Genomic DNA, 915668 nt, shown 5'->3' with positions numbered 1-915668 from the left:
TGCCGAGGTTGTGGTTGGCGCCGGTGGTGGCGGTGATCGTCGCGGTGCCACCGGAGGCGAACGAGACGACGGCCGAGGCGCTGTCCTCGGTTTCGATGTGCTCGCCGTGGAAGCGGGTGCCGACGAAGCCACTGACGCGGACCGGCGCGCCCATGAACCACTGCAGCATGTCGATCTGGTGTACGGCCTGCGTCATGAGGACGCCCCCGCCGTCGGTGTCCCACCGCCCGCGCCACGCGTCGGCCGAGTAGTAGGTCGACGGGCGGTGCAGGATCACCGACACCTCCCCGAGGACGGGAACGCCGAGGCGGCCGTCGTCGATCGCCGCCTTGATGCGGCGCGCCGCGGGCCAGAATCGGCGCTGGAACAACACCCCGAAGGTGATGCCCGCGCGGTCGGCGGCCGCGATCATCCGGTCGGCCGCGGCCACGTCCACCGCGATCGGCTTCTCGCACAGCACGTGGATCCCGGCCTCGGCGGCGGCGAGGACGATCTGTTCGTGCACGGGGTGTGGTGTGCAGACGGTGCAGGCGTCGAGGCCGAGAGCGAACAACTCCGCCACCGATCCGACGGCGTGGGCGATGCCGTGCCGGGCGGCGAATGCGCGAGCGCGCTCCAGGTCGGGGTCGCAGCACGCGACGACCTCGACGCCGGGCACCTGCTGCAGTGCGTGCGCATGGTTGCCCGCGATCTTTCCGCATCCGACGATGCCTGCACGAAGGGGCATCAGAAGTGTTCCTCTCGTTCGACGTCCCGGGCCGCGGCTTCGCCGCGGTCGAGACGGTTCAGCGCGGCGACGTCCGCCGCCGTGAGTTCCACGTCGACGGCGGCCAGATTCTCGGACTGGCGCGCCGGGTTCGCCGACCGCGCGACCGGCACGACGCCCTGCGCGAGGTGCCAGGCCAGCACGACCTGCGCGCGCGTGCAGCCGACGCGGTCCGCGATCGAGGCGACGACGGGGGCGCCGAGCACCTCGCCGCGGCCGAGCGGGCTCCACGACTGGGTGAACACCCCGAGCTGGTCGTTCGCGCGGCGGACGGGCAGGCGGGCCAGCGACGGGTCCATCTGGATCTGGTTGACGGCGGGAGCCTCCCCGGTCTCGGCCACCACCTTGCGCAGATGGTGGCCGAGGAAGTTGGAAACCCCCACGTAGCGGACGAGCCCGGCGTCGCGGCACTCGAGCATGGCCTCGAAAGCCGCGGCGTACCGGTCGAACCGCGGCAGCGGCCAGTGGATGAGGAACAGGTCGAGCCGCTCGAGGCCGAGGCGCTCGAGGCTCCGCTCCACGGCACCGCGAACGTCGCCGGAAACATGGTCGCTGCCGCGGAGTTTGGTGGTGACGAACAGGTCGTCGCGGGGCACGCCGCAGGTGGCGAGGGCGGCGCCGACGGCGTCCTCGTTCCCGTAGATCGCTGCCGTGTCGATCAACCGGTATCCGGCCTCGATGCCGGCGAGCACGGCGCGCGTGGCGTCGGGCCCGACGAGGGGCCAGGTGCCCAGGCCGAGGCGCGGCAGCGCGGTGCGCACGGAATCCGGTGCCGGCGCGGTGGTCTCCGGGTTCACGCGTCGGCCCCCACGCTCGAATCGGCGGCCGCGGTGATGCGGACGGCGACGTCGGCGGCCGTGACGAGCGCGGCATGAAGGGAGCCGCCGTCGCCGCTCGCGTCCCCGACGGAATGGACGCCGAGCCGCGGCGCGAGCCGCCGCAGCTCGGTCAGCAGGCCGGCGCGTGGCTCGACGCCGTGCGAGACGAGCAGTTCCCCGGGCGCGGGCACGGTGCGCTGTTGCCCGTTCGTCGAGATGACCACCCGGTCGGCCTCGATGTGCGTGACGACGGACGACAGGTACGTGGTGAGGTTCTCGCTCGCCGCCAGCCGGGGCAGCAGGACGATCTTGCCGCGACGGCCGACATCGTGCGCGATCGTCTCCTGCGGACCGATCATCACCACCCTCGTGCCGTGCTGGAGCAGGTCGTCGGCCACCGCCGCGGCCTCCCGGTCGGCACCGAAGATCGTGATCGACTCGGGTGCGGGGTCTCCGGAGGCGAGGAACTCCCGCACGTCGCGGATCCGTCGCGTGCCGGCACCGGGAAGGTCGATCGCCGGTCCGCGCCCGCCGGTCGCGAGGACGATCGCGTCGAAGTCGAGCGGGGCCAGCGTGGCGGCATCGACTCTCGTACCGGTGTGGCAGGTGACATTCAGGTCCGCAAGTTCGTCGCGGTACCAGTCGACGATCCGGTGGTATTCCGGGTACTCGTGCAGCCGGGAGGCCAACGCGAAATCGCCACCCAGACTGCCGCGTTCGTCGTACAGGTCGACGCTGTGGCCCGCCAGGGCGAGCTCACGCGCGGCCGCCGTGCCGGCCGGTCCGCCGCCCACGACGGCGACGCGCACCGCGGTCCCGGCCGGCTTCGAGGGCTGCTCGAGTTCGCGACCGACCCACGGGTTGACCGAACACGGGATCGGCCCGGCCGCCAGGCTGTCGATGCAGTAGTTGCAGGCGATGCAGGGCCGGTACCGGCCCCCGTCGAGGGCACGGTTCGGGAAGTCCGGGTCGGCGTGCAGGGTCCGGGCCATGCTCACGAAGTCGGCCCGGCCGGAGGCGATGATCTGCTCCGCCGTCTCGGGTGAGCTGATCCGGCCGGCGACGCCCACCGGGATGTCGAAGTCGCGGGCATACGGTTCGGCGTACGGGGCGAGCAGACCGCGCTGCCACTCCCCCGGCTGGATGATCCACTGCCCCGACTCGTAGTTGCCCGCCGAAACGTCGAGGAAGTCCAGCCGGTGCGTGTCGATCGCGTCGATGCGCTCGCGCGTCGTCTCCGCGTCGAGCCCGCCGTCGACCGCCTCGAAGGCCGAGAAACGCAGTCCCAGAGTGATACCCGGCGCCATGGTGCGGACCGCGTCGATGACCCGGTTGACGAACAGCGTCGGCTCGGCCCACTCGTCGTCGCGGTGGTTGTATGCGGGCGAGAGGAACTGGTGGATGAGATAACCGTGCCCGCCGTGCAGGGAGATCACGTCGACGCCGGCCTCCGCGCAGCGTGCCGCAGCCTCACCGAAGCACTCGACGAGGTGCTCGATGTCGTCGCTGTCGAGCTGCTCGGGCATCTCGCCGCCGACGACCGCGCACGGGATCGGGGTGGGGGCGACCGGGACGAATCCGCTCACCGCGCCCTGCGCGGTGCGGCCCCCGTGGTTGAGTTCGACACCGACGAGCGCGCCGTGGGCGTGCACCGCCTCCGCCATCCGGGCGATGCCGGGGATGCGTTCGTCGACGTCCACACCCATCTGGCGGATGCGGCCCTTGCCGTCGGCCCGCACGTAGCTCGCCTCGGTGAAGACGAGCGCGGCGCCTCCGGCGGCACGTCGCTCGAGGTAGGCAATGTAGCGGTCGGTCATCGTGCCGTCGAGTTCGCAGTAGTTGCGTTCCATGGGCGCGGACACGAAGCGGTTGCGCAAACGGACCGAACCCATGTCCAGCGGTTGCGCGAAGGACGCGGTGGTGTTCATTCCATCTCCTGGTGGGCATCGGGACGTCCGGCCGGCGCACGGTCCACCGGCGCGGCCACGAGAACCCGGTCCGAGATCAGCTCGTCGAGGTGCTTCCGCATGCGGTCGACGTCGGGACGGATCCCGGTCAGCAGCGCGAACGTGTCGGCGGCCTGGGCGACGAGCATCTGCCCGCCGTCGAGCACGTCGCAGCCGAGAACCGCTGCGGCCGCGATCAGCTCGGTTCGGATCGGCCGGTAGACGATGTCCGCGACCCACAGCCCGGGGTGCAGGGCGCCGGTGTCGAACGGCGTTCCGGGGTGGCCGACCATGCCGATCGGCGAGGCGTTGACCACCCCGGTGCACGTGCGCAGGGCGGCGGGGATCGCCTCCGCCGGCAGAGCCGTGGCCCGTGTCGCGGGGAAGGCGGTGGACAGTCGCGCGCAGACGTCCGCGGCGCGGGCGGTGTCCACGTCGGCGATCCGCAGGTCCGCCACACCCGCGGCTGCGAGCGCGTAGGCCACCGCCGAGCCCGCACCGCCCGCACCGACCAGCACGACCGCATCCAGGGCGGCATCGGGCAGCCCGCGGCGCAGCGCCGTGAGGAATCCGCTGTGGTCCGTGTTGTGGCCGATCAGGCGCCCGTCCCGGACGACGACGGTGTTGACCGCGCCGAGCAGGCGGGCGTTGTCGGACAGGCCGTCGAGGGCCGGGATGACGACCTGCTTGCACGGGTGGGTGATGTTCAGGCCGGTGCAGCCGCCGGCGACGACGGCGCGCACCAGGTCGCCGGTGCGTTCGACGGGAACGTTCTCCGCCTCGAGGTCGAGCAGTTCGTAGCGGTAGTCGCTCACACCGAGTGCGGCGGCCTCGCGCTCGTGGAGGGCCGGCGACAGGGACGAGGCGATGCCTGCCCCCACGAGCCGGATGCGGTGGCGGGCGGTGGACGGGGTCACGGTTACTCCTACGGGGGTGGGACGGGCCCGTGGCCCCGGCGCGTCGGGCGCCGGGGCTCGGTGGCCGGTCAGACGTCGCTGCGGACGAGTTCCTGCGCCGGTCGCGCCGCCGGCGCCGGGCGACGCTCGCCCAGGTCCTCGGTGGGGGTGCGGTAGGTCTCCGGACCGGTGAGGGCGGCGATCGACGACAGCACCGCGAAGCCCAGGCACATCCAGGCGACCGGGGCCCAGTTGCTGGTGTCCCCCGCCGAGAGAATCTGCGCGACGGCGGGTGTGAATCCGGCGACGAGCAGACCGAGCATGAGGCTCACGGCCATGCCCGTGTACCGGACCCGGGCCGGGAACTGCTCCGGGAAGTAGGCCGGGTAGACACCGTTCGGCATGGCGTAGAAGAAGCCGATCAGCACGATCCCCGAGGCGAACACCAGTGGCGTGCTGCCGGTTCCGATGGCGTGGAAGAAGGCGAACACCATCGCGCCCGAGCCGAGGGCACCGAACACGAACACCGGCTTGCGGCCGATCCGGTCCGCGAGGAGCCCGGCCACGGGCTGGCTGAGTACCGCCACGAAGTTGGCGGCGGCGATCGCCCACAGCATCGTGGAGCGCTCGAAGCCTTCGACCTGCACGGCGTAGGCGAGTGCGAAGACGTTGACGATCGTGTTGATCATGGCGAACGTGGCGCTGAGGCTGATCCGCAGGACGGTGCGCCAGTGCGAGCGGAACATCTCGACGACCGGCAGGGTGGCGGTCTCGCCGTTCTCCTGGAGTTCCTCGAACACCTCGGGCTCGTCGAGCTTGCGGCGCAGCCACACCGCGACCACCGTGACGACGATGCTGAGCCAGAACGGCACCCGCCAGCCCCACGAGTACAGCGCCTCGTCGGGCAGCGATGCCACCGGAATGAACACGAGGCTCGAGATGACGATGCCGAACATGATGCCGCTCATGGTGAACGACGTGAAGAACGAGCGCCGGTGCGCCGGGGCGTGCTCGAGCGTCAGGGACGACGAGCCCGGGGATTCACCACCGGCCGACAGGCCCTGCAGCAGGCGCAGCAGCACCAGGATCACCGGCGCGGCGATGCCGATCTGCTCGTAGGTGGGCAGGCAGCCGATGACGAACGTGGCAATGCCCATCAGCATCAGGCAGGCCAGGAGGGCGTTGCGCCGGCCGAACTTGTCACCCCAGTGCCCCCACAGCACGGCGCCGAGCGGGCGGGCGATGTATGCGACGCCGAGGGTGCTGATCGACAGCAGCGTCGAGGTGGCTCCGTCGCCGGGAAAGAAGATCTTCCCGAAGACGAGGGCTGCGGCGGAGCCGTAGATGAAGAAGTCGTAGTACTCCAGGGTGCTGCCCAGGAAACCGGAGATGGCCGCCCGGCGGGCGTTCTCGTTCGGTCGTCCGTCGGGGCCGGCAGCGTGCGTGTTCGCCATGGCGTTCCTTTCGTCCCAGGATCCGACGGACGCCGAGTCGGCCATTCGGTGATGGCCCTCACAGTCGTCGGAACGAGACGAGCGTGACACGCCGCACTATGCAGCGTCCAACACTGAAAAAGTCTCAGATAAAGACCCTTATCGTCTCAATCGGGCGTCGGAAGAATCTCCTCGGCGACCTTCAAGGCCACCTCGAGCGCCGGCGACACGCGCCGGGGCGACCAGCCGATCCCGTGGTGCATGTAGACGGATTCTCCGGCGAGGGGGACGAAGACCGTGCCCGGCGGCGTGATCGTCGCGATGCTCGACGTCATCAACGCCACCCCCACGCCGGCCGAGACGAGCACCAGGATCATGTACGGGTCGGTGATCTCCTGGACCACGCGCGGGCGGAACCCCGCGTCGAGGCACGCACGCATGGCGCTCTCCTGCAGGGCCGACCCCGCCGACAACGGGGTGGTGATGAAGCCGTCGTCCACGAGTTCGTGCAGGTCGATCTCCTGCTCTCCGGCGAGCGGGTGGTCGGAGGGCAGCACGGCACCGAACGACTCGCGGCGGATCAGCCGGGTGGCCACCGCCGTGGACTGGACCGGCAGCCCGACGAACGCGAGATCCAATGCACCACTCTCTAATTGGGTGACCGCCTCGCGGGTCATGATGCGGCCGACGAGGTCGAGCTCGATGTCCGGGTAACGCTGTCGCAGCGCCCGGGTCAGCGGCGGGAGCGAAAGATGGTTCAGCACACCGGTGAACCCGATCTTGATGCGGCCGTACACGCCGCCGGCGGACGCGCGCGTGGCCTGCCGTGCCGTCTCGACGCTTTCGAGGATGTGGTAGGCGTGGGGCAGGAAGGCGTGACCGCCCGCCGTGAGGGCGACGCTGCGCGTATTGCGCTCGAACAACGGCACACCGAGGTCCTTCTCGAGCTTGCGCACCGTCTGACTCAGGGGTGACTGCGCCATCTGCAAGCGGGCGGCGGCCCGGCCGAAGTGCAGTTCCTCCGCGACGGCGACGAAGGCCTGAAGCCAGCGGATCTCCATGTCGATCCCTTCGGGGACTTGACGACTGCACCTACAGCCGTATATCCAGATTCATACATGGTGCGTCTCCGATTGTTTCGATTTCGCACATGGATTCAGACTACTATCCACACACCGGCGAGGAGCAGCCGTATGGTGACCTATCCCTCGGGCGCGACCGCGCTCGTCACCGGCGGGGCGAGCGGAATCGGCGCGGCCTGCGCGAGGCGGCTGTCCGCCGCGGGCGTCCGGGTCGTCACCGCCGACATCGCGGACGGCGCCGACGAACGCGTCGACGTCGCCGACCCCGTCGCCGTCGAACAGCTGCGAGAACGCCTGGGCCGGGTCGACATCCTCGTCAACAGCGCCGGCGTCGTGGGACCCTCGGCGCCGCTGGTCGACACCGCGCTGTCCGACTGGCACCGCACGTTCCGCATCAACGTCGACGGCACGTTCCTCGCGTGCCGCGCCTTCGTTCCCGCGATGATCGGCGCCGGCTGGGGCCGGGTGGTGAACCTGGCGAGCATCGCGGCCAAGGACGGCAATCCGAAGCAGAGCGCCTACTCGGCGTCCAAGGCCGCGGTGATCGCGCTGACGAAGTCGCTCGGCAAGGAGATCGCGACGACCGGGGTGCTCGCCAACGTGGTTGCGCCCGCGGCGGTGGAGAGCCCGATGAACGCCGGAACGGATCCGGCGATCCTGGCGCGGTCGCAGAGCCTGACGCCGATGGCCCGGATGGGCCGGCCGGACGAGATCGCCGAACTCGTCGCCTGGCTCTCCTCGGACGCGCTGAGCTTCTCGACCGGCGCCGTGTACGACGCGAGCGGCGGCCGCGCGTCGTACTGACGGTCCGCACTCGGCCGACGAGCGGGAGGTTTCCGCGTCCAGCGGGAACTTGTCGTCGGAGCTACTCGGCCGGCGCCGCCGTCACGGCCCGCTCGGCGCGACAAGCTCCCGTTCGACCCGGAGCAGGCTGCGCGCGGAGGGCGTCGGCGCGTCAGACCAGGGGCCACCCGGTGTACTGCTCGGCGATCAGGGTGCGTCCGGCGACGGAACGGGTGATCGCGTCGAGCTCGGCGTCCTGGCGCTTGTTGTCGAACGGGCTGCTGCCCGGGTGGGCGTGCAGCATCGACGACATCCACCACGAGAAGTGCTGGGCCCGCCACACGCGCGGCAGCACTTCCGCGGTGTAACCGTCGAGCCGGCCGCGGTCACCGCGGGTGAGGTACTCGTCCATCGAACGGGCCAGCACGAACACGTCCGCGACCGCGAGGTTGAGCCCCTTGGCGCCGGTCGGCGGGACGGTGTGCGCGGCATCCCCGGCGAGGAACAGGTTGCCGTGCTGCATGGGCTCGCACACGAAGCTGCGGAACTGCAGGATCGACTTCTCGAAGATCCGGCCGTCCTTGATCTCGGCCCCCTCCCCGTCGACCCGGGCGTGCAGTTCGCTCCAGATGCGGTCGTCGGACCAGTTGGCGACGTCGTCGTCCGGGTCCACCTGCAGGTAGTGCCGCTGCACGTCGGCGGTGCGGGTGGAGATCAGCGCGAAGCCCCGCTCGTGCCGGGCGTAGATCAGTTCCTCCGACGAGCGGGGCGCCTCGGCGAGGATGCCGAGCCAGGCGAACGGGTACTGCCGGAAGTGGTCGGTGCGCACCTGCGGCGCCGGAATCAGACCGCGGGTGCCGGTGCGCGAGCCGTCGCAGCCGGCTACGAGCAGCGCGTCGAGGCGCTGCGGGTTGCCCTGCGCGTCGGTGTAGGTCAGGTACGGCCGATCGGTGAGGTGGTCGTGGACCTGCACGTCGGAGACACCGAAGCGGATGTCGCCACCGTCGGCGAGACGGCGGGCGATGAGGTCCTTGTTGACCTCGTGCTGCGGGTAGACGGTGACCGCGCGCCCGACGAGTTCGTCGAACGCGATGCGGTGCCCCCTGCCGCCGAAACGGAACTCCACGCCGTGGTGCTCGTAACCCTCGGCCTTCAGCCGGTCGCCGACGCCGGTCTCGACCATGAGGTCGACGGTGTTCTGCTCGAGCACGCCGGCGCGGATGGTGGCCTCGATGTCCTCCCGCGAGCGCGCCTCGAGCACGACGGACTCGATGCCGCGCAGGTGCAGCAGGTGCGACAGCATCAGCCCGGCGGGGCCGGCGCCGACGACGGCGACCTGGGTGCGGGATTCGCTCATGGGGGACTCCTCGGGATCGGGAAGCGGTGACGACCCTCACTGTCCCGAAGGAAGGTCCACGTCGTCACCCCCCACTTTCACTCAGCGAAAGACGGCTTTCAGGTCAGCCGCCGGGAGATGCCGCTCGCCGCCGCTCGCATGGCCGGGATCAACGGCGCGGGATCCGCATCGATCGACACCACCACCGATATCGCCGCGACGACCCGGCCGGAACGCTCCCGGATCGGTGCCGCCATCGCCATCGTGCCCACGTTCAGGTATTCGCGGCAGATCACGATGCCGGTGCGGCGGACGCCGTCGAGCACGCGCCGCAACCGGGCCTCGTCGGTGATCGTGGCGGGGGTGAACCGTTCGAGCCCGGCATCGAGCACCTCCTGCAGCAGCTCGGGCCCGCCGTGGGCGAGCAGCACCAGCCCACCGCTCGACGCGTGCAGCGGCAGCCGGCCGCCCGCCCGGCCGACCACGGCCACGGCACCGCGCGCCGACAACCGCTCGACGTAGAGCGCCTCGAGCCCCTCCCGGACGACCAGCTGCACGTTCTCCCGGGTCGCGTCGAACAGGTCCTCGAGATAGGGCATCGCCACCTGGCGCAGGCCGTGCGCGCGGGGCGCGAGGGCGCCGAGCTCCCACACCCGCACCCCGACCTGATAGCTGCCGTCCGCACGGCGTTCGAGTGCCCCGGCGTCGACGAGCTGGCCGCACAGCCGGAACACCGTCGGCAGGGGAAGCCCGGTCCGGCGGCTCAGTTCCGACTGGGTCAGGCGCGGGCGCTCGGCGGTGAACGCGCCCAGCACGGCGAAGGCGCGGCCGAGCAGGGTCCGGTCGGGAACATCGGGCACGCACCCATTGTGGGGTGTCCGCATCGGGCGGGCGCGAGCCGGAAGGGCGCACCGGCGGCCGAGCGTCTATCGTGTTCGCGCATGCGACTGGTCGAGAGATCGAAACGGGTCATAGAGGCGCACCTGAACAACACCAGCATCCGGGCACTGTCGGGGTCGATGGTGGCGTACGAGGGCCAGGTGCAGTTCAAGTCGGCCGGATTCGGCGGCGGCGAGGGCGTGCTGGCCGGCCTGCGGCAGCGGGCCACGGGTGAGGGCCTGTCGCTGATGGAGTGCGCCGGCAACGGCGTGGTCTATCTCGCCCACCAGGGGCAGGACGTCACGGTGCTCGAGTTGAACAACGAGACGCTGCAGGTCGAGTCGGAGCAACTGCTCGCCCTGAACGGCAACCTCACCACGAACGTCACGTTCGCCGGGGTGCGCGGCAACATGAGCGGCCAGGGCCTGTTCACCACGACGGTCACCGGCAGCGGGCAGGTCGCGCTGCTGTCGGCCGGTGGCCCACTGATCCACCTCGAGGTCTCGCCGCAGTACCCGCTCGTCGTCGACCCGGACGCGTTCGTGTGCGCGAAGGGACAGTTGAGCCAGTCGTTCGTCACCGACGTCTCGTGGCGCACGTTCGTCGGTCAGGGCAGCGGCGAGGCGTTCTCGCTGCGGTGGGACGGCATGGGCGTCGTGTCCATCCAGCCGGCGGAGCGGTGAGGGAGGCAGCGATGACGGAGACAGCGGTGTTCTCGAAGATCAACGGCAAGGTCGTCAAGGTCGATCTGAACCAGTCCGGGCCGGTCGTCGCCCGTCGCGGCGCGATGCTGTTCTACACCGGCATGGTGCAGTTCGCTCCGCACCAGGTACCCGGGGCCGGTGCGATGCCGGGCATGGGCGGGATCGCCGGGATGGCGGGACGGATGATGCAGGGCGAGCACGAACGCACGATGCTCGCGCAGGGCAACGGCGTGGTGCACTACGGCTTCCGCGGCCTCGAGGTGCACGTGGTGGACCTGTCCGCGGGCGGCGAGCTGCGGGTGGAGGCGTCGCGGCTGCTGGGATACACCGCGAGCCTGCAGAGCTCGGTGGTGTCGATGTCGGCGCCCCCGGCCGGGGGCGGCGGTGGCGGTGGCGGCTTCCTGGGCGCGCTGCGCAGCGCCGCCACCGGCATGGTGACCGGCACCGGCATGTTCACCACCCAGCTGTCCGGGCGCGGGGCCGCGGTGCTGCTCGGGCACGGTGGATTCCTCGAGCTGCAGGTCGGCGGGCCGGCCCCGGTCGTCGTCGACCCGCAGTCCTTCATCGCCGCCCACGGACCGGTGCGGACGGAACTGAAGTCCGCGATGAGCTGGCGCACCGCGGGGCGCAGCGGCGGCGAGGGCCTCCAGCTCGAATGCACCGGTCAGGGCATCGTCTACGTGCAAGCGTCGGAGGAGAAACTGTGAGTGTCGTCCTGAACCCGTCCCACCTCGTCGGCAGCGACAACCTGCCCGGCAACCACTACGCCTTCTGCATCGACCTGCAGAGCCCGTGGTTCCTGTCCAAGGGCGCGATGATCGCCTACTACGGGCAGGTGCAGTTCACCTCGCTCACCCACGGACTGCAGGGGCAGCTGCTGCAGATGGTGGCGCATCAGTTCTCGGCCCCGCTGTACATGGGCGACTACGTCGTCGCCGAGGGGTACGGGAAGCTGATCCTCGGTGACCGTGGGTACGACATCAACTCCTACGACCTCGACGACGGCAACCTCACCATCCGGGCCGCGAACCTGCTCGCGTTCGAGCCCGGGCTGTCGCTGAACCAGTCGATCGTGCCGGGCTTCCTCACGCTGATCGGGACGGGCAAGTTCCTCGCGTCGTCGAACGGGCCCGTGATGTTCGCCGAGCCGCCGCTGCGGGTCGATCCCGAGGCGCTCGTCGGGTGGGCGGACTGCCCGTCGCCGAGCCATCACTACGACGAGGCGTGGGTCAACGGCTTCGTGGCGGCGGGGGCGCGCATGTTCGGTGTGCAGTCCGGGGAGGAGCGGCAGTTCGACTTCACGGGCGCCGGGACCGTGCTCATCCAGTCCAGCGAGAAGGTGATCGACGACAGCGCGATCGTCCGGACCATCGAGGGACAGCTACCGGGTCTGACCCCCGGCGGTCTGCAGCGGATCAACCAGGTGGTGGCGTCGCAGTTGCAGTCACAGCAGCACTGAACTCGGCAGCCCTGAACTCGGCAGCCCTGAGCCCGGCAGCACCGGCCTCAGGGCACCCCGGGCCGGGACTGGGCACTTACCCGGGGCGCCCGAGGCCGGATTGTGACTACGCTCACAGGTAAGCCACACCTCATTGAGGTAAGGTTTGGTGAACCTAAGTAGTACGTCCAGGAGGGTCTCGATGATCGTCTGCAGCTGCCACGCTCTCTCGCACCGGCACATCGAGGCCCACATCGCTGCCGGGGCGCGCTGCACCCGCGAGATCGGCGCGGCCTGCCGCGCCGGCACCGACTGCGGACGGTGCGTCCGAAATATCTCGGCGATCGTTCGCGCATCCCGCGAGCGGGATGAGAGGATCGAACTCGAGACCGCCGTCTAGACCCCTACCCGGCGGTCGATCCGCGTTCGGTCCCCGGGAGGCGCCATGAAGGGCGACAAGAAGGTCATCGAGTACCTCAACGAGCAGCTCACCGCCGAGCTCACGGCGATCAACCAGTATTTCCTGCACTCGAAGATGCAGGACAACAACGGCTGGACCAAGCTCGCCGCGCACACCCGCGCCGAATCCTTCGAGGAGATGCGGCACGCCGAAACCCTCACCGACCGGATCCTGTTCCTCGAGGGCCTGCCCAACTACCAGCGGCTCGGCACGCTGCGGCTCGGCGAGACGGTCAAGGAGATGTTCGAGGCCGACCTGCAGGTCGAGATCGAGGCCCGCGACCGCCTCCGCAAGGGCTCCGAGTACATGCGCTCGGTCAGCGACATCACCTCGGCCCGCATCTTCGAGGAGATCCTCGCGAACGAGGAAGAGCACATCGACTACCTGGAGACCCAGCTGGGCCTGCTCGAGCAGCTCGGCGAAGCCCTCTACATCTCCGTGCACGTATCGCCGCCGGAGTGAGCGAGGCGCGCGTCCCGATCGACAAGCAGACCCGCCCGGTGTACCGGGCGCAGATCGAGGTAGCCAAAGCGATCCGCCAGGCCACGGCCGACGCCGGACTCGAGCGTCGGCTCGTGGAGCTGGTGAACGTACGCGTCTCCCAGATGAACGGCTGCGCCTACTGCCTGGACGTGCACGTCCGGGACGCCCTGCGCGAGGGCGAGACCACCCAGCGGCTCGCGGTGCTGCGGGCCTGGCGGGAGACGGACCTGTTCACCGAGCAGGAGCAGGCCGCTCTCGCCCTCGCCGAGTCGATCACCACGCTGCCCGACAGTCACCTGCAGGACCGGGACTACGACTTCGCGCGCGCCCGGCTCACCGAGGACGAACTCTCCGCGATCGCGTGGGTTGCCGTGGCGATGAACGCGTTCAACCGGATCTCCATCGTCAGCCGGCACCCGGTACGTCCCCCGCAACAGTGACGGCCGAATTGATTTCCTGAGCAACCACCCGGTTATTCTCGACGGATGACGAAGACCCGGTGGCTCAGCGACGACGAGCAGCGCACCTGGCGCGCCTACCTCGACAGCACCCGGCTGCTGATGAGCGCCCTGGACAAGCAGCTCACCCAGGACTCCGGGATGTCCCTCACCGACTACGAACTGCTGGTCGCCCTCTCGGAGGCCCCCGGCCGGCGGCTGCGCATGCGCGCCCTCGCCGACGCCGTCGTCACGACCCGCAGCGGCGTCACCCGCGCGATCAACCGCCTCGTCGACGCCGGCTGGGTGCAACGCGTCGAATGCGACGAGGACAAGCGCGGCATGCTGGCCGAACTCACCGAGGCCGGCGCCGCGAAGCTGGCCCAGGCCAGCCCCGGACACGTCGAGGCCGTACGCTCCTACGTGTTCGACCTGCTCAGCCCTCAGGACGTGACCCGCTTCGGTAACACGTACACCGCGATGCGCGCGCACCTGCTCGACAACACCTGAACAGCCGGAGGAATGCCATGAGCGACCCGTCCGTCGTCGCCGTCCACAATCCGCAGCAACAGCGCTACGAACTGCGCGACGGCGACACCGTCGTCGGCTACACCCAGTACCACCCCGACGGCGACGTTCAACTCGTGTTCGACCACACCGAGGTCGACCGCGCCTACTCGGGCCAGGGCCTGTCGAGCACGCTGGTGCGGTTCGCGCTCGACGACGTACGTGCCCGCGGCAAGCGGGTGGTGGCCATCTGCCCGTTCGTCGACGGCTTCATCGACAAGCACCCCGAATACAAGGATCTCGCCGACTGAGACCGGGACACGGCCGCATGCCGACTCCGCCGGATCCCTCCGCCGTCGCGGCCACCCTGCGGCGCGCGGGTTGCGTGTTCGCGGAGGAGGAGGCGCGGCTGCTCGTCGAGGCCGCCGGCACGCCCGGCGAGCTCGCCGGCATGGTGGACCGGCGCGCCGCCGGCGAGCCGCTCGAGCACATCCTCGGCTGGACCGAGTTCCACGGCCTGCGCATCCTCCTGGACCCCCGGGTGTTCGTGCCGCGCCGGCGCAGCGAGTTCCTCGTCGATCGCGCCGTCGCTCTCGCCCTGCCCGGCGCCGTCGTCGTCGACCTGTGCTGCGGCTCGGGGGCCCTGGGTGCCGCGGTGGCGACGGCCGTTGCCGGGGTGGACCTGCATGCGACGGACCTCGATCCCGCCGCGGTTCGGTGCGCGGGCCGCAACGTCGCCGCGCTCGGCGGCCGGGTGTACGAGGGCGACCTCTACGACCCGCTCCCCGAGGTGCTGCGCGGGCGCGTCCATCTCCTGCTCGCGAACGTGCCGTACGTACCGACCGCGGACCTGGCGCTGCTGCCCGCCGAGGCCCGGGACCACGAGGACCGCATCGCCCTCGACGGGGGCGCCGACGGCCTCGACGTGCTGCGGCGGGTGGCCGCGACGGCCGGGCGATGGCTGGCACCGGGCGGGCACCTGCTGGTCGAATCGAGCGAGCGGCAGGCCGCCGGGATCGCCGAGTGCTTCGCCCGCAGCGGGCTGATCCCGCAGGTGGTACACAGCGACGACGCGTTCGCGACCGTCGTCGTCGGCACCGCTCCGCGCTGATCGTCCGGGCTCACCCGACGTGCGCGGCCCGGTGCCGGCGCACGGCGTCGCGGTTCGCGCACCGCGGCGAGCAGTACCGCTGCCGCCCGTTGCGGGAGGTGTCCGCGTAGACGTGGTCGCACTCGTCGAGGGCGCAGCGGCCGAGGCGGTGCATGCCCCGGCCCACCAGGTGCAGGGCCGTTCCCACGGAGACGAGGGCCTCGACGACACCGGCGAGGGAATGCTGGTCGTCCCGGTAGTGCAGGTGCCAGCCGTCGCCGGCGTGGTTCGTCATGCGCGGGTACGCCGATGCGGCGGCAAGCATCTCGTTGACCAGCGCGGCGCGCTCGGCGTCCCCGGTCGCGTCGACGACGCGGCACCAGCGTCCGAGCATCGCGCCGACGCCGAGCAGGTCGTCGGCACCGACCGGGAAGTCGATCACCAGGCCCGCCTCGACGCAGCGCTGCACCAGCGCGTCGACGGTCACGGGCGGGTCGTTCACCAGATCCGCGGCGAGCCGCACGGCATACTCGCCGTAAGGGTTGAGATGCACAATGCCATTACATCACGCTGGGTGGCATGCAGACATCCCATCGCCACCACTGGACCGAGGTCTCCCGCCACCCGACGAGCGAAGGCGTGGTGCGCTACCAGCGCTGCGCGTGCGGCCGCTGGCACATGGTCGCGACGCCCCTCGTCGCCGATCCGATCGGCGTGTCGGCGACGGTCCCGGTCACCCCGCGACCGTGAAACCCGGCGCCCCGCGGAGGACAATCGCCTCCATGACCGAGCGCAAGCGGCCGGACATCACCTTCGAGTCGTGGATCGAACGTCAGATCCGCGTCGCGCAGGAGCGGGGCGACTTCGACAACCTCAGGGGAGCCGGCAAACCCATCCCGCATCGCAGCGACGACGAGCTGTGGTGGGTGAAGGACTATCTGCGCCGGGAAGGACTGTCGACCGAGGCGTTGCTGCCGCCCCCGCTGCAACTGCGCAAGGAGATCGAGCGGTTGCGCAGCACCGTGCTCGACGTGCCCTCCGAGCCGGCGGTGCGGCAGATCGTCCGGGAGCTGAACCGGCGGATCGTGGACTGCCTGCGCGCACCGAGCGGCCCCCTGGTCCCCATCCACAGGGTCGACCCGGAGGAGGTGGTCCGGCAGTGGGCCGCGGACCGGGCGGAGCTGCGGTCGAAACGCGCCGAGCGGGCCGCGGCAGCGGCCGCCGTGCTGCGCGAGTATGCCCCCGAGCCGCCGCGTCGGCGCTGGTGGCACCGAGTCCTGGGAATCCGGTCCGCCGGAACCTGAGGCGCAGAGCGGCGACGAGTTCGCTCCCCCGAATCCGCACGACCGCACAGCCGCGCGGTCCACAGCCGTCCGCGACCACCATTCGCTGATTGTCGGGGCGTTCGTCGGTTCGTGTCGCGGAGACGAAAGTGCCGTCCCGCTCGGCGTACCCGTTGCCAGCAGACTGCCAGGAACGTCCCAAGGTTCCTCGAGCGTCACCGGCTGTACTGGTGTCGTTCGCATCGCGTTCACCGCACAGCGGTTCGCCGACGAGAGGCCGGTTCCATGGGAGTGTTCGACCGATTCCGCACGTCCTCCGCGAAGGGTACGCACCGGGCGGAGGACGTCCCCACCGCACCGACCGGCTACCAGCAGACCGCCGGCAGGCTGCACGCCTTCAACCGCTACGAGATCAAATACTTCGTCGACGAGATGAAGGTCCCCGAACTGCGGCGGGAACTCGCGGCGCGGATGGACACCGATCCGTATTCGCCCCACGGCGGGTACCCGGTCACCTCGCTCTACTACGACACGCCGGACCTGCGGTTCTACTGGGAGAAGATCGAGGGCCTGCGGTTCCGGCGCAAGCTGCGGATGCGCCTGTACGGCAACCCTTCCGAATGCACCGACGACACGCCGGTGCACATCGAGATCAAGCAGCGCGTCAACCGCGTCACCCAGAAACGGCGCATCGCAGTGCCGTACGGGAACGCGCGACGCTGGCTCGACGGACGGCAGGAGATCGACTGCGAACCCTCGCAACGCCCGTTCGCCCACGAGGTGACGACGCTGATCGGCAACCTCGACCTGCGGCCGATCGTGACCACCGGCTACCTGCGGGAGGCGTTCGTCGGCCGCGAGGCCGACCTCGGCCTGCGAGTGACGATCGACCACAAGGTGCACGGCCGCGACCGCGACTTCCACTTCGCCTCGGGAGCACAGAACCGGTTCGTCGTCCCGCCGAGGCTGGCGATCGTCGAACTGAAGGCCAACGAACGCGTTCCGTACTGGGCGACCGATCTGACCGCCCGGCTGGACATGTCGGTCGTCCGCGTCTCGAAGTACTGCCAGTCCGTCGAGGCGTTCGGCCTCGCTCCGCGCTCCCGGATGGGCGCCCCCGAACTCGTTCTGCCGCAAGGCTTCGACGACCGTGTGCCGACCGGTCTCTTCGAGACCTCGACGATGGCGCGCTGACCGCCGCACCGTCTGCCCGCGTCCCCCGCACGGGCGCCGTTCCCGTCCCTACACCGAACCAGGACCATCATGAATTTCGACCTGCAAGACCTCAGCGGGACGTTCACGACGTTCGACATCATCGTGTCGCTGTCGCTGTCGTTCGTGCTCGCCTCGATCATCGGCTGGGTCTACCGCCACACCCACAGGAACGTCTCCTACAGCCAGTCCTACGTGCAGACCCTCGTGCTGGTCGGCATGGTGATCTCGCTGATCATGCTGGTCGTCGGCTCCAACATCGCCCGCGCGTTCGCACTCGTCGGCGCCCTGTCGGTGGTTCGATTCCGCAACGCCATCAAGGAAACTCGCGATGTAGGCTTCATCTTCCTGGTGATGGCCGTCGGCATGACGACCGGCACCCGCTTCTACCTGCTGGCGATCGCCGCGACGATCGCGATCTGCCTGGTGCTGCTGATCATGAACAAGTTCAGCTGGTTCAAGCTCGACGTCCAGCGTCAGGTCGTGAAGGTGCAGGTGCCGCCGGAGCAGGAGTACAACGCGCTGGTCGAGGACGTGCTCATCCGGTACTGCTCCGAGTTCGAACTGGTCTCCACCGAATCCGTTCGCTCCGGTGCGCTGACCGAGCTGTACTACACCGCGCAGCTGAAGAAGGGCACGAAGCCGAACGAGCTGATCTCGGCCCTGAGTGCGGTCAACACCGGCCAGCGGGTGACCGTCCTGACCGGATACGACCAGACGGACATCTGATGGACGACACACCCACCGCCGGGCAGTCGCCGCCGCGGCGCCGGCTCCGGCACCGGGTCCCGACGTCGCTGCGCCGGCACTGGAAACTCCTGGCTGTGTTCGTCGTGTTCGTGACGATCCTGGCGACCGTGTTCGGGGCGACCCGCATCCGCCCGTACATCACCGGCGACCCGACGATCATCGCCTCGGAGATCACCGACAACATCACCGGCACGGTGGACCTGTTCGACGCCTCGGTCCCGCACGAACTGTCGGTCGAGATCACCGACGCGGAATACGACGAGATGATCACCGCCTTCCAGAGCACCGGCGAGAAGAAGTGGGTCACCGCCGATGTCACCATCGACGGCACGCTGATCACCGACGTCTCGGTGCGGTTGAAGGGCAACTCCACCCTCATGGGCGTGCGCGGCGAGGACGCCGGGCCCGGCGGCGAGGGCTTCGAGCCCCCGGAGGGGATGGAGCTGCCCGACGGATTCGATCCGGCGGCCATGGGCGGCCCGGGCGGCATGTCGCAGGCGTCCGAGGACGATCCGACGTCGCTGCCGCTGCTCATCAGCTTCGACGAGAACGCCGGCGGCCGCGCCTACCAGGGCATGACCGAAATCTCGGTGCGCCCCGGCTCGCCCGTGCTCAACGAGGCGATGGCCCTGTCGCTGACCGCGGAGACCGGGCAGCCGACGCAGCGCTACGCGTACACGGTCTATTCGGTCAACGACAGCGCCACCACCACGCGCCTGCTGCTCGAACACCCCGACGACACGTATGCGAACTCCCTGTTCGACTCCGACGGCTACCTGTACAAGGCGGACGCGTCGTCGCGGTTCGAGTACATCGGCGACGACCAGTCGGACTACGCCGACCAGTTCGAGCAGATCAATGCGGTCGGGACGGGGAACCTGCAGCCGGTCGTCAGCTTCCTGAAGTGGCTGGACTCGGCGAGCGACGAGGAGTTCGGCGCACACCTGTCGGAGTGGGTAGACGTGGACTCGTTCGCGCGGTACGTCGCCACGCAGAACCTGCTCGTCAACGGTGACGACATGAGCGGGCCGGGCCAGAACTACTACCTCTGGTACGACCTGCAGACGGGCAAGCTCTCCGTCGTGTCCTGGGACCTGAACCTGGCCATGCAAGGCGATGCCACCACCGGCCCGCACGACACCGTCTCGATGGCACCCGGCGCAATGGGCGGCCCCGGGCAGGGCGAGGCCGGCACCGCGGCGGCCGATCCCGGCACCATGCCCCAGCCGCGTGGGATGCCGCCTCCGGGCGCAGCTGCACCGCAGGGCGGGCAGGGGGCAGGCCGAGTGCAGTCCGGCAACAGCCTGAAGACACGGTTCCTCGAATCCGACGCCTTCACCCAGGTCTACGAGGACGCCTACCGGGACCTCCACGAACAGATGTACGGCAGCGGACGCGCCCTCGAGGTGCTCGACACCCTGGTCTCGACCGTCCCTGTCAGCGACGCGCTCCCGGCCGCTTCCCTCCAGTCGAGCGCGGACTCGATGCGGTCCTGGATCGAACAGCGCACCGCTGCGCTCGCGGAGCTGCGTGACAGCTGAGCTGCGTGACAGTCGACCGGACGAGGCGCGAGCGCCGGGCCGCGAGGTGCGGCCCGGTTTCACAGCCGGACCTCAGGAAGGACTCAGCGTCGGCCCAGTCCCTGCCGGCATCCTGGAGACGGCAGAATCGATCACGAATCTGCCCGCAGGGAAAGGAATCGTCATAACCACCTCAGTTCCGACGGTCCCCCACCCGGGACACCCGTCCGGGCGCGACACCGGTGCCGTCTTCCTGATGACCGGTGGCGTTCCCGGAGCGGGTAAGAGCACCCTGCTTCGCCGGATCGAGCACGACATCCCGGGTCTGACCGTTCTCGATCCGGAGCGCCGGGCCGAACGCCTCGCCGCCGCGCTTCCGCCGGGCCTGCCGTATCGCTGGTATCGGCCACTGGTCCATCTCATGCACACCCTCGACGTGGTGCGCACCCTCCTGGCCGGACCGCACCGGAGCGAAGGGCCTGTGGCCGTTCACGACACCGCCACGCGCAGGCGCCGACGCGACTGGACGGCCCGCCTGGCGCGGCGACGAGGCTGGACGCCGGTGCTGGTCTTCCTCGACGTGCCCCGCGATGTCGCGCGGGCCGGACAGCACTCTCGCGGGCGCGTGATGAACGAGTCGTCGTTCGCGCGGCACTGGCATCGGTGGACGGCTCTGCGACCGCACCTCACCCGCGAGGACGACGCCCCGGCCGGGGGTCCGTGGGACCACGTCGTCGTCACCACTCGCGACGATGCGAAGAGCCGGGTGTTCGGATTGCTGACGCAGGACGGGACGGACCGCTGCGCACTCGGCGGCGGATCCCCGTGCGCGCAGTGACGATCTCCGGTACGCAGTGACGATCTCCGGCACCGCAGTGGCATCGGCACCTCGGTGACCGGTGTCCCCGACACGTGTCGGGTTCACCGAAGGCGCACTTCCCAGCAGATCCACGGCTCACTCCCATGGACGCCCGAGGGTCGTCCGGTTGTGTGGGTGCGTGAACGGACGCGATGCGTCATGCCCCAGCAAGGAAGGCACGACTCGATGACAACTCCCACCCAGGCCGTCGATACCGCCGCCGCACGCGGGAATCGGCCGGACTCCGTATGCGAGAGGGACGGTCCGGAGCTGCGCGTGCTGCGCTGCGAGCGGCAGCACGTCGACGCGCTGCTCTCGACGCTCACCCGCAGGCAACGCGAAATCCTGCGCCTGCGGGTGGTCGAGGGGTTGTCTGTGGAGGAGTCCGCCGCCGTCCTGCGGACGACGCCCGGCGCCGTTCGTGTGGGTCAGCATCGCGCGTTGTCCCGCCTTCGGGCGGCGCTGGCCGACCCCGCGCGCATGGGCGCCGTCACGGGGCCGGGCGACTCCCGGCCTCGGCCTCGGCGGGGTGCGGTCGCGCGCCTGCCGCGTGCGTCAGCTGTTCCTCCGTGACCGCCTCACCGCGGGCGACCATGCCCGCCTCGTGCGACAGCGGGATCTGCCGCAGGAAGCACGCGATGACGAAGGCCACCAACAGGAATGGGATCAGGTACCAGAACACCGGTGCGAGGGAGTCGGCGTAGGCGTCGACCACGCCGGTGCGCACGGAGTCCGGCAGCTGGTTCAGGGCCGCGGGATCGAGCGTCGCCGTCGCCTGGCCGGCCTGCTCCGGGGAGGCCCCGGCTCCGGTGAACACGGCGGTGAGCTGCTCGGCCAGCCGGTTGGTGAAGATCGTGCCGAAGACCGCCACGCCGAGGGACGCGCCCACCTCCCGGAAGTAGTTGTTGGTGCTGGTCGCGGTCCCGATCTCGTTGGGCGGCACGGCGTTCTGCACCACGAGAACGACCACCTGCATGATCAGACCCAGGCCGAGGCCGAGGGTGAACAGCATCGTGCAGATCAGCCACAGCGGCGTGCTGCCTTCGAGGGTGGTCAGCCACAACATCGCGGCGGCCGTGACGAGGGCACCGGCGATGGGATACGCCTTGTAGTGACCGGTTTTCGTGATTGCGATGCCGGAGGCGATCGAGGTGGCCATCAGGCCGGCCATCATCGGGATCATCAGAAGGCCGGAGACCGCGGCCGAGGTGCCGGACGACATCTGCAGGAACGTCGGCATGAAGGCCAGCGCCGCGAACATGCCGAGGCCCACGGTGAAGCCGATCGCGGTGGCGTTGACGAAGATCGGATTGCGGAACAGCGACAGCGGGATGATCGGATCCTCGGCGCGGGACTCGACGAGGACGAAAAGGCTTGCCGCGACGAGCACTCCGACGGCGAGCGCGAGGGTCAGCGGATCCGTCCAGCCCCGGTCGCCACCGAAGTCCGTGAACAGGATCAGGCACGTGGTGGCGGCCGAGAGGGTGAGCACGCCGAGGAAGTCGACCTTCTTCTCGGGCCGCTTCGTGGGCAGCGTGAGGGTGCACCAGGCGATCGCGAAGGCGAGCACGCCGACGGGCAGGTTGATGTAGAAGGCCCAGTGCCAGGTCAGGTGGTCGACGAAGAAGCCGCCGAGCAGGGGGCCGGCGACGGCGGCCACACCGAAGACCGCACCGAGCGGACCCAGGTACTTGCCACGCTGGTCGGCCGGGACGATGTCGGCGATGATGGCCTGGGAGAGGATCATCAGGCCGCCGCCGCCGAGGCCCTGCATCGCGCGGAAGATCACGAACCACCAGAAGTCGGTGGCGAAGGCACAGCCGGCGGAGGCGAGGGTGAACACCGCGATGGCGACGAGGAAGAGGGTGCGGCGGCCGAACACGTCGCCGAACTTTCCGTAGATCGGCATCACGATGGTGGTCGCCAGCAGGTAGGCGGTGGTGATCCAGGCCTGGTGCTCGACGCCGCCGAGCTGCCCGACGATGGTCGGCATCGCGGTGGAGACGATGGTCTGGTCGAGGCTCGACAGCAGCATGCCGGCGATCAGCGCGGAGAAGATGAGCCAGATCCGGCGCTGCGTGAGCACCAACGGTGGTGCCGCGGGCCGGGACGACGTTGCGGTCACGGGTTTCCTGCCGTTTCGATGGGGTCGAGCCGCTGTCCGAACAGTCGCCGGACGATGTCGAGGTTGCGGAGCAGCAGCTCCGCGAAGGGTCGATCGGTGTCGTCGCCGAAGAACTCGTCGGCGGTGTGCCGGGTGATGTCGGCGAGCGCGTAGACGACGGTCCGCGGCAGCGGATCGTCGGGAGGCAGGTTCTCTCTCCGGGCGACGACCTCGGCGAACCGCCGGAGCTGGGCCTCGCCGTTGTGCAGGATGCGGGGCAGTAGCTGCGGCTCGCGGTGGATGATGTCGTGGTACTGCTTCGCGTGCTCGCGGGTGAAGTCGGTGCGCCCGATCTGGGCGAGGATCACCGCGACGAGGTCCTGGAGCAGCGTGGGGGAGATGCCGTCCCCGTCGTGCCGCCCGGCGGCCACGAAGGCGTCCTCCTCCTCGGGGGTCAGGCTGAGCGGGGGCTCGCCGAGGACCGCGTCCTCCTTGGACGGGAAGTAGTTGAAGAAGGTGCGCCGGGAGATCTCCACCCGCTCGCAGAGTTCCTCCACGGTGAACCCGGCAAGACCATGTCGGGCGGTGAGCGCGCGCGCCTCGCCGACGAGTGCGGCTCTGGTGCGCTCCATCCGGCGGTTCCGCCGCCCGGACGGAGTTGTTGCACTTTCATCCATAGAGTGCATGATTGCACCATTGTCCCGAGAGTGCAAAGAAGCCTGGTGTCTGCGGGCGACTATGGGACGTTATGGTCATTTATGGAGAACTTCAGATAGAACTCCATAAGTCTCTATACTCGCCCCATGGACCTCGAGCTCAATCCGTTCAAGCCCGGCTCCGGACTCCGGCCGCCGGCGCTCGAGGGGCGCGACGAGCAGATCGGGGCGTTCGAACTCCTGGTCGCCCGCAGCAAACGGCAGAACTACGACCGTGGCCCGATCCTGTCGGGACTGCGCGGGGTCGGGAAGACGACCCTGCTCAACACCCTCGTCGAGCACGCCGACCGGCAGGGATGGCTCACCATCGCCATCGAGGCCCGCCCCAGCGAGGCCGGCACCACCGCGGTCCGCGCCAAGCTCTCCCAGGAGCTGACGGTCGGACTGCGCCGCTACAGCCGCAAGCACCGGATCCAGCACGCGATCGACCCGCTCATCGACCTCGCCCGCGGCTTCTCCCTCGACCTCGGCCTCGGCCCGGCGACCGCAAGCTTCTCCCTCGACCAGCGTCCGGCAGCCAGTGGCGACATCGATCTCGACCTCGAGGAACTCGTCGAAGCGATCACCGCCGAACTGCGGCCCAGATCCAGCGCATTCGGGTTGTTCATCGACGAGATGCAGGACCTCGACTCCGATCTGCTGTCGGCGCTGCTCGCCGTCCAGCACCGGGCGAGCCAGCGCGAATGGCCGTTCTTCCTCATCGGCGCCGGACTACCCAATCTTCCCGCGGTGCTGGCCGGCAACCGCTCGTACGCGGAGCGACAGTTCCTCTACAGCACCATCGGCCCCCTCACCCCGGCGGCCGCAGCCGACGCCCTGCGCATCCCGGTACGCCGTCAGGGCGGGGACTTCACCGACGACGCGCTCGCCGTGCTCGTCCAAGCCAGCGGCGGTTACCCGTACTTCCTCCAGGAGTACGGGAAGGCGATCTGGAACATCGCTCCGCACAGCCCCTTTCAGCTCGAGGATGCCGAACTCGCCGTCGAGGTGGGCCGGCGTCACCTCGACGAGGGATTCTTCCCGTCCCGCTGGAACCGGGCGACCGACCGCGAGCGCCGTTACCTCACCGCGCTCGCCGCCACCGGCGAGGAGACCCCGCGGTCCGGGAAGGTCGCCCAGCTGATGGGCTCGACCGCCACCGGTGTCAGCGACGTCCGCAACTCGGCCATCCGCAAGGGCCTGATCTGGGCACCGGAGCACGGTCGCATCGCCTTCACCGTCCCGGGCATGGCCGACTTCATCCGCCGTCAACCGGCGGAGTAGCCGGATCAGCGGCCCCGCTCGGCCACCATCCGGTCCACGGCGCGCACGCTGAGCACCTGGTCGAGAGCCATGGAGGCGCAGCCGATCATCCCGGAGCGATCGCCGTGCGACCAGGGCAGGATCTGCAGGGCGCGGGTGGCCACGGACACCGCGTCGCGATAGAGGGTTTCGCGCAGTCCGGCGACGAACACGTCGTAGGCCTCGGCCATGTCGCCACCCACGACGAGCACCGCCGGGTCGAGGAGGTTGACGGCACCGGCGATCACCTCACCGATCCGCCGGCCGCTGTCCCGGATCATGCGGCGCGCCTCCGCATCCCCGCCGACGGCGAGGGCTACGACGTCGCGGATGTGGGTCACGTCCCGGCCCTGCTCCTGCAGGTCGCGGACCAGGGCCCAGCCCCCGGCGATCGCCTCGACGCAGCCGACGTCGCCGCAGCGGCACAGGACGCCCTGGGCGGCGGCGGTCTTGGTGTGCCCGATCTCGCCGGCCGCGCCCACCGCGCCGCGCTGCAGCACACCGCCCGACACGATGCCCGCGCCGAGGCCCGTGGACGCCTTGATGAGGAGCATGTCATCGAACTTCCGTCGTTCGCCGAGTCTTTCGGCGAGCACCATGACGTTCGCGTCGTTGTCGACGAACACCGGCGCTGCACCGAGGCCGGCGAGGAAGGGCTGCAACTCGACACCGTCCCAGCCGGCCATCATCGGCGAGTCGAGGCTGCAGCCGCGGACCGTGTCCACCGTGCCCGGCAGGCTCACCCCGATGCCGACGGTGCGGGGTGCGCCGGGACCGAGCGAGTCGCGCAGGTCGGTGAGGTGCGCGACGATCTTCGGCATCAGCTCGCCCGGGCTCGCCCCGATCTCCTGCTCGAGGTCCTCGGTCCGGAGCAGTTCCCCGGCGAGATCGCAGACGGCGAGCTGGGTGCGGCTGCGGCCGATCGCGCCGACGAGCACGATGCCCGCGCCGGCCCCGAAGGTGAGGGTGAGCGGTGGCCGCCCACCGGTGGAGGGCCCCTCCTCCGTTTCGACGACGAGGCCGAGGTCCTGGAGTGCCGCGACCCGGGCGGCGACGGCGGTGCGGGAGAGCCCGGTGTGGTGCCCGATCTCACTTCGGGTGGTCGCGGCGCCGGCGCGGACGAGGGCGAAGACCTCGCCCGCTGTGGCGGGCGCGCTGGAGGATCGGCTCATACCGCCATTGAACCAAGGAACCGCACCCGAGAGCGCCTCGTGCAGCCGCGGCGTGCTGCGTCGAACCGGACTTTGTTCTTAGAAATGCGTAAGTTTGTTGTTTCAGTGCGGAAGATGTTCTACGGTTGCCAGTGACAGCCCTCACCCCCTCATTCGGGAGGACAAGCCATGTCACCCGCCTCTCCCTGTACCGTCGTCGTCTTCGGCGGCACCGGCGACCTCGCCGTCCGTAAGCTCCTGCCCGCCCTCTACCTGCGCGATCACGACGGCCAGTTGCCGCCCGGCAGCCGGATCGTCGGCGCCGCGCGCGCCGGCCTCGACACCGACGGCTACCGCGACAAGGTCCGCGGCGAGCTCGCACGCTTCGTACCCGCCCACCTGCTGGATGCCGGCACCCTCACGCGGTTCCTGGACCGCCTCGACTACGTGAGCGTCGACTTCGCAGGCGGGGACGACTGGTCCGCCCTGCGCGACGTCCTGGCCCCGGACTCCGTGCGCGTGTTCTACCTCGCTTGCGCCCCTTCGCTGTTCGGGCCGATCTCCCATCACCTCGCCCGGCACGGACTCGTCGAGCCGACGTCGCGGGTGGTGCTCGAGAAGCCCATCGGCCGCGACCTCGCATCCGCCCGCGCGATCAACGACGCGGTCGGCGAGGTGTTCGACGAGTCGCAGATCTTCCGCATCGACCACTACCTCGGCAAGGAGAGTGTCCAGAACCTGCTGGTCACCCGGTTCGCCAACACCCTGCTCGAGCCGCTGTGGAACTCGACGTGGATCGACCACGTGCAGATCACCGTCTCCGAATCCCTCGGCGTGGGCACCCGCGGCGGCTACTACGACACCTCCGGGGCGCTGCGCGACATGCTGCAGAACCACCTGCTGCAGGTGCTGTGCCTGGTGGCGATGGAACCGCCGACGGTCGTCGACCGCGAGACCGTGCGCGACGAGAAACTCAAGGTGCTGCAGGCACTGCGGCCGATGACGCCCGACGACGTCGAAAGATTCACCGTCACCGGGCAATACGGACCCGGATTGGTCGACGGCGGTGCCGTGCCCGGGTATCGCGACGAGGTGGAGAACCCGGACAGCCGCACCGAGACCTTCGTCGCGGTGCGCGCGGAGGTGCGCAACTGGCGCTGGGCCGGCGTGCCGTTCTACCTGCGCACCGGCAAGCGTCTCGAGAAGCGCAGTTCCGAGATCGTGGTGCAGTTCAAGGACGTTCCGCACCCGATGTTCCCCCGGGCCGAGGGCGCCACCGAACCCAATCGCCTGGTGATCCGGCTGCAGCCCGACGAGGGCATCTGCCTGCACATGACCGCCAAGGAACCCGGGCCCGGCGGGATCCGCCTGCGTCCGGTGTCGCTGGATCTGAACTACGTGGACGCGTTCGACCGTCCGTCCCCCGACGCGTACGAGCGGCTGCTGATGGACGTGGTGCGGGGTGACCCGACCCTGTTCATGCGCCGCGACGAGGTCGAGACCGCGTGGGCATGGGTCGAGCCGATCCTGCAGACCTGGGACCGCACCGGCCGGGTGCCGCGCCGCTACCCGGCGGGTACGTCCGGCCCCACCGACGCGATCACCCTCATCGAGCGCGACGGCCGCGCCTGGTACGAAGGACCTTCCTCATGAGCCACGTCCATCCCGTTCTCGCCCGGGTCACCGACCGCATCGTCCGGCGCAGCCGGGCCGAGCGTGCCGCCTACCTCGAGCGGCTGCGCGCCGCCGCCGACAAGGGGCCTGCCCGCGGGCGCCTCGCGTGCGCCAACCTGGCCCACGGATTCGCCGCGGCCGAGCCCGCCGACAAGTCCGCGCTGCGCGGGCTGGTGAAGCCGAACATCGCGATCGTCTCGTCCTACAACGACATGCTCTCGGCGCACCGGCCCTTCGAGGAGTACCCGGCGCGGCTGAAGGCCGCGGTCCTCGAGGCGGGCGGCATCGCACAGTTCGCCGGCGGCGTCCCGGCCATGTGCGACGGCATCACCCAGGGCCGCGACGGCATGCAGCTGTCGCTGTTCAGCCGCGACGTCATCGCGATGTCCACCGCTATCGCGTTGTCGCACGACATGTTCGACGGCGCGCTCATGCTCGGGGTCTGCGACAAGATCGTCCCCGGCATGCTGATCGGCGCCCTGGGCTTCGGGCACCTGCCGACGGTGTTCGTCCCGGCCGGGCCGATGACGTCGGGGCTGCCCAACGGCGAGAAGGCCCGGGTGCGGCAGCTCTACGCGGAGGGCCGCGCTCGACGCGAAGACCTGCTCGAGGCCGAGGCCGCGTCCTATCACGGCGCCGGCACGTGCACGTTCTTCGGCACCGCGAACTCCAATCAGCTGCTGATGGAGGTGATGGGCCTGCACCTGCCCGGCGCGAGCTTCGTCAACCCGGGCACCGAGCTGCGGGACGCGCTCACCGACGAGGCCGCGCGCCGCGTCACCGGCCTCACCGCGCTCGGCTCCGCCTTCACCCCGGTCGGGGAGGTCGTCGACGAGCGGGCCGTCGTCAACGGCTGCGTCGCACTGCTCGCCACCGGCGGCTCCACCAATCACACGATGCACCTGGTGGCGATCGCGCGGGCCGCGGGCATCACGCTCACGTGGCGCGACCTGGCGGACCTGTCGGCCGTCGTGCCGCTGCTCGCCCGGATCTACCCCAACGGCGCGGCCGACGTGAACCACTTCCACGCCGCCGGCGGGCTCGGTGTCGTCGTCTCGGAACTGCTCTCGGCGGGCCTGCTGCACGACGACGTCACCACCGTCGCCGGCCCCGGTCTGCACCGGTACACGCAGGAGCCGCGGCTGCGCGACGGGACGCTGCAGTGGGAGACCGGGCCGTCCGAGAGCCTCGACCGCACCGTGCTGCGCGGCGTCGTGGACCCGTTCGCCGTGGACGGCGGGCTCAAGGTGCTCGACGGCAACCTCGGCGAGGCCGTGCTCAAGGTGTCCGCGGTCGCCCCGGAGCACCACATCGTCACCGCGCCGGCCCGGGTGTTCGACGACCAGGCCGACTTCCTCGCGGCCTTCGAGGCGGGCGAACTCGACCGCGACGTCGTGGCGGTGCTGCGTTACCAGGGTCCGCGCGCGAACGGAATGCCGGAGCTGCACAAGCTCACCCCCGCGCTGGGGGTGCTGCAGGACCGCGGGCGCCGGGTCGCGCTGGTGACCGACGGCCGGATGTCGGGCGCGTCCGGCAAGGTTCCCGCCGCCATCCACGTCACGCCCGAGGCCGCGGCCGGCGGCCCGCTCGCCCGCGTCCGCGACGGCGACCTGATCACCGTCGACGCCGTCGCCGGCTCGCTGTGCGTGCACCTGTCCGACGCCACACTCGCCGACCGCGTGGCGACCGGCCACGCCCCCACCGACGACGCCTGGACGGGCACGGGCCGGGAACTGTTCGCGGGCCTGCGGGCCGCCGTGGGCCCGGCCACCCTCGGCGCCAGCGTCTTCCAACCCAACCCCGCGTGAAGGAGACCCCGATGAGCCTGCTGGACGTGACCCCCGTCGTTCCCGTCGTCGTGATAGACGATGCCGCGGACGCGGTCCCGATCGCCCGGGCCCTCGTCGACGGCGGTGTGCCGATGATCGAGCTGACTCTGCGCACCCCGTGCGCCCTCGAGGCGATCGAGCGGATCGCCGCCGAGGTTCCCGAGATCACCGTCGGTGCCGGCACGATCGTCGAACCCGGCCAGGCCGCGCAGGCCGCGGCGGCCGGCGCGCGCTTCCTGGTGTCGCCGGGCGCGACGGAGTCGCTGCTGAAGGCCATGACCGACACGGGACTGCCCCACCTGCCGGGTGCCGCGACCGTCTCGGAGGTGCTGCTGCTCCTCGAACGCGGCTACCGCGAGATGAAGTTCTTTCCCGCGGAGGCCGCGGGGGGCACCCGGTTCCTCGCGGCCGTCCACTCCCCCGTGCCCGCGGCCCGGTTCTGCCCCACCGGCGGGATCTCGGTCGCAACCGCCCCCGACTACCTCGCGCTGCCCAACGTCGGCTGCGTGGGGGGCTCGTGGCTCACCCCCGCCGATGCGGTGCAGACCCGGGACTGGGCCCGGATCACCCGCCTCGCGCAGGTGACCACGAAACTACGCCTGGCCGAGGCGTAGGCCGACCGGGCTCGCCCCCGTCCTACTCGGACGCGACGGGGGCGAGCCCTCGTGCGTTGCTGGATCCGCGCGTTTCGCCGTCAGCCGCGACCAGCGCGCGTGACGCGCGCATCCGACCAGGCCGGTCGCAGATCTTCCGCGCCGGCCGGAGCGAGCGGAGGGCCGAGGGACGGTACCCTGGGCGGATGCGTGAGGACACCGACCACCCCGGCTCGCAGTCGTCGCTGCGGTCGGCCAATCAGCAACGGGTGGTTCGGGTTCTGCAGTCCGGTGGCGAACTCACCCAGGCGGAGATCGCCCGGCGCACCGGTCTGGCCCCGGCCACGGTGTCGAATCTGGTGCGGGAACTGACCACCAGCGGCCTGGTGGAGGTGGCCGCGGCCGAGCGCCCGGGCCAGCGGGGGCGGGCCGTGAAGCTCACCCGGTCGGCGGGCCTGGCCGTCGGAATCGATTTCGGGCACCGGCATCTCACTGTCGCCGTCGCCGACCTGTCGCACGAGATCCTCGCCGAGAAGCGGGTCGAGCTGGCGACCGGACATCGCGCCGAGGACGGGATAACAAGGGCCGGGGCACTTCTCGACGACGCCCTCGTCGAGCTCGGGTGCGGACGCGACGCCGTCGCGGCCGTCGGCATGGGCCTGCCCGCGCCGGTCGAGTCCGCCACGCACCGGATCGGCGGGCCGTCGATCCTGCCGGGCTGGGTGGGCGTCGACCCGGCCGCACTGGCCGCCGAGCGGCTCGCGCTTCCCGTCCACGTCGACAACGACGCCAATCTCGGTGCGCTGGCCGAGCACATCTGGGGTGCCGGGTGCGGCGTGGACGACCTGGCCTACATCAAGCTGTCCGACGGCGTCGGCGCCGGACTGGTGCTGGACGGGCGGCTGTACCGGGGCCGCGCCGGCACGGCCGGCGAGATCGGCCACACCTCCCTCGACGAGTTCGGCCAGGTGTGCCGGTGCGGCAACCGCGGCTGCCTCGAGACGATGGTGGCCTCGCACGTGGTGATCGGGCTGCTCGAGCCGAGCCGGGGGCCCGGCCTGACGATCGCGGACGTGGTGGCACTCGCCGAGGCCGGCGACGCCGGGTGTGCCCGGGTGCTCGCGGACACCGGCCGCCACGTCGGGGTCGCGGCGGCGAGCCTGTGCAACCTGCTCAATCCGCAGCTCCTCCTGATCGGCGGCGAACTCGCCCTGGCGGGAGAGCTGCTGCTCGAGCCCCTGCGTCGCGCGATCGAGCGGTACGCGGTGCCCAGCGCCGCGCGCACCGTGCAGGTACGGACGGCGGCGCTCGGCGCCCGGGCCCAGGTACTCGGGGCGGTCGCCCTGGGACTGCGCGCGGCCAGCCCCCGCTGAAGATCATCTTCGAGGCTTCGGCGCCGACTCACGTCCAGAACTAGGTTCAAATTCGAACATAGGTAGCGTCTCAAGACGCTTTTTTCATTCATTTCTTGACGACTGACGCCGCTTCGTCCTACTGTGGTCCAGCACACAGTTCGCGTGACCGCCGCCACTCGCCTCCCGGAACGGGACCGCCGCGGCCGGGTCCCGCCGCCCACGAGGAGTCCCATGAGTAACCACGTCGCGCTCCCGACCGTCCCCGACACCGGACCGGACACCGCCGGCGCCCCGGTGCCGGTCCGCATCGCCGCCATCGCCGCGCTCGGCGGCCTGTTGTTCGGCTTCGACAGCGCCGTCATCAACGGTGCCGTGTCGGCCATCGAATCCCGGTTCGCCGTCTCGTCCGCCGTCCTCGGCTTCGCGGTCGCCTCGGCCCTGCTCGGCGCGGCCGGCGGCGCCGTCCTCGCCGGCCGCATCGCGGACCGCTACGGCCGGCTCACCACCATGCAGGTCGCCGCCGCGATGTTCCTGGTCAGCGCGCTGGGCACCGGATTCGCCTTCAACGTCGAAACTCTCGTCCTGTTCCGCATCGTCGGCGGTGTCGGCGTCGGACTCGCCTCCGTCATCGCCCCCGCCTACATCGCCGAGATCTCCCCCGCCCGGGTACGCGGTCGCCTGGGATCGCTGCAGCAGCTCGCGATCGTCGTCGGCATCTTCGCCGCTCTGCTCGTCGACTACGCCCTCGCCGCCCTCGCGGGTGGCTCCCGCGAGGAACTGTGGTTCGGGCTCGAGGCGTGGCGCTGGATGTTCCTGTCCATGACCGTTCCCGCCCTCGTGTACGGATTCCTGACGCTCACCATCCCGGAGTCCCCGCGCTATCTCGTCGCGAAGGGCCGCATCGGGGAGGCCCGCGGCATCCTCGGCACGCTGCTCGGCGAGCAGGGCATCGACCTGCGCATCGAATCGATCCGCGCCACCCTCGGCCACGAGCGCACCCCGTCGCTGCGCGACCTGAGGGGACCCGCGCTGGGCCTGCTGCCCATCGTGTGGATCGGCATCGGGCTGTCGGTGTTCCAGCAGTTCGTCGGCATCAACGTGATCTTCTACTACTCCAGCATCCTCTGGCAGGCAGTGGGATTCGACGAGAACAGCTCCCTCGTCATCACCGTCGTCACGTCCGTGGTCAACATCGCCACCACCCTCGTGGCCATCGCGTTCGTCGACCGCATCGGACGCCGGCCCCTGCTGATCATCGGCTCGGGCGGCATGGCCGTCACCCTCACCACGATGGCCGTCGTCTTCGCCACCGCCTCCACCACCGTCGTCGACGGTGTGACCACCCCGCACCTGACCGGACTGCAGGGACCGATCGCGCTGATCGCCGCGAACCTGTTCGTCGTCGCGTTCGGCATGTCGTGGGGACCGGTCGTGTGGGTCCTGCTCGGCGAGGCCTTCCCCAACCGGATCCGCGCGGCGGCACTGTCGCTCGCCGCCGGCGCGCAGTGGGCGGCCAACTGGGTCATCACCGTGAGCTTCCCCGCCATGAAGGAACTGTCGCTGGGGCTGTCGTACGGCTTCTACGCCGTGTGCGCGGTGCTGTCGCTGCTGTTCGTCCTGCGCTGGGTCAAGGAGACCAAGGGCCGCGAACTCGAGGACATGGACGCCGCCTGAATCCCGGGCACCCCGGTAACAGAACAGTCAGGGAGAGAACAGACATGGCACTGACCATCGGAATCGACGTGGGCGGCACCAAGGTCGCCGCCGGCGTGGTCGACGAACACGGCACCCTGCACGCCCGGCTCCGCCGCGCCACCCCGTCGGACGACCCCGCCCGCACCGAGGACGTCGTCGCCGACGTGGTCCGCGAACTCCGCGCCGCGCACGACGTGTGCGCGGTGGGCATCGGCGCCGCCGGATTCGTCGCGTCCGATCGCCGTACCGTGCTGTTCGCCCCCAACCTCGCGTGGCGCGGCGAACCGCTCGGCGAGGCCGTCGAGGCCGCGTGCGGGCTGCCGACCGTCGTCGAGAACGACGCCAACGCCGCCGCCTGGGGCGAGGCACGCTTCGGCGCCGGCCGGGGTGCCCGCACCGCGATCGTGCTCACCGTCGGCACCGGCATCGGCGGTGGTCTGATCATCGACGGCGCCCTGCACCGCGGAGCCTCGGGGCTGGCCGCGGAACTCGGCCATCTCAACGTCGAGCCGCACGGCCGTCGCTGCGGGTGCGGGAACCACGGCTGCTGGGAGCGTTACGCCAGCGGGCGGGCCCTGGTGCGGGAGGCGCAGGAGATCGCGAGCGTCTCGCCCGCGCTCGCCGGCCGGCTGCTCGAGCTGGCCGGCGGGCGCGCCGAGCAGATTACCGGGCACCACGTCACCACCGCCGCCCGCGAGGGCGACGCCGCCGCGCTCGAGTGCTTCCGCACGATCGGCACGTGGCTCGGGCACGGCATGGCGGACCTCGCCGCGTTCCTCGACCCGGAGGTGTTCGTCCTCGGCGGCGGTGTGTGCGAGGCCGGCGAACTGCTGCGCGGGCCCGCCGTCGCCACGTTCGCCCAGCGGCTGACCGGACGCGGGCACCGCCCGGCCGCCCCGGTGCGGCTGGCCGAGCTCGGCCCCGACGCCGGGATCGTCGGCGCCGCTGACCTGGCCCGGCGCCGCACGGATCTGTCGGCCACGCGCCTCGATCTCTCGGCCGCCGGCTGAGCACCCGCCCGGGTGGGGCGAGCGAATGTATCACCGACTCGGACTGAGGAGGTGAGCGATACATTCGCTCGCCGCACGCGGTCCACCGCGTAACACCGTCGTTACCGCGGTTAACCGTTCGCTTGACACGACGCCACTACCGTCGGCGGAGCCACGCGTATACAGCCGTGGATACAGACGACGGGAGTGTGCAGCGGTGGACGGACTCGAACGGCTCCACGCCTCGCTCGACGCGACGCTCGGGCCCGTCGACGCCGCGTACGCCACCGCCTATCCCGGGACGACACCGGCGCGGCAACCCGTGCACACCGTGTACGTGCCGGCCCACCGGTACGACGCGACGACCGTCGCCGAGTGGGGTGCACACGCCCGCCGGGTGCTCGACGAGAACTGCTCCGGCCCCGGCGACCTGGCCGGCGTGACGGGGATCGAACCGGAGCTCGCCGAACAGGTCCTACCGCTCGTGCGGGCCAAGCTCGGCACCGAGCCGATCGAAGATCTGCGCATCGACTTCGAGGACGGATTCCCCCAGACGGACGTGCCCGGCCCGCACCGCGACGCCGACGAGGACGCCCACGTCGCCCGGGCCGCCACCGTTCTCGCCGGCAATCCCTCCGCCACCCCGTTCGTGGGGCTGCGCTTCAAGTGTCTCGAGCCCGCCACCCGCCGTCGCGGGATCCGCACGCTCGACGCCTTCGTCGGTGCTCTCGTCGAGAAGACCTCCGCTCCGGACTGTTTCGTCGTGACCCTGCCCAAGGTGACTGCACCCGAGCAGGTCTCCGCGATGGTCACCGTGTGCGAGCACCTCGAGCGTGCGCACGGGCTCGCCGTTCCCCTGCGGTTCGAGATCCAGATCGAGACCCCGCAGGCGATCTGCGGTCCCGACGGCACCGCGCAGGTGGCGCGGATGCTGCACGCCGCCGCGGGCCGTTGCGCGGGACTGCACTACGGCACCTACGACTACTCCGCCGCGTGCGGCATCGCCGCCGAATACCAGGCCATGGACCACCCCGTCGCCGACCACGCCAAGGCCACCATGCAGGTGGCCGCCGCCGGCACCGGCGTACCCCTGTCCGACGGATCCACCAACCGCCTCCCCGTCGGCACCCGCGAACAGATCCGGGCCGCGTGGGGCCTGCACGCCCGGCTGGTGGAGCGGTCGCTGCGCCGCGGGTTCTACCAGGGCTGGGACCTGCACCCCGCGCAACTGCCCACCCGCTATGCCGCGACGTTCGCGTTCTACCGCCGTTCGTTCCCCACCGCGGCGGCCCGCGTCGCCGCCTACCTGTCGCCGGGGCGTGACTCCGGTTATCTCGACGAACCCGCGACGGCCCGAGCCCTGGCCACGTTCCTGCTCCGCGGCCTCGCCTGCGGAGCCCTCACCGAGACCGAGGTCCGCGACCGCGCGGAGACCACGCCGGACCGGCTGACGCGGCTCGCGGGCCGACAGGAAGGACCTACCGGATGCCCACCGTGATCCGCACGCGACGCGCCGTCGTCGGCGACCGCGAACACCCCTGCTCGGTCGTGCTCCGGGACGGGCGCATCGCCGCGATCGGGGCCTACGACGCCCCTGCCCCCGCGGGCGCCGAGGAGTTCGTCCTCGCCGACGACGAGGCTCTTCTGCCCGGTCTGGTCGACACGCACGTGCACATCAACGACCCCGGCCGCACCGAGTGGGAGGGATTCGCGACCGCGACCCGCGCGGCCGCCGCGGGCGGCGTCACCACCGTCGTGGACATGCCGCTCAACTCCGTGCCGGCCACCGTCGACGTCGCTGCGCTGGAGGTCAAGAAGAAGGTTGCCGCCGAACAGATCTCGGTCGACGTCGGATTCTGGGGCGGCGCCGTGCCGGGCAACCTCGCCGACCTCGAACCGCTCTGGGACGCGGGCGTGTACGGCTTCAAGTGCTTCCTCGCCCATTCCGGGCTGGACGAGTATCCGCCGCTCGACCGGGACCAGATGTTCGCCGCGATGCGCACGATCGCGGGCTTCGGGGGCCTGCTCATCGTCCACGCCGAGGACGGGCCCACCCTCGACGCCCAGCCGCCGGCCGCGGGCCGCCGGTACGCCGGCTTCCTGCGGTCGCGTCCGCCGGCCGCGGAGTCGCGGGCCGTCGCCCAGGTGCTCGAGGGCGCCCGGGAAACGGGTTGCCGCACCCACATTCTGCACCTGTCCGACGCCGGGAGCCTGCCGCTGATCGCGCAGGCCAAGGCCGACGGCGTGCCCGTCACCGTCGAGACGTGCCCCCACTACCTGTCGCTGTTCAGCGAGGAGATCCTGGACGGTGCGACCCATTTCAAATGCTGCCCGCCGATCCGCGAGGCGAGCAACCGGGAAGACCTGTGGCGCGGCCTCGCCGAGGGCACGATCGACGCGGTGGTCTCGGACCACTCGCCGTGCGTGCCGGAACTGAAGAAGTTCGCGACCGGAGACTTCGCCGAGGCGTGGGGCGGCATCTCGTCGCTGCAGCTCGGCCTGCCGATCGTGTGGTCCCAGGCCAGGCGCCGCGGCCACACCCTGACGGAGGTGACCCGATGGATGGCCCGAGGCCCCCGCGACCTGGTGGGCATGACCGACCGGGGCGAGATCGCGATCGGCAACGTCGCGGACTTCTGCGTCCTCGCCCCCGACGACGCGTTCGTCGTCTTCCCCGAACGCCTGCACCACCGCAACGCCGTCACCCCCTATGCCGAGACCGCGCTTGCCGGGGTGGTCCGCGGGACGTGGCTCGGCGGCCGCCCCGTGGGCCGGACGCCGCGCGGGCGCCTGCTCGACCGTGAGAGGACGAACCCGTGACCGACCCCGCCTTCCTGCAGCTGCCCGACCTCGCGTCCCGGACCCTCGCCGGCTCCGTGGTGTACGCCAACGACGAACTGTTCGCCCAGCGGGAGAATCTCGTCACCCCGGAACCCCCGGCCTTCGACACCGGGGACTTCGGGCACAAGGGCAAGGTGTACGACGGCTGGGAGACCCGTCGGCGCCGCGAACCCGGCCACGACTTCGCGATCGTCCGGCTCGGGGTGCCCGGAGTCGTGCGCGGCGTGGTGATCGACACCGCATGGTTCACCGGCAACTACCCGCCGTTCGCCTCGGTGGACGCCGTCGAGGCGGAGGGGTATCCGACACCGGACCAGCTGCTCGCGGCGCCGTGGCAGCCGATCCTCGACAAGGTGGCCCTCGCCGGGGACACCGCCAACACCTTCGCGGTCGACAGCGAATTCCGATGGACACACCTGCGGCTCAACATCTTTCCCGACGGTGGGGTGGCCCGGCTGCGGGTGCACGGCGAGCCCCGGCCCGACCCGGCGTTCCTCACCGGGACGATCGACCTCGCCGCGCTCGAGCACGGGGCCGACGTGGTGGACTGCTCGAACCGCTTCTACTCGTCCCCGCGCAACATCATCGCCCCCGGCCGGGCGCGGCACATGGGCGAGGGCTGGGAGAACGCCCGCCGCCGCGACGGCGGCAACGACCATGTGGTGGTGCGCCTGGCCGGGGAGGGCCACGTCGACCACGTCGAAATCGACACCTCGTACTTCGTCGGCAACGCCCCCGGGTGGGCACGACTGATCGGAATCCCGGACGGCGCAGCGCTCTCCGACGAATCCGCGTGGGTCGAGCTCGTGCCGCGGACGGCACTGCTGCCCGACTGCCGGCACCGGTTCCGCGTCGACGCGGCCGTGCCGTTGCGGCACGTGCGGCTCGACGTCTACCCCGACGGGGGCATCGCCCGGCTGCGCGTGCACGGGCGGCTGACGTAGGCGGTGCGTCCTTTGGGTGGCGGCAACAGCCCAAAGGGCACACCGGCGGCGTCAGCCGCCGGCGGTGAGAAATTGATTACCTGCGCGAAACGTGGTGGCTGTCGTCCGTAAAGGCGCTGGGCTAGAACTGTATTCATCACCGTATACAGCCTTGTGTCCCGGACGGAGCCCTCCATGGCAACAGCCCATCCCGTCGACACCCGACTGCCCTTCGGGCGGCAGTTGGCGTTCGGCATCCAGCACGTCCTGATCATGTACACCGGATGCATCACCGTCCCACTGGTCTTCGGCGCCGCCGTGGGTCTCGACCGCGAGACCGTCGCGATGCTCATCAACGCCGACCTGCTGATCGCCGGCCTGATCACGATCATCCAGAGCCTCGGCGTCGGCAAACTCGCCGGCGTCCGACTGCCCATCGTCTGCGGCGCCACCTTCGCCGGGCTGACCCCGATGATCCTCATCGCCGAGGAATACGGCCTGCAGGCGGTGTACGGGTCGATGCTCGTCGGTGGCATCGTCGGTCTGGCCTTGGCGTGGCCGTTCGCGAAGGTGATCAAGTTCTTCCCACCGCTCGTGACCGGCGCCGTGCTCACCGTCGTCGGCATCTCCCTCATCGGTGTCGCCGGTGGGCTCATCGTCGGCACCGATCCCACCGCGCCCACGTTCGCCGATCCCGCGAACATCGCTCTCGCCGTGGCGGTCATGGCCGTCGCCATCGGATTCATCTGCCTCGGCCGCGGGATCTGGACGCAGCTCGGTGTGCTGATCGCCCTGCTCGTGGGCACCGTCGCCGCGCTGCCGATGGGCCTGATCGACCTCGGCGGTGTCTCCGGTTCCGCGTGGCTCGGTGTGCCCACTCCCTTCCACTTCGGTGGGCCCGAATTCCCGATCACCGCCGTCGTCGCCATGAGCATCGTGATGGCCGTCGTGTTCGCCGAGTCGACGGCGAGCATGCTCGCCGTCAGCGAGATCACCGGCAAGCCCGTCACCAAATCCGACATCGCCCGCGGCCTCGCCGGCGACGGCCTGTCCGGCATCTTCGGCGGCATCTTCAACGCGTTCGTCGACACGGTGTTCACGCAGAATGTCGGTGCCGTCGCCACCACCCGCGTCTACAGCCGCTACGTCACCGCCACCAGCGGCGTCATCCTCGTCGTGCTGGGTGCGCTGCCCAAGGTCGGCTCGGTCGTCGCCGCACTGCCCAAGCCCGTCGTCGGCGGGGTGGGCCTGATCCTGTTCGCCACCGTCGCCGTCGTCGGCATCAACACCCTGCGCAAGGTGGACCTCTCCGACCGGATCAACACCACCATCGCCGCGGTCGCCGTGGGCATCGGCCTCGTCCCCGAACTCGCGGAAGGCATGTTCGACAAGTTCCCGTCCGCCGCGCAGATCCTGCTCGGCAGTGGCATCACCCTCGCGGCGATCACCGCGTTCTCGCTCAACCTGCTGTTCAACCACACCAGGCTCGGCGCCGCGGCCCGGCGATCCGCCGATGGCACCCCCGGAACCGAAAGCGACCAGATCACAGGAGAATCCGTTGTCCCTGCCCACGCGTGAGCCCTTCGAGGTCCCGACGATCGACATCGGTCCGTATGTGACCGGCGGCGGGGACTCCGACCGACTCCGGATCGCCGAACAGATGGACGAGGCCTGCAGCCGCGTCGGATTCGTGCAGATCCTCGGTCACGGCATCCCCGGGACGATCCTCGACGACTTCACCACCGCCCTCGACGATTTCTTCGCCCTCCCGCGCGAGACGAAGAACCGCTACCGCGTCGCCGGCGCCAACCGCGGCTACAGTCCGCCGAAGAGCGAGTCGCTGAGCCTGAGCCTCGGGGTGGAATCCGCCGGGCGGATGAACGACTTCTTCGAGGCGTTCAACATCGGCACCGAGGCACGCTCGTTCCCCGAAGTGTCGCTGCCGGAGGAGGACTACGGTCTCAACGTGTGGCCGGACGTGCCCGGATTCCGGGCGGCGGTGCAGAATTACCGGGCGCACGCCGCGCGGGTGGCCCGCACCCTCACCCGCATCTTCGCCGACGCGCTGGGCCGGGAGCCGGACTTCTTCGACACGCTCACCGACCACTCCATCGACGTGCTGCGGATGAACAACTACGCCCTGCCCGAAGGCACCGTCCGGCTCGACGGCGAACTCACCGGCATGGGAGAGCACACCGACTTCGGTCTGGTGACCGTGCTGTGGGCCGACCGCGTCGCCGGACTACAGGTGCTCGGCGGTGACGGCGTCTGGCACGACGTCGCCCCGATCGAGGGCGGCCTGCTCGTCAACCTCGGAGATCTGACGGCGCGGCTGACGGGCGACCGCTGGATGTCGACACTGCACCGCGTCAAGCCGCCGATCGTCGACGGCACCATCGTGCGCCGCCGCTCGGCCGCGTTCTTCCACGACGGCAACGTCGACGCGGTGATCGCCACGCTCCCCGAGTTCGCCGGCGACGAGTGCTACGAGCCCATCACCGTGCGCGAGCACATCAGAGCCAAGCTGGCCGGGTCGCGGCAGGGCCGGGCCAACACCGCCGCCGTCCGTGAGGCGGCCCGCGTGCTCGCCGCCGCGGGGCGGGACCTGCCGTGACACACGTCGTGCTGGTGCACGGGGCCTGGGCAGGGGCCTGGGTGTGGGACACCGTGCTGGGTCCGCTGCGCGCCGCGGGGTTCACTCCGCACGCGCTGGATCTACCGGGCGCCGGCACGTGGGGCGCGACCGACGTCACCCTCGACGACGTCGCCGGCCACGTCGCCGCGCACGTCACCACGCTCGACGGCCCGGTGTTCCTCGTCGGGCACTCGGGCGGCGGCATCGTCGTCACCCAGGTGGCGGAGCAGCTCCCCGACCGTATCGCCGGGGTGGTGTACGTCGCGGGCATGATGCTGCCGTCGGGCACCGGGTTCGGGCAGCTGTGCGACGCCCTCGGTCTCGCACCACCGGTCGGGATCTCGCGGTGGCTGCGGCCCACGGCCGACGGACGGGGCACCGTGGTGCCCCCGGAAGCGGGGGCGGCGGTGTTCTTCCACGAAGCCGCCCCGGCCGACGCCGTCGCCGCCGCGCGCCGGCTCGTCCCGCAGCTCGAGACGGCCCGCCTCATGGCGCCGGCCTGGACACCGGAGCGGTTCGGGACCGTGCCCCGGCTGTACGTCGAGGCCACCCTCGACCGCACCGTCCCGCTGGTCGCCCAGCGCGAGATGCAGCGGCTCGTGCCCGGGGCCCGGGTGATCACGCTGGACACCGATCACGCGCCGCAGCTGTCGGCCCGCGACGAGCTGGTGGACGGCATTCGGCAATGGTGCCTTTCCGGACTTCCGGAGCTCCGAAAGGACGCCACGGCAGCGGCGCTGCCATAGGCTCGCAGCATGACGGCATCGGCGGCGATCGGCTCACCGGAGGAGCTGGCGCGGGCGCTGGACACGACGGGCTATCTCGCCGACGACGGCCTCGCAACGGTCGCCTTCCTGGCGCTGCGCATGGGCCGCCCGCTGTTCTGCGAGGGGGAACCCGGCACCGGCAAGACATCGCTGGCCATTGCCCTCGCCGACGCGCTGGCCCTGCCGCTGATCCGGTTGCAGTGCCACGAGGGCATCGATGCGTCCCAGGCCCTCTACGACTGGGACTTCCCCCGGCAGTTGCTGCACCTGCGCACCCTCGAGGCCGCGAGCGGCGGCCACCTGGAGGCCGAGGAGGCGGAACGCTCGCTGTACACCGAGCGGTTCCTGCTGGCGCGGCCCCTGCTGCAGGCGCTCACCGACGCGCCGTGCGTGCTGCTCGTCGACGAGATCGACCGGGCCGACGACGAGTTCGAGGCGTTCCTGCTGCAGGTGCTGGACGAGAACGCCGTCACCATCCCCGAGCTCGGGCAGGTGCGGGCGCAGACGCCGCCGCTGGTGGTGCTCACCTCCAACCGCACCCGCGAGGTGCACGACGCCCTCAAACGCCGCTGCCTGTACCACTGGCTCGAACATCCCGACCTCGCGCGGGAGGTGGAGATCCTGCGCCGCCGCATCCCGGGCATCGCCGAACACCTCGCGGAGCAGGTCGCCCACGCGGTGCAGACCATGCGCGGGATGGATCTGCTCAAGCCGCCCGGCGTCGCCGAGTCGCTGGACTGGGCACGAGCGCTGCGCGAACTCGACCGCGACGTGCTCGACGCGACGACCGCGGCCGCGACGCTGGGCGCCGTCCTCAAGTACCGGGAGGACCTCGACCGGGTGGTCCGCACCGGGCTCGACCGGCTCCTGACGGGGTGAGGCCCGCGATGACGACGGCCGCGGACGTCGGAGGTCCCCTCGTCGGGATCGCCGGGTTCACCCGCGCCCTCGCCGCGGCCGGCCTGCCCGTCGCCTCGGACGCCGCCGAGGCCTACGTGCGCGCCCTGCGCGAGATCGACCTCGGCGACCGCCGGCAGGTGTACTGGACCGGACGTGCCACCCTGTGCCACGACCCCGACGACATCCCCCGCTACGACCTCGCGTTCGAAAGCTGGTTCGGGGGAACGGCACCCGGCGTGACGTCGCCGCAGACCCGCACCCCGCGTCGGGCCCGCATCGCCGGACTCACATCCACGGGGGGTGACGAGACCGCCGGGGAGGGTCCGGAACTGCGGGTCGCCGCGGACGACGCCGACGTGCTCCGCCGTCGCGACATCGCGGAACTGTCCGACGCCGAGCGGGCGCACCTCGCCGAGCTGATCGCCACGCTGCATCCGCGACCGCCCACCCGCCCGGCGATGCGGCTGCGCCCGTCGCGCCGGGGCCGCATCGACCCGCGCCGCACGGTGCGCCGGATGCTCGCGGCCGGGGGCGAGCCCGTCCGGCCGAGCCGGCACGGCAAGGCGACCCGTGCGCGCCGGGTGGTGCTGCTGCTCGACGTCTCCGGATCGATGAGCCCCTACGCGGACGCGCTGCTGCGGTTCGCGCACGTGGTGACCCGCGCCGATCCCGCCCACACCGAGGTGTTCTCCCTCGGCACACGCCTGACGCGGCTGTCGCGCGCGCTGCGGGCCCGCGACCCGGAACTCGCCCTCGCCGCGGCGGGCCGGGCGGTCCCCGACTGGGCGGGCGGCACCCGGCTCGGCGAGACCCTGCGGGCGTTCCTGGACCGGTGGGGCCGTCGTGGGCTCGCGCGCGGTGCCGTCGTGGTGATCTTCTCGGACGGCTGGGAACGCGGCGATCCCGGCCTGCTCGCCGAGCAGCTCGCCCAGCTGCGCCGCCTCGCCCGCGCCGTGCTGTGGGTCAACCCGCACGCCGGGGCGGCCGGGTACGAGCCGGTGCAGTCCGGCATCGCGGCCGCCCTGCCGCATCTCGACCGTCTGCTCGCCGGGCACAGCCTCGCGACGCTGCAGGAACTGCTGGAGGAGGTCCACCGTGCGTGAGGTTCTCGACGAACTCGACCGTCGCTACCGGGCCGGCGACACCGTCGCCTTGGGAACCGTGGTCTCGACGTTCCGTTCCGCGCCGCGCGCACCGGGCGCGGCGATGCTCGTCGCCGGCGACGGCACCGTGACCGGCAGCGTCTCCGGCGGTTGCGTGGAGGGCGCCGTGTACGAGCTCGCCCAGCAGGTGATCGAGGACGGTGTGCCCGTGTTGCAGCGGTACGGCGTGTCCGACGACGACGCCTTCGCCGTCGGGCTCACCTGCGGCGGCATCATCGACGTGTTCGTCGAACGGGTGGACGTCGCCGGATTCCCCGAGCTGGGCGAGGTCGTCGCGTCGGTGCGGGCCGGGGAACCCGTCGCGGTCGCCACCGTCACCGAGCATCCCGATCCGGCGTGGGTTGGTCGGCGCATGGCGGTGTGGCCGGATCGCGCGCACGGGGCGCTGGGGTCGGCGCGGGCGGACGACGCCGTCGCCGACGACACGCGGGGTCTGCTCGCCGCGGGCCGGACCGCGACGCTGCACTACGGACCGGACGGGCAGCGCCGCGGCGAGGGCATGTCGGTGTTCGTCCACTCGTTCCAGCCGCCGCCGCGGTTGCTGGTGTTCGGCGCCATCGACTTCGCGGCCGCCATGGCGCAGCTCGGCTCGTTCCTCGGCTACCGCGTGACGGTGTGCGACGCGCGGGGCGTGTTCACCACCGCCGCCCGGTTCCCGGCCGCCGACGAGGTGGTCGTGGACTGGCCGCACCGCTACCTCGCCGCCGAGGCGGCCGCGGGGCGCGTCGACTCGCGCACGGTCGTCACCGTGCTCACCCACGACCCGAAGTTCGACGTGCCGCTGCTCGAGGTGGCATTGCGGCTCGACCTGGCGTACGTCGGTGCCATGGGGTCGCGGCGGACGCACGAGGACCGGTTGGCGCGCCTGCGCGAAGCGGGGATGACGGAGGACGAGCTGGCCCGGCTGTGCTCCCCGATCGGCCTGGATCTGGGGGCGCGCACACCGGAGGAGACCGCGGTGTCGATCGCGGCGGAGATCATCGCGCTGAAATGGGGTGGCCGGGGCGAGCACCTCGCCCGCACCGAGGGCCCGATCCACGCCCACGAGGACAGCGCGGTTCCAGGGCAGTAGGAGCTGCCCGGGAACCGCGCTCAGCCCTCGGCGACGACCCGGAACTTCTCGAGCGAGGTGTCGGTCGCGTCGGGAATCACCATCCCGGCGTTAACGCCGCTGCGCAGGTAGTCGACGACGGCGTCGTCGAGCCGCTCACCCGGCACGACGGCGGGAATGCCCGGCGGATAGGGGGTGATCTGCTCGGCCGCGATGCGCCCGGCGGCCCGGCCTGCGTCGACCATCTCCGCCCTGCCGAAGAACGCGTCGCGCGGCGACATCACCGAGTCGAGCTGCAGCTCGCCGGGGCTCGGCAGATACATCTTCGGCGGCGGATCGAACGACTCCGCGGCCTGCGACAGCGACTCGAGCGCCGCGACGAGCCGGTCCGTGGTGCCCTCGTCGTCCGCCATGGAGAGGGTGGCCAGGATGCGCCGGTGATCGGTCATGCCGAGGTCGAGCCGGCAGTGCTCGCGCAGCCAGTCGCTGCACTGATAGCCGGAGACGCCGAGTTCGCTCACGTCCAGGAGGATCTGCAGCCGATCGAGATCGTGCGAGGCCTCCTCGCCGAGCAACCGGTCCTCGAGGACGGTCGGCCCGTCGATCGCGGCGATCCGGTCGCGGGTACGCCGAGCCAGCTGCAGTGCGTCACCGAGCAACTCGGCGCCGTGCTCGACCATCTGCCGGCGCCACCCGTCGATGGCCGAGTAGATCATCACGTTCGGGCTCGTGGTCATCAGCAGGTCGGCACAGGCCGACAGGTGCGCCCCGTCCACCAGGTCGCCTTGTAGGTGGTACACCGATCCTTGCTCGAATCCGGCACCCATCTTGTGGACGCTGACCACGCAGATGTCGGCGCCGGCGTCCATGGCCCAGGTGGGCAGGTCGTCGTGGAACGGCAGGTGCGCGCCCCACGCCTCGTCGACGATGAGGGGCTTGCCCCGCTCGTGGCAGACCTTCGCGATGCCCTCGAGGTCCGCGCACGTGCCGTAGGGGCTCGGGCTGACGATCAGCGCGCCGGCCGCATTCGGGTACTTCTCCCACGTCGCGCGCACCTGGTCCGGCGACGGCGGATGGGAGAAGTGCATCTCCTCGTCCCATCGGGGGGTGATCCAGCGGGGCGTGACGCCGCTGAAGATCAGCCCGGCGACGATCGACTTGTGCGAGTCCCGGCCGACGAGCAGTCCCCCCGGATCGTTGCCCGCCACCGCCATCATCGCGGCCTTCACCGACAGGGAGCTGCCGCAGGTGGAGAAGAACGCCTGCTCCGCTCCGACCGCCTCGGCCATGAGCTGCTCGGCCCGCGAGAGGTAGCCGTTACCCGACTTCCGGTCGTCGAGGCCGCCCGAGGCGAGCACGTCCGAGCGGAACGTGTCGAGCCCGAGGACCTTCTTCACCCGCGGGTCGGCACCGCGGCCTTGGCGGTGGCCGGGCGGGGAGAAGCCGTAACGGTCGAGCCGGTGGTACTGATCCAGTGCATCCAGCAGGGGAGTTTCGGACTGATCCATGCCCGGGGGGTACCCCGCACGCGGACCGAAAATGCCCTGCCGCGGGTCGGCTTCGCGAGTCGGATTCCCCCGTCCCGCCGCCACCCGCGCGGGAACGAGGTTGTTCCGCCACCGATTCGGCGAATCGGCGTATTCGGTGGTCATCGTTGGAGCACAGTGTCAGTGAACACTTCTCGACGATCTTGGATCCCGGATGTTCCCGGCATTGGAGGCCCGATGCGCATCACTGTCACCGTCGACGGGACGACCTACACGGACGAGGTGGAACCGAGGCTGCTGCTCGTGCACTATCTGCGCGACCGGCTCGGCAAGGTCGGCACCGTGGTGGGCTGCGACACCAGCAACTGCGGTGCCTGCACCGTGCACCTCGACGGCCGCAGCGTCAAATCCTGCTCGGTGCTCGCCGTGCAGGCCGACGGTGCGGAGGTCACGACCGTCGAAGGCCTGTCCCGCGACGGCGTGCTGCACCCCGTCCAGCAGGCATTCCACGACAACCACGCACTGCAGTGCGGCTACTGCACGCCCGGCATGATCATGTCGACGATCGACCTGCTCGAGGAGAACCCCGATCCCGACGAGCACGAGGTGCGGCTGGGTCTCGAGGGCAACCTGTGCCGCTGCACCGGCTACCAGAACATCGTGCGGGCGGCGCTGGACGCGGCGCAGAAGGCCCGGGCCGCCGAACTGCAGACGGACAACACGACGGCAGGAGGCGGGCGATGACCAGCACCGTCGAACCCGAGATCGGCCAGTCGCGGCGGCGCAAGGAGGACGAGCACCTCGTCACCGGGCGCACCCGCTGGACCGACAACCTCGTCCTCCCCGGGATGCTGCACATGGCGATCCTGCGCAGCCCGTTCGCCCACGCCCGCATCACCTCGATCGATACGTCGGAAGCACGGCAGAGACCCGGCGTGGTGGCGGTGCTCACCGGCGCGGACGCCTCGCCGGAGCAGGGCAGCCTGCCGTGCGCGTGGGTGATCACCCCCGATATGAAGATCCCGCCCGCGCCGTCCCTGGCCGTCGACACGGTCAACTTCGCCGGGGAGGCCGTCGCCCTCGTCGTCGCGCGCAGCGCCTACGAGGCCCACGACGCCCTCGAGGCGATCGACGTGGACTACGACGAGCTGCCCGTGGTCCTCGACCTGGCGACCGCCGCCCGCGACGGCGCCGACCTCGTGCACCCGGACCTCGGCACCAACGTCAGCGCCACCTGGACGTTCGACTCCGCCGAGGCCGGCACCGGCGGCGACGTCGAGCAGGCCATCCGCGACGCCGAGGTCGTTGTCGAGCGCACGTTCCGGCAGCAGCGGCTCATCCCGGCGTTCATGGAACCGCGCTCCGTCGTCGTCGACCCGACCGGGCCGCAGATCACCGTGTGGTCGGCCACGCAGATCCCGCACATTCTCAAGATCATGCTGGCGATGACGCTGGGCATCCCCGAGCACAAGCTGCGGGTGATCGCACCGGACGTCGGCGGTGGTTTCGGCGGCAAGCTGCAGGTGACCCCGGAAGAACTGCTCGCACTGCTCGTCGCGCGCCGGCTCGGGAAACCGGTCAAGTACACCGAGACCCGCAGCGAGTCGATGGTCGCGGCGCATCACGGCCGCGACCAGATCCAGAAGCTCACCCTCGCCGCGCGCCGCGACGGCACCGTCGTCGGCCTGAAGGTCGAGCTGCTCGCCGACATGGGCGCCTACCTGAGGCTCGTCACCCCGGGCGTACCGATCCTGGGCGCGTTCATGTTCAACGGCATCTACAAGTTCGGCGCCTACCACTTTTCGTGCACCAACGTGTTCACCAACAAGGTGCCCACCGACGCCTACCGCGGGGCGGGCCGGCCGGAGGCGACGTTCGGGATCGAACGGATCATGGACGAGCTCGCCGCCGAGCTGTCGATGGATCCGCTCGAGCTGCGCGCCAAGAACTGGATCCGGCACGAGGAGTTCCCGTTCGACACCGTCGCGGGCCTGACGTACGACTCGGGCAACTACGAGGCGGCCACCGCGAAGGCCCGCGATCTGTTCCGGTACGACGAGTTACGCCGCGAGCAGGAGGAACGCCGCCGCCGGCAGGACCCGGTCCAGCTCGGCATCGGGGTGTCGACCTTCACCGAGATGTGCGGCCTGGCGCCGTCGCGGGTACTCGGCTCGCTCAACTACGGGGCGGGCGGCTGGGAGCACGCCGCGATCCGCATGCTGCCCACCGGCCGGGTGGAGGTGGTCACCGGTTCGTCGTCGCACGGGCAGGGCCACGAGACGGCGTGGAGCCAGATCGTCGCCGACCGGCTCGGAGTGCCGTTCGAGGACATCGAGGTGCTGCACGGCGACACGCAGACCTCGCCGAAGGGGCTGGACACCTACGGATCCCGGTCCCTCGCCGTCGGCGGTATGGCCGTGGTCAAGGCCGCGGAGAAGGTGATCGCGAAGGCCCGCCCGATCGCGGCGCACATGATGGAGTGCTCGGAGGACGACCTCGAGTTCGCCGAGGGCCGGTTCCGGGTCCGGGGTACCGAGAAGGCCGTGGGCATGAGCGACATCGCGCTCGCGGTGTTCACCGCGGCCGACCTGCCCGAAGGCATCGAGCCGAACCTGGATTCCGAGGCCACCTACGACCCGGACAACTTTTCGTTCCCGCACGGCACGCACCTGTGCGCCGCCGAGGTGGACACCGAGACCGGGCAGGTGCGCATCCGCTCGTACGTGTGCGTCGACGACGTCGGGCACGTCGTGAACCCGCTCATCGTGGAGGGGCAGGTGCACGGCGGCCTCGCCCAGGGCATCGCGCAGGCCCTGTACGAGGAGGCCGTCCACGACGAGTCCGGCACCCTGCTCAGCGGTTCGTTCGCCGAGTACCTGCTGCCGTCGGCCGCGGACCTGCCGACGTTCACCACCGACCGCACCGAGACCCCCGCGACCGGAAACCCGCTGGGCGTCAAGGGGGTCGGCGAGTCCGGCACGATCGCCTCCACGCCGGCGGTGGTCAACGCCGTCCTCGACGCCGTGCGCCACCTCGGCGTGCGGGACATCGAGATGCCGTGCACCCCGATGCGGGTGTGGCACGCCGTCGAATCAGCTCGGCAATCGGCTCAGGGAGGTGCCCGATGATTCCGTCGACGTTCGACTACGTCGCGCCCACCACCATCGACGAGGCCGTCGCCGCGCTGGCCGCTGCCGGGGAGGACGCCAAGATCATCGCCGGCGGGCAGAGCCTGATGCCGGTGCTGCGGCTGCGGCTGGCCGCCCCCACCACGCTCGTCGACCTCGGGCGCGTCCCCGACCTGCGGGGGGTGCGCGAGGACGGCGGCGACCTCGTGATCGGCGCGATGACCACCCACCACGACGTGATCCACGATCCGCTCGTGCGTGAACACGCGCGGCTGCTCGCCGAAGCCACGAGCACGGTGGCCGACCCGCAGATCCGGCACCGCGGCACCCTCGGTGGGGCCCTGGCCCACGCCGATCCGGCCGGGGATCTCGGCGCGCCGGTGCTCGCCCTCGAGGCCACCCTCGTCGCGGCCGGACCGTCGGGGCGGCGCAGCATCCCCGTCGCGGAGTTCTTCGACGACTACTTCACCACCACCCTGCAGCCCGAGGAGATCCTCGTCGAGGTGCGGATCCCCAAGCTCACGGGATGGGCGGCGCGGTACGAGAAGTTCAACCGGGTGGCCCACGCCTGGTCGATCGTCGCGGTCGCCGCCACCGTGCAGACGGACGGCGGCACGATCCGTCAGGCCCGGGTGGCGCTGACGAACATGGCGGCCGTGCCCGTGCGGGCGCACGCCGTCGAGCGGGCCCTCGTCGGGCAGCCCGCGACGGCGGACACCGTCCGTGCCGCCGCCGAGCAGGCCACCGAGGGCACCTCACCCATGAGCGACGGCAACGCCGACGCCGACTACCGCCGCCAGCTCGCGCGGGTGCTCACGCGCCGTGCCGTGGCGACGGCAGCGGACGTCGCCTGAGCACACACTGGAGACGAACCATGCAACTCGAACACCACATGTCCGTGCCGGCACCCATCGACGAGGTGTGGACGGCACTCCTCGACCCCGAGAAGGTGGCACCCTGCATGCCCGGCGCCACCCTCACCGGCGTCGACGGCAACACCTTCACCGGCACGGTGAAGATCAAGATGGGACCGGTACAGCTGCTGTACAAGGGCACCGGGGAGTTCGTCGAGACCGACGAGCAGGCCCGCCGGGCGGTCATGGAGGCCGCCGCGAAGGACTCGCGCGGCAACGGCACCGTGAACGCGACGTTCACGATCACCCTCGTCGGCGACGGCGACCGCACCGAGGGCACCGTCGTGACCGACCTGTCCATCACCGGCAAGCCCGCCCAGTTCGGGCGGGGCATGATCTCCGACGTCGGCGGCAAGATCATCGAGCAGTTCACGGCGTGCCTGGCGGACAAGCTCGGTGGCCCGCCCGCCCCGGTGCCGATGCCGGAGGCCGCCGCGCCCCCACCCCCGGCGGGCGGGGCCCCGGAGGTGACCCCGGCCGTGCCGGTGACGGCGGCACCACAGCCCACCGAGGCCGCGCCGCTGGACCTGATGCAGTACGCCCGCGGGTCCGTACTCAAGCGCGTCGGCCCGGCAGTGGCCGTGTCGGCGCTGGTGGCCCTGATCGTCTACCTGCTGCTGCGGCGCCGCCACCCCTGAGACCGCCTGTTCGCCCCTCCCCTCCTCGAGCGAATGTATCGTTCCGTCGGCCTGATCGAGTGAGCGATACATTCGCTCGGCACGGGCGGGCCAACGGAACCGGCGCCGATCACTGCAGCAGCCGCCAGATCCGGTCGCGGGAGAGCGGCAGCTCGTGCGGCCGGACCCCGATCGCGCGGCGCACCGCGTTCGCCAGCGCGGGCGCCACCGGGTTGAAGGGCGCCTCGCTCATCGACTTCGCGCCCATCGGGCCGAGCGCGTCGTAGGTGTCGGCGAAATACACCTCGGTGCGGGGCAGGTCGGCGTACTGCGGAATGTGGTAGTTCCGCAGCGCATCGGTGACGACGCGGCCGGTGTCGTCGGTGACGAGTTCCTCGTACAGCGCGACCCCGATCGCCTGGGCGGCGCCGCCCTCCACCTGGCCGCGGCACTGCTCGGGGTTGACCACGACGCCGGCGTCGGCGGCCTGCACCGACTGCAGGATCCGCAGCTCGCCGGTGCGCACGTCGACGGCGACGCGGAAGGCCTGCACGTTGAACGACAACGAGCGGGGCAGGCCGCCGTGGCTGCCCTCGGCCCGCAGCGTGCCGCCGGCCGCGTCGAGCAGTTCGCCGGGGCTGACGAGGCGGCCGCCCGCACGCACCCCGTCCGCCTCGGGCACCGCGTCGTCGGGGTCGGTGCCGGTGATCTGTCCGGCGAGTTTGACCATCCGCCGGCGCAGTTCCCGCGCGGCGGCGAGCAGGGCCTTGGCGGCGACGACCGTCCCCGACGATCCGTACGCACCGGTGTCGTGGGTGGTGACGTCGGTGTCGGACTGGCGGATCCGGATGCGGTCGGGGTGGGTGGCCAGCTCGGTGGCGGCGACCTGGGTGTGCACGGTGGTGGTGCCGTTGCCGAACTCGGCGGTGCCGACCCGCGCGAGATAGGTGCCGTCGCGCAGCAGTTCGACGGACGTGTCGGCGACGTGCCCGCCCGGCGGGTTCGACGCGATCATCGCCAGGGCCATGCCCTCACCGACGCGCCACTGCGGCCCGGCCGGTTCCCCGGCACCGCCTCGGCGCATCGCGTCCTGCACCAGGTCCAGGCACTGGTCCAGCCCGTAGCTGCCGAAGATCAGATCGCCGCCCTCCGGGTGCGCACCCACCAGGTCGTCGCCGGGCACGACGACGTTGCGCCGCCGCAACTCGTACGGGTCCATGCCGAGTTCGACGGCGAGCTCGTCCATCGCCGACTCGATTGCGAAGACGATCTGCCCCAGCCCGTAACCGCGGAACGCGCCGGAGGGACGGTTGTTGGTGTACACGGCCTGGGCGTCGACCCGCTTGTTCGGGCACCGGTACACCTCGACGGATTCGCCGCATCCGTGGAACATCACTCCCGCCGAATGGTTTCCGTAGGCGCCCGCGTCGGAGAGCACATCGATCGCCAGGGCGGTGAGGACGCCGTCGGCACCGGCCGCGACCGTGACGTCCACGCGCATCGGATGCCGGCACGGCGCGACGGTGAGCTGATCGGTGCGGGTGAACTCCCACTGCACCGGGCGTCCGGTGCGCAGGACGGCCGCCGCGACGACGTCCTCGGCGAGCATCTCCTGTTTGGCGCCGAAGCCGCCGCCGACGCGCGCGGCGAACACCCGTACCCGATCGCGGTCGAGACCGAAGATGTGGCACAGCTCGTCGCGAACGAGGAACGGCACCTGCGTGGAACTGCGGATCACCAGGCGGCCCCCGGTCGCGAGATCACCGCTGCCGTCGATCCACCCGATGGCGCCGTGGGTCTCGAGGTGGGTGTGCTGCACGCGCTGCGTCTGCCACCGGCCGCGCACGACGGCGGCGGCCGCGGCAACACCGGCGTCGACGTCACCGACCTCGCCGTGCAGTTCGGCGACGAGGTTGCGCGACGGATCGGCGATGCGGTTCTCGGGTCCCTTGTCCGCGTGCAGCAGCGGAGCGCCGGGCCGGCGCGCCTCGTCCGGGTCCAGGACGTACGGCAGCACCTCGTATTCGACGGCGAGCAGGCGACATCCCTCCTGTGCGAGCGCCGGGGTCTCGGCGACGACGGCCGCGACCCGCTGCCCGTGGTGGCGCAGGATCCGGTCGAACAGCACGGTGTCGTCGGGGTCGTCGTCCCGGTGTTCGTGGCGGGCCGTGGAGTACGCGACGGCCGGGGCGTCGCGGTGACAGAGCACCGCGTGCACGCCGGGCAGTGCCTCGGCGGCGGTGGTGTCGATCGAGACGATCCGTGCGTGGGCGTGCGGGCTGCCGAGCACGGCGACGTGCAGCGCACCGGCGACGGTGGTGTCGAAGGTGTAGGGCTCGGCGCCGGTCACCACCCGCGCGGCGGCCGGGGCACGCAGGGACCGCCCGCAGGAGGGCCCCGGCGCGGGCGCCTCCACGTTGGTGACGCCGCGCAGCGCGTCGTCGACGGATCGGTAGCCGGTGCACCGGCACAGGTTCCCCTTGAGCCGGTTCGGCAGGTCCGTCAGATCGTCGTCGGTCAGGGTGGCGGCGGTGACGATCATTCCGGCCGTGCAGAATCCGCACTGGAACCCGGCGGCGTCGACGAACCGCTGCTGCAGCGGATGCAGATCGTCACCGGTACCGAGGCCGGCGACGGTGGTCACGGCGTGGCCCTCGGCACGCACGGCGGGAAAGACGCACGAGTGCACCGCCTCTCCGTCGACGAGGACCGAGCAGGCGCCGCAGTCGCCGGCGTCGCAGCCCTTCTTGACCTCGAAGTGGGCGTGCTCGCGCAGCAGCGTGCGCAGGCACTGTCCCGGCCGGGGGTCGGCGTCGAGTTCGCGGCCGTTGACGGTGAACCTCACGACAGTTCCTCTCGGATCTCGTCGGCCAGGACGGCGGTGACGGCGCGGCGCCAGTCGGCGGCGCCGTGCGCGTCGGTGAAGTACGCGTCGGCCGGCACACCGGTACGCAGCGCGTCGGCGAGTTCGCCGGGCGTGGGTGGCTCGGGGAATCGGAACACGTAGGGCCGCACGGTCGCGGCGGTCACCGACAGCGTGAAGGCGCCGTCGGGGCCGACGCGGCCGATCACCACCGCGCCGGAGCGGCCGAGTGGGGCGAGCGCGATCTTGCGGAACGCGGTGCGCGACGCCAGCGCCGCCGCGGGGACGTGCACGCTGCGCAGCACCTCGCCCGGCCCGAGCAGATTCGTTCCGTTTCCGGTAACGAACTGCTGCACGGGAATCCGTCGCTCCGCGCCGTCCGGCGCCCAGATCAGGGCGGTGGCGTCGAGCGCCGTGGACAGCGAGATCATCGCCCCCGCCGGGAACGCGAGGCAGACATTGCCGCCGACGGTGGCGCGCTTCCAGATCTTCCACGAGGCGAGCAGTGCCGCCGCGCACTGATGGAACAGCGCTGCGCTCGGCCATGTTTCGGTGCCCGACAGCGCGGCGAGGCGTTCCACGGTGCAGGTGGCCGCGATCTCGAGACCGGCGTCGGTGACGGTCAGAGCGGGCCAGCGCAGCCCGGACAGGTCCAACAGCCGGCGCAGGTGCGGCTGCGGCTCGGAGAACAGCCACGTCCCGCCGCCGACGAACGCCGTAGCAGCATCGGCGACGAGATCCTCTCGGGCGCAGGCTATGTCGTATGCGGTCACGGTGTGCAGGTCCATGCGCTCACCCCGCCTTCGCCACCAGGGCGTCGTGCGCGGCGGCAACCTCCGCGGCCACCGACGTCTCGTCGACGGTGCGCACCTCGTCGCGGCGCACCACCTCGCGACCGTCGATCAGCAGCAGCTCGAGCGGCGGCTGGGAGCCGAGCACGAGCGCCGCGACGGGATCGGTGATGCCCGCATGGGCGAGCGTGTCGATCCGCCACAGCGCGAGGTCGGCAAGCTTGCCGACCTCCAGGGAGCCGATCTCGTTCTCCCGGCCGAGGACCCGCGCCCCGCCGACGGTCGCCAGTTCCAGGCTCTGCCGGACCGTCATCGCGCGCGGCCCGCTGCGGGCCCGGGCGAACAGCGCGGCGTGGTGGGCCTCCTCGAGCATGCAGCACGACTCGTTGCTCGCCGCCCCGTCGACCCCGAGACCGAGCGGCACCCCCGCCGCGTACAGGTCGGCGGCGCGGGCGATGCCGGCACCGAGGCGGGCGTTGGACGTCGGGCAGTGCGCCGCGCCCGTGCCCGAGGCGGCGAGCACCCCGATGTCGCGGTCGTCCAGGTGCACGGCGTGCGCGTACCAGACGTCGGGGCCTGTCCAGTCGAGCGACTCCATGTACTGCACCGGATTGCAGCCGAACCGCTCCATGCAGAAGTCCTGCTCGTCGAGGGTCTCCGCGAGGTGGGTGTGCAGCCGCACCCCCAGATCGCGGGCGAGCACCGCGGACTGCTTCAGCAACTCCGTGCTCACCGAGAACGGCGAGCACGGTGCGAGCGCGATCCGCAGCATGGACCCGAACGACGGATCGTGCCACCTCTCCACGGCCCGTTGGCTCTCGACGAGGATGGTGTCGAGGTCCTCGACGACGTGGTCCGGCGGCAGGCCGCCCGCGCTCGCGCCGAGGTCCATGGATCCGCGGCACGGGTGGAACCGGACGCCGACGTCCGCGGCCGCGGCGATCTCCGCACCGAAGACGTCGCCGCCGTCGCGCGGGACCACGTAGTGGTGGTCGGTGCTGGTGGTGCAGCCGGTGCGGACGAGGTGGGCGAGGGCGCCCTTCGCCGCGACGTGCACGGCGTCGGCGTCGATCCCGCCCCAGACGGGGTACAGCGTCGTCAGCCACTCGAAGAGGGTGTGGTCGACGGCGAGGCCTCGGGTGATCCACTGGTACAGGTGGTGGTGGGTGTTCACCAGGCCGGGCGTCAGCACACAGCCGGTGCCGTCCACGAGGGTGGCGTCGGCGTAGCCGCGCGGCTCGCCGGCGCCCACGGCGACGATCCGGTTGCCCTCGACGACGACGTGCCCGCGCCGGTACTCGGCCCGTCCGGCGTCCATCGTCACCACGTGCGCGCCCTGGATCACGATCGGCCGGGTGGTGTTCGGCTGCATCGGCGTTGCTCCTCACGCTCGTCGACGCTCCCAGTCAACGCCCCGGAAACCGCAACATCCCGGTCGGCACACACGAAACGGAACCGAAATATCGGCTTCGTATTGTGCGATCGTCCAAACCCGTCACCCGGAGGTGAACGCCGTGCTGCTACAGGATGTCCTCGACGCACCGGAGCTCGGAATCCGCCTGCTGCACGGCGACTCCGATGCGCTCACCCGCCCGGTGCTGCGGGCGTGCACGACCGACATGCCCGATCCCACCCGCTACGTGAGCGCGGGATCGTTGGTGTTCACCGGCCTCGTCTGGCGGCGCACCGCGGCGGACGCGGACCTGTTCGTCACGCTGCTCGCCCGCGCCGGGGTCTCCGCCCTCGCCGCCGGGGAGGCGCTGCACGGGCAGGTGCCGTCCGACGTGGTCGAGGCCTGCGTCCGGCACGGGATACCGCTGCTCTCGGTGCCCGAGGAGGTGCCGTTCAGCCGGGTCATCGAGTACATGACCGGCCGGATGGCCGGGGCGCGGATGGACCGGTTGCAGACCGGCCTGGCCCGGCAGCGACGGCTGCTCACCGCGGTCGCCGACGGGTGCAGCCTCGACGAACTCACGGACCGGACCGCCCGGGAGTTCGGGGTGTCGGCGTGGCTGCTCACCGCCACCGGGATGCCCGTCGCCGGCGCCGATCCCCTGCCCGACGAGGATGTCGACGCCCTCACCAGGACCGCGCTGACCGCCGATCGCCTGCCCGCCGAGGTGGCGGGGGGATACACGGTGCTGCCCGTCGGTTCGGGGCTCGCCGACCGGATCGGCTCGTGGTACCTCGTGGTCCGGCACGCCGGCACCCCGGACGCGGAGTGCCTCGACGCCTTCGGCGAACTCGCCGCGGTGGCGGCCCTCGACCGGGTGCGGCGGGAGGAACGCCGCCGGCTCGGGTGGGAGGCCGCGGACCGGACGCCCCCCGGGGGCGACATCGACTGCGGCAGATCACCGGTCGCCGTGGTGGTCGACCGTGCCCCGGCCGGCACCCCGGAGCAGCGCGCCGCGATGCGGGCCGCCGTGCAGGACGCGTTGTCCGGCGCCGTCACCACCGTCGACGTCGCCGGGCGCGTCGTCGCGCTGGTCGACGGCGACGAGTCCGAGGTGGTTGCCGCGCTGCGGCGGCGCCTGGGGCGCCTCGCTCCCGCGCTGGCCCGGACTCGCCTACTCGTCGGTGTCAGTGCCTGCGGCACAGGCGAATCCGTTGACGGCGCGGTGCGCTCCGCGGCCGCCGCCGTCGCCGCGGCGCGCGGCGACGCGGGGGCGGTGTGCGTGCGGGCGGCCGAGCTCGATTCCGCGCTCGGGTTGTTCACCGCCGTTCCCGATCAGTTGCGCCGCGCGTTCGCCGGGCGCATCCTCGGGCCCGTGCTCGAGCACGACCGGCGCACCGACGCCGGGCTGCTCGCCACCCTCGAGGCGTTCCTCGACTGCGACGGCTCCTGGCGCCGCACGGCGGACCGACTGCACGTGCACCTGAACACGGTCCGCTACCGGATCGGCCGCGTCGAGGCACTCACCGGCCGCGACCTCGGACGCATCGGCGACCGGCTCGACGTGTACCTCGCCGTGCGCGCCCTGGCATGAGAGCGGCCCGTCAGACGGCGCCGGTGTAGGCGTCCCAGGCGATCCCGGCGTCGGGGGCGTCCTCGCGCTGCACCGTCGCCTGGATGAGGCCGTAGGGCCGGTCGTCGGCGTGGAAGACCTCGTTGTCGTTGACCACGCCGAACCGCTCGAGGTCGTAGACGAAGTGATGCTTGTTGGGGGCCGACAGCCGGATCTCGGCGACGAACGGGTACTTCTCGAGCACGGCGCGTCCCATCTCGAAAAGAGTCTGCTGCAGTGCTTTCGACTGAAGGTTCGCGAACCGCTCGAGCATGGTCGCCTTGATCCCGGCGTAGGTGGCGTCCCAGTCGACGTCGGTCGTGGTGAACCGCCACCTCGCGACGAGGCTCGTCGCCATCACCCGGTCGCGAGTCGGCTCGAGGACCGTGTACGGATCGGTGAGGAACCCGGCGAACTCGGAACCGGTGGACTTGAGTACGACGAGGTCCTTCAGCCCGCCGATCACCCATTCCCGGCGCGCCCGGCCGGAACCCTGGACGGTCACCGCGGCGGTGCGTACCTCGGAGCCCTTCCGGGTCCAGGTGTGGTCGTGCCCCACACCGTCGACGGCGACGCGCTCCCAGGCGTATTCCTCGATCTCGATGCGAGCCGAGTGGACGGGTTCGACGTCGTCGACGAAGTGCCGCGCGAGGGCGAGGGCGTAGGTCTCGACGAACTCGACGCCCTTGGCGTAGGCGTAGATCGTCTGCTTCTGGGTGTCGGTGGGCAGGACGGTGCCCTGGTCGCCCTCGAGGTGCGCGGCGCCGAAGTCGCCGCGCAGGCAGGACGAGACGTTCATGTCGCGGATCTCGTGCCGCGGGGTGTCGCGATGGATCCGCACCACGCGGTTCTCGGCCTTGCCGTACTGGTGCGGTCCGAGAACGATCTTGCCGGTCAGTTCGGTCATGGGGTCAGCTCCCGCGGTAGGTGGAGTAGGCGAACGGGGACAGCAACAGCGGCACGTGGAAGTGATTGCCGGCCACAGAGATCCGGAAGGTGACGACGACCTCCGGATAGAAGGGGACGATGTCGCGCTCGGCGAACCAGTCGCCCGTGCCGAAGGTGAGGGTGTAGGTGCCGGGCGGCAGGGGCTCGTCGGTCAGTGCGCGGATCCGGCCGTCGTCGTCGGTGCGTCCCGTCCCGAGGACGCTGCCGTCCGCGCCGGCCAGGGCGACGTGCACTCCGGCTGCCGGAGTCCCGGTGGTGGCGTCGAGCACGTGCGTACTGAGGGTGCTCATCGCCCGCCCCCGCGGGATGCGAGGTCGGCCTCGTCGAGCACGAGACGTTCGAGCCGGAGCCGGGTGATGTCGGCCAGGGCGGAGCGCACCTCCGCGGCCTCGGTGGCGGGATCGTTGCCGAGGCGGCGGTGGAGGATGTCGAGCAGCTCGGCGGCGGACCGCCCGGCCGCGCGCACGAGGTACACGTGCCCGAACCTGTCCTCGTAGGCACGGTTGCCGGCGGCGAGGGCGGCAAGGATCCGGGCGTCGGCGGTGGCGACGGCCGACTGCTCCCGCTGCGACGACGCGCTCTCCGAACGTTCCCCGATGCGCGGATGCCCGGCCAGGGCCTCGGCCCGGCCGTGGTCGTCGAGACCCGCGATCGCGACGGACACGGCGTCGAGCAGGGCCGGACGGTCGCCGTACGGGCGTCCAGCGGCCACCCGGGCGGCCCAGGTCGCGCCGGCGCAGCAGGTCGTCAGCAGCGCGACGGCCTCGGGTTCCGGCAGGGCGTCGAACTCGGCGACGGTGTACGGCACGGGAGCCTCCTTCGTTCCGGTGTCTCCACCCTCGCGCAGGCGGGGCGGCTCCCGGGGTGCCCGCAGCTACAAAGTCGGCCGCGGTCCGGCGGAGGGGTTTGGACGATCATCCAGGGCCGCGGTCCGGGCCGACCGCCACCGATCGACCGCCCGGAATGAAACCGGCGGCGACGGAGGTTGGACCCGGCGTGACGGATTCGACGAAGGCAGAGAACACGACGCAGACTCCCCCGCTCGGCCGCTTCGGCGTCTGGCGGCACGCGACCGGCCTCCCACCGGAGACCGGAGCCGAGATCGAGAAGCTCGGCTACGGCACCATCTGGATCGGCGGTTCGCCGCCCGCCGACCTCGAGGTGGCCGAACGCCTCCTCGACGCCACCGAGAACATCGTCGTGGCCACCGGCATCGTCAACATCTGGACCGCCCCCGCCGACGAGATCGCGGCCTCCTACCACCGGCTCGAGGAACGCCATCCCGGCCGCTTCCTGCTCGGTGTCGGCGTCGGCCACCCCGAGGCGCACGGTGAGACGTACCGCAAGCCCTACGCGGCCCTGGTCGAGTACCTGGACGTGCTCGACCGCGAGGGCGTGCCCGAGGCGCGGCGGGTCCTCGCCGCGCTGGGACCGAAGGTGCTGAAGCTGTCCGCGGACCGGGCCGCCGGAGCCCACCCCTACCTCACCACCCCCGAGCACACCCGCGAGGCGCGCGCCGTTCTCGGCCCGGGCGCCGTGCTCGCCCCCGAGCAGAAGATCGTGCTGTCCACCGACGTCGCCACGGCCCGCACCATCGGCCGCAAGGCCGTGGCCAACCCGTATCTGAAGCTGCGCAACTACCGTGCGAATCTGGAACGCACCGGCTTCACCGCCGAGGAACTCGACAACGACGGCACCGACCGGGTCGTCGACGCGCTCGTCGCGCACGGCGACGCGGAATACATCGCGTCGCGTCTGCGGGAGCACCTCGACGCCGGGGCGGACCACGTCGCGGTCCAGGCCCTGCCGATGCGGGACGACCCGGTTCCGGCCCTGCGGGAGGTCGCCGCGGCGCTCGGGCTCTGAGGCCCGGAACCGCGACGACTCACCGCTCTACGCCCCGGATCCGGACGCAGCAGAACCCCGGTTCCGGGGCGAGTTCCGCGCAGAGCCGGTCGGTCCCGAGTCCGGCGACGACCCCGTCGAGCAGGGCGAGGTTCATCCCGCAGACCAGTTCACGGTGCTCGTTCGCCAGCCGGTCGAACGGGCAGTTCGCCAACCGCATCTGCCCGTCGCCGGACAGGCGCGGCTCGTAGCCGTGCCGGGCGAGCAGCCGCGCCATACGTTCGAGGTCGGTACCTCCCGCGTCCATAGGACCGGGCACCGTTCCGGCGGGCACGGCCGGGGTGGCCGCATTCGCGGCAATACGCCGGCCGTGCTCGACGGCAGCGGTCCGCACCGCCTCCGCGATGGGCACCGAGTCGCGCATCGACCGCTCGATCGCGGCCGCCAGAACCTCCCCGGCGAGGTCGTAGCGCCGCTCGGGCAGGGAGATCGACAGCTCGCGCGACGAGCGCCGATAGAGCTTCGACGGCCGTCCTGCACCCGGGCCCGTCCGCCCCGAGAGCCTGCGGTACTCCGTCTCGAGCAGGCCCTCCTCCACGAGCCGGTCGAGGTGGAACCTCGCTGCGTGCAGCGGCAGGCCTACCGCGGCCGCAGCCTGCTCGCGCCCGACCGCGTCCGTTTGTGCGGCGACGTAGCGGTAGAGGGACCTTCGAGCCGGGTCTGCCAGCGCACCGATCCCCGACGCCTGTTCGGCGAACTCGTCCTGCACGATTCCCCCTTCTAAAAGAGAAACTTCTTGACGTAATCTACGTCACACTTCTAAAATCAAATCTACTCTCTCTTAGAAGTCAGGAGACTTCGATGAGCCACACGCCCACCTCCCCCACCACGCTCCACTCCACCCCGGCCGGCACGAACGCCGGCGCCCGCCAGGCATTCGTCCTTCTCCGGACCGTGTTCACGGTGGCCCCGATCGCCTTCGGTCTCGACAAGTTCGCGAACCTGCTCACCGACTGGGAGCGCTACCTCGCACCCTGGATCGACGACCTCGTCCCGGGCACCGCCCACCAAGCCATGCTCGCGGTCGGCGTGGTCGAGATCCTCGCCGGCATCGTCGTCGCGATCAGACCCGCCATCGGCGGCTACGTCGTGGCCGCATGGCTGCTCGGCATCATCGTCGACCTGGTCACCCTCGGCGGCTACCTCGACATCGCGCTGCGCGACTTCGGATTGGCGGTCGCCGCCCTCGCCCTGGCCCGGCTGGCCACCGCCCCGGTGACTCGCCGCGGACCCACCCCGGGCACATCGTGAAACCGAGCCGCCGGTTCACGGACGTCCGACGGCGACCGTGGACCGGCGGCAGCGACCTCCCCACCGAAAGGTGACTCCGCCATGGACTGGGCCGGATGGGCGCTCTTCGGATCGGTGGCCACCACCGCCCTGACCGCAGTCATGATCGCCGCCCAACTGGCCGGTTACAGCCGCCTGGATCTGCCGCTCGTGCTCGGCACCGTCGTCACCGCCGACCCGGATCGTGCCCGGGTGGTCGGATTCTTCATCCACCTCGCGATCGGCCAGGCCTTCGCACTCGGCTACGCCGCCACCTTCGCGCTGCTCCACCGGGCGACGTGGTGGCTGGGCATGCTGCTCGGCCTGCTGCACGTCGCGGTCGCCTTGACGGTCCTGCTGCCACTACTGCCGGGCGTGCATCCGCGCATGGCCTCCCATCGAGCCGGGCCGCGGAGCACCGCGGTCCTCGAACCACCCGGCCTGCTCGGCCTGAACTACGGTGCGCAGACCCCCGCCGTCGCCGTCGCCGCCCATCTCGTCTACGGCACCGCACTCGGCCTTCTTCTCCAGGTGCGCTGAAATGACTTTCAGGATGACCGATTTCGACGAGAGTGGCATCGAGGACAGGGCGGGCACGCAGACCCGGATCGGGGACTACGGCCTGCTGGGCGACACCCGCACCGCGGCCCTGGTCTCCGGCGACGGATCGCTCGACTGGCTCTGCGTGCCCCGCTTCGACGGAGATCCCGTCTTCGGCCGACTCGTCGGCGGAGCGCCGGCGGGGCGGTTCCGGCTCGGGCCCGAGGGGCATGCCACCGTCGTCCGGCGCCGCTACCGCACGCACACCGCAACGCTGGAAACCACCTGGGACCTCGGCAACACCCGGCTCACCCTGAGCGAGGCGATGATCGCGGAGGTGGCCGGACGGCTGCTCCCGGCGACCGTCCTCGTGCGTCGCCTCTCCGTCGAGGGCGAAACTGCGCGCGCCGTCGTCGAATTCGATCCGAGGCTCGGTGAACGCCACCACCCCCCGAAGGTGCGGCGCGGTCCCGACCTCGTGTGCGAGTGGGGCTCGCTCGCCCTGTCCCTGGCCTGCGACTCCGGCACCCCGATCCCGCCGGGCCGGCCGACCTCGATCCTCGTGACCCCGCGGCATCCGGTCACCGTCGTCCTGACTGTGGCCCACCGCGAGCCGCTGATCCACCTCCCTCCCTCCGCGGCCTGGGAGCTCGTGACCGAGGACGAGGCACGCTGGCGGGCGTGGACGGCGGAGATCGCTCACGATCTGCCCTGTCGTGAGGCCGTCGTGCGAAGCCTGCTGACGCTGCGGCTGCTCACGTATTCCCCGTCGGGGGCGCCGATCGCCGCCCCGACGACGTCGTTACCCGAGTGGCCCGGCGGGGTCCGGAACTGGGACTACCGCTACGCCTGGCCGCGCGACGCCAGCATCGGCGTCGCAGCCTTCCTGGGCGCGGGCAAGGTCGACGAGGCACGCGGGTTCCTCGGATGGCTCCTGCACGCCAGCCGCCTGCAGCGGCCCCGCCTGCCGGTCCTGTTCACCCTCGACGGCCGGCACGCCCCCGCCGAACGCACCCTGCCGGGATGGCCGGGCTTCGCGGGCAGCGTACCCGTGCGGCTCGGCAACGACGCGGCCGATCAGCATCAGCTCGACGGCTACGGCTGGGTCGTCGACGCCGCATGGACGTTCGTCCGCTCCGGTCGGCCGCTGAATTCGGAAACCTGGCGCATGGTAAGGGGATTCGCCGATCACGTCTGTGCACGGTGGCGTGACCCGGACGCCGGCATCTGGGAGATCCGGGGCGACGCCGACCACCACGTGCACTCCAAGATGATGGCCTGGCTCGCCCTCGACCGGGCCCTGCGCATCGCCGAGACCCACCGCCTGTCCAGCCGTCGTCGCCGGCGCTGGCTCGCGGCGCGAGACGACCTCGCCGACGAGGTGCTCGCCCGCGGCTTCGACCGGATCGGAAATCGGTACACCCGCACCTACGGGTCGCGTGACATCGATGCCGCCCTGCTCGTGCTCCCCGTCCTGGGCATGGAGGATCCGGACTCGCACCGGGTGCGCGGCACGATCGACGCGATCCGCAGCGAGCTGTCGGCCGGAGGCCCTCTGCTCTACCGATATCCCCCCGGACAGGACGGGCTGCCCGGCGTCGAGGGCGCGTTCCTGCCGTGCTCCTTCTGGCTGGTCCAGGCGCTGGCCTTCACCGGCCGGCGGACCGAAGCCGGGGAACTGTTCGAAACGCTGCTGCGGCGCGCCGGCCCCCTCGGCCTGCTCCCGGAAGAGGTGGACCCGGGCACCGGCGCCTACCTCGGCAATTACCCGCAGGCGCTCACCCATGCCGCGGTGGTACAGGCCGCCCTCGCCCTCCGGGCTCACGGGGGAAGCGGATGAGCGGGGCCTCCGGGACCTTCTCTCCCCGGCTCCGGTGTGGAACAGTTTCCTCATGGCGATCCTCACGATCGCAGGCGTCGCGACAGCGGTGAGCGCATTCGCCTTCTACCGCCGGTGGCACCTGCGGTGGGGAGCGACGACCGCCGAGCACGCCGGTGCGATGCCCGGAGACGACATCCTCTCCTCGGCGACGTTCACTGCGACCCGTGCCCTCACGATCGAGGCGCCGGCCGAGTGCGTGTGGCCGTGGATCGTCCAGGTCGGCTACAACCGGGCCGGCTTCTACTCCTACGACCGTCTCGACAATCTGGGGCGGCCCAGCGCGACGACGATCGATCCGCGCCTGCAGTGCATCGAGGTCGGCGACGTGGCGGCGCCGATGGCGAGTCGGGCCACGGCGGCGACGTCCTTCCGGGTGCACTCCTTCGATCCGGGGCGCTGCCTCGTCTGGGCGAAGCCGGATTCGACGTGGTCGTGGCGCCTCGATCCCATCGACGACGGGCGACGGACCCGGCTCGTGAGCCGGTTGAAGGCCTCCTACCGGCCCACGCCGTCGCTTCCGCTCACCGTCGCGCTGATGGAACTGGCCGATTTCCCGATGATGCGCAGGATGCTGCTCGGCATCCGGGAACGCGCCGAACGCCTCGCCGGAGACGATCCCGCCTGCTCCCGGCAACGTCTGGAGGACACATGACTCGTACGACCGGCGACCTCGGCATGCTGCGGGCCGCGATGGAGGGCCCGGTTCTCGGACCCGGCGACGCGGACTACGACGAAGCGCGCACGGTGTGGAACGCCGACATCGACCGCCGCCCGGCCGCGATCGCACAATGCCGGAGCACCGCCGACGTGAAGGCGGCGATCGCCTACGCGACCGAGCACGGAATGGAGATGGCCGTGCGCGCGGGTGCGCACAGCACCGCGGGCGCCTCGGTCGTCGACGACGGCCTGGTGATCGACCTCGGATCGATGGATCACGTCGTCGTCGACCCGGAGAGCAGGCGAGTACGGGTCGGCGGGGGCGCCCTGTTGCGTGACCTCGATGCCGCCACGCAGGCCCACGGGCTCGCCGTCCCGGCCGGTCTGATCAGTCACACGGGTGTCGCGGGACTGACGCTGGGCGGAGGAATGGGCTGGCTCACCCGGCAGGCCGGATTGAGCATCGACAACCTCGAGTCGGCCGAGGTCGTCACTGCCGACGGCCGGATCCTGCGTGCCGCCGAGGACGAGAATCCGGACCTGTTCTGGGCGATCCGGGGCGGCGGCGGCAACTTCGGGGTGGTGACGGAGTTCGAGTTCCGCCTGCACGAGGCCGGCCCCGTCGTGCAGTTCGGGCTCCTGTTCTGGGGCCTGGATCAAGGCACCGAGGTGTTGCGGCTCGCCCGGGAGGTCATCGATACGCTGCCCCGCGAGCTGAACATTGTGATCGCCGGCGTGAACGCCCCACCCGCCCCGTTCGTGCCCGAGCAATACCACCTCCAGCCCGGCTATGCCTTCCTCGTCACCGGTTTCGGAGCACCGCAGACGCACGAGGACGCGCTGGCGCGGATTCGGCGCGCTCTGCCACCGCTGTTCGAGTTCGTCACGCCGATGCCCTACGTCGACGTGCAGCAGCTGCTCGACGAGGGCAACGCGTGGGGCTTCTACTGCTACGACAAGGGTTGCTACGTCGAAGATCTCTCCGACGATCTGATCGCGACAGTCGTCGATGTCGTGCCGCAGAAGAACTCGCCCCTGTCGCTCCTGTTGTTCTACCGGCTGGACGAGGCGTACTGCGAAACGAGGGAGGACGACACCGCTTTCGGCGGCGGACGGACGCCACGCTTCGCCGTCTTCATCGTCGGCGTCTGTCCCGATCCCGGTCTGCTGCCACCGGAGCGGGCCTGGGTGCGGTCCGTCTGGGAGGCCCTGCGCCCGTATTCGGTCGGCATCGGCGCGTACGTCAACTCCATGGCCGAGTTCGAACAGGACCGGGTGCGCGCCGCCTACGGCCCCACCAAATATGCCCGACTGGCCGAGATCAAGGCGAAGTACGATCCGCACAACGTCTTTCATCGGAACGCCAACATCGTTCCCGATGTACGGCGCGCGTGACACCGACGGATGACCGCCCCACGTCCGGTGGGACGTGACCGGGCGACTACTCCCCCGACGGCCGATACGGATCGGTGATCTCACGGAGCAGGGTGAGCGCCTCGCGCAGCTGCTTCATCCGGCGCGCACCGAGATGCTCGGTCCACTCGGCCTCGATCCGCGCCTCCTCGGCCCGGGCGACGTGGCCGGCCTCGGCGCCGCGCGGAGCGATCCGCACGAGTCGCGCGCGGGCGTCGGTGGGGTCGACCGTGCGTTCGACGTAGCCGGCCCGCTCGAGCTGGTCGACGAGGAAGCTGGCTGTCTGCTTGGCCACCTGGGCCTGTTCGGCGAGAACTGTCAGCCGGGTCCCACCGGGTCCGATCCGGGCGGCCACCCGCGCCTGGGCGAGCGTGATGTCGTCGTAGCCGGCGCGCCGCAGCGCCGCGAGAATGCGGTTCTCCGCCGAACGCTGGGCGATGAACATCAGCACGGCGGCACTGAGGTCCTCGGCCATCATCCTCCCTTGCCGATAGTCCGATCATCGAACTATATTGGTACCAACATCGTACTGATTGTGCCCGTCCGGGAGGTGCGATATGACCGGCGAACCGATCGCCGGGGACTCGATTCCCCGCGGCCACGACGCCGTGCGCGTCTTCGAGGGCGCGAGTGCTGTCCGGCTTCGCGGACGTCTTCGAGCTCGAACGCACCAGGACCCGGGCACCGGTGTTCCGCTGAGACGGAAGGCTCCGGCGATGAACGACGACGAGGTGTGGGCCGCGATCGACAGCGAGCGACGACGCACGGCCGACCTGCTCGGGCAGCTGTCCGACGACGAATGGGTACAGCCGTCGCTGTGCGACGGCTGGACGGTACGCGACGTCGCGGCCCACCTGACCCTGCAGCAGCTGACCGTCGGGGACTGCGTCCGGATGGTTCTGCGTCATCCCGGCCCGCTGAACTCGATGATCTGCGCCGCCGCCCGCCGACGGGCGACCCTGCCGACCGACCGGTTGATCGCGGACCTGCGCGCGACGATCGGTTCCCGCCGCCGCAACGTGGGGCTGACCAGCCTCGAGCCCCTGAGCGACATCCTCGTGCACGGCCAGGACATCGCGATCCCGCTGCACCGCGACCTCGAGATGCCGGTGACCGCGGCGGCCGCGGCGGCCACCCGCGTGTGGTCCTTCGGCGGCAGGGGCAAGGCCCGGGTCTTCCGCTCCCTTCCGCTGCGCGGCTACCGGCTCACCGCCACGGACGTCGAATGGTCGGCCGGGGAGGGGCCGGAGATCCGGGGGCCGATCTCCGCGATCCTGTTGCTGCTCACCGGCCGCCGCGTGGCGCTGCCCCTGGTGTCCGGGCCGGGCGCGGACGAGTTGCGCGCGCGGTTGCCGGCCGGGTGATCAGGTTTCGGATGCGGCACGGCCCGCCCGGCCCGCTCCGCGCCACACCGCGGTACGACGAGTTCTCAACCCATGTGGGCGCGCAGCAGATCCTGGAACGGCGTGCCGGGGGCGCGCAGCGAGTTCCCCGACGAGCGCGGCCGCGCCGGGGAGGACGCGGGCGTGAAGCCGTCCACACCGGTCCGTTCACCGACGACGAGCGCTGCGAGTTCCTCGGCCGCCCGCCGGATCCGGCTGCCGAGGGCGGCGCCGGCCTCCCCGTCGCCGAAGTCCTCGGTCGCGGCGAACACGCCCGTGGGGACGACCACCGCGCGCAGGAACGTCAGCAGTGGACGCATCGCGAAGTCGAGCACCATCGAGTGCCGGGCCGAGCCCGCGGTCGCGGCGACGATCGTGGGCATGCCGTTCAGCGCGTCGGTGTCGAGCACGTCGAAGAACATCTTGAACAGGCCGCTGTAACTCGCGGTGAACACCGGAGTGACGGCGATCAGACCGTCGGCGTGCGACACCTGCTCACGCGCCCGCGCGACGGCCGGGGCCGGCAGGCCGCCGGTGGCGACCGTGATCGCGAGATCGGTTGCGAGATCGCGGAGTTCGATCACCTCGACATCCGCGGACTCACCCCGCGCGCCGACCGCCGCGGTGACGGCGGCGGCGATCCGGTCCGCCAGCAGACGCGTCGACGACGGTTGCGAGAGCCCGGCGGTGACGACGACGATGCGGCGGCTCATCGGGCGTCGGCCTCCTCGGCGGCGGACAGATCCACCTTTGCGGGAACCACGAGGCGGTGCGGGGAATCCGGACCCGCGGCGACGAGCGAGGCGTGCGTCGGGGGCTCCGACGGCACGTGCGCCGGGCGGCGTCGTTCGAACTCGGTGCGCAGCACGGGCACGACCTCGCGGCCGAGGATCTCGATCTGCTCGAGCACCACGTCGAGGGGCAGACCGGCGTGGTCCATGAGGAACAGCTGCCGCTGGTAGTCGCCCGCGTAGTCGGCGAAGCCCAGGGTGCGCTCGATCACCTGCTCGGGGGTGCCGACGGTCAGCGGGGTCGTCGCGGAGAAGTCCTCGAGCGACGGTCCGTGACCGTAGACGGGGGCGTTGTCGAAGTACGGCCGGAAGACGCGCTTGGCCTTCTCCTCGGTCTCCGCCATGAACACCTGGCCGCCGAGGCCGACGATCGCCTGGTCGGCGGCGCCGTGGCCGTACTGCTCGAACCGGGTGCGGTAGAGGCTGATCATCTGCTGGATGTGTTCCCGGTTCCAGAAGATGTTGTTGTGGAAGAAGCCGTCGCCGTAGAACGCGGCCTGCTCGGCGATCTCCGGCGAGCGGATCGAGCCGTGCCACACGAACGGCGGGGTGTCGTCGAGCGGCCAGGGGGTCGAGGTGTAGCCGCGCAGCGGGGTGCGGAACTTGCCTTCCCAATCGAGGGCCTTCTCCCGCCACAGGCGGCGCAGCAGGTGGTAGTTCTCGATCGCGAGCGGGATGCCCTGGCGGATGTCCTTGCCGAACCACGGGTAGACCGGGCCGGTGTTGCCGCGGCCCATCATGAGGTCGACGCGGCCGCCCGAGAGGTGCTGCAGCATCGCGAAGTCCTCGGCGATCTTCAGCGGATCGTTCGTCGTGATCAGCGTCGTGGCCGTGGAAAGGATCAGTTTCTCGGTCCTGGCGGCGATCCAGCCGAGCATGGTGGTGGGCGACGACGGGACGAAGGGCGGATTGTGGTGCTCGCCGCTCGCGAAGACGTCGAGCCCGACCTCCTCGGCCTTCAGCGCGATCTCCGTCATCGCGACGATGCGTTCGTGCTCGGTGGGTACGCGGCCCGTGGTGGGGTCGCGGGTCACGTCGCCGATGGTGAAGATGCCGAACTGCACGATGAGCCTCCGTCAATAGTTGATTACTCAACTATACGAACCGGTGCGGTGCGGGCGATATTCCGGCCACCCGGACACCGGCGCGGCGGCATGTCAGAAGACGGGCAGGCCCAAGCGGCGCCGCAGGCGCAGGTCGACCAGATACGCCTTCCACGGAATGCTCCACAGTCCCGGCGTCAGCCGGTGCACGGCGCGCAGCAGGCGCAGGTACCGGGCGAAGGCGCGCTGATCGTCCGACGACCACTCGAATTCCATGACCGCGCGGAATTCCGGCGGTAACGCTCCTCGTGTGACGAGCCGGAACGGGCGGCCGAGCGCTCGGTGTATCGCGTAGCCGGCCCGGCCCAGCCGGACCTCGAGGAAACGGAGGTCCGCCAGGGCGGCGAGATAGGTACGGACTTCGTCCGTCATCGACACCTCGTCCAGGCCCGCACGCCACACGCTGTCGTACTCCTCGCGCGTGACCGGCCACGCCCCGGGCCGCACGTTCAAGGTGGTGCCCAACGTGGCCCCGTCGCGAAGCACCCGCTCGTACTCGGCGTCGGTCAACGGACCGTGCAGGTATTCGTACTGGTCGACGAAGTACTTCAGCAGGCACACCGCCACCCACAACTGCAGCTTGGGAGAGTTGGCGCTGTAGGGGGTCACCGAATCCGGCCCGGACACGACCCGGGCGTGGATTCGCCGTACCGCTTCCCGCACGTAGGCGCGATCGTCCTCGTTGCCGAATACCGCCACCGCGAGGTACGTCGTGGTGGTGCGGGCGCGCTTGACGGATGCAGATCCGCCCGGCCGGAGTGCACCGCGCTCTCGATCACTCCCTGCCCCACTCCGGGCACGGCCAGTTGCATGATGACATTCGCCGCGTTGATCGATCCCCCCAGAGGCGAGACAAGATCACCGACGGTACGGATCGTCCGCATACACCCTCCATCTGACAACGATCGTACTCACTTCACGCTGCACATCGACCCCACCTCAACGGCCCGCAGACCATTCGATCGAGCGTCGCCGGGTGCTCGCTACGGAGCGGGACGCGAGCGGGACCGTCTGCCGGGTCCACGATTCGGGCCCGCCCTCGGAGGCAGCCGAGGCACCATGTGTCGATCGGCATCGACGCCGGCGCGCCCGACCGCACAGGGCCGGCCGTCCACGGCCGGAAGTCACGAGGAAGGCACGGCATGGAACATGTCGACCGCGGCGCCCTGGACGCCCAGCGCGGACACTGGCAGCGCACCTATCGCGACAACCCGACGATGTACGGTCCCGCACCGAGCGAGCCTGCCCGGCGCGCCCTCGAGCTGTTCGACCGCGAGCAGGTGCGTGAGGTCCTCGAACTCGGCGCCGGCCAGGGCCGGGACACGCTGGCCTTCCTCCGGGCCGGGTTGTCGGTGACCGCGCTCGACTACGCGCCCGAGGGCCTCGGCGAACTCCGGCGCGTCGCGGCCGAGGCCGGCGTGGCCGACCGGCTCACGACCCGCGTGCACGACGTGCGTGAACCCCTGCCCGTCGCCGACGCGTCCGTCGACGCCGTCTACAGCCACATGCTCTTCAACATGGCCCTCACCACCGAGGAGATCGACGCGCTCGGCACCGAAGTGCATCGGGTGCTGCGCCCGGGCGGCTGGCACGTCTACACCGTGCGGCACACCGGCGACGCCCACTTCGCCACCGGGACGGACCGGGGCGACAACCTGACCGAGCACGGCGGGTTCGTCGTCCACTTCTTCGATCGGGCACTCGTCGAGCGTCTGGCGCAGGGATTCACCGAACCGCAGGTGGAAGCCTTCGAGGAAGGCGGCCTGCCGCGGCGACTGTGGCGCGTCACGCAGCAGAAGATCCGGCCCACGCCCGCGGGATGACGCCCTTTCGCGCATTTCGCGCCCCCGGACACCCGCCGGACGCGAGGATGGGCGGCATGGTCGGCAGGCTCGCCCTCGTAGGGCTGATCGCGGCGTGCAGCATCGCGACCGCCGCACCCACGGCGGGCGCCGAACAGCGTGCCGCGGAGGCAACGACCGGCCCGCCGCAGAGCACCTTCGGCGCCGCGCTCGCCTACTCGCTGGCGCATCCCGGCGTCGTCCCGGCCGGGACGAACGATGTCGACTGCGTGCCCACACCGGCGCACCCCGAACCGGTGGTGCTCGTCCACGGCTTCCTCGAGAACTCCTACGCCAACTGGGCCGGATTGGCACCGGCGCTGAAGGCCGAGGGGTACTGCGTGTTCGCACTCGACTACGGCGCACCGCCGGGCGAGCCGTTCAAGGCGCGCGGGCCGATCCCGGACGCCGCCGGCGAACTGGCGGCGTTCGTCGACACCGTCCTGGCCGAAACCGGCGCCGAGCGAGTGAGCATCGTCGGTCACTCCAAGGGCGGCGCCGTCCCCCGGTGGTACGTGCGGTTCCTCGGCGGGGCGGACAAGACCAGCCGCATCGTCGGGCTGGCGCCGGCGAACTACCCGTCGCTCGGGCCGCCGTCGGTCGCGCAGGATGCCGTGCTCGCCGAGCTCAACGCCGGCAGCGACACCGTCGAGGGCGTCTCCTACACGGTCGTCGCCACCAGATACGACCAGGTGATCATCCCCTACACGGCGTCGTTCCTCACCGGGCCCGGCGCGCAGAACATCCTGCTGCAGGACGTGTGCCCCGCGAACACCGCCGACCACGTCTCGATCCCCTACGATCCGGTCGCCGAGCAGCTGGTGCTGGCCGCGCTGGACCCGGCCGGGGCGCGGCCGGTCGTGTGCTGAGCGCCGCCCCTACCCGCCGGGCAGGCGCCGCGTTCCGCCGATCACGAGGGTGACCTCCACGTCGACGTCGCGCAGCCCGGCCTCGTTCAGGGCGTCGCGCAGGGTCGCCGGATCCGCCTCGGGCGGCGGCCCGAGCGCCTCGATCCACAGCACGGACTCGCGGAATCCGATGTCGGTGATCACCCAGCCCTGCTCCTGCGCCCACTGCTCCGCGACGGGGGCGACGTCGGCCTTCAGCGTCTCCTGCCGGATCACTCGCGTGCTGGACACCCCCAGGGGGACCGCGACGAGCACGACCGCGGCGACGACCGTGAGCACGCTGAGGCCGCGCAGGTCCCCGACCGTACGGCCGGCGCGGTGCGCCGCCCCGCGCACCCCCGCCAGCAGAAAGACCAGGGTGCCGGTGGCGACGATGGCGGCGACGTTGGTGGCGAACAGCAACAGGGCCCCACCGGCCTGCCGCGGCGCGCCGGACTCGAGGGTCAGGCCGACCACCGCGAGCGGCGGCACGAGCGAGATCGCGATCGCCACCCCGGGCAGGGTGTCGGACACATCGCGGCGCACCAGCGCGAAGGCCCCGACCGCACCGGTGGCCAAGGCGGCGACGAGGTCGATCATCCGCGGCGCGACCCGTCCCGCCACCTGGCTGTTGTTCTGCGCGAGCACGTCCAGCGGATCGAGCAGGCCCACCGCGAATCCGGTCGCGACCACCGCGGCCGATCCTGCCACGACGAGCAGCGCGGAGGCGATCAGGTTGCGGTGGTCGTTGAGGACGACGGCCAGCGCGGTCCCGACGATCGGCGTCATCAGCGGCGCCACGATCATGGCGCCGATGACGGTGGCGGTCGAGTCCGCGACGACGCCCGCCGAGGCGATGACCGCGGCCAGCACGAGCAGGGTCCAGAACGTCGCGCGCCGGGAACGGGGCCGGGCGTCCTCGGACAGGAACAGGGTGGAGGTCATCCGCTCGATGTCCTCGGTGGTGGGTCTCACGAAAGCCTCCTGGTGCGTCGTTCCGCGAGTGCATCACAGCAGACGCCGCGCGCCCACAGGATCGGGACACCGGTCCCTTCCGTCCGGGACACCGGTCGCGACACGATGTCCCGCACCGGACGGAGGAGGACGCACGCGGTGACGACGGACGAGGCGGTGACGACGGACAAGGCGGCGACACGACCCTCGACGCTGATCGCTGCCCTCCCGCACCGCTACCGTGCCGTGCTGCACTTGCGCATCGCGTGTGGCCTGTCGATCACCGACACGGCCCGTGCCCTGAACACCGATGCCACCTCCGTCCGGCTCGCCCAGCACCACGCCCTGAACCTGCTCCGGCAGCAGCTCGGCCACTCCCGGAACATGTCGGACCCCCGGCGCACACTGATCACAGAACCGGGGACCACCTCGCCCGGACGTACCGAGGAGGAGCGAGTGCCATGGAAACGGGGTGTGGGGCCTTCTTCAGCTGGACCTCACGACGGGTGACGTTGCCGCACTGCCTGCGTGCCGTCGCGGCGGGAACACCCACGCAGTCCGGGCTGACTCTCGATCACCGGGTCGCCTCGGGCACCGTCCGCGGCCGGCTGCTGGCCTATCACGACGCCGACGACGACGCCGACTACGTGGCCCTGCTGGTCGGCGACGTGGCCGGATCGGACGACGTGCCCGTGCGGGTGGTCGACGAGGAGCGACTGCTGGTGGAGGGTGCGCGCAGCACCGAGCCGGCGGAGATCCTCGTGGGCGCCCCCGACGCCCGCGACCCGGATGCGGAGCAGCGGGAGCTCGACCGGCAGCTGTGCCTGGGCGGCCCCGTGCGTTCGATGCTCGCGCATTCCGGTGCCCGTTCGGTCACCGTGGACTGGTGCGCGGTGGCCGCGGCATAGCTCGCGCGGAACGGACTTGACCTCGAGTCGACTCGAGGTTGAACGATGAGCGACGTCAGTTCATCGGCCCTTCCGGAGGACACCATGAGTGTTGTCAAGCCTCTCGACCGCACCACCACGTCGACCCTGCCCGCCTTCTCGCTCAGCCGTCCGATGGCGGTGCTCGTCCCGGTCGTCGTGGCTCTCGTCGCCAACGTCGCACTGTGGCTCGTCGGCCTCGCCGCCGGCGGCTCGTTCGAGGTGACCAACGGCGACACCGTCGAAAGCGCCGCCCCGGGCGGCGTTCTCGTCATGACCGTCGTCCCGCTCACCGTGGGCATGGGTCTCGCGGCGCTGCTCAGCCTGCGCTGGTTCGGCATCATCCGCGTCGCCGAGGTCGTCGGCGCGGTGGCCGCGCTCGGCACCATCGCGTCGACGATCGTCGCCGACTTCGACACCCCGAGCACGATCACGCTGTCGCTGATGCACGTGGTGATCGCACTTGTCGTCGTCGCGGGGCTCGAGGCGATGCGCAACCGCATTGCAGCCCAGCGGTAACCACCGGGGCGACGCAACCGTCCCGGGGAACCGGCCCGAAGGTCCCGATTGTCGCGGGACCTTCGGGCCGCCGCCGCACCCTCCGGCGACGGTGACCTACGGCACGGAGACCGACGCGTCTTCCGTTCCTCCCCCAGGCACCTTCGCGGCGATGCGGGCACCGCCTGCAGGTGGTGCCGGTCGCACACGCGGCGCCGGCATTTCGTCCACATGCTTCGTCCACAGGACCGAAGTACCCGACCGCCCGGGACGTACGTCCCGAGATCTGTTCCCCGGCCGACCGTTCCGGGCACAGGGCGATTCGCGACAAGCAGTATTCCGCCCTAGAGTCGCTCCCCGGTGCGACGCGTCCGGCATGCGCCGCGCCGCACACGGACAGGATCGCGGAGGTGGCGGACATTGTGGACCCGAGACTGTGTGCGCTGATCCGCAGTAACGTCGAGGCCGTGTCCGCCCGCCCGGACGGCCTGCAAACCCTGTCGAAAGCGTTCTACGCCAACCTGTTCGCGCGTCATCCCGAGACCCGGCAGTACTTTCCCGCCGCCATGGGCGAGCAACGCGAACGCATCCTGCACGCCGTCGTCCACGTGGTGGACCGGCTGAGCCGACCCGAGACCGTCGTCCCGTTCCTCGAGCAGCTCGGCCGCGACCACCGCAAGTACGGCATCGAGCTGTGGCAGTACAAGGCGCTTACCGAGGCCCTGATCGATGCGGTGGGGCAGGCCGCCGGCGACGACTGGACCACCGAGCTCGACGACGCATGGCACCACGCGCTGCACCTCGTCGCCACCACGATGACCGAGGCCGCGGCCGCCGAAACCGGCCCCGCCGCCTGGGTGGGCACCGTCGTGGAGCACCGCAGACCGCTCGACGACGTCGCCGTCGTGCGCCTGCGGCTCGACCAGCCGATGGCGTACGAGCCGGGACAGTACGTGAGCGTGCAGGTTCCGGGGCGGCCGCGCATGTGGCGTTACCTGTCACCGGCGACGCCGCCGGACGCGGACGGCGCCGTCGAGTTCCATGTCCGTCGCGTCTCCGGCGGCTGGGTGAGCCCGTACATCGTGAGCCACGCCCGCGTCGGCGAGACGTGGGTGCTCGGCTCACCGATCGGCGCCCTGGGGGCGGAGACGATGCGGCCCGGCCCCGGTCGGCCGCGCCCGCTGCTGATGATCGCGTCGGGTACCGCGATCGCCCCCATGCGGGCCCAGCTCATGGCCCTCGCCCGGCGTCCCGCCACGCGGGCGGTCACCGTGTTCTACGCCGGGCGCTACCCGTGCGATCTCTACGACCTGCCGACCCTGTGGCACCTCGCCCGCACCAACCCGTGGCTGACGGTCGTGCCCGTGACCGAGTCGCCGACCGACCCGTGGTGGTTCACCGGCCCCACCGATCCGCCGGCCGGGCTGTCCCTCCTGGAGGGCCCGGTGAGCCGGTGCGTCGCCGAGGCCGGGGACTGGTCGGGGCACGACGTGCAGATCGCCGGGTCCCCCGCCATGATCCAGGCGACCAAGTTCCGGCTGCAGGCCACCGGCGTGCCCGCGGACCGCATCCGCCACGACCCGCTCTACTGACGACCGCGCTCGGTCAGGACCGGTTGAGCCGCGCGATCCGGCCGCTGAGGACCGTGGCGAACGCGCACCACACCGCGTACGGGCCGAGCGCAGCCCCCGCCGCCGGCTTCGCGAGGGCGGCGCGGCGCGCCAGGTCGGCGCTGCTCACCGCGAGCGCCCCGGCGACCACCGTCGCCGGCACGAGCCGATGCGCCTTGAAGAACACCCACGACCAGGACGCGTTGAGTGCCAGGTTCACCGCGAGGGCGGCCCGGTAGTAGGTGGCCTCGTCGACCCGCGCCTCCGATTCGAGCTCGTCGATGGCCACCGCGGAACTCACCGCGATGTCGCCGTACAGCGCCGTCCACACGACGGGGAAGACCGCACTCGGCGGCTGGAACGACGGCTTGCGCAGTCGCCGGTACCAGCGTGTGTCCACGTCCCGGGAGGCGATCGATCCCACCACCGCCGTCGCGGCGGTCGCCGCGGTCGTTCCGAGCAACGTGCGGCCGAACATGCTCGACATACCTGCTCTCCTTACTCCCGCCGTCGGCGAGGTCGTCACATCGCGAGGTCGTGGATCTGGGGGAAGGGCCGCTGCGGATGCGGCGGCGAGGGCTCGGGATCCGGCTCCGGCGGGAACGGCGGCTGCGGCTCCGGTGGGGTCGGCACCGGGTTCGGCTCCGGTGGGAACGGCGGCGGCGGCGTGGGCGTCGGCGGGATCGGCGGGGCAGGCTCGGGTGAGCCCGGCTCCGTGTCCGGGTCCGGTGCGGTCAGGCCGGGGACGATCATGGCGGGTCACTTCCGATCATCGGCGAGCGGTGTTCCGGGGATACCCGGTGCCGCGGCGGCGCAACCCCAGGTTCGGCACGTCAACGACGTCGACGGCCCGCACGTCTCCGTAGTGCTTGTGCAGAGCCCCAACTGTGACGACATCCATGCGGCTCCTCCCCTTCGGTCCCATCGTGCGCGTGCGGCGGGATGCCCGCACCCCGAACGCCCCGGGGGCTCACTGCCGGCGACGGCGCACCCGCTTGTACACGGAGTCGACCACGAGGACCGCGGGGATGCCCAGAAGCGCGACCCCCAGCGCCTCGAGCGGCGGAACCGCGTGCCCGAGAACGTCGGCGACCGGGCCGACGCCGAGGAAGACGACGAGGGCGACGAGTTCGGCGAGCACGGCCCACAGCAGCAGCCGGTTCGAGCCCCACCCGAGCTGCCACGGCGGCCGGGTCGCGCTGCGACAGGCGAACGCGGCGCCCACCTGACCGAGGACGACGGCGGTGAACGCGGCACCGGAGGCAGCGAGAAGTGCCGTCCCGGTGGGAAATTCGCCCCCGGGGCGCCAGCCCGCGACGAGCAGCGCCATGAGGAACGCGCTCATCTCGACGATTGCCTCGGTCGGCCCGAGCACACCGAACACCCGGACCAACAGGGTTCCGTCGACGAGGTGGCGGCGTTCCGGCGGGCGTTTCAGCGTGTCCCGGCTCGGGGGCTCGCCACCGAGGGCGAGCGCCGGCAGCAGATCGGTGCCGATGTCGATGCACAGGATCTGCAGCACCCCCAGGGCGAGCGGGAACTGCCCGCCCGACAGGCCCCACAGCGCGAAGGGCGTCAGTTCGGCCACGTTGGAGGTCAGGTGATAGCTGAGGAAGCGGCGGATGTTGGCGTAGGTGGCACGGCCCTGTTCCACCGCGGTGAGGATGGTCGCGAAGTCGTCGTCGAGCAGCACCAGATCGGCGGCCTCGCGCGCAACGTCCGTGCCGCCCTCACCCATCGCCACCCCGATGTCGGCCTGCCGCAGGGCCGGTCCGTCGTTGACGCCGTCACCGGTCATCGCCACCACGTGGCCGCGGTCCTGCAGGGCCTTGGCCACACGCAGCTTCTGCTCGGGCGAGACGCGGCTGATCACGATGCCGTCCCGGTCGAGCAGGGCACCGAGCAGCTGATCGTCCTCGGGCAGGTCCTTGCCCTGCACCACCAGGCCCGCGGGCCCGAGCAGCCCGATCTCGCGGGCGATGGCGCGCGCGGTCTCTGGATGGTCGCCGGTGAGCATCGCGACCTTGATGCCGGCGCCGCGGGCGGCCCGCAACGCGGCCGGGACGGCGGTCCGCGGCGGATCCTCCATGCCGAGCAGGCCGAGGAGTTCGAGGTCGCGTTCGGCGAGGTCCGGGTCGGTCTCCACGCCGGGATCGGTCAGGGTCCGGCGGGCGACGGCGAGCACCCGCAGGCCCCGCGACGCCATGTCCGCGAGCGCCTCCTCCGCCCGGTCGACGAGTTCGCCCGGGTCGGCGCAGCGCGGAAGCACCGCGTCCGGGGCGCCCTTGAGGAGCAGCTGCCCGCCCACGATCACCGATTCGCGGCGGCGCCGGGGGTCGAACACGAACCGGCGGGTGACCGGCCCCGGCTGTGCGCCGGGGCCGGCGAGACGGGCCGCGAACGCGGCGATCGCCGCCTCCATCGGGTCACCGACCGCCCGCCACTCGTCGTCGTCGTCGAGGGTGATCCCACCCTTCGAGGCGGCCGCACCGGCGAGACCGGCGGTCGCGGCCGCCGCCACCGCCGGCTCCGGGCCGGTCACCTCACCGGTGGGCGCATACCCCTCCCCGCGCACCGCCACGGTCCCGGCCGGGGTCCACGCCTCGACGACGTTCATCTGGTTCTGGGTGAGCGTGCCCGTCTTGTCGGTGCAGATGAACGTCGTCGAACCGAGGGTCTCGACGGCCTCGAGGTTGCGCACCAGCGCGTTGTCGCGGGCCATGCGCTGCGCCCCCATCGCCAGCGACAGCGTCACGGTGGGCAGCAGTCCCTCGGGCACGAGGGCGACGGTGATGCCCACCGCGAAGAGGAAGGCGTCCTGCCAAGAGATCCCCACCAGGAGAGACACGGCGAAGAACACCGCGCCGACGCCGACGGAACCGAAGGCGAGCGTCCGGACGATGCGCTGGATCTCCAGATCGAGCGGGCCGGGTGGACGTCGCACCGAAGTGGTCAGGGCCGCGATACCGGCGAGGCGGGTGTTCGCACCCGTAGCCGTGACGATCCCTTCGGATTCGCCCTCGGCGACGAATGTTCCGGCGAACACGGCCGCGCCGGCCGTGCGGAGCACCGGTTCGCTCTCCCCGGTGAGGGTGGATTCGTCGAAGGTGCAGCGGCCCGCGACCGCGAGGGTCAGATCGGCCGGGACCCGGTCGCCGCCGGTGAGCACGACGACGTCGCCGACCACCAGGTCGCGGGCGTCGACGGTGCGCAGCGCCCCGTCGCGCCGCACGACGATGGTGGTGGGCAGCAGCTCCCCCAGGCGTTCGGCGGCCTTCTCGGCGCGCTCCTGCTGCACGAAGGCAAAGATGCCGTTGACGACGATCACCACGATCACGGCGATGCCCAGCTCCGGCATGCCCGCGACGAACGCGAGGGCCGAAGCGAACCACAACAGCAGCGCGAAGAAGTGCGTGAGCTGCGCGATCAGCCTGCGCCACCACGGCACCCGTCGCGCGGCCGGAAGCTGGTTCGGCCCGTCCCGGCGGAGCCGCGCGGCGGCCTCCCGGCCGGTGAGCCCGTCGCTGTCGAGCAGCCGCGCACCGGAATCTGCCTGCACACCGCCTCCTCGCCCACGGGATCGACGTGTCACCGCGACGAGGAGCGGGTACAGCACGCCGGGACCGGTCCCGCCGCTGCGGCAGCCCCAGCGTAACGGCATCCGGTCCGGGCCGCGGGACGTCGCGGGACACGGCTGCGCCCCGCCGGTTCCGTGCCGGCGGGGCGCAGCCGATCGTCCGTCAGGCGTGTTCGAGGCGGATGCCCTTGGTCTCCTTCATGAAGACGCAGGCGATGCCGGTCAGCACGCACAGCACCATGATGTACACGCTGAACGCCCATCCGATGCCGCGGCCGATCAGGAGCTGATTCAGGTACGGGGCGGTTCCGCCGAACACCGCGACGGAGAACGAGTACGCGAAGCCGATCGCCTGGGTCCGCAGCCGGGTGGGGAAGCTCTCCGACAGCGTCGCCGACAGCACCGACGCGGGGACGGACACGACGAGCAGCGCGACGGTCGTCGCGACGAGCAGGGTCCATCCGGCCGAGGAGATCATCATCGTCAGCGGCAGCTGCAGCACGAGCATCAGTGCGGCGAACGCGAACAGCATCGGGCGGCGGCCGATCCGGTCGGACAGCATGCCCCAGAAGGGCAGGGAGACGAGCGCGATCGACTGGGCGATCACCGACATCCAGTAGGCGACGTCGGGGTCCATCCCCTGCTGGGTGATGGCGTAGGTGGCGACGTACGACGTCCAGGTGTAGTGGGCGGCGGTGATGCCGGAGGTCATGCCGATCATCAGCAGGATCGCGCGGACGACGGTCTTCCGCGGGATGCGCGGCTGCTCGTCCTGCTCCTGGTGGGCGTCGAACACGTCGCTCTCGTCCATGCTGCGACGCAGGTACAGGGCGACCAGGGCCAGACAGGCGCCGATGAGGAACGGGATGCGCCAGCCCCATTCGGCGACGGCGGTTTCGGAGAGCGACGAGGTGACGGCGCCACCGATGCTGTAGGCGAGGACCGAGCCACCGAAGATCGCGATGAAGGCGACGCTGCCCCACATCCCGCGCCGGTGCGGCGGGGCGATCTCACCGACGTACGAGTAGGCGGTGGCCGATTCGCCGCCGTGGGCGAAGCCCTGCATGATCCGCGCGGCGAGCAGGATCAGCGACGCCCACGCCCCGATGGACTCGTAGGTGGGCATGATGCCGATGACGAGGCTGCCCGTCGCCATCATGAGCATCGTGGTGACGAGGACGAACTTGCGGCCCCGCCGGTCGGCGATGCGGCCGAACACGATGCCGCCGAGGGGGCGCATGAGGAAGCCGACGGCGAAGACCGCGAGCGTGGACAGCAGCGCGGAGATCGGATCGGAGTTGTTGAACATCACCGCGGCGATGAACGGTGCGAAGACCGCGTAGGCGCTCCACTCGTACCACTCGAGCACGTTGCCGACCGCGCTGGCGAACAGCGATTTCTTCTTCGATGCCAGGGTGGGCGCGGTGTCGACCGCACCCCGGGTGTTCCGGACGTCGGTGTTCACGTCGTATCTCTTTTCGTTCGCGGGAGCGGTGGCCGAATGTCACATGGGTTCGATGTGACCGAACCCGTGTGACATTCGGTCACGCCGGAGGGGACGGACCGTCAGGCGGTCGGGGTGGGGATCGTGCGGTCGCGCAGGTCGCTGCGCCGGATCTTGCCGGTCTGGGTCTTGGGGAGGTTCTCGACGATGTGGACCCGGCGGGGCCGCTTGTAGGCGGCGAGGCGGTCGCGGACGAAGTCCACGAGCTCGCGCTCGGTGGCGTGGGCGTCGCGTTCGAGCGACACGTACGCCACCACGGATTCGCCCTGGTAGTCGTCGGGCTGGCCGACGACGGCGGCCTCGTGGACGGCGGGATGCTCGTACAGGGCGTCCTCGACCTCGCGGGGCCACACCTTGTATCCGGAGACGTTGATCTGGTCCTTCAGGCGGTCCACCAGGTAGACCCAGCCGTGCCGGTCGATGATCGCACCGTCGCCGGTGCGCAGCCGCCCGTCCGGCAGGGTGGCGGCGGACGCCTCGGGGTTGCGCCAGTACCCGGAGATCACCTGCGGGCCGGACAGTTCCAGTTCACCCTGCTTGCCGGGTTCGACGTCGGCGCCGTCCGCATCGACGACACGCGCGTCGAGCAGGGGCAGCGGGACGCCGATCGCGAGGGTGCCGCTGGCGGGGTCGACGGGTGCCCGCCGCCCGGGCGGTACCGCGATCACGCCGGAGGAGGTCTCGGTCATGCCGTAGGCGTTGTGGATGTACTTGCCGAACTTCGCTTCGAACTTCTCCACGGTCGCGGGCGGGATCGGCGCGCCGCCGGAGTAGAGGGTCTTGATCGAGGCGAAGTGGCGGGCCTCGGCGCCGGGGGTTTCGTACAGGGCGTTGAACACCGTGATCGAGCCGATCGTGAACGTGACCCCGTGCTCGACGAGGGCCTCGAGCGCGACCTCGGCGTTGAAGCGGTTCGCGAAGACCAGGGCGGTGTCGTGCACCAGCGCCAGCGTGGCGTTGATGACGGCGCCGGTGATGTGGAACAGCGGGGCGACGGCGAACACCGCGTCGCCGGCGGCCAGGCCGACGAAGGAACCGAAGGTGGTGGCCACGGCCAGCACGTTGGCGTGTGTGTTCATCGCACCCTTCGGCGGACCGGTGGTGCCCGAGGTGTAGGCGAGCAACGCGACGTCGTCGCCGGTGATCTCGACGTGGGGCGGCCGCCGGCCCCGGTGTTGTTCGATCAGCTCGACGAGGTCACCGTCGGGCGCGGCCACGGCGCGGTCCGTCGACGGGAAGACCCGGGCGTCGTCGCGGGTCTGGAAGTCCAGGTCGCTGGTGCTGAGGATCCACCGCACGGAGCTGTCGCGGACGGTGTCCGCGGTCTCCGCGACGGCGGTGTCGGCGCACACGATGCCGACGATCTCGGCGTCGTCGACGAGGCGGCGCAGTTCGGCCCGCCGGTACATGGGGTTGAGCACGAGCGCCGCGGCCCCGAGCTTCCACAACGCGAGCAGGGTCAGCGCGTACTGGGGGATGTTCTGCAGGTAGATGCCCACCCGGTCGCCGCGCTGCACCCCACGGGCGGCGAGGGCGACGGCGAGGGCGTCGGAGAGCTCGTCGGTCTCGCGGGCGGTCAGCACACCGTCGAAGTAGGCGATGGCCTTGCCGTCCGGGTCGGCATCCACGCGGGCGCGCCACGCGTCCACCAGGGAGACGAACGGCACCGCCGGCTCGGGATCGAGCCCGTTCGGGTAGAGCGCGGTCCAGGGGCGCTTCTCGGACGTCACGACGCAGTTCCTTCCACTCGACTGCGGAACCTTCCCACCGCCACGACCGATCGCTCGGTCGGTAAGCGGTCCGTTAGTAGTGTCCTGGGCCACACAAGCGCCTGTCAAATCGGGCACACCACACTCGCGCCGTCCGCGTCGACGGCCTGGCCTGGGCATTCCCGGAGTGGGAGAATCGGAGATCGACCGGCTCCCGGCGCACGATGCGACGAGCGGTCGGGAATCGTCGGTGGGCGGTCGAGGACCGCACGTCGGTGCGAGCGGACACGTCTGACGGAAGGCCGAGACGATGGACGACCTGGAGACCCGGCACGCGCAGGTCCTGCTCGAATGGGACGACGGGCGCGCCGGCTACGGCCCCGGCGCGACGGTGCGCATCGGCCGCGACCGATCGATGGACGTCACCCTCGACGACCCGGTGGTCTCCCGCGAACACGCCTTCCTGCACTGGGACGACGGGTGGTATCTCGTCGACTCCGGCAGCAAGAACGGGCTTTTCGTCGACGGCCGCCGGGTGGAGCGGGTCCGGGTCACCGGGACCGTCGTCGCCAGGCTCGGCGACCGGGCCGAGGGACCCGACCTCCGGATCTCCGTCGCCGAACCCGAGGCGACCCGCGAACGCAGATGGGGCCTGCTCGACCAGCTGACCGCGGTCCGCGCCGGCGACACCCGCGGACCGCTGCGCCGGCCCCGCCCCGCGCCCCGGCCCGGCGACGTGTCGATCGGCCGCGCCGCCGACAACGCCGTCGTCGTCCCCGACGTCCTGGCCTCCCGGCAGCACGCGGCCCTGCGCACCGGACCGTCCGGTCTCGAGATCGAGGACCTCGGCAGCGTCAACGGCACCTTCGTCGCCGGCACCCGGATCACCCGCGCCGCCCTCACCGAGGGCGACGTCGTGACGATCGGCAACACCGACCTCGTCGTCCGGGACGGCACCCTCGTCCCCCGGGAGAAGGTGGCGGCTCCCGCGACCGGTGGCCTGCGGGTCCGCGCCGTCGGGCTGACCATCGACGGGAATCGTCGACTGCTCCACGACGTCACCCTGGCCGCGCCGCCCGGCACGCTCACCGCCGTCATCGGCCCCTCCGGCGCCGGCAAATCCACCGTGGCCAAGATCGTGTCCGGCACCGGCAACCCCACCGACGGGGTCGTGGAGTTCGACGGCCACAGCGTGCACGCCGAATACCAGGCCCTGCGCTCCCGGATCGGTCTCGTCCCCCAGGACGACGTGCTCCACCGGCAACTCACCGTCCGCGAGGCCCTCGGCTACGCCGCCGAACTGCGGCTGCCGCCGGACACCACCCGCGCCGACCGCGACGAGGTGATCGCCCGGGTGCTCGCCGAGCTACAGCTCACCGAGCACGCCGGCACCCGCGTCGACCGCCTCTCCGGGGGCCAGCGCAAGCGCGCGTCGGTCGCCCTCGAACTGCTCACCGGACCGTCGCTGCTGATCCTCGACGAACCCACCTCCGGCCTCGACCCCGCGCTCGACCGGCAGATCATGACCACGCTGCGCCGCCTCGCCGACTCCGGCCGGGTCGTCCTCGTCATCACGCACTCGCTGTCCTACCTCGAACTGTGCGACCAGGTGCTGCTGCTCGCCCCCGGCGGCAAGACCGCCTACGTCGGGCCGCCCGGCGAGGTCGGCACCGCCCTCGGCAGCACCGACTGGGCGGAGATCTTCGCCCGCGTCGCGGCCGAACCCGACGCGGTGCACGCCGAGCACCTCGCCCGCAGCGCGGCCGTCGACCATCCCCCCGCCGCCGCCCCCGGGCCGCTGGGCCGCCCCGCCCATACCTCCCGCCGCCGACAGCTGAGCACCGTCGCCCGGCGGCAGATGCGGCTGATCCGTGCCGACCGCGGCTACCTCGTCTTCCTGTCGCTGCTGCCGTTCATCCTCGGCGGGCTGTCGATCCTGGTGCCCGGCAGCGACGGATTCGGCCCACCGAGCCCCGGGGCGGAGCCCGGCGAGCTGGCGTTCATCCTCATCCTGCTGATCCTCGGCGCCTGCTTCATGGGCTCGTCGCTCACCGTCCGGGACCTCGTCGGTGAACGGATGATCTACCACCGCGAACGCGCCGCCGGGCTCGCGCCCTCGGCGTACCTGATCGCGAAGATCGTGGTGTTCTGCGCCGCCGCGATCGTGCAGTCGCTCGTGCTGGTCCTCGTCGTCCTCGTCGGCAAGGGCACCCCCGGGCCCGGCAGCGTGGTCCCCTCCGGCAGCGTCGAACTCGTCGTCGACATCGCGCTGACCACGTGCGCCTGCGTGGTGGTCGGCCTGGCCCTGTCGGCCGTCGCCCGGTCCGGCGAACAGGTGATGCCGCTGCTCGTCGTGACGGTCATGGTGCAACTCGTGCTCAGCGGCGGCCTGATTCCCATCACCGGGCGCGCCGTGCTCGCCCAGCTGTCGTGGCTGTCGCCGTCGCGCTGGGGCTATGCCGCGACCGCCTCGACCGTCGATCTGCGCGCCAAGGACCCGACCGCCGAGGCCGACGTGCTGTGGCAGCACGCCCCGTCGTGGTGGCTGCTCTCCGCCGGGATGCTGCTCCTCCTCGGCATCGTCTACGCCACGTTCACCTACACCCGGTTGCGGCTGCGCGCCCGGTGAGCGCGATGCCGATGTCTCACACGAGGACGAGCGCGACGGCGACCGCGATGTCGAGGACGGCGCAGAACTCGGCGAAGGAACGGTCCACGGTGACCCGGAGCCGATGGTGGACGAGATCCCACACGCCGTGCAGGAACCATCCGGCCGCGACGATGTACCGGGCGACGTCCGGATCGACGGCGAGCGCGACCAGGCCGAGCGCCCCGAAGGCGATCATGCCGGCCGCCTGGACGAGGAAACGGCGGTCGCGCAGCCGGCCGCGCACCGCGCCCACGACGACCACGACCGCCGCCGCGGCGCCGATCAGCACCGTCGACGGCACGACGTCCAGCGCCCGCACCACGAACCACGCCGTGTAGGAGGCCGGGAACACCACCCATACCGCACGCGGGCGGTCGAGCACGGCCGTGACGAGATACAGGAACGGCAGCAGCATCATCATCTCGGTGAGGATCTCGACGCTCGCCTCGGCGGGCGTGCCGATCAGAGCGAACGCAAGAGCCGCCACCGTCGGCCAGCGCTGCGCCAGGAAGGCCGGCCCGGCCGAGCGGCGCGATGCGGGGCGGGCCGTGCTCACGGCCGTCGTGGTGTCCATGAGGTCTCCCGGGGGCAGTGGTGGGGGATGCCTCCACGATCGGCGGCCGGGGCCGGCCGGGCGAGACCCGGGCGTCGGACAGGTCCGGAAATTTGGGATCCCTGTCCGCCGGACACGTCGCGTCCGGGCCCGGCCCCGGTTACGGTCGACGGTGTGGACGAACGACTCGTGGTGGTCGTCGGCTACGACCGGGCGGAGCTGCTCGACATCGCCTGCGTGACGACCACGTTCGCGGCGGCGAACCGGTTCGGCGCGGTCCCGGCGTACCGGGTCGAGCTGGCCACCCCCGGCGGGGCCGCGATCACCTGCGACACCGGGCTCGTGCTGGCCGGACAGCGACGGCTCGAGCGGCTCGTCGGAACGCTCGACACCCTCGTGGTCTCCGGTGGCTTCGGGCACATCGACATGGCCGACGACGCCCGGTTCGTCGGCCACGTGCGCCGCCTGGCGCGGGACAGCCGCCGGGTGGCGTCCGTGTGCACGGGTGCCTCCGTCCTCGCGGCCGCCGGTCTGCTCGACGGCCGTCGCGCCACCACCCACTGGGCGTTCGCCGATCGGCTCGCCGCGCGGTATCCGCAGGTGCAGGTGGATCCGTTGCCGATCTTCGTGCGCGACGGGCACGTCGCCACCGCCGCCGGCGTGACCAGCGCCCTGGACCTCGCCCTCGCGTTCGTCGAGGAGGACCACGGCCCCGACATGGCCCGCCGGGTCTCCCGGGCCCTCGTCACCTACCTGCAGCGGCCGGGCAACCAGGCGCAGATGAGCATGTTCACCACGGCCCCCGAACCGAAGGACCGCGGGATGCGGCGCCTCGTCGACCACATCACCACCCACCTCGACGGCGATCTGTCGGCCGCCGCGCTCGCCGCGCGCGCCGGGATGAGCGAACGGCACCTCACCCGGATGTTCCTGCACCACCTGCACGACACACCCGCCCGCTACGTCCGCCGGGTTCGGCTCGAGTCCGCCGCCGTCCTGCTCACCACCACGTCGCTACCGGTCACGGCGGTCGCGGCGCGCTGCGGCTTCGGCACGGCCGAGACGCTGCGGCAGGCGTTCACCCGTCGCTACGGGGCGTCACCGGCGGCGTTCCGCGCCGGTCACTCGCGTACCGCGGCCCGGCACACCGGGGTCGGCTGAGCGGGTCTCAGGACAGGTACTCGGGGTCCGGGCAGGTCTTGTGCGACCAGTCCGACCCGAGGCGGCCCTGGTGCGAGTCCTCCGGGCACTCGCCGCTGCGCTCGCCCGCGCGCGCCAGGGACACCACGACGGATTTCGAGGTAGGGCAATTGCTCTGGCGTGCAGTCGAATCCAGCGGTACCAGCTCGTTGGTCTCGGGATAGTAGGCGGCCGCCGAGCCGCGCGGCGTGTCGTACTCGACGATCCGGAACGACCGCGCGCACCGGACCCGCTCGTCGCCGTCCCACCGGGTGAACAGGTCGACCAGGTCGCCGTCGTCGAAGCCGAGGGCGGCGATGTCGTCGCGGTGCAGGAAGATCACCCGCCGCCCGCCCTCGATGCCGCGGTACCGGTCGCTCAGCCCGTAGACGGTGGTGTTGAACTGGTCGTGGCTCCGCAGGGTCTGCAGGATCACGTGCCCCGCGGGCACCTGCAGCACGTCGATCGGGGAGACCGCGAACTCGGCCCGCCCGGAGGCGGTGTGGAAGGAGCGCGAATCGCGCGGCGGATGCGGCAGCACGAAGCCGCCCGGCCGCCGCACGTTCACGTCGTAGCTCTCGCACCCGGGCACCACCCGCGAGATCAGGCCGCGGACGACGCCGTAGTCGTCGCGCATCGCCTTCCAGTCGAGGCCGTACCGGTCCCCCAGCGTGGCCTCGGCGATCCGGGAGACGATCTCGACCTCGGACTTCAGGTGCGCGCTCGCCGGCGGCAACGGTCCGCGGGACGCGTGGACCGAGCACGTGGAGTCCTCGACCGTCACGAACTGCGGGCCCGACGCCTGCACGTCCTGCTCGGTGCGGCCCTTGGCCGGCAGGATCAGCGCCGTCTCCCCGCACACGAGATGCGACCGGTTGATCTTGGTGGAGACCTGCACCGTCATCCGGGCCCTGCGCATCGCCGCCGTGGTGACGTGGGTGTCCGGTGCGGCCTGCACGAAGTTGCCCCCGAGCCCCATGAAGAAGCGGGCCCGGCCGTCGCGCAGGGCCCGGATGGAGTCGACGGTGTCGAAGCCGTTCTCGCGCGGCGGATCGAAGCCGAACTCCCGTTGCAGCGCATCGAGGAAGTGGGCCGGCGGCCGCTCCCAGATACCCATGGTGCGGTCGCCCTGCACGTTCGAATGCCCGCGCACGGGGAACAGACCCGCGCCCCGCTTGCCGATGTTGCCCTGCGCGAGGGCCAGGTTGGTGACCTCCTTGATGGTGGCCACCGCGTTGCGGTGCTGGGTCAGGCCCATCGCCCAGCAGAACACCGTCGCGCGCGAGTCGCGCAGCAGCGTCGCCGCCTCGGTGATCTGCTCCCGCGACAGCCCCGTGGCGGTGGTGACGACGTCCCAGTCGACGCCGGCGACGTGGTGGCGCCACTGCTCGAAACCGTGGGTGTGCCGTTCGATGAACTCGTGGTCGAGCGCGTCCCATTCCACGAGCAGCGAACCGAACGCCTGCAGTAGCGCGAGGTCGCCGTTCAGCGCGATCGGCAGGTGCAGGTCCGACAGGTCGGTGCCGCGGCCGACGACCCCGCGTGGGGTCTGCGGATTGCGGAAGTTGACCAGGCCCGCCTCGCGCAGCGGGTTGATCGACAGGATCGTGGCGCCGTTGCGTTTCGCCTTCTCGAGGGCGGTCAGCATGCGCGGATGGTTCGTCCCCGGATTCTGGCCCTGCAGGACGATGAGCTCCGCGTGGTACACGTCGTCGAGCGTGACGCTCGCCTTGCCGATGCCGATCGACTCCTGCAGCGCGATGCTGGTGGACTCGTGGCACATGTTGGAGCAGTCGGGCAGGTTGTTCGTGCCGAAGGCCCGGGCGAACAGCTGGTAGGCGAATGCCACCTCGTTCGAGGCACGCCCGGAGGTGTAGAAGATCGCCTCGTCGGGGCTGTCGAGCGCCTCGAGTTCCGCACCGATCAGGGCGAACGCCTCGTCCCAGTCGATCGGCTCGTAGTGGGTGGCGCCGGGCCGCTTGATCATCGGATGCGTGATGCGGCCCTGCCGGCCGAGCCAGTGCTCGCTGTGCGAATCCAGGTCGGCGATGCTGTGTGCGGCGAAGAACTCGGGAGTGGCACGGCGCCGGGTCGCCTCCTCCGCCACCGCCTTCGCACCGTTCTCGCAGAACTCGGCGACCGATCGATGTCCCGGGTCCGGATCGGGCCACGCACAGCTCATGCAGTCGAAGCCCTCGGCCTGGTTCAGCCGCAACAGCGTCTGCGCCGTCCGGATCGGTCCCATCCGTTCGAGGGACCGCTTCAGCGACACCGCCACCGCGGTCGGGCCCGCGGCGTGATCCTCGGCGTCGTCGACCTCGAGGTCGCGCTCGTCGTAGTCCCGATCGTGTCTGCGCATCGCCGGCCCCTCGTCGTCCACACCGTGTCCGCGGTCGTCCACACCGTGTCCGCGCGCCCGGGTGCCCCGCGCACGCGTGTCGGTGCACTGCCTACCCGCGCGGCCCGCTCCCGAAACCGCGTTCACGAAGGTCGGCGGGCATCGCGGCAGCGTCGTACGGTGGCCCCATGAAGTGGTCGAAAGCCCTCGGAATCCCCGCCGCGGCGATGGCCGCGGTCGCCTCGTACGACCTGCTGCAGCGACGCCACGCGCTGCTACGCAACTTCCCCGTCGTCGGGCACGGCCGCTACCTGCTCGAAGCGGTCGGTCCCGAGTTGCGGCAGTACATCACCACCGGCAACGACGAGGAGCGCCCCTTCACCCGCGATCAGCGTCGCTGGGTGTACGCGTCGTCGAAACTCGTGAACAACACCTTCGGTTTCGGCACCGACAACGACGTCGAATACACCGACGGTTACACGATCATCAAGCACCGCACGTTCTCCGAGACCCCGCCGTCGGCGGCGCCGCACGCCGGGGAGGAGCTGCGGATCCCGTCGGCGAAGATCCTCGGCGGGGCGCGCGGGCGGGCGAAGGCGTTCCGGCCGCAGTCGATCGTCAACATCTCGGCGATGAGCTTCGGCTCGCTGAGCGGGGCCGCCGTCTCGGCGCTCAACCGCGGTGCCGCCGCCAGCGGGTGCCTGCACAACACCGGCGAGGGCGGGCTGTCGCGCTACCACCGCAACGGGGCAGACCTGATCTTCCAGATCGGCACCGCGTACTTCGGCTGCCGCGACGAGGAGGGCCGGTTCGACCTGGCCCGGCTGAAGGCCGTCGTCGAGTCGGCGCCGGTGCGGGCGATCGAGATCAAACTGAGCCAGGGTGCCAAGCCCGGCCTCGGCGGCCTGCTGCCCGGAGCCAAGGTGACCCCCGAGATCGCCGAGATCCGCGGCATCCCGGAGGGTCGCGACTGTGTCAGCCCGTCGCGGCACACCACGTTCCACGACGTCGACAGCATGCTCGACTGGATCGAGCTGATCGCCCACGAGACCGGGTTGCCGGTCGGCATCAAGTCGGCGGTCGGCGACATGGCGTTCTGGCAGAACCTCGTCGACGCGATGTGCAACTCCGACCGCGGCGTCGACTTCGTGACGATCGACGGCGGCGAGGGTGGCACGGGCGCCGCGCCGCTCGTGTTCACGGACGCGGTCTCGCTGCCCTTCCGCAGCGGCTTCGCCCGGGTCTACAAGCTGTTCACGGAGGCGGGCCTCAGCGACGACGTGACGTTCATCGGCGCCGGCAAGCTCGGACTGCCCGACAACGCGGTGGTGGCGATGGCCCTGGGCTGCGACATGGTCAACATCGCGCGGGAGCCGATGCTCGCGATCGGCTGCATCCAGGCCCAGAAGTGCCACACCGACCGGTGTCCGACGGGCGTCGCCACCCAGAACCCGTGGCTCGAGCGCGGCCTCGACGTCGAGCTGAAGTCGGTGCGCGCCGCCAACTACATCCGGGCGCTGCGCCGGGACATCTTCAAGCTGGCCGAGGCGTGCGGCGTCGCGCATCCCGGTCTGATCACCCCGACCGACGTCGAGGTGGCGGACGGCAACCGCCGCGCGATCACGCTCGCGGAAATGTACGGCTACCAGCCCGGCTGGGGCCTGCCCGGCGCGTCGGACCGGGAAGAGATCACGCGGCTGATGCTCGGGGTCGCCGCGGCCGAGGGGGGCGAGGGCTCGCCCGGCGCGCGCACAGTGCCGTGACGCGGGTCGGGTCGCTGTCCAGAATCCGGACAGTTCGGGGCGCCGATCCCGCGTCACGCTGGAGCACGACCACTCGCGACACCGCGGAACCCGCCGGGAGGCAGATCGTGATCGACAAGATGTACGCCACGGTTCTCACCGTCGGCGGTGTCGTGTTCGCCGGCTGCCTGCTCCTCGGCGAGGCGATGGACGCGATGGGCGGCGGGGGCGGCGGTCGCGTCACCGGACTGCGCGCGCTTCCGGGCGACACCGCCGAACAGGCCGAGTGCCTCTGCTAGAGTCTGCCGCGTGTCCGCTACCGCCGTGCCTCGCGTCCGCCATGAACTGGCGCTGATCGCTGTCGGCGTGCGCGCGGTCGCCGACGTCGACTGTCGTCGCTGACTCCCATCACCAACCCTTGCGGCATCGTTGCCGCCCCCGGTTGCCGAGGAGTCGCGTCGCCCCGTCCGGCGTGACATTCGTCGGCCCGACTCGTTCGGGTCCACGTCTCCGCCACCTTCGTCCGTCCTGCGAAGCGTCTCCTCGAACCGGTGTGCCCGGGTCCTCCCCCGGTCTCGCACAGAGACACTCCTGCAGGAAAGGCATCACCTCATGAAGAGACGTTCGGGTCTGTTCGTCACCGCCCTCGCCGCCCTCGGCGCGACCGTGCTGACCGCGTGCTCCGGCGGATCCAGCGACACCGTGGGCGGAGGTGAGAGCAGCGGCGACGGCTCCGGCGGCACGATCAACCTGTACGCGTACGCCGTGCCGAAGCCCGGATTCGACAAGCTGATCCCCGCCTTCCAGGCCACCGAGGAGGGTGCGGACGTCGAGTTCCAGCAGTCCTACGGCGCCTCCGGCGATCAGTCCCGGAAGGTCAAGGACGGCGCCGAGGCGGACTTCGTCAACTTCTCCGTCGAGCCGGACATCACCCGTCTCGTCGACGCCGGGCTCGTCGAGGCCGATTGGAACTCCGGTCCGTACAACGGAATTCCCTTCGGTTCGGTGGTGACGATCGTGGTGCGCGAGGGCAACCCCAAGAACATCACCGACTGGGACGACCTGCTGCAGCCCGGCCTCGAGGTCGTCACGCCCAACCCGTTCAGTTCCGGCTCGGCCAAGTGGAACCTGCTCGCCCCCTACGCGGCGAAGAGCGACGGCGGCGCGAACCCGCAGGCGGGTCTGGACTACGTCACCACACTCGTGAACGAGCACGTCAAGATCCAGCCCAAGTCCGGTCGCGAGGCCACCGAGGCGTTCCTGCAGGGCTCCGGCGACGTGCTGCTCAGCTACGAGAACGAGGCGCTGTTCATCGAGCGCAACGGCGACCCTGTCGAGCACGTCACCCCGCCCACCACCTTCAAGATCGAGAATCCGGCTGCAGTGCTCACGAATTCGAAGAACGCCGAGAAGGCACGGGCGTTCGCGGACTTCCTCTACACCCCGCAGGCGCAGCGTCTGTGGGCGGAGGCGGGCTTCCGTCCCGTCGACCCCGCGGTGGCGGAGGAGTTCGCGGCCGACTTCCCGCAGCCGGCGAAGCTGTGGACGATCGCGGACCTGGGCGGCTGGAAGGCCGTCGACGAGCAGTTGTTCAAGGCCGAGACCGGCTCGATCGCCGTGATCTACGACAACGCCACGAAGTAGAGCCCGGACAGTGAGTATCACCGACAGCGCCACCGGGGTGGGATCGAGGCCGGCTCCCGCCCCGGCGGCGCGCCGCCGCACTCCGCTGCGTGCAGCCACCGGCACGGTCGGACCGCTCGGCATCGGAGTGGCCGTGCTGTGGCTGTCCGTCATCGTTCTGTTGCCGCTCGCGGCGCTGGCCACCGAGGCGTTCGCCGACGGTCCGAGTGGCTTCTGGAACGCCGTCACCGCCCCGGCCGCGCTGGCGACGCTGCGGATCACCGTGGTCGTCTCCGCAATCGTCGCGGTCGTCAACGTGGTCATGGGCACCCTCATCGCGTGGGTACTGGTGCGCGACGAGTTCCCGGGCAAGAAGTTCGTCAATGCCCTGATCGACCTGCCCTTCGCGCTGCCCACCATCGTGGCGAGCATTGTGCTGCTGGCGCTGTACGGGCCGGAGAGCCCGATCGGTATCCATCTCAACGCCTCCCAGCCGGGGCTCGTCGTCGCGCTGGCATTCGTGACGCTGCCGTTCGTGGTGCGTTCGGTGCAGCCGGTGCTCCTCGAAGCGGACCGAGAGGTGGAAGAGGCCGCGGCGTCCCTCGGCGCGAACAACCTGACCATCTTCCGGTCCGTGGTACTGCCCGTGCTGACCCCGGCTGTCGTCAGCGGTGCCGGGCTCGCGTTCGCCCGTGCCCTCGGCGAATACGGATCGATCGTGCTCATCGGCGGTAACATCCCGTACGAGACCCAGGTGGCGTCGCAGTACATCCAGCAGCAGATCGAGATCGACCGCCCGGTGAACGCTGCCGCGGTGTCCGTGGCACTGCTGCTCATCGCCTTCGTCGTGCTGTTCGTGCTGCGCCTGGCAGCCGGACGCAGCCTGCGCCGGGAGGAGGAGGACCGATGAAGGTCTCCCCGTGGACGCGAATCTCGCTGCGGACGATCGCACTCGCCTACCTGTTGGTCCTGTTGCTCGTTCCGATCGGGGTGATCCTCTACCGCACATTCGAGAACGGCGTGGGTGCGTTCCTCCAGTCGATCAGCACGCCCGCGGCGATCTCGGCGTTGAACCTGTCGCTGCTGATCGTCGCCATCGTGGTGCCCGTCAACGTCGTGTTCGGTGTCGTCGTCGCACTTGCGCTCGTGCGCGGCCGGTTCCGCGGCCGCGGGCTGCTGCAAGCCGTGGTGGACCTGCCGTTCGCCGTCTCGCCGATCGTCGTCGGTGTCGCCCTGATCATGCTGTGGGGTGCCGGCGGGTGGTTCGGAGGTGTCGAATCCCTCGGATTCAAGGTGATATTCGGGCTACCGGGCATGGTGATCGCCACGATCTTCGTCACCTTGCCGTTCGTCGTGCGCGAGGTCGAACCGGTGCTTCACGAGATCGGCCAGGAACAGGAGCAGGCCGCCGCGACACTCGGCGCGAACGGCTGGCAGACGTTCCGGCGCATCACCCTCCCCTCGATCCGGTGGGGCCTGACGTACGGCGTGGTCCTCACCGTCGCCCGCGCGCTCGGCGAGTTCGGGGCTGTCATCATGGTCTCGTCCGGCTTCCCCGGCGTGTCCCAGACCCTGACGTTGCTGGTGCACTCCCGCTACATCGACGACCACAACACCTTCGGCGCCTACTGCGCCGCGACCCTGCTCATGGCCATCGCCGTGATCGTGCTGCTGCTGATGACCCTGCTCGACCGCAAGAGGAGTACCAGATGATCACCGTCACGGGCGCACGAAAGAACTACGGCGACTTCGCGGCCCTCGACGACGTCGACATCGAGATCCCGTCCGGGTCGCTCACCGCGCTGCTCGGACCCTCGGGGTCCGGTAAGTCGACGCTGCTGCGGTCCATCGCCGGACTGGAAACCCTCGATGACGGCATCGTGCGCATCGGCGGCGACGACGTGACCGGCGTGACCCCGCAGAAGCGGGACATCGGTTTCGTCTTCCAGCACTACGCGGCGTTCAAGCACATGACCGTCCGCGAGAACGTCGCGTTCGGATTGAAGATCCGCAAGCGGCCCAAGACCGAAATCGGCCGCCGCGTCGACGAACTGCTCGGCATCGTCGGGCTCGACGGGTTCCAGCAACGCTATCCGGCACAGCTGTCCGGCGGCCAGCGCCAGCGCATGGCCCTGGCCCGCGCCCTCGCCGTCGATCCCAAGGTGCTGCTGCTCGACGAACCGTTCGGCGCGCTCGACGCCAAGGTGCGCGCCGACCTGCGCACGTGGCTGCGCCGCTTGCACGACGAGGTGCACGTGACCACCGTGCTGGTCACCCATGATCAGGAGGAGGCGCTCGACGTCGCCGACCGGATCGCCGTGATGAACCGGGGCCGCATCGAGCAGGTCGGAACCCCGCGGGACCTGTACGACCGGCCCGCGAACGACTTCGTGATGTCGTTCCTGGGCAATGTCTCCAGGCTCAACGGAAAGTTGGTGCGGCCGCACGACATCCGTCTCGGTCGCGAACCCGATCTCGCCCGCGCCCAGGACGCGGGCACCGCCGGGTCCGTGGGTGTCACCCGCGCGACGGTGGAGCGGGTCGTGCACCTCGGGTTCGAGGTCCGCGTCGAGCTGCGCAACGCCGCGACCGGTGAGGACTTCACCGCGCAGGTCACCCGCGGCGACGCACGCGCTCTCGGTCTCGCGCCCGGCGAGACCGTCTATGCGCGCGCGACCGAGGAACCGGCGCTGCCGGAGACGACGCGGGTGCCGATCGGCTAGAGCCACGCCCGCCCACCGGCGCCTCACTCGGCCGAATGTCACACAGGTTCAGTTGGATCGAACCCGTGTGACATTCGGCCATTCAGGCGTGCGGTATCACCCCGCGGACTGCTCGGGTCCTGCGGCGGGTTCGAATCACCCGGATCGGAATCCGTGACGAGCAGGACCCCGCCGGGCGACAGTGATCTCCACGCGCCCCGCCCGCTCGGTGTGCACGCCGATCACTCACCCGAGATCCGTGAAAGGTACTACCCGATGAACGCTTTCCCCGGTGGGTCGGCGTGAGCGCGCCGACCGGGATCCGTCCCGCGCCGGCGAGCACCGCCGAGCCCGACGACGCCGGGCTGGTCGTCGCCCCCGCCCGCCACCCGCTGCGCTGGCTGGTCGCCGCCCTCGCCCTCGTCCTGGTGGCGCAGTTCGTGCACGGCCTGGCTACCAACCCGGGCTGGGACTGGGCGACGTTCGCTCGGTACTTCACCGCACAGTCCGTGCTCTCGGCCCTGGTGGTGACCATCGAACTCACCGTGTGGGGAACGGTTCTCGGATTCGGGCTCGGCGTGCTGCTCGCCGTCGGCAGGCTGTCCAGGAATCCCGTCCTGCAGGTGGTCTCCTGGGTGTACATCTGGGCATTCCGATCCATCCCGCTCATCGTGCAGCTGCTGTTCTGGTTCAACATCGCGTACCTGTACCGAACGCTGTCGCTGGGTGTCCCGTTCGGACCGTCGTTCTTCGAGTTCGAGGTCACCGGCGTGATCTCCGGCTTCACCGCCGCGGTGATCGGCCTGGCCCTGCATCAGGCCGCCTACTCGGCGGAGATCATCCGCGCCGGCATCATCTCCGTGGACCACGGCCAGATCGAGGCGGCGCAGGCCCTGGGCATCCCTCGCCGCCGGCAGTTCTTCAAGATCGTTCTGCCGCAGGCCATGCGATCGATCCTGCCCAACGCCGCCAACGAGGTCATCAGCCTGTTCAAGGGCACCTCGATCGTCTCCACGATGGCGATCGCCGAGCTGTTCTATCAGGTGCAGGTCGTCTTCGGCCGCAACGGCCGGGTCGTGCCCCTGCTCATGGTGGCCACCGTCTGGTACATCGTGCTCACCACCGCGTTGTCGATCGTCCAGTACTACGTGGAGCGGCACTACGCGCGCGGCTCGTCCCGCGCCCTCCCGCTCACCCCCTGGCAGAAGACCGTCGCCAAGTTCCGCGAGATCCGCGACTCGGGTATCGCCGCACCCCGGGGAGCCACCCGATGACCACGCCGGTCGATCCCACCCCGTACGCCGTCGACGTCCGGGGCGTGCACAAGTCGTTCGGATCCCTCGAGGTCCTCAGGGGTGTCGACCTGAAAGTCCGCAAGGGCGAGGTCACGGTGATCCTCGGTCCCTCCGGCTCCGGCAAGTCCACCCTGCTGCGCACCCTCAACCATCTCGAGAAGGTCGACCGCGGCACGGTCCGCATCGACGGCGAACTCGTCGGCTACCGCCGCCGGGGCAACAAGCTGCACGAGATGCGCGAGAGGGACATCCTCCGTCAACGGTCGCGCATCGGATTCGTGTTCCAGAACTTCAACCTCTTCCCGCACCTGACCGTGCTCGAGAACGTGATCGAGGCGCCGATCTCCGCGCAGCGCCGCGACCGCGCCGAGGTCGAGACGCTCGCCCGGGAACTGCTCGACCGGGTCGGCGTCGGCGACAAGATCCACGACTACCCCAAACAGCTGTCCGGTGGGCAGCAGCAGCGGGTCGCCATCGCCCGCGCCCTCGCGCTGCGCCCGGCCGTGATCCTGTTCGACGAGCCGACCTCCGCGCTCGACCCCGAACTGGTCGGCGAGGTGCTCGAGGTGATCCGCGACCTGGCCCGCGACGGTGCGACCCTGGTGATCGTCACCCACGAGATCGGCTTCGCGCGTGAGGTTGCCGACACCGTCGTGTTCATGGACGGCGGCGTCGTCGTCGAACAAGGTCCGCCCGCGCAGGTTCTCGACCGGCCCACCCAGGAGCGCACCCGCGCCTTCCTGTCCAAAGTCCTCTGAAGTCCTCCCGAAAGGCAATGATGTCCGCGTTGACCCGACGCACGAGGCTGGTCGCCTCGGCCCTGACCGCCGTCGCCCTGCTGTCGGTCGCCGCCTGCGGCACCGACGAGCCCGACGCGGCCGGCGCCGCCGGCTACAACCTCACCGCCGACCAGAACCGCATCACCACCGACCCCGTACCCGAGATCGCGGCCGAGGTCCCGCAGTCCATCCGCGACCGCGGCACCCTCATCGTCACGGGGTCCGCCGGCACCGCACCTCCGCTGCGGTTCTACGCCGACGACGACAAGACCATCATCGGCTCCGAGACCGACTTCGCACATCTCCTCGGCGACGTTCTCGACCTCGACGTCGAGCTCACCGCCGCGGACTGGGCGCAGAACTTCGTGCGCGTCGACTCCGGTGAGGCGGACGTGTTCATCTCCAATGTCACCGTCACGGAGGAACGCAAGGAGAAGTACGACTTCTCCACCTACCGCCTCGACAACCTCGCCTTCGAGGTGAGGAAGGACAGCGGGATCGAGGTGAAGGACCCGAAGGATGTCGCGGGTCTGAAGGTCGGCGTGAGCTCCGGCACCAATCAGGAGGCGCTGCTCGTCGAGTGGAACGAGCAGAACGTCGCCGCGGGCCTCGAGCCCACCGAAATCCTCTACTTCCAGAACGCCACCGACTACTACCTCGCGCTCGGCTCCGGCCGCATCGACGCCTACTTCGGGCCCAATCCGTCCGCGTCGTTCCACGTCATCCAGGCCGGTGAGACCGAGATCGCCGGCACGTTCTCCGGCGCGGGTCCGGACCTGCAGGGCGAGATCGCGGTCCTGACCAAGAAGGACAACGGCCTGATCGAGGCGATCAACGCGGCGCTCAACCACGTCATCGAGAACGGCACCTACCAGCAGGTGCTCGACCGATGGGGTATCGCGAACGAGGCGGTCGAGACGTCGGTGATCAATCCTCCGGGCCTGCCGAAGAAGCAGTAGCCGGACGACAGCCAGGGAGGGACAGCAATGAGCCGGGTGGAGCCCCGGGCCGACGTCGTGATCGTCGGGGGTGGCGTCATCGGATCGGCGGCGGCGTGGCGTCTGGCCACCCGCGGGAAGTCGGTGACCCTGCTCGAGCAGTTCGAGCCGGGTCATCGCCGCGGCGCCTCGCACGGCAGTTCCCGCATCTACCGGCAGGCCTACGACGGCGAGTTCTACACGGCGCTCGCCGGCCGTGCCCTGCCGCTCTGGCGGCACCTGCAGGACACCACGGGCACGGAGGTACTGACCCTCACCGGCGCGGTCGACCACGGACTGCCCGCCGTCGTCGAGTCGCGTGCCCGGTCGCTGGCCACCCTCGGCATCCGGCACGAGGTCCTCGAGCCGTGCTCCGCGGAACGTCGTTGGCCCGGGATACGGTTCGACACGGCCGTCGTGCATCATCCCGAGGCGGGCCGGCTGCACGCCGACCGCGCGGTCGCCGCGTTCCAGGAGGCCGCGGCGCAGGCCGGGGCCGACGTGCGGCACGGGACCGTGGTCGAAAGCCTGCACAGCCACGGACACGGCGTCGACGTGGTCACCCCGGACGCGGTGGTGCGCGGCCGGCATGTCGTCGTCGCGGCCGGCGCATGGTCGCACCGGTTGCTCACCCGGACTTCGGATCCGGCGCCCCGCCTCCCGGCGATGCGCACGACGCAGGAGCAGCCCGCGCACTTCGTTCCCGTCACGGGGCCCGACTGGCCGAGCTTCGTCCATCACCCCGGCGCGTTGCTCACGACAGCCGGCATCTACGGGCTCGGCTCCGAGGACGGCATCAAGATCGGCGAGCACGGCACCGGACCCGAAGTGACGCCCGAGACGAGAACCTTCCGGGCCGACCCCGCCGGCGTCGCGCGGCTCGCCGCCTACGCTGCCCGGTGGCTGCCCGGCGTCGACCCGGGCAGCGCCGTGGCCGACACCTGCCTGTACACCAGCACACCCGACAGCAACTTCGTCGTGGACCGCATCGGCGCCGTCGTCGTGGCCGCGGGCTTCTCCGGGCACGGCTTCAAGTTCGCCCCCGCAATCGGGGAGCTGATCGCGGGGCTCGTCGAGGGCACGGCCGTCGCGCCGGAGCCGTTCCGGTTCGGCACCCGCGAGGCGGTGACCGCGCGATGACCACCGCCCGCCGCATCCAGGTCTGCCCCGTGCGGCAGGACGACCCGCTGGCCGCCCCGCTGCTCGCCGAACTCGCCGTCGAGTACAGCACCCGCTACGAACGTCCGCTCGACGAGCAGATCCACACCCTCACCACCCACCCGGCCGACGAGTTCGCCGAACCCGACGGGACGTTGCTGGTGCTCGTCGAGGACGGAGAACCCGTCGCCGGGGGCGCGTTCCGCCGTTACGACGCGACCACCGCAGAGCTCAAGCGCATCTGGACGTCGAAGGCGCATCGCCGCCGCGGACTCGGCAGACTCGTGCTGGAGGAACTCGAGGCCGAGGCGGCCCGGAGGGGGTACGCCCGCATCTACCTGACCACCGGGTGGCGTCAACCCGAGGCGGTCGCGCTGTACCTGGCCGCGGGATACACCGCCCTGTTCGATCCCGGCCGACCGGCCGAGGAGATCGGGCCGCACCCCTTCGAGAAGACGCTGATCCGGTTGCGGACGGACTGAACCGCGCCGAGCGGCTCGAAGCAGTGCACGAATCGGACATCCGCAGCCGTCGTGACGGGTGCGGACGTCCGATTCTCGTGTGAACTCTCCGCCGCCACGATCCTCCCGAAGACCCCCCCACCAGGCCCGGCAGCATCGCGAGCCCGCGGTGCTGCCGGTGCGCCCTGCTGCCGGACGCCCCTGTGACGCCACCGATCCCCGCCGCACACCGACCAGGAGTCTCGCCGATGACCTCGACAACACCCGTCCACCTCGCCGTCGCGCTCGACGGCGCCGGTTGGCATCCCGCCGCGTGGCGTGAAGAGAATTCACGCCCCGACGAATTGACCTCACCCACGTACTGGGCCGATCTCGTCACCACCGCGGAACGCGGGCTGCTGGACTTCGTCACGATCGAGGATTCCCTTGCCGTACCGGCGAATCCGTGCACGAGCGAGGACCCAGACGCAGTGGACCGGGTACGGGTCCGGCTCGATGCGCACCTGATCGCCGCGCGGGTTGCACCGTCGACCCGGCACATCGGGCTGATCCCGACGATCACCACCACGCACACCGAACCGTTCCACGTGTCCAAGGCGCTGGCCACCCTCGACTACACATCGCACGGCCGCGCCGGCTGGCAGGTCAAGGTGTCCTCCTCCGCGCAGGAGGCCGCACACTTCGGCCGGCGCGACATCCCCGGACTCGACAAGCGCGACCGGCAGGCGCTCGCCGAGAATCGCCTGCCCGAGTTCGTCCACGACCTGTTCGACGAGGCCGCCGACGCCGTCGAGGTCGTTCGGCGGCTGTGGGACAGCTGGGAGGACGTCGCGGAGCTCCGCGACGTGAAGACGCGACGGTTCATCGACCGCGACAAGCTGCACTACATCGACTTCGAAGGCCGGTTCTTCCACGTTCGAGGGCCGTCGATCACGCCCCGACCGCCGCAGGGACAGCCGGTGGTCGCACTGCTGGCCCACCGCGACCTTCCGTACGAACTGGCTTCGCGGCAGGCAGATCTGGTGTTCGTCACCCCGTCGGACACCCGCCGCGTGCGTGACCTCGTCGACGAGGTCACGGCGGCGGGGGTGCGGGTCGGGCGTGTCGGTGAACCGCTGCGGGTGTATGCGGACCTCGTGGTCTTCCTCGACACGCCGCGCGAGAGCGGCGCCGAGCGGCTCCGGCGTCTCGACGCACTCGCGGGCAGCGCATTCGACTCGGATGCACTCGTGTTCACCGGGTCGGCGGCCGAACTCGCCGACCGGATCGGTGAGTGGCGTCGACAGGGTATCGACGGCTTCCGGCTCCGGCCCGGGGTGGCAGTCGACGACCTCGACGTCATCGTCGACGTTCTCGTCCCGATCCTGCAACAGCGCGAGGTGTTCCGCTCCGAGTACCCCGGCACGTCCCTGCGCGGACTTCTGGATCTGCCGACCGACATTCCCCACCGCTACGCCGTCACCACGGCCGGAACCGAAGGACACGACCGATGAGCACACGCAAGCAGGTCATCCTCGGGGCCTACCTCGGCGGTGTCAATCACCACACCGCATGGTGGGATCCCCGGGCGGGCAGCCAGATCGAGTTCTCGACCTTCGAGCACACCGCCCGTACCGCCGAGCGCGGCAAGTTCGACTTCTTCTTCCTCGCCGAGGGCCTCGTGCTGCGCGAGCGCGCGGGCCGGATCTTCGATCAGGACATCATCGGCCGGCCCGACACCTTCACGGTCCTCGCGTCGCTGGCCGCCGTCACGGACCACCTCGGCCTGGCCGCCACCATCAACGCGACCTTCAACGAGCCGTACGAGCTGGCTCGGCAGATCGCCTCTCTCGATCACCTCTCCGGCGGCCGGGCCGCGTGGAACGTGGTCACCTCCTTCGATGCCTTCACGGGGCGCAACTTCCGCCGCGGCGGCTTCCTGGATCGCTCCCACCGGTACGAGCGCGCGGAGGAGAACCTGACGCTCATCCGTCAACTCTGGGATTCGTGGCGTAGCGACGACATCGTCGCCGACAAGGCCGGCGGCCGGTTCCTGCGTCGACCCGACGCCGGCGCCTTCGAACACCACGGCAACCACTTCGACGTGCACGGCAGGTTCACGGTTCCGCGCAGCCTCCAGGGACGCCCGGTGATCCTCCAGGCCGGGGTGTCCCCGCAGGGCCGGGACTTCGCTGCCGCGAACGCCGACGCCATCTTCTCCCCGTACGGGAAGCTGCCCGAGGCCACGGAGTTCTACCGAGATGTCAAGGCCCGGGCGATCGCTGCCGGCCGCTCCGCCGACGACATCAAGATCCTGCCGTCGGCGAGCTTCGTGATCGGTGACACCGAGGCCGAGGCCGTCGAGAAGTACCACGAGATCCGTAACCAGCAGGTGACCGGGCAGACCGCACTGATCCTGCTCGAGCAGATCTGGAATCGGGATCTGTCCGAATACGATCCGGAGGGCCCGCTGCCGGACATCGATCCCGACCCCGACGCCGAGCCGATCATCCAGGGACGGGCGTTCGTCCACCAGGACCGGTTCGAGACCGTCGCACGGCTCCGCGCGATCGCGGAGGAGAAGAAGCTGACGCTGCGAGAGGTCGTGATCGACCAGTTCGAGCGCGGACCCCTCGTCGGTACCGCGGCACGGATCGCCGAGCAGATCGACGCCTTCGTACAGAACGACGGCTCGGACGGGTTCATCCTCGGTTCGCACCTCGTGCCTTGGGGGCTCGACGATTTCGTCGACGAGGTGGTGCCCCTGCTGCAGGACCGTGGTGTCCTCCGCGTCGAGTACACCGGAACCACGCTGCGGCACAACCTCGGGCTGCGGGTGCCGACCGATCCGGTGGCGGTCGGCGGTTAACCCACCTCCCGCGTGACACTCACCGATCGGGCGCAGACGCCCCGGCAGACGACGTCGGTGGTGCCGGTCTGTGCGGCCGCCGGCTTCACCACCCTGCTCGATTCGTCGGTGCTGAACATCGGCCTTCCCGCCTTGCGGACCGGTCTCGACGCGGGCGTTTCGCAGGTGCAGTGGATCCTGGCCGCATACTCGCTGAGCTTCGGTCTTGCGCTGGTCCCGGCAGGCCGGCTCGGCGATGTGGCCGGCCGGCGGCGGCTGTTCCTCGCGGGCATGACCCTCTTCGCGGTCATGGGGGTGTGCGGAGCTGTCGCGTCCGACCCCTGGACGGTCGTCGCCGCACGGGCCGGTCAGGGGGTCGGGGCCGGCCTGATCAGCGCGCAGGTGCTCGGGATCCTGGCCGAGAACTACACCGGCCCGGCGCGCGCCCGGGCCCTGGCCGCCTACAGCACGGCCGGAGGCCTCGCCGGGCTGTGCGGTCCACTCGTCGGTGGGCTGGTGCTCGGCGCTGCACCCGGGGACTACGGGTGGCGTGTTCTGCTGATTCTCAACGTGCCGTGCGCACTCGTCACACTCGTGCTCGCGGCCCGCCGCCTGCCCCCGGATCGGGGACGACCGTCGGCCCGCAGCGGGGTCGATGCCGGGGGCCTCGCGCTGCTCGCGGCGGCCACGACGCTGGTGATGGTGCCCGTGGTCTCCGAACCGGGTCCGGTGGGTGCGGTGTTCGCCGTCGGGGGAGCGGCGGTCTCACTCGCCACCTTCCTGTGGTGGGAACGCCGTGTCGCCGTGCGCGGCGGCAAGCCCGTGCTGCTTCCCGAACTGACCGGATCCGGCGGATACGTCCTCGGCACCTTGGTCGCACTGTTCTGGTTCGGTGCGGTGCTGTCCCTGAACACCGTCGTGAGCCTGTACCTCATCGAGGGGCGCGGCTATGCCGCTGTCCAGGCCGCCGCCGTGCTGTCCGCCGCCGCCGCGGCGATGGCCGTCGCCTCGGCCGTGGGGTGGCGGGTCGTCGCGCGATACGGCCGGGTGACGGTCGTCGTGGTGGTGGCAGCCGAGATCGCCGTCGTCGGTGGCTACGCCGCCGCTGTGCGGCACGACGCCACGATGCCGGTGTTCGTGGCGCTGGCCGCTCTGTCGGGCCTCTCGGGTGGATTCGTGGATGCACCCAACCGGGCGCTGACGCTCGAGTCGTCCCCGGCGGGCGGTCACGGTGTCGCGGCCGGGTTCCTGCAACTGTCACAGCGGTTGTCCGCGACGGTCGCCCTCGCCGCGGTGTCCGGCCTGTATCTGTCGGCGCTGGCGACGGACGGGGACGATTTCGCCGGTGCCGCGTCGGCCGGCCTCGCGGTGTGCGCCGCCATGCTCGCGATGTCGCTGCTCTGTGCGCTCGCCGACCGGCGCCGTCGTGCCGGCGCCGGGTTTCGATCACGGTGAGCGAAAGGGTTCTCCGAACTCGTTCGCAACGCGTACGGTCACCGGGAACCATCCAGAGCGACCGAGAGACCCGGCTCGACGACGTCGCAGCAACCCCCTGCCGCAGGTGAGGGTGCTACCGCCGGGAACGATGGAGGAGAAGGCATGGCAGGCGAGGGGTTCGTGGGCGCGTGGGCGCGCCTGCACGTCGACCTGTGCCGTCAGTGCTCGGGCATCTGTCGCCCACGATCCTGTCGCGCCTGAGCGGCGCTGCCCAGTCGAAGAACCACGACCGTCTGCCCGGCCGGTGGCATCGCGAAGCGCGATGCCACCGGCGCCTCACGAGATCATGGAGTTCCCCGGTGCCTGTTTCGTTCACCTCCGCCGCCCGACGTCGCGCCGTCGCGGGCGCCACCGCCGCAATCCTCGCCGGTGGGCTCGCCGCGTGCGGCACCGACACGGCGGGCACCTCCCCCGGTAGCGGCACCCCGCAGCCCGGCGGCACCCTGCGCTACGGCCTGTCCCAGGCCCCCACGTGTGCCGATCCCGCGCAGGCCGGCAGCAACCAGACCATCTACGTCGCCCGTCAGATCGTCGACTCGCTCACCGATCAGGACCCCGGGACCGGTGAACTGAAGCCGTGGCTCGCCGAAAGCTGGGAGGTGAACGGGGACGCCTCGGCGTTCACGTTCCGGCTGAAGGACGGCGTGACCTTCAGTGACGGCACCCCGTTCACCGCGGAGTCGGTGAAGAAGAACTTCGACGCGATCGTCCAGACCCTCACCGGCGCCAAGGCAGCGCTGGCGGCGAGCTACCTGTCGGGGTACACCGGCACCACGGTGCTCGATCCGCTCACTGCCCAGGTGTCCTTCGCCGGACCGAACGCGCAGTTCCTGCAGGCGTCGTCGACGCTGCAACTCGGCTTCCTGTCCGACAGGGACGTCGCGAAGTCCGCGGAGGAGCGCTGCGCCGGCGACCTGTCCGGCACCGGTCCCTTCGTCTACGAGGACTACCAGCAGGACAAGTCCGCCACGCTGGTCAAGCGCACCGGATATTCATGGGGATCCGACGTTTTCGCGCACGACGGCGAGGCCTACCTCGATCGCATCGAGTTCACGATCGTCCCGGAGTCCGGCGTACGCACCGGCAGCCTCGCATCCGGCCAGCTCGACGCGATCAGCGATGCGCTGCCGCAGGACGCTTCCCAGATCGAAGGCAGCGGCGGACGGATCCTCACCACGCCGAACCCGGGTGTCCCGTTCGGTTTCCAGCCGAACGTCACCCGTGGCGTCCTGACCGATCCGGCGGTGCGCGCCGCGATCGTGCCGGCCCTCGACCGCCAGGAACTCGTCGACACCGTCCTCGGCCCCGATTTCCGGCCCGCGACCAGCACCCTCGCCTCCCGCACCCCCGGCTACGCCGCACTCGACGACGTCACCTACGACCCGGCGAAGTCGAAGTCGATCCTCGACGCCGCCGGCTGGGTTCCCGGCCCGGACGGCATCCGCGTCAAGGACGGCAACCGCCTGTCCTTCTCGGTGCTGTTCAGTTCGGTGTTCGCCGGCAACCAGGCGATCCTCGAGCTCGTGCAGCAGCAGCTGCGCGAGGTCGGTATCGACCTGCAGCTCGACCTGGTCTCCACCCCGGAAGCCACTGCCCGGCAGGGCGCGAAGGACTTCGACGCCACCTACTACAACAGCACGCGCGCCGACGGCGACATCCTGCGCACCACGTTCGGACTCGACGGGCGCAACCTCAACAACCGCGGCCCGATCCCGGCGCTGGACGAGGTCCTGTCTGCGCAGCTGCGCACCACCGACCCGGCCGAACGCGGCGAGCTGATCGAACAGGCACAGCAGCTCGTCCTCGACAACGGCCTGTGGCTGCCGACCGTGGAGCTGTCCCAGGCCATCGGTGCGGCGGGGGCGGTGCAGGACCTGAAGTTCGAGGCCTCCGCCCGGTTGCAGTTCTTCGACACCTGGCTGAGCGAGTAGACCATGGCCCGGTATCTCGGTTCCCGGCTCGTGCAGGCGCTGTTGGTGCTGTGGGCGGCGTTCACCGTCTCGTTCGGCGTGCTGTACCTGCTGCCGTCCGACCCGGTGAGCATCGCGGTCGACGGCGCCGGCAGCGGCACACCGGTGGATGCGGCCGCTGTCGCGCAACTGCAGGAGCGGTACGGGCTCGACCGGCCGCTGTGGGAGCAGTACCTCACTGCGTTGAGCAACGCCGTCCGGGGTGACTTCGGCATCTCGATCGTCACGGGACAACCCGTGACCGACGCGATCGCCGCCGCCGTACCCAGCACCCTGGCCCTGGCCGCGGTCGCCCTGGCGCTCGCCGTGCTCCTCGGCACCTCGATCGCGTTCGTCGCCACGTATACGCGCGCCCGGTGGCTGCGCAGCACGCTGTTCTCGCTGCCGCCGCTCGGTGTCGCGGTTCCGACCTTCTGGGTGGGACTTCTTCTGCTCCAGCTCTTCTCGTTCCGGATGAAGCTGCTTCCGGCATTCGGCGACCAGGGCATCGAGCATCTGGTGCTGCCCGCGATCACCCTCGCGCTTCCCACCGGTGCGGTGATCGCGCAGGTCCTCGCCGCGAGCCTGCAGACCACATGGCGGCAACCGTTCGTCGAAGCAGCTCGCGCCAAGGGCGCGTCCCGGTGGCGCCTCCAGACCCGGCACACACTGCGGCTGTCCAGCATCCCCGCATTCACCATCGCCGGGGTGACAGTCGGCAACCTGTTGGCGGGGTCCGTGGTCGTCGAGACGGTGTTCTCCCGCGCCGGTGTCGGTCGTCTGACCCAGACTTCGGTTCTGGCGCAGGATATTCCCGTCGTCCAGGGCATCGTGGTCTTCAGTGCGGTGATCTTCGTGCTCGTCAACCTCGCGGTGGACCTGGTCTATCCGCTCATCGATCCGCGCATCGCCGACGGCCGTCGCGGCGGCGGTTCGCCCTCGCATCCGACGCCCGCCGAGGTGACCACCGAACTCACCGGCTTCGCGGTGGAGGAGGAGAGGAAGGCTCATGTCTGACGTCCTGATCCGGGAACCGGTCGCCGCATCCGCGCAGGCCGCGACCGGGCCACACGGACCGTCCCGGCTCCGGGGAGCGACGAGCGCCCTGCGCCGCTACGGGGTTCTCGTGGTCTCGACGACTGTGCTGTTCCTCGCCGTCGGCTTCGCTCTGTTCCCCTCGGTCTTCGCGTCCGGTGATCCGCTGCAGGGCGTCCCGGCCGACAAGTTGCAGGGGCCGTCCGCGGCGCACTGGTTCGGCACCGACAACATCGGGCGCGACGTGTACACCCGGGTCGTGCACGGTGCGGGCCTGTCCCTGACCGCGACGCTCGTCGCCGTCGGAATCGCTCTCGTCGTCGGCTCGCTCGTCGGGTTGCTCTCCGGCGCGGTCGGCGGAGCGGTCGACGGCCTACTCATGCGGGCCGTCGATGTTCTGCTGTCCATCCCCGCCCTGCTGCTGTCCCTGGCGCTCGTCACCGCCCTCGGATTCGGCACCATGAACGTGGCGATCGCGGTCGGCGTCGGGCTCGTCGCGAACTTCGCCCGCGTCATGCGGTCGGAGGTCCTGCGCGTGCGCCGCGCCCTGTACGTCGAGGCGGCGTTCGCATGCGGTGTCCGCTGGCACACCGTCCTGCGCCGGCACGTGCTGCGCAACTCGTACGCCCCCGTCGTCGCGCTCGCGGCGGTCGAGTTCGGCATGGCCGTGCTCGCCGTGTCGTCGCTGAGCTTCCTCGGCTTCGGCGCGGTGCCGCCCACCCCGGAATGGGGATCGCTGATCTCCGAAGGCAGGAACTACCTGGCCACCGCCTGGTGGATGACGACACTGCCCGGCCTGGTCATCGTGGCGGTCGTCCTGTCGGCGCACCGCCTCGGTCACGCCATCGAAGAACGGAGCACTCGATGACCGCGGCCCTGCTGGACGTACGCGACCTGCGGGTCGAGTACGGCAGCCGTCGCGACCCGGTCACCGCGGTGGACGGTGTCGGCTTCACCCTTTCCCGGGGCGAGGTCGTCGCGGTGGTCGGCGAGTCCGGTTCCGGCAAGTCGACGACCGCACACGCGATCCTCGGCCTGCTGTCGGGTAGCGGCCGGATCACCGGCGGCACCGTCACGTTCGACGGGCAGCGACTGGACTCCCTGTCCGAACGCGCCTTCGAGAAGGTGCGCGGTGCCCGCATCGGACTCGTGCCACAGGACCCCACCACGTCCCTGAACCCGGTCGTCCGCATCGGTGACCAGGTCGCCGAGGTCCTGCGTATCCACGGTCTCGCCGACCGGCGCACCGCGAAGATCGACGCGCGGCGCATCCTCGCGGAAGCCGGGCTCGACGATCCCGAACTCCGTGCCAGGCAGTACCCGCAGAACCTGTCCGGCGGGCAGCGGCAGCGCGTGCTCATAGGCATCGCGCTCGCATGCCGGCCGGACCTCGTCATCGCAGACGAGCCGACCAGCGCCCTCGACGTCACCGTGCAGCGGCGCATCCTCGACCATCTCGACAGCCGCATCGCCGAGACCGGTACCGCGGTCCTGCTCATCACCCACGACCTCGGCGTCGCCGCCGACCGCGCCGACCGCATCGTCGTGATGAGCCAGGGCCGGATCGTCGAGACCGGGCCGGCCCGGCAGATCCTCGAGAACCCCCGGCACGAGTACACCCGGGCGCTCGTCGCCGCCGCACCGAGCCTTGCCGGCGCCGCGGCCCGGCCCGGCCGCGGACCCGCGGAACCCCTGCTCACCGTGTCCGGGGTCTCGAAGACCTTCCGCATCGACCGGCGCACGTCGCTCGAGGCGGTGCGCGACGTCTCCTTCTCGGTTCCGCGCGGTCGCACTCTGTCCCTGGTCGGCGAGTCCGGTTCCGGCAAGTCCACGGTGTCCCGCATCGCGATCCGACTGGAATCCGCCACGTCCGGGCAGGTCCGGTTCGACGGGCGGGACATCACCGCGCTGCGCGGCCGGGACCTGCGCGAGCTCCGTCGCCGGGTGCAGATCGTCCACCAGAACCCCTATGCGGCCCTGAATCCCAAGCTCCGCATCCGCGACGTCGTCGCCGAACCGCTCGAAGCCTTCGGCATCGGCACGAAAAGCGAGCGCGCCGAACGTGTTGCGGAGCTGATCGGGCAGGTGGCGCTGAGCACGGCACACCTCGAGCGCAGACCCGCGGAACTGTCCGGCGGACAACGACAGCGCGTTGCGATCGCCCGCGCGCTCGCGCTGCACCCGGAACTCCTCGTGCTCGACGAGCCCGTCTCCGCGCTCGACGTGTCGGTCCAGGCGCAGATCCTCGACCTGCTCGCTCGCCTGCAGGACGAGCTGGGGCTGAGCTACCTGTTCATCTCCCACGATCTTGCCGTGGTCCGGCAGATCAGCGACACCGTCGCGGTGATGCGGTCCGGCGAAATCATCGAATCCGGGACCACCGCAGAGATTTTCGACAGACCACAGCACGAGTACACGAAACTGCTGCTCGATGCCATTCCAGGGAAGGTTCGGCATGCCCGATAGTTCACAGTTGTTGCTCGCCCTCGAATTCCGCGGAACCGGCTCGCATCCGCATTCGTGGCGTCGCACGGATTCACGCGCGGAGGACGTGTTCACCGCCCGCTACTGGGCGGATCTCGTGGGCAGCGCGGATCGTGCCGGCGTCGACCTGGCCTTCCTCCCCGACTCGTTCGGTATCGACTCCGGTGCGGACACCGTGCGCGGCCGGCTCGAAGCGGTCGGCGTCGCCGCCCGGCTGTCCGCCGTCACCTCGCGGATCGGGCTGATCCCCACCGCGACGGTGACCCACACGGAACCGTTCCACGTGGCCAAGGCCGTGCAAACCCTCGACCACACCACGGCCGGCCGTGCGGGGTGGCAGGTCGCCGTCTCCGAGGGTGAGGACCGGGCCGCCCTGTTCGGCCGCAAGGGCACCCAGGGCACCGGCTCACTGTGGACCGAGGCCGCCGAGGCCGCCGAGGTCGCGGCCCGCCTGTGGGACAGCTGGGAGGACGACGCCGAGATCCGCGACGTCGCCACCGGCCGGTTCGTCGACCGGGACAAGCTGCACTACATCGACTTCGTCGGCGAGCACTTCTCCGTCAAAGGTCCGTCGATCACGCCCCGGTCACCCCAGGGCCGGCCCCTCGTCGCCGTTGCGGCAGCGGACGAGCAGTCGTTCGACTTCGCCGCGGAACGCGCCGATCTCGTGCGTATCGAGGCCGCCGACCTCGGGTCCGCCGCGAACCTGGCCGAGCGTCTGCGCGCGCAGGCCGGTGATCGGCGACCGGCGGTGCTGCTCGACATCGACGTGCTGCTCGCCGCGGACGACGCCACCGCCGCCGCGGACCTGGCCCAGCTCGAGAACTGGGCCGGCGCTGCCTACACGCCGGAGTCGCTGTTCTACCGCGGCGGCCCGGCAGGGCTGCTCGCACTCCTCGGGGACGTGGACGGCCTGGACGGCGTGGTGCTACGTCCGCTGGCCCTCGCCGGCACGGTCGCGGCGCTCACCGAACGGGTCCTGCCGGTGTTGCGGCGGCAGGACCCGACGTCCACTGGAACCCTGCGGGACCGTCTCGGCCTGCCGCGCCCCGTCAACCGCTACGCCACCGCCTGAGGAGGCCGACAACCATGCCGCAGAACACCGTTCGAAAGCAGATCCATCTGGCCGCGCACTTCCCGGGCGTCAACAACACGACCGTGTGGGCGGATCCCGAATCGAAGAGCCAGATCGACTTCGAGTCCTTCCTGCACCTGGCCCGGACCGCAGAACGCGGACTGTTCGACTTCTTCTTCCTGGCCGAGGGACTGCGGCTGCGCGAACACCGCGGCCGCATCCACGATCTCGACGTCGTCGGCCGGCCCGACACCCTTACGGTTCTCGAGGCCCTCGCCGGTGCGACGACCCACCTCGGGCTCGCGGGCACGATCAACACCACCTTCAACGAGCCGTACGAACTGGCCAAGCAGTTCGCCACCCTCGACCATCTGTCCGACGGCCGCGCCGCGTGGAACCTCGTCACCTCCTCCGACGCCTTCACCGGCGAGAACTTCCGGCGTGGCGGCTATCTCGACCACTCGCAGCGCTACGTCCGCGCCCACGAGATCGTCGACGTCACCCGGCGGCTGTGGGACGGCTGGCGCCCCGGAGCACCGGTCGTCGACCGCGAAAACGGCATCTTCGCGGCGGATTCCGACATCGCTCCGTTCGACATCCACACCACGCAGTTCGACATCTCCGGGCGGTTCGAGGTGCCACGCAGCCCGCAGGGACACCCGGTGCTCCTGCAGGCCGGCGACTCGGACGAGGGCCGCGAATTCGGCGCCGCCAAGGCCGACGCCATCTTCACCGGCCACGGCACCCTCGAGGAGGGCCACGCCTTCTACGCCGACGTCAAGGGCCGCCTCGCGAAGTACGGGCGCAGCCACGCCGACCTGAAGATCCTTCCGGCCGCGACGTTCGTCCTCGGCGACTCCGCGGAGGACGCGGCCGAGCGAGCCCGCCACATCCGGCTGCAGCAGGTGAGCCCGCAGACCGCGATCGCGTTCCTCGAGCAGGTGTGGGGCCGCGACCTGTCCGGGTACGACCCCGAAGGGCCGCTGCCGGACGTCGAACCGGAGGACAACCTGAACATCACGCGCGGCCGCGTCCGCCACGCCAAGGATCCGCGCGCCGTCGCGCTGGCCTGGCGGGAGAAGGCCGAGGCCGAGAAGCTCAGCATCCGCGAACTGATCATCGAGGTCACCGCGCGGCAGCAGTTCGTCGGCACCCCCGATCACGTCGCCTCCGAGATCGACCGCTATGTGCAGACCGACGCGAGCGACGGCTTCATCCTGGTTCCGCACCTCACCCCCGGCGGCCTCGACGAATTCGTCGACAAGGTCGTGCCGCTGCTGCAGGAACGCGGCAGTTTCCGCACCGAATACGAGGGCACCACCCTGCGCAGTCACCTCGACCTGCGCCACCCGCACGAGATCGACGAAGGAGTTCAGGCATCGTGACCACCACACTCGACCGAGAGACGTTCACCGAGGACTGGCGGAGCTGGCACGCAGCCCGCGAGGAGGCGCTGCGCCGCCCGGACGGCTGGCTCAGCCTGACCGGGCTGTACTGGCTGGACACCGAGCCCACGATCCTCGACGAGGTGCCCGGATTGTGGCGGGTGGACGGCGAGCGCGTGCTCCTCGAATCCGACGGCGGAACCGAGGTGCACGAGCCGATCGAGGGCGCACCCGGTGTCCGGGTCGCGGCCGGCGACGGCTACGCCGAGATCATCCGCCGCACCGGCCGGTTCGCCGTCCGCATCCACGACCCGAAGTCGCCGGCTCTGACGGCCTTCACCGGAATCCCCGCGTACGAGCCTGCGCCGGAGTGGGTGCTGCAGGGCCGCTTCGAGGCCTTCGATCAGGTGCGGACCGTCACCACCGGCGCCGTGGTCGACGGCCTCGAGCACCACCACAGCGCGGCCGGGCTGATCCGCTTCACCCATGACGGCGCCGAGCACCGCCTCGTCGCGTTCGGCGACGGCTCGGGTCCGCTGCGCGTGCTGTTCACCGACGGAACCAGCGGCGTGACGACCTACCCGGCCGCGCGGATCCTCGAGGTCGCCGCGCCGACCGCCGACGGCTCGGTCACGCTCGACTTCACCCGGGCCGCCAACCTGCCGTGCGCGTTCACCGACGCGGCGACGTGCCCCATCGCCCCGGCGGAGAACCGGCTGCCGTTCGCCGTCGAGGCCGGCGAACGCACTCCGCGCGACGAGGAGGCCCGGTGACGACCGCATCGAATCCGGTGCCGCTCTCGGTCCTCGACCTCTCCCCCGTCAGCGAGGGATCCACCACGGCGCAGGCGTTGCACAACACCGTGGACCTGGCCCGGAGGACGGAAGGCTGGGGGTACCGCCGGTATTGGGTGGCCGAGCACCACTTCGTCGCCGTCGCGTCGTCGTCGCCGGCCGTGCTGATCGGCGCAATCGCCGCCGCCACCAGCACCATCCGCGTCGGCGCCGCCGCGGTTCAGCTCGGTCACAACACCGCGGCCGGTGTGGTCGAGGCGTTCGGCACGCTGGACGCGCTGTATCCGGGCAGGATCGACCTGGGACTCGGCCGGTCGGGACAACGCCGGGCGGAGGCGCTCGCGGCCGCCCGGTCCGGGGCCGCCGAAGAGGAATCGCACCGCGCCACCGAGGTGCGCGACGGCCTGGTCATTCCGCCGCCGTACCAGCCCGGGCCGTTGCTGTCCTCCCCGCGCCTGGCCGCCGGGTTCGCCGCGTTGCAGCAACCGGGGGCGCAGGCCCCGGACTTCGACGGGCAGGTGGACGACATCCTCGCTCTGCTGGACGGGACCTATCGCACCGAGGACGGGATCGAGCTGCACGCCAGCCCCGGCGAGGGCGCGGACGTCGAGCTGTGGGTCTTCGGGACCAGTGCGGGGCCGTCGGCGTCGCTGGCCGGACGGCTGGGCCTGCCGTTCGGTGCGAACTACCACGTCAGTCCCGGCACCACCGTCGAGGCGGTCGAGGCGTACCGCGCGGCGTTCCGCCCGTCCCGCTTCCTCGACCGACCGTACGTGGTGGTGTCCGCCGACGCGGTCGTCGCCGACGACGACGCCACCGCGCGTGACCTGGCGGCCACGTACGGGCACTGGACGCACAGCATCCGGTCCGGCCACGGGGCCGTCCCGTACCCGGACCCGGCCACGTCGGCACCGCTGAGCGACGAGGAGCGCAGCCTCGTCGACGACCGGCTGATCACCCAGTTCGTCGGCGCTCCCGCCACCGTGGCGGAGCGGCTCGAGTCGCTGCAGCGCGTTACCGGGGCGGACGAGCTCGTGGTCACGTCGGTGACGCACCGGCACGAGGACCGGCTGCGTTCGTACGAACTGCTGGCGCGCGAGTGGGGGCTCGCCGCGCTCCGCGCCGCATGACCCCGGTGGTGAACCCGCCCGGACGGCGGGTTCACCACCGAATCGAGCATTCCCGACCAATTGTGTAGGATATCGCCCATGGCACCCGAGACCGCAGCGACCGTCGTCGCCCGCTGGTGCCGTCGTCACGTCGATCTGGGCCGGACCTCCTCGGGCATCTGTACGGGCTGACCGCTCACAGCCCCTTCCGCCACGTCGCGCCGGAGTACCACCGGAGCGGCGCATTCTCCAGGAGAAAACCCTTGTCGCACAACACTATCCGGACCATTGATCGCCCCCTGCGTATCGCCGTCGAGCTTGCCGGGCCCGAGGGACCGCACTACTGGGCCGATCTGACCACCGGACGCGCCGACGAACCGGCGCTCGACCTGAGCGCCTCGCCGTCGAACGTGGTCCGGATCCGCGCCGCCGACCTGAGGGAGAGCGCGAAGCTCCGCGAACGGGCACGCTCCGAAGCCCGCGCCGACGGTCGCGATCCCGACAGCATCAGCGTCCTGGTCGATCTCGAGGTGCTCGTCGCCGAGGAGGCCCGCGGCGCCCGCAAGCAGTATGCGCTGCTCGACGGCCGTCGTCGCGCAGACACCCTGTCCTACATCGGCACCCCGCACGGCCTCGCCGGACTGATCGCCGACATCCACACCACCCGCGTGGCCGACGGCGTGACGCTCCTCCCACTCGGTGCCGAGTTCACGATCGAGCACATCGTCGACGGCACCCTGCCGTGGCTCGAATCACGGGGGCTGGCAACGCCGTCGCCCGCTGTGGTGGAGGTCCTGCGCCGCTTCGGCACCGGGGACCGCGGGCTCATCCTGGCCTCCTGACCGTCGTTCGAGACGCGGGGCGAGAGTTTCTTCTCTCGCCCCGCCTTTCGTCGTCCGGTCCACGCGTCCCGCTCGGCAGGGGCGCCGGGCGCCGTCCGGCGCGGACCAGAATTGGAATCGGACCGATTTCAACCGTGGCCCGCGCTCCGCCCCGCCCTTAACCTCGCAACAATGTCCCTCGCATTCCATTGGTTTCTTCCCACCTACGGCGACAGCCGCCTGATCGTCGGCGGCGGCCACGGAACGCCCGCCGGGGCGGCCCGCGGTGATCGGCGCGCCACCGTCGGGTACCTGGCGTCGATCGCCCGCGCCGCCGAGGAGTTCGGATTCGCCGGCGCACTCACCCCTACCGGCGCATGGTGCGAGGACGCCTTCCTCACCACGGCAATGGTGGCGCGCGAATCCGAGCGACTCGCCTTCCTCGTGGCGTTCCGCCCAGGACTGATCAGCCCCACCCTCGCCGCGCAGATGGCGGCGACGTTCTCACTGCACGCCCCGGGGCGGATCCTGCTCAACGTGGTGGTGGGCGGCGAGGCCCACGAGCAGCGCGCGTACGGCGACCGCCTCGGCAAGGACGAGCGGTACGCCCGAGCGGACGAGTTCCTCTCGATCGTCCGACGGTTGTGGGCCGGCGAGACCGTCACCCACTCCGGCACGCACCTGAACATCTCGGAAGCCGCGCTGGCCACGCTCCCGAGCCCTGTCCCCCCGTTGTACTTCGGTGGATCGTCCGCCGCGGCGGGCCCGGTGGCCGCCGAGCACGCCGACGTCTACCTCACCTGGGGTGAGCCGCCGGCGGCCGTCGCCGAAAAGATCGCATGGATCCGCGAACTCGCCTCCCGGCGCGGACGCACCATCCGGTTCGGCATCCGCCTGCACGTCATCACCCGGGACACCGCCGCCGATGCGTGGGCGCAGGCCGACCGGCTGATCGCGGCACTCGGCCCCGACACGGTGACCGCGGCACAGGCGGGTCTCGCACGCAGTGAGTCCGAAGGACAGCGCCGCATGCTCGCCCTGCACGAGAACAACCGGCGCAGCGGAGACTGGCGCGACGCCCGTAACCTGGAGGTGGCGCCGAACCTGTGGACCGGGGTGGGTCTCGTGCGCGGCGGGGCCGGGACGGCGCTGGTCGGCAGCCATACCGAAGTCGCCGACCGGATCGCCGAATACGCCGCGCTGGGCATCGACGAGTTCGTCCTCTCGGGATACCCGCACCTCGAGGAGCTGTACTGGTTCGGCGAGGGGGTGCTACCGGTCCTGCGGGAACGCGGACTGTTCATCGGCGGTGCCGGCGGCGCCGTATCCGGAAGCGTTCCCTTCCTTCCCGCCGGGGTCCGCTGAGATGGGCACTGCCGAGGTCACATCCGGGATCGTCGACGGCGACCACGCGCTCGAGACGGCCACGGTGCTGGGCCGGCGATTCGCCGAGAACGCCACGCTCCGCGACGCGAACCGCGAACTGCCGCACACCCAGATCCGCGAGTTCGCCGGATCGGGCCTCGGCGCGGTGACGGTGCCCCGCGCGTACGGCGGGCTCGACGTGCCCACCGAGACGCTCGTGGAGATCTTCCGGCTCCTCGCCGAGGCGGATCCGAGTATCGCGCAGATCCCCCAGTCCCATTTCACCTTCCTCGAACTGCTCCGGTCGCAGGGAACCCCGGATCAGCAGGAGTTCTTCTACGGTGAGGTGCGGTCCGGAGCCCTGTTCGCGAACGCGCAGAGCGAACGGGGCCCCCATCCCGTCGACGTGGACACCACGGTGCTCGTCCCGTCCGGTGCGGGTTTCACGCTCTCGGGCCGCAAGTTCTACAGCACGGGCGCCCTGTTCGCGGACTGGATCGCCGTGCGCGCCAGTGTGGTCGGCGACGGCGGCACCCCGGGCCGCGGCACTCCGAAGGCCGTGGCGTTCGTGCCCCGCGACGCCGCCGGGCTCACCGTCGTCGACGACTGGGACGGCATGGGGCAGCGCACCACCGCCAGTGGCACCGTCACCCTCGACGGCGTGACGGTGCCCGCCTCGTCGATCGTCCCGTACTCGGGGTTGTTCGACGGGCCCACCACCTACGGGGCACAGGCACAGATCCTGCACGCCGCGATCGACGTGGGGATCGCGACCGGCGCCCTGCGCGAGGCGGTCGTGCAGGCCGGCCGCGCCCGTCCCCACTTCGAGGCGGGAGTCGACCGCGCGGTGGACGATCCGCTACTGGCTCAGCTCGCCGGCGAGGTGACGGTCACGGTGCGGGCGGCCCAGGCCCTGCTGACCGTCGCGGCCCGCGCGGTGGACTCCGCGCGCGCCGACCTCGACGCCGACACCGCCGCGGCGGCATCGATCGACGTCGCCACCGCGAAGGTCGCGGCGACCCGCGCCGCGCTCGACGCCGCGAATGCGGTGTTCGAACTGGGCGGCACCCGAAGCGCATCCGGCGCGGCCAACCTGTCCCGCTACTGGCGCGACGCACGCACCCACACCCTGCACGACGCGACGCGCTGGAAGCTGCAGCACATCGGCCGTTGGACGCTGGACGGGACATCTCCACCGCGGCACGGGGTGATCTGAGGCGGCCGCACGCCCGTTCCCCGGCGCCAGTATTGAACTCTGGCCGATCGCAACCGGTGCCATCGCGGGCCCGATTGTCCATCGTTGTGTCGACATCGACGCCACACCGAGGAGCATGACAGGTGAGCAGTTCAACGATCCAGACGCCGGCCGTGACCGACGACGAACTCCGGGAGCGCTTCCGGCCGATCTTCGACCGGATCGCCGAGGGAGCCGTCCAGCGCGAGCACGAGCGCCGGCTGCCGTTCCACGAGGTGCAGTGGCTGCGGGAGGCCCGTTTCGGCGCCCTGCGGGTGCCGGTCGAGTTCGGCGGCTTCGGTGCCACGATCCGTCAGCTGTTCGACCTGCTGATCGACCTCGCTGCCGCCGAGTCGAACCTGCCACAGGCGCTGCGCGTGCACTGGAGCTTCGTCGAGGACCAGCGGCTCGCGGGTGACGAACGAGCCCGGCACTGGCTCGCGGCCGCCGCGGACGGCACGCTCGTCGGCAACGCCATCACCGAACCGGGCGTGGGTGCCGCCGACCGCTACCGCACGACCCTCACCCGCAAGGGCGGCGACTGGGCCCTCGACGGAATCAAGTACTACAGCACCGGAAGCCTGTACGCCGACCACATCCTCGTCGCCGCGGACCGCGACGGCGAGCGGGTCTCGGTACTGGTGGACGCGCGGCAGGAGGGCGTCGAGCAGACCGACGACTGGGACGGTTTCGGCCAGCGGCTCACCGCGAGCGGTACCACCACCTTCACGGGAGTCGTGGTGCCGGAGGACCGCATCCTCGGGCCCGGCTACGGCGCCCCGGGCCGCACCTACGCGACCGCCTACCTGCAGCTGGTGCAGCTCGCGGTGCTCGCCGGCATCGCCCGGCGCGCCGAGGCCGACGCCGTCGACTGGGTTCGGGCGCGCACCCGCACGTTCACCCACGCCGTGGCCGACCTGCCACGGCACGACCCGCTGGTCCAGCAGGTGATCGGGAAGCTGTCGGCCGCGGCCTTCGGTGCCCGCGCCGCCGTGCTCGCCGTCGCCGACGACCTCGACGTCCTTCTCGACGCGGGCGCCGACGACCCCGAACTGCTCGACCGCGCCGAGGCTTCCGCCGCCCGCGCCCAGTCGGTGGTGATCGGGCTCGTCCTCGACGCGACGGCGCAGCTGTTCGAGGTCGGCGGCGCATCCATCACCTCGTCGGAGGCGGCGCTGGACCGGCACTGGCGCAACGCACGGACCGTCGCGGCGCACAACCCGCTGATCTACAAGCAGCAGGCCGTCGGCGCCCATGTGCTCAACGGAGATCCGCTCCCCTACGCGTGGAGCGCGGGCCGTCGCCCCGGAGTCATCGCGTGACCCGGCACATCCGCTTCAACGCGTTCGACATGAACTGCGTGGCCCACCAGTCCCCCGGACTGTGGCGCCACCCCGCGGACCGGTCGCACCGCTACACCGACCTCGGGTACTGGACCGAACTTGCCCGGCTCCTCGAACGCGGCCTGTTCGACGGCCTGTTCATCGCCGACGTGCTCGGCACGTACGACGTCTACGGCGGCACCGACGAGGCGGCGCTGCGGCAGGGGGCGCAGGTCCCGGTGGCCGATCCGCTCCTGCTCGTCTCCGCGATGGCCGCGGCGACCGAGCATCTCGGCTTCGGCATCACCACCGGAACAGGATTCGAGCATCCCTACCCGTTCGCGCGGCGGCTCTCGACCCTCGACCACCTCACCCGCGGCCGCATCGGATGGAACGTCGTCACCGGATACCTGCCGTCCGCGGCCCGCAACTTCGGCGAGGCCGACCAGCTCGATCACGACACCCGCTACGACCACGCCGACGAGTACCTCGAGGTGCTCTACAAGCTGTGGGAGGGCTCCTGGGAGGACGACGCCGTCGTCCGGGACGCCGAGCGCGGCCTCTACATCGACCCGGAGAAGGTGCACCACATCGGGCATCGCGGTGCGCATTTCACGGTGCCCGGCATTCACCTGTCCGAACCGTCACCGCAGCGGTCCCCGGTGATCTATCAGGCCGGGGCGTCGCCGCGCGGCGTGCGCTTCGCGGCGGAGAACGCGGAGGCGATCTTCGTCGGGCCGCCGTCCAAGCGGGTCCTGCGCGACACCGTGGCCCGCATCCGGGCCGCGCTCGTCGACGCCGGCCGCGATCCGTACTCCGCGCGGATCTACGCCCTCGCCACGATCGTCACGGACGCCACCGACGAGGCGGCCGCGGCCAAACACGAGGAGTACAAGCGGTACGCCAGCCTCGAGGGCGCGCTGGTGTTCACCTCCGGATGGATGGGTATCGACCTGTCCCGCTACGACCTCGACGAGCCGATCGGCAACGTCGAGAGCAACGCCATCCGCTCCGCGGTCGCGGCGTTCCAGGAGGCCGACGACGACGGCCGCGAATGGCGCGTCCGCGACATCGCCGAGTGGGCGAGCATCGGCGGACTGGGCCCCCGCTTCGTCGGCTCCGGCGAGTCCGTCGCCACCCGGTTGCAGGAGTGGGTGGCCGAAACCGACGTCGACGGGTTCAACCTTGCCTATGCCGTCACGCCCGGCTCGTTCGAGGACGTGATCACCCACGTCGTCCCCGTCCTCCAGGAGCGCGGTGCCTACCCGACGACCTACACCGAGGGAACGCTGCGCCACAAGCTCTTCGGCAAGGGCGACCGCCTCCCCGACGAGCATCGGGGCGCCCGCTACCGGCTCGGCGCGCCCCTCTCGACCGTGACCGACCGCCACCGCGCCTACGTCGGCTGATCCATCACCGCCCACCACGAGGAGTTTCCATGACCACCACTCGACGTTCCGTCGCCGTCGTCGGCGCCGGACTGGCCGGGACCACGGCCGCGCTCGGCTTCCTCGATGCCGGATTCGACGTCACCGTCCTCAGCGATCGGGATCGCGAGTCGCTGCGCAACGACGTGCCGGCGACCGGAACGGCCGTCTACTTCGGCAAGTCCCGCGAGTCCGACGCCCGGATCATCGAGGATCTGTACGCCGACGGACCCCATTCGACCGGCATGAGCACGCGCCTGTATTCGGGCGACGGCGACACCCGCGCCGAGGTCCTCGAGTTCGACCCGGATTTCCGGTACGTCGCGCAGGGCGTCGACGTCCGGCTGCGGGCGGACGACCGGCTGGGCCGTTTCCTCGACCGGGGTGGCCGGTTCGAGGTGCGTGCGGTGACGCCGGAGAGTCTCGATGCGATCGCCGCCGAGCACGACCTGACGCTCGTCGCGACCGGCAAGGGCGGCCTGTCGTCGCTGTTTCCCGTCGACGCCGAGCGCACCGTCTACCGCAAGCCCCAGCGCACCCTGCTGCTGGTGACGCTCCGGGGACTCGGGCACGGCCCGGACACGTGGGGTTACCGCTCCGAGGCGGGGGGCGCCCACAACCTGTTCAACCTGCACACCGAGTACGGCGAGGCCTGGCTCGGCCCGTACCTGCACAAGGACGCGGGTCCGACGTGGAGCTTCCTCGGCTTCGCCAAGCCGGGCAGCCCGTGGGTCGAGCGGTTCGAGGCGGTCACCGACGTCCACAGCGCCCGTCGCACCGTCGTCGAGCTGTACCGCGACTACTTCCCGCAGGACGCCCCCGAGGTGGAGAAGCTCGAGGTCATCGAGGCCGATCCGCACTCCTGGCTGCGCGGGTCCGTCACCCCGACGGTGCGGCGGGCGGTGGGCCGCACGGCCGGGGGCCACGTCGTCGCCGCGATCGGCGACACCGCCATCGCGTTCGACCCCATCGCCGGCCAGGGCGCACAGAACACCGTGGTGCAGGTGGCGGCGCTGATCGAGGCGGCACGCGGCCACAAGGGCGAGTTCACCGCCGACTGGCTCACGGATCAGTTCGAAAAGCACTGGGACGCCCGCGGTCACGCCGCCGCGGAGGTGACCCGGCTGTTCCTCGGCGATCCGAAGTACGCCGTGCACGCGGAGTTGCTCTTCCCCGCGGCGACCGTGAGTGAGCCGGTGGCCGCCGCGCTGTTCGGGTTCCTGTCCGAACCCGGCACGCTGCTCGGCATCGACACCCGCGACGACGTGCTGGCATTCATCACCGCGCATGCCGGCGAGCCGGCCGAGGACGTGCTGGCGCGGTTCCAGCCGAGCGGCGGCTTCAGCGCGTCGCCGCTCGCCGGCGCAGCGGTCCAGCCCGCCTGACGACGACCCGGTCCCGACCGTCGCAACCGCTCGCGACGGTTGGGATCGGGTTGATTCCAACGATTGGGTGCGGCGGGTGCGGACGCTTGAATTGGTGCCCATGTCGACCGAACACATCACCCCCGAGATCAAGTTCGCCTACTGGGTGCCCAACGTCAGCGGCGGCCTGGTCACCTCGAAAATCGAACAACGCACCAGCTGGGACTACGACTACAACGTCCGGCTCGCCCGCACCGCCGAGAACAACGGCTTCGAGTACGCCCTGAGCCAGGTGCGGTACGAGGCCAGCTACGGCGCGGAGTTCCAGCACGAGTCCACCAGCTTCTCCCTCGCTCTCCTGCTGGCCACCGAGCGCCTGAAGGTGATCGCCGCCGTCCATCCCGGACTGTGGCAGCCGGCGGTGCTCGCCAAGCTGGGTGCCACCGCCGACCAGCTCTCCGGCGGCCGGTTCGCCGTCAACGTCGTCAGCGGCTGGTTCAAGGACGAGTTCACCCACCTCGGCGAGCCGTGGCTCGAGCACGACGAACGCTACCGCCGCAGTGCCGAGTTCCTGCAGGTGCTGCGCAAGATCTGGACCGAGGACGATGTCGACTTCCGCGGCGACTTCTACCGCATCCACGACTTCACCCTCAAGCCCAAGCCCGCCAACACGCCCGAGCGGCCCAATCCCGAACTGTTCCAGGGCGGTAACTCCACCGCCGCGATCGCCAATGGTGGCCGCTACGCGGACTGGTACTTCAGCAACGGCAAGGACTACGACGGCATCAGCGACCAGATCGCCGACCTGCGCGCCGTCGCCCGCGAGCACCAGCGCGAGGTCAGGGTCGGCCTCAACGGGTTCATCATCGCCCGCGACACCGAGAAGGAAGCGCGCGACACGCTCCGCGAGATCATCGAGAAGGCGAACCGCCCGGCGGTCGAGGGCTTCCGCGGCGCCGTGCAGCAGGCCGGTGCGTCCACCGGGGACAAGAAGGGCATGTGGGCCGACTCGACATTCGAGGACCTGGTCCAGTACAACGACGGCTTCCGCACCCAGCTCATCGGCACGCCCGAGCAGATCGCCCACCGCATCGTCGAATACCGCCGGCGCGGGGTCGATCTCATCCTGGCCGGCTTCCTCCACTTCCAGGAGGAGATCGAGTACTTCGGCGAGAAGGTGCTGCCGCTCGTGCGTGAACTCGAGGCCGCCGATCAGGACGACCGCGAGCCCGTGGTCGTCTGACGCGGCCCGATCACCGCCACGCGGATCGCAGGACCGGCGCCCAGCGCTGGGCGTAGTCCGCGATCCGCGTGTCGGTGGTGTAGGTGGAGTCGAGCAGGTACAGACCCGGCGCCGGGGTGGTGGCACCGAGTTCGACGAGGACCGGCTTGAGCAGCAGGTCTGGGGCCAGGGCGTGGGCCGGGCCGGCACCGAGCATGAGCGGCACGGCGGTGACATCGCGCAGGCCGTCGCCGGTGGCGAACTGGTCGAGGAAGAGCTTGAGGATGCCGGTGTAGGTGGCCTTGAACGTGGGGCTGGCGAAGACCACGAGGTCCGAGGCGGCGACGGTGTCCACCGCCGCCTTGACGGCGTCGTCGCCCCAGCCGAGCAGGCCGGGTCCGAGGGTGATCACGTCGACGACGTGGTTCGGTGCGGCGCCGGTGAGCTCGGTGGCCAGGAGGGTGGCGGCGTCGAGGGTGCGGGAGCCGGGCTTGGGGTTGCCGGCGACGACGGTGGTCTTCACGCAGGGGCCTTTCCACACACATTCGGGATATCCCGGCGCGGTGCGCTGCCGGGAGGTTCTGGTCGGACCGCGCTCACCATGTGCACAGCTCTATCACCGCGTAGGTGGTGGCGACGTCCGGCCACCGGACCTCGGCGAACAGCCGCCGCAGTAGACCTTGCCTCTCGCACTCCGATTCGCGTGCGGCCGCCGAAGGGCGACCTGTGGGGAGGTCGTCGTGCCCGGGCGTCATGCGCACCGCCTCGTCAGCAGTTCCGTGATGTGCACGGCCGGGTGCGGGTCGAAGCGGTATCCGCTGCCGCGGACCGTGGAGATGATGCTGCCGAACTGCTGCAATTTGGTCCTGATCCGGGAGACGTGGACATCGACGTTCCGGCCACGACTGTCCACCTCCCGCACCCCGTTCCCGAGGTCACGCAGGACGGCCCGGGACACCACGGTCCTCGGGTTGCGGACGAGATAGGCGAGGATCTCGAACTCGCTGTGGCTGAGCAGCACTCGCCGGCCGTCGAGCAGGACGTCGCGGGCGGGAAGGTCGATGATCAACGGGATGGGGGTCGGGCTGAGCACCGTATGGGTGCTCACGCCCGGAACCAGATCCTGGGCGGCCTCGCGAAGGGCATCGGCGAGCGCCGCCAGGTCACGCGAGGAGTGTGTTCCGATGTCGGGCAGTCGCAGGACGAGAACGAGTTCGGCACCGGCGTCGGTGACTACGTCATTGCGAGTGTCGAGGATTTCCATGTGAGGCTCCGGTCGAGGAGGGGATCCGACGAGCTGACGGGCGATGCGGTGCGGCGACAGCTCGGACACTCGTTCCGGAGACTCGGCAGGCGACTCATGATTCACTCCTCCAATGCGACGGGGCGGTGGTAGGCACCCTCGTGGTACAGCAACGGAATACGCTTTCCCTCCGCCGGATTCGGGTCCTCGTGCGCACGAACCACGACACCGACGACCAGAGTGCTGTCACCGAGCGGAATCAACCGGTCGACGACAACCCGGAGCCAGACCGGCGTGCCGTGCAGGACGGGTTCACCGGATTCGATTCGGGTCCAGAGCGACTCGTCGGAGAACCGCTCCGCCGCGCTGCGCGCGAAGCGCTGCGCGAGATGCTGCTGATGCTCGCCCAACAGGTGGATCACCAACGACTCGGCCGAGCGGACGGCGCCGATGCTCGACGACGTGTCGGTGATGTTGAACGAGACCAGCGGCGGATCGAGGGAGAGCGAAGCGAAGGACGTCGCAGTGAACCCGACCGGGCCGGAGCCGGATTCGAGAGTGACGATCGTGACCCCGGCGGGGTGCCGCCGAAGGGCCGAGCGGTATTGGTCGCCACGGACGCCCGGAGCGTGCTCCGATGCGGCGGTGGCGGAGCATTCGAGGGCATTCGACATCGACAGGGACATAGCCGTTCCTTGAAGGAGGTACATACCGAGACGGAGGGAGGAATCGGGAAGACTCGTACTCAGGTCAGGAGGCACAGAGACACGAGCGGGTGCGGCACAGGTCCACGTGCCTGCGGCTCCACGCTGTTTCGGTCATAGTGCTCGATCCTCACCTGTCTGCAGTCGATCGTGGCCGTCCCCGACGGTCTTCGTCGGGGCACAGCCGAGGCGGTGCCGGGGTTGCCGGCGCCCCTAGCTCGTCGGGAAACCCCTTTCGCGCAACGCGTCTCGAAGTCGGCGGCGCGATCCCAGGGTACCCGGATCCGTCAGTCGTGCCACGATTCGCCCGGTCCAGCTGCCCGGCAGGCCCTGTCCACGGTAGAAGTCCTCGGCGCGGGTGTCGTACCGGGCGATACCCGCGTCCTGCGCCTCGAGTCGGTAACGGTCCCGGTGGCACACCACGTCGAAACCGAGTCGCGGCTTGACCTCGGCCCGCTCCGCCGGATCGGGGAAGCCGACCGAGAGGCCGACGACCGGGAAGACCCGCTGCGGCAGTTCCAGGACGTCGGCGACGCGCTCGGGCTCGTTGCGGATGCCACCGATGTACACGGTGCCCAGGCCGACCGATTCCGCCGCGACCACGGCATTCTGCGCGGCCAGGGCCGCGTCGACCACGCCGAGCAGGGTGCCCTCGGCGAAGTCCGCGTTGACGAGTTCTCGGCCGTGGACCGTAGCGATGCGCTCCGAGCGGGCGAAGTCTGCGAGCCAGACCAGGAAGAGCGGCGCGTGGCGGACCGCATCCTGATCGCCCGCAAGGGTGGCGAGCGCATCGATCCGCTCGCGGTCGGTGACGGCGACGACGGACCACAGCTGCAGATTGCTCGAGCTGGCCGCGGACGACGCGGCGGCGACGACGGCGCGCAGATGATCCTCGGGGACGGGACGGTCGAGGAACCGGCGCACCGACCGGTGCGCCAGCTGAGTCGCCAGCACCGCGTTCCAGGGGCCGGCCGTGTCGGCAGCACCGAAGCGTCGTTCGAGAGCATCGCGTCGTTCGAGAGCATCGCGTCGTTCGAGAGCATCGGAGCGAGCGACCACCCGATCCGCGCCGGCGCCGGGGTTCGCTGTGAGTGGGTGAGACGTGGTCACGAGTGGAGCCCTTCTGGCCGGTTCCCGGCCGGTCGACGGATCGCTATCGGCTGCCCACCGGCGAATCGGCGGTGAACCCTCTGGCGCGCTCGGTGTCGGATTCGCTCCACAGCGTCGTCGGCGGTACCTCCGCGCGCACCAGCGGCACGACCTCCTCGGCGAATCGACGCAGGGTGTCCTTCTGGCGTTCGAAGTCGAGCACGTGGTTGACGGATACGGATTGGAGGACGTGGCCGAAGCACTCGTGGTAGTCGAGGATCTTCTCGGCCACGCGATCCGGCGAACCGACCAGGGCCGGACCCCGCTCGACCGCCTCCTCGATCGTGCGGAAGCTGGTGGTCTTGCCGACGGCGCCCGGATCATGTTTCCTCTTGTCGGCCTGGCGTACCGCACCTTCGTAGATGGGCCGGTACTCCTCGATCGCCTTCTCCGTGGTGTCCGCGAGGAACAACCCGCCCGAACCCGATCCGACGTAGGCCTTCGCCGGGTCGTGACCGTGTGCGGCGTAGTGCTCGCGGTATCGATCGATCAGGACCTTGTAGTTCTCCCGGGGCTGCAGGGCGTTGGCCGTCACGATCGGGTCTCCCCACTTCGCCGCCAGGTCCACTGCCCGCGCCGACGTGGCGGATCCGTGCCAGATGCGGAACGGCCCGTCGAACGGGCGGGGCAGCGTCGTGACATCGGCGAGTGCCGCTCGGTACTCACCCGACCAGTCGACGTGTTCCTCCCGCAGCAGCCGGCGCAGCAGTTCGTAGTTCTCGGTGAGGTAGTCGTACTGTTTGCCGATGTCGAGGCCGAACAGGGGGTACTGGAGCACCTCGTTGCCCTTGCCGATGACGATCTCGAGGCGGCCCCGGCTCAGTTGATCGACGGTGCACAGATCCTCGGCGACGCGCACGGGATCGAGCACCGACAGCACGGTCACACCCGTGGACAACAGGATCCGCTCGGTGGCCTGTGCGATGGCACCGAGGACGACGGTCGGGCTGGACGAGAGCACGTCGCCGGCATGACGTTCGCCGACCGAGTAACTGTCGATGCCGAGCTGCTCGGCGAGCACGGCCATCTCGACGACGCGGTTCAGGCGCTCCGCGGGAGCGACGACGTCGCCGGTGACCGGATGCGGCGGGTTGAAGATGATGTCGAGGATCTGGAAGCGCACGAACTACAGAGTCTGCCGTCCCGGTGGGCGTCCGCGAAGGGTTGTCCTCGAGGTGATCGGAACCGTTGCACCCGGCCGGACACGTCGCCGTCGTCGTCTCGGCATCGGCGTCACGGTAGCCGTGCACCGGGGTCCGGACCAGGATTGCGATCGTCGTGATCCGAAATCGGTGCAGGTCGGACCCGCCCGAAAGGGCGTGGGTTGTCCGAGACCCGTCCACTGGATAGCGTGACCGTCCGGCAGCACCGAGGGCGGATTCCCGCCACGAACGGGCCGCGCCCGCGGCCCATCGGAGGAAAGATGGTCGGCACCAGTCACGCGCAGGTCGTGATCGCACGCGTCGTGGGCACGCACGCCCCGGCGTGTTGTTGTCGCTGACAGCCGTCCCACCGGACGCACCCGCGTCTCCCGATACCGACATCTCCTCCGGCCGCCGGTGCCGCGTTGCCCGTTTCCCGGGCACCCGGCGCTCGACGTGGCCCGAAAGGACTCCCTGCGATGCCTCCCTCGACCACCCTGCCCGTCGTCGACCTCACAGGCCTCGACGGCGATGCCGCCACCCGGGCCGCCCTGCTCGACCGGCTGCGTCGGGTCACGCACGAGGTCGGCTTCTTCCACCTGACCGGCCACGGCATCGACCCGGCCCTCGCCGACCGGCTGATCGCGGCGGCACGCGCGTTCTTCGCCCTGCCCGACCCCGTGAAGCTGGAGATCGAGAACTCCCACTCGCCTCATTTCCGCGGCTACACCCGCGTCGGGGGTGAACGAACCCAGGGATACGTGGACTGGCGCGAGCAACTCGACATCGGTCCCGAACGGGCTTCGGTGGCACAGTTCGACCCCCAGCGGCCGTGGGAGGTGCTGCACGGTCCGAACCTGTGGCCGAGCCGGGTGCCGCAGCTGCGGACGCTCGCGCTGCAGTGGATCGAGCAGGCCGGCGCGGTCGGCCGCCGGCTCCTCCGGGCATGGTCCGAATCCCTCTCCGCACCAGCCGATTTCTTCGACGGCGCGTTCGCGGACCCCGATCCGCTGCTGAAGATCGTACGGTACCCGGGCCACGACCGATCGATCACCGGACAGGGTGTGGGCAGTCACAAGGACGTGGGAGTTCTCACGCTGCTCTATCCGGAACCCGGAAGCACCGGCTTCCAGGTGGAGATCGACGGCACCTGGGTCGACGTCGAACCCCTGCCCGGACACTTCGTCGTCAACATCGGCGAACTCCTCGAACTGGCCACCGGCGGCTACCTGAAGGCGACGACGCACCGGGTCCTTCCGCCGGCTCCCGGCACCGACCGGGTATCCCTGCCGTTCTTCTTCAATCCCGCACTGGATCAGGCGTTGCCGCATGTGCCACTGCCCGGCGCACTCGCCGCCGAGGCCCGCGGCGTCGGTGCGGACGAGCACGGTGACGCCTTGCACGCCGTGTATGGGCTCAACGCGCTCAAGTCACGACTGCGGGCCCACCCCAACGTCACCGAGCGCCATCACGCCGACCTCTCGAACTCCCCCCTCCTCGCCGGCCGGCCCGGCGATCTCGACGAAAGCGAACACTCCGAATGACTCTGCGCCGCACCCTGTCCGTGGTCTCCGCCGTCGCCCTGGCCACCGGGCTGGCCGCCTGCTCCGCCTCCGGGACCGGCGAGGACACGCTCGTGATCTCCGCCTCCGCGACACCGCACGTCGAAATCCTGGAACACGTGCGGCAATCCGGTGCGCTCGGCGACGTCGTCCTCGACATCAAGCCCGTGACCGGCGAGGTGGACCCGAACGAGTTGCTCGAAGCCGGTGACGTCGACGCCAACTTCTTCCAGCACCACCCGTACCTCGCCGACTGGCAGCAGCAGAAGGGCGTGGACAACCTCGAGTCGGTCGCCTCCGTACACCTCGAACCGCTCGGCCTGTACTCGAACAAGATCGCCGCGGTTGCGGACCTGAAGGACGGCGACACGATCGCGCTGCCGAAGGACACGACCAATTTCGCGCGTGCGCTCTACCTCCTGGAGTCGGCGGGCCTGCTCGAACTCGACAAGCCGCTGTCCGAAGCGGACATCGCGACGGTCACTGCCGCGAACATCGTCTCGAATCCGAAGAACCTGAGGTTCGTCGAGCTCGAACGCGCGCAGCTCGCGCGCACCGTCGACGATCCGGCGATCACGGCCTCGGTCGTCAACTCGAACTACGCGCTCGAAGCGGGGCTCAACCCCGCGGACGACAGCATCGTCCGGGAATCCGTCGACAACAACCCGTTCGAGAACATCCTCGTGGTGCGATCGGAGGATGCGTCCGATCCCGCCGTCACCGCCCTCGCGGACGCCCTCGAGTCGCCCGAGGTCGCCGCCTGGATCGCCGAGAACTACGACGGCGCGGTCGTACCCGTCCACGAGGTCGGCGCGTGATCGTCGTCGACGGACTCACCAAGTCGTACCCGGCAACGGGCGGCACCGGCACGATCGACGCACTCCGCGGAATCGACCTGAGGATCGACGAGGGAGAGGTCTTCGGCATCGTCGGCCCCAGCGGTTCCGGCAAGTCCACGCTGCTGCGGTGCCTGAACCTGCTGGAACGCCCCACGAGCGGACGCATCCTCCTGCGCGGCGAAGACCTCTCGCACCTGTCCGAAGGCCGGCTGCGCGGGTCCCGTCGCCGCATCGGCACCGTGTTCCAGCAGTTCAACCTCCTGCACTGCCGCACCGTCCGCGCGAACGTCGAGTTTCCGCTCGAGGTCGCCGGCGTACGGAGGACGGAGCGACGGGACCGGGCCGAGACGTTGCTCGAGCTGGTCGGGCTCACCGACAAGCGGGACGCCTTCCCCTCGCAGTTGTCCGGCGGGCAGCAGCAGCGCGTCGGCGTCGCGCGCGCACTCGCCGCCGAGCCCGACGTCCTGCTGTGCGACGAGGCGACCAGTGCCCTCGACCCGGCCACCACGGAGCAGGTGCTCGATCTGATCGCGACCGTCAACCGGACCCTCGGCGTCACCATCGTCGTCGTCACCCACGAGCTGTCCGTGGTGCGCCGGATCTGCACGTCGGCGGCGCTGCTGGACGGGGGCCGCATCGTCGAATCCGGTCCCGTGGCCGATCTCGTGGCCGACCCCGTCTCCCGCCTCGGTGATGCGCTGCTGCCGGCGGGCGTCGGCGAGCAGAACGGGGACGTGACCGCGCTCGTCACCGCCCGCGGCGCTGCCGTCGCCACGCCGTGGCTGTCCCGGCTCTCCCGCGACGTCGGGGTCGACGTCGCGGTCGTCGGCGGCCGGGTCGACCGTGTCGCCGGTACCGACATCGGCAAGCTGCACGTGCGTTTCGACGGCGACGTGGATCGCGACGCGGTGGACCGATTCTTCGCCGCCCTGCCCGACGTCACCGTCGCGTGGACGACCGGCGTCGTGGCGAGGGTCGGGGCATGAACAAACTCAGCTGGTACGACGCCCTGCCCGAGGTGTGGGCCGCCACGCTCGACACCCTCTACATGGTGGGCGTCGCCTTCCTCCTCACCGTCGTGGGCGGGGTGCTCGTGGGTGTTCTGCTGCACGTGACCGCGCCGGACGGGCTGCGCCCGATCCGCACGCTGTATCTCGTGGTCGGGGCCGTGGTCAACGTGTTCCGTTCGCTGCCGTTCCTGGTCCTGCTGATCGCGCTGATCGGTGTGACCCGTCTGGTGGTCGGGACTGCGATCGGGCCGACCGCCGCGCTCGTCCCCTTGACGATCGGCGCGATCCCGTTCTTTGCCCGCATCGTCGAGAGCGCGCTGCGAGAGGTTCCGCGTGGGCGGGTGGACGCGGCCCGGGCCATGGGGGCCTCGAACCGGCAGATCGTCACCAAAGTACTTCTTCCCGAATCACTTTCGTCTCTGATCTCCGGCGCCACCCTCACCGCGGTTCTGCTGGTCGGCTACTCCGCGATGGCCGGGGTCGTCGGCGGCGGCGGGCTCGGCGACTTCGCCATCGTCTACGGGTACCAGCGCTTCAACACCCCGGTCCTGATGGTCGCGGTGGTGGTGTTGATCGTGCTCGTGCAGGCGCTGCAGACCGCGGGAGACGTCGCGGTGCGGGCGCTCGCACACCGGCGATGAAGTTCGCTTCGCGGCGGCGCGGCCATGCCTACCGCGGCCCCGTCTCATATCGAATCGATATGAGGTGATGCCGAAACACCGTCTATCCGCGACGCGCGCCACCCGCCAGGGTGGAGACCATGGCCACTTCTCTCCAGACGCTCTCGGCCCCGGCCGCGGTACGCCTGCGCGCTCCGCTTCCGGGCCTCGCCGTCTGTGCCGCGGCGGCAGCGGCGGCCCTCGTCGCCGCCCGGCTCGCCGGGGGCATCAGCCCCCTGCTGATCGCCATCGTCCTCGGCGCACTCCTGGCCAACACGACCTCGCTCCCGGCGTCCACCGAACCCGGCCTGGCCGTGGCCTCGCGCCGGTTGCTCCGGATCGGGGTCGCCCTCCTCGGTCTGCAACTCCTCGTCACCGACGTGCTCGCCCTCGGCTGGGGCGTGCTCGGCCTCGTCGTGGCCGTGGTGGTCGGCGGCATCGCCGGAACGATGGCACTGGGCAGGATCCTCGGGCTCGACTGGACGCAGCGCCTGCTCGTCGCCTGCGGCTTCTCGATCTGCGGCGCCGCCGCCGTCGCCGCGGTGGACGGGGTCGTCGACGCTCGCAAGCAGCACGTGGTCACCGCCGTCGCACTGGTGGTCGTCTTCGGCACCGCCATGATCCCCGGCCTGCCGCTCGCGGCCTCCGCGCTGGGACTCGACACCACCCAGGCCGGCATGTGGGCCGGCGCCGCGATCCACGAGGTGGCGCAGGTCGTCGCCGCGGGGGAAGCCGTGGACGCCGGCAACGCCGGGGCGCTGGGCGCGAGTGCCCTTGCGGTGGCCGTGACCGTGAAGCTCGCCCGGGTCGCGATGCTCGCGCCCGTGGTCGCCTGGATCGGCGCGGTGTCCCGCCGCCGCAGCCGCGAGCAGACCGAAATGCGGCGGCCCCCGCTGGTGCCGCTGTTCCTGCTCGGCTTCCTCGGCTGCGTGGCCCTGCGCGCCACCGGCCTGCTCCCCGACCCGGCTCTGGACGTCGCCCGGCTCGCGCAGACGGCGCTGCTCACCGCCGCCATGTTCGCGCTCGGCACCGCCGTACGCATCGACGTCCTGCGGGGCGTGGGCTGGCGGCCCTTCGCGCTCGCCGCCGCATCCACGGTGTGGGTCTCGGCGATCGCCCTCACCGGAATTGTGCTGCTGGGATAGCGGATACGCTCCACAGCCGCGCGCCGATCGGCCACACACAACAGTCGTGCCGCACGCGGGTGACCGGAAGGTTCGCGGCTGGACGCGGTGGCCCGGCACGACGGCCCGGCCGAAACGGATCTCGCGGGAAGCACTTCGGGCACCGGTGGCCGCTGTTACCGTCGGCGAGATGACACCGGTGGCGAAGGTGGGCTCCACGATCCGCGTCGCGATCGCCGCGGCACTGTCCGTCGCGCTGCTCGGCGCCTGCACGTCGGCCGGTGACGACTCGTCGGGGACCGCCGAATGCATCCACGTCCCCAACGGCACCCCGCTGTCCGCCGCCCCGCCCGCCCCGTCGGCGTCCGAAAGGGACCTGGCCACCAACCCCGAGGTCGCCACCGGCTACCGCGACGACATGACGGCGGTGACGACCGCGTCGTACGCGGTGTCCACTGCCAACCCGGTCTCGACGGAGGCGGCGTGCAAGGTGCTGCGCGACGGCGGCACCGTCGCCGACGCGCTGGTCGTCGCGCAGACGGTGCTCGGGCTCGTGGAGCCCCAGTCGTCGGGGATCGGCGGCGGCGCCTTCCTGCTCTACTACGACGCGGAGACCGGGCAGGTGCAGGCGTACGACGGCCGGGAGACGGCACCGATGTCGGCCACCGAGAACTACCTGCGCTGGATCAGCGACACCGACCGCACCGCGCCCCGGCCCGACGCCCGGGCCAGCGGCCGCTCGATCGGGGTGCCCGGAGTGGTGCGCCTGCTCGAGGAGGTGCACCGCGAACACGGGGGCACGGAGTGGGCCCGGTTGTTCGACCCGGCCATCTCCCTCGCCGACGACGGGGTGGTGATCAGCGACCGGATGGCCGAGTCGATCGCCGACTCGGCACCCGACCTCGCCGTCGACGACGAGGCGCGGGCGTACTTCCTGAACCCCGACGGCACGCCCAAGACCGCGGGCACCGTCCTGGTCAACCCCGCCATGGCGAAGACGCTCGGCGCCATCGCGTCCGGCGGCGCCGACGCCTTCTACACCGGAGCCCTCGCCCGGGACATCGTCGACGCCACCACCACCGAGGCGGGCGGCCGCACCCCCGGGACGATGACGGTCGACGACCTCGCCGGCTACGAGGTGAAGAAGCGCACCCCCCTCTGCACGCCCTATCGGGCGCACGAGGTCTGTGGCATGCCGAACCCGTCCTCGGGCGGGATCGCGGTGGCCGCGACGATGGGCATCCTCGGGAACTTCGACCTGTCCGCGCTGGGACCGACCGACGTCGACGAGAACGGTGGCGAGCCGACCGCCGACGCCGTGCACCTGATCTCCGAGGCCGAGCGCCTCGCGTACGCGGACCGCGACAAGTACGTGGCGGACTCGGACTTCGTTCCCCTGCCCGGCAATTCGCCGCAGACGCTGCTCGACGACGACTACCTGCGCGGGCGTGCGGGCCTCATCGACCCGGGCCGGAGCATGGGCACGGCACAACCCGGCGACTTCGGGCCGGTGCCCCTGGGCACCCCACCACAGGATCGCGAACACGGCACCAGCCACATCTCCATCGCCGACGAATACGGCAACGTGGCCTCGATGACCACGACGATCGAATCGGCGTTCGGGTCGTTCCACATGGTCGACGGCATTCTGCTGAACAACCAGCTGACGGACTTCGCCGCCGAACCCGTGGACAAGGCCGGGGTGCCGGTGGCCAACCGCGTCGAACCGGGCAAGCGACCGCGCAGTTCGATGGCGCCGACGCTCGTCTTCGATCGCAATCCCGACGGCAGCCGCGGCGACCTGCGCATCGTCGTCGGCTCGCCGGGCGGTTCCGTCATCATCCAGTACGTGGTCAAGACGCTCGTCGGGATGCTCGACTGGGGCCTGGACCCGCAGCAGGCGGTGTCGGCGGTGGCGTTCGGCGCGGCGAACACCCCGGTCACCGGGGTCGGGGGCGAGCATCCGGCGATCGACGGCAGCGACGACGGCGCACGCGATCCGCTGGTGGCCGAGCTGCGCGCGCGAGGCCATCAGGTGGCGGTGCTCCCGCAGTCCAGCGGACTGAGTGCGCTCCGCCGGGACGAGTCGGGATGGGTCGGCGGCGCGGACCCCCGTCGCGAGGGCGCGGTGATGGGCGACGCCACCGGATAACGATCCGACGCGCGGTACGGCCCATCGAGTCACGACTGGATAACCACACGGGGTCTCGTCGAACTGCAGGAATAAGATCGACAACCATCGATCGCCGTCACGGCGGATGACTGGGAGCGGATGGATCGGGGTGCCCGGATGCGGATCGCGGACGTGCTGCGGAACAAGGGGCCGGTCGTGGCCACGGTCGATCCGGACCTCTCGGTCGACGAGATGATCGGTGAACTCGCCCGCCACAACGTGGGCGCCCTCGTCGTGGTGGAGGGCGACGCCGTGATCGGCATCGTCTCCGAACGCGACGTCGTGCGCCGGCTCCACCAGCACGGTCCCGCCCTGCTCGACGCCCGTGTCCGGGACATCATGAGCACGACGGTGTCCACGTGCCTGCCCACCGACACGGTGAACAGCCTGGCCGAGACCATGACCGAACGCCGGATCCGGCACCTGCCCGTCGTGGTGGACGGCCACCTGGTAGGCATCGTCAGCATCGGTGACATCGTGAAGAGCCGGATCGACGAACTGCAGTGCGAACGCGACCAACTCGAGTCGTACATCGAGCACGGCTGAACCCGGGGCACCGGATTTCAGGGGGATTCTCCGGGTGATCCCGGATTACCCTGCGGCGCCTGCCGGACGACAGTGGACCATATGGCGAAGCGTCCGGGGCAGCGGTGGCGGCAGGCGACGGTGTGGCTGCACGTGGTCACGTCCGTGGGATGGATGGGCCAGGCCCTCGCACTGCTCGTTCTGTTGACGCTGAGCCGCACCGCGGTGGATCCCGCCGTGCGGGTGGCCGGCACGACCATGGCGCAGCACCTCGACGGCACGCTGCTCGCTCCGCTGGCCAACGCGTCGGCGTTCACGGGCTTTCTCCTCGCGGCGGCGACGCCGTGGGGATTCCTGCGCTACTGGTGGGTGGCGATCAAGTTCGTCCTCACCGTGGTCCAGGTGAACCTGGGGATCCTCCTGCTGTCGGCGGGCCTGAACGGCTCGGTGGCCGCCGCCCGCGACGGCACGTCCGGACCGGCGGGACCGATGATCGCGGGCACCGCTCTGATGATCAGCGCCCTCGCGTTCCAGGCGTGGTTGTCGGTCGCGAAACCGTGGGGCCGCACCCCGTGGTCGGCCGGGAAGGCGAAGCTGCCCGCCGCGCCGCCGTGGGTCTTCGCCATGGCGACCGGCGCGGTGGCCGCGGACCTCGCCGTCGCGACTCTGCTCGGCCATCCGCTGCCCGCCTTCGCCGCCCTGGCCCTGGTCGTCGCGGCGACGACCAGGGCCAGGGCGATCCGCGAGGCGAGCCCTCAGCCGGCCTACGGCTGAGGCACCGGCGTGGTCGTCGGGGTGGTGGTTGCGGCCGGCGTCGTGGTCCCGGGGGCACTCGACTCCGCGGTCGTCGGGGCGACGGTCGTCGGCTCGACGGTCGGCAGCGGCTCCACGGCAGGCAGGGGCTCCACGGCCGGCAGCGGGGACGGCGCCGCGGGCGAGGGAGCCGGGGCCGCGGGCGAGGGAGCCGGGGCCGCAGCCGGGACGGGCGGCACCGGTGCCGGCGAAGCCGACGAGGAGGCCGCGGCCCGAGTCGGCGACGCCGGGGTCGACGACGTGGTGGTCGTGGTGGCCCCGGCGGCGGCCTTCTCCACGTCGCCGTCCGTCGTCGGCGGGAGCGGCGCCGGATCGATCGGCTTCGACGAGACGACGAGCTGCGGAGCGGTCGACTCGGCCTCGGCCTTGTCGAGCTCGCCGCTCTCGGCCTGCTTCGCCAGATGGGTCAGCCATGCCGCCGCGTACTGCGCGGACGTCAGGGGCTTTCCGTTCTCGGGGTCGGAATCGCGCCAGTAGTCGAAGTGGTGCCCGGTGTCCGGCCCGAGGGTCTGCTGGTACGGATCGCTCAGCGCCACCTCGAGGGTGTTCTCGTTGTCGGCGATGAATCCGATGACCTCGTTGCGCAGCTTCGCGGGCAGATAGGTCAGGTCGATCAGCTCACCGGAGGTGATCTCGCCGTCCGTGCCGGTCGAGGCGACGTCGCGGACGGCCGGTTCGTAGGACGGATCCGACACCTTGATGAGGACGTCGAGGAAGGTCTCGTCGCTCTGCATCCAGTTCTCCTGCGACTGGATGTCGGCGAACGCGGCCATGGCGATCCGCCCGAGGACCGTGGCGACGTCCAGCGCGGTCTCCGGGGTGAGCCCGTCGCGCTCGAGCGCGTCGACGTTCAACTGCCGTCCTACGTTCACCGCGAGCTGCAGCAGGGCGATGTTCTCCGGAGCGGAGCAGGTCAGGTCGCCCTCCGAGCAGAACGACGCCACCTTGCCGTCCAGCGCCCCGAAGCTCCCCGAGGTGCCCGGCAGCGAACCGCTGCCCGACGCGCTGTTCCGGCCCGACTGGTAGGCGAGGTCGAATCCGTCCGGGTTGCGGAACTCGTCCTCCGCGCCGGGGAACGGTCCCTCACCCGCCGTGCGCCCGGCGTCGGCCAGGATGACCACACCCACGACCGAATCCGGATCGACGATCTCGTACGACCCGTCCTCGGCGCTTTCCTGGTTGCCGATCTCCATCGCCACGCGGCGCGCAACGTCGGCGCCCTCGCTGTACCCGACGACGGCGAACTTCGTGTCGGGGCATGCCTGGCGGATCGCCTGCATCACGGTCTCGGCGTTGTCCACGCCGGCCTCGACGGCGTCGTCGTACGACGACATGTTCGCCGGGTACTCGACGTACACGGCGGAGTAGGAACCCTCGGGCACGTCGTCCCGCGGCGCGTTCACGACCTCGTCGACCCAGGGGCTGCTGAAGTCGGTGGACGATGCGGCCGGCAGGGGGTTCCCGTCGGCGTCGAGGAGCATCGCGTGGGTGCCGGGGCGGGGACTGTCGTTGCGCCCGCCGACCGCGATGCTGACCATGTCGTGGCACTCGGTGACCGAGGCGGTCAGCGTCGTCGGGGCCGTCGACGGAGCCGACGGTTCCGAGACAGCGACGGCGACCACCGCCGCCGCGCCCAGCGCCACGGGTGCCACCGCAGCCGCGACAATCCGCTTGTTTCGCACCGCCCAGTCAAGTGCCATGGTCAATCCCCATCCGAAGTCGGTCCGTGCCGACGACCCTGATTGTGGTGTCGACGCGTCGGTCGGAAAGTCGTTCGAGACGGCAATCGTGTTACATGTCCGCGTCGTAGGCGGGGTCGCGATGAGTTCCCGGCGCCCGGGCGGTCGGTATCCCGTAGGCGGAGCGACACGGGCATCACGTCGGAAGGAGGGACCCGTTGCGGACACTTGCCATCACCCAGAACGTCACCCTCGACGGTTCGATCGAGATGCTGGGGGACTGGTTCGACCCCCAGGGTCAGGCGGAGGTGGACAATTCGGATCATCTGGCGGAACTGCACCGGCAGGACAGCGAGTCCGACGCGCTGGTGCTCGGCCGACGGACGTTTGAGGACTTCCGGGGCTACTGGCCGGGGCGGACCGACGATCCCACGGGCATCTCCGCGTATCTCGACCAGGTGCAGAAGTACGTGGTGTCCTCGACCGTGACGGATCCGCAGTGGCAGCACACCACCGTCCTCTCCGCCGAGCCTCTGGCCGCGATACGCGCCCTGAAGGCGCGCATGGGCCGGGACATCGTGGTCACCGGCAGCATCTCGCTGTGCCACGCCCTGATCGAGGCCGGACTCGTGGACGAATACCGGCTGTTCGTCCATCCCGTCGTGCAGGGCCGCGGACGCCGGTTGTTTCCGGACGGATTCGCGTTGCCGCGGCTGCGCCTGCTCGCAGCGAACGCCTTCCGTTCCGGCATCACCTTCTCCCGCTACGCGGCGGGCTGATTCCCCTGCGGCGGCAAACAGCCTCGGCACCGTCGTCGGCGCGAGTAGGCTACCGGGCATGGCCGATCTGTCCGGCGACGTGCGGGCTCTGCTCGGGGCGCGGAACATGGCGCACGTCGCGACGCTCATGCCCGACGGCTCGCCGCACGTCTCCCCGGTGTGGATCGCGGTCGAAGGTGATCACTTGGCGATATTCTCCGCTCAGGAGAACCGGAAGGTCGCCAATCTGCGCCGTGACGGGCGCGTCGCCGTGTCGGTCTGCGATGAGCACAACCCGTATCGGTCGGTCGTCGTCCGCGGCCGGGTCGTCGAGGAACTCGAAGGCGACGAAGCGGTCGCGATCATGGACCGAATGAGCAACCGCTACATCGGCAGCGACTTCCCCATGCGCTCAGCGATCGTGTCGCTCATCGAACCCGAGCGAGTTCACCTGCAGGATCTCCCGTTCCGACATCCCTCGGACGCCGGAACCTGAGCCACAACACTCGAACGATCGGCTCCCGGGCCGCCCCGGCGCGACGGCGACCGTGATCCGCACGCCGCACCGGAATTCGCGCGCTGAACTGCCGCAGCGAATTCCGGTGCGGCGCGTGAATTTTCGGTCAGAGCGGATCCCGACCCCCACCATCCCCGGACCGTAAGCACAATGGCCGTTTTCGCTGAGTGAAATAGATTCTGCCTGATCAATTTTCGCGGTCGACCCCGCGCCGCGGGCGAGTTGACGTATCGCAGCGCGCGCAGTCACAATCCGAACGATCACTCGGTTACGAACAGGTGTGCACTATGCGAACAAGCTCGGATCGGACCGCCGCCCAGGCGCCCCGACACGCAACCCGCTCCGCGAGTCTCGTCGTCGCGCTGTGCTGGGTCGCGGTACTTCTCGACGGCTTCGACCTCGTCGTTCTCGGCGCGGTGAATCCGGCGTTGCTGGACTACCCGGACTGGAACCTCGACGCAGGCGGCCTCACGGTCATCTCGACCGCCGGCCTGGTCGGCATGACACTCGGAGCCCTGGCTATCGGCACCCTCACCGACGTCCTCGGCCGGCGACGCACCCTCATCTTCTCCGTCACCGCCTTCTCGGTGCTGACACTCGCGTGTGCTTTCGCGACCTCGCCGGAGATGCTCGGCGGCCTGCGCTTCCTCGCGGGTCTCGGGCTCGGCGGCGCACTGCCCACCGCGTTGGCGATCGTCGCCGAATTCATGCCCGGCAAAAAGGGATCCGCGTCGACGACCGTCATGACCGGCTATCACGTCGGCGCCGTGGCGACCGCGCTGCTGGCCCTCGTTCTCCTCGAAAGTTCGGGGTGGCGTTCGATGTTCATCGCGGGCACCCTGCCGGCGTTCGTCCTCGTCCCGCTGATGATCCGCTACCTGCCCGAGTCGCCGGCCTACCTGTCGGTGCGAGGCCGGCACGACGAATCCGAGCGCATCGCCGCCGACTACGGACTTCCGCCCATCGATGTGACCACGGTGCCGTCGGACACCGACTGCCCCGCGGATGTCGCGAAGACCTCGAAACCGGGATCGCCGGTGCGGACTCTGTTCTCGCCGCAGCTGCTGCGCACCAGCGTGTCCATCTGGGTCACCTCATTCATGGGCCTGCTCCTGGTCTACGGCCTCAACACCTGGCTGCCGACGATCATGCGGGAAGCCGGATACGACCTCGGTGCGTCGCTGTCGCTGCTGCTCGTGCTCAACGCCGGTGCCGTCGCGGGCCTGCTCGTCGCCGGCCGCGTCGCCGACCGGATCGGCGCCCGCACCGCGGGCATCGCATGGTTCACGCTCGCCGCGCTGTTCCTCGCCACGCTCAGCATCAACCTCGCCTACGGCGTCTACGTGCTGGTGTTCCTCGCCGGGTGCTTCGTCTTCAGCTCCCAGGTACTCGTCTACGCCTTCACGAGCGCGGCCTACCCGGCCGAGGCACGCGCCACGGCGCTCGGCTGGTCCGCCGGCGTGGGCCGCATCGGCGCGATCTGCGGTCCGATCCTCGGCGGCGCGCTGCTGCAGGCCGGCGTCGCCTACCCCTGGGGCTTCTACGCCTTCGCCGCCGTCGGCGTACTCGGCGCCCTCGCGCTGTCGACGAGCCGGCCGGTGCGGTAACACTCGAAACTTGCTCACTGATTCGGAATTTGCCGCGTCAATTGCGTGGGTAGATTCCGAATCGGTGAGCGAATCCGTCGGACGTCGCTAAGTGATGCGAACCGGATCTCTCAGCCCCGCGCCATGTCCACGAACCGCGACAGGTGCAGCTGGTGCGCGACGGTGATGGTGGCGGTCGGACCGTTGCGGTGCTTGCCGAGGATCAGGTCCGCCTCGCCGCCGCGCGGGTCGTCACGTTCGAATGCGTCGGGCCGGTGCAGCAGGATCACCATGTCGGCGTCCTGCTCGAGACTGTTGTGCACCGAGATGCCGTCGGCAACGAAGTTGTGTGTGCCCGGGACGGTCCCGTCGAACACGTCCTGCTCACCGATGCTGGTGACGGACACGATCTCGTCCCAGTACACATTGTTGGTGGCGAGCATTTCGATGTCGGCGGTGTCGAGGACGCCCGCCACCTGGGCCAGACTCGATCGCGAACCCCCTGCGGACCGCGAAGCCGCGGCCGCGACCAGCTCACGGGGGGCGAGCTCCTCGACTGCGAGGAGCCGGCTCAGCGTCGCCTCGACGTCGGGTGTCAGGGTGTCGGCGTCGTGGCGTACGAGCTTCGGCCCGAGCTGAGCGAGCACCCACTGCGCCGCAGTGCCGTGTGCACCCACGTCGTGCAGGAAGACGGCCTGATTCTCCGGACCGGTGACGACAACATCCCAGCCCGAGCCTGTTCCGGCCGCGGCGATCCGAGCGAAGACACCGATTCGCAGGAGAAGGCGGGCCAGGTCGTCGGCGAGGCGCCGGTCTGCGGACGGATACCGGACAGCGGCTCGTCCTTCGACCGCGTCCCACGCGACGATCCCGTTGCCCTCCCAGACGTGGCACACGAGCGCGGCGATCTGTTCCTTCGGCAGCGAGAATGCCTGTGGCGGAACAGAGCTATCGGCGACGGTGCGCTCAGCCAGCGCGACGACGTCGTCCTCCGAGACGGCGTGCGTCTCGAGGGGGGCAGGAACCGCGCGGGGTACTGCGACGCGCTCCCCGGCCGTCAGCTCGCCGAGGGGAATCCACCCGTCCACGGTGAGGAAGGGATGGTTCGCGGTGGCCTCGACCTGACGCCCGGAGTCGAGCGTCAGACGGAACACTTCCTTGCGTCCGCTCGGGAACACCTTGGTCATCGGGCGGGCGACCATACGCATGCGCTCGTCCAGCGACCAGACGACGGGCTGTTCACCACTGGCCAGCAACTCGCCGAGGGTGACCGCGCAGCCGTTGTCCGCGCGCAGGACGCGGGTGCTCGCAGTGAGGCAACCCGACTCGCGAAGATCGGAGACCATCGGCTTCTTGTCGGTGCGCTGCTCGGGGCCACGGTTGAGCTGACAGATCGCGACCACCGGGACCTCGAGCTCCTTCGCGAGAAGCTTGAGGCTACGGGAGAATTCGGAGACCTCCTGCTGGCGGGACTCGACCTTCTTACCGGAGGTCATCAGCTGCAGGTAGTCGACGACGATCAGCCGGATGTCGTGTTTCTGCTTGAGGCGCCGCGCCTTTGCGCGGATCTCCATCATCGTCAGGTTGGGGGAGTCGTCGATGTACAGCGGCGCTTCGCTGATCTCGCTCATCCGCCGGGCGAGCCGGGTCCAGTCGTCGTCGGTCATGCGGCCCGAACGCATGTCGCCGAGCTTGATCTTCGCCTCGGCCGAGAGCAGCCGCATGACGATTTCGGTCTTGCCCATCTCGAGGGAGAACATGACGGAGGCCATGCCGTGCTTGACGGAGCAGGACCGCAGGAAGTCCATGCCGAGCGTGGAGTTGTGGGTGGGGATCATGGACCGTCCGGCGAGGTACAGGTGCTCGCCGTCGACCTCGACGCACCGCACCGGCACGGACTCGACGGGGCGGACGGCGACGATGCGGCGTTCCCGCGGCACCCCCGCGCGGGTCTCCTTGTGCGCCTTGGCCTTGCTGGGGAGGACGAAGACGTCGTCGTCGGTGGCGAAGCGCACCGTGGAGCCGCTGGTGGTGCAGGTGTAGCCGAGGCCGGCCAGGAGCTCGGCGACGTCGTCGCGCAGTCGGGCGCAGTCGGATTCGAAGCGGACGGTGCCGTCGTCGCCGACGTGGCCGCCGGCGTCGAGCAGACCGGCGAGCAGCTCGCGCCGCTGCCGTTCCGACGCCCGCTGGTAGGCGCCGGGGATGCGGGCGCCGAGCGTCATGAGTTCCTCGGCGAACCCGCCCTCGCCCTGCACCCGCATGTGCACGTGGGGATCGGCGGAGGGGCCGCCGAGCCAGGCGCCGAGGGTGAACGGGGCGACGGGCAGATCGGCGACGGGCAGCTGCAGCGCGGCGACATTGCCGACGACATGACCGTCCGCGAGGGACGCGGCGATCTCCCCGGTGGTGCGCACGCGCGACGGGCCGCCGTCGGAGGTGACCCACTGGTGCTGTTCGTCGGCGACGAGGACGGTGCCGTCGGAGAATTCCACCTCGAAGCACGGCCGGCCGTGCAGCACCTCGGTGGCGGCCAGCACCCGGGTGGGGCGGCCGTGGGCGTCGAGGAGTTCGTCGCCGGCGGCGACCTCGCCCATGGTCGTCCAACCGCCGGGGGTGGGCAGGGGAGTTTCGAGGGCCAGCGCCTTGCCGACGCCCGGACGGGCGGCGACGATGATCATCTGCCCGGGATGGAGGCCGTTGGTGACCTCGTCGAGCTCGGCGAATCCGGTGGGCACACCGAGGGAGATGCCGCCGCGGCTGGCGATCGAGTCGATCTCGTCCATGGTGGGCTGCAACAGCTCTTCGAGCGGGACGAAGTCCTCGGACGTGCGGCGCTCGGAGACCTCGAAGATCTCGGCCTGGGCCCGGTCGACGACCTCGGCGACGTCCTGGCCCTCGGAGCCGGCGTAGCCGTACTGGACGATGCGCGTTCCGGCCTCGACGAGGCGGCGCAGGATGGCCTTCTCGGCGACGATCTCGGCGTAGTAGCTCGCGTTCGCAGCGGTGGGCACGGTCTGGGTCAGGGTCACCAGGTAGGCGGCGCCGCCGATGCGGCGGAGTTCTCCGCGCCGGTCGAGTTCCGCGGATACCGTGACGGGGTCGGCGGGCTCACCGCGGCTGTAGAGGTCGAGGACGGCGTCGTAGACGGCCTGATGGGCGGGACGGTAGAAATCGCCGGGCCGCAGCACTTCGAGCACGTCGGCGATGGCGTCCTTGCTGAGCAGCATGCCACCGAGCACGGACTGCTCCGCAACCATGTCCTGCGGGGGCTGGCGGCCGAAGTCGCCGGCCGGCTCCTCGGGCGGTCCCGGGTAGTCGGAATGGCCCCGATCGTCTACTACAGCCACGCGACGCCGTCCTTCCCCTTCTCGGCACCTCCGCCGCGGACAGACCCCGTCCACCGGCGCTCGACACCACTTCTACCCGGCCCCACCGACACGTCGTCCGGGACGCGCGCGCTCGACGTTAGGCACTCGGAGGGCGGCGTCCAAATCCGCCTGTGCACACAACTGTGGATGAATTGTGGAAAGGGGAGGACGGCCTTGTGCACCCCTTGGGGACAACCTGGGGACAGCGCATCTCACACTTCGCATCGCTGCTGTTCAGACCGGGAAAATCGACTTTCACAGGTGTGGAGAACAATCGATTCGGCGTGTGGCCACGGATGTGTTTCCGGGCGTGTTCCGTCCTCCCGGCCCCGGAATGCCGTGCCGCGGATCACAAACCTACCGGTACCCCTGTGGGGTTATCCACAGCCCCTGTGGAAAGACGACGAAGAGCCCTGCACACACTGTGTGCAGGGCTCTTCGGGAGCCGGAATCAGGCGGCCACGACGTTCAGATCGAACTTCGCGGTCACGTCCGGGTGCAGCTTCACGACGACCGTGTGCTTGCCGGTCGACTTGATGTGCGCCTTGGGCAGCTCGATGATGCGCTTGTCGACGACCGGGCCACCGGCGGCCTTGATGGCGCCGGCGACGTCGGCCGCGGTGACCGAGCCGAACAGCTTGCCCGAGTCCCCGGCGGTCTTCACGGCCAGGGAGACGTTCTCGAGGCCCTCGATGGCGGCCTTGAGCTCCTTGGCATGATCGAGGCCGCGCACCGCACGAGCCTCCTGGGCGCGGCGGATGCCCTCGACCTGCTTCTGGGCACCACGGGTGGCGACGATCGCCAGGCCGCGGGGCAGCAGGTAATTGCGGCCGTAGCCGTCCTTGACCTCGACGGTGTCGCCAGGCGCACCGAGGTTGTCCACGTCAGCGGTGAGAATGAGCTTCATCGTGTGTCCCTCCCTTTCCTTAGCGAGCCGTCGAGACGTAAGGAAGCAGGGCCACCTCACGCGAGTTCTTCACAGCGATGGCAACGTCGCGCTGGTGCTGCACGCAGTTGCCCGTGACACGGCGAGCGCGGATCTTGCCGCGATCGCTGACGTACTTACGCAGCAACGTCGTGTCCTTGTAGTCGATCTGCACGTTCTTTTCCTTACAGAAGGTGCAGACCTTCTTCTTCAAAACCTTTTCGCGCGCGGGCGCCTTAGGCATGGTCTTTCTCCGTACTTTCCGAATGTTCCGATCGAAGGTCGGATCAGAACGGGGGTTCGTCGTCCCCGCCGAAGGAGCCCGCCGCCGGCGCGCTGCCCCACGGGTCGTCCCCGCCGGTGCTCGCGCTGGCACGAGCCCCACCCGATCCTCCGGAGGAACCACCGAAGCCGCCCCCGCCACCGCCACGGCTGGCCTTGTTGACCTTGGCCGTCGCGTAGCGGAGCGAGGGGCCGATCTCGTCGACCTCGAGCTCCACGACAGTGCGCTTCTCGCCTTCACGCGTCTCGTAGCTGCGCTGCTTGAGGCGGCCCTGCACGATCACGCGCGAGCCACGGGTCAAGCTCTCGGCCACGTTCTCCGCCGCCTCGCGCCAGATGTTGCAGCGCAGGAACAGCGCCTCGCCGTCTTTCCACTCGTTGGACTGACGGTCGAAGATGCGGGGCGTCGACGCGACGGTGAAGTTCGCGACCGCAGCTCCCGCCGGGGTGAAACGCAGCTCGGGATCAGCCGTCAGATTGCCGATGACGGTGATGACGGTGTCGCCTGCCATGTGGTTCCTCCTGCTGTGTGTGGAGTCCTGATGCGCCCGAGCCTACGGCCGGACGCCGACAGACTCACTTGCCGTGGCGCAGAACCTTGGTGCGGAGCACCGACTCGTTCAGGCCGAGCTGGCGATCCAGCTCCGCAACCGTGGCGGGCGTAGCGCTGATGTCGATCACCGCGTAGATGCCTTCGCTGTGCTTGGCGATCTCGTACGCGAGACGACGCTTACCCCACACGTCGACCTTGTCGATCTTGCCGCCGTCCTGGCGAACGACGTTGAGGAACGTATCCAGCGACGGGGCGACAGTGCGCTCGTCCAGGCTGGGGTCGAGAATGACCATCAGTTCGTAATGACGCATAAGACCTCATCACCTCCTATGGACTATGGGCGGTCACGGACGGTCCGTGACAGGAGGGTCGTTGCGTCAGCAACCCATGCAGGCTACACGATGCGCCCTTGACCAGCGAAATTCGCCTAGGGTGAAGAACATGCGCACGAGTTCCCGGACGCCCGCGCTCGTCGCCGTCGTGACGTGCGCGCTCGCCATGTGGCTCGGCTACCTGAACAAGGCCCGCTGCGCCGCACCACCGTTCGACCCGCAGGGGCGCAGCGTGCGTTTCGACGCGGTCAAGGACGCCACGGTCTGCTACTCCGACATCCAGCAGTTGTGGATCGGTCGCGGCATCAACCTGCACCTGTTCCCGTTCCTCGACGGCGGCATCACCCGCGACGGCGTGCTCACCGGCGGCACCGTCGAGTACCCGGTGCTCAGCGGCATCCTCATGTGGGTGGGGGCCCTGCGCGCCGACACCGACGCCGAGTTCCTCCTGCACTCCGCGCTGCTGCTGGCACCGTTCGGCCTGCTCGTCGCCTGGTACCTCGGCCGGCTGGCCGGGTGGGCCGCGCTGCTCTGGTCGGCCACGCCGCCCCTCGTGATGTACGCGTTCCTGAACTGGGACCTGCCCGTCGTCGCGACCACCGTCGGGGCCGTCGCCGTGCTCGGGGTGCGCCGCTGGCCGCTGCGCACCCGCGCGGTGATCGCCGCCGTCCTGCTCGCCGTCGGGTTCTGTCTCAAGGTGTATCCCGGCATCTTCGTGCTGCCGCTGATCGCATACGTCCTCACCGGCGGGGACGAGCCCGGGCCGCGGCGGGACGTGCGGGGCGCGGTGGCGGTGGGCGCCGCGGCGGCGGCGACGGTGATCGCCGTGAACCTGCCGTTCGCGCTGCTCGGGTATCCGGGGTGGCGCGCATCGTTCGAGTTCCAGGGCAACCGCGCGGCCGACGCCACGAGCAATTCGATCTGGTACTGGGGGCTGCGGCCCCTCGTCGGGGGCTATCAGGACACCGAGGTCACGGCCGAGTACAACGACCTCGTCTCCGTCGTCTCGCCGTTGCTGATCTGCGCCGCCTTCGCGCTGGCGCTGTGGCTGGGGTGGCGGCGGTACCGTCGCGACGGCTGCTATCCCTGGGTGGCGGTCGGCGCCGCGATGCTGTGCGGATTCCTGCTGCTGCACAAGGTGCATTCGCCGCAGTACACCCTGTGGTTGCTGCCGTTCCTGGTGCTGCTGCGGGTGCGGTGGCCGCTGATCGTCTCGTACCTCACCGTGGACCTCGCGATCGGCATCGGCGTGTTCCTGTGGTTCGACGCGACCATGACCCGGACCGACACCACGATCCCGCTGCTGCTCACCCTCGTCGGGGTGTGGGGCCGGGCCGTGCTGCTCGTCGTACTGTTCTTCGTGTTCGCCGGCGCGCCGCTGCGCCGGCCCGACCCGACCCCACCCGACGAGGAGCGGCCCCGGATGCCGGCGATGAGCGGAAAACCCGGATGAGCACGGCCTGGTACGAACAGCCGGCGCTCGACGGCACGCGGATTCGCCTCGAACCGCTGGCCGCGGGACACGCGCCCGGCCTGCTCGCGGCCGTCGACGATGCCGACGCGATCTTCCGGTGGACGTCCGCCGACCTCCGGACACGTGACGACGCCGACGCGTTCGTCCGTACCGCGCTCGACGATCCGGACCGCCTGCCGTACGCGGTCGTCGACAAGTTCGTCGGCGCCGTTGTCGGCACCACGTCGTACTACCTGATCGATCCCCGGCACCGGACGCTGGCGGTCGGGCACACGTGGCTCTCGCGCGCGGTGCACGGTGGCGCCGCCAATCCCGAGTCGAAACTGCTGTTGCTGCGCCGCGCCTTCGACGATCTCGGCGCGGTCCGCGTGGAGTGGCACACCGACGAACACAACGCGCAGTCGCGCGCGGCGATCACCCGGCTCGGCGCCGGGTTCGAGGGCTTGCTGCGCAAGCATCGGCGGCGCCGCGACGGCAGCTGGCGCACCACCGCGCTGTTCGCGATGACCGACGACGACTGGCCGGCCGCCCGGGTGGGTCTCGAGGCGCGGGTGGCCGACCGCCTCGCCAGGTGACCGCGGCTGGTCTACCCTTCCGCGCGGGGGGACCCCGGAACAGGCTGGGATCCCGATGGGGTGATCGAGGACGACGATGAGCGACTATCCGCAGTACCCGCCGAACAATCCGGGCGGTTATCCCCCGCCGGGCGGATACGGGTACTACCCCGGCCCGCAGTTCGGGCCGCCGCCCGAGAACAACCTGGTGTGGGGCATTCTCACGACGATCCTGTGCTGCCTGCCGCTCGGTGTCGTCTCGATCATCAAGGCGAGCCAGGTCAACTCCCTGTGGGCGCAGGGCCAGTTCGATGCCGCACGCCGGGCGGCCGACGACGCGAAGAAGTGGGCGATCTGGTCGGTGGTGGCGAGCGTGGCGGTGTGGGTGGTGATCGTCGTCTTCTACATCGTCGTCCTCGCCGCGGCGGTCTCGTCGTCGAGCTACTGAGGCATCCGGTCGTGCAGACGCTCGCCGCCCGGCTCGCCGCACCCGTCGGGGTGGCGGCCGTGTCGGCGTGTGTGTGCGCCGCCGTCGCGTGGGCCGACCCGACGACGCCGGGCGGCCCGATCCCGCCGTGCCCGACCCGCGTCCTGTTCGGCATCTGGTGTCCCGGGTGCGGATCGTCGCGGATGCTGTATTCGCTGCTGCATCTCGATGTTCCGGACGCCCTGCGGTACAACGCGCTCGGGGTGCTCGCCGTGCTTCTCCTGGGGTGGTCGTTCGCCGTGTGGACGGCCGGCCGGGTCCGTGACCACCGGATCGCCCAGTGGTACCAGTGGCGGTGGGCGCCGCAGCTCGTGCTGTGGGTCGTGCTGGGCTGGTTCGTCGTCCGCAACCTCCCCGTCGCGCCCTTCAACGCGCTCCGCGTGTAGACGGCGCTCGTCGCGGACGAGCACTTGCGCGCGAAAATGCTTCCCGCGCAAGTTTTTACGCGCGCAGGCAGCACCCGTCGCGCGCGGCTCGGGCCGGGGCTACGGGACGGTGCTCGTCGCGGGTGTCTGCCGATCGGCCGATTCGGGAGGTGATGTCCGCCGGATGCCGGGACGGAGACGGCCCGGGAGCCGGCGCGGGGGAGCGTCGGGGGCATGGTCGAGCACGCCACCCACGGGGTCGTCGACGAAGCCGTAGCGCACGAGATCTTCGGCCGGCCGGAGAATCTGCCGGACGACGAGCGCGCACAGCGCCACGACCGCGAGGTCGCGCAGCAGGACGGTGGTCGTGAACCACTGCTCGGGCAGGCCCTTGTTCTCGGCGCCGAGATAGAAGTACATGCGCGGCACCCAGACGAGGGCGTCGATCGTCATCCACGCCAGCAGGATCCGCCGGTGCGGCAGAGCCAGCACGGCGAGCGGCACCAGCCACAGCGAGTACTGGGGGCTCCACACCTTGTTGGTGAGCAGGAACGCGGCAACCACGAGGAAGCACAGCTGGGCGAGGCGGGGGCGGCGCGGAGCCGTCCATGCGAGCCACGCGATGCCGGCGCAGGCCACGGCGAACAACAGCAGCGACACCGAGTTCAGCGTGGAGGTGTCCCAGCCGGACCAGCCGGTCAGCGACCGCACGACGTTGTAGATCGAATCGGGGTCTGCGCCGCGGTCGGTGTTGAGCCGGAAGAACTCGGCCCAGCCGCGCGGGTAGAGGACCATGATCGGCAGGTTCACCACGAGCCACGCGACGGCCGCGGCACCGGCCGCCTGCCCGAGCGCCCGCAGCTTCCCGGTGCGCAGGCACAGCAGCAACAGCGGGCCGAACAGCAGCAGCGGATACAGCTTGGTGGCGGCACCGAGTCCGAGCAGCACCCCGGCGAGCACCGGTCGCCGTCGCGCCCAGGCCAGCAACCCGCCGGCCGCGAACGCGGTGGCGAGCGCATCGAAGTTGGTGAAGGCGTGCACGACGACCAGCGGCGAGGCGGCGACGAGCGCCGCGTCCCAGATGCGGCGGCCGGCGGAGAGGGCGGTGGCCCACACGGTGGCCAGCCAGGCCATGGCGAGACCGACGGCGACGATGTCGAAGTAGATCGCCACCTGCAGGCCGCCCGGAAGCCACGACGTGGCGTCCCAGGCCTTCGCGGCCCGCATCGAGACGTACTGGTAGAGGCCGGCGAGGACCGGATACTCCATGTACCGGACCTGGGTCTGCCCGTCCGGGCCGGGCTCCTCCCACGACGTCTTGTACGGGAAGGCGCCGGTACTCAGGCGTTCGGCGCCGTAGAGCGGCACGACGTCGGAGTAGCACATGGCGACGTACTGCCGGTTGTCGCTCCAGTCCAGTCCGAGCGCGCCGCCCTCGCCGACCGGTCCCTGCTGGATGCAGGCGGCCTTGGTGAACCAGCCGAGGGCGAGGAACACCACCGCGAGGAGCAGCATCGCGCGCAGCGGCGTGAAGAAGCGAGTGCGTCCGAGCAGGGCGTACCGCCCGACGGGTCCGCCGATGACGGTGGACAGGCGCGACACCGTCGGGTCGGTCCATCCGGGTGCGTCGCGCCAGTCCGCGGATCGGCGGTCTGCGACGAGCGGACCCGGCGACGCGAGCTCTCTCTTCTCGGTCACCCCGCGAGGCTACCCGCCGGGTGTGGCGCCGACGGGGTCCTCCTGGAACCGGCTGTTGCCGGACTGCTGGTCTTCACCGGTGCCGGTCGAGTCGTCCTGTGTCCCGAAGCCCGGCGTGTCCGCCTCCGTGGTGGGAGTCGGCGTGGGCACCCGCTGCGTGGTCGTCTGCGGCGCCACCCCCGGCATGGGGATGGTCACGCCCGGGAGGATCTCGACGTTGCGGGTCGTGATCTCCGGCGGCGTGGGCAGCTCCGGCGTCGTCCGCTCGGTCGTCGTGGGGGTCGGCGTCGTGGTCTTCGGCGGCGCCGGCGCGGAGTACGCCGGCACGCCGGCCTGTCCGGCGATCGGTTCGGGCGTCGGGAACTTCTCGACGTCGGTGCCGTCGAGGGCGCCGTCCATCGTGTCCTTCCAGATGTCCGACGGCAGGCCGGAGCCGTAGATCATGCCGCCCCAGCTGTTCTCCAGGGGCAGGCCCTGTTCGGTGCCGACCCACACGGCCGTGGACAGCGACGGCGTGTAGCCGACCATCCAGGCGTCCTTGTTCGAGCCGGTGTCCCCGAGCTGGGCGGTGCCGGTCTTGGAGGCGGACGGCCGGCCGCCGGCGAGGGCGTGCCCGTTGGAGTACGCGGCGATCGGCATCATCGCGGCGGTGGTGTTGTCGGCGACGGCCTCGTCGACCCGCTGTTCCCCGGCCGGGGTGCCGCGGTCGAGCAGCACCGTGCCGTCGGCGGTGACGACCTTCTGCACGAAGTAGGGCTCGTGGTAGGTGCCGGACGCGGCGAGCGTCGCATACGCCGACGCCATGTCGATCACGCGGGACTGGTACTGCCCGAGCACGATGCCGTAGTTGGGGCCGACGCCGCCCGGCTCGGTGAGGGTCTCGCCGACCCCGGGGATCTCCTCGGGGATGCCGAGCTGGTGCGCCATGTCGGCGATGGCCTGCGGGCCGTTGTCCATCTCGAGCATCATCCGGTAGAAGCTGGTGTTGAGCGACCGCTTCAGCGCCTCGGCGATGGTGCAGGTGCCGCAGTTCTCGCCTTCGACGTTGCCGATCGAGATGCCGTTGACGGTGAGCGGGCCGCTGTCGTACATGGCGGACAACGGGTTGCCCTGGTCGAGGTTGGCGGCCAGGCCGAACACCTTGAACGACGATCCGGTCTGCAGGCCGGACTGGGCGAAATCGAACCCGGCGCCGTCGTCGCCGCCGTAGTAGGCGCGGACGGCGCCGCTGCGCGGATCGACGGACACGACGGCGGTGCGCAGCTCCTCCGGCTCGCCCTCCATGTTGGTGCGGACGGCGTCGAGCGCGGCCTCCTGCGCCTGTGGGTCGATCGTGGTGGTGATCTGGAGTCCCTCGGTGTTGAGCAGGGTCTCGTCGATGCCTTCCTCGGAGAGCTCCCGGAGCACCTGGTTGCGCAGCAGGCCCTCCGGCCCGTTGCTCTGGCCGCCGTTGTCGACCTCGGCCAGCGGCACGTACCGCGGGTACTGCATCGACGCCCGGTCGGCCGCGTTCAGGGTGCCGGCGGACACCATCCCGTCGAGGACGTAGTTCCAGCGCGCCTGGGCGCCCTCCGGGTTGGTCTCCGGGTCCAGCAGCGACGGCAGCTGGATGGAGGAGGCGAGCACCGCGCCCTCCTCGACGCTGAGCTCGCCGACCGGCTTGCCGAAGTACGCCGTGGAGGCGGCGGCGATGCCGTACGCACCGCGCCCGAAGTAGATGGTGTTCAGGTAGGCGGCGAGGATGTCGTCCTTGGACCACTGGTTGGCCATCTTGGACGCGAGGACGAGTTCCTTCATCTTGCGGGTGAGGGTGCGCTCGGAGCCGACCAGCGCCGTCTTCACGTACTGCTGGGTGATGGTCGAACCACCGCCGGCGCTCTCCCGGCCGAGGATGTTGTCGCGGGCCGCGCGGGCGAAGCCGCTGACCGAGAATCCCGGGTTGCTGTAGAAGTCGCGGTCCTCGGCGGCGAGCACGGCGTTGCGGACGTGCTCGGGAATCTCGTCGAGCCGCACCTCGGTGCGGTTGCCTTCGGGCGGCACCACCTTGGTGATGACGGTCGAGCCGTCGGCCGCGTAGACGGTGGCCACCTGGTTGGTCTTCAGGTCACCGGGTCGCGGGACCTCCTGGACGACGTAGGCCAACATGAACGCGAGGATGGGCAGTACCAGAGCCAGCGCCACGGCCGCGTAGCCGACGCGCCGCACGGTGCGCCAGCGCGTCGACTTGGGCTCGCCACCACCGCGGGGCGGCTCGTCGCCACCGCCGCGCGCGGTGGGCGGAGGCGTGGGGGGACGCCCGCCGGGCCCGGGCGGGCCGCCGGCCGGCCGGTTGGGCGGCTGCTGACGGTTCTGGTTCGGCACCGGGGGCCGGTTCTGGGGCGGCAGTTGCCGGGTGCGGTCCTGCGGCGGCTGCTGCGGTCGCGGCGCTTGTGGGTTCCCCGCGGCGAACTGCTGCGGCGGGTACGGCTGCGGCCCGCCCTGCTGGGGGCGCGGCTGCGGCGGATAGGGGCGTCCCGGAGGCGGCATCCGCCGATCCATGGGCGGCCCACCCCCGGGTGCGCGTCCGGGCGGGGGTCCCCCCACGGGTCCCGGTCGCCGCGGCGGCGGGGGACCTGCCGGTCCGTTCCCGTGCGGCGGCCTCGGCCGTTCGCCCTGCGGATCGTTGTGGGGGGAACTCACGTACTCATCTCCAACCGGTAGCGCGGACGCGGTGGCACGCGTCCTCGTTTCACGTCTGCAGACTTCGGTCTCGTCGGGCAGCGCGCGTTCGGGCAGTGCAGTGTTCTTCGGGCAGTGCAGTGTCACAAGGGGACGGAGTCACCGGGGACGGGGTCACCGGGGACGGGGCGGTTCAGCAGGGGTCGCGCACGGCTCACTCGCTCGCGGTGCGGCGGCTCTGGCCGGTCGACCTGCGGCGGGGCCGCTTGGGCGCGGGTTCCGCCCCCAGGACATAGGACTGGACAAGGTGGTTCCAGCTGCACGTGCGGCACACCTCGACCACGTGGACGGAGAACTCCTCCTGGCTGGCGGCCAGGCGGACCAGTTCCTCCGCGGTGCGGGCCGACCCGGACACCGGGCCGAGCTTGTCGCCGAACACCCACGACACGAGTGTCAGCTGCTCCTTGCGGCAGATCGGGCAGACCACGTCACTGCCCCGACCGTGGAACTTGGCGGCGCGGAGCAGGTAGGGGCTGGCGTCGCACACCTCTGCGACGCCGGTCCGCCCCGAGTAGACCTGGGCGAGCAGCGACCTGCGCTGCAGCGCGTAGTCCACCACCTGCCGCTGTATCCGCACGGGTCCAGAGTACGTGCGGACGGCACGTGGGTGGGCGGGGTGTGGGGCGCGCGACTGCGCGACGCGCCCATATCGGGCGTTCTAGGCTGCCCGGGTGGTGAGCCGACACACGCCGCGAACGCGGGCACGCGACATCGACCGGGCACTGGTCTGTGGCCGTCTCGACACCGCCTACGCCGACGGCCAGCTCGATTTTGGGGAGCACCGGGATCGGACGGCCCGGGCGATGTCCGCAAAGACGCTGGGCGAGCTCGCGGACCTGGTCCGCGACCTGCAGCCACCGGAGGATTCCGGGGACCTCGCAGCGCCGCCGTCGGGCCGCCGGCCCGGTCTGCGCCGGGCCGCCGCCGTGACGGTCGCGGTGGCGGCTGCGGCGGCCGGCGCGGCGGTGATGCTGTCGGATGGGGACGGCCCGGCGCCGGGACCCGCGGCGGTGCGGGAGCAGCCCGCCGCGCCGGTGGCGGTCCCCGACGACGGTGTCGATCCGATCGTTGTGACCCCGGTCCGGCCGCTCGAGCCCGGCGGGTTCGAGGCGGTTCTCGCGGCGGTGCGGGACCGCTTCGGCAACACGGTCGTGTACCGGCTGGTCCTCCGTCCGGAGCGGGCCCACATCGAACGGGCGCTGCCGGACGAGCCGGGCCGGATCGCGACGTACACCTACGCGGGTGGGGCACTGCGGGCCCAACCGGTGACGGTGCAGCGCTTCCCCGGCTACCAGGACTTCGACCTCGGCGCGGTCGACGCGGGGGCCGTGACCGCCCGGATCGCGGAGGCGCCCGCGCTGGTCGGCCTGCCCGGCGGCACGGTCTCGCACGTGTCGTTCGCCCACGACGGCACCCCGGCGGTGACCATCTACGTCGAGTCCGGCGACGGCACGCGGTACGTGAAGATTCTGTTCGACGGCGGCGTGCTGGGCGTGTTCTGAGCTGCGTCGTTACGATCTCCCGCATGATCGGCCGCCATTCGCCTTCCACCAGGGCACGCGACGCCGATCGGGCTGCGGTCCGGGCGCGGCTCGACGCGGCGTATGCGGACGGTCAGCTCTCGGGCGCCGAGCACGAGGTCCGGGATGCGCGTGCCGGTGCGGCGGACACGCTCGGCGAGCTCGACGAACTGGTCGCCGACCTGCAGGCGAGCCCGGGCGCCGCCGCGGCGGCACGGGTCCGCGCCTGGGGTCCCTGTGTGTTCGCCGGGGCCGTGGTGACGGCGGCGGTGGTGGCGGGGGTGGCGACGTTCCACTGGGTGCGCGCCGACCCGCCACCCGCCGAGGCGCAGCAGGCGCTGCACCTCGACCCGGCGGCGCTGCGACCGGTCGTGGTGCCGACGCCGAGCCTGGTGACCCGGGCGGGCCTCGAGCAGTACCGGGCCGATCACCTGGCGGCGTTCGGGGACGCGCTCGTCGACAAGGTGGACTTCTTCGAGCAGCACGCGAGCATCACCCGCTCCGTCCCCGACGTCCCGGACCGCATGGTGTCGTACACCTACCGCGGCGGTTTCGACCCGGACCATGCGCCCCGGACCCGTGCCGTGGACACCCCGGTGGTCGACCTGGCGACGCTGGATGTCGACGAGATCGCCCGCTACGTTGCGGGGGCGCCGCAGAGCGTCGGCGTGCCGGACGGCACGGTCGGCCACATCTCCGTCGGCTTCTCGTACGACCAGCCGTCGATGCGCATCTTCGTGCGCAACACGGCGGGCGAGACCGGATTCCTCGAGGTGACGCCGCAGGGCGAACTGATCGAGCTGCACCGGTTCGAGAACCGGGGGGCCCGGTGAGGGCCCGGCGTGTGGTGATCGCGGCGACGACCGTCGCGGTGGGGGCCGTGACGGGCGCGCTGGCGGGAGTCGTCGGGAACGCGGCGGACGGGCCGGAGCCGCTGCCGGACCTGACGTCGCCGCAGGGGCTGGCCCGGTTCGTCGAGGACTATCGGGCCGAGTTCGGCGACACGCTGGTCGACGACCTGACCCTGTTCCCGGAGCATGCGTCGTTCGACCGGGCGGTGGCCGGCGATCCGCACCGGTATCTCTCGTACACCTTCGACGGCGAGTTCGACTCGTGGAGCAGTCCGAGTACCCGGCCGTCGGATGCGGTGGCCTTCGATCTGGCGGGCCTGGACCTGGTCGCGGTGTCGGAGATGATCCTCGGCGCTCCCGCGACGCTGCGGGTGCCCGACGGCCGGGTGGAGCAGGTCGGCGTCGACGTCGACGACGAGGGCCGGGCCACGGTCGTGGTCCACGCGCAGCGTCCCGGCACCGATCAGGGCGGGCATCTCGTCTTCGCGTTCGACGGCACGCCGATCGCGGTGTTCCCGTACGAACCCTGACCGATTTACCGATACCCGTTGTTACATGCACTCCGATCCAGTATCGTCCTATATATCGGTGCGATATAATCGACAATCGCATCACTCGGATAAGTTCATCGACACGGTGGAGGAGGCCCTTTGCTCGAGCTGGCAATCCTCGGGCTGCTCCTCGAGTCGCCCATGCACGGCTACGAGCTCCGCAAACGACTGACCGGACTGCTCGGCGCGTTCCGCGCCTTTTCCTACGGTTCCCTCTACCCGACGCTGCGACGTATGCAGGCCGACGGACTCATCGAGGAGGACTCGGGAGCACCCGGCACCGTCATGCGACGAGCCCGTCGCGTGTACCAGCTCACCCCGGAGGGCCGTAAGCGCTTCTCCGAGCTGGTGGCCGACACCGGGCCGCAGAACTACACCGACGACGGTTTCGGCGTGCACCTCGCCTTCTTCAGCCGCACCCCCGCCGAGGCGCGGATGCGGATCCTCGAGGGCAGGCGCCGCCAGGTCGAGGAGCGCAGAGAAGGGCTCCGCGACGCAATCGGGCGGGCGAGCGGCACCTTGGACCGCTACACCCGTCAGCTTCATCAGCTCGGGCTCGAGTCGAGCGAGCGCGAGGTCCGCTGGCTCAACGAATTGATCGCCGCCGAGCAGTCGACAGCACAACGCAACACAGAAGGAGAACCCGACCATGGGTGAGAACAGCACCTCGGTGCGCGTGGCCATTGTAGGCGTGGGGAACTGTGCCTCGTCCCTGGTCCAGGGCGTCGAGTACTACAAGGACGCGGAGGCGGGCACCACCGTTCCGGGCCTGATGCATGTCGAGTTCGGCCGGTACCACGTGCGCGACGTCCAGTTCGTCGCCGCGTTCGACGTGGACGCGAAGAAGGTCGGCTTCGACCTCTCCGAGGCGATCTTCGCCAGCGAGAACAACACCATCAAGATCGCCGACGTGCCGCCGAGCGGCGTCACCGTCCAGCGCGGCCACACCCTCGACGGCATCGGCAAGTACTACGCCGAGACCATCGAGCTCTCCGAGGCCGAGCCCGTGGACGTCGTGCAGGCACTGAAGGACGCGAAGGTCGACGTGCTCGTGTCCTACCTGCCCGTCGGTTCCGAAGAGGCCGACAAGTTCTACGCCCAGTGCTGCATCGACGCCGGCGTCGCCTTCGTCAACGCGCTGCCCGTGTTCATCGCCTCCGACCCGGAGTGGGCCGCCAAGTTCACCGAGGCCGGCGTCCCGATCGTCGGCGACGACATCAAGTCGCAGGTCGGCGCCACCATCACCCACCGCGTGATGGCGAAGCTGTTCGAGGACCGCGGTGTGCAGCTCGACCGCACCATGCAGCTCAACGTCGGCGGCAACATGGACTTCAAGAACATGCTCGAGCGTGAGCGCCTCGAGTCGAAGAAGATCTCCAAGACCCAGGCCGTCACCTCCAACCTCAAGAAGGAGATGGGCGCCAACGACGTCCACATCGGCCCGTCCGACCACGTCGGCTGGCTCGACGACCGCAAGTGGGCGTACGTCCGCCTCGAGGGCCGCGCCTTCGGTGACGTGCCGCTGAACCTCGAGTACAAGCTCGAGGTGTGGGACTCGCCCAACTCGGCCGGCATCATCATCGACGCCATCCGCGCCGCGAAGATCGCCAAGGACCGCGGCATCGGCGGCCCCGTGCTGCCGGCCTCCGCCTACCTGATGAAGTCCCCGCCGGTCCAGATGGCCGACGACAAGGCTCGCGCCGAGCTCGAGGCCTTCATCATCGGCGCCGACGCCTGATCCGCGGCTTCCACCGCCTCTGTGGCCGAATGTCACATTCCTTCGATCCAACTGAAGGAATGTGACATTCGGCCACTTCGCGTCGGGGGCGGGAACTCACACCATCCGGCTGACGACGGACAGCGGCAGCACCTTCATCGCATAGGCGAGCGGCGTCCACGGCCAGCTCGGGACGTACGCCTTGTGCGGTTCCTTCTCGATCGCGGCCGCCAGCGCGCGGCACCCGGTCTCGGTGTCGACGATGAACGGCACGTTCTCGACCTTCTCGTTGATCTCCGAGCGGATGAACCCCGGGAAGATCGTGCTCACCCGGATGCCCGTGCGGGCCAGGTCCGCACGCATGCCCTCGCCGAGCGCCGCGACGGCGGCCTTCGACGCCGCGTACGTCGTGAGATTGCGCGGCATCCCGCGCACCGCACTCACCGACGAGATCAGCACCACGTGACCGGCGTTGCGGGGGCGCATGAGCTCGAGGGCGGCCTCGCTCTGCGCCAGTGCGCCCAGGAAATTGGTGTTCGCCGTCTGCGCATTGGCGCGGAAGTAGCCCGTGCCCAGCGGCTGTCCCTTGCCCAGGCCCGCGTTGACGATCACCCGGTCGAGGCCGCCGAGTTCGTCGTCGAACTCCCGGAACACCGTGAACACGTCCTCGTGCCGGTCCACGTCGAGCCGCCGCACCGCGACGGTGATGCCCGGGTGCTTCGCGAGCAGTTCGTCGCGCAACTCCTCGAGTCGCTCGATCCGTCGCGCCGCGAGGGCGAGGTTGCGTCCCCGCGCGGCGAATTCGCGGGCCATGCCGGCGCCGAGGCCGGAGCTCGCGCCGGTGATCAGGATGTTCCTCCGCGTGCTCATGCGCGTCCCCCCTCGATCTCGTCGATCAGCGTGTTGCACCGCGAGTCCAGGTAGCCGACGATCACCCAGAAGTCCTTGAACGCCGGGTTGGTGGTCTGCCCGTGGTGGTAGCGGTAGTAGATCTGCTGGGCGATCACCGCGAGCCGGAAGAGCCCGAAGACCTCGTAGAAGCCCCAGTTGTCCACGGCAAGGCCGGTCTTCTGCGAGTAGTAGTCGACGATCTCGCGGCGGGTGAGCATGCCCGGCAGGTCCGACGGCTGCCGCTTGGTGGCGACCAGCATCGGATCGTCGTCCGCCTGCACCCAGTAGGCGAGGGACGAGCCGAGATCCATGAGCGGATCGCCGACGGTGGCCAGCTCCCAGTCCAGCACCGCGACGGGCTGCAGCGGGTCGTGCTCGTCGAGCACCACGTTGTCGAGCCGGAAGTCCCCGTGGATGACCGCCGATGCCACGTCGGCGGGCTGGGTCTCGTCCAGCCACTTGGTGACCCGCGCGAAGTCCGGGACGTTCTCGGTGCGCGCCTTCTCGTAGCGCGCGGTCCATCCCGCGACCTGGCGCGCGACATACCCCGAGCCGCGACTGAATTCGCTCAGACCCGTGGACGCGGGGTCGACGCCGTGCAGTTCGACGAGCAGGTCGACGATCCGCAGGCACAGCGTGCGGGTGCGCTCGGGTGTCAGGTCGAGCTCGGCCGGCGGGTTCGCCCGCAGGATCGTCCCCGGTACCCGCTCCATCACGTAGAAGTCGCTGCCGAGCACGCTGTGGTCGGTGCACAGGCCGACCATGCGCGGCACGTACCGGTAGGCGGGCGCGAGCAGCGACTGGATGCGGTACTCGCGGACCATGTCGTGACCGGAGGACGGCTTGGCTCCCACCGGCGGCCGGCGCAGCACGAGGTCCCGGTCGGGGTAGCGCAACAGATAGGTGAGATTCGAAGCGCCACCGGAGAACTGGTGGACCTCGGGGGTCCCGGCGATGCCGGCGTGCTCGCCGAGCCAGGCCGCGACGGCCGCGACGTCGAAGGCGTCCTCGTCGCGGACGGCGCGGGCGTTGTCGGGAATCGTCACTTGCGCCCCTCCGGGTTGTTGTACTTGCCGAGTTCGAAGCGGGCCACCAGGCCCTGGTGCACCTCGTCAGGGCCGTCGGCCAGGCGCAGCGCCCGCGCGGCCGTCCAGGCACCGGCGAGCGGGAAGTCGTCCGAAAGACCTGCGCCGCCATGGATCTGGATGGCGAAGTCGATCACCTGCTGCACCACGCGCGGGGTGGCGACCTTGATCTCGGAGACGGCGGAACGCGCGCCGGACAGGCCCTGGGTGTCGAGCAGCCAGGCGGTGTTCAGCACGAGCAGCCGCAGCTGATTGATCGCGATGCGGGCGTCGGCGATGCGCTCGCGGTTGCCGCCGAGGTTGACCAGGGGCTTGCCGAACGCGACGCGGTCGAGGCCCCGGCGGCAGGCGAGTTCGAGGGCGTGCTCGGCGAGCCCGATCAGGCGCATGCAGTGGTGGACGCGGCCGGGACCGAGGCGTCCCTGGGCGATCTCGAATCCGCGGCCGGGGCCGGCGATGATCGCGTCGAGCGGCAGGCGCACGTCGGTGAACGACACCTCGCCGTGGCCGCCGGGCTCGTCGTAGAAGCCCATGGCGGACAGCATCCGCTCGACCCTCACCCCGGGGGTGTCGATCGGCACCAGCACCATCGAGTGCTGCTGGTGCTTGGGTGCGTGCGGGTCGGTGAGGCCCATGAAGATGAGGATCTTGCAGTCGGGGCTGCCGATGCCCGTGCTCCACCACTTGCTTCCGTTGAGCACCACCTCGTCGCCCTCGACGACGGCGGTGGCCGCCATGTTCGTCGCGTCCGAGGACGCGACACCGGGCTCGGTCATGCAGAACGCCGAGCGGATCTCGCCGTCGAGGAGGGGACGCAGCCAGCGTTCCTTCTGTTCGGGGCTGCCGTAGTGGTAGAGCACCTCCATGTTGCCGGTGTCCGGGGCGTCGCAGTTGAAGATCGACGACCGGAACGGGGAGCGGCCCATCTCCTCCGCCAGGGGGGCGTATTCGATGTTCGACAGGCCCGCACCGAGTTCGGAATCGGGGAGGAAGAGGTTCCACAGGCCCTGGGCGCGGGCCTTGCGCTGCAGTTCGCGGAACTCGTCGGGCACCGACCACGTCGCGGCACCCGAGCTGTCGCCGCGCGCCGCGAAGGGGGCGACCCGCTCCCGGCGCAGCCGCTCCTCCACGGGCACCACCTCGGTGGCGACGAAGCTGCGCAGCCGCTCGAGATACTCGCGCGAGCGTTCCGATTGACCGAAATCCATGAGGCCTCCGTGGCTCTAACTGAGCAATGCTTAGTTAGACTAGCCGGGCGCGCAGCACACCATCAAGAGGGAGGGACCATCCGTGAGCACCGAGAAGCGGCGGCGCCTGCCTCCGGAGGAACGCAAACGCCAGCTCGTCGCCATCGGCCTGCAGGAACTGGCCGCCCGGCCCATCCATGCGTTGTCCGTCGACCGGGTCGCCGAGATCGCCGGGATCTCCCGGGGTCTGCTGTTCCGCTACTTCCCCACCAAACAGGACTTCTACGTCGCCGTCGTGGCCGCGGCCGCGCGGCGCCTGCTGCGGGCCGCGGTCCCCGATCCCGACGACACCGATCCGTTGCGCGCCGTCGTGTATGCCTTCGTCTCGTTCATCGACCGGCACGGGCAGAACTATCAGGCGCTGTTCCACGGCGGATTCGGCGCCGACCCACAGATCCGGGAGATCCGCGAGGCCATGCGGGGCACCATGGTCGAACGGACCCTGACCGCGCTCGGCACCGAGGGCGACGCATGGACGATCATGCGGTTGCGGGGCTGGTGGGCGATGGTCGAGTCGCTCTCGATAGACCGGACCGCCGAGCCGTCCGTGTCGGTCGACGACGTCGTCGACCATGCCGTCCGGCTAATCCGCGAGGACCGGGTCTGACCGCCACCAGGCAGCCGGTCGACGGCCGGATCTCGTGGAAGGCCGGCTCGTCGAATCCGGCCCTCCGCAGTGCGCCGGCGTAGTTGCGGACGTCGACGGCGGCGATCGGGTCGACCGCCCGGGCGACGTCCGATGCGCCGGCCTCGTCGTGACGGTGGCGCATCGCACGGGTCAGGACCCGCACCGTGATCGGGCGGATCCGGTCGGTGGGGTACATGTCGGCGAGCAGCAACCGGCCGCCCGGACGGAGCACCCGGAAGAACTGGGCCAGCGCGTCGTCGCGCCGGCTTTCGGGGATGTGGTGCATCGAGAACGTCGCGGTCACCGCGTCGAACGACTCGTCGGGGTCGTCGAGCTCCTGCGCCGTACCGACGCGGAACTCGCAGTGGAGCAGCCTTCGCGCCCGTGCGGTCGCGTGGTCGATCATCTGCCGCGACGGGTCCACCCCCACCACGTGCCCCGTGGGACCGACCCGCTCGGCCAGAACGCGGGCGAATGCCCCCGGTCCGCAACCGATGTCGAGAACGGCCTGCCCGCGCTGGAGGCCGAGCAGGTCCGCCGCCGCGGCGTCGACCCGCGATCGCCGACCGGCGAAGAAGATCGTGTTGAAGGCGGCATAACCACGGACCCGGGTGATCAGCACCCCCGGTCCGTCGTCGTGGACGGTGGACTGTCGCTGGAAGTCGTTGTGTCTCATGGCTCCATGGTTACGACGGTCGCCGCGCGACGCCAGGAGCGAAACCCCGGAAAGTGTCCGGTTCCGGACACTCGGGCGCACAATGTGCGGTAACGCCGACGACCGCAGGAGAACCCGTGCCGCCCACCGAGGACCGCCGGGTCCGACGGACCCGCAACGAACTGCACCGAGCGCTGATCGAGTTGCTCACCGAGAAGGGCTACGACCGCGTCTCCGTCCGCGACATCCTCGATCGCGCCGACGTCGGCCGCTCCACGTTCTACCACCACTTCCGCGACAAGGACGACCTGCTGGTGGTCAGCTGCACCGAATACGTGCAGCGGGCCGTCGAGGAACGCGCTCGGGGACGGCGGACGCCGTGGGGACCGGTGCGCACCGTGTTCGACCTGTGCGAGCAGCACCCGCGGTTGTACGAGGCGCTGGCCGGCCGGCGCAGCGACGCCGTGCTCGTGCGCGCCACCACCCACATGGTCCACGAGGTCCTCGCCGGCCACCTGCGCGAACAGTGCGAGGCGGGGGAGGCGGAGTGCGATCCGGCGGTGCGGTTCCTCGCGTGGGGGATCGTCGGCCTGTTCGGTCCTGTCGCCGCGGGCGAGCTGACGGCCGCGCAGGCGTTCGCCACGTTCGAGGCCGCGGCGCGACCGTGGCGTCTCTCGGACCCCGGGCCGGTCCGACCCGGGGGTCCGGCGGCGGTACCGCTCACCCCCACGGCGGCGCCATCACCTATCCGGGAATCTGGATCGTCACGCCCGGCAGGACCTCGATCTGCTGCGGCACCTGGATCTCCGGCGGCAGCTCCACCGGCGGCGCCGGGATCGTGATCGGCGGCAGCTCCGGCAGCTGCAGCTGGGGCAACTGCACGGGCGCCGGGGCGTTGTTCGACGGGGCCGTCACCCCGGTGTCGACGGGCACGCCCGCCTGCCCGCCGATCGGCTCGGGCCACGGGAAGCTCTCGACCTCGGTGCCCTCGAGGGCACCGTCCATCGTGCCCTTCCAGATGTCCGACGGCAGCATCGAACCGTAGATCGACCCACCCCAGCTGTTCGTGATCGCGGTGCCGTCCGGCGTGCCGACCCACACCGCGGTCGACAGCGACGGGGTGTACCCGACCATCCAGGCGTCCTTGTTCAGGCCGGTGTCACCGAGCTGGGTGGTCCCGGTCTTCGCCGCCGACGGCCGCCCGCCCGCGAGCGCGTGTCCGCGCGAGTACGCGGCGATCGGCTGCATCGCCTGCGTGACGTTGTCCGCGACGGCCGGGTCGAGGCGCTGCTCGCCCGGGGACGCGGGCCGGTCCAGCAGCACCTCGCCCTCCGCGTTGACGACCCGCTGCACGAAGTACGGCTGGTGGTAGGTCCCCGACGCGGCGAGCGTGGCGTACGCCGACGACATGTCGATCACCCGCGACTGGTACTGGCCCAGCACGATGCCGCCCTCCGGCGCGCCGCCGTTGTGGCTGAGCGTGGGGCCCTCGATGCCGGGAATCTCGAGCGGGATGCCGGCCTCGTGGGCGGCGTCGGCGATCTTCTGCGGCCCGTCCTCCATGGCCAGCATCAGCCGGTAGAAGCTGGTGTTCAGCGACCGCTTCAGCGCCTCCGCGATGGTGCACACGCCGCACGACTCGCCCTCGACGTTGCCGATCTCGAGATTGCCGACGGTCAGCGGAGCGCTGCTGAACCGGGCGTTCAGGCCGATGCCGTCCTTCAGCGCCGCGACGAGGCCGAACACCTTGAACGCCGAGCCGGTCTGCACGGGTGCCTGCGCGAAGTCGAACCCGGCGCCCTCCTCGCCGCCGTAGTACGCCCGGACCGCGCCGGTGCGCGGATCGATCGACACGACAGCCGTGCGCAGGTTCGCCGGTTCGCCCTCGAGGGTCTCGCGAGCCGAGTCGATCGCCGCCTGCTGCGCCCGCGGATCGATCGTCGTCGTGATCTGCAGGCCCTCGGTGCTGAGCACCTGGCCGCTGATGCCCGCCGCCTCGAGCTCGCGGATCACCTGGGTGCGCAGCAGCCCCTCCGGCCCGCCGGCCTCGTTGGCCTGCGTCGCCTGCGCGGCCGGCACCGTCGGGGGGAACTCCTGGGCGTCGCGTTCGGCGGTGTCGAGTTCGCCCATCTCGACCATGCCGTCGAGGACGTACTTCCAGCGCGCCTCGATCGCCGGCCGGTTGAACTCGGGGTCGAGCGCCGACGGGGTCTGGATCACTCCGGCGAGCACAGCGCCCTCGGCCACCGACAGCTCCCCGACCGGCTTGCCGAAGTACGCCTGCGCGGCGGCGGCGATGCCGTAGGCGCCGCGGCCGAAGTAGATGGTGTTCAGGTACGACTGCAGGATCTCGTCCTTGGACCACTGCCTGGCCATCTTCGTCGAGATCACCAGCTCCCGCATCTTGCGGGTGACGGTCCGGTCGGCGCCGACGAGCACGTTCTTGACGTATTGCTGGGTGATGGTGGACCCGCCGCCGGCGGTTTCCTTGCCGAGCACGTTGTCGCGGGCCGCGCGAGCGAAGCCGCTGACCGAGAAGCCCGGGTTGCTGTAGAAGTTGCGGTCCTCGGCCGAGAGCACGGCGTTGCGCACGTGCTCCGGGATCTCCGCGAGGTCGACCTCGACACGGTTGCCCTCGGGTGGCACGATCCGGCTCAGCTCGGTGGTACCGTCCGCGGCGTAGACCGTCGCGACCTGATTGGTCCTCATGTCCGACGGGCGGGGCACGTCCGTCGACATGTACGCCACCGCGAACGCGAGCGCCGGCACGAGCACCAGAACGGCCACCACGGCGAGCGCGATGTTGCCGACGATGCGCCACCGCCGCGCTTTCGCAGCGGCGGTGGGTTTCCTGTGCTGGGGGTTCGACGGGGTCGTAGAACTCACACGTACCACTTTCTCGGAAAGATCCGGGTCCGACGAATGATCGCACCCTCTCGATCGCATGGTACGGAGTTCCGTCCCGATGTGACGGGTACCGCAGGCCGCGCGGACACCGCCCGGCCCGCGCGCCCCGGCGGACAAACCGCCTCCGAGCTGCGGCGATACGGCACCCCTCAGGAGCCCGCGCGCCGCCAGGCCCGGAACGTCAGCCCCCACGCCGCCACGCACCCGAGCAGCACCAGCGACGGGACCACCCCGGGCGAGGCGGACAGCAGCTCGGCGACCGCACCGACCAGCGCCAGCAGCGTGACCATGGTCAGGAACCCGAGCAGCAGCTCGAGCCGCTGCCGGCGCGACGGCCGGCGGCTCACGACTTGACGCCGCCGGCGGTCAGGCCCGCGATGATGCGACGCTGGAAGATCAGCACCATCACCACCAGCGGCACCATCACCAGGGTGCCGCCCGCCATGATCGACGCATACGGCGTCACATACGGGTCGGTCCCGGTGAACCGGGCCATCGCCACGGTCACCGGGGCGGTCTTCTCGCTCGACAGCTGCGACATGAGCAGGAACTCGTTGACGGTCGCAATGAACGCGAGGATCGCGGTGGTGAACAGCGCCGGCGCCGCGAGCGGCAGCATGATCATCCGGAACGCCTGGCCCCGGCTGGCGCCGTCCATGCGGGCGGCCTCCTCGAGCTCCCAGGGCAGCTCGGAGAAGAACGAGGTCAGCGTGTAGATCGTCAGCGGCAGCACGAACGAGATGTTCGGGATGATCAGGGCCTTGTAGCTGCCGATCCAGCCGATGTCGGTGAACAGTTGGAACAGCGGCGTCACCAGTGCGACGACGGGGAACATCGATGCGCCGAGGATGATGCCGGTGACGAAGTACTTGCCGCGGAAGTCGAACCGGGACAGCGCGTAGGCGGTGAAGACACCGACCAGCAGCGCGATCGCGGTGGTGGCCCCGGCGATGATCACGCTGTTGAGCAGCGCCCGGGAGAAGTTGACCTTCGCGGACGGGTCCAGGGCGTCCGCGAAGTTCTGCAGCGTCGGGTTCGTCGGCCACGGCGTGGTGCTGAACGTGTCCGCCGGGTCGCGCAGCGCGGTGACGATCATCCAGTAGCACGGGGCCAGGCCCCACACGACGATGAGTGCGACGCCGGCGTAGGTGCCGATGCTGCCGCGCAGGGCCTTGCCGGTGCCCGGTCGGCTCATGTCGGGGTCCCCTTCCGCTGTTCTTCCTGCGTGCGCACCGCGTTGGCGCCGAGGAACCGGACCAGGACGAACGCCACCGCGAAGATGATGAGGAACGTGATCGTCGACAGGGCCGACGCGGAGTTCGCGCCCTGGCGCATCTGGTCGACCACCAGCACCGAGATGGTGGAGGTGGCCGGGTTGGAGCCCATCATGATGGCGGGCAGGTCGTACATGCGCAGCGCGTCCATCGTGCGGAACAGGATCGCGACCATGAGCGCCGGCTTCACCAGCGGCAGCGTGATCTGGGTGAACCGCTGCCAGGCGGACGCGCCGTCGACCTTGGCGGCCTCGTACACGTCCGACGGGATCATCTGCAGCCCGGCCAGGATGAGCAGCGCCATGAACGGAGCGGTCTTCCACACGTCGGCGACGATGATCGCGAACCGCGCGGGCCACGGGTCGGCCGTCCACAGGATCTCGGTGCCGAGGATCTGGTTGGCGATGCCGTCGTTGGCGAAGATGAAGAACCACAGCTTCGCGGTGACCGCGGTGGGGATCGCCCACGGCACCAGCACCGACGCGCGCAGCAGGCCGCGACCGCGGAACGACTTCGCCATCACCAGCGCCATCGCGAACCCGATGACCGTCTCCAGCGCCACCGTCACCACGGTGAAGAAGAAGGTGTTGCCCACCGAACCCCAGAACTGCGAGCCGAGGGTGCCCGGCGGGCACGGGATCGAGCCCGTCGCGGTGCCGCAGCTCTGCGTGATCCAGCGGACGTAGTTCTCGACGCCGACGAAGCCGCCGGTGACGAACCGGCCCGTCTCGGGATCGAGCTTCTTCGCGTCGCCGTGGAACGACATCCACACCGCCCGGCCGAGCGGATACAGGATGACGACGGCCAGCACGACCAGTGTCGGCGCGACGAACGCCCACACCGGTATCCGCCGGCGCGCCTTCACTGCCGCGGCCGGCGGCTCGGGGGGCTCGGGAGCCCGGTGCCGGCCGCCTCCACGGCCACGGTCGGGACCGATCACTGCGGTCCCGACCGTGGTGGTGGGCGACTGGTCCGCGGGCTCGACCTGCGGCTTCGCCATGTACTACTCCTGCATCAGTTGCCGGCGGTCTCGATGCCGGCCTTGGTGTCCGCGAGCGCCTGATCCACCGTCTTCTCACCGCGGATCGCCGCGTAGGCGTTGTCGCGGATGGCCTTGGAGACCTGCGAGTAGTACGGGGTGACCGGACGCGGCTGCGCGTTGGCCAGGGATTCCTTCAGCGTCGCGAAGTACGGGTACTGCTCGAGGATCTGCGGGTCGTCGTAGACCTCCTCGAGGACCGGCGCGCCACCGGCCTCGGCGTAGTAGGTCTGCGACTTGCGCGTCTGCATGAACTCGAGGAAGTCGCGGGCGGTCGCCGGCGCATCGGAGAACGCGCTGATGCCGACGTTGTAGCCGCCCAGGGTGGAGGCGCCGGGGCCGTCCACGCCCGGCAGCACCGCGATGCCGTAGCGGCCGGCGACCGACGAGGACTCACCGTCGGTGAAGAAGCCCGGCCAGGTGCGCATGAACAGGGCGCGGCCCTCGCCGAAGGCGTTCTGCGACTCGCCCTCGGTGTACGTCTGCGCGGCCTCGGGGATGGTCCCGTCCTTGAACGAGTCGACGACGAACTGCAGCCCCTCGGCGGTCTTGTCGTCGATGGCCGGCGTGGTGCCGTCCTCGGCGACGAAGCTGCCACCGTAGGCGTTGACGATCTCGGAGACGTTGACCGTCAGGCCCTCGTAGTTCTTGAACTGGCCGACGTAGCAGTCGATGCCCGCCTCCTGCGCCTTCGGGCACTGCTCCTTCAGCTCCGCCCACGTGGCGGGGGCCTTGTCGACCAGGTCGGTGCGGTAGTACAGGAACGCGCCGTTGGTGTTCTTCGGCGCCGCGTACAGGGTGCCGTTGTAGGTGGCGGAGTCGACCGTGGCGGGCAGCAGGCCGCCGGTCTCGATCGCGTAGTCACCCTCGAGCGGCCGCAGCCAGCCGTTGGCCGCGAACTCGGCGGTGTTGGTGACGTCCACGGCGATGAGGTCGTACTCGTCGCTCTGGGCCTGCATGCGCTGGGTGATGTCGTCGCGCTGCTGGTCCGCTTCCTTGCCCAGCGGCTTGAAGGTGACCTGCTCGTCCGGGTGCTCCGCGTTCCAGTCGGCGATGATGCTCTCGAGCGCCGTGTTCAGCGGATCCTGACCCTCGACGATCGTGATGGGGCCGCGGCCCTCACCGCCGGCGGCGGTGCCCCCTTCGCTGCCCGAGTCCGAGCCGCCGTCGGAGGAACAGGCCGTGAGCACCAGCAGCGACGCGGCGGACGCCGCGACCGCCGCGCGGCGCATCGCCTTCGAGTTCAGAATCATGAATGACTCCCCGTTGAGATCGTGAGAAAAGCCTCGTCGGCGGCACCCGGCCACCGACATCGGCCCTTACTCTGGCATGGAGGGCACCGGACTGCAGGGATTCCGCGCGACCTTGATCGGTTCCGTGTCGTGCCCTGCCGCTAGGCTCAGCCCAGGCGACGTCCGTCGGATGTGGTGAAGACGTGCACCTGGTCCGGGTCGAACCGCAGGTGCACCCGCTCGCCCTTGTGGGGCGGATTGCGCCAGTCCCCGCGCGCGACGACCTGCTGCGGGCGGCCGGCGATCTGGGCGCGGCCGTAGATGTAGGCGTCGGAGCCGAGTTCCTCGACGACGTCGACGTCCATCCCCAGGCCGTCGGGCGCGATCTCGAAATGCTCGGGACGGATGCCGACCACCACCTCCGACTCGGTGACCCGGCCGACGACGTCGCGCGGCACCTGCACGGCGGTGTCGCCGAGCATCACCCCGCGGTCGAAGACCGGCAGCCTGAACAGGTTCATCGCCGGCGAGCCCATGAATCCGGCGACGAACACGTTGGCGGGCTTGTTGTAGAGCACGCGCGGCGACGCGCACTGCTGCAGAATCCCCTTGTCGAGCACGGCGACGCGGTCGCCCATCGTCATGGCCTCCACCTGATCGTGCGTGACGTAGACGGTGGTGGTGCCGAGGCGGCGCTGCAGCTGCGCGATCTGGGTGCGGGTCTGCACGCGCAGCTTCGCGTCGAGGTTGGACAGCGGCTCGTCCATCAGGAACACCTGCGGCTGGCGGACGATGGCGCGGCCCATGGCGACACGCTGCCGCTGCCCACCGGACAGCGCCTTGGGCTTGCGGTCGAGGTACTGCTCGAGGTCGAGCATCTTCGCGACCTCCTCGACCCGTGCGCGGATCTCCGCCTTCGGCGTCTTGGCGAGCTTGAGGGCGAAGCCCATGTTCTCGGCGACGGACATGTGCGGGTAGAGGGCGTAGTTCTGGAACACCATCGCGATGTCCCGGTCCTTGGGCTCCTGCGCCGTGACGTCGCGGCCGCCGATGAGGATGCGTCCGCTGTGCACCTGTTCGAGTCCCGCGAGCATCCGCAGGGAGGTGGACTTGCCGCAGCCGGACGGGCCGACCAGGACGAGGAACTCGCCGTCCTCGATCTCCAGGTTCAACGCGTCGACGGCAGGCGTGGTCGACCCGGGGAACAGACAGGTCGCGTGGTCGAAGGTCACTGGGGCCATGGCAGGAGAATAGGCGACCCCGTCGCCGTGGTGTCCTTTCGGATCACCACGGGTCCGAAAGGGCACCACGGCGTAGCCTGCCTGGGTGAGTTCGGAGAAGATGCTGACCCGCATCGGTGGCCTGCTCCGTCAGGCGGAATCCACCGACAACCCCCACGAGGCCGACGCGTTCCTCGCCGCCGCGCAGCGGCTGGCCACGGCGGCGTCGGTGGATCTGGCGGTGGCGCGTGCCCACACGGCGGGCCGGGAGCGCCGGGCCACCCCCGTGCAGCGCCTGATCACCATCGGCGAGGCCGGCCGGAAGGGGTTGCGGACGTACGCGCAGCTGTTCCTGGCGATCGCCGCCGCCAACGACGTCCAGTGCGACATCACCACGACGTCGACGGTGATCTACGCCTACGGCTTCGCCTCCGACATCGACGTGTGCGAGGCGCTGTACTCCTCGCTGCTGGTGCAGATGGTCCGCGCCTCCGACGCGTACCTGCGCTCGGGCACCTACAAGGAGGAGACGACGGTGCGCACGGTGGTCGAGACCCGCGGGGGACGGCGGGTGCGGGCCCGGGTGCGCCGGCCCGTCGCGGCCGTCACCGCGCGGCTGAACTTCCAGTCGGCGTTCGCGGCGCGGATCGGCCGGCGGCTCGCGGAGGCGAAGCAGGACGCGGAGCAGGAGGCGGCGGCCGCCGCACCGGGCACGGCCCTGGCACTGCGGGACAAGCAGATCGAGCTGCGAGACTTCTACCGCAGCACGTCCGAGGCGCGCGGCAGCTGGCGCGGGCCGGGGGTGGGGGTGGGGCACTCGTCCGACGCCCGTCGCGCGGGGGACCGGGCGGGACGGCAGGCGCGCCTGGGAACGACTCCGGAACTGCCGACTCCGGCCCGGCGGTTGCCGCGGTGACCCGGCTGCGCGACACCCAGAGGACCGCCGTCTACGAGGCGGAGTCCTTGGTACGCAAGATGTTCGACCGCGCCGACGAGCGCGGACTCCGGGTGGTGGAGCTGGCCGGGTCGCAGGTGACCCTGCCGGTGGAGCGGCGCTTCGCCTCCATTGATTCCGTCCAGGCGTACGTGGACTCGGTGCTGGCGTTGAACTGGGTGCGGGCGCGCTGGTCGCGGGCGTCGGTGCGGGTGCGCGTCCGCGCACGCGCCGGCCATGCCGCCGCTCACTACGAAAGCGATTGCGCCACAATCGCGCTCCCGGAGCACCGCGCGAACACCGCGTGGGCATTCCGCGAGCTGGTGGTGCTGCACGAGCTGGCGCACCATCTGGATGCGTCCGATCCGGACGATCCGGCGGAGCCGCCGCACGGGCCCGCGTTCGTCGACCGGTTCCTGACCCTGGTCGGCGAGATCATCGGGCCCGAGGCGGCGTTCGCCCTGCGCGCCTGCGGCTTCGCCGCCTGCGAATGACACCCGCCGGCGGCGCGCCGGGAGGCTCAGCGGAGATCGGAACGATGTGACCTGTTCTTGAATCGTCCTTGGGCATTCCTTACCGCGTGGGTGAGGTTGTCGCCGAACTGCTTGACGCGCCCGGAGACCTGGCCGCGCCTGCCCACGCTCTGCAGGTTCTTGTTTCCGGTCCGCTTGCCCAGGTTGTACCGGGTCTTGCCGACCACTTCCTCGGCCTTGTGCATCACCTTGTTGGCGAGGTGAGCCATGGTGCCCTCCTTAGCATTTCTGCGGGGACGGAGCCGCGCCCCGTCGAGGGTGGTCATACCCTCGGGGTGCCGCCGGGAAACACCTCCGGGACATACCGATCAGTCCTTTATCACACCCTGATGGTGCCGCACGCGCATTCCTGTTGATCGTCAGCGAACCGATGTTTGAAATGCGTAGTGTGGGCTACACCACATTCGAACCGCACCGCGGGCCCGACGCACCGGACCAGACATCGTGCGCAGCCGAGAACCTGCCCGCATCGCGGCCACTTGCAGGCGAAGGAGAATGGTCATGAAAGGTGGGGCACGAGTTGCCGCCGGGGTGAGTATCGGGTACTTCCTCGGTCGCACGCACAAGATGCGGCTGGCGTTGATGCTCGCGGGGGCAGGCCTGACGGGACGCCTGCCCAGCAACCCGCAGGACATCCTCAAGCGTGGGGCCTCGATGGTCGGGTCCTCACCGGAACTCGTCAAGATCACCGATTCGGTTCGTGGCGAACTGATGAGCGCCGCCCGCGCGGCCGCGGTCACCGCCGCGAGCAACCGGATCGATTCGCTCAACGATCGGCTCCAGCAGCGCGCCGCCGGACGTTCCAAGGCTGCCGAGGAGGAGCCGGAGGAAGAGGAGTACGCCGACGAGGGACCCGAAGACGAGTACGCCGAAGGCGAATACGAGGAGGAGCCGGCCGAGGAGTCCGCCGAGGAGGAGGAGTACCCGGAAGAGGAAGCCGAAGAGGAAGAGGCCGACGAGGAGGAAGAGGGCGCTCCGGAAGAGGCCGAGGAAGCCGAGGAGGAAGAAGCCGAGGAGGAGGAGGCCCCGAAGCCCGCGCGGCGGCGGCCCGCCGCCCGACGGCGTACCGCGGAATCCGCGAGCCGTCCCAAGGCATCCCGGGCCAAGTCGAAGCCACAGGAACCGGACGAGGCCGGCGACGAGGACGAGGAGCCGTCGAAGCCCCGGCGGCGCAGCACCCGCGCCGCGGCATCCGCCACCGGACGCGCTCCGGTCCGGCGGACGAGGAAGTGAGTCCGATGACGCGAACACTCGGAGAGGCCACCCGCCGGCTGGGCAAGACCGCCACGGAGACCGTGGGCAAGGCCGGCAAGACCGCCGCCGGCACCGCGGGACAGGCCGGTAAGACGGCCACCGGGGCGGCCGGCAGCGCCGGCAAGGCGGTGCAGGACCTCTCACCCACCAAGCACCTGCAGAAATCACTGCAGGGTCTGGCCGGAACGTTTGCCGAGCGTGCCCTGTCGGCGGTCTCCGACAAGGTGACCGGGACTGCCGGGCGCCTCAACGACTATGCCGAGGGCGGGGGCGGGAACCTGCTCGGAGCGGTGACCGGTGTGCAGAAGTCCGGCGAGGGCGAGTCGCGGTTCAGCGGAGCCATGGAGAACATCAAGCAGACCGCCAAGGACAAGTTCGAGGACGTGAAGGAATCCCTCGGCGGAGGCGGCAAGGGTAAGGGCGGCGGCGGCAAGAAGATCAAGCTCACCAATATCGTCGAACAGGTCGACGTCGGCGTTCCGATCCGGCTCGCCTACGACCAGTGGACCCTGTTCGCGGACTGGCCGAAGTTCATGAAGAAGGTCGAGCAGGTCGAGCAGGCCTCGGACGAGAAGCTGCAGTGGACCGGCAAGGTGTTCTGGTCCCGGCGCAACTGGGAGTCGACGATCCTCGAACAGGTTCCGTTCGATCGGATCGTGTGGCGCTCGAAGGGCGCCAAGGGCTACATCGACGGGGCGGTGACCTTCCACGAGATCACCGACAACCTGACCCGCATCATCATGGTGCTCGAGTACCACCCCAAGGGGCTGTTCGAGAAGACGGCCAACCTGTGGCGAGCCGTGGGACGACGAGCACGACTGGAGCTCAAGCACTTCGAACGCCATGTGATGACCGAGGCCGTCCTGCACGCCGAGGACATCCAGGGCTGGCACGGCGAGATCCGCGACAGCGAGGTCGTCAAGGACGACGAGACCGCCCGGCGCGAAGAGGAAGAACAGGAGCAGGAGGACCAGGAGCAGGACGTCGGGGACGAAGGCGCGGAGGACGAACTCGCCGAGGACGAGACCGAGGACGAACTCCCCGAGGACGAGACCGAGGACGAGGAGGAACTCCCCGAGGACGAACTCTCCGAAGAGGAGGACGAGGAGGAGCTCCCCGAGGATCAGGACGAGGAAGACGAGGGCCTGCAGGACGAAGCCGACGAGGAGCCGGAGGAGGAACCGGCACCCGCACGTCGACGGCGCGCGGGCACAAGCACCCGCAAGGGTGCCAGGCGAGGAGCACGCACATGACCATCCAACCCGCCGGCGGCGGCGGCGGAGGTGGCGGCGGCACGATGGCCCGCCCCAACTCCTCCGGTCTGGCCGACGTCATCGACACCATCCTGGACAAGGGACTCGTCATCGACGCGTTCGTGCGGGTGTCGCTGGTGGGCATCGAACTGCTGACCATCGACGCACGCATCGTGGTGGCCAGTGTCGATACCTATCTGCGGTTCGCCGAGGCGGTGAACCGGCTCGAGATCTCGCAGAACGAACCGAAGGGCCTGCCCGACCTCGTCGGTGACATCACCCAGGGCGGGGCGAAGCACAAGACCAAGGGCGCGCTCGAGGCCGCGGGCGAGAAGGTCATGGACTTCCTCGGCGACGTGGAAGACAAGCGGCAGACGGCCAGCCGACCGAAGAGAAGGGGGGATTGATGTCCACCGATCAGGCCGCAGAGGCACCCGAGAGCGAAGGCGGGCAGAGCACCGCGATGTACGTCTACGGCATCGTGCCGGCCGACGTGGAGCCCGAGGAGCACGCGAAGGGCGTGGGGAAGCCCCAGAGCGACGTTGCGGTGGTGCGCCACGGCGACATCGCCGCACTGGTCAGCGAGATCTCGGTCGACCGGCCGCTCGGCACGCCCGACGATCTGAAGGCGCACGCGGAACTGCTGGACGGTTCCGCGGCCGTCGCACCCGTGCTGCCGCTGCGGTTCGGGGCGGTGATGACGGATGCGGAGGCGGTGGAGCGGGAGCTGCTCGAGGAGAACCACGACGAGCTGAAGGCAGCACTGGACGAGCTCGAGGGGCGTGCGCAGTTCGTGATCAAGGGCCGCTACGTCGAGAACGCGGTCCTGCGCGAGGTGCTCGACGAGAACTCCGAGGCCGCCCGGCTGCGCGACGAGATCCGCGACAAGTCGGAGGACGCCACCCGCGACGCCCGCATGGCTCTCGGGGAGATCATCAGCCAGGCGATCGAGTCCAAACGCGCCGAGGACACCCGCCGGGTGATCGACGCCCTCGAGGCCCTCGAACCGATGGTCAACGAGCGGCAGCCCACCCACGAGGAGGACGCGGCCCACGTCGCCGTCCTCGTCGAACTCGACCGTCAGGGCGAGCTCGAGGAGGCGGTGGGTTCGCTCGCGCACGAGTGGGACGGCCGGGTCGAGATGACGCTGCTGGGCCCGATGGCGGCGTACGACTTCGTGATGAAGCGGGAACCGGAGGGCTGACACATGGGACTGATCTCGTCCATCCTCTTGTTGCCGCTCGCCCCGGTCAAAGGCGTGCTCTGGCTCGGCGAAGTCATCCAGGACCAGGTCGAGCAGACACTCCACGACCCGGCGACCATTCGGAGGGAACTCGAGGAGATCGACGAGGCGGCGGCGGCCGGTCGACTGTCGGAGGACGAGAAGGAGAAGGCGCAGCAGGCGGTCCTCGACCGCATGATCCGGCCTGGCGGCGGTACGGCACCCGCCGGGGGGAGTGAGAACCTGTGAGCGGCAGGGCGACGCCCGAGGATTCCGACGACGTCTACGACGACGACGAGCAGCCGCCGCCCCTGACGGCAGGGGAGGCCGCCGCGGCCGCCCTCGAGCACCTCGTGGAGCTGACCTCGAAGGAGCCCCAGGGGGCCACCTCGGTGGAGCCGGCCGATCACGGCTGGACCGTGGAGATCGAGGTGCTCGAGGATCGGCGCATCCCGTCGTCGGCGGACATGCTGGCCCTCTACGAGGTGGAGATCGACCTGGACGGAAACCTGCTGGCATACCGCCGAACCAAGCGCTACGGCCGCGGCAGCAGCGACATCGGCGAAAGGGCCCGGCGATGACCGTGATGGGGGGCAGCTCGTCGCCGCAGCCGTCCGGGGGCGGTCACCAGTCGACGAACCTCGGCGACATCCTCGAGCGGGTCCTCGACAAGGGCCTGGTGATCGCCGGCGACATCCAGGTCAATCTGCTCGACATCGAGTTGCTCACCATCAAACTGCGGTTGGTGATCGCCTCCCTCGAGACGGCGAAGGCCGTGGGCATCGACTGGTGGGAGTCGGATCCGTGGCTCAGCAGCAAGGCCCGCAACCGCGAGATCGATCGGGAGGACGACAAGCTGGAACTCGAGAACCGGCGGCTGCGCGAGCGGATCGCCGAACTCGAGTCCGGGCAGGGCCGCGAGGCCGTCGAGAGCGCTCGCGTGGAAGAGGAGGATCGTGACTGACGGAACCGGAGTGTGGTTGTACGCCGTGACGGACGACGGGCTCGCCGAGGAGGACCTCGGCGAGCTCACCGGCGTCGCGGGAGAAGCGGTGCGCGCCGTGACCGCCGGGGGGCACGCCGCCGTCGTTGGTTCGGTGCCGCTCGAGGTGTTCGGGGAGGAGCCGTTGCGGCACAACCTCGAGGACCTGCAGTGGCTCGAGGCGACGGCCCGGGCGCACGACGCCGTGGTGTCCGCCCTCGTGCGGCGGGGTGCGGTGATCCCGCTGCGCCTGGCCACCGTCTATCTCGACGACGCCCGCGTGCGCGATCTGCTGGACGAGCGGCGTGCGAACTTCGAGTCGGCGCTGGCCCTGGTGACCGGCCGCACGGAGTGGGGGGTCAAGGCGTACGGCGACCGGCGGGCCCTCGCCGACGCGGTGGCGGAGGCGCAGATCGCGGGCAGCGCCAAGGGCTCCGGCACCGCCTACCTGCTCCGTCGCCGCGCCCAGCTGTCGGCGCAGGAGTCCGTCGAGCGCGACGCCGCGGCCCGTGCCGACGAGATCCACTCCCGGTTGGTGCGGCAGGCCGCCGCCGGCCGGCGTCAGGCCGCGACGGATCCGGCGCTGAGCGGCCGGCGGGACTGGATGGTGCTCAACGGCACGTATCTGGTGGACGACGACCGCGCGGACGAGTTCGCGGCGACGGTCGAGGAACTCGGCAAGGAGTTTCCCGGGATCCGGCTCGAGCTGACCGGGCCGTGGCCGCCGTATTCGTTCGCCGGTGTGGAGCGGACATCCACATGAATCACGTCAGCGAGAGCGCCGACGGCGAGCGCCGCATCGCCCTCATCGACCTGCTGGACCGGGTGCTCGCCGGCGGGGTCGTCATCACCGGCGACATCAAGCTGTCCATCGCGGACGTCGACATGGTGCAGATCTCGCTGCGTGCCCTGATCTCGTCCATCAGTACGCTGTCGGTCACCGGGATCGAACCGCCCGTCCCCCGCGACGCCCTGGAGGCGCCGGATGAGTGAATTCGACGGCATTTCACCGCGTATCGACTCGGATCCCGAGTCGGTCGAGCGTGGGCTGGTCACGCTCGTCCTCACCCTCGTGGAGCTGCTGCGGCAGCTGATGGAGCGGCAGGCGCTGCGGCGCGTGGAGGAGGGGGACCTGAGCGACGAGCAGATCGAGCGCATCGGCACCACCCTCATGCTGCTCGAGGAACGCATGGGGGAGTTGCGTGACCACTTCGGGCTCACCCCCGAGGATCTCAACATCGACCTCGGACCGCTGGGGACACTGCTGCCCCGGGAGTGAGCCCGCGCCGCTCACATGCCGGCGACCTCGATGCGGTCGTGATCCGCGACGGCCCCGGCGAGGATCCGCACGTGATCCTCCACGGTGCCGAGCGTGTGCTCGATCGCGGTCAGCCGGCTCACGTAGTGGCCGACCGGGTATTCGGCGGTGATGCCGATACCGCCGTGCATCTGGATCGCCTCCTGCCCGACCTTCCGTGCCGACCGGCCCACCTGCAGCTTGGCCCGCGACCCGATGGTCGGGTCGACGATGCCGTCGGCGAGGGCCATGGTGGCGTACAGGCTCATGCTCGACGCCAGTTCGAGCAGCACGTACATGTCGGCCGCGCGGTGGGTCAGGGCCTGGAAGCGGGCGAGCGGGGCGCCGAACTGCTTGCGCTGCTTGAGGTAATCGGTCGTCAGGCGCAGCGTCTCGGCCAGCGCACCGACCGCCTCCGCGCACAGGGCGGCCTGGGCCCGTACCTGGGCGGCGGTGATCGCCGCCGTGGCGTCCACGGCCTCGCCGAGCGGCACGGCGACGGCCGAGTCGAGGACGAGTTGCGCGGCGCGGCGCTCGTCGTGGGTGCGGTACGCGGTGCGGGTGACGCCGGCCGCGTCGGCGTCGACGAGGAACAGCCCGGCACCTCCCTCGGGAAGGCGGGCGGACACGACGAACGTCTCGGCGCAATCCCCGTGCAGCACAGGGTTCTTGCGGCCGGTGAGGGACCAGGCGTCGCCGGTGCGGGCGGCGGTCGTGGCGATCTCGGTGGCGGGCCACCGGCTGCCGGGCTCGTCGTGGGCGAACGCGAGCAGCAGCGCGCCCTCGGACAGCCGCGGCAGGAGGTCCGCGCGCTGCTCGTCGGTGCCGACCTCGGCGACGAGGCCGCCCGGCAGGAACACCGCATTCAGCAGCGGTTCGGGGGCCAGGGCTCGGCCGATCTCGCCCATGACGGCCATGACCTCCACCGGTCCGGCGCCCATTCCGCCGTGCTCCTCGGCGAACGGCAGGCCGAGCACGCCGAGTTCGGCGAGCTGGCGCCACACCTCGTCGCTCCAGCCGCGGTCGGTGTCGGCGACCTTGTTACGGGTCTCGGTGTCGTAGGTGCCCGAGAGCACGTCGCGGACGGTCTTGCGGAGCAGGTCCTGTTCGGTATCGAGTTCGAAGTTCATGACAGTGGCTCACAATCCGAGGATGGAGGAGGCAATGATCGAGCGCTGCACCTCGCTCGACCCGCCGTAGATGGACACCTTGCGGTAGTTCAGGTAGGTCGGGGCGGTGTGCTGCGCCCACTCCGGCGAGTCGATGCCCGCGGCGCCGACGGGCAGCGAGTCGGGTCCGGCGATGTCGGTGAGCAGTTCGGTGACCGCCTGCTGCAACTCCGAGCCGCGCAGCTTCAGCAGCGACGACGCCGGATTGGGCTTGCCGTCGGCGGACCCGGCGACCACCCGCAGCTGCGTGAGCTCGAGCGTGAGCAGTTCGTTCTCGAGCTCGGCGAGGCGCGCGGCGAACAGCGGATCGTCGATCAGGGTGCCGGATCCGGTCCGGGTCTGCGCGGCGAGCTGCTTGGCGCGGGCGAGCCGCACCTTGGTGGCGCCGACGCGGGCGATGCCGGTGCGTTCGTTGCCGAGCAGGAACTTCGCGTAGCTCCAGCCCGCGTTCTCCTCGCCGACCAGGTTCTCGGCGGGGACCCGCACGTTCTCGAAGAAGACCTCGTTGACCTCGTAGCTGCCGTCGACGAGCTTGATCGGGCGGACGGTCACGCCGGGCGTGGTCATGTCGATGAGCAGCATCGAGATGCCGGCCTGCTTCTTCGGTGCATCCGGGTCGGTGCGCACCAGGCAGAAGATCCAGTCGGCGTGCTGGGCGAGGGTGGTCCACGTCTTCTGGCCGTTGACGATGTAGTCGTCGCCGTCGCGCACCGCGCGGGTCTTCAGGGAGGCCAGGTCGGAGCCGGCCTCGGGCTCCGAGAATCCCTGGCACCACCAGATGTCGAGGTTCGCGGTGGCGGGCAGGAAGCGCTCCTTCATCTCCTGCGAGCCGAACTGCGCGATCACGGGACCGATCATGGACGCGTTGAACGGCAGCGGATCGGGCACCGAGGCGAGCTGCATCTCGTTGAGCCAGATGTTTCGCTGCACGGGGGTCCAGTCCTTGCCGCCCCACTCGACGGGCCAGTTCGGCACCGCCAGACCCTTGGCGTTGAGGATCTGCTGGCTCCGGACGACCTCGTCGCGGTCCAGGTGCCGGCCGGCAGCCACTTTCTCTCGGATCTCGGCGGGGAACTCGGTGGTGAAGAACGTGCGCAGTTCGTCGCGGAACGCGAGCTCTTCGTCGGTGAGCTTCAGGTTCATGGGGGCCTTCCGTCACGGTTGTGCCTGTGCGAGCGCAGCATGGGACCACGGCCCGATCCCGTTTTCACGCTGCATGATTCGCGGAGGGATGGGGGCTCGTTCGCCCTGGTGCTGCGTACACCCGTACTGTAACTTGACACTGTTAGGTTGTCCAGGCCGACCCCCGGGACCGACCCCCGGACCGACGCCGAGGAAGGAGCGCCGATGGCACGACCCCGTACCCCGCTGCTCAGCCGCCCGCTCATCCGCGAGACCGCCCTGCGCCTCGTCGACGCGCACGGACTCGACGAACTGTCCATGCGCAAGATCGCCGCCGAGCTCCATGTCAGCGCGCCGTCGCTGTACAGCCACTACTCGAACAAGGACGAGCTGCTCGACGACATCGCCGACCAGGTCGGCGAGTCCGTCGACATCAGCGGATTCGACACCGAAGACTGGCAGGAGGCGCTGCGCGTCTGGGCGAGGTCCTACCGCGCCGCTCTCGCCGAGCACCCGAACCTCGTACCGTTCCTCGCGCGCAGCCCGGGCCGGCGCGAGGTCGCCCTCGATCAGGCCAACGCCGTGCACGGCGGCCTGACCCGGGCCGGGTGGCCGCCACGGACCGCGACACTGATCGGCGCGTCGATCAAGTACATCGTCGTCGGCTCGGCCATCGCCTCGTTCTCGGGCGGCTTCCTCGACGACCTCACCATCTACCGGGAGCGCTATCCCCATCTGTCCCAGGCACACCGGCTGCGCGAGCACGCGGACGAGATCGACCGCGACGGCTTCGAGCTGGCGCTCGAGTCGTTCCTGCAGGGCCTGGCGCAGCGGTTCGCGAGCCTCACCGGCGCGGACCGCTGACCGGTCTCAGGTACGGCGCAACCGCACGAACCGCAGATGCCGGCCCGCCGCCCGGTAGTCGGCCTCGCTGCCGTCGACGTCGAAGCCCATCGCCGCGCACAACCGCGGCGCGACCTTCGGGTGCCGGCGCCCGTACCGCGCCATGAACTCCGCCGCCTCCTCCGGATCGAGGAACTCCGCGGCCACCGCGACCCGTTCGCGGCCCGACTCGATCCGCGCCGCGGGATGCGCCCGCAGGTTGCGGTACCAGTCGGTCTGCTTCCCGAAGCCGACGGCCACGACGAATCCACCGGACGTGTCCTCGTGGTTCACCACCTCGAGCACCGTCTGCCGCGGCAGTCCGCTGCGCCGGCCGACGTGGTGCAGCAGCAGGAACCGGCGGCCCAGCACCCGCCCCAGCCCGATCCGGTAGAGGTGGATCGGAGCGCGCAGGAATCGGCGGCGCAGTCCGGTCGGTGGTGCGGCAGGCTCGGTGATGCGCATTCCTTCACTGTGCGCCCGATCCGTCCGCTGCACCACCGGGACGCCCACACGGATCGGCTGCGGGACCGGCGCGACGGCCCTACCGTTGACTCATGCACCGTCCCATTCGCATCGGTCTTCAACTGCAGCCCCAGCATCAGCCCGACTACGGGAAGATCCGCGACACCGTGCTCCGCGCCGAGGACGCCGGCGCCGACATCGTCTTCAACTGGGACCACTTCTATCCCCTCTCCGGGGACCCGGACGGCGCCCACTTCGAATGCTGGACGATGCTCGGCGCGTGGGCCGAACAGACCGAGCGCGTCGAGATCGGAGCGCTCGTCACCGGCGGCGGCTACCGCAATCCCGATCTGCTCGCCGACATGGCCCGCACCGTCGACCACATCAGCGGCGGCCGGCTCATCCTCGGCATCGGCGCGGGCTGGTTCGAGAAGGACTACGTCGAGTACGGCTACGACTTCGGCACCAAGGGTTCCCGGCTGAAACTGCTCGGCGAATACCTGCCCCGGATCACCGCGCGGCTCGCGAAGCTCAACCCCCCGCCGACCCGGCACATCCCGCTGCTCATCGGCGGCGGCGGACCCCGCAAGACCATCCCGCTGGTGGCGCAGTACGCCGACATCTGGCACAGCTTCGGGGACCTCGACACCCACACGGAGAAGGCGGAGATCCTCGCGGCGCGCTGCGCCGACGCCGGCCGCTCACCGAACGAGGTCGAGCGGTCCGTGCCGTGGCCCGGAACCGCGCACGCGGCCGCCTTCGTCGATGCGGGCGTCACCCTGTTCACCGTCGGTGTCGGCGGTCCCGACTACGACCTGAGCGGCCTCCTCGAGGCGATCGGGTGGCGGGACGAGAACTCCGCACCGCCGCTGTCCGGGCTGGCCTGACCGGGCGGCTCCAGGGCCGGGATGCGGCAACCGGGCGGTCCGGTTCCCGGCTGCCTGCGCGCACATCGTCGTTGCGTCCGCCTGGTCACTCTGTTTACTGTAGTTGAAGCCACGTATGGTCGACCCCCGCGGAAGGCGGTGAGCGGCGTGAACCCTGAAGGCGTGTGGATCGCCGGTGGATACCAGTCCGACTTCGCGCGGAACCTGACCCGGGAGGACCGGAACATCGCGGACCTCGTCGCGGAGACGGTGACGGAAACGCTGCGCGACGCCCGCATCGACGTCGCCGACGTCGGGGTGATCCACGTCGGCAATGCCTTCGGACAGCTCTACACCGGCCAGGGACACCTCGGCGGCATGCCGGCCTCCGTGCTGCCCGAGCTGTGGGGGATCCCGGCCACCCGGCACGAGGGGGCCTGCGCGTCCGGCTCCCTTGCCGTGCTCGCCGCGATGGCCGATCTCGAGGCCGGGCGCTACGACTGCGCCCTCGTGCTCGGCGTCGAACTCGAACGGTGCGTCCCCGGCGACGCCGGCACCCGGGTCATGAACGCCGCGGCCTGGGTGGGACAGGAAGGCGCCGACGCGAAGTACATGTGGCCGTACATGTTCGACAAGATCGCCGACGAATACGACCGCCGCTACGGCCTCGACGACGAGCACCTGAGGGCGATCGCGGAACTGAACATCCGCAACGCCCGCGCCAATCCGAATGCGCAGACCCGCAACCGGACCTACGGACCCGGCAGTTTCGGCCCGGACGAGGCCGCCAATCCGGTGGTCGAGGGACGCCTCCGCAGGACCGACTGCAGTCCGCTGACGGACGGCGCCGCGGGCATGGTGCTGCTGAGCAACCGCTACCTGAGCCGGCACCCACGCACCGTCGACGACATGTCCCGCATCCTCGGCTGGGGCCACCGCACGGTCGGACTGTCCTTGTCCGGCAAGCTCGCCCGCGACGGCGACGATCCCCTCGTCATGCCCCACGTGCGCGCCACGATCGTCGACGCGTTCGAGCGGAGCGGCATCGGCGGCGTCCGGGACCTCGACCTGATCGAAACACACGACTGCTTCACCGTCAGCGAATACCTGGCCGTCGACCACTTCGGGATCACCGCCCCCGGCCGGAGCTGGCAGGCGATCGAGAACGGCGACCTCGAAATCGGCGGCCGCATCCCCATGAACCCCAGCGGGGGCCTTCTCGGCGGCGGGCATCCGGTCGGCGCCACCGGAGTCCGGATGCTGCTGGACTGCCACCGCCAGATCACCGGCCGCGCCGGCGACTACCAGGTCCCCGGCGCCACGCGAGCCGCGACCCTGAACATCGGCGGAAGTACGACCACCACGGTCAGTTTCGTCGTCGGCTGAAAGGACATCCATGGAACTCGAGATTCTGGGACGGGCACTGTCCACCCTGCCCGCGGACGACGACCACCCGTACCGCACCGGTCCGTGGCGCCCGCAACACACGGAGCGGCGTGCCGACGACCTCGAGGTGATCGGCGACCTGCCGGCCGACCTCGACGGCGTGTACCTGCGCAACACCGAGAACCCGGCGCACCCGGCACTCGAAGGTCTCTATCATCCCTTCGACGGTGACGGCATGATTCACGTCGTCGGATTTCGCGACGGAAAAGCCTTCTACCGTAACAGATTCGTGAAGACCGACGGCTTCCTGGCCGAGCAGGAGGCCGGTGGCCCGTTGTGGGCGGGCATCGCCGAACGGCCGCAGAACTCGATCCGCCAGGACGGCTGGGGCGCCCGCGGCCGCATGAAGGATGCCTCCAGTACGGACGTCACCGTGCATCGCGGCGTCGCCCTGACCAGCTTCTGGCAGTGCGGGGACCTCTACCGCCTCGACCCGACCACGCTCGAGACCCTCGGCAAGGCGACGTGGGACGGCCGATTCCCCTCCGACTGGGGCGTTTCCGCGCATCCCAAGGTCGACGTCCGCACCGGCGAACTGCTGTTCTTCAACTACGGCACCGACGCCCCGTACCTGCACTACGGCGTGGTCGACGCCGACGATCGGCTGGTGCACTACGTCGACATCCCCCTGCCCGGCCCCCGCCTGCCCCACGACATGGCGTTCACCGAGAACTACGCGATTCTCAACGACTGCCCCCTGTTCTGGATCCCGGAGGCCCTCGCGCGCGGCAGGTACGTGCCGCGCTACCACCCCGACCTGCCGATGCGGCTCGGCGTGATTCCCCGGCGCGGCCGTCCCGACCAGATCACCTGGTTCGACGCCGACCCGACCTACGTGCTGCACTGGACCAACGCCTACGAAGACGGCGACGAGATCGTGCTCGAGGGATTCCATCAGGAGACACCGGAACCGCCGGACGACGGCACCGGACCGATCTACCGGCGGCTGTTCCGTTCGCTGGCGCTCGACCGCATGGGCACCCACCTGCACCGCTGGCGGCTGAACCTGCGCACCGGCTCGCTCACCGAGGAACGGCTGTCCGAGTCCGTCACCGAATTCGGGATGATCAATCCGCATCACGGCGGCGTCCGCCACCGCTACACCTACGCCGCGACGGGGGTGCCGGGCTGGTTCCTCTTCGACGGCCTCGTCAAACACGACGTGCAGACGGGGGCGGAGGAGCACTACTCGTTCGGCGAGGGCGTCTTCGGCAGCGAGACCGTGATGGCGCCCCGCACCGGGTCGGCCGCCGAGGACGACGGCTACCTGATCACGATCACCACCGACATGAACCGGGACCGGTCCGAATGCCTGGTCTTCGACGCGCGGCAACCGGGGGACGGACCGCTCGCGCGGATCGGACTCCCCGAACGGGTCTCGAGCGGCACCCACTCGACCTGGGCGGCGGGTTCGGACCTCCCGGGGTGGCGGGACGCGGACCGGGCAGGCGACGTCCTGAACCTATGATCAGCTGTCGATGGCAGGTTCCGGCACGGTCACCGAACTCGAGCCGGGCGGTGACAACGCGATCGCGGTCACCCTCGGCATCCTCGGCGACGAGTGGAACCTGTGGATTCTGCGGTACGCGTTGCAGGGCGACCGCCGCTACCGGGACTGGATCGAGCGGGGGGAGATCTCCAACGCGGTGCTGACCGCGCGCCTGGCCCGCCTCACCGACGCGGAACTCCTCGAGCGGGTGCAGTACCAGGAGCGGCCGGCTCGGCACGAGTACCGGTTGACGGCCCGCGGCCACGGCGTGTGGCCGGTTCTGCTCACCATGTGGGCGTGGGAACAGCAGTGGGCGCCCGATCACCGGGGACAGCTCCCGGCCAGGCGGCACGCGGTCTGCGGCGCCCGGTTCACACCGGTGCTCGTCTGCGGCCACTGCGACCGGCCCGCCGGCGCACCCGACGTGGACGCGCAGCTCGGCCCCAGCGGACAGTGGCCGCGCAGCGTGCCGGCCGCGACCGGTCGCCGACGGTCCGGCCGTGCTCGCGCGCCGGAGATCCTGCCGCACACGATGGAACTGCTCGGCGACCGGTGGTCGGCGGCGCTGCTCGGGGCGGCGTTCCTCGGCGCCACCCGCTACGGGCAGTTCGCCGAGCGCATGGGGGCACCTCCGACGGTGGTGGCCGACCGGCTCCGGCGCTTCACCGAGCTGGGCGTCCTGCAGGAACTGCCCAATCCCGACCGCCCGGCGTGGGTGACCTACCACCTCACCGACAAGGGGCGGGCGTTCTTCCCCGTCGTCGCCTGCATGATCGACTGGGGGCTGCGCTGGTTCCGCGCACCGGAGGGACCGGCGATCGTCCTGCGTCACCGCCTCTGCGGCCACACCTTCGCACCCGCACTGACGTGCAGTCACTGCAGGGAGCGGCTGCGGGCCTCCACCGTCTCGATCGAACCCACCGGCGGCTGACCCGCCCCGGCACATCCGTCGGACGGCGCGATTCGGATTAGGCTCCCACCATGCCCGAATCCGTGATGGCGAAACGGAGCACCGTGGCGGCGCTGCTCCTGGCGGTGCTCCTGGCGCTGACTGCGACGGCCTGTTCCTCAGGCGGTGGTCGACCGTCGGCTCCCCAGGACCTGTGTTCCCCGCCCGGGGTCGGCGGGGCCTCCGCCGCACCGACCAATCTCGACACGTCGGCCGCCGCCGCGGAGGACCGCTACACCACCCCGGGCGTGGTGCCGCTCGAGTCGATCGACGTTTCCGGGCTGAACCTCATCACCCCCGGTGTGCTCACCGTAGGCACGCTCTCCGACGCGCCACCGAGCATCTGCGTGAACTCCCAGGGCGAGTTCACCGGCTACGACAACGAACTGCTGAAGGCCATCGCCGAGAAACTCGGTCTCCGCGTGGAGTTCGTCGGCACCGAGTTCGCGGGCCTGCTCGCCCAGGTGGCCGGCCGGCGCTTCGACGTCGGCTCGTCGTCGATCACCACCACGGACGAACGTCGCCGGCTGGTCGGCTTCACCAACGGCTACGACTTCGGCTACTTCTCGCTGGTCGTGCAGAACGGCAGTCCCATCCGCGGCTTCGGGGACCTGAACGCGTCCACCCGCATCGGGGTCGTGCAGGGAACCGTCCAGGACGACTACGTCGTCAACACCCTCGGTCTCGATCCGGTGAAGTTCCCGGACTACAACACCGCGTACGCGAACCTGAAGACCGGCCAGATCGACGCGTGGGTGGCGCCGTCGCAGCAGGCCGAGGGCGCGATCGCGCCGGGTGATCCGACGTCGATCGTGCAGAACACGTTCAGCCTCAACAACTACGTCGGCTGGGCCGTGTCCCGGGAGAACCAGGCGCTGATCGACGCGCTCAACTCCGGGCTCGACGCCGTGATCGCCGACGGCACCTGGGCCGAGCTCTACACCGAATGGGTCCCCCGGGAACTGCCCGAGGGCTGGAAGCCCGGCAGCAAGGCCGCGCCGGAACCCGACCTGCCGGACTTCGCGGCGCTGGCCGCCGAAAACACCGCCAGCGGCGAGGAGCCGGCGGCCACGGCCCCGAAGTCCACGCTCGAACAGCTGCGCGAGACGTTCTTCTCGTGGGAGCTGTACCGGCACGCCTTCCCGGATCTGCTGAAGACCGGTCTGCCGAACACCCTGATCCTGGCGCTGACCTCCGGGCTCGCCGGCACGGTCCTCGGCATGCTGCTCGCCATGGCGGGGATATCGCGCACCCGCTGGCTGCGCTGGCCCGCCCGCGTCTACACCGACATCTTCCGCGGCCTGCCCGCGGTGGTGATCATCCTGCTCGTCGGCCTCGGCCTCGGCCCGGTGGTGCAGGGCGCCACGGGCAACAACCCGTACTGGCTGGGCGCGGCGGCGCTGGCGCTGCTCGCGGCCGCATACATCGGGGAGATCTTCCGCTCCGGCATCCAGTCGGTCGAACCGGGGCAGATGGAGGCGGCCCGGGCCCTGGGCTTCAGCTACCGCCGGGCGCTGACACTGGTGGTGATCCCGCAGGGCGTGCGGCGCGTGCTGCCCGCGCTGATGAACCAGTTCATCTCGCTCATCAAGGACTCGTCGCTCATCTACTTCCTCGGTCTGCTGGCCACCCAGCGCGAACTGTTCGCCGTCGGCCGCGACCTGAACGCGCAGACCGGCAACCTCTCGCCGCTCGTCGCGGCGGGCCTGTTCTACCTCATCCTCACCGTGCCGTTGACTCATCTCGTGAACTACATCGACCACCGCCTGCGCACCGGCCGGCCCGAGGCCACCCTCGACCCGCTCGAGCAGGAACTCGTCGTGGAGAGGGGCTGACCGATGCCGACCACCATCCGGGACAGCGTGTCCCTCACCGGGACCGGACTGCACCTGGCCTTCGGCACCAACAAGGTGCTGCGCGGCGTCGACATCCACGTCGACGCCGGCAAGACCGTCACCGTCATCGGCCCGTCCGGCTCGGGCAAGTCGACCCTGCTGCGCGTGCTCAACCGGCTGCACGAACCCGACGCCGGCGACATCCTCCTCGACGACCGCTCGGTGCTGAAGGACAACCCCGACGAGCTGCGGCAGCGGATCGGGATGGTGTTCCAGCACTTCAACCTCTTCCCGCACAAGACGGTGGCCGAGAACATCGCGCTCGGCCCCCGCAAGCTCAAGGGGCTGTCGAAGGAGCAGGCCCGCGCGCTCGCCCTCGAACAACTCGATCTCGTCGGCCTGAAGCACAAGGCCGACTCCCGTCCCGGCAACCTGTCCGGCGGGCAGCAGCAGCGCGTCGCGATCGCCCGCGCGCTCGCGATGGCCCCGCAGGTGATGTTCTTCGACGAGGCCACCTCGGCGCTCGACCCGGAACTGGTCAAGGGGGTCCTCGCCCTGATGGCCGATCTCGCGTCCGGCGGCATGACGATGGTGGTCGTCACCCACGAGATGGGCTTCGCCCGCTCGGCGTCGGACACGGTGGTGTTCATGGACCACGGCGCGGTCGTGGAAACCGGTCCCCCCGACGAACTGTTCGACGCCCCGAAGACCGAACGACTGCAGCAGTTCCTGTCGCAGGTGCTGTAGGCCGCTCCGCGGCCGGTGCGTCCTTCGGGTTGCCCCAGCCGCCCAAAGGACGCACCGGCGCGGTGCGCGAGGTCAGCCTCCTTCGGAAGTGCTCAACCGCTGCGCCGCGTCGTAGAGCGAATGGGCGTGTAGTTCGAACAGGGCGACGAGATCGACGCTGTCGCCGCCGATCTCCTTGGCGATGAACAGCCCGTCGGCGCCGGCCATCGCGTACGTGGTCAGCAGGGCGACCGAGCCGTCCGACAGGCCGGGCGCGAGGTCGCGGATTGCGTCGACGAGGCGGAGGCGTGCTTGCTCACGCACCTGCAGGAACATTGTGCGGGCGCTCGGTTCGACCGGGCGCCGCTCGAGGGTGAGCATCAGCCCCAGCCGCAGGAAGTCCGGTGAATCCAACAGCGTCTTCGCGACCTGCATCGCCAGGGCCACGATGCGTTCGCGTGGGTTGTCGCCGTCCGGTACGGTCCACCCGGACAGCCAGGTGTCGAAACTGCGCTCGATCACCGCGGCGATCAGCTCGTCCTTGTCCTTGAAATGCCAGTAGATCGAGCTCGCGGGCAGACCGCACTTCTTGCTCACCAGCGCAATGCTGGTGCCCTCGTAGCCTCGCTCGGCGGCGACCTCCACGGCGGCGTCCAGAATCCGGCGACGGGACTCCTCGCCGTTCGCGCGGCGCTGCCGGGTCCTCTTCTGCTCGTCCACGAGCGCTCCTCAGGTTGCGACGGTGTGTATTGACTCACACTGCACGCCAGCTTACTGTAGTGACCACTACAGGAACAATCCCTGATCTTCGGCGGCCGGATTCCACCCCGCCGATCGACACCCTTCCCCGCTCGACGAGAGGTCTCGACGTGACCGACATCCCGCACTACGACGTCGCCGTCATCGGCTACGGCCCCACCGGCGTGACCGCCGCGAACATCCTCGGCCAGATCGGATTGAAAGTGCTTGTGATCGAGCGCAATCCGGATATCTACGGCAGGGCGAGGGCAATCTCCACCGACGAGGAGGTGCTGCGAATCTGGCAGCAGGTCGGCCTGGCGGACCGCCTGCAGGAGGACATGCTCGCCGGCAACGCCGCTACCTTCGTCGACGCGAACGGCGCACCGTTCACGGAGATCGCACCGGTGTCCCACGGATCCGGTCACCCGCCTCAGCAGTTCATCTACCAGCCCGCACTCGAGAAAGTGCTGCGCGGCGGGGTCGAACGATTCCCCAACGTGGATGTCCTGCTCGAGCACGAGTGCCTGCGGGTCCTCCAGGACGCGACCGGGGTCGAGCTGATGCTGGCCGACCTACGGAACGACGCCTTCGAACGCGTGCGTGCGTCCTACGTGATCGCCGCCGACGGTGGCGCGAGCCCCACCCGTGCTCAGCTCGGGATCGGCTACGAGGGCCGGACCTACGCCGAACGGTGGGTGGTCATCGATACGAAGGTGCTGCAGGAGTGGCCGGGCCACGATCGGCTCCGGTTCCACTGCAACCCCGACCGTCCGACCGTGGACTGCCCGACACCGCTCGGACACCACCGGTGGGAATTCCCGGTCCGCGACGACGAGGACGAGGACGAACTGGTCACCGACGCAGCGATCTGGCGCGTACTCAACAACCAGGGCATCACCGACACGCAGGTGAAGATTCTCCGCGCAGTCGTCTACAGCCACCACGTGCGCTTCGCCGACCGCTGGCGCGTCGGCCGGGTCTTCCTCGCCGGCGACGCCGCCCACGCGATGCCGCCGTGGATCGGCCAGGGCATGTCCGCCGGGGTGCGCGACGTGGCAAACCTGTGCTGGAAGCTCGCCGCAGTGCTCGACGGCACCCTGCCCGAATCGATCCTCGACAGCTATCAACTGGAACGCCTGCCCCATGTGCGGGAGGTGACCGACCGCGCGGTCAAGGTGGGCCGGCTCATCACCCAGCGGCACGCTGTACTCGCGGCCGTGCGTGATCGGTTCTTCCGGATTGCCATGCGGGTACCGGGGATTCCCGAATGGCTACGCGACAATCGGTGGATCCCGGACGCCTTCTACCCCCGAGGCCTGCTGGCCGGCCCGAAGGCGGTCGCGTCGGCGGCGGTGGGATGGCTCGTACCGCAGCCGTGGGTGCTGGACGAGAAGGGCAGCCTCGAACGCCTCGACGACGTGCTCGGTGGGCGATGGACGATCCTGCATGTCGGCTCGCCGGACTCGTGGCCCGGCTGGCGCACCGCCGGCGTACCGACCGTGCGCCTGGCCGGTCCCGGCGCCGCCCCGGCCGCCGACACCGTCGTCGACACGAACGGCACCCTGATCCGGTGGATGCGCGCCAAGGGTGCCACCGTCCTGGCCCTGCGGCCGGACGGGGTCGTCTACGCCGCCGCCGGACCCGACACCAACCTGGCGCCGCCCCCGCCGGGAATGAAAGCCGCCCCATCCATTCGCCTTTCCGAGGAAACGGAGACCCTCGCATGACCCGCACAGCGCTGACCGAACGCACCGTGACCGTCGCCGGCAAGGACATCTTCTTCGCCGAAACCGGAGAAGGGCCGGCGGTACTGCTGCTGCACGGCGGCGGGCCCGGCGCCTCCGGGGTGTCCAACTATTCCCGCAACATCGACGAGCTCGCCCGGAAGTTCCGGGTGATCGTGCCGGACCTGCCCGGTTACGGACGCTCGAGCAAGGGCGTCGACCGGTCCGATCCGTTCGGCTACCTCGCCGACAACATCCGCGGAATGCTCGACGCCCTGAACCTCGGCCGTGCCCACCTGGTCGGCAACTCCTACGGCGGTGCCTGCGCCCTCCGCCTGGCTCTCGACACCCCGGAACGGGTCGAGAAGATGGTGCTCATGGGCCCCGGTGGCATCGGCACCACGCGCGGGCTGCCCACTCCCGGCCTGCAATCGCTGCTGTCGTACTACACCGGCGACGGTCCCTCACGCGACAAGCTCGAAGGCTTCATTCGCAAGTACCTGGTCTTCGACGGGGCCACCGTACCCGACGAGGTGATCGACGAACGCTACCGGTCGAGCATCGATCCGGCCGTGGTGGCCGATCCGCCGCTGCGCCGTCCCTCCGGGCCCTGCGCCCTGCGCACGCTGTGGGGCATGGACTTCACCCGCGACCGGCGACTGCGCCGGCTCGCCACCCCCACGCTGGTGATCTGGGGCGCCGACGACAAGGTCAATCGTCCGAGTGGTGGCCGCATGCTGGCACACACCATGCCCAACTGCGACCTGCTGCTCGCCGCGAACACCGGCCACTGGGTGCAGTGGGAACGCGCCGACTTCTTCAACGCCGTCACCACGGCCTTCCTCACCGTGAGCACCCGATGACCACCGCGGACTCGCTGTTCGGCTCCGTCCACCTCGGTTACGTCGTCATCGAGACGAACAAGTTCGCCGACTGGCACCGCTTCGGCCGCGACGCGATCGGCCTGCACGCCGACCGGCTTTCCGCCCAGGCCATGCGATTTCGGCTCGACGACCACGAATGCCGGTTCCTGCTGCAACGCGGCGACGCGGAGGACGTCACCGCCCTGGGCTGGGAGATCGACGATCACGGATCGTTCGACCGAATCGTCGCCCGGGTGCGCGACCGCGGCGTCCCGGTCACCGAAGGCACCGACGAGGAGGCGGCCCTGCGCGGCGTCGAACGCCTGCTGCGCTTCCCCGGGCCGAAGGGCATCGACCAGGAGATCTTCACCCGTGCCCGCACCACCACCACGCCGCTGGCGATGAGCAACGTCGGATTCGTCACCGGCGCATCGGGAATGGGACACGTCGCGATCACCTCGACCCAGCCGCACACGCTGCACGGCTACTACGGCACCGTCTTCGACGCCCGGCTGTCCGACTACATCGACGAAACCATCAGCGGTGCCAAACTCAAGATCCGCTTCCTGCGCGTCAACGAACGCCACCACTCGGTGGCGATCGCCGCGGTCCGCGGTCTTCCCGTCGACCCGGTCCGCACCCGGATCCAGCACCTGAACATCCAGGTCACCGAGCTCGACGACATGACCCGGTCCTACCAGCGTGTCAAGGAACTCGGCTTCGACATGGCCCTCGGCGTCGGCCAGCATACAAACGATCGCGAGCTGTCCTACTACGCTCGCACTCCGTCCGGGTTCGAGTGGGAGGTCGGCTGGAATCCCATCGTGGTCGACGAATCCACCTGGGAGCCGACCACGCACCGCGGCATCAGCATCTGGGGCCACACCCCGGAGGGGCAGACCGTCGTCGACAAGCTGGCCCAGTTCAAGACGGCCGCATTGTCGCTGCGCCGCCCCGAGCAGACCGTCCCCGCGCTCAGCGGAACCGGAATCGCCGACGACTGATCGCTCCTCGGTGGGGGTTCCGCATCCGCACGATTCCCGGTCGGTCGCGACAGCAGTCCGATGTCGCGGCTGACCGGGCGGGGCGCGGATGTGCCGAGGGGCGGGCTCACCGCCCGTTCACCTTCTCGTTCCCTTTACCTGGTTTCGGTCTCCTACGGTGCCCGCGTTGAACCGATTCGACGAGGGAGTACCTGTGAGTCCGAAGCCCCTGCCGCTGATCGTCACGCACGACGGCACATCGTCGCGCGCCGCCGTCACCTGCCGCTACAAGTGCGGCAACGCGTGTTCCCACGCGGTGCCCAACACCTCCGGGGGCGAGTACTTCGGCGACATCGTGCGCACCGCCCTGACCCGGCGCGGCGTGCTGCGCGGCGGAGCGATGGCGGTTCTCGCGGTCGGTGCGGGCGGCGTGCTCGCCGCGTGTTCCGACGACGCGGGCAGCACCGGCGGCGCCACGACGGCGGGCCCGGCGGACCTCGGCCCCGTGCCCACCGGCACCGACTTCACCGCCGTCGCGCCGAACACCGACGACGCCGTGACCGTCCCCGAGGGCTACGACCAGGCCGTCGTGATCCGCTGGGGTGACCCGGTGCTGCCCGACGCGCCGGCCTTCGACATCGGCAACCAGACCGCGGCCGCGCAGGAGAAGCAGTTCGGTTACAACAACGACTTCGCCGGGCTGCTGCCCGTCGACGGCGTGCCGAACACCTACCTGCTGGTGGTCAACCACGAGTACACGTCCGAGCCGTTCATGTTCGCCGGCTACGACGCCGAGAACCCCACCGAGGAGCAGGTGCGCATCGGCTGGGCCAACCACGGGCTGTCCGTCGTGCAGGTCAAGGGCGAGGCCGGATCCGGGCGCCTCACACCCGAATTCGGCCCGTACAACCGCCGGATCACCGGCCTGACCGAGTTCGCCCTCACCGGCCCCGCCGCCGGAAGCGACCTGGTCAAGACCGCCGCCGACCCGACCGGAACCCGCGTGCTCGGCACCCTGAACAACTGCGCCGGCGGGCTCACCCCGTGGGGCACGGTGCTCTCCGGCGAGGAGAACTTCAACCAGTACTTCGCGAACGCCGAGAACGTCACCGATCCCGTGGCTGCCGAGCGACTGGCCCGGTACGGCCTCGAGGGCGGCGCCTCGGAACGGCTGTGGGAGCGCTTCGACCCGCGCTTCGACATCGTCGCTACCCCCAACGAGGTCAACCGGTTCGGCTGGGTCGTCGAGGTGAACCCGTGGGACGCGACGTCCGTGCCGGTCAAGCACACCGCGCTCGGCCGGTTCAAGCACGAGGCCGCGACGATCCACGTCACCGGCGACGGCACCGTCGTCTCCTACAGCGGCGACGACGAACGCTTCGACTACATGTACAAGTTCGTCTCCTCCCGGACGATGCAGAGCGGCACGTCGCAGGCCGCGATGCGGCACAACATGACGCTGCTCGACGCCGGAACCCTGTACGTGGCCAAGCTGACCGGTGATGCGCCGGACGAGATCGACGGCAGCGGTACGCTTCCCGCCTCCGGCACGTTCACCGGCACGGGGGAGTGGATCCCGCTGCTGCGCACCGCCGAGGACGGCCGCGGCGAGTCCCTGGTCGACGGCATGACCGCCGAGGAGGTCGCCGTGTTCACCCGTCTGGCCGCGGACAAGGTCGGGGCCACCAAGATGGACCGGCCCGAGGACTTCGAACCGAACCCGGTCACCGGCAAGATCTACGTGGCGCTGACCAACAACTCCAAGCGCGGCGAGGAGGGCAAGGCCGCGGCCGACGTGGCGAACCCCCGCAACAACAACAAGAACGGGCAGGTGCTCGAGCTCGACGACGACCACGCGGGCACGTCGTTCACGTGGAACCTGCTGCTGGTCTGCGGCGACCCGGAGGCCGCCGACACCTACTTCGGCGGCTTCGACAAGGCTCAGGTCAGCCCGATCTCGTGCCCGGACAACCTGGCGTTCGACCCGCACGGCAACCTGTGGATCTCCACCGACGGCAACGCGCTGAAGTCCAACGACGGGCTGTTCAGCGTCGTGCTCGACGGTCCGCGCCGCGGCGAGACCCGGCAGTTCCTCACCGTCCCCGTCGGCGCGGAGACGTGCGGGCCGATCGTGCAGGAGAACCGCGTCGTGGTGTGCGTGCAGCACCCGGGCGAGACCGACGACGCCACGTGGGACAACCCGTCGTCGCACTGGCCCGACGGGGGCACCGCCCAACCGCGCCCGGCCGTCGTCGCGGCCTGGAAGTCCGACGGCCTGATCGGCGCCTGACCCCGTGCGCGCTTCTGGTAGTAGCCGCTACCAGAAGCGCGCACGGGCGCCGTCAGGCGTCGAGGCGGCGCGCGAGGTCGACGAGGTCGTCGGCGATCACGTCCCAGTCGTGTTCGGCGTGCAGGTCCGTGGTCTGGGCCGGGCCGTGTTCGGTGGGTCGCGCGAAGAACGCGGTCTTCAGGCCGCAGGCACGCGCGGCCGCCAGGTCCTCGTTGTGGGCGGCGCACATGCACACCTCGCCCGGCTCCAGGCCCAGGATGGCTGCCGTGCGCAGATAGGCCTCGGGCATGGGTTTGTAGGCCCGGGCGACCTCCGCACCGAGGACGGCATCCCAGGGCAGACCCGCGCGCTTGGCGATATCGACCATCATGCTGATGTTGCCGTTCGACAGCGGCGCGACGACGAATCGCTGCTTCAGCCGCGTGAGCCCCTCGACGGCGTCCGGCCACGGATCCAGTTCGTGCCAGGCACGGTTGAGCTGATCGAGTTCGTGCCCCGGTATGCCCGCCGGGTCGATGCCGAAGCGGCGCAGGGCGTCGTCCAGGTTCTCCCGGTGCAGCACGTCGAGACGCACGAAGGACCGCCTGCCCTCGCGTACCGCCTGCATGGCCGGTTGGTAGCGCGCGCGCCAGGCATCCGCGAACTCCGCGGGTTCGGCACTGCTCCCGTGACGAGCCAGGAACGGTGCCGCCGCGCGCGCGATGCTGGTGCGCCAATCCACCACACTGCCGAACACGTCGAAGACGAGTGCCTTCACGCCGGGCATGCTCATACGGTGCCTCCTGGAATCGACCGACCGTGCCGATGTTGTCACAGTCGGGATAACCGGCGCGTCAGCGCAACACCGCCTCCCCGAGGAACTCGCACGCCTGCAACGCCAGCGCGATGTCCAGCTTGTCGTGCACCGCGGGCGCGCGGGTCGGGTCGCCGAGGGCCTTGTTGATCCGGTACTTGACGGTGTTGCGGTGCAGGTTCAGCCGTTCGGCGGTGTGCAGGTGGCTCTCACCGGTGGCGAAGTAGGTGCCGAGCGTGACCCGCAGCATCGCGGCCTGCTCGGTGTCGTCGGCGAGCGGGCCGAGGATCTCGCCCACCCACGCCCGCGCGGCGTCGAGGTTGCGGGCGAGCAGCGACACCACGGCGACGCCGCGATCCCCGAACCCGATGACCCGCCGGGTGCACGTGGCCTGGGCCACCGCGATCGAATACGCGGCCTCGGCCTGTTCGTGCGAGCGCCGGAAACCGGCGAGGCCGGAGCCGGGCAGGCCCAGCGCGAGGCGGCCGGCGGGATGGGATCGGACGACGGAATCGAGTGCTGCCGTGTCGATCGTCGGCCGGTGCCGATCGAACGGCAGCCAGGCCCACACCGTGCGCCGGTCGATGGCGGTGAGGATCGGCGGGGCATCCGACCCGAGGTGCACCGCCACCGCGCGCACCAGCCGGTCCAGGGGATTGATCGCGCCGTCCGCGGATTCGGTTGTCGTCCAGACGATCACCCCGACATGACAGCGGTCGAGCCGGTACCGGGTCTCCGCCTCGAACGCCGCGACGTCGGTTTCGGATCCGTCGACGAGGCCGTGGATGAGGGCGGAGTGCACGTTGCCGCGCACGGCCGACCACCGGCGCCGTTCCTTCTCGTACGCGTCGAACACGTACAGGGTGATCCAGTCGATGTACCGGTAGACCACCGCGGAGATGTGCTCGATGACGTCGAGTGTCACCTGCGGCGGGAGGTTCATCGACCGCACCTCGTCGAAGCACAGCCGCATGAGGTCGTTCTGTCCCATGTGGTACGCACGGACGAGCGAGTGCGACGGCACGTCGCGCTGCGCCAGCCGCAACGCATATTCCACTGCCGCCGTGGTGGGTTGGAGGTGTTCGGCGGGGATCTCGTTGGTGAGCACGTGGATGATCGTCGCGATGTTGCCGTGCACGCTCGCCTCGAGCAGCTCGACGAGATGCGGATCCTCGTCGAGGTGAGCGATCTCCCGCGCCATCATCGCGGTCATGGAACGGGTGATCTCCCGCTGGCGGGCGTCGAACCGGCGCGCGACCTCGGCGACGACGCGCTGAACCTCGTCGGCGGCCGACGGTGCGCCCGTCGACCGCCCCGAGACCACCGGCTCAGCCACGGCCGGCGCTCCGCAGGTGCCGCAGCGCCGATTCCGCGGCGTTGTAGCCGCACATCCCGTGCGCGCCCGCCCCGGGCGGGGTCGAGGCCGAGCACAGGTAGACCCCGGGAACCCCGGTGCTGTAGGGGTCCAGCGCAATTCGCGGCCGGAACACCACCTGCAGGTCGGCGTTGGCGCCGCCGATGATGTCACCGCCGACCTGGTTGGGGTTCTGTCGCGCGAGGTCGGCGGGCGCGGTGACCGCGGTGGCGACGATGCGGTCCCGGAACCCCGGGGCGAACCGCTCGATCTGGGCGACGATCGCGTCCGTCGCGTCGCCGGTGTAGCCGGCCGGGACGTGGGCGTACGCGTAGAGCGGATGCACGGAGCCGCGGGAGCGGGTCGGGTCGGCGACGTACTGCTGGCCGAGCAGTACGAACGGCCGCTCCGGCATGCGTCCCGTCGCGACGTCCCGTTCGGCCCGGGCGATCTCGGCGAACTCGCCGCCGAGGTGGACGGTGCCGGCCTTCCCGCATTCCGGGTCGGCCCACGGAACGGGACCGTCGATCGCGAAGTCGACCTTGAAGGCGCCGGGAGCGTGGCGGAACCTGCGGTAGGCCTTGGCGATCCGCGCGGGTACCGCGTCGCCCAGGATGCCGAGGGCGGCCTCGGGGGCGACGTCGAGGAGCACGACGTCCGCGGGCGGCAGATCCGCGGCACGGCGGACCCGGACCCCGGTGTGCACCTTGCCGCCGTGCTCCGCGAGCTGCGCGGTCAGTGCCCGCGCGATCGCGGCGGAGCCGCCCTCCGCCACCGGCCACCCGTAGCGATGGCCGGCGGCGGTGATCATCAGACCCACGGCGGACGTGGCGGGCCGGTCCAGCCGGTGGTAGGCGTGAGCGGCGACCCCGCCGAACAGGGCACGTCCCTTGGGGGTGCGGAACCAGCGGGCCGAGGCCGTGGCGGGCAGCAGGGCCCGGGGCCCGAACGCCGCCAGCCGCAGCGGGTGCCGCGGGACGTTGAGCACCGGCCGCATCAGGTCCGCGGCGAGCCCGTCGAACCCGGTTGCGAGGTCGGCGAACATCCGCCGCCACCGCGGACCGTCCTCGCCGAGGCCGGCCGCGGTGACGTCGAGGGATCGGTGCAGCAGGGCGGCCTCGCTCCCGTCGAGGGGATGGGCGCAGTCGATCTCCGGCCACCGCCACCGCAGCCCGTAGCGATCGAGGCCGAGGGTCTGCAGGTAGGGGGAGCCGGCGCCCATGGGGTGGAAGGCGGAGCAGTGGTCGTGGACCAGGCCGGGGACGGTGAGCTCGCCGGAGCGGGTGCCGCCACCGATCTCGTCGGCTGCCTCGAGAACCTGGACGTCCACGCCGCTGCGGGCGAGGTGGACGGCGGCAGCGAGCCCGTTGGGTCCGCTACCGACCACGACCGCCGTACTCACGCTGTGACCTCCCGCTGTGCGGCTGCCCGGTGGGCGCCCTCGCGGTCCATTGTCCACTGCACGTCGAACGGGATGGGCCCGTTGGGCAACCAGGGCTGCTCGGCGACGGCATCGGCGACCCTGTAGGTGCCGCGTTCGATCACGCCGAGGGCCGCGTCGATCACCTTGTATTCCTGGGTGCCCTTGTGGATCGGCTGGGATTCGATCCAGGCGACGACGAACTCGCCGGGCGCGAAGTTGCAGCGCCGCTGGATCGCGGCGATCAGGTGCTCGTTGTGCAGGTGCCCGTCACCGAAGTTGAAGGCGACGATCGAGTTGCAGGAGAACTCGGCCTCGCGCAGGTCGTAGGTGTCGATGTCGTCCCCGAGGTGGCGCATCATCAGGGAGATCAGCGCCCGGCCCTGGCTGTGCATGGACCGCCAGCCCAGGAGCTGGTGCATCACGACGTCCGCGACGTCGGCGGGGTAGGTCGCGAGCAGCTGGGTGCGGGTGTTCTCGGCGGCCCGCACGATGTGCCGGTTCAGCTTCTCCTCCGCACCCGGGGCGAACGCCCAAGTGGCCGAGGCCCAGTTGCCGGCGTACTGCCGCATCGACGGCAGGAACGAGACCAGGTCGGGGCGCAGGTTGCCGAGGACCGGGAAGAAGCACAGCGCGGCGGTGATCGCGCCCGCCAGCCACAGCGACGACATGTCGGTCACGGCGTAGCCGTCCCAGGCGGGGAAGCCCCAGAACAGGAAGACCGTGGCGTAGGCGAACAGCAGGTTCCATTCCAGCGGCACCGCGAGCGGGAACGTCGAGGCGATGAAGAAGTGGAACGCCACCATCAGCAGCACCGCGAGCAGCGTGAGCGTGCGGTTGGTGGAGAACAGCAGCACCAGCGGGGTGACGATCTCGACGAACGTGCCGAGGACGTGGGCGACGCCGCTGCCGAGGTGCGAGGGCCGCAGGTCGTTCGGGAAGCTGCGGTAGTGCATGCGCTTGACCCGCTTGGACAGCATCCACGGGGTGTTGCTGATCATCGGGGGGACCACCATGGCGAAGTGGCGGCCGAACTTGGAGACGCCGGCGCCGACCCAGACGGTGACGATGAGCAGCTTGAGGGCCACGATCATGTCGACGAAGGGCAGGAAGGTGAAGAACACCATCGCCGGCAGGTACTGCTCGCTGCGGGCGGCGATGAAGATGACCTTGTCCCGCAGGCCGATCACGATCAGCAGCACGATCAGCGGCGCCACGACCGCGGGGCGGACGAGGCCGGCGTTGTCGGCGACGAGCGCGTCGACGGAGGCGGAATGCACACCCGGAAGAACGACGGCGACAATCAGATTGGCGAGCAAAAGGGCGTAGAGCGCCACGTCGCCGACGGTGCGGCGGTCACCGGACGTGCCGGGCACCTTGCCCGGCCACGGTGGGAGCCGGATCGTCTCGGGCTTGAGCCAGTACCGGAAGCCACCGGTCATCGGCTTGAAGTGCCCGGCGAGCGGACCCCACGACCCGGCGAGACCGAGCGCCTCGAGCAGCACGGTCCACAGGATCAGCTTCTGGTAGACGATCGGCTGGTTCCACCACGACGAGACGTCGAGCCACGACAGGCCCGAGGTCAGCGTCGCCAGGGCGGTGCCGGCGCCGATGTAGAGGAACAGCAGCTTGAGGATGTAGACGGTGTGCACCATTTTCGGCGTGCCGAATCCGTAGTCGACCCAGTGGGTCGACATGGCCCGCAACCGATCCCGGAACGGGAGGTCGCGGAACGTGGCGGGGTCCACTTCCGGGAAGTGGCCGGTCTTGAAACCCATGGGAATTCGCCTTTCGGGTAGGGGTTGCCGCCCCACCGGCCCGGGGCCGGCGAGTCGGGGTGGAGCTTGTGGTGTCCTCGGGAGCGGTCAGGCGTGCACGGGAGCACCGTGGCTGCGCCGCAGGCCGGGTTTGTCGATCTTGCCGACGGGGTTGCGCGGCAGGGCGGCGACGACGTGCACCTCGGCGGGCACCTTGACCCTCGTCAGCCGCTCGGAGAGGTGGGCGAGCAGTTCGGAGTCGGTGACGGTCCGCTCGGGATAGGTCACGACGTACGCGACGGGAACCTCGCCGTACACCTCGTGCGGCGCGCCGATCACGGCGGACTCGAGGACCGCGGGGTGCGTGGCCAGGGCGTTCTCGATCTCCTTGGGATACAGGTTCTCCCCGCCGCGGATGATCATGTCCGTGATGCGGTCGACGAGGGTGAGGTATCCGTCCTCGTCGAGCCGGCCGACGTCGCCGGTGTGCAACCAGCCGTCGACGACGGTGCGGGCGGTCTCCTCGGGTCGGCCGAGATAGCCGCGCATCACGTTGGGCCCCTTGATGAGCACCTCGCCGGTGGCCCCGGCCGGCAGGTGCCGCCCGTCGGGTCCGGCGATGGCGATCTGCTGGCCGGGCAGCGCGGGGCCGACGGTGCCGAGCTTGCGGGGGCCGTCGATCGGGTTGCACGCCGACGCGCAGGTGCCCTCGGTGAGCCCGTAGCCCTCGACCACGACCAGGCCGAAGCGCTGCTCGACCCGATCGAGAAGTTCCTTCGAGATCGGGGCCGCGCCGCAGATCGCGAAGCGCAGCGACGAGGTGTCCACCGGGGTGTCCAGCGGCTGGGAGACTAGCAGGGCGTAGATGGTGGGCACGGCCGAGAAGTAGGTCGGCCGCAGCCGTGCCACGTCGTCGAAGAACCGGGCCGGGGAGAACCTGCCGGTGATGCTGAGCTGCGCCCCGGCCAGGATCGGCGCCAGGAAGCTGACCGCGATCGCGTTGACGTGGAACAGCGGCAGGATCAGTAGGCAGTGGTCGGCCTCGGTCAGCTGCAGGTGCGTGCGGAACGAGTCGGCCATGAACTGCAGGTTCGCGTGGGCGAGCTGCACGCCCTTCGGGCGGCCGGTCGAGCCGGAGGTGTAGATCAGCAGGGCGGTGTCGTCGGGACGGGGATCGGCGCCGGCCGACCATCCGGCCGGCGGGGCGGTAGCCATGTCGTCCACGTGGATCAGCGGGCGGCCGCCCGACGGAGTGTCGGGACCGGCGCCCAGGACGAGTACGGCTCCCGCATCGTCGATCTGGTACTCGGCCTCGGTCGCGGTGAACGCGGGATTGACGGGGGTGGCCGTCGCACCCAGCCGCCACGCCGCCATGAGGGCGACGAGGAGTTCGGCCCGGTTCGGCAGCATCACCGCGACGACGTCACCCGCAGCGATCCCGTGCTGCTGGAGTTGCGCCGCGAAACCGTCGACTCTGCGGGCAAATTCGGCGTAGGTGAGTTCCCGGTCGTCGTCCCGCACGCAGGGCCGGTCCGATTCGCGGTGCCACACCAGATATTCGATCGTCACTACCGTCGGTCCTTTTCTCTTCGGCTGACCACAACGGTAGTGACGGGGATCACGTCCCGACTACGGCCTCGCGGGCTCGAGTTCCGACGGGGTGTTGTCCTCCGAGCACAACACCGCGCCGCCGGCTGTCGTTGCAGCCGGCGGCGCGGAGCGGATCGTCAGTGGGCCGGATTGCCCGAGGGCGCGGGCTGCGGCCCGCCGGGTCGCGGCTCCGCGTCGACGTGCATCGCCCGGGCCAGCGCCCTCTCCTCCGGCGGGGTGGCCCGTTCGCCGCCGCGCCGGCGCAGGTACCGGGTCTTGAGGTGGTACGCGGCGACGATGACCGCGAGCGCGATCAGCGACTGCACCAGTTCGGCGCGGGCGCCGGTGAACCACATGCCGACGAGGATCGCGACGATGACGGCCGTGACGACGACCGGCAGGACCGGGTAGAGCCACACCCGGAACTGCAGGATCTCCGGCGACGTGCGTTCCCAGCGGCGGCGCAGCACCAGCTCCGACAGGCAGATCATGATGTACACGAACAGGCAGATCGCACCGGACGACGTGACCAGGTACAGGAAGATCGTGTCGGGCCAGACGTAGGCCGCAACGATGCACACGTATCCGACGAACGTGCACGACAGCACGCCCTTCAGCGGGACACCGCGGGAGTTGACGGCCGTCATCCACGCGGGTGCGTCGCGGTGGGCACCGAGCACGAACAGCATGCGCGAGGCGGTGTAGAGCCCGGAGTTCAGGCACGAGAGCACGGCGACCAGCACCACGAAGTTGAGGATCTCGGCGGCCCCGGGGATGCCCAGGACGTCGAGGGCGGCCACGAACGGGGATTCGCCGACGACATAGCTGTCCCACGGCAGCATGGTCACGAGCAGGAACGTCGCGCCGACGAAGAACGCCAGGATCCGGAACACGACGGTGCTGGTGGCGCGGCGGATCGCCGCGGCCGGCTCCTTCGACTCGGCCGCGGCGATCGTGACGAGCTCGGCCCCTGTCATCGAGAAGATGACGGCGACCACCCCGACCATGACGGGGGTGAAGCCGTGGGGCAGGAAGCCGCCGTGTGCGGTCAGGTTGCCGAAGGACAGCTCGGCCCCGGGCCAGACGCCCAGCACGTAGAGACCGGCCAGGACGAGGAACGCGATGATCACCGCGACCTTGATCCCGGCGAACCAGTACTCGGCCTCGCCGAAGTTGCCGACCGACAACAGGTTCACGACGGTCATGATCAGCAGCAGGCCGGCGGCCATCAGCCACAGCGGCACGCCGGGGAGCCAGCGGCCGAGCAGGGTGGCCCCGACCACGGCCTCGATCCCGACGACGACCACCCAGAAGTACCAGAACAGCCAGCCGGTGGCGAAGCCTGCCCAGTTGCCCATGGCGTCGCGGGCGTATTCGGTGAACGAGCCGGTGCAGGGCTTGGCGACGGCCATCTCCCCGAGCATGCGCATGACCAGGAAGACGATCAGCCCACAGATCAGGCAGGTGAGGATGGCGCCGGGGCCGGCCTGACCGATGATCGCGCTGATCCCCACGAAGAACCCGGCCCCGATCACCCCTCCCATGGACAGCATGGTGAGATGGCGCTTCTTCAGCGCGTGGCCCAGGGTGTCGGACCTTTCGGCCGGTGGATCGGTATGCACGGCACTCCCTTCGAGACCTGATGTGCGGCCGCCGTCGTGTGCCGGTTCCGGCGTTACGGCGGCGCTGTCGCTCGGATGGGAGAACACTATGGCCGTGATGTGACCCACGACATGTCCGTGATGTACACAATCGTGGGTCACACCCGCCGTCGGGGCGATTGTCCGCCGGATTCAGACCGGCTGCGCCTCATCCGGCGCCGCCTCGGGTGCCTGCGACGTTTCGGGTCCCTGCGCCGCCTCGGGTTCCGAGGGCGCACGATCCGTCACCCGCGGGGTGAGCAGCACGTAGCTGCCCGCGGCCAGCAGCACCGTCACCACCGGGGCGAGCTGCGCCCACGTCGCGCTGACCTCCTGCACGGTGAGCGCGATGCCGGCGACCGAGGAGATCAGCCACGCCAGCGCCCCACCGGACGCGGTGCGGGGCATGGCGTGGCCCCGATCCCGCAGCACGTAGACCACCGCGATCGCCACCCAGGCGGTGATCAGCACGCCCTGCCAGGCGAGGGCCTGCAGCAGGTACCCCAGCACGTCGGTGAGCATGAGCAGGTATGCGAGCACGGCGGTGACCACCACCCACACCGCTCGGGGCACGTCGATGCGCAGTGCCCGGTGGACGAACACCTGGAGGTTGGTGGAGGCGAGATAGAAATTGGCCGAGTTGATGCGGGTCTGGGACACGATGATCAGCAGCACCCCCGCGAAGCCGAGGGAGCCGACGACCGCCTCGACCACGCCGGTCTCGGTTCCGGCGATGTCCCAGGCGCCGAGGAGATAGAGGCCGACGAGCCCGTTCACACCGAAGGTCAGCGCATAGAACACCCAGCCGAAGGTGACGGTGCCGTGGAAGGCGGCGTCGGTGCGGCGACCGAGCCTCGCGTAGTCGAAGGTGTACATCATCAGCACCCAGACGCCCATGTAGACGAGGTAGGCGGTGAGCCAGCCCGGAAGCGGACCCGATGCCACCGTGGCGGTGAGCCATCCGGTGGGGTAGCCCTGGCGCACGGTCGCGGCCACCACGACGGCGACCATGCCGACGAGATAGAACGGCAGCAGGATCCCGTTGAGCTTGTCGAGCCACGCGGCGACACCCCCGATCACCACGGGAATCATGTACACCGTGCAGAGCAGGTACCACAGCCTGATGTCGCCGCCGAAGTACTCCTGCAGAGCCACGGCGACGATGGAACCCTCGAAGACCCCGTAGTAGAGCGCGGTGGCCGCGAACAGCACCGGGGCGAGCAGTGAGCCGACGGCGCCGAACATGCGCCGGGACAGCAGCTCGACCGACAGGCCGGTGTGGATCGCATAGCGGGAGAGCACCAGATTGACGACGCCGAAGGTGGCGATCGAGGCAGCCATCCCGGCGAGGGTGGCCGGTACCCCGACCGCGCCGGCCGAGGCAACCGCGATGTAGAGCCAGAACATGGCGCTGAACATGGCCCACCATGCCATCGTCAGCGACCAGCGGGACAGACGCCCGGATTCGGGCACGATTTCCCGCTCCGCGGGGGATCCGGGAGCAGATTCGGTGAGGTGATCGGACATGGGGTCGCCTCTCGGGGGGAGGGAATCCGAACCGGCGCAGGGGCGCACGACCGCCCGCAGCACCGGGGGCGGGAGGTTCGGCAGGGGAGCTTCGAGGGAGGGTGGAGAGCGCGAAACCCGTTGCGGGGCAGCGGTGAAACTGCCCCGCACGGGCTTCAGGACCAGTGCGCGACGGAGCGGGTCCGCAGCAGATCGCGGAACTGGGCGGTGGTCGTGGGCAGCAGCTCGCCGGTACCCCAGTCGACGATCACGCCGTAGCGGCGCACGAGGTCGAGCATGGACAGCTCACCGCTGCGGTAGCGGGCGGCGACGGTTTCGGGGTCCTCGTCGAGCCAGCCCTTGCGCGACACGCGGATCTCCTCGCGGACGCGCTCGGTGGCGTCGTGGTCGAGCTCGTAGCGGTCGATCTCGGGGTCCACCGGCACGACGACGACGCCGTAGTCCAGGGCGGCGCGCTCGACGGAGACATATCCGTCGATCACGTCCTCGAGCACGGCGTCCGGGTCCCGCTGCAGCGGATCCCCGTAGCCACCACCGCCCGCCGACGGCCGCTCGAACGAATCTCCGGACTGGACGGGCACATTCGAGAACACGGACCCGAGGAAGCGCTCCTCGGGGGTGCCGCGGTTGAGCCACACACCGTGCGGGATGGACGGCAGGCCGCCCTCGATGCCCCAGGTGACCGAGCGGGAACGGTCACAGCAGTACGACATCACGCTGCTGTCGCTGTCGGTGAGGATGCCGCCCTTGGACAGGCCGCACCCGCCGCGGTATTCCCCGGGTCCACCGGAATCGGTGATGATGGCGTGCTCGCTGGTCAGCACGGGGGTGAGGCGTTCCTGCCCCTCGCACGGCTGCACGGCCAGGCCGATACCGAACACCGGTGCGGTGGCGCTCGATCCGTCCTTCGAGCTGCGTCCGCCCCAGCCGCCGGCCATCCAGTCGTACCACATGAAGAACGGCCGGTCGTCGGTGCGGGCGTCGCGGCCGCCGACGAGCAGGTACTCGAGGTTGAACGAGCACGCGATGGCGCGGGAGGGCACGACCTTCGACCACAGTTCGAAGATCGCGTTCATGATCTTCTCGTAGGGACCGGAGCAGAACCCGGTCACCGCGTGCGGCCAGCCCGCGTTGACGACGGTGCCCTCCGGTCCGAGGTCGGTGCGGATCGCGTTGTACAGGCCCGAGTTCAGCGGCACGTCGGGGAAGAACGACTTGGTGCCCGCCACGATCCCGGAGAACGCGGTGCCGTAGCCGCTGTTGAGGAAGCTGGCGACCGCCGGTGCGCTGCCGGTCAGGTCGTAGCTGAGCTGGTCGCCCTCGATCGTCATGGTGACGCGGATCGGGACGAGCCCCTCGGGCCGGGCGGGATCGGAGTCGAGGTAGTCCTCGGTGGTCCACGTGCCGTCCGGCAGGTCGGCGACCCGGCTGCGCACGATGCGCTCGACGTAGTCCTGGACCTCGCGCATCGCGTCGGTGACGGTGCCGCGCCCGTATTTGTCGACGAGTCGGTGGATTTCACGTTCACACACGCCCGTGGCCTCCGCCTGGGCGTGCAGGTCGCCCATGCTGATCTCCGGCGACCGGGTGTTCGCAACGAGCAGTTTCGCGACGTCCGCCAGGAATCGGCCCTCGTGCCACACCCGGACCGGGGTGATCCGCAGGCCCTCACCGAAATGCTCGGTGGCGGTCACGTCGAACGACCCGGGGACGCTGCCGCCGATGTCGGCCCAGTGACCCTTGTTCTGCGCGAAGGCGATGAGGACGCCGTCGGCGAAGATGGGCCGGACGAAGCTGACGTCGTTGAGGTGGGTGCCGCCCCGGTAGGGGTCGTTGACCATGAAGATGTCGCCGGGGTTGATGTCGGAGCCGAATTCCTCGAGCACGGCCTTGCACTGGAAGTGGAGGGTGCCCACGTGGACCGCGATGTCCTGGCTGCCCTGCATCACGGTGTTGCCCTCGGCGTCGCAGAGCGCGGAGGAGAAGTCCCGCGAGTAGATGACGAACGAGTAGCAGGTGCGCAGGATCTGCTCGGACATCAGGTCGACCGAGGTGGCGAACGCGTTCTTGAGGACCTCGAAGGTGACCGGATCGAGGGTGGGGGACGTGGTGGTCATCGGGTCTCCTGGATGTCGATGCGGATGTTCGCCCACTCGTCGATCGTGGCGGTGGTCCCCGGGGGGACGACGGTGGTGGAGTCGAGCTGGGTGATCACGGCCGGGCCGGGGATGCGCGTACCGAATTCCAGTGTGTCGCGGTCGAAGACGGGGGTGTCGAGCCGGCCGCGCGCCTCGTCGAAGTAGACGTTGCGCCGCTCGACGGGCGCCGGCTCCGCGGTGGTGGGTTCGGAGGTGCGCGGGAAGTTCGGCTTCGGCGTGGTGCCCACCGCGCGCAGCCCGATCTGGTAGATCTCCACGGGTGTGTCGTCGCGCCGGAACGAGTAGTCCCGTTCGTGCTCCTCGTGGAACCGCTCGACGGCCTCCGCGAGGAAGCCGGGGCCGCTGCCGGCCGCGACGGTGAGCGAACGCCACTGCCCCGCGTAGCGCATGCTGATATGACGATCGAGGACCATCCGTTCGGGTTCGACCCCCTCGTGGCGGAGACGCTGCGTGCCCTCCTGCTCGAGCCGCAGGAATTCGCGCTCGAGCGCGGTGGTGTCGACCTCGTCGACGCGGCCCTGGAACATGGCCGACAGGTCGTGCCGGATGTCGACGAGCAGGCACCCCTGCGCCGAGGTGATGCCCGGATGGGGCGGCACCACGACGGTCGGAATGGACAGTTCCTTCGCGAGGGCCGCGCCGTGCAGGGCGCCCGCGCCGCCGCAGACGACGAGGACGAAGTCGCGCGGATCGTAGCCGCGCCGAATGGACAACAGCCGCACCGCATCCGCCATGTTGGCGTTGGCCACCTGGATGATGTTGCCGGCCGCGGTGTCGGCGTCGAGACCGAGCGGTCCGGCCACGCTCTGCTTGATCGCGTTCTCCGCGGCCGCCACGTCCAGAGTGAGGCCGCCGCCGATGAGGGCGGTGCCCAGGCGGCCGAGCAGCACGTTGGCGTCGGTGTTCGTCGGCTCGGTGCCGCCGCGCAGGTAGCAGGCGGGTCCGGGGGAGGCGCCGGCCGACTGCGGCCCGTTGCGCAGCGAGCCTGCCTCGTCGAGCCAGGCCAGCGATCCGCCGCCGGCGCCGATGGTGAGCACCTCGATGCTGGGGAAGGAGATGGGGAAGCCGTACTCGACCTGCCACTGCTTGGTGGTGCGGACCTCGCCGTCGTAGACGAGCGAGATGTCGGTGCTGGTACCGCCCATGTCCAGGCCGATCGCGTTGGGGTATCCGCAGCGGGTGGCGATGTCGGCCACGGCGATCGCGCCGGCGGCGATGCCGGAGGCGGCGAGCCGGACGGGATACTTCTCCACCATCGCGGGGGTCATCGAGCCCCCGCCGGAATGGAGCAGGAGCAGGTCGCCGTCGTATCCGTCGGTGCGCAGCTGCGCTTCGAGCCGGTTGACGTACCCGCTGACCAGGGGTGCGAGCACGGCGTTGGCGACGGTGGTGGAGGCGCGGTCGTACTCGAAGATCTCGGGGAGGATCTCGCTGGAGGTGGAGACGGTGACGTCGGGCAGCTCGGCCTCGAGCAGTGCCCGCACGCGCTGCTCGTGTGCGCTGTTGACGTAGCTGTTGATCAGGCACACCGCGACGGTCTTGATGTTCTTGCGGCGCAGGATGCGGGCGATCTCCCGGACCTCCGACTCGTCGAGCGGGGTGACGACCTCGCCGGCGTAGTCGATGCGTTCGGTGACCTCGTACCGATCACGGCGGCGGATGTAGGGGGTGCCGACGTCGACGTACGTGTCCCACAACTCGTCCTTGGTGCCGTCGCGGATCTCGAGCACGTCGCGGAACCCGCGGGTGGTGACGAGGGCCGCGGGCGGGAAGTTGCGGGTGATGAGCGCGTTGGTCGCGACGGTGGTGCCGTGGGAGAACAGGGTCACCTCGGTCAGGTCGATGCCCGCGGTGCGCACACCGTCGATCACGGCGCGCATGGGATCGTCCGGGGTCGAGGGAACCTTCGCGATGCGGGTGGTCGATGCGCTCTCGTCGAAGATGCACACGTCCGTGAAGGTGCCTCCGACGTCCACGGCGACGCGCAGGTGGGGATTGCGGGATGTGATCATCGTCATACTCCTGGGTCGGGTGGAACCCAGTATTCGGCCTGGTCGCGGGGCCATCAATTGGAGAAAGTGAATCGAGTTCCCCGAATCGTTGGAGATCTTCACACCCATGGGAGAAAGATGTCGGGCATGCTTCCGGACCGTTTCCGGCTCGTCGACCTGCTGCTCGAACCCGACCTCGGGCTCCGGCTGGCGACCGATGCCGACCCCAACGTGGGAATCACCGGCGCGCACCCGATCGAGATCGAGAACCCGACCCGGTGGCTGCGGCCGGGGTCGATGATGCTCACCACCGGCTCGCGCTTCCCCGGCCACGAGCACCCGCAGCAGGCCTATCGCGAACTGATCCGCGAGCTCGTGGGGTCCGGCATCGCCGCGCTCGGGTACGGCGTCGGGGTGATCACCGACGACGTCCCCCGGCCCCTGCTCGACGAGGCCGAGCGCCATCGGTTCGCCGTGGTGGCGATCCCGCCGGAACTGCCGTTCATGGAGGTGGTCGGACGTGTCAATGCCGCGGCGCAGGCGCAGGACTCGATGCTGCTGCGCCGCACGCTGCAGATGCAGAACCACCTGCTCGAGGCGATGACGGCCGAGTCCCCGGAGGCCGACCTCGTGGCCCGGCTCGCCGGGCTGCTCCGCAGCAGCGTCGTCCTCTACAACGAGGTCGGCGACGTCGTGGCCTCGGCGGGTGGCGCACCGGTGCACCTGATCCGCAATCAGCTGCGCGGCCGGGACGGCCGGCTGCTGTTCCGGGTGGGCCGATGGTCGGTGAGCGCGCACTCGATCTCGCCGGGCGGCCAGCACTACTGGTTCGCCCTCGCGTCCAAGAGCAACGAACTCACCGATCCGCTCACCGCGCCCGCCGTCGAGGTGTCGCTGAGGCTGCTCAACACGATCGAACGCACCCGCCAGCGCGCCACCATCGAAAACCGCGCGCGGCACGCCGCACTGGTGCGGGCGCTGGCGTCGGGCGATCCGGCCGATTCCGACACCGTCCTGGACCAGCTCGAGATGCTGCGGTTCGGCCCCGAGCCCGATATGCGGATGCTGGCCTTGTCCGCCGCACCCGACTACGACAACCGCCGATGGGTGTTCCGGGCGAACTCGCTGCTCGATGCCGTCGAAACGGACGTGTCCGGGCTGGCCCGCGACATCGGGCTGACCCTGCTGCTCGCCCGGGGCGAGGGGGGCCTCGTCGGAGTGGTCCCCGCCCGGGCGGAGGCTCTCGACTCCTGGTCGAACAACCTTCCACAGGGGTTGACGTGCGGCTCGAGCGAGCCGTTCACCGATCCCGCGCGCGGGCCCGACAAACTGCGCGAGGCGCGCTGGGCGCGACGGGCCGCCGAGCGGCTCGGCCGCAGCACCCAGCGCTTCGAGGACGTGAGCCTCGCGGACTGGTTGCTGGCGGGCCGCGACCCGGGGCCCGCTCTCGCGCGCGCCACCGCGGTCCTGGCCCCACTGCTCGACGGCCACGACGACCTGGTCGATTTCCTCGTGCTCCACCTGGCCCGGGACCTGGACGTGGGGCGGACGGCGCGGGAGCTGAACCTGCATCCGAATACCGTGCGGCACCGGGTGAAACGAGTCGAGGACCTGCTGGGCCGGTCCCTGCGTTCCCCCCGGGACGTCACCGACGTGCATCTGGCCCTCGAAGTCCTCGCCGAACACCCCACCTCCTAGCCGCCCGGTGGGGGGAAGGATCGTCATCATGGCCATCACCGTGCGTCGGCTCACGACGCTGCCGGAGCTCGGGCTCACTCTCGTGGCGGGTCGCGACGGAGCCGACCGTGTCATCGAGTGGGCGCATCCGATCGAGCTTCCCGACCCCACCCCGTGGCTCTCGGGTGGAGAGCTCGTGATGACCACCGGACTGGAGATCGGCGCCGGCGCCGACGAGCAGTTCGCGTACCTCCAGGGCCTGGTGGGGGCCGGCTGCGCGGCCTTGGCGTTCGACACCGGAACCCGGTTCGACCGCGTGCCCGACGGTCTGCGCGCCGCGGGTGACGCGCTGGGGTTCCCGGTGCTCGCCGTGCCCGCCTCGACGCCCTTCATCGCCATCACCCGGGCGGTCATCGACGAACTGACCGCCGACCAGGTCCGCGCGGTGCAGCGGGTCGTCGATCAGCAGGAGCGGCTGGCCCGGGCCACACTGCGCGGGGGTGTGCCCGCGGTCGTGACCGCGCTCGGTCAGGCCCTCGCCGGAGCCGTCGCCGTCGTCGACGCCGACGATCGCGTACTCGCCGAATACGGGTCCGACACGACGCGGGCGGTCCGGCATGCGCGCGGGGTGGCGGAGTCGGCGTCCCGATCTCCGCGGCGACGGCAGATGAGCAAGGTGCTGGTCGACGCCGCCGGGCACTACACCGTTCAGAGCATCGCGGCGGCCCAGGACCTCTACGGATACCTCGCCGTCGGCACCGCGGAGCCGCTCCCGCCGGCCGACCGTCTGCTCCTCGCCCACGCCGTGTCGCTGATCTCCATCGAGCTCGGCAAGCCCGCGAAGGTGCAGAGCGCAGAACAGCGGCTGCGGGCCGTCGTCACCCGGACACTCTTCGACGCACCCGAACGCATGGACGCCGGCCTGCTCCGCTATTTCGGGTTCGAACCGACCGACACCGTCGCCGTCGCCGTGCTGACGGAGGTCGGCCCGCTGCTGCCGGCGGAACGGCAGGTCGGCGCAGTCCTCGCCGCGGAGGGCGTACCCCATCTGGCGGCCTCGGTCGGCACGGATGTCGCCGTGGTTCTGCCGGCCGACCGGGCCCGCGAGATCGCGACCCGGGTCCAGGACCGGGTCCGCGCGCAGCTCGGCCGGCCGGTCCGGTGCGGGCTGGGCGGTCCGTGCGGCGTGAAGGACGCGAACACCAGTGTGCAGCAGGCTCTCTCGGCGGTCAGGGCAGCGCGGAACGGGGGCCGGACACCGGTGGAGTTCGCCGAGCTCGGTACCTTCTCGGTGTTGCTGGGCATGCAGGACCCGGACGCGCTGCAGGCCATCGCCCGCACCGGACTCGAAGCACTCGATGCCTACGACGCGAAGCACGGATCGAGCGGAAGACTGGTCGAGACCCTCGCCGCGTACCTCGAGCACAACGGCCAGGCCGAGAGCACCGCCGCCGCGCTGGGCATCCACCGGCACACCCTGCGGAACCGGCTCGCCCGCATCACCGAACTCACCGGCCGCGACCTCGACTCGATCCACACCCGGGTGGAGTGGTGGCTGGCCGTCAAGGCCCGGGAGATGCTGGACGGCCGTGGCGGATAGGTGCCGACGTCCGGTCGCAGCGCCTCGACGAGATCCTCACCCCGGCCGCGCCCCGGACGATTCAGGTGCGGTACGCGTCGGCGCGGTGGGAGATCGCGGTGACTCGGACCTGGCGGGTGTTCTCGTCGATCAGGTACAGCACCCGGTAGGAGCCGCGGCGGGCGGAGCAGGCCGGTGCCAACGGTGGGGCGAGTTCGTTGCCGACCCGGTGCGGGTTTTCGAGGAGGGGTCCGGTGAGGAACTCGTACACCGCGGCGGCGACCTTCTCGGGCAGGGTCCGCTCGAGCGCACGGGCAGCGGTACGGGCCACGATCAGGGTGTAGGGCTCGCCGGGGACGCTCACTCGTCGTCGGGCTTGCCCGCCGACATGATCTCGGCGAGGGCTGCGGCATCGAGACTGCCCCCGGCCTCGATCTCGGCCCTTCCCGTGAGGTGGTCGGCAAGCAGGGACTTCTCGGCCAGCACGGCAATGGTCTCGCGCAGCGCGTCGTAGTCGTCGGCGCCGAGCAGCACCGCGGCCCGGTGCCCATTTCGGGTGACCGCTGCGACCTCGACTCGATCCACACCCGGCCGGAGTGGTGAGCGGCCGTCGAGGTCCGGGAGATGCCGGGCGGCCGTGGCGGACGATCCGGACCCGAGCGGGGGATGCAACGCGGCGCAACAGTTGTGACGCGCGATCGTTTCGAGTGTGCTCCGAGTCACATTCTCACGAGTCGCATTCTCACGGGAAGGACACTCCGATGCTCCACGCTCCCACGGCCGGTCCCGAACTGCGCCGGCGGAGCTGACGAAGAACCCTCGAGGACACGGTCCGCGATCCGGCAGCCGACTCCGGCCACCACACCACTCACCGATCTCCTCGGCCGACGTTCCCCTCGCCCCTCGTTTCGAGGGCATCACAGAAGGTTTCGGTACCCCATGCCCGAACGCTCGCACGCCGACACGTCCCCGGGGTGGCTCGGATTCGGTGTCGCCAACACCGCCGTGATCACCACCGCCTCCGTCGCGGCGTGGTATCTGCTCGCCGACCCGCGGCTCAGCCCGTTCGACCTGTATCCGTTGCCGTTCAACGCCGCCCTGTTCTGGGCCCTGCTGTTCGTCGTGTGGGCCGGATTCAACCTCGAACTCTGGGGATTCGACCGGCTACGGCAACCCTGGCGCGGCATTGCGTTCCTCGGCGCCGCATCGGCTTTCGCCGTCGTTGTCACGTATGCCCTGGCGAGCGGAATCGGCCACCTGTATCCCGACTACGCGGCCGCGCGTCCCGACGGCCTGGGCTACTTCACGGGCGCGTTGTTCGTCCTGTTCGGCTTCTCCACGTGGGTCCTGGTGGTGCTCAACTGGGGACACTGGCCGTGGACCGATCTGGGCCTGAAACAGCCGTGGGTCGGCGCCTGCGAGATCGTCTCCCTCCTCGTCCCCACCGCACTGCTCTATCTCGTGTTGGGTGTACCCGCGGTCTCGGAGACGGTTCGGGAAGGCACAGCACTGCTCGGCATCGACACACTGCTCGGCTGGTACTACTCGATCATCGTCGCGATCGTGCTCACCGGACAGACCTGGGAGAACTGGCCGTGGCGGCTCGCCGGCAGCCGCATGCGGGTCGCACTGGTCTCGACGGTCGGCAACATCGTGCTCGGCACCGTGTTGTTCGTGGCGCTGCGTGCGGTGTGTGCGGTGCTCGTCGGACCCGGCACGGCAGCCGAACCGGGCTTCCCGCTCGATCAGTTCCCGGCCCAGCTGGGCGTGTGCTGGGTCGCATGGATGATTCTGTGGGCCAACGCCTTCGGTAACAGGCCGACGGGCGGCGGGGCCGTGGTGAACCTGCTGTCCCGCGTGGTGATCACGTTCGCCCTCGCCGTGACCACGTTCGTCCTGTACTACTACGTGATCGCCGAGATCGTGCTCCACGAGCCGGCCGTCGCCGGCGGCCTGCACGGCAACGCCCTCGGATTCATGGACCTGTTCGCGTTGGTGACGCTCCTGTACGTCGTCGGCTTCGAGTCCTTCGGTCTGCGACGGCCCGCAGCCACCGTTCCCGCCCCCGAGGATCGCGCCGTCGCGCATCCCTGATCGAGGGAGGGGACGGACGACGGAGGCGCCCGCCGTTCGGTTCGGTGCGGCACGACGCCCGTCCCGCCGCGGCCGGACGCGACGGGACGGGCACTCCTCCGGTTCCTGCCGGTCAGTCCGCGGCTCCACCCAGGGGTGGCGGGGCCGAACGGTACCGGACCGGAGTCCTGGAGAAGCTCAACGGATTTCCGACCTGCGGCGTGGCGCTTCCCGGCACGGACACCACGGCATCGAGGCCGAGACGCCGCGCGAACTCGAATGCCTCGGCGACGTCGTTGATGGGTCCGGCCGGAACACCCACGCGGGAGAGTTCGTCGTACCAGTGGTCGGCCCCGGCCGTGACGAGGATCGAGGTGATCTCGGCGCACAGTTCCTCGCGGTGTGCGACGCGCAGCGGGTTGCTGCGGAAGCGCGGATCGGTGGCCAGCTCCGGCGCGCCGATCGTCTCGGCGAGCCGCGTGAACTGCTTGTCGTTGCCCACCGCCAGCGCCAGCGGCCGGTCCTTGGTCGTGAACACCTCGTACGGGGCGATGCTGGGGTGCCGGTTTCCGAGGATGCCGGGCACCACCCCGGCACCGAGGTACGCCGACGCCTGATTGACGAGCGACGACAGGAGCGCGGAAAGAAGATTGGTTTCGACGCGCTGCCCCTCGCCGGTGCGCTCCCGATGATGCAGAGCGGCGAGGATGCCGGCGAGGGCGTGCAGGCCGGTGAGCACGTCGACGACCGCGACACCCACCTTCGTCGGCGTACCGGCCTCGGGTCCGGTGATGCTCATGAGCCCACCGACGGCCTGCACGAGCAGGTCGTAGCCCGGCAGGGCCGCTCCGTCCCCGCTCCCGAACCCGGTGACGGAGCAGTAGATCAGCCCCGGGTTCACGTCGAGCAGCTCGTCGTAGCCCAGGCCGAGCCGCTCCATGGTGCCCGCCCGGAAGTTCTCGACCACGATGTCCGCGCGCGCCACGAGCCGGCGGGCCTCGGCGCGGCCGTCCTCCGACGCGAGGTCCAGGACCACGGAGGTCTTGTTGCGGTTCACCGAGTTGAAGTACGTGGCCGAGCCCTCGTCGTCGTAGGGCGGTCCCCACGCGCGGGTGTCGTCGCCGGTGCCGGGACGTTCGATCTTGACGACCTCGGCACCCATGTCCGCGAGCATCATCGTGGCGTAGGGGCCGGCGAGGACCCGGGTGAAGTCGGCGACGACGATGCCGTCGAGTGCGCCCCTGCTCATGCGATCGGCCTCCCGCCGCGAAGGTAGACGGTCGTGGTGTGGGTGAAGAACTCCCGTGCGGCGCGGCCCTGTTCCTTCGGGCCGTACCCGCTCTTCTTCGCGCCGCCGAACGGGACGTGCGGGTCGGCGCCGGCGGATTCGGAGTTGATGTGCAGGATGCCCACGTCCAGGTCGTCGAGTGCCCCGAGGGCGCGGGTGAGGTCCTGGGTGAACACCGCCGCCGACAAGCCGTACTCGCTGTCGTCGGCGAGCGCGAACGCCGTCTCGGCGTCGGCCGCCCGGCACACGGCCAGTACGGGCCCGAACAGTTCCTCGCGCCACACGTCGAGCCGGGTGCCGGGCAGCTCGAGCACGGTGGGCGGCACGTAGAACCCGGCCGCCAGTTCACCGTCCTCGTAGGGCCGGCCCCCGCACAACACTCGGGCACCCTGGCGTACCGCCTCGTCGACCCCCGCCCGGATCGACGCCCGCGCCGCGGCGTCGACCACCGGACCCATGTGGACGTCCTCGTCCAGGGGATTGCCGACGGTCCACTTCCCGATCCGGGCGACGAGTTCACCGACGAACTCGTCGGCGACGTCGTCGGTGACGATGAGCCGGGAGGTCGCCGTGCACTTCTGCCCCGACGACCGGAACGCGCCGAGCAGCACCTGTTCGGCGGCGAGATCGAGGTCCGCGTCGCCGAGCACCACCGCCGCGTTCTTGCCGCCCATCTCCGCCTGCACCGGCACCCCCCGGGCGGCTCCCGCCGCCGCGAGGCTCCGGCCCACCGCCGTGGAACCGGTGAAGGTCAGCGCGTCGACACCCGGATGGTCGGCGATGCCGGCGCCGACCGCCCGGCCACCGATGACGAGGTTGAGCACCCCCGGCGGCAGGCCGGCGTCGGCGAGGGCCTGCATCAGCCGCATGGCCAGCAGCGGCACGGTGCCCGCCGGCTTCCACACCACGGTGTTGCCGTAGGTCAGTGCCGGGGCGATCTTCCAGGCGGGGATCGCGATGGGGAAGTTGAAGGGGGTGATGACCCCGACCACGCCGACGGGCTTGCGCGCGACCAGGATCTGCTCACCGCGGCGGGGGGAGGCGAACATCTCGCCGGCCTCCCGGTCGCCCTCGCCGCCGTAGAAGCGCAGGATCTGGGCCGCGCGGAGCACCTCGGCGACGCCTTCGCCCCGCGTCTTGCCCTCCTCCCGGGCAAGTTCCGCGCCCCACTGCGACGCGGACGATTCGACGACGGCAGCCGCCCGGGCGAGGACGGCACCGCGCTCGTGCGCCGGGGTTCTCGCCCATGGCCGGGCCGCGGCGCGCGCGGCGGCCACGGCCCGGTCGACGTCGTCGCCCGTGGCCGCACGACCGCGGGCCACGGTGACGTCCGGCTCGGCGGGGCTGATGCTCGCCAGGGCCTCGGCCCCGCCGTCGAACCACTCGCCGTCGATGTAGTGCTGCAGCAGAACGGGTGTCGTCATCGTGTGTCCCTTCGACGCTTCGACGGTGCGGGTCAGCGGAATGCGGCGTGACCGGTCAGGGCGCGGCCGATCGAGAGCAGGTGCATCTCGCTGGTGCCCTCGTAGGTCAGCACCGACTCGAGGTTGTTGGCGTGCCGCAGCGGCGAGTACTCGAGGGTGATGCCGCTGGCGCCGAGAATGGTCCGGCATTCGCGGGCAATGGCCAATGCCTCGCGCACGTTGTTGAGCTTGCCGAGGCTGATCTGCTCGGGGGTGACACCGGACTCGTCCTTGAGGCGGCCGAGGTGCAGTGCGAGCAGGAAGCCCTTGCCGAGCTCGAGCGTCATGTCGGCCAGCTTCTCCTGGGTGAGCTGGTAGGCGGCGAGCGGGCGGTCGAAGACCTCCCGGGAGGCGGCGTAGTCCAACGCGGTCTCGAGGCTGTTCCGGGCCGCGCCGAGCGCGCCGAACACGATGCCGAACCGGGCCTCGTTGAGGCACGACAGGGGAGCCCCGAGGCCGCGGGCGAGGGGAAGCTCGGCCGAGCCCGGCAGGCGCACGTTGTCGAGGACCAGCTCGGAGGTCACCGAGGCCCGCAGCGACAGCTTGCGGTGAATCCTGTTGGCGGTGAAGCCGGGTGTGTCGGTGGGAACCAGGAACCCGCGGACACCCTCGTCGGTCTGGGCCCACACCGTGGCGACGTCCGCGAGATTGCCGTTGGTGATCCACATCTTGGTGCCGGTGAGGATCCAGTCCGAACCGTCCCGGCGGGCGCGGGTGCGCATTCCCGAAGGGTTGGACCCGAAGTCGGGTTCCGTCAGTCCGAAGCATCCGATGGCGTCTCCGGAGGCCAGGCGGGGCAGCCATTCCTGCTTCTGTTCGTCGGATCCGTAGCGGTGGATGGAGAACATCGACAGCGAACCCTGCACCGAGACGAAGCTGCGGAATCCGCTGTCGCCGGCCTCGAGTTCCAGGCAGGCCAGGCCGTAGCTGACGGCGTTGGTGCCGGCGCAGCCGTACCCGTCCAGGTGCATGCCGAGGACGCCGAGGGCGCCGAACTCCTTCGCCACTTCCTTGGGCAGCGTCGCGGATTCGAACCAGTCGCCGACCTCGGGGACGAGCCGCGTCTCGACGAAGCGGCGGACGGTGGCGGCGATGTCGCGTTCGTCGGCGTCGAGCAGTGTGTCGGCGCCGAGGAGTTCGAGCGGTCGCAGCGGACCGGTCGTGCGGGCGGGTGCGGTGGTGGTCATGTGCTGGTCCTCGCGGAGTAGGGAGCGGTGGTGGTCAGAGGGCGGCGAACGCGTCGCGCAGCACCGAGAACGCCTCGGTGAGCAGCTCGTCGGAGATCGACAGCGGCGGCAGGAAACGGAGCACGTTCCCGAACGTGCCGGCGGTCAGGGTGAGGACCCCGTGGGCCTGGCAGTACCGGACGATCTCCGCGACGGCCTCGCGGTTGGGAGTGGTCGTACCGGGCTCGACGAGTTCGACGGCGATCATGGCGCCGCGTCCGCGGACGTCGCCGACGACGGGGTGGTGGGTGCCGATGTCGCGCAGTTCCCGCAGCATCAGCGCGCCGATTTCCTGAGCCCGGTCGAGCAGATGCTCCGCTTCGATCGTCTCGAACACCCCGAGGGCCGCCGCGCACGCCGCGGGGTTGCCACTGTAGGTGCCGCCGATGCCGCCCGGGTGGGCGCGATCCATGATCTCGACCCGGCCGGTGACGGCCGCGAGCGGAAGCCCGCCGGCGAGTCCCTTCGCCGTGACGATCAGATCCGGCACCAGGCCTTCGTGCTCGCAGGCGAACCATGCTCCGGTGCGGGCGATGCCGGTCTGCACCTCGTCGGCGACGACGAGGATGCCGCGGTCCCGGCAGAAATCTGCGACGCGGCGGAGGAATCCGTCGGCGGGGACGATGAACCCGCCTTCGCCCTGGATGGGTTCGACGACGACGCACGCCACCTGGTCCGCGCCGATCTGGGCGTCGACGAGCAGCCGGAACTGCTCGAACGCCTCGTCCGCGGCACGGTCGGGCCCGCTCGGCCACCGGTAGGGGTAGGCCATCGGCGCGCGGTAGACCTCCGGGGCGAACGGACCGAAGGAGTGCTTGTAGGGCTGGTTCTTCGCCGTCATGGTCATCGTCATCAGCGTCCGGCCGTGGAAGGCGTGGTCGAACGTGACCACGGCGGAACGACCGGTCGCCGCGCGGGCGTACTTCACGGCGTTCTCGACGGCCTCGCTGCCGGTGTTGAACAGTGCCGTGCGCTTGGCGTGGGTTCCGGGGGTCAGCCGGTTGAGGACCTCGGCAACCTCGATGTACGGCTCGTACGGCGTGGCGAGGAAGCAGGTGTGGGTGAACTGCTGCAGCTGCGCGGTGGCGCGTTCGACGACGCGCGGGGCGGAGTTGCCGACGGTGGTGACGGCGATGCCGGAACCGAGGTCGATGAAGGAGTTCCCGTCCACGTCGACGAGCACACCCCCGCCGCCCGCCGCCGCGTAAATCTCGGCGCCACTGGCCAGGCCCGCCGGCAGCGCGGCGGCGCGGCGCTGCGCCAGCTCGCGGGACCGGGGGCCCGGGATTTCCGTCACGATGCGGCGTGCCTGCTCGAGTCCGGGCCCGCCCCGTACGAGTTCCACTGCGGTCATGTCCTTCTCCCTCCGTCGGTTTCCTCGAACTGTAGGGGCGAGAACGCCGGTCACTCATGGACCGGAAGTACAAGTTCCGCCGCATACATGGACATCGAGTACATGTCCGTCTCCAGGGGTCACCCGCAGACTGGCGGCACACCACGGCCCACACCGGGTGATCGAAAGGACACGCCGATGACCACCGATACCGCCACCACGCATCGACACGAACCGCTGCCCACCGACGTCGCCGGGGCCGCGCGGCACCTCGCCGGGTCACGCGGGGAGCATCCGGCCCTCCTGTTCGTCGAGCGCGCTGCCCGCGACGGCGTCGCCGACGCCGTCATGAGGTGGCCGGGCCGCGATCCGTCGCTGTCCGACTCCGTCCACACCTTCGAACACTTCGGGCTGCGGATCGACGATCACGAACACCTGACGGGGGACGGCGAGGATCGCCGGGTGCATCGGTTCGCGTTCGTCACGCCCCCGGAGTGGGGGCCGGGTTCGCCTTGCCGGGTAGCGGCGGTCGTCGACGCCCATGCGCAGGGCCGCACCGTCGTCGACCGGTACGCCCGCCTCGCCGTCGTCGCCGATGTGGACGTGCGGGACATCGCCCTGGTCCGGGCCGCCGGCCGCTTCGCCCGCCAGGCCGGTCTGATCATGTCGGAGCGGTACATCGTCGATACCCTCTGCCGGCATCCAGGATTCGTCGAGGCCCTCGTCGCCTGCTTCGCCGCGCGCTTCGACCCGGACCGGCGCGACCGGGACGTCGCCGCCGAGCGGGCGGAGCGGGCGCTCGCCGCGCGGCGCGGCGCGGCGGAAAGCCTCGACGAGGACCGCATCCTGCGCAGCCTGGAGTCGTTCGTCACCGCCACCGTGCGCACCAACTGGTACCAGCGCGACGAACACGGCGCACCGAAATCGTACGGCGCATTCATGCTCGATTCCGGACGTCTCGCCGATCCAGGGCTCGTCGTCCCCCACCGCGAGATCTTCGTCCACTCGGACGACATGGAGGGCATCCACGTGCGGAGCGGCACCGTCGCCCGCGGCGGTGTGCGATTCTCGGACCGCCCGGAGGACTACCGCACCGAGGTACTCGGCCTGATGAAGACCCAGGTGGTGAAGAACGCTCCCATCGTCCCCGTCGGCGCCAAGGGCGCGTTCGTGCGGCGAAACCCGGATATCTCTCCGGCCCAGGCCTATTCGACGTTCATCCGGGGAATGCTCGATCTCGTCGACAATATCGTCGACGGGAAGATCGTGCACCCGGACCGTACGGTCGTCCACGGTGGGGACGACGGATATCTGGTGGTGGCCGCGGACAAGGGCACCGCCGCGTTCTCCGACCTGGCGAACTCCATCGCAGCGGAGTACGACTACTGGCTCGGCGACGCCTTCGCCTCCGGCGGATCCAGCGGATACGACCACAAGGCCATGGGCATCACCGCGCGCGGCGCGTGGGTCGCGGTTCGCGAGCACTTCGCCGACCTCGGTGTCGACGTGGACACCACCGAGGTGACGGCGGTGGGGATCGGAGACATGTCCGGCGACGTCTTCGGCAACGGGATGCTGCTCTCCCCGCACCTGCGCCTCGTCGGCGCGTTCGACCACCGCCACATCTTCCTCGACCCGGACCCGGACCCGGCCCGCGCCTACGCGGAGCGCCGCCGGCTGTTCGAGCGTCCCGGATCGAGCTGGGACGATGTCGACCGCGACGTCCTCTCGCCCGGCGGAGGGGTGTGGCCTCGCTCCGCGAAGTCCGTCACCGTCCCGGAACCCGCACGGCGCCTGCTCGGTCTGCCGCACCCCACCACCACCCCGAGCGAATTGATCAAGGCGCTGCTGACCGCACCGGTGGATCTGCTCTGGAACGGCGGCGTCGGCACCTACGTCAAGGCCACCTCCGAAAGTCACACGGATGCAGCCGATCCGGGTAACGACGACGTCCGCGTCGATGCCTCACAGCTCCGCTGCCGCGTCGTCGGCGAGGGCGGCAACCTCGGTTTCACGCAGCGGGCACGCATCGAGTTCTCGGCGGCGGGCGGCCGCATCAACGCGGACTTCATCGACAACGCGGCCGGCGTCGCCACCTCCGACGCCGAGGTGAACCTGAAGATCGCCCTCGAATCCGCCCGGCGCAGCGGACGTCTGACACTCGAGGAACGCAACCGCCTGCTCGGCGACGCCCGTGACGAGGTGGCCCGCACGGTGTTGCGCACGAGCCGGGACCAGTCGGTGGCGCTCGGGCTCGCCGTCTCGCGCGCGGCCCGGCTCCTCGGCCGGCACGAGCGGCTCATCAGCCACCTCGAGACCGGTGACGGGATCCGCCGCAGCACCGAGGTACTGCCCACGGTGCAGGAGCTGGCCGCGCGGGCCGGGGCCGGCCGCGGGCTGACCAGGCCGGAGATCGCGGTGCTGCTCGCGCGGTCGAAGAACGTCGTGTGCCGGGACCTGCTCGAGTCGGATGTGCCCGACGACCCCGTCTTCGCCGACGTCGCCCAGGCGTACTTCCCCGAACGCATGCGCGGACTGCTGCAGGACGAGATCCGGGATCATCCCCTGCGCCGCGAGATCGTCGCGACCCGGATCGCCTCCGACCTCGTCGACCACGTCGGACCGGGGATGATCTATCAGCTCGAGGAACGACTCGGGGTGCGCACGCCGGCGGTCGCACGGGCGTACGCGGTGATCCGGGCGGTGTTCGACACCGACCGGTTGTGGGCCGAGGCGCGGGACCGCCCCGGTTCCGGCGCCGAACGCTGGGCGCGGCTCGGCACCGTGCAGAATTTCGTCGAGCATGCGGCCTCGTGGATCCTGCGGCTGCGGCCGTCGCCGCTCGACGTGAGCGCCGAGATCACCCGGCTGCGTGCCGGAGTGGAGGACCTGCTGAGCGACACCGGGGCGGACGGGGGGCCGGACTTCCGGCTACTCGGCGAGTACCCGGCCCTGGTCGACACGGCGTACACGCTGAACTGCCCGGCGCGCACCGTCGCCCGGGTGCACGCCGGCACGGGTTCGCTGCTGGGGCTCGACGGGACGTCGCCGGACCTGTCCGCCGGATCCCACACCTGGTGGGACAGCACGGCGATCGCCACGGTGCGGGACGAGCTCGCCGAACGCCACCACGCCCTCGTCGCCGCGATCCTGCGCCGGGACGGCACCCCGATCGTTCCGGCCGACGTCGACGAGGTCCTGGCGCGGTGGCAGCGGCGGGTCCCGGACGCGATCGCCCGGGTGACGCGCCTGACCACCGAACTGCGCGAGGACGGGCTCGTCGATCTGCCGCGGGCGTGCACGCTCGGCGCGGAACTGCGCCTGCTCGTGCGCGAGAGTCATTGAGTGTGGTGCCCTTTCGGACCGGGGGAGATCCGAAAGGGCACCACGGCGGCGAGCCACCAGAGTGTCACGGCGGCGAGCCGCCACAGTGTCACGGCGGCGAGCCGCCACAGTGTCACGGCGGCGAGCCGCCACAGTGTCACGGCGAGCCGCCACAGTGTCACGGCGGCGAGCCGCCTATATTTCGAGTTCGCCCATGCGGGACCACTCGACGCCGGGGATCTCGGTGTGGAGGATCCGCGGGGTCTCGCTCAGCGCCGGGCGCATGGCGTCGAGCCCCTTGCGGAAGTGGTCGGCACCGACGTGGGCGGCACCGGCCTCACCGTCGCGGAACGCCTCGACGAGCACGTACTCGGACGGGTCGTCCACGCTGCGCGACCACTCGAACCACAGATTGCCCGGTTCGGCCCGCGTCGACTCGGTGAATTCCTTTGTGAGGGCGACCCAGTCGTCCCGGTATTCGCGACGGACCCGGAACCTGACCACGATGAAGATCATTGCGCACTCCCTTCCTGTCGAGCCGTGGTGGGCACGGCGGCGGCCGGTTGCCTCGGAGGGAAGCGACCGACGAGGCCCGGCCGCCGCCGAGACGATCCCCCGGCGATCAGTAGATGTTGGACGGGCGGACCATGCCCTCGGCCAGGTCCCCGAAGCCGGGCGCGTGGATCGCCCCGGGGTTGCCGAAGACCTCCTCCACGATCGCGGTCTCGGTGGTGATGAGCAGCGCCGCGATGGACGCGGCGCTCTCGAGCGCGGCGCGGGTGACCTTGAACGGGTCGACGACGCCCTCGTCGAACATGTCGCCGTACTTGCCGGAGAGCGCGTTGAACCCGTGTCCCGACGGCAGCCCCGCGACGACCTCCACGACCTCGTCGCCGTCGAAGCCGGCGTTGACCGCGATCCACCGGAGCGGCTCGGGCAGGGCACGCCGCACCACGTCGCGGCCGATGCCTTCGTCGCCGGGCAGGTCGAGCTCGGCCAGCGCCCGGTGCGCCTGCCCCAGGGCGGTGCCGCCCCCGGCGACGATGCCGTCCTCGAGGGCGGCCCGGGTGGCGGCCAGGGCGTCCTCGACGCGCAGCATGCGTTCCTTGAGTTCGACGCTGGTGGCGCCGCCGACGCGGATGACGGCGACCCGCCCGGTGAGCCGGGCGATGCGCAGCTGGAGGCTGTCCTGGTCGGCGTCGATCCGGGCCCGTCCGAGCTGCGCCTCGAGCTGCGCGATCCGCGCATCGAGGAGACTCTGATCGCCGTGGCCGCCGACGATCGTCGTCTCGTTCTCGGTGACGGTGATGCGGTCGCAGGAACCGAGGTGCTCGGCCGTCACCTCGGACAGTTCGACGCCGGTGTCCTTGGCGACGACGTGCCCGCCCAGCGCGACCGCGAGGTCCTGCAGCTCGGCGACGCGCCGGTGCCCGAAGCCGGGCGCCCGCACGACGACGGACTGCATGGTGTTGTGCATGTTGCCGCCGACGAGGAGCTGCAGGGCGGGGCCGTCGACGTCCTCGGCCAGCACGACGAGGGGCCGATCGGCGCGCTTGGCCGCCTCGATGCTCGGCATGATCTCCTGCACCTGGGTGATCTTCTTGTTGGTCAACAGGATCAGCGGATTCTCGTGGACCGCTTCCATGCGTTCGGGGTTGGTCACCATGTAGCCGGAGATGTAGCCGTGGTCGAATTCGATGCCGTCGACGACGCTCACCGACATCCCGAGGGTCTCGCTCTCCTCGGTGGTGACGATGCCGGACCTGCCCACGTGGGAGACCGCCTCGGCGATGGCCTCGCCGATGGCCTCGTCGTCGCTCGCGGCGAGGGTCGCGATGCGCTCGAGATCCTTGCGTCCGTCGACCTGCACCGACCGGTCCCGCAGTGCCTCGACGACGACGGGAACGGTGCGTTCGATGCCGCGCCGCACCCGCATGGGATTGGCACCGGCGTCGACGGCCCGCATCCCCTCGCGGACCATGGCCTGCGCCAGCACGGTCGCGGTCGTGGTGCCGTCACCGACGACGCCGTTGGTCTTCATTGCCACTTCCTTGACCAGCTGCGCGCCCATGTTGGCGAACGGGTCCCGCAGCTGGATCTCGCGGGCGATCGTGACACCGTCGTTGGTGATGGTGGGTGGGCCGGTCAGCTTCTCGAGCACCGCGTTTCGGCCCTTGGGGCCGAGGGTCACCTTGACCGCGTCGGCGAGCGCGTTGACCCCGTACTCGAGAAGGAGGCGTGCCTCCTGGTTGAACCGCAGATCCTTGGCCATGGCTGGGTTTCCTTTCGTGCTGACTGTGCGGGGTGCGGTTCAGGGGACGAGGATCGCGCGGCCGCGGACCCGTCCCGCGTCGAGGTCGTCGATCGCCTGCTGGAACTGCTCGAGCGGATATTTCGTGGTGTGCAGCGTGACTTTTCCCTGGGCGGCGAGGGCCATGAGCTCCTGCAGGTCGTTGTAGGAGCCGACGAGATTGCCGATGAAGTTGATCTCGGTGGAGATCACGTCGATCGTGGGGACGTCGATGTTCTCGCCGTATCCGACCACGTAGTAGTTGCCGGCGCGGCGCAGCATCGCGACGCCGTCCCTCGTGGCGCCGCCCTCGCCGACGAAGTCCACGACGGCCTCGGCGCCGCGGCCGCCGGTCAGCTCGAGGACCTGCTGCACGTGGGTGCCGTCGGCGACGATGCCGTGGTCGGCACCGATCCCGACGGCCAGCGCGACGGCGGCCGGGTTGCGGTCCACCACGATCAGGGTCGCCGCGGAGACCGCCTTCAGGACCTGGATGCCGATGTGGCCGAGGCCGCCCGCGCCGATCATGACGCACACGTCGCCCGGTCGCGTCGCCCGCGCGGCCTTGGCGACCGCGTGGTAGGCCGTGAGCCCGGCGTCGGCGAGGGCTGCGACGTCGGACGGCTCGAGCGAGTCGTCGATCCGGACCACGCTGCGCGCGGTGGTGCGCAGGTACTCGGCGTAGCCACCGTTGGTGTCGATGCCGGGGAACCGGCTGTTCTCGCAGTGCACGTCGTCGCCGAACCGGCACGCGCGGCAGAGTCCGCACGTGATGAGGGGGTGGAGGATGACCTTGTCGCCGACGGCGACGTTGGTGACGGCGTCGCCGACGGCGTGGACCCAGCCGGCGTTCTCGTGGCCGATCGTGTACGGCAGGACGACGCCGCTCTTCTCGGCCCACTGCCCCTCGAGGATGTGGATGTCGGTGCGGCACACGCCCGCTCCGCCGATGCGGACGACGACGTCGAGCGGGCCCTCGATCTTCGGCTCGGGGATCTCCTCGAGCTGGAGCTTGGTGTGGTACCCCACCACCTGCACGGCCTTCATGACACTCTCCTGACGATTGCGGAACAACTGGTTCGGACGTCGGCGACCCGGGGTGTTGCCGATCCGCCGTCGCTGTCGGCGTACCGGGTCGCGAGCAGCCCGCGGCAGAAGTGTGCGTTCCCCTCCATGGAGATCCGCACGGACTTGGCGAACCGCAGCCGCATCGGTACCGCCTCACGGGGGATCGGCCGCCCGTCGTCGTCGACGAACACCCGGCTGGCCGGGCACAGGCTCAGGCCGATGTCGAGCCGCCGGCGTATCAGGGCCGCCTTCTGCCGGCCGGGCGGGATGTCGCTCAGCGTCAGCGACGGGATGTCGTCGACGGTGAGCTCCGAGTGCTTCAGCAGGTTCTCGAGGCAGCGTTCCAGGGCGGCGAGGTGCGCCTTGCGCCGGAACGTGCGGCGCAACTCGTCGAGGTTCTCCTCCGCCTCGGAGCCGAAGGTGCCCCGGTAGCCGGCGTCGGCGGCGAGCCCGCGGTTGATCTTGCCGCTGTCGTGGTGGTCGTCGAGGAGGATCCGCACGTGCCCGATGTCCTCGATCGCCCGCAGGGCGTCCTGCGCGTCGGATGCCATGAGGTAGGCGAAGTTCGGCGAACAGAACGCGGTGGGCAGCCGCAGGTGCACGGTCACCCCGTCGTCGTCGAGGACCACCGACCGCACGAAGCCGAGATCGGTGATCGGTTCGTCCAGTTCGGGATCGACCACGGTGCCGAGCGCGGCGAGCACGTCGCTGCCCGACACCGGAGCCGCGGTCACGACGACACCGCCTGCTGGGCTCCCGCGGCGACCTCGACCCCCTCCTGTCCGGCCGGCTCGGGCAGCCGCAGGTGTTCCGGGACGTCGATGTCGTAGAGCGCCGCGGCGTTGAGGCCGAGGATCTTCTTCTTCTGTTCGACGGTGATCGGCGCGTATTCGGTCATGTCCTCCGGGATCTGGAAGTCCACGAACTTCTCGATCAGCCACTTCGGGGTCCACAGCGCGTAGTCGCTGGCGAACAGGATCTTGTCCTCGCCGATCCAGTAGAGCAATTCGCCGATGATCTGGGCGAAGTACCGGGGACGGGTGTGGATGAACGGCATCGCCACGGCCAGACCGCCGTACACGTTGGACTCCTGGGTGGCGATCCAGCAGAAGTCCTCGAGCCGGGGCAGGCCCACGTGTTCGACGACGAAGCGCAGATCGAGGTAGTCGGTGGCGACCTTGTCCACGTCGGCGACGTCGAAGGCGTCACGGTCCAGCGGCCGGATGGTGGGGCCCTTGTGCACGTGGATGTTCTTGATCCCCAGCTCGATGCACTCCTCGAGGTAGCGCCTCGACCACGGGTCGTCGAGCTTGTATCCGCGGGAGTCGCCGTGCCATTCGGCGGTGTAGAGCTTGACGCCCTGGAGGTTCATCCGTTCGGCGTCCCGGCGCAGCTGTTCGAGGCCGGCCTCCCCGTGGCGGGGATCGTAGGCATGGTTGTACGTGAGCTTGTCGGGGTGCTTGCGGGTGAGCCCGAACGCCTCCTCGGTCTGCCCGAACCCGTTGCGGTAGAAGTCGCTCAACAGGGTGGCCTGGAAGATCGCGTGGTCCACGTGACCGTCCACGAACAGGTCCTTCATGAGGCGTTCGCCGCCGTAGTAGGTGTAGGTGTCGTAGTCCCACACCTCCTCCTCGGGGCTGAGGTTCTTGTGGTAGTCGTAGAAGCAGTCGATGAACTGCCGCCCGTGCACGTTCTTCTGGTTCGACTCGCGGCCGTCCCAGATGTGCACGTGCCCGTCCACGATGAAGTACTGCTGCCCGTCCTTCTCGTACATCGCTTCCCTCGTTCTGTCGTGTGCCGGTGGTGGATCGGGAGCCGTCCGGGCCCGGTCTGCGGGCCCGGACGGCCGCGGTCAGTGCGCCGTGAGATCGAATCCGATGTACTCGGCGGCGTCCTCGGGACTGGCGAAGAGCATGGTCTTGTCATCGAGGTGCACCATGCGCCCGTAGTGGGTGGAGCTGATCTCCTCGAAGACGGAGCCGTCGAAGTCGGAGCCGAGAGCGTCGGTGAGTTCCTCGTAGTCGAACTCGAGGCGGTTGACGCCGTCGACGCGGATCATCGACGGGTACTCCGTCAGCTGCACGCCGTCCTTGGCGCCCATGACCTCGGCGACCACGCGACCGATCGGGGTGTTCATCAGGGTGACGCCACACATGTTGGAGAACTCGGTGGCCGATCCGAATTGCATGCTCACTTGTCCAGCTCCTTCGCGATGTCGAGCCCGATGTCCTCGAGCAGGGAACGGAACTTCGCCTCGGCCGCCTCGAGGCTGGAGGCGAAGGTGACCGCCTTGTCGGCCGGCTGCGACCAGATCGGCTGCAGGGCGCGCGCGGCGTCGATGCAGCGCGGCACCCAGGTCGCCAGCCAGGTCCCGAACAGCTCCCTGTTCGATTCGCCGAACTGCTCGTCGCGGGTGAGCAGCCGGAAGAGGTTGCGCGTGTACGCGAGATCCCGGTCGTAGTCGTGCTCACCGGTGCCGACGATCGTCGGCGTGATGTAGTCGCCGTTGCGGGCGGCGATCTGCATGACCAGCTCGCTGCGGAACAGCGAGCCGACGAGCTGCTCGAAGACGATGTTGGTGGCGAAGAGCAGCTCGCACCAGTCCGGCACCGCGGTGAGCCGTTCGACGACCTCGCGGGTGGGCTGCCATTCGGGCGCCGACTGCCAGACCTCCTTGTGGGCGGCCCCGTCGAACGGTATCCCGGCCTCGGACAGGTCGAGGTTGAACAGCGCGAGGTCCTGCGCGAACCGCATCTTGTGTGCCGCGTTGACCGCCACCGCGGTGTTGATCATGTTCGTGGGCCCGGACCGCTGGATGGAGGTGAACACGTGCAGCGCCAGGCCGTTCTCGGCGTGCATCCAGGCGCCGAGGTTGCGTTCGATGAACTTCAGCCACGGCGTGTTCCAGCCGTCGTAGGCGCGGGCGCGCTTGGCGTTCTGCAGGCACAGATCGACCTGGCGCACGACCGCCGCGTTGTTGCGGTAGATCGTCTGGTCCCACTCCTCGTTCGGGTCGAGGAAGGCGTGCCAGTTCGACGACTTCGCGGCCGTCCATTCCTTCGGGTATCCGCCCGGTCCGTCGCCGAAGCCGTAGATCCAGCCCTGCGACAGGTGCCGCTCGGGATCGGGCTGCACGTCGACGGTGACGTCCTCGTACATCGTCGACCGCTTCTTGGCCGGCGTGTAGTAGGTGAAGGTGCGGCTGCGGGAGCTGGGAAAGTCCAGCGCGCCGGCCTCGGAGTCGGTGAACTCGATCTTCGGGAAGCTACGGTGCTTGGAGTCGGTAGATGCGGTCATCTCGTTTCTCACTTCTGTCGGTGAAGGAGCAGGGTGGTTTCCTATGGCGCCTACTCGAAGGCGGGGCTGGTGAACTTGTCGTAGAAGATCTGGTCTTTCGGGGTGTTGTGCACCTCGAGCAATTCCAGGGCTGCATCGACCATGGGGGGTGGCCCGCACAGGTAGACCTCGCTCCGGTGGATGTCCGGCTCGCGGCGGTCCACGATGTCGGTGACGTTGCCTTCCTCGACCTCCGGGAGTCCGGACGGCACCGGCTCCGCCGACTCCGAGAGGCAGGGCACGAACACGAAGTCCGTCAGGGTCTTTCCCAGTTCGAGGATCTCTTCGAGGTAGAACAGATCCGCCGGCGTGCGGGCACCGTAGTAGAACCGGACGGGCCGGGTGCTGCCGGTCTCGCTCATGTGCCGCAGGAGCGAGAGGATCGGGGCCATGCCGGCGCCGCCGCCGATGAAGACCACCGGCAGGACGTGACCGTCCTTGAGGGTGAAGGATCCGTACGGTCCGGTCAGCGTGATCTCGTCGCCCACCGAGATGCCGTCCTCGAGCAAGCCGGCGAACTTGCCACCGGGGTACTTCTTGATGAGGAACTCGACATGTCCCGGCGTCGATCGGGTCGTCGCCATGGAGAAGGACCGATGTTCCTCGGTTCCCGGTATCTGCAGGTCGGAGTACTGACCGGGTTTGAACTCGTACTCCGTGGGTTCGACGGGCTGCAGTTGCAGCGACACAATGTCCTTGGTCATCGGCTCGATCGCGGTGATCCGGGTGCGCACTTCTTGAATGGGGATACCACCCAGGAGTTCGTCCTCGTCGAAATTGAGCAGTTCGATGGTGCAGTCGCTGTATGCAGTCGAGCGGCAGAGCAGTACGTGCCCCTCGTCGGTCTCGGCGTCGTTGCAGGCGAACGTCGAATAGTCCTCCATCTGGATGTCGCCGTCGAGGACAAAGGATTTGCAGGCCGAGCAACGCCCCTCGCGGCAGCCGTGCATCAGATGGATGCCCTGCCGGAAGGCGGCGTCGAGGATGTACTCGTCCTCGCCGACTTCCATCTCGATGTCGACGGGCTCGAAATTGATGCGGTGCTTGTCGGCCACGGGGGTGTCTCCTGGGCTCGTGGAATGAATGGTGAGGCGGTGGGTGGCGCCGGAGTGGCCGCGGCGCCACCCACCGAGCCTGAATCAGGCAGGAACTGCGCCGCCGGCGCGGTACGCGGCGATGTGGGCGTCGCGTTCTGCGTCGGACATCTGGTTCAGCAACACGTTCGGGCTCTGGAAGGTGTTGCCCCGCACGTCGTCGAGGGTCCACATCTTCTTCGGGTCGAGGTCGAGGTGCGGCTGACCGACGAGGGTCTTGCCGTCGTCGCGCACGTACCCGAGGTCCTGCACGATGTCGGCGAGATCCTTGTCGTGGTGCAGGGTCTCCCATTCACGGAAACCGGTGAGGCGGCCCATGTTCGGGGTGGGACGTCCCTCGTACTCGCTGCGGAACGCGACGGCGTCGGTCCAGTAGCAGGTCTCCGAGCAGTAGGTCCGCCACTGGTCGTCCACCTTCTCCACGACCATGTCCTCGCGGATGAGGGCGGGCACCATGCACGTCCAGCAGCGGTGCGGGTACTGGTATCCCACCTCCTCGAACGCGATCGGCTTGTTGCGGCCGGGGTAGGCGAGGCGGTTGTAGTTCTCCCACCACTTGCCGTACTTGGAATACCAGCCCGGGTACTTGTGCTCGAACCACTCGAAGTCCGCGTCGGTCATGGCGTCGATCCGCCAGTAGTTCACCGGCCAGCCCGTCGCGAAGAACCGGGCCACCTCGTGGACGTAGCCCTTCTCGGTGATGCGCTTCCACGCCTCCTCGACGAGGTCGTGCGGAATGGTCAGCCCGTACTTCTCGAGCGGGATGAGGTAGCTGCGGTAGTAGTCGTCGTAGATCCACCGCCGCCACATCTCGGCGTAGCTCTCGCGATCCTTGCGGCGGTCCTTGGTGCCGTACTCGATGAAGGTGCCGATCGCGGCGTCGACCACGCAGTGGTTGTTCCACCACGCGTAGCGCAGGTCCCGCTCGAGCAGCGGCCGGTTCCGCTCGTCGGCCAGCGCCATGAGCAGGATCGAGTAGCCGTTGGAGATGTGCCGCGACTCGTCGGACTGCACCGAATGGAACACGGTGGGCAGCAGGTAGTCGCCGTTGGCGGCCGCCTCGTCGGGCATCGCCACGAACAGGGTGTTCGTGAAGGCCGTCTCCGCGACCACGGTCAGGTAGATGTTGGCCGCGGTGATCGCGTCACCGGTGATGAAGCCCTCCCCGAACTGCCGGCCGATGGTGCCCGCGTAGTTGTTCGCGAACGCCTTCTCGGTCATGTCGAACCCGGCGGGGTCGATGTAGTTGTTCATGTAGAGCTTCTTGAGGTTCATCTGGATCGTCGAGTGACGAACCTCGTCGATCATCTGCACGGCGAGCCCGTTGTGGATCTCGGGGTTGGGCACCGCGTCGATGGCCATCGGCATCGCGCGGGCCGCCGAGATCTCCGGGAACGGGATGATCGAGAGGAACAGCTTCTGCCACTCCAGCCAGCGCTGCTGGACCTGCCGGAACATGTTCCCGCGGATGGCGCCGTCCATCGCGCCGTAGACCCGGTTGTCCTTCTCCTCCTCCATGGGGAAGTAGGACCGCATGATCTGCTTGAGAGGGTCCTTCTTGGGGGCCTTCTCGAACGTGTAGTCGGTGCCGAAGCGGGTGGCCGGCGTCGCGAACGTCGGTTCCCACGACAGCTCGGTGATCTTCGCATGGGCCTTGGTCAGGCTCTGCCTACTCAATGTGCGCCTCCTGGATCGGGAGCCGGCTCGGTGCCAGCCGTGGACGGTGGGGTGTGGATGCAGATACAACCCGCGGGCGCCACCCCGATCTGTCTCAATGTGAGACGCAGGTCACATTCGGCACAATTACCCTTGTGGACGCAGGGCCCGATGAGAATGTCCCCGTGACAACTCCAGACGACCGGGAGACCGAGGTGGGTGAATTCAGCCGAAGCAGTTCCCAGGACCACACGTCACTCCGGGAGGCACGCGAGGCGTTCCACTCGGCCGATCAGGCCGCGGACGATCCCGGCGACCGCCGGGTCCGGAACTGGCTGCGGGTCTCGTGGCTGCGGTCTCGGGCGGCGAAGGTCGACGTGGACCGCCCGAGCGCCGGCTACGTCGAACCGCTCCCGGTCGACACCGTCCTCACCCGCGCGGCCCGCCCGGTGCTGTCCGCGCTGTCGGCGGAGATCGAGAACGAGCCGGTGTCCCTGATCCTCACCGACGCCAAGGGCACCGTGCTCAGCCGCTACGGCGGCGACCGCGGGCTGCTGACCGCCCTGGACCGGGTCGACCTCGCTCCCGGCTTCCGCTACGCCGAGTCCCAGGTGGGGACCAACGGCATCGGGACCGCGCTCGAGGTCGGTGCACCCCTGCTGATCCGGGGGGACGAGCACTACAGCGGGCACCTGCGGTTGTTCTCCTGCGCCGGGGCCCTGGTGACGCACCCGATCACCGGGACACTCCTCGGCGTCGTGGACCTGACCACCAAGACCGAGAACACGAACTCGCTGCTGTTGTCCTTCGCCAAGCTGGCCGCCACCCGCATCAGGGAACGGATCCTCGAGGAGGCCAACGAACTGGACCGGGCCCTCCTGCACGACTACCACGCGGCCTGCCAGCATTCGGGTCGCCCGGTCATCGCCGTCGGCGACGAGGTCCTGATGATGAACGCCCAGACCCAGCAGCAGTTCGACTCACGCGACCAGGCCGCGATCATCGACCGGACCCGCGACGCCCGCGGGCGGGCCGAACCGTTCACGATGCTCGCCGACCTGCCGAGCGGGATCACGGCGCGGCTGTCCTACCAGCCGACCTTCGTCGAGGACAGGCTCGCGGGCGGGGTCGTGCGGATCAAGGAGCAACTCGCCCGGACCCGGAGCCCGCGCGCCGCGAAGCAGCCGGCGTTGCGCGCGCTGGCCGGTCGCAGCGCGCAGTGGCAGCACACTGTCCACGGCGTCGTCGAGGCCTGCCGGCGACGGGAATGGCTCGTGCTCGACGGCGAGCCCGGGGTCGGCAAGACCGCGCTGATCCGGGCCGCGCACGAGCACGTCCGGAGCGACCGCGGCCTCGCGGTGCTCGACGCGGCCGCGGTCGACGGCGGGGAGCTGCTGGAGCAGGCGTCGGCCACGCTCGAGGGCGGCTCCGACCTGGCGGTGCTGCACGCCCATGCGCTCGGCGACGACGATCTCGCCGGTCTCGGCCAGCTCCTGCAGACCGTCACGCCGGACACCCTTCCGGACGACCCGTGGGTGGCGCTGACCATGCAACCCCCGCAGGAGGAGAGCGACACCCACTCCCTGCTCCGGCTCTTTCCGAAGACGCTGTCCGTTCCCCCGCTGCGCCATCATCTCGAGGACGTCCCCGAGCTGGTGCGCTTCCTCCTCGACGCCGCCGGCGCCACCGACCTCACGCTCTCGCCGGCCGCGGCGAACCAGCTCATGCGACTGTCGTGGCAGGGGAACGTGACCCACCTGCGCAGCGTCCTCGAGGAGACCTGCCGGCGCCGGCGCTCGGGGACCGTCGAGATCGGCGACCTGCCCGCCGAGTGCCGGGCGACGACCCGCCGAAACCTGACCCGGCTCGAGTCCCTCGAGCGGGATGCGATCGTGGACGCACTGGCCCTGCACGGAGGCGACAAGGCGGCGGCCGCGAAGGCGCTCGGCATGTCGCGGGCGACGATCTACCGCAAGATCCGCGAGTTCGGCATTACCCTCTGATTCCGAATATCAAGTGCCCGTGTCAAATTGAGACATCGGGACACCGCTCCTCAGGAAACACTGCTGAGCGCAGAGACGTTCGCCCCACCAGCCCGGGGTGACCAGACAGGAGTGATCGATGACCGACCACAACGGACTCACCACCGCCGCCGGCGCGCCGGTGCCGGACAACCAGAACAGTCTCACGGCCGGGGCGCGCGGACCCATGCTGCTCCAGGACGTGTGGTTCCTCGAGAAGCTCGCGCACTTCGACCGCGAGGTCATCCCCGAACGACGGATGCATGCAAAGGGTTCCGGAGCATTCGGCACCTTCCGCGTCACGCACGACATCACCCGGCACACCAGGGCCGCGGTGTTCTCTGCCGTGGGCAAGCAGACCGAGGTGTTCGTCCGGTTCTCCACGGTCGCGGGGGAGCGCGGTGCCGCCGACGCCGAACGCGACATCCGCGGCTTCGCCGTCCGCTTCTACACCGAGGAGGGCAACTGGGACGTCGTCGGCAACAACACGCCGGTGTTCTTCTTCCGCGATCCGCTCAAGTTCCCCGACCTCAATCACGCCGTGAAGCGGGACCCCCGGACCAATCTGCGCGATCCCGAGAACAACTGGGACTTCTGGACCAACCTGCCGGAGGCACTGCACCAGGTCACGATCGTCATGTCCGACCGCGGCATCCCCGACGGCTACCGGCACATGCACGGATTCGGCTCGCACACCTTCTCGTTCGTCGATGCCGAGGGCACCCGTTCGTGGGTGAAGTTCCACTTCCGCACCCAGCAGGGCATCAGGAACCTCACCGACGAGGAGGCCGCGGCCGTGATCGCCGGCGACCGCGAATCCGCCCAGCGGGACCTGTACGAGGCGATCGAATCCGGCAACCACCCGAAGTGGACGCTGTACGTGCAGATCATGCCCGAGGCCGACGCGGCGACGTACCGGTACCACCCCTTCGACCTGACCAAGGTGTGGTCCAAGAAGGACTACCCGCTCATCGAGGTCGGCGAGCTGGAACTGAACCGCAATCCGGACAACTACCACGCCGACGTCGAACAGGCCGCCTTCTCCCCGGCGAACATCGTTCCCGGCATCGGGTTCTCACCCGACCGGATGCTCCAGGGCCGGCTGTTCTCGTACGGGGACGCCGCGCGCTACCGGCTCGGCGTGAACCACCACCAGATCCCGGTGAACTGCCCCCGGGCCGCCGCGCACGTGAACTCCTTCCACCGCGACGGCGCGATGCGCGTGGACGGCAACCAGGGCAGCGTCCCGAGCATCGAACCGAACTCGTACGGCCGCTTCCGGGAGCAGCCCGAGTACGCCGAACCGCCGCTCGCGGTGGGCGCGGTCGCGGACCGGTTCGACCATCGGGCGGACGACGAGAACTATTTCGAGCAGCCGGGAATCCTGTTCCGCGGCATGTCCGCCGAGCAGCAGACCGTGCTGTTCGAGAACACCGCGCGTGCCATCACAGGGGCATCGGCGGCGACGATCGAGCGGCACATCGCCAACTGCACCCAGGCCGATCCGGCCTACGGCGAGGGAGTTCGCAAGGCCTGCGAGGCACTCGGCGCGCTGTGAGTCCCGTGGTGTCCCCCGGCCCCGTGCGGGTGCGGGGGACACCGCCTCACCCCAGCCAGTCCAGTACCGCGGCGGCGGTCCACGACTGCTGCATGCTGCCGAGCGGCTCGCCGGTGAACGGCTCGTAGTACTCGGCGAACGAGCCGTCGCTGGCCTGCCGCAGACCCTCCGCTCGCAGCAGGTGAGCGCGCTCCGCCCACCCGCGGCGGGCGAACGTCCACGAGAACAGCCACGTCATCACCGGCCACACCGGCCCGCGCCAGTACTCGCGCGGACGGAAATCCCGGGAGACGGGGGAGGTGGACGGCGGCACCGCGTAGCGCAGGTCGGGGTGGCCGCAGAACTTCGGGCCCTCGAAGGTGCGCAGCAGGGCCCGTTCGGTGCCGCGGGGCAGGCCACCGCACAACAACGGCGCGAACATCGCGAGCGTGTCGGTGGCCATCCAGCGGCCGCTGCGCAGGTCGAAGTCCTTGGCGGCGCCGGTGCGCGGATCGGTGGTGTCGAGCACGCCGCGGCGGAACCGGTCGGCGTACTCGTGCAGCTCGCGGACGTCGGCGTTCGGGCGCGAATGCTCCTCCCCGATGACGGCGAGCACGTCGCACGCGAGCGCGAACACGGCACTGACGAACACGTCCTCGACGGCGAAGCTCATGGCCGTGGCCAGGGCGTCGTCGTCGTAGCGCACTTCCTTCATCTCCTCGAGCAGCCACAGGTAGCGGGCGTACTCGGCGTCCGTCGGCCGCTGACTCGGGTCGCCGACGTGGGCGAGGTCCTCGCGCCGGAACGTCGGCACCGCGCCGGCGACGACGTTCGCGTAGGCCGCGTCCCACCGGGGCGAGTTGTCCATGCCCGATTCCCAACCGTGGTAGAGCGCGATGCGGCCGTTGCCGTCGAGGTCCCGGGCGCGGGCCAGCCACCGGTGCCAGCGCACCAGGTCGGGCCAGCGGCGGTCGAGGAACTCCTCGGCGACGGCGCGGGTGCTGCGGCCGTGCCGGCGGCTGTGGTCGAGGATGCGCTGCACCGCGATGGCGTGCACGGGCGGCTGGGTGATGCCCGACGTCTGCGGGCCCAGTGGCGCGGCGGCGGCGAGATCGGTACAGGCCCAGCGCGCCGGACCCGGAAAGTAACCGTCCACCCCGCTCGCGAACACGATGTGCGGGATCATGCCGTTGCGCCACTGCGCCGAGAGCAGGGTGTCGAGTTCGACGACGGCCCGCTCGACGCTCAACGGGGCCAGCCCCACCGCGACGAACGCCGCGTCCCAGCTCCACATGTGCGGATACAGCTTCGGGGCGGCACTGGTCATCGTGCCGAGGTCGTTACCGCGCAGCAGGTAGGCAGCCCGCGCGGCGAGCTGGGTGTGGGTGAATCCGCGGTCCGGCATCGCATCATTGTGCGACCGTCCCGGCGTGGGCGCGCGCCGAGGGGCAGGTGGACCGCCCGTCGCGGGGTGCCGGAAATCGGACATCCTCACGCGTCCCGACCGTTGTTTCTGTCCGAAACGGCGCATCGATCGGTGCCGACGCCCACCAACCTTCCCGCACGAGACCTACGGTGGGATCCGGAAACCGTCCCGCGGACCCGAGGAGTATCGGCAGATGAGGATCACCGGCGCAGTCCTGGAGGAGATCGGCCGGCCGCGGCCGTTCGCCGAGTCGAAACCGATCAGCGTGTCCGAACTCGAGCTCGACGCGCCGGGACCGACCGAGCTGCTGGTAAAGATCGAGGCGGCCGGGGTGTGCCACTCCGATCTGAGCGTCGTGGACGGCAACCGGGTCCGCCCCGTACCGATGCTGCTCGGGCACGAGGCGGCCGGCCGCATCGTCGAGGTGGGCTCCTCCGTCGACGACTTCCGGGTGGGGCAGCGGGTGGTCATGTCGTTCCTGCCGAGATGCGAGGCGTGCGACAGCTGCGCGGAGGACGGCCGGCTGCCCTGCACGACCGGGTCCGCCACCAACAACGCCGGGGAACTGCTGCACGGCGGCCGTCGCCTGCACCGCGACGGCCACCCGGTGCACCACCACCTCGGGGTCTCGGGTTTCGCGACGCACGCGGTGATCGACCGCGCGTCGGCCGTCGCGGTCGACGACGACGTGCCGCCCGACGTCGCCGCGGTGCTCGGCTGTGCCGTGCTCACCGGCGGGGGCGCCGTTCTCAATGCGGCCCGGCCGCGGCCGCAGGACAGCGTCGCGATCGTCGGCCTCGGCGGGGTCGGCATGGCCGCCCTCCTCACGGCCGTCGCGCAGGGCGTCTCGCGCATCGTCGCGATCGACACCCTCGACGACAAGCTCACCCGCGCCCGCGAGCTGGGAGCACACGAGACCTACACGCCGGCCGAGGCGGTCGAGCGGGGCGTCAAGGCCCGGTACGTCATCGAGTGTGCCGGCAGTGCACGGGCGTTCGAGACCGCGTTCGGTCTCACGGCGCCCGGCGGCACGACCGTGACGGTCGGCCTGCCCGCGCCGGCCGCGACGGCGGCGATCTCCCCGTTGACGGTGACCGCGGAGGCACGCACGATCGTCGGCAGCTACCTCGGTTCGGCCGTGCCGCGCCGCGACATCCCCCAGTACGCGCGGATGTGGCGGGAGGGCCGGCTCCCGGTGGAGGAACTGATCTCCGCACGGATCCCCCTGTCGCGCATCAACGAGGCCATGGACCAGCTCGCCGACGGGCTGGCCGTGCGTCAGGTCATCATGTTCGACGACTGACGGTAAGAGGCCGGGTGCCGGTCGGTCCGGGACCAAGGTCCCGGACCGGATATCTTGCGGGAAGTGGTTTTCCGGACGGCCGAGCGACCTGTCGAGCGGCACGGGACGAGGTGCCCGGCCGACCCGGCCACTCGGTCCCTCGCTGGGCGCCGGAGTGCTCCGGCCGATGGGCACAGTCGGCGGGAGACTTTGGGCCCTTTCTCCGAGTCCTCGGTCCCGCCGACGGCGACAGAGTCGAGGGAGCGCTCCCGGTCCCGCCGGTGTGCGGTCGGTGCCCGCACCGCCCGGCTCGCCTGCGCGCGAGCATGTCCACACCTGTGGAACAACCTGTTGATCAGTACCTTTCGACCCGATCGACTACCGCCTCGGCTCCCGCGCCCGTCCCGTCTGTCCGAGCACAGCGGCCGTTGCCGACACCCGCCGCCGGGCCTTCGCCGCCCCGCGGACGTGCTCCACGTCTCATTGCCGATGCCGATGCCACGGTGCAAGAGTCAGCGCGCCGACGGTCGACGGCTCCGCTCCGTTCCGGGACGAACGCCTGCGCCGCCGTCTCGTCGGCCGAACGGGAGGACGCGGATCCACCCTCTCGCGGCAGCAGGTCGGAGCTCGATGCCCCACCCGGACGACGGTGGGGCCGAAGTCAGGAGTCGTGGTCATGGTTGATGTCGCGCCGATACTGAGGAGGCCGGACGCGCAGCGGCCGTATCCTCCGACCCGCCGCCCGAAGGGCTCGACGATCCTCACGGTCGTCACCTCCACCGACCACAAGGTCATCGGCGTGATGTACATCGTGGCGGCCTTCGCGTGGTTCCTCATCGGCGGCCTCATGGCGCTGCTCATCCGTGGTGAGCTCGCCGTGCCCGGCCTGCAGTTCCTGTCCAACGAGCAGTACAACCAGCTGTTCACCATGCACGGCACGATCATGTTGCTGCTGTACGCGACACCGGTGTTCTTCGGCTTCGCCAACTATCTGCTGCCGCTGCAGATCGGCGCTCCGGACGTGGCCTTTCCCCGACTCAATGCGGTGGGCTTCTGGCTCTACGTCTTCGGCGGGCTCATGGCCGCCACCGGCTTCCTCACCCCCGGAGGCGCGGCCGACTTCGGGTGGACGGCATATGTGCCGCTGACGAACTCGCTGCACTCGCCCGGCGTCGGTGCCGACCTGTGGATCCTCGGACTCACCGTCGGCGGTCTCGGCACGATCCTCGGTGCGGTCAACCTCATCACCACCATCGTGTGCCTGCGCGCCCCCGGCATGACCATGTTCCGGATGCCGATCTTCACCTGGAACACCTTCATCGCCTCGCTGCTGATCCTGCTGATCTTCCCGCTGCTCGCGGCGGCGCTGATCGCCCTGTTCGTCGACCGCCAGTTCGGCGCTCACATCTTCGACCCCGGAACGGGCGGAGTCATGTTGTGGCAGCACCTGTTCTGGTTCTTCGGTCACCCAGAGGTGTATGTGCTGGCGCTGCCGTTCTTCGGCATCGTCTCGGAGATCTTCCCGGTGTTCTCGCGCAAGCCGATCTTCGGTTACTCGGGTCTGGTCTACGCGACCCTGGCCATCGCGGCGCTCTCGATCGCGGTGTGGGCGCACCACATGTACGCCACCGGCGCCGTGCTGCTGCCGTACTTCTCCTTCATGACCTTCCTGATCGCGGTGCCCACCGGCGTGAAGTTCTTCAACTGGATCGGCACCATGTGGAAGGGCCAGCTGACGTTCGAGTCGCCGATGCTGTTCTCGGTCGGCTTCATCGTCACCTTCCTGTTCGGCGGCCTGTCCGGCGTCATCCTCGCCAGCCCGCCGCTCGACTTCCAGCTGCACGAGTCCTATTTCGTCGTGGCGCACTTCCACTACGTGCTGTTCGGCACCATCGTGTTCGCCACCTACGCCGGCATCTACTTCTGGTTCCCGAAGATGACCGGACGCATGCTCGACGAGCGTCTCGCCAAGTGGCACTTCTGGCTGACCTTCCTCGGCTTCCACACCACGTTCCTGGTGCAGCACTGGCTGGGCAACGAGGGCATGCCGCGCCGCTACGCCGACTACCTGCCCTCGGACGGGTTCACCACCCTGAACATCATCTCGACCGTCGGTGCCTTCGTGCTCGGCGCCTCGACCCTGCCGTTCCTGTGGAACGTGTTCAAGAGCTACCGGTACGGCCAGGTCGTGACCGTCGACGACCCGTGGGGTTACGGCAACTCCCTCGAGTGGGCGACGAGCTGCCCGCCGCCGCGGCACAACTTCACCGAGCTGCCGCGCATCCGCTCGGAGCGCCCGGCGTTCGAGCTGCACTACCCGCACATGAGCGAAAAAATGCGGTCCGAGGCGCACGTGGGCTGGGGTTCGCACGCCCAGACCGCTCGCGCGATCGAGGGGAAGCACTGACATGGAGGACGGACGCCGGTTCCGCCGGTACACGACACTCGGCGAGACCCGCACCCGCCCCGACCCGACGGCCCTGCTGATCGCGATGCTGGTGCTGGCGGTGCTGCTCGCGTCCCCGTGGTGGCTGGCCCCGGCCCCGGCCGTGCTGCTGATCGTCGCGGCCCTCGCCGGCACGGTCGCGGTCGGTGCCACCAGCCGGAGGACGATCGTGCCGACCCGGTGGTCTTGACGTCCCGCCCGGGCTGAGTACTGCATCGACGGTGTCTGATGTGGGGGTGTGTGGTGGCGCGCGGGCACTGGTCCGGCCGGCGCTGCGCCAGTTCGACCAGTGCCGGCACCAGGCGGAGATTCCGTGGAGCATGTCGTCGCGCCCCTGCGGGAGCGTGGGTACGGCGCCATGGCGTGTGCACGCGAGGCTCCGGCCGCCACCACATCCTTACGGTGCCGTAACTTACGGTGTCGTAACTTACGCTAGGGTAGTCGCATGGCCATCTCAGATCTTCAGGAATTCGCGCATCTGACGGACGCGGATGTCGAGGCCCTCGGCCGAGAGCTCGATGCCATCCGTCGCGACATCGAGGACTCCCGCGGCGAACGCGACGCCCGATACATCCGCAACACCATCAGGTTGCAGCGCAGCCTCGAGCTCGCCGGGCGGGTGACCCTGTTCGGCAGCCGGCGCCGTCCGCTGTGGTTGCTCGGCACGGGTCTGCTCGGCGTGTCGAAGATCATCGACAACATGGAACTCGGGCACAACGTGATGCACGGGCAATGGGACTGGATGAACGATCCCGAGATCCACTCCGCGAGTTGGGAATGGGACAACGCCGACCCGTCGGCGCACTGGAAGCAGACCCACAACTATCTGCACCACAAGTACACCAACATCCTGGGCATGGACGACGACGTGGGATTCGGCCTGATCCGGGTCACCCGGGACCAACGGTGGAAGCCGTTCAACGCCGGCAACCTCGTCTACAACGCGTTGCTCGCGCTGCTGTTCCAATACGGCGTCGCCATCCAGCACCTCGAACTCGGCAAGGTCGCCAGGGGCCGGGACGACCGTGTCGAAACCAGCCGTAAGCTGCGTGAGGTGGGCCGGAAGGTGGGCCGACAGATCGGCAAGGACTACGTATTGTACCCGGCCCTCACCGGGAGGGCGTGGAAGTCCACCCTGACGGCCGACATCACTGCCAACGTGATCCGTAATCTGTGGACCAACGCGGTGATCTTCTGTGGGCACTTTCCCGACGGCGCGGAGAAGTTCACCAGGGCGGACGTCGACAACGAGAGCCAGGCCCGCTGGTATCTGCGACAGATGCTCGGCAGCGCCAACATCTCCGGTGGTCCGTTGATGGATTTCATGACGGGCAACCTCAGCTATCAGATCGAGCACCACCTGTTCCCGGACCTACCGTCGAACCGGTATGCCGAGATCGCCGTGCGGGTGCGCGCATTGTGCGGCAAGTACGATCTGCCCTACACCAGCGGTCCGCTCGCGGTGCAGTACCTCAAGACGTGGCGCACCATCGCGAAACTGTCGCTGCCGAACAAGTACCTCAAAGACACTTCGGACGCCGCTCCCGAGACCGCATCCGAACGCGGCTTCGGCGGGATGCCGGTTGTCGATCCCGTCACCGGCCGGCGGCGCGGACTGGCCACCACGATCCGCGCGAACCGCCGGATTCGTGGCGTGCGCCGACTTCTGGGGATGCGCTGATCGACGCGTAGGTGTTTCGAAGTGCCGTCGTGCGGACTCACAGCCGGGCACGGCCGACGAGATGATCGCCGCGGACCCGCCGAACCAGTGGCGCCGTTTCCCCGCCTGCACCGGACCCCGGCGCACCCCGCGCACCGAACTCACCACGGTCGGCGGGTCCCGGGGGCGGGCCGATGGTCATCCGCCGGCGCTGTGAGTTGCGGCGAAGACGACGAACACCACGAACAGTGCCGCGGTACCGAGGACGGCACCGGTGAGGGCCTCCCGATGGTTCGTTGCCAGGCCCTTGTCGACCCGGTCCAGGCCGACCCAGCCGCAGACCACCGCGGCCAGCCCGGCGGGAATCGTGATCAGGTCACCGATGAGGGGAACGAAGGCGAACACCGCGGCGGTGATTCCCGCGACAAGCGCGGTGCTACCCGCACCGTTGCGGAACGGCGACTCGGTGGAACGGTGTGGCGGCATATCAGCTCCCCATCCAGGACAAGGCGATCATGTCCGTCCATGGTGCCTCGCACCGCTGGATCTCGCCGCACTACTCGTGCGCCGGGCAGGGGCGTCTCGGCTCGGCCGCGGCGCATGCTGTGACCGGCGTCCGTGCGTCAAGGCCGGGTCTGCCGGGCACGCAGGGCGGCGATCATACGGTGGAGTTCACCGAGGGTGACCCACAGTCTGCGTGCTTCGTCCTCGAATCGTTGGGCACTGACCGCGAAGCCGTGCCGTTGTTCATCGGCGGCGCAGTGCTCAGCAAAGTTGATCCGCACTGTGACCTGCTCGAACTCTCGCTCGAGCACGCCGAGAAAGAGCTGAGCCTGTGCCCGGTCGGCACGGCGGGCCGCAGCCTCGGCATCGGCTGGCCCCACCGGGCCGGGGCGGACGGATGCGATGATCATGAGAGTTCGAGGGTCGCGTCGCGGACCATGTCGAGTGTGCTGGCGTGCGAGGAGCCGGTCGGAGTGCCCCCAACAGTGTGGAGCAGCAGGGTCACGGTCGGGCGCGGGTAACGGTAGCGGGCGCAGGCCGCATCAAGGCACTCCTCGATCACGGCACTCACCTCGCGTTGCTCCAATGCCGCAGCCGCAGGAATTCTCGTGTCCGCGATGGTGATCGCCAGTTGACTCAGTAGCACACCGTGGCGGCGCCGGATGTGTTCCATCGCGGCGACCGCACGGTCGATACACGCGTCCAGGCAGCGTTCCCCGGCCCCGGGAGTCTCGAGTGCGCAGCACATCCCCGCCAGGCGCAGGTGCTGTCGGTGCAACACCCGCTCGACGCCGGCATCGATCGTGCCGACGTCCGCGGCGCACTCGGACACGTGGATCCAGACGTTCTGCTTCGGCCGTGATCGGGCGTACAGGTGCCAATGGGCGAGCATTGCGGACCTTCTCCTTGATCAGGTGGCCCGCGCCGTTGCGGGTCCTTCCACCCATACCGCCGCCGAGGATCGAAACGGATGCGTCTTGACGCTTTCCTTATGCTCTGGACCGAAAGTTTGATGCGGTGCTTACTCATCACCCAGCTTCGCGGGGCCCGTGGCGCCCTCGCTCGGAATGGGGGCGACTGTCGGAGGCTCGGAGCGTTCGGCATGCAGATCGGAATATTCGAGCATCGGAGCGCATCCCGTGCCGGCGGTCGGGTTCGATCGAGCGATTCAGGAGAAGCGAATCGGGGGGCAGGCCACAACGCGGTGTGCTGTTGCCCGCCGTGACGGGCACAGGGCGGCGGCTCCTCGGTCCGGAGGCGTAGAGATTTCGCAAGGATCCGACGGCGAGTCTTCCCTGCCGGGTCGGGACGGGCCGATGCTCGTTGGTGGTCGAAACCCGTCGACGCGAAGGAAGGATACGTGCGCGTGAGCGACATGCTGACCACGTGGATGCTCCTCGGGGCGTTCGTGACAGCCGCCTTGGTCATCCGCTACCTCAACACCGCTTCGGACCGGCCGACGGCCCGGGCACCGCTGCGCTATGTCCGTCGCCCGCCGGTGCCGCCTTCTGGGATCCCGGTGGTCCGCTACTGCTCGCCGGCTCCGGCCGCAGAGCGGACTCGACTGCAATTCCCGCCGGCCGACGACGATGTGCTGCTGCTGATCGCGGTCGGATGACCACCCTCGTGCCGCTGTGCGCGATCGGCGTGTTCGTCGATTTCACCCTTGCCCAAACGGCGATGGTGCGGCACTGATGGTGCACGCGTGGGCCCGGGTGGCGCATGCGGATACTGCTCAGTGGTACGGGTACGGTCCTGGCCGGCACCGCCGGTGCCTGGCTCCTCGCGGTTGCTTTGCCGCTGCTGGTGGCCGGGATGTGCACGGTCCGCCGGACGTTCCGGCATCGCCGGTACGTGTGCCGGTGGCCGATGCCGTCGTCTGCCACACCCGCAACCGTCTCGCCTCGGTCCACGCCACCCCGTGCGAGCGTGACCTCTCACTCCGATCGGAGAATCCCGATGTTCGACGCTCTTGCCCCCGTCCTGTTGCTGATCGGCGTCCCCACCCTCGTCCTGCTGACAGTTCGCCGCCTCAACCTCCGCGACTGCCGGCACGAGCCACCTGCCGACAGCCCGCATACCGGAGGCCGCACCGTAGGGTCGGAACCGCCGCACGGCCCTACCGACCCACATCCGCCGGGGTCTCGACGGACCCGCCACACGCCCCCGCGCGGGTGCGGTCCGTCGGTCGCCGATGGGGAGTGTCCTTATCGGACACTCCCTGTCGCGACAACCACACCACCGGTCCGAGTCGGCAAAGCGCGGGGGAATCGGGTCGGAATCGAGGATGACGTGGCGTGAGCACTCGGCGGCCGGCAGCTCGGAGCATCCGCACGCGTGCGCAGTGGAGACCCGTCAGGGGTGGCTCACTGTGTGAGGAACGTTGGCGAGTGGTCGGTGTGGAAGCGGGGCAGGGCGGCGCAGAGGGCGGACAGGTCGTTGCCGCTACGAAGGACGGTGCCGTCGGGCCGGACGATGACAGCGCGCGCCCGGCCGCGGCGTAGCCAGCGGTGCAGATCGGTGTCCGGCCGAGCCAGCAGGACTGTGCCACCCCGTTGTTCGATGGCGGTGCGTTCTTCCGGCGTCGGGGAGACGGAGGTGACCACCGCGAACCGGCCGGCGACGACCTCGGCGAATCGGCGACCCTCGTCGAGGACCGGATTCGGGATCAGGCGGCCCGCTCGGCTTCTGCGTAGTCGGGGTCGCTCGATGAGACTGGAGCGGCGGAGAGCCGGGGTCTCGTTGTCCATGATCTTGTCGCTGAGGCCCGGCACGCGGTGCAACAGCGGTAGGGCGACGCGGCGGATGAGATTACCGAGTTCGCCGCCCTCGGTCATGGCCATTCCGACGAACTTGGCCCGCCGGATCAGCGCCAGTGCGTGGGGCTTGCGTTCGATCTCGTAGGTGTCCAGAGCGCTCTCAGGCAGATCCCCGCGGAGGACGCCTGCAAGTTTCCAGGCGAGGTTCATCGCGTCCCGCATCCCGGCCCCCATCCCCTGTCCGATGAAGGGCGGTGTGAGATGGGCGGCGTCGCCCAGCAGAAACACGTGCCGGTCGCGCCATCGGTCCGCGATTCGGGCTCGAAAGGTATACTCGGCCAGACGGACCAACTCCAGGTCTTCGGCCGGTGTGTTCCTTGTCCATGGCGAGATGAGGGGATGCAGTCGGGCCATTTCGCGATAGTCCTCGGCGCTCTCACCGGGATTCAGACGGAACTCCCAGCGGTAGCGCGTTTTTCCGATCCGCATGTACGTTGCCGCGCGCACGGGGTCGCACACCTGGTGCACGCCCTCCCACTCGCCGAGGTCTGCGGTGGTGGCGACGTCGACAACCAGCCAGCGTTGTTCGAACTTCAGATCCCGCATCGTTGCCTGAATCTGTTCTCTGACCATGCTGTTGGCGCCGTCGCAGCCCAACACGTATCTGGTCCGTACCGATTCGTGCACGCCGGTGCTTCGGTCGGTGAAGTCGACGCGAATGCCGCCGGCCTTGTCGTGGGCCAGCCCGGTTACTTCGACGTCGCCGCGCAGAGAGGCCCCTGGGTACCGTTCCAGATTGGCGCGCAGGATCTCCTCGAACTGCGGCTGATCGAACATGTTGGCCTCGGGGTAGCCGTGTACGCCCGGACCGGGGTCTCGGTGGAACTCGGTGAGAATTCGCATGTTCCGGTCGAGGAGCCGCAAACCGAGGCACGGCCGGGAGATCGCCGCGAACTCGTCGGCGATCCCGAGGTGCGCCAGGATCCGGTGAATCTCACCGTCGAGGTGGACCGCCCGCGGCTGCGCATAGACGCCCTCCCAGCGCTCGAGTACCAGGCACTCGACCCCGTGCTGAGCAAGCAGCGTGGCGACGGTCAGTCCGGTGGGTCCGGCACCGACGATGACGACCGGGACAACCCGCTCGCTCATCGGATCGATCCGAACAGGACGGCGAGGTAGGCGAGGATCAGCGCGCTGACGAGGATGGCGGGCGTCATCTCACGCAATCCATCTCCGTTGCGTACGTGCGTAACGACGGCCCCTGCCATCAGGAGCAGGAGCCCGACGCCGGCCGCGGCGCCGAGCGCCGGTACGAGTCCGCCGAGCAGGAGACCGGCTGCACCGGCGACCTCGAGCGCACCGATACCCCGATACGTGCTGACGGAAATACCGACGTGGGCTGCCCGTTCCCGCATCGGCGAGGTTGCCGCCATCTTGCTCACGCCGAGCAGGAGGTAGAGGACTGCGAGCGAGACCGCCAGAACTAGGGATGCGGTAATCATTTGCGCACCATTACCTTCCAATTGATCGCATATCGGTCCAAGATCGCCTTGACCGCCGGTTCGCCGGCAGATCCGTCGATCTCGACAGTGGCAAGAATCGAACCGTCCGCTACGGACGCATGGATGCTGTCGACCCCTGCGATGGTGGCGAGGGCCTGCTCGAGCTCGCGCCGTGTCGCGTCCGCGCGCAGTGCGAGCTTGTAGGGCTTGCCTACCGCCGTGACAGGCAAGGCGTGGAGGATGGTCACCGTTCTGGGTGCCGCGGCCCGTTCGGGGACACGCTCACCCGCCCAGGCTTGCAGCTCATCCTCGGTGATGCCGGCGTCTGCGGCAACGGTGACGTACGCGACGGGCACTTCGCCCGCGTGGGCATCGGGTCGTCCCACCGCGCTGACCGCGGTGACCTGCGGATGGGCCAGTAGGGCGTCTTCGATGACCGCTGGATCGATGTTGTGCCCGCCCCGGATGATGATGTCCTTCGCGCGTCCGACCAGGTAGATGAAACCGTCGCTGTCGACGCGCGCCAGGTCGCCGGTATCGAGCCACCCGTCGACCAGTTTGCCCATACCGTCGAGCACGTGTCCGTGTTCGTCGTGGGCGACAGCGTAGCCGGCGAACACCGTCGGACCGCTGATGGCCAGCACGCCGGTCGTTCCGGTGGGCAGGTCTTCCCAGCTGCCGTCTTCGCGGACGCGTACCACTTTGACCTGCTGATAGGGCATCCGTAGGCCCACCGCGCCGGGTCGCGGCGCGTCGGTGAAGCTGCGTGCACTCGCGCAGGTTGCCTCCGTCAGGCCGTAGCCTTCGAGAAGGGGCACACTCGTGTGTTCCCGGAACTTCTCGACGACCGCAGTCGGCAGAGGCGACGCTCCGACCATGGCGAATCGCAGACTACTGATATCGGCGTCGACCGGGCGCTCCGCAAGGGCCGCGTATATGGTGGGCACCGCGCTCATCGACGCGATGCGGTAGTGCTCGACGATCTTCCAGAATTCGCTGAGCAGTACCGGGTCGCGGTAGCCGAGCGGGCCGGCCCACACCACACCCTGGCCCTTGAACAGCGGTGCCAACAGCGTGACCATCAAGGCATTGACATGGAACAGCGGCAGGGCGGCGAATACCACGGAGTCCTGGTCCCACAACGAGTTCGCGGCCAGCATCCAGGAATTGGCGACCTCGTTGTCGTGGGTGTGGGCGGCCAGCTTCGGAACACCGGTGGTACCACCGGTGTGAAACAGTGCCGCCATGTCGAACCCACGAGGGGGATCACCGGCGAAGCCGGAGGAGTCGATGTCGGCCGACAGCGCACCGAAATAGCCGATCCGCACTCCGTCGACTTCGGGCAGGTCCGCAGGGACGCCGGCGGCACCGGTGGGCCTGAGGGCCAGCACTGCATCCACCCCTCCGCTCACGGCAATCTCGTGCGCGACCTCCCATGTGTCGGCCGCAAGTTCCGGACCGGCCGCGACGAGTACCCGGGCACCTGAGCGGCGTAACAGTTCAGCGATGTGCTGCTGCGACTGTGCCGCGTTGATGGGGGCAGCGATGCCGGCAAGCTGCGCGGCGAGAGTCGCGGGGATCAGTTCGGCGCAGTTGGGCGCCATCAAGGCGACCGGGTCGTGGCGCCGCACGCCCAGACGATGGAGCAGGTTCGCGTAGCGGTGAACATCGTCGAGTAGTTCGGAGAAACTGCGCTGCAACGGCTCCCGCCACCGTGCGGCGTCCGGGAGGACGGTGAGCGCGAGGCGGTCCGGCCACATGCGGGCCGCTCGGGTGAGCAAGGCATAGGTGGACTCCGGAAGCCCCCGATCTCGCAGCGGCACGGCCTCGATCGCCGTCACATCCGTGGGCGCTGCGTACCGCGGCCACAGCAGGTCGGTGGTCATCGCGCGTACCTCACCACCGTGCGCTGCCGCCCCAAGTCGATCGTCCCGTCGTCTGTGGCGACGGTGGCTTCGATGACGTCGCCGTCCTGCAGATAGTTCGAATTCCGGGCCTGGCCCGCAAAGAAGAGCTTCCATTTGACGGCCGGCGGCAGCAGGGAGGAGAGGATTTCGATCGGCTTCGGTGGGGCGCTCAGCGCCGTCCCGACCGGTGTTCCGGTCAGCAGCAGGTCTCCGGCATCGAGGCGTTGGAACCGGGTCAGCGCCTGCAGAGTCTCGGCCGGCTGGTAGATCATGTCGGCAACGGTCATGTTCTGGCGAGGCTCACCGTTGACCCAGAGCCGCAGGCGCAGGTCGGTGAACCGCTTCAGTTCGTCGGCATCGAGCAGTACGAGCGCGGGGCCGACCGGGGTGAACGTCGGGTACGACTTGGCCTCGTAGAACTGCGTTTTGGGAAGCTGGACGTCGCGCGCGGAGATGTCGTTGGTGACAACCAGGCCGGCGACGTGATCGGCGAGGGTGTCTGCGGTGACCGTGGTGCCGACGGGGAGTTCACGCCCGAAGACGAGCCCGATCTCCACCTCGTAGTCCAGTAGCCGGACATGGGCAGGACGGATCACGTCGTCGTGGGGACCGCCGATCGAACCGGATGCCTTTCGGAAGAAGGTCAACGGAATGGTGTCGGGGTTCATCCCCGCGTCCTTGACGTGCGAGGCGAAGTTCGTCATCTGTGCGACCACACGGCAGGGGGCGGTGACCGGGGAGAGCAACGAGAGGGTCTCGACGGGCACGGTGCCCTCGCTGGACGCCGCTGCCTCGACGGCTGGTCGGTCGGCCAGCAGTTGAGCGGTGGTGGTGGCCTCGGTGTCTACCCGGGCGGCACCCGTCGGTGTGACGACCCACCAGGCGTCGGCGGTGCGGAGGACAGAGATGGTCATGAGCTGGCAACTTTCAGAAGGCCGCGTAGGCGGTGGAGGTCGAATTCGTTGTCGGCGCGCAGCGCGAGGGCGATGGCGCGCAGTTCCTGGAGTGAGTCCCGACCGGGGCTCAGTCCGAGGAAGTCCTTGGTGGCGGGCGGCCCCCACTGGGCCAGTCCGGACGCGGTCATCGGTGCCCAGCCCGCCTCGAGCGTGTTGTCGAAGAGATCGCCGTCGCTGAAGTGCTCGACCATGAATCCGTCGGGGTCGCGCCAGTAGTCGAAGATCTGGCTGCCCTGGATGTGCCGGCCGATGCCCCAGGACCGGCGGTAGCCCCGGTCGAGCAGGTACTCGCCTCCCGCCGCGAGGGAGTCCAGGTCGGCGACCTGATATGCCGAATGCACATAGCGGTTGGCCGGGCCGAGAACCATCGCGAGAGTGTGATGGTCGGTGGGCGTGGCACCCCGGTCGCAGCGGATGAAGCTCATGATCGGGCCCCGGGCCCGTTGCCCCGGGTAGTAGAGGAAGTCGCTGACGATCAGTCCGAGGTGCTCGAGGTACCAGTTGAGCGTTTCGAGGTACTTCGTCGTCTGGAGCACGACGTGACCGAGCCGTTGCACGGTGGCCGGCGCGCGGGGTGGCCGCTGGGTGGCGTTCACCCGCCCGCGGTCGTGTCCGAAATTGAAGTGGAGCGGAGCCTGGGCGGCCAGCGCCGGCAACTCGAACGTGTCGGACACCACGCGGACTCCGAGAGCGCTTGGATCCACGAGATCGACAGCGATCCCGCCGAGGCTCTCGGGGAGGGGCACGACCGCACCTCCGACCGCGTCCGCGAGTCGCAGCACGTCGGTCGAGTCGGCTGCCCGGAAGGCGGGACCGACGAACCGCGAACGCGGGCCTCGGCGGATGAGCACGCAGGGCGAACCGGGGTCTGTGCCGCGCAACTGTAGTTCGTGCGCCGTTCGGAGCGCCGTCGCAAAACCGAAGGCATGGGCGAACGCCTCCGCCCGATCGAGGTCGGGCTTCTCGAACTCCAGCCACGCGAGGTCGAACACCTTGATGATCGGCTCGGCGGCCTTCCCCCGGTGCTCGCCCGCCAGCGCGCCCTGCTCACTGTGCAGTCCGGAATGCGGGTCATGGTGGACACTCATGGACCACTCCCTTCAAGTTATGACGATATCGTCACTTACGAAGATATCGTCAGTCAAGAGTTTTTGAGGAATTCGTCACAATTGATGACGCGCCGTAGGGTAAGGCCAGGTCGGACGGATCAGAGAGAAGGGCACGCAGGCATGACCGAGCAGAACACCGATGCACCGAACCGTCTGGACCGGCGCAAGGCGCGCACCCGCGCCGCACTCGTACGCGCAGCCCAGTCGTTCATGGCGGCAGGGAAACCGACCGCCCCGATTCTCGAGATCACCCAAGCCGCAGATGTCGGGATGGGGTCCTTCTACAACCACTTCCAGACCAAAGAGGAGCTCTTCCACGCTGCCGTGGAGGAGGCCCTCGACCGCCATGGGGCGGTGCTCGACGAACTGACCGCAGATCTGGACGACCCCGCCCAGGTCTTTGCGCAGAGCTTCCGTCTGACCGGACGCCTCCATCGCAGGAATCCCGAGCTGAGCAAGGTTCTGCTCAGCAACGGTCTGAGTCTGATCGGCTCGGACAAGGGCCTGGCGCCGAGAGCTCGCCGGGACATCGAGGCAGCTGCCCGGTCGGGCCGGTTCAGCGTGCGCGATCCCGAACTGGCCATGACAATCGCAGCAGGCGCCGCGCTATGCCTGGGTCAACTGCTGCACGACCACCCCGAACGTGACGACGCGGAGGCCACCGACCAGGTCACCGAGGACCTGTTGCGCATGTTCGGCGTCTCGGCCGACGAAGCCCACGAAATCTGCCGACGCCCCTTACCCGACGCCGACTATCAGCCCCCAGCCGCAACCGCCACATAGCTCGTCTGCTTCGTCAGGATCGTCGGCAGGCGCGGCATCCCACCCGCCGTGATCTGGAACCTCGAATCCTTGGTGCGGATCGACTGCCGAGCATCACGCGGCGAGGACTAACTGCGGCGGCGCGGGCGAGGAACCGGACCCGCCATCACCATGGCGTCGTAGATCTCCATCAGGGCGCGTCGCTGTCGAGGCGCGAGGGCCGGGTCGGCCTCGAGGGCGGCTTCGATTCGTGCACGTGCGTCGTCGCCGTCGCGGTCGCCTGCGGGAAAGCCGGCCTGCTCGTAGAGAATGTCGGCGCTGATGTTCAGCGAGCGTGCGATGGCATCGATGACGGTTGCCGAGGGGGCGCGCAGTCCGCGCTCGATCTGCGAGAGGTACGGATTCGAGATCCCGGCCATCTCGGCGAACTGCCGCAGGGTGAACTTGTTGAATTCTCGCTGCCGTCGGATGATTTCCCCGAGCTGTGCCGACGGTCTCCTCATACTCGCGAGTTTACTGACACGCTCGGGGCTGAACACACGCTCGAAGCCCGTGGAACAGGTGCGCAGTATCGCAGGGCACGGCCGGCTCAGTCCTCATCGAGGAAGTCCCCGATGAGCTGCGCCGCCCGGGCGGTCTCCTGGAGCACGCACAGGTGGCTGCCCCCGTCGATGATCTCCAGGCGGCCGTGAGGGACGGCCTTGGCGATGATTCGGCCGTTGACGGTCGGCACGAGCCGATCGTCGCTCCCCGCGATCACGAGCACGGGCATCGGCAGGTGGCGCAGCCACGGTCGACTGGTCCACTCGAAGGCCGCGCGGAGCTGGACGACATGGCCCCGCAACGACGGCCGGCAGTCCCGGCGGATCTCGAGGTGCTCGTCGAGGAGCGCGGGATCGTCGACGATCCCCTCGCCGTAGATCAGCGGGGCGACCTTGCGGAAATACGCCGGGGAGTAGAAGCTCACCGGGTTGAAGACGGCGGTCAGCGCCCTCGGCGGGCTGGGCATGCCGCCCAGGCCGCAGTTCGTCGAGGCAAGCGCGAGCCTCTCGACGCGTCCGGGACTCCGGCGCGCCAGCTCCTGCGCCACCATCCCGCCGAACGACAGGCCGAGCACGCCGGCCGAGTCGATCCCGAGGTGCTCGAGGAGATCATCTATGACGCCCGCGTGCTCGCGGACGCCGAAGCGGCCGCGGGGGACCGAGGAATGCCCCGAGCCCGGCGGGTCGACCGTGATGGTTCGAAACCGCCCGAGCCGGGCCTCGAGTGGACGCCAGAACTCCAGGGGGAGGCCGATACCGTTGATCATCAGCAGGGCCGGCCCGTCGCCCCGGACTCGGTAGCGGACACGCAGCCCCGCCGTCTTCATGAACTGGGGTTCTTCCAGCGTCGAAGCGCTCGGCGTCTTCTTCTGCATTGGATGACCGCCTCTCGGTTGACCCCGCGCCTGGAGTGCAACGCGACTGTGAGACAGATTACCCCTCGGGGTGCTTGCTTGCAAGCTTCACATCAGCTAGATAGCTACCAGGCCCGCCGGGCGGGGGCGGTCGGCGGGCCGCAGCCCGGCCGCGTAGAGGCATTGTCGGACAACATATCCGACATTCCGTGCGCTCACGTAGGCCCTCACGCGCGACACCGGCGATGCACCATGAACCCGATGACACAGAGCGGGACACGCCGTGGGCGGCGGGAGGGGGCGTTCCCTTTCGCCGATCACCGGATCGGGTCCTCACGCGACGGTCGAGGCGGTCCTCCCACCCCGTCCGGCGGCAGCGGTCGCCGCCTCCATACAGCTGTAAACCACTGTCGCACAACAAATCCCGTTCTTGAACGCAGACAACTACCGCGCCCATGTGCTGCCGCCGATGCGGCGCGAGTTGTCCACCGACCGCCGACGCCACAACTCGTCGTCGTAGATCTTCTCGTAATCGGTCTCTTCCCAGTACTTCTCGCGCCGATACAGCAACCCGAAGAAACAGTCGGTAGTCCTTCGCGTAGGCGCGCTCGGTTCCCTCGGCCAGGAACCCTCGGAGCGCGCCGACCGAGCGCGCCCGGGGACCGGATCCCGACGGCCCTCGCGGCCCGGCTACCCTCGATGTCATGGGCAGGCAGCGGGAGCGTCGGGCCGCGCCGGGGTCCGGTCGCGGTCCGGCCGAGGGCATCTACGACATCGACACCGGCACCTGCGAGCTCGTCAAGGACCGGTACCTGCCGGACGGCTGGGTGCTCGAGGTCAACGGGGTGCCCAGCTCCCACATCGATCTCGCCGATCCCACGCTGCTCGAATTCGAGTACATGCGGTGGATCGCGCAACTGCTCGAATCACAGCGGCCCCGGGACGAGCGGCTGCGCGTACTGCACCTCGGCGGAGGGGCCTGTTCCATGGCCCGCTACCTCGCCGCCACCTATCCGAACGCGCGGCAGGTGGTGGTCGAGATCGACGGCCGGCTCGCCGAACTCGTCCGGGACTGGTTCGACCTGCCCCGTGCCCCGCTGCTGCGGATCCGGGTGGGGGAGGCGCGGGCGGTCCTCGCCTCGCTGACCGACGCGACCCGCGACGTGATCATCCGCGACGTCTTCGCGATCAACCGGACGCCCGTCGCGCTGACCACGGTCGAGTTCACCCGGCACGCCCGCCGGGTGCTCGATGCGGGCGGCGTCTACGTCGTCAACTGTGGTGACACCCGGGATCTGACCACCGCCCGGCGGGAGGCGGCCACCATCGGCAGCATCTTCGAGCACACCGCGATCATCGCGGATCCGGCGATGCTCAAGGGCCGCCGCTACGGCAACATCGTCATCGCCGGCAGCGACGCACCGCTCGGGCAGTCCCCGGCCCTGGCCAGGGACCTGCTCGGCGGGGGAGTGCCCGCCCAGGTCTGGACCGACGCACAGGTCCGCCGGTTCGCCGCCGACGCCCGCGTCCTCCTCGACGCCGAGTGCCGACCGCCGGCCACGGTCCCGGCCGACGAGGTGGCCACCGGCTGACCCGTCAACCTGTCCGGCCGGCGGTCCAGGCGAGCAGGTCATCGACCGGCCACGTGTTGATCACGTCCCCGGCCTCGACCCCGCGTTCGGCGGCCCGTTCGCAGCCGTACCCGATCCAGTCCAGCTGTCCGGGCGCGTGCGCGTCGGTGTCGATCGCGAAGCGGCAACCGAGATTCAGTGCGAGGTCGATCAGCCGCTCGGGCGGGTCCTGCCGCTCGGGGCGCGCGTTGATCTCCACCGCGGTGCTGTGGTCGCGGCACGCCGAGAACACCGCCTCGGCGTCGAACCGCGACTCCGGGCGGGTGCCGCGCCCACCCTGCACCAGCCGGCCCGTGCAGTGCCCGAGCACGTCGACGTGCGGGTTCTGCACCGCCTTCAGCATCCGCTTCGTCATGACCGCCCGGTCGGCCCGCAGATTCGAGTGCACGCTCGCCACCACGACGTCGAGTTCGGCGAGCAGACCCTCGTCCTGGTCGAGGGTGCCGTCGTCGAGGATGTCCACCTCGATCCCGGTGAGAATGCGAAAGGGGCGGCCGCTGTCCGCGAGGACGCGGTTGAGGTCGGCGACGACCCCCAACTGGGTGCGCAACCGCTCGGCCGTGAGCCCGTTGGCCACCTTCAGCCGGGGGGAATGGTCGGTGAGCGCGCAGTATCGGCGCCCGAGTGCCGCGGCGGTCCGCATCATCTCGGCGATCGGGCTGCCACCGTCCGACCAGTCCGAATGCACGTGGAGATCGCCCTGCAGGGCCTCCAGCAGTTCCGCACCGCCGCGGCCGATCGGCTCGGCCTCCGCGCGCAGTTGCTGCAGGTACGCGGGCACCCCGTCGAAGGCTTCCCGGATCACGGTGGCGGTCTTCGGGCCGACGCCGGCGAGGGCGGTCCAGCTGCCCGTACGGCGCCGTGCGGCGCGCTGCTCGGGGCTCAACCGGGCGACGACGTCGGCGGCGTGGCGGTAGGCCTTCACGCGGTAGCTCTCGGCCCGGTCGCGTTCGAGCCAGAACGCGACCTCCCGCAGGGCGTCCACCGGGTCCATGCGTCCATTCTCGCCACGGCGGTCCGTAGCGTGGGGCACATGCGCACAAATGCGAGGTGGCGGCGGACGGTGACCGGAACCGCGATCGGGGTGGCCGGAGGGACGCTGGCGCTGGCCGGGGTCTCGGCCCGGGTCGCGGCGCCCGCGGCGGGGCGGCTGTACACCCTCGCCGACGCGCCGACGGCGCCGGTGGTGATCGTGCCGGGTGCCCGGGTCCGGAACGGATGGCCCATGCCGATGCTGCGCGGGCGCCTCGACGTCGCCGTCGCTCTGCTCGCGGACGGCCGCGCCCGCAGCGTGCTCGTCTCGGGCGACGCGGGGGGCCGGTCCGGGGACGAGATCGCGGCGATGACCGGCTATCTGGTGGCGCACGGCGTGGGACGGGAAGTGATCGCCACCGACCCCTACGGGCTCGACACATACGACACCTGCCATCGCGCCGCACAGGTCTACGGCGTGACGACGGCCCTGATCGCCACCCAGGACTTCCATCTTCCGCGGGCCGTCGCGCTGGGGCGGCGCGCAGGGATCGACATGGCCGGCGTGGTGGCCGGGTGCGACTGCCGGCTGCGCACCCGGGTGCGCAACGTGCTGCGCGAGTATCTGCTGTCGCGGCCGAAAGCGCTTGTGGAGATGCACTTTCCGCGGCCGCCGCGCGTGGGGTCGGCCACGGACGGCACGTCGACCGGGATCCTCGCCTAGGGTCGTCGCATGCGACCTTCAGCCCTGATCACCGGTGGCGGCCGCGGCGTCGGCGCCGCCATCGCCCGGGAACTCGCCCCCAGCCACGACCTGCTGCTCGGGGGCCGGCGCGCGGAGTCGCTCCGGGCGATCTGCGAGGAGATCCCGGAGGCGGTGCCGTGGCCGGTCGACCTGCTCGACCACGAGGCGGTGGCCACGGCCTGCTCGGGCATCGACCGGTTGGACGTGCTGGTACACAACGCGGGCCTCGCCGAGCTCGGGACGATCGCCGACGGCGGAATCGCGCAGTGGCGGGAGATGTTCGAGTCGAACGTGGTGGCGGTGGTGGAGCTGACGCGTCTGCTCCTGCCGGCGCTGCGGGCCGCGAACGGCCATGTCGTGCTGCTCAACTCGGGGGCCGGGCTGAACGCGAAGGCCGGCTGGGGTGCGTACGCCGCCAGCAAGTTCGCGTTGCGCGCGTTCTCCGACGTCCTGCGGCAGGAGGAGCCGGCGCTGCGAGTGACATCGGTGCATCCTGGCCGGATCGACACCGACATGCAGCGTGCGATCGTCGCGAGCGAGGGCCGGATCTACGAACCGGAACGTTTCCTGAAGGCGTCGACCGTGGCGCGCGCAGTGCGCCAGGCGGTCCAGACACCGGCCGACGCGCACCCGACGGAGATCGTGCTGCGGCCCCGCTGAGCCGTCGTCAGAACGGCAGCGGAATCACGACCGGCGCCCCGTTCGGCAGCTGGATGCGGATCTGCGGTGGTGGCGGCGGGGCAGGCGCCGGCGCCGGTGCCGGGGGAAGCGGCTCCGGCGCAGGCGGCGGGGGAGGCGGTGGTGGTGGTGGTGGTGGCGGCGGCGGCGGCGGTGGCGGCGGTGGTGGCGGCTCCGGGGGTGGCGCCGGGGCCCGCGGCGCGGGCGCCGCAATGTCCACGTCCGGCACCAACGCGGGAGACGGTTCCGGTGCGGGCGGCGGTACCGGGTCGATCGCCCCGGGTGCCGGTTGCTTGGGGCCGGCACCGATGGGCACCGCCAGCAGATTGCCGGTGGTGACGTCGACGACGGTCAATTCACCGACGGGCGCCGCACCCGGCTGCACCACGAACAGCCGTTCCTCGTCGAGGCCCGACCAGCCCTCGCCTTCGAGATCCTGACCCGAGGACAGGACGGGGGAGAGCAGCGGGCTCCCCGGTGCACACCGCACGCGGGGGACGCCCCGGTCGTCGACGAGAACGACGGTTCCGGCCTCGAGGACGGACTGCACGGGCACCGCACGCCCGCCGCGATACTCGTGATCGGTGACCCGGGTGTCCGCACGCAGCAGCACCGGCGTCAGTGTGCGCAGGTATCCCCGGGCGTCGGCGACGTCGAAAACGTCGAGCCAGGCCTCCTGCTTGGCCGGGTCCTGCTCGAGCGTGCCGGCGAGCCGCTCGCGGTCGCACAGCTCGCGCTCCAGGCTGCCGCCGTAGAGCCCGGTCCGGTCTCCGGACACCGTCACCGGGCCGTCGTCGGGAACGGGAAGCTCGGCCTGCGGTGCCGGTGGAACGGCGACCGGTACCTGGTCGGGCAGGAGCAGGACGCTCCACGGATGCTCACCGCGCGACGTCGCGAGGTCCAGGCGTACCGGCTCGGTTCGCGACGGACCGTCCGTGGAGCATCCCCCCACGGCGAGCGCAGTCAGCGCGAGTACCATCCCGAATCCGCGCGCAGCGGTGCCGGCGGCCACCCGCCCATGGTAGGCGGAACCCCTCCGCATCTCGGGTGGTTTCGGTCGGCTTCAGCCCTCGGGCGTCAGCCGGAGGCGGGCGATCCGACGGCCGTCCAACTCGCTCACGGTGAGGCGATGGCCGTCGACGGTGATGCTGTCGCCGAGTCGTGGAAGGCGCTGGAGGCGGTGCAGCATGCACCCCGCGACGGTCTCGTAGGGGCCTTCGGGCAGCCCGATCCCGGTGGCGCGTTCGAAGTCCTCGACGATCAGCAGACCGTCCACCTGCTGTGTTTCGGGCTGCGCCGGAGCGGGCGTGACCGAGGCCTGCTCGGTCGGTTCGAACTCGTCGCCGATCTCGCCGACGATCTCCTCGACGATGTCCTCGAGCGTCGCGATCCCGGCGGTGCCGCCGTACTCGTCGACGACGAGGGCGATCTGGTCGTTGTTCCGGCGCATCAGCGACAGTGTCGCGAGTGCCGGTTTGGAGCCGGGCAACGAGAGGATGGGCCGGCACACGTCGGCGACGGTCGAGGCGTTCGCCGGATCGGCGAGCAGCAGGTCGCGCAGGTGCACGAAGCCCACGACGTCGTCGAGCGACGATCCGACGACGGGGTACCGGCTGTGCGTACCCGCCAGCGCCTGTTCGCGCGCCGCCGGGATCGCGGTGTCGGCGGGCAGGAAGTCGACCTCGGTGCGCGGGCGCATCACCTCGAGCAGCGATCGCTGTCCGGCGTCGAACACCTCCGCGAGCACCGTGCGCTCGTCCTCCGGCACTGCCGAATGGCCGAGCAGCAGTTCGCGCAGCTCCTCGTGGGTGATCTCCTCGCTCCGGCGCGCCGGGTCGGCTCCGAGCAGCCGGACGAGTCCGTCGGTGGAGACCGACAGCAGCCGGATCACCGGTCGCATCAGGGTGGCGAACCGGTCCAGGGCCGGTGCGGTCAGCAGCGACACCCCGGTGGCCCGCTGCAGGGCGATGCGCTTGGGGACGAGTTCGCCGAGCACCAGGGAGAGGTAGGCGATCACGAGTGTGGTGCCGATGAGGGCGGCGGCGCTCGCCGCCGCGGCGGGCAGCCCCCACGACTCGAGGGCCGGGGCGAGGTTCGGTGCGATGGTCGAGGCGCCGTAGGCAGCGGAGAAGAACCCGGCCACCGTGACGCCGATCTGCACCGCGGACAGGAAACGGTTGGGATCCTTCGCCAGCGCGGCCGTCCGGCGGCCGCGCCGGCCGCGTTCCTCGAGTGCACGAATCTGACTCTCGCGCAGCGACACCAGGGCCAGCTCGGTGCCGGCGAAGACGCCGCCGATCAGGACGAACACCAGGACCAGCAGGATGTCGACGAGCGCCGACCCGGTCATGGCGGCCACCCGGGACCGTCGGCCATGTCGTGTCTCCTCACCGGGAAGACGCGGGATACGGCTCCCAGTCTAGAAACGCGGCGGCGGTTCGGATACCGATCGCACGGCCTCCGGAGGGGGATGTTCCACGTGAAACAGTTCGGGTTCAGGAGGCGGGGAGGGTCTGCATATCCTCCTGGCTCCAGTAGGCCTTCATGCTCGTGATCCGCGCGTCGTCGTCGAAGGTCATGACGTCGATGACCTCCATGACGAGATCCTGCTCACCGAGGTGGGTGGTGAGCCGGAACAGGAAGGCCGCGTTGCCGGCGGCGATCTTCAGGGTGAGCAACTCGCCGGTCTGGGTGAGCGGCTCGATCATCGAGTAGAACTCACGCAGGGACGCCTCGGTGGTGCGAACGTCCGTGCCGATCGGGTCCTCGACCGTGGCACCGGGGGCGTAGAGGGCGAGCACCTCGTCGGTGGTCCCTTTCGCGACCGACCGGATGTAGGACTCGACGGTGGCGCGGATCGCGGCGGGAGTCGGGGCCATGCGAAAACCTCCGTTGCTAGAACGTGTTCTAGCAACGGAGGTTAGCAGCGCGCGCCGGGACTGGGAATGCCCGGCGTTGCCGCCGCTGCGCCCTCGGCCCGCGCACCGGGACCCCCACGCCGGGGGATCAGGCCCCCGCGTCGGCCGTCGGGAGCAGGCGTTCGAGGACGTCGGCGAGGGTGATCAACCCGACCACCCGGCCGTTGTCGGTGACGGTGGCCAGGTGGTTGCGGGTCTCGCGCATGGTGCGCAGCGCCTCGTACACCGGCACCGCCGTCTCGAGGGTCAGCGCCGGGCGCATCAACTCGGCGGCGGTCACCCCGTCGGCGGCGTGCAGGCTGTCGCGCACGTGCACCACCCCGTCGACGTGCCCGTTGCCCCGCACGAGCAACCGCAGGTGCCCGGTGCGCCGGGCGGTGTCCCGGATCTGCGCGGCGTCCGCGTCAGGGGTGACACTGCTCGGGCGGGCGTTGGGGCGGACGATGTCGCCGACGGTGAGGGCCTCGAGTTCGAGCGCGCTGGTCAGGTGCCCGTGGTAGCGCTCGTCGAGGGTGCCGACGGTGGCCGAGTGCTCGACCAGGTGCCGCAACGCATCCGGGTCCTGTCCGGCGCCGACCTGGTCGACCGGGACGACACCGACCCGCCGCAGGCACCAGTTGGCCAGGTGGTTGAGCTGCACGATCACCGGCCGGGTCAACCACATGAACGCGCGCATCGGGAGCGCGAGCATGGTCGCCGACTTCTCCGGGTGCGCGATCGCCCAGGACTTCGGGGCCATCTCCCCGACCACCAGATGCAGGAACGTCACGATGATCAGCGCCAGGACGAAGCCGGCGACGTCGGCCAGCCAGAGCGGAGCGCCCCAGTCCTCGAACACGGGAGTGAGCCAGTGGTGCACGGCGGGCTTGGTCACCGCACCGAGGGCCAGGGTGCACACGGTGATGCCGAGCTGGGACCCGGCGAGCAGGACCGACAGCTCCGAGGCGCTGCGCAGCGCCGCGCGGGCGGCACGGCTGTGCGGGGCGGCGTCCTCGAGGCGGTGCCGGCGGGCGGCGATGAGCGCGAACTCGACCGCGACGAAGAAGGCGCTCGCCGCGATCAGTCCGACGGTCACGGCGAGCACGATCCAGGGATTACTCATCGCCGGTCACCTCGCCGTCGGTGCGCACGGTCACCAGCACCGAGGACGGCACGCGCCGGTCGATCTCGCGGACCTCGGCGATCAGCGTCCGCGCCGGGGGTGCGCTCTCGTGCACCAGATCGGCCGGGTCGGGCTCCAGCGGGATCGCGACGGTGTCGCCGACGGCGGGCAGGCCGCCGAACTCGGCGATGACCAGGCCGGCGAGGGTTTCGTAGTCGCCCTCGGGCAGCTCCTGGTCGAGGGTGCGGGCGACCTCGTCGAGGTGCACGTCGCCGCGGATGACCCAGCCCGCACCCTGGCGGGTGATCACCTGCGTCTCGACGGCGGTGTCGTGTTCGTCGGCGATCTCCCCGACGAGTTCCTCGGCCATGTCCTCGACGGTGACGACGCCGGCGAAGCCGCCGTACTCGTCGACCACCAACGCCATCTCCTCCTGCCCCTCGGTCAACCGGGCCAGCACATCGGGCAGCGGCAGCGTCGTGGGCACGATCACCGCGGGCCGGCACACCGTCCCGGCCGTCCCGGTCGTCGCGTCCAGGGCGAGCAGATCGTGCAGATGTACCACCCCGCGCAGGTCGTCGGCGGAGAAGCCGACGACCGGGTACCGGGTGTGGCCCTCGCTCATCCTCGCCAGCACCCGCGTCACGGGTTCCCCCGCGCGGACGTAGTCCACGCGGGCACGCGGAATCATGGCGTGCTCGGCGGTGCGGGTCGGGAAGTCGAGGATCCGGTCGAGCAGGGTCGACAACTCCGTGGGCAGATCGCCGGCGTCGCGCGATTCGGCCACGATGTGCTCGAGGTCGCGGACGGTGGCCGAGTGCTCCACGTCGTGCACGGGTTCGATCCGCAGCGCGCGCAGCAGCAGGTTCGACGAGGCGTCGAACAACCTGATCAACCAGCCGAACAGCTTCAGGTAGAGCGTGGTCGACAGCGCCAGCCATCGAGCGACCGGCTCGGGCCGCGCGATCGCGAGGTTCTTCGGGAACAGCTCCCCGAAGACCATCTGCACCACGGTGGAGAACAACACCGCCAGCACCGTGCCGACCGCCACCCCGACCGCGGTCGGGATGCCGACACCACCGAGGAGCTCCCCGAGGCCGCTGCCGATGAGCGGTTCGGCGACATAGCCGACGAGCAGGCCGGTCACGGTGATGCCGAGCTGAGCGCCGGAGAGCATGAACGAGGTGCGGCGGGTGACCGACAGGGCGCGGGCCGCGGCGGCGTCGCCGGCTTCGGCACGCGCCTTGAGCCGGGACCGGTCCACCGCCATGTAGGCGAATTCCTGGGCCACGAAATAGCCGGTCAGGGCCGTGATGGCCAGGACCACGAGGATGCCGACTGCGATACCGACGACGGTCAGCACGGTCGGCTCCGAGGGGCGGTGACGGACGGGGCGTCACTCGGGGGCGGGGAGGGTCTTCGAGGTTTGCGCTTGGCGCGTCTCATGGCTCTCTCTGCAATAGACGACGACTTCCTGTCACAGAATACGACGAATCGGGCCGCCGACGAGTTCCCTCGTGCGGTGCCGACCCGGTCACAGGGGTCGGGCACCGCACGACGACGCGACACCCGGGCGACGACGGCGCGAATACCGCGCCGGAGCCGTCGGCAGTGCTTGGCTGTTCTGGCAGACGGCCACATCGTGAGGAGCCTCGATGAGCGACACCACCGCTTTCCCCCTGCCCGGGCACGCCGGCACCCTGTCCGCCCGGTGCTGGGTCCACGACGACCCGCGGTACGTCGTGCTGCTGTGCCACGGCTACGGCGAGCACGCCGGCCGCTACGAATACGTGGCCACCCGACTGATCGCCGACGGTGCCGTGGTCTATGCCGTCGACCACGCCGGGCACGGGCTCAGCGAGGGGGAACGCGTCCTGATCGGGGACTTCGAGAAGGTCGTGGACGACTTCCGTCTGCTCGACGTCAAGGCCCGCAGCGAGCACCCCGGCCTGCCGGTGGTGCTCGTCGGGCACTCCATGGGCGGGCTGATCGCCGCCCGCTACGCCCAGCGCTACGGTTCCGAACTGACCGCGGTGGTGCTGTCCGGCCCGGTGCTGGGCCGCTGGCCCGCCCTCGAGGCGATGCTCGCGGCGGAGGAGATCCCCGACGCACCCATCGACCCCGCGACGCTGTCGCGCAACCCGGAGGTGGGCCGCGCGTACGTGGACGATCCACTCGTCTGGCACGGCCCCTTCAAGCGGCCCACCGTCGAGGCACTGCAGCGTTGCCTCGACGCCGTCACCGGGGCAGGCACCGTCGGCGACGTGCCCGTCCTGTGGCTGCACGGCGAGGACGACCAGCTCGTCCCGCTCCCGGGCAGCCGCGAGGGCTGGGCCACGTTTGCCGGACCACGGTCGACGTCGAAGGTGTATCCCGGGGCACGGCACGAGATCTTCAACGAGACCAACCGTGACGACGTGCTCGACGACGTCGTCGATTTCGTGCGTGGGGTCCTTCCGGATCGGGGGTGATCCGAAAGGACACCACGGCGGCGCAGCCGCCTACTTGACCACGTTCACCATCTTGCCCGGTACGACGATCACCTTCCGCGGCGCGGCACCCTCGAGGAGGGCGGCGATCTTCTCGTCCGCGAGCGCCGCGGCCTCGATCGCCTCCCGGTCCGCGTCGGCCGGCACGGTGATACGGCTGCGCACCTTGCCGTTGACCTGGATCGGGTACTCGACCGTGTCCTCGACGAGCCACTTCTCGTCCGCCACCGGGAACGGACCGTGGGCCAGCGACTCGGTGCGCCCGAGCCGCGACCACAGCTCCTCGGCGAGGTGCGGGGCCACCGGGGCCAGCATGAGCACGAGCGGCTCCACCGCCGTCCGCGGCGCCCCGTCCGGGTACGCCTTGGTGAGGTGGTTGGTGTACTCGATCAGCTTGGCGATGGCGGTGTTGTCGCGCAGGCCCGCGTAGTCGTCGGACACGCCCGCGATCGCCTTGTTGAGGGCGCGCAGCGTCTCGTCGGTCGGTTCGGCGTCGGTGACCCGCAGCGCGCCGGTCTCCTCGTCGATCGCGGCCCGCCACACCCGCTGCAGGAACCGCTGCGCCCCGACGACGTCCTTCGTCGCCCACGGCCGGGACTGGTCCAGCGGGCCCATCGACATCTCGTACACACGCAGCGTATCGGCGCCGTAGTCGTCACAGATCTGGTCCGGCCCAACGGAATTCTTCAGGGACTTGCCCATCTTCCCGTACTCGCGGTGGACTTCCTCACCCCGGTGGAAGAACTTCCCGTCGCGCTCCTCGACCTCGTCGGCGGGCACGTACACGCCGCGCGAATCGGTGTACGCGTACGCCTGGATGTAGCCCTGGTTGAACAGGCGCCGGTACGGCTCGGACGAGGTGACGTAGCCGAGGTCGAACAGCACCTTGTGCCAGAACCGCGCGTACAGCAGGTGCAGCACGGCGTGCTCGACACCGCCGACGTACAGGTCGACCCCGCCGGGGTCGTGCGGGCCGTGGATCTGCGGGCGCGGACCGGTCCAGTACGCCTCGTTCTCCTTGGCGCAGAACTCGTCCGGGTTCGTCGGGTCGATGTAGCGAAGCTGGTACCACGAGCTGCCGGCCCACTGCGGCATGACGTTGGTGTCGCGGGTGTAGTGCTGCAGCCCGTCGCCGAGGTCGAGTTCGACGTTCACCCACTCGTCGGCCTTGGCCAGCGGGGGCGACGGCTCCGAGCTCGCGTCCTCGGGATCGAACGACACCGGTGCATAGTCCTCGACGTCCGGAAGTTCCACCGGCAGAGCAGATTCCGGCAGAGCGTGCGGGTTGCCGCCGGTGTCGTAGACAATGGGGAACGGCTCTCCCCAGTACCGCTGCCGAGCGAACAGCCAGTCCCGCAGCTTGTACTGGATGGTGCCGGTGCCCGCACCCGACTCCTCGAGCTTCGCGACGACCGCCTTCTTCGCGTCGGCGACGCTCAGCCCGTTGAGGTAGCCGGAGTTCACGAGCGCCCCGTCGCCGGTGTACGCCTCCTCCGAGATGTCGCCGCCCGCAATCACTTCCACGATCGGCAGGCCGAACGCGGTGGCGAACTCCCAGTCGCGCTGATCGTGGCCGGGCACGGCCATGATCGCGCCCGTGCCGTACCCGGTGAGCACGTAGTCCGCGATGAACACGGGCAGCGACTGCCCGTTCACCGGGTTGACGGCGTAGGCGCCGAGGAAGACGCCGGTCTTCTCCTTGCTCTCCTGCCGCTCGAGATCGGACTTCGCGGCGATCGACGCCCGGTAGGCGGCGACGGCCTCGGCCGGGGTGGCGGCGCCACCGGTCCAGCGCTCGTCGACACCCTCCGGCCATGCAGAGGCGACGATCTCGTCGACGAGTGCGTGCTCGGGCGCCAGCGTGACGTAGGTCGCGCCGAACAGCGTGTCGGGGCGCGTGGTGAACACCTCGATCGTGGCATCCGGACGGCCGGCGGCGGATTCCCCGGCGCCTGGCTCGCCCCGGACGGCGAACGTCACCTGCGCCCCGTGCGAGCGCCCGATCCAGTTGCGCTGCATGGTCTTGACCTTCTCGGGCCAGTCCAGGTACTCGAGGTCGTCGATGAGGCGGTCGGAATAGGCGGTGATCCGCATCATCCACTGCTGCAGGTGCTTGCGGAACACCGGGAAATTGCCGCGCTCGGAGCGGCCCTCGGCGGTGACCTCCTCGTTGGCCAGCACCGTGCCCAGACCCGGGCACCAGTTGACGAGGGAGTCCGAGCGGTACACCAGCCGGTACTCGTCGAGGGCGGCGAGCCGCTCCGCCTTCGACAGCGACGCCCAGTCGCGTCCGTCCGCGAGCGCGCGGGTGCCGGCGTCGAGCTCGGCGGCGAGCTCGTCGATGCGGCGCGCCTTGTTCTGCTCCGGGTCGTACCAGGCGTTGTAGATCGTCAGGAAGATCCACTGGGTCCAGTGGTAGAAGTCGACGTCCGTCGTCGCGACCGAGCGGCGCTCGTCGTGGCCCAGCCCCAGCCGGCGCAGCTGCCGCTGCATGTTCTCGATGTTCGCCTCGGTCGTGGTGCGCGGGTGCGTGCCCGTCTGCACCGCGTACTGCTCGGCCGGCAGCCCGAACGCGTCGTAGCCCAGCGTGTGCAGGACGTTGTGGCCCAGCATGCGGTGGTACCGGGCGTACACGTCGGTGGCGATGTAGCCGAGGGGGTGACCCACGTGCAGGCCCGACCCGGACGGGTAGGGGAACATGTCCTGCACGAACAGCTTGTCCTCGGGAACGTCGCCGGCGAGCGGGCCGACCGGGTTCGGCGCGTTGAACGTGCCGCGCTCACGCCACAGATCCTGCCAACGCCGCTCGATCCGGCCGGCGAGATCGGCGGTGTATCGGTGTTGCGGGGTGGCGTCGGACGACGGTGTGGAGGGCTGCGCAGGACGAGTCACGGTGGTCGCTATCTACTTGGCTGACGTCATTTACCTCCGACCAGGGTAGAGCCTGGCCCGACCCGGCCCGACCAGCGGCTGTGCCTCCCACGTATCCTCGAGGGGTGCTGATCGTCGCCATCGTCTTGTTCGTGCTCGCTCTCGCCGTCGGCGGGATCGCCGTCGCCGGACTGACCGGGCGGCTGCCGCGTAACCGGTGGGCGGGCGTGCGCACCGCCGACGCCCTGCGCGACGAGACGACGTTTGCCCTGGCCAACAAGGTCGCCGCCCCCAGTCAGCTCGGTGCGGCAGGCCTGCTCGTCCTCGGCGGCGTGGGCGCGCTCGCGCTCGATACGGTCCCGGGTCTGATCGCCGTCGTGGGTGCCGTGATCGCGGCCTTCTTCACCGCCGGTGTGGGCGGCTCCATCGGCGCCCGCGTCGCGGCGGCCAGCGCACCGGCCGAGACCGCCGGGTGCGGCACGTCGTGCGGGGCGTGCAGCCTGCGCGGCGCCTGCGAGCCGACCGCCTGAGCGCAGCGCACGGCGCAGGGTGACCGCCTGAGCGCAGCGCACGGCGCAGGGTGACCGCCTGAGCGCGGTTCCCTCCGGTCGAGAGGTTCTCAACCCCGCGTCCGGGGGAGATACTGACAGGGTGACTCCGGCACTGGCCGGTGCCCGGCTGAAGTCGACGATCCGCGACGCGGCCGCCGCGGCGACGGACTCCGCCGAGTTCCGGGAGGTGGTCCTGGACGCGATCCGCGCCCGGGTGCCGTACGACGGGGTCTGTCTGGCCACCATCGATCCCGCGGCTCTCGTCCCGACCACACTGACGACCCGCGGATACGAGGTTCCGCGGGCCTATGCGTCCGCCCTCGAGTTCGAGTACGGCGAGGACCCCCAACCGGGCCGGTTCGACTCGCTGCTGCACCGGGAGGTCCCCATCCGGACGCTCCGCGAGGTGACCGGCAACCGCGTCAGGAGCAGCCGGCAGTATGCCGAACTGCTCGCGCCCTACGGGATGCAGGACGAGGTACGCATGCTCTTCCGCGGCCGCGACGGAGCCTGCTGGGGCGCGTGCACGATGAGCAGGCGGCCCGGCCCGGAGTTCGCCGACGAGGAGCTCGAGACCCTGGGGACGGTGCTCACCGACATCGGGGAGGGGTTGCGCACCACCCTGTTCCGCGACGGCACCCGCACCCCCCACCCCGGCTCCGAGGGACCTGCCGTCGCGATCGTCGGCCCCGACGACGAGTTCGAGTCGATCACCGTCCCCGCACTCGAGTACTTCGAACGGCTCGGCTGGGGGCCGCCCGGCAGGCCCGTGCCCACCGCGCCCGCGGTGTCGGCAGCACTGTGGCTGCGGCGATCCGGGACGGATTCCGCGGTCTTGCGGGCCCGCACCCTCGACGGTGAGTGGGTCGTGATCCGCGTCGGGCGGTTCGACGGCGAGCACCCGCCACGGCGCGTGCTGATGACCGTGGAGCGGGCGCAACTCCCGGAGATCGTGAGCCTGGTCGCGGCAGCGCACGGGCTGACCCGGCGCGAGTCGGAGGTACTCACGCAGGTTCTCGCCGGCAGGACCCGTCACGAGATGGCCCGTGTCCTGGGCATCAGCCCGTACACGGTGCAGGATCACCTCAAGGCCGTGTTCGCCAAGACCGGCGTCAACAGCCGCGCGAGTCTCGTCGCCAAGCTGGCCCACACCGAGTACGTACCGCGCCTCGGTCAGCGCATCGGCCCCGACGGCTTCTTCACCGAACGACGTTCCCCGGAGCCGGCTTCGGCCCCGAAGAGCTGAACCGCGCGCCCCTCGGCGACTCGGCCTGCGAAGCTCATTCCCAGCGCCGCACGCGCCGGTAGCGCGGGTTCCACCAGAACCGGTGCACGAGCCGCAGCGGCACGGGCAGCTCGCTCAGCACGCGGCGGGCCTGCTCGGGGGTGGCCCCCTCGACGACGTACGGACCCAGCTGCGCGATGTCGCTGTAGGCCAGTTCCTTGACGGCGGCCTTGGACAGCGCCTGCCATTCCTGCGCGGTGATCACCTCCTTGATGAGCGGGAACGCGTCGCGCTCCTCGTGCGCGAGGTGCGACTGCAGCAGCGCCACGAGGTCGTCGATCCGATGCGGCACCTGCCGCGGGCCGTGCTCCCGGTCGTCGAACGCGTCCTCCAGTGCGGCGAGCGTGGGATCGATGAGGGAGTGCTCGGCCTCCATGTCGTCGAGCACCGCGAGGTCGTCGGGGCGGTCCGCGAGCTTGCGGCGCATCAGCGGCCAGATGTGGGTGTCCTCGATCCGGTGATGGTGGTGCAGTTCCCGGCTGAAGCCGCGCCACCCGACGAGCAGGGCGTCGTGCGTCTCGTCGTTCTCGGTGCCGTAGGTCTGGGCCACGTGCGCCAGGCGCGTGGCGTCGCGGCGGAACGCGGCGTGCAGCAGCGTCATCACGTCCATGTCGTCGTCGGTCAATGCAGTGGACTTGGTGGTGGTCATGTCGTCGACCTCGATCCCGTCGTGCTCGAACCCTTGCTTTCGAGCGTGCGACCGGCGAGGGCGGCGCTCAATCCCACATTCGGGGGAGATCGGGAGGCGGGCGGCGGCGGTTCGCCGTTCCCTACGCTGGGCCCGTGACCACCCGCCGCGTGATCGACCCCGCCGGGGCCCTGTTCGGGCTGGGGCTGCCCCTCGTCGCCGCCGGGGCGGCGCTGCTGCTGCCACGACTGTGGGAGTCGCGCCTGCCCCCGCGGATCGCCACGCACTGGTCCGGGTCGGCACCGGACGGATTCTCGGACCCGGCGTCGTTCTCGTGGACGATGGCGCTGGTGATCCTGCTGGTCGGCGGCGGCTGCAGCGCGATCGCGGCGCTGGCCCCCGCAATGCTGATGATGCGGCGCTACATGCTGGTGCTCGGTCTCGGGGTGACCGGCCTGCTGTTCACCCTGTGCGCGACGGTGCTCGTGGGCCAACTGGACGCGCCGGCCGAACGGGCGCAGCTGCCGATGTGGAGCATCGGGGCGGGCGTCGCGCTCGGCGTCGCCGTCGGGATACTCGGGGCGTCGCTGCTGCGGGACCACCGGGTCCGGCGATCCGCCGTCGCCCGCCCCGATCCGGCGTTGCCGCGCGGCCCGGTCGAGCTGCCGATCGTCGAGCAGGTCGGCACCGGAACGCGCACCACCCTCGTGCTCGCGGCGCTGGTCCTGGCCCCCGCGGTCCTCGTGTGCGGCGCGGCGCGCAGTTGGTGGCCGCTGGCGATCTTCCTGCCGGTCGCCGTGCTCGTGCTGAGCCTGCTGCGGTTCCGCGTCGTCGTCGACGACACGGGCGTGCGGGTGCAGAACCTCGGGATGACCGCGGTGGACTACGGTCTCGACGAGATCGTCGGCGCGAAGGTCGCTCACGTGCGTCCCTTCCAGGACTGGGGCGGGTGGGGACTGCGCGCCAAGGGCCGGGGCCGGTACGGCCTCGTCACGATCACCGGTCCCGCGCTGGTGGTCACCGTCGCCGGAGGGCAGGAGTTCACCGTCACCGCGTCGCAGGCCGAGCGCATGGCCGGCGCGCTCAACACCCTCGCCGATCGTCGCTGACCGGTGCGATCCGAGGACGCGGGCTACGCGAACAGCCCGCGCGTACGCGGCTGATCCGGTCTAATGGGAGCGATTGCCGACGAGTACGGAGGCCGACGTGAGCCATCGGAAGCAGTTGCACCCAGACGGAGTCCTCGAACCGGCGTACACCGGGCGCATCGACAGTGAGCCGGTTCCGGCGCTGCGGCTGCCGAAGCACTCGATGGATCCGGGGGAGGCGTACCGGTACATCCACGACGAGCTGATGCTCGACGGCAGTTCGCGGCTGAATCTCGCCACCTTCGTCACCACGTGGATGGAGCCGCAGGCCGATGTGCTCATGGCCGAGACGTTCGACAAGAATCTCATCGACAAGGACGAGTACCCGGCGACCTCGGCGATCGAGGAACGCTGCGTGGCGATGGTCGCCGACCTGTTCCACGCGCCGGGACTGTCCGACGTCGATCCGGCGTCCGCGACGGGTGTGTCCACGATCGGCTCGAGCGAAGCGGTGATGCTCGCGGGCCTGGCGCTCAAGTGGCGCTGGCGGGCCCGGCGGCAGGCGGCGGGCGAGGACACCTCACGTCCGAATCTGGTGCTGGGCAGCAATGTTCAGGTGGTGTGGGAGAAGTTCTGCCGCTACTTCGACGTGGAGGCGAGGTACCTGCCGATGGAACCCGGCCGCTACGTGATCACCCCCGAGCAGGTGCGGGAGGCGTTGGACGAGAACACGATCGGTGTCGTCGCGATCCTCGGCACCACGTACACCGGTGAGCTCGAACCGGTGGCCGAGATCGCCGGGATGCTCGACGACGTGGCCGACGAGGGCGGTCCCGACGTGCCGCTGCACGTCGACGCGGCGAGCGGCGGATTCGTCGTGCCGTTCCTGCATCCGGAACTGGAGTGGGACTTCCGGGTGCCACGGGTGGTATCGATCAACGTCAGCGGGCACAAGTACGGCCTGACCTACCCCGGTATCGGGTTCGTGGTGTGGCGCGACAAGGAGTACCTGCCCGAGGATCTGGTCTTCCGGGTCAACTACCTCGGCGGGGACATGCCGACCTTCACCCTGAACTTCTCCCGGCCCGGGAACCAGATCGTCGGCCAGTACTACAACTTCCTGCGGCTCGGCCGCGACGGGTACCGCCGGGTGATGAAGACGCTACGCTCCACCGCGAGCCGGCTGGCCGGGCAGATCGCCGGGATCGAGGGGATGCGCCTGATCTCCGACGGCACCGCCATCCCGGTGATCGCGTTCGAGCTCACCGGGGATCCGGGCTTCACCGTCTTCGACGTCTCGCACGAGCTGCGGACGCACGGCTGGCAGGTGCCGGCCTACACGATGCCGGCCGACGCCCAGGATGTGGCAGTCCTGCGGATCGTGGTCCGGGAGGGGTTCAGCGCCGACCTCGCGCGGCAGCTGTTCGCCGACCTCGAGCGGGTGTGCGCCGAGTTGCGCAAGGAGGGACCGCTCCGGCACTCCAGCGAGCAGCACTTCGCGCACTGACCGCCGGGTCGCTCAGTTCCGTTCGACCTCGATGGGGTGGGTGGCCAGCAATGCGAGCGGTAGCGGCTGCCGGCGCAGCACCCGCGCCCACAGGTCGACTCGCGGCGGTCCGAGGATGTCCTGGGGGAGGGCGGAGATGACCATCCAGTCGTCGTTGCGGAGCTCGCCATCGAGCTGACCGGCGCTCCACCCGGCGTAGCCGGCGAAGATGCGGATGCCTTCCACGAGCGGGCCGATGACGGCCGGGTCGGAGTCGAGGTCGATCATGACCACCCGCCCGTCGATCCGGCGCACCCCCGGCACGCCCTCGACGGAGACGCCGACGCGCAGCGTGCCCAGGCACAGGGCCGAGTCGCGCCGGACGGGGCCGCCGACGTAGAGCGCCTTCGGATCGGCGCTGAGCGCCGTCCACTGCGGCAGCACGGCCTGGACCGCGGTGTCGCTGGTGCGGTTGAGCACCACGCCGAGGCTGCCCACGTCGCCGTGCTCGATGATGTAGACGACCGTTCGCCGGAAGGTCGGCTCGACGAGGTCGGTGGCCGACACGAGCAGGGTTCCGGGCCGGACGGCCGGTGTCGCCGGTGCCGTGCGGTCCTCGGGTTCGTCCTGATGCTGCGCCACCCCGACATCATCCCACCGTCGCCGACGGTGCGTGGCGGCAAGGCGGGGGAGTTGTTCAGGACAGCCCGACGGTCTCGGCGAGCACCGCGAGGTGATGGTCGAACAGCTGCCCGGGGTCGGTGAAGGTGTCGGTGCCGTACTGGCCGAAGACCTCGAAGTTCACGGCCCCGAACAGGGCGGCCCAGACCAGTACGCCGCGCGCGAGGACGGCGTCGGGAACGCCGGTGCCGAGTTCGGCGCGGATCCGGCCCAGGTCGGCGGTGAGGGTGTCCGGCACGGCGACGGTGGTGGGGATGCGGAGGGTGCCGGCGGCGTGGGCGTCGTCGAGGATGCGGACGAGCCGGACGACGACGCGGGTGCCCGGACCCGTGGTCCGCTCGGCGGGGGCGTGGTAGCCGGGGACCGGGCTGCCGAACAGCAGGGCGTAGCGCGCGGGGTCGCGCAGCGCCCAGGCGCGCACCGCGTGGCCGAGCACGCGGAACTGCTCGGCGTGGGCGTCCGCGGCGACGTCGGCGAGCGCCTCGTCGACCGTGTCGGCGAGTTCGGTGTAGCCGTCGACGACGAGGAGGGTGAGCAGTTCGTCGCGGCTGGCGACGTAGCGGTACACCGCCGAGGAGACGACGCCGAGGTCGCGGGCGACGGCGCGCAGGGACAGCGCGGCGGCTCCGTGGGTGGCGAGGTGTTCGCGGCCGATCCGCAGGATGTCGGCCATCGTCTGCTGCCGGGCGCGGGCGCGGGGGGTTCCGGTCATGTCCCTCACCCTGCCAGATGTGCGAGCACCGTCAACAAAAGTGAGCACTGCTCTTGACTTTGCGCACCCGAGGGCGCATCGTGATGTCAGACAGAGAGCAGTGCTCACATTTCGAAGGAGCTGACCACCATGTCGAATCTGCAGGTCGTCACCGGAGCCGGGCCGGTCGGCTGGACCGTCGCCGAACAACTCGCCGACCGGGGCCACCGCGTCCGCGTCCTCACCCGGTCCGGCAACGGCCCCGAGCACCCGCTCGTCGAACGCCGCCGGGTCGACGTCTCCGATCCCGCCCGGCTCGGCCCCGCGCTCGAGGGTGCCGGTGCCGTGTACCACTGCATCCACGGCTCGGCCTACCGCGCCGACATCTGGGAGCGCGAACTGCCGGCGGCGGAGAGCACGGTCCTCGAGGCGGCCGGGCGCACGGGCGCGGTGGTGGTCTTCCCCGAGAGCCTGTACTCCTACAGCGAACCGGACCGGGTCATGACCGAGGACTCGCCGCGCGCGAGCACCACCGGCAAGCGGGGCGTGCGGGCCCGGCTGCTGGACCGCCGCGCCGAAAGCGCCACCCCGACCGTGAGCGTGGTCGCGTCCGACTTCTTCGGCCCCCACGCCCGCACCGCCCACGCGGGCGAGCGGATGGTGCCGGCCATCCTGGCCGGGCGCAGCCCCCGCGTGCTCGGCTCACCCGACGTGCCGCACTCGTTCACGTACGTGCCGGACCTGGCCGCCGCCATGATCGCGGCCGCGGCGAATCCCGCGGTGTGGAACCGGGTCCTGCACGCTCCCACCGGTCCGGCCGGCACGCAGCGCGACCTCGTCGCCGCGTTCGCCGCGGCCGCGCAGGTGCCGGCTCCGAAGGTCGGCACGATTCCCACCTGGATGCTGCGCGGCGCCGCGCTGGTCAACCGCGACGCCCGCGAACTGACCGAGATGCTCTACCAGTTCACCGATCCGTTCGTCATGGACTCCGCGTACAGCGAGGAACTCCTCGGCCTGCGCCCGACGCCGCTGCCCGAGGCCGCGGCCGCGACGGTGCGATGGTGGCGCGAGCGGTGACACTCACTTCCCGGTCTGGGAGGCGGCCGCCCGCTCGTCGAGGTCCGCGAGCGTGATCGGGTGCCGCGGGGGCTCGTCGACGACGACGGTGCGGGTGACCCGGAGCTCGCCGTCGACGTGCAGCAGCTCCCCGCAGCGCAGGTCCGACCAGCCCGGATCCTCGTCCATGCGCTCGCTGGCGACCACGACCGCCGGGTGCCGTGCCAGGTGGCCCGAGCGCACCCGGACCGTGCCGGCCTCGCTGGCATGCTCGAGATGGCGGCCGCCGTGCGGGCCGCCGGCGGGACGCTCGAGGACGAACAGGTCGTGGGTGTCCGGATAACGCAGCGCCCACAACTGCGTCGCGGTCGTGAGCACGACGTTCAACGCGTAGACGGGCAGATTCTCGGCGGCCCACCGGACCGCGGCGGTCAGCCCCGCGCCGACGTCGCCGCCGTGCTCGTCGATGCGACGGGTGACGAGCGCGAAGAAGCGCTCCGAGTCCGTCTCGCCCGTCACCAGGTCGCGGTACGGGCCGAGCTCGGCCTCGAGCCGCGGCAGATCGCCGAGGACGCCGTTGTGGGCGGACAGCCGCCCGCGCTGCTCGAACGGGTGCGTGTTGCCCACGTCCAGCCCTCCCGTCGAGGCGAACCGGATGTGTGCGAGGAACGTCTGTGACCGCCGCTCCTTCGCCTCCGTGGCGAACGCGCGGTCCTCGTACGCCGCCAGCGGCTGCTTCTCCACCACCGGGCGGCCGTCGTCGGTGAACGTCCCGAGCCCGGTGCCGTCCGGTTCACGCCGGCTCTGCCGGGCGAGCGAATCCGATGCGTCGAGCAGCCAGAAGGTGGCGTGCACCCGGTGCGGCGCGGCGGTCAACCCGAACAGTCGGCACATGACGGGACGTCCCCTCTTCCGGAAGTTGCCGGTTGCGCCGAGGGTAGGCCGGAAAACCTCGCCGGGGAGGCGGAACCGTCGTCGCGGGGCGACCCCGCACCGGACGGATAGTGTCGGACACTGTGCGGGAGTCGAGACGGCAGGCGTGGCGATCCACGGCGACGGCTCTGCGCCGATCGCCGGGACTGGCGCGGCTGACGGTCGTCCGCTTCGCCAGCCAGTTCGGGGACGGACTGTTCCAGGCCGCCCTCGGTGGGGCGATCCTGTTCAATCCGGAGCGCCAGACCGATCCCGCCGCGATCGCCGCGGGATTCGCGGTGTTGCTGCTGCCCTACTCGGTGGTCGGGCCGTTCGCCGGCGCGCTGCTCGACCGCTGGGACCGCCGGCTGGTGCTGCTCGCCGCCAATGCCCTGCGCGGCGTGCTCATCCTCGCCATGTCGGCGCTGCTCCTCACCGGCGGCGGATCCACCGCGCTGCTGCTGCTCGCGCTCGCCGCCGTCGGCGTCAGTCGCTTCGTGCTCGCCGGGGTGTCGGCGTCCCTCCCGCACGTCGTGCGCCAATCATGGCTCGTACCGGTCAATTCCGTGCTCGCGACGGTAGGATCGGGGATCTCTGCCCTCGGGGCGGGCATCGCGGTCACCACGATCGGCCTCGTCGGGGAAGGCGACTTCGGCTCCGGGGTGGCGGTGGCGCTCGGCGTCTCGGGCTCCGTGGTCGCCGCGCTCGCCGCCGGCGGCTTCGCCCGTCATGCGCTCGGTCCCTACCGTGCCGTGCTGCGCCACCCGATCCGGGCCGTCGCCGCCGGTCTGCACACCGGTGCCACGGCGGTGTGGGAGGCACCGGGGGTCACGGTCGCGATGATCGGTATCGGTGCGCACCGCATCGTGTTCGGCATCGACACACTCATCATGGTGCTGGTGCTGCGCGACGCCGACGGGGCCACGCTGCCGGGCGGGCTCGTCGGGTTCGGCGTCGCCGTGGGCGCCACCGCCACCGGGATGCTCGTCGCGGCGGTCGCCGCCCCGCTCGTCATCCCGCGCCTCGGCCGGCCCCGCACCGTCGTCACGGCACTGATCTGCGCGGGCGTCGTCCAGCTCGTCCTCGTCACCGGGTTCGACGAGACGGGACTGCTCGTCGCCGCGTTCCTGCTGGGTCTCGTCGGTCAGACCATCAAGCTCACCGGGGACGCCGCGATGCAGATCGAGATCGACGACGCCCGTCGCGGGCAGGTCTTCGCCCTGCAGGACACCGTGTTCAACATGGCGTTCCTCGCGGCGATCGTCGCGGGCGCCCTGGTCGTCGCGCCCGACGGCCGCAGCCCGGCGCTCGCGCTCGCCGGGGTGGCGGTGTACGTCGCCGGTCTGGTCGCGGCGACGACGATCCGGCGGCTCCGCATGTGAGTCTCCGCGGTTTCGGGCGCCGGATTTGTTAGGTTCTCCGGGGCATTTCCCCGAGTGTCCGGAGGAGAACGCGATGGCACGCAGGCACCGCACGCCGCTGGCTGTTCTCGCCCTGGTCTCGTCGACCCTGCCGCTGTTCGCGCTGCCCGCCCAGGCGTCGCCCGCCCCGCCCGTCAACTCGTGCGGCGAACCGGGCTTCGATCCCGCGGTCGAGCCCCCGGACCCCGACGCGCCGCAACTGCCACGGATCGACATCCCCCCCGTCGTGAAGATCCCCCTGCCGTACCCCGAGCTCGTGCCGGTCCCGGTCCCCGGCCCGGCGCCGGACAACACCCGCGTGCCGCAGGAGCCGTTGCCCGCCGACCCGTGCGCCGACCCGTGCCCGGACCTCGGTTTCGCGCCGGACGCTCCCGACGCCCTGCCCGGCGGCTCGAGTGGCTCGAGTGGCTCGAGTGGGTCCGCCGGCTCGAGCGGGTCCTCGAGTTACCTGCCGCGCGTCGAGCTGGATCCGCAGCCGGAGACGATCCCGATTCCCGTGCCCGGCGCGCCGGGTGCACCCGTCCCACCGGCCCCGCCACGGGAGAATCCGCCGTTCGAGCCGGGTACCGTCACCGCCCGGCCGCCCGCCCCCGCCGTGGGCGACGTCGAGCTGGTCTCCCAGCTGACCGGTCCCGGCTCGGAGAACCGCACCGATGCGCGCTGGGCCGTGCACGGCACCGACCTCGGCATCGTGTGGGAGACGCGCCCCGGCGAGGTCGCCCTCGCCTTCGGGGACACGTTCGGGCTCGAATGGACGCCGCCGGGCGGGGCCGGCGGAGACTGGCGCAGCAACGTCCTGGCATTCAGCCGCGACACCGACCTGGCGGACGGCCTCACCATCGACGCGATGGTGCAGGACAGCCCCTGCCACGCCGCGGAGATCCTCGACGCCCGGCATGTGAAGAACTTCGAGACGACCGTCATCCCCACCTCCGGCTTCGCGATCGGCGACCGCCAGTACCTGAGCTACATGTCGGTGCGACGGTGGAGCGTCGTGCCGGGCATGTGGTACACCAACCACGGCGGCATCGCCTACTCCGACGACCACGGCCAGACGTGGACGAAGGACCTGAATGCCCGCTGGGACAACGTGTTCGGGCTCGGCCGGTTCCAGGTCGCGACGATGGTGCCGCACGGCGACCACGTCTACATGTTCGGCACTCCGAACGGCCGCGTCGGATCGGTGGGCCTGGCCCGCGTGCCGGTCGACGACGTGCTCAATCCCTCCGCGTACCAGTACTGGGTGCACGACCGCTGGATGCCCGTCTTCGAGCAGCTCGCCACCCCGCTCGCCGACGGCGCGGCGAGCGAGCTGTCGGTGCGGTTCGACGTCGGACGAGGCCGCTGGCAGATGAGCTACCTGGAACCGATTGCGGGCGAAATCGTTCTCCGCGAGTCGGATTCGCCGCAGGGCGCCTGGTCCGATGCCGCGACGCTGGTACGGACCGCGGACTACCCGAAGGCATACGGCGGCTTCATGCACCCGTGGTCCCACGGCGCGGACCTGTACTTCACCGTGTCCGAGTGGGACAGCTACAACGTCTACCTGATGCGCGCCCGCCTGAACTGAATCACTCTCGCGCGCAGCGTGAGCCGAGCGAATGTATCGTTCACCTCCTCAGTCCGACGGAACGATACATTCGCTCGGTCAGCGGGCGGCATGGATGCGGACCTCGGTGGCCTTGACGACGAACCACATCGTCGCACCCGGTGTGAGCGCGAGATCGGCGGCCGCGGACGTGGTGACCTCGGCGGTGATTCCGGACTCGGCGGCCCGGACGAGGACGGTGGCACCGTGGACCTCGAGCTCGCCGACGACGACGGCGAATGAGTTGCGGGGGCTGCCGTGGGGTTCCCCGGGATAGACCGCGACGGCGGCGGGGGTGAACACCGCCACCGCCGAATTCCCTGGGGCACAGTCGTCGTCGAGCACACCGCGGACCCGGCCGACGGGGGTGTCGAGTCCGTCCGCGGTGACGGTGCCGGCGAGCAGGTTCAGGCCCGCGATGCGGGCCGCGAAGGCACTGCGCGGCCGGGACAGCACGTCGCGCACCGTGCCCTCCTCGACGATCCGGCCGTCGTCGAGCACCACGGCCCGGTCGGCGAGCGCCAGGGCATCGAGGGGATCGTGGGTGACCACCAGCGCCGTGCGTCCCGGACCGCGCAGGACGGTGCGCAGCAGCGACCGCACGGCCGGGGCGGCCGTCACGTCGAGGGCGGCCATCGGTTCGTCGAGCAGCAACAAACGCGGGTCGGCCGCCAGCGCGCGGGCAATCGCGACGCGCTGGGCCTGCCCCCCGGAGAGCTGGTGCGGCCGGCGGTCGGCGAGTTCCGTCGCGTCGACGGCGGCGAGCTGCCGCAACGCCGCGGCGCGGGCGGCCGATCGGCCTCGGCCCGCGCTGCGGGGAGCGAAGGCGACGTTGTCGAGGACGCTCAGGTGCGGGAACAGCAGCGGCTGCTGCGCGAGCAGGGCCACCCCGCGACGGTGCGGCGGCACGGCCACGCCCGCCGCGGTGTCGGTGAGCACGCACCCGTCGAGTTCGATGCGACCGTCGTCGGGCTGCAGCAATCCGGCGATCACGTTCAGCAGCGTCGACTTGCCGGCGCCGTTGGGCCCCAGGACCGCGAGCACGCGGCCGGACTCCACGGCGACAGCCAGGTCGACGTCGCGGGACCCGACCCGGGCACGCAGCCGCAGGCCGGTCACAGGCCGCCCGCGATCCGCCGCCCCCGCGCGGCGACGACGATCACGAGGGCGGCCACGACGAGCAGCAGCGACAACGCCACCGCCGCGTCGGCGTCGGTCTCGCGCTGGAGATAGATCTCGAGCGGCAACGTGCGGGTGACACCCTGGAGGCTGCCGGCGAAGGTGAGGGTGGCCCCGAACTCGCCGAGGGCCCGCGCGAAGGCCAGCACGGTGCCGGACGCGAGGCCCGGCAGCACGAGCGGCAGGGTGACCCTGCGGAAGACGGTGGTGGGCGGCGCCCCGAGCGTCGCGGCGACCGCCTCGTACCGGGTGCCGGCGGTGCGCAGGGTGCCCTCGAGGCTCATCACCAGGAACGGCAGCGCGACGAACGTCTGCGCGAGGACAACTGCCGTGGTGGAGAACGCGATACGGATTCCGAGCAGCTCGAGGTGCTCGCCGATCAGTCCGCGGCGCCCGAAGGTGTACAACAGTGCGATCCCGCCGACCACGGGCGGCAGCACGAGCGGCAGCAGCACGAGCGAGCGCAGCACCGGAAGGAAACGCACCGTGCTGCGCGCGAGCACGGTCGCCATCGGCACGCCGAGCAGGACACACAGCACCGTGGCGGCCACCGCGGTGCGCAGGCTCAGCGTCAGGGCCTGCAGGGATGCCTCGGACGTCACCAGTTCCGGGAAGCGCCGCCAGTCGACGGCGAGGATCAGCGACAGCAGCGGCAGGGCGACGAACAGTCCGCCGACGATCGCGGGGACGTGGATCCACGTCGGCAGCCCGGCCGGTCGGACGCGCGTCACGGGGCCGCGAATCCCTTCTCGGCGAGGATCCGTCGTCCCTCGAGGCCGGTCACGTACGCGACGAACGCCGCCGCCGTCACGGGGTTCGCGCCCTCGGCGAGGACGGCGACGGGGTAGATGTTGACGGCCGCCGCGGACTCGGGGAACGGCACGGCGGTCACGTCGTCGCCGGCGCGCAGAGCGTCGGTGACGTAGACGAGCCCGGCGTCGGCCTGCCCGGTGGCGACCTTGCCGAGCACGTCCGTCACCGAGGATTCCTCGCTGACCGGCTCGAGGGTGACGCCGGCGACGTCCTCGACGCGGGCGGCCGCGGCGCCGCACGGTACCTGCGGCGCACACACGACGACGTCGAGTCCGGGACGGCTCAGATCCGCGAAAGTCTGCACGTCCTCGGGGTTTCCGGGTTCGGTGACGATGGTGAGGGTGTTGGCCGCGAAGTTCACGGGCTCGCCGGCCACGAGACCGGCATCGACGGCCCTGGTCATGTTCGCCGTGTCGGCGGAGGCGAAGACATCGGCGGGGGCACCCTGGGACAACCGCGCGACGAGGTCGGCCGAGCCGGCGAAGTCGAAAACAACATCCGTGCCGGGATTTTCGGCCTCGAACCGCACTTCGATCTCCCGGAACGGTACCTGCAGCGACGCGGCCGCGAACACGGTCAACTCGCCGGTGACCGCCGTGGCGGGCGCAGGGTCGCCGTCACCACCGGAGCCGCACGCGGCGAGCATCAGCGCCGAGAGCACGACGACGACTGCCTCCCGCCGTCTCACGACGCACCCGCCGGGGTTTCGACGATCACCGTCGTGGCCTTGACGACGGCCACCCCGAGGCTGCCCGGTTCGAGGCCGAGTTCACGGACGGCCTCGGTGCTCATCAGCGACACGACGCGGTGCGGGCCGCACTGCATCTCCACCTGCGCCATGACGGTGTCGGACACCACGCGGGTCACGATCCCGGCGAACCGGTTGCGGGCGGAGCTGCCCACGCCGAGCAGATCGGGTGCCTCGTCCGCCTGACGGCGGGCGAACTCGGCAAGGTCGGCCCCCTCGACGATCTTGCGGCCGGCCCCGTCCTTGCCGGCCGGGAGGGCGCCCTGGTCGATCCACCGCCGGACGGTGTCGTCGCTGACGCCGAGCAGCCGGGCGGCATCCTTGATGCGAATCTGCGTCACAAAACAGACACTACTTCCGCTTCTGCGGACCTATCAAGCGTATTGAAACGAATTTGCGGATCAGTACACGTCGCGCACGTAGCGCTTCTCGGCGGCGAGCTGCTTGACGTACGTTTCGGCGTCCTCCTCGTCGAGCCTGCCGTGGACCTGCACCACCTCGCGCAGCGTCTCGTCGACGTCCTTGGCCATCCGGCTCGCGTCGCCGCACACGTAGAAGTGGGCACCGTCCTGCAACCACTTCCACAGCTGCGCCCCGTGCTCGCGCATCCGGTCCTGCACGTAGACCTTCTGCCGCTGGTCGCGGGAGAAGGCCAGGTCGAGCCGGGTGAGGAAGCCGTCGGCGTGCATCGCCTCGATCTCGTCCCGGTACAGGTAGTCGGTGGAGGACCGCTGATCGCCGAAGAACAGCCAGTTCCGGCCGGTGTGGCCCATCTCGCGGCGATCGTGCAGGAAGGCGCGGAACGGCGCGATGCCGGTGCCGGGACCGACCATGATCATCGGGGTCTCCGGCGTCCGGGGCGGCCGGAAGTGGGTGCTGCGCTGGACGAAGATGGGGATGTCGACGCCGTGACTGTGGTCGGCGAGGAAGCTCGAGCACACCCCGGCCCGGCCGATGCCCTCGTAGCTGTAACGCACCACCGAGACGGTCAGCTGCACCTCGCGGGGGTTGGTCCGCGGGCTCGACGAGATCGAGTACATACGGGGCTGCAGCCGCTTGAGCACGGGCAGCCACTCCTCGATCGGCGCCTTGAACGGATACGCCGAGATCACGTCCATCGCCTGTTTGCCCCACAACCACTGCTGCAGCTCGATCTTGTTACCCGGTCGCAGCAGCTTGGCCAGCTCCGCGCTCTGGGTCTGCTCGTGGACGAACCGCAGCAGCTCCGGGGTCACCCGAGCGATCTCGAGGTGGCGGGTGGCGGCCTCGCGCAGGGGAATGGTCGGCAGATCGGCGAATTCCACGGGTGTTTCCGGGTCGAGCGCGGTGACCTGCAGCCATTCGTCGACCGTCTCGGGTCCGTTGGTGGGCATCACGCCGAGCGCGTCTCCCGCCTCGTACACGAAGTCCGGGTCGTACAGCTCGAATCCGAACTGGCGCACGTCCTTCGACGACCCCGGTCCACTGAGCGGGACGTTCCGGGTCAGCCGGGTGACGAGCGGCACCTTCCGGCTGTAGGCGGGTTCGGGCTTCGCCGGGGGTCCCGGGGTGGGCGCGGCCGGTGCGGCACCGTCGGGACGCACGAGTTGTTCGACGACGGCGAGCCATTCGCCGGCCGGTTCGTCGTAGTCGGGCTCACAGTCCACCCGTTGCGTGAGCCGGGTGGCCCCGAGTTCGGCGAGCCGCTCGTCGATGCGGCGGCCGTGACCGCAGAAGTCGTCGTAGCTCGAGTCCCCGAACGCCAGCACGGCGTAGCGGGTGTCGGGAAGGCGGGGCGTGTCGTCACTGTTGAGGGCGTTCCAGAAGGCGGTGCCGTTGTCCGGGGCGTCGCCGTCGCCGAAGGTGCTGGTGATGACGAGCAGGTCGCGCACCCCGGTCAGCGCGGACACGTCGTAGTCGTCCATCCCGACCAGTGCGGCGGGCCGGCCCGCGGCGCGGAGGCGCTCGGCGCACATCCGGGCGAACTCCTCGGCGTTGCCGGTCTGCGACGCCCACGCCACCACCACCGGCGGCGCCCCGTCGGCCTCGTCGCGGTCCGGTGCGGCGTGCGCGAAGTGCCCCGCGAGCAGCCCGTCCACCCATGCCCGGGTGGCAGCCGGAAGGGGAGCCGACGCCGGGAGCACCGGCACACCTGCCTGTCCGGACTCCCGGAATCCCGTGAGAAATCCAGTCAGATAACGCTTTTCGAGATCATCGAGCACGGGCGGCGCGACGTCCCCCAGTCCGAGCGTCGAGGCGAGCCGGTCGGCCGGTGCACCCGACGGTTCGGGCCGGGCGGGCGTTGCCACCTTGGTCAGCGACACCGCGCACACCTTGAACTCCGGCTGCAGCGACGCCGGATCGACGGCGTCGTTGGTGACCGCGTTGACCGACAGGTACTCCCCGAACATGTCGTTCCAGTGGAACGGGGCGAAGCAGCATCCCGGCCGTACCCGGTCGGTGACCACGGCCGGCAGCACCGCCCGGCCCCGGCGGGACGCGACCTCCACCTGGTCACCGTCCGCGATCGAGAGTCGTTGCGCATCGCCGGGATTGATCTCGACGAAGGGTCCGGGGTTCAGCTTGTTGAGCTTGGCGACCTTCCCCGTCTTGGTAAGAGTGTGCCACTGGTGCTGGACGCGGCCGGTGCCGAGCACGACGGGGAAGTCGTCGTCGGGCATCTCGGCCGGCAGCATGTGTGGTCGGGGGTGGAACGCGGCCCTGCCGGTGGCGGTGGCGAACCGCAGCCGGGGGGCGGTGCCGTCCTCCGACCTCAGCAGGGTCTGGCTCACCCCGTCGTTGACATAGCGGATCGGGTTCCTGTCGGTCGCGGCGTCCGGCGGGCACGGCCATTGCACGGGGGTCTCGCGCAACCGGTCGTACGTGATTCCGCGCAGGTCGTATCCGGTCTTGGGGTTCCAGAAGCGCGTGATCTCCTCGAAGATCTCCTCGGGGCAGGAGTAGGTGAACGCCTCGGCGTAGCCCATGGCGCAGGCGACGCGCGCGATGATCTGCCAGTCCGGCAGGGCCTGGCCGACCGGATCGATCGCCTGCTGCAGCAGCGTCAGGTTGCGCTCGGAGTTGACCATCACCGCCTCCGACTCCGCCCACAGCGCTCCCGGCAACAGGACGTCTGCATACGCGGTGGTTTCGGTCTCGAGAAAGACGTCCTGCGCGACGACGAAATCGGCCTTCTCGAGAGCTTCGACGACGGTGCGTCGATTGGCCACGGAGGCAACCGGATTGGTGCAGATGATCCAGCAGGCCCGGATGGTGCCCGCGGCCATCTGCTCGAACATGTCGACGGTGCCCTTGCCGACCGTGGTGGGGATCGCGCCGGGCGGCAGCCCCCACTGCTGTTCGACGAAGGCCCGCTCGGCGTCGACGAGGACGGAGCGCTGCCCCGGCAGGCCGGGCCCCATGTAGCCCATCTCGCGGCCGCCCATGGCGTTGGGCTGGCCGGTGAGCGAGAACGGGCCGCTGCCGGTGCGGCAGATCGCGCCGGTGGCCAGATGCAGGTTGCAGATCGCGTTGGTGTTCCAGGTGCCGTGGGTGCTCTGGTTCAGGCCCATGGTCCAGCACGACATCCAGTCACCGGCCTCGCCGATCCACCGGGCGGCCGTGCGGATGTCCTCCTCGGCCAGTCCGGTGATCTCCGCGACGCGTGCGGGGGTGTAGTCGGCGAGGAACCCGGGCATGGCGTCCCAGCCCTCGGTGAATTCCGCCACGAACGCTCGGTCGACGTGCCCGTTCTCGACGATCAGGTGCAGCAGGCCGTTCAGCAGCGCCAGGTCGGTCCCCGGCGCGATCTGCAGGAACAGGTCCGCCTTCTCGGCGGTGGCCGTGCGGCGGGGGTCGACGACGACGAGCTTCGCACCGGCCTTGACCCGGTTCATCATCCTGAGGAAGAGGATGGGGTGGCAGTCGGCCATGTTCGCGCCGCTGACGAAGAACAGGTCCGCGTGGTCGAAGTCCTGGTAGGAGCCGGGCGGGCCGTCCGCGCCGAGCGACTGCTTGTAGCCGGTGCCGGCGCTGGCCATGCACAACCGCGAGTTGGACTCGACGTTGTTGGTGCCGACGAACCCCTTCGCGAGCTTGGTGATCAGGTACTGGGCTTCGAGGGACATCTGGCCGGAGACGTAGAAGGACAGGGCGTCGGGTCCGTGCTCGTCGAGCACCTCCCGCAACCGGCGGGCGGTCTCGGCGATCGCGGCGTCGACCTCCACGGGCACCGGCGCACCGCCGCGTTCGGCGCGACGGTACGCGCTCTCCATCCGCCCGCCGGCGGCCAGCATCTCGGCGCTGGTCGCCCCCTTCGTGCACAGGCGCCCGAGGTTGGTGGGGTGCTCCTTGTCGCCGTACGCGTCGAGCACCCGGCGGGCGCCGGTGGCGGGGTCGAGGCCGACCTCGAGCACCATGCCGCAGCCCACGCCGCAGTATGAGCAGGCGGTCTTGACCTTCGTGATCTCGCCCTGCATCGAACCGCTCCTCACCTGGGTCGGCCACGTTCCTCCGGCCAGGTCTCATGCTCCCGACACCGTGTTTCGTGGGCATTAACCGTGGTGAGTCCCCGGTGACATCTGGCTCACGATTCGCCGCGCGCGGCGGTGAGAGGGCCCGAACGGCCCGATCGGCGGCCCCCGGGCGCCGGAACGACGCACGGCACCCCGCGGGCTGTGTCAGCCGGCGGGATGCCGCACGAGGGGTGTGGATGATCGGCCCCGGGGGCCGATCATCGAGCGCTGCTCAGGCGAGGTCGAACCGGTCGAGGTTCATCACCTTGTTCCACGCAGAGACGAAGTCCTGCACGAACTTCTGCTGCGCGTCGGCGCTGCCGTAGACCTCGGCGATACCGCGCAGCTGCGAGTTCGAACCGAAGACGAGGTCGACGGCCGTGGCCGTCCACCTGACCTCGCCCGTGGCACGATCACGACCCTCGTACACGTTCTCGGTCGACTCGGACACCTTCCACTCCGTGCGCATGTCGAGCAGGTTCACGAAGAAGTCGTTGGTCAGTGCCTCGGGCCGATCGGTGAACACGCCGTGGGCGGATTGCCCGAAGTTGGCGTTCAGGGCACGCATCCCGCCGACGAGAACCGTCATCTCCGGAGCGGTCAACGTCAACAGGTTCGCCCGGTCCAGCATCAGCCGCTCCGGCGGCAGCTTCTCGCCGGCGCGCAGGTAGTTGCGGAACCCGTCGGCCGCGGGTTCGAGCACGGCGAACGACTCCACATCGGTCTGTTCCTGCGAGGCATCGGTGCGGCCCGGCGTGAACGGGACCGTGATCTCGACACCGGCGTTCTTCGCCGCCTGCTGGACGGCGGCGCAGCCGGCCAGGACGATCAGGTCCGCGAGCGAGACCTTCTTCGCAGACTGCGCGCCGTTGAAGTCCTGCTGGATCCGTTCGAGGGTCTGCAGCACCTCGGCCACCCGGCCCGGCTCGTTGATCTCCCAGTTCTTCTGCGGCTCGAGGCGGATGCGTGCCCCGTTGGCCCCGCCGCGCTTGTCGGTGCCGCGGAAGCTCGCCGCCGACGCCCACGCGGCGGCGACCAGCTGGGGGATGGGCAGGCCCGATTCGAGGATCTTGCTCCCGAGGGCGGCGATGTCGTCCGCTCCGATCAGTTCGTGATCGACCGCGGGAACCGGGTCCTGCCACAGCTGCGGCTCGGGGACCCACGGTCCGAGGTAACGCGCGACGGGTCCCATGTCGCGATGCAGCAGCTTGTACCAGGCCTTCGCGAATTCCTCCTCGAACTCCTTCGGGTTGTCCAGCCAGCGCCGGGTGATCGGTCCGTAGATCGGGTCGAGTCGCAACGAGAGGTCCGTGGTCAGCATCACCGGCGAATGCCGCTTCGACGGGTCGTGGGCGTCGGGGACGGCGTCGGCGCCGGCCCCGTCCTTCGGGATCCACTGCCACGCACCGGCGGGGCTCTTGGTCTTCTCCCACTCGTAGCCGTACAGGGTTTCCAGGAAGCTGTTGTCCCACTGCCGGGGGGTGGGCGTCCAGGCGCCCTCCAGACCGCTGGTGATCGCGTCCCCGCCCACGCCCGTGCCGAAGGAGTTCTTCCAGCCGAGACCCTGCTGCTCGATGGGAGCGGCCTCCGGCTCGGGACCGACGTGGTCGGCCGTGGCGGCGCCGTGGGTCTTGCCGATGCTGTGACCACCGGCGATGAGCGCCGCGGTCTCGACGTCGTTCATCGCCATCCGACCGAACGTCTCCCGGATGTCCCGGGCCGCGGCGATCGGATCCGGGTTACCGTTGGGCCCTTCCGGATTCACGTAGATCAAGCCCATCTGCACGGCGCCGAACGGGCCGGACAGTTCCCTGTCGCCGGCGTAACGCTCGTCCCCGAGCCACGTGTCCTCGGGTCCCCAGAACACCTCGTCGGGCTCCCAGATGTCCTCGCGCCCGAAGCCGAAACCGAACGTCTTGAACCCCATCGATTCGTAGGCGCAGTTGCCGGCGAAGATCAGCAGGTCCGCCCACGAGAGCTTCCGGCCGTACTTCTGCTTGATCGGCCAGAGCAGCCGCCGCGCCTTGTCGAGGCTCGCGTTGTCGGGCCAGCTGTTGAGGGGGGCGAAGCGCTGGGCGCCCTTGCCGCCGCCGCCCCGGCCGTCGGCGATGCGGTACGTGCCCGCGGCATGCCAGCTCATCCGGATGAAGAGCGGCCCGTAATGGCCGTAGTCGGCCGGCCACCACTCCTGCGACGTCGTCATCAACTCGAAGATGTCCTGTTTCAGGGCCTCGACGTCGAGGGTCGCGAACTCTTCGGCGTAGTTGTAGTCCGGGCCCATCGGATTGGAGAGGGGCGAGTGCTGGTGGAGAACCTGCAGGTCCAGCTGGTTCGGCCACCAGTCCCGGTTGGTCCTGGGCCGATGCGGCTTCGGCTCGGGGGACGGGATTACCGGATTTTCGCTTTCACTGTTGGACACGTCGGCCCTTCCTTCCGGGTTTCGGTGAATCGGACGGTGATCACGGATGTGATCGCGAAGCGTGTGCTGCCGAGCAGTCGGGGCACATGCCCCAGTAGATGACCTCGGCCTCGTCGACGAGGAAGCCGCTGTGGTCGGACGCGGTCAGGCAGGGCGCCTCGCCGACGGCACAGTCGACGTCGGCGATGGCCCCACAGGACCGGCAGACGAGGTGGTGGTGGTTGTCCCCGACACGCGACTCGTACCGGGCGACGGAACCGGACGGCTGGATCCGCCGCACCAGACCCGCACCGGTCAGGGCGTGCAGCACGTCGTAGACGGTCTGCCGGGAAACCTCCGGCAGCACGGTGCGCACGGCTCCGAAGATCGTCTCCGTGTCGGCGTGCGGATGCTGGTGCACCGCCTCCAGCACCGCGATCCGGGGCCGGGTCACGCGCAGCTCCGCCGTACGCAACTGCTCCACGTAATCCCGCGTCGAGGGCACGTGGATACTATGACGCACTTTTCTGGAATGAGTCACGACTTTGGGTAACCGCAGCGTGATCAGAACTCGTGTGTGTGTTCGGTGGCGCGGGCGGCGGTCGCGTGGACCCTCACCCGTCCGGCTACCCGGCCGCTAGGGCTTCGGCTGCTGCGCCCACCACTTCAGCAACTCGGCCTCGGCCTCGTCGCGGTCGAGGGGACCACGGTCGAGCCGCAGCTCCTTGAGGAACTTCCAGGCCTGCCCGACCTGCGGGCCGGGTTTCAGGCCGAGCAGCTCCATGATGGCGTTGCCGTCGAGGTCGGGCCGCACCTTCGCCAGGTCCTCCTGCTCGGCGATCCGCTCGATGCGCGTCTCGAGATCGTCGTAGGTGGCCTGCAGCGCCGCGGCCCGGCGCTTGTTGCGGGTGGTGCAGTCCGCCCGGACCAGCTTGTGCAGCCGGGGCAGCAGGTCACCGGCGTCGTGCACGTAGCGCCGGACCGCCGAGTCCGTCCACTGGCCCTTGCCGTAGCCGTGGAACCGCAGGTGCAGGAACACGAGCTGACTGACGTCGTCGACCATCTGCTTGGAGTACTTCAGGGCCCGCATTCGTTTGCGGACCAGCTTGGCCCCGACGACCTCGTGGTGGTGGAAGCTGACGCCGCCGCCCGGCTCGTTGTGCTTCGTGGCGGGCTTGCCGATGTCGTGCAACAGGGCCGCCCAGCGCAGCACGAGATCGGGATCCCCGTCCTCGAGGTCGATGGCCTGCCTGAGCACGGTCAGCGAATGCCAGTACACGTCCTTGTGCTGATGGTGCTCGTCGATCTCGAGCTTCATCGCCGGGATCTCCGGGATCACCCGCTCGGCGAGGCCGGTCTCGACCATGATGTCGATGCCCTCGATCGGGTAGGCACCGAGGATCAGCTTGTCGAGCTCGGCCTGCACCCGCTCGGCGCTGATCCGCAGGATCTCGTCGCCCATGGCCACGATCGCGTCGTGCACCCGCTCCGCCAGCCCGAACCCCAGCTGGGAGACGAACCGCGCCGCGCGCAGCATCCGCAGCGGATCGTCGTGGAACGACTCGCTCGGCATCGCGGGGGTGTCGATGACCCCGGCGAGCAGGGCGTCCATCCCGCCGAGCGGGTCGACGAAGTCCTCCGCGCCGGTCGGACCGATCCGCACCGCCATGGCATTGACGGTGAAGTCGCGGCGGATCAGGTCGTCCTCGAGGCTGGTGCCGTACTCGACGATCGGGTGGCGGGTGACACGGTCGTACGCGTCGCTGCGGAACGTGGTGATCTCGATCTGCTCCGGGCCCTTGACCGCGCTGATCGTGCCGAAGTCGATGCCGGTGTCCCACTGGTGGTCGGCCCAGCCGCGCAGCAGCGCCTGCACCTGCTCGGGCCGCGCGTCGGTGGTGAAGTCCAGGTCGGTGCCGAGGCGACCGAGCACCGCGTCGCGGACGCTCCCTCCCACCAGGTACAGCTCGTGACCGGCGGCGGTGAAGCGCTCACCGAGCGGGGCCAGGATGTCCGACAGCGCACGCAGCGTCGCGTCGGCGCCGGCGAGCAGTCGGGCGCGCCGCTCGGTGTCGGTGGAGGGAGAGTTCACGTCTTCGAACCTTACCGAGGTGGCCGAACGCGCAGTCGCGCGATCCGGACGTGCCTGGTTGGACCGCCGGGCACGTCCCGCCAACTAGTATCGATGAGGTGTCGCCCGCAGAACGTGCCAACCGCAACCGCCGCACCTCGCGGCGGCGTGGCGCGGGCGCCAAGTCCGGTGGCCGGGCCACCTCCGACGCGGCGAAGCCTCACCTGCGCACGGTCCGCGAGACATCGGCCGGGGGACTGGTGGTCGACGGCCTCGGCGGGCCCCCCGACAAGTTGTGCGCGGCGTTGATCGGCCGCACGGACCGGCGCGGCCGGCTGCTGTGGTCGCTGCCGAAGGGACACATCGAGAAAGGCGAGACCGCCGAGCAGACGGCGATGCGCGAGGTCCACGAGGAGACCGGGATCCACGGCACCGTCCTCGCCACGCTCGGCAGCATCGACTACTGGTTCGTCACCGAGGGCCGGCGCGTCCACAAGACCGTGCACCACTACCTGCTGCGTTACCTCGACGGCGAGCTCTCCGACGCCGACGTCGAGGTCACCGAGGTGGCCTGGGTGCCGCTGCCGGAGCTGCGCTCGCGCCTGGCGTACGCGGACGAGCGCAGGCTCGCCGACGTCGCCGACCAGCTGATCGCCGAGATGGATCCGTCGATGCTGCTCGGACCCGGCGGACCGGAGGCCCGTCTCGGATGACCTCGGCAGCTCGCCGGGCCGCGGCGGCCGTTCTCGCCGTGCTCGCGCTCGTCCTGACGACGGCGGGTGTGGCCGTCGCCCAGCCGCGCAGCGACGCGTCCGACGCCCCGCGCTTCCTCGAGCTGCGCATCGACTCGGTGACGCCGACGACGATGTCCACCAGCAGCGAGCCGGTGGTGACCGTGACCGGCACGCTCGAGAACGTCGGCGACCGCGATGTCGAGGACATCGCCGTGCGGCTGCAGCGCGCCCCGGCGGTCGGCTCCGCCGAGGAGCTGCGCACGGCGCTGACCTGGGATCAGACCGCCTACGACCGCACCGGGCCGTTCGAATCGGTCACCGACGTCCTCGAGCGGGGTGAGCAACGGCAGTTCCGCCTCGAGCTGGCGCTGCGCTCGGCCGACAGCCCTTCGCTGGGTATCGACACCCCCGGGGTGTATCCGCTGCTCGTCAACGTCAACGGAGCTCCCGAGTACGGCGGTCAGGCACGGCTCGACGACGCCCGGTTCCTGCTGCCCGTGCTGGGGGTGCCCACGGGCGAGAGCAGCGAGAGCCGGCCCGTGCCCCCGGACACGTCCGCACCCGTGGGGGTCACCATGCTGTGGCCGCTCGCGGACCGGCCGCGCCTCGCGGCGGGGGTGCCCGGATCGGCGACGGACCCGGTCCGTCTCGTCGACGACGACCTCGCGACGTCGCTCGCCGACGGCGGCCGGCTCGACGGACTGCTCGACGCCGCCGAGCGCGCGGCCACCGCCGAGGACCGCCGCGTCGCCGACGCGATGTGCCTGGCCGTCGACCCCGATCTGCTCGTCACCGTCGCCAACATGACCCGCGGCTACCTGGTGGTCGAGGACACGGCCGAACCGAGGGGCGATGCCCACGACGGGGAGGGGACGGCCGCGGCCGTCGCGTGGCTGGAACGGCTGCGCACCCTGGCCGCGTCGATGTGCACGGTCGCGGTGCCCTTCGCCCAGGTCGACGTGGCCGCCCTCGCCGAACTCGACGACGCCTCTCTCGCCGGGCCCGCGCTCGCCGCCCCGACCGAGATCGTGAACACGATCCTCGGAATCACCACGACCCGGGAGGACGTGGTCTGGCCCGACGCCGGGGTGCTCACCGAGCAGGCGGGGGCGCTGCTCGCCGCCGACGGCCCGGTGACGACCCTGCTCGCCGACACGGCGGTCGACGCCGCGGACTCGGACGCGGGCACGGGTCCGATGCCCGTGCGGGGGGTGGACGGCCTGTCCACGGTCCTGTTCGACAGCGCCGCCGCCACCGCGCTCGCCGCGCTGGGCGACGCTCCCCAGACGCCGTCGTTCACCGCCGAGGACGCCCGCTACGACCTCACCGAGGATTCCCCGGGCGCCCGGCTGCAGGACGCGCTGGGCGCCCTGAGCTGGTCCGCGCTGCGCACGTCGGAGAGCGCCACCCGGACCGTGTCCACCGGCGACGGCGCGTCCGCGGCCCCGGGCTCCGCGCTGTTCGTGCCGCCGCAGTCGTGGAGTGCGTCCGGCGACGACGCCGCCGCGGTCCTGTCGATGGTCGGCACCCTGATCCGCTCCGGCCTGGCCACCCCGCGTCCGTTCGACACCCTGTTCGCACCCGCCGCCGGGGACGCCCCCACCGTCGCGCTGTCCTACCCGGAGCAGGCCATCGTCGACGGTGCGTCGGCGGAGGTGATCGACGCGGCCCGCGAGCAGGCACCCCGGCTCGACTCGTTCCAGGAGGCGCTCGTCGAGGATCCGCAGGCGCAGCTGACACCGCAGCAGTTCACCGCACCGCTGCGCGAGGACCTGCTGCGCGCGATGAGCCTGGCGGGCCGGCGCGGGCCCGACCCCGGCGCCGCCGCGCGCGACGCGGGGCAGCGCGGCGAGGAGGTACGCGACGCCGTCGACGGGATGTTCGCGGGAGTGACCGTGCTCTCACCGGGCGGTGTCTACACGCTGACCTCGGAACAGAGTCCCCTACTGTTGGTCGCGCGCAACGATCTGCCCGTGGGCATCACCGTGCGGCTGCACGTGGACGCGCCGTCGGCGATGAAGATCACCGACATCGGACCCACCCAGCTGCCCCCGCGCGGCAGCCGCACCCTCACGGTGCCGGCGCAGATCAGCGACTCGCGGAAGATCGGTGTCGAGTTCGCCCTGACCACGGAGTCCGGGCTGCCGCTCGGCACCCCGACGAACGTGACGGTACGGTCCAACGCGTACGGCCAGGTTCTCGCGATCGTCACCGGCTGTGCGGGGGCGCTGCTGCTGTTCCTGGCGGGCCGTCGTCTCCTGCACCGCTTCCGCGGCGAGCCCGATCCAGCCGACGAAGGGTACGAGAAACGATGACCGGGAACCCCACCCGTGAGGACGTCGCCCCGCCCGCCCCCGCGGCGGCGGAGCCGGCCCCGCGCAAGAACCCCGGCCTGCTCGCCGCGACCGGCTCGATCGCCTTCGCGACCCTGATCAGCCGCATCACCGGCTTCGTCAAGCAGGTGCTGTTGCTGACCCTGCTCGGCGCCGCCGTCGCGAGCTCGTACACGGTGGCCGCCCAGATCCCGAACATGATCTCCGAGCTGGTGCTCGGCGCCGTCCTCACCTCGATCGTCGTGCCGGTGCTGGTCCGCGCGGAACGCGAGGACCCGGACGGCGGTACGGCGTTCGTCCGGCGCCTGTTCACCGTCTCCGTCACCGTGCTCGGCCTCGCCGCCCTGCTGGCCACCGCCGCGGCGCCGGTCCTCGTCACCCGGTTCTTCCTCGACGACACGGGCAAGGTGTCGACGACGCTGACCACGGCGCTGACGTATCTGTTGCTGCCGGCGATCCTGTTCTACGGCCTGTCGGCGCTGCTGACCGCCATCCTGAACACGCGGCAGGTGTTCAAACCGGGCGCGTGGGCGCCGGTGCTGAACAACATCGTCGTCATCACGGTCCTGGTCCTGTACTTCCTGCTGCCCGGGGAGATCACCCTCGACCCGGTGCGCATGAGCGACCCGCACCTGCTGCTGCTCGGCTGCGGCGTCACCCTCGGTGTGGTGACCCAGGCGATGTCCCTGGTGCCGGCGCTGCGCCGCGAGGGGATCAGCCTCAAGCCGCTGTGGGGGCTCGACGACCGGCTGCGCCAGTTCGGCGGCATGGCCGCGGCCATCGTGCTGTACGTGCTCATCAGCCAGGCCGGCATGGTGTTCGCGACACACGTCTCGTCGAGCGCCGACGCGGCCGGCCCGGCGATCTACAACAACGCGTGGCTGCTGCTGCAGCTGCCGTACGGCGTCCTCGGCGTCACGGTGCTCACCGCGATCATGCCGCGGCTGAGCCGAAACGCCGCCGAGGAGGACACCCCCGCGGTGGTGGACGACCTGTCGGTCGCGACCCGGCTGACGATGATCGCGCTGATCCCGATCGTCGTGTTCTTCACCGTCGCCGGCCCGCAGATCGGCACGGCCCTGTACGGCTACGGCAGCTTCGGCGAGGGCAACGCCGAACGGCTGGGCCAGGCGGTCAGCTGGTCGGCGTTCACCCTGATCCCGTACGCCCTCGTCCTCATCCATCTGCGCGTGTTCTACGCACGCGAGCAGGCGTGGACCCCCACGTGGATCATCCTCGGCATCACCGCCGTGAAGATCGGCCTGTCCGCGATCGCGCCCGTCGTCGCCCGCAACGACGACCAGGTGGTGCTGCTGCTGGGCGTGGCGACCGGCCTGGCCTTCACCGTCGGGGCGGGCATCGGCGGCTTCCTGCTGCACCGCGCCCTCGGCGACCTGCGGATGGCGAACGTGGGCCGGACCGTGTGGCACGTGGTGATCGCCTCGGCCGCAGGTTCGGCGGCGATGCTGCTCACCGATCGGCTGCTGCGGCTCGGTGCGCTGAGCGACCGGTTCGGCGGCATCGGCTCGATGGTGCGGGTCGCGATCACCGGCGCGCTGATGCTGCTGGTGACCCTCACGGTGATGTGGTTGCTGAAGGTGCCCGAGATCCTGGCGATCACCGCGGCGGTCCGGCGCAAGGTCGACGCGCTGCGCGGACGCACGCCCGTCGAGCCGGCCGTCGCCGAGGCGGATGCCGACGAGATCGCCGAACTCGAGGCGGCCCGCTTCGAGGAATCGGAGGCCGAGAAGACCATCGTGTTGCCGCGCCTGGACTACGGCGACTACGGGGTGGCCCCGTACGACGCGGTCACCGAGGTGATTCCCGCGATCAGGGACGTGCCGAGCCACATCGATGCACACCGGCAACTCCCGTACCCTGGTCGACGGCAGGTTCGTACCACCCGGGACGGATCGCGCCGGTTCGCGGATGCCGGACGGCCTCCCGGTTACCTCCGGGGCGGGCGAGTCGAACAAGAAGGAGTGAGGGTGAGCGACGACCACGCTACCGGTAAGTCCACGGTCGATGAGTCCGCATCGACGGACCCGGGTTCGGTGTCCACGGACGCCGACGGCACGTCGACGCAGTCCCCGCAGGCCGGCATCCCCGACCGTTCCGCCTCGCCGCAGAAGTCCGCCGGCAGCCCCGCCGAGAACCGCTCCGGTGCCGGCCGGCCCCGCCGCGATCCCCACGTCGACACCGGCGTCATCCCGATCGGCTCACCCCAGCTGCCTCCGCTGCGTGTGCCGGGGTCCGCGCCGCGCACCCCGATGCGCGGGCCGAAGCTGATCCCCGGCGCGTCGGTCGCCGGTGGCCGCTACCGTCTGCTCGCCCCGCACGGCGGCGCGCGCGGTCTGCGTTTCTGGCAGGCGCAGGACGTCAAGCTCGACCGCGAGGTGGCGCTGACGTTCGTCGACGCCGAGCAGCGCGCCGGGGACGTGACCGGCCCCGACGGTCCGCAGGCCATCCTGTCGCGCACCCTGCGGCTGGGCCGGATCAACTCACCGGGGCTCGCACGCGTGCTCGACGTGGTCCGCGGCAGCTCGGGCGGCATCGTCGTCGCCGAGTGGACGCCCGGTCGTTCGCTGCGCGAGATGTCCGGCACCGAGCCGTCCCCGCTCGGCGCGGCCCGCGCTGTGCAGGCCCTCGCGGCCGCGGCGGAGGCCGCGCACCGCAGCGGCGGCGCCCTCTCGATCGATCACCCCGACCGGATCCGCATCAGTGTCGCCGGCGACGCGGTGCTGGCCTTCCCCGCCACCTTCGCCGACGCGGACGTGACCTCCGACGTCCGGGGCCTCGGCGCGAGCCTCTACGGCCTGATCACCGCCCGCTGGCCGCTGCCCGAACAGGCCGCGCCCGGGGAGCAGCCCCCGGCGCACACCGGCGGCACGATCGGCGGGATGCGCCCGGCGGACCTGACCGCCGAGGGCATCGCGGTCGAGCCCCGCACGCTGCGGCCGGAGGTGCCGTTCGAGATCTCCGCGGTGGCGGTGCGTGCGCTCGCCGCCGACGGCGGAATCCGGACCGCGGCCACCGTGCAGCACATCCTCGGCCAGGCCTCGGTCGTGGACCAGAAGACCGACATGATCCCGGCGCTGCGGCTCGGCCAGCGCAGTGCCGGCGCCACCGACCACGCCCTCGCGGACCCGGAGGCTCTCGCCGAGGAGAAGAAGCGATCCGAGCGGATGCTGTTCGCGCTCGTCGGCCTCGGCATCACCACGGTGGTGCTCCTCGCCCTGATCGGCTGGTGGATCGCGAACCTGCTCGCCGGAGGCAACTCCGACGAGCCGCTCACGAGCCAGGACTTCGGCCTCACCCCGACCTCCGAGGCGCCGTCGGAGCCGGTCGCCCAGGCGCCGGCCCCGGCCGCAGCGGCCGGACCGGTGGCGGCATCGGCGGTGTCGGTGTTCTCCCCGCAGGGCACCCCGGATTCGCCGGCGACGGCGCGGTTGGCCATCGACGGTGATCCGTCGACGGAGTGGAGCACCGACGCCTACTTCCAGCCGTTTCCCGCCCTGAAGAACGGTGTGGGACTGATGGTGGCGCTCGCCGAGCCGGCCGCGCTCTCGTCGGTGTCGGTGACGTCGGACAGCCCGGGCACGAAGGTCGAGATCCGCAGCGCACCGTCGGACCAGGCCTCCCTGGACCAGACCCAGGTGATCGGCTCGGCGACGCTGCGGTCCGGCGTCACGGAGATCCCCGTCGAGGCCGAGGGCCGCACCTCCGATGTGCTGGTGTGGATCACGGGGCTGAGCACGTCCGGCGGCGGCAACAAGAGCTCGATCGCCGAGGTGACGTTCACCGCCGCCGAATAGCCCGGCGCACGCACCTCCGGTCGCCCACCTCGATCGGCTACCATCCGCGCGTGCGAATTTTGGGGGGGATCGCAGGAATTGCCGTGTCCGACGCCGAGTTACTCGCGGCGCACGCGGCGGGGGACCGACGCGCGTTCGCGCAACTGCTCGAACGGCACTACGACCATCTGTGGCAGGTGGCGCGCCGCACCAGCTATTCGCCCGAGGATGCCGCGGACGCCCTGCAGGAGGCGTTGCTGTCGGCGCATCGTACGGCGGGGAAATTCCGGAACACCGCGGCGGTTCGCAGCTGGCTGCACACCATCGTGGTGAACGCGTGCCTGGACCGCATCCGGCGCAACAAGGCGCGACCGACCGTCCCGCTGTACGACGACGGCACCGATGCCCGCGACGAACGGGATCGCATCGCGGAGCGGGAGATCGCGCTCGACATCGAGGCGGCGTTGTTCACCCTGCCACCGGAGCAACGCGCCGCGGTCGTCGCCGTCGACGTGGAGGGCTGGCCGGTGAGTGAGGCGGCCCGGCGGCTCGGTGTTCCCGAGGGCACGGTCAAGAGCCGCTGCGCGCGCGGGCGCCGTCGGCTCGCGGTGCTTCTCGGTGACCTGCGGGATACGGGGAACCGATCGTGATCGGCGGCCGTCTTATCCTGGTGAGGGCACCGGAAGGCGGGGAGGACGGCGGATGACCGAGGACGAGCTGCCGCGGCCGCCGTATTCTGCCGACCTGCTCGCCGACCTGCACGCCGGGGTCCTGGACGACGACGTCACCGCCGGATTGTGGCCGGCGGTGCGGCGGGATCCGGACGCCATGGCGGTGATCGCCGCGCTCGACTCCGTCAGCCGCCGGCTCCGGGCCCTCGGTGCGGCCGAAGGTGTTGAGAGCCCGCCGATCCCGCCGGAAGTGGCGGCCCGGATCGATGCGGCCCTGACCGCGGACGCCGCCGCGCGTCGACGGCGACGGTGGCTGCTCGCCGCGGCCGGGACGGGGGCTGCGGCCGCGGTGGCGATCGGATTCGCCGTTACCGCCCACGGCGCCGGACGCCCCGATGCCGCGGCGCCGATGGCCGCGCCCGCCGCTGCCGCGCCGGCTTCTGCTGCACCGGCTTCTGCTGCACCCGGTGCCGACGTGCTCGACCCGGCGACCTGGCGCGCGATGATCGGCGCGTCCGACCCCGGCCCGCTGTCGGATCACGCAGTACTTCGAGAATGCCTCGAGGCCAACGGCATCGACGAATCCCGGCCACTGCTGGGGTCACGCACGATCCGGTTCGACGGCCGGGAGGCGGTCGCGCTGGTCCTGGGTGATGCCGCGTCGCCGCGGTTGACGGCACTGGTGGTGGGCACGGGATGCGGCGCTTCCGATCCGGCGACTCTGGTGATCCGTCAGATCGGCTGAGTCGCAAGGAGTTCAACCGTCCGCGGCGGGCAGCAACAGATCGAGGATCCGCTCCCGCAGGGCGGACGTGTCGTCCTCGGCCGCAACGATGCTCGCGAACAGCGCCGCACCCGCGGCGAGGACGAGCACGGCACGTGCGTCGAGGTCGGCGGGAGAGGAGCCGTCGCCGTGGGAGAACAGTGCCGTGCTGGGGCCGCTGAAGGTGCGCCACAGGGTGTTCCGCAGATCGTCGTGATCGCGGAGTGCGGCGATGAGCCCGGGCAGGGCGGCGCGGACGTCGGGGCGGGCGAACAGGTCCGCGCTGCCCCTGACGACCCATTCGATCCAGCCGCGGCGGTCCGTCCCGTGCATCGGGGTCAGGTCCGGCGCGGAACCGAGAAGCGAGTCGAGCACGAGGTGCGCCTTCGACGGCCACCGCCGGGTGAGGGCCGCCCGGCTCACCCCGGCCCGGGCCGCGATGCCGCGCAGGCTCAGGTGTTCCCAGCCGACCTCGAGCAGCATCGCGCGGGTCACGGCGAGGACCTCGGCGTCGATGCGCGGATCGCGGGGGCGGCCGGCGGGCGTGGGGGAGCGGTGGGATGCGGTCATCACCGGTAATTGTGGTGCACGGCACGGCGCGGCACTATAGTTGCAACACGTTACAGAACCACTGGCATCGAAAGTAGGGGCATGACCTCGTCGCGACCCGCCGTGTTCGAACCCGTTCGGCTCGGACCGCTCACCCTGCGCAACCGCATCCTCAAGGCCGCGACGTTCGAGGGCGTCATGCCCGGCGGTCGCGTCACCGACGAACTCGTCGAGTTCCACGCCGAGGTCGCCCGCGGCGGCACCGCACTGACCACCGTCGCGTACTGCGCCGTCGCACCCGGCGGGCGCGTACACCGCAACACCGTCGTCCTCGACCGCGACACCGTGCCGGGTCTGCGCCGCCTCACCGACGCCGTGCACGCGGAGGGCGCGCTCGCCTCGGCGCAGATCGGGCACGCCGGACTCGTCGCCAATCAGATCTCCAACGGGACGAAGACCCTCGCCCCGTCCACCCGCATCAGCGCCCCCGCCATGGGCCTGGTGCGGGGCGCGAGTCTCGCGCAGCTCGATCAGGTCGTCACCGACTACGAGAACGCGACCCGCTGCGCCGTCGAGGCCGGATTCGACGCGCTCGAGGTGCACCTGGGACACAACTATCTGCTCAGCTCGTTCCTCAGCCCGAATCTCAACAAGCGCAGCGACCGCTACGGCGGCAGTCTCGAGAACCGAACCGCGTTTCCCCGGCGCGTTCTCGAGGCGGTCCGCAAGGCGGCCGGCGACTCGGTCGCCGTCATCGTCAAGTTCAACATGACGGACGGCGTCCCCAAGGGACTGTGGCTCCACGAGAGCCTGCCCATGGCGCGGCTGATCGAATCCGACGGCCACATCGACGCGATGGAACTCACCGGCGGCAGCTCCCTGCTCAACGGCATGTACTTCTTCCGCGGCGACGTCCCGCTGGCCGAGTTCGTCGCGTCCCAGCCCAGGCTCGTCGGGCTGGGACTGCGGTTCTACGGGCCGCGGCTCTTCCCGACCTACCCCTTCGAGGAGGCGTTCTTCCGCCCGATGGCTCGGCAGTTCCGTTCCGAGCTGCGCACCCCGCTCATCCTCCTCGGCGGCATCAACCGGATCGACACCATCGAGAACGCGCTCGACGAGGGATTCGAGTTCGTCGCGATGGGCCGGGCGCTGCTGCGAGACCCGTACCTCGTCAACAAGTTCCGGGACGAGCACGTGCGCGAAGGGCTGTGCATCCACTGCAACAAGTGCATGCCCACCATCTACACCGGAACCCGGTGCGTCGTGCGCGAATCCCTGCGCGACGTGGAGCACAGCACCTGACGGTGCGCCGGCCCGCAGCTATCCTGCAACACCATGGACGGTGGGCGGTGACGAACGCGACGACCCCGCCCGTGCAGGTGCGGGTGCTGGGCGCCGTCGCCGCGCTCGTCGACGGGCAGCCCGTCGCCCTCGGCGGTCCCGTCCGTCGTGCGCTGCTCGCCCGGCTGGTGGCGGCACGCGGGCACCCGGTCTCCGCCGACCGGCTCGTCGAGGACCTGTGGGGCGGGGCACCGCCGGCCAAACCGGTGGCGGCGCTGCAGGCGCACATCTCCCACCTGCGCCGGGTGCTCGGTCCGGGCCACGACCCGCTGCCACGGAGCGCCGCCGGGTACGCGCTGAACCTGCCTGTCGCCGCGGTGGACGCGTGGGCGTTCGAGGACGCCGTCACCCGCGCCGTCACCGCACCCCACGACCGGCTCCGGCACCTCGGGCAGGCCCTCGAGCGGTGGCGGGATCCGCTGCCCGACATCGATCGATATCCCTGGGCGGCAATCGAATCCGACCGGCTCGGGGAACTGCGCCGCACGGCGGTGGAACAGTACGCCGAGACCGCGCTCGAACTCGGTGCTCCCGTCGCGCCGCTGATCGCGTCGCTGAGCGACATCGTCGCGGCGGACCCCGGCCGCGAACGCGCCGTCGGGCTCCTGGCGCGCGCCCGGTACCGCGCCGACGGCCCGGCCGACGCCCTCGCCGTCATCCGCCGCTCGCGGCAGTACCTGGCCACCGAACTGGGCCTCGACCCCGGTCCGGCACTACGGGCCGCCGAGCACGAGATCCTCACCGGTACGGCCGGTCCTGCCCGGGACCGAGCGCCGATCGCCGACCACGTCCGCCCCGCCGAACTCGGCGTCCTGCTGGACGAGGCCGGACGCGCCGCCCGCGGTGAGACGCGTCTGACGTGGCTGGCCGGGGAACCCGGGGCGGGCAAGACCCATCTCACCACGCTGCTCGCCGTCGCCCTCGAGGGCGACGGCTGGCAGGTTGCCCGCGGCAACTGCCCCGAGGTGGACGGAGCGCCACCGGGGTGGCCCTGGATCGAGATCCTCGACGCCCTCGCCCACACCGACCCCGACGGCACGGCCACGATGACGTCCCGGCTGGCCGTGCCCGGCACCGGCCTCGACACGTTCGGGCTCGCCCGTTCGCTCACGCGGCACCTCGGCCGCATCGCCGCCGACCGTCCGCTGCTGCTCGTCTTCGACGACATGCACCGCGCCGACGAACCGACCCTGCACCTGCTGCGCCTCACCCTCGCCGCCCTGCGAACCCGGCGGCTGCTCGCCGTCGCCACCTATCGGCCCACCGAGGCGGGGAGCGAACTCGCCGCCGTCCGCGCGGCGACGAACGCATGCCCCGGCCGGCAGATCCGCCTCGCCCCGCTGACCGACGACGGCATCGCCCGCCTCGTCCGCGAATGCGGCGTCGTCGCCCTGGCGCCCGAGGACATGGCGTTGCTCGTCGCCCGGACCGACCGAAATCCGTTGTTCGTCAGAGAATTTGCTCTGCTGATCGCCGACCGGGGCGTCCGGGCACTCCATCACGACGTGCCGGCCGGGATCGTCGACGTACTGCACCACCGCATCCACACGCTGCCCGAGGCCACCGTCGCCGTGCTGTCCGCGGCCGCCGTCCTCGGACGCGAAGCCGACCTGGACGTGCTCGCCGCGATGTGCGGAACCGACCTCGAGTCCCTCCTCGAGCCACTCGAGCCGGCCCTGCGCGCCCGCCTGCTCGAGGAACCCGCGCCCGAGCGGATCCGGTTCACCCACAATCTCGTCCGGGAAACCCTGTACGCGGGGCAGTCACGCCTCCGGCGCACCCGTCTGCACGGCGCGGCCCTCGCGGCGTTGTCCGCCCTGCGGCCGGCCGAGGTGGCCGCGACGGCACACCATGCGGCGCTCGCGGCCACCCCGTCCACCGCCCACCACGCCATCGCGCACCTCACCGCGGCGGCCCGTCGCGCCGACGCTCTCGGCGCCCGAGCCGATGCGGTCACCCTGTGGGGCGCTGCGGTGTCGGCACACGAGATGTCCACCGTCGTACCGGAAGACGGCCTGCTGCCGCTGCTCACCGGATACGTCGGAGCGCTCGCCCACACCGGCGACGTGGTCACCGCACGCGTCGTGCGCCAACGCGCCGTGGATCTCGCCCGGCGGATCGGTGACCCGCCGGCCCTCGTTGCGGCGCTCACTTCGTGGTCCGCGCCGGTCACCTGGACCGTCCGGGTCGACGACGAACCGGACCGGCGCATCCTCGACCCCGTGCAGTCACTCCTCGCCACCACCGCCCTCGGCGACCACGACCGGGTCCTGCTGCTCGTCACCGCCGTCTTCGAACTCGAGGGCGCCGACTCGGTGGCCGCCCTCGCCGCGGCCCGCCGCGCGCACGCCCTCGCGCGGGGGACCGCCGGCGCCGGGCTGCGCTGCCGTGCGCTCAACGCCCTCGGATTCGTCGCGTACGGCCCGGACCTCGTGGCGCAGCGGCGTGACATCGCCGCGGAACTCCTCACCGTCGCCGGCGACGCGGGGGACGCCGCGTATCAGGCGCAGGCACACTTCCAGTGGTTCCTCGCCGCCGCCGCAGACACCGAACTCGACGAGGCCCGTCGCCACGCCGAACTCGCCGTGCGGTACGCGGCCGGCCGGCAGCTCTCCCAGTTGCTCGGCGTGGTCGAACTGTTCCGAGCCCTGGTGCGCCTCCTCGCCGGCGACGAGGACGGCGCACAGCGCGGATATGACACCGTCGCAGCACAACTCGAGGCGGAGGGTACCGCCTCGGCCCGGTGGATCGGTACCGTCGGACGCATCGGTGTGGCCACGGCGCGCGACGACTTCGCTCCGCTCGTCGCCGAGTTGTCCGCACTCGAATCGGCACGGCCGCACAGTGTCCGGTTCCCGTTGGTCCTCGCCCTGCTCGACAGCGGTGAACACGAAGGGGCGCGGCAGTTGTGGCGCGCCCAGCGGCCGTTCCGGCGCGACTACTACTGGCTGGCCATGACATGCCTGCGCGCCCGTGCCGCGGCCCGGCTCGCGGACACGGCGACGGCCCGGGACTGCCATGCGCAGTTGCTGCCGTTCAGCGGCCGCATCGCCGGCCTGGATTCCGGCTCGTTCCACGCCGGCCCCGTGGACGCTGCCCTCGCCGAGACCGCGGCGCTGCTCGGCGATGCGGACTCGGCACACCGATTCCGCGATGCGGCCGCGACACTCACCGCGACGGTGTCGGCACAACTGCACGACCCGGCGTGGGCGGCGTGGCGTTGAGCCCGTTCCGTCGTGTCGCGGACAGGACGCACAGCCCGATCGCCGCGAACGCGCAACCGCGTGGAATTTCGACGACCAGTCCGGTCACGCCCGGCATCGCCGGAATCGGCAGCAGGAGAACGACACCGCCCGCCGCCATGAGGGCGCCGATCCACACCGGTACCGCACGCGAACGGATCAGCGCGATGCCGAACAGGATCATGCTGCCCATGAAGACGAGTCCGCTGACGGTCTGCAGGAGCACATAGGGCTCGTAGTCGAGGAGGGTGTCCGACCCGGAGATCGCCCCTGCCGTCGCCGGATCGCGCGAGAACGGCACGGAGACGAAGGCTTCGATCACCAGGTGCGAGAACGCCACCAGCACCGAGGACAGGAAGTATGTGACGTACGCGACGAGACCGAGCATTCCGGTTCCGGCGGCGACCCAGGCGTACAGCGCGGGCACACCGAGCATCAACAGCAGCGTTCCCGACAGCAGGAGGACGTGGGGGAGGGGATTGATCGGAGCGGACAGCGCCGGCACCGAATGCGCGGCGCCGTCGACGACGGGATGCAGGAGGCCGCCGGCGAGGTTCAACGGGAACGCGGCGACGACGGACACCGCGCCGAGGCGGTACAGCAGTGCGGGAGTTACGGTCATACCGTCAGCGTGACGATTCGGCCTTGCGGTTCCCTTGCCGTCCGCTTGCCGTCCGGGTGGGCAGGGTACGCCTCGGTGTGGCGTGACGCACGGCACTCGAGGAACAACACCCCTTACCCTGTTGTTGACCCATGTTGTGGACCACTGACGTCTTGTGGACCACTGACGTCCCGGTCACGGGCCTCCAGGCTCGACCGTCCCGTATCGAAGTACCAGCAGACAGAAGTACCAGCAGACACCGGAAGGCTCGCATGACCACTGAATCCACGATCCACGACCTGATCATCGTCGGTTCGGGCCCGGCCGGATACACCGCCGGGATCTACGCCGCCCGCGCCGAGCTGTCCCCGCTGCTGTTCGAGGGAACCCAGTTCGGCGGCGCCCTGATGACCACCACCGAAGTCGAGAATTTCCCCGGCTTCCGCGAGGGCATCACGGGACCGGACCTGATGGACCAGATGCGCGAGCAGGCCCTGCGCTTCGGCGCCGACATCCGCACCGAGGACGTCGACGAACTCGACCTGACCGGCCCGGTCAAGAAGGTCGTCGCCAACGGACAGACCTACCACGCCCGCGCCGTCATCCTGGCGATGGGTGCCGCCGCGCGCTACCTCGGCATCCCCGGCGAGGAGCAGCTCCTCGGCCGCGGCGTGTCCGCCTGCGCCACCTGCGACGGCTTCTTCTTCCGTGACCAGGACATCGCCGTCGTCGGCGGCGGCGACTCCGCCATGGAGGAAGCCACCTTCCTGACCCGCTTCGCCCGCAGCGTCACCCTCATCCACCGCCGCGAGGAATTCCGCGCCTCGAAGATCATGCTCGACCGCGCCCGCGCGAACGAGAAGATCCGCATCGTCACCAACGCCAAGCCCGTCGAGGTGCTCGGCGACACCGCCGTCACCGGCCTGGTCCTCGAGGACACCGTTACCGGCGAGCGCAGCACCCTCCCGGTGACCGGCATGTTCGTCGCGATCGGCCACGACCCGCGCAGCGAACTCGTCCGCGGCCAGATCGACCTCGACGACGCCGGCTACGTCCAGGTGCAGACCCCGACCACCGCCACCAACCTGCCGGGCGTCTTCGCCGCGGGCGACCTCGTCGACCACCTCTACCGCCAGGCCATCACCGCCGCCGGCACCGGCTGCTCCGCCTCGCTCGACGCCGAACGCTGGCTCGCCGAGCAGGAAGACCGCCACCCGATCACCGTCAACGCCGGATACTGACCCCTTCCACACCCATCGAGTAGGAGCCATCGTGGCCGAGAAGAACACCGTCACCATCTCCGACGCCTCGTTCGTCGAGGACGTCCTGCAGTCCGACAAGCCGGTACTGGTCGATTTCTGGGCGACCTGGTGCGGCCCGTGCAAGATGGTGGCTCCCGTTCTCGAGGAGATCGCCGGGGAGCACTCCGAGAAGCTCAAGATCGCCAAGCTCGACATCGACGCCAACCCCGCCGCGGCGCGCGACTACAAGGTCATGTCGATCCCGACGATGATCCTGTTCTCCGGTGGCAAGCCGGTGAAGACGATCGTCGGTGCGAAGGGCAAGGCGGCTCTCCTCCGCGACCTCGCCGACGTGCTCTGAGTCACCGTTTCCCCGTCGACACGGATGCGCCCGGATTATTCGTGATCCGGGCGCATCTGCGACAATCGAACGATGGTCTGGTGTCACACCGGGCACAGCAGGTCAGCAGCACGGAAAGGGCCGAGACATGCACCGACTGCGCTACGGCGACCATGGCCCTGCCGTCGCCGAAATCCGGAGCACCCTCACCGGCCTCGGATTTCTGCACGGCGAGTCCGACGTCTCCGCCGGCGACAGCTGGGTGGGCTCCGATGCGGTGTTCGACCGTGAGCTCGACAGCGCGGTGCGTGCGTTCCAGCAGCAGCGCGGTCTGCTCGTCGACGGCGTCGTCGGTCCCGCCACCTACCGGTCGCTGAAGGAAGCCTCGTATCGGCTCGGCGCCCGCACCCTCATCTATCAGCTCTCCGCACCGCTCTACGGCGACGACGTCGCGACGTTGCAGCGGCGCCTGCAGGATCTCGGGTTCTACGTGGACCGGGTCGACGGCTACTTCGGGCCGCGCACCCACGAGGCCCTGAGCTCCTTCCAGCGGGAGATCGGCCTCGCACCCGACGGCATCTGCGGCGCGGAGACCCTCCGGTCGCTGGAACTGCTCGGCACCCGGGTCACCGGCGGATCGCCGCACGCCATCAGCGAGGAGGAGATCGTCCGCCGGTCCGGTCCGCACCTGAGCGGCAAGCGCATCGTCATCGATCCCGGCCTCGGTGGCCGCGACCACGGCATCATCGTGCGCAGCCCGCACGGCGACATCTCCGAGGCCGACATCCTGTGGGACCTCGCTCGTCGCCTCGAGGGCCGCATGGCCGCGACCGGAATGGAGACCTTCCTCTCCCGGCCGTACCACGCGAATCCGTCGAACATCGAGCGGGCCGGCACCTCCAACGCGTTCGGCGCGGACCTGATGATCTCCCTGCGCTGCGACAGCAGCCCCAATCCGGCCGCGAGCGGCATCGCGAGCTTCCATTACGGCAACGCGCACGGCTCCGAGTCGATGATCGGTCAGGTGCTCACCGGCTTCATCCAGCGCGAGGTGACGGCCCGCACGCCGCTGCGGGACTGCCGTAGCCACGGTCGCACCTGGGATCTGCTGCGCCTGACGAACATGCCGACCGTACAGATCGACCTCGGCTACCTCACTAACACGCAGGACGCCGCGGTCCTCGCCAACCCGCGTTCGCGCGACATCATCGCCGAAGCCATCCTCATCTCGGTCAAGCGGCTGTACCTGCTCGGTCAGGACGACCAGCCCACCGGCACCTACACCTTCGCCGAACTGCTCGCCGAGGAACTGTCGATCACCGAGACCCGCTGAGCGGTTCGCTCAGCGGGTCGCCCCCACCGGGGTACGCCCCGACATTCCCGCGACGGTGAGCGCGGCCTCCTCGAGCAGTCGATCCAGCGCCGCCTCGACCCCCACCTTCCATTCGTGGTCGCGGTCGAGTTCGAGCCGCAACCTCGGGAAGCGGTGGTGGGGAGCGACGACCTCGAAACCCATGTCCTCGAGGAAGCCGGCCTCGACCATGCACTCGGCGGGGGAGCAATCCCGTGCGGCCGTTGCCCCGGGAACGTCGCTCTCGTCCTCGCCGGCAGTCCGATACCCGAACGCCTCGATCGCGCGCACGTTGCGGCGGACCAGATCGGAGATCACCGCGCGGATCAGTGCCGCCCCGAGATCGCTGCCCTCCGCGAGCGGCTCGATCCGGACGGTGGTCAGCAGGATGGCATCCGCGCTCACCGGGGACGTCGGGAACAGCTGAGCGCGCGGCACCATGTTCGGCGGGGCATAGAACGCGCTACCGGCGGGCTTGTCGTCGAGCGTGGCGACCTGGGCGCAGGAACCCCACTGGAGCATGACCATCGACAGCCATGCCTCCTTCTCGAACTCCGGATCGTAGAACCCGCCCGCGTCGTGTACCGCCGCGGGGTCCATCTCCCAGAACACACAGCGCCGGGCGTGTGCCGACAGCTGATCCATTCCGCCCAGGGTGAGTGTTGTGACTCGAGTCGACACTGGGTTACTCAGCCTCCAAGTCCGTATCCTCGACTGTCGTCCTGACGTGCCGAGGCGTCAAGAGGGGTTGGCCTGAGATTCCATCATCGCCACGATCCGCTCCAGGTCGTCGACCGAGCCGAACTCCACAACGATCTTGCCCTTGCGCTTGCCCAGGCTGACTGTGACACGGGTGTCGAAGGAATTGGACAGGCGCTCCGCGACGTCCTGGAGGCCGGGCATCTGGATGGGCTTGCGGCGCTGCTGCGGTGCGGGGTCCTTCCCGTCGCCGCGGTTCGCCAGCATGACCGCCTCCTCGGTGGCCCGCACGGAAAGGCCCTCGGCGACGATGCGCGCGGCGAGCACCTCCTGGGCGTCGGGTCCGGCCTCGAGCGACAGCAGCGCGCGAGCGTGCCCGGCGGAGAGCACACCCGCCGCGACCCGCCGCTGGACGGGGATCGGCAGCTTGAGCAGACGGATCATGTTGGTGACCACCGGCCGGGATCGGCCGATGCGGGCCGCCAGTTCCTCGTGGGTGACGCCGAACTCCTCGAGCAACTGCTGATACGCCGCCGCCTCCTCGAGCGGGTTGAGCTGGACCCGGTGGATGTTCTCCAGCAGCGCGTCACGCAGGAGGGACTGGTCGTCGGTCTCACGGACGATCGCCGGGATCGTGGCGAGACCGGCCTCCTGGCCGGCACGCCACCGGCGCTCGCCCATGACGAGCTGGTACCGCTCTCCGTCGAGCCTGCGCACGACGATGGGCTGCATGAGCCCGAACTCACGGATGGAGTGGACGAGTTCGGCGAGCGCCTCCTCGTCGAAGACCTGCCGCGGCTGGCGCGGGTTCGGCTCGATCTTGTCCGCATCGATCTCGAGGTAGACCGCTCCGGCGGGGGAGGGGAGGGGCGTGTCCGCCGGCGCCGGGGCGCCGTTGCCCGCGGCCTTCGCGGCCGGGGGAGTCGCCTGTTCGGTGGCGGTGGCCTTGTTCGACGTGGTTTTCGGAGCGGCGTTCTTGCGGTTGTCGCCGATGATCACGTCGGCCGCAGCGTTACCGAGGCCGGGGGCGGCCGCCGGGCCGGTCGGAATCAGCGATGCCAGACCCCGCCCCAACCCGCCTTTGCGTGTCGCGCTCATTCGTTCCCCTGCTTCTCGTTCCGGTATCCGCGTGCCGCCAGTTCGCGTCCCGCGTCGAGGTAGCTCATCGCACCGCGCGAACCTGGATCGTAGTCGAGAACAGTCATCCCGTAACCGGGAGCTTCCGAGACCTTCACGCTGCGGGGGATGACGGACCGCAGCACCGCGCTGCCGAAGTGGGCGCGAACCTCCTCCGCGACCTGATCGGCGAGCTTGGTGCGGGCGTCGTACATGGTGAGCAGCACGGTCGAGACGTGCAGTTCGGGATTGAGGTGCGACTGGACGAGTTCGATGTTGCGCAGCAGCTGGCCGACCCCCTCCAGCGCGTAGTACTCGCACTGGATGGGGATGAGCACCTCCTTCGCCGCCACGAGCGCGTTGACGGTGAGGAGACCCAGCGACGGCGGGCAGTCGATGATGACGTAGTCGAAGTCCTCATCGCCGAGCGCGGCGGGGGAGAGAGCGTTCTTGAGACGGTTCTCCCGCGCGACCATCGAGACGAGTTCGATCTCGGCGCCGGCGAGGTCGATGGTGGCCGGGATACAGAACAGGCGCTCGCTGTGCGGGCTCTGCTGGATGGCTTCGGCGGCCTTCACCTCCCCGAGGAGCACCTCGTAGCTCGACGGGACGCCGGAGTGGTGCGGCACCCCGAGGGCGGTGCTGGCATTGCCCTGGGGGTCGAGATCGACGACGAGGACGGTCAACCCCTGAACGGCGAGGGCCGACGCCAGGTTCACCGTGGACGTGGTCTTGCCGACGCCACCCTTCTGGTTCGCGATCGTGATGACGCGGCGGTGCGCCGGCTTGGGGAGTGCGTTCACGGAACTCGGGTGAAGTACCTGGCTGGCTCGGTGCGCGGCGGCGCCGATCGGTGTGTCCAACGGCGAGAGCCCCTCGTACGGAATCGGAGAGAACTCGTCCTCGACGGACTCGGACGCGGCTCCCGTCGGCCTCTGCGCCTCGGTTTCACGTGAAACAGCGGATTCAGATCCACCCGACATTGACCGCTCCTTTGTTGTCGACACACCCGGTTGGCACGGTACATCCCCCTCGCGAAACCACGCCGGTGGTCCACGACCGGCCACCCCGGCCGGCCACCGTTTCGGTCCCGCGACCGGGCGGAGTGAGCCGAGGCGTAGTGGCTGATGCGTGAACTCGGAAAGCGGGTTGCGCCGGCGCAGGTTGGCGACCCTGCCGGCCCACTCCGTTTCCTCGTTTCGACCAGTATCCCATCCACCTTCCGGAGGAGTGCGACGACGTCGCCGACGAAGATGATGTTTCACGTGAAACCTGACGTTTCACGTGAAACAGAGATCCCCGCCGGTGTCGTTTCACGTGAAACGCCACCGGGTGGCGGCGGCGGACCGGGCGCCATCCGAGCGGGCGGGAAATTATCTGTCACAGTGACGAAATGCCATCGAGTGGATGGATGGGCGGTTGCCGCGAAAGATCCGCACTCCCGGACGAATTCCGTTCGTGATCCCAAAAGCCAAGGCAAGCAACAACTTCGGGCGAAACTGGGATCAAAGGAACGGCAGACGGCGGACTTCCACGCGGTCTCGGCGGCGCAGAACCGGAGTTCGCAGTCGAGGAGGGGATTTCCGGACGCGGCGCACGCGGTGAGCGGCGGGTGATGCAGGTGCCGTCAGGATGTGGCCTTCCGCGTCACGCCATCGGGACGCGAGGGGCGGCTCGCACGGGTTGCAGCGACAACAGTGGCGCCTGCTCGAGAGAATCGTTCAGCTCGAGAGTCTCGAGTCGCGCACATCTCGAGTCGGCGCACTCGAGGCGGGAGACCGCTCGAGTGGGGGAGGGGGGCGGTTTCACGTGAAACCTGATCAGCGCTTCTTGCGCCGTCGCACCGGCCGCGGCATCCGCTCCGCCTTCACAACGAGGGTGGGGGTCTCGAGCAGACCCACGCCGCACTCGAGGACCTCGAGGTTGCCGGCACCGAGACGGACGAGTTCGTCGCGATCGCGTTCGATCTCCTCCGCCGCGCTGGAGCCCTTGAGCGCCAGCATCCGTCCGCCCTCGTGCACGAGCGGCAGCGACCACTTGGCGAGCTTCGCCAGCGGCGCCACCGCACGCGAGGTGACGACGTCGGATCCGCCGGCTTCCTTCACGACGCCGGGCTGCTCCGCACGGCCGCGGATGACGAGCACGTTGGTCAGGCCGTGCGTTTCGACGAACTCGGCCAGATACACCGACCGTCGCAGCAGGGGTTCGACGAGGGTCACATGCAGATCGGGGCGGGCGATCGCCAACGGGATACCCGGAAGCCCGGCACCGCTGCCCACATCGACGACACGTTCGCCTTCGTCGATCAGTTCACCCAGCACTGCGCAGTTGAGCAGGTGGCGGTCCCACAGGCGGGGGACCTCGCGCGGACCGATGAGACCGCGCTCCACACCGTCGGTAGCGAGGGAATCCCGGTACTGCTCGGCAAGAGCGAGTCGCTCACCGAAGACGCGAACGGCGATCTCGTGGATGCGCGCCTCGTCCTGTTCCACGTGAAACATCCTCTCCCGACGACACTGGCCTCGAAGAAAGGAGGGATCCCGACGCACCCGCCGAGATCCCTCCCACGCACTGCTGTCCGATCGATACTGCTGTCCGATCGATACTGCTGTCCGATCGATACTGCTGTCCGGTCAGTTCTTGACGACGACGACCCGGCGCTGCGGCTCGGCGCCCTCGCTCTCGCTGGACACACCCTCGATCTTGGCCACGGCGTCGTGGACGATCTTGCGCTCGAAGGGCGTCATCGGGGTCAGCTCCTCGCGCTCCCCGGTCTCGAGTACCCGCTTCGCGGCGGCCGTGCCGAGCTGGCTGAGCTCTGCGCGCTTGCCCGCCCGCCACCCCGCGATGTCGAGCATCAGCTTGCTGCGCTCGCCGGTGACCTGCTGCACCGCGAGGCGGGTGAGCTCCTGCAGGGCATCGAGTACCTCGCCGTCGCGGCCGACGAGCTTGGACAGATCCTTGCCGCCGTCGATGCTCACGACCGCACGGTCGCCCTCCACGTCGAGATCGATGTCGCCGTCGAAGTCCAGGACGTCGAGCAGCTGCTCGAGGTAGTCGCCGGCGATTTCGCCCTCCTCGATCAGGAGATCGTCCTCGGAGTCGGAATCCGCATCGAGATCCGGCGTCTCGGTGGTCACGTCGGCATCCTCCTGTGCCTTGTCCAGGTCACTGGCCATGATTCGCTCTCTCTTCTTCGGTCAGCGCCGCTTGCGCTTGGAGTTCTTCGAGCCGCTGGGGCGTTTCGATCCGGCGACGTTCTTCGGGCCTCCGGCCGGCGGGGCGGACGGCCCGGCACCGCCGGAGGTGTCGTCCGCCGCCGGCTTCTCCAGCGAGATCTCCGAAGCGTCCGCGGCACCGGCGACAGCGTCCTCCCCGGTGGTGGACGGAGCCTTCTTCTTCGCGGCCCGATCGGGACGGGCACCCGGCTTGGGGGCGTTGTCGCTGCGGCGTGCGATCGCGGCCTGCTTCTTGGCCTCTTCCTCCTGGTCGATCTTGCGGAAGACGATGTGCTGCTGGGCGTAGGTCCAGATGTTGTTGCTCACCCAGTACAGGAGGATGGCGATCGGCAGGAACGGGCCGCCGACGATGACGCCGAGCGGGAACACCCACAGCGCCAGCTTGTTCATGATCGCGGCCTGCGGATTCGCCGCGGCCTGCGCGCTCTGCCGCGCGACGGAGGCGCGGGAGTTGAAGTGGGTCGCGATGCCCGCGACGATCATCAGCGGAATCGCCACGAGCGCGATGTCGAGGCGGGAGGGGATGCCGCCGAACGGCTCGAACGCCACCAGCGACGCCTCGGGCTGGGTGATCCACGCCGAGATCGGCGCGCCGAACAGGCGCGCACTGAGGAAGGACTGCACGTCCTCCGGGCTGAACGCATAGTTTCCGAGCTGGGCGTTCTCCTCCGGTGACAGGCCGAGCTGACCGAATCCTTCACCGGTGCGGTTGAACGAGCGCAGCACGTGGAACAGACCGATGAACACCGGCGCCTGCAACAGGACCGGGAGGCAACCCATCAGCGGGTTGAAGCCGTGTTCCTTCTGCAGCTTCTGGAGTTCGACGGCCTGCCGCTGCCGGTCGTTGGAGTACTTCTTCTGCAGCGCCTTGATCTGCGGTTGCAGTTCCTGCATCTGCCGCGTCGTCCGGACCTGCTTGACGAACGGCTTGTACAGGATCGCGCGCAGCGTGAAGACGAGGAACACCACGGACAGCGCCCACGTCGCGCCGTCGTCGGGTTCCAGTCCGGGCAGGGCCGTGAAGGCGTTGTGCCAGACCCAGAGGATCCAGGACACGGGATAGTAGATGAAGTCGAGCACGGCTCTATGTACTCCTCAGGTCGTCCAAGGTCGCCACCCAGCGGCGTCGGTCCGAAGTCTTCAGTGCCGGTCAGGGACCCCGGTCGACCGATCGATGCCGCCGCTCGGGCACCGGATCCCAACCCCCAGGGTGCCAGGGCGCGCATTTGAGCAGGCGGACGACCGTCAGCACGGAGCCGACCACGAACCCCCGGGTTCGCAACGCCTCGACGGCGTATTCGCTGCAGGTGGGGGTGAAACGGCAGGTCGGCATGCGTGTTGGAGACACGTACGTGCGATAGAGCTCGATGCAGAAGATCAACATCCGGGCCGGTGCGGAGCGCACCGACCGCAGCACGCCGTCAGCGTTCATCCCGTCCGTGTTCATCCCGGCCGCCGCGCCGTCGCGACCAGACCCAGTCGGGCGAGGCCGGAGCGAACCTGCCGGTCGAGTTCCTGCGAGGAGGCCGAGGCGGCACCCGGAAGCGCCCGGACGACGACGTCTGCGCCGGCGGGAACCTCGTCGACGAGAGTCGCACAGATATGACGAAGCCGGCGTGCGACTCGATGTCGAATCACCGCCGGCCCGACAGCCTTGCTCACGACGAATCCGAACCGCGGACCGCCGAAACTCACCACCAGCTCGGCCTGCTCCCGCTCGATCGCGTGAACGACCAGATCTCGCCGCCCCTGCCGGCGGCCACGACGAACGGTCTCGGAGAAGTCCGCGCGGCGCCGCAGGCGATACGGCTCAGGTAGCACCCCGAGCTCCCGGAATCGGGGATCAGGCGGTGAGCGAGGTGCGGCCCTTGCGGCGACGCGCCGACACGATCGCACGACCCGCACGGGTCCGCATCCGGAGACGGAAGCCGTGAACGCGCGCGCGGCGTCGGTTGTTCGGCTGGAACGTCCGCTTGCCCTTGGCCACGGTCAACACTCCTCGAAGTTCTATGACGCCGGTCGGCGTCCTCGGTCCAACGTGTACGGAAATCGCATGACACGTGCCGTACGCGAAAAATACTGCGTGGCAGCACGGATCCGTCACTGCTGTATGAGTGACTGTTCGAGGCTACTCGGCGGCAAGCACGAAATCAAACCGCGCCGGCTCGGCACACGCAAGACGACACGCCGCACACCCATTTTCCCGTGCGTCACGTTCGCACCACGAAGTCGTGTGACTCCGTTCACATTCCGGTACGCTCCCGTTCATGGTTTCGCCGGGGTTGTTCCTCGTCGCCCACCACCGCGGTGAGCGGGGCCACTCGCTTCCGCCGCGCGGGCACCGGCGCTGCGCCCGGCCGCCGGTCTGCGCGCGGGCCGGCACGCGCAGTCGCTAGCCCGGGCCGCGCGCGCCGGGCTTCTCGAGACATGTCACACTGGGCACTTCGTGTCCGAGCCGGACCTCGCGTCTCGTCCTCGGTGTGCCCCGCTCTCTACAACTCCCAATCCACATCCCACAGGCCGCCACCCTGTGGTTGTCCACATCTGTGGATAATCGTGTGGAATTCGGATCGAGAGAACTGGGGAGGACGCGACGTGAACGACGAGCCGAACGCGCTGGCCGACGTGTGGCCGGACGTCGTCGCGGAGCTGACCGCCGACGGCGAGGGCCTCAGCAAGGGCCAGAAGGCGTGGCTCGCCCTGGTCAGGCCGATCACCCTGGCGCAGGGTTTCGCCCTCCTGTCGGTTCCGTCCTCGTTCGCGCAGGAGGCCATCGAGCGGGATCTGCGCGAGCCGATCCTCCGCGCGCTCCACCGCACCCTCGGCCATCGCGTCGAGGGACTCGGCGTGCGCATCGAACCCTCGGCGGCCGTCGACGATCCCGCCGAGGACCCCTACGCCGTGCCCCGGGACACGCTGCCCCTCGAGGGCCTGCCGCCGGACCCCCGCGCGCCCGAGCCCCACGCGTTCGATACGCGGCCGATTCCCACCGGACCGCGCGAGACCGACCCCCGCGACATGGTGCATCCGTTCCGGCGGCGCCGCCCCTCCTCCCTCGACCACGGCATGCTCGAGGTCGACACGGGCGAACTCGAGGAGGTCGACGACGACCGGGAGGCCATGACCGCGGTCCGGGAGTCGTGGCCGTCCTACTTCACCCAGCCGCCGCCGCCCGCCGCCGCGGCACCGACCGGCAGCAGCAGCCTCAACGCGAAGTACACGTTCGACACGTTCGTCATCGGAGCGTCGAACCGGTTCGCCCACGCGGCCGCGGTGGCGATCGCCGAGGCGCCCGCCCGCGCGTACAACCCGCTGTTCATCTGGGGTGCCTCCGGCCTGGGCAAGACGCACCTGCTGCATGCCGCCGGGCACTATGCGCAGCGCCTGTTCCCGGGCATGCGGGTCAAGTACGTCTCCACCGAGGAGTTCACGAACGACTTCATCAACAGCCTCCGCGACGACCGCAAGGTGGCGTTCAAGCGCAGGTACCGCGAGACGGACATCCTCCTCGTCGACGACATCCAGTTCATCGAGGGCAAGGAAGGTATCCAGGAGGAGTTCTTCCACACCTTCAACACCCTGCACAACGCGAACAAGCAGATCGTGGTGTCGTCCGACCGTCCCCCGAAGCAGCTCGCGACGCTCGAGGAGCGCCTGCGGACCCGGTTCGAGTGGGGTCTGATCACCGACGTCCAGCCGCCCGAACTCGAGACCCGCATCGCGATCCTCAGCAAGAAGGCGCGGATGGACCGGCTGGACGTGCCGCACGACGTCCTCGAGTTGATCGCCAGCAGGATCGAACGCAACATCCGCGAACTCGAGGGTGCGCTGATCCGGGTGACGGCCTTCGCGTCCCTCAACCGGCAACCGCTGGACCTGACGCTGGCGGAGGTGGTGCTGCGGGATCTCATCCCCGACTCGACGGCTCTCGAGATCAACTCGGCCACCATCATGGCGGTGACCGCCGAGTACTTCGGCACCTCGATCGACGACCTGTGCGGGCCCGGCAAGGCGCGGCCGCTGGCCCAGGCGCGACAGATCGCGATGTATCTGTGCCGCGAGCTCACCGACCTCTCGCTGCCCAAGATCGGGCAGACCTTCGGCCGGGACCACACGACGGTCATGTACGCGGACAAGAAGATTCGCAAGGAGATGACAGAGCGGCGGAAGGTCTACGACCAGGTGCAGGAGCTGACCGCGCGTATCAAGCAGCGCTCCAAGCGCTGAGCCGTACCACCCTGCGGCAGGGGCCCGGACGATCGCGTCCGGGCCCTTCGTCGTATCCGGGGACGGGCCGGCGGTGGGCGGTGGGTGTGATTCTCGAGACGGATGGGCAGTGACTCACACCTGTGGACAACCGTGTGTACAACGTGGGATCTTTGTGGACGGACGGTGTACCGATGTTGAACACTCTCGAGATGTCCACATCCGTCCTCGAGAATTCCTCGAGTTCATCCTCGAGAGTGCGGGGCTCGAGAAGCCCGCCTCACCAGCGTAGACGGTCGTTCGTCCACAGATTCCACAACCCCTATTACTACTTCTGTGTTTTCTCTCGAAGATTCCTCTTTCAAAACAGGCTTGTGGAGGACTCGAGTGCACAGGGTCTCGAGTGCCGCGCCCCCCTCGAGCCTCCGGCTTTCCAAGTGCTCCACGAGCGCATACCGTGGAGCGACGTCCCCGCCGCCGACCTCGGTGTCGGGGTCCTGTGCCAGACTTCGTTGAATCGATCGACAGCCATCAGAGCGAAAGGATCCGCCGGGCGATGGAGCTTGGAAGCATGAAGTTTCGTGTCGCTCGCGAGGACTTCGCCGACTCCGTCGCGTGGGTTGCGCGCAGTCTTCCGTCGCGGCCGCCGGTGCCGGTGCTCGGCGGCGTCCTCCTCGGCGCCGACGAGCAGGGACTGACCGTCTCCGGGTTCGACTACGAGGTCTCCGCGCAGGTCCATGTCTCCGCAGAGGTCATCACCCCCGGGCAGGTACTCGTGTCGGGCCGCCTGCTCGCCGACATCACCCGCGCGCTGCCCAACAAGCCCGTCGACGTGGTGCTCGACGGAACGCGGGTGCTCATCAACTGCGGTAGTGCGAAGTTCTCCCTGCCGACCATGCCGGTCGAGGACTACCCGCAGCTGCCCGAGTTGCCGCAGCAGACCGGTTCGCTGCCCGTGGAGGTGTTCGCCGAGGCGATCAGCCAGGTCGCGGTCGCGGCCGGCAAGGACGACACCCTGCCGATGCTGACCGGTATCCGTGTGGAGATCGACGGCACCCACATGGTGCTCGCGGCCACCGACCGGTTCCGCCTCGCGGTCCGCAAGATCGAGTGGATGCCCACCGCCGACACCGCGACCGCCGCGGTCCTCGTGCCGGCCAAGACCCTCTCCGAGTCGGCGAAAACCGTTGGCGGATCTTCTAATTCGCCCGTCCAGCTCGCACTGGGTGCCGGTTCGTCGGTCGGCGCCGAGGGCCTGCTCGGCATCGTTGCGGACGGCCGGCGCACCACCACCCGCCTCCTCGACGCCGAATTCCCCAAGTTCCGCCAGTTGCTGCCGACCGAGCACACCGCGATGGCGACCGTTGACATCGCGCCGCTCGTGGACGCGATCAAGCGCGTCGCGCTCGTCGCCGAGCGCGGGGCGCAGGTGCGACTCGAGTTCACCGACGGCGGTCTGCTGTTGTCGGCCGGTGGCGACGACGCCGGGCGCGCGGAGGAGTCCCTCGCCGCGGAGTTCCAGGGTGAGCCGCTGATCATCGCGTTCAACCCCGGGTACCTGCTCGACGGTCTCGGCTCGCTGCACAGCGAGAAGGTGTCGTTCGGCTTCACGACGCCGAGCCGTCCCGCGGTGCTGCGACCGGCGCTCGAGGAAGCGCCCGAGCCCGACGCCTCCGGTACGTTCGCCGCCCCGGACAGCGACTACACCTATCTGCTGATGCCGGTGCGCCTGCCGGGCTGACCCGGGGGCAGGAAACGGTCGGAGCCCGTGTACGTTCGCACCTTCTCGTTGCGCGACTTCCGTTCCTGGGAAGCCGTTTCGCTGAATCTGGCGCCGGGGCCGACGGTGTTCCTCGGTCGCAACGGGCACGGCAAGACCAACCTGCTCGAGGCGCTCGGCTACCTGTCGACGCTGACCTCGCACCGGGTGTCCGGCGATGCCCCGCTGTTCCGGAGCGGGACGTCGCGCGCCCAGGTGGGTGCGGTCGTCGTCAACGGCGGCCGGGAACTGGGTATCGACGTCGAACTCAACGAGGGCCGGCCCAACCGGGGCCGGATCAACCAGTCCCCGACCCGGCGGCCGCGCGAGATCCTCGGCATCCTGCGGACGGTGTTGTTCGCGCCGGAGGACCTGTCGCTGGTGCGGGGCGACCCGGGCGACCGGCGCCGGTTCCTCGACGAGCTGCTCGCCACCCGCATCCCGCGGATGAGCGGGGTCCGCGCCGACTACGACAAGGTGCTGCGACAGCGCTCGGCCCTGCTGAAGACGGCCGGGGGTGCGCTGCGCCGCGGCAGCCGGTCCGGCGACGGGGCGAGCGCCCTGGCGACGCTCGACGTGTGGGACGGCCATCTCGCGGCACACGGGTCCGAGCTGCTCGCGGCCCGCGTCGCGCTGCTGCACGAGCTCGCCCCGCACGTCGCCGAGGCGTACCGATCGATCGCCCCCGAGTCACGACCGGCGCTGCTCCGTTACCGCAGCACGGTGGGCGAGGCGCTGCCGCCGGAGTTCGCCGACCCGGCCCGCGCGCCGCGATCCGACGACCGTGAGGTGCTCGAGGCCGCGTTCCTGACCCGGCTGGCGCAGGCGCGGACGAAGGAGATCGAGCGGGGCGTGTGCCTGGTGGGCCCCCACCGCGACGAACTCGACCTGATCCTGGGTGATCAGCCGGCCAAGGGATTCGCCAGCCACGGGGAGTCCTGGTCGTTCGCGCTGGCGCTGCGCCTGGGCGCCTTCTCGCTCCTGCGGGCCGACGGCACCGACCCGGTCCTCATGCTGGACGATGTGTTCGCCGAGCTGGATCGGCGTCGTCGCACCGCGCTCGCCGCCGTCGCGGCCTCGGCCGAGCAGGTACTCATCACCGCCGCGGTCCCCGAGGACGTGCCGGCGGAGCTGTCCGCGGTCCGGTTCGGGGTGCGGGCCGAGGACACCGACCGGGGACGGCTCTCGGTGCTGACCCGGCTCGACGGCGGCGATCCCTCGCAGCCGGATCTGGACGGAACCGTGGACGGAGCACTGCGATGAGCACCGAGAATCCGGGCGAACAACCCCCCGAGCCGCCGCTGCGCGGGATCGACCTGGCCCGTCGCGCGCTGGAGGAGGCCCGTGCGGCCGCGAAGGCGAGCGGGAAGTCGGTGGGGCAGGGGCGCGCGTCACGCGGGGCGCTGCGACCACGGCGCCGCCGTCGCGGCTGGTCGGGCCCGGGCCCCGACGAGCGGGACCCGCAGCCGCTCGGCGCGCTGGCGAACTCGCTGGCCAAGCAGCGGGGATGGTCGGGGCGCGTGTCGGAGGGCACGGTGCTGGGCAGTTGGGCGCGCGTGGTCGGCGACGATATCGCCTCGCACGCGTCGCCGACGACGCTGCGCGACGGGGTGCTGCACGTGTCGGCGGAGTCGACCGCGTGGGCGACCCAGCTGCGCATGATGCAGGCGCAGATCCTCGCGAAGATCGCCGCCGCGGTCGGGCACGGGGTGGTCAAGGAGCTGCGGATCACCGGGCCGACGGCGCCGAGCTGGCGTAAGGGGGAGCGGCACGTCCGCGGCCGCGGACCGCGGGACACGTACGGCTGATCCGACCCTGGATTTATATGTAACCCGATGTTACGTTGAAATCAGCCGGTTGTGCGCTGCCGCACACGTCCGCATCGGGAGGTACGTCCATGTCCACACCACTCATCGAACCGGACCGCGTCCTGCTCCAGGCCCGCAACGTCGAGTTCGACTGGAGCACGCTGCCCCTGCACTGGGTGCCGGGCGATCCGTTCAGCACCCACGTGCTCAACGTCCTGCATCTGTTGCTGCCGGCGGGGGAGGAGTGGTTCGTCGAGACGTTCAAGGAGGCGCTGCCGCTCATCGAGGACGAACAACTGCGCGAAGACGTCGTGGGATTCATCGGCCAGGAATCGGTGCACTCCCACGCTCACCAGGGGGTACTCGAGCAACTCGAGTCGAAGGGTCTCGATCCCACCCCGTTCACGGACCAGATGCGGTGGCTGTTCGGCCGGTTGCTCGGCCGGCGACCGCTGACCGGACTGCGCGCGGAGAACTACCTCGTCGAGCGGCTCGCCATCATCGCCGCCGTCGAGCACGTCACCGCGTTCCTCGGGGACTGGGTCCTCAATGCGAAGGGCCTCGACGCGGCGGGCACCGATCCGACCATGCTCGACCTGCTGCGCTGGCACGGCGCCGAGGAGGTCGAGCATCGCAGCGTCGCCTACGACGTGATGCGCTACTTCGACCCCGGGGAGGCCCGGCGGATCCGCACCCAGCTCCTCGTCACCCCGGTCCTCGTGTGGTTGTGGATCCGCGGTGCCCGATTCCTCATGGCCCACGACCCGGACCTGGCGCGTGCATCGAAACATGTGCGTGCACCTCATCTTTCGGACTGGCTGGCGGCGAGTCGCCGCGGCACGCTACCCGGCCCGGTGGACCTCGGCAGGCGCATGTCGCGGTACTTCCACCGCTCGTACCACCCGAGCCACGAGGGCTCGACCGGTCAGGCGGTCCGCTATCTGGCGTCCTCCCCCGCGGCCCGGGCGGCAGCCCGATGACCGGGGTGCTGCCGCGGCACCGTCGCCCGTCGGACCTGCACGGGCGGAACCGGACCGACCGTGCGATGGGCCTGCTCGGTTCCGTCGTGGAGAGCTACCTGCGTCTCGTCACGGCTCTCGGCTACGACGGCGCCGCCGGTGCCGGGGACCCCGATCTGCAGCTGAATCTGGTTGTCACCGAAAAGGACCCGGTGACGGCCGACGGCGACGTGGTGCGGTTGACGCTGCGTGCCCCCGGCGGCGCCGAGCTGCCGGCGTGGCACCCGGGTGCCCACCTCGACTTCCATCTGCCCTCCGGGCGGCGACGGCAGTACTCGCTGTGCGGCGATCACGAGGACCGCACCCGCTACACCGTCGCGGTTCGCCGGATCCCCGGCGGCGGGGGCGGGTCGCTCGAGATGCATGCCCTCGAACCGGGCGACCCGGTGGCCGTGCGCGGTCCGCGCAACGGGTTCCCGTTCGTCGCCGAGGGTGCGGCCCTGTTCGTCGCCGGCGGGATCGGCATCACTCCCGTCCTGGCGATGACCCGCGCCGCGGACCGTGCCGGAATGGACTGGCGGCTCGTCTACACCGGACGCACCCGGGCCGCGATGCCGTTCCTCGACGAGATCGGAACATGGGATCCGTCAAGGGTTTTCGTACGTCCGGACGACGAGTACGGCACGCCGACGGGCGCCGACCTGCTCGCCGGCGCCCCCGCCGGCGGGGCCGTCTACTGTTGTGGGCCCACCCCGATGCTGGACGCGGTGCGTGCCGGCATCGATGCCACGGGGGCGTCGGCCCTGCACTTCGAGCGGTTCGGTGCCCCACCCGTCGTCGACGGCCGGGCCTTCGAGGTCCAACTGGCGAGCACCGGAGAGGTGCTCGCCGTCCCGGCCGACGAATCGGCGCTCGAAGTGATCCGCCGGCGCCGGCCCGGCATCGGCTACTCGTGCCGGCAGGGGTTCTGCGGAACCTGCCGGGTGCGGGTCCTGTCCGGCACCCCCGACCACCGCGAGAACCGGCTCACCCCCGAGGAACGTCGCGAGGAGATGCTCGTCTGTGTCTCGCGCGCCGACGGTGGCCGGCTCGTACTCGACCTCTGAGGGAGAACATGACCACTCGTACCGTCACGAACGGAGCCGTCCGCCTCCACGTCGTCGAGGAGGGCAACCCGCAGGGGCCGACCCTCGTGCTGGTCCACGGCTGGCCCGACACGCATGCCCTGTGGGACCGCGTGGTGCCCGCGCTGGCCGGCGACTTCCGGATCGTCCGGTTCGACAACCGCGGTGCCGGCGCGTCGACCGTGCCGCGCGACGTCGCGGCCTACCGGCTCGAACTGCTCGCCGCGGACCTGTTCGCGGTGATCGACGCGGTGAGCCCGGACGCGCCGGTGCACCTGCTCGGGCACGACTGGGGGTCGGTGCTGGGCTGGGAGGCCGTGTGCGAACCCGGGGCGGCGGAGCGGATCGCGTCGTACACCTCGGTGTCCGGGCCGAACCTCGACCACCTCGCGCTGTGGATGCGTCGCCGGCTGGGGGAGCGGCGCCCGCTCGGCCCGCTCGAGCAGGCCGTGGCGTCGTCCTACACGGTGCTGTTCCAGACCCCCGGCCTGCCCGTGCCCGCGCTGCGGTGGTGGTTCTCCCGGCACTGGCCCCGATTCGTCGGGTTCTTCGACCGCTCCGACCCGGCCCTGATCGGACCCGTCGCGCCCACGCTCGCCGACGACATGGTGCACGGCCTGAAGCTGTACCGGGCGAACCTGCGCCGGCGGCTCCGCGCGCCGCGCGAGCGGCGCACCGACGTCCCCGTTCAGCTGATCCAGGGCCTGCGGGACCGGGCGGTGCGGCCGGTCGGGTACGAGGACACCGAGAAGTGGGTCACCGATCTGCGCCGGGAACCGCTCGACGCCGGGCACTGGTCGCCGCGCTCGCATGCCGGGGAGCTCGCGGCCGCGACCGCGCGCTTCGTGCGCGACGTCGAGGCGCGGCACACTGTCCGAACCTCGTCGCCCTAGCGATTCACCCTCCCGTACTCGCGACGCCGCGCCTGCGGGCCGGTGAGCGGCGTCGGCGGCCCGTCCTGTGTCGGACGGGGCAAGTACGCTTCCGGGCAGTAGGATGAATTCCGAATGCGTGCGCGTGTGCGCGAGACCCAGGCGGAAGAAGGAGAGCTACCAACCCGTGGCTGCCCAGAAGTCGAACAAGAGCAACAGTGAGTACGGTGCTTCCTCCATCACCGTCCTCGAGGGTCTCGAGGCGGTGCGCAAGCGCCCCGGCATGTACATCGGTTCCACCGGTGAGCGCGGCCTGCACCACCTGATCTGGGAGGTCGTCGACAACTCGGTCGACGAGGCGATGGCCGGCCATGCCACCAAGGTCGAGGTGACCCTCCTCGAGGACGGCGGCGTGCAGGTCGTCGACGACGGCCGCGGCATCCCCGTCGGGATGCACGCCTCCGGCATCCCGACCGTCGAGGTCGTGCTGACCCAGCTGCACGCGGGCGGCAAGTTCGATTCCGATGCCTACGCCGTCTCCGGCGGTCTGCACGGCGTCGGCATCTCGGTGGTCAACGCGCTGTCCACCCGGCTCGAGGTGGAGATCGACAACGACGGCTACCACTGGGAGCAGACGTACCTGTCGTCGAAGCCCGGCGAACTGATCAGGGGCGAGCCCACGCGGGCCACCGGCACCACCGTCCGGTTCTGGTCGGACCCGGACATCTTCGAGACCACGACCTACAACTTCGAGACGGTCGCGCGGCGCCTGCAGGAGATGGCGTTCCTCAACAAGGGCCTGACGATCACGCTGACCGACGAGCGGGTCGCCCCCGAGGAGGTCACCGACGAGGTCGTCAGCGAACTCGCCGAGGCACCGAAGAAGGCCGAGGAGCAGGAACAGGCCGAGGCCGAGCAGCATCACAAGGTCAAGACCCGCGTCTACCACTACCCGGGTGGCCTCGAGGACTACGTGCGGCACATCAACCGCACCAAGCAGCCGATCCACAACTCGGTCGTCGGCTTCACCGCGAAGGGCACCGGCCACGAGCTCGAGGTCGCGATGCAGTGGAACTCGGGCTACTCCGAGTCGGTCCACACCTTCGCCAACACGATCAACACCCACGAGGGCGGCACCCACGAGGAGGGCTTCCGCGCGGCCCTGACCTCGGTGGTCAACAAGTACGCGAAGGACAAGAAGCTCCTCAAGGACAAGGACCCGAACCTCACCGGCGACGACATCCGCGAGGGACTGGCCGCGATCATCTCGGTCAAGGTCGGCGAACCGCAGTTCGAGGGCCAGACCAAGACCAAGCTCGGCAACACCGAGGTCAAGTCGTTCGTGCAGAAGGCCTGCAACGAGCACCTGTCGCACTGGCTCGAGGCGAACCCGGCCGACGCGAAGACCATCGTGACGAAGGCGGTCTCGTCCGCGCAGGCCCGCGTCGCCGCCCGCAAGGCGCGCGAGCTGGTCCGGCGCAAGTCCGCCACCGATCTCGGCGGGCTGCCCGGCAAGCTGGCGGACTGCCGGTCGAACGACCCGAGCAAGTCCGAGATCTACATCGTCGAGGGCGACTCCGCCGGTGGCTCCGCGAAGTCGGGACGCGACTCGATGTACCAGGCGATTCTGCCGCTGCGCGGCAAGATCATCAATGTCGAGAAGGCGCGCATCGATCGCGTGCTGAAGAACAACGAGGTCCAGGCGATCATCACCGCCTTTGGCACCGGTATCCACGACGAGTTCGACATCGCGAAGCTGCGCTACCACAAGATCGTGCTGATGGCCGACGCCGACGTCGACGGCCAGCACATCGCCACGCTGCTGCTGACGCTGCTGTTCCGCTTCATGCGTCCGCTGGTCGAGCACGGCCACGTGTACCTGGCGCAGCCGCCGTTGTACAAGCTCAAGTGGCAGCGTTCCGAGCCCGAGTTCGCGTACTCCGACCGGGAGCGTGACGGCCTGCTCGAGCGCGGTCTCGCCGCCGGCAAGAAGATCAACAAGGACGACGGCATCCAGCGTTACAAGGGTCTCGGCGAGATGAACGCCAAGGAACTGTGGGAGACCACCATGGATCCCAGCGTGCGCGTGCTGCGTCAGGTGACGCTCGACGACGCGGCCGCAGCCGACGAGCTGTTCAGCATCCTGATGGGCGAGGACGTCGAGGCACGCCGCAGTTTCATCACCCGTAACGCCAAGGACGTTCGCTTCCTGGACGTCTGACCGGGTTCCACGGCGCCGGAGAGGGCGGCGGAAGGGGTGTGTGACGAGGTTCACACCACCGCTTTCGCCGCCCTTCGGCGCGTCGGGTGCGCGTTCCCGGGCCGCGAATGTTACTGGTCGGTAGAGTTTTCGGCTCGGTGACCGGCTCGGGGCGCGACTCCCGCCGGTTCCGGGAGTGGTCGTGCTCCTTTCGTTATCCGCACTCGGACGGATATGGTGCGTGCACTCAGGAACGTCTCTTCCGACCACTCCACCCGCAGCCGCACCTCCTCGACACCGAGCGGTGTGGCGCGGGTGTGGGTCGGCGGCGGAAACCGGGTGGAAAGTGAGCTGTGAAGATGAGTGACGAATCGCCACCTCGGCAGCGGTGGTGGAACATCGAAGGGTGGGGCCTTCGCTGGAAGGTGACCGCCGTTCTCGCCGTTCCCGTGACCGTGGCAATGGTGCTGGGCGGCCTGCGCGTGCAGCAGGAGCTCTCCAACGCCGTCCACTTCTCGTCCGCTGCCGACCAGGTGGCCGTCGTGCCCGACCTCGTCGACTTCGGTACCGCCTTCGGTACCGCCTCCGCGACGCTGGCCGCCGGCACCGGCATCACGAACGAGATCGAGAACCTCGACGCGACACTGGAACGCGTCCGGGCGGTGTCCCAGAATCCGGAGCTGGATCCGGTCATCGCCGCGGACCTCACCCGCACCGTGGCCGCCGCCGAGGCGCTGCGAGACCGTATCGCGGCCGGCAACATCCCGCTCCCCGAGCTCAACGAGCAGACCAATGCCATCCGCAAGGACCTGATCCGCATCGTCGAGGCGATCGTCGAGCCGATCGAGGATCCGTCCGTGCTCGCCGAGGGCACCCGGCTCGTCGACGCCTGGGCGTCGCAGCGCTACCTGTTCGATCAGGTGATGGGCATCGTGGCGATCCTGCGGGACCCGGACCAGCCGGGCACCACCCTGGTGTCCGCGTCCGGCTCCGAGCTCGCCATGCTCGAGACGCTCGCCCGGTCGTATCCGGCGTCCGACGCCCAGATCCAGGAGCTGCGCAACGGCGTCGCCGAGCGCACCGCGATGATCGACGCCGCCGGCGACGGGCCGCTGCCCATCCTGAACCTGCGCTCGTCGCTGCTGCAGAGCGTCGAGGTCTACGGCACCCTCATCGACGAGGCGTCCGACGCGATCAGCGAGACCGTTCTCGCCCGCGCCTCCGACACCCGCTCCGCCGCCCTCCGCGACACCGCGATCGTGCTCGGTGCCCTGCTCGCCGCGCTCGTCCTGGCGCTTCTCGTGTCGCGGTCGCTCGTCGGCCCGATCCGCCGCCTGCGCTACGGCGCTCTCAAGGTCGCCCGGCAGGAACTCCCCGACGCCATCGACCGCATCAAGGTGGGTGACAACGTCGAGGACATCGAGTTCACGCGGGTCCCGGTGCACACGACCGAGGAGGTCGGCCAGCTCGCCCGCGCCGTCGACGACATGCACGGGCAGGCCCTGCGCCTCGCCGGCGAGCAGGCCCACCTCCGCCTGCAGATCAACGACATGTTCGAGACCCTCGCCCGGCGCAGCAAGTCGCTCGTCGAGCAGCAGCTCGGCCTCATCGAACGACTCGAGTACGAGGAGAAGGATCCGGCCCGGCTCGAGAGCCTGTTCCGACTCGACCACCTCGCGGCGCGCATGCGCCGTAACGGCGACAACCTGCTGATCCTCTCGGGCACCCGGATGCGGCGCGGCCACTCCGCGCCCGTACAGCTCGGTGACATCCTGCGTGCCGCGATGTCCGAGGTGGAGGACTACCAGCGCGTCCAGATCGGCTCGACGCCGGAAGGCGCACTCAGCGGCACGGTCGCCACGGACATCGTCCACCTGCTCGCCGAGCTCGTCGACAACTCGCTGCGGGCGTCCCCGCCGGACAGCACCGTGACGTTCAGCTTCGCCCGGGCCGTCGACGGTGGCCTGCTCGTCGAGATCGCCGACCGCGGTATCGGGATCCCGGCCGAGGAACTCGACGCGATCAACGAGCGGCTTGCTCTCGGTGGCGAGGTCGGTCCCGACACCGCCCGCCACATGGGTCTGTTCGTGGTCTCGCGCCTCGCGGCGCGGCACGGCCTCACCGTGCGGCTGCGCCCGACGTTCGACACCGCACGCAACCCGGGCATCACCGCCAGCGTCCACATTCCCGACGTGCTCCTCGTCTCGCCGCTCGCCCTGTCGCAGACCGGGCCGCAGCCGCGCATGGGCGAGGACGGCCGTCCGGCCGAGGCCCTGGCTCCGCGGCCGCCGCGCGACGTCGCGGCCCCGGCCCTGCCGGAACGCACCCCCGCGCCGGAATCGCCGCTGCCGCAGCGCCAGCCGGCACCCGTTCCTCCGGAGCCATCCGCGGGTCTGCCGCAGCGCCAGCCGGGGACCACTCCCGGTCTGCCGCAGCGCCGCCCCGGCTCGACTCCCGGTCTGCCGCAGCGTCAGCCGGGTGTCACCCCGGGTCCTGTGCCGCGCCAGCCCACGCCGCTGTCGGAACTGCCCCGACGGCAACCCGGTCCGACGCCGGTCCTGCCGCCGCGCCGCTCGGAGACGGTCTCGTCTGCTCCTGCTCCCGCCGCGGCCGCTCCGGCCTCGCCCGAGTCGGCTCCGTCGTCCGCGGGCAGCGGTCTGCCGCAGCGCCGGCCGGGTGCCACGCCGGGCCTGTCGCCGCAGCCGGCTCCGGCCACCGCGGGCAATGGTCTGCCGCAGCGCCGGCCGGGTGCCACGCCGGGCCTGTCGCCGCAGCCGTCCGCTGCTGTGCCGGGCAGCGGTGCGTCGGGGAACGGTGCGTCGGGGAACGGTGCGTCGGGCAGCGGTGCGTCGGGCAACGGTCTGCCGCAGCGCCGCCCTGGGAGCACTCCCGGGCTGCCGACGCCGCCGGCCGCCGCCGATTCCTCCCTGCCGCAGCAGCATTTCGAGCAGTCCGCAGACCCGGCCGCCGCGTCCGCCGGCCACGGCAGCGCAGCAGCCGACGGGCAGCCGGGCCGCGCCGCACGGCATCGGTACCGGACGAACCCGGCCAAGACGGCCGCGTTCTTCCAGCCGCGCCCCGACGTCAACTCGCTGCGTCCGGGTGCCGGCACGCCGATCTTCGCCGACATGATGTCGAGCTGGCTCGTCGATCCGACGAGCCTGCCGGAGGACCGTCGGCCGGAGTGGAACTCGCGGGCGGACGTCGGTTGGAGGGCCGCCCAGGAGGCGGCGCAAGCCCCGGTGGAGCAACTCACCACCGCGGGTCTTCCGCGACGTGCACCCGGTCATAGGCTGGTGCCCGGTGCGGTCGCCTCCCCGGCGACCGGATCTGTGCCGGCTGTTCGGCGGCGCGACCCGGAGGCCATCCGGGCCAACCTGAGCCGTCACCAGCAAGGGGTTCGCAACGGGCGGGCCTCCGCGCACGCGTCCACCCAGACCGACGAACAGGGAGTTCGATGAACATTGACCATGGATCCGACGTAACTCGTCCTCTGGACTGGTTGGTGTCGAACTTCGCGCGCGAGGTTCCCGGCGTCTCCCACGCCGTGCTCGTGTCCGCGGACGGCCTCCTGATGGCGGCCAGCGCACACCTGCCTGTCGACCGTGCCGAGCAGCTCGCTGCCGTCACGTCCGGCCTGGCCAGCCTGTCCAACGGCGTGTCCCAGCTCTTCGAGGGCGGCGGAGTGCTCCAGTCCGTCGTGGAGATGCAGCACGGTTACCTGCTGCTGATGAGCGTGGGTGACGGCTCGCACCTTGCGACCCTGACCGCCTCGGAATGCGACATCGGACAGGTCGGTTACGAGATGGCACTCCTGGTCGATCGTGTGGGGGCGTCGGTCGAGGCCACTCCGCGCATCGGTCTGGGGTCCTGACGTCGAGGTGGCCATGGAAGAACGCAAGCCGGAGTCGCCGCCGGCCCAGCCCAGTCTGGTCCGGCCGTACTCACTGACTTCGGGACGGACCAGCCCCGCGGTCGAGCTGGCGTTGGAGGCACTGATCCAGGTCCTCCCGGGCACGGACGACCGTGCCCGGGACCTGGACAACATCAATGCCACGATCGTGGCTTTGTGCAGAGAGTCCCCGTCGGTCGCCGAGATCGCGGCGCGGGTGGGTGTGCCGATCGGGGTGGCGCGCGTACTCGTGGCGGATCTCGTCGAAGCCGGGCACGTACGGATCCTGGCCACCCTGAAAGACGATTCGAGCGACGCGGAGCGTCGTGAGCTGATTGAAAGGGTCCTCAGTGGACTTCGCGAACTCTAACTCCCCGAAGCGGGTGACCTCGACGAAGATCGTGATCGCCGGGGGCTTCGGTGTCGGCAAGACCACGTTGGTGGGGGCGGTCTCGGAGATCGTTCCGCTGCGCACCGAAGCGCTGGTCACCAACGCCAGCGACGGCGTCGACAACCTGAGCGCGACGCCGCAGAAGGCCACCACGACCGTCGCGATGGACTTCGGCCGGATCAGCCTCGCCGAGGATCTCGTGCTGTACCTGTTCGGTACGCCGGGGCAGCACCGGTTCTGGTTCATGTGGGACGACCTGATCCGAGGTGCGATCGGTGCCATCGTGCTCATCGACACCCGGCGTCTGGACGAGAGTTTCGCGGCGGTCGACTTCTTCGAGGCCCGGAACCTGCCGTTCATCGTCGCGATCAACGAATTCGACGACGCCCCGCGGTACCCGACCGAGGACATCCGTCAGGCCCTCGCGGTCTCGGCGGACGTGCCGATCGTCTCGATCGACGCTCGGCAGCGCGAGTCCGCCAAGTCGGCGCTCGTGACGGTCACCGAGTACGCGCTGCGCAAGCTGCATCAGCCGGTAGCGCCCTGATGGACACGCACGTGCACCTGTTCGGCATGGGCACGTGGGTGATCGTCCTGGCGTACGCGACGTCGGCGATCGGGTTGCTCGTGGGACTGGCCAGTGCCCGCAAGTCGCTGTCCGCCGGTTCGGAACGGGCGCGGCTGTACTGGCTGATGCGAGCCGCGCTCTCGACCGGGGGCGTCGGGGTGTGGCTGGCGCACTTCCTGCCGATGGCGGGTTTCACGGTGGACGGCAGCATCATCCGATACGACCTGCTCGGCATCGTCTTCTCGATGGCGGTGGCGCTGGTGTCCGCCTTCGTCGCCATGGTGGTCGTGCAGCCGAAGCGGGTGTCGCGCCGGGCCCGGCCGTCGCGCGGTGCCGTGGCGGCACGGCTGCTGGGCGGGTCGCTGGTCCTCGGCGCCGGGATCGCCGGCGTGCACTACTCGATCATGTGGGCGATGGAACTGCAGGGCACCGTCGCATACGACCTGACCTACGTGGCGGCGTCCGTGGTGGCGGCTTGCCTTACCGCGGTGGTGGTCCTGTGGCTGGTCACGGTCGCCGACAGCAGGTGGATGCGGATCGGCGGCAGCATCTTCGCCGGCGCGGCGGTGATCGGCGTGCACTTCCTCGCGATGGCGGCGGTGCAGGTGACGGTGGATCCGGCGACCGCGGCCCCGTCGGGGGTCGAGGTGTTCGCCGTCCTCTTCCCGGTGTTCGTGCTCGGCATGCTGATCCTGACGGTCCCGATCATGGCGTTGCTCATGGCTCCCGACCGGGTGGCGGCCGCACTGGAGGCCGAGGCCGAGGCGTGGGCGCAGCAGCACAGCCCGGCCGATCCCCGGCGTCCGGCCACCTGAGCGCACGGGGGCGGGACCTGCCCCCGTGCGAATTACATCGATGCGATACGCTCCGATCGCTGTCGAGGGGGCGAAGTCGCAGCCCGTATCGATTCGGTGTGGCGCGCCACCGCACGAGTGCGGACCGACTTCCGCGTGCCACGCTCAGAAGGTCACGATGTCGCACGAAATGCACCACTTCTCCATGGGGATGTGGGTGTTCTTCCTCGCCTATGCCACCTCCGTCGTCGGATCGTTCGTCGGGCTCTCCTGCGCTCGCCAGGCGCTGATCGCCCCGACCGGCCGCGGCCACCGCCGCTGGATGGCCATGGCCGCCCTGTCCGTCGGCGGTGTGGCCGTCTGGCTCATGCACTTCATCGGGATGATGGGCTTCGACGTCCCGGGTACCGCGGTCCGTTACGCGCTGGGACCGACCGTCTTCTCCGTCGCGCTGTCGGTGGCCGCCACCTGGTTCGGGCTCTGGCTCGTGAGCTCCCGCGCCGCGTGGGTGAACCGCGTCCCGTCTCTCGTCCGCCTGTTCGTCGGCGGCGTCGGGATGGGCCTGGCGGTCAGCCTCATGCACTACAGCGGCATGTGGGCCATCCGGATCCAGGGCTCGCTCGAGCACGACACGGCGTTCGTCGTGGCCTCGGTGGCCATCGGTGTCGTCGCGGCCACGGTCGCCCTGTGGCTCGCGCAGGCCGCGGACCGGTGGACGCTCCGGGTACCGGCCGCCCTGCTCATGGGCTGCGCGGTCGTGGCGCTGCACTACACCGGCATGGCCGGTGTGCGCGTCCAGGTCGACCCGACCGTCCCGCTGCCGGCGGGCCAGACCGTCACCGCCCTGCTGTTCCCCTCCTTCGTGCTCGGCATCGTCGTTCTCACCGTGCCCATCGCGGCGCTGCTGCTCGCGCCCAGCCGGAGGGATCTGGCACTGGAACAGGAGTTCGCCCGCTGGACCACCGACGACGACGGCACCGACTCGTCGCGGACCGTTCCGGCGCGATCGTGACGCGAATTCCGGGCGACGTGCAGGGTCGGTCGAGCGGAATCGCCGCATCGGTCGGTGTGCGAGCTGACCTGCACCTATAGACTCGTGTGGTTGCGAGACGCGCGCCGGGCGGAAGCCCGCGGCGTTCGAGCCGAGTAGAAGAAGGAGCTCATGACCGACACCACGTTGCCGCCGGAGGGGCCGGGGCACGACCGCATCGAGCCCGTCGACATCCAGCAGGAGATGCAGAGCAGCTACATCGATTACGCGATGAGCGTGATCGTGGGCCGCGCCCTGCCCGATGTGCGGGACGGTCTCAAGCCGGTGCACCGCCGCGTCCTGTACGCAATGTACGACAACGGGTTCCGCCCGGACCGCGGCTACGTGAAGTCGGCACGTGCCGTCGCCGAGACGATGGGCAACTACCATCCGCACGGCGACGCCTCGATCTACGACACGCTCGTGCGACTCGCGCAGCCGTGGTCGATGCGCTACCCGCTCGTGGACGGCCAGGGCAACTTCGGTTCCCGCGGCAACGACGGTGCGGCCGCGATGCGGTACACCGAGTGCCGGCTCACGCCGCTCGCGATGGAGATGCTGCGGGAGATCGACCACGAGACGGTCGATTTCCAGCCGAACTACGACGGCCGCACGCTCGAGCCGGTGGTTCTCCCCAGCCGTATCCCCAACCTGTTGATCAACGGTTCCGGCGGCATCGCGGTGGGCATGGCCACCAACATCCCGCCGCACAACCTCCGTGAGGTGGCCGAGGCGATCTACTGGGCGCTCGAGAACTACGAGGCCGACGAGGAAGCCACCCTGGCGGCCGTCATGGAGCGCATCAAGGGGCCGGACTTCCCGACGGCGGGCCTGATCGTCGGCGGCCAGGGCATCAAGGACGCGTACACCACGGGCCGCGGCTCGGTGCGGATGCGCGGTGTCGTGGAGATCGAGGAGGACGCCCGGGGGAAGACCTCCATCGTCATCACCGAACTGCCGTACCAGGTCAACCCGGACAACCTGATCACCTCGATCGCCGAGCAGGTCCGGGACGGCAAGATCGCCGGCATCTCCGACATCCACGACGAGTCGTCGGACCGTGTGGGCATGCGCATCGTCGTCACCGTCCGCCGTGACGCCGTGGCGAAGGTCGTCCTCAACAACCTCTACAAGCACACGCAGCTGCAGACCGGCTTCGGCTGCAACATGCTCTCGATCGTCGACGGCGTGCCGCGCACCCTGCGGCTCGACCAGATGATCCGGTTGTACGTCAACCATCAGGTCGAGGTCATCGTCCGCCGGACGCGGTACCTGCTGCGCAAGGCGGAGGAGCGGGCCCACATCCTGCGCGGACTCGTCAAGGCGCTCGACGCGCTCGACGAGGTAATCGCGCTGATCCGCGCCTCGGCGACGGTGGAGGACGCGCGCACCGGCCTGATCGGGCTGCTCGACGTCGACGAGATCCAGGCCGACGCGATCCTGGCGATGCAGCTGCGCCGCCTCGCCGCTCTGGAACGACAGAAGATCGTCGACGAACTCGCCGAGATCGAGCGCGAGATCGACGACCTCAAGGACATCCTCGCCAAGCCCGAGCGCCAGCGCGCGATCGTGCGGGACGAGCTGAAGGAGATCGTCGACAAGTACGGCGACGACCGTCGCACACGCATCGTCGCGGCCGACGGCGACGTCTCCGACGAGGACCTCATCGCCCGCGAGGACGTGGTCGTCACCATCACCGAGACCGGCTACGCCAAGCGCACCAAGACCGACCTGTACCGGTCCCAGAAGCGTGGCGGCAAGGGCGTCAAGGGTGCCGACCTCAAGCAGGACGACATCGTCAAGCACTTCTTCGTGACGTCCACGCACGACTGGCTGCTGTTCTTCACCACCAAGGGCCGGGTGTACCGGGCGAAGGCCTACGAGCTGCCGGAGGCCAACCGCACCGCGCGCGGCCAGCACGTGGCCAACCTGCTGGCCTTCCAGCCGGACGAGCGGATCCAGGGCGTCATCCGGCTCAAGTCCTACGAGGACGCCCCGTATCTGGTGCTCGCGACCCGCAACGGCCTGGTCAAGAAGTCGCGCCTGTCGGACTTCGACTCCAACCGGTCCGGCGGCATCGTCGCGATCAACCTGCGCGGTGACGACGAACTGGTCGGCGCGGTGCTGTGCTCGTCGGACGACGACCTGCTGCTGGTGTCCGCGAAGGGACAGTCGATCCGTTTCGCGGCGAGCGACGAGGCGTTGCGGCCGATGGGCCGGGCGACCTCAGGTGTGCAGGGCATGCGGTTCAACGAGGACGACGCCCTGCTCTCCCTCAACGTGGTCCGCGAGGGCACGTACCTGCTGGTCGCGACGTCCGGCGGGTACGCCAAGCGCACCCCGATCGAGGACTACATGGCGCAGGGCCGCGGCGGCAAGGGCGTGCTGACCATCCAGTACGACCGCAAGCGTGGCACTCTGGTCGGAGCGCTCATCGTGGACGACGACGACGAGCTGTACGCGATCACCTCGGGCGGTGGCGTCATCCGGACCCCCGCGAAGCAGGTGCGCAAGGCCGGCCGACAGACGAAGGGTGTGCGGTTGATGAACCTGGGGGAGGGGGACACGTTGCTGGCGATCGCACGCAACGCCGACGAGCCCGAGGAGAGCGCCGTACTCGAAGCGAAGGAGTCGTAAGTGAGCACTCCCCAGGGACCGAACGGGGCCGAGCAGGGGCCGCCCGCTCAGCCGCCGAAGGGACAGAACGGACGAGAGGTGCCCGGGAAGCAGGCTCCCGAGGTGAAGCCGGAGGGCGCTGCGGCGCCGTCGGATGCGCCGGGTGCCGCCCGGAACCCCGCCGCGGGAGCGAACCCGGGCGCGCCGGCCGACGGCGCGGCGAAGCAGGGTCCCGCCACGCCGGAGAGCGGGACGTCGCCGGCGGGGCGTCCCGGGCAGCAACGGCCGGGTGGGCCCCCCACGCCGCCGTGGCAGCGCGGGAGTCAGCAGGAGGCGCCGCAGAACGTGCCGCAGACGAATCTGGCCCGCCCGGGTCAGACGTCGTCCTCGACCGGGCGTCCCGCGGTGCCCACCTCGGGCGGCGCTGTGGGTGACAAGACCGCCACGCGGCCCGGGGGTGACAAGACCGCCACGCGGCCCGGCGGCGCGGCCCCGACCGGATCGGCGCAGCCCGCAGGGCAGCAGCCGGGCCCGGCGAAGCCGGCGGCGGCTCGCCCCGGCGTGAATCCGGCCGGCGGCCGGTCCGGTGCCGCGACGCCGCCGACCCGCCCGGTGGTCACCGGCACGGCGGCCGCCTCGATGAACGCGCCCACGACGGGGATGCCGGGTGCGGACCGGTCGGCGGCCAAGACGAAGGCGGCCGTCATCGACGGTCCCACGCGGCACATCGAACGCAAGGACCTGGCGAAGGACCTGCCGGACCTGTCGACGGTGAAGCATCCGCTGCCGTCCGCGCCGGCCGAGGAATCCGCGGCTGCGCAACCGGCTGCCGTGGTGGCGGCCGCGGCCCGGGTCCCGGGTGAGCCGCTGCGGGCGACCGTGCAGCTGCGCCGCATCGATCCGTGGTCGATGCTGAAGATCTCCTCGGTGATCTCCGTCTCGTTGTTCTTCGTGTGGATGGTCGCCGTGGGTCTGCTGTACGGCGTGCTCGCGGGCATGGGCGTGTGGGAACGGCTCAACAGCGCCTTCACCGACATGGTGTCCGACACCGGTGGGGGTGGCCTCATCACCGCCGGCCAGGTCTTCGGGTACGCGACGGTGATCGGGCTGGTCAACACGATCCTGCTGACCGCTCTGGCCACCCTGGGGGCGTTCATCTACAACCTGTGCACCGACCTCGTCGGGGGCGTGCAAGTCACCCTCGCAGACCCGGACTGAGCTGGGAAAACGTGACCCCGCCGAGCCGATTTTGGACTTCGCGGCTCGGTGGGGTAGTGTTCCAACTCGGTTCGAGGGCCTATAGCTCAGGCGGTTAGAGCGCTTCGCTGATAACGAAGAGGTCGGAGGTTCAAGTCCTCCTAGGCCCACTCCCCGTGCCGAAAGGGCAGCGAGCATGAAGGTTCTTCTCACTGTGGGAACCGTGGTGCTGGTGGCCGTCGGACTCGCTCGGATGTTGCGGAGCGAGGACGAATGGCACGAGGTCACCGGCCGCTGAGGCGGCAGACGGGGCCTTAGCTCAGTTGGTAGAGCGCTGCCTTTGCAAGGCAGATGTCAGGAGTTCGAATCTCCTAGGCTCCACAACGCACACTCGAATATCGACGACAGGCCCGGACATCACGGATGTCCGGGCCTGTCGTCGTGCCCGGTCACTTCTCCTCGGCGAGCTCGTCGAGGACCGCCGAGAGCCGGCGCATCGCGGCCAGTGCGCCGGCCAGGACTTCCTCGCCCACGGCGTCGGCCAGGCGACGGGCGAAGGCGGCATGCGCCGGATCGATCCCGGACACCGCCTCGCGTCCCGCCGGGGTCGGCGCGACGAGCTTGGCGCGCCGGTGGGCCGGGTTGGGCAGGTACTCGGCGAGGCCTCGCTCGACCAGCAGGTCGGCGATCCGCTGCACGCTCTGGCGGGTGATCCCCATCGCGCGGGCGATGCCGGCGACCGGCAGGGGTTCGCGCAGCACGGCACCGAGGACCTGCCACCACGCCGCGGTGAGCCCGGCCGGGCGCGCGAGGGATTCGGCGACCTCGAGGAACTGTCCGTTGAGCCGGAACGACGTCAGAGCGAGGCCGCTGAGCAGTTCCTGTTCCGGGCGCTCGCTCATCCGGCCATGAGTTCGTAGAAGCCGGCGGGGTCGCGTCGGCCGTAGAGCTTGAACCAGGATTCGAGGACGTGCGGCTCGAACACCTCGAGGCATTCGAGGATCGCGCGGGCGAACTCGACCGGGGCGGTGGCACTCGCGGTGATCAGATTCCGGTCGGTGACGGCCGGTTCGTCGCGGTAGAGATCCCCGCCCGCGTAGCCCACACTCGCCAGGAACTCGGCGGCGTTGCTCGTGTGCGCGCGATCGTCGAGCAGGCCGGCGAGGGCGAGCCCGCCCGTGGCCCCGCAGATCGCGGCCACCGGGACCCCGGCCTCGAGGAAGTCGCGCGCCCGTTCGGCGAAGGGGGTGAACTGCTCGGTGTTCCAGATGTCGTTGCCCGCCAGGACGAGCATCGCGCTGTTCTCCGGCCGCACCTCGTCCAGGGTGGTGTCGGGGAGGATGCGGATTCCGCCCATGGTGGTGACGGGTTCGCGCGTGGCGCCGACGGTGGCGACGGCGTAGCGGCCGGGGTGCTTGTGCCAGAGGGGCTTGTTGATGTGGGCGATCGCATGGCCGACCTCCCAGTCGGCGAAGGTGTCGTACACGGCGACATGCACTGTTTCAGTCATGACAATATGCTGTCGATTTGACAGTCTATTGTCAATAGGGGCATCCGAAAGATGTCAACCCGTTTCACGTGAAACGTCGATGAGCTCGAGCAGATCGCGGACCGCCCGGCGGACCTCCTCCAGGTTCCGGCCGGATTCGATGAGTTCGGTGCCCTTGTGGACCACGGCGCCGACCAGTTCGGCGGCCAGTTCCGGATGCGTGGTCCCGTGCTCACGCAGGGCCTCGGCGAGGGGGAGCACGAGCTCGCGGTGCAGCGTCTGCATGCGTTCGTCGGTGAAGGCCTGCGGCGTGACCGTGGCGAGCGCTCCGACGAGCGCGTGCTCGCCCTCGGCGACGAGCCGGAGGTTGGCGTCGACGTACGCGAGTACCCGGCCGGCCGGATCGCCGGCCTCGTCCATGGCGGCGATCACCTTCGCGTTCCAGCGCGGGAACATGTCCTCGACGACCGCGCGCAGCAGATCCTCCCGCGACCGGAAGTAGTGGTAGACGCTGGAGCGGGCGAGCCCGGCCCGGGCCGCGACCTCGCCCAGGCTCGGCGGGCGCTCCGGCGACTCGGTCAACAGTGCGTGAGCCGCATCGAGGAGTGCCCGTAGTTGGGTTGCGCGATGCTCGGCGACGGTAGCCGCAGAGATCTTCGGCACGGGCCCTCCTCGTGCGGTCAGCCGCGGGCGTGCAGCCTGCCGTCCACCATCTCCAGGATGCGGTCGCAGTGCTCCAGCACGTCGTGGTCGTGGGTGACCATGATGCCAGCCACCCCCGCATCGTGGGTTTCCCGGGCAAGCAACTCGACCACCTCGTGGCTGCGGGTGCGGTCGAGGGCGGCGGTCGGTTCGTCGACGAGCAGCAGCGCCGGCCGCGAGACGAGGGCCCGGGCGATGCCGACCCGCTGGCGTTCGCCGCCGGAGAGCTGTCCGGGTCGCCGGTCGGCGCGATGGCTCATCCCGACCGCCCCGAGCAGCTCGTCCGGATCACGTCCGGGGCGACCGGTGATCTTCGGGACCAGCCGGAGCTGGTCGCGGGCGGTCAGGGCGGGAACGAGGTTCCCGGACTGGAAGACGAAGCCCACCCGCTCTCGCCGCAGCCGGGTCAGCGCCCGATCCGGCAGGGCGGAGACGTCGATCCCCGCCAGCGTGACGACACCCGTGGTGGGGCGGGTGAGACCGCCGGCGACGGCCAGCAGACTCGACTTGCCGGCGCCCGAGGGTCCGACGATCGCGACGAGCTCACCGGCGGCGACGTGCAGGTTCACGTCGTCCAGTGCCACGACGGTGTTGTCGCCGTCGCCGAAGCGGAGGGTGACTCCGGACAGGGCCAGGCCGGTGGTGGGGATGGTCGAGGTGGTCATCGGTTCTCTCCGAGTGCGGTGAGGGGATCGACGCGGGTGACGCGGACGACGGCAACGGCCGCGCCCAGCAGTCCCAGCAGGACCAGGATCGCGGCGCCGGACGCGACGGGGCCGGTCTCGAGCGCGAACGGCATGCCGCTGCCCTCGAGGCCCGACCCGAGGCCGAGGCCGAGGAGGACTCCGACGGTCACCGACGCGAGGAGCACGACCGTCGCCTGTGCCAGGCCGTCGCGCAGGAGGAAACCCGTGGAAGCGCCCATGGCCCGCAGCACGGCCAGTTCCCGGGAGCGCTGGACGGTCCAGATGCTGAAGAAGGCGCCGACGACGAGGGCGGAGATCGCGTACAGGAAGCCCTTGATGAGGGACATCGTCATCATCTCGGCGGAGTAGCCGGGGGAGGCGTCGAAGGATTCCTCGAGGGTCTTGGCGGCGGTGCCGGCGGCGGCATCGCCCGCGGCGAGGTCGGGCAGCCGGTCGTCGACACCCCGGACGGCGACGACGCTCGCCTCGGTGTAGACGCGCGGATCGGGTAGCTCGCCGGCCCGCGTGCCGGCGTGGATCGCCTGCCAGGTTCGCAGCGGCAGGTAGGCGACGTCGACGTGGCCGAAGGTGCGCTTGTCGGCGGTGAAGCCGGCGACCGTGAGTTCGGTGCCGAGGCGCTCGAGGACGATGGTGTCGCCGACGGCGATGCCCGCCTCGCGCACGGTGTCGCTGACCAGGATGTCGGTGTCGCCGGTGAGGGGACGCCCCTCGGCGGGCGCCGGTTCGAGGAACGAGCCGGGTTCGACGCCGAAGAGGGTGAGGTCGACCGGTGTGCCGGACGCGGTCCGGGCGTTGACGATGGCATTGCCGAGCAGCGCGGCGTCGGCGACGTCCGGCCGGGCGCGCCACGCGGCGGCCTGGTCCTCGGTGACGACGGATCGCGAGAACGCCGAGTCGGTGCGGGTGCCCTCGGCGAAGGCGAAGGCCTGGACCGGGGTGCGCTGGAGGGCCGAGACGCCGTCTGCCACGAGGCCGGAGGACAGGCCGGACAGGATGACCATCAGCACCGCCACCAGGGCTACGACGGTTCCCATGAGGAGGAAGCGGGTGCGCGCGAACCATAGTTCGCGCAGCGCGAGGAACATGTGGGCTCCTGAGGAAGATTTTATCGACGGACAGTCGACATCTTATCGACAATGTGTCGGCAAGTTCTGTGAGGCCGGTTACTACTTCCGGTAGTAGGAGGCGCGTATCCTGGCTGCATGTCTGCCGAGAAGGACTTCGCCGCACGCGTGCGCGGCGCCTTCGTCGGCGGCATGTCGGGGGCGGTGAGCATCGCCGCCCATGCGCTCGCCGGCGGGGCCGCGCCGGGACAGGCATCCGCGGTGTTGCTGCTCGCCGCCGCGGCCGCGGTGGGTCTGCTCGCCGCGGGCACGCGCCTGCCGATCGTCGGCGTGCTGGCCGCCGGGCAGGTGGTGGGCCACGGTGTCCTCTCCCTCGACACGGGACACGTCCACGTCCCCGGCGCGGGCATGCTGGCCGCCCACACGGCCGCGATCGTCGTCGCGGCGCTGCTCGTCCGCGGCGCCGAACACGGCTGCCGCGTCGGGCTCACCGCGGTGCGGCGCGCGAGTGTGCCGCCGTTCGCGCCGGCGCCCGTCGCCGTTCCCGGCTGGACGCCCGTCGCACACCATCCCCGGGTGCGGCGCGGCCTGCTCGTCGCCGCAGGTCTCGGCACCCGAGGTCCTCCCCACACGGTCTGATCCCAGCCCACCTCACGGTCACCGCTACGCGGGACCGCGCGCACGCGTGCGCACCCGGACCGATTTCGGAGAACCTCATGAAGAAGACCCTGTTCCTCGCTGCCGCCGCGGCCGCGACCCTGTTCGCCGCCGGATGCTCGTCCGACGAGCCGGCCGCCGCCTCCGCGGACTCGCTCACCGTCTCCTCGGCGTGGGCGAAGGCCGCCGAATCCGGCATGACCGGTGCTTTCGCCGAGCTCGAGAACACCGGCGACTCCGACATCCACATCGTCTCCGCCGCCAGCCCCAGCTCGGCCCGCACCGAGATCCACGAGATGGCGGCCGGCGACGGCGGCGCCATGGTGATGCGCGAAAAGGAGGACGGCCTGGTCATTCCCGCGCACAGCACCCACTCCCTCGCGCCCGGCAACGACCACCTGATGCTGATGGACCTCGTCGAGCCCGTCCTGCCCGGCACCGAGGTGACCTTCGAGCTGACCTTCGAGGACGGCTCGACCACCGAGTTCACCGCGCAGGTCCGCGACTTCTCCGGCGCACGGGAGAACTACCAGCCGAGCGCCGGCATGGGGGCGAACCACGGTGGCTGAGCTGAGCCGGCGGCGCCTCCTCGGGGGCGGCGCCGCCGTCCTCGGCGTCGCGGGCATCGGCGCGGCCGGGATCGGGACGGGCCTCGGCTATGCCGCCACGCGGGAGCCCGAGCCCACCGGCGGGCGCACCGTCGCCTTCCACGGCGTGCACCAGGCCGGCATCGACACCGAACCGCAGGCCTTCGCCGCGTTCGTCGCCCTGGATCTGCGCCCGGGCCTCGACCGGCGGGCGCTCGTCGGGATCATGAAGGTGTGGGCCGAGGACGGCCGCCGGCTCACCGAGGGCAGCCCTGCCCTCGGCGACACCGAGCCCGAACTCGCCCACGATCCCGCGCGGCTGACCGTGACCGTCGGATTCGGTCCCGCCGTGTTCGACGCGGCCGGCCTGGCGGCGCAGCGGCCCGAGTGGCTGCGGCCGCTGCCCGCGTTCTCGATCGATCGCCTCGAGGAGCGCTGGTCGGGCGGTGATCTGCTGGTGCAGGTCTGCGCCGACGACCCGGTCACCGTCTCGCACGCGACCCGCACGCTCGCCAAGAGCGTGCGGTCGCTGGCCACCGTGCGCTGGGTCCAGCGCGGGTTCCGCAACGCGGCGGACACCAAGCCCGCCGGCACCACGATGCGCAACCTCATGGGCCAGGTCGACGGCACGGTCAACCCGGCCGCGGGAAGCACGGACTTCGACCGGCAGGTGTGGAATCCCGGAACCCCGGCCTGGCTGGCCGGGGGCACGTCCGTGGTGGTGCGGCGTATCCGCATGGAACTCGACACGTGGGACGAGCTGGACCGGCCGGCCCGTGAACTCGCCGTGGGCCGGGACCTGGCCTCGGGGGCGCCGTTGACCGGCAACCGGGAGCACGACGATCCGGACTTCGCCGCCACCGACGTGCACGGCATTCCGGTGATCCCCCCGGAATCGCACGTCGCGCGGGCGCGGCCCCGGAACGCGAACGAGCGGTTCCTGCGGCGCGGCTACAACTACGACGACCCGGACGGCGCCGGGCTGCTGTTCGCGTCGTACCAGGCCGACGTGGACGCCCAGTTCGTTCCGGTGCAGCAGCGGCTCGCCGAGCACGACGCGCTGAACCCGTGGATCACGCCGATCGGGTCGGCGGTGTTCGCCGTCCCACCCGGATTCGGCCCCGGCGGATATCCGGGGGACACCCTGCTCGAGGGCTGACGGGCAGCGCTCCCGGCCGGGATCTGCTCGACGATCCCGGCCGGGGGTCCGTCATACCTACAGTTTGTATGGTTCCCGTCACGCCCCGCCGAAATGGCGCTACCGTCGAGATGGACACGCGTCCATCCGGGCGAGGGAAGGCGGGCACGCTCATGACCACAGCACTGCCGGAACGTCAGGGCTTCGGAACGCTGCGCGCGGGAGGTCTGCACTGGGACGCCTTCCCGCTGCGGCTGTTCGCGAAGGGTAACGCGAAGTTCTGGGATCCGCTCGAGCTGGACTTCAGCCGGGACGCGGCCGACTGGAACGAGCTCAACAGCGAACAGCACCGCAGCGCCACCTATCTCGTCGCGCAGTTCGTGGCCGGCGAGGAGGCCGTCACACAGGACATCCAGCCGTTCCTACGGGCGATGGCCGCCGAGGGCCGGCTCGGCGACGAGATGTACCTGACCCAGTTCTGCTTCGAGGAGGCCAAGCACACCCAGGTCTTCCGCCTGTGGATGGACGCGGTGGGCCTGACCGCGGACCTGCACTCCTACGTCGCGGACAATCCGTACTACCGGCAGCTGTTCTACGAGGAACTGCCCCATTCGTTGCGCGTCCTCGAGACCGATCCGAGTCCTGCCAATCAGGTCCGCGCCAGCGTCACCTACAACCACGTCATCGAGGGCAGTCTCGCCCTCACCGGGTACTACGCCTGGCAGAAGGTGTGCACGAAACGCGGAATCCTGCCCGGCATGCAGGAACTCGTGCGCCGGATCGGCGACGACGAACGCCGGCACATGGCGTGGGGCACGTTCACCTGCCGCCGCCACGTCGCAGCCGACGACTCGAACTGGGATGTCGTACAGCAGCGCATGGGGGAGTTGCTGCCGCTGGCGCTCGGCATGATCCAGTGGGTCAACGACCAGTTCGAGGAGCAGCCCTTCGGCCTCGACCCCGACGAGTTCGTCGCCTACGCGGCCGACCGGGCCCAGCGGCGGCTCGGGGCCATCGAATCCGCGCGCGGCCGGCCGGTCGAGGAGATCGACCTCGACTACAGCCCCGAGGTGCTCGAGGACAAGTTCGGCGCGGAGGACGCCGCGGAGCTGAACTCGCTCACGGAGGGCTGAACTCCGCGGTAGTAACAATCCGAACGGTCAGAGCAGCGCGACGGCCGCGAAGGCCAGCAGCAGGATCACTGCCACCACGGCCCCGATCGCCGAGTAGTTCCTGCTCGGCCGCGTGGTGACGGTGGTGACCGTCGCCCCGAAGGCCTCGTCGGCGCTGCTGTCATCGGACCGGGTGTCATCGGACCGGGCGTCGCCGGACCGGGGGTCGGAGGCGGTCGTCGCCGGGACGGGTGCGGGGCTCCCCGGTGCGCCGGCCGCCCTGTCTCGTTCCGCGGCCGCCTCGGCCCGCGCTCGTTCGGCCGCTTCGAGTTCCCGGATACGTGGGATGCCACCGGTGAGGACGTCGGTGACGTCGTACGACGGTGGCAGTCCGATCCGCGCCTTGACCACGCGCGCGGGCGTGAAACCCGCCGCCAGGATGGCGGCACCGAGGGCGGCGGTCTGCTCGGGGCCGGGGCCGACGAGAGTGCGCACGCCGAGTTTCGCGGCGAGGCTGTCCGCGATGGACTGCACATGCGAGCGGTCGCGCGCGACGAACCCGTCGCCCATCACCACCACGGCGTCGAGGTTGTGCGAAAGCCAGCCGAACGCGCCGAGCGCGGTAGCCAGCTGGGCCGCGGGAGACGGGGCGCTCTTGGCGGCGAAGCGGAACGCCTTGCCGGCCGACACACCGGAGCGCACGAGATTGACGGTCGAGCCGCCGTCGTCGACGTGGAAGATGCCGACGAGTTGTCCGGGGGTCTCCGAGATCTCCGACGCGTACCAGGTGGCCGCGGCCTCGGCGTCCGAGACGAGGGCGATGTGCCGCAGATCCGCGTAGTCGAGCGCGGCCCGCAGCGCGGCCACCGTGGACTGGTCCCACCGCGACGGGTAGGTGGCGGTGACAGCGGGCAGACCCCCGTCGGGCCCGCCGTCCGGCGGCAGCGGCTGGCACTCGTGCAACAGGCAGGCGATCGCCGTGGCCATCGAGTCCTCGGCCCGGTAGATGCGCCCGTCACTGGCGGTGACGCCGGCGGGATCGCCGACGCGGCCGAGGAAGCCCGACAGGTAGCGGGCCTCGCCGGCGGGATGCGGGGCGCCGCCGAGGACGGTGGTGCCGTCGGAGTCGATGTGCAGGACGGTGTCACGGGCTATGACGACGGGATCGGGGCTGCCGGGGTCGTTGGAGGCGAGCACCGCGGTGGACACCACGCTCCCGATCCGGAGACCGACTCCCACAGCCATGTCACACCTCCCGTAGACAACGATCGGCGTACATCTTGCTACCGACTCGGCCACGTCCGGGGAAGCCGCGCCGTAGGACCGCGCGGGAGATTGCCGTGCCCACTAGGATCCGCGCGTGACGTAAGCACAGCCCGTATGCCCCTGCGGTTACCAGGCCGATCACCCGGTGGTCGTTCGCGCTGCTGCTGCGGGAGCCGGACTGGTTGCGGGAGCCGCTCGGCCCGGATGTGGATCCGGGCATGCGGTGGCTGCCCTTCGGCACGTTCTGGCAGGTCACGCTCGACATGGTGTTCTCCGCCGACGTCCCGTCCGGGTTCGGCCACGCCTACGGGCCGGAGGCCGCGCAGTTGTGGGCGGACATCCTCGCCCCCGACGGCTGGGACGACGCGGTCACCCACCGGGTGCAGAACGCCCTGCCCGCCCAGCCCGGCGACGAGTGACGCCGCTCCGTCGCCGTGGCACCGTCAGGTTCTCGGCCGGAACGCCCGCCGGGGCGGGAACGCCTGCCGGGCGTGGGTCAGCAGGAACACGCTGATCACGATCACCCACGCCGGGAAGACGAGCGTGAGCCACAGCGCCTCGGTCACCGCGAACAGCAGAACCAGGGCGAGCAGGTACGTGGGTAGGACCAGCCATCGGGGCATGAGTCCGGTGCGCAGCCAGATGGTGGCCAGCGAGATCATGAAGACCGCGGCCATGCGGATCGAATAGACGTTGCTGATCTGCAGGATCAGCGCGTGCGCGAAGGCGGCGGATTCCTGGGCGGGCACCGCCTCCGCCCGGTCCGCCAGGAACAGCCCGCCGGCGCTGGCCATCGTGACGAGGATCAGCGCCAGGAACAACAGGCCGCTACCGACGAAGACCGTCGAGAAGAACTGGTCCTCGAGGTCTCCCAGCCGGTGCCGGAGCGCACCGATGAACCACAGGAACGCGATGCAGGCGAACTGGGCCAGCGTCAGCGCCACGGTGAGCCGTGAGCGGCCGGCGTCCAGCCACTCGGTGCTGCCGAAGGGATCGGCGGGGATCGCCTGACGGATCAGGACGATGCTCGTCGCGAACAGGACGGCGAACACGATCCCGACGACGGCGGCGGTGTGCGGTGTGGTCAGTCGGTGCAGTTGCGGTTCGCTGCGCTCCCCGGTCATGACCGGATTGTCCCCGACCAGCGGCGATGCCCGGGGGCGAACGACGGACCGCGGTGCGAATCGGGGTTCGCGAGCCCCCGGATCACGTACTTACGCGCCGGTAAGTTAGGTGTTACAGTGCGTACCGCTTGTGTCGTCCGACACACGGACAGCTACCTGTGAAGGGACCATGGGGATGGGGATGGGGATGGGGATCGCCAGACGGTGGATCGGCGCTGCGGCGACGGCCGCGGCCCTGACAGGAGCGATGCTTGCCACGCCGGCGACGGCGAGCGCGGATGCGAACTTCTACGATCCTCCGCTCGACCTGGTCGGAGCCTCCGGCGACGTCCTCCGCAGCGGGCCGTCCGACCTCTCCATTCGCGTCCCGTCGCCGCAGGGCGTGTTCCCCGCGCAGGGCACCCGGCTGCTGTACCGCAGCCTCGACGCCACCGGCGAACCCAGCGCCGTCGGCGGCACCTACCTCGAGCCGTCGCTGCCGTGGAACGGGCCGGGGCCGCGACCGCTCGTCGCCATCGCGCCGGGCACCCAGGGCCAGGGCGACCAGTGTGCACCGTCCAAGCAGCTGAACTCGCTCGTGTCCTACACCCCGCCGCTCGACCTGTTCACCGAGTACGAACTGCTCTCGATCAACACCATGCTGCTGCAGGGCATCGCCGTCGTCGTCACCGACTACGACGGGCTCGGCACACCGGGGCACCACACGTACGTCAACCGGCTCGCCGAGGCGCACGCGGTGCTGGATGCGGTCCGGGCGGCGCAGAGCCTGCCCGCCACGTCCATCACCCCCGACGGTCCTGTCGGCCTGTGGGGGTACTCCCAGGGCGGCGGTGCCGTGGCTGCGGCCGCAGAACTGCAGCCGACCTACGCGCCCGAGCTGAACGTCGTGGGGGCCTATGCCGGCGCGCCGCCCGCGGACCTCGAGGCCACGCTCAGCCAGGTCGACGGAACGGCGCTCACCGGCGTGATCGGCTACACGATCAACGGCCTCGGCGAGGCCTACCCCGAGCTCCGGGATCTCGTCGACGCCGAGGTCAACGACCGTGGACGCGAGATGCTGCATTCGGTGGCGAACCAGTGCGCGCCGGAGACGATCTTCCGTTACGGCTTCCAGCGCACGAGCGACTACACCCGCACGGGTGAACCGCTGAGCGTGGTCGTCGATCGGTTGCCGGAGGCGAAGGAAGCCATCGCCGCGCAGCGGATCGGACGTCTGCAGCCGTCGGTGCCGGTACTCGTGCAGCACGGGACGATGGACGACATCGTGCCCTACGGACAGGGTCGCCAGCTCGCGGCGGACTGGTGCGCCCTCGGCGCCACCGTCCAGTTCTCCCCGAACACCACCCCGCCCGTCCTGCCGGGCCTGGCCGTCAATCACGCGCTTCCTCTGGTCGCGGGGATGCCCGAGGCGGTCGCCTACCTGAACGACCGGTTCGCGAATCGGCCCGCCCCGTCCAACTGCGGCGCCTTCTGACCCACCACGGCGTTGGATCCGCCGCAAGGGGCGGTCAGCCGCGACAGCGATTGCTGTCGCGGCTGACCGGAGCCCGCGCGGCCGGCGGCCCGTTCACACCACCGGATGGTCGGCGCCGAGGAATCTGCGGGCGAGGTTCTGCTCCACCGACGGCCCGGGCGACCATTCGGCGATCCACGGGCCCGTACCCTCGCTGGGATCGATCACGCCCTTCTCCAGCCAGGTGTAGCGCCCGTCGAGGACGTCGGCCGTGAGCTGCCGGTCGGCATCGTCGGTGTGCGTCCACAACGCGGCGAACAGCGAGTCCACGCGGAGCTTCGCCTGGAGGCAGAAGACGTCGGCGAGTTCGTAGGCCGCGTCCGTATCGGGGTGGCCGTCGGTGTGGTACATCTGCGCCCGCACGCAACTCGCCGACATGGCGAACAGCTCCGCGCCGATATCGACGAGCCGCCCCAGGAAATTCTGCCGCCTCTCCAGACCGCCCTGCCACCGGGCCATGCCGTAGAACGTGGACCGAGCGAGCTTGCGTGAACACCGCTCCACGTAGCGCAGATGGTGTGCCAGGGGACCGAATTCGCCGTACGAGGTGGGTAGCTGGCCCCTGCCCGCCACCAACTGGGGCAGCCACTTGGCGTAGAAGCCGCTCGCCTTGGCGGCGGCCCGGGCCTTCGTGTCCAGAGTGGCTTTCGGATCCGCCAGCTCACCCGCCACCCGCAGGTGGGCGTCGACGGCTTCGCGGGCGACGAAGAGCCGCATGATCTCGCTCGAGCCCTCGAAGATCCGGTTGATCCGCAGGTCCCGCAGGAGCTGCTCGGCGGGCACCATCCGCTCACCCCGGGCCGCGAGCGACGCCGCCGTCTCGTAGCCGCGTCCCCCTCGGATCTGCATCAACTCGTCGGCGATCTCGCAGGCCACCTCGCTGGACCACAGCTTGGCCAGGGCCGCCTCGATGCGGATGTCGTTGCGGTCCTCGTCGCACATCTGGCCGGTCAGTTCCACCACGGCCTCGAGGGCGAACGTGGTGGCGGCGATGTATCCGATCTTGCCGGCGATCGCATCGTGCCGGCCCACCGGCCGACCCCACTGGACGCGGGTGCCGGACCATTCCCGGGCGATCTTGAGCGCCCACTTGCCCGCACCGGCGCACATCGACGGGATCGCGAGCCGGCCGGCGTTGAGGGTGGTCAGGGCGATCTTCAGGCCGTCGCCCTCGCGGCCGATGAGGTTCTCCTTCGGCACCCGCACCTTGTACAGCCGGGTGAGGCCGTTCTCGATCCCCTTCAGGCCCAGGAACGAGTTGCGGCGTTCGACGGTGATGCCCGGGGTGTTCGCCTCGACGACGAACGCCGAGATGCCACCGCGGTGGCCCTCGCTGCGCGGCACCCGCGCCATCACCACCAGCAGTTCGGCGACCACTCCGTTGGTGGTCCACAGCTTCAGGCCGTCGAGTTCGTACGCGTCGCCGTTCTCCACCGGCACCGCCGTCGAGGCGAGACGGGCGGGATCGGAACCCACGTCGGGTTCGGTCAGCAGGAAGGCCGAGATCGCCCCTCGCGCACACCGCGGGAGGAAAGCGCGTTTCTGTTCGGGTGTCCCGGCCAGCTTCAGGGGTTCGGGCACTCCGATGGATTGATGCGCCGACAACAGAACGCCCAGGCTCGGGTGGGCGCTGGCCACGAGCATCAGCGCGCGGTTGTAGGCCACCTGCGACAGTCCCAGGCCGCCGTACTCCTGGGAGATCTTCATGCCGAAGCAGCCGAGCTCGGCCAATCCGGCGACGTATTCGTCGGGGATCCGGGCCTCGCGCTCGATGCGGCTGCCGTCCACACCCTCGCAGAAGCGGCGAAGCTCTGCCAGGAACCCTTCGGTACGGGCCTCCTCGTCGGGGGTGGGCCGCGGGAACGGATGGATGAGGTCGAGGGTCAGACGTCCGAGAAACAACTCCTTTGCGAACGACGGCTTGTGCCAGGTGGTCTCGCGGGACTCCTCTGCGAGCGCGCGCGACTGTTCCTCGCTGGCGTGTACCTGTTGTGCCATGTGATGCCTCCCCGATAGGACTGCTACCGGCGAGTATCCACCTGTTCTGTGATGCACATCACGCGATTCGGCGGATCGGTACCCATGAGTAACCGACGGCGCGGGGGTGGGGCGGATCACGGTCCGACGGGGCTGCCGGCGCGACAGAGCCCCCGCCCGTGTCCGTAGGCTGGACATGTCATCGACGACGTACCCGAGCACCTCCACCTTCCCGCTCGCGCGGACCACCGCTGGAGGCCGACATGGAATTCCTCGCGTCCGTACCTGTTGTGCTGCTGTTGACCGTCCTGATCTATGTCGTGACCGGCCGGATCGTCGACCTGGAAGTGCGCGTCACCGAACGACAACTGCAGAAGGAAGGGCAGGCCGCGATCGACGCGACCTGCCCCGGATCCGATTCCGTCCCGTGACCCCGGGCGGAACTCAGTCCTGCTTCTTCGGGCCCCCTGCGGGACCGGCCGACGGCTTCGGTTTCGCCGCGGTTCCCTTGCTGCCGGCGGCCTCGCTCTTCGGCTCGGCGGCCGGCTTCGGAGCCGTTCCCTCCTTGGCCGCGTGCTTTCCGGTCGGGGGCGCCTCGGCCGTCCCCTTCGGGACGGTGGTGGGCTCGGCCGTCCCCTTCGTGGCGGTGGTGGGCTCGGCCTTCGGCGTCGCGGCTGCCGTCGGGGTCGCCTTCGGCGTCGGCGCGGGCACCGCGGGGGCAGCCGTCCCGCCCTCGGGCCGAGGTGCGGCCTTCCTCGTCGCGGCCGATTCGGGCTTCGGGGCCACGGCCTCGGGCGTCGCGGCCGGCCCGGGCTTCGCCTCGGGTGCGGCAGCCTCCGGCTTCGGTGCGCCAGCCTCCGGCTTCGGGGCGGCAGCCTCCGGCTTCGGTGCGGCAGCCTCCGGCTTCGGTGCGGCAGCCTCCGGTGTCGCGACCGGCCCGGGCTCGGGGGTGACCGGCTCGATCCGCGGCGGCTCCGGCGCGACCGGCGGATGATCCCCGAGACGGCTGCGGTAGAACACAACTCCGCCGGCGGCGACGACGCCGAGCGCGCCGACCGTCACCAGGATCCTGCGGCCCCGCCCGCGGGGTGCTGCCTCGATCGTCGCCGCGGCTCGCGCGCGGCGGCACTCCCGGCTTCCGGCCATGTTCCGGGCGAGGTCGAGACCCTTGCGGGCGACCAGCAGGCCGGTGAAGAGCGGCCCCCGCGCGAGGGCCGTAGCGCCCTGCCCTGCGAGCTTCAGGTAGCCACCGGCGCCCTCGGACTTCTTCGGGGGGCGCACGAGTTCGCTGCCGGCGCCGGACCCGATCTTGGTTCTGGACTCGCTCACACTCGTCATGTACCCACTTTTGCACAGCGGATCCCCGCGGCCGGGGTTCGCGAGACGGACCGCCCCGGTGTCGCAGACCCGGATGGCACGATGGAGGGGTGACTTCACCTCAAAAGACCGCAACCGCGACTCTGCACACCAACCGCGGCGACATCGTGATCTCGCTCTTCGGCAACCACGCTCCGAAGACGGTCGAGAACTTCGTCGGCCTCGCGAACGGCACCAAGGAGTACAAGACCCAGAACGCCAAGGGGGAGACCAGTGGCCCGTTCTACGACGGTGCGGTTTTCCACCGCGTCATCGACGGCTTCATGATCCAGGGCGGCGACCCGACCGGCACCGGTCGTGGCGGCCCGGGCTACCAGTTCGCCGACGAGTTCCACCCCGAGCTGCAGTTCGACCGCAGCTACCTGCTGGCCATGGCCAACGCCGGCCCGGGCACCAACGGTTCGCAGTTCTTCATCACCGTCGGGCCGACCCCCCACCTGAACCGACGCCACACCATCTTCGGTGAGGTCGCCGACGAGGCGTCGAAGAAGGTCGTCGACGCGATCGCCACGACGGCGACGGACCGCGCGGACCGCCCGGTCGAGCCCGTCGTCATCGAGAGCATCACCATCTCCTGAATCTCCGGAAGAGACCGATATGACGAACCCCGGCTGGGGCCACGCGGCCGGCGGGGGCGGCCACCCGCCCCAGCCGCGGTGCGTCCGGCATCCCGATCGCCCGACCCTGCTCTCGTGCAGCCGATGCGGGCGACCGGCCTGCCCCGACTGCCTGCGGCCCGCCGCAGTGGGTCAGCAGTGCGTCGACTGCGTCGCGGCCGCCCAGCGCGATGTCCCGCAGGCCCGCACCGTCGCGGGGGCGCCCATGCGGGCGCAGACGAACACCCCCCTCGTGACCTACATCCTGATCGCGCTGAACACCGCGATCTTCGCGATCACCGCCGCCCAGTCCGGCAGCGTGATGAACAACGAGCGCTCGTCGAGCCTGTTCTTCGAGTGGGCGCTGTGGCCGCCGATGATCGCGGTGCGCGACGAATACATCCGCGTGCTCGGCAGCGGGTTCCTGCACTTCGGTGTGCTGCACCTCGCGGTCAACATGTTCGCGCTGTACGTGATCGGGCGTGACACCGAACTCGTCCTCGGCCGGCTTCGGTACCTGGCCGTATACCTGGTGTCCATCCTCGGCGGATCCGCCGCGGTGATGCTGCTCCAGACCGACGCCGTGACCGCCGGTGCCTCCGGCGCCGTGTTCGGCCTGCTGGGCGCGCAGGCGGTGATCCTGATGCGGCTGCGGCGCAGCCCCGCGCCGGTGCTGATGATCGTCGTCCTCAACGTCGTCATCAGCATCACCATCCCGGGCATCTCCCTGTGGGGACACCTCGGCGGCCTGGCCGCGGGTGCGGCGGCGACGGCGGCGCTGTTGTTCGCGCCGCGGGCGCTGGGCGCGGGCGACGACCGTGCCCGCTTCGTCCGGACGGGCTGGCTCGCGCTGGCAGCCGTCACGGTGGTCACCGTGCTGGTCCTCGTGCTGGCGGTCCTGCGCCTGCGGGCTCAGCTCGGCGTCTGATCCGGCGCCAGCCCCCGCACCGCGAGCGCGTCGTACACCGTGCGGGGGTCGGTGCCCAGGTCCCAGCGCCCGAAGATCAGCAGCTGCTCGTCGCCGCGGGGATCGCGCACGTCGATCTCCAGCATCGGCACGCGACGGCCGAGCCGCGGATACGCGACGATCCGCACCCGCATCAGGGCCGCGCGGGGCAGCTCGCGTCGTCCCGACAGACGGGTGACGGCCAGCCCGGCGCCGTCCGGAAGCACCTCGAGCCGCGGACGCTGACGGACCGCGAGGGCCGCGACCGCGAACGCCACCACGGCCGCGAGCCCGACGAGCGTGCGACCGGCGGCATCGGCCGTCGTCGCCGCGGCGACGGCGAGCACAATGCCGCCCGCCGTGAGCGCGGCGATCGCGAGCGGGGGTGTGGACCAGCGGAGCGATTTAGCCGCCACGGGGAGCTTTCCCCAGTTCATCCACAGGTTTGTCCACAGGTGGGGATGAACTACATCCCTGTAACCTCACCGCCATCTCATGGTCATGATCAGGCCGACGATCATGAACCCGAAGCCGATGAGGAAGTTGTACGCACCGAGGTCGTTCATCCACGAGATCTGCTCGGCCGCGAGGTAGTACACCACCAGCCAGGCCAGGCCGACGAGCATGAAGCCGAGCATCAGCGCGACGTACCAGGTGCTCGACGGGCCCGCCTTCACCTTCACGGGGGTTCGGCTCACCGGGTTGATCGTGTAGTCGGTCTTCTTCCGGACCTTCGACTTGGGCATGACGTCCTCGTTCGTGCGGTACCGCGCGGGGCGGACAGGTAGGTTGGGCAGCTACCTGATGTGTACTGCCAGTGTGAGTACACGCTAACGCAGAATCCGGAACGGAGGGTCCACGTGTCGGACGGCCGGGCCCGCGCGCTCGGGTGGACTGCCGCCGCGCTGGCCGTGTGTCTGCTCGCCGGGTTGCTGCTCGGCACCACCCGCGGGGTCTCCGACGGCGCGGAACTGCGCGTGAGCGACTCCGCGCGGCTGTCCGATCTCGTGCGGGCGGCGCAGGCCAAGGCCGACGAGCTCGCCGCCACCCGCGACGACCTCGCGGGACGCGTCGCCGAGCTGCAGGCGCAGGCCGCGGCCACCGACGACGACGTCGCCGCGGTGCTCGCCGACACCGCCGCCCTCGAGGACCCCGCCGGGCTGACCGCACGGCGTGGCCCGGGCGTCACCGTCAGCCTCACCGATGCCCCGCGCGGCGCCGACGGCCGGTATCCGGCGGACGCGTCGCCCGACGATCTCGTGGTGCACCAGCAGGACGTGCAGAGCGTGCTCAACGCGATGTGGGCCGGCGGGGCGGAGGCGATCGCCATGCAGGATCAGCGGATCGTCGCGACGTCGGCGCCGCGCTGCATCGGCAACACCCTGCTGCTGCACGGCCGCACCTACTCCCCGCCGTACGTGATCACCGCGCTGGGCGACCCCGCCCGGCTCGAGGCGGCGCTGGCCGCCGAGCCGGGCATCCGCGTGTACAGGCAGTACGCGGGCCGCTACGGGTTGGGCTACACGCAGCAGGCGTCGGATGCCCTGTCGGTACCCGCCTACACGGGCGGAACGACGCTGCGCTGACGGGTCGGTACCCTTTCCGCATGCGCATCCTCGTCGTCGACAACTACGACAGCTTCGTCTTCAATCTCGTGCAGTACCTGGGGCAGCTCGGTACCCGGGCCGAGGTGTGGCGCAACGACGACGAGCGGCTCACCGGCCCCGGCGCCGCGGACCGGATCGCGGCCGAGTTCGACGGGATCCTCCTCAGCCCCGGTCCGGGCACCCCGCAGCGGGCCGGCGCCAGCATGGACCTCGTGCGTGCCTGCGCCGCCGCGAGCACACCGCTGCTCGGCGTCTGCCTGGGCCATCAGGCGATCGGTGCCGCCTTCGGCGCGACGGTCGACCGTGCCCCGGAGCTGCTGCACGGCAAGACCAGCTCGGTGTGGCACGACGGCACCGGTGTGCTGGCCGGCCTGCCGGATCCGTTCACCGCGACGCGCTACCACTCGCTCACGGTGCTGCCGCAGACGATGCCCGACGAGCTCGTGCCGACCGGATACACCGAGAGCGGCATCGTCATGGCCCTGCGGCATCGCGAGCTGCCGATCCACGGCGTCCAGTTCCACCCCGAGTCGGTCCTCACCCAGGGCGGTCACCGGATGCTGGCGAACTGGCTGGCCGTGTGCGGCGAGGCGCCGGACGAGCAGCTGGTGGCCCGGCTGGAGGCGGAGATGGCGAAGGCGCTCGCGGGCGGCGCCGCCTGAGCCGTCCGCTCCGCGGACCGATATCCGAGCGCAGCTCAGCGGATACCCAGCACGCCCACGCCCACGGTGATGGTCTCCGAGTTGGAGATCTCCGACCCCGGGGGCTGCTGCTGGGCGATGACCTTGCCCACGAGCTCCGGGTCGAGGGTGGCCTCACGGTTCTGCACGAGCTGCGCCGGCGAACCCGTCCAGCCGGCCGCCCGCAGCGCCGTCAGCGCCTCGGACACCGTCCTGTTCGTCAACGCCGGCATCTCGATGCGGTTCCCGTTGGACACCTGGATGGTGACCGTGTCGCCCTTCGTGGCGCTGGTTCCGCCCGCCGGGCTGCTCGACACGACCGTCCCGGCCGGCTGGCTGGAGTCGATCTCGTCGACCACGACGGTGAAGCCCGCGGCCTCGATGTTGTCGCGCGCCACCTCGGTGGCCTGACCCACGACGTTGGGCACGCGGATCTGCTCGGGGCCGCTGCCGAGCGTCACGCTCACCGCGCTGTCGCGGTCGGCGTCCGCTCCCGCGGCGGGACTCTGGTCGACGACGGTGTCGCGTTCGGCCGCCGACGACGGCGCCCGCGCCACATTCGGATCGAGCCGCAGCCCGGCCTCGGCCAGGGTCTGCAGCGCCTCCTGCTGGTTCATGCCCGCGAGCCGCGGGATCTGCACCTGCTCGGGCCCGCTCGAGACCTCGAGGGTGACGGTGCTGCCCTCCTCGGCCTGGACCCCGGCGACCGGCCGGGTGTTGACGACGTTGCCGCTGGCGACCACCGCGTCGGGCTTCATCTGCACCGACACCTCGAACCCGGCATCCTGCAGCCTGCTCTCCGCGATCTCCGCGGCGAGGTTGCGCACGTCGGGGACGGGGATCTGCGCGGCGCTCGAGCCGGGGCCCGAGGTCCACAGGAACACGCCGACGATGCCGACGATCACGACCGCGGCCAGGCCCAGCAGCGTGTTGCGCAGTGCCCGGGAACGTTGCGGCGCGGCCGCGGTCCCACCCGCGACGACTCCGGCGGCCCCGCGGTCCGCGCCGTTGCGCGGTGTCCCGGCGCCGTCGACGGCCCCGAGGATGGTGGTGCGGTCCTCGTCGGTCATCACCATCGGCGCGCTGGGCTTCTGGCCGCTGAGCACGCGGATCAGGTCGCTGCGCATCTCGGCGGCGCTCTGGTAGCGGTTGGCGGGGTTCTTCGCCATCGCCTTGAGGATCACCGAGTCCAGCTCCGGCGGGACGGCGGAGTTCACCGACGAGGGCAGCGGCGGATCCTCCCGGACATGCTGGTACGCGACGGCCACCGGGGAGTCGCCCTGGAACGGCGGCTTGCCGGTGAGGATCTCGAACAGCACACAGCCGACCGAGTACACGTCGGAGCGGGCGTCGACCTGCTCGCCGCGGGCCTGCTCCGGCGACAGGTACTGGGCGGTGCCGATCACCGCGGCCGTCTGCGTCATCGGGCTCGCGGCGTCGGAGATGGCCCGGGCGATGCCGAAGTCCATCACCTTGACCGCGCCGGAACGGGTGATCATGACGTTCGCGGGCTTGACGTCGCGGTGGACGATCATGTTGCGGTGGCTGAAGTCCAGGGCGGCGCACACGTCGGCCACGACCTCCATGGCCCGCTTCGGGGTCATCGGCCCCTGGGAGCGCACGATGTCGCGCAGCGTATCGCCCTCGACGTACTCCATGACGATGTACGGCAGCGGGCCGGCCTCGGTCTCCGCCTCGCCGGTGTCGTACACGGCGACGATCGCCGGATGGTTCAGCGCGGCCGCGTTCTGGGCTTCGCGGCGGAACCGGAGATAGAACGTGGGGTCGCGGGCGAGGTCGGCGCGCAGCACCTTGATCGCCACGTCGCGGTCGAGCCGCAGATCCCGGGCCAGGTGCACCTCCGACATGCCACCGAAGCCGAGGATCTCACCCAACTCGTAGCGGGAAGAGAGCTTGCGGGGTGTGGTCATGACTGTCCTCGGGTGACTGGCTCGATCGGGGTGAACGGGTTGTCTATGGCTCCGGGTTCGAGACCACCGTCGCCGCCATCCGGCAACGAGACCGTGGTGGTGGTCGTCTCGGCCGTCGTCGTGGTGGCGGCTGTGGTCGTCGTGGCCGTCGTCGTGGTCGGCGGCGCGGTGGTCGTCGGCGCCTCCGTCGTCGTCGGCGGCGGCGGGGTGGTCGTCGTCGGCTCGGGGGTCGTGGTGGGCGCCTGCGTCGTGGTGGGAGGAGCCGTGGTGGTCGGTTCCTCCGTCGTGGTGGTGGTCCGCGGCGGCCGCGTGGTCGTCGTCGCGCGGGTGGTGGTCGTCGGGGCCTGCGTGGTCGTCGTGGACCGCGCGGGGCCCGCGTCACCCGAATTGTCGCCGCCCAGCAGCACCAGCGCCAACACGACGAGCGCCAGGGCCACCGCCGCCCCGGCCGCCCAGGCGAGGACCTTCGGGCTGGGGGAGCGCTTGTCGCCGGACGGGGTGGGTCCGGTGGGCGGCTGGTCGCCGCCGTTCGCGTACGTCGGGGCGTAGTACGGCCGCGACGGCGGAGGCGGGGTCGGACCGAGCGCGCGGGTCGCGGCGGTGGGCGCGGTGGTGCCCGGCACCCCGGGCGGCAGGATCCGCGTGGCACCGGTGACCGGCGGCACGTTGCCCGGCGGTGGCACCGGCCGCCCGGCGCGCACCGCGGAGACGGCGTCGGCGAACTCGCCGCCGCTGGTGTACCGGTACGCCGGATCCTTCGTCATGGCGATCTCGATGAGTTCACGCACCCCCGCCGGCAGGTCGGTGGGCAGCGGCGCGGGCGTCTCCTGCACGTGCTTCATCGCGACGGTGACGACGCTGTCGCCGAGGAACGGTCGCCGGCCGGCGAGGGCCTCGTACCCGACGACGCCGAGCGAGTACACGTCGCTCGCCGACGTCGCCTCCTGGCCGAGAGCCTGCTCGGGCGCGATGTACTGAGCGGTGCCCATGACCATGCCGGTGCGCGTCACCGGCGACGCGTCGACGGCCTTGGCGATGCCGAAGTCGGTGATCTTCACCTGGCCGGTGGGGGTGATGAGGATGTTGCCGGGTTTGACGTCGCGGTGCACGACCCCGGCGTCGTGGGCAGCCTGCAGCGCCCGCCCGGTCTGCTCGAGCATGTCCAGGGTGTGCGGCAGCGACAGCCGGCCCACCCGGGCGAGGACGGCGTTGAGGGGCTCGCCGTGCACGAGTTCCATCACGAGGTACGCGATGGACTGGCCCTCGGCGTCGGTGGTCTCGCCGTAGTCGAACACGCCGGCGATGCCGGGGTGGTTGAGCTGCGCGGTGGTGCGCGCCTCGAACCGGAAACGGGTCAGGAAGTCCGCGTCGCCGGAGAGCTCGGCCTTGAGGACCTTCACCGCCACCCGGCGGTCGAGACGGGTGTCGAGCCCCTCCCACACCTGTCCCATGCCGCCGGTGGCGATGAGCCGTTGCAGCCGGTAACGGTCGGCGATCATGGCGCCGCTGTGCAAAGCCATAATCAGCCTCTCTGCATTCCCGCCGCGATCACGGCACGTCCGATCGGCGCGGCAACCGAGCCTCCCGTGGCGGCGAGTGCGCGGTCGCCGCCGTCCTCCACGATGACCGCCACGGCAACTGTCGGCTGCTGGGCGGGCGCAAAGGCGATATACCACGTGTGCGGGGGAGTGTTACGGGGGTCGTCGCCGTGCTCGGCGGTACCGGTCTTCGACGCGATCTGGACCCCCGGGATCTTCCCCTCGCCGCCGGAGAAGTTCTCGGATCCGATCATCAGGTCGGTCAGGGTGGCCGCGACCTGCGGCGACATCGCCTGTCCTGCCGACAGCGGCGTGGTCTCCGCCAGCACCGACAGGTCCGGCGACTGCAACTGCGACACCAGATGCGGCTGCATCCGGACGCCGCCGTTGGCGACTGTGGCGGCAATCACGGCGTTCTGCAGCGGGGTGAGTGCGACGTCACGCTGACCGATGCTCGACTGGCCGAGCGCGGCGCCGTCGGGGATCGGCCCGATCGTGCTCGCCGCGACGGGGACGGGGATGTCCACGGACTCGCCGACGCCCAGCGCCTCGGCCTGCTCGGCGAGGGCGTCCTTGCCGGTCTTCAGGCCCATCTCGACGAAGGCGGTGTTGCAGGAGCGGGCGAAGGCCTCGCGCAGGGTGGCGGTGGGGCCGCCGCCGCACGTCGCGCCGCCGTAGTTCTCCAGCGTGGTCGCGGTGTCGGGGAGGGTGATGTTCGGCGCGGCGGTGAACTGGTCGTCGGGAGTGGTGCCCGCGGCGAGGGCCGCGGCGGTCACCACGACCTTGAACGTCGAGCCGGGCGGGTAGGTCTGCGAGATGGCGCGGTTGAGCATGGGCTTGTCGGGGTCGGCGTTGAGTTCCTCCCACGCCTGCGAGGTGGCGGCACCGTCGTGACCCGAGAGCCGGTTGGGGTCGTAGCTCGGGGTGCTCACCATTGCCAGGATGCGGCCGGTGCTCGGCTCGATGGCCACGACCGAGCCGGTGTAGCCCTTGGACGTGAGCTCGTCGTAGGCCACCTGCTGCATGACCGGGTCGACGGTGGTGACCACGTTCCCGCCGCGCGGGTCCCGCCCGGAGACCAGATCGAAGAAGCGCCGGCCGAACAGCCGGTTGTCGGAGCCGTTGAGGACCTCGTCCTCGGTGCGCTCGAGCCCGGTGCTGCCGTATTGCATCGAGTAGAACCCGGTCACGGGTGCATACGCGAGCGGGCTCATCGGCTGCTCGGGCGCGGCCGGGTACGTGCGCAGGTACTTGTAGCGGCTGTCGGTGGGGACCGACACCGCCAGGACCTGTCCGCTCGCGGAGATCTGGCCGCGCTGGCGTGAGTACTCGTCGATGAGCACCCGGGAGTTGCGCGGGTCGGTGCGCAGGTCGTCGGCCTTGATGACCTGCACGTAGGTGGCGTTTGCGAGCAGCGCGACGACCATGAACATCACCGCCATCGCGACCTTGCGGAGCGGTGCGTTCATCCGCGCCCCAGCATTTCCGTCGGCGCGTCCGCGATCGGTGGCGGTGCCTTCTTGCGTGGGGCGGCGGGTTCGCGGGCCGCGTTGGAGATCTTCACCAGCAGTGCCAGCAGGAGGTAGTTCGCCAGCAGCGACGAGCCGCCGTAGGACATGAACGGCGTGGTGAGCCCGGTGAGGGGGATCAGCTTGGTGACGCCGCCGACGACGACGAACAACTGGATCGCGATGGTGAACGACAGGCCGGCGGCCAGCAGCTTGCCGAAGCTGTCGCGGACGGCGATCGCGGTGCGCATTCCCCGCATGATCAGGATCAGGAACAGGAGGAGGATGGCGCTGAGGCCGATGAGCCCGAGTTCCTCACCGATCGCGGCGACGATGAAGTCGGTCTTGGCGAACGGCACCTGCGCGGGACGTCCGCTGCCGAGCCCGGTGCCGGCGACGCCGCCGGTGGCGAGACCGAACAGCGACTGCGAGATCTGGTAGCCGGTGTTGTTGTAGTCGGCCAGCGGGTCGAGCCACGTCTCCACCCGCACCCGCACGTGCCCGAACATCTGGTAGGCGAAGTAGAAGCCGACGACGAGCAGGGCACCGCCGATGAGCAGCCAGCCCACCCGCTCGGTCGCGATGTACAGCATCACCAGCACCGTGCTGAACAGCAGCAGCGACGTGCCGAGGTCCTTCTCGAACACCATGACGCCGATCGAGAGGATCCACGCGGCCAGGATCGGGCCCAGGTCGCGGGCGCGGGGGAAGTCCATGCCGAGCACGTGTTTGCCGGCGGTGGTGAACAGGTCGCGCTTGGCCACCAGCACGGAGGCGAAGAAGATGATGAGCAGGATCTTGGCGAACTCGCCGGGCTGGATGCTGAACCCGGGCAGCCGGATCCAGATCTTGGCGCCGTTGACCTCGGAGAAGCGGGACGGCAGCAGGGCCGGGACGGCGAGGGCGACGAGGCCGATCAGGCCCAGCGTGTAGCTGAACCGGGCGAGGAGCCGGTAGTCGTGCAGCAGCGCGAGCACCGCGACGAAGCCGGCGATGGCGAGCGCCGTCCACAGCACCTGCTGGTTGGCGTCGGGGGAGGGGATCGGCTGCCCGAGGTAGAGCGCGTTCTCCTCGTCGGCGAGGTCGAGCCGGTGGATCAGGACCAGTCCGAGGCCGTTGAGCAGCGCGACGATCGGCAGCAGCAGCGGGTCGGCGTACGGCGCGAACCGGCGCACCGCCAGGTGCGCGGCGAGGAACAGCACCGCATACGTCAGCCCGTACTTGGCCAGATCCAGGGTCACGGTCTGTTCCTGGCTCGCCTCGACCAGCATCAGCGACACCGTGGTGATCGCGATGGCGGCGACGATGAGCAGCAGCTCCGTGCCGCGCCGGGTGGACACGGCGGGAGCCGGGGCGAAACCTCCGGGAGGACTGGGGAAGGAAGCTCCGGGTGCGTGGGACACCGACATCAGGCGCCCACCCGGCAGTTCTGGCCCGGCACCTGCGGAACCGCCGGCGTCGGCTCGGGTGTCGGGGTCGGTGCGGGGGCCGGTGCCGCGGCGGGTGCGGGCTCCGACGCGGGAGCTGCCGGCGGGGTCGTCGGGGCCGGTGCGGGCGCCGGTTCCGGAGCCGGAGCCGGAGCCGGTGCGGGCGCCGGCTGTTCCTCGACGCACACCGGGAGCAGGTCGTTCTCGGCGAGACGGTTCATCTGGGTGCGCGCGTCGTCGAGGGATCCGGAGGGCAGGCCCGCCCGCACCTGCTCGCGGGCGGTCGGCTGCAGGTCGTCGACCAGCATGACGCGGCAGTCGGCCTCCTGTGGGGAGGTCAGGGTCAAGGTTCCGTCGTCGGCGAGGCAGCCGACGAGGGACTGTTCCTGCAGCGAGTAGCCGAGGATGTTGCCGGGTACGCCGCGCAGCACCGTGACGCGGCCGTCGTCGTCGCCGACGTAGTAGTAGCTGCGGATCATCGTGCGGCCCACGGCTGCCCCGGCGACGAGCAGTCCGAGCACCACGACCGCGACGAGCGGCCACCACATCCGGCTGCGCTTGCGCTTGGGCTCGGGCTCGTTCTGCACGACGACGCGCTTGGGCGTGGCCCGCGGCGGACGCATCGCGGCGGCGCGGCCCGCGGCGGTGTTGGGCGGCGGGGTGTCCTCGTCGTCCCCGGACGCGGCGCCGGCGACGATCGGGTGGCTCTGGCCGTAGTCGAGGTCGATGACGTCGGCGACGACGACGGTGACGTTGTCGGGGCCGCCGCTGCGCAGCGCGAGTTCGATGAGCCGGTCGGCGCACTCGTCCTGCGTGCCCTCGCTCAGGGTGTTGGCGATGGTCTCGTCGCTGACGACGTCGGACAGGCCGTCGGAGCAGATGAGGTAGCGGTCGCCGGCGCGCGCCTCGCGCACGGTGAGGGTCGGTTCGACCTCGCTGCCGGTGAGGGCGCGCATGATCAGCGATCGCTGCGGGTGGCTGTGCGCCTGCTCGGGCGTGATGCGGCCCTCGTCGACGAGGGACTGCACGAAGGTGTCGTCGCGGGTGATCTGGGTGAGCTGGCCGTCGCGCAGCAGGTAGGCGCGCGAATCGCCGATGTGGGCGAGGCCGAGCTTGCTGCCGGCGAAGAGGATGGCGGTGAGCGTGGTGCCCATGCCGTCGAGTTCGGGTTCCTCCTCGACCTGATCGGCGATGGCGGCGTTGCCCTCGCGCACGGCGGCGGCGAGCTTGCCGAGCAGGTCCCCGCCGGGTTCGTCGTCGTCGAGGTGGGCGAGCGCCGCGATCATCAGCTGCGAGGCGACCTCGCCGGCGGCGTGGCCCCCCATTCCGTCGGCGAGGGCGAGCAGGCGGGCCCCCGCGTACACGGAATCTTCGTTGTTGGAACGAACCAAGCCGCGGTCGCTGCGGGCGGCGTAACGCAGTACGAGGGTCACGGGCGGAGCTCGATCACGGTCTTCCCGACCCGGACAGGTGTGCCCAGGGGTACGCGGACGGCGGTGGTGACCTTGGCACGGTCCAGGTACGTGCCGTTGGTCGAGCCCAGGTCCTCGACGTACCAGTCCGACCCGCGCGGCGACAGGCGGGCGTGCCGGGTGGAGGCGTAGTCGTCGGTGAGGACGAGGGTCGAGTCGTCGGCCCGGCCGATCAGGACGGGTTGGGTGCCGAGCGTGATGCGGGTGCCCGCAAGCGCGCCCTGGGTCACCACCAGGAACTTCGCGGACTTGCCGCGGCCCAGCGAGGGCAGCACCGACTGGTTGCGCGGCGAGTAACGCGGGACCGGACGTGCGGCACCGGCGTAGATGTCCGACCGCAGCGTGCGCAGGATCGCCCAGATGAACAACCACAGCAGGAGCAGGAACCCCGCCCGGGTCAGCTGCAGAATCAGCCCCTGCACGGCTCGCCCTCCTTCTGCGTATCGGCCCGGTGCGGTGTCGTCCGGTGCGCTGCGGTCACCCACAATACGGACCCCGGGCGACGAGACGCATCGTCCGGCGCGTTGCCGACGCGTCGGATGGGTCTCGTGCCGGTTCCGATCGGGTCTCGGTCCCCGGCGTTCAGAGAATGCGCACCAGGATCTCCGAGTGTCCCGCCCGGATCACGTCGCCGTCGGCGAGCTGCCAGTCCTGCACGGGCGCGCCGTTGACGGTGGTGCCGTTGGTGGAACCGAGATCCGAGAGCATGGCCACCTGCCCGTCCCAGCGAATGTCGATGTGGCGCCGGGAGACACCGGTGTCCGGCAGCCGGAACTGGGCGTCCTGCCCGCGTCCGACGATGTTGCTGCCCTCCCGGAGCTGGTAGTAGCGCCCGCTGCCGTCCTCGAGCTGGAGCGTCGCGGTCAGCACCCGGCCGGCCTGCGGGGGCTGGTACGCGCCGGCGCCGTAGCCCTGATCCGCATAGCCCTGATCCGCGTACCCTTGGTCGGGGTAGCCCTGCTGGCCGTAACCCTGCTCCGCGTAGCCCTGGTCGGGGTAGCCCTGTCCGGCGTAGCCCTGCTGGCCGTAAGCCTGGTCGGCGTAGCCCTGGTCGTAGCCGCCGGGCTGGGCGTACCCGCCCTGGTAGCGGTCGTCGCCGTAGGCCTGCTGCGACGGGTACTGCGGGGAGTAGTCGCGCCCGTAGTCCTGGCTGTACGCCTGTCCGGAGTGGCCGCCGTAGCCCCGCTCCTCGCCGTAGCCCCGGTCCTCGTGGCCGCCGGCCCGGCCGTAGTCCTGCTGGTCGTAGCCGCCGGCGTCGTAACCGCCCTGCTGCTCGCCGCCGTAGGGCGCCTGCGCGGCGGGATACGCCCCGCCGTTCCGCTGGCCCTGCTGGTAGCGCTGATCCTGGCCTACGTGCGCGTGACCGTTCCGCGCGTACTGCGGTTCGGCGCTCTCGGCGGGGTCACGGCTTGGGTCGTAGCCTGGATTCTGCGTCATCGAGCCAACTCCTGGGTCGGGGGTCACGGTTGAACGGTTGTGCGGTGTCCGCGAGGCCGGGGCGCGCACCGGTGAGCGCCCGACGTCGGGGTCGACCGACCCGTGCGTGCGGAACTGCCCGGTGTGCAGTGCCGCCGACGACTCGAATGCGACCTGGATCTGACCGTAGGTCTGCCACCCCTGCTCGCGGATGAAGTCCTCAAGGTGACGCGCGAACGCCTTCACCGTCAAGTCCCGATCCGCGGCGAGGGCTTCGTGATCGGATTCGCTGATCGTGATCACGTACCGGTTGGGAGCCAGCATGTGGCCCCGGTCGAGCTGCTGGACGCCGTCGGTGGCCTCGCGCTGGAGCGCGGCCTCCACTTCCTGCGGAACTACACCGCCACCGAAGACGCGCGCGAACACGTCGCTGACGGCAGCCTGCAGCTTGCGCTCGAATCGCTGCGCGATACCCACGGCGACCCCCTTTCCGGTCTGCGTGTCGCAATGCAGAGCTCGCTTCTGCATGGTATCGACTTTTCGTCCGATCCGGCCCGGTGGAGGGGGCGGCGCTGCCCCGGCGGGCCGGTGCAGCGCCGGCAAAGGGCCTCTGTGCAGGCGAATCGTTGTTCGGCGGGAGGGTGTGTTACTGTTCTCCAGTCGCTCGGGCGAGTGGCGGAATGGCAGACGCGCTGGCTTCAGGTGCCAGTGTCCTTCGGGACGTGGGGGTTCAAGTCCCCCTTCGCCCACCATGAGCAGTTCCACGAACTGCGACGGACGAGGTCACGAACTCGAAAGAGGTCGTGGCCTCGTTTCGTTGATCGATCGGACGGGCGGTCCGATTCGGGTTCGGTCTTCGGCCGTGTTGTCATAGAGCGGTGATGACCCTGACACAGCCCTGGTGGCCGTACTTCTAGCGGCCTTGTCGACTGTGTTGTCCGGCCGCCTTCTCCGCGGTCGGTGACGCTCACTTTCCTGTACGACGGTGATACCGGTCGGCGGGTGAGGTGGCCTCGATCCGAGAGGAACCACCCCGTGACCCACGACCTCGATACCGCACCCACGACAGGTATCGGCGAGATGCTGATCAGCTCCCGTTCACTGGACGAGTACCGGTCGATGTTCAATCTCACCGACGTGGACCTGTCCCGCACAATCCTGGACTGTCCGGGTGGCGCCGCGGGGTTCACCAGCGCAGTGAACCGACTCGGCGGTGACGTGACCGCATGCGATATGGCCTATTTCGACCGCGAGACCGAACAACTCGCCGTCGTTGCGGTAGCTGAAACCGATCGTGGGAACCGGTACATCCGAGCCCACGCCGAACATTACGACTGGACGTTCTTCGCCGATCCCGACGAGCATGCACGCGTGCGTCGGCAGGCAGTCGAGGAATTCGCCGCAGATATCCGCCGGCATCCGCGCCGCTACGTTGCCGGGCGGTTGCCGTCCTTGCCGTTCCCCGATGCCGCTTTCGATCTCGTGCTCAGCTCGCACCTGCTGTTCAGCTATTCCGACCGCCTCGATCACACCTTCCACCTCGACGCGATCCGGGAACTGATGCGTGTCGCCCGCGGTGAACTGCGGGTCTTTCCGCTCGTGGTCTCGGGTTCCTCGGTTCGCTATCCCCGCGTGGACGAGCTGCTCACCGACCTTCGGAACCACGACATCGCCGGTGAAGTCGTCGAGGTCGACTACCGGTTCCAAAGGGGCGCTCACCACATGCTGGTGTGCCGCCACATCACCTCGCATGCTCCGGAAGCTGCAGGTTCGGCCTGATACGGACTCGCGTCTCGGGTCAGGAAGTCCGCAAGGGTGGCCCTCGCCGGGCAGGACGGGTAATGCTCCGGAGAACTCAGGGAAAAGCTCTGGAACGCCTCTGCAGAAAGTGCTGCCGACCAGGTATTGCGAACCGCACACCATCACCTCGGGCCCCCGATCCATACGGATCGGGGGCCCGAGTCGTTGTCCGGTCGCTCGGCGCGCCCGCTCAGGAGCCGGAGCCGGCGAAGCGCGTCCGCAGGTTCGCGATCATGCAGTGCAGTTCCCGCTGGGTCTCGCGCAGCCGCCGGGCCTCCGCCTCGTATCGCTGTGCGGCGGCGACGGAGCCGCTGCCGCGTTCGATCCGCGCGCAGGTCTCGGCGGTCGTGAGTGCCGCGGCGACGCTGTCGTTCTCGCGGTGGAGGATGCCGAGGAACACCTGGCCCTGATGGGCGTCGGCGACGGTGTGCTCGTCGCCGGCCGCCGCGAGGTCGACGAGGTTCGTCGCGCCCCCTCGCGCGGGCCGGGCGGTCGTGCGGGTTGCCGTGCGGGTCGTGCTCATGGCGAGCAGTCTGGCACGTACCCGCGTCCTGCATGCAGGATGCACGGACTGTTTTGCCCGACTCGGGACGTTTGCCCAGATGGTTGAGTGTTCAATCAGTTGCCCTGTGACGGACATCTCCGCGCATCCGCGTCCGGGGACGGTTCCCGGGGCTGAACAGGGTCAAACCTGATGTGACTCACTTCACGGAACTTTTGTTTCCGTACCCTAACCACCCCCTGTTACCCTTTCGATACCGCTGACCGCAGCTGATTTAATCGCTGCGGTCAGTTGTTATTTATGGGGTTTTTACGTTCGCGTGCTAGGTGATCCGGCCGCTCTCAGATTCCTGTGGTGCCCCGCGGATACGCCGCCGTGACGTCCGTCAGCACGTTCACCAGATACGGCACCCCGGACGCGAAGGCCCGGTCCAGCGCCGGACCGAGCTCCCGCGGATCCGTCACCAGCTCACCGCCCGCCCCGAGAGCGGTCGCGACCAGGTCGTACCGCGTGCCCGGCGCCAGGTCGGCTGCCACGTCGTACCCGTACAGCAGCTGCATCGGTCCCTTCTCGAGTCCCCACGCCGAGTTGTTGCCCACCACGATCACCACGGGCAGCTCGTGCCGCACGAGGGTGTCGATATCCATCAGCGACAGACCGGCAGCACCGTCGCCGAGCAGCAGCACCACCTGACTCGACGGCCGCGCCACCCGCGCCGCGACGGCCGCGCCGAGCCCGGCGCCGAGACAGCCGTACGGCCCCGGATCGAGCCACTGCCCGGGCCGCTTCGGCTCGACGAACTTGCCGGCGAACGACACGAAGTCGCCGCCGTCGCCGATGACCACGGCGTCTTCGGCCAGCCGCGGCAGCAGTTCGCCGTAGATCCGGGCCGGGTGGATCGGATCGGCCTCGGCGGCCAGCAGGGCGGCGTCGCGCGCCGCGGCGGCAGTTACTTCGTCGCGCAGTCCGGTCACCCAGACGTCCGTGTCCGGGCGCGACGACAGCGCCGACAGGATGCCGTCGAGGCACGCCGTGAGGTCGCCGGACACCGAGCCGGCGAGTTCGGCGTGTGCCGACACCTGACCGGGGGAGTCGGCCACGTGCACCACCCGGGCCGTGGGCGCGCCGTCGCGCCCACCGAACCGGCCGTAGCCGAGGCGGAAGTCCAGTGGGGTGCCCACGACGATCGCCAGGTCGCAGGTCCCCACCGCGGTGCCGCGGGCCTTGGTGACGAGGAGGGGATGGCCACCCGGGACCACCCCGCGGCCCATGCCGTTGGTGATCACCGGGATGCCGGCCTCGTCGACGAACCGCAGTGCCGCCTCCTCGGCGTGATCGGCCCACACGTCGGTACCCAGCACCAGCAGCGGCCGCCGTGCCCCGGCGAGCAGGGCGGCGATCTCCGCCAGCGACTCGGAGTCGGGCTCGAGCCGGACCGCGGCCGGCGGCGACGGACGCGGCAGGGTGGCACGGCCGAACAGTTCGTCCATCGGCACGTCCACGAACGCCGGCCCCCGGTGCGACGTGCGGGCCGCCGTGAACGCCTCGTCGACCAGCGGGCCGACGCGATCCACGGTCGCCGCCGTCTCGGACAGCTTCGTGACGGTGGACAGCAGCGGCGGCTGGTCGAGTTCCTGCAGGCTGCCCGTGCCCCAGCGGGCGTTGGGTGCGCGGCCGCCGAGCACCACCAGCGGCGACCCCGCGAAGTACGCCTGGGTGACGGCACTGACGCCGTTCGTCACGCCCGGCCCGGCGGTGAGCACGGCCAGCCCGGGATGCCGCAGGAGCTTGCCGGTGGCCTCGGCGGCGAACACCGCGGTCTGCTCGTGGCGCACGTCGATCAGCCGCATGCGTGCTTCACCCTTGACCGCGGCGTCGTACAGCGGGAACACGTGCGCGCCGGAGAGGGTGAACATCGTCTCGACGCCGTGGGAGCGGGCCACCGCCGCGGCGTGATCGCCGCCGTGCCCCTCGAGGTCCGGGCTCATGGCGCGAAGGGTACGGCCGAGGGCACTGCCGTGGGGCGGGTTCGGGGGAACACGAGCGTGGTCGCCGGGCCGGGGGTCCGGGGCGGAGGCCGGCTTCCGATCGAAAGTTGTTGTAGTACAGCTGGAAAGACACACCGGTGGATGCGTCACGCCCCTCGCCGGGTCGCGAGGCCGACCACGGCGTCGCGCAGGCCCGTCCAGTGCTCGGCGGTGGTCACCCGGCTCGCCGCGTACGACGCCCGCACGAGAAGCCGGGTGGCGCGTCGCCGGGCCCGGTCGTACCGGCCGAGCGCGTCGCGCACGTCGAACCGGGCGAGCAGATCCGCGAGGGTGGCCGCGTCGACGATCGCCTCGCAGGCACCGCGGCCGAGGTTGGGGGTCATGGCATGGGCGGCGTCGCCGAGCAGTGCGACGTTGCCGCGCACGTACGACGGCAGCGGCGGGGACTGGTAGATCTCGTGGTGGAGCACCGTCGCCGGATCCAGGCGGTTCAGCACGTCGCGCACGGCCGGATGCCAGTCGCCGAACCGGGCGACGAGGTCGTCGACGCCGCCGGTGGTGCCGGCCGGCGCGCGGACGGCGGCGAACCAGTTGATCAGGCCGCCCTCGCGGGGCGTGATGCCGAACAGCGCACCCGCCCCCCACGTCTCGGTCGCGGTGTCCACGGTGCCGTCCACCCAGCCGCGCCACGCCGCGATGCCGGCGTGGACGGGCCGGTGGTCCGGGCCGAAGAGGGCGTCACGGGTCGGACTGCCCAGGCCGTCCGCGCCGATCACGATGTCGTAGCCGGCGAGCTCGGTCAGCGGCGGAGCGGGCCGGCCGAGCCGTACCGCCTCGTCGGGCAGGCCCGCGGCGAGCAGGCCCAGCAGGGCCGGCCGGGAGAGCAGTACGGCGGGACGCCGGGTGCGAAACCGTGCGAGCTCGCGGCCGTCGGGCCGCATGATCGCGCCGCGGTCCAGTGCGACGCCGAGCCGCTCGACGCCGCCGCCGAGCCCTGCCGAGGCGAGTGCGTCGAGCGCGGCCGGCCACATTCCCAGGGCCGTCCCGGTGGGCGGCAGCGCGGGGGAGCGCTCGAACACGTCGACGTGCCAGCCCCGCCGGATCAGTGCATTCGCTGCGGTGAGCCCGCCGATGCCCCCGCCGAGGATCGCGGCCTTGCCGCCGTTGTTCCTGGTCATGAAGTCAAGGTACTACGGATGTAGTGTCATGTCACTACTGTTGTAGTGTCGAGATGTGACCGACAAGCGCGCAGCGGTGCTCGACGCCGCGATCGACCTGCTCGGCCGGGAAGGGTTGCGCGGGCTCACTCATCGCGGGGTGGACGCGGCCGCCGGCGTGCCGGCCGGTTCCACGTCGAACTACTTCCGCACCCGCCGGGCCCTGCTCGAGGGCGTCCTCGACCGCCTCGTCGAGCGCGACCGGGCCGACGTCGCCGTCCTCGGCGGCGGAAACCTCCCGCGCACCGAGGAGGAGCTCGTCGACATGCTCGCCGGGTACGTGATGTTCGCGACAGGCCCCGATGCCGTACGTACCCGCGCCCGGTTCGCGCTTTTCGTCGAGGCCACCGCCTCGCCGTCGCTGCGACGGTCCGTGCAGCGACGCCGCGACGAACTGCGGGGCATGGGTCTGGCGGTGCTCGCCGCCCTCGGATCCTCGGATCCCGTCGCCGGGGCGCGCGTGCTCACCGACCACCTCGACGGGATGATCCTGCACCGTCTGACCTCGGACGATGTGGATCTCGACCCGCGCGACGACCTCCGCCGGATGGTGCGCGCGCTGCGGTGACGAGGCGCGCCGCCCGGTCGTGCGTCAACCGCGTGTTAACGGGCGGTCACCGGCTCGTTAGGGATGGATAGGATAGCCTTGGTTGCGTCGTCCCCCGGCGGCTGACATATCGTTGTACGCAACACGGTGGACACACGACGTCCAAGCCGACCGGGAGGTCCGGCCCGAGCTGCCGAAAATTGGCACCCGCATCGTCGCGGAAGGGCGGATACTGAACGGTGATCGGTGCCGATCCACCACGTGTCGGTACTTGCTCACGCAAGTAGATGGCCATCAGCGCTGCTGGTCGTCGCTGCAATCTAACGCAACGAAGGCTAGGTATGAAGCATCTTCCCGGGCCGCAAGGGCTCTACCACCCGGCGAACGAGCACGACGCCTGTGGTGTCGCATTCGTCGTCGACATGCATGGTCGCCGCAGCCGGGACATCGTGGAGAAGGCGATCACCGCTCTGGTGAACCTCGAGCACCGCGGCGCGGCGGGCTCCGAGTCGAACACCGGCGACGGTGCCGGCATTCTCATCCAGGTCCCGGACCGCTACCTCCGTGAGGTCGTCGACTTCGACCTGCCGCCGATCGGCTTCTACGCCACCGGCATCGCCTTCCTGCCGCAGGACGAGAAGGCCGCCGACGAGGCCGTCGCCGCGGTCGACGCGATCGTCGCCGAGGAGGGCCTGCAGGTCCTCGGCTGGCGCGAGGTTCCCGTCGACCCCTCCGACCTGGGAACGCTGGCCCGGCAGGCGATGCCGAGCTTCCGCCAGATCTTCATCACCTCGCCCGACCGGACCCTCGGTGGCCTGGAGCTCGAGCGGCGGGCCTACGTGGTCCGCAAGCGCACCGAGCACGAGCTCGGCCGCGAGGGCGCCGGCCAGGACGGCCCCGGCAGCGAGACGGTGTACTTCCCGAGCCTGTCGGCGTCGACCTTCGTCTACAAGGGCATGCTCACCACGCCGCAGCTCGAGGGCTTCTACCGCGATCTGCAGGACGAGCGCGTCGAATCGGCGCTGGGCCTGGTGCACTCGCGCTTCTCCACCAACACCTTCCCGTCGTGGCCGCTGGCGCACCCGTTCCGCCGTGTCGCCCACAACGGCGAGATCAACACCGTCACCGGCAACGCCAACTGGATGCGTGCCCGCGAGGCGCTCATCGACTCCGACGTGTTCGGCGGCCGCGAGAAGCTCGAGAAGATCTTCCCGGTCTGCACCGAGGGCGCGTCCGACACGGCCCGCTTCGACGAGGTGCTCGAACTCCTGCACCTCGGCGGCCGCAGCCTGCCGCACGCCGTGCTCATGATGATCCCCGAGGCGTGGGAGCGGCACGAGTCCATGGACCCGGCCCGTCGCGCGTTCTACGAGTACCACGCGGCGCTCATGGAGCCGTGGGACGGCCCGGCGTCGGTGTGCTTCACCGACGGCACCGTCGTCGGCGCGGTCCTCGACCGCAACGGCCTGCGCCCGTCGCGCGTGTGGGTCACCGACGACGGCCTCGTGATCATGGCCTCCGAGGTGGGCGTGCTCGACATCGAACCGCAGAAGGTCGTGCGCAAGCTGCGCATGCAGCCCGGTCGCATGTTCCTCGTCGACACCTCGCAGGGCCGCATCATCGACGACGAGGAGATCAAGAGCGCCCTCGCCGCCGAGCACCCCTACCAGGAGTGGATCGACCAGGGCATCGCCCGGCTCGAGGATCTGCCCGAGAGCAAGTACACCTACATGTCGCACGAGCGGGTCGTGTTGCGGCAGCAGGTGTTCGGGTACACCAGCGAGGAGGTCAACCTCCTGGTCAAGCCGATGGCCGCGACCGGCGGCGAGGCGCTCGGCTCGATGGGCACCGACACCCCCATCGCCGTGCTCTCCGCGCGTCCGCGAATGCTGTTCGACTACTTCTCGCAGCTGTTCGCGCAGGTCACCAACCCGCCGCTCGACGCCATCCGGGAGGAGGTCGTCACGAGCCTGGGCGGCATGCTCGGGCCCGAGGGCGACCTGCTGAACCCGACCGCCGACTCGTGCCGGCAGATCCTCGTCTCCGCGCCGGTCATCGACAACGACGACCTGCAGAAGCTGATCCACGTCAACGACGACGGCAAGTTCCCCGGCTTCAACAGCGTCATCATCCGCGGCCTGTACCCCGTCGCCGAGGGCGGCGAGGGTCTGCGCCGCGCGCTCGAGAACATCCGCGGCGAGGTCTCCGAGGCCATCGAGAAGGGCGCGCGCCTGATCCTGCTGTCGGACCGCGAGTCCGACGAGAACCTCGCGCCGATCCCGTCGCTGCTGCTCACCTCCGCGGTGCACCACCACCTCGTCCGCGAGAAGACCCGCACCAAGGTGGGCCTGCTCGTCGAGGCCGGCGACGCCCGCGAGGTGCACCACATCGCCGCGCTGTGCGGTTTCGGTGCGGCCGTGGTCAATCCGTACATGGCCTTCGAGACCATCGACGAGCTGCTGCAGAACGGCGACCTGCCGGACGGCATCACCCTCGACAAGGCCCTCGCGAACTACATCAAGGCCGCCTCGAAGGGCGTGCTCAAGGTGATGTCCAAGATGGGCATCTCCACGCTCGCCTCCTACACCGGTGCGCAGCTGTTCCAGGTGATCGGCCTCTCGCAGGAGGTCGTCGACGAGTACTTCACCGGGATGCAGTCGCAGCTCGGCGGAATCGGCCTCGACGAGATCGCCCAGGACGTCGCCGCCCGGCACTCCCTCGCCTTCATGGACCGTCCGTCGGAGCACGCCCACCGCGAGCTCGAGGTCGGCGGCGAGTACCAGTGGCGCCGCGAGGGTGAGTTCCACCTGTTCAACCCGGACACGGTGTTCAAGCTCCAGCACGCCACCCGCACCGGGCAGTACTCGATCTTCAAGGAGTACACCAGGCTGGTCGACGACCAGTCGGAGCGGCTCGCGTCGCTGCGTGGCCTGTTCGAGTTCCGCAAGGGTGCCCGCCCGGCGGTGCCGCTCGAGGAGGTCGAGCCGGCGAGCGAGATCGTCAAGCGGTTCTCCACGGGTGCGATGAGCTACGGCTCGATCTCCGCGGAGGCGCACGAGACCCTCGCGATCGCGATGAACCGCCTCGGCGCCCGCTCGAACTCCGGTGAGGGCGGCGAGCATCCGGACCGCTTCACCCCGGACGCGAACGGCGACTGGCGTCGCTCGGCGATCAAGCAGGTCGCCTCCGGCCGGTTCGGTGTCACCGCGCACTACCTGACGAACTGCACCGACATCCAGATCAAGATGGCGCAGGGCGCCAAGCCGGGTGAGGGTGGTCAGCTGCCCCCGCACAAGGTGTACCCGTGGGTCGCCGAGGTGCGTGGTTCGACGCCGGGCGTGGGCCTGATCTCGCCGCCGCCGCACCACGACATCTACTCGATCGAGGATCTCGCGCAGCTGATCCACGACCTGAAGAACGCCAACCCGCAGGCCCGCATCCACGTGAAGCTGGTCTCCGAGATCGGTGTCGGCACCGTCGCCGCGGGTGTGTCGAAGGCCCACGCCGATGTGGTGCTGATCTCCGGTCACGACGGTGGCACCGGCGCCTCCCCGCTGACCTCGCTCAAGCACGCGGGTGCGCCGTGGGAGCTCGGCCTCGCCGAGACGCAGCAGACGCTGCTGCTCAACGGTCTGCGCGACCGCATCGTCGTGCAGGTGGACGGGCAGATGAAGACCGGCCGCGACGTGGTCATCGCCGCCCTGCTCGGCGGTGAGGAGTTCGGCTTCGCCACCGCTCCGCTGGTGGTGTCCGGCTGCATCATGATGCGCGTGTGCCATCTCGACACCTGCCCGGTGGGCGTGGCGACGCAGAACCCGGTGCTGCGCAAGCGGTTCACCGGCAAGCCGGAGTTCGTCGAGAACTTCATGCTCTACATCGCCGAGGAGGTGCGCGAGTACCTGGCCGAGCTGGGCTTCCGCTCCCTCGACGAGGCGATCGGCCGGGTCGACATGCTCGACACCACCAAGGCCGTCGACCACTACCGTGCCTCGAAGCTGGACCTGTCGCCGCTGCTGGAGCAGACCCGTTCGCCGATCTTCTGCGAGCAGGACCTGCACTGCACCAAGGAGCAGGACCACGCCCTGGACAAGGCGCTCGACAACGAGCTCATCACGCAGGCGAGGCCGGCGCTCGAGTCGGGTACGCCGGTGACGATCGAGACCAAGATCGCCAACGTCAACCGCACCGTCGGCACCATGCTCGGCCACGAGCTCACCAAGGTGTACGGCGGGGAGGGCTTGCCGGACAACACGATCGACATCACCTTCACCGGTTCGGCCGGCAACAGCTTCGGCGCGTTCGTGCCCAAGGGCATCACGCTGCGGCTGTTCGGCGACGCCAACGACTTCGTCGGAAAGGGCCTGTCCGGTGGCCGGATCGTCGTCCGCCCGCCGCTGAACGCGGCGCCGGGCTTCGTCGCCGAGGACAACATCGTCGCCGGCAACGTGATCCTGTTCGGTGCCACCAGTGGCGAGGCTCTCATCCGCGGCGTGGCGGGTGAGCGGTTCGCCGTGCGTAACTCGGGTGCCACGGCCGTCGTCGAAGGCGTCGGCGACCACGGCTGCGAGTACATGACCGGTGGCAAGGTGGTCATCCTGGGCAAGACCGGCCGCAATTTCGGCGCCGGCATGTCCGGGGGTGTCGCGTTCGTGTACAACCCCGATCGCGACTTCGAGGACAACCTGAACACCGAGTTGGTCGATCTCGAGGACCTCGAGGGCGAGGACTTCCTCTGGCTCAAGGGCGCCATCGAGCGCCATCGTGACGAGACGGGCTCCGAGGTTGCAGCCCGCATTCTGGCCGACTGGTCGCAGCAGGTCAGTCACTTCGCGAAGGTCATGCCTCGCGATTACAAGAAGGTACTCATGGCAATCAAGGACGCCGAGATTCGAGGCGCGAACGTGGACGAGGCGATCATGGAGGCGGCTCGTGGCTGATCCGACCGGTTTCCTCAAGCACGGCTCGCGCGAAACCCCTGTGCGCCGGCCGGTTCCGCTGCGGCTGCTCGACTGGAAGGAGGTGTACGAGCCGTTCCCGCTCGACACCCTCCAGGTCCAGGCCAGCCGCTGCATGGACTGCGGTATCCCGTTCTGCCACAACGGTTGTCCCCTCGGGAACCTGATTCCCGAGTGGAACGACCTGGCCTACAAGGGTAAGTGGAACGACGGCATCGAGCGCCTGCACGCCACCAACAACTTTCCGGAGTTCACCGGCCGGCTGTGCCCCGCACCGTGTGAGGCCTCCTGCGTCCTGGGCATCAACCAGGACCCGGTGACCATCAAGCAGGTCGAGGTCGAGCTCATCGAGAAGGCCTTCGACGAGGGCTGGGTCGCGCCGGTCATGCCGTCGAAGCTGACCGGCAAGAAGGTCGCGGTCGTCGGCTCCGGTCCGGCGGGTCTGGCTGCAGCGCAGCAGCTCACCCGCGCCGGCCACGCGGTGACCGTGTTCGAGCGCGAGGACCGCATCGGTGGTCTGCTGCGCTACGGCATCCCCGAGTTCAAGATGGAGAAGGCCGTCATCGACCGCCGCCTCACGCAGATGGAGGCCGAGGGCACCGTCTTCAAGGCGGGCGTCAACGTCGGTGTCGACATCACCGCCGACGAGCTGCGCGAGCAGTTCGACGCGGTCGTGCTCGCCGGTGGCGCCACCGAGGCCCGTGACCTGCCGATCCCCGGTCGTGAGCTCGACGGCATCCACCAGGCGATGGAGTTCCTGCCGATCGCCAACCGCGTGCAGCTCGGCGACCTGTCGGAGCCGACCATCACGGCGAAGGGCAAGAAGGTCGTCATCATCGGTGGCGGTGACACCGGCGCCGACTGCCTCGGCACCTCGCACCGTCAGGGCGCGGCCAGCGTGCACCAGTTCGAGATCATGCCGCGTCCGCCGGAGCAGCGCGCCGAGTCGACCCCGTGGCCGACCTACCCGCTGATGTACCGCGTGTCCTCCGCGCACGAGGAGGGCGGCGAGCGCGTGTTCTCCGTCAACACCGAGCAGTTCGTCGGCAAGGACGGCAAGGTCGCCGCCCTGAAGGCGCACGAGGTGAAGATGGTGAACGGCCGCTTCGAGAAGGTCGAGGGCACCGACTTCGAACTCGAGGCCGACCTGGTGCTGCTCGCCATGGGCTTCGTCGGCCCCGAGAAGCCGGGCCTGCTCACCGACCTCGGCGTGGACCTGAACGAGCGCGGCAACGTCGCCCGCTCGACGGAGTGGGCCACCAACGTCGACGGCGTCTTCGTCGCCGGCGACATGGGCCGTGGTCAGTCGCTCATCGTGTGGGCCATCGCGGAGGGTCGTTCCTGCGCGGCGGCGGTCGATCGGTACCTCGAGGGTGCAACGGTGCTCCCTTCGCCGATCACCACCACCACGATGCCGCAGCGCTGAGCGCTGAGGTAGCAGAACCCACGACGGGCGCGCCCACCGGAAATCCGGTGGGCGCGCCCGTCCCGTTTCGTCCGTTCGGGACGGTTCGCGCGTTATGGTCGTGCGCATGGGTCACCGGATCACGAGACGATCACTTGCGGCAGGAATGCTCGGGGCCGGAACCCTGGCGGCGCTGGCGGCCGCTCCCGCCGCCGCGCAGGCCCCCGGCGAGTGCGTGCGCAACGTCGGCGGCGCCGTCACCGTGAACGGCACGCCGCAGGCGCCGCCGGTGGTCGGGTACGACGGCCTGCGCCTCCTCGGAGTCGATGGGGGAGCGGGGAACTCGTGCATCACGAACGTGGGTCCGGGCGGCGTGTCGGTGACCGTCCCGCCGCGCCCGGCCGCCGGTGCGGCCGGTGAATCCTCCGGCGCGCCCGTCGAGATGCGCGTGGACGGCGGTAACGGCAACGTCGCGGTCACCAACCTCGGCGTCGGCACGGTCACCGTCGACCGCGACCGCACTCTCGCCGGGCCGTCGCCGTCCCCGGAGCGGCCGGCGGCGTCCCCGCTCGCGGGCCTCACCCCCGAACTCACGCTCGACGCCGGCACCGACGGCGTCTACGTGACGAACATCGGCGCCGGCAACGTGACGATCGCGGACCACGATCCGACCGTCGGACCGCTGCCGGCGGAGCTGCTGCCTCCCGGTGTCGTGGTCACGGATCCGTTGACCGGCAACGTCTTCGTCACCAACATCGGCGGCTCGGCGGTGACCGTCGTGGACCGTCCTGGGCAGCTGCAGCGCGTGGTGGACCGCGGCACGGTGGGGACGGCGGTCGACTACGGGGCGGGGAACGTGTTCGTCACCAACATCGGCGGAGGAGTGGTGACCGTCCTGCGCGAGTAAAGATGCTCTCCCATCCCGTTCATCTTTGTGTCATATTTCTTAGGCATCATTTCGTGACGGAGTCGAGATCGGCAGGAGACCTCAGGGGGCCGTGGTGGGGTTGAGAAGTGCGTTGACGCTGGTGGCGGTCGCCGCGGCGACCGTGGTGGGGTCGGTTGCGACGGCGCCCGCGGTCCAGGCCGACCCGGCCGGATGCCCGAAGCTACAGGTCGTCGCCGTGCCCGGCACGTGGGAAACCTCGAATACTCCCGATCCTCAGCGGGGCAACGGCATGCTCGCCGCGGTCACCTCCGGCCTTCCCGCCGGCACCCGGGTGGACTACGTCCGGTACGCCGCGACGGCGTTCCCGTGGGAGGGTGAAGTCTACGGTGCCTCGCGGCAGGAGGCCGTCGACAACGCCCGCGGCATCGTCGCCGCCACCGCGGCCGCGTGCCCCGGCGCCCGGTTCGCCCTCGTCGGCTACAGCCAGGGCGCCGACGCGGCCGGCGATCTCGCCGCCGAGATCGGCACGGGCTTCGGCGTGGTCCCGCCGCATCGGCTCGCCGCGGTCGGCCTGCTCTCCGACCCGCGCCGTTCCGAGGCGGACATCCTGGTCGGCCCGCCCGTCGCGGGCAACGGCGCCGGCGGGCCCCGCATCGGCGGGTTCGGGTTCGTCAGCGGCGATGTCCGCACCTTCTGCGCCGTGGGTGACCTGTACTGCTCGACGCCCAAGGACGATTTCGTCACCCGCGCCGCCGGATTCCTCGCGATGGCCTCCGGCGGCGACCCGTCCGCCGTCGACCGGTACCGCGCCGAGGCCGACGCCATCTACCTGGACCTGATGAACGCGGGCGGTCTGCCCATCCTGCAGTCCCAGCTCACCGAGCAGGCCAACGACGAACGCGAGATCAAGCTCCGGCAGTTCTACGAGTCGCAGATCCACCAGGACTACTCCAACTACGCGGTCGACGTGAGCGGCACCTCGGCGACGACGTGGCTGCGGAACTGGCTGGCTTCCAAGGTCTGACGCCGGCCGGTCCGCGAGCCGCGTCGTGCGCGCACGGTGATGCCGCGCGACGGGCAGGGCGGCGCCTGGAGAGCCGCTACAGCGGGCGATCGGATCCTCGATCCCGGTGTTCGTCGGCCGGCGCCTTCAGCAGCCGGTCCAGTTCGTTCCCGGCCTCGTCGTACCCGGCGTCGGAGATCCGTTGCAGCTCGCGCAGGTCGCCGGCCGCGGCCGCGCGCCGAGTGAGCAGGAACCCGGCGCGCACGGATCCCTCGTCCAACAGTTCGTTCAGCTCCCCGAGGTCACCGGCTGCGTCGGCGAGGTCGGCCAGCCGGTCCAGAGCGGTCTCGCTGCCCGCATCGGCCAGTTCGCGCAGGGTCTCCCGATCGAAGTTCGTGTTCGCCATGACTCCATCGTGCAACCCTGCCCCAGGGGAAAGGTCAAGTGGGACGATGGCCGGGTGATCACCATCGGGCAGCTGGCCGGGTACGTGGGTGTGTCGATCAAGACCGTCCGCGTCTATCACGACAAGGGGCTGCTCCCCGAGCCGAACCGCGATGCGTCCGGCTACCGGCGGTACGGCGCGAACGACGCCATCGACCTGATCAAGATCCGGACGCTCGCCGAAGCCGGCGTCCCTCTGGCCCGTATCCGTGATCTGAGATCAGCGACCGACGAGGAGTTCCAGCAGGCGCTGCGCGAGATCGACGACGAGCTCACCGCCCGCATCCGTGGCCTGCGGGCAACGTAAGGGCGCCTGCGCCAGCTCGCCGCCGGGCATCTGACACCGCTGCCCCCCGAGGTCGATACCCATCTGGAGCGCCTGGATCGTTGGGGCTTCACGCCTCGATGGGTGGAGCTGCAACGCGACCTGTGGATCCTCGTGTTCGCCACCCACCCGGACCGCGCGATCGCACTGTTTCACGACCAAGCCGAGATCCTGGCCGACCCGGCGCTGCGGCAACTCTTCCTCGACTACGACCACGCGCACGACCTCGACGCCGACGATCCCCGCATCGACGACCTCGCCCGCCGGATCACCGGGGCGACCCGGGAACGCTACGGCAGGGACGAACTACCGGAGCTGGATGAAGCCTCCGATATCGCCGCACTCATCCAGGGCGCGGTCAACGCCTCGTCCCCGGCATGGCAGCGACTCGACACGCTCATCCGCACAGAACTGGACCCGTGACTCGACGTTGCGGACAACGGTGAATCCGTCGGCGCTCGCCGCGCAACGACAGGGCAAACGTCGCAGGATGCGGTGCTCGTGGAAAGTGCTGCTGCACAAGCTGATCTGCGTTCTCGCTGGTTCCCCTGTGCCAGGGCGGGTGTGGCTCGCAGGAGTAGACGGGTATGCCGGTGTCGGCGGTGAATTCGTGGTGACGGGCGGAGATGTCCGACAGATCGCTATAGGCTCGCACCGGGCTTTCCGAAAACCAGTGGTACGTCTCCAGCTACGAGAGGACCATGATGGGCTACATCGCCGTCGGCACCGAGAATTCCACCCCGATCGAGCTCTACTACGAGGACCACGGTTCCGGGCAACCGGTGGTACTCATCCACGGCTATCCGCTGAGCGGCACGTCGTGGGAGAAGCAGACCGCCGCATTGCTCGAGGCCGGCTACCGCGTCATCACCTACGACCGTCGGGGCTTCGGACGCTCGAGCAAGCCGACGATCGGCTACGACTACGACACCTTCGCCGCGGACCTCCACACCGTCCTGTCCACCCTCGATCTGCGGGACGTGGTTCTCGTCGGTTTCTCCATGGGCACCGGTGAGGTCGGCCGCTATCTGGGGACTCACGGCTCGCAGCGGGTGGCGAAGGCGGCCTTCCTCGGCTCCCTCGAACCGTTCCTGCTGCGCACCGACGACAATCCGACCGGTGTACCCCGGGAGGTCTTCGACGGACTGCGGGCCGCGGTCGAGGCGGATCGGTACGCCTTCTTCACGGACTTCTTCCGGAACTTCTTCAACACCGACGACTACCTCGGCACCCGGCTGAGCGAGGAGGCTCTGCGAGCCAGCTGGCAGGTGGCCGCGGGGGCCTCACCGTACGCGTCGGTCGCCGCCCAGCCCACCTGGCTCACCGACTTCCGCGAGGACATCCCGAAGATCGACGTGCCGGCACTGATCGTCCACGGCACCGCCGACAACATCCTGCCCATCGACGCCACCGCTCGGGAGTTCGCCAAGCGCCTGCCCGCCGCCGACTACGTGGAGATCGAAGGCGCCCCGCACGGGCTGCTGTGGACGCACGGCGAAGAGGTCAACGCGGCCCTGCTCGAGTTCCTCGCCAAGTAGAACGCCGTGCGGGGCTGCGCCGGCCGGTGCAGCCCCGCACGGCGCTCATCGGTCCGGCTCGAAGCGTGCGCCGAATCGCATCGCCGGCGGGGCGAGCCGGCTGATCCACTGCCGGGCCTTCGCTTCCGGCATCACGGTGACCAGGGCTCGGTTGTGCCGCACCGCGGCGACGATCGCCTCACCGACCTTCTGCGGTGGGTAGCTTCGGGTGCGATACAGCGCCGTGACCCGCTCGCGGAGCTTGCGCTGCTCCCGGACGCCGAGTCCCACCATCTCGGCGCTGGGAACCAGGTTGGTGCCCACCAGCCCCGGACAGATCGCGCTCACGCCGATCCCGTGGCCCATCAGTTCCGCCCGCAGGCAGTCCGTGAACATCAGTACCGCGGCCTTGCTCGTCGAGTAGGCGACGAGGCTTTTCTGTGGGGTGAACGCGGCCGCCGACGCGACGTTCACGATGTGCCCGCCGGTGCCGCGCTCGAGCATCTGGTCCCCGAACGCCCGGCACCCGTACACCACACCCCAGAAGTTGACGTCCATGACGTGCTCGAACGTCTCCTGCGGTGTGCCGGTGAAGGTGCCGATCACGGCGATGCCGGCGTTGTTGACGAGCACGTCCGGCACGCCGTGCTGGGAGCGGACCGTCGCGGCGAACCGCCGCACCTGCTCCTCGTCGGCGACGTCGAGTTCGTACGCGTGCGCGCCACCGCCGTACACCGCTCGGGAGCCGCCGGCCTGGGGGTCGGGCGTGTTGAGCATCTCGGCGGTCTCGCGGGCGGTGTCGAGGTTGCGGTCGGCGACCACGACGATCGCCCCCACGTCGGAGAAGGCCCGGGCCGTCGCACGGCCGATGCCGCTGCCCGCCCCGGTGACCACGGCGAGCGTCCCGGTCAGGTCGTGCAGGCGCTGATGTACCACTGTCCCTGCGCGCCATCGGCGCATCTCCGCGATCCGCGATCCCATGGGTTACATCTTCCTCGCCCGGGCCGCTCGTGCACGGCAAGCGCGCGCGGTACCGTCGAGAGATGACGGAACTGCGCGTGGTGGCGACCATTCCGGCGAAGCCCGGGTCGGAGGATGCGGTGCGCGGCGCGCTGGTGGCGCTGGCCGCCGCGAGTCGCGACGAGGACGGCTGCGTCTCGTACGAGTTGTTCGAATCCGCCTCGGCGCCCGGCACGTTCGTCACGGTCGAGGTCTGGACGGGTCAGGAGGCGTTCGATGCGCACATGACCTCCCGGCACATCACGTCCGCCTTGGCGACCGTGGGGGAGCATCTCGCGGCCGCCCCGGTGATCCATCCGCTCACGGTCGTGGCCTAGCGGCTCGACCGGTCCGATCTCACCCGTTCTCGACGTCGGTGGACGGGCCCTCCTCGGTGGCGCCGCCTTCCCCGGACCACTCGGCGGGGTCGGACAGGACGTCGTCGTCGGCGCCCGGGGCTCCGCTGTCGGTGTCGGCGGTTGCCGGGTCACCGTCGCCGTCGGGTCTGGTCATGTCGCCTCCTGTGGCAATCGTGTCGGGCCGGGCCGTTCGGGCCCCGGCCCGTATGCGTTCGGTGTACCCGTTCGGCACGCGAGTACGCCTGCCGGTGCCGCACCGGAACGCGGCCGATGCGGCACCGGGCCGGTTCGCGGCCGGGGTCCTACAGCGAGTGCTTGCCCTCCGGAGCAGGCGGGACGATCGGCGCGCCCGCGGCGGGGGAAGTGACGGCGGGCCCACCCCCGGCGGCGCCGGGCGCCGTGTTGCCGCCACCCGGGAGGTGGGCCTTCTCGGCGGCCTTCTTCGCCAGGTCGCCGGCCTTCTCCTGCACCTGCGGTGCCTTCTCCTGCACGGTCGCCCTCGCTTCGGTGACCTTCTGCTGCACGGCAGGCTTGTTCCACAGTTGCGCGGACTGATCCCGCATCTTCTCGTAGGTGTCGCGCCCGGCTCTGGTACCCAGCACGAAGCCCACGGCGGCGCCGGCGGCGAAGGTCAGAACTCTCATCATGGCAATCTCCTGCTCGTCGAATCTCGGTCGTGAGGCCCGGCATCGTCGACGCCGGCCAGCGGTCGCCCCCGACGGATACTCACCGCCCGGTCGGCTGCGCCCTCGCGGAGCCCGCGTCGTCGCGGCTCCGCCCACCCCGTACCGATACCCGGATCCGGTCCGCTTCACACCGGTCGCGACGAACTACCGGCATCCGTCCGGATTCAGACGCGGAGCATGTCGCGCACATGCCCGGTCTCGTTGACCGATGCGGCCCGCCGGGCGCCGTTACGGGAGACGAGGATGCGGGTCACCGACGTGTACTCGATGGGGAACATCAGCGGCCGGTCGAGCCCGAGCAGATCCTGGAGCAGAACGTTGATGACGCCCCCGTGGGCGAACACGGCGACGGTGTCCCCGTGGTCGCAGGTGTCGACGATGTGCTGCGTGGCGGCGAGAACGCGGGTGCGGAATTCCTCCGCATCCACGAAATCGGGCAGCTGACCGGCGCGGATGCGCGCCACGGCATCCGGCGCGAGTTCCTGCGCGACGTGGAACGGGATGTAGTGGTCGAGGTGGTAGTCGTACTCCGCCAGGCCCTCGAGCTGCGTGATCGGTAGTCCCCGGATCTCGGCGAGCGGCGCCGCGGTCTCGAGGGCGCGGCGCTGCGGACTGCTGAACAGCCGCGCGATGCGGTAGGGCTCGAGCGCGGTGGGCAGCCGCGCGGCCTGTGCGTGGCCCTCGTCGGTCAGCGACGGGTCGGCGCGTCCCTCGCTGACCCGCGCGAGCTCGGGTAGGGCGTGGCGAATAAGGAGAAGCTGCACGTCACCACGATCCCACGGCGACCGAACGCGCGCTCGGTCGACCCGGTGTTTCACGTGAAACCGGGGCCTCAGCGTCGAGCGCGCGGCTTGGCGAGGGGGAATGCGAGGGACTCGCGGATGCTGCCGCCGGTGACCAGCATGACGATCCGGTCCACGCCCATGCCGAGGCCGCCCGTGGGCGGCATGGCGTGCTCGAGTGCCTGCAGGAAGTCCTCGTCGAGCTCCATGGCCTCCTCGTCGCCGCCCGCGGCGAGCAGCGACTGCTCGGTGAGCCGGGCACGCTGATCGATCGGGTCGGTCAGCTCGCTGTAGGCCGTCCCCAGCTCGATACCCCACGCGACGAGGTCCCATTTGGCGGCGACGAGCGATTTCGTCGGGTGCGGGCGCGTGAGCGGGGAGACCGATGTGGGGAAGTCGGTGTAGAAGGTGGGGAACTCGGTGCGGGATTCGACGAGATGCTCGTACATCTCCTGCGCCGTCGCGCCGGCGTCCCACTCGGGGTTGTACGGGATCTCGTGCTCGTCGCACAGCCGGCGCAACTCCTCGACGGGGGTCTGCGCGTCGATCTCGGTGCCGAGTGCCTCCGAGACCGCCCCGTGGAACGTCTTCACCGGCCACTCGCCGGAGATGTCGATCTCGACGGGCCGCCCGTCGGGGCCGGGCCGGACGATCACCTCGCGTCCGTGGGCCGCGACGGCCGCGGCCTGGATCAACTCGCGCGCCAGCACCCGCATGACCTCGTAGTTCGCGTGTGCCTCGTAGGCCTCGAGGATCGTGAACTCCGGGTTGTGCTTGAAATCCGCGCCCTCGTTGCGGAACACCCGGCCGATCTCGAAGACCCGTTCCATACCCGCCACGCACAGGCGCTTGAGGTACAGCTCGGGTGCGATCCGCAGGTACAGGTCCAGGTCGTAGGCGTTGATGTGGGTGGTGAACGGTGCGGCGTTGGCGCCGCCGTGCACGGGCTGCAGGATCGGTGTCTCCACCTCGAGGTAGCCGCGGGCCTGCAGCTGCTCGCGCAGCGACCGCACCACCGCGCTGCGGGCCGTGAGCAGCCGGCGCGCGGTGCGGTTGATCGCGAGGTCCACGTACCGTTGGCGTACCCGCGCCTCGGGATCGGTCAGGCCCCGCCACTTGTCGGGCAGCGGGTGCAGGCACTTGCCGTCCAGCCGCCAGTCCTCCGCGAGCACCGAGAGCTCGCCGCTGCGGCTGCGGCCCGTCACCCCGCTCACCTCGACGAGATCGCCGAGGTCGAACACGAAGCGGCGGCCGCCGACGCGGCCGCGGTCGACGAGGATCTGCACATCGCCCGACCAGTCCCGCAGCACCGCGAACAGCACGCCGCCGAAGTCCCGGAGCCGCAGGATGCGGCCGGCGATCCGCACCGCGGTGCCCTCGGGTGCGGCGACGGCCGTCGCGGCGGTGTGCGACGGGGGGTTCGCCACCGGGTACGGGTCCACGCCCGACTCCACGAGCCGCTCGAGCTTCGTCATCCGCACCCGCACCTGCTCCGGCCGCCGGGGACCGGTGCGCGACTCCGGCGTCGGCTCGACGTCGGGGGCGGCACCGTCGTCGTGCAGGGTTCCGGACTCGACGAGCGCCGGGGGAGCGGACGTCTGCGTCCCGGTGTGGCGGCGGGCGCTTCGTTCCCGGCCGAAGCTGGGCAGCGTGAGGAAGCCTTCGGCGATCGCCGACGCGATCCCGACCCGGGGCAGCACCCTGTTGTCCGCGAAGCACAGGAACCGCGGCGCCCACTCGGGCTGGTACTTCACGTTCGACCGGTACAGCGCCTCGAGCTGCCACCAGCGGGAGAAGAACACGAGCACCGAACGCCACAGCCGCAGCACCGGACCGGCGCCGATCCGTGCGCCCTCCTCGAACACCGAGCGGAACACCGCGAAGTTCAACGAGATCCGCGTGATCCCGAACTCGCCGCCGTGGGCGGCGAGCTCCGACACCATCATCTCCACGACACCGTTGGGCGCCTGCGGGTTCCGGCGCATCAGATCGAGCGACACGCCGTCGGCCCCCCACGGCACCAGCGACAGGATCGCCACCACCTCGTCGTGGGACATCGCCTCCACGAGCAGGCAGTTCCCGTCGAGCGGGTCGCCGAGACGCCCGAGGGCCATCGAGAATCCGCGCTCGGTCTCGGTGTCCCGCCATTCGTCCGCGCACCGCATCGCCAGTGTCATCTCCGCCTCGGGGACGTCCCGATGCCGGCGGATGCGCACCGTCACCCCCTGCTTGTGGGCACGCGAGACGGCCTGGCGCACGGGCCGCATCTCCCGGCCGGAGAGCGAGAATCCGGCGGTGTGGAGGATGGCCTCGTCGCCGAGTTGCAGTACCGACAGACCGGCCCGGCGGTAGGCGGTGGCGCCGGCCTCGCTCGCACCCATCACGGCCGGCGCCCAGCCGTAACCCCGAGCGAGCGCGAGCCACTCGTCGATCGCGTGCGGCCACGCCTCCGGATTGCCGACGGGGTCACCGCTGGCGAGGCACACCCCGACCTCCACGCGGTAGGTCACCGCGGCCTTACCGCTGGGCGCGAAGACGACCGCCTTGTCGCGGCGGGTCGCGAAGTAGCCCAGCGAATCGTCGCCGCCACGCTCGAGCAGGCCCCGGATCGCGGATTCGTCGCTCCCGGTCAGTGCGTTGGTCGCCCGTTGCGACCGGAACAGCACGATCACCGCCGCGATCAGCGCCAGCGCCCCCAGCAGGCCGAGCAGGGTGTTGACGAATCCGTGTGGGCGCCCGCTGAACTGGTCGTTGTCGAGCAGGGACAGGGCGGTCACCCGGTTGACCGCCCACAGCAACCGCTCGTCGGACGGCAGGGTGCCGGGGAACAGTTCCACGAGCCCCCACCCGATCAGGGTGCCGACGGCGAGCCCGGCGACGAGGACGCCCAGCGATTTCCACACCGCCCCGCGACGAACCCGCGTGTAGAACTCCGGATACGCCGCGAGCAGGAGCCCGACCGCCGCGACCTGCAGCACCAGACCGATCGCCGCGTCGATGCTGCGGTCCGACACCGCCACGAATCCGTTGTAGATCGCGAATCCGGCCAGGTACACCGTGAGGATCCACCACGCGATCCGCTTGCGGCTCGCCAGTGCCGCCGCGAGCAGGCCGAGCACCAGCGCGTACGACAGGCTGGTGTCGGGCGCGTCGAACAGGTACGTGTCCACGTATTCCCGTGGCGTATGGACGAAGTAGCGCAGGGTGGGGGAGATCGACCACAGCGCCACCGCGACGGCGAAGATCCCGAGGGTCAGGCCCACCACGTGGGGGACCGAGTTCAGGCGGCCGCGGGGCCGGGCAGGCAGGTGGGGGTGCGCCGCAGGTGCCGCAGCAACGTCCGCTGACATGCGTCGACGGTAGCGCCGCCCGGGACGTCGTGCTGCTCGGAACCGGGATTTGGTTACGAATCCGTCGTGCCGGACGTCCGGCGGCGCTGCTCGGACCGCCCCGCTTCGTCCCGCGCGAGTGGCTTCACGGTTCGAAGCGGTATCCCATTCCCGGTTCGGTGAGCAGGTGGCGAGGGTGCGCAGGATCGGGTTCGAGTTTGCGGCGCAGCTGCGTGAGATACACCCGCAGGTAATGGGTCTGGGTCGTGTAGGACGGCCCCCACACCTCTTCGAGCAGTTCCCGTTGGCCGACGAGCTTGCCGCGGTTGCGCACCAGCATCTCGAGCATCCCCCACTCGGTGGGGGTCAGGTGCACCGGTGCACCGTCGCGGGTGACCTTCTTCGCGACGAGGTCGACGGTGAAGTCGTCGGCGTCGATCGTCGGTTCGGTCGTGTCCGAGGTGGTGCCGGCCCGGCGGACCGCGGCGCGGATGCGGGCGAGGAACTCCTCCATCCCGAACGGCTTCGTGACGTAGTCGTCGGCTCCGGTATCGAGGGCGGCCACCTTGTCGAGGGCGTCGGTGCGTGCCGAGAGGACGATGACGGGGGCCGTGCACCAGCCGCGCAGCCCGGCGAGCACTTCGATCCCGTCGAGGTCGGGCAGGCCCAGGTCGAGGACGATCACATCGGGATGCTGCTGGGCGGCGGCACGGAGGGCGGAGTGTCCGTCGCCGGCGGTGATCACCTCGTACCCGCGTGCGGCGAGGTTGATGCGCAACGCACGCAGGATCTGTGGTTCGTCGTCGACGACGAGGATGCGGGTCATCGCGGCACCCTGGCCGGCGCGGCGGCGAGCTCGACCACCATGGTGGTCCCGCCACCGGGTGTCTCGGTGGCGGTGACGGTCCCGCCCATCGCTTCGGCGAATCCGCGGGCGACGGTCAACCCGAGCCCCGCCCCGCGGCTGCTGCGGTGGTCCCCGGCGCGGGGAAAGGCGGCGAAGACGTTGCCGGTGTCGCCGGGTGCGAGTCCGGGACCGCAGTCCGCGATGGTGACGGTGGTGCGGTCACCGGAGGTGCCGGCGCCGACGCGGATCGGACCGGTGGGTGCGTAGCGCAGGGCATTGTCGAGAAGATTGGCCAGGACCCGTTCGAGCAGCCCGCTGTCCGCAGCGACCACGGTGTCGTCGACGTCGACCTCGATGCGTTCGCGAACGTTGCGGGCGGTGTCCGAACCGCCGCTCGAAAGCGTGACCATGGCCCGGTGCACCACCTCGTCGAGGTAGACCGGCTGCAGGACGGGCGTGATCACCCCGGCCGCGAGCCGGGAGGAGTCGAGTAGATTCGACACCAGGCCGGTGAGCTGGTCGGTGGATTCCTCGATGGTCGCGAGCAGCTCCGCGGTGTCCTCGGGGGAGAACTCGACATCGGTGCTGCGCAGGCTCGACACCGCGGCCTTGACGGCAGCGAGCGGGGTGCGCAGGTCGTGGCTCACCGCCGACAGCAACAGCCGCCGCAGGCGGTCGGTCTCGGCCAGGGCCGACGCCTGGGCGGCCTCGGCGGCGAGTTCCTGCTGCCGGACCAGTCCGGCGGCCTGTCCGGCCACCGCGGTGAGGATCCGGCGGTCGCGGGCGCGCAGCTGCGGACCACCGAGCAGGAGGGCGTACGCGCTGTCGTCGACCTCGCAGACGGTGTCGGCGGCCTGCATCGACGTCGGTGGCGCCGACCCGGCCGTCCCCAGGACCTGTGCCGGCTCCCGGTCGGTGCGGACGAGGCTGACGCCGTGCTGGGCGTAGGTTTCCCGGACCTTCTCGAGCAGCCGGGGCAGGTCCGCACCCCGCAGGACCGCGCCGGCGAACAGCGCGAGCAGTTCGGCCTCCTGGGACGCGAGCCGGGCCTCGCGGGCCCGGGCCGCGGCGGCATCGACCAGTGCGGCGACCGCCACGGCGACGACGAGCAGCACCACGGTGGTGACGAAATTGGCCGGCTCGGCGATGGTGAAGCTGTAGCGCGGCTCGGTGAAGAAGAAGTTCAACAGCAGGGCCGACAGCAGGGCCGCGACGATGGCCGGACCGATTCCGCCGAACAGCGCGACGGCGAGCACGACGACGAAATACAGCGTGTGCTGGCCCTCGAAGCCCGTGAAGTGGTCGATCAGCGCCATCACGCCGGTGGCGACGACGGGGATGACGAACGCCGCGATCCAGGACTGCAGTCGCCGCTCGTGGCGGCCCAGCAACGCCATCCTCGGCCCACGGGCGGTGTGCTCGTGGGTCACCATGTGCACGTCGATCTTGCCGGAGTCGCGGACGACCGCCGCCCCGATGCCCTCGTCGAGGATGCGTGCCCACCGCGGGCGCCGGGACGTGCCGAGCACCAGCTGGGTGGCGTTCACCTCCCGCGCGAAGTCGAGCAGCGTGGTGGGCACGTCGTCGCCGACGACGCTGTGCAGGCTTGCCCCCAGGCTCGCCGCCAGAGTCCGGACCTTCCCCATCTGCGGCGCCGAGACGCCGGTGAGCCCGTCGCCGCGGACGACGTGCACGACCATCAGTTCCGCACTCGCCTTGGCGGCGATGCGGCTGGCCCGGCGCACCAACGTCTCCGATTCGGGCCCACCGGTGACGGCGACGACGACCCGCTCGCGGGCCTCCCAGGTGTCGGTGATGGCGTGTTCGCCGCGGTACTTGGCGAGCGCGAGGTCGACCTGGTCGGCGAGCCAGAGCAGGGCGATCTCGCGCAGGGCGGTCAGGTTGCCCTCCCGAAAGTAGTTGCGCAGCGCGGCATCGACCTTCTCGGGCGCATACACGTTCCCGTGCGCCAGGCGCCGCTGCAGGGCCTGCGGGGTGATGTCCACCAGCTCCACCTGGTCGGCGCGGCGCACGACGTCGTCGGGGACGGTCTCGCGCTGCACCACGCCGGTGATCTGTTCGACCACGTCGTTGAGGGACTCGAGATGCTGAATGTTCACCGTCGACAGCACGTCGATTCCCGCGTCGAGCAGTTCCTCGACGTCCTGCCACCGTTTCGCGTGGCGGCTGCCGGGAACGTTGGTGTGGGCGAGCTCGTCGACCAGGGCGACGGCCGGCCGGCGGGCCAGCACGGCATCGAGGTCCAGTTCCTCGAACACCGCGTCCCGGTAGCCGATCCGTCGGGGCGGGACGGTCTCCAGGCCGGCCAGTTGTTCGGCGGTGCGGGCACGACCGTGCGTGTTCACGATCGCCACCACCACGTCACCGCCCCGGGCGATCCGCCGATGGGCCTCGCCCAGCATGGCGAACGTCTTGCCCGCGCCGGGGGCGGCACCGAGGTAGATCCGCAGCCGCCCCCGGCGCGACGCCTCGGGGGCGGCGGTGCGTGCAGTACCGGTCACGACGCCATCATCCACCCGAGGGGACCCCGTCGCAGTCGGGTGCGGTCAGTCCCAGCGCCACGTTCAGCTCGGGCACGTTCACTCGTTCGGCGCCGAGGAACCCGAGTTGCCGGCCCTCGGTGTGCGCGGCGACCAGCTCCCGGACCCGCTGCTCGGGGATGCCGGTGACCCGCGCCACCCGCGGCACCTGCACCGCGGCGTAGGCCGGGGAGATGTGGGGATCGACGCCGGAGCCGGACCCGGTGACCGCATCGACCGGAATCTCCTGCGGCGGCACCTGCTCGCGCGTGGCGATCACGGCACGCCGTTCGTCGACGAAGGCGGCCAGCACCTCGCTGCTCGGGCCCTGGTTGGACGGCAGCGCGGCGGCCGGGTCGCCCGGCGCAAAGGCGTCTGCGTCGGCGACCGAGCCGACGACCCGAGTGTGGAAGAACGGATCGGGCTCGCCGGGCGCGACCTGCGGGTCGACGCCGATCAGCCGGCTGCCGACGACGCAACCGTTCGTGTCGGTCAGTGGCGAGCCCTCGGCGCTCGCCGAACCGAGCCGTCCCACCGCCCACACCGCCGCCGGATAGGCCACTCCGACGATCACGGTCAGTGCGACCAGCATCAGCAGGCCGGCTCGCGCCTGCCGCATCAACCCTGCGAAGAAGTTACCGAATCCCATCAGTGTCACCCGATTCCCAGACGCACCACGAGGTCGATCAGCCAGATCCCGACGAACGGGGTGATCACCCCGCCGAGGCCGTAGACGAGCAGATTCCGCCCCAGCAGCGACGACGCGTTCGCCGGCCGGTACCGCACACCCTTCAGGGCCAGCGGTATCAGCGCCACGATCACGAGGGCATTGAAGATCACCGCCGACAGGATCGCGCTCTGCGGGGTGGCCAGTCCCATGATGTTCAGCCCCGCCAGTTGTGGGTAGATCCCGCTGAACAACGCGGGCAGGATCGCGAAGTACTTCGCGAGATCGTTCGCCAGCGAGAAGGTGGTCAGTGCCCCGCGCGTGATGAGCAGCTGCTTGCCGATCTCGACCACCTCGATCAGCTTCGTCGGATCGGAGTCGAGGTCGACCATGTTCCCCGCCTCCTTGGCCGCGGAGGTGCCGGTGTTCATCGCCACCCCCACGTCGGCCTGGGCGAGGGCGGGCGCGTCGTTGGTACCGTCACCTGTCATCGCGACCAGCCGTCCGCCCTGCTGTTCCGAGCGGATCAGCGCCAGCTTGTCCTCGGGGGTCGCCTCGGCCAGGAAGTCGTCGACCCCCGCCTCGGCTGCGATCGCCTTCGCGGTGAGGGGGTTGTCCCCGGTGATCATCACCGTGCGGATGCCCATCGCCCGCAGCTGGGCGAATCGCTGTGCCATGCCGGGCTTGACGACATCGGACAGCTCGACGACGCCGACCACCGATGCGCCGCGATCGTCGGATCGGGCCACCACGAGCGGTGTTCCGCCGCCGCGGGCGATGTCGTCGACGACGGTGCTCACCGCCTCGGGGATCCGTCCGCCCTGCTCGGCCACCCAGCGGGTCACCGCGTCGGCGGCGCCCTTCCGGATGCGGACCGGGATGCCGGCGTCTCCGGCGGTGTCGAGGCCGCTCATCCGGGTGTGCGCGGTGAATGCGACGAACTCGGCGGAGCGCTCGGCGCCCGACGGGCTCGGATCGAGGTGGAACCGCTCGGCGCACAACTCGACGATGCTGCGCCCCTCGGGGGTTTCGTCGGACAGGCTCGACAGCCTTGCCGCAGAAGCCATTTCGAGATCCGTGACGCCGGGAGCGGGGTGCAGTGCGGTGGCGCGCCGGTTGCCGTAGGTGATGGTGCCGGTCTTGTCCAACAGCAGGGTGTCGATGTCCCCGGCCGCCTCGACGGCACGACCGGACATGGCCAGCACGTTACGCTGCACCAGCCGGTCCATCCCGGCGATGCCGATCGCGGAGAGCAGGGCACCGATCGTGGTGGGAATCAGGCACACCAGCAGCGCGATCAGCTCGACCGGTCCCTGCTCGGCGCCGGCGTACGCACTCATCGGACCGATCGCGACGACCGCGAGCAGGAACACGATCGTCAACGCCGCGAGAAGGATGTTCAGGGCGATCTCGTTGGGGGTCTTCTGCCGGGCGGCCCCCTCGACGAGAGCGATCATCCGGTCCACGAAGGTCTGCCCGGGTGGTGCGGTGATCCGCACGACGATGCGGTCGGAGAGCACGGTGGTGCCGCCGGTGACGGCGCATCGGTCGCCACCCGACTCGCGGATCACCGGCGCCGATTCTCCGGTGATCGCCGACTCGTCGACCGTGGCGATGCCCTCGATCACGTCGCCGTCACCGGGGATCGTCTGACCGGTCTCCACCACGACGAGATCGCCCATGCGCAGCTCGGTGGCCGATACGGATTCCTCGGCGGCCGGACCGGTGAGGCGACGGGCTGTCGTGTCCTGCTTGACCTTTCGCAGGCTCGCCGCCTGCGCCTTGCCGCGCCCCTCGGCGACCGACTCGGCGAGGTTGGCGAACAGCACGGTGAACCACAGCCACGCCGCGATCGACCACGCGAACAGCGTGGGTTCGACCATCGCCGCGACGGTGGCGACCGCCGATCCGACCAGCACGACGAACATCACCGGATTCCGCGCCACATGCCGGGGATCGAGCTTGCGGATCGCTCCCGGCAGGGCCTCTGCCAGCTGACGGGGGCTGAACACGCCCCCGCCGACACGATGCGGGTGGGAGGTGATGGTCTCCCGGTGGGAATGAAGGTCGATGGTCACCGAAGTATCTCCGTGATCTCCGCCGCGGGGCGGGAGGACGAGCCGTGGTCGCGGCGCCGGCGTCAATGCAGTGCTTCCGCGACGGGGCCCAGAGCGAGGGCCGGGAAGAAGGTGAGAGCCGCAACGAGGACGGCCGTTCCGGTGAGCAGCCCGGCGAAGGCCGCACCGGTGGTGGGCAGCGTGCCCGCACCGGCCGGGGTGCGACGCTGCGCGGCCAGCGATCCGGCCAGGGCCAGGACGAACACGATCGGCAGGAACCGCCCGAGCAGCATGCACATGCCCAGCGAGGACTGGAACCAGTCGCTGGTCACGGTCAGCCCTCCGAACGCGCTGCCGTTGTTGTTCGACGCCGAGGCATAGGCGTAGAGCACCTCGGTGAACCCGTGGATCGCGCCCGGAGTGCCCGGATCCCCAGAGTTGCCGAGATACCCGGTGGTGGTGGACAGGATCACGGTGATCGCGGTGCCGGTCAGCACCAGCGCCGGCATCACCAGCACCGCCAGCGCGGCAAGGGTGATCTCGCGCCTGCGCAGCTTCTTGCCGAGGAACTCGGGCGTGCGCCCCACGAGCAGGCCCCCGACGAACACGGCGATCACCGCGAGCACCAGCATGCTGTACAGGCCGGTGCCGACTCCGCCCGGCGCGATCTCGCCGAGCAGGATGTTCAGCAGGACGGCCCCACCGCCGAGCGGGGACATGCTGTCGTGCGCCGAGTTCACCGCACCGGTGCTCGTGCCGGTGGTCGACACCGCGAACAGCACCGAACCGGGGATCCCGAACCGGACTTCCTTGCCCTCCATCATCGCGCCGGCGGCGTTCGCCGCCACGCCCCGCGTGCCGGATTCGGCGGCCAGCGCCACCGCCAGGACGGTGCCGTAGAGCAACGCCATCACGCCGAGGACGGTCAGGCCCTGCCGTCGGTTGCCGATCATCGTGCCGAACGTGCGCGTCAGCGTCACCGGGATCAGCAGGATCGCGAGGATCTCGACGATATTGGTGACGGGGGTGGGGTTCTCGAACGGGTGGGCCGAGTTCGCGGCGAGGATGCCGCCGCCGTTGGTGCCCAGTTCCTTGATCGCCTCCTGTGAGGCGACCGGCGCCAGCGCGGTGGTGACCGCGTTGCCGTCCAGTCCGGTGGCGGAGAAGCCGCTGCGGTACGACTGGATCACGCCCTGGGACAACAGAATCAACGCGATCACGAACGCCAGCGGCAAGAGAATCCGCAGGGTCCCGCGCACCAGGTCCACCCAGAAGTTGCCGATCTCGCCGCCGCGCCCGACGCGCACCAGGCCGCGGATCAGGGCGATCGCGACCGCCATGCCGACCGCCGCCGAGACGAAGTTCTGCACCGCGAGGCCGGCGGACTGGGTGAGTGGGCTCATCGTCGTCTCGGGCACGTAGGACTGCCAGTTGGTGTTGGTGACGAACGAGACCGCGGTGTTGAATGCCACCGCCGGACTCACTCCACCCAGGTCCCGGCCGAGCGGCAGGACACCCTGCAGTCGCTGCACCGTGTACAGCAAGAGCACGCTCGCGAGCGAGAAACCGAGCACACTCGCGGCGTATCCGTACCAGGTCTGTTCTGCGCGCGGATCGATCCGGCACAGCCGGTACATCAGGGACTCGATCCGCAGGTCCTTCCACCTCAGGTCGGTGTCGGTCGTGTACACCCTCGCCATGTAGTCGCCGAGTGGAACGTATGCCAACGCCAGGACTGCAACGACCAGGCCGATCTGCAGTCCCGCGGCAACAGCTGGAGTCATCGGATCGTCAGAACCTCTCCGGATCGAGCAGCGCGATCAGCAGGTACACCACCAGTGCCGTCGTGAGCACGACGAGCGCGACGCTCGCCACCCCTGCCCAGGTCATCGGCTCTCACCTCGCACATGCAGCGCGCGCAGGACCAGAGCGCATACCAGGAACCCTGCCAGGATCAGCACCACGTACGCGGTGTCGGCCATGTCGTCTTCCCTTGTCGTAGACACGAATCAGGCGCCGATCGGCGCCCCGCACCACACTGTCGCACCGCGCCCGTCCGTGGACCGCGATCCATACGGAATCTTGACGCCCGCGGCCGATGTCCTGACGAATTCTTTACACCCCGGGTCCGGCGTCCCTGCGGCGCAGCGCCCGCGGGCCCCGACGCCGGAACGGCACGAGTCCGGCGGCATCACCGTCTCGTCGCGGCGCCGCCAGGAACGCCACGGCCAGGGCGGCGGACACGGCGGCCGGCACGAGCGCCGGGGGGTGCAGATGCTGCAGCGGGACGAGCAGCGCCGCCGTCGCCGCTGCCGGAAGTGCGATCGCCGACAGGACGGCGGGCGCGGCGGGCAGCGGCTGCGGCCGGGGGCGAGCGGTGTGCAGGCGCCGGTGCAGCACCAGGTCGGCGGTGGCGCACAGCTCGGTCAACTCGGCTCGTGCCCCGTCGATCTCCGCGCTCGCCCGGTGTGCGAGCAGCGAGCGCAACCGCGTCGGCGCGATCCGTCCCGGCGCGTCGTCGGGGGGAGCGCACAGCAGCGCCACCTCGACCAGGCGCGCACGCACGTCGGCCACCTCGTCGAGCGCGGTGAGGAGCTGCGCACGGTCGTGTGAGCGGTGGGTGCGCAGGTGCCCGAGCAGCCGGCGCCGATCGATGTGCAGGTGTGCCCGGGCGCCGACCCAGCAGATCAGGTGGTAGAGCATCTCGCGGGTGCCGTCCCCAAGGTAACCGTGACGGTCTGCGGCGCCGAGATCGACCAGCATCGCCCGGGCGTCGTCGCGGACGCCCAGCCGCGCCCCGGCCCGCACCGGCGCATCGGCCAACGGTTCCGGATGCCAGATGCGCAACCGTCCGGATGCCCGCGACACCCCGTCGGCGAGGGTGCCTGAGCGGGGAGGTCCGACGAGCCGGCGCACCGCATCGGACCCGTCCCCGGCGACCTCCACGACCAGTCCCTCGACGGTGCGCTCGGCCGCAAGCGGACGAGCGGTGCGAACGACCACCTCGCGGAGCGGGCGGTACACCGCGGGGTCGGGCAGCCGGGTGTCGAGCCGGGGGAACACGTCGACCAGGCCGGCATCGGCGGTCACCCGGAACGGCGCCAGAAATGCGTCGAGCGCACGACGGAATCCGGTGTCGGCACCGTCGAAGAGGGGATCGCTGTGCCAGGTCAGCACGGTGCCGGGCGCCTCGGCGGTCAACTCCTCGCACACCAGCACCAGTCCGCCGCCGGGCACCTCCCACAGGGACGCACACGCGCCGGGCGCGCCGACACGGGTCCGGCCGGGCGCCGACGGTGGAGTGTCCGCCGCCGGACGCCGGACCGGTCCGAAGGCGGCGGGGCCGTCGCCGGGGTCCGTGAGGTGCCGGAACGCCAGCAGGCTCGGTGCCCGCTCGACGTGATCGGCACCGGGGGCGTCGGCTATGCGTGCCGGGAGGAACGGCTCCGTGCCGGCAACGGCGGGAACGGCGGGAGGAAGCCTGCTCGCTGCGACGTCCAGCGGCAGGAACATCACCTTCAGCACCCCGGCCCGAGCCGGGGAGGGCATCGGTTCGGCGTGCGTGGCAACAACATCGGTATACCGGCGCGGCATCTGATTCTTCGCTTTCGGCACGGGGACGAGGTCGGCGCCTCCGGCGCGAAGCGCTCCGCCCCGGCCCGGGGACGCAGCGCCCGGGCCGGGGCGGAGGGATCCGGAGGGTCAGCCCGCGGCGGTGGCGTCCTCGAGTTCCGTCACGCGAGTCAACGCCTCGCGCAGTCCCCGGCGGAACCCGCGGGTGTGCTCGGCGCGGGCGAGTGTCTCCAGATCATTTTCCAGGTTCGCTCGAATTCTCCCGAGCGTGTGCTGTGCCGTGTTCATGGGAGATGCGATTCTCTCGTCGTTTTTCTGATGGTGGCAGGCAGTGCGGAATGGCGAGCCAATTCGTCGAGGACGTACAGTCGCGCGGTCCGAATTCCCCGGTGATATCCCGGAAGGAATTCGTCCCCGGGGTTCGCGAGGGCGATCTCGTTTCCGAGCTGCGCGTAGAGTCTCTCGAGAACTGTTGTTGTGAAATCCATTTCGTTCGGATCGGTCGTCGTCGATCCGCGGTCAGCTCTTCCGCTTGCGGAGGAACTGGGTGGACTCGAGCGCCTTGGCTCGTTTTTCCGCGCGCCGCTCCTTCAGGGTGCGGGCGGACTGTTTGGAACTCTTGACGGCGGGCTTGGCGGCCATTGTCAATCCTTTCCGAATCGGCAATCGCAAACTGGCCACGACCATACCCAACAAAAAAATAAAGTCCAGTTCGCCGGAACGGCGCCCGGCGTCGGTGCCCGCCCGCGGTGGCGGTGCCGCCGGAGACGCGCCGTTTTCGAGGTGGTGGGGGTTCGGGCCGTAGCATGCGCCACCGCCCGAGAAGTCCCCTCCGGGGTATTTGCCCGAAATCCGTTGGTGGTGTGACTCTTTCGAGGGTAATACACTGAGGTCGGGTCGGGATCTTCGAGGGTGAAGGAGAGTCCGATGTCTGCCGGATTCGATCTGGGCGTCGCATTCAGCGCGTTCCTCAAGTGGCTGAGCGTGACGTTCGGTCTCGGTGTCGGGTTGAGCTGAACACGCTCGGTCCCGTGGGGTCGTGTCCGCGCCGGCGATACCTGCCGTGCCGGGTCGGCGGCCCCCGGCGTGTCCCGCAATGCCGTCGGGGGCGGTGTTGCGGGACACGTCGTGCCGTCCTGAGCGGTCGACGGTGCGGGACGAGGAACTGCGACGCGTGCACCGCGCCGCCGTACCGGAATCCGCTCGCCGCTCCGGAATCCGCACGGTTGTTTCCCGGAGCGGATTCCGGAGCGGCGCGGCGATTCTCGTCCCGACGACTCCCGGGAGAGTCGTCTACTCGTCGACCTCCATGTGACGGATGGAGGGGCCGCCCTTGTGGTCGGTCGAGCGGCCGAGTTTGGAATCGAGCAGGCTGCGGAGGCGGTGCACGGCGCCGTCGAAGGCCTCCTTCACCGATCCCGCGTTGTGGGTGACCGCGATCGGTTGCTGGCCGGCGATCCGCGCCTCGAGGAGACAACGCTTGTCCGTGGTGCCGAACTTGTCCGCGTTCTCGTCGCTGAGGTGGATCTCCACCCGGGTGATCCGGTCGGCGAACCGGTTCAGTGCGGACTCCAACTCCTCCTCGAGGCGACGGGCGATGTCGTCGTCGATCTGGATGTGGCTGTCCTTGTTGAGCTGGATCTGCATCGCGAGCTGTCTCCTTCTCGAGCGCGTCGGTACGGCCGGAGGTCGTTCTCCGTGCCTTCGCGCGCTGCGTCGTGTCGATTCCACCCGAACTCGGTACGGGTGAGCAACCAGGCCGGCCGTGTCAGCCCACCTCCTCCGGTTCCCTGCGCGCGAGCGTGCTCGGCCACCAGATCCGCTTTCCGATGTCGATCGTCAGTGCCGGCACGAGCAGCGACCGGACCAGCAGTGCGTCGAGCAGCACGCCGAACGCGACGATGAACGCGATCTGCGCGAGGAACAGCAGCGGGATCACCGCCAGCGCCGAGAACGTCGCGGCCAGGACGATGCCTGCGGAGGTGATCACCCCGCCGGTCACGGTCAGGGCCCGCAGCGTGCCGCGCCGGGTGCCCACCCGGGCGCTCTCCTCCCGCACCCGGGTCATCAGGAAGATGTTGTAGTCGATGCCCAGCGCGACGAGGAAGACGAAGCCGAACAGCGGCACCACCGGGTCGGCGCCGGGGAACCCGAGCAGATGGTCGAAGACCAGCGACGACACGCCGAGGGTCGCCGCGAAGGACACGACGACCGTCAGCATCAGCAGCACCGGCGCGACGAGTGCCCGCAGCAGCAGGATCAGGATCAGCAGCACCACCGCGATGACGACGGGAATGATCACCGTGCGGTCGCGGGTGGCGGTGTTCTTGGTGTCCAGATCGACCGCCGTGGTCCCGCCCACGAGGGCCTCGGCCCCCGGCACTCCGCCGACCGCGTCGCGGATGCGCTCGACGGTGTTCTCGGCGGCCGGCGAGTCGGCGGGATCCGAGAGGGTCGCCTGCAGCGCGACGCGGCCGTCGACGACGGTCGTCGCACCGTCCGGGCCGGTCACCGGCGCCACCTCGGTGACGCCCTCGACGCGGGCGGCGGCGGCGACGTCGCCGGCCGCGGACTCGCGGGTGATGATCACGGTGGGGGAGCCGGTGCCGGCGTCGAAGTGCCTGCCGAGCATCTCCTGGCCGGTCACGTAGTCGGTCTCGAGCAGGAAGATCTCCGACTGGGCGACGCCGTCGGCCTTGAACTGCGGCAGCAGCATCGCGAAGCCGACGAGGACGAGGCTCGACACCACCCAGATCCGCCGCGGATGGGCGCCGACCCGCTGTGCGAGCCCGTTCCAGAACCGGTGCGCCGACGCCAGGTCGTCCCGATCGGCGTCGGGGTCGGCCGTCGGCCGCTTCGGCCAGAACGCGGCCCGGCCGAGGAGCACCAGTGCGGACGGCAGGAACGTCATGGAGGCGACGAACGAGGCGACGATGCCGATCGCGGCGACGGGGCCGAGGCCGCGGTTGGAGTTCAGGTCGGACAGCAACAGGCACAGCACGCCGGCGATGACGGTGCCCGCCGACGCGGCGATCGGTTCCAGCGTGGCCCGCCACGCGGTGCGCATCGCGGCGAACCGGTCCTGTTCGAGGCGCAGTTCCTCGCGGTAGCGGGACACCAGCAGCAGCGCATAGTCGGTCGCGGCGCCGAAGACGAGGATGAACAGGATGCCCTGGCTCTGTCCGTTGAGGGCGATGACGTCGGCGTCGGCCAGCAGGTACACGAGCAGGCTCGCCAGCGCGAGGGCGAACACCGCCGAGAGGATCACCACGAACGGCAGCAGGGGACTGCGGTAGACGACGACGAGGATCAGCAGCACCACCCCACCGGCGACCAGCAGCAGCAGGCCGTCGATGCCCTCGAACGCCGTCGTCAGATCGGCGATCTGCCCGGCGGGACCGGTGACGTAGATCGTCAGCCCCTCGGGCGGATCGGCAAGCTCGGCGCGCAGTTCGTCGACGGCGTCCCCGACCTCTCCGGTGCTGTCGATCGGCACGATCATCCGCGCGGCCTGACCGTCCTGCGACGGGACCGGCGGCGGGCCGGCCGACGCCCCCGCGAGGTAGGCGAGGTCGTCGGGGGTGATGCCGGAGGGGCGTTCGGCGACGACGATCGCGGGCACGTACCGGGTGTCGGTGAAGTCCGCATAGAGTTCGCCCGCCCGGGTGGATTCCGCGGAGGCCGGGAGGAACGAGCTGTTGTCGTTCTGCTGGACTTCGCTGAGCTTGCCGGCGAAGGGACCGCCGGCGCCGGCGATCGCGAGCCACGCGATGAGCAGCAGCGCCGGCAGCAGCCAGCGGATGCGACGAGGTGAACGCGCCGGCGCGGTGACGGTGTTCAATCTTCCTCCAGGAGAATGCGAGTACGCCGAGCCCAGATTACTCAGCTAGCTGAACAATAGTGAAAAGGTATCTCATGACCGACGATCTCGAGAGCTGGCCGACCGGCCGGCTGCTGTCCACGGCCGCCCGGCTGGTGGAGCAGGCCTGGGAATCGACTCTGCGCGCCCACGGTCTCACCCACGCCGGGTTGGTAGCCCTGCACACGATCGCCGACGGTCCGCGCTCCCAGCGGGAGATCGCCCGGGCCTGCCGCGTGACCGACCAGACGATGAGCCGGACCGTCGAGCACCTCGAGCGGTCCGGATTCGCCACGCGCACCGTCGATCCCGCCGACGAGCGGCGCATGCGCGTCCGGATCACCGAATCGGGGTACGAGCTGTACCGGGCGATGATCGAACTCGAGCGCACCGATGCGCAGCCGACCGCGGTGGTGTCCGACCCCGCCACCTTGCGCTCCCTTCTGATCGAACTGGTCCGATCGGCACAGCGCTGAGCCGCCGCGAGGTGCGGGCGATTCCGTCCCCCGGGTCAGCCCAGCGGCAGTTGGGCGAAGATCTGCGTCGGCTGCGCCGACCCGCCCGGCGGTTCGATGCTGAATGCCAGGGCGGTCGAATGCCCGACACCCTCGAGGACGGCCGTGGTGGACGGCGCCACCGCCTCGGCATCCATGATGCCCGCGGACTCCGGGCCCTCGGGGGTGATCAGCCACATCTGGTAGACGCTGCCCTCGGCGGGCGGCGCCACGTTGTTCATCACCAGCACCCCGGCGTCGGCTTCCTTCGAGTACACCACCGTGGCGACTCCGCCGCCCTCGATCTCACCCGACGTGGTGCGCACGTCCTCCGCCGCGAACACCTGCGCCGAGGTGGGTGCGGTGCCCTCCTGCAACTGGGCGACGACGGCGAATCCACCCACGGCGACCAGCAGTGCGGCCGCCGCGGCGAGCAGGAAGTTGCGGCGCCGGCCGCGCCGCTCGTCCAGCGAGATCGGTGCGACGGGCGGCGCCTGCGGGCCGGATTCGGCGGCGATCGCGTCCAGCAGACGCTCGCGCAGTCCGGCCGGCGGCTCGGTGGCCGTCGACGCCGACACCACGGCCATGGTCTCCCGGACGGCCGCCGTCTCCCGGGCGAACGCCGCCGCCACCTCGGGAGCGGCTTCGGCCACCCGGGACTCGATGTCGCGGCGTTCGGCATCGGACACCGCGTCGAGCGCGTACACGACCGCGAGGTCGATCAGTTCGCGGTCCACATCGCCGAAACCGGGTCGGGCCTCACTCGTCATCGCCCTGCACCCCCAGACACTTGCGTAGACGGAGCAGTCCGTCTCGGATTCTCGATTTCACGGTCGGTAGCGTGACCGAAAGTTGTTCGGACACCTCGCGGTACGTCAGCCCACCGAAGTAGGCGAGTTCGACGGACCGACGCTGCAGATCGGTCAGCGTGCCCAGACAGTGGGCGACCTGCTGCCGGTCCTCGCGCCGGGCCGCCTCCTCGCTGACGACGTCGAACGCCGCGTCGACGTTGCTCGCGCCGTAGCGTGCCTCGCGGTCGGCCCCGGACTGCTCGGACCGCACCCGGTCGACGGCCCGGCGGTGCGCCAGGGTGATCAGCCAGGACAGGGCCGAACCCTGGGCGGCGTCGAAACCGGAGGCGGAACGCCAGACCTGCAGGTAGACCTCCTGCGCCGTCTCCTCGCTGTAGCCGGGATCGCGCAGGACGCGCAGGATCATGCCGTACACGCGGGCGCGGGTCAGGTCGTAGAACTCGGCGAATGCAGCCGCGTCCTGCACCGCCACGCGCGCGAGCAGCGCATCGAGTGTGTCGGTACGTCCGCCGACGCCGGTCATCGGCCCTGTCCGCTCATCGAGCGAAAGCCTAGTCGGGCGATTCGGGCGGCTCAAGCCGTCCTCGGCCGGTCCGTTCGGGCGGCCGGGGCCGGCGGGCGAGGCAAGAGTCGAATCGAGCAAGGCGATCACCTCCGGAACGAATTCTCGAGCGCGACGCCGCCGGCCCGTTCCGGCCGGCCGGCGCCACCGCTGCCGATCACTGCGACGTCGCGCGGGGTGTCAGGCATGGTCTCCTCCTGCCCGCCGGCCGGCCGGGGCCAGGGATTCACGGAGGAACTCGGCGGTGACGGCATGCCACCAGCCCGGCTTGGTGAGCAGGAAGTGGCCGGCCCCCGCGAGCGGCCGGAACTGGGCGTCGACGCCGCGTCCGCGGGCCTGGGCCGCCTGAACCGCGCTCAGGCGCGGATCGCACCTCGTGTCGGCGGTACCGTGCACCACCAGCAGCCGTCGCTCGGGTGGGACGAGAGCGCCGTCGTTGTCGGGCCACCACGGTGCCAGCGCGACGACGGCCCCGACGCCGGGCTGTGCCGCGAGGTGGGCCGCCACCCTTCCGCCCATGGAGTGGCCCACGAGCCCGATCCGGACGTCGCCGCGCCGCCGGTGCACCTCGTCGAGGGCCCGCAGGGCGTCGTGGACGGGACTCATCCGGTCCCCGTTCCATCCGCGGTGGGTGTAGCGCACCTGCCCGACGGTGATGTCGTACATGCTCAGCCGGGAGCGCAGGGATTCGGTCAGCAAGGTCATCCGCAGCGCGGACAGGTGCCACGGCCGGGCGGCGGCCGTGCTGGCCGGCTTGCCACCCGGAAGAACCAGCACGTGTGCGCGGGGCCGGTTCGATGCAATCTCCATGCCGGGTGTTCGGAGCGCGGCCGGAATCGGATGGGTCGAAAAAATCTTGCAGATCCACCCATCCGCCCTTCCGTCCGCGCCGAATGGCAGATGACACACCTGACCGACGTGGTCGCAAGGACCACGACACCGAAGGGAATTGGGGCCATGGTTATCAACACGCGAAAGAGCTTGGCGGCAGTCGGAATCGGCGCAATGGCGATGATGGGTGTCGCGGCGTGCTCGTCCGACGACTCGGGTTCGTCGTCGGCTACGTCGGCTACGTCGGCGATGGAGAGCGCCACGTCGGCGATGTCGCCCACCACCGAGGCCATGGCGTCGGCCCCGGTGGGTCCGGGTTGCGCCGCGTACGCCGAGCAGGTTCCCAGCGGGCCGGGTTCGCTGGAGGCCATCGCGCAGCAACCCGTCGGGACTGCCGTCGCCGACATTCCGATTCTGACCCAGTTGAACGCGGCGATCAGCGGGCAGCTCAACCCGCAGGTGAATCTCGTCGAAACGCTCAACGGCGGCGAGTTCACCGTGTTCGCGCCGGTCGACGACGCCTTCGCCAAGGTCGATCCGGCAACCATCGAGAGCCTGAAGACCGATACGGCCACTCTCACCACCATTCTCACCTACCACGTCGTGCCCGGCCAGATCGCGCCGTCGGACATCGAAGGTACCCAGACCACCGTTCAGGGCGGTACCGTCGAGGTGACCGGTGAAGGCGAGGAATGGAAGGTGAACGACGCCAACGTCATCTGTGGCGGCGTGAAGACGGCCAACGCGACCGTCTACCTCGTCGACTCCGTCCTGCTGCCGCCGGCACCGCAGCAGTGACCCGGACCCGGTAGGACCCGAGGAGCGACGTGAAACGAATGATCCGAGGCCTCGCGGCGGCCGTCCTGGCCGCCGCGGGCGCCGCCCTCATGGCGGCACCGGCGCAGGCAGCCCCGCTCACCCCGGTGGCGGAGCTGGACGTGAACCGGTACATGGGCACCTGGTATCAGCTGGCCGCCAATCCCGCGCCGTTCAATCTCGACTGCGTGCGCGACACCACGGCGAACTACACCCTGCTCGACGAGCGCAACGTGCGGGTGGAGAACTCGTGCACCACCGTCACCGGTGAGCGACGGGGGATCGTCGGCAACGCGCGGGTCAACGACACCGCGTCGCTGCATGTGAGCTTCCCCGGTGTGCCGTCCCAGGATTCGCTGGACGGTCCGAGCAACTACATCGTGAGCTACCTCGCGGACGACTACTCGTGGGCGCTCGTGGGGGATCCGACCCGGATCTCCGGGTTCGTACTGTCGCGTTCGCCCGTCGTGGACGACGCTGCGTGGCAGCAGATCCGGACCGTGGTCGAGCAGCAGGGCTACAACAGCTGCCTCATGCTCACCTCGCCCACCACGGAGGGCCTGCAGGAGATCAAACCGCTCTGCACCGTGTGAACCGCCTTCTGCGCGTACCGGACTCGTACCGGTGCCGCTCCGCCCCCGGCCGAATGTCACATTGCATCAGCTCGATCGATCGCATGTGACATTCGGCCCCCGGCGGGGGTGGCGCGGGTGCTCGGTTGCGTTTCCCGCGGGCGCGCGCCGGCTCTGTTAGGTTCGATTCGCGACGTGGGTGAGCCCTCCGAGCGCCGGATCCGGCTCGCCGCGACACGAGGAGCTGGTGAAGATGATTCGCGACGCATGGCGAGGCTTGCGCAAGCCCGTGTTCGTCCCCGCCTCGCTGGTGATCCTGGGGCTGATCGCCTTTGCGGTCGTCTACGCAGGGTCGGCCGAGGGGGCGTTCGATTCGCTCAACCGCGCCGTCACCGACGGCGTCGGCTGGTGGTACATCCTGATCGCCACCGGATTCGTGATCTTCGCGCTGTACTGCGGGATCAGCCGCATCGGCAACATCAAGCTCGGCCGCGACGACGAGCAACCCGAGTTCGGAACCTTCTCGTGGTTCGCGATGCTCTTCAGCGCCGGCATGGGTATCGGACTGGTGTTCTACGGTGTCGCGGAACCTCTGTCGCACTACGTGGATCCCCCGCAGGCGGGACGCATCCCCGGCTCCACGGACGCCGCCGCGAACCAGGCGATGGAGCTGACCCTGTTCCACTGGGGTCTGCACGCGTGGGCGATCTACGTCGTCGTCGGCCTCGGCCTGGCGTACATGACGTACCGCAAGGGCCGTCCGCTGTCCGTGCGCTGGCTCCTCGAACCGCTGCTCGGGCGCGCCCGCGTGGAGGGTCCGATCGGGCACGCGATCGACGCGATCGCCATCGTGGGAACCCTTTTCGGTGTCGCGACGTCGCTGGGCTTCGGCGTCCAGCAGATCTCCGCGGGCCTCGACTACCTGGGCTGGGTGGAGACCGGAAACTGGCTCACCGTCGCGCTGATCGTCGGGGTGACGGGGCTGGCAACCTTCTCGGTGGTGTCCGGCGTCTCGCGCGGCCTCAAGTGGCTGTCCAACATCAACATGGCACTCGCGGCGGGACTCGCGGTGTTCGTCCTGCTGCTCGGGCCGACGCTGTTCCTGTTGCAGTCGTGGGTGCAGAACCTCGGCGGCTACGTGCAGGCCCTGCCCGAACTGATGCTGCGCACCGCGCCGTTCGCCGAGGACGGCTGGTCGGGGGCGTGGACCGTCTTCTACTGGGGCTGGTGGATGAGCTGGGCGCCGTTCGTCGGTATGTTCATCGCCCGCATCTCCCGCGGTCGCACGATCCGCGAGTTCGTCTTCGGTGTCCTGCTCGCCCCCACCCTCGTCGCGTCGCTGTGGTTCACCATCTTCGGCAACGCCGGGATCCTGCGGCAGCGCAACGACGGCGACATGCTCGCCGCCGACGGCACGGTGGACACCAACACGTCGCTGTTCGTGCTGCTCGACGGTCTGCCGCTGTCCGTCCTGACCAGTCTGCTCGCGATCGTCGTCGTCGTGTTCTTCTTCGTCACGTCGTCGGACTCCGGGTCGCTGGTGATCGACATCCTCTCCACCGGCGGTAACCTCGAGACACCGAAGATCACCCGTGTCTACTGGTCGGTGCTCGAGGGTGTGGCCGCAGCGGTGCTGCTGATCGTCGGCGGCAGCGGGTCGCTGACCGCCCTGCAGACGGCGTCGATCGTGACGGCGGTCCCGTTCTCGATCGCCATGGTGCTGGCGTGCGTGTCGATGCTGAAGGCGTTCCGGTACGAGGTCGCCACCGCCCCCCGGTACCTGCAGGTGGCCGTGCGGGAACCGGCCGCCGCCCCGGGTGGGCACAAGGCCGGCCACCGGCCGGGAATCTCCGCCACGTTCGCCGGCCTGGATCCGAGCCGGAACGGAGTCGTGGAGCCCGGTGCGCCCGCCCGCCTCGTCGTCGCCGTGCACGAGGTGCCCGCGAATTCCGTCAGCGTCGACGCGCAGACCGGGCAGGTCGCAATCGCAGACGACGCCCACCCGGAGGATCCGCTGGGCGGCGAGGTGTTCGACACGCCGCACTTCGCCGAGTCCGCCGAGGGTGTGGCCCAGCGCGAGGCCGAACACGGGCGCCAGCCCGCGCCGAACTGACGGCCGCGGCGGCTACTGCCGTCCTTCCGCGGGCCGAATGTCACACCGCATCACTTCACGTGACCGTATGTGACATTCGGCCCCGACGTGCGGTGCGCGGTGCCGGCGATGTTCTCGAGCATGCCCTTGAAGATGATGCCGTGGAACGGCACGAGCGCATACCAGTAGATCCGTCCTGCAAGCCCTTTCGGAAAAAAGATCGCCCGCTGGTGCAGCCGGGCCCGGCCGGGATCGAGCGGCTCGATGCGCCACTCGAGCCACGCCCCGCCCGGCGCCCGCATCTCGGCCCGCAGCCGCAGCAGGGTGGGACGTTCGAGGCGCTCGACGCGCCAGAAGTCGAGCGCGTCCCCGGTGTGCAGGGTGCGCGGGTTCCGGCGGCCCCGGGACAGACCGACGCCGCCGACGAACCGGTCGAGCCACCCGCGGATCGTCCAGGCGAGCGGGAAGGAGTACCAGCCGTTCTCGCCGCCGATGCTCTCGACCACCTCCCACACCGTGCCGGCGTCGGTGTCGCAGTCGATAACGCGCTCGTCGACGAAGACCGCCTCCCCCGCCCAGTGCGGGTCGGACGGCAGCGGTTCGGCGGGGGCGCCGACGGGCGACGCACTCGCCCAGGTGGTTTCGACGTCGCCGCGCTCGATCTTGTGCAGGGCCAGACGGACCGCCTCGCGGTAGCCGGTCAGTCCGCCGGGCGGCGGCGGGATCACCTCGTCGATATCGTGTTCGGCGACCACCGCGTCGTTGCTCAACGACTCGATCAGCGCCCGGCCCAGCGACGGCGGGATCGGGGTGACCAGCCCGATCCACAGGCCCGCGAGCTTCGGGGTGAGAACGGGCAACACCAGGATGCGGCGCCGGCGCAGGCCCGCGACCTCGGCGTACACCTGCATCATCTCGCCGTAGCGCAGCACGTCCGGGCCGCCGATGTCGTAGGTGCGGCTGCGGGGGAGGGGAGCGGTGGCCGCGCCCACCAGGTAATGCAGCACGTCGCGCACCGCGATGGGCTGGATCTTGTTGTTCACCCACTTCGGGGTGGTCATCAGGGGCAGACGGTTGCTCAGGTGCCGGATCATCTCGAACGACGCGGAGCCCGAACCGATCACCACCCCGGCCTGCAGCACCAGGGTGGGCACGCCGGACTCCACGAGGATCCGGCCCACCTGCTCCCGGGAACGCAGATGCGTGGAGAGATCGGCCGTGTCCGGGTGCAGCCCACCGAGATACACGATGCGCTGCACCCCGGCCGCCCGGGCGGCGGCGGCGACGTTCTCGGCCTCGGCGCGTTCGGTGTCGATGAATTCGCCGCGCCCGCCCATCGAATGCACCAGGTAGTACAGGACGTCGATGTCCCGGCAGGCGACGGCCAGGGACTCCGGGTCGGTCAGGTCGCCGCGCACGATCTCGACGTCGCCGGCCCACGGCACGTCCCGCAACTTGTCGGGGGTCCGGGCCAGTACCCGCACCCGGTGCCCCGCGTCGATCAGCAGCGGGGCGAGCCGGCCCCCGATGTAGCCGGTCGCCCCGGTGACGAGGATGCGCAGCGGAGGGGAGCTCATCCGTTCTCCACTCATCCGTTCTCCACGATGTGGCCGAGTTGGTGCCGCAGGCAGGCCTCGAGCTTCGGCCGGCGGAAGCGGTGCCCGTGGTCGACCAGGCACCGCGGGACGACGCACTGGTCGGCCGTGGCGACCTCACGCGCGCCTTCCTCGCCGAGCAGCAGCCGCGGTCCGAACCCGGGCACCGGCAGCAGCGCCGGCCGGTGCAGCACCCGCGCCAGGGTGCGGGTGTATTCGTCGTTGCGAACCGGCTCCGGCGCAACGGCATTGATGGGGCCCGCGATGCGGGGGTCGGCGAGGGCCCGGTGGTAGACGTCGAGCAGGTCGTCGAGGTCGATCCACGACAGCCACTGCCGGCCGGTGCCGAGCCGGCCGCCGAGCCCGGCCTCGAACAGGGGGCGCTGCAACTGCAGCGGCCCGCCGCGCGGTGTCTGCACGATCCCGGTCCGCACCAGTACCACGCGCAGCCCGCCCGCGGCGGCGGGCGCGGTGGCGGCCTCCCAGTCGGCGACGACGTCGGCGAGGAACCCGGTGCCGCGCTGCGCATCCTCGGTGAGCGGCTCGTCGCCGCGGTCGTAGCCGTAGAACCCGATCGCCGACGCGGACACGAACGTCGCGGGTCCGTTCGGAGTGCGTGCCGCGAGATCGGCCAGCAGCCGGGTGGGTTCGATCCTGCTGTCCCGGATCGCGGTCTTGTGAGCGTCGCTGAAGCGCCCGGAGATCGAGGCGCCGGCGAGGTGGACGACGGCGTCGATCCCCTCGAGCAGGTCGGGTGCGGGGTCGTTCGGATCCCAGCGACGTTCGTCGTCGCCGCGCGGTTCGCCGCGTACGAGGCTGACGACGTGATAGCCGCCAGTGCTCAGGTATGCGGTCAGTGCGGTGCCGACCAGGCCCGACGTCCCGGTGACGGCGACCGTGGCGGGCCGCACCCCCTGCTCGTGTGACCATTGGTGGGCGGCGAGGTCGTCGGCGAGCTGACGGTGCCGGTAGAGGAAGGTCTGCTTCAGCAGCTGCTCCGGGACGGGCGTGTCGACCCGGTCGGTGACGCGGGTGCGACGGTCGCCGAGGGCCTCGAAGGTGTGCTCGTGCCGCCACGACACGGCGATCCCCGCGGGCAGCGACGTGAGCCCGTCGCGGCCGACGCTGTCGACGAACCGTGCGGGCGGGTCGTAGGCGTCGGGCTGGTGATCGGCGATCCAGCGCAATCCGCCCGGCAGGCCGAGGACGGCCCGGCCCGACTCGAGGGAGTCGGATTCGGTGATCACCCGCAGCGGCTGCCACGGGGGGAGCAGGCGCCTGACCGCACCCGGTCGGCTGTGCCAATCGAAGACGTCGCGGCGTGGCGCGTCGACGACGCTCGAGTACGTGATGCCCATCGTGCCTTCCTCGGCCTGGTCCGGGTGTGCGGGGGCGGCGCCGGGAGAACTCCCGGCGCCGCTGTGGAATCAGCTGGGAATCATGTTGATGAGAATGGTGTATGCATTCACCAGAGGAGTGTGGATCGCCATGAACGCCGTTTCGACGAGTTCTCGCATTGTCGTGTTCCTCTCGGTTGTCCGTCCGGGACGGGGGTGGTCCGTCCCATCGGCATTCGGAGCGGTGCGCGGCCCGGATGGGTCAGCCTTTTCCGCCGATCCGCCCGTACCGGTCGAGTGCCACCTGCCGTTCGTGGGCGTGGTCGACGATCGGCGCCGGGTACCCGTCCGGCGGACCGTCCGGGAGCCGGTGCACGCGTTTGCCGTTCACGCCCCGCAGCTCGGGTACCCAACGGCGCACGTATTCACCCGTCGGATCGAACTTCTCGCCCTGCGTGATCGGGTTGAACACCCGGAAGTAGGGCGCGGCGTCGGTGCCGCTGCCGGCGGTCCACTGCCACCCGTGCTGGTTCGAGGCCAGGTCGCCGTCGACGAGCCGGTTCATGAAATGCCGGGCGCCCCACCACCAGGGCAGGTGCAGATCCTTGGCGAGGAAGGACGCGACGATCATGCGGAGCCGGTTGTGCATCCAGCCCTCGGCGAGCAGCTGCCGCATGCCCGCGTCCACGATGGGGAAGCCGGTACGGCCCTCCTTCCATGCGGCGAAGGCACGTTCGGCGTCGGGGCCGCTGTCGTAGGTGATGTGGTCGAAGCGGCGGTTGTAGTTGCGGCGGGCCGTGTCGGGCCGGTGGTACAGCACGTCCGCATAGAAGTCGCGCCAGGCCAGTTCGCTGCGCAGCCGGTTCGCCGCGCCGCCGTGGTCGGATCGCACGTCGTGCAGCAGGGTGCGCGGGTGGATGCACCCGAACTTCAGGTAGGGGGAGAGCCGGCTGGTGCGGTCGAGGTCCGGTCGGTCCCGCTCGGTGTCGTAGTGCGGCAGGTCGTCGTCGCGGAACTCGTGCCAGCGGTGCAGCGCGGCGGCTTCCCCGGCGGCTGGCAGCGTGACCCCGTCGAGGTCGTCGTCGCCGGGGATCGGCACCCGCGCGTCGAGATTGCCGGGGTCGATCCAGTCGACGGTGCCGGCGTCGGTGGCGGCCGGGGCTCGCCAGCCGTGTTCGTGCCACGCCCGCTGGAAGGGGGTGAACACCTTGTAGGGGGTGTCGTCGGGCTTACGGACGCGGCCGGGCGCGACGGCGTAGGGCGAGCCGGTGCGCACCAGCGGGACATCGCCGAGCGCCCGCTCGACGGCCTCGTCGCGGCGGGTGCCGTAGGGGCCGTGGTCGGAACTGATGTGCACCGCGTCGGCGTCGAGTTCCCGGGCGAGTGCCGGGACGACGGTGACGGGGTCGCCGTGGGTGACGAGCAGCCGTCCGCCCAGGTCCTCGTCGAGGGCGCGCAGGCACCGCATGAGGAAGGTGCGGCGCGGGGATCCGGACGGGCGCAGCAGCGACTCGTCGAGCACGAACAGCGCGAGTGCCCGGTCGGAGGTGTCGGCGACGGACAACAGGGTGGGCAGGTCCCGCAGCCGCAGATCACGGCGGAACCAGACGATACCGGGTCGGCTCACTCGTCAAGTGTGCGTGAGAACGGGGCCCGGCGTGGGCCGTGCGGGCGGGTCGAGGTCGGGCGGGTCGAAAGCACTGCGGGTGAGAGACTGGCCTCATGTCCGACGTGTTCGAAGTGCCCATCCGCGACGAGTCCATCCGGCTCGGTCAATTCCTCAAGCTGGCGAGCCTGATCGAATCCGGCGCCGAGGCGAAGGAAGTGATCGCCGAGGGACTCGTCAGCGTCAACGGGGAGGTGGAGGTGCGGCGCGGGCGGCAGCTGCACGTCGGGGACATCGTGGAGATCGGGGCCGCCGCCGCACGCGTGACGGCCGGGGCGTGAGCCTCGAGGTGACGGCCTGCAGCGCCGGTGCGACCACAGCTGCAGTCTCCGAAATCCTCGATCCCCTGCGACGTTCAGGGGAGACGCCGCACCTGTTTGCCGAGGGCGAACAGACGGCGGGCGAGCCTCATGACGGGAATACCCAGCGGAATCAGGATGATCGTTACGCACAGTAGCCCACCGACGAGCCATACCACCGCCGCAAGGATCCCCACCACCGCCCCGAGCACGGCCGTGAGGATCCCCAGCACCGCATTGAGCAGGCCCTTCAGCGCTCGCATGATGACCTCCTGGTTACCAGTTTGCGCGCATACGGGCCGGGGCGCACTCGTTTTCGGTCGACCTCCCCACACCGGCTCGGCCCGCAGGTGATGCCCGGGTGCGGGAGGCGAAGGCTGTCTCGGAGGTGCTGTCAGTCGGTTTCGTCCGGGTCCTTGTCCTCGCGCCGGTCCAGGATGCCGGCGGTGACGCCGTAGGGCAGGAAGCGCACCGACCGGAGCGGGTCGGTGTTGTTCTTGTGGGCGCGCAGCGCCTCGAGTTCGGTGGGGAAAACCTGCTCGACGCGGGCGGTTCCGTCGCCGTCGAGCGTGTAGATCACCCACACGCCGTCGCCGGTCTCGCCGGCGGTGGGCGGTGCCGGGCGGGTGCGCGGCGCGCCGCCGAGGTCGGGGAAGATGCTCGACCACGGAATCCCGGCGTCCGGTTGCTCGACGAACCGGCCGATCTTGGCGGCCAGGTCTCGCAACCCTTCCCCGGCGTCGCGGAAGACGCGGTCGAGGTCTTCCGGGTCGAATCCGAACGGGTTGTTGTCGCCCATGAGGGCCTCCTGACGTCGCGGGCCGCACGTGCGGCCGTGATCCCTCCAGTGTGGGCACTGCCGCCGAACCTCGCCACCATCGGCTGAGAGGACGGCGGCCCGCGACGTCAGGAGGCGTGTTCGTGCGGCCGGACCGGTTCCGCCTTGCGGCACGCAGGGAGGTCCGCGCCGTTCGCAGCGCCACGAGCGTGCCGGTTCCCTATCGGTCCTCGGCGCGGACGACGATCCCGTCGTGGTCGCTGTAGAGCATCTCGCCCGGGTTGAACGTGACGCCGCCGAACTCCACCGGCACGTTCTTCTCGCCGGACCCGGTCTGGGTGCTCTTGCGCGGGTTGGTGCCGAGCGCCTTGATGCCGATCGCGAGGGTGCGCAGGATGGCCGAGTCGCGGACGGCGCCGTTGACGACGACACCGGCCCAGCCGTTGTCGACGCCGCGGCCGGCGATGATGTCGCCGACGAGGGCGGTGTGCACGCTGGCATCGCCGTCGACGACGAGGACGCCGCCGTTGCCGGGCTCGCTCAGGGTCTGCTTGACGAGCAGGTTGTCCTGGAAGCAGCGGATGGTGGTGATCCGGCCGGCGAAGACCTCGCGGCCGCCGAACTGGACGAACTGCGTGTCGCAGCTGCGGATGTCGGGGCCGATCTCGTCGGCGAGGTCGGCGGTGGCCGGAACGTCGTTGGTGGAGGGTTCGCTCATACCGCCGAGAGTAGTGGGGTGACGGCGTCCGCTCGGCGTGGGACGGATAGAGACAGATCATCTGCCTCTTTAGATTTCAAACCGGTAGATTCTTGTATCCTAAGTGCCATCGGGGCTGGGATGGATGACGCACACAGGACGGTGAAATGCCACTCGACGGAAGCTCGACGGTCGTTCGCGTGCCCAAGGCAGGTGAACTGATCGCCGCGAGCCTGCGCCGCCAGATCATCACCGGGGAACTGCACGCCGGCGAGCCGTTGCCGAACGAGGCCGCACTGATGGAACGCTTCGGCGTTTCCCGGCCCACGTTGCGGGAGGCGTTCCGCATTCTCGAGTCGGAAGGCATCATCACCGTCCTGCGCGGCGCCCACGGCGGCGCCCGCGTGCAGGCGCCGGACGGCTCGACCGCCGCCCGCTACACCGGGCTGCTGCTGCAGTACCGGGGTGTCCCGCTGGCCGACGTCTACCGCGCCCGCACCGAACTCGAGGTGGACGCCGTCGGCCTGCTCGCCGCCGCCCCCGCCGGGCGCATCGACACGCTCGCCGAACTGGTCGAGCGGGGCGAGGAACTCCTCGACGACCCCGCCGCCTTCGCCAAGTACGACACCGAGGTGCACCGGGCGGTGATGGAACTCGCCGGGAACCAGACGATGGCGGCGCTCGCGGGGATGCTGCTCGACATCATGGACGCACACAATGCGCTGTATCTGTCCACGCGCGCCGATTCGGCGGAACGTCCCGGGGCGTCCGCGGCGTTGCGTGCCAACCGCAAGCTCGTCACGTTGCTGCGAGGAGACGATGCCGAGGCGGCGCAAGCGTTCTGGCGCAGGCACCTCGACAGCGTCGAGCGGTACATGACGGGTGACTCGGCGACCACGCTCGTCGAGGTGCTGTCCTAGGACCCCGTGCTCCCAGGGCATCGCGCTGCCAGGGCACCGCGTCGAGGGGGAGGTTGCCGCGCCGACATGCGAGTGGGGCGCTACGTGGCAGCCCCCTCGGCGCAGGAAACTCCCGCTCGGCTCAGCGCCCGAATCGCCGCTCGTACTCGTTGCGTTCGCGGTCGGCCCGCACCCGCGCCTTCTCGCCGAGCAGGTTGGGGTCGAGGCCGTGCTGCTCCAGGCGGTGCCGCCGCCAGATCTGCATCAGGGCGATCGCGAAGTACACCAGCGGGATGAAGAGCAGCGCCATCATCGCCAGCGGAATCCACACCGGCCCGGGGATGAGCAGGAACAGCGCCAGGAACGGCACGATCGGCAGGGTGAACCGCACGAGGTAACGCATCGTCGCGCCGGGCCCGACGAGGTCGTTGCGGACCCAGTCCTGGAGCGAGTCGGGGAGCGTGCGGCCGAACAGGTATCCGACGTACTGGGTAAAACTCGGTCGCGCACTACTCGTCATGTATCCGAGGATAGGCCGCCTATCCGTACAGCCCGGTGAGCCGGTCGGAGAAGTTGTCGATGACGATCTTGCGGCGCAGTTTCATGCTCGGCGTGAGGTCCCCGGCCTCGACCGACAGCTCGCGGTCGATGATGGTGAACTTCTTGACCTCCTCCCACCGGTTGAGCTGCTCGTTGAGCTGGTCGATGTACCCGGCGATCAGCTCACGGGTCTTCTCGTCCCGGGCGATCTCCGCGAACGACCTGTCGCCCATGCCGTTCTTCTGGGCCCACTCGTGGATCGCCTCCGGATCGAGGCCCACCAGCGCCACGCAGTACGGCCGGCCCTCGCCGTGGACGATGATCTCGCTCGCGTACGGGCACAGGCCCTTGAAGGTCGCGGCGATGGCGGACGGCGCGACGTACTTGCCCTGCGAGGTCTTGAACATGTCCTTCTTGCGGTCGGTGATCCGCAGGAACCCGTCGGAGTCCACCTCGCCGATGTCGCCGGTGTGGAACCAGCCGTCGTCCTCGAACGCCTCGGCGTCCGCGTCGGGACGATCGTGGTAACCGCTCATCACACCGGGACCCTTGATGAGGATCTCCCCGTCCTCGGCGATCTTGACCTCGGTCTCCGGGAAGGGCCAGCCGACCGTGCCGAAGCGGTAGGCGAGCGGCCGGTTGAGGAACGTCGCGGCGGAGGTCTCCGACAGCCCGTACCCCTCGAGGACGATGATGCCGACGGCATCGAACCACTGTGCGACGTCGCGGTCCAGCGGCGCGGACCCGGAGACGAAGAACCTCAGCCGGCCGCCGAACCGCTCCCGGATCTTGGAGAAGACGAGCTTGTCGGCGACCTTGTACTGCAACCGGTCCAGCAGCGACGGGTTGCGGCCCTCCTGCTTGGCCTTCGAGACCCGCGTTCCGACCCCGACGGCCCAGTCGAAGATCTTCTTCTTGATGCCGCCCTCCTCCGCCATCATCGCCTCGATGCGCGCGTGAGCCTTCTCGAAGACGCGTGGGGCCGCGCCCATGAAGGTCGGCCGCACGACGGCGAGGTTCTCGACGATCTTCTCGACCCGGCCGTCGATGGCGGTGGGCATGCCCACCTGCAGGGGCAGGCTCAGCAGCACCTTGCCGAACACGTGCGACAGGGGCAACCACAGGTACTGCAGATCGTCCGGGCCGAGAATGCCGAGGGCATCGACGGCGGCGGCGGTGTACGTCCACGCCGAGTGCGGCAGCCGCACGCCCTTGGGCTTGCCGGTGGTGCCGGACGTGTAGATGAGAGTGGCGAGGTGCTCCGGCCGGATCTCCCGGACCCGATCCTCGACGACGTTCGGCGACTCCGCGATCAGCTGCCTGCCCCGCTCCTCGAGGTCGGCCAGGGTGATCACCCAGTCCCCGTCCCCGGGGCCGTCGATCACCACCACCTGCTGCACGTGCGGCAGCTGTGCGCGCTGCTCGACGAGCTTGTCGACCTGCGTCCTGTCCTCGGCGACGACCACGCGGCTGCCCGAGTTGGACACGATGAACCCCACGTCGGGAGCCTTGGTGGTGGGGTAGACCGTCGTGGTCGCGGCGCCCGCGCACATCACCGCGAGGTCGACGATCACCCACTCGTACCGGGTCGACGACGCCAGCGCGATACGGTCCTCGGGCTCGACGCCGAGCGCGATCAGCCCGGCCGTGAGCAGGCGGACACGGTCACCGACCTGCTGCCACGTCACGCTCTGCCAGCCGTCGTCCTTCGGGAACCGGAACGCCTCCGTGCCGGGGCTGGCCGCGACACGATCGAGGAAGAGCTGAGCCACCGACGGTGCCCGCTTCTCGATCTTCGAGTGGTCGACGGGTTCGTCGGAGATTCGCAGCGCTGTCATACCCCGAGTCTAGGAAGGCCGCACGAACCGTGGGGAGGGTTTCGCCTGTTCGTTCCGGCGTCCGGTCCACCCTCACCGCGCCTGCCGGTGCTGCCGGGCGTGGGGCGAGCCGCGGCCGCCCGCAGTACCTGCGGTGCGCGATCGGGGGCGCGTCCGTGATCGCGTCGGTGAGCGCGTACAGCTGCCATCGGCCGGGCACCCCGGCGAGCCGGTGCCGGCTGTGCGACGTCGTCGCGTGACTCCTCGATGGGTCATGCAGTCAAGGCCAGTCTCACCTCCTCGGCAGGGTCGGTGACGGTCTCGGCGGGCTTGTCGTTGCGGGGACGAGCCAGAACGTCCAGGCAACGTCAACGGCTACCGCGAGATCCTGGGTTTGGATGCCACTTCCGCCGAGGACGGGGCTGGCTGGCCGACCTCTTCCCGATCCCTGGTCGACCGCGGGCTGACCGGGGTGAAGGGGGTGACCTCCGATGCCCTCGCAGGCTGACGTCGGCGATCGGAGCGACCCTGCCCGGCGACTTGTGGCAGAGGTGCTGCACCCCTGCGCGAAGAACTTCGCGGCTGTCACGCCGAGGTCGTCGTGGCCTAGGGATACCGCCCGCTTGCGGGGACGACGAAGACCCTGCTGCATTCGGTCTACGACCAACCGGATGGTGCTGAAAATTGCCATTTACGCAGCTATTCCGACGAACCCCGAGGTGAGCACACTTTCGGTCGCCGGGACGGTGTCGGAGGCCTCCGGTACCGTGCCCGACCGTGGACCACCAGCCGGAACCAGCAACAGACGGACCTCTCGCAGCGGTCGAGACGGTGGAGGGGGCTTTGGAGCCGGCGCTGCCGGACCTCGCACCTGCCGCGGCGGCGCGGATCGCGGAGTCGGTGGCGTCGGCCCGGGCCGCCGGCACCCGCCGCACCTACGCCTCGGCGTGGCGGGCCTTCACCACCTGGTGCGCGCGCGAAGGCCACCGTGCATTGGCGGCGGGCACCGTCGATCAGCAGGATCGGTTCCGGGGTAGTCACGAGATACCTTTCGTTGGTCCGCGGCCCCTTGTGGGCCCAGCTCGTTGCCGGGCCCCACGAGAGTCCACGCTGTGGGGGGGTGAGCGTGCGATCAGCAGGCTGGCGCGATCACCGCATCCTGGTTCGGGTAGGCGGCCAGCAGTTCGGTCAGTCGCCGGTGGTAGGCCTCGACGTTGGCGACCTTGATCTGCTCGTATCCGCGGATCATGTCGGGCAGGGCGGCGATGTCGACGGCGGCGGCCAGGATGGCGGGGGTCAGGTCCTGCAGCAGGGTTTCGATGACGGTGCGGTATTCGTCGATCAGGGCGCGTTCCATCTTCCGGATGCGGTGGTAGCCGAAGATGTCGAGCCTGGTGCCGCGGATGCGCCGCATGCGATGCAGGGTCTTGAATCCGGGGTTGACCCATGAGCCGAGCGAGAGCTTGTTCTTCATGCCCATCGCGCGCAGCAGCGGCGGGTGCAACCGCACCGCTCGCTTGGCGCTCGTGCCGAAGGTGTCTGTCACCGCGGCGTCGAAGGCGGGGTCGAGTGCCAGGCGAGCGACCTCGTATTCGTCCTTGTAGGCCATGAGCTTGTAGAGGTTCTGTGCGACCGTCTCGGCCAGGGTCGTCGATCCGTCGACTGCGACGGCCTCCCTGGCGCGGACTCGTTCGACGAAGAGTGCGTACTCGGTTGCGTAGGTGCTGTCCTGGTAGTCGATCAGGTCGGCGGTGCGTAGGGCGACGAGACGGGCCAGTTCTGAGCCGTCTTCGGCGCGGACGTTGGCGGCGATATGCAGTGCCCGAGCCGACGGCGGGGCGGGGGTGAACACGGCGCGACGGTTGGCTTCGATCGCGACGGCGAGTGCCTCAGGGTCGGCGACGGCCTGGCGGCCGCGGCGGAAGGCCTGCAGGTTCGCATCGACGGCGGCGCCGTTGAGGGTGATGGCGCGTTCGATCGCGTGGGCGGCGATCGGCAGGACCCCCGTCTGGTAGGCGGCACCGACTAGGAGCATGTTGGTGTACTGCTCGTCGCCGAACAACTCGCGCGACAGGGTGGCCGGGTCGAGATAGACGGCGCGGCGGGTGGCACCGTCGACGGCGGTGCGGATCGTGCCCAGCCCGGGGAAGTGCACCGAGGTGTCGACGACCATCTGCCCCGTCGGGATCTCGGTGGTCGAGACCACCGCGATCGTGGTGTCCGGATCGGCGGCCTTCAGATTGGTCGGGTCGGTGCCCACCAGCGAGTCACACGCCAGGTACAGGTTGCACCGGCCCTGACCGATCTTCGGGCCCTGCTCGAAGGGGTGAGGGCCGAGCTTGAGGTCGGAGACGACCGCGCCGCCCTTCTGCGCCAGGCCGGTCTGGTCGAGGCTGCGCACGAACTTGCCGTCGATCACCGCGGCAGTGGCCAGGATCTGCGAGACCGTGACGACACCGGTGCCGCCGACACCGAGGATGCGCATTCCGAATTCGCCTTCCATTGAGGTGAATTCAGGGTCTCTGATCAGGCCTGTGGTGATGTCCGGCACCGGGGTGCGCTGCTCGACCGGGCCGGGGGTGATGGTCACGAACGACGGGCAGTCGCCTTTCAGGCACGAGTAGTCGAGGTTGCACGAGGACTGGTGGATGGTGGTCTTGCGACCGAACTCGGTCTCGACCGGATGCACCGACAGGCAGTTCGACTTCTCGCCGCAGTCGCCGCAGCCTTCGCAGATGCGTTCGTTGATCATCACCCGGGTGGTGGGGGTGTCGATCGTGCCGCGCTTGCGCTTGCGCCGCTTTTCGGCGGCGCATTCCTGGTCATGGATCAGCACGGTCACACCGGGCACGGTGGCCAGTTCCTGCTGGACCTGCACGAGCTCGTCGCGGTCACGCACGTCGACCCCGCGGGGCAGACGCAGGGCCTTGATCCGGGTGCGGTCCTCGGTGGTGACGACGATCTTGCGCACGCCTTCGGCGAGCAGCAGGCGGGTGATCCGGTCGAGCGGCATGGCGCCCACCGGGTCCTGTCCGCCGGTCATGGCGACGGTGGCGTTGTAGAGCAGTTTGTAGGTGATGTTCTCGCCCGAGGCGACGGCGGCGCGCAGCGCGAGGCTGCCGGAGTGCATGAACGTGCCGTCGCCGACGTTCTGCACGAAGTGATCCTCTTCGAGGAACGGGGCCATACCGATCCACTGGGCGCCTTCCCCGCCCATCTGGGTCAGGCCGATGACGTCGCCGACCTGCTTGTCGTCCATCATCATCACCATCGCGTGGCAGCCGATGCCGCCGCCGATGAGGGTGTCCGGGGCCACTTTGGTCGAGGAGTTGTGCGGGCAGCCGGAGCAGAAGTAGGGGGTGCGGGCCAGCAGCGGCAACACGATCCGCGACCGTTGGGGTCGTTCGCGCCAGCGCTGGACCGGTTCGATCTCGTATTCGCCGCCGAGACGGCGCGCCAGAGCGCCGGCGATCAGATCGGCGTCGAGCTCCCCGAAGGCGTTGACCAGCGGCTTTCCGGTCGGGTCGGTCTTGCCGAGCACCAGCGGCGCGTCGGGGCGACGGTAGAGGATGTCGCGAAGGGCGGTTTCGAGGAACGCACGTTTTTCCTCGACGACGATGATCTCGGTCAGGCCGTCGGCGAAGGTGTGCACGATCTGCGGATCGACGGGATAGATCATCCCGAGTTTGAGGATGCGGATACCGAAGCGGCGCAGGTCGGTTTCGTCGAGTCCGAGGACGGTGAGCGCTTCGCGCAGGTCGAGGTACGTCTTGCCGGAGGTGACCAGGCCGATGCGATCGTCCGGTCCGGAGCACACGATGCGGTTGAGGTGGTTGATGCGCGCGTACTCGAGGGCCCGCGGTAGTCGATCGTGCAGTTGGCTGCGTTCGAGGGTCAGCAGGTTCGGTCCGACCAGGTGGGCGCTGGGGGTGTAGGTGCTCGGGCCCAGGTCGCCGAAACTGGGGTCGATCCGGTCCGGGTGCACCACGGCGGTGCCGGCCCCGTCGGCCACGGCGGTGACGATCTTCAGCCCCGACCACAGCCCGGTGAAGCGGGACAGGAACGGTGCGTGCAGTCCGTAGTCGAGGACTTCCTGCGGATCGGCCGGGTACAAGGTGGGGATCAGCAGATCGGCCATGGCTACCTCGGAGGCGCAGGCCAGGCTCGAGGACTTCCCACCGGGGTCGTCGCCGACCAAGGCGACGGCGCCGCCACGCGGATCCGTGCCGACGAGGTTGGCGTGACGGATGGCGTCCGAGGCACGGTCGAGGCCGGGCGATTTGCCGTACCAGTAGCCGGTCACCGCGTCGGTGCGCATCCGGCCCACCTGCGGGGCCATCTGGGTGCCGAGCACGGAGGTGGCGGCGAGCTCTTCGTTGACCGCCGGCCGGTGCACGATGTCGAAACCGTCCAGGATCTTCTTCTTGCGGGCGATCTCGAGGTCGTAGCCGGCCAGCGGAGAGCCCTCGTAGCCGGAGACGAACGAGGCGGTGCGCCGACCGTGGCGGCGGTCGAGGATCGCCCGGTCGCGCAAGGTCCGCACCAGGGCCTGGATGCCGGTCAGGTAGACCGTGCCGTCGTCGAGAACGTAGCGATCGTCGAGCGAGAAGTCGGACACGGGAGTGTGCACGGTGGTAGACAAGGTGATTCCTTCGAGGATGGGTCGCCCGATCAGGCCGGGGTGGCGCCCGAGCCGAGCCCGGCGACAAGGTCTTCGACAGAGGGGGCCGCATCGATGCGGTCGATGAACGCGGTTTCGGCGAGGTGAGCGCGTTCGCAGTGCTCGACCACCTGGGGGACGTCGAAGAACGGGATGATGCAGATGCCGTCGCGGTCGGCGACGAGGTAGTCGCCGGGATGGACCTGGTGGCCGCCGAGACAGACCGGTCCGTTGAGCTGGACCGTCTCGTAGCGGTAGCGGGCGGCGGCGGGGCGGCGTGCCGCGCTCCACACCGGCAGACCGGTGTCGAGAATCGAGGCGGTGTCGCGTATCGCTCCGTCGACGATGCAGCCGGCGATACCGGCCTTGACGGCCCACCGCGCCGACAGGGCCCCCATCACCGCGCCGGAGCGGGAGCCGGAGCAGTCCATCACGGCGATGTCGCCGGGGCGGCCGAGACCGTACAGGTCGCGGTCCCCGAAGACGGTGCCTTCCCCGTTGCGGCGATTGCTGCTCGGATCACCGCCGAGCGGTACGTAGCGCACGGTGACGGCCGGTCCGCACACGCGTCCGGTGGGAACGAGGGGCTGCAGGGTGTCCACGTCGATGTCGGCGCCGAGCCCCAGTTCGTCCAGAGCATCGGCGACGGCCGAGGCGGTGTCGGGGACGGCCAGCAACCGGGCCGAGAAGTTCTCATTGTGGCGAGGGATGGCGGTGGTGTGGATCTTCTCGGGGGAGATCGCGCCGGGCATCCGGGTTGCCGGCTCAGCCATGTCGAGCCTCCTGCCGGTCGATGCGGCGGGCGGTGGGCAGGGTGGGTCGGCGGCGGCACTCGTATGCGTCGATGTCGGCCGCATGGACGAGGGTCAGACCGATGTCGTCGTAGCCGTGGAGCAGCCGCCCTCGGGTGTGCTCGTCGAGGTGGAACCGGTATACGGTGTCGCCGACGCTAATCTGCAGGCGTACCAGATCGACGGTGACCGGCACCTCCGGGTGGTTCTCGAGGTCCTTCCAGATCCGGTCGACGACGTCCTGAGGCACCTCGACGGTCAGCAGCCCGTTCTTCAGTGCGTTGCCGCGGAAGATATCCCCGAACCGCGGCGCGATGACCACGCGGAACCCGTAGCCCTGCAGAGCCCACACCGCCCACTCCCGGGACGAGCCGGTGCCGAAGTCCTCGCCGGCGACCAGGACGGTGGCGTCGCGATAGGCCGGCTGCTCGAGGACGAAGTCGGGATTGCTGCGCCAGTCGGCGAACAGTGCGTCGGCGAGCCCGTCCGTGGTCACCCCGGCGCAGAACCGGGCCGGGATGATCTGGTCGGTGTCGACGTCGGAGATCCGCAGCGGCGCCCCGGTTCCGGTGTGTTCGGTGAACGTGTCCATCGTCATCAGTCCTCGAGATCGGTGGGAGCGGTGAGCCGGCCGGTGACGGCGCTGGCGGCGGCCACGGCAGGAGAGACCAGATGGGTGCGGGTCCCTCGCCCTTGCCGTCCCTCGAAGTTGCGGTTGTTCGTCGAGGCGGCCCGCTGTCCGGGGCGCAGGCGGTCCTCGTTGAGAGCCACGCACAACGAACACCCGGAGTAGCGCAGGTCGACTCCGGCAGCGGTGAAGATCTCGTCGAGACCTTCGGTGATCGCCTGGGCCCGTACCGCTTCCGAACCGGGGACGAGGAAGACCTCGACACCGGGGGCGATACGGCGGTTCTGCCACACCGCGGCCACTTCCCGCAGGTCCTCGATCCGGCCGTTGGTGCACGAGCCGATGAACACCGCGTCGATCTCGATCTCACGCATGGCGGTGCCGGGCTTCAGATCCATGTAGGTCAGGGCCCGTTCGGCCGCGGCACGGGCACCCGGGTCGAGGAACGAGTCCGGTTCGGGGACGCGGCCGTCGAGCGGAACGGTCTGCGCCGGAGTGGTGCCCCATGATACGCGCGGAGAAACCGTGCCGGCGTCGAGGTGGATCTCCTTGTCGAACACCGCGTCGTCGTCGGAGTAGAACGTGCGCCAGTAGGCGGCTTCGGTGTCGAAGGCCGCGCCGGTGGGCACATGCGGGCGTCCCCGCAGGTATTCGATGGTCACCTCGTCGGGAGCGATCAGTCCGGCGCGGGCGCCCGCTTCGATGGACATGTTGCACACCGTCATCCGGCCTTCCATCGACAGGGCACGAATCGCCTCGCCCTGGTACTCGATGACGTGGCCCTGCCCGCCGGCGGTGCCGATCCGGGCGATGATGTCCAGGATCAGGTCCTTGGCGGTCACACCGGCCGGCAGCCGGCCGTCGACCACCACACGCATGTTCCTCATCGGATTCATCGGCAACGTCTGGGTGGCCAGGACGTGCTCGACCTGGCTGGTGCCGATCCCGAAGGCCAGGGCGCCGAAGGCGCCGTGGGTGCTGGTGTGCGAGTCGCAGCACACCAGCGTCATGCCCGGCTGAGTCAACCCCAGTTCGGGGCCGATCACGTGGGCAATTCCGCGGGCGGCGTCACCGAGTCCGTACAACTCGACGCCGAAATCCTGGCAATTGCGTTCCATGTGACCGATCTGCAGGGCCGCCGCCGGATCGGTGAGCTCGCGCAGCACATCGTCGGTCGGGTTCTGATGATCGACCGTGCCGAGCGTCAGCTCCGGTCTGCGTACCGTTCGCCCGGCCGCTCGCAGATTCGCGAACGCGACCGGAGTGTTGACCTCGTGTAGCAAGTGCATGTCGATGTAGATCAGATCCGGCTCGCCCTCGGCGCAGCGCACGAGGTGGCTGTTCCAGATCTTGTCCGCAAGCGTGTAGCCCATAGCCAGGCCTGTTCCCTCCACTTGTTCGAAGCCGCCGGTGGGGCAGTGTCGCCCCCGGCGCGGACGCGGGGACCAGTTCGATGGTCGGCCTCGACGAATGGCCCCGGCGCGCTCCGTGTGACCCAGAACATACGCATATCAATGCCGTAAGGTGAATACCCGCCCGAAAAGAACTACCAAGTGCTCAATCTGTTCGCCGCTTCGGTGGACCGTATGCGCACCTGGACCAATTCCGCCCCTAGTGATGGGAGTAACCCCGTGGACGGCTTCGACAAGCTCGATCTCGACATCCTGCGGCTCATCGTCGAAGAGCCTCGCGCCGGCGTGCGCGAGTACTCCCGGCGTCTGAATATCGCCCGCAACACCGCTCAGGCGCGCATCACCAAACTCGAAAAGGCCGGCGTCGTGGTCAGTTGGCGCCCGCAGATCAATCTCGCCCCACTCGGGTATGCCGTCATGGCGTTCGTGCACGTGCACATCGCCCAGAGTCAGGTCAACGAAACCCTCGACCGGCTGACCGCGATCCCCGAACTGATCGAGGCCAACACCGTTTCCGGTGAAGGGGACCTGTTGTGCCGCTTCGTCGCCCGGGACAACGCCCACTTCGAGGAAGTGCTTCAGGCGGTGATGAAAACCGAGGGCGTACTGCGCACCCGCTCGGAGATCGTGCTGAGCCGGCGGATCTGGCCGCGGACCATCCCCATCGTCGAAAAGCTTCGCGCCGAACGCTGACCACGACCCGGCGCCGAGCGGAGCCTTTTCAAGCCCTTGGCTCAGCGGGGGTTTCAAAGATGAGCACAAGTCTCCGGACGCATGGAAATCCTGAGCAATCGGCTCAATCTCTTGCCGGCTTTCCTGCATGTGTTGAGCACCTGGACGCCTTCTCCGAAGGCGGCTTGCTTCTGTGACTGCCATCACCTTTCAATAGCCGCGAGTGACGGTGCCGCAACCACGCCATGTAACCGCGACCCGTCCAGGATCGGCCGCCACCGGCTCGAACCGGCAGGCGTGCTCGGCACAGCCGAGCCACCACCGAAAGGGTTACCTCCGATGCTGTACTTCATCTCGATCGCGGCGTTGATAGCACTGTTCGCGATCGGCACCATGACACCCATCAACATGGGCGTCCTGGCCTTCGCCGCGGCCTTCGTCGTCGGAGGCTGGCTCTCCGGCATAGCGCTCGACGACATCTTCGGCTTCTTCCCCGGAAGCATCTTCACCATCATCGTCGGCATCACGCTGCTGTTCGGGATCGCACGGGTGAACGGCACCGTCGACCTGATCGTCGCCGGATCGCTCAAACTCGTCCGCGGCAAGCGCTGGGCCATCGTCTGGCTGATGTTCTTCCTCGGCGCCGGACTGATGACCATGGGATCCGTCCTGGCGGTCGGCATGCTCGCGCCGATCGCCATGCCGATCGCCAAACGCTACAAGATCGACCCGCTGCTGATGGGCATGATGATCAGCCACGGCGTCCTCGGCGCAGCCTTCTCACCGATCACCGTCTACGGCGCCTTCACCAACGGCTGGCTGCAGTCCGCCGGACTGCCCTCCAACCCACTAGCGCTATACCTGATCCCTCTGGGCCTTAGCTTCCTGCTCGCACTGGCACTGTTCCTCGTGCGCGGCCGCGACCTGCTTCGCTCCGACGATCAGACGATCGACCTTGACGACCTCACCGGCGCCGACCACCCCACTGTCGCGGGCGGCCCCGCTCCGCAGCCGCGTGGAGGCGAGCTCGTCACCGCGGGAGCCGCCGCCGGTCAGCACGCGGTGTCCGCTCGGCCCGGTGCCGGCCCGATGGCCGTGACCACCGGGTCACCGCAGCCCACCCCCGACCGGCTCGACGAGATCGAATCCACCGGCTTCACCCCGCTGCGGGTCCTGACCCTGCTCGGCATGGTCGCGCTGCTCGTCGGCTCGGCCGTGTTCCAGATCGACGTCGGCGTGTGCTCTATGGTCATCGCCGCCGTACTGCTCGTTCTGGCGCCGAACAAGCACAAGCCGGCCGTCAACAACGTCACCTGGTCCGCAGTGCTCCTCGTCTGCGGCATGCTCACCTACATGAGCGTGCTGAAAGAGAACGGCACCATCGGATTCCTCGGAGACGCGGCGGCATCACTGGGCTCCCCGATGCTCACCGCCCTGGTCCTCTGCTACGCCGTCGCAGCGGTCTCCGCCGTGGGATCGTCCATCGGCACCCTCGGCATCGTCCTGCCGCTCGCCGCGCCCCTGCTGCTGATGGGCGATCTCGGCCTCGTCGGATTCGTCGCCGCGGTCTCCTTCGCCGCTGTCATCGTCGATGTCAGTCCGCTGTCGAGCAATGGGGTCATGGTGCTTGCCAATGCCCAGGTCCCCGACCGGGAGAAATTCCAGCGCACGCTGTTCAAGTACACCGGCTACATCGTCCTGGTCGCCCCGATCCTGGCCTGGCTTCTCGTCGTACTCCCCACATCACTCTGAGATCCAAGCAAAAGGACCGGTGTCCGCTTCGAAGCGGACACCGGTCCTCCGAATTTCAGCGGAGCCACTCACCCCGCCGCAGGTGGCTGCGCCGAGGGTCGGTGAGATCACCGAGAGTCTTTCTCGTCGGCATCGGTCGCACCGGCATCGTGACGGTCAACGAGGCCCCGCCGGAGTTGCCCCCCAAACTCTCTCCGGCGGGGTTTCTCATGTTCGATCTCGGGCCGCTCTCGACCGAGCGTGCGACACTGCAGGGCGGCCGGTTCGGACTGCGCCTTGCAGGGGACTGCACAGTACGAACCGGCCCTTCTCGTCTTCCGCGGACGGACTTCCAGTCGGTGCTTCCACGGACGGAACTGGATCATCCCTGTACCAGGGAGGGTGCCGGTGTCCCGACGGGAGGGATCGAACGCGCTGGCGGAAGCATGAGTGCATTGCGTGCACGCCACGCATGCAGCTTTGCGTCGAGGCGGGCCGGGCCTTCGGTTCGACACCGCCGCCTCGGGGTCTTCGCACTCGGGAGGCGCTTGTTCCGCTTTGTAGTCGAGGTACTCGGCTCAGCCCGCAGCACAGCCGCGTTCGTCCTCGATCGAACCCGGCTGTGCGTGCTTGTCCCTCATGTTCGACCGGAGCTCACCGGCGGCACCCCTACCCCCCGGCTCGATGCTGCGTCGCAGGCAGGGCCCTCAGTCCTGATCGTCCGACGATGCGAAACGAACGTCCCGCCAGAATTCGCACCGCAGAGCCAATGACCGGTGCTGATCCCACTCCCGCAGCGCCGCCACATACCGGGCATGTGGGGCGGTGTCCCGTTCGACGCTGAGCTCGAGAACGGGAAATCCAGCCGCCGCATCGCTTCGGCGACCCTCACCCGGACCGCTCGGCCGTTGAAGTCCTCGAACGGATGCACGTGCAGCGCAGCTCGACCGTAGCGTGGGAGTCCTTCGGCGGTTCGCCTTCCGGAACCGTGAATCGCCAGTACGTGACAGGCGACAGTTCGTCCGTCAGGACGGGCCTGCCCGATTCAGCCCGGTAGACGCTCGTGGTGCCGTAGAAGAACTCTCCACGATTCGGTCCCATACCGCTGCTGCCACGGCATTCACCCCGCAGACGACCCCTCGCAGGTGCGATGTCACTGGGCAGTGGCAGGCGAACCGACCGGCTCCACGGAAGCGCTGCCCGTGACGGGGTAGACGGCGTACTCCACGCCCGAGAGGTACTGGACGGTACGCACCACCTGGCATGAGTAACCGAACTCGTTGTCGTACCAGACGTAGAGAATGGCGGTGTCACCGTCGACGATTGCCGCGTTGGCGTCAATGATGCACGCCGCGCGTGAACCGATGAAGTCGCTGGACACGGCGTCGGTTGCCGCGGTGTAGTCGAGATTCCGACTCAGTGCGCCTGTCAGCGATTCCTGACGAAGATGTTCGAGCACTTCATCTTTGGTGGTCTCGCGCCCCAGCTGAAGGTGAAGGATGGCGACGGAGACGTCCGGGGTGGGTACGCGGATCGAGTTACCGGTGATCCTTGCCTGAAGGCCGGGAAGCGCCTTCGCCACGGCCGACGCGGCACCTGTTTCGGTGAGCACGAGGTTGAAGGGCGCCGATCGGCCGCGCCGATCGGCTTTGTGGTAGTTGTCCAGCAGGTTTTGGTCATTGGTGAAGGAGTGCACGGTCTCGACGTGGCCTCGCGCGACACCGAACTCGTCGTCCATGGCCTTCAGGGGCGGGACAATGGCATTGGTGGTGCACGATGCGCACGAGACGATGTTCTCGGTCGGGTCGAGGTCGCGGTGATTGACCCCGTGCACAATGTTGGGCACGTCGCCCTTGCCGGGCGCGGTGAGCACCACCTTGGCCACACCCGGGCGGAGGTGCTGCGACAGCCCGGCGCGATCGCGCCAGATCCCGGTGTTGTCGATCAGGATGGCGTTGTCGATGCCGTACTCGGTGTAGTCGACGCTCGTCGGATCGTTGCTGTAGATGAACTTGATGACGTTGCCGTTGGCGATCAGGGTGTTGTTCTCTGGGTCGACCTTGATCGTGCCGTTGAACTGCCCGTGGACCGAGTCGCGACGCAGCAGCGAGGCGCGCTTGGTCAGGTCGTCACTACCTCCCTTTCGGACCACCACGGCGCGCAAGTTCAACCCATTTCCCGAGCCGGCCTTTTCGATCAGGAGTCGAGCCACCAGTCGACCGATGCGCCCGAATCCGTACAGGATCACATCCTGCGGCTGCGGAGACGTCGGAGCGGCACCGGCCAGTTCGGCAAGACTGCGTGCAACGAACTCAGGGATCGACACTCCGTCGCCGTTCGCCCGGTAGTTCATCACCAGCAGTCCGAGATCGATCTTGGAGGGCCGGAGGTCGAGATGCGTCAGTGCCTCGAGGAAAGGGAACGTCTCTTCGACGGACAGCTCGTCGCCGCTGATCTGTCGGGCGAAACGATGGGTTCGCAGGATGCTGATGACCGACTTGTTCACCAGGGAGCGACTGTGAAGCAGAATGGTCACCGAACGCGTGCGGTGTAAGCCACCGATGATCGGGATCATCGCTTCCGCAAGAGCCTCCTCGGAGTTCCACTGTGCCAATTCTGCTGTGCTCACTGTGCTCCTCTGCCTTTCCGGCTCGTGTGACACGTCCGGTGGTTGGATGCCGGCCCGGACGAGACGCACGTCACTCGCCGGTCAGCGTTCCGGATCGGTGGAACAGTTCGCGACCGACGCCGATCAGGACGTGCGCAACACCAAGCATATGGAAGCGCTCCCTCGGATCGACAAGCCGGTCGCCGAAACCGTCCCGGGGGCGTGGACCTGCCGCCTCACGCGAAGAATGCCACGGACAACCTGCTGTCCTATCCATCAGTAGCAGCAGGAGGAGGCTTCTTGTGAGTGAGCGGCGGCGGCGCACAGCAGCAAGCAAGCAGAGGCCGATACTCCCCCTCGCTGCGGTGCGGACGCAGGTCACATCCTGGTGGATCGGATTCGGTCACGTTCCAGCGGGCGCACGCGGGAAGGCGCATGTGCGCGCCCTCCGCGACCATGGCGAAGAAGAGCGGGGCTCAGGCTCGACGCAGGGGCTCATGTCGGCCGTAGCCGTCCCGGTCTGTCCGTCGATCGCGTGCGGGGCAGTGGAGTGCTAGACCCGGCCGCCGCGTCCGAGGCGATGGCCGCAGTGGCTCGGAGCGTGCACGGATCGGAGCGAGTGGCAGCGTTGACGGTTACCGGGTCTTCGCCTACGTCGACGTCCAGGGACCGGACGCAGGGTGCGCGTTCGACGCCGCCCGTGAGGAAGCGGCGTTGCATCCGCTGTCCGACACGCGCCTGCTCGGCCTTGTCGAGCAGGCACTCGAGGTCGGCTTGCACCCGACGAAGCTGCGCACCCTGTCCGGCACGGGAGTCGGGATCATGCGACGCGACTTCGGGGTCGAGTTGCCCGCGCCCGGCAACGACTGCCTCTGACAGCGCAACACAGGCGAGGCTCCCGGAATCCCTGGTTCCGGGGGCCTCGCCCGTGGCGTAGGAACGTCGTTCCGGCACGAGCCGGAATGACGTGGGCGCCACCACTACCGCGTCCAGCACAACCGGGCGCGTACGGTCGCCACGTCTCGCACCTCCGGCACGAACACCACCTCGATCCGATCGCCGGTCGGTCGCCGGACGGCACCAGCAAAGATGCCGTCGTGGCGCTGTTCGCTGCCGCCGATCCGGCCGGATTGATCGGCTGGGACGGTCCCGGTCCTGAACCCGTGTTCCCACGCCAAGCGGGCACAGGCGCCATGGCACCTTCCTCGCCCGTCGTTCCATCCAACTCTGCTGCACCGCAACATGAGTGGTGGGTAATCGTGCTTATCCACCACACCTGGTGGGGGGCTCACCGGCCTGCCGTCGAGCAAGGACCAAGCGTCACGCCTCAGAACATGTCGATGGTGTGTGGGCTCGAGGGGTTCAGAGTCCGGGTATCGGGGGCAGTTCCGGTAGGGGGAGCGGCGGGGGTGGGGGAAGTGTGGGCAGTTGGTACTGCGGGAGACCGGGAATGAGGGGGGCTGGTTCCGGTGGGGGTGGCGGAGCCGATGTGTCGGCCGGCGCACTGTTCTGCGTCCGGGCGGTGGCGGGGGTCTGGGTCGGACTGTGTGTCTGCGGCGGGTTCGTGGTGCGCACTTCGGTCTGTGCGGGGATCGTCGGCTGCGTGTCGACCACCGGCGGGGCGGCTTCCGGGGGCGGGGCCACGTCCGCGGTCGTGGTGGGCGGTGGCGGGGCGGTGGGCTGTGCGTCCCGCTCGGAACCCTGCAGCAGGTCGGTGCCGAGGCCGAGGCCGATCGCCGCGACGACGGTGACGACGCTGCCGGCGAGGAGGAGGCGTCGAGGTGTCCGCGGCGGTGCGGTCGTCTCGACGGTGTGCCGGGTGTCGACGGTGTTGCTCGTCTGGTGGGGCGCGGATGCCGTTGTCGGGGACATCACCGTGCCGCCCGCCTCGCCGGTGGCGGGGCGGGCCAGCAGCGCCGCACCCTCGGCCGCGACGAGTTCGGGTTGTGCGGGCACGATCACCGGGAGGTCGAGCCGGGACTGCATCACGGAGGTGACCAGCGGGATGTGCGCACCGCCGCCGAGGAGCACCGCGGCGTCGGGGGTGCGGCCGGAGCGGCGGATGACCTCCCGGGTGAGGTGGGCCGAGGCTTTTACGGGGCCGTCGATGAGCGAATCGAAGCTGTCCTGGGAGAGCAGCAGCAGACCGCCCTCCCCGGGCATGCACACCGCGCCGTGGGTGGACAGCTGCTCCTTCGCGTCGCGGCACCGGGCGGTGAGGGCGAGCTGTGCTGCCGGGTCGGCCGGCGGGGTGAAGCGGTGCAGTTCCAGGTGATGGTGGTAGATCAGCCGGTCGAGGAGGTCGCCGCTGATCCGGTCCGAGCGTGCGGTGCTCAGCACGAGCCCGGTGGGACGGTCGACGACGGTGACGGTGAGGCCGGAACTGCCGAGGTCGTAGAACACGAGCGTCTCGTGGTCGCCGAGATCCCCGGACGTCTCCAGCCTCTCGAGCGCGGCCGTCACTTCGGGGACCAAGTGGAAGTGGCCGATCTCGAGTCGGGTCATCGCGGCCTGGACGGCACCGGCCTGCGCCTGGTTCCGGTACGCGACGCCGATGGCCTGGGCCTCGTCGATCTCGTCGGTTTCGGCGAGCACCGTGTCGAGGGATGCGGCGGCCGGGTCTCCCGGCCGTTCGAGGGTCGCGGTCACCGACCGTGACCGGAAGAGCGGACCGTGGGGGCTCTCGGTGTCGCGGCACGCGAAGCGCACAGCGCTGGCCCCGACCGACACACCGAGAACCGACGTCATGACGCCGACTATAACGGTTCGGTCACGGGTCGTGCGAGGTGCCGACTCGGCCGGATCAGCCCGCGACGTCGTGCAGATGGTGCTCGACATCGTGCAGCAGATACTGGCACAACTGCGCGATGGTGAACCGGCGGCCGTCGCTGCGCAGGCCGTCGCGCCGCCAGTCCTCAACGCCCTCGACGATCTTGACGGTCTCGTCGGTGCGTGAAGCGATCTGCTGGGCGACGGCGGCGGGATCTGCCGCCCAGAACCGCCGGCGGATCGCCTCGGCCTCGCCGTCGTAATCGGCGAACGTCGGGGTGTCCTCGGTGATCATTGCCCGCACTCGTTGTCCGAGGACGGCGATGAGGTCGCGCGCGTGGGAGGCGTACTCGAGCGTCGACCACACCCTCGGAGCGGGACGCTCGGCGACGTTCGGCCGTCGCAGCACGGCCTGCCAGCGTGGCACGCCGGCGCGCAAGCGTTGACCGGTCGTGGCCGGATCGTGCAGCGTGTACCCGCACTCGGGGCACCCTCCGTCGAGCACGAAGGTCCAGTCGCGAGTGTCGGGTTCAGCGGGTTCCGGCGCGGTGTCCATGGCCCCATGGTGCCGCTGTACGGGCTCTTCCGGTCCTGGAGTGCCTCGATCGCGCGGGTGAGGTTGCCGCAGTGCGGCAGTGACGGGATCCGGTGGGGGTCGGGTTGCCGAATCGGAGGGCGTGACGGGGCAGTGCTTCGAGTCGGGCGTTGATCGCCGCGGTGGGTCCGTTCGAGGCGCGGTGGTCGACGCAGGCGAGCACGTCGGCTCTGCGTCGGTGCAGGGTGCGTCCGAGTGAGGCGAGGTCGTCGAGACCATCCGGAACTGACCGATGGTCTTCGTTGAATAACGCACGACAACGGCTCCGTACGGTTCGGCGTTCGGGGACCAGCCGTTTGGGCGGCGGCGGGGCGCGGTGTCGCCGACATCCTGCTACCGGGTGCGCATGAGGGCAATATTCGTGCACGAGGTGCCGCTCGGCGAAGCCGAGGACAAGCTCTCGGCGCTGGTCGACAGCGACGAAGCCACGCACGACATCATCACGATCACCCGGCACGGCAAACCGGCCGCGGTCCTGATGTCGGTCGACGATCTGGAATCACTGCAGGAAACGATCTACTGGCTGTCTCGCCCGGCACCGCCGAGTCGCTCGCGGCCGCCGACGGCGATCCTGCTCAGTGCTGACTCGCAGGGCCGGATCTTGGGGAACCGGATCGGTAGCGCCGTCCCGGTTCCGGCCTCATCACAACCGAAGCCTGGCAGGCCGAGCCCGCCACCGAGACCTCGCCTGCTGATTCACACGAGGGTCACGCACGGGTGATCGTGGTCTTCCGGTCCACGCTCACCGCGCCTGCCGGTGCTGCCGGGCGTGGGCGAGAGCCGCGACCGCCCGCAGCACCTGCGGTGCGCGCCGGGCGGTGCGGAGCACGGCCCGGTCGAGCACGGACAGGTCGAGGGACCGGTGCGCGATCGGGGGCGGGTCCGTGATCGCGTCGGTGAGCGCGTACAGCTGCCATCGGCCGGGCACCCCGGCGAGCCGGTGCCGGCCCCGGTCGGCGAACCTCAGGCCCGAGCCGGTGCCGAGGTCGCGGGCGGTGCGGGAGACCAGGATCTCGCCGGGACCGGCGGTCGCGCCGATGCGCGCCCCGATGTGCACGGACAATCCGGTCAGCTCGGGTCCGGCGTGCTCGACGGTGCCGGTGTGGATGCCGGCCCGGATCTCGATGCCGAGGCCGCGGGCGTCGTCGCGGATCCGCGCGGCACAGCGCACGGCCGCGGCCGGGCCGTCGAAGAGGCTCAACGTCCCGTCCCCCGTGACCTTCACGAGCCGGCCGCCGGCCTGCTCCACCTCGGCCCGGACCCGTCGTTCGTGGGCGGCGCGCAGGTCGCGGTAGGCGCCGTCGCCGATACGGGCGAGCAGTTTCGTCGAGCCGACAATGTCGGTGAACAGCAGCGACGCGAGGCTGCGGTCGGCGTCGACGGGATGCTGCATCCCGGTGGCGAGTTCCTCGACGTGGTCGAGGATCGGCCGCCACGCCTCCCCGAGCGAGGCGCCGGGCAGGGCGTTCGGCAACAGGTGGAACGAACCGCGGGGGATCTGCCGCGCGACGAACTCGGCGGCGGCGCGGGGCACGGGGCTGGCGGCCGGGAGCAGCACCCGGGCCGGGCACTGGATCGACGGCAGGACGCTGGAGTAGTCGAGCCGGAAGATCCACTCGAGGTGCGCCTGCGTCGTGGTCGGTGTCGCGGAGCAGCGTTCGAGCATCGCCATCAGCCGCCGGTTGTAGGGGTTGTCGGCGTGGTGCTCCCACATCCGGACCGAGGCCCCGGAACCCCACTCCCGGCCCACGGTCCGCCAGTTGTCGACGAACTCCGCCCGCCGCACCGGCGTCCATCCGTGCGGCTCACCGTCGCCGCCGAGGAGACGCTCGGCAAACGGCTGGACGAGGACCAGGCCGGCGACGCGGTCCGGGGCGCGGGCGGCGACGAGGCACTGCGGTCCACAGGTGCTGGCGACGCCGACGAGGGTGGCCCGGCGCATCCCCACCTCGTCCATCACGGCCAGCACGTCGTCGGCCTGCTCCTCGAGGCTGGGCACCCGGTCCAGCGGATCGGACAGCCCGATCCCGCGGCGCTGGAAGTACACCGAGCGGCCGAAGGTGCCGTTGCGTTCGATCAGGTAGTGCAGGTGGGGGTCGGTCCACATCAGGTCCAGGTGGGTCTGGATCTCGAGGAACCACACGACGTCCACCGGGCCTTCACCCACCACCTGGTACGCGAGGCCGTGGCCGTCGCGCGGAAGATACCGGGTGACCGGTGGGTCCATCTCCTCAGGCTAGCGGGGCTGCCGGGCGGCGAACAGCCCGCTCTGTGACAAGCACCACGCTGCGCGGTAGGTTGGTGTAACTGCAAGAACTACTCACCAGTAGGGGTATGACATGCCTGCTCCCAGCGCCGCCACCTTCGCACGGTTGGCCGAGCTCATCGCCATCCCGGACGCAGCGAGCCGTCCCACCCGCTCGGTCGTGGAGGCTTTCACCGGTCGTGAACTCGCGACGGTTCCCATCGGCACCGCCGACGACGCCAGGGCCGCCCTCGAGCGGGCCCGCGTCGCGCAGGTCGACTGGGCACGCCGCTCCGTCGAGCAACGCGCCGAGATCTTCCACCGCTACCACGACCTGGTGCTGGCCCACCGCGAAGAACTGATGGACATGGCCCAGGCCGAGACCGGCAAGGCCCGCGCGTCGGCGCAGGAGGAGGTCCTCGACATCGCCCTCACCGCGCGCTACTACGCGCGCACCGCGCCCCGGCTGCTGCGTCCCCGCCGCGCCACGGGCATGCTTCCCGGCCTGACGAAGACCACCGTGCGCTACCACCCGAAGGGCGTCGTCGGGGTCATCGCACCGTGGAACTACCCGATGACCCTCGCCGTCTCCGACGCGATCGCCGCCCTGCTCGCCGGTAACGCCGTCGTCCTCAAGCCCGACAGCCAGACCCCCTACTGCGCGCTGGCCGTCGTCGAACTGCTCTATCGGGCCGGCCTGCCGCGCGACCTGTTCGCCGTGGTGCCCGGGCCCGGCTCCGTCGTGGGCACCGCCCTCGTCGAGAACGCCGACTACCTCATGTTCACCGGCTCCTCGCAGACCGGCAGCCTCCTCGCCGAGCAGGCGGGCCGCCGCCTCATCGGCTTCTCCGCCGAACTCGGCGGCAAGAACCCGATGATCGTCACCGCCGGCGCGAACCTGCGTGAGGTCACCGACGCGGCCGTGCGGGCGTGCTTCTCCAACTCCGGGCAGCTGTGCATCTCCATCGAACGGATCTACGTGGAGAAGTCCGTCGCCCCCGAGTTCCTCCGCATGCTCGGCGAGCGGGTGCGGAACATGACCCTCGGGCCGGGTTACGAGTACGGCGTCGAAATGGGCAGCATGGTCAACGAGACCCAGGTCAAGGCCGTCTCCGGGCACGTCGACGACGCCGTCGCCAAGGGCGCCACCGTCGTTGCCGGCGGCCGGGCCCGGCCCGATCTCGGCCCCCTGTTCTACGAGCCGACGGTGCTCACCGACGTCCCCGAGGACGCCGAGTGCTACCGGGAGGAGACGTTCGGTCCGCTCGTGTCGGTGTACCCGGTGGACAACGTCGAGGAGGCGATCCGTCGCGCCAACGACACCGAGTACGGGCTCAATGCCAGCGTGTGGGCGGGCACCAAGGCGCAGGGCGAGGCCATCGCGGCGCGGGTGCGGGCGGGCACCGTCAACGTCGACGAGGGCTACGCGCCGGCGTGGGGCAGCACCGACGCGCCGATGGGCGGCATGGGCATCTCGGGTATGGGCCGCCGGCACGGCGCCGAGGGCCTGATCAAGTACACCGAGCCGCAGACGATCGCGACGACCCGGGTGATGAATCTCGGTGGGCCCCGTGGGGTTCCGCCGAAGCTGTGGTCGAAGGTGATGCCGCCCTTCGTCAAGGCGATGCAGTGGCTGCCGGGCCGGTGACGGCCGGCATTTCGCAGAGCCGGAAACACGCGGTGCGACGAACGCGATAATCCGGCTGTGGGCGATCGCCAGGTGCTGCACGGTGCGACGGAGAACCTCCGGGTCCAGCGGCGCCGTCTGCTCGTGTGGTACCTGGCAGTCAGCACCGGGCTCGTCGCGGTAGGAATCGTTGCAGCCCTGCTCGATCCGGCCATCGCCCGATCCGGTAGCTTCGCCGGCATGGCCTCGGCGCTGGCGCTGGGCATCGCCGGGCTGGGGATCCTGCGGTGGGCGCCACGGCGTCCGGGACGCACCCCCATCGTCGCCGCCACCGCGTGCGCGGTCGTCGCGATGCCCGCGGTGATCGCGTTCCACGTCGATCCCTCCCGCATCCTCATCAGCGTCATGGGATCGATGTTCCTGTCGATGTATCTCTCGGCGTTCTGGCCACCGCGGCAGGCCGTCCTGTGGATCGGGGCGCTCACCGCGGCGACCCTCGGCGCCGCGGCCGTCGCCCCGACGCGCCTGCTGTGGGTCGGTTACGTGATCGTCGCCGCCGCCCTGCTCGGGTCCGGGGCGATCTTCGGGGCCGTGGGACGGCTGCTGGTGAACGCGGCGACCCGCGATCCGCTCACCGGCCTGCGCAACCGCGCGGGTCTCGACCTCGAACTGCGCTCGCGGCCGCGCGACCGCGGCACCCGGGTCTGCCTGGGCCTGCTCGACGTCGACGGATTCAAGGCGTTCAACGACGAGCACGGGCATCCCGCGGGTGACGCACTGCTCCGCGACGCCGCCGGGGCGTGGGCGCAGCAGGTGCCGCGCGGCGGGATCCTGGCGCGTCTCGGCGGCGACGAATTCCTCGTCGTGCTCCCGGACACGGACGAAGAGGAGGGGCGCGCGGTGCTCGAGGACATGGTCCGCGCGAATCCCGTGCCGGTCAGCTTCGGGGTCGCGGCGGGCGTCGTCAGCGACCCCATGGACCTCTACCACGACGCCGACATGGATCTGTATCGGGCCAAGGCCGCGACCTGGGCGCACCTGCCGGATCGGTTGGCGCCGCTGCCCCTGCCCGCCGTCCTCGATCTGCTGCCCGTCCCCATCATCGCCGTGCGCGACGGCGGCGCCATCGCCTACGCCAATCCCACCTTTGCGGCGCTGCTCGGCGTCGACGCCCAGGACGTGGAGAACCGGGCGCTGCACGAGATCTTCACCGGCGGCACGTGGCCCGACGGTTCCGTCACCGTCCGCTCGCTGCACGACCGGACCGGGCAACTGTGCGAGTTCGGCCGCCCGGACGGGACCGTCGTGCAGGCGACGGTCGGCGCCGTCCGGATCCGGTGGGAGAACACCCTCGCGACGCTGGTCGTGCTCGGCGACGTCACCGAGCAGCCGAGCTACGCGTCGGGCTGACCTGTGCCCGTGGACGCGCGACGGATCCGGGTGCCGGGGGTTACTGTCGCAGGTGTGCCGGGCACGGTGACGCTCTTCCTCGCCGGAGACGTGATGACCGGCCGGGGTGTGGACCAGATCCTCCTGCACCCCGGAGGTCCCACGCTGCGGGAGTCCTACGTGAAGGACGCCCGGGACTACGTCGAACTCGCCGAGACCCGCAGCGGCGCGATTCCGCGGCCCGCGGGATACGACTGGCCGTGGGGTATCGCGCTGTCCGTGCTCGACGAGTGCGCCCCGGACGTTCGGATCGTCAACCTCGAGACGTCCGTGACCACGTCGCGGGACTACGCGCCGGAGAAGGGCATCCACTACCGGATGAATCCGGCGAACGTCGAGGTGGTCACCGTCGCACGGGTCGACGTGTGCACCCTGGCCAACAATCACGTGCTCGACTTCGGCGTCCGTGGTCTGCGCGAGACCGTCGAGGTCCTCACGGCGGCGGGACTGCGGCTCGCCGGCGCGGGCGGCGACGATCGGCTGGCGTGGCGGCCGGCGACGGTCCCGGTCGGGGCGGGCCGGGTGCGGGTGTGGTCGGTCGGTGCGGTGTCGAGCGGGATCGCCCCGTGGTGGGCCGCGACGGCGACGCGGCCCGGGGTGGCGCTGTTGCCGGAGGTGTCGGAGGCGGGAGCCGACGGGCTGCTCGCCCGGATCGACGCCGACCGCGCGGCCGGCGATGTGGTGGTGGTGTCGGTGCACTGGGGATCCAACTGGGGCTACGCGGTGCCGGACGAGCACGTGCGGTTCGCGCACCGTCTGATCAACGGCGGCGTCGATGTGGTGCACGGGCATTCGTCCCATCACCCGCGGCCGCTGGAGGTCTACCGCGGCAAGCCGGTGCTGTACGGGTGCGGCGACCTGATCAACGACTACGAGGGCATCGGCGGCTACGAGCGCTTCCGCGACGAGTTGCGCCTGCTGTATGTCGTCTCGTTCGACGCGGACTCGCGGGAGCTGCGGGAGTTGCGGATGATGCCGGTGCGGGCGCGGCGGATGCGGCTCGAACACGTCACGCAGTCGCAGGAGCGCTGGCTGCGCGCGGCGCTCGAGGAGTCGTCGGCGATCTTCGGCACTCGGTTGCGGGCCGCGGGGGACGGCGGCCCGTGGATCCGGCTCGAGCGGTGAGCCGGCGCGGTCAGCCGCCCGGACGCGCGACGGGAACGCCGTCGACGACGAGGTCCACCGCCTCGTTGTAGAACGCGACGTGGCCGGCGATCGGTGCGACGGCGGGGAGGGGATCCGGGTACGACCAGGCGACGTTCTCGGCCCGCGGCGTTCCGGTGAAGCTCCAGTACCGGGCCGTGCCCTTGTAGGGGCACGACGTGTGCAGTTCCGTCTCCTCGAGTACCGAGAAGTCGACGTCGGCGGGCGGGATGTAGTACCGCACGGGCAGGTGGGTCTCGAACAGCAGCACCGGGTTCCGGGTCTCGGCGACGACCGTGCCGGCGATGGACACCTGCACGTGCCGGCTGCTGGGCAGCGCATCGACCCGGTGGTGCGGGTCGCGGGGATGAACGAAGATCTCCGTGTCCTCCTCGTACCAGTTTTCGATGCCCGCTCCCCGGCGGCCGAACCATTCGAAGCCGATGTACTCCTCGAGTCCCGCGACGTCGAGCACGAACGCCGCGGCGGGCGCCCGGGTCTCGTCGTCGGTCAGGTCGAACCACCGCGCGACGTCGTTCCTGTCGCCCGGTGCCGGGGCGGGCGCGAGGAGATCGGTGCGCACGTCGTCGCGGGGGAACAGGTAGAAGGGGACGGGATGGCCGGGCGGCCACACGAGCAGCGCGCGGATGGTGTCGACCACGGTGTGACCGGCCCAGGTTCCGCGGACCCGCCGCTCGCTGGGTTCGTACAGGTAGCCGTCCGACGGGGGCGGACGGCGGCGGGTGGCGGACCTGCGGGCCATGCCCCGACGGTACGCCGGCCATCCGGGCACCGAGGACCGCCGGGCGCACGGATCACCGGCGGACACGGATCACCCGGCGGGCACGGGTTCGTCGTCGCGCGTGACGGCGTAGACGCCCGGGTCGAACGCCGACACCCGGCGACGGAGCGCGGCCGACGACCACGGCCAGTTGAAGCTGTTGCGGCCGTTGGCGTCGAAGAAGTAGCTGCGGCATCCGCCGGAGTTGTAGACCGTGCCCGGCAGGGCGGCCTGGACCTCGTCGTTGAAGGCGTCCTGGACGTCGCGCCGCACCTCGAGGGTGCGCCAGCCGCGGCGCACCGCCGTGTCGATCGCGGTCGCGACGTGCTCGAGCTGGGCTTCGAGGATGAGGAACGCCGACGTGTGACCGGTGCCGAGGCTGGGGCCGAGCAGGACGAACGCGTTGGGAAAGCCCGCGACGGACGACCCCAGGAACGCCTGCGGGCTGCCCTGCCAGTGCTCGTCGAGGCTGCGTCCCTGTCCGTCGAACATCCGGCCGGCGATCGGCATGTCGAGGATATGGAAGCCGGTGCCGAAGACGACGGCGTCGACCTCGGCTTCGCTGCCGTCCTGGGCGATCACGGTGGAGCCGCGGATCTCGCGCACCGCGCTCGGGTGGACCTCGACGTGGGGGCGGGTGAGGGCGGGGTAGTAGGTGTTCGACATGAGCAGCCGCTTGCAGCCCAGGGTGTAGTCGGGGGTCAGGGCGCGGCGCAGCCGCGGGTCGCGGACCTGCGCCCGCAGCTGGGCGCGGCCGATCCACTGCAGTTGCCGCATGAGCCACGGGTGCCGGAAGCCGAGGCCGAGGGCCTCCATGAGCGCGTACTCGGTCGCCTCGACCAGTCGTCGCGCGCCCGGGACGCGGGCGAGCAGCCGGCGCTCGAACCCCGACAGCCGGCGGTCGGGCTTGGGCAGCACCCACTGCGCCGTCCGCTGGTACAGGTGCAGCCGCGCGACGTCCGGCGCGATCTCGGGGACGAACTGGACGGCCGAGGCTCCGGTGCCGACGACGGCCACGCGCTTGCCGCGCAGGTCGTAGTCGTGGTTCCAGCGCGCCGAGTGGAACACCTCGCCGGGGAACTGCGACAGACCGGGGATGTCGGGTACGAGCGGTTCGTTCCACGGTCCCGCGGCGGCGACGAGGAACCGCGCCCGCACGGTCCCGCCGGTGGTCTCGAGGGTCCAGCGCGCGTCGATCGGGTCCCAGTCCGCGCGCAGCATCTCGATCCCGAACCGGACGTGGGACCTCACGCCGCGGGCGTCGGCGGTGTGCTCGATGTAGTCGCGAATCTCGTTCTGCCCGGCGAAGATTCGGCTCCAGTCCCGGTTCCGGGCGAAGGAGTACGAGTACAGCAGCGAGGGCACGTCGCAGGCGCATCCGGGGTACGTGTTGGCGCGCCACGTGCCGCCGAGGGTCCCGGCCTTCTCGAGGACGACGAAGTCGGTGATCCCGCGCCGTCGCAGCGCGATCGCCGCGCCGATGCCGGAGATCCCGGCGCCGATCACCACCACCCGGTATTCGTCCATCGCGTCGTCCCCTCGTCTCCCGTGATCCCCATTCGAATACCGTCGGTATCCGGATAACCACAGTATCCGAACTTCGGCCGCTCCGGTACCGTCGAGTCGTGGCACGACCGACCCGCCAGGAGACTCAGGCACGCACCCGTGAGGATCTGCTCGCCACGGCGGCCGAGCACTTCCTCGAGCGCGGCTACGCCGCGGCGTCCCTCGACCAGATCGCCGAGGACGCCGGTTATTCCAAGGGTGCGGTGTACTCCAACTTCCGCAACAAGGACGAGTTGTGCTTCGCGGTGCTCGATCGGATCCGGGCCGAGCGCATGGGCGAGATCGCCGCGACGCTCGCGGCCGGTGCGACGCTCGACGACGTGGTGACCGCGTTCGGGGTGTGGGCCGAGCGCACCATCGGCGACCGGCGCTGGACCCTGCTCGAGATCGAGTTCTCGGTGCGCTCCCGGCACAACGAGGAGATCCGGTCCCGCATCGCGGCGGGTGCCGAAGGGGTGCGCACGCTCATCGCCGAGCTGATCCGCTCGCTCGCCGACCGGTACGACGTCACGCCCACGATGGATCCCGGGCAGGCGTCGGCCATGCTGCTCGGGCTCGGCATCGGCCTGGGCCTGCAGCGCGCGATCAGTCCCGAGCTGTCGGCGGCCGCGTTGACGGACGCGGTGCGCACGTTGATGCGGCCGCGGCGGTGAGGTCGGCGGAACCTACCGGGCTCGGTAGGTCAGGCAGTTGGCCGCGTGCTCTCCGCTGCCGGTGCCGCCCACGCGGATCTCGCTCGCGGTGCACTCGAGATCCTGGTTGTGCACGCAGTCGGCGCGCTGGCAGGCGCCGACCATGCTGCTGGTGACGGTGTCCAGGCCGCCCTTGGTCGACAGCGGGATGAACGTCTCGCAGTCGGCGCTGCCGTTGTGCCCGGCGACGTTGATGGCGTAGGCGTGGCAGCCGTCGTGGTTGTAGGAGCAGGTGCCGACGCTGCACTCGGTGACGTGCGGCATTTCCATCGTGGTCATGATCGATCCTTCCGGAGGACGGTTGTCCACTATGGGATGCAGACCATGGTAGTGGTGCGGCGGGTGTGCGAACAGGGTAGTGGCCGAGCGGATTTCGTTGGTGTGCGGTGCATTTCGAGAACACCCGTGTTGCGTAAACCGGGTCGGCTCACACCCGGGCCGCGGCGGGCTCGCGCACCGGTTCGAGGCTCGGCCGCCGGGCGACGGGGATGGCGAGGGTGACGGCGGCGGCGACGAGGGCGACACCGCAGCCGATGAGCATCCCGGTGCGGAACCCGCCCTCGGTCGGCAGGCTGTAGCCGCCGACCGGCACGCTCATCTGCGACAGGACCACGCCGACCACCGCCGCCGACACCGAGGTGCCCACTGCGCGCATCAGGGAGTTGACGCTGTTCGCCGACGCCGTGGCGGACTGGGGCACCGCACCCATGATCAGCGCGGGCATGGCCCCGTAGGCGAAGCCGACACCGGCGCTGCAGATGCAGACGACGAGCATCAAGCCCCACGTCGAGCCCATGAGCAGCAGGGACACCCCGTAGCCGGCGGCGATGACCAGGCATCCGATCAACAGGGTGACCTTCGGGCCGCGGGTCGCGGACAATCTTCCGCCGATCGGTGAGACGGCCATCATCACCAGGCCGCCCGGTGCCATCCACAGTCCCATGGCCGGCATCGACCGGCCCAGGCCGTAGCCGGTCTCGGCGGGCAGCTGCAGCAGCTGCGGCACGATGAGCGACTGCGCGTACATCCCGAATCCCACCACGACCGAGGCGGCGTTGGTCGGCAGCACCGGGGGCCGGGCGGTGGCCCGCAGGTCCACGAGCGGATGCGGCCGGCGCAGCTCTCGCCGAGCGCATCCCCGACCCCGAGGGGGGCATCGCGCGCAAGTTCCGCATCACCGCGGAGGGTGTCCGTCGCCTCGACGACGAGCGCGCCCGCTCCGTCGCCGGGCTCGAGCGGGTGCTGGTCGACTGGGATCCCGCCGAGGTCGCCGAGTTCGCCCGCTGGCTCGAACGGTTCGACACCGACCTCGAGCGTCTGGCGGGGCACCCCTGGCCCCGGCCGGTGAGCTCGCCCGGATCGTCCCCGTCCCACCCCGAGGGCCGCAGCGGGTCCTGAGTCCGCGCCCGCCCGGCGGCGCGGAGCGACACGAGCGCGACGTCCGCCATTGACATTGACGTCAACGTCAACGCATGCTGTGCGGGTGACGACGAGCGAAGCCCAGGAACGGGCCCGGTCCGCGCGGCGGGACAGCGACGGCCCGCGCCGGCGGGCCCTGCTCGAGACCGCCCGCGACTGCTTCGGCGAACTCGGCTACGAGCGCACCACCGTCGCGGTGATCACCGGCCGCGCCGACGTCTCCCGCGCCACCTTCTACGCGTACTTCTCCTCCAAGGAGGAGGTGTTCCGCGCGCTCGCCACCCTCGTGTGCCGGCAGTTCCTCGACGCCCAGCACATGGAGGGGCAGGCGGTGGACGACCTGCGCCGGGTGCTGCGCACCACCACCCGCGCCTTCATCGAGTCCGTCTACGTCAACGGCCGCATCCTCGAGCTGATCGAACACCGCGCCCGCCTCGACGAGGAGGTCGGCGCCGAGTGGGAGAGCGTGCGCGAACGCCTCGTGGGCCGCTACGTGCGGTTCGTCGAACGCATCAACGCCACCGGCGAGGTGCTCCCGTGCGCGCCACCCGAACGCATCGCCCGCACCCTCGCCGACGCGCAACGCGCCGGCGCCCTGCGCCTGCTCGGCGCCCCGAGACAGGAACAGCAGTCCTACATCGACGACATGATCGCGATGTCCGAACGGCTCATCGGCTTCCGCTGACCGGCCCCGACCGACAGGACCCCCGACACCCATGCTGCTCGTAGCCAACCGCGGCGAGATCGCCCTGCGGGTCATCCGTTCCGCCACCGAACTCGGCCTCGACACCGTCGCCGTGTATGCCGAGGACGACGCGGACAGCCCGCACGTCGCCGCCGCCACCCGCGCCGTCGCGCTGACCGGTGCCGGACCGGCCGCCTACCTCGACGGGCAGGCGCTGCTGCGCGCCGCCGCCGAGACCGGCTGCACCCTCGTCCACCCCGGATACGGATTCCTCAGCGAGAACGCCGAATTCGCCGAAGCGTGCGCCGCGGCCGGGGTGACGTTCGTCGGACCCGAGCCGCAGGTGCTGCGGATCTTCGGCGACAAGGCCGCCGCCCGCCGCACCGCCGTCGCCGCACAGGTGCCCGTGCTGCCCGCCACCGACGGGGGCGTCACGGCCGGCGCGGCCCGCGACTTCCTCGCCGCCCACCCCGGCGGCATCGTCCTGAAGGCGCTCGCCGGCGGGGGCGGCCGCGGCATGCGGATCGTGCGCGACGCCGCGGACCTCGACGACGCCTTCCGCGCGTGTACGGCCGAGGCGGAGTTGGGTTTCGGCAACGGCGCGCTGTTCGCCGAGGCCTTGTGCGCTCGGGCCCGGCACATCGAGGTGCAGGTCGTCGCGGCCCCCGACGGCGCGGGCGGGGTGCGGGTCCTCGCGCTCGGTGACCGGGACTGCAGCGTGCAGCGACGCCACCAGAAGCTCGTGGAAATCGCTCCGGCGCAACGGCTCGGCGCGACGGTGCGCCGCGCGCTGCACGAAGCCGCGGCGCGGCTGTGCGCATCGGTGGGCTATCGGGGTCTGGCCACCGTCGAGTTCCTCGTCGCCGGCGACGACGCGGTGTTCCTCGAGGTGAACCCCCGGATCCAGGTGGAGCACACGGTCACCGAGGAGGTCACCGGCGTCGACCTGGCCGCGACGCAGATCGCGATCGCCCGCGGTGCCCGGTTCGACGAACTCGGCCTGCCCGGCGGCGTCACCGCCGACGGCGCCGGCGTGCGCGGCGAGCCCGCCGCCGCGAGGGGCATCGCCGTCCAGGCTCGCGTCAACACCGAGACGATGCGCCCCGACGGCCGGGCCGTACCCGCCTCCGGCACGCTCACCGTGTTCACGCCGCCCACCGGGCCGGGCGTCCGCGTCGACACCTACGGCCGTCCCGGGCTGACGACCAGCCCGCGCTACGACTCGTTGCTGGCCAAGGTGATCACCCACACCCGCATCGACGACTTCGCGGCGGCGCTGCGCAAGACGGACGCGGCGCTCGGCGACCTGCTCGTCGAGGGTGTCGCCACCAATGCCGAGTTTCTGCAGAACATCCTGCGCGACAAGGACTTCGCGGCATCCGACGTGCACACGTCGTGGCTGGACGAACGGATCGCCGACCTCGCCGTCGCCGGCCCCGACGGCGCACCGGCCGTCGCGCCAGAACTGCACGCGGGGGAGGAGGCGGTGCGCGCCGACATGGTCGGCACCGTCGTCGAGACCGCCGCCGACGGCGACGCGCTCGCACCGGGCGCACCCGTCGCGGTGCTCGAGGCGATGAAGATGCAGCACGTGGTGTCCGCCTCCGGATCGGCGACCGTGGTGCGCCTGCTGGTGCGGCCGGGGCAGACCGTGCAGCCGGGGGAGGTGCTCGCCGTGGTGCGCGCCGGGTCCGGCGACGCGGCCACCGGCGACGGGGGTGAGCGGGACCTCGACGCCGTGCGCGACGACCTCACCGAGATCCGGAACCGGCACGCCCGCACCCTCGACGCCGCCCGGCCCGACGCGGTCGCCAAGCGGCACCGGACGGGCCGTCGAACCGCGCGGGAGAACATCGCCGACCTCGTCGACGACGGCACCTTCGTCGAGTACGGGCCGCTCGTGCTCGCCGCGCAGCGCAGCCGGCGCAGCGAGGAGGACCTGATCGCCAACACCCCCGCCGACGGGCTCGTCGGCGGTCTCGCCCGCATCGACGGTGCCGAATCGGTGGTGCTCTCCTACGACTACACCGTCCTCGCCGGCACACAGGGCATGCGCAACCACAGCAAGACCGACCGGCTGCTCGCCCTCGCCGCCCGCCGCGAGGTGCCGCTCGTGTTGTTCGCCGAGGGCGGCGGCGGACGCCCGGGGGACGTCGACGCCGGACCCGGACAGGGCCTGGAGCTGTCGACGTTCCGCGCGATGGCCGCCCTGCGCGGGCGCGTCCCCACCGTCGCGGTGGTCTCCGGGCGGTGCTTCGCCGGCAACGCCGCCCTCGCCGGCGTGTGCGACGTGCTGATCGCCACTCCCGACACCAACATCGGCATGGGCGGGCCCGCGATGATCGAGGGCGGCGGGCTCGGCGTGTACCGGCCCGAGGACATCGGCCCGATCGACGTGCAGCGCCGCAACGGCGTCGTGCACCTCGCCGCACGCGACGAGGCGCACGCCGTCGAACTGGCCCGGCAGTACCTCGGCTACTTCACCGCCGCCGCCGGCGAGTGGGCGGCCCCGGACCCGCGGCTGGCGCGCCACGTCGTTCCCGAGAACCGGTTGCGCGCCTACGACGTGCGCGCGGCGATCGATGCGATCGCCGACGTCGGTTCCGTGCTCGAACTGCGCGGCGACTACGGTGTCGGCATCGTCACCGCCCTCGTCCGCGTCGAGGGCGCGGCGTACGGGGTGCTCGCCAACAGCAGCCACCACCTCGGCGGCGCGATCGACGCCGAGGCCGCGGACAAGGCCGCCGACTTCCTCGAGCTGTGCCAGGCGCACCGCCTGCCCGTCGTGAGCCTCTGCGACACACCGGGATTCATGGTCGGACCCGAGTCGGAGAAGGAGGCCACGGTGCGCCGGTTCGGCCGGCTGTTCGTCGCCGGTGCGCGCCTGACCGTCCCGTTCGGCACGATCATCCTGCGCAAGGGTTACGGCCTCGGCGCCATGGCCATGGCCGGCGGGTCCTTCCACGCACCCGAGTTCACCGTGGCGTGGCCCACCGGCGAGATCGGCGGCATGGGGCTCGAGGGCGCGGTGCGGCTCGGCTTCCGCAAGGAACTCGAGGCCGCACCCGACCGGGCCGCGCGCGACGAGCTGTTCGCGCAGCTCGTCGCCGCCGCCTACCAGCACGGCAAGGCCCTGCAGGCCGCGACGATCTTCGAACTCGACGACGTCATCGATCCCGCCGACACACGGGCCTGGGTGTCGCGGCTGCGCATGTCCTGAGCGCCGGTGGGTACCCGTCCGTCACCGAAGGGAGGTGGCGGTGAGCAGGCAACCGGGAGCCGAGGAATTCGTGCCGGAGACCACCGACCTGGCCGAGCTCGCGGCCGCGGCGGGCGGCTGCCGCGGATGCGAGCTGTACCGGAACGCCGAACGCACCGTGTTCGGCGCCGGCCCGGCCACGGCCCGGCTCGTGCTCGTCGGCGAGCAGCCCGGCGATCAGGAGGACCGGGCCGGGGAGCCGTTCGTCGGCCCGGCCGGGCGGCTGCTCGACCGGGCCCTCGAGGAGGCGGGGATCGACCGTGGCGAGGTGTACGTGACCAACGCGGTCAAGCACTTCAAGTTCGAGCGGGCCGCCGCGGGCGGGCGTCGCATCCACAAGAAACCGGCACGCGGCGAGATCGTCGCGTGCCGGCCCTGGTTGGTCGCCGAACTGCGGGCCGTGCAGCCCGACGTGCTCGTGTGCCTCGGCGCCACCGCGGCCCAGTCGCTGCTCGGCCCGTCGTTCCGGGTGACCGCGCACCGGGGGGAGATCCTGCACGTCGACGGGGAGGTGCAGATTCCGTCCGCTCCGGCCGTCGTCGCCACGATCCACCCGTCGGCGATCCTGCGCGGACCGGCGGAGCAGCGGGACGAGGCCCTCGCCGGGCTGGTCGCCGATCTGCGGGTGGCCGCCGGGGCGCTGTAGTACCTACAGCTGTCCAGGACCTACAGCTGTTCGGTACCCACAGCGGTTCAGTCGTCGGACGCCGTCCCGGCGAGGGCGTTCTGCACCCGGTGGGTGGCCGCGTCGTCCCAGCCGTCGGGGGCGAGGATGTCCGCCCACAACTGCGCGGCCTCCGGCCCGTACGCGTGGCCGAACCCGGACGGGACGTCGGCGGAGAACACCATGTCGAGCGTGACCTGCCAGAACGTGACGAACGGCAGCCACCGCATGCCCGGATCCACATCCGGGCCGAGCGGCTCCCGCAACCAGTCCGGCTCCCGCAGCAACAGCTCGAACGACCACCAGGTGATCGGATCGCTCGCGTGCTGCCAGAACACCACCCGCGGAAACTGCCACGGCCCGGGCAGGTCCGCGTCGTCCGGGCGGGACGCGAACCGGATGTGGCGGCCGGCGTCGACCACCGGCAGCCGCTCGAGCGACCCCGGGTCGCGGTCCGCGGTGATCTCCCCCCACGGCTGCGCGAAGTTCGGAGTACCCACCAGCAGCGCCCCGTCGGTCCGGGCGACCAGGTCCGGCCCCGACGCGAACGCCGCCTGACCGCCGTACGAGCCCAGGCTCTCGCCGAACACCACCAGCGTCGGCCGATCCGGCTCGGGCCGCGCCGACCACGCCGCATACACCGCCTCGAACAGCGCCCGCCCCGCCAGCCGGGGCGTCTCCCGGTCGGCGACGAACGACAACGCGCTGGGCAGGAACGAGTACTGCATGGCCGCGATCGCCGAATCCCCGCCGGCGACGTATTCGAAGGCCCCGGCGACGTTCGCGTTGACCCAGCCGCGGCCGGTGGTGGTCACCACCGCCAGCACCCGGCGGTCGAATGCGTCGGTGCGCTCGAGCTCGGCGACGACCCGGTCCGCGATGCCCTCGACCGTGTCGGCGGATTCGCGGCCGGCATAGACCCGGATCGGGGTGCGCGCCGGCGCCCCGGTGACGGTCTCGATCTGCTCGGCGCTCGGCCCGCCCGCGACGAAGGTGCGGCCCTCCCGGCCCAGGGTGTCCCACGCCTCGTTCGAGGCCGGCGATCCGGACCGTTCCGGCAGCCCGGGCTGCACCACACCCGGTGCGGTGCCCTGATCGGCCACCTCGGACGAGCGTTCCGCCACGCCCAGCACACCCCGGTGGACGGCGCCGTCGAGCACGAACACGCTCAGGAGCACCACGAGGGTCACCGCCCCGAGCCGGGCGACGGGCCCGGGCACGTACCGCCGGCCCAGCCGGGTCAACCGGTTCGTGCCCGCACGCAGGCCCCGGCCGATCGCCAGTAGCGCCAGCGCGACGACCAGGGCGATCAGCAGCACCAGCAGATAGAACGAGCGCTGGGCCCGCGGCACCCCCACCAGGTCCCGGATGATCTGCTGCCACCACGACCCCAGCACGAGGAACACCGGCACCAGCACCAGCGCCGCCCCGGCCAGAATCCACCAGCCGACCCGGCGGGTCCGCTCCGACCACTGCGGATCGACGCCGCAGCGCCGGACCACCCAGGCGAGCAGGCAGCCGATCCCGTAGCCGGTCACCAGGCTCAGTCCCGACGCCACGCCCTGCAGATACCACACCCGCGGCAGCAACGACGGCGTCATCGACCAGACGAAGAACACCAGCGCGAAGCCCAGACCGATCGGGTGGAACCGGCGCCCGTAGCCGAGCAGCCGAGCGCGCGGCGTGACCACCCGGCCGGGCTCGACGTCAGCGGTGGTAGTCAGCGCAGGGCCTTGGCCTTGAGCCGGTCGAACTCGTCGCCGGTGATCGTCCCGGCCTCGAGCAGTGCCTGGGCCTCGGCGATCTCGGCCGCCGGGGATCGTCCGGCCACCTTGCGGATGTAGTCGTCGGCCGCGTGCTGGGCCGCCTCGTGGGCGGCCGCGTGCCGCTCGGACATGCCGCGGCCCCGCACCAGCAGGTAGACGAAGGCGGTCAGGTACGGGAGGACGACCAGGAAGATGATCCACACGACCTTGACCACGGCGGACGTGGAACGGTCACGGAACAGGTCCGTCAGCACCTGGAACAGGATCAGCAGGTACGCGACGAACGCGAAGACGACCAGGGTGTACCACAACAGGTCCCACAACGAATCCAGCATCACGCACACGCCTTTCACGGTTCGGAGGTGCCCGGGAAACGGACGGAAAGGACACCCGGACGCAAACAGGTACACGGTCTTCGCCGGGCACCGGAACACGGCGGCGCAGAATGCACCGTGGTGACGCGAAATGCACCACGATTGTTCCGGGGTGCGGGTCGAGGTCCAGCGTGGTCGCAGCCCGGTGCGGTCGAGCCCGGTGCGGTCGAGCCCGGTGTGGTCGAGCCCGGTGTGGTCGAGCTCAGTGCGGTCGCAACTCACTCGGGCTCACGCCGCGCACCGCGCGAAGGGCGCGACGCAGCTCGGCGCTGGACGTGAAACCGGCGATCGCCGCGATCTCGGCGACCGTGGTGCGGGCATAGGCGGGTTCCTGGAGGAGCACGGCGGCGCGGTGCGCGCGCAGTCGCCGGATCTGGGACGCGACCGTGGTGTCGTGGGCCGCGAAGGCGCGCTGCAGGCTCCGCAACGACATCTGCAGCCGCTCCGCGATCACGGTCGGAGTCAGCCTCGGGTCGCTGTGATGGGCCCGGACGAGGGTGAGGGCGCGGGTGTACGCGCTGCCGCACAGTTCGCCGGAATCGGCGCCGTAGCCGAGCGATTCGTGGTGCAGCCCCACCACGAGCTCGATCAGGGCGTTCTCCACGCCGCGCGGGGCCGCGGTGGTGTTGTGACGACCGCGTTCGCGGAGCATGGCCATTCCCACCGCGTTGAGCGCGTGCGTCGACATGGTGGGCTTGGCCGGCCCGAACGTCACGGCCGTCTCCTCGAGATCGAGTCCGCGTTCCTCGAGCCGGTGCCGGGGAATGCGCACCAGGAGCAGGTCCGAGCCGTCCGCATCCGCGGCCTCGTATCGATTCCACCCGACCTGCAGGACGATCCGGCCGCTCTTGACGTGTACCCGGGTGGTGCCGTCGTCGACCACCCGCTCGCCGGTGAGCATCAGGAACAGGTTCGCGACCTCGCCGTCCTCGACGACGCCGGCCAGAGCACGATGCGGTGACATCTGCACCCGGCCGACACTGATCGCCCCGACGTTGCAGATCTCCATCCGGAACCGGAACTGCGTCACGTCGGGGACGGACAGCTCGGTGCGGCTCCCGGCATCGGAGGCCATCGCCTCGAAGCCCTGCCGGCCCCGCAGTTCGATCTTCCGATACACCCTCGTCCCTTCCGCCCCGGCGCGTCCGTGGCTCGGTGCGTCAGCGTGGCATGCGGCACCGGCCGTGGCGGGGGATACGGGCGACGGATAGCTCACACTCCGCGGGGATCGGGGCCGAAGGTCTCTGGCGTCGCCTCCCCGGCCGGATCATGCTGGACCCATCGGGCGCCCGCACCGCCGAGTCGGCGTCCGGGGAGGTCGACGGTGTCCACCCCTGCTCCGCACACATCCCAGGCCCGGCGCGACGGGTCGCACCGTCCGAGCACGGCGTCGACGGTGCTGCTCGCCTGCGGGGTCGTGTCGTCGCTGTTGTACGTGGTTGCGCACGAGATACTCGCGGCTGCGCTCTACGACGGCTACAGCCGGTTCGATCAGGCGATCAGCGAGCTGACGTCGGTCGGCGCGCCGACCCGGGCACCCCTGACCGCTGTGGGATTCGTGTACGACGTGCTGATCGTCGCCTTCGGGATCGGCGTGTGGCGGACGGGCCGCGGCGTCCGCCCCCTGCGCATCGCGGGAGTTCTCCTGGTGGCCTACGGATTCGTGGGACCCCTGTGGCTGCCGTTTCCGATGACCGGACGTGAGGACATCGAGGCCGGGGCCGCCATGCCGCTCGCCGACACCATGCACCTGGTTCTCAGCGCGGTGACGGTCTCGCTGTGGTGCGCGATGATCGGGTTCGCGGCCGCTGCCTTCGGAACCTGGTTCCGGGTGTACTCGGCGGTCACGGTCGCGACGATCCTGGCGTTCGGAGCATGGACGGGCCGGTACGTGCCGGCGGTCGCCGCCGCCGAGCCGACCCCCGGCATGGGCGCGGTCGAACGCGTGATGTTCGGTGCGTTCGTGCTGTGGGTCGCGGTGCTGGCGGTCGCTCTGCTCGTCCGCCGCACCCGGCCGGCATCGCTTCGCGGTGCGTCAGGAGGACGACGTGCCGTCGCCCCGAGCGGGGGAGAGCCATCGTGAAACCAGCGCGCCGAGCGTGCCGTCCGCGGTGAGGGCGCGCTGCGCCTCCTCGAGATCGGCGCGCAGCACGGCATCGCCGAGGCGCACCGCCAGGGCGATCTCCTCGCGGGTGATGTCGTACTCGACGACGTCGACGTGTGTCCGGTCGCGGGTCAGCCACGTCAGGACGGGACCGAGCTTCATGAAGGCGTCGCACCCGCCGGTCGACAGCTCGTCCAGGGCACGGTCGATCTCGTGGTACGCGTACACCCGGATCCCGCCGATCCGTCCCTCGGCGAGAAGGCGTTTCACCACCGGTTCGCTGGTGTTCCCCTGCTGCACCCCGACGGTCAGGCCCGCCAGGTCTGCCACCCCCTGCACCGCGGGGTGACGGGCGGTGTCGACCGCCAGGGACTGCCCGGACACGAAGTACGGCGCGCAGAACGAGGCCCGCTCGCGGCGCGGCTCGGTGACGGTGGTGCCGGAGGCGACGACGTCGAAGCGCCCCGCCGCCAGCTCGTCGAAGATCGTCTCGAAGTCGTCGCCCTCGTGCGGGACGAATTCCCACCGCAGCCCGAGGTGCCCGGCGAGGGCCCGGGTGAGGTCGATGTCGAACCCCACGGGCCCGCCACGCTCGTAGAACTCGAACGGCGGATCGGGCATCGCCGATCCCACCCGCAGTGCGGAGGTCCGGGTGGTCATCACTGGCGGCCCGGGTGCGGCCGGACGCGGGTCGTCACAGCACCGGTTTCGGACATCGGCAACCGTCCCGTCCGTTGTGCCTGTCCGTTTCGTCGCACTCTTCTCGACACCTCCCATTGTGCGCGGTCACACTCCCGCAATCCAGACGCCGGGACGCCGCGGGGCCAGCTCAGGCGCTGGTGGCCAGCGCCGCAGCGAGCCCGAACGCGACGGACGTCGCGGCGACCTCGAGTACCGCGTTGCGCAGCGACGCCTCCGCGGTGACCCGGTGCGCGGCCGCGGCCGGCACCCACGTCCGCCGCCACCACCACGCCAGCGCCAGCAGTGCCGTCAGGGTCAGCGTCTTGGCCAGCACGATGCGGCCGTATCCGGTGTCGACGAGCGCCGTGACCGAGCCGAGCCGTACCGCCGCGTCGACGACGCCCGTCGCGGCGAGCACGGCGACGCATCGCACCGCGAGCACCGAGTACCGGGGGAGCAGCCGGGCCCACGCGCCGCGGGACCGGACGGTCAGGGCCAGCGCGACGAGCGTGCCGAACCACAGCGCCGCCGCCAGGGCGTGCGCCGCGTCGAGCAGCGATCCGAGGGCCTGCTGGGACATGTGGCCGGTGACCGGCCGGGCGATGAGCGCCAGCGCCGCGGCGACGAGGACCGGGACCGTGGGCCACGCCGCCGACCGGCGATACGCGAGGGCGGCGACGAGGGTGCACACCAGCACGCACAGCAGCGCGGCCACGCCGATCCGGCCGGCGCCCGCACTGCCGAGGTACTCCGCGAAGCGCGACACCCCGAGTCGCGACACGGGGACGTTCGTGGTGTCCGCGGCCTGCAGCACGAGCTGCACGACCTCCGTCAGCACCCAGAGCCCGCCGAGACCGGCGATCACACGCCAGACGTCGCCGGGGGCGACGGGGGGCCGCCGCTCGTCGCGCACCATGACACCGAGCGTGGCCAGGCCGAGCACCGTCGCGCCGACGCACAGCGACAGCGCCCGCACCCAGCTCGACGCGGCCGGGTTCGCCAGCAGCCATCCGGCGGCGACGCCCGCGGTGGCGCCGACGCCGGCGGTGAGCAGCCACGCCCGGTGCGCGGCGGTGCCGGTGCCGCTCGTCGTCAACGCCCCGCCACCGGCGTCAGGCCTTCTTCGGCTTGCGCAGCACGAACCACAGCACGCCGGCGAGGACGGCGATGCCCACGACGACGAAGACCCACACGGCCGGGCCGCTGTCCTCGTCGCTGTCCGCCGCGGGCGCCGCGGCACCGGCGGCGGCCGCCGCGCCGGGTGCGCCCGGACCGTCCTGCGTGAGGGTGAAGACCTGGGTGCCGGTGACCGGATGGCCGTCCGCCGAGGTCACGCGGTAGGCGATGGTGTACTCGCCGGCCGGGCCGAGATCGCCGACGGCCACGGAGACCGTGGCGTCCTCGACGAGGGGATCACCCTTGGACCACAGGTTGCCGTCCGGGCCGACGACGGTCAGCGCGGCGAAGGACTCCTGCAGAGCCTCGTTGAAGGTCAGGCTCACGCGCTCGGGGCCCTGCGCGATCTGCTCGCCCGGCGCGGGTGTGCTGGCGATGACGACCGAGTGCGCGGCGGCCGGGCCGGCCGCGAACAGCAATGCCGCCGCGACCGCGCCGAGGAGCCCGGCGAGCCGGGCGAGGCCGAGGAGCCCGGCGAGCCGGGCGAGAGCGAGTGGGGTCTGTCGCCGGCGTGCGGCGACGGTGTTCGGGATGTTCATGGGTTTCTCTCTCCGGTGGGGTGGGTCGCGGTCACGCCGCGACGGGCGGCCCCCGCCGGGAGATGCACGGTGTCGGCCGGGCCGACGCGACGGTCCGGCCCGCCACGACCGGCAGCACCGTCCGGGCTGCCTCGATGCGAGGGGGCGCCGCGGTCCATGCCGCCCGCACCGCCCGGGTCAGCGGCCCGTACAGGCGTTGCGCCGCCTCGAGCAGGGCCGCGCACGCAACGACCGCGACGGTGTGCGCGACGAGCATCGGCGCCGACGCGTGCAGGTGGCCGGTCGTGACCGTGGCCAGCACCAGGTGCGTCGCCCCCTGCCCGGCCGCGAGCAGCACCGCGGTGGGCACCGCGCGGAGGTGGGCGGCGACGAGCCCGACCCCGGCCGCGACGGCGAGCAGCAACGCCACCGCCGCGTTGCCGGGCACGCCGCCGCCGGCGCCGCCGTGCGCGGCGACCGCCAGGGCGGCGGTCAGCGCTCCCGCGGCGGCGCCGCGCAGGGTCGAGCCGGGCGTCACGCTGGTGTCAGCGCACGCCGAGGCGGGCGAGCAGGTCGGCCTCGATGCCGTCCAGCTCCCGCGAGATGCCGGCGTGCGCGGCCTTGCGGCGCGGTGCCGGCATCTGCTCGGCGGCGTGCACCGCGGCCGTCAGGTCGGAGAGCCGGCCCCGGATGGCGTCGGCGAACTTCTGGGTCTCGGCGTCCTTGGGATGGCGCTCGAGGATCTCGTCGAGCGACTTCTCGGCCCCGGCGATGCGGGCGCTCAGGTGCGCGCCGTGACCGGTGTACTCGCCGAGCTGGTCGACGGCGACGCCCATGCGCTGGGCGCGCGCGGCGTCGAGCTGACCGCGCAGCGCGGTCACGCCCTGGTACACTAGCGGCACGAGCACCGGCGCGAGCAGCCGCACGACGGCGAGGTAGCGCCGCACCTTCGCCGCGGTGAAGCCCTTCTGGGCGGCGGCCTTCTCCTGGGCCTTGAGCGTGGCGAGCTGCTGCTTCTCGACCCGGGTCTGCGATTCGATCAGCGCCTTGTCGGCCTTGAGCTGGGCCTTGGCCGCCTTGATCTCGGCCTTCGTCAGGCGGCTGTCGCGCTTGCGCTGATTCTTCGCGTTGAGTTTGGCCTCGAGCCTTGCCTTGTGCTTGAGAGCCTTCGCCTCCGCCTTGCGGGTGGCGCGGCGCTTCCGCCTCTTGAACAACGCCATCGAACAGGACCCTCCATTCGGTGTACGGCGCCCACGGCGCCACGGGTCAGCCTATCCGTGACGGGGGTTTCCGGTTGACCCTAGGTGGACGAATACTGTTCTTCACTGTGAACGTATCCAGCGAGAGACGGACCTCGCCGGTCCTGATCGAGGCGAGCGCGCTGACCCGCTGCCGGCACCGGGTCCATCTGGACGCGGCCTTTCCGGACGAGTTGGCCGCGGCCCCGGAGCACCCGGGAGCCAAGCAGCGGCAGGAGGCGGCGGCCACCCACCGCGAGGCCGTGCGGCAGCGGCTGTTCGACGCGAACCCCGGCGACTGGGCGCGGATCGACCCCGAGGGGCCGGCATGGCGGCGCGCCGAAGCCACCCTCGACGCATGCCGTCGCGGCGCGAACCGGATCTGGGGCGCGGTCCTGCCGTCGGAGCCGGACTCGGGCCGGCGGGGCCGGGCCGAGATCCTGCTGCGCGACGTCGAGCGCGGCGGCTACATCCCGGTGATCGTGGTCAATCACAAGGTCACCGACCCGGGCCGGGGCGCGACGACGTCGGGGCTGTTCGCGTGGGAGCCGGTGGTCGACGAGACCCGCAAGGTGCGCAGCCAGGTGCGCGACCAGATGCGGGTGGCCCACCTGTACCGGATGCTCGAGCGTCACGGTCTGGCCAGCCCGGCGCAGGTCGGCGGCGCCATCGGGTACGGCGGGGACTGCATCCTGGTGCACGACCTGAGTGCGGTCCTCGAGGACTACGACGCGCGGCTGGCCGACCGGCTCGCGATCGCCCGGGGCGAGACGCCGACGGAACCGTTGCAGATCGGGGAGTGCAAGACCTGCCCGTGGTGGCCGCGGTGCCGTGAGCAGCTGAGCGCGACGCACGACGTGTCGCTGGTGGCGCCGGGGCAGCGCGCGGCGGTGCTGCGCGAGCTGGGCGTGCACACGATCGACCAGCTGGCCCGCTGGGAGGGGGACCCGCCCGAGACCTGGCCGCAGGGCTCGTTCGAGGACACCGTCGTGGTGGCCAAGGCGTGGCTGGCGGGTGCGCCGCTGGTGCGGCGGCACGACCACGTGCACGTGCGGCGTGCGGACATCGAGATCGACATCGACATGGAGAGCTACCACGAGCACGGCGCGTACCTGTGGGGCACGCTGCTCAACGTCGGCGGGATCTCCGCGTACCGGGCGTTCGTCAGCTGGGATCCGGTGCCGACCGACGACGAGGCCCGCTCCTTCGCCGAGTTCTGGACGTGGCTGTCCGCGGAACGGGCCGCCGCCGCCGCGAGTGGGAAAACCTTTGCCGCCTATTGCTATTCGCGTACCGCGGAGGACAAGTGGCTGCTCGGCTCGGCCCGCCGGTTCGCCGGTTTCCCGGGGGTACCGACCGAGGACGAGGTGCGCGAGTTCATCGACTCGCCGCAGTGGGTGGACATCTACCAGGTCGTCACCGATCAGTTCGTGTGCCCGAACGGCAAGGGACTCAAGAAGATCGCGCCGATCGCCGGGCACCGCTGGCGGGACGAGGAGGCCGGTGGGGAGGCGTCGATGAGCTGGTACCGCGAGGCCGTCGGCTACGACGGGGACCCCGACCCGCAGCAGCGACGTCGCCTGCTCGAGTACAACGAGGACGACGTGATCGCCACGAAGGTGCTCCGCGAGTGGATGAGCGAGCGTGCGGTGCACGAGATCCCGCACATCTCCGACCTGTAGATCACTCCTGCGGGGGCGTCACCGCCTCGGCGAGCCGGATCAGGGGGTCGACCACCGGCGGGCCGAACATCACGGGATCGTTGTGCTCGGCGCCCGGCAGGGCCACCTTCTCGACGAGTCGGCGGGCGGCGCCGGCGACGGCCTCGCTCTGCCCGGGCGGGACGATCGTGTCCGCGGTCCCGTAGACGACGGTGATCGGCACGTCGAGACGCGCGACGGTCTCGGCGACCGGGAAGCGGTCCCACATCAGCCCCGTGGGCAGCAGCGGGTAGTGGTGCCGGCCGACGGTGGGCAGATCGACGAACGGCGAGCGCAGCAGCATGCCCGCGGGCGGATGCTCGGCGGCGAGCCCCGTCGTCACCCCGGTGCCCAGGCTCTCCCCGAGGTAGAGCAGCCGGTCCGGTCGGACGTTCTCGTGCTCGAGGAGGTACTGCCGGGCGGCGCGCACGTCGCGGGCGAGGCCGTCCTCGCTCGGGCGGCCGGGGTTGCCGCCGTAGCCGCGGTAGTCGAAGAGCAGAGTGGCGAAGCCGGCCTCGGCGAGCGCCGACGCCAGCGGCGCGCGGTCGACGCGGTTGCCGCCGTTGCCCGAGGCGAGCAGCACCGTGAAGCCCCGCGCCGTGCCGCGGGGCGGGACGTACCAGGCGCCGAGTTCGAGCCCGTCGGAGGTGGTCAGCAGCACGTCGCGGGCGCCGGGCAGCAGCGACTGCGCCGGTGGCGGCGGGGACCTGTCGGGCAGGTAGATCAGCCGGCGCTGCCCGAACCACAGGGCCGACGCGAGCACCGCGACGACCGCGACCACGAGCCACACCAGGCGCATGGCACCAGTGTGCCGTGGTGTCCTATCGGATCCGGGCGGATCCGAAAGGACACCACGGCGGCGGAGCCGCCTATCGCGGCGCCATGCGCAGCGCGCCGTCCATGCGGATGGTCTCGCCGTTGAGGTAGTCGTGCTCGGCGATCATCTGCACGAGCTGGGCGTACTCGGACGGCTGGGCGAGGCGGGACGGGAAGGGCACGCCCGCCTCGAGGCCCTTGCGGTATTCGTCGGTGACGCCGGCGAGCATCGGGGTGTCGACGATGCCGGGGGCGATGGTGTTGACCCGGATACCGTACTGGGCCAGGTCGCGGGCCGCGGGGACGGTCATGCCGTGGACGCCGCCCTTGGAGGCGGAGTAGGCGATCTGGCCGATCTGGCCCTCGAACGCGGCGACGGAGGCCGTGTTGATGATGACGCCGCGCTGGCCGTACTCGTCGACGGGCTCGGTCTTGGACATCGCGTCGGCGGCCAGGCGCAGCACGTTGAACGTGCCGAGCAGGTTCACGGTGATGACGGTGCGGAACAGCTCGAGGTCGTGCGGGCCGTTCTTCGACAGCACCCGGCCGGCCCAGCCGACGCCGGCGCAGTTGACGACGAGGCGCAGCGGCAGGCCCGAGGCGACGATCTGATCGACGGCGGCCTGCACGTCGTCGGCGCTGGTGACGTCGGTGGCGATGAGGGTGACGCCGGCGGGCGCCTTGTCGCCGACGCGCTCGATGGACTGCGCGAGGTCGAGGCCGAAGACGGTCGCGCCGGCGTCGGCGAGACGCTGGGCGGTGGCTGCGCCGAGACCGGAGGCCGCGCCGGTGACCAGTGCGGCGGTTCCCTGAATTTCCACTGCCGTGCTCCTTTCGTGGCGCCACCGTCCGGCGTGCGCCTTGTCGACGCTCGCACCTTAGCGCGCGTTAGCTCGTGCGGATCGGCAGCGGTGGTAGGGCCGTCCCGCGCCGGAGCTGTCGTGCGGCGACTAGCGTCGACCACGGTAACGCCCGGTAGCGGAGGAGGGGCACCGTGGAATCCGACAGTTCGATCGCCGGGTTGTGTGACGCGGTGATCGCCGACCTCGACGCGTTGTCGGCCGAGGCGGTCGACCGGATCCGCGAACGTCTGCCGACCTACCTGGTGGTGCCGCCGGACGAGCACCGCGAATCGACCCGGCAACAGTTCCTCGTCACCCTCCGGTTGCTCGCGGATCGTCCCGCAGACACGCACCCGGCAGGCCCCGAGTTCGAGCGTGCCCGGCAACTCGGCAGGCAACGGGCACTGCAGGGGTTGACCCTTGCGAATGTGATCGAGTCCTTCCACATCGGGTCGCGAGAACTGTGGCGCGCTCTCGTCGAGCACGCGCCGGAGCCCACCACGGAACTGCTGCACGCCGGGGGGCTGCTGTGGGACCTCGTCCATGCGGGGACGACCGCGGTGGCGATGGGACACGACGACGCCACCCGCACGGCGCAGGCGGTACGGGCCAATCGCCGCGCGCTGCTGTTCGAACTGCTCGAGCAGGGACACCCGACGGAGGAGGCCCGAACGCTGGCCGCTGCGCTGGGGCTGGACCCGGACGGGATGTTCCGAGCCGCATGCACGCCGTCCGAGGCGTGGTCCGATGTGCAGCTGCAGGGACTGCAGCACGCGCTGGACGACGGACCGGCGCCGGCGCTGTGCAGCCGACGCGGCACCACGGTCGTCACCGTCTTCCAGACGGTCGCGAGTTCGGTGGTCGTCGACGCGATCCGGCACGTGCGCCCCGACATGTCGGTGGGATTGGGGCTCGCCCGTCGGGGCCTGGAGGGGGCGACAACGAGCATCGGTGACGCCCGGCGCGCGCTCGCGCTGGTGCGGGGCCGGGCACAGACCGCCGACTTCGACGAGTGCTGGCTGCCGGCGATCCTCTTCGAACACCGGGAGGAGCTGGCGCCGATGTTGGCGAAGGGCGCGGAGATCGCGGCCCGGCACCCGCACCTGGCCGAAGCGGTCTCGGCGTTCGCCCAGAGCGGGTTCTCGGCCAGCGCGGCCGCCCGGAGACTGCACCTGCATCCCAATTCGCTCGCGTACCGGCTCGAACGCTGGCAGCAGTTGACCGGGTGGGATCTGCGCACGGTCGACGGGCTCGTCCGGTCGATGGTCGCGCCGGCGCTCTCGTGAAATTGCCGAACAGGATGCCCGAAGTTCGGCTCTGTTGCCGATGGTCACGGGCGAAGCGAAGGCCGAGTATGAACCGGGACACGAGATCGGCCCTCGGGAAGGAGTGCTCATGACCGACGCAGCGCAGACAGGTCCGGGGATCGAGGTGCCACGGCCACCGACGTTCGGCTCGGCCGACGAGGAGCGCCTGCACCGCAAGCAGCGCCTGGCCGCAGCGTTCCGGCTGTTCAGTGCATGCGGCTTCGACGAAGGCGTCGCCGGCCACATCACAGCTCGCGATCCCGAGCATTCCGACCACTTCTGGGTCAACCCCTTCGGAGTGCACTTCAGCCTGATCCGGGCGAGCGATCTGATCCTGGTCAACCACGAGGGCGAGATCGTCGAGGGGAACCGGCCCGTCAATCGGGCGGCCTTCGCCATCCATTCCCAGGTCCATGCTGCGCGTCCGGACGCGGTGGCCGCCGCGCACGCGCACTCCCTCTACGGCAAATCGCTGTCGAGCCTGAAGATCGGACTCGAGCCGCTGACGCAGGACGCCTGTGCCTTCTACGACGATCACGCGGTGTTCGACGACTACACCGGTGTGGTGCTCGACGTCGAGGAGGGCCGACGTATCGCCACCGCCCTCGGCGACAACAAGGCCGTCGTGCTCGCCAATCACGGGCTGCTCACCGTGGGTCAGACGGTCGACTCGGCCGCGTGGTGGTTCATCACCATGGAACGGTCGTGCCAGGCCCAACTGATCGCCATGGCCGCCGGCACCCCCCGCCCCCTCGACGCCGCCACCGCGAAGTTGACGTACGACCAGGTCGGACTCGAGTACGCCGGATGGTTCCAGTTCCAGCCGCTGTATCAACGCATCGTCGCCGCCCAGCCCGATCTGCTCGACTGAAGCGGGCCCTGGCGCGGCCGCCCGGCACCGGGCGGCCGGGGTCACGACTCCGGCCCGCCGTCGCGTCCGAGGCGCGTCGCGCCGACGCCCGCGGCGACGAGGCACGCGGCGGCGCCGAGCAGCAGTCCGGCCCGGCCGCCCCACTGTTCGCTGACCCACCCGGCGATCGGGCCGCCGATCGCGGTGGAGCCGAGGAAGGCCACCGCGAACAGCGCCATCACGCGCCCGCGCATGCCGGGGGCCGCGGCGAGCTGCAGGGAGCTGTTGGTGGTGGCGGTGAACGCGACGCTGAGGACGCCGACCAGCACCATCGCGGCGAGCATGAGCTCGAGCGTGGGCGCCACCGCGGCCGCGAGCAGCACCACGCCGAACACCGCGGAGGTGGCCACCACGGCGGTCGTGCCGGTGCGACCCCACGTGGCGACGGCGAGCCCGCCCACGACTGCGCCGGCGCCCATCGCGGCGGTGAGGAAGCCGTAGGTCTCGGCGCCGGCACCGAAGGTCTGCTGCGCGACCACGGGCAGCACCACCTGGAACTCGTACGCCAGGCAGCCCACCAGCGCCATCGTCAGCAGCGGCACCGCGAGTGCCGGGGTCTGCCGCACGTGCGCCAGCCCCTCGCGGAGCTGGCCGCGGGCGCGGGCGGCGGGTGGCGACGGGCGCAGCAGGGACAGGTCCAGCCTCGCCAGGGAGGCGACGACGGCGACGAAGCTGAGCGCGTTGAGCAGGAAGCACACGCCGAGACCGCCGACGGCGATGATCAGGCCCGCGACGGCCGGGCCGATCAGGCGCGCGACGGACGCCAGCACCGACTGCAGGCTCACGGCATTGCGCAGGTCCTCCGGTCCGACGAGTTCGAGCATGAACGACTGGCGGGCGGGGTTCTCGAAGCACTGGTTGAGTCCGAGCACCACGGCGAGGACGTACACGTGCCACAGCTGGACGGCACCGGTGACGGTGAGCAGGCCCAGGATCAGGGCTTGCACGCCCATCGCGGACTGCAGGCCGATCATGAGCCGGCGCTTGTCGACGCGGTCGGCGACCACCCCGCCGTAGGGGCCGAGCAGCAGCATCGGCACGGTCTGCAGGGCCAGGACGAGGCCGATCGCGGTGCCGGAGCCGGTGAGCTCGAGCACCAGCCACGACTGGGCGACCGTCTGCATCCACGTGCCGATCAGGGAGACCGCCTGGCCGCTGATGTAGCGCCGGAAGTTGGCGCCGCGGAAGGCGGCGAAGGTCTGGCCGCGCAGGTCGGTGAGGACGGTCATCGGCGCTCCTCCGCGGAGCGACGGCACATCTGCTCGGCGAGCGCTTCGAGCGCCGGCAGGGCGTCGTGCAGGGCGTGGAGCCGCTCGGGGGACAGTTCCGCGAGGTGCTCGGTGAACACTGCGGTGCGCATGCGACGCAGGTCGGCGAACGTACGGGCACCGGCCTCGGTGATGTGGGCGCGGACGACGCGCTTGTCGTCCGGGTCCGGGGAACGGGTCAGGAGTCCGGCGTCCTCGAGCTTGCCGAGCATCCGCGAGAGCATCGTCGGATTGAGGCCCTCGATCTCGGCGAGCTCGCGCACGCCGACGGTCTCGCGCCGGGCGACGGTGGCGAGGATCGAGAACTGGGACCGGGTGAGTCCACCTGCGCCGGCGGTGCGGCGGTCGACGCGGCGCGCGATGCGGCCGAGCGCCACGCGCAGGCGGTTGACGTCTTCCTCGTCGAAGCGGTCGTGTGCGGTCGTGATGCCCACCTCCATTTACTTGCCTATCGGCAAGCATACTCCTGGGGAGGCGGAAGCGGAGGCACCCGCGCGGTGCTCTACCGCTCGGCGGGTTCCTCGACGGCGACGGGGACCCGTGCGACCTCGGTCCGGCGGCGCAGCAGCGCCCGGCCGGTCACGACGGCGAGCGCGACGGCGAGGGTCACCCCGCCCGCGACCGGGCCGGCGGGCGTGCCGGGGGCCAGGCCTTCGCCGAGCATCCAGGCGCCGAACCCGAAGAACAGCGCCGCCGCCGCCAGCCGGATCGCGTTCTCGGGCAGGTGCTTGCCGAGGACGGCGCCGACGACGATGGCCAGCGCGTCGGCGGCGACCATGCCGATCGTCGAGCCGACCCACACGCCGGCCCAGTCGTTGTCCGCGGCCAGGGCGATGGTGGCGAGCATGGTCTTGTCGCCGAGTTCGGCGAGGAAGAAGGCCGACAGGACGGCGAGGAAGGCCGAACGGGTGACGCGGGCGGCCTTGCCCTGCTCGTCCTCGTCGAGGGAGTCGCCGCGCAGCGTCCACAGGCCGAAGAACAGGAAGGCCAGGCCGCCGACGATCACCATTGCCGAGGTGGGGATCGCGAGGCCCAGGTAGTGGCCCACGGCGACGGACACGAGGTGCACCGCGGTCGTGGCCGCGAGGATGCCGGACAGGACCACCCACCAGCGGTAGCGCAAGGCGAACGTCATCGCCATGAGCTGCGACTTGTCGCCGAGTTCGGCGACGAACACGACGGCGAAACTCAGGACCAGGGCGGACCACATACCGGGGGTTCCTCCTCCTCGCGTGTCGGTGTGGAGGAGGTGGGGACCTTCCTCCGGCCGGGCGGCGCGGGTGCGTCGCGGCCGAAGGTCTCGCCCACCGGTGCGGAATCCGGTTCGCCGGGCCGGGCTGAACGCCAGTATGTCGACCGGGCGATTGTGGGCTACTCCCCTTCGCTTAGGCAACCATAACGTGGGCTGCACGAAAAGGCAAAGGCGGCAATAAGTTTGGAAACCCGAACTTCGAGGTGCGGGTTCCGGTCAGGCGGCGAGCAGCATGGCCAGAACCGCGGTGTCGGGATCGCTGTTGGGATCGACTCCGACCCGGCTGACCAGCGACGTCACCGTCCCGTCGGCCTCCGCCTCCACCCACGCGGCCCGGTGCTCGAGGCCCAGGTGCGGCAGCCCCGGCAGCAGCACGCACCCCGACGCCGCACCCGTGCACTCCGGCAGCGACGGCCGCGTCTCCGACGGCGGGTGCAGCATGATCAGGGCGGGCGGCTGGTGCGCAGCGAACCGGCCCGGTTCCACCGCCTCGTCGCCGATCACCGGACCCTCCGCGAGCACCAGGCCCACCGTGCCCGGCGCGGGGTCGTCGGGCAGTTCCTCCCGTACCCCGAACACCGTCGACGTGGTCAGCAGGCCGGGCAGCGACGCCACCCGCACCGTCACCGCGAGCAGCTGCGCCCATTCCCGCGTGCTCTCCGGCCACCGCCCCGAAACCACGAATCCCCGCAGGGATCCTCCGGTGTGGAAGGCGGCGAGGCCGATCTGTTCGTTCCCACTCATCCCGCTACCTCCTCGGTGTGACGACAGTCGATGACCGATACACGCCGTTGGGTAGGTGAAGAATGACCGTTTCGTCCGCTGGCACACAAGAGCCCCCGAGTGCCAGCCCCGTCGCGCGCCCCTCCGGAACGCGCGAAGGGGATGCCGGAATCCGGCATCCCCTTCGCGAGGTGCGACGCGACTAGACCAGCAGACCGGCGGTCTGGGTGCGGGCGCGGTCGAAGCGGGCCTGCACGTCGGCCCAGTTCACGATGTTCCAGAAGGCCTTGACGTAGTCGGCCTTGACGTTCTGGTACTGCAGGTAGAAGGCGTGCTCCCACATGTCGAGCATGAGCAGCGGGGTCAGGCCGATCGGGATGTTGCCCTGCTGGTCGTACAGCTGGACGATGATCAGCCGCTGGCCGATGGAGTCCCAGGCCAGGATGGACCAGCCGGAGCCCTGGATCGAGTTCGCGTTCGCCGAGAAGTGGTCGCGGAACGCGTCGAACGAACCGAACGCATCGTCGATCGCGGCACCGAGCTCGCCGTCCGGCTTGTCGCCACCCTCCGGCGACAGGTTCTTCCAGAAGACGGAGTGGTTGGTGTGGCCACCGAGGTGGAAGGCCAGGTCCTTCTCCAGCTTGGTGGCCTGCGCCGCCATCGTGCCGTTCTCCCGCGCCTCCGCCATCTTCTCGAGGGCGGTGTTGGCGCCGGCGACGTAGGTCGCGTGATGCTTGCTGTGGTGCAGCTCCATGATCTTCGCCGAGATGTGCGGCTCGAGCGCGGCGTAGTCGTAGGGCAGGTCCGGAAGCGTGTACTCAGCCACGAAGGATCCCTTCTCTTCGGGCCCGGCGGGGCCCGTGCGTGATTTTCAAGTACTTCTGGGTTTCCACCCAAACCCATAAGTACACCCTCTGCAATACCGCCCGCGCAGCCGGTTGTGCGGGGCGGCGGTGGCGGCGGAGGGCGTCGCGTCGGCGTCCGAAAAGGGACCGACGACCTACCTGCGGAAACGCCGGACAATTCGGCCGGCGGGTGAACGGGCCCTTAACATCGTCGGGTGTTTCGGCCCCTCGCGAGCGACGGGACGCACGACGCCCCGGCGCCACGTGTGGACCTGCCCGGTGTGAACCTGCTCCGCACCGTCGCCGTCCTGGCGGTGCTGTACTCGCACATCTCCTTCTATCTCATCGACGACCTCGGCACCGGCTGGTGGGTCATCGACGTCGTGTACCGGGTGCTCGTCGAGGGCGCCGGCCTCAATCAGCACCTGTCCTTCCTCGGGGTCGCGATGTTCATGACCCTGACCGGGCTGCTCATCACCCGCTCCGCGATCCGCGACGAACCGCGGCGCTTCCTCGTCGCCCGCAGCGCGCGGCTGCTGCCGGCGTTCTGGCTTGCGATCCTCGCCGCGATCCTGCTGGTGCGGCTCGGGATCAACGGGATGTTCAGCGGCCAGACCGGCGTCTCCGGCGTCGAGGCCGTGCTCAGCTTCTTCCTGGGCGGGTTCTTCCTGAAGCCCGAGGTCGCGGTCCTCGGGGTCACCTGGACCCTCGCCGTGCAGATCACGTTCTATCTGTACTGCGTCGCCGCCCGGCCGCTCCTGCGGACCCGGCCCATCGTGGTGCCCGTCCTCGGCGCCGTGGTGTGCATGCTGGTGCTGCTGTACAACCTGTACCTGCCCGAGCCGTACACGGTGCCGTTCCTGTCTAAGGTCGCGGCCACGATGCCGACCGTGTTCCTCGGCCAGATCGTGTACCTCGGCTGGGCGCGGCTGACGTCCCGGCGGTGGCTGATCGTCGCGCTGCTCGCCCAGGTCCAGGTGGTGCACCTGGCCACCGACTACCAGGTCTACTGGGCCGGCAGCCGCTACCTGTGGACCATTGTCGTGGTCACCGCGTGCGTGGTCCTGCTCTCCCGCATCGACGGCCGGTTCGCCCGCTCGCGGGTGCTGCACTGGACCGCCACCCGCAGCTACGCGATCTATCTGGTGCACACGCTGGTGCTCTACCGGGTGTACGAGAACACGGTCGCCCACCTCGGCCGCACCGGTGCCGTGCTCGCCTTCGTGGTGGTGTGCGCGGCCGTCGCCGAACTGCTCTACCGCGGCGTCGAGGTGCCGGCCGCCCGCTGGATCACCGCCCGGTGGTTGTCGCCACGCCCGTCGCCCCAGGTGGCGGCCGAGACGGAACCCGTGGAGAAGCCGCGCGCGTAGCATCGAGGCATGTCCTGGTTCGACGACATCCTCGCCCGTGCGGGTTCGAAGTCGGTGATGGTCACGCAGGAGCAGGCGCTGCCCGGCCGCGCCGAGCCGCTGCCCGTTCCCGACACCCATTACGTCAACGGGCACCGCATCATGCCGCCGTTTCCCGAAGGGATGCAGACCGCCGTTCTCGGCATGGGCTGTTTCTGGGGTGCGGAGAAGGAGTTCTGGGGGCTCGAGGGCGTGTACTCCACGGCCGCGGGATATGCCGGGGGATACACCCCGAACCCCACCTACGAGGAGGTGTGCTCGGGCCGGACCGGGCACACCGAGGTGGTGCTGGTCGTGTTCGATCCGAAGGTGATCTCCTACGAGGGCGTCCTCAAGCAGTTCTGGGAGAACCACGACCCCACGCAGGGCATGCGGCAGGGCAACGACCACGGCACCCAGTACCGCTCGGCGATCTACACGTTCGACGAGGGGCAGATCGAGATCGCCGAGGCCACCGCCGAGAACTTCGGCGCCCGGCTCGCCGCGGCCGGCTACGGCGCCGTGACGACCGAGATCGCGCCGCTCACGCAGTTCTACTACGCCGAGGACTACCACCAGCAGTACCTGGCGAAGAACCCGAACGGCTACTGCCCCGTCCACGCCACCGGGGTGAGCTGCCCGGTCGGCCTCGGCGCCTGACGCCACGCCCCGCGCCGCGCTCGGTCCCGAACGGATCGGCATCGGCGACTTCCGGGTTGTGTGACGTTGGCCGGAACGCCTTGCCGTCGTTAGCTGTGCGTATCACTCTGGAAAGAGGGAGTTGTCACGGGGGAGAGGATCGAGGCCGAGATGATGCGGAACACAAGCGGATACCTGCGGGTCCTGCGGCGGGGGCTGCGCGGCCGCCACCCGCTGATCCGGCGCACCGACCGTGCCGAGGCGCGACTCGCCGTGGCGGTGCTGCTCCTGGTCCTGGCGACGATCCCCCTCGCCGGCTGGGTCGGCGCCCGCACCTGGGACACCCAGTCGGCCCTCGCCGTGCAGCAGACCGCCGAACGCACCCTCGTGACGGCGAAGACGCAGGCTGCGGCCGAGACCACGGACGCCACTGCCGGCGAGCTCACGATGGTGGCCTCCGCGTCCGCGCCCGCCACCTGGGCCTGGGGCGACGAGAAGCGCCGGGGTGACGTCACGGTGGACTACGGCACACCCGCCGGCGCCGACGTGCAGATCTGGGTCGATCCGAACGGCGAACAGGCGCTCGCGCCGCTGAGCGCGACGAGCGCGAAGATCTCCTCGGTCCTGGTCGGGCTTTCGCTCTGGTTCGCCGCGGCCCTGCTCGCCGCCGCGGTGTTCGGCTACGGCCGGTGGCGGCTGGATCGCACCCGCAACCGGGAATGGAGCCGCGAAATCGCGGCCTTCCTCGGTTCCACCAGCAGCCACTGACCGCGCCTCGTCGTCACACTTCCGGCATGACCTCCCGCGCCACCAGTTCGAGGTGGTCGAGGTCGGCCAGATCCAGCACCTGCAGGTAGATGCGCTGCGACCCGGCCTCGGCGTAACGGGCGATCTTGTCGACCACCTCGGCGGGCGTGCCGGCGAGACCGTTCTCCCGCAGCTCGTCCACCTCGCGCCCGATCCGGGCGGCGCGGCGGGCGATCTCCGCCTCGTCGCTACCGCAGCACAGCACGAGCGCGTTCGAGTACGTCAGCTCGGAAGGGTCGCGGCCGGCCGCGCGGCACGCGTCCTGCACGCGGGCGAACTGGGCCGCGGTGGCCTCCACCGACTGGAACGGGATGTTGAATTCGTCCGCGTACCGGGCCGCGAGGGCCGGAGTACGGCGCTTGCCCCCGCCGCCGATCACGATCGGCGGACCGGAGCGCTGGTGCGGCTTGGGCAGCGCCGGTGAATCGACGATGCGGTGGTGCGCACCCTCGTACGAGAAGGTCTCCCCGACCGGCGTCTGCCACAGCCCGGTGATCACGGCGAGCGACTCCTCGAACTTGTCGAAGCGCTCCTTCAGCGACGGGAAGGGGATGCCGTAGGCGAGGTGCTCCTCCTCGTACCAGCCTGCCCCGAGCCCGAAGTCGACCCGGCCGCCGCTCATGGCATCGACCTGGGCGACGGTGATCGCGAGGGGGCCGGGGTGGCGGAACGTCGCGGAGGTCACCAGGGTGCCCAGCCGGATCGTGGAGGTCTCCCGGGCCAGGCCGGCCAGCGTGATCCAGGCGTCCGTCGGGCCGGGCAGGCCGGCGGAGTTCATCGCGAGATAGTGGTCGGAACGGAAGAAGGCGCCGTAGCCGAGCCGCTCGGCCGTCTGCGCGACGGCGAGCAGGTCGTCGTAGGTGGCACCCTGCTGAGGTTCGGTGAAGATCCGTAGTTCCATGCCGTCGATCATTTCAGTTCGCCGGAGACCACGTCGGTCTGCGTCGAAGCGCGCACTCGCCGCCGACGGTGCGCCGGAAGCCGTGAACCGTGCGCGGTGGTGGTGCAGAAGATGCCTGTGGGGCAACGAATGACGCGAGCAGCCCGGCCGCTCACCGCCGAAATGTTCCCGGAGTGAGGCGATGTGCCGCTGTGGAAACTGAGCCCTCTGTGGATGAAGCTGTGGAAACTGTGGATAACTCCCGGGCGGAGGCGTTTTCACACGACCCCGCCGGGACGGGGCGAATCGGGCGGGCGGCCCTTCTCCATGGGGTGGGCGGGATCCCCGGTGGTCGCTGCATGCGCCGCAGCGGCGTGCCAGTATTGACGGTGTGAGCTTCCCCGACGTGCCCACCGTCACGGTCGCCGACGTGCCGCCGATCGGTCCCGAGGTCGTGCTGCTCGACGTGCGCGAGGCCGGCGAACGGGATCTCGGGCACGACGGCGACGCCTCGGCGAAGATCTGTTGATGGCCGCCTACCAGATCTGCGTCCGCTGCGGACACCGCTGGCCCGTGTCCTGGCAGCCCCGGCAGTGGTGCCCGGGCTGCCGCGGGCTGCTGCTGTCCCCCGACGACACCGCGGCCCCCGTTCCACCGGGGCGCCGCAACTTCCGCTGGGTGGCACGGCCGCCGCAGGCCCGCTCCGGCCAGGACGGTCCCCGGCCGCGACGGCGGCCGGCGGGCCCGGCTCCGCGCTACCACGAGGTGCCGCGCTGGGGCCTTGCCGATCCTCGCCCGGCCGGCGAGCCGTCGACCCCGTCGCGTGAGGAAACCCTCGCGGATCTCGCCCCGACCCTGCTCGCCGGAACCGCCGTCGTATTCGGCCTCGCCGCCGTCGCAGAGGCCGTCCGCTACGGGCTGCTGCTGTACAACCGCACGCGCCTCGTCGACCCGCTCGCTCTCGCGGCGTCCGACGCCCTGGTGTGGGCCACCCAGTTGTGCGGCCCTGCCGTCGCCCTCGCCGCCGGGGTCGCGGCGACGCTGCGGCTGATCCGCGTGCGGCGACGGCTGTTCGCCGCCCGCGGTGCCGCCGACCCGCGCGGCCGGATCTCGCTGCTGCTCGGGTGCCTCGTGCCCGGCGTGAACCTCGCGATGCCCGGCGTCTTCCTCACCGAGATCACCGGTCCCGACGACCCGCGGCTACGGCGAGCCGTGCGCACGTGGTGGGTGCTGTGGGCGCTCGGCGGCGTGCTGTTCGTCGTCAACGTGCTGTGGCGGCAGAGGGACACCCTGCAGGCGCAGGCGGACGGGGTGCTGCTCGCCGCGGTGACCGCCGCACTCGCCGCGGCCGTCGCCGTCGCGGCACTGCATGTGGTGCGGCTGTTCGACGACGAGGACCTGCGGGGCCGTCCCCGCCGCCTGCCCCGCCGCACCGTGGCGACCGGCCCCAAGTACGAACCCATCGCGCCGATCGAACCGGTCGGCGCGCGCACCGACGAGGCGGTGGCCTCGTGACGGCGGCCGGCGAACCCCGCGTCGTCGCGCACCGCGGGGCCTCCGCCGCCAGGGCCGAGCACACCCTCGCCGCCTACGAACTCGCGCTGCAGGAAGGCGCCGACGGCCTCGAATGCGACGTGCGGCTCACCCGCGACGGGCATCTCGTGTGCATCCACGACCGCACCGTCGACCGGACCTCCACCGGCAGCGGCCTGGTCAGCGAGATGACCCTCGCCCAGCTCGGGGAGCTCGACTACGGCACCCCCGGCGAGCCGGCGCGCCTGCTGACGCTGCGGCAGCTGATCGAGCTGACCCTCGACTGGACCAGCCGGCCCGTCAAGCTGTTCGTCGAGACCAAGCACCCCGTGCGCTACGGCGGGCTCGTCGAGGCCAAACTCCTCGCCGAGCTGGCCCGCTTCCGGCTCGCCACCCCCGCCTCCGCGGACTTCTCCCGCGTCGTCGTGATGTCGTTCTCGGCCGCCGCGGTGTGGCGGGTGCGGCGGTCGGCGCCGCTGCTGCCGACGGTGCTCCTCGGCGACACCTCCCGCTATCTCGGGGGCAGCGCCGCCACCACCGTCGGGGCCACCGCGATCGGCCCCTCGATCCTCACGCTGCGCCAGCACCCCGAGCTCGTCGACAAGGCGGCTGCCGCGGGCCGCGCCACCTACTGCTGGACCGTCGACGATCCCGCCGACGTCGAACTGTGCCGCGACCTCGGCGTCGGCTGGGTGGCCACCAATCATCCGGGGCGCACCAAGCTTCTGCTCGGCGCTTCGCGCGGCGTGTAGTTTTGCGCCGTGGCCAAGAAGAGTAAGAGAAACAGCGGACCCAAGCCCGGCAGCAACCGTGCCGCGAAGCTCGAGCAGCGCCGGCTCGCCCGGGAGGCCGAGGCTGCCACGGTCACCCGGCCGTTCGAGGGTCTCGCCCTCGAGTGCGACCTGGTGGCCCTGCGCGAGTTCGTTCCGTCGGCGGTGTTCACGCTGCCGTTGACCACGCCCGGCCGGGCCGTCCGCGCGGCCACCGTGCTGCCCGGCGCCGTCGCCGCGCTCGCCCGCGAGGAGGGCGACGAAACCACCGCGTACGTCGGGCTGCAGCTCGCCGCCGCCGGCCCCGACCCGGCCGCCGAGCTCGGCGCCGCGATCGCGTGGGCCCGGGAGGCGGAGGCCGGGTCGTCGCTCGCCGTCGCCGAACCCGGACCGGACGAGCCGCGCCTGCACGATCTGATCGACGTCGACGTCGTCCCGGAGATCACCGTGCACCAGGACTTCGACTGGTGGATCCCCGAGGGCGTCGAGGTCTCACCCGACGTCGCGCACACCGTCAAGCACGCCAACGACGCGATCATGCCGTCCGCACGGCTCGAGGGCGAGGGCGTCGTCGCCGCCTGGTGGGTGGATGCCGGTGAGAAGGCGCACCTGCGCTGGGTGCGTCCGGAGGACGAGGACACCCTGATGTCCGCGTTGTCGCGGGTGCACGCCGCGGGCGGACTGCACCTGGGGGAGGGCTCGCGGTTCGCCGGGTCGTTCCGCACCCACGGCCTGCTCGTGCCGGTGTTCGATCTCGACCCCGAGCGGCACCCCAACGAGTGGGTCGCCCCGACCGCCGAGTTCGGTGCCCGGCTCGCCGATGCCTTGGCGGTCGACGCGCCGCTCACCGCCGCCGAGCGGCGCTCGCGCGACGGCCTGCGCAGTCGTCAGGTCACTCTGCGCTGACCCGTCCCCTCGCCGACCCCGGCCCGACCCCGGGCCGAGCGAATGTATCGTTCCGTCGGCCTACGGAGATGAGCGATACATTCGCTCGGCTCGGGGCGAGCGGGCTCACGACGGCGGCGTCAGCAGTTCCGGCGGAATCTGCTGGTCCTGGGCCAACGCGTCGAAGAACGGCACGGCCCGCGACCGATCCCACAGCAGCACGTTGCCGATCCCGGAGACGTCCTCGAAGCCGCCGACCGGGACGGTGGCGGTCACCGTCTCGCCGCGCATCGCCCACCCAAGCCGGGCCAGGTGCCACATGTGGTCGCTCTCGTCGACCCGCAACGAGCCGGCGACCCCGGAGGCCAGCGACCACATCCGCACCGGGTTCAGCAGCGTGCTCAGGCCGGTGGCCTTGCTGAGCAGGGCGGACATGAACAGCCGCTGGTTGTTCATCCGGTCGAGGTCGGCCAGCGCCGTCGCGCGGGTGCGCACGAAGCCGAGGGCCTGCGGACCGGTGAGTTCCTGGCAGCCGGCCGGCAGGGAGATCCCCGCCAGCGGATCGTCGATGGCCTGCGGCAGGCAGACGTCCACACCCCCGAGGTCGTCGACGATCGAGGCGAAGCCGCCGAACCCGATCTCGGCGTAGTGGTCGATGTGCACGCCGGTGGCGCCCTCGACGGTCTGCACCAGCAGCGCCGGACCACCCAGCGCGAACGACGCGTTCAGCTTGTCCTGGCCGTGGCCCGGGATCGGGACGTACGAGTCGCGGGGGAGGGACACCATCGTGGTGGCCCCGCCGCCGCTGGGCACGTGGATCAGCATGACGGTGTCGGTGCGGTCCGGGCCGGTCTCCCCACCTGTCGCGAGTTCCTGCTCCTGCTCGGTGCTGAGGCCGGTGCGGCTGTCGGACCCCACAAGCAGCCAGTTGGTGCCCGGGGTGTCGCCGACGCGGTTGTCGTAGTCGGCGAGCGCGTCGACGCGGGTGAGCTTGCCGTCGAGGTACACGGCACCGGCGCCGACGAGGGCGATCAGCACCAGCACGACGATCGCGGCGCGGCGCAGCAGGCGACGGGCGCCGACGGGGCGACGGCGCGGGGCCGGCTCGGGCGCGGGCGGGGTGGGCCGACGTCGCGGCGGCGGGGCCGGCGGTGGGGGCGCCGCGGCGCGGCGCGGCTCGTCGTACGGTTCGGGGGTCTGTCTGGGCGCCCAGTCGCGCTGCTGCCTCGGCGGTTGCTGCCTCGGGGGTTCGTGTGGCGGCGGGGCCGGCCGCGGCTGCCGCGGCGGGGGTGCCGGCGGCCGGTACTGCGGTGTGGGCGCCTGCGACCAGGCCTGCTGCGGGGCGGGGGGACGTCCGTCGCGACGGATGATCTGCGGTCCCTCCGGCGACGGCGACGACGGCGGCGCCGGCCGGCCCATCGGTGCCGGGCGGCGCGGCGGCGGCATCTGCGGAGGCTGATGCGGCGGCCGGGGCCGGGGCCGGGGGTCGGGATGGTCGCCGTTCACGACCTCCCAATGTACGCAGCCCGGGCTAGGGCAGCCAGGACACGTGCCCGCGCAGCGCCTGGTAGCCGACGAATGCGACGCTGTCGATCAGCGCGTGCGCCACCACCAGCGGCCACAGCTGCGACGTGCGCTGCCAGTACCGGCCGAACACCAGACCCATGACGACGTTGCCGAGCCCGCCGCCGAGGCCCTGGTAGAGGTGGTAGCTGCCGCGTAGCAGCGACGAGGCGAGCAGCGAGGAGTTCTCCGACCAGCCGAGCTGCCGCAGTCGGGTGATCAGGTACGCAACGACGAGAACCTCCTCGGCGGCGGAGTTCGCGATCGCCCACAGCACCAGCGCCGGCAGCCGCCACCAATAGTCCTCGAGAGTGCTGGGCGCGACGGTGAGGTTGATGCCCGCCGCCCGTGCCACCAGGTACAGGCCGAGCCCGGGGATTCCTATGAGCGCGGCCAGCCCCACGCCGGGGAGCAGGCCGCGGCGCAGCTGGTCCCGGGCGAAGCCGATCGCCTTCGGGCCGATGCCGCTGCGCCACAGCAGGTACACCCCGAGCGCAGCCCATGCCAGCAACCGGACGATGCCGAGTACCTGCCGGGCCAGGTCGATGAACTGCTGCGACGAGCGGGGGACGTTCAGCGCGACGGTCTGGTCGGACAGCGGCTCCGGTGCGAGTGCGGATTCGAGCAGCGACAGCATCGACGACAGCCCGCTCAGGCCGAAGGTGACGAGCAGGACGATGGTGACCTCGACCCACAGGGCGCGGCGGGCCGTCGGGTCGAGGGGCTCGGCGGGTGGCCGGGGCGGTGGCGTCAGCCAGGTACGGATCGTCACGGTCGCGATTGTGCCGCGTCGCGGCGGGCCTCTCACATCCTGATCTTGATCGCGTCCCGACGGGAGTTGACGCCCAGCTTGCGGTAGATCGAGCGCTGGTGGGTTCGCACGGTGTTCACGGACACGAACAGCGCGGCGGCGATCTCCTCCGCTGTCATCGGGGTGCGGAGGTAGGCGAGTATCTCCCGCTCCCGGGCGGACAGTACCCGAGCAGCCGCGAGCGTCTCGTCGGCCCGGACGAGGCGTGCGGCGACAAGGCGGCTCGCCTAGACGAACGCGAGAGCCTGCACGCCGGAGGGGTTGCCGACACCTCGACAGCGCGCTTCGGGTGACGAGGACGGCGATATCACTTCGCCGTCAGTGCCGTGACGACGGGGACGTTCGTGGTGTGCCGCAGCGGATCGGCCAGGTGGATCGCACGGGCGGACCCGACCGACCTCTCCACGAGCAGGGCGTGCGCCATACGCGTGTAGACCGGCCAGGGGACCCCGTGCTCGTCGCTCGGGGGCACACCGTCGAGCAGTTCCCGCGCACGGGTGAGTTCACGGACGTCTCCCAGCGCAGCGACAGTCGAGGCGAACGGGTGGGCCGCACTCGACGTGCGCTGTCCGGGGTCCCTCCGGTCGGCCGCGGTGAACACCACAGCGGCGAGAGTCCCGAAAGACGTTCGCCCCGATAATCATTCGCATTCGATCTCAGCGTCTATGCTGTCGCCATGTTGCTCATCGGAATCCTCGTGTTCGGCATGGTCGTCGGCGCCGCGGCCCAGTTGCTGCTGGGCAGGTCGGCGGGGCGGATCGATTGGACCCTCGCCTTCGCTGCCGGGCTCGCCGGTTCCTTCGTAGGCGGGCTGCTCGTCAGTCTTCTGGCCGGCGACGGACTGTCGCTACGGCCGAGCGGGATCATCGGCTCGCTCGTGGGGGCGCTGCTCGTCACCGGTGCGGTGGGCTGGTGGCGGGCACGTTCCGCCACGCCGAAGCCCTGACCCTCGGAGTGCGGGCGCGGAGCGGTGTGCAAGCTTCGAACGGGTCCTCGTCGGTCGTTCGTCGGAGATGACATTCCCGTCCATGCCTGGCGGGTCGTCGGTGGGCCGACCACGATGACCTCCGGTCGGCCGCGTCATGTGGCGCGGAGGAGGTAGGGCCGCGGTGTGTTCTTCGGGCGGCTGGGGCAACCTGAAGGACACACCGGCCGCGAAGCGGCCTTTCCTCACCAGAAGTCCAGTGCCTCCGCCAACGCGGTGGACTGCGCGTGGGTGGGCCGCTGCGCGCCGTCGACGGCGTAGACGGTGGTGCCCACGGTCGCGACGACGAGACCGTGCCGGGCGACGCCCATCGGTGGCAGCTCGGACCAGGTGCCGGTGGTCAGGTCGAACGCCTCGACGTCGTCGAGGACGCGGGTGGGTTCCTCGCCGCCGACCGCGACGATGCGGCCGTCGAGGTGGGTGACACCGAGCCCGCCGCGGGGGGTGGGCATGTCGGGAAGCTGCGTCCAGGTGTCGGTGGCGGGGTCGTAGCGCTCGACGGTGGCGACGTTCTTGTCGGCGGCCAGGTCCCGGCCGCCGACGGCGTAGGCGTAGGTGCCGTCGGTGGTGGCGGCGAGGTGCTCGCGCGGGGTCGGCAGGTCGGCGACCGTGCTCCAGCCGCTGCCGTCGAAGACGTCGGTCGTGGCGAGGAGGGTGTCGTCGGCCTGACCGCCGAACACGTAGATCTTGTCCCCGATGGTGACGGCGGCAGCGGCGGCACGCGCCTGCGGCATGGCCGGGAGTTCGGTCCACTGCCCGTCGCGCAGCGCGAACACCCGATCCGACGGTCGGGCGGTGAGGTCGGCGCCCTCGGGCACCCAGCCGCCGAGCACGACCAGCTCGTCCGCGTACTCGACGGCCATCGCGTGGTTGAGCGGGAGGGGGAGATCGGGTCCGACCTTCCAGGTGTCGATGGCCGGGTCGTAGCCCTCCACCCGGGCGGTGGACCCGTTGTTGTCGAGTCCGCCGAACACCCACACGGTGCCGTCGGCGACGGTGGCGGCGGTCTGCTGGCGGGCGGTGGGGGCGTCGCGCAGCTGCCGCCACGCCGGCCCGGGCTGGACGCGGCGCGGCGGGATCTGCAGCGCCTCGGTGACGGAGGTCGACTCGGCGTGGGTGGGTCCGGTGGCGCCGTCGATGGCGTAGACGGTGTCGCCGACCGCGCCGAGGGCCAGACCGTGCCGCGGGGTCCGCAGGTCCGGCAGCTCGGACCACGTGCCGGTGGTCAGGTCGAACGCCTCGACGTCGGCGAGGACGCGGGTGGGTTCCTCGCCGCCGGCGGCGACGATGCGGCCGTCGATGTAGGTGGCGCCGAGCCCGCCGCGCGGGGTGGGCATGTCGGGCAGGGCGGTCCACGCGCCGGTGGTGGGGTCGAAGCGCTCGAGGGTGGCGACGTTCTTGTCGGCGGACAGGTCCCGGCCGCCGATGGCGTAGGCGTAGGTGCCGTCGGTCGCGGCCGCGAGGTGCTCGCGCGGGGTCGGCAGGTCGGCGACCGTGGTCCAGGTGGTGCCGTCGAACACGTCGGTGGGGCGGATCAGGGTGTCGTCGGCCTGGCCGCCGAACACGTAGATCCTGTCCCCGATGGTGACGGCGGCGCCGGCGGCACGGGCCCGGGGCATCGGTGGCATCTCCACCCATTCACCGTTGCGGACGGCGAAGACCCGGTTCGATGCGGTGGCGGTGAGGTCGGGGCCGTCCGGGATCCAGCCGCCGAGGACGACGGGCACGCCGTCCCACGTGACGGCCGTCGCGTGGTTGAGCGGGATCGGCAGGTCGGGTCCGGCCTTCCAGGTGTCGATGGCCGGGTCGTAGCCCTCGTGGGCGGGGGAGGAGCCGGAGTCGTCCAGGCCGCCGAACACCCATACGGTGCCGTCGGCGACGGTGGCGGCGGTCTGCTGGCGGGCGGTGGGCGCGTCCCGCAGCGGTCGCCACGCGGCGGTCGGGGCGACCTCGGTGGTCTCGCCGGCCGCGGCGGTCCCGGCGTCGCCGGGCTGCCGTGTCGCCACGTAGACCGCCGTGGCCGCGACGGCGAGCAGCGCGACGGCGAGCACGGCGAGCAGCACCGGCAGCCGCACGGTTCGTCGCGCGGGGGGTTCGCTCGGGCGGGGTGGGCCGGGCGGCGGTGGCGGTGGGGGACCGTTCGGTCCCGGCGGTGCGGGTTTGACGGGTGCCGCGGTGGCCGTGACGGGTGTGGCCGTGACGGGTGTGGCCGTGACGGGTTTCGCGAGGGGGTGCCGGCCCGTCGGCTGGTCGTGGAACCGCAGCTCGCCGGGCAGGGCCATGTCGTCGACGTGGCGGCCGTGCCGGGCCTGGGTCTGCTGCAGCTCGCGGCCGAAGTCGGCCGCGGTCGCGGGCCGGCGGGCCGGGTCGACGGACATGGCGTGCTCGATGGCGGCGCACACGTCGTCGGGGATGCCGTGGGGGCGCAGGTCCGGGATGGGCTGGCTGGTGATGCGCAGGAACTGCGCGATGATCTCCTCGCCCGTGCGTCGCTCGAACGCGGCGCGGCCGGTGATGAGGGCGAACATGGCCGCGCCGAGACCGTAGATGTCCGAGGCCGGGGTGGGCGGCTTGCCCTCGAGCACCTCGGGTGCGGTGAAGGCGAGGGATCCGGTGAAGGCGCCGGTGGCGGTTTCGAAGCCGCCGGCGATGCGGGCGATGCCGAAGTCGGTGAGCTGCGGCTCGCCGTACTCGGTGACGAGGATGTTGGCGGGCTTGACGTCGCGGTGCAGGGTGCCGGCGCGGTGGGCGGTCTCGAGGGCGCCGGCGAGCTTGACCCCGACGCGGACGACGTCCCACCACGGCATCGGCCCGTCCCGGCGCACCCGCACCGCCAGCGAGTCGTTGGGGTGGTAGGGCATCACGATGTACGGCCGGCCGGTGGAGGTGACGCCCACCTGGAGGATGTTGACGATGTTCGGGTGGCCGGACAGCCCGCCCATCGCGAACCCCTCGCGCAGGAACCGTTCGCGGTTCTCGGCGTCGAGGTCGGAGGAGAGCACCTTGATCGCGACGGTGCGCCCGAGGGAGCGTTGCCGGCACCGATAGACGACGCCGAAGCCGCCCCGGCCGACGACGAGGGCGTCGTCGAACCCCGCCGCGGCGAGTTCCGCCGCGATCCCCTGCCCCGCGGGGCGGGTGGCTTCCGGATCGAAATCGGCCATGGTTCCCGGCTTTCGGCGTGCGACGCGCTCGGGGGAGTGCTGACTCGAGGATACCGCCGAAGCGCGGGGCCCGATCAGTGCCTCGCGCGCAGCCCGTTGGCGAACGGGCAGCCCACGAGGCGGCGCAGGGCGCGGCTCAGGGACTCGACGTCGTCGGCGGGTTCGGGGAACGGAATCCGGACGTCGTGGTCGCCGCGGCCGGACTCGAGTCGCAGGCGCAGGCCGTAACGGTCCAGGCCGAGAGGCCGGATGCGGCCGCGCCGGTCGTTGACGGGGATGTGCCGGGCGATGCGGTGGACGAGGTCGCCGTGGTCCTGCTCGAGGTGCTGCAACCATGCGGACTCGACGGCCGCGAACGGGTCCGGCGCGGCCGCGAGGACGTCGGCGACCTCCACGGACTCGGCGCCGGTGGTGTCGGCGGCGACGACGGACGTGAGGCGTACGCGCAGCAGTTCGGCGCGGTGCCCGACGTCGAGCAGCGCGGGGTGGGGCAGGGTCGCGGCGATGTCGGCGGCGAGCCGGCGGGGTTCGGCGACGGCGTGGGCGGTGCCGCTGAGCCAGGTGAGCGAGCGGACGGGGTTGCGCAGCCGCAGCGGCGAGTGGTCGGTCAGTTCCAGCACGGAGTGCAGGCCCGCGGCGCCGCGCTGCCAGGTCAGCGCGACGGCGGCACAGTCGTCGGGGACGACGACGAGCAGGTCGCCGTCGCTGTGCAGGTGGTGCAGCACCGCGGTGACGGGCGCGGCCCCGTCGGTGGCGAGTACGGCGGAGCCGGTGGCAACTGCGGCGGAGCCGGTGGCAACTGCGGCGGAGCCGGTGGCAACTGCGGCGGAGCCGGTGCGGGCGACGGCGGTGCGGACCGCTTCGGCGGTCGTGGGCGCGGAACGGGCGGTGGTGGCCGGCATCGAATCCTCCTCGGTTGGTAGGTGAGGCAAACCTAAGTCATGGTGAGCGAGGTCGCAACACCCCGGCGACTAGCCTGGAGACGTGCCGATCCCGCTCACCCTCGGAATGCCGCCGTCCCGCGAGGAGCCCCGCGGCCTGCTCACCGCACTGCTCACCCGCCGGCATCCGACCCTCGCCGACGCGCTCGCCGCCCCCGCGCTCGACGCGATCGGAGACCCCGTGGTGCCGGTGTCCACGCTGACCGAGGCCCTCGGGGAGACCACCGGGGCGGTGCGGATCGTCGGTGAACTCGACGTCGCCCCCGACGCGGAGCGCCTGGCCGGCCTGCGCCCGGTCCCGGTCCGCTACCAGCTCGACTGCACCGCGGCGGACCTCGACGACGCGCTCGCCGTCGCGGTACCCGCCCCTCTGACCGTCTACGTCGACGCCGGTGACCTGCCCGTGACGGCCCGCGCACTCGTCGGCGCCGGACACAGCCCCGGCCTGCCCACCGGACGCGACGTGGGGGAGATCGCCGACTTCCTGTCCGTCCTCGCCCACGCCGGCACCGGTTACGTCGCCCGAGCCCGCGACGCCGACGAGGTGCTCGCCCTGCTCGCCGCCACCGTCGCGGCCCTGCGCGGCGACGACGTGCGCGCCGCCTTCGCCGCGCCCGACCCCGGCCGGCTGACCGCCCTGATCCCCGAGGCGGCCGCGGCCGTGCGCGAGATCCTGCTCGCCGTCGAGGTCGACGACCCGGCCGGCGTCGCGCGCGACCTCGCAGCCCTCGGCCTGGCGGCGCGATGACCCCGTTGCCGCGATGACCCCGTTGCCGCGATGACAGGGCCCGGACACGTTCGATGCGTACCCTTCTAGGCGTGCCCCGCATCGCCTACTTCGGCCCCACCGGAACCTTCACGGAGATGGCCCTCGCCCGGTTCGAGGACGCCGGCACCTTCGACGGCCCGGTCGAGCGGGTGTCGGCCGCCAGCCCGCCCGCGGCGCTGCAACTCGTGCGCGACGGCGCGGTCGACGGCGCAGTGGTGCCCATCGAGAGCTCGGTGGAGGGCTCGGTGCCCCCCACGATGGACGCCCTCGCGGTCGGCCCGCGCCTGCAGATCGTGGCCGAAACCGAGCTGGACGTCGCCTTCACCGTCGTGGCCCGGCCGGGCATCACGCTCGACGAGGTCCGCACCGTGCACGCCTATCCGGTGGCCGCCGCGCAGGTGCGCCAGTGGATCGTCGACCACATGCCGAAGGCCGACGTGGTGGCCGCCTCGTCCAATGCCGGCGCCGCCGAGGACGTCGCCGCCGGCAAGGCCGACGCCGGCGTGTCCACCGCCCTGGCCGGGCAGCGGCTCGGCCTGCCGGTCCTCGCCGACGGCGTCGCCGACCACGCCGGCGCCCGCACCCGGTTCGTGCTCGCCACCCGGCCCGCCCCCACGCCGGCGCGCACCGGCATCGACCGCACCTCCGTGATCCTGCAGCTGCCGAACGAACCGGGCTCCCTCGTGCGGGCCATGACCGAGTTCGCCACCCGCGGCATCGACCTCACCCGCATCGAGTCCCGCCCTACCCGCCAGGAATACGGGACCTACTTTTTCCACTTGGACTGTGTCGGCCACATCGACGACGCGCTCGTTGCCGAGGCGCTCAAGGCGCTGCACCGCTTCGCGCAGGTGCGGTTCCTCGGCTCCTGGGCGGCGGTGTCCCAGCACGGTGTGGCCCCGGTATCGGACGAAGAGGATGCGCAGTGGCTGCAACGGCTGCGGCGCGGGGAGGAAGAGCGTTGAGCGGCCGATTGATCCTGGTCCGGCACGGGCAGACGGTGGCGAATGTCGCACGTCGCCTGGACACCAAGCTGCCGGGCGCCGAACTGACCGACCTCGGCGTCGCGCAGGCCCGCACCCTCGGACAGGGCTTCGCGCAGCAGCCGCCGACAGCCCTGTTCGCCTCGCAGGCCCTGCGCGCCCGGCAGACCGCCGAGCACGTCGAGCTCGCCGCCCGTGTGACCACCGTCGTCCGCGAAGGCCTGCACGAGGTGCAGGTCGGTGAGCTCGAGGACCGCAGCGACGAGGAATCCCACGCGCTGTTCATGAAGGTGTACGAGTCCTGGCACACCGGCGACCTGCGCGACCGGGTGCCCGGCGGCGAATCCGGCCTCGACGTCCTGGACCGGTACCTGCCGGTGGTCGAGTCGCTGCGCACCGACTACCTCGACGACGGCTCGGGGGACGTCGTGGTGGTCAGCCACGGCGCCGCCATCCGCCTCGTCGCCGCGCACCTCGGCCGGGTGCCGGGCAGCTTCGCGACCAGCAACCACCTCGCCAACACCCAGAGCGTCGAACTGGTCCCGCTGCCCGGCGGCGGCTGGGAGTGCGTGCGCTGGGGCACCTTCCAGACGCCGTTCCACGACACCGGACGCGCCGGCGCCGACGATCCGATGGGTTAGCCCCCACCTCGTCGTCCGCGCGCCGTGGTGCTTCCTGCGCGCGTCCATCGCTCGCGGGGAGCCCCCGAGTGCGCAGGCGTCCCGGCCGGGGCCGACGCACAGGTATCCTCGAGCCGTCCGAATGTAGCGATCGATAGGTTGGGTACGGCAATGGGAACTTCCACCGACGACACCGTCGCGGACGGTGTCGCTGCGCCGGACTGGCGTCGCCTCGAGCCGATGGAGCTGACTCCCATTCTCTCCGCGGCGCTCGACGCCTTCTACGAGACCGGGTTCCACGGCACCTCGGTACGGGAGATCGCCCGCCGGGTCGGCGTCACCGTTCCCGCGCTGTACTACCACCACGAGAACAAGGAAGGCCTGCTCATCGCGCTGCTCGAGCTCTCGACCAGCGACGTGATGACCCGGGCCTACGCCGCCGACGCCGACGGCGGCGACGATCCGGTGCAGCGGCTCTCCAACGCCATCGAGGCGATCGTGCTGCGCATGACGAACCGTCCCCGCCTCGCCGCCCTCGAGGGCGAGGTGCGCTACCTCAGCCCCGAGAACCGGCAGCGCTACCGCGCGGTGCGCAAGGAGATCGAGAAGCTCGTCTTCGAGATCGTCGAGGACGGGACCCGGCGCGGGGCGTTCGACGTCGAGGATCCGGCCGAGACGACCCGTGCGCTGCTCGGCATGTGCCAGTCCATCCCGCGGTGGTACCACCGCGAGGGCTCCCTGAGCCCGGAGGAGGTGGCGCGCAAGTACGTCGCGATCGCCCTCAAGACGGTCGGCGCCACCCCTCCCCCGAAGCCCTGACGGGCGGACTCAGCCCCGGCCGAACACCGCCGTCCGCTTCTCCTGGAAGGCGCTCACGCCCTCGTGGAAGTCCGCGGACGCCAGCAGCTCGAGCTGCCCGGCGCGCTCGCGGGTGAACGCGCTGTCGAGCTCGCCGAGGGTCGCGTCGTTGATCGCGTCCTTGGTGGCGTGGAAGGCCTCGACCGGTCCGGCGGCGAGCCGGATGGCGAGCGCGTCGACGGCGGCGGCGAAGTCGTCGTCGGGGTGCACCTCGGCGATCAGCCCGGCCGCGAGTGCCTCGGTGACGGGCAGCCGTTCGGCGAGCAGCGCCATCTTCAGGGCACGGGCACGGCCGATCGATGCGGCGACGAGTGCGGTCGCGCCGCCGTCGGGCATGAGGCCGATGCGGGTGAAGGCGAGCAGCAGGTAGGCGGACTCGGCCGCGACGGTGAGGTCGCAGCCCAGGGCGAGGGACACGCCGACGCCGGCGGCGGGGCCGTTGACGGCGCCGATGACCGGGCGCGGGAAGGCGCGGATCGCGGCGACGGTGCGGTTGGCGGCGTCGATGGTCCCGGCCGACGGCGGAGCGGACAGGTCCTTGCCGGCGAGGTCGGCGCCGGTGCAGAAGGCGCGACCGGTGCCGGTGAGGACCGCGACGCGCACGGCGTCGTCGCCGGCGTGCTTCTCGAAGGCGTCGGCGACGGCCTCGAGGGTGGCGGTGGTGACGGCGTTCATCCGTGCGGGCCGGTTGAGGGTGACGCGCAGGATGCCGTCGTCGACGGTGACGTCGACGCCGACGGGATCGATGGTCATGGGTCCTCCGGGGGGTGGGGTTCTCGGGACGGTCAGGGTCTCTCTGGACGTCAGGGGCGCAGCGCCAGGGCGACCTTGCCGGTGGCGGAGCGATGTGCGAGCGACCGCAGCGCCTCGGCGGCGTGCGTCATCGGGTGGACGGTGGGTTCGGGGATCTGCAGTGCCCCGGAGCGCAGCAGCGGCTCGAGCTGCGCCCATTGCTGGGCGGTGTAGCCGGGGAAGGTACGCACGTATTCGCCCCATCCGGCGCCGAGGACCGAGATGTTCTTGAGCAGAAGACGATTCACTTTGACGGTGGGAATCTCGCCGCCGGTGAAGCCGAGGACCACGACCCGTCCGTTCGGTGCCAGGCTGCGCAGGCTGTCGGTGAACCGGTCGCCGCCGACGGGATCGAGAACGATGTCGACGCCGCGTCCGCCGGTGAGCTCGAGGACCCGGTCCTTGAAGCCCTCCACGGCGACGGTGTGGGTGGCGCGGTTGGCTTTCGCGACCGCGGCCTTCTCCTCGGTGCTCACCACCGCGATGGTCTCGAGTCCGAGCGCGGCCGCGACCTGCAGGGCGGCGACGCCGACCCCGCCTGCGGCGCCGTGCACGAGCACCGTCTCGCCGGCGCGGTAGCGGGCGCGTTCGTCGAGGGCGAAGTGGACGGTCAGGTAGTTCATGAGGAATCCGGCTCCGGCCGTCAGGGACACCGAATCGGGAAGCGGAAAGACGGATTTCGGATCCACCGCGACGGTCTGCTGCCAGGCGCCGCCGGTGGCGAGGACGGCGACGCGCTGCCCCGGGCTCAGGCCGCTGCCGGCCGGGGCGGTGCGCACCGTGCCGGCGCCTTCGACGCCGAGCACGGACGGCAGGGGGCGCACGACCTGGTAGCTCGCTGTGGTCTGCAGCAGGTCTGGGAACGAGACTCCGGCCGCGTGCAGATCGACGACGACGACGAGGCCGTCCGCATCGGGCTCGGGAAGGTCCACGAGCCGTACGCCGTCGGGCCCGGTTGCTTCGGTCAGTTGTACCGCCTGCATGAGTTCTCCTGCCGTCCTGGTGGCCGAGCCTGTCTCGGGGCTCCGTGTCTCGGGGCCCGTGTCTTCGGGAATCCGTGTCGCGGCTCACGCGTACGGCCTCATCCATACCAGAACCGTCTGATCGGACGCTAGTTAGACCAGACCATTGACCGATCGATCGATCCGTGATAGTCCTTTAGCGATCGATAAGTAACGCCGACTGTATCCGATAGGGGCGCACATGGCCGACGAGTCCACCGTTACCGAACCTGCCGCACAGTACGAGCGGCGTGGCGGCATCGCCGTCATCACGCTCAACCGCCCCCGGGCGCTCAACGCCGTGAACGCAGCGCTGGCGACGGCGGTCGGCACGCTGCTCGAGCAGGCGGAGGCGGACGACGACGTGCGCGTCGTGGTGCTCACCGGTGCGGGCCGCGCGTTCTGCGCGGGCGCCGACCTCAAGGCCCTGGCCACGGGCGAGAGCATCGCCGCCGACGGGCACCCCGAATGGGGTTTCGCCGGCTATGCCCAGCACTGGATCAGCAAGCCGACCATCGCCGCGGTCAACGGGTTCGCCCTCGGCGGCGGCACCGAGCTGGTGCTCGCGTCCGACCTCGCCGTCGTCGACGAGGAGGCCCAGCTGGGCCTGCCCGAGGTCAAGCGAGGTCTCTTCGCCGCCGCGGGCGGGGTGATCCGGCTCCAACAGCAGATCCCCCGCAAGGTCGCGCTGGAACTGGCGCTGACCGGTGAGCCGATCTCCGCTGCGCAGGGCAAGGAACTGGGCCTGGTCAACCGGGTCGCACCGCACGGCACGGCGCTCGAGATGGCGCTCGGGCTGGCGGAGACCATCGCCGCGAACGCTCCGCTCTCGGTACGCGAATCGAAGTCGATGATCCACCGGACCGCGCACGGCGCCGACTGGGAGCCGGGTGTGTGGGAGGCCAACGCCGCCGCGGTGAAGGTGGTGTTCACCAGCGACGACGCCAAGGAAGGCCCGACCGCGTTCGCGCAGAAGCGGCAGCCGGTCTGGAAGGGTCGCTGACCCCCTGATCTCGGCCCGGGGTCTCGTCGATCCCCTCCGGGGCACCCGGGCCGCTCCAACCCTCGAAAGGAACTCCTCATGACCAACGCTGTCATCGTCGACGTGGTCCGCACCGCGGTCGGCAAGGGCAAGCCCGGCGGCGCCCTGTCCGGCACCCATCCCGTCGAGCTGCTCGCCCACGTGCTGCGTGAGATCACCTCGCGCAACGACCTCGACCCCGCCCTCGTCGACGACGTCATCGGCGGCTGCGTCAACCAGGCGGGCGAGCAGGCCCTGAACATCTCCCGCACCGCCCTGCTGTCGGCCGGCTTCCCCGAGTCGGTGCCGGCCACCACCATCGACCGGCAGTGCGGCTCGAGCCAGCAGGCCGCCCACTTCGCCGCCCAGGGCATCATCGCCGGCGCCTACGACATCGTCATCGCGTGCGGTGTGGAGTCGATGAGCCGGGTGCCGATGGGTACCTCGTCGATGGGGCAGGACGCCTCCGGCCCGGGCATCGCCGCCCGCTACCCCGAGGGCCTGGTCAACCAGGGTATCTCCGCCGAGCTGATCGCCGCGAAGTGGAAGTTCGACCGCGAGGCCCTCGACGCGTTCTCGGCGCAGTCGCACCAGCGGGCCGCCGAGGCGATCGCCGCCGGTTTCTTCGACAAGGAGATCGTCCCGATCACGGTCACCAATGCCGCCGGTGAGCAGGTCCGGCACACCGTCGACGAGACGGTGCGCGCCGCCACCACCGCCGAGGCCCTGGCCGGGCTGAAGCCGTCGTTCTACACCGAGGCGTACGCCGCGCGCTTCCCGGAGGCCGGCTGGCACATCACCCCGGGCAACTCGTCGCCGCTGACCGACGGGGCGTCGGCGGTGCTGATCATGAGCGAGGAGGCCGCGGCCAAGCTGGGCCTGACCCCGCGGGCGCGGTTCCATTCCTTCGCCGTCGCCGGCGACGATCCGATGTTCATGCTCACCGCCCCCATCCCCGCGACGAAGAAGATCCTGGCCCGCTCGGGTCTGGGCATCGACGACATCGACGCCTACGAGGTCAACGAGGCGTTCGCCCCGGTGCCGCTGATGTGGGCGCACGAGTTCGGGGCGGATCCGGCCCGGCTCAACCCGCGCGGCGGCGCGATCGCCCTCGGACACGCCCTCGGCTCGTCGGGCACCCGGCTGCTGACCACGCTGGTCAACCACCTCGAGGCCACCGGCGGCCGGTACGGCCTGCAGACCATGTGCGAGGGCGCCGGCATGGCCAATGCCACCATCATCGAACGTCTCTGACCCGCAACCACATCCGAAAGGAATCTCATGATCGTCAACGACAGCGTTGCCGTCGTCACCGGCGGTGCCTCCGGCCTCGGCCTGGCCACCGTCAAGGCCCTGCTCGCCGACGGCGCGCAGGTCGTCATCATCGACCTGCCCTCCTCCAACGGTGAGACCGTCGCCAAGGAGCTCGGCGACCGCGTCCGCTTCGCCGCCGCCGATGTCACCGACGAGGCCGCCGTCGTCGAGGCCCTCGACCTCGCCGAATCGCTCGGCCCGCTGCGCGTCGCGGTCAACTGCGCCGGCATCGGCAACGCCATCAAGACCGTGAGCAAGAAGGGCGCGTTCCCGCTCGCCGACTTCACCAAGATCATCAACGTGAATCTCGTCGGCACGTTCAACGTGATCCGCCTGGCCGCCGAGCGCATCGCCAAGACCGAGCCGATCGACGGCGAGCGCGGCGTCATCATCAACACCGCCTCCGTCGCCGCGTTCGACGGCCAGATCGGCCAGGCCGCCTACTCCGCGTCCAAGGGCGGCGTCGTCGGCATGACCCTGCCGATCGCCCGCGATCTCGCGTCGCTGCTGATCCGCGTCGTCACCATCGCCCCCGGCCTGTTCAAGACCCCGCTCCTCGGCTCCCTGCCGGAGGAGGCGCAGGCCTCGCTCGGCCAGCAGGTGCCCCACCCGGCCCGCCTCGGCGACCCGTCCGAGTACGGCGCCCTGGCCGCGCACATCGTCTCCAACCCGATGCTCAACGGCGAGGTCATCCGCCTCGACGGCGCCATCCGCATGGCCCCGCGCTGAGCGCCGCCTGAGCTGATCGACGCGTGAGAGGACGGGGCCGATGACTGTGGAGCCCGCACCCCCCAGGTTCGCGAACTGGCGGGAGTTCGAGCCCCTACAGCTCGGCCCCATCCTCGATCACGCGCTGGAAGCCTTCGGAGAGAACGGTTTCCACGGAACCACCGTCCGCGACCTGGCCCGCCGGGTCGGGGTGACGGTGCCCGCGCTGTACTACCACCACGAGAACAAGGAAGCCGTTCTCGTCACCCTACTCGACACCGCCGTCCGGGACCTGATCGAACGCGCCCTCGCCGCCGTCGGTGAGGGTGGTGACGACCCCGTCCGGCGCTTCACCAACTTCGTCGAGGCGATCGTGCTGAACTCGACGCACCGCGCCCCGCAGTCCGCACTCGACTCCGAACTGCGGCACGTGTCCCCGCAGAACCGCCGCAACTACGCCGCGACCCGGAAGCGCCTCGAGCTCATGGCCCTCGACCTCGTCGACGACGGGGTCGAGCGCGGCGTCTTCGCCGTCGACGACATCGCCGAATCCGTGCGTGCCCTGCTCGGCATGTGCCAGTCCATCGCCCGCTGGTTCCGGCTCGGCGGCCCGCTCACTCCCGACCAGGTCACCGCCCGCTACACCGTCATCGCCCTGCGCATCGTGGGATACCGGGCCGCGCCGGACCCGCCCAGCGACTCGTCGCCGGTGCGGAGGAACTGAGCGCCGATCGCCCGCCGACCCGACCGTCCTTCGCCCTCCTGGGAGAGAACCGATGCACCGCAACCTTTTCGAAGCCGACCACGAGGCGTACCGGGACACCCTGCGCGAATTCCTCGCCCGCGAGGTCGAACCGCACTACGAACGGTGGGAGACCGAGCGGCTCATCGACCGCTCCGCCTGGCTCGCCGCCGGCAAGTCCGGCATCGTCGGCCTCGGCGTCCCCGAAGAATACGGCGGCTCCGGGGTGACCGACTACCGGTTCCGCTGCGTCGTCGCCGAGGAGATCGCCCGCACCGGCACCACCTCCTTCGGCTCCGGCATGAGCCTGCAGGATGACATCGCCATCCCCTATGTCGCCGACCTCGGCACCGAGGACCAGAAGCGGCGCTGGCTGCCCGGCATGGCCGCCGGGGAGCTGATCGGCGCGATCGCCATGACCGAACCCGGCACCGGCTCGGACCTGCAGGCCGTCAAGACCACCGCCGTGCGCGACGGCGACGACTGGATCCTGACCGGGCAGAAGACGTTCATCACCAACGGTATCCACTCCGATCTGGTCATCGTCGTCGCCCGCACCGACCCGCACGCCGGTGCCCGCGGATTCTCCCTGCTCGTCGTCGAACGCGACATGCCGGGCTTTTCCCGCGGCCGCAAGCTGCACAAGGTGGGCCTGGCCGGGCAGGACACCGCCGAGCTGTCCTTCGAGGGCGTGCGGGTGCCGGCCGCGAACCTGCTCGGCACCGAAGGGCAGGGATTCTTCCACCTGATGGAGCACCTGCCCCTCGAGCGCCTCTCCATCGCCGTCGCCGCGATCGCGGCCGCGCGGGCGGCGTACGAGTGGACCAAGGACTACGTGTTCGAACGCAGGGCGTTCGGCAAGCCGATCGGCGACCTGCAGAACACCCGCTTCGCCCTCGCCGAGATGCTCACCGAGATCGAGGTCACCGGCTCGCACATCGACCGGTGCGTCCTGGCGCTCAACGCGGGCGAGCTGACCGCGGTCGACGCCGCCAAGGCCAAATGGTGGGCCAGCGAGCTGCAGAAGCGCGTCGTCGACCGGTGCGTGCAGTTGCACGGCGGCTACGGCTACATGATGGAGTACCCCATCGGCCGCGCCTACGTCGACACCCGCATCCAGACCATCTACGGTGGCACCACCGAGATCATGAAGGAGATCATCGGACGCGACATCGCCGCCGAATACGCCTGATCCACCCCGTATCCGAAGGAGAGACACCATGTTCGATCTGTCCGGCAAGCGGGCACTGGTCACCGGCGGCTCGGCCGGAATCGGGCTGGGCATGGCGCGCGGGCTCGCCTCCGCAGGTGCCGACGTGGCGCTGTGGGGCCGCGGCGCCGAACGCCTCGAGAAGGCGGCGGCCGATCTCGCGACGACCGGGGCGCGCGTGGTGACCCGATCGGTGGACGTGTCCGACGAGGAGGCCGTGCGCGACGGTGTCGCCGCGACGGTCGCGGAGCTCGGCGGCCTCGACATCGTCGTGGTCAACGCCGGAATCGGTGTGCCCCTCGTCAAGTTCGTCGAGTCGAGTACCGAGGACTACCGGAAGGTGACGGCCGCCAACCTCGACGGGGCGTACTTCACCCTGCGCGAGACGGCCAGGGTGCTCGTCGACCAGGGCACCGGCGGATCGGTGATCGTCACCTCCAGCCTGGGTGCGATCCAGGGCGCCGGGCGCAATCAGGCCTACGCCGCCACCAAGGCAGGGGTCCTGGCCCTGGCCAACGGGTGCGCGGTGGAACTCGCCCGGCACCGCATCCGCGTCAACAGCGTGCTGCCCGGCTGGATCGCCACCGACATGACCGGACCGCTCCAGGGCTCCGAATCGTTCACCACGCACGTTATTTCCCGGGTACCGTTGGGCCGGTGGGGAACTCCCGAGGACTTCGCCGGCATCGCCGTGTACCTCGCGAGCGACGCGTCCGCGTTCCAGACCGGATCGTCCACCCTGATCGACGGCGGCTACTCGATCTTCTGACGTCGCCGGAAGTGTTGTCCAGCAAGTTCGTCCACGAGGAGAAGCTATGGCACTGACCGCATTCCTGGAGCTCGAGTTCAAGCCCGACGTGCTCGGGGAGGCCCGCGCGCTGATGGATCGTGTGCTGAAGGAAACCCGCGCGTTCGACGGCTGCCTGGGCCTCGAGGTGCTCGCCGACCGTTCGAACGAGGCCCGCTGGGTGGTCGTGGAGAAGTGGGAGTCGGAGCAGCACGACGCCGCGTACCGCGAGTTCCGGGCCGGGCCCGGTGCAATCACCGATCTCGGTCCGCTGCTCGCGGGTGCGCCGAAGCTGACCTACTACAACGAGGTCTGACCGGCAGGGGTGGGCAGATCCCGCCCTGGGGTGCCTGGCCGGGGGCGGCGCCGTCGCCGACGATCGATACGTCGGATCGACGCCCGCCTACCCGGTCCCGGGAACGGCGGAACCTCCCAGAAAAGGCGGACGCCATGAACATCGAAGAGATGGCCCGGACCCTGCTCACCCTCGACGCCGGTGACGAAGCCGCGCTGCGCAGCGTCGCAGCGATCGAGGACGCCACCTTCGCGGCCTACGCGAGCGACTACGTCGAGGCCATGACGCGGCCCGGCTGCAAGGGCTGCCACGGCGGCTGATCGGCGGGCGTGCAACGGCCGGGGCACCACGGTGCCCCGGCCGTACCGTCCCGACGACCGCCACCGAAGGAACCCCTCATGACCGCTGCGCTGCCGTTGCTGCTGCGCTCGCACCCCCACCTCACCACCGCCTCCGCCGAATCCCGGGACTTCCAGGCCCGCGTCGGGCATCCCGCGGCGACGGATCCGGCGCCGTGTGTCCTCGTCCTCACCCGGGCCGCCGACCGCGAGATCGACGAGCTGTCGCTGTGGCTCGCCGCCCGCGGCATCGCGCTGGTGCGTCTCGACAGCGACCGGTGTGCCGACACGGACGTGCAGTGGGATCCGTTCGCCGGCCTGCTCACCCGCGACGGCCGGACGTTCCGGCCCCGGGCGTGCTGGCTGCGCTACTTCGACGTCGACGCACTGCGCACCGCGCAGACCACCCCCGACGCAGTGCAGCACGTGCGCGACCAGTGGCAGGCCCTCGTCGCCGCCCTTGCCGCGCACCCCGGCCTGCACACGCTCAACTCCGGGGCCCGGCCCGGAACCCCCGACCGCCTGACCCAGCTCGCCGCCGCCCGCGCGGCCGGGCTGCGTGTGCCCGCCACCCTCGTGACCACGCGGCTCGACGTCGCGGCCCGGGCCCTGCCGGGGCCCGGCGACCTGCTGGTCAAGAGCCTCGGCCGGCACTGCGTCGAACCGCAACCCGGCCGCCTGCGGGGCGTCTACCCGCAGCGCGTCAGCCGCGCGTCACTCGACGGCGAACACCGCACGGGCGCACCGGTGCTCGTGCAGGAGTATGTGGCCGCCGACCGGGAGCTGCGGATCCACGCCGTGGGCGGAACGCTGATCGGCTACGCGGTCACCCGGCCCACCCCCGAGTCGCTGTGGACCCGGCCGGAGTCGATCACCGTGCGGCGCTGCGACATTCCCGCCGACGTGGCCGCATCGCTGCGGACGCTCCTCGACCGGTTCCGGCTCGACCTCGCCGCCTTCGACCTGCTCGACACGCCCGGCGGCCCGGTGTTTCTCGAGGTCAACCCCGAATTCGACTGGCGCTGGACCGAACACGGCGCCGGTGACACCGACACCACGAACGCGGTGCGCGCCCTGATCGCCGCCGCGACCGCCCCCGCCCCCCGAGGAGAGAACCGATGACCCGCGTCGCCGTTGCCGAGTATGCGGTGCTGTTCTGGCGTGACGGCACGCTGGTGTGGGACGACTACCTGCACCACCGGCAGTTCGCGCTCACCCCCGACAGCGAGCGGGTGCTGCGCTGGTTCGCGTCGTGGCGCGAACTCGACAGCATCGCCGAACTGGGGGAGCTGTCGCTCGGAATCGCTCGCCGGCTGCTCGAGGCGCAGGTCCTCGTCGCCGAGGGATCGGCCGAGCACGTCGAACAACAGCAGATGCTCGCCGAGTGGGGCACGTGGGGCCCCTCGGCCCGCTACCTGCACTTCGCGGCCCGCACCGGCTCCGACGTCCGGTTCGCCGACGTGCTCGACGACGAGCTGCGGTCGGCGGCCAAGGCGAGCGAGCAGCCCGCCCCTGCGCCGGCCAAGTCCTACCCGCAGCATCCGATGATTCCCGTGCCCGGCGACCGGCCGGACTCGTCCGGGTGGCGGCGCCCGGGACTCGTCGACGCCCTGTTCGAGCGCCGCTCGGTCCGGCAGTTCACCGCCGACCCCGTGTCCCTGGACGCGGTGGGCACCGTCGCCCGCGTCGCGACGGGACCCGTCGAAGTGATCGACCATCCGCAGGTGGGGCAGGTGCTGTTGAAGACCAGCCCGTCCGCCGGCGCCCGCACCCCCATCGAGCTGTACCTCTACGCGAACCGCGTCGACGGGCTCGCGCCGGGGTTCTTCCACTACGCGCCGCTGCGCGGCGGGCTGGAACGGATCGGCGACAGCGTGCCCGGCTCCGTGCTGGGCGCGGCGCTCGGCGAGCAGCCGTGGCTGTCGGACTGCGCGGCGTTGCTGATCTACACGGCGGTACCGGCCCGGACCCGGTGGCGGTACGAACGTTCCCGCGCCTACCGCGACATCCTCATCGAACTCGGCCACGTCAGTCAGACCGTCCTGCTCACCGCCACCGCGCTGGGCCTGGGCGCGGTGACGGCGACGGCGATGCGCGACCGCGAGCTCGAGGACCTGCTCGGCTGCGATCCCACCGCCGAGCCGGCCCTGGCGGTCACCGCGCTGGGCCGCCCCGCCGCCGGACTCGGGTGACGCCCGTTGTCCGCCGGCGGTGGTGCGCTCCGCAACCCCGACTTCGCGCGGCTGTGCGCCGGTCAGGCGGTCGCGCAGCTCGGCAGCCGCGGCTACGGCGTCGCGATCATGTTGTGGGTGCTCGCGGTCAGCGGTTCGGCCGCGACGGTCGGGCTGGTCTCGACCGTGACGATGGGTGCCTTCACGGCCGCGACGGTCCCGGCCGGCTGGATCGTCGACCGCTTCGATCGCCGTCGCGTCATGATCACCGTCGACGCCTGCTCGGCGGCCGCCGCCGCGGTGCTCGCGGGCTGCGCGTGGCGCGGTCTGTTCCATCCGGTGCCCGTCCTCGTCGCGGTGTCGGTGCTCGGGGCGGGGTGGGCGGTGCGCGGACTCGCCGAGGACGCGGCTGTGCCGCAGGTGGTTGAGCGCGAGCAGATCGGCACGGCGTACGGGCTTTTCGAGGCGCGGGGGTACGCGACCGGGGTGGCCGGCCCGCCGCTCGCGGCGACCCTCTACGGTCTCGGCGCCGCGCTGCCCTTCGCGGGACATGCCGTGTCGTTCGTGGTGGCGGGAGCGGCCGCGGCCCGGGTGCGCACCCCGCTGCAGGCGCCGCGCGTCCCCGGTTCCGCCGCGGAACGGCCGTGGGCCGCCATCCGGGACGGGGTGCGGTGGTTCGCCGCCCACCCGTTCGTCCGCACCACCGCGGCGCTGACGGCCGTCGCCGAGTTCGTGGTAAACGGCTGTGGTCTGGTGGTGGTCGTGCTCCTGGCCGACAGCGGCGCGCCGTCCTCGACGGTCGGGATCGCGCTCGCCGTCGCCTACGGCGGGGGCATGCTCGGGGCGCTGGCGGTGCCGCGGCTCCGCCGCCGGATCCCGGCCCACCGTCTGCTCGTGCTCTCGGCGGGCCTCGGTGTCCTGGCGGTCCTCGCGGCGGCCACGGGGTCACCGGTCGTCGCCGCCGCCGGTTATGCCGCCCTGCTGGCGGTGACCCCGTCGTGGTCGGTGGTGGTGACCGCACGCTGTGCCGAACTGGTGCCCGACGAGGTGCGGGGCCGGGTCGGCGCGGCGACCGGGCTGGTCACCTCGTTGCCGGCGATGTTCGCCCCGCTGACGGTGGGCGTGCTGACGACGGCCGTCGGCGCGGCGAGCACCGCGTGGATGCTCGCCGCGCTCCTCGGCGGGGTGGTCGTGGCGACCGCGGTCAGCCGGACGGTGCGCCTACAGGCCGGCGAGCCGCTCCCGCGCCGCGCGGTACTCGGTGGCGAGCCGGTCGACGAGCTCGGCGGCGGGGACGACGGCGTCGATCGCGCCGACGCCCTGCCCGGAACCCCAGATGTCGCGCCAGGCCTTCGCCTTCGCGCCGGTTCCGGAACTCTCGCCGGTGCCGAAGTCCATGGCCGACGGGTCCGACACGGCGAGGTTGTTCGGGTCGAGCCCGGCGGCTTCGATGCTGCCGCGCAGGTAGTTGCCGTGCACGCCGGTGAACAGGTTGGAGTAGACGATGTCGGCGGCGGTGGAGTCGACGATCATCTGCTTGTAGCGGGCGTCGGCGTTGGCCTCGGCGGTGGCGATGAACGCCGAACCGACGTAGGCGAGATCGGCGCCGGCGGCCTGGGCCGCGAGGATCGAACGGCCGTGCGCGATCGAGCCCGACAGCAGCAGCGGGCCGTCGAACCACTCACGGATCTCCTGGACCAGCGCGAACGGTGACTGGGCGCCCGCGTGGCCGCCGGCGCCGGCGGCGACGGCGATGAGGCCGTCGGCGCCCTTGTCGACGGCCTTGCGGGCGAAGGTGTTGTTGATGACGTCGTGCAGGACGATGCCGCCGTAGGAGTGGATGGCGTCGTTGACGTCGGTGCGGGCGCCGAGGGAGGTGATGACGACCGGGACCTCGAACTCGACGATCGTGGCGAGGTCTTCTTCGAGGCGGTCGTTGGAGCGGTGCACGATGAGGTTGACCGCGTAGGGCGCGGACGGCGCCTCGGGGTGGTTGGCGTCGTGCTTGGCGAGGGCCTCGGTGATGCGGGTGAGCCACTCGCGCAGCATCGCCTGGGGGCGCGCGTTGAGCGAGGGGAAGGAGCCGACGACGCCGGAGGTGCACTGGGCGATCACCAGGTCCGGACCGGAGACGATGAACATCGGCGACGCCACGACGGGCAGGCGCAGCCGGTCTTGCAGGATCGAAGGCAGGGCCATGCGAATCTCCTTGGTGATTTCGGTGTTACGACTGCCCGAGCTGGGCGGCCATGAGCGGGATGAGGGCCTGCAGGCCCTTCAGCGGGCGGGCCATGACCTTGAACGAGATGATCCGGCCGCGGTCGTCCCAGCGGATCAGGTCGATGCCGTTGACGTGGATGCCGTCGAGATCGGCGGTGAACTCGAGAACCGCCGAGTCGTCGTTGTACCACTCGTCGACGTAGCGGAACCCCGTACCGGAGAACACGGTGAGCGCCGCCCGCAGGTAGGCGACGGTCTTGGCCTTGCCTTCCTGCGGCGTGAACACCGCGGGGGAGGAGAACACGGCGTCGTCGGCGATCAGGTCCTCGAGGGCGGCCATGTCCTCGTGCTCGACGATGTGATGCCAGCGTTCGACGACGGGGGGCCGGGTACGAGTGGTCATGGTTCCCTCTCTGTGTTCGTCGCTTCGAGCGTAGGGGCCGCGCCACTAAACAGTCAATGGTGACCGTTCACCCGCGGAACGGCGGTACGGGCAGATCGTCGCGGAACAGGTCCGGCAGGTCTGCGGACACGCTGTCCGGGAACGCCGCGGGACGCTTCTCGAGGAACGCCGAGATGCCCTCGCGGGCGTCGCGCCCGACGCCGCGGAGGTTGATGCCGCGCGTCTCGATGCGGTGCGCGACCATGGGGTGCTCGGCGCCCAGCGTGCGCCACATCATCTGCCGCGAGAGCGCCACCGACACCGGGGCCGAGTGCTCGGTGAGGCTGCGGGCCAGCGCATACGCCCGCTCGAGCAGTTCGGCCCCGGGATACAGCGCATAGACGAGCCCGGCCGTGTGGGCCTCGGCCGCGTCGAAGATCCGTCCCGAATACACCCAGTCCAGGGCGGTCTGCAGCGGAACCAGGCGGGGCAGGAACCAGGTGGAGCACGACTCGGGGACGAGGCCGCGGCGGTTGAACACGAAGCCGATGCGGGCGTCGTCGGCGGCGAGGCGGAAATCCGCCGCGAGCGTCATGGTGATGCCGACGCCGACGGCCGGGCCGTTGATCGCCGCGATGATCGGCTTGCGGCACTCGAACATGCGCAGCACGACGCGGCCGCCGCCGTCGCGCCGGACGTCGGCGGCCGTGTCATCGCGCCGGACGTCGGCGGCCGTGTCATCGCGCCGGACGTCGGCGGTCGCGTCGTCGCTCGGCTCGTCGAGCCGCTGCGCGAACGTGTCGGCACCGCCGGAGAGGTCGGCGCCGGCGCAGAATGCGCGCCCGGCGCCGGTGAGTACAACGGCGCGCACGGAATCGTCGGCGTCGCAGCGATCGTAGGCCGCGATCAGCTCGTGCTCCATCGTGGTGGTGAAGGCGTTGAGCCGGTCGGGGCGGTCGAGGGTGATGGTGGCGATGCCGTCGGCCACGGCGAGTGCGATGTGTTCCACGCCGGCCAGCATGACATGTTTACTGAACGATCGGTAGGTGCCAGGGCCATGCACAGCGCGGCGCCCCCGTCACCACGGGAGTCGGCGACGGGGGCGCAGGGCGCGGCGTGCGGGCTTATCCGCGGGTCACGCGGCCGCGGCGGAACTCCCGGCCGCCCCAGATGCCGGACTGCCGGGTCTCGGTGGCGTAGGTGGCGCACGCGGTGGCAAGGGGGCAGCGGGCACACACGTTGCGGGCGTAGTCGAACGACTCCGACGGGTCCGGGAACCAGGCGTCCGGGGTCGCGTCGCCGCGGCACGCGGCCAGGTCCCAGTCCGGCGTGGCGTCCGACGGGGCGAGCAGGTCGGTGAGCATTGTGGTCACGGGCAGGTCCTCCTTCCGAGGATGGGGATGCAGATCTGGTCGGGGCGGCGCAGGACTCGCGACGGAGTCGCTGCCGCCCAGTGCGGTGACTCGAATCCGCTTGTGGCAGATGGGTTCTCGGTGCCGTAAACGAAGTCGGAGCGGCGGTCACCGGACGAGGGGTGTCCGCCCGGCGGTCAGCACCTGCCGGGTGGTGCCGCCGGCGGCCCCGCATGTCGGGGCCCGGCCGGCGGAAGGATGCCCGCGACGGGATGCCGCATCGGCTGCCGCACCGGCGCAGCCGGGGGTGATGTGCACATCGCATGCCTCCTTCCGTGTCGTGGCCTTCCGTGTCGTGGCCGTCGTCGATCGGTCGGGTCCAACACGCCCCGCGGCCGGGTTCTTCCCGCCCGTGCGCGAACAGTGACGGGTACCTCATGACCCCGGCCTCCCTACATAGGTTTCGGCTATGGGTCGATACCCCGTTCGGACTTTGTCTCGGGCGCCGGTCCGGTGATCGACTCGACGGGACGTTCCGCCCCGTGCCCGGCCGGAACCCCGAGGATCCCGAGGAGACACCACGTGAGCGCTGTACTGACCGAGTTCGGCGACGGCATCGCCGTCATGACCATCAACCGGCCCGAGGCGCGCAACGCCGTCGATCTCGAGGTCGCCAAGGCGCTCGCCGCCGCCGTCGACGAGTTCGAGGCGCGACCGGACCTGGTCGTCGGGATCATCACCGGCGCCGGCGGCACCTTCTGCGCCGGCATGGACCTCAAGGCGTTCACCCGGGGCGAGCGGCCCTCGCTGCCCGGACGGGGATTCGCCGGGCTCACGGAGCGGCCGCCGACCAAGCCGCTGATCGCCGCGGTCGAGGGCTGGGCACTCGCCGGCGGGTGCGAGCTCGCCCTCTCGGCGGACCTCGTCGTCGCCGCCCGGGGCGCCAAGTTCGGCCTGCCCGAGGTCAAGCGCGGGCTCGTCGCCGCGGCCGGCGGTCTGCTGCGCCTGCCCAAGGTGCTGCCCTACCAGCTCGCCATGGAGATCGTGCTCACCGGTGACCCCCTCACCGCCGAGGTGGCGCACGCGCACGGCCTGGTCAACACCCTCACCGAGCCGGGCGCGGCCCTCGACGGCGCGCGGGCGCTCGCCGCCCGCATCAGCGGCAACGGACCGCTCGCCGTCCGTGCCTCCAAGCAGATCATGTCGTCGGCCGTGCAGTACACCGACGCGGAGGCGTTCGCGTCGCAGCGTGCGCTCGTCGAGCCGGTGTTCGCCTCCGCGGACGCGCAGGAAGGGGCCCGCGCGTTCGCCGAGAAGCGCGCGCCGGTGTGGCGCGCGGAGTGACGGCTCCGGGAACCGCTACGACGCGAGGATCCGGGCCTTCTCGGCCTCGAACTCGGCCTCGGTCAGCACACCCTGCGTCTTCAGTTCGGCGAGTTCCTTCAGGGCGGTGATCCGGTCCATGCCGCCGGCGCCGCTCTCTGCGGGGGGAGCGGCGGCCGGCGCCGGGGCGGGCGGTGGTGGCGCGTACTGGGGCTGTTCCTCCGCCGCCCAGCGCCGGCCCTGGCGCCGGGAGACCCGGTTGGAAACAGCGGTGGCGGTTCCGGCCACCACGGCGGTGCGGGCGACCCCGCGAAGCAGTCCGGGCATGACGGTGTTCTCCTCGGGTGGGCGTTCGGCGTAGTCGGAATCGGATCCTGCTGCGGTGGTTCAGGTCTGGGCGTCGAGCGCCTCGAGTGATGCGAGGATGCTCTGAACCGGGATGCGGCCGGAGGCGACGAGTTGGGCTCCGTTGCGGCGCAGGGCGGCCGCGAAGGGTGCGGCCCAGGTGTTCTCGTAGACGACGATCGCCGCCGAGCATCCCGGTTCGAGAGCCGCACCGGCCTCGCCGAGGTCGGTGTCGTCGAGCAGGCCGGTGGCCGCCTCGGCGAAGAGGGTCACGTCGATGTCGCCCTCGAGTCCGACCTCGGAGATGTCGATCCCGCTCAGCGAGCCGTCGGTGTCCTTGCGGACGAAGGCGAGGTCGAGCACGCGGATGATTCCGCGCGCGACGAGGTCACGCAGCAGCGGCAGGGCCGAGCCGTCGGGCTGACGGTCTGCCGGGAACTCGACGACGAGATAGTCGATGGGACCTATTTCGTCGATGTCGGCATCGTTCACGGGTATACCTCTTTTCGCTGTGCCGGGAACGGGGCCATCGGGCCGTGTCCACCCGCGTCGACTCGGTGGCTGGTGCACGCGACCGACCCCGGCAGCCACCATCCTGCTCCGCTCGGTCCCGGAATGCCCTCGCTTCGGTCGATGTGGTGACCAAAGGCCTCTCGCATCCCTGGAATGCCGGTCGTCGGGCGGTCGAGGTCCGGCGAAGATCATCAACTCTATGCGAGGCGGCCGGTGGCGCGCGCACAATACCGTACGTCGGGCCGAATCGAAGGGAAGGCGATTGGCATGTCCCAGGACACGAGTGTCAAACACGATGTGGCGGCCGGTACCTCCATGGGCGCCGCGATCATTCTCGTCACGATCGGCATCCTCCAGGTCTTCCAGGGGATCGCCGCCGTGGCGGAGGACGAGTTGTTCGTCGTCGGGATCGAGTACACCTACAAGTTCGACTTCACCACCTGGGGATGGATCCACATCGTGCTCGGTGCGGTGATCGCTCTGGTGGGTTTCGCGCTGTTCACCGGCGCGACCTGGTCGAGGGTGGCGGCCATCGTGCTTGCGTCGCTGTCGATTCTCGCCAACTTCATGTGGCTGCCGTACTACCCGTGGTGGTCGGTGCTCATCATTGCGCTCGATGTGGTCGTCATCTGGGCGGTGGCCACGTGGAACCCCCGACGGGACTACTGACCGCGGCACCGCCGGGTTGGGACGTCGCCGATGACCGACGGTGAGGCCGGGCCGAGCCTGCCGGGGGTGGGGGGCCGCCGGTTGCTGTGGCTGGCTGTGCTGCGGCCGGCGCTCACCACGATCGTGTTGTTGATCGCGTACTTCGTGCTGCCGTTCGAGGATTTCGACGATGTCTCGGCCGTGGCAGTGCTCGCCGGTGGGTTCCTGGTGGTGTGCGCCGTGTGCGCCTGGCAGATCCGGCAGGTGCTGCGGTCACCGTATCCCGCAGTGCAGGCGATCGAGGCGCTGCTGCTGACGGTCGCCGTCTACCTGGTCGGGTACGCGACCGCGTATCACGTCCTGTCGTACAACGTTCCGGAATCGTTCGACGTGCCGCTCTCACGGATCGATGCCCTGTATTTCTGCGTGACCGTTTTCGCGACAGTGGGTTTCGGAGACATCGTCGCCACCACCCAGGCCGCGCGGGCGGTCGTCACCGCACAGATGGTTGGCAACCTCGTCCTCCTGGCGCTCGGCCTCCGGTTCCTGACCGCCGCCGTGAAGTGGCGCCAACAGCAGAAGAAGACGTGAGAGGGAGAACCTGATGACCGAGACCTCGAGAAGCGAGCCAGTGGTCGAACACCCCACCAGGGAGGAGCGGGCGGAACGGGGGCGGGCGGCCCGCAGCCGGACCCCGCTGTCCGCGCTCGCCGAGTTCGATACGAGCCGTCGCCCCGATCCGCTCGACCTGCTGGAGCGGCAGGCGACGTCCCGGGTGCCGGAGCTGGTTCCGGTGCGCTACGGCCGCATGGCAGAAACGCCGTTCTCCTTCTACCGGGGTGCGGCTCTGGTGATGGCGGACGATCTGTCCCGCGGGCCCACCACGACCGTCCTCACCCAGCTGTGCGGGGACGCGCACATGAGCAATTTCGGAATCTTCGCCACCCCGGAACGCAAGCTGACCTTCGACATCAACGACTTCGACGAGACCTACCCCGGCCCGTTCGAGTGGGACGTAAAGCGACTGGTCACCAGCCTCGTGATCGCCGCGCGGGACAACACTTTCACGGGCAAGCAGCAGGCGCGCATCGCCCGCGCCTGCGCAGCGGAGTATCGCGAGACGATTGCCCGGCAGGCGGAGCGGGGAAATCTGGCGGTGTGGTATTCGCACATCGAGCCCAGCACCGAACTCACGGAACTGCGCGACGAACTCGACTCGTCCATGAAGAAGCGCCTGCGCAAGACGCTCGAGAAGTCGCGCCACCGGGACAGCGTCCAAGCGCTGTCCAAGTTGACCGAGGTGGTCGACGGCCGTCGCCGGATCATCAGCACCCCGCCGCTCATCGTCCCCATCGAGGAGGTCTTCGCTGCCGCGGACCTCGAACAGCTGTACCAGGAACTGCATCAGCGCCTGCGTGACTATCGGTCGACGCTCCAATGGGACCGTCGGGTGCTGCTCGAACAGTTCGAGTTCGTGCAGGCGGCGCGCAAGGTGGTCGGCGTCGGCAGCGTCGGAACCCGGGCCTGGATCTTCCTGTTGCGCGGCACGGGTGACGACGACCCGCTCTTCCTGCAGGCCAAGGAGGCCCAACGGTCCGTTCTCTCGTACTACGTGGACGGCCCCACGTTTGCCAACGAGGGTGAACGTGTGGTCAACGGCCAACGTTTGATGCAGGCGGCCAGCGACATCTTCCTCGGCTGGCAGCAGGGCCCCGGACCGGACGGGGTCCGGCGAGACTTCTACCTGCGTCAGTTGCGGGACGGCAAGGGCTCGGCGGTCGTCGAGGCGATGACTCCCACCGGAATGACGCTGTACGGGCGGCTGTGCGGACGGGTACTGGCGTATGGGCACGCCCGATCCGGCGACCGCATCGCGATCGCCGAGTATCTCGGTTCCGGCACCGAATTCGACGACGCCATCACGGCATTCGCGATCGCCTACGCCGAACAGAACACACGCGACCACGCCGCACTCCTCGGTGCGATCTCCGAGGGGCGGATCACTGCCCGGCGAGGTATCTGATCCTGACGGGCCCCCTCACCGAACGGGAGGTCATGCCTCTTCCAATGCCTCGCCGATTCCCTGGAGGAGGCGGTGGTGATGCGCCTCGGCCAGAAGGTGACCCGCGGTGAGAGCAACTGCAACCGGCCATTCGAGGAGCTCGAGGGCAACCAAGGTGCCGATACCCGCGAGGTAGGCGAGCTGCTCGGGTGGCGGAATGCTGATGCGGCCCATGATCGGCAGGTCCAGGACGAGGTGTTCGGCTTCGCGCAGCCGTTCGAGGGCGGGCCGAGGCGCTGTCGCAGCTGACGTCGTGGCAGTCATGGGAGCCTCTTTCACTGTCGGTTCTACGGACGACGTTCCCTCCCCGTCCGTACTTGCGGATTCTGCTGCCATGTCACTGCCGGATCGGTGGGGCCGGAGTGGCGCGATCGGCCCTCTGCGGTCCGGGCGGCTCCCCCACGGTGCGCACGCCGTCGGGGAGCCGATTCGTGTTTCGGCCGCAGGGTCAGCGCCGGTCTCTGCGGTCCTCTCGTCGATCTTCCCGGCGGTCGGAACGACGGCGGACACCGTGAGCGACCACCGCCGCCGTCGCGACGGTCGTGGCCGTACGAGCCACGGGCGCGGGTCCGATCACCGCGGCGCGACGCATACGCCTGGCTGCGAGGGGCATGTCAGTCTCCTTCTTGTTCGTCGGCCTCGATTGCGGCCAGCAGGGCTTGTACGGGGATGCGGCCGCTGGCCACCAGCTGTCCGCCGGCCCTGCGTACCGCCGATGCGAACGGCGCGGCCCACAGGTTCTCCCACACCAGCAGGGCCGCGGTGCTGCCGGGCTCGACGGCCGCGGCGACCGCTTCGACGTCCTCCTCGCTGAGCAACATCGCCAGCTCGGCTTCGTAGGAGCGGAGCGCGCCGATCTCGCTCTCGTCCAGGTCGGCGAGCTCGAACGCTTCGAGCGATCCGTCGGCGTCCTTCTTCAGCAACAGCAGATCCAGTACGCGTACTGTTCCGCGTTCGACGAGGTCGTCGAGCGCGGGTGCGATCTCGCCCCTGAACCTGCTGCCCGGGAACTCCACCACGATCCAGTCCACCGGACCGAGTTCGTCGATGTCGCCGCCGAGTTGCTGTTGGACTTGTTCGGTCATCTCGTCATCTCCTCTGCCGAGCTGCTGTCCGTGGAATACCAAGGGCGACAGATCGTTCGTGAGTTCCACGTCCGACGGGCGGTCCTCTACGAGCCGCCTCGTCTCGGATGGCCGGCTTGTCGAAGAGTTAGATGACGACCTGGCAAGTCGGTCTGCCGGTGTTTATCCGACAGAGTCGACGCTAGACCTGATGGCCGCGCCCGGAAAGGGGATCCGGTGAAGGCCGCTCGATCCGATGACCTACCGTGCCGGAAATGGACCCGAGCAAGGCAGATCGGATGTTCCGGACACAGATCCGGTGCCGCGCCGTCTACGCCTCGTGTGCCGGCTGCTGTTCGGGACGGGGGTGACGGCGGAACCATGCGGCGTACCGGTCGGCGAGGGGGGCGGCGGTGACCCCGTGGGCGAGGACCGACAGGCCCACGGTGACGACGGCGGTGAGCAGCAGCAGGTCCTCGTGGGGCAGGGTGCCGGGTTCTTCGAGAATCAGGATGACGAAGACGATGGTGGCCAGTCCGCGGGGGCCGAACCAGCCGAGGAAGGCAAGGGTCGGGGTGCGGGCGTGGGTGCCGAGCAGCGACAGCGCGACGGGGACCATGCGGACGACGGTCAGGCTCAGCACGGCGTAGGCGAGCACCGGCCACGACAGGTGTCCGAGGGCCGGGCTGAGCAACACCGCCCCGAAGACGATGAACGTGACGGCATTGAACACATCCCCGGCCTCGTCGATCAGGTGGGAGACCTCCCCCTCGGCGCGGCGCCGGATCGCCCCGAAGGTCAGCCCGCCGACGAACGCGGCGATGAATCCCGAGCCGCCGAGGGGCACGGCGACGGTGTAGGCCAGCGTGGCGGCGGCCACCGGCACGATCTGAACCCACAACGGGTCGATCGTGCGGTGCCGCCCGGCGAGGATGAGCACCGCCGCCGCGACCGCCCCGGCACCTACCCCGGCGACGATGCCGTAGCCGATCTGCTCGGTGACCAACCGTACGGCTGCACCGCCGCCGATTGCCCCGGACTCGGCGCGTGCGATCGCCAGCACGATCAGGAACAGCGGTACGCAGATGCCGTCGTTGAGGCCGCTTTCGACGTTGAGTCCCTGGCGCACCCGCGACGGCAGGATCGGCAGGGTGACCACCGCCTGCCCGAGAGCGGCGTCGGTGGGCGCGAGGAGCACGGCGAGCAGCAGCGCCTCGGGCCAGGAGAGGTCGCCCAGCACGAGCACCGCGGCGCCGAACCCGGCCGCGATGGTCAGCGGTAGTCCTATACCGAGAAGGCGTGCAGGAAGTGAGATCTCGGCTCGTAGAGCGGTCGGGTCCACGCGGGCGGCGTCGGAGAACAGCACGAGGGCGAGGGTGACCTCGGCGAGAAGTTTCACCGTTTCGCTGGTGGCCTCGACGTCGATCAGCCCGGCAGCCTGTGCGCCCAGCACGAGGCCGCCGACGGTGAAGACCATCGGGGCCGTGACGGAAGTGCCCGCGACCCGTCCGGAGATCGCCGCGAATACGAGCAGGATGCCGGCGATCGCCGGAAGCGCCCAGGTCACGATGCCCCCTCCGCGGGCGGAGGGCGGTGGCGGGGTGCGTCGGCCGGCCATCGGCGTCCGCGCGGCAGAACGAGAGCTGCCACACCCAACCACAGCGGAATTCCCAGGAACACCAAGATGATCCACGTCATGAGTCGGGTCCTTCTCGCCTCGCCGCACCGGATTTCCGGGACCGGCTCGACCGGAGGGGCGGCGTCGTCACATTCTGCCGAATCCGAGACATCGTGCGAAGAACTTCGGCGGATCGGGCCGTTTGCATGGTCGGCGATTCGGACGGTCGGTACGCTCGAGACGCCGGAGACCGACAGGTCTGCTCGAGATCGGGAGCGTCGCCATGGCAAGGACCCACCACGGAAAGATCGCCGTCGACATCCGCGACTCCGTCCCGGACTGGGCGCCGTATCTGCCTGCGCAGGCGCCCGAGGGCGCCCCGAACGTCCTGATCATCGCGTGGGACGACGTCGGGTACGGCAGCATGGACATCTTCGGGGGCCCGATCGAGGCACCCACCATGCGCCGCATCGCCGACCGGGGTGTGAAGTACTCGAACTTCCACACCACCGCGCTGTGCTCCCCGACACGGGCGTCGCTGCTGACCGGGCGAAACGCGACGACCAACGGCATGGCGACCATCGCCGAGTTCAGCTCCGGGTTCCCGGGCATCTCCACCCACATTCCCTTCGAGAACGGGTTCGTCTCCGAGGTGCTGGCCGAGCAAGGGTGGAACACCTACTGCGTCGGCAAGTGGCACCTGACCCCGGGCGACGAGACGAACATGTCGGCGGTCAAGGCCCGGTGGCCGTTGGGCCGCGGGTTCGAGCGGTTCTACGGCTTCCTCGGCGGCGAGTCGAGCAGCTGGTACCCCGACCTGGTGTACGACAACCATCCGATCGACGCCCCCGGCACCCCGGAGGACGGCTATCACCTGTCGAAAGACCTGGCGGACAAGGCAATCGAATTCATCCGCGACGCCAAGGTCGTCGACCCGGACAAACCGTTCTTCATGTACCTGGCCCCGCAGGCCGGGCACGCCCCGCATCACGTGTTCACCGAATGGGCCGACCGGTACAAGGGCAGGTTCGACCAGGGCTACGAGGCCATCCGTGCCGAGATACTGCAGCGGCAGAAGGACCTCGGGTTGCTGCCCGAGGGCACCGAGCTTTCCCCGATCAATCCGCACGGGGAACCGGCCACCACCGGACCCGACGGACAGCCGTGGCCGCTGCTCGACACCGTCCGGCCCTGGGACTCGCTCACCGCCGACGAGCAACGCCTGTTCGTACGGATGGCCGAGGTCTTCGCCGGCTACATCTCCTACACGGACGATCAGCTCGGCCGAGTGATCGACCTGCTCGAAACGACCGGCGAGCTCGACAACACCCTCATCGTCGTGGTCTCCGACAACGGTGCCAGTGGTGAAGGAGGGCCGAACGGATCGTTCAACGAATGGCGGTTCTTCAACGGGGTTCCCGACACCACCGAGGGCACCCTGCCGCACCTCGACGAGCTCGGCACACCGCTGTCGTACAACCACTACAACACCGGCTGGGCGTGGGCCTTCGACACACCGTTTCCGTACTGGAAGCGCTGGGCCGGCTACGAGGGTGGCGTCGCCGACATGTGCGTGCTCTCGTGGCCGGCGCGGATCGACGCCTCGGCCGAGCCCCGCCCGCAGTACGTCCACGCCGTCGATGTCGTCCCGACGATCTACGAGTTGCTCGGCATCACCCCGCCCGAGGTCCTGAAGGGGTACACCCAGAGTCCGCTCGAGGGAGAGAGCTTCGCGTCCTCGCTGACCGATCCCGCAGCGCCGGGCAAGGCCGTGCAGTTCTACGCGATGCTGGGGCAGCGCTCGCTGTATCACGAAGGGTGGCTCGTCTGTTCCGTGCATCCGCCGCTGTCCGGGTGGGGCCACTTCGACAAGGATGTGTGGGAGCTGTACCACCTCGCGGAGGACCGGGCGCAACTGCACAACCTCGCCGACGCCGAACCCGAGCGGCTGGAAACCCTGAAGAGTCTGTGGTTCTACTACGCCGGCCGCTACCACGGGCTACCGCTGGACGACCGCAGCGCCCTCGAACAGGTGCTCGCCGAACGCCCCCGCCCGGGAAAAGCGCGAGACCGCTACGTCTACTACCCGGACTGCGCGGACGTCCCCGAGGCGGCCGGTGTCGCCATCACCGGACGGTCCTACACGATCGTCGCCGGAGTCCACGTGGACTCGGCTGATGCCGAGGGCGTCCTCTACGCCCACGGCGGCCTGGCCGGCGGCCACAGCCTCTACGTCAAGGACTGCCGTCTGCGCTATGCCTTCAACTGGGTCGGCACGCACCTGCAGACCGTGGTCGCCGACCGGGACATCACTCCCGGTGCCCACGTGTGCACCGCCGAATTCGCAGTCGCCGGGAAGAACACCGATCCGGCGATGCCGGGCTTCGCCGGCACCCTCACCCTCTACGTCGACGATCAGCAGGTGGCCACCGGTGAGATCGTCACCCAGCCGGGGGTGTTCTGCCTCGTCGGTGACGGTATCTGCGTCGGGCGTGACAGTGCCTCTCCGGTCACCCCGGACTACGTGTCCCCGTTCCGGTTCACCGGGGGCACGATCGACAAGGTCGTCGTCGACGTTTCCGGCGAACGCTATGTCGACCACGAGGCGCAGGTGCGGGCCTGGTTCTCGATCGATTGACCGGCGCTGCTCAGCGGCCGCGCACGATGCAGCGGAATCCGATGTGGCAGGTGGAGGTTTCCGCGCTTTCCCCCTGCCTGGCTGCGGGCCGGTAGCGCAAGCAGTAATTGGGGGCGCAGAGGTGCGATCCGCCCTTGATGACCCGCCGGGGATGGGCCTCGGCACCGGTCTCCGGCGCGAGCGTGCGTGGGTTGGCGGGAATGCAGCACGCCGTGGCGGGGGCGGTGTCACGTCCGTCCGCCCCGTGACGAGCGGTGAAGTAGTCCGTCGTCCATTCCCACACGTTGCCTGCCACGTCGACCAGGCCGTAACCGTTGGGCCGGAAGCTGCCCACCGGAGACGTGCCGACGTACCCGTCTTCGGCGAGGTTCTGCCACGGGAACTCGCCCTGCCAGGTGTTGGCCAGGTACCGCCCCTTCGGGGTGTACTCGTCGCCCCACACGAACCGGGCCCGATCCAGGCCGCCGCGGGCCGCGAACTCCCACTCGGACTCGGTCGGCAGCTCCTTGCCCGCCCACCGAGCGTAGGCGAGCGCGTCGTAGTGGGACACGTGCGTCACCGGATGGTGTTCGCGGCCGCCGGCCGAACTTCCGGGGCCCTCGGGATGCCGCCAATCCGCACCCGGCACCCACGACCACCACCGGCGGTAGTCGTCGAGGGGTACGCGCCGAGCCGGCGGGGTGAACACCAGCGACCCGGGTACCAGCAGCGCCGGGTCGGCATCGGGATAATCGGCGGGTTCGGGCGCGACCTCGGCGGTGGTGACGTGGCCGGTGTCCTTCACGAAACGCCGGAACTCGGCGACCGTGACCGGATGAATGTCCATCCAGAATCCGTCCACACTCACCTGGTGGACCGGACGCTCCTCGGGGTAGAACTCCTCCGACCCCATCCAGAAGGTTCCGCCCGGAATCCAGGTCATCTTCTTCGGTGCTCGACCCGCCGACGCCGCTGGCTGCATGCGTCGAGTATCTCGGAACCGGCTCGCTGCGAGCGGGTCCTCGGGATGCCGCGCAGGTCCTGGCCTGTCAGACCTGCATTCCGGTCTGTCCCGCGGATGCCTGTCCCAGAGCCGTGGCCTTGAGTTGCTCGAACTCCGCTTGGGTGATCACTCCCGAGTCGTGCAGCGCCTTCGCATCGGCGATCTGCTCGGCCGGGGACTTGCCGGCCACCTGCCGGATGTACTCGTCGGTGGCCTGCTTGGTCTCCTGCTGGGCACGCATCGACCGCTCCGCCATGCCGCGGCCCCGGGCGATCAGATACACGAACGCGGTCAGGTACGGGAGGACGACCAGCCCGATCACCCAGAGGGCTTTGGCGAAGCCGGAAACGGTGTGATCGCGGAACAGGTCGACCAAGATCTGGAACAGCACGATCAGGTACGCCACGAACGCGAACACGATGATCGTGTACCACACGTAATCCCAGAACGAATCCATGATGTGCACCTCCTGTGAGCGGCTCCGGCGATGGACCGAACCTCCGCGATATCGGGCGACTCACATCGAGAATGGCACCCCAACCGGCGTCTCCGCAGGGGATAAAGACCTTGAAACCCACCCCGACCCTGAAACCCACCGTCCCCCCGGGTGTCCTCGACACGAAGACGCCCGTACGCGGGCCGGGCCCGCATCCGACACGAACGCGGCGCGACCTGTGTCCGTTTCGAGACGTGCTCGCGGTCGAAGCGGTGATTCAATGGTGAGATGTGCAGATGGATGGCATATTCCGGCGACCCGATCCTTGCCGAGGATCTGCTGTTCCGCCCGCAGCACTCGCTGATCGATCAGAGCCTGCATTCGCGCCTCGGAGCCACCACCACCAACGGTGACGGTTTCGGCATCGGATGGTACGGGAGAGGGCCGGAGCCGGCGGTGTTCAAGAGCATCGATCCGGCCTGGAACGACCGGAACCTGCGCGAGCTCGCCGCTCAGGTGGAGACACCGCTGCTGTTCGCACACGTGCGGGCCTCGACCGGGACGCACGTCCAGCGCAGCAACTGCCATCCCTTCCGGCACGGGCGCTGGTTGTGGATGCACAACGGGGTCCTCAACGGGTTCCGGGAGATCAAACGCGAGCTCGTGCTGGCGGTGGATCCGGCGCTCTACCCCGACATCGAGGGCTCGACCGACTCCGAGATGCTGTTCTATCTCGCGCTGACGTTCGGTCTCACCGAGGACCCGTTCACTGCCGTCGCCCGGGCTGTCGGATACGTGGAGAAGATCGCGCACGCCCATGCGATCGAGCATCCCGTGCAGATGACCGTGGCGACCACGGACGGAGAGTCGATGTGGGTGTTCCGTTATTCCAGCGAAGGCAAGAGCCGATCGCTGTTCTTCTCCACCAAGCTCGCCAGGCTCCTCGAGCTGCATCCCGAGGTGGAGGTGCTGCACCAGCTCGGTGCCGAGACCCGCTTCATCGTCTCCGAACCGCTGCGCGATCTGCCGGACGCATGGAACGAAGTACCCGAGTCCTCCGCGGGCGTGGTCCGGCCCGGCGAGGACGAGATCCGGCCGTTCCGGCCGCTCGCACCGGTGTAGGCCCGGCGGAGCAGAGCCTCTGCGTCGGGGTAGGCGGGACCGGGTGCAGACCGTGCCGGGAGACAGGGGACTCCAACAGGTCCCCGTCCCTGATCAACCGAATCGAGCGATGACCTTGTGCCCTACGCCACAGGCCCTCGCCGGCGGAACACTGTAGTCAAGTAACTGCAGGAGTTTCGAGATGAACGCAGAGCAGCCCCTGGCCCTCCGGTTATGGCGCCGCGCTCCGTGGAGCGGCAACCCGCTGATGCGACGATCCGAGCGAGTCGAATCCGCACTCGTTCTGGTCGTCGCGATGTTCGTGCTCGTCATGGTGCCCCTCGCCGCCGCGTACGGGACGGCGACCTACGCGCGGGTCGGCCAGCTTGCGCTGGAGGAACGCCTGGAACGCCACCAGGTGACGGCGATCCTCCTCGAGGAGCCGGGACCGACGGGCACCGGTTCGATGACGGACACTGCGACCCGGGGTCCGGGGGACCCGGACCGAGCGACCGCGCGGTGGACGACCGGGACCGACGAAACGCGCACGGGGAAGGTGGAGACGCCCTTCGGCGCGAAGCCGGGCGAGACGATCGACATCTGGATCGATTCGACCGGTGATCCCGTCGCCGCGCCCAGGACCGGCTCGGACGGCGTCGTGGCCGGTGTCAGTGCCGCACTCACGGTGTGGGGGGTGGGCTCCGGCATCGCCCTGCTGCTCCTCTACGGAGTTCATCGTGTCGGCGTGCGGCGGAGGCTGTCGGCATTGGATCGCGAATGGAACGAAACCGGACGGAGCCCGGGATGGACGTTGGGTTGACCGCCCCCGGGTCTGCGGGCCGGGGGTCTGCAGGCCGGTCAGCAGCGCACACGGCGATGCTCGGCAGCGCGGAGAGGATTCCTCGATCCGGTCGCAGCACAAGAAGATACGCGGGGAGGCCGAGATGAGCGACTGGGTCTGCCGGTTGGTGGTGTCGACGGAATCCGGCGACAGTCCGGCTCAGCTGCATATGGTGCTCCGCGACGATCTCACGGACGCGGAGGTGCTCGCCCGTGTCCTCGGCCTGGTTCACGAGTTCTATGGTCCCGGCGTGCAGGTCGACGACCTGAAGCCCGAGTCCTGGGCGCAGACCCGAACTGCGTCCCCGGTCCGTTCACCCGGCGGATGAGGGAAAAGGAGGCATACAGCAAGACATTTCACACAGTCACATCGAACTGCATCTCGGACTCGTGCCGCCGGAGGGCACGCTTCGTCCGTGCTGCCGTGCCTCTGTCACCGAGTGGAAAGAGAAGACGATGGACAGCGACATTTCGCGCAGCGGCACGGGCACCGCTCCGCTCGACACCGCCGAGCGGGCCGAGCTGGAGCGGTTGCGGGCCGAGGTGGCCGCACTGCGGGCACGGACAGAGGCCGCGCCCGAGGCCCCGCCGCCACCCCCGCCCGTATCGCGTCCGCCGCGGCACGCGCTGCGCTGGACTGCGGTGGCGATTCTGACGGTGCTGGTCGCACTGCTGGCGATCGCGTCGGTGACGGCGCGGTTCGTGCGCAGCGAGATCCTCGACACGGACCGGTACGTCACCACGGTGGCCCCGCTCGGTTCCGATCCCGCGGTGCAGACCGAGATCGCGGGCACGGTCACCGACGAGATCTTCGCGCGGGTCGATGTCGAAGGCCTCACGTCCGACGCGCTGACCGCCCTGACCGATGCCGTTCCGGCGACCGCGGACGCGCCGCGCGTGGACCGGGCGGTGGAGGGGCTCGCGCCGGTGATCGCCGGGCAGGCACGCAACTTCGTGTACGAGACGGTGCTGTCGCTGGTGCAGACCGACCAGTTCGAGGATCTGTGGATCCAGGCCAACCGTGCAGCGCACACCGGGCTGGTGGCAGTCGTCACCGGTGAGGGCGGCCCGTCCTCGGTAACGGTGGACGAGAGCGGCACGGTCAGCATCTCCCTCGGCACGATCATCGACAACGTCAAGGCCCGCCTGCTGGACCGGGGATTCTCCTTCGCCGAGAAGATCCCGAACATCGACAAGCAGTTCGTGCTGTTCCAGTCGCCGGAGCTGATCAGGGCGCAACGGGCGGTCAGCGCTCTGGACACGGCGTCGGATGTGCTGCCGTGGCTGACGATCGCCGCCGCGGTGGCCGCGGTGGCCGTGGCTCCGCCCGGGCGTCGCCGTCGTGCCCTGGCGTTCGTCGGGACGGCACTGCTCGTGGGGATGCTGATCCTCGCGATCGCGCTGATCGTCGCCCGATCCCTCTATCTCGGCGACATTCCCCCGGACGTGCTGTCCCCGGACGCCGCCTCGGCGATCGCCGACACGATGCTGGTGCCGCTGCGGACCGCACTGCGGGCGGTGGCGATCCTCGGCCTGGTGATCGCGGTCGGGGCGTACCTGACCGGGGGATCAGCCTCCGCGACCGCCGTCCGTCGCGGATTCGGGCGAGGCATGGACGCGGTGCAGCGGTCCCGTAAGCCGCGGCCACCGAACCAGGTGGAAGCCGGGGCCTACCGGGCCCGGACGGCGTTGCGGCTGGCGATCATCGGCATCGCCGCCGTGATGCTGATGTTCTGGCGGTACCCGACCGGTCTCGTGGTCGTGTGGATCGTTCTCGGTGCCCTGCTGGCGTTGCTCGCGCTCGAGGTGCTGATCCGGCCGGCACGAACCTGGGAGCAACCGACGGAGATCGTGCCCGACGCGGACTCGAAGACCGGGACGTGAGCCCGGTGGACGCCGTTCCCGGCGACGAGGTGCCGGTCTCCCGCCGATGGTGGGCGCGTGCGGCGTTCGCCGCCGTCCTCGGCGCTGCCGCCGTTCCGGTGATCGTCGCGGGCCTGCGCGGCGCCCTCGCACTCCTGGCGGTGAGCGTGACGGTGGCAGCGGTGACGGTCGCGGCTCTCTACTGGTTCCTCGCGAGCCGGGGGCTGCTGCGCGCGCTGTCACTGGGTCTCGCAGTGGTCGCCCCCCTCGCGCTGCCCGTGCTGTTCGTGCGGGAGCGCGTGCTCTGGGTCGCGTTGGTGTCGGTCGCGCTGGTGCTGCTCGCCTTGGCGTGCGCGCGGGCGGCCCTGCGCCGTGACACAGAGCAGGGGATGCCCGAGTACCCCGCCGCGCCGGTCCACCGCCCGTTCCTGGTGATGAACCCCCGTTCGGGGGGCGGCAAGGTCGTGAAGTTCGATCTGCAACGCAAGGCCGAGGAACTCGGTGCCGAGGTAGCCCTGCTCGCGGGACCGGGGCCCGTCGACGTCGAGGCCCTGGCCCGGCAGGCGGTGGAGCGGGGCGCCGACCTGCTCGGTGTCGCCGGGGGCGACGGGACACAGGCCCTGGTGGCGGCGATCGCGGCCGAGCACGGGCTGCCGTTCCTGGTGATCAGCGCCGGCACACGGAACCACTTCGCGCTGGATCTGGGACTGGACCGGGAGGACCCGGCCGCAGGCCTGGACGCTCTGCGGGACGGGGTGGAACTGCGCATCGATCTCGGCAGGATCGGGGGACGGGTGTTCGTCAACAACGCCTCGTTCGGCGTCTACGCCGACGTGGTGCAGAGCCCGGAATACCGGGACGACAAGGCCGGGACGGCCCTGCGGATGATGCCCGACCTGCTCGCTCGCGACAGCGCCACCCGGCTGAGGGCCCGCATCGACGGCGACACGACGGTGGAAGGCGCGCAGGCCGTCCTGGTGAGCAACGACCCGTACGCGACCGACGACCTCGCGGGGCTGGGACGACGGCCCCGGCTGGATCGCGGGGTGCTCGGGGTGGTGACGATCTCGGTAGCCGGCGCGGGGCAGGCGGTCGACCTGCTGCGCCGCACGCACAGCCGGGGGCTGGTTCAGCGCGCGGCCACCGAGGTGATCGTCGACGCGGAGGCGCCGGAAATACCGGTCGGCGTGGACGGGGAAGCGCTGATGTTGCCCACGCCTGTGCGCTGCACCGTCGAGCCGCAGGCGCTGCGGGTGCGGGTGCCCCGGCGCCGTCCGGGAACCCTGGTCTCGGCACCCACCTGGGACTGGGTGCGGCTCCGGGACCTGGCCTGGCGGCCTCAGCGCTCGTCGTCGGTCTCGTCGGGCCTGCGCTGACCCTCGCCGGGCCGTGCGCCCACCGGCCGGCGCGGTAGCGATCCGGTGCCGAACAGTGCGGCGACGGTGATCAGTGCCGTGACGGCGAAGGCCACCTGCAGGGCCTCGAGCCGCGCGTCCGAGTTGACCTCGACGATCGCATCCGCGGTGGCCTCGTCCACCCCGGCCTCGTCCAGGGCACCCTCCAACTGGGTGTCGGACAGGAACGGCACCCCGGCAGCCATGTCCGTGGTGGCCTGCTGTTGCACCGATTCCGGCACGGCCGGGTTGTTCTCGATGCCGGCGATGACGGAGGTGGTCAGGGTGGCGATCAGGATGGAGCCGATCAGGGCGGTCCCCAGTGACGCGCCGAGATTGGTCGCCGTGTTCTGCAGACCGCCGACCTCGGCGCTCTGCGAGTCCGGCACCGCGGACACCGTGACCGCACCGAGCTGGGAGGCCAGCGCGCCCAGTCCGAGACCCATCAGCAGCATCGGGATCGACACGACCGCCGCATTTGCGCCGGGATCCATCCCACCCACGAGGATGAGGATGCCGACGACCATGATCCCGAGGCCGATCCGGACGATGCGCCGGGGATTCGCCTGGGGTCGCAGCTTGGGGATGCCGACGGCCGCCAGGACCAGAGCGATCGACAGCGGAAGGATCCGCACACCCGTCTCGAGCGCACTGAGTTCGAGGACCACGGACAGGAACAGGGGGACGGAGAAGAACACCCCGGCCTGAATGAGGAATTGGGCGAAGAACATGCTCAGACCGCCGGTGAGCTGGCTGTTCCTCAGCAGCGCGGGGTCGACCAGCGGTTCGCCGCCCGTCTTCGCCAGGTACGTCTCCCGCCGCAGGAACAGGTAGAGCACGAAGAGTCCACCCAGCAGCAACCAGATGACGGGAGACAGACCCAGGATCGCCGGTCCGCCGGGTTTGGTTTGGATCCAGCCCCATTCGCTCGAGCGCAGCACGCCGTAGACGAACATTCCCAGGCCGGCGACCGACAGGAGCGAGCCGACGAGGTCGAGCCGGATCCGCTGCGGTGGAATGTCTTCCACGCGACGCAGCGCGAGCAGGATCAGGACGACGATGACGACCTCGCCGAAGAAGACGTAGCGCCAGGACGCGAACGTGGTCACCGCCCCACCGAGCAACGGCCCCACCGCGACTGCCGCGGCACCCGCCGCGGCCACCAATCCGTAGGCGGCGGGGCGGCGTTCGGCGGGGAAGTTCGCCGCGACCAGGGAAACGATCGCGGGCATGATCAGGGCGGCGCCGATGCCCTCGAGCAGGGACCAGCCGATGAGGAGGACGGTGAGATTCGGCGCGATCCCGGTGACGAACGACCCGGCGCCGTAGATGATCAGGCCGAGCCCGAACGCGCGGCGCCGCCCGAGGATGGTGCCGATCTTGCCGCCGGTGATCATCAAGCTGGCCATCACCAGGGTGTAGAGGGTGATGGCGGTCTGGATGCCGGTGATGGTGGTGCCCACGTCCGCGGCCACTGTCGCCATCGACACGTTCATCACGGAGCTGTCGAGCGTCATCAGGAACTGCCCCGCAGCCAGTACTGCGAGCACCAGTGCGGAACCCGAGGCCACCGCCGGACCCTTCGGCGAACTGTCAAGACTCATGCATCGACCTCTCGCGTCAGACGGGCTCGAGCGGCCGGAACGGCCGGATGTCGTTGCCCGCGGGGCCGACCACGGCGGCGGAGGACTCGGGCATCTCATTCCATGCGCCCGGCAGATCGCGGAGCGGTTCGGACACGACGAACCGGGCGTCGATGCCCAGACGATGGAACATCTCCACCTCGGGGTGCAGCTCGCGGAGCTTGGCAACCTCGGTGGAGTAGAACAGCGACCGGGTCCGGCCCTCGCTGGAGTAGCGGAACACCCAGATGGTGTCGCCGGCCGTGGTGGCCACGGTCATCTGCACGGGATCGTCGATCCCGCGGTGGCGGGCGACTTTCTCGACCATCCCGATCGCACGGCCGACCGCGGTGAACGGATCGTCCCGGAGACCGAACGTGAGAGCGAGGAAGAACAGCACCTCGGAGTCCGTGGTACCCGCGATGTCCGGGTACAGCGACGGATCCACGGCCATCATCAGTTCCCGCTTGATGTCCCGGAAGCCGAGGATCTCGCCGTTGTGCATCCACAGCCATTCCTCGTGCCGGAACGGGTGGCAATTGCTGCGCTGCACCTGCGTGCCGGTCGAGGACCGCACGTGCGCGAACAGCAGCGGGGTGCGGATCTGCCCGGCGATCTCCCGCAGGTTGTGGTTGTTCCACGCCGGATCGATGCTCTTGAACATCGCCGGTTCGGAACCTATTCCGTACCAGCCGATTCCGAATCCGTCACCGTTGGTGGTGGTGGCTCCGAGATGGGAGTGCAGGCTCTGGTCGATGAGTGAATGCTCGGGCTTGAACAGCAGATCCTCCACGAGGATCGGCTCGCCCGAGTAGGCCATCCATCTGCACACCCGACCATTGAAGCACCCGGGTGTCGCCCCCCGGGCCGGAAAGAAGGCAGTGGGCTCACCTGCGGTCACTGCATGCCGGTCCGCCGGAGATCGAGAATCACGCCCGTGGTGGCATCGTCGTCGACCGCAATGCCGCGGCTGCCACCGGGGACGATCACCGCTCCACCGTCGAGTCCCGTCCTGGCCCTACCCTCCTCGCGCCGGCGCGGTGGGGGTCGTCGCGACGGATGCCGACGTGCCGTTGCCGACGAGGCCGGAGGTGGGCGCCACCGGTGTGCGCTGGGCGGCCGCTGCCGCTGCCGCGGTGGCTTCGTGTTCGAGGAAGGTCTTCAGTTCGCCGATGGCACTCATCATGGGGGCCGGGAACACCACGGTGGTGTTCTTTTCGACCCCCAGCTCCACCAGGGTCTGCAGGTTGCGCAGTTGCAGGGCCAGGGGGTGGGCCATCATCGTGTCGGAGGCGTCTCCGAGCGCGGCGGCCGCCATCGACTCACCTTCCGCCGCGATGATCTTGGCGCGCTTCTCCCGTTCGGCCTCGGCCTGGCGGGCCATGGCGCGTTTCATGCTGTCGGGAAGCTGGATGTCCTTCAACTCCACCAGGGTCACCTCCACGCCCCATTCGAGGGTGGACACGTCGAGGAATTCTCGAATGTGGACGTTGATGACGTCGGTCTCCGACAACGCCTCGTCGAGGGTGTGGCGGCCGACCACCCTGCGCAGCGTGGTCTGGGCGATCTGGTCGATCGCAGCGGCGACGTTCTCGATCGCGACGACCGACTTCACGGCGTCGATGACACGGAAATAGGCGACTGCGGAGATGTCCACGCTGACGTTGTCGCGCGTGATGATCCCCTGGGACTGGATCGGCATCGTGACGATCCGCAACGACACCTTCGTGAGGCGGTCGACGATCGGGATGATCAGATGCAGGCCGGGTTCCTTCACCCCGAGCAGCCGGCCGAACCGGAAGAGCACGCCCTTCTCGTACTGGGTGACGACGTGCACCGACTGCGACAACACGAACATCACCACGACGAGGAGCACCGCGGCGAGGATGATCCAGGTGGTCACGACGTTCCTCCCATCCCGCAGCAGGTCGCGGTTGCCTTCACCGTGCGCTCGTGGACCGCGGCCGGGAAGGGTCGAAAGTCACCGCCGGGGCGGATCGGCGAGTTCGAGACCTTCCGAGCCGCGTCCGTACGAGACCGCGCGCAACACCGGAGGAAACATACCCCCTCCGGTATATTGGTCGGGACGTGCTGTGAGAGGAGCGAGGAGATGGCATCGGCGGACTTCGTCGACGGGATCGAAGTGCTGTGGCGACCCGGGTGCCCGTTCTGTTCGCGGCTGCGCCGGGCCCTGCGCCGACGCGGCATCGACACCCGCGAGATCGACATCTGGCAGGACCGCGCGGCCGCGGCGCGGGTCCGTGCGGTCACCGGCGGCGACGAGACCGTGCCGACCGTCTTCGTGGGACGGGTCGCCCTGGTCAATCCCGGGGTGCGCGAGATCGAGGCCGCGATCGAGCGGGAACTCCCCGAGCGAGCCGGCGAACTGCTCCCGGTGCCGGTGTCTCGTCCCCGGAAGCTGTTGTCCCGCATCGGCTTCCCGCTCCGCGGCTGACGCGCCCGACCACCCGTACCGACGACCGAAGGAGTCGCAGTGCCGGAAAACCAACTCGACGAAGAACTCTGGGACGAGCGCTACCGTTCCCGTCCCGCGCTCTGGAGCGGTGAGCCGAACCGTCACCTCGTGGGGGAGGCGGCCGAACTCGAGCCCGGCCTCGCCCTCGACGTCGGCTGCGGCGAGGGCGCGGACGCCATCTGGCTCGCGCGGCGCGGCTGGCGGGTCGACGGCGTGGACGTGTCCGGCGTCGCCCTGCGGCGCGCCGCCGAGCACGCGGATCGGGCCGGCGCCGAGATCGCCGGGCGCATCACGTGGCTGCACGAGAACCTCACCGCGTGGGATCCCGGCCGGGGGCGGTACGACCTGGTCTCCGCGCAGTACATGCACCTGCCGCCACCGGAACGCGACGTCCTCATTCGAGGGCTCGCGGAGGCGGTCGCTCCCGGCGGCACCCTCCTGATCGTCGGGCATCACCCCTCCGACCTGCAGACCACCGTGCCGCGCCCGCCGCGGCGCGAGCTGTTCTTCACGGGAGCGGACGTCGTGGCGCTGCTCGATCCCGACGGCTGGGACGTCGTCACCGAGGCCGCCGTCGCGCGGTCGGTCACCGACCCGGACGGACGCGCCGTCACCGTGCACGACACGGTGGTCAGGGCCCGACGGCGCTGATCGCGCCACCACGTCGCGAACGTCGTCGTCGGGCGGTCTCCCTCAGGCCAGGGCGAGGAAGAGGCGCTCGAGCTGTTCCTCGGTGAGCCGGTCCGGGCACGTGTCGTCCTCCTCGTCGAGCATGCACCGACGAAGCTGCGCGGCAACGATCTTGAACCCGGCGCGGTCGAGCGCCCGGGAGACGGCGGCGAGCTGGGTCACCACGTCCCGGCACTCGCGGCCGGATTCGAGCATGGCGATCACGCCGGCGAGCTGCCCCTGCGCGCGGCGCAGCCGGTGCAGCACCTGCGTATCGGCTTCGGGGGTGACGGCGGTCCTGGGGACGGGGTCGACGGGAGTGTTCATCGCTGTGCTTCCTGCGGTAGGGGACGAGGTTCGAAGAGATACCCCATGGGGTACTTGACATACCCTAGGGGGTATGTGGCAGGGTTGTCCATATCGAGGACGAAATCGACCCATACGGAGGAACCACGATGATTCTCGAGCAGTACTACATCGAGTGCCTGTCGCACGCGTCGTACCTGATCGGTGACGAGGGCACCGGCCGGGCGGTGGTGGTCGATCCGCGCCGCGATGTCACCGAGTACCTCGACGACGCCGCGCGGCACGGGCTGCGCATCGAGGGTGTGATCAACACGCATTTCCACGCGGATTTCGTCTCCGGGCATCTGGAGCTGCTCGAGGCGACCGGGGCGTGGATCGGGTTCGGGGAGGCCGCCGAGGCGGACTACCCGATCCGGCGGCTGCGCGACGGCGAGCACCTGTCCCTCGGGGAGGTGGACCTCGAGATCCTGGCCACCCCGGGGCACACCTGGGAGTCGATCTCGGTGCTGGTGCGCGAGCATCCGGGGGCGACCCCGGCCGCGGTGCTGACCGGGGACTCGTTGTTCATCGGTGATGTGGGCCGCCCGGACCTGGTGAATCTGGGGGATTCGTCGACCGAGGATCTGGCGCGGGCGATGTACCACACGGTGCACGAGAAGCTGCTGACCCTGCCCGATGCGGTCACGGTGCTGCCCGCGCACGGTGCCGGCTCGTCGTGCGGGAAGAACCTGTCGACGGAGCTGACCTCGACGATCGGGGAGCAGCGGGTGAGCAATCCGTCGGTGCAGCCGATGAGCGAGGAGGCGTTCGTGGCGTTGGTCACCGAGGGGCAGCCGGCCGCGCCGGCCTACTTCTCGGTCGATGCCGGGTTGAACAAGAGCGTGCATCCGCTGCTCGATCGGGGGCGCACCATCCCGGAGCTGAGCCCGGCGCGGGTGCGGGCGGAGCTGGCCGCCGGGACCCGGGTGCTCGATGCGCGCGGTGTGGACGACTTCGCGGCGGGGCATCTGCGCGGGTCGGTCAACGTCGGGTTCGACGGCCGGTTCGCCGAGACCGGCGGGATGGTCGCCGAGGTGGGGGAGAAGATCGTGTTGATCACCTATCCGGGGGAGGAGCAGGACGCGGCGGTGCGGCTGGCCCGGATCGGGTCGGACAACGCGGCCGGTTACCTCACCGTCGATCACGACGGGGTGTTCCCGGCGGAGCTGGCGGATCTGGTGCAGACCGCGCCGCGGACCACCGTCGCGCAGCTCGACGAGTTGCTCGCCGCCGATGCGGTGACGCTGGTCGACATCCGCAATCCCGGTGAACGCGAGTTCGGGGTGATTCCGGGGGCGGTGCCGATCCCGTTGGCGCAGCTGCGGACCCGGCTCGGGCAGGTGCCGACCGGCAAGCCGATCGTGGTGCACTGCGCCGGTGGGTGGCGTTCGAGTGTGGCCGCGTCGCTGCTGCGGGCGCAGGGCTTCGACAACGTCTCGGACCTGCTCGGCGGTTACAACGCCTGGGCCGAGGCCCACGTCCCCGCCTGATCCCGCACCGTCCGAAATACGCGGCAGCCCGCCCCCTGGCCGACCAGGGGGCGGGCTGCCGTCGCTCTGCGCCGCACCCGTCCGGTCCGAAGAGGGTTGTGATCGACTGGGATCATGCCCGGATGAGTCACCGACCCCGCGCAAGGAGCAGCAGATGACCTACTTCGAACGGATCGGTCCGGCCGCGTTCCAGCCGACCCACCACGTCAGCGGTGCCTGGAACCCGCAGGAGCAGCACATCGCGCCCGCACTGGGTCTGCTGGTCCACGCCGTGGAATGCGACCGTGACGCACGCCGCGACGACGGACTGGTCGTCGGCCGCCTGTCCTACGACATCCTCGGCACCGTCCCGGTCGACACGGTCGAGACCACCGTCACCGTCCTGCGTCCCGGGCGCACCATCGAGCTTGTCGAGGCCGTCCTCGCCCACGACGGTCGCGCCGTCGTACGGCTGCGGGCCTGGCTCATGCAATCCCGCCCCACCCCCGCGCTGGAGGCGACGTCGCTGCCGCGGATCGACCCGCCCGACGCCATGGCTCCCTGGGACGCCTCGACGGTGTGGCCGGGCGGGTTCATCGCCTCCACCGAGATCCGCCGCATCCAGCTCGAGCCCGGCCGGGCGGCGTACTGGGTGCGCACGCCGCTGCCCCTCGTGCTCGACGAGAAGGTCAGCGCGCTGGCCGGTGCCGCGGGACTGTTCGACATCGCCAACGGCATGACCGTGCGCGTGTCCCCGAAAGACGTCGCCTTCCCCAACGTCGACCTCACCGCCCACCTGTTCACCGAACCCCGGGGCGACTGGCTCGGCTTCGACACCACCGTCTCGTTCGGTCCCGACGGCCTGGGGCTGACCAGCAGCGTCCTCCACGACACGCACGGCCCCGTCGGCACCGTGTCCCAGATCCTCACCGTCCGCCCCAACTGACGGCGAGGGCTGTCGCACCCGTGGGGCGAACTCGCCTCACGGTGTCCGCGACGGGCCCGGCCGGGCGCCGACATAGGCCGCGAGGTGCTCGCCGGTGAGGGTGGAGCGGGTGGTGACGAGGTCGGCGGGTGTGCCCTCGAAGACGATCCGGCCACCGTCGTGGCCGGCGCCGGGGCCGAGGTCGATGATCCAGTCGGCGTGCGCCATGACCGCCTGGTGGTGCTCGATGACGATGACGGACTTGCCGGAGTCGACGAGCCTGTCGAGCAGGCCGAGCAGTTGCTCGACGTCGGCGAGGTGGAGGCCGGTTGTCGGTTCGTCGAGGACGTAGACGCCGCCCTTCTCGGCCATCCGGGTGGCCAGCTTGAGTCGCTGCCGCTCACCGCCGGACAACGTGGTGAGCGGCTGGCCGAGGGTGACGTAGCCGAGCCCGACGTCGGCGAGCCGCTGCAGAATCTTGTGGGCCGCCGGGATCCGCGCCTCGCCGGCGCCGAAGAACTCCTCGGCCTCGGCCACCGGCATCGCGAGCACGTCGGCGATGCTCCGGCCGCCGAACGTGTACTCCAGCACCTCGGCCTGGAACCGCCTCCCCTCGCAGTCCTCGCAGGTGGATTCGACGGTGGCCATGACGCCCAGGTCGGTGTAGATGACTCCGGCGCCGTTGCAGGCGGGGCACGCGCCCTCGGAGTTGGCGCTGAACAACGCCGGCTTCACGCCGTTGGTCTTCGCGAACGCCTTCCGGATCGGGTCGAGCAGTCCGGTGTACGTCGCCGGGTTGCTCCGCCGCGAGCCCTTGATCGCCCCCTGGTCGACCGACACCACTCCGTCGCGCCCGGACACCGAACCGTCGATCAGCGAGCTCTTGCCCGAGCCCGCCACCCCGGTGAGGACGACCAGCACGCCGAGCGGAATGTCCACGTCGACGTCCTGCAGGTTGTGGGTGCCGGCGCCGCGCACTTCCAGCACACCCGACGGTGTCCGCACCGAGGGCTTCACCGACGCCCGGTCGTCCAGGTGCCGCCCGGTGAGCGTGCCACTGGCACGCAGCCCCTCGACGGTGCCCTCGAACACCACCTCGCCGCCCTCGGTGCCGGCGCGCGGTCCGAGGTCGACGACGTGGTCGGCGATCGCGATCGCCTCCGGCTTGTGCTCGACGACGAGCACCGTGTTGCCCTTGTCGCGCAGCTGCAGCAGCAGGTCGTTCATACGCGCGATGTCGTGCGGGTGCAGGCCGATGGTGGGTTCGTCGAACACGTACGTGACGTCGGTGAGCGAGGAACCGAGGTGGCGGATCATCTTGGTGCGCTGTGCCTCTCCTCCGGAGAGGGTGCCCGCCGGCCGGTCGAGTGAGAGGTACCCCAACCCGATCTCGGCGAACGAGTCGAGAAGGTGTTGCAGCCCGGTGAGCAGCGGGGCCACCGACGGTTCGTCGAGGCTCCGGACCCAGACGGCCAGGTCGCTGATCTGCATCGAGCAGACGTCGGCGATGTTCTTTCCCTTGATCTTCGACGACCGGGCCTCCTTGCCGAGCCGGGTGCCGTCGCACTCGGGGCAGGTGGAGAAGGTCACGGCCCGTTCCACGAACGCCCGGATATGCGGCTGCAGTGCGTCGACGTCCTTGGACAGCATCGACTTCTGGATCTTCGGGATCAGCCCCTCGTACGTCAGGTTGATCCCTTCGACCTTGATCTTGGTCGGCTCCTTGTACAGCAGGTCGTGCAGTTCCTTCCTGGTGTACTTGCGGATCGGTTTGTCCGGGTCGAAGAAGCCGCAGCCCCGGTAGATCCGGCCGTACCAGCCGTCCATGCTGTAACCGGGGATCGTGAGCGCACCCTCGTTGAGCGACAGACCGTCGTCGTACAACGCGGACAGGTCGAAGTCGGTGACCGCGCCCATCCCCTCACAGCGCGGACACATGCCGCCGAGCCGGGTGAAGGTCGCCCTCTCGGTCTTCGTCTTGCCGGCGCCGCGTTCGACCGTGATCGCACCGCTGGCCTTCACCGAGGGGACGTTGAACGAGTACGCGTTGGGCGAGCCGATGTGCGGCTGCCCCAGCCGGCTGAAGAGGATGCGCAGCATCGCGTTTGCGTCGGTGGCGGTGCCGACGGTGGAGCGGGGGTTCGAGCCCATCCGCTCCTGGTCGACGATGATCGCGGTCGTCAATCCTTCGAGGACGTCGACCTCGGGCCGCGCCAGCGTCGGCATGAAACCCTGCACGAAGGCGCTGTAGGTCTCGTTGATCATCCGCTGCGACTCCGCGGCGATCGTGCCGAACACCAGAGAGCTCTTGCCCGAACCGGAGACGCCGGTGAACACCGTCAGCCGGCGCTTCGGGATCTCGACGCTGATGTCCTTGAGGTTGTTCACGCGCGCACCGTGCACGCGGATCAGATCGTGACTGTCGGCAATGTGCGGCGCAGACGACCGCGTGTCCGTCCTCGTGGCCATGCTCATGGTGTCTCCATCTGCCGGGAAGGGAAAGCTCGAGTCAATGGTGACGTCCATGGCGGTCAGGCTAGGTGCGGCTCGGTGACTCCCGCTTCTCGATTCCTGATCGGTCTGGTCACCGTCTTCGCGACGCACGACGGCATCCCCGCCGCCGTGCGCGCGGCCTGACGCCGATAGACGCTGGGGGGCACACCGACCAATTCGGTGAAGCGAGTGCTGAAGGTCCCCAGCGACGCGCAGCCGACCGCGAAACACACCTCGGTGACGCTGAGATCGCCGCGACGCAACAGCGCCATCGCGCGTTCGATGCGCCGCGTCATCAGGTACGCGTACGGCGACTCCCCGTACGCGGCCCGGAACTGGCGGCTGAGGTGCCCGGCCGACATGTGCACGCCACGGGCGAGCGCCTCGACGTCCAGCGGCTGCGCGTACTCCCGATCGATCCGGTCACGGACGCGGCGCAGCCGCGCGAGGTCACGCAGGTGCTGCGCGTCAGCGGGTCTGCTGGTCACCCACGCGATCGTGCCACGTCGCAGCGGAGTTGCCCAGCGCTGCCGGCCGCCCCCCACGAGGCCGGATCGATCAGGAATCGAGAAGCGCGGGACACGGAGCCGCTCCTAACCTGCTCGTCATGGATATCACCATTCACACGAGCTTCCTGCCGCACGACGACCCGGACGCGTCGCTCGCCTTCTACCGCGACGTCCTCGGCTTCGAGGTCCGCAGCGACGTGGGGCAGGGCAGGATGCGCTGGATCACGGTCGGCCCGGCCGGTCAGCCCGACACGTCCCTCCTCCTGGCGCCGCCGGCCGCCGACCCGGGCATCACCGACGACGAGCGCCGCACTATCTCGGAGATGATGGCGAAGGGCACCTACGGCTGGATCCTGCTGGCCACCCGGGACCTCGACGCCACATTCGAAAAGGTGCAGGCCGGCGACACCGAGGTCGTCCAGGAGCCGACCGAACAGCCGTACGGCATCCGCGACTGCGCCTTCCGCGACCCCGCGGGCAACATGGTCCGCATCCAGGAACTTCGCTGAGACGTACGGGCGTCGATGCGGCCGTGCCGGCCGGCACGGCGACCACCGGCAACAAGGGCGGCAGCGCACCGTCGCAGAGGTGCCCGCCCTGCCGACGGCCCACCAGGGCCGCGCGGAAGACGGAGAGGGGAGTGCTCTCATGTGTCGGCCCGAATGGCGGCGTGCACGCGCCGACGCGCAGCGCCGGACCGATCTCGCGCGGCTGCGCCGCGTCCGTGACCGGATCGATCGGGAGTACGCGCAGCCGCTGGACGTCGAGGCGCTCGCCCGTGGCGTGCACATGTCGGCCGGGCACCTCAGCCGCCAGTTCCGGGCCGCGTACGGGGAGTCGCCGTACGCGTACCTGATGACGCGGCGCATCGAACGCGCGATGGCGCTGTTGCGTCGCGGCGATCTCAGCGTCACCGAGGTGTGTTTCGCGGTCGGCTGCGCGTCGCTGGGCACCTTCACCACCCGCTTCACCGAGCTGGTCGGCATGCCGCCCGGCGTCTTCCGGCGCCGGGCGGCGGATGTTGCGTCCGGCCATGACGATGCTGCGGGTACGGCCCGCGATGCGGGCTCTGCGGTCATGACGGGCGGGATGCCGGCGTGTGTGGCGAAGCAGGTGGCACGACCGGTCAGGAATCGAGAAGCCCCGGCCTGCAAGCAGTCCCTAGCGTGATGGTCATGACAACCACCGCATCCGACACGTCCATCGCATCTGTCACCCTCGAGGTGGCCGACCCCGAGACCGCCCACCGCTTCTACACCGCCTTCGGCGTGGACACGTACCTACGCCTGCGGGCATCCGAGTCGCACTCCACCGGATTCCGTGGCTTCACCCTGGCGCTCACGGTGTCCCGGCCGGCCACCGTCGACAGCTTCCTCGGCGCCGCCGTGGACGCCGGCGCCACGGTGCTCAGACCCGCCGCGAAGTCGCTCTGGGGCTACGGCGGAGTCGTCCAGGCCCCGGACGGGACGATCTGGAAGGTCGCGACCTCGGCGAAGAAGGACACCGGCCCGGCCACCTCTGAGATCGACGAGATCGTCCTGCTGCTCGGTGTGGAGGACGTGAAGGCCAGCAAGCAGTTCTACGTCGGCCGGGGCCTGACCGTGGCCAAGAGCTTCGGCGGCAAGTATGCCCAGTTCACTGCCGGCGAGTCCAGCCCCGTCAAGCTGGCGCTGTACAAGCGTCGCGGCCTGGCCAAGGACCTCGGCGTCCCCGCCGACGGCACCGGCTCGCACCGCATCGTCCTCGGCAGCACGGCCGGCCCCTTCATCGACCCGGACGGATTCGCCTGGGAGGCTGCCACATCGCTCACCCCCGCGCCGCCCGCGGTGCCTGCACAGTCCTGACCTGCCTCATCCCTGTTGTGAGAGGAAACCTGCCATGCAGCAAGCGAAGTCGTCCACCGAGAACTCCGGCGCGAGCGCCGAGCAGTACCACGGATTCACCGCCGAGGAGCGGGCCGCGATGAAGGAGCACGCGCAGGAGCAGAAGAAGGCGGCGGCGCGGCGCGGTTCGCGGGCGGAGAAGGAGGCGGCAGCGGAGCGGGACGTGCTCGCGAAGATCGCCGAGATGCCGGAAGCGGACCGGGTCCTCGCCGAGCGGATCCACGACATCATCAAGACCGCCGCTCCGGACCTCGCGCCGAAGCTCTGGTACGGGATGCCCGCGTACGCCAGAAACGGCAAGGTCCTCTGCCACTTCCAGAGCGCGCAGAAGTTCGGGTCGAGGTATGCCACGCTCGGCTTCAGCGACGAGGCGGCGCTCGACGACGGCGCCATGTGGCCGATCGCCTACGCCCTGAAGGAGCTGACCGCAGCCCAAGAACAGCGCATCAGCGCGCTCGTGAGGAAGGCCGTGGGCTGAGGCCGTCGGTGCCGGCGTTGCCTTGAACCCGATCGAGCCGAGCCGACGACCGTGACGAGGCGGACCGAGGTCAGGCGTTGCCGGGCCCGGTGGTGGCCGGTTCCACGTGGATGAAGGTCTCGGTGTGCGGCAGCACCGCGTCGATGGCCGCCTCGATGCGGTCGGCCATGTCGTGGGCGGTCCGCACGGTCCAGTCGCCCGGAACGGTCACGACGACGAACACCTGGCGTTGCCGGCCCGATTCGACGGTGCGCAGCGGCGCGAACTCGACCGGGCACTCGGCGCGGAACCGGTCCAGCACGGCGTTGACCTGGTCCTGTTCGTGCTGGGGGAGGGCGGCGCTGAGCAGGCCGCTGACCGAGCCGCGAAGCAGCCGGTATCCGGTCCACAGGATGTTGACACCCACGACGAGGGCCACGATCGGATCCAGGGGTTCCCAGCCGGTGACGGTGACCAGCACGATGCCGACGATCACTCCGGCGGAGGTCCACACGTCGGTCAACAGGTGCTTGCCGTCCGCGACGAGCGTGATCGAGCGGTGCGTGCGACCCACGCGCTGCAGGGTGATCCCGACGGCGAGGTTGATCAGGGAGGCGACGGTCATCAGGGCCAGCCCGAGCCCGGGCTGGACGAGCGGAATCGGACTGATCAGGCGTTCGATCGCGGTCCAGACGATCGCGGTGGCCGCGACGAAGATCATCGCACCCTCGACCAGGGCGGAGACGTACTCGGCCTTGCCGTGACCGAAGTGGTGGCTGGCGTCCGGGGGCCGGGCCGCCACCCGCAGTGCGATCAGCGCCACCACTGCGGCGACGAGGTTGACCCCGGATTCGAGGGCGTCGGAGAGGAACCCGACCGAGCCGGTTGCCCACGCGGCGCTCGCCTTGAGGACGATGGTGACCACGGCGGCGGCCAGCGAGAGCAGCATGAAGCGGAACAGCAGCCGATCCTGCCGCTGCCGCGATTCGGGCGTCGACGTCGTCCCCATCCGGCTCCTCCCGGTCCGTCGGTCTCCTCGGTCGCGGAGCGCGCGGTCGGCGCAGAACGCGCCCGGGCAGGTGTTCCCACTTCGGGGCGCGGGAACACCTGCGTCGGGTCGGACGGTGCGTCAGGCGGCCGTCGTGGCGTCGAGCAGCGCCTGACGCTGGTTGGCGCCGAGGCCTCCGATGCGGCGGGTGTCCGGGATCGACAGCTGCTCGAGGAGCTTGGCGGCCTTGACCGCGCCGACGCCGGGCAGCGCCTTGATCAGGGCCGAGACCTTCGTCTTCTTCACGACCTCGTCGGTCTCCGCCTTGTCGAGCACGGCCGAGACGTCGAGCTCTCCGGCCTTGACGGCGGCGAGCAGCTCGCTGCGGGCCTTGCGCACTTCGGCGGCCTTGGCGAGTGCGGCGGTGCGCTGTTCGTCGGTGAGAACGGGTGCTGGCATGACGGCCCCCTGTGTTGTCCGATGGTGAGCGGCCCCGGGCGAGGCTGCCGCGGCTGATGCTGCCAGGTCGGACCGACAATTCGTCGTTCCGGCACGCGGGGACGGCAGATCCGCGGGGTTCGCGGTGCGGATCCGGCCGATCCCGGCCCGTGCCCTGCGACTACGCTGTCACCGGTTCACGACCGGCGGGACGGAGTTGACGATGTGCGCGGCGAAGGCGGCTACGGTCGGGACCGGCAACGGCCGGCAGGCGATCCTCGACTCGGCGATGCGGAACATGAACGAGCGCGGGTACCACGGCACCTCGATGCGCGACATCGCCCGGGACGCCGACATCACCGTCGCCTCGATCTACCACCACTTCAAGTCCAAGCAGGAGATCCTGCAGGACATCATGACCCGGGCGCTGCACGATGCGATCGCCATGACCCGCGGGGCGTTGCTGCGGGCGGGGGGTTCGCCGGACGCGCAGCTGCAGGCGCTGGTGCGCGCGTGGGTCATGTTCCACACCACCCGGCAGCTCGATGCGCTGGTCGGTGCGACGGAGCTGCGCAGCCTGAACGAGGCCGGTCGCCGGCTCGTCGTCGCGCTGCGTGACGAACAGGAGGGTCTGTTCCGCGACGTCGTCGAGCGGGGCGTCGAGGAGGGGGCCTTCGAGGTGGAGTTCCCGCGCGATGCGGTGCGCGGAATCATCAACATGGGCCAGTCGGTGTGCGCCTGGTGGCGGTCCGACGGGCCGCTGCGGCCGGAGGAGCTCGCGGACCGCTACGCGGATCTGGCCCTGGCGATGGTGCAGCACCGTCCCCGTCACGGCGGCCTCTCGGTTTCCTAACGATTGATCGGCTGCCGCCTCTTCGGTGCTGCAGCATCTTCCTTCCGCATCGGCATTATCGCAGATGGGATCCCGTCCGTCGGTAGCCGTGTTGACACCGAACGCTCGTTCGGCGACTCTGTAGGTCACCCGAACGATCGTTTGGCCGACAGGCCGACGCAGGAAGGAATCCGCGATGACTGCATCGCCTGCGGGCGCCGTCGCCGACCTCGATCTCGACGCGCTGACCGTCCACCTGCAGCGCGTACTCGGCGGTGAGGTCACCGGCGCGCTCACCGCCTCCCTCATCGGCGGTGGCCGCTCCAACCCCACCTACCGGCTCGCCGACGACGAGCACGCATGGGTGCTGCGCCGACCGCCGTACGGGCACGTGCTGCCCAGCGCGCACGACATGCGGCGCGAGTTCACCGTCATCAACGCCCTCGGTGGCACGTCCGTCCCCGTGCCCCGCGCGGTGCACCTGTGCGAGGACGAGAGCATCCTCGGCGCGAAGTTCTATCTGATGGAACTCGTCGACGGCGTGGCCGTCGGCACCGTCGAACAGGCCTCGGCCCTCACCGCCGACGAGCGTCGCCGCCTCGGGTTCTCGCTCGCCGACACCCTGGCCGCGCTGCACGACATCGACCCCGACGCCGTCGGGCTCGGCAGCTTCGGCCGTCCGGACGGCTACCTCGAGCGCCAGCTCGGCCGGTGGGCGAAGCAGTGGGAGGCCTCTCGCCGCGTCGACCGGCCCGAGGTGGCGGTGCTGCTCGACAAGCTCCGTCGCGCGCTGCCGCAGACCCGCCACCCCGGGATCGTCCACGGCGACGTCAAGCTCGACAACGTCCTCGCCGCGCCGCAGGATCGCGGACGCATCGCCGCCGTGCTCGACTGGGAGATGGCCACCCTCGGCGACACCCTCGCCGACGTGGGAATCATGCTGAGCTTCTGGGATGTTCCCGGTGCGGCATACAACCCCATCACCCGCGGCCTCGCCACCCTCGACGGATTCCCCACCCGCACGGAGCTGCTCGAGCGCTACGCCGCCGCGCGCGGAATCGATCTCGCCGACATCGACTGGTACACCGTCTTCGCCGACTTCAAGATCGCCGTCATCCTCGAGGGCATCGGTGCCCGCCACGACCGGGGCGAGACGGTGGGGGAGGGCTTCGACGGCATCGCCGACATGGTCGGGCCGTTGCTCCGGCGCGCCCTCGATCTCGCTGCCACCTCGGCCCTTCCCGAACTGCGCCGCTAGGCGATCACTCCCTCAGAATCGGAGCAACAATGGATTTCGAATACAGCCCCAAGGTCCGCGAACTGCAGGACCGGCTCACCGGCTTCCTGCAGGAACGCATCCTGCCGGCCGAGCCGATCGCCGCGCAGCAGCTCGCGAGCAAGCCCGACTACTGGGGTGCCCCGCCGATCATGGCCGACCTCAAGGCTTCCGCCAAGCGGCAGGGGCTGTGGAACCTCTTCCTCCCCGAGGCGGGCGGGGCCGGCCTGACCAATCTCGAATACGCCCCGCTGGCCGAATTGACCGGATGGAGCCCGCATCTCGCCCCGGAGGCGCTCAACTGCGCCGCGCCGGACACCGGGAACATGGAGCTGCTCGCCCGCTACGGCACCGACGCCCAGAAGCAGCAGTGGCTCGGCCCCCTGCTGGAAGGTGAGATCCGGTCCTGCTTCTCGATGACCGAACCCGACGTCGCCAGCTCGGACGCGAGCAACGTCCGCCTCGAGATCGCCGACGACGGCGACGAGTGGGTGCTCACCGGACGCAAATGGTGGTCCACCGCCGCACTGCGGGAGGACTGCCGCGTCGCGATGGTCATGGGGGTCACCGATCCCGGCGCTCCGGCCGGATCCCGGCACTCCATCGTGCTGGTCCCGATGGAGACGCCGGGCCTGGACATCGTCCGCTCCACGTCCGTGCTCGGGTTCGACGACCGGCACGAGGGCGGGCACGGCGAGATCGTCTTCGACCGGGTGCGGGTGCCCAAGGCGAACCTGCTCGGCCCGCGCGGCAAGGGTTTCGCCGTCGCGCAGGCCCGCCTGGGCCCGGGCCGGATCCACCACTGCATGCGCCTGATCGGCATGGCCGAACGCGCCGTCGCGCTGATGACGGAGCGGGCGCGCACCCGCGTCGCATTCGGCAGGCCGCTGGCCGACGAAGGGGTCGTGCAGGCCACCGTCGCCGACGCACGCATCCAGGTGGATGCGGCCCGCCTGATGGTGCTGCGCGCCGCGTGGCGGATGGATGTCGAGGGCGCCAAGGCCGCCCGGCACGACATCGCCGCCGCCAAGGTCATGGTGCCGCTGACGGTGAAGAAGATCGTCGACGACGCCATCCAGATCTTCGGCGGTGCGGGCCTGTCCCAGGACACACCGCTCGCAATGCTGTACTCGCAGGCGCGGTTCCTGCAGATCGCCGACGGCCCCGATCAGGTGCACCGCCGGTCCCTCGCTCGCGCCGAGTTCGCCGCGACTCCGGTGCTGCGCGAGGTCCGCGGATAGGACCACACCCCACCGCGACGACGACGGCAGGGTGAGTGGGGCGGCAGGGGAGACGGCGAGCATCCACGCCGGAGTGTGCTCGTCGTGGCGGGGCCGCTCCTGCGCGCCGTCGACATCCGGATTCGCGACGAGAACGACGGCCGCCCAACACCGGGTGTGCAGGTGCCCCGAGGGATCGCACTCGGTCGGCCACACTCCGGCGTCGATCCGCGCGACTTCGGAACCGGTAGATCCACCACTCGCACCGGCCGGGCGGTGCGCAGCTCGTCGAGCACGCGCCCGCATGGACGAGGCGAGCACACCGGCAGCTAGTGACCTTCGCCGAGTCGCCCGGAGAGCCGGTCGAGGCGTTCGAGGCCGGCGCCGTCGAGGCCGACGATCTCGACGCTCTTACCTTTGTTGGCGTACTTGTGCCGGATCGCGTCGAGGGTGGCCACGGTGGAGGCGTCCCAGATGTCGGCGCCGGTCAGGTCGATGACGACGTTGCGCGGGTCGCCCACGTAGTCGAACTGGTAGATCAGGTCGTTGGAGGAGGCGAAGAACAGCTCGCCGTGCACCTTGTAGACACGGGTGTCGACCTTGCCGTCGTGGTCGGTGTCGGCTTCGGAGACCTTCTCGATGCTGGTCAGGTGGGCGACCCGGCGGGCGAAGAGCACCATCGCGGTGACCACGCCGAGGATCACCCCGATCGCGAGGTTGTGGGTGATCACGGTCGCGGCGACCGTCACCAGCATCACGAGGGTTTCGCTGCGCGGCATCAGCTTCAGGGTGCGCGGGGCGATGCTGTGCCAGTCGAGGGTGGCGACCGACACCATGATCATCACCGCCACGAGGGCGGCCATGGGGATCAGGGCGACGACGTCACCGAGGGCGACGACGAGGATCAGGAGGAACACCCCGGCCAGGAAGGTGGAGATGCGGGTGCGGGCCCCGGAGACCTTGACGTTGATCATGGTCTGGCCGATCATCGCGCAGCCGCCCATGCCGCCGAAGAATCCGGTGACCAGGTTGGCAACCCCCTGGCCCCAGCCCTCACGGGTCTTGTTCGAGTGGGTGTCGGTGATGTCGTCGACCAGTTTGGCGGTCATCAGGGATTCGAGCAGGCCGACCAGGGCCATCGCGAGCGCGTAGGGGGCGATGATCGCGAAGGTCTGCGTGGTCAGCGGCACGTCGGGGAGGAACAGCGCCGGGAGGGACTCGGGCAGCGCACCCTCGTCGCCGACGTTCGGCACGTCCCAGCCGAAGGCGAGCACGGCGGCGGTGAGCACCGCGATCGCCACCAGCGGCGCCGGGACCACGGAAGTGAGCTTGGGGAGGAACACCATCACGCCGAGTCCGACGGCGACCAGCGGGTAGACCAACCACGGGACGTCGATCAGGTGCGGCAGCTGGGCGGTGAAGATCAGGACGGCCAGGGCGTTGACGAAGCCCACCATGACGCTGCGCGGGATGAACCGCATCAGCTTGGCCACTCCGAGGACCGACAGCACCACCTGGAACAGGCCGCCCAGGAGGACGGTGGCGACGAGATAGTCGAAGCCGTGCTCGCGGGCCACCGGCGCGACGACCAACGCGATCGCGGCGGTGGCGGCAGAGATCATCGCCGGCCGGCCACCGACGATGGAGATCGTCACGGCCATGGTGAACGAGGCGAACAGCCCGACCCGCGGGTCGACGCCGGCGATGATCGAGAACGAAATCGCCTCCGGGATCAGTGCCAGGGCCACGACCAGGCCGGCCAGGATCTCGGTCTTCAGGCGTTTCGGGGAGCGCAGGGCGGCGCGCACCGAGAGGACGGGATCGTCGTCCGCCTCGTGGACCGCCGGCGCGTTGCCGGCAGGAGTTGTCCCGGCAGGAGTTGTCACAGTCGTGTCTTCTTTCCATGAGAAGCCGGGGGCGACGCCCCCGCGCGGGCGGGACGGCATCGTCTCGTCCGCGGAACCCGCAGAACTCTACCCTCCGGTGAGGGTAGAGTTCGAATCGAGGGTCGGGCCGCTCGCTACGGTGGAGGCGCGACCGGGAGGAAAGGGTGCGGCTGTGACTATCGATTCGGGGCATATGCAGATCGGGCAGGTGGCTGCGCGCACCGAGCTGTCGATCAAGACCATCCGTCACTACGACGAGGTCGGCCTGGTCACCCCGTCCGCCCGCAGCGCCGGCGGGTTCCGCCTCTACACCGAGGACGACGTGCAGCGCCTGCTGGTGATCCGGCGGATGAAACCGCTCGGGTTCACCCTCGACGAGATGCGCGCGTTGCTCGCCGCTCTCGATCGGATCGCCGCCGCCGCGACCTCCGGGCAGGGGGCCGCCGACGCACGCGGCGTGCTGGCGGAGTTCCATCGGCGGGCCGAGGACAGTTGCGCTCGTCTGCGCACGCAGCTCGCGTACGCGGAAGAACTCACCACCATCCTGGGTGAGCACGCCACCGGAGCCTGACCCTGCCGTCGGCGTCGGCGGTGACTGCGCCGAGGACGGGCACCGGATCCCGCGCCCGCCGGCGACCGCGTCGCCGGCATCGATTTCGATGTGGACGTGACCGCCCGCGGACAGCGGCCCCGACGCGACCGCATCGAACTGAGCTGTCACCGGGATGCCGTGCAGTGGGCGGCCGCCGACACGTTCGGCTGTAGCGGCTACTGCGGGCGCAGTGGAGCGAACTGGAACCGCTGCTGCGGCCGGGACGGCTGCGGGCTGCCGAACCGGCGAGAACGCACCCGCGAACCGACGACGACTCGGCCTGCCGCGTTCGCAACGAGCGGCAGGCCGAGTCGTTTTCGTCGTCGACCGGGTTTCCCGGCCCGGCGTCACACCGGTGTGTCGACGAAGCGCTCCTTCAGCTTGCGCTTGACCAGCTTGCCGGTCGGTGTCCGGGGCATGTCGTCACTGAACACGATCCGGCGCGGGAGCTTGTACTTGGCGAGGCGACCGCGGAGGTGGTCGGCCAGTTCGGCGGCGAGCGCGTCGTCGCCGTCGAAGCCGGGGGCCGGTTGGATCACCGCGGTGACGATCTCGCCCATCTCGGCATCGGGCACCCCGATCACGCCGGCGTCGAGGACCTTGGGGTGCTCGACGAGCGCGTTCTCGATCTCCTGCGGGTAGATGTTGACTCCGCCGGAGATGATCATGAACGAATCACGGTCGGTGAGGAACAGATACCCGTCCTCGTCCAGGTAACCGACGTCGCCGGTCGTCGTCCACGCCGGGTGGTGCGGGTGCTGGGCGTCGCGGGTCTTCTCCGGTGCGTTGTGGTACTCGAACGGCAGCAGGTCGCGTTCGAAATAGATCGTGCCGATCTGCCCCGCCGGCAGTTCTTCGCCGTTCTCGCCGCAGATGTGGACGACGCCGAGCGCGGCCCGGCCCACCGTGCCGGGTTTGCGCAGCCATTCCTCCGTGTCGACGAGGGTGAGGCCGTTGAGTTCGGTGGAGGAGTAGTACTCCGACAGGATCGGGCCCCACCACGCGATCATCTGCCGCTTGACCTCGACCGGGCAGGGGGCCGCGGCGTGCACGGCGACCTGCAGGCTGGACACGTCGTAGCGGGAGCGCACGTCCTCCGGCAGTTTGAGCATGCGCACGAACATGGTGGGCACCCACTGGCTGTAGGTGACCCGGTACCGCTCGATGTATTCGAGGGCCTTCTCGGGGTCGAAGCGGCCCATCACGACGACCGTGCCGCCGAGGGCCTGCACCGCGGCGCAGGTGCGCAACGGTGCCGCGTGGTACAGCGGTGCGGGGGACAGGTATACCGTCTCCGGATTCACGCCCCACACCGAGGCGTTCATGGCGGTCATCGTGTCACCGGGTTCGTGGACCTGGCGGTCGGGCAGCGCGGGCTTGATGCCCTTGGGGCGGCCCGTGGTGCCGGACGAGTAGAGCATGTCCGCCCCCCGGGGTTGATCGGCGGGCGCGGCATCCGACTCGGCGGCCGCGGCCGCGTCCAGGTCGGCGTATCCGGGGAGCGTGCCGCCGAAGGCGAGCTGGTGCTCGGTGTTCGGCAGCAGAGCGGGAAGCACCCGGGCGATCTCCTCCAGCGCGGCGTCGACGAGCACGGCCTTCGCGCCGCAGTCGTCGACGATGTAGGCGGCCTCGCCGGGAGTGAGATGCCAATTCACCATGGTGACGTAGAGGCCCGACCGCATTGCCGCCCAGTAGATGTCGAACACCCGGGGAGTGTTGGTGGCGAGCACCGCGACGTGGTCTCCGCGGCGCAGTCCCAGCGTGCGGAGGTGGCGGGCGATACGGATCGAGTTGGCTTCGAGCTCGGCGAAGGTGACCGTCCGGCCGGTGTCGGCCATGATCACGGCCGGCTTGTGCGCAGTGGTGTCGAGGTAGGCACCGGGATACATGGGGTCTCCAGTGTTCGTTCGGGCGGAGAGTCAGTGGCGCCCGGGAGGGCAGTGGCGCCGAAGGGGCAGTGGCGCCGACGGGGCAGTGGCGCCGGGAGGTCAGGCGCGACGACGGGCGAGGGCCACCAGGCAGGCGAGGGCGAGGACCGAGAGCGCTGCGATGAGTAGCCCCACGCGCCAGAGGTTGGCGACCTCCCCGTTGATCAGCGCGACCATCGCCATGGGCGCCATGCCGCCGAGGATCGCTGCCGCCTGGTACCCCAGGGACGCTCCGGAGTAGCGGATCTCCGGGGGGAAGAGTTCGGCGAACAGGGCGGCCTGCGGCCCGGTCTGGAACGACATCACCACGCAGGAGACGATCAGCGCGACGGCCAGCGGCCAGATGTCTTCCGACGAGGACGCCCCGATGAGCAGCCACATCGGCACGGCCCACAGGCCCATGCCGACGATGCCGATGCCGTAGATCAGCTTGCGGCCGTAGCGGTCCGACAGGTAGGCGGTCAGCGGCACCATCGGCACGAGTACGCCCGCGGCGATCAGGATGATCGCCAGCACGTCCGAACGGGTGATGCCGAGGTTGGTCGTGGCCACCTGCACCGAGCCGGTGATGGTGATGTAGAACATCACGATGCCGACGAGATAGGTGCCGCCGGCCATGAGCACGGTGCCGCTGTTGTGCCGGAGGACTTCGAGGACCGGGGAACGCCGCTGGGCCGGCGCGGCCGCGAGCTTGGCCTCCACCTGCTGGAACTCGGGGGTCTCCTCGAGATAGCGGTGGATGGCGAAGGCGACGAACAGCATGAACAGGCTGATCCAGAACGGCACGCGCCAGCCCCACGAGGTGAATGCCTCGGGCGAGACCGCCCACGCCACCGCCAGGAAGACCGCGTTGCCCATCACCACGCCGATCGGGATGCCGAGCTGGGCGAAGCTTCCGTAGAAGCCGCGGCGATGGGCCGGGGCGTACTCGGTGGCCAGCAGGACCGCGCCGCCCCACTGCGCCCCGACCGCCAGTCCCTGGCAGATGCGCAGCAGGACGAGCATCGCGGGGGCGAGCCAGGTGATCGACGTGTTCGGCACGAAGCCGATCAGGGTGGTCGCGACACCCATGAGCAGGATGGCGGTCACGAGTACCGGCTTGCGCCCGTACTTGTCGCCGAAGTGGCCCGAGACGATCCCGCCGATGGGGCGGGCGACGAAGCCGACCGCGACGGTGGCGAACGAATTGAGCGCGGCCACGACTTCGCTGCCGGTGGCGAAGAACGTCTTGTTGAACACGAGCGCCGCGGCGGTGGCATAGATGAAGAAGTCGTACCACTCGAGGGAGGTCGACACCGCGGCAGCGAACGCGGCCTTGCGGGCCGCCCGGCGCGAGTGCGGCGGGGCGGCGGGTGGCGGAGAGCTGGGCGCCGTCTCCTGCGCCTGTGGAACCGAGGGGGTGGCCATGGCTGCCCTTCCTGCGAACGTGTGTAGCCAATCGATCGTTCGGTTAGCAGTCGATAAGTTATGTGACGCGCCGCACAAAGTCAAACGCACGCCGAGGGTGAGGTCGGCCTCGTGGGGACCTGCGGGCGAGGGGCCCGTGGGACCGGCCGTCCTCGAGTGTGGGTCGTTCACCGCCTGGAACTGGTCGGATAGCAATGTGTGGTGCTGGAGACGTGGTGTATACGACTGCTCCTGTAGGCGCGGGCAGGAACGCCTGTCAGGCGGGGCGGGGGCGCCGTCGGGGCTGAGCTCTCTGCGTAATCGTCCGAGTTTCGAGCCGACCGACTGTTTACTCGGCCTGCACGGATGCGTCGGCCGGGGCGGCGCGGAGAGATGTCTCGGCGTCGGCGGTCGCTGTGCGGGCGAGGTCGCTTCCCTGTGGTGCATCACGCCGTTGTCGTCGTGGGTCAGGTCGCTGTGGTCAGGTGAAGGATCAGGGGCAGAGTTACTACGGACAGGACTGTCTGCGCTCCGGTGATGGACGCCATCAGTTGCGAGTCGCCGCCCATACGTCTGGCGAGAATGTACGCCGAGGGCGCGGTGGGGACGGCGCAGATGAGCACGACGGCGGTCAGGGCTGCGGCGGTCAATCCCAGTGCACTTGCGAGGGCGGCGGCCGACAGGGGAAGGGCGACCAGTTTGATCGTCGACGCGATGGTGATGTCGAGGCCGTCGCGGAGCCGCACCCGAAGGGTGATCGCCGCCCCTGCCACGAGTGTGCCGGTGACAAGTGCGGGTTCTGCCAACATCTCCACCGGTACCGCAATCGCCGGGGGCAATCCGATGCCGGTGAGGTTGAGCGTCAGACCCGCAACGCATCCCAGAATCAAGGGATTGGTGCCCAGGTGGCGCCACGTACTCGACATTGCAGCCGCGTGATCGCGGGCACCGTAGAACGACAGCGCGGTGACCGACACGACGTTGACCAACGGAACCATCACCGATGCCGCGAGTGCGAAGGCGGCTACTCCGCCGGTGCCTTCGAGCGCCGAGGCGAACACCAGCCCGATGTAGGTGTTGATGCGGATGCTTCCTTGCACCAGCGACGTGAGCTGCGGTCCTTCGGCCCGTAGTGGTCGACGAAGGGCGACGAGCAACACGGACACAGCCAGGACCGGGATGGACAAACTGAGAAGCAACGGGACCGGCGATACCTCCCGCAACGGGGTCCGTGCGATCGATTCGACGAACAGCGCAGGTGTGAACACGTGGTAGCTCAGCCACTCCATCCCGCGCCAGAAGCCGGCGTCGGTGACGACACGGCGACGGAGGACTGCGCCCAGGGCGAGGATGAGAACGATGGGGAGAACGGCGGTGGTGACCAGGTGCACGCGACCACCGTGGTGCAATCGGTCAGTGCAGTTCAACCATGACAACATGACCGGTGCGCTGCTGGCCGCGGACCTCGTGAACCTCGTGGAGAGGAGCGCGTGGACCGTCCCGGAGGTCCAGGCCGTGTTTCGCGAGCACGTGATCCGGTGGTCGGATGTCGACAAGAGCGACGTGCCGGCGCTGCGTCGGTGGACGACCCGGCTCCGGGCGGTGTTCGTGGCGCCGGACGAGGAGCAACGCTGCCGGTCGATCAACGCCCTCCTGCTCGACGGGGTAGCCAGCGTATATCTCACCACGCACGACAACCACCGTCCTCATCTGCATTTCACGCCGGACGAGGACGACCTCGTCGGGCGCGTGATGGCGGTCACCGCGGGTGGGCTCGCGATCTTCACCGTCGAGGCCGAGGGGGGTCGTCTGGGCGCGTGCGCGAACGCGGGATGCGTTCGAGTGTTCGTCGACACCAGCCGCAACGGCCGCCGGGCGTATTGCAGTGCCCGTTGCGGCAATGCGGACGCGGTACGCCGCCACCGAGCCAGGAAGTCCCACTGAGTGCCCGTGCACGACTGCATCGTCACGCAATCGATCAACGCAGTACAGGCCTTACACGCCAACTTTCGGGCCCGACGGGGAACGTCGGGCCGTCCTGGCGAACCTGTGGGGGCGAGGGGCAGCGAGGGTGGACGAACGATGCCGAGGTCCGCCGTTGCTCGAGTCCGGCTGCGCCCCTCAGTCGGTGTGGCCCGCGAGTTGCTCGGAGAGGGCGAACAGTTCGGGGGAGTACTTCGGCGCCATCACATGGTCGAGGAACACGAGCAGGGGAACCGCCAGTGTCCGTACCGCCCTGCTCAACAAGGGAGTCTCCTTCCGGTGCAGCGGGTTCGGCTCACCGGTAGACCAGGCCGCCGTCGATCAACCCGGACTGGCCGGTCATGTAGTCGGAGTCCGGGCCGGCCAGGTAGGAGACGTAGGCCGCGACGTCCTCCGGCGTCTGCGCGCGGCCGAGCGCGATGCCGCCGACGAACTTCTCGAACGTCGCTCCCTTCGGTGCCCCGGTCAATGCCGCGAAGCGTTCGTCGATGGTGACCCACATGTCGGTGCCGACGACGCCGGGACAGTAGGCATTGACGGTGATTCCGTCGGACGCGTATTCCTTGGCCGCGGCCTGGGTGAGCGCCCGTACGGCGAACTTGGTTGCGGAGTACACCCCGAGCATCGCGAAGCCCTCGTGGCCGGCGATCGAGGACGCATTGACGATCTTGCCGCCGTGCCCGCGCTCGCGGAACTTGGCGGCGGCGATCTGAATGCCCCAGAGGACGCCTTCGACGTTGACCGCCATGATCCGGGACACCTCCTCCGGTGTCACGTCGGCGATGGGGTTCACCTGTGCGATGCCGGCGTTGTTGACGATGATGTCGAACCCGCCCAGTTCGGTCTCCGTCCGGTCGACGGCGGCTCGGATCTGCTCGCGGTCGGTCACGTCCGCAACGACGGAGATCGCCTTCGAGCCGGCGGCCCGCACCTCGTCCTCGACCGCGGCGAGCTTGCCGCCGTCGACGTCGAGCAGTGCGATGTCCGCACCGTCCGTCGCCAGCCGCAGCGCGATCGCCCGTCCGATGCCCTGCCCGGCGCCGGTGACCAGCGCGACCTTGCCTTCGATGCTCATACCGGCTCCCGTCCATAGTGACCTGTGTCACTCGAAGGGAACCAGTGCGGCGGGGGGTGCTCAAGCGTTGCAATGCGCTGCATCGGGGGTGGCGCCCGCGCCGGTAGGGTCGGATCCGGCACGACGGACGGAGGAACCCATGAGCACGCTGCAGACCCTCGATCGTGGTCTGCGCGCGCTCGACATCATCTCCCGTTCGCCCGCCGGTATCACGGTCGCGGACCTCGCCAAGGAACTCGGGATCGCGCGGGCGATCTCCTACCGGATCGTCGCAACGCTCGAATCGCACTCGCTGGTGGTGCGGGCCGACGACGGCCGGATCCGGCTCGGCGCCGGTGCCGCCGTCCTTGCGTCGCGGTTCGTGCCCCAGTTTCAGCATGCGGCCGGTCCGGTGCTGCACGACCTGGCCGAGCGCACGCAGGCGACGGCTTTCGTGTCCGCCGCGCAGGGGGACGAGTGCATCGTCATCCTCGTCGCGGAGCCGGAAGGGGCGCTCCTGCACGTGGGATACCGGGTGGGCAACCGGCACCCGCTCGACCGCGGGGCGGCGGGGATCGCGATCCTCGCGCTGCGACCCGAGGACGCGCGGGACCCCGAAGCGGTGAAGCAGGCCCGGGCGCTCGGCTACAGCGTCACGCGCGGACAGCTCGAGCGCGGCGCCGTGGGTGTCGCCGCCGGGGTGCGCGCGCCGCGGGGGGCCGGCCTCGAGTGCAGCGTCGGGGTGGTGGCCATCGCCGGTCTCGACGTCGATGCCGCGGCCCTCGCGGTCGGTGACGCGGCGGCACGGCTGAGCGCTCTGCTCACCGACTGACACTCCCATCGTCGTTCACCCGGACGTCGGCCCGGGATGGACGGAACTGTGGTCGGCGCCGAGAAGGCAAAGGCAAGGAGGTCATCGGCTCCTTGCCACTTTCAACATATAGCGCGCGGGGGGCCTTGCCGCAAGACCCCGGTGGTGCTGCAGAATCGCCAGCCGAAGCCGGAACCTGCGGAAACGGGAGATTCGCGAGGTGGGCGTCCAACCGCCGGTAGGACTCGGGTGGTTGCGGGCACCCGGCGCCCGGGTGCGGGTGTGCGGGCCCGCCGGACTGTGTGGAGCAGCCGGCCGAAATACAACGTTGTCGAACGGGGGATTTTTCATGATCGATGTGATCGTTACCGGGGGCGGGCCGACCGGTTTGATGCTGGCCGCCGAGTTGCGGCTGCACGGCGTGCACACGCTCGTGCTCGAGAAGGCGACGGAGCCGACCGCGCAGTCCCGCGGACAGGGCCTGCACGCGCGCAGCGTCGAGATGATGGACCAACGCGGCCTGCTGGACCGGTTTCTCGCGGTCAGTGAGAAGTTCCGGGTCGGCGGTCTCTTCGGCGGCATCATGAAGCCGTGGCCGGACCGGGTGGACACGGCGCACCCGTACGGCCTCGCCACTCCGCAGCCGGTCACCGAACGGCTGCTCAACGAGCACGCCCTCGAACTCGGCGCCGAGATCCGGCGCGGCTGCGAACTGGTCGGGCTGAGCCAGGACGACCACGGGGTGAGCGCCGAGCTGGCCGACGGTACCCGGCTGCGCTCGCGCTACCTCGTCGGCTGCGACGGCGGCCGCAGCACGGTGCGCAAGCTGCTCGGCGTCGGTTTCCCCGGCGAGCCCAGCAAGGTCGAGACGCTGCTCGGTGAGATGGAGCTGACCGAGGACCCGGCGACGGTGGCCGCCGTGGTCGCGGAAGTCCACAAGACCCATCTGCGGTTCGGCGCCGTACCCCTCGGGGACGGGGCGTACCGCGTCATCGTGCCCGCCGACGGGGTGGCCGAGGACCGGGCGGCCGCACCGACCCTCGACGAGTTCACCCAGCAGCTGCGGGCGATCGCCGGCACCGACTTCGGCGCGCACTCGCCGCGCTGGCTCTCCCGGTTCGGCGACGCCACCCGGCAGGCCGAGCGCTACCGGGTCGGGCGGGTGCTGCTGGCCGGCGACGCGGCACACATCCATCCGCCGACCGGCGGGCAGGGACTCAACCTCGGCATCCAGGACGCGTTCAACCTCGGCTGGAAACTGGCCGCCGAAGTGGGCGGCTGGGCTCCGGAGGGACTGCTGGACAGCTACCACGCCGAACGGCACCCGGTGGGCGCCCGCGTGCTCGAGAACACCCGCGCGCAGATCACGCTGATGGGAACCGATCCGGGTGTGATCGCGCTGCGGGAACTGTTCTCGAAGCTGATGGACTTCGAGGAGGTGAACCGGTACGTCACCGAGATGATCACCGCGGTCGGGGTCCGCTACGACTTCGGCGAGGGCCACGACCTGCTCGGCCGGCGGATGCGGGACGTGGGGCTGAAGCAGGGTCGCCTCTACGAACTGATGCACGGCGGCCGCGGACTGCTCCTCGACCAGACCGGACGGCTTTCCGTGGCGGGCTGGGCCGACCGGGTCGACCACGTCGTCGACGTCAGCGAGGAACTGGACGTGCCCGCGGTGCTGCTGCGGCCCGACGGCCACGTGGCGTGGGCCGGTGACGATCAACAGGATCTGCTCGGCCGGCTGACCCAGTGGTTCGGCGCTGCCGCCGGCTGAGCGCGCGGAGGTGCTCGAAGGGGCGGGACCTGCCTCGGGTACCGGCTCGTGACGTCCGGTCCTGATGCTCGGTGGCGGCGGCCGCGCGGGTGCCGGGGAGTCCTGCGGACGTGGGCCCGGCTGCTGTGACCGCGGATCCCGCTTGACGTCTTCTGTGACGCCTCTTACTCTGCTGCATGTCCGTATATAGGACGAAACTGTTCGATAAAAGTAACAGTGCTGTTGGAGAGGTTTTCGGTGTCAGCATGAGTGCATCAGTTCCGGCGTCGGCGCCGGCGTGTCCCGTCGACCACGCGGCCCTGGCGGGCGGCTGCCCGGTGTCGGCGAACGCCGCGGCGTTCGATCCGTTCGGTTCCGCGTACCAGACCGATCCGGCCGAGTCGCTGCGCTGGTCCCGCGACGAGGAGCCGGTGTTCTACAGCCCCGAACTCGGCTACTGGGTCGTCACCCGGTACGAGGATGTGAAGGCGGTGTTCCGCGACAACATCCTGTTCTCGCCGGCGATCGCGCTGGAGAAGATCACTCCCGTCTCGGCGGAGGCCACCGCCACCCTCGCCCGGTACGACTACGCCATGGCCCGGACCCTCGTGAACGAGGACGAGCCCGCCCACATGCCGCGCCGCCGCGCGCTCATGGATCCGTTCACCCCGAAGGAACTGGCGCACCACGAGGCGATGGTGCGACGGCTCACGCGCGAATACGTCGACCGCTTCGTCGAATCCGGCAAGGCCGACCTGGTGGACGAGATGCTGTGGGAGGTTCCGCTCACCGTCGCCCTGCACTTCCTCGGCGTGCCGGAGGAGGACATGGCGACGATGCGCAAGTACTCGATCGCGCACACCGTGAACACCTGGGGCCGCCCCGCGCCCGAGGAGCAGGTGGCCGTCGCCGAGGCGGTCGGCAGGTTCTGGCAGTACGCGGGCACGGTGCTCGAGAAGATGCGGCAGGACCCGTCGGGACACGGCTGGATGCCCTACGGGATCCGCAAGCAGCGGGAGATGCCGGACGTCGTCACCGACTCCTACCTGCACTCGATGATGATGGCCGGCATCGTCGCCGCGCACGAGACCACGGCCAACGCGTCCGCGAACGCGTTCAAGCTGCTGCTCGAGAACCGCGCGGTGTGGGAGGAGATCTGCGCGGATCCGTCGCTGATCCCCAACGCCGTCGAGGAGTGCCTGCGCCACTCCGGGTCCGTGGCGGCGTGGCGACGGGTGTCCACCGCCGACACCCGCATCGGCGACGTCGACATCCCCGCCGGCGCCAAGCTGCTCGTCGTCAACGCGTCCGCCAACCACGACGAGCGCCACTTCGAGCGCCCCGACGAGTTCGACATCCGGCGCCCGAACTCGAGCGACCATCTCACCTTCGGGTACGGCAGCCACCAGTGCATGGGCAAGAACCTGGCCCGCATGGAGATGCAGATCTTCCTCGAGGAACTCACCACGCGGCTTCCCCACATGGAACTCGTACCCGATCAGGAGTTCACCTACCTGCCGAATACGTCCTTCCGCGGACCCGACCACGTGTGGGTGCAGTGGGATCCGCAGGCGAATCCCGAGCGCACCGATCCTGCTGTGCTGCACCGGCATCAACCGGTCACCATCGGAGAACCCGCCGCCCGGGCGGTGTCCCGCACCGTCACCGTCGAGCGCCTGGACCGGATCGCCGACGACGTGCTGCGCCTCGTCCTGCGCGACGCCGGCGGAAAGACATTGCCCACGTGGACTCCCGGCGCCCATATCGACCTCGACCTCGGCGCGCTGTCGCGCCAGTACTCCCTGTGCGGCGCGCCCGATGCGCCGAGCTACGAGATTGCCGTGCACCTGGATCCCGAGAGCCGCGGCGGTTCGCGCTACATCCACGAACAGCTCGAGGTGGGAAGCCCGCTCCGGATGCGCGGCCCTCGGAACCATTTCGCGCTCGACCCCGGCGCCGAGCACTACGTGTTCGTCGCCGGCGGCATCGGCATCACCCCAGTCCTGGCCATGGCCGACCACGCCCGCGCCCGGGGGTGGAGCTACGAACTGCACTACTGCGGCCGAAACCGTTCCGGCATGGCCTATCTCGAGCGTGTCGCCGGGCACGGTGACCGGGCCGCCCTGCACGTGTCCGAGGAAGGCACCCGGATCGACCTCGCCGCCCTCCTCGCCGAGCCCGCCCCCGGCGTCCAGATCTACGCGTGCGGGCCCGGGCGGCTGCTCGCCGGACTCGAGGACGCGAGCCGGAACTGGCCCGACGGGGCGCTGCACGTCGAGCACTTCACCTCGTCCCTCGCGGCGCTCGATCCGGACGTCGAGCACGCCTTCGACCTCGAACTGCGTGACTCGGGGCTGACCGTGCGGGTCGAACCCACCCAGACCGTCCTCGACGCGTTGCGCGCCAACAACATCGACGTGCCCAGCGACTGCGAGGAAGGCCTCTGCGGCTCGTGCGAGGTCGCCGTCCTCGACGGCGAGGTCGACCACCGCGACACGGTGCTGACCAAGGCCGAGCGGGCGGCGAACCGGCAGATGATGACCTGCTGCTCGCGTGCCTGTGGCGACCGGCTGGCCCTGCGACTCTGAATCACCGACCTTCGAAAGGATCCGTCATGGGATCTACGCTCGACCCGATCGCCGTGCGCACCGCGCCCACCGCGCCGGACGTGCCACGCAGCAGCTTCAAACGGGTCCTCACCGGAAGCATGGCCGGTGCCGTGCTCGAGTGGTACGACTTCGCGATCTACGGCATTCTCGCCGCCACCGTCCTCGGCCCGCTGTTCTTCCCCGGATCCGACGGCATCACCAAGTTGCTTCTCGCCCTTGCCACCCAGGGCCTCGGCTTCATCGCCCGGCCGCTCGGCGGCATCGTCTTCGGCCATCTCGGCGACCGGTTCGGCCGCAAGCCGATGCTCGTGATCACCTTCGTGATGCTGGGCACCGCCACCGCGTCGATCGGGCTGCTGCCGACCTACGAGCAGATCGGCATCTGGGCCACCGTCCTGCTCGTCGCGCTGCGCATGATCCAGGGCTTCGCGCTCGGCGGTGAATTCGGCGCGGCCGTGCTGCTGGTGAGCGAGTACGGCGAGCCGAAGCGCCGCGGCTTCTGGGCGTCCTGGCCGCAGGCGGGCGCACCGTCGGGCACCGTGCTTGCCGCCGTGGTCGTCTCGGCCCTGGTGTTCCTGCTCCCGGCCGACTCGTTCGACGCATGGGGCTGGCGGATCGCGTTCCTGTTCGCGATTCCGCTCCTGATCATCGGCTTCTGGATCCGGCACGGCGTCGAGGAGTCCCCGGTGTTCCGGGCGGCGCAGGCCTCCGCGGCCGGCCGCACCGAGTCCCGGTCGAGCATCGTCGAGGCGCTGTCCCGTCCGCGCCCGGTGCTGCTCGGCATCGGCATGCGGCTCGGCGAGAACATCGCCTTCTACGTCTACACCGTCTTCGTCATCGCGTACGCCACCACCTACCACGGCTTCGCGCGGGGCGAGGTGATACTGGCCGTGACCTTCGCGTCGGTGTTCCAGTTCGTCGGCATGATCGGTGGCGGCCGGTGGTCCGACCGGGTCGGCCGCCGCATCGCGATGCTGGTGCCCGCCGTGGTGCTCGTGGTGTGGGCGCCCGTCTTCTTCTGGCTCGTGCAGATGCAGAGCGTGCCGCTGCTGTGGGTGGGTGTGTGCGTCGGTGCCTTCTTCCACGGTGCTCTCGCCGGCCCGGAGGCGGCCTGGATCACCGAACTGTTCCCGACCCGCTACCGGTACGCCGGCTCGTCGCTCGTGTTCCAGGGGTCGTCCATCATCGCCGGCGCGCCCGCGCCCTTCATCGCCGTCTGGCTCATCGACCGCTTCGGCGTCGGGACCGTCATCGCGTACCTGGTGGTGACCATGATGATCACCGTCGTCGCGGTGCTGAGCAGCCGCGAGACCAAGGGCATCGATCTCGACCGCATCGAGTGACCGGACACCGTTGCCGGGCGGCCGTGACGCCGCCCGGCAACGGCCGTCCCGGTTACCCCGTCCGGACGGCCGTCCCGCGGTACGGTCGGACCGGAGGTGATCGACATGGAAGAGATCGCAAAGATCGTCGGTATTGCTTTCGTCTACATCGTCGTCGCAGAGGTGATCATCGGTACGCTCGCCCTGCTGATCATTTCGACGATCAGTCCGCACTTTCTGCAGCGCAAGCCGAAGTACGGCGCGACCGGACCCCGTTACGGGTCCACTAGCCCCAGCCCAGCTCGTGCAGCCGAGCATCCTCGATTCCGAAGTAGTGAGCGATCTCGTGAATGACCGTCACCGCGACCTCGTGCACCACGTCGTCGTCGGAGTCGCAGATGTCGAGGATGGCGTCGCGATAGATGGTCACGGTGTCCGGTAGCGCGCCCGCATAGTGGCTGTCGCGCTCGGTGAGCGCGATCCCGTGGTAGAGCCCGAGCAGATCGGGCTCTTCCTCGTTTCTGGGCTCGACCAGCACCACCACGTTGTCGATGGCCCGGGCGAGTTCCGGTGGGATCAGATCCAGGGCCTCTCCGACGAGCTCGTCGAACCGCTCGTCGCCCATCCGTGCGGCCACCTCAGGCGCCCGGAACGGGCGCCGCCCCCGGCAGCGGGGTCGGCAGCGAGCGGCCCTCGGGCGCGGCGGGCGGCGGCACCGGCGGCTGGCCGTCGATGAGGATGTCGCCCGCGGCCGTGCCGGTGACCGACGCGAATCCGCCGCCCTCGACCTGCTTGCCCACCGAACAGTTGACCTTGCGGCTGCCCGCCAGCCAACTGTCGAAGTCCAGGTTGTCCCAGAACAGTGTGAGGGTCTTGTTGCGCAGCGCGTCGGGGCTGCCCAGGTAGGCGTTGGCGTTCTCGGTGCACGTCCCCTCGAGGTACTTGTCCTGGTCCTCGACACTCGGCAGACCGCCGGGGAACTGGCCGGACAGGTCCACCACGGAGATCACCTCGAAGGCGTGCGGCTGGGCGCAGTCCACCGGGTCCGCCGGCACCCCGTTGTTGATGCCGATGCACGTGCCCACGTCCCAGACCTTGGACTGGTCCTGGTCGGCGACCGTGCCCTTGATCGGCAGCAGGTTGCCTGTGGTGGAGGAGAACTGCAGGCCGCAGCGCAGCGTCCGCTCACCGGCCGCCCAGCCCGCCTCACCGGGGTTGATCAGGCCCACGCTGAACTTGCCGTGCGGGTCGAACCGGCCGTCGAGGTAGTTCATCGCGGCAGGTGCGCACAGTTCGTCGCGCAGTTCGGTGAAACGCAGCACCGACGGGAAGCGCGACCCGGGACCCCACTCGGCGCCCGGGTAGACGCTCAGGTCGATGTCCTTCACCACCTCGAACAGGTGCGACTCGGCGCAGTCCACCTTCGCGAGGTCGCTCGCATCGATCTCCGTCCAGGTCAGGCAGTCGCCTGCGACGGCTGTGCCGAAGGCCTCGCCGGCCACGGCGCCGGTGGTGACGACGGCACTCGTCGAACCGCCGGGCTCGTCGTCGGACCCGCCGAATCCCGCCACCACCGCGGTGACGAGCGCCGCGAGTACCGCGCCCGCCGCAACCAGCATCAAGGCGCGACGGGTCAGCTTCGCGGACGGGGCGCCCCGGACCCGCGACGCGGACGGTGTCGTCCGATCGGACTGCTGCTCACTCTCCTCGGCCATCACCGTCCATCATGCCTGTGCGCGGCGCCCCGGGTAACTTCGGTGCACATGACGGAGCCCATCGATCCCGAAGTCCAGGAGATCGCGCAGCGCCTGTTCGACGCCGCCCGCGCCGGGCACGTCGAGACGCTCGCCGCCTACGTCGACGCCGGGGTGCCGGTGAACCTGTGCAACGAGAAGGGCGACACCCTGCTGATGCTGGCGTCCTACCACGGTCACGCCGACGCGGTGCGGACCCTGATCGAACGGGGCGCCGACGTCGACCGGCTCAACGACCGCGGGCAGTCGCCGATCGCCGGCGCCGTGTTCAAAGGGGCGATCGACGTCGTGCGGGTGCTCACCGACGCCGGAGCCGACCCCTACGCCGGACATCCGAACGCCGTGGACTCGGCGAGGATGTTCCAACGCGAGGACTGCCTGCAACTGTGGGCACAGTAGGTCGGAATCGGCCGCAGACGGCGCCGAGTAGGCTGTGACCTCGTGATCGACCTCAAGTTCCTCCGCGAGAACCCCGACGCCGTCCGTGCCTCGCAGCGCACCCGAGGCGAGGACCCCGGTCTCGTCGACGCGCTGCTCGAGGCCGACGCGGCCCGCCGTGCCGCGGTGCTGGCCGGCGACAACATCCGCGCCGAGCAGAAGGCGCTGGGCAAGAAGGTCGGGCAGGCGTCCCCGGAGGAACGGCCCGCGCTGCTCGACGGTGCGAAGGAACTCGCCGCGAAGGTCAAGAAGCTCGAGGCCGAGCAGCAGGCCGCCGAGGAGGCGCTCGGGCGCGCGCACCTGGCGATCTCCAACATCGTGCAGGAGGGCGCCCCCGCCGGCGGGGAGGACGACTTCGTCACCCTCGAGACCGTCGGTGAGCTGCCCACCTTCGACTTCGAGCCGAAGGACCATCTGACCCTCGGCGAATCGCTCGGACTGATCGACATGGAGCGCGGCGCGAAGGTCTCCGGCGCCCGGTTCTACTTCCTCACCGGTTACGGCGCGCTGCTGCAGCTCGGCATGCTGCAGCTCGCCGCCCAGCGGGCCGTCGCCAACGGCTTCCAGATGATGATCCCCCCGGTGCTCGTGCGGCCGGAGATCATGCAGGGCACCGGCTTTCTCGGCGCCCACGCCGACGAGATCTACCACCTCGCCGACGACGACCTGTACCTCGTCGGCACGTCGGAGGTGCCGCTCGCCGGCTACCACTCCGGCGAGATCCTCGACCTGTCGGGCGGTCCGAAGCGGTACGCGGGCTGGTCGTCGTGCTTCCGCCGCGAGGCCGGCAGCTACGGCAAGGACACCCGCGGCATCATCCGGGTCCACCAGTTCGACAAGGTGGAGATGTTCGTCTACTGCAAGCCCGAGGACGCCACCGCCGAACACCAGCGGTTGCTCGCGTGGGAGCGCGACATGCTCGCCGCGATCGAGGTGCCGTACCGGGTCATCGACGTCGCGGGCGGTGACCTCGGCTCGTCGGCGGCCCGCAAGTTCGACTGCGAGGCGTGGGTGCCCACGCAGGAGCGCTACCGGGAACTGACGTCCACGTCGAACTGCACCACCTTCCAGGCTCGTCGCCTCGGCGTGCGCTACCGCGACGAGAACGGCAAGCCGCAGATCGCCGCCACCCTCAACGGCACGCTCGCCACCACCCGCTGGCTCGTCGCGATCCTCGAGAACCACCAGCAGGCCGACGGGTCCGTGCGCGTTCCGTCGGCGCTCGTGCCGTTCGTCGGGCGTGAGGTGCTCGAACCGCCGGCCTGAGGCGTTCCGCCGCGTGGGGTGGCGGCCGAATGTCACATGGGTTCGCTCGGATCGAACGCATGTGACATTCGGTCACCCCGCCCGGGAGGGCCGACGCCCTCAGCTACCCGGGTCGCAGCCGACGGCCACGTACGCGTGCAGGCCGTCGGGGTCGTCGCGCAGCAGATACTCGTAGTCGCTGGTGGCCATCACGGCGTCGTTCGCGTCGCGGAACGACCAGCGCACCCGGGCCCGCACGATCTTGTCGGTGACCGGGGAGAGGTCGAGCAACTCGTGCCCCACACCGGCGAGGCCGTGCTTCCGGTAGGTCTCGTTGCTCTGCGTGAGCGCCTCGGTGATCTCCTTCCGGTTCGCCAGCGATCCGGCGAACGAATCCGTCAGGATCGTGCCCGGTTCACCCCACAGCGCGGCCGAGGCCTCGGCGTCGAACCCGGCGAGCGCCTCTCCGTACAGGGTGAAGAAGCGGTCCAGTGCGATGCGTTCCACGCTCATGCACTTCAGTGTGCGGGTCCGGCGACGGTTGTCAGCGCAGAATCAGGCAGGTGGTCGACGCGGTCGCGAGCAACCGGTCGTTCTCGTCGCGGGCCTCGCCGCGGGCGGTGGCGGTGCGACGGCCGCTGTACTCGCAGATGCCGTGCACGCGGACGACGCCGTTGCCGGCCTGGACCGGCCGCAGATACCGCACCTGCAGGTCCAGGGTCGTGTACCCGACACCGGCCTCGAGCGTGCTCGACACGCTGAACCCCATCGCGGTGTCGAACATCGTCGCGATCACGCCGCCGTGCACGCTGCCCACCGCGTTGGCGTGGAACTCCTGCGGTTCCATGCTCACCTCCACCCAGCCCTCGCGGGCGTCGGTCACCCGGAAGCCGAGCGTGCGCGACGTCGGATGGTGCGGGATGGAGCCGTCGATCAGGCCGCGCAGGAAGTCGAGGCCCTGCATGTCGCGGTTCGCGGCGGACGTCGGGGCGGGGTCGTCCCACGTGTAGGTGCGCTGGCGTTCGGTCACCCGCCGACCGTATCGCGCGGTGACAAACCCGTCCGCGCGTGCCACCCTGGAGCCATGCGCCACCGATGTTGATCCGGCTCCGCCTCTTCCCTGACCGTTCGTGTGGTGGCGTACGCGGCCACCCGCGAACTCGTGCCGCTCTACGGCCTGTACGCCCTGCTGTTCGAGGACCACGGCCTCGGTACGGGCGAGATCTCGTCGCTCTTCGTGCTGTGGTCCGTCGTGGCGTTCGTCGCGGAGGTGCCGTCGGGCGCGTGGGCCGACACGGTGTCCCGCCGGGGCCTGTTGCTGCTCAGCGCGGTCCTGTTCACCGCGGGCTTCGCCCTGTGGCTGCTGTTCCCGGGCTACTGGGGGTTCGCGGCGGGCTTCGTGGCGTGGGGGATCAGCGAGTCGCTGAAGTCCGGGACGTTCGAGGCCCTGGTGTACGACGAACTGTCCGCACGCGGGGCAGCGCACCGGTATCCGGCGGTACTGGGCTACGCGAACGCCGGCGAGACGCTGTGCGTCCTCGTCGCGACGCTGTCGGCCGCGCCGCTGTTCGCGGTGGGCGGCTACGCGACGGTGGGGTGGTTGTCGGTGGCGATCACCATCGGCAACGGGTTGCTCGTCCTCACCCTGCCGGCCGCCCCCCGTCACGCCTCGGCGGACGAGACAGGCGCCGTTCCAGGCGCTTTCGTGACCCGCTACCTGGCGGTGCTGCACGCCGGGACGAGCGAGGCGCGACGCAGCGCCGTGGTGCGCCGCGCGGTGCTGCTCGCGGCGCTGCTGTCGGCGTGCCTCGCGTTCGAGGAGTACTTCGCGTTGCTGGCGCGCGAGGGTGGCTCGAGCACGTCCGCGGCGCCGGTGCTGGTGGCGATCACCGTTGCGGGACAGGTGCTCGGCGCCGCGACGGCCGGCCGCACCGCGGCAATGACCGGTCGCGCCATGGGGGCGGTGATCGCCGCCGGGGGTGTGCTGCTGGCGGCGGGTGCCGCGCTCGGCGGCGCGGCGGGATTCGTGGCGATCGGCATCGGCTACGGCGCCCTGCACAACGCGATGATCGTCGCCGAGGCGCGGATGCAGGACGCGATGAGCGGGACCGCCCGCGCGACCGTGACGTCGGTGTCGGGCCTCGTCGGCGAGGTCGCGTCGGTGGCGGTCTACGCCGGCTTCGCGCTCGGAACGGTCTGGCTGCCGCTGGCGGCGGTGCTCGCCGCGTGGGCGGTGCCCCTGCTCGGCCTGGCCGTCGCGGCGGTGCGGTGGCTGCCGCCGTCTCAGTCCCCTCTTAATTCGCCGGACTAACGTCCTCCGCCATGCGTGCTCGTCTCGTTCCCGCCCTGTTCGTCGCCGCCGGTCTCGGCCTGATCGGTACCGGTTCCGCCTTCGCGTACGCCGACGCGCCCGCCGTCGCGACGCCGGCCGACGCACCGCCCGCCGCGACCGGCGACCCGCTTTCCGGCACCCGCAACAACCTTCAGCAGGCCGGGTTGCCGCTCGCGCTTCTCGGCGGTGGGGTCGGGCAGCTCACCGACGGCAGCCGCCAGCTCGACGACGGCGCCCACCAGCTCGCCGACGGGCTCGCGCAGGCCAGCGCGGGTGGGCAGCAGCTCGCCGACGGGCTCGGTCAGCTCCAGGGCGGGGTGGGCCTGCTCGGCGACGGTGCGAACCAGGTCAGCGATGGCGTCGACCAGGTCGTCGACCGGCTCACCGGCTTCGGGGAGATGCAGGCGGGCGTGACCGAGCAGCTGACCGTCGTCGCCGGCACCCTGCGGCAGTCGCCCGACCCGGTGTCCCAGGAGGCCGCCGCCCGGCTCGACGGGCTCGTCGGACGGCTGAACACCGAGGGGCTCGGCCCGGAGACGCTCGCGCAGCTCGAGCAGCTGCGCGGCGGCGCGCGGCAGCTCGCCTACGAATTGAGCGACCCGGACGCGCAGTTCGTCGCCGGCATGGTGCAGGCCGCCGACGGCTCGCGGCAGCTACGCGACGGGCTGATGCTCCTCGACGACGGCGGCCGGCAGCTCGTCGACGGCACCGGACAGCTCGTGGACGGCGTCGGCCCGGTCACCGGGGTGATCGAGGGAGTCTCGGACAACGTGCGGGAAGCGACGGCCGCGCTGCCGAAGTCGCCGGCCCCGGCGTCGTCGGGCGACGTCGCGGCGGCGGCGGAGACGACCGCCGAGCGGCAGTGGTGGCCGTATGCGCTCGTCGCGCTGGGGGCGCTGGTGCTCGCCGTGCCGGCACTGTTGCCGAACGTGCTGCGGCCGAATGTCACACGCGTTCGATCGAACTGAACCCATGTGACATTCGGCCACACCCACGCGACGGGGGGGTCAGAGCTTGCGGGAGCGCAGCTCGTGACCGCGGGAGGTCTTGCAGCGGCCGGTCACGAGGTCCCACTGCCAGCCGTGCAGGTTGCAGGTGAGGCTGGTGCCCTCGACGACACCGAACTTCGACAGGTCGGCCTTCAGGTGCGGGCAGCGGCGCTGGATCTCGAACCCGCCCAGCTCGATCGACGCGGAATCGTCGTGGGCCTCCGCGAACCAGCCGTCCGCGTAGGCGATCCGCTCGTCGGTGAGGCACTTGAAGAACGTGTAGAGGAATTCGTTGTAGCCGCCCACACGCCACGCCTCGAAGCGGGTGGACAGGAAGATGGTGTTCACCCAGTCCGGCTCGTCGTCGCGCAGGACCGTGCGCACCAGCTCCGGCGCGATGCGGAAACCGTAGCGGTACTTGCCTTCTCCCTCGATGGGTTCGCGGACGACCCGCTTGGGGAAGTCCAGCACGACCGTCTCCTCGCCCATCACCAGGCCGACGGGGTAGCCGATGCCGTCGCAGATCAGATCGGACTGCGCCATGATCGGCTCGAACTTCGCCTTGAGCGGGCCGAGCAGCGGCTCGCCCTCGGCGGGGGCCCACGTCGCCTTCTCGGCCTCGAGCACCGGGGCCAGGCGCTGCGCCATCTCCTCGATGTACGCGGCCTTGTCGGTGAAGATCCGCTCGACGTCGGCGTCCGGGATCGGGTGGGTCAGCGTCATCGACGTGCTGCCGTGCACCTCGAGCACCGAACCGGGGATCATCAGCACGCCGCCGTCGTTGCCGTGGAGGCGCATCTGCTCGAGGAAGACCATCTGGTCGGGGAAGATGTTGCCCTCGTCGCCGTGGTCGTCGTTGAGGTGGCGCAGCGCCGGATCGAGGAACACCGGCGGCCCGGCCGACGGGACCACCCACGTCGCGCCGACCTGGTCGATGTAGCTGCGGCAGCGATCCATGCCGCGCTGGCGCTTCTGCTTGCCGAAGTTCGCCTTGGTGCGCTTGGGGATGTCGTAGACCATCGGGTACCAGATCGCGCCCGAGTACTGCAGCAGGTGGACGTCGATCCGACCGAACGCCTCGAGCATCGAGTCCATCTCGACCGGGCGGGCGTCGTTCATGTTGAACACCGTGGTCTCGCCGTCCGAGACGACGAGGCCGGAGTCGCCGATCGGCCCGTCCGCGGGCGCGCGCAGGGCGATGATCATGACGTCGAGGTCGCCCTTGGGGCCGCTGACGGTGTGCTTGACGGAATCGGTCGTCTCGAGGAACTTCGTGAACCCGAGCTGCTCGAGGTCGCGGCGCAGGTCCGGGACCGGGAAGTCGGGCAGCAGCACCGTCGCGTCCTTGTTGACGTGCTTGCTCAGGTTCTCCGGGTCGAAGTGGTCCTTGTGCAGGTGCGAGACGTACAGGTAGTCGACGTCGCCGAGCTTGTCCCAGTCCAACTGCGTGTTGTCCGGGAAGGGGAACCACGACGCGAAGTACGCGGGGTTGACCCACGGATCGCACAGGATCGATCCCGCTGCGGTCTGAATGTGGAACCCGGCGTGTCCGACGCTGGTGATCTGCACTTCGTTGCCTCCTGACGTGCTGACCGACGTACCACCCAGCGTAGGGGGACGCCGGTGCGGCGCCGCGCCCAGGCGGTGAACCCGGGCCGGATACGGGCCATTGATCCCGAATCGGGCGGGCGGCGGACATCGGGCGGAGCCCGCAGCCGCCGATCCGGCTACTCTGACCGACTGTGGAACCCTTCTACCGGACCGTCATCGGCCTCGCCCGGACCGTCTTCGCCGCGCAGGGACTGAAGTTCACCGTCACCGGCGCCGAGAACATCCCCGCCGTCGGTGGCGCCGTGATCGCCATGAACCACGTCGGCTACATGGACTTCACCTACGCGGGCCTGCCCGCCCGCACCTCCAAGCGCTACATCCGGTTCATGGCGAAGAAGGAGGTCTTCGACCACAAGATCTCCGGTCCCCTGATGCGGGCCATGAAGCACATCCCCGTCGACCGGGCCGACGGCGCCGACTCCTACCGCGCGGCGGTGGCGGCGCTGCGTGCGGGCGAGCTGGTCGGGGTCTTCCCCGAGGCCACGATCAGCCGCAGCTTCGAGATCAAGGGCTTCAAGACGGGTGCCGCGCGGATGGCGCTGGAGGCGGACGTGCCGATCATCCCCGTGGTGATGTGGGGGTCCCAGCGGGTGTGGACGAAGGGGCACCCCAAGCGCCTCGGCCGCACGAAGACGCCGATCTCGATCGCCGTCGGCGAACCCATCGCGCCGAACGCGTCGGCGTCGGAGCTGACCGCGGAGCTGCACGAGACGATGGAGCGCATGCTGCGGGAACTGCAGGGCAGCTACGTCCACGAAGCCGGTGCGTACTGGGTGCCCGCCCGGCTCGGCGGCACCGCGCCCACGCTCGCGGAGGCCACGGCGCTCGACGACGCCGACACCGCCGCGCGCAAGGCCCGCCGGGCGCAGAAGGATGCCGGCACCGACCGGTGACGACGACAGTCGCGGTGAGGCCCGCGGCGCGGTGACGCCCGGGTCGTCCGGATGCGCCGTGTCGCGGCGGACCGGCACAATGGCGAAGTGAGCCGAGATCTGCCGAGCCTGGTTGCCACCGACGTCGACGGCACCCTCATCGACGACGAGGAGCGCGTCTCGGGCCGTACCCGCGCGGCGGTGCAGGCCGTGGTGTCCTCCGGGACGCCGTTCGTCCTGGCCACCGGCCGTCCGCCGCGATGGATTCCGCCGGTGATCGAGCAACTCGGTTTCGCGCCCATGGCGGTGTGCGCCAACGGCGCGGTGCTCTACGACAGCGCCGCCGACCGGGTCCTGAGCGCCGCCGTGCTCTCCGCGGACGAGCTGGCCTGGGTTGCCGACGTCGCCAACAGCGTGCTGCCCGGCTGCGGTCTGGCCGCCGAGCGGATCGGGGCGAGCGCCCACGACGCCGCGACGCCGCAGTTCGTCAGCGCCCCCGGCTACGAGCATGCGTGGCTGAATCCGGACAACACCGAGCTCGCCGACCACGAGGTGATCGCCGAGCCGGCGGTGAAGCTGCTGATCCGGATGGCGTCGGCGACGAGCCACGAGATGGCCGAAGCGCTGGCCCCGCAGCTCTGCGGCCTGGTGGACGTCACCTATTCCACGGACAACGGCCTGATCGAGATCTCCGCCTCGGGGGTGACGAAGGCGTCGGGCCTGCAGCTGATGGCCGAGCACCTGGGGGTGGCGGCCGACGGGATCGTCGCGTTCGGGGACATGCCCAACGACATCCCGATGTTGTCGATGGCGCGCCACGGGGTCGCGATGGAGAACGCGCACCCGGACACGAAGGCGGCCGCGGACGAGGTCACCGCCACCAACACCGAGGACGGGGTAGCCCGCATCCTCGAGCGTTGGTGGCGGTGACGGCCCCGGCGAGGGGACCGGCGGCCGGCTAGGGCCCCGGCGAGGGGACCGGCGGCCGGCTAGGGCACCGGCGAGGGGACCGGCGGCCGGCTAGGGCACCGGCGCCGGTGCCGGCGCTTCGGGGGCGGGTGCCGGTGCCGGGGCCTCGGGGGCGGGGGCCGGCGCGCCGGCGGGCTGCGGCGCCGCCTGTTCGTACGCGTCGTTGTAGGCGCGCAGCACCTTCGTCACCGCACCGGTGAGTTCGTTGAAGATCAGCGAGCCGAACTCGAAGTCCGAACGCCAGCCGTCCGGCACGCGGTACTCGTCGCTGGTCGGCAGGCCGAGCTCGCCCGCGTCGAGGCCGCTGCGCTGCCACGTCTTGTAGATCTCGCCGAGCACCGTCCACACGCCGCCGTTCGGCGAGGTGTAGATGGCGCCGTTGACGAACTCGGCGCGCTCGTAGCCCGCCTTGGCGGGCAGGATCCCGGACACGGCGGTCCCCAGGCGGCCGGTCTCGCCGCCCTCGGCGATCCACTTCTGCGCCAGCGGCGAGTTGTCGGTGAGCCGGATCAGCTCTCCGACCAGGTCCGCGACCTTCTCGGCCGAGCCGGTGTCGGGCAGGCGGTCCGCCGATCCGGTGGCCGGGGCCCCCGCGTCGACGTCGGGCAGCTGCGCGCGCGGACTGTCGGTGACGAGGTCGGACGAGTCGTCGCTCGGGGTGCTGGGCGTGGTGCTCTGTCCGGCCGCGGTGGCCGCCGCGATGTCACGGATCTCGTCCATCTTCGCGTAACCGGAGTCGCCGGGGCAGCTGGTGTTGCCGACGTCGCGGTGCGCGAAGATGATCGGCAGGTCCACGGCCGCGCCCTGCGGGTACGGGGTGAACGACGTGCCCTCCGAGTACATGGTGGTCTCGCCCTTGGGGTCGAGACCGGCCTTGGCGAGCCGCCAGCCGAGGAAGCGGCCCACCGCGTCGACCGTGGCCTTCGGCGGTTCGACGTTGGAGAAGTCGCCCATCATCGCGATGCCGACGGTGTTCTCGTTGAAGCCGCCGGCGTGCGCGCCCTGCACGGGCTTGTCCAGGCCGCCGGCGCGGCCCTCGAAGATCTGGCCGTAGCGGTCGACGAGCACGTTGTAGCCGACGTCGCACCAGCCCAGGGTCTGGGCGTGGTAGGCGTAGATGGCCCGCACGATCTCCGCCGATTCGGCCTTGGAGTAGTCGTTGCTGCCGGCGGTGTGGTGCACGGTGGCACCGCCGAGCTCGTCGTCGTAGGTGGCGTCCTGGCAGCGGATGGACTCGTCGGCGCCCCACTGCGCTCGGGTGATCACCTTCGGTCCGGACCCTCCGACCGGACCGGCGATGTCCTCGAGCGCGGCGTCGGCGCTGCTCGATCCCGGGTTGATGAGCACGGCGCTGACGTCGTCGGCGGCGGCCCGCGCGGGTTCCTGGGCGTGCAACGGCCGTGACGACGACGCCGGCGCATAGCCCAGCTCCGGCTGGGCCGGAGCGGGCGCCGGTGCAGGGGCGGGTGCGGTCGGCGGCGCGGCCGGGGCGGGAATCTCGGCGCCGGCGAGCGTCGGTTCGGGCGCCGGGCGCGGAGTGAGCAGCACCTGCACGGCCTTGGTGGCACCGACGTAGATCGGTTCGGTGCCGGCCCGCTCGTCGGGGGTCCGGTCGGAGCGGCTCGTGTCGATCGGTTCGGTGGCCGTCCACGGTCCCCAGCTGCCGTCGTCGCGCTGGGCCCGGATGCGTGCGTCGGTGTCGGCAACGTCCTTCGCGGCCAGCGCGATCATGCTGAACGGGGCGTCGCGGGTGAGCTGCTTGACGGTGGCGCCGATGCGATCGACGACGTCGGCGGCTGCGGGTGCGGGCGCCGGGGTGGTCGACGGGGCGGGCGCGGTGATCTCCGGCAGGCCCGCGGCGAGTTCCTTCAGGCTCAGGTCCGGCAGGTTCAGGCCGGTGAGTTCGTGGATCGGGATCACGATGTCGGGCACCGAGGCGAGGACGACCTCGGCGATCTCGGGCGGTACGACGATGGGGACGGACTCGTTGGTGGAGCGGACGTCCGATGTGGTGCTCGTGACGCCGTAGACGGCGAATGGGCTGGCGACGGCCAGGGCGGCGACGGCACCCAGGACGATCGACGGCTTCGGTCGGCGATGCGGCACGGTGCTTCTCCCTGTCGGTGTTCGCGGCGGTCCTCGGCCTCGTCCGGGCGGCGCTCGGCCGAGGCCGAGGAGCCGGCTCGAATCGAACCGAATCCTCCGTCATCCGGACGACCCGAAGTGCGGAACGGCCGAGAATCGTGTGCAACTTGTGATTCTGGTGTTACTGGCGTGGCTGTTGTTGCTTCATTCAGTCACTCTTGCCACACTAGTCGCAGACAACCTTAAGCCTCAACCTGAGCTTGAGGATCCGTCTCGAATGTCCGATACGCGCGGACCTGCGTCCGGGCGGCACACGGTGCGAGAACGAGGGAGTGCAGCGCATGCCACGAAAGTCCATCCGCCGGACCCATCGCCGGCGGCGTCTCGTCGTCGGGCGCCCCCTCCGCAACGGCTGGCGGCCCGCCACGGCCCGCGCCGCGGCGATCGGCCTCGCCCCCGCGCTGCTGGTCGGCGCCGCAATCGGCGGGGTGCTGCACGTGCACGCCGAACCCGACGTCGCCCAGGCCGTGGCCGCCGACACCCCCTTCACCTTCGTGGGCTTCGGTCACGGCCACGGTCGCGGCATGGGCCAGTGGGGCGCCTACGGCTACGCCACCGAGCACGGCTGGTCCGCCGACCGGATCCTCGGTCACTACTACGGCGGCACCACCCTCGGCGCCCTTCCCGAGAACACGATGATCGCGGTCCGGCTCGTCGGGCAGGACGACGCGCCCCTCGACGTGTACTCCGACACCGGGATGACCGTCGCCGGCCGGCAGACCGGGCCGGGCGAGGCCGCCCACCTGACGCCCACCGCGGACGGGGGAGCGGACGTCGTCGTCACCGCCGGTTGTTCCGGCGAGGTGCTGTGGCAGGGCCGCGCCGACCTGCCGTGGGTGGACCCCGTCGACATGGGCGAGGCCCGGCCCGTCGCCGAACACCTCAAGCTCTGCGGCAACAGCGCACCCTACCGCGGCTCCCTCGGTGTCGTCCTCGACGGCTCCGCGCCGCGCACCGTCAACCGGCTGTCGATGGAGGACTACCTGCTCAGTGTCGTCCCGGCCGAGTCGCTGCCCAGCTGGGCCGACACCGGCGGCGCCGAGGCGCTGCGCGCGCAGGCCATCGCCGCCCGCTCCTACGCCGCGGCGGAGAACCGCTCGCCGCTGTGGCAGACGTGCGACAGCCAGAACTGCCAGGTGTACGCAGGGTCAGCCAAGGAGGACCCGCGCACGAACGAGGCGGTGAACTCGACCCGCGGCACCGTCCTCATGAAGGACGGCAAGGTCGTCGCCAGCGAGTTCTCCGCTTCGACCGGCGGTTACTCCGCCGGCGGCGCCTTCCCGTCCGTCGAGGACCTCGGCGACGCCGTCGCCCCCAACCGGCAGTGGGCCCAGACGATGACCGCCGGCGAGATCGGCACGGCCTTCGGCGTCGGCGAACTGCAGGCCTTCGAGATCGTCGGCCGCAACAACCTCGGCGCCGACGGCGGCCGCGTCACCCACGTGCGCATCGTCGGTGCCGACCGCACGGTCGAGACCACCGGTGCCGAGGCGCGCGCCAAACTGGGCCTGCGCTCCGACTGGTTCACCGTCCAGGAGGGTGCCGACGCCACGGTTCCGCCGTCCACCCCCGCGCCCGAACCCGGCCCCGAGGTCGGCGACGAACCCTTCGAGACCGGGCAGGGCTCACCCATCGAGGAGAAGTACCTCGAGCTCGGCGGGCACGACGGCACCCTGGGCACCCCGGTCGGGCCGGAGCTCATGCTGCCCGACGAACGCGGCAAGTTCCGCGTCTTCACCGGCGGCATCATCGTCTGGACCCCCGACCTCGGCGCCCAGGTGATCGACGCGAGCATCATGCGCGAGTGGCTGCCGGGCACCGGCAGCGCCGAGTAGCGTCTCCTCCCCGGCTCACCGGCCGGCCAGCAGATCTGTGAGGGTGCGGCCGGTGAGTTCGACGATCCCCTCCTCGTGGCCGTTCGTCACGAGATTGACGATCAGTCGGTCGATGCCGTGCCGGAGCACCCGGTGATCGAACTCCTCGGCCACCTCCGCCGGTGTGCCCACGAAGTGCCGATCGGTGGCGGCCGCCGATTCGCGCTCCGTGAGCCGGCGGAGGTCGATTCCCCGGGCGAGCAGGAACTGCCGGTGCAGATCGCGGGCGCGATCGCCGTTCTCGTCGATCATCACGTAGCCGAGGTAACTGACGTCCAGGGACGCCGGGTCGCGGCCGAGCTCCGCGCATCGCGCCCGGACGGCCGCCAGCTTGCGCGGTATTTCGCGTGCGGCGCACAGGATATTGAGATGGTCGGCCCAACGAGCCGCGAAGGCGAACGTCCGTCGTTCGCCCCCGCCGCCGATCAGCACCGGCAGGTCGTTGCGCAGGCGGGGTTCGTTCCGGGCGTCCTCGGTGTGGTACCACCTGCCGTCCACCGAGGGGCGTTCGCCCCGCAGCATGGGCACGACGATCTCGAGCGATTCCCCCAGGCGTTCGAACCGCTCACGGAGCGAACCGAACTCGAAACCGTAGGCCCGGTGTTCGAACTCGTACCAGCCCGCCCCCAGCCCCAGCACGGCGCGGCCACCGCTGATCACATCGACCGTGGTGACCGTCTTGGCCAGCAGGGCCGGGTTGCGATACGTGTTGCCGGTGACCAACGCCGACAACCGGATCGACGTCGTCACCGCCGCGAGCGCCGCGAGCGTCGAGTACGCCTCGAGCATCGGTTCGTCGGGCGAACCGATCAGGGGCAGTGGATAGAAGTGGTCCATCACGAACACCGTGTCGAACCCGGATCTCTCGGCCGCGCGGGCCTGGGCGGCGACGGTGGGGAAGATGCCGGTGGCCGGTCCGGGATAGGTGAAGTTCGGGATCTGGTAACCGAGTCGGATGCTCACGGACCGCAACCGTAGCGCCTCCGAAGTGCCTGTGCGCCAACGAAAGGTGACGCGGATGCCGGCCGAACCGCGTCGGGGCCGGTCGCAGCGTGGTGGTGCCGACACCAGGATCGACACACCCTGGCTGGGGCGGCGACGCCGGTTCACGATGGTGCCGGACACCGTGTTCGGACACCGATGTGATCTGGGGGTAGACACATGGCAGCGGCCGTGGCACAGGGCAGTTTCACGCTGGACTCACCGAGCCGATACCTCGGTCCGGCCGAGGACAGGTTCTTCGGGGCCGGCTATCGCCGAGTCCGGCAGAACCTCCGCTTCGCCGGTCTCCTCGACCATCCGGCGACCGGGATCAGGGCGAATGCCGGCGTGGAATGCCCGTCGGACTGGTCGACGAAGGGTACGACGGCGCAGCGCCCGCACCTGAGCACGATCGACGTTCTGCTCGTCGCCACGCGGGCGGCCGGCGCGGTGATCGGGGCCGCGTACGGTCTCGACGAGGCCGATCTGGCGGCGGCGTGGGTGCGGTCGGTGGTGATCCGCGCGGCCGCCGCGCCCGTCGAGCACGACCTCGGAAACCTGGACGTGACAGCCGAACACGTCCGATCCGAGGTGGAGCCCGGTCGTGCCGAGCACGCCGGACGGAGTGCGTGCGTGGACGCGGTGCGGGTGCGGGTCGCCGGCTTCGCGGTCGAGCTGGAGGTCGTCCATCCCGGAGTGGGGACGCCCGCGTCGCGACTCGACCCGGCCGTGGCCGACCGTCTGCTCGCCCACGCGGCCGGACCCTACGCCGACGGGTACCGCACCCACGAGATGCGCACGCAGGACATCCGCGTGGACGGTACCGTCGCGCACGCCCGGTCGAGGCTCGTCGCCGGCCCCGGCGACGGCATACCCGGTGCCGGACTGGCCGCGCGGTACGAGCCGCACGTGACGCTCGTCGACGCATTCGTGGAGACCCTGCAGCTCGGCCAGATCCTGATGTACGAACTCGACGGGATCGACCGCGCCACGAGCAACACGCTGTGGATGCGCCGCACGGTTCTGCACACCACCGATCCGGCCGTGCAGACCGAGGCCGAGGTGCCCGTCACCGTGGCGCTGGAGGCGCTCCGCTCCCTCGCCCGTGGCGGCGCGCTGTGGCGCGCGTGCGACATCGTCTCCGAGCGGAACGGCACCGCCGTGCGCTGCTCGGTCGCGCACGAACTGCCGGCGCCCGCCGCCGGATCGGACCTGCGGTGACCACCGCAGCGGGCGACCGCGACCGGGGAACGCGCGCCGCCGTGATCGCGGGAATCGGCGGATACGTTCCCGGGGAGGCGATCCCCAATACGGCGCTCGAGCACCGCCTCGACACGAGCGACGAGTGGATCCGCCAGCGGACCGGAATCGGATTCCGGCACTTCGTGTCCGCCGGCACCGCCACGAGCGACCTCGCGGTGGCCGCGAGCCGGCGAGCCCTGGCGTCCGCGGGAGAACACGCGGTCGACATGGTGATCCTGGCGACGACCACCCCCGACCATCCCTGTCCCGCAACCGCACCCAGCGTCGCCAGCCGGCTGGGCCTCGGGCCGGTCCCGGCATTCGACGTCGCGGCCGTGTGCAGCGGCTTCCTCTACGCCCTGATGCTGGCGGAATCGACGATCCGTTCGGGCGGTGCCGAGCGGGTGCTCGTCGTCGGAGCCGACTCCTTCAGCACGATTCTCGATCCCGGGGACCGGAACACGGCGGTGATCTTCGGCGACGGAGCCGGCGCCATGGTGCTGCGGGCCGGACACCGCGACGAGGACGGTGCCGTACTCGCGACCCACCTGGGTTCCGACGGGGGACAGGCGGACTTGATCATGGTGCCCGGGGGCGGCTCCCGGGAACGAACCAGCGAATCCGCCTCGACCGGATGGAACCGCTACTTCACGATGCAGGGCAAGCGGGTGTTCGAGGCGGCCGTGGCGGCGATGTCGGAGTCCGCGGCCTCCGTCATGGGCCGGGTCGGCTGGACACCGGCGGCGGTGGATCGCCTCGTGGCGCATCAGGCCAACCTCCGGATCCTCCGATCGGTGTCCTACCGGCTCGGGCTGCCCGCGGAACGCGCCCTCGTGCACCTGGACCGGGTCGGCAACACGAGCGCGGCGTCGATTCCCCTCGCCCTCGCCGACGCCGCCCAGCGGATCGGGGCGGGAGAACGCATGATCCTCACCGCATTCGGCGGTGGAACCACCTGGGGCGCGGCCGCGGTGACGTGGCCGCACCTCATCTCTTCCCACTCTCACACAGGAGCGCAGGATGACTCTCTCGTATCGTGACATCGCGGCCGTCGTCGACGAGCACTTTCCCGAATTCTCCGGCCCCATCGACGAACACACCACCTTCGACGACCTCAGCTGCGACTCCCTGGTGCTCGTCGAGCTCGGGTCGATCCTGTCCGCCCGGTACGCGATCGACGTCGCGGAGGAGGACATGGTGGCGGCGCACACGTTCCAGGGCGTGGCGGACCTGGTCAACCGCCTGCGGGTGGACGACGTCGCGACGGCGTGACCGCACGATGCGCGTTCGTCGACGTGGACGAGACGCTCGTCGCGCAGGTGACGCTGTTCTCGCTACTGCTGTTCGACGGCGCCGAGCGTGGCGTCGGCGGGCAGGCGCGGGCGCACCTCGCCGGACTGCGGTCGCTGAGGGCGCGCGGGGTGCCGCGAGCGGTGACCAACCGGGCGTACTACACGTGGTGGCAGGGTCGTTCGCTCGCCGAGGTCGCGGCCGCGGGCCGACGGTGGTTCGCGCGACAACTGTCCGAGGGCGGGTTCTTCCACGAAGCTGTGCTCGCGGACCTCGCCGCGCGGACCTCGGACGGTTTCGCAATCGTTCTCGTCTCCGGGTCCTTCGCGCCGGCCCTGGATCCCATCGCCGAACACATCGGTGCGGCGGCCGTGCTGTGCACCGACCTGGATTCGTCCGCGGGGCGATACACCGGCGTCGTGCGCGCCACGATGCTGGGCCCGGACAAGGCGCGCGCCGTGGCGGCGTATGCCCGTGCCCACGGAACGGATCTCGGCCGCTCGATCGCGTACGGGGACCACGTCTCGGATGCGCCGATGCTCGATCTGGCGGGGGAACGCGTCGTGGTGGGGGAGGGGATGCCCGGTTATCCCGCGACGCGTTCGATCCGCACCGGCGTGTCCGAACCGGTGGACCGATAGCCGGATTCGGGAATCTGTAGAACGAGGGCCCGGCTCGGATCGGACCCGAGTGGGAACGAGACGGTGCGGAAGTCGATGCGTCCGAACTCCTCGTGGCGGAAGGCGAGGAGTTCGGGCGGTTCCGCGCACACGGAGCGTTCGTCCCACAGCGCGGCGAACACCTCGCTCTCCCGGCAGAGCCGGCGCGCGGTCTCGGCGAACACGGGATCGTCGACGTAGCGCGCCACCTGGAGACGGTACCGGCCGACGAGACTGCGCGCCGTGGCCTCCGGATCGCAGTACCGCTGTGCGCGACCGTCTTCCGTGAAGAACCGGACCAGGCAATTGGTGCCCGCCCGGACGTCGAGCAGGTCCCGGGCCGGGATGTTGGCCACGTCCACGCACCAGTGCCGGTTGACGATGTAGGCCGGCTCGCGGAAACCGTCGACGATGTACTGGAGCAGATCGTCGCGAACTGTGCTGCGCTGCTGCGTGTTCGGAGACCGGTCGGGCACACCCGCGAGCAGCCGCAGGTGGATCCGCTCCGCGTCGTCGAGGCTCAATGCGCGCGAGATCGCGTCGAGCACCTGGGATGAGACGTTGATGGGCCGGCCCTGCTCGAGCCAGGTGTACCAGGAGAGCCCGACGTTCGCCAGCGCCGCGACCTCCTCACGGCGAAGACCGGGCGTGCGCCGCCGGCCCGAGGCGACGAGGCCCACATCCGAGGGCGACAGCCGGGCCCGGTGTCGACGGAGGAAGATGCTCAGCTCGGTTCTGCGATTTTCCTTCGACGTCGCGTTCACAGGCGTGAATCCAATCGACGACGGTGCGGCAGGTCAATGCCGCCCGCCGTCGCGGGCGTCGACTGCGTTCGAAATCACAGGGAGTCGGTGCGGCGGACCACGTCACCCGGTGTTGCGGGTCGCGCGGTCGTACTCCTCGCGATGCACCAGGATGTCGGCGATGTTCGACTCCGCCCAGTCCTTGATCTCGGCGACGATCGGGACCAGGGACTCGCCGAGGGGCGTGAGGCGGTAGTCCACCCGCGGCGGGACCGACGGCGTCACCGTCCGCTCCACGACACCGTCACGCTCGAGGGTCCGCAGCGTGGTGGTGAGCATCTTCTGGCTCACGCCGGCGATCGTGCGGCGCAGTTCGCTGTGCCGCCGCGGGCCGTCCGTCAGGGCCGACAGGATCAGCGTCGCCCATTTGTTGCTCAAGGTCTCCAGCACCTGACGTGCCGGGCATCCGGCCAGGTAGATGCTGTACCGGGCCTTCTCCCGCTCGCGTCGTTCACCGGCGGTCGTCGTCATCGAATTCCCCCGTAACCGTTCCCCGCACCCGCGCCCCGCCGCAGCCCGGGAACCTCGAGGTGCCCGAGGCACTCGAAAGTGCCGTCTTGAGCTGCCGCGGCACGCGGATGATGCTGTCCCCTGCAGCCTAGCTGCGTGTGCGGGTGGCGGCCTGCTCGTCGGCACCCGCGGCCTGCGACGACATCTTCCGAGAGGATCCCGATGACCAAGCTCCTGCATGTGAACGCCTCTGCCCGTGGCGAACACAGCCAGTCCCTCGCCATCGCACGGGCCTTCGTCGAGGCGCTGGCGGATCGCCGGCCCGACCTCGAGGTCGACACCCTCGACCTGTTCTCCGCGGACCTGCCGGAGTTCGGCACGGTCGCCGCCGACGCCAAGATGGCCGTCTTCGGCGGTCAGGAACAGACCGCCGAGCAGAAGGCGGCGTGGGACGCGGCCCGGGCCGTGTTCGACCGGTTCGCGGCGGCCGACGTGTACGTGTTCAACGTGCCGATGTGGAACGCGGGTGTGCCGTACGTCCTCAAGCAGTGGATCGACATCGTCACGCAGCCCGGCTGGGCGTTCGGCTTCGACCCCGCCACCGGATACGAGGGGCTGCTGACCGGCAAGCGGGCTCTCGCCGTCTACACCAGCGGGGTCTACGCGCCGGGCGTGCCGCTCGAGTTCGGCGCGGACTTCGCCACCACCTTCTTCGACGACTGGCTGCGCTTCGTCGGCATCACCGACACCGAGGTCGTCCGGTTCGCCCCGACCGTTCTGACCGGCGCCCCCGACGAGGACCTGGCCGGCCACGTGGCGCACGCACAGAAGCTCGCGGCCAACTTCTGACCACCGCGAACACCGCGACGGAAAGGCACGCGCAATGCGCTTGGGAATCTCGGGAACCTATTCCTCCGGAAAGACACTGACCTCGATCGCGTTGTCCGAGTACACGGGCATCCCCCGTACCCGGGCGAAGACGATGCGGGAGATCCTCCCCGAGGCCGCCCCCGGCAAGACGCTCGAGGAATGCACGTCCGCGGAGCTGCTGCAGATGATCGTCGTCCGGCACGTCGATCGGGCGATCCACGAACGGAACCTGTGGGACGGGTTCATCTCCGACGGTTCGTCGCTGCAGGAGTGGATCTACGGCTCCGTTCGGGTCACCTACGGCATCAATCCGAACGAGTCGGTGGGCCTGGGCGAAGGGGTACCCGTGCCGCGCACGCCCGAACTGGCCTACTTCGAGGACGTCGTCGCCGAACTGGGCAAGGCGTTCAAGCGGCACGTGAAGGCGACGTTCGACGCCTTCGTGCACCTGCCCAACGAGCTGCCGCTCAGCGCGGACGGGCATCGTCCGGTCAACGAGCACTTCCGTGCCCGGGCCGACCGCATGCTCGAGGAGATCATGGCGGAACTGGCGATTCCGTTCCACGTGGTGGGCGGCGACCTGCCGGCCCGGTTGGAGCGGATCACCGAGCTCTTCGGCTTCACCCCGGTGCTGCCGGTCGACGTCGCCGTTGCCCGGGCGCTCGACGAGTACGCCGCCCTCGACACCCGGATCGAGACCGCACGGGCGGGAGTCTGACGGTGCCGGACATGCTCGCGGCGGTGTACGAGCGCCTCGGCGCGGCCCGGGACGTGCTCGACGTTCGCCGGATGCCGCGACCGGAGCCCGGGCCGGGGGAGGTGCGGGTCCGCCTCCGGCTGTCCGGGGTCAACCCGTCCGATTGGCGGGCCCGGCTGCACGGCCGGGGGACGCCGCTGCAGTGGCAGATCCCGCACTCGGACGGCGTCGGAGTGGTCGACGCAGTGGGGCCGGGTGCCGATCCCGGCCGCATCGGTTCCCGGGTGTGGGTGTGGAACGCCGCGTGGCGGCGCCGGCACGGCACCGCAGCCCAGTGGACGTGTGTCCCCGATCGGCAGGCGGTGAACCTGCCCGAGCACGTCGGGGACGAGCTCGCCGCCGGGCTCGGCATCCCGTTCATGACCGCATGGCACGCCCTGTTCGCGGACGGTCCGCTCGACGGTGCGACCGTGCTGGTGGCGGGCGGGGCCGGCGCGGTGGGGAACGCGGCCGTGCAGCTGGCGAGCCGGGCCGGTGCCACGGTGCTGGCCACGGCGAGCACGGACGAGAAGGCACGGCTCGCGCGCGCGGCGGGGGCGTCCGTGGTGGTCGACTACCGCAGCTCCGAGGCCGCCGCGGCGCTGCGGGCCGCCGCGCCGGACGGCGTCGGGCGCATTCTGGAACTCGCCCTGGGACGCAACCTCGACCTCGACCTCGAGGTGCTCGCCGACCACGGCACCGTCGTCGTGTACGCCCCCGAACCCGAACCGCCGCCGATTCCCGTGCAGCGGTTGATGGCCCGGAACCTCCGAACCCATTTCATGCTCGTCTACACCATCGGTCCGCGAGCCCAGGAGGACGCGGTGCGCGGCATCACGGCGGCACTCGAGGACGGCGCGCTCACCCCGTTGCCGACGGTGTGGTTCCCCCTGCACGAGGTGGCGGCGGCGCACGAGGCGGTCGAGGGTGGGGTGCTCGGGAAGGTCGTGCTGGGGCTGCCCGAATGACGGAGCCGGATCTCGCCTCGCCCCGGGACCGGTCGTCCGGCGAGGGGGATGCCGTGGCGGCGTTCCTCCCGGTCGTCGTACTGCTCGGACTCCTCGCGGTGCTCGTGCTGTCCCAGCTCTACGCCGTGATCCCCGTGTTCGGTGTCCTCGCCGACGACCTGGGCCTCGACGCGCAGCGGGTCACCGTGACCCACACCGCGTTCGGCATCGCCTATGCGGTGGGGTTCCTCGCCTGGGGCGCCGTCGTCGACCGCATCGGACCGCGGCGGACCCTGCTGACGGGTCTGGGGGCGCTCGTCCCGGCCACCGTGCTGGTCGCTACCGCCCGGGACGCGACGTGGATGATCGCCGCGCGGGTGCTGCAGGGCGCGGTGGCCGCGGCGTTCGCGCCTGCCGCCTTCGCGTACGTCGGCACCCGGATCGCGGTGGCTCGCCGGGCGACGGCACTGTCGGTGCTCACCGGGTCCTTCCTCGCGTCCGTCGTCCTCGGGCAGATCGCCGCGCAGGCCGTGTCCGCGCTCGCCGGATGGCGGTGGTTCTTCGGGATCGGTGCTGTCCTGTTCGCCGTGGCGACGGTGGCGGTGCTCGCCGCGGTCGACGACGAACCACCGCCGCGACCCGGCCCGCAGCCGGTGACGGCGGCCGTCGCGCTGCTCGGATCGGCACGCACCGTCGCCGTGCTGGCGGTCACCGCCACGGTGCTGGCCGGTTTCGTGGCGCTCCACACCGGCGTCCAACGCTTCGCCGTGGTGGGGGATCCCGACGAGCTGCTGGTCTTCCGGGCGTCGGCGCTGCCGGCGATCGTCGCGGCACCGCTGCTGTCGGGTCTGCTCGGCCGGATCCGGACCGGGCACCGCATCGTCGTCTTCCTCCTCGTGGCGGCGGCCTGCGCGACGGTGGCGCAGGACGCGCCGGTGGCCGCCTTCGCCGCGATCACGTTCTGCGTGGCGGTGATCGCCCCCGCTCTGATCGCCCTCGTGCTCGACCGTTCGGGCCCGCACCGTGGTGCCGGGACGGCGCTCTACACCTGCGCGCTGTTCGTCGGCGCGGGGCTGGGGCCGCAGATCGCCGCAACGGCCTCGTCGTTCTCCGCGACCGCCCTCGCCGCCGCCGGCGTGTGGACGGGTGGGGCTGCGCTGGCGGCGATCTCGTCCGGCCGGCCTACCGCGCGGTTCCGGCCGGGTGCCCGGGGTCGCCGAGGACCGCGAGCATCCTGTCCACCGACGTCGCCCACCCGAACTGCTCGGCGCGACGTCGCGCCGAGCGGCGCAGGAAAAGGTCGGGGGCGCTCAGCAATTCGTCGATCGCGTCGGCGAAGGCCGCGTCGCGGTCGGCGGACAGTACCCCGCACTGGGGGGTGAGGATCTCGGTGAGCGCCGACGACCGCGACGCCACCACCGGGGTGCCGGCGGCCAGCGATTCGAGCGCCGACAGGCAGAACGTCTCGTGCGGTCCCGGGGCCAGCGAGACGTCGGCGGTGGCGAACAGCGCGGCCAGCCGATCGGGGTCGCCGATGAATCCGGTGAACGTCACCGGGAGCCCTTTCGCCTTGTGCTCCAGGGCGTGACGTCGCGGCCCGTCGCCGGCGACGACCAGGTGGACGTCGTGCCCGCGCCGGTGCAGCAGGCGCGCCGCGTCGATGCTGCGCTCCGCCTTCTTCTCGACGGACAGCCGGCCGCAGTGCAGCAGCAGCCGGGACGAGTCCGGTACGAGCCGCTCGCGCAGGCGGCGGTCGTGGCGGGCGGGGTGGAAGCGGTCCAGGTCCACGCCGAGCGGCACCCGCACCAGATTCGGCGTGCCGATGCGGGTGAACTCCGTGCTCGCGAATTCCGTCGTGCACACCACCGTGTCGTAGTCGGTGGCCATCCGCCGGTTGGCCAGGTCGGCGGCCCGCCGGGCGACCGGCGCCGGCAGCACCTGGCCGAGGAGGCGGTCGAGCCGCTCGTGGGAGACGACGACGCTGCGCACGTCGCGCCGGCGCGCCCACCGGCCGAATCCGCGCAGCGTCAGCCGGTCCGACACCTCCACCGCGTCGGGCCGCAGGCCGCGCAGCACGTCCGCGACGCGCCGCGGGTCGGCCACCCGGTACCCGCCGGTCCACGGGACGACCGGTGCCGGCACGGTGATCCGCAGGACCCCGTTGCCGAGCAGTTCCTCGCCGCGACGGGGTCCGGGCACGATCAGCGTGACGTCGTGTCCCCGAGCGGTGTACCCGCCGCCCCACTGGTGCAGCGCGGTGCGCAGGCCGCCCGACCGGGGGCCGTAGAAGTTGGCGAGCTGAACGATGCGCACCGTTCTCATTGAGCCGGGACGCGGCGACGGGTGCGGCAACGACGCCGGGCGCCGCGGTGAACGCGCGTCGAATCTCTCCGTCAGTCGGCCGTCGCGGGGGGCACGCGGCCGGTCCACACGGCCTGGGCGCCGGACTCGCCGACCCGGACGGTCTGCACCGTCGCGCCCACCGCGGCGACGACGGCCAGCACCGCCGCGACGACGGTCAGGGCTCGTCGCCCGCCGCCGTCGCCGCGGCCGCGCAGCATGTGCGCCCCCGCGAGCAGCGCCGTCGCGGCGAACAACAGCGCGACGACGAGGGTCATGGTCTCGCCGAGTTCCTCGTGGGCCTCGATCAGCGGGGTGTCGCCCAGGGCGCCGGCGAGCTGCTCGCCGGTCTCGGCGGTGAGCGGCGTCAGCACCAGCGCCGCGGCCGCCAGCACCACGACCGGCCACAGGAGGTGCCGGCGCGCGGCCGGCCACAGCGCGCACAGGATCAGCCCCGTCGACACCAGAGGCACCAGCACGACGACCGCGTGCACGAGCAGCGGGTGAGCGGGCAGTCCGCCGATCAGCGTCATACCGTTTCTCCTTCCGGCCGGAGCGTCCAGGGAAACCGTAGGCGCCGATCCGGACGAACGGGATCCGAACGGGCTTGACGTTGACGCGACGTCAAGACGCATCCTGGGCGTACCCGACGAGAGAGGCCCGCGATGAAAGGCGAATGGTCCATCCAGGAACTGGCCCGCGCGGCCGGCGTCACCAGCCGCACCCTGCGGCACTACGGCGACGTGGGCGTGCTCGAGCCCAGCCGCACCGGCCCGGGCGGCATGCGGTTCTACGACGCCGACGCCCTGGTCCGGCTGCAGCGCATCCTGCTGCTGCGCGACCTCGGCCTGGGACTGCCGGCCGTCGCCGAGGTGCTCGACGGCCATCGCGACGCCACTGCGGCGCTGCGCGTGCATCTGGAACTGCTCGAGCACGAGCAGCGGCGGCTGGCCCGGCAGATCGAGTCGGTGCGCACCACCATCCGCAGAACCGAGAGAGGAGAGGAACTGATGGCGAACGAAGTGTTCGACGGATTCGACCACACGCAGTACCGCGACGAGGTGATCGAACGCTGGGGCCAGGACGCCTACGACAGTAGTGACCGCTGGTGGCGTGGCATGAGCGAGGCCGAGCGCGACGACTGGAAGTCCGTCGCCGCCCGCCTGGGCGCGGACTGGACGGCCGCCGCGGCCGCCGGTCTCGATCCGGCCGGCCCGGAGGGGCAGGACCTGGCCCGTCGCCACGTCGCGTGGCTCGGCAGCATCCCCGGTACCCCGGGCCACGGGGAGGAGCCGAACCGGGAGTACGTCCTGGGGCTGGCAGAGATGTACGTCGCGGACGAGCGCTTCGCCGCGAACTACGGCGGCCCGGCGGGTGCGGAATTCGTCCGGTCCGCCCTGCGGGCCCACCTGGCCTGACCCGTGCGCGTTTCCGGTCGCTCCCGCTACCGGAAACGCGCACGGCCCCGCGGGTCGCCTACCCTGGTCTTCCGTGACTGCTGCACCCTCGCCCCAGCCTGCCACCCGTGAGTACGACCTGATCGTCGTCGGCTCCGGGTTCTTCGGACTGACGATCGCCGAGCGTGCCGCCACGCAACTCGGCAAACGCGTTCTCGTCGTCGAGCGCCGCCACCACCTCGGCGGCAACGCCTACTCGGAGCCCGAGCCCGAGACGGGCATCGAGATCCACAAGTACGGCGCCCACCTGTTCCACACCTCCAACAAGCGGGTGTGGGACTACGTGAACCAGTTCACCGATTTCACGAACTACCAGCACCGCGTGTTCGCGATGCACAAGGGCCAGGCCTACCAGTTCCCGATGGGTCTCGGGCTGGTGTCCCAGTTCTTCGGCCGGTACTTCAGCCCCGAGGAGGCGCGTGCCCTGATCAAGGAGCAGGCCGCCGAGATCGACACCGCGGAGGCGCAGAACCTCGAGGAGAAGGCCATCTCCCTGATCGGCCGGCCGCTCTACGAGGCGTTCGTGCGCGACTACACCGCCAAGCAGTGGCAGACCGACCCGAAGGAACTGCCCGCCGGCAACATCACCCGCCTGCCGGTCCGCTACACCTTCGACAACCGGTACTTCAACGACACCTACGAGGGCCTGCCCGTCGACGGCTACACCGCGTGGCTCGAGAACATGGCGAAGGACGAGAAGATCGAGGTGCGGCTCGACACCGACTGGTTCGAGGTGCGCGACGAGATCCGCGCCGCGAGCCCCGGCGCCCCCGTCGTCTACACCGGGCCGCTCGACCGCTACTTCGACTACGCCGAGGGCCGCCTCGGCTGGCGCACCCTCGACTTCGAGACCGAGGTGCTGCCCACCGGCGACTTCCAGGGAACCCCGGTGATGAACTACAACGACGCCGACGTGCCCTACACCCGCATCCACGAGTTCCGGCACTTCCACCCCGAGCGGGACGGCTACCCCACGGACAAGACGGTGATCATGCGCGAGTACTCGCGCTTCGCCGGCAACGACGACGAGCCGTACTACCCGATCAACACCCCGGAGGACCGGGCCACGCTCTCGGCCTACCGGGAGCGGGCCAAGCGGGAGGCCGCGGAGAACAAGGTGCTGTTCGGCGGCCGGCTCGGCACCTACCAGTACCTCGACATGCACATGGCCATCGCGAGCGCGCTGAGCATGTTCGACAACGCCCTCCTCCCGTACTTCGAGTCGGGCACGCCGCTGGCGGGGGACGCCTCGTGAGCGCCCGGCACCAGCTGGCCGAGCCCGTCGCGCCGGAATCCGAGCTGCTCGGCAGGGCACTGCTGCAGCGGGTGATCCTGCCGCGCCCGGGTGAACCGCTCGACGTGCGCACCCTCTACCTGGAGGAATCGCCGACCAACGCACGGCGCGCGCACGCCGTCGGCCGGACGTCGCTGAACATCGGCGCCGAGTCCGAAGTGTCGATGTGCACCTACTTCAACGCCTTCCCGGCGAGCTACTGGCGACGGTGGAGCACGCTCACCTCCGTGGTGCTGCGGCTCGAGCTCACCGGCCACGGCCGGGCCGACGTGTACCGCTCGAAGGCCGACGCGAGCCGCATCCACGTCGAGGGCCGCGAGTTCTCCGGCGGCGCCCCCGCCGGGGACGACGCCGCGACGGTCGAGTTCGAGATCGATCTCGGCCCGTTCGAGGACGGTGGCTGGATCTGGTTCGACATCACCACCGACTCGGACGTCACGCTGCGCTCGGCGGGCTGGTACGCGCCGGTCGAGGCACCCGGCGAGGCGTCCGTCGCCGTGGGCATCCCCACCTTCAACCGCCCCACGGACTGCGTGAAGGCCCTCGTCGCCCTCGCCTCCGATCCGCTGGTCCTCGACGTCGTGGACGCCGTGATCATCCCGGACCAGGGCACCCGGAAGGTTCGCGACGAGCCCGGTTTCACCGCGGCGGCGGCCGCGCTCGGCGACCGGCTCGCCATCCACGACCAGGGCAACCTCGGCGGTTCGGGCGGCTACAGCCGCATCATGTACGAGGCGCTGAAGACCACCGACTGCCCGTACATCCTGTTCATGGACGACGACATCGAGCTGGAACCGGACTCGGTCCTGCGCGCGCTGGCGCTGTCCCGGTTCGCCAAGAGCCCGATGCTCGTGGGCGGCCAGATGCTCAACCTGCAGGAACGCAGCCACCTGCACACGATGGGCGAGGTGATCAACCGCGCCGACTTCATGTGGACGGCCGCGCCGAACGTCGAGTACGACCACGACTTCTCCACCAAGCCGCTGCGCGACCGCGAGCAGTCTCGTCTGCTGCACCGGCGCATCGACGTCGACTACAACGGCTGGTGGATGTGCATGATCCCGCGGCAGGTGGCCGAGGAGATCGGTCAGCCGCTGCCGCTGTTCATCAAGTGGGACGACGCCGAGTACGGGCTGCGGGCCCGCGCCGCCGGCTACCCGACCGTCACCATGCCGGGCGTCGCGATCTGGCACATGGCGTGGAGCGACAAGGACGACGCCATCGACTGGCAGGCGTACTTCCACCTGCGCAACCGCCTCGTCGTGGCGGCCCTGCACATGCCGGGCGACGGACGCGGCCTGGTGCTCGACACCGTCAAGGCCACGCTCAAGCACCTGCTGTGCCTCGAGTACTCGACGGTGGCGATCCAGAACAAGGCGATCGAGGACTTCCTCGCCGGCCCGGACCGCCTGTTCGAACTGCTGCCCACCGCGCTCGGGGAGGTGCACGCGCTGCGCAAGCGGTTCTCCGACGCCGTGGTGCTGCCGTCGTCGACCGAGCTGCCGTTGCCGTCCGGCGCCGAGGTCGGGGCGGTCGGCGAGCCGCGCGGGGCGGTGCGCAAGATGGTGCGGCTCGCCAAGGGCCTGGTGCACAACGTGCGGCCGGCGCATCCGGAACACCACGAGCGTCCGCAGCTGAACGTGCCGACCCTCGACGCCCGCTGGTTCCTGCTGTCGCAGGTGGACGGTGTGACGGTGACCACCGCGGACGGGCGCGGCGTCGTCTACCGTAAGCGCGACCCTCGGCAGGCACAGGCTCTGCTGTCCGAGGCCGTGCGGCTGCGCCGCGAGTTGGCACGCAGGTTCCCCGAGTTGAAGAACGAGTACCAGGCCGCGGTTCCCGCCCTGACGAGCAAGGAGGAGTGGGAGCGTGTCTTCGAGTCGTGAATGGCCGACCACCGAGGCGGAGATCCAGGTGCTGCAGGCCGTGCAGGCCACGGTCGGCTCCCGGCCGGGAGCGATCGCCGCGGCCCGTGGGCTGTCGCACTTCGGTGAGCACGCCCTCGGCTGGGCGGTGATCGGCGGCGTCGGCGCACTGGTCGACCGCCCGCGCCGGCGGCGGTGGGCCGGGGTCGCGGTCGGCGCCGTGGGCGCCCACGCCGCGTCCATCGTGGTCAAGCGGGTCGTGCGGCGTCCCCGGCCCGTGGACCCGACCATCCGGGTCAACGTGTCGACCCCGAGCCGGCTCAGCTTCCCGTCCTCGCACGCCACCTCGACGACGGCCGCTGCCGTGCTGCTCGGTCGGCTGACCGGGCTACCCTTACCGGCGGTGTTGGTCCCGCCGATGTTGCTGTCCCGCCTCGTGCTCGGCGTCCACTATCCGACGGACGTGCTGGCGGGCGCCGCGCTCGGCGCCGCGTCCGCCGCGGCCGTCGTGCGGGCCGAGAAGAAGTTTGGAGAGAGATGAGCGAGGAACCGGTAGCCGTCGCGGCGCCTCCGAAGAATCTGGCCGAGGGCATCGTCAAGGCGGTTCGCCCCCGGCAGTGGGTGAAGAACGTGCTGGTGCTGGCCGCGCCCCTCGCGGCCGGCTCGGCGACCGAGCTGGACGTCCTGATCCCGGTCGCCCTGGCCTTCGTGGTGTTCTGCATGGCCGCGTCGGGCATCTACCTGGTCAACGACGCGATGGACGTCGAGGCCGACCGCGCCCATCCCACGAAGCGGTTCCGCCCGATCGCCGCCGGCGTGCTGCCGGTGAACCTGGCCTACGGCATGGCGGTGGTGCTGCTCGTCGGCTCGATCGGCCTGTCGTTCCTGGCGAACTGGCAGCTCGCGGTGGTGATGGCGGTGTACATCACCGTCCAGCTGGCCTACTGCTTCGGGCTCAAGCACCAGCCGGTGCTGGACATCGCCATCGTCTCCTCCGGGTTTCTCATCCGGGCGATCGCCGGTGGCGTGGCCGCGGAGATCCTGCTGTCGCAGTGGTTCCTGCTGATCATGGCCTTCGGCTCGCTGTTCATGGCGGCCGGCAAGCGGTACGCGGAGCTGCGGCTCGCGGAGCGGACCGGCGCGAAGATCCGCAAGTCGCTCGAGTACTACACGGGCACCTACCTGCGGTTCGTGTGGACGCTGTCGGCGACGGCGGTCGTCATCTGTTACGGCCTGTGGGCGTTCGAGCGCGACCAGGCCAACGACACCAACTGGTTCGCGATCTCGATGATTCCGTTCGTGATCGCGATCCTGCGGTACGCGGTCGACGTGGACGGCGGGGAGGCCGGCGAACCGGAGGAGATCGCCCTGAAGGACCGGGTGCTGCAACTCCTCGCGCTGGCCTGGATCGGGGCGGTCGGCGGTGCTGTCTACCTCTTCTGACCTCGACGAGGATCTCGGCGCCCCGGCCCGCCGGCCCCGGCCGGCGGGCCGGGGCGGCATGCGGCCGTGGGTGCCGACCGCGGTGTTCTCCGGCGGAGTCGCGCTGACGGCCCTGCTGATGTTCTGGGGCGCGTGGGAGCGTCGCTGGATCGCCGACGACGGCCTGATCGTGCTGCGCACCGTGCGCAACCTGCTGGCCGGGAACGGCCCGGTGTTCAACGCCGGCGACCGGGTCGAGGCGAACACGTCGACCCTGTGGACGTATCTCGTGTACGCGGCGGGCCGGCTCAGCGGGGTGCGGCTCGAGTACGTGGTGCTTGCCACGGCGCTCGTGCTGTCGACCGCGGCGGTGGTGCTGGCGATGCTCGGCACGGGCCGGCTGTACCGGGGGCGGCTGCGGGGCAGTGGTGCCACGTTCCTGCTGGTGCCCGCCGGCATGTTCGTCTACATCGCGGTGCCCCCGGCCCGGGACTTCGCCACCTCCGGCCTCGAGAGCGGGCTGGTGATCTGCTGGATCGCCCTGCTGTGGCTGCTGCTCGTGCGGTGGGCGACGGTGCCGGGGTTGCCGTCGACCCCGTCGGTGCTGGCGACGGCGTTCGTCGCCGGTCTCGGGCCGCTCGTGCGCCCCGAACTGGCGCTTCTCGCTCTTCCGGCCCTGCTCATGCTGTTCCTCGCGGCCGGACTCACGTGGCGGGTGCGGGTCGCCGTGGTGGCGGTGGCCGGTGCCGTGCCGGTGGGCTATCAGATCTGGCGGATGGGCTACTACGGTCTGCCCTATCCGAACACGGCGGTGGCCAAGGACGCGGGCGGGGCGAAGTGGGCGCAGGGCTTCGAGTACCTCGGGAACCTGGTGAGCCCGTACCTGCTGTGGCTGCCGCTGCTGCTCCTGCTGCTCGGTGCCGCGCTCGCGTGGCGGTACCGGGGACCCCGCGAACAGGACGCGCCGAAACGTGAATTCCGTCACAGGGACGGGTCCTTTCCGGCGCGCGCACAGCGCGCGCTGCGCACCCCCGCGGCCGTGGTCGTCTTCATGCTCGGCGCCGCATTGTTGCTCACGCTGTACGCCCTTCGCGTCGGCGGCGATTTCATGCACGGCCGGGTGTTGCTGCCGCCGTTGTTCTGTCTGCTCATTCCCGTCGCCGTGATTCCGTTGCGGGTTCCGCAGCGGGCCGAGATCGGCCGCACTCGCGCGACGGCCGTCGCGGGGGCGGCGGGGGTGCTGTGGCTCGGTGTGGTGGTGTGGTCGGCGATCGCTGCGAACACCACCGGCATGCCCGAGGGTGCGGTGGTGGGCCGCTCCGGGATCGTCGACGAGCGGGCGTTCTACGCCCTCAACACGGGCCACCTGCATCCCGTCCGGGCCGAGGACTACCTCGACTACCCGCGCATGCGGGCGATGGTCGAGGCGATCTCCAACACCCCCGACGGCGGGCTGCTGCTGCCGACACCGTCGTTCGACGCATGGGACGTCGTGCCGCCGCCGGGGCCGGTGCCGCCGGGCGGAGCCGGCCACACGGTCTACTTCCTCAACCTCGGCATGACCAGCATGAACGTCGGGCTCGACGTGCAGGTGCTCGACCAGATGGGGCTGGCGTACCCGCTGGCGGCGCACACCGAGCGGCTCGAGGACGGGCGCATCGGGCACGACAAGCTGCTCTACCCCGACTGGGTCGTCGCCGACACGGGAATGGTGGACGTGCACCCGTGGCTGCCGGCCTATCTGGACGAGGACTGGGTGGCGCAGGCGCAGGTGGCGCTGACGTGCCCGCAGACGCAGGAACTGCTCGCGTCCTCCCGCGCGGAACTGACGTGGCCACTGTTCAAGCGGAATTTCCGCAACGCGTTCGACTATGCGGACTACCGCTTCGACCGGGTGCCGAAATACGAGATCCAGCGCTGCGGCCTCGCGCTTCCGCCCCCGCGCGACGGGGGCTGACGCGGTCGTCCGGCCCGCGAATTACATCGATGTCGTTTTCGCCCCGGTGGGCCCGTGCGGTCCGCCGGGCGTATCTCGGTATGATCACAGTCGATAACGGATGTGTAACGCATCGGGGGTGCAGGCCGATATCGAAGCCGACACACGGTTCGTTGACCTGGGTTACCGGGGGTTTGTCAGAGCTCACGGTGTCCTTTACAGTCTTGACCGCAGTGTGACTTGTGACGGCCCGCTCGGTCGTCGCCGCCGGTATCCGACGGGGGACGCGCACGCGGACGCCGCAGATCGAGAAAGAGAGCATTGTTCATGCGTTTTGTCCCGAGGTTGTCGCAGCGCCTCCGCAGGCGCGTGCTCGGCGTGGGTGCCGCAGCCCTCGTTCTGCCGGTTGCCGCCGGCGTCGCCGGAAGCACCGCCGCGCTCGCCGCTCCCGCAGCCGCCGCCCCGATCTCGCATCGGGCACCGGCCGGCGGTTTCGAGGAAGTCTTCGTCGACTCCGACATGGGCCCGATCAAGGTGCAGATCCAGTGGGCCGCCCGCGGCGGTGACGCGGCGCTGTACCTGCTCGACGGCCTGCGTGCCCGCGACGACGCGAACGCCTGGAGCTTCGAGACCAACGCCCGCGACCAGTTCGCCAACGACAACGTCACCCTGGTGATGCCGGTCGGCGGCCAGTCGAGCTTCTACACGGACTGGTACGCGCCCAGCAATCTCAACGGCCAGGACGTCACCTACAAGTGGGAGACGTTCCTGACGGAGAAGCTGCCGGACTACCTCGCCACCCGCGGCGTCTCGCGCAGCAACAACGGCATCCTCGGCCTCTCGATGGGCGGCAGCGCCGCGCTGACCCTGGCGGCCTACCACCGCGACCAGTTCAAGTTCGCCTCGTCGCTCTCCGGCTACCTGAACCTGTCGGCCCCGGGCATGCGTGAGGCCATCCGCGTCGCGATGCTCGACGCCGGCCGCTTCAACGTCGACTCGATGTGGGGCCCGCCGTGGAGCCCGGCGTGGCTGCGCAACGACCCGTTCGTGTTCGCGCCGAAGCTCGCCGGCCTGTCGATGTACATCTCGGCCGCCAGCGGCCTGCCCGGCCAGCACGACACCCCGCAGGGCCTGGTCGGTGTCTACAACACGGCCAACGCCATGGGCCTCGAGGCGCTCGCGCTCGCCCAGACCCGCGCATTCCAGATCAAGCTGGCCACCCTCGGCATCCAGGCCCGCTTCGACTTCCCGGCGCGCGGCACGCACTCCTGGAAGTACTGGGAAGAGGAGCTGTGGAAGGCTCGCCCCCAGATCCTCGAGGCACTGAACGCCTACTGATCGCGCCGAACTCCCCGGCGCACACTGACGGTACGCATGCCGCCCCACGACCCGCGAGGGACGAGGGGCGGCATGCGCCGTTTCGCGGATCGTTGACAAAAACCACACCCGTCACAGCGCGGCGCCCCCACCCGGCGCCCGTTCACGTGTAGAAACAGTCTTCGAGACGCGGGGCCCGGTCGCCCGCCGACGCCCCAGCAACGCAGAAAGTGAGCGATGCCGATGCGAACAGTGCTTGGCGGACGTCGAACCGTGCGCGCCCAGCAGCCGGCGCCGCGTGCCCGTCGGGGCCGGCGGGTCCTCGGGGCGGTCGCCGCCGCGCTCGTCGCGCCCCTCGTCGCCGGAACTCTCGCGGCCGGGGCCGCGTATGCGGAGCCGGTGGACCGCAGCGAGCCGACCGCCGTGCAGGCCCCGGCCGGGGTCACGGTGCAGCGCGTCGACTGGCTGACCGACCGGCGCGTGGCCCTGTGGGTGAACTCGCCGGCCATGGGCACCCCCATTCAGGTGCAGCTGCTGCTCGCCCGGGACTGGAACATCGAACCCGAGGCGCGGTTCCCCGCCGTCTACATGCTCGACGGCCTGCGCGCCCGCGACGACGAGAGCGGCTGGACGATCGAGACGGACGCCGAGGCCTTCTTCGCGGACAAGAACGTCAACGTGGTGCTGCCGGTGGGCGGGCAGTCCAGCTTCTACGCCGACTGGATGGACCAGAACAACGGGCGCAACTACCAGTGGGAGACGTTCCTGACCAAGGAGCTCCCGCCGATCCTCGAGGGCAACTGGCGCACCACGAAGGACCGCGGCGTCGTCGGCCTGTCGATGGGCGGCACCGCTGCGATGTTCCTGCCCGCGCGCAACCCCGGCTTCTTCAAGTTCGCGGGGTCGCTCTCCGGCATCCTCACCACCACCACCCTGGGCATGCCGCAGGCCATTCAGTACGCGATGCAGGACGCCGGCGGCTTCGATTCGTCGGCCATGTGGGGTACCCCCGGCGGCGAGCAGTGGGCCGCCCACGATCCGTACCTGCTGGCGGACAAGCTCGAGGGCGTGAGCCTGTACGTCTCCAGTGGCAGCGGCAGCACCGGCCCGTACGACCAGCCGTCGGGTATCCCGGGCGTGAGCACGAACTACGCCGGCATGGGCCTCGAGATCCTGTCGCGGCTCACCTCGCAGGCGTTCGCCACCAAGCTCAACAAGATCGGCATCCCTGCGCAGGTGGTCTACCGGCCGTCGGGCACCCACTCGTGGCCGTACTGGGAGTTCGAGCTGCACCAGCTGTGGCCGCAGCTGGCCAACGCCCTCGGAGTGGAGGTCACGAAGCCTAACTGCAGCGCCGCCGGCGCGATCGGCGACGCAGCGGCCGCCGGTCCCTGGATCGGCGACTGCCTCACGCCGGAGTACGCCGTCGCGGGCGGGCGCGTCCAGGACTTCCGCTTCGGCCGGATCTTCTCCTCCACCGACGGCGGGGCCCGCCCGGTGGCGGGTGCGATCGGCGGGGCCTACCAGGCCGCGGGCGGCCCGGGGGGCCCGCTCGGCTACCCGACCACGGAGGAACGCGGCACCCCCGACGGCCGCGGCCGGTTCAACCACTTCCAGCAGGGCTCGATCTACTGGACCCCGCAGACCGGGGCGCACGCCGTGCGCGGCGCCATCCGCGACGAGTGGGCGCGGCAGGGCTGGGAGGGCGGCCCGCTGGGCTACCCGGTGGCCGACGAGGTCGCCACCCCCGGCAAGCCCGGCGTGGTGCAGGGCTTCGAGATCGGCGCCCTCTACTGGAGCGAGCCGTTCGGGGCCCACGCCGTACAGGGCATGATCATGGGCAAGTACGCCGAGCTCGGCTACGAGAACGGCTGGCTCGGGTTCCCGAAGACCAGCGAGATCCCCGTCAAGGACGGTGGCCGGTTCAACGAGTTCGAGGGCGGCAACATCTACTGGAGCCCGCTGAGCGGGGCGTGGTCGGTCCGCACCGGGCCGGTCTTCGACGCGTGGAAGAGCGCCGGTTACGAGAACGGTCGCCTCGGCTTCCCCGTCGGGGACGAGTTCCCCATCCCCGGCGGTGTCCAGCAGAACTTCCAGGGCGGATTCGTCACGGTCGTCGACAACGTGGCCACCGTCCGCCCCTAGGATCGGCCCTCGCACACCCGGTGCCGCCACGGCGGCCCCGCGACCACCGGATCGGGCGGTGACCGCGACCCATGGGTCCGGTCACCGCCCGGTCCTCATCTGTAGCCTGGGCACTGCCCATTTCCGACGATTGGATGCGAGGACACCACCACATGCCTGCACGGACCCGTTCGAGCCTGACCCGCGTCCTGGGCGCCGGCGCCGCGGCGCTCGCCGCCGCCGCCCTCCTGGGCGCCTGCGGTAGCGACGATTCCACGGCGACGAGCACCCCGTCGACGTCCGTGTCGGCGACCACCTCGACATCCGCCGCGGAGACCACCTCCGGCGAAGCGACCACCACAGCCCCCGGCGACACGGCCACCACGAGCCCGGGCGAGGCCGCCACCGCGCCGCCGGCGCAGCCGGAGACCGAGCCCGGATTCCCGGGCCCGACCGAGGTGCCGGTGGACGACCGCGGCCAGGCGTTCCTGGACGGGCTGCGGAAGCAGGGCGTGGAGCCGGCCGCGGACGGCAGCATCGCGATCAACACCGCCAACTACATCTGCGCCGCGACCGCCCAGGGCAGCTCGCCCGAGGAGATCAAGACGATCGTGACCGCATCGGTGGGCAGCGAGGCCGCGGCCGCCGGCAAGGAGATCTCCGAGGCCGACGCCGCGACGACCGCCGACGTCTACATCACCGTCGCACGCGACACCTTCTGCTAGGAGCGGCAATGATGACGGCCCGAGCGAAGCAACGACGCCGGAGGCGGGGAATCCTCGTCCTCGGGATCCTGGTCGTCCTGGCGGCCGTGCTCGCGCTCTGGTACATCCTCGCGGGCCGGCTCCCGGTGCCCGGGCCGCCGGGGCCCCTCGGGCCCGAGAAGCCGGAGGCGCAGCCCGCATCGTGCCCGGACGTCCAGGTGGTGGCGGTACCGGGCACGTGGGAGTCGGCGGCCTGGGACGATCCGTACAACCCGACGTTCAATCCGCTGTCGCTGATGCTGAACGTCACGCGTCCGCTGCAGGAGCGCTTCGACGCGCAGCGTGCCGACGTGTACACCGTTCCGTACGTCGCCCAGTTCTCGAATCCGGTGGCGCTCCCGCCGGACGGGCAGCAGTCCTACAACAACAGCCGCACCGCCGGCACCGCGGCGACGGAGGACATCCTCGCGCGCCGCTTCGCCGAGTGCCCGCTGACCAACTACGTCCTGACCGGCTTCTCGCAGGGTGCGGTCATCGCGGGCGACGTCGCGGCGCGCATCGGCGCCGGTGACGGGCCGGTTCCGGCGGATCGGGTGCTCGGCGTGGCGCTCATCGCCGACGGCCGTCGCGACCCGGGCACGGCCGAGACGATCGGCCCGCCCGTCGCGGGCGTCGGCGCCGAGCTGTCCCTGGACGGACTGCGGCTGCCGGGGATCACCATGACCGGCGCGCGGCCCGGCGGGTTCGGGGAGCTCGAGGACAAGGTGGTGGACATCTGTGCACCGACGGACGGCATCTGCGACGCGCCGCCGAACGCGCTGAACCCCGGCAACTGGCTCGCCAGCGCGCCGCGGTTGCTCGAGTACGCGAACAACCCCGTGCACGCCCTGTACAACTCGTTCGTCGTGGACGATTCGGGTACGACGGCGACGCAGTGGGTGGCGAACTGGGCGATCGAGAAGATCGAGGAGGCGCCGAAACCACCGGAGGAGTGATCCCTCCCCGTTGTTACCGGCCGGTAGTGTCGGGGATCACCACCCGATACAATCGTTCCTCGGTCGGCGCTTAGACTCGACCTTCGGTCCTGACCCGGGAAGCTCTCCGGGTCGGTGACGCGCGACCACCGCCACACGAGAAGAGGTTCGATGAGCGCCACCGACGGCTCGGCCGCCACGCAACCGCGGAAGTTTCGTTTCGCCGCGGGTGGCGAGGGCAACGCCGAGGAGGGCGGCGCCCGGCGCTTCGTCAAGCTGGCGCAGAAGGCCGAGGAGCTCGGCTACGACAGCTTCATGATCCCGGACCACCTGGGCAACCAGGTCGGACCCATCGCCGCGCTCGGTGCGCTCGCCGTCACGACCGACAAGATCCGCCTCGGCACCGCCGTCCTCGCGAACGGCTTCCGCCATCCCGCGATCCTGGCCAAGGACGCCGCGACCGTCGACGTCCTCTCGGGCGGCCGGCTCGAACTCGGGATCGGCGCGGGATGGATGAAGGAGGAGTTCGACAAGGCGGGCATCGCCTACGAGCGCCCCGGCGTCCGGATCGAGAAGCTCGAGGAGACGCTGCAGATCCTGGACGTGCTCCTGCGCGGCCAGGAGTGCAATTTCGAGGGCAAGCACTACCGCATCGACGGCCTCAAGGGCAGCCCGCGGCCGCGCCAGGGCCCGCGACCGCCCATCGCGGTCGGCGGCGGGGGACCGAAGATGCTCGCGCTGGCGGCGAAGTACGCCGATATCATCTCGGTGGCCACTCCCACGAACCGCGACGGCCGGTTGTTGCTGTCGGGGATCACGATGGACAAGACTGTGGAGCGGGTGGACGTGATCCGTCGCGCGGCGGGGGATCGGTTCGATGACATCGAGCTGAACTGGACCATCACGATGATTCTCGTCACGGACGATCGCGAGCAGACCGCCGAGATGGCGCTGGCCGCCCTCGACCAGGGATTCCCCCCGAACATCGAGGTGGACGTCAAGCTCACGGTGGACGAGATCCTCGAATCGCCATATCTCGCAATCGGTTCCTACGAGGAGATCGCCGAGCAGATCCGCAACGTGCGGGCGAAGACCGGGATGTCCTACGTGGGGGTCTTCCCCACCCAGATGGAGGCGTTCGCACCGGTGATTCCGCTGTTGGCGGGGGAATGACCGATGCGGATCTGTAACATAATCGTGATTTCGGATCGATGGACAGATTCGTGAGATGCACGGCCGGATGCTGTTGAGCTGTACAGGTACGACGATCCGCTAGCGCGAAGACAAGTGCGGGGCGCAACCATGTCGAGTGGTTGTGGGATCGCTTCGACAGGGAGAAGGAATGAGCGTCGGGTTCGAAGAGTTCATCGATGAGAACGGACAGATCGTGTTGCCCGAGGGCAACACTCTGCTCGACCACCTCGAGCAGCATTTCGCCGAGAACGGCGACGATCTTGCGTACCGTTACATCGATTACTCGCGGGAACGTGACGGCGAGGTCCACGAGCTGACCTGGCAGCAGTTCGGGGTGCGCCTGCGCGCGATCGCGGCCCGGCTGCAGCAGGTCACCAAGCCCGGTGACCGCGTCGCGATCCTCGCCCCGCAGGGCCTGGACTACGTCGTCTCCTTCTTCGCGGCCATCTATGCCGGTACCATCGCCGTCCCGCTGTTCGACCCCGACGAACCCGGCCACACCGACCGGCTGCACGCCGTGCTCGGCGACTGCACGCCCAGCGCCATCCTCACCGCCACCTCCTCGGCGGCCGGGGTCCGGCAGTTCTTCCGGCCGCTGCCCGCGGCGGAGCGGCCTCGCATCATCGCGGTCGACGCGATCCCCGACACTGTCGCCGGCTCGTGGACGCGGCCCCACATCGGCACCGACGACATCGCCTACCTGCAGTACACCTCCGGATCGACGCGCGTGCCCGCGGGCGTGGAGATCACCCACCGCGGTGTGCTCACCAACTGCATCCAGATGGCCGATTCCATCGAACTCAACGAGGGTTCGCGCGGCGTGACGTGGCTGCCGCTGTTCCACGACATGGGCCTGCTCACCGTCATCCTGCCGGCGATCGGTGGCAAGTACATCACCATCATGAGCCCGCGCGCCTTCGTGCAGCGGCCGGGCCGGTGGATCAAGGAACTCGCCGCCGTCTCCGACGGGGCCGGCACGTTCGCCGCCGCGCCGAACTTCGCGTTCGAGCACGCCGCCGCGCGGGGCCTGCCCAAGCCGGGCGAGACCCTCGACCTGAGCAACGTGATCGGCCTGATCAACGGCAGCGAGCCGGTGACCACGTCCTCGATGCGCAAGTTCAACGACGCGTTCGCGCCGTACGGCCTGCCGAAGACCGCGATCAAGCCGTCGTACGGCATGGCCGAGGCGACGCTGTTCGTCTCGTCCACGCGGCACACCGACGAGGCCCGGGTCATCTACGTCGACCGTCACGAGCTCAACGCCGGCCGCATCGTCAAGGTCGACAAGGAGGCGCCGAACGCCATCGCGCAGGTCTCCTGCGGTTACGTCGCGCGCAGCCAGTGGGCCGCGATCGTCGACGCGGAGACCGCCACCGAGGTGCCGGACGGGCACGTCGGCGAGATCTGGCTGCACGGCGAGAACATCGGCATCGGGTACTGGGGGCGCACCCAGGAGACCGACGAGACCTTCCACAACAAGCTCGTCGACCGCCTGCCCGCGAGCAGCCACGCCGAGGGCACGCCCGCGGACGCCCACTGGCTGCGCACCGGCGACTACGGCGTGTACGTCGACGGCGAGCTGTACATCACCGGCCGCGTCAAGGACCTGGTGATCGTGGACGGCCGCAACCACTACCCGCAGGACCTGGAGTTCTCGGCGCAGGAGGCCAGCTCCGCGCTGCGTCCCGGCTTCGTCGCCGCTTTCGCCGTGCCGGCCAACCAGCTGCCGCAGGTGGTGTTCGAGAATTCGCACTCGGGTCTGCAGTTCGATCCCGACGACGCCTCGGAGCAGCTGGTCATCGTCGCCGAGCGGGCGCCCGGCGCGGGCAAGGCGGATCCGCAACCCGTCGCGGACACCGTTCGCGCGGCGATCTCGGCACGGCACGGGGTGACCGCGCGCGACGTGCTGCTCGTGCCTGCCGGGTCGATCCCGCGCACGTCGAGTGGCAAGATCGCGCGGCGCGCCTGCAAGGCCGCCTACATCGAGGGAACCCTGCGCGGTGGTTACACCCAGCAGGCATTCCCCGATAGCGTATAAAAATTGTTCTCTTTCCCGGGTAGCGTGGTGGGTTGATGGCTGACACTGAAATGACCGTCGCGCAGCTGCGCGAGTGGCTGCGGAACTGGATCGCCGAGGCTACCGGGCAACCGGTGGCGCAGATCTCCGACGATCGCCCGATGGAGGAGTTCGGCCTCTCGTCCCGCGACGCCGTGGCGCTCAGCGGCGAGGTCGAGGAACTGCTCGGCGTCACCCTCACCGCCACGATCGCCTACCAGCACCCCACCATCGCGTCGCTGGCCACGCGCATCATCGAGGGCGAACCCGAGCTCCCGGAGGGCGACGACAGCGCCTTCTACGCCGCCGGTCCGGCCGGCAGGACGCACGATGTTGCGATCGTCGGTCTCGCCGCCCGGCTGCCCGGGCACGTGAGCACCCCCGCGGAGATGTGGGAGCTGCTCGCCCAGGGCCGCGACGGCATCACCGACCTCCCCGAGGGCCGCTGGTCCGAATTCGCCGACGATCCGCAGATCTCGTCGGCCATCGCCGCAGCCAACACCCGCGGCGGCTACCTCGACGACGTCAAGGGCTTCGACGCCGAGTTCTTCGCGATGTCGCCGCGCGAGGTCGAGATGGTCGACCCGCAGCAGCGCCTCGCCCTCGAACTCACCTGGGAGGCGCTCGAGCACGCCCACATCCCGGCCAGCGACCTCAAGGGCCGCCCGGTCGGTGTGTTCATCGGCAGCTCCGCCAACGACTACCAGCTCCTCGCGGTGAGCGACCCGTCCGCCGCACACCCGTACGCCCTGACCGGCACGGCCACGTCGATCGTGGCCAACCGGGTCTCGTACTTCTTCGACTTCCGTGGCCCGTCCGTCGCCCTGGACACCGCATGCTCGTCGTCGCTCGTGGCCGTGCACCAGGCGGTGCGCGCCCTGCGCGACGGCGACGCCGACGTGGCGCTGGCCGGTGGCGTGAACATGCTCGTCGCGCCCGCCGCGACCCTCGGCTTCGACCAGCTCGGTGTGCAGGCCCCCGACGGCCGCATCAAGGCGTTCTCGGCCGACGCCGACGGCATGGTCCGCGCCGAGGGCGGCGGCCTCGTCGTGCTCAAGCGGCTCGAGGACGCCGAACGCGACGGCGACACCGTGCTCGCCGTCATCGCCGGTTCCGCCGTCAACCAGGACGGCCGCTCCAACGGCCTGGCGGCCCCGAACCCGGAGGCCCAGGTCGACGTGCTGCGCCGCGCCTACCGGGACGCGCGCATCCTGCCGTCCGGCGTCGACTACATCGAGGCCCACGGCACCGGAACCGTGCTCGGCGACCCGATCGAGGCGGACGCCCTCGGCCGCGTCGTCGGCCGCGGCCGCGACGCCGACAAGCCGGTGCTGCTGGGCTCGGCGAAGACCAACTTCGGCCACCTCGAGGCGGCCGCCGGCGCGGCGGGCCTGATCAAGGTGGTCCTCGCCATGCAGGAGAACCACCTGCCGGCGACGCTGAACTACACCGCGCCGAACCCGTACATCCCGTTCGAGCAGGCCCGCCTGAAGGTCATCCCCGAGGGCGCCGAGTGGCCGCGCTACACCGGCAAGGCGATCGCCGGCGTCTCCGGCTTCGGCTTCGGCGGCACCAACGCGCACGTCGTGGTCCGCGAGTACACCGGACCCGAAGCGGACGCGGAGTCGAGCGAACGTATCGTTCCGTCGGCTGAAGGAGCTGAAGGGCACATTCGCTCGGAGCAGGGCGAGGAACACCCGGTGCTGCTCGCGGTGTCCGCGGCGATGCCGTCGCGTCGTCGCCGGGCCGCCGCCGACCTCGCCGACTGGCTCGAGACCGAGGCCGGCAGCACCACGCCGCTCGCCGACGTCGCTCGCACCCTTTCCCGCCGCAACCACGGCCGCTCACGCGCCGTCGTGATCGCGAAGACGCGCGCCGAGGCCATCGCCGGGCTGCGCGCCGTCGCCGCCGGCAAGCCCGCGCAGGGCGTGTTCTCCGCCGACGCCCCCGCCGCCAACGGGCCGGTGTGGGTGCTGTCCGGTTTCGGCTCGCAGCACCGCAAGATGGCCAAGCAGCTGTACCTCGAGAACCCGGTGTTCGCCGCGGCCGTCGACGAGATCGACGAGCTGATCGAGGACGAGGCCGGCTACTCCATGAAGGAGAAGTTCCTCGACGACGGCCAGGACTACGACGTCGAGACCTCGCAGGTCGGCATCTTCACCATCCAGGTCGCCCTCGCGAAGCTGCTGCGCCACCACGGCGCCGAGCCGTCCGCCGTCGTCGGCCACTCCATGGGCGAGGCCGCGGCCGCGTACATCTCCGGCGGTCTGTCGCTCGAGGACGCCGTCCGCGTCATCTGCGCCCGCTCCCGCCTGATGGGCGAGGCCGAGGCGCTGCTCGAGGGCGACGACATCCGGCTCATGGCGCTCGTCGAGTACAGCGCCGCGGAGATCGAGCTGGTCCTCACCGACTACCCGCACCTCGAGGTCTGCGTCTACGCCGCGCCGACGCACACCGTCATCGGCGGCCCACAGGACGAGGTCAACGCGATCGTCGCGCGGGCGGAGTCGGAGGAGAAGCTCGCCCGCGTCCTGCAGACCAAGGGCGCGAGCCACACCTCGCAGGTGGATCCGCTGCTCGGCGAGCTCGCCGCCGAACTCGCCGGCATCGAGCCGCACAAGCCGAAGGTCGACGTGTACTCGTCGGTCGACCAGGACACCCACTACCGCGCCGGCCACGACCCCATCCACCAGGTCGAGTACTGGACCAAGGGCCTGCGGCACAGCGTGTACTTCACCAACGCGGTCAAGCTCGCCGTCACCGACGGGCACACCACGTTCGTCGAGCTGGCACCCAACCCCGTCGCGCTGATGTCCGTGGCCGCGACGGCGTACGCCGCCGGCGTGATCGACACCCAGCTGATCCAGACCCTCAAGCGCAAGGAGGACGAGCCGCTCGGCGTGCTCACCGCCCTCGCCCAGCTGTACGTGCACGGACACGCCGTGGACCTGCGCAGCCTGCTTCCGGCCGGCGAGTACGCGGACCTGCCGCGGACGGTGTTCCTGCGCAAGCCGTTCTGGCTCGAGACCCGCATCGGGACCGGCGGCAACGCCCGCGTGCCCGGCGCGCACGTCGCGCTGCCCGACGGCCGGCACGTGTGGGAGGTGCGCGCCGACGCCGTCACCGACCTGGGCGAGCTCGTCGTCGCCGCCGCGTCGCAGACGCTCGCCGACGTCACCCTCACCGCGTCCGTCCCGCACGGCGACGTCCCCACCAGCGGCACCCTCACCACCACCCTGACCCGGCACCCCGGCGGCGCGTCGCTGCACGTGCACGGGCGCGATGCGGCGAGCGGCGAGTTCCGGTTGCTGTTCGACGCGGTCGTGGCCTCCGGCGAAGCGCTGCCCGCGCCCGCCGCGGCGCCCGCGCCGGCCGAGCGGTCCAGCGGGCCGGTCGAGACGCTTCCCGAGGTGGTCGAGACCTTCGGCGACAAGTGGAACCCGGCCGGGTCGCAGACCCTCGAGGATCGGCTGGCGCTGATCGTCGCCGAGTCGATGGGCTACGCGCCCGAGGACCTGCCCGTCGAGATCCCGCTGATCGAGCTGGGTCTGGACTCGCTCATGGCGGTGCGGATCAAGAACCGCGTCGAGTACGAGTTCGACATCCCGCAGCTGCAGCTCGCCGCGGTGAAGGACGCCAGCCTGCGCGACGTCGCGAAGTACCTGCGGTACGCCGTGGAGAACCGCGAGGAGGTCGCCGCCCTCGCCGCACAGCAGGCCGCCGACCGCGAAACCGCCGAGCGGGAGGACACGACGCTCGAGCTGCCCCCGATCTCGGCCGTGGAGGACACCGGGGTGGTGCACGAGGCGGAGGCGATCCTCGAAGCCGCCGAGGCCGCTGAAGCCGCGGAGGCCGGTGCGAGCACCGAAGCCGACAAGGCCACCGACGTGACCGACCGGCAGGCGGTTGCGGAGGCATCCGGCACCGACGTGCCCCCGCGCGACGCGGCCGAGCGGCTCACGTTCGCGACCTGGGCCGTGATCACCGGACAGTCCGCGAAGGGCATCTTCAACACCCTGCCGATCCTCGACGACGAGACGGCCGAGCGCCTCGCGGCCCGGCTGACCGAGCGGGCGAACGGCGAGGTCACCGTCGACGACGTGCTCGACGCCGAGACCATCGAGCAGCTCGCCGAGAGCGTGCGCCGGCACCTGGAGTCGGCCGACCGCATCGACGGGCTCGTCCGTACGCTGCGCCCGCGCCCCGAGGGGTCGGACGCCGTCCCGGTGTTCGTGTTCCATCCGGCCGGCGGTTCCACCGTCGTGTACGAACCGCTGCTGCGCCGGCTGCCCGAGGGCACCCCGATGTACGGCTTCGAACGCACCGAGGGCCCGATCGAGAAGCGCGCCCAGGAATATCTGCCGCAGATCAAGGAGATTCAGGGCGACGGTCCGTACGTGCTGTACGGCTGGTCGCTGGGCGGTGTGCTCGCCTACGCGGTCGCCAAGCTGCTGCGCGCGGAGGGCAAGGACGTGCGGCTCGTCGGCCTCATCGACACGGTCATGGCCGGGGAGAAGGTCGAGGACACCCCGGAGGAGATCACCAAGCGCTGGCAGCGGTACGCGAGGTTCGCGAAGAAGACGTACGGGGTCGACGCACCGCTGCCGTACGACAAGCTCGCCGCGACGGACGACGAGGGCCAGGTGCGCATCCTCATGGACCTGCTCAGGATGAGCGGTACCAGGATCCCCGGCGGCATCATCGAGCACCAGCGCACGTCGTGGCTGGACAACCGGGCCATCCAGACCGCGAAGCTCGAGCCGTACGACGGCGACGTGGTGCTGTACATGGCGGACCGCTACCACGACGACGCCATCGAACTCGAGCCCGCGTTCGGAACCCGGCAGCCCGACGGCGGCTGGGGCGAGGCGGTCCGTAATCTGGAGGTCATCCATGTCGGCGGCGACCACCTCCAGGTGGTCGACGAGCCGTACATCGGGAAGGTGGGGGCCGACCTGACACGCAAGCTGGCCGACATCGAGGCCACGAGGAGCTGATCGAGTAGTGACCACGACGACGGCCGGGAAGCTGGCCGAGCTGCGCAAGAATCTCGCGATCGCGAAGGAACCGGCCGGGGAGGCCGCGCTCGCCAAGCGCGCCGCCAAGGGCATCCCCAGTGCCCGGCAGCGCATCGACATGCTGCTCGACCCGGGCAGCTTCGTCGAGATCGGTGCGCTGATGAAAACGCCCGGCCGCGACGACGCCCTCTACGGTGACGGTGTCGTCGTCGGTCACGGCACCGTCGAGGGCCGGCCCGTCGCGGTCTTCTCGCACGACCAGACCGTGTTCGGCGGCAGCGTCGGCGAGATGTTCGGCCGCAAGGTCGCCGCGATCCTCGACTTCGCGCTGAAGATCGGCTGCCCCGTCGTCGGCATCAACGACTCCGGCGGCGCCCGCGTGCAGGACGCCGTGACGTCGCTGGCGTGGTACGCCGAACTGGGCAAGCGGCACGAGCCGCTGTCCGGTCTGTGCCCGCAGGTGTCGATCATCCTCGGCAAGTGCGCCGGCGGCGCCGTGTACGCCCCCATCAACACCGACGTGGTCATCGCCACCGAGGAGGCGTACATGTTCGTCACCGGACCGGACGTCATCAAGTCCGTCACCGGTGAGGACGTCAGCCTCGAGGAACTCGGCAGCGCCCGCAAGCAGGCCGAGTACGGCAACGTGCACCACGTCGCGCCGGACGAGAAGGCCGCGTTCGAGTGGGCCCGCAAGTACCTGAGCTACATGCCGTCGAACGCGCAGGAGAAGCCCCCGATCGTCAACCCGGGGCTCGAGCCGGAGATCACGCAGGACGATCTCGAGCTCGACACGTTCATGCCCGACGCCGACAACTCCGGCTACGACATGCACGACATCCTGCTCAAGATTTTCGACGACGGCGACTTCTTCGAGATCCGCTCGCAGGTCGCGCCGAACATCATCACCGGATTCGCCCGCGTCGACGGCCGGCCCGTCGGTGTCGTCGCCAACCAGCCGCTGTACCTGTCGGGGGCGCTCGACGCCGCCAGCTCGGACAAGGCCGCCCACTTCGTGCGGGTGTGCGACGCGTACGACATTCCGCTCGTGTTCGTCGTCGACACCCCGGGCTTCCTGCCGGGTGTGGAGCAGGAGAAGATCGGCGTCATCAAGCGCGGCGGCCGGTTCCTGTTCTCGTTCGTCGAGGCGTCGGTACCGAAGGTGACCGTGGTGGTGCGCAAGTCCTACGGCGGTGGCTACGCGGTGATGGGGTCGAAGCAGCTCGGCGCCGACGTGAACTTCGCCTGGCCCACCGCCCGGATCGCGGTGATGGGTGCCGAGAGTGCCGTCGCGGTGATCGGTCGCCGCCAGATCGAGGCCGCCGGTGACAACGCTCCCGCGGTGCGCCAGCAGCTGATCAACTTCTACAACGAGCACATCGCGACGCCGTACATCGCCGCCGAGCGCGGCTACATCGACGCGGTGATCGAGCCGCACACCACGCGCCTCGAGATCCGCAAGGCGCTGACGTTGCTGCGCGACAAGACGGTGTTCAAGAACCCGCGCAAGCACCACCTGCTTCCGCTCTAGTTCGTAACACCCGAATTCTGTTCGGGTGGGCCGAATGTCACATGCATGCAATGGAAATGAATGCATGTGACATTCGGCCCACAGCGGTGTCCGGGGTCAGTCCGCGCGTGACCGCACCGGGGGACGCGGGCGCTGTGTGCCCTGGTGGTAGGCGGCTTCCAGGTCCGCGAGCACCGTGGCCGGGTCGTCGCGGATCTGCCTCGGTAGGTGCGACACCACGATGATGCCGTTGCGCTGCATCGCGGCCCGTCGGACGAGCGTCGCCTCGTGCGCCTTCGGTGAGAAGTGGTATTTCAGCGAATCGATCTCCCATGCCACTGCGACCGAATCGAGCCACCCGTCGGGGCGAGCGATCCACGTACCGTCGTCGGTCTCGACGTCGACGTTGTGGGCCATGGGTGGCAACCCGCTCGTCGCGTACAGCTTCTGTGCTGCGATCTCGGCCACGGAATGCGCGTCGTGCGAGAGCTCTCGAACCACGGTGCGCGGCACGGCGCTACCGCGGCAGCTGCCGGCGCGCAGTTCGTGTGCCAGGTCGTCGACGGTCACGTCTCCGCGCTGAATCCCCGACGCCAGCAGGGCACGGCACGGATCGAGCTGCGACATTCTGCGTGCCGCATCGAGCAGACAGCGGTCCACCGGAGCAATTCTCAGCGTGCCTCTGATGATGGGTTCGGGTATCCGCCAGCTCCGCTCGACGGCGACGAACGAGAAGTTGCGCCGATGCTGGGTATGCGGAATGAGTAGCAGCACCTCACTTTTCGTCGCCGAGTTGGTGTAGCCGTGTATCCCGAGCGCGGCATGACCTGAGATCAGCGCCGAATCGCCGCCGTACAGCAGCGCGGCCGTGTTGCGCTGCAACACGGACAGCGGCCCGTTGTGCAGCGCCACCACGCCCGGCAGGACGCGCTGCCACGGACCACCCTTACGGCATCGGCCGGCGATCGTGCCGCCGGCGACGCCGTGCCTCAACAGCGTTGCCGTCCGGATGACGCCGTTGGTGCTCAGTGCGAACAGCTCTTCGGGGTCGTCTCCCCATGTCCCCCGTTTCATGGCTACAGCCTGCAGGGGGATGGTGTCCTACGAAAGACCGTCTCGTCGGCCTGTGGATAACCTTGTGGTGGCCGAATGTCACATGAGTTCAATGTAAGTGACGGTATGTGACATTCGGCCGGGAGACGTGAAGGCGCATGCGGGGGTATTGCGTGCGGGAGTGGGTCAGGGAACGACCCAGCTGCCCGACGCCGAGACCCAGGTCGTGCCGTCCGGAACGGTCACCGTCGCCCGCACCCGTCCGGGGCCGGTCTCGGCTCGACCGCTGAGGACCTGCTCCTCGCCGATCTCGGGGAAGTCCGGTAGTTCGTTCACGCCCGTCGTGCCCGTGTCCTCGTTCACCCACGTGACGAGGCAGAAGCACTTGACGCTCCCACCGAAGTGCGTGACGCCGGGCGTGTTGACGTTGGTGTAGACATTCACGTAGTCGTGGACGAGCGCCTCGGTGGGAGCGGCGGATCCGGTTCCCACGCCGGTCGATCCGACGACCGGTCCCAACGTCGCCGCGTGAACGGTCTGCGCCGATGCGGCCGGCGCGTTCAGCAGCGCCAGGACCACAGCGGATGCGGCCACGGCGGTGGTCCGGGCGGCGAACTTCCTCGACATTCAGGTCCTTTCGTTGCCGGCCGTGCCCGCCGGCCGGATGTCACGTTCGGTCGATCGAAGCGAACATATGTGACATTCGGCCGGAAGGCACGCGCGGCACGCGGACGGGGCTCGCCGACGGACCTACTCGTATACGCGCAGCGTGCCCGGATTCCACAGGCCGGAGCGCGTGATCGCCTCGGTCTGCGGCTCGGCCGGCACGGCGTTCGGGTAGAACCGCACGTACCGCTCGAGCGAGCCCCAGTCGCGGGCCCAGTCGTTCTCGAGGTACGTGGGGATCTGCTCGGGGCGGGCGAGGGCTTCGGTGAAGCCGAGAGGGCCGCCGTTGTCCGCGGATTGCCAAGTGTCGGTGGAGGATACGGCCAGCGGACGGTCCGGCAGGATGCGGTAGTCCGGCATCTCGGCGATGCCGTAGCGGTGGTCGAACGGGCGCTGGCACGGGAACTGCAGTCCGACCGCCCAGTCGAGCAGCACCGGCTGCTCCGAGCCGATCACGGTGTTGAGCGTGTCGAGCTTCGGCACGCGGGGCGGGGTGAACGCCAGCCACTGGTCGCCGGTGAGGTTGGGATCGTTGGCGACGATGCGGACGGCGTCGGTGTCGGCGGGGAGCTCGGACAGCGGGATCCGCAGGTTCCGCCACGACGGTGCGGGCCCGATGTCGCGCGGCAGGTAGGTGCCCTGCGGCTCCACGGTGCCGTCGGGCAGGCGCCTGCCGTACTCGACGAGCAGCGACTGGCCGTAGGTGGTGGCGCCGGTGTCGTCGACGGACCAGATGCGGCCGGCCGCCGAGATGACGACGAGCGGCGCGTCGTCGCTGCGCTCGGGCAGCCCGTACCAGCTCGACGTGAGCAGCGCCGGTTCCTGCACACCCTCCTGGTAGCTGCCGAGCACCGGGGTGACGGCCGGGTCGAGGCCGAAGGGCAGCTTGGCCTCGGAGCCGTTGACGGTGCGGGCGCCGGTGCCGCCCGTGGTGCCGCCGCCGGCGCCGGTCTCGAACGTCGGCCCGACGCTCTGGTTGTCGGTGTTGCCCTGGCCGGGCTTGACCTCCACGTAGTCGGCGGTGAGGTCCGACGGGATGCCGTTGGGGCTGAAGCCCTCGGGGGCGGCGCCGGCGAGGGCGTCGCCGTTCAGCGGCGGGTTGTCCGGGTCGACGATGGGCGCGAGCCGCCCGGAGTTCGGGTCCGATTCGACGAGTACGTCGTTCGCCAGGCCGCACGTCTGGCCGGCGAGCGCGCCGACGTTGGACCGGGCGAGCGAGTACGCCGGGTACTGCGACACCGCGCCCTTGAGCAGCGACAGCACCTCGAAGAGCACCATCGCTCCGGCGACGACGGTCAGGGGCGCCGCCGCGAACTTGCGGATCCGGCGGCCCTTGCGGGTCGTGGGCTTGGGCTGCGGCGGCGCGTAGCCCTCACGCAGGTACTGCCACGCGACGAGCCCGAGAGCGAGCCCGAAGAGGAGCAGGAACAGCGAGCTGGACTGGTTGCCGCTCAGCGAGACGGTCTTGTCGAACCACGGGATGCCGTAGCTCGACACGTACCACCAGCCGTTGATACCCGCGAACGACACGGCCAGCACGAACAGCAGCCCGGCGAGGAAGATGGTGCGGTTGCGCCGCGACCGCAGCGCGCTCGCGGAGACGATGACCGCGGTGAGCGCGGCGAGAGAACCCGCGATGCCCGCGTACGCCCCGAAGTGGTGGGTCCACTTCGTGGGGTTGAACATCATGAAGAAGATCGTGCCGAAGACGATGCCGATCAGCCGCCACGACGGGCCCGTCGCGACGCCGGGGATGCGGCGGCGGCGCAGCAGCACCAGCAGCGACGTGAACAGGCACAGCAGCATGACGAGGAACGCGAACCGGCGCGCGAGCGAGCCGTCGACGGTCTGCACGAACAGGTAGTAGTAGCGGAGGAAGTCGTTCCACCACTCCTCGTTCGGGCCGATGATGGTGCGCACGCGGGTGGCCTCGAGCACCGCGGCGAGGGTCTGGTCGGAGAACACGACGACGAGCACGAGGGTGCCCGCGGCGGCGATCGGTGCGAGCAGCGGCAGTGTCCCGACCTCGCGGTGGCGGCGGACGACGATGCGGGTCATGGGCCGGATGCCGGCGAGCAGCGCGGCCACACACATCAGGCCGGTCGGGGCGGCGGCGAGGGTGAACGCGCCGATCATGACCGCCGTCGCGGCCGGCAACAGGCGGCCGGTGGCGATCGCCCGTTCGATCGAGCACCAGGTCAGCAGCGCGCCGAGCGCGACGATCGGCTCGGGGCGCAGGCCGTTGTTGTAGGGCAGCCAGAAGGCCAGGAACACCAGGCCGCCGGTCCACAGGGCGACGGTGTTGTGCCGGACGGCGCGGCCGAGGCGGGGCACCACCTCGCGGCTGATGACCATCCAGCAGGTGATGCCGGCGAGCAGGGCGGGCAGCCGCATCCAGACGCTGGCGGTGGAGACCTCGGCGAACGCGGCGAGGACGTCGTAGTACCAGCCGAACGGGGCCTCGGGGACGCCGAACCAGCGGAAGTAGTTGGCCATGTAGCCGGAGTGCTCGGAGACCCGGGCCATGGTCAGCAGGTAGCCGTCGTCGGAGGTGTTCGCACCGAAGAAGTGCCAGCCGGCGAGGGTGCCGACGACGACGGCGTCGACGCCGGTGAACTTCCACCAGTGCGACGGCAGGAAGCGGCGGTGCCCGCGGCCGTCGGTGCCGTCGAGCTTGGCGAGCGCGGCGACCGCCAGCGCGGTCGACAGCGTCGCCAGGATCATCGCGAGGAGCTTGACCAGCGTCGGCGACGACGAGAACCGGGAGTCGACGTCGACGGTCACCGACATGCCGGGAACCGGGGTGTCGAGGTCGCTGAACACGCCGACGACGAGGGGACGCAGGTCGCCGGTCAGCTCACCGGCGCGCGGGTTGCCGTTCTCGTCGCTGAGGCCGACGAACTCCGCGGTGGTGCGGTCGACGTCGGAGAAGATGCTGATCTCGGTGCACGCGGCGGACTCGACGTCGCTGCGCGGGGCGGTGGCCACGACGACGTTGCGGTCGAGGACGTCGACGTTCTCGGCGCCCACTCGCACGAACATCGCGTTGAGCGCGGCGCCCTCACCGCTGGCCGGTGCGGTCGCGAGGAGCAGGCCGCCGCCCGGGGGCATGCCGGCGACGGCGGTGCACGGCACCGTCGCACTCAGCTGCCGCGGCACCTGCGACATGAGTGGCACCTCGACCGGCCCGGTCGAGCCGTTCTGCGGCCACGTGACGGTGGCCTCGGTGACCTTGACGGGCAGGAACGGGGTCGCGACGGCGAGGAGCACACCGAGCAGACCCGCCACCGCGGCGACGAGCCGGGCGGTGCGGTACTGCGCCCGCAGATCCCGGGCAACCGGCGGCCGGGGAACGGCTGCGGAGGGGGCGGGAACTGTGGTCACGTCGTCGGGCACGATTGTCGATGGTATCGGGCGCAGCTGAGTGGACGCACCGTCCCTACCACCGCGTAGGACCCTATTCACGCATTACGGGCACTCCGTCGCGGATCGGTCCGGGCGACCACCAGCCCCAGCGGACGACGTTCTCGGTGGCAATCTCCGCGGTCGTCGCGCCCGGGTCGATGGGCGTGTACCGCTCCAGCGAGCCCCAGTCGCGGTCCCAGTCGTGGTTCAGATAGGTGGGGATCGTCTCGGCGGTGAGCAGCAGCGGTATCCAGCCGAGCGGCCCGCCGCCGATGTCGTCCTGCCAGCCGTTGGTGGAGTCGGCGCCGACCCGGTCGGGCAGGATCCGGTACTCGGGGACCTCGGCGACGCCGTAGCGGTGATCGAACGGACGCTGGCAGGGGAACGCCAGGCCCACCGACCAGTCGAGCAGGACCGGGGCCGTGGAGCCGACGAGGGTGTTCAACGTCTCGAGGCGCGGCATCCGCGGCGGGGTGACGGCCACCCACTGGTCGGGTGCCAGGTTGCCGTCCGTCACCACCAGCCGGACCGCGTCGGCGTCGGCGGGGATCCGGTCGCTCGGCACCCGCAGGTTGCGCCACGACGGGGACGGCCCGATGTCGACGGGCGCGACGCGCGCCAGCGGTTCGACGTTCGAATCGCCGCCGGTTCGCCCGAACTCGAGCAGCACGTCCGCGCCCGGGGTGAGGACGCCGTCGGGGTCGACGTAGTGCACGCGGCCGGCGGCGGTGACGACCAGCAGCGGCGTGGCGTCGGTGCGTTCGGGCAGCGCGTACCAGCCGGACTCGAGGTCGGCTTCCTGCTGCGCCCCGGTGCGGTAGCTGCCGAGCACGGGGGTGCGGGCGGGGTCCAGGCCGAACGGCAGCGCGACGGTGCTGTCGTTGATGCCGGCGGCGCCGCGGCCGCCGCCGGTGCCGGCGCCCGTGGAGGTGGTGGTGCCGCCCCCGTCGGTGTCGACGGTGTTGGCGCCGCCCGTGGTGGAGATCTCCTCGTCGGCGGTGAGGTCGAGAGCGACGCCGTTCGGGGTGAAGCCGTCGGCGGCGCCGGCGCCGAGCGCCTCGGCGACGTCGCCGTCTAGGGGGGCCAGCGCGGTGGCGCTGGGGTCGGTCTCGACGAGGACGTCGTCGGCGAGGCCGCAGCTGCTGCCGGTGAGGGCGGCCGCGTTCGACCGGGCGATCGAGTACGCCGGGTACTGCGCGACCGCGCCCTTGACGAGCGAGAGCACCTCGAACAGGACGACGCCCGCGGCGACGACGGTCAGCGGCGCCGAGGCGATCGCCCTGACCCGGCCGTTGCGGTCGGGTTTCGGGGTGGCGAACGGTTCGCGCAGGTGGAACCACGCGGCGACGGCCAGCGCGACGAGGGCCAGCGCGAGCAGGGCGGTGGAGAAGGCGCGTCCGGAGATGGACGGCGGCTTGTCCCACCACGGGATCCCGTAGCTGGAGACGTACCACCAGCCGTTGGAGCCGGTGAACGCCAGCGCCAGCACGAACAGCACCCCGGCGGTGAAGAGGGCGCGGTTGCGCGCGGAGCGGATGCCGACGGCGCCGACGCCGACCGCGGCGAGCGCGGCGACGGACCCGGCCAGTCCGGCGTACACGCCGAAGTGGTGGGTCCACTTGGTCGGGGTGAGCATCATCAGCAGCAGCGACGCGAAGACGATGCCGAGGATGCGGCGCGACGGACCGAGGGCGGTGCCGGGGATGCGGCCCTTGCGCAGGATCAGCATCACGCACACCACCAGGCACAGCAGCATGACGAACACGCCGAAGCGGCGGCTGAGGGAGCCGTCGGGGGAGACGGTCAGCAGCGCGTCCCAGCGCAGCCGTTCGTCGAACCAGGGCACGTTGGGTCCGACGGCGGAACGCACCCGGGTCGCCTCGAGCACCGAGGCGAGGGTCTGGTCGGCGAAGACGACGACGAGGACGACGGTGCCCGCGGCGAGGATGGCAGCCACGGGCGGGAGGACCCCGACGAGCCGGCGGCGACCGGCCAGCCGGACGACGACGGGCCGGGCTCCGGCGACGAGCGCGGCGACCGCGATGAGCCCGGTGGGACCCGCGGCGAGGGAGAAGGCGGCGAGCAGCACGGCGATCGCGGCGGGCAGCATGCGGCCGGTGGCGACGGCGCGTTCGATCGAGCACCAGGTGAGCAGGGCGCCGAGCGCGATGATGGGCTCGGGCCGCAGGCCGTTGTCGTAGGGCAGCCAGAAGGCGAGGAACACCAGGCCCGCCGTCCACAGCGCGATGCGGTTACGGCGGACGGCGACTCCGAGCCGGGGGATGACCTCGCGGCTGATGACCATCCAGCAGGCGACGGCGGCGAGCAGGGCGGGCAGCCGCATCCACACGCTGGCGGTGGAGACCTTCGCGAGCAGGACGAGCACGTCGTAGTACCAGCCGAACGGGGCCTCGGGGACGCCGAACCATCGGTAGTAGTTGGCCATGTAGCCGGCGCCGTCGGAGGCGCGGGCCATGGTGAGGATGTAGCCGTCGTCGGAGGTGTTGGCGCCGATGACGTGCCACAGCAGCAGCGTGCCGACGACGACCGCGTCCACCGCGGTGAACCGCCACCAGTGGGCGGGCAGGACCCGGCGGGCGCGGCGGTTGTCGACGCCGTCGAGCCGGTGCAGCGCCACGAGTGACAGCAGGGTCGCAAGGAGGCAGGCGACCATCGCGACGAGTTTGACCAGCGTCGGAGTGGAGGTGAACCGCGAGTCGAGGGCGGCGCGGACGGACAGCCGCTCGGCGTTCGGGCCGGAGTTGAGGGCCTCCACCGAGCCCTGCAGATCGGAGTAGACCCCGACCATCTGCGGCCGGTGATCGCCGTCGAGCATGGCGACGTGGTGCCCGTCGTCGTGTTGCTCGAGGCCGACGATCTCGGCGGCGGTGCGGTCGGCGTTGGTGGCGACGGTGACGGCTGTGCACCGGTGCTCGTCGTCGATCGGTGCCGACACGACCACCGAGTTGCGCAGCACCACCTCCACGGTGGCGGAGCCGCCGTCGGTGCCGGCGACGGTCCGGATCACGAGGGCGTTCTCGGTGGCGTCGGGGGCGCCCGGCGGCACGGTGGAGACCAGGGTGCCGCCGTCGTCGCCGAGCAGGGGGAAGGCCGAGCACGGCACGCTCGCCCGCAGTTCGAGGGGGGTGTAGGAGACGAGGGGCGCCTCGATGTTGGTCAGGTCGGTGCCCTGCGGCCAGCTGACGGTGGCGGCCTCCTGCCGGACCGGCAGGAACGGCACGGCCAGGGCGAGCACCATGCCGAGCAGTCCGGTGACCGTCGCGACGATCCTGGCCGTGCGCACGCGGGCCTTCGTATCGGCGTAAGCGGGCGTTTCGGGCGAAAGGACATCGACGGGCACAAGGATCGATGCTAGGCGAGGGAGGGTGGTGCCGGGGGTGAGCACCTCCGGTCAGGAGGCGGCCCCGTGCTCGACGGGGTCGCCCGCCGGGTCGCCGGCCAGGTCGTCGAGGGAGAGCCCGAGGACCCGGGCGAGCGCGGTGACGGTGAAGAAGGCGGGCGTGGCGATGCGGCCGGTCTCGATCTTCCGGAGCGTCTCGACGGAGATGCCGGCGTCGCCGGCGACCGTTGCCATGCTGGCGGTGCCGCGCGCCGCGCGCAGACGTTCGCCGAGCCGCCGGCCGCGTTCGAGTTGGACCGGGGTCAGCGGTTCGCGCACCATGCCCGTATAGTAATACCGGTATTTCTATTGGGAGGCGACATGGTCGAACTGAAGACGCCCGGCGAGATCGAGGCGATGCGGGCCGCCGGCGCCGTGGTCGCGGACGCGCTCGCGGCCGTGCGGGCCCACGCGGCGATCGGGGTGTCCCTGAAGGAACTCGACGACGTCGCCGCGGCGGTCGTCCGCGACGCCGGCGCGACCTCCCCGTTCCTCGGCTACCACCCCGAGTGGGCTCCGTCGCCGTTCCCCGGAGTCGTGTGCGCGAGCGTCGACGACGGCGTCGTCCACGGCATTCCCGGCGGCTACCGGTTGCGTGACGGCGATCTGGTGAGCATCGACTGCGGGGCCGTGCTCGACGGCTGGTGCGGGGACGCCGCCGTGAGCTTCACCGTCGGCGCCGCCGACCGCGAGGCCCTCGCCCTGATCGCCGCGACGGAGGAGGCCCTCGCGCGCGGCATCGCCGCGGCCGTGCCGGGCAACCGCCTCGGCGACATCGGCGCGGCGATCGGCGGCTACGTCCGCTCCCGCGGCTACGGCATGCTCGCCGACCACGGTGGCCACGGCATCGGCCGCCGCATGCACGAGGACCCGCACGTGCCCAACGAGGGCCGGGCCGGTCGCGGGATGCGGCTGCGGCCCGGGCTGGTGCTGGCCATCGAGCCGATGCTGCACGCCGGGGGCGACGACGCCTACCGGCACGACCCGGACGGGTGGACGCTGCGCACCGCCGACGGCAGCCGGGCCGCGCACTGCGAGCACACCGTCGCGATCACCGAGGACGGACCGGTCGTCCTCACCCAGCGCTGAGGACGTATCGATCCGCGGGTGCGCCGGTCCGACCCGCGACGAAGCGACCCCGGTAGGCACTAGCATCGGCCTATGGCCAGGGCGACGGCGATCGGCGAGGCCCTGCGTGGCGCGGGCATCTCCGACGTGCTCGACGACACCACCACCCGGGCCCTGTACTCGTCCGACGCCTCCCTCTACCGGGTGCCCCCGCAGGCGGTGGTGCGGCCCCGTGAGATCGACGAGGTCGCCACCGTGCTCGAGGTGTGCCGCCGGCACGGCGTTCCGTTCACCTCGCGCGGCGGCGGAACGTCCGTCGCCGGCAACGCCGTCGGCCCCGGCGTCGTGCTCGACTTCAGCCGTCATCTCGGCCGTGTCCTGCAGATCGACCCCGAGGCCCGCACCGCGACGGTGCAGCCCGGCGTCGTCCAGTCCGAACTGCAGCGCGCGGCCGCCCCGTACGGACTGCGCTTCGGGCCCGACCCGTCCACCCACAACCGCTGCACCGTCGGCGGGATGATCGGCAACAACGCCTGCGGTGCCCGCACCCTCGGCTACGGTCGCACCTCCGACAACGTCCTCGGCCTCGAGGTGCTCACCGGCGCGGGCCGGCACCTGTCGCTGCCCGACGACGCCCCCGTCCTGGAATCGCTGCGCCGCCTCGTGCTCGACCACCTCGCCACCATCCGCACCGAGTTCGGCCGGTTCGGCCGGCAGGCGTCCGGCTACGCCCTCGAACACCTGTTGCCGGAGAACGGGTTCGACGTCCTGCGCTTCCTCGTCGGCAGCGAGGGCACGCTCGGCGTCGTCACCGAGGCGACGGTGCGGCTCGTCGCCGATCCCGCGGTGCGCGTCCTGGTGGCCCTCGGCTACCCCGACATCGCGACGGCCGGCGACGCCGCCCACGCGCTGCTCGGCTTCACCCCGACCGCGTGCGAGGGACTCGACTCGCGGATCGTGGACGTGGTGCGTGCGCGGCGCGGCCCGGCGGCGGTGCCGCCGCTGCCGCGCGGGGCGGCGTGGCTGTTCGTCGAACTGTCCGGCGACGACGCCGGCGAGGTGCTCGCCCGGGCGTCGTCTCTCGAACACGCCGTCTCGGCGGTGGATTCGCTGATCGTGACCGATCCGGGGAAGGCCGCGCAACTGTGGCGGATCCGGGAGGACGGGGCCGGGCTGTCCGGGCGCAGCCCCGCCGGGTTGCCCGCCCACTCCGGCTGGGAGGATGCCGCCGTCCCGCCGGAGCGGGTGGGGGAGTACCTGCGCGAGTTCGAGTCGCTGCTGACCCGCTACGGCGTCACCGGCTATCCGTACGGGCACTTCGCCGACGGCTGCATCCACATCCGCCTCGACGTGCCGCTCGAGATACCCGGGATATTCCGCGAATTCCTCTTCGCGGCAGGTGAACTCGTGGCCTCGTTCGGGGGCTCGATGTCCGGCGAACACGGCGACGGCCGGGCGCGCAGCGAACTGCTGCCCCTGATGTACTCGCCGACCGCGCTGCGGCTGTTCGGGGCGGTCAAGGCGGTGTTCGACCCCGAGGGCCTGCTCAATCCCGGCGTGCTCGTCGATCCCGTCCCCTCGGATCGGGACCTCAGAGTCCCGGCCGCGCAACGGGTCCAGGACGGCCTGGCGTTCCGGTACACCGGTGACGGCGGCGACTTCACGCAGGCCGTGCACCGCTGCACCGGTGTCGGCAAGTGCCGCGCCGACACCGCCGGCCTCGGTGGGGTGATGTGCCCGTCGTACCTGGCGACGCGGGAGGAGAAGGATTCCACCCGCGGCCGGGCCCGGGTCCTGCAGGAGATGCTCAACGGCACCCTCGTCACCGGATCCTGGCGCTCACCGGAGGTGCACGAGGCGCTCGAACTGTGCCTGGCGTGCAAGGGCTGCGCCTCCGACTGCCCGACCGGTGTGGACATGGCCACCTTCAAATCCGAAGTGCTGCACCAGAGTTACCAGGGCCGCGTGCGTCCCGTCACGCACTACACCCTCGGGCGGCTGCCGCGCTGGGCGGCGCTGGCGAGCCGGGCGCCGCGCGCGGTGAACGCGCTGGGCAAGGTGCCGGGGGTGGCGGCCGCCGGGCTGACCCTCGCCGGAGTGGACCGGCGCCGCCGCGTGCCCGAGTTCGCGCCGCGCACGTTCCGCCGCTGGTTCGCAGACACGGCCGCCGAGCGTCGCACGGACGGCGAGCCCGTCCTGCTGTTCGTCGACACCTTCACCGAGTACTTCACCCCGGAGGTGGCGATCGCCGCGGTGCGGGTGCTCGAGGCCGCAGGCCGACGGGTGTGCGTGACCGACCGGCAACAGTGCTGCGGCCTGACGTGGATCACCACCGGTCAGCTGGATGCCGCCCGGAAGATCTTGGGCCGCACCCTCTCCGCCCTGTTCCCGGCCGGCATGCCGATCGTGGGGCTCGAACCGTCGTGCACCGCGGTCCTGCGCTCCGACGCCGTCGAGCTGCTCGGGTTCGAGCCGGCGCGCGTCGTCGCCGAGTCGACGGTGACGCTGGCCGAGCTGCTCGGCGACTGGGAGCCGCCGTCGCTGTCCGGGACGACGGTGGTGGCCCAGCCGCACTGCCACCACCACGCCGTGATGGGGTGGGGCGCCGACGCCGCGCTGCTGCGCCGGGCCGGCGCGACGGTCACCCGGCTCGGCGGATGCTGCGGTCTCGCCGGCAACTTCGGCGTGGTGCCCGGGCACTACGACGTCTCCGTCGCCGTCGCCGGGCACCAGCTGCTGCCCGCGATCGCCGCCGCGGGCACGGACGACGTCGTGCTCGCCGACGGCTACTCCTGCCGCACCCAGATCGCCGACCTCACCGACCGGCGAGGGGTACACCTCGCGCAGCTGCTCGCGTCCAGGCTGTGAGCCGACGATCCACGGCGATGAGTTTTTCCGGGCCGGCCGGTCAGTCCGTAGCGAGACCACCCCGCGACCCCAGGAGCCCGTCATGATCTCGACCACCACCCGCCCCACCGAGCGCACGACCGACCGGAAGTTCCGCATCGCCGGCCTCGTGCTCACCGGCCTCGTCGTGCTGTTCCTGCTGTTCGACGTCACGATCCACATCCTCAACGTCGACCAGGCCCGGGAGGCGATGATCGATCTGGGCTTCGACCCGGACCTCAACTACGTCATCGGCGTCGTCCTGCTCGTGTGCCTGGCGCTGTACCTGGTCCCGGCCACGTCGATCCTCGGGGCGGTGCTGCTGACCGGTTACCTCGGCGGCGCCGTGGCGACGAACATGTTGAACGAGATGCCGCTCTTCAGCACCATCCTCTTCCCGGTGTACGTCGGTGTCCTCGTGTGGGCCGGGCTGTACCTGCGCGATCCGGTGGTGCGGTCGGTGATGCCGCTGCGCCGCGCCTGAGCCCCCTCGCAACCGTTGCCGGTCGTCCGCGAACACCGTCGGGTTCGCGGACGACTGCGGCTATCCGGTGCGGGTGACGACGACGAACGGCCCGATCTCCGAGATCGTGAAGCGCGGATCGTCGAACAGCGACTTCGGGTACGTCACCGTGTAGCGGCGCACATTGGGGTCGTTGGGGTACACGTCCTCGGCGAGCCGGAGCGTGTAACCCTCGGCGCCCTGCCGGAATACGATCGCGTCGGGGCCCCGCCACGGCGACTCGTCCCACGCCGCGAGCAGCTCGTCGGCCGTCTCGAGCGACGCCCAGTCCTCGATCGCGGCGGCGCGAGCCTCGAAGTCCGCCAATGGATTCGCGTAGTGCGACGTCAGCGCCTGGAATCCGAGGTAGGGGTGGTAGGCGAGGAAGGTGGTGTCGGCGGTGAGGACGACGATCTCGTCGCGGGGCCGGTCCAGCGCCGCGGTGATCGCCTCGTCCAGCTCGGCGTAGTAGGCGCCGGCGCCGGGCGGACGTTGGTCGGCGCGTTCACCGTCGCCGTCGGTGTCGGTGTAGGCGACGGTGATCTCGCTCGCGAGGACCTGCGGGATGTTCTGGGTGAACGCGACCGCGCCCAGCGCGCCGACCGCGATCAGGGACCACCGCACCCGCTGGTTCTCGCTGGTGGCCAGCACGATCCACCGGGTGAAGTCGACGAATGCGAACGTGCCGGCGGCCGCGAGCAGCACGAGCAGGATCACCTCGAGGCGGAAGGCGAGCAGGGTGTTGCCCAGCGCGGTCAGCGCCATCGACGCCAGGTACCACAGGTACACGGATACGACGCCGAGTCCGAGGGCCTGCGCGCGCCGCGACGACGTGGCCCGCCCGACCAGCCACACCGTGCCGAGCAGGCACAGCAGCCCGATCAGCGAACCGTGGAACATCGGCAGCGGCAGCCGGGCCCCGGTCTCGGGCAGATAGTGCGTCGCGGTGCCGGATCCGGCGGTGGACCCGCCCCGCAGCACCTCGAGCACGAACGGCGCCCACACGAGCAGCGCGACGAGTGCCGCGATCGCACCGATCACCACGAACCGCACGAGCACCGGGACCGCGGCGCGCCACGTGCCGGCCGCGCGTCGTGCCAGCACCGCCGCGACGACGGCCATCACGGTGACGGCGAACGCGGCGATGCCCAGGTAGAGCGTGTAGAACGTGGCCGCCAGCCCGAGGAACAGCCCGGTCCCGACGGCGGCTCCGCCGCCCGGTGCGCCCTTTGGGCTGCTCCAGCCGCCCGAAGGACGCACCGGGCGCGACAGTGCCCCCCACGCCATGACGAGGGCGGGCGCGAGCAGCAGCGCGATGACGGCGCCGTACGGCTCGGGGGAGCCGTAGGCGAGGACGACGGCGGTGGTCGCGGTGGCGACCAGCACGGCCAGATCGACCCGCACCAGCGCGGTCCACAACACGAGCGCGCCGACGGCGGCGACGGCCAGCGACACGATCGACCACGGCTTGAACGCCTCCCAGCCGTCCATGCCGAGCAGGTTCGCGAAGCGGCCGCCCACCCAGAACCAGCCGGCGGGATAGAACGGCGGCAGGTCCGCGTACGTCATGTCCCGCAGGGCCGGGGAGTCGGTGAGCCGTGTCAGGTACTCGGTGCGGAACTCCTGGTCGACGGAAATGCCGTGCAGATAGAGCTTCGTCGCGGCCAGCGGCATCCCGAGGGTGACGGTGACCAGGCCCGACAGGCCGGCCCACGACAGCACCCGCGCGAACGGCGTGCACCGTCGCCGCCGGTGCAGCACGACGGAGACGGCGAGCACGGCGAGCGCCCCCACCTGCAGCACCGTCGTGACGGCCTGCGTGACGTTCGACGAGTTGAAGGCGGGCCACTGCACGCGTGCGAACGCGAACAGGCCGACGGCGGCGACGATCGCGGCGACGAGAACCGCAGCGGCCCCCTCGCCGGCGGTGCGGAGCGCACGCCGGAAGGGGGCCACGTCGGAGGAGAGTACGGCTGGGTCGGACACCCCCGCAGCCTAGATCGGCAGCTTTCGGAAGATCGCGCGCGGGACGTGCCGCAGCACCATCATCACGTAGCGGAAGGCGCCCGGAGCCCACACGAGTTCCTTGCCCTTCTCGGACGCGGAGACGGCGAGCTTGGCGACGTCCTCCTTGTTCACCGTCAGCGGGGCTTCCTTCACCCCGGCGGACATGCGGGTGCGGACCTGCCCCGGCCGGATCACCAGGACACGGGGGCCGTACTCGCGCAGCGCCTCGCCGAGCCCGAGGTAGAAGCCGTCGAGACCGGCCTTGGTGGAGCCGTACACGAAGTTGGAGCGGCGCACCCGCTCACCCGCGGCGGAGGACATGGCGATGATGCGGCCGTAGCCCTGCGCCTTCATCTTCTCGCCGACGAGCACGCCGACGGATACGGCCGCGGTGTAGTTGATCTCGGCGATCTGCACGGCCTTGGCCTGGTTCTGCCACAGCTCCTCGGCATCGCCGAGCAGTCCGAACGCGACGATCGCGACGTCGACGTCGCCGGCAGGAGCGGAGCCTGCGGAGCGACCGTTTCCGGCGAGGTCCCAGGCTCGGTCGATCACCTTCGGGTGGCTGCCGGTGTCGAGGGCGTCGAAGTCGATCACGTCGACCTTGGTGGCCCCGGCGGCCTTCACCTGCGCGACGGCGTCGTCGCGCAGCGGGTCGTTCGGCAGAGCCGCGAGGATCACGCGGGCCGGCGCCCTGCGCAGGTACTCCTCGACGATGGCGAGGCCGATCTCGGACGTGCCACCGAGGAGCAGCAGGGTCTGGGGGTTGCCGACGGCGTTGATCATCAGTGGAGTTCCAACCTTCTGGACATATCGGAGGCGAACACGTTGGTGGGATCGACCGAGCGGCGGATCTTGATCCATTCGCCGATGCGCGGGTACATCGCGTGGAACGTCTCGGCGGAGGTGCGCGAATCCTTGGCGGTGTAGAGGCGGCCGCCGAATTCGAGGACGCGGCGGTCGAGTTCGCGGACGAACTCGTTCAGGCCCGCCTTGATGGGGAAGTCGACGCAGATGTTCCACCCCGGGATCGGGAAGCTCAGCGGCGCCTTGTTGCCCGGGCCGAACAGCTTGAAGACGTTGAGGAACGAGTAGTGCCCCGACTTCTGGATGTCGACGATGATCCTCTTGAACTCCTCGACGGCCTCCGTGGGCACCACGAACTGGTACTGCAGGAAGCCGTTCGAACCGTAGGCGCGGTTCCACTCACCGAACATGTCGAGCGGGTGGTAGAACTGCGTCAGATTCTGGACCTTGCCGCGGTAGGTGCCGGACTTGCGGTACCACAGCTCGCCGACGGCGCTGAAGGTGTACTTGTTGGCCAGGCCGTTCGGGAAGATGTCCGGGAACGTCAGCAGCGTCGGCGCGTCGAACTTCAGCGGGTTCTTCTGCAGCTTCTTCGGCAGCTGGTCGAGCTTCGCGAGCGAACCGCGGGAGACCGCCGCGCGGCCGAGCTTCGGCGGCGGTGCGACCGCGTCGAACCAGGCGCTCGAGTAGTCGTAGTTCGCCTCGCTGCCGTCGCTGTGCAGCGCGATCGTCTCGTCGAGGGTGCTGGTGACGTCGCCGTCGGCGATGAAGTACGCCGTCTCGGTGGGCGTCATCTCGATCGTGGCGCGCAGGATGATGCCGGTCAGGCCCATGCCGCCGACCGTCGCCCAGAACAGCTTGGAGTTGCGACCGTTCGGGGTGAGGGTGCGCACCTGGCCGTCGGCCGTGAGCAGGTCCATCGACCGGACGTGGTTGCCGAAGCTGCCGGCGCTGTGGTGGTTCTTGCCGTGGATGTCCGCGCCGATGGCGCCGCCCACGGTCACCTGCCGGGTGCCCGGCAGCACCGGCACCCACAGGCCGAACGGCAGCGCCGCGCGCATCAACTGGTCCAGGTTGGCGCCCGCGTCGACGGTGACCAGACGCGATTCGCGGTCGATCGTGTGAATCCGGTCCAGCGCCGTCATGTCGACGACGAGCCCGCCCGCGTTCTGCGCCGGGTCACCGTACGAGCGGCCGAGGCCGCGGGCGATGACACCGCGGCGCAGATGCGACGGCTTGGACTCGTTCTGCTCCGCGACCCGGGCGACCGCCTGCGCGATCACCTCGACGTCGGGAGTGGACAGCACCTCCGCGGTGGTCGGGGCGGTGCGCCCCCAGCCGGTCAGAGTGCGGGTCTGGGTGGGGAGCGGCGCGGCGGCCGGCTCTGCAGCTGTCGTGGACATCGCCGTACAGGTTACCCGCCGGTCGCAGCAGCGAGAGTGTGTCGGTGGCGACGTCCCCGCCCCGGCGTCCGGATTGCCGGAACCGTCCCGGTGCGTTCCGTCGCGGAGCGGGAGCGCTCGCGCCGCTCGCATAGGCTGTCGCCGTGTCCGAGCACCCGCAGCACCCGCACTGGCAGACGCAACCGGAGCACCACGCCCCCCTGCCGGTGGAGATCCCCCTCACCGACAGCACCGCCGACGAGGCGCTCGACCTGAAGACGCAGATCGTGCGGTTCGTCCTCACCGGCGGGCTGTCCGCGATCGTGGACTTCGGTCTCTACGTGCTGCTGCTGGCCGTGGGGCTGCACGTCAACGTCGCGAAGTCGCTGTCGTTCGTCGCCGGCACCACCACCGCGTACCTGATCAACCGGCGCTGGACCTTCAGGGCGGAACCGAGCCGGGCCCGGTTCGTCGCGGTGGTGATCCTGTACGCCGTCACCTACGCCGTGCAGGTCGGCATCAACTACGTGCTGTACGACGCGCTGCCCGCCGAGTGGTGGCGCGTGCCGCTCGCATTCGTCGTCGCGCAGGGCACGGCCACCGTGATCAACTTCGTGGTGCAGCGCGCCGTGATCTTCCGCCTGCGCTGATCGGTCGGCCGTGGGGGGCGAGCGAATGTATCGCTCACCTCCGTGGTCCGACGAAATGGTCCATTCGCTCGGGTCGCTCAGTCGTGCTTGGCGCGGCGGAAGGAGAAGTCCCGGTAGCCGAAGAAGCTCGCCGTCGCGGTCACGAAGGTGATCACGATCTGCGCGGGGATCGGGGGGAATCCGAGGACGGACACCGCCAGCGTCATGAGCGCGAGGTTCAGCAGGAACGCGCTCAGGTTGACGGTCACGAACCGCCACAGGTCACGCAGGAAGTGACCGCGCACGCGGAACACGAGGTAGCGGTAGGTGGAGAAGGCGCACAGCACATTGGAGGCGTAGCCCGCCACGATCGCGACGTGGTAGCCGAGGGTGTCGCCGACGGCGAGCTGCCACACGATGAACCAAGCGGTGCCCAGCGCGGTGTTGAAGGCCCCCACCAGCAGGAACGCCACGGCCTGGTTCTTGAACAGGCGCATGAGCGGGCCCGGCGCCCCCGACATCCCGCCGGGTGCGCCGGCGGGTTCGGTGACGGGATCGGGGGAGGGCACCGGCTGCGCGCTCACCCGAGGTACCGCGGCAGCGACCCGGCCGCGACGGCGTCGGCCAGCGAGGGGGCCGCCCGGTCCTTGTCGGAGAGCTGGTAGTGCAGCAGTTGCCCGTCGCGGCCGGTGGTGGGCCAGTCGATGCCGATCTGCGGGTCGAGGGGGTCGATCTCGTGTTCGCGGTCGGGGTTGTAGCCGGTCGAGCACAGGTAGACGACGGTCGAGCCGTCGGCCAGGGAACAGAAGGCGTGGCCGAGGCCCTCGGGGAGGAAGATCGCGCGGCGGTCGACGTCGTCGAGCAGCACCGCGTCCCACTGCCCGAAGGTGGGGGAGCCGACGCGCAGGTCGACGACGACGTCGAGCACCGCGCCGGCCGGGCAGGTGACGTACTTGGCCTGCCCGGGTGGGACGTCGGCGTAGTGGATGCCGCGCAGCACCCCGGCGGCGGAGACCGAGCAGTTGGCCTGGGCGAGGTCGAGGGCGCGTCCGGCGGCGTCGGTGAAGGTGGGCTGTTTGAACCACTCGTAGAAGACGCCGCGGTCGTCGCCGAACTGTCGGGGGGTGATCTCGTAGGCGCCGGGGATCTTCAGTTCGCGGTAGTGCACCGTCAGTGTCCTTCCCGGTCGAGCAGGTCGAGCAGGTAGCTGCCGTAGCCGGATTTGACCAGCGGCGCGGCCAGGGCGCGCAGGTCGTCGTCGGTGATGAAGCCGCGCCGCCACGCGACCTCCTCGGGGGCGCCGATCTTCAGGCCCTGGCGTTGTTCGATGGTACGGACGTAGTTGCCGGCGTCGAGCAGCGAGTCGAAGGTGCCGGTGTCGAGCCAGGCGGTGCCGCGCGGCAGGACCTCGACCTGGAGCCGGCCGGCCTCGAGGTAGGTGCGGTTGATGTCGGTGATCTCGTATTCGCCGCGGTCCGACGGGCGCAGGCCGCGGGCGATGGCGACGACGTCGTTGTCGTAGAAGTACAACCCGGGCACCGCGAAGTTCGACTTCGGGGTGGCCGGCTTCTCCTCGAGCGAGAGCGCCCGGCCCTCGGAGTCGAACTCGATCACCCCGTAGGCCCTGGGATCGGAGACGCGGTAGGCGAACACCGCGCCGCCGTCGAGGTCGGCGAACCGGGTGAGCTGGGTGCCCAGGCGGGGGCCGTAGAAGATGTTGTCGCCGAGGACGAGGGCGACGCTGCCGGTGCCGATGTGCTCGGCGCCGAGCACGAACGCCTGGGCGAGCCCGTTCGGCTCCGGCTGGACCCGGTAGGTCAGGTTCACCCCGTAGCGCGACCCGTCGCCGAGCAGGCGCTGGAACTGTGGAGCATCCTCGGGCGTGGTGATGATCAGGATGTCGCGGATCCCGGCGAGCATGAGGGTCGAGAGCGGGTAGTAGATCATCGGCTTGTCGTAGACCGGTACGAGCTGCTTGCTCACTCCCAGGGTGATCGGGTGCAGGCGGGACCCGGTGCCGCCGGCGAGAATGATTCCGCGCATGACGGGCAGTCTCCCATCCGGGGTGGACGCGGACCAGCGAACGCACCGCCGGTAGGGTTGCCGCATGCGGCTGCTCGTCACCGGCGGTGCCGGTTTCATCGGTGCGAACTTCGTGCATCGGACCGTCGCCGACCGCCCCGAGGCGCGGGTGACCGTGCTCGACAAGCTCACCTACGCTGGCAACCTCGCCTCCCTCGACCCGGTCGCCGAGAAGATCCGCTTCGTCCGCGGCGACGTCGCCGACGCGGACCTGGTGGACGCGCTGGTGGCCGAGTCGGATCTGGTGGTGCACTTCGCCGCCGAGTCGCACAACGACAACTCCCTGGCCGATCCGTCGCCGTTCGTGCAGACCAACCTGATCGGCACGTTCACTCTGCTCGAGGCGGTGCGCCGGCATTCGGTGCGGTATCACCACATCTCCACCGACGAGGTGTACGGCGATCTCGAGCTCGACGATCCGGCCCGGTTCACCGAGGCCACCGCCTACAACCCGTCGAGCCCGTACTCGTCGACCAAGGCCGGCTCGGACCTGCTGGTGCGCGCGTGGGTGCGCTCGTTCGGGGTGGCCGCGACGATCTCGAACTGCTCGAACAACTACGGCCCCTATCAGCACGTGGAGAAGTTCATCCCGCGGCAGATCACCAACGTCCTCGACGGGATCCGGCCCAAGCTGTACGGCACCGGGGCGAACGTGCGGGACTGGATCCACGTCGACGACCACAACCGGGCGGTGTGGACGATCATCGACAAGGGCGAGATCGGCCAGACCTATCTGATCGGCGCGGACGGCGAGACGAACAACCGCACCGTCGTCGAGACCATCCTCGAGCTGTGCGGTAAGGACCGGGGCGACTTCGACTTCGTCACCGACCGCCCCGGCCACGACCTGCGCTACGCCATCGACGCCACCCGCCTGCGCACCGAGCTCGGCTGGACCCCCCGCTACCGGGACTTCCGCGAGGGCCTGGCCGCGACCATCGACTGGTACCGCACCCACGAGCACTGGTGGCGACCGCAGAAGGACGCCACCGAGCAGGCCTACGCCCGTTCCGGGGAGCGGACACTCGGCCGAGCCGAATGACCCATCGTGCGCCGGGTCGCTTCCAGCGTGGCGGCGATGCCGGCCGGGAGGGGCCGATGGCTGCGGCGGTCCAGCTCGGTCCACACGAGCGACCGTAACCGCAGGTCCCGCCCTTGCACCGACGCGAGCGGTGAGGACGCGAGCACGACGTTGGGGCGGCGGCGGAAGACGGTTCGGCACGCGCCGAGGATCGCGCCGATCGTCACCGACCGGCCGGACGCGAAGATCTTGGTGCTCACCCCGCCCGATTCGGCTTCCGCCCGCGCCAGGGCGTCGGCAACCATCTCCGCCGCGTCGGAGATGTAGAGGTAGTCCCGCAGGGTGTCCATCGAGACGTAGATCGAGACCGGTGCCCCGGTGAGATAGCCGCGGCACAGGTGGGAGATGAGACCCTGCGGCTTGGCGAGATTCTGCCCCGGCCCGTAGAGGTTCGCGAAGCGGCCGATCACCGCGGTGGCGCCCGTCGCCCCGGCGAAGTCGGTGACGACGGCCTCGGCGGCCAGCTTGGCGTGTCCGTAGAGACCGAGCGGGGCCGTGGGGCTGTGCTCGGAGTGGGGTGCGCCCGGCGCGGCCGCGTACACACCGCCTGCCGACGAGGCGTGGAACACCGTCCCGTGCTCGGCGCTGCCGCCGGCTGCGTGCGCCAGTCCGTCGAGCACGTCGCGCAGCAGAGCGTTCTCGGCCGCGAATGCTTCCGCCGTCGTGCCGTTCACCCCGGCGCCGGCGCACCACGCGACCCGCCACGGCCCACCACCGGTGGCGCGGACGAACCGGTCCGCGTCGGCCAGCAGCACGTTGCGGGCCTGCTCCGGCTCCTCCCAGGGCACCACGCTCGTCGCCACCGGGACGTCGCGGCGGTGCAGCTCCCGGGTCACCCACGAGCCGAGCAGTCCGCCACTTCCGACGACCCACGTCGGCGCCGGCACGGCTACCCGCTCCGGAACGATTCGAGGTCGGGATACCGCTGTGTGCGGGCCAGCGGACCGGAGCCGGGATCGCTGACGATCAGGTACGGCGGTTTGCCCATCGCCGTCTTCACCGCCACCCCCACGTACTCGGCGATGACTCCGAGGGAGAACAGGACGGCGCCGAATCCCAGCAGCAGAATGACCGTCGTCGAGGCCCAGCCCTGCACCGGGAAACGGTTGCCGAGGAACAAGTAGGACACCAGCACCCACACCGCCCACAGGATCCCGCCCACGGCCAGGACCACGCCCAGCAGGCTCACCATCCGCAGGCCCTTGGTTCCGCTCGACAGCACCATCCGCCAGAAATGCGACAGCAGAGTGCGCAGCCGGTAGCCGGACGCACGTCCCTGCTCCTCCCGCAGGGCGACCGGGCTCGTGCTCACCTTGCCTGCGATCCACCCCAGCGCGACGTCGAGGTAGACCTCGGAACCCGCGTAGGCGGCGAGGGAACGTCCCACCTCGCCCAGCACCAGACGGAAACTCTGGTAATCGGGGCTGTCGGGCACGGACAGCACCCGGGCCAGGAACCACTTGGATCCCTTGGAGGCCACGTTGCGCAGCAGGCCGTGCGGTGCCGCGTTCGTCGGTTTGGCGTATACGACGGTCGCGCCCTCGTCGAGCGCGGTGTCGAGCAGCCCGCCGATGGCGGCGGGATCGTGCTGACCGTCCTCGTCGAGGGTGACGATCCACTCGCCGCCACTCGACGCCATGCCCGCGAGCGTCGCCGGATGCTGGCCGAAGTTCCGGCTGAGCCACACCCCGGCGACGAAGGGGTACTTCGCGGCCAGCTCCCGGATGACGCGGGCCGAGTCGTCGGGGCCGTTGTCGTGGACGAGCAGGACCTCCTCGACCACCATGGGACGGCCACCGGGGGTCAGTGTCACCTCGGTCCACGGAACGATCTGCTCGAGCAGGTCACCCAGGGTGTGTTCGCCCTGATAGACCGGCACGACGACCGACACGCGGTGCGGCGTGCCCACCCCCGGCCGGTCGTCGCTGCTCACAAGTCGGGAGTGTATACGCCGGGTGGGGCTGTTTTCGGGTGCGGGCCGTGCCGATGTACGGTGGCGCCGTCAGTCGGCCCGCCACGAGCGCCGGGCGTGCGTTCGAGGACGGGATGAGCAGCAGTGACGAGGCCGAAACTGTCCGTGGTGATTCCGGCCTACAACAATGCGCCGTTCATCGAGGCGACGGTCGAGTCCGTGCTCGGACAGGACTTCGAGGATTTCGAACTGATCATCGCCGACCACAGTTCGACCGACGGCACCGCCGACCTGCTCGGCAAGTACGCCCGCGACCGGCGCGTGACCCTGTTGTCGACTCCGACGGGCGGTGGTGCGCCCCGGAACTGGCAGCGCGTGACGGCCGAGGCCGCGGGCGAGTACGTCAAGCTGGTGTGCGGCGACGACCTGCTGTATCCGGGGGCCCTGTCGGCCCAGGTGGCGGCCCTGGACGCGCACCCGTCGGCGGTGGCGGTGGCGTCGCAGCGGGACATTCTCGACGCGCGAGGCGCGAAGATGATCGGCGGACGCGGTCTCCAGGGACTGTCGGGCCTGGTGCCGGGCGGGGAGGCGATCCGGCGCACCGTGCGGCTGGGCACGAACGTGTTCGGTGAGCCGATGTGCGTGATGATGCGCCGCGATGCCCTCGAGCGGGCCGGCGGATGGGACGGTCGTTTCCCCTACCTGATCGACATGGCCTCCTACACGAAGGTGCTGTTCCACGGCGACCTGTATGCCCTGCGGCAGGTCGTCGGTGGTTTCCGGGTCAGTGCCGGTCAGTGGAGCGTGGCCCTCGTCGCCGAGCAGGCCCGGCAGGCGAAGGCCTATCACCGGTGGGTGTCCGAACAACTGCCCGGCGGGCTCCGGGCGGCCGACGTGTGGCAGGGGAATCGCCGCGCCGAACTCGCCGCGCTTCAGCGGCGGGTGTTCTACACCGTGTTCCGGTCGCGTCTCAGCCCACGGTAGCCGCCGGTACGGGCGCCGCGGCCTCCTCCGGATTCTCCCGTCGCGCCTTCCGCCGGTCTCTGAGGTACAGCAGCTGCATCGCCGTGGCGCCCGCGATGCCGAGGCCCAGGCCGGCGAACCCGGCTCCCTGGCCCGGCGGTGTCCAGCGCACGACGAGCTCGCCGTCCTCGGTGCCGGCGGGGATGTCCACCGCGAGGAACATGCCGTCCACCGAGCGCGGTTCCAGGGGCCGGCCGTCCAGCGTGGCCGAGTAGCCGGGCCAGTTCAGGCGTCCGAAGACGACGCGTCCGCCGTCCACCGAGTTCACGCGGACCCGGCTCGTCGCGTAGTCCTCGGAGACCGAGGTGGCGGTGACCCCTTCCGTGAAGGAGATGCGTCCGTTCCGGCCGCTGATCGGTCCGGCGAGCCGTTCGAGGATCACCGCGTCCACAGCGTCCGCGGACCCGGGCGGCGACTGCACCCACCGCCAGCCGGGCGGCGCCGGCTCCGAGTCGGCGTCCGGGTACTGCCGGCGCTGCAGCACCACCCGATCCACGAGCATCAGGTCCACGTACGTCCGGTCGGTGCTCGATTCGGTGGCGAACGCGGCGCCGAACGCGTCGGCGCAGCTCGAGCCGTCGTGCCGCATGCACAGGTGGAAGGCGAACTCCTCGAAGCCGATGGGGGTGTAGGCGTTGACGTACGTCTCGTCGAGGGACTTGGCGAAATTGCCGAACACGAGGGAGCGGTAGACGCCCTGCGGATTCGCGGTCCACGGCAGCACCAGTTCGCGGTCGGCGAGCTGCAGCGTGGTGCCCGGCCGGTCCGGGAAGTTCTCCTTCGCGACCGACTGCCGAGCCGGCAGATCCCACGCGAGCGGGTGCGGTGTCGTCGACGCCACCTGGAAGTACACGACGGGCAGCGCCGAGAGCAGCAGGATCGCCGCCACCGCCCGCTCACCGGCGCGGAGCGCGACCCACAGGACGGCGGCTCCGACGAGGAGGACGGCGCCCGCCCACAGCAGGTGACGGTTCATGAACTCGGGGGACGAGGACCCGGAGCGCAGGGTCATCAGCAGCACGAGCGTGGCCGCCGCGCCCGCCCGCACCCGCATCCTGCGGAGCGTGCCGTGGCGGCTGATCAGCACGCACACCACCACGAGTGTCGCGAGAGCGAACATCGGCAGCAGCCGCGCCGGCCAGCGCAACGGCCCCATCACGCTGGGGCCGGCCGTCGCCATGAGCATGGCGACGAGGAAGATCAGCGCGCCGGCGAGGCTGCGCACGGACCGGTGCACGGTCTTCCAGTCCACGAAGGCGAGCGCGGGGACGGCGAACCAGGCGATGTAGGTGACGGGGAACGGCTGCACCTCCCCGAACCAGGCTTCGATGCCCGGCAGCGCGGAGGGGATGCCGGAGTTGAGGGTGTCCGACCAAGGTGCCGTGAGGAAGTTGTCGTTCTGGAAGCCCTGGTCGGAGCGCCAGGTGACGGAGCTGGACAGCGCCCCGGGCAGGTAGGTGATCAACCCGCCCGCGGCGGCGCAGCTCGCGACCACCGCCAGCCGCAGCGAGGGCCGCCACGAGTGCCGATGGATCCGTTCGCCGATCATGAGGCAGCCCGTGAGGATCCCGGCGACGAGCGCGGGAAAGACGTAGCCGACGCTGACGGCGAGGTACAGGAACACGAACGCCGGCAGGGGACCGGAGCGTCCGCGCAGGTAGCGGAGCGAACTGGCCCACGCCTGGGCCACCCACGCCGAGCCGGTGAGGGCCGTGACCCAGGTCGCCTGGTCGAAGAAGAGCGCGAACCCGGTGAACGGGACGGCGGCGCCGGCCACCGCCGCCCACGTCGCGCGAGCGCCGTACTCCAGGCAGATCCGGTACACGCCCAGCGCCAGGACGACGGAGAACGCCCACTTCACGCCGGTCGAGAGCAGCACCATATTGTCGACGGACGGCGCGATCAGGTTGACGAGCAGCTGCGGCGGATTCCAGAGGCCGCCCTGCCCCTCGACCGGGTAGTTCCCGGCCATCCACTGTTCCGGCACGAGGCTCGGAAGCTGTCCGGTCCGCAGGATCCGGCCGAGGAAGATCCAGTTCGGTACCGCACCCGATTCCGTGTCGTCGGTGTAGAACCATCGATCGTCGGCCGCCAGGATCACCAGGTAGGTGACCGTCACCATCGCTGCCACTGCGGCACCCCACGTCCGGCGCTGCCGCCGCGTCGTCACCGCGGGCACGACGGCGGAGGTCACATGTGCTCCAGAGGTCGGGGACGGGGCTGGCCGGAGGCCAGGGACGAGGCTGGCCAGAGGCCAAGGATAACGGGGGTGGGCCGGGCGACGACCGGCCGGGCGCGGGGGTGGATCCGCGGGGACGTCGGCCGGTCCCCGGTCCGTTGGTAGCCTGGGACGAGTTGTGTCCTGGGGGGCAGCAAGGTTCCGAAAGGTGTTTCGACGGATGGACAAGGCCGAATTCGCTGCGATCGAACCGACGGGAGGGGTCGGCACCGCAGCTGACGGTTCGTCCGTCACGGGGCGCCCCGCGACCCGTCCGACCGCTCAGCGTGCGCTGTTCGCGGGGCCGTCTCCGCTGGTCAGCGACGACATGTACGTCACCGTCAAGGGGACCGTCGACCGTGAGCGGACCAGGGTGCGTCTCGGCCGCCGGAGCCGTGTCGAAACGGACACCTACTTCGGCAGATTCCCCGCCAGCTACTGGCAGCGCTGGACCGCCGTCACCGAGGTCGAGTTCGTCGCCGAGGTCGACGGAGACGGCCGCATCGAACTGGTCGCCACCGATGCCCGGGGCCGGCGACGGATCGTCGCCACGACCACCGTGTCGTCGAACGGCGCGCCCGCGACGGTGACGGTGTCCACCCCGATCGACCGGTTCGTCGACGGCGGTGCCCTGTTCGCACGGATCTCCACCGGCTCCGGCGAACTGGCCGTCGAGAACGCCCGGTGGACGGTGCCGGCACCGAAGTCCCTGCGGCCGGCCGCCGTCGTCATCTGCACCTTCAACCGCGCCGACGACTGCGCGGCGACGCTGGCCGCCATGGCGGACGACCCGATCGCGCTGGCCGACGTGCAATCGGTGTACGTGATCGATCAGGGCACCGACCGGGTGGAGACCCGGCAGGAGTTCCAGCGCGTCGCCTCCGAACTCGGCGACAAGCTCGTCTACATCACGCAGCCCAACCTGGGCGGCGCCGGCGGATTCACCCGCGGCCTGTACGAGGTCGCCGGCTACGCGCGGAACCCCGGAGCCAACATCGTGTTCATGGACGACGACGTCCTGTGCGAACCGGAGGCGGTGGTCCGGCTCAACATGTTCGCGAACTGCACCGTCGAGCCCGCGATCGTCGGCGCGCAGATGCTGTACCTGCTGCATCCCGACCGGGTCCACGTCGGGGCCGAGGTCGCAGACCTGCAGCGGCTCCAGGCCGGGCTGGAGGTGAAGAACGCGCTCGCGGACAAGAGCACGCTGAAGAAGCAGCAGGACATCCGGGTCGACGCCGGCTACAACGGGTGGTGGTCGTGCCTGATCCCGTCGGAGGTCGTGGAGAAGGTCGGTTATCCGCTGCCCCTGTTCTTCCAGTGGGACGACATCGAGTACGGCTACCGCTCGCGGGCGAACGGCGTCGCGACCGTCACGCTGCCCGGTGCCGCGGTGTGGCACGCGGATTTCGCGTGGAAGGACTGGGACGAGTGGCACCGCTACTTCAACCTCCGCAACGCCATGATCACCGCGGCCCTGCACACCGAACTCGACGGCAAGGCACTCGCCAAGCAGTTGCGGACCGACCTGTTCCGGTACCTCGTCTCGATGCAGTACGGGATGGCCTTCACCCTGATCAAGGCCGTCGAGGACTTCCTGCGGGGGCCCGAGTTCCTGCACGACGGCGGCATGGAGGCGGCGGCCGCCATCCGGCGCGAGCGCGCGGAATACGGTGAGACCATCCGCCACAACGCGAACAACGTGCCGGGCCTGCGTCCGGCCGACATGTTCATCACCCCGGCCGGCCCGTACCCGCGCAAGAGCCTCGAGTGGGCGGTACTGGCCAAGCGCACCCTCAACCAGTGGCGCGGTCGCCTCCCGGCGCATCCGGTCGCCATCCCGTCGTCGGATGCGCACTGGTGGCACGTGTCGCTGTTCTCGCACGCCGTGGTCACCGACGCGTCCCAGGAAGGGGTCCGCGTGCGCAAGCGGGACAAGGAGCGGGCCGTCGCGCTGCTCCGGCGCGGTGTGCGCGCGCTGCAGGCCTTGAAGAAGGAGACCCCCGCGGTGTCCTTGCAGTATCGCGAGGCCATGCCGCAGCTGACCAGCCGGGAGAACTGGGCCCGCCTGTACGGGAAGTAGCCGATGGCCGATCGGACCACGGCGTGCGCGCGGGATGCTGTCCTCATCGCACTGCTGGGTTCGATCGTCGCAGCGTTGGGTACCGGGCGGCCCTCCTTCTGGTACGACGAGCTGGCCACCCTCTCGGTGGCGCAGCGTTCCCGCGTCGACCTGGACCGGGTGCTCGGTAACGTCGACATCGTCCACGGCCTCTACTACGTGGCGATGCGGTACTGGTTCGCCGTCTTCGGGGCTTCGGAATTCTCGGCGCGGCTGCCGAGCGTCCTGGCCGTGGGCGCCGCGGCCGGGGGTGTGGTCGTGCTGGGCTGGAAACTCGCCGACCGGCGGCTGGGCGTGCTCGCGGGTGTCGTCTTCCTGCTGCTGCCGCGCGTGACGTGGGCTGCGGTCGAGGCCCGCAGCTATGCCCCGTCCGCGGCCGCCGCCGTATGGCTGACCGTGCTGCTGCTCGTGGCGTGCGAGTCGGGCCGGGTCCGATGGTGGCTGGCGTACGCCGCTGTGCTCGCACTGTCGGTGGTGCTGTTCCTGTACACGGTCGCGCTGATACCGGCCCATCTGATCACCGTGGCGTTGCGGGGTGACCTGCGGCGCCGCGGGCTCGCGTGGCTGGGGGCGGTCGTGGCGGGGTCGGCGGCGGCGAGCCCGCTCGTGCTGGAGGCGTTCGCCCAGGCGGGGCAGACCACGTGGATTCCGCCGCTCGACCGGAACCTGCCGCGGATCGTGTGGGAGTACCAGTGGTTCGTGGGCGCCCCCTGGTTCGCGGCGGCATTCACGGTCCTGGTCGTCGTGGGGCTCGTCGCGTCTGTGCGGCGACGCATGCGGGCGCAGCGGCACGGTGTTCTCGCGGTGGCCGTGCCGTGGATCGTCGTGCCGATGGCGATGCTCGTGGCGTACTCGCTCGTCGCGTCCCCGGTCTACCTGGACCGGTATCTGACGTTCACGACGCCGGCGGTAGCCCTCATCGGTGCGGTCTCCGTCGCCGCCGTGGCCGTGCGGCCGTGGGTGACGGTCGGTGTCACCGGTGCGCTGGTGCTGCTGACCGTGCCGTCGTTCGTCGCGCAGCGCTCCCCGTGGTCCGACCCCAGCGGCATGGACTTCAGCACGGTCAACCGCGACGTCGCCGGCCGGCTGGCGCCGGGCGACTGTGTGCTGTTCGGCGGCGCCGCATGGAACCCGGCGTCGCAGCGGCTGGTGCAGACCGCGCGCCCGGACACGTTCGCGGGGACCCGCGACCTGGGGCTCGGACGGACCGCGGCCGCCGAGGGCTGGCTGTGGGACGAGAATCTCCCGTTCCAGGCTGTCGCGGGGCAGTTGCCCACGTGCGAGGTGGTGTGGTTCTTCGCGGACGCCGAGCGGACGACCGAACAGCGGGTCTATCACACGTCGAATCAGTGGTGGACGCTTCCACCGCACCGGTTCGAGTCGACCCCGGAGTACGCCGGGCTCGTGCATGCCGGTTTCCGGATCGACGAGCGCCGGCAGTTCAACGTCAGCCAGGTGATCCGTTTCGTGCGGTGACGGTTCACCGCAGCTGCACGACGACCTGCTCGTTGTCGGCCGTGTACGCCAGGTACTCGAACGCGAGTCCGGTGCGCGCGACGAACTCGGTCCACGCCCTGTACTCGTGCCGCTGCCAGCCGGGATAGTTGAAGAACTCGTCGAACACCAGCACGGTGCCGGGCACCAGGCGGTCCTCGAGCAGGTCGAGCACCGTCGTCGTGGACGAGTAGAGGTCGGCGTCGAGGTGGACGAACGCGACGTCGCCGGGATGTGCGGCGAGGAAGCGGGGAAGGGTGTCGGCGAACAGGCCGGGCACCAGCTCGGCGCCGGGCACGTCGGGCGGGGTGTCCTGCGCGAACTCCCCGGCGGGGAACCCGCTGCGCCATGCCTCCGGCAGTCCGGTGAAGACGTCGAACCCGAACACCGGGTGGTCCGCGCCCAACACGTCGGCGACGATCCGCAACGTGGTGCCCGACGCGACCCCGAACTCGAGGGCCAGGCCGGGCCGGGACACCCGGTCGAGCGCGAACCGCAGGGTGTCGTGCGGGGTGTCGAGGACCGCGGCGGTGGGCATGTTCGCGACCGCGAACGCCGCGGCGGTGTCGGTCGCGGCGCGGTCCATCGCATAGCGCAGGTCGCGGCGCTGCCGGTGCTCGAGATCGGCGACGCGGTCCCGGAGCAGGCCCACCTCCGAACGGGTCTGTGCGAGCTCGGCCAGTACCTGCCGCAGCTCCGCGGTGGTCGCGGTCAGCTCGGCGAGAATCCGGTCGTGGTGGTTCTCCTGCAGCTCGCGGGTGCGTCGCGCCGAGAGGTCGACGACCTCGGCGACGGCACGCTGCAGCTTGCCCCGGGTCGTCGCCCGCCAACGCCCCAGCATCGCGCCCTCCCGTGCCCGTCGAGACCTAGCCCCGAACCTAGACAGTGGGCCGATAGGGCGCAATCGCGCCCTCCCACCCGGCCGAATGTCACATTGCGCCGGTTCCGGCGGTTTCAGGCGGCCGATGCGACAAGCTCGGTGAACGCTTCGGTTGGCGTGCGCCAGCGTAGCGTCTGCCGGGGGCGGCCGTTGAACTCGTCCTGGACCTGCTGCAGGTCCTCGGGCGTGTACACCGACAGGTCGGTGCCCTTGGGGAAGTACTGCCGGAGCAGACCGTTGGTGTTCTCGTTGGTGCCGCGCTGCCACGGCGAGTGCGGATCGCAGAAGTAGACAGCGACGTCGGTGGCCATGGTGATCTGGGCATGAGCACGCATCTCGTGGCCCTGATCCCAGGTCACCGACCGCTGCATCACCTCCGGCAACGACCGCATCGCGGCGATCATCGCATCGCGGACGCCGGACACGTCGCGGACCTTCGGCAGGTGCAGCAACACCACGTACCGGGTGGTGCGCTCGACCAGGGTGCCGATCGCCGAGCGGTTGCGCGCCCCCATGATCAGATCTCCCTCCCAGTGCCCGGGCACCGCCCGGTCCTCGACCTCGGCGGGCCGCTGGGAGATGAGGATCTTGTCGGGAATATGGCGGGCACTGCTCGGCACTCGCCCCTGCGGCACCCGACGGGTGTGCCGGCGCCGCAGATACTCCGAAAGCTCTTTTCGCAGTTCGCCTTTCAGTTGCACATACACGGCCTGGTAGATGGTTTCGTGGGACACCCGCATCTCCGCTCGGTCGGGGAAGTCGACCACCAGCCTGGCCGAGATCTGCTGCGGGGACCAGCGCAGCTTCAGCCTGGCGACGACATACGCGCGCAACTCGGGTGCGGCCATCAGCTTGGCGACTTTCGGTCGCAGTGCTCGGGTCCAGGCCCGCGCGTGGGCCGACACGGCGCGGTAGCTACCGTCGCGGTTGCTGTTGCGTTCGATCTCCCGGTAGATCACCGACCGGTGCCGGCCCAGGTGCGCGGCGATCGTCTGGACCGACTCGTTGCGGGCGAGTCCGAGGGCGACAAGCTCCCGCTCGCCCAGGGACAACGACCGTCCGCCGTGCTCCCAGTGCGGGGCACGGCGGACGGTGCCGTTGGCCTCGTCCTCCCACCGGTAGCCGGTTTGTCGGCTGACACCGACCGCGGCTGCGGCCTTGGCGATCGACACCTTCGTCATGCGCATGGCGAAGAACCTAGCCTTCTTCGCCTCTCGTGCTGCTCGACCCACTGACATCTCCCCTGGTCAGGGAGCGTGTCGCATGGACCACCTGAGTCAGCCTCCATCGACGCAATGTGACATTCGGCCCGATAGTCGGTCCCTCACACAGGCCGCTCGAACCGTTCCTGCCGGCCCAGCTTGCGCAGCCGCACCCATTCGCGGAGCGCGGCAGGGTCCCGGCGGCTGACGAGGAAGTACCAGCCGAACCGCACCCATTCCTGTGGCAGCAACCGGCGGAGACCGGGCTGTGAGAGCAGGTAGCCGCGGTTGCGGTAGGTGAAGAACCGCTTCGTGTCGTTGTCCGGGTACTGGGTGTGCATCCGGCCGCCGAGGATCGGCTTGAACTCGTCGGCGCCGTTGGGGTGCAGATAGGCGGTGCGCAGGCAGGTGCCGAACCGCAGACCCGAGCGGACCAGGCGACGGTGCACCTCCACCTCGTCGCCGCGCACGAACAGCCGCAGGTCCGGCACGCCCACCGCGTCGATCGCGGCGGCGGTGAACAGGGCGCCGTTGAACAGCGACGCGATGCCCGGCAACAGATCGTCGCTCTCGACGTCGCCGAGTTCGCTGCGGTGACGACGCCACGCCACGCCCCGGCGCAACGGGAACGCGAGACGGTCGGGGTCGTCGATGTCGCACACCACCGGCGACACCTCCGCCAGGCCGTGCCGCTGCGCGCACTCGAGCAATGTCGCGAGGACATCGGGGCCCTCCGGGCGGCCGTCGTCGTCGGCGAGCCACACCCGGTCCGCACCGAGCGACAGCGCGTACAGCATGCCCAGGGCGAAGCCACCGGCGCCGCCGAGGTTGTGCTTGGACCCGAGGTAGCTGGTGGGCAGGGGGCACGATTCGACGAGGTCGCGCACGGCCTCCTCGTCGGCGTTGTCGACGACCACCAGGTGGTCGAGCGGCCGGGTCTGGGCGCTCAGGACCTTCAGCGACTGTGCCAGCTGCTCGCGCCGCCGGTGGGTGACCACCACCCCGACGATGCGTTCGCTCACGCCGAGCGCTCCTGCGGCAGCCCCTGCTCGCGTTCCAGCTCGGCGATGACGTGATGCACATGGTCGGCCGCGTCGTCGCCCTCGTAGGCGCGCACGACCTCCTCGATGCCGCCCTCCATGCGGATCTGCCCGTGGTCGATCCACAGCGCGCGCTCGCACAGTTGCGCGAGGAACTCGTTGGAGTGGCTGGCGAAGACGAGGATGCCGGAGCGTTCCACGAGCTTCTGCAGGCGCACCCGCGCCTTCTTCATGAAGTCGGCGTCGACCGCGCCGATGCCCTCGTCGAGCAGCAGGATCTCGGGGTCGATGCTGGTGACCACGCCCATCGCGACGCGGACCCGCATGCCGGTCGAATACGTGCGCAGCGGCATGTTCAGGTACTCGCCGAGCTCGGTGAACTCGGCGATCTCGTCCATCTTCGCGAGCATCTGCTTGCGGGTCTGACCGAGGAACAGCCCGCGGATGATGATGTTCTCGTAGCCGGAGATCTCCGGGTCCATGCCCACGCCGAGGTCGAACACCGGCGCGACGCGGCCCCGAATCCGGGCGCTGCCGCGCGTGGGCTCGTAGATCCCCGCCAGCAGCCGCAGCAGTGTGGACTTGCCGGCGCCGTTGTGACCGACGAGGCCGATGCGGTCGCCTTCCTTCAGCGACAGGGTGATGTCGCGCAGCGCCTCCACCACCACCACGTCGGAGTTGTTGCGGCCGATCGAACCGCCGGCCTTGCCGAGGAACGCCTTCTTCAGCGACCGGGTCTTCGCGTCGAAGATCGGGAAGTCGACGCACGCGCCGCGCGTCTCGATGCTCACATGTTCGGTCATGATGACGGCCCCTTAGACCCAGTAGGGCACGCGGGCCCGGTACTTACGCAGCGCCAGCAGCGCCAGTCCCCAGCCGGCCACGGTGATCGCCAGCACGATGTACCAGTGGTAGGCCTGCTGGTCCTGGCCGATCATCGGCGCCCGGATGATGTCGAGGTAGTGGAACAGCGGGTTGATCTCGGCCAGCTTGACGCGCTGGGCGGCCTGCCCGCCCTGCGCCTCGAGGCTCTGCGTCGTCCACATGATCGGGGTGAGCACGAACAGCAGCAGTGTGAGGCTGGACAGGATCGGGGCGATGTCGCGGTAGCGGGTGGCGAAGATGCCGAACAGGATCGCCACCCAGACGGCGTTGAGCACGATCAGGCCCAGCGCCGGGATCGCCGCGAGGGACGTCCAGGTCAGGTCTCGCCACACTCCGAAGGCGAAGATCATGATCACGTAGATCACGAGATTGTGGGCGAAGAACAGCAACTGCCGCCACACGAGCCGGTAGATGTGCACGCTCAGCGCCGACGGCAACTGCTTGATCAGGCCCTCGTTGGCGATGAACACCTCCGAGCCCTCCAGGATGGAGGCGCTGATCATGTTCCAGACGATCAGTCCGACCGTCACGTACGGCAGGAACTCGTCGAGCGGAATGTCCAGCAGCGCGGCGTACAGGATGCCGATGGCGGTGGCCTGGACACCGGTGGCGATGGTGATCCAGAACGGACCGATGACCGAGCGCCGGTAGCGCTGCTTGATGTCCTGCCAGGCCAGGCTGAGCCACAGCTCGCGCTGGGCGAAGCCGTCGCGCAGATCCTTCAGGCCGCGCCGGAAGGTCTGCGAATCCGACACCACCGGAGAGTCCGCGGCGGTGGGCTCGGGATCGAGGGCAGAAGCTGACACGAGGTCCGAGCCTACCGGGGATCGTGGTCGGGCCGTCGCTACAGGTACTGACCGGTACCCGGGGCACCCGGTCCCGGGCCGTGCCGTTCGTCGGGGCGCGGTCCGCCCCCCAGCATGCCCGGCGGCAGCGCACCCTGACGCATCTGCTCGAGCTGCGCCCGCGCCGCCATCTGCTGCGCGAACAGTGCCGTCTGGATGCCGTGGAACAGGCCCTCGAGCCAACCGACGAGCTGAGCGTGCGCGATCCGCAGCTCCGCGTCGGACGGCACCTCGTCCTGACCGAAGGGCAACGCGAGCCGTTGGAGTTCCTCGCGCAGTTCCGGGGCGAGGCCCTCGCCGAGCTCCTGGATGGAGGACTGGTGGATCTCGCGCAGACGGGCACGGCTCGCATCGTCGAGCGGCGCGGCGCGGACCTCCTCGAGCAGCTGCTTGATCATGGTGCCGATCCGCATGACCTTCGCCGGCTGCTCGACCATGTCGGCGAGCGACTCGGCGTCATCCGGCTTCTCCTGGGGCTCGGCGGCGGACTCCCGCGGATCACCGGAGGCGGTACCGTCGCGCTGGACCGCGACGGGATTGCCGTCGGGTCCGATCACGAGGACGTGCTCATTCTCCGAATGCGTCATGGTTCCATCTTGTCCTCTCGCCGGTGCCGTTGCCGAGTCAGGTTCCCGATACGGGAGGTTTCACCCGACATTGCGCTCCGTACGTGCACCTTCGGAGGGCGTACGGGACCGACGTGGACGACACACGATTGACACCGGGATTTAGAGTGTCACGCATGGCTTACGACGTTGCCCGGATCCGGGGGTTGATTCCCTCGCTCGGCGACGGTTGGATCCATCTCGACCCACAGGCCGGAATGCAGATTCCCGACGCGGTCTCCCGCGCGGTGTCGACGGCATTCCGCAACGCCGCGGCGTCCCCGACGGGCCGGCACACCTCCAACCGTCGGAGCGCGTCGCTGCTGCAGGCGGCGCGCGTCGCCGTCGCCGATCTCGTCGGCGGTGACCCGGCGGGTGTGGTGCTCGGACCGGATCGGGCGGTCCTGCTGGCCTGGCTCGCGGAGTCGCTCAGTTCCCGGCTCGGGCTCGGCACCGGGCTCGTGCTGTCCCGGCTGGACGACGAGGCCAACGTGGCACCGTGGCTGCGCGTCGCGAGCCGCTACGGCGCCCAGGTCCGGTGGGCCGAGGTCGAGATCGAGACGTGCGAGCTGCCGAGCTGGCAGTTCGAGGAACTGATCACTCCCACCACCCGGCTCGTCGCGCTGACCGCCGCGTCGTCGCTCGTAGGTTCCGCGCCGGACGTGCGCGTCGCCGCCGACCGGCTCCACGAGGTCGGCGGGCTCATGGTGGTCGACGCGGCCGGGGCCGCGCCCTACGCGCACGTCGACATCCACGAACTCGGCGCCGACGTGCTCGCGGTCAACGCGTCCGCGTGGGGGGGACCGCAGGTCGGCGCCCTGGTGTTCCGCGACCCGGCGCAACTCGACCGGATCCCGGCGGTCTCCCTGGATCCGCACGCACGCGGCCCCGAGCGGCTCGAAGTCGGCGGCCATCAGTTCGCGATGCTCGCCGGGCTCGTCACGTCCGTCGACTTCCTCGCGGCCCTCGACGACGAGGCGACCGGCACGCGCCGCGAGCGTCTCGAAACGTCGATCAGTTCGCTGCAGGGCTACCAGGACCAGCTGTTCGAGCGGCTGATGCGCCTGCTCGACAACCTGCCCGACGTGATGGTGATCGGCCGTGCGTCGAGCCGCGTGCCGACGCTGAGCTTCACCGTCGCGGGGGTGCCCGCCGAGAAGGTCGCCGCGCATCTCGCCGACCGTCGCATCGCCACCGTCGCGGTCAGCCGCGGCACGAGCCGCCTGCTCGACTCGCTCGGCGTCAGCGACGAGGGCGGCGCGGTCACCATCGGCCTGGCCCCGTACACCACCCGCTACGAGCTCGACCAGCTGGTGCGCGAGCTGCGCAACCTCACCGCCTCCTGACCGGGCCGACCGGCCTAGTGCCGATCGATGCGCAGCACGACCTTGCCGACGGTGTCGGGGGAATCCAGCATCTCGTGGGCCCGCGCGGCCTCGGTGATCGGCACCTCTGCGTGTACGACGGGCCGGACCTGGGCCTCGGCGATCATCGGCCACACGTGCTCGCGAACCTGCGCGACGATCGTGCTCTTGCCGGAACGGCCGGTCTCCGGCCGCCCGCGCAGGCCCGTGGCGAGGACGTGCCCGCGCTTGGCGAGCAGCTTGCCGAGGTTGAGCTCGCCCTTCGCGCCGCCCTGCATACCGATCACCACGAGCCGGCCGTCGGGGGAGAGCACGTCGACGTTGCGGGACAGGTAGGCCGCGCCCATGTTGTCGAGCACCACGTCGGCGCCGCCGAACCGGCCTCGGACCTCGGCGACGAAGTCCTGCGAGCGGTAGTCGATCGCGAGGTCGGCGCCGAGCTCACGGCAGTAGTCGAGCTTGCCGGCCGACGCGGTCACCGCGACCTTCGCGCCCAGCGCCTTGCCGACCTGGATGGCGTGGGTGCCGATGCCGCCCCCACCGCCGTGCACGAGCAGCACCTCACCGCGGCGCAGGCCCGCCGCCATCACCACGTTCGACCACACGGTGCACGCCACCTCGGGCAGTGATGCCGCCACCGCGAGATCCACGCCCTCCGGCACGGGCAGGACCTGTCCGGCGGGGACGACGACCTGCTCGGCGTAGCCGCCGCCGGTCAGCAGCGCGCACACCCGGTCGCCGATCGACCAGCCGCTCACGCCCTCACCGAGTTCGGCGATCACCCCCGAGCATTCGAGACCCAGGACGTCGCTCGACCCGGGCGGCGGCGGGTACAGGCCGCGGCGCTGCAGCAGATCGGCACGGTTGACGGCCGTCGCGGCCACGTCGATCAGGACCTGTCCGGGACCGGGGGTGGGGTCGGGCTGCTCGGCCCACTGCATGACCCCGGAGCCGCCGGGTTCGGTGATCGTGATTGCGCGCATGGGTTCGACGCTATCGCGACACGCCGACGCAGGGGCGACACGCAGCGAACTGACCGGCGAGTAACACAGACGACGGCCTGCCTCTACACTGCCCGCGTGACAGCCGAACTGCATGCCGACCGTCCCGATCCGCGCTGGCTCGACACGGACGAGCAGCGGGCATGGCGGGCCTACATCGACGGCAATCACCGGCTCATGGATCGACTCAATCGCGACCTGCAGGAGGCGCACGGCCTGTCCCTGGCCGAGTACCGGATCCTGGTGCTGCTCTCCGAGGCTCCCGACGGGGCGCTGCGCATGAGCGACCTCGCCGACGGGGTGCTGTCGTCCCGCAGTCGCCTCACCCACCAGATCCGCCGCATGGAGGCCGCGTCGATGGTGGTGCGCAGTTCCTGCCTCGAGGACGGCCGCGGCGTCCTCGCCACCCTCACCGACGAGGGCCGCCGCCGGCTCACCGAGGCCGCGCCCACGCACGTCGCCGGTGTGCGCCGCAACCTCGTCGACCTGCTCACGAGGACGCAGATCCGGACCCTCTCCGAGATCTTCACCAAGGTGGAGGCGGCCGTCGACGACAGGTGTGGTTAGGATTTGGCACGGAAGCGTGGCAGAGCGGCCGAATGCACTCGCCTTGAAAGCGAGCGTCGTGAGAGCGACCGGGGGTTCAAATCCCTCCGCTTCCGCCGAGGCCCCTCACTTGTTTATGCAGGTGAGGGGCCTTTCTGTGCCGTTGTTGCGATTGCCTCGGGCTCAGGCGGGCACATTCTGGGCACACGCGCCGTCGAATAGGCCTGATCGAGAACGACCGCCACAGCGTCCAGGTCTTCGTCGAACAAGTCGCTGTAAGTGTCGAGAGTCATCGCTGCCGAGGCGTGCCCGAGCATGCGCTGCAGCGCCTTCACGTTCACTCCGGCCGAGACCGCGAGCGACGCCGCGGTGTGCCGCAGATCGTGGGGAGTAATGCGCTCGATTCCGGCACGCTCGACGGCGAGCTGGAACCAGCCGCTGTGGCTGACCGGCCGGCGCATGTAGCCGCCGTCCTTGCCTGGGAACACCAGATCATCCCGGCCGCGGCCCTCGCACTGCTTCACCATCGCTTCCAGCACGAACGCCGGTACTGGCACTGAACGCACCTTGTCGCCCTTCGTGGTGCCTACGACGTGCACCATGCCGACCTGTACGGCGTTCTCGTGGACGGTGAGGCGTCGCCGTAGGAAGTTGACGTCACGCACCCTCAGGCCGATCGCTTCGCCCCACCGCAATCCGCAGTATGCGAGGACGAGGACGAGCGCGCCGTTCTTCCCGGCCTCATGCGCCAGCGTGGCAACGTCGTCGGCCGACAGGTATTTATGCCGCCGCTTCGACTTACGTGGCAGATTCTCGACGCCACGAGCTGGGTTCTTCGCGATTCGCCCGACCTTCACCGCGTCGTCGAGAATGCCCGCCAGGATGCCGTACGCCCGGATCACGACGGTGGCGCCAGAGCCCTTCACGACGACCTCACCATCGTCGTTGAGGTCTACGCGCCCGAGATCGGCGATCCACCGCTCGACCGCGCCGAGCTTAATGTCCGAGATCCGCGTCTTCGCCCACTTCGGTTCGACATGCGTGCGCCACGACGAGTCGATCGCGCGGTAGGTCGAGGGCTTCGTGTCGACCTGCTTGCGCGCCAGCCAATCGGGCGCCAGTTCGCCGACCGTGATGCGGCCGAGCGACGGTGGCACGTACTCGCCGCGCATCTTCTCGACTTCCACGGTCGCGGCGAATCGTTCCGCGTCCCGCTTGGTCTTGAAGCCGCGCTTCTTCGACTGGGTGCGGTCCGGGGTGCGGAAGCGCACCATGTACCGCTTCCCGGTCGCGGTGTCGTACGACTCAATCGTCGCCATCGGAGCGCTCCTCGGATCGGAACTTGAAGTCTCCGATGCTGGTCATGGATTCGACTCGATTGCCGTCAGTGCGAACCTTCCGGTCGACCTTCGCAGTCGACCGGTCATCCCAGGACACAGAGCGCACCGCTTCAGATCGAAGGATGGTCCGGGGGTGGGACCGGAAGAAGAAGCTGAGCCCGCTGCCCCGGAGCGAGCGATACCCCTCAAGGAATGACCAGAGGTCCTGGGCCATGACGGGGGGCGTTCCCGTTGCTTGAACTTCATCGTTGTCGTCGGCGACGTCGGGCATGAGAAGCCCAGCCGGCGACGCATCAAGAGCGATAGCGATCGCCATGAGGTCGTCGACGTCGACTCGTCTTGCGCCACGTTCGATCTCACTCAGAGTGTTGTGCGCCAGTGGGCGACCAGTGGATTCCAGCCTTTCGGAGAGGTCACGCAACGTCAGTCGTTGCTCCTTCCGCAGCCGTGCAATGTTCTCGCGCACGGTCTCTCCTGTGGGTCCTAAGGTCACCCGTCTTGTCGCCATGTTGCAGATATTAGGTCGGGGATTGCATGGTTCCAAGCAATCGAGTACAAGTATGAGTTATCCAGTTTTATTTCTGGATCATCCGACCAAGGAGATGCAATGCCCGAACTTGCTCTTGCCACTGCCGACGAGGTGGCCGAGTACTTGCGGACGACGAAGGCGAAGCTCGCGAACGACCGCTATCGCGGTATCGGGCCGAAGTTCGTGAAGCACGGCCGACGCGTCCTCTACCGCTGGGAGGACGTCCTCGCGTGGACCGAAGCGAACCTCATGCAACGCACCGATGACCGGTCTGGGGCTGCGTGATGACCGGAACGAAGAACGTCGCCGACGGAGGGGCTGCCACCCCGGATTCCGTCGACGACGCCGAGAACCGAACCACCCTGCAAGAGAGGACCGATCCCATGCCCAACCTTACGTTCTTCGATCTTCAGGACCTGCTCACGCCGATCGGGGCGAGCGAGGAGGAGATTCTCAGCCACCACGGTCAGATGCGGGACGAAGTCGAGGCTGCTGCCGTCGAGGCCGGTCGACTCCGTGAGCAGTGGCGTTCGTTGCCGCTGTGGACCGATGCCGACCTCTCGCGCATTCGCCGCCTCATCCTCGCCGAAAGGGCAGAACTGGCGGGTATCGACGCTGAGTCCGGCGCGGCCGATGGCAAGACTCGGGGGGCCGCGGCGATCGGCGACCCATTCTGCGCGTGCGGGCACAGCGCTGAGGTGCACGGCCGACTGTTTGGATGCTGGTCGGTACGTGAGAGTGGCGGTCGCAAGTGCGCGTGCAAGCAGTACGCACCAGCCGTTCACGCGGATGAACTGTGCCTCGAGCAGTTAGCGACCGCCCAAGTAGGAGATCGGCTGCGGCTGACCTTCGATCGACTCGATGCGGTGTCTCCTACTGGCGATCGGCTGCCCTCGGAGTACCTCCTCAGCTTCGGCAAGCCGGTCGGCGTCGACGACTTCCCGGAACTGCACCCGGAGCAGATCCCCGCACTGATCGACGAGCTGACCGTGATCTACAGGCAGTGGCGAGACCTCGCTGAACGTGAGGGGGAGCTGTGAGCGCGCTTGAGCTCATCCTCGCAGCCTTGCTCGCTTTCCAGTCCGTCGCGTGGATTGTTGTCGACTTCCGGCGGTGGGGCTGAGTCATGTCTGATCGGTCGTTGGACAAGTTCGCGTGGCTCGAGTCGCTGCGCGGCGCCGATCTCACCCACGCCGAGTACAGAGTCGCGGTTAACCTCTGCACCTATGCGCGGAGGGACCTCACGAACGCCTATCCCGGCTTCGGCACCTTGTGCACAGATGCTCGCGCGAACGAGAAGACCGTGAAGAAGGCCCTCGCGAATCTGATCGTCAAGGGCTGGGTTCTGCGGGTTCGTCCAGCGACCGGTCGACGGCCAGCCGTCTACGCGCTGACCTTGCCTCAGCGGGGGTCTCAGGCCCCCACCATATCCGGTGGGAAGCGGGGGTCTGAAGCACCCGCTATCGACGCGCCACAGAACGGAATAGCGGGGGTCTCAGTTCCGAATAGCGGGGGTCTGAGTGGCGAAATAGCAGGGGTCTCAGTGGGCCCCGATCAATGTATGAACAAGGTAGAGATCAATAACTACCCGCGTCGCGACATCTTCGTCGACGCGGCGGAGGCCGAGAGCGAACCGACTGCGCCGACTCCGTCGGACGCGGGGCTGTTCGATCTCGATGATTCCGACCCGATCGATGCCGAGCTCGTCGACGAGTTGGCACCGTCATCTGGGACGAAGCTGTCGAAGCCAGCGACACCCGAGCAACGCGTGACGGTTGCCGCATACGAGCGCACCGGGAAGGCGTTCAAGTTCGTCGCCGTTCGCGGGATTGCCAAGTGGGCGATCCACGACCGGGGCGCCGACCCGGCCGCCGTCGAAGAAGCTCTCGTCGGGATCCACGAGCTCGGACGTCCCATCACGAAGCAGACCGTTGGACAGTGGCTCGATGGGATCCTCGGCCCCTCCGGTGTCCGCCCCGGCGGCATGTCGAAGCAAGACGCGAAGGTTCGCGGCTACCTCGCGGCCAGCCGGCGGCTATCAGGGCAACTCGGAGGAGCGCCCAGTCTCGAAAGCGGGGAAAGAGCCAGGATTTCGACCGCGCGCGAACTCGAGGCCGCGATCCCCGAAACGGACACGGCGATCGATCCCACGCGCGACCCACTCACGTGGATCGAGAACGAACTCCCGGACGGCGGATTCCTACCGGGGGAGCGGGAGCGCGCGACCGAGCTTCTCGCCGAGGGCAATACCTACTGGCGGGTGCGCTATTCGATCCTCGACGCCCGCAACGCCCGTCCGAAGTCCGGACTTCGCCACCGCGTGCTCGCCGCCGGCACCCCGACCGTAGAGAGGACCACGACGTGAGGCTCGACCGAACAGGCGAACATATTGACGACGATCTGCTACCAGTGCACGATCCTCGGTGCCGAAACGGATGGCTGGGCGAAGATCTCGACGGCCGGATGGTGCCGTGCCTGCTGTGTAAACCGCACCTCGCGAAAGTTCTCGGAGCCACGCGGTGAGCACACGCGACACCACACCCGCCGAAACGGGTCCCAGCGCGCCCGTACACGCTCGAAAGTCCCGTGGACGGCAGCCGAGTATCCCCGAGTTGATCGACGCTCTCGTGGATCCGCGACTGTCCGGTGCGGCGTACGCGGGCCGGGCGCCGATGTTCGACGACGAGATCCCGGGCGAGAGTGAGGCTGAGCAGAGTCACCGTCTCTCCGCGGCTGCTGCCGTCTGCATCCGCTGCCCGGTCCGCAGCGCGTGCCGGACCGCCGCCTCGGAACTCGACCATCTGGCCGGCGTATGGGCCGGCAACCTGACCCATCCCTCTCGGCTCGCGAGCCGACCCCGAAAGGACCTGAGCGCGTGAACACCACCGCCACCCTCGACCACATCCCCGGCCGTCTGTTCCGCCCGGAAAACGCCGGTGAGCTGATCGCCTGGCTCGAACGCCGGCGCCTGTGCCTGACCCTCGTCGACGAACGTGCCCGCCGCGGATTCGGCGACCGTCGATGAAGCTGACCGCCCGCAGCGCTCGCGCCGTCGTCGAACCCGAGCCCGGCGCCACCCGTCCGGTGCTGCTGCGCATCGCCGGACTGCACTTCGCCATGACCGCCACGGAGGCCCGCACCCTCGCCGACCAGTTGCACGACGCCGCCGAAGAGACCGATCCCGCCGAGAGGACATCACGATGACCATCACACCCGCAGAACTTCCCCGCGCCGTCGACGTGCGCAGAGCCGCCGCGCTGCTCATGCACGCCGACCCCGACGGCATCCACGTCGCCGGCGTGGAGGCCGTCCTCGCCGAGGTCGACCACGACGGCCGCACCACCGAGCTGTACCTCGCCCTGTGCTCACTGATCTACGGCATCCACCCCGACCTGTCCACCGCGGACGGGAAAGCCGGTCTCACCGGCATCATCACAAATTTCGCACTCGCAGAGAACGGAGAACACACCCATGAATGAGAACGAAACCACCTCCAACGCAACCGAATCCATTGAGCACACCGGGGTTGCTGCGGCTCCCGGCGCGACCGAGACCGCACAGACGGAACCGAACGCTGACCCCGAACCGAACGGCAACGCGGAAGCGGCCAAGTACCGCAAGCAGCTGCGCGCCGCCGAGAAGGACCGCGACGCCGCACTCGCCCAGGTCGACACGCTGCGCCGGTCGATCATCGAGCGGCTGATCGAACAGGACCACCGGGTCAAACCGGCCGCGGTCTGGGCCAACGGCACCACCGTCGCCGACCTGCTCGCCAAAGACGGCACCGTCGACCCGGCCGCCGTCGCCGCCGCGGTCACCTCCGCCGAGCAGAACCTCGGCGTGCTGCGGCCCCCGGTCGGCGTGCACGTCCCGAACGAGGGCAAGACGCCGACCGTGCTGCCCACCACGACGTCGTGGGCGAAACTGCTGAACCCACACAGCAGGGGATAAAGTGAGCGGTGGGTGATCGACAAGGCCAGGGGCCGGTGATCACCCACCGTTCGCCCCAGCGGGGCACTCGGTGAGGCCAGGGGCCAGCCGTGACAGTCCAATGTCCGCGGCTACACGGCCGCCCCGTCGAAAGGCCCCTCATGTCCCTCTACACCACCAGCGCCGACGTCTCCGGTCTCCTGCCCGACACGATCGGCGAGCTCATGGTTCAGCCCGTCACCGCCGCGTCCGTCGCGATGCAGGTCGCGGCCGTCGTCACCACCGGCACGCACACCTACCGGGTGCCGATCGTCACCGAGGACCCCACCGCCGCGTGGACCGCCGAAGGCGCGGAGATCAGCCCTTCGGACGCCACCCTCGCCGAGCTCACCGTCACCCCCCGCAAGGTCGCCGGCCTGACCATCATCAGCCGCGAACTCGCCAACGACTCGAGCCCCCAGGCACAGGAGATCGTCGGCCAGGGCCTCGCGCGCGACATCGCCAAGCAGATCGACGCGGCCTTCTTCGGCACCAACGTCACCAACGCCGGGCCGCCCGTGGTCCGCAATGACAATCAGCCCACCGGCCTGCTCGACCTGACCGGCTACCAGAGCGTCGACACCGCGGCGAGCATCACCAATACCGACCCGTTCGCCGAGGCCCTGTCCAAGGCCGAGCAGGTCGGCGCCACGATCACCGCGTTCGTCGCCCATCCGACGACCGTGCTCACCCTCGCCAAGGTGAAGAAGGCCACCGGCAGCAACGAGCCGCTGCTCGGCAACGACCCGACCGCGCCGACCAAGCGCACCGTCCTCGGCGTGCCGCTGCACTCGAGCCCCGCCGTCGCCGCCGGGGATATCTGGGCGATCCCGATCGAGCGGGTCCAGGTGGTGCTGCGCGAGGACGTCACCCTCGACGTCGACGCCTCTGCCTACTTCTCGAGCGACCGCATCGGCGTGCGCGCCACCCTGCGCGTCGGATTCGCCTTCCCTCACGAGGCGGCCGTCGTCCGCCTGCACGACGTGCCCTGACCCTGCCCTGGTCGAAGACGCCGGCCGGTGACCGTCCCGGGAGCGGAGCGTTCACCGGTCCTGGCTGCGGACGTGGCGAGACGAAGGGGAGAGGAGCAGTGGGTAACTCCCGCTACGCGAACGGACACAGACGACGGAAGCTCAGGGCTCGCGTGCTCGCCGAAGAGGACGTGTGTGCTCTGTGCAGGCGGCCCGTCGACAAGACGCTCAGGCTCGGGCCCGACGGGAGACCGCATCCACTGAGTCCCGAGGTCGACGAGATCGTCCCGGTCTCACGTGGAGGCGATCCGCTGCTCCGTGCGAATGTGCAGCTCACGCATCGGCGCTGCAACCAGCGCAAGGGCAACCGGATGCCCGGCGACCGCGTCAAGGCGACCCGGCTCCCGCTCCCGGTGTCGCAGCAGTGGTGACAGACCTACCCCACCAGGGGGGTGCCCCTCCCTGGGGGTAGACGGCGACCCAGTGGCATTGCGCCGATCTCCCCCCGTCTCCCCCCCTCACCACGCGGGGGTGCTGACCAGGGGCAAGGGGGCCGGGAGGGGAGATCGTAGGCCGAAGCGAGGAAGTTGAGAGACTTTCTCGGGCGGTCTGGTGCTGGGGTCCGTGCGATAGCGTGGCAGGCGTGTGAGCCCTGGCCAGTGTGTAGGGCTTCCGCCGCACGCGTTAGCAGGGAATGTAGGACACCGTACGGAACTGCACTGACACCGGGCTGGTCCGTTTCCTAACCCCCTCGTGAACAGGGATCGCATGGCTGGCGAGACTTACACCGGACATGCTGCTGTGGGTGAACATGTCCTTGTCGTGCGAGACTCACCCCGTGAGCGATAGATGGACAAAGTTCATTCACAGTGAGCGTTGGGACGCGCTTTGGCTCTTCGTCACCTCGAAGGCGCTCGTCGTCGTCGCAGCGGCACTGGTGACCTGGGCTTGGAAAGATAACTCCCCGAGTAAGCAACTGCTAGTAGTGCTTGCTGTTGTCGCGTACTCGATTTCGTTCCTTATCGATGGACTAACTAAGATATCCGAACGGCTCCGGAAGGCTGCCGCGGAGGCTCGGGTGGATCAGGTGCGGTCGGAGACGATTAAAAGTATCTGTCACTCATTCTCCAGCATTCCTCAGCACACCACTAGTTTCCTTACTCGAGTAGCGGCGGGGGACGACGAAGCGCGCTCACACTTAGACCGTTACTTCAACTACATGATGGAAACCTTTACGAAGGCGATCACCATCCGAGAACCCCGAGTCTGCTTGTACATGGTAGATCGTGCTGAATCTCCGGATGGAGATGGTGATGGCGCCATTTCGCTCCTTCTGTGCGGGGACGGGGTGGGGCGGTCCGACCCTCCCCGATCCGCGTTCGATGCGACCACCCCACACGGGAAGTTTGTTATTCAGAGGATGAATGAGCGTAGACCGATTATCGTGAGGGATACGGAGGATCCCCCCAGCGAATTCGCTGGCTACCTCGACTGCTCGGACAAGTACTACAAATCGTTCATTGCAGTCCCGGTTACCTACCACGACCACGAATACGGAATGCTGATGGTCGACTCCACAGTGCCTCTAGGACTCACAGAGGACCATCAGGTTGTAGCGCAGCTCTTTGGTAGGTTTGTCGGCAGTGGGTTCCACATGGTTCAGCACAGTCCGGCGAGTCCGCCACGCGTGTCAGTGCCGGCTGCTAGCGTTGCCCCCACCATCGAGGGAGGTGAGTAGGGATGGATTCGGTCCATGACCTGGCGGCGTACCTGACGAAACGGTTGGGGGCCTTGGGCACGATGAAACTGGAGAAGCTCGCCTACTACTGTCAAGCATGGTGGGTTGCGCGCAATGCCACGCCTCTGTTTCCGGAGCCTCTTGAAGCGTGGCGGATGGGCCCGGTCTGCCCTGATCTCTACCGCGAGCATCGTCGGCAGGCCTATGTTGACTCCTGGCCTCTAGGGGATGCGGACAAGTTGACCGAGGCGGAGCGCCGACACGTCGATGCGGTCGTCGAGGTATATGGAGCGTACTCCGGGTTCCGTCTCGGTGATATGACGCACGAAGAGCGGCCCTGGAATGCTGCGATGACACGTGGTGGATTGAACACCGAAATCGCAATTGAGGATATGCGTGAGTATTTCGCTGAGCTGGATAGGCAGGCCCGGCAGTCCTCATAACTGGACGTACGGCAGTACGGCGAGGTTGATCCGGTAACCCCGCAGCTCACTGTCGCGCTGCAGTTCGTGCGTGTACCCGGCTGGTCTGTCACAGGGATCCGCAGTGATGCCAGCGGGCCGTACCTTCAGATCGATCGGTGAGGTTCGTTCGTGGAAGTGCCATTTGACGGAACTGGTGTGGGCACATTTTGGGCACACCCGCCGTCAATTCGGTGTGATTCGGCGTGACCTTGAGAGGGGCGAATTCGCAGGTGGCGATGTTCTTGGCGAAGCGACCACTGGGTTCGGGAGAGTTCAAATCCCTCCGCTTCCGCCGGAAGGAGAGCCCGTCACCTGCGGCGTGTGTGCAGGTGACGGGCTTCGTCGTCGGACGCGCGCAGGTGGCACCGGAGCGCCCGGATCCGACGGCGAGTGTCGCTCCAGGAACGTGTTTTCGCCTCCTACACTGACGGAATGGCCGGCACAGCAGCTCGGGCGGCGGCAGCGCTCGCGGTGGGCCTGCTGACCGCCTGCGCGGCGCCGCATCCGGCAGCGGAACCGGAGCGGACCGCGGTCGACGTGGCCACCGACGGCTACGTCTACGGCTACGCGCCCGTGACGCTCGCGCGGACCCGGGCGAACATGCTCTGCCTGCTGCCGGTGAACCGGCTCCACCACCAGTCCGCGACGGCCGATCCCACCTCGCGCGTCGTCGTCGCCCCCAACGTCGACACACTGTATTCGATTGCGTGGCTGGATCTTCGGGAAGGACCGGTGCTGCTCACGCACCCGGAGGCGGGGGATCGGTACTTCGACTTCCAATTTCTCGACATCTATACCGACGTCTTCGCCAACGTCGGCACCCGGGCGACGGGATCGGCCGCAGGCGCCCACGTCGTCGTCCCACCGGGATGGGACGGTCCGCTGCCGGCGGGAGCGGCCGTGATCGAGTCACCCACGTGGGACGCCTGGATGATCGGCCGGACTCTCGTCGAGGCGCAGACCGACCTCGAGGCCGCCCGGGCCGTGCAGCGGCAGTACTCGCTCACCGTGCTGACCGCCCCCGTCGCCGATGCGCCGCCACCGCTGCCGCCGACCGCGTGCGGAAGCAACCCCGACCCGCAGGCGCTCGCGGCGTCGGGGCCGCAGTTCTTCGACGAGCTGTCGGCGATCCTGGCCGCGAACCCACCACCGCCCGCCGACGGACCGTTGCTCGACGAACTCGCCGGCCTCGGGGTCGGGCCCGGCGCCCGGCCGAGTGCCGGGCCGGCGGACACCGTCGCCGCACTCGCCACCGGGGTGATCCGCGGCGAGCGACGCATCCGGGACCTCGTCGACTCGGGCGAGCAGTCCGGTGCGGTGTGGGGCTCGCTGGCGACCGCGGGCCGGTACGGCACCGACTACCTGCAGCGCGCGGTGGTCGCGACGATCGGGCTCGGCGCGAACGTGCCGGAGGAATCGACGTACCACGTGGCCCGCACCGCGGCGGACGGATCGGCGCTGCGGGGCGAGGCCGGTTACCTCCTGCGCTTCCCGCCCGAGGGGCCGCCGGTGGACGACCGCGGCTTCTGGTCCGTCACCGTGTACGGCCCCGACATGTTCCTCGTCGCCAACCCTGTCGACCGCTACGCCGTCGGCGACCGGACGCCCGGACTGGTCCGTGGTCCCGACGGTGCGCTCGACGTGTGGGTCTCGTCTCGGCCGCCGGTGTCGGGCGGCTCGAACTGGCTGCCGGCGCCGCCCGGGGAATTCGTGCTGATGTTCCGGTCGTACCTGCCGACGGACCGGGCGTGGACCCCGCCGGAACCGACCCCACAGCCGTAGCCGGCGACGCGGTGCCCCACCGTCACCAAGGGCGGCGATCCGCGTTGGTGACGAGCCCCACTTTCTTGACCCGCCCCGGTCCGTACTGTGGAATCGGATTTTCCGAAGTCGGGGGACGAAGGAAGTTGATGCTCAGAGCTGTGGTCGCGACGCTCGTCGCGGCGTTCGTTTTGCCACTGTCCGTGACGTCCGTCGTGTCCGCCGAGCCGGCGGCATCCGCGCGGGTGGATCGGGTGGAGTCCCTCACCGCTCGACGCTCGGCGGTGTTCGTGTCCTCGCCGTCGATGCAGCGGGTCGTCCAGGTGCAGGTCCTGCACCCCGCCGGGGACGGGCCGCGCCCGTCCCTCTACCTGCTCGACGGCGTCAGCGCCGGCGCCGAGTCGGACTACCGCGAGAGCACGTGGACGCAGCGCACGGACCTCGTCGACTTCGTCGCCGACAAGAACGTGAACGTGGTGCTGCCGATCGGCGGTACCGCCAGCTACTACACGGACTGGCTCGCGCCGGACCCCGTTCTGGGCGTGAACGCGTGGGAGACCTTCCTGACGAAGGAACTGCCGCCGCTGATCGACGCCCGCTTCGCGGGCAACGGAGTGAACGCCATCGGCGGACTGTCGATGGGCGCGACGGGGGCGGCGAGCCTGATCGCCCGGAATCCGGACCTGTACCGGGGCGTGGCCGCGCTGAGCGGCTGCCTGGACACGTCGAAGGCGTCCGCGCAGGACGCGGTGCGCGGGACCGTCGCCTACAAGGGCGGCAATCCGGACAACATGTGGGGTGCACCGGGGGATCCGGCGTGGGCGGCACACGACCCGTACGCCCTGGCCGAGCGGCTGCGCGGCAAGGAGATCTTCATCAGCACCGGTAACGGCCTGCCCGGCCCGTACGACGTCGGCCCCGACGCGGAGGCTCTCGACGTGGGCGGACCGCTCGAGGTCGGCGCCTTCGTGTGCACGATCGGCTTCGACCGGCGGCTGCGGGAGCTGAGAATCCCCGCCACCATCGTCTACCGCCCGTACGGCACGCATTCGTGGCCCTACTGGCAGGACGACCTGCGCACCGCCTGGCCGACGCTCGAACGCGCCCTCGGTCTCGGCTGAGCGGTTCCGTCAGGGCAGCGCGATGCGGTCGGTGGCCGGCGGCGGGACGGGCGCGTGCTGTGCCAGGTAGTCGTTCAGGGCGTCGAGCTCGGCACCCGCCCCCGTCGCCCGTCGCGCCTGTGTGAACCCGGTGAATCCGTCGCCGCCCTCGGCGAGGAACCCGTTGACGACCACCCGGTAGGCCGCGGCCGCATCGAGCGGCCGATCGGCGATCGTGACATCCCGGATCCGGCTGCCGGGCGCCGCGGCCCGGTCGAGGACGTAGCGCAGGGTGTGCGACGGCGCGAGGATCCGTTCGCGGCCCGCGCCGGTTCCGTCCTGCTGGAACTGCTGCTCGAGGATCCCGACCAGTTCCGCACCGGTGAGCTCGAGCACCTGCAGCCGGTTCCCGAACGGCTGGGCTGCGTAGGCGTCGCCGTAGGTGACGACCCCGTCACCGGAATGCAGCAGGTCGGCGCGCACTCCACCGGGATTCGTGAGCGCGAGCTGCGCCCCGGCGGGTTCGGCGGCCGCCAGCTGCGCGTCCGCGACGAGGTTGCCGAGGGCCGACTCGCCGCTGGGCGCGGTATCGCGGGTCAGGTCGGCGGCGATGCGGCCGACGACGCGTTCGGCGACGTCGCGCGACTCGTCGACGGCCCGGTCCACGAACTGCTGCGTGCGCGGGTCGGGGGCGATGTCGTGCGTCACGATCTGATTGAACGCGTGGGTGCGGTCGCGCAGCACGTCGCGGCTCTCCCGGTCGATCGTCAGGTCCGCGACCGAGATGATGCGCCCGTGCGAGGCGCCCTGCAGCACGGTCCGGGGACTGCCCGCCGGGTCGGGGTAGCTGCAGTTGAAACTGTCGTCGCCGTCCGCGGTGACGATGACATCCACCTTCGGCGACACCCGGGTGGCGAGGCTGCGCGCGGGCCCGGCGGTGGCGTCGCACGGGTCGGTCCCGGCGGGCGGCGTCAACGCGCCCTTGTAGAGCAGGACGATCGAGCGGACGCCGAGGGCATCGAGCGCGTCGGCGGTGCGGTCGACGGCCGTGATCTCGTCGGTGAACTGCAGGCCGGCGATGTCGTCGCCGCGCACCACCTGCGGCGTGTCGTGGGGGGCGATGCCGATGACGCCGACCGGCACACCGTCGACGTAGTCCACGGTGAACGGCAGGGCCGCGGGGCTGCCGTCGGCGTCGGCGACGTTCGCCGCGATCAGCGGGAAGGTGGCTCCGGCGTACTCCTCGTCGTACCGGCAGCCCTCCGGGTGGCAGCCGCCGTCGCGCAGGCGCTGCAACTCGGCGTAGCCGTTGTCGAACTCGTGGTTGCCGAGGGCGGCCGCGGTCACGTCGAGGCCGTTGAGCAGGTCGACGGTGGGTTCGTCGTGGAACATCGCCGACTCGATCGGGGACGAGCCCCAGGTGTCGCCGACGGAGTAGAGCACCGAGTTGTCCGCCTGCGAGCGCAGCTGCCGGACGTAGGCGGCGAGATATGCGGCGCCGCCCGCCGGAACGGATGCGCCGTCGGAGCGGACGACCTCGCTGCGGGGGCCCTGGGGCGGGAGGAGGCTGCCGTGCAGGTCGCGGAAGGCGATGAGCCGCAGCGGCAGGGCGTCCGGGGGGATCGCGGTCGCGGGGGCCACGGCGAGCGACGTCCACAGCGCGCCGGTCAGCAGGGCCGCGGACAGGGTCCACCGGCGTGCCACGCCTGAACCCATCCGCACACTCCAACTTCCGTAGCCGACCGGACGAGTGTGCCAACGGATGGTCACGCGATCGCCACCCGGCGATAACGGTTGGGTCTCGTAGGCGTTCCTGCGCAGGTCAGGGCTTCGAGATTTCCGCGATCTCGACGCCCTTGCCGGTCGCAAATGCGAGGAACGCGTCGTTCTCGTGCGGATCGCCGATGGTCACCCGCACCCCGTCGTCCGCGTACTGGCGCACCAGCACACCGGCCTCCGCGCACGCCTCGGAGAACGCCGCCGACCGGTCACCGAGCGGCAACCACACGAAGTTGGCGTAGCTCTCCGGCACGGGATAGCCGGCGTCCACGAGCGCCGTCCGCACCCGGTCGCGCTCGGCGAGCACGCTGTCGGTGCGCTCGAGCAGTTCGTCGGCCGCCGCCAGGGACGCGATGGCCGCCTGCTGTGCGAGCGAGCTGACGCTGAACGGGGTGTGCACCTTGTTCAGGACCTTGATCACCGACGGGTCGCCGACGAGATAGCCGACCCGCAGGCCGGCCAGGCCGTAGGCCTTCGAGAAGGTCCGCAGCACCACGACGTTCGGCCGGCCGGCGGCGAGCGCGATCCCGTCCGCCTGCTCCTCGCCGGGCTTCGGGCGGGCGTATTCGAAGTAGGCCTCGTCGAGCGCGACGAGCACCTGCGGCGGCATCGCGTCGAGGAACCGTTCCAGCTCCGCTCTGCCCAGCAGCGCCCCGGTCGGGTTGTTGGGGTTGCAGACGAACACCACCCGGGTGCGGTCGGTGATCGCGGCGAGCATCGCGTCGAGGTCGTGGCCGTGCTCCGGGGTGTTGGGCACCGGCACCGACTTCGCGCCGGCCACCGCCGTCACCACCGGGTACGCCTCGAACGACCGCCAGGAGAACACGACCTCGTCGCCGTCGTTGCAGGTCGAGAGCACCAGTTCCTGGCACAGGCTCACCGAGCCGTTGCCCACGGCGATGTTCTCCGGCTTCACCCCCAGCCGCCCGGCCAGCGCGCCGATGAGCACGGCCGCCATGTTGTCCGGATACCGGTGGACCGTGTACGCCGCCTCGGCGATCGCGTCGCGCACGCTGGGCAGGGGACCGACGGTGGTCTCGTTGCTGGCGAGCTTGATCGCGCCCGGGAAACTGCGGCCGGGCACATAGGACGGGATCGAGGTGAGGTCGGGGCGGGTCCGTGGGGTCACCAGCCGATTATGCGCCCGGCGATTGCGTGCACGGTCGTGGTGGGTCGTGTCATCGTGGACGGTATGTCGGGAATCCACACTGCCGCGGCCCGGTTGCCGGACGGGTCGGGGCAGGTACCGCTGACCGTGTTTCGGCCGGAGGGTGCCATCCGCGGTGGCATCGTCGTGCTGCACGAATCCCGTGTGTTTCCGCCGGTCCTGCTGGCGTTCATGGAGGTTCTGGCTGCCGAGGGCTGGCTGGTCGTGGCTCCGAATCTGTTCCACCGCGAGTTCACCGAGGACGACGAGGTGTTCGGGCAGAACCTGTTCGACGACGTCGATGCCGCGATGGACTGGCTGGTACGCAGTGGGGTCTACCCGGACGCGGTCGGCGTGATCGGGTTCGACGACGCCGGGACGGCGGCGCTCATCGTCGCCGCCAATCGGCGGGTGGGTGCCGCGGTCACCGTCGCGGCGCACGGCATCGTGCAGCCGTTGCGGCCCGACGTTCCCGCACTCGTCGAGGCCGTGCGCAACCTGCAGGCGCCGTGGCTCGGTCTGTACGGCGAGGACGACCCGACCACCCCGACCGGCGACGTCGAGCAGCTGCGCGAGGCTGCCGGACAGGCCGACGCACCGACCCTGGTCATCGGTTACCCCGGCCTGGCGCATCGCCCCGACGAGCCGCCGGTCGAGCACGACACCGCCGATCCGGACACCGACCCGGCCGAGGCGGCGATCATCGACGCACGGCGCCGGATCTTCGACTGGTTCGACGCACACCTGCGCTGACCAGGCGTTTTGCGTTTGTCGTCCGAACGTGTGTAATCTTTCGTCCCGGCGGTTCGAGAGAATCGAAACCCCCCAGGGAGGCGTGCCAGAGCGGCCGAATGGGACTCACTGCTAATGAGTTGTCCCCTTTACGGGGGACCGGAGGTTCAAATCCTCTCGCCTCCGCCACGTCGGTGCAGCGTCGCCGGCGACAACTGAATATGAGAAACAACTACATACACGCACTGCGCCCGTAGCTCAACGGATAGAGCATCTGACTACGGATCAGAAGGTTAGGGGTTCGAATCCCTTCGGGCGCACAACGAAGAGCCCCTCACCCATTGTGGTGAGGGGCTCTCGCGTCGTGGCGGCCCCCCGACCCCGACGATGGGGCAGGACCTACGACGTGCCGATCAGACCCTGGTCGTACGCCTTCTCGAAGTCGTCGTTGACGAGGACGACGGTGCGGTCGATCCGGTCGATCATGGACGCGGCGACGGATGCCCGGTAGCCGGAGGCGCAGTGCACCCACACCTCCCCGCGGGGTACCTCGTCGAGCCGCTCGGCGAGGTCGTGCAGCGGGATGTTGACCGCTCCGCGCACGTGGCCGTCCTCGTACTCGTCCTTCTGGCGCACGTCGAGGACCCGGACCTGCTCGCTGTCGATCTCCCGGGTCAGCTCCGCGAAGTCCGAGACGCGGTACGACCGAAGTTCGTGTCCGTTGACCAGGGTGTGGATCTCGCCGACGGCCGCTCCGGCGAGTTCGTCGACGCCGATGCGGACCAGTTCGCGCTTGGCGTCGGCGATCTGCTCGTCGCTCTCGCCGATGAGGGTCAGTGGCGCACCCCACTTGTAGAGCCACCCCAGGTAGGTGACGAAGGAGGTGGACAGCTCGAAGCCGAGTGTGCCGCCCAGGTGTCCCGCGGCGAAGGCGGTGCGCTCGCGCAGATCGACGACCCACTCACCGGCGTCGATGCGCCGGCGCAGCTCGGCCGGGTCGACCGGCTCCGGCGCAGACAGGTCGAGCGGCGACGGACCCGCCCTGTTGATCACGCCCATGTGGGCGTAGTACGCGGGGTAGGTATTGAGTCCGGCGATGAGCTCGTCGACGTAGGCCTGCTCGTCGCGGGTCAGCGCCGGGTTGACGTCGCGTTGCTGCCCGACGGTGGACGAGTCGCCGCTGGTGGGGGTCGCCGAGCAGAAGCTGCCGAAGCCGTGGGTGGGATACACCGGAGTGTCGGCCGGCACTTCGTCGGCGATCCGTCGCACGGAGCGGAACTGTGCGTGGGTCAGTTCCTCGGTGTACTGCGGGCCGACGAGATCGGTGCGGCCGGTCGAGCCGTACAGCATCGACCCGCCGGTGAAGATCCCGTGCGTGCCGCCGGTCGCGTCGAGCAGCACATAGCTGACGTGGTGGTGGGTGTGCCCGGGGGTGTGCATCACCCGCAGCCGGATGGGACCGGCGTCGATCAGGTCGCCGTCGTGGACGGCACGTCGCTCGTAGTCCACGTCGTCGCCGGCTGGAACGATGTACTCGGCCTCGACGGCGCGGGACAGTTCCAGCCCACCGGTGACGTAGTCGTTGTGGATGTGGGTCTCGAGGACATGGGTGATGCGCGCTCCGCGGTCGTTGGCGAGCGCGAGCACTCGATCGATGTCCCGCTGTGGATCCACGACGACGGCGACGTCCGCCTCGGTGACGAGATAGCTGCGATCGCCGAGGCTCGAGGTTTCGATGATCGATACGTCCATGTCGATGCCTTTCCACGGTACTTCCACTATGCCCCCGGATACCCCGGGGCGTACAAAGAATGCGTGGAGTGCGGGAAGAGTTTCGGCTCAGCGCAGGAACAGTGTGTCCACCAGCACGTACGCGGCCACGACGAAGACGAGATAGGCGAACCACCGCCGCAGCCGTCCGGTTTCCATGCGCGTGCCGAGGTGACCGGCGACAAGCGACGCGACGACCGCGGCCCCGGCGAACGCCGCCGTGATCGACCAGTCGATGTCGGCGTCCCCGAGATGCGCGATCAGCCCGGCCGCCGAGTTGGCGACGATGACGACGAGGGAGGTCCCGACGGCGACGCCCATCTCCAATCCGAGGAGCATCACCAGCGCGGGGATGATCAGGAAGCCGCCGCCGACGCCGAACAGGCCGGTCAAGAAGCCCACCCCCAGGCCGGCCGGGATCGCCCTCGGCGCGCATCGCCTCCAGTCGATGCCGAAGTCGCCGGTCTTGCACGCGGTCCCGGCGTCGTCGCTCTCGCGCAGCATCCGGATCCCCGCGACCACCATCACGACGGCGAAGCCCACCAGCAGCACCGGTTGCGGCAGCAGCGTGCCCACAGCCGTGCCGGCGAACGTCGCGGGGATGCCGGCCGCGGCGAACACCGCGGCCAGCCGCCAGTCGACCTGCCCGGCCCGAGCCTTGGGGATCGCCCCGGACAGGGCTGCGGCCCCGACGACGATCAGCGAGATCGGGATGGCCTGGCGGAAGTCGAGTCCGAGGCCGTACACCAGGGCGGGGACCGCCAGGATGGATCCGCCGCCCCCGAGGAGGCCGAGCAGGACCCCGATGACCGCTCCGAGAACGAGCGCGATCGCCGGTTGCACCGCTTCCTCCTTCGCCGGTCAGGAATCGGCAGTACCCGGTCCCGCCGCGAACAATGCGGCCTGCACCCGATCTGCGGCCTCCGCGGGGTCCTCGTGCTCCCAGATCCGCACCGCCGTCCATCCGGCCGCGGCGAGCGCCGCGTCGGTGTCCCGGTCCCGGGCCACGTTCCCGGCGAGCTTGGCGGCCCACCACTCGGCGTTGTTCTTCGGATCGGTGGCGTGCTGCGGGCAACGATGCCAGAAGCACCCGTCGACATACACCGCAACGCGGCGGCGCGGGAACACCAGGTCGGCGCGACGACGGATCCCCGGCAGGGGAGCACGATCGACGAAGTAGCGCACCCCGCGACGATGCAACTCCCGGCGCAGGGCCACCTCGGGGACGGTGTCCCTGCGCCGCTGCCGGCTCATCCGGGCGCTGGTCTGCGGATCGGTGGAGGGCACGGCGGTCGGCTCCGTCCTCAGGCCGCGGCCTCGGGGAAGCCGCCCATGCGGTCCAGGTGGGATTCGACGTCGTCGAGGAAGCCGGGCACGAATCTCAGGTTCCCGGACCGGGCCCGCCGCAGGAAACCGGCGGTGGCCCGCGCCGACAGCAGGCGCGCGTCCTCCAGGAATCCGGCGAGATCCTCGTACGGTTCCTGCACCGGCCAGTGCGACTCGTGCACCCGGAAAGCCCGCCGCCGCGCGCCCCAGGCGGCACTCGGCCAGGGGTCGCCGGGCCGCAGCGGGGTCTCGTGGTCGGGGGAGTAATCGATCGGCCGCCCGAGCCGTCCACCGACCCACGCGGCCATGCGCACGCTCACTGCATTGCCGACGAGTCGCCACCGATGCCCGGTCCGCACACCGGGCGCCTGGATGGCGGGTGCGGTCCAGTCGGGGTCGAAGCCCTGCAGCCGTTCGGCGTCGATCAGACCGGGAGTGACGATCTCGCCCGACGGCAGCCGCACTGCCGGCGGACTCGCGATGCCCACCGTGGAGCCGCCCTTGAGCGTGGGCACGGCGTTGACCGCCCAGCCGAGACCGCGCACGCCTTCGGTCCAGTAGAACCCGCACGGGTGGGTGCCGGGATCGCCTTCCGCGGGGGCGCCGGCGTCCTCGCCGAACAACACCGTCCGGGGGTCGTCGGTGCGCGAGGCGAGCATGAGCACCCGCTGCCGGCGCTGCGGGAGTCCGAACGCGCGGGCATCGACGACCCGGTACGCCCACGCGTACCCGAGATCCTCGAGCGCATCGGTGATGTGACGCATCGCGGCGCCGCGTCCGAGTTGCAGCATGAAGGGGACGTTCTCGATGAGCAGCCATCGCGGGCCCTGCTTGCGCCGCACCAACCGGAACACCTCGTCGACGAGGCCCGACCGGGAGCCGGTGATGCCGGCGGTCCTGCCGGCCTGCGACAGGTCCTGGCACGGAAAGCCCGCGGTGACGACCTCGGTTGCCTGGGGCAGGGAACGGAGGCGGGTGACGTCGGTGTGCAGAGGTACATCGGCGAAGCGGGCGCGGAGCACGGCCTGGGCTCCGGCGTCGATCTCGCAGAGCAGTTCGGTGCGCCAGCCGTGCTCGGCCAGGCCGAGCTCGAGTCCGCCGATACCGGCGAACAAACCCACCATGTTCCCGGTCGACGTCACGGCACCCTTTCTCGCTTTGCTCACGGAGCACGTTACTCGAGAATTCGGGCGGCCCGTGCCGCGACGCGAGATGCAATGATCACGTCCGCCGAAAGAGCGAGACGTGTGCCTCGGGGGACGCGATCGACTCGAAGACGGCCTTCATCCGGACCACGGCCTCGATCCGGCGGGCCACGCTCGGTGCGACGTCACCCGCACAGTCGCCGGCCTCGCGGTCGCCGATCCCGAGGAGGAGCTCGTCGAGCGCGGCGAGGTAGTCCTGGCAGGCCGCCGCGCACGTCGCTGCCGCGGGGGACCGAGCCGGGTCCGTCCGCCCGGCCCGGCGGGACGATCTCTGCGGGAAAGCCACTCATGGGTCTCCTATGCCTGACGTGATCGGGGACGCGCGCCGCGGAACGACAACGACGGTGCCACGCAGTGCGCACGCCGGCTACGGTCCGCGCGGGGACTGCCACGAGGCGGACGCCTCGGAAGGTGAGACGCAGTGGCTCAGGGGATGGTTCCGTGTCGCGGAAACAGCCGTCCTCGCGGGCAAACACCCGTCCTGACCTGGCGATTTGGCGCGGGGTCGAATGATCACGTAACTTATTCCAGGTCAGAGCGACACGGACACCGACCCGGCCCGCAGGGGCCCGGGAAAACGAGGTTGGACGAAGGCGCCTGATTAACCCGATTGAAAACCTTCTGGTAGGGTTTCCAATCGCTCCTGAGATCGGATCGGCCGCGGATTTTGATTCCGAAAGCCCCCGATGTTAGGCTGGAACGGTTGCCCCGGAGTGAAGCACTGAAAAGTGCGTAGCGATGGTGTGCGCGTGTTCTTTGAGAACTCAACAGTGTGCCGATGAATGTCAGTGCCAAATATTTTGTTTGGTGCGATCAGATCAGACGCCGACCATGGTGTCAAGCCGATGAGGTGTCGTGAGATGATCGTTGCTGGCTGCCGCATTCTTCCGTCTGTGGTGGTCAGTGTTTTTTGCTGGTTTGAGTTTTTTGCTGGTGATTTGGCTCGATGTCTATGACTGATCGGCCCTTCGGGGTTTGATTGTGAGTCTTCAACGGAGAGTTTGATCCTGGCTCAGGACGAACGCTGGCGGCGTGCTTAACACATGCAAGTCGAACGATGAAGCCCAGCTTGCTGGGTGGATTAGTGGCGAACGGGTGAGTAACACGTGGGTGATCTGCCCTGCACTTCGGGATAAGCCTGGGAAACTGGGTCTAATACCGGATAGGACCTCGGGATGCATGTTCCGGGGTGGAAAGGTTTTCCGGTGCAGGATGGGCCCGCGGCCTATCAGCTTGTTGGTGGGGTAACGGCCCACCAAGGCGACGACGGGTAGCCGGCCTGAGAGGGCGACCGGCCACACTGGGACTGAGACACGGCCCAGACTCCTACGGGAGGCAGCAGTGGGGAATATTGCACAATGGGCGCAAGCCTGATGCAGCGACGCCGCGTGAGGGATGACGGCCTTCGGGTTGTAAACCTCTTTCAGTACCGACGAAGCGCGAGTGACGGTAGGTACAGAAGAAGCACCGGCCAACTACGTGCCAGCAGCCGCGGTAATACGTAGGGTGCGAGCGTTGTCCGGAATTACTGGGCGTAAAGAGCTCGTAGGCGGTTTGTCGCGTCGTCTGTGAAAACCCGCAGCTCAACTGCGGGCTTGCAGGCGATACGGGCAGACTTGAGTACTGCAGGGGAGACTGGAATTCCTGGTGTAGCGGTGAAATGCGCAGATATCAGGAGGAACACCGGTGGCGAAGGCGGGTCTCTGGGCAGTAACTGACGCTGAGGAGCGAAAGCGTGGGTAGCGAACAGGATTAGATACCCTGGTAGTCCACGCCGTAAACGGTGGGCGCTAGGTGTGGGTTTCCTTCCACGGGATCCGTGCCGTAGCTAACGCATTAAGCGCCCCGCCTGGGGAGTACGGCCGCAAGGCTAAAACTCAAAGGAATTGACGGGGGCCCGCACAAGCGGCGGAGCATGTGGATTAATTCGATGCAACGCGAAGAACCTTACCTGGGTTTGACATACACCGGACCGCCCCAGAGATGGGGTTTCCCTTGTGGTCGGTGTACAGGTGGTGCATGGCTGTCGTCAGCTCGTGTCGTGAGATGTTGGGTTAAGTCCCGCAACGAGCGCAACCCTTGTCCTGTGTTGCCAGCAATTCGGTTGGGGACTCGCAGGAGACTGCCGGGGTCAACTCGGAGGAAGGTGGGGACGACGTCAAGTCATCATGCCCCTTATGTCCAGGGCTTCACACATGCTACAATGGCCGGTACAGAGGGCTGCGATACCGCGAGGTGGAGCGAATCCCTTAAAGCCGGTCTCAGTTCGGATCGGGGTCTGCAACTCGACCCCGTGAAGTCGGAGTCGCTAGTAATCGCAGATCAGCAACGCTGCGGTGAATACGTTCCCGGGCCTTGTACACACCGCCCGTCACGTCATGAAAGTCGGTAACACCCGAAGCCGGTGGCCTAACCCCTCGTGGGAGGGAGCCGTCGAAGGTGGGATCGGCGATTGGGACGAAGTCGTAACAAGGTAGCCGTACCGGAAGGTGCGGCTGGATCACCTCCTTTCTAAGGAGCAACTCCTTGCTCGGACCAGCACACAGGTGCCGGGGGAGCGAGGCAGAGCCATTTCGGATTCACACGTAATCCGGTGGTGCTCATGGGTGGAACGCTGACAGTCATCACCGCGCGGGAAGGACCCGAGTGTCCTTCTGCGGTGGTTATATCGGTGCACTGTTGGGTCCTGAGAGAACACGCGAGTGTTTTGTCAGCGACGATGATCCGCGAAACAAGAGGACATGGTTTTCTTGCGGTAGGGGTTGTTGTGTGTTGTTTGAGAACTGCACAGTGGACGCGAGCATCTTTGTTGTAAGTGTTTATGAGCGTACGGTGGATGCCTTGGCACCAGGAGCCGATGAAGGACGTGGGAGGCTGCGATATGCCTCGGGGAGCTGTCAACCGAGCTGTGATCCGAGGATTTCCGAATGGGGAAACCCAGCACGAGTGATGTCGTGTTACCCGCGCCTGAATATATAGGGCGTGTGGAGGGAACGTGGGGAAGTGAAACATCTCAGTACCCACAGGAAGAGAAAACAACATGTGATTCCGTGAGTAGTGGCGAGCGAAAACGGAAGAGGCTAAACCGGATACATGTGATACCCGGCAGGGGTTGTGTGTTCGGGGTTGTGGGGTTCGATGTGTCGGTGCTGCCGCGCCGGCCGACAGTGAGAAATCGCCTGTGTTAGTCGAAATGGTCTGGAACGGCCTGTCGTAGAGGGTGAGAATCCCGTAGACGAAAACGCGGTGACTGTCGATTCGAATACCCGAGTAGCAGCGGGCCCGTGAAATCTGCTGTGAATCCGTCGGGACCACCCGATAAGCCTGAATACTCCCTGGTGACCGATAGCGGACTAGTACCGTGAGGGAAAGGTGAAAAGTACCCCGGGAGGGGAGTGAAATAGTACCTGAAACCGTGCGCTTACAATCCGTCGGAGCCTTCGAGCAGTTTGGTCTGCTGGGGGTGACGGCGTGCCTTTTGAAGAATGAGCCTGCGAGTTAGTGGCATGTCGCGAGGTTAACCCGTGTGGGGTAGTCGTAGCGAAAGCGAGTCCGAACAGGGCGTCTGTAGTGGCATGTTCTAGACCCGAAGCGGAGTGATCTACCCATGGCCAGGGTGAAGCGACGGTAAGACGTCGTGGAGGCCCGAACCCACTTAGGTTGAAAACTGAGGGGATGAGCTGTGGGTAGGGGTGAAAGGCCAATCAAACTCCGTGATAGCTGGTTCTCCCCGAAATGCATTTAGGTGCAGCGTCGCGTGTTTCTCACCGGAGGTAGAGCTACTGGATGGTCTAGGGGGCCCACAAGCTTACCGAAATCAGCCAAACTCCGAATGCCGGTGAGTGAGAGCGCGGCAGTGAGACTGCGGGGGATAAGCTTCGTAGTCGAGAGGGAAACAGCCCAGATCGCCGGCTAAGGCCCCTAAGCGTGTACTAAGTGGAAAAGGATGTGGGATCGCTGAGACAACCAGGAGGTTGGCTTAGAAGCAGCCACCCTTGAAAGAGTGCGTAATAGCTCACTGGTCAAGTGGTTCTGCGCCGACAATGTAGCGGGGCTCAAGTACACCGCCGAAGCCGCGGCACTCGCACAACACCCCGGAGGGTCCACGGATCGTCCGGCAGTGGTGCGGGTGGGTAGGGGAGCGTCGTGCAGCCGGGGAAGCGCCGGAGTGATCCAGGTGTGGAGGCTGCGCGAGTGAGAATGCAGGCATGAGTAGCGAAAGACGAGTGAGAAACTCGTCCGCCGAATGACCAAGGGTTCCTGGGCCAGGTTAATCCGCCCAGGGTGAGTCGGGACCTAAGGCGAGGCCGACAGGCGTAGTCGATGGACAACGGGTTGATATTCCCGTACCCGTGTGAACGCGCCCCTGGTGAATCATCGGTACTAACCGTCCAAAGGGTGATCGAGTTCCTTCGGGAGCCGAGAGCCTGCTGCACGGGACCTTCGGTGGTAGTAGCCAAGCGATGGGGTGACGCAGGAAGGTAGTGGGGCCGGTCAGTGGTTGTACCGGTGTAAGCCCGTAGGGCGTGACACAGGCAAATCCGTGTCGCACACAGCCTGAGAGGTGATGCGTAGCCGAATGAGGCGAATTCCATGATCCTATGCTGCCGAGAAAAGCCTCTAGCGAGCTTTCACACGGCCCGTACCCCAAACCGACACAGGTGGTCAGGTAGAGAATACCGAGGCGATCGAGAGAACTGTGGTTAAGGAACTCGGCAAAATGCCCCCGTAACTTCGGGAGAAGGGGGACCAGTCCCGGTGACCGGACTTGCTCCGTGAGCCGGGGGTGGTCGCAGAGACCAGAGAGAAGCGACTGTTTACTAAAAACACAGGTCCGTGCGAAGTCGTAAGACGAGGTATACGGACTGACGCCTGCCCGGTGCTGGAAGGTTAAGAGGACCGGTCAGCGGAGTTCACTCCGCGAAGCTGAGAATTTAAGCCCCAGTAAACGGCGGTGGTAACTATAACCATCCTAAGGTAGCGAAATTCCTTGTCGGGTAAGTTCCGACCTGCACGAATGGCGTAACGACTTCTCTGCTGTCTCAACCACAGACTCGGCGAAATTGCACTACGAGTAAAGATGCTCGTTACGCGCGGCAGGACGAAAAGACCCCGGGACCTTCACTACAGCTTGGTATTGGTGTTCGGTTCGGTTTGTGTAGGATAGGTGGGAGACTGGGAAGCCCGCACGCCAGTGTGGGTGGAGTCGTTGTTGAAATACCACTCTGATCGTATTGGACCTCTAACCTCGGACCCTGATCGGGTTCAGGGACAGTGCCTGGTGGGTAGTTTAACTGGGGCGGTTGCCTCCCAAAATGTAACGGAGGCGCCCAAAGGTTCCCTCAGCCTGGTTGGCAATCAGGTGTCGAGTGCAAGTGCACAAGGGAGCTTGACTGTGAGACCGACAGGTCGAGCAGGGACGAAAGTCGGGACTAGTGATCCGGCACCGGCATGTGGAAGCGGTGTCGCTCAACGGATAAAAGGTACCCCGGGGATAACAGGCTGATCTTCCCCAAGAGTCCATATCGACGGGATGGTTTGGCACCTCGATGTCGGCTCGTCGCATCCTGGGGCTGGAGTAGGTCCCAAGGGTTGGGCTGTTCGCCCATTAAAGCGGCACGCGAGCTGGGTTTAGAACGTCGTGAGACAGTTCGGTCTCTATCCGCCGCGCGCGTTAGAAACTTGAGGAAGGCTGTCCCTAGTACGAGAGGACCGGGACGGACGAACCTCTGGTGTGCCAGTTGTCCCGCCAGGGGCACGGCTGGTTGGCTACGTTCGGAAGGGATAACCGCTGAAAGCATCTAAGCGGGAAGCCTGTTCCAAGATGAGGTTTCTCACCCCCTCGAGGGGGTAAGGCCCCCGGCAGACCACCGGGTTGATAGGCCGGAACTGGAAGTGCGGTAACGCATGCAGGTGACCGGTACTAATAGGCCGAGGACTTACCACAAAGAAGCTACGCGTCCACTGTGCGGTATCTGAAACAACACACTCACACTCGCTGCGCGAGGAGTCGGAGTAAACGCTGCCCCCCAAAGAATGGGTGGGCCTGCGGCCCCCGACCCACGCGAACAGCGTGCGTGGGTCGTTTCACAGAGTTACGGCGGCCATAGCGGAGGGGAAACGCCCGGTCCCATTCCGAACCCGGAAGCTAAGCCCTCCAGCGCCGATGGTACTGCACCCGACAGGGTGTGGGAGAGTAGGACACCGCCGAACACCCGTTACCGGAAGCCCCCCAACCTCGTTGGGGGGCTTCCGGCATTTCCGCATGTTCCGGTCCGGCTCCCTCTTGTCCGTGCTCCGGCACAGGCGAATCATTGAATCTACGGTGGTCGCGATTGCCGGCCGTCGGGTGACGCCGACGGTGGACGGCAACGGGTCGGCCACGGAAGCCGTTGGGTGCGGGCTTGTCCCGCACGTGGAGGCGATAGTGATGTTCATTCAGGTCTGGCAGGGGACGGTTCGCGACGAGCAGGGACTGAAGGCCTGCCTGCAGCGGTGGACGGACGAGCTGCGCCCGGGCGCAGTGGGCTATCTGGGTAGCACGTCGGGATTCAGCGACGACGGCACCTTCGTGTCGGTGGCGCGGTTCGAGTCGGAGGAGGCGGCCCGCCGCAACAGCGAACGTCCGGAGCAGGGCGCGTGGTGGGCCGAAGCCGAGCAGTGCTTCGACGGGGAGATCACCGTCCACGACTGCCGTGACGTCGAGGTGTGGATGGAAGGTGGCTCGGACACTGCAGGATTCGTACAGGTCATGGAGGGGCACTGCCCCGATCTCGGGCGGATGAAGAGTCTGCTCGCCGAGGGTCAGGACCGGGTACATGAGCTGCGGCCCGAGATCATCGGCGGCACGCTCGCCACCTACGGTGACGACGGGTACGTCGAGACGGTGTACTTCTCGTCCGAGGAGGAGGCACGGGCCCACGAACGGATGGAGATTCCCGACGATCTGCGGCCGCTTCTGGAGGAGGAGATGCGCCTGCTCGGCGACGTGCACTACTACGACCTGCACGAGCCCATTCTCACCCCGAGCGGCAGGTGAGCCGGCTCAGCCGACAGTAGGGAAGCCCGGGCCGTGGTGGCACGGCCCGGACCGCCCCGCAGTGTCAACCGTTCCGCAGTGTCAGGGCCTCGGCCGGTGGGGCAGGGCCCGCGTGAGCCGCGGCGCCCAGCCGTGGGACGGCCAGCGCTTGAGTCCCAGCCGATCCGGCGTCAGACGGGTGTCGACGAAGAGCTTCTCGAGTTCGGGATCGGCGTCGCCGAGGAAGCGGTAGAGGATGGTGCCGCCGTTGTCCTCGGTGCGGGATGCCGCTTCCCAGCCGGTGGCCCGGTAGGCGCCGCGCACGATGTTGTCCGCCACCACCAGGATGGGCAGTCCGTCGACCCGGCGTGCCGCGGCTCCGGCCGGCCACGGACGGTCGGCGAGTCCTCGGACCTGTTCGGGGGAAGCCGATTTCGCATCCGTGATCCGCAGCACGACGCACGGGGTGGGCAGCTCGGGTGCGGCCTCCGCGGAGTACTGACGTATCAGCTCCTCGATGGGGTGGGCCACCCGGTCGGATTCCTCGGTCGCGCCGACGAGGTTGGTCAGCACGAGTTCGCCGTCGTGCGGTTCGAGCAGCCCCAGCACCGAGACCAGGGCCTGCGCGGTGAAGCCGGCGGCGTGGTCGGCGTCGACCGCCGGGGCCACCCGGTCGGCCACGACGTAGTGGCCCACGGAGTAGCCGGAGTCGTAGACGGCACGGATCCGGTGCACAGCCGCGTCGGTTTCGGGGGTGTGGGCGGGCGGGGCCTCGCCGCCGGCGGTGAGCTTGTGGTTTTCGCCGAGTGCCGTCCAGGTCAAGGCGAACAGGCGGTTTCCGCGGCCCTGTCCGACGTGCAGGACGGTGTGGTCGCGCGGATCGACGAGGGCGTACACATAGGCACCGAGCTGTTCGACGACCATCGCCGGCAGCGGGTCCGGGGTGGGGGTGCGGTCGTCGACGTCGGTGACGATCTCGCGCAGGACGGCGAGGCGCAAGGCGACCGGTACGGTGCCGGCGGAGCCGCCGAACAGTTCGCGGTTGGCGGCATCGACGGAGCCGAAGGCGCGTCCGGTGTGGCGGGCCAGGGCGGCGAGCGCACGAGTGAACTCGGCGAGGCGCTGACGAGGGTCCGCGGCGGTATCGGGCAGCTCGTTGCTGGTCAGGAACATCTGGATCTCGGGGGACTCCAGGAGGATCTGGGCGATGTTCTGAGGAACTGTCCACACGGTACGCATGAGGCGACTGTAGGCCAGTCTCTTGCGGGTAGCGGGTTGCGTGCTCAAACGCGCTGCACAACGCCGGTGGTCACCGCCCGGCAACCGCGTCTTGGTGCCGCGGACACGCGCCCGTGGTGTGACGATCGCCACGTTCGCCGTAGTCGTCGGCTACACGAAGGGCACGATTCACGGCACCCCTGCTCCCTGGGGGTGGCTCGTCGCTTAACGTAGACACGTGAGCATCCCAGTCCCCGATGCCGCGCGGTCTGCGGCGAGCCCAGCATCGAACTGGCCCGCGATTCTGACGTGGCGGGCGTACGACGTTCCTCGGATGGAGTCGGTGCGTGTCCAACTGAGCGGCAGTCGCATCAAGGCGGCGGGTCGCATCGTCGGCGCGCAGTGCGCGGAGCACCCCGCGTTCAGCGCGTCGTACGACCTCGTGACCGACGAGAACGGTGTGACGCGCCGGTTGTCGGTGCGCACGACCGTGGCCGCCGGCGAGAGGCACATGTCGATCAGCCGGTCCGAGGAGGGCATCTGGATGGTCGACAACGGCACCCAGCACCAGCGTTCGGCGTTCGGCGGGGCACTCGACGTCGATGTCATCCTCAGCCCGTTCTTCAATGCGCTGCCGATCCGCCGCTACGGGCTGCAGTCCGGCGCGGACGAACTCGAGGTGCCGGTCGTCTACGTGAACCTGCTCGACCTCGGCATCGAGGAGGCCACCCTCGTCTACAGCAGCGCGGCCGACGGCATCCACGTCCTGTCCCCGGTCTCCAGCTCCTCGGTGACGGTGGACGGCGACGGTTTCGTCGTGGACTACCCCGGTCTGGCGGGGCGGATCTAGGCCGGGCTGTTTCAGGAGAGGGCGTTGCCCTCGCTGTTTCAGGAGAGGGCGCTGCCCTCCACTGCCATCGCCAGTGCGAGGGCCGTGGACTCTCCGGGGTGACTGCCGTGCCCGCCGGTCCCGGTGGTCAATCCGATCACCTGTACGCCGATGGGAAAGTCCCCGCCGCCCGGCGCGGGAACCGACACCGCAGGTACGCCGAGCACGCTGAACGGGATGCACATCTGCAACAGCGGCCCCCGGAGCGCGGCGGGGTCGCTGTCGAGTGCGGCCGATCGCAGCGGGGTGGTGACGGTGATCAGGGCGTCGAGCCCGTCGTCGCGGCGTAGCCGGCGCAGGACGTCGCGGCGCAGCCGGGCGGCCGTTCGCACGGCCCGCACGTAGTCCGTCGCCGGACGGTCCCGCTGAGCCGCGAGCAGCGCCGCGGTGGCCGGCTGGTAGAGGTCCGGGTCGTTCTCGAACCAGCGCTGATGGGTTTCGTACGCCTCCGAGCCGGTGACGACGGGATACACGGCGAGCAGGTCGTCGGTCTCCGGCAGCGTCACGTCCCGTACCTCCGCACCGAGGTGGGCGAGCGTGCGGCAGGCGTCGTCGAGCGCGGACTCGAATGCGGCGTCGGGCACGTCCCAGAGGCCGCCGCGCAGCCGCCCGACCCGCAGACCCGAGACGGGCGTGCGCAGGTGTGCGATCCCGGGCAGCGCACCCCACGCCAGTCCTGCGTCGAGGACGTCGCGGGCGAGCAGGCCCACGTGGTCGAAGGTGGTGGACAGGGGGAACACCCCGTCGACCGGCAACGCGCCGCGGGTGGGCTTGAGGCCGACGACGCCGCACAGTGCCGCCGGGGTCCGCACACTGCATCCGGTGTCGGTGCCCAGCGCCAGCGGCACGATGCCCTTGGCGACGAGCGCCGCCGACCCCGAGGACGAGCCGCCGGTGATCCGGGTGGGATCGTGCGGGTGCCGGGCCGGTCCGGACGCGTTGACCAGGCCACTCGGCCCGTACGCGAACTCGTGCAGGTGCGTCTTGGCGACCACGACGGCGCCGGCCTCGCGGAGCCGCTCGACGATCCTGGCGTCCCGTGCGGCCGGCGGTGCGTCGGCGAGGACGTTGCTGCCGCACCGCGTCGGCATCCCGGCGACGTCGATGTTGTCCTTGACGGCGACGGCGACACCGTGCAGCGGGCCGATCCAGTTGCCGGCCGCGAGCTCGGCGTCGGCGCGAGCGGCGGACTCGAGGGCGGCGGCGTCGTTGCGAGCGGCCACGAGGTTCGACCACGGTGTGCCGTCGAGGGCGTCGAGGTCGGCCAGCACCTGCCGGACGTGGCCGGTGGCGGTCAGTTCGCCTTTCGCGAGTGCCGCCGTGGTGTCGCGCAGTGTCACCGCGTCCACACCTCGCCGCGGCGGCCGGCCTCGCGCAGCCGGGCGATCCAGTCGGCATCGCCGGGGACGATGCCGGTGACGGGCCGCCGTGCGCGCTGCTCGAATCGTCGCCGGGCGGCGTGACCGGCGGCGGTCAGCTCGGCGGTGCTGCCGTCGGCGAGTCGCTCGCGGGCGAGGCGCAGCACCTCGAGGGTCTCGTCGAGGGTCGTGAGCAGCGCCGTGGCGTTGCCCTCGCACATCGCGTCGACCAGCGCGGGTGCCGTCCCGGCGACGCGGGTGCCGTCGCGGAACGAGCCGGCGGCCAGGCCCAGCGCCAGGTCGCCTCCGGCGGCCCCGGACAGCGCCAGTGCCTCGGCGAGCAGGTGCGGCAGGTGCGAGACGCGGGCGACCGCGGCGTCGTGCTCACCCGATTCGGCGGGCACGACGACGGAACCGCAGTCGAGGGCGAGATCGGCGACCTGCGTCCACACCACGGGGTCGGTGCCGTCGTCCACGGTGACCACCCACACCGCGTCGCGGAACAGTTCCGCGAATCCCGCCGACCAGCCGGACTCGGCGGTGCCGGCCATGGGATGGCCGCCGACGAAGCGGGCGGACAGCCCGTGGGCGGCGACAGCGGCGGCGACCTGCGACTTGACGCTGACCACGTCGGTCAGCGCGGCGTGCGGGGCGTGCTCGGCGACGGCGGCGAGCACCGCGTCCACCGCGGGCACGGGCACGGCGACGACGACGAGGGCGTCGGATTCCGCGGCGCGCCGCAGCGTGGCCGGCAGGTCGGTGGAGGCGTCGAATCCGTCGGCCCGCGCGGCCTCGACGGGCTCCGCCGACCGGTTGTATCCCCAGGCCTCGCGACCCGCGGCGACGGCCGCACGCAGCAACGATCCGCCGATCAGGCCGAGGCCGAGCACACACACGGGCGGGGTGGACGCGGAGGTGGGCACCCGAACAGGTTGGCACATCGCCCGCTGGACTTCATTCACGGGACTGCGCCGACTACCGTTGCGCCCATGGCTGCGCAGCGTGCGGGGAACAAGAGCCCTTCCGTGAGTTCGACTGAGGACCTCGACGGGTTCGGGGTCGCCGTGACGCGGGAGGACGGTCGCTGGAAGTGCAAGGCACTGTCGGCGGCGGTGTTGACGAGCCTCGAGGTGGCCGACCGGGAGCTGCGCGAGCTGCGCAGCACCGGCGCGATCTTCGGGTTGCTCAACGTGGACGACGAGTTCTTCGTCATCGTCCGGCCCGCCCCGTCGGGCACGCGTCTGCTGCTGTCCGACGCGACCATGGCGATCGACTACGACATCGCCGCCGACGTGCTCGACGCGTTGAACATCGAAATCCCGGATATCGACCCCGACGAGCTCGACGACATCGAGCCGTGGGAGGAGGGCGATCTGGGGATTCTCGCGGACTTGGGATTGCCGGAGCCGGTGCTGGCGGTGATCGCCGCCGAGTCCGATCTGTATCCGGACGAGCAGATCGAGGAGATCGCCCAGCGGCTGGGATTCGACGACGTCCTCGCCACGACGCTGGACAAGCTGCGCCCCTAGATGGGCCTGCGCGACGACGAGGCGATGATCCGGGCCGCGCTGGAGGCGGCCGCCGCGGCGCCGGCCGGCGACGTGCCGGTGGGTGCGGTGCTGTTCGATGCGGACGGGACCGAGCTGGCCCGTGCGGCGAATTCGCGGGAGGCCACGGGCGATCCGACGGCTCATGCGGAGGTGCTGGCGCTGCGCGCGGCGGCGAAGGTGCACGGCGACGGCTGGCGGCTCGAGGGCACGACGCTGGCCGTGACGCTGGAGCCGTGCACGATGTGTGCGGGCGCGCTGGTGCTGGCCAGGGTGCACCGCGTGGTATTCGGGGCATGGGAGCCGAAGACGGGTGCGGTCGGGTCGCTGTGGGACGTGGTGCGTGATCGTCGGCTCACCCACCGCCCACAGGTGCGCGGCGGCGTGCTCGAGGACGAATGCGCGGCGGTGCTCGAGGACTTCTTCCGGGCCCAGCGTCTCGCCGAACGCCGGTGACCTGCGGATTTCAACTCCGGGACCGAATCCGGTAAAGTCGTGGGCGGTGGCGTGTCCGAGCGGCCTAAGGAGCACGCCTCGAAAGCGTGTGACGGGTAACCCCCGTCCGAGGGTTCAAATCCCTCCGCCACCGCCAAGAACGGCCCCGATCCGGTTGACCGGATCGGGGCCGTTTTCGTTCGTCGAATGCGCAGTTCCGGTCGCTTCACCCGGGGTAGTTTCAGGAAGCCAACGCAACACCCCTAGTCGAAGGGTGTGTTGGTGACGAGGAAGATTCCCTGGGAGACACGAGCAGCGGCATATCGGGGGTTGGCCCGTGGTCGATCCGCGTTGGAGCTCGGCGATACTCTGGGCGTGTCGAGAACGACGGTGAACCGGTGGGCTGAGCGTGCGGGCATGGAGATCTGCCTGGGGCATGTCGGCGGTGTGAAGCCGGTGCCGATGGACGCCGAGCCACCACGGACACCGGGTAGGTCCTACCGTCGGCTCACACTGGCGGACAGGTCGTTCATCCAGGCCGCGCTGTCGCTGCCCCAACCGCTGTCGATACGCGCGATCGCTGCGGAACTGGGAAGGGCTCCGTCGACGATCGCGCGGGAGCTCGAGGCACACAGCGTCACGGACTGGGGAGAGAGCCACTACGACGCGGAACTCGCCCACTACCGGGCGTTGACGCAGCGCCCCCGTCCACGACCGGCCAAGCTCGCCGGCCCAGCCCTGCGAGGCCGGGTCGTGGCACTGTTGAATCACCGGTTCTCTCCGCAGCAGGTCGCGGCGGAACTGCAGATCCTGTTCCCCGAGCAGCCGGAGATGCACGTGTCCCACGAGACGATCTACCAAGCCCTCTACGTGCAGGGCAAAGGAACGTTGCGGCACGAGTTGACCGTGGTCAAGGCACTGCGATCCGGGCGCACCACCCGGGTGCCCCGGTCGAAGCTGCCGGCCCGCAGCAAACGGCCGTGGCTCGAGGGGGCGCTGTTGAGCGACCGCCCGGCCGAGGTGGCCGACCGGGCGGTGCCGGGGCATTGGGAAGGCGATCTGGTGGTAGGACCGGACAATTCCGGGATCGTCACCCTGGTCGAACGGTCGACCCGGTACACGCTGCTCGGGCGGCTTCCCGGCACTCGCGACAGCACCACGGTCATCGACGTGCTCACTCGTATGATCGAGGGCCTGCCCGCCGAGCTGACCCGCACGATCACCTGGGACCAAGGCAACGAGATGGCCTCGCACGCGCAGTTCACCGTCGCCACGGGCTGTCGGGTGTTCTTCTGCGATCCGCATTCGCCGTGGCAGCGCGGCACCAACGAGAACACCAACGGTCTGATCCGGGACTTCTATCCCAAGGGCACGAATTTCAACGAGGTCAGCGACGCCGATCTCGCCGAAACTCAACGCCTGCTCAACCTCCGGCCCCGGCAAACCCTCGGGTGGCGAAAGCCGTGTGACAGACTGGCCGAACTGATCGCAGGTGTTGCACTGGCTTCCTGAAACTGCCCGGCGTGTCGTGACGACAACTGCGCACTCGCGACGGTGGTCGGTCGCTGCGGCGCCCAGCCGGGCGGGCCGAACGTATAGCCGAGCTTGTCGCGCCACCTCGTGGCGGCCCGCCAGTCGCGGGCGATGGCCTGGTACTCGTGCGTCTGCAGCCGCCAGATGTTGTAGGTGCCGACGGGCTTGGTGAGTCCGTACGTGGGGCGGTGGGTCTCGCGGCGGAAGGTACCGAACAGGCGGTCCCACAGGATCAGGATGCCGCCGTAGTTGCGGTCGAGGTATTCGGGGTCGCACCCGTGGTGCACACGATGGTGTGAGGGGGTGTTGAACACGAACTCGACGGGCCGGGGCAGCGTGCCCACCCGCTCGGTGTGCACGAAGAACTGGTACACGAGCGAGACGGAGAATCCGACGAACACCATCCACGGCGGGATGCCGAGGAAGGGCAGCGGCAGCCACATGAGGATCTCGCCGCTGTTGTTCCATTTCTGGCGCAGGGCCGTGGCGAAGTTGAAGTACTCGCTCGAGTGGTGTGCCTGGTGGGTGGCCCACACGAGCCGCACCCGGTGCGCTGTCCGGTGGTACCAGTAGTAGAGCAGGTCGATGCCGAGGATCAGGATCGCCCACGTGTACCAGGCGTCCGCCGGCAGGTGCCACGGTGCGAGGTACACCCAGATCGCCGAGTAGCCGACGAGGGCCAGCACCTTCCAGGCGGCGCTGGTGCCGATGGAGACCAATCCCATGGAGATGCTCGTGCGCGCGTCGATGGCCTCGTAGCCGCCGCGCGGCGGACGGGTGTGCCCGTCGTCGCCGGGTTCGACGTGCTCGAGCGTGCGGGCGGCGGCCCATTCGAGGGCGAGGAAGAGCAGGAACGCCGGGATGGCCAGCGCGACGGGGTCGTGCAGAGGCTCGAGCAGCGACGCCCAGGACGCCGTCAGGGTCTCCCACATTCGGTCCTCCGGGAGTGATGTGAACAGGCGTCCAATCTACCGGAATGTGGTGACGGTCACTACGGCGGGCGAGGGGCCGCCGGGCGGTCACTGCGGGAGCGGCCGCCCGTCCGGACGCAGGCCGGCGAGGTAGATCGCGATCATCCGGGGCACGAGGGCGGGCACGACGTCGTCGACGAACCGCACGTGGGGGCGGGTCAGCCGGGCCACCGCCATGATCACCTCGATCGGCTGGACGTCGTCGCGGACGAGGCCGGCCTGCTGTGCGGCGTGGACGAGCTCGGTGACGCGCGCCTTGGTGCCCTCCCGGATCTCGAGGACGTCGTCGGGCAGTTCCCGGTAGCTCTCGACGATGAGAGCCGGGATCAGGGCGCCGAGCCGCAGCCGGACGGCGGTGTCGACGAATTCGGCCCAGGCACGTTCGGGGTCCGACGTCATCGCGGCGAGGGCGCGATCCGCCGCCGCGCCCGCCTCGTCGAGGGTGCGACGGGCCACGGCGTGCGCGAGATCGTCGCGGGTGGGGAAGTTGCGGTAGAGGGTGGCGATGCCGACGCCGGCGCGCTCGGCGATGGCATCGAGGGGTGCGTCGTGCCCGCGTTCGGCGAGCACGTCGCGGGCCGCGAGGATCAGGGCCTCGCGGCGGCGGGCGGCATCGGCGCGCATGGGATCTCCTGTGTTCGGCGGGTTGACACCCCGCTCCTACCGGAGGAATATACTCCACATAAACGGAGAACAATCCTCCACTTCAAGGAGCCGTCATGGTTGCCCCGACCTCCTCCCCGGACACCTCCACGGCGCGGCACGCCCCGCCGGACGCGGTACGCGTCGCCGGCGTCGTGCTCGCGCTCACCGCCGTCATCGCCCTGATGCTGTTCGCATTCGCCGCGCCCGCCGTGAACAGCGGCCCGCACGCGCTGAAGATCGGCATCGCCGGGCCGGACCAGGCCGTCGCCCAGATCGAGGCCGGCCTCTCCGGTGCCCGGCCCGGTGCGTTCGCGCCGCAGCGGTACGCCGACGCGGAGGCGCTGCGCAGCGCCATCGAGCACCGCGAGGTCGTCGGTGGCCTCGCCGTCGGGCCGGACGGGCCCGCGATGTATGTCGCCGGGGCCGGCGGCGCCCCCGTCGCTCAGGTTCTCACCGCCACGGCCACCGGCCTGTCGGAGGCCGTCGGCCGACCCGTTCCCGTGCGCGACGTCGTGCCGCTGCCGGCCGACGACCCGGCGGGGGCCGGCCTGAACTCGCTGGCCCTGCCGCTGGTCCTGGGCGGTCTGGTGCCCGCGATCGCCCTCGTCCGGCTGTTCCCCCGGCGGGTCGGCCTGCGCGTGTTCGGCGCGGTCGGCTTCGCGGTGCTCGCGGGGCTGACCCTCACTGCCGTCCTGCAGTTCGGGTTCGGCAGCCTGACCGGGAACTACTGGGCCACCGCCGGAGCGCTCACGCTGGGCCTGGCCGCCGTCTCGCTGCCACTGCTCGGCCTCGAGTCGCTCTTCGGGCTGCCCGGTTTCGGTGCCGGGGCGGTCCTGATGATGTTCGTCGGCAACCCGTTGTCGGGCTTCGCGACCACCGCAGCGTGGCTGCCGCAGGGGTGGGGCACCTTCGGTCAGCTGCTGCCACCCGGCGCCGCCGGCACGCTGGTCCGTTCGGTGGCCTTCTTCGACGGGCACGGCGGCGGGACGGCGGTGCTGGTGCTGAGCGCATGGGTCGTCGCCGGGCTCGCACTGTGCGCGGCGTCGGCACGTCGTCGCACCGCCGTCGCATGACCGCAGTTGCACCGTCGTCGCATGACCGCAGTTGCACCGTCGTCGCATGACCGCAGTTGCACCGTCGTCGCATGACCGCAGTCGCACCGCCGCATGACCGCGGCCGCGTCGCGCGCTTTCCCTCCGGTTTGGTAGGAATCGTGTGTCCGCCGGCGCCCGGCGGCCAGGCGCGAACCGAGGAGTGCGACGTGCATATCACCGCCCGGGTGGACTATGCCGTGCGCACCCTGCTCGAACTCGCGACGGCCGGCGAGGCGCCCGCCAAGGCGGAGGGCCTGGCCCGGGCGCAGCGCATCCCGCACAAGTTCCTCGAGGCGGTCCTCGGGGATCTGCGCCGAGGCGGACTGGTGCACAGCCGTCGCGGCCCCGAAGGGGGGTACTGGCTGGCCCGCCCGGCCGACGAGATCTCCATCGCGGACATCATTCGCACCGTGGAAGGCCCGCTCGCGTCGGTGCGCGGCGAGCGGCCCGAGGATGTGGTCTACACCGGCCCGGCCGAACGCCTGCGCGACGTATGGATCGCGGTGCGGGTGAATCTGCGGGCCGTCCTCGAGGAGGTCACCCTCGCCGACGTCGTCGCGGACGATCTTCCGCGGTTCGTGGCCGACCTGACCGCCGATCCGGGCGCCTGGGAACGCCGGCGCACGTGAGCGCTGCCACAACGCCCGGGGCGGTGTGGGCAACCGCATATTCTTGCAGTTCTCTGCAAATTTGCAGGGCTCTGCAAGATGCGTACCGTGGAAGACGTGACCAATCCGCCCGGACTGCGTGACCGCAAGAAGGCCGCCACGCGGGCAGCGCTCGTTGCCGCCGCGGCCGACCTTGCCCGCGCCAAGGGCATCGACGGCGTCACCGCCGACGCCATCGCCGCGAAGGCGGGCGTGTCCACCCGCACCTTCCACAACTACTTCGCGAGCAAGGAGGAGGCCGTCCTCGCGCATCTCGAGGGGTTGGTGCACTCCTGGGTCGGGCGCCTGCACTCACGGCCCGCCCGGGAACCCGTATGGGACTCCATGGAAGCCGTCGCCCGGCAGATCGTTTCGGAGCCGGACGGCGACTTCGTCGAGATGTGTTCGACCATGGAACTCGTCGATCAGAGCCCGGCACTGCTGGCGCGCCGCGTCGAGATGGAAGTGCGCGCCTCGCAACTGCTCGTCGAGGCCATCGCCGAGCGCACCGGCACCGATCCCCGGGTCGACCTGTACCCGAGCCTGGTCCGCTACGCCGCGGTCTCGGCCATGAAGTCGGCAGTCGAACTGTGGCTCGCCGGCACTTCGGGGGCGGCTTCCCCCGAGGAACTCGTCCGTGCCGCCTTCGGGCAGCTGCGGCAAGGCCTTTCCTAAGACACCTGCACGACACATCCGGAAGACGAGGTTCCCCGTGGCGACCTATCTCTATCGGATCGGCAAGTTCGCCTATCGGCGAAAAGGCACGGTCCTCTCCCTCTGGCTGGCGATCCTCGTCCTCTTCGGCGTGGGTGCGGCCACCCTGTCCGGGCCGACGACGGACTCGTTCTCCATCCCCGGCACTCCCGCGCAGCAGACGCAGGACCTGCTCGCCGAACGGTTCCCGAACGCCGCGGACCCGATGAACGCGCTCAGCGCGCGCTACGTGTTCGCCGCCCCCGACGGCGGGACCCTCGACGAACCACAGAACCTCGCGGCGATGAACGAGGTGCTGGCGGCGATCCGCGGGATCGACAAGGTGACCGCCGCCGCCAAGATCGATCCGGCCGTCGCCACCCCCGAGCAGCAGGCCGCCGTCCTCGTCGACCCCGTCACCGCGAACGCCGGTCTCGTCGAACAGATGAAGGCCGCCGCCGAGCAACAGGGCAAGCCGGAGGAGACCGCGCTCGCCGACGCGGCCGCGCTGTCGCCACTGAGCCCGGACCGCACCGTCGGATTCGTCACCGTCCCGTTCGAGGGCGGCTTCGGAGACGTCGACGACACGATGCGTGAGCAGATCGCCGCGGCCGCGGAGATCGGCCGGGACGCGGGCCTGAACGTCCAGGTCAGCGGCACCGCCGCCGCGGAGGCCGAGATGCCCGGCGGCGTCACCGAACTCATCGGCATCGGCATCGCCGCCGTCGTCCTCGCCATCACCTTCGGCTCGCTCGTCGCCGCGGGCCTGCCCCTGATCACCGCCATCATCGGCATCGCCATCGGCAGCCTCGGCATCACCATCGCCACCGGTTTCGCCGACCTGAGCTCGATGACCCCGACGCTGGCGATCATGATCGGTCTCGCCGTCGCGATCGACTACTCGCTGTTCATCGTCTCCCGGTTCCGGCACGAGATCACCGTCACCGCCGACCGTGCCGAGGCGGCCGGACGTGCCGTGGGCACCGCCGGCTCCGCCGTCGTGTTCGCCGGCCTGACCGTGATCATCGCCCTGATGGCCCTCAGCGTGGTGGGGATCCCGTTCCTGTCCGCCATGGGCTACGCGGCCGCATTCACGGTGTTCATCGCCGTGCTCATCGCGATCACCCTGCTGCCGGCGATCCTCGGCCTGTTCGGCCGCAAGGCGTTCGCCGGCCGCATCCCGGGCCTGAAGGACCACGACCCGGAGGCCGACACCGACAGGCCGAGCGCCGCCCAGCGCTACATCCGCTGGGCCACCGGCAAGCCGCTGATCCCGCTCGTCGCCGGCGTGCTGCTGCTCGGCATCCTCGCGCTGCCCGGCGCGAACCTGCAGCTCGCCCTGCCCACCGAGGCCACCGGCGACCCGAAGACCAGCGCCCGTCAGGCCTACGACCTCGTGAACGAGGCGTTCGGTCCCGGCCGCAACGGCCCGCTGCTCGTCGTCGCCGACGCCCGCGAGGCCACCGTCGCGCCGCAGCAGGCGTTCGGGGAGGTCGTGCAGCGCCTGTACGAGCAGGACGAGGTGGTCAACGCCCAGATCGTGGCCGTCAACCAGGCCGGTGACACCGCGCAGATCATGGTCACCCCCCGGTCGGGCCCCAGCGAGCCGGCGACGATGGACCTCGTGTCGAGCATCCGCGACCAGGAGGCCCAGCTGCACGACGAGATCGGCGTCTCCTACGGCATCACCGGACAGACCGCCCTCGAAGGCGACGTGTCCGAGACCCTGCAGAGCGCGCTCGTCCCGTACCTCGCGGTGGTCGTCGGACTCGCGTTCATCCTGCTGATGCTCGTGTTCCGGTCGATCCTGGTGCCGCTGACCGCGACCCTCGGATTCCTGCTCAGCGTCCTGGCGACGTTCGGCGCGACCGTCGCGGTCTTCCAGGAGGGCTGGGGCGGGCTGGTCTCCAACCCGCAGCCGATCGTCAGCTTCATGCCGATCTTCCTCATCGGCGTGGTGTTCGGCCTGGCGATGGACTACCAGGTCTTCCTGGTGACCCGCATGCGGGAGGAGTTCGTCCACGGCGCGTCCGCGAAGGAGGCCGTGCGGATCGGATTCGCCCACGGTGCCCGGGTGGTCACCGCGGCGGCGGTCATCATGATCTCGGTGTTCGCCGCCTTCATCGCCGAGCCGAACTCGTTCATCAAGTCGATCGGCTTCGCGCTCGCCGCCGCCGTGTTCTTCGACGCGTTCGTCGTGCGCATGGTGATCATCCCCGCGGTGATGGCGCTGCTCGGCGACAAGGCCTGGTGGCTGCCGACGTGGCTGGACCGCATCCTGCCGAACGTGGACGTCGAGGGCGAGAAGCTCCGCCGCGAGCTGACCGTCCCCGAGCCCAGCCGCGAGCCGGCGCACACATGACCGGACCCGGGCGCCTTTTCCGTTCCCTCGCGGGCGGAAAAGGTGCCGGGAACCGGGCTGCTGCACCGGTAGCGTGGTGATCATGCTGGTCCGGTTGCTCCCGCGGTTCCTGCGCCCTCACCGGGGGGCGCTGATCGCGGTGGTGCTGCTGCAGATGGTGGCCACCGGCACCATGCTGATCCTGCCGGCGCTCAACGCCGACCTGATCGACTACGGCGTCGCCCGCGGCGACATCGGGTACATCCTCACCACCGGCGCGGTGATGCTGGCGATCAGCTCGGTGCAGATCGGCTGCTCGATCGGTTCGGTGTACTTCGCGGCGCGCACCGCCATGGCCGTCGGCCGCGACGTGCGGCTCGCCGTGCTCCGGCGCGTCGGCGGATTCTCCGCCCGCGAGTTCGGCCGGTTCGGCGCGCCGTCGCTCATCACCCGCAACACCAACGACGTGCAGCAGGTGCAGATGCTCGTGCTGATGAGCTGCACCATCGTGGTGATGGCCCCGATCATGGGTATCGGTGGCATCGTCATGGCGCTGCGCGAGGACGCCGGCACGTCGCTGGTGCTCGTCGCTGCCGTGCCCGTCCTCGCGGTCACCATGTTCGTCCTGATCGCGAGGATGGTGCCCGCCTTCCGGGTGATGCAGGTGCGCATCGACGCCGTCAACCGGGTACTGCGCGAACAGATCACCGGCATCCGCGTGGTGCGGGCGTTCGTGCGCGAGCGCACCGAACGGGACCGGTTCGAGGTCGCCAACGTGGAACTGACCGACACGGCCCTGCACGTCGGCCGCATCAACGCTCTGCTGTTCCCGCTCGTGATGCTCATCGCCAACGCCACGAGCGTGGCCGTGCTGTGGTTCGGCGGCCACCGGATCGACACCGGTGACATGCAGGTCGGATCCCTCACCGCGCTGCTGAGCTACATCATGCAGATCCTGATGGCGGTGATGATGACGTCGTTCGTGGCGATGATGGCGCCGCGCGCGGCGGTGTGTGCCGAGCGGATCCTCGACGTGCTCGACACCGAATCGTCGCTGCCGGCGCCGGCTCGGCCCGTCCGCACCCTCGCCACCCCCGTGACCCTCGAGCTGCGGGGGGCGGCCTTCGCGTATCCCGGCGCCGACGCGCCCGTCCTGCGCGACGTGACGTTCCGGGCCGAGCCCGGCAGCACGACCGCCGTGATCGGCGGTACCGGCTCCGGCAAGACGACCCTGCTGCGGCTGATCCCGCGGCTGATCGACGTCACCGCCGGCTCGGTCCTGGTGGGCGGCACCGATGTGCGTGACCTGGACCCGCAGGTGCTGCGCGCGGCGATCGGTCTCGTGCCGCAGCGGGCCTACCTGTTCTCCGGCACCGTCGCCGACAATCTGCGGTACGGCCGCGCCGACGCGACCGACGACGAGCTCTGGCACGCCCTCGAGGTTGCACAGGCCGCGGACTTCGTCCGGGCGATGCCGGAGGGGCTGAACACCCTCGTCGCCCAGGGCGGCACCACGGTCTCGGGCGGGCAGCGCCAGCGCCTGGCCATCGCCCGGGCTCTGGTCCGCCGGCCCTCGATCTACCTGTTCGACGATGCGTTCTCGGCCCTGGACCAGGCCACCGACGCGCGGCTGCGGGAGGCACTGTTCCCGGAGACCCGCGATGCGTGCGTCGTGGTCGTCGCGCAACGGGTGTCCACGGTGCTCGACGCCGACCGCATCGTCGTACTCGACGGCGGGGCCGTCGTCGGCTCGGGCACGCATCTGGAACTGCTCGCGAGCTGCCCGACCTACGCCGAGATCGTCGAGTCGCAGCGCATGGTGACCGCATGACCGAGCGCAAGGAGGCGGGGCCGCGGCTCGGGGGTGTGGACCCGGGCGCGCCGGAGAACCGGGCACGGCAGAAGTGGCCGGCCACCAAACGGCTCGTCGGCCTGTTGCGGCCGCACCGGTGGGCCGCGGCCGTGGTGCTCGTCCTGGCCGTGCTCGGGGTGGTGGCGTCCTCGGTGGCGCCCCGCATTCTCGGCCACGCCACCGACCTGATCTTCAGCGGGGTGATCGGCCGTCAGCTGCCCGCCGGGCTGTCGAAGGAACAGGCGGTCGAGGCGCTGCGGGCGCAGGGACGCGACCAGTTCGCGGAGATGGTGTCGGCCATGTCGCTCGTGCCGGGCGCGGGCATCGACTTCGCCGCCCTCGGCCGCACCCTCGTGTTCGTGCTCGCGCTGTACCTGCTGTCGTCGGGCCTGATCTGGCTGGCGGCGTACGGGCTCAACGAGATCGTGCAGCGCGTCATCCGCGATCTGCGATCCCGGGTGGAACGCAAGGTGCACGCGCTGCCGTTGCGCTATTTCGACTCCCATTCCCGCGGTGATCTGCTCAGCCGCGTCACCAACGACATCGACAACATCTCGCAGGGCTTGCAGCAGTCGATCAGCCAGCTGGTGCTGTCGGTGCTCACCCTGCTCGGGCTCGTCGTGATGATGGTGTGGATCTCGCCGCTGCTCGCGCTCGTCGCGATCCTCATGGTGCCGGCGTCGGTGGTGGTGACCGCGGTGGTGGCGAAGCGGTCCAAACGGCACTTCGTGACCCAGTGGAAGGCCACCGGCAACCTCAACGGCCAGATCGAGGAGGCCTTCACCGGCCACGAACTCGTCACCGCCTTCGGCCGGACCGCCGAGGTCGAGCGTCGCTTCACCGAGACCAACGACGAATTGTTCCGGGCCGGGTTCCGCGCCCAGTTCGTCTCCGGTCTGGTGATGCCGCTGGTGATGTTCATGAGCAACCTCAGCTACGTCGCGATCGCCGTGCTCGGCGGGCTGCGGGTCGCGTCGGGCACCGTCAGCCTCGGCGAGGTGCAGGCCCTGATCCAGTACTCGCGGCAGCTCGGTCAGCCGCTCGGCCAGATCGGCGCGATGGTCAACCTGCTGCAGTCCGCGGCGGCGTCCGCCGAGCGGGTGTTCGAGATCCTCGACGAACTCGAACAGGAGCCCGACTCGCCTGCCCCCGTCACCCCGTGGGGGCGGCACGGCCTGGTCGAGTTCGAGGACGTCTCGTTCTCGTACCTGCCGGAGCGACCGCTGATCGAGCATCTCGACCTGCGCGTCGAGCCGGGGCAGATGGTCGCGATCGTCGGGCCCACCGGCGCGGGCAAGACCACCCTGGTGAACCTGATCCTGCGCTTCTACGAACTGGATTCGGGACGAATCCTCGTCGACGGCGTGGACATCACGACCATGAGCCGCGACGAGCTGCGCTCGCGTATCGGGATGGTGCTGCAGGACACCTGGCTCTTCGGGGGCACCATCCGCGACAACATCGCCTACGGCAGGCCGGACGCCACCGAGGACCAGATCCTCGAGGCCGCCCGCATCAGCTACGTCGACCGGTTCGTGCGTTCCCTGCCCGACGGCTACGACACCGTGATCGACGAGGACGCCGGCAACATCAGCGCGGGGGAGCGGCAGCTGATCACCACGGCCCGCGCCTTCCTCGCGCAGCCGTCCATCCTGATCCTCGACGAGGCCACCAGCTCGGTCGACACCCGCACCGAGCTGCTCGTGCAGCACGCGACGGCGGTGCTGCGCCGGGACCGCACCAGTTTCGTGATCGCGCACCGGCTGTCGACCATCCGCGACGCGGACCGGATCGTGGTGATGGAGCACGGGCGCATCGTGGAACAGGGCACGCACGACGAGCTCCTCGAGGCCGGCGGCGCCTACTTCCGGTTGTACGACGCGCAGTTCCGCGCCCTCGTGGAATGACCGCCAGGCGAGGCGGACGCCGGCGGGATCGTCGCGCCGGTCGTGGATCCGCCCACGCAATTGCAGGAGCGGATTCCGAAGCGGCGAGCGAATTTCCGACGAGGCGGGCGGATCGGAGGTCAGGCACGTCGCGTGGTCATCGCCGGTGTCCTTCCGTCCGCGACGATTCGCCGGGGCTGCGCGGCGCGTCGACGGCGCGGGGGTGCTCGGCGACGGCCAGCCGGCGGGCCCGTACCAGCGCGACCGCGAACGCCGGGACGGCGAGCACGAACAGCGGCAGGCTCGCGCCGGTAGTGGGCTCGAACAGCACGAGCAGCAGCGGCAGCGCGAAGCCCAGGTAGGTGCCGACGTAGAAGACGCCGGTCAGCGTCCCGCGCGAGGTCTTCGGCGCGAGTGACTCCAGGTCGAGCAGGCCCTCGCGCAGGCACAGCCCGTAGGCCACCCCGAGCACGGGTGCCGCGACGGGCAGCAGCCACAGCGGCGGGTGCGCCCCGCCGGCGCCGACGAGGAGGAACCCGAGTCCGGCGAGGACGGCGCCGGCCGTCCCGGCCTGCGGGCCCCACTCCCGCCGACGGGCCACGGCCTGCACGACGATCCCGGAGCCCAGGGCAAGCAGCGCTGCGGCCCCGGTCAGCGCCGGTCCCGCGTACGCGCTCGCGACCCGGGCCGGAAACGTCACGAAAGCGACTGTGACGCAGGCGAACACCCAGGGTGCCAGCGGCAGCGACCAGGACAGCGCACCGGCCACCGACCGGCCGTGTCCCGGCACGACCGGCTGCAGGTCCGCCGCCGCGTAGTGGGCCGGCCGGCTCCACACCGTCGCGGCGGTGACGGCCGCGGCCGACAACGCGGCCGAGAGCACGAACGGCAGGGACAGCGGCCGGGGGCCGAACTCGGCGAGCAGACCGGACACGAAAGGCCCCAGGGCGAATCCGGAGCTGAGCGCGACGCCGGCGAGCACCGTGCCGACCTTCCCGCGCAGGTCGGTGGCCCAGGCCGTGCCCGCACCGATGGCCAGGCCCGCGCCGATGCCCACGACGAGGCGGCCCGCGACGAGTCCGGCGGCGTCGTGCCGGACGAGCAGCAGCACGGTGCCGACGAGGGCGATCGTCGCACCGGGGAGGACGACCGCCGCACGGCCGGTCCGGTCCGAGAGTGCGCCGCCGCCGACGAGACCGGGCAGCAGCCCGAGCGCATAGATGCCGAACACCCCGTCGAGCAGCGCGCGCGAGAGGCCTTCGTGCTCGCGCAGGACGGGGATCATCGCGGCGAAGTGGTTCGCCGCCCACCCGGTGGTGACGAGGACGGCCAGCACGCCGGCCAGGGCCCGGCTCAGCTGTCGTGCCGGTGCAGGTGCTGCTGTGGTCATCGTTCGTCCTCTCGCCGGGGCCGGACCCGTCACGCTAACCGACCGGCCGCTCGGGACGCACCGGTGGATGCTCCGAGGGATGTCGAGCGGCTGCGGTCGGGGCCCGATGCTCGAACGTGTGAACGTGTGCACTGCACAGGACGTGGTAGATCTCGACTCTCCGCCGAGCGAGTCGCGCACCATCGGAATGTCATGGGCGTCGAGCGCGAGCAGCTCGGGGGAACGGTGACGATCAGCAGGGCCGCGCCGGATCGAGGGCGCGGATCAGGAAGCTGAGCTGGTCACGCAGCATCCGTTGTTGCCAAGGACCGTCGTAGACGTCGAAGTGATCGACGGGGTACTCGCACAACAGTGCAGTGGCCCCTGCCCTCTTCGCGGTCCTGCGCGCGGCGACGGGCGGTGCGACACGGTCGTGTGTGCCCACCTGCACAAGGATTGGGCAGCCAAGGCGGCCGGCAGCGGTGATGGGCCGGTTCACGGCCACCTCCAGTGCTGTGCGCGCGCAGATTTCGTTGCGCCACGTCGGTCCGGCGATCGAGGTGTAGGCCTCCTCGGCGCCGGAGGCGCTGATGATCGCCACCTTTCCCGGCCGCGCCACCACCGGGATGTGGTGCGGCCGGCGTCCGGTAATCCGGCGAGCGAGGTCGCGCAACCCGTGGCCGGTGGTGCGCACCAGTTGACCGGCTCCGGCGTAGCGGGCGATCTGCACCGCGGCTGCCAGTCCGTCGGTCGCGGGGGTCATCGATACGATTGCCGCGACGCGCCTGTCCTGCGCGGCGACTGCGACGACATGACCACCGGAGTACGACGTTCCCCACAACGCGATTCGATCGGCGTCCACGCCGGGCAGGTGACGGGCGGCGGCGATCGCCGCGTGATAGTCCTGGCGCTGACGCCGGAAGGAAACATCCTGGCGCGGTGTTCCTTCCGAGTCGCCGAAGCCACGGTAGTCGAAGACCAATACGTCGATGCCGCTGTCGGCGAACCCCTCGGCATAGCCGATCAGGCCGGTGTCTCGGGTGCCGCCGAAGCCGTGTGCCATCACCACACACGGGCGGCCGGCCGCGCCGGCCAGCACGTCGGAGGTAGCCGGAACATGCCAGGCCGCGCAGGCGACGCCGTGGCTGGGGAAGGTCAGGTCCTTCTTCATCTCGGTCGCTCCGTTCCTACGACGCGACGGCAGCCGTACGGCTGGGCGCGAACTCGAGCGCCGGATCCTCGACCGGCCCGCGACGCAGCCGCTCGACGTCCTTCTCGTAGGCCATCTGTACCGTCCACGGGCCGCTGGTGCCGCCGCGCGGGAACTTCGCAACGGCCCGCTGGACATATCCCGAGCTCATCTCGACCACGGGGACACGATCCATGTGCGGATCGTCGAGCACTGGTTCGACGGTGCCGTAGCCGTGGCTGTCCATGTAGTCGAGCAGTCGGCAGAAGTGCTCGCACACCAAGTCCACCTTGAGGGTCCAGGAGATGTTCGTGTAGCCCAGCGCGAACACGAGATTCGGCACACCGGACAACATCATCGCCTTGTAGACCGTGGTGTCGGGCAGGTTCACGCGCCGCCCGTCCACGCTCAGCGCGATCTTGCCGAACGGTGTCATGTTGAGTCCGGTCGCCGTGACGACGATGTCGGCGGCCAACTCCTGACCCGATTCCAGCAGAATCCCCTCCTCGGTGAACCGCTTGATCCGGTCGGTCACCACCGAGGCCTGCCCGGCGGATATCGCCTTGAACAGATCCCCGTCGGGGACCATGCACAGGCGCTGGTCCCATGGGTTGTAACGCGGGGTGAAGTGGGTGTCTACGTCGAAGCTCTTGGGCAGCTGCCGGCGCACATCGGCGATCAACAGCTTGCGCATGAGCTTGGGCGCGCGCTGGCAGGCCTTGTAGATCCCGCGGTTGAGCATGATGTTCTTGCGCCGGACGATCCGGTGCGCGCGGGTGGGACCGACCACTTTGTTCAGGGTGTTCGCGATCGCGTCCTCGGCCGGTATCGAGAACACGTAGCTCGGCGAGCGCTGCAGCATCGTGACATGACCGGCCTTGCCGGCCATCGACGGGATCAGCGTCACGGCGGTCGCGCCGGAGCCGATGACCACCACGCGCTTGCCGGCGTAGTCGAGGTCCTCGGGCCAGTGCTGCGGGTGGATCAGCCGGCCCGCGAACTCCTCCACACCCTCGATGTCGGGCGTGAAGCCTTCCTCGTAGTCGTAGTAGCCGGTGCCCAGGAACAGGAATCGCGCGGTGAAGTGCACGTGCTCGGCGCTGCCGGACGATTGCGCGGTGACGGTCCAGTATCCGTCCGCCGAGGAGAACTCTGCGCCGATAACCCGGTAGCCGAAACGAATGTGCTGGTCGAGACGGTTCTCGGTGACGGTCTGCCTCAGGTAATCCATGATGATGTGCCCGTCTGCGATCGACTTCCGATGCGTCCACGGCTTGAACCCGTAGCCGAAACTCGGCATGTCCGAGTCCGAGCGAATGCCCGGGTAGCGGAACAGGCTCCACGTGCCGCCGATCGAATCCCGGCCCTCCAGGACTGCGAACGTCGTACCGGGCCGGCGTGTCTGGAGGTGATACGCCGCGCCGATGCCGGAAATGCCGGCGCCGACGATCAAGACGTCGAAATGCGTGCTTGCCGTATGGCGACCGGTCGGCTCGGTGGTCGTCGGGATGCTCATGGTCGGTCTCCTCGAGCGGTGCGCTGGGGCGTGACGGCGTTCACAGTAGGACCGCAACGGCACCCGTTGACATGTATGCCGGCACACTATTCGCACCCATATGTGTGCTGTGGCACACTTGGTACGTGCTCCGTGAGCCAGTGGCACCCGAAGTTGTTTCCCTCGTCGGTGACGTCGCCGAATTGATGCTGCGTGAACTCGATCAGCTCGTCGCCGAGATGGACGCCGCCGAGGTGGCGGTGGCCCCGATGCTGGGCGCGGACGCGGCGATCGTCGCGGAGATGTCGGCGAGCAACCGCGCCAATGCCGCGCGCCTGCTGACCACCCTCGCTCGGCGTGACGTCGGAGGCGCGCCGATCGACGTGCCGCCCGAAGCCCTCGACGTCGTCCGCACCGTCGTGCGCCGCGGCATCGACCTCGAGGTGATCTACCAGGCCTACCGCCGGGGCCAGAACGTCGCCTGGCAGCGGTTTCTGGCTCATGCCGGACGGATCGTCCCGCCGGGGCCACAGTTCGTGGAGTTGTTGGAGGTCACCTCGCAGCTGATGTTCGATTACGTCGACCATGTCGTGAGCCGTGTCATCGCCGACGCCCAGCGGGAACGCGAGGAGGTGCTCGGCGGCGCGCTGGCCCGCCGCGCCGAGACCGTGCACCTGATCCTCGACGGCGCCCCGATCGACCCCCGCCGAGCCGGCGAACGCCTCGGATACCAGCTCGCTCGCCGCCACACCGCACTCGTCCTGTGGGCCGAACCGGCGGGCGGGACGCAGGGGGCACTGGAGTCTGCCGCGACGCTGCTGGCCCAGGCCGCCGGCGCCCGCACACCCCTCACACTGCCCGCGGGCACCTCGACGCTGTGGGCGTGGTTGGGCACCGAATCCGAACCCGCGCTCGGCACACTGCGCGGAGAAATCACCAAGGCGCAGTCGAACATTCGGGTCGCCGTCGGCCCCACCCGAGCGGGCATCACCGGCTTCCGCCGATCACACGACGCCGCGCTGGCCATTCAGCGCCTGGTCAGCGGGCAACGCGACGGCGACCGCGTCGCGCTCTACCGCGAGCTCGAGGTCGCCACGTTGGCCGCTCGCGACCTGGACCGGGCGGCCGAATTCGTCGCCACAACACTGGGCCCGCTCGCTGCGGACACACCCAGCGCGGCTCGTCTCCGCCAGACATTGCGGGTGTTCCTCGAGGAAGCCGAGAACGCCCCTCGCGCCGCCGCACGCCTGCACACCCACCGCAACACCATCCTGCAGCGTGTCAGCCGCGCAACCGAACTGCTCGGCCACCGCCCCGGCGAGCGCAGGCTTCCCGTCGAGCTCGCGCTGGAGTTGGCTCACCACATCGGGCCGCGAGTCCTGGCCCGTGACTGAGGGACAACGCCCGCGGTCGGTGGGCAGGGACCGGTCTTGACGCCCGGCGGGTTCCCGCCTCCGTCCGCAGTGCTCGCGTCGGGCCGGTAGGGGCGCAGCGTCACGTCGCACTCGCCCGTATCGGGTGCTGGCAGCCAGTTGGATCACTCGCCCATCCTCACTGTCAGCGCAGCACCTCCCGGGCGGTCCGCCGGACGGCGTCGGTGAGCGCGTCGAGCACCGGCGACTCGAGCCGCCACCGCTGCCAGTACAGCGGTACGTCGAGCGGATCGTCCGAGTCGAGGAAGACGAGTCCTTCGGTGTCGGTGAGCATCGGTTCCGGCAGCATGCCCCAGCCGAGGCCGAGCCGTGCGGCCTCGACGAACTCGGCGGCGCCGGGCACGTAGTGCCGGGGCGGGTCGAGCCGGCGCCGGGTGCGGCGCCGCAGGAACCGGTCCTGCAGGTCGTCCTTGCGGTCGAAGCTCAGCATCGGGGCCTGCCGCAGCGACTCGGCGCCCGCGCCGCCGGGAAACCAGCGGTCCGCGAAGTCGACGCTCGCCATCGCGTGATACCGCATGGCGCCGAGCTTTTCGGAGACGCACCCCTGCACCGGCTCGGGCACCGACGTCACGGCGGCCATCGCGGTGCCGTCCCGCAGGCGCGCGGGGGCGTGGTACTCGTCCTCGCGGTGCAGTTCGAACAGCGCGCGATGACGCTCGGGCATGCGGGCCAGGGCGCGCAGCATCCACGTCGACATCGAGTCGGCGTTGACGACGAGGGGAACCGACACGTACTCGTCCCGGCCGGCGGTCAGCCCGAGCGCCTCGGCGGTGTCCTGCTCGAGCCGCGCCACCTGCCGTGCCAGCCGCATCACCGCCTCGCCCGCGGCGGTCGCGGACACCGGACGGGTGCGCCGCACCAGGACCCGGCCGGCCTGCTGCTCGAGGGCCTTGATCCGCTGGCTCACCGCGGAGGGGGTGACGCGCAGGACGGCGGCCGCGCCGTCGAAGGTGCCCTCGTCCAGCACCGCGGCGAAGGTCCGCAGCTGCGCGAAGTCCAGATCCATATGAAGCAACTCTAACGGTACTGAAGAAAAATCAACTGTTCTTCATCGAGGGCGGTTCCTAGCGTGGGTGTCATGCACCTCGTCGCCGTCGGATTCCTCACCGGACTGTCGCTCATCGTCGCGATCGGCGCGCAGAACGCCTTCGTGCTGCGCCTGGCGATCGCGCGACGCCACGTGCTGCCGGTGATCGCGGTGTGCGCGCTCTCCGACGCGGTTCTCATCGCCGCCGGCATCGCCGGCATCGCCACCGTGCTCGACCGGGTGCCCGGCGCGCTCGGGGTGATCCGCTGGGCGGGGGCGGCGTTCCTCGTGGGCTACGGCGTGCTCGCGGCGAGGCGGGCGCTGCGCCCGTCGGCCCTGACCGCCGCGGCGGGCGGCTCCCTCACCGTCGGCGCAGCCCTGGCCACCTGCCTGGCGTTGACCTGGCTCAACCCGCACGTCTACCTCGACACCGTGCTCATGCTCGGCTCCGTCGCCAACCACCACGGTGACCCGGGGCGCTGGTGGTTCGGCGCCGGCGCGGTCCTGGCCAGCGTCGTGTGGTTCCTCGGGCTCGGCTACGGGGCCCGCCTGCTGCGCGGAGTGTTCGCGAAACCCGCGTCGTGGCGCGTGCTCGACGGCGGCATCGCCGTGCTCATGGTCGGGCTCGGCGTCGGCATGGTGGCGGGCTGACGCCGAGCCCGCGTCAGCCCTTGACCAGGGCGAACCGGCGGCCGCTGATCTCGCTCGCGGTGACCTCGACGAAGTTGTACTTCGGGGTGGGCACCCAGGCCTGCAGCCCCAGCTCCTCGGCCTCCTGGATCTCGTTGTAGTGCACGAGATTCCGGGCCCGTCCGTGCAGCACCACGCTCCAGGCCCGGTCCTGCTCCACGTGGTCGGCCTCGAAGGCGACCTCCGCGTGCACCGTCAGCTCGACCAGCTTGCTGCCCTCGGCGGTACGGAAGTACAGCTTCCTGTCCCGCACGGCGTAGTTGATCGGGAAGACGTCCGGCCGCCCGCCCGAGACCACCACGAGCCGGCCGATCCGCTCGGTGCCGAGCAGCTCCCAGCTCTCGTCGTCGTTCAGGACGACGACGGGGTTGTCGACGTTCGGCTCACTCATGGTTCCTCCGATCCGGCGGCGTCCGCCTCGATATCACCGCCTCCAGCACATCACGAATCCGCGCCCGGCACAGGCGGATCGTCCATCGAATCGCGCGGTGTCCGTCACATCGATAGCGTGGGAGCCGCCCGACCTCACCCCACCGAGGAGCGTGCGAGATGACCCTGGCCACCACGTGGCACACCCGCGACGCCGACGACGTCGCGGCGGCACTCGACGTCGACCCCGCGGCCGGGCTGCCCTCCGACGTCGTCGAGGAGCGCCGGCGTGAGCACGGGCCCAACGCCCTCGCCGAAACGGCAGCCGTACCCGGCTGGCGCAAGGTGCTCGCCCTGCTCGCCGACCGGATGACCCTCGTCCTCGTCGTCGCCGCCGTGGTCAGCGCCGTGGTCTCGCGCGAATGGGAGACCCCCGTCGTCATCCTCGCCGTCATCACCCTCAACACCGTCCTGAACTACGTGCAGGAGCGCCGGGCCGAGAACAGCCTGCAGGCGCTGCGACAGATGGCGGTCGACACCGCCCGCGTCCGCCGCGACGGCCGTGAACAGCACCTGCCGCGCACCGAACTCGTGCCCGGCGACGTCGTGCTGCTCGAGGCCGGCGACTCCGTGCCCGCCGACGGCCGGGTCGTCGGGGCGGCGCGGCTGCAGGTCGCCGAGTCCGCGCTCACCGGCGAGTCCCAGCCCGTCGACAAGACCGTCGAACCCGTCGTCGACGAGCAGGCCCCGCTGGGCGACCGTGCCGACATGCTGTTCATGAACACCGACGTCACCCGCGGGCGGGGCACGATGGTGGTCACGGCCACCGGGATGCAGACCGAGATCGGCGCGATCGCCACCCTGCTCGGTGCCGCCGGGGTGGAGAAGACCCCGCTGCAGCGCCGCATCGACCAGCTCGCCAAGACCCTCACCATCGTTGCGCTCACCGTCGTCGCCGTCGTGTTCGTCCTGGGTCTGCTGCGCGGGCAGTCGTGGTCCGACCTGCTGATCACCGCCGTCTCGCTCGCCGTCGCCACCATTCCCGAGGGGCTGACCGCGGTCGTCGCCTTCACCCTCGCGATGGGCGCGTCGCGGCTTGCCGCGCGCGGCGCCATCGTGAAACGGCTCGCCGCCGTCGAGACCCTCGGCAGCACCACCCACATCGCCACCGACAAGACCGGCACCCTCACCCTCAACCAGATGACGGTGCAGCGGCTGCTGGCCCGTGGCCGCAGCTTCCGCGTCACCGGCACCGGGTACGAAACGGCCGGCAAGATCCTCGTCGGCGACGGGCTGCCGGCCCCGGACCTGACCACGCCGCTGCTCGGGATGGCCCTGTGCAACGATGCCGTCGTCCGCGACGGGGTGCTCGTCGGCGATCCCACCGAGGGCGCACTGGTGGTGCTCGCCGAGAAGGGCGGCATCGACGTCGAGGGGGCGCGTCTCGCGGTGCCGCGGCTGGCGGAGGTGCCGTTCGACTCCGCCTACAAGTACATGGCGACCTTCCACGCCCTGCCCGACGGCGGCTACCGGTGCTTCGCCAAGGGCGCGCCCGGTGCGCTGCTCGACCGCGCCACCGCGATGCTCGACGGGGACGGCCCCGTCCCCCTCGACGACCGCCGCCGCGAGCGCCTCCGCTCGGCGGTGCAGTCGCTCGCCGCCGAGGGGCTGCGCACCCTGATGATCGCCGGCCGGGACCTGCACGCGGTGCCGCGGGGCGACGGGGAGGCGCTGCAGCGCGTGGTGTCCGACCTGACCCTCTACGCCGTGGTCGGCATCGTCGATCCGCCGCGGACGGAGGCCAAGCGGGCCATCGAGGTGGCCCACGCCGCCGGCATCGAGGTGCACATGATCACCGGCGACCACCTCGTGACCGCGTCGGCGATCGCCGCGGAACTGGGCATCGGCGGCGCCGCGGCCACCGGCGCCGACCTCGACGCCCTGGACGACGACGAGCTACGTTCCCGGGCAGCAGGTTTCGGTGTGCTGGCCCGCGTCGCGCCGGAGCACAAGATCCGGGTCGTCAAGGCGCTGCAGGCGAACGGCGAGGTGGTCGCCATGACCGGCGACGGCGTCAACGACGCGCCCGCCCTCGAACAGGCCGACATCGGTGTCGCCATGGGCATTACCGGCACCGACGTGTCCAAGAGCGCGGCCGACATGATCCTCACCGACGACAACTTCGCGACCATCGTCGCCGCGGTCGAGGAAGGCCGCGGCATCTACGCCAACATCGTCAAGTTCGTGAAGTTCCAGCTGACCACGGCGTGGGGGTTCGTGCTGATCTTCCTCGTCGCCGGGGCCCTCGGGCTCGCCGGCGGTGCGCCGTTCACGGCGCTGCAGATCCTGTGGGTCAACATCATCATGGACGGCCCGCCGGCCCTCGCCCTCGGCGTCGACCCCACCGAGCCGGGCACCATGTCCCGGCCGCCGCGGCCGGCCCACGAGCGCCTGCTCAGCCGCGATCGGCTCCGCCGCATCCTCGGCCTGGGCATCGTCATGACCGCCGGAACCGTCGCAGTGCTGCACTACGCGCCGCAGTGGTTCCCCGAGAGCGCCGGCGACCCGCTGTTCGCCACCACCCTCGCGTTCACCACGTTCGTCTTCTTCCAGGTGTTCAATCTGCTCAACGTCCGCTCCGAACTCGGCTCGGTGTTCTCGTTGCAGACCCTCACCAACCACAGCATCTGGATCGCGCTCGTCGTGGTGGTCGTCCTGCAGGTGTGCGTGGTGCAGACGACTTTCCTGCAGGGCTTCTTCGACACCACCGCGCTCACCTCGCAGCAGTGGGCGCTCGCCGTCGGCGTCGGATCCTCGGTGCTGTGGGTGGACGAACTCGTCAAGGCCACCGGACGGAGCGTGCGGCGTCGGCGTGGTGACACGCCTGCTCGGGCGGGCGCATAGTGGAGGTGGTGTCGCCCTCCGACGAACACCGCAGGACGCGGAGGTGGGAACGATGGACATGGGCTTGATGCACATGCTGCACATGTTGATGATGCAGATGCACCACATGCTGATGCCGGGTATGCCGATGCATCACATGATGCCGATGTGACTGCATCACATGATGCCGATGTGACTGCATCACATGATGCCGATGTGACTGCATCACATGATGCCGATGTGACCGTCGGTGCCCCGGATCAGCCGTGCGAGTGCCCGCCCTCGTGCGGGTCCCTGTGCATGCTCTTGTAGAGGTGGTGGCTGTACACCTGCAGGCCGAGCATCGCCTCGGTGTACTCCCGCCGTTCGGCGGTCGTCACGGCGTCGGTCAGAGCGACGATCCGATCCAGCCGGGACTGCAGCTGCCGGTGCAGCTCGGCGGACAGGAACGCGTGGAGCTTCTCGACCGAGCCCGTTTCGATCGCGTCCTCGGCGAGCGGGATCACGGGCCCGACGTCGCCGCCGGCCGGCTTCACACCGGTGAACGGGGCGCCCTCGCCCGCGCGGTGCAGCCGGACCACCGTGTCGAAGAAGTAGAGATCGGCCACCTCGTGGGCGATCGGGCCCTCCGCCCGCGCCGCCGTCGCCCGCTCGAACGCCGTGCGCACCTCGTCCTCGGCGTCGGCGGGCACGAACGGCAGGATCAGCTCGACGTTGTCGTCGCCCAGCGCCGCCTCGGCGGCCTTGACGACGGGACCGTCCATGGAATCGCAGTGGGGAGGCACGGGGTGCTCCTTCCGGCGGTCGGCGGACACGCTCGGTCCCAGGCTAGTGCCGGGGTGCGTCCGGCGTCGAGCGAGCGCAGGGCGGATCGGTCGCGCCGGGGCCGCGTCGCTCGACGGCCCGGTTCGTCGCCTGGATGCGAGGACGGTTGACACGGCGGGCCGCGGCGGCGACCGTGGACGCATGAGGCGACGTCCCCGCGTCGACGTGCATCAACATGTGTGGCCGGCGTCCTTCGTCGACGCCCTCCGGGCGCGCAGCGCCGCGCCCCGGCTCGACGGCTGGACGCTGCACCTGCCCGGGGAACCGCCGTACCGGGTGGACCCCGCAGACCATTCGATCCCCGCGCGGACGGCCCTGGCGGTCCGGGACGGAATCGATCTGGCGCTGGTGTCGCTGTCGAGCCCCCTCGGGATCGAGGAACTGCCCGCCGAGGAGGCCCGGCCGCTGCTCGACGCCTATCACGAGGGGGCGCTGGGCCTGCCCGACAGGTTCGGCGTGTGGGCCGCCGCCGGCGTCACCGAGCCCGATCCGGAGACGCTGCGCGACGTCCTCGCGGCCGGGTGCGTGGGCCTGCAGTTGCCGGCGACCGCCCTGGCCGACCCGGCGGGCTTCGACCGGTGTGCGCCGCTGCTGTCGGAACTCGAGCGGGCGCGCAAGCCGCTGTTCGTGCATCCCGGCCCGGCGTCGGCGCCCGGCGCTCCGGCATGGTGGCCGGCGATGGTGTCGTACGTGACCCAGATGCACACCGCCTGGTTCGCCTGGCACGAGTTCGGGGCGCGTCGGTTCCCGGCGGTGCGGGTGTTGTTCGCGATGCTCGCCGGCCTGGCTCCGCTGCACGCCGATCGGATGGCGGTGCGCGGCGGGCCCGGCGATGTTCCCGGGCCGGGGGTCTACGTGGAGACGTCGTCGTACGGGCGGGAGGTCGTCGCGGCGGTGACCGCATGCCTGGGCGAGGACCGGGTGCTGCTCGGCTCCGATCGTCCCTACGCGCGGCCGCTGGTGCTCGGCGGTTCCGCCGGCATGCGCCTGCGGACGGACAATCCGGCCCGCTTCTTCGCGAAAGTGCCTGCGCAGAACCCTTGACACGCGGACCCGGCCGGGGTGGCATGGTCGTCGTGACATTCTCGGTGAGCGCGCGGCAGCGCGGACTGTGCACGGCGTCGGCCCGTGCCGCCGAGTCGTGTCCCGGCTGTCGTCGCTGAATCCGTCTCCGCCCAGCCCGGCCCGGGCACGCCCGTGCCTCCTCATTCCAGGACTCTTCGATGCTCTCCACGTATGCCCTGCCGACGCGCGCCGACCTCACCTTCCTCGCCCTGCGGATCGCGAACGATCCAGGCCGCTGGATGCCGATCGTTCGATTCGACGAGCAGCAGCGCTGGTATACGCGACTGGCCGTTGCCGACAACCACGAAGTGTGGCTGCTTTCGTGGCTGCCCGGGCAGCGAACCGAAATCCACGATCACGGCGACAGCGCGGGCGCCTTCGCGGTGGCGCAGGGTGTGCTGACGGAGACCACCGTCTGCACCCCGGCGGTCGGGGTCTCGATGGAGTCGAAGTAGCGTTGTCACGCAAGAGGATTCGTGCGGGTATGGCCCGCGGCTTCGACGCCGACCACGTCCACGAGGTGACGAACGACACGAATTCTCCGGCCGTCAGCATCCACGTGTACGCACCCGCCCTGACGACGATGAATCGGTACCGGATCGACGACGGGGTGCTCCGGCTGCGCGCATCCGAACGGGCCGGCGCGGACTGGTGAACTCCGCCGCGGCTGCGCCGGTCGTAGCGGTATTCGAAACCTTTGTCGCAGAACGATATTGGATAACATCGCTGCAGGTGCGGTAGCCGGCCCGCGGCGCGCGATCTGCTCACGCCGTCTCGGGCGCGGCGGGTCGTGGACCGATCCTTCGCAAGGCGCGACTCGTGCCAGGGGTGGCCGAACTCACGTCCGCTCGATTCGAGGTCGGGTCGGCGTGTGCAAGACAATGGAGACTCGGCTGGTTCGCACGCTGACAAGATCCAGCGCATCCCGCACTATTCGAAGGTTCCCGCTCATGACGACGACGGCATCCGCATGCCCACCCGACTCCGCAGTACCGGCGGACGCCCCCGCGGCCGCGCCGGCAGCAGACTCCCGGCCGGGGCGCGCCCGGGCGATGTGGGCGCTCGCCCTCGGCGGGTTCGGCATCGGCACCACCGAGTTCGTGGCGATGGGCCTGCTGCCCGACATCGCGACCGGTCTCGGAGTCTCCGAGCCCACCGCCGGGCACGTGGTGTCGGCGTACGCCGCCGGGGTCGTGGTCGGTGCGCCGCTGATCGCGGCGCTGACGGCCCGGCTCCCGCGCAAGACGTTGCTGATCGCCCTGATGATCGCGTTCACCGTCGGCAACGCGGCGACGGTGCTCGCGCCGAACTACGGACTGCTCGTCGCGTCCCGGTTCGTCGCCGGTCTGCCGCACGGCGCCTACTTCGGGGTCGCCGCGCTGGTGGCCGCGCATCTGGCCGGTCGCGGGCAGCGCGCCCGGGCGGTGGCGCTGGTGATGATGGGCCTGTCCGTCGCGAACGTGGTGGGGGTGCCCGTCGCGTCGTGGCTCGGCATGGCGCTGGGCTGGCGCTCCGCGTTCGCGCTGGTGGCGGTGATCGGCACGGTCACCGTCGCCGCGATCGCCGCCTGGGTGCCCGCCCTGGCGATCCGCACCACCAGCGTGAGCACCGAACTCGGTGCCCTGCGGCGCAAGCAGGTGTGGATGACGCTCGCGGTCGCGATGATCGGCTTCGGCGGCGTGTTCGCCGTGTACACCTACATCAGCACCACCCTGACCGACGTCGCCGGCGTCTCGAAGGGGCTGGTTCCGGTCGCCCTGATGCTCTTCGGCATCGGCATGGTCGTCGGCAACGTGGTCGGCGGCCGCGTCGCCGATCGGGCCCTGGTACCGGGCATCTTCACGACCATGACGACGCTGGCGGTGCTGCTGGCCGTGTTCGTCGCGGCGGCGCACAACCCGTACACGGCCCTGGCGATGGTGTTCCTGCTGGGAGCCGGGTGCGCCGCGGTCGGCCCGGGACTGCAGATCCGGCTCATGGACGTCGCCGAGGACGCACAGACCCTGGCCGCGTCCCTCAACCACGCGGCGTTCAACCTCGCCAACGCGTTCGGCGCCTGGATCGGGGGCGCGGTGATCGCCGCCGGCTTCGGCTACACCGCGCCGGCCGCCGTCGGCACGGTGCTCGCGCTGGCAGGTGTCGCCGTCTTCGCGCTCGCCGTGCGGCTGCCGTCGGCGCCGTGATCGGACATCGTGATTGGATACCGACGTGACCGACCCCAGTGCCACCGCTTCCGCCGTGCCCACCCCGCCCGACCCGTTCTTCACCGTCGGCACCCGGCTCGCCAACGGACTCGGACGCACCGGCACGATCCACACCCCGCACGGCGACATCCACACCCCGGCGTTCGTCGGCGTGGGCACCAAGGCGACGGTCAAGGCGGTCCTGCCCGAGGCGATGAAGGAACTCGGGGTGCAGGCCCTGCTCGCCAACGCGTACCACCTGTACCTGCAGCCCGGGTCGGACATCGTCGACGAGGCGGGCGGGCTCGGTAAGTTCATGAACTGGGACGGGCCCACCTTCACCGACAGCGGCGGATTCCAGGTGATGTCCCTCGGGGTCGGCTTCAAGAAGGTCCTGGCGATGGATGCCGTGGGCGTGCGGTCCGACGACGTCATCGCCGAAGGCAAGGAGCGGCTCGCGCACGTCGACGACGACGGGGTCACCTTCAAATCCCACCTCGACGGCTCCCGGCACCGGTTCACCCCGGAGGTGTCGATGCGCATCCAGCATCAGCTCGGCGCCGACATCATGTTCGCGTTCGACGAGCTGACCACCCTGATGAACACCCGCGGCTACCAGGAACAGTCCGTCGAACGGACTCAGGCGTGGGCGGTGCGGTGCATCGCCGAACACGAGAAGCTCACGGCGCAGCGCGCCCACCGTCCGTACCAGGCGCTGTTCGGGGTGGTGCAGGGCGCGCAGTACGAGGACCTGCGCCGGCAGGCGTGCCGCGGGCTCGAATCGATCGTCGGCGAGTCGGGCCGCGGCTTCGACGGCTACGGCATCGGCGGGGCGCTCGAGAAGCAGAACCTCGGCACCATCGTCCGCTGGTGCACCGAGGAACTGCCCGAGCACAAGCCCCGGCACCTGCTCGGCATCAGCGAGCCCGACGACATGTTCGTCGCGATCGAGCACGGCGTCGACACGTTCGACTGCGTGAACCCGTCGCGGGTGGCGCGCAACGCGGCGATCTACCACCCGGACGGGCGTTTCAACATCAACACCAGCCGGTTCCGCCGCGACTTCACCCCGATCGACGAGGACTGCGACTGCTACACCTGCCGGCACTACACGCGCGCGTACATCCACCACCTGTTCAAGGCGAAGGAGATGCTGGCGTCCACGTTGTGCACCATCCACAACGAGCGGTTCACGGTGCGCCTCGTCGACGAGATCCGCGCCGCCATCGACGGCGGGTACCTCGAGGAACACAAGGCCGAGACCCTGGGCCGGTTCTACGCGCGGCGGTGAGTCAGCGTCCGCGAACTCCACCGTCGTCCACGACGGCTGCCGCGGACGACCGGACCGGTCGCGGCGCTCACTCGGCGTAGGTCGGCTCGCGCCGCTTCACGTGCGCGATGACCGCGTAGGTGACCGGCATGACGGCGACCTCGACCAGCGTCTTCCACAGGAACCCGACCACCACGTAGTTCACGAAGTCCGCCCACGTGGTGATGCCGATGACGCCGGCGGCGATCGCACAGAAGATGAGCGTGTCGGCGAACTCGCCGACGACGGTGGAGCCGATCAGCCGCGCCCACAGGTGCTTCTCCTTGGTGACCTCCTTGATGCGCACCAGCACGTAGGAGTTGAGCAGCTGCCCGACGAGGTAGCCGGCGAGGCCGGCCAGCAGCAGCCGCGGCACCACCCCGAGGACCGCCTCGAATGCGGCCTGGTTCTCGTAGAAGTCGGCGGGCGGCAGCTGCTGGGCGATCCAGAAGCACAACGCGGCCAGCGCCACCGCACCGAAGCCGTAGTAGACCGCGCGACGGGTCGCGGCGAAGCCGTACACCTCGCTCAGGACGTCACCGACGATGTAGGCGAGCGGGAACAGGAAGAACGCGCCGTCGGTGATGATCGGCAGGACCTGCAGCGGGCCGAGCGCCCACTCGGCGTCGCCGAAGAAGGCCACGCCCTTGCTGGCAGCGACGTTGGAGATGATGAGCACCGCCGTGAACAGGGCCACCAGCCCGGGGTAGTAGCTGCGGACCACGCGGGCGAAGTGCGCATGGTCGGATTGCGGGGTCTGCACGTGCTCTGTCACCCGGCCATCCAAGCACTCGGACCGGAGGAAGGCGAAGAACGGACGAAAAGGACGCGGGCCCCGACCCGGTTGGATCGGGGCCCGCGACGTGCCGTCAGGGGGCTCCGCGACGTGCCGTCAGGGGGCTACCCGTCCGCCCGTGACGACCCGGTACGCGTATGCGTAGGCGATGGTGGTGACGGGCACCGTGACCAGCAGGCCGACGTAGCACAGCAGCGCGCCGACGAAGTTGATCGCGGACAGCACCAGCCACAGCAGGATCAGCTGCCCCACGTTGGCCGCGGCGGCGGACGCGCTCGACTTGATCGCCGTGACCGCGTCCTGCCGCTGGTCGATGACGAAATGCAGCGCCCACACGGTCAGGAAGGCGACGATGATGCCGCCGACGATGACGAGCGAGCCGAGCAGCGTGCCGACCGCGATGAGCAGGGAGACGAGCAGGATCGGACCGAGGCTGCCGACGCGGAAGAAGTCCTTCAGCGCCGGCTTGTGCCCGTCCAGCTCGTACAGGGCCCCGCGCACCGCGGCGGCCTGGACGACGAGCATGCCGATGACGAACGCGACGATCAGCACGATCATCACGACGATCCCGACGCCCGACATGCCCGTGCTGTAGCCGTAGCGGTCCGTCGTGGTCGAGGCCATCACGACGCCGAACATCAGGGCACCGAACACGAGGGCGGCCACGACGATCACACCGGCCAGGCTCAGCCAGCCGCCGACGTTCTCACTGAACTTGCGCCACCCGTAGTTCAGCGCGTCGCCGATGTTGATCTGCGCGCGGGGAGGGCCGAAGCCGGGTGGAGGCGGGTAGCCGCCGGGGGCGCCGTATCCGGGCGGCGGTCCGTACCCGGCCGGATTCCCGTACTGCGGCGGCCCGTACTGCGGGCCGGGCTGTTGCGGTGCGCCACCGTACTGGGCGCCACCGTACTGCGGAGCGCCGTACTGGGGAGCGCCGTACTGGGGAGCGCCGTACTGCGGCGGCGGGCCCTGCGGCGGGGCATAGCCGGGCGGAGGCCCGCCGTAGTTCGGTCCCTGCGGCGGGTAACCCTGGGGCGGACCGTACCCGGGCGGTGGGCCGTACGGCTGCGCGCCCGGGTACTTGTTCGGATCCTGCGGATCGGGATTGGACTCGTAGCCCCCGGTGGTCATCTTGTTCCTCTTGTTCGTAACGTGCCGCGTCGTGGAACGCCCGGGTCCGTCAGGGCGCGACGCCGCGGCCGGTGGTCACCCGGTAGGCGTAGGTGGAGGCGATGATCGTCAGCGGAATCGTGACGAGCAGACCCAGGCCGCACGGGATGGCGCCGAGGATGTTGATGCCGACCAGAGCCAGCGCCAGCAGCAGCAGCGGTCCCACGTTGGACGAGATGGCCCGGAAGCTGGACTTGATCGCGTCCACCGGCTGCTGGTTCTGGTCGATGACGAACTGCAGCGTCCACCAGGTCAGGAAGATGACGATGAAGCCGGGGATGATCAGCAGGATGAAACCGACCACGGTCATGAGCGAGACGAGCAGGCTCGCGACCACCACGGCGCCGATGTTCTCGAACTGGAAGAACGAGCCGAACGACGGACGATTGCCGTCGGTTTCGTGCAGCGCGCCGCGCACGTAGGCGGCCTGGATCAGGATGCTGACGAACACGCTGACGATCGCGCCGATGATGCTGAGCGCCGTCAGTTCGTTCGTGTCGAAGCCGCCGAAGATCACGTTGATCACGAACTGGATCAGCGCCGCCGCGACGACGAACGCGATCCAGACGCCCGCGTTCTGGCTGAACTTCTTCCAGCCGTAGCCGATCGCGTCACCCACGTTGAGCTGCGTGGGGGCGCCGAATCCGCCGTACTGGCTACCGCCCGAGGGGTAGTTGCCGGGCGGGGGCGGGTAGCTGCCGGGTGGGGGCGGGTAGCCGCCCTGAGGCGGGTAGTTGCCCGGCGGGGGCGGGTAGCCACCCTGAGGCGGGTAGTTGCCGGGCGGGGGCGGATAGTTCCCGGGCGGGGGATAGTTGCCGGGGGGTGGGTAGTTGCCGGGAGGCGGGGGGTAGCCGCCCTGCGGGGGGTTGGGTTCGCCGCCCTGGTTGTTGGGCTCTTTGCTGGGGTCGTAACCGCCGGTCGTCATCGGATCCTTCTCGGTGGGAGGGTGGAGCCAATCGCGTTGTCGACTGCGCACACTACGTCCGACGCGCCCGAATTGCACGATCACCGGAACTTCCGCGAGCCGGACGACCGGCGCGAACCGGACTACGCGGCGGTGCCGGCCGCGCGGACCCCGCAGGGCTGTCGCGCTGCACCGATACCGGTCACCAGCTGCCGTCGTACACCCACGGCTCCCGCGGGAGCCGGGCCGGATTCCATCGTTCGAGCAGCAGCTCCGGCGTGACGGGCTCGTCCTTGTCCGCCAGGTCGAGCGAGACCGCGATCCGGCTCAGGACGTCGGCCGCGGTGTGGCCCAGCGCCGCCTGGTCGGTGAGCGTGACGGCACCGTCGCGCTTGGCGAGGCGTTTGCCGTGCACGTTCAGCGCCAGCGGCACGTGCGCGTAGGTGGGTACCGGAAGCCCGAGCAGCGCCGCGAGATAGGCCTGCCGCGGTGCCGAGGTGAGCAGGTCGTCGCCGCGTACCACCTGGTCGATGCCCTGCGCCGCGTCGTCGACGACGACGGCCAGGTTGTAGGCGGGGATGCCGTCGCCGCGGCGCAGCACGAGGTCGTCGACGACACCGGTGAAGCTGCCGTGCACCACGTCCGCCACGGTGAAGGTGGCGGCGCCGGACCGCAGGCGCAGCGCGGCGGGCCGCCCCGACGCCCGTTTCGCCTCCCGTTCGGCCTCGGTGAGGTTCCGGCACGTTCCCGGATAGGCGCCCTGCGGGGCGTGCGGCGCGGACGCCGCATGCTGGATCTCGCGTCTCGTGCAGAAGCACTCGTAGGTCAGGCCCGCGCGGGTGAGGCGGGCGATCGCGGCGTCGTAGAGGGGCAGCCGCCGCGACTGGTGGACCACCTCGTCGTCCCAGTTCAGGCCCAGCGCGGCGAGGTCGGCGAGCTGACGTTCCTGCGCGCCGGGCCGGACCCGGTCCAGATCCTCGACGCGGATCAGGAACCGCCGCCCGGTGCTCCGGGCGAACAGCCACGCGAGGACCGCCGTGCGCAGGTTTCCGAGGTGCAGGTCGCCCGACGGGCTCGGGGCGAACCGGCCGGCCCCAACCCGCGCGTCCCCGGCCGAATGTGACATTTGGTCAGACTATCGAGCGTGATGTCACATTCGGTCACCTGCACGCCGGTGGGTCACGCGACGGGCCGGCCGAGCAGGACGGAGCGCTGGGCGTGCACGGTCTCGCGGATCGCCGCGACGACGGCGGCGACCTCCGGCCGGCGCAGCGTCTCCGACCGCGCCACCATCCAGTAGTTCAGCCGCGCCTCCACCTCCCCGGGGAGGATCCGCACCAGGTCGGCGTGCCGGTCGGCCATGAAGCACGGCAGCAGCCCGAGCCCGGCCGCGGCGCGGGTCGCCTCGACGTGGACGAACACGTTGGTCGAGCTCACCGACTCGTGCATGTCCGGGGCGATGCGACGGGCCAGGTCCAGGTCGTCGACCTGCAGCATCGAGTCGATGAAGTACACCAGGGGATGACGGCTCAGCTCACGCACCGTCGTCGGGGCACCGTGTTCGGCGACGTAGTCCCGCGCCGCGTACAGGCCGAGGGTGTAGTCGGCCAGCCGGTGCGCCTCGGCGCGGTGCACCTGGGGGCGTCCCACCACCACCTCGAGGTCGAGGCCGGACCGCTGCTGCGACGCGCGACGCGTGGCCGCGACGATCTCCACCGCCACGCCCGGGTGCCGTCGCCGCACCAGCGCACCGGCCGGGGCCGCGATGTAGGCGCTGAAGCCGTCGGTCGCCGAGACCCGGACGACGCCCTCGAGCCCGCGGTCCCCGTCGGGTCCGGCCAGCCCGGCGACGGCGGCCTCGATCCGCTCGGCCGCGGCGAGGGCCGAGCGGCCGAGCTCGGTGAGCTCCCATCCGCCCGACGCGCGGGCCAGCACGCGCCCGCCGAGGCTCTTCTCCAGCGCCGCGATACGACGGGCGATGGTGGTGTGGTTGACGCCGAGGTCGTCGGCGGCGGTCGTGAAGCGGCCCGTGCGGCCGACGGCCAGCAGAACCAGCAGGTCATCGGCCGACGGCGCGCTCATGTGTGCATTCTTGCAGATCTGCTCTGCGGATCGCGTCATTGTGCATGCAGATCTGTGCATCAATACTCGGCACATGCGTTCAGAAGTGTTGCCCGTCACAGTCGAACCGAGGAGGACGAACCCATGAGCGTCGAACAGGCACGGCCCGACGGCCGTACACCGGACGAGACCCCCGCCTCGGGCCTGCGCAAGGTCGTCGGCGCGTCGATGGCCGGCACCGTCGTCGAGTGGTACGAGTTCTTCCTCTACGGCACCGCCGCCACCCTGGTGTTCTCCAAGGTCTTCTTCCCCGACAACGGCAACGAGCTCGACGCCATCATCGCCGCGTTCGTCACCTACGCCGTCGGCTTCGTCGCGCGGCCCCTCGGCGGCGTCGTGTTCGGCCACTTCGGCGACAAGTTCGGCCGCAAGAAGCTGCTGCAGACCAGCCTCGTGCTCGTCGGCGTCGCCACCTTCCTCATGGGCTGTCTGCCCACTTTCGGTGCCATCGGCTACTGGGCGCCCGCGCTGCTCGTCACGCTGCGTTTCGTCCAGGGCTTCGCCGTGGGCGGCGAGTGGGGCGGCGCGGTGCTGCTCGTCGCCGAGCACAGCCCCAACCGTTCGCGCGGCTTCTGGGCGTCGTGGCCGCAGGCCGGCGTGCCGATGGGCAATCTCGTCGCCACCGTCGTCCTGCTGATCCTGACCACCACGCTGTCCGACGCGGCGTTCCTCTCGTGGGGCTGGCGTATCGCGTTCTGGCTGTCGGCCGTCATCGTGCTGGTCGGCTACTACATCCGCACCAAGGTCACCGACGCGCCGATCTTCCTCGAGGCCCAGCGTGAGGCCGAGCAGATCAAGTCCAGCTCGTACAGCGTCGTCGAGGTCGTCAAGCGATACCCGCGCGGCGTGTTCACCGCCATGGGTCTGCGCTTCGCCGAGAACGTCATGTACTACCTCGTCGTCACGTTCTCGATCACCTATCTCAAGGTGGTCGTCGGTGCGAACACCTCCACCATCCTGTGGTGGATGCTCGCCGCGCACGCCGTGCACTTCGCGATCATCCCCGTCGTCGGGCGCCTGTCCGACACCTTCGGCCGCCGCCCGGTGTACATGGTCGGTGCCGTCACCGCCGGCACGTGGGGCTTCTTCGCCTTCCCGATGATGGACAGCGGGCACAACGCCCTCGTCATGTCCGCCATCGTCATCGGACTGGTGTTCCACGCCTTCATGTACGCCGGCCAGCCCGCGATCATGGCCGAGATGTTCCCGACCCGCATGCGCTACGCGGGTGTCTCGCTCGGCTACCAGGTGACCTCCATCGTCGCCGGCTCGCTCGCGCCGATCATCGCGACCGCGCTGCTCAGCCGCTACGGCAGCGCTGTGCCCATCGCGATCTACCTGGCCGTGGCGTCCGTGGTGACGATCATCGCCGTCGTCGCCGCCCGCGAAACCAAGGGCATCAGCCTGCGCGACATCGATGCCGCGGATGCCCGCGCCGTCGGCGCCGAGAAGACGGCGGTGTCCGCATGAGTGCCCGCACCGCGCTGATCACCGGCGGCGCCGGCGGCATCGGGGCGGCGTGCGCCCGGGAACTGGGCGCCCGCGGCGTGCAGGTCACCGTCGCCGACGTCGACGAGGTCGCCGCCAAGACCCTCGCCCACGAGATCGGCGGGCAGGCGTGGGCGGTGGACCTGCTCGACACCGACCAGCTCGACGGGCTCCGGCTCGAGGTCGACATCCTCGTCAACAACGCCGGCATCCAGGTCGTCCGCCCGATCGAGGAGTTCGCCCTCACCGACTTCCGCCGGATCCAGACCCTGATGGTGGAGGTGCCCTTCCTCCTCGTGAAGGCGGCCCTGCCGCACATGTACGACCGGGCATTCGGGCGCATCGTCAACGTGTCGTCGGTGCACGGCCTGCGGGCGTCGGCCTTCAAGTCCGCGTACGTCACCGCCAAGCACGGCCTCGAGGGGCTGTCGAAGGTCACGGCCCTCGAGGGCGGTCCGCACGGCGTCACCAGCAACTGCGTCAACCCGGGCTATGTGCGAACGCCGTTGGTGGAGAAGCAGATCAGCGACCAGGCCCGGCTGCACGGCATCGACGAGGAGCGAGTGCTCGCCGACGTGCTGCTCACCGAGCCGGCGATCAAGCGGCTCGTCGAACCCGGGGAGGTGGCCTCCCTCGTCGCGTGGCTGGCCTCGGACGACGCCGGCATGGTCACCGGCGCCTCCTACACGATGGACGGCGGCTGGACCGCCCGCTGACCCACCCCCTGTGTGTGTGGCCGAATGTCACATCGCGTCGATCAGATCGAACGCGTGTGACATTCGGCCACAGGCATTTTCGAAGGCGATCAGTGGGCGTCGGCGCCGTCGAGCGACAGCTGGATCTGGGTGTGCAGCGCGTGGGTGAGGTACTCCGGCGGATACAGCTCCGGGCTGGCGACGGCGTCGAGGGCCAGGCCGTTGACCGCGGCCAGCAGGAGCGCCGCCCGGGTCTCGGGCTCCGCGGTGCCCATCCGGATCAGGACGGCGGAGACCGCGGTGCGCATCGTGAACAGCGTCGTGTGCCGGATCGTGCTCAACGACGGCGACGTCGCGGCCCGCACGGTGAACGCCGCCATCACGTGCGCCTCGGCGGTGCGCTGGTCGTCGAGCGGCAGCAGCTGGCTCAGCGCCGCGAACAGGGTGCGCGCCGGATCGATGTCGGGGTCGACGGTGCTCAGCCGCGTCAGCACCCGTTCGGCGAGCGCGCGGAACGAGTAGGCGAGCATCTCGTCCTTGGTAGGGAAGTGGTGCTGCACGGCGCCGATCGATACACCTGCATGGCTGGCCACCTCGCGCACGCTGGCGCCGTCGAGCCCGATCCGCGCCGCGACCTCGAGCAGGGCCGCGGCGAGACGCGTGGGGCTGGTGGTGGCATAGGGGCGCGCGCGCATGGATGCACCGTACCTGCGCGCATCTCCATACGTCGGTATGGGGCATCGACCCCGCACCTCGGGGCGGTGTCGGCGACCGTCGCTGCACCACCTGCGGTGCCGCGTGCGGCCGGGCGGTTCCAGGACCGCCGGCGTTCGTCAGAAGTTCTCGTCGATGCAGGCCAGGCGATCACCGGCCATGCCGGCCTCGCCGGGACCGGTCCTGGTGCGCTGCGCGTGGAGTACCACGGATGCGGCCTCACCGTCGCGGACCGCCCAGTCGACCGTCGTCGACGTCTGGGCGTTGCCGTCGCCGTCGGTGGTGATGTCGAGCCAGATCTCGTTCCGGGGGTTCGCGTAGGCCGGATCCGTCGACGGAGATTGCGGGGTGGCCGCGGGGTCCACGTTGTTCTGATAGTGCGGCCCCGCATCCGACGGTTGTGGCCCGCACGGCTGCGTGTGTACGTGCACGCCGAAGTCGCGGGTGGGCGCAAGACCGGTTGCGTTGAGCGTGACCGTCGTGCGGCCGTCTTCCTCTTCGGATTCGACGGTCACGGTCGACCCCACCGGGACGGCGGCTTCGTCGTAGGTGTAGGCGTTGTCGTCGCCACCACCTTCCCCGGGCAGCTGGAAGGCCACTCCATCCGTGCCGGGCAGGGGGGTGGGCATGCCGGTGGTCGTCGTTTCCGAAGACGCGGGAGGCGTCTCGACGGTGGCCTGGTTGTCCGTCGAGGCGTCGTCGCCGCCGCATCCGGCGGCGACGAGTGCGGTCAGGGACACGCCTGCGATCAAGGTTGTACGTCGTGTGTTCATGATTCGGCGTTACCCCCTGGTGCGCCGCGTTGAACCTCCGGCGGAGCGCTCACCCGTGGCACGGTGAGACAGGGGCACACCTGCCGGACCTGCACCGCCGCGGTCCCGCTCGGTCAGGTCCTGCTCACCCCGCTGATGATCAGGGACAGGCCCGCCCCGAGGAGCCAGACGTCCTTGGCGATCGGCGTGCCCTGCTGGGTCGGGCGGAACGATCCGCCCTCGTGCATGCCGGGCATCCGCCAGTACATCGCGAGCAGACCCGAACTGAACGCGGTCAGCGCGGCGCCGGCCACGACGGGGGAGACGACGGGCGCCAGCAGCAGGGTGCCGACGCCGATCTCAGCGGTCGACAGGGCCTGGCCGAACGTCTCCGGCCGCATCTTCCCGAGCCGGGGGAGCGCCTTGCTCGCCATGTCCTGCAGCCCTGCGGCGGCCTCGGGCGGGAGATCGCGCTTGCCCAGCCCGGAATTGAGGATGAAAGCACCGGTGGCCAGCCGGAGCGGAACGTTGCTCAGTCGCACGGGAACCTCCGGAGGATCGAATGTGACCGATTATCCCGCATTCCCCGTGACGGTGGCGGCAAACTTCCCACGGCCGTCCGGATGCAGCACGATGAAGCGGTCGGCTCACCACCGGGAGGACGCCATGCCCGAGTACGGCCGGAAGCTCCTCTTCGGCAGCTTCCTCACGCCGGCCGCCGAGAACCCTGCCGCGGTCGTCGACCTCGCGGTCGCCTCCGAACGCGCCGGCCTGGACCTGGTCACCTTCCAGGACCACCCGTACCAGGCCCGTTTCCTCGACGCCTGGACCCTGCTGACCTGGGTCGCCGCGCGGACGACGCGGGTACTCGTGGCGCCGAACGTGGCGAACCTGCCGCTGCGCGGCCCGGCGATCCTCGCGCGCAGCGCGGCCTCCCTCGACCGCCTCAGCGGCGGACGCGTGGAGCTGGGCCTCGGCGCGGGCGCCTACTGGGACGCGATCGCCGCGAACGGCGGACCGCACCGCACCACGGGCGAAGCCGTCGACGCGCTGGAGGAGGCGATCACCGTCATCCGGGAGCTGTGGGCCGACCGCCGGGGTGGCGCCCGCGTCGACGGCACCCACTACCGTCTCGCCGGCGCCAAGCGCGGCCCGGCGCCCGCCCACGACATCGGAATCTGGCTCGGCGCCTACGGTCCTCGCATGCTCGCCCTCACCGGACGCGCCGCCGACGGGTGGCTGCCCAGCGCGTTCGCCGCTTCGCCGGACCGGCTCGCCGAGATGTCGAGGAGGGTCGACGAGGCGGCTGTGGACGCCGGCCGGGACCCGCGCGAGATCCGCCGGCTCTACAACATCAGCGGCCGATTCGACGGCGGTGCGGACGGCGGGTTCCTCGCCGGGCCGCCCGCCGTGTGGGCGGAGCAGCTCGCGGAGCTGACCCTGCGCCACGGCATCAGCGGCTTCGTGCTCGGCACCGATGCCCGCCCCGACATCGAGCGATTCGCGCAGGAGGTCGCGCCGCGCGTCCGCGAACTCGTCTCGGCGGCAAGGTGATCCGGACTCAGCCGGGGAGTACCGCACGCGGCACGCCGGCGCGCAGTTGCACGTCCACCACGAAGTCGCCGTCCTCCGGCGTGTAGCGGCGCCGCGGGTCGTGGTCCTCCACCCGGAAGCTGTCGAGCGCGGGGGAGTGGGTGGTGACGGCGACCGTGCCGTCGTCGAGATCGAACTGCAGCAACCGCTGGAACGCCGTCGCGCGTCGACCGTCGACGAGGAAGTACTGATAGTCGGCGAGCATCTCGACCACGCGCCGGTCGCTGCCGGGGATCGGGCGGTCGGTCACGGTCGTCTGCCCGTCCACGTGCCCGGACAGCACCATGAACACCGACTCGTGCGGCACGACGAGCCGGTTCCAGATCTGCTGGCCCGAACTGCCGCCGATGTCGCCGAATCCGCTCATCCGTAGGCGCCCGTCCTCGTCCAGGTAGTAGTGCGCGGCGACGATCGTGTTGCGGTCCGGATGGGCGGCCAGCACCTGCTCGGCCCAGCGCATCACGTGCTCCGCCGGGTTGTAGCCGATGTAGAGGACGAGGAACCGGGCGCCGGCGATCTCGAACAGGTCGTAGTGCGCCGAGTTGTCGGTGTCGGTCACCGAGTCGCCCCACTGCGGCCGGTCCCGGAACCGCTGCGGCCCGAAGTACTCGTTGTACAGCGCGTGGTTGCGTTCGTGCTCGCCCGGCACGAGCCGGCCCGCGACGTTCCACAGGTTGTCGTGGTTGCCGGGCAGGACCCCGTAGGGCATCCCGGCCGCCTCGAGGATTCCCATCGCCTCCGACGCGACCTCGAACTCCGCGCGGGCGCGGGCGTCCGGGGCGCCCGGCCGGATCCACGACTGGATCAGGTCCCCGGTGTGCACGGTGTACGCGATCTTCCGGTCGCGGGCCTGCTGCGCCGTCCAGGTCGTCATGGCCCGGAAGGCGGCGGTGTCGTCGCGGGCGAGGTACTGGGTGTCGGTGAGGTGCTGGATAGCGAAGTCGTAGTCCGCCGGATCGGCGAACGCCTGGTCCGGTACGGCGTTGGCGTCGCGGAAACCCCGGTCGCGACGGGGCCCGTCGATCACCAGGATCTCCACGCGGCCGGCGATGCCGGTGATCCGGGCCTCGAGCACGATCGGTCCGCCGGGCGCTGCGGGCCGGGCCACGGCGCGCGGCTCGCCCCACGATCGGCCCGTGCGCACGTGCAGGGCGAGGTCGTCGAGGTTGACGCTGCGGCCCTGCCACCGGAGCGTCACCGCCTCGGTTCCGGCGGGGAATTCGAGTTCGTAACGGACATAGGGATATTCGTCGAACTTGTCGCCGACGGACACCGGGGCGCCGCTCTCGGCGACGTCGCGCGGGAGCGGTGGGTCCGCCGAGTCGGTCACGCCCGCGTACATCGTCGCAGACGTCGCCGGGACGTCGGTGGTCAGTCCCGTCGCCGGGATGCCGACGGACGTGACGGGCGCGGGCACCGACGGTGCCGCCCCGGCGGGGCCGGACAGGAGGGCGGCCACAGCCAGCAACGACACCGGAAGCCAGGAGCCCGGGGCGCGCATGCCCCGACGCTACCGCTGATCAGGCGCGACGCCACCGCCGATCAGGCGCAACGCCACCGCCGATCAGGCGCAACGCCACCGCCGATCAGGCGCGGCGCTACCGCCGATCAGGCGCGACGGCCCAGGTGCGCGAGCACCCGGGTCCGCCGGTCGGCGTCCGCGGGCACCTCGACGGCGGGCCCGCAGACCCCCTCCATACGGATCGAGTCGCCCAGGGCCTGCGCCGTCGCCTCCACGAAGTCGAGATCCTCGTCGTCGACGGAGTCGTCCAGGCCGGCGGCGCGGGCGATGTCCCAGCCGTGCACGACGAGGTCGAAGTTGTAGAACCGCGCGACGGTCGCGGCGAGGGTGGTGCGGCCGAAGTGGCCGTCGTACTCGAGGCCGGCGCGCTGCGGATCGTCGAGGATCGCCTGCATGCCGTCGCGGGTGGCGGCCCACGCGCCGGCCGGGTCGGTGTCCGGCGAGGGGCAGGCGGGCAGTTCCAGGCCGACGACGGTGACGATCTGCCGCTGCGTGTCGACGACGTGCCGCAGCACGTCGCGGGCGGTCCAGCCCTCGCAGGGCGACGGCGCGTCCCACCGGTCGGCCGGCACGGCCTCGACGCGTGTGGTGAACTTCGCCGCGAGTTCGCGGTAGTGACGGGCGGGGGAGAGGGTCTCGGTCATGCCGCGAATTCTTCCGCCCCGAGGTCGCCGAGGGATTGGATACTTCGGACATCGAGTGCCGAGCCCGGGCCGTGCCACCGTGGTGCCTCGCCGGCGAGCAGGGCGGTGGGCGTCAGGGTGGAGATCCTGCGGGCCTCACGGTTCAGGTGCGACTGGTCGCTGTAGCCGGCGACCGATGCGAGTTCGGCCAGTCCGCGCCCGGGACCGGCGTCGGCGAGGGCCATGAACCGTTGCAGGCGAAGAATCGATCGCAACGTGGCCGGGCCGTACCCGAACGCCTCGTTGCAGCGGCGCTGCAGCTGACGCTCGGTGAGTGCGGCGGTGTCGGCGAGCGTGCCGACGCTCCACGAGTGCCCGGACAGTGCCTGCCGGAGGTGCCCGATCAGCGGGTCGGGGGCAAGGCCGTGCGCGAGCCAGCGCCGCACCGCGGATTGGAACACCTCGAGCCGTTCGGGGGCGGTCCGGGCGTTGTCGAGCCGGTCGGCGAGTGGTCTGGCCCCGGCCGAGCCGATCAGGTCGTCCAACCCGACGCGGGTATCGCGGAGTTGCGCGGCCGACGCGCGCAGGGCGAACGAGGCGAGACCGGGGCGGAACCGCACGCCGGCGGAGACGACGCCGGGCGGCAGGGTGAACGACCACGCGGACGTTTCCGGACCGCACACGCGAATGCCGACGCCGGCGATCCACAGGACGTCGACGCATCCGTCCGGAACGAGGAGGTGACTCTGCCCGTCGGAGACCGCCGACCACACGCACACCAGGTGCTCGGCGAGGTCCGCGCTGGGAGTGCTCGGCACATACCACCTCATGGCCCACGAGCGTAGGCGCAGGCTCCGACAATCGCTGCCTGCGTGGGGAACCGGCTTCCGTCACGGCCGGTACGGCAGGTGCCGCACCGCGACGGTGAGTGCGACGGCGACCGCGGTGGCGACCCACAGGGCGTGCAGTCCGAACGCCCGATGCGCGAGGGCACCGCCGACGGCGCCGGTCACCAGGCCCAGCCACAGGCCCAGGTACGGCAGCCAGCTCCAGCGGGGCCCGCCGAACAGCGCGGCCGCGAGCCGCTGCCCGATCTTGACGAGCGCCCCGGTCATGTACGTCAGGGCCACGCTCACCTCGCCGTCGCGCTGGAACACCGAGTTCTCCGCGCCCATGGCGAGGGTCATCGCCACCACCGCGACGGGCGTCCACCCCGCCGTGTGGGCGAGCGCACCGAGTAGCAGCAGCGCGGATACCGCGGCGAGGACGGCGGTCTTGCGGGCGCGCCGGCTGCGGTCGGACAGTTGCGCCACCACCCCGCCGAGGACGACACCGACGAGGAAGAGCCCGATGATGCCGGCGGTGAGGGCCGCCTGGCCCCAGGCGCCGTCGGCCAGGCCGACGCTCATGCGCGTGGAGTTGCCGCTCATGAACGACACGAACACGCCCCCGAGGGTGATGAAGCCGAGCGCGTCGACGAATCCGGCGAGGCCGGACAGCGCGATGGCGAGGGCCGTGAGTTGTCTGCCGTATCCGACCACGGACAAATCGTAATCACCTTGTGCTGTTACCTCTGGTAACGAAAGGGATGTCCGGTACGACCTCCGGGAGACGCCCTTTCGTTCCCCCGCGGAGGGTGCCGCCGTACCGCATCCCGCCCCCAGGAGTACCCAGCGTGTTCGCCTCACCGTCCCGCCAGTCCCCGAACCACCGCAGGCGGGGATGGAGCGCCGGACTCGCCGCGGCGGCCCTGCTGCTGACCGGATGCGCCGCAGCAACGGACACCGCCACCCCGGCGCACGCGCCCACCGTCGCCGCGACCCCGACGGTGACGACCACCCCGCCCCCGGCCCCCGCACCGGCGCCGACCCACGTTCCCGCGGACGCATCCGCCTCGTCGGCGCTGGCCACGCTCGCGACGCTGCCGGTCAAGGGGCGAGCGCCCAAGACCGGTTACGACCGCGAACTCTTCGGCCCGGCGTGGAGCGACGACGTCGACGTCGACGGCGGCCGCAACGGCTGCGACACCCGCAACGAAATCCTGCGGCGCGACCTCGTCGACATCACCTACAAGACCGCCACCCGGGACTGCGTGGTCCTCTTCGGCACCCTCCACGACGCCTACACCGGCACGACCATCGAGTTCCGCCGTGGCCAGGACACCTCCGCCGACGTGCAGATCGACCATGTCGTCGCGCTGTCCGACGCGTGGCAGAAGGGTGCCCAGCAGCTCGACCAGCAGACCCGCGCGAACTTCGCCAACGATCCCCGCAACCTGCAGGCCGTCGACGGCGACGCCAACCAGCAGAAGGGCGACGGCGACGCCGCGACCTGGCTGCCGCCGAACCGGTCCTACCGGTGCACGTACGTCGCGCGGCAGATCGAGGTCAAGGCCCTCTATCAGCTGTGGGTGACCCAGGCCGAGCACGACGCGATGGTCCGCGTCCTCACCGAGTGCGGCGCCGCCGCTCCGGCGCCCGTGCCCGCCGCGCCTGCCGCGACCGTGGCGCCGGAACCGGCCCCGTCGGTGGCATCGCCGCCGGCCGCCGCCGCGACCTACCGCAACTGCGCCGAGGCGCGGGCCGCCGGCGCCGCGCCGCTGTACGCCGGTCAGCCCGGGTACAGCGAGGAGATGGACGGTGACCGGGACGGTGTCGCCTGCGAGTGAGCCGCCCGGCGCGTCAGCGCTCCGCGACCGTGATCGTCACCGTGTCGCCCACCTCGACCGACTCGGCGGCGCGCACCGACCTCTTCAACGCGAGGAAATGCCGGCCGTCGCCCCGCGGCTGCAGGGACGTGTCCCACTCGGTGCCGCCCATGCGGGCGCGTACCGGGATCAGTCCGCGTACGGCGACGCTCGTCACGGCCTCGACGATCCGGGCCGGCACGTCGAGGTAGTGCCAGCCGCCCGGGCCGGGAAAGACCTCGACGATGCCGGAGAAGCGCATGCCGCGAGGCTAGAGGGTGGGGCCGACACGACAGGGAAGCGAAAAAGCCCCTGTGATCCGCGAAGCTGCGGATCACAGGGGCTTCCCCGTGGCGGAGGATAGGGGATTTGAACCCCTGAGGGCGTTAACCCAACCCGCGTTCCAGGCGAGCGCCATAGGCCACTAGGCGAATCCTCCGTGGGGAAGCATACCGAATATGACCTGGTGGTTGCCAAACGGGGAGGTCGCCGCGGGTTTCGGCGGGGTGTGGCGGTGCCGATTCACGGTTCGGAGCGATGTTTGTCTACACTGGCCGATGGATCCCGCGCGGCGCGCATCCTGTGAACTCCCCCAGGGCCGGAAGGCAGCAAGGGTCAACGGGCTCTGCCGGGTGCGCGGGGTCCCCTAGCTTCCGATGCCGATGCCCGTGCCGTTGGGCGCGGTGAAAGGTCCTTCCGCATGCCTACCCAAACCCAGATTGGGTTGATGAGCCATGAGGAACTCGTCGCAGAGCACGAGCGCCAGTCCCACAACTACGCGCGACTCGAAGCCGAGAAGCTGACGCTGGACCTGACTCGCGGCAAGCCGTCCCCCGAGCAGCTGGACCTCTCCGCGGAGTTGCTGTCGCTGCCCGGGGTCGACGACTACCGCGACGCGTCCGGCACGGACTGCCGTAACTACGGCGGCCTGCGCGGACTGCCCGAGCTGCGCGCCATCTTCGGGGAGCTCCTGGGCATCCCCACCGAGAACCTGATCGCCGGCAACAACGCCAGCCTCGAGATCATGCACGACCTGGTCGTGGCGTCGTTGCTGCACGGCACGGTGGATTCACCGCGCCCGTGGTCCCAGGAACCCGTCGTCAGGTTCCTGTGCCCCGCGCCCGGCTACGACCGGCACTTCGCGATCACCGAGTCGTACGGGATCGAGATGATCCCGGTGCCCATGCACGACGACGGGCCGGACCTGGCGAAGATCGCCGCGCTCGTCGGCTCGGACCCGCAGATCAAGGGCATGTGGGCGGTGCCCACCTACTCGAACCCGACCGGCGCCGTGTACTCCGAGCGCGCCGCCCGCGAACTGGCGTCGATGCCGACCGCCGCGCCGGACTTCCGGATCTTCTGGGACAACGCGTACGCCGTGCATCCCCTGGTCGAGGAGGCCGCCCCCGCCCTGGACATCCTGGGCATGGCGGCCGAGGCCGGGCACCCGAACCGCGTGTTCGTCCTCGCCTCGACATCCAAGATCACCTTTGCCGGCGCCGGCGTCAGCTTCTTCGGCAGCTCGGCCGAGAACCTGGCGTGGTACGAGAAGTTCCTGGGTATCAAGACCATCGGCCCGGACAAGGTCAACCAGCTGCGTCATCTGCGCTTCTTCGGTGATGCCGACGGGGTGCGGGCCCACATGGCCAAGCATCGCGAGCTCCTCGCACCGAAGTTCGCGCTCGTGCTGAAGATCCTCGAGGACCGGCTCGGGCCGTCGAAGGTGGCGTCCTGGACCGAGCCGAAGGGCGGCTACTTCATCAGCCTCGACGTGGTGGAGGGCACCGCCAAGCGGGTCATCTCCCTCGCGAAGAACGCGGGGATCGCGCTGACCGCGGCCGGGTCGGCGTTCCCGTACAAGAACGACCCCGAGGACAAGAACATCCGGCTCGCCCCGAGCTTCCCGTCGCTGAACGAACTCGCCACCGCCATGGACGGCGTCGCGACGTGCGTGCTGCTCGCGGCGACCGAGAAGGCCCTGGGCAAGTAGCTCCTCCCCGTAGGCCCCGGTCGTCACGCGGCGACCGGGGCCTACGGGTGTTTCCCCCACCTGTGGACAACTCTGTGGACAAGCGGTGGACAACTCGGCTCGGCGTCCGTCGGGCCGCGGGCAATTCTCGCCGTCACGGCCCGGTCGTCCTGGCCGAATGTCACATCGCTTCGGTCACATCGAACGCGTGTGACATTCAGCCGGTGGCCGCGTCCTCGACGTAGCGGTCGATCTGCTCGCGCCAGAACTCCCGGACGCTGTCGGCCGAGTTCCCGGCACCGATCGCGTGTGCGACGAGGGCCTGAACGTCCTCGAGAACGCGGGTGTACTCGGATTCGTCACCGTGCAGTGCCATAGGCGAACGATACGCGCGCACATGGTGCGTCCGGCCTGCGTTCTGTGCCCGCCCACACCCTTCAAGGGTTCCGCCGGTGGCGCGGATCCCACCGCTGCTCGATCACAGAGACCATCCCAACCGGAGATCGGGTACCGAAGGATCGCCGAGGCGCTCGAGTCGGCGTTCGCGTCACCGGATCCCACCCCAGGCGCACTGGTCGGGGGAGCCCCTGTCGACCGCGGACCGGGAGTAGCGCGCCGGGTACCGGGTATCCGGACGGCGTCCGTGAAGGACCGTCGACGGAGGGAGCCACCATCGCTAGGTCGCAGGACTCGGAACGCGCGAAGTGCCGGCACGAATTTCTCGCGCAGGTCGCCGGCTCCTCGCCGACGAATCCTGCGGTCGCCTGACGAACCGAGGACCTCGATGGCGCCACGTGAGGAGATGTATCCGGATCCCGACGACATGCAGGTCATCGCGAGCCTCGATCAGCTCGCCGCTCTCGTCGCGGGGGATCCGCTCATCTATCTGCGCTGTTCACCGGGACCGGCCGCGGACGCCGCGGACGGCCCCACGCGGGATGTCGAAGGCAATGTCACCCTGCCTGGTTGGTCTGTCGTGCCGGTCGCGCCGGAGCCGTGGTGGCGTCGGCCCGTCGAGGACTGGGTGGCACGGCGGGTCCACCGGTACGCCACGCGGCATACGCCCGACGGATGCTTCCTCTGGCTGCTCAAGGGGACGATGGTCGGCCGCGGACCCGACCAGGAACCGTTGGTGATCGACATCCAGCCGCACGCGCGGCTCAGTCCCAGGGTGCTACGGGAGGCGGAGCAGCGGTATCACGAGCGGTTCGACGTGCAGGCGGAATCCCCAGGGCGGTGAGTCCACAAGGCGGTGAGGCGGGCGGCCGGCGTCGTCCGCTCGGCTTCACCGCTGCAGGACGAGGTGGGGCGTCTCGTGTTCCGGAAGAAGCACGTCCTGGACGATATCCGTTGTCCGCAGAGCCGAGAACGACACCAGCGCGATCGCCACGATCAGCGTCGCGGCGACCGTGCGAGCCCACGGAAGCCGAGGCGGATCGACCAGCGCGTGCACGCGTTCGACTACGTCACCGCCCGCCACCGAGAGCGTGGTCGACGAATGAGCCTCGAGGGAGCGGCTTCTCGCGACGGCTGCGGCGGCGACGGCCTGGGCGGCCGCGCGACGGCCACCGGCGGCGGCTTCCTCGTCGGCCCACCGCTCCGCGGCCCGGCGAACGACGTCGGGAACCGGCCGCAGCAGCGGGTGGAGTGCGGCCGCCGTCTCGGCGATCTGGATCCACCGGGAATGATGGTGCCGCAGGTGGGCGTGCTCGTGTGCGAGCAATACGGTCAGTTCGTCCTCGGTGAGAGCCGACTTCATGGCGGTCGTCACGACGATCCCGCCCCCTCGCCCGGGGACGGAGTAGGCGTCGGCGACCGGGCTCCGGGCGAGGAGGTAGCCCTCCGTCCGGGGGAGGATTCGGCAGAATCGAGTTGCTGCGCAAAGGTTCTGCCGGACGTGCCAGAGGTGCCGCAGGCCCCCGGCTGTGGCACACAGAGCGGCGGTGAGGAGGATCGCCGCGACTGCGACGGATGTCGTGCCGGGCCGGTGGTGGATGAGCGTGAGGGCCACGGCAGTCGCCGACGAGAGCAATGTCAGGGCGCACAGAGCGGAGAGAACAGGTAGGAGCCGGACCGTTGTCGCCGGCCGGGCCTGTACCGCGATGCGCTCGGCTCCGATACCGAGCGCTGCTCCCACCGCGAGTGGAGCGAGGACAGCAGGCATTATCACGGCTCTCTCCCTTCGTCCGGCTCGCCGTCCTCGCGCCCGAGCAGCCTCAGCAGCATCCGCTCGTCGTCGGGTGTCAATTCCGCGACGAACCGGGCCAGCACGTCCGCGCGGCGGCCGTACTTGTCGAGAAGCCGATGCATGTCCCGGGCGGCCTGCGCAGCCGGGAGCGTCTCGATCGGTGCCGCGAGCCGATACGCGTAACCACGACCGGATGGCGTCCGGTCCAGAATTCCCTTGCCGTGCATGCGGGCCAGCGTCGTCATCACGGTGGTGTGGGCGAGTGCTCCTGGCAGCAACTCGTTCACCCTTGCCACGGTGAGCGGCTCTTCCGCGCCGGCAAGGACGTCGACGATCTCCTGCTCCAGGGTGCCGCGTAGGCGCCGCGCCATCGGTTTCAGGCTCCTCTCAGGACATCTACTACTATCGAGAAAGTAGTAGATGTCCGGTCATCCCTCTCCCGAGGAGCAGCATGTCCCAGATCAACGGACTCCCGGCGCACATACTGTTCGTGCACGCCATCGTAGTGTTGGTGCCGCTCGTGGCGGTCGGAGTCGTCCTTTCGGCCCTCTGGCCCGCCGCCCGTGTGCGGCTCGTGTGGCCCACTGCGGCGCTGGCCACCGCACTGCTCGTCCTGACCCCGCTGACCGCCGAGGCCGGTGAGTCGCTGGAGCATCAGGTCGACAGCACCGCACTGCTGCACACCCATACCGAGCTCGGTGACACCATGCCGTTCGTCGCCGCTGGGCTGTTCGCCGCGGCGATGCTGGTCGGGGCCCTGCACGTGCTGGATTCGCGTGGGTCGATGCCGGCCGCACGAGTGCGGCTCCTGACCGTGGTCACCGCCCTCGTCGCGGTCCTCGTCGGGGTCGGCGCGACGGTTCAGGTGTATCGGGTGGGCGACTCCGGCGCGCAGGCCACCTGGCAGGACCGGGTGGGCGTCGCCGCGGGGGAGTCGCCGTGACCTGTTCAATGCCACCCGCGTGCGCCCCGCACCGGCCGCGGCCCGCTTACGACACCGAACGCGCCTCGGCGGAGATCGATCCGATGGAACCGCGCGAGCCCATGGGGCGTGTTTCCCCGGAGACCGCCGTCGCATGGCCGGCTCGTGCGCTCTGGATAGGTCGCCTCGCACGTGAGACACTCGTGTCACGGGATTGACGTCGTGCTCCCGGCCATCCCCTCCCGTGCCGGGCCGAGGAGCTGAAGATGGGCGGGCGTACACCCAGGAGGTGGCCGTGATGTCAGAGGCTGCCCGCCGCCGATCGCCCACCCGGGCTGATGCCGCGGGTATCCGCGGGCGAGCGATCGGCCGGTCGACACACTCCCGTGCCGAAACGGACGGCCGGGGGAACGTCACCACTGCCGGGACGATGGGTGTCCGGTGATCGAGAGACCAACGGCCAGCGATCCCTCCGAGAAGGCAGCGGGCCCGCAGCGCCTGCTCGCCCTACTGCTGGCGATGGCGATGTTCGTGCTCGTCGTCGACACATCGCTGATGAACGTCTCGATCTCATCGGTGGTTCGCGACCTCGGCACGACGGTCAGCGGCGTGCAGGCTGCGATCGCGCTCGAGGCGTTGGTTTCTGCGGCATTCATCCTGATCGGTGGCAAGGTCGGTGATCTCATCGGACGCAAGCGTGCGTACGTGCTCGGCCTGCTCGGTTACGCAGTCGGTGCGTCGGCGATGGCGTTCGCGCAGAGCCTGACCGTGATCGTCGTCTTCTGGGCCGTACTCGGTGGGATCGGCGCGTCACTCCTGTTGCCCGCCATGCAGTCTCTCATCCACGGCAATTTCGAGGGGGAGGCGCAGAAGAAGGTCTACGCGCTGGTCGGGGCGGCGGCTGCGATTGCCGCTGCCGTCGGACCGCTGCTGGGAGGCTTCATCACCACCTACCTGTCGTGGCGCGTCGGGTTTGTGCTCGAGGTCGTCATCATCGGGGTCGTGCTGTCCGGTATCAGGCTCGTCCACGATGTGCCGTACACCGGACCTCGGGGCGTTGACCTGATTGGTGCGGTACTTTCCGTTCTGGGCATGGGCGGGATCGTGCTGGGAATCCTGGTGTGGCAGGAGGGCGGCGAAGCCGTTGGTGCGCTCCTGGTGGTCGGTGCGATTGCGCTGGCTGTGCTGGCCTACTGGCTCGTGCGGCGCAAACGTCGAGGCGAGCCGGCGCTGCTGGACCCGGATTTGTTCCGCTCCAAGATCTTCAAGCTGGGGATCTCCGGGCAGATGCTCCAGCAGATTGCGCTCGGCGGCACGATGATCGCGCTGCCGATCTACCTGCAGATGGTGCTCGAGTACAACGCGCTGCAGGCGGGCCTGTCCCTCGCACCGCTGTCGCTCAGCATGTTCGCAGTGGCGTTGCTCGCAGGGAAGAAGGCGAGTGATCGCCGCCCGAGCGGCATCATCCGGTGGGGATTCGTTCTCCTCACGATCGGGATCGTGGCGCTGATCCCGATCGTGCCGCGGGCGGAGTTCGGCTGGGGCCTCGTGATCCCCCTGGTGATTGCCGGATCGGGATTGGGGTTGTTGGTCTCTCAACTCAACAACTACACACTCGCCCCGATCGAGGAGGAGCGGATCAGCGAAGCCGCCGGCGTCAATTCTGCGGCAGGATCGTTCGGGTTGTCGTTCGGGCTGGCGTTCGCCGGCGCCATCATGCTGGCAACGCTGTCCCTCACCTTCACCGCAATGGCGGAATCGAGCACCGTGCTCCCGCAGGCAGAGCAACAGCAGGTGGCGCAGGTCCTCGAGGACGACGCCGAAGTCATGAGCAACACCCAGCTCGAACAGCTGCTCGCCGGCGAACCCCCGGAGTTTCAAGACGAGATCATCCGTATCAACACCGACGCACGACCGCTCGCCCTACAGGTGGCACTGCTCATTCCCCTCCTCGCCGGTCTCATCGGGGTGTTCAACTCGTTCCGCATGATGCGCATACCGGAACCCACACCGAAGAGCCCCGGCGAAGGGCCTGATGGGGCAGAATACGCGCCGTAGTCGGGTTTCCGGCGAAATGGTACGTAACCGTTGGTGTTCAACGGTTTTCGTGTCGGACGCGCCCACCCGGCGCCGGCCGGGCGGACGCCACGTTCTGCCGTAGAGTGGCACGGTGCTGACAGCTTTCTGGTACGGCCTGGGTACCGCGGTGCCGCTGTTCGCCGGTGCCCTGATGGGGCTCCGGTACGACCTGCCCCGTCCGCTGCTTGCGGCCCTGATGGCGTTCGGTGCCGGAGCCATGGTCTCCGCGGTGTCCACCGAATTGTTCGCGCCCGCCTTCGCGGACCAGGGCCTGTGGTCCGCAGGCGGCGCGCTGCTGCTCGGTGCCGTGGTGTACGTCGTCGCCGACCGGTTGATCGAGCGCCGGCTCGGCGCCGCTGCATTGGGGTGGGCGCTGATGCTCGGGGCGTTGCTCGACGGGATCCCGGAGAACGCCGCCCTCGGGGTGACACTCGGCGGTGCCGGTGCCGGCGGGATGGTACTGCTGGTCGCCATCGCCGTCGGCAACGTGCCCGAGGCGGTCGCCGGTGCCGCGTCGATGCGCTCGAACTTCGACCGGCGGAAGGCCGTGCTCATCTGGGGCATCACGGCGGCGCTGCTGGTGGTCGTGGTGGTCGTCGCGACGGCGTATGCCGACTCGCTGCCCCCCGCGGGGATCTCGCTCATCCAGGCCTTCGCCGGTGGCGCGACGATCGCGGTCCTCGCCGATTCCCTGATGCCGGAGGCATACCGGGAAGGTGGCTGGTGGGTGGGAATATCCACCGCCCTCGGATTCCTCGTCGCGTCCGCTCTGGGCGGGTGACGTCGACGCCGGCATCCGAACCCGTCCGTTTCACCGCCGGCGAGCAAGGTAGAGGAACGTGTGGCACGACGTCGGCGGTGGCCGTTGCGCGACGGCACGCACCTCGCGGCGGGCGGGCCGCCGGTCGCCGGGCTCACCGGCTGCCGCCGCACGCTGCCCGCCCCGACCCCGATGCTCGACTACCTCGACGCCGAACACGAGAGCATGCGTTGAGCCGCGGCGCGGAAGTGGAAGAACTCACTCGTAGAAGGCGTGCAGCCGGTGCAGGAGCTGCATCACGGAAATCCACACCGTCAGTTCGATAATCTCCGGCGGCGCAAGTTCCTTCGTGGCAGCGGCGACGACCTCCGGGGTGATCTGCGCGGGGCTGCTCGATGCGGCCTCGGCGTAGGCGAGGGCCGTGTCGGTGTGCACGTCGAGCCCGGCGCGGCTCCCGGCGAGCTGTGAAGTGGTTGCGCCGGCATATTCGGCCAGATTGCGCGCCGATTTCGCGAGCGCCTCGTCTTCGACTGCGTTCGCGTACACGAGACCGGCCAGGTGCTTCGCGCGCAACCCGAGCCGGCTCTGCTTCGGGTCGGTGTTGGCACCGAGGACGGCGGCGAGTGCGCGAATCGCCCGGCCGTGTGACAGGTGCGCCAGGATCGGGAAGTCGTGGCCCGTCCGCTGGCGGAGATGAATCCCGACTGCCGGCCAACTGTGTGGCACACCGGACGTCCAGTGCTTGTCGGCGCGGATCACCGACGGCAAGACCGGCAACAAGGCGAGCAGGTCCACAAACCTGTCCGGTTGCGGCTTGGTCGGCGTTACGGTGGCTGCCGGTATCGGCAGGTGTTTTCCGGCCGTCCAGCCCGTCGGACCGATCACCTCGTCGGCGAGGGCCAGCATGCTCTCTTCGAGCGGAATGCCCACAGTGTCATTGAATTTGTTCAAGAAGCCCATCACCGCGACTGCGAGCACCAACCACTCCGCGTCCGCCGGAGAAAAGGAATCGCGCAGCGCATCCCGCTGCGCCGGGGTCAGCGACCCGGGAACGCGTCCGAGTCCCTCCGCGACGTCGAGCGCGGACCGCTCGGCACTGCTGTAGCCACCCGACGCCGGCCCCCGGCCCACGATCCGCACAAGATCACCCTCGTCGGCCCCACGCCGGAGCGCGAACGCGCAGCAGTGTGATGCGCAGTATGCGCACCCCGCTGCGCGGCTGGCCGTGTACATGGCGAGGCCGACCGTCGCCTTGGGGGGTCCGAAACCGAACAGCAGGAAGGGCAGGTTGAGGAAGTTGGGTACGAGCACGTTGTACGTGCGCATCCCGATCGGCCAGATCTCCAAATACGCGGCGGCATTCGGCGCTACGCCGAGAACCTTCCGGACCATTGCAAACTGCGCACCGTATCGGCGTTGCAGGGTCACCATGTCCACGGACGATCCGTGCAGCGCCTGAGCGATTGTCCCGGGCGAGGACGTCACGAGGCGAATCGTACCGCCGACACCGACCGCGGTACCAGGTCCGCGCACGCCGGCGAAGGTCGAGGAGTTCGTCGGCCCGGCGTTACGCCGCCGAACACGCCCTCCGCCCCAGGCTGCGGCCTGACTCACATGACCGACCGAAGCGGAGTGCCTCCTCGGCCCATGCCCGCCGCGGATGCCATGATCGTGGCCATGGCACCGACGTTGAACCTCGTGGGTGATGCCGACGCCGATGCGTTGCTCGCCGCCGATCCGCTCGCCCTGCTCATCGGGATGCTCCTCGATCAGCAGGTTCCGATGGAGACCGCGTTCGCGGGACCGAAGAAGCTCGCCGACCGCCTCGGTGGTCTGGACGTGCACCGCATTGCCGACGCCGATCCGGACGAGTTCGCCGCGATCTGCGCCCGGCCGCCGGCCGTGCACCGGTTTCCCGGATCGATGGCCGAGCGGATCCAGGCGCTGTGCGCCGAGGTCACGGACCGCTACGACGGCGACGCGGCAGCACTGTGGACGAGCGGCGACCCCGACGGCAAGGAGGTGCTGAAGCGCCTGAAGGCCCTGCCCGGCTACGGCGACCAGAAGGCCCGGATCTTCCTGGCTCTGCTGGGCAAGCAGATCGGGGTGCGGCCGGAGGGCTGGCGGGAGGCCGCGGGGGAGTACGGCGAGGACGGGTCGCGGCGGTCCATCGCCGACGTCGTCGACGCGCAGACCCTGCAGGAGGTCCGGGAGTTCAAGAAGGCGTCGAAGGCGGCCGCGAAGAAGAAGTGAGCCGCGCTAGAGCGCGATCGGCGTCTATGGGGAGCGGCACCCACATGGACACCCACCATGTCGCGGCAACAACGAATGTGAGTGGCCGATTGGTAATGGCGGGTTCGGCGCACCGGCGCCGGTTACCGGAAGATCCGATTGTCTCCGTGGATTCCGCTTCGTCATCGCCGTGCCGGCCGTCCCAGCCTGCGGGACGAGTTCGCCGGATGTCTCCGTGCGTGGGCTCAACTACGGATAAGTCTCCACTTCTGCTGTCTCCGAGGAACGTCGGACATTGGAGTATCGCCGGAGCTGCGCCACCGTCCGCGACTACCTACGGCCACGGCGTAAGGTCGGAGCCGCCCCGCTCGGAAGGTCGGCGCCGAAGGTCCGGCGGATCGTGTTTTCGAGGCTGCGCTCCGATGGCCTGACCGCCGACGAGCAGAGCGGGCTCGAGCAGGTCCTCGCCGGCTGCCGGCATCTCGAGGTCACCGTCGCCCAGGTCACCGCCGCCGCCGAGATGCTCACCGAAGGCCTCGGCGAGAACCTGGTGCACTTGGAGGGCGTCGGTCGAAGCGGATGACTGCCGCAGCTGCACCGGGTGTCCGCAACGGGCTGAGCCTCGTCTTGCAGTTCCGGAGCGGTCGAAGGCCACGTCGACCGCATACGGCGATATCCTGAGGCCACGCCTCACCAGGTGGGGTCATGGAGGAACGTGCGCTGGTCGTGCCGTCGGGACCGGTGCACGGGAGTAGCGAGTCGACGGAGTGAGTAGCTCGTACCGATGGGTGACCGGGATCGGTTCGATACGCAGCGGTACCCGCCGGCCCCCGCCGCGGAGTTGGCCGACGCCGGGTTCGACGAGGTCGGAGAGATCGGCCGCGGCGGGTTCGGCGTGGTCTACCTCTGCACCCAGGCGGACCTGGATCGCACGGTGGCGGTGAAGGTACTCACCGTCGACCTCGACGAGGAGAACCGGGCACGGTTCCTCCGGGAGCAGCGGGCGATGGGGCGGCTGACCGGGCACCCGAACATCGTCCCCATTCTGCAGGTCGGCACCACCGACAGCGGCCGGCCCTACCTGGTGATGCCGTACCACCCGCAGGGTTCCCTCGATGCGCGAATCCACCGGCACGGGCCGCTGCCGCTGGATCAGGCCCTGCGGCTCGGGGTGAAGATGGCCGGGGCGCTCGAGACCGCGCACCGGCTCGGCATCGTGCACCGCGACGTCAAACCGGCGAACATCCTGCTCACCGAGTACGGCGAACCGCAACTGGCCGACTTCGGCATCGCGCACATCGCCGGGGGTTTCGAGACCGCCACCGGTGCCGTCACCGGATCGCCCGCCTACACCGCGCCGGAGGTGCTGGCCGGGGATCCACCGAGTCCGGCCGCCGACGTCTACGGTCTGGGCGCCACCGTGTTCAGTGCGCTGACCGGCCACGCCGCGTTCGAACGCCGCAGCGGGGAGCAGGTGGTCGCGCAGTTCCTGCGGATCACCACGCAACCGGTGCCGGATCTGCGCGAGCACGGGATCCCCGACGACGTGGCCGACACGATCGCCCGGGCGATGGCCCGCCAGCCCGGTCGGCGTCCGGCCACCGCCGCCGCCTTCGGGACCCAATTGCAGCAGCTGCAACGCAACCACGACCTCCCGGTCGACGACATGGCCCTACGCGCCGAACCCGACGCAGAGGCCGAGGTCGACTCGGAGGCCGGGGACCCCGGGCCGGTGCCGAGCGGCCGACGCCGGACCACGGCACCCGCCATACCGGGCACCACCGGCAGTCTGCCCTTGGAGCGGACCAGTTTCGTCGGCCGCCGGCACGAGCTCACCGAGGCGAAGAACCTGCTGGCCGGCTCCCGGCTGGTGACGTTGACCGGAATCGGCGGAGTCGGCAAGACCCGCCTGGCGATGCGCGTCGCCGCGGCGGTGCAGCGCGACTACGCCCAAGGGGTGCGCCTGGTCGAACTCGGGGAGCTGCACGACCGCGCGTCGCTGCTCGACGCGGTGGCCGCCGCAGTGGGGCTGCGGGACCAGTCGGCGCGGCCGATGCAGGAGGTGCTGCTCGAATTCCTCGCCCCGCGGCAGGTGCTGGTGGTGCTCGACAACTGCGAGCACCTGATCGACGCGGTCGCCGACCTCGCCGACCTGCTGCTGCGAACGTGTCCTCGGCTGCGGATCCTGGCCACCAGCCGCGAACCCCTGGTCCTCGGCGGAGAGGCGGTGCTCGCCGTCCCCCCGCTGACGGTCCCGGATCCACAGCAGCCGCCCTCGATGCGGACGTTGCCCCGATACGAGGCGGTGAAAATGTTCACCGAACGCGCCGCGGCCGCCGTGCCCGGTTTCGCGCTCACCGAGGACAACGCGGCGACGGTGGCACGGATCTGCCACCGGCTCGACGGGTTGCCCCTGCCGATCGAGCTGGCCGCGGCCCGGCTGCGGGCGCTCTCCCCCGAGCAGATCCTCGAGCGGCTCACCGACCGCTACACCCTGCTCACCCGCGGCAGCCGGGGTGCGCCGACGCGGCAACAGACGCTGCGGTGGTGTATCGACTGGAGTTTCGAGTTGTGCACCGCCGTCGAGCAACGGGTGTGGGGTCGGGTGGCGGTGTTCGCGGGCAGCTTCGACCTCGACGCCGCGGAGCAGGTGTGCGGTGCAGATATGGCCGCGGGCGAGGTGCTCGACACCCTGACCGCCCTGGTGGACAAGTCGATCCTGATCCGGGAGGAGGCCGGGTCGGTGGTGCGGTTCCGGATGCTCGAGACGCTGCGCGACTACGGCGTCGAGAAGCTCGAGCAGTCCGGCGAGGACATTACCGTGCGTCGCCGGCACCGGGACTGGTACGAGGCGTTGGCGTGCGCCGCGGAGGCCGAGTGGATCAGCGCCCGCCAGCTCGACTGGATCGCCCGCCTGAAGCGGGAACAACCGAACATTCGCGAGGCACTGGACTTCTGCGTCAAGGACGATCCCGTCGCCGGACTGCGCATCGCTGCCGCACTGTTCTCGTTCTGGAGCTCTCAGAGCCTCTACAACGAGGGGCGGCGCTGGTACGACCAACTGCTCGCCCGCCAGGACGGCCCACCCATCCTCGAACGGGCCAGGGCGCTCTACTGTGCCAGCGTAATGGCCAACGTCCAGGGCGACTTCCACGCCGGGACCACACTCGTCGAGCACGCGCGCACGCTCGCCGCGCAGACCACCGACCCCCTGGTGCGCGCGTTGGTTTCCTTCGCCGACGGAAGGCTCGGACTCCTCAGCGGTGATTTCGAACATGCCCGTTCTCACCTCGAATCCGCACTTGCACAGTTCAGTGAACGCGGCGATCGGACGCTCGAGGTGACTGCGCTGACGGCACTCGGGACGGCCTATGGGCTGTCCGGCCTGAGAGAGGAGGCACTCGAATGCCATGAGCGGGTCCTCGCGATCACGACAACGCACGGCGAGACGGTGCATCGATCGTATGCGCTGTGGGCCTTGGGAATTATCCTGTGGCAGCAGGGTAATACAAGTCGTTCGGCGCAGTTTCTCGAGGAATCACTGGAGCTGTCCCGGCAGGTGCGTAGTCCCCACATCGTTGCAGCCTCCCTCGAGGCGCTGGCCTGGATCAGCGTCGACCAACGCGATGCACGTCGGGCTGCGGTTCTGATGGGAGCTGCGGACGGGTTGGCGCAGGCGATCGGCAGTTCCCCGATCATTCACTCCCATCTGGTTGCTTACCACGAAGAATGTGCCCGCAAGACCCGGCAGAAGCTCGGGGGCGACGCCTTCAGCGCGGCCTACCGCCAAGGTGAGCAATTCGGCTTCGACGCGGCCATCGCCTACGCCTTGCGCGAGCACCCGCCAGTCGACTCCCCGCCCGGCACCGAGGCGTCGGCGCGACTGACCAAGAGGGAACGCCAAGTCGCCGACCTGATCGGCGAAGGCCTGACGAATCAGGCCATCGCCCGTCGCCTGGTGATCTCCCCTCGCACGGCACAAGGCCATGTGGAGCACATCCTGGCCAAACTCGGATTCACCTCCCGGGCCCAGGTCGCGGCTTGGGTTACCGAGCAGACGCACGACTAAGGAGAGCGCCACTGGCGCTGGTAGGAATCCTCGGCCTTCAGGCCGGGGAGGATGTCAAACGGTCCAGGATCGTTGGGGCGGGACAATTCGTCTTCAGATCGGCGCGGGGTTTCGCCAGCGTGTAGGAGCGATGGCGGCGTGTGGTCCGCATGGCCTCGGTGAACAGGTCCGTCCAGCGCGAAGGAGCGCGGAGCCTCACACTGAAGTCGTTGATCACCACATACAACTTCTTTCCGGGTCGGAGTACTCGCCCAGTCTCGAGGAAGTCGCGGAACTCGCAGGTGCGTTGCGTGGGCGGCCCGGTAGTACCTGACAGTCCCGGACACCCCGCTTCCCGGCTTTTGTAAGGACCGATCGGTATGCACCGGCCTGTGCCGCGGAAGGGATGTGTGAGCGGCAACTTCTGCAGCATTCGACGGTGAACTTTGCACCCCCACTGTCGTGAATGATTGCAATCGACACAGAATAGTGCTGTGAAATAATCGCTTTCGGTGTTGGTCATGTCGCGACAATCGTCACTTTGGCGGACACGGAGTCCGATGACTCCGCCCCTAGTGACGATCGGGCGGTGCGAAAAGGTATGTCGGGGTGCGGCCGTCGGCCTTCGTTTCGTACCGACCAGTTTCCTTCCTCTGAAAAAATAGGTATGTCGCTAGGTATTACGGCCGTCGCCTGGCCGCGACAGGCGGGCCATGGTGTGACATGTCTCACCAGCTCGACCGAAGGTCCATCCGATGCCCTACCGACACCGATCTCCGGTGACCCGAGCCCACGGTCACCACACAGCGATCCACTGGTCCACTGTTCGCGTCGACGACCGGGCGGAGGTGTGCGGCGTTCTCGGGCGGGGATCGCCGGTGGTCTTCGTTCCCGGATGGGGATTGACGCCCTGGATCTACCGTCACGCCTTGGCCCAGCTGGCCCGGAGCTGTCGGGTCTACGCCCCGGCGATCCCCGGGTTTGCCGGAGTGCCGGACCGTCCACTCGACAAGCGGACCGTGGCGGACTGCGCCGCCTGGCTCGGACGGTTTCTCGGCGCTGCCGGACTCGGTCCGGTGACCTTGGTCGGGCACTCGTTCGGCGGGGCGCTGGCGATCCGGGCCGCCCATGATCTGCCGGATCGGATAGTGCGACTGGTTCTCGTCAATTCCGTCGGGGCAGGAGCGTGGCCGGACGTCAATGGTGCGACGCCCCCGCTCGGTGACGGACCCCTGTGGGAGCGGGGCGCTGAGGCTCTGGGGGACGCGCTGTCGCTGCGGATGCTCGCCTCGACCACACGGACTCGTCCCACCACTACCAGTCGCCACGACGTCGGTGATCCGGGAAGCGTGGGGAGCACGGACCCCACCGCCCGGGGTGGGGACCTGACCGCTGAGCTGCACCGGCTCGCGCAACGACGTCTACCGGTAGCGCTGGTGTGGAGCCGGGGCGACCGCCTGGTCCCGTGGGCGAGCGTCGAATCGCTCCGCGCGGGCCTGGGGGGACCGCCGGTGTTCACCGTCGCGGGCGGACACGGGTGGCCGATCACCGACCCGGAGTGTTTCGGGCACACGATGCGCACCGCCTTGGACCGGCTCCACACCGAGGTGGCGTCGTGAGCGCCGGTCTCGCCCGTCGCGGGCGCGAGACCACCCGATTCGGCAAACTCGTCATCTGGAAGTGCCAGGGCTGCGCCGCGGTGCTCGCACCCCTGACCGGGTGCTGTCCCTCGTGCGGCGCCCGCACTCTCGAACCCATCTCCTCGGCCGGCGCGGGAGTGATCGTCTCGTGCCGGGTCGTCGATCGCACCCCCGACCCGGTGTGCGGCGCGCCCTGCCCGTCGATCATCGCCATCGTCGCACTCGACGAGGGTCCCTGGGTCTATTCGTGGATCGACGGCGACGTTCCGGTCTCTTCCGATCGGCCGGTGCGGGTGCGGTTCCGGTACACGCAGCCAGGCGAGAGATTCCCGGTCTTCGCACCCCGCGATTGCTTGTGACGGCCGCTTCCGGCTCAGCCTGAAAACACTGCTGGAAAACAACAATGGGAGCAGGACCAAAGGTGGACATTTTTCGCCGAAGCCCGTGTCGTTGCTTCCCCTTTCCTGACTGGTGGTCGACCCGGATCGGACACGCATCGCCTCGGCCGTTGGTCGCAGCAATTCCCTTTCCGGAGCGAAAAGCACACGCGGGTATGAAGGTACGGGCGCCGTGGGCGTGGTGCCGACAGTCCGGACATGGCGGCCGACCGATATTCGTTCTCATCGCCATCGTGAATGTTCCGGTGGAGTGGCCCTGCTCTGGAACCGAGATCCGGACTTGCCGAGCAGGTACGCCAACTACGCGAGATCCGAGCAATCGAACGAATCCGGCCCCGCGGTATCCCAGACGTACGGCGACCTCATCGTCAACTCTGCCGCGGCGAGAGTCCGTGCCGCGGCCGCGGAAGGCCCGTCAGGAATGTCGGTGACGCTCTGAACGGACTTCCGCGGGGCATTCGCCGGGTCTGCGAGGCATCCTCTGCGTGTCCTCCGTCTCGTTGACCCGATCTCGTCGCTCGAGCCGGCCGCAGTCCGCGTCGGCTTCATCGAGCGGCCCGTCGAAGCCGACCCTGGGGTGGCACAGCGATGCCGCATGGTGCTGGTTCATACGTCGATCTCGGGACGACGTACCTGGAGGCTCCCGGCTGGCGCGGTCCTGGCATCCGGAATAGTCCCGAACAGCTGCTAACATGACGGTGAAAGACGACGGTTTCGGTTGCTGGAGGGTCGGCGGAGCTGGGGGCAAGTACCCGGGGTGCACGGCGCCGTGGGATTCCTCGAGTGCAGCGCCTGGATGAGAGGAGCGGAGCATGACCGAGGTTGCCGTACAGCGTCGGCCACGAAACCGCAAGCAACTCATCGTTGCGGCTGCGGCGAAGCAGTTCGAGCGGCGGGGCTTTCATGATGCCGCGATTGCGGAAATCGCGGCCGATGTCGGTATTACCGGCCCGGCGTTGTATCGCCATTTCCGAGGTAAGCAGGATCTTCTTGCTGCTGCGGTGGAATTCGAGATCGAGGGACTCGAGGCGGCCTATGGTGCACCACAACCGGGGCTCCAGGAGTTGCTGGAGTACGCCGCGGGTAAGTCGCTGGCACAGAATCGCCCAAGCGCGCTGTGGGAACGAAATCAGGCGTACCTCGAACCGTCAGTGAGCGCTGAACTACGCGACCGCTACCAGAAGGCGATCGCCCCGCTGCACGAGGCGATACAGACGGCCAGGCCCGGTCTCGCCGGACCTGCGGTAGAGCTGCTGGTAGCGGGCGCTCATGCCGTACTGAGCAGCAATCGGTTGTTCAGCCGAAACAAACTCGATTCTGGTCGAGCACGAATGCTGATGACCAAGGCCGCTTCGGCGGTGTGCGAGATGACGGACCTAGGCGTTGTCGAACGAGCAACCGCGCGTGGTGGTGCGCGCGGTCGGATCATGCCGGCATCGCGCCGGGAAGCGATCCTCGAGGCGGCGGTGACCTTGTTCGCCGAACGTGGTTATCAGGCCGTGGGGATGGACGACATCGGCGCTGCGGCAGGGATTACCGGACCGACTCTCTACCATCATTTTTCCGGGAAGTCGGCGATCCTCGTCACGGTGATCACCCGTTGTCTCGACGCGCTGTACTTCGATGTCTCCGGGGCGTTGTCGGCTACGGATGATCCCGCCCGCGCCCTCGACTCTGCGCTGACGTCCTTCGTTCGGATCAACGTCGAACACGGAGACGCGTTGAGTGCATTGCTCACCGAAGTCGTCAACGTACCGGCGGACGAGCGTGCCGCTATCCGGCGCCTTCAGCACGACTACGCCAGCGAATGGGTTGCGCTGTTGATCCGGGTTCGCCCCGATCTCGCGGCGGCGGAGGCCGAGGCTCTGGCACGGACCGCTCAGTCCGTCATCAACCGGATGCGGAGACAGCTTCGTGGGGAACCCGGGGATGTGGGGAACCAGCTGAACCGTGTGGGCCGGGCCGTCCTGGGGCTTGCCGGTCCGGCGGTTCCGTCGGGACACCAGTAGGCGACCCGCACCCACATGGTCGTTGGACAGATCAGTTGTCATAGGCCCTCACTCTGCGCACTGGGTTGACCGGCATCGCACCGGAACGACGAAACCGCTGACGGCACCGAGGTGACCCATCGTCACGGACTACATCGCACTCGAGTTCTGCGGGCCGGCGGACGAGCTCACCAGTCCGAGTCGGGGACATGATCGAACAGGTGAACAACCGTCGGCGTCATTCGAGCCGGGGGACGATCAGCCCACTGGAGTTCGAGCGTCAATTCACACAGGAGGCAGAAGCTGCCGGATGCCGGGCTCCTCCGATGAGTTCGACCCACGGGCACTCAGTCTGCGTCCCGTATGGAACCGTCCCGTATCAATGCGCACGTCCTGCGGCGGCCGTGGCCACGTGGGGGCGACGCCGCGCGGGGTCTGCCTTGACCTCGACAACCAGCGGATAGTTCCCCTTCTCGATCAGCGCCGCGACCTGTGCGAACTCGTCGATTTCGCGCACCGTCACCGCGCGGGCGCCGAGTGCGCGCGCCGTCTCCGCGAACCCCGGCCATTCGACCTCCGAGTGCGCGGGCTTCAAGCCGAGACCCGCGAGCTTGAGGTACTCGGCGCCGTAGCAATGATCGTCGAGCACGACGAGTACAACAGGCAGGTGATGCCGGACCGCAGTGCTCAACTCCGTCAGTCCCATCATCGCGCCGCCATCCCCGACCACGCAGACCGTCGGCGCATCGCGGTGACTCGCCGCAGCGCCCACCGCAGTCGCGATACCCAGCCCGATCGAGCCGAACGCACCAGGAACGGTGAACCGCCCCGGCTCGACCGGCAGGTACTTCCACGCCGCGGTCGAGAAGCGTCCGATATCGGTGACGACCTGCGACCCTGGCGGGAGTAGCGCGGCGAGTCGGGCCATCGCATCTCGCATGTCGACGGTGCCGCCCCCGGAGATGCTGTGGTAGCCCTTCTGCTCGAGGGCGCGCACGGCTTCGGCGAGCTGCGTGACGCGGCGACCGGACGGTGCCGGAGCGTCGGCCTCGGCCAGCCGCTTGCACAGTGCGTGCATCACCTTCGCGGCGTCACCCGTAATCGGCAGATCCACCGGCGCGAACCGCCCGAACGCATCGGACCGGTCGTCGATCTGGATGACGAATTTGCCGGCCAGCAGCGCCGTGTTGTCGGTCGTGAACGACGAGAGGGCGGCGCCGACGACAAGCACGCAGTCGATCCGGCCGAGCTCCTCGATCGCCACCGCGTGCGACAGCGAACCGTGTATACCGAGGTTCTCGGGTTCGCCGGCGAACAGGTCCTTCGCGAGTAGCGTTGTCATCACCGGCGCGTCGAGGGCCCGCGCCAGGCGCAGGATGTCGTCGCGGGCGCCGGAGCCGACCGCGCCGCGGCCCGCGAGGATGAGCGGGCGTGCGCTGCCGAGCAACGCGGCGAGCGCGTCGTCGACGAGGTCGGCGGCGGGCGCTCCGGGTACCGGCGGTGAGGGCACCGCGCGCGGCGACTCACCGGTTGCCGCGACCTCGAGCAGGTCGTAGGGCAGGTCGAGCACGAGGGGAGTCCGGGTGGTAGCGACGCGCGAAAGCGCTTCGGCGATATCCGCCCCGACCGCGGCGGCCTGGCGCACCCGGCGGTACTCGGCACCGGCGAGCCGGGCGAACCCTTCGAGGTCGAAGTCCTGGAAGTGGTCGCGCACGTCCGGGGTGCTGCCGGTCAGCAGCAGCACTGCGCTGCGCGAGCGCACCGCCTCGACCAGGGCGGTCGTGCAGTTCGTGACGGCCGGGCCGTGCGTGACCGACGCGACGCCGACACCACCGGTCATGCGGGCGTAGCCGTCTGCCATCGACACGGCACCACCTTCGGCCACGGCTGCGACGAACTCGCCGCCGTGGTTCTCCACGAAGTCACCGAGATACGCGAGGTTGGCGTCGCCCATGAGTCCGAAGACGGTGCCGACCCCGAGCTCGGACAGGGCCAGGGCCGCAAGTTGATAGGTCTTCATGGGGTTTCCTCCGAGATCGGTGTGTACTGGTCAGATGACGGGACGGAAGCCGTCGTCGATATGAACGGCCGTGCCCGTGAGGTCTCCGCGCTGTGCGACGTGGTTCGTGGAGGATCCCGAGGTGCAGTTGTCGACGTTGCGCGCTGGCCTCGGGGCCATGCCGACGCGATCGTCCGCTAGTCGATCTAATCCCCGTGCGGCGCGCCCAGTGCCGCCGGTCCGGCGGCTGCATGGGAGTACGCGGCACCGTACTCGCGTCAGATCAGGGGCGCACTGGGGTCCCGGCTGTGAAACGTGACCCCGGTCAGGAACCGCCGTGGCGATCTGAACGAGGGGGCGCAGGCGCGACAGATCGCCGTTGTCGGTGGGTGCCGGCTTCATGAGTGAAATAGGGAGATGTGGTTGGGGGCTGACGCCGGGCGGGCCGGCCACGAGTGGTCCGGCCCGCCCGGGCAGGGCAGGGTGTGGCCTCAGGGGCAGCCGTTGGTGACGATGGCGCCGTAATTCGGGTCGATCGTCGGGTCGACGTAGGCGACGTTGGCGTCCCAGAGCTCCTTGCTCAGGTCCATAGACCAGGTGTCGCGTTCGCTCTCCCAGACGGCGCGGGCGGCGTCCTCGGGCAGACCGGTCCAGTCGACGAGGATCTTGGTCGCCTCGTCGGCATTCTCCTCGTCGACGATCCACTCGATCGAGGACTTCATCGCCCGGCAGAACTTGCCGATCGTGTCGGGGTTCTCGCTCCAGAACTGCTTCGTAGTGGCGAACATGCCGGTCACGTCGTTCCTGCCGCGTTCGCCCATCGTGCCCTCGGCGGAATCGGCGATGATGCGGAGCTTGGAACCCTTGGCGAGTAGCGACTCGTAGGTCGTCAGGCCGAGGACGCTCGCGTCGGCCTGGCCGTTGGCAATGGCTGCGGCGGTTGTGGCCGGCGTACCGGTGCCGATGAAGGTGACTTCCTTGCCGTCGATGCCGTACTCCGCGAGCACGCTCAAGGTCCGTTGCTCGTTGGAGTCGCCGCGCTGCGGGACCGCGAATCTCTTGCCGGGAAGGTCGTTGAGCGAGGTGATGCCGGACTCCTCGGTCGCCACCATGACGACTCGGCCGCGCGAATAGGGGCCGAGGATCCTGAGCTCCTGGCCCTCGGCGCCGGCCGGGACGATGGCGCCGGGCTGGCCGAAGATGACTTGTGTGCTGCCGCCGATCATCGCGGACAAGATCTCCGGCCCGGACTTGCCCTCGATCAGTTTCACGTTCAGATCCTGGTCCGTGAAGAAACTCTTCTTCTCGGCGACGGAAAGTGGGTAGGTATAGATCGTGCCGGGGAACGAACCGACATTGATCACGTTCGGGTTGGCGCCCGCGGTCTCGTTCGAGCCGCACGCTGCGGCTCCGGCGAGCAGTGCGAGTGCGCCGCACAGAGACAGGAACTTCTTCTTCATCGGTGTGTAGATCTCCTGAATTCGCGGGGTCTGGAGGTGATTCAGAGGGATTTGCGGAATCGTTCGTACAGTTCCTGGTAGCGCGGGTGTGCAGCTACGCTCTCCAGGTCCCGCGGCCGTTCGATGCCGACCTCGACGTCGTCGAGGATCCGGCCCTCGCCGAGGAGAACGACGCGGTCGGCGAGGGCGATCGCCTCACCCAGGTCGTGGGTGACGAAGACGACCGTGCGCTGGGGTCCTGACTGCCACAGCTCGAGGAACTCCTGCTGGACCGCGATCCGGGTCCGGGCGTCGAGCGCTGCGAAGGGTTCGTCCATCAGTAGGACGTCGGGGTCGAGCGCCCATGTACGGGCGAGGGCGACGCGTTGGCGCATGCCCTGGGAGAGCTGCCACGGCCACAGCCGTTCGGAGCCGCCGAGGTGGACCCGGCTCAGCCAGTCGTGGGCGACCCGGCGGCGGGTGGCGCGGTCGACACCGCGCAGTTCGAGACCGTATTCGACGTTGCCCTGGGCGGAGCGCCACGGGAGCAGCGCGTCGCGGGCGAGCATGAAGCCCAGGTGGGGGCGGGCCTCGCGGGGGCTGGTGCCGTGGACCTCGATCTTGCCGGATGACGGCTCGACCAAGGCGGCGATCATGTTGAGCAGAGTGGTCTTGCCGCAGCCGCTGCGTCCGACCAGGGCGACGAACTGGCCGGGGGTGACGTCGAGGTCGATGTCGTGCAGGACCGTTCGCGTCCCGCCCTCCGGCTTGGTGAAGGTGACCTGTGCCCGGCGGAGACGGATCATCGTGTCGAAGGGCGGGACGTTCGCGGCGTCGGCGCTGAGAGTGGAGTGGGTCATGGCGGTCATCTCCTCGGGATCAGTGGTCGGCTGGGGGCTGCCAGCGGAGGAGTCGCCTCTCGGTGGCTCCCATGACTTGGTTCAGGACGACGGCGATGACGGCGAGCAGGATCAAGATCGCGTAAACCGCCTCTAGTTGGAACAGCGACGAGTACTGGGCGATCAGCTGGCCGAGGCCGTTTTCGGCGGCGATGAGTTCGGAGCCGACGACGCCCAGTAGCGCGTAGATCAGGCCGAGTCGGAGCGAGGCGATGATCGCGGGGGTTGCAACCGGCAGCATGACCTTCCAGAACAGGTGGCGCTTCTTTGCGCCGAGAACCGCCGACAGGCGCAGCCATTCGGCGTCGGCCGATCGGACACCGGCCCGAGAGGCCGACAGCACGATGAAGAACACGAGTGTGCTGGCCAGTGCCACCTTGGCCTGGGTGCCGATGCCGAAGGCGACGATGAAGAAGGGTGCGAGGGCGATGCGGGGCATCGCGTTGGCTGCGTCGAGGAACGGGGCGAGAATGCGCTCGAAAGTGGGCAGGAGGCCCAGCGTGATGCCGACGACGACGCCGACGCCGCTGGCGAGGGCCCAGGCGATGACGACGGCGAGCATCGTGGCTTGACCGTTGGACCAGAGCTCGCCGTTCTCGACGGCGTTGACGAAGTAGTCCCACGACTGTTTCGGCGACTTGGCAAGGACAGGGGTGATCCACTGGTTGCGCGCGGTCAGGTCCCACGCGCCGAGCCAGAGGACGACGAGCACGAGTTGTGCTCCTCGGACGAGCAGCATCGTCCTTGATGTACGTGCGCGTGGTCGCCGGCCTTTCATCGTTATGGGGGCGTCCGCGACCGGGGGCATGTCGTCCCGGCGATGTGTCGGCTGCTCGCTAGCAGTGATCTGCGACAAGACGGTCTCCTCAGCTATGGCGGGCCGGCGCTTCTGCGCCGGAGTGAGAATTCACTGGTGATCAAGTCGTCACTTACTTTGCCTGGGTGTGACGAAGTCGTCAATACTGGTTATGAGTACCGTGACTTGTGTACAGTCAGGTCACTTTTGCTGTCCTACAGGTAACTTTGTGGGATTTCCGTTGCGAACTTCAGTGGCTACGGGCAATGCATGCGTAGCCGACAACGTCATCGCATTTCGAACGATTGGTAACAATGTCGCTGCGCCGACCGGCGTTCCGTCAGGAGAGGGTCAGCAATGTCCGAAGGCGCTGCGCAGCGTCGCCCGCGCAATCGCAAGCAGCTGATCGTCGCGGCGGCCGCGCGATAGTTCGAGCACAAGGGCTTCCACGACACCTCGGTCACCGACATCGCGGCCGAAGTGAGCATTACCGGTCCGGCTCCCTACCGCCACTTCCGCGGAAAGTTGGAACTGCTGGTGCCGTCATCGAGCTCGAGATCGATCAGCGCGAATGGGTCTCCGGGGCGACGGAGCTGACGACGCTGCTCGACGGGGCGGCCAGGGCACTCTTGCGCCCCGGTCGTGTCGACCCCCTGTGGCAGCGCAGCAGTTCCTTCGTCGATCCGGAGACGCGGGCGAAGCTCACCGATCGCCATCTCGCCGCGCGTCCGCCGTTGTGGTCCGCCCTGGCCAGGACTCGCAGCGACCCGACCGAAGCCGAGGCCGACGCCCTGACCGGGGCTGTCCAGGCGGTGCTGCCCAGCGCCCGCGCCTTCGAGCGGGCCAAGCTGGACCGCGAGCACGGCCGGCAGCTCCTTGTCGCTGCAGACCTCACGGTGGCCGAGATTTCCCGCTTGTTCCCCGCGGCGTCGGCGTCGGTGCACCCGGCATCTGGCGGGCTGAGCGCTGTGTCACGGCGCGCGGCACCGCTGGCCGCCGCCGTACGTCTGCTCGCCGAGCGGGGCTGCCCGGCGTTGACGACCGAGATTGTCAACGTGCCGGGGGAGGAGGGAGCGCCGATCCGACGGGCGCCGCAGGACTACGTCAACGAGTGGACGGTGCTGCTTGTCGCCGGCCGGGACGACTTGAGCCCGGCCGATGTGGAGGCCCTGGACCGCTCGGCGACACCGCCTACCGGTGGCGAACACTGAGCAGCGCGAACCGCTCCGGCGGCTCGGGCACGGCGTCCTGGGCATTCCGAAGCGGATCGATGCCGCGCACTTGCCGGTCTGAGCAGATGAGCGCCCGGAGCCTGGAAGAGCGCGAGCTCCCCGGCCTTTCGGCTTTTTCACCCGCGGCTCAGGCACCCTTCTTTGCCGTGTCGCGCTGGGCGAAGAACTGCTCGACCGCGCGGGCGTGGTCACCCGAGGCGAAGCACTCCTTTTCCACCGACAGCGCCAGGTCGAGCACAGTATGGGCGGTGTCGCGCAGGACCGCGTTGAGGACCTGCTTGGTGCCCTGGATGGCCCGAGTGTGCCCATTGGCCACCCGCTGCGCGAATGCGTGCGCGGCGTCGAGAAGTTCCTCGGGGTCGACGACGTGGTTGACCAGGCCGATCCGCTCGGCCTCGACGGCGTCGATCTTGTCGCCGGTGAGGAAGTACTCCTTGGTCCTGGCCATGCCGACCAGCCAGGGCCAGACGATCGCACCGCCGTCGCCGGCGACGACGCCCACGTTGACGTGGGGATCGGCGATGACGGCGGTGCGCGAGGCATAGGTGACGTCGCAGAGCAGGGCAATGGTTGCGCCCAGACCGATCGCCGGACCGTTGATGGCGGCGATGATCGGCTGCGGCACCTCGAGCAGGTCTACGACGATCGAGCGTGCGTCGAGGAAGAAGTCGTCGAGCTCCTGGCCCGCCGACATCCGCGGCCCCTTGAGGTTGCCGCCGGCGGAGAAGGCCTTCCCGTTGCCCGTCAGGACAACGGCACGTACCGAGGTGTCGCGACGCAGCTCGCGCCACAGCCGGATCAGGTCGCGATGGGTGGCGTGGTTGATCGCGTTGAAGTCGTCGGGCCGGTTGATGCGGACCTCGAGGACCGCGCCGTGCCGGGTGGCGACAAGGTTGTCGAACGCGTAGTGGTGAAGCTTGTCCATGGCAGTGTTCTCCTTGTCGGTCGGGTTCAGAGGCGCTCGAGGATCGTGGCGTTGGCCATGCCGCCGCCCTCGCACATCGACTGGAGCCCGTAGCGGATGTTGTGGTCGACCATGTGGTGCACCATCGTGGTCATGAGCCGGGCGCCGGAGCCGCCGATCGGGTGACCGATGGCCATCGCGCCGCCGTTCGGGTTCATCAGCTCGTACGACGCCCCGGTCTCGCGCTGCCACGCGAGGGTGACGGGCGCGAAGGCCTCGTTGATCTCGAAGACACCGATGTCGTCGATGCTCAGGCCGGCCTTTGCCAGCGCACGACGGGTGGCGGGAATCGGGCCCTTGAGCATGGTGATCGGATCGGTGCCCGCGACCACAGCGGTGTGGATGCGCACGAGCGGACGCCAGCCGCGCTGCTTCGCGATCTCGCTGGTCGTGATGAGCAGCGCCGCCGAGCCGTCGGAGATCTGCGAAGCGTTGCCGGCGGTGATGACGCCGTCCTCCCCGAAGGCGGGCCTGAGTGCAGCGAGCTTCTCGAGCGTGGAGCCGCGGCGGACGCCCTCGTCGGTGTCGAAGAGCCGCGTCGTGCCGTCCTCGTCGAGGACCTCGACCGGAGCGATCTGGTTCTTGAATCGTCCCTCGTCGATCGCTCGCGCGGCCCGAGCGTGGGAGTCGAGCGCGTGCTGGTCGAGGTCGGTGCGGGTGAGGCCGTATTCGTCGGCGATCATCTGCGCCCCGACGCCCTGGTGGAAGCGGACGCCGTTGTAGCGCTTCAGCACCGAGGGGCCGAACGGCTCGCCGAACGAGCCGTCGCCGAGCGCCGCCTGTGCCGGCACGGCGCTCATGATCTCGACGCCACCGGCCACCGCGATGTCGTACTGTCCCGCGATGACGCCGGCCGCGGCTTGGTGCACGGCCTGTTGCGACGAGCCGCACTGGCGCTCGACCGTCACGGCCGGGACCGACTCGGGCCACCCTGCCGCGAGCACCGAGGCGCGGCCGATGCCTCCGCTCTGCATGCCGATCGGGATCGCACAACCCCAGACCACGTCGTCCACGAGTTCGGGCTCGAGCCCTGTGCGCTCGGTCAGCGCGTCGAGGACATGGGCGGACAGATCCGCCGCGTGCTGTCGGGAGAGCGAGCCGTTGCGCCTCCCGACCGGCGTCCGGACGGCCTCGACGATGACCGCGTCGCGCATCATCGGGCACCCGCATCGACGGTGACGCACTGACCGGAGACGTAGTTCATCTCCTGCAGGCACAGGGCGTAGATCGCACCGGCCGCCTCTTCGGGCGTGCCCGGGCGGCCGAGCGGACTGGTCTTCTTCACAGAGTCCATCGCGGCCTGGCTGACGCCGACCCGCATCTTGCGGCCCTCGATCTCGACCACCGTGTCCTCACTGGCGACGGCCTCGGTCATCCGGGTCAGGATGAATCCGAAGGCGACGGCGTTGACGTTGACCTTGTAGCGGCCCCACTCCTTGGCAAGGGTCTTGGTCAAGCCGATGACGCCGGACTTGGCGGCGGCGTAGTTGGCCTGGCCCACGTTGCCGAAGACCCCGGAGACCGACGAGACATTGACGACCTTGCGGTGGTAGTCGGTCGGGTTCGACTTGATGTACGGCGCGGCCGCCCGCAGGATCTTGAACGGCGCAGTCAGGTGCATCTCGATGACGCCGTCCCACTGTTCGTCGGTCATCCGCTGGATGACGTTGTCCCTGATATAGCCAGCGTTGTTGACGATGATGTCGAGTCCGCCGAAGCTCTCGATCGCCGTGTCGACGAAGCGCTGGGCGAAGTCGGGCGCGGTAACCGAGCCGACGCATGCGACGGCCTGGCCGCCCGCGCCGATGATGTCTTCGACGGTCTCCTTGGCGGGCGCCTCGTCCAGGTCGTTGACGACGATCTTCGCACCCTCGGCGGCAAGCTTGAGTGCGACGGCGCGACCGATACCGCGACCGGAGCCGGTGACGAGCGCGACCTTGTCCTGCAGTGTGGGCATGTCAGTTCTTCCTTGCGGGGAGTGGTATCTGGGGAATTCAGGCGAGCCGCACAACGGCCGCGCCGCGCAGCGTGACGGTCCCGTCGGGCAGGGCCACCGTGAGATGGAGGTGGGCCACGCCGTCCTCGACCTTGGTGATCGTGCCGGTGCACGTCGGCTCGCTGTTGACCGGGGTGATCGCGCTGAAGCGGACTTCGAAGGAGACGATCTGCTCCTGGGGCCAGTGGTCGGTGAGCAGCCGGCCGAGATAGGCCATCGACAGCATCCCGTGGGCGAAGACGTCGTCGATGCCGACGGCGCGGCAGGCGTCGATGTCGATGTGCACCGGGTTGTGGTCTCCGGACGCGCCTGCGTAGAGGGCGAGCGTGGTGCGGGTGATCCGCGGGCACGCGAGGGTCAGTTCCTGGCCGGGGGCGAGGTGGGTGGTCGGGGAGGTCATGACGCCGCCTTGGGGTCACGCACGACGATCGTGCTGGTGAGCGTTGCGACCGGTTCGCCGGCGCGGCTGACGTGGGTGTTGCGGACGATGAACTGCAGCGCACCGCCCTTCTTGCTCGACACGTCGGCGACCTCGGTCCAATAGGTCAGCACGTCGCCGGCGTGAGCGGGAGCGTGGTAGGTGAACTTCTGGCCGCCGTGGAGGATCGTGCGCACGTCGACGCCGAGGTTCGCGAGGAAGACGTGTCTGTTCGGGTTGTCCATCTCCAGGCAGAAGAAGAACGTCGGTGGGATCGGGAGATCCGGGTGGCCTGCTGCCTTCGCGGCGCTCAGGTCTGTGTAGACCGGGTCGCTCTGGGCCGTCGCTTCGGCGAAGAAGCGGAGCCGTCCACGCTCGGCGGACGTGGTGAACTCCTCGGTGCGGGAGCCGACGATGGAGCGGTCGATGATCTTCATGTCAGGAGAGCCTTTCGAGGATCGTCACGACGCCGGCCGTGCCGAGGCCCAGATTGTGCTGCAGGCCGAGTCGGGCACCCGGCACCTGCCGGTCGCCGGCGGAACCGCGCAACTGCCAAGTGATCTCGGCGATCTGGGCCAGGCCGGTCGCGCCGAGGGGATGGCCCTTGGAGAGCAGCCCACCGGACGGGTTGGTGACCACCCGGCCGCCGTAGGTGTTGTCACCGTCCGCAATGAACTTCGCGGCACCACCGGGCTCGCAGAGGCCGAGCCCCTCATAGGTGAGTATCTCGTTGATGGTGAAGCAGTCGTGCAGCTCCACGACGTCGATGTCGGCGGGGTCGACACCGGCCTCGGCGTAGACGCGGTCGGCGGTACGGCGGGTCACGCCCGACCCCACGAGAGCGATCGCGCTCGGACTGTCGAAGAGGCCCTCGTCGTCGGACTCCAGCGCCTGCGCTGTGATCGCGACCCGAGCATCGAGCCCGTGCTTGCGGGCGAACTCCTCGGTGCACACGACCGCGGCAGCCGCGCCGGAGGTGGGCGGGCAGCACTGCAACCGCGTCAGCGTGCCGGCGACCGTGGGGGAGGAGAGCACGTCCTCGGGGGTGATCGGGTCACGGAAGACGGCGCGGGGGTTGGTGCGTGCGTGCGTGCGTGCCTTGACGGCGACGGCGGCCAGGGTCTCGACGGTGGAGTCGGTGGTGTCGAGGTACTCCTGTGCTGCGGCCGCGAAGTACTGCGGTGTCATCGGCAGCGCGGGGTCGACAGGGTAGACGTCCTCGAGGGCGGACATGAACGCCGACAGCGGAGCAGGCCGATCGTTCCACTTGGCGGTGAGCGCGCCCGGGGGCATCTGCTCGAAGCCGATTGTGAGCGCACACTCGGTTGCGCCGTTGGCGACCGCCTGGCGGGCGAGCCACAGCGCCGAGGATCCGGACGCGCAGTTGTTGTTGACGTTGAGCACTGGGATTCGGGTCATGCCGAGCTGGTAGACGACTCGCTGACCAGAAGTCGAGTCGCCGTACACATATCCGGCGTAGACCTGGCCGACCTGGTCGTAACTCAGCCCCGCGTCTTCGAGGGCCGCAGCTGCAGCAGCGGCGCCTATTTCGTCGTATTTGGCGCCAGCGCTGGGTTTGGTGAAAGGAACCATGCCCACGCCGGCGATGAGGACTCGAGAGTTCATCAGTCTCCTTCTCTAACGTAGATTCACTTTCCAGTACGGTTCGCATACTGTCAAGCGAGGTCGGGGATGGGTCGGGCGACGTGGCTCCCGAGTCCGGCCGGCCGAGTTTCGATTTCGAGGGGCGGTCTTGACATTGACACCATGAAGTGAACTATCGTTTGACTAGACATGGGAGATGACGACGGCGGGTCGTCAGTGACGAGAAGAGGGGGTGCCGTGACCGAACAGGTTGTCCGGACGAAGGTGGTCGCGTCGGCTCCGATAGACAGCCCCGATGCGAACGAAGTCGTCGCGGTCGGTACGCCGCTGGCCGACCTCGTCGCGGTTCGGCCGCATGGCACGGACATCTTCCACGGCTTCGGTCACGCGGGTGCTCCCCAGCGGGTGATGGGGGGACAGGTTGCCGCCCAGGCGCTTGCGGCCGCGGGCGCGACCGTCGACGCTGGTCGTGTCGCCCACTCGCTGCACGGCTACTTCCTGCGCGAGGGCCGGCCGGACCGGGTCATCGAGTACCACGTCGGCCGCAGCCGCGACGGCCGCAGCTACAGCGCGCGCCAGGTTGCCGCAGTCCAGGACGGCGCCGAGATCTTCGTGCTGACCGCCTCGTTCGTCCGGCCTGGAGCCGGCCCCGAGCGGCAACTGGTCGCACCCGTCGTACCCGCGCCCGACACCGCCCCCGACGTGTACGACGTGTGGAGCGCGCTGCACCCCGAGGCGCACGCCCAGGCGGTGTACGCCGGCGCGGTCGAGGTACGGATCGTGCCGCGACCGGCCGGGCCCACCGCGCCGGAGGCCGACGGCACCGTCCGCCAGGACGTCTGGCTGCGGTCGCGTGGCCCCCTCCCGGACGACCCACTCGTCCACGCCTGCGCGCTGACGTACCTCGCCGATGCCACGCTCGCGCAGTCTTCGGCGATCGAGCACGAGGTGATGTACCCCCTGCGTCGCGAGCACGGCCGGGTGGGATTGGCGTCGATCGACCACGCGGTCTGGTTCCACCGGCCGCTGCGTGCCGACGACTGGCTGCTGCTGCGTCAGACGAGCACCAGCATCGCGTCTTGTCGGGGGTTCAACCAGGGCACGTTCTGGAGTCCGGACGGGACCATGGTCGCCAGTGCTACTCAGGAGTCGGTGGTCAGGCTTCTTCCCGACAGTAATGACGAAAGGTGAATCAACGCATGGGACAACTCGACGGCCGAGTCGCAATCGTGACCGGCGCAGGTGGCGGCATCGGCCGTGAGCACGCGCTCCTCATGGCGCAGGAGGGGGCGCGGATCGTCGTCAACGACCTGTCCGACCCGGCCGACGTCGTGGCGGAGATCATCGCCGCCGGAGGCGAGGCGGTCGGCGTTGCCGGCAGCGTGGCAGAGATGGCGACCGGGGAGCGGCTGGTCGAGGCCGCGGTCCACGCATTCGGAGACCTGCACGCGATTGTGAACAATGCGGGTATCGTCCGCGACGCGATGGTCTGGAACATGTCCGAGGAGGACTTCGACCTCGTCGTCGACGTCCACCTCAAGGGCGCATTCTCGGTGACCCGGGCGGCGGCACGGCACTGGCGCGCGGAGGGCAAGGCGGGCCGTTCGGCCGACCGCTCGATCGTCAACACCACGTCGGCCGCGGGTCTGCACGGCAACGTCGGCCAGTGGAACTACGCTGCGGCCAAGGCGGGTCTCGCTGCGCAAGTGTTGCTCGCGGTCGCCGAGCTCGGCCGGTACGGCGTTCGCGCCAACGCGATCTCGCCCGCTGCCCGGACCGCGATGGTCACCTCCTCGCCCGGCCTCGCCGCGGCGGTCGCCGCACCCGAGGACGAGGACGCGTTCGACAAGTTCCACCCGCGCAACACCTCTTCGCTGGTCGCCTACCTCACGAAGGCCGACTGTCCCTTCACCGGGCAGATCTTCTCCGTCACCGGCGGGCATGTCGGTCTCTACCAAGGTTTCTCGCTCGGGCACGTTGTCAACGCTGACCACGGCTGGAGCGTCGCCGAGCTCGCCGAGGTGATGGAGAATCCTTCGTTCCCGCGCGCGTTGGACGTCGAACGACCGAAGATCATGAGCTGAAGGGACTGACCCCATGTACCTCACCCACGCCCTGCACCGCGCGGTCCGCTACTGGGGCGATGACATTCTGACCGTCGACGCCGACCGTGCGTTCACCTCGACGCAGTCGGCCAAGAGGGTCGCCCGGCTCGCGGGCGCGCTGCGAACACTCGGCGTCGGTGACAACGACCGGGTCTCGATTGTCGCGCTCAACTCCGACCGGCACCACGAGGTGTTCTTCGCGAGCTGGTGGGCGGGTGCGGTACCGAGCCCGCTCAACACGCGCTGGTCCGCCACCGAGATCACCTACGCGCTCAACGACTCGGGCACCAAGGTCGTCTTCGTCGACGAGGCGTTCGCCGCTATGGTCCCGGTGCTGCGCGAGCAGGTGCCCGGCCTCGAAGCGATCGTGTACGTCGGCCGCGGCGAGGCGCCTCAGGGCACGCTGGTCCACGACGAGCTGATCGAGGGGGCCGAGCCGATTGCGGACGCGCACCGGTCGGGCGACGACCTCGCGTTCATCCTTTACACCGGCGGCACTACGGGCCACGCCAAGGGCGTGATGATCACCCATCGCTCGTTTCTCACCGGTCTGCTCAGCTACCAGATGTCCGGGGCGGCGGTCCGTGCGGGGGGCGTCACCATGCTGACCGGTCCGCTCTTCCACATCGGGGCTCTGCTGGGGTGGTACTCGCAGCAGCTGCTCGGTGGCAAGCTCGTCTTTGTGCCGACGTTCTCGCCCGAGAACGCGATGCGCACGATCCAGGAGCACCGGGTCACCGGCTGTGCGCTGGTGCCGACGATGATCCAGCGGATCTGCGAGCATCCCGACTTCGCGTCGTACGACCTCAGCAGCCTGGAGTTCATCGGGTACGGCGCCTCCGGGACCCCCGACAGCCTGCTCGAACTGGTCATGAAGAACCTTCCGCAGACCCAGCTCGTCCACGTCTACGGCATGACCGAGGCCGGGTGCCTCACCATGCTCAACGGGCCCGACCACCGGGCCGGCCGCAAGCTCGGGTCGGTCGGACGAGCGACCCCGATCGTCGAGCTCGACGTCGTGGACCCGGACGGGAACCCGGTGCCGCCGGGCACGGTCGGCCAGATCGTCACCCGGGGCGGACACCTGATGATCGGTTACTGGAACAAGCCCGACGAAACCGCCGCCGCGTTCAAGGACGGCTGGTTCCAAACCGGCGACGGCGGCTATCTCGACGAGGACGGCTATCTCTGGATCGCGGACCGGCTCAAGGACATGATCATCACCGGCGGCGAGAACGTGTACTCCGCCGAGGTCGAGAACGTGCTCGCCGACCATCCCGCCGTCGCTTCGTGCGCCGTGATCGGAATCCCCGACCCGGACTGGGGCGAGCGGGTGCACGCCGTCCTGGTGCTGCGCCCTGGGCACACGACCTCGATCGAGGAGGTCCGGGCCTTCGTCAAGGAGCGGATCGCCAGCTACAAGGCGCCACGCAGCATGTCGATCATCGGCGAGATGCCGATGAGCGGCGTCGGCAAGATCCTCAAGCGCGAGCTGCGCGCCACCATCGCGGCCGACTGAGCCGAACGACCCAGGAGAACTTCAGGTGCAACGCAAGATCTACGACGCCGACCACGAGGCGTTTCGTGTCATGATCCGCGACTTCATCGCGGCCGAGTTGTCGCCCTACTACATGGAGTGGGAACACGATCACATCGTGCCGCGGGACTTCTTCCGCAAACTGGGCGCGATCGGGGTCACCGGCTTCGGCATCCCCGAGGTGTACGGCGGCCCGGGGGAGGTGAGCTTCAAGTATCAGGCGATCATTTCCGAGGAGAATGCCCGCGCGAGCGTGCACATGGGCCACTACGGACTGAGCACCGGCATGGTGTTGCCGTACCTGCTGACCCTCGCCACCGACGAGCAGAAGCAGCGGTGGTTGCCGGGCATCGCGTCGGGCGACATCCTGCTGTGCATCGCCATGACCGAGCCGGGCACAGGCTCCGATCTCGCCGGCATCCGCACATCCGCACGGCTCTCCGACGACGGGCGCCACTACGTGCTCAATGGCGCGAAGACGTTCATCTCCGGCGCCCGCAACTCCGAATTGTGCGTCGTCGTGGCCCGCACCGCGGCGCCGAGCGAGACCGACCGCCGCAACGGACTGAGTCTGCTCGTGGTGCCCACCGACAGCGAGGGCTTCGAGTTCGGCCGCAACCTCGACAAGATCGGGCTCAAGTCCAGTGACACCAACGAGCTGTCGTTCGCCGACGTGCACGTCCCGGTCGAGAACCTCCTCGGTGAGGAGGGCATGGCCTTCAGTTACCTGGGGCAGAACCTGCCGCGGGAGAGGCTCATCGTCGGGGTCGACGCCGTGTCTCGCGCGCGCGCCGCCGTGGAGATGACGCGCGCCTACGTCCAGGAACGCAAGGTGTTCGGCAAGCCGGTGGCGGCCTTCCAGAACACCAAGTTCGTGCTCGCCGAGTGCGACGTCGAGGTCGAGACGAGCCAGGCGTTGGTCGACCGCGGCATCGAACTCGAGGACGCGCACGAGCTCACCCCTGCCGATGCGGCACGCATCAAGCTGCAGACCACGGAGATGGCCGGTCGGGTGGTCGACAAGTGTCTCCAGCTTCACGGCGGTTACGGCTACATGCGGGAGTACGCCATCGCCCGTATGTTCACCGACCTGCGGGTCAACCGCATCTACGGCGGATCCACCGAGGTCATGAAGACCATCATCGCGAAGGACATGGGCCTCTAGGCCCGGAGGGAAACCCATGACCGACACCGTTCTGTTCACGATCGAGGGCGGCATCGCCACTATCGCGATGAACCGTCCCGAGCGCCGCAATTCCTTCACCATCGAGATGGCCGACGGGCTGCTCGACGCCCTCGAGCGCTCCGAGGTGGACCCGTCCGTCCGGGTCGTCGTGCTCACCAGCGCTGGGGACCACTTCTGCGTGGGTCGTGACAACTCCGACACCGACCCGGCGCCGTACCCCCCAGGAGATCACCTCTTCGGCCGGGCCGGCCTGATGCGCTATACCCGCCTGATCACCCAGCTACACGACATGAACACTCCCGTGATCGCGGAGGTCAAAGGCGGCTGCGCCGGCGCGGGTATGTCGCTCGCCCTCAACGCCGACCTGCGGTACGTCGCGACCACGACCGTGATGAGCACGGCCTTCGTCAACGTCGCCTTCGGCGGCGACCTCGGCGGGCCGTGGCAGCTCTCCCGGCTGCTCGGCTCCGCCAAGGCCGCCGAGCTGCTGCTGCTGTCGCCGAAGATCCGCGGCGCGGAGATCGTCGAGTGGGGACTGGCCAACGAAGTGCTCCCGCCTGAACACCTTTCGGCACGGGTGCGCGAGATCGCCGCCCAGATCGCCGCGAAGTCGCCGCGCGGGCTGACCGCCGTACGGCGGAACCTCAAGGCCGCCGCGACCATGTCGCTCGGCGACTACCTGCCGCTCGAGGCGGAGCAGTTCGCGACCTGCCTGGCGTCTCCGGACGCCGAGGAGGCACGGCTGGCGTTCGTCGAGAAGCGCGCTCCGAAGTTCGCGAGCTGAGCCGATGAACTGCGATCCCGCCGCCTCCCGCGGCCCGCTCACCGGCGTCCGGGTCCTCGAACTGGGCGGCATCGGTCCCGCGCCCTTCGCCGGCATGCTGCTCGGCGACATGGGGGCCGAGGTGATCCGCGTCGACCGTCCCGGCGAGGCCGGCCGGAACAACCCGTTCCCGGTGCTGCACCGTAATCGGCGTTCGATCACGGTCGACCTCAAGGACCGGCGCGGCGCCGGACTCGTGCTGGATCTCGCCCGCGGCGTCGATGCGGTCATCGAGGGCTTTCGCCCCGGGGTGGCCGAGCGGCTGGGTCTCGGGCCGGACAACCTGTTCGCCTGCAACCCCGCGCTCGTCTACGGCCGCATGACAGGCTGGGGGCAGGACGGACCGCTGGCCCAGGAGCCCGGTCACGACATCAACTTCATCGCGCTCACCGGCGTGCTCGAGGCGATCGGGACCCACGAGGAGCCGTTGCCGCCGCTCAACCTGGTCGGCGACATGGGTGGTGGGATGTTCCTGGCGCTCGGCGTGCTCGGCGCCGTGATGAACGCCCGCGCCGGCGGCTGCGGCCAGGTCGTCGACGCCGCCATGTGCGACGGCAGCGCCACGATGATGGCGATGGTGTACGACTTCTGGAACGCGGGCCGGTGGAACGTCGAGCGCGGTACCAACGGCATCGACGGCGGCAGCCCCTGCTACGGCGTCTACCGCTGTGTCGACGACCGCCACGTCGCCCTCGGCATCGGGGACGAGCGCTCCTACGCCGCGTTGCTCGACGTCCTCGGCCTCGCCGAGGACCCGACCTTCGCCGACCGGCAGGACAGTGCCGAGTGGCCGCGGATGCGCAAGACCCTCGCCGCCCTGTTCGCCCAGCGCGAGCGCGACACGTGGGCGCAGCTGTTCGCTGGTCGCGGCGCAAGCTTCTCGCCCGTCCTCGACCTGGTCGAGGCGCCCCACCACCCGCACAATCAGGCGCGCCAGACCTTCCTCGTAGGTCCTGGAGGGACCATCGAGCCGGCGCCGACGCCGCGGTTCTCCGGCACGCCGTTGCCGCGCCCGATCGCTGCCCCGGTCCTCGGTGCCGACACCGACGCGGTGCTTGTGGCCGCGGGTGTCCTACCGGAGCGGATCGACGAACTGCGGGCCGCCGGTGTCGTCGCCTGAGCTCACCGCGGTACGGGGGACGTCCGTCCCCGTCGCAGTCCGGTACGACGATCTGGGTTCGACCGGCCATGTCGACAACGTCGCGTCGATGCGGATCATCGAAGAGGCGCGGCACACGTTCCTCGGACACCCGGTGACGCCGCACGCCCCAGGCGGGCTGCTCGACCTGGTGCCGAGCCACATTCAGCACCTGGTGCGCCGGCAGGACATCGAGTACCGCGACGAACTCTGGTACCAAGCCGAGCCGTTCCTCGTCGACGTGTGGGTGTCCGCGGTCGGCACGACGTCCTTCCGCCTCGGTAGCGCGATCCGCACCTCGGCCGACGCCGAGCCGGCGGTGACCGCCGAGGCGGTCATCGTGCTCGTCGACCTGGAGACCGGCAAACCGTGGCCGATCCCGTGTGAAATCGGCGGACAATTCACAGGTAGCGTCATTCCCCAGTAGCGACCGCCGTTGGCCTGGGGAGTGTTTCGAGAATGGCGCCGCAGCGAAGATGGAGTCTTGTCGGCGTGTGGTGACAATTGAAATGAGTGTGGTCTCCGGTACTCGCGTGAGCGATCAAGCAAACCTCGGGTACCGGAGACCTCGTAGGTCGTGAACCGGACCCTTCCGACCGGCGAGCGGCTCTATGGGTGCTCACTGAATTCGGCGAGGGTGTCGGGGAAGAGTTGCGTTGTCGTCTGGTGACTCGTATCGCGGACGCTCTCAGCACCGGGGTTCCGGGCGAAGCCCCGGACAGTCGCCGGTTGCCTGCACCGTTTCACCGAGGAACTGCTGTCGGAGCAGTAGGACCGCGATACGGCCGGCATGTTCATTGCTGCGAGGCAGGAGCTACGCCGTGACCGTCGACCACGCCTGTGACGTGGTCGACGGCCAAGGGTGTATGACTTTGTGCACGGTCGTCGACGGATCCGCCCGAACTCGCTACCTCGACACGTGGGCCGATGAGAAGGGTGTTGCTGCCGTGGTTTTCGTCAGCAGCGCGCCTCCGGGGCCGCAGTCAGCACCGGACAGCCTGCTGCTCGACGAGTTCCTGGCGCAGCGCGCGTAGCTGGCGCGGCATGTTCCATCCGGCGACAGCGGTGGTACGCCCGGACGCGTCGCGTTGCACGGCGGCAAAGGGTCCCTCGTCGAGCGAGCCCTCGACGGCGGTGAAGTCCGCGGCCGTGGGGCGGCCGTAAACCTGGATCCGCACGTCGTACTGGTCGCTCCAGAAGTATGGCACCGGTGCGAACGGTGTCCGCTTCCCCAGCAGGGTCCTCGCGGCCGCCATGCCCTGCTCGGTGGCGTTCATCCGGTGCTCGAGACGAAGCCGTCCGAGCGTCGGGTGAAGCCACGAGGCGACATCACCGGCGGCGACGACCCCCGGTGCGGCCTGGCAGAATTCGTCGCACTGGACTCCGTCGTCGATGGTGAGTCCGCTGCCGCGCAGCCAGTCGGTGACCGGCTCGGCGCCGATCGCGACGAGCAGTACGTCTGCGGCGACCTCCGCGCCGTCGTCCAGGACGACGCCGCTCACCCGGCCGTCGGTCTCCCGGACATCGGCGACGCCGCGTCCACAGAGCAGCTGCACACCGTGGTCACGGTGCAGTCGCGCGACCCGCTGGCCGATCCGCGGACCGAGTTGGCGCTGCAGCGGCAGCTCCAGCGGGTCGATGACGGTGACCCGGCAGCCGAGTTCGGCGGCCACCGAGGCTGCTTCCGTGCCGAGGAAGCCTGCGCCGACGACGACGACGGCTGCGCCGGGTACAACCTCCCGACGCAGCGCGAGGGCGTCCTCGATCGTGCGGAGCATGTGCACCCCGGGGCGGCCGACTGCGAAGGGCAGGGCCCGGGGACGCACGCCCGTCGCGACGACCAGTCCGTCGAAGGCGATGTCGGAACCGTCCGCGAGCGCGAGCCGGCCCGCCGCGAGGTCGAGCCGCTCGGCCCGTACTCCCAGCCGCCATTCGGCGTCGAGCCCTTCGAGCGCGGCGGGCGGGCGCAGGGTGAGTTTCTCCTCTTCCCACTCTCCGCGAAGCAGCTGCTTCGACAGTGGCGGTCGGTCGTACGGGGGCCGCTGGTCTCCGTCGACCAGGACCAGTCTGGCGGTGTACCCCTCGCGGCGCAGTGTCTCGGCCGCGGTCAGACCCGCGGCCGAGACACCGACGACCACGACCTGGTCGAGGCTCATTCCTCGACCACGATCGCGAGGGCCGGGCAGAGCAGCGCGGCCTCGTGCACTTGGGGGGCGAGGTCGGCCGGGGGTGAGTCTTCGAGCAGGATGACGATGCCGTCCTCGTCCCGCTGGTCGAACACCTCGGGCGCGGCAAGCACGCATTGCCCGCCGCCGACGCACTTGTCCTCGTCGATGTGGATCCTCATCAGGTCTGTCCTTTCGGTCACCAGGTCACAGGCAGGCGATGCAAGCCGTAGATGGACATGTCGGTCTTGTATTGGAGTTCCGTCACCGGCTCCGCCAGAGCGAGAGTGGGGATCCGCTTGAGGAGAGTCGAGTAGACGACCTGCAGCTCGACCCTGGCCAGCTGCTGCCCCAGGCACTGGTGGACCCCGAAGCTGAACGCGAGGTGGTGCCGTGCGGGCCGGGTGATGTCGAGGACGTCGGGTTCGGCGTGGCCCTCGCTGGCGAAGGCGGCCTTGTCGCGGTTGGCGGAGGGAAAGTCGAGGATCAGGCCGTCGCCGGCGCGGATCTGCGTGCCCGCAACCTCGAAGTCGCCGATGGCCACGCGCCGGGCACCGCTGTGGACGATCGTGAGGTAACGCAGCAGCTCCTCGACCGCACCTGCGGCCACCGCCGGGTCGTCGGCGTCACGGATCAGCGCGGCCTGCTCCGGGTTGGTCAGTAGTGCGGCGGTGCCGAGGGCGATCATGTTGGCGGAGGTCTCATGGCCGGCGGTCAGGAGCAGCAAGCCCATCCGGGCAACCTCTTCGCGGGTCATGAGACCGGGGTTGAGCTGTTCGACGACGAGGCGGCTCAGAGTGTCGTCAGTCGGTTTCTCGATCTTGGCGTCGATGACGTTTCCGATCATCGCGAGCATCTCCTCGGCCGCTGCCACGGTGTCCGCGGGTGTGGAGGTTGCCGCGGTGAATACCTTGGTGAGCTCCTGGAAGCGGTCGTGCTCGGAGTAGGGAACGCCCAGCAGCTCGCAGATCATGACCGACGGCACCGGCAGGGCGAGCGACTCGACGAGATCGACAGGCTTGGGGCCGGCGAGCATCTCGTCGATGCACCGGTCGGTGACGGCCTGGACGACGTCCCGCATGCTCTGCATGCGCTTGGCGGTGAAGTCCCGGGCCAGCGCGCGGCGCGGCTCGTCGTGGGCCGGGCCGTCCTCGGTGAAGAAGGTTTTCGCCCGCGCCCGGCGCGCCTTGATCGCGGCTGAGCTGTGCGGGTATGCCGGATTGTCGGTGTCCGCGCTGACCAGTGGACTCGCCATCACCGCGCGGATGTCGGTGTGCCGGGTCACCAGCCAGGGCTCACTGCCGTCCCAGATCCGCACCCGGCGCAAACCCTCTTCCTGCTGAATCTCGGCTAGGTCGCCCGCCGGGTCGAACGGGCATCGTGCGGTGTCACGCGGCATGGGGTACAGGGGGACATCGGCGGTGTGCAGCATGCGACCTCCAGAAGCGGAAGGGAGAGATGGAATACTCTAAGTTGTATTCACTTACTCCTGGTATTATCCACCTATTCTGCGTAAGGTCAAGATCTGCACCCAAACAGTCAATTACATGCTGTGCCGGCTGGGCTCTTGACAGAGCTCTCGCGGGCATCTAGAAGTGAATAATCGTTCGACTCAAGGAGGTATCTGTGCACCCCACAGCCCTGGTCACCGGCGCAGCTCGCGGCATCGGCCGGCAGATCGCCGTCTCCCTCGCCCGTGAGGGGTACGCCATCGCTGTCGTCGACACCGACTTCGACGGCTACCGTGAGTTCGACGAGGCCGCCGGCTCGGTTGTCGACGAGCTGCGCGAGATCGGCGTGCCGACCATCGCCGTCGAGGCCAGCACCACCGACGTCGAGGCCATGCAAGAGCTGGGCGCTCGGATCCACCAGGACTGGTCGCGGCTCGATGCGTTGGTCTGCAATGCAGGCGGCGGCAGCGGCGGCTTCGCCGACAACACGGCCGCCACCATCGATCTGAGCGCGTTGGACGACGTACTGCGCCGCAACCTGCACGGCACGATCACGACCGTGCAGGCCGCCCTCCCGGCCCTGCGGCAGGCGACCAATCCGGCGATCGTGACCATGGGTTCACTCACCGGCGTGGTCGCCAACCCGCAGGGCGGCTACGCCCACTACGGGATCACCAAGGCGGCCGTCATGCACTACACCCGCTACCTCGCCAACGAGCTGACACCCGAGGGCATCCGCGTCAATTGCGTGGCGCCGGGCCTGATCTCGACCGGCAGGCTGCGCGTGCGCCTCAGCGAGCAGCCGGAGCGCGAGAAGGAAATCGCGGACCGCCTCGGGACGCCGGACGAAGTCGCAGCGGCCGTGCGCTACCTCCTCTCTCCCGCCACCACGCACATGTCGGGCCAGGTGCTACAGCTCTGGCCGCCGGATGTCCGCTGAGTCCCGCTCCCCGAACCCCAGGAAGGCCAACGTGCCCACCCATCTGACGATGCAGCAGGTCGCCGAAGCTCAGAGCCTGTGCCACGTGTTCCAGTCCACCGTCGCCGCGCGCCCCGACCAGGTCGCGCTCCGTGCCTGGGAGGACGGTCGAACCTTCACCTGGCGCGAGTACGACCACCGAGTTCGCCGCATCGCCGCCGGCCTGGCGGGACTAGGCGTCCGACCCGGCGACACGGTTGCGATCATGCTGACGAACCGACCGGAGTTCCACATCGTCGACACCGCGGTGATGCACCTCGGCGCGACGTCGTACTCGATCTACAACACGTTCACCGCCGACCAGGTGTCGTCGCTGCTCGGTAGTGCCGGCAGCCGGGTGGTGATCTGCGAGGCGCGGTTCGGTGAGGTCATCCGCACAGCCGCACTGCAGCACCCGGACACCCGCGTGGTCTGCATCGACGATGCCGCCGACGACCAGCTCTCCCTGGACGCGCTCGTCGCGCTCGGTGACCCGGACTTCGACTTCGACGCGTCGTGGCGCGCGGTCGGGCGCGACGACCTGGTCGCCCTGATCTACACTTCGGGCACGACCGGTGAACCCAAGGGTGTCGAAATCACCCACGCCAACCTGCTCTACTCTTCGTCGGTCAGGGCGCGACAGCAGGCGGAGTTCACGACGCGCGATGCGGAAGAACGGGTGCTGTCGTACCTACCCGACGCCAACCTCGCCAACAGATTCGCCGCGCACTACCTGCCGATGGTGACCGGAGCCACGGTGACCGACGTGGTCGACGGCCGGTCGGTGCTGACGGCATTCCAGGAGGTCCACCCGTCGACCTTCATGGGCGTGCCGATGATCTGGTACAAGCTCGAGGCGCTGATCGAGAACGCAATTGCCGCCGAGCCGCCCGCCGAGCGGGCCGCGATCGAGCAAGCCCTCGCCGTCGGGCTGGAGAAGGTGCGCAGAGAACTTGCCGGCGACCCGGTTCCCGAAACGCTCGCCACCCAGCACGCCACAGTGGACGCGGCGGTCCTGCACGCCTGGCGGCGTCGGTTCGGCTTGGACGGTCTGTACTACGCGACCTCGGGCGGTGCGCCGATCGCGCCGGAGACGCTGGAGTTCTTCTTGGCGCTCGGCGTGCCGGTCTGCGAGGTCTACGGGCTCACCGAGAGCGCTGCCTCGGGCATCGCCAACCACCCCCACCGGATCCGGGTGGGCACCGTGGGCCAGGCGCGTAACGGAGTCGAGGTGAGGCTCGCCGACGACGGTGAGCTGCTGCTCCGCAGCCCGGGCGTGATGCGCGGCTACCGCAACGACCCCGCGAAGACGGCGGAGGCCGTCGACTCGGAGGGCTGGCTCCACACCGGCGACATCGCCACCGTGGATGAGGACGGCTACGTCCGGATCGTCGACCGCAAGAAGGACATGATCATCAACTCGTCGGGCAAGAACCTCGCACCGGCGAACATCGAGAACGCAGTCCGTCTCGCCTGCCCCCTCGCCGGCTCGGTCGTCGCCGTCGGTGACGGGCGGCCGCACGTCGCGGCGCTCGTCGTCCTCGACCGCGAGCAGGCCGCGGCGTTCGCGGCCGCCCACGGCATCACCGACCTCCGCGCCGAGACGCTGTCCCAGGACCCGCGCGTGGTGCGGGAGGTGGCCGAAGGTATCGCGCGCGGCAACGAGCGGCTCTCGCGGGTGGAGCAGGTGCGTGCGCACACGGTGCTGCCGTCGTACTGGGATGTCAACAGTGACGAGCTCACCGCCACCACGAAGGTGCGTCGCAAGCTCGTGCACGAGAAGTACGCCGCCGAAATCGCCGCGCTCTATGCCTGACCTGACCGGGAATGTTCCTGCGCATGAGTGCGTGTAATCGGCGTCGATCTCGGCGGTGTCCAGGTGACCGCCGACCTCGGGACGCCGGTCGGCCGTGCCGCACTGGTCGAAACCGTTCGTGACCCGGCTCCGGAAGGAATCGCCGGCATCCTCGCCAACGGCGGTGTCCAGACCCTGATCGTCGACGGCGGTGGCGCGACTCTCATGGGCCACAAGGATGTTTGGTCGGGCGTCGCGCGTTGGCGACCTGAACTGTGAGCACGAGATGGATGGTCTCGGCGCGCGCCATCGTCGCGACCACAGCACCCTCGATGGGCCCGGCGGGGCGTGGGGGCTGAAAGCATGGACGTCACCGTGGTCTCGGTGGCCGAACTCGCCGCCGGGCTCATCCCGTGGATTGCCGAGGCGATCCGCATGCGTGAGCACATGAACTGGTGTCGGGTGCGCCCGCTATGCGCGGGCAGGATCCTGGGGGCGTGGTCGGGGAGCGTGTGGGGCGCTCATCTGCCCTAGCGCCTGCTCGAACCGGTCGCCGGGGTGACGGTCTGTTGTGCGGAATCCGGTTGGCGATTCCGGATCGCACCGACTCGGGGGGACCGACACGCGACACATGCAGTCACCGGGATCTGGGCGGTTTCATGGCGGCCAAGACCTCGCTCGGCGGGCTGCCGCCGGTACTCCTTTTCGATGTAGCGAGCCGAGGCCCCACTGACCTTCATTGCCGATCTTGTGGAGTATGTCGTTGTGGCTAGCACTTTTACGCCGGCATCCCTCTGTCGAGGGTGATGTCCGCAGGACATGGTGTGGGCACTCGTACCACTGGGTGTCATTGCTGCTCCAGTCGGCAATGCCGTCGGGCTGGAAGCGGCACGGCGCGTACCCACGACCGTCTTTCGGTCTGCGGTCATCGGCCTGGTGATCGTTGCCGGCACCGCAACCTTGATCTCATCCTGAATGTCTCGGGTGTCCATACCGGCCAGGTTCGCAGAACGCAGAACACAGCGTCGAGCGGGTCGTCGATCAGATCGGTGAGGTGTTGGCGCGCCTGGGCCCTCGTCGACAATGCCGCGGTCCGCGGAGGCTCGCTACTCGACGTCGAACTGCGGGTGTGGCATGGGGTGTTTGACGTCGATTGCGCCGGATGTCCACTGTGCACCTGGGCGTTCGGGCGGCGGATGCGTGAGTCGCGAGGGATCGATCGTCCCCGTCGCCTCGATCGGTTGTCGGTTGCCCGGACGGGCGGCAGGCCGGTCTGCTCGATCCGCAGCGTTCCCGGCACATGCACCGTACGCCGCCCCTCGATTGTGACTCAATATTCGGAGTGCCTGGGTTCGTATGCAGGGTAATCGGCCTTAAAGTTAATCGCTGATAGTGACCGGGGGGCTTGTGCGACGGTGTCGAAAGTGGTTCACTTCACTCTATAGCGGGGTCTGTGATGTGCTTCTCGCAGCCGGGCCGGGCCGGGCCGGATTCCGAGCGGTGAGCCGATCGTCGATCACCTCCGCGAGACTCAACGACGTAGAGAAAGGCCACCCATGGCTGTCGATCACACATTTTCGGCAACGGTTTCGGCCGGGCCACACCGTTCGCCGACCAGGCGTCAGGCCTGGGTCACCGCGGCGATGCTCTTCGTGTTCATGCTCATCAACTTCGCCGACAAGGCCGTGCTCGGCCTCGTCGGCGTGGACCTTATCGACGACCTGGGCATCACCCCGAGCCAGTTCGGTCTCGTGCAGAGCGGCTTCTTCTGGTTCTTTGCAATCGGCGCCATCGTCGGCGGCATGCTGATCGGTCGAATTCCAGGCCGGTGGCTTCTCGCCGGCGTTGCACTGATATGGGCGCTGTGCCTTCTCCCGATGGTGTGGAGCACCAGTTTCACCGTGCTGCTGATCACGCGCATGATCCTCGGTTTCGCGGAGGGCCCGACGGCCGCCCTGGCCTTCGGAGTGACGCATAGCTGGTTCCGGGCCGAGAAGCGGGCTCTGCCCACATCCATTGTCGCGTCGGGAACATCGGTCGGTCCGCTCGTCGCCGCACCGATCATCACCGCACTCGTCATCCACTACTCGTGGCATGCGGCCTTCGCCGCCATGGCGATCGTGGGCCTGGTGTGGGTGGTCGGCTGGTTGATTGTCGGTCGCGACGGCCCCGAGGTCACAGGGCACGCGGTGTCGTCGTTTCCGATGCTTCCGGAGCGGGTCCCCTACCGTCGCCTGTTGACGTCCGGCACCATCGTCGGCATTACCCTGCTCTTCTTTGCCACCTACTGCAGCGTGGCGCTCAAGATCAGCTGGCTGCCGTTGGCGTTGCGTCAGGGGCTGGGTTACGACAAGGTCGCCACCGGCTGGCTGGTGTCCCTGCCGTACCTCTGCGGCGCGATCTTGATGATCGTCTTCGCGGCAGTGTCCCGCGCCATGACCCGGCGAGGGGCAAGCGTCCGCGCTGCTAGGGGACTGCTGCCCTGCGCGCTGGTGGCACTAGGCGGTTTGAGCACCATCGCATGGCCTCTCCTGGATCGCGGTGTGCTGCAAATTGTCCTGCTCGCGGTCGGAGCGTCCCTGGTGGTCGGCGCCCAGGGTATCGCCTGGACGCTGGTCTCGGACGTCGTCCCGGTCAAACAGCGCGGCACCGTCATGGGCGTGATGATCACCTGCTACAGCATGGGTGGCGTGATCGCGCCTTTGCTGCTGGGCAACCTGGTGAACGACGCTTCGAACCCGCTCCATGGTTACCAGCTCGGGTTCGCCGCCTTCGGTGTCGTCCTGGTGGGCGGAGCGCTGATCGCCGCTGCGCTCATCAACCCCGAACGCAACGTTGCGTGTTTCGTCGAGGCGCAGGAATTGTCGGCTGTGCGCGCGGACGATGCGGCATCGGCGGGGCAGATCGGACCGCGCTGAGTGCGCCTGCGGTCCTGTCGTGTCGATGACGGAGAAAGTCAACTACTACCGTGTCCGACTGTGGCTCACGCTAGGACCTGTTGCGTGCCTGAAGTGCAGTCAAGTCTGCACACACTCGAACGGTGGGCCGATTTGTCCGGCCGGCACATCTTCCTGGAAGAGGGGCATACACGGGGGAGAACAAGCACTACTCGGACTGCCGGCCCTGACATTTCACCGTGGCGGGCACGTGCTGGCGGTCGAGTTCAGCCGCCCCGAATTGTACAACGCGATCCGCCGTCCGATGCATGAGGAGCTCGCCCGGAAATCTGCCCAGATCCGGAAGGACGACACGATACGAGCCGTCGTGCTGACCGGTCAGGGCAAGGCATTCGCCACGGCGGGAAACCCTGGGGCGAGCAGCCGGAAGCCGGCCCAGTGCTCGACGCGCTCTTCCAGGAAGCCCGGAAGATCACTATGGACATCCTCGCATCGCCCCAGGCCATCATCTCGCCGGTCAACGCCTGCAGTCGATCTCGGCGCCACCATCGCGCTGCTGTGCGACATCATGCTCATCTCGAGCACGGCGATCATCTCCGATCCGCACGTGACCGTCACCGTCACCGCCGGCGACGACGGTGCTATTACCTGGTCATGGCTGGTCGGGATGACCCGCCCGAAAAAGTCCCTGATGACCGGCGACAAGGTCACCGCGTCGGAGTCGGAGCGGATCGGCCTGATGAACCGTGTCGTCGAGCGCGAGCATCTGCTCGACCAGGCCGCACGCGCTCACGGAATGATCTGCCGTCGGCCCGGTGAAGGCGGTGCAGGGCAAGGCCGTGCTCAACCAGATCCTGCGCGATACTGCCGATCTGGTGCTCGACGACGTGTTCACCACCGAAAAGGAGCGCTTCGGCTGCGGAAAACACCGCCGGGTAGGCGAGTTGTTTCCCCGGTCGCGAGTCGAACGCCACCGCAGGGAGCGGCTCAGCGCACCACGACACGCGGCCGAATTGCCGCTCCCCCTGGATCGCCGTACCCGCCACGAGCCGAACGGCTGGGCCTCGTTCTACAACACCTTACCGCCGATCAGCCGCCTACCTCGTCGACAGCATCGACAAGCGGGTTGTGTTGTACGAGAAGCAATCTCTCGACAAGATTCGTATGGGGGCCGCGGACACCGGGGTCCGTACCGTCGTCTGTGTCGACAGCTACGCAGACGGGACCGTCGGCCTCGACGACCTCGAGTCGCGTGACGTCCCGGATTTCGACTTCGACCGCGTCTGGCGTTCGGTGTCCCGCGACGGCCTGCTCGCACTGATCTTCCCTTCTCGAACCACCGGTGCACCCCAGGGCGTGAAGCTCACTCACGGCGACATTCTTTTCTCGGTTGCCACGAACGTGGCCATCCAGGCCGAGTGCGCGCGGGCCGACGCGCAAGCGGGACCCCGAACCTTCCCGACACCAACCTCGCGAACCGCTGGTCGGGCCACAACGTGCCGATGCCGTCACGAGCGACGATCACCACCGTCCTCGTCGACCAGCACGACAAGTCGATCGAGGCCGCAGGTCACTGCGGGGTCCGTTCACCTGACTCGAGGGCTCGAAGCGTCTCGCTGATGACCGCCATCGTGCTGTGTGGGGCGTGACGTCGATGCCACCGCGTGGAGTGCGTCGCACTGCCTGCCCCCTTCCTCCCGCGAGTGTCACATCGGCACGTGGAGCGGCTACGTCGAATGCGACCAGTTCGACGGCCAGAGCACAGACGCCGCCGGCGAGCCCGGGGGAGGGGTAGGGGCTGGTCGAGTGGAGGGCTCGTTCTTGGCGCCGCCATGACCGCACGGCTGCCACCGCGAGTACGCTGCCGGTACCGCAGGCGACGAACGCGACCTTGTCCCGAGATAGATCGTGGTCTGTGACAGACCCGTCAGGGTGGTCATCGGGGTGGCCTCACCGGCGACCGGGGTCGGACTGTTCGGACGCAGGCTCGTGCGGTGCATTCATTGGCGAGCGAGAAGCGGGTGTCCGGCTGCTCGCCCACCGAGTACACCGCCACGGGAGGCCGGTGCTGCTGGTCATCCTCTTTCGTCTGTGGCTTCACCCCTGATCTGTACCCCGACGGATCTTCGACAGAAGTAGGTTGTCAGAGCAGCTCGAGAATCGTGGCGTTGGCCATGCCGCCGCCCTCGCACATCGTCTGCAGGCCGTACCGGATCTTTCGGTCTCGCATGTGATGCACCAGCCGGGTCGCCAGGATCGCGCCGGAACCGCCGAGTGGGTGCCCGACCGCAATCGCGCCGCCCAGCGGATTCACCAGGGTCGGGTCGGCTCCGGTCTCGCCGAGCCATGCGAGCGGAACCGAGGCAAACGCCTCGTTGACCTCGAATGCGCCGATATCGGCGATCGAGAGGCCGGATCGTTCGAGCGCCTTTGCGGTTGCCGGGATGGGCCCCGTCAGCATCATTACCGGATCGTCGCCTGCCATCACGGCGGTATGGACTCGTGCGATCGGGGTCAGACCGAGTTGGTGTGCCTTTTCGCTGGTAGTGACCAGCAGTGCTCCGGCACCGTCGGAGATTTGGGAGGCGTTGCCGGCGTGGATGACGCCGTCCTTCTTGAACGAGGTTTTCAGTTCGGCGAGCTTGTCGACAGTGGTGCCCCGGCGAATACCCTCGTCCATGTCCAACACACCGGGAAGAGGGGCGATCTGGCCCACCAGTGCTTCTGAATCGACTGCCGCGGCCGCCTTCTCATGTGACATCACCGCGAAGTGATCGAGCTGGCGACGGGTGAGCCCCCACTTCGCGGCGATCATTTCGGCGCCGACTCCCTGGTTGAAGGTCTCGACCCCGAATCGGTCCAGAACAGTCTGCCCGAACGGTTGTCCGGATTGGCGGCTGGAACCCATCGGGACCCGAGACATCGACTCCACACCGCCGGCAACGGCAACGTCATAGTGGCCGGCGATCACCCCGGCGGCGGCGAAGTGCAGCGCCTGCTGGCTCGAACCACACTGCCGGTCTACCGTGGTGGCCGGAACCGACTCGGGCCAGCCCGCCGCGAGGACGCCGCTCCGGCCGATGTTGTTCGCCTGGTCTCCGATCTGGCCGACACAACCCCACACAACGTCGTCGACGACCGCGGGATCGATACCAGTCCGCGCCGCCAGAGCGGTCAATACGTGGGCCGACAGGTCTGCGGGATGGATCCCGGCCAGTGATCCATTGCGCTTGCCGACCGGGGTTCGTACCGCGTCGACTATGACTGCATCTCGCATGATGTGCTCCTGGTGTCCTCGGTTCGATGCACCCTCGAATCAATCAGGGCAGCGCATCGGGCACAAAGAGGCGAATGCGAACACGGCGATTCGATCCACCTATGAATGACCATCGCGACGAATCGATGCAGATCGGGTAGCGACTTCTGTTCGGGCGGTTGCTCGCTGGTGAATGACACCGGAGGAGATGAGAGTCTCGAACTTCGCAGCCCGACCCGGCGCGCAGAGCACTGCCTCCGTGTCCTCACCCAGCTCCGGCGCCGAGGCAGTGAGCGAGACGCCCCACTCGTCGATCGTGACAATCAGTTCGATGCCGCGTTTTCCCCCGTCGCGACGAACTATGGGGAAGATAGCGACTTACGATTGAGCAGTTCCGTATTCGCTATTGGACTTCGCTCGCGGAACTGGTTTAGGTGGGAAGCGAGTTGTTGCTCGGATGTCCGGCGGTCACATGCCCTCCTCGACGAATGTGGTCGACTCGCGCCGTGACCGGCATGACAGTCGGTCCTGAGCGCATCCGTAGAAACCGCCGGACGAAGTGATGAGGACCGTCATCCCGAACCCTGTGGGGTGTGAAGTGAAGGAACGAGATGCCCGAGTTGTTGGACGTGGACATGGTCGGTCCAGACGAGTTTCGCGGCCTGTGCTGTGAGGGTTCGCCCGGTCGGGCATTCGGTGGGCACATCGCTGCACAGGCATTGGCTGCGGTGCAGCGCACGATCCGGGAGGACCGGTCGGTGCACTCTCTGCACGGCTACTTCCCGAGCCGTGGCTGCCCGGACCGTGAGGTCCGATACGTCGTGCAGCGACTCAAGGACGGGAACTCCTACGATCTTCGTGCGGTCACTGCCTGGCAGGGGTCGGGTGCCATCTTCACGATGACCGCATCGTTCAAAGTTCCCGAGAGCGATTCGTCCCGGCACACGGTGATGCCGGACGTGCCCGCGCCGGAGCTGCTCGAAGAGCTCGGAGGCGAGTGGGATCGAACATGGGCAAACCTGGACAGGACTTCACCGGTCGGACGGGCCGTCGAGATACGACCCGTTCGTGCGAAACCCCATCAGGGGGGCGAACCCGGCGAGTCCCGTCGCTCGTTGTGGATCCGTTTCGCGGGGCATCTGCCCGCTTCTCCCGCCCGCCACGATTGCGCGCTCACCTTCTTGTCGGACCTGGCGCTCGCCCGGACAGCGGTAGTCGGCCATTCCCCGTCGACCGCGCAGGACCCGTCGACCGTCTTCACCACGTCGCTCGATCACTCGATCTGGTTTCACCAGCAGTGTCACGCCGACCGGTGGATGCTCTACACCCAGCGCAGTCGGGTCTCCGGGGACGGGCGCGGACATACCTTCGGCGAAATCTGGAGCCGACGGGGAGAATTGATCGCAACAACCACACAGGAGGTGGTCCTCCGCTCGCTACGTGAATCGACACCGGTTCCCGCCGGGCCGGGCTGAGCGAGTCCAGTTCGGCAGACGTGACGGCTTCCCGCCCCGCTGCGGACCCGGGGGCAGTGTGTCGGTTCGGCGGTTCCGACGGCGTGTGCGCGGTCCGAGAGTATTGCCACGACCGCAAGTGCGAATGTCGATACGCCCAAGCAAATACATCCGGCAGTGGAAGCGACCTGCACCGCTCGCCGGGATCATATGGGTGACCGGTGCGGCGACCACCACGATTGAACCTCGACGATCGCGGATGCTACGCCATATTTGAACGGTGTTTCCCGGTATGTCGGGATATCTGCCACCCTCGCCGCGCCGAGACGGACACGGACATCTCCGAAACCAACGCACTCAGGTCGCCCGCTGAGGGCACCGTCTGGTGGAGGGAATTCGGGCGCATGCACATCGTGATCCCGGCCGGTCCTCTTGCGCAGAAGTGCCAGTCGCGCGTGACATGGTGACGTCCCCTAGCAGTTCGCTTGCGGCTGTGACGCTTTGCGGCGCACGTATCACCGACCGGCACCACGGTGTGCATCTGCGGCGATCCGATTACGAGGGTGCAATGTCGGCGGTACGTCCTGCGCGTGCCGAACATGCGAGGTATGTCACGGAAAGGCTGGAGGCGAAAAACGATCCCGTGAGGTGGTGAGCCGGCCACGCCCTCTTGGTCCGCCTCCTCACCTCGCCTCTCGATCGAGACAACAGCAGCAGCGCGTCCGGATCACATCGCCGATTCACCTCCGCCCGATGGTCGGGACCGATGGGTATTTCCTATGGGTTGTGTCGAAATCCGCTCTTGGACAGCCACCCCCGAAGACGGTTGCATCGACCTCGGCGCGGATTCCCCGCGCCGACGTCGAGGAAGGACGCACATCGATGACACCGTCGTTGGAGGGACTTACCTGCCTGGTGACCGGTGGGGGCCGAGGTATTGGGCGCGCCGGTGCGCTCTCGTTGGCACGTGCCGGTGCCGCCGTTGCCGTGGCTGCCCGCACGGCCGACCAGGTCGAATCCGTGGCCCGAGCGATTCGGAACGAGGGCGGTCGCGCGATCGCGATATCGGCCGACGTCACTGTTGCCGACCAGGTGGCCGCGATGGTTGCCCGTACCGTCGACGAATTCGGTGGCCTGCACGTGCTGCTCTGCAACGCGGGCGGTGGCCTGACCTCGGGCCGGCTGGTCGACAGCGCACCGGACGACTGGGAACGGACCATCGCCCTGAACCTCACCAGTGTCTTCCATTGCGCACAGGCTGCACTACCGCAGATGGCCGCTCAAGGAATGGGCAAGATCATCGTCATCGGATCGGGTACCGGTCACGTCGCCGGTGCCGGTGGATCGGCGTACGCCGCTGCAAAAGCAGGGGTCGCACATCTGGTGCGGGTCCTGGCCAAGGAGGTGTGGCGCCACGGCGTCGACGTCAACGAGATCGTACCGGGGCCGGTCGCGACTGATTTGACCCGGGACGATTTTCGCCTTGGCGAGGTTCCTGCGTTGTCCAAGACGGAGCGGGTGAAGCACCCGGACGAGGTGGCCGAATTGATTGTCTGGCTCGCTGGCCGGCCCGTCGAGGGGCCGACCGGCCAGACATTCAGCCTCGCGCGTAGGCCGCTGTGACAGGGCGGGACGTGGAAAGCGCTCCCGATCACATCGATCGGCCCAGCCTATCCGTCACATCACCGAGACAGTCTTGCTCGTCTCGACTGTCCGAGGTCTGATTCATAGGGCAGTAAGCTCTCGGCGCTCTCGAGCGTCGGCGGTCGGCCCGCCGCCGGACCGGTTGGAGATCGGATCGCCGCGCCACCGCATTCCCCGAAACACCACCGATCATTGGAGAACGAAGTATGGACTTTTCGTTGACAGTCGAAGAGCGCGACATCCAGATGTGGGTTCGCACCTTCGTCGACCGTGAGATCAAGCCGCTGGAGGAGCAAGCACTACGCAACGAACGCGCAGGCCAGGTCGGTGTCGAGCCCGACACCATCCGGTCCCTGCAGCTCAAGGCCCGAGAAGCCGGATTCTGGGGCGTGCAGACACCGGAGGAGCTCGGCGGCATGGGCCTGAGCGCGGTGATGGCAGCGGTGATCGAGATGGAACTGGGGCGCAGCTTCATCCGATTCAGGTTCGGCGGCAGCGCCGACAACATTCTGTACGGATGCAACGACGATCAGCGTGCGCGGTACCTGCTTCCCACCATCGAAGGCGATCGGATCTCGTGCTTCGCGCTTACGGAACCGGGAGCGGGATCCGATGCGACGGCGATCCGCACATCAGCTCGCCGGGACGGCGACGACTGGGTGATCAATGGTGAGAAGGTGTTTATCACGCAGGGCAACGAGGCCGATTTCGCGATGGTCTTCGCGGTCACCGACCGGGACCGCGGTGCAAACGGCGGCATCACCTGCTTCCTGGTCGACCGGGACATGGGATGGAAGTCCGAGCCCATTCACACTATGGGCCAGTGGGGTCCGGCCTCCCTGGTGTTCGAGGATGTCCGCGTCCCTGCCAAAAATGTCCTCGGGCAACCGGGTTTCGGATTCGCTCTGGCGATGGAGTGGATCGGAAAGGCCCGATGGGGAGTACCGGCGCGGGCGATCGGCGCCTGCGATCGGCTGATCCAGATGGGTGTGGACTACGCCAACACAAGGCAGACCTTCGGAAAGCCGATCGGTGAGCGGCAGGCGATCCAGTGGATGCTCGCCGATTCGGCGGTGGAGGTCGATGCGGCCCGGCTGCTGACGCTGCGTGCAGCGTGGGTCGGCGATCAGGGCGGGGATGCACGGCATGCCAATTCACAGGCCAAGCTCTACGGAGCCACCATTGCAAACGAGGTCGTCGACCGCATTCTGCAAATTCACGGCGGCATGGGCTACACCCGCGAGTTGCCGATCGAGCGGTGGTACCGGGAACTGCGTCTGGCCCGGATCTACGACGGCACCGACGAGATCCAGCGCAAGACGATCGCACGGAACCTTCTTCGTGGGCACGTGATCATGGGCGAGCTTGACTGAACGGTATGACGACCCCCGGACCCCCGCTACGCGGACGAATCGAACACATTCCGCGGGCCGCGCTCGAGGACGGCGCACCCGCAAACCCTGCGCGAAGGGGAAGCGCGATCTTCCCCGGTGAGGAGTTGGCATGATCGCGGCACCCGTCTACGAGCTGTCCTTCGACGATTACCTCGACCGGATCCGCCGGTTCACCGACGAGGAGCTGATCATCCGCGAGGCGGAGATGGTGTCCAAGGGCGAGGTGCCGCCGGACCTCGTTGAGAAGATGGCGTCGCTCGGACTGTTCGGGATCACCCTGCCCAGACGCTGGGAGGGCCTGGAATGGTCGGTCGAGCAGCAGGTGCTGCTCACGTTCGAGTTCACCCGGGCATCGTGCGTGTACCGGTCGCGGTTCTCGACCACCATCGGACTGTCGTCACAAATCTTGCTCGACTATGGCACCGACGCGCAACGTGAACTCTATCTGCCGCCGATGGCACGGGGCGAATGCGTCACTGCGTTCGCACTCACTGAGCGGGGTGCAGGCTCGGACGCCGCAGCGATATGCACGACCGCCGTGCGCGAGGGCGACCATTTCGTCATCAATGGCAGCAAGCGGTACATCACCAACGGCGCATGGGCCGATCTGCTGGTGGTTTTCGCCCGCACCGGCGGTGCCGGCGCTGAGGGGGTGTCCGCTTTCCTGGTGCGGGCGGACACGCCCGGAGTCAGCGCGAGCCTGCCCGATCGGATGAATGGGCATGCCGAGGCGCCGGTCGCCGAGCTGCGGTTCGACCAGGTGGTCGTGCCGGCCACCGCGTTGATCGGCGGGCTCGAGGGGGCGGGTCTGCGGTTGGCGATGCGCGGGATCAACCATGCCCGGATCCACGTCGCCGCGACTGCGGTCGGGCAGGCGACGCGGATCCTGGACGAGGCGGCACGCCATGCTGCTACCCGAACCCAGTTCGGTCGCCCTATCGGCGAATTCGGCAGCATCGAGGCGATGCTCGGATCGAGCTACGCGGAGTTGGAGGCCGGCCGAGCTCTCGTACTCGACTGCGCCCGTCAGTTTCACGGACAGTCCATTCCCCGGCACCGCATCGCGGCCGCCAAGTATTTCTGCACGGAGATGGCCAGCCGGGTGGCCGACCGGGCGGTGCAGATCCTGGGCGGCGAGGGGATCGTCGGAGACAGTCCGGTGCCCCGGATGTGGCGCGACGTCCGGGCACTCCGGATCTATGAGGGAGCATCCCAAATTCACGAGCGCAACCTGGGCCGCCATGTCCGCGCCGCGGCGGGCACCGACACCGAACGGAAACTGTGATGGAATTCCACACGATTCGACTCGAGATCGCAGATGGCATCGCCGTCATCACCTTGCATCGCCCGGACAAACTCAACGCCTTCACCCGGCAAATGAGCGCCGAGATCGTCGCGGCCTTCGCCAGGACAGACGCCGATGACGGCGTCAAGGTCGTCATCGTCACCGGCTCGGGCCGTGCGTTCTGTGCCGGTGCCGACCTCTCCGGCGGCGGTGCACGATTCGACTACGGCGATTTCGGGGACGACGTCCCACGTGACGGCGGCGGCGTAGCTACCCTGCGAATTTTCGACTCCGTGAAGCCGGTGATCGCCGCGATCAACGGCGCCGCGGTGGGCGTCGGTACCACGATCACGCTGCCAATGGACATTCGACTGGCATCTGAGGACGCGCGATTTGCGATGCCTTTCACCCGCCGGGGTGTCATCCCGGAGAGCTGCTCGAGCTGGTTCCTGCCGCGCTTGGTCGGGGTACAGCGCTCACTCGAGTGGTTGTACACCGGACGGATGTTCTCGGCAGGGGAGGCACTGGAGGCGGGGCTGGTCTCGGCGGTCCACCCGAGAGATCGGCTGCTCGATGAGGCGCGCGCAATCGCCGCCGAGATCATCGACAACACCGCCCCGGTGTCGGTTGCGCTGACGCGGCAGCTGATCTGGCGGATGCTCGGAGCCGCACACCCGATGGAGGCACACATTGCCGAATCGCGGGGCATGGCCGTGCAGGGCGGGAGCAGCGACGCCCACGAGGGCATCACCTCATTTCTCGAGAAGCGGCCGGCCAAGTTCGTGCGGACGGTCGAAGCCGACCTGCCCGCCATCTTCCCGCATTGGCGCGAGCCGGAGTTCAGGTGAATAAGGCCGGACAAGGTCGACCGGAGCGGTCCCAAAGCAGCCTCCGGACCAACACAGAGAGCGGGAATAGCCATGCTGAGCACTAGATTCACCGACCTGTTCGGAATCGAACACCCGATTGTGCAGGGCGGGATGCAGTGGGTGGGACGAGCCGAACTCGTGGCTGCCACTGCGAACGCGGGTGCACTGGCGTTTCTCACGGCATTGACGCAGCCGACCCCGGAGGCGTTGGCCGCGGAAATCGCCCGCTGCCGGGAGATGACCGATCGTCCCTTCGGGGTCAATCTCACCATTCTCCCAGCGATCACTCCGCCCCCGTACGCAGAGTACCGGCAGGTGATCATCGAATCCGGGGTACGCATCGTCGAGACGGCGGGCAACAACCCGGCCGAGCACATGCCAGCGTTCAAGGCGGCCGGAGTCAAGGTGCTCCACAAGTGCACGAGTGTGCGACACGCTCTCAAGGCGGAGGCATTGGGTGTCGACGCGCTGAGCATCGACGGCTTCGAATGCGCGGGCCATCCCGGCGAGGACGACGTTCCGGGTCTGATCCTGATCCCGGCCGCGGCCCGAGCGCTGCGGATCCCGTTCATCGCGTCGGGTGGGTTCGCGGACGGGCGTGGGCTCGTTGCCGCCCTCGCCCTGGGCGCGGACGGTATCAATATGGGCACCCGTTTCATGTGCACGGTCGAGTCGCCGGTGCATGAGCGGGTCAAGCAGTGGGTGGTCGACGCCTCCGAGCTCGACACCGAACTGATCTTTCGGCCGCTGCGCAACACCTCGCGGGTGGCAGGCAATGCAGTCAGCCGACGGGTTGTCCAAATCCTGGCAGAGGGAGGGAATTTCGACGACGTACGCGAGCTCGTGGCAGGAGCGCGAGGGCGACTGGTGCACGAAGAGGGCGATCTCGATCTCGGTATCTGGGCGAGCGGCCTGTCCCAGGGCCTGATCCACGACATTCCCACGGTTGTGGAGATGGTCACGCGGATCGTTTGCGAGGCGGAGGAACTCGTTCGCGGTCGCCTGGCTCGACTGTGTGTCAACCCGGTCGGTGCGCACGCCAGCTTCTGATCGGCGTCAGCCCCCACCAGGTTCGTCCCGGGTGGTGAGGTCCCGGATCTTCAAGTGAGACGGGTGTATCGTGAGCGCTGAATGAGCGAGGTCTCCGGTCAAGGGGTTTGACGGCGAAGAAAACCCTGAAGACCTTCGGGCGTCGTGCCCAGCGTTGCGGTGACGGGCCGGACGGACCTGACCGACTCGCAGTGGGCGGTACTCGAAGCACTGCTCCCCACCCCCGGCCAGGTCCGGATGGCCCTGCGTGGACGGAACACCCAGCTCATCGACGGTATCCGCTGGCGTACCCGCATCGCGCACTCTGGCGCGAAGTCACCGACCCGGTACGGACCCCTGGCAGAGGCGTGGACGGACTGTTCCGTCGCTGACAACCGGCCGCCAGGGTGCGGGCACAGATTTGACCGCGTTGCACGCGTTGGCCGACGCCGCGGGCCGGATCGTGTGAGACGTCGGCGTCGACTCGACCATCGTGCGGGCCCACCGGCACGCTACCGGTGCCTGCCGATTGCTGCAGCTCGCATCACGCGGCGGGATCGACGCGAGCCCGACGTCGTCGCCCTGGGGGGTTCTCCCGGCGGGTGGACCACCAAGCTGCACCTCGGCGGTGGGCAGAACCGGCGGCCCGCCGGCGGTGTTGCTCACCCCGGGTCAGGACGGCGGCAGTCCGCAGTTCACCGCGGTGTTCGAGCGGCTCTTCGGTACCGCGCCCTGGTCGTGGCCAGGTGCGTACCCGGTCGGTGCGGGCTGGCGGACGAGGGCGTACAGTTCCCGCGCCAATCGCGTCCAACTGCTCGAGGCGGCATCCGAGCGACGATCACGATCCCGTCCGATCAACTCGCACACCGCCGCACACGAGGCAAATGACCGTCGGCCCTCGACCATCGGATATGCCAGCAGCGGCACGCGGTCGAGTGGCATCAGCCGACTCGAGCCGCACCGGGCGGTGGCCATCCGCTTCGACAAGCTCGCCGTGTGTCGTCTGACCACCGTCCACGTCGCCACCATCAACTAGCGGCTCTGAACGAGCCGATATGGGGCGCGGCATAACGCCGCCGTGCTCCCGCCCCCGGAGGTGGGCCGGCCGCAGTAGCAGTGCTCCAGGCTGCACAACTGTTGACGTCGGTCGCACGTGGTGTTCGGTCCCCGGGCCTGAGCCATCGGCCAAGCGACGCGGCCGGATGGTCAGTCGCTGCTCCGGTCGCGGAAGTGCTCAACCGCCATCTCGAAAAACGCGGCGGCCGAAGGCGATAGGTGACCGGCCCGGCGCACCAGACCGTAGGGGAGGAGGATGGGTGGGTCGAGGTCGCGCACCACGGCGCCGGTGCGTACTGCCTGGTTCACCTGTCCCTCGGGACTGAACGCCATGCCTATGCCGCGCAGGACGAGTGAGCAATGCGTTGACCTGTGCGCCGTGACGACTCCGAGCCGCGTGTGCAATCCGGCGCGGCGAAGGGCCTTCTCGACCGCATCCCTGCCCTGCGCGCCGAAAGGAGCCGCCGTGGTCGGAAGATCGGGTAGCTGCCCGATCGGTAAGGGGTCAGGCAAGGCGGTGCCGATTCCGGGGGGCATCACCAGCTTCATCCGCTCGACGCCGAGCTGGACAAGCTCGAGCCGCCCCCGAACTGCCTCGCTGTGGATGTCCGCTTCGTCTTGGAACGGTAGAAAGCCCAACTCGCTCCTGCCTTCCCGGACCTGGTGCAGGATGTCGGACTCCATCGCTGGCGTCTCGATACTGATGAACACGTCGGGGTGACGGCGACGGAACGCTCCGACGGCCGGAAGAATGAACTCGAGTGGGCTGCCCATTGCGGCGATGTCGAGGCGACCGGTGCGTATCCCTGCGACCTCTGCGACCGACGCGCGCGCCGTCGCCACGTCCCGGATCAACTGGCGCGCTGGACCGATGAGTGCCTCACCGGCCGCCGTCAGAACGACTCCGTGACCGACCCGGTGAAATAGCGGAGTCTTGAGTTCACGTTCGAGCGCGCGGATGGTCTGCGACAGTGAGGGCTGCGAAATGTGGAGTGCGGTTGCGGCGCGTACGAGGCCGCCGTGCTCGACGACCGCGAGAAATTGGGCCAGCTGCCTGAACTCCACCGCGCCTCCCGGGCACCTGATGACGTCGCAATCGATTCACTGCATTCTGCCTGTTCCGACAATGATCGGGAGCGGGGGCTCGTCGATGGGTCAAAGCGAACTACCCCGGTGCGCCTGCGATATCGTCGGAGCATGGATGCCCGGCAGCTACGCTATTTCCTCAGCGTAGTAGATCACGGCGGCATGACTCGAGCCGCGGAGGCGCTGTACATCGCCCAGCCGTCGTTGTCGCAGGCGATCCGGGCCCTCGAACGGGAACTGGACGTCGAACTTTTCCATCGACTCGGCCGCGGGCTCGAGTTGTCGGCCGCCGGCAGGGCGCTGGTCGGTCCCGCCCGGCAGGTCCTCGGTGGAGTTCTGGAGACGTCGGACGCGGTGCGGCGCATCCAGCAGTTGGAAGAAGGGCGGCTCGATGTCGCCGTGACCAGCGACCTCGCCGTCGAACCCCTGGCCGACTTTATCCGCGTCTTCCGTGACCTCCACCCCGGGGTGTGGATCAATGTGCTGCGAGCGTCCGATTCCGACGAAGCCGTGGAACTGGTCAAACGGGCGACCTGCGAGATCGCGTTGTGCTCCCTGCCCGTGCGCGTCGCCACCGGAACGCAGGCCCTCCCGTTGGGGCAGCACATGTTGGTCCTCGCGGTGCCGCCCGGGCATCGGCTGGCCTGCCACGATTTAGTCCCGTTGTCGGAACTCGAGGAGGTCGATCTGGTCGCGGGGCCACTCGGGGACGTTGTTCGAGATTTGCTCGAGGAAGCCTGCCGGACCGCCCACGTGCAGGCGCGAGTGGCGGTCGAAATAGGGATGTTGCCCGTCCACCCGCGTCTGGTCGCCAGCGGTGCGGGCGCCGCGATCCTGCCGCCGGCCCAGGCTCGGGAAGCGGCCGATCTCGGCGCTCACCTGTGCCGCATCGACCCCCCGATGGTCCAAAAATTTGGTTTCGTCCACAGGAACGACAGCCTCGACGCGGCTTCACAAGCCTTCATGATGATCGCGCGACGGTTCGTTGGGCAATCGTAGCCGCACCGCCTGCCTTGGTGGCTGTCGACGACAGGAAGTTTCAAGGATTCTGCGCAGACTGTCGATGGCAGGTGAAGGCTCGTTCTGGCCCCATTTTCCTTGACCACCTACCGGTCGGCGCGTCACTGTGGAAAGACGCCAGGTGTGCACCACGCGGACGGCGGCCACCCTCGTCGAGGATGCCGGCAGGCCTCCGGGCTGTGCCGGGTGGTCTCGGCCGTGACCGGACGCGGTATCGGCATCGGCCGGGGCGCGCGGAACCGACGATCGGGAGGGGCATCGCGATCGGAGGTGAACGCATGCACAAAATGACGAAAAATATTAGCAGTCAGGGTATGTCAGTTTCGGTGGGGATGTTCCCGACGGGCACGCGCGTGCTCCTGGTGGTGGATCCCGTCGAGTGCGACTTCCCACCGAACGAGCGCAGTACCGATATCCCTGAGCGCCCCGCAGGGAGGGAAGGTCCGGCGCAAGGCGCGGATCGACGCGTTGTCCCGCCGGATCGTGGACTGGGGGGCCGGCTCACCCCAGGTCTCATCGCTGGTTCTCGATGCGCCACCGATCGCCACCGCGGCCGCACGCCGACCCACCACGGCGTTCGGGCACACCCGACGATCGCCTCTGCACCCTGTGAGCATGGCTCACGGGCTGTGCACCGGATCGGAGTTTCGTCGGGCCCCGGGACCCGTTCACCCCTCGTACCGGCTGATTCTCGGCAGGCACCCGGGGCGGCCGAGCCTAGTACCGGCGGGCCGCGTAGAACGGCATCGAGTCCAGTGGTGCCTGTTTCACCGACTGCCCGGCGGTGGGGGCGTGGACGACCGTGCCGTTCCCGGCGTAGAGCCCGACATGCTGCGCTCCGTTGAACAGCACGAGATCGCCGGGCTGCAGGTGTGCCCGATCCACCGGTTGTCCCCCGTCGAGCTGGTCGTAGGTGGTGCGCGGCACGACGACGCCGACCTGCTGGTACGCCCACTGGACCAGACCCGAGCAATCGAACGCATCCGGCCCCGCCGCAGCCCAGACGTACGGTGCGCCGATCTTCGACTCGGCCGCGGCGAGCGCCCGCGCACCGTGGGTCGACGGCGACGGCGGCAGTGAGGGTGCCGTGTCGGGGAGGGGCGCAGGGTGGGGAACCGGGAGGGGTGCAGGGGTAGGCGCCGGAGGAAGCGCCGGCGTGTGGGGGAGGTCGAACGTTCCGATCCCGGGAATCGTGATCGGCTCCGCTGCGGCAGGAGACGCCGGAAGCAGGCATGCTGCCACCGTCACACCCCCGGCGATCAGCAGTCCTGTGGTCGAGACCTGCTGGCGGTTGCCCCGACGCACTCTGTGCTTGGCCATGAAATGGAGTCCTTCGTGTCATACGGTGTCCGGGGGATCCAGGTGCCGCTCGGACGGAACACTCCATAACATTCCGGTCACGAACGAGGCGGACAACGGCCGATCGGCCCATACACCTACCTGGTTCGGTGATGCGGGTAGATCACAAACGGGCCTCCCTTCCGGCACCGGCGGCCGGGTCACCCACGCGGAGGTGTGTCGCCGCCCCGGAACTCGTCACGCCGGAATCGGTCGGTGAGTCGGCGGGCGCGGGTCCCACTCCGGTCCCGAAACCTGATGCTATGCGGGGCATCCCGGTGTCTTCTGGGGGCGTACCGCACCGGGTGCCCGGGCCGGGACCATGGACCGGATGAAGTGGCCGATCTCGGCGATGGCCCGCCGGGATTCGGGCAGCAGATCGGCCGCGGCCTGGAACACGTGCACCTGGCGGTCCCAGATCTGCAGCTCGCAGTAGCTGCCGGCCTCGGTGAGCCGGTGGGCCATGGTTTCGGCGTCCGGCAGCAGCAGCTCGTCCGACCCCACCTGGATCAGCGTCGGGGGCATGCCGCGCAGATCGTGCTCGATCGGGCACAGCCGGGCCCGGGTGTAGGGGCTGGTCGCCCGGTGGGCTTCGAGGCGTCGGGCGAGTCGGGACAGTTCCGCCGCGGCGGTGGCGGGCAGGAGGGCGCACCGGTCCGCGTTGGGGTGTGCCAGTTTGCGGGCCGGATCCAACTCGGTCAGTGGGGAGAGCGCCACAACGGCTGCGGGGGCGGGCAGGCCCTCGTCACGGAGCCGCAGCGGCACCATGAACGACAGGTACCCGCCGGCGGAGTCGCCGGCGATCACGATCTGCTCGGGCCGGTAGCCGGTGGCCAGGAGCAGCCGGTACCCGTCGATGCTGTCGTCGATGGCGTCGTCGATCGTATGGGTGGGCAGCATCCGGTAGTCGACCATCAGCACCGGTGCCTGTGCCTCGGCGGAGATGCGCGAGACGAGGCGCCGGTGCGTGCGCAGGCCACAGCACAGAAACGCGCCGCCGTGCAGGTAGAGGACGACGCGGTCGGCACCGACGTCGCGGGCCTGGACCCAGAGCGCGCCGCAGTGCGGGAGCGTCGCGGGTCGGCACCGGGTGCCCTCGATCGGCGGCAGCAGGTTTCCGACGGATTCGATCAGGTTGGTCGGCCACGGCAGCCCGGACGCGCGCGCCCACAGTGAGAGCACAGGGCGCAGGGTCAGCTGGAGCGATCGCGCCAGCAGTTGCGCCTGCACGCTGGCTCCGGGGAAGTGCCGCCCACGCACCTGGGTGGGGCGAAGGGGGACTCCTGGCCCGTGCGGTGCGGCGCATCCGTCGAGATCGCCGGGTTCCGACGGTGGGGTGGTCGTCACGATGGTCCTCACATCAGTTCGTTCTTGCGCCCCCGGACGGGTCGGGCACGCGTGGGCCGGGGGACTATGCACGCTGCCGAGGTGGAGTCCGAGTCGGCGTGCACATATCTCCTGAGGCGTCGGCACACCGGCGGTGCCGACGTCGGGGTCTGGACACGGTGCCGGTCCGGGGGGCGCACGCACCGACAAAGACTGCCGGGGCGATCGCGGCAGCTGCCCGATCGGCGCCCAGCGAGACCGGACGTACTGTTTCGGAGCATGGCGGTCTCGCCGGCCGGTGGGTCCGCTCGCGGCGTGGGCGTGCTGCAGACCGCTCGACCGCCGGAAGCGCTCATGCATACCGGGCAGCGGCCCGGACGGAGCCGTCGTGTGCAGCAGTTCGGTCCAGTGCGTTCCACGCGGTCCGGTAGCGCTTGTCGGTCATCTCGTCCGCGTCCGCGAGCAGGGCGTCCAACAGGGAGGAGGGATTGTTCTGCCAGCAGCGCACCGCCTCGGCGACGGCGCGGTTGGTGAACAGACCCGAGCGGGCCAGCGCAACCCGCCACTCGTCGAAGACGCCGCGATGGATCTGTTCGACGGTGTCGTAGTCGAATCCCTCGGCGACGAAATCGCGGGAGAACGCCGCCGTGACATAGTCCCCCCAGCCGGACGATTCTGCCGTCATCGGTGCGGGCCCCTTTCGTGCAGTCCACGCGACGGGTCCATTTCCGAAGGGCGACGACGAACGGTGTCGGCGCCACCAGGGAACCCGGCCTGCGCAGTGTGTGTCAGGGCGTATCGTTGCCCGCCGTGGGGCCCGAGGGCATCGGCCGAACGACCCGGAGGGATACCTGTTTCTCGCCGACGGAACTCTCGACCGGGGTGGGCGGCGGATCGTTCGCCCGCCCGAGGCCGGTTGGGTGCGCCCGCGGACCCGGAGGGAGCAGACAGGTGACACCGCCATCGACGGCCTGGGGGCGACAGCTGTCCCTGCCCCCCGTTCATCACCATGGGCGGTCGCGATGAGGTGGGTGCTCCCGGCATTCCGCGGTGTGCACGTGCCGAAACCTCTCGAGGACCACCGGTTTCGGCTCGACGCCAGGCTTGCGCCACGCGGACGGCGGCCACCCTCGTCGAGGATGCCGGCAGGCCTCCGGGCGGTGCCCGGTGGTCTCGGCCGTGACCGGACACGGTATCGGCATCGGCCGGGGCGAGCAGACCTGACCGACGCGCAGTGGTCGTGGTTGGCCCGCTGCTGCCCCGGGGGAGAAGGCGGGCCGCCCGCCGAAATGGACGAAACGCCAGCCCATCGACGGCATCCGGTGGCGGACCCGCACGGGTACCCCCTGGCGGGACGTCCCGGCCCGGTACGGACCGTGGCAGACGGTGTACGGGGCTGTTCCGGCGCGGGCAGCGCGGCGGAGTGTGGGCACAGATCCTGACGGCGTTGCAGGCACTCGCCGACGCTGCCGGCGCGATCGTGTGGGACGTCGGCGTCGACTCGACCATCGCGCGGGCGCACCAGCATGCGGCCGGGGCCCGCGGGGACGGCGATCAGCAGATCGAGAGCCACCCGGCGGGGTGGTGACCGAACCGGAGGATCACGCGTGGGGACGGTCGCGTGGTGGGTGGCCCACCAAGACCCATCTGGCCTGCGAGCAGGGCAGCAAACCGTTGTCGAGCGTGGTCACCGCCGGTCAGCGGGGGCAGTTCGCAGTTCACCGCGGTTCTCGACGGGATCGGTGTGCCGCGGACCGGCCGCGGTCGGCCGCGTACCCGGCCGGATCGTGTGCTGGCCGACAAGGCATACAGCAGCACCGGAAATCGCGCCTACCTGCGTAAACGCGGTATCCGCGCGACCATTCCGGTCAAGTCCGATCAGGCTGCCCACCGGACGCGGAAGGGGTCGTCCGGTGGACGTCCGCCGGAGTTCGACACCGAGCACTACAAGCAGCGTCATGCTGTCGAGTGCGGTATCAACAAGCTCGAGCGGAACCGCTCGGTGGCAACCAGATTCGACAAACTTGCGGTCCGCTATACCGCCACCGTCCGAATCGCCGCCATCAATCAGTGGCTCCGGCCCGACCGCTGATGAAACACACCCTAGCGCTCTTCGTCGCCGGGCACGGCGTCTTCCCGTGCCTGGGACGGGAAGACCGAGTGCAGCGGATTGACCCCGCCCATCGCCCCGTGCCCGGGCACGCCGTGTTCGTAGGCGGATTCGGCGTGCAGGGCCAGGTCGATACCGGACGCCTCGTCCTCCTTGCTGACCCGGAAGCCGAAGGTGCGGTCGATCAGCTTGCCGAGGCCGAAGGTCACGCCGAAGGCGTAGAGCCCCACCACCAGTACCGCGAGGACCTGCTTGCCGAGCTGCGCGAAGCCGCCGCCGTACAGCAATCCTTCCGGACCGTCGGTCATCACGGCGGTCGCGAGCACGCCGACGAGAACGGTGCCGACGATGCCGCCCATCAGGTGCACGCCGACGACGTCGAGCGAATCGTCGTAGCCCAGGCGGAACTTCCAGCCCACGGCGTACGAACAGACGATGCCGGCCACCGCGCCGACGACGAGCGCACCGAGAACATCGACGGTGCCGCACGCGGGGGTGATCGCCACCAGGCCGGCGACCACGCCCGAGGCGGCGCCGAACGTGGTGGGGTGCCCGTCGCGGCGCTGTTCGACGAACAGCCACCCGAGCATGCCGGTGCACCCGGCGACGAGCGTGTTGAGGAAGACCGCGGCGGCCTTGCCGTCGGCGGCCAGGGCGGAGCCGGCGTTGAATCCGAACCAGCCGAACCACAGCAGGCCCACGCCGAGCAGGACGATCGGGAGGTTGTGCGGCCGCATGGACTCGGAACGGAATCCCAGCCTTGGTCCGAGCACCAGTGCCAGGGCCAGACCGGACGCTCCGGAGACGGTTTCGACGACGAGTCCACCCGCGTAGTCGAGCACGCCGAGCCGTGCGATCCAGCCGTCGGGTCCCCAGACCCAGTGGGCGACAGGGACATACACGAGCAGTGCCCAGACAGGCACGAACAGCATCCAGGCGGAGAACTTGGCCCGGTCGGCGATCGCCCCGCTGACGAGGGCGGCGGTGATGATCGCGAAGGTCAATTGGAAGGTGGCGAACAGGAGTTCCGGTACCTGGCCGTGGACGGTGTCGGGCCCGATACCGCTCATCCCCAGGTGTGCGAATCCGCCGAGCACTCCGCCGCCGAGATCGTCGTCGAAGCTGAGCGTGTAGCCCGCGACGAGCCACGTGACCGTGACGAGCGGGATCGACACGAAGCTCATCATGATCATGTTGAGGACGCCGGTGGAGCGGACCATCCCGCCGTAGAACAGGGCGAGACCCGGGGTCATCAGCAGGACGAGGGCGGTGCTCGCCAGCAGCCACGCGGTGGCCCCGGCGTCGATCGTGGGTGACACGGCAGATTCTCCTCACGCGCACGGTTCTCGGTGCGCCGGGTATCCACGATGTGCCGGTCCGGTTTCTGCCACGCGGCGCGGGTGTTGCGAGCGAGTTACGGAAACGGTCATTTCGGACAAGTGGCCGCGAGGGTCTCCCGGTAGCCGCGCACGGGCGGTGCCGCGGAGCGGTGTTCGCGAGGTTCGCCCGCTACGGGACCGACGAGGTCGGCGGCCGGGGGCTCAGGTCTTCTTGCGGGGCGATCGGCGTCGTTTCGGGGCCGGCTCGGACTCCGGGATGTCTGCCGGACGGCCGGTCAGCGCCTCCACGACGGCGGCGAGATCCTCCGAAGACAGCTCGGGGGTCTCCTGCGGGGTGCGGCCCGCGGTGGCGGAGCGTGCCCTCGTTGCTGCGGTGTCGTCCATCGGTGTCCCTCTCGTCGCTCGGCGGCGTTCCCCGGATGACCGCCACGCTCACCGCACGCGCCATCCACCCGGCCAGCATGCCGGAAAGGTCCCGTTTTCGCAGCGGATGACGGCCGACACGCCCGGCGCGGATTCGGCCCGTGCAGCGCAGCGGCCTCCCGTGCCCCGGAACGGGGCGACGGGAGGCCGCTGCGCGTGTGGTGACTGGTCGGCGAGATTACCGGTGGTGGACCGTGCGGCGGCCGGTGACAGCCTTGACCAGGAACAGCAGGATCACCGCACCGAGGAGGCAGGTGAGGAAGCTGAAGATCAGGCCGCCGCCCGCCACATCGACACCGAAGAGCTTGAGCAGGAAGCCGCCGAGCAGACCGCCGATGACACCCACGACGATGTTCAGCAGGATGCCCTGTTGCTCGTCGGTCTTCATGATCTTGCTACCGATCCAGCCGGCGAGGCCGCCGATGATGATCCACCCGATGATTCCGAGTCCGAGCACGCTCCACTTCCCTTCGTTCGGGAATCTCGTCGATCCCCTCCGGTCTTCACCCGCCGTCGCCGGCGTGGTCACGACTTCGGTTACCCCGTAGGGCGAGGGACTACACCTCGGCGGAAAATTGTTCTCGTTCTGCGCCTTCCGCCGAGGTCCGTCAGCTGCAGTCCCGGCAGCGTGTCGTGCCGTCGTCGGACGGCGCGAGCCTGCTGTGGTGGTGGACCAGGAAACAGCTGTCGCAGACGAACTCGTCGTTCCGCCGGGGGACGACCGGGGCGGTGAGCTCCTCGCCGGACAGGTCGGCGCCGGGGAGTTCGAAGAACTCGGCGATGTCGCCGTCGTCCGGCTCCACGGTCTCGCTCACCGCCGGAAGCGTCGGGGCGGTCAGCTCGTCCGTGTCGAGCTCTTTACGGGTGTCGTAGTCGAGTGTCATGACCCTCCTCAGTCCTGGTCGCCGCCCGGCGACGGCACCAGCCGCGCGGTGCGATGTCTTCTTCGTGTCACCTTCCCGGCGGGTGCCGGTGAGGGCGACGCCGGGCCGTGATCGCCCTCCTGTACCCGGACCGGGGAGATACCAAACCACTGTGCCGGAACCGGTGGGCGATCCAGGCCGGCCGCCCGACCGGACGGGTGGTCTCGACGCGCGCGGGCCCCGGCTATCCGGTGTTCGGGATGGGCCCGACGGATGCGCCCGATGTTCCGAATTCCTCGATCACGTCCCACAATTCGTCGTCGGGGCCGACGTCGTAGGTGCAGGAGTCCGGCCGGGGATCGGGGACGAAGGCCCAGATGAGCGCCCCGGCGGTGCCGGCCGCCTTCTGTCCCTCGATTTTCGTCGCGATGTGCTCGGCGCGGTCGGCCGTGGCCCCGCACCAGCCCGCCGGCTCGCCGATCTCGGCCACCAGCAGCGGCTTGTCGATCTGCTGGGCCTGGGCGATGCGGCGCGCCAGGCCGTTCCACTGGTCGCCGGGCAACGGGATCCCGTCGGCGCCGTAGTCGTGGTACTGGACGACGTCCACGAAGGGGGACGACCCGACCAGCGCGTACTCGTCGCCCTGCGTGCCGCACTGCCCGCCGCCGGTGAGCCCCGCGGTGATCAGGGTGCGGGGATCGATCGCGCGGACCTGCGCCCCCGCCGTGTCGAAGAACCCGCGCAGGACGGCGGCCGCGTCCGGCGGGCACTGCCGCAGCCACCACGAGCACGCCGCGTCGGTGCACATGCTGGTCTCGGGTTCGCCGACGAGTTCCCATGCAGCCAGCGCCGGGGAGTCCTTCCACCGCGTCACCGCCGTCGTCACCCAGTCCCGGAAACTCAGCACGGCACGCTCGTGATCGACCGGCTCCGTCCATCCGTCGACATACCACTGCCGGTCCTTGAACGCCTCGTCCTCGCACGCGCCGTCCTGGGCGGCAAGGACCGGGATCACGAGTTGACCGTGGGCCTCCGCCGCGGCGAACACGGCGTCGAGCGGGCCGAAGTCGAGTTCGCCGGTGAACCGGTCGACGGCCAGGGCCTGGAAGGCGTTGAAGCGGGTGAGCGAATGCGGTGGCAGCGCGCCGAAGTACGCATCCAGATCGACCATGGCGCCGCAGCCCCAGTTCACCGCCCAGTTCGTGCCCAGCTGGTAGGCGTTGAAGCCGGTGGGCCACCAGGGCTGCCCGTCGAGCCGCAGCGCCGTGCCGTCGGCGGTGACCCGCGCGCCCGGATCCGGATCGGCGGCGGCGGTGCCGGCCGTGCCGATCGTCGCCGCGGCGACGATCGAGAGACCCACCGCCCACGCCTTTGCCGTGCTCCCCGATCCCATGGAGGAACTGTACTGGCGCGGAGCCGGATCGGCTGCGCATGCGAACCGCGCGACACCGCCGAGTTAGCACTCAGGCTCGGTGAGTGCTAATCTGTGCTGCGTAGCAGCCGGGCCGACGAGTGAGGTTGATCCAGGAGTAGATGCCGTGTCCCGTATCTGTTCCCGGTCGCATCGAGCGGTGGTCGCCGGACCGTTCACCCATCCCGGAATTCTTGTCCTGCAGAAGGTTCCGTACGACCCCGCCACCGGATGCTGCGCACCGTTCCGCCATCGCCGACGAGGATCCGAAAGACCATGTCCGTCCTGCAGACTCCCTTCCGCTCCGGACCGCACCGTTCCCGCCTCGACCTACCCGCGCTGTCGACGCTGCGTGAGGCGGTCGAGGAGAAGGGGGCCGATCTGGCGCTGATGCTCGGCGCCCTGTCGATCGTGACCTTCTGGACGTTCGGCTTCGGGATTCTGCTCGGTGCGGCGGCCATCGGGACCGGCATCGCCGCCACCCGCCGGCCCGCCGTGTTCACCGACGAGGAGAAGTCCCTCGACGCTCTCGTCGGCATGCTCACCGGCATCTTCGGCATCCTCGCGGGCGTGGTGTTCCTCAGCTGGGCGCTGCCCAACCTCTGAGGCACCTGCCTCGGTCAGCGAGGCGCGGACGCCGGCGCGGCCATGAAGCGGTGGAGGAAGGCCTTCACCGAATCCGGTGTCACCGTCGACGCCGCCGCCATCGCCTTGGACATGGGGGAGCTGGCCACCACCTTCCGTTTGCCCTTCAGCATCGCCTCGTAGCCCTTGCGGGCGACCTTCGCAGGGTCGTCCTTGGGGCCGCGGGCGATCGGCGCGTCCGCCATCCCGGCCTTGCGGAAGAACGGGGTGTCGGTCGCTCCGGGCATCAGCGCGGTGACGGTGACCCCGGTCCCGCGCAGCTCCTCGTGCAGCCCCTCGGAGAACGACTGCAGGAACGACTTGGAGGCGTTGTAGACGACCTGGTACGGGCCGGGCATCTCCGAGACCACCGACGACGTGATCAGCACGCGCCCGGTGCCGCGCCCGGCCATGCCGTCGAGGACGTACTTGGCCAGATGCACGGTCGAGCGCACGTTGACGTCCACCACCTCGAGCTGGTCGTCGAGGCCGGTGTCCACGAACAGGCCACCCTGCCCGGTGCCGGCGTTGAGCGCAGCGGCGGCCAGTGGCCGGCCGGTCGCCGTCACGGCGGTGCACACCTCCTCCACGCCCGTCGCCGTCCGGAGGTCGGCGCGCACCGGAATCACGGCGGCGCCGGTGGCGGCGAGAGCACGGGTGGCGTCGTCGAGGGCATCGGAGCGGGCCACGAGGATGAGGTCGTATCCGTCCCGGCCGAACAGTCGGGCGAGTTCCAGGCCGATGCCGCTCGACGCTCCGGTCACCAGGGCCAACGGTCGTGTTTCGGTCATGGCCCCGGATACCCGCATCACTCCGCCGCAACCACGCGGCCGGGGTGTCGGTCGGCGCCGGTAGTCTCGGCGCGTGGCCCTCTACCGTAAGTACCGACCGGCGACCTTTGCCGAGGTGGTGGGTCAGGAGCACGTCACCGAGCCCCTGAGCATCGCCCTCGACGCAGGTCGCATCAATCACGCGTATCTGTTCTCGGGCCCGCGCGGCTGTGGCAAGACCTCCTCGGCCCGGATCCTGGCCCGCTCCCTGAACTGCGCGGAGGGTCCCACGTCGGCCCCGTGCGGGACGTGCCGGTCCTGCGTGGCGCTCGGCCCCGGCGGTGGCGGCAACCTCGACGTCATCGAGCTCGACGCCGCCAGCCACGGCGGCGTCGACGACACCCGCGAACTACGCGACCGTGCCTTCTACGCGCCGGCCGAGTCGCGGTACCGCATCTTCATCGTCGACGAGGCCCACATGGTCACCACGCAGGGCTTCAACGCCCTGCTCAAGATCGTCGAGGAGCCGCCGGAGCACCTGATCTTCGTGTTCGCCACCACCGAACCGGAGAAGGTGCTGCCGACGATCCGCTCGCGCACCCACCACTACCCGTTCCGGTTGCTGCCGCCCCCCGTCATGCGCGGGCTGCTCGAGAAGATCTGCACGCAGGAGAACGTGGCGGTCGAGGACGCCGTCTACCCGCTGGTGATCCGTGCGGGCGGCGGTTCGCCGCGCGACTCGCTGTCGGTGATGGACCAGCTCCTCGCCGGCGCCGGCGAGGAGGGCGTGACCTACAGCCGTGCACTCTCGCTGCTCGGCGTCACCGACGTCGCCCTCATCGACGAGGCCGTGGACGCCCTCGCCGCCGGCGACGGTGCAGGTCTGTTCGGGACCGTCGAGAAGGTGATGGATGCCGGCCACGACCCGCGACGGTTCGCGGTCGACCTGCTCGAGCGGCTCCGGGATCTCATCCTGATGCGATCGGTGCCCGACGCCGCCGATCGCGGTCTCGTCGACGCCCCGGGCGACGTGCTGGAGCGGATGCGGGAGGAAGCCGACCGGATCGGTCCCGCCACCCTGACCCGGTACGCGGAGATCGTGCACTCCGGTCTGGGAGAGATGCGCGGTGCCACGGCCCCGCGCCTGCTCCTCGAGGTGATGTGCGCGCGGATGCTGCTGCCCGCCGCCTCGGGTTCGGAATCGGCTGTGCTGCAACGCCTCGAGCGTCTCGAAAGTGGGATCGCGGCCCCGCAGGGCGCCGCCCCGCGGGCCGTCGCTCCGGCGCCGGCCGCGCCCACGCCGCCGATCGCCCCCGAAGAGCCGGCCGCCCGTTTCCAGCGACCCTCGCAGCGACGAGCCGCACCGTCCTCGGTCGCGCCCGTCCCCGAGCCTGCGGCCGAGCCGGCCCCCGTTCCACCGGCGGAGTCACGACCGGCTGCCGCGGCGCCGGCGCCCGTGCCACCGCCGACGCCCGCCCCACCGCCGACGCCCGCCCCACCGGCGCGCGAACCGGAGCCTGCACCGCGCCCCGTCGTGCAGGAACCGGAGCCTGCACCGCGCCCCGTCGTGCAGGAACACGAGCCGCCCGCACCGCGACCCGCGCCGGAACCCCAGCCGGAGCCGGCGCCCGCCCCCGCCGCCGGGCCCGACGCCGCCGCCGTCCGCGCGGTATGGTCCGAAGTCCGTACCAAGGTCCGCGAGCGCAGCCGCACCGTCGAGGTCATGCTGTCCGGCGCCACGGTCCGCAGCGTCGAAGCGGGCCGCATCGTGCTCGGTCACGATTCGGCCCCCCTGGTCAAGAGGCTCGTCGAACCGCGCAACGCCGCGGTGATCGCCGACGCCCTGCGGGCGGTGTTCGGGGTGGACTTCGAGGTGACCTGCGTGCAGGGCGCTGCGACACCCCCCACCGCCGCGAAACCGGCCCCGGCGCAGGCGGGGTCGCGCCCTTCCGGTCAGCCTCGGTTCTCCCGGCCCAGCCAGGCCCGGCAGGCCCAGCCCGCCCCGCAACCGCGCGTGACGTCCCCCGGCGCGCCCCCGGTTCCGTCGCGTCCCGAGGTCGACGACATCCCGCCGCCCGAGGCGCCGGACTACCCGGACGACCCCGGTCCCGAGCCGGACTACGAGCCGCCGCGGATCAGCCCCGCCGACGTCACCCCCGAGGACGAGGAAGAGATGTTCGCCGAGGCCGCCACCCCGGGCGACCCGTCGACGCGGCGCGAACCGGAGGACGTGGCGATCGAGTTGCTGCAGGACATCCTGGGCGCGAAGAAGATCAGCGAGTGAGCACGAAAGATCGGTAAGTTGACCGATTGTCGGCGTGATCGCCGGGTTCCTATGGTCGAGCCACCTCAACCGGAACCCCGCGATTCACGGAGACAACCATGACCGATACCCTTTCCTGGCTCAGTGCAGCCGAACTCGCGACCGACGTTCGCCGAGGACAGATCAGCGCGAGCGAAGTCGCGGCGCACTTCGTGCGGCGCGTGGACAACGTCAACCCGGCGATCAACGCGATCGTCGACTTCGATCGCGAACAGGTCCTGGCGGACGCGCGCGCACTGGATGCGAAACTGGTCGGCGGCGAGTCCGTCGGACCTCTGCACGGAGTGCCGTTCACGATCAAGGATCTGACGGCCGTGGCGGGCCGGCCCCTGACGTTCGGCATGGTGCCGATGAAGGACAACATCGCCGAGCACGACGCGGTGATCGTTCGGCGGCTGAAGGCCGCAGGCGGTCTCTACCTGGGCAAGACCAACACACCGGAGAGCGGGTATTACGGCGGCACGGACAACCACCTGTTCGGTCCTACCCACAATCCGTGGAAGCGCGGATACAGCGCGGGAGGTTCCAGCGGCGGAGCCGCCGCCGCCGTCGCGGCCGGTCTCGGCCCGCTGGCCGAAGGCAGCGACGGGGCGGGGTCGGTGCGCATTCCTGCGTCGCTCTGTGGCGTGGTCGGGCTCAAGCCCTCGACCGGGCGGGTGCCGCAGACCATTCTGGGTGGTCGCTTCTACCATTGGGCCTACCACGGTCCGATCACCCGCACGGTCGAAGACAATGCCCTCATGCTCGGTGTCGTCGCCGGACCCGACGAATCCGATCCGCTCAGTCTGCCGGCCTCGGACACCGACTACGTCGCCGAGACGAAGAAGGACATCGCCGGGTGGCGTATCGCCTGGTCACCGGATCTCGGCTTCGCAGAGGTCGATCCGGAGGTGGCGGCGATCTGCGCGCAGGCCGTTCGGGCGTTCGAGGACCTCGGTGCCCGGGTCGAGGAGGCGACGCCCGGCTGGGGAGACCCGGAAGAAGCGATGTGGCACGGCATCTGGGTTCCCGGTTTCGCGGCCGAACACGACATGATCGACTGGGACGAGTGGCAGGGCCAGGTCGACGACAATCTCGTCGAATTGATGCGTGAAGGAGAGCGTCTCACAGGTGTCGATGTCGGGCGGGCGGACCTGTTCCGTGGCCGGATGTGGGATACGTTCTCGTCGTTCATGCAGGACTACGACCTGCTGGTCTCGCCCACGCTGTGTGAAGCGGCCCATCCGCTGGGACAGTTCGCTCCCGGCCGGCTGGCGGGCGCGGCTCTGCGCACCCAGCTGCTCGGCTGGCTGATGACCTATCCGTACAACATGCTGACGACCCCGGCCGTCACCGTCCCGGCCGGATTCACGTCGGACGGACGTCCGGTCGGACTGCAGATCGCGGGACGGCTCCACGCCGACGCTGCGGTACTGCGCGCAGCGGCGAACTTCGAACGCGCTCGCCCCTGGGCGGACCGCATCCCGGAACTGTGACCGGGCGGGGAAACGGGCACACGAGAGGGAAAATATCTGCCCGGTAACAGGATTCGGCTCCGCTGGACACGGGGTTCGACTATCGTCGAGCAATGGTCGTACCCGTGTTCAGTGGACTGGTCTCGGTGTTGCTGGGAGAGAACGCCGTCGACCGCATGGCCGGACTCACCCGGTACATGACCGATCAGCTCGACTGCGCGGCGGCTGCCGTGACACGCGTGGCGGGCGGTCGGCACGCGGTGGTGGCCAGCCGTGGCTACGACGACCGGACCCTGGACTACCTCGTCACCGATTTCGTCGACAAGGATCCGGGCATGCAGGCGGTTCGGGCCGAGCCCTCCGCGATACTGACCTGGCGGGACATCCCGTCGTATCGTCAGACCTACTCGGTGCGCGAAGTGTTCGTCCCTGCCGGATTCTCCGAAGGCACCTCCGTCGTTCTGACGTCCCCCACCGGCGTGGCGGTGGGGGCTCTGCACGTCAGTGTGGCGCGCGATTCGGTTCCCCACGGGGTCAAGACGACGCTGAGCGATGCCCGGGAGTACGCCGCCTGGTCGGTGGACACGCTCACGCAGCAGGAAGAGGTGGCCCTCACCCCACGAGAACACGAAGTTCTCGAACTGGTGATCGCCGGCCTGTCCAACCGCGAGATCGCGCAGCGAATGCAGCTGTCGCGCAGCACGGTCAACACTCATGTGGAGCATCTGCTGCGCAAATTGAAGGCCCCCAACCGGGTCGGTGCGGTGGTGCGCGCGGTCCGGCTCGGTCTGGTGTCGAATCGGGATCCGTGGGCGCAGCCCACGTAGCAGCCCGCTCCGGGCCGGCGGCGGGATCCCGATATGGACGTCCCGTTCAGGTCAGCAGGGGCACGAGTTGCTGCGCGTGCTCTCGGAGTGAGTCGAGGTGGCGCAGCAGCAGGTGCTGGTGGTCGATGCTGCCGGACAGGACCAGGCCCGCGACGAGGGTGCCGGTGGCGGAGCGGACGGGAACGGCGAGGCACGCGGAGTCGTCGCGCAGTTCGCCGAACTGGGTGGCGAAGCCCCGGTCGCGGATCTCCCCGAGGTGACGGAGCAGGTCGCTGCGCACGACGATCGTGCGGCCGGTGAGGGCATGGGGTTCCCACCGGGGGAGGACGGTGTCGAGGTCGATCTTCTCGGCGAGCAGCAGCTTGCCGACGGCGCTCGCCTGGAGGTGCCGATTGAGGAGGGCCTCGTCGGCGCGGGGTGGATATTCGGGGTCGGCGTCGGCAAGGCGGAGCGCCGTGTCGGTGTAGTAGAACAGGTGGACGCCGAAGCGGACGGTCAGCCGAAGTTCGGTGAGAAGGTTACGTGCGGCTGTGCAGACGGTGGGGACGACGGCCGCGTCGACCAGTATGCCGATCTTGCGCCCGAGTGCGAAGCCGGACAGATCGGGTAGCCGGACGACGTAGCCTTCTCCGGCGAGCAGGTTCAGGAGCCGATAGGTGGTCGCCGGCGGCAGGGAGAGGTGTGCGGCGATGTCCTTGGCGGTGACCCCGGCCCCGGCCCGGGCGACTTCCTCGAGGACACGCAGGGCGCTGATCACCGCTTTCGGCTGCCGCCCCGACAGGGTTCCGTCCACGGGGCTCACCGCCGCACCTGCCAGGGGCGGTGCCGGCCGAGCAGATCGGCGGCGACGGTCTCGTCGTAGACGCCTATCCGGTCCGCGACGTCCGGGGCGCGCCGCACCCGGACCGCGAGCAGCGCGCCTCCGAGGAGCATCAGGACCGCGTACACGGCGGTCATTGCGCCCGCCACGTAGATCCCCGACGCAGCCGCCCACACGATCAGCGCCACCAGGCACGTGGCGGTGAGCGCGCCGATGACCAGCGGCAGACGGGTCAGCTCACCGATCCGGCGCAGGAACGCGGGCGTAGCGACGCAGAGGAGGATGTAGGCGAGGACGTACCCGTGCGCCGAGAGGGCCAGCAGCCCGATCAGGACGTCGCGGTTCGAGCCGGTCGCCGCCAGAAAGACGACGGGCACGACAACGACGACAGGCATCGCGACGGCCAGGGCGACGTGCGGCGTGTGGAACCGGGCGTGGGCACGGCCGACGACCGCCGGGGCGACGCCCTCGCGGCCCATCGCGAACAGGGTGCGCGACAGCGCGGTGGTGGAGCCCATGACGCACGCGAACCACGACGCGGTGATTCCGAGTTCCATCAGGACCGACAGCACCGCCGAGCCGCTCCCGGCGGTGTTCGGGAGGGTGAGCACGATCCGGAGCGAACCGACTCCTTCCCTGGCGGACTCCGGCAGCTGCATCGTCGCGGCGAACACGTAGAGCGCCGCGAGCACGACCGGCGTCCACCTGATCGCGCGCGGCACGCTGATCAGCGGGCTGTGGGCTTCACGTGCCACCGTTCCGGCGCTCTCGAAGCCGACGAACGAGGTGATCGCCAGCAGGAGCGCGAAGCCGATCGCGGATTCCGAACCGGTTCCGGTCGGCGCCGAGGGCGGGTCGCCGTCCCGGACGGACACGGCGAACGCGATCACCAGGACGACCGATGCGGCGACGATGGCGAACGCCTCGACGCCCAGCATGATGCGGGCGGAGAGCTGGACGCCGCGGACCATCAGCAGCAGCGCGACGGCGCCGACGACGCCGACGAGCACTGCACTCGTCGCCGCTCCGGCCGGCAACCCGATCCGTTCGAGCAGCGACGCCAGATAGCTCGCTGCCCCCACCGTGCTGGCCATGGCGGCGGCCGCGTAGCCGATCAGCAGCGACCATCCCCCGGCGAAGCCGAGGCGGGGGCCGAGACCCTTCACCGTGTAGCTGTATAAGCCGCTGACCGCGACCATGCGGGTGGCGAACTGCCCGATGCAGTATCCGACGGCAGCCATCAGGACGGCCGCCGCGACGAACACCGGGATCGCCGCCCGCCCGGCTTCGGGGATGACGAGAGCCGGCAGGGTGACCATCACCGCGGACGGGGCGACGGCCGAGACGGACTGTGCGAGCACCTCGAAGAACGTGAGGCGTCCGCGCTCGAGGCCGGCCACCGGCGAACTACTTCGGATCTGTGGTGTACCGGACACCTTGCACCTGCTTCCACACTCGCCAGGGGACGTCGAGCGTCTGCCGCCGGACGATCCCGTGGGGTGCACGGTAGCGCAGGCACGCAGTGCGCTGCACCGATCGCACATCAATTTTCGGTCACTCGAATGAGAACGACGGGCCGTCCGGCGCCCGATCGGGCGGGGCCGGCGGTGCTCGTGCGGCCGTCACCTGGGCTGCGGTCGAGAAGTCGAACGAGAATCGGGAAACGGTCTGGGCCGCAGTCGAATGAGAATCGGACAGCGCGTAATTTCCATCCGGAATCGGGGGTGACTCCCGCCACATCGTGTGGTTATCGTGGGTTCGGGTCACAGCGACGGAAACCGGCGGTTCTGCGTCGAAACGACTGTACCCGAGTCTTTTTCGCTATCTCTCACGAGTCGGAGACATCATGACTGCAGTTGCGCAATCCGCCACCGGCCTGCTTCCGGAGGTGGTCGACTTCCTCTCGTCGCCGAAGCAGATGCTGATCGGCGGCCGGTGGGTCGAGTCGGCCTCGGGCCGGCGGTTCGACACGGTCGACCCCGCCACCGGGCAGGTGCTGACCACGGTGCCGCACGGCGGCGCCGAGGACGTCGACCGGGCCGTCGCCGCTGCCCGCCGGGCGTTCGAGGAGGGGCCGTGGCGGCGCCTGACCCCGGCCGAGCGCCAGCGCATCCTGTGGCGGATCGGCGAGGGCATCCTGGCCCGGGCGGACCAGTTCGCCCAGCTCGAGTCCCTGGACAACGGCAAGTCGGTGGTCGTCGCGAAGGCGGTCGACGTCACCTGGGCGGCCGAGATCTTCTTCTACTACGCCGGTTGGGCGACCAAGATCGAGGGCCGCACCGTCCCGGTGTCGGTTCCGTGGGCTCCGGGCGCACGTTTCCACGCGTTCACCAGCCGCGAGCCGGTGGGGGTGTGCGCCCAGATCGTGCCGTGGAACTTTCCGCTGGTGATGGCCGCCTTCAAGCTCGCCCCTGCGCTGGCGTGCGCGAACACGCTGGTGCTCAAGCCTGCGGAGCAGACCCCGCTCACCGCCCTGCTGCTCGCCGAGGTCGCCGCCGAGGCCGGGGTGCCCGACGGCGTCGTCAACGTGGTCACGGGCTTCGGGGACGCGGGTGCGGCCCTGTCGGCCCATCACGACGTCGACAAGGTCGCCTTCACCGGCTCGACCGAGGTCGGCAAGAAGATCGTGGGCGCCGCCGCCGGGAACCTGAAGAAGGTCTCGCTCGAACTCGGCGGCAAGAGCCCCCAGGTCGTCTTCGCGGACGCCGACCTCGAGGCCGCGATCCCCGGTGTCGCCGGCGGATTCCTGTTCAACCACGGCCAGGCGTGCACCGCCGGGACGCGGTTGCTGGTGGAGGATCGCATCTTCGACGAATTCACCCAGGGCGTAGCGGAATTCGCCCGGTCGCAGAAGATCGGTCCAGGACTCGATCCCGCCAGCGATATCGGCCCGCTGATCTCCGAGGAGCAACTCGGCAAGGTGACCGGTTACCTCCGCGCCGGCCTCGAGGACGGGGCTCGTGCCCTGACCGGAGGAAAGCGCCACGGCGACAGTGGCTTCTACGTCGAGCCGACGCTCCTCGTCGACGTGCGCAGCGACTTCGGTGTGTACCGGGAGGAGATCTTCGGCCCGGTCGCCGTCGCGGTGCCCTTCAACCGGGAGGAGGGAGTTCGTGCCGCCGCCAACGACACCCCCTACGGGCTCGCGGCGAGCGTCTGGACGCGGGACGTCTCCCGGGCCCACGAGGTCGCCGCCGAGATCAAGGCGGGCACGGTCTGGATCAACTGCCACAACGCGTTCGACACCGCACTGCCCTTCGGGGGATACAAGCAGTCGGGCTGGGGGCGGGAACTCGGTGAGGGGGCCCTGGCGGAGTACACCCAGACCAAGTCGGTCAACATCGCACTGTGACCGGTCGGGGCGGTGCCCGGCACTGTGTGGGCACCGCCGTCCGTACCCCTGCCGGGCCGAACGAGAACCCGGCCCCCCGCCCTTCTCGTTTGCCGTCGACGAACCGTGACGCCGCGGTGACCGCACCGACAACGTCCGGGCGCACGCTTCTTCCGGCGGTCGGCACCGACATCGCCGGCGCACTCCCTCTCCCGAAAGTCGAAGCACCGATGACCCTCAACGCTCGCGCACACGAACCCCCCACCCACCGGTTGTCCGGAAGCCTCGGCCCCGGCGCCGTCGTCTTCATGGTGGTCGCGGCCGCGGCCCCGCTGACCGTGATCGCCGGCACGGTCCCACTCGGTATCTCCGCCGGAAACGGGGCCGCGTACCCCGCCTCGTACATCGTCTGCACGGTGGTCCTGCTCTTCTTCGCCGTCGGCTTCACCGCGATGGCGAAGCACGTGCCCGGGGCGGGGGCGTTCTACACCTTCGTCACCCACGGACTCGGCCGGCACGTCGGACTGGGTTCCGCCTTCCTGGCGCTGCTGTCCTACACCGCGGTCCAGGGTGCCGTCTACGGATACCTCGGCGCGGCCCTCGGCGACTTCGTGACCTCGCACGGCGGTCCCGAGTTGCCCTGGTATCTCTGGGCTCTGATCGTTCTGGCGGCGGTCGCGATTCTCGGCTACCGCCACATCGACCTGTCCGGAAAGGTCCTCGGGGTCCTGCTGCTCTGCGAGGTCGGCATCGTACTGGTGATCGATGCAGCGGTGATCGCCCGCGGCGGAGCGGAGGGTCTTTCCACCGCCGCGCTACGCCCCTCCGAGTTCTTCTCGGGCGCACCGGGAATCGCCCTGATCTTCGCTGTCGCCGGCTACATCGGCTTCGAGGCGACCGCGGTCTTCCGCGACGAGGTGCGCGATCCGGCCCGGACCATTCCGCGGGCCACCTATCTCGCCCTGGTGGTCATCGGTGGCTTCTATGCGCTGTCGAGCTGGGCGCTGGTCAGCGCGTGGGGCGACGAGGGCGCCGTCGTCCTGGCCACCGAGAACCCGGAGGGCATGATCATCGAGACCGCGACCCGCTACGTGGGAGCGGCGGCGGGGGATGTCGTGCAGGTGCTCCTCGTCACCAGTCTCTTCGCGGCACTGCTGTCCTTCCACAACGTGCTCGCGCGCTACATCTTCTCGCTCGGCAACAGCGCGGCACTGCCGGCGCGATGCGGCCGCTCGCACGTACGCCATGCCTCGCCCTACGTGGCCTCGGTCGTGCAGACGGTCTCGGCCCTGGTTCTCGTCGTGGCCTCGGCCGTCGGCGGACTCGATCCCGTCACCGAGGTCTTCGCCTGGTTCGCCGGTGTCGCGTCCGTCGGCGTGCTCGCCCTGATGGCGCTGACGTCGATCGCCGTCCTCGTCTTCTTCCGGCGATCCCGGGCCGACACCCGGCCGTGGCCCACGCTGATCGCACCGGTGCTGGGTCTCGCGGGGCTGAGCGCTCTGCTCGCGATGACGATCGCGAACCTGCCGCTGCTCGTGGGCGGATCCGGCACCCTCGCCGCCGTCGTCGGCGTGCTTCTCGCCGGGGCGTTCGCGGGCGGAACGGCCGTGGCCGTTCTCCGCCCCGACGCTGCACGACATCACCACCATTCCGGCGGCGTCGCGCCCGCCGCCACGACCGAAACCGAGATCGACAAGGAGATCGCCCGATGAGCACTGCCACCACGAAGTTCACCGAAGCGGCATCGACGCCCGCACCGGACCACCCCCTCACCCCTCTGACCGCCGACGAGATCACCGCCGTCAAGGAAACGGTATCGGCGGCGGGGCTGGTAACCGAGCACGTCCGGTTCGTCTACGTCGGGCTCGAGGAACCGCACAAGTCGACGGTCCTGGCGTTCAGGCCGGGGGAGCACATCGAGCGCCGTGCCCGTGTCCTTCTCCTCGACCGTGCGACCGGGAAGGGCTCCGATCACGTCGTGTCCGTCACCGAACGCAGGATCCTCAGCACCGTCGCCGTCGACGCCGCCACCGAGGGGCATGTCCCGATCCTCGACGAGGAGTTCGAGGACATCGAATCGTTCCTCCTGTCCAGCTTCGACTGGATTGCGGCGATGGCTGCGCGCGGCATCGATCCGGAGAAGGTGCGCGCGGTTCCGCTGTCGGCCGGGGTGTTCGGGCACGAGGACGAGGTGGGGCACCGGATCGTCCGCGTGCTCGCGTTCCACCAGGAGGACGAGGCCGACCTGCCCTGGGCACATCCGATCGACGGGGTGGTCGCCTACGTCGACCTCACCGAGCAGCGCGTGGTGAAGGTCGTCGACGAGATCACTCTTCCCGTGCCGGCCGAACGCGGCGAATGGGACGCCGCTCCGCATGCGAGGCCGGCCCGCACCGACCTCAAGCCGATCGAGATCACCCAACCCGAGGGGCCCAGCTTCTCGGTCGAGGGCAATCGGATCACCTGGGCGGACTGGACGTTCCGGTTCGGGTTCGACGTACGCGAGGGCCTGACCCTGCACCAGTTGTCGTTCTCCGACGACGGCGTGCAGCGGCCGGTGATCTACCGCGCATCCATCGCCGAGATGGTCGTGCCCTACGCCGACCCGTCGCCGGTGCGGTACTGGCAGAACTACTTCGACCAGGGCGAATACCTGTTCGGCCGCTACACCAACTCGCTGGAACTCGGGTGCGACTGCCTCGGCGAGATCCGGTACTTCGACGTCACCATCGCCGACGAGAAGGGCGACCCGCGGGTGATGAAGAACGCGATCTGCCTCCACGAGGAGGACTACGGCGTCCTCTGGAAGCATACGGACATGTTCAACGGCATGACCGAGACCCGTCGGTCGCGCCGGCTCGTGATCTCCTTCTTCCTCACCATCGGCAACTACGACTACGGCTTCTACTGGTACCTCTACCTGGACGGCACCATCGAACTCGAAGCCAAGGCCACCGGCATCGTCTTCACCTCCGCCTACCGCGGCGAGGACGGGTTCGCCACCGAGATGGCGCCCGGGCTCGGTGCGCCGTTCCACCAGCACCTCTTCTCCGCCCGCCTGGACATGGCGGTCGACGGCAACGTCAACACGGTCGAGGAGGTCGACGCCGTGCCCGAACCGATGGGACCGGACAACCCGTGGGGTAACGCGTTCCGCTGCCGCAAGACCACCCTCACCACGGAGGCCGACGGGCAGAGGCTGGCCGACAATACCAAGGCGAGGGTCTGGCACATCACCAACCCGACCAAGCAGAACCGGCTCGGGCGGAACGTCGGATACGCACTGCACCCGGAAGGTCAGCCCGTGCTGCTGGCGGATCCGTCGAGTTCCATCGCCGCCCGCGCCGCGTTCGCCACCAAGCATCTGTGGGTCACGCGGTACGACCCGGCGCAGCGTTATCCGGCCGGTGACTTCGTCAACCAGCATCCGGGACAGGCGGGACTGCCGACATTCGTCGCCGGCAACCGGAACATCGAGGGCGAGGACCTGGTGCTGTGGCACACCTTCGGGCTCACCCACTTCCCGCGCCCGGAGGACTGGCCCGTGATGCCCGTCGACTACGCCGGGTTCACGCTGAAGCCGGTCGGGTTCTTCGACCGGAACCCGGCCCTCGACGTTCCGGCCGGCACGTCGAAGCACTGCTGCACGGACTGACGGGCATGTCCACCACGGTTCCGGAAGCCGCCCGCCGCACCACCACCACGTGGTGCGGCCGGGCGGCCGCCGCCCTCGCCGTGTCGGCGGCCGTCCTGCACGCCGGCTCGCTCGCGGAGCACACCCCGTCGCCCGGGTCGGCGGCCCTGACCCTCGTCATGGTCGCCGGATGCCTCTACTGCGCCCGTCACCTGTGGATGCGCGGAGACCAGCGGGACTGGATCCTGGTCACCGTCATGAACGTCGCGATGATCATGGTGCACCTGACCACCATGAGCCCGGGCCGGGCCGCGGGCGGCCACCACGGGCACGCTGTGCCTCCGGTCGCCGGTGCAGCGGCGGGCGCCTCGATTCCCCCTCTCATGGCGGCCGCGCTGGCGGTCGCGGCCGCGGAGGTCCTCCTTGCCGTGAGCGTCGTGTTCCACCGCACCCGGCGGGGGATGGACCCGGCGACCGCAGCGGCGCGGCCGAGGTGGAGCGGCACACTGTCCACATGAACATCCGGTTCCGGCGCGGATCGCTCGTCGTCGCGGCGTCGATCCTGGTCGTGACGGCCTGTGGTTCCGGCCCGCCCGACGAGCCGCCCGAAGCCACCGCGACGAGCAGTCCGACGTCGGAACCGGCGACCACGCCGCCCGGGCCCCCGTCCCCGGCTCCGGGGCCCTCCGCGACCGTCCCCGTTCCGCCGTCCGGTCCGGAGCCGACGCCGGTGCCTCCGGCCGGTGTACCTGCCGCCCTGCGCGGCATCGACCTCGAACGGATTCCCACCGAGGAGAAGGTGGTGGCGTTGACCTTCGACGGTGGAGCCTCCGACACCGCGGTCTCCCGCATTCTCGCCACGCTCGCCCGCTACGCCGTCCCGGCGACGTTCTTCGTCACCGGTGATTTCGCGCGGACGTATCCGGACCGGGTCCGCGCCGTCGCCGCCGCCGGGCACGCGGTGGGAAACCACAGCAACACCCACCCCTCCTATCCGGATCTGACCGACGAGCAGATCAGGGCCGACCTCGCGGCGGCCGAGAACGCGATCACGGCACTGACGGGTCGCCCGGCCGTGCCGTTGTTCCGGTTTCCCTTCGGTGCTCGCACCGACGCCGACATCCGCGTCGTCAACGGTGCCGGCTACGTGCCCGTGCGCTGGACCGTGGATTCGCTCGGCTGGAAAGGCACGAGCGGTGGTCTCGACGCCGCGGCGGTGACCGAGCGGGTCCTCGCCGCGGCCGCGCCCGGCCAGATCGTTCTGATGCACGTGGGCGCGAACCCCGACGACGGCACGACCCTGGACGCCGATGCGCTGCCGGCGATCATCGACGGTCTGCGGACGCGGGGTTACGGTTTCGTGGATCTGGCCGATGTCGTCCGCTAGGCCCCCCGAGTTGCACCGCATCCGCGTGTTCGATTTGCGGACTTCACGATCACTGTGCTTACTTATGAACGCGGTCGGGAATCGTTGGGGTGGATCCCATGGCTGAAGGACGGTTTCGATGATCCTTTCCGCTGTCCGGGTCGCGATCGTCGGCGCGCTGACCATCGGCTCGATGCTCGGTGCCGTCTCGATCGCCCATGCCGACCCGTCCCCGGCCTCGTACTGTGCGCCGACCGTGGTGCTCGCCGTCGACGGCACGAAGGGCCCCGAAACGCCGGATTCGATCGATCCCGAGAGCCCGCTCAACTCCTACACGGATCAGTACCGCAACAGCCCCGACTTCGCGGTGCGGCACGTGCGGTATCCGGCGGGCATGGTCGCCGGGGTGTTCGGCTGGGACACGTTCATGGACCAGTCGGTGCAGATCGGCGTGCAGAATCTCTGGGCGGAGATCGGCCGGACCGAGGCCGCCTGCGGGCCGCGCACGCGCTACGAGCTGTACGGGTACTCGCAGGGAGCGATCGTCGTGCGCAGGGTCGCGATGGAGATCGACGCGGCGGCGCCCGTGCACGACGACGGCACCGACCTGCAGGACCGGGTGCGGGTGCACCTGATCGCCGACCCGGCGCAGGGCCGGCCCGCGCAGTACGCCGGCCCGCTCGTCCCCGGCATCACGCTGCCCCAGCCGGCGGGCGAGTTGCGGCACATCCCGGTCACCACCGAGTGCCTCGAGGGCGACATGATCTGCGACCCGGAGGGCAACGTCACCGGGTACATCCGCGAGCACGCGACGTATCACCCGTGACGTTCGCGCTGGGCGTCGTGCTCTTCGCGCTGGGGGTCGCGGTGTCCGTCGCCCTGCACGAGGCGGGCCACCTGTGGGCGGCGCGGCGTCTCGGGATGAAGGTGCGTCGCTTCTCCCTCGGGCGTGGCCCGATGCTCTTCTCCGTCCGGCGCGGTGAGACCGACTACGGGCTGGGACTGATCCCGGTGGGCGGGTTCTGCGAGATCGCCGGCACGACCGCGCTCGACGAACTGACCCCCGACGAGTACGACCGCGCCCTGTATCGGCAGAAGACCTGGAAGCGGCTGGTCGTGATGTCCGGCGGCATCGGCATGAACTTCCTGCTCGCCGGGGTCCTCGTCTTCGTGCTCGCCGTCGGGTGGGGGCTGCCGGAGCTGCATCCGAAGGTGGTCGTCGAGTCCGTCGGATGCGTCCCGTCGTCGCAGCGGCCCGGCCCGGGATACGGCCTCGCCGCGTGCGACGGCCCGGGACCGGCCGGGGCCGCGGGGATACTCCCCGGCGACGCGATCCTCGCCGTCGACGGCGAGGGCGTCACCCGGTTCGGCGACCTGGTCGGAAAGATCTGGGACAGCGCAGGAGTCGTCGAACTGACGATCGAACGGCACGGCCGCCGGCTGGTGCTGCCCGTCGCGACCGAGCAGGTGCAGCGATGGGTGGTCGACCCTCGGACGGGGGACGAGCGCTCGACGGCCGTCGGTGCGATCGGAGTATCCGCGCGCCCGCCCGCCGGTCCCGTGCGGTACGACGTGGTGACCGCGGTGCCCGCCGCCCTCGCATTCACCGGCGACCTCGCCGCGCTCACGGCGCGCACGGTGGTGGACATGCCGACGAAGGCGGCGTCGCTGTGGCGGTCGGTGACCGGCGGCGAACGCGACGCGGACACCCCGATCAGCGTGGTGGGGGCCGGATCGCTCGGGGGCCGGGCCGTCGAGCGGGGCGCCTGGGAGTCGTTCGTACTGCTGCTGGTGAGCCTGAACCTCTTCGTCGGCCTGTTCAATCTGCTGCCGCTGCTCCCTCTCGACGGCGGGCACATGGCCGTGGCGATCTACGAGGGTCTGCGGAACCGGGTGCGCGCCCGGCTGGGCCGGCCCGGCGGAGCGCCGGTCGACTTCGTGAAGCTGCTGCCGGTGACGTACGCGTTCGTCGTCGTCGGCGGGGCCTTCATGCTGCTCACCCTCGCGGCGGACATCGTCGCCCCGGTTCGTCCGGCCTGATCCCGGCAAACTTCGTGGAACTTCCCGCAATTCGACCGAATCGGTCTCGCCCCGTTGCGCATGCGGGGGCGAACCGCTTCCATGGAGTGATGCCGCGGTGGTGTTGGGACGAGGACGAACCGTTGTTCGGAGACGTCGAGTCGCCGGTCGGAGGCGCGACCATAGCGGGCCTGTCCGCGCTGATCGCGCTCGTCGCGCTGGCCGTGATCGGGCCGGCCCTGGTCTGATCCGCGGTCGTCAGTGCGCGCCGGGTCCGTCCGCGACGTGCGCGGTGACGGCCACCTCGACCGGCGCGTTGCCGGGAAGCAGATAGACCCCGATCGCGCTGCGGGCGGGCAGTGACGCCGGGCCCAGCGCGCGTTCGACGACCTCCGATGCGCCGTCGGCGACCGCCGAGAGCTCGGTGAAGCCGTCGGCACACGCGATGTACACCACCATCTCGACGCACCGGAACATCGCACCCGGCGGCAGCACCGAACGGACCGCGGCCAGGGCGTTGCCGGCCGCGAGGCCCGCCGCCTCCCGGGCGACGGCCGGGTCCACTTCGCCGCCGACGCGGCCGGTGACGGTCAGCCGGCCGTCACGGCGCGGGGTCATCCCCGCCGTGTGGACGGTCGAGCCGGACAGCACCGCGGGTACGTAGCGGCCGCGCGGCCGCGGCGGCTGCGCGCCGAGCGCTGCCCGGCCGATCGCCTGTTCATTCGACACCGAGAGCCACTCCTTCCTGACGGGGATCGCTGCCGCCGCTGAGCACGCCGCGGGGATCGAGAGAGATGATCTGGGCGCTGCCCTCGGCGCCGAGCGGTTCGAGGGTGCGCACGTCGTGCCCCATCTCGGACAGGGCGGTGCGGACCTCGGGCGGGACGTCGGCCTCGATGCGCAGCTCGGCGGGGTCGCCGAGCACGTTCGCGTCGGAGCCGGGGAACACCGTGAACCGGGGCGCCGACACCGCCTCCTGCGGATCGAGCCCGTGGTCGAGGAGGTGCGAGAGCAGCTGCATGTTCCATTGCACCTGCCCGTCCCCGCCGGGGGTGTTGCCGACGTGGAGCAGCGCTCCCGCCGCGTCCGTGACGATCCAGGCATTGAGGGTGTGCAGCGGCTTGCGGCGGGGCCGCACCTCGTTCGGATGCCCGTCGATCAGATACGCGCCCCGCCCCAGCCGGTTGTTCAGGACGATCCCCGTGCCGGGCACGGTGAACTTGGCCCCGAAGGTGAACGCCAGCGAATGGATGAAGCTCACCGCGCGTCCGTCCCGGTCGACCGTCACCAGCGAGGTGGTGTCTCCGCCGGCCACCGTGAACGCTCCGGCGGGCGCGGTCGCCGACAGCCGGTCGCGGCCGGCGCGGATGTGGCCGGGATCGAGGATGCGCGCGGCACCGTCGTTGTCGGCGCCGCACCAGCGCAGCCGGTCCTCGAACGCCGTCCGCGCGGCCCGGGCCATGCGGTCGATCGCCGCCGCGCTCAGGAGCGGGGAGAACCCGACGACGCCCTCGCACAGCGCCGCCTGGTGCAACACCATCCACCCGGGGGTCGGCAGTGGGGTCTGATGGATCACCGCGCCGGCGTACCGGCCGGACAGCGCCTGCTCCGGCGTCACCGTCCCGGTTGCGACCCATTCGTCTCCCGAGAACGGGGCGCCCGCGTCGCGCAGCGCGGCGACGCACCGCTCGGCGAGCGACCCGGTGTAGAACGACGCCGGGTCGTGCGCGAGTTCACGGATGGTGCGCGCCAGGTCGGGTTGCGGCAGCCGGTCACCGACGAGCGGTACGAGACCGCCGTCGACGTACACGGAGGCCAGCCCGGGATCGGTGCGGACGGCGTCCAGCGCCGACCGCACGTCGTCGCGGGTCTTGGCCGAGCAGGGCAACCCGTGCTCGGCGAGGCGCGCGGCCGGTTCCCACAGCTCGGCAAGGCTGCGGGTGGCGCCGCGCCGGTGCAGCGCCGCGAGCGCGGCCGGAGCGCCCGGCACGGCCACCGCGAGGGCGCCGTCCAGCGGGATCGCGGCCAGCCCGCGGTCCCGGTAGAAGTCCGGTGTGCCGCCGTCGGGGCCGTAACCGCTCCCCCCGACCGTCCAGACTGTGCCGTCCGGTTCCCGCACCACGGCGAATGCGTCCCCGCCGAGGCCACACTGGCCGGGCAGGGTCAGCCACGTGGTCGCGGCCATCGCCAGCGCGGCGTCGACCGCGTTGCCGCCGTCGGCGAGCACCCGCGCCCCGGCCTGGCCGGCCAGCGGGTGGCTCGAGGACACCATGCCGCCGGTCGACAACGTCGCCGGACGGACCCGCCGCGCTGTCATGCCTGCCGGAGCCGGCGCCGGCGCGGGCCCTCCGGCGGCTCGGCGGGATCGATGCCGACGAAGATCTCGCCGCCGCGCTCCTCGACGGGATAGGTCCTGATCGGCTCCGTGGCGGGAGGGCAGATGGGTTCACCGGTTGCGAGATCGAAAGCGCTTCCGTGGCAAGAGCATCCGATTCCATCCTGCACGAGCTTGCCGGACGAGAGCAGGCAGTCCAGGTGTGAGCAGTAGTTGGATGTCGCGTAGGCCTTCCCGTCCAGCCGCGAGATCGCGAACTCGTAGTCGCCGGCGTAGAAGCGGCGGACGATGCCCTCCGGCACCTGCCCGGAACGGGCCACTCTCTTGAACTCCATGGTCATCCTCCAGGCATTGGGATCTGCTCCGACCGCGGGCGGTCAGGCGACGGGGTCGATGTAGACGGTCTTCTCGGATTGGTAGAACTGCATCAGCGTCGGCCCGGCCTGTTCCTTGAACGTCTGGGTGCTCGACGCCTTGTACCCACCGAACGGAGCGTTCATCGCCATGCCGTTCGTCGGCTGGTTCACCTTGACCAGGCCGGTGCGGGAACGGGCGACGAACTGCCCGACCCGGTCGAGATCGCGCGTGACGATCGCCGCGCTCAGGCCGAACGCCGTGTCGTTGGCCAACGTGACGGCCTCGTCGAACGACGACGCCCGCTGGAACGCCAGCACCGGACCGAAGATCTCCTCGGTCAGGATGCGCATGCCCGGCGCGGTGTCGGCGAACACCGTCGGGCGCACGAAGAACCCGTCTCCGAAACCGTTGTCGTCGCAGCGGGTTCCGCCGCACACCAGACGGGCCCCTTCGTCCTGCCCGACGGCGACGTACTCGAGGAACTTGTCCAGCTGGCCGCGGCTGGCGAGCGGACCCATCGACGCCCCCGCCCGCAGGCCCGGTCCGACGGTGAGGGCCTCGGCGCGGGCGACGACCCGCTCGAGCAGGGCGTCGTGGATGTCGTCGATCGCGACGACCCGGCTGGTGCCGGTGCAGGCCTGTCCGGAGAGCCCGAAAGCGCCCTTGACGATCAACGCGGCGGCGGCGTCGAGGTCGGCGTCGGCGAGGACGACGACGGGGTTCTTGCCGCCCATCTCGAGCTGTACCCGCCGGTCCGGGCCGACGCCACGATGGATGGCCCGGCCCACCTCCGTCGATCCGGTGAAGGTGACGGCCGCGACGCGTTCGTCGGCGACCACCGCGGCCCCGGCCCGCCCGCCGCCCTGCACCAGCGCGATCGCCGCCGGGGGCAGTCCGCCGGCGAGCAGCGCCTCGACCAGCCGCTGCCCCATGAGCGGGGTGATCTCGGACGGCTTGAACAGCACCGGATCTCCCGCGGCGAGCGCCGGCCCGAGCTTGCGGGACGGGATGTTCAGCGGAAAGTTCCAGGGGGTGATGGCCCCGACGATGCCGATGGGTTCGCGGACGGTGTAGATCATGGTGCGGCCGGCGGCCGGGTACGTCGCGCCGGTCGCGCGCAGCGCCTCGCCCGCGTAGAAGCGCAGGTTCATGGGGGTGCGGCTCACCTCGACGGTGGCCTCGGCGCGCGTCTTGCCCTCCTCGCGGACCAGTTCCCCGACGAGCGATTCCCGTCGCTCCTCGAGGTGCCGGGCGGCGGCCTCCAGGACGGCGGCCCGGCGCTCCGGTGGGGTGGCGGCCCATTCGGGGGCCGCCTTGTCGAGTGCGTCGACGGCGATGCGCACGTCGGTGGCGTCGGAATCGGGGAACGTTCCGATCAGGTCGGTGGAATCGGCGGGGTTGCGTCGTTCGAAGGTGGCGCCGGAGACGGCCGGCACCCACGCACCGTCGATGAAGTTCAGTCCTGTCACGGCCACCTCAGCTCACCACCTGTTCGCCCAGTTCCCACAGGTCCACGTCCGCGTCGGCGAGCTGGTGCGCGCCGACCGTCCGGCCGACGAGTTCGCGGGCGGCCATGATGTCCTCGCCGCGGTCCATGGCGAACGCCGCGGTGAGCACGTCGCCGGCGAGATAGAAGACGGTGAACTCACCCGAGCGGGCGTCGCCGCGCACGACGAGTTCCGTCGTCCCGGAAGGTGTTCCGGTGAACTGGATGTTCGTGTCGTACTGGTCCGACCAGAACCAGTGGGCGTCGTCGGCGAGCGAGGTGCGACCGACGATCGTGTCCGCGACGACCGCGGCCTGCCGGTTGGCGTTGTCGAAGTGCTCCACCCGGACTCGGCGGCCGGCGCGGTCGGAGAAGCGGTTCGCGACGTCGCCGGCGGCGTGGATTCCGGGTACGGCGGTGCGGCCCACGGCGTCGACGACGATGCCGTTGTCGGTGGCGAGTCCGCTCGCGGCGGCCACGTCGACGTTCGGCGTGATGCCGATGCCGACCACGACCACGTCGGCCTCGATCGTGTCGCCGGTCGTGGTGCGGACCCGCACCCCGGCCTCGGAGGTCGCGACGGAGTCCACGCCGACGCCGGTGCGCAGATCGACGCCGTTGCGGCGGTGCAGGTCGGCGCAGAACCCGCCGACCGTGGCGCCCAGGACGGAACCCAGCAGGGCGTCGGCGTATTCGAGGACGACCACGTCGACACCGAGACCGCGTGCCGTTGCGGCGATCTCGAGGCCGACGAATCCGCCGCCGACGACGACCAGGCGCGCACCGGGGGTCAGCCGCGGGGCGAGGGCGACGGCGTCGTCGAGCGTCCGCAGGTAGTGCACGAGATCGGGGCGCGTCCCGGAGGTGGGGATCGTGCGCGGGCGTCCCCCGGTCGCGAGGATCACCGCGTCGGCGGCGACGGACCCACCGTCGAATTCCACGCTGCGCGAGGCGGTGTCGACGCGCCGTACCGTGACACCGGTCCGGATGTCGATATCGTTGTCGGCCAGCCACTTCGGTGTGAGCAGGGAAAGGGAGGCGACGGGTTCCCGGCCGGCGAGGAACTCCTTCGACAGTGGCGGCCGCTGGTAGGGCGCGTGCGGTTCGTCGCCGAGCAGGACGATGCGGCCGTCGAATCCGCGGCGGCGCAACGTGCGTGCGGCGACCGCGGCGACCTGGCCGGCGCCGACGGTGACAACGGTGCGTACGGTCATGACGAACTCTCCTCTTGCGAGCCGGGAACGACTCGGCGCGGGGCCGGATCGAGATAGACGGTGTCGCCCTCGACGGTCACGGGATAGGTCGGCTGGCAGAGATCCTGGTCCTCCTCGTAGCCGGTTTCGAGGTCGAACCGCCACTGGTGGCCGGGGCAGATGACCCGCCCGTGCAACAGGGTGCCCTTGGCGAGCGAGCGGTCCTGGTGGATGCACAGGTCGGCGAACGCGTACACCCGGTCGTTCGCGTGGAACAACGCGATGCCGACGCCGTCGACCTCGACGCGCAGCTTGCGCCGGCGGGTCAGCTCCTTGACGGTGGCGACGGCGACCCTGTCGCGGGTCGACCCGGGCGGGGCCGAGGCGGCGTCGGTGGACATGATTCTCCTTCGATCGGGGATGGCCGCCGGGACCGGTGCGGGAGGGCCGAGCGGTGGACCCTCCCGCGGTCCGGTCACGTCGGTCAGGCCGGAGCCAGCTCGAGGTCGGGAGCGACGTACGTGTCGTACAGGCCCTTGGTGTACGAGAAACGCATCTCCGCGCCCCAGCGCACGAGCTGCAGGCAGCGCTGCTGCAACTGCGGGGTGTCGGCGCAGTCCAGCACGATCTGGTACCCGCGTTCGCCGTGGACGACATCCGAGGTGATGTGCAGGTCGAAGAACTCGATCTCGTCCTCGGTGAACCCGTACACCTCGCGCAGCGGCACGATCTGCTTCTTGTAGATGCTCGGCACCTGCGACTCGAGACCGACGACCAGGGCCGCGGTGGCGACCACGAAGTGCTCGCGCTGCGAGACCGCGTAGCACCACGCCTGCAGGCCGCGGGTGACGGCGTTCATGTTGTTCGGATCCTCGACGCGCTCGCGGGTGGTGCCGCACGCCTCGGCGAACTTGATGAGCAGGTCGGTGTGCCGGATGTCGGCCAGCTCCTCCTCGTACATGTTCTGCAGGGTGAAGTCCTTGGCGTCGGTGAACGTGTCGGGCGTGTTGGAGTAGATGTTCGCGAGGTAGTCCGCGAACGGGCCCACGTAGTGGTAGTGGTTCTCGGCCCACCGGGCGAAGTGGTGCTTCTCGAGCTTGCCCTCGGCCCAGGCCTTGCTGAACGAGGCGTCCTTGGCCTCGCGGCCCTTGATCGCGTTCTCGAGTGCGGCGCGGAACTCGTCGCGTCCGAGCAGTTCGGTCATGGTGGTTTCCCTTTCACGCTGTGTCGTGCGGTCGGGCTGGGGTTGATCCGCGACGTTGCGGAGAACGATCGAAATCGGCTGAGTGAAAGCCTGTTCCGGTCGGTTTCGAAACTAGTGCCGGCGTCGGGGTGCGGCCACGGCCACACTGACCGGAATGCGGCGCCGGCGGGGGTCGAAGTGCACAGTCAGTGCGCCACCGACGCGGTGATCGCCTCGAACTCCGCGAGCATCGCCGCGCCGACGGCCTTGTCCTGCTCGCCGTTTCCGCCGCTGATGCCGACGGCGCCGACGATCTGGCCGTCGAACACCAGCGGGAAGCCGCCGACGAAGATCGCGAACTTGCCCGGCAGCATGTGGCTGATGCCGAAGGCCTCGTTGCCGGGCAGGGCCGGCCCGTTGGGCGGTTCGTTGAACAGGTGCGTGGCGCGTTCGTGGCCCGCCGCGGTGAACGCCTTGGCCATCGCGATCTCGACACCCGTCAGCCGCGCACCGGGGAGGCGGTGCAGGGCGATGACGTTGGCGCTCTCGTCGCAGACGCACAGGGTCTGCTTGACGCCGATCTCCTCCGCCTTCGCGCGGCCGGCAGCGAGGAGGGGGAGCGCGTCGTCGAGGGTGATGCGATGAATTCGATGCATGGGTCTCCACTTTCGGTCTGCGGGAGTACCGGCCTGGCGGAGCGGGAAGCGAGGGTCCGGCCGGTGGATGCGTTTTCGCCAGTGGGCTATTTCTAACAGGGATGCGGCCACGGAGGGACGGTCAGAATCACCCGTACCCGACACAATTCGTGTACAAGTTGCACATCGCCTGCGGACCTTCGACTCTGGTACTTGATGAAAAAGGTGCACGTCGTCCCTCGCGCCGGCGCCCCGCTCGCAGAAAGCAGGTCGACATGGAACCGAGCCCGCGCCTGACCGTCCGGGGTCTGCTCGACGAGTCGCTGATGACCGGGGCGCGGATCGCGTCCGGGCACACCGCCCTCGACCGCGCCCTCACCTGGGCACTGCCGTTCAGCGAGGTCATGGGCCGATTCGACGACCTCGATGCCGTCGCCGTGTACGCCCGTCCGGAGGCGCTCGCCGGCAACGTACACGCCGTCGCGGCGTTGGCCGCGCGCGGCGCCGCCGCCCTCGTCGTGGACGGCTCGCTGCCCGCGACGACCGCGGAGTCGCCGCTGCCTGCGGGACTCGTCGTCCTCGAGCTGAGCTTCCCGATCGGCTTCGCGGCGCTCAACCGCCTCCTGGCCGAGCGTGCCCTGACGCAGGAGGTGCACGTGATGCGCTACTCGTCGCACGTCCACACCACCCTGGCGGGGCTGCTGCACCGGGGCGCGGGCATGACCCTGCTCCTCCGCGAGGTCTCGGCCCTCGCGCACCATCCCGCCGTCGCGCTCGACGCGCGCGGGCACGTCGTCGCGGTCCACGGCCTGGACTCCGCGACCACGGACCTCGTCTCCGACCGGCTTCCGCGGGCGCTGGCCGAACGGCAGGGCGCGGAGACCACGAGTGGATCCGGACACGGCCACGACACCCGGGTGGTGGAGCTGTCCGGCGATTCGGGACGCTGGACGTGCACCGCCAGCCCCATCCGCCTGGGCAAGCGGTTCGAGGGCTGGGTCGCGGTGCTTGCCGCCGGTCCCGGCCCGGGCCCGCACGAACTGGCTCAGCACGCGGTCGTCACCGAACAGGCGACGGCGATCATCGGCTCGGAGATGTTGCGGCAGCGCAGTGTCGACGAAGCGGAGGAACGCGCCCGCGGGGACTTCGTGCAGGCGCTCGTGCACGGCAGCTTCACCAGCCAGCACGACATGCAGGCGCGGGCCGGGTATCACGACATCGATCTGACCTCGACGTTCGCGGTGTTCGTCGCGGCCGGGCACGCCCCGGACGCCGGGGGTGCGGGCGTCGAGGGCTCGGGGAGCCTGCTGCGGCTCGCGCGGTACGCGGCGAGCGTGCTGCCGCACCCGGCGGTGCGGTCCTACGTCACCGTGATCGGGGACGTCCTCGTCGTCGTCCGTTCGCTCCGGTCGCGCGACCGGCGCGACGTCGAGGCGGAGATCGAGAAGTATGCCGAGGCCATGGCCCTGGACCTGGAGGACCGGCGCGGCCGGCCGGTGCCGGTCGCGCACGGCGCGCCCGCCGTCGGCGCGGACGAGATCCGGGAGAGCTACCGTCAGGCCCGGGTCGCCCTGGGAATCGGGCAGCGGCTGGGCTTGTCCGGCGCCGTCTCCTACCGCGACCTGCGCGGCTACGGCGTGCTCGAACTCGTCGCCGAGACCGACCGCAGCCGCCGCCTGGTCCGCGACGTGCTCGGCCCGATCCGCGCCGGAACCGACCTGCACGACACGCTCGTCGCGTACCTGAGCGCGGGTGGCAACGTCAACGCCGCGGCGCGGGAGCTCAACGTGCACCGAAACACGATGCTGTCCAAGCTCGATCGCATCTCCCGTGCGCTGTCGATGGACGTGCGCCTGCCGGAGAACCAGTTCACGGCGTGGCTCGCGATCCGCCTCGAGCTGCTGGACCAGGTCCACACCGCCGTGGACCGCGAGATCAACTACCGCTGAACAACGTTCACACGCCTGCCAGTTCGGGGTCGCGGCCGAGGAAGGACGCGGCCAGCCCCGCCGCGACGACGACGGCGCACACGACGAACAGCACGGGGTACGACCACGAGTCCACCGCGATGGCCACCCACGCGGCGCCGACCGCCGATCCGCCGAAACGGATCAGGTTGAACAACCCCAGCCCGGTGCCCTGGGCTCCGGCGGGCGAGCGCGTCGACCCGGCCGCGGCCGGGGTCTGTACGAGCGCGCTGCCCACCCCGGTGACCGCGAGCACCGCGACGACCGCCCAGTGGTTCGTCGCCGCGGTCGCCAGGACGGCGGCCAGGGCCGACTGGGCGACGATCAGCACCGCCAGCCCCGCCCGCAGCACCCTCCGGGCGCCCAGCCTGTCGGTCGTGCGGCCCACGATCGGGGCCAGGACGACCATCACGGCGGGCAGCGCGAACAGGATCGTCCCGGCCAGGGCTGTGGACACCCCCGCGCCGGTCAGGTACAGCGGCACCGCGAGCAGGGTCGCACCGAGGCAGAACATCTGACCGAACGCCGCGATCGCGCTGCGGGCGAACCGCGGTTCGGCCACGAGGCGGACGTCGACGAACGGCACCTGCGTGCGCAGGCAGTGCAGCACGAACCACACGAGCACGACGGCCGCGCCCCCGATCAGCGCGAGGGCGGCGGGCAGCGCCACGCCGGGCTGCGGGACCAGCGTCAGCCCGAGCACCAGCACCGCCGCGCCGAGCGTCAACGCGGCCGCGCCCGGGCCGTCGAGGCGCATGCGCCGGCCCTCGAACGCGGGAATCCAGCGCAGGGTCCCCGCGAAGCCGATCAGCGCCACCGGCACGAGCGGGACGAACACCCAGCGCCACCCCCAGTGGTCGGCGATCAGGCCGCCCATCGACGGTCCGAGGGCCTGACCGGCACCGTTGACCGCCGCCCAGGACCCGACGGCCCGCGCCCGCCGCTCGGGCCCGAACAACCACGCGATCAGGCCCATCACGGCGGGCGCGAACGCGGCGGCGGCGACACCGCCCAGCGAGCGCCACGCGACGAGCACCGCCAGGTTGGGGGCCGTCGCGGCGCCGGCCGAGCACACCGCCGTCGCCAGGAGCGCGCCGCAGTACACGCGCCGGCGGCCGAAGCGATCACCGATCCAGCCGGCCAGCGGCATCGACGCCGCGAACGTCAACAGGAAACCGGCGACGACGAGCACCCCGCTCTCGAGCGAGGTGCCGAAATCCGACAGGATCTCCGCCAACGGGACATTCACGACGTTGTTGCTGATCGTGCCGACCAGGGTTCCCGCCAGCAGGGCGGACAGCGCGAGCGGGGTTCCGGAATCGGCGTGCGCCGGGGCCGGAGTCGGCGCGGCAGTACGGGTGGTCATCTGTCTCCTGTGGCTCGCGAGCGATACGGCGGGGGCCGTGGCCTCACTGTCTCACCGCGCCCGGTACCGCCGCATCGGCGTCGAATTCGTAAACAGCACAGGCGGACGCGCCCGGAGTGTGCACCCTGCCCAAGGAATCGGGGTTCGCCCGGCGGAAACGGCGGAAGACACAAGTTCGTAGCAATTGTTCACGATCGCGCTACCGGAGGACACGGAAACGCAAAACAGGAACACACTGCACATCTACAGTTCGGGGCACTGTGCAAGGTTTGCGTTGACCAGGCATGAACGAGCGCGGAAAGTTCCACGAACACAGCCCCTCACTCGTTCTGCTCCTGACTTAGGACTCGAATTGGACGTACAACTCACAGCCGCCCACTGGGTCTACGTGGCCGGCATCGTCGTCATCCTGGCCACCATGGCCCTGCGGAAGAACATCGTGGTTCCCGCAGTCATCGGAACGTTCCTGACCGCCTTCGTGTTCTCCGGCAGCATCGTCACCGGACTGTCCTCGATCTTCAACGCCAGCCTCGTGGCCGCGAAGGAGCTGTTCAACATCTTCCTGATCATCGCGCTGGTGACCGCGATGCTCGGCGCGCTGCGGCAACTCGGCGCCGACCGGCTGATGGTCGCGCCGTTCCGCAGGGTCATGCGTACCGGCACCAGTAGCTTCCTCGTGCTGGCCGTCGTGACGTACGTGATCTCCCTGTTCTTCTGGCCCACCCCGGCCGTCCCGCTCGTCGGTGCCGTGCTGATCCCCGTCGCCATCCGGGCCGGCCTGTCGCCGCTGTCGGTCGGCATGGTCATCGCCATCTGTGGCCAGGGCATGGCCCTGTCGTCGGACTACATCATCAAGGTCGCACCGGGCATCTCCGCCACGGCGGCCGGTGCCGACGTCGACGCCGTGGCGGACAAGTCGCTCGTGCTGTCGCTCGTCGTCGGCGTGACCGCGCTGGCGATCACGTTCGTCGCGCAGCGCCGGACGTGGCGGGCGCCGTCGCCGGACCTGCTCGTCGAGTGGGAGGCCGAGGCCGACCGCGGCGCCGACGGCCCGGCCGGCGGCGGATCCGCCCCGACCCGGCAGCCGGTGCAGCCCGAGCCCGTGGGCGGCGGCCCCGCCGGTGGCCCCGACGGTGCCGCGAGCACGGCGACGGCCGTGATCGTCGCCGAGCGCGACCCCGGCAGCTACGAACTCGCCGAGAGCAGGGGCACCGCGAAGGCGTTCGCGATGCTCGTTCCGCTCGCCTACCTCGCCTTCATCGTGTATCTGCTGCTGGGCAAGTTCACCCAGGTGGTGCCGCCCCTGCAGGGTGGGGACGCCGCGGCCATCGTCGGTGGAATCGCGGCGCTCATCCTGTTCGCGGCCGCCGCGTCCAACGACAGGGGCGGCTTCCTCGAGACCACCTCCGAGCACCTCGTCGACGGTCTGGTGTTCGCCTTCAAGGCGATGGGCGTCGTGCTGCCGATCGCCGGCTTCTTCCTCATCGGCAACCCCGACTTCTCCGGTGCCATCCTCGGCTACGCGGACGGCGAGACGGGTCCGGGAATCCTGTTCGATCTCGTCAACGCGGCACAGTCGCACCTGCCGCAGAACCCGTTCGTCACGTCGTTCGGCATCCTGCTCATCGGCGTGGTGGCCGGGCTGGACGGGTCCGGCTTCAGCGGTCTGCCGCTGACCGGTTCGCTGTCCGGCGCGCTGGGCCCGGCGGTCGGCATGGATCCGTCGACCCTCGCCGCGATCGGGCAGATGGGCAACATCTGGTCCGGCGGCGGGGTGATCGTCGCGTGGTCGTCGCTCGTCGCCGTGGCCGGATTCGCCCGCGTCCCCGTCCTCGACCTGGCCCGCAAGTGCTTCCTGCCGGTGATGGCGGGGCTCGTGCTCAGCACGCTGTTCGCCGTCCTGGTCTACTGATTCGCCTGCAGCGCGGTCACTCTCGCGCGGAACGGTGCTTGTCGCGCGCGTCCTCACGCGCGCGGCAAGCACCGACGCGCGCGAGGACCGGTCCGGCATCCCGCCGGAGGAATCCCACCGGGACGGGACGGGTGTCCCTGGCGACCGGGACGCCGGGCGCAGCAGCCTCTCCCTCAGGCGCAGAGCGCGCCGGTACGACGGGAGGGACACCGAACCGATGAGCACAGTGAGCGTGACGGAGGACGGACGCACGGCCGCACGGCGCGCGTCGTCGAGCGCCTGGGCATGGTCGGGGGCCGTTGCCGGGCTCGCCGGGGTCGTCGCCATCCAGGCGAGCATGGGTATGGGCGCCGCCTACGACGAATCCACGGCCGGCAACGCGCCCGCGATCGCCGAGGCGTTCGCGGGCGAACGAACCCCACTGCTGGTGATGCACCTGTCGCTCATGGTGTCGACGGTGCTGCTGCTGATCTTCGCCGCCGGCCTGCAGCGCCGCCTGCGGATCGCCCTGCCCGAGGACAGCCTGCTGCCGTCGGTCGCGGCGTTCGGTCTGTTGCTCACGGCGACCGCCGGACTGCTCGGCGCCGGCCTGGACACCGAGCTGTTGTTCGGGCTGGGCGAGCCGGGACAGATGGTCGCCGAGTTCGCCGTCGTCGGCGCGCACTGGGTCGGCACGATCCCGTGGCTGTGGGTCGGCGCGGGGGTCAGCGGCCTGGCGGTGGCGGCCGCGTCGCTGCGCCACGGCGCGACGCCGCGGTGGCTGGGCTGGGCGAGCGTGGTGCTCGGCGGCCTGACCGTGCTGCTCGGGATCTCCCCGCTGCAATACATGGCCGGCTTCGTCGGTCCCGTGTGGGTGCTCGTCGCCGGCATCGGATTCGCCGTCTCCGACAGGGCGCGCCGATAGGCTGCCGCGCGACGGATCCGGCCGCGGGGCATACTCACCGCATCATGGCTGTTGCGGACGCATCCGAGACGGCGGCGGGCACCGGTGGCGCACCGGTGCCCGCCGCCGTCGTCGCCGTGCTCTCGGGGGGCCTGGCCGTCGCGGCCCTCGTGGTCTTCGCCACCGCCCGCCCGGACCTCGACTCCGATCAGCTGTTCTTCCTCGTCGACGCCGTGGGTGCCGCGGTGTACGGCACCGTCGCCGGCGTGGTGCTGGCGCGCCGGGTGCATCCGGTGCCGATCCTGCTGTCGCTCGCATCGATCGGCGTCGGGCTCTCGGCCCTGAGCTACGCCTGGACGAAGCTCGCGGAGGTGCGGCCCGGGCTGCCGTTCGCCGGGGTCCTCGCGCCGCTGCAGAGCACCGCGTGGATCCCCGGCACCCTGGCGTTGTTCCTGGTGGTGCCCTGGCTGGTCCGCGACACGCCGCTCGACCGGCGCACCCGCCTCGGCGTGCTCGCCGGTGCCGTGGTCACCGCGTGGTTCTTCTGGGCCCGCACCTTCACCGGCACCGCCGTCGGCTGGCTCGTGCTGCCCGTCGTCACGCTCGGCCTGCTCGCCGCTGCGGACATCACCTACCGGTGGCGGTGCGGCCCGGTCTCCGATCGCATCGGCCTGGGCTGGCTCGCGCTCGGCACCGCCCTGATGGCGGTGTCCTACATCCCGCTGGCGGTGCCCGGCCTGCCGTGGATGCTCACGCCGCTGCTGCACCTGGCCACGCAGGCGTTCTACCCGGTCGCGATCCTCGTGGTGGTGCTGCGGCAACGGCTGTGGGGGCTCGACCTCGCGGTCGGCCGCGCCGCCGTCGCCGGCAGCCTCGTCGCGGTACTCGCCACCGGCTACCTCGCCGTGACCGCCACCGTCGCCCTGATCCTGCCGACGGACGGATCCGTCGTCGCCCAGGCCATCGCCGCGGTCGCGGTGGCCCTGGCCGTGCAACCGGTGCGGGCCTGGCTGACCCGGCGCGTGCACACCCTCGTCTACGGCGAGGGCGACGACCCGGCGAGCGCGGTGCGCCGGCTCGGCCGGCACTTCGCGGGGGCGCAGACGCCGCGGCGGCTGCTCGAGGACCTCGCCGCCGGAGTCGGTGTGGCGCTGCGCCTCGAGTCGGTGACGGTGCGCCGCGGCGACGAGGCGCTCGCCCGATGGGGCACCCCCACCGGGCCCACCGAGCAGGTCGTCCTGCGCGACGGCCGGCTCGAGGTGACCGCCCCGCCCGGCGAGACGCTGGGGCCCCGCAGCTTCCGCGCGCTCGGCGAACTCGCCTCCGTGGTGGAGGCCGGGCTCGTGGTGCTGCGGTCCTCGGAGGAGCTCGACGCGGCGCGCGACCGGCTCACCGAGGCCCGGCTCGCCGAGCGCCGCACCATCCGCCGGGAACTGCACGACGGGCTCGGTCCGTCCCTCGCCGGTATCCGGCTCGGGCTGCAGGGCGCCCGCAACCTCATCGACAGCGACTCCGCCGGCGCCGCTCCGCTGATCGACTCGCTGCTGCGCGAACTCGACCACCAGGTCGAGGGCGTGCGCGAGCTCTCCCGGGGGTTGCTGCCGCCCGTCCTGGACGAGCTGGGTCTTGCCGCCGCGCTGGAGGAGATGTCGGCGGTCCACTCGCGCAGTGGATTCCGCGTCGACGTGGACGCCGATGTGCCACCGGGCCGGGGCGGGGCGGTCGTCGCCGCGGCGTACGGCATCGCCGCCGAGGCGGTCACCAACGCGCGGCGGCACAGCGGCGCCGACGGGTGCCGGGTGCTCGTGCGGGCGGCGGCGGACCGGCTCACCCTCGAGGTACGCGACGCGGGCCGCGGGCTGGACCGGAACGCGCGACGGGGCGTGGGGACGCACAGCATGCGCGAACGCGCCGAGGACGTCGGCGGCACCGTCGAGATCACGGCGGCGCAGCCGCACGGCACCGTCGTCACGGCGGACCTCCCGTGGGGGCCGTCGTGAACGCCCCCGCGGCGATCGCCGTCGCCGTCGTCGACGACCATCCGGTGTTCCGGCTCGGGCTCGTCGCGCTGCTGGGCACCCTCGACGGCATCGAGGTGGTGGCCCAGGCCAGTTCGGTCGCCGAGGCGCTCGAGGTGATCACCGCGGACGTCGACGTCGTGCTCATGGACCTCGAACTCGGGGACGGCTCGGGCATCGAGGCGACCCGGCAGCTGCTCGGGCGGTTCCCCGAGCTGCGGGTGCTGGTGGTGACGATGCACGAGGACGAGGAGTCGCTCGTCGCCTCGGTGCGCGCCGGGGCGCGCGGCTACCTCGTCAAGGGTGCCGACCCGTCGGGTGTCGAGCGGGCGATCCGCGCCGTCGCGGACGGCGAGGTCATCGTCGGTGCCGCCGTCGCCGCCAAGGCCATCGGGGCGATGGCCGCCTCCCGCACCCTGGCGCCGGCGGTGTTCCCGGAACTCACCGATCGCGAACGCGAGGTGCTGGACCTGATGGCGCGCGGGCACGACAACGCGACCATCGCCCGCCGGCTGGTGCTGAGCCCGAAAACGGTGCGCAACCACGTGTCGAACGTGCTCGGCAAGCTCGGCGCGGCCGACCGGTCGACCGCGATCGTGCGGGCCCGCGAGGCCGGTCTCGGGGCGTGAACGTCCGCTCGGTTCGGTCACGGACTCCGCTCGGTTCGGTCCTTCAGTCCGGGGGGCCCCGGCTCCTAGGGTGAACGAGGTCGGGCGTGACGGCTGTCACGAGCCGCCGCCCCTCGCATCCGCAAAGCACGGGAAGGAACCCTGCACTGTGACCTCCGAGGCATTCATCTACGAAGCCATCCGAACTCCGCGCGGCCGCGGCAAGAAGACCGGGTCGCTGCATTCGGTCAAGCCGATCTCCCTGGTCACCGGCCTGATCGACGAACTGCGCGTGCGGTTCCCGGACCTGGACGAGAACCGCATCTCGGACCTGATCCTCGGCGTCGTCGGACCGGTGGGCGACCAGGGTGCCGACATCGCCCGCACCGCCGTCACCGCGGCGGGCATGCCCGACACCGTGGGCGGCGTGCAGATCAACCGCTTCTGCGCCTCCGGCCTCGAGGCCGTGAACATGGCCGCGCAGAAGGTCCGCTCCGGCTGGGACGAGCTCGTCGTCGCCGGTGGCGTCGAGTCGATGTCGCGGGTGCCGATGGGCTCGGACGGTGGCCCGTGGGCCCTCGACCCGGCCACCAACTACGACACCTACTTCGTGCCGCAGGGTGTGAGCGCCGACCTGATCGCCACCATGGAAGGCTTCAGCCGCGAGGACGTCGACGCGTACGCGCTGCGTTCGCAGCAGCTGGCCGCGGCGGCGTGGTCCGGCGGGTACTTCGCCAAGTCCGTGGTGCCGGTCAAGGACCAGAACGGCCTGACCGTCCTCGACCACGACGAACACATGCGTCCCGACACCACCCTCGCGGGCCTGGCCGGGTTGCAGCCGTCGTTCGCGATGGTCGGCGAGATGGGCGGTTTCGACGCCGTCGCGCTGCAGAAGTTCCACTTCGTCGAGAAGATCGACCACGTCCACCACGGCGGCAACAGCTCCGGCATCGTCGACGGCGCCGCGCTGGTGCTCGTCGGCTCCGAGCAGGCCGGCAAGGACATGGGCCTGACCCCGCGCGCCCGCATCGTCGCCACCGCCACCTCGGGTGCGGACTCGACGATCATGCTCACCGGCCCCACCCCGGCCGCGCACAAGGTCCTCGCCGCCGCCGGCCTGACCGTGGACGACATCGACCTGTTCGAGATCAACGAGGCGTTCGCGTCGGTCGTGCTCAAGTTCCAGAAGGACCTGAAGATCCCGGACGAGAAGCTCAACGTCAACGGCGGCGCCATCGCGATGGGGCACCCGCTCGGCGCCACCGGCGCCATGATCACGGGAACGATGGTCGACGAGCTCGAGCGCCGCGGTGCCCGCCGCGCCCTCGTCACCCTCTGCATCGGTGGCGGCATGGGCGTGGCCACGATCATCGAGCGTGTCTGAAACTTCGGAAGGGACTGGGGAATTCACAGTGACTGAGAACAACATGATCGGCTGGGAGCGCGACGCCGACGGCATCGTGGTGCTGACTCTCGACGACCCGAACCAGGGCGCGAACACCATGAACGAGCTCTACAAGGCGTCGATGAAGGCCACCGTCGACCGCCTGGCCGCCGAGAAGGACGACATCACCGGTGTCGTGATCACCTCCGCGAAGAAGACCTTCTTCGCCGGCGGCGACCTGAAGAACATGATCAAGGTCGGCCCCGAGGACGCGCAGCGGATCTTCGACGAGGTCGAGGGCATCAAGGCGGACCTGCGCCGGCTCGAAACCCTCGGCAAGCCCGTCGTCGCCGCGATCAACGGCGCGGCCCTCGGCGGCGGTCTCGAGATCGCCCTGGCCACCCACCACCGCATCGCGGCCGACGTCAAGGGCGTGCAGATCGGCCTGCCCGAGGCCAGCCTGGGCCTGCTGCCCGGCGGCGGCGGCGTCACCCGCACCGTGCGCATGCTCGGCATCCAGACCGCGCTGATGCAGGTGCTGCTGCAGGGCAACAAGTACAACCCGGTCAAGGCCAAGGAACTCGGCCTGATCGACGAGGTCGTCGGCTCGATCGACGAACTCGTCCCCGCCGCGAAGGCGTGGATCAAGGCCAATCCCGAAGGTGGCGTGCAGCCCTGGGACAAGAAGGGCTTCAAGATCCCCGGCGGCACCCCCGCGTCGCCGTCGTTCGCGGCGAACCTGCCGGCGTTCCCCGCGAACCTGCGCAAGCAGCTCAAGGGCGCCCCGATGCCCGCCCCGCGGGCCATCATGGCCGCCGCCGTCGAGGGCTCGCAGGTCGACTTCGACAACGCGTCGAAGATCGAGGGCCGCTACTTCACCGAGCTGGTCACCGGCCAGGTCGCGAAGAACATGATCCAGGCGTTCTTCTTCGACATGCAGGCCATCAACTCCGGGGCGTCGCGCCCCAAGCAGGCCGACGGCACGCCGTTCCCGAAGACCACCTTCCGGAAGGTCGCCGTGCTCGGCGCCGGCATGATGGGCGCGGGCATCGCCTACGTGTGCGCCAAGGCCGGTATGGACGTGATCCTCAAGGACGTCTCGATCGAGTCGGCGCAGAAGGGCAAGGCCTACTCGGAGGGCCTCGAGGCCAAGGCGCTCGCCCGCGGCAAGACCACGGAGGAGAAGTCCGCGGCGCTGCTCGCCCGCATCACGCCGACGGCCGACGCCGCCGACCTGGCCGGCGCGGACCTGGTCATCGAGGCCGTGTTCGAGAACACCGGCCTCAAGCACAAGGTGTTCCAGGAGATCGAGGACGTCGTCGCGCCGGACGCGGTGCTCGGGTCGAACACCTCGACCCTGCCGATCACCGGCCTCGCCGAGGGAGTGAAGCGCCAGGAGGACTTCATCGGCCTGCACTTCTTCTCCCCGGTCGACAAGATGCCGCTGCTCGAGATCATCGCGGGGGAGAAGACCTCCGACGCGACGCTGGCCAAGGCGTTCGATCTCGCCCAGCAGATCCGCAAGACCCCGATCGTCGTCAACGACTCGCGGGGATTCTTCACCTCCCGCGTCATCGGCACGTTCGTCAACGAGGCGATCCGCATGGTCGGCGAGGGCATCGAGCCGGCCACGATCGAGCAGGCCGGTTCGCAGGCCGGCTACCCGGCTCCGCCGCTGCAGCTGTCGGACGAGCTGAACCTGACGCTGATGCAGAAGATCCGCAAGGAGACCGAGGCTGCCGCCGAGGCGTCGGGTCTGAAGGTGCCGCAGGACGATTCGACCACCGTCGTCGACTTCCTCGTCGACGAGGGCCGCCCGGGCCGCGCCGGTGGCGGCGGCTTCTACGAGTACGCCGACGGCAAGCGCACCCGCATCTGGCCGGGCCTGCGCGAGAAGTTCAGCAGCGCGCCCACCGACATCCCGATCCAGGACCTGATCGAGCGGATGCTGTTCATCGAGGCCATCGAGACCCAGAAGTGCTTCGACGAGGGCGTGCTGCGTACCACCGCCGACGCCAACATCGGCTCGATCCTCGGCATCGGCTTCCCGGCCTGGACCGGTGGCGTCGCGCAGTACATCGCCGGCTACCCGGGCGGTAAGGAGGGCTTCGTCAAGCGCGCCGAGGAACTCGCCGCCAAGTACGGCGAGCGCTTCACCCCGCCGGCGTCCCTGCGCTGACGCGCCCGTGCGTGGTTTTGGTAGCAATCGCTGCCAGAACCACACACGAGTTGTCCACGGGCAAGGGCTCCCGACCACGGTCGGGAGCCCTTGCCCGTCGCCGGGTCGGCCATCATCGACGGCATGGGGGACGACTTCGGGAAGAGCGAGATTCAGAAGCTGGTCGACGATCGGGCCGGCTTGGTCACACAGGCGGAGCTGACTGCACTGGGGGTGGGCCGTGGAGCGGTCCGGCATCTGCTCGATACGGGACGGTGGCAACGTGTCCTGCAGGGCGTGTATGCCGTCAGCAGCGGACCGTTGACGCGGACCATGGTGCTCGAGGCGGCCCTGCTGTATGGGGGCGGAGCGGCGATGCTCAGTCACCGGACCGCGGCGGAGGTGTGGGGCATGCTTCCGGTCGACGACACCGCACCGGTTCACCTCACCGTTCCCGTGGGGAAGTCGGCGCTGCCGCAGCGAGCCACGGTGCGGGCACCAGGACGGAAAGCGAAGCTGCCGGTGTCGAAGCCGACTGCCGTTCTCCATCCGGGGGTAGTCGTGCACCGGTCACGGGCACACGCACACATCGGCGTCGATCGGTACTTGCCGCGCACGACCAAGGTCGACACCGCACTGGATCTGGCCACTGCGCAACCGTCGCCGCGGGAGGCGTACCTGTCGCTGATCGCCACCGTGACGAACGCCGGCATCCGACTGGCCGATGTGCGTCTGCGACTCGAGGAACGACCGCCGTATCGGTATCGGAGTTCGCTGGCAGAGGCGGTGACGTTGCTCGCAGACGGGGTGCAGTCCGTGCTCGAGTACCACTACGCGATCGACGTCGAGCGTGCACACGCTCTGCCCGTGGCGCGCCGGCAGAGTCCGGTCGTCGTGGACGGCAGGACCCTGTACGAGGACTGCACGTACGACGGCGCCGGATGCCCGCTCACGGTGCGGTTGGACGGCAGGTGGGTCCATTCGATGCGCGAAGTCGCCTTCCGTGACCGGCGCCGCGACAACGCCGCCGAGCTGGCCGGCCGGTCGCGACTGGTCTTCGGATATCGGGAGGTGGCGTCGTCGCCGTGCGACGTCGCGCGGGAGGTCGAGACGGTACTGACCCGGCTGGGCTGGGTCCGGGACGAGCCGAACCCCTGCAGCTGCCGTGCGCGGTTCTGGTAGCGGGCACTACCAGAACCACGCACGGGCGGCGGAGCCGCCTAGGCCACCCACCAAGGGCGCAGCGGGACGTTCGGCTCCTGGTCCGGGCCCAGCTTGACGGCCAGGACGTGGTGCAGCTGAACGACGTTGCGTTCGAAGCCGAGGCGGGAGCCGGCCATGTACAGGCCCCAGACGCGGGCGGTGCCCTCGCCGACCTCGGCGACGCAGGCGTCCCAGTCGGCGACGAGGTTCTCGCACCAGCCCTTCAGGGTCAGCGCGTAGTGCTGGCGCAGATTCTCCTCGTGCAGCACCTCGAAGCCCACGTCCTGGACCTCGGTGATGATGCGGCCCGAGCCGGTGAGCTCGCCGTCGGGGAAGACGTACCGGTCGATGAAGCCCCCGGCCTTCACAGGACCGCGGTTGACCGGGCGGGTGATGCAGTGGTTGAGCAGCAGCCCACCCTCGCGCAGCTTCTCGTGCAGCCGCCGGAAGTACGCCGGGTAGTTCTGCACGCCGATGTGCTCGGTCAGCCCGATCGACGAGATCGCGTCGAAGCCGGTCTCGGGCACGTCGCGGTAGTCGGAGAAGCGGACCTCGGCGAGGTCGGTGAGTCCCTCCTCGACGATGGCCTTCTGCGCCCACTCGGCCTGCTCACGCGACAGGGTGACGCCGAGCACCTTGACGCCGCGCCGCGCCGCGTACCGGACCATCCCGCCCCAGCCGCAGCCGATGTCGAGAAGCCGGTCCCCGGGCTGCAGCCGCAGCTTCTCGAAGACGAGGCGGTACTTGTTCTCCTGCGCGTCCTCGAGGCTTTGCGTCTCCGAGTCGAACAGGGCGCACGTGTACGTCATGGAGGGGCCGAGGACGCGCTCGTAGAACGCGTTGGAGACGTCGTAGTGGTGGTGGATCACCTCGGCGTCGCGGCTGCGCGAGTGCCGCAGGCCCTCGGCGAACCGGCGCCAGCGCGGCAGGTGCTCCTGCGGGGGCGGCGCGATGGGCTTGAGCGTCTCCAAGCCCAGCGAGCGCGCGATCTGGGCGAGCGTCAGTGCCGGCGGGCGCTGGAAGTGCAGGTCGCCCAGGGCCTTCAGGAGCTCGTACGGGTTGCCGGGGTGGACGCCCTCGGCCTCGAGGTCACCGGAGACGTAGGCGCGTGCCATGCCGAGGTCGCCGGGGGCCGTCGCCAGGTAGGTCGTGCCGCGCGTCGAGGTCAACCGCAGGCCGTACGGGGCGTCCGTGGGGCCGGCGCTGGAGCCGTCGTACGCGGTGAACCGCACCGGCAGCTCGCCGCCGGTCACGGTCTCGAGGATCTGGGCGAGGGTGAGCCGGCCGTCGTTCGTGCGTGGTTCTCGCAACGTGGTCATCTGTTGTGCACCGCCTTCGAGAAGAGGTCCAGCAAACGGGATTCGGGATCGTACCGCTTCTTCAGGGCGGGATAGTCCCCGCCGCCGTAGTAGAGCTGCTCGAACTCCGCGCGCGCATAGTACGAGTCGGAGTACAGCGATTTGTGCCCGTCGAGCTCGGCGACCTTGTGTTCGATGCGACGGTTCGCCGCGCCTTCGATCTCGCCGGGAACGGTCGGCACCGACGACCAGAAGCCGATGTTGACGTAGGTGCGCTTCGGCTCGAGCGGGTACAGGGGCCACGGGCGCTGGACATCGCCCGCTGCGGGTCCGTTCTCGCGTAACCGCAAGGGGCACAACCACACCGGATCGATCGGTATCTCGTCGAGGAACCAGCGCAGGAACTCCGCGGTCCGCTCGATCGGCACCTCGATGTCCTGCACGACGCGTTCGCGCGGCAGGTTGCCCTTGCGTCGCTCGATGCGGTCGGCGATACCGTAGCGGTGGTCGAGGGCGATCAGCTTCCAATAGAAGCTGCTGCGGAGCAGGTGCTTCGGCCACAGCCGCCGGATCCGGGGGTTCTGGGCGCCGAAGGCGCGCGAGCACCAGAACCAGTCGGTGTCCCACCGCCACAGGTAGTCCCGGATGGTGAGACGGTCGGTCCTGGGATGGTTGACGGACGCGTGCTGGATGGAGCGGTAGTAGATGTGCTCGCCGGTGTAGTCGCTGACCGGGCCGGGTGCGTCGGTCTGCGTGCCGACGGTCAGGTAGGACTCGGTCGCGGAGAACATCACTCCGTCGAGATAGTCGACCGGCACCCCGGCGTGCACCCGTTCGGTGGCGATGCGGTCGAGAGCGGACTGCATCTCGTCGAGCGAGTCGAACCGCAGGTGCCGCAGCGCCACGAACGGTTTCACCGGCTCGAGCTCGATGCGCAGGCGCGTCGCGTATCCGAGGGTGCCGTAGGAATTGGGGAAGCCGTGGAACAGATCCGCGTGCTCGCCGTCGGGAGTGGCGGTGACGATCTCGCCGGCCCCGGTGAGAATGTCCATCTCGAGCACCGACTCGTGCGGCAGGCCGTTGCGGAAGGAGGTCGACTCGATGCCGAGCCCGGTGACCGCCCCGCCGAGGGTGATCGTCTTCAGCTGCGGCACCACAAGGGGCGCGAGGCCGTGGGGGAGCGTCGCGTCGACCAGATCCTCGTAGGTGCACATGCCGGCGACGTCGGCGGTGCGCGCGGCGGGGTCGACGGAGACGACCCCGCCGAGGCCGGACACGTCGAGGCCCGGCGCGTCCACCCGGGCCCGGGCCCGGAACAGGTTGGAGGTCTTCTTGGCCAGGCGCACAGGGGCGTCGGCTGGGATGGCGCGGTAGGAGCGCAACAGACGCTCGACACCGGCCCGGTGGGCGGATTCTCCGCTCGGGGCTACGACTGACTTCGGCTTCTGCATACGACTCCCTGGGGCGACGCGCCGGTGGCGATCTTCACAATAGCCCCGCGGGCCCGGCCGGGCGCGACGATGAAGCAGGCAGGATGGGACTCGGTGACGGCCGCGACGTGAGCGGCCCACGAGACACAGGAGGAACAGTGGGACAGGTAAGCGCCAGCAGTTCGATTCAGCTCGCCGCAGCGCCGGAGCGGGTGCTCGAGGCCCTCGCGGACTACGAGTCGGTGCGTCCGCGCATCCTCACCGAGCAGTACCGCGACTACCGGGTGCTCTCGGGTGGCCGCGGCGACGGCACGGTCGTGCACTGGATCCTGCAGGCGACGAAGAAGCGGGCCCGCGACGTCGAGGCGCGAGTGGCGGTGTCGGGTAGCACGATCACCGAGCGGGACGCGAACTCGTCCCTGGTGACCACGTGGAGCGTGGTGCCCAACGGCACCGGTTCGACCGTGGTGACGTTGACTGAGTGGAAGGGCGCGGGTGGCGTCGGCGGCTTCTTCGAGAAGACCTTCGCGCCGCTCGGGCTGCGCAAGATCCAGGAGCAGGTGCTGGCGAACCTGAAGCGCGAGCTGGACTAGAGAGCCTCGGCCGGTTCGCCGGCGAACGCGACGATCCCGGCGACGACGGCGGTGGCGTAGCGCTGCCGCCCATCGGGGCCGGTCATCGTCGCGGCGTCCGCCGCGTTGCGCATGTTGCCGAACTCGACCAGCACGGACGGCCGTCGGGCCAGGTTGAGCCCGGCCAGGTCGTCGCGGCCGAGCAGGCCGTCGGTGCCGAGGTAGGTGGACGGGGTCAGGCCCGCATCGACGAGGGCGTCGCGCACGGCGGTGGCGAGAGCGACGGACGGGCCGGCCTGCACCTCGTTGAGCGGGGGCGCCGAGTAGTTGACGTGGAAGCCGTGGCCGTCGGCCGGCCCGCCGTCGGCGTGCAGGCTGACCACGACGTCCGCGCCGGAGGCGTTGGCCTCCTCGGCGCGACGGTCCACGCAGGCGGCGACGGACGTGTCGTCGGGCCGGCTGAGCAGCACGTGCGCGCCGAGCCGCTCGAGTTCGGCGCGCACGAGCGTGGCCACGTCCCAGTTGAAGGTGTGCTCCGCGTAGCCGGAGTCGGTGCTGGTGCCGGTGGTCTGGCAGTTCTTGGTGCCGCCGCGACCGGTGGGCACCTGGGTGGCGATGCTCGCGTCGTTGGCGCCGTTGTGGCCGGGATCGAGGAAGACGGTGCGACCGGCCAGCGGCAGGTCCTGGTTCGCGGTCGCGGGCAGTCCCGGCAGGGACAGGGCCAGCACGCAGGTGGCGGCGACGGTGATCCGGCGGGACAGTCCACGCACGCGCATGCCGTCACGGTACCGGGGACGGACTACCCTGAGTTGCGAAATCCCGCGGAAAGGACATGCCTTGGAACCCGGTGGAATGCCCGACATGCAGCAGCTCCTCGCGCAGGCGCAGCAGATGCAGCAGCAGCTGATGGCCGCCCAGGCGGAGATGGCGCAGGCGGAGGTGACCGGCCAGGCCGGTGGCGGCCTGGTGACGGCGACGGTGAAGGGGACCGGCGAGGTCGTCGGCCTGCACATCGACCCGAAAGTCGTGGACCCCGAGGACGTGGAGACGCTGCAGGACCTGGTGATCGGCGCGATCGCCGACGCGTCGGCGAAGGCGCAGGAGATCGCCTCCGAGAAGCTCGGCCCACTGGCCGGCGGGCTGGGCGGCGGCATCCCCGGTCTGCCCGGCTTCTAGAGGAGTCACGTGTACGAGGGACCGGTCCAGGACCTGATCGACGAGCTCGGCAAGCTGCCGGGCATCGGTCCGAAGAGCGCCCAGCGCATCGCGTTCCACCTGTTGTCGCTCGAGCCGCCGGAGATCGACCGGCTGCAGGCGGCCCTGCAGCAGGTGCGCGACGGCGTCCGGTTCTGCGAGGTGTGCGGCACGGTGTCGGATCAGGAGCGTTGCCGGATCTGTTCCGATCCGCGCCGGGACCGCACCCAGATCTGTGTGGTCGAGGAGCCGAAGGACGTGCAGGCCATCGAGCGCACCCGCGAGTTCCGGGGCCGCTACCACGTGCTCGGCGGCGCGCTCGATCCGCTCAGCGGCATCGGGCCGGACCAGCTGCGGATCCGCGAGCTGCTCACCCGCATCGGCAACCAGGAGGACGGCGTCGACGTCGCCGAGGTGATCATCGCGACGGACCCCAACACGGAGGGCGAGGCCACCGCGACGTACCTCGTGCGGATGCTGCGGGACTTCCCCGGCCTGACGGTGACGCGGCTGGCGTCCGGTCTGCCCATGGGGGGCGACCTCGAGTTCGCCGACGAGCTGACCCTCGGCCGGGCGCTCTCGGGCCGACGCACACTGTGACGGCGCCGAGGCGCACCGGGGAGCAGACGCGCCGCCGGATCCTCGACGCGGCGGGCATGGCGTTCGCGACGCGCCCGTACCGCGAGATCACCCTCAAGGACATCGCCGAGGACGCCGGGGTCAGCGCGCCGCTGATCATCAAGTACTTCGGCTCCAAGGAGCAGCTGTTCGACGCCCTGGTCGACTTCCAGGAGGCGGCGCGGGTGCTGTTCGACGGCCCGCTCGGGGAGCTGGGGGAGCGGATGGTCTCGATGCTGGCCCGGCCGCTCGAGCCGTACAAGCCGCTCTCGATGAACATCCTGTTCATGAGCGGGGCGAGCGAGGAGAGCAACCGCACACTCCGGGAGAACTACTCGAAGCAGATGATCGACGCGCTCGCCGCGCGGTTGCCCGGTCCGGACGCGCGGCTGCGCGCGGAGCTGGCGATGTCGATGGTGATGGGGCTGGCGATCATGCGGCGCCGGATGCTGGGGGAGCGGGCCACCGGTTCGGTGCCGGACGTGGTGGCGCGGTACGCGCCGCTGGTGCAGGAGCTGCTCGACGGGGCGGAGTGACAGACGGTCCGGGGTGAGACGCGGGTCACCTCTGTTGCGGGGTAAACGGCTATTCACTTAGCCTAGTAAACAATTATTCACCCCACGCGGAGGAGGACCGATGGCGTACGTGTCCACCCACCCCCTCCGGCTGCGCGGGTCCCGGCCGGACCGGCCCCTCGCTGCGGCGTCCGCCGGTGGGTCGGGAACGGCCGTCGCGCCCCGGCCGTCGCGTTTCGTCTTCCCGATCCTCGCGGTCGGGGCGATCTTCCAGGCGATCATGCAGACGGTCATGGTGCCGCTGCTGCCGAGCATGCCGGCCCTGACGGGCGCCGGCACCACGGCCGTGTCGTGGCTGGTGACGACCACGCTGCTCGTCGGGGCCGTGATGACCCCGATCTTCGGGCGGCTCGCCGACATGATCGGCAAGAAGCGCATGCTGCTCGTCGCCCTGGTCCTGATGACCGTCGGGTCGCTGCTCTGCGCGATCAGTTCGAACATCGCGGTGCTCATCACCGCCCGCGGCCTGCAGGGCGCGGGCGCCGCGATCATCCCGATCGGCATGTCGATCCTGCGCGAGGAACTGCCCAGGGAACGGATCGGACGGGCGATCGCCCTGCTCAGCTCCACGCTCGGCCTGGGCACCGCCCTGGGCATCCCGTTCGCCGCGGCCATCGTCCAGTTCGCGGACTGGCACGTGCTGTTCTGGGTCACCACCGCGATCGGCGCGGCGGTGATGACCGCGGCCGCGATGTTCATCCGGGAGTCCCGCACCCGCACCGGCGGCCGGTTCGACGGCGTCGGCGCGGTCGGCCTGACCGCCGCGCTGGTGAGCCTGCTCGTCCCGATCACACAGGGCAGCACCTGGGGCTGGACCAGCCCGGCCGTGCTGTCGATGTTCGCCGCCGCCGTGGTCCTGTTCGGACTGTGGGGCTTCCAGCAGTTGCGCAACCGCAACCCCCTCGTGGATCTGCGGGTCTCGGCGCGGCGCACCGTCCTGATGCCGCACCTGGCCGCCCTGCTGGTCGGGTTCGCGTTCTACGGCAACACCCTCATCACCACGCAGCTGCTGCAGGCCGACCCGGACCGCGGCGCCGGTTACGGGCTGCCGATCCTGCTCGCGGCCCTGTGCCAGCTGCCGGCGAGCTTCGCGATGATGTCGTTCTCCCTCGTCGCGGCGCGGTTGTCCGACCGGTGGGGAACGAAGGTCCCCATGCTGGCCGGCGCACTGTTCCTGCTGTGCGGATACTCGCTGCATGCGGTGCCGGACAAGCCGCTGTGGTCGGTGGTGGTGGCGCTCGGCGTCGCCGCCATCGGCACCACCCTCGTGTACTGCACGCTGCCGGTGCTGATCATGGGCGCGGTCCCGCTGGAGCAGACCGCCGCGGCGAACGGTGTCAACGTGCTGCTGCGCACCACGGGCAGCACCGTGTGCAGCGCGGTGGTCGCGACCGTTCTCGCGGCGCATCTGTCGAACGGGGGCATCACCACGGCGGGATTCTCGATCGCCTACCTGGTGTGCGCGACGTGCGCGGTGGTGGTGTTCGTCGCCGCGCTCGCCCTGCCGGCGGCGAACCGGCGTCCCGCCGAGCACGTCGCCGAGGTGCCCGCCGGGTGACGCACGCCGGCCCGCCGCCCCTCCCGGGCGGCAGGCCGGCGCCCTCCCCTCCCCCCCCGGATCAGTACCCCACGCCGAGATCCCGGGGGCGGTAGCCCTCCGGATATCCCGGATAGGTGCGGTTGTTGGGGTTGCTCGCCGCCCGCGAGAGCCGTCGCTTGGGCAGCCGGCGCACCACCGCGGACCGGGCGCGCAGCGCGGCCTCCGCGACCGCCCGGACCCGCGCAGAGCCCTGCGGGAACCCGAACGCCGCGGCCATCCGCTCGTCGATCAGCGCGTACACCGCGGTGGCGACGGCGGGTGCGAGCGCCTTCGGATACCACGACTGGAACAGCCGCAGGGTGTAGGTGCCGATGCGGTGGTTGTCGTCGCTGTAGGTGAAGTGCTCGTCCTCGTAGTCCAGCTTGAACCGCTGGAACTCCTGGTAGGACTCCGGAATGTCCTTGATGCCCATCCGGATTCCCACCTGCCGGTAGAAGTGGAACGAGGCGAGGCGCTCGTGCGGGTGCAGACGCCGCCAGCCGTAGCGGTCGATCCAGTCGATCGGGTCGTAGACGAACGTCGAGAGCACGTAGAGCATGTCGTCGTTGTCGATCGAGTACCTGCCGTGCATCCGGTTGACGTTGCGCAGCGACTCGCGGCCCCGATCGGAGTCGTAGCCGTGCTCGACGAGCTCGGACATCAGGATCGCGGTGTCGTCGTAGCGTTTCTGCGGGCGGTGCTCGAACTCGCCGGTGCGGGCCAGCAGCGCGGAGATGCTCGGCACGCAGTAGGTACGGAACAGCGCGAACTCGAGCGACCGCTGGTAGTCCCACGGGAACTCGTAGCCCGCGGTGATCCGCAGGATGTCCTGATGGTGGGTCACCGGGTCCAGGCCCTCGATCACCTTCAGCCAGCCGAACCGGCCGAGCCCGGCGTGCGGGTCCCGGTTCGGCGCCGGGAAGGTGGTGGCCTTCTCCGTCCGGGCGTCGGGGCGGGCGGCGACGGACGCGCCGCGCGTGCGTTCCTGGGTGCGGTCGGGGGAGGTCGACGTCATCGGTGTCACCGCCCGTGCCGGGTCTTGAGCATCCACGCGGCGATCTTCATGTCCCGCGCGGTGCGCTCGAGCGTGAGCAGGTTCAGCGGGGCCCGGAACCTCTCGACGGTCACCGACTTGGGCCGGCTGAATTCGCGCAGGCCGTCGGCGCCGTGGATGCGGCCGAACCCGGATTCGCCGATGCCGCCGAACGGCAGCGACGGGATGCCCGCGAAGCCGAGCACCGAGTTCACCGACACCATGCCGGTGCGCAATCGGTCGGCGATCTTGCGGCCGCGGGAGCGGTCCTTGGTGAACACCGACGCGCCGAGGCCGTAGTCGGTGGCGTTGGCGCGCTCGACGGCCTCGTCGAGATCGCGCACCTTGTTGACCACCACCGTCGGGCCGAAGGTCTCCTCGCACACGGCGGAGGACCGCTCCGGCACGTCGGTGAGGATCACCGGGTCGACGTAGCGGTCGTGCACCGACTCGCGACCGCCGACGACGGCCTCGGCGCCGTGATCGAGGGCGTCGTCGATCTGGCCGCGCACGATGTCGATCTGCCGGGGCAGCGTCATCGGGCCGTAGCTGGCGTCGTCGGTGCCGCCGGGGCGCACCCGCTCGATGGTGGCGGTGAGCTTGTCGAGGAACTGCCGGTAGACCGGCTCGACGACGTAGATGCGTTCGACGCCGGCGCAGGTCTGGCCCGCATTCCCGAACGCGCCGAACGCGGCCATCTCCACGGCCTTGTCGAGGTCGGCGTCCTCGGCGACGATCATCGCGTCCTTGCCGCCGCACTCGGCGACGAGCGGGGTGAGGGTCTCGGCGCACACGGCCATGACCTTGCGGGCGGTGGCGCCGGAGCCGGTGAAGGCGATCTTGTCGACACCGGAGCGGGCGAGTGCCGCGCCGGCCTCGCCGAGGCCGGTGATCACCTGGAACACCGGCTGCGTGGGAGCGAGCGCGTTCCACTTCTGCTCGAGCCACCTGCCCACGCCCGGGGTCAGTTCGGACGGCTTGAACACGACGGCGTTGCCGGCGGCGAGGGCGTAGGAGATCGAGCCCATCGGGGTGTAGACCGGGTAGTTCCACGGCCCGATGACGCCGATCACGCCGAGCGGCTGGTACTCGAGGGTGGCCTGCTGGTTGGCGCTGGCGAGGCCGGACGGCACCCTGCGGGGGCGCAGCACCTTCTTGGCGTTGCGGGCGGCCCAGTCGAGGTGCTCGATCGCGAGCATCACCTCGAGGAAGGCGTCGCCGCGCGGCTTGCCGGTCTCGGCGGAGACGACGGCCGCGAGGGCCTCGGCGTCGGCGGCGACGGCCTTCTTGAACTCGAGCAGCCAGTCCCGGCGGCCGCGGAAGCCCTGGGCGGCCCACCAGCGGGCGGCCGACCGGGCGCGGTCGACGGCGGCGGCCACGTCGGTGGCGTCGGCGATCGGGTACTCCGCGAGGACGGAACCGTCGCGCGGGTCGAGGCTGGTGAACGTGGCGGACGGGGGAGCGGGCGACGGCGTGCCGGGGGTGCTGAGGTCCTGGGTCATGGAGTGACGCTTCCTTCACTGGGTCGCATCAAATATATTTGATGTGATTCACTGTCGTGGATCTCACACTAGGCGGCGCGCCCGGCGTCGACAACCCCCCACTACTTGTCCAGGCCAGGAGGCCGATCCCATGCACACCAACCTCACCGAGTTCACTCCGGAGCAGCAGGACTTCGCGGCGGCCGTCGCCGACTTCTGCCGCCGTGAGGTGGGCACCCGCGCCCAGCGCGACGCCCTCACCGACCACGGCACGCACAGCCACAGCCAGGAGCTGTACCGGAAGATGGCCGACCTCGGCTGGCTCGGCGTGACCGTCCCCGAGGAGTTCGGCGGATCCGCCGGCAGCACGGTCGACCTGTGCATCCTGCTTGAGCAGACCACGCGCGGCATGGCCCCCATCGGCGGCATCGGCCCCACCCTCATCACCGGCGCCGCCTACGAGAAGTTCGGCACGCAAGCGCAGAAGGAAACCGTGCTCGGGGGCATCGTCGAGGGCCGGTCCCAGTCCATCTCCATGTCCGAGCCCGAGGCCGGTTCCGACGTCGGCGCCCTGACCTGCCGCGCCGAGAAGGTCGACGACGGTTGGCTGATCAACGGCCAGAAGACCTGGTGCTCCAACGCGCACTTCGCCGACAACATCCTGCTCGTCGCCCGCACCGACCGCAGCGGCGCCAAGCACCAGGGCCTGACCATGTTCCATCTGCCGGCCGGCACGCCGGGCCTGAAGATCAGCGGCATCGACACCATGGGCGGCAAGGAGGTCAACGACCTCTACCTCACCGACGTGCGCCTGCCGGAGGACGCCGTCGTCGGCGAGGTCGGCAACGGCTGGACCCAGTTGATGGCCGGGCTGAACACCGAGCGGCTCATCCTGGCCGCGATGATGCTCGGCACCGCGCAGCGCGCCTTCGACGACGCCCTGCAGTTCGTCACCGAACGCAAGCAGTTCGGCCGCCCGGTCGGCACGTTCCAGGCGATCCGTCACCGGGTCGCGGACCTGGCCACCGAAATCGAGGCGACCCGGCTGCTGGTGTACCGCGTCGCGCGCCTCGTCGACGCCAACCCGGGCACGCTGTTCCCGCGCGAGGCGTCCATGGTCAAGCTCAAGGCCACCGAGGTCGCGAAGAAGACTGCCCTCGAAGGCATGCAGATGATGGGTGGCTACGGGTACGCCACCGAATTCGACATGGAACACCACGTGCGCAGGACGATCGTGTCGACGATCTTCGGCGGCACCAACGAGATCCAGCGCGACATCATCGGCAAGAGCTACGGGCTGTAGACCGATGACGGCACCGGCCCGAGCGTCGCGCGGACTACGGCGACGGCCCCAGCTCTCCGAGGAGGTCGCGACCCACCTGCGCGGACTCATCATCTCCGGTGCGCTGCGGCCCGGCGACTTCGTGCGTCTCGACGAGACCGCCGCCGAACTCGGGGTCAGCGTCACCCCGGTCCGGGAGGCGCTGCTGACGCTGCGCGGCGAGGGCTTGGTGCAGTCGGTACCCAACCGCGGCTACGTCGTCTCGCCGCTCGACCGGGGCGACGTGGCCGACATCTTCTGGCTGCAGAAGCAGATCGCGGTGGAACTGGCCCTGCGCGCGCTGCGCTCCGCGGAACCCGCGGACCTCGAGCGGTTGAGCGCCCTGAACGATGCGCTGTGCCTGGCCGTCGAGTCCGGAGAGGCACAGCGGATCGCCGACGCGGAGTTCGAGTTCCACCGGGACCTGAACCGGATCGCGGCCAGTCCGAAGCTCGCCTGGTTTCTCTACTGTGCGGCGCGCTACACCCCGTACCGGCTCTACGCGGCGGATCCGGGTTGGGGCCGGCTCGCTGTCGCGTCGCACGCCCGGCTGATCGACGCGTTCCGCAGGGGGGACCGCGCCGAGGTGATCGCGCAGACCGAGGTGCAGTTCGACGACGCGGTGGCCCGGTTGCTGGCCCACCTGGACCGGATCGCACCTCGCAGCTGACCCGCACCCCGGGTGGCGGTGGTTGCGGTGGTCGTGAGGGCCGAATGTCACATTCCTTCGATCAGACCGAAGTGATGTGACATTCGGCCACTGCCAACGGGATCGGGCGCTACAGCGCGACGTCGCGTTCGAGGCCGAACCAGTAGTGTTCGCCCGCGTCGAAGACGAGCTTGCCCTTGCCGTTCATGACCCCGACGAGCGTGTCGTCGTCGGCCTTCTTGAAGTGGTCGAACACGGGCATGCCGTCGTAGACCATCGTGGCGGTGACCTCGCCGCGGAACCGGATCTCCCACAGGCTCGCCTCGCCGCGCCCGGTGTCGACGTCGGAGAAGAGTTCCCCGTTCGCGTCGTAGCACAGCAGCGGCTGCACGTCGTCGGCGGCGGCGAACTGCTTGCCGTACCACCGGGCCCGGCCGAGGCGGGTGTGGGTCCGGTGGCCGGTGTCGAAACTGAATCCGCGCCAGCGATATCCGACGAGATCGCCGAGGCGGGCGGGCTCCAGACGCGTCCACAGGGCGTCGAGTTCGCGCGGGGAGATCACGTCGGTCCGGCTGCGCAGTGCGGCCAGCTCGTCGGCCACGGTCATGGTCACTCCTGAGGGTCGAAGGTGAGTACTGCCTTGACGACGTCGCCGGCCCGGACGTCGGCGAGCGCCTCGTCGAATCGTTCGAACGGGAAGGTGCGGATCAGTTTCTCCACCGGGAACGAGCCCTGCTGCCACAGGCGGACGAGTTCGGGGAGGAACACGTGCGGGTCGGCGTCCCCCTCGATCACCCCGGTGAGGGTGCGCCCGTTGAGCAGATGCGTCTGGTCGACGGTGACCGGATTCCGGCCGGCGCGCAGTCCCAGCGTGGCACAGGTGCCGGGGATCGTGAGCGAGGCCAGTGCCTGCCGGATCACCGCTTCGGTACCGACGGCTTCGACGGCGTGATCGACGCCCCCACCGGTGATCTCGCGGATCCGCCGGCCGGGGTCGGTGTGCTCGTCGGGGTTCAGTGTCTCCGTCGCACCGAGTTCGCGGGCGAGCGCGTGCCGCCGCGGGTTCGGGTCGACGCCGACGACGGTGCCGCACCCGGCGATCCGGGCGGCCATGACGGCGGCCATGCCGACCGCGCCGAGACCGAACACGGCGATCGACGAGCCGGGTTCGGGCCGCAGGACCCGCAGCACCGCTCCGGCGCCGGTCTGCAACCCGCAGCCCAGCGGTCCGGCCGGGACGAGCGGAACGTCGTCCGGCAGGCGCACGGCGTTGCGTTCGGTGGCAATCGCGAGGGATGCGAACGACGACTGTCCGAACCAGTTCCCGTGCAGGGGCGCCCCCGACGCGTCGCGCAGGGTGGTCGAGCCGTCCGCGCGACGGCCGCCGTAGTTGAGCGGGGCGAAGCGGGTGCAGTAGGCCGGCCGGCCGCGCGCGCAGTTGCGGCACGTGCGGCACGAGTCGAATCCGAGCACCACCGGGTCGCCGACGTCGAGATCGGTGACGTCGGGGCCGATCTCGACGACGGTGCCCGCACCCTCGTGCCCGAGGACGGCCGGCAGCGGGATCGGGACCCCGCCGGCGGCGGCGGTGAGATCGGTGTGGCAGATGCCGACGCCACCGATCCGGACGAGGACCTCGTCGGGCCGCAGCGGCGGCAACTCGATCGGCTCCGCCCGCGGCGTCGTCCCGTAGTCGCGCAGTACCGCCGCGGTGGCCGTGTGCGTCACGAGTTCGCCTCCCGCGGGGCGCTGTTGCCGAGGAGGGTGACCAGCATCAGTTGCTGCACCCGGCTCTCGTTGGACGGGGTGGGTTCGAAGTGCATCAGCCGGCCTATGTCGAGCACGAGGTTCAGCGCGGCATGGACCAGGAATCGGCACTCGACCGCGGACAGGCCCGGCCGGACGTCGGCGAGCAGACGGGCCCATTCCTCGACGTTGAGCCGCTGGATGTTGCGCAGGTCGGTGCGGTGGGCGGCGGGCAGGCTGCCGATCTCCGTGAAGTACACCGACATCAGCTCGCTCTGGGCGAAGGACAACCGGACGTACACGTCGGTGAGGGCGCGCAGCGCCTCGGCCGGAGACGTGGAGTCGGCCAGCGCGGTGTTCACGGCGACGGAGAGCCGGTCCGCGGCCCGGTGGAAGGCCGCGGCGAGCAGGTCGGACTTGCTCGCGAAGTGCCGGTAGACCCCGGAGGCGTTGATGCCGGCCGCGGCGCCGATCTCCTCGATGCTCACGTCGTGGTACCCCCGGGCGTGGAACAGCAGGATCGCCTCGTGCAGCAGCACCTCGCGTTTGTTGGCGACGGCGAGGCCGGGGGTCCGGGCGGCCGCGGCGCGCGACGGGCCGGCCGCCTCGAGCCGGACCGCGGCCACCGACCGGCACGCGTCCAGCAGCAACCGCTCGATCCGGCGGTTGGACAGCGGCGCCCGATGGGCGGTGATGCTGCCGACGACGCTGAGCATGGCGGCGCTGAGCAACACGTTGTCCGGCTCCGGCAGGTCCGGGCGCAGGGCGGCCAGGGCGGCGCCGACACGGCGGTTGACGCCCCAGATCACGCTGCGGACCTCGCTGCGGTCCTCGGCCGTCAGGTAGCGGTTCTCCCACCGGTAGAGCCCGGCGGTGCGACGGCACTCGACGGTGGTGCGGATCGCGGCGAGCAGCAGCCGGTCGAGCCACTCGGCGGGGTCGTCCACCGCGTCCTCGTCCGCCTCGGCGACGGCCGTGCCGAGCGTCGTGCCCAGGCTCAGCGCGGCGTCCCGGAACAGCGCGTACTTGTTGGGGAAGTGCCGATAGAGGGCGGGGCCGGAAATGCCGACCGCGGCGGCGATCTCGTCGATCCCGACGCCGTGGTAACCGCGTTCGCTGAACGCTTCCGCCGCGACCGCGGCGATCTGTGCCTTGCGGTTCTTCGGCCGCCGTCGCGGAGCCGGTGCCGCCTCGGTCGACGTGCGGGCGGTCGACCGTGTCCGCGTCCCCCGCGAACCGGTCCGGGTCTGCTCCGCCACCGTACCTCCATCCATGCCGGGCGTGGTCCCGGCAGCCTATCGCAAACGTTAGCGCCCAGCACCATATCCGCGGCGGCGAATTCCCTCGGGCCGCTCCGTGGAAAGGCCTGCGGAGAGCCCTTGACAAACAAGACCGCACACCGCGAAAGTTAACGGGAATTCTTGAAGTCATCGCGGTACCCGGCGCTGCGCCGGACGTGTCCGTCCCCTGCGCTCGCGGCGCAGGTCCAGGATCCGAGGAGGTCCAGTGAGAACCCGATTCACCGAGGCATTCGGGGTCGAGCACCCCATCGTCCAGGGCGGGATGATGTGGGTCGGTCGCGCCGAGCTCGTCGCCGCCGTGGCCGAATCCGGCGCCCTGGGATTCCTGACCGCGCTCACCCAGCCGACGCCCGAGGACCTCCTGAAGGAGATCGCCCGGACCCGCGAGCTCACCGACAAGCCCTTCGGCGTCAATCTGACGATCCTGCCGTCGATCACCCCGCCGCCGTACGCCGAGTACCGGCAGGCCATCATCGAGTCGGGCATCAAGATCGTCGAGACCGCCGGCTCCAACCCGGTCGACCATCTGCCCCACCTGAAGGACGCCGGCGTCAAGGTCGTCCACAAGTGCACGAGCGTGCGGCACGCGCTCAAGGCGGAACGGGTCGGCGTCGACGCCGTCAGCATCGACGGGTTCGAGTGCGCCGGTCATCCCGGCGAGGACGACGTGCCCGGCCTCGTCCTGATCCCCGCGGCCACCCGGCAACTGCAGATCCCGGTGATCGCCTCGGGCGGCATCGCCGACGCGCGCGGCCTCGTCGCGGCGCTCGCCCTGGGCGCGGACGGGATCAACATGGGGACCCGGTTCATGTGCACCGTCGAGTCGCCCGTCGCACACGCGGTCAAGGAACAGATCGTCGCCAACACCGAACGCGACACCAGGCTCATCTTCCGCACCCTCCACAACACCGCCCGCGTGGCGGCGAACTCGATCAGCGCGGAGGTCGTCGAGATCGAATCGCGCGGAGCCGAGTTCGGCGACATTGCGCACCTCGTCGCCGGGGCGCGTGGCCGGAAGGTGTTCGAGGACGGCGATCTCGAGGCGGGCATCTGGACGGCCGGGCAGAGCCAGGGCCTGATCGACGACATCCCGACCGTGGCCGAACTCGTCGACCGCATGGTGACCGAGGCGGAGTCGATCATCGAGGACCGGCTCCGCGGATTCGTCGGACAGGGGGTCCGGGCATGAGTACGCCGACCGTCGAGGGGCTGCGGTCGGAACTCGCCGACGGCATCCTGCGTCTGACCATCGACCGGCCGAAGCGGATGAACGCCGTGGACCTGCCGACCATGCGGGCGCTCGGCGCCGCGCTGGACGAGGCCGGCGCCGATCCCCGGGTTCGCACCGTCGTCCTCACCGGCGAGGGGAGCGCGTTCTGTACCGGAGCCGATATCGCTGCGGCGGCGACGAACCCGGCCGACCCGTCCGAGGTCATGGACGCCGCGAACGCGGTGATCCGATCCATCGCGACGGTTCCGGTGCCGGTGATCGCCGCCGTCAACGGCCCGGCCGCGGGGGTGGGTGTGTCGATGGCTGTCGCGGCGGACCTCACCTACGCCACGGAGAGCGCCTACTTCCTGCTGTCGTTCGTGAACATGGGGCTGATGCCCGACGGCGGCGCGAGCCTGCTCGTTCCTGCCGCGGTCGGACGTGCGCGGGCCGCGGAGATGGCGTTGCTCGGCGAGCGGGTCTCGGCCGCGGACGCCGACCGGTTCGGCCTCGTCGCGCGCACGCTGCCCGACGCGGAGTTCGCCGCGCACGTCGACGCCGTGGCGGCCCGGACGGCGACCACGCCGCGGCGCGCCGTCGCGCTGACCAAGCGGGCCCTCGCCGCCGCGACGCTCGGCCGGCTCGACGACGCGCTGGCACGGGAGAAGAGCGGCCAGACGGAGCTGCTCGCCTCGGCGGACTTCGCCGAGGCGGCCATGGCCATGCTCGAGAAGCGCCCACCCCGATTCTCCTGACGATCGCTCGCATACTTCCAGGCCCGGGTGCCCGGGCCGCCGAGGGGCGGGTCTGCGCCGATGATCTCTGTTATACCCCTGGGCAGCAGTAACATTAATGCCGGAGAGCGGTCCCGTGCTGCGTGCACCCGCCCCTGCATCGACGGTCAGATCGAATGAGAATTTCGATTAACAAAGTGGTGGCCGAATGTGGCCGATGCCTGTAATGTGCCTCACATCGAGAACCGGGATCGCGTCCCGTCGGCACCCCCGTCACGCCCCGAGAGGAACCCTCATGGTCACCCCGTCAGCCCTCGCCGAGACCCAGCGCCTGCGCCGCAACAACTGGAACAACCACGTCGCTCGGCACGCTCTGATGATCCCGGACCGCACTGCGCTGCGGTTCCAGGGCCGGTCGATCACGTGGGCGGAGTTGCACGAGCGGGTCGAGCGGCTCGCCGACGCCCTCGCGCGGCGCGGCGTCGGTTTCGGCGACCGGGTCGTCGTCCTCATGCTCAACCGCCCCGAGTATCTCGAGACCGTGCTCGCCGCCAACGCCCTCGGTGCGATCGCCGTCCCGGTCAACTTCCGCCTCACCGCACCCGAGGTGGCATTCCTGCTGCGGGACAGTGGATCCAAGGCGATCATCGTGGAAGCGCCGCTCGCTCCGCTGGCCGCCGCGGCCCGTGCGGAGGGCGAAGGCCTGGAACTGTCCGTCACCGTCGGCGGCATCCCCGAGGGCGACGGCCTCGCCTACGAGGATCTGATCGCCGAGGCGGGCGACCCCCACCCGGCGGTCGACGTCCCGGACGACACCCCGGCCCTGATCATGTACACCTCCGGCACCACGGGCCGGCCCAAGGGCGCGGTGCTCTCCCACAGCAACATGTCCGCGCAGGCGCTCACGTGCATCCGCGCGTTCCACCTGTTCGACGAGTCCGGCGTCGGGTTCTGCGCCTCCCCGATGTTCCACATCGCCGCGCTCGGCGCGATGGCGCCCAACCTGATGCTGGGCGTTACCACCGTGATCCATCCGGTCGGGGCGTTCGACCCGAACGACCTGCTCGACGTCCTCGAGGCCGAGCAGGTCACCAACCTGTTCCTCGTGCCGGTGCAGTGGCAGGCGGTGTGCGCCGCCCAGCAGGCGAATCCGCGGAAGCTGGCCCTGACCAACATTTCCTGGGGCGCGGCGCCGTCGTCCGACACCATCCTGCGCGCCATGGCCGAGACGTTCCCCGACGCGTCGAACGTCGCGGTGTTCGGCCAGACCGAGATGTCGCCCATCACCTGCGTGCTGGACGGCGCGGACGCGCTGCGCAAGCTCGGTTCCGTCGGCCGCGTCATCCCGACGATCCAGGCGCGCGTCGTCGACGACGAGATGAACGACGTGGCGCCCGGTCAGGTCGGCGAGATCGTCTACCGCGGGCCCACCATGATGAGCGAGTACTGGAACAACCCGGCTGCGACGGCGGATGCGTTCCACGGCGGCTGGTTCCACTCCGGCGACCTCGTGCGCGTCGACGCGGAGGGATTCGTCTACGTCGTCGACCGCAAGAAGGACATGATCATCTCCGGGGGTGAGAACATCTACTGCGCCGAGGTCGAGAACGTGCTGTTCTCGCATCCGAAGATCCTCGAGGCGGCCGTGATCGGGCGTCCGGACGCGAAGTGGGGCGAGGTGCCGGTCGCGGTGATCGCGTTGCGGCCCGGCCACGACGATCTCACGCTCGACGAGTTGCAGCCGTTCTTCGACGCGCAGCTCGCGCGCTACAAGCATCCGAAGGAGGTCGTGATCGTCGAGGCCCTGCCGCGCAACGCCAGCGGCAAGGTCGTCAAGCACCAGCTGCGCGGCGGCCTGTCGGCGGTCGTGCAGGGCTGAAGACCGCAGGGGCCGAAGAGGTTCCATCGGGGGACGGGGGACGCCGCGATGACGCGTACGGGAGTGTGGGAGTGACGTTCGAGCTGCCCAAGGCGAGGGGGCCGGTGCACGACCTGGCGATCCAGGTGGGTGCGCTGGTGGGGTTCTCGGTGGAGACCCTCGCCACGACCGTGCGCGTCGTCGTCGGCCGTCGCCTCTCGCTCCGCGAGACGATCACGCAGTCGCTGTTCATCGCCAAGGTGTGCAGCGGTCCGGCCCTGCTGCTGATGCTGCCCGTGGGGGTGCTCATCGCGGTCTCCGTCGGATCCCTGGCGGGCCAGCTCGGAGCCGGCGCCTACTCCGGCGCGATCGTCGCCTTCGTCGTGGTCGGACAGGCGGCCGCACTCGTGTGCGCCCTCATGCTGGCCGGCGTGGGCGGCTCCGCGATCTGCGCCGATCTCGGCGCCCGCACCATCCGCGAGGAGATCGAGGCGATGGAGGTGATGGGGCTGAACGTCATCGAGCGCCTCGTCGTGCCGCGGCTGCTCGCCGCGGTCCTGGTGTCGGTGATGCTCTGCGCGCTCGTCACGCTCGTCGGGGTGGGCGCCTGCTATCTGTACGAGATCTACCTCAACGATGCCTCCGGCGGCGGATTCCTCCGCACCCTGGGCGAATACGGCCGGTTGTCGGATTTCGCGACGGCGATGGTCAAGTCGGCGTTCTTCGGGATCACCTCCGCCCTGATCGCCGCGTTCAAGGGCCTGCACGCCAAGGGCGGTCCCAGCGGCGTGGCCGACGCCGTCAACGAGGCGGTCGTGCTGGCATTCGTCATGGTGTTCGTCGTCAACACCGTTCTGTCCCAGATGTACACCGTGATGGTGCCGGCCGTGGGGACGTACTGATGCTCTCCTGTTCGGCGGTGACACAGGCCCGGGCCGTCCATCGGTCGCTGACCGGGGTCGTCGGCGCGTTCGCCACGGTAGGTCGGCACGTGGTGTTCGCGGTCGAGGCGATCGCCGGTGTCCCCACGGCGCTGCGCCGCTACTTCAAGCACGTGATGTACCACGTGGGGGAGGTCAGCTTCGGCTACGCCTCCCTGCTCGCCGGGGGCGGCACCATCGGCATCGTGTTCGCGATGTCCGCCGTCGCCGCGATGATGGTCGGAGTCGAAACCCAGCGGGGTCTCGAACTGATCGGGATGACCTCGCTGTCGGGCATGCTCTCCGCTCTGGCCAACACCCGCGAACTGGCGCCGGTGGTCGCGTCCATCGCCCTGGCCGCGAAGGTGGGCACCGGCTTCACCGCGCAGCTCGGCGCCATGCGGATCTCCGACGAGATCGACGCCCTCGACGCCATGGCCGTGAAGTCGGTGCCCTTCCTGGCCAGCACCCGGCTCATCGCCACGGCCGTGTGCGTGGTCCCGATCTACATGGTGGGCCTGCTGTCCGCGTTCGTCGCGACGCGCCTCGTGGTCGTCACCTTCCAGGGCAACTCGGCCGGCACCTACGACTACTACTTCCACCTCGCGCTCTCCCCGGCCGACCTGTGGTACTCGCTGACCAAGGCCGTCGTGTTCGCGGTGATCGTCGGCATCGTGCACTGCTCGTACGGCTACCACGCCACGGGCGGCCCGGAGGGCGTCGGCCGGGCCGCCGGGCGCGCACTGCGCACCAGCATCCTGGCCATCGGCATCACCGACGTGGTCCTGACCTTCGCGTTGTGGGGTCTCGTGCCCACCGTGCCGGGGGTGGGGCTGGCGTGACGACCCAACGCGACCCGACGACTCCGTCCGGCACGGGCATCCCGCCGAACGGCCGGACCCGGTCCGCGGCGCCCCGCCGCAGTCGCCGGCTCGGACTGCGCACCGGCACGCTGGCCGTCGTCGGTGCGCTCGCCGTCGCGGTGCTCACCGTCACCGGCGGACTGCTCGTCGTCTCCGGATCCGGTGGGCTGTCGAGGGATCCGGAGATCACCGCCGTCGTCCCGGCCGGCGCCGGGGTGATCTTCGGTGCCGCGGGTGTGCAGTACCAGGGCGTGCACGTCGGTCGTCTCGCCCACCTGGACGCGGGTGTCACCGGCTCGCGTATCACGATGCAGCTCGACCCGGACGCGATCCGGAACATCCCGGCAGCCGTGCGGGTGCGGATCGTGCCGCGCACCCTGTTCGGTGACGTCTTCCTCGAACTGGTGCCGCCCGGCGACCCCGCCGCCGGGCCGCGCCTGCGCGACGGTGCGCAGGTCACCGCGGACACCTCGGCCGAGGCCGTGCAACTGGCCGGCCTGTACTACACCACCACGGAGCTGCTGCAGGAACTGCGCCCGGACCGGCTCGCGGTCGCGCTCGACGCGATGAGCCAGGCGCTCGCCGGCCGCGGTGAGACCCTCGGCCGGACCCTCGACCGCACCGCCGCGCTCACCGAGCAGCTCGGTCCCCGGATCGACGCAGGCCTGGCGGCGTCGCCGCAGCTGGCGGCGGTGACCGAGGCCATGGCCGCAGCGACGGACGACATGATCGGCACGATGCAGAACGCGGCCACGCTCTCCGAGATCGTCCTCGAGCGCCGGGACGGCATCGCGCGGCTGCTGCGCGGCGGCGCCGGCCTGGCCGCCGAGGGCTCCGCGCTGATGTCGGAGAACACCGACCGGATCATCTCGGTCGTCCGCAACGGCGGCCCGGTGCTCGGTACGTTCGCCGCGGACACCACCGGCCTCGACGACACCCTGCGCTACCTCACGACCTTCGGCGACGCCGGCGCGCGGGTCTTCGCCACCGGCCGGTTCGACATCACCGCGGTCGTGGATTTCTCCGATCCGATGCCGTATACCGCGGCGGACTGCCCGCGCTATCCCGGCCTCGACGGCGCGAACTGCGGTGACCCGGTCGACGGCCGGCCGGTCCTCTCGGCCGCAACCGAACGCGACACCCTCGGCTACCTGGAGCAGATCGCGGGCGGTGTGGATCCGTCCGACCCGAAGGCGACGGAGGTGGACCCGTCCACCGCGGCCTCGGTTCTGCTGGCACCCCTGGTCCGCGGCACGGAGGTGGCGGTCTCGTGAACACGCTGCTCCGGCCGGCGCTGCGCCTGGCGGCGTTCTGCACGGTGGGGGTCCTCGCCGCGGTCGTCGTCGGCAACACCCTCGACAGTACTGTCACCGGGCCCACCCGCGACTACGCCGCCGAGTTCACCGACGTCGAGGGGCTGAGCCCCGGCAGCGACGTCACGCTCGCCGGCGTGCGCGTCGGGCGCGTCTCGGACGTGAGGTTCGCCCCCCGGGACGACGGGACCTCGCGGGCAGTGGTGGATTTCGAGATCGACTCGGAATTCGAGCTCACCACCGATGTCACCGCCGACATCAACTACGGCGACATGATCGGCGTCCGGTACGTCGCGCTGACACTGCCGGAGCGCAGCACCGGCACGGTACTGCCGGAGGGCGCGACGATCCCGATCGAGCAGACCGCACCCGCCCTGGATCTCACCGCGCTCGTCAACGGATTCGAGCCGCTGTTCGAGTCGATCGATCCGGCGCAGATCAATGCGCTCGCCACCGCGGTGATCGAGGCGTTCCAGGGGCAGGGCGGCACCCTCGATTCCCTGCTGCTGCACATCGCCGCGGTCAGCAGCGACATCGCCGACCACGAGCAGGTCTTCGACAGTCTGGTCGGCAATCTCGAGACGCTCGTCGCCGTGGCGGACCGGCGCAGCGAGGACATCAGCCGGCTGCTCTCCGGGCTGGCCGTCGTCGGTGACGCACTCGCCGGGGACGGTGAGCAACTCGCCACGCTCGTCGACCGTGGCAGCACCGCGGTGCGTTCGACGGCGGTGCTCATGGCCGGCGCGATGGCGCCCCTCGACCGGTCCGTCACCGATCTGCGGGTGATGACCGACGCCTGGATCCCGCAGACGGAGAACTTCGAGCAGGCGGTGCGCCGGCTGCCGGAACTGGCCGACAGCCTCAACCGCATCAGCGACTACGGCGGCTGGCTGAACCTCTACATGTGCAACTTCACCATCAAGGCAGGCGATTTCGAAACCAACATCTTCGGTTCGACGTACTCGGAGGTGTGCCGATGAGGCGCGCGCAGCAGATTCGCGACGCGCTGCGGGCCGTGTTCGCGGGCCGCCGCGGCCGCGCCGGCAACCCGCTCGTCGTCGGGGCCGTGGGCATCGTCCTCGTCGCCCTGGTGATGACCGTCGCCCTGGCCGCGCCCCGGGCCACGTACCTGCTCCGGACGAACGGCTACACCGCGGAATTCGCCAACGCCGCCGGTCTGCAACCCAACGATCCGGTGTACGTGGCGGGTGTGCCCGCCGGACGGGTGGAGAGCCTCGAGCTCGCGGCGGACCGGGTGATCGTGACGTTCCGCGTCGACGGCGGCCAGCCGCTCGGCGACCGGACGACCGCCGAGGTGCGGCTCAGGACCATCCTCGGGAAGATCTACCTGGCGGTGACGCCCGCCGGTGCCGGAGAACTGCCCGACGGGCGTATCCCCCTGGCGCGGACCTCCGTTCCGTACAGCCTCGACGACCTCGCGTCCGAGGCGCAGCACGTGGCCCGGGAACTCGACGTGCCCGCCCTCGAGGCGATGATGCACACCCTGGCCGAGGCCGTGCCGTCCGACCCGGGCCGGATCGCCGATGCGCTCGCCGGAGCCACCGCCGCGGCGGAGATGCTGTCCCGCAACGACGCCCGCATCCACTCCCTGCTGCAGGCGTCGAAGTCGCTCACGTCCATCGTGGCGGGCCAGAGCCGGGACGTCGAGCTGCTCGTGCAGAACGCCACGACCGTGGTGTCGATCCTCGAAGCCCGTAAGGAATCCCTCATGCAACTCGTCGAGGATCTGCGGCTGCTCACCGAGCACACCGCGACGTTCCTGACCGACAACTCCGGCGAAATGGACGCGTTGCTGGGGAACATGCGGTCGGTGACCGACACGCTGAACCGCAACGCCGAGCAGATCGACGTGCTGATGACCCGGCTTCCGCCCGCCCTGCGCGCCGCGGCCGACGCCTCGGGCAACGGCAACTGGGTCGACGTCCACGCCCCGGCCGGGCCGATCCCGGACAACCTGCTGTGTGCCCTCGGAGTGATGGAGGGTTGCCGGTGACCACCGTCGGAACCACGCGGAAGACCCGGCTGCTGCGCGGCATCGGGATCGTCGTCGTCGCGGCGCTGTGTGCTGCCGCTGCCTGGTACGTGTTCGTCGGGACCGACCGCACCCGCACCGTGACCGCCGAGTTCGCGTCCGTCGGAGGCATCTACCCGGGGAGCAAGGTCGCGGTCCTCGGCCTGCCCGTCGGCACCGTCGAAGCCGTGGAACCGGCCGGAACGGTGGTCGAGGTGACGATGCGGATCCCCGACGACATCACGCTGCCGGCCGACGTGTCGGCGTTCGTGATGAACCCGTCGATCATCAGCGACCGGTTCGTGGAACTGAGCCCGGTGTACACCGCCGGACCGCGGTTCGAGGGCGACGATGTCATTCCGCCCGAACGCAGTCACGCGCCGATCAACTGGGACGAACTGCTCGAGAGCGTCGATACGATCGCCGCGGCGCTGGGACCGGAATCCGGGTCGCTCGGATCCACCCTCGACCTCGCCGCCGGCGCCACCGCAGGTCTCGGGCCGGAGATCAACCGGGCGTTGCGCGCGCTCGGGGCGGCCGGCTCGGTGTTCGGTGCCCGGTCCGAGGACATCGGTGCCCTCGTCGACGACCTCGGCGTCGCGGTTGCCGCCGTCGACGCCCGGCAGGGCTCCCTGTCCGAGCTCGCCGGGGGGCTGTCCGAACTCGGCGCCGAGATGCAACGACAGAACCTCGACGTCGCCGGGCCGATCGGTCAGCTGACGACCATCCTCGATCGGCTCGACGTCCTGCTCGGCTCCCGCGGCGAGGACATCGCCGCCGTCGTCTCGAACGCCCAGGTCCTCACCGGGCAGCTCGCACAGCACGAGGTCGACTTCGCCGAGTTCATGGACGTGCTGCCGCTGGCGATGCAGAACATCGACAACACGATCGGCGCCGACACCACCGCGCGTATCCGCCTGAACATCTCCACCCAGGTCGGCCAGTTTCCCCGCGCGAGGGAACTCTGCGAGCGCGAGCGCCTTCCCCTGTGCACGGGCGCCGGCTTCACCAACCCGATCACCGTTCCCTTCGACCTGTCCGATCCGTTCCAGGACCTCGTGCCGGAGTCGCTCGACCGGGCGCTGAACGAGGGAGGCGTCCGGTGAGCCCTTGGGGAAGAATGGGATTCGTCGCTGCGCTGACCGCGGTGGCCGTCTCGGTGACCGGCTGCGGACTGGGTCTGCATCAGTTGCCGACGGGACGCAGCGGCGCCGGCGAGACCTACCGCGTGATCGCCGTGTTCGACGGAACCGATCGGATCGATCCCGGCACCGAGGTGCGGGCAGGTCAGGCTGTGGTCGGCCGGGTCCACGGGATCTCGACGGACGGGCACCGGGCCTTCCTCGAACTGAGTATGAGTGAATGGGCCGCGCTTCCGTCGAACGTCGGTGCCTCCGTGCGGCTGCCGTCCGCGCTGGGCAACCCGTTCGTCCAGATCGATCTGCCGGAGCAGCCGTCGCCGGAGTTGCTCGCCGACGGCGACGTCATCGACCGGACGGAGATGGGGCCGGAACTCGAGGCCACGTTCGCGATGCTCGGACAGGTGATCAACGGCAGCGGTCTGGACCAGCTGCGCACGATCACCACCGAGCTGAACGCCGCCTTCGGCGGCCGGGGGCAGACCGTTCGGGAACTGCTCGAGCGGACGGACCGGACGATGGCGCTGGCCGCCGAGAACGGCGACGACATCTCGCGGGCGCTGCGGGCCACCGACGCGGTGGCCGCGCGGCTGGCGCAGCAGCAACAGCTGATCGACGACGGTCTGGCGAGCAGCGCGGAGGTCGTGGACCTGCTCGCCGCTCAGGAGCAGGACCTCCGGTCGCTGGTCTCGAGCACCTCGTCGGTGCTCACCTCGCTGGACACGGTGCTGGCGGACTCCGGCCGGATCGGCGGAGCGGTCGACGACCTGGACGAAATACTGTCCGGGATAAGGGACTTCAACAACACCGTGGGGTCTGCGCTGACCAACATGAACGCCTTCATGGACGGCTTCGCGCGGTCCGTGCACGGCGACTACCTGTTGTTCGACGGCGCCCTGGACGTGCCGGGAGCGATCGACATGCTGCTCACCGGCGGCGTTCCGGTGACGATGCTCGGCGAGTCGCCGCCGGTCACCGTCCCGGCGGGGCTGCCGGACCTGCTTCGGGGCGGTGTTCGATGAAACGCCCGGTGCTGGTGCAGGTTTCACTGTTCGTTGTGGTAGGCCTGCTGGCCACCGCCTTCGGCGTCCGTTACGTCCTGGGCCCGCAGAGCTTCGGTGGCGGCATCGAGGTGCGAGCGCACCTGGTCGACGCCCGCGGTATCGGCCCCGGAACGACGGTGACCTACCGCGGGGTCGCGGTAGGGGAGATCGAATCGGTGACGATCGACGACGGCGGTCGCGGCTCGACGGCGGTGCTCGTGCTGGATCCGGACACCCGCATCCCGGTGGGCAGCACCGGACGGATCGCAACCGCGACCGCGATCGGCATCCTCACCCTCGACATCGAACCGCAGACCGCCGACGGCCCCTACCTGACGGACGGCGACACCGTCGAGGTCCCGGCGGACGAGCAGGGACTGCGCCTCGATCAGCTGCTCGTGCGGATGAGCGCACTGGTCGAGAGCATCGATCCGCAGTCCGTCGCCACGCTCGGCGAGACGTGGGGCACCGCCCTCGCCGGGACCGGAGCGGACCTGCAGTCGATGATCGAGAACGCCGACGCCCTCTCCACGATGGCATCCGAACGGGCGCCGGCCCTGGCGGCACTCCTCGAACAGGGTGTCGATCTGGTGAACACGCTCGCCGAGGACGCCGGCACCTTCCCGGGTGCGATGCGCGCCGTCCGGGACGTCTCCGATCAGCTCGTGGGCAGCCGGGACGCGCTCGTGTACCTGCTGGACCGGTCGCCGGACACGCTGGCGAAGACGGAGGAGCTGTTCGCCGAGACCCGCGACGACTACGGGCTGCTGCTGACGAACCTGGTGACCGTGGGCGATGTGCTCGCCCCGCGGACCCCGGCGCTGGCGGCCGGCCTCGACTCGATCCCTGCGGCACTCGGCGATCTGACCTCGGTGGTCAAGGGCGACCGCGGCGACTTCTCGCTCGTCGCCACGCAGGGTCCGGTCTGCTACTACGACACACAGCGCCGTGCGGTCGGCGACGAAAGCCCCCGCACGCCGAACCTGTCGCTCTACTGCCCCCCGGGCGAAGACCTCGCCCAGCGCGGCGCCCGCGTCGCACCGCGGCCCGACGACCTCGGACTGCAACACCAGAGCACCCCGGGAAGGGTGACCGGGCCGGACATGGCGCAGGACCCGCTGCTCGTCCCGACCGGAGTCGAGGTGCTGCAGTACTGGCAGAAGCTGTTGGAAGGACTGGGTAACTGATGCCGACCACGGACCATACTGTCGACGACACCCCCGCGACCGCGCCGCCGGATCCGCCGGCCCCGCGCTCCCGGGTGCGGCGATGGCTGACGCCCGCACTGATCGTGCTGCTCGCCGCGGCCGCCGGCTTCTGCGGATTCCGGTGGTGGCAGGCCGAGCAGACCGAGGGCCTGCGCGCCGACGCGCTGGACCGGGCGCGGGAGTACGCGATCGCCCTCGGCACCTACGACTACCAGCATTTCGACGATGCGCTGGCCGCGGTCACCGACGTCTCCACCGGGGAGTTCGCCGAGAAGTACCGCTCGGTGGCGGGGGACCTGCGCGGGCTCGTCGAGAACGGGCACGGTGTGTCCGTCGCGACCGTGTCGCACGCCGCGGTCGAGACACTGGACGCGGATCGCGCGACGGTGCTCGTGTTCCTCGACCAGGACGTGAAGAACGTCGCGGTGCCGGACGGGCGGGTCGACGCGACGCGGTTCCTGATCACCCTCGCTCGGGTGGACGACCGGTGGCTGCTGCAGGGAGCGGATGCGAAATGACGGCGTGCGGGGCGGTGACATGCCGCGGGGCGGTGACATGCCGCGGGGCGGTGACATGCCGCGGGGCAGTGACATGGCGCGGGGCGGTGACATGGCGCGGCGCGGTGACATGGCGGACCTGACCGGACCCGGCGACGGTACGTCGGGACGGATCAGGAGGCTGACACAGGCCGCGCTCAACGCGGACGTGACGATCGCCCGGATCGAGGGCGTGGCCGACGGGATCGGCGTCTCGCTCGCGAACTTCGACCGGGTGCTGGGGCGGTTCGACGAGCAGCTCGGGGACTTCGCCGTGGCGGTGGACCGGCTCGGCGCGTCGATCGACCGGGTGGACCTCACTCTCCGGAAGATCGAACGGATCGTGGACACCGCCGATTGGCTGCTCACCCCGGTGTCGGCGACCCGCCGGCAGCTGACCCGGTTGCCGGCGGAGATACTGCCGGTCCTGCACGGACCGTGGCGCGACGTGTCGGGACTGGCCCGCACGGTGCTCCGAGGGCTGGGCCGTCCGGGCCCGGGCTGAGAAGTCCCGCCCGGGAGAGGAGTCTCCCGGGCGGGTGCCGTCTCGTCAGTACCGGGGCCGGGGGCCCAGGTCGTCGGACAGGTGCGGATGCTCGGAATCCGATCGCACCAGGTAGGCCTTGAAGGCCGCGGTGCCGCCCAGTGCGGCACCGAGCAGTAGCAGTAGCTGGACCACGTTCGCGTTCATTTCGGTTCTCCTCTCGACGTGTGGCCCGAGTTGCCGAGGGTCAGTCGGCCGTCGGGTGCTCCTGCTGGTCGTGTTCCGCGAACATGGCCTCGATGCGGGCCTTGATCTCCTCGGTGCTCATGGAGCGACGGGCCGCGGCGACAGCGGAGGTGTGCATCTGTGGTGTTGTTCCTGTCTGTGGTGTCGGAATGGACGGGGCTCGGTCGACCGGGACGATCAGTTCGTCCGGAGGAAGGACACGAGACCCGTGACGGTGGTGGTGGTGCCGATCGCCGTCAGGCCGGTGACCATGAGGGCCGCGGCGCTGACGGAGACGGCGGTGCCGAGTGCGTGCCCGAGGGCGGAGCGCCACCCCGACGTCGATGCGCCGGTGGTGGACGTGAGCACCAACGGGGTGCTCCGGGCGTCCTCGTCGTGTGCTGTGTGGCGGCGCGTTGCCGTGCCTGTCATATTCGGTTTATCCCCCTGCAAACAAATCGTGACTTGGTTCACAAAACCAATGCCGATGTGTTGTACCGCATCACAGCGACCGGCGCCACTCGAACGGATGTCCAACTCGTGCCGCGGCACCGCCGGACCGCCCCGAATTCGCATGTAGGAAGCGAATTCGCCGTCCGGGCGAATAGGGGGGTGTTCCGGCGTCTCTGGTTGAATGGCGATCCGACGCCCCGCACGGAAGGGCGCGGCGAAGAGGTCGAGGAGCGCTCATGCAGAACGGACAGTCCGCGGCTGATCCGGCGACGGTGTTCGCCGCACTGGCCGAGATCGTCTATGGCGGCGCCGAGCCCTCGGAGGCGTACGCGGCGATCTGCGTGGCCGCCACGATGCTGGTTCCCGGCTGCGACCATGCGAGCCTCATGCTGCGGGAAGGCAGGGCGTACGTCACCGTCGGCGCCTCCGACGCCGTCGCGCGGCACGTCGACGACCTCGAGCGCGCCACCGGCGAGGGGCCGTGCCTGGATGCGATCGAGGAGGAGGCCGCCCAGATCGAGCCGGACCTGAGCGTCTCCGAGCAGTGGCCGCACCTGGCTCCCGGCGTCGTGAAGCAGACGCCCGTGCGGGGGGCGATGGGATTCCGGTTGCGGGTCGACGACCGCAAGGTCGGGTCGCTGAACCTGTTCTCCGACACGCCTGGGGCCTTCGACCTCGCGGCCGCCGCGAACGGCACCGTCCTGGCCGCCTTCGCGGCCGTCTGCGTCGCCGCCGTCTCCCGCGGCGAGGACGTCGCCTCGCTCCGCAACGGCATCGAGAGCAATCGGGAGATCGGCAAGGCGATCGGGCTCCTCATGGCGCTGAACAAGATCTCCGACGACGAGGCTTTCGATCTCCTCCGCCGGACGTCGCAGCAGGTCAACGTCAAGGTTGCGGAGCTGGCCCGCACCGTCGTCGACCAGCATCGCCGCGAGATCAAGGGGAGTAGCTGAACCCCGGATCCCACCCCTTGCCATCGGGGTGTGATGCAGGTAACATCAGTAGTGCGAATCGAGCAGACGTCCGAGGACGACAGAGGCTCGTGAAGCAGAGATCCGGCCCGGAGGTTGCGAAAGCGATTCCCGGGCCGAACCCCTGTCCGGGGGCGGTCTCGTCCGAGCGGCGGGTCAGGCGAGCCGCTCGCGGCGCAGCTGCTCGACCTCCGGCAGGTCCAGCGGCGGCAGCGAGTCCACACCGAGCGCGCGCGTCAGCAGCAGGTCCGCCAGCTCGGGATTGCGGGCCAGCACCGGGCCGTGCATGTACGTGCCGACCACCGAGCCCTGGACGACCCCTTCGACGCCGTCTCCCACGCCGTTGCCGACGCCCCGGGTGACCCGGCCCAGTGCACGGGCGGCGGGGCCGAGAGTCGTTCCGCCGCGGTGGTTCTCGAATCCGGTCAGCGGCAGGCGCAGGCCCTCGACGAGGGGAGTGGTGACCACCTCGCCGATGGCCCGGGTCTGCTGCGGAGTGGTGGTCACGTCGAGCAGGCCGACGCCGTCGACGCGCTCGCCCGCCGACGTCTGGTACCAGTTGCCGAGCACCTGGATCGCCGCGCAGATCGCCAGCACCGGCGCCCCGCGTTCGACCGCCCGTTGCAGGCCCGGATGGCGCTGCAGGTGCCGAGTGGCGAGGCGCTGCGCCGAGTCCTCGGCCCCGCCGAGGGTGTACAGGTCCAGGGACTCGGGCACCGGGTCCGTCAGGTTGATCGACACGACCTCGGCGTCCTGCCCGCGCATCCGCAGGCGCTGCCGCAGGACCAGCGCGTTGCCGCCGTCGCCGTAGGTGCCCATCACGTCGGGCAGCACGAGCCCGATCCGGACGGTGGACTCAGACATGCGCGGCTCCCTTCGCCAGGGCAGTGTTCAGATCCCGGAACGCGGTGTAGTTGGCCAGGACCTCGACCCGTCCCGGCGGGCACGACGCGATGGCCCGGATCGGATCCGCCACCAACGTGTGCTCGACCCCGGCGTAGGTCAGCCGTACGGCCAGGTCGGTGCCGCGCTCGCCGGACGCCACGACGTGCACGCCCTCGAAGTGCTCGAACCGCACGTCCCACAGCCACGACAGGTCCTCCCCGTCCGGCACCTGCCCGTTGACCGCGATGACGAGACCGTCGACCGTCGGGTCGATCATCGACAGGGCCTCCTGCCACCCGGCCGGGTTCTTCGCGAGCAGCATGTGCACCGAATGCGGACCCACCTGCACGGTCTTGTACCGGCCGGCGACCTCCTCGACGACACCCGCGGCCGCGACGGCCGCGGCCGGATCGGCGCTGAGGGCGACCGCCGCGGCCACCGCCTGAGCGGCGTTACCGCGGTTGGCGCGCCCGGGCAGGGTCAGCGTCATCGGCAGCACCAGACCGTCCGGCCCGTAGAGATTCTCGTCGTCGACCCACCAATCCGGTTCGGGCCGTGCGAAATCCGAGCCCGTACTGTGCCAGCGCCCGTCTTCCCAGAGGATCGGCTCACCGGTGCGGGGGCAGCTGACCGAGTCGCCCGACCAGCCGGCACCGGCCGCCACCCAGACCACGTTCGGGTGGTCGTAGGCGACGGAGGTGACGAGCACGTCGTCGCAGTTGGCGACGACCACCGCGTCCGGGTGGCGTTCGAGGCCCGCACGCAGCTTGCGTTCGATCATGTTGATCTCGCCCACGCGGTCGAGCTGATCGCGGCTGAGGTTGAGCAGCACGATCGCTTCGGGGTCGAGGGCGTCCGCGACGTGCGGGGTGTGCAGCTCGTCGACCTCGATCGCGGCGAGCGGCGCCTCCTGGTGGGCGACCAGCGCGGCGACGATGCCGGCGTCCATGTTCGCCCCGTCGGCCTGCGTGGCGACGGCGTCCATCGTCTCCAGGGCCGCCGCCGTCATCCGGGTGGTGGTGGACTTGCCGTTGGTGCCGGTGACCAGGACGGTGCGACGGCCGCGGCCGAGCTGTTCCATCAGGCGCGGATCGATCTTCAGCGCGACGAGGCCGCCGATCATCGACCCCTTGCCGCGCCCCGCCTTCTGCGACGCCCACGAGGCGGCCTTCGCCGCGCGCAGCGCCAGCCGCCCGCGCCCGGTGATTCGAGTGCTTGTACCCACGTCGCGAGTTTTCCACAGCGGCGCCTCCACCGCCGCGGCGCGGCCGTGTCCGCACGGTCACACGCCGCTACGCTGCGGGAATCGCTCACAGCGACCGCGCCGCCGGATGCGCCGCCGCAGGTTGCGTGGTCCCCTGAGGCGGGGAGGTGGTCGCCGTGGCGGAGGCGGATACAACCGGCGGGAACACCGGGACGTACGTCGTGGTGGGGGACACCACCGTCGCGCGCCGGGTCTGCGCCTCGCTCGTCGACCTCGGCTGCGCGGTGCGGCACGCGCCCCGGCCCGACGACGAGGAGCTGCGGGCCCTCCTGGACCGGCCGCCGGTCGCCGGGATCGCGGTGCTCCTGCAGGACGACGTGGTCGCGCTGCGGTATGCGCTCGCCGCGGCGCACCTGCAGCCGGACGCACCGATGGTCGCGACGATCTTCGACCGCACGATCGGCGATCAGCTCGCACGGTTCCTGCCGCAGTGCGACGTGACGTCGCCGGCGGATCTCGCCGTGGCCTCCCTGGCCGGGCCGTGCGTGGCACCCGACCTGCTGGCCGTGACCTCCACCCGCGAACCGCGCGGCATCCGCGTGGCCGGCGACGTGCTCGACGAGGTGCCCGTCGCGGTACCGCGACGGATGGTGTGGCAGCGGTGGGCCGGGCAGCTCACCGCGGTGCTGCGCACCCACGAGACCGGCACCCGCATCCTGCTGGCCGGGCTGCTCGGCCTGGCGGCGGTGCTGTTCGGCGACTGGGCCTGGCTGACCTTCGGGGAGGGCAAGGGGGCGATCGACGCGTTCCACGAGGCGGTCCGCGTGGTCACGACGGTGGGCCCGGCGGCCGATCCGCACGGCAACGAGGCGTACGCCGCGATCGCGTCGACCGCGATGCTGGCGACGATCGTGTTCACCGCCATGTTCACCGCCGGGGTGGTGGACCGGCTGCTGGGCCCCCGCCTGACCGCGCTGCTCGGCCCCCGGTCGCTGCCCCGCTCCGGGCACGTGATCGTGGTGGGCCTCGGGCAGGTGGGCCTGCGGCTGTGCCGGGAGCTGCGGGACCTCGGCATCCCGGTGGTGGGCGTCGAGCGGGACACCAATGCCCGCAACCTGCGGCTCGTGCGCGACCTGAACATCCCCGCCGTGGTCGGCGACGGCGGCGACCGGCGGCTGCTCGAACGCGTCGGGGTGCATCGCGCGGCGGCGCTCGCCGCGGTCGGCTCCGACGACCGGGACAACGTCGCGGTCTCGCTCGCCGTCCAGGGCGTCGCGCCGGGCCTGCGGCTGGTGTTGCGCGCGGGCGAGCGCGAGGTGCTCGCCGAGACGGGCTCGCTGCTGCCGCTGGGCGTGATCCGCGACGTGACCAGCCTGAGCGCGACGTACGTGCTCGCGCGCCTGCTGGGTCGCGAGCCGCTGGGGGTGGTCGCCGGTGCGGTGCACGTGCACCTGCGCTTCCCGGACGGCCGGTTCGAGGAGCTGCCGATCGCGTCGCCGGGTGGATGCCGGCACACGTCGGCTGCAGGCGTGGGGACGAGCCTGCGGTAGCCGTCGGTGGTATGCCGGAGAGCACCGTCCCGACGTCAGCGACCGCCGAAGGCCTCGCCAACAGCGAAGGCGACGACGAGTAGAAGCGTGAGGGAGGCGATCACGACAAGGAGAATCGACCGCTCCCCCTTCCGGAAGATGGCCAGGCCTGCCGTGACCAGCGAGACGCCAGCGAGCCCGATGATGGCGATGCCTGCCGCAATGCTGAGAGCCCGCCACGAGTCGGGGATCAGGCGAAGTACGGACCAGTACAGGGGGTAGAGCAGCACGGGTAGCAGCAGCCACAACGCGCGCTTCCCCAGCTGGGTTCGCGGTAGGACGTACATCTTCGATTCCCCCTGCCTATACGGTCCTTTCGGTCCGGGAACCGGGACACAGAACGTCAACCGGCTGCGAACAGCCTGGAGTGCGCGAGGGGCGGTTTCAGCAAGTCCCCCGGCTGCAGGTCAGCCTTCGTGTCATGGAAGAGGGGGCCGAAGTCCTTGGCCTCGGACGGCATCGGTTCGTTCTCTGCTCCGGATGCTTCGTTCACCCCGACATGTTCGCTGATGCCGCGGCGCGTGTGCCGTCGCCGCGGTCACGAGTTTCCTTACTGTGCGGGCCGACGGCCATGTGGTGTGGGACGGCTCCGGCTAGCTGCCGGATTCGCCGAAGCTGCCGTGCCGCCCGGCGCCGGCGGCGAACCGGGAGGCGCCCTCGAGCGTGTCGTGGGCGAGGGAGACCGTGCCGTGCCGGAACTCGTTGAGCAACGCCTGGTCCTCGTCGAGACCGTGCTGTTCGAGCAGGGAGAGACGATCCCGGCGCAGGCAGGTCTGGGGGAAGGCGGCGATCTCGGCGGCGAGCGTGCGGGCCGCGGCGAGCGCCTGCCCGGCGGGCACGAGCCGGTTGACCAGCCCGATGCGCAGCGCCTCGTCGGCTTCGACGGGACGGCCGGTCAGGACGAGATCCATCGCGCGGCTCTCGCCGATGAGCCGCGGCAACCGCACCGTGCCGCCGTCGATCAGCGGCACGCCCCAGCGGCGGCAGAACACGCCCAGCACCGCCCCCTCCTCGGCGACGCGCAGATCGGCCCACAGCGCCAGCTCGAGCCCGCCCGCGACGGCGTGGCCCGAAATCGCGGCGATGACGGGCTTGGACAGCCGCATCCGCGACACGCCCATCGGCCCGTCACCGTCCGGGGCGACCCGGTTCGCGCGTCCCTCACTGATCGCCTTCAGGTCGGCGCCGGAGCAGAAGGTGCCTCCCTCGCCGTGCAGGACGGCGACCGCCGCCTCGTCGTCGGCGTCGAAGGCGCGGAAGGCGTCGGCGAGCGCCTGCGCCGTCTCCCGGTCGACCGCGTTGCGGACCTCGGGACGGTTGATCCCGATGGTGGTGACGGGCCCGTCGCGGCGGACCCGAACCGGATCGGACGTCATCGTCGTGATCCCCCCGGGGGCGGCGTCAGGCCAGCGCCTTGGCCTTGAGGGCCTGGTATTCGGCCTCGGTGATGGTGCCCGCGTCGAGCAGGGCCTTGGCGTCGGCGATGTGCTCGGCGGGGGACTTGCCGGCGACCTCGCGGATGTAACTGTCCTGGGCCTGCTTGACCTGGGCGTACTCCCGCGCGGAGCGCTCGGCCATGCCCTTGCCGTTGACGATCAGATAGATCAGGGCGGTCAGGAACGGCAGGAAGATCAGGAAGACGATCCAGATCGCCTTGATCCAGCCGGACTGCTGGTGGTTGCGGAACAGGTCCCCGATGATGGAGAAGAGCACCATCAGGTACGCGATGAACGCGAAGCTGACGATGATGAACCAGATGATGTCCCAGAAATCCATGTGACGCTCCCTTTCGTGGGGCACGTGCGGAGACGGATCCGAACCGAGATTCGCCCGGCCGACAAACGGACACGCGGCGGCACTCCTGCGAAAGAGTACCGCCGCGTTCGTCCGAATTCGCGCCGTTTGCCGCGGTGTTCGCGGGACCGGAGGGCTCAGTGGGCCCGGTTCACCGCCGAGACCACCGCGCGCAGCGACGCCGTCGTGATGGACGGCGCGATTCCGACACCCCAGACCAGGGCCGAGACCCCGTCGGGCCGGGTCACGTCCGCCTCGACGTACGCGGCCGCGAGGGCGTCGTCACCGGCCGACATGGCGTGCTCGGCGTAGCCGCGGACCGCCACCTGGTAGCCCAGGGTCTCCAGGGCGTCGACGAAGGCGGCGAGCGGGCCGTTGCCGGACCCGGTGATCTCCTGTTCCTTGCCGTGATACTTCACGACCGCGGTGACGGTGTCGGTGCCGTCGTCGGTCTCGGCCGCGGCGACCTTCTGCCGGATCCGCTCGAGCGGGGTGATCGGGGTCAGGTACTCCTCGTGGAAGATGTCCCACATCTCCTTGGGGCTGACCTCGCCGCCCTCACCGTCGGTGACGCGCTGCACCGCCTGCGAGAACTCGATCTGCAGCCGCCGCGGCAGGTTCAGGCCGTGGTCGTGCTTCATGATGTACGCCACGCCGCCCTTGCCGGACTGCGAGTTCACCCGGATCACGGCCTCGTAGCTGCGGCCGACGTCCTTCGGGTCGATCGGCAGGTACGGAACCGCCCAGGTCAGGTCGTCGACGTCGGTGCCCGCCGCGTCGGCGTCGGCCTTCATCATGTCCATGCCCTTGTTGATGGCGTCCTGGTGGCTGCCCGAGAAGGCCGTGTACACCAGGTCGCCGCCGTAGGGGTGCCGCTCGGGCACGGGCAGCTGGTTGCAGTACTCGACGGTGCGGCGGATCTCGTCGATGTTGGAGAAGTCGATCTGCGGGTCCACGCCGCGGCTGAACATGTTCAGGCCGAGGGTGACCAGGCACACGTTGCCGGTGCGCTCGCCGTTGCCGAACAGGCAGCCCTCGATGCGGTCGGCGCCGGCCTGGTAGCCCAGTTCGGCCGCCGCGACGCCGGTGCCGCGGTCGTTGTGCGGGTGCAGCGACAGGATGATCGAGTCGCGCTTGGCCAGGTTGCGGTGCATCCACTCGATCGAGTCGGCGTACACGTTCGGCGTGGCCATCTCGACCGTCGCCGGCAGGTTGATGATCACGGGGTTCTCGGGGGTCGCGCCCAGGGTGTCGACGACCGCGTCGCACACCTCCTTGGCGTACGACAGTTCCGTGCCGGTGTACGACTCGGGGGAGTACTCCCACCGCCAGTTCGTGTCGGGGTGGTTCTTCGCCTCCTCGAGTACCAGTTCGGCCGCGTCGGTGGCGATCTTCTTGACCGTGTCCTTGTCCGCCTTGAACACCACGCGGCGCTGCAGGATCGACGTCGAGTTGTAGAAGTGGACGATGGCCGTGTGGGCCCCGGCGCACGCCTCGAAGGTGCGCTTGATCAGCTCGGGGCGGGCCTGCGTCAGCACCTGGATGGTGACGTCGTCGGGAATCGCGTTGTCCTCGATGATCTCTCGGACGAAGTCGAAATCGGTCTGGCTCGCCGACGGGAAGCCGACCTCGATCTCCTTGTAGCCCATGCGTACCAGCAGGTCGAACATGCGCCGCTTGCGGGCGGGGCTCATGGGGTCGATGAGCGCCTGGTTGCCGTCACGCAGGTCCACGGCGCACCAGGCGGGGGCCCGGTCGATGACCTTGTCCGGCCAGGTGCGGTCCGGCAGCGTGACCGGCTCGACCTCCTCGGCGAACGGCCGGTACCGGTAGGTCGGCATCGAGGAGTTCTTCTGCGTGTTCCACGCCGGCTGATCGGCGGGGGCGGGCTTGCTCGGCGGCGTGATAGTGCGCGAGCCGGAGGTGAATGCGTCGGCGGGTGACATGACGTAACTCCAAAAAAAGGGGACCGGTGAGTCCGGATGAGGATACGACCGGCGCGACCACACCCCGCGACGGGAAGCCGGTCTGGTCAGATCCCGCCGCGGCGGCCGAGGAGAAGCGCGCGCTGCATGCCAGGCAGTGTACTCGCTCGCCCCCGCCGGAGCCCACCCGGGATGCGGGGATTTCGCTGCCGGGGCCGAGCGGAGCAGGCCGTACGAACGTGACCCGATCGATACGGAGGGCGCTGTCGCGAGCCCCGCCGATCCAATACGTTGACCTCATTCGTCACACAAGCACCATCGGTCACAGGAGTATCAGGGAAGACGCGTTTCGGTCACCCGGCCGGGAGGAGAGCTCATGAGGGCGGTCCGGTCGGCGACGACGTTCTCCTCGGCGCTGCTGCTCGCGCTCGGCTGCGCGGTGCCGTTTGCCGCCACCGCTCAAGCGGAACCGTGCGGGGGCTCCGGGTCCGGAAGCAGCGGCTTCGGCAGCAGCAACCCCGGTGCCGGGACGCCGCAGGGACCGCTCCCGACGATCACCTCCGGGCCCACCCGCACCGTCGCCTGGGTCACGGGACCGCGCAGCCCGAACCGGACCGACACCCGCTTCTCCGTCTCGGGCACCGACCTGGGAATCATGTGGGACAACGGCGGGACCGGCCCCGGCCGGCAGGTGCTCGCGGCCTTCGGAGACACCTTCGGCGACTGCTCGGTCGAGGGCGACGAATGGCGCCGCAACATCCTCATGCGCAGCGGCGACACCGAGCTGTCGGACGGCATCGCCGTGCCCGACCCCCGACCCGGGGATCGCTACTCCGGGGCGCCGGTGCTCTCCTCCGACCCGAACTTCGCCCGCGAGGTCCTCGGCAGCGTCGGCATCGACGGGGTCGAGACCACCGTCGTGCCCACCGCCGGCATCTCGGTCGGCGGCACGCAGTACATCAACTTCATGTCGGTGCGCGCCTGGGGTGAACCGGGCGAATGGTGGACCAACGCCTCGGCCGTCGCGTACTCGACCGACAACGGTGAGACATGGACCGTCGACCCGGCCACCGCGCGAGTGAACACCCCCGTCGAGGTCCCCGGCGTCCAGCAACTGGCGACGGGCAACAGCAACTTCCAACAGCACGCGTACGTGAAGCACGAGGGCTACGTCTACGACTTCGGCACGCCCGACGGGCGCTTCGGTCCGGCCTACGTCTCGCGCGTGCCCGAGGCGGAGATCCGCGACCTCACCGCCTACGAGTTCTGGACCGGCACCCACTGGATCCTCGGCGGGATCGATGCGGCGGTCCCCGTCGTCGACGCCCCGGTCGGCGAGATGTCGGTGCACTGGACCGGCAGCACCTTCGTCCTCCTCTACGGCAACGAGGAACGCGGGCAGATCGAGATGCGCACGAGCGCGCGCCCGGAAGGCCCGTGGAGCGCGCCGCGGGCGGTCGTCACCGGCGCCCAGATCGGCGGCCTGTACGCGCCGTACATCCATCCGTGGTCCAGCGGCAACGACCTGTATTTCGTCGCGTCCCGCTGGAGCGACTACAACGTCATGCTGCTGCGCACGACCGTCGCGGGATGAGCCGCCCGTCCGGTCTCAGCCCCCGTGACGGATCGTCTCGCGCGGCTCGGCGTAACGGACGGTCTCGTACCCGATGAGGACGAGCAGCACCGCCACCAGGATGCCGAGGGTCGCCAGCGCCGGGACGTGCCCCACCACGGGAAGGAGTGCGAGCAGGACGACCGCCGTCGTCGCCCGGGGAACCTCGACGCGACCGGTCGCGTAGGCGCGGAAGAACACCAGGGCGAGGAGATAGAGCGCGGCCCCGCCGTACAGGCCGACCAGCGGCCAGCCCTGGAGGGGATCGGTGAGCCGATGATGGTTCCCGTCCCCGACGTAGGCGAGGATCTTCTTCAGGCCCAGCGAGAGCATGACGATTCCGATCACCATCGGCAGGTGGGCGTAGCTGTAGCAACGCTGGGCGATCCGGATCAGCCGGGTCCCGGTCGCCGCGTCGAAGGCTTTCTCGACGGCCAGGGACGTGACGTCGAAATACGCCCACCACAGCAGCGCCGAGACGGACAGACCCAGCAGTGACGCGACGATGATCGCCCAGGAGATCGGCAGCGCCGCGACGCCGATCCCGATCGAGACGATCGACTCACCGAGGGCGACGATCACCATGAGTCCGTGCCGCTCCGCGAAGTGGCTCACCGAGCGGAGCCGCCACCCGGTGCCCCCGGCCAGGGTGCCGAGGTAGTCGCCCGCCAGGGCGAGGATCCACAGCACCGTCTGCGCGGGTCCGGACAGCTGCGAGGCGATCAGCAGGAACGCCGTTCCCGCCAGCATGCTCGGAAGGAATCGGAGCACCTGCCGCCGCAGCTGCGGATCGTCCCGGCTCAGGACGAGGAACGTCGACAGGTGGATCAGGCGCACGGTGAAGTAGCCGACCGCGAAGATCACCGGTCCGTCGAGGCCACCCGGCATGTCGTCGAACGCCTCGGGAATCGTCAGGGCGACGACGAACACGGCCCCCATCGCGGCGAACATCACCACTCGCATGAGGCCCTCGTCGGCGCGGGCGAGATTGCCCAGCCACGAGTAGCCGACCCACACCCACCACAGCACCGCCATGACGAGGGCGGCGCGCAGCACGTCGACGCCGCTGGTGTCCACCGCCATGAGGTCGGTGACCCGGGTCAGGGCGAAGACGAACACGAGATCGAAGAACAACTCGATGGGGGAGGCGGAGGAACGTTCGTCCACCGCTCGGACCTGCAGGCGTCTGCCGATGCTCACGCCGGAGATGCTGTCACCACCCGAGACCGCTGTCACGCCCGACGGTTCCGGCCCTCGCCGCAGGCCGGTAGCGGACGGCTGCCGGGTGCCGGGGCAGGTCGAGCCCCGTCCCTCCAGGCCGCATCGGTAAGCTGATCCCCTGGACTTGCACCCAAGACCCCGGAGGTTCGCCAGCGTGGCACTCGTCGTCCAGAAGTACGGAGGATCCTCGGTCGCGACGGCCGAGCGGATCCGGCGCGTCGCTGAACGGATCGTCGAGACCAAGAAGGCGGGCAACGACGTCGTCGTCGTGGTCTCGGCGATGGGCGACACCACCGACGAGCTGCTCGACCTCGCCCAGCAGGTGTGCCCGGCGCCGCCGGCGCGGGAGATGGACATGCTCCTCACCTCCGGTGAGCGGATCTCCAACGCCCTGGTCGCGATGGCGATCCACTCGCTCGGCGCCGAGGCACGGTCGTTCACCGGCTCGCAGGCCGGCGTGATCACCACGAGCAGCCACGGCAACGCGAAGATCATCGACGTCACCCCCGGCCGCGTCCGGGCCGCGCTGGACGAGGGCAGCATCGTCCTCGTCGCCGGCTTCCAGGGCGTGAGCCAGGACAGCAAGGACATCACCACCCTCGGCCGTGGCGGCTCAGACACGACCGCCGTCGCCCTGGCCGCGGCGCTGAACGCCGATGTCTGCGAGATCTACACCGACGTCGACGGCGTCTTCACCGCCGACCCGCGCATCGTCAAGGACGCGCAGCGGCTCGAGAAGGTCTCCTTCGAGGAGATGCTCGAGCTCGCGGCGTGCGGCGCGAAGGTGCTCATGCTGCGCTGCGTCGAGTACGCCCGCCGCTACAACGTGCCCGTGCACGTTCGTTCGTCGTACACCACCAAGCCCGGCACCATCGTGTCCGGATCGATGGAGGACATCCCCGTGGAAGAGGCTCTGATCACCGGCGTCGCGCACGATCGCGGCGAGGCCAAGGTCACCGTCGTCGGCCTGCCCGATACCCCCGGTTACGCCGCGAAGGTGTTCCGCGCCGTCGCCGACGCCGAGATCAACATCGACATGGTGTTGCAGAACATCTCCAAGGTGGAGACGGGCAAGACCGACATCACCTTCACCCTGCCCAAGGGCGACGGCCCGCGCGCCGTGGAGCTGCTGAGCAAGCAGCAGGAGGAGATCGGCTTCACCCAGGTGCTGTTCGACGACCACATCGGCAAGGTCTCGCTCGTCGGCGCCGGCATGAAGAGCCACCCGGGCGTCACGGCGAAGTTCTGCGAGGCCCTCGCGGGTGCGGGCATCAACATCGACCTCATCTCCACGTCGGAGATCCGTATCTCGGTCCTCGTCGACGACACGGAACTCGACGACGCGGTGCGCGCCCTGCACGCCGCGTTCGAACTCGGCGGCGAGGAAGAAGCCGTCGTCCACGCCGGAACCGGACGGTAATCGCTGTGACCACTCTCGCTGTCGTCGGTGCCACCGGACAGGTCGGCATCGTCATGCGCACCCTGCTCGAAGAGCGCAACTTCCCCGCCGACCGGGTGCGGTTCTTCGCCTCGGCCCGCTCGGCCGGCAAGAAGCTGCCGTTCCGCGGTGAGGAGATCGTCGTGGAGGACGCAGCGGCGACCTCCGACGAGGATCTGAAGGGCATCGACATCGCCCTGTTCTCGGCCGGAGCGACCCTCTCGCGCGCGCAGGCGCCGCGGTTCGCCGCCGCCGGCGCGACCGTCGTCGACAACTCCTCGGCCTGGCGCAAGGATCCCGAGGTTCCCCTCGTCGTGAGCGAGGTGAACCCGCAGGAGGCGAAGAACCCGCCCAAGGGCATCATCGCCAACCCGAACTGCACCACCATGGCCGCGATGCCGGTGCTCAAGGTCCTGCACGACGAGGCCGGACTGCAGCGGCTGATCGTCTCGAGCTACCAGGCCGTCTCCGGCAGCGGCATCGCCGGCGTCGACGAACTGCTCGGCCAGGCGCGCGCCGTCATCGGCGACGCCGAGAAGCTGGTGCACGACGGCAGCGCCGTCGACTTCCCGGCCCCGGACAAGTACGTCGCGCCCATCGCGTTCAACGTGCTGCCGCTGGCCGGCTCCCTCGTCGACGACGGCAGCGGCGAGACCGACGAGGACCAGAAGCTGCGCAACGAGTCCCGCAAGATCCTCGGACTGCCGGACCTGCTGGTGTCGGGTACCTGCGTGCGCGTGCCGGTGATCACCGGCCACTCCCTGTCGATCAACGCCGAGTTCGAACGCCCGCTGTCGGTGGAGCGCGCGAAGGAACTGCTCGCGAACGCCCCCGGCGTGCGGCTCGTGGACGTTCCGACGCCGCTGCAGGCCGCGGGCCAGGATCCGTCGCTGGTGGGCCGGGTCCGTCAGGATCCGGGTGTGCCGGACGGGCGTGGTCTGGCGCTGTTCGTCGCGGGGGACAACCTGCGGAAGGGCGCCGCCCTCAACACGATCCAGATCGCGGAGCTGCTGGTGTAGATTCATCCGCCTCGAGATGGTCACCGAGGGGGAGGTTGTCGCGACATCGATCGAGTGATGTCGCCGACAACCTCCCCCTCGGCGTTTCAGCGGGCCGTCGACGCATACGTGCGTCGTTCCTCTTCCCGGGTCGCCGCCGCGACGTCGGCGGACTCGTCGGCGAGGTACGCGGCGCCGCCGACGAGCATGATCAACGCCCCCGCGATCCACGCGGTCCAGGCCGCGCCGTCGCCGGCGAACTGCCCGATCCACGGCGAGATGAACAAGATCAGGCCGACGACGGACAGGGACCAGTGGTCCTTGGTCGGATCCCGGGCGATCAGCGACCACAGGGCGTAGATCGCGGCGATGGCGCCCAGTCCGAGAGTGACCCCGGAGCCGACGGGGGTGGTGTCGAACCATACCGATGCGGTCATGGTGACGATGCCCAGGATCAGGGCGATCGCTCCGGCCGACGAGTTCGAGATCTTCATGTGCGTCCCTCTCTTCGAATCGCTACATGTTGCGTAGCTACATATAGTGTAGCGCTATTGTAGGATTGTCGTAAGTCGAGACAGCGGACAGGAGGGGGCGCATGCGGCAAGGTGAGGGGACTGCCACGCCGGAGGAACGCATCGCCGACGCCGTGCTCGAGCTGCTGCGTCGCAAGGGGCCCAAGGCGGTGACGATCGAGGCCGTGGCCGCACACACGGGCATGGCCCGCACCACCATCTACCGCCGCTACCGCGACCGGGACGAGATGCTCACCGCGGTGATGGAGCCGATCGCGCAGCCCGCGCCTCCCGCGCCGGATGCCACCGCGCACCAGGTGCTGACGTGGCTGGCCGAGCAGTCCCTCCGTTCGGTCGACGGGGGCGTCGGCTTCGGCGGCCTTGCTGCGCTGGTGACCGATGCGGATCCCGCGTTCACCGGTCTCATCCGCTCGGTGCTCGTGCGCCACCGCAGCACCTTGACCGAGGTCGTGCGACACCACATCTCGCGGGGACTGGTGCGAGCCGACCTCGACGTCGAAACATTTCTGGACTGCATCGTCGGTGCCTACTTCGCGGAACGGGCCCGGAGCGGTGACATCGACGCCGACTGGAACGAACGGGTCGCGCAGACGCTGCTGCCCGCGTTCGTGCAACCGTGAGCCGTCCTGGAACGAGCGAATGTACCCTTCCCCCTTGTAGATCGACGGAAGGGTACATTCGCTCGGCTGCAGGCGGCGGCCGCTAATCGAACATGCGGTAGACCGCCTCGACGACGACGGCGGGCCGCTCGCTGCCCTCGAGCTCGATCATGCCGTCGATTGTGATCTGCACGCCGCCCTTCGGCAGCTTCTCGAGCGACTTCAGCGTGGCGTTGAGGCGGACCTTGCCGCCGGCCGGAACGGGGTTGGTGAAGCGGACCTTGTTCAGGCCGTAGTTGACGGCCATGGTCACGCTGTCGACCTTCAGCACCTCGCTCCACATCGGGATGATCAGCGAGAGCGTGAGGTAGCCGTGGGCGATGGGGCCGCCGAAGGGGCTTTCCTTCTTCGCCCGTTCGACGTCGAGGTGGATCCACTGGTGGTCGTCGGTGGCGTCGGCGAAGGTCTGGATGCGGTCCTGCTCGACGGGCAGCCACGAGCTGACACCGAGCGGTTGCCCGACGAGTGCCTCGAGATCGTCCAGGGTGGCGACGTGGGTGGTGGCGGTGGCGGGAATGGTCATGGGAACTCCTCGGTTCGCAGGTACCGACGTCAGCGCTCGATGCCGAGAACGCGCAGCGCGTTCTGCTTGAAGATCATCGGGGCTACGTCGGGTTTGATGTCGAGAGTGGCGAAATCGTTGCGCCATCGATCCACTTGGATGACCGGGAAGTCGGATCCGAACAGCACCTTGCGGCGCAGCATCGTGTTCGCGGCCTTGACCAGTTGCGGCGGAAAGTACTTCGGCGACCAGCCGGACAGGTCGAGGTAGACGTTCGCCTTGTGGGTGGCGATGGAGATCTGCGCGTCGACCCACGGTACAGCGGGGTGGGCCATGACGATGGTCAGATCGGGGAAGTCGGCCGCGACGTCGTCGAGCAGCATCGGGTCGGAGTAGCGCAGCTTGATGCCGTGCCCACCGGGCAGCCCCGCGCCGATGCCGGTCTGCCCGGTGTGGAACAGGGCCGGCACCTGTGCCTCGACAAGGGCCTCGTACAGCGGGTAGAAGCGCCGGTCGTTGGGCTCGAAGCCCTGCATGCTCGGGTGGAACTTGAAGCCCTTGACGCCGTACTCGTCGACCAGGCGGCGCAACCGCTGGACGGCGGCCTTGCCCTGCAGGGGGTCGACGGAGCCGAACGGGATGAGCACGTCGTTGTTCTCGGCGGCGAACTCGGCGATCTCCTCGACCGAGTTCGGGGCGTGCCCGGTGGCCGACTGCGCATCGACGGTGAACACGACCGCGGCCATGTTCCGCTCGCGGTAGTGCTCGGCGATGGACTTGATGGTCGGGGTGCGTTCCTCGCCGGACTTGAAGTACTTCTCCGACGCGGCCATCAGTTCGTCGTCCATGGACCGGTGGCCGCAGCCGTCGATCTCGACGTGGGTGTGGATATCGAGGGCGTCGATCTTGTCGAAGTCGATGCCGTACTCGTAACGGCTCACTTGGCGAGCACCTCCTCGGGGAATTCCTCGCCGACGGACTCGACGCGGTCGGCGAACACGATGGGCCACTGGGCGGCGACGTCGTCGGCGGAGAAGCCGCCGTCGTGGAAGGCGGTGGCGGTCAGCTGCGGGTGCGACCACAGTGCGAGGCGATCCCCGCCGACGGAGAACGCCTGACCGGTGATGGCGGCGGCGTCGTCGGAGGCGAGGAAGGCGATCAGGCCCGCGACGTCCTCGGGGGTGCCCATGCCGACCTCGCGGCGGATGACCGCGGGCAGCTCGCCGGTCTGCTTCATCTGTTCGATGTAGGGCGCGAAGATCGGCACGGTCTCGGTCATCGCCGTGACGGCGACGGGGCACACGGCGTTGGCGGTGATGCCGGCGCGCTGCAGTTCCATCGCCCAGGTGCGGACCATGCCGACGACGGCGGCCTTGGCGCCGGCGTAGTTGGTCTGGCCGAAGTTGCCGCGCTGGCCGGCGGGGGAGCCGATGGCGATGATGCGCCCGCCCTCGCCCTGCTCGCGGAAGCGCAGCACGGCCTCGCGCACGCACGTGAAGGTGCCGCGCAGGTGCACGTCGATCACGGCGTCGAAGTCGTCGTCGGTCATCTTCCACAGCACCTTGTCGCGCAGGATGCCGGCGTTGGTCACCATCACGTCGAGGCGGCCGAAGTGCTCGACCGCGGCCGCGACGAGCTTCCTCGCCGTCTCTGTGGGGCCGACGGGGGCGACCACGGCGACGGCGCGTCCGCCCGCGGCGGTGATCGTCGCGACGGCGGCATCGGCGGTGGCCCGGTCGACGTCGTTGATCACGACCGCGGCGCCGTGACGGGCCAGCTCGGTGGCGTAGGCGAGGCCGAGGCCCTGTCCGCTACCGGTGACGACGGCGACTTTGTTGCTGAGGTCCACGAGATCCTCCGTTGCTCGAGCTGATGTACTCCCAATCACATAGGAACATCTATTATTGAAAAAGTCAACGATTGAGGAACTGTTACCCTGAGGGTCACGACGAAAGGCTGTCGGAATGGAACGTCGACGCGTCCTCGAGGACGACCTGGGATTTCTGCTGACGCGTGCCAGCGCGATGGTGGTGCGATCGGTGAACGAGGCCCTCGCCCCGCTCGGGCTGCGGGTGCGCCCGTACACGGTGCTCTCCCTCGCGTGCGACGAACCCGCCGGTGTGGCGCAGCGCCGCATCGCCGCGGACATGGGACTGGATCCCAGTCAGATCGTCGCGATCGTCGACGAACTCGAGAGCCGTGGCCTCGTCGCGCGCACCGCGGATCCGGGCGACCGGCGCAACAAGCTCATCGTCGCCACCGACGAGGGGCGAAAGCTGTGCGACGAGGCGCGCCGGCTCAGCGAGGAGGTGTCGGACCGGCACTTCGCCGGCGTGAACCCGGCTCTTCTCACCGAAATGCGCAATGTGCTCGGCCGCATGGTTTTTCCCGAGTCGGTGAACTCGGTCTCCTGAACGGCCGCAAGCCGCCTCGCCGACGGCGCTGGGTGCATGTCAGCCTTGCCGGGCAGGAGTCGACGCATCGATCGATGCCGGACGGGTGACCAGCCACAGCGCCGCCACTACGGTGCCTCCGAGTGCGGTCGCGGCAAGAGCGGCGGCGGCGGAATCGATCCACAGTCCGGCAAGTGCGAGGCCTGCCGGAACAGCCGCGGTCAGCACCCCCTCCGTGATCGCCACGGCACCGGTGAAGCGGGTGAGTTCGGTGCGGCCGAGAGCCAGGACCAGAAAGAAGAGCAACCAAAGCCCGGCCCAGGCCAGCCAGAATACGACGAAGAGCCGGCCGCCGTCGTACCAGGTGCGGGCGGCAAACCCGACCGCGGCCACCGCAACGAAGAGGGAGAACCAGCCCAACCCTTCCGGAGGCCATCCCGTCGCAGCGTTGATCCCGACCCACAGGTACGTGAAGCCGAACAGGTAGAGACCGGCTGCCCCGGCGATTGCGGCGCCGCCACCGTCCGTGGTGACGATCAGGGCGGTCGGGATCACCACCTGGAGGGTGCCGACGCACAGGTTCAGCGGCGCAGCGGCGCGGGCGGAGATCCGCCCGAGAAGCATGATGCCGTTCACGATCAGGACGGCACCGACGTAGAACAATCCGACATCGGTCATCTGCGGTCGCTTTCCGCCGAGGCGCCCGCGGTGCCGGGGTGTCCGAGCATCCCGGCACCGCGGACCCGTCGACTTACTGGGGGAGGATGTCCTTGTCGAAGATGTCGAGCGGAATCTTCAGCGTGACAGCCGCGTTCGGAATGTCGACGATGCCGCCGACGTGCATCTCGCACGGTGCGACGCTGATGATCGTGTACGCCTGCTCGGGCGCGTAACCGAACTTACCGAGGTAGTCGATCGCCTGTTCGACGGCGTCGACCGCGGCCATGGTGGTATCGATGTACTTCTGCTCCCGGCCGCGCGCGGACAAACCGGTGAACGACAGGTACCGGGTACCGAAGTTCGGGTCGACAGGAGAGGGTCGCAGCATCGGGTTCCGCACCCCGTACTTCGCCATGCCACCCTTGATCAGGTTGAACCGCAGCCACGTGGACCCATCCATTTCGATGGCGTTCCAGGTGATTTCACCATCGCCCTCGGCGAAGTGAAGGTCGCCGCACGAGAAGAGCGCCCCCTCGACGAAAACCGGGAAGTACACCCGCGAGCCGCGGGAGAGGTTCTTGATGTCGAGGTTGCCGCCGTTCTCTCGGGGCGGCACCGTGCGCGCCGCCGTGGCGGCGACCCGCGCCCATTCGTCGCCCTCCAGGGTGCGCAGCACCGACGTCGCGATCGCGTCCTCCCGCGGGCCGGCCAGGCCGTCGGCGATCAGCGGATCCTCCCGCTCGTTCCAGATCTGCAGCAGCTCGTGCGACGGCGCCACGCCGATCACACCGGGGTGGCTGATCGCGGGGATCTCCACGCCCGGGATCTGCCGGCTCGTCGCGAACAGACCGTGCAGGTCCCACACCGTCTTGAAGCCTCGAGGGAACCAGCTCGCCAGTGGTCCGCCCATTCCGGGCAGGATGTTCGAGTATCCGATACCCGAGAGCGGCTGCACGTCCAGAACATCGACCACCAGTAGGTCGCCGGGCTCGGCGCCGTTGACGTAGACCGGTCCGGCGATCGGATGGGTACGGGTCAGGTCCAGATCCCGGATGTCCTGGTCCTCGTCGGCATCCTGGAGCTGGTAGTCGTCGTAGCCGGGGGTTTCGAGGATCACCTCGTCACCCGGATCCAGTTCGTGCAGCGGCGGAATGTCGGGATGCCAGCGGTTGTGCCCGAGCTCCTTCTGCTCGGCAAGGGGGACGCCCACCTCGCAGCAGAATCTCGGAACGCCGAGATCGCGGTTGGGGAAACGGGATACGCCCGAGCGCGTGAAGTCCACGTCGGCTCCGAGCGAACGGGGGAGAGCAACATCGCTTGACATCTGTCCGACCTCCAATGGGGGATGTGCGTGGTGCGGCTCACAATTTACTTCCATTTGGAACTGTGTCAAGTGGAAATAATCTCGGAGCGGACGCCGCTACCTCCGTGCGCAGGGGTGCGTGGCGCGCGAGGAAAGCTGCCGCGCGGCACGCGGCAGCATCCGTGAGTCACACGGGGGCGACGGTCAGCGAGTGGTGAGCTTCTCCAGAAGCGTTCCCAGTTCACGCAGCTCCGCAGGCGCGAGCGGGGCGAACGCGTCCGCGAGCGCGGCGGTCACCGCCGGGGCGAGTGCACGATGACGAGCGATGCCGCGGGCACTGAGGCGGACCATCATGCGTCGCCGATCGTAGGAATCCAAGGTCCGGTACGCCAGCGCGGCGTCGACGAGCCGATCGACCGTCCGGGTCAGGCTCGGCCCCGGGATGAGGGTGACGGCGGAGATCGCACTCATCGTGGCCTCTTCCACGGAGGCGAGGTGGTCGACCACCCGCCACTGGTCGAGGGTGAGATCCGACCCGGTGAGGGCGCCCCGCACGGCCGCGCGGACCAGGGCGGCCGCCCGATCGACCGCCAGCGTATCCACCATGACCGCGTCGTCCCGATCAGCCTGCACCATGGGCACCCCTTGCTGAGACATCGTTCCGAACGCAATACTTCCAGATGAATATTCCACCGCGCGTGCAGCGGCCGCAAGGAGGCTCGATGATGTCGAGGAGCTATCGCATCGGACTGGTCATTCCACTGCGCGGGCCGGGCGGAATCTACGGTCCGTCGTGTGAGGCCGTCGCGAACCTCGCCGCCGCGACCCTCAACGACAACGGCGGCATCCTCGCCCGCGAGGTGGAAATCGAGGTGATCGACGCGAGCCTGCCCGCGCCGGAGCTTCGCGCCGAGATCGCTCGACTGCTGGCCGCAGACCGCATCCACGCGGTGACCGGCTGGCACATCTCGACGGTACGCGAGCAGCTCTCCTCGGTCCTGGCCCATCGGATCCCGTACGTGTACACCTCCCTCTACGAGGGCGGCGAGTCGCGTCCGGGCATCATCTGTTCCGGTGAAACCCCGGGCCTGCAAATCGGTCCCGCGTTGCGATGGCTGCGGGAGCACGCCGGCATCCGGCGCTGGACGGTCGTCGGCGCCAACTACGTGTGGCCGCGACGGACCGTCCCCGCCATCCGCGCCTACTGTCACGAGCTCGATCTGCAGGTCGTCGAGGAGATCTACGTCGACTACGGCACCACCGACTTCTCCCGGGTGCTGCCGCGTATCGAAAAGAGCGGCGCCGAGGGCACCGTCATGTTGCTCGTGGGTCGTGACGCAGTCGCGTTCAACCGGGCGTTCTGCGGACGGGGTCTGCATCAGCGGCTGTTGCGGTTCAGTCCGCTGATGGAGGAGAACATGCTACTGGCAAGCGGGGCGGACGCTACCGAAAACCTGTTCGTCGCCGCGAGCTACTTCACATCACTCGTCACCGCGTGTGCGCAGGATTTCATGTCCGCCTATGTCCGTCGGTTCGGTCCGGGCGCACCACCGCTGAACAACGCCGCCGAATCGTGTTACGAGGGCGTGACCACTCTCGCCGCGCTCACCGCCGCGGCCGGATCCAACACGATCGACGAGATCCTCCGTCACTCGGGCACATTGAGCTACGACGGCCCCCGCGGGTCGGTGCACGCCAGCGCCGGGTTGATGCACCAGGACGTGCACATGGCCGTGGCCGACGGGTACGAATTCGACGTCGTGGCCACGCTCTGACGCTCCTGCTCCGGGCGCAGGACTCCCGATGGTCATCAGCACAGGAGACCAGCCGGACAGATGCCATGCCTCGGTTCGAACAGGACTGGAAGCACATGCATTTCCGCGGGGATCCCGGGGCGGAGCAGGAACACACCGGCCGGTCCCACGGCGCCTCGGCGAGGATCGGACTCAGCGAGGCCATGGGCCGTGGTCACGACGCCGGCGCGTTGCCGGCGAGGACTGGCGGCGCGGCGCGGTCGACGAGCCGCAGCTTCCACTCGGCAGCACGCACGGCTGCAACCGTGCGGTTGGCGGCGCCCGTCTTGCGCAGCACGTGCTCCAAGTGGGTGGACACCGTCGACGGGCGGATTCCCAGCTCCCGACCGATAGCGGTATTCGACGCGCCGTCACGCACCAGGCCGAGCACCTGCAGTTCCCGCACGGTCAGACCGTCGGGCGGTGGCACGACACGCGCCCGCACGAGGACCCCTCCGCCGCGGGCGGGCGCTAGGTGGGCGTCGTAGACAATGCCGGTGGCGATGAGCAGGTAGTCGGCGGCGCGCCCGCGGCGACGCACCTCGGCCGCGACCGCACGCAGCCCGTCGCCCGCGGCTACGAGCGCGGCGGCGGCGGGCTCCGGGGGCGCGTCGAGGGGGCGGTCGATCGCGCCGGATGCGGCGACAACGAGCACGATCCCGCGCCCCGGATCTCGGTCAGCGGGGCCGGGCGCGGCAGCCGGGTCGACGACGCAGGCGAGGTCGGCGGCGAGCAGCGCCACCATGACCAGGTCTTCCCGATCGAACACCCGTCCACCGGCAGCGCTCAGGTTCAACATCCCCACATAGCGCCCGTCGGGGGCAAACAGGCATTGGCTGAGGCCGTCGGTGTACTGCTGCGGCACGATGACCTCGTCGAAGACGGGACCGTGGCGCAGCCGCGGGGGCACCGTGCACAGCTGCTGCGGCAGGCGCCGGCCGAGCATGTCGTCGAACAGCGGGTGGCGGGGCAGAAAGCGATTGATCGCGTCGACGATCGGCCGCGGGTAGCCGAGGCTGGAGGCGGTGCGGTGGCACCCGCGCGCCGCGTCCCAGCGAGAGATGGCGCCATGCGCGAACGGCACGCACGCGGACAGCTCGAACAGGACGCGAGCTGGGTCGGTCGGGTTGTCGTCGCGGGCGAGGCGTGCACTCAGTGCCAGCGCGGCCGCGAGGCGTTCCGTGTCGGCGCGGGACATGAGGTGATCATCCCCGGCGCGTCGCGCGTTGGCCAGGGGCATCGTTTCGGCGTTCGCGCATCGGTCGTTCGGCCGATGTTGTGTTACGGGCGTCACCCTACTGTCGGGCCGTTCGTTCCCCCGAATGGAGATCACCGTGGACATCAACGACTACACCGCGCACGACGCAACCGGCCTGGCCCGCCTCATTGCTGACAGGCAGGTGAGCCCGGCCGAGGTGCACGACGTCGCGGCGCGGGCGATAGACGCCGTCGATCCGGTTCTCGGCGCAGTCGCCGGCGAACGGTTCGCCACCCCGCTCGATCACAGCAGCGACGGCCCGTTCGCGGGCGTACCGTTCGCGATCAAGGACCTCATCGCGCACGCGGCCGGCGTCCCGCAGCGCAACGGAAGCCGGCTGTTCGGCGACGGTCTCGTGCCCGCGGAGGACACCTATCTGATGGCGCGTTTCCGCCGCGCGGGCCTGGCCACCATGGCCGTGACCACCACGCCGGAGCTGGGGTTCAACGCGTCGACGGAGGCGGCCGCCGCGTACGGGCGCCCCACTCGCAACCCGTGGGACACCGACCGCAGCCCGGGCGGGTCGAGCGGCGGGTCGGCGGCGCTGGTGGCGGCGGGTGCACTACCGATGGCACACGCCAATGACGGGGGCGGGTCGATCCGGATCCCCGCCGCCGCGTGCGGGCTGGTAGGCCTGAAGCCGACCCAGGGCCGCACCACCCCCGGACCCGAATACGCCGACCCGCTCATGGGCCTGGGCATCGAATTCGCGGTGACGCGCACCGTCCGCGACAGTGCCGGGCTGCTCGACGCGGTGCACGGCAGTGAGCCGGGCGATCGGTATCTGCTCCCGGCGCCCGAGCGCCCGTTCGCCGAGCTGGTCGGGCAGGACGTGCGGCCGTTGCGGATCGCGGTGTGCACCACCCCGTATGACCCGTCCCGCGCGGTCGACCCGCAGTCCGTCGCCACGGTGCAGGAGGTGGCGGCAGTACTCGAGCGACTCGGCCACCACGTCGAAGAGGCGGCCCCGCGTATCGACGCGCAGACCTTCGACGACGCGAACTTCACCGCCTGGTGCAGCTTCCTCGCCGACGGCGTCTACGCAACCGCAGAATTGCTGGGCGTCACCCCCAGCCGCGAGCACCTGGAGGCGACGACGCTCGAGTGCGCCCGGTACGGCGCGACGCTCACCGCGCGCGATCTGTACGCCGCCGACCGGGTGTTCAACACGGTGCGCCGCGAGGTGGCACGCTTCCTCGGCGAGTACGACGTGCTCCTCACACCGACGACCGCGCAACCGACCGTCCCGCTCGGGCACCTCGACGCCGACAACCCGGAGCTGGACGCGCGCGGATGGTACGACCGCATCTTCGACTACGGAGCGTTCACCTCGGTGTTCAACACCACTGGGCATCCGGCGATCTCGCTGCCGCTCGGGCAGTCCGACGAGGGCTGGCCGGTCGGGGTGCAGTTCGCCGGGCGCTACGGAGACGAGGCGACCCTGCTGCAACTGGCGGGCACGATGGAGCGGGCGATGCCGTGGGCGCATCGCCGTCCTCGCGTCCACGCCTGACCGGCGGCGGCCCCGGCGTCGAGGCGCGAACCGGGGCCGCCGCTCGCACGCCGCGAGTCCGAGCCGGCGAAAGACCTGGGTGCGACGGTGCCGGGCCGATTCCACGCGTCTCTTTCGGTGAACCGCCCTCGATCCGCCCGTAGCCCCCCATAGTCGTGGGTGCGCCGTTCGGGCATGCCCTGACGGCGCACCAGCGCTGACCCCGGCTCGTTGGTGGAATGGGCAGGGCGGGGCGAAGGTGCAGGGCGTAGCGAGACCGCTTGTGCCGCTGCCGAGGCGAGCAGGACCTCCGGCAGGGAACATGCCGGCTTGCTCCTGTCGGCGCGCCGATTCTGGACGTTCATCGCGTGCTCGGAGTTCGGTGCCCGAGCATTTCGTGCGCTGGCACTATCGACCTTGTGGTTGCTGTAGCGGTGGCGATGCTCGCCGGGGTGCTCGTCTTCGCCGTGATGCGTCCGTGGGGACTGCCGGAGGTGTTCGTGGCACTGCCGGCCGCGGCCGCAGTCGTCGCATTCGGCGTCGTAACCCCGCACGAAGTAGAGCAGCAGCTGCGCACGCTGTTCCCGACCGTTGCGTTCCTCGCCGTCATACTCGTGCTCGGGCATCTCGCCGACGCGCTCGGCGTGTTCGCGTGGGTGGCGTCGGTTCTCGTCCGGCGCGCGAATCACGACCCGCGACGTCTGCTCAACGCTGTGTTCGTCACCAGCGCCGTCGTGACCGCCGTGCTCAGTCTCGACGCCACCGTGGTCCTGCTGACGCCGATCGTCCTGCGGGCCGCGACGGCGCTGCGGATGTCGCCCCGACCGCACGTCTACGCCACCGGGCACCTGGCGAACTCGGCGTCGCTGCTGATGCCCGTCTCCAACTTGACGAACCTGCTGGCCTTCACCGCTACCGGACTCACATTCCTGCACTTCACTGTCCTCATGACGCTGCCGTGGCTCGCGGTGGTGCTCGTCGAGGGTCTCGTCTTCCGGTGGTTCTTCGCGCGCGACCTCGCCTCGTTGCCACCGCTGCAACCCGACCCGATACCGCCCGTGCACGCGCCGCGTTACGCGCTCGGGATCGTCGCCGCCACCCTCGTCGGATTCGCGGCGACGGGGCCGCTGGGGATCGAACCCGTGTGGGCGGCGGCGATGGGCGCGGCGGCCCTTGCCGTCCCGGCCCTGCGGCGGCATCGCACCACCCCTCGGCGAGTTCTCGCCGCCGCCGATCTGTGGTTCTGCGTGTTCGTCTTCGCGCTGGCCGTCGTTGTCGCCGGCGTCTCGTCCGGCCCCGTCGGCGACGCGTTGGCGAACGTGCTGCCCACCGAGCCGAGCCTCGGGGCGCTGCTCGGGGTGGCGGCCGCAGCCGCGGTGGCCGCCAACGTCGTCAACAACATTCCCGCGACGTTGATGCTCCTCACCGCTCTGGGCCCCGGGGCCCCGCCCGCTCTGATCCTTGCTGCGCTGCTCGGTGTAAACCTCGGTCCGAATCTCACCTACGTCGGTTCCCTCGCCACGATGCTGTGGCGACGTCTGCTCGAAGGCTCCGCCGGCCGTCCGGACCTTTACACCTACACCCGGCTCGGCGTGATCACGACGCCGCTCACCCTGGTCGTCGCGGTTCTGGCGCTGTGGATCGTCACCTGACTCCGCGTCGGACCTGACCGACCACCTCGGCGCAACCTCCGGGTCGAACTCGTTGCACGGTGCAGCGTCCCGGCTCCGGCGACCAGCCCTCAGCGGTGAACCGGCGGCACGTCCCGTTGCTCCAGCCGCAGACGGGCGGCGGGAATGACCCCGGGAAAGTAGTAGTGGCCCTCCGGAGACTCGACCAGATCCTCGGCATCGATACCGTGGACCTCCCACACGTCGACCGCGCCGCCGGTGTTGTTCATCTGCACGAACCAGTCCCGCTCCCACTCGCCGGCGCAGAGGAAGCAGCCCTGCTGCTCGGGCCGTCGGCTACCGGCGATACCGGGCGCGGCATCCATCCGATTCCAGTCCAGGCCGTATCGCGAGATGGAAGCACGGTTGAGCACGGAGGTGACGTGGTAGCGGACAGCCATCCGCCGACGGTAACAACGACGAACTATCCCCGGATAGTAGATTTTTTCGGAACCCCTGGGTATGGAACGCCGCACACCGGACTCGGCTGAGGTGACTTCGATGCGAGAAGTCCGTGCCCGGGCGTCACCTTCGCCAGAACAGGTGGTGCGTCACGCCGCTCGGGCTGGGCACGACCTCGAGATGGAACCGGTCGAGTAGCTCATCGGGTGACTCCCAGAGTCGTACTCCGGATCCGAGCTGCACCTGCGAGACTGCCACGTGCATGGTGTCGACGAGGTCGGCCTCGAGAAACTGCCGGATGGTGGTAGTCCCGCCACCGAGTCGGACATCCTTGCCCCGCGCCGCCTCCCGCGCCCGCTCGAGGACCGTGGCCGGGTCGCCGTCGACGAAGTGGAAGGTGGTGTCGGAGAGGGTGAACGACGGGCGCGGGTGGTGGGTCAGCACGAAGACCGGGGTGCGGAACGGGGGTTCGTCGCCCCACCATCCGCGCCACTCGTGGTCGTGCCAAGGCCCGCGTTGGGGACCGAACTTGTTGCGGCCCATGATCTCGGCACCGATATTGCGGGCGTAGTCCCGCGTGAAGTAGTCGTCGAGGCCACGGCTGCCGCCAGGGTCTGTGCGCATGGGCCAGCTCGCCGTCGCGCCGGCCCACGCGAACATCTCGCCAGGGTCGGCGTGTCCGAACGGCCTCTCGAGGCTCTGGTGTACACCGGCCCCGAAGCCGTCACACGAGACGGTGAAGTTCTGGACTCTCAGCAGCTGATTCACTCGGTTCCTCCCGCACTCTCGATGAGGATGATACGGAGATTGAGACTCCATGGGGTGGACAAACTCATCGGTGGGGTGGCAATCATCCGAAATTCGGATCACTTCGAGAGACGACGGGAGGAACATCCGGGGAACAGAGTTCCTTGTCGGGGCGTCGGCCGCCCGGCCATGGTGATCGCAGGTGACACCGGGTCCGTGGCCGTCGTGCCGCGGTTCGTCGAGTACTCGAGGCATGAGATGCACAGGTTCACCGAACCGATCCCCATCCCTCCTGCGGCATTCATCGCAGCCCGACGTGGTTCACCCGCGACCTCGACACCACGGGACGGATCGAGACCGGTGTACTGATGGAGGTGGCGGTGCCGCGCTGATGGGAACCGACTCGTCGATCCTCGCCGACAGCACGCCGTCGCCACCGTCGGCCAACTCTTGGACGGCATCGCCTGCCGGGACCGAGGGTCGATCGCCCGGCGGTCGACCGGCCCACTCCTCGATGAGCTGCTGCCGGGCAGCAGCCAGCCCTTGTCCACAGGTCAGCACAGCCGGTACCACCCCGGTCTCGGCGGGGCGCCCATTGCCGTCGTCGAGGACGACGTTGCCGTGGTGCTCGGCGCCACCGACGAATCCGCCGAGCGTGCACCGAGGCCGGTCACGGCCGTGCTGGTCGCATCCTCCTCCGCGCCTCGAACGTGACGCTGGGACGATCCCACCGTGATCCTTGGACCGACGCGCGGACAACACGGTCGCGGACGCGGTCGCCGAACCGGCCGAGTGGGACCGGAATGCCTGGCCGTGGATCGCCGACGACTGCGCGCTGTGGTGCGGTCTGCATCTGCGAGCTCGCCATCCCGAACTCGTCCGCCGGTACTGGGTGCTGTCTCCGTTGTCATGACACCCACCGCCGCTGAGTGCTGCCGACTGGGTTCTCGTCACGCCTGTCCCATTATCCTCACGATCGAGCGAAGACGGAGGCGAGGCGGTGGATCGCTCGGGCTCGGGCCAGCCGGGGGATGTCGCTACCGTCTCTGACACGGGTGCCGTCCGCGCCGAGTTGGTCGATGACGTCGCGGGCCCAGTCGATGTCGGTCGGGGTAGGGCTCAGGGCGCGGTTGATGACGGGGGCCTGCTCGGGGTGCATGCACAGCTTGCCCGACAAACCCATGGTGCGGGACACGGCGAGCGCGTCGGTGAGCGCGTCCTCGGCGGTGGTGAGTGTGGGGCCGTCGATGGGGCCGGGCAGTCCCGCTGCTCGGCTCGCTACCACCAGTCGTCCCCGCGCGTAGGACAGGGCCGGTGCTAGATCGGCTGCCCCGGTGTCGCGGTGGAAGTCGCCGCTACCGAAGGCGAGCCGGAAAGTTGGTTCTGTGGAAGCGATGTCGTAGGCGCGTTCGATGCCGAGTGCCGACTCGACGAGTGCCAGGACGGGGGTGCCGGCAGGTAATCGTATGAAGGTCTCGGTGACCTGTTCTGCCGATTCGCATTTGGCGAGCATCACGCCCAGCAGTCCGGGTGCTCCATCGAGTGCGTCGAGGTCGTGGTTCCAGTCCTCGCTTCCGGCGGGGTTGATTCGGACCCAGCCGGTGCCGCCGCGAGTGAGCCACAGGTAGAAAGCTTCTCGTGCCGCGGGTCTCGCGGAGGGGACGACACCGTCTTCGAGGTCGTAGATGACGGCGTCCGCCGCTCCGGTGCACGTGTCACCGAGATGCCGGCTGTGGGCTGCGGATACGAGCAACCACGATCGGGCATCGGTGGCGGGGACGACGGGATGGTCCGGGGGCATCGGTGCCATGGGCGGTCCTCCAGGTAGTCGCTGTTGTTATCGGGACAGCCATCCACCGTCGACGGACAGGGCGGTGCCGGTGACGTAGGCGGACGCGGCCGAGGCGAGGAAGACGACCGCGCCGGCGAGGTCTTCCGGCCTTCCCCAGGTGCCGGTGGGGATGCGACGCAGCATGTTCTCGGCCCGGGTGGGGTCGTCGCGGTGGGCGGCGGTGAATTCGGTTTCCATGTAGCCCGGGGCGATCGCGTTGACGCGGATGTGGTGGGACGCCCACTCGTTTGCCAAAGCGCGCGTCAAGCCGAGGATTCCGTGTTTGGAGGCGGCGTAGGACGGGACCTCCATCCCGCCCTGGAACGAGTTGACCGATGCGATGTTGATGATGCTGGCGGCGGCGTTGTCGTCGAGGGCGGACCGCGCGAAGGCCTGGCTGAGTAGGAAGGGGGTAGTGAGGTTGAGGTCGAGCACCGCCGACCAGTCCGAGGGTGTGGTTTCGGTCGCGGGACCACGGCGGATGATGCCGGCGTTGTTGACCAGGATCGTCGGGTGCGGGAACTCGGTCTTGGCCCAGGAGAAGAGTTCTGCCGCCGATTCGGGGGTCAGGCCGCTGAGGTCGGCGGTGCGGGTCGCGCAGCGGACTCCCCGGGCGCGCACTTCCTTGGCGACCTGATCGAGTTCCCCGATGTCGACGGCGACGATGTCGGCTCCGGCCTCCGCGAGTGCGATGGCGAGCGCGCGGCCCAAACCGCGCGATGCCCCGGTCACGATGGCCGCGTTGCCGTCGAGTCGGAACAGGTCCAGGACCGGGGTGTGGACGGGTGCGTTCATGCGAGAGCTCTTTCTGCTCGGATCGGGAGACGAGACCTTTTGGCCGGGCCGGTGTGCGGGTGAGCGCCGCACACCGGCCCGGCGGCGTTGTCAGTTCCGGGTGGCCTCGTCGAGGACCCGGTCGTGGACGAGGGAGGTGCGGGCGGTTTCCTTCGCGGCGATCACGGCGATGATGGTGATCACGGCCAGGATGGCGAGGTAGATGCTGACCGCGATCGTGTTCTTCTCCTCGACGGTTCCCAGCAGTGAGACTGCGATGACGGGGGCCAGACCGCCGGCGAACACCGAGGCGAGTTGGTAGCCGAGGGAGGCGCCGCTGTATCGGACGCTGGTGCCGAACAACTCGGAGAACATCGCCGCCTGTGGCGCGTACATCAGTGTGGTGAAGATCAGGCCGATGAAGATGGCCGCCGCGATGATGGTCTGGTTGCCGGTGTCGATGAGGGGGAAGAACACGAATCCCCATATGCCGGCGCCGAGTGCGCCGGTGAAGTAGAGGGGTCGACGGCCGACTCGGTCGGACAGGGCGCCGATGAGCGGCGTGAGGAAGAACTGGGCGACGGAGGCGATGAGCACACCGGCGATCGCGGCACTCTTGGGCATATCCAGGTAGGTGACCATGTAGGTCATCACCACGACGGTGAAGATGTAGTACGAGGTGTTCTCCACCAGTCTCAGTCCCATGGCGATGAGCACCTCGCGCGGGTACTTGCGCAGGACTTCGATGATGGGGGCGTGTTCGCTCTTGTGGTTTTCGAGGGCCCTCTTGTTTTCGGCGAAGACGGGGGATTCCTCGATGCTCAGACGGATCCAGAGACCGATCAGGACCAGTACTGCACTGAGCAGGAAGGGAACTCGCCATCCCCAGGAATCGAAGGTTTCGTCGCTCTGGACCAACGCCAGCACCCAGAGAACCACCGCGGAGAGGAGGTTTCCGAGAGGAACGCCGGCCTGGGTCCACGAGGTCCAGAATCCGCGACGATCGTTGTCGCCGTGTTCGGCGGCCATGAGCACTGCTCCGCCCCATTCGCCTCCGACGGCGAAGCCCTGCAGTAGCCGGCAGCCGATGAGCAGCATCGGCGCGGCGATGCCGATGCTCGCGAAGGTCGGCAGCAATCCGATGGCGAAGGTCGCGGCGCCCATCATGAGCAGGCTGACGACCAGCATCTTCTTGCGGCCGAGTTTGTCGCCGTAGTGACCGAAGACGATGCCGCCGAGCGGTCGGGCGAAGAATCCCACCGCGAAGGTCGCGAACGCGAGCAGGGTGGCCGTGGCAGGTTCGCTGTCGGGGAAGAACAGGGGCCCGAAGACGAGCGCGGCGGCGGAGCCGTAGAGGAAGAAGTCGTACCATTCGACGGCTGTGCCGATCATGCTGGCGAAGGCGACCTTGACGATCGACGTGCGCCCGGCCGCGTGAGTAGCTGGTTCGACAGCGACATCGGAACTGGACATGGCGTGGCCTTTCGGGACAGGGGTGGGGTCCGGTGTGGTCATGGGACGAGCACGACCTTCATGTCGTGGCCGGCCGCGGCACGTTCGAGTGCCGAAGCCGCGTCAGTGAGGGGAATCTCGGTCACCAGCTGCGGCCACGGTGTCGGGTCGACGGCCATGGCGGTGGCAGCGGCCCGGTAGTCGACCTTGGTCGATCCGTAGCTGCCTTGCAGGCGAATCTCCTTGCGGGTGACGGCGTTGAAGTCGACCGTTCCGGTGCGGGCGAACAGGCCGACGACGGAGATGGGGCTGCCGGGGAGGACGGCAGCGATGGCGGCGTCGAGTGCCGCGGTCGAACCGGAGGCGTCGACCCAGGCGGTGGGGGTGAACGGCAGCTCGTCCCGTCCGGCGATCACGGTGCGCAGACCGAGGGAACGGGCGAGCGGCAATCGCCCGTTCTCGTCGTTGTCGACTCCTGAAAGTACGACATCGTGGCCTCGCTGGGCGAGGACGAGAGCAGCCATCGTGCCGATCGGTCCGGGTCCGGAGACCACCACCTGGGTGGGGCCCTCGCCGGCGTTCTCGATGTGCGCGACAGCGCGGCAGGCGACCGAGAGTGGTTCGGTCAGGGCCAGTGTCGACGCCGGCAGGTCGCGGTCCACCTCGACCAGGCGGACCTCGGAGACGACGAACGATTCGGCGGCGGCGCCGTCGAAGGACAGCCCGAGGACAGTGCGTTGGGGACAGATCTGGCGGAAGCCGCGCTCGCACAGCGTGCATACCCCACAGCCGTCGATCGCCACGGGCACCACTCGCTTGCCGAGCCAGTTCGGGTCGACACCATCACCGAGAGCTTCGACGCATCCGACCGCCTCGTGTCCGAGCACTACCGGGGGGCGGATCCATTCATAGCCGGTGTCGTGACGCCAGGCGTGCACGTCGCTGCCGCACAGGCCGCAGGCCTCGGTGCGAACCCGCACCTGTCCCGGGCCCGGTTCGGGCTTGGGCAAATTCTGCACGCGGACGTCGCAGGGGATGGCACTTTTCTTGGTGAGAGCTCGCATGGGGAACCTGTACTTTCGCCCGCGGGCGGGCTCAGGGCTGAAAGAGGGTGAGATGCCGGCGGACACCGCCCCCGCGTGCGTAGAGCACTCGGTGTGGTTGCACCAGGCCGGGCGGTGTCCGCCGGAGCGGCGTCAGCGGATGAAGCGGTCGACGTAGTCGGCGCCGAGACCGACCGTCTCGTAGTGGGCGCGGGCCTTGTCGATCTTGCTGAAGACGTCCTCGATGCCGACGGTGTTGCCGTCGACGTCGACGTAGATGTAGGCGCCGCTCACGTGGAACAGGGTGGCCATCTCGGTCACGTCTTCGGGGACCTCGAGGGTGTGGATGTCGCCGGGCGGCTCGAAGGCGTAGGTGCCCTCTTCGGCCCACCAGTCGTATTCGAGGTAGTGCCAACGGCCGCGCAGGGTGAACGCGTGCACCGCGCCGGCGTGCCGGTGGCGGGACAGGATTCCCGAGCGGCGTACTCGCAGGATGTTCACGAAGTAGCCCTGGCTCGCCGACAGCACCAGCGGGCGGAATTCGACGTCCTGGGACTGGGGGACCCACAGCCGTTCGTCGCAGTCGAGGTCCAGGGCACCCGGAACGATCAGGTCGTCACTCATGCCATACGGCTTGGGCCCCGTGTACGCGACCGCGGCCTCGTCCCTCATCTCAACGGTGGAACTCATGATGCTCTCCTTTCGCTTAATCGCATAAGTTACGGTACAGCCCTGTGTTTCAGCGCACAAGCCCCAAAGATGTCGGGGAGGTATTACGCGTCCACCTGGTCATATGCGGGCGGCGTCGCGTTCGTATGGGGCGACTCGAGTCCGCCATACCGGTAAGTCAATCTGATTAACCGAATCAGTCGAACCTGGGCGCACGCTGTGGCAGGAAGTCCCGGCCTGTGCCGAGTGCTTAACCGACTAAGCTTTCGGTATGGCTGATGTCTCCCACCCCCAGAGCGGGGACCGTCCCCGCGGAGGGCGTCCTCGCCGAGTGACGATGAGCGATGTCGCTCGTCGGGCAGGGGTGTCCTCGGCAGCAGTCTCCTACGCGCTCAGTGGGGCGCCGGGGGTGAGCGAGGAGCGACGTCAACGGATCCTCGCCATCGCCGAAGAAATGGGATTTCGGCCCAGCAGAATCGCCCGGGAGCTTCGCGCCGGTACCACGAAAGCCATCGGACTGCTCCTCGCCGACATCGCCAACCCCTTCTACACCGAGGTCGCCGGCGGTGTGGTCGCTGCCGCCGCCGAAGAAGGCTACGAGGTGTTCGTCTCCCATGTCGGCGTGGATGGCTCCCGCCAGGCCGATGTCGCACTGGCCCAGGTCGATCGAAACTGCAGCGGCCTGATCTTCACCTCGCTCGTCGCCGACGACAAGCCGCTCCTCGACAAGCTCCGGCACGAGAACATCCCCGTGGTGCAGCTCTATCGCAAGGTCGAGGACGAGCCCTCCGACTGGGTCGGCATCGACGACTATTCCGCCTCGTTCGAAATGGCTTCCCACGCCGTCGCAACCGGCCGACGCAAAGTCGCGATCCTCGGCGGTCCCGACACGTCCAGTGTGTCCGTCAACCGCATGGCGGGATACCGCGACGCCCTCACCAAAGCAGGCCTGCAGGCGATCAACGAACCAGACCTGTGGGGCGAACTCACCCGCGCCTCCGGGGCGCTGCGCGCACGGGCGCTGTTCGCCGAACACCCCGAAACCGATGCGATCGTCTGCGGCAACGACCTGATCGCCCTCGGCGTTCTCGACGTCTGCCGAGAAATCGGCAAGCGCGTGCCCGAGGATGTGGCCTTGACCGGTTTCGACGACATGAGTTTCTCGAGCGCAGGCCCGTTGCAGCTGAGCACCGTGACGGTGCCGCGGGACCTGATGGGGCAACGAGCCGCCCGCATGCTCATCCAACGGATCACCGGCGACGAGAGTCCCCCACGCAACGAACTACTGCCCTACAGCATTCAGGTACGGGATACGACCGCCCGCCGCGGATAGTTCGCTCAACCGGAGCGTCGTAGCGATCCGGTTGAGCGCTGCGCACCGCCGAATGGGCGAACCGATGCGCAGGCATGGCCGAACGAGGGCGAGGCGTGCTCGATACGTCGTTGGAAGGGCAGCCGTCCCGGTACGGGCCTGGTGGCTGCACCTGCGCACGACCCCCTTTCCTCAGGGACCGGAGAAGATCGCGTGCCTGTGCCGTCCCCACCGGATAGCTGAGGCGACTACCCTTCGTCGATGATCGGTACTCCGAGGAGTGACTCGTGACAGGCGCAATCGGGCAGTCCCTACCGATTGCGGTCGGCCTGCTGCTGGCCGCGATGCCGATGGTGATGCTGTCGGTGCTCCTGGTCACCAAGCGGCCGGTGAGCGTGTCGTACGCCTTCGTCGGTGGCTGGGTTGCGGGCCTGCTCGTCGTGGGCGCCGTGGTGCTCGCGGTGGCGGATGTGATCATGCTGGCCGACGAGCCCACCTGGTGGGCCGGTGCTGTGAAACTCGCGCTCGGGATCGTGCTGGTCCTGATGGCTGTCCGGAAGTGGCGGGCGCGGCCGCAGGCCGGAGAGGAGTCCACCGTGCCAGGGTGGATGGCGGCCGCACAGACCATGACCGCTCGACGGGCTCTGCGTCTGGGGTTTCTGTTTGCGGCGGCGAATCCGAAGAACCTCGCCCTGGTCGCGGCGGGCGCAGCGGTCATCGCGGACGCGACTGCGCGGGTGCTCGAGCAGGTCGTGGCGCTGGTTGTCTTCACGGTCGTGGCGAGCCTGGGCGTGGCCGCCCCGGCCGTGGTTCGGGGCGTGTTCACCGACCGCGCTGATCGCGCGCTCGCCGTGGCCGATGAGTGGATGACCCGGCACCACGCGGCGATCATGGCGGCGGTCCTGCTGATTCTGGGCGTGCTTCTGATCGGCAACGGGATCGCCGGGCTGTAGACGCCTGCCCTGAAGCTCCGTCGTCGGCAGGCTTGTTGCCGCCGGATCGATGCAACGACGTCGGCAATTCTGCACTGCGGTGGTGGTCTCCACGGTGGCGAGTTACGGGTTTGCGCTAGACGGTTTGGATGAGACGCAGGAGCGGAAGTACGCGATCGGTGCGGCGAAGATACCTGGCATAGTCGGGGGCGGTCTGCAGTATCCGCGGCCAGAACGCGGCTGCCTGCTGGGGTGTCAGCTCTTCGGCGCGAACCTGTTTCGTCTCGCCGTCGACCTCGACCTGCGCCTGGGGGTCGGCTTTGAGGTTGAAATACCAGCCCGGATGGGTTGGCAGCCCGCTGTTCGCTGCGACGACTATCAGGTCTGGGCCGTCCGGGAAGTACTGCAGTAGTACCGTGCGCGGCAGGCCGGAGCGTCGCCCACGGGTGGTGAGGATGAGCGCTCGGCGGTGCCACGGACGCACGATCCGGCCCCGGGTCCGTCGGATGAGCCATGCCCCGATCCCGACCGAACGGGTGTCGACGACGTGTTCGATGCGTGTCTCGAGCCGTTCGACGCGCCGGGCAGCACTGTTCGTGTGGTCGTTCGAATCGGAGTTGCGCAGCTCGGTGGCGAGCAGTCGTAAGGCGCTCCGGCGGATCAGGCCGCTGAAGGGACCGACGACGGTCCAATAGCGGCCGAACCGCCGTCTGCTCTCCGCATCGGTCACGGCGACGCGCGTTTCTACTGTGAGAATCGACGACTCGGCGCCGTATGGGGCGACTCTGAGGTTGAGCACGATCTTGGCAAAGCCCGGCTCTTCGAAGGTGGCGAAGCCATCCGGGCTGACGTTCGGACCGGACGAGGCGTCGGCAGCCGCCCACGGGCGACCGATCTGGCCGAGGACCATCTCGAGATTCGGTGCTTCTGCGAGCAGAACCCAGCCATGGTCGGTCATGTCCGTGAGCCGGAAGGTCGGTGCAGCGGCGGCAGCTACTCCCGGGCCGGTCCGGTGCGCGATGAGGCGTTGGGGGAGGGCGCGCAGACCGATGAGCGTCCGGATCAGCGGGGCCTGGAACAGGTCGAGCTGACGCGCGGCGCGGTAGCACGATCGGGGGTGGGCGCGGACGATGTCGGCGTGTGCGATGGAGTAGTCGTAGTGCGGTAGGAACTCATCGATCAGCATCGCTGACGCGGTCGTCGGGGCGGGCGCGGGGTGCGGCCGCGGGGCCGATTGCTCACCGTCACCACGATGCCTTCGGCATCCCGGGTACCGGCGGCTGCGACGGGGACGTCACTGTGCAGCGGAAGCGGGTGCCGACACCGATCAGCCCATCGATGAGCTTGTTCGCACGTAGCATCCGCGGGGTGTAGGCAGGTTCGTTGCGCTTGTCTATGACGACGTCGAACACTTCCTCAACCGGCCGGTGGATGAGGATCTCCCCGGTGATGGTCGCCATGGTGCTCTCCTGTCGACCTTCTCGGATGCTTGGGAAACTACCTCGAATGATACGGCCGGCAACTCCAGTAGTTCGCAGAAGAACTCAGCGAACTACTGGGGCGCAGCGGTGTGGTCGCGGGTTCATATCCTCCGAATCGGTACTGTTCGCCGGCGAGGCGCAGCTTGCGGTCCTCGACCATCGGAGTCGCACGCCCCGAGGTGGCAGCCGTGACCGGCGCGCCGGCGTGGACGCGGCGACATGCCGGTCCAGCACCCGCACGCACGCCGCGTCCCGCGGTGGATCCACATTAACGGCATACCGACTGTGGATGCGGCTATCGGCCGAGCCGGCAACACCTGCCGACTGATAGCCGGCGACCCACCGCTCGAGTGTGCTCACCGACACGTGCAGCTCCTCGGCTTGGTGGCCGTGGCGCCGATCGGAACATTCCGGCGTCGTCGCGACGGGACTACCGGTGTCCTGCACGTATCCGACCTCGACTTCGCCGGTCCGGGCACGATTCCTGTGTTGACCCCGAGGGACATCGAACCGCATCGAACTCGGTCCGGTTTCATTCAGCTGCCTGATCGGTCGACGACAAGCGGGCGAGGTGTCGAGTGTCAGTCCAGCATTTCCTTGAGATAGGCGGTGATCATGGCCGTCAGCTGGTCCGCGATGACGTCCGGCTCGATGGGCGGCTGATCGAGCACGTAGCCGACCGCGACGTTCTCGACGGTGCGGACGAGCATCCACGCGATGGCCTCGGGATGCTCGATCGGGCGCCGGCCGGGATTGAAGCGCAGCCACATGGCCAGCAGCGCGTCGATGCGGTGTTCGAACGCGACCAGCCGGCTGTCCGGCGTGCGGGGGAGTTGTTCGATGAGCACGCGCAGCAGGCGGGGGTTCTCGCCGAGTGCCTCGAGCAGCACCCGCATGTTGGTTCGCACCGATTCGGTCCAGGTGGGGGCGTCGAGCGCACCGGTGAACACGTGCGAAATGCGAGCTTGCACCTCCTCGGTCCAGCGGTCGACGACTTCGGCCACGATGGCATCCTTGCCGGGGAAGTACTGGTACAGCGATCCGGGGCTGATGCCCGCCGCGGCGGCGATCCGATTGGTGGAGGCGCCCTCGTATCCGTCGGTGAGCAGGACCTCCCGGCCGGCGGCGACGATGCGTTCGACCATCTCCTGCGAGCGGCGCTGCTGCGGTACGCGGCGCATCCGGCCCTGCTCCGCCGGTCTCACCGGCACCGTCCGGATGCGAATTGAACGCGAGTAATTGCTCGTGTAAGCATCGGCCCATGGTGGCACAGGAGATTCGACAGGACGCGCAGGCGGTGCGTTACCCGCACCGATACGTCGGCATCCGACCCAGAAACGAGCGCATCGGGCGGCCCCTGCGTGCCTACGCGCGGATCGGTGCCGTCGACGAGGAACTGCTCGACCGGATCGGCCGCCGGATGGTCGCCCGCGACGAGGTGGGCGCGGACCTGGTGCGCGCGATGCGCCGCCCCCGGACGGACGCCGAGCGGGTGACCATGGCGCAGTTCCAGCGGGCGCTCGAGCACGGCATCGACGCGGTGCCGGACGCGCCGGACGCACTGCGACGGTTCTTCGCCGTGGTCGATCACGTCCCCGAATGGGTGGACTTCGGCCTGGTGGAGAAGGGTGCCCGGGCCTTCCGCCGGATGGGCCGCAGCCGCATCGACGTGCTGCTCCAGCTGTCGCTCATCGGCGGTTACCGGTTCGGTGGGCCGCCGGATCTGCTGGTCGAGACCGGGGGCCTGACCGGTTCGACCGCGATGCGACGCCTCGGCGAAACCCAGAAGTGGGGTACGGCTGTCGGCGAGCCCGGTGGGATGCGCCGGGACGGTGAGGGATTCAAGCTCACCGTGCACGTGCGCGCCATGCACGCGCTGATCAACCACCAGTTCGAGACCAACGGTCGATGGGACATCGAACGCTGGGGGCTGCCGATCAACCAGACCGACCAGGCGGCAACCCTGGGGCTGTTCAACGGCACACTGCTGCTCGGCATGCGGGCGCTCGGCTACTTCGTCACCCGTGAGGAGTCCCGGGCGGTGATGCACCTGTGGAAATACGTCGGATGGCTCATGGGCATCGACGAGGACTGGCTGTTCGACACCGAACGCGAGCAGCACGTGTTCAACTACCACGTGCTGTTGGTGCAGGACGACGTCACGCCCGCGGGGGCCGCGCTGTCCGGGGCCCTCGTGGAGGGCCAGCGCACCCTCGACTACGGCCGGTTCGGCGACGTGCGCGGCCGGTACGAGCGGCAGCGCCTGCTGAGCATGCTCCGGTACTTCCTCGGCACGCAGAGCCTGCGGGAGCTGGGTCTGCCCGTCACCCCGGCATGGGCGGTTCCGCCGGTGGTGGTCAAGAACGTCGTCATCTCCACAGTGGTCGCACGCACGCGCACCGGGAGGCGGTTCCTCGAGCGGCTCGGCGACCGGGCCGCACGGCGCGAACTCGCCTCGAAGTTCGGGGCGTCGAGGCCCGCCGTCGGCGCGCTGCCCGGCTGAGCTTTTCCCGGCCGCCCACCGGGGGCCGGATCGGTCGCGTCGTCCCGGTCGCTAGGCTTGTCCCGGCAAGCCGGACCGCCGGTCTCCAGCAGCTGCGGGCGGCGGTCGTCGAGTGGAGCGGGTGAAAGACGTTGACGGACTCCGGAGAGCTGAGCATCGGGCCCCTTGTGCGCCCGTCCGACGGCAGTGACGACACGGCGAAGGTGGTCGCCGACCTCGTCAATGCCGTCTATGCGGTCGCCGAGGAAGGCATGTGGCCGGAGGGAGCCACCCGGACCTCGGCGAGCGAGATCGCCGAATTGGCCGGTGCCGGCCGGCTCTTCGTCGCCTCGCTCGGTGACCGGATCGTGGGCTGCGTGAAGGTGGTGCAGCTCGACGCCCGCGTCGCCGAGTTCGGGATGCTCGCTGCCGATCCGGAGGTGCGGGGCGCCGGCATCGGCCGTGCCCTCGTGCGGTTCGCCGAGGCCCACGCGGCACGGCTCGGGAGCGAGATCATGCAGCTCGAGGTCATCCAGCCGAGAGACTTCGAGCACCCGTCGAAGGTGTTCCTGTCGCAGTGGTATCCGCGAATGGGGTACGAGCCGGTGCGGACGGACGGGCCCGAGGTCATGTACCCCGAACTGGTCCCGCTGCTCGCGGTCCCGTGCGACGTCGTCGTCTACCACAAGCGGCTCGGCTGACCGGTCCGTCTCCGCGTGGCGCCCGGCGCGGGCGGCGGCGACGTGCTTCCATGGTCGGACGAGTTCCGCGAGGAGGCGAGATGACGAGCAACCGTATCGGCCGCCATGCCCGGCGCGCGGGAGCCACGCTGCTGCTGACGGCCGCGGCCGTCCTCGGTGCGTCCGGTCCGGCAGCGGCCCAGGACGAGTGGCCCGAGATTCCGTCCTATCCGACACCGATGGTGCCGTTCGAGACCAAGGACTTCCTCACCCCGGCGGACCTCGACTACTGGAATCCGCTGGTGAACCGGAATCGGCTCACGTCACCGTTCGGCACCGGCACCCGGATCGTCTGCGTCGGATTCCACGGCGTGACCACCGACTGCTGGCAGGCCGATCAGAACGGACAGCCGCACAAGCTGATCCGGCTGCCGGCCAATCTGCCGAACGTCACGGGTTCGAGTCTGCCGGGCGGTGGGCCGGGACACTTCGTCTACCCGATCCTCTGAATCCGCACCGCGGACATATCAGCCGGTGAACAACACCGCTGCCTGAGCCGGCAACCGCGCGCCGTCCTTGCGGCGGAACAGTTCCGCCGGCCGGCCGGCGCCCGGACTCGACATGCGCCCGGTGCTGACGAGAGCGTCGACCACGTGGCGGCGGAACGAATCCTTCTGCAGCGGAACGCCGAATATCACCTCGTACAACCGCCGCAGCTCGAGGACGGTGAACTCGTCGCCGAGCAGTCCGTCGGGATCCACGCGCTGCGCGTAGCGGGTTCGCAGATCCGCGACGGCCGCCGCCACCATCTCGGCATGGTCGAAGGCCAACGGCTGCTCGGCCTTTCCGTCGCGCACGCACACGAGGTGGGCGTCGCCCGGAAGGTCCTTGCGAGGCAACGCCGCGGCGTGGGCGATCGAGATCACCCATCCGCGCGGGTCCCGGTCGGGAGCGTCGAACACGCCGATCTGATGGAACCGGATGCCGGTGAGGCTCGTCTTGTCACGCAGTGCACGTCGGGCGGCGTCGGCGGCGCGTTCGCGTTCGTGGAGGAAGGTGCCGGGCAGGGCCAGGTCTCCGAGACTGTGCTCGACCACCAGCACTCGCAGTTCGCCGTCGGAGTAGGTCAACACGGCGATGTCCACCGCGGTCGAGGGGTGCGGGTACTCGGCCAGCTTCCGGCCCGCCCCGTCCGTCCAGTCGCTCACGGTTGCACTTTAGCGTGATTTTGATCTAAATTGATAGCGCAGATTTGATCGAAATGGTCGGCGGAGGGAGCGGGAAATGGCGTTGACGGCGCAGCGGTGTGACCGGGCGGTGGGGGTGCTTCTCGCGACGGCGGCAGGGGACGCCCTCGGTGCCGGCTACGAGTTCACTCATCCCACCGCCGACGCGGTGATCGACATGATCGGCGGGGGCGTGTTCGGCTGGGAACCGGGGGAGTGGACCGACGACACCGCGATGGCCGTCGCCGTCGCCGAGGTCGCGGCCACCGGCGTCGACCTCGGCGGCGCAGCAGGTCTCGACGCGGTGGCCGCGCAGTTCATGCGGTGGTTCGACTCCGGCCCGAAGGACATCGGCAACCAGACCCGCGCCGTGCTCTCGCATCGCCCCGCCGGCGCCGCGGCGATGCAGGCCCGCGCCCGCACGCTGACCGGTCGCAAGGGCGGCAACGGCGCCCTGATGCGGACCGCCCCGGTCGCCCTGTCCTATCTCGGCTCGGGCGACGCGGACGCTGCCGTCGCCGCCGCCGGGGAGGTGGCGCTGCTGACCCACGACGACCCGCAGGCGGTTCAGGCCTGCCGGCTGTGGACGTATGCGATCCGCCACGCCGTCCTGCACGGCACCTTCGACGGTGTCCGCGGCTACCTGCAGGTCTGTCCCGCCGACGTCGCCGGTTACTGGGCTCCGCTGCTCGACCGGGCCGAGCACGGCACGCCCGGCGACTTCGCGAACAACGGATGGACCGTCCACGCCCTGCAGACCGCGTGGTGGGCGATCAGCACCACCGACGATTCCGACGCCGGGCACCTGCAGCGTGCCCTCGAGGCCGCGGTCCGCGCCGGCGGTGACACCGACACCACCGCCGCCATCGCGGGCGGACTGCTCGGCGCCCGCTGGGGAGCCTCGGCGGTCCCCGATCGGTGGCGGCGCATCCTGCACGGCTGGCCCGGGCACACCGCGCACGACCTGAACCACCTGGCCACGGACGCCGCGCGGAAGGGATACGACCGCCGCGCCGCCGTCTCCGCTCATCCCACCGAACTCCAGGAGCAATCGTGACCCTGATCGACGTCGTCCACGGCGACATCACCACCCAGCGCGTCGACGCGATCGTCAACGCCGCCAAGTCCTCCCTCCTCGGCGGCGGCGGCGTCGACGGCGCCATCCATCACGCCGGCGGTCCGGAGATCCTCGCCGCCTGCAAGGCCCTGCGCGCGACGACGCTGCCCAACGGTCTGGACGTGGGCGCGGCGGTGGCCACCACCGCAGGAAAGCTCCTGGCGCGCTGGGTGATCCACACCGTCGGGCCGGTCTACTCGCCTCACGAGGACCGCTCGCACCTGCTGCGGTCGGCGTACACCCGCAGCCTTGCCGTCGCCGACACCCTCGGTGCCCGGACCGTCGCGTTCCCGTTGATCTCCGCCGGTGCCTACGGCTGGCCGAAGGAAGACGCGATCCGGCAGGCGGTCACCGCCCTGACCTCCGCCCGGACCGCGGTCGAGATCGTCACGCTCGTCGCGTACGACCGGAGCGTCGCCGAACTGATGCGCCGCACCCTGGCGTAAGGAGCTGGAGCCGGCGGCCGAATGTCACACGCGTTCAATTGGATCGAATGCGTGTGACATTCGGCCGCGGCGATCCTGCGGCGCTCAGGACATCGACGGTTCCTGCGACGGCAGGGTGAACACACAACTCTCCCCGGCCCCGAGTTCGCACACCTGGCCGTCGAGACCCACCCGGACGGGGCCGTGGAACCCTTCGGGCTGAGCGAGCACCGTCAACTCGTTGCCGACGATGCGCACCCGCAGTGGCGTGCCCCGGAACCGGATCGAGAAGGACACGCCGTCGAGCCGGTCCACCAGCCGGGGCCGGAACAGCAGCACGCCCTTGTAGACCCGGGCCCCGACGAAGCTGCTCTGGAGCAGGTCCAGCGTGCCGGACATGACCCCCATGTGGATGCCTTCCTTGGTGGTTCCGCCCTGGATGTCACTGACGTCGCTCTCGAGAGCCACCATGAAGCGCTCCCACGAACTGGGCGGGTGGATGTCGGCGAGCACGCCGGCGAACGTGACGTGGCTGAGCGTCGACCCGTGCGAGGTCCGTTGGTCGTAGTACTCGATGGTGCGCCGGGCCAGTTCCTGGTCGTACGGATAACCCAGCCGCTCGAACGTCGCGTGCAACTCGTCGTCGTCGAACAGGAAGAACAGCATCACCGTGTCGGCCTGCTTGGCCATCTTGAACCGGTTCGGATCCTCGCCCTCCGCCCGGAGGATGCGATCGAGCCGCTGGATGTTGGGGTAGGCGGCACGGTAGTGCTCCCAATCGAGCTCCTCGAGCTCGTCGTAGCCCTCGAACTGGCTGATGACCCCCTCGTGGAAGGGCACGAACATCCGCCGGCTCATGTCGTCCCACGTGTGCAGCTCCTCGTCGGTCACCGCGAGCTGGGCGAGCAGGGCGCTGCGGCGGCTGGCCGAGAGCGAGTCGAGCACCGACGGCACCGTCGCCATGATCCAGGCCACCATGACGTTGGTGTAGGCGTTGTTGCGCAGTCCGTCCTCGGACGCGCCGGGATGGCGCTCGTGGAACTCGTCCGGCCCCATCACACCGTGGATCTCGTAGCGTTCGCGCTCGGGGTTGAAGTGGGCGGTCGACGCCCAGAATCGGGCGATCTCGAGCATGAGCTCGGCGCCGTAGTCGGCCAGGAACTCCGTGTCGTCGGTCGCCTGCAGGAAACGCCACACGTTGTAGAAGATCGCCGCGTTGACGTGCCGTTGATTGCGGCTGAGGTCCGGATCCCACTGTCCGGAAAGGGGATTGAGATGGACGGCCTGGGTCTCCTCGGTGCCGTCGCTGCCGCTCTGCCAGGGGAACATCGCACCGCGGTACCCGGCCTCCTCGGCCGCGGCCTGGGCCTCCGACAACCGTCGGTACCGGTAGAGCAGCAGGCTCCGGGTCACCTCCGGCATCCGCAGGTTCAGGAAGGGGTAGATGTACATCTCGTCCCAGAACACGTGCCCCCGGTAGGCCTCCCCGTTGAGGCCCCGCGCCGGCACCCCGACGTCGTGCCGCGCCGTGTGCCGGGAACAGACCTGCAGCACGTGCGCCACGTGGAGCCGCAGCAGCAGGTGGGCGCGCGGCTCGCTGGGCAGCCGGACGTCGCAGATGTCCCACAGCTCGTCCCACGCCGCCTCGTGCTCGGCGTACGCGGCGGCGAAGTCGGGGTACCGCAGCACGTGCCGGCCGGACGCGGCCAGCGCCTCGGTGATCGCATTGTCCCGGGAGGTGAACAACGAGACCATCTTCTCCACGCGTGTCGGCCGGCCCTCCTCGACGTCGAAGCAGAGCACCTGCTGGATGTAGTCCTCCATCTGGTACAGCGAGCGGTCCACCTCCACGGGTCCGTCGTCGTAACCTTCCCCGCGGAAGACCCGGGTGCGTGCGGCCTCGGCGACGTAGATGTCGGACTGGCGGGTCTGCACCCGCAGGGCGATCGTCTCGGTGCCGAACGTGCGCGGGGACACCGGATCCAGATGGCGCCCTTCGAGCTGCCGGTAGCGGGCGACGATCTGGTTCGTGACGCGACCGTCCAGCGCGGAGACCACCTCGATCTGCCCCGACCAGTTCTCCGGGACGAGCGTCCACTCGATCCCGGCCTGGTGGCTGTGGGCCATGCTCACGAAGCGGCGGCTCCGCAGCGTCGTCTCCCGCCCGAAGCGGTCCCGGAACCGCAGCTCGCGCATCACCGTGGCGAGCCGGATGTCGTAGGTGTGCCGGTAGGACAGCACGTCGACGTTGTCGAGCCGGACCGCGTCCTGGCCCTCGATGCGCAGCTTGAGGACGAGCCAGTTGGACACGTTGACCAGGTCCTCGTTGAGTACCGGGCGTCCGCCCATGATCGTGGTCTCGCGGTTGTAGATCCCGTGCACATAGGTGCCGGGATAGTGGATGGGGCTCATGTCCTCCCACTCGGCGGTGCCGCGCGTGCAGAAGTAGCCGTTCCCGGTGGAGGTCAGCGCCTCCCGCAGTCCCTCCGACGCGCTGTCGAACCGGTCGTAGTCGAGCTCGAACTTCGGCTCCTGCACGACGTTCCCTCCCGGACTCCCGTGGCGTGGTCCGCGATCACCGCGCCAGTGCGGTCAGAAAGCGCTCCACCTCGTCGACGGAGGAGAGCACGAACTCGGCGGCCGTGGTCCGGCCTGCCATCTCCGGATCGTCCGCCCGGCCGACGAGGATGCCGATCCCACGTCCGCGCAGCGCCCGGAAGGCGTCCTCGTCGGTGATGTCGTCGCCCAGGTACACCGGTACGGTGTCGGCGGAGTCGAGGTCGAGCACCTCGATCAGGTACAGCACGGCTCGGCCCTTGTCCCAGTCGACGGCGGGCGCGAGCTCGTACACCATCTTCCCCGGGGTGACCTTCAGCTCGCCGCGGTACTCGGCGAGCAGCCCCTGCACGACCGTCGCGATCCGGTTCCGGTCGGCGGGTTCGGCGAGCCGGTAGTGCACGGCGACCGACGCCCGTTTGGGCTCCACCAGCGCCCCGGGGATCGCCCCGATCTCGGTGCGGAGCCGGTCGGTCACCGCCGCGACGAGGTCCGCGAACCGGGCGACGCGGTCGTCGGAGACGGAGCCGCGTTGCGGGGTCCAGATGTCGAAGCCGTGGCTGCCGGCCACCACCAGGTCGTCGATACCCATCAGCTGCTGCACCACCGCCCGGTCCCGGCCGGTGACGACGCATACCGGGCAGCGTGACGCGAGTTCCCGGACCACGGTGCGCATGCCGTCCGAGATCACCGCGTCCTCCGGTCGCGGCACGATCGGGGTGAGTACTCCGTCGTAGTCCAGGAACACCGCCGGCCGGCACTCCGCCAGCCGACGGGTCAGGCTTTCGTTCCCCAGCGCGCGAGGCAGATCGCGGACCGAAGTTTCCTCCATCATCGGGGCACCCCCTGTGGCGCGGCGGACGCCGCGCGTGCGGCACGGCCACGGTCTACCCTTCCACTGTAGGACCGTGTGGTGGGACGAGGGGGGTATCCCGTCCGGACCCGCGGTACGGGTGTGGGCACTACGACGGCCCGCGGGTTCGTAGACTTCAGCCATGACGTCCGGCGCAATGTTCGACCCCGCCGACGTGCAGCGCGCCGTTGCGGCACTGCACACGCCGGACATCGACCGGTGGGCCCACCGCTTCGAACTGTTGTCCGACGTGAACCGGCTGCGCTTGTTGCTGTGCCTGCACCACGCGCCGGGCATCTGTGTCACGGACCTTGCCGCAGCCCTGGAGATGACCGGCACCGCGGTGTCCCACGCGCTGCGCCTGCTGCGCAACCAGGGCTGGGTGGCGGCGGAGCGTGAGGGTCGTATGGTGCGGTACCGCCTCGTGGACGAGACGGTCCACGAGTTGCTGCATTCGATCGGCGCGACCCACCAGCACGCCGGGCACACGCACCCGGACCGTGACCACGCCGCCCCGGAGAACGGAAGCATCTGATTCCGCGTCCCCGGGGCGGGCCCGCGGCCTATCGTGAAGACGAGCCCGTGAGGTGGGCGGAGTGGGGCCGCGATGCATGAATTGTCGATCGCGCAGAGCGTGGTGGATGCGGTGTGCGAGCACGCCGGCGACCGTCGCGTGCACAGTGTGCGCGTCGCGGTGGGAGTGCTGTGTGCCGTGATCCCCGACTCGATGCTGTTCTGCTTCGAGCTGGTCACGGTGGGCACCGTCGCGGAAGGTGCACGGTTGGACATCGAGACGCCCGCCGGTGTCGGGCACTGTCGGGTCTGCGGGACCGAATTCGCATTGTTCGATCCGATTCTGTTGTGCTCCTGCGGAAGTGCCGATGTCGAAGTGCGGTCGGGTCGCGAGCTTCGCATCGTGTCGATGGAGGTGAGCTGAAGCGATGTGTGCCACCTGTGGCTGTGACGACGAGGCGGGGCCGCGGATCACGGTGCCGCACGCGCACGACCTTCCCCACGGCGCCGAGCACGACCACGAGCACGGCCACGGCCACGAGCACGGCCACGGCCACGGCCACGAGCACGGCCACGGCCACGAGCACGGCCACGGCCACGAGCACGACCGTGCGCCCGTGCAGACCGAGACCGTCACTCTCGAACAGCAGGTGCTCGCGAAGAACGACCTGCTCGCCGAGCGTACGCGGGGGTGGCTCGCGGGTCGCGGCGTGACGGCGATCAACGTGATGAGTTCGCCGGGGGCCGGCAAGACCACCCTGCTCGAACGAACGATCCGTGAGCTGTCCGGCTCCGCGCCGATCGCGGTGATCGAGGGCGACCAGGAGACCCTGCTCGATGCCGAGCGCATCCGCTCGACGGGATGCGCCGCGGTGCAGGTCAATACCGGTGCCGGATGCCATCTCGACGCGCAGATGATGCACGACGCGCTCACCGCCCTGGATCCGGCTCCGGGAACGCTGTTGTTCGTGGAGAACGTGGGGAATCTGGTGTGCCCGGCCCTCTTCGATCTGGGGGAGCAGGCCAAGGTGGTGCTCATCTCGACGCCGGAGGGAACGGACAAACCGCTCAAGTACCCGCACATCTTCGCGGTCGCCGATCTCGTCGTCGTCAACAAGGTCGACCTGCTGCCGTATGTCGACTTCGAACTCGAAACCTGTGTCCGCCACGCCGGATCGGTCAACCCCGGCGTGGAGGTGCTCGCGGTGTCGGCCACCACGGGGGAGGGCATGGAGGCGTGGTACCGCTGGATCGCCGACCGCCGGTCGGGACGATCATGATTCGTTGACATCCCTCCGGAACGGGGCGTTAATAGAGAAAGCGCCGCGCAAGTGGGCCGAGGGTCGACTCCTGCGGCGCAGGAGCGTGGGGCGCTCCGGAAGGTGGTCGGCATGCCCACACCCGAGGCCCAGGCGGCCGAAGAGGCCTTGATCCACGTGTTGTGGATCAACGCCGGGCTCAGTTGCGACGGCGATTCCGTGGCTCTCACCGCCGCCACGCAACCCAGTGTGGAAGAGATTGCACTCGGCGCGCTGCCGGGGCTGCCGAAGGTCGCGGTGCATTGGCCGCTGATCGATTTCGAATGCGGCCCCCAGGGTGGTGCGGACGACTTCCTCGAATGGTTCCGCAAGGCGGACCGCGGCGAGCTCGAGCCGTTCGTGCTGGTGGTCGAGGGTTCGATCCCCAACGAGAAGCTGCACGGCGAGGGGTACTGGTCCGGCTTCGGCAACAACGAAGAGACCGGGCAACCGATCACCACCAGCGAGTGGCTCGACCGGCTGGCGCCGAAGGCCACGGCGATCGTCGCGGCGGGCACCTGCGCCACGTACGGCGGCATTCACGCCATGGCCGGTAACCCGACCGGCGCGATGGGCGTGCCCGACTACCTGGGCTGGGAATGGAAGTCGAAGGCGGGTATCCCGATCGTGTGCGTGCCGGGATGCCCCATCCAGCCGGACAACCTGTCCGAGACGCTGACCTACCTGCTGTACCAGGCGACGAGTCAGGCGCCGATGATCCCGCTGGACGAGGCACTGCGGCCGCAGTGGCTGTTCGGCATCACCGTCCACGAGGGCTGCGATCGCGCCGGGTACTACGAGCAGGGCGACTTCGCCACCAAGTACGGCTCCCCGAAGTGCATCGTGAAGATCGGCTGCTGGGGGCCGGTTGTCAAATGCAATGTCCCCAAACGGGGTTGGATGAACGGAATCGGCGGATGCCCCAACGTGGGGGGTATCTGCATCGGCTGCACGATGCCCGGCTTCCCGGACAAGTTCATGCCGTTCATGGACGAGCCGCCCGGGGGGAAGCTCTCGACGCGGGCGGTCGGCGTGTACGGCTCGGCCGTGCGGCAGCTGCGGAGCCTGACGAAGAGCACATTGGACAAGGAGCCGTCCTGGCGTACGCCCGGTACGGAACTCACCACCGGCGCGACCCGTACCTGGTAGTCCCGCCCCGAGAGAGGCAGCCCGATGACAGCCACCGTCCCCGATCCCGCCGCCGGCAGCAACCTGGTGGAGATGGCGTGGGATCCGATCACCAGAATCGTGGGCAGTCTGGGTATCTACACGAAGATCGACTTCGCGAACCGCGAAGTGGCCGAATGTCACAGCACCTCGTCGATCTTCCGTGGCTACTCGCTGTTCATGAAGGGCAAGGACCCGCGCGACGCGCATTTCATCACCAGCCGCATCTGCGGTATCTGCGGGGACAACCACGCCACCTGTTCCTGTTATGCGCAGAACATGGCGTACGGCGCCAGGCCGCCGCACCTCGGTGAGTGGATCGTCAACCTCGGTGAGGCCGCGGAATACATGTTCGACCACAACATCTTCCAGGAGAACCTGGTGGGGGTCGACTACTGCGAGAAGATGGTCTCCGAGACCAATCCGGGGGTGCTGGCGAAGGCCGAGAACACCCGCGCCCCCCGGGCGGACCAGCACGGCTACCGCACGATCGCGGACATCATGCGCACGCTCAACCCGTTCACCGGCGAGTTCTACCGCGAGGCACTGCACGTGAGCCGCTCGACCCGGGAGATGTTCTGTCTCATGGAGGGTCGCCACGTGCACCCGTCCACCCTGTACCCGGGCGGTGTCGGCACGGTCGCCACGATCCAGCTGATGACCGACTACCTGACCCGGCTCATGCGCTACGTCGAGTTCATGAAGAAGGTCGTGCCCATGCACGACGACCTGTTCGACTTCTTCTACGAGGCGCTGCCGGGGTACGAGAAGGTGGGGCTGCGGCGCACCCTGCTCGGGTGCTGGGGTTCGTTCCAGGACCCGGAGACGTGCAACTTCGCCTACCGGGACATGGAGGACTGGGGCCGGAAGATGTTCGTCACCCCGGGGGTGGTCGTCGACGGCAAGCTGGTGACGACCTCGCTGGTGGACATCAACCTGGGCCTGCGCATCCTGCTCGGCTCCTCGTACTACGAGGACTGGACGGATCAGGAGATGTTCGTGAAGACCGATCCGCTGGGCAATCCGGTGGACCGTCGCCATCCCTGGAACCAGCACACCAATCCGAGACCACAGAAACGCGATCTCGAGGACAAGTACAGCTGGGTGATGTCGCCCCGCTGGTTCGACGGCACCGACTACCTGGCCCTCGACACCGGAGGCGGGCCGCTGGCCCGGCTGTGGTCGACGGCGCTGGCCGGGCTCGTCGACATCGGCTACGTCAAGTCCACCGGGTCGAGCGTGCAGATCAACCTCCCCAAGACCGCGCTGAAGGGGCCGGTGACGTTGGAGTGGAAGATCCCGCAGCACGGCAGCAACACCCTCGAACGCAACCGGGCCCGCACCTACTTCCAGGCCTACGCCGCCGCGTGCGCCCTGCACTTCGCCGAGAAGGCGCTGGTGGAGATCCGGGCCGGCCGCACCAAGACCTGGGAACCGTTCGAGGTCCCCGACGAGGGCATCGGCTGCGGGTTCACCGAGGCGGTGCGCGGCGTTCTCTCGCATCATCTGGTGATCCGCGACGGGAAGATCGCCAACTACCATCCGTATCCGCCGACACCGTGGAACGCCAGCCCGCGCGACAGCTACGGCACACCCGGCCCGTACGAGGATGCGGTGCAGGGGCAGCCGATCTTCGAGGAGAACGACCGCGAGCACTTCAAGGGCATCGACATCATGCGCACCGTGCGCAGTTTCGACCCGTGCCTGCCCTGCGGGGTGCACATGTACCTCGGAGACGGGAAGACCCTCGAGAAACTGCACTCCCCGACCCAGTCGGTCACCGGGGAGTGACGGATGGAGCGATGGCGGGAGTCGGGTGAACGTATCGAGGCACTGCTGGACGCGAGCTCCGCGGCCGGGCCGGCGGCGCGCGAACGGGCCGAGGACCTGGTCCGGGAGGTGATGGGACTCTACGGGGCGGGACTCGCCGGAATCTGCGACGCGCTGGCCCGGTATCCCGGCGCGATGGACGACCTGGCCCGCGACGACCTGGTCGCCAGCCTGCTGCTGATCCACGGGCTGCACCCGCACGACGTGGAGACCCGGGTGCGCACGGCGCTGGACGGGGTGCGCCCCTACCTCGGGTCGCACGGCGGGGACGTCGAGCTGGTCGCGATCCGCGACGACGTGGTCCGGTTGCGTCTGCTCGGCAGCTGCCACGGATGCCCGTCGTCGGCGGTGACCCTGGAGCTGGCCGTGCAGGACGCGGTGCGGGCGGCGGCGCCGGAGATCACCGAACTCGAGGTCGAGACCGCCGGGTCCACGGGGCAAGGACTCATTCCCGCGGCGGCGCTGTTCACCCGGGTGCATTCCGATGTTCGTGGAACATGGTGTGCGGCGCCGGAACTCGACGAGATCCCGGAAGGTGAGGTCGGCGGCTTCGTCGTCGCCGGCCTGCCGGTTCTGGTGTGCCGCGTCGCCGGTGAGCTCCTCGCCTACCGGGACCGGTGCCCGGTCTGCACCCACGCGTTCGCCGGCGCGGCGTTGCACCGGCGGGCCGGGGCCGGGGCGGACGCGGCGGTGCTGCGGTGCCCGACCTGTGCGGCGCACTTCGACGTGCGCGGTGCCGGGGTCCGGCTCGACGCGGGCGACGAACACCTCGAACCGGTGCCGGTGCTGGTGCGGGACGGCGTGCTGTCGGTGGCCGTGCCCGCCGGGGTGGCGTGATGCCGTCCCCCTTCGAGGTCCTGCAGCGCATCGCCGCACCTCGGCCGGCGGGGGAGCGCTGCGAGATGTGCGCCGTGGGCATCGGCGACGGGCACGGGCACGTCGTCGACGTGCAGGCACGCCAGCTGATGTGCGTGTGCCGGGCCTGCTGTCTGCTGTTCACCGATCCCGGGGCGGAACTGCGCTACCGGGCGGTGCCGGAGCGGTACCTGTCCTTCCCGGAGTTCGCGCTCACCCCCGGCGCCTGGGCGAGCCTCGAGATCCCGGTGAACCTGGCGTTCTTCTTCCGGAATTCGACCCTGGGCCGGACCGTCGCGTTCTATCCCGGCCCGGCCGGCGCGACCGAATCGGAACTGCCGCTCGACGCCTGGGAGGCGCTGTGCGGCGGCAACCCGTCGCTCCTGCCCCCGCTGCCGGACGTCGAGGCGCTGCTCGTGCGGGTTCCGCGACGGGGCGCCGCCGACTGTCATCTGGTGCCCATCGACGCCTGCTACGCGCTGGTCGGCCGGCTGCGACGGGTCTGGCGCGGCTTCGACGGCGGCACCGATGCCCGTGCCGAGCTCGACGCCTTCTTCGCGGAGGTCGCCCGGCGGAGCCGTCCCGTCCCGGCGAGGGGGCAGGCGTGACCGCCCTGGACTTCACGGTCGTCGACATCGCTCCCGAACCGTATGCCGCCACCCCGAGCCTCTCGGCGCGCCTCCGGATCCGGGAAACCACGGGTGCGCCGGTGCACAGCGTGGCGCTGCGCTGCCAGGTGCGCCTGGAACCGGCCCGCCGACGCTACGGTCCGGACGCCGAGGCCGCCCTGGGAGACCTGTTCGGCACCCGCGACCGGTGGGGCAGCACCCTCTCCTCGTTCGCGTGGTTGCAGACGTCCACGATGGTGCCGGGCTTCGCCGGCGAGTGCGAGACGGCACTGCCGCTGCCGTGCACGTACGACTTCGAGGTCGCGGCCGCCCGGTATCTGCACGCCCTCGACGACGGCGCGGTGCCGCTGCTGCTGCTGTTCAGCGGGACGGTGTTCGGCCGCGGCGGCGGCGGGGTGGCTGTCGAGCCGGTGCCGTGGGACCGCGAGGCCCGCTACGACCTGCCGGTCTCGGTGTGGCACGAGATGATCCGCAGCCACTTCCCCGGCACTGGGTTCGCCCGCATGGGGCACGACACGCTGGCCGCGCTGACCCGGTACAAGGTGGCGCACGGGCACACCGATCTCGACGCGGCGGTCACCGAACTGCTCGCCGCGGCCGAGGCGAGGCCGGCCGCGGCGACCGGCGCGGGGGAGGCGGCGTCGTGACCGTGCAGGGACAGGCTGATCGGGTGCGAGCGGTGGCCGACGCTGTGCTGTACGAGGGCTACCTGTTGTACCCGTACCGGGCCAGTTCCCGTAAGAACCACTCCCGCTGGCAGTTCGGTGTGCTCGGCCCGCCCGGCGCCGCCGCTGCGGGGATCGGCGAGGAGCCGGCGCTGGCTACGCAGTGCGTGCTGCGCCCACTGCGCGCCGACGCCACGATCGACGTGGTCGTGCGGTTCCTGCAACTGCAGACCCGCACGGTGCAGCGCCGCGACGGCGACGACTACGTCACCGTGGCCGAACTGACCGTCGCGGGCCGCTCGTGGATCGGGTGGGACGAGGCCGTGGAATGCGAGATTCCCCTCGGGCCGCTGCCGGTCACCGAACTCGCCGTCCCGCGTACGGTTCCGGTCGCCGTTCCCGGCGGTGCGGACATCGAACTGCTCACCGCCGCGGACGGTGCCGTCACCGGCCGGGTGGTACGCACGCGGTGGCCGGTGCACGCGGTCGTCCGCGTGGAGCGGGGCCCGTCCGCCGGAACCGGTGCGGCGATGCGCCTGGATCTCGCAGTCGAGAACACCGGCGACGCACCCGTGGACGCCACCGACGCGCTGCGACGGTCGCTGATCGGGGCGCATCTGATCCTCGCCGCCCGCGGCGGGCGGTTCGTCTCGCTGCTCGAGCCGCCCGCCGACGTCGCCGGCCTCGCGGACGAGTGCGCACACACCCGGTGTTTCCCGGTCCTCGCCGGCGACGCCGACCCCGCCACACCCGGCGAGTCCGCCACGCTGCTGGTGTCCCCGATCATCCTGTACGACCATCCGCAGGTCGCCGAGCAGAGCGGCGGGGACCTGTTCGACGCCACCGAGATCGACGAGATCCTCACCCTGCGGGTCCTGACCCTGACCGACGAGGAGAAGGCCGAGGCGCGGGCCACCGACCCCCGGGCCGCGCAGATCGTCGAACGCTGCGAGACGATGACCCCCGCCGAGATGCAGGCCCTGCACGGCATCCTGCGGGACCCGCACCGCGAGGGCGGGCTGATTCCAGAATTGCCCGACGGCGTCGACTGGTGGACCCCCGAGGCGGACACCAGCGTCCGGCCCGAGACGGACGGGGTGCTGATCGGCGGGATCCGGGTCGCGCAGGGCAGCCTGGTGCGGCTGCACCCGTCGCGCCGGGCCGACGCGCAGGACCTGTTCTTCCGGGACCGGGTGGCGCGCGTGGCCACCGTGCACGCAGACGTCGACGGCGAGACCCACGTCGGGGTCGTCCTCGTCGACGATCCGGCCGCGGACCTGCACGACTGGTACGGGCGCTACCTGTACTTCGCGCCCGACGAACTCGAGCCGCTCGGGAGGAAAGAGGAGCCATGAGATTCATCGGAATGCTGGCCACCGCGGCACTGGCCGCCGCGGTGATCGGCGGGGTGGTCGTGACGGTGCAGTCGCTGCCGGACATCCAGCGGTACCTGCGGATGCGCAGGATGTGACGTGGTGCGGATCCTGGTGGCGGGCATCGGCAACATCTTCCTCGGCGACGACGGCTTCGGCCCCGAGGTGGTGCGGCGGATCCCGGCCGACACACCCGGAACCCGGGTGGTGGACTACGGGATCCGCGGCATGCACCTGGCCTACGACCTGCTCGACGGGTGGGACGCGCTCGTGCTCGTCGACGCCGTCCCCGGCGCCGGCGAGCCGGGCGCCGTGCGGGTCTTCGAAGCCGACACCGCCACGCGGGGACCGGCGGGAATCGACGCGCACGCCATGGACCCGGCCGCGGTGTTCGCGAGCCTCGAGGCGCTCGGCGGGCAGGCGCCCCCCACCGTGGTGGTGGGCTGCCAGGTGGCGGCGGTCGAGGAGGGCCTCGGGCTGTCCCCGGCGGTCGCCGCGGCCGTCGGCCCGGCCGTCGATGCCGTCCGGCGCACCGTGCGCCGCCTGCATGCGCAGGCGCCGCCGGCGGGAGCCGCGGCCGCCGGGGACGAGGGCTGAGCGGTGTGCCTCGGCATCCCGGGACGGGTGATCCGGCGGCTCGACGGCTACGCCGGGCAGCTCGCCCTCGTCGACGTGGCCGGCGAGGAGCGCAAGGTGAACGTCGGCATGCTCGACGACCCGGACCTCGCGCCCGGCGACTGGATCGTCATCCACATGGGCTTCGCGATGGATCGGGTCGACGAGGCCGGCGCGCGGCGCGCGATGGAAGGGCTCGAACTGATGGGACGGCCCCGGGACGAACCGGGAGCGGCACCGTGAACCCCGTGGCCGAGCGACGGCGCCTGGTGGTGCGTGGCGTGGTGCAGGGCGTCGGCTTCCGGCCGTTCGTCGCCGGGCTGGCCCGCGAGTTGCGCCTGGGCGGGTACTGCGGCAACGACGACTCCGGGGTGTTCCTCGAGATCGAGGGTGCCGCCGCGGATCTGGACGAGTTCACCCGCCGCCTGCGCGACGACGCACCGCCGCTGGCCGTGCTCGTCGACGTGGCCGCCGCCCCGCGAATGCCGCGCGGCGAGGACGACTTCCGCATCGTCGAGAGTCACCACGCGGACGGGGCGCGCACCCTGGTCCCGCCGGACGTGGCGACGTGCGCCGACTGCCTGCGCGAGCTGAACGATCCCGCCGACCGGCGCTACCGGCATCCCTTCGTCAACTGCACCCACTGCGGGCCCCGCTACACGGTGATCACGGACCTGCCGTACGACCGGCCGGCGACGACCATGGCCCGGTTCCCCCTGTGCCCGAGTTGCGCCCGCGAGTACACCGATCCCACGGACCGCCGCTACCACGCCCAGCCGATCTGCTGCCCGGACTGCGGGCCGCGGATCTTCGCCGTACGCGACGGCCGCCGGATCGACGGAGACGCGGAGGTGCTGGCCACGGTGCAGGCGGCGCTCGCCGCCGGGGACATCGTGGCGGTCAAGGGACTCGGCGGCTTCCATCTCGTGTGCGATGCCACGAACCCCACCGCGGTGAACCGGCTGCGGGAGCGGAAACACCGGCCGGACAAGCCGTTCGCCGTGATGGCGCCGGACGTCGCGGCCGTCGCCGCGGTGTGCCTGCTGTCCGCGGCCGGGCAGGCCGTGCTCACCGCGCCGGCCCGGCCGATCGTGTTGCTGCGGGCCCGTCCCGGCGCGGCCGTCGCCGACGCGGTCGCACCCGGACTCGACGAGCTCGGGGTGATGCTGCCGTACACGCCGCTGCACCACCTGTTGTTCGCGCCGGTGCCCGGGCACGGGAACGATGTGCCGCGGCTGCTGGTGGCGACGTCGGGAAACCTGTCCGGTGAGCCTCTCTGCTTCCGCAACGACGATGCCCTGGCCCGGCTCGGCGGCATCGCCGATCTGTTCCTGATGCACGACCGGGACATCGCGGTGCCGTGCGAGGACTCGGTGGTCGCGGTCGCCGACGGCGTGGAACTGCCGCTGCGGCGCTCACGGGGATTTGCGCCGATGCCGGTGCTGCTCGGCGGCGCGGCGCCGGTGGTCCTCGCGGTCGGCGCCGAGGTGAAGAACACCTTCTGCCTGACCCGGCAGGACTACGCCTTCTGTTCGGCGCATCTCGGGGACATGGGCACGGTGGAGAGCCGGCGCGCCTTCGAGGCGTCGGTCGCGCAGCTGACCGCCCTGCACCGCGTCACCCCCGAGGTGGTGGTGGCCGACGCGCATCCCGGCTACGCGACCCGGGAGTGGGCCGAACGCTACTGCGAGGACCACGACGTCGAGCTGCGCGCAGTGCAACACCACCACGCGCACGTCGCGTCCCTGCTCGCCGAGCATGGCCGGCTCGGTACCCCCGTGCTGGGGATCGCGTTCGACGGCACCGGATACGGCTGCGACCGCACCGTCTGGGGCGGGGAGCTGCTGCTGGTGGGAACGGATCCCTGCGACGCCCGGCGCGCCGGGCACCTGCGGTCGTTCCCGCTGCCCGGCGGCGACGTCGCCGTGCGCACCCCGGCCCGGGTCGCGCTGGCCGTGCTGCGGGAGGCCGGCATCGAGGAGATCGAGGACCTGCCGTGCGTGAGCGCGCTCGGTGCCGCCGAACGCGCCCTGGTGGACTCGCAGCTGGCGTCGGGCGTCGGCTGCGTGCGCACCACCAGCGCCGGCCGGCTGTTCGACGCGGTGGCCTCCGTGCTGGGGGTGCGGCACCGGATCAGCTACGAGGCGCAGGCCGCGATCGAACTCGAGGTGCTGGCGCGCACCGCCACGGATGCCGCGCCGGTGCATTCGTCGCTGCGGGGGGACGAGCTGGACTGGGCCGGCACGCTGGCCTGCCTCGTCGCCGGCGTCCGGCTCGGGGTCCCCGCCGCGGACCTCGCGGCAGGCTTCCACCGTGCGCTGGCATCGGCAACAGTGCGGTTGGCGGCCCGGATCGCCGATGCGGCGGAGGTACGCACCATCGGCCTGACGGGCGGCGTGTTCCAGAATCGGCTCCTGCTGGGCATGGTCCGAACTATGCTGCAGGACAGAGGGTTCGAGGTGCTGACACACAGGCGGGTGCCGCCGAACGACGGTGGCCTGTCGCTGGGGCAGGCCGCGCTCGGTGCCGCGTTCGCACGCGGCCGGGCCGTGGACCCTGCCGGGACGGGACGAGCGCGATGACATCGACACACGACACCGAGCCGATCGGCGCGGAACTCGCCGCCGACCTCGCCGCGACGGCGCTGAGCCTGGCCCGCCGGTTCCATGCCGGGGCGACCCTGTGGGTGGTGTCCCCGCAGTGGGAGCCGCACGCCCATCACGTGGCGGTCGAGTTCGTGCACCCCGTGATCATGGGTAAACGGGCGTTGCCGTCGGTGTCGCTCGTGGAGCCGGACCCGGTCGCCCAGTGCCGGGTCGCCGCCCGCCCCGGCGACGTCATCCTGGCGGTCGCCTCCGCCGATCAGCCGGCCGTGCGCGAGATCGCCCGGCGCGCACCCGCGTGGGGCACCGACACCATCTGGATCGGCTCCGGTCCGCGGCCCGCGCCCGGTGCGGCCACCCACGTGCTGTGGGTGGACTCGGACGATCCGATGGTGCCCGCCACCGGGCGGTTCGTCCTGCTGTACCACCTGCTGTGGGAACTGACGCACGTGTGCTTCGAGCATCCAGGCCTGCTCGCCGACCCGGGCTGCACCGACGAGGTGTGCGTGACCTGCAGCGACGAGGGCCGGCTCGGCGAGGTGATGTGGCCGGCCGACGACACCGGCGCCGCGCCGGTGCGGACCGCGGCCGGCCGGGAGCGGGTCGACGTCTCCCTCCTCGGCGACGTCACGCCCGGCGACCTGGTGCTGGTGCACGGCGGCGTCGCCCTCACCAGACTCGACGCGCCGGAACTCGATGCTGGGGCACTCGATGAGGGGGAACGGCTGTGAGCACCGAACCGGACGGCACCGACTTCCTGTACCCGTTCATCGACGCGCAGGAGCACGACGCCACCGCCCTGTTGCGCGACCTTGCGGAATCCGCCCGCGGCAAGGCGGCCGACAGCGCGCGTCTGCAACGGGCTTCGCTGGACGAATGGGGCGAGGACCTCGTCGCGGCGGGGCAGCGCATGGCCGAGCGTTTCGCTCGCGGCGGCCGGCTCTACACCTTCGGCAACGGCGGCAGCTCCACCGACGCGGCGACCCTGGCGACGCTGTTCAGCCGGCCGGCCCGGGGACGGCCGGTGCCGGCCTGGTCGCTCGCCGCGGACCAGGCGGTGGTGACGGCGCTCGGCAACGACGTCGGATTCGAGCTGATCTTCTCGCGGCAGATCATCGCGCACGCGCACGGCGACGACGTCGCGATCGCCCTGTCCACGTCCGGCAACTCCGACGACCTGATGACGGCGCTGGCGGAGGCGCGGCGGCGGGGACTGCTCACCATCGGATTCGCGGGGCACGACGGCGGCCGGATGGCCGCCACCGACGATCTCGACTTCTGCTTCACCATCCGCTCGCAGAGCATCCACCGGATCCAGGAGAGCCACGCCCTGATCGGGTACCGGCTGTGGTCGGCCGCGCAGGAACACCTGGCGCGCGCGGAATCGGCGACGGGAGGCGGACGGTGAGCACATCGGCCGAACGCGAGGACCGGGTCCTCGAACGGATCGAGGCGTTCCGGCGGCGCCGGCCGCGCCTGCGCGACACCGTGATCTCCCTCTCGCACGGCGCCGGGGGCAAGGCGTCCGCGGCACTGGTGGATTCGGTGTTCGTCGAGGCCTTCCGCAACACCGAACTCGAGCAGCTCGGCGACGCCGCCACCGTGCGCCTCGACTCCGGGGAGAGACTGTCGTTCTCGACGGACTCGTTCGTCGTCAAGCCGCTGTCGTTTCCGGGCGGCTCGATCGGGCACCTCGCCGTGCACGGCACGGTCAACGACCTCGCCGTGTCGGGCGCGCGGCCGCGGTGGCTGTCCGCGGCGTTCGTCATCGAGGAGGGCTTCGAGATCGCGCGGCTGCGCGAGATCGTCGCCGACATGGCTGCGGCCGCCACCCGGTCCGGGGTCGAGATCGTCACCGGCGACACCAAGGTGGTGGGCCGGGGCGCCGCCGACGGTCTCTACATCAGCACCGCCGGGGTCGGCCTGGTTCCCGCCGGGCGCCGCCTCGGGGCCGACCTGGTGCGCCCCGGCGACCGCGTGCTGATCTCGGGGACGCTCGGCGACCACGGCATGGCGGTGCTGCTGGCCCGCGGCGACCTGGCGATCGAAGCGGACATCGCCTCCGACACGGCGCCGGTGCACGAGCTGGTGGCGGCCCTGCTCGCAGCCGCGCCGTCGACCCGGTGGATGCGTGACCCCACCCGCGGTGGCGTCGGTACCGTCTGCAACGAGCTGGCGCAGGCCACCGGCCTGGCGGTGGTGCTCGACGAGGCCGCGCTGCCGATCCGGCCGACGGTGACCGGGGCGTGCGACATGCTCGGCATCGACCCGCTGTACGTCGCCAACGAGGGCAAGTTCGTCGCGGTCGTCGCCCCGGACGAGGCGGACGCCGCCCTCGCCGCACTGCGGGCGTGCCCCGGCGGCGGCGACGCCGCGGAGATCGGGGAGATCCTGGCCGAACCGGAGGGCATCGTCGCGTTGCGTACCGCGTTCGGGGGCAGCCGGATCGTGGACATGCTCGTGGGCGATCCGCTGCCCCGGATCTGCTGAGGTGAGGAGAGACGCAATGTGCCTGGGAATTCCCGGCCGGGTGGTCGACATGGTCGACCCCGCCCAGCATCTGGCGAAGGTGGACGTCAACGGCGTGCAACGCGCCATCAGCGTCCGGCTGCTCGCCGGCACCGGCCTGCAGGTCGGGGACTGGGTGCTGGTGCACGTCGGCTTTGCGATGGCCCGGATCGACGAGGACGAGGCGAAGCTGACCCTCGATCAGGTGCGGAAGATGGGCGCCGACTACGTCAACGAGATCGAAGCCTTCAACGCGTCCGAGATCGCGTGAGCACCGGATGAAAGGCGGAGCAGGATCATGAAATTCGTCGACGAGTTCCGCGACCCCGCCGCGGCGCGCGCCCTGGTGGCCTCGATCACCGACCTCGCCGCCGGGGAGGAGTTCAAGTTCATGGAGGTGTGCGGCGGCCACACCCACACCATCTACCGGCACGGCATCGAACATCTGCTGCCCGCGTCGGTGGAGCTGGTGCACGGCCCCGGCTGTCCGGTGTGCGTGATCCCCATGGGCCGCATCGACGACGCCATGTGGCTGGCCGAGCAACCGAACGTGGTGTTCACGACGTTCGGAGACATGATGCGGGTGCCCGGCTCGCGCGGGAACCTGCTCGAGGCCAAGGCCCACGGCGCCGACGTCCGATTCGTGTATTCCCCGCTGGACGCCCTGAAGATCGCGGTGGACCACCCGGACCGGCATGTGGTGTTCTTCGCCGTCGGATTCGAGACCACCGCCCCGTCCACGGCGGTGACGCTCGTGCGGGCGAGACAGCTCGGCCTGAGCAACTTCACGGTGTTCTGCAACCACGTGACGATCGTGCCGCCGATCAAGGCGATCCTCGAGTCGCCGGATCTGCGGCTCTCGGGATTCCTCGGACCGGGGCACGTGTCGACCGTGGTGGGACTGCGTCCCTACCGCTTCGTCCCCGCCGTGTACGGAAAACCGATCGTGGTGGCCGGATTCGAGCCGCTCGACATCCTCGCCTCGGTGCACATGCTGCTGCGGCAGATCCGGGACGGCCGGTGCGAGGTGGAGAACCAGTACAGCCGGGTGGTGCGGCCCGAAGGAAACGTGCAGGCACTACGGCTGATGGCGCAGACGTTCGCGCTACGGCCGCACTTCGAGTGGCGCGGCCTCGGATTCATCTCGCAGAGCGCGCTCGGCATCCACCCCGACTACGCGGATTTCGACGCCGAGCAGCGGTTCTCGATGCCCGGCCTGCGCGTCGCCGACCCGAAGGCATGTCAGTGCGGCGAGGTGCTCAAGGGCGTCATCAAGCCGTGGGAATGCAAGGTCTTCGGCACGGCGTGCACGCCGGAGACCCCCATCGGCACCTGCATGGTGTCACCGGAGGGGGCGTGTGCCGCCTACTACAACTTCGGCCGGCTGCACCGGGACACCGCGGCGCTGGTGGGGCAACGCGGAACGGCCTGATCCGTGGCGGTGGTGACGGAGGGGGGCAGTGGTGACGGAGGGGCAGTGGTGACGGAGGGGCAGCGGTGACGGAGGGGCAGCGGCTCTTCGCCCGTTACGCCCATGCGCCGAACGCACTGGGCTACTGCGGCCCGGCAGGGGCGGCGGCCCTCGAGGCCGCCGCGTGCGGGCACGGCGACGGCGCGGCGGTCGTGGCCGCCGCCCGGCGGTTCACCGGAGCATGGCCCTACCAGGAGCTGATCGCGGCCCTGGCCGGCCGGACCGACCCCCTCGACGCAGAGGTGGTGCGCGCCTACTGGACCGGCAACGCCCTGACGGACCGGATCGATCCGGTGGAGTTCGGGACCCGGCTGCTCGAGCGGCTGGGCACGCAGGCGGGGCACTACTGGACCCACCTGACACCCGAACTGCTTGCCGAGGCGGCCCCGACGCACGCGTTCCACGTGCTGGGGGTGTACCCGTGGTCGCGACTGCTGACCACCGGGATGCCCCAGCCGGTGCAGGTTCTCGATTCCTGCCGGATCCGCTGGGGCACCGTCGTCGCCGTCGGACCCGACACGGCGACGGTGCGCAGCCGCCGGCTCGAGTTCGACGGTGCCCGCCTGCGTCTCGGCGCGGAACGCGCCGAGACGGTACGGCGCCGCACCGGTGCGGGTGTGTTCGTGCCGGGACTGCGGCTCGGCGAACATGTTGCGCTGCACTGGGATTTCCTGTGCGACCGGCTCGAGGAGGAGGAGGTGGGCCGGCTGGAGGCCGCGACGGTGCGGCAGCTCGACCGCACCAACGGCCGGCTCGCCGCGGGGTGACGGCGCTCAGCGCGGGTCGGTCTCCGGCAGGGTGAATCCCCACGGCAGTTCCAGCCGGTTCGCGGCGAGCAGGTCGGCGTCGGCGAGCAGGGCGGTGATCGGACCGTCCGCGACGAGTCGTCCGTCGCTCACGATCACGGCCCGGCTGCACACCTGCGCGGCGTACGGCAGGTCGTGGGTGACCAGCAGCAGGGTGGCGTCGATGCCGAGGAGGACCTCGGCCAGTTCCCGGCGGGCGACGGGATCGAGGTCGGTGGACGGCTCGTCCAAGACCAGAACGTCGGGCCGGCACGCCAGCACGGTGGCGAGGGCGACCCGTCGACGCTGACCCGCGGACAGATGCGCGGTGTTGCGGCCGGCGTGCTCGGTCATGCCGACCGCCTCGAGGGCCTCGCGGACCCGGGCGTCGAGTTCGGTTGCGGGAACGCCGAAGTTGGCGGGCCCGAACGCCACGTCCTGTGCGACGGTCGGCATGAACAACTGGTCGTCGGGATCCTGGAACACCAGTCCGACCCGTCGCCGGATCTCACGCAGGGTGTTCCGCGCGACCGGCAGCCCGCCGATCCGGACGGTCCCGGACGACGGCGCCAGTACGCCGTTCAGGTGCAGCATCAGGGTGGTCTTGCCGGCGCCGTTCGGGCCGAGGACCGCGACCCGCTCACCGGCGGTGACGGCGAGGTCGATGCCGTCGAGGGCGCAGTGCCCGTCGGGGTGGACGTGCCGTACCCCCGTCAGCAGCACGGCCGGCTCCGCGGTCATGCCGTCACCCAGGCGGCGGCGCAGACGGCACCGGCGACGGCGGCCGGCAGCAGGCCCGCAGCCCAGGCCATCGCGGTGGCGGGAGGACCGAAGGCCGGGACGGAACCGGTGAATCCGCGGGAGAGCATGGCCAGATGCACCCGCTCACCGCGCTCGTAGGCGCGGACGAACAGCCCCCCGATTCCCCGGGCCGTCGCTCCGATGCGGTGGAGGGTGCGTGGGTCGTCGCCGCGGGAGATCCGGGCACGGTGCATTCGGTTCGCCTCGGCGGCAAGCAGTTCGAGATAGCGCAGCATGAGCACCGCCACCGTCGTGAGCAGTGCCGGAACCCGGAGGCGGGCCAGGCCGGCGGGCAGGTCCTGGGCCGGGGTGGTGGCCGCGAGGACGAGGGAGACGAGCACCCCGAGGGTGCCCTTGACGAGGATGCCCCACGCCGCGTACAGGCCCGGAACCGACAGGGAGAACCCCAGGACGCCGACCCGGTCGCCGGCCTCGGCGAACGGGAGCAGGACGGCGAGCGCGACGAACGGAGTCTCGATCGACATGCGCGGCGCCAGCCAGGCGCAGCGGATCCCGGCGAGTACGCAGATCGCCGCGACGACCGCGAAATGGAGGGCGAAGGCCCACATCGCCTCGCGCGGAGTGGCGACCACGACGAAGACGAATGCCGTTGCGGCGACGATCTTCACCTCGGTGGGCAGGCGGTGCACAGCAGTCGTCGCGCGTGCAGGCCCGCCCCGCAGCGCGGTGGTCACGGCCGCGCTCCCGGAGTCCTTTTCCCGGATGCGCCCCGTCGACGGACGAGGAGACGGAACAGCGCGGCGGCCACCGCCGAGGTCGCGGCGACGCCGAGAACCCCGGCCACGCCGGTGGATCCGGTGTGGCCGCCGACCGTGTAACCGGCCAGCGGACCCGCGTCCCACGGATGATCGGTGGCCTCACCCGCCAGGCACTCCCCGGTGACCGTGGCGCTACCGTCGACTTCGACCACGGCACACCCCCGCGCGGTCGCGGCCTCGAGGCCGTCGGGGCTCGAATCGGCAAGGTACGAAAGCATCCCCGCGCACAGGAACGCCGCCACCGCGAACAGGATCAGGAGACGCCGGCGCGTCATGCCGGTGCCCGGGTCGGCGGCCGCAGCGGGCGGAGCAGATGGACGATGTCGGGCCTCGCCCGTGCCACCGCGACGACGGTGACGGCGGTGACGAGTCCCTCACCGGCGCCGATGAGAACGTGGGTGCCGAGCAGGAACGCAGCGACGGTGCCGGCGGACCCGGCGGTGCCGCCGACCGCGTACTCGACCAGGAACCCGGTCGCCGCGGCGACCGTCGCGACCAGCGCTGCGGCAAAAGAGATCACGCCGAGGGCCGGTCCGCACGGGTACCGGCGCAGCAGCGGACGCAGCGCCACGGCCGTGCCGTACCCGGCGAGCACGCCGAGCAGGGCCATGTTGGTGACGTTGGCGCCGAGGGCGGTGAGACCGCCGTCGGCGAAGAGCAGTGACTGCACGACCAGCACGACCGTCAGGCACAGGGCGGCGGTCGCGGGACCGACCAGGACGGCGGCGAGCGCGCCGCCGAGTACGTGCCCGCTCACCCCCGGCAGGACCGGAAAGTTGATCATCTGCAGGGCGAAGACGAAGGCCGCGACGAGGCCGGCCAGGGGAGCGGTGCGCTCGTCGAGCTCGGACCGGGCCCTGCGGAGCGCCACCGCGAGGCCGAGCGCGGCGACGACGAAGAACGCCAGCGAGGTCCGCGCGTCGAGCAGACCGTCGCTCATGTGCATGGCTACGACGTCCATCGGAAGAACCTCCGAGGCGTGAGGATGCGTCGACGCGATTCTAGCTGCCCACCTGAACAACTGAACAGGCTTTCGGCCGTCGGGCCGGTTCGTCCCGTTCCGCCGGGACCTTCGTGCGGCGCGGTCCGCAGTGGGGCGTCCTGCCGTCTCCCCGGCGAGATCGACTGTCGACAAACGCGGCGCCGCGTGCTCGGATGGAGTGAGGGGGTCCATTCGTCGGAATGCTCGAATCCCCGAGGAGAAGCGATGAACGACGGAACCGGAAGGCAAGAGGAGCCGCAGTCGGAGCGGGGTGCCCCCGGCTCGCGCGACATGGGCTCCACCGGCCCCGGAGGAGGGCCCGCGGACCGCCCCGCCGGCGCGTTCGAGGACGACGAGATGATCTCCGTCGACCCCGGCGACGCGGGGTCGCACCGACCCGGGCACACCACGACGGTCGGGGATGCGGACGCGGCCGTCCCGCCCTACGAGGGGCGGACGGAGCGCGGGGATGTCCGTCCCGCGCCGGACGACAGGGGAGAGGCGAGCACCGGGGGTGCCGGACGGCCGGTGGCCGACGAGACCCGCAAGTCGGCGGAGCCCTCCGAGACCCCGGGTGGCGCCACGACGTCGCCGACCGAGGAGCGGCCCGCCGGGTGAGCCGACACGACCCGAGGTGACGACGAGGGGCCGGCCCCGCCCACCGGGCGAGGGTGCACCGCGCCGAGGACGCGCGCTGTTCGGGCGGACCAGCGAGCCCGGTGCGCCGGGGCGGCGTCAGACGAACGTGCGCGCCAGCACGATCGCCAGCGCGATCAGCAGTGCGACCTTGACGATCTCGAGCGCCACATAGGCGTAGTGCACCTTCGAGCGGGGTGCGTCCTCCCCCGCGAGGATGCGGTTCGAGCGGCGCGTCAGCGGCGGGCGGATCACCGCCACCTGGACCGCCAGCACGGCCACCGTCACGAGGAGCAGGATCCACCCGGTCGTACCGGGCGACGAGACCAGGCACGCCGCGATCAGCACGAGGGCGAGGACCCCCTCCACCGTGTTGAGTGCCCGGAACACCAGGCGACCGATACCGAGTCCGAGGGGGATGGTGATTCCCGGCGCCCGGAACTTCAGGGGTGCTTCGAGGAAGGAGATGGCGAGCACCATCCCGAGCCAGAGCATCGGCACGAACAGTTCCACGTAGCGTGCGAGAGTTTCCATCACCCGTCCTCGACTGCTGTGAGCGGCACCTGATCGCCGATCCTAGTGGCGCCTGCGGCGACAGGGATGCCGGCCGCCCTTCGTCACGGCGAGACGGGTGAGGACGAGGGCCGTCGCTGCGAGAGCGACGACGAAGACGACCACGTGGGCCGCACCCGCGCTGCGGTCACTACAGTCCTGACCGTCCTCGAATCACTCGTTGCGCAGAGGGGGAGCGGGAATTCCGGCCACGGACGTGTGTGAACGATCGACCCGTGGCGGCCCGTTCTTGCTCGGCGGCCGAGACCGAGGAATGCTGCTGACAACTCGCGTTCGACAACGTTCACCGAAAGGATCGGTCATGCCGCGCATCGGTACCGCCGCCCGGGACCTCTACCGATGGGAGATGGCCGCGTCGAAAACTGCCGGCGACCCGCAGCAACGGTGGCGCCACCTCGAACGGGCGCACATCCTGTCCCAGCCGGATCCGTGGTTGCACACCTGCAATCACGTCGCGATGCTCGCCCTGGCGCTGCGCTGCCGTGACCGTCGCGAGGCCCTCGGGCAGGTCGTGCGGATCGTCGTCGCTGCTCCCGGTTCGATGACCGGCCGGTATCCCGAAGGCAACACCGGACGGGTCGCCGCCGGCCTGACGACCCCGATGCCGGTTCCGGCCGATCTGGCCCGGGCGCTGTCGGCGTAGTCGCCCACCCCCGGGTTCGGAGGAGCGGACCCCGCTCACGACCGGCTCCTACAGGTGCACGGTCCCGCGGATGCACGTCGTGCTGTGTCCGCCGATCCACACCTCGTCGCCCGACGAGTGCACGGTCACGATGCCGCGGCGGCCGACGCGCGTCCCCTGGCTCGCTCGGTAGTCGGCCGGCGCGATGCCGGCGCCGATCAGCCACTGGGCCAGGCCGGCGTTGAGGCTTCCCGTCACCGGGTCCTCCTTGACGCCGACGGGCGCGGCGAAGGCGCGGACCTCGAACTGCTGCGGCGATCCCGGCGGGTAGGGGCCGACGACACCGAGCATCAGGTCGCGCATGTGCTGGTCGTCGGGTTCGAGGTCGAGCACGTCCTGCGCGGACTCGAGCAGGACCGCAGCCCAGCCGGGCCCGTTGTCGACCCAGTTGTGGGCCACGATCCGCTCGCGCGCGATCCCGAGGCCACGGGCGATGCGGGCCAGGTGGTCCTCGTCGAGGTCGCCGCGACGGACCCGCTCGGGGGCGCGGAACGCTGCCGACTCGTCGGTGTGGCGCAGTTCGACGAGTCCGGCTCCGCATTCCTGGACGAGAAGGCCCGGGGTTTTCGGCACGCCGCCGGCCTCGAGCCACGCGTGCGCCGAGCCGAGCGTGGGATGGCCGGCGAACGGGATCTCCGCGCCGGGGGTGAAGATGCGCAGCCGGTAGTCGGCCTCGGGGGTCGTCGGGGGAAGAACGAACGTGGTCTCGGACAGGTTCGTCCACGCCGCGAACTGCGCCATCGCCTCGTCGGGGATGCCGTCGCCGTCGAGGACGACCGCGACCGGGTTTCCCCGGTACGGCTCGGCGGCGAACACGTCGACCTGCGCGAAGTTCCGGGAACGTGGCTGCACCATCGGCTGTGTCTCCTTCGTCGGTTCCGTCCCGACGATTGTGGTCGCGGCGCCGGCGGGGCGCATCCGAATATGCCGGCGACCCTGCGATGGGCTCAGTGCGGACCATCCGTTCCGCGACGCTCGACCGCATCGGTCCGAACCACCTCGAGGCCGGCATCGATCACGTGCCGATGCGGCGCTGAACGACTGCGGCGCTGAACGACTGCGGCGCTGAACGACGAAGGGCGCGCAGGGAAGTCCCTGCGCGCCCTTCACGGTTCGAGGATTCAGTGCTCGTACGTGCTCAGGTCGCGGTCCTTGCTCTCCTTCGCCAGGAGGATGAACACCGCGCTCAGGACTGCCAGCCCGATCATGAACGCCGCGACCAGGCCGGTGCCGCCGCCGGCGGCCGCCTGCAGCGACGCGAGGATCACCGGCGTGAAGCCCGCGCCGAGCAGTGTCGCGCCCTGGTAGCCGAGCGAGGCGCCGGTGTACCGGGCCGCGGTGCCGAACTGCTCGGCGATGTACGCCGCCATCGGACCGTAGGTCGCGGACTGGCAGACGCCGAAGCCGAGCACGAACCCGAGCGTCACCAGGGCGACGTTGCCGGACGACAGCAGTGCCAGGATCGGCACGATCAGCACGACGAACGCGCCGAGACCGAAGAGCATCACCGGTCGTCGGCCGACGCGGTCGGAGAGGCGGGCGAATCCGAGCAGGGTGAAGATCGCGACGAATTGGCAGACGGCGAACGCCAGGAGCGCCTGAGATCGGGTCACCCCGGAATGGGACGCGTACCCGATGGCGAACGTGGTGAACATGGTCTGGATGCCGAAGCTGGCCATGCACCCCAGGGCGACGAGCAGCAGGTTCCGGGGACGGCGCAGGATGCTCAGGATCGGCGGGGTCCGCCTGTCGACCGCGGTGGCGTCCACCTCGGCCTGCTTGGCCATCGCCTCCCGGAACAGCGGGCTCTCGGACACCCGGGCCCGGACGAACAGGCCGACGGCCAGCATCACCGCGGACAGCAGGAACGGGATGCGCCAGCCCCACGACAGGAAGTCGTCCTCGGGCAGCAGCGCCACCAGCGCCAGGGCGAGGGTGCCGAGCAGGGAACCGGTGGGTGCGCCGGCGTTGGTGAACGAGGCGGCGAAGCCGCGCCCCCGCCCGCCGACGTGTTCGAGGGACATGAGCGCCGCGCCGCCCCACTCACCGCCCACGGCGATGCCCTGGCACACGCGCAGCAGCACGAGAATGATTGCGGCCCAGGATCCGATCGCCGACGCCGGCGGGACGAGGCCGATGAGGAACGACGCGACGCCCATGACCGTCATGGAGATCAGCAGCATCGACTTGCGGCCGTACCTGTCGCCGAAGTGCCCGAAGACGACGCCGCCGAAAGGACGGGCCAGGTAGCCCGCGGCGAACGTGCCCATCGACGCGATGGTCCCGGCGAGCGGGGACAGGTCCGAGAAGAACACGGGTGCGAAGACGATCGCTGCCGCGGTCGCGTAGAGCAGAAAGTCGTAGAACTCGATGGTGCTGCCCAGATAGCTCGACAGCACGACGCGTCGAACTTCCTTCTTTCTCTGGGCCGCAGTGATGTCCGCGGATGCGGTGACGGTCATGGGAGCTCCTGCCGTGGCGGTCGGGTCAGTGGGCGTACTGCTCGCGCAACTTGTCCTTGCGGATCTTTCCGGTGGCGTTGCGGGGGATCTCGTCGAGAACGAGAAGGGATTTGGGGATCTTGTACCTCGCGAGGCGCTCGCCGAGGAAGGCGAACAGCTCGTCCTCGGTGAGGGTGGCGCCGTCGGCGAGGGTGACGGCGGCCCGGCCCACCTCACCCCACTTCTCGTCGGGCACACCGAAGACGGCGCAGCCGAGGACGCCGGGCAGGTCGAGGATGGCGGCCTCCACCTCGGCGGGGTAGATGTTCTCGCCACCCGAGATGATCATGTCCTTGAGCCGGTCGACGATCGTGACGAAGCCGTCCTCGTCGGGAACCCCCACGTCGCCGGATCGGAACCAGCCGTCGCCGGTGAAGGCTTCGGCGGTGGCGTCGGGGCGATTCCAGTACCGCCGCATCACGTTCGGGCCGGAGATCTGGATCTCGCCGCGGTCGCCGGGGGCGACCTCGGTGCCGTCCGGGTCGACGACGCGCACGTCGGTGAAGAAGTGCGGGGCGCCCGCGGTGCCGAGCTTGCGCTCGGCGTCCTTGGGCGTGAGGATCAGCGCGCCGGGACCGGTCTCGGTCAATCCGTATCCCTGGCAGAGGCGGACGCCACGGGCGGTGTAGGTCTGCAGGGTCCGTGGCGGTACCGGTGCGGCCGCGACGATCCAGCGACGGATCGAGCTCAGATCGGTGCGGTTCCAGTTCGGGTGGGTGCTCATCGCGTCGAGCATCGTGGGCACCCCGAACGAGTACGTGACCCTCTTGGTTTCGATCAGGTGCAGGATGCGGCCGGGCTCGAAGCCCTCCTCGACGATCACGGTGCCGCCCTTGAGCAGGGTCGGCAGGGCGACGAAGTTCAAGGCGGCGGTATGGAAGAGCGGTGCGGCGACCAGGGCCACCTCGTCGGAGAGGAAGTCGAGATCGACGATCGGATTCATCACCGCGAACACCACGTTGCCGTGGGTGAGGACGACGCCCTTGGGCCGGCCGGTGGTGCCGGAGGTGTACATGATGAAGCACGGGTCGTCGTGCGTGACCGGGACGTCGAGACGGTCGGCGGGGGCGGTCGCGATGATCTCCTCGTAGCCGACGGCCCGGTCGTCGGGTGCCCCGTCGAGGACCACGCGCCGGGCGGTGCCGGCCGCGGTGGCGGCCGCGTCGGCGACGTCCGCGAGGGCGGCGGAATGGATCAGCACGGCGCTGCCGGAGTCGGCCAGGCAGTACTCCACCTCGGGGGTGGTCAGCCGGGCGTTGAGCGGCACGAACACGGCCCCGAGCAGGCCGGCGGCGAACAGCACCTCGAGGTAGGCGGGGTGGTTCGCGGACAGCAGCGCGACCCGGTCTCCGGGGCCGATACCCCGGGCGCGCAGGGCGTGGGCGAGCCGGGTGACCCGCTCGTCGAGTTCGCGGTAGGTGACGGTGGTGCCGCGGAAGTCGAGCGCGACCGCGTCGGGGGCCTGCCGGGCGCGTCGGTGCGGCCAGGTTCCGGTACCTTGATTGAGCACGGGATCTCCTCGATGCCTTGGGATGCGGGATGGTCTGTGGCCGAAGCGACTACGTCCGGGTGAGCCGGCGACCGACGATCTCCTTCATGATTTCCGTGGTGCCGCCGTAGAGTGTCCCGGCCCGGGAGTCCAGATAGTCGCGGGCGACGTCGTACTCCTTCATGAACCCGTAGCCGCCGTGCAGCTGCACGGCCCGGTGCACCACCTTCAGATGCAGTTCGGTGACCCACCACTTGGCCATCGCCGCCGTCACCTCGTCGAGCCGGCCGTGGGCGGCGTCGAGGATGCAACGGTCCACGAACACCTGCGCGATCTCGATTTCGGTGGCCAGTTCGGCGAGGTAGAAGCGGTTGGCCTGGAAGTCGGCGATGCGCTGCCCGAACGCTGTGCGGTCGGTGGCGTAGCGCAGCGCCGTCTCGAACGTGCGGGTCATCAGGGCCATGGAGGTCACCGCGATGCTGAGCCGCTCCTGCGGCAGGTTGTGCCGCAGATAGCCGAAGCCCCGGTTCTCCTCGCCGAGCAGGTTGGCGCGGGGCACGCGGACGTCGTCGAACACCAGCTCGGCGGTGTCCTGTGCGGACAGGCCCACCTTGTCGAGCGGGCCGTTCTTCGTGAACCCGGGCATGCCGTCCTCGACGACGAGCAGGCTCACCCCGTTCTTCCCGGCGGCGGGATCGGTCTTCGCGACGACGATGATCGTGTCGGCGAGCAGGCCGTTGGAGATGAAGATCTTGCTGCCGTTCAGCACGAAGTGGTCGCCGTCGGGAATCGCGGTGGTGGCGACGGCGGCGAGGTCGCTGCCGGCGCCGGGTTCGGTCATGGCGATCGCGCCGATCGCCTCACCGGCGACCATGGGGGCGAGCCAGCGATGGTTCTGCTCCTCGGTGCCGAGGGCCGTGAAGTACGGGGCGACCAGGTCGTTGAATCCCGACAAGCCCATGGTGACGGCCTGGGCGCCGACGCGGGCGAGTTCCTCGATGAGCACGGCGCCGAACCGGAAATCGTCGATGCCCCCGCCGCCGAACCGTTCCGGCACGGCGACACCGAGCAGGCCGAGCTTGCCGGCCTGCCGGTACAGCTCGCGATCGACGCGGCCCGCCGCGGCCCACTGCTCGAGGTGGGGGGCGACCTCGCGCTCGGCGAAGCGTCGCGCGGTTTCGCGGAACGCGGCGTGGTCGGGTTCGTAGATGGTGCGTTCGAGCGACACGGCACTCATGGAGACGGCGGTCCTCCTTCTGCGACCTCGTGGTTTGTCGCGCAGATCACAGTAGACCAATAATGATTGAAATAGTCAACGGTTGAATTCCATCTGCTTTCCGGGTGGGCGGTGCCCTCAGCTGGGGATATGTGTCTCGGCTAAAAACTTGCAAGCAGTCTGGACTGTTTGTTGTTTTGCTGTTACCGTCCGTTCTTGTGACTCGAACCACATCCACAGGCACGGGGCGCACGCAGGCCGAGCGCACCGCCGTGACCCGGGCGAAACTCCTCGACGCGGCCGTCGACTCGCTCGTCGAACTCGGCTACGCGCGCACCACCACCCAGGTCATCGCCAAACGGGCCGGGGTATCCCGGGGTGCGCAGCTGCATCACTTCCCGACCAAGGAATCGCTCGTCGTCGCCGCGGTCGAGCACCTCGTCGACAAGCGCCTCACGGAGATCCTCGAGGCCAGCCCGGACCCCGAGCGTGGCCTCGACGTCCTCACCGACGCGTTCCGCGGACCGTTGTTCCACGCCGCGCTCGAGCTGTGGGTGGCCGCCCGGACCGATCCCACCCTGCACGAGGCGGTGATCCCCCTCGAGCGCAAGGTCTCCGACGCGCTGCGGGTCGGCTGCCTCGAGATCATGGGGGACCGGATGGGCCCCGACGGAATCGACCTGAGCATCGAGCTGGCCCGCGGCCTCGCCGTCGCCGCACTGATGCGTACCCCCGAATCGGATCGTGAGATCCGGGAGCGGCTGCTCCCGGTCTGGAAGGAACTGGTGATGAAGTGAGCATCGAGACCCTCCCGCCGCACGTCCACACGCTCGTCGTGGGGGCCGGCTTCGGGGGCATCGGCATGGCGGCCACGCTGCTGCGTGAGCACCCGCGCGCCGACGTCCTCGTGATCGAGCGGGGCGACGACGTCGGCGGCACCTGGCGGGTGAACACCTACCCGGGCGCGGCCTGCGACGTGCCGAGCGCGCTGTACTCGTTCTCCTTCGCGCCCGAACCGGACTGGTCGAAGGCCCACGGCACCCAGGAGGAGATCTACGCCTACCTGCGTCGGGTCGCGACGGAACAGGGCGTCACCGACCGGACGATGTTCGGGTGCGAACTGCGCGACGCGCAGTGGGACGACGAGAACACCCGCTGGATCGTGTCGACGTCGCGGGGCGACCTCACCGCCGACGTGCTGGTCTCGGCGACCGGTGCGCTGTCCACCCCGACCCTCCCGAAGGTGCCGGGCCTGGAGATGTTCCGCGGCAAGATGTTCCACTCGGCAGAGTGGGACCACGGCTACGACCTGCGCGGCAAGCGCGTCGCCGTGATCGGCACCGGCGCCTCCGCGATACAGTTCGTCCCCGCCATCGTCGACACCGTCGGGCACCTGACGCTGTTCCAGCGCACCGCCTCGTGGGTCATGCCCAAGCACGATCACACCATTGCGCGTCCGGTGCGCGCCCTCTACCGGCGTTTCCCGCTCGCGCAGAAGGTCGTTCGCGGGGCCGTCTACGGGCAGAAGGAAACGTACGTCGTCGGGATGACACGGCCGTTCGCGCGCCGGTGGCTCGTGCCGTTGTTCGAGCGCCGAGCGCTGTCGGTCCTCGACAAGCAGGTCCCGGATCCGGATCTGCGGACGAAGCTCACCCCGGGGTTCCGGATCATGTGCAAGCGGATCCTGCTGTCCAACGACTGGTTCCCGGCGATCACCCGGCCCGACGTCACCGTGGTTGCCTCCGGGCTGACCGCGGTCACCGAGAAGGGTGTCGTCGACGAGACCGGCAACGAGTACGAGGTCGACGCCGTCATCTTCGGCACCGGCTTCACCGTCACCGAACCGCCTGTGGCCCGGCACATCCGGGGAC

The 915668-nt window shown here is 70.1% G+C and carries 846 protein-coding genes, 8 tRNA genes, 3 rRNA genes, 1 other RNA gene, 12 pseudogenes and 1 riboswitch (2 of these 871 running past the window's edge); of the genes and pseudogenes, 477 read left to right on the top strand and 393 right to left on the bottom strand.

The window, feature by feature from the left end:
- From A4U64_RS25930 to A4U64_RS25905, 6 genes are all read right to left on the bottom strand, one after another.
- Positions 1-727, bottom strand: partial view of a Gfo/Idh/MocA family protein gene (locus tag A4U64_RS25930; protein WP_029546613.1) — the 5' portion only. Its footprint begins 368 nt before the window's first position; 727 of the gene's 1095 nt are visible here — the first part of the coding sequence; its start codon is at positions 725-727; its stop codon lies off the left edge, out of view.
- Positions 727-1563: an aldo/keto reductase gene (locus tag A4U64_RS25925; RefSeq protein ID WP_065923330.1), complete on the bottom strand. Its 837-nt coding sequence runs from the start codon at positions 1561-1563 to the stop codon at positions 727-729. The genes A4U64_RS25930 and A4U64_RS25925 overlap by 1 nt, the downstream gene beginning before the upstream one ends.
- Positions 1560-3512 (bottom strand): oxidoreductase, encoded by a 1953-nt coding sequence (locus tag A4U64_RS25920; protein ID WP_065923329.1) that lies wholly within the window; start codon positions 3510-3512, stop codon positions 1560-1562. The genes A4U64_RS25925 and A4U64_RS25920 overlap by 4 nt, the downstream gene beginning before the upstream one ends.
- Positions 3509-4447 (bottom strand): shikimate dehydrogenase, encoded by a 939-nt coding sequence (locus A4U64_RS25915; protein ID WP_065923328.1) that lies wholly within the window; start codon positions 4445-4447, stop codon positions 3509-3511. The genes A4U64_RS25920 and A4U64_RS25915 overlap by 4 nt, the downstream gene beginning before the upstream one ends.
- 68 nt (positions 4448-4515) lie before the next feature.
- Entirely contained in the window at positions 4516-5880 is a 1365-nt protein-coding gene (locus tag A4U64_RS25910) for an MFS transporter (RefSeq protein WP_065923592.1), read from the bottom strand.
- A 146-nt stretch (positions 5881-6026) separates the two neighbouring features.
- Positions 6027-6920 carry a LysR family transcriptional regulator gene (locus A4U64_RS25905; RefSeq protein ID WP_065923327.1) on the bottom strand — a complete coding sequence of 298 codons (894 nt, stop codon included), beginning with the start codon at positions 6918-6920 and terminating at the stop codon, positions 6027-6029.
- Positions 6921-7052: 132 nt separating this feature from the next.
- Between A4U64_RS25905 and A4U64_RS25900 the strand changes: the two genes are divergently transcribed.
- Positions 7053-7745: an SDR family NAD(P)-dependent oxidoreductase gene (locus A4U64_RS25900; RefSeq protein ID WP_065923326.1), complete on the top strand. Its 693-nt coding sequence runs from the start codon at positions 7053-7055 to the stop codon at positions 7743-7745.
- 151 nt (positions 7746-7896) lie between these two features.
- On the opposite strand, the gene A4U64_RS25895 is transcribed toward A4U64_RS25900, so the two are convergent.
- Both A4U64_RS25895 and A4U64_RS25890 read right to left on the bottom strand, forming a co-directional pair.
- Complete coding sequence (locus A4U64_RS25895) at positions 7897-9081, bottom strand: 4-hydroxybenzoate 3-monooxygenase (RefSeq protein WP_065923325.1); 1185 nt, start codon at positions 9079-9081, stop codon at positions 7897-7899.
- A 98-nt stretch (positions 9082-9179) separates the two neighbouring features.
- Positions 9180-9944 carry an IclR family transcriptional regulator gene (locus A4U64_RS25890; RefSeq protein ID WP_044476359.1) on the bottom strand — a complete coding sequence of 255 codons (765 nt, stop codon included), beginning with the start codon at positions 9942-9944 and terminating at the stop codon, positions 9180-9182.
- A gap of 57 nt (positions 9945-10001) precedes the next feature.
- On the opposite strand from A4U64_RS25890, the gene A4U64_RS25885 reads away from it, so the two are divergent.
- The 9 genes from A4U64_RS25885 to A4U64_RS25845 all read left to right on the top strand — a co-directional run bounded on the left by A4U64_RS25885 (position 10002) and on the right by A4U64_RS25845 (position 15079).
- Positions 10002-10622, top strand: a complete 621-nt coding sequence (locus A4U64_RS25885; protein WP_006944059.1) for an AIM24 family protein — start codon at positions 10002-10004, stop codon at positions 10620-10622.
- A gap of 11 nt (positions 10623-10633) precedes the next feature.
- Positions 10634-11350: an AIM24 family protein gene (locus A4U64_RS25880; RefSeq protein ID WP_198163355.1), complete on the top strand. Its 717-nt coding sequence runs from the start codon at positions 10634-10636 to the stop codon at positions 11348-11350.
- Entirely contained in the window at positions 11347-12102 is a 756-nt protein-coding gene (locus A4U64_RS25875; RefSeq protein ID WP_006944062.1) for an AIM24 family protein, read from the top strand. Before A4U64_RS25880 ends, A4U64_RS25875 begins: the two co-directional genes overlap by 4 nt.
- Before the next feature lie 181 nt (positions 12103-12283).
- Positions 12284-12481, top strand: a complete 198-nt coding sequence (locus A4U64_RS25870; RefSeq protein ID WP_006944063.1) for a (2Fe-2S)-binding protein — start codon at positions 12284-12286, stop codon at positions 12479-12481.
- 45 nt (positions 12482-12526) lie between these two features.
- A complete protein-coding gene (bfr, locus tag A4U64_RS25865) occupies positions 12527-13003 on the top strand; it encodes a bacterioferritin (protein WP_006944064.1) in 477 nt (158 codons plus the stop codon).
- Positions 13000-13464 (top strand): carboxymuconolactone decarboxylase family protein, encoded by a 465-nt coding sequence (locus tag A4U64_RS25860; protein WP_006944065.1) that lies wholly within the window; start codon positions 13000-13002, stop codon positions 13462-13464. The genes bfr and A4U64_RS25860 overlap by 4 nt, the downstream gene beginning before the upstream one ends.
- Positions 13465-13509: 45 nt before the next feature.
- Complete coding sequence (locus tag A4U64_RS25855) at positions 13510-13971, top strand: MarR family winged helix-turn-helix transcriptional regulator (protein ID WP_065923324.1); 462 nt, start codon at positions 13510-13512, stop codon at positions 13969-13971.
- Positions 13972-13988: 17 nt separating this feature from the next.
- Entirely contained in the window at positions 13989-14279 is a 291-nt protein-coding gene (locus tag A4U64_RS25850) for a GNAT family N-acetyltransferase (protein WP_006944067.1), read from the top strand.
- A gap of 17 nt (positions 14280-14296) precedes the next feature.
- Positions 14297-15079 carry a putative protein N(5)-glutamine methyltransferase gene (locus tag A4U64_RS25845; protein ID WP_065923323.1) on the top strand — a complete coding sequence of 261 codons (783 nt, stop codon included), beginning with the start codon at positions 14297-14299 and terminating at the stop codon, positions 15077-15079.
- A 10-nt stretch (positions 15080-15089) separates the two neighbouring features.
- Here A4U64_RS25845 and A4U64_RS25840 read toward each other — a convergent pair whose 3' ends face one another.
- Entirely contained in the window at positions 15090-15611 is a 522-nt protein-coding gene (locus A4U64_RS25840) for a CGNR zinc finger domain-containing protein (protein WP_006944073.1), read from the bottom strand.
- A gap of 26 nt (positions 15612-15637) precedes the next feature.
- On the opposite strand from A4U64_RS25840, the gene A4U64_RS28350 reads away from it, so the two are divergent.
- The 7 genes from A4U64_RS28350 (at position 15638) to A4U64_RS29130 (ending at position 21255) form a co-directional block, all read left to right on the top strand.
- Positions 15638-15808, top strand: a complete 171-nt coding sequence (locus tag A4U64_RS28350; RefSeq protein WP_155951819.1) for a hypothetical protein — start codon at positions 15638-15640, stop codon at positions 15806-15808.
- Between the two features lie 32 nt (positions 15809-15840).
- Positions 15841-16362, top strand: a complete 522-nt coding sequence (locus A4U64_RS25835; protein ID WP_006944077.1) for a J-domain-containing protein — start codon at positions 15841-15843, stop codon at positions 16360-16362.
- A gap of 264 nt (positions 16363-16626) precedes the next feature.
- On the top strand, positions 16627-17535 hold the full coding sequence (locus tag A4U64_RS25830) for a polyphosphate polymerase domain-containing protein (RefSeq protein WP_006944080.1): 909 nt from the start codon (positions 16627-16629) through the stop codon (positions 17533-17535).
- A 69-nt stretch (positions 17536-17604) separates the two neighbouring features.
- Positions 17605-18282: a DUF4956 domain-containing protein gene (locus A4U64_RS25825; RefSeq protein WP_029546624.1), complete on the top strand. Its 678-nt coding sequence runs from the start codon at positions 17605-17607 to the stop codon at positions 18280-18282.
- On the top strand, positions 18282-19844 hold the full coding sequence (locus A4U64_RS25820; RefSeq protein ID WP_232334136.1) for a CotH kinase family protein: 1563 nt from the start codon (positions 18282-18284) through the stop codon (positions 19842-19844). Before A4U64_RS25825 ends, A4U64_RS25820 begins: the two co-directional genes overlap by 1 nt.
- Before the next feature lie 235 nt (positions 19845-20079).
- The gene (locus tag A4U64_RS25815) at positions 20080-20661 is read left to right on the top strand and encodes an AAA family ATPase (protein WP_065923322.1); all 582 of its coding nucleotides are present in this window, start codon (positions 20080-20082) and stop codon (positions 20659-20661) included.
- A 180-nt stretch (positions 20662-20841) separates the two neighbouring features.
- Positions 20842-21255, top strand: coding sequence for a sigma factor-like helix-turn-helix DNA-binding protein (locus A4U64_RS29130; RefSeq protein ID WP_081637049.1), 414 nt, complete (start codon positions 20842-20844; stop codon positions 21253-21255).
- Here the strand turns inward: A4U64_RS29130 and A4U64_RS25810 are convergent.
- Complete coding sequence (locus tag A4U64_RS25810) at positions 21173-22807, bottom strand: MDR family MFS transporter (protein ID WP_065923321.1); 1635 nt, start codon at positions 22805-22807, stop codon at positions 21173-21175. The genes A4U64_RS29130 and A4U64_RS25810 overlap by 83 nt on opposite strands.
- Positions 22804-23418, bottom strand: coding sequence for a TetR family transcriptional regulator (locus A4U64_RS25805; RefSeq protein ID WP_050036107.1), 615 nt, complete (start codon positions 23416-23418; stop codon positions 22804-22806). Before A4U64_RS25805 ends, A4U64_RS25810 begins: the two co-directional genes overlap by 4 nt.
- A 171-nt stretch (positions 23419-23589) precedes the next feature.
- Here A4U64_RS25805 and A4U64_RS25800 point away from each other — a divergent pair, with 171 nt between their 5' ends.
- Positions 23590-24765 (top strand): ATP-binding protein, encoded by a 1176-nt coding sequence (locus A4U64_RS25800; RefSeq protein WP_006944092.1) that lies wholly within the window; start codon positions 23590-23592, stop codon positions 24763-24765.
- 5 nt (positions 24766-24770) lie between these two features.
- Here the strand turns inward: A4U64_RS25800 and A4U64_RS25795 are convergent, their stop codons facing one another.
- The gene (locus A4U64_RS25795) at positions 24771-25955 is read right to left on the bottom strand and encodes an ROK family protein (RefSeq protein ID WP_006944094.1); all 1185 of its coding nucleotides are present in this window, start codon (positions 25953-25955) and stop codon (positions 24771-24773) included.
- 168 nt (positions 25956-26123) lie between these two features.
- Here A4U64_RS25795 and zwf point away from each other — a divergent pair, with 168 nt between their 5' ends.
- The 15 genes from zwf to A4U64_RS25720 all read left to right on the top strand — a co-directional run bounded on the left by zwf (position 26124) and on the right by A4U64_RS25720 (position 44370).
- Complete coding sequence (zwf, locus tag A4U64_RS25790) at positions 26124-27587, top strand: glucose-6-phosphate dehydrogenase (protein WP_006944101.1); 1464 nt, start codon at positions 26124-26126, stop codon at positions 27585-27587.
- A complete protein-coding gene (gene edd / locus A4U64_RS25785) occupies positions 27584-29416 on the top strand; it encodes a phosphogluconate dehydratase (RefSeq protein WP_006944103.1) in 1833 nt (610 codons plus the stop codon). The genes zwf and edd overlap by 4 nt, the downstream gene beginning before the upstream one ends.
- 11 nt (positions 29417-29427) lie before the next feature.
- Positions 29428-30051, top strand: a complete 624-nt coding sequence (gene eda, locus A4U64_RS25780; RefSeq protein ID WP_006944104.1) for a bifunctional 4-hydroxy-2-oxoglutarate aldolase/2-dehydro-3-deoxy-phosphogluconate aldolase — start codon at positions 29428-29430, stop codon at positions 30049-30051.
- A gap of 185 nt (positions 30052-30236) precedes the next feature.
- Complete coding sequence (locus A4U64_RS25775; protein WP_006944105.1) at positions 30237-31403, top strand: ROK family transcriptional regulator; 1167 nt, start codon at positions 30237-30239, stop codon at positions 31401-31403.
- A 213-nt stretch (positions 31404-31616) separates the two neighbouring features.
- The gene (locus A4U64_RS25770; protein ID WP_065923320.1) at positions 31617-33059 is read left to right on the top strand and encodes a sugar porter family MFS transporter; all 1443 of its coding nucleotides are present in this window, start codon (positions 31617-31619) and stop codon (positions 33057-33059) included.
- A gap of 44 nt (positions 33060-33103) precedes the next feature.
- On the top strand, positions 33104-34090 hold the full coding sequence (locus tag A4U64_RS25765; RefSeq protein ID WP_006944107.1) for an ROK family glucokinase: 987 nt from the start codon (positions 33104-33106) through the stop codon (positions 34088-34090).
- A 196-nt stretch (positions 34091-34286) separates the two neighbouring features.
- Positions 34287-35567: a DUF6986 family protein gene (locus tag A4U64_RS25760; RefSeq protein WP_065923319.1), complete on the top strand. Its 1281-nt coding sequence runs from the start codon at positions 34287-34289 to the stop codon at positions 35565-35567.
- Positions 35555-36889, top strand: coding sequence for an allantoinase AllB (gene allB / locus A4U64_RS25755; RefSeq protein WP_006944109.1), 1335 nt, complete (start codon positions 35555-35557; stop codon positions 36887-36889). The genes A4U64_RS25760 and allB overlap by 13 nt, the downstream gene beginning before the upstream one ends.
- Positions 36886-37854, top strand: coding sequence for an allantoicase (gene alc, locus A4U64_RS25750; RefSeq protein ID WP_006944110.1), 969 nt, complete (start codon positions 36886-36888; stop codon positions 37852-37854). The genes allB and alc overlap by 4 nt, the downstream gene beginning before the upstream one ends.
- Before the next feature lie 174 nt (positions 37855-38028).
- Positions 38029-39411: a uracil-xanthine permease family protein gene (locus A4U64_RS25745; protein ID WP_006944112.1), complete on the top strand. Its 1383-nt coding sequence runs from the start codon at positions 38029-38031 to the stop codon at positions 39409-39411.
- Positions 39392-40447, top strand: a complete 1056-nt coding sequence (locus A4U64_RS25740; protein ID WP_006944114.1) for an isopenicillin N synthase family dioxygenase — start codon at positions 39392-39394, stop codon at positions 40445-40447. The genes A4U64_RS25745 and A4U64_RS25740 overlap by 20 nt, the downstream gene beginning before the upstream one ends.
- Entirely contained in the window at positions 40444-41214 is a 771-nt protein-coding gene (locus A4U64_RS25735; RefSeq protein WP_006944115.1) for an alpha/beta fold hydrolase, read from the top strand. The genes A4U64_RS25740 and A4U64_RS25735 overlap by 4 nt, the downstream gene beginning before the upstream one ends.
- Positions 41215-41223: 9 nt before the next feature.
- The gene (locus A4U64_RS25730) at positions 41224-42114 is read left to right on the top strand and encodes an AAA family ATPase (RefSeq protein WP_006944116.1); all 891 of its coding nucleotides are present in this window, start codon (positions 41224-41226) and stop codon (positions 42112-42114) included.
- 8 nt (positions 42115-42122) lie between these two features.
- On the top strand, positions 42123-43238 hold the full coding sequence (locus A4U64_RS25725; RefSeq protein ID WP_006944118.1) for a vWA domain-containing protein: 1116 nt from the start codon (positions 42123-42125) through the stop codon (positions 43236-43238).
- A complete protein-coding gene (locus A4U64_RS25720; protein WP_006944119.1) occupies positions 43231-44370 on the top strand; it encodes an XdhC family protein in 1140 nt (379 codons plus the stop codon). The genes A4U64_RS25725 and A4U64_RS25720 overlap by 8 nt, the downstream gene beginning before the upstream one ends.
- Before the next feature lie 20 nt (positions 44371-44390).
- On the opposite strand, the gene A4U64_RS25715 is transcribed toward A4U64_RS25720, so the two are convergent.
- Positions 44391-45857: an aminotransferase class I/II-fold pyridoxal phosphate-dependent enzyme gene (locus tag A4U64_RS25715; RefSeq protein ID WP_065923589.1), complete on the bottom strand. Its 1467-nt coding sequence runs from the start codon at positions 45855-45857 to the stop codon at positions 44391-44393.
- A gap of 216 nt (positions 45858-46073) precedes the next feature.
- On the opposite strand from A4U64_RS25715, the gene A4U64_RS25710 reads away from it, so the two are divergent.
- The 4 genes from A4U64_RS25710 to A4U64_RS25695 are packed head-to-tail and all read left to right on the top strand — an operon-like array spanning position 46074 to position 50516.
- Positions 46074-46580 (top strand): (2Fe-2S)-binding protein, encoded by a 507-nt coding sequence (locus A4U64_RS25710; RefSeq protein ID WP_006944121.1) that lies wholly within the window; start codon positions 46074-46076, stop codon positions 46578-46580.
- Positions 46577-48964 carry a xanthine dehydrogenase family protein molybdopterin-binding subunit gene (locus A4U64_RS25705; protein WP_029546634.1) on the top strand — a complete coding sequence of 796 codons (2388 nt, stop codon included), beginning with the start codon at positions 46577-46579 and terminating at the stop codon, positions 48962-48964. The genes A4U64_RS25710 and A4U64_RS25705 overlap by 4 nt, the downstream gene beginning before the upstream one ends.
- Positions 48961-49818, top strand: coding sequence for an FAD binding domain-containing protein (locus A4U64_RS25700; protein WP_029546635.1), 858 nt, complete (start codon positions 48961-48963; stop codon positions 49816-49818). The genes A4U64_RS25705 and A4U64_RS25700 overlap by 4 nt, the downstream gene beginning before the upstream one ends.
- A gap of 20 nt (positions 49819-49838) precedes the next feature.
- Positions 49839-50516 carry an SRPBCC family protein gene (locus A4U64_RS25695; protein ID WP_065923318.1) on the top strand — a complete coding sequence of 226 codons (678 nt, stop codon included), beginning with the start codon at positions 49839-49841 and terminating at the stop codon, positions 50514-50516.
- A gap of 109 nt (positions 50517-50625) precedes the next feature.
- Here the strand turns inward: A4U64_RS25695 and A4U64_RS25690 are convergent, their stop codons facing one another.
- Genes A4U64_RS25690 through A4U64_RS25680 form a run of 3 tightly spaced genes read right to left on the bottom strand, consistent with a single transcriptional unit; the run spans position 50626 to position 55521 of the window.
- Positions 50626-53340 (bottom strand): molybdopterin-dependent oxidoreductase, encoded by a 2715-nt coding sequence (locus tag A4U64_RS25690; protein ID WP_065923317.1) that lies wholly within the window; start codon positions 53338-53340, stop codon positions 50626-50628.
- The gene (locus tag A4U64_RS25685) at positions 53337-54146 is read right to left on the bottom strand and encodes an FAD binding domain-containing protein (RefSeq protein WP_065923316.1); all 810 of its coding nucleotides are present in this window, start codon (positions 54144-54146) and stop codon (positions 53337-53339) included. Before A4U64_RS25685 ends, A4U64_RS25690 begins: the two co-directional genes overlap by 4 nt.
- A gap of 4 nt (positions 54147-54150) precedes the next feature.
- A complete protein-coding gene (locus A4U64_RS25680; RefSeq protein ID WP_006944138.1) occupies positions 54151-55521 on the bottom strand; it encodes an 8-oxoguanine deaminase in 1371 nt (456 codons plus the stop codon).
- A gap of 142 nt (positions 55522-55663) precedes the next feature.
- On the opposite strand from A4U64_RS25680, the gene A4U64_RS25675 reads away from it, so the two are divergent.
- Positions 55664-57136 (top strand): PucR family transcriptional regulator, encoded by a 1473-nt coding sequence (locus A4U64_RS25675; protein ID WP_065923588.1) that lies wholly within the window; start codon positions 55664-55666, stop codon positions 57134-57136.
- A gap of 10 nt (positions 57137-57146) precedes the next feature.
- Here A4U64_RS25675 and pucL read toward each other — a convergent pair whose 3' ends face one another.
- The 3 genes from pucL to uraD are packed head-to-tail and all read right to left on the bottom strand — an operon-like array spanning position 57147 to position 58910.
- The gene (gene pucL / locus A4U64_RS25670; protein ID WP_065923315.1) at positions 57147-58061 is read right to left on the bottom strand and encodes a factor-independent urate hydroxylase; all 915 of its coding nucleotides are present in this window, start codon (positions 58059-58061) and stop codon (positions 57147-57149) included.
- A gap of 4 nt (positions 58062-58065) precedes the next feature.
- Complete coding sequence (uraH, locus tag A4U64_RS25665) at positions 58066-58392, bottom strand: hydroxyisourate hydrolase (protein ID WP_006944145.1); 327 nt, start codon at positions 58390-58392, stop codon at positions 58066-58068.
- Positions 58389-58910, bottom strand: a complete 522-nt coding sequence (gene uraD / locus A4U64_RS25660; protein WP_065923314.1) for a 2-oxo-4-hydroxy-4-carboxy-5-ureidoimidazoline decarboxylase — start codon at positions 58908-58910, stop codon at positions 58389-58391. Before uraD ends, uraH begins: the two co-directional genes overlap by 4 nt.
- 155 nt (positions 58911-59065) lie before the next feature.
- On the opposite strand from uraD, the gene A4U64_RS25655 reads away from it, so the two are divergent.
- A complete protein-coding gene (locus A4U64_RS25655; RefSeq protein ID WP_029546642.1) occupies positions 59066-59968 on the top strand; it encodes an LLM class F420-dependent oxidoreductase in 903 nt (300 codons plus the stop codon).
- Between the two features lie 19 nt (positions 59969-59987).
- Here A4U64_RS25655 and A4U64_RS25650 read toward each other — a convergent pair whose 3' ends face one another.
- Positions 59988-60716 carry a helix-turn-helix transcriptional regulator gene (locus A4U64_RS25650; protein ID WP_065923313.1) on the bottom strand — a complete coding sequence of 243 codons (729 nt, stop codon included), beginning with the start codon at positions 60714-60716 and terminating at the stop codon, positions 59988-59990.
- Between the two features lie 92 nt (positions 60717-60808).
- Here A4U64_RS25650 and A4U64_RS25645 point away from each other — a divergent pair, with 92 nt between their 5' ends.
- The 5 genes from A4U64_RS25645 to A4U64_RS25625 all read left to right on the top strand — a co-directional run bounded on the left by A4U64_RS25645 (position 60809) and on the right by A4U64_RS25625 (position 65750).
- Entirely contained in the window at positions 60809-61258 is a 450-nt protein-coding gene (locus A4U64_RS25645; RefSeq protein WP_006944152.1) for a hypothetical protein, read from the top strand.
- Between the two features lie 81 nt (positions 61259-61339).
- Positions 61340-61816: a hypothetical protein gene (locus tag A4U64_RS25640; protein ID WP_006944153.1), complete on the top strand. Its 477-nt coding sequence runs from the start codon at positions 61340-61342 to the stop codon at positions 61814-61816.
- Between the two features lies 1 nt (position 61817).
- On the top strand, positions 61818-63656 hold the full coding sequence (locus tag A4U64_RS25635) for a glycoside hydrolase family 15 protein (RefSeq protein WP_084648704.1): 1839 nt from the start codon (positions 61818-61820) through the stop codon (positions 63654-63656).
- A 52-nt stretch (positions 63657-63708) separates the two neighbouring features.
- Positions 63709-64350, top strand: coding sequence for a hypothetical protein (locus tag A4U64_RS25630; protein ID WP_006944155.1), 642 nt, complete (start codon positions 63709-63711; stop codon positions 64348-64350).
- Positions 64347-65750 (top strand): FAD-binding oxidoreductase, encoded by a 1404-nt coding sequence (locus tag A4U64_RS25625; protein WP_029546646.1) that lies wholly within the window; start codon positions 64347-64349, stop codon positions 65748-65750. The genes A4U64_RS25630 and A4U64_RS25625 overlap by 4 nt, the downstream gene beginning before the upstream one ends.
- Before the next feature lie 46 nt (positions 65751-65796).
- Here the strand turns inward: A4U64_RS25625 and A4U64_RS25620 are convergent, their stop codons facing one another.
- Positions 65797-66243, bottom strand: a complete 447-nt coding sequence (locus A4U64_RS25620; RefSeq protein ID WP_080688420.1) for a MarR family winged helix-turn-helix transcriptional regulator — start codon at positions 66241-66243, stop codon at positions 65797-65799.
- A 241-nt stretch (positions 66244-66484) separates the two neighbouring features.
- Between A4U64_RS25620 and A4U64_RS25615 the strand changes: the two genes are divergently transcribed.
- Positions 66485-67132, top strand: coding sequence for a maleylpyruvate isomerase family mycothiol-dependent enzyme (locus tag A4U64_RS25615; RefSeq protein WP_029546648.1), 648 nt, complete (start codon positions 66485-66487; stop codon positions 67130-67132).
- A gap of 65 nt (positions 67133-67197) precedes the next feature.
- Here the strand turns inward: A4U64_RS25615 and A4U64_RS25610 are convergent, their stop codons facing one another.
- From A4U64_RS25610 to A4U64_RS25600, 3 genes are all read right to left on the bottom strand, one after another.
- Complete coding sequence (locus A4U64_RS25610; RefSeq protein ID WP_050036127.1) at positions 67198-67863, bottom strand: FMN reductase; 666 nt, start codon at positions 67861-67863, stop codon at positions 67198-67200.
- Entirely contained in the window at positions 67860-69005 is a 1146-nt protein-coding gene (locus A4U64_RS25605) for an LLM class flavin-dependent oxidoreductase (protein WP_006932509.1), read from the bottom strand. Before A4U64_RS25605 ends, A4U64_RS25610 begins: the two co-directional genes overlap by 4 nt.
- A gap of 93 nt (positions 69006-69098) precedes the next feature.
- Positions 69099-69743 (bottom strand): oxygenase MpaB family protein, encoded by a 645-nt coding sequence (locus A4U64_RS25600; protein WP_232334135.1) that lies wholly within the window; start codon positions 69741-69743, stop codon positions 69099-69101.
- 443 nt (positions 69744-70186) lie between these two features.
- On the opposite strand from A4U64_RS25600, the gene A4U64_RS25595 reads away from it, so the two are divergent.
- Together A4U64_RS25595 and A4U64_RS25590 are read left to right on the top strand one after the other, a co-directional pair.
- On the top strand, positions 70187-70867 hold the full coding sequence (locus A4U64_RS25595) for a class I SAM-dependent methyltransferase (protein WP_006932503.1): 681 nt from the start codon (positions 70187-70189) through the stop codon (positions 70865-70867).
- A 47-nt stretch (positions 70868-70914) separates the two neighbouring features.
- Entirely contained in the window at positions 70915-71754 is an 840-nt protein-coding gene (locus tag A4U64_RS25590) for an esterase/lipase family protein (protein WP_084648703.1), read from the top strand.
- Between the two features lie 9 nt (positions 71755-71763).
- Here A4U64_RS25590 and A4U64_RS25585 read toward each other — a convergent pair whose 3' ends face one another.
- The gene (locus A4U64_RS25585; RefSeq protein WP_006932499.1) at positions 71764-72747 is read right to left on the bottom strand and encodes a DUF389 domain-containing protein; all 984 of its coding nucleotides are present in this window, start codon (positions 72745-72747) and stop codon (positions 71764-71766) included.
- 138 nt (positions 72748-72885) lie between these two features.
- Between A4U64_RS25585 and A4U64_RS25580 the strand changes: the two genes are divergently transcribed.
- The 4 genes from A4U64_RS25580 to A4U64_RS25565 all read left to right on the top strand — a co-directional run bounded on the left by A4U64_RS25580 (position 72886) and on the right by A4U64_RS25565 (position 75742).
- A complete protein-coding gene (locus tag A4U64_RS25580; RefSeq protein WP_006932498.1) occupies positions 72886-73236 on the top strand; it encodes a sigma factor-like helix-turn-helix DNA-binding protein in 351 nt (116 codons plus the stop codon).
- Complete coding sequence (locus tag A4U64_RS25575; protein ID WP_065923311.1) at positions 73188-73634, top strand: hypothetical protein; 447 nt, start codon at positions 73188-73190, stop codon at positions 73632-73634. Before A4U64_RS25580 ends, A4U64_RS25575 begins: the two co-directional genes overlap by 49 nt.
- Before the next feature lie 45 nt (positions 73635-73679).
- Positions 73680-74171 (top strand): DUF6069 family protein, encoded by a 492-nt coding sequence (locus A4U64_RS25570; protein WP_082120296.1) that lies wholly within the window; start codon positions 73680-73682, stop codon positions 74169-74171.
- 401 nt (positions 74172-74572) lie between these two features.
- Positions 74573-75742: a globin domain-containing protein gene (locus tag A4U64_RS25565; RefSeq protein ID WP_065923587.1), complete on the top strand. Its 1170-nt coding sequence runs from the start codon at positions 74573-74575 to the stop codon at positions 75740-75742.
- Between the two features lie 13 nt (positions 75743-75755).
- On the opposite strand, the gene A4U64_RS25560 is transcribed toward A4U64_RS25565, so the two are convergent.
- The 5 genes from A4U64_RS25560 to A4U64_RS25540 all read right to left on the bottom strand — a co-directional run bounded on the left by A4U64_RS25560 (position 75756) and on the right by A4U64_RS25540 (position 82571).
- Positions 75756-76247 (bottom strand): TspO/MBR family protein, encoded by a 492-nt coding sequence (locus A4U64_RS25560; RefSeq protein ID WP_006943512.1) that lies wholly within the window; start codon positions 76245-76247, stop codon positions 75756-75758.
- A gap of 35 nt (positions 76248-76282) precedes the next feature.
- Entirely contained in the window at positions 76283-76513 is a 231-nt protein-coding gene (locus tag A4U64_RS28640) for a hypothetical protein (protein WP_029546658.1), read from the bottom strand.
- A 217-nt stretch (positions 76514-76730) separates the two neighbouring features.
- Positions 76731-79319 carry a cation-translocating P-type ATPase gene (locus tag A4U64_RS25550; RefSeq protein WP_065923310.1) on the bottom strand — a complete coding sequence of 863 codons (2589 nt, stop codon included), beginning with the start codon at positions 79317-79319 and terminating at the stop codon, positions 76731-76733.
- Positions 79320-79500: 181 nt separating this feature from the next.
- Entirely contained in the window at positions 79501-80802 is a 1302-nt protein-coding gene (locus A4U64_RS25545; RefSeq protein ID WP_029546660.1) for an MFS transporter, read from the bottom strand.
- A gap of 101 nt (positions 80803-80903) precedes the next feature.
- Positions 80904-82571: a class I adenylate-forming enzyme family protein gene (locus A4U64_RS25540; RefSeq protein WP_065923309.1), complete on the bottom strand. Its 1668-nt coding sequence runs from the start codon at positions 82569-82571 to the stop codon at positions 80904-80906.
- Between the two features lie 289 nt (positions 82572-82860).
- Between A4U64_RS25540 and A4U64_RS25535 the strand changes: the two genes are divergently transcribed.
- Positions 82861-85179, top strand: a complete 2319-nt coding sequence (locus A4U64_RS25535) for an FHA domain-containing protein (RefSeq protein ID WP_065923308.1) — start codon at positions 82861-82863, stop codon at positions 85177-85179.
- Positions 85180-85195: 16 nt separating this feature from the next.
- Here A4U64_RS25535 and A4U64_RS25530 read toward each other — a convergent pair whose 3' ends face one another.
- Positions 85196-85774, bottom strand: coding sequence for a hypothetical protein (locus A4U64_RS25530; RefSeq protein WP_065923307.1), 579 nt, complete (start codon positions 85772-85774; stop codon positions 85196-85198).
- A gap of 153 nt (positions 85775-85927) precedes the next feature.
- On the opposite strand from A4U64_RS25530, the gene A4U64_RS25525 reads away from it, so the two are divergent.
- Positions 85928-86914, top strand: coding sequence for a GlxA family transcriptional regulator (locus tag A4U64_RS25525; protein ID WP_232334134.1), 987 nt, complete (start codon positions 85928-85930; stop codon positions 86912-86914).
- A gap of 7 nt (positions 86915-86921) precedes the next feature.
- On the opposite strand, the gene A4U64_RS25520 is transcribed toward A4U64_RS25525, so the two are convergent.
- Positions 86922-89291 (bottom strand): FdhF/YdeP family oxidoreductase, encoded by a 2370-nt coding sequence (locus tag A4U64_RS25520; protein ID WP_065923585.1) that lies wholly within the window; start codon positions 89289-89291, stop codon positions 86922-86924.
- A 167-nt stretch (positions 89292-89458) separates the two neighbouring features.
- On the opposite strand from A4U64_RS25520, the gene A4U64_RS25515 reads away from it, so the two are divergent.
- From A4U64_RS25515 to sfnG, 30 genes are all read left to right on the top strand, one after another.
- Positions 89459-91033, top strand: a complete 1575-nt coding sequence (locus A4U64_RS25515) for an FMN-binding glutamate synthase family protein (protein ID WP_102800091.1) — start codon at positions 89459-89461, stop codon at positions 91031-91033.
- A gap of 107 nt (positions 91034-91140) precedes the next feature.
- The gene (locus A4U64_RS28345; protein ID WP_006943616.1) at positions 91141-91311 is read left to right on the top strand and encodes a hypothetical protein; all 171 of its coding nucleotides are present in this window, start codon (positions 91141-91143) and stop codon (positions 91309-91311) included.
- A gap of 10 nt (positions 91312-91321) precedes the next feature.
- Positions 91322-91414, top strand: a complete 93-nt coding sequence (locus tag A4U64_RS29175) for an Ms4533A family Cys-rich leader peptide (RefSeq protein WP_312026504.1) — start codon at positions 91322-91324, stop codon at positions 91412-91414.
- Between the two features lie 210 nt (positions 91415-91624).
- On the top strand, positions 91625-92656 hold the full coding sequence (locus A4U64_RS25510; RefSeq protein ID WP_006943619.1) for a sulfate ABC transporter substrate-binding protein: 1032 nt from the start codon (positions 91625-91627) through the stop codon (positions 92654-92656).
- 16 nt (positions 92657-92672) lie between these two features.
- Positions 92673-93545, top strand: coding sequence for a sulfate ABC transporter permease subunit CysT (cysT, locus tag A4U64_RS25505; protein ID WP_050036481.1), 873 nt, complete (start codon positions 92673-92675; stop codon positions 93543-93545).
- The gene (cysW, locus tag A4U64_RS25500; RefSeq protein ID WP_050036132.1) at positions 93542-94348 is read left to right on the top strand and encodes a sulfate ABC transporter permease subunit CysW; all 807 of its coding nucleotides are present in this window, start codon (positions 93542-93544) and stop codon (positions 94346-94348) included. Before cysT ends, cysW begins: the two co-directional genes overlap by 4 nt.
- Positions 94345-95358, top strand: coding sequence for a sulfate/molybdate ABC transporter ATP-binding protein (locus A4U64_RS25495; protein ID WP_029546667.1), 1014 nt, complete (start codon positions 94345-94347; stop codon positions 95356-95358). The genes cysW and A4U64_RS25495 overlap by 4 nt, the downstream gene beginning before the upstream one ends.
- Before the next feature lie 281 nt (positions 95359-95639).
- Entirely contained in the window at positions 95640-96611 is a 972-nt protein-coding gene (locus A4U64_RS25490) for an amino acid ABC transporter permease (protein ID WP_050036133.1), read from the top strand.
- The gene (locus A4U64_RS25485; protein WP_050036134.1) at positions 96608-97390 is read left to right on the top strand and encodes an amino acid ABC transporter ATP-binding protein; all 783 of its coding nucleotides are present in this window, start codon (positions 96608-96610) and stop codon (positions 97388-97390) included. Before A4U64_RS25490 ends, A4U64_RS25485 begins: the two co-directional genes overlap by 4 nt.
- Positions 97391-97410: 20 nt before the next feature.
- Positions 97411-98370 carry an ABC transporter substrate-binding protein gene (locus A4U64_RS25480; protein WP_050036482.1) on the top strand — a complete coding sequence of 320 codons (960 nt, stop codon included), beginning with the start codon at positions 97411-97413 and terminating at the stop codon, positions 98368-98370.
- Positions 98371-98397: 27 nt separating this feature from the next.
- Positions 98398-99528, top strand: coding sequence for an FAD-dependent oxidoreductase (locus A4U64_RS25475; RefSeq protein ID WP_050036135.1), 1131 nt, complete (start codon positions 98398-98400; stop codon positions 99526-99528).
- On the top strand, positions 99525-100028 hold the full coding sequence (locus A4U64_RS25470; RefSeq protein WP_029546671.1) for a GNAT family N-acetyltransferase: 504 nt from the start codon (positions 99525-99527) through the stop codon (positions 100026-100028). Before A4U64_RS25475 ends, A4U64_RS25470 begins: the two co-directional genes overlap by 4 nt.
- A 227-nt stretch (positions 100029-100255) precedes the next feature.
- Entirely contained in the window at positions 100256-101500 is a 1245-nt protein-coding gene (locus A4U64_RS25465; protein WP_065923306.1) for an LLM class flavin-dependent oxidoreductase, read from the top strand.
- On the top strand, positions 101497-102855 hold the full coding sequence (locus A4U64_RS25460; protein ID WP_050036136.1) for an NtaA/DmoA family FMN-dependent monooxygenase: 1359 nt from the start codon (positions 101497-101499) through the stop codon (positions 102853-102855). The genes A4U64_RS25465 and A4U64_RS25460 overlap by 4 nt, the downstream gene beginning before the upstream one ends.
- A 12-nt stretch (positions 102856-102867) precedes the next feature.
- Positions 102868-104289, top strand: coding sequence for an MFS transporter (locus A4U64_RS25455; protein ID WP_029546674.1), 1422 nt, complete (start codon positions 102868-102870; stop codon positions 104287-104289).
- Positions 104290-104334: 45 nt separating this feature from the next.
- Positions 104335-104426: riboswitch (SAM riboswitch) on the top strand.
- Positions 104427-104630: 204 nt separating this feature from the next.
- Positions 104631-106262 carry an ABC transporter substrate-binding protein gene (locus A4U64_RS25450; protein ID WP_065923305.1) on the top strand — a complete coding sequence of 544 codons (1632 nt, stop codon included), beginning with the start codon at positions 104631-104633 and terminating at the stop codon, positions 106260-106262.
- Positions 106263-106265: 3 nt separating this feature from the next.
- Positions 106266-107297, top strand: coding sequence for an ABC transporter permease (locus A4U64_RS25445; RefSeq protein ID WP_029546676.1), 1032 nt, complete (start codon positions 106266-106268; stop codon positions 107295-107297).
- Entirely contained in the window at positions 107290-108183 is an 894-nt protein-coding gene (locus A4U64_RS25440; protein ID WP_065923304.1) for an ABC transporter permease, read from the top strand. Before A4U64_RS25445 ends, A4U64_RS25440 begins: the two co-directional genes overlap by 8 nt.
- Positions 108180-109781: a dipeptide ABC transporter ATP-binding protein gene (locus A4U64_RS25435; RefSeq protein WP_065923303.1), complete on the top strand. Its 1602-nt coding sequence runs from the start codon at positions 108180-108182 to the stop codon at positions 109779-109781. Before A4U64_RS25440 ends, A4U64_RS25435 begins: the two co-directional genes overlap by 4 nt.
- Positions 109771-110874 carry an LLM class flavin-dependent oxidoreductase gene (locus tag A4U64_RS25430; RefSeq protein WP_065923302.1) on the top strand — a complete coding sequence of 368 codons (1104 nt, stop codon included), beginning with the start codon at positions 109771-109773 and terminating at the stop codon, positions 110872-110874. The genes A4U64_RS25435 and A4U64_RS25430 overlap by 11 nt, the downstream gene beginning before the upstream one ends.
- A gap of 14 nt (positions 110875-110888) precedes the next feature.
- Positions 110889-112259, top strand: a complete 1371-nt coding sequence (locus A4U64_RS25425; protein WP_065923301.1) for an NtaA/DmoA family FMN-dependent monooxygenase — start codon at positions 110889-110891, stop codon at positions 112257-112259.
- Positions 112256-113032, top strand: a complete 777-nt coding sequence (locus A4U64_RS25420; RefSeq protein WP_050036143.1) for a DUF1684 domain-containing protein — start codon at positions 112256-112258, stop codon at positions 113030-113032. Before A4U64_RS25425 ends, A4U64_RS25420 begins: the two co-directional genes overlap by 4 nt.
- On the top strand, positions 113029-114183 hold the full coding sequence (locus tag A4U64_RS25415; RefSeq protein ID WP_065923300.1) for an LLM class flavin-dependent oxidoreductase: 1155 nt from the start codon (positions 113029-113031) through the stop codon (positions 114181-114183). Before A4U64_RS25420 ends, A4U64_RS25415 begins: the two co-directional genes overlap by 4 nt.
- A gap of 242 nt (positions 114184-114425) precedes the next feature.
- Positions 114426-115004, top strand: a complete 579-nt coding sequence (locus A4U64_RS25410) for a hypothetical protein (protein WP_065923299.1) — start codon at positions 114426-114428, stop codon at positions 115002-115004.
- A 171-nt stretch (positions 115005-115175) separates the two neighbouring features.
- Positions 115176-116348: an LLM class flavin-dependent oxidoreductase gene (locus A4U64_RS25405; RefSeq protein WP_065923298.1), complete on the top strand. Its 1173-nt coding sequence runs from the start codon at positions 115176-115178 to the stop codon at positions 116346-116348.
- 1 nt (position 116349) lies between these two features.
- Complete coding sequence (locus A4U64_RS25400; RefSeq protein WP_065923297.1) at positions 116350-117564, top strand: SfnB family sulfur acquisition oxidoreductase; 1215 nt, start codon at positions 116350-116352, stop codon at positions 117562-117564.
- A 122-nt stretch (positions 117565-117686) separates the two neighbouring features.
- On the top strand, positions 117687-118904 hold the full coding sequence (locus A4U64_RS25395; RefSeq protein ID WP_006943658.1) for an acyl-CoA dehydrogenase family protein: 1218 nt from the start codon (positions 117687-117689) through the stop codon (positions 118902-118904).
- Positions 118901-120313, top strand: coding sequence for an LLM class flavin-dependent oxidoreductase (locus A4U64_RS25390; protein WP_006943659.1), 1413 nt, complete (start codon positions 118901-118903; stop codon positions 120311-120313). Before A4U64_RS25395 ends, A4U64_RS25390 begins: the two co-directional genes overlap by 4 nt.
- 29 nt (positions 120314-120342) lie before the next feature.
- Positions 120343-121716, top strand: a complete 1374-nt coding sequence (locus A4U64_RS25385) for a styrene monooxygenase/indole monooxygenase family protein (RefSeq protein WP_065923296.1) — start codon at positions 120343-120345, stop codon at positions 121714-121716.
- A 100-nt stretch (positions 121717-121816) separates the two neighbouring features.
- Positions 121817-122938: a dimethylsulfone monooxygenase SfnG gene (gene sfnG, locus A4U64_RS25380; protein ID WP_065923584.1), complete on the top strand. Its 1122-nt coding sequence runs from the start codon at positions 121817-121819 to the stop codon at positions 122936-122938.
- Between the two features lie 10 nt (positions 122939-122948).
- On the opposite strand, the gene A4U64_RS25375 is transcribed toward sfnG, so the two are convergent.
- The 6 genes from A4U64_RS25375 to A4U64_RS25355 all read right to left on the bottom strand — a co-directional run bounded on the left by A4U64_RS25375 (position 122949) and on the right by A4U64_RS25355 (position 127136).
- Positions 122949-123440 (bottom strand): NADPH-dependent FMN reductase, encoded by a 492-nt coding sequence (locus A4U64_RS25375; RefSeq protein WP_065923295.1) that lies wholly within the window; start codon positions 123438-123440, stop codon positions 122949-122951.
- A 228-nt stretch (positions 123441-123668) separates the two neighbouring features.
- The gene (locus A4U64_RS25370) at positions 123669-124181 is read right to left on the bottom strand and encodes a winged helix-turn-helix domain-containing protein (protein ID WP_043796865.1); all 513 of its coding nucleotides are present in this window, start codon (positions 124179-124181) and stop codon (positions 123669-123671) included.
- Positions 124182-124282: 101 nt separating this feature from the next.
- Positions 124283-124846: a flavin reductase family protein gene (locus tag A4U64_RS25365; protein WP_043796867.1), complete on the bottom strand. Its 564-nt coding sequence runs from the start codon at positions 124844-124846 to the stop codon at positions 124283-124285.
- A 64-nt stretch (positions 124847-124910) separates the two neighbouring features.
- Positions 124911-124982, bottom strand: coding sequence for a putative leader peptide (locus tag A4U64_RS29275; protein WP_353852504.1), 72 nt, complete (start codon positions 124980-124982; stop codon positions 124911-124913).
- A 95-nt stretch (positions 124983-125077) separates the two neighbouring features.
- Positions 125078-125923, bottom strand: a complete 846-nt coding sequence (locus A4U64_RS25360; RefSeq protein WP_084648701.1) for an NADPH-dependent oxidoreductase — start codon at positions 125921-125923, stop codon at positions 125078-125080.
- A 94-nt stretch (positions 125924-126017) separates the two neighbouring features.
- The gene (locus A4U64_RS25355) at positions 126018-127136 is read right to left on the bottom strand and encodes an LLM class flavin-dependent oxidoreductase (protein WP_050036152.1); all 1119 of its coding nucleotides are present in this window, start codon (positions 127134-127136) and stop codon (positions 126018-126020) included.
- Between the two features lie 498 nt (positions 127137-127634).
- Between A4U64_RS25355 and A4U64_RS25350 the strand changes: the two genes are divergently transcribed.
- From A4U64_RS25350 to A4U64_RS25315, 8 genes are all read left to right on the top strand, one after another.
- Positions 127635-128699, top strand: a complete 1065-nt coding sequence (locus tag A4U64_RS25350) for an isopenicillin N synthase family dioxygenase (protein ID WP_065923294.1) — start codon at positions 127635-127637, stop codon at positions 128697-128699.
- Positions 128696-129535, top strand: coding sequence for a MetQ/NlpA family ABC transporter substrate-binding protein (locus tag A4U64_RS25345; RefSeq protein ID WP_065923293.1), 840 nt, complete (start codon positions 128696-128698; stop codon positions 129533-129535). Before A4U64_RS25350 ends, A4U64_RS25345 begins: the two co-directional genes overlap by 4 nt.
- Entirely contained in the window at positions 129532-130542 is a 1011-nt protein-coding gene (locus tag A4U64_RS25340; RefSeq protein ID WP_065923292.1) for a methionine ABC transporter ATP-binding protein, read from the top strand. Before A4U64_RS25345 ends, A4U64_RS25340 begins: the two co-directional genes overlap by 4 nt.
- Positions 130539-131207, top strand: coding sequence for a methionine ABC transporter permease (locus A4U64_RS25335; protein ID WP_065923583.1), 669 nt, complete (start codon positions 130539-130541; stop codon positions 131205-131207). Before A4U64_RS25340 ends, A4U64_RS25335 begins: the two co-directional genes overlap by 4 nt.
- 119 nt (positions 131208-131326) lie before the next feature.
- The gene (locus A4U64_RS25330; protein WP_006943674.1) at positions 131327-132370 is read left to right on the top strand and encodes a YeiH family protein; all 1044 of its coding nucleotides are present in this window, start codon (positions 131327-131329) and stop codon (positions 132368-132370) included.
- A gap of 169 nt (positions 132371-132539) precedes the next feature.
- On the top strand, positions 132540-134501 hold the full coding sequence (ggt, locus tag A4U64_RS25325; protein WP_065923582.1) for a gamma-glutamyltransferase: 1962 nt from the start codon (positions 132540-132542) through the stop codon (positions 134499-134501).
- Between the two features lie 138 nt (positions 134502-134639).
- Entirely contained in the window at positions 134640-135068 is a 429-nt protein-coding gene (locus A4U64_RS25320) for a CBS domain-containing protein (RefSeq protein WP_029546697.1), read from the top strand.
- 81 nt (positions 135069-135149) lie between these two features.
- The gene (locus tag A4U64_RS25315; RefSeq protein ID WP_043796876.1) at positions 135150-135821 is read left to right on the top strand and encodes a hypothetical protein; all 672 of its coding nucleotides are present in this window, start codon (positions 135150-135152) and stop codon (positions 135819-135821) included.
- Here the strand turns inward: A4U64_RS25315 and A4U64_RS25310 are convergent.
- Positions 135812-137560: a cutinase family protein gene (locus A4U64_RS25310; RefSeq protein ID WP_043796878.1), complete on the bottom strand. Its 1749-nt coding sequence runs from the start codon at positions 137558-137560 to the stop codon at positions 135812-135814. The two genes, A4U64_RS25315 and A4U64_RS25310, sit on opposite strands and share 10 nt — an antisense overlap.
- Before the next feature lie 197 nt (positions 137561-137757).
- Here A4U64_RS25310 and A4U64_RS25305 point away from each other — a divergent pair, with 197 nt between their 5' ends.
- From A4U64_RS25305 to A4U64_RS25295, 3 genes are all read left to right on the top strand, one after another.
- Positions 137758-138318 carry a dihydrofolate reductase family protein gene (locus A4U64_RS25305; protein ID WP_029546700.1) on the top strand — a complete coding sequence of 187 codons (561 nt, stop codon included), beginning with the start codon at positions 137758-137760 and terminating at the stop codon, positions 138316-138318.
- Between the two features lie 58 nt (positions 138319-138376).
- Entirely contained in the window at positions 138377-138793 is a 417-nt protein-coding gene (locus tag A4U64_RS25300) for a TIGR03618 family F420-dependent PPOX class oxidoreductase (RefSeq protein WP_006932325.1), read from the top strand.
- Between the two features lie 308 nt (positions 138794-139101).
- Positions 139102-140421 carry an MFS transporter gene (locus A4U64_RS25295; RefSeq protein ID WP_006932321.1) on the top strand — a complete coding sequence of 440 codons (1320 nt, stop codon included), beginning with the start codon at positions 139102-139104 and terminating at the stop codon, positions 140419-140421.
- A 110-nt stretch (positions 140422-140531) separates the two neighbouring features.
- Here the strand turns inward: A4U64_RS25295 and dnaB are convergent, their stop codons facing one another.
- From dnaB to rpsF, 5 genes are all read right to left on the bottom strand, one after another.
- Positions 140532-143747, bottom strand: a complete 3216-nt coding sequence (gene dnaB / locus A4U64_RS25290) for a replicative DNA helicase (RefSeq protein ID WP_065923291.1) — start codon at positions 143745-143747, stop codon at positions 140532-140534.
- 472 nt (positions 143748-144219) lie between these two features.
- Entirely contained in the window at positions 144220-144675 is a 456-nt protein-coding gene (gene rplI / locus A4U64_RS25285; protein WP_006932315.1) for a 50S ribosomal protein L9, read from the bottom strand.
- 19 nt (positions 144676-144694) lie between these two features.
- A complete protein-coding gene (gene rpsR, locus A4U64_RS25280) occupies positions 144695-144937 on the bottom strand; it encodes a 30S ribosomal protein S18 (protein ID WP_003938621.1) in 243 nt (80 codons plus the stop codon).
- Between the two features lie 43 nt (positions 144938-144980).
- On the bottom strand, positions 144981-145487 hold the full coding sequence (locus A4U64_RS25275; protein ID WP_029546705.1) for a single-stranded DNA-binding protein: 507 nt from the start codon (positions 145485-145487) through the stop codon (positions 144981-144983).
- A 64-nt stretch (positions 145488-145551) separates the two neighbouring features.
- Positions 145552-145839: a 30S ribosomal protein S6 gene (gene rpsF / locus A4U64_RS25270; protein ID WP_003938619.1), complete on the bottom strand. Its 288-nt coding sequence runs from the start codon at positions 145837-145839 to the stop codon at positions 145552-145554.
- 130 nt (positions 145840-145969) lie between these two features.
- Between rpsF and A4U64_RS25265 the strand changes: the two genes are divergently transcribed.
- From A4U64_RS25265 to A4U64_RS25250, 4 genes are all read left to right on the top strand, one after another.
- Positions 145970-147313 (top strand): glycosyltransferase 87 family protein, encoded by a 1344-nt coding sequence (locus A4U64_RS25265; protein WP_206530792.1) that lies wholly within the window; start codon positions 145970-145972, stop codon positions 147311-147313.
- A complete protein-coding gene (locus tag A4U64_RS25260) occupies positions 147310-147909 on the top strand; it encodes a GNAT family N-acetyltransferase (RefSeq protein WP_006932307.1) in 600 nt (199 codons plus the stop codon). The genes A4U64_RS25265 and A4U64_RS25260 overlap by 4 nt, the downstream gene beginning before the upstream one ends.
- 76 nt (positions 147910-147985) lie before the next feature.
- Positions 147986-148336 carry a CD225/dispanin family protein gene (locus A4U64_RS25255; RefSeq protein ID WP_006932305.1) on the top strand — a complete coding sequence of 117 codons (351 nt, stop codon included), beginning with the start codon at positions 147986-147988 and terminating at the stop codon, positions 148334-148336.
- 11 nt (positions 148337-148347) lie between these two features.
- Positions 148348-148761: a DUF2752 domain-containing protein gene (locus A4U64_RS25250; protein WP_006932304.1), complete on the top strand. Its 414-nt coding sequence runs from the start codon at positions 148348-148350 to the stop codon at positions 148759-148761.
- A 99-nt stretch (positions 148762-148860) separates the two neighbouring features.
- On the opposite strand, the gene A4U64_RS25245 is transcribed toward A4U64_RS25250, so the two are convergent.
- From A4U64_RS25245 to A4U64_RS25235, 3 genes are all read right to left on the bottom strand, one after another.
- On the bottom strand, positions 148861-150438 hold the full coding sequence (locus tag A4U64_RS25245; RefSeq protein WP_050036158.1) for a glycosyltransferase family 87 protein: 1578 nt from the start codon (positions 150436-150438) through the stop codon (positions 148861-148863).
- Positions 150439-150447: 9 nt separating this feature from the next.
- Complete coding sequence (locus A4U64_RS25240) at positions 150448-152964, bottom strand: transglycosylase domain-containing protein (protein ID WP_231385975.1); 2517 nt, start codon at positions 152962-152964, stop codon at positions 150448-150450.
- 346 nt (positions 152965-153310) lie between these two features.
- Positions 153311-153712, bottom strand: a complete 402-nt coding sequence (locus tag A4U64_RS25235) for a DUF5318 family protein (protein ID WP_029546710.1) — start codon at positions 153710-153712, stop codon at positions 153311-153313.
- A 115-nt stretch (positions 153713-153827) separates the two neighbouring features.
- On the opposite strand from A4U64_RS25235, the gene A4U64_RS25230 reads away from it, so the two are divergent.
- From A4U64_RS25230 to A4U64_RS25210, 5 genes are all read left to right on the top strand, one after another.
- Complete coding sequence (locus tag A4U64_RS25230; protein ID WP_029546711.1) at positions 153828-154658, top strand: DUF1707 SHOCT-like domain-containing protein; 831 nt, start codon at positions 153828-153830, stop codon at positions 154656-154658.
- Between the two features lie 23 nt (positions 154659-154681).
- Positions 154682-155509, top strand: coding sequence for a DUF1707 SHOCT-like domain-containing protein (locus A4U64_RS25225; RefSeq protein WP_065923289.1), 828 nt, complete (start codon positions 154682-154684; stop codon positions 155507-155509).
- Complete coding sequence (locus tag A4U64_RS25220) at positions 155506-156057, top strand: hypothetical protein (RefSeq protein WP_231385976.1); 552 nt, start codon at positions 155506-155508, stop codon at positions 156055-156057. The genes A4U64_RS25225 and A4U64_RS25220 overlap by 4 nt, the downstream gene beginning before the upstream one ends.
- Positions 156058-156177: 120 nt before the next feature.
- Complete coding sequence (locus A4U64_RS25215) at positions 156178-156735, top strand: PadR family transcriptional regulator (protein ID WP_006932293.1); 558 nt, start codon at positions 156178-156180, stop codon at positions 156733-156735.
- The gene (locus tag A4U64_RS25210; RefSeq protein ID WP_006932291.1) at positions 156728-157816 is read left to right on the top strand and encodes an inositol-3-phosphate synthase; all 1089 of its coding nucleotides are present in this window, start codon (positions 156728-156730) and stop codon (positions 157814-157816) included. Before A4U64_RS25215 ends, A4U64_RS25210 begins: the two co-directional genes overlap by 8 nt.
- 96 nt (positions 157817-157912) lie before the next feature.
- Here A4U64_RS25210 and A4U64_RS25205 read toward each other — a convergent pair whose 3' ends face one another.
- From A4U64_RS25205 to A4U64_RS25195, 3 genes are read right to left on the bottom strand one after another with little or no spacing between them, the layout of a single operon-like run.
- On the bottom strand, positions 157913-158665 hold the full coding sequence (locus tag A4U64_RS25205; protein WP_006932290.1) for an SDR family oxidoreductase: 753 nt from the start codon (positions 158663-158665) through the stop codon (positions 157913-157915).
- Positions 158662-159732 carry a phosphotransferase family protein gene (locus A4U64_RS25200; RefSeq protein WP_043800920.1) on the bottom strand — a complete coding sequence of 357 codons (1071 nt, stop codon included), beginning with the start codon at positions 159730-159732 and terminating at the stop codon, positions 158662-158664. The genes A4U64_RS25205 and A4U64_RS25200 overlap by 4 nt, the downstream gene beginning before the upstream one ends.
- On the bottom strand, positions 159729-160979 hold the full coding sequence (locus A4U64_RS25195) for an acyl-CoA dehydrogenase family protein (RefSeq protein WP_065923288.1): 1251 nt from the start codon (positions 160977-160979) through the stop codon (positions 159729-159731). The genes A4U64_RS25200 and A4U64_RS25195 overlap by 4 nt, the downstream gene beginning before the upstream one ends.
- Positions 160980-161061: 82 nt before the next feature.
- Between A4U64_RS25195 and A4U64_RS25190 the strand changes: the two genes are divergently transcribed.
- Positions 161062-161625: a TetR/AcrR family transcriptional regulator gene (locus tag A4U64_RS25190; RefSeq protein WP_006932287.1), complete on the top strand. Its 564-nt coding sequence runs from the start codon at positions 161062-161064 to the stop codon at positions 161623-161625.
- 223 nt (positions 161626-161848) lie between these two features.
- On the opposite strand, the pseudogene A4U64_RS28955 reads toward A4U64_RS25190, so the two are convergent.
- Positions 161849-162322 (bottom strand): annotated as a pseudogene (locus A4U64_RS28955) (class I SAM-dependent methyltransferase); the annotation flags it as partial.
- A gap of 116 nt (positions 162323-162438) precedes the next feature.
- Here A4U64_RS28955 and A4U64_RS25185 point away from each other — a divergent pair.
- Positions 162439-163143 carry a TetR/AcrR family transcriptional regulator gene (locus A4U64_RS25185; RefSeq protein ID WP_065923287.1) on the top strand — a complete coding sequence of 235 codons (705 nt, stop codon included), beginning with the start codon at positions 162439-162441 and terminating at the stop codon, positions 163141-163143.
- Here A4U64_RS25185 and A4U64_RS25180 read toward each other — a convergent pair.
- The 6 genes from A4U64_RS25180 to A4U64_RS25155 all read right to left on the bottom strand — a co-directional run bounded on the left by A4U64_RS25180 (position 163046) and on the right by A4U64_RS25155 (position 169994).
- Positions 163046-165247, bottom strand: a complete 2202-nt coding sequence (locus A4U64_RS25180) for a transglycosylase domain-containing protein (protein ID WP_442971930.1) — start codon at positions 165245-165247, stop codon at positions 163046-163048. The two genes, A4U64_RS25185 and A4U64_RS25180, sit on opposite strands and share 98 nt — an antisense overlap.
- 110 nt (positions 165248-165357) lie before the next feature.
- On the bottom strand, positions 165358-165555 hold the full coding sequence (locus A4U64_RS25175) for a hypothetical protein (protein ID WP_006932283.1): 198 nt from the start codon (positions 165553-165555) through the stop codon (positions 165358-165360).
- Positions 165552-166403 (bottom strand): carbohydrate ABC transporter permease, encoded by an 852-nt coding sequence (locus A4U64_RS25170; RefSeq protein WP_006932281.1) that lies wholly within the window; start codon positions 166401-166403, stop codon positions 165552-165554. Before A4U64_RS25170 ends, A4U64_RS25175 begins: the two co-directional genes overlap by 4 nt.
- Positions 166400-167482, bottom strand: a complete 1083-nt coding sequence (locus A4U64_RS25165; protein ID WP_065923285.1) for a carbohydrate ABC transporter permease — start codon at positions 167480-167482, stop codon at positions 166400-166402. The genes A4U64_RS25170 and A4U64_RS25165 overlap by 4 nt, the downstream gene beginning before the upstream one ends.
- 14 nt (positions 167483-167496) lie before the next feature.
- Positions 167497-168774, bottom strand: a complete 1278-nt coding sequence (locus tag A4U64_RS25160; RefSeq protein WP_006932272.1) for an ABC transporter substrate-binding protein — start codon at positions 168772-168774, stop codon at positions 167497-167499.
- Positions 168775-168920: 146 nt separating this feature from the next.
- Positions 168921-169994 (bottom strand): ABC transporter ATP-binding protein, encoded by a 1074-nt coding sequence (locus A4U64_RS25155; RefSeq protein ID WP_029546720.1) that lies wholly within the window; start codon positions 169992-169994, stop codon positions 168921-168923.
- Between the two features lie 85 nt (positions 169995-170079).
- On the opposite strand from A4U64_RS25155, the gene A4U64_RS25150 reads away from it, so the two are divergent.
- Positions 170080-170889 (top strand): DUF2786 domain-containing protein, encoded by an 810-nt coding sequence (locus A4U64_RS25150; RefSeq protein ID WP_065923284.1) that lies wholly within the window; start codon positions 170080-170082, stop codon positions 170887-170889.
- Positions 170886-171401 (top strand): TIGR04338 family metallohydrolase, encoded by a 516-nt coding sequence (locus tag A4U64_RS25145; RefSeq protein WP_006932256.1) that lies wholly within the window; start codon positions 170886-170888, stop codon positions 171399-171401. The genes A4U64_RS25150 and A4U64_RS25145 overlap by 4 nt, the downstream gene beginning before the upstream one ends.
- 26 nt (positions 171402-171427) lie before the next feature.
- Here the strand turns inward: A4U64_RS25145 and A4U64_RS25140 are convergent, their stop codons facing one another.
- The gene (locus tag A4U64_RS25140) at positions 171428-171649 is read right to left on the bottom strand and encodes a CsbD family protein (RefSeq protein ID WP_029546723.1); all 222 of its coding nucleotides are present in this window, start codon (positions 171647-171649) and stop codon (positions 171428-171430) included.
- A gap of 292 nt (positions 171650-171941) precedes the next feature.
- Here A4U64_RS25140 and A4U64_RS25135 point away from each other — a divergent pair, with 292 nt between their 5' ends.
- The 10 genes from A4U64_RS25135 to A4U64_RS25090 are packed head-to-tail and all read left to right on the top strand — an operon-like array spanning position 171942 to position 177430.
- Positions 171942-172673 (top strand): hypothetical protein, encoded by a 732-nt coding sequence (locus tag A4U64_RS25135; protein ID WP_029546724.1) that lies wholly within the window; start codon positions 171942-171944, stop codon positions 172671-172673.
- A 5-nt stretch (positions 172674-172678) separates the two neighbouring features.
- Positions 172679-173947 carry an SRPBCC family protein gene (locus tag A4U64_RS25130; protein ID WP_006932243.1) on the top strand — a complete coding sequence of 423 codons (1269 nt, stop codon included), beginning with the start codon at positions 172679-172681 and terminating at the stop codon, positions 173945-173947.
- Positions 173944-174354 (top strand): gas vesicle protein GvpJ, encoded by a 411-nt coding sequence (gvpJ, locus tag A4U64_RS25125; protein ID WP_006932242.1) that lies wholly within the window; start codon positions 173944-173946, stop codon positions 174352-174354. Before A4U64_RS25130 ends, gvpJ (A4U64_RS25125) begins: the two co-directional genes overlap by 4 nt.
- Positions 174354-175151 (top strand): GvpL/GvpF family gas vesicle protein, encoded by a 798-nt coding sequence (locus A4U64_RS25120; RefSeq protein WP_006932240.1) that lies wholly within the window; start codon positions 174354-174356, stop codon positions 175149-175151. The genes gvpJ (A4U64_RS25125) and A4U64_RS25120 overlap by 1 nt, the downstream gene beginning before the upstream one ends.
- A 3-nt stretch (positions 175152-175154) precedes the next feature.
- Positions 175155-175418, top strand: coding sequence for a gas vesicle protein GvpG (locus tag A4U64_RS25115; protein ID WP_006932239.1), 264 nt, complete (start codon positions 175155-175157; stop codon positions 175416-175418).
- Positions 175415-175750 carry a gas vesicle protein GvpO gene (locus A4U64_RS25110; protein WP_006932231.1) on the top strand — a complete coding sequence of 112 codons (336 nt, stop codon included), beginning with the start codon at positions 175415-175417 and terminating at the stop codon, positions 175748-175750. Before A4U64_RS25115 ends, A4U64_RS25110 begins: the two co-directional genes overlap by 4 nt.
- Positions 175747-176133 (top strand): gas vesicle protein GvpJ, encoded by a 387-nt coding sequence (gvpJ, locus tag A4U64_RS25105; RefSeq protein ID WP_050036172.1) that lies wholly within the window; start codon positions 175747-175749, stop codon positions 176131-176133. Before A4U64_RS25110 ends, gvpJ (A4U64_RS25105) begins: the two co-directional genes overlap by 4 nt.
- Positions 176126-176914: a GvpL/GvpF family gas vesicle protein gene (locus tag A4U64_RS25100; RefSeq protein ID WP_065923283.1), complete on the top strand. Its 789-nt coding sequence runs from the start codon at positions 176126-176128 to the stop codon at positions 176912-176914. Before gvpJ (A4U64_RS25105) ends, A4U64_RS25100 begins: the two co-directional genes overlap by 8 nt.
- Positions 176911-177144, top strand: coding sequence for a gas vesicle protein (locus tag A4U64_RS25095; RefSeq protein ID WP_065923282.1), 234 nt, complete (start codon positions 176911-176913; stop codon positions 177142-177144). The genes A4U64_RS25100 and A4U64_RS25095 overlap by 4 nt, the downstream gene beginning before the upstream one ends.
- Entirely contained in the window at positions 177137-177430 is a 294-nt protein-coding gene (locus A4U64_RS25090) for a gas vesicle protein K (RefSeq protein WP_065923281.1), read from the top strand. Before A4U64_RS25095 ends, A4U64_RS25090 begins: the two co-directional genes overlap by 8 nt.
- 11 nt (positions 177431-177441) lie before the next feature.
- Here the strand turns inward: A4U64_RS25090 and A4U64_RS25085 are convergent, their stop codons facing one another.
- Both A4U64_RS25085 and A4U64_RS25080 read right to left on the bottom strand, forming a co-directional pair.
- Positions 177442-178578: an acyl-CoA dehydrogenase family protein gene (locus A4U64_RS25085; protein WP_065923280.1), complete on the bottom strand. Its 1137-nt coding sequence runs from the start codon at positions 178576-178578 to the stop codon at positions 177442-177444.
- A 9-nt stretch (positions 178579-178587) separates the two neighbouring features.
- Positions 178588-179760, bottom strand: coding sequence for an acyl-CoA dehydrogenase family protein (locus tag A4U64_RS25080; RefSeq protein WP_029546726.1), 1173 nt, complete (start codon positions 179758-179760; stop codon positions 178588-178590).
- Positions 179761-179964: 204 nt separating this feature from the next.
- On the opposite strand from A4U64_RS25080, the gene A4U64_RS25075 reads away from it, so the two are divergent.
- The gene (locus A4U64_RS25075) at positions 179965-180603 is read left to right on the top strand and encodes a TetR/AcrR family transcriptional regulator (protein WP_065923279.1); all 639 of its coding nucleotides are present in this window, start codon (positions 179965-179967) and stop codon (positions 180601-180603) included.
- A gap of 6 nt (positions 180604-180609) precedes the next feature.
- Here the strand turns inward: A4U64_RS25075 and A4U64_RS25070 are convergent, their stop codons facing one another.
- Positions 180610-181086, bottom strand: a complete 477-nt coding sequence (locus A4U64_RS25070; RefSeq protein WP_050036175.1) for a nitroreductase family deazaflavin-dependent oxidoreductase — start codon at positions 181084-181086, stop codon at positions 180610-180612.
- Positions 181087-181178: 92 nt separating this feature from the next.
- On the opposite strand from A4U64_RS25070, the gene A4U64_RS25065 reads away from it, so the two are divergent.
- The 6 genes from A4U64_RS25065 to A4U64_RS25040 all read left to right on the top strand — a co-directional run bounded on the left by A4U64_RS25065 (position 181179) and on the right by A4U64_RS25040 (position 188418).
- Entirely contained in the window at positions 181179-181973 is a 795-nt protein-coding gene (locus tag A4U64_RS25065) for an LLM class F420-dependent oxidoreductase (protein WP_029546728.1), read from the top strand.
- Between the two features lie 138 nt (positions 181974-182111).
- On the top strand, positions 182112-183338 hold the full coding sequence (locus tag A4U64_RS25060) for an acetyl-CoA acetyltransferase (RefSeq protein WP_084648699.1): 1227 nt from the start codon (positions 182112-182114) through the stop codon (positions 183336-183338).
- Positions 183339-183348: 10 nt separating this feature from the next.
- Entirely contained in the window at positions 183349-184866 is a 1518-nt protein-coding gene (locus A4U64_RS25055) for a carotenoid oxygenase family protein (protein WP_029546730.1), read from the top strand.
- A 10-nt stretch (positions 184867-184876) separates the two neighbouring features.
- The gene (locus A4U64_RS25050; protein WP_029546731.1) at positions 184877-185818 is read left to right on the top strand and encodes a winged helix-turn-helix transcriptional regulator; all 942 of its coding nucleotides are present in this window, start codon (positions 184877-184879) and stop codon (positions 185816-185818) included.
- A 50-nt stretch (positions 185819-185868) separates the two neighbouring features.
- On the top strand, positions 185869-187671 hold the full coding sequence (locus tag A4U64_RS25045) for an ABC transporter substrate-binding protein/permease (RefSeq protein WP_050036180.1): 1803 nt from the start codon (positions 185869-185871) through the stop codon (positions 187669-187671).
- A 3-nt stretch (positions 187672-187674) separates the two neighbouring features.
- The gene (locus A4U64_RS25040; RefSeq protein WP_065923277.1) at positions 187675-188418 is read left to right on the top strand and encodes an amino acid ABC transporter ATP-binding protein; all 744 of its coding nucleotides are present in this window, start codon (positions 187675-187677) and stop codon (positions 188416-188418) included.
- 72 nt (positions 188419-188490) lie between these two features.
- Here A4U64_RS25040 and A4U64_RS25035 read toward each other — a convergent pair whose 3' ends face one another.
- Positions 188491-189117, bottom strand: a complete 627-nt coding sequence (locus A4U64_RS25035) for a TetR/AcrR family transcriptional regulator (protein ID WP_029546733.1) — start codon at positions 189115-189117, stop codon at positions 188491-188493.
- A 149-nt stretch (positions 189118-189266) separates the two neighbouring features.
- On the opposite strand from A4U64_RS25035, the gene A4U64_RS25030 reads away from it, so the two are divergent.
- From A4U64_RS25030 to A4U64_RS25015, 4 genes are all read left to right on the top strand, one after another.
- Positions 189267-190865, top strand: coding sequence for a bifunctional 3-(3-hydroxy-phenyl)propionate/3-hydroxycinnamic acid hydroxylase (locus A4U64_RS25030; RefSeq protein WP_065923276.1), 1599 nt, complete (start codon positions 189267-189269; stop codon positions 190863-190865).
- Entirely contained in the window at positions 190862-191725 is an 864-nt protein-coding gene (locus A4U64_RS25025) for an alpha/beta fold hydrolase (protein ID WP_050036182.1), read from the top strand. Before A4U64_RS25030 ends, A4U64_RS25025 begins: the two co-directional genes overlap by 4 nt.
- On the top strand, positions 191722-192729 hold the full coding sequence (locus A4U64_RS25020; RefSeq protein WP_050036183.1) for a VOC family protein: 1008 nt from the start codon (positions 191722-191724) through the stop codon (positions 192727-192729). Before A4U64_RS25025 ends, A4U64_RS25020 begins: the two co-directional genes overlap by 4 nt.
- A gap of 193 nt (positions 192730-192922) precedes the next feature.
- Positions 192923-194998, top strand: coding sequence for a PhoX family protein (locus A4U64_RS25015; protein ID WP_050036184.1), 2076 nt, complete (start codon positions 192923-192925; stop codon positions 194996-194998).
- Positions 194999-195050: 52 nt separating this feature from the next.
- Here A4U64_RS25015 and A4U64_RS25010 read toward each other — a convergent pair whose 3' ends face one another.
- The 9 genes from A4U64_RS25010 to A4U64_RS24970 all read right to left on the bottom strand — a co-directional run bounded on the left by A4U64_RS25010 (position 195051) and on the right by A4U64_RS24970 (position 209256).
- A complete protein-coding gene (locus A4U64_RS25010; protein WP_065923275.1) occupies positions 195051-195770 on the bottom strand; it encodes a haloacid dehalogenase type II in 720 nt (239 codons plus the stop codon).
- A 61-nt stretch (positions 195771-195831) separates the two neighbouring features.
- A complete protein-coding gene (locus A4U64_RS25005; RefSeq protein ID WP_050036186.1) occupies positions 195832-197127 on the bottom strand; it encodes a PucR family transcriptional regulator in 1296 nt (431 codons plus the stop codon).
- Positions 197120-198547: a phytoene desaturase family protein gene (locus tag A4U64_RS25000; protein WP_065923274.1), complete on the bottom strand. Its 1428-nt coding sequence runs from the start codon at positions 198545-198547 to the stop codon at positions 197120-197122. Before A4U64_RS25000 ends, A4U64_RS25005 begins: the two co-directional genes overlap by 8 nt.
- Complete coding sequence (locus A4U64_RS24995; RefSeq protein ID WP_006932179.1) at positions 198544-200343, bottom strand: DUF3556 domain-containing protein; 1800 nt, start codon at positions 200341-200343, stop codon at positions 198544-198546. Before A4U64_RS24995 ends, A4U64_RS25000 begins: the two co-directional genes overlap by 4 nt.
- 87 nt (positions 200344-200430) lie before the next feature.
- Positions 200431-201891, bottom strand: a complete 1461-nt coding sequence (locus A4U64_RS24990; RefSeq protein WP_065923273.1) for a class I adenylate-forming enzyme family protein — start codon at positions 201889-201891, stop codon at positions 200431-200433.
- Positions 201892-202049: 158 nt separating this feature from the next.
- A complete protein-coding gene (locus A4U64_RS24985; RefSeq protein ID WP_029546736.1) occupies positions 202050-203534 on the bottom strand; it encodes an amino acid permease in 1485 nt (494 codons plus the stop codon).
- Between the two features lie 171 nt (positions 203535-203705).
- Positions 203706-205079, bottom strand: a complete 1374-nt coding sequence (locus tag A4U64_RS24980; RefSeq protein ID WP_065923272.1) for a purine-cytosine permease family protein — start codon at positions 205077-205079, stop codon at positions 203706-203708.
- Between the two features lie 155 nt (positions 205080-205234).
- Positions 205235-207196 carry a hydantoinase B/oxoprolinase family protein gene (locus A4U64_RS24975; protein WP_050036190.1) on the bottom strand — a complete coding sequence of 654 codons (1962 nt, stop codon included), beginning with the start codon at positions 207194-207196 and terminating at the stop codon, positions 205235-205237.
- Entirely contained in the window at positions 207193-209256 is a 2064-nt protein-coding gene (locus A4U64_RS24970) for a hydantoinase/oxoprolinase family protein (protein WP_050036191.1), read from the bottom strand. Before A4U64_RS24970 ends, A4U64_RS24975 begins: the two co-directional genes overlap by 4 nt.
- Before the next feature lie 111 nt (positions 209257-209367).
- Between A4U64_RS24970 and A4U64_RS24965 the strand changes: the two genes are divergently transcribed.
- Positions 209368-210927, top strand: coding sequence for a PucR family transcriptional regulator (locus A4U64_RS24965; RefSeq protein ID WP_006932166.1), 1560 nt, complete (start codon positions 209368-209370; stop codon positions 210925-210927).
- 28 nt (positions 210928-210955) lie between these two features.
- Complete coding sequence (locus A4U64_RS24960; RefSeq protein ID WP_050036192.1) at positions 210956-212506, top strand: PucR family transcriptional regulator; 1551 nt, start codon at positions 210956-210958, stop codon at positions 212504-212506.
- A gap of 61 nt (positions 212507-212567) precedes the next feature.
- Here A4U64_RS24960 and A4U64_RS24955 read toward each other — a convergent pair whose 3' ends face one another.
- Complete coding sequence (locus A4U64_RS24955; protein ID WP_006932158.1) at positions 212568-212849, bottom strand: type II toxin-antitoxin system RelE family toxin; 282 nt, start codon at positions 212847-212849, stop codon at positions 212568-212570.
- Complete coding sequence (locus tag A4U64_RS24950; protein ID WP_050036487.1) at positions 212846-213070, bottom strand: type II toxin-antitoxin system Phd/YefM family antitoxin; 225 nt, start codon at positions 213068-213070, stop codon at positions 212846-212848. The genes A4U64_RS24955 and A4U64_RS24950 overlap by 4 nt, the downstream gene beginning before the upstream one ends.
- Positions 213071-213424: 354 nt before the next feature.
- Here A4U64_RS24950 and A4U64_RS24945 point away from each other — a divergent pair, with 354 nt between their 5' ends.
- On the top strand, positions 213425-214579 hold the full coding sequence (locus tag A4U64_RS24945; RefSeq protein ID WP_050036193.1) for a hypothetical protein: 1155 nt from the start codon (positions 213425-213427) through the stop codon (positions 214577-214579).
- Positions 214580-214691: 112 nt separating this feature from the next.
- Here the strand turns inward: A4U64_RS24945 and A4U64_RS24940 are convergent, their stop codons facing one another.
- The 4 genes from A4U64_RS24940 to gabT are packed head-to-tail and all read right to left on the bottom strand — an operon-like array spanning position 214692 to position 219889.
- The gene (locus A4U64_RS24940; protein WP_006932154.1) at positions 214692-215807 is read right to left on the bottom strand and encodes a CaiB/BaiF CoA transferase family protein; all 1116 of its coding nucleotides are present in this window, start codon (positions 215805-215807) and stop codon (positions 214692-214694) included.
- Entirely contained in the window at positions 215804-217270 is a 1467-nt protein-coding gene (locus A4U64_RS24935) for an aldehyde dehydrogenase family protein (RefSeq protein ID WP_043801001.1), read from the bottom strand. Before A4U64_RS24935 ends, A4U64_RS24940 begins: the two co-directional genes overlap by 4 nt.
- Before the next feature lie 32 nt (positions 217271-217302).
- Positions 217303-218496 carry an acyl-CoA dehydrogenase family protein gene (locus A4U64_RS24930; RefSeq protein WP_006932150.1) on the bottom strand — a complete coding sequence of 398 codons (1194 nt, stop codon included), beginning with the start codon at positions 218494-218496 and terminating at the stop codon, positions 217303-217305.
- A 34-nt stretch (positions 218497-218530) separates the two neighbouring features.
- Positions 218531-219889: a 4-aminobutyrate--2-oxoglutarate transaminase gene (gene gabT / locus A4U64_RS24925; protein ID WP_050036194.1), complete on the bottom strand. Its 1359-nt coding sequence runs from the start codon at positions 219887-219889 to the stop codon at positions 218531-218533.
- 177 nt (positions 219890-220066) lie between these two features.
- On the opposite strand from gabT, the gene A4U64_RS24920 reads away from it, so the two are divergent.
- On the top strand, positions 220067-223213 hold the full coding sequence (locus tag A4U64_RS24920; RefSeq protein WP_065923271.1) for an NAD-glutamate dehydrogenase domain-containing protein: 3147 nt from the start codon (positions 220067-220069) through the stop codon (positions 223211-223213).
- Here A4U64_RS24920 and A4U64_RS28340 read toward each other — a convergent pair.
- The 10 genes from A4U64_RS28340 to A4U64_RS24875 form a co-directional block, all read right to left on the bottom strand.
- Positions 223207-223374 (bottom strand): hypothetical protein, encoded by a 168-nt coding sequence (locus A4U64_RS28340; RefSeq protein ID WP_157127609.1) that lies wholly within the window; start codon positions 223372-223374, stop codon positions 223207-223209. The two genes, A4U64_RS24920 and A4U64_RS28340, sit on opposite strands and share 7 nt — an antisense overlap.
- Positions 223375-223387: 13 nt before the next feature.
- Positions 223388-223708, bottom strand: coding sequence for a putative quinol monooxygenase (locus tag A4U64_RS24915; RefSeq protein ID WP_029546742.1), 321 nt, complete (start codon positions 223706-223708; stop codon positions 223388-223390).
- A 106-nt stretch (positions 223709-223814) separates the two neighbouring features.
- The gene (groL, locus tag A4U64_RS24910; protein WP_006932131.1) at positions 223815-225464 is read right to left on the bottom strand and encodes a chaperonin GroEL; all 1650 of its coding nucleotides are present in this window, start codon (positions 225462-225464) and stop codon (positions 223815-223817) included.
- Positions 225465-225503: 39 nt separating this feature from the next.
- Complete coding sequence (locus A4U64_RS24905; protein WP_029546743.1) at positions 225504-226529, bottom strand: NAD(P)-dependent alcohol dehydrogenase; 1026 nt, start codon at positions 226527-226529, stop codon at positions 225504-225506.
- Positions 226526-227284 (bottom strand): iron-sulfur cluster assembly protein, encoded by a 759-nt coding sequence (locus A4U64_RS24900; protein ID WP_006932129.1) that lies wholly within the window; start codon positions 227282-227284, stop codon positions 226526-226528. The genes A4U64_RS24905 and A4U64_RS24900 overlap by 4 nt, the downstream gene beginning before the upstream one ends.
- Positions 227281-228324 (bottom strand): amidohydrolase family protein, encoded by a 1044-nt coding sequence (locus tag A4U64_RS24895; RefSeq protein ID WP_006932128.1) that lies wholly within the window; start codon positions 228322-228324, stop codon positions 227281-227283. Before A4U64_RS24895 ends, A4U64_RS24900 begins: the two co-directional genes overlap by 4 nt.
- Before the next feature lie 78 nt (positions 228325-228402).
- Positions 228403-228744: a propane 2-monooxygenase effector subunit MimD gene (gene mimD, locus A4U64_RS24890; protein WP_029546745.1), complete on the bottom strand. Its 342-nt coding sequence runs from the start codon at positions 228742-228744 to the stop codon at positions 228403-228405.
- Complete coding sequence (locus A4U64_RS24885) at positions 228741-229847, bottom strand: aromatic/alkene monooxygenase hydroxylase subunit beta (RefSeq protein WP_065923270.1); 1107 nt, start codon at positions 229845-229847, stop codon at positions 228741-228743. Before A4U64_RS24885 ends, mimD begins: the two co-directional genes overlap by 4 nt.
- A 50-nt stretch (positions 229848-229897) precedes the next feature.
- Positions 229898-230941 (bottom strand): FAD-binding oxidoreductase, encoded by a 1044-nt coding sequence (locus tag A4U64_RS24880; RefSeq protein WP_043801009.1) that lies wholly within the window; start codon positions 230939-230941, stop codon positions 229898-229900.
- Between the two features lie 84 nt (positions 230942-231025).
- Positions 231026-232657 carry a methane monooxygenase gene (locus A4U64_RS24875; protein ID WP_029546748.1) on the bottom strand — a complete coding sequence of 544 codons (1632 nt, stop codon included), beginning with the start codon at positions 232655-232657 and terminating at the stop codon, positions 231026-231028.
- 164 nt (positions 232658-232821) lie between these two features.
- On the opposite strand from A4U64_RS24875, the gene A4U64_RS24870 reads away from it, so the two are divergent.
- Complete coding sequence (locus A4U64_RS24870; protein ID WP_029546749.1) at positions 232822-234639, top strand: sigma-54-dependent Fis family transcriptional regulator; 1818 nt, start codon at positions 232822-232824, stop codon at positions 234637-234639.
- Positions 234640-234757: 118 nt separating this feature from the next.
- Positions 234758-236215, top strand: a complete 1458-nt coding sequence (locus tag A4U64_RS24865) for a catalase (RefSeq protein ID WP_006932116.1) — start codon at positions 234758-234760, stop codon at positions 236213-236215.
- Between the two features lie 46 nt (positions 236216-236261).
- Here the strand turns inward: A4U64_RS24865 and ggh are convergent, their stop codons facing one another.
- A complete protein-coding gene (gene ggh, locus A4U64_RS24860; RefSeq protein ID WP_006932115.1) occupies positions 236262-237599 on the bottom strand; it encodes a glucosylglycerate hydrolase in 1338 nt (445 codons plus the stop codon).
- Between the two features lie 214 nt (positions 237600-237813).
- On the opposite strand from ggh, the gene A4U64_RS24855 reads away from it, so the two are divergent.
- The 4 genes from A4U64_RS24855 (at position 237814) to A4U64_RS24840 (ending at position 243029) form a co-directional block, all read left to right on the top strand.
- The gene (locus tag A4U64_RS24855; RefSeq protein ID WP_006932113.1) at positions 237814-238923 is read left to right on the top strand and encodes an alcohol dehydrogenase catalytic domain-containing protein; all 1110 of its coding nucleotides are present in this window, start codon (positions 237814-237816) and stop codon (positions 238921-238923) included.
- 655 nt (positions 238924-239578) lie between these two features.
- Positions 239579-241309: an aa3-type cytochrome oxidase subunit I gene (gene ctaD / locus A4U64_RS24850; RefSeq protein WP_065923581.1), complete on the top strand. Its 1731-nt coding sequence runs from the start codon at positions 239579-239581 to the stop codon at positions 241307-241309.
- A 1-nt stretch (position 241310) separates the two neighbouring features.
- Entirely contained in the window at positions 241311-241538 is a 228-nt protein-coding gene (locus A4U64_RS24845) for a hypothetical protein (RefSeq protein WP_006947519.1), read from the top strand.
- 255 nt (positions 241539-241793) lie between these two features.
- On the top strand, positions 241794-243029 hold the full coding sequence (locus A4U64_RS24840) for a fatty acid desaturase family protein (RefSeq protein WP_065923269.1): 1236 nt from the start codon (positions 241794-241796) through the stop codon (positions 243027-243029).
- Positions 243030-243206: 177 nt separating this feature from the next.
- Here A4U64_RS24840 and A4U64_RS24835 read toward each other — a convergent pair whose 3' ends face one another.
- From A4U64_RS24835 to A4U64_RS24825, 3 genes are all read right to left on the bottom strand, one after another.
- Positions 243207-243494, bottom strand: coding sequence for a hypothetical protein (locus A4U64_RS24835; RefSeq protein WP_006947522.1), 288 nt, complete (start codon positions 243492-243494; stop codon positions 243207-243209).
- 137 nt (positions 243495-243631) lie between these two features.
- A complete protein-coding gene (locus A4U64_RS24830; RefSeq protein ID WP_029546754.1) occupies positions 243632-243922 on the bottom strand; it encodes a hypothetical protein in 291 nt (96 codons plus the stop codon).
- Positions 243919-244404, bottom strand: coding sequence for a hypothetical protein (locus A4U64_RS24825; RefSeq protein ID WP_065923268.1), 486 nt, complete (start codon positions 244402-244404; stop codon positions 243919-243921). The genes A4U64_RS24830 and A4U64_RS24825 overlap by 4 nt, the downstream gene beginning before the upstream one ends.
- Before the next feature lie 483 nt (positions 244405-244887).
- Between A4U64_RS24825 and A4U64_RS24820 the strand changes: the two genes are divergently transcribed.
- Complete coding sequence (locus tag A4U64_RS24820) at positions 244888-245130, top strand: hypothetical protein (protein WP_232334212.1); 243 nt, start codon at positions 244888-244890, stop codon at positions 245128-245130.
- Positions 245131-245878: 748 nt separating this feature from the next.
- Here the strand turns inward: A4U64_RS24820 and mhpA are convergent.
- The 5 genes from mhpA to A4U64_RS24795 are packed head-to-tail and all read right to left on the bottom strand — an operon-like array spanning position 245879 to position 251724.
- Entirely contained in the window at positions 245879-247420 is a 1542-nt protein-coding gene (mhpA, locus tag A4U64_RS24815) for a bifunctional 3-(3-hydroxy-phenyl)propionate/3-hydroxycinnamic acid hydroxylase MhpA (RefSeq protein ID WP_065923266.1), read from the bottom strand.
- Positions 247417-247773, bottom strand: a complete 357-nt coding sequence (locus tag A4U64_RS24810; RefSeq protein WP_065923265.1) for a DoxX family protein — start codon at positions 247771-247773, stop codon at positions 247417-247419. Before A4U64_RS24810 ends, mhpA begins: the two co-directional genes overlap by 4 nt.
- Positions 247770-249659, bottom strand: a complete 1890-nt coding sequence (locus A4U64_RS24805) for an acyl-CoA synthetase (protein ID WP_065923264.1) — start codon at positions 249657-249659, stop codon at positions 247770-247772. The genes A4U64_RS24810 and A4U64_RS24805 overlap by 4 nt, the downstream gene beginning before the upstream one ends.
- Complete coding sequence (locus A4U64_RS24800) at positions 249656-250594, bottom strand: fumarylacetoacetate hydrolase family protein (RefSeq protein WP_006947532.1); 939 nt, start codon at positions 250592-250594, stop codon at positions 249656-249658. Before A4U64_RS24800 ends, A4U64_RS24805 begins: the two co-directional genes overlap by 4 nt.
- Complete coding sequence (locus tag A4U64_RS24795; RefSeq protein WP_029546760.1) at positions 250591-251724, bottom strand: VOC family protein; 1134 nt, start codon at positions 251722-251724, stop codon at positions 250591-250593. Before A4U64_RS24795 ends, A4U64_RS24800 begins: the two co-directional genes overlap by 4 nt.
- A gap of 141 nt (positions 251725-251865) precedes the next feature.
- Between A4U64_RS24795 and A4U64_RS24790 the strand changes: the two genes are divergently transcribed.
- Complete coding sequence (locus A4U64_RS24790) at positions 251866-252528, top strand: TetR/AcrR family transcriptional regulator (RefSeq protein ID WP_029546761.1); 663 nt, start codon at positions 251866-251868, stop codon at positions 252526-252528.
- 107 nt (positions 252529-252635) lie between these two features.
- Here the strand turns inward: A4U64_RS24790 and A4U64_RS24785 are convergent, their stop codons facing one another.
- From A4U64_RS24785 to A4U64_RS29095, 3 genes are all read right to left on the bottom strand, one after another.
- Positions 252636-253010 (bottom strand): helix-turn-helix domain-containing protein, encoded by a 375-nt coding sequence (locus A4U64_RS24785; protein ID WP_029546762.1) that lies wholly within the window; start codon positions 253008-253010, stop codon positions 252636-252638.
- Positions 253011-253096: 86 nt separating this feature from the next.
- Complete coding sequence (locus tag A4U64_RS24780) at positions 253097-253924, bottom strand: alpha/beta fold hydrolase (RefSeq protein ID WP_029546763.1); 828 nt, start codon at positions 253922-253924, stop codon at positions 253097-253099.
- Positions 253925-254347: 423 nt separating this feature from the next.
- On the bottom strand, positions 254348-254473 hold the full coding sequence (locus A4U64_RS29095) for a hypothetical protein (RefSeq protein ID WP_257785075.1): 126 nt from the start codon (positions 254471-254473) through the stop codon (positions 254348-254350).
- A gap of 134 nt (positions 254474-254607) precedes the next feature.
- On the opposite strand from A4U64_RS29095, the gene A4U64_RS24775 reads away from it, so the two are divergent.
- Positions 254608-255495, top strand: a complete 888-nt coding sequence (locus tag A4U64_RS24775) for a spermidine synthase (RefSeq protein WP_065923263.1) — start codon at positions 254608-254610, stop codon at positions 255493-255495.
- Positions 255496-255499: 4 nt separating this feature from the next.
- Here the strand turns inward: A4U64_RS24775 and A4U64_RS24770 are convergent, their stop codons facing one another.
- Positions 255500-256528, bottom strand: a complete 1029-nt coding sequence (locus A4U64_RS24770; RefSeq protein WP_065923262.1) for a PHP domain-containing protein — start codon at positions 256526-256528, stop codon at positions 255500-255502.
- A gap of 39 nt (positions 256529-256567) precedes the next feature.
- On the opposite strand from A4U64_RS24770, the gene A4U64_RS24765 reads away from it, so the two are divergent.
- On the top strand, positions 256568-257230 hold the full coding sequence (locus tag A4U64_RS24765; protein ID WP_170914002.1) for a SanA/YdcF family protein: 663 nt from the start codon (positions 256568-256570) through the stop codon (positions 257228-257230).
- Between the two features lie 9 nt (positions 257231-257239).
- Complete coding sequence (locus A4U64_RS24760) at positions 257240-257911, top strand: SDR family oxidoreductase (protein ID WP_065923261.1); 672 nt, start codon at positions 257240-257242, stop codon at positions 257909-257911.
- 7 nt (positions 257912-257918) lie between these two features.
- Here A4U64_RS24760 and A4U64_RS24755 read toward each other — a convergent pair whose 3' ends face one another.
- The 5 genes from A4U64_RS24755 to A4U64_RS24735 all read right to left on the bottom strand — a co-directional run bounded on the left by A4U64_RS24755 (position 257919) and on the right by A4U64_RS24735 (position 263312).
- On the bottom strand, positions 257919-258941 hold the full coding sequence (locus A4U64_RS24755; RefSeq protein WP_084648698.1) for a DUF6777 domain-containing protein: 1023 nt from the start codon (positions 258939-258941) through the stop codon (positions 257919-257921).
- 51 nt (positions 258942-258992) lie between these two features.
- Entirely contained in the window at positions 258993-260279 is a 1287-nt protein-coding gene (locus tag A4U64_RS24750) for a hemolysin family protein (RefSeq protein ID WP_050036488.1), read from the bottom strand.
- A gap of 145 nt (positions 260280-260424) precedes the next feature.
- On the bottom strand, positions 260425-260808 hold the full coding sequence (locus tag A4U64_RS24745; RefSeq protein ID WP_050036209.1) for a nuclear transport factor 2 family protein: 384 nt from the start codon (positions 260806-260808) through the stop codon (positions 260425-260427).
- Positions 260809-260935: 127 nt separating this feature from the next.
- Entirely contained in the window at positions 260936-261949 is a 1014-nt protein-coding gene (locus A4U64_RS24740) for a hemolysin family protein (RefSeq protein ID WP_029546770.1), read from the bottom strand.
- On the bottom strand, positions 261942-263312 hold the full coding sequence (locus tag A4U64_RS24735; protein ID WP_050036210.1) for a hemolysin family protein: 1371 nt from the start codon (positions 263310-263312) through the stop codon (positions 261942-261944). The genes A4U64_RS24740 and A4U64_RS24735 overlap by 8 nt, the downstream gene beginning before the upstream one ends.
- A gap of 292 nt (positions 263313-263604) precedes the next feature.
- On the opposite strand from A4U64_RS24735, the gene A4U64_RS24730 reads away from it, so the two are divergent.
- Positions 263605-264420, top strand: a complete 816-nt coding sequence (locus tag A4U64_RS24730) for an alpha/beta hydrolase (protein WP_006934383.1) — start codon at positions 263605-263607, stop codon at positions 264418-264420.
- A 30-nt stretch (positions 264421-264450) separates the two neighbouring features.
- Here the strand turns inward: A4U64_RS24730 and leuS are convergent, their stop codons facing one another.
- The gene (leuS, locus tag A4U64_RS24725) at positions 264451-267330 is read right to left on the bottom strand and encodes a leucine--tRNA ligase (RefSeq protein ID WP_050036211.1); all 2880 of its coding nucleotides are present in this window, start codon (positions 267328-267330) and stop codon (positions 264451-264453) included.
- 104 nt (positions 267331-267434) lie between these two features.
- Here leuS and A4U64_RS24720 point away from each other — a divergent pair, with 104 nt between their 5' ends.
- Both A4U64_RS24720 and A4U64_RS24715 read left to right on the top strand, forming a co-directional pair.
- Positions 267435-267839 (top strand): SdpI family protein, encoded by a 405-nt coding sequence (locus A4U64_RS24720; protein WP_006934385.1) that lies wholly within the window; start codon positions 267435-267437, stop codon positions 267837-267839.
- A gap of 121 nt (positions 267840-267960) precedes the next feature.
- Positions 267961-269106, top strand: coding sequence for a response regulator transcription factor (locus A4U64_RS24715; protein WP_050036212.1), 1146 nt, complete (start codon positions 267961-267963; stop codon positions 269104-269106).
- Between the two features lie 34 nt (positions 269107-269140).
- Here A4U64_RS24715 and A4U64_RS24710 read toward each other — a convergent pair whose 3' ends face one another.
- Complete coding sequence (locus tag A4U64_RS24710) at positions 269141-269794, bottom strand: hemerythrin domain-containing protein (protein WP_029546775.1); 654 nt, start codon at positions 269792-269794, stop codon at positions 269141-269143.
- A gap of 134 nt (positions 269795-269928) precedes the next feature.
- Between A4U64_RS24710 and A4U64_RS24705 the strand changes: the two genes are divergently transcribed.
- Positions 269929-270882 (top strand): hypothetical protein, encoded by a 954-nt coding sequence (locus A4U64_RS24705; protein WP_006934395.1) that lies wholly within the window; start codon positions 269929-269931, stop codon positions 270880-270882.
- Positions 270883-270979: 97 nt separating this feature from the next.
- Positions 270980-272368 (top strand): glutamate decarboxylase, encoded by a 1389-nt coding sequence (locus A4U64_RS24700; RefSeq protein ID WP_050036213.1) that lies wholly within the window; start codon positions 270980-270982, stop codon positions 272366-272368.
- 12 nt (positions 272369-272380) lie between these two features.
- On the opposite strand, the gene A4U64_RS24695 is transcribed toward A4U64_RS24700, so the two are convergent.
- Positions 272381-272989: a YqgE/AlgH family protein gene (locus tag A4U64_RS24695; RefSeq protein WP_006934398.1), complete on the bottom strand. Its 609-nt coding sequence runs from the start codon at positions 272987-272989 to the stop codon at positions 272381-272383.
- 55 nt (positions 272990-273044) lie between these two features.
- The gene (locus tag A4U64_RS24690) at positions 273045-273740 is read right to left on the bottom strand and encodes a TetR/AcrR family transcriptional regulator (protein WP_044475802.1); all 696 of its coding nucleotides are present in this window, start codon (positions 273738-273740) and stop codon (positions 273045-273047) included.
- Between the two features lie 129 nt (positions 273741-273869).
- Between A4U64_RS24690 and A4U64_RS24685 the strand changes: the two genes are divergently transcribed.
- Positions 273870-274796 (top strand): NAD-dependent epimerase/dehydratase family protein, encoded by a 927-nt coding sequence (locus A4U64_RS24685; RefSeq protein ID WP_050036214.1) that lies wholly within the window; start codon positions 273870-273872, stop codon positions 274794-274796.
- Positions 274797-274799: 3 nt separating this feature from the next.
- Here the strand turns inward: A4U64_RS24685 and A4U64_RS24680 are convergent, their stop codons facing one another.
- Entirely contained in the window at positions 274800-275669 is an 870-nt protein-coding gene (locus A4U64_RS24680; RefSeq protein WP_050036215.1) for a class II glutamine amidotransferase, read from the bottom strand.
- A gap of 122 nt (positions 275670-275791) precedes the next feature.
- Between A4U64_RS24680 and A4U64_RS24675 the strand changes: the two genes are divergently transcribed.
- Both A4U64_RS24675 and A4U64_RS24670 read left to right on the top strand, forming a co-directional pair.
- Positions 275792-277069, top strand: coding sequence for an MFS transporter (locus A4U64_RS24675; protein WP_050036216.1), 1278 nt, complete (start codon positions 275792-275794; stop codon positions 277067-277069).
- A gap of 73 nt (positions 277070-277142) precedes the next feature.
- Entirely contained in the window at positions 277143-278678 is a 1536-nt protein-coding gene (locus A4U64_RS24670; RefSeq protein WP_050036217.1) for a DUF4185 domain-containing protein, read from the top strand.
- Positions 278679-278756: 78 nt separating this feature from the next.
- Here the strand turns inward: A4U64_RS24670 and A4U64_RS24665 are convergent, their stop codons facing one another.
- The 8 genes from A4U64_RS24665 to A4U64_RS24630 form a co-directional block, all read right to left on the bottom strand.
- Positions 278757-279815 (bottom strand): sulfate/molybdate ABC transporter ATP-binding protein, encoded by a 1059-nt coding sequence (locus tag A4U64_RS24665; protein ID WP_050036218.1) that lies wholly within the window; start codon positions 279813-279815, stop codon positions 278757-278759.
- Positions 279812-280606 carry an ABC transporter permease gene (locus A4U64_RS24660; protein ID WP_006934410.1) on the bottom strand — a complete coding sequence of 265 codons (795 nt, stop codon included), beginning with the start codon at positions 280604-280606 and terminating at the stop codon, positions 279812-279814. The genes A4U64_RS24665 and A4U64_RS24660 overlap by 4 nt, the downstream gene beginning before the upstream one ends.
- Positions 280603-281376 carry a molybdate ABC transporter substrate-binding protein gene (modA, locus tag A4U64_RS24655; RefSeq protein ID WP_412177643.1) on the bottom strand — a complete coding sequence of 258 codons (774 nt, stop codon included), beginning with the start codon at positions 281374-281376 and terminating at the stop codon, positions 280603-280605. Before modA ends, A4U64_RS24660 begins: the two co-directional genes overlap by 4 nt.
- Entirely contained in the window at positions 281373-281777 is a 405-nt protein-coding gene (locus A4U64_RS24650; RefSeq protein WP_006934412.1) for a TOBE domain-containing protein, read from the bottom strand. Before A4U64_RS24650 ends, modA begins: the two co-directional genes overlap by 4 nt.
- A 60-nt stretch (positions 281778-281837) precedes the next feature.
- Positions 281838-285893, bottom strand: coding sequence for a bifunctional nitrate reductase/sulfite reductase flavoprotein subunit alpha (locus A4U64_RS24645; protein ID WP_065923259.1), 4056 nt, complete (start codon positions 285891-285893; stop codon positions 281838-281840).
- A gap of 268 nt (positions 285894-286161) precedes the next feature.
- Positions 286162-288348, bottom strand: a complete 2187-nt coding sequence (gene katG / locus A4U64_RS24640; protein ID WP_006934414.1) for a catalase/peroxidase HPI — start codon at positions 288346-288348, stop codon at positions 286162-286164.
- A 40-nt stretch (positions 288349-288388) separates the two neighbouring features.
- Positions 288389-288832 carry a Fur family transcriptional regulator gene (locus tag A4U64_RS24635; protein ID WP_065923258.1) on the bottom strand — a complete coding sequence of 148 codons (444 nt, stop codon included), beginning with the start codon at positions 288830-288832 and terminating at the stop codon, positions 288389-288391.
- A gap of 132 nt (positions 288833-288964) precedes the next feature.
- Complete coding sequence (locus tag A4U64_RS24630; protein WP_029546788.1) at positions 288965-290419, bottom strand: CCA tRNA nucleotidyltransferase; 1455 nt, start codon at positions 290417-290419, stop codon at positions 288965-288967.
- Between the two features lie 98 nt (positions 290420-290517).
- Between A4U64_RS24630 and A4U64_RS24625 the strand changes: the two genes are divergently transcribed.
- The 5 genes from A4U64_RS24625 (at position 290518) to A4U64_RS24605 (ending at position 298675) form a co-directional block, all read left to right on the top strand.
- Positions 290518-291111: an NUDIX hydrolase gene (locus tag A4U64_RS24625; RefSeq protein WP_006934418.1), complete on the top strand. Its 594-nt coding sequence runs from the start codon at positions 290518-290520 to the stop codon at positions 291109-291111.
- Positions 291108-293447, top strand: a complete 2340-nt coding sequence (locus A4U64_RS24620; protein WP_006934420.1) for a DUF6049 family protein — start codon at positions 291108-291110, stop codon at positions 293445-293447. Before A4U64_RS24625 ends, A4U64_RS24620 begins: the two co-directional genes overlap by 4 nt.
- On the top strand, positions 293444-297280 hold the full coding sequence (murJ, locus tag A4U64_RS24615; RefSeq protein ID WP_065923257.1) for a murein biosynthesis integral membrane protein MurJ: 3837 nt from the start codon (positions 293444-293446) through the stop codon (positions 297278-297280). Before A4U64_RS24620 ends, murJ begins: the two co-directional genes overlap by 4 nt.
- Positions 297281-297363: 83 nt before the next feature.
- On the top strand, positions 297364-297909 hold the full coding sequence (gene sigM / locus A4U64_RS24610; RefSeq protein ID WP_006934425.1) for an RNA polymerase sigma factor SigM: 546 nt from the start codon (positions 297364-297366) through the stop codon (positions 297907-297909).
- A gap of 52 nt (positions 297910-297961) precedes the next feature.
- Positions 297962-298675, top strand: coding sequence for a hypothetical protein (locus tag A4U64_RS24605; protein ID WP_029546792.1), 714 nt, complete (start codon positions 297962-297964; stop codon positions 298673-298675).
- A 12-nt stretch (positions 298676-298687) separates the two neighbouring features.
- Here A4U64_RS24605 and A4U64_RS24600 read toward each other — a convergent pair whose 3' ends face one another.
- Positions 298688-299263, bottom strand: coding sequence for a TetR/AcrR family transcriptional regulator (locus A4U64_RS24600; protein ID WP_029546793.1), 576 nt, complete (start codon positions 299261-299263; stop codon positions 298688-298690).
- An 81-nt stretch (positions 299264-299344) separates the two neighbouring features.
- Here A4U64_RS24600 and A4U64_RS24595 point away from each other — a divergent pair, with 81 nt between their 5' ends.
- Both A4U64_RS24595 and A4U64_RS24590 read left to right on the top strand, forming a co-directional pair.
- Complete coding sequence (locus tag A4U64_RS24595; RefSeq protein ID WP_006934434.1) at positions 299345-300544, top strand: NADH:flavin oxidoreductase; 1200 nt, start codon at positions 299345-299347, stop codon at positions 300542-300544.
- Between the two features lie 47 nt (positions 300545-300591).
- Positions 300592-303807 (top strand): BTAD domain-containing putative transcriptional regulator, encoded by a 3216-nt coding sequence (locus A4U64_RS24590; protein ID WP_198163353.1) that lies wholly within the window; start codon positions 300592-300594, stop codon positions 303805-303807.
- Here the strand turns inward: A4U64_RS24590 and A4U64_RS24585 are convergent.
- Positions 303752-304447, bottom strand: coding sequence for a hypothetical protein (locus A4U64_RS24585; RefSeq protein ID WP_029546795.1), 696 nt, complete (start codon positions 304445-304447; stop codon positions 303752-303754). The two genes, A4U64_RS24590 and A4U64_RS24585, sit on opposite strands and share 56 nt — an antisense overlap.
- Before the next feature lie 251 nt (positions 304448-304698).
- Here A4U64_RS24585 and trxB point away from each other — a divergent pair, with 251 nt between their 5' ends.
- The 3 genes from trxB to A4U64_RS24570 all read left to right on the top strand — a co-directional run bounded on the left by trxB (position 304699) and on the right by A4U64_RS24570 (position 307340).
- Entirely contained in the window at positions 304699-305667 is a 969-nt protein-coding gene (trxB, locus tag A4U64_RS24580) for a thioredoxin-disulfide reductase (protein WP_006934439.1), read from the top strand.
- Between the two features lie 31 nt (positions 305668-305698).
- Entirely contained in the window at positions 305699-306028 is a 330-nt protein-coding gene (gene trxA, locus A4U64_RS24575; protein WP_006934442.1) for a thioredoxin, read from the top strand.
- Positions 306029-306155: 127 nt separating this feature from the next.
- Positions 306156-307340: an N-acetylmuramoyl-L-alanine amidase gene (locus tag A4U64_RS24570; RefSeq protein WP_065923256.1), complete on the top strand. Its 1185-nt coding sequence runs from the start codon at positions 306156-306158 to the stop codon at positions 307338-307340.
- A 9-nt stretch (positions 307341-307349) separates the two neighbouring features.
- On the opposite strand, the gene A4U64_RS24565 is transcribed toward A4U64_RS24570, so the two are convergent.
- From A4U64_RS24565 to rpmH, 9 genes are all read right to left on the bottom strand, one after another.
- Positions 307350-308039 (bottom strand): hypothetical protein, encoded by a 690-nt coding sequence (locus tag A4U64_RS24565; RefSeq protein WP_050036223.1) that lies wholly within the window; start codon positions 308037-308039, stop codon positions 307350-307352.
- Positions 308040-308096: 57 nt separating this feature from the next.
- Complete coding sequence (locus A4U64_RS24560; protein WP_065923255.1) at positions 308097-309155, bottom strand: ParB/RepB/Spo0J family partition protein; 1059 nt, start codon at positions 309153-309155, stop codon at positions 308097-308099.
- Entirely contained in the window at positions 309152-310156 is a 1005-nt protein-coding gene (locus A4U64_RS24555) for a ParA family protein (RefSeq protein WP_065923254.1), read from the bottom strand. The genes A4U64_RS24560 and A4U64_RS24555 overlap by 4 nt, the downstream gene beginning before the upstream one ends.
- Positions 310157-310993: 837 nt before the next feature.
- Positions 310994-311674 carry a 16S rRNA (guanine(527)-N(7))-methyltransferase RsmG gene (gene rsmG / locus A4U64_RS24550; protein ID WP_065923253.1) on the bottom strand — a complete coding sequence of 227 codons (681 nt, stop codon included), beginning with the start codon at positions 311672-311674 and terminating at the stop codon, positions 310994-310996.
- A 132-nt stretch (positions 311675-311806) separates the two neighbouring features.
- On the bottom strand, positions 311807-312352 hold the full coding sequence (locus A4U64_RS24545; RefSeq protein WP_029546800.1) for a Jag family protein: 546 nt from the start codon (positions 312350-312352) through the stop codon (positions 311807-311809).
- A 21-nt stretch (positions 312353-312373) separates the two neighbouring features.
- Positions 312374-313492, bottom strand: a complete 1119-nt coding sequence (gene yidC, locus A4U64_RS24540; RefSeq protein ID WP_006934450.1) for a membrane protein insertase YidC — start codon at positions 313490-313492, stop codon at positions 312374-312376.
- A 70-nt stretch (positions 313493-313562) separates the two neighbouring features.
- On the bottom strand, positions 313563-313844 hold the full coding sequence (gene yidD, locus A4U64_RS24535; protein ID WP_006934452.1) for a membrane protein insertion efficiency factor YidD: 282 nt from the start codon (positions 313842-313844) through the stop codon (positions 313563-313565).
- Positions 313845-313855: 11 nt separating this feature from the next.
- Positions 313856-314233, bottom strand: a complete 378-nt coding sequence (gene rnpA / locus A4U64_RS27955) for a ribonuclease P protein component (RefSeq protein WP_006934454.1) — start codon at positions 314231-314233, stop codon at positions 313856-313858.
- 22 nt (positions 314234-314255) lie between these two features.
- The gene (gene rpmH, locus A4U64_RS24525) at positions 314256-314399 is read right to left on the bottom strand and encodes a 50S ribosomal protein L34 (RefSeq protein ID WP_006934459.1); all 144 of its coding nucleotides are present in this window, start codon (positions 314397-314399) and stop codon (positions 314256-314258) included.
- 608 nt (positions 314400-315007) lie between these two features.
- Here rpmH and dnaA point away from each other — a divergent pair.
- The 18 genes from dnaA to A4U64_RS24435 all read left to right on the top strand — a co-directional run bounded on the left by dnaA (position 315008) and on the right by A4U64_RS24435 (position 336209).
- Positions 315008-316639, top strand: a complete 1632-nt coding sequence (dnaA, locus tag A4U64_RS24520) for a chromosomal replication initiator protein DnaA (protein ID WP_044475805.1) — start codon at positions 315008-315010, stop codon at positions 316637-316639.
- 535 nt (positions 316640-317174) lie between these two features.
- Positions 317175-318359 carry a DNA polymerase III subunit beta gene (dnaN, locus tag A4U64_RS24515; RefSeq protein WP_029546803.1) on the top strand — a complete coding sequence of 395 codons (1185 nt, stop codon included), beginning with the start codon at positions 317175-317177 and terminating at the stop codon, positions 318357-318359.
- A 27-nt stretch (positions 318360-318386) separates the two neighbouring features.
- Complete coding sequence (recF, locus tag A4U64_RS24510; protein ID WP_029546804.1) at positions 318387-319640, top strand: DNA replication/repair protein RecF; 1254 nt, start codon at positions 318387-318389, stop codon at positions 319638-319640.
- Positions 319637-320185, top strand: coding sequence for a DUF721 family protein (locus tag A4U64_RS24505; RefSeq protein WP_043799108.1), 549 nt, complete (start codon positions 319637-319639; stop codon positions 320183-320185). The genes recF and A4U64_RS24505 overlap by 4 nt, the downstream gene beginning before the upstream one ends.
- A gap of 89 nt (positions 320186-320274) precedes the next feature.
- Positions 320275-321165 carry a metal-dependent hydrolase gene (locus A4U64_RS24500; RefSeq protein WP_029546805.1) on the top strand — a complete coding sequence of 297 codons (891 nt, stop codon included), beginning with the start codon at positions 320275-320277 and terminating at the stop codon, positions 321163-321165.
- Positions 321162-322250: a PDR/VanB family oxidoreductase gene (locus A4U64_RS24495; protein WP_050034255.1), complete on the top strand. Its 1089-nt coding sequence runs from the start codon at positions 321162-321164 to the stop codon at positions 322248-322250. Before A4U64_RS24500 ends, A4U64_RS24495 begins: the two co-directional genes overlap by 4 nt.
- An 8-nt stretch (positions 322251-322258) precedes the next feature.
- Positions 322259-323161, top strand: a complete 903-nt coding sequence (locus tag A4U64_RS24490) for an alpha/beta fold hydrolase (RefSeq protein WP_043799104.1) — start codon at positions 322259-322261, stop codon at positions 323159-323161.
- A 166-nt stretch (positions 323162-323327) separates the two neighbouring features.
- Positions 323328-325361 carry a DNA topoisomerase (ATP-hydrolyzing) subunit B gene (gyrB, locus tag A4U64_RS24485; RefSeq protein ID WP_006934474.1) on the top strand — a complete coding sequence of 678 codons (2034 nt, stop codon included), beginning with the start codon at positions 323328-323330 and terminating at the stop codon, positions 325359-325361.
- A gap of 338 nt (positions 325362-325699) precedes the next feature.
- A complete protein-coding gene (locus A4U64_RS24480) occupies positions 325700-328801 on the top strand; it encodes an ATP-binding protein (protein ID WP_185713365.1) in 3102 nt (1033 codons plus the stop codon).
- A complete protein-coding gene (locus A4U64_RS24475) occupies positions 328798-329214 on the top strand; it encodes a roadblock/LC7 domain-containing protein (RefSeq protein WP_006934478.1) in 417 nt (138 codons plus the stop codon). Before A4U64_RS24480 ends, A4U64_RS24475 begins: the two co-directional genes overlap by 4 nt.
- Before the next feature lie 13 nt (positions 329215-329227).
- The gene (locus A4U64_RS24470) at positions 329228-329602 is read left to right on the top strand and encodes a DUF742 domain-containing protein (RefSeq protein ID WP_006934479.1); all 375 of its coding nucleotides are present in this window, start codon (positions 329228-329230) and stop codon (positions 329600-329602) included.
- A 13-nt stretch (positions 329603-329615) separates the two neighbouring features.
- Positions 329616-330170 (top strand): GTP-binding protein, encoded by a 555-nt coding sequence (locus A4U64_RS24465; RefSeq protein WP_006934480.1) that lies wholly within the window; start codon positions 329616-329618, stop codon positions 330168-330170.
- The gene (locus tag A4U64_RS24460; protein WP_006934481.1) at positions 330170-331006 is read left to right on the top strand and encodes an MHYT domain-containing protein; all 837 of its coding nucleotides are present in this window, start codon (positions 330170-330172) and stop codon (positions 331004-331006) included. The genes A4U64_RS24465 and A4U64_RS24460 overlap by 1 nt, the downstream gene beginning before the upstream one ends.
- A gap of 157 nt (positions 331007-331163) precedes the next feature.
- On the top strand, positions 331164-331997 hold the full coding sequence (locus A4U64_RS24455) for an MHYT domain-containing protein (protein ID WP_006934482.1): 834 nt from the start codon (positions 331164-331166) through the stop codon (positions 331995-331997).
- A gap of 150 nt (positions 331998-332147) precedes the next feature.
- The gene (gene gyrA, locus A4U64_RS24450) at positions 332148-334652 is read left to right on the top strand and encodes a DNA gyrase subunit A (protein ID WP_006934483.1); all 2505 of its coding nucleotides are present in this window, start codon (positions 332148-332150) and stop codon (positions 334650-334652) included.
- Complete coding sequence (locus tag A4U64_RS24445) at positions 334653-335849, top strand: DUF3566 domain-containing protein (RefSeq protein ID WP_043799099.1); 1197 nt, start codon at positions 334653-334655, stop codon at positions 335847-335849.
- Between the two features lie 75 nt (positions 335850-335924).
- A tRNA-Ile gene (locus tag A4U64_RS24440) sits at positions 335925-335998 on the top strand.
- 138 nt (positions 335999-336136) lie between these two features.
- Positions 336137-336209: transfer RNA gene (locus A4U64_RS24435), tRNA-Ala, on the top strand.
- A gap of 68 nt (positions 336210-336277) precedes the next feature.
- Here A4U64_RS24435 and A4U64_RS24430 read toward each other — a convergent pair.
- Genes A4U64_RS24430 through A4U64_RS24410 form a run of 5 tightly spaced genes read right to left on the bottom strand, consistent with a single transcriptional unit; the run spans position 336278 to position 339811 of the window.
- Positions 336278-336730: a MarR family winged helix-turn-helix transcriptional regulator gene (locus A4U64_RS24430; protein ID WP_006934485.1), complete on the bottom strand. Its 453-nt coding sequence runs from the start codon at positions 336728-336730 to the stop codon at positions 336278-336280.
- The gene (locus tag A4U64_RS24425; RefSeq protein ID WP_029546812.1) at positions 336727-337338 is read right to left on the bottom strand and encodes a type 1 glutamine amidotransferase family protein; all 612 of its coding nucleotides are present in this window, start codon (positions 337336-337338) and stop codon (positions 336727-336729) included. The genes A4U64_RS24430 and A4U64_RS24425 overlap by 4 nt, the downstream gene beginning before the upstream one ends.
- A gap of 54 nt (positions 337339-337392) precedes the next feature.
- Positions 337393-337980: a TetR/AcrR family transcriptional regulator gene (locus A4U64_RS24420; protein ID WP_029546813.1), complete on the bottom strand. Its 588-nt coding sequence runs from the start codon at positions 337978-337980 to the stop codon at positions 337393-337395.
- A gap of 17 nt (positions 337981-337997) precedes the next feature.
- The gene (locus A4U64_RS24415) at positions 337998-338684 is read right to left on the bottom strand and encodes an ABC transporter ATP-binding protein (RefSeq protein ID WP_006934488.1); all 687 of its coding nucleotides are present in this window, start codon (positions 338682-338684) and stop codon (positions 337998-338000) included.
- The gene (locus A4U64_RS24410; protein WP_006934490.1) at positions 338681-339811 is read right to left on the bottom strand and encodes an FtsX-like permease family protein; all 1131 of its coding nucleotides are present in this window, start codon (positions 339809-339811) and stop codon (positions 338681-338683) included. The genes A4U64_RS24415 and A4U64_RS24410 overlap by 4 nt, the downstream gene beginning before the upstream one ends.
- Before the next feature lie 117 nt (positions 339812-339928).
- Here A4U64_RS24410 and A4U64_RS24405 point away from each other — a divergent pair, with 117 nt between their 5' ends.
- The 4 genes from A4U64_RS24405 (at position 339929) to A4U64_RS24390 (ending at position 343305) form a co-directional block, all read left to right on the top strand.
- Entirely contained in the window at positions 339929-340429 is a 501-nt protein-coding gene (locus tag A4U64_RS24405) for a hypothetical protein (protein WP_029546814.1), read from the top strand.
- A gap of 77 nt (positions 340430-340506) precedes the next feature.
- Positions 340507-341016 (top strand): copper chaperone PCu(A)C, encoded by a 510-nt coding sequence (locus A4U64_RS24400; RefSeq protein ID WP_006934494.1) that lies wholly within the window; start codon positions 340507-340509, stop codon positions 341014-341016.
- Positions 341009-342193: a Dyp-type peroxidase gene (locus A4U64_RS24395; protein ID WP_029546815.1), complete on the top strand. Its 1185-nt coding sequence runs from the start codon at positions 341009-341011 to the stop codon at positions 342191-342193. The genes A4U64_RS24400 and A4U64_RS24395 overlap by 8 nt, the downstream gene beginning before the upstream one ends.
- Before the next feature lie 152 nt (positions 342194-342345).
- Complete coding sequence (locus A4U64_RS24390) at positions 342346-343305, top strand: R2-like ligand-binding oxidase (protein WP_006934498.1); 960 nt, start codon at positions 342346-342348, stop codon at positions 343303-343305.
- Positions 343306-343332: 27 nt separating this feature from the next.
- Here the strand turns inward: A4U64_RS24390 and A4U64_RS24385 are convergent, their stop codons facing one another.
- Positions 343333-344529 (bottom strand): hypothetical protein, encoded by a 1197-nt coding sequence (locus tag A4U64_RS24385; protein ID WP_065923251.1) that lies wholly within the window; start codon positions 344527-344529, stop codon positions 343333-343335.
- Positions 344530-344684: 155 nt separating this feature from the next.
- Between A4U64_RS24385 and A4U64_RS24380 the strand changes: the two are divergent.
- Positions 344685-344969: pseudogene (locus A4U64_RS24380) on the top strand (alpha/beta-hydrolase family protein); the annotation flags it as partial.
- Positions 344970-344993: 24 nt separating this feature from the next.
- On the opposite strand, the gene A4U64_RS24375 reads toward A4U64_RS24380, so the two are convergent.
- Entirely contained in the window at positions 344994-345674 is a 681-nt protein-coding gene (locus tag A4U64_RS24375) for a hypothetical protein (RefSeq protein WP_029546818.1), read from the bottom strand.
- A gap of 187 nt (positions 345675-345861) precedes the next feature.
- Here A4U64_RS24375 and A4U64_RS24370 point away from each other — a divergent pair, with 187 nt between their 5' ends.
- A complete protein-coding gene (locus tag A4U64_RS24370; RefSeq protein ID WP_029546819.1) occupies positions 345862-347148 on the top strand; it encodes a lipase family protein in 1287 nt (428 codons plus the stop codon).
- Between the two features lie 93 nt (positions 347149-347241).
- Here the strand turns inward: A4U64_RS24370 and A4U64_RS24365 are convergent, their stop codons facing one another.
- Positions 347242-349185 carry an acyl-CoA dehydrogenase family protein gene (locus tag A4U64_RS24365; RefSeq protein WP_029546820.1) on the bottom strand — a complete coding sequence of 648 codons (1944 nt, stop codon included), beginning with the start codon at positions 349183-349185 and terminating at the stop codon, positions 347242-347244.
- Positions 349186-349427: 242 nt separating this feature from the next.
- On the opposite strand from A4U64_RS24365, the gene A4U64_RS28635 reads away from it, so the two are divergent.
- Entirely contained in the window at positions 349428-349595 is a 168-nt protein-coding gene (locus A4U64_RS28635) for a hypothetical protein (RefSeq protein ID WP_196813341.1), read from the top strand.
- 13 nt (positions 349596-349608) lie between these two features.
- Here A4U64_RS28635 and A4U64_RS24360 read toward each other — a convergent pair whose 3' ends face one another.
- Positions 349609-350502, bottom strand: a complete 894-nt coding sequence (locus A4U64_RS24360; RefSeq protein ID WP_232334133.1) for an alginate biosynthesis protein AlgP — start codon at positions 350500-350502, stop codon at positions 349609-349611.
- An 89-nt stretch (positions 350503-350591) separates the two neighbouring features.
- Between A4U64_RS24360 and A4U64_RS24355 the strand changes: the two genes are divergently transcribed.
- Together A4U64_RS24355 and A4U64_RS24350 are read left to right on the top strand one after the other, a co-directional pair.
- On the top strand, positions 350592-351119 hold the full coding sequence (locus tag A4U64_RS24355; protein ID WP_006942206.1) for a peptidylprolyl isomerase: 528 nt from the start codon (positions 350592-350594) through the stop codon (positions 351117-351119).
- Positions 351120-351138: 19 nt separating this feature from the next.
- Positions 351139-352065: a rhomboid family intramembrane serine protease gene (locus tag A4U64_RS24350; RefSeq protein WP_006942204.1), complete on the top strand. Its 927-nt coding sequence runs from the start codon at positions 351139-351141 to the stop codon at positions 352063-352065.
- Here A4U64_RS24350 and A4U64_RS24345 read toward each other — a convergent pair.
- On the bottom strand, positions 352050-352520 hold the full coding sequence (locus A4U64_RS24345) for a PH domain-containing protein (protein ID WP_065923249.1): 471 nt from the start codon (positions 352518-352520) through the stop codon (positions 352050-352052). The two genes, A4U64_RS24350 and A4U64_RS24345, sit on opposite strands and share 16 nt — an antisense overlap.
- 45 nt (positions 352521-352565) lie before the next feature.
- The gene (crgA, locus tag A4U64_RS24340; protein WP_006942200.1) at positions 352566-352829 is read right to left on the bottom strand and encodes a cell division protein CrgA; all 264 of its coding nucleotides are present in this window, start codon (positions 352827-352829) and stop codon (positions 352566-352568) included.
- Between the two features lie 114 nt (positions 352830-352943).
- On the opposite strand from crgA, the gene A4U64_RS24335 reads away from it, so the two are divergent.
- Positions 352944-353669 carry a DUF881 domain-containing protein gene (locus A4U64_RS24335; protein WP_006942197.1) on the top strand — a complete coding sequence of 242 codons (726 nt, stop codon included), beginning with the start codon at positions 352944-352946 and terminating at the stop codon, positions 353667-353669.
- A 20-nt stretch (positions 353670-353689) separates the two neighbouring features.
- Complete coding sequence (locus tag A4U64_RS24330; protein WP_006942196.1) at positions 353690-354352, top strand: aminodeoxychorismate/anthranilate synthase component II; 663 nt, start codon at positions 353690-353692, stop codon at positions 354350-354352.
- A gap of 35 nt (positions 354353-354387) precedes the next feature.
- On the opposite strand, the gene pknB is transcribed toward A4U64_RS24330, so the two are convergent.
- The 7 genes from pknB to A4U64_RS24295 form a co-directional block, all read right to left on the bottom strand.
- Positions 354388-356301 (bottom strand): Stk1 family PASTA domain-containing Ser/Thr kinase, encoded by a 1914-nt coding sequence (pknB, locus tag A4U64_RS24325; protein ID WP_006942193.1) that lies wholly within the window; start codon positions 356299-356301, stop codon positions 354388-354390.
- The gene (locus tag A4U64_RS24320; RefSeq protein ID WP_029546823.1) at positions 356298-357821 is read right to left on the bottom strand and encodes a serine/threonine-protein kinase; all 1524 of its coding nucleotides are present in this window, start codon (positions 357819-357821) and stop codon (positions 356298-356300) included. Before A4U64_RS24320 ends, pknB begins: the two co-directional genes overlap by 4 nt.
- A gap of 2 nt (positions 357822-357823) precedes the next feature.
- Positions 357824-359308: a peptidoglycan D,D-transpeptidase FtsI family protein gene (locus A4U64_RS24315; RefSeq protein WP_029546824.1), complete on the bottom strand. Its 1485-nt coding sequence runs from the start codon at positions 359306-359308 to the stop codon at positions 357824-357826.
- Positions 359305-360756: an FtsW/RodA/SpoVE family cell cycle protein gene (locus A4U64_RS24310; protein WP_029546825.1), complete on the bottom strand. Its 1452-nt coding sequence runs from the start codon at positions 360754-360756 to the stop codon at positions 359305-359307. The genes A4U64_RS24315 and A4U64_RS24310 overlap by 4 nt, the downstream gene beginning before the upstream one ends.
- Complete coding sequence (locus A4U64_RS24305) at positions 360756-362207, bottom strand: PP2C family protein-serine/threonine phosphatase (protein ID WP_029546826.1); 1452 nt, start codon at positions 362205-362207, stop codon at positions 360756-360758. Before A4U64_RS24305 ends, A4U64_RS24310 begins: the two co-directional genes overlap by 1 nt.
- Entirely contained in the window at positions 362204-362668 is a 465-nt protein-coding gene (locus tag A4U64_RS24300) for an FHA domain-containing protein FhaB/FipA (protein ID WP_006942182.1), read from the bottom strand. The genes A4U64_RS24305 and A4U64_RS24300 overlap by 4 nt, the downstream gene beginning before the upstream one ends.
- 160 nt (positions 362669-362828) lie before the next feature.
- Positions 362829-364190: an FhaA domain-containing protein gene (locus A4U64_RS24295; protein WP_072633822.1), complete on the bottom strand. Its 1362-nt coding sequence runs from the start codon at positions 364188-364190 to the stop codon at positions 362829-362831.
- 138 nt (positions 364191-364328) lie between these two features.
- Here A4U64_RS24295 and A4U64_RS24290 point away from each other — a divergent pair.
- A tRNA-Leu gene (locus A4U64_RS24290) sits at positions 364329-364414 on the top strand.
- Between the two features lie 283 nt (positions 364415-364697).
- Positions 364698-365441 carry a methyltransferase domain-containing protein gene (locus tag A4U64_RS24285; protein WP_084648695.1) on the top strand — a complete coding sequence of 248 codons (744 nt, stop codon included), beginning with the start codon at positions 364698-364700 and terminating at the stop codon, positions 365439-365441.
- Between the two features lie 211 nt (positions 365442-365652).
- Here A4U64_RS24285 and A4U64_RS24280 read toward each other — a convergent pair whose 3' ends face one another.
- From A4U64_RS24280 to A4U64_RS24270, 3 genes are all read right to left on the bottom strand, one after another.
- The gene (locus tag A4U64_RS24280) at positions 365653-365985 is read right to left on the bottom strand and encodes a hypothetical protein (RefSeq protein WP_029546827.1); all 333 of its coding nucleotides are present in this window, start codon (positions 365983-365985) and stop codon (positions 365653-365655) included.
- Between the two features lie 320 nt (positions 365986-366305).
- The gene (locus tag A4U64_RS24275) at positions 366306-367952 is read right to left on the bottom strand and encodes an acetolactate synthase (RefSeq protein ID WP_006942171.1); all 1647 of its coding nucleotides are present in this window, start codon (positions 367950-367952) and stop codon (positions 366306-366308) included.
- A 146-nt stretch (positions 367953-368098) separates the two neighbouring features.
- Entirely contained in the window at positions 368099-369130 is a 1032-nt protein-coding gene (locus A4U64_RS24270; protein ID WP_029546828.1) for an FAD-dependent monooxygenase, read from the bottom strand.
- Between the two features lie 55 nt (positions 369131-369185).
- On the opposite strand from A4U64_RS24270, the gene A4U64_RS24265 reads away from it, so the two are divergent.
- The 5 genes from A4U64_RS24265 (at position 369186) to A4U64_RS24245 (ending at position 377989) form a co-directional block, all read left to right on the top strand.
- On the top strand, positions 369186-369737 hold the full coding sequence (locus A4U64_RS24265; protein ID WP_006942168.1) for a TetR/AcrR family transcriptional regulator: 552 nt from the start codon (positions 369186-369188) through the stop codon (positions 369735-369737).
- Positions 369738-370057: 320 nt separating this feature from the next.
- Positions 370058-374653: a glutamate synthase large subunit gene (gene gltB, locus A4U64_RS24260; RefSeq protein ID WP_006942166.1), complete on the top strand. Its 4596-nt coding sequence runs from the start codon at positions 370058-370060 to the stop codon at positions 374651-374653.
- A complete protein-coding gene (locus tag A4U64_RS24255) occupies positions 374646-376097 on the top strand; it encodes a glutamate synthase subunit beta (protein ID WP_006942164.1) in 1452 nt (483 codons plus the stop codon). The genes gltB and A4U64_RS24255 overlap by 8 nt, the downstream gene beginning before the upstream one ends.
- Positions 376098-376203: 106 nt before the next feature.
- Positions 376204-376983, top strand: a complete 780-nt coding sequence (locus tag A4U64_RS24250; protein WP_231385978.1) for a YncE family protein — start codon at positions 376204-376206, stop codon at positions 376981-376983.
- A gap of 91 nt (positions 376984-377074) precedes the next feature.
- On the top strand, positions 377075-377989 hold the full coding sequence (locus A4U64_RS24245) for a cutinase family protein (protein WP_006942159.1): 915 nt from the start codon (positions 377075-377077) through the stop codon (positions 377987-377989).
- 76 nt (positions 377990-378065) lie between these two features.
- Here A4U64_RS24245 and A4U64_RS24240 read toward each other — a convergent pair whose 3' ends face one another.
- Positions 378066-378374 carry a hypothetical protein gene (locus A4U64_RS24240; protein ID WP_029546830.1) on the bottom strand — a complete coding sequence of 103 codons (309 nt, stop codon included), beginning with the start codon at positions 378372-378374 and terminating at the stop codon, positions 378066-378068.
- Positions 378375-378428: 54 nt separating this feature from the next.
- Between A4U64_RS24240 and A4U64_RS28630 the strand changes: the two genes are divergently transcribed.
- From A4U64_RS28630 to A4U64_RS24230, 3 genes are all read left to right on the top strand, one after another.
- A complete protein-coding gene (locus A4U64_RS28630; RefSeq protein ID WP_196813342.1) occupies positions 378429-378719 on the top strand; it encodes a MerR family transcriptional regulator in 291 nt (96 codons plus the stop codon).
- Between the two features lie 102 nt (positions 378720-378821).
- Positions 378822-379160 carry a hypothetical protein gene (locus tag A4U64_RS28625; protein WP_196813343.1) on the top strand — a complete coding sequence of 113 codons (339 nt, stop codon included), beginning with the start codon at positions 378822-378824 and terminating at the stop codon, positions 379158-379160.
- Positions 379161-379441: 281 nt separating this feature from the next.
- Positions 379442-380275, top strand: coding sequence for an alpha/beta fold hydrolase (locus tag A4U64_RS24230; RefSeq protein WP_029546831.1), 834 nt, complete (start codon positions 379442-379444; stop codon positions 380273-380275).
- A 45-nt stretch (positions 380276-380320) separates the two neighbouring features.
- On the opposite strand, the gene A4U64_RS24225 is transcribed toward A4U64_RS24230, so the two are convergent.
- Complete coding sequence (locus tag A4U64_RS24225; RefSeq protein WP_006942155.1) at positions 380321-381235, bottom strand: SDR family NAD(P)-dependent oxidoreductase; 915 nt, start codon at positions 381233-381235, stop codon at positions 380321-380323.
- Between the two features lie 62 nt (positions 381236-381297).
- On the opposite strand from A4U64_RS24225, the gene A4U64_RS24220 reads away from it, so the two are divergent.
- Entirely contained in the window at positions 381298-381591 is a 294-nt protein-coding gene (locus A4U64_RS24220; protein ID WP_006942149.1) for a putative quinol monooxygenase, read from the top strand.
- 19 nt (positions 381592-381610) lie between these two features.
- Here the strand turns inward: A4U64_RS24220 and A4U64_RS28620 are convergent, their stop codons facing one another.
- The 15 genes from A4U64_RS28620 to A4U64_RS24160 all read right to left on the bottom strand — a co-directional run bounded on the left by A4U64_RS28620 (position 381611) and on the right by A4U64_RS24160 (position 399934).
- On the bottom strand, positions 381611-381766 hold the full coding sequence (locus tag A4U64_RS28620) for a hypothetical protein (RefSeq protein WP_006942148.1): 156 nt from the start codon (positions 381764-381766) through the stop codon (positions 381611-381613).
- A gap of 148 nt (positions 381767-381914) precedes the next feature.
- Positions 381915-382259, bottom strand: a complete 345-nt coding sequence (locus tag A4U64_RS24215) for a YtxH domain-containing protein (protein WP_029546834.1) — start codon at positions 382257-382259, stop codon at positions 381915-381917.
- Positions 382260-382462: 203 nt separating this feature from the next.
- Positions 382463-383062: a histidine phosphatase family protein gene (locus tag A4U64_RS24210; protein ID WP_006942144.1), complete on the bottom strand. Its 600-nt coding sequence runs from the start codon at positions 383060-383062 to the stop codon at positions 382463-382465.
- A gap of 68 nt (positions 383063-383130) precedes the next feature.
- Positions 383131-386430, bottom strand: a complete 3300-nt coding sequence (lysX, locus tag A4U64_RS24205; protein WP_065923248.1) for a bifunctional lysylphosphatidylglycerol synthetase/lysine--tRNA ligase LysX — start codon at positions 386428-386430, stop codon at positions 383131-383133.
- Between the two features lie 124 nt (positions 386431-386554).
- Positions 386555-387235 carry a response regulator gene (locus A4U64_RS24200; protein WP_050034277.1) on the bottom strand — a complete coding sequence of 227 codons (681 nt, stop codon included), beginning with the start codon at positions 387233-387235 and terminating at the stop codon, positions 386555-386557.
- On the bottom strand, positions 387232-389778 hold the full coding sequence (locus A4U64_RS24195; RefSeq protein WP_050034278.1) for a sensor histidine kinase: 2547 nt from the start codon (positions 389776-389778) through the stop codon (positions 387232-387234). The genes A4U64_RS24200 and A4U64_RS24195 overlap by 4 nt, the downstream gene beginning before the upstream one ends.
- 7 nt (positions 389779-389785) lie before the next feature.
- Positions 389786-390445 (bottom strand): potassium-transporting ATPase subunit C, encoded by a 660-nt coding sequence (locus A4U64_RS24190; protein WP_065923247.1) that lies wholly within the window; start codon positions 390443-390445, stop codon positions 389786-389788.
- 5 nt (positions 390446-390450) lie between these two features.
- Positions 390451-392541 (bottom strand): potassium-transporting ATPase subunit KdpB, encoded by a 2091-nt coding sequence (kdpB, locus tag A4U64_RS24185; RefSeq protein WP_373566458.1) that lies wholly within the window; start codon positions 392539-392541, stop codon positions 390451-390453.
- Positions 392542-392603: 62 nt separating this feature from the next.
- Positions 392604-394304: a potassium-transporting ATPase subunit KdpA gene (kdpA, locus tag A4U64_RS24180; protein WP_006942128.1), complete on the bottom strand. Its 1701-nt coding sequence runs from the start codon at positions 394302-394304 to the stop codon at positions 392604-392606.
- A 7-nt stretch (positions 394305-394311) separates the two neighbouring features.
- Entirely contained in the window at positions 394312-394410 is a 99-nt protein-coding gene (gene kdpF, locus A4U64_RS24175) for a K(+)-transporting ATPase subunit F (RefSeq protein ID WP_065923246.1), read from the bottom strand.
- 225 nt (positions 394411-394635) lie between these two features.
- Complete coding sequence (locus A4U64_RS24170) at positions 394636-396069, bottom strand: hypothetical protein (RefSeq protein WP_198163351.1); 1434 nt, start codon at positions 396067-396069, stop codon at positions 394636-394638.
- Positions 396070-396222: 153 nt separating this feature from the next.
- Positions 396223-396381 (bottom strand): hypothetical protein, encoded by a 159-nt coding sequence (locus tag A4U64_RS28615; protein ID WP_196813345.1) that lies wholly within the window; start codon positions 396379-396381, stop codon positions 396223-396225.
- Positions 396382-396612: 231 nt separating this feature from the next.
- The gene (locus tag A4U64_RS29090) at positions 396613-396735 is read right to left on the bottom strand and encodes a hypothetical protein (RefSeq protein ID WP_006931504.1); all 123 of its coding nucleotides are present in this window, start codon (positions 396733-396735) and stop codon (positions 396613-396615) included.
- Positions 396736-397386: 651 nt separating this feature from the next.
- The gene (locus A4U64_RS24165) at positions 397387-397740 is read right to left on the bottom strand and encodes an HPF/RaiA family ribosome-associated protein (protein WP_006931507.1); all 354 of its coding nucleotides are present in this window, start codon (positions 397738-397740) and stop codon (positions 397387-397389) included.
- A gap of 121 nt (positions 397741-397861) precedes the next feature.
- On the bottom strand, positions 397862-399934 hold the full coding sequence (locus tag A4U64_RS24160; protein WP_029546841.1) for an MMPL family transporter: 2073 nt from the start codon (positions 399932-399934) through the stop codon (positions 397862-397864).
- 74 nt (positions 399935-400008) lie between these two features.
- Here A4U64_RS24160 and A4U64_RS24155 point away from each other — a divergent pair, with 74 nt between their 5' ends.
- Positions 400009-400428, top strand: coding sequence for a MarR family winged helix-turn-helix transcriptional regulator (locus A4U64_RS24155; RefSeq protein WP_006931511.1), 420 nt, complete (start codon positions 400009-400011; stop codon positions 400426-400428).
- 35 nt (positions 400429-400463) lie between these two features.
- Here the strand turns inward: A4U64_RS24155 and A4U64_RS24150 are convergent, their stop codons facing one another.
- From A4U64_RS24150 to A4U64_RS24140, 3 genes are all read right to left on the bottom strand, one after another.
- Positions 400464-401216: an anti-sigma factor gene (locus A4U64_RS24150; RefSeq protein ID WP_006931512.1), complete on the bottom strand. Its 753-nt coding sequence runs from the start codon at positions 401214-401216 to the stop codon at positions 400464-400466.
- Entirely contained in the window at positions 401206-401781 is a 576-nt protein-coding gene (locus tag A4U64_RS24145; RefSeq protein WP_006931514.1) for a sigma-70 family RNA polymerase sigma factor, read from the bottom strand. Before A4U64_RS24145 ends, A4U64_RS24150 begins: the two co-directional genes overlap by 11 nt.
- Before the next feature lie 219 nt (positions 401782-402000).
- Positions 402001-402630, bottom strand: a complete 630-nt coding sequence (locus A4U64_RS24140) for a dienelactone hydrolase family protein (protein ID WP_029546843.1) — start codon at positions 402628-402630, stop codon at positions 402001-402003.
- A 147-nt stretch (positions 402631-402777) separates the two neighbouring features.
- Between A4U64_RS24140 and A4U64_RS24135 the strand changes: the two genes are divergently transcribed.
- The 3 genes from A4U64_RS24135 to A4U64_RS24125 all read left to right on the top strand — a co-directional run bounded on the left by A4U64_RS24135 (position 402778) and on the right by A4U64_RS24125 (position 406152).
- On the top strand, positions 402778-403449 hold the full coding sequence (locus A4U64_RS24135; protein WP_065923244.1) for a fasciclin domain-containing protein: 672 nt from the start codon (positions 402778-402780) through the stop codon (positions 403447-403449).
- Between the two features lie 29 nt (positions 403450-403478).
- The gene (locus A4U64_RS24130) at positions 403479-404060 is read left to right on the top strand and encodes a lipocalin family protein (RefSeq protein ID WP_043802862.1); all 582 of its coding nucleotides are present in this window, start codon (positions 403479-403481) and stop codon (positions 404058-404060) included.
- Positions 404061-404292: 232 nt separating this feature from the next.
- Positions 404293-406152 (top strand): BCCT family transporter, encoded by a 1860-nt coding sequence (locus tag A4U64_RS24125; protein ID WP_065923577.1) that lies wholly within the window; start codon positions 404293-404295, stop codon positions 406150-406152.
- A 50-nt stretch (positions 406153-406202) separates the two neighbouring features.
- Here the strand turns inward: A4U64_RS24125 and A4U64_RS24120 are convergent, their stop codons facing one another.
- From A4U64_RS24120 to A4U64_RS24110, 3 genes are all read right to left on the bottom strand, one after another.
- Positions 406203-407708 carry an SDR family oxidoreductase gene (locus A4U64_RS24120; protein WP_084648694.1) on the bottom strand — a complete coding sequence of 502 codons (1506 nt, stop codon included), beginning with the start codon at positions 407706-407708 and terminating at the stop codon, positions 406203-406205.
- Between the two features lie 11 nt (positions 407709-407719).
- Positions 407720-409084, bottom strand: coding sequence for a TIGR01777 family oxidoreductase (locus A4U64_RS24115; protein WP_006931521.1), 1365 nt, complete (start codon positions 409082-409084; stop codon positions 407720-407722).
- 241 nt (positions 409085-409325) lie between these two features.
- Entirely contained in the window at positions 409326-410690 is a 1365-nt protein-coding gene (locus tag A4U64_RS24110) for a cryptochrome/photolyase family protein (RefSeq protein ID WP_006931523.1), read from the bottom strand.
- Between the two features lie 95 nt (positions 410691-410785).
- On the opposite strand from A4U64_RS24110, the gene A4U64_RS24105 reads away from it, so the two are divergent.
- Positions 410786-411010, top strand: coding sequence for an RNA-binding S4 domain-containing protein (locus A4U64_RS24105; protein ID WP_006931525.1), 225 nt, complete (start codon positions 410786-410788; stop codon positions 411008-411010).
- A gap of 74 nt (positions 411011-411084) precedes the next feature.
- On the opposite strand, the gene A4U64_RS24100 is transcribed toward A4U64_RS24105, so the two are convergent.
- The 3 genes from A4U64_RS24100 to rraA form a co-directional block, all read right to left on the bottom strand.
- The gene (locus A4U64_RS24100) at positions 411085-411291 is read right to left on the bottom strand and encodes a hypothetical protein (protein WP_006931527.1); all 207 of its coding nucleotides are present in this window, start codon (positions 411289-411291) and stop codon (positions 411085-411087) included.
- A gap of 131 nt (positions 411292-411422) precedes the next feature.
- Positions 411423-411827 (bottom strand): hypothetical protein, encoded by a 405-nt coding sequence (locus A4U64_RS24095; RefSeq protein ID WP_050034305.1) that lies wholly within the window; start codon positions 411825-411827, stop codon positions 411423-411425.
- 199 nt (positions 411828-412026) lie between these two features.
- Positions 412027-412524, bottom strand: a complete 498-nt coding sequence (gene rraA / locus A4U64_RS24090) for a ribonuclease E activity regulator RraA (protein ID WP_065923242.1) — start codon at positions 412522-412524, stop codon at positions 412027-412029.
- A 146-nt stretch (positions 412525-412670) separates the two neighbouring features.
- On the opposite strand from rraA, the gene A4U64_RS24085 reads away from it, so the two are divergent.
- Positions 412671-413423 (top strand): FadR/GntR family transcriptional regulator, encoded by a 753-nt coding sequence (locus tag A4U64_RS24085; protein ID WP_006931543.1) that lies wholly within the window; start codon positions 412671-412673, stop codon positions 413421-413423.
- Between the two features lie 121 nt (positions 413424-413544).
- On the opposite strand, the gene A4U64_RS24080 is transcribed toward A4U64_RS24085, so the two are convergent.
- Positions 413545-413922, bottom strand: coding sequence for a DUF5313 family protein (locus tag A4U64_RS24080; RefSeq protein WP_006931544.1), 378 nt, complete (start codon positions 413920-413922; stop codon positions 413545-413547).
- A 19-nt stretch (positions 413923-413941) separates the two neighbouring features.
- On the bottom strand, positions 413942-415780 hold the full coding sequence (locus A4U64_RS24075) for an AMP-dependent synthetase/ligase (RefSeq protein ID WP_065923241.1): 1839 nt from the start codon (positions 415778-415780) through the stop codon (positions 413942-413944).
- Positions 415781-416123: 343 nt separating this feature from the next.
- On the opposite strand from A4U64_RS24075, the pseudogene A4U64_RS28950 reads away from it, so the two are divergent.
- Positions 416124-416432 (top strand): annotated as a pseudogene (locus tag A4U64_RS28950) (transposase); the annotation flags it as partial.
- A gap of 459 nt (positions 416433-416891) precedes the next feature.
- On the opposite strand, the gene A4U64_RS24070 reads toward A4U64_RS28950, so the two are convergent.
- Genes A4U64_RS24070 through leuC form a run of 4 tightly spaced genes read right to left on the bottom strand, consistent with a single transcriptional unit; the run spans position 416892 to position 423211 of the window.
- Positions 416892-420401 (bottom strand): indolepyruvate ferredoxin oxidoreductase family protein, encoded by a 3510-nt coding sequence (locus tag A4U64_RS24070; RefSeq protein ID WP_157127608.1) that lies wholly within the window; start codon positions 420399-420401, stop codon positions 416892-416894.
- A gap of 29 nt (positions 420402-420430) precedes the next feature.
- Complete coding sequence (locus A4U64_RS24065) at positions 420431-421192, bottom strand: RraA family protein (RefSeq protein WP_065923239.1); 762 nt, start codon at positions 421190-421192, stop codon at positions 420431-420433.
- Positions 421185-421802 carry a 3-isopropylmalate dehydratase small subunit gene (gene leuD / locus A4U64_RS24060; protein ID WP_065923576.1) on the bottom strand — a complete coding sequence of 206 codons (618 nt, stop codon included), beginning with the start codon at positions 421800-421802 and terminating at the stop codon, positions 421185-421187. Before leuD ends, A4U64_RS24065 begins: the two co-directional genes overlap by 8 nt.
- 5 nt (positions 421803-421807) lie before the next feature.
- Positions 421808-423211 carry a 3-isopropylmalate dehydratase large subunit gene (gene leuC / locus A4U64_RS24055; protein ID WP_065923238.1) on the bottom strand — a complete coding sequence of 468 codons (1404 nt, stop codon included), beginning with the start codon at positions 423209-423211 and terminating at the stop codon, positions 421808-421810.
- A 258-nt stretch (positions 423212-423469) separates the two neighbouring features.
- Between leuC and A4U64_RS24050 the strand changes: the two genes are divergently transcribed.
- The gene (locus tag A4U64_RS24050) at positions 423470-423943 is read left to right on the top strand and encodes an Lrp/AsnC family transcriptional regulator (protein WP_065923237.1); all 474 of its coding nucleotides are present in this window, start codon (positions 423470-423472) and stop codon (positions 423941-423943) included.
- Positions 423944-424261: 318 nt separating this feature from the next.
- Positions 424262-425674 carry an SLC13 family permease gene (locus A4U64_RS24045; protein ID WP_065923236.1) on the top strand — a complete coding sequence of 471 codons (1413 nt, stop codon included), beginning with the start codon at positions 424262-424264 and terminating at the stop codon, positions 425672-425674.
- A 1132-nt stretch (positions 425675-426806) separates the two neighbouring features.
- Here the strand turns inward: A4U64_RS24045 and A4U64_RS24040 are convergent.
- Complete coding sequence (locus A4U64_RS24040; RefSeq protein WP_065923235.1) at positions 426807-428282, bottom strand: glyceraldehyde-3-phosphate dehydrogenase; 1476 nt, start codon at positions 428280-428282, stop codon at positions 426807-426809.
- Positions 428283-428975: 693 nt separating this feature from the next.
- Here A4U64_RS24040 and A4U64_RS28940 point away from each other — a divergent pair.
- Positions 428976-429137, top strand: coding sequence for a hypothetical protein (locus A4U64_RS28940; RefSeq protein ID WP_230304382.1), 162 nt, complete (start codon positions 428976-428978; stop codon positions 429135-429137).
- Between the two features lie 486 nt (positions 429138-429623).
- On the opposite strand, the gene A4U64_RS24030 is transcribed toward A4U64_RS28940, so the two are convergent.
- From A4U64_RS24030 to A4U64_RS29270, 3 genes are read right to left on the bottom strand one after another with little or no spacing between them, the layout of a single operon-like run.
- Positions 429624-431009, bottom strand: a complete 1386-nt coding sequence (locus A4U64_RS24030) for an Hsp70 family protein (protein WP_029546912.1) — start codon at positions 431007-431009, stop codon at positions 429624-429626.
- A gap of 55 nt (positions 431010-431064) precedes the next feature.
- Positions 431065-431586, bottom strand: coding sequence for a hypothetical protein (locus A4U64_RS24025; protein WP_029546913.1), 522 nt, complete (start codon positions 431584-431586; stop codon positions 431065-431067).
- A complete protein-coding gene (locus tag A4U64_RS29270; RefSeq protein WP_210432793.1) occupies positions 431561-431992 on the bottom strand; it encodes a transposase in 432 nt (143 codons plus the stop codon). The genes A4U64_RS24025 and A4U64_RS29270 overlap by 26 nt, the downstream gene beginning before the upstream one ends.
- Here A4U64_RS29270 and A4U64_RS24020 point away from each other — a divergent pair.
- Positions 431987-432210: pseudogene (locus A4U64_RS24020) on the top strand (type II toxin-antitoxin system Phd/YefM family antitoxin). The gene A4U64_RS29270 and the pseudogene A4U64_RS24020 sit on opposite strands and share 6 nt — an antisense overlap.
- A 157-nt stretch (positions 432211-432367) precedes the next feature.
- On the opposite strand, the gene A4U64_RS24015 reads toward A4U64_RS24020, so the two are convergent.
- Positions 432368-433852 (bottom strand): adenylate/guanylate cyclase domain-containing protein, encoded by a 1485-nt coding sequence (locus tag A4U64_RS24015; protein WP_065923234.1) that lies wholly within the window; start codon positions 433850-433852, stop codon positions 432368-432370.
- A 112-nt stretch (positions 433853-433964) separates the two neighbouring features.
- On the opposite strand from A4U64_RS24015, the gene A4U64_RS24010 reads away from it, so the two are divergent.
- The 3 genes from A4U64_RS24010 to A4U64_RS24000 are packed head-to-tail and all read left to right on the top strand — an operon-like array spanning position 433965 to position 438071.
- Positions 433965-435518, top strand: coding sequence for a succinic semialdehyde dehydrogenase (locus A4U64_RS24010; RefSeq protein WP_029546915.1), 1554 nt, complete (start codon positions 433965-433967; stop codon positions 435516-435518).
- Between the two features lie 57 nt (positions 435519-435575).
- Entirely contained in the window at positions 435576-436907 is a 1332-nt protein-coding gene (locus tag A4U64_RS24005) for a diguanylate cyclase domain-containing protein (RefSeq protein ID WP_065923233.1), read from the top strand.
- A 54-nt stretch (positions 436908-436961) separates the two neighbouring features.
- On the top strand, positions 436962-438071 hold the full coding sequence (locus tag A4U64_RS24000) for a CapA family protein (protein WP_084648692.1): 1110 nt from the start codon (positions 436962-436964) through the stop codon (positions 438069-438071).
- A 10-nt stretch (positions 438072-438081) separates the two neighbouring features.
- Here A4U64_RS24000 and A4U64_RS23995 read toward each other — a convergent pair whose 3' ends face one another.
- Both A4U64_RS23995 and A4U64_RS23990 read right to left on the bottom strand, forming a co-directional pair.
- The gene (locus A4U64_RS23995) at positions 438082-438852 is read right to left on the bottom strand and encodes a DUF427 domain-containing protein (protein ID WP_029546918.1); all 771 of its coding nucleotides are present in this window, start codon (positions 438850-438852) and stop codon (positions 438082-438084) included.
- 69 nt (positions 438853-438921) lie between these two features.
- Complete coding sequence (locus A4U64_RS23990) at positions 438922-440397, bottom strand: flavin-containing monooxygenase (RefSeq protein ID WP_065923231.1); 1476 nt, start codon at positions 440395-440397, stop codon at positions 438922-438924.
- A 98-nt stretch (positions 440398-440495) separates the two neighbouring features.
- Here A4U64_RS23990 and A4U64_RS23985 point away from each other — a divergent pair, with 98 nt between their 5' ends.
- On the top strand, positions 440496-441089 hold the full coding sequence (locus A4U64_RS23985) for a TetR/AcrR family transcriptional regulator (protein WP_065923230.1): 594 nt from the start codon (positions 440496-440498) through the stop codon (positions 441087-441089).
- A gap of 12 nt (positions 441090-441101) precedes the next feature.
- On the opposite strand, the gene A4U64_RS23980 is transcribed toward A4U64_RS23985, so the two are convergent.
- Positions 441102-441407: a DUF1540 domain-containing protein gene (locus A4U64_RS23980; protein WP_006935328.1), complete on the bottom strand. Its 306-nt coding sequence runs from the start codon at positions 441405-441407 to the stop codon at positions 441102-441104.
- 148 nt (positions 441408-441555) lie between these two features.
- A pseudogene (locus tag A4U64_RS23975) lies at positions 441556-442251 on the bottom strand (MFS transporter); the annotation flags it as partial.
- Between the two features lie 116 nt (positions 442252-442367).
- Here A4U64_RS23975 and A4U64_RS28935 point away from each other — a divergent pair.
- The 4 genes from A4U64_RS28935 to A4U64_RS23955 all read left to right on the top strand — a co-directional run bounded on the left by A4U64_RS28935 (position 442368) and on the right by A4U64_RS23955 (position 447137).
- Complete coding sequence (locus A4U64_RS28935) at positions 442368-442526, top strand: hypothetical protein (protein ID WP_006935326.1); 159 nt, start codon at positions 442368-442370, stop codon at positions 442524-442526.
- Positions 442527-442605: 79 nt separating this feature from the next.
- Positions 442606-443232, top strand: a complete 627-nt coding sequence (locus A4U64_RS23965; RefSeq protein ID WP_050034327.1) for a TetR/AcrR family transcriptional regulator — start codon at positions 442606-442608, stop codon at positions 443230-443232.
- Positions 443233-443263: 31 nt separating this feature from the next.
- The gene (locus tag A4U64_RS23960; protein WP_065923229.1) at positions 443264-446452 is read left to right on the top strand and encodes an acetyl-CoA carboxylase family protein; all 3189 of its coding nucleotides are present in this window, start codon (positions 443264-443266) and stop codon (positions 446450-446452) included.
- 40 nt (positions 446453-446492) lie between these two features.
- Positions 446493-447137 (top strand): UdgX family uracil-DNA binding protein, encoded by a 645-nt coding sequence (locus A4U64_RS23955; RefSeq protein WP_157127606.1) that lies wholly within the window; start codon positions 446493-446495, stop codon positions 447135-447137.
- Positions 447138-447184: 47 nt separating this feature from the next.
- Here the strand turns inward: A4U64_RS23955 and A4U64_RS23950 are convergent, their stop codons facing one another.
- From A4U64_RS23950 to A4U64_RS23940, 3 genes are all read right to left on the bottom strand, one after another.
- Positions 447185-448846 (bottom strand): alpha/beta hydrolase, encoded by a 1662-nt coding sequence (locus A4U64_RS23950; RefSeq protein ID WP_198163347.1) that lies wholly within the window; start codon positions 448844-448846, stop codon positions 447185-447187.
- 29 nt (positions 448847-448875) lie between these two features.
- Positions 448876-449256, bottom strand: coding sequence for a PLDc N-terminal domain-containing protein (locus tag A4U64_RS23945; RefSeq protein ID WP_029546925.1), 381 nt, complete (start codon positions 449254-449256; stop codon positions 448876-448878).
- A 241-nt stretch (positions 449257-449497) separates the two neighbouring features.
- The gene (locus A4U64_RS23940; RefSeq protein ID WP_065923227.1) at positions 449498-450415 is read right to left on the bottom strand and encodes a helix-turn-helix domain-containing protein; all 918 of its coding nucleotides are present in this window, start codon (positions 450413-450415) and stop codon (positions 449498-449500) included.
- A 204-nt stretch (positions 450416-450619) separates the two neighbouring features.
- Here A4U64_RS23940 and A4U64_RS23935 point away from each other — a divergent pair, with 204 nt between their 5' ends.
- A complete protein-coding gene (locus A4U64_RS23935) occupies positions 450620-451378 on the top strand; it encodes a DUF998 domain-containing protein (protein WP_231772173.1) in 759 nt (252 codons plus the stop codon).
- Here A4U64_RS23935 and A4U64_RS23930 read toward each other — a convergent pair.
- From A4U64_RS23930 to A4U64_RS23910, 5 genes are all read right to left on the bottom strand, one after another.
- A complete protein-coding gene (locus A4U64_RS23930; protein ID WP_065923225.1) occupies positions 451331-452059 on the bottom strand; it encodes an ABC transporter substrate-binding protein in 729 nt (242 codons plus the stop codon). The genes A4U64_RS23935 and A4U64_RS23930 overlap by 48 nt on opposite strands.
- A gap of 169 nt (positions 452060-452228) precedes the next feature.
- Positions 452229-453176: a CopD family protein gene (locus tag A4U64_RS23925; RefSeq protein WP_065923224.1), complete on the bottom strand. Its 948-nt coding sequence runs from the start codon at positions 453174-453176 to the stop codon at positions 452229-452231.
- Between the two features lie 16 nt (positions 453177-453192).
- Positions 453193-453795, bottom strand: a complete 603-nt coding sequence (locus tag A4U64_RS23920) for a copper resistance CopC family protein (RefSeq protein ID WP_232334132.1) — start codon at positions 453793-453795, stop codon at positions 453193-453195.
- A 31-nt stretch (positions 453796-453826) separates the two neighbouring features.
- Positions 453827-454312, bottom strand: a complete 486-nt coding sequence (locus tag A4U64_RS23915) for a hypothetical protein (protein ID WP_065923223.1) — start codon at positions 454310-454312, stop codon at positions 453827-453829.
- A gap of 7 nt (positions 454313-454319) precedes the next feature.
- The gene (locus A4U64_RS23910) at positions 454320-454994 is read right to left on the bottom strand and encodes a DUF6474 family protein (RefSeq protein ID WP_065923222.1); all 675 of its coding nucleotides are present in this window, start codon (positions 454992-454994) and stop codon (positions 454320-454322) included.
- 107 nt (positions 454995-455101) lie between these two features.
- Here A4U64_RS23910 and A4U64_RS23905 point away from each other — a divergent pair, with 107 nt between their 5' ends.
- Positions 455102-456694, top strand: coding sequence for a TM0106 family RecB-like putative nuclease (locus A4U64_RS23905; protein WP_029546929.1), 1593 nt, complete (start codon positions 455102-455104; stop codon positions 456692-456694).
- A gap of 1 nt (position 456695) precedes the next feature.
- Here the strand turns inward: A4U64_RS23905 and A4U64_RS23900 are convergent, their stop codons facing one another.
- Positions 456696-457511 carry an alpha/beta hydrolase gene (locus A4U64_RS23900; RefSeq protein ID WP_065923221.1) on the bottom strand — a complete coding sequence of 272 codons (816 nt, stop codon included), beginning with the start codon at positions 457509-457511 and terminating at the stop codon, positions 456696-456698.
- A 70-nt stretch (positions 457512-457581) separates the two neighbouring features.
- On the bottom strand, positions 457582-458349 hold the full coding sequence (locus tag A4U64_RS23895; RefSeq protein WP_006944673.1) for an SDR family NAD(P)-dependent oxidoreductase: 768 nt from the start codon (positions 458347-458349) through the stop codon (positions 457582-457584).
- A 173-nt stretch (positions 458350-458522) separates the two neighbouring features.
- On the opposite strand from A4U64_RS23895, the gene A4U64_RS23890 reads away from it, so the two are divergent.
- Together A4U64_RS23890 and A4U64_RS23885 are read left to right on the top strand one after the other, a co-directional pair.
- Positions 458523-459656 carry a PucR family transcriptional regulator gene (locus A4U64_RS23890; protein ID WP_029546930.1) on the top strand — a complete coding sequence of 378 codons (1134 nt, stop codon included), beginning with the start codon at positions 458523-458525 and terminating at the stop codon, positions 459654-459656.
- A 109-nt stretch (positions 459657-459765) separates the two neighbouring features.
- Complete coding sequence (locus A4U64_RS23885) at positions 459766-460548, top strand: class II aldolase/adducin family protein (protein WP_006944669.1); 783 nt, start codon at positions 459766-459768, stop codon at positions 460546-460548.
- Positions 460549-460589: 41 nt separating this feature from the next.
- Here A4U64_RS23885 and A4U64_RS23880 read toward each other — a convergent pair whose 3' ends face one another.
- The 5 genes from A4U64_RS23880 to A4U64_RS23860 form a co-directional block, all read right to left on the bottom strand.
- The gene (locus A4U64_RS23880) at positions 460590-461816 is read right to left on the bottom strand and encodes an MFS transporter (RefSeq protein WP_029546931.1); all 1227 of its coding nucleotides are present in this window, start codon (positions 461814-461816) and stop codon (positions 460590-460592) included.
- On the bottom strand, positions 461813-462232 hold the full coding sequence (locus A4U64_RS23875; protein WP_029546932.1) for a MarR family winged helix-turn-helix transcriptional regulator: 420 nt from the start codon (positions 462230-462232) through the stop codon (positions 461813-461815). Before A4U64_RS23875 ends, A4U64_RS23880 begins: the two co-directional genes overlap by 4 nt.
- Positions 462233-462357: 125 nt before the next feature.
- On the bottom strand, positions 462358-463065 hold the full coding sequence (locus tag A4U64_RS23870; RefSeq protein ID WP_029546933.1) for a TMEM165/GDT1 family protein: 708 nt from the start codon (positions 463063-463065) through the stop codon (positions 462358-462360).
- A gap of 258 nt (positions 463066-463323) precedes the next feature.
- Positions 463324-463851, bottom strand: a complete 528-nt coding sequence (locus A4U64_RS23865; protein ID WP_006944656.1) for a hypothetical protein — start codon at positions 463849-463851, stop codon at positions 463324-463326.
- A 181-nt stretch (positions 463852-464032) separates the two neighbouring features.
- Positions 464033-464656 carry a superoxide dismutase gene (locus tag A4U64_RS23860; protein WP_006944654.1) on the bottom strand — a complete coding sequence of 208 codons (624 nt, stop codon included), beginning with the start codon at positions 464654-464656 and terminating at the stop codon, positions 464033-464035.
- Between the two features lie 285 nt (positions 464657-464941).
- Here A4U64_RS23860 and A4U64_RS23855 point away from each other — a divergent pair, with 285 nt between their 5' ends.
- The 3 genes from A4U64_RS23855 to A4U64_RS23845 all read left to right on the top strand — a co-directional run bounded on the left by A4U64_RS23855 (position 464942) and on the right by A4U64_RS23845 (position 467470).
- Positions 464942-466045 (top strand): acyltransferase family protein, encoded by a 1104-nt coding sequence (locus tag A4U64_RS23855; RefSeq protein WP_029546934.1) that lies wholly within the window; start codon positions 464942-464944, stop codon positions 466043-466045.
- Positions 466046-466054: 9 nt separating this feature from the next.
- Positions 466055-466723, top strand: coding sequence for a peptide-methionine (S)-S-oxide reductase MsrA (gene msrA, locus A4U64_RS23850; RefSeq protein ID WP_006944650.1), 669 nt, complete (start codon positions 466055-466057; stop codon positions 466721-466723).
- A 150-nt stretch (positions 466724-466873) separates the two neighbouring features.
- Positions 466874-467470 carry an Rv1733c family protein gene (locus A4U64_RS23845; RefSeq protein WP_006944648.1) on the top strand — a complete coding sequence of 199 codons (597 nt, stop codon included), beginning with the start codon at positions 466874-466876 and terminating at the stop codon, positions 467468-467470.
- A gap of 13 nt (positions 467471-467483) precedes the next feature.
- Here the strand turns inward: A4U64_RS23845 and A4U64_RS23840 are convergent, their stop codons facing one another.
- On the bottom strand, positions 467484-468410 hold the full coding sequence (locus A4U64_RS23840) for an LLM class F420-dependent oxidoreductase (RefSeq protein WP_029546935.1): 927 nt from the start codon (positions 468408-468410) through the stop codon (positions 467484-467486).
- A gap of 370 nt (positions 468411-468780) precedes the next feature.
- Here A4U64_RS23840 and A4U64_RS27925 point away from each other — a divergent pair, with 370 nt between their 5' ends.
- From A4U64_RS27925 to A4U64_RS23825, 4 genes are read left to right on the top strand one after another with little or no spacing between them, the layout of a single operon-like run.
- Entirely contained in the window at positions 468781-468918 is a 138-nt protein-coding gene (locus A4U64_RS27925) for a hypothetical protein (protein ID WP_202916712.1), read from the top strand.
- Entirely contained in the window at positions 468918-469904 is a 987-nt protein-coding gene (locus A4U64_RS23835) for a DUF4328 domain-containing protein (protein ID WP_006944644.1), read from the top strand. The genes A4U64_RS27925 and A4U64_RS23835 overlap by 1 nt, the downstream gene beginning before the upstream one ends.
- Positions 469901-470674 (top strand): glycerophosphodiester phosphodiesterase, encoded by a 774-nt coding sequence (locus tag A4U64_RS23830; protein WP_065923220.1) that lies wholly within the window; start codon positions 469901-469903, stop codon positions 470672-470674. The genes A4U64_RS23835 and A4U64_RS23830 overlap by 4 nt, the downstream gene beginning before the upstream one ends.
- Positions 470675-470683: 9 nt before the next feature.
- A complete protein-coding gene (locus A4U64_RS23825; protein WP_006944642.1) occupies positions 470684-471598 on the top strand; it encodes a DUF5926 family protein in 915 nt (304 codons plus the stop codon).
- Positions 471599-471703: 105 nt separating this feature from the next.
- Here the strand turns inward: A4U64_RS23825 and A4U64_RS23820 are convergent, their stop codons facing one another.
- The 4 genes from A4U64_RS23820 to A4U64_RS23810 form a co-directional block, all read right to left on the bottom strand.
- A complete protein-coding gene (locus A4U64_RS23820) occupies positions 471704-473023 on the bottom strand; it encodes an LCP family protein (protein ID WP_373566459.1) in 1320 nt (439 codons plus the stop codon).
- Positions 473024-473108: 85 nt separating this feature from the next.
- Positions 473109-473912: a CPBP family intramembrane glutamic endopeptidase gene (locus A4U64_RS23815; protein WP_006944640.1), complete on the bottom strand. Its 804-nt coding sequence runs from the start codon at positions 473910-473912 to the stop codon at positions 473109-473111.
- Positions 473913-473944: 32 nt separating this feature from the next.
- Positions 473945-474070 carry a helix-turn-helix transcriptional regulator gene (locus tag A4U64_RS27920; protein ID WP_006944639.1) on the bottom strand — a complete coding sequence of 42 codons (126 nt, stop codon included), beginning with the start codon at positions 474068-474070 and terminating at the stop codon, positions 473945-473947.
- Between the two features lie 188 nt (positions 474071-474258).
- Positions 474259-474555 carry a hypothetical protein gene (locus A4U64_RS23810; protein ID WP_065923219.1) on the bottom strand — a complete coding sequence of 99 codons (297 nt, stop codon included), beginning with the start codon at positions 474553-474555 and terminating at the stop codon, positions 474259-474261.
- A gap of 72 nt (positions 474556-474627) precedes the next feature.
- On the opposite strand from A4U64_RS23810, the gene A4U64_RS23805 reads away from it, so the two are divergent.
- Positions 474628-474897, top strand: a complete 270-nt coding sequence (locus tag A4U64_RS23805) for a hypothetical protein (RefSeq protein WP_006944638.1) — start codon at positions 474628-474630, stop codon at positions 474895-474897.
- 224 nt (positions 474898-475121) lie between these two features.
- On the opposite strand, the gene A4U64_RS23800 is transcribed toward A4U64_RS23805, so the two are convergent.
- A complete protein-coding gene (locus A4U64_RS23800) occupies positions 475122-478100 on the bottom strand; it encodes a Kelch repeat-containing protein (RefSeq protein WP_065923218.1) in 2979 nt (992 codons plus the stop codon).
- 74 nt (positions 478101-478174) lie between these two features.
- Positions 478175-479002, bottom strand: coding sequence for a DUF2470 domain-containing protein (locus A4U64_RS23795; RefSeq protein ID WP_065923217.1), 828 nt, complete (start codon positions 479000-479002; stop codon positions 478175-478177).
- Between the two features lie 82 nt (positions 479003-479084).
- Between A4U64_RS23795 and A4U64_RS23790 the strand changes: the two genes are divergently transcribed.
- From A4U64_RS23790 to A4U64_RS23775, 4 genes are all read left to right on the top strand, one after another.
- Positions 479085-479789 (top strand): hypothetical protein, encoded by a 705-nt coding sequence (locus A4U64_RS23790; RefSeq protein WP_198163345.1) that lies wholly within the window; start codon positions 479085-479087, stop codon positions 479787-479789.
- A gap of 71 nt (positions 479790-479860) precedes the next feature.
- Positions 479861-480775, top strand: coding sequence for a prephenate dehydratase (pheA, locus tag A4U64_RS23785; RefSeq protein ID WP_065923216.1), 915 nt, complete (start codon positions 479861-479863; stop codon positions 480773-480775).
- Positions 480772-481434 carry a histidine phosphatase family protein gene (locus A4U64_RS23780; protein WP_065923215.1) on the top strand — a complete coding sequence of 221 codons (663 nt, stop codon included), beginning with the start codon at positions 480772-480774 and terminating at the stop codon, positions 481432-481434. Before pheA ends, A4U64_RS23780 begins: the two co-directional genes overlap by 4 nt.
- Before the next feature lie 150 nt (positions 481435-481584).
- Entirely contained in the window at positions 481585-482232 is a 648-nt protein-coding gene (locus A4U64_RS23775) for a TetR/AcrR family transcriptional regulator (RefSeq protein ID WP_006944631.1), read from the top strand.
- 9 nt (positions 482233-482241) lie between these two features.
- Here the strand turns inward: A4U64_RS23775 and A4U64_RS23770 are convergent, their stop codons facing one another.
- Positions 482242-483024 (bottom strand): enoyl-CoA hydratase, encoded by a 783-nt coding sequence (locus A4U64_RS23770; RefSeq protein ID WP_065923214.1) that lies wholly within the window; start codon positions 483022-483024, stop codon positions 482242-482244.
- Positions 483025-483074: 50 nt separating this feature from the next.
- A complete protein-coding gene (locus A4U64_RS23765; protein ID WP_029546944.1) occupies positions 483075-484046 on the bottom strand; it encodes an NADPH:quinone oxidoreductase family protein in 972 nt (323 codons plus the stop codon).
- A gap of 220 nt (positions 484047-484266) precedes the next feature.
- Between A4U64_RS23765 and A4U64_RS23760 the strand changes: the two genes are divergently transcribed.
- From A4U64_RS23760 to A4U64_RS27915, 11 genes and pseudogenes are all read left to right on the top strand, one after another.
- Complete coding sequence (locus A4U64_RS23760; RefSeq protein WP_006944628.1) at positions 484267-485067, top strand: crotonase/enoyl-CoA hydratase family protein; 801 nt, start codon at positions 484267-484269, stop codon at positions 485065-485067.
- Positions 485068-485145: 78 nt separating this feature from the next.
- Positions 485146-486339 (top strand): thiolase family protein, encoded by a 1194-nt coding sequence (locus A4U64_RS23755; RefSeq protein WP_029546945.1) that lies wholly within the window; start codon positions 485146-485148, stop codon positions 486337-486339.
- 27 nt (positions 486340-486366) lie between these two features.
- On the top strand, positions 486367-487128 hold the full coding sequence (locus tag A4U64_RS23750) for a 3-hydroxyacyl-CoA dehydrogenase (protein WP_006944612.1): 762 nt from the start codon (positions 486367-486369) through the stop codon (positions 487126-487128).
- Positions 487129-487168: 40 nt separating this feature from the next.
- Positions 487169-487831, top strand: coding sequence for a TetR/AcrR family transcriptional regulator (locus A4U64_RS23745; protein WP_029546946.1), 663 nt, complete (start codon positions 487169-487171; stop codon positions 487829-487831).
- A gap of 52 nt (positions 487832-487883) precedes the next feature.
- The gene (locus tag A4U64_RS23740) at positions 487884-489041 is read left to right on the top strand and encodes an acyl-CoA dehydrogenase family protein (protein ID WP_029546947.1); all 1158 of its coding nucleotides are present in this window, start codon (positions 487884-487886) and stop codon (positions 489039-489041) included.
- A gap of 28 nt (positions 489042-489069) precedes the next feature.
- On the top strand, positions 489070-489828 hold the full coding sequence (locus A4U64_RS23735) for an SDR family NAD(P)-dependent oxidoreductase (RefSeq protein WP_043798289.1): 759 nt from the start codon (positions 489070-489072) through the stop codon (positions 489826-489828).
- Between the two features lie 46 nt (positions 489829-489874).
- The gene (locus A4U64_RS23730) at positions 489875-490162 is read left to right on the top strand and encodes a putative quinol monooxygenase (RefSeq protein ID WP_029546949.1); all 288 of its coding nucleotides are present in this window, start codon (positions 489875-489877) and stop codon (positions 490160-490162) included.
- A gap of 134 nt (positions 490163-490296) precedes the next feature.
- Positions 490297-490461 (top strand): hypothetical protein, encoded by a 165-nt coding sequence (locus A4U64_RS28610; protein WP_006944596.1) that lies wholly within the window; start codon positions 490297-490299, stop codon positions 490459-490461.
- A 78-nt stretch (positions 490462-490539) separates the two neighbouring features.
- Positions 490540-491601 (top strand): ATP-grasp domain-containing protein, encoded by a 1062-nt coding sequence (locus A4U64_RS23725; RefSeq protein ID WP_006944595.1) that lies wholly within the window; start codon positions 490540-490542, stop codon positions 491599-491601.
- On the top strand, positions 491598-492671 hold the full coding sequence (locus A4U64_RS23720; protein ID WP_065923213.1) for a SagB/ThcOx family dehydrogenase: 1074 nt from the start codon (positions 491598-491600) through the stop codon (positions 492669-492671). Before A4U64_RS23725 ends, A4U64_RS23720 begins: the two co-directional genes overlap by 4 nt.
- 6 nt (positions 492672-492677) lie before the next feature.
- Positions 492678-493823, top strand: a pseudogene (locus A4U64_RS27915) (MFS transporter); the annotation flags it as partial.
- A gap of 48 nt (positions 493824-493871) precedes the next feature.
- Here A4U64_RS27915 and A4U64_RS23705 read toward each other — a convergent pair.
- The 4 genes from A4U64_RS23705 to A4U64_RS23690 all read right to left on the bottom strand — a co-directional run bounded on the left by A4U64_RS23705 (position 493872) and on the right by A4U64_RS23690 (position 496625).
- The gene (locus A4U64_RS23705; RefSeq protein ID WP_065923212.1) at positions 493872-494849 is read right to left on the bottom strand and encodes an NAD(P)H-dependent flavin oxidoreductase; all 978 of its coding nucleotides are present in this window, start codon (positions 494847-494849) and stop codon (positions 493872-493874) included.
- A 25-nt stretch (positions 494850-494874) separates the two neighbouring features.
- Positions 494875-495273, bottom strand: a complete 399-nt coding sequence (locus A4U64_RS23700; protein WP_029546954.1) for a nuclear transport factor 2 family protein — start codon at positions 495271-495273, stop codon at positions 494875-494877.
- A gap of 67 nt (positions 495274-495340) precedes the next feature.
- Positions 495341-496261: a crotonase/enoyl-CoA hydratase family protein gene (locus tag A4U64_RS23695; RefSeq protein WP_198163343.1), complete on the bottom strand. Its 921-nt coding sequence runs from the start codon at positions 496259-496261 to the stop codon at positions 495341-495343.
- Positions 496262-496376: 115 nt separating this feature from the next.
- Entirely contained in the window at positions 496377-496625 is a 249-nt protein-coding gene (locus A4U64_RS23690; RefSeq protein WP_006940478.1) for a WhiB family transcriptional regulator, read from the bottom strand.
- Between the two features lie 561 nt (positions 496626-497186).
- Between A4U64_RS23690 and A4U64_RS23685 the strand changes: the two genes are divergently transcribed.
- Entirely contained in the window at positions 497187-497948 is a 762-nt protein-coding gene (locus tag A4U64_RS23685) for a crotonase/enoyl-CoA hydratase family protein (protein ID WP_050034351.1), read from the top strand.
- A 15-nt stretch (positions 497949-497963) separates the two neighbouring features.
- On the opposite strand, the gene A4U64_RS23680 is transcribed toward A4U64_RS23685, so the two are convergent.
- Entirely contained in the window at positions 497964-498254 is a 291-nt protein-coding gene (locus A4U64_RS23680) for an SHOCT domain-containing protein (RefSeq protein ID WP_029546956.1), read from the bottom strand.
- Positions 498255-498314: 60 nt separating this feature from the next.
- Positions 498315-498764, bottom strand: a complete 450-nt coding sequence (locus tag A4U64_RS23675; protein ID WP_006940473.1) for a DUF6325 family protein — start codon at positions 498762-498764, stop codon at positions 498315-498317.
- 288 nt (positions 498765-499052) lie between these two features.
- Between A4U64_RS23675 and A4U64_RS23670 the strand changes: the two genes are divergently transcribed.
- From A4U64_RS23670 to A4U64_RS23660, 3 genes are read left to right on the top strand one after another with little or no spacing between them, the layout of a single operon-like run.
- A complete protein-coding gene (locus tag A4U64_RS23670; protein WP_006940472.1) occupies positions 499053-499454 on the top strand; it encodes a DUF7144 family membrane protein in 402 nt (133 codons plus the stop codon).
- A 30-nt stretch (positions 499455-499484) separates the two neighbouring features.
- Entirely contained in the window at positions 499485-500024 is a 540-nt protein-coding gene (locus A4U64_RS23665; protein WP_006940470.1) for a potassium channel family protein, read from the top strand.
- A gap of 13 nt (positions 500025-500037) precedes the next feature.
- Entirely contained in the window at positions 500038-501456 is a 1419-nt protein-coding gene (locus A4U64_RS23660; protein ID WP_006940468.1) for a DUF2252 domain-containing protein, read from the top strand.
- Positions 501457-501486: 30 nt separating this feature from the next.
- On the opposite strand, the gene A4U64_RS23655 is transcribed toward A4U64_RS23660, so the two are convergent.
- The 3 genes from A4U64_RS23655 to A4U64_RS23645 all read right to left on the bottom strand — a co-directional run bounded on the left by A4U64_RS23655 (position 501487) and on the right by A4U64_RS23645 (position 504126).
- Positions 501487-501759, bottom strand: coding sequence for a hypothetical protein (locus A4U64_RS23655; protein ID WP_006940466.1), 273 nt, complete (start codon positions 501757-501759; stop codon positions 501487-501489).
- Positions 501760-502109: 350 nt separating this feature from the next.
- Positions 502110-502580 carry a DUF6325 family protein gene (locus A4U64_RS23650; protein WP_044476165.1) on the bottom strand — a complete coding sequence of 157 codons (471 nt, stop codon included), beginning with the start codon at positions 502578-502580 and terminating at the stop codon, positions 502110-502112.
- Positions 502581-502890: 310 nt separating this feature from the next.
- A complete protein-coding gene (locus A4U64_RS23645) occupies positions 502891-504126 on the bottom strand; it encodes a cation:proton antiporter (protein WP_044476162.1) in 1236 nt (411 codons plus the stop codon).
- Between the two features lie 334 nt (positions 504127-504460).
- On the opposite strand from A4U64_RS23645, the gene A4U64_RS23640 reads away from it, so the two are divergent.
- Entirely contained in the window at positions 504461-506815 is a 2355-nt protein-coding gene (locus tag A4U64_RS23640) for an arylsulfatase (protein WP_006940457.1), read from the top strand.
- Between the two features lie 10 nt (positions 506816-506825).
- Here A4U64_RS23640 and A4U64_RS23635 read toward each other — a convergent pair whose 3' ends face one another.
- Both A4U64_RS23635 and A4U64_RS23630 read right to left on the bottom strand, forming a co-directional pair.
- Positions 506826-507737, bottom strand: a complete 912-nt coding sequence (locus A4U64_RS23635; RefSeq protein WP_006940454.1) for a formylglycine-generating enzyme family protein — start codon at positions 507735-507737, stop codon at positions 506826-506828.
- Between the two features lie 106 nt (positions 507738-507843).
- Positions 507844-508254: an SHOCT domain-containing protein gene (locus tag A4U64_RS23630; RefSeq protein ID WP_006940452.1), complete on the bottom strand. Its 411-nt coding sequence runs from the start codon at positions 508252-508254 to the stop codon at positions 507844-507846.
- A 279-nt stretch (positions 508255-508533) separates the two neighbouring features.
- Between A4U64_RS23630 and A4U64_RS23625 the strand changes: the two genes are divergently transcribed.
- The 5 genes from A4U64_RS23625 to A4U64_RS23605 all read left to right on the top strand — a co-directional run bounded on the left by A4U64_RS23625 (position 508534) and on the right by A4U64_RS23605 (position 513413).
- Positions 508534-509355 carry a class II glutamine amidotransferase gene (locus tag A4U64_RS23625; protein WP_043798319.1) on the top strand — a complete coding sequence of 274 codons (822 nt, stop codon included), beginning with the start codon at positions 508534-508536 and terminating at the stop codon, positions 509353-509355.
- A gap of 181 nt (positions 509356-509536) precedes the next feature.
- The gene (locus A4U64_RS23620) at positions 509537-510154 is read left to right on the top strand and encodes an Rv1733c family protein (protein WP_029546965.1); all 618 of its coding nucleotides are present in this window, start codon (positions 509537-509539) and stop codon (positions 510152-510154) included.
- 124 nt (positions 510155-510278) lie between these two features.
- Positions 510279-510503, top strand: a complete 225-nt coding sequence (locus tag A4U64_RS23615) for a hypothetical protein (protein WP_006940443.1) — start codon at positions 510279-510281, stop codon at positions 510501-510503.
- 127 nt (positions 510504-510630) lie between these two features.
- A complete protein-coding gene (locus A4U64_RS23610) occupies positions 510631-512058 on the top strand; it encodes a hypothetical protein (protein WP_006940442.1) in 1428 nt (475 codons plus the stop codon).
- Positions 512055-513413, top strand: a complete 1359-nt coding sequence (locus A4U64_RS23605) for a diacylglycerol/lipid kinase family protein (RefSeq protein ID WP_044476161.1) — start codon at positions 512055-512057, stop codon at positions 513411-513413. The genes A4U64_RS23610 and A4U64_RS23605 overlap by 4 nt, the downstream gene beginning before the upstream one ends.
- Here the strand turns inward: A4U64_RS23605 and A4U64_RS23600 are convergent.
- The 3 genes from A4U64_RS23600 to A4U64_RS23590 form a co-directional block, all read right to left on the bottom strand.
- On the bottom strand, positions 513377-515035 hold the full coding sequence (locus A4U64_RS23600) for an MFS transporter (RefSeq protein ID WP_006940435.1): 1659 nt from the start codon (positions 515033-515035) through the stop codon (positions 513377-513379). The two genes, A4U64_RS23605 and A4U64_RS23600, sit on opposite strands and share 37 nt — an antisense overlap.
- Positions 515036-515051: 16 nt before the next feature.
- Complete coding sequence (locus tag A4U64_RS23595) at positions 515052-515873, bottom strand: class II glutamine amidotransferase (protein WP_006940434.1); 822 nt, start codon at positions 515871-515873, stop codon at positions 515052-515054.
- A gap of 198 nt (positions 515874-516071) precedes the next feature.
- Positions 516072-516956 (bottom strand): slipin family protein, encoded by an 885-nt coding sequence (locus A4U64_RS23590; protein ID WP_006940433.1) that lies wholly within the window; start codon positions 516954-516956, stop codon positions 516072-516074.
- Positions 516957-517163: 207 nt separating this feature from the next.
- Between A4U64_RS23590 and A4U64_RS23585 the strand changes: the two genes are divergently transcribed.
- Positions 517164-517508 carry a glutaredoxin domain-containing protein gene (locus A4U64_RS23585; RefSeq protein ID WP_065923210.1) on the top strand — a complete coding sequence of 115 codons (345 nt, stop codon included), beginning with the start codon at positions 517164-517166 and terminating at the stop codon, positions 517506-517508.
- A 39-nt stretch (positions 517509-517547) separates the two neighbouring features.
- Positions 517548-518180 carry a class I SAM-dependent methyltransferase gene (locus A4U64_RS23580; RefSeq protein WP_065923209.1) on the top strand — a complete coding sequence of 211 codons (633 nt, stop codon included), beginning with the start codon at positions 517548-517550 and terminating at the stop codon, positions 518178-518180.
- A 42-nt stretch (positions 518181-518222) separates the two neighbouring features.
- Here A4U64_RS23580 and A4U64_RS23575 read toward each other — a convergent pair whose 3' ends face one another.
- Positions 518223-518525, bottom strand: coding sequence for a metal-sensitive transcriptional regulator (locus tag A4U64_RS23575; RefSeq protein ID WP_006940428.1), 303 nt, complete (start codon positions 518523-518525; stop codon positions 518223-518225).
- A gap of 128 nt (positions 518526-518653) precedes the next feature.
- On the opposite strand from A4U64_RS23575, the gene A4U64_RS23570 reads away from it, so the two are divergent.
- A complete protein-coding gene (locus A4U64_RS23570; RefSeq protein WP_006942079.1) occupies positions 518654-520033 on the top strand; it encodes an MBL fold metallo-hydrolase in 1380 nt (459 codons plus the stop codon).
- Positions 520034-520187: 154 nt separating this feature from the next.
- Positions 520188-520958 carry a thioesterase family protein gene (locus A4U64_RS23565; protein WP_065923208.1) on the top strand — a complete coding sequence of 257 codons (771 nt, stop codon included), beginning with the start codon at positions 520188-520190 and terminating at the stop codon, positions 520956-520958.
- A 36-nt stretch (positions 520959-520994) separates the two neighbouring features.
- Here the strand turns inward: A4U64_RS23565 and A4U64_RS23560 are convergent, their stop codons facing one another.
- A complete protein-coding gene (locus A4U64_RS23560) occupies positions 520995-523412 on the bottom strand; it encodes an ATP-binding cassette domain-containing protein (RefSeq protein ID WP_373566492.1) in 2418 nt (805 codons plus the stop codon).
- Positions 523413-523468: 56 nt separating this feature from the next.
- Positions 523469-523918, bottom strand: coding sequence for a helix-turn-helix transcriptional regulator (locus A4U64_RS23555; RefSeq protein WP_029546973.1), 450 nt, complete (start codon positions 523916-523918; stop codon positions 523469-523471).
- Between the two features lie 119 nt (positions 523919-524037).
- On the opposite strand from A4U64_RS23555, the gene A4U64_RS23550 reads away from it, so the two are divergent.
- The 4 genes from A4U64_RS23550 to A4U64_RS23535 all read left to right on the top strand — a co-directional run bounded on the left by A4U64_RS23550 (position 524038) and on the right by A4U64_RS23535 (position 526300).
- Positions 524038-524448 (top strand): VOC family protein, encoded by a 411-nt coding sequence (locus tag A4U64_RS23550; protein WP_050034359.1) that lies wholly within the window; start codon positions 524038-524040, stop codon positions 524446-524448.
- A 139-nt stretch (positions 524449-524587) separates the two neighbouring features.
- Positions 524588-525109: a helix-turn-helix transcriptional regulator gene (locus tag A4U64_RS23545; RefSeq protein WP_065923207.1), complete on the top strand. Its 522-nt coding sequence runs from the start codon at positions 524588-524590 to the stop codon at positions 525107-525109.
- 5 nt (positions 525110-525114) lie between these two features.
- Positions 525115-525783: a glyoxalase gene (locus tag A4U64_RS23540; RefSeq protein WP_065923572.1), complete on the top strand. Its 669-nt coding sequence runs from the start codon at positions 525115-525117 to the stop codon at positions 525781-525783.
- Between the two features lie 34 nt (positions 525784-525817).
- The gene (locus A4U64_RS23535; protein ID WP_065923206.1) at positions 525818-526300 is read left to right on the top strand and encodes an iron chaperone; all 483 of its coding nucleotides are present in this window, start codon (positions 525818-525820) and stop codon (positions 526298-526300) included.
- A gap of 70 nt (positions 526301-526370) precedes the next feature.
- Here the strand turns inward: A4U64_RS23535 and A4U64_RS23530 are convergent, their stop codons facing one another.
- Positions 526371-527288: a cation diffusion facilitator family transporter gene (locus A4U64_RS23530; RefSeq protein ID WP_065923205.1), complete on the bottom strand. Its 918-nt coding sequence runs from the start codon at positions 527286-527288 to the stop codon at positions 526371-526373.
- 120 nt (positions 527289-527408) lie between these two features.
- Entirely contained in the window at positions 527409-527726 is a 318-nt protein-coding gene (gene mihF / locus A4U64_RS23525; protein WP_006944561.1) for an integration host factor, actinobacterial type, read from the bottom strand.
- A gap of 202 nt (positions 527727-527928) precedes the next feature.
- Here mihF and A4U64_RS23520 point away from each other — a divergent pair, with 202 nt between their 5' ends.
- From A4U64_RS23520 to A4U64_RS23510, 3 genes are all read left to right on the top strand, one after another.
- On the top strand, positions 527929-528558 hold the full coding sequence (locus A4U64_RS23520) for a TetR/AcrR family transcriptional regulator (RefSeq protein WP_029546979.1): 630 nt from the start codon (positions 527929-527931) through the stop codon (positions 528556-528558).
- 175 nt (positions 528559-528733) lie between these two features.
- Positions 528734-529795, top strand: a complete 1062-nt coding sequence (locus A4U64_RS23515; protein WP_029546980.1) for a phosphotransferase family protein — start codon at positions 528734-528736, stop codon at positions 529793-529795.
- A 29-nt stretch (positions 529796-529824) separates the two neighbouring features.
- Positions 529825-531054, top strand: a complete 1230-nt coding sequence (locus tag A4U64_RS23510; RefSeq protein WP_006944558.1) for an acyl-CoA dehydrogenase family protein — start codon at positions 529825-529827, stop codon at positions 531052-531054.
- Between the two features lie 308 nt (positions 531055-531362).
- On the opposite strand, the gene A4U64_RS23500 is transcribed toward A4U64_RS23510, so the two are convergent.
- Positions 531363-532979: a SulP family inorganic anion transporter gene (locus A4U64_RS23500; RefSeq protein ID WP_006944556.1), complete on the bottom strand. Its 1617-nt coding sequence runs from the start codon at positions 532977-532979 to the stop codon at positions 531363-531365.
- A 133-nt stretch (positions 532980-533112) separates the two neighbouring features.
- Here A4U64_RS23500 and A4U64_RS23495 point away from each other — a divergent pair, with 133 nt between their 5' ends.
- Positions 533113-533490 (top strand): MerR family transcriptional regulator, encoded by a 378-nt coding sequence (locus A4U64_RS23495; RefSeq protein WP_006944555.1) that lies wholly within the window; start codon positions 533113-533115, stop codon positions 533488-533490.
- Positions 533491-533858: 368 nt separating this feature from the next.
- Here the strand turns inward: A4U64_RS23495 and A4U64_RS23490 are convergent, their stop codons facing one another.
- From A4U64_RS23490 to A4U64_RS23480, 3 genes are all read right to left on the bottom strand, one after another.
- Entirely contained in the window at positions 533859-535400 is a 1542-nt protein-coding gene (locus A4U64_RS23490) for an acyl-CoA synthetase (protein ID WP_065923204.1), read from the bottom strand.
- A 99-nt stretch (positions 535401-535499) separates the two neighbouring features.
- Complete coding sequence (locus A4U64_RS23485; RefSeq protein ID WP_006944551.1) at positions 535500-536846, bottom strand: MFS transporter; 1347 nt, start codon at positions 536844-536846, stop codon at positions 535500-535502.
- A 446-nt stretch (positions 536847-537292) separates the two neighbouring features.
- A complete protein-coding gene (locus A4U64_RS23480; protein WP_050034364.1) occupies positions 537293-538216 on the bottom strand; it encodes an AEC family transporter in 924 nt (307 codons plus the stop codon).
- Positions 538217-538262: 46 nt separating this feature from the next.
- On the opposite strand from A4U64_RS23480, the gene A4U64_RS23475 reads away from it, so the two are divergent.
- A complete protein-coding gene (locus A4U64_RS23475; RefSeq protein WP_335740030.1) occupies positions 538263-538769 on the top strand; it encodes a CGNR zinc finger domain-containing protein in 507 nt (168 codons plus the stop codon).
- Positions 538770-538946: 177 nt separating this feature from the next.
- Here A4U64_RS23475 and A4U64_RS29085 read toward each other — a convergent pair whose 3' ends face one another.
- Together A4U64_RS29085 and A4U64_RS23470 are read right to left on the bottom strand one after the other, a co-directional pair.
- Positions 538947-539069: a hypothetical protein gene (locus tag A4U64_RS29085; protein WP_006944548.1), complete on the bottom strand. Its 123-nt coding sequence runs from the start codon at positions 539067-539069 to the stop codon at positions 538947-538949.
- A 34-nt stretch (positions 539070-539103) separates the two neighbouring features.
- Entirely contained in the window at positions 539104-539883 is a 780-nt protein-coding gene (locus A4U64_RS23470; protein WP_006944547.1) for an acetoin reductase, read from the bottom strand.
- 139 nt (positions 539884-540022) lie between these two features.
- Here A4U64_RS23470 and A4U64_RS23465 point away from each other — a divergent pair, with 139 nt between their 5' ends.
- The 4 genes from A4U64_RS23465 to A4U64_RS23450 all read left to right on the top strand — a co-directional run bounded on the left by A4U64_RS23465 (position 540023) and on the right by A4U64_RS23450 (position 546381).
- Complete coding sequence (locus A4U64_RS23465) at positions 540023-540694, top strand: IclR family transcriptional regulator (protein ID WP_006944546.1); 672 nt, start codon at positions 540023-540025, stop codon at positions 540692-540694.
- A gap of 328 nt (positions 540695-541022) precedes the next feature.
- A complete protein-coding gene (gene rox, locus A4U64_RS23460; RefSeq protein WP_050034366.1) occupies positions 541023-542450 on the top strand; it encodes a rifampin monooxygenase in 1428 nt (475 codons plus the stop codon).
- 245 nt (positions 542451-542695) lie between these two features.
- The gene (locus A4U64_RS23455; RefSeq protein WP_065923202.1) at positions 542696-545017 is read left to right on the top strand and encodes a cytochrome P450/oxidoreductase; all 2322 of its coding nucleotides are present in this window, start codon (positions 542696-542698) and stop codon (positions 545015-545017) included.
- A gap of 26 nt (positions 545018-545043) precedes the next feature.
- Positions 545044-546381 carry an MFS transporter gene (locus tag A4U64_RS23450; protein ID WP_006944540.1) on the top strand — a complete coding sequence of 446 codons (1338 nt, stop codon included), beginning with the start codon at positions 545044-545046 and terminating at the stop codon, positions 546379-546381.
- A gap of 265 nt (positions 546382-546646) precedes the next feature.
- On the opposite strand, the gene A4U64_RS23445 is transcribed toward A4U64_RS23450, so the two are convergent.
- On the bottom strand, positions 546647-546985 hold the full coding sequence (locus A4U64_RS23445; RefSeq protein WP_006944538.1) for a metallopeptidase family protein: 339 nt from the start codon (positions 546983-546985) through the stop codon (positions 546647-546649).
- 13 nt (positions 546986-546998) lie between these two features.
- Complete coding sequence (locus A4U64_RS23440) at positions 546999-548075, bottom strand: septum formation family protein (RefSeq protein ID WP_006944536.1); 1077 nt, start codon at positions 548073-548075, stop codon at positions 546999-547001.
- 48 nt (positions 548076-548123) lie between these two features.
- Here A4U64_RS23440 and A4U64_RS23435 point away from each other — a divergent pair, with 48 nt between their 5' ends.
- Entirely contained in the window at positions 548124-548513 is a 390-nt protein-coding gene (locus A4U64_RS23435; protein ID WP_043798768.1) for an ankyrin repeat domain-containing protein, read from the top strand.
- A gap of 42 nt (positions 548514-548555) precedes the next feature.
- Positions 548556-549818, top strand: coding sequence for a serine--tRNA ligase (serS, locus tag A4U64_RS23430; RefSeq protein WP_029546990.1), 1263 nt, complete (start codon positions 548556-548558; stop codon positions 549816-549818).
- 99 nt (positions 549819-549917) lie between these two features.
- On the opposite strand, the gene A4U64_RS23425 is transcribed toward serS, so the two are convergent.
- Positions 549918-550310 (bottom strand): hypothetical protein, encoded by a 393-nt coding sequence (locus A4U64_RS23425; protein ID WP_006944530.1) that lies wholly within the window; start codon positions 550308-550310, stop codon positions 549918-549920.
- A 31-nt stretch (positions 550311-550341) separates the two neighbouring features.
- Complete coding sequence (locus tag A4U64_RS23420; RefSeq protein ID WP_202917463.1) at positions 550342-550761, bottom strand: PaaI family thioesterase; 420 nt, start codon at positions 550759-550761, stop codon at positions 550342-550344.
- Between the two features lie 168 nt (positions 550762-550929).
- Here A4U64_RS23420 and A4U64_RS23415 point away from each other — a divergent pair, with 168 nt between their 5' ends.
- Both A4U64_RS23415 and A4U64_RS23410 read left to right on the top strand, forming a co-directional pair.
- Positions 550930-552108, top strand: coding sequence for an MFS transporter (locus A4U64_RS23415; protein WP_029547010.1), 1179 nt, complete (start codon positions 550930-550932; stop codon positions 552106-552108).
- 11 nt (positions 552109-552119) lie between these two features.
- The gene (locus A4U64_RS23410) at positions 552120-553097 is read left to right on the top strand and encodes a hypothetical protein (protein WP_065923201.1); all 978 of its coding nucleotides are present in this window, start codon (positions 552120-552122) and stop codon (positions 553095-553097) included.
- 39 nt (positions 553098-553136) lie between these two features.
- Here the strand turns inward: A4U64_RS23410 and A4U64_RS23405 are convergent, their stop codons facing one another.
- The gene (locus A4U64_RS23405) at positions 553137-554687 is read right to left on the bottom strand and encodes an MBL fold metallo-hydrolase (protein WP_006944523.1); all 1551 of its coding nucleotides are present in this window, start codon (positions 554685-554687) and stop codon (positions 553137-553139) included.
- A gap of 173 nt (positions 554688-554860) precedes the next feature.
- Between A4U64_RS23405 and A4U64_RS23400 the strand changes: the two genes are divergently transcribed.
- Complete coding sequence (locus A4U64_RS23400) at positions 554861-555622, top strand: lysophospholipid acyltransferase family protein (protein ID WP_006944520.1); 762 nt, start codon at positions 554861-554863, stop codon at positions 555620-555622.
- Positions 555623-555709: 87 nt separating this feature from the next.
- A complete protein-coding gene (locus tag A4U64_RS23395; RefSeq protein WP_065923571.1) occupies positions 555710-556531 on the top strand; it encodes a Cof-type HAD-IIB family hydrolase in 822 nt (273 codons plus the stop codon).
- A 90-nt stretch (positions 556532-556621) separates the two neighbouring features.
- On the opposite strand, the gene A4U64_RS23390 is transcribed toward A4U64_RS23395, so the two are convergent.
- Positions 556622-558676, bottom strand: a complete 2055-nt coding sequence (locus A4U64_RS23390) for an N-acetylmuramoyl-L-alanine amidase (RefSeq protein WP_065923200.1) — start codon at positions 558674-558676, stop codon at positions 556622-556624.
- A 320-nt stretch (positions 558677-558996) separates the two neighbouring features.
- On the opposite strand from A4U64_RS23390, the gene A4U64_RS23385 reads away from it, so the two are divergent.
- Complete coding sequence (locus A4U64_RS23385) at positions 558997-560550, top strand: SpoIID/LytB domain-containing protein (RefSeq protein WP_043801815.1); 1554 nt, start codon at positions 558997-558999, stop codon at positions 560548-560550.
- Positions 560551-560565: 15 nt separating this feature from the next.
- On the opposite strand, the gene A4U64_RS23380 is transcribed toward A4U64_RS23385, so the two are convergent.
- A complete protein-coding gene (locus tag A4U64_RS23380) occupies positions 560566-561552 on the bottom strand; it encodes an LLM class F420-dependent oxidoreductase (RefSeq protein WP_029547015.1) in 987 nt (328 codons plus the stop codon).
- Positions 561553-561750: 198 nt separating this feature from the next.
- Between A4U64_RS23380 and A4U64_RS23375 the strand changes: the two genes are divergently transcribed.
- From A4U64_RS23375 to A4U64_RS23360, 4 genes are read left to right on the top strand one after another with little or no spacing between them, the layout of a single operon-like run.
- Positions 561751-562791, top strand: a complete 1041-nt coding sequence (locus tag A4U64_RS23375; protein ID WP_051359233.1) for an AvrD family protein — start codon at positions 561751-561753, stop codon at positions 562789-562791.
- Positions 562788-563852 carry a beta-ketoacyl-ACP synthase III gene (locus tag A4U64_RS23370; protein ID WP_065923199.1) on the top strand — a complete coding sequence of 355 codons (1065 nt, stop codon included), beginning with the start codon at positions 562788-562790 and terminating at the stop codon, positions 563850-563852. Before A4U64_RS23375 ends, A4U64_RS23370 begins: the two co-directional genes overlap by 4 nt.
- Positions 563833-564084, top strand: a complete 252-nt coding sequence (locus A4U64_RS23365; protein WP_006937172.1) for an acyl carrier protein — start codon at positions 563833-563835, stop codon at positions 564082-564084. Before A4U64_RS23370 ends, A4U64_RS23365 begins: the two co-directional genes overlap by 20 nt.
- Positions 564081-564743, top strand: a complete 663-nt coding sequence (locus tag A4U64_RS23360; protein ID WP_065923198.1) for an HAD-IB family hydrolase — start codon at positions 564081-564083, stop codon at positions 564741-564743. The genes A4U64_RS23365 and A4U64_RS23360 overlap by 4 nt, the downstream gene beginning before the upstream one ends.
- Here the strand turns inward: A4U64_RS23360 and A4U64_RS23355 are convergent.
- Positions 564689-565525, bottom strand: a complete 837-nt coding sequence (locus A4U64_RS23355) for a helix-turn-helix transcriptional regulator (protein WP_029547020.1) — start codon at positions 565523-565525, stop codon at positions 564689-564691. The genes A4U64_RS23360 and A4U64_RS23355 overlap by 55 nt on opposite strands.
- 102 nt (positions 565526-565627) lie before the next feature.
- Positions 565628-566035, bottom strand: a complete 408-nt coding sequence (locus tag A4U64_RS23350; RefSeq protein WP_006937168.1) for a winged helix-turn-helix transcriptional regulator — start codon at positions 566033-566035, stop codon at positions 565628-565630.
- A gap of 201 nt (positions 566036-566236) precedes the next feature.
- Between A4U64_RS23350 and A4U64_RS23345 the strand changes: the two genes are divergently transcribed.
- The 4 genes and pseudogenes from A4U64_RS23345 to A4U64_RS28925 form a co-directional block, all read left to right on the top strand.
- Positions 566237-566863: an FMN-dependent NADH-azoreductase gene (locus A4U64_RS23345; RefSeq protein ID WP_006937166.1), complete on the top strand. Its 627-nt coding sequence runs from the start codon at positions 566237-566239 to the stop codon at positions 566861-566863.
- A gap of 34 nt (positions 566864-566897) precedes the next feature.
- Positions 566898-567602 (top strand): AAA family ATPase, encoded by a 705-nt coding sequence (locus A4U64_RS23340; protein WP_065923197.1) that lies wholly within the window; start codon positions 566898-566900, stop codon positions 567600-567602.
- Between the two features lie 11 nt (positions 567603-567613).
- Positions 567614-568588: an NADPH:quinone reductase gene (locus A4U64_RS23335; RefSeq protein WP_065923570.1), complete on the top strand. Its 975-nt coding sequence runs from the start codon at positions 567614-567616 to the stop codon at positions 568586-568588.
- Positions 568585-569589, top strand: a pseudogene (locus tag A4U64_RS28925) (MFS transporter); the annotation flags it as partial. The gene A4U64_RS23335 and the pseudogene A4U64_RS28925, both read left to right, overlap by 4 nt.
- 160 nt (positions 569590-569749) lie before the next feature.
- On the opposite strand, the gene A4U64_RS23330 reads toward A4U64_RS28925, so the two are convergent.
- Together A4U64_RS23330 and A4U64_RS23325 are read right to left on the bottom strand one after the other, a co-directional pair.
- Entirely contained in the window at positions 569750-570880 is a 1131-nt protein-coding gene (locus A4U64_RS23330) for a glycosyltransferase (protein WP_065923569.1), read from the bottom strand.
- A gap of 80 nt (positions 570881-570960) precedes the next feature.
- Positions 570961-571440: a DUF2231 domain-containing protein gene (locus A4U64_RS23325; RefSeq protein ID WP_065923196.1), complete on the bottom strand. Its 480-nt coding sequence runs from the start codon at positions 571438-571440 to the stop codon at positions 570961-570963.
- A gap of 132 nt (positions 571441-571572) precedes the next feature.
- Here A4U64_RS23325 and A4U64_RS23320 point away from each other — a divergent pair, with 132 nt between their 5' ends.
- From A4U64_RS23320 to A4U64_RS23255, 14 genes are all read left to right on the top strand, one after another.
- Positions 571573-572325, top strand: coding sequence for a MerR family transcriptional regulator (locus tag A4U64_RS23320; protein ID WP_006937156.1), 753 nt, complete (start codon positions 571573-571575; stop codon positions 572323-572325).
- A 73-nt stretch (positions 572326-572398) separates the two neighbouring features.
- Positions 572399-573619, top strand: a complete 1221-nt coding sequence (gene glf / locus A4U64_RS23315; RefSeq protein WP_006937155.1) for a UDP-galactopyranose mutase — start codon at positions 572399-572401, stop codon at positions 573617-573619.
- Complete coding sequence (locus A4U64_RS23310; RefSeq protein WP_065923195.1) at positions 573616-575544, top strand: glycosyltransferase; 1929 nt, start codon at positions 573616-573618, stop codon at positions 575542-575544. Before glf ends, A4U64_RS23310 begins: the two co-directional genes overlap by 4 nt.
- Entirely contained in the window at positions 575528-576064 is a 537-nt protein-coding gene (locus A4U64_RS23305; protein WP_006937153.1) for a phosphatase PAP2 family protein, read from the top strand. The genes A4U64_RS23310 and A4U64_RS23305 overlap by 17 nt, the downstream gene beginning before the upstream one ends.
- Positions 576061-576966: a decaprenyl-phosphate phosphoribosyltransferase gene (locus A4U64_RS23300; RefSeq protein ID WP_006937150.1), complete on the top strand. Its 906-nt coding sequence runs from the start codon at positions 576061-576063 to the stop codon at positions 576964-576966. The genes A4U64_RS23305 and A4U64_RS23300 overlap by 4 nt, the downstream gene beginning before the upstream one ends.
- 58 nt (positions 576967-577024) lie before the next feature.
- A complete protein-coding gene (zomB, locus tag A4U64_RS23295) occupies positions 577025-578902 on the top strand; it encodes a flagellar motor control protein ZomB (RefSeq protein ID WP_044476001.1) in 1878 nt (625 codons plus the stop codon).
- Between the two features lie 306 nt (positions 578903-579208).
- Complete coding sequence (locus A4U64_RS23290; RefSeq protein WP_029547027.1) at positions 579209-580219, top strand: alpha/beta hydrolase; 1011 nt, start codon at positions 579209-579211, stop codon at positions 580217-580219.
- 216 nt (positions 580220-580435) lie between these two features.
- Positions 580436-582343, top strand: coding sequence for an alpha/beta hydrolase-fold protein (locus tag A4U64_RS23285; RefSeq protein ID WP_221776167.1), 1908 nt, complete (start codon positions 580436-580438; stop codon positions 582341-582343).
- A gap of 152 nt (positions 582344-582495) precedes the next feature.
- Positions 582496-583047, top strand: coding sequence for a DUF732 domain-containing protein (locus A4U64_RS23280; protein ID WP_050034380.1), 552 nt, complete (start codon positions 582496-582498; stop codon positions 583045-583047).
- 11 nt (positions 583048-583058) lie between these two features.
- Positions 583059-584021, top strand: a complete 963-nt coding sequence (locus A4U64_RS23275) for a cutinase family protein (RefSeq protein WP_043801822.1) — start codon at positions 583059-583061, stop codon at positions 584019-584021.
- A 150-nt stretch (positions 584022-584171) separates the two neighbouring features.
- The gene (locus tag A4U64_RS23270) at positions 584172-585173 is read left to right on the top strand and encodes an LLM class F420-dependent oxidoreductase (RefSeq protein ID WP_065923193.1); all 1002 of its coding nucleotides are present in this window, start codon (positions 584172-584174) and stop codon (positions 585171-585173) included.
- Positions 585174-585342: 169 nt separating this feature from the next.
- Entirely contained in the window at positions 585343-587232 is a 1890-nt protein-coding gene (fadD32, locus tag A4U64_RS23265) for a long-chain-fatty-acid--AMP ligase FadD32 (RefSeq protein WP_006941930.1), read from the top strand.
- A 50-nt stretch (positions 587233-587282) separates the two neighbouring features.
- Complete coding sequence (gene pks13, locus A4U64_RS23260; RefSeq protein WP_029547032.1) at positions 587283-592247, top strand: polyketide synthase Pks13; 4965 nt, start codon at positions 587283-587285, stop codon at positions 592245-592247.
- A 7-nt stretch (positions 592248-592254) separates the two neighbouring features.
- Positions 592255-593799, top strand: coding sequence for an acyl-CoA carboxylase subunit beta (locus A4U64_RS23255; protein ID WP_006941932.1), 1545 nt, complete (start codon positions 592255-592257; stop codon positions 593797-593799).
- A 96-nt stretch (positions 593800-593895) separates the two neighbouring features.
- Here the strand turns inward: A4U64_RS23255 and A4U64_RS23250 are convergent, their stop codons facing one another.
- The 5 genes from A4U64_RS23250 to A4U64_RS23230 form a co-directional block, all read right to left on the bottom strand.
- A complete protein-coding gene (locus A4U64_RS23250) occupies positions 593896-594852 on the bottom strand; it encodes a hypothetical protein (RefSeq protein ID WP_065923192.1) in 957 nt (318 codons plus the stop codon).
- A gap of 165 nt (positions 594853-595017) precedes the next feature.
- The gene (locus tag A4U64_RS23245) at positions 595018-595458 is read right to left on the bottom strand and encodes a hypothetical protein (protein ID WP_006933304.1); all 441 of its coding nucleotides are present in this window, start codon (positions 595456-595458) and stop codon (positions 595018-595020) included.
- 123 nt (positions 595459-595581) lie between these two features.
- A complete protein-coding gene (locus A4U64_RS23240) occupies positions 595582-598893 on the bottom strand; it encodes an arabinosyltransferase domain-containing protein (protein WP_050034384.1) in 3312 nt (1103 codons plus the stop codon).
- Positions 598894-598954: 61 nt separating this feature from the next.
- Positions 598955-602206: an arabinosyltransferase domain-containing protein gene (locus A4U64_RS23235; RefSeq protein ID WP_029547034.1), complete on the bottom strand. Its 3252-nt coding sequence runs from the start codon at positions 602204-602206 to the stop codon at positions 598955-598957.
- 108 nt (positions 602207-602314) lie between these two features.
- Positions 602315-602584, bottom strand: a complete 270-nt coding sequence (locus A4U64_RS23230; protein ID WP_029547035.1) for a helix-turn-helix domain-containing protein — start codon at positions 602582-602584, stop codon at positions 602315-602317.
- A 39-nt stretch (positions 602585-602623) separates the two neighbouring features.
- Between A4U64_RS23230 and map the strand changes: the two genes are divergently transcribed.
- The 3 genes from map to A4U64_RS23215 all read left to right on the top strand — a co-directional run bounded on the left by map (position 602624) and on the right by A4U64_RS23215 (position 606740).
- Complete coding sequence (gene map, locus A4U64_RS23225; protein WP_043800432.1) at positions 602624-603391, top strand: type I methionyl aminopeptidase; 768 nt, start codon at positions 602624-602626, stop codon at positions 603389-603391.
- 72 nt (positions 603392-603463) lie between these two features.
- A complete protein-coding gene (locus A4U64_RS23220; protein WP_065923191.1) occupies positions 603464-606238 on the top strand; it encodes an FAD-binding and (Fe-S)-binding domain-containing protein in 2775 nt (924 codons plus the stop codon).
- Between the two features lie 82 nt (positions 606239-606320).
- Positions 606321-606740 (top strand): DoxX family protein, encoded by a 420-nt coding sequence (locus A4U64_RS23215; RefSeq protein WP_006933312.1) that lies wholly within the window; start codon positions 606321-606323, stop codon positions 606738-606740.
- A 60-nt stretch (positions 606741-606800) separates the two neighbouring features.
- Here A4U64_RS23215 and A4U64_RS23210 read toward each other — a convergent pair whose 3' ends face one another.
- From A4U64_RS23210 to A4U64_RS23200, 3 genes are read right to left on the bottom strand one after another with little or no spacing between them, the layout of a single operon-like run.
- On the bottom strand, positions 606801-608714 hold the full coding sequence (locus tag A4U64_RS23210; RefSeq protein WP_065923568.1) for a galactan 5-O-arabinofuranosyltransferase: 1914 nt from the start codon (positions 608712-608714) through the stop codon (positions 606801-606803).
- Positions 608715-608753: 39 nt separating this feature from the next.
- Positions 608754-609551, bottom strand: coding sequence for a decaprenylphospho-beta-D-erythro-pentofuranosid-2-ulose 2-reductase (locus tag A4U64_RS23205; RefSeq protein WP_043800442.1), 798 nt, complete (start codon positions 609549-609551; stop codon positions 608754-608756).
- Entirely contained in the window at positions 609551-610975 is a 1425-nt protein-coding gene (locus A4U64_RS23200) for an FAD-binding oxidoreductase (RefSeq protein ID WP_006932747.1), read from the bottom strand. The genes A4U64_RS23205 and A4U64_RS23200 overlap by 1 nt, the downstream gene beginning before the upstream one ends.
- Positions 610976-611181: 206 nt before the next feature.
- Between A4U64_RS23200 and A4U64_RS23195 the strand changes: the two genes are divergently transcribed.
- Positions 611182-611604 carry a GtrA family protein gene (locus A4U64_RS23195; RefSeq protein ID WP_006932748.1) on the top strand — a complete coding sequence of 141 codons (423 nt, stop codon included), beginning with the start codon at positions 611182-611184 and terminating at the stop codon, positions 611602-611604.
- Positions 611605-611681: 77 nt separating this feature from the next.
- Here the strand turns inward: A4U64_RS23195 and A4U64_RS23190 are convergent, their stop codons facing one another.
- From A4U64_RS23190 to rfbA, 3 genes are read right to left on the bottom strand one after another with little or no spacing between them, the layout of a single operon-like run.
- Complete coding sequence (locus A4U64_RS23190; RefSeq protein ID WP_006932750.1) at positions 611682-612167, bottom strand: GtrA family protein; 486 nt, start codon at positions 612165-612167, stop codon at positions 611682-611684.
- Complete coding sequence (locus A4U64_RS23185) at positions 612164-612751, bottom strand: dTDP-4-dehydrorhamnose 3,5-epimerase family protein (RefSeq protein WP_065923190.1); 588 nt, start codon at positions 612749-612751, stop codon at positions 612164-612166. Before A4U64_RS23185 ends, A4U64_RS23190 begins: the two co-directional genes overlap by 4 nt.
- 2 nt (positions 612752-612753) lie before the next feature.
- A complete protein-coding gene (rfbA, locus tag A4U64_RS23180; RefSeq protein WP_006932754.1) occupies positions 612754-613626 on the bottom strand; it encodes a glucose-1-phosphate thymidylyltransferase RfbA in 873 nt (290 codons plus the stop codon).
- A gap of 64 nt (positions 613627-613690) precedes the next feature.
- On the opposite strand from rfbA, the gene rfbB reads away from it, so the two are divergent.
- The gene (gene rfbB, locus A4U64_RS23175) at positions 613691-614707 is read left to right on the top strand and encodes a dTDP-glucose 4,6-dehydratase (RefSeq protein WP_029547037.1); all 1017 of its coding nucleotides are present in this window, start codon (positions 613691-613693) and stop codon (positions 614705-614707) included.
- Here the strand turns inward: rfbB and A4U64_RS23170 are convergent.
- Complete coding sequence (locus A4U64_RS23170) at positions 614665-615633, bottom strand: NAD-dependent epimerase/dehydratase family protein (RefSeq protein ID WP_006932758.1); 969 nt, start codon at positions 615631-615633, stop codon at positions 614665-614667. The two genes, rfbB and A4U64_RS23170, sit on opposite strands and share 43 nt — an antisense overlap.
- A 2-nt stretch (positions 615634-615635) precedes the next feature.
- On the bottom strand, positions 615636-616637 hold the full coding sequence (locus A4U64_RS23165) for a glycosyltransferase family 2 protein (RefSeq protein WP_029547039.1): 1002 nt from the start codon (positions 616635-616637) through the stop codon (positions 615636-615638).
- A gap of 165 nt (positions 616638-616802) precedes the next feature.
- Between A4U64_RS23165 and A4U64_RS23160 the strand changes: the two genes are divergently transcribed.
- Positions 616803-617642, top strand: a complete 840-nt coding sequence (locus A4U64_RS23160; RefSeq protein ID WP_065923189.1) for a glycosyltransferase family 2 protein — start codon at positions 616803-616805, stop codon at positions 617640-617642.
- Here A4U64_RS23160 and A4U64_RS23155 read toward each other — a convergent pair.
- Complete coding sequence (locus tag A4U64_RS23155; protein WP_084648688.1) at positions 617629-619875, bottom strand: hypothetical protein; 2247 nt, start codon at positions 619873-619875, stop codon at positions 617629-617631. The genes A4U64_RS23160 and A4U64_RS23155 overlap by 14 nt on opposite strands.
- Positions 619876-620080: 205 nt before the next feature.
- Here A4U64_RS23155 and A4U64_RS23150 point away from each other — a divergent pair, with 205 nt between their 5' ends.
- Together A4U64_RS23150 and A4U64_RS23145 are read left to right on the top strand one after the other, a co-directional pair.
- Complete coding sequence (locus A4U64_RS23150) at positions 620081-621982, top strand: glycosyltransferase (protein WP_065923188.1); 1902 nt, start codon at positions 620081-620083, stop codon at positions 621980-621982.
- Positions 621983-621985: 3 nt separating this feature from the next.
- Positions 621986-623497, top strand: coding sequence for a glycosyltransferase family 39 protein (locus tag A4U64_RS23145; RefSeq protein ID WP_050034390.1), 1512 nt, complete (start codon positions 621986-621988; stop codon positions 623495-623497).
- 4 nt (positions 623498-623501) lie between these two features.
- On the opposite strand, the gene A4U64_RS23140 is transcribed toward A4U64_RS23145, so the two are convergent.
- The 6 genes from A4U64_RS23140 to A4U64_RS23115 all read right to left on the bottom strand — a co-directional run bounded on the left by A4U64_RS23140 (position 623502) and on the right by A4U64_RS23115 (position 628954).
- Positions 623502-624356, bottom strand: a complete 855-nt coding sequence (locus A4U64_RS23140) for a TylF/MycF/NovP-related O-methyltransferase (RefSeq protein WP_050034391.1) — start codon at positions 624354-624356, stop codon at positions 623502-623504.
- Positions 624357-624469: 113 nt separating this feature from the next.
- Positions 624470-625633 (bottom strand): IS30 family transposase, encoded by a 1164-nt coding sequence (locus tag A4U64_RS23135; protein WP_051446190.1) that lies wholly within the window; start codon positions 625631-625633, stop codon positions 624470-624472.
- A gap of 86 nt (positions 625634-625719) precedes the next feature.
- Positions 625720-626619, bottom strand: coding sequence for a galactofuranosyltransferase GlfT1 (gene glfT1, locus A4U64_RS23130; protein ID WP_043796752.1), 900 nt, complete (start codon positions 626617-626619; stop codon positions 625720-625722).
- On the bottom strand, positions 626616-627440 hold the full coding sequence (gene wzt / locus A4U64_RS23125; protein ID WP_029547044.1) for a galactan export ABC transporter ATP-binding subunit Wzt/RfbE: 825 nt from the start codon (positions 627438-627440) through the stop codon (positions 626616-626618). The genes glfT1 and wzt overlap by 4 nt, the downstream gene beginning before the upstream one ends.
- A gap of 12 nt (positions 627441-627452) precedes the next feature.
- Positions 627453-628328 (bottom strand): galactan export ABC transporter permease subunit Wzm/RfbD, encoded by an 876-nt coding sequence (wzm, locus tag A4U64_RS23120; RefSeq protein WP_006932781.1) that lies wholly within the window; start codon positions 628326-628328, stop codon positions 627453-627455.
- A gap of 38 nt (positions 628329-628366) precedes the next feature.
- Positions 628367-628954 (bottom strand): bacterial proteasome activator family protein, encoded by a 588-nt coding sequence (locus A4U64_RS23115; protein WP_029547045.1) that lies wholly within the window; start codon positions 628952-628954, stop codon positions 628367-628369.
- A 155-nt stretch (positions 628955-629109) separates the two neighbouring features.
- Here A4U64_RS23115 and A4U64_RS23110 point away from each other — a divergent pair, with 155 nt between their 5' ends.
- Complete coding sequence (locus tag A4U64_RS23110; RefSeq protein WP_029547046.1) at positions 629110-630318, top strand: cysteine desulfurase-like protein; 1209 nt, start codon at positions 629110-629112, stop codon at positions 630316-630318.
- 14 nt (positions 630319-630332) lie between these two features.
- On the opposite strand, the gene A4U64_RS23105 is transcribed toward A4U64_RS23110, so the two are convergent.
- Positions 630333-631319 carry an NAD(P)H-quinone oxidoreductase gene (locus A4U64_RS23105; RefSeq protein WP_006932790.1) on the bottom strand — a complete coding sequence of 329 codons (987 nt, stop codon included), beginning with the start codon at positions 631317-631319 and terminating at the stop codon, positions 630333-630335.
- 96 nt (positions 631320-631415) lie between these two features.
- Between A4U64_RS23105 and A4U64_RS23100 the strand changes: the two genes are divergently transcribed.
- Together A4U64_RS23100 and A4U64_RS23095 are read left to right on the top strand one after the other, a co-directional pair.
- Entirely contained in the window at positions 631416-631904 is a 489-nt protein-coding gene (locus tag A4U64_RS23100) for a MarR family winged helix-turn-helix transcriptional regulator (RefSeq protein WP_006932792.1), read from the top strand.
- Positions 631905-631914: 10 nt separating this feature from the next.
- Positions 631915-631999, top strand: a tRNA-Ser gene (locus A4U64_RS23095).
- Positions 632000-632017: 18 nt separating this feature from the next.
- Here the strand turns inward: A4U64_RS23095 and A4U64_RS23090 are convergent.
- The gene (locus A4U64_RS23090) at positions 632018-633202 is read right to left on the bottom strand and encodes a site-specific integrase (protein ID WP_065923187.1); all 1185 of its coding nucleotides are present in this window, start codon (positions 633200-633202) and stop codon (positions 632018-632020) included.
- Positions 633189-633689 carry a helix-turn-helix domain-containing protein gene (locus A4U64_RS27905; protein WP_198163339.1) on the bottom strand — a complete coding sequence of 167 codons (501 nt, stop codon included), beginning with the start codon at positions 633687-633689 and terminating at the stop codon, positions 633189-633191. Before A4U64_RS27905 ends, A4U64_RS23090 begins: the two co-directional genes overlap by 14 nt.
- A 141-nt stretch (positions 633690-633830) precedes the next feature.
- Here A4U64_RS27905 and A4U64_RS23080 point away from each other — a divergent pair, with 141 nt between their 5' ends.
- From A4U64_RS23080 to A4U64_RS23020, 14 genes and pseudogenes are all read left to right on the top strand, one after another.
- Complete coding sequence (locus A4U64_RS23080) at positions 633831-634037, top strand: helix-turn-helix transcriptional regulator (protein ID WP_065923185.1); 207 nt, start codon at positions 633831-633833, stop codon at positions 634035-634037.
- Positions 634037-634792, top strand: a complete 756-nt coding sequence (locus A4U64_RS23075) for a hypothetical protein (protein WP_157127604.1) — start codon at positions 634037-634039, stop codon at positions 634790-634792. The genes A4U64_RS23080 and A4U64_RS23075 overlap by 1 nt, the downstream gene beginning before the upstream one ends.
- A 101-nt stretch (positions 634793-634893) precedes the next feature.
- Positions 634894-636117, top strand: a complete 1224-nt coding sequence (locus tag A4U64_RS23070; protein WP_157127603.1) for a hypothetical protein — start codon at positions 634894-634896, stop codon at positions 636115-636117.
- A gap of 247 nt (positions 636118-636364) precedes the next feature.
- Positions 636365-636631: a WhiB family transcriptional regulator gene (locus A4U64_RS23065; RefSeq protein WP_065923182.1), complete on the top strand. Its 267-nt coding sequence runs from the start codon at positions 636365-636367 to the stop codon at positions 636629-636631.
- Positions 636628-636777, top strand: coding sequence for a hypothetical protein (locus tag A4U64_RS28330; RefSeq protein ID WP_157127602.1), 150 nt, complete (start codon positions 636628-636630; stop codon positions 636775-636777). Before A4U64_RS23065 ends, A4U64_RS28330 begins: the two co-directional genes overlap by 4 nt.
- Positions 636774-636956: a hypothetical protein gene (locus tag A4U64_RS23060; protein WP_065923181.1), complete on the top strand. Its 183-nt coding sequence runs from the start codon at positions 636774-636776 to the stop codon at positions 636954-636956. The genes A4U64_RS28330 and A4U64_RS23060 overlap by 4 nt, the downstream gene beginning before the upstream one ends.
- Positions 636953-637231: a hypothetical protein gene (locus A4U64_RS23055; protein ID WP_065923180.1), complete on the top strand. Its 279-nt coding sequence runs from the start codon at positions 636953-636955 to the stop codon at positions 637229-637231. Before A4U64_RS23060 ends, A4U64_RS23055 begins: the two co-directional genes overlap by 4 nt.
- A complete protein-coding gene (locus A4U64_RS23050; protein ID WP_065923179.1) occupies positions 637224-637703 on the top strand; it encodes a hypothetical protein in 480 nt (159 codons plus the stop codon). The genes A4U64_RS23055 and A4U64_RS23050 overlap by 8 nt, the downstream gene beginning before the upstream one ends.
- Positions 637704-637843: 140 nt before the next feature.
- Positions 637844-638713 carry a phage major capsid protein gene (locus A4U64_RS23045; protein WP_065923178.1) on the top strand — a complete coding sequence of 290 codons (870 nt, stop codon included), beginning with the start codon at positions 637844-637846 and terminating at the stop codon, positions 638711-638713.
- A 98-nt stretch (positions 638714-638811) separates the two neighbouring features.
- A pseudogene (locus A4U64_RS29265) lies at positions 638812-639003 on the top strand (hypothetical protein); the annotation flags it as partial.
- Positions 639004-639530: 527 nt separating this feature from the next.
- Positions 639531-640430 (top strand): GAF domain-containing protein, encoded by a 900-nt coding sequence (locus A4U64_RS28325; RefSeq protein WP_198163337.1) that lies wholly within the window; start codon positions 639531-639533, stop codon positions 640428-640430.
- 2 nt (positions 640431-640432) lie between these two features.
- Positions 640433-640873, top strand: coding sequence for a Panacea domain-containing protein (locus tag A4U64_RS23030; RefSeq protein WP_065923175.1), 441 nt, complete (start codon positions 640433-640435; stop codon positions 640871-640873).
- Positions 640874-641365: 492 nt separating this feature from the next.
- Positions 641366-642676 (top strand): DUF1254 domain-containing protein, encoded by a 1311-nt coding sequence (locus tag A4U64_RS23025; RefSeq protein ID WP_044475699.1) that lies wholly within the window; start codon positions 641366-641368, stop codon positions 642674-642676.
- A 128-nt stretch (positions 642677-642804) separates the two neighbouring features.
- Positions 642805-643776 (top strand): alpha/beta hydrolase, encoded by a 972-nt coding sequence (locus tag A4U64_RS23020; RefSeq protein ID WP_029547048.1) that lies wholly within the window; start codon positions 642805-642807, stop codon positions 643774-643776.
- A 9-nt stretch (positions 643777-643785) separates the two neighbouring features.
- Here the strand turns inward: A4U64_RS23020 and A4U64_RS23015 are convergent, their stop codons facing one another.
- Positions 643786-645471, bottom strand: coding sequence for a bifunctional metallophosphatase/5'-nucleotidase (locus A4U64_RS23015; protein WP_065923174.1), 1686 nt, complete (start codon positions 645469-645471; stop codon positions 643786-643788).
- Positions 645472-645577: 106 nt separating this feature from the next.
- A complete protein-coding gene (hisC, locus tag A4U64_RS23010) occupies positions 645578-646663 on the bottom strand; it encodes a histidinol-phosphate transaminase (RefSeq protein ID WP_065923173.1) in 1086 nt (361 codons plus the stop codon).
- Positions 646664-646726: 63 nt separating this feature from the next.
- Between hisC and A4U64_RS23005 the strand changes: the two genes are divergently transcribed.
- The 3 genes from A4U64_RS23005 to A4U64_RS22995 all read left to right on the top strand — a co-directional run bounded on the left by A4U64_RS23005 (position 646727) and on the right by A4U64_RS22995 (position 647733).
- Positions 646727-647434, top strand: a complete 708-nt coding sequence (locus A4U64_RS23005; protein ID WP_065923566.1) for a dienelactone hydrolase family protein — start codon at positions 646727-646729, stop codon at positions 647432-647434.
- A 76-nt stretch (positions 647435-647510) separates the two neighbouring features.
- Positions 647511-647602, top strand: a tRNA-Ser gene (locus A4U64_RS23000).
- Between the two features lie 58 nt (positions 647603-647660).
- Positions 647661-647733, top strand: a tRNA-Arg gene (locus A4U64_RS22995).
- 79 nt (positions 647734-647812) lie between these two features.
- Here A4U64_RS22995 and A4U64_RS22990 read toward each other — a convergent pair.
- The 5 genes from A4U64_RS22990 to A4U64_RS22970 form a co-directional block, all read right to left on the bottom strand.
- Entirely contained in the window at positions 647813-649165 is a 1353-nt protein-coding gene (locus A4U64_RS22990) for an MBL fold metallo-hydrolase (RefSeq protein ID WP_043796745.1), read from the bottom strand.
- 87 nt (positions 649166-649252) lie between these two features.
- The gene (locus A4U64_RS22985; RefSeq protein ID WP_065923172.1) at positions 649253-650026 is read right to left on the bottom strand and encodes a sulfite exporter TauE/SafE family protein; all 774 of its coding nucleotides are present in this window, start codon (positions 650024-650026) and stop codon (positions 649253-649255) included.
- Positions 650027-650044: 18 nt separating this feature from the next.
- Entirely contained in the window at positions 650045-650470 is a 426-nt protein-coding gene (locus tag A4U64_RS22980; RefSeq protein WP_006932816.1) for a very short patch repair endonuclease, read from the bottom strand.
- A gap of 17 nt (positions 650471-650487) precedes the next feature.
- The gene (locus tag A4U64_RS22975; protein ID WP_043796739.1) at positions 650488-651633 is read right to left on the bottom strand and encodes a DNA cytosine methyltransferase; all 1146 of its coding nucleotides are present in this window, start codon (positions 651631-651633) and stop codon (positions 650488-650490) included.
- 97 nt (positions 651634-651730) lie between these two features.
- Positions 651731-652000, bottom strand: a complete 270-nt coding sequence (locus tag A4U64_RS22970; RefSeq protein WP_232334130.1) for a hypothetical protein — start codon at positions 651998-652000, stop codon at positions 651731-651733.
- A 703-nt stretch (positions 652001-652703) separates the two neighbouring features.
- On the opposite strand from A4U64_RS22970, the gene A4U64_RS22965 reads away from it, so the two are divergent.
- From A4U64_RS22965 to A4U64_RS22950, 4 genes are all read left to right on the top strand, one after another.
- Positions 652704-654225: ribosomal RNA gene (locus A4U64_RS22965) — 16S ribosomal RNA — on the top strand.
- Between the two features lie 298 nt (positions 654226-654523).
- A 23S ribosomal RNA gene (locus A4U64_RS22960) occupies positions 654524-657661 on the top strand.
- A 149-nt stretch (positions 657662-657810) separates the two neighbouring features.
- Positions 657811-657927, top strand: a 5S ribosomal RNA gene (gene rrf / locus A4U64_RS22955).
- The 16S, 23S and 5S rRNA genes sit together here, the layout of an rRNA operon.
- A gap of 217 nt (positions 657928-658144) precedes the next feature.
- A complete protein-coding gene (locus A4U64_RS22950) occupies positions 658145-658753 on the top strand; it encodes a hypothetical protein (RefSeq protein WP_029547057.1) in 609 nt (202 codons plus the stop codon).
- An 81-nt stretch (positions 658754-658834) separates the two neighbouring features.
- Here A4U64_RS22950 and A4U64_RS22945 read toward each other — a convergent pair whose 3' ends face one another.
- A complete protein-coding gene (locus A4U64_RS22945) occupies positions 658835-659971 on the bottom strand; it encodes a GIY-YIG nuclease family protein (RefSeq protein WP_065923171.1) in 1137 nt (378 codons plus the stop codon).
- Between the two features lie 313 nt (positions 659972-660284).
- Here A4U64_RS22945 and A4U64_RS22940 point away from each other — a divergent pair, with 313 nt between their 5' ends.
- The gene (locus A4U64_RS22940) at positions 660285-660800 is read left to right on the top strand and encodes a putative glycolipid-binding domain-containing protein (RefSeq protein ID WP_029547058.1); all 516 of its coding nucleotides are present in this window, start codon (positions 660285-660287) and stop codon (positions 660798-660800) included.
- A 38-nt stretch (positions 660801-660838) separates the two neighbouring features.
- Here the strand turns inward: A4U64_RS22940 and A4U64_RS22935 are convergent, their stop codons facing one another.
- Both A4U64_RS22935 and A4U64_RS22930 read right to left on the bottom strand, forming a co-directional pair.
- A complete protein-coding gene (locus A4U64_RS22935) occupies positions 660839-662188 on the bottom strand; it encodes an amidase (RefSeq protein WP_065923170.1) in 1350 nt (449 codons plus the stop codon).
- Complete coding sequence (locus A4U64_RS22930) at positions 662176-663138, bottom strand: prephenate dehydrogenase (protein ID WP_044476377.1); 963 nt, start codon at positions 663136-663138, stop codon at positions 662176-662178. The genes A4U64_RS22935 and A4U64_RS22930 overlap by 13 nt, the downstream gene beginning before the upstream one ends.
- Before the next feature lie 48 nt (positions 663139-663186).
- On the opposite strand from A4U64_RS22930, the gene A4U64_RS22925 reads away from it, so the two are divergent.
- The 4 genes from A4U64_RS22925 to A4U64_RS22910 all read left to right on the top strand — a co-directional run bounded on the left by A4U64_RS22925 (position 663187) and on the right by A4U64_RS22910 (position 665691).
- Entirely contained in the window at positions 663187-663726 is a 540-nt protein-coding gene (locus A4U64_RS22925) for a tRNA adenosine deaminase-associated protein (RefSeq protein WP_029547061.1), read from the top strand.
- On the top strand, positions 663727-664200 hold the full coding sequence (locus A4U64_RS22920) for a nucleoside deaminase (RefSeq protein ID WP_006944474.1): 474 nt from the start codon (positions 663727-663729) through the stop codon (positions 664198-664200).
- Between the two features lie 45 nt (positions 664201-664245).
- A tRNA-Ser gene (locus tag A4U64_RS22915) sits at positions 664246-664336 on the top strand.
- 125 nt (positions 664337-664461) lie between these two features.
- Complete coding sequence (locus A4U64_RS22910) at positions 664462-665691, top strand: IS30 family transposase (RefSeq protein ID WP_232334099.1); 1230 nt, start codon at positions 664462-664464, stop codon at positions 665689-665691.
- A 17-nt stretch (positions 665692-665708) separates the two neighbouring features.
- Here the strand turns inward: A4U64_RS22910 and A4U64_RS22905 are convergent.
- Positions 665709-666644, bottom strand: a pseudogene (locus A4U64_RS22905) (sterol desaturase family protein); the annotation flags it as partial.
- A gap of 87 nt (positions 666645-666731) precedes the next feature.
- Entirely contained in the window at positions 666732-667307 is a 576-nt protein-coding gene (locus A4U64_RS22900; protein ID WP_006944476.1) for a TetR/AcrR family transcriptional regulator, read from the bottom strand.
- Positions 667308-667402: 95 nt separating this feature from the next.
- Here A4U64_RS22900 and A4U64_RS22895 point away from each other — a divergent pair, with 95 nt between their 5' ends.
- The 6 genes from A4U64_RS22895 (at position 667403) to A4U64_RS22870 (ending at position 675862) form a co-directional block, all read left to right on the top strand.
- Entirely contained in the window at positions 667403-668401 is a 999-nt protein-coding gene (locus A4U64_RS22895) for a hypothetical protein (RefSeq protein WP_065923169.1), read from the top strand.
- Between the two features lie 188 nt (positions 668402-668589).
- Positions 668590-669051: an RrF2 family transcriptional regulator gene (locus A4U64_RS22890; RefSeq protein WP_006944482.1), complete on the top strand. Its 462-nt coding sequence runs from the start codon at positions 668590-668592 to the stop codon at positions 669049-669051.
- 78 nt (positions 669052-669129) lie between these two features.
- Positions 669130-669744: a TetR/AcrR family transcriptional regulator gene (locus A4U64_RS22885; protein WP_065923168.1), complete on the top strand. Its 615-nt coding sequence runs from the start codon at positions 669130-669132 to the stop codon at positions 669742-669744.
- Positions 669745-669781: 37 nt separating this feature from the next.
- The gene (locus tag A4U64_RS22880; protein WP_029547067.1) at positions 669782-672124 is read left to right on the top strand and encodes an MMPL family transporter; all 2343 of its coding nucleotides are present in this window, start codon (positions 669782-669784) and stop codon (positions 672122-672124) included.
- Positions 672125-672206: 82 nt separating this feature from the next.
- Positions 672207-673934 (top strand): ABC transporter ATP-binding protein, encoded by a 1728-nt coding sequence (locus A4U64_RS22875; protein ID WP_029547068.1) that lies wholly within the window; start codon positions 672207-672209, stop codon positions 673932-673934.
- Positions 673931-675862, top strand: a complete 1932-nt coding sequence (locus A4U64_RS22870; RefSeq protein WP_029547069.1) for an ABC transporter ATP-binding protein — start codon at positions 673931-673933, stop codon at positions 675860-675862. The genes A4U64_RS22875 and A4U64_RS22870 overlap by 4 nt, the downstream gene beginning before the upstream one ends.
- A gap of 136 nt (positions 675863-675998) precedes the next feature.
- Here the strand turns inward: A4U64_RS22870 and A4U64_RS22865 are convergent, their stop codons facing one another.
- The 3 genes from A4U64_RS22865 to A4U64_RS22855 form a co-directional block, all read right to left on the bottom strand.
- Complete coding sequence (locus A4U64_RS22865) at positions 675999-677231, bottom strand: MFS transporter (RefSeq protein WP_065923167.1); 1233 nt, start codon at positions 677229-677231, stop codon at positions 675999-676001.
- 232 nt (positions 677232-677463) lie between these two features.
- Entirely contained in the window at positions 677464-678381 is a 918-nt protein-coding gene (locus A4U64_RS22860; RefSeq protein ID WP_006946418.1) for an alpha/beta hydrolase, read from the bottom strand.
- A 16-nt stretch (positions 678382-678397) separates the two neighbouring features.
- Positions 678398-679915: a flavin-containing monooxygenase gene (locus tag A4U64_RS22855; RefSeq protein ID WP_006946415.1), complete on the bottom strand. Its 1518-nt coding sequence runs from the start codon at positions 679913-679915 to the stop codon at positions 678398-678400.
- A 185-nt stretch (positions 679916-680100) separates the two neighbouring features.
- Here A4U64_RS22855 and A4U64_RS22850 point away from each other — a divergent pair, with 185 nt between their 5' ends.
- Positions 680101-681288 (top strand): PucR family transcriptional regulator, encoded by a 1188-nt coding sequence (locus A4U64_RS22850; protein ID WP_006946413.1) that lies wholly within the window; start codon positions 680101-680103, stop codon positions 681286-681288.
- A gap of 163 nt (positions 681289-681451) precedes the next feature.
- Here A4U64_RS22850 and A4U64_RS22845 read toward each other — a convergent pair whose 3' ends face one another.
- Positions 681452-682333, bottom strand: a complete 882-nt coding sequence (locus A4U64_RS22845; protein WP_050034400.1) for a LysR family transcriptional regulator ArgP — start codon at positions 682331-682333, stop codon at positions 681452-681454.
- A 72-nt stretch (positions 682334-682405) separates the two neighbouring features.
- Between A4U64_RS22845 and A4U64_RS22840 the strand changes: the two genes are divergently transcribed.
- A complete protein-coding gene (locus A4U64_RS22840; protein WP_029547076.1) occupies positions 682406-683005 on the top strand; it encodes a LysE/ArgO family amino acid transporter in 600 nt (199 codons plus the stop codon).
- A 13-nt stretch (positions 683006-683018) separates the two neighbouring features.
- Here the strand turns inward: A4U64_RS22840 and A4U64_RS22835 are convergent, their stop codons facing one another.
- Positions 683019-683435 (bottom strand): pyridoxamine 5'-phosphate oxidase family protein, encoded by a 417-nt coding sequence (locus A4U64_RS22835; protein WP_006946406.1) that lies wholly within the window; start codon positions 683433-683435, stop codon positions 683019-683021.
- Positions 683436-683593: 158 nt separating this feature from the next.
- Here A4U64_RS22835 and A4U64_RS22830 point away from each other — a divergent pair, with 158 nt between their 5' ends.
- A complete protein-coding gene (locus A4U64_RS22830) occupies positions 683594-686317 on the top strand; it encodes a cation-translocating P-type ATPase (RefSeq protein WP_006946405.1) in 2724 nt (907 codons plus the stop codon).
- A gap of 239 nt (positions 686318-686556) precedes the next feature.
- Here the strand turns inward: A4U64_RS22830 and A4U64_RS22825 are convergent, their stop codons facing one another.
- Positions 686557-687081, bottom strand: a complete 525-nt coding sequence (locus A4U64_RS22825) for a DUF6448 family protein (RefSeq protein WP_006946403.1) — start codon at positions 687079-687081, stop codon at positions 686557-686559.
- Positions 687082-687262: 181 nt separating this feature from the next.
- Between A4U64_RS22825 and A4U64_RS22820 the strand changes: the two genes are divergently transcribed.
- The 5 genes from A4U64_RS22820 (at position 687263) to tgt (ending at position 691660) form a co-directional block, all read left to right on the top strand.
- A complete protein-coding gene (locus A4U64_RS22820) occupies positions 687263-688165 on the top strand; it encodes an amidohydrolase family protein (protein WP_081705084.1) in 903 nt (300 codons plus the stop codon).
- Between the two features lie 179 nt (positions 688166-688344).
- Positions 688345-688641, top strand: a complete 297-nt coding sequence (locus A4U64_RS29025) for a hypothetical protein (RefSeq protein WP_250638187.1) — start codon at positions 688345-688347, stop codon at positions 688639-688641.
- A 29-nt stretch (positions 688642-688670) separates the two neighbouring features.
- Positions 688671-688841, top strand: a complete 171-nt coding sequence (locus A4U64_RS29020; RefSeq protein WP_250638186.1) for a hypothetical protein — start codon at positions 688671-688673, stop codon at positions 688839-688841.
- A 295-nt stretch (positions 688842-689136) separates the two neighbouring features.
- Positions 689137-690369, top strand: coding sequence for an MFS transporter (locus A4U64_RS22810; protein ID WP_065923166.1), 1233 nt, complete (start codon positions 689137-689139; stop codon positions 690367-690369).
- Between the two features lie 25 nt (positions 690370-690394).
- Positions 690395-691660, top strand: coding sequence for a tRNA guanosine(34) transglycosylase Tgt (gene tgt, locus A4U64_RS22805; protein ID WP_006946397.1), 1266 nt, complete (start codon positions 690395-690397; stop codon positions 691658-691660).
- A 67-nt stretch (positions 691661-691727) separates the two neighbouring features.
- Here tgt and A4U64_RS22800 read toward each other — a convergent pair whose 3' ends face one another.
- From A4U64_RS22800 to A4U64_RS22780, 5 genes are all read right to left on the bottom strand, one after another.
- Positions 691728-692453, bottom strand: coding sequence for a queuosine precursor transporter (locus A4U64_RS22800; protein WP_065923165.1), 726 nt, complete (start codon positions 692451-692453; stop codon positions 691728-691730).
- Between the two features lie 117 nt (positions 692454-692570).
- Positions 692571-693605 (bottom strand): hypothetical protein, encoded by a 1035-nt coding sequence (locus A4U64_RS22795; protein ID WP_065923164.1) that lies wholly within the window; start codon positions 693603-693605, stop codon positions 692571-692573.
- 49 nt (positions 693606-693654) lie between these two features.
- The gene (locus tag A4U64_RS22790) at positions 693655-694569 is read right to left on the bottom strand and encodes a membrane protein (RefSeq protein WP_029547082.1); all 915 of its coding nucleotides are present in this window, start codon (positions 694567-694569) and stop codon (positions 693655-693657) included.
- 181 nt (positions 694570-694750) lie between these two features.
- Positions 694751-695674 carry a tRNA glutamyl-Q(34) synthetase GluQRS gene (gene gluQRS / locus A4U64_RS22785; RefSeq protein WP_065923163.1) on the bottom strand — a complete coding sequence of 308 codons (924 nt, stop codon included), beginning with the start codon at positions 695672-695674 and terminating at the stop codon, positions 694751-694753.
- Positions 695675-695727: 53 nt separating this feature from the next.
- Entirely contained in the window at positions 695728-696630 is a 903-nt protein-coding gene (locus tag A4U64_RS22780) for a LysR family transcriptional regulator (protein ID WP_006943063.1), read from the bottom strand.
- A 123-nt stretch (positions 696631-696753) separates the two neighbouring features.
- Here A4U64_RS22780 and A4U64_RS22775 point away from each other — a divergent pair, with 123 nt between their 5' ends.
- Positions 696754-698139 (top strand): MFS transporter, encoded by a 1386-nt coding sequence (locus A4U64_RS22775; protein WP_006943064.1) that lies wholly within the window; start codon positions 696754-696756, stop codon positions 698137-698139.
- Positions 698136-698873: a 3-hydroxybutyrate dehydrogenase gene (locus A4U64_RS22770; protein WP_065923162.1), complete on the top strand. Its 738-nt coding sequence runs from the start codon at positions 698136-698138 to the stop codon at positions 698871-698873. The genes A4U64_RS22775 and A4U64_RS22770 overlap by 4 nt, the downstream gene beginning before the upstream one ends.
- A gap of 89 nt (positions 698874-698962) precedes the next feature.
- On the opposite strand, the gene A4U64_RS22765 is transcribed toward A4U64_RS22770, so the two are convergent.
- The 3 genes from A4U64_RS22765 to A4U64_RS22755 all read right to left on the bottom strand — a co-directional run bounded on the left by A4U64_RS22765 (position 698963) and on the right by A4U64_RS22755 (position 700860).
- Entirely contained in the window at positions 698963-699547 is a 585-nt protein-coding gene (locus A4U64_RS22765; RefSeq protein WP_006943066.1) for a TetR/AcrR family transcriptional regulator, read from the bottom strand.
- Between the two features lie 138 nt (positions 699548-699685).
- Complete coding sequence (locus A4U64_RS22760; RefSeq protein WP_006943067.1) at positions 699686-700339, bottom strand: superoxide dismutase family protein; 654 nt, start codon at positions 700337-700339, stop codon at positions 699686-699688.
- Positions 700340-700452: 113 nt separating this feature from the next.
- Positions 700453-700860, bottom strand: a complete 408-nt coding sequence (locus tag A4U64_RS22755; protein ID WP_006943069.1) for a hypothetical protein — start codon at positions 700858-700860, stop codon at positions 700453-700455.
- Positions 700861-700984: 124 nt separating this feature from the next.
- Between A4U64_RS22755 and A4U64_RS22750 the strand changes: the two genes are divergently transcribed.
- Entirely contained in the window at positions 700985-701872 is an 888-nt protein-coding gene (locus A4U64_RS22750; RefSeq protein ID WP_065923565.1) for an LLM class flavin-dependent oxidoreductase, read from the top strand.
- Positions 701873-701879: 7 nt separating this feature from the next.
- Here A4U64_RS22750 and A4U64_RS22745 read toward each other — a convergent pair whose 3' ends face one another.
- The 4 genes from A4U64_RS22745 to A4U64_RS22730 all read right to left on the bottom strand — a co-directional run bounded on the left by A4U64_RS22745 (position 701880) and on the right by A4U64_RS22730 (position 705597).
- Positions 701880-703412: a metallophosphoesterase gene (locus A4U64_RS22745; RefSeq protein WP_050034408.1), complete on the bottom strand. Its 1533-nt coding sequence runs from the start codon at positions 703410-703412 to the stop codon at positions 701880-701882.
- A gap of 107 nt (positions 703413-703519) precedes the next feature.
- Positions 703520-704077, bottom strand: coding sequence for a TIGR03086 family metal-binding protein (locus A4U64_RS22740; protein ID WP_065923161.1), 558 nt, complete (start codon positions 704075-704077; stop codon positions 703520-703522).
- Entirely contained in the window at positions 704074-704886 is an 813-nt protein-coding gene (locus A4U64_RS22735; protein ID WP_174824754.1) for a helix-turn-helix domain-containing protein, read from the bottom strand. Before A4U64_RS22735 ends, A4U64_RS22740 begins: the two co-directional genes overlap by 4 nt.
- A gap of 60 nt (positions 704887-704946) precedes the next feature.
- Positions 704947-705597 carry a YoaK family protein gene (locus tag A4U64_RS22730; RefSeq protein WP_029547091.1) on the bottom strand — a complete coding sequence of 217 codons (651 nt, stop codon included), beginning with the start codon at positions 705595-705597 and terminating at the stop codon, positions 704947-704949.
- A gap of 134 nt (positions 705598-705731) precedes the next feature.
- Here A4U64_RS22730 and A4U64_RS22725 point away from each other — a divergent pair, with 134 nt between their 5' ends.
- Positions 705732-706724: a GmrSD restriction endonuclease domain-containing protein gene (locus A4U64_RS22725; RefSeq protein WP_065923160.1), complete on the top strand. Its 993-nt coding sequence runs from the start codon at positions 705732-705734 to the stop codon at positions 706722-706724.
- A 13-nt stretch (positions 706725-706737) separates the two neighbouring features.
- Here the strand turns inward: A4U64_RS22725 and A4U64_RS22720 are convergent, their stop codons facing one another.
- On the bottom strand, positions 706738-707004 hold the full coding sequence (locus A4U64_RS22720; RefSeq protein WP_065923159.1) for a DUF1905 domain-containing protein: 267 nt from the start codon (positions 707002-707004) through the stop codon (positions 706738-706740).
- Between the two features lie 89 nt (positions 707005-707093).
- Positions 707094-707181 (bottom strand) — tRNA-Ser (locus A4U64_RS22715).
- Positions 707182-707298: 117 nt separating this feature from the next.
- Between A4U64_RS22715 and ffs the strand changes: the two genes are divergently transcribed.
- Together ffs and A4U64_RS22705 are read left to right on the top strand one after the other, a co-directional pair.
- An RNA gene (ffs, locus tag A4U64_RS22710) (signal recognition particle sRNA small type) lies at positions 707299-707393 on the top strand.
- Positions 707394-707442: 49 nt separating this feature from the next.
- Positions 707443-708732, top strand: coding sequence for an aminotransferase class I/II-fold pyridoxal phosphate-dependent enzyme (locus tag A4U64_RS22705; protein WP_006943089.1), 1290 nt, complete (start codon positions 707443-707445; stop codon positions 708730-708732).
- Positions 708733-708928: 196 nt separating this feature from the next.
- Here the strand turns inward: A4U64_RS22705 and A4U64_RS28320 are convergent, their stop codons facing one another.
- Positions 708929-709087, bottom strand: coding sequence for a hypothetical protein (locus tag A4U64_RS28320; protein ID WP_157127600.1), 159 nt, complete (start codon positions 709085-709087; stop codon positions 708929-708931).
- Positions 709088-709495: 408 nt separating this feature from the next.
- Here A4U64_RS28320 and A4U64_RS22700 point away from each other — a divergent pair, with 408 nt between their 5' ends.
- A complete protein-coding gene (locus A4U64_RS22700) occupies positions 709496-709951 on the top strand; it encodes a DUF6098 family protein (RefSeq protein ID WP_065923158.1) in 456 nt (151 codons plus the stop codon).
- Positions 709952-709996: 45 nt separating this feature from the next.
- Here A4U64_RS22700 and A4U64_RS27900 read toward each other — a convergent pair whose 3' ends face one another.
- On the bottom strand, positions 709997-710875 hold the full coding sequence (locus tag A4U64_RS27900) for a M48 family metalloprotease (RefSeq protein ID WP_084648682.1): 879 nt from the start codon (positions 710873-710875) through the stop codon (positions 709997-709999).
- A 2-nt stretch (positions 710876-710877) separates the two neighbouring features.
- A complete protein-coding gene (locus A4U64_RS22690; protein ID WP_029547104.1) occupies positions 710878-711270 on the bottom strand; it encodes a BlaI/MecI/CopY family transcriptional regulator in 393 nt (130 codons plus the stop codon).
- A gap of 80 nt (positions 711271-711350) precedes the next feature.
- Here A4U64_RS22690 and A4U64_RS22685 point away from each other — a divergent pair, with 80 nt between their 5' ends.
- From A4U64_RS22685 to A4U64_RS28315, 4 genes are all read left to right on the top strand, one after another.
- Entirely contained in the window at positions 711351-711842 is a 492-nt protein-coding gene (locus A4U64_RS22685; RefSeq protein ID WP_029547105.1) for a DUF2231 domain-containing protein, read from the top strand.
- Between the two features lie 420 nt (positions 711843-712262).
- Entirely contained in the window at positions 712263-713879 is a 1617-nt protein-coding gene (locus A4U64_RS22680; protein ID WP_065923157.1) for an MFS transporter, read from the top strand.
- A 112-nt stretch (positions 713880-713991) separates the two neighbouring features.
- Entirely contained in the window at positions 713992-714681 is a 690-nt protein-coding gene (locus A4U64_RS22675; protein WP_065923156.1) for a ZIP family metal transporter, read from the top strand.
- Positions 714682-714741: 60 nt separating this feature from the next.
- On the top strand, positions 714742-714894 hold the full coding sequence (locus tag A4U64_RS28315; RefSeq protein ID WP_157127598.1) for a hypothetical protein: 153 nt from the start codon (positions 714742-714744) through the stop codon (positions 714892-714894).
- 24 nt (positions 714895-714918) lie between these two features.
- Here the strand turns inward: A4U64_RS28315 and A4U64_RS22670 are convergent, their stop codons facing one another.
- Positions 714919-716097, bottom strand: coding sequence for a carboxymuconolactone decarboxylase family protein (locus A4U64_RS22670; RefSeq protein WP_198163333.1), 1179 nt, complete (start codon positions 716095-716097; stop codon positions 714919-714921).
- A gap of 240 nt (positions 716098-716337) precedes the next feature.
- On the opposite strand from A4U64_RS22670, the gene A4U64_RS22665 reads away from it, so the two are divergent.
- From A4U64_RS22665 to A4U64_RS22640, 7 genes and pseudogenes are all read left to right on the top strand, one after another.
- A complete protein-coding gene (locus A4U64_RS22665; RefSeq protein ID WP_050036244.1) occupies positions 716338-716913 on the top strand; it encodes an HhH-GPD-type base excision DNA repair protein in 576 nt (191 codons plus the stop codon).
- 379 nt (positions 716914-717292) lie between these two features.
- Positions 717293-717475 (top strand): hypothetical protein, encoded by a 183-nt coding sequence (locus A4U64_RS22660; protein WP_065923154.1) that lies wholly within the window; start codon positions 717293-717295, stop codon positions 717473-717475.
- 201 nt (positions 717476-717676) lie between these two features.
- Positions 717677-718441: pseudogene (locus A4U64_RS29260) on the top strand (serine/threonine-protein kinase); the annotation flags it as partial.
- 366 nt (positions 718442-718807) lie between these two features.
- Complete coding sequence (locus tag A4U64_RS22655; RefSeq protein ID WP_423815967.1) at positions 718808-720961, top strand: ATP-binding protein; 2154 nt, start codon at positions 718808-718810, stop codon at positions 720959-720961.
- Between the two features lie 908 nt (positions 720962-721869).
- A complete protein-coding gene (locus A4U64_RS22650; protein ID WP_232334129.1) occupies positions 721870-722559 on the top strand; it encodes an alpha/beta fold hydrolase in 690 nt (229 codons plus the stop codon).
- A complete protein-coding gene (locus tag A4U64_RS22645) occupies positions 722556-722939 on the top strand; it encodes a Zn-ribbon domain-containing OB-fold protein (RefSeq protein ID WP_050034420.1) in 384 nt (127 codons plus the stop codon). Before A4U64_RS22650 ends, A4U64_RS22645 begins: the two co-directional genes overlap by 4 nt.
- A gap of 851 nt (positions 722940-723790) precedes the next feature.
- On the top strand, positions 723791-724987 hold the full coding sequence (locus tag A4U64_RS22640; RefSeq protein WP_065923151.1) for a TetR/AcrR family transcriptional regulator: 1197 nt from the start codon (positions 723791-723793) through the stop codon (positions 724985-724987).
- Between the two features lie 358 nt (positions 724988-725345).
- Here the strand turns inward: A4U64_RS22640 and A4U64_RS22635 are convergent, their stop codons facing one another.
- From A4U64_RS22635 to A4U64_RS22620, 4 genes are all read right to left on the bottom strand, one after another.
- Positions 725346-726986, bottom strand: coding sequence for a thiamine pyrophosphate-binding protein (locus A4U64_RS22635; protein WP_065923150.1), 1641 nt, complete (start codon positions 726984-726986; stop codon positions 725346-725348).
- Positions 726987-727456: 470 nt separating this feature from the next.
- A complete protein-coding gene (locus A4U64_RS22630; RefSeq protein WP_050034423.1) occupies positions 727457-728425 on the bottom strand; it encodes an ABC transporter substrate-binding protein in 969 nt (322 codons plus the stop codon).
- Positions 728426-728466: 41 nt separating this feature from the next.
- Positions 728467-729264, bottom strand: coding sequence for an ABC transporter ATP-binding protein (locus A4U64_RS22625; protein ID WP_065923564.1), 798 nt, complete (start codon positions 729262-729264; stop codon positions 728467-728469).
- A 19-nt stretch (positions 729265-729283) separates the two neighbouring features.
- On the bottom strand, positions 729284-730015 hold the full coding sequence (locus A4U64_RS22620; RefSeq protein WP_232334128.1) for an ABC transporter permease: 732 nt from the start codon (positions 730013-730015) through the stop codon (positions 729284-729286).
- A 564-nt stretch (positions 730016-730579) separates the two neighbouring features.
- Here A4U64_RS22620 and A4U64_RS29255 point away from each other — a divergent pair.
- Positions 730580-730696: a hypothetical protein gene (locus tag A4U64_RS29255; protein WP_425540744.1), complete on the top strand. Its 117-nt coding sequence runs from the start codon at positions 730580-730582 to the stop codon at positions 730694-730696.
- 32 nt (positions 730697-730728) lie between these two features.
- Positions 730729-731310: a hypothetical protein gene (locus A4U64_RS22615; protein ID WP_065923148.1), complete on the top strand. Its 582-nt coding sequence runs from the start codon at positions 730729-730731 to the stop codon at positions 731308-731310.
- Positions 731311-731458: 148 nt separating this feature from the next.
- Here the strand turns inward: A4U64_RS22615 and A4U64_RS22610 are convergent, their stop codons facing one another.
- The 6 genes from A4U64_RS22610 to A4U64_RS22585 are packed head-to-tail and all read right to left on the bottom strand — an operon-like array spanning position 731459 to position 736335.
- On the bottom strand, positions 731459-732256 hold the full coding sequence (locus A4U64_RS22610) for an enoyl-CoA hydratase/isomerase family protein (RefSeq protein ID WP_050034426.1): 798 nt from the start codon (positions 732254-732256) through the stop codon (positions 731459-731461).
- A gap of 26 nt (positions 732257-732282) precedes the next feature.
- Positions 732283-733449, bottom strand: a complete 1167-nt coding sequence (locus A4U64_RS22605; protein WP_050036245.1) for a thiolase family protein — start codon at positions 733447-733449, stop codon at positions 732283-732285.
- Positions 733449-734252, bottom strand: a complete 804-nt coding sequence (locus tag A4U64_RS22600; RefSeq protein WP_050034427.1) for an SDR family NAD(P)-dependent oxidoreductase — start codon at positions 734250-734252, stop codon at positions 733449-733451. The genes A4U64_RS22605 and A4U64_RS22600 overlap by 1 nt, the downstream gene beginning before the upstream one ends.
- A 37-nt stretch (positions 734253-734289) precedes the next feature.
- Positions 734290-734691 carry a MaoC/PaaZ C-terminal domain-containing protein gene (locus A4U64_RS22595; RefSeq protein WP_050034428.1) on the bottom strand — a complete coding sequence of 134 codons (402 nt, stop codon included), beginning with the start codon at positions 734689-734691 and terminating at the stop codon, positions 734290-734292.
- A complete protein-coding gene (locus A4U64_RS22590) occupies positions 734688-735146 on the bottom strand; it encodes a MaoC family dehydratase N-terminal domain-containing protein (protein ID WP_050034429.1) in 459 nt (152 codons plus the stop codon). The genes A4U64_RS22595 and A4U64_RS22590 overlap by 4 nt, the downstream gene beginning before the upstream one ends.
- A 1-nt stretch (position 735147) precedes the next feature.
- Positions 735148-736335, bottom strand: coding sequence for a lipid-transfer protein (locus A4U64_RS22585; protein ID WP_065923147.1), 1188 nt, complete (start codon positions 736333-736335; stop codon positions 735148-735150).
- 216 nt (positions 736336-736551) lie between these two features.
- Between A4U64_RS22585 and A4U64_RS22580 the strand changes: the two genes are divergently transcribed.
- From A4U64_RS22580 to A4U64_RS22550, 7 genes are all read left to right on the top strand, one after another.
- Positions 736552-737505 carry an acyl-CoA thioesterase gene (locus A4U64_RS22580; protein WP_198163329.1) on the top strand — a complete coding sequence of 318 codons (954 nt, stop codon included), beginning with the start codon at positions 736552-736554 and terminating at the stop codon, positions 737503-737505.
- An 8-nt stretch (positions 737506-737513) separates the two neighbouring features.
- Positions 737514-738398 (top strand): SDR family NAD(P)-dependent oxidoreductase, encoded by an 885-nt coding sequence (locus A4U64_RS22575; protein WP_050034432.1) that lies wholly within the window; start codon positions 737514-737516, stop codon positions 738396-738398.
- A gap of 13 nt (positions 738399-738411) precedes the next feature.
- A complete protein-coding gene (locus A4U64_RS22570; RefSeq protein ID WP_050034433.1) occupies positions 738412-739938 on the top strand; it encodes an acyl-CoA synthetase in 1527 nt (508 codons plus the stop codon).
- Between the two features lie 25 nt (positions 739939-739963).
- Positions 739964-741121, top strand: coding sequence for an acyl-CoA dehydrogenase family protein (locus A4U64_RS22565; protein WP_050034434.1), 1158 nt, complete (start codon positions 739964-739966; stop codon positions 741119-741121).
- A gap of 16 nt (positions 741122-741137) precedes the next feature.
- On the top strand, positions 741138-741926 hold the full coding sequence (locus tag A4U64_RS22560) for an enoyl-CoA hydratase/isomerase family protein (RefSeq protein ID WP_050034435.1): 789 nt from the start codon (positions 741138-741140) through the stop codon (positions 741924-741926).
- Positions 741927-741930: 4 nt separating this feature from the next.
- Positions 741931-743085 (top strand): CaiB/BaiF CoA transferase family protein, encoded by a 1155-nt coding sequence (locus A4U64_RS22555; RefSeq protein ID WP_050034436.1) that lies wholly within the window; start codon positions 741931-741933, stop codon positions 743083-743085.
- Positions 743086-743173: 88 nt separating this feature from the next.
- On the top strand, positions 743174-743530 hold the full coding sequence (locus A4U64_RS22550; protein WP_144414992.1) for an acyl-CoA thioesterase: 357 nt from the start codon (positions 743174-743176) through the stop codon (positions 743528-743530).
- A 556-nt stretch (positions 743531-744086) separates the two neighbouring features.
- Here the strand turns inward: A4U64_RS22550 and A4U64_RS22545 are convergent.
- The 3 genes from A4U64_RS22545 to A4U64_RS22535 are packed head-to-tail and all read right to left on the bottom strand — an operon-like array spanning position 744087 to position 746700.
- Positions 744087-745259 (bottom strand): NAD(P)/FAD-dependent oxidoreductase, encoded by a 1173-nt coding sequence (locus A4U64_RS22545; protein ID WP_065923145.1) that lies wholly within the window; start codon positions 745257-745259, stop codon positions 744087-744089.
- The gene (locus tag A4U64_RS22540; protein WP_050034438.1) at positions 745256-745450 is read right to left on the bottom strand and encodes a ferredoxin; all 195 of its coding nucleotides are present in this window, start codon (positions 745448-745450) and stop codon (positions 745256-745258) included. The genes A4U64_RS22545 and A4U64_RS22540 overlap by 4 nt, the downstream gene beginning before the upstream one ends.
- A gap of 17 nt (positions 745451-745467) precedes the next feature.
- Positions 745468-746700, bottom strand: coding sequence for a cytochrome P450 (locus A4U64_RS22535; protein ID WP_065923144.1), 1233 nt, complete (start codon positions 746698-746700; stop codon positions 745468-745470).
- Positions 746701-746894: 194 nt separating this feature from the next.
- Between A4U64_RS22535 and A4U64_RS22530 the strand changes: the two genes are divergently transcribed.
- The 6 genes and pseudogenes from A4U64_RS22530 to A4U64_RS29250 form a co-directional block, all read left to right on the top strand.
- Positions 746895-747659 (top strand): SDR family NAD(P)-dependent oxidoreductase, encoded by a 765-nt coding sequence (locus A4U64_RS22530; RefSeq protein ID WP_050034440.1) that lies wholly within the window; start codon positions 746895-746897, stop codon positions 747657-747659.
- A gap of 31 nt (positions 747660-747690) precedes the next feature.
- On the top strand, positions 747691-749493 hold the full coding sequence (locus tag A4U64_RS22525; protein ID WP_306430607.1) for an AMP-dependent synthetase/ligase: 1803 nt from the start codon (positions 747691-747693) through the stop codon (positions 749491-749493).
- Between the two features lie 63 nt (positions 749494-749556).
- A complete protein-coding gene (locus A4U64_RS22520) occupies positions 749557-749751 on the top strand; it encodes a hypothetical protein (protein ID WP_050034441.1) in 195 nt (64 codons plus the stop codon).
- An 84-nt stretch (positions 749752-749835) separates the two neighbouring features.
- Complete coding sequence (locus A4U64_RS28310; RefSeq protein WP_157127596.1) at positions 749836-750006, top strand: hypothetical protein; 171 nt, start codon at positions 749836-749838, stop codon at positions 750004-750006.
- A gap of 1022 nt (positions 750007-751028) precedes the next feature.
- Positions 751029-752390, top strand: a complete 1362-nt coding sequence (locus tag A4U64_RS22515) for an MFS transporter (RefSeq protein WP_231772096.1) — start codon at positions 751029-751031, stop codon at positions 752388-752390.
- Positions 752356-753099 (top strand): annotated as a pseudogene (locus tag A4U64_RS29250) (enoyl-CoA hydratase/isomerase family protein); the annotation flags it as partial. The gene A4U64_RS22515 and the pseudogene A4U64_RS29250, both read left to right, overlap by 35 nt.
- Positions 753100-753458: 359 nt before the next feature.
- Here the strand turns inward: A4U64_RS29250 and A4U64_RS28915 are convergent.
- Positions 753459-753740, bottom strand: a complete 282-nt coding sequence (locus A4U64_RS28915; RefSeq protein ID WP_231772095.1) for a hypothetical protein — start codon at positions 753738-753740, stop codon at positions 753459-753461.
- Positions 753741-754512: 772 nt separating this feature from the next.
- A complete protein-coding gene (locus A4U64_RS22505; protein WP_050034446.1) occupies positions 754513-755646 on the bottom strand; it encodes a thiolase family protein in 1134 nt (377 codons plus the stop codon).
- A 590-nt stretch (positions 755647-756236) separates the two neighbouring features.
- On the opposite strand from A4U64_RS22505, the gene A4U64_RS22500 reads away from it, so the two are divergent.
- The 7 genes from A4U64_RS22500 to A4U64_RS28910 all read left to right on the top strand — a co-directional run bounded on the left by A4U64_RS22500 (position 756237) and on the right by A4U64_RS28910 (position 764336).
- Complete coding sequence (locus tag A4U64_RS22500; RefSeq protein ID WP_050034447.1) at positions 756237-757100, top strand: acyl-CoA thioesterase; 864 nt, start codon at positions 756237-756239, stop codon at positions 757098-757100.
- Positions 757101-757961: 861 nt separating this feature from the next.
- Positions 757962-758702 carry an SDR family NAD(P)-dependent oxidoreductase gene (locus A4U64_RS22495; RefSeq protein WP_065923143.1) on the top strand — a complete coding sequence of 247 codons (741 nt, stop codon included), beginning with the start codon at positions 757962-757964 and terminating at the stop codon, positions 758700-758702.
- A gap of 239 nt (positions 758703-758941) precedes the next feature.
- Positions 758942-760096 carry an acyl-CoA dehydrogenase family protein gene (locus tag A4U64_RS22490; RefSeq protein ID WP_231772094.1) on the top strand — a complete coding sequence of 385 codons (1155 nt, stop codon included), beginning with the start codon at positions 758942-758944 and terminating at the stop codon, positions 760094-760096.
- A 130-nt stretch (positions 760097-760226) separates the two neighbouring features.
- Complete coding sequence (locus A4U64_RS22485) at positions 760227-761402, top strand: acyl-CoA dehydrogenase family protein (protein WP_050034450.1); 1176 nt, start codon at positions 760227-760229, stop codon at positions 761400-761402.
- The gene (locus A4U64_RS22480) at positions 761402-762250 is read left to right on the top strand and encodes a crotonase/enoyl-CoA hydratase family protein (RefSeq protein WP_065923142.1); all 849 of its coding nucleotides are present in this window, start codon (positions 761402-761404) and stop codon (positions 762248-762250) included. The genes A4U64_RS22485 and A4U64_RS22480 overlap by 1 nt, the downstream gene beginning before the upstream one ends.
- Positions 762251-762322: 72 nt before the next feature.
- Positions 762323-763321 carry an NAD(P)H-dependent flavin oxidoreductase gene (locus tag A4U64_RS22475; protein ID WP_065923141.1) on the top strand — a complete coding sequence of 333 codons (999 nt, stop codon included), beginning with the start codon at positions 762323-762325 and terminating at the stop codon, positions 763319-763321.
- Positions 763322-763928: 607 nt separating this feature from the next.
- Positions 763929-764336, top strand: a complete 408-nt coding sequence (locus A4U64_RS28910; protein WP_232334127.1) for a hypothetical protein — start codon at positions 763929-763931, stop codon at positions 764334-764336.
- Between the two features lie 170 nt (positions 764337-764506).
- Here A4U64_RS28910 and A4U64_RS22465 read toward each other — a convergent pair whose 3' ends face one another.
- Complete coding sequence (locus tag A4U64_RS22465; protein ID WP_050034452.1) at positions 764507-765421, bottom strand: LysR family transcriptional regulator; 915 nt, start codon at positions 765419-765421, stop codon at positions 764507-764509.
- 132 nt (positions 765422-765553) lie between these two features.
- Between A4U64_RS22465 and A4U64_RS22460 the strand changes: the two genes are divergently transcribed.
- Complete coding sequence (locus A4U64_RS22460; RefSeq protein ID WP_065923140.1) at positions 765554-766441, top strand: LysR family transcriptional regulator; 888 nt, start codon at positions 765554-765556, stop codon at positions 766439-766441.
- A 738-nt stretch (positions 766442-767179) separates the two neighbouring features.
- Here the strand turns inward: A4U64_RS22460 and A4U64_RS22455 are convergent.
- The 3 genes from A4U64_RS22455 to A4U64_RS22445 all read right to left on the bottom strand — a co-directional run bounded on the left by A4U64_RS22455 (position 767180) and on the right by A4U64_RS22445 (position 769811).
- Entirely contained in the window at positions 767180-767782 is a 603-nt protein-coding gene (locus tag A4U64_RS22455) for a C40 family peptidase (protein WP_006943110.1), read from the bottom strand.
- Positions 767783-768061: 279 nt separating this feature from the next.
- Positions 768062-769147 (bottom strand): alpha/beta hydrolase, encoded by a 1086-nt coding sequence (locus A4U64_RS22450; RefSeq protein WP_029547111.1) that lies wholly within the window; start codon positions 769145-769147, stop codon positions 768062-768064.
- A gap of 331 nt (positions 769148-769478) precedes the next feature.
- Positions 769479-769811 carry a hypothetical protein gene (locus tag A4U64_RS22445; protein WP_006943112.1) on the bottom strand — a complete coding sequence of 111 codons (333 nt, stop codon included), beginning with the start codon at positions 769809-769811 and terminating at the stop codon, positions 769479-769481.
- Between the two features lie 475 nt (positions 769812-770286).
- Between A4U64_RS22445 and A4U64_RS27880 the strand changes: the two are divergent.
- A pseudogene (locus tag A4U64_RS27880) lies at positions 770287-771218 on the top strand (IS5 family transposase).
- Positions 771219-771229: 11 nt separating this feature from the next.
- Here the strand turns inward: A4U64_RS27880 and A4U64_RS22430 are convergent.
- From A4U64_RS22430 to A4U64_RS22410, 5 genes are all read right to left on the bottom strand, one after another.
- Positions 771230-772555: an ammonium transporter gene (locus A4U64_RS22430; protein WP_050034456.1), complete on the bottom strand. Its 1326-nt coding sequence runs from the start codon at positions 772553-772555 to the stop codon at positions 771230-771232.
- A 222-nt stretch (positions 772556-772777) separates the two neighbouring features.
- A complete protein-coding gene (locus A4U64_RS22425; RefSeq protein ID WP_029547113.1) occupies positions 772778-772960 on the bottom strand; it encodes a hypothetical protein in 183 nt (60 codons plus the stop codon).
- A gap of 217 nt (positions 772961-773177) precedes the next feature.
- A complete protein-coding gene (locus A4U64_RS22420) occupies positions 773178-773456 on the bottom strand; it encodes a GlsB/YeaQ/YmgE family stress response membrane protein (protein ID WP_006943117.1) in 279 nt (92 codons plus the stop codon).
- A gap of 151 nt (positions 773457-773607) precedes the next feature.
- Positions 773608-773883, bottom strand: a complete 276-nt coding sequence (locus tag A4U64_RS22415) for a DUF4193 family protein (protein WP_006943118.1) — start codon at positions 773881-773883, stop codon at positions 773608-773610.
- Positions 773884-774106: 223 nt separating this feature from the next.
- Complete coding sequence (locus A4U64_RS22410) at positions 774107-775255, bottom strand: beta-mannosidase (protein WP_065923138.1); 1149 nt, start codon at positions 775253-775255, stop codon at positions 774107-774109.
- 294 nt (positions 775256-775549) lie between these two features.
- Here A4U64_RS22410 and A4U64_RS22405 point away from each other — a divergent pair, with 294 nt between their 5' ends.
- On the top strand, positions 775550-775879 hold the full coding sequence (locus tag A4U64_RS22405; protein ID WP_006943121.1) for a hypothetical protein: 330 nt from the start codon (positions 775550-775552) through the stop codon (positions 775877-775879).
- A gap of 14 nt (positions 775880-775893) precedes the next feature.
- Here A4U64_RS22405 and A4U64_RS22400 read toward each other — a convergent pair whose 3' ends face one another.
- The gene (locus A4U64_RS22400; protein ID WP_044476307.1) at positions 775894-776688 is read right to left on the bottom strand and encodes an SDR family NAD(P)-dependent oxidoreductase; all 795 of its coding nucleotides are present in this window, start codon (positions 776686-776688) and stop codon (positions 775894-775896) included.
- Between the two features lie 73 nt (positions 776689-776761).
- Here A4U64_RS22400 and A4U64_RS22395 point away from each other — a divergent pair, with 73 nt between their 5' ends.
- The 3 genes from A4U64_RS22395 to A4U64_RS22385 all read left to right on the top strand — a co-directional run bounded on the left by A4U64_RS22395 (position 776762) and on the right by A4U64_RS22385 (position 781271).
- Positions 776762-778951: a DNA polymerase III subunits gamma/tau gene (locus tag A4U64_RS22395; protein WP_065923137.1), complete on the top strand. Its 2190-nt coding sequence runs from the start codon at positions 776762-776764 to the stop codon at positions 778949-778951.
- A 98-nt stretch (positions 778952-779049) separates the two neighbouring features.
- On the top strand, positions 779050-780465 hold the full coding sequence (locus tag A4U64_RS22390) for an amidase (protein WP_065923136.1): 1416 nt from the start codon (positions 779050-779052) through the stop codon (positions 780463-780465).
- 92 nt (positions 780466-780557) lie between these two features.
- Positions 780558-781271 (top strand): response regulator transcription factor, encoded by a 714-nt coding sequence (locus A4U64_RS22385; protein ID WP_029547118.1) that lies wholly within the window; start codon positions 780558-780560, stop codon positions 781269-781271.
- Between the two features lie 46 nt (positions 781272-781317).
- On the opposite strand, the gene A4U64_RS22380 is transcribed toward A4U64_RS22385, so the two are convergent.
- Positions 781318-782073 carry an IclR family transcriptional regulator gene (locus tag A4U64_RS22380; RefSeq protein WP_050034460.1) on the bottom strand — a complete coding sequence of 252 codons (756 nt, stop codon included), beginning with the start codon at positions 782071-782073 and terminating at the stop codon, positions 781318-781320.
- Positions 782070-783527, bottom strand: coding sequence for an APC family permease (locus tag A4U64_RS22375; protein WP_198163325.1), 1458 nt, complete (start codon positions 783525-783527; stop codon positions 782070-782072). The genes A4U64_RS22380 and A4U64_RS22375 overlap by 4 nt, the downstream gene beginning before the upstream one ends.
- A gap of 410 nt (positions 783528-783937) precedes the next feature.
- Here A4U64_RS22375 and A4U64_RS22370 point away from each other — a divergent pair, with 410 nt between their 5' ends.
- From A4U64_RS22370 to A4U64_RS28605, 8 genes are all read left to right on the top strand, one after another.
- Positions 783938-785443: an aldehyde dehydrogenase family protein gene (locus A4U64_RS22370; RefSeq protein ID WP_006943134.1), complete on the top strand. Its 1506-nt coding sequence runs from the start codon at positions 783938-783940 to the stop codon at positions 785441-785443.
- A gap of 209 nt (positions 785444-785652) precedes the next feature.
- A complete protein-coding gene (locus A4U64_RS22365; protein ID WP_029547120.1) occupies positions 785653-787134 on the top strand; it encodes an APC family permease in 1482 nt (493 codons plus the stop codon).
- Positions 787131-789077 (top strand): primary-amine oxidase, encoded by a 1947-nt coding sequence (locus A4U64_RS22360; RefSeq protein ID WP_065923134.1) that lies wholly within the window; start codon positions 787131-787133, stop codon positions 789075-789077. Before A4U64_RS22365 ends, A4U64_RS22360 begins: the two co-directional genes overlap by 4 nt.
- 5 nt (positions 789078-789082) lie before the next feature.
- Positions 789083-789574: a hypothetical protein gene (locus tag A4U64_RS22355; protein ID WP_050034461.1), complete on the top strand. Its 492-nt coding sequence runs from the start codon at positions 789083-789085 to the stop codon at positions 789572-789574.
- Entirely contained in the window at positions 789571-790443 is an 873-nt protein-coding gene (locus A4U64_RS22350; protein WP_006943143.1) for a polysaccharide deacetylase family protein, read from the top strand. Before A4U64_RS22355 ends, A4U64_RS22350 begins: the two co-directional genes overlap by 4 nt.
- 118 nt (positions 790444-790561) lie before the next feature.
- Positions 790562-791248, top strand: coding sequence for a cutinase family protein (locus A4U64_RS22345; protein WP_006943145.1), 687 nt, complete (start codon positions 790562-790564; stop codon positions 791246-791248).
- Positions 791245-792462, top strand: a complete 1218-nt coding sequence (locus A4U64_RS22340) for a M50 family metallopeptidase (protein WP_065923133.1) — start codon at positions 791245-791247, stop codon at positions 792460-792462. Before A4U64_RS22345 ends, A4U64_RS22340 begins: the two co-directional genes overlap by 4 nt.
- Positions 792463-792551: 89 nt before the next feature.
- Entirely contained in the window at positions 792552-792689 is a 138-nt protein-coding gene (locus tag A4U64_RS28605; RefSeq protein ID WP_006943148.1) for a hypothetical protein, read from the top strand.
- Between the two features lie 10 nt (positions 792690-792699).
- On the opposite strand, the gene A4U64_RS22335 is transcribed toward A4U64_RS28605, so the two are convergent.
- The 8 genes from A4U64_RS22335 to A4U64_RS22300 all read right to left on the bottom strand — a co-directional run bounded on the left by A4U64_RS22335 (position 792700) and on the right by A4U64_RS22300 (position 799651).
- On the bottom strand, positions 792700-793170 hold the full coding sequence (locus A4U64_RS22335) for a RidA family protein (RefSeq protein WP_084648677.1): 471 nt from the start codon (positions 793168-793170) through the stop codon (positions 792700-792702).
- Positions 793160-794758 (bottom strand): gamma-glutamyltransferase family protein, encoded by a 1599-nt coding sequence (locus A4U64_RS22330; RefSeq protein WP_065923132.1) that lies wholly within the window; start codon positions 794756-794758, stop codon positions 793160-793162. The genes A4U64_RS22335 and A4U64_RS22330 overlap by 11 nt, the downstream gene beginning before the upstream one ends.
- Entirely contained in the window at positions 794755-795111 is a 357-nt protein-coding gene (locus A4U64_RS22325) for a Rieske (2Fe-2S) protein (protein WP_006943156.1), read from the bottom strand. Before A4U64_RS22325 ends, A4U64_RS22330 begins: the two co-directional genes overlap by 4 nt.
- Positions 795112-795153: 42 nt before the next feature.
- Entirely contained in the window at positions 795154-796608 is a 1455-nt protein-coding gene (locus tag A4U64_RS22320) for an aldehyde dehydrogenase family protein (protein WP_065923131.1), read from the bottom strand.
- Position 796609: 1 nt separating this feature from the next.
- Positions 796610-797833 carry an NAD(P)/FAD-dependent oxidoreductase gene (locus A4U64_RS22315; RefSeq protein ID WP_065923130.1) on the bottom strand — a complete coding sequence of 408 codons (1224 nt, stop codon included), beginning with the start codon at positions 797831-797833 and terminating at the stop codon, positions 796610-796612.
- Positions 797830-798213, bottom strand: a complete 384-nt coding sequence (locus tag A4U64_RS22310; protein ID WP_006943159.1) for a Rieske (2Fe-2S) protein — start codon at positions 798211-798213, stop codon at positions 797830-797832. Before A4U64_RS22310 ends, A4U64_RS22315 begins: the two co-directional genes overlap by 4 nt.
- 83 nt (positions 798214-798296) lie before the next feature.
- The gene (locus tag A4U64_RS22305; RefSeq protein WP_006943160.1) at positions 798297-799016 is read right to left on the bottom strand and encodes a TenA family transcriptional regulator; all 720 of its coding nucleotides are present in this window, start codon (positions 799014-799016) and stop codon (positions 798297-798299) included.
- A gap of 185 nt (positions 799017-799201) precedes the next feature.
- Positions 799202-799651, bottom strand: coding sequence for a GlcG/HbpS family heme-binding protein (locus tag A4U64_RS22300; protein ID WP_006943161.1), 450 nt, complete (start codon positions 799649-799651; stop codon positions 799202-799204).
- 254 nt (positions 799652-799905) lie between these two features.
- Here A4U64_RS22300 and A4U64_RS22295 point away from each other — a divergent pair, with 254 nt between their 5' ends.
- A complete protein-coding gene (locus A4U64_RS22295) occupies positions 799906-801579 on the top strand; it encodes a PucR family transcriptional regulator (protein WP_029547126.1) in 1674 nt (557 codons plus the stop codon).
- Between the two features lie 7 nt (positions 801580-801586).
- Here A4U64_RS22295 and A4U64_RS22290 read toward each other — a convergent pair whose 3' ends face one another.
- Positions 801587-802963 (bottom strand): MFS transporter, encoded by a 1377-nt coding sequence (locus A4U64_RS22290; protein WP_065923129.1) that lies wholly within the window; start codon positions 802961-802963, stop codon positions 801587-801589.
- A 352-nt stretch (positions 802964-803315) separates the two neighbouring features.
- Between A4U64_RS22290 and A4U64_RS22285 the strand changes: the two genes are divergently transcribed.
- The 7 genes from A4U64_RS22285 to A4U64_RS22255 all read left to right on the top strand — a co-directional run bounded on the left by A4U64_RS22285 (position 803316) and on the right by A4U64_RS22255 (position 813108).
- On the top strand, positions 803316-804875 hold the full coding sequence (locus tag A4U64_RS22285; RefSeq protein ID WP_065923128.1) for a hypothetical protein: 1560 nt from the start codon (positions 803316-803318) through the stop codon (positions 804873-804875).
- Between the two features lie 217 nt (positions 804876-805092).
- Positions 805093-805779, top strand: a complete 687-nt coding sequence (locus tag A4U64_RS22280; RefSeq protein WP_029547129.1) for a hypothetical protein — start codon at positions 805093-805095, stop codon at positions 805777-805779.
- Positions 805780-805823: 44 nt separating this feature from the next.
- Entirely contained in the window at positions 805824-807758 is a 1935-nt protein-coding gene (locus A4U64_RS22275; protein WP_065923127.1) for a sensor histidine kinase, read from the top strand.
- On the top strand, positions 807743-808405 hold the full coding sequence (locus tag A4U64_RS22270; protein ID WP_065923126.1) for a response regulator transcription factor: 663 nt from the start codon (positions 807743-807745) through the stop codon (positions 808403-808405). Before A4U64_RS22275 ends, A4U64_RS22270 begins: the two co-directional genes overlap by 16 nt.
- 148 nt (positions 808406-808553) lie before the next feature.
- Positions 808554-809768: an acetyl-CoA C-acetyltransferase gene (locus A4U64_RS22265; RefSeq protein WP_006947448.1), complete on the top strand. Its 1215-nt coding sequence runs from the start codon at positions 808554-808556 to the stop codon at positions 809766-809768.
- Positions 809769-809796: 28 nt separating this feature from the next.
- Positions 809797-811947, top strand: a complete 2151-nt coding sequence (locus A4U64_RS22260; protein WP_065923125.1) for a 3-hydroxyacyl-CoA dehydrogenase NAD-binding domain-containing protein — start codon at positions 809797-809799, stop codon at positions 811945-811947.
- Between the two features lie 123 nt (positions 811948-812070).
- On the top strand, positions 812071-813108 hold the full coding sequence (locus tag A4U64_RS22255) for a type IV toxin-antitoxin system AbiEi family antitoxin domain-containing protein (RefSeq protein WP_065923560.1): 1038 nt from the start codon (positions 812071-812073) through the stop codon (positions 813106-813108).
- 38 nt (positions 813109-813146) lie between these two features.
- Here the strand turns inward: A4U64_RS22255 and A4U64_RS22250 are convergent, their stop codons facing one another.
- Together A4U64_RS22250 and A4U64_RS22245 are read right to left on the bottom strand one after the other, a co-directional pair.
- Positions 813147-814448, bottom strand: a complete 1302-nt coding sequence (locus A4U64_RS22250) for a class I SAM-dependent methyltransferase (protein ID WP_065923124.1) — start codon at positions 814446-814448, stop codon at positions 813147-813149.
- Positions 814445-815878 (bottom strand): FAD-binding oxidoreductase, encoded by a 1434-nt coding sequence (locus A4U64_RS22245; RefSeq protein WP_065923123.1) that lies wholly within the window; start codon positions 815876-815878, stop codon positions 814445-814447. Before A4U64_RS22245 ends, A4U64_RS22250 begins: the two co-directional genes overlap by 4 nt.
- Before the next feature lie 137 nt (positions 815879-816015).
- Between A4U64_RS22245 and A4U64_RS22240 the strand changes: the two genes are divergently transcribed.
- A complete protein-coding gene (locus A4U64_RS22240) occupies positions 816016-816450 on the top strand; it encodes an SRPBCC family protein (RefSeq protein WP_050034468.1) in 435 nt (144 codons plus the stop codon).
- On the opposite strand, the gene A4U64_RS22235 is transcribed toward A4U64_RS22240, so the two are convergent.
- Complete coding sequence (locus A4U64_RS22235) at positions 816447-817205, bottom strand: Rv3717 family N-acetylmuramoyl-L-alanine amidase (protein WP_082120184.1); 759 nt, start codon at positions 817203-817205, stop codon at positions 816447-816449. The two genes, A4U64_RS22240 and A4U64_RS22235, sit on opposite strands and share 4 nt — an antisense overlap.
- 76 nt (positions 817206-817281) lie before the next feature.
- Here A4U64_RS22235 and A4U64_RS22230 point away from each other — a divergent pair, with 76 nt between their 5' ends.
- The 4 genes from A4U64_RS22230 (at position 817282) to A4U64_RS22215 (ending at position 820374) form a co-directional block, all read left to right on the top strand.
- Positions 817282-817605 (top strand): YbaB/EbfC family nucleoid-associated protein, encoded by a 324-nt coding sequence (locus A4U64_RS22230; protein WP_050034469.1) that lies wholly within the window; start codon positions 817282-817284, stop codon positions 817603-817605.
- Between the two features lie 9 nt (positions 817606-817614).
- Positions 817615-818223, top strand: coding sequence for a recombination mediator RecR (gene recR / locus A4U64_RS22225; RefSeq protein ID WP_006947462.1), 609 nt, complete (start codon positions 817615-817617; stop codon positions 818221-818223).
- A 56-nt stretch (positions 818224-818279) separates the two neighbouring features.
- The gene (locus A4U64_RS22220) at positions 818280-818777 is read left to right on the top strand and encodes a TetR/AcrR family transcriptional regulator (RefSeq protein WP_202916827.1); all 498 of its coding nucleotides are present in this window, start codon (positions 818280-818282) and stop codon (positions 818775-818777) included.
- A gap of 100 nt (positions 818778-818877) precedes the next feature.
- Positions 818878-820374: an MFS transporter gene (locus tag A4U64_RS22215; RefSeq protein WP_050034470.1), complete on the top strand. Its 1497-nt coding sequence runs from the start codon at positions 818878-818880 to the stop codon at positions 820372-820374.
- A 61-nt stretch (positions 820375-820435) separates the two neighbouring features.
- Here A4U64_RS22215 and A4U64_RS22210 read toward each other — a convergent pair whose 3' ends face one another.
- Both A4U64_RS22210 and A4U64_RS22205 read right to left on the bottom strand, forming a co-directional pair.
- Positions 820436-821446, bottom strand: a complete 1011-nt coding sequence (locus tag A4U64_RS22210) for an oxygenase MpaB family protein (RefSeq protein ID WP_006947466.1) — start codon at positions 821444-821446, stop codon at positions 820436-820438.
- Positions 821416-822930, bottom strand: coding sequence for an aldehyde dehydrogenase family protein (locus tag A4U64_RS22205; RefSeq protein ID WP_029547138.1), 1515 nt, complete (start codon positions 822928-822930; stop codon positions 821416-821418). Before A4U64_RS22205 ends, A4U64_RS22210 begins: the two co-directional genes overlap by 31 nt.
- Before the next feature lie 130 nt (positions 822931-823060).
- Between A4U64_RS22205 and A4U64_RS22200 the strand changes: the two genes are divergently transcribed.
- A complete protein-coding gene (locus A4U64_RS22200) occupies positions 823061-824212 on the top strand; it encodes an acyl-CoA dehydrogenase family protein (RefSeq protein WP_029547139.1) in 1152 nt (383 codons plus the stop codon).
- Between the two features lie 4 nt (positions 824213-824216).
- Positions 824217-824900 (top strand): GntR family transcriptional regulator, encoded by a 684-nt coding sequence (locus A4U64_RS22195; RefSeq protein WP_006947472.1) that lies wholly within the window; start codon positions 824217-824219, stop codon positions 824898-824900.
- Between the two features lie 109 nt (positions 824901-825009).
- Here A4U64_RS22195 and A4U64_RS22190 read toward each other — a convergent pair whose 3' ends face one another.
- Genes A4U64_RS22190 through A4U64_RS22180 form a run of 3 tightly spaced genes read right to left on the bottom strand, consistent with a single transcriptional unit; the run spans position 825010 to position 827884 of the window.
- Complete coding sequence (locus A4U64_RS22190; RefSeq protein ID WP_006947474.1) at positions 825010-825486, bottom strand: DUF4334 domain-containing protein; 477 nt, start codon at positions 825484-825486, stop codon at positions 825010-825012.
- A gap of 2 nt (positions 825487-825488) precedes the next feature.
- Positions 825489-826607: an NAD(P)-dependent alcohol dehydrogenase gene (locus A4U64_RS22185; protein ID WP_084648676.1), complete on the bottom strand. Its 1119-nt coding sequence runs from the start codon at positions 826605-826607 to the stop codon at positions 825489-825491.
- Positions 826604-827884, bottom strand: coding sequence for a TetR/AcrR family transcriptional regulator (locus tag A4U64_RS22180; RefSeq protein ID WP_065923122.1), 1281 nt, complete (start codon positions 827882-827884; stop codon positions 826604-826606). The genes A4U64_RS22185 and A4U64_RS22180 overlap by 4 nt, the downstream gene beginning before the upstream one ends.
- A gap of 247 nt (positions 827885-828131) precedes the next feature.
- On the opposite strand from A4U64_RS22180, the gene A4U64_RS22175 reads away from it, so the two are divergent.
- The 13 genes from A4U64_RS22175 to A4U64_RS27875 all read left to right on the top strand — a co-directional run bounded on the left by A4U64_RS22175 (position 828132) and on the right by A4U64_RS27875 (position 841287).
- Positions 828132-829115 (top strand): NAD(P)H-dependent flavin oxidoreductase, encoded by a 984-nt coding sequence (locus A4U64_RS22175; RefSeq protein WP_084648675.1) that lies wholly within the window; start codon positions 828132-828134, stop codon positions 829113-829115.
- Positions 829112-829891: an enoyl-CoA hydratase gene (locus tag A4U64_RS22170; RefSeq protein WP_006947482.1), complete on the top strand. Its 780-nt coding sequence runs from the start codon at positions 829112-829114 to the stop codon at positions 829889-829891. Before A4U64_RS22175 ends, A4U64_RS22170 begins: the two co-directional genes overlap by 4 nt.
- Before the next feature lie 274 nt (positions 829892-830165).
- Positions 830166-831749 carry a fatty-acid--CoA ligase FadD5 gene (gene fadD5, locus A4U64_RS22165; protein WP_050034473.1) on the top strand — a complete coding sequence of 528 codons (1584 nt, stop codon included), beginning with the start codon at positions 830166-830168 and terminating at the stop codon, positions 831747-831749.
- A 71-nt stretch (positions 831750-831820) separates the two neighbouring features.
- A complete protein-coding gene (locus A4U64_RS22160; protein WP_029547144.1) occupies positions 831821-832630 on the top strand; it encodes an MlaE family ABC transporter permease in 810 nt (269 codons plus the stop codon).
- Positions 832630-833490 carry an MlaE family ABC transporter permease gene (locus A4U64_RS22155; RefSeq protein ID WP_006947487.1) on the top strand — a complete coding sequence of 287 codons (861 nt, stop codon included), beginning with the start codon at positions 832630-832632 and terminating at the stop codon, positions 833488-833490. Before A4U64_RS22160 ends, A4U64_RS22155 begins: the two co-directional genes overlap by 1 nt.
- A complete protein-coding gene (locus A4U64_RS22150; protein ID WP_232334126.1) occupies positions 833487-834785 on the top strand; it encodes an MCE family protein in 1299 nt (432 codons plus the stop codon). Before A4U64_RS22155 ends, A4U64_RS22150 begins: the two co-directional genes overlap by 4 nt.
- Entirely contained in the window at positions 834782-835804 is a 1023-nt protein-coding gene (locus A4U64_RS22145) for an MCE family protein (protein ID WP_065923121.1), read from the top strand. The genes A4U64_RS22150 and A4U64_RS22145 overlap by 4 nt, the downstream gene beginning before the upstream one ends.
- Positions 835801-836838, top strand: coding sequence for an MCE family protein (locus A4U64_RS22140; protein ID WP_065923556.1), 1038 nt, complete (start codon positions 835801-835803; stop codon positions 836836-836838). The genes A4U64_RS22145 and A4U64_RS22140 overlap by 4 nt, the downstream gene beginning before the upstream one ends.
- A complete protein-coding gene (locus A4U64_RS22135) occupies positions 836835-837962 on the top strand; it encodes an MCE family protein (RefSeq protein ID WP_232334125.1) in 1128 nt (375 codons plus the stop codon). Before A4U64_RS22140 ends, A4U64_RS22135 begins: the two co-directional genes overlap by 4 nt.
- Positions 837959-839017 carry an MCE family protein gene (locus tag A4U64_RS22130; RefSeq protein ID WP_232334124.1) on the top strand — a complete coding sequence of 353 codons (1059 nt, stop codon included), beginning with the start codon at positions 837959-837961 and terminating at the stop codon, positions 839015-839017. The genes A4U64_RS22135 and A4U64_RS22130 overlap by 4 nt, the downstream gene beginning before the upstream one ends.
- The gene (locus tag A4U64_RS22125; protein WP_065923118.1) at positions 839014-840225 is read left to right on the top strand and encodes an MlaD family protein; all 1212 of its coding nucleotides are present in this window, start codon (positions 839014-839016) and stop codon (positions 840223-840225) included. The genes A4U64_RS22130 and A4U64_RS22125 overlap by 4 nt, the downstream gene beginning before the upstream one ends.
- Positions 840225-840764, top strand: a complete 540-nt coding sequence (locus A4U64_RS22120; RefSeq protein WP_050034478.1) for a hypothetical protein — start codon at positions 840225-840227, stop codon at positions 840762-840764. Before A4U64_RS22125 ends, A4U64_RS22120 begins: the two co-directional genes overlap by 1 nt.
- 55 nt (positions 840765-840819) lie before the next feature.
- Positions 840820-841287, top strand: coding sequence for a hypothetical protein (locus tag A4U64_RS27875; protein WP_232334123.1), 468 nt, complete (start codon positions 840820-840822; stop codon positions 841285-841287).
- Positions 841288-841332: 45 nt separating this feature from the next.
- On the opposite strand, the gene A4U64_RS28600 is transcribed toward A4U64_RS27875, so the two are convergent.
- Entirely contained in the window at positions 841333-841473 is a 141-nt protein-coding gene (locus tag A4U64_RS28600) for a hypothetical protein (RefSeq protein WP_006934528.1), read from the bottom strand.
- A 216-nt stretch (positions 841474-841689) separates the two neighbouring features.
- Positions 841690-841923: a hypothetical protein gene (locus A4U64_RS22110; protein ID WP_029547149.1), complete on the bottom strand. Its 234-nt coding sequence runs from the start codon at positions 841921-841923 to the stop codon at positions 841690-841692.
- Positions 841924-842180: 257 nt separating this feature from the next.
- Here A4U64_RS22110 and A4U64_RS22105 point away from each other — a divergent pair, with 257 nt between their 5' ends.
- Positions 842181-842897, top strand: a complete 717-nt coding sequence (locus A4U64_RS22105) for a GAF and ANTAR domain-containing protein (RefSeq protein WP_050034479.1) — start codon at positions 842181-842183, stop codon at positions 842895-842897.
- Positions 842898-843071: 174 nt separating this feature from the next.
- Here the strand turns inward: A4U64_RS22105 and A4U64_RS22100 are convergent, their stop codons facing one another.
- Positions 843072-843779 (bottom strand): type 1 glutamine amidotransferase, encoded by a 708-nt coding sequence (locus A4U64_RS22100; protein WP_043801677.1) that lies wholly within the window; start codon positions 843777-843779, stop codon positions 843072-843074.
- Positions 843772-845025 carry a Mur ligase family protein gene (locus A4U64_RS22095; protein ID WP_065923116.1) on the bottom strand — a complete coding sequence of 418 codons (1254 nt, stop codon included), beginning with the start codon at positions 845023-845025 and terminating at the stop codon, positions 843772-843774. Before A4U64_RS22095 ends, A4U64_RS22100 begins: the two co-directional genes overlap by 8 nt.
- A 155-nt stretch (positions 845026-845180) precedes the next feature.
- Between A4U64_RS22095 and A4U64_RS22090 the strand changes: the two genes are divergently transcribed.
- On the top strand, positions 845181-846554 hold the full coding sequence (locus A4U64_RS22090; RefSeq protein WP_065923555.1) for a potassium channel family protein: 1374 nt from the start codon (positions 845181-845183) through the stop codon (positions 846552-846554).
- Between the two features lie 35 nt (positions 846555-846589).
- Here the strand turns inward: A4U64_RS22090 and A4U64_RS22085 are convergent, their stop codons facing one another.
- The 4 genes from A4U64_RS22085 to leuA form a co-directional block, all read right to left on the bottom strand.
- Entirely contained in the window at positions 846590-846880 is a 291-nt protein-coding gene (locus tag A4U64_RS22085) for a hypothetical protein (RefSeq protein ID WP_029547150.1), read from the bottom strand.
- Positions 846881-847186: 306 nt separating this feature from the next.
- Positions 847187-847969: a crotonase/enoyl-CoA hydratase family protein gene (locus A4U64_RS22080; protein ID WP_065923115.1), complete on the bottom strand. Its 783-nt coding sequence runs from the start codon at positions 847967-847969 to the stop codon at positions 847187-847189.
- Between the two features lie 25 nt (positions 847970-847994).
- On the bottom strand, positions 847995-848369 hold the full coding sequence (locus A4U64_RS22075; protein ID WP_006932600.1) for an SHOCT domain-containing protein: 375 nt from the start codon (positions 848367-848369) through the stop codon (positions 847995-847997).
- Between the two features lie 155 nt (positions 848370-848524).
- Positions 848525-850333 (bottom strand): 2-isopropylmalate synthase, encoded by a 1809-nt coding sequence (leuA, locus tag A4U64_RS22070; RefSeq protein ID WP_050034480.1) that lies wholly within the window; start codon positions 850331-850333, stop codon positions 848525-848527.
- Positions 850334-850688: 355 nt separating this feature from the next.
- Between leuA and A4U64_RS22065 the strand changes: the two genes are divergently transcribed.
- Positions 850689-851906, top strand: coding sequence for a DUF4185 domain-containing protein (locus A4U64_RS22065; protein WP_065923114.1), 1218 nt, complete (start codon positions 850689-850691; stop codon positions 851904-851906).
- A gap of 15 nt (positions 851907-851921) precedes the next feature.
- On the opposite strand, the gene A4U64_RS22060 is transcribed toward A4U64_RS22065, so the two are convergent.
- Positions 851922-853124 carry a low temperature requirement protein A gene (locus A4U64_RS22060; protein ID WP_065923554.1) on the bottom strand — a complete coding sequence of 401 codons (1203 nt, stop codon included), beginning with the start codon at positions 853122-853124 and terminating at the stop codon, positions 851922-851924.
- 175 nt (positions 853125-853299) lie between these two features.
- On the opposite strand from A4U64_RS22060, the gene A4U64_RS22055 reads away from it, so the two are divergent.
- Positions 853300-854565 carry an aspartate kinase gene (locus A4U64_RS22055; protein ID WP_006932606.1) on the top strand — a complete coding sequence of 422 codons (1266 nt, stop codon included), beginning with the start codon at positions 853300-853302 and terminating at the stop codon, positions 854563-854565.
- Between the two features lie 5 nt (positions 854566-854570).
- Positions 854571-855602 (top strand): aspartate-semialdehyde dehydrogenase, encoded by a 1032-nt coding sequence (locus A4U64_RS22050; protein ID WP_065923113.1) that lies wholly within the window; start codon positions 854571-854573, stop codon positions 855600-855602.
- 86 nt (positions 855603-855688) lie between these two features.
- Here the strand turns inward: A4U64_RS22050 and A4U64_RS22045 are convergent, their stop codons facing one another.
- Positions 855689-856075 carry an SPW repeat domain-containing protein gene (locus A4U64_RS22045; protein ID WP_050034482.1) on the bottom strand — a complete coding sequence of 129 codons (387 nt, stop codon included), beginning with the start codon at positions 856073-856075 and terminating at the stop codon, positions 855689-855691.
- Positions 856076-856176: 101 nt separating this feature from the next.
- On the opposite strand from A4U64_RS22045, the gene A4U64_RS22040 reads away from it, so the two are divergent.
- On the top strand, positions 856177-856734 hold the full coding sequence (locus A4U64_RS22040; protein ID WP_065923112.1) for a TetR/AcrR family transcriptional regulator: 558 nt from the start codon (positions 856177-856179) through the stop codon (positions 856732-856734).
- Between the two features lie 82 nt (positions 856735-856816).
- Here A4U64_RS22040 and couM read toward each other — a convergent pair whose 3' ends face one another.
- The 3 genes from couM to couN are packed head-to-tail and all read right to left on the bottom strand — an operon-like array spanning position 856817 to position 859124.
- Entirely contained in the window at positions 856817-857296 is a 480-nt protein-coding gene (couM, locus tag A4U64_RS22035; RefSeq protein ID WP_006932658.1) for a p-hydroxycinnamoyl-CoA hydratase, read from the bottom strand.
- A 29-nt stretch (positions 857297-857325) separates the two neighbouring features.
- Positions 857326-858216 (bottom strand): 4-hydroxyphenyl-beta-ketoacyl-CoA hydrolase, encoded by an 891-nt coding sequence (gene couO, locus A4U64_RS22030; protein WP_006932660.1) that lies wholly within the window; start codon positions 858214-858216, stop codon positions 857326-857328.
- Complete coding sequence (couN, locus tag A4U64_RS22025; RefSeq protein WP_029547165.1) at positions 858213-859124, bottom strand: 4-hydroxyphenyl-beta-hydroxyacyl-CoA dehydrogenase; 912 nt, start codon at positions 859122-859124, stop codon at positions 858213-858215. The genes couO and couN overlap by 4 nt, the downstream gene beginning before the upstream one ends.
- A 115-nt stretch (positions 859125-859239) precedes the next feature.
- On the opposite strand from couN, the gene A4U64_RS22020 reads away from it, so the two are divergent.
- Entirely contained in the window at positions 859240-859689 is a 450-nt protein-coding gene (locus tag A4U64_RS22020) for a MarR family winged helix-turn-helix transcriptional regulator (RefSeq protein WP_050034484.1), read from the top strand.
- A gap of 39 nt (positions 859690-859728) precedes the next feature.
- Here the strand turns inward: A4U64_RS22020 and A4U64_RS22015 are convergent, their stop codons facing one another.
- From A4U64_RS22015 to A4U64_RS22005, 3 genes are all read right to left on the bottom strand, one after another.
- Positions 859729-860346 (bottom strand): AmiS/UreI family transporter, encoded by a 618-nt coding sequence (locus A4U64_RS22015; protein WP_065923111.1) that lies wholly within the window; start codon positions 860344-860346, stop codon positions 859729-859731.
- A gap of 73 nt (positions 860347-860419) precedes the next feature.
- Positions 860420-861721 carry an acetamidase/formamidase family protein gene (locus A4U64_RS22010; protein ID WP_230304401.1) on the bottom strand — a complete coding sequence of 434 codons (1302 nt, stop codon included), beginning with the start codon at positions 861719-861721 and terminating at the stop codon, positions 860420-860422.
- A 114-nt stretch (positions 861722-861835) separates the two neighbouring features.
- Positions 861836-862267: a MarR family winged helix-turn-helix transcriptional regulator gene (locus tag A4U64_RS22005; RefSeq protein WP_006932669.1), complete on the bottom strand. Its 432-nt coding sequence runs from the start codon at positions 862265-862267 to the stop codon at positions 861836-861838.
- Positions 862268-862353: 86 nt separating this feature from the next.
- On the opposite strand from A4U64_RS22005, the gene A4U64_RS22000 reads away from it, so the two are divergent.
- Positions 862354-863406 carry a substrate-binding domain-containing protein gene (locus A4U64_RS22000; protein WP_006932670.1) on the top strand — a complete coding sequence of 351 codons (1053 nt, stop codon included), beginning with the start codon at positions 862354-862356 and terminating at the stop codon, positions 863404-863406.
- 193 nt (positions 863407-863599) lie between these two features.
- Here the strand turns inward: A4U64_RS22000 and A4U64_RS21995 are convergent, their stop codons facing one another.
- Positions 863600-864622 carry a helix-turn-helix transcriptional regulator gene (locus A4U64_RS21995; protein ID WP_006932671.1) on the bottom strand — a complete coding sequence of 341 codons (1023 nt, stop codon included), beginning with the start codon at positions 864620-864622 and terminating at the stop codon, positions 863600-863602.
- 124 nt (positions 864623-864746) lie between these two features.
- Here A4U64_RS21995 and A4U64_RS21990 point away from each other — a divergent pair, with 124 nt between their 5' ends.
- Entirely contained in the window at positions 864747-866195 is a 1449-nt protein-coding gene (locus A4U64_RS21990; protein WP_221776723.1) for an amidase, read from the top strand.
- 398 nt (positions 866196-866593) lie between these two features.
- Positions 866594-867826 (top strand): SLC13 family permease, encoded by a 1233-nt coding sequence (locus tag A4U64_RS21985; protein ID WP_139310938.1) that lies wholly within the window; start codon positions 866594-866596, stop codon positions 867824-867826.
- 89 nt (positions 867827-867915) lie between these two features.
- Here A4U64_RS21985 and A4U64_RS21980 read toward each other — a convergent pair whose 3' ends face one another.
- Positions 867916-868245, bottom strand: coding sequence for a hypothetical protein (locus A4U64_RS21980; protein WP_037201361.1), 330 nt, complete (start codon positions 868243-868245; stop codon positions 867916-867918).
- A 124-nt stretch (positions 868246-868369) separates the two neighbouring features.
- Positions 868370-869014 (bottom strand): dihydrofolate reductase family protein, encoded by a 645-nt coding sequence (locus tag A4U64_RS21975; RefSeq protein WP_006942042.1) that lies wholly within the window; start codon positions 869012-869014, stop codon positions 868370-868372.
- 522 nt (positions 869015-869536) lie between these two features.
- Between A4U64_RS21975 and A4U64_RS28905 the strand changes: the two genes are divergently transcribed.
- Positions 869537-869707, top strand: coding sequence for a hypothetical protein (locus A4U64_RS28905; RefSeq protein ID WP_231385998.1), 171 nt, complete (start codon positions 869537-869539; stop codon positions 869705-869707).
- A 256-nt stretch (positions 869708-869963) separates the two neighbouring features.
- Here A4U64_RS28905 and A4U64_RS21965 read toward each other — a convergent pair whose 3' ends face one another.
- From A4U64_RS21965 to A4U64_RS21945, 5 genes are all read right to left on the bottom strand, one after another.
- On the bottom strand, positions 869964-870803 hold the full coding sequence (locus A4U64_RS21965) for an HpcH/HpaI aldolase/citrate lyase family protein (protein ID WP_065923110.1): 840 nt from the start codon (positions 870801-870803) through the stop codon (positions 869964-869966).
- Positions 870804-870830: 27 nt separating this feature from the next.
- Positions 870831-871619, bottom strand: coding sequence for an SDR family oxidoreductase (locus A4U64_RS21960; protein ID WP_006942030.1), 789 nt, complete (start codon positions 871617-871619; stop codon positions 870831-870833).
- A gap of 90 nt (positions 871620-871709) precedes the next feature.
- Complete coding sequence (locus tag A4U64_RS21955; RefSeq protein WP_006942028.1) at positions 871710-873071, bottom strand: MFS transporter; 1362 nt, start codon at positions 873069-873071, stop codon at positions 871710-871712.
- 38 nt (positions 873072-873109) lie between these two features.
- The gene (locus A4U64_RS21950; protein ID WP_232334122.1) at positions 873110-874069 is read right to left on the bottom strand and encodes an alcohol dehydrogenase catalytic domain-containing protein; all 960 of its coding nucleotides are present in this window, start codon (positions 874067-874069) and stop codon (positions 873110-873112) included.
- Positions 874070-874246: 177 nt separating this feature from the next.
- The gene (locus tag A4U64_RS21945; protein WP_006942026.1) at positions 874247-874783 is read right to left on the bottom strand and encodes a 2,4'-dihydroxyacetophenone dioxygenase family protein; all 537 of its coding nucleotides are present in this window, start codon (positions 874781-874783) and stop codon (positions 874247-874249) included.
- A gap of 250 nt (positions 874784-875033) precedes the next feature.
- Here A4U64_RS21945 and A4U64_RS21940 point away from each other — a divergent pair, with 250 nt between their 5' ends.
- Both A4U64_RS21940 and A4U64_RS21935 read left to right on the top strand, forming a co-directional pair.
- Entirely contained in the window at positions 875034-876095 is a 1062-nt protein-coding gene (locus A4U64_RS21940) for a LacI family DNA-binding transcriptional regulator (protein ID WP_065923108.1), read from the top strand.
- A gap of 266 nt (positions 876096-876361) precedes the next feature.
- Positions 876362-877027, top strand: a complete 666-nt coding sequence (locus A4U64_RS21935; RefSeq protein ID WP_006942023.1) for a GAP family protein — start codon at positions 876362-876364, stop codon at positions 877025-877027.
- A 115-nt stretch (positions 877028-877142) separates the two neighbouring features.
- On the opposite strand, the gene A4U64_RS27865 is transcribed toward A4U64_RS21935, so the two are convergent.
- The 3 genes from A4U64_RS27865 to A4U64_RS21920 form a co-directional block, all read right to left on the bottom strand.
- Positions 877143-878192: a nitroreductase/quinone reductase family protein gene (locus A4U64_RS27865; protein ID WP_006942020.1), complete on the bottom strand. Its 1050-nt coding sequence runs from the start codon at positions 878190-878192 to the stop codon at positions 877143-877145.
- Positions 878193-878250: 58 nt separating this feature from the next.
- Positions 878251-878466: a hypothetical protein gene (locus A4U64_RS21925; protein ID WP_006942019.1), complete on the bottom strand. Its 216-nt coding sequence runs from the start codon at positions 878464-878466 to the stop codon at positions 878251-878253.
- Between the two features lie 602 nt (positions 878467-879068).
- The gene (locus tag A4U64_RS21920; RefSeq protein ID WP_231772068.1) at positions 879069-879698 is read right to left on the bottom strand and encodes a TetR/AcrR family transcriptional regulator; all 630 of its coding nucleotides are present in this window, start codon (positions 879696-879698) and stop codon (positions 879069-879071) included.
- A gap of 50 nt (positions 879699-879748) precedes the next feature.
- Here A4U64_RS21920 and A4U64_RS21915 point away from each other — a divergent pair, with 50 nt between their 5' ends.
- The 3 genes from A4U64_RS21915 to A4U64_RS21905 all read left to right on the top strand — a co-directional run bounded on the left by A4U64_RS21915 (position 879749) and on the right by A4U64_RS21905 (position 882158).
- Entirely contained in the window at positions 879749-880990 is a 1242-nt protein-coding gene (locus A4U64_RS21915; protein ID WP_065923107.1) for an oxygenase MpaB family protein, read from the top strand.
- Positions 880991-881121: 131 nt separating this feature from the next.
- Positions 881122-881670: a GNAT family N-acetyltransferase gene (locus A4U64_RS21910; RefSeq protein ID WP_231772066.1), complete on the top strand. Its 549-nt coding sequence runs from the start codon at positions 881122-881124 to the stop codon at positions 881668-881670.
- A gap of 80 nt (positions 881671-881750) precedes the next feature.
- A complete protein-coding gene (locus A4U64_RS21905; protein WP_006942012.1) occupies positions 881751-882158 on the top strand; it encodes a hypothetical protein in 408 nt (135 codons plus the stop codon).
- An 18-nt stretch (positions 882159-882176) separates the two neighbouring features.
- Here A4U64_RS21905 and A4U64_RS21900 read toward each other — a convergent pair whose 3' ends face one another.
- Positions 882177-882857, bottom strand: a complete 681-nt coding sequence (locus A4U64_RS21900) for an NUDIX hydrolase (protein ID WP_043802267.1) — start codon at positions 882855-882857, stop codon at positions 882177-882179.
- Positions 882858-882933: 76 nt separating this feature from the next.
- Between A4U64_RS21900 and A4U64_RS21895 the strand changes: the two genes are divergently transcribed.
- Both A4U64_RS21895 and A4U64_RS21890 read left to right on the top strand, forming a co-directional pair.
- Complete coding sequence (locus A4U64_RS21895) at positions 882934-883932, top strand: ADP-ribosylglycohydrolase family protein (RefSeq protein ID WP_065923105.1); 999 nt, start codon at positions 882934-882936, stop codon at positions 883930-883932.
- A complete protein-coding gene (locus A4U64_RS21890) occupies positions 883929-884438 on the top strand; it encodes an O-acetyl-ADP-ribose deacetylase (protein WP_050034494.1) in 510 nt (169 codons plus the stop codon). The genes A4U64_RS21895 and A4U64_RS21890 overlap by 4 nt, the downstream gene beginning before the upstream one ends.
- An 84-nt stretch (positions 884439-884522) precedes the next feature.
- On the opposite strand, the gene A4U64_RS21885 is transcribed toward A4U64_RS21890, so the two are convergent.
- Both A4U64_RS21885 and otsB read right to left on the bottom strand, forming a co-directional pair.
- On the bottom strand, positions 884523-886955 hold the full coding sequence (locus tag A4U64_RS21885) for a glycoside hydrolase family 65 protein (RefSeq protein ID WP_006942004.1): 2433 nt from the start codon (positions 886953-886955) through the stop codon (positions 884523-884525).
- A gap of 37 nt (positions 886956-886992) precedes the next feature.
- On the bottom strand, positions 886993-887805 hold the full coding sequence (gene otsB, locus A4U64_RS21880; RefSeq protein ID WP_050034495.1) for a trehalose-phosphatase: 813 nt from the start codon (positions 887803-887805) through the stop codon (positions 886993-886995).
- Between the two features lie 178 nt (positions 887806-887983).
- On the opposite strand from otsB, the gene A4U64_RS21875 reads away from it, so the two are divergent.
- The 19 genes from A4U64_RS21875 (at position 887984) to A4U64_RS21790 (ending at position 904120) form a co-directional block, all read left to right on the top strand.
- Positions 887984-888361, top strand: coding sequence for an ArsR/SmtB family transcription factor (locus tag A4U64_RS21875; protein ID WP_006942001.1), 378 nt, complete (start codon positions 887984-887986; stop codon positions 888359-888361).
- A 72-nt stretch (positions 888362-888433) separates the two neighbouring features.
- Positions 888434-888763, top strand: coding sequence for a hydrogenase maturation nickel metallochaperone HypA/HybF (locus A4U64_RS21870; RefSeq protein ID WP_050034496.1), 330 nt, complete (start codon positions 888434-888436; stop codon positions 888761-888763).
- A 4-nt stretch (positions 888764-888767) separates the two neighbouring features.
- Positions 888768-889619, top strand: a complete 852-nt coding sequence (gene hypB / locus A4U64_RS21865; RefSeq protein WP_065923104.1) for a hydrogenase nickel incorporation protein HypB — start codon at positions 888768-888770, stop codon at positions 889617-889619.
- 111 nt (positions 889620-889730) lie between these two features.
- Entirely contained in the window at positions 889731-890786 is a 1056-nt protein-coding gene (locus tag A4U64_RS21860; protein WP_065923552.1) for a hydrogenase expression protein HypE, read from the top strand.
- A gap of 24 nt (positions 890787-890810) precedes the next feature.
- Positions 890811-892595, top strand: a complete 1785-nt coding sequence (locus A4U64_RS21855) for a nickel-dependent hydrogenase large subunit (protein WP_006941992.1) — start codon at positions 890811-890813, stop codon at positions 892593-892595.
- Between the two features lie 3 nt (positions 892596-892598).
- On the top strand, positions 892599-893471 hold the full coding sequence (locus A4U64_RS21850; protein WP_029547182.1) for a NifU family protein: 873 nt from the start codon (positions 892599-892601) through the stop codon (positions 893469-893471).
- Complete coding sequence (locus A4U64_RS21845) at positions 893471-894097, top strand: DUF5947 family protein (protein WP_065923103.1); 627 nt, start codon at positions 893471-893473, stop codon at positions 894095-894097. The genes A4U64_RS21850 and A4U64_RS21845 overlap by 1 nt, the downstream gene beginning before the upstream one ends.
- Positions 894094-894765, top strand: a complete 672-nt coding sequence (locus A4U64_RS21840; RefSeq protein ID WP_006941981.1) for a DUF6084 family protein — start codon at positions 894094-894096, stop codon at positions 894763-894765. The genes A4U64_RS21845 and A4U64_RS21840 overlap by 4 nt, the downstream gene beginning before the upstream one ends.
- Positions 894762-896138, top strand: a complete 1377-nt coding sequence (locus A4U64_RS21835) for a hypothetical protein (protein ID WP_065923102.1) — start codon at positions 894762-894764, stop codon at positions 896136-896138. The genes A4U64_RS21840 and A4U64_RS21835 overlap by 4 nt, the downstream gene beginning before the upstream one ends.
- The gene (locus A4U64_RS29245; RefSeq protein ID WP_006941977.1) at positions 896135-896254 is read left to right on the top strand and encodes a DUF6893 family small protein; all 120 of its coding nucleotides are present in this window, start codon (positions 896135-896137) and stop codon (positions 896252-896254) included. The genes A4U64_RS21835 and A4U64_RS29245 overlap by 4 nt, the downstream gene beginning before the upstream one ends.
- Before the next feature lies 1 nt (position 896255).
- Positions 896256-896753 (top strand): hydrogenase maturation protease, encoded by a 498-nt coding sequence (locus A4U64_RS21830; protein ID WP_065923101.1) that lies wholly within the window; start codon positions 896256-896258, stop codon positions 896751-896753.
- A gap of 3 nt (positions 896754-896756) precedes the next feature.
- The gene (locus A4U64_RS21825) at positions 896757-897014 is read left to right on the top strand and encodes a HypC/HybG/HupF family hydrogenase formation chaperone (RefSeq protein WP_006941975.1); all 258 of its coding nucleotides are present in this window, start codon (positions 896757-896759) and stop codon (positions 897012-897014) included.
- A complete protein-coding gene (hypF, locus tag A4U64_RS21820) occupies positions 897011-899353 on the top strand; it encodes a carbamoyltransferase HypF (protein WP_084648674.1) in 2343 nt (780 codons plus the stop codon). The genes A4U64_RS21825 and hypF overlap by 4 nt, the downstream gene beginning before the upstream one ends.
- Positions 899350-900105, top strand: a complete 756-nt coding sequence (locus tag A4U64_RS21815; protein WP_006941967.1) for a HypC/HybG/HupF family hydrogenase formation chaperone — start codon at positions 899350-899352, stop codon at positions 900103-900105. Before hypF ends, A4U64_RS21815 begins: the two co-directional genes overlap by 4 nt.
- The gene (locus A4U64_RS21810) at positions 900102-900782 is read left to right on the top strand and encodes a D-sedoheptulose-7-phosphate isomerase (RefSeq protein ID WP_006941965.1); all 681 of its coding nucleotides are present in this window, start codon (positions 900102-900104) and stop codon (positions 900780-900782) included. Before A4U64_RS21815 ends, A4U64_RS21810 begins: the two co-directional genes overlap by 4 nt.
- Positions 900779-901864: a hydrogenase expression/formation protein HypE gene (gene hypE, locus A4U64_RS21805; RefSeq protein WP_006941964.1), complete on the top strand. Its 1086-nt coding sequence runs from the start codon at positions 900779-900781 to the stop codon at positions 901862-901864. Before A4U64_RS21810 ends, hypE begins: the two co-directional genes overlap by 4 nt.
- Before the next feature lie 16 nt (positions 901865-901880).
- Positions 901881-902153 carry a HypC/HybG/HupF family hydrogenase formation chaperone gene (locus A4U64_RS21800; protein WP_006941963.1) on the top strand — a complete coding sequence of 91 codons (273 nt, stop codon included), beginning with the start codon at positions 901881-901883 and terminating at the stop codon, positions 902151-902153.
- 27 nt (positions 902154-902180) lie between these two features.
- The gene (gene hypD / locus A4U64_RS21795) at positions 902181-903314 is read left to right on the top strand and encodes a hydrogenase formation protein HypD (protein ID WP_065923100.1); all 1134 of its coding nucleotides are present in this window, start codon (positions 902181-902183) and stop codon (positions 903312-903314) included.
- Positions 903315-903379: 65 nt separating this feature from the next.
- The gene (locus A4U64_RS21790; protein WP_051446126.1) at positions 903380-904120 is read left to right on the top strand and encodes a DUF6390 family protein; all 741 of its coding nucleotides are present in this window, start codon (positions 903380-903382) and stop codon (positions 904118-904120) included.
- Positions 904121-904126: 6 nt separating this feature from the next.
- Here the strand turns inward: A4U64_RS21790 and A4U64_RS21785 are convergent, their stop codons facing one another.
- From A4U64_RS21785 to A4U64_RS21770, 4 genes are read right to left on the bottom strand one after another with little or no spacing between them, the layout of a single operon-like run.
- On the bottom strand, positions 904127-904879 hold the full coding sequence (locus tag A4U64_RS21785) for an energy-coupling factor ABC transporter ATP-binding protein (RefSeq protein WP_029547190.1): 753 nt from the start codon (positions 904877-904879) through the stop codon (positions 904127-904129).
- Positions 904876-905634 carry a cobalt ECF transporter T component CbiQ gene (gene cbiQ / locus A4U64_RS21780; RefSeq protein WP_065923099.1) on the bottom strand — a complete coding sequence of 253 codons (759 nt, stop codon included), beginning with the start codon at positions 905632-905634 and terminating at the stop codon, positions 904876-904878. Before cbiQ ends, A4U64_RS21785 begins: the two co-directional genes overlap by 4 nt.
- A complete protein-coding gene (locus tag A4U64_RS21775; protein WP_065923098.1) occupies positions 905631-905993 on the bottom strand; it encodes a PDGLE domain-containing protein in 363 nt (120 codons plus the stop codon). The genes cbiQ and A4U64_RS21775 overlap by 4 nt, the downstream gene beginning before the upstream one ends.
- Positions 905990-906679 carry an energy-coupling factor ABC transporter permease gene (locus A4U64_RS21770; RefSeq protein WP_050034501.1) on the bottom strand — a complete coding sequence of 230 codons (690 nt, stop codon included), beginning with the start codon at positions 906677-906679 and terminating at the stop codon, positions 905990-905992. The genes A4U64_RS21775 and A4U64_RS21770 overlap by 4 nt, the downstream gene beginning before the upstream one ends.
- Before the next feature lie 246 nt (positions 906680-906925).
- Here A4U64_RS21770 and A4U64_RS21765 point away from each other — a divergent pair, with 246 nt between their 5' ends.
- The gene (locus tag A4U64_RS21765; protein WP_006945650.1) at positions 906926-907318 is read left to right on the top strand and encodes a hypothetical protein; all 393 of its coding nucleotides are present in this window, start codon (positions 906926-906928) and stop codon (positions 907316-907318) included.
- A gap of 117 nt (positions 907319-907435) precedes the next feature.
- Here the strand turns inward: A4U64_RS21765 and A4U64_RS21760 are convergent, their stop codons facing one another.
- Positions 907436-907870, bottom strand: coding sequence for a hypothetical protein (locus tag A4U64_RS21760; RefSeq protein WP_050034502.1), 435 nt, complete (start codon positions 907868-907870; stop codon positions 907436-907438).
- A gap of 340 nt (positions 907871-908210) precedes the next feature.
- Here A4U64_RS21760 and A4U64_RS21755 point away from each other — a divergent pair, with 340 nt between their 5' ends.
- Entirely contained in the window at positions 908211-908552 is a 342-nt protein-coding gene (locus A4U64_RS21755; RefSeq protein WP_065923097.1) for a DUF3703 domain-containing protein, read from the top strand.
- A 48-nt stretch (positions 908553-908600) separates the two neighbouring features.
- On the opposite strand, the gene A4U64_RS21750 is transcribed toward A4U64_RS21755, so the two are convergent.
- From A4U64_RS21750 to A4U64_RS21735, 4 genes are all read right to left on the bottom strand, one after another.
- On the bottom strand, positions 908601-909446 hold the full coding sequence (locus A4U64_RS21750; RefSeq protein ID WP_065923550.1) for a PhzF family phenazine biosynthesis protein: 846 nt from the start codon (positions 909444-909446) through the stop codon (positions 908601-908603).
- Between the two features lie 266 nt (positions 909447-909712).
- On the bottom strand, positions 909713-911053 hold the full coding sequence (locus A4U64_RS21745; RefSeq protein WP_050034503.1) for an MFS transporter: 1341 nt from the start codon (positions 911051-911053) through the stop codon (positions 909713-909715).
- A gap of 25 nt (positions 911054-911078) precedes the next feature.
- Positions 911079-912602, bottom strand: a complete 1524-nt coding sequence (locus A4U64_RS21740; RefSeq protein ID WP_006945643.1) for an acyl-CoA synthetase — start codon at positions 912600-912602, stop codon at positions 911079-911081.
- Positions 912603-912651: 49 nt separating this feature from the next.
- The gene (locus A4U64_RS21735; RefSeq protein ID WP_029547195.1) at positions 912652-913818 is read right to left on the bottom strand and encodes an acyl-CoA dehydrogenase family protein; all 1167 of its coding nucleotides are present in this window, start codon (positions 913816-913818) and stop codon (positions 912652-912654) included.
- 197 nt (positions 913819-914015) lie between these two features.
- Between A4U64_RS21735 and A4U64_RS21730 the strand changes: the two genes are divergently transcribed.
- Both A4U64_RS21730 and A4U64_RS21725 read left to right on the top strand, forming a co-directional pair.
- Positions 914016-914594: a TetR/AcrR family transcriptional regulator gene (locus A4U64_RS21730; protein WP_006945640.1), complete on the top strand. Its 579-nt coding sequence runs from the start codon at positions 914016-914018 to the stop codon at positions 914592-914594.
- Positions 914591-915668, top strand: the 5' portion of a protein-coding gene (locus tag A4U64_RS21725) for a flavin-containing monooxygenase (RefSeq protein ID WP_065923096.1). It continues 428 nt past the right edge of the window; the window shows 1078 of its 1506 coding nt (coding positions 1-1078); the start codon lies at positions 914591-914593; the stop codon falls past the right edge of the window. The genes A4U64_RS21730 and A4U64_RS21725 overlap by 4 nt, the downstream gene beginning before the upstream one ends.

This window comes from Rhodococcus sp. WB1 (assembly GCF_001700945.1).
Lineage (GTDB): Bacteria > Actinomycetota > Actinomycetes > Mycobacteriales > Mycobacteriaceae > Rhodococcus > Rhodococcus aetherivorans.
This window is presented reverse-complemented; position numbering and strand designations above follow the sequence as displayed.

Coding starts and splice junctions, on each gene's coding strand:
- A4U64_RS25920 (WP_065923329.1), bottom strand. CDS start 3,512: ATGAACACCACCGCGTCCTTCGCGCAACCGCTGGACATGGGTTCGGTC.
- A4U64_RS25910 (WP_065923592.1), bottom strand. CDS start 5,880: ATGGCGAACACGCACGCTGCCGGCCCCGACGGACGACCGAACGAGAAC.
- A4U64_RS25905 (WP_065923327.1), bottom strand. CDS start 6,920: ATGGAGATCCGCTGGCTTCAGGCCTTCGTCGCCGTCGCGGAGGAACTG.
- A4U64_RS25900 (WP_065923326.1), top strand. CDS start 7,053: ATGGTGACCTATCCCTCGGGCGCGACCGCGCTCGTCACCGGCGGGGCG.
- A4U64_RS25895 (WP_065923325.1), bottom strand. CDS start 9,081: ATGAGCGAATCCCGCACCCAGGTCGCCGTCGTCGGCGCCGGCCCCGCC.
- A4U64_RS25890 (WP_044476359.1), bottom strand. CDS start 9,944: ATGCGGACACCCCACAATGGGTGCGTGCCCGATGTTCCCGACCGGACC.
- A4U64_RS25885 (WP_006944059.1), top strand. CDS start 10,002: ATGCGACTGGTCGAGAGATCGAAACGGGTCATAGAGGCGCACCTGAAC.
- A4U64_RS25880 (WP_198163355.1), top strand. CDS start 10,634: ATGACGGAGACAGCGGTGTTCTCGAAGATCAACGGCAAGGTCGTCAAG.
- A4U64_RS25870 (WP_006944063.1), top strand. CDS start 12,284: ATGATCGTCTGCAGCTGCCACGCTCTCTCGCACCGGCACATCGAGGCC.
- bfr (WP_006944064.1), top strand. CDS start 12,527: ATGAAGGGCGACAAGAAGGTCATCGAGTACCTCAACGAGCAGCTCACC.
- A4U64_RS25855 (WP_065923324.1), top strand. CDS start 13,510: ATGACGAAGACCCGGTGGCTCAGCGACGACGAGCAGCGCACCTGGCGC.
- A4U64_RS25850 (WP_006944067.1), top strand. CDS start 13,989: ATGAGCGACCCGTCCGTCGTCGCCGTCCACAATCCGCAGCAACAGCGC.
- A4U64_RS25845 (WP_065923323.1), top strand. CDS start 14,297: ATGCCGACTCCGCCGGATCCCTCCGCCGTCGCGGCCACCCTGCGGCGC.
- A4U64_RS28350 (WP_155951819.1), top strand. CDS start 15,638: ATGCAGACATCCCATCGCCACCACTGGACCGAGGTCTCCCGCCACCCG.
- A4U64_RS25835 (WP_006944077.1), top strand. CDS start 15,841: ATGACCGAGCGCAAGCGGCCGGACATCACCTTCGAGTCGTGGATCGAA.
- A4U64_RS25830 (WP_006944080.1), top strand. CDS start 16,627: ATGGGAGTGTTCGACCGATTCCGCACGTCCTCCGCGAAGGGTACGCAC.
- A4U64_RS25825 (WP_029546624.1), top strand. CDS start 17,605: ATGAATTTCGACCTGCAAGACCTCAGCGGGACGTTCACGACGTTCGAC.
- A4U64_RS25820 (WP_232334136.1), top strand. CDS start 18,282: ATGGACGACACACCCACCGCCGGGCAGTCGCCGCCGCGGCGCCGGCTC.
- A4U64_RS25815 (WP_065923322.1), top strand. CDS start 20,080: ATGACCGGTGGCGTTCCCGGAGCGGGTAAGAGCACCCTGCTTCGCCGG.
- A4U64_RS29130 (WP_081637049.1), top strand. CDS start 20,842: ATGCCCCAGCAAGGAAGGCACGACTCGATGACAACTCCCACCCAGGCC.
- A4U64_RS25805 (WP_050036107.1), bottom strand. CDS start 23,418: ATGGAGCGCACCAGAGCCGCACTCGTCGGCGAGGCGCGCGCGCTCACC.
- A4U64_RS25800 (WP_006944092.1), top strand. CDS start 23,590: ATGGACCTCGAGCTCAATCCGTTCAAGCCCGGCTCCGGACTCCGGCCG.
- A4U64_RS25795 (WP_006944094.1), bottom strand. CDS start 25,955: ATGAGCCGATCCTCCAGCGCGCCCGCCACAGCGGGCGAGGTCTTCGCC.
- zwf (WP_006944101.1), top strand. CDS start 26,124: ATGTCACCCGCCTCTCCCTGTACCGTCGTCGTCTTCGGCGGCACCGGC.
- edd (WP_006944103.1), top strand. CDS start 27,584: ATGAGCCACGTCCATCCCGTTCTCGCCCGGGTCACCGACCGCATCGTC.
- eda (WP_006944104.1), top strand. CDS start 29,428: ATGAGCCTGCTGGACGTGACCCCCGTCGTTCCCGTCGTCGTGATAGAC.
- A4U64_RS25775 (WP_006944105.1), top strand. CDS start 30,237: ATGCGTGAGGACACCGACCACCCCGGCTCGCAGTCGTCGCTGCGGTCG.
- A4U64_RS25770 (WP_065923320.1), top strand. CDS start 31,617: ATGAGTAACCACGTCGCGCTCCCGACCGTCCCCGACACCGGACCGGAC.
- A4U64_RS25765 (WP_006944107.1), top strand. CDS start 33,104: ATGGCACTGACCATCGGAATCGACGTGGGCGGCACCAAGGTCGCCGCC.
- allB (WP_006944109.1), top strand. CDS start 35,555: ATGCCCACCGTGATCCGCACGCGACGCGCCGTCGTCGGCGACCGCGAA.
- A4U64_RS25745 (WP_006944112.1), top strand. CDS start 38,029: ATGGCAACAGCCCATCCCGTCGACACCCGACTGCCCTTCGGGCGGCAG.
- A4U64_RS25730 (WP_006944116.1), top strand. CDS start 41,224: ATGACGGCATCGGCGGCGATCGGCTCACCGGAGGAGCTGGCGCGGGCG.
- A4U64_RS25725 (WP_006944118.1), top strand. CDS start 42,123: ATGACGACGGCCGCGGACGTCGGAGGTCCCCTCGTCGGGATCGCCGGG.
- A4U64_RS25715 (WP_065923589.1), bottom strand. CDS start 45,857: ATGGATCAGTCCGAAACTCCCCTGCTGGATGCACTGGATCAGTACCAC.
- A4U64_RS25710 (WP_006944121.1), top strand. CDS start 46,074: ATGCGCATCACTGTCACCGTCGACGGGACGACCTACACGGACGAGGTG.
- A4U64_RS25705 (WP_029546634.1), top strand. CDS start 46,577: ATGACCAGCACCGTCGAACCCGAGATCGGCCAGTCGCGGCGGCGCAAG.
- A4U64_RS25700 (WP_029546635.1), top strand. CDS start 48,961: ATGATTCCGTCGACGTTCGACTACGTCGCGCCCACCACCATCGACGAG.
- A4U64_RS25695 (WP_065923318.1), top strand. CDS start 49,839: ATGCAACTCGAACACCACATGTCCGTGCCGGCACCCATCGACGAGGTG.
- A4U64_RS25685 (WP_065923316.1), bottom strand. CDS start 54,146: ATGGACCTGCACACCGTGACCGCATACGACATAGCCTGCGCCCGAGAG.
- A4U64_RS25680 (WP_006944138.1), bottom strand. CDS start 55,521: ATGCAGCCGAACACCACCCGGCCGATCGTGATCCAGGGCGCGCACGTG.
- pucL (WP_065923315.1), bottom strand. CDS start 58,061: ATGACCGAACTGACCGGCAAGATCGTTCTCGGACCGCACCAGTACGGC.
- uraH (WP_006944145.1), bottom strand. CDS start 58,392: ATGAGCACCCTCAGTACGCACGTGCTCGACGCCACCACCGGGACTCCG.
- A4U64_RS25655 (WP_029546642.1), top strand. CDS start 59,066: ATGAAACCGGCGGCGACGGAGGTTGGACCCGGCGTGACGGATTCGACG.
- A4U64_RS25645 (WP_006944152.1), top strand. CDS start 60,809: ATGAGCCACACGCCCACCTCCCCCACCACGCTCCACTCCACCCCGGCC.
- A4U64_RS25640 (WP_006944153.1), top strand. CDS start 61,340: ATGGACTGGGCCGGATGGGCGCTCTTCGGATCGGTGGCCACCACCGCC.
- A4U64_RS25635 (WP_084648704.1), top strand. CDS start 61,818: ATGACTTTCAGGATGACCGATTTCGACGAGAGTGGCATCGAGGACAGG.
- A4U64_RS25630 (WP_006944155.1), top strand. CDS start 63,709: ATGGCGATCCTCACGATCGCAGGCGTCGCGACAGCGGTGAGCGCATTC.
- A4U64_RS25625 (WP_029546646.1), top strand. CDS start 64,347: ATGACTCGTACGACCGGCGACCTCGGCATGCTGCGGGCCGCGATGGAG.
- A4U64_RS25620 (WP_080688420.1), bottom strand. CDS start 66,243: ATGGCCGAGGACCTCAGTGCCGCCGTGCTGATGTTCATCGCCCAGCGT.
- A4U64_RS25615 (WP_029546648.1), top strand. CDS start 66,485: ATGAACGACGACGAGGTGTGGGCCGCGATCGACAGCGAGCGACGACGC.
- A4U64_RS25610 (WP_050036127.1), bottom strand. CDS start 67,863: ATGAGCCGCCGCATCGTCGTCGTCACCGCCGGGCTCTCGCAACCGTCG.
- A4U64_RS25595 (WP_006932503.1), top strand. CDS start 70,187: ATGGAACATGTCGACCGCGGCGCCCTGGACGCCCAGCGCGGACACTGG.
- A4U64_RS25590 (WP_084648703.1), top strand. CDS start 70,915: ATGGGCGGCATGGTCGGCAGGCTCGCCCTCGTAGGGCTGATCGCGGCG.
- A4U64_RS25575 (WP_065923311.1), top strand. CDS start 73,188: ATGGAAACGGGGTGTGGGGCCTTCTTCAGCTGGACCTCACGACGGGTG.
- A4U64_RS25570 (WP_082120296.1), top strand. CDS start 73,680: ATGAGCGACGTCAGTTCATCGGCCCTTCCGGAGGACACCATGAGTGTT.
- A4U64_RS25560 (WP_006943512.1), bottom strand. CDS start 76,247: ATGTCGAGCATGTTCGGCCGCACGTTGCTCGGAACGACCGCGGCGACC.
- A4U64_RS28640 (WP_029546658.1), bottom strand. CDS start 76,513: ATGATCGTCCCCGGCCTGACCGCACCGGACCCGGACACGGAGCCGGGC.
- A4U64_RS25535 (WP_065923308.1), top strand. CDS start 82,861: ATGGACGACCTGGAGACCCGGCACGCGCAGGTCCTGCTCGAATGGGAC.
- A4U64_RS25530 (WP_065923307.1), bottom strand. CDS start 85,774: ATGGACACCACGACGGCCGTGAGCACGGCCCGCCCCGCATCGCGCCGC.
- A4U64_RS25520 (WP_065923585.1), bottom strand. CDS start 89,291: ATGCGCAGACACGATCGGGACTACGACGAGCGCGACCTCGAGGTCGAC.
- A4U64_RS25515 (WP_102800091.1), top strand. CDS start 89,459: ATGAAGTGGTCGAAAGCCCTCGGAATCCCCGCCGCGGCGATGGCCGCG.
- A4U64_RS25510 (WP_006943619.1), top strand. CDS start 91,625: ATGAAGAGACGTTCGGGTCTGTTCGTCACCGCCCTCGCCGCCCTCGGC.
- cysW (WP_050036132.1), top strand. CDS start 93,542: ATGAAGGTCTCCCCGTGGACGCGAATCTCGCTGCGGACGATCGCACTC.
- A4U64_RS25495 (WP_029546667.1), top strand. CDS start 94,345: ATGATCACCGTCACGGGCGCACGAAAGAACTACGGCGACTTCGCGGCC.
- A4U64_RS25485 (WP_050036134.1), top strand. CDS start 96,608: ATGACCACGCCGGTCGATCCCACCCCGTACGCCGTCGACGTCCGGGGC.
- A4U64_RS25480 (WP_050036482.1), top strand. CDS start 97,411: ATGTCCGCGTTGACCCGACGCACGAGGCTGGTCGCCTCGGCCCTGACC.
- A4U64_RS25475 (WP_050036135.1), top strand. CDS start 98,398: ATGAGCCGGGTGGAGCCCCGGGCCGACGTCGTGATCGTCGGGGGTGGC.
- A4U64_RS25470 (WP_029546671.1), top strand. CDS start 99,525: ATGACCACCGCCCGCCGCATCCAGGTCTGCCCCGTGCGGCAGGACGAC.
- A4U64_RS25465 (WP_065923306.1), top strand. CDS start 100,256: ATGACCTCGACAACACCCGTCCACCTCGCCGTCGCGCTCGACGGCGCC.
- A4U64_RS25460 (WP_050036136.1), top strand. CDS start 101,497: ATGAGCACACGCAAGCAGGTCATCCTCGGGGCCTACCTCGGCGGTGTC.
- A4U64_RS25445 (WP_029546676.1), top strand. CDS start 106,266: ATGGCCCGGTATCTCGGTTCCCGGCTCGTGCAGGCGCTGTTGGTGCTG.
- A4U64_RS25440 (WP_065923304.1), top strand. CDS start 107,290: ATGTCTGACGTCCTGATCCGGGAACCGGTCGCCGCATCCGCGCAGGCC.
- A4U64_RS25435 (WP_065923303.1), top strand. CDS start 108,180: ATGACCGCGGCCCTGCTGGACGTACGCGACCTGCGGGTCGAGTACGGC.
- A4U64_RS25430 (WP_065923302.1), top strand. CDS start 109,771: ATGCCCGATAGTTCACAGTTGTTGCTCGCCCTCGAATTCCGCGGAACC.
- A4U64_RS25425 (WP_065923301.1), top strand. CDS start 110,889: ATGCCGCAGAACACCGTTCGAAAGCAGATCCATCTGGCCGCGCACTTC.
- A4U64_RS25405 (WP_065923298.1), top strand. CDS start 115,176: ATGTCCCTCGCATTCCATTGGTTTCTTCCCACCTACGGCGACAGCCGC.
- A4U64_RS25400 (WP_065923297.1), top strand. CDS start 116,350: ATGGGCACTGCCGAGGTCACATCCGGGATCGTCGACGGCGACCACGCG.
- A4U64_RS25385 (WP_065923296.1), top strand. CDS start 120,343: ATGACCACCACTCGACGTTCCGTCGCCGTCGTCGGCGCCGGACTGGCC.
- sfnG (WP_065923584.1), top strand. CDS start 121,817: ATGTCGACCGAACACATCACCCCCGAGATCAAGTTCGCCTACTGGGTG.
- A4U64_RS25370 (WP_043796865.1), bottom strand. CDS start 124,181: ATGGAAATCCTCGACACTCGCAATGACGTAGTCACCGACGCCGGTGCC.
- A4U64_RS25365 (WP_043796867.1), bottom strand. CDS start 124,846: ATGTCCCTGTCGATGTCGAATGCCCTCGAATGCTCCGCCACCGCCGCA.
- A4U64_RS25350 (WP_065923294.1), top strand. CDS start 127,635: ATGCCTCCCTCGACCACCCTGCCCGTCGTCGACCTCACAGGCCTCGAC.
- A4U64_RS25345 (WP_065923293.1), top strand. CDS start 128,696: ATGACTCTGCGCCGCACCCTGTCCGTGGTCTCCGCCGTCGCCCTGGCC.
- A4U64_RS25335 (WP_065923583.1), top strand. CDS start 130,539: ATGAACAAACTCAGCTGGTACGACGCCCTGCCCGAGGTGTGGGCCGCC.
- A4U64_RS25330 (WP_006943674.1), top strand. CDS start 131,327: ATGGCCACTTCTCTCCAGACGCTCTCGGCCCCGGCCGCGGTACGCCTG.
- ggt (WP_065923582.1), top strand. CDS start 132,540: ATGACACCGGTGGCGAAGGTGGGCTCCACGATCCGCGTCGCGATCGCC.
- A4U64_RS25320 (WP_029546697.1), top strand. CDS start 134,640: ATGCGGATCGCGGACGTGCTGCGGAACAAGGGGCCGGTCGTGGCCACG.
- A4U64_RS25315 (WP_043796876.1), top strand. CDS start 135,150: ATGGCGAAGCGTCCGGGGCAGCGGTGGCGGCAGGCGACGGTGTGGCTG.
- A4U64_RS25310 (WP_043796878.1), bottom strand. CDS start 137,560: ATGGCACTTGACTGGGCGGTGCGAAACAAGCGGATTGTCGCGGCTGCG.
- A4U64_RS25300 (WP_006932325.1), top strand. CDS start 138,377: ATGGCCGATCTGTCCGGCGACGTGCGGGCTCTGCTCGGGGCGCGGAAC.
- A4U64_RS25295 (WP_006932321.1), top strand. CDS start 139,102: ATGCGAACAAGCTCGGATCGGACCGCCGCCCAGGCGCCCCGACACGCA.
- rplI (WP_006932315.1), bottom strand. CDS start 144,675: ATGAAGCTCATTCTCACCGCTGACGTGGACAACCTCGGTGCGCCTGGC.
- rpsR (WP_003938621.1), bottom strand. CDS start 144,937: ATGCCTAAGGCGCCCGCGCGCGAAAAGGTTTTGAAGAAGAAGGTCTGC.
- A4U64_RS25275 (WP_029546705.1), bottom strand. CDS start 145,487: ATGGCAGGCGACACCGTCATCACCGTCATCGGCAATCTGACGGCTGAT.
- rpsF (WP_003938619.1), bottom strand. CDS start 145,839: ATGCGTCATTACGAACTGATGGTCATTCTCGACCCCAGCCTGGACGAG.
- A4U64_RS25265 (WP_206530792.1), top strand. CDS start 145,970: ATGCGCACGAGTTCCCGGACGCCCGCGCTCGTCGCCGTCGTGACGTGC.
- A4U64_RS25260 (WP_006932307.1), top strand. CDS start 147,310: ATGAGCACGGCCTGGTACGAACAGCCGGCGCTCGACGGCACGCGGATT.
- A4U64_RS25255 (WP_006932305.1), top strand. CDS start 147,986: ATGAGCGACTATCCGCAGTACCCGCCGAACAATCCGGGCGGTTATCCC.
- A4U64_RS25240 (WP_231385975.1), bottom strand. CDS start 152,964: ATGCCGCCTCCGGGACGCCCCTATCCGCCGCAGCCGCGCCCCCAGCAG.
- A4U64_RS25225 (WP_065923289.1), top strand. CDS start 154,682: ATGATCGGCCGCCATTCGCCTTCCACCAGGGCACGCGACGCCGATCGG.
- A4U64_RS25210 (WP_006932291.1), top strand. CDS start 156,728: ATGGGTGAGAACAGCACCTCGGTGCGCGTGGCCATTGTAGGCGTGGGG.
- A4U64_RS25205 (WP_006932290.1), bottom strand. CDS start 158,665: ATGAGCACGCGGAGGAACATCCTGATCACCGGCGCGAGCTCCGGCCTC.
- A4U64_RS25195 (WP_065923288.1), bottom strand. CDS start 160,979: ATGGATTTCGGTCAATCGGAACGCTCGCGCGAGTATCTCGAGCGGCTG.
- A4U64_RS25180 (WP_442971930.1), bottom strand. CDS start 165,247: ATGCGATCGAGAGGGTGCGATCATTCGTCGGACCCGGATCTTTCCGAG.
- A4U64_RS25170 (WP_006932281.1), bottom strand. CDS start 166,403: ATGAGCCGACCGGGCACCGGCAAGGCCCTGCGCGGCAGCATCGGCACC.
- A4U64_RS25165 (WP_065923285.1), bottom strand. CDS start 167,482: ATGGCGAAGCCGCAGGTCGAGCCCGCGGACCAGTCGCCCACCACCACG.
- A4U64_RS25160 (WP_006932272.1), bottom strand. CDS start 168,774: ATGATTCTGAACTCGAAGGCGATGCGCCGCGCGGCGGTCGCGGCGTCC.
- A4U64_RS25155 (WP_029546720.1), bottom strand. CDS start 169,994: ATGGCCCCAGTGACCTTCGACCACGCGACCTGTCTGTTCCCCGGGTCG.
- A4U64_RS25140 (WP_029546723.1), bottom strand. CDS start 171,649: ATGGCTCACCTCGCCAACAAGGTGATGCACAAGGCCGAGGAAGTGGTC.
- A4U64_RS25135 (WP_029546724.1), top strand. CDS start 171,942: ATGAAAGGTGGGGCACGAGTTGCCGCCGGGGTGAGTATCGGGTACTTC.
- A4U64_RS25130 (WP_006932243.1), top strand. CDS start 172,679: ATGACGCGAACACTCGGAGAGGCCACCCGCCGGCTGGGCAAGACCGCC.
- gvpJ (WP_006932242.1), top strand. CDS start 173,944: ATGACCATCCAACCCGCCGGCGGCGGCGGCGGAGGTGGCGGCGGCACG.
- A4U64_RS25120 (WP_006932240.1), top strand. CDS start 174,354: ATGTCCACCGATCAGGCCGCAGAGGCACCCGAGAGCGAAGGCGGGCAG.
- A4U64_RS25115 (WP_006932239.1), top strand. CDS start 175,155: ATGGGACTGATCTCGTCCATCCTCTTGTTGCCGCTCGCCCCGGTCAAA.
- gvpJ (WP_050036172.1), top strand. CDS start 175,747: ATGACCGTGATGGGGGGCAGCTCGTCGCCGCAGCCGTCCGGGGGCGGT.
- A4U64_RS25095 (WP_065923282.1), top strand. CDS start 176,911: ATGAATCACGTCAGCGAGAGCGCCGACGGCGAGCGCCGCATCGCCCTC.
- A4U64_RS25090 (WP_065923281.1), top strand. CDS start 177,137: ATGAGTGAATTCGACGGCATTTCACCGCGTATCGACTCGGATCCCGAG.
- A4U64_RS25085 (WP_065923280.1), bottom strand. CDS start 178,578: ATGAACTTCGAACTCGATACCGAACAGGACCTGCTCCGCAAGACCGTC.
- A4U64_RS25080 (WP_029546726.1), bottom strand. CDS start 179,760: ATGAACCTGAAGCTCACCGACGAAGAGCTCGCGTTCCGCGACGAACTG.
- A4U64_RS25075 (WP_065923279.1), top strand. CDS start 179,965: ATGGCACGACCCCGTACCCCGCTGCTCAGCCGCCCGCTCATCCGCGAG.
- A4U64_RS25070 (WP_050036175.1), bottom strand. CDS start 181,086: ATGCGCATCACCGAGCCTGCCGCACCACCGACCGGACTGCGCCGCCGA.
- A4U64_RS25065 (WP_029546728.1), top strand. CDS start 181,179: ATGCACCGTCCCATTCGCATCGGTCTTCAACTGCAGCCCCAGCATCAG.
- A4U64_RS25055 (WP_029546730.1), top strand. CDS start 183,349: ATGGAACTCGAGATTCTGGGACGGGCACTGTCCACCCTGCCCGCGGAC.
- A4U64_RS25050 (WP_029546731.1), top strand. CDS start 184,877: ATGGCAGGTTCCGGCACGGTCACCGAACTCGAGCCGGGCGGTGACAAC.
- A4U64_RS25045 (WP_050036180.1), top strand. CDS start 185,869: ATGCCCGAATCCGTGATGGCGAAACGGAGCACCGTGGCGGCGCTGCTC.
- A4U64_RS25040 (WP_065923277.1), top strand. CDS start 187,675: ATGCCGACCACCATCCGGGACAGCGTGTCCCTCACCGGGACCGGACTG.
- A4U64_RS25025 (WP_050036182.1), top strand. CDS start 190,862: ATGACCCGCACAGCGCTGACCGAACGCACCGTGACCGTCGCCGGCAAG.
- A4U64_RS25020 (WP_050036183.1), top strand. CDS start 191,722: ATGACCACCGCGGACTCGCTGTTCGGCTCCGTCCACCTCGGTTACGTC.
- A4U64_RS25010 (WP_065923275.1), bottom strand. CDS start 195,770: ATGAGCATGCCCGGCGTGAAGGCACTCGTCTTCGACGTGTTCGGCAGT.
- A4U64_RS24995 (WP_006932179.1), bottom strand. CDS start 200,343: ATGGGTTTCAAGACCGGCCACTTCCCGGAAGTGGACCCCGCCACGTTC.
- A4U64_RS24980 (WP_065923272.1), bottom strand. CDS start 205,079: ATGTCCGATCACCTCACCGAATCTGCTCCCGGATCCCCCGCGGAGCGG.
- A4U64_RS24975 (WP_050036190.1), bottom strand. CDS start 207,196: ATGACCACCACGTCCCCCACCCTCGATCCGGTCACCTTCGAGGTCCTC.
- A4U64_RS24970 (WP_050036191.1), bottom strand. CDS start 209,256: ATGACGATGATCACATCCCGCAATCCCCACCTGCGCGTCGCCGTGGAC.
- A4U64_RS24965 (WP_006932166.1), top strand. CDS start 209,368: ATGTCGGGCATGCTTCCGGACCGTTTCCGGCTCGTCGACCTGCTGCTC.
- A4U64_RS24960 (WP_050036192.1), top strand. CDS start 210,956: ATGGCCATCACCGTGCGTCGGCTCACGACGCTGCCGGAGCTCGGGCTC.
- A4U64_RS24945 (WP_050036193.1), top strand. CDS start 213,425: ATGCCCGAACGCTCGCACGCCGACACGTCCCCGGGGTGGCTCGGATTC.
- A4U64_RS24940 (WP_006932154.1), bottom strand. CDS start 215,807: ATGAGCAGGGGCGCACTCGACGGCATCGTCGTCGCCGACTTCACCCGG.
- A4U64_RS24935 (WP_043801001.1), bottom strand. CDS start 217,270: ATGACGACACCCGTTCTGCTGCAGCACTACATCGACGGCGAGTGGTTC.
- A4U64_RS24930 (WP_006932150.1), bottom strand. CDS start 218,496: ATGACCACCACCGCACCCGCCCGCACGACCGGTCCGCTGCGACCGCTC.
- gabT (WP_050036194.1), bottom strand. CDS start 219,889: ATGACCGCAGTGGAACTCGTACGGGGCGGGCCCGGACTCGAGCAGGCA.
- A4U64_RS24920 (WP_065923271.1), top strand. CDS start 220,067: ATGACCACCGATACCGCCACCACGCATCGACACGAACCGCTGCCCACC.
- A4U64_RS24915 (WP_029546742.1), bottom strand. CDS start 223,708: ATGATCTTCATCGTGGTCAGGTTCCGGGTCCGTCGCGAATACCGGGAC.
- groL (WP_006932131.1), bottom strand. CDS start 225,464: ATGGCCAAGGATCTGCGGTTCAACCAGGAGGCACGCCTCCTTCTCGAG.
- A4U64_RS24905 (WP_029546743.1), bottom strand. CDS start 226,529: ATGAAGGCCGTGCAGGTGGTGGGGTACCACACCAAGCTCCAGCTCGAG.
- A4U64_RS24895 (WP_006932128.1), bottom strand. CDS start 228,324: ATGTACGAGAAGGACGGGCAGCAGTACTTCATCGTGGACGGGCACGTG.
- A4U64_RS24885 (WP_065923270.1), bottom strand. CDS start 229,847: ATGACCGCATCTACCGACTCCAAGCACCGTAGCTTCCCGAAGATCGAG.
- A4U64_RS24865 (WP_006932116.1), top strand. CDS start 234,758: ATGACCGACCACAACGGACTCACCACCGCCGCCGGCGCGCCGGTGCCG.
- ggh (WP_006932115.1), bottom strand. CDS start 237,599: ATGCCGGACCGCGGATTCACCCACACCCAGCTCGCCGCGCGGGCTGCC.
- A4U64_RS24855 (WP_006932113.1), top strand. CDS start 237,814: ATGAGGATCACCGGCGCAGTCCTGGAGGAGATCGGCCGGCCGCGGCCG.
- ctaD (WP_065923581.1), top strand. CDS start 239,579: ATGGTTGATGTCGCGCCGATACTGAGGAGGCCGGACGCGCAGCGGCCG.
- A4U64_RS24845 (WP_006947519.1), top strand. CDS start 241,311: ATGGAGGACGGACGCCGGTTCCGCCGGTACACGACACTCGGCGAGACC.
- A4U64_RS24840 (WP_065923269.1), top strand. CDS start 241,794: ATGGCCATCTCAGATCTTCAGGAATTCGCGCATCTGACGGACGCGGAT.
- A4U64_RS24835 (WP_006947522.1), bottom strand. CDS start 243,494: ATGCCGCCACACCGTTCCACCGAGTCGCCGTTCCGCAACGGTGCGGGT.
- A4U64_RS24830 (WP_029546754.1), bottom strand. CDS start 243,922: ATGATCATCGCATCCGTCCGCCCCGGCCCGGTGGGGCCAGCCGATGCC.
- A4U64_RS24825 (WP_065923268.1), bottom strand. CDS start 244,404: ATGCTCGCCCATTGGCACCTGTACGCCCGATCACGGCCGAAGCAGAAC.
- A4U64_RS24820 (WP_232334212.1), top strand. CDS start 244,888: ATGCTGACCACGTGGATGCTCCTCGGGGCGTTCGTGACAGCCGCCTTG.
- mhpA (WP_065923266.1), bottom strand. CDS start 247,420: ATGAGCGAGCGGGTTGTCCCGGTCGTCATCGTCGGTGCCGGACCCACC.
- A4U64_RS24810 (WP_065923265.1), bottom strand. CDS start 247,773: ATGATTACCGCATCCCTAGTTCTGGCGGTCTCGCTCGCAGTCCTCTAC.
- A4U64_RS24805 (WP_065923264.1), bottom strand. CDS start 249,659: ATGACCACCGACCTGCTGTGGCCGCGGTACGCAGCGCCCACGGATGTG.
- A4U64_RS24800 (WP_006947532.1), bottom strand. CDS start 250,594: ATGACCATCTCTGTCCTCCGCACCGCCGACGCCTGGTGGGTCGTCACA.
- A4U64_RS24795 (WP_029546760.1), bottom strand. CDS start 251,724: ATGAGTGTCCACCATGACCCGCATTCCGGACTGCACAGTGAGCAGGGC.
- A4U64_RS24790 (WP_029546761.1), top strand. CDS start 251,866: ATGACCGAGCAGAACACCGATGCACCGAACCGTCTGGACCGGCGCAAG.
- A4U64_RS24785 (WP_029546762.1), bottom strand. CDS start 253,010: ATGAGGAGACCGTCGGCACAGCTCGGGGAAATCATCCGACGGCAGCGA.
- A4U64_RS24780 (WP_029546763.1), bottom strand. CDS start 253,924: ATGCAGAAGAAGACGCCGAGCGCTTCGACGCTGGAAGAACCCCAGTTC.
- A4U64_RS24775 (WP_065923263.1), top strand. CDS start 254,608: ATGGGCAGGCAGCGGGAGCGTCGGGCCGCGCCGGGGTCCGGTCGCGGT.
- A4U64_RS24770 (WP_065923262.1), bottom strand. CDS start 256,528: ATGGACCCGGTGGACGCCCTGCGGGAGGTCGCGTTCTGGCTCGAACGC.
- A4U64_RS24765 (WP_170914002.1), top strand. CDS start 256,568: ATGCGCACAAATGCGAGGTGGCGGCGGACGGTGACCGGAACCGCGATC.
- A4U64_RS24760 (WP_065923261.1), top strand. CDS start 257,240: ATGCGACCTTCAGCCCTGATCACCGGTGGCGGCCGCGGCGTCGGCGCC.
- A4U64_RS24750 (WP_050036488.1), bottom strand. CDS start 260,279: ATGACCGGGTCGGCGCTCGTCGACATCCTGCTGGTCCTGGTGTTCGTC.
- A4U64_RS24745 (WP_050036209.1), bottom strand. CDS start 260,808: ATGGCCCCGACTCCCGCCGCGATCCGCGCCACCGTCGAGTCCTACATC.
- A4U64_RS24740 (WP_029546770.1), bottom strand. CDS start 261,949: ATGAGTAATCCCTGGATCGTGCTCGCCGTGACCGTCGGACTGATCGCG.
- A4U64_RS24730 (WP_006934383.1), top strand. CDS start 263,605: ATGAGCGACACCACCGCTTTCCCCCTGCCCGGGCACGCCGGCACCCTG.
- A4U64_RS24710 (WP_029546775.1), bottom strand. CDS start 269,794: ATGACCACCACCAAGTCCACTGCATTGACCGACGACGACATGGACGTG.
- A4U64_RS24690 (WP_044475802.1), bottom strand. CDS start 273,740: ATGACCGGAACCCCCCGCGCCCGCGCCCGGCAGCAGACGATGGCCGAC.
- A4U64_RS24685 (WP_050036214.1), top strand. CDS start 273,870: ATGTCGAATCTGCAGGTCGTCACCGGAGCCGGGCCGGTCGGCTGGACC.
- A4U64_RS24680 (WP_050036215.1), bottom strand. CDS start 275,669: ATGTGCCGACTGTTCGGGTTGACCGCCGCGCCGCACCGGGTGCACGCC.
- A4U64_RS24670 (WP_050036217.1), top strand. CDS start 277,143: ATGGCACGCAGGCACCGCACGCCGCTGGCTGTTCTCGCCCTGGTCTCG.
- A4U64_RS24645 (WP_065923259.1), bottom strand. CDS start 285,893: ATGCAGGGCGAGATCACGAAGGTCAAGACCGCCTGCTCATACTGCGGC.
- A4U64_RS24620 (WP_006934420.1), top strand. CDS start 291,108: ATGACCTCGGCAGCTCGCCGGGCCGCGGCGGCCGTTCTCGCCGTGCTC.
- murJ (WP_065923257.1), top strand. CDS start 293,444: ATGACCGGGAACCCCACCCGTGAGGACGTCGCCCCGCCCGCCCCCGCG.
- A4U64_RS24605 (WP_029546792.1), top strand. CDS start 297,962: ATGACCGAGGACGAGCTGCCGCGGCCGCCGTATTCTGCCGACCTGCTC.
- A4U64_RS24600 (WP_029546793.1), bottom strand. CDS start 299,263: ATGACCGCATCCCACCGCTCCCCCACGCCCGCCGGCCGCCCCCGCGAT.
- A4U64_RS24595 (WP_006934434.1), top strand. CDS start 299,345: ATGACCTCGTCGCGACCCGCCGTGTTCGAACCCGTTCGGCTCGGACCG.
- A4U64_RS24585 (WP_029546795.1), bottom strand. CDS start 304,447: ATGACCGTAACTCCCGCACTGCTGTACCGCCTCGGCGCGGTGTCCGTC.
- trxB (WP_006934439.1), top strand. CDS start 304,699: ATGACCACTGAATCCACGATCCACGACCTGATCATCGTCGGTTCGGGC.
- A4U64_RS24570 (WP_065923256.1), top strand. CDS start 306,156: ATGCACCGACTGCGCTACGGCGACCATGGCCCTGCCGTCGCCGAAATC.
- A4U64_RS24560 (WP_065923255.1), bottom strand. CDS start 309,155: ATGAGCGCGACACGCAAAGGCGGGTTGGGGCGGGGTCTGGCATCGCTG.
- A4U64_RS24555 (WP_065923254.1), bottom strand. CDS start 310,156: ATGTCGGGTGGATCTGAATCCGCTGTTTCACGTGAAACCGAGGCGCAG.
- rsmG (WP_065923253.1), bottom strand. CDS start 311,674: ATGTTTCACGTGGAACAGGACGAGGCGCGCATCCACGAGATCGCCGTT.
- A4U64_RS24545 (WP_029546800.1), bottom strand. CDS start 312,352: ATGGCCAGTGACCTGGACAAGGCACAGGAGGATGCCGACGTGACCACC.
- yidD (WP_006934452.1), bottom strand. CDS start 313,844: ATGAACGCTGACGGCGTGCTGCGGTCGGTGCGCTCCGCACCGGCCCGG.
- dnaN (WP_029546803.1), top strand. CDS start 317,175: ATGGAGCTTGGAAGCATGAAGTTTCGTGTCGCTCGCGAGGACTTCGCC.
- A4U64_RS24505 (WP_043799108.1), top strand. CDS start 319,637: ATGAGCACCGAGAATCCGGGCGAACAACCCCCCGAGCCGCCGCTGCGC.
- A4U64_RS24500 (WP_029546805.1), top strand. CDS start 320,275: ATGTCCACACCACTCATCGAACCGGACCGCGTCCTGCTCCAGGCCCGC.
- A4U64_RS24495 (WP_050034255.1), top strand. CDS start 321,162: ATGACCGGGGTGCTGCCGCGGCACCGTCGCCCGTCGGACCTGCACGGG.
- A4U64_RS24490 (WP_043799104.1), top strand. CDS start 322,259: ATGACCACTCGTACCGTCACGAACGGAGCCGTCCGCCTCCACGTCGTC.
- A4U64_RS24480 (WP_185713365.1), top strand. CDS start 325,700: ATGAGTGACGAATCGCCACCTCGGCAGCGGTGGTGGAACATCGAAGGG.
- A4U64_RS24475 (WP_006934478.1), top strand. CDS start 328,798: ATGAACATTGACCATGGATCCGACGTAACTCGTCCTCTGGACTGGTTG.
- A4U64_RS24470 (WP_006934479.1), top strand. CDS start 329,228: ATGGAAGAACGCAAGCCGGAGTCGCCGCCGGCCCAGCCCAGTCTGGTC.
- A4U64_RS24460 (WP_006934481.1), top strand. CDS start 330,170: ATGGACACGCACGTGCACCTGTTCGGCATGGGCACGTGGGTGATCGTC.
- A4U64_RS24455 (WP_006934482.1), top strand. CDS start 331,164: ATGTCGCACGAAATGCACCACTTCTCCATGGGGATGTGGGTGTTCTTC.
- gyrA (WP_006934483.1), top strand. CDS start 332,148: ATGACCGACACCACGTTGCCGCCGGAGGGGCCGGGGCACGACCGCATC.
- A4U64_RS24430 (WP_006934485.1), bottom strand. CDS start 336,730: ATGAGCGAGCGCCCGGAACAGGAACTGCTCAGCGGCCTCGCTCTGACG.
- A4U64_RS24425 (WP_029546812.1), bottom strand. CDS start 337,338: ATGACTGAAACAGTGCATGTCGCCGTGTACGACACCTTCGCCGACTGG.
- A4U64_RS24415 (WP_006934488.1), bottom strand. CDS start 338,684: ATGACCACCTCGACCATCCCCACCACCGGCCTGGCCCTGTCCGGAGTC.
- A4U64_RS24410 (WP_006934490.1), bottom strand. CDS start 339,811: ATGTTCCTCGCGCTGCGCGAACTATGGTTCGCGCGCACCCGCTTCCTC.
- A4U64_RS24405 (WP_029546814.1), top strand. CDS start 339,929: ATGTCTGCCGAGAAGGACTTCGCCGCACGCGTGCGCGGCGCCTTCGTC.
- A4U64_RS24400 (WP_006934494.1), top strand. CDS start 340,507: ATGAAGAAGACCCTGTTCCTCGCTGCCGCCGCGGCCGCGACCCTGTTC.
- A4U64_RS24390 (WP_006934498.1), top strand. CDS start 342,346: ATGACCACAGCACTGCCGGAACGTCAGGGCTTCGGAACGCTGCGCGCG.
- A4U64_RS24385 (WP_065923251.1), bottom strand. CDS start 344,529: ATGGCTGTGGGAGTCGGTCTCCGGATCGGGAGCGTGGTGTCCACCGCG.
- A4U64_RS24375 (WP_029546818.1), bottom strand. CDS start 345,674: ATGACCGGGGAGCGCAGCGAACCGCAACTGCACCGACTGACCACACCG.
- A4U64_RS24370 (WP_029546819.1), top strand. CDS start 345,862: ATGGGGATCGCCAGACGGTGGATCGGCGCTGCGGCGACGGCCGCGGCC.
- A4U64_RS24365 (WP_029546820.1), bottom strand. CDS start 349,185: ATGGCACAACAGGTACACGCCAGCGAGGAACAGTCGCGCGCGCTCGCA.
- A4U64_RS28635 (WP_196813341.1), top strand. CDS start 349,428: ATGGAATTCCTCGCGTCCGTACCTGTTGTGCTGCTGTTGACCGTCCTG.
- A4U64_RS24360 (WP_232334133.1), bottom strand. CDS start 350,502: ATGACGAGTGTGAGCGAGTCCAGAACCAAGATCGGGTCCGGCGCCGGC.
- A4U64_RS24350 (WP_006942204.1), top strand. CDS start 351,139: ATGACGAACCCCGGCTGGGGCCACGCGGCCGGCGGGGGCGGCCACCCG.
- A4U64_RS24345 (WP_065923249.1), bottom strand. CDS start 352,520: ATGAACTGGGGAAAGCTCCCCGTGGCGGCTAAATCGCTCCGCTGGTCC.
- crgA (WP_006942200.1), bottom strand. CDS start 352,829: ATGCCCAAGTCGAAGGTCCGGAAGAAGACCGACTACACGATCAACCCG.
- A4U64_RS24330 (WP_006942196.1), top strand. CDS start 353,690: ATGCGCATCCTCGTCGTCGACAACTACGACAGCTTCGTCTTCAATCTC.
- pknB (WP_006942193.1), bottom strand. CDS start 356,301: ATGACCACACCCCGCAAGCTCTCTTCCCGCTACGAGTTGGGTGAGATC.
- A4U64_RS24320 (WP_029546823.1), bottom strand. CDS start 357,821: ATGGCTTTGCACAGCGGCGCCATGATCGCCGACCGTTACCGGCTGCAA.
- A4U64_RS24315 (WP_029546824.1), bottom strand. CDS start 359,308: ATGAACGCACCGCTCCGCAAGGTCGCGATGGCGGTGATGTTCATGGTC.
- A4U64_RS24310 (WP_029546825.1), bottom strand. CDS start 360,756: ATGTCGGTGTCCCACGCACCCGGAGCTTCCTTCCCCAGTCCTCCCGGA.
- A4U64_RS24295 (WP_072633822.1), bottom strand. CDS start 364,190: ATGCAGAAGCGAGCTCTGCATTGCGACACGCAGACCGGAAAGGGGGTC.
- A4U64_RS24280 (WP_029546827.1), bottom strand. CDS start 365,985: ATGAGCACGACCCGCACGGCAACCCGCACGACCGCCCGGCCCGCGCGA.
- A4U64_RS24275 (WP_006942171.1), bottom strand. CDS start 367,952: ATGAGCCCGGACCTCGAGGGGCACGGCGGCGATCACGCCGCGGCGGTG.
- A4U64_RS24270 (WP_029546828.1), bottom strand. CDS start 369,130: ATGACCAGGAACAACGGCGGCAAGGCCGCGATCCTCGGCGGGGGCATC.
- gltB (WP_006942166.1), top strand. CDS start 370,058: ATGAAGCATCTTCCCGGGCCGCAAGGGCTCTACCACCCGGCGAACGAG.
- A4U64_RS24250 (WP_231385978.1), top strand. CDS start 376,204: ATGGGTCACCGGATCACGAGACGATCACTTGCGGCAGGAATGCTCGGG.
- A4U64_RS24240 (WP_029546830.1), bottom strand. CDS start 378,374: ATGGCGAACACGAACTTCGATCGGGAGACCCTGCGCGAACTGGCCGAT.
- A4U64_RS24230 (WP_029546831.1), top strand. CDS start 379,442: ATGGGCTACATCGCCGTCGGCACCGAGAATTCCACCCCGATCGAGCTC.
- A4U64_RS24225 (WP_006942155.1), bottom strand. CDS start 381,235: ATGGGATCGCGGATCGCGGAGATGCGCCGATGGCGCGCAGGGACAGTG.
- A4U64_RS24220 (WP_006942149.1), top strand. CDS start 381,298: ATGACGGAACTGCGCGTGGTGGCGACCATTCCGGCGAAGCCCGGGTCG.
- A4U64_RS28620 (WP_006942148.1), bottom strand. CDS start 381,766: ATGACCAGACCCGACGGCGACGGTGACCCGGCAACCGCCGACACCGAC.
- A4U64_RS24215 (WP_029546834.1), bottom strand. CDS start 382,259: ATGATGAGAGTTCTGACCTTCGCCGCCGGCGCCGCCGTGGGCTTCGTG.
- lysX (WP_065923248.1), bottom strand. CDS start 386,430: ATGTCAGCGGACGTTGCTGCGGCACCTGCGGCGCACCCCCACCTGCCT.
- A4U64_RS24200 (WP_050034277.1), bottom strand. CDS start 387,235: ATGACCCGCATCCTCGTCGTCGACGACGAACCACAGATCCTGCGTGCG.
- A4U64_RS24190 (WP_065923247.1), bottom strand. CDS start 390,445: ATGGGATTCGGTAACTTCTTCGCAGGGTTGATGCGGCAGGCGCGAGCC.
- kdpA (WP_006942128.1), bottom strand. CDS start 394,304: ATGACTCCAGCTGTTGCCGCGGGACTGCAGATCGGCCTGGTCGTTGCA.
- kdpF (WP_065923246.1), bottom strand. CDS start 394,410: ATGACCTGGGCAGGGGTGGCGAGCGTCGCGCTCGTCGTGCTCACGACG.
- A4U64_RS24170 (WP_198163351.1), bottom strand. CDS start 396,069: ATGCCCTCCCCGGCTCGGGCCGGGGTGCTGAAGGTGATGTTCCTGCCG.
- A4U64_RS28615 (WP_196813345.1), bottom strand. CDS start 396,381: ATGAACACGGCACAGCACACGCTCGGGAGAATTCGAGCGAACCTGGAA.
- A4U64_RS29090 (WP_006931504.1), bottom strand. CDS start 396,735: ATGGCCGCCAAGCCCGCCGTCAAGAGTTCCAAACAGTCCGCCCGCACC.
- A4U64_RS24165 (WP_006931507.1), bottom strand. CDS start 397,740: ATGCAGATCCAGCTCAACAAGGACAGCCACATCCAGATCGACGACGAC.
- A4U64_RS24155 (WP_006931511.1), top strand. CDS start 400,009: ATGACCGACGATCTCGAGAGCTGGCCGACCGGCCGGCTGCTGTCCACG.
- A4U64_RS24150 (WP_006931512.1), bottom strand. CDS start 401,216: ATGACGAGTGAGGCCCGACCCGGTTTCGGCGATGTGGACCGCGAACTG.
- A4U64_RS24145 (WP_006931514.1), bottom strand. CDS start 401,781: ATGACCGGCGTCGGCGGACGTACCGACACACTCGATGCGCTGCTCGCG.
- A4U64_RS24140 (WP_029546843.1), bottom strand. CDS start 402,630: ATGGAGATTGCATCGAACCGGCCCCGCGCACACGTGCTGGTTCTTCCG.
- A4U64_RS24135 (WP_065923244.1), top strand. CDS start 402,778: ATGGTTATCAACACGCGAAAGAGCTTGGCGGCAGTCGGAATCGGCGCA.
- A4U64_RS24125 (WP_065923577.1), top strand. CDS start 404,293: ATGATTCGCGACGCATGGCGAGGCTTGCGCAAGCCCGTGTTCGTCCCC.
- A4U64_RS24120 (WP_084648694.1), bottom strand. CDS start 407,708: ATGAGCTCCCCTCCGCTGCGCATCCTCGTCACCGGGGCGACCGGCTAC.
- A4U64_RS24115 (WP_006931521.1), bottom strand. CDS start 409,084: ATGGGCATCACGTACTCGAGCGTCGTCGACGCGCCACGCCGCGACGTC.
- A4U64_RS24105 (WP_006931525.1), top strand. CDS start 410,786: ATGTCCGACGTGTTCGAAGTGCCCATCCGCGACGAGTCCATCCGGCTC.
- A4U64_RS24100 (WP_006931527.1), bottom strand. CDS start 411,291: ATGCGAGCGCTGAAGGGCCTGCTCAATGCGGTGCTGGGGATCCTCACG.
- A4U64_RS24095 (WP_050034305.1), bottom strand. CDS start 411,827: ATGGGCGACAACAACCCGTTCGGATTCGACCCGGAAGACCTCGACCGC.
- rraA (WP_065923242.1), bottom strand. CDS start 412,524: ATGAGCGAACCCTCCACCAACGACGTTCCGGCCACCGCCGACCTCGCC.
- A4U64_RS24085 (WP_006931543.1), top strand. CDS start 412,671: ATGCCACTCGACGGAAGCTCGACGGTCGTTCGCGTGCCCAAGGCAGGT.
- A4U64_RS24080 (WP_006931544.1), bottom strand. CDS start 413,922: ATGACGAGTAGTGCGCGACCGAGTTTTACCCAGTACGTCGGATACCTG.
- A4U64_RS24075 (WP_065923241.1), bottom strand. CDS start 415,780: ATGACAGCGCTGCGAATCTCCGACGAACCCGTCGACCACTCGAAGATC.
- A4U64_RS24065 (WP_065923239.1), bottom strand. CDS start 421,192: ATGGCTGAGCCGGCAACCCGGATGCCCGGCGCGATCTCCCCCGAGAAG.
- leuD (WP_065923576.1), bottom strand. CDS start 421,802: ATGGACACGTTCACCGAACACACCGGAACCGGGGCGCCGCTGCGGATC.
- leuC (WP_065923238.1), bottom strand. CDS start 423,211: ATGGGCTACACGCTTGCGGACAAGATCTGGAACAGCCACCTCGTGCGC.
- A4U64_RS24045 (WP_065923236.1), top strand. CDS start 424,262: ATGCTGTACTTCATCTCGATCGCGGCGTTGATAGCACTGTTCGCGATC.
- A4U64_RS24030 (WP_029546912.1), bottom strand. CDS start 431,009: ATGACGTCGGTTCTCGGTGTGTCGGTCGGGGCCAGCGCTGTGCGCTTC.
- A4U64_RS24025 (WP_029546913.1), bottom strand. CDS start 431,586: ATGGACACCGCGCCGGAACCCGCTGAACCCGACACTCGCGACTGGACC.
- A4U64_RS24015 (WP_065923234.1), bottom strand. CDS start 433,852: ATGGACCCACCGGTCACCCGGTATCTTCCGCGCGACGGCCACGGCCTC.
- A4U64_RS24010 (WP_029546915.1), top strand. CDS start 433,965: ATGCCTGCTCCCAGCGCCGCCACCTTCGCACGGTTGGCCGAGCTCATC.
- A4U64_RS23995 (WP_029546918.1), bottom strand. CDS start 438,852: ATGGCCCGCAGGTCCGCCACCCGCCGCCGTCCGCCCCCGTCGGACGGC.
- A4U64_RS23990 (WP_065923231.1), bottom strand. CDS start 440,397: ATGGACGAATACCGGGTGGTGGTGATCGGCGCCGGGATCTCCGGCATC.
- A4U64_RS23980 (WP_006935328.1), bottom strand. CDS start 441,407: ATGACCACGATGGAAATGCCGCACGTCACCGAGTGCAGCGTCGGCACC.
- A4U64_RS23960 (WP_065923229.1), top strand. CDS start 443,264: ATGCTGCTCGTAGCCAACCGCGGCGAGATCGCCCTGCGGGTCATCCGT.
- A4U64_RS23945 (WP_029546925.1), bottom strand. CDS start 449,256: ATGCTGGATTCGTTGTGGGACCTGTTGTGGTACACCCTGGTCGTCTTC.
- A4U64_RS23930 (WP_065923225.1), bottom strand. CDS start 452,059: ATGACCACCCGGACCTCCGCACTGCGGGTGGGATCGGCGATGCCCGAT.
- A4U64_RS23920 (WP_232334132.1), bottom strand. CDS start 453,795: ATGAACATCCCGAACACCGTCGCCGCACGCCGGCGACAGACCCCACTC.
- A4U64_RS23910 (WP_065923222.1), bottom strand. CDS start 454,994: ATGGCGTTGTTCAAGAGGCGGAAGCGCCGCGCCACCCGCAAGGCGGAG.
- A4U64_RS23900 (WP_065923221.1), bottom strand. CDS start 457,511: ATGCGCCTGGTGTGGCTCGTGGTCGCGGTCGTCGCGGTGCTCGCGTCG.
- A4U64_RS23885 (WP_006944669.1), top strand. CDS start 459,766: ATGACCGACGCAGCGCAGACAGGTCCGGGGATCGAGGTGCCACGGCCA.
- A4U64_RS23880 (WP_029546931.1), bottom strand. CDS start 461,816: ATGACCGTCCTCACCGACCTGCGCGGCCAGACCTTCGCCGCCTTCCGC.
- A4U64_RS23870 (WP_029546933.1), bottom strand. CDS start 463,065: ATGTGGTCCGCCCTGGTCCTGAGTTTCGCCGTCGTGTTCGTCGCCGAA.
- A4U64_RS23865 (WP_006944656.1), bottom strand. CDS start 463,851: ATGAGTGGGAACGAACAGATCGGCCTCGCCGCCTTCCACACCGGAGGA.
- msrA (WP_006944650.1), top strand. CDS start 466,055: ATGTCCTGGTTCGACGACATCCTCGCCCGTGCGGGTTCGAAGTCGGTG.
- A4U64_RS23845 (WP_006944648.1), top strand. CDS start 466,874: ATGATGCGGAACACAAGCGGATACCTGCGGGTCCTGCGGCGGGGGCTG.
- A4U64_RS23840 (WP_029546935.1), bottom strand. CDS start 468,410: ATGGAACTACGGATCTTCACCGAACCTCAGCAGGGTGCCACCTACGAC.
- A4U64_RS23835 (WP_006944644.1), top strand. CDS start 468,918: ATGGCCGCCTACCAGATCTGCGTCCGCTGCGGACACCGCTGGCCCGTG.
- A4U64_RS23820 (WP_373566459.1), bottom strand. CDS start 473,023: ATGCCGCCGCCGCGCCGCCCGGCACCGATGGGCCGGCCGGCGCCGCCG.
- A4U64_RS27920 (WP_006944639.1), bottom strand. CDS start 474,070: ATGACAGCGGAGGAGATCGCCGCCGCGCTGTTCGTGTCCGTGAACACC.
- A4U64_RS23805 (WP_006944638.1), top strand. CDS start 474,628: ATGTTGCTCATCGGAATCCTCGTGTTCGGCATGGTCGTCGGCGCCGCG.
- A4U64_RS23800 (WP_065923218.1), bottom strand. CDS start 478,100: ATGGCCGATTTCGATCCGGAAGCCACCCGCCCCGCGGGGCAGGGGATC.
- A4U64_RS23795 (WP_065923217.1), bottom strand. CDS start 479,002: ATGCCGGCCACCACCGCCCGTTCCGCGCCCACGACCGCCGAAGCGGTC.
- A4U64_RS23775 (WP_006944631.1), top strand. CDS start 481,585: ATGGGAACTTCCACCGACGACACCGTCGCGGACGGTGTCGCTGCGCCG.
- A4U64_RS23770 (WP_065923214.1), bottom strand. CDS start 483,024: ATGACCATCGATCCCGTCGGCGTCGACGTCACCGTCGACGACGGCATC.
- A4U64_RS23765 (WP_029546944.1), bottom strand. CDS start 484,046: ATGCAGGCGGTACAACTGACCGAAGCAACCGGGCCCGACGGCGTACGG.
- A4U64_RS23760 (WP_006944628.1), top strand. CDS start 484,267: ATGGCCGACGAGTCCACCGTTACCGAACCTGCCGCACAGTACGAGCGG.
- A4U64_RS23755 (WP_029546945.1), top strand. CDS start 485,146: ATGACCAACGCTGTCATCGTCGACGTGGTCCGCACCGCGGTCGGCAAG.
- A4U64_RS23750 (WP_006944612.1), top strand. CDS start 486,367: ATGATCGTCAACGACAGCGTTGCCGTCGTCACCGGCGGTGCCTCCGGC.
- A4U64_RS23745 (WP_029546946.1), top strand. CDS start 487,169: ATGACTGTGGAGCCCGCACCCCCCAGGTTCGCGAACTGGCGGGAGTTC.
- A4U64_RS23740 (WP_029546947.1), top strand. CDS start 487,884: ATGCACCGCAACCTTTTCGAAGCCGACCACGAGGCGTACCGGGACACC.
- A4U64_RS23735 (WP_043798289.1), top strand. CDS start 489,070: ATGTTCGATCTGTCCGGCAAGCGGGCACTGGTCACCGGCGGCTCGGCC.
- A4U64_RS23730 (WP_029546949.1), top strand. CDS start 489,875: ATGGCACTGACCGCATTCCTGGAGCTCGAGTTCAAGCCCGACGTGCTC.
- A4U64_RS28610 (WP_006944596.1), top strand. CDS start 490,297: ATGAACATCGAAGAGATGGCCCGGACCCTGCTCACCCTCGACGCCGGT.
- A4U64_RS23725 (WP_006944595.1), top strand. CDS start 490,540: ATGACCGCTGCGCTGCCGTTGCTGCTGCGCTCGCACCCCCACCTCACC.
- A4U64_RS23720 (WP_065923213.1), top strand. CDS start 491,598: ATGACCCGCGTCGCCGTTGCCGAGTATGCGGTGCTGTTCTGGCGTGAC.
- A4U64_RS23705 (WP_065923212.1), bottom strand. CDS start 494,849: ATGGCCCTGCCTTCGATCCTGCAAGACCGGCTGCGCCTGCCCGTCGTG.
- A4U64_RS23700 (WP_029546954.1), bottom strand. CDS start 495,273: ATGACCACTCGTACCCGGCCCCCCGTCGTCGAACGCTGGCATCACATC.
- A4U64_RS23680 (WP_029546956.1), bottom strand. CDS start 498,254: ATGCCCGGACTGCTTCGCGGGGTCGCCCGCACCGCCGTGGTGGCCGGA.
- A4U64_RS23670 (WP_006940472.1), top strand. CDS start 499,053: ATGTCCCAGGACACGAGTGTCAAACACGATGTGGCGGCCGGTACCTCC.
- A4U64_RS23665 (WP_006940470.1), top strand. CDS start 499,485: ATGACCGACGGTGAGGCCGGGCCGAGCCTGCCGGGGGTGGGGGGCCGC.
- A4U64_RS23660 (WP_006940468.1), top strand. CDS start 500,038: ATGACCGAGACCTCGAGAAGCGAGCCAGTGGTCGAACACCCCACCAGG.
- A4U64_RS23655 (WP_006940466.1), bottom strand. CDS start 501,759: ATGACTGCCACGACGTCAGCTGCGACAGCGCCTCGGCCCGCCCTCGAA.
- A4U64_RS23650 (WP_044476165.1), bottom strand. CDS start 502,580: ATGACCGAACAAGTCCAACAGCAACTCGGCGGCGACATCGACGAACTC.
- A4U64_RS23640 (WP_006940457.1), top strand. CDS start 504,461: ATGGCAAGGACCCACCACGGAAAGATCGCCGTCGACATCCGCGACTCC.
- A4U64_RS23635 (WP_006940454.1), bottom strand. CDS start 507,737: ATGACCTGGATTCCGGGCGGAACCTTCTGGATGGGGTCGGAGGAGTTC.
- A4U64_RS23630 (WP_006940452.1), bottom strand. CDS start 508,254: ATGGATTCGTTCTGGGATTACGTGTGGTACACGATCATCGTGTTCGCG.
- A4U64_RS23625 (WP_043798319.1), top strand. CDS start 508,534: ATGGCATATTCCGGCGACCCGATCCTTGCCGAGGATCTGCTGTTCCGC.
- A4U64_RS23620 (WP_029546965.1), top strand. CDS start 509,537: ATGAACGCAGAGCAGCCCCTGGCCCTCCGGTTATGGCGCCGCGCTCCG.
- A4U64_RS23615 (WP_006940443.1), top strand. CDS start 510,279: ATGAGCGACTGGGTCTGCCGGTTGGTGGTGTCGACGGAATCCGGCGAC.
- A4U64_RS23610 (WP_006940442.1), top strand. CDS start 510,631: ATGGACAGCGACATTTCGCGCAGCGGCACGGGCACCGCTCCGCTCGAC.
- A4U64_RS23600 (WP_006940435.1), bottom strand. CDS start 515,035: ATGAGTCTTGACAGTTCGCCGAAGGGTCCGGCGGTGGCCTCGGGTTCC.
- A4U64_RS23595 (WP_006940434.1), bottom strand. CDS start 515,873: ATGGCCTACTCGGGCGAGCCGATCCTCGTGGAGGATCTGCTGTTCAAG.
- A4U64_RS23585 (WP_065923210.1), top strand. CDS start 517,164: ATGGCATCGGCGGACTTCGTCGACGGGATCGAAGTGCTGTGGCGACCC.
- A4U64_RS23575 (WP_006940428.1), bottom strand. CDS start 518,525: ATGAACACTCCCGTCGACCCCGTCCCCAGGACCGCCGTCACCCCCGAA.
- A4U64_RS23570 (WP_006942079.1), top strand. CDS start 518,654: ATGATTCTCGAGCAGTACTACATCGAGTGCCTGTCGCACGCGTCGTAC.
- A4U64_RS23565 (WP_065923208.1), top strand. CDS start 520,188: ATGACCTACTTCGAACGGATCGGTCCGGCCGCGTTCCAGCCGACCCAC.
- A4U64_RS23560 (WP_373566492.1), bottom strand. CDS start 523,412: ATGAGCATGGCCACGAGGACGGACACGCGGTCGTCTGCGCCGCACATT.
- A4U64_RS23550 (WP_050034359.1), top strand. CDS start 524,038: ATGGATATCACCATTCACACGAGCTTCCTGCCGCACGACGACCCGGAC.
- A4U64_RS23545 (WP_065923207.1), top strand. CDS start 524,588: ATGTGTCGGCCCGAATGGCGGCGTGCACGCGCCGACGCGCAGCGCCGG.
- A4U64_RS23540 (WP_065923572.1), top strand. CDS start 525,115: ATGACAACCACCGCATCCGACACGTCCATCGCATCTGTCACCCTCGAG.
- A4U64_RS23535 (WP_065923206.1), top strand. CDS start 525,818: ATGCAGCAAGCGAAGTCGTCCACCGAGAACTCCGGCGCGAGCGCCGAG.
- A4U64_RS23530 (WP_065923205.1), bottom strand. CDS start 527,288: ATGGGGACGACGTCGACGCCCGAATCGCGGCAGCGGCAGGATCGGCTG.
- mihF (WP_006944561.1), bottom strand. CDS start 527,726: ATGCCAGCACCCGTTCTCACCGACGAACAGCGCACCGCCGCACTCGCC.
- A4U64_RS23520 (WP_029546979.1), top strand. CDS start 527,929: ATGTGCGCGGCGAAGGCGGCTACGGTCGGGACCGGCAACGGCCGGCAG.
- A4U64_RS23515 (WP_029546980.1), top strand. CDS start 528,734: ATGACTGCATCGCCTGCGGGCGCCGTCGCCGACCTCGATCTCGACGCG.
- A4U64_RS23510 (WP_006944558.1), top strand. CDS start 529,825: ATGGATTTCGAATACAGCCCCAAGGTCCGCGAACTGCAGGACCGGCTC.
- A4U64_RS23500 (WP_006944556.1), bottom strand. CDS start 532,979: ATGCCGTCCCGCCCGCGCGGGGGCGTCGCCCCCGGCTTCTCATGGAAA.
- A4U64_RS23495 (WP_006944555.1), top strand. CDS start 533,113: ATGCAGATCGGGCAGGTGGCTGCGCGCACCGAGCTGTCGATCAAGACC.
- A4U64_RS23490 (WP_065923204.1), bottom strand. CDS start 535,400: ATGTATCCCGGTGCCTACCTCGACACCACTGCGCACAAGCCGGCCGTG.
- A4U64_RS23485 (WP_006944551.1), bottom strand. CDS start 536,846: ATGGCCACCCCCTCGGTTCCACAGGCGCAGGAGACGGCGCCCAGCTCT.
- A4U64_RS23475 (WP_335740030.1), top strand. CDS start 538,263: ATGACCGGTGCGCTGCTGGCCGCGGACCTCGTGAACCTCGTGGAGAGG.
- A4U64_RS23470 (WP_006944547.1), bottom strand. CDS start 539,883: ATGAGCATCGAAGGCAAGGTCGCGCTGGTCACCGGCGCCGGGCAGGGC.
- A4U64_RS23465 (WP_006944546.1), top strand. CDS start 540,023: ATGAGCACGCTGCAGACCCTCGATCGTGGTCTGCGCGCGCTCGACATC.
- rox (WP_050034366.1), top strand. CDS start 541,023: ATGATCGATGTGATCGTTACCGGGGGCGGGCCGACCGGTTTGATGCTG.
- A4U64_RS23455 (WP_065923202.1), top strand. CDS start 542,696: ATGAGTGCATCAGTTCCGGCGTCGGCGCCGGCGTGTCCCGTCGACCAC.
- A4U64_RS23450 (WP_006944540.1), top strand. CDS start 545,044: ATGGGATCTACGCTCGACCCGATCGCCGTGCGCACCGCGCCCACCGCG.
- A4U64_RS23445 (WP_006944538.1), bottom strand. CDS start 546,985: ATGGGCGACGAGCGGTTCGACGAGCTCGTCGGAGAGGCCCTGGATCTG.
- A4U64_RS23440 (WP_006944536.1), bottom strand. CDS start 548,075: ATGGCCGAGGAGAGTGAGCAGCAGTCCGATCGGACGACACCGTCCGCG.
- A4U64_RS23435 (WP_043798768.1), top strand. CDS start 548,124: ATGACGGAGCCCATCGATCCCGAAGTCCAGGAGATCGCGCAGCGCCTG.
- A4U64_RS23425 (WP_006944530.1), bottom strand. CDS start 550,310: ATGAGCGTGGAACGCATCGCACTGGACCGCTTCTTCACCCTGTACGGA.
- A4U64_RS23420 (WP_202917463.1), bottom strand. CDS start 550,761: ATGCAGGGCCTCGACTTCCTGCGCGGCCTGATCGACGGCTCCATCCCG.
- A4U64_RS23410 (WP_065923201.1), top strand. CDS start 552,120: ATGCGTGCTCGTCTCGTTCCCGCCCTGTTCGTCGCCGCCGGTCTCGGC.
- A4U64_RS23385 (WP_043801815.1), top strand. CDS start 558,997: ATGCCACGAAAGTCCATCCGCCGGACCCATCGCCGGCGGCGTCTCGTC.
- A4U64_RS23375 (WP_051359233.1), top strand. CDS start 561,751: ATGGCAGCGGCCGTGGCACAGGGCAGTTTCACGCTGGACTCACCGAGC.
- A4U64_RS23365 (WP_006937172.1), top strand. CDS start 563,833: ATGACTCTCTCGTATCGTGACATCGCGGCCGTCGTCGACGAGCACTTT.
- A4U64_RS23350 (WP_006937168.1), bottom strand. CDS start 566,035: ATGACGACGACCGCCGGTGAACGACGCGAGCGGGAGAAGGCCCGGTAC.
- A4U64_RS23345 (WP_006937166.1), top strand. CDS start 566,237: ATGACCAAGCTCCTGCATGTGAACGCCTCTGCCCGTGGCGAACACAGC.
- A4U64_RS23340 (WP_065923197.1), top strand. CDS start 566,898: ATGCGCTTGGGAATCTCGGGAACCTATTCCTCCGGAAAGACACTGACC.
- A4U64_RS23335 (WP_065923570.1), top strand. CDS start 567,614: ATGCTCGCGGCGGTGTACGAGCGCCTCGGCGCGGCCCGGGACGTGCTC.
- A4U64_RS23325 (WP_065923196.1), bottom strand. CDS start 571,440: ATGACGCTGATCGGCGGACTGCCCGCTCACCCGCTGCTCGTGCACGCG.
- A4U64_RS23320 (WP_006937156.1), top strand. CDS start 571,573: ATGAAAGGCGAATGGTCCATCCAGGAACTGGCCCGCGCGGCCGGCGTC.
- A4U64_RS23300 (WP_006937150.1), top strand. CDS start 576,061: ATGAGCGAGGAACCGGTAGCCGTCGCGGCGCCTCCGAAGAATCTGGCC.
- zomB (WP_044476001.1), top strand. CDS start 577,025: ATGCGGCCGTGGGTGCCGACCGCGGTGTTCTCCGGCGGAGTCGCGCTG.
- A4U64_RS23290 (WP_029547027.1), top strand. CDS start 579,209: ATGCGTTTTGTCCCGAGGTTGTCGCAGCGCCTCCGCAGGCGCGTGCTC.
- A4U64_RS23285 (WP_221776167.1), top strand. CDS start 580,436: ATGCCGATGCGAACAGTGCTTGGCGGACGTCGAACCGTGCGCGCCCAG.
- A4U64_RS23280 (WP_050034380.1), top strand. CDS start 582,496: ATGCCTGCACGGACCCGTTCGAGCCTGACCCGCGTCCTGGGCGCCGGC.
- A4U64_RS23275 (WP_043801822.1), top strand. CDS start 583,059: ATGACGGCCCGAGCGAAGCAACGACGCCGGAGGCGGGGAATCCTCGTC.
- A4U64_RS23270 (WP_065923193.1), top strand. CDS start 584,172: ATGAGCGCCACCGACGGCTCGGCCGCCACGCAACCGCGGAAGTTTCGT.
- fadD32 (WP_006941930.1), top strand. CDS start 585,343: ATGAGCGTCGGGTTCGAAGAGTTCATCGATGAGAACGGACAGATCGTG.
- pks13 (WP_029547032.1), top strand. CDS start 587,283: ATGACCGTCGCGCAGCTGCGCGAGTGGCTGCGGAACTGGATCGCCGAG.
- A4U64_RS23250 (WP_065923192.1), bottom strand. CDS start 594,852: ATGAAACGGGGGACATGGGGAGACGACCCCGAAGAGCTGTTCGCACTG.
- A4U64_RS23245 (WP_006933304.1), bottom strand. CDS start 595,458: ATGTCGAGGAAGTTCGCCGCCCGGACCACCGCCGTGGCCGCATCCGCT.
- A4U64_RS23230 (WP_029547035.1), bottom strand. CDS start 602,584: ATGGTGCGCGAACCGCTGACCCCGGTCCAACTCGAACGCGGCCGGCGG.
- map (WP_043800432.1), top strand. CDS start 602,624: ATGGTCGAACTGAAGACGCCCGGCGAGATCGAGGCGATGCGGGCCGCC.
- A4U64_RS23220 (WP_065923191.1), top strand. CDS start 603,464: ATGGCCAGGGCGACGGCGATCGGCGAGGCCCTGCGTGGCGCGGGCATC.
- A4U64_RS23215 (WP_006933312.1), top strand. CDS start 606,321: ATGATCTCGACCACCACCCGCCCCACCGAGCGCACGACCGACCGGAAG.
- A4U64_RS23205 (WP_043800442.1), bottom strand. CDS start 609,551: ATGATCAACGCCGTCGGCAACCCCCAGACCCTGCTGCTCCTCGGTGGC.
- A4U64_RS23200 (WP_006932747.1), bottom strand. CDS start 610,975: ATGTCCACGACAGCTGCAGAGCCGGCCGCCGCGCCGCTCCCCACCCAG.
- rfbA (WP_006932754.1), bottom strand. CDS start 613,626: ATGCGCGGAATCATTCTCGCCGGCGGCACCGGGTCCCGCCTGCACCCG.
- rfbB (WP_029547037.1), top strand. CDS start 613,691: ATGCGGCTGCTCGTCACCGGCGGTGCCGGTTTCATCGGTGCGAACTTC.
- A4U64_RS23150 (WP_065923188.1), top strand. CDS start 620,081: ATGGACAAGGCCGAATTCGCTGCGATCGAACCGACGGGAGGGGTCGGC.
- A4U64_RS23145 (WP_050034390.1), top strand. CDS start 621,986: ATGGCCGATCGGACCACGGCGTGCGCGCGGGATGCTGTCCTCATCGCA.
- A4U64_RS23140 (WP_050034391.1), bottom strand. CDS start 624,356: ATGCTGGGGCGTTGGCGGGCGACGACCCGGGGCAAGCTGCAGCGTGCC.
- A4U64_RS23135 (WP_051446190.1), bottom strand. CDS start 625,633: ATGTCAGTGGGTCGAGCAGCACGAGAGGCGAAGAAGGCTAGGTTCTTC.
- wzt (WP_029547044.1), bottom strand. CDS start 627,440: ATGACCGAACATGTGAGCATCGAGACGCGCGGCGCGTGCGTCGACTTC.
- A4U64_RS23115 (WP_029547045.1), bottom strand. CDS start 628,954: ATGACGCATTCGGAGAATGAGCACGTCCTCGTGATCGGACCCGACGGC.
- A4U64_RS23110 (WP_029547046.1), top strand. CDS start 629,110: ATGGCTTACGACGTTGCCCGGATCCGGGGGTTGATTCCCTCGCTCGGC.
- A4U64_RS23105 (WP_006932790.1), bottom strand. CDS start 631,319: ATGCGCGCAATCACGATCACCGAACCCGGCGGCTCCGGGGTCATGCAG.
- A4U64_RS23090 (WP_065923187.1), bottom strand. CDS start 633,202: ATGGCGACGATTGAGTCGTACGACACCGCGACCGGGAAGCGGTACATG.
- A4U64_RS23080 (WP_065923185.1), top strand. CDS start 633,831: ATGCCCGAACTTGCTCTTGCCACTGCCGACGAGGTGGCCGAGTACTTG.
- A4U64_RS23075 (WP_157127604.1), top strand. CDS start 634,037: ATGACCGGAACGAAGAACGTCGCCGACGGAGGGGCTGCCACCCCGGAT.
- A4U64_RS23060 (WP_065923181.1), top strand. CDS start 636,774: ATGAAGCTGACCGCCCGCAGCGCTCGCGCCGTCGTCGAACCCGAGCCC.
- A4U64_RS23055 (WP_065923180.1), top strand. CDS start 636,953: ATGACCATCACACCCGCAGAACTTCCCCGCGCCGTCGACGTGCGCAGA.
- A4U64_RS23050 (WP_065923179.1), top strand. CDS start 637,224: ATGAATGAGAACGAAACCACCTCCAACGCAACCGAATCCATTGAGCAC.
- A4U64_RS23045 (WP_065923178.1), top strand. CDS start 637,844: ATGTCCCTCTACACCACCAGCGCCGACGTCTCCGGTCTCCTGCCCGAC.
- A4U64_RS23030 (WP_065923175.1), top strand. CDS start 640,433: ATGGATTCGGTCCATGACCTGGCGGCGTACCTGACGAAACGGTTGGGG.
- A4U64_RS23020 (WP_029547048.1), top strand. CDS start 642,805: ATGCTCAGAGCTGTGGTCGCGACGCTCGTCGCGGCGTTCGTTTTGCCA.
- A4U64_RS23015 (WP_065923174.1), bottom strand. CDS start 645,471: ATGGGTTCAGGCGTGGCACGCCGGTGGACCCTGTCCGCGGCCCTGCTG.
- A4U64_RS23005 (WP_065923566.1), top strand. CDS start 646,727: ATGTCGGGAATCCACACTGCCGCGGCCCGGTTGCCGGACGGGTCGGGG.
- A4U64_RS22990 (WP_043796745.1), bottom strand. CDS start 649,165: ATGGACGTATCGATCATCGAAACCTCGAGCCTCGGCGATCGCAGCTAT.
- A4U64_RS22975 (WP_043796739.1), bottom strand. CDS start 651,633: ATGGTGGGTTTGTTCGCCGGTATCGGCGGACTCGAGCTCGGCCTGGCC.
- A4U64_RS22950 (WP_029547057.1), top strand. CDS start 658,145: ATGTTCATTCAGGTCTGGCAGGGGACGGTTCGCGACGAGCAGGGACTG.
- A4U64_RS22945 (WP_065923171.1), bottom strand. CDS start 659,971: ATGCGTACCGTGTGGACAGTTCCTCAGAACATCGCCCAGATCCTCCTG.
- A4U64_RS22940 (WP_029547058.1), top strand. CDS start 660,285: ATGGAGTCGGTGCGTGTCCAACTGAGCGGCAGTCGCATCAAGGCGGCG.
- A4U64_RS22930 (WP_044476377.1), bottom strand. CDS start 663,138: ATGTGCCAACCTGTTCGGGTGCCCACCTCCGCGTCCACCCCGCCCGTG.
- A4U64_RS22925 (WP_029547061.1), top strand. CDS start 663,187: ATGGCTGCGCAGCGTGCGGGGAACAAGAGCCCTTCCGTGAGTTCGACT.
- A4U64_RS22920 (WP_006944474.1), top strand. CDS start 663,727: ATGGGCCTGCGCGACGACGAGGCGATGATCCGGGCCGCGCTGGAGGCG.
- A4U64_RS22900 (WP_006944476.1), bottom strand. CDS start 667,307: ATGCGCGCCGATGCCGCCCGCCGCCGCGAGGCCCTGATCCTCGCGGCC.
- A4U64_RS22895 (WP_065923169.1), top strand. CDS start 667,403: ATGGTTGCCCCGACCTCCTCCCCGGACACCTCCACGGCGCGGCACGCC.
- A4U64_RS22885 (WP_065923168.1), top strand. CDS start 669,130: ATGCGTACCGTGGAAGACGTGACCAATCCGCCCGGACTGCGTGACCGC.
- A4U64_RS22875 (WP_029547068.1), top strand. CDS start 672,207: ATGCTGGTCCGGTTGCTCCCGCGGTTCCTGCGCCCTCACCGGGGGGCG.
- A4U64_RS22870 (WP_029547069.1), top strand. CDS start 673,931: ATGACCGAGCGCAAGGAGGCGGGGCCGCGGCTCGGGGGTGTGGACCCG.
- A4U64_RS22865 (WP_065923167.1), bottom strand. CDS start 677,231: ATGACCACAGCAGCACCTGCACCGGCACGACAGCTGAGCCGGGCCCTG.
- A4U64_RS22860 (WP_006946418.1), bottom strand. CDS start 678,381: ATGAAGAAGGACCTGACCTTCCCCAGCCACGGCGTCGCCTGCGCGGCC.
- A4U64_RS22855 (WP_006946415.1), bottom strand. CDS start 679,915: ATGAGCATCCCGACGACCACCGAGCCGACCGGTCGCCATACGGCAAGC.
- A4U64_RS22850 (WP_006946413.1), top strand. CDS start 680,101: ATGCTGCGTGAACTCGATCAGCTCGTCGCCGAGATGGACGCCGCCGAG.
- A4U64_RS22845 (WP_050034400.1), bottom strand. CDS start 682,333: ATGGATCTGGACTTCGCGCAGCTGCGGACCTTCGCCGCGGTGCTGGAC.
- A4U64_RS22840 (WP_029547076.1), top strand. CDS start 682,406: ATGCACCTCGTCGCCGTCGGATTCCTCACCGGACTGTCGCTCATCGTC.
- A4U64_RS22835 (WP_006946406.1), bottom strand. CDS start 683,435: ATGAGTGAGCCGAACGTCGACAACCCCGTCGTCGTCCTGAACGACGAC.
- A4U64_RS22830 (WP_006946405.1), top strand. CDS start 683,594: ATGACCCTGGCCACCACGTGGCACACCCGCGACGCCGACGACGTCGCG.
- A4U64_RS22820 (WP_081705084.1), top strand. CDS start 687,263: ATGAGGCGACGTCCCCGCGTCGACGTGCATCAACATGTGTGGCCGGCG.
- A4U64_RS29025 (WP_250638187.1), top strand. CDS start 688,345: ATGCTCTCCACGTATGCCCTGCCGACGCGCGCCGACCTCACCTTCCTC.
- A4U64_RS29020 (WP_250638186.1), top strand. CDS start 688,671: ATGGCCCGCGGCTTCGACGCCGACCACGTCCACGAGGTGACGAACGAC.
- A4U64_RS22810 (WP_065923166.1), top strand. CDS start 689,137: ATGACGACGACGGCATCCGCATGCCCACCCGACTCCGCAGTACCGGCG.
- A4U64_RS22795 (WP_065923164.1), bottom strand. CDS start 693,605: ATGACCACCGGGGGCTACGAGTCCAATCCCGATCCGCAGGATCCGAAC.
- A4U64_RS22790 (WP_029547082.1), bottom strand. CDS start 694,569: ATGACGACCGGCGGTTACGACCCCAGCAAAGAGCCCAACAACCAGGGC.
- gluQRS (WP_065923163.1), bottom strand. CDS start 695,674: ATGTCACATTCGGCCGGGGACGCGCGGGTTGGGGCCGGCCGGTTCGCC.
- A4U64_RS22780 (WP_006943063.1), bottom strand. CDS start 696,630: ATGAGCGCGCCGTCGGCCGATGACCTGCTGGTTCTGCTGGCCGTCGGC.
- A4U64_RS22775 (WP_006943064.1), top strand. CDS start 696,754: ATGAGCGTCGAACAGGCACGGCCCGACGGCCGTACACCGGACGAGACC.
- A4U64_RS22770 (WP_065923162.1), top strand. CDS start 698,136: ATGAGTGCCCGCACCGCGCTGATCACCGGCGGCGCCGGCGGCATCGGG.
- A4U64_RS22765 (WP_006943066.1), bottom strand. CDS start 699,547: ATGCGCGCGCGCCCCTATGCCACCACCAGCCCCACGCGTCTCGCCGCG.
- A4U64_RS22760 (WP_006943067.1), bottom strand. CDS start 700,339: ATGAACACACGACGTACAACCTTGATCGCAGGCGTGTCCCTGACCGCA.
- A4U64_RS22750 (WP_065923565.1), top strand. CDS start 700,985: ATGCCCGAGTACGGCCGGAAGCTCCTCTTCGGCAGCTTCCTCACGCCG.
- A4U64_RS22745 (WP_050034408.1), bottom strand. CDS start 703,412: ATGCGCGCCCCGGGCTCCTGGCTTCCGGTGTCGTTGCTGGCTGTGGCC.
- A4U64_RS22740 (WP_065923161.1), bottom strand. CDS start 704,077: ATGACCGAGACCCTCTCCCCCGCCCGTCACTACCGCGAACTCGCGGCG.
- A4U64_RS22735 (WP_174824754.1), bottom strand. CDS start 704,886: ATGAGGTGGTATGTGCCGAGCACTCCCAGCGCGGACCTCGCCGAGCAC.
- A4U64_RS22720 (WP_065923159.1), bottom strand. CDS start 707,004: ATGCGCTTCTCCGGCATCGTCGAGGTCTTTCCCGGCCCGGGCGGCTGG.
- A4U64_RS22705 (WP_006943089.1), top strand. CDS start 707,443: ATGCCTACCCAAACCCAGATTGGGTTGATGAGCCATGAGGAACTCGTC.
- A4U64_RS28320 (WP_157127600.1), bottom strand. CDS start 709,087: ATGGCACTGCACGGTGACGAATCCGAGTACACCCGCGTTCTCGAGGAC.
- A4U64_RS22700 (WP_065923158.1), top strand. CDS start 709,496: ATGGCGCCACGTGAGGAGATGTATCCGGATCCCGACGACATGCAGGTC.
- A4U64_RS27900 (WP_084648682.1), bottom strand. CDS start 710,875: ATGCCTGCTGTCCTCGCTCCACTCGCGGTGGGAGCAGCGCTCGGTATC.
- A4U64_RS22690 (WP_029547104.1), bottom strand. CDS start 711,270: ATGGCGCGGCGCCTACGCGGCACCCTGGAGCAGGAGATCGTCGACGTC.
- A4U64_RS22685 (WP_029547105.1), top strand. CDS start 711,351: ATGTCCCAGATCAACGGACTCCCGGCGCACATACTGTTCGTGCACGCC.
- A4U64_RS22665 (WP_050036244.1), top strand. CDS start 716,338: ATGGCACCGACGTTGAACCTCGTGGGTGATGCCGACGCCGATGCGTTG.
- A4U64_RS22655 (WP_423815967.1), top strand. CDS start 718,808: ATGCGCGTCGCCGCGGCGGTGCAGCGCGACTACGCCCAAGGGGTGCGC.
- A4U64_RS22640 (WP_065923151.1), top strand. CDS start 723,791: ATGACCGAGGTTGCCGTACAGCGTCGGCCACGAAACCGCAAGCAACTC.
- A4U64_RS22635 (WP_065923150.1), bottom strand. CDS start 726,986: ATGAAGACCTATCAACTTGCGGCCCTGGCCCTGTCCGAGCTCGGGGTC.
- A4U64_RS22630 (WP_050034423.1), bottom strand. CDS start 728,425: ATGAAGAAGAAGTTCCTGTCTCTGTGCGGCGCACTCGCACTGCTCGCC.
- A4U64_RS22625 (WP_065923564.1), bottom strand. CDS start 729,264: ATGACCCACTCCACTCTCAGCGCCGACGCCGCGAACGTCCCGCCCTTC.
- A4U64_RS22610 (WP_050034426.1), bottom strand. CDS start 732,256: ATGGACAAGCTTCACCACTACGCGTTCGACAACCTTGTCGCCACCCGG.
- A4U64_RS22605 (WP_050036245.1), bottom strand. CDS start 733,449: ATGCGCGACGCGGTCATCGTCGAGGCCGTCCGGACGCCGGTCGGGAGG.
- A4U64_RS22600 (WP_050034427.1), bottom strand. CDS start 734,252: ATGCCCACACTGCAGGACAAGGTCGCGCTCGTCACCGGCTCCGGTCGC.
- A4U64_RS22595 (WP_050034428.1), bottom strand. CDS start 734,691: ATGACCTCCCCGACCACCCACCTCGCCCCCGGCCAGGAACTGACCCTC.
- A4U64_RS22590 (WP_050034429.1), bottom strand. CDS start 735,146: ATGAAGATCATCGACCGCTCCATCGTCGGCTCCCGCACCGAGGAGTTC.
- A4U64_RS22585 (WP_065923147.1), bottom strand. CDS start 736,335: ATGAACTCTCGAGTCCTCATCGCCGGCGTGGGCATGGTTCCTTTCACC.
- A4U64_RS22575 (WP_050034432.1), top strand. CDS start 737,514: ATGGGACAACTCGACGGCCGAGTCGCAATCGTGACCGGCGCAGGTGGC.
- A4U64_RS22570 (WP_050034433.1), top strand. CDS start 738,412: ATGTACCTCACCCACGCCCTGCACCGCGCGGTCCGCTACTGGGGCGAT.
- A4U64_RS22560 (WP_050034435.1), top strand. CDS start 741,138: ATGACCGACACCGTTCTGTTCACGATCGAGGGCGGCATCGCCACTATC.
- A4U64_RS22555 (WP_050034436.1), top strand. CDS start 741,931: ATGAACTGCGATCCCGCCGCCTCCCGCGGCCCGCTCACCGGCGTCCGG.
- A4U64_RS22550 (WP_144414992.1), top strand. CDS start 743,174: ATGCGGATCATCGAAGAGGCGCGGCACACGTTCCTCGGACACCCGGTG.
- A4U64_RS22545 (WP_065923145.1), bottom strand. CDS start 745,259: ATGAGCCTCGACCAGGTCGTGGTCGTCGGTGTCTCGGCCGCGGGTCTG.
- A4U64_RS22540 (WP_050034438.1), bottom strand. CDS start 745,450: ATGAGGATCCACATCGACGAGGACAAGTGCGTCGGCGGCGGGCAATGC.
- A4U64_RS22535 (WP_065923144.1), bottom strand. CDS start 746,700: ATGCTGCACACCGCCGATGTCCCCCTGTACCCCATGCCGCGTGACACC.
- A4U64_RS28310 (WP_157127596.1), top strand. CDS start 749,836: ATGGACGTCACCGTGGTCTCGGTGGCCGAACTCGCCGCCGGGCTCATC.
- A4U64_RS22515 (WP_231772096.1), top strand. CDS start 751,029: ATGGCTGTCGATCACACATTTTCGGCAACGGTTTCGGCCGGGCCACAC.
- A4U64_RS22505 (WP_050034446.1), bottom strand. CDS start 755,646: ATGCGAGATGCAGTCATAGTCGACGCGGTACGAACCCCGGTCGGCAAG.
- A4U64_RS22500 (WP_050034447.1), top strand. CDS start 756,237: ATGCCCGAGTTGTTGGACGTGGACATGGTCGGTCCAGACGAGTTTCGC.
- A4U64_RS22495 (WP_065923143.1), top strand. CDS start 757,962: ATGACACCGTCGTTGGAGGGACTTACCTGCCTGGTGACCGGTGGGGGC.
- A4U64_RS22485 (WP_050034450.1), top strand. CDS start 760,227: ATGATCGCGGCACCCGTCTACGAGCTGTCCTTCGACGATTACCTCGAC.
- A4U64_RS22480 (WP_065923142.1), top strand. CDS start 761,402: ATGGAATTCCACACGATTCGACTCGAGATCGCAGATGGCATCGCCGTC.
- A4U64_RS22475 (WP_065923141.1), top strand. CDS start 762,323: ATGCTGAGCACTAGATTCACCGACCTGTTCGGAATCGAACACCCGATT.
- A4U64_RS22460 (WP_065923140.1), top strand. CDS start 765,554: ATGGATGCCCGGCAGCTACGCTATTTCCTCAGCGTAGTAGATCACGGC.
- A4U64_RS22455 (WP_006943110.1), bottom strand. CDS start 767,782: ATGGCCAAGCACAGAGTGCGTCGGGGCAACCGCCAGCAGGTCTCGACC.
- A4U64_RS22445 (WP_006943112.1), bottom strand. CDS start 769,811: ATGACGGCAGAATCGTCCGGCTGGGGGGACTATGTCACGGCGGCGTTC.
- A4U64_RS22425 (WP_029547113.1), bottom strand. CDS start 772,960: ATGGACGACACCGCAGCAACGAGGGCACGCTCCGCCACCGCGGGCCGC.
- A4U64_RS22415 (WP_006943118.1), bottom strand. CDS start 773,883: ATGACACTCGACTACGACACCCGTAAAGAGCTCGACACGGACGAGCTG.
- A4U64_RS22410 (WP_065923138.1), bottom strand. CDS start 775,255: ATGGGATCGGGGAGCACGGCAAAGGCGTGGGCGGTGGGTCTCTCGATC.
- A4U64_RS22405 (WP_006943121.1), top strand. CDS start 775,550: ATGTCCGTCCTGCAGACTCCCTTCCGCTCCGGACCGCACCGTTCCCGC.
- A4U64_RS22400 (WP_044476307.1), bottom strand. CDS start 776,688: ATGACCGAAACACGACCGTTGGCCCTGGTGACCGGAGCGTCGAGCGGC.
- A4U64_RS22390 (WP_065923136.1), top strand. CDS start 779,050: ATGACCGATACCCTTTCCTGGCTCAGTGCAGCCGAACTCGCGACCGAC.
- A4U64_RS22385 (WP_029547118.1), top strand. CDS start 780,558: ATGGTCGTACCCGTGTTCAGTGGACTGGTCTCGGTGTTGCTGGGAGAG.
- A4U64_RS22370 (WP_006943134.1), top strand. CDS start 783,938: ATGACTGCAGTTGCGCAATCCGCCACCGGCCTGCTTCCGGAGGTGGTC.
- A4U64_RS22365 (WP_029547120.1), top strand. CDS start 785,653: ATGACCCTCAACGCTCGCGCACACGAACCCCCCACCCACCGGTTGTCC.
- A4U64_RS22360 (WP_065923134.1), top strand. CDS start 787,131: ATGAGCACTGCCACCACGAAGTTCACCGAAGCGGCATCGACGCCCGCA.
- A4U64_RS22355 (WP_050034461.1), top strand. CDS start 789,083: ATGTCCACCACGGTTCCGGAAGCCGCCCGCCGCACCACCACCACGTGG.
- A4U64_RS22350 (WP_006943143.1), top strand. CDS start 789,571: ATGAACATCCGGTTCCGGCGCGGATCGCTCGTCGTCGCGGCGTCGATC.
- A4U64_RS22345 (WP_006943145.1), top strand. CDS start 790,562: ATGATCCTTTCCGCTGTCCGGGTCGCGATCGTCGGCGCGCTGACCATC.
- A4U64_RS28605 (WP_006943148.1), top strand. CDS start 792,552: ATGCCGCGGTGGTGTTGGGACGAGGACGAACCGTTGTTCGGAGACGTC.
- A4U64_RS22330 (WP_065923132.1), bottom strand. CDS start 794,758: ATGACAGCGCGGCGGGTCCGTCCGGCGACGTTGTCGACCGGCGGCATG.
- A4U64_RS22325 (WP_006943156.1), bottom strand. CDS start 795,111: ATGGAGTTCAAGAGAGTGGCCCGTTCCGGGCAGGTGCCGGAGGGCATC.
- A4U64_RS22315 (WP_065923130.1), bottom strand. CDS start 797,833: ATGACCGTACGCACCGTTGTCACCGTCGGCGCCGGCCAGGTCGCCGCG.
- A4U64_RS22310 (WP_006943159.1), bottom strand. CDS start 798,213: ATGTCCACCGACGCCGCCTCGGCCCCGCCCGGGTCGACCCGCGACAGG.
- A4U64_RS22305 (WP_006943160.1), bottom strand. CDS start 799,016: ATGACCGAACTGCTCGGACGCGACGAGTTCCGCGCCGCACTCGAGAAC.
- A4U64_RS22300 (WP_006943161.1), bottom strand. CDS start 799,651: ATGCATCGAATTCATCGCATCACCCTCGACGACGCGCTCCCCCTCCTC.
- A4U64_RS22295 (WP_029547126.1), top strand. CDS start 799,906: ATGGAACCGAGCCCGCGCCTGACCGTCCGGGGTCTGCTCGACGAGTCG.
- A4U64_RS22290 (WP_065923129.1), bottom strand. CDS start 802,963: ATGACCACCCGTACTGCCGCGCCGACTCCGGCCCCGGCGCACGCCGAT.
- A4U64_RS22280 (WP_029547129.1), top strand. CDS start 805,093: ATGAGCACAGTGAGCGTGACGGAGGACGGACGCACGGCCGCACGGCGC.
- A4U64_RS22275 (WP_065923127.1), top strand. CDS start 805,824: ATGGCTGTTGCGGACGCATCCGAGACGGCGGCGGGCACCGGTGGCGCA.
- A4U64_RS22255 (WP_065923560.1), top strand. CDS start 812,071: ATGGGGGACGACTTCGGGAAGAGCGAGATTCAGAAGCTGGTCGACGAT.
- A4U64_RS22250 (WP_065923124.1), bottom strand. CDS start 814,448: ATGACCACGTTGCGAGAACCACGCACGAACGACGGCCGGCTCACCCTC.
- A4U64_RS22245 (WP_065923123.1), bottom strand. CDS start 815,878: ATGCAGAAGCCGAAGTCAGTCGTAGCCCCGAGCGGAGAATCCGCCCAC.
- A4U64_RS22235 (WP_082120184.1), bottom strand. CDS start 817,205: ATGCGCGTGCGTGGACTGTCCCGCCGGATCACCGTCGCCGCCACCTGC.
- A4U64_RS22230 (WP_050034469.1), top strand. CDS start 817,282: ATGCCCGACATGCAGCAGCTCCTCGCGCAGGCGCAGCAGATGCAGCAG.
- A4U64_RS22220 (WP_202916827.1), top strand. CDS start 818,280: ATGGCGTTCGCGACGCGCCCGTACCGCGAGATCACCCTCAAGGACATC.
- A4U64_RS22215 (WP_050034470.1), top strand. CDS start 818,878: ATGGCGTACGTGTCCACCCACCCCCTCCGGCTGCGCGGGTCCCGGCCG.
- A4U64_RS22205 (WP_029547138.1), bottom strand. CDS start 822,930: ATGACCCAGGACCTCAGCACCCCCGGCACGCCGTCGCCCGCTCCCCCG.
- A4U64_RS22200 (WP_029547139.1), top strand. CDS start 823,061: ATGCACACCAACCTCACCGAGTTCACTCCGGAGCAGCAGGACTTCGCG.
- A4U64_RS22195 (WP_006947472.1), top strand. CDS start 824,217: ATGACGGCACCGGCCCGAGCGTCGCGCGGACTACGGCGACGGCCCCAG.
- A4U64_RS22190 (WP_006947474.1), bottom strand. CDS start 825,486: ATGACCGTGGCCGACGAGCTGGCCGCACTGCGCAGCCGGACCGACGTG.
- A4U64_RS22170 (WP_006947482.1), top strand. CDS start 829,112: ATGAGTACGCCGACCGTCGAGGGGCTGCGGTCGGAACTCGCCGACGGC.
- fadD5 (WP_050034473.1), top strand. CDS start 830,166: ATGGTCACCCCGTCAGCCCTCGCCGAGACCCAGCGCCTGCGCCGCAAC.
- A4U64_RS22155 (WP_006947487.1), top strand. CDS start 832,630: ATGCTCTCCTGTTCGGCGGTGACACAGGCCCGGGCCGTCCATCGGTCG.
- A4U64_RS22140 (WP_065923556.1), top strand. CDS start 835,801: ATGAGGCGCGCGCAGCAGATTCGCGACGCGCTGCGGGCCGTGTTCGCG.
- A4U64_RS22125 (WP_065923118.1), top strand. CDS start 839,014: ATGAAACGCCCGGTGCTGGTGCAGGTTTCACTGTTCGTTGTGGTAGGC.
- A4U64_RS22120 (WP_050034478.1), top strand. CDS start 840,225: ATGCCGACCACGGACCATACTGTCGACGACACCCCCGCGACCGCGCCG.
- A4U64_RS27875 (WP_232334123.1), top strand. CDS start 840,820: ATGCCGCGGGGCAGTGACATGGCGCGGGGCGGTGACATGGCGCGGCGC.
- A4U64_RS28600 (WP_006934528.1), bottom strand. CDS start 841,473: ATGAACGCGAACGTGGTCCAGCTACTGCTACTGCTCGGTGCCGCACTG.
- A4U64_RS22110 (WP_029547149.1), bottom strand. CDS start 841,923: ATGACAGGCACGGCAACGCGCCGCCACACAGCACACGACGAGGACGCC.
- A4U64_RS22105 (WP_050034479.1), top strand. CDS start 842,181: ATGCAGAACGGACAGTCCGCGGCTGATCCGGCGACGGTGTTCGCCGCA.
- A4U64_RS22100 (WP_043801677.1), bottom strand. CDS start 843,779: ATGTCTGAGTCCACCGTCCGGATCGGGCTCGTGCTGCCCGACGTGATG.
- A4U64_RS22085 (WP_029547150.1), bottom strand. CDS start 846,880: ATGTACGTCCTACCGCGAACCCAGCTGGGGAAGCGCGCGTTGTGGCTG.
- A4U64_RS22080 (WP_065923115.1), bottom strand. CDS start 847,969: ATGACGTCCGATCCGGTTCGGGTCCGCCGCGACGGGCCCGTCACCACC.
- A4U64_RS22075 (WP_006932600.1), bottom strand. CDS start 848,369: ATGGATTTCTGGGACATCATCTGGTTCATCATCGTCAGCTTCGCGTTC.
- leuA (WP_050034480.1), bottom strand. CDS start 850,333: ATGTCACCCGCCGACGCATTCACCTCCGGCTCGCGCACTATCACGCCG.
- A4U64_RS22065 (WP_065923114.1), top strand. CDS start 850,689: ATGAGGGCGGTCCGGTCGGCGACGACGTTCTCCTCGGCGCTGCTGCTC.
- A4U64_RS22045 (WP_050034482.1), bottom strand. CDS start 856,075: ATGAAGATCTCGAACTCGTCGGCCGGAGCGATCGCCCTGATCCTGGGC.
- A4U64_RS22040 (WP_065923112.1), top strand. CDS start 856,177: ATGCGGCAAGGTGAGGGGACTGCCACGCCGGAGGAACGCATCGCCGAC.
- couM (WP_006932658.1), bottom strand. CDS start 857,296: ATGACCATTCCCGCCACCGCCACCACCCACGTCGCCACCCTGGACGAT.
- A4U64_RS22020 (WP_050034484.1), top strand. CDS start 859,240: ATGGAACGTCGACGCGTCCTCGAGGACGACCTGGGATTTCTGCTGACG.
- A4U64_RS22015 (WP_065923111.1), bottom strand. CDS start 860,346: ATGACCGATGTCGGATTGTTCTACGTCGGTGCCGTCCTGATCGTGAAC.
- A4U64_RS22005 (WP_006932669.1), bottom strand. CDS start 862,267: ATGGTGCAGGCTGATCGGGACGACGCGGTCATGGTGGATACGCTGGCG.
- A4U64_RS22000 (WP_006932670.1), top strand. CDS start 862,354: ATGATGTCGAGGAGCTATCGCATCGGACTGGTCATTCCACTGCGCGGG.
- A4U64_RS21995 (WP_006932671.1), bottom strand. CDS start 864,622: ATGTCCCGCGCCGACACGGAACGCCTCGCGGCCGCGCTGGCACTGAGT.
- A4U64_RS21990 (WP_221776723.1), top strand. CDS start 864,747: ATGGAGATCACCGTGGACATCAACGACTACACCGCGCACGACGCAACC.
- A4U64_RS21980 (WP_037201361.1), bottom strand. CDS start 868,245: ATGGCTGTCCGCTACCACGTCACCTCCGTGCTCAACCGTGCTTCCATC.
- A4U64_RS21965 (WP_065923110.1), bottom strand. CDS start 870,803: ATGGCACCGATGCCCCCGGACCATCCCGTCGTCCCCGCCACCGATGCC.
- A4U64_RS21960 (WP_006942030.1), bottom strand. CDS start 871,619: ATGAACGCACCCGTCCACACCCCGGTCCTGGACCTGTTCCGACTCGAC.
- A4U64_RS21955 (WP_006942028.1), bottom strand. CDS start 873,071: ATGTCCAGTTCCGATGTCGCTGTCGAACCAGCTACTCACGCGGCCGGG.
- A4U64_RS21945 (WP_006942026.1), bottom strand. CDS start 874,783: ATGAGTTCCACCGTTGAGATGAGGGACGAGGCCGCGGTCGCGTACACG.
- A4U64_RS21940 (WP_065923108.1), top strand. CDS start 875,034: ATGGCTGATGTCTCCCACCCCCAGAGCGGGGACCGTCCCCGCGGAGGG.
- A4U64_RS27865 (WP_006942020.1), bottom strand. CDS start 878,192: ATGCTGATCGATGAGTTCCTACCGCACTACGACTACTCCATCGCACAC.
- A4U64_RS21925 (WP_006942019.1), bottom strand. CDS start 878,466: ATGGCGACCATCACCGGGGAGATCCTCATCCACCGGCCGGTTGAGGAA.
- A4U64_RS21915 (WP_065923107.1), top strand. CDS start 879,749: ATGGTGGCACAGGAGATTCGACAGGACGCGCAGGCGGTGCGTTACCCG.
- A4U64_RS21905 (WP_006942012.1), top strand. CDS start 881,751: ATGACGAGCAACCGTATCGGCCGCCATGCCCGGCGCGCGGGAGCCACG.
- A4U64_RS21895 (WP_065923105.1), top strand. CDS start 882,934: ATGGCGTTGACGGCGCAGCGGTGTGACCGGGCGGTGGGGGTGCTTCTC.
- otsB (WP_050034495.1), bottom strand. CDS start 887,805: ATGGAGGAAACTTCGGTCCGCGATCTGCCTCGCGCGCTGGGGAACGAA.
- A4U64_RS21875 (WP_006942001.1), top strand. CDS start 887,984: ATGTTCGACCCCGCCGACGTGCAGCGCGCCGTTGCGGCACTGCACACG.
- A4U64_RS21870 (WP_050034496.1), top strand. CDS start 888,434: ATGCATGAATTGTCGATCGCGCAGAGCGTGGTGGATGCGGTGTGCGAG.
- hypB (WP_065923104.1), top strand. CDS start 888,768: ATGTGTGCCACCTGTGGCTGTGACGACGAGGCGGGGCCGCGGATCACG.
- A4U64_RS21860 (WP_065923552.1), top strand. CDS start 889,731: ATGCCCACACCCGAGGCCCAGGCGGCCGAAGAGGCCTTGATCCACGTG.
- A4U64_RS21855 (WP_006941992.1), top strand. CDS start 890,811: ATGACAGCCACCGTCCCCGATCCCGCCGCCGGCAGCAACCTGGTGGAG.
- A4U64_RS21850 (WP_029547182.1), top strand. CDS start 892,599: ATGGAGCGATGGCGGGAGTCGGGTGAACGTATCGAGGCACTGCTGGAC.
- A4U64_RS21845 (WP_065923103.1), top strand. CDS start 893,471: ATGCCGTCCCCCTTCGAGGTCCTGCAGCGCATCGCCGCACCTCGGCCG.
- A4U64_RS29245 (WP_006941977.1), top strand. CDS start 896,135: ATGAGATTCATCGGAATGCTGGCCACCGCGGCACTGGCCGCCGCGGTG.
- A4U64_RS21815 (WP_006941967.1), top strand. CDS start 899,350: ATGACATCGACACACGACACCGAGCCGATCGGCGCGGAACTCGCCGCC.
- A4U64_RS21800 (WP_006941963.1), top strand. CDS start 901,881: ATGTGCCTGGGAATTCCCGGCCGGGTGGTCGACATGGTCGACCCCGCC.
- hypD (WP_065923100.1), top strand. CDS start 902,181: ATGAAATTCGTCGACGAGTTCCGCGACCCCGCCGCGGCGCGCGCCCTG.
- A4U64_RS21785 (WP_029547190.1), bottom strand. CDS start 904,879: ATGACCGCGGAGCCGGCCGTGCTGCTGACGGGGGTACGGCACGTCCAC.
- A4U64_RS21775 (WP_065923098.1), bottom strand. CDS start 905,993: ATGACGCGCCGGCGTCTCCTGATCCTGTTCGCGGTGGCGGCGTTCCTG.
- A4U64_RS21770 (WP_050034501.1), bottom strand. CDS start 906,679: ATGGACGTCGTAGCCATGCACATGAGCGACGGTCTGCTCGACGCGCGG.
- A4U64_RS21765 (WP_006945650.1), top strand. CDS start 906,926: ATGAACGACGGAACCGGAAGGCAAGAGGAGCCGCAGTCGGAGCGGGGT.
- A4U64_RS21760 (WP_050034502.1), bottom strand. CDS start 907,870: ATGGAAACTCTCGCACGCTACGTGGAACTGTTCGTGCCGATGCTCTGG.
- A4U64_RS21755 (WP_065923097.1), top strand. CDS start 908,211: ATGCCGCGCATCGGTACCGCCGCCCGGGACCTCTACCGATGGGAGATG.
- A4U64_RS21750 (WP_065923550.1), bottom strand. CDS start 909,446: ATGGTGCAGCCACGTTCCCGGAACTTCGCGCAGGTCGACGTGTTCGCC.
- A4U64_RS21745 (WP_050034503.1), bottom strand. CDS start 911,053: ATGACCGTCACCGCATCCGCGGACATCACTGCGGCCCAGAGAAAGAAG.
- A4U64_RS21735 (WP_029547195.1), bottom strand. CDS start 913,818: ATGAGTGCCGTGTCGCTCGAACGCACCATCTACGAACCCGACCACGCC.